The organism is Clostridium pascui (genome assembly GCF_016908015.1).
GTDB classification, from domain to species: domain Bacteria; phylum Bacillota; class Clostridia; order Clostridiales; family Clostridiaceae; genus Clostridium_AK; species Clostridium_AK pascui.
Window position 1 is genome coordinate 115,344 of sequence record NZ_JAFBDB010000001.1, and the last position, 813,721, is coordinate 929,064.

An 813,721-nucleotide genomic window follows, 5' to 3' on the forward strand; every position below is an offset into this window, starting at 1 on the left:
CTGCGTCAGGTAATTCAAAACTTTTAAACCTTGCATCAAATTATGCATCCCTAGTAACATTTGTGATTGCCGGCACAATTAACTATAAAATAGCAATCCCAGCTGCTTTATGCGGGATTTTAGGAAACTATCTTGGAGCTGGTTTCGCTATAAAAAAAGGAGCCAAGTTTATTCGCCCAACCATGGTAGTAGTATTGGTTTTATTGTTAGTTAAAATGTTGTCAGATGTGTTTGTTTAAATTGAAGAAGTAAAAGGACTAGTAATAGTCCTTTTTTTTATGCTCTTTTTTCAATTGCTCTACAGTGGCTGGAGGGCTTAATAGAAAAGTAATATAGACTTATGGATGAAATTTCCAAAATGCTATTGACCTTCCAGTAACTGTATAAAGTAAGATTTTGTATGAAGGACAGTTAAGAAATAAGTTTGAAACATGAAAAAGTATGCGTTAAATACGGTCTCAAGAAATGTTTCTACTTGTATATTAAAAGAAAGGATGGAAGAACATATGGATTTTTCATTAACCAGAGAACAGGAAATGATTAAAAAACTAGCGAAACAGTTTGCTGAAAATGAATTAGACCCAGTTGCAGCAGATGTTGACCTTGAGCATGCTTTTCCAGCGGAAAATTTAAAAAAGATGGCGGCATTAGGATTTACAGGGATTGGTGTTCCTAGTCAGTACGGAGGCTCTGGCGGAGGTGCATTGGAAAAGGTTATAGCTGTTTCGGAGTTTGCAAAGAAATGTATGTCTTCGGCAGCTATTTTATCAATCCATTTAATTGCACCTCAAGCTATATCTAAATATGGTAATGAACAGCAGAAACAAAGGTATCTTCCAATGCTTACAAAGGGCGGATCTTTAGGAGCCTTTGCACTTACTGAGCCGAATGCTGGTTCTGATGCAGGATGCGCAAAGACAACGGCTATTTTTGATCCTGAAACAAATGAGTATATATTAAATGGGACAAAGTGCTTTATTTCTGGGGGCAGCCGTGCGGATGTACTTATAATATTTGCACTTACACAGCCTAACAAGGGATTAAAGGGAATGTCCGCAATCATAGTTGAAAAAGGCACACCAGGTTTTAGTATTGGTAAAATTGAGACAAAGATGGGACTTGCCGGTTCTGAAACTGCTGAACTTGTATTTGAAGACTGCCGTGTTCCAGCTGCTAATCTTCTCGGAAAGGAAGGACAAGGTTTCAAAATTGCAATGCAGGCACTTGATGGAGCGCGTATAGGGGTAGGTGCTCAAGCTGTGGGAGTCGCAGAAGGCGCGTTAGACCTTTCGATTAAGTATTCAAACGAGCGTGTACAGTTTGGTAAGCCAATTGCAAATTTACAAGGTATTCAGTGGTATATCGCTGATATGGCAACAAAGACAATGGCTGCAAAAACTCTTGTACAGTATGCTGCATATCTTGAGGATGCTGGGAAACCTTTTACAACAGAGGCTGCTATGTGCAAGCTTAATGCTTCCGAAAATGCACGTTTTGTTACAAATTTGGCGCTTCAAATACATGGGGGCTATGGCTATATGAAGGATTATCCATTAGAGCGTATGTATCGTGATGCTAAGATTACAGAAATTTATGAAGGTACCTCGGAAATTCATAAAGTAGTTATCTCCAGAGCAGTGATGAGTAAATAAAAAAGGAGTGTAGGAATAATGAGAATTTACGTTTGTGTTAAACAAGTTCCAGATACTTCAGGAAAGGTTGCTGTAAATCCAGATGGAACTTTGAATCGTGCTTCTATGTTGAGTATCACTAACCCGGATGATATGAGCGCAATGGAGCAGGCACTTATACTTAAGGATAGAGATGGCTGCCAGGTAACAGCAGTAACAATGGGGCCTCCTCAAGCAGAAGGAATGCTTCGTGAGCTTCTTGCAATGGGTGCAGATGATGCTGTTTTAATTTCTTCACGTGAATTTGGAGGATCAGATACATTTGCAACATCTCAAATTATTGCAGCAGCAATTACACATCTTGGAATAGGTAAAGATGACATCATTTTCTGTGGTCGTCAGGCAATTGACGGAGATACAGCACAGGTTGGCCCACAGATTGCAGAAAAGCTTGATATTCCTCAGGTTACTTATGCAGCTGAGATTGATAAGAAAGACAATGTTTTAGTTGTAAAGCGTATGCTTGAAGATGGATATATGATGCTTGAGGTTCAGACCCCTTGTCTTATCACATGTATAAAAGACAATAGCGCTGTTACTCGCTATATGACCATAAGCGGTATTATAAATTGTTATAAGAAACCACTTAATATTCTTGATTTCGAAGCACTTAAGAACGAACCATTAATTGAGATTGACACAATTGGACTTAAAGGCTCACCTACTAACATATTTAAGTCATTCACACCACCACAGAAAGGTGTCAGTGTAATGTTTGACGGCACTAACAGAGAGGCAATATCAGATTTAGTAGGCAGATTACAAAGTGACCACGTTATATAATTTGAAAGGAGACATGAAAATATGATGTTTAATAGTTCCGATATAGGTGCATTTAATGATATTTGGGTATTTTGTGAACAGCGTAATGGAAAGTTAATGAATACTGATTTTGAATTAATCTCCGAAGGCCGTAAACTGGCTGACGAGCGTGGCTCAAAGCTTATCGGCATACTTCTTGGACACAACATAAAAAATGTTGCTAAGGAACTTGGAGGATACGGTGCAGACAAGGTAATTGTATGTGATGATCCTGCTTTAAATGTTTACACAACAGATGCATACACAAAAGTACTTTGTGAGGTTGCAATGGAAAGAAAGCCTGAGGTTATATTAATTGGTGCATCCAACATTGGTCGTGATTTAGGGCCCCGCTTAGCAGCTCGTTTGCATACAGGTCTTACAGCAGACTGCACACACCTTGATATTGACATGGAGAATTATGTTGATTTTCTCAAAACATCTTCTACACTTGATTTATCCAAAACAACCTTCCAAATGGAGGATATGAATTTAAAGATGACACGTCCAGCATTTGGCGGACATCTTATGGCAACAATCATTTGTCCGCGTTTTAGGCCATGTATGTCAACTGTACGTCCAGGAGTTATGAAGAAGGCAGAGTTTAGTAAAGTTAAGGCTGATGCATGTGAAATAGAGGTATATTCTGTTTCTATTTCTGAAAGTGATATAAAGACTAAGGTTCTTAAGGTCGTTAAAGAAGCGAAACAGGTGATTGACTTAATTGGTGCCGAGGTTATCGTTTCTGTAGGTCGTGGTATCGGTAAGAATGTTGAGGAGGGAATCGAGCTAGCACATAAGCTTTCAGAAGCTTTTGGCGGTGGAGTTGTAGGTGGAAGTCGTGCTGTTATTGACTCTGGCTGGCTTTCGGCAGATCATCAGGTTGGACAGACAGGAAAGACTGTACATCCCAAGGTTTATATTGCCCTTGGTATTTCTGGTGCAATTCAGCACAAGGCAGGTATGCAGGATTCAGAATTAATAATTGCAGTAAACAAGGATGGAGCAGCTCCAATCTTTGACTGTGCAGACTATGGTATCATCGGAGACTTATTTAAGATTGTTCCAATGATGATTGAGGAAATCACAAACGCAAAAAAACAATAGATAACGAACCTTACCCTAGGGGTACAGTTAAGGTGCTAAGTTGGGAATATACGTTAAAAAAATATCAAAAAAAAGTTGACTTTCCAATAAATGTAATTAATATAATAGTATTAGGGGGGATGTGTATGAACAATAATTTAAATGAGAACGGGGACTTGAAATTACCAGCATTATTTTTAATGGGTGGTGCACTTTTTTCAATGCACTTTGGTGCATCGAGTATGGTATGGCCAGTAAACTGGGGTAAAGAAAGTGGTTCATCTGTATGGGTTGCATTTGCTGGAGCATTTATAACAGCTTTATTACTTACATTACTTGCTTATGTTGCATTATCAAAAGGTAAAGGCACTTATAATGAAATTACCAGACGAGTACTTGGAAAGAAACTAGGAATATCATATACAATCGTAACCATTGTTGTGCTTGGACCTCTGTATGCTATTCCTCGTATGAGTGCAGCAGCTTGGGACTCCATAGTACAAGCTTTTGGTTTGAATCGAGAAGCAAGATTACCGCTGATTATATTTACTGTATTATTTTATTTGGTAACTTATTGGTTCTTAATGAGCCCTGGAAAGACAATGGATCGTATTTCACAAATTCTTTTCCCATTCCTTATTATCATTGTTATTATTGTTGTAGGCAAGGGGATGATTACTCCAATTGCAGAGCCAGTTGCAAAGTCATATCCAGGTTCAGCATTTGCCTACGGTTTCACAAATGGTTATGCAACAGCCGAAATTCTTTGTTCATTAATATTCGGTGTTGTTATCCTAAATGGACTTAAACAAAAAGGTGTTTCTGAGGCACGTATGAGTAGAAATATCATCAGAGTAGGCGTTGTTGGTATAGCAATGCTAAGCATAACACACCTTTGTCACATGTTAATAGGTGCTTCTACAGGGGGGACAATTGATTTAAGTTATACAGCTCTTTATACAGCAGTTGCTACTAAACTTATTGGGCATTTAGGAGGAATCTTATTCTCAATTGCACTATTCTTTGCAGCTCTTACAACAGCAATCGGTATGACTTCCGGATGTGCTGAGTTCTTTGTGGATGTAACAGGAGGAAAGATTGATTATAAGAAGGCATCTATCGCAGTTTTGATTTTTAGTACACTCTTTGGATGTATGGGTCTTGCTTCAATACTTACAATCTTAGGACCAATACTTGATGGTATATATCCAGCAGCTATTGTACTTGTTATATATTATTCATTAATGCCAGATAGCCAAAACAAAAGAAAATTAAATCTATGCCGTTATGCAATGGTAACAGCATTGGTATTTGGTATTTTAGATACCGTTTACACTTATGGAATTAAATTAAATATAAACTTAGGATTTTTAAATACATTCTATGAGAGTCTTCCGCTAGCATCTGAAAAGCTTGCATGGTTCCCTTGGACAGTAGCTGCTGGAATTATTGGATATATAGTATTCTCAAAAAACAAAGCAGCAGTAGAGGGAAATATAGAAGTTTAACGGCTTAAAACTTAGCTGAATAGATGCTTGTGGAATTTCGCAAGCATCTAAATAATATAAAATTTTAGGGGGATGTCATAATGAGAAAAGTATCTTTTTTAAGTTATAATATGACAACAGCAGATGCCAACAATCCAGATGGATTAGTGCCAATTGGACGTCAGTTTGATTTCATCGGAGATGTTGAGACAGAAGAGATGATTTTATGTGATGGTGATGAGTCACTTTGCCTTGGATATCATGATGTCAAATGTTATAACGATATTTATGTAGGGGATATGGTTGACTTTAAAGCAACTCTTACACACGTAGGAAACACATCTCGTGATTGTAAAATCGAAGTTTTCAAGCTTGCTACACCTGCTTTCCGTGAAGATAAGACAAATTGCAGACCAGGAGATATGGTTTGGTTTGATGAGCCTGTACTTTGTACAGAAGGAAATGTTCGTCTTGTAGTTAAGAAGCACTTACAGCGTGGAGAGCAGCCAGACGGAACAGTAATTGATCCATGGCGCCCACTTGAGGATTTTCCAGAATAAATTAAGGCTTTAAAAGAGCTAAACTGAAAATATAGAGTAAAGGGGAATTGTATTATGAATGAGCAGCAAACAGTAACATATCGTTATAGAATGTCAGACCGTGACGTATTTTATGGCGGCGGAGTCGTAAACGGAGCAAGAAACATCACACTTATGAATGATACAGCAAACCGCCTTATGGCAAAGGTATTTGGAAACACAGGTCATTGTGTTGAAGTAAAGAAGGTTCGTCTTTATGTTCCTTCATATGCAGGTGACTATATGGAGTATATTGCAAGAATTAAAAGCATAGATGGAAACCGTGCATTAATTGAGGTTCGTTCTTTCAAGATTATTGAAGTTCCTGAAAATCCAGAATTCCCAAGTTCTATCGATGTACTACCTGATCCACCATTATCAACAGTGGTTCAGTTTGTTTACGAGACATATTAATAAGTAACAAATAATAGGGGGGAGTTATAAATGAGAAAAGCACTTGAAGGTATAAAGGTAGTTGACCTTACTTCAGCATTAAATGGACCATTTTGTACAATGATATTAGCAGACTATGGTGCAGATGTTATAAAAATTGAACCAGTTGGCGGTGAACAGTGCCGTGAATGGGGACCAATTGATGAAAAAAGCGGTGAAAGTGGTTTTTACAGCTTTGTAAACCGTAACAAAAAAGGTGTTACTCTTAATCTTAAATCTGAAAAAGGGCGACAGATGTTCTATGAGCTTGTTCGCGATGCTGACGTATTGGTTGAGAACTATAAGGGCGGTGTTACAAAGAAGCTTGGTATTGATTATGAATCTGTAAAGAAGGTTAATCCAAATATTATTTATGCTTCAGGCTCAGGCTTTGGTCAATATGGACCAATCACACACCGTCCTTGCTATGATATCGTAGCACAGTCTATGGGTGGTATGGTTAATCTTACAGGTTTTAAGGATGGAAATCCCGTAAAGGTTGGTCCTTCTGTTGCAGACCACGTTGCAGGTATTTACCTATCAGTAGGGGTACTTTTAGCTCTTTACAACCGTGAGAAAACAGGTATGGGTCAGCATGTTGACGTAGCAATGTTTGATACAATCTTTAGTTTACTTGAAAATGCAATTGTAAACTACACAGTAGGCGGCTTTATACCAGAACGTAACGGAAATGTAGACCCATCTATAGCTCCATTTGATATATTTGAGTGTAAAGATGGATTCGTTGCTCTTGGAGTAGGTAATGATAGATTATTCCAGAAGTTCTCTTATACTATTGGTCATGAAGAACTTATAGATGACCCTCGTTATAAAACAAACGTATTACGATGTGAAAATTATATACCAGAATTACAAAGTTTAATCCGCGGCTGGTGTAAGGAGCACACAAAGAAAGAAATAGAAGACATAATGGATGAGGCAGGAATCCCATGTGGTCCAGTATTAAATATTAAGGAAGCAATCGAGCATCCACATATTCAGGCTCGTGACATGATGGTGCATTGTGAACATCCAACAGCAGGGGACCAGTATTTCCAAGGTTGTGTTATAAAGCTCTCAGAAACTCCAGGTAGTGTAGAAGCTCCATCTCCAATGCTCGGACAACACAATGCAGAAGTTTTCGGACTTACAGAAGAAGAACTTAAAGAACTAACTGCAGAAGGTGTACTATAAACAGAGTTCTTAGCTTCGGATGGAGTTTTTACTCCAGGTAGTCATCGGATAAGTTAAGTATATAGTAATATATAACGTGACTGCTTTAACAGGCAGTTGCGTCAAAAATAGGGGGATATGATAATGAGAAAAGTATCTTTTTTAAGCTATAATATGACAACAGCAGATGCCAACAATCCAGATGGATTAGTGCCAATTGGACGTCAGTTTGATTTCATCGGAGACGTTGAGACAGAAGAGATGATTTTATGTGATGGTGATGAGTCACTTTGCCTTGGGTATCATGATGTTAAATGTTATAAGGACATTTTTGTAGGGGATATGGTTGACTTTAAAGCAACTCTTACACACGTAGGAAATACATCCCGTGATTGTAAAATCGAAGTTTTCAAGCTTGCTACACCTGCTTTTCGTGAAGGTAAGACAGATTGCAGACCAGGAGATATGGTTTGGTTTGATGAGCCTGTACTTTGTACAGAAGGAAATGTTCGACTTGTAGTTAAGAAGCACTTACAGCGTGGAGAGCAGCCAGACGGAACAGTAATTGATCCATGGCGTCCACTTGAGGATTTTCCAGAATAAATTAAGGCTTTAAAAAAGAGGTAAACTGAAAATATAGAATAAAGGAGAATTGTGTTATGAATGAACAACAAACAGTAACATATCGTTATAGAATGTCAGATCGTGACGTGTTTTATGGCGGCGGAGTTGTAAACGGAGCAAGAAACATCACACTTATGAATGATACAGCAAACCGTCTTATGGCAAAGGTATTTGGAAACACAGGTCATTGTGTTGAAGTAAAGAAGGTTCGTCTCTATGTTCCTTCATATGCAGGTGACTACATGGAGTATATTGCAAGAATTAAGAACATAGATGGAAAGCGTGCTTTAATTGAGGTTCGTTCTTTCAAGATTATTGAAGTTCCTGAAAATCCAGAGTTCCCAAGTTCTATCGATGTACTACCTGATCCACCATTATCAACAGTAGTTCAGTTTGTTTATGAGGCATATTAATTATGAATGTAATAGAATGTATTAAAAAAAGACGAAGCATTCGTAAATATAAGGCACGCAAGGTAGAACATGAGGTGATAGAGCAGCTTATTGACTGTGCAAGATGGGCGCCATCCTGGAATAATTGTAAAGCTGTTCGATATACAGTTATTGAAAAAGACAATGAGATTCAGACAATTGCTCATACAATGGTAGCACCTGAAAATGTACACATTGTTGAAAATGCACCAATGATTCTGGCTCTTTCTATTGTAAGGAACCGTTCTGGTTACGAAAGAGATGGTTCTACTTCTACCGCTAAGGGATCAACATGGGAGATGTTTGACACTGGACTTGCATGCCAAAATATTTGCCTTGCAGCAGAGGAATTAGGACTTGGGACTGTAATCATGGCATCTTTTGACGAAGAAGGAGTTACAAAATTTATTGATTTGCCGGAAGACGAATTGATTATTGCACTGGTTGCATGTGGATATCCAGCAGAGGAGCCAAAGGCCCCAAGAAGAAAAGAAGTTTTAGAAATTTTGCGTTATCATTAAAAAGATGCTATTAAAAAGGGGTAGTAGCTTCAGTTAGTGAATATACTACAGAGCACAGATTCGTCAAAATCGTTATTAGCTTCGTGGTAATTTCAGCTAGTGAATATACTACCCAAGGGGTATCACTTCAGAATAAGAACAGAGCTTATTTTTTATTTTCACAATGGATTTTCGTTACGGGAATTATTACCTTAGTAATATGCTCGTCTACATTGTCTACATCAAGAGGTGATATAATAAATTCTTCAGATATATTACCAGTAATCTTGTAACCATTCTTGTTAATCCACTGTATCATTTTTATATGAGTATTTACAATATTGGAGTAATTTCCAACGTGAGTAGTAGTAGCAGCGGTAAATCCTCCAAATTTTCTGCAATTGTTGGATTTAATAGGAGATTCTATGCACATTCCAAATTCAACGGTTGAATCCTTAAAGAGAAACTGCTCAAGGGGATCTGAATAGTATGTAACCACAATTGATCCTTTGCTTTTTAGCTGTAGCTTATTGCATAAATCAATTATTTCCACCCATCTTTCTAAGGACACCTCTGAATTTGAGTAATTTTTCATTACTTTTTTGGTATACACTAAATCCGTTTCAGGAATTTGTTCGATTTGTATAGTTTTGGTAATGATATTTTCTTTATCTTCTTTGTTACAGTAGGAAATGATATCTACTCCTTTTTTTAGTCTTTCTAAAAAAGCATAGGCATCGGAATATCTTTTTTGTAGGCAGTTTATTTCATCGGATATTTCTAAAAGTTTACATTCTATACTTTGTTTAAGAGTTTCAGCTTTGTTATCCTTTACAATTTGCTGAATCTGCTCTAATGTAAATCCAAGCATTCTTAGTTTGCGAATTATACATATTGTTACCATTTGGTCCTTACTATAGTATCTATATTTATTTCCCTCTTCTCTAAATTTAGGGACAACTAATTTTATGGAATCATAGTAACGCAATGTTTTTCTAGGAATATTACAAATTTCTTCTACTTCACCTATAGAATATTTATCTTCCTTTTTCATTTATAATCCCCCCAGATAATTACCTTATTGTTATATATTACCATTAATGTGGAAGAAGTGCAAGAGTTTAATAGTTAGTATATAAACTGATTTAGAGAAAGGCAATATAGAGGAATAATTTTATCGACCTTTGGGGATAAAATTACTAAGGAAGGTGAGTACAATGCAATCTAAATCAGAAAATAAAAAAAGAAATGATAATGAAAAAAATAATTCAAAATCTCCAAATGTATTTACATGGGAAGCAGACAAAAATATGAATAAGCCTGTAAGGGGATTACCAAAGAAATAGAGCCTTTTGGCTCTTTTTTTACATATAAAAATAAAGAAAACAGTAATTGATTGTATCTCTTAGCTGACAGGGCATTCAGTGGTAATGTATAATGAAATTGTAGATAATTGATACTTGAAGGAGAATGAAAAATGAATTGGATGAAATGTGTTGATGAAAATCAAGAAATGTTATGGAAGATATTATCGGATTTAATTTCTTTTGAGACAGTTACTCCTCCAGGAAGAAATTCAGATGATATACAGTCTTACATATATAATTTTTTAAGTGAACTGGGTGCTGAACTTGACCGATGGGAGATGTATCCTGGCGACAGTTTATTAGTTGGAGTTATTCCAGGGACCAAGAGGAAAGAGGCGAAAAGTCTTATTCTAAATGGTCATGTAGACGTTGCAGTTGTAGGGGATACAGCCCATTGGATTTATCCTCCATTTGAGATTACTAAAGAAAATGGTTTCTTGTACGGACGTGGAACTGCTGATATGAAAGGAGCAATGGCATGTGCTCTGTATTCCGTGTGGCTTTTAAAAAAGTATGGGGTTAAGCTTGATGGAGACTTGCAGATTCAATCAGTAATTGGTGAGGAGGCAGGAGAGGCGGGAACTCGTGCTATTTTGGATCGTGGATACAAGGCTGACTTTGGAATATGTATGGACACAAGCAATCTTGAAATTCAGGGTCAGGGTGGAGTGATTACAGCTTGGGTAACGGTAAAGAGTAAAGATGTTTTTCATGATGCAGTTAGAAGAAATTTAATTCATCCAGAGGGTGGAATTTTTGGAGCAAGTGCCATCGAAAAAATGCAAAATGTTATTCAATCACTTCGTGAACTTGAAGAAATTTGGTATGAAACAAAGTCTTATCCAGGTTTTGAAAGAGGTGTGAATACAATAAATCCAGCAGTAATAGAGGGTGGAAGAAATGCAGCATTTGTGGCAGATGAGTGTAAACTTTGGATTACTGTACATTTTTATCCAAATGAAAGCTACGAGTCAGTTATAAAAGAAGTTGAGGAACATTTGCAGAAGCTAGCAGATAAAGATCCTTGGTTTAAAGAAAATCCCATACAATTTAAATGGGGTGGAAAATCAATGATTGAGGAGAGAGGAGAAATTTTTCCTTCTGCTGAAATTGATAAAGATAGTGAAGCGGTTAAACTTCTTTCCAGTGTACATGAAGTTTGTTTAAATGAAAAACCAAATGTAAATATGAATCCTAGTGTAACAGATGTGGGATGGCTTGCTCATGGTGGAATTCCAGCAGTATTGTATGGACCAGGTCTTCCAGAGGAGGCACATTCAGTAGATGAGTGCGTAGAAGCACAACAGCTTCTTGATTATAGTGCTATCCTTTTAGAGTTTATGGGAAAATGGTGTACATAAGTTACCCCGTTTGTAAAACAGAAATATATTTATTGCATACAATAGATACGCAATTACTTATGATGAGGAGTCTTATAATATGAAATACTATTTCGCACCGTTAGAAGGTATTACTGGATATGTATATAGAAATGCATATCAAACTTTTTTTGGTCAAATTGATAAATACTTTACACCCTTTATTTCACCAACTAGTAATAAGGGTTTTACTTCGAGAGAATTAAATGATATATTACCTGAACACAATCAAGGATTGACTGTGGTGCCTCAAATACTTACAAATAATGCTGAGTATTTTACTCGCACGGTGAACGACTTGACTAAGTTTGGTTATGATGAGATTAATTTAAATTTGGGCTGTCCATCTGGTACAGTTGTTGCGAAACATAAAGGTTCAGGATTTCTTGCACAAAGAGCACAGCTGGATGAATTTTTAGAGGACATATTTGCAAAGGCATCAACTAAGATTTCCATAAAGACAAGAATTGGAAAGGATTCTCCAGATGAATTTTATGAGCTGATTAAAATCTTTAACAAGTATCCTCTGGAGGAGCTTATTATTCATCCAAGAATACAAACGGACTTTTATAAGAACAAGCCAAATATGTCAGTATTTAAAGATGCATTAGAATTAAGTAAAAATCCTGTTTGTTATAATGGGGACATTTTTAATCTATCGGACTATAAAGAATTAGTGGAAATACATCCAAGTTTAGATGCAGTAATGCTGGGTCGAGGACTTATTGCAAATCCAGCATTAATTGGAGAAATTAAGAATAATCATGTGGTAGATAAGCTGGTAATGAAGGAATTTCACGATGCAGTTTATGAAGGCTATCAAGAAATCCTTTCTGGAGATAGAAATGTATTATTTAAAATGAAAGAATTTTGGTTTTATATGATACACCTGTTTGCAGACAGTGATAAATATGTTAAGAAAATAAGAAAGACAGATAGATTATGCGATTATGAAGCAGTTATATCACAGCTATTTCAAGAACTTGATATAGAACAATCACTTTTACGGGGATTTTAATGGATACCATGAATTGTTTTATTATTATGATTTAGTAGTTAGAATTACTAAATTTGTGAGAGAAGGGGAATAAATATGCTAGAAAAAAAGAATTACGCAAACGGTCAAGAGGTTTACAGATGTTCTGAAAATAAACTCACCTACTATTATAAGAATGGTCAAATAAAAGCGGAAGGCCCTTTTGAAAATAACCAAATGGAAGGTGAATGGAGATTTTACAGGGAATCTGGGCAACTATCACAAATAGGAAATTTTAAGAACGATAAGAAACACGGTAAATGGATAAGATTTGATAAAGATAATCAAGAGGATTATAATGAGGAATTCAATGATGGCAAAATAATTAAATCAAAATAATATATAAAAGCTCTCCTGCATGAAATAAAGTACTGCAGGAGGGCTTTTGTGTTATATACATTTAAAAAATTTAGTGCATTATAATTTTCGTTTGACACAAAAATTATGCGTTAGCTGTAAGCAATAAGATTACTGGAAGTAATTTTCAAAGAATTAAGGGATGACAAAGTTATAGACAAATATCAAAAATGTTTACTTATATATAGACATATGTCTAATAAAGGTGTATTATTAAAATAATGATAATTAATGAATATTGAAAGGGGTTAGCTCTAATGGATACGAAATCAAATGAATTATTTTGGAATGCCACAATAGATGAAGTGGAAAATGGGTTTGTAGAAAACCATAAAGAGTATGGATGTATAATTTGTGAGGAAGTATTTGAAAAGGGACGTATATATGAAATAGAGTCAAAACTTTATGATGCAAAAAAGGCAGCAGAAATTCACATAGAGGAAAGACATGGTTCTATGCTTGAGTACCTGTTAGGAATGAACTCAGCTTTTACAGGAGTGTCAGGTGTTCAAAGAGAGATATTAATATTAATTGCCCAGGGACTATCCGATAAAGAAGTTGCAGCAAAGCTTGGAGTTGCACAATCAACCATTAGAAATCATCGTTATAAATTAAGAGAAAAGGAAAAGCAAGCAAAGTTATTTTTAGCTATGATGAACTTACTCACAAATAGTACAAAGAACAAAATTAATAAGCTAGAAAAAGAAGTTATATGTGATCCTCATAAAACAGCAATCAGCATAGATGATAGATATAACATTACTGATAAGGAAAAAGAGGATACTATAAAAATACACATGGATGATACAGGTGCATTAAAAATTTATCCTTCTAAGGAAAAGAAGAAGATTATTATATTACAGGAAATCACTAAGAACTTTACTAAAGGAAAGACTTATTCAGAAAAAGAACTTAATAGAGTCCTAAAAAGAATATATGAAGATTATGTAACTATAAGAAGAGCTTTAATAGAATACGGATTTATTGAAAGAACAAATGACTGCAACAGCTATTGGGTGAAGGAGTAATGGGTATAGTTTTTATACCTTGTGATATATAACTAAAAGTAATATAATTTAAATGATACTGATATTAGTTAAAGTTTGAGGCATCTTTATGGAACACATTTAAAAAAGTGCTGGATGGTACCATATTAAGAAGTATAAAAACAAATGATAAATTTTTGAAAGGGTGGAATGATGGATTATAAAATTATTGCTGGGATTTTTGCGGCAGGAGTATTGCTATGGATGATAAGTGTTATTAGCGAAATTCGAAGTGATATAAAGCGCATAAATATAAGTTTGAATAAAATCGCTAAACAAGCTGAAGTGCCAGACACAATAACAGATGAATTAAAAGGCCTTATTTCAGAAGGTAAAATTGTTGAAGCAGTAAAAAAATATAGAATTGCTGCTGGAGTTGGATTAAAAGAAGCCAAAGAATATGTTGACTCCTTAAGAGAATAAAAAGCAAGAGAAGCGAAGAGTGATTTTCTATAGAAATTTATTTGAGAAGAGCTATAGTACACTCAATTAAAATAAACGTTTAAAAACTTAGAGTGGTACAAACCACTCTTTTTTAGCTATTGAAGTTTCTGTAAAAATAATATATAATATGATTTAAAAATTGCAAATTTTACATGAAAGGAATCTTATAATGAATTATAGATGTGAATCCGGTACTCAAGTTACTCCTTGCAAAGGCCATAAGAACTAAATCGGCTATGCTTTGCTTGGAGACTATTTTATTAAAATAGCTGATGTTGAAAATATAAAGGCACTTTTACGCTCTTTTTTATAATTTATATAAATTGGGCTTATTTAGTGTGCAGTTTTTCAGCATTATATAGTTTAATAAGGTGGGTTATGAGTTTGATTCCTTTTATTGAATCGGATTTTTTATAAGTATATTGATTTTAAATAGATTTTTATGGTCTTTGCTTCAACCAAAAATAATTTTTGGAGGAGTAAAGATATGAAATATAGTAATGCACAAAATGTATTGCCAGATGAAATAATAAAAATTATTCAGGAATATGTGAATGGTGAATATTTATATATACCTAGAAAAGATGGAGAACAAAAGACCTGGGGAGAAAAGAATGGTACAAGAGATAAATTAAATATCCGAAATGCTGAAATTTATGATAAATATAAAAATGGTACTACGGTTTTGGATTTAGCTGAGGAATACTATCTTTCAGATAAGAGTATAAGAAGAATTATTACTGAGCAAAGGAAATTATGCTCGAAATTAAAACAGAATTATAAGTGAGATTGAAAGCCTCCTTTTAACTACTATATAATGATGATATGTTGAGAAACGGCATATCTAGGGATAAGAACATTGATATTGGAAAAGTTAAGGGAGGATAGAATATAAATGAATACAAGAAACCTTTTAGAGCTAAAGGGAGATTTGATATATCTAAAAAAACTGGACAAGGAGTACCTTGAAGAATATTGGGAAAGCATGGATAATAGCAGTGTGGAAGCAATGATTTTTACAGGAACTCAACAAATATTTAATAAGTCAGATATTGAAAGATATTTAGAAAATATAGTTCAAGATGACAATAGAGTTGATTTTTTAATAATATCAAAAGAATCTAACAAAATAGTAGGGGAAGTTGTTATTAATAACATCTATAGAAATGATAGAAATTCTAATATAAGAATTTTGATAAATAAAAAAGAAGATTTTAGTAAAGGTTACGGAAGTGAAGCATTGATATTAGCATTGAATTATGGATTTGGAATGCTTAATTTACATAGAATTGAACTAGAAGTATTTCCATTTAATCAAAGAGCAATTCATGTGTATGAAAAAATGGGTTTTGTAAGAGAGGGAATCAAAAGACATGGCTGCTACTTTAATAGTAAATACTATGACATGATTACAATGAGTATTTTGGAAGGTGAGTTTAGAGAAAAATATAATATTACTGGAGAATTGTTAGATGTTCTTAACAATTAGGTATAAAAAGCTGGCTGAAAATGATTTTTTAATTATTTTCAACCAGCTTTTTTGTATTGATTATATAGCTTATTTAAATAGATCTACTAGATATATATGGTAAAGAATTAGTGTAAGGAAACGGTATAATAAGCTGATAGAAGCAGATACTAAAAATATCATAGAATAGCTATGATTTTGTTTATAGTAAAAAAATTAGGATACAAAAATATAAAAAGGAAAAAGGAGATATCATGAGTGATAAAAAAGTAATAACTGAAACAGGATGGAACTTTGACAACAGTTATGCTCGCCTGCCAGAAACATTTTTCACAAGGCAAAGGCCAACTCCTGTACGCTCTCCAGAACTTATAATTTTCAATCATACATTGGCAGGATCTTTAGGGTTGAATGCTGAGGAATTGGAAAGTAATGATGGTGTAGAGGTGTTTGCTGGAAACAAAATTCCCGAGGCTGCTTTGCCTATTGCGCAAGCTTATGCAGGGCATCAATTTGGATATTTTACTATGCTGGGAGACGGCCGAGCTGTCCTATTAGGAGAACAAATAACGCCTAAAGGTAGGCGATTTGATATTCAGCTCAAGGGTTCGGGCAAAACTCCATATTCTCGCGGAGGTGATGGGAGAGCATCGCTTGGACCTATGCTGCGTGAATATATAATCAGTGAAGCAATGCATGGACTTAATATTCCTACTACTCGAAGTTTAGCTGTGGTGACAACTGGTCAGCCAGTAATGCGTGAAACTGAGCAGCCTGGTGCAATTCTTACCCGTGTAGCTGCTAGCCATATACGTGTGGGCACTTTTCAATATGCTGCAAACTTTACAACTACGGAGAAGCTTCAAGCATTGGCAGATTATGTATTACAAAGGCATTTTCCGGAAATAGAGAATGATGAAAATCGTTATATTTCTCTGCTTAAGGAAGTCATAAGACGCCAAGCTGTACTCATTGCCAAATGGCAGCTAGTTGGTTTTATTCATGGTGTTATGAACACAGATAACATGACTATCAGTGGAGAAACTATTGACTATGGTCCTTGTGCCTTTATGGATACCTATGATCGAGCAACGGTATTTAGTTCCATTGACATGCAGGGGAGATATGCCTATGGTAATCAACCAGATATTGCAGCATGGAATTTAGCTAGATTTGCTGAAACTTTGTTGCCGCTGATGCATGACAATGAAGAGGATGCTATTATACTTGCTGAAGAAGCAATTGGGAATTTTGATGAATTGTATCACAGCAATTGGATAGCAGGAATGAGAGGAAAACTTGGAATCTTTGATGAAGAGCCTGAGGATGTATCTCTTATTGAAGGTCTTCTTAAGATGATGCATAAGTATGGTGCTGATTTCACTAACACCTTCCGTGCATTAACAATTGATAAGTTAGAGGAAACGGCACTGTTTGGTACCACGGAATTCATTCAGTGGAATCAGCTGTGGCAGGCAAGACTTAGCAGACAGCAGGAGTCAAAAGTTTCTGTTAAAAAATTAATGCAAATGAGCAACCCTGCAGTTATTCCTCGTAACCATAGGGTAGAAGAGGCACTGGAAGCTGCGGTAAACCATGGAGATTACAGTGTGATGGAGAGGCTTCTAGATGCACTTTCAAGTCCTTACAAATACACTGATAAACAGGCTGAGTACTGCACATTACCTAAAGAATCAGATAGTCCCTACAGAACCTTTTGTGGTACTTAAGCGGTTTTTAAATTATCTAAGTGATGCAAAATAAAAGTTTGAATAACTATCATATCAGTAAGGGCATTTAATTGTGCCCTTTTTCCTAGTATGAAATTGCAAAAATTGTTTAAGGAGGCAAGATTATGGATTTAAACTGGGTATGGCAATCGGCACTAATATTTATTGTAGGAACATTTATTTTAAGAGTAGGTGGAAGAAAATCAATTTCTCAAATGACAATATCTCAGACTATAGTGATGATAGGATTAGGATCTTTATTGATTCAGCCTGTAGCTGGTAAGGGACTATTTATTACCTTTCTTATAGCAGGTGTATTAACAATATTAATGATAATCACTGAATACTTAGAAGTTAAGGTGGATCTTTTGGAGACTATATTTGCCGGCAAAGCGGTAATTGTTATTGAAAATGGCAATCCAAACATCAAAAATTTAAAAAAAATTAGGATGTCGATTGACAGACTTGAAACGAGATTAAGGCAAGCTGGAATATCTTCCATAAAAGATGTAAAATATGCGACAATTGAAGTAAGCGGTCAGCTTGGGTATGAGCTTAAAGATAATAAAAAGCCTCTAACACAGGATGATTTTATAAAATTAATGAGGGAAATATCTGAGCTAAAGGGGATGATCAATGCAGAGAGCAAGCCTCAAACTAATAAAGGAAATAACATCTTTAAGGAGATAAAAAATGAAAAGTTTGAGGGAAATAAGAATGAACCATAACTGATTTAAATAAAAATGAAATCTATTTGATATTCTCATGATGTATATAAAGTTATTTTGTTTTGCCAGTTAAATCTACAAGTGGAAATGAGCAGACCTCCAAGTGCATTGTGCTCTACTACTCAGAATTTGCTGGCAGCGGCAAAGTAAATGAGGATAGGGGTCTGCAGGATTCATTTTGGCTTGTTTTTATTTTATTCACCACAAGGTGTATAATTGGAAAGATAAGTGGAAATACCTTAGGGCTCCTTTGAAAATTAGTTTGTTAAGATTACAAACTCATCTAGCTTTTCACCCTTATAATTAACAGCAAAGACTTTTATGATGTCGTATTCTACGTCCACAACTACAAAATGATAGACAGCTATGGGCTTTACTAACACTCCTTTTTTATCTTTGTATTTATCTTTAAGTTTCTCACCACCACCACCGGTAATGACTTGATATATACTTCTATTAATACTATTTATCCTTCTTCTGGAATAATTATGTTCGTGGCCAGAAAAAACAACTTGAATATTGCAGTTATCTACTATATTCCAAAAAGCGTCTCTGCATTCAGGATACAAATCTAAGCAGTTCCCAAGATGAGCCCCTGTAGGATAGGCGGGAGAATGAACAAAGAGAATCTTACTTTTCATTGTGGATGAGGCTATATTTTTAAGCCAATTCAGTTGGGTTTCATCAATTTTATGCAAAGAATTAAAATGAAAGGAATTAAGTATTATTGCCCGCATATTCCGAAAGTCCTTGTAGTATACAGTGTTGTTGTAGTTTTTTAAAAAATTATCTGGGTATAAATCTTTATAAACTTCTTTAAAAATTTTTTCATATTTATCATCTAATGGTTCAATATTAACTTCATGATTACCTACCACTGGGAGTAGAAGCTTATTTGGGTAAAATTTTTCAACTAGCTTTCTTAATCTCTTAAGCTGACTTTTTAAAACATTTTCATCATGACTTCCAGCTACCATATCTCCTAGCATTACAATAAATTCTGGTTCGGGTTTTAACTTAGAGCTTTCACTTAGTATTTTTGTAAGTACATTTTCATTTATTCCATGCTCTTTTCCTTTAGAATCCCCAATAATTATGAATCTAATAATTTTCACCTCTAATTAAAATAGAAATTATAATCATAGTATATGTGAAAAGCTTGGAAAAGTTTATTATATTTAATAATTTTCAAAATAAACTTGACCAATATGGTCATTTGATATAAAATAAAAATGACCGCATAGGTCAAAAGGTTTTTGCAAAAAAAGGAATGAGGCGATTATCATTTATTCGAAATTTTATAGTTTAGAACAGGAAAAAAGGGAAGATATTATTAATGCAGCTATTGGAGAGTTTGCACAAAATGGTTATTCAAAGGCTTCTACAAATAAGATCATAAAAGAAGCAGGAATATCTAAGGGGTCATTATTCAACTATTTTAATAGTAAAAAGGAATTATATTTATTTTTGCTTGAATATATATCTAAAATCATTGATAAAATTTATGATGAAATAGACTTAAATCAAAGAGACGTTTTTAATAGAAGTAGAGAAATAGGATTAATTAAGTTTAAGGTGATGAAAAAGTTTCCTCAGGCATTTAACTTTCTTAAGAATGCTAACAACGAAGAAGCTTCTGAAGTGAAATCTGAAATCGACAAAATACGTAACAATATTACTCAAAAAGGTTTTGAAAAAATCTACGAAAACATAGATTTTACAAAATTTCGTGATGACATTGATATTGAAAAAACTCTTAATATCATTAATTGGACTATGCTAAGCTTTTCAGAGCAGCAAGTAAATAAATTAAATTCATTTGAAGATATCGACATAGAGCTGCTTAAAGAATGGGATAGTTATTTTGATATAATGAAGCGCTGTTTTTATAAAAAGGAGGAAGACTAATATGTTTATTGAGATTTCAAACTTGAAGAAAAGCTACACATCCGGCTCTATTACAACTGAGGTTTTAAAGGGAATTGAAATGAAGCTTGAGGAGAGAGATATTGGCGTTATTCTTGGTCCATCAGGTTCAGGAAAATCCACATTAATGAATATCATTGGAGGTATTGACCGAGGTGACAGTGGCAGAGTAGTAGTTAATGGAATCGACATAAACAATTTAAATGATGATAAACTTACCGATTACAGACGTGAGGGGATAAGTTTTGTGTTTCAGTTCTATAACCTGGTTCCTAATCTTAACGTCGGAGAAAACATTGAAGTGGCATCAAACATCAGTAAATCATCATTAAATACTGATGAAGTTTTAGCTGCGGTTGGAATGCAGGATAAAAAACACCGTTTTCCTAGAGAACTAAGCGGGGGCGAACAGCAAAGGGTATCCATTGCAAGAGCGATTGTAAAGAATCCAAAGCTATTGCTTTGCGATGAGCCGACTGGTGCTCTTGACTATCAGACATCACGAAGTATTCTAAAGCTTTTACAGGAGATAAATGAAAAATATGGGACAACTATTTTGATGATAACTCACAACGCGGCCATTGCTTCTATGGCTAATAGAGTATTTAAGCTTAGAAGTGGAGAAATAGTAGAAGAAGCAATTAACCAGATAACTATTCCAGCAGAAAGGATTGAATGGTAATGGTGATTAATAATAGAATTAAGCGTGTTTTGATGGAAAATAAAGCGCAGTATTTGGGGGCAGTTATGATGATTATTTTCAGCTGCTTGGCATTTACATTGATGACTCAGTTTGCTGGTAATTTTACACGCCTTTCAAATGAATTTAAAAGTAAATATACACAGGAAGATGCTTCATTAATAACGGATAAAAAAATTAATAATTTGCAAGAAATTGAAGCTTCAGCCAATGTAGTAATTGAAGAAGGTAAAAGCTTTGACCATAAGTTTTCAAAGGAGAAAACGCTGCGTATATTCAGCAAAAATAACAAGGTTAATATTCCTGCGATTCTTGAGGGTAAAGAGTTAAGTGAAAGTGGAGATATACTCATAAGTCCTGCTTTTGCTTCTAAAAACAATTTTAAAATTGGTGATAAGATAAATATATCGGATAATTTATTTACAATTAAAGGATTTATGGCACTGCCGAATTACATTTATCCTCTGCAGTCGGAAACAGACATGATGCCTGGGGAAGGTTTTGGAATAGCAGTTGTAAGTCAAGAGGATTTCAATATATTTCAAAAGGGGAGCAGTTTTTACGCAGTTAAGTTTGTTAACACTGATAAGAAAGCTAATGTTCAGTCAGTAGAGTTTAGAAATCTTTTAAAGAACAAAGGAATTAATGTACTCCAATGGACAAGCGTTGAAGATAATAAGAGAGTTAATATCGTAGATGCTGAAATTAATATTTTAAATCTTGTAAGCAAAGGTGTGCCTACTGGTATTTTGGTATTAGCCTGCATTATGGTTGCGAATATTATTTGGAGACTAATCAACCGTGAAGCAAGCATCATTGGTGCATTGTATGCCATAGGGTATAGAAGAAAGGAAATATATCGGCATTATTTGATATTTCCAATACTAATAGCTATTATAGGAGGTATAATTGGAACTATTATTGGGACATTTCCAGTGCGGTCAATGGTAGCATTTATGTTTGCTTACTTCAATATACCACTCACCGGAATAAAATTTAATTCTATGGTAATGATACTAGGTATTTTGCTGCCAATTATATTCCTCGGGTGCAGCGGATACTTTGTCATTCAAAAGGAACTGAAACATTCCCCTGTGGAACTGATGAAAGGCAGGAAAGAAAAGAACAAAGTAAATCCTTTTGAGCGAATTCTAAAGCTTGATACATTTAAGTTCTCTACAAAGTTTAAAATCAGAGAACAGCTTAGAAGTTTATCTAGGCTTGCTTTCTTACTTGCTGGAATTGTAGTAGCAACAATGCTTTTACAGTGGGGATTTTCTCTGAAAAGTTCCATGGATTACCTTCTTTCAGAAGGCAGCGTAACAAGTGTGTATCCTTTTGAGTACGAGTATAAGTTTGACAATTTACGAAGTAAGCCGCTGCCATCAGGTGCTGAGCCTGTATCAGCATCATTATTTCTGAAGTCAGACGATGAAAAAAAGGATTTTTATGTTTGTGGAATTATGCCAGATTCCACTATGGTTACACTTGAAGATGAATCTGGTGCTAGACTAAAAACAAACCAAGTGATTATAACAAAGTCTCTTGCCAATCAGCTGAAGTTAAAACAGGGAGATACTGCAAATATTGTAAGAAAGATAGATGGACGTATATTTACTGTAAAGATTGACAGTATAGCAGATACCTATGCAGGAAAGTATATATTCATGCCCTTAGCAGATTATAATAAAAAGTTTGGGATGCCAGAGGGAAGTTATACAGGAGTATTTAGTAATGTGCCTATTAATATTACTGAGAATGAATCCCATAGTGTAGTAACATTAAAGGAAAAGATTTCTGGAGTTAAAGAGAGCATGGCGCCTATGCAGTCAATGATTGGCAGCTTAGCTGCAGTGGCATTTGCTATTGGAGTTATTGTCATCTATGCAGTAACTTCGCTAATGGTTGAGGAAAATAAGAATGTAATTTCTCTCATGAAGGTTTTTGGTTATAGGAAGAAGGAGATAAATTCACTGATTCTTAACAGCTCAACTATTGTAGTTGTAATTGGATATATTATTGGAGTACCGTTAACTATTGCTGCAATAGGGGTGTTGGCTAAATCTCTTGAGAATAGTGTTGGTATGTCAGTGCCGCCTATGAGGATTGATCTACCATATATCTTAATTGGATTTGTTATTGTGATGCTTTCATATGAATTATCGAAGCTTATGTGTAAGAAAAAAGTTAACGCGGTTTCCATGGGTGAAGCCTTAAAATCAGGAGTTGAATAGAAAAGTATAGGACCTGGATATTATCCAAGTCCTAATTTCTTAAATTTTTTCTCTCTTATAGAAATGAGTATGCAGTAAATCATGGGCTTTTTTTCCACCAATTTCACCCATATACTCCTTATACATTTGCTGAACTACAGGGTTTTCGTGAGATTTTCTAATATGTTTACTTCTATCTTCTCTATATATTGCCTCCATTCTCTTTTTAACAATTTCTATATCACCAAAATGATATGGCTGACCACCACCATCTATACATCCACCAGGACAAGCCATTATTTCGATGGCATGGTATTCCTCTTTACCTGATTGGATTGATTCAAGAAGAGCTCTTGCATTTCCAAGACCATGAGCCACACCAATTCTGATATCCTTACCATTTATATTAACCGTAGCTTGCTTTAAGCCGTCTAAACCTCTTACATCATGAAACTCAATCTCATCAAGGGGCTTATTTGTCATCCATTCATAGGTTGTTCTAAGTGCAGCCTCAATAACTCCGCCTGTTACCCCAAATATAACTGATGCACCGGTAGATTCTCCCAAAGGATCATCAAAATCCTCATCAGGTAACTCTTGGAATTTAAGTCCTGCTTCAATAATCATATCTGCTAGTTCTCTAGTAGTAATAACAAGATCAACATTTTTTTGTCCATTATGCTCAAGCTCTGGTCTTACTATTTCATATTTCTTTGCAATACATGGCATTACTGAAACAACTACAATTTTTTCAGGATCAATACCCATTTTTTCAGCTAAATAAGTTTTGGCAATGGTTCCAAACATTATATGCGGTGATTTACAAGTCGAAGGAATATCCAAGAGATCAGGGAACTGGTGCTCTATGAATTTTACCCAGCTAGGACAGCAACTTGTTAAAATAGGGAGTCTTCCTCCATTTTGAAGTCTATCCATAAACTCGTGTGCCTCTTCAACAATAGTAACATCTGCTGCAAAATTTGTATCGAATACTTTTCTAAAGCCCAATCTTCTAAGAGCAGCCACCATTTTTCCTGTTACTATAGTTCCTGGGTCCATATCAAATTTTTCACCTAAAGCCACTCTGATAGCTGGTGCAGTTTGAACTATAACATATCTATCAGGATCGGCAAGCACTTCCCACACTTTTGATACATTGGTAACTTGAGTTAGTGCAGCTGTTGGGCAAACTTGAACGCATTGGCCGCAGAAGGTACACATTGTATCTAGCATTGGTCTTCCGAAGGCTGGTGAAACAACAGTTTCAAAGCCTCTGTCAACGGCAGAGTAGATATTACAAGTTTGAACTTCATTGCACATGGTTTCACATCTTCTGCACATTATACATTTATCAAGATTTCTATAGAGAGCACCGCTTGAAGAGTCCTTTGGATAATTAGACATTTCACCTTTATACCTTATTTTTCTTATACCTAAATCAGCTGCCAATTGCTGAAGCTGGCAGGTTGTGTTCTTTTCACATACCAAGCAGTCAGTAGGGTGGTCTGAAAGTAGAAGCTCTACCATGGTTCGCCTAGCTTTTATTGCGCGAAGAGTATCGGTTTTTACAACCATTCCTTCTGTAGCCTCAGTTGAGCAGGCAGGTGCAAGATTTCTACGCCCTTCTACTTCTACAAGGCAAACTCTACAGGAAGCAGTTCTGTTTACCATCTTGATATCATGAAGATCAAGATAGCATAGTGTAGGGATATTTATTTGAGCCTGACGAGCAGCATATAAAATAGTCGTACCTTTTGGAACGGTTATTTTATAACCATTTATAGTTAAAGATACAGTTTCTGTACCAAGCTCCGTAGGTTTATCTAAATTACTTTCCATGATTTTTCCTCCTTAAGTTACTATTTTCGGGATATGGCCTTAAATTTACAGGTGGATTCGCAAGCACCACATTTAATACATATATCCTTATTTACCACATGTGCTTTTTTCAATGATCCTGTAATTGCATTAACAGGACATGCTTTTGAGCAAGCGGTACAGCCGATACATTTCTCAGGATCGATGTGGTATTTTGAAAGTGCTGTGCACACTCCTGCAGGACAGTTTTTATCTACTACATGAGCCACATATTCATCCCAGAAAAACTTCATTGTACTTAATATAGGATTTGGAGAAGATTGACCAAGTCCGCATAATGAAGAATCTTTTATTATATATCCAAGGTCTTTTAAACCCTCAAGGTGTTCCATTGTTCCTTTTCCTTCAGTAATATCCTTTAAAATTTCAAGCATTCTCTGATTTCCAACTCTGCAGGCAGTACACTTACCGCAGGATTCATCAACTGAAAATTCCAAATAGAATTTTGCTATATTAACCATACAATCGTCTTCATCCATGACTATCATACCACCAGAGCCCATCATTGAACCTATGTCGCCTAAGCTTTCATAATCTATTGGGGTGTCAAGGCTATCTGCAGGTATGCAGCCACCAGAAGGTCCGCCAGTTTGCACTGCTTTAAACTTACGGTTATTAACTATGCCTCCTCCAAGATCATAGATAATTTCCCTTAATGTAATTCCCATTGGCACTTCCACAAGTCCCACATTGTTAATTTTCCCTGCTAGGGCAAAAACTTTAGTTCCCTTACTTTTTTCAGTACCTATAGAACTAAACCATTCGGCACCTTTTAATAAAATTGGAGGAATGTTAGCTAAAGTCTCTACATTATTGATATTTGTAGGACGTTTCCACAAGCCAACCTGTGATGGGAATGGAGGCTTCACTGTTGGTTCTCCACGTCCTCCTTCTATGGAATTAATTAGTGCAGTTTCTTCACCGCAGATAAATGCACCAGCTCCATATTTAAGTTTTATGTCAAAGGAAAAATCACTACCAAGTATATTCTTTCCAAGCAGCCCTAAATCATAGGCCTGTTTAATAGCTATTCTAAGTCTTTGTATAGCAAGGGGGTATTCTGCTCTGATATATATGAAGCCTTGAGAAGAACCTATACAATAACCTGTTAACATCATTGATTCGATTACAGAATGGGGGTCGCCTTCAAGGATGCTTCTGTCCATAAAGGCTCCCGGGTCGCCTTCGTCAGCATTACAAATTACATACTTTACTTTATTTTCAGACTTTCTTGTCATTTCCCATTTTACTCCTGTTGGGAAACCGCCGCCGCCTCTACCTCTTAAGCCGCTGCGTTTAACCGCATCAATTACAGATTCGGGAGACATTTCAAATAGTGCCTTTCCAAGTGCCTGATAACCTTGAACTGCAATATATTCATGAATATCTTCAGGGTTAATGAGTCCACAATTTCTAAGAGCAATTCTAATCTGCTTCTTATAAAAGGGAAGATCACTTTGTTTATCAAGGTGCTGGTGGGTAGCAGGGTCTTTGTATAAGCAATCTTCAACAACTTTTCCGCCCAATATATGTTCTTGAAATATTTTTCTAGCCTTTTCTTCGTTAACTTCTATGTAAAAAATATTTTCCGGCATAACCTTTACTATTGGGCCTTTTTCGCAAAAGCCAAAACAACCTGTAGTAACAATTTTTACTTTATCTCTTAGTCCTGCTACATCACGTTCTTCTTCTAAAACCTTTACAACTTCAATACCGCCAGAGGCCTGACATCCTGTTCCGCCGCATACCATGATATCTATAGTCTTATCATCAGTATCTTTTTTTCCATCTTCTCTGCTTCGGTTTGCAAGCAAGGCTTTTGATTTTTCACTTAAGGTCTTTAGTTCCTGAAATGAATTTATTTTTACCATTTTAATCCTCCTCTTCGAGAAACTACTTTGAGCCAACTAATGCATCTTCTGTACTATATTGCTTAATAATATTTTGGACATCTTCAACCTTTACTCTTCCAAATACTTTTCCATCAACTATAACAACTGGTGCTAAGCCACAGGCTCCAACACATCTTAAGGTATCTATTGTAAACATTCCATCCTCTGTGGAACTGCCTTCTTTTATATTAAGGAGTTTTCGGAATTCATTAAGTATTTTATCTGCACCCTTAACAAAACAAGCAGTTCCCATACAAACACTTATTACGTGCTTTCCTTTTGGCTCCATAGTGAAGAAAGAATAAAATGTAACCACACCAAAAACCTTTGCTGCACTAATCCCAAGTTTTCTAGAAATAAATAATTGGAGTTCTTCTGGCAGGTATCCGAAAATATCTTGAGCTTCATGAAGTATGTTTATGAGTTCACCTTCTTTCACCTCAAGACCATCAATATACTCTTCCAACTTTTTTAGCTTCTCCTGATCCAAATTATACTTACTGATTTCAACTTCTTTAGACACAGGTGACACACCTTCCTTTTGCATATATTTGCGAACACAATATATGGTTTGCTAAAAAATAAAATTTTAAACATAGTAATAACAAAAAAGTTATATTTTAGAATAAGTTTTGTTGTTTTAAGATATGTTTCCTCTGACACCTCAAGACGAGAGTCGTTCAATAAGTTAGAACTCTACCTGGGGGATTAGAAGAAGATTTCAACAAGGAAAAGTGGTAGTAAACCATAATAAATTTTTAGGTTATGATAAAGATGAAGAAGGTAACCTTATAATAAATAAAAAACAAGCTAAGATTGTAAGAAGAATTTACACAGATTACCTTGATGGAAAAGGCCCCAATAGGATTACAAGAGAACTTGAAGTTGAAGGAGTTCCTAATTGGAACGGAAAATCAAAGTGGTATAAAACCAGCATAAGAAAAATGCTTAGTAATGAAAAGTATAAGGGAGATGCATTGCTTCAAAAGACCTACACGGTGGATTTCCTTACAAAGAAAAGGGTAGAGAATAATGGTGAGGTTCCTCAATACTATGTAGAAGAAAGCCATCCTGCCACAATAGATAAAGAAATGTGAGAGGCAGTACAGCTTGAAATGGAGAGAAGAAGAGCCTTTGCTGAAAAATATAACATTAGGAAATTAGATTATGCCACAGTTGATAATCCTTTTGCTGGAAGAGTTATTTGTGGACACTGTGGCAGTACCTTTGGCAGAAAGGTATAGAACTTCAACAATGAAAGACTTAGAAGAATTATTTGGAGATGTAATAAGAAGTACACAGTAAAAGGTGAGAAAAGTTGTGAGAATAAGCATATAGATGATAGAGTTTTATACCAAGTTTTTATAAATACATTTAATGCTATGATTGAAAATAAGAATTATTTTATGGAGAAGTGGAAGCAGTTGATGAAAAGCGAAAACCTACTTCAAAGATACAAAGCAAAAAGGTTCATAGAAATGGCATACAATGCTGAGTCGATTGAAGAGTTTGATATGGATTTGTTTTTTAGACAATTGAGAAGATGACTGTTTTTGAAGGAGAAAAAGTTGTAGTTACGCTTCTAGAGGGCACAGAAATTGAATGCGATATTAAATAGTAATATACAAAAGCCGGTTAGAGTTGCTTCATATGCAGCTTTAATCGGCTTTTATTTTGTGGACAATATTGAAATACAGATTTTGTAATGGGTAATTATGATAATCTTCTCCCAAAAGAGAGAGGTAGCGTACGCAGGGTTATTTTTCCTTTGAAATGAATCTATGTTGATCTCTTAGCGGCCAAAATAACTTAAATTCCAATTTTTCTATTTCTCTTTTCTGCTTGTAACTAACCCTAAGCTTAATATTGTCTGGAATATCTATTCCTCCCGGAACGTCTTTTAACAATGAGTTGATACTCCTATTTACTTTAATATTTGATACTTCATCAAAAATGTTGTCCAGCATAACATCATAATTACCACTCGTGTCTTTAACCACTTCATACAGTTCTTCTTTATTTGCATATTCATATGAGTCTCCAGATGCAATCCAATTCATAAGGGCAGACTTGCTAAATCTCCACTCCCTGCCTATCTTTCTAGCTGGTATATGCTCTTCCCTTAACAATTTTATTAATGTTCTTTCCCCAACTCCTAAAAAGTCACAGGCTTGTTCTAAATTTAAAATATCATTATCCACACTATTTCCCCCATTTCAATATTAAGAATTATTTTCTGTAATTGTCAGCAACTTTACTCAGTTGTCTATTTACCTTTAATTATATACGAATAGATATTACTGGTCAATTGAATAAAAGACGATAAGTGCGATGCAGTGTGGTTTTAGGTGTAATTAATGTATAGATAATTGCATTTTAATGTAAAAAGTAGTATTATTATTAAAGGGGGGATTGCTATGTCAAAATTAAAGATTGAACCTATGAAACAACCGGATAGAATTATAAACTATTGGAAGAAAGAAAAGTTTGTTGCAGCCTGTATTATAGTATTTGGAATATCAAGTAATGTTACAATCATTCTAGGTCCTATATATCAAGGGAAACTTATAGACTCTATTGCCCAAGGGAATAGCTTGTTTTCTGTAGTATTACTTGCAGTTACATATGCTGCACTTATTGGAACCACTCAGCTTCTTCGGTGTGTTAAGCGTTTTTACATAAGACGTTTTGCCAACAGTACAAGTTCAACAATAAGGCTTATGATATACAATAATATAATGCACAAAAGCACGTCTGAGTTGGATAATGAAAAAACGGGCAACCTCATGACAAGAGTTATTTGTGATGTTGATTTGTGTGTTGAAGGAATGCGAAAGTTCACCACAGAAATTTTTGATACTGGTGTACTTATGATATCCTATCTGATTTCGATGCTTGTTTATGATGTGAAAATATCAGTCCTTTCTATTATTTTTGTGCCAGTTGCTATGGTAATTGCTGAAAAATTAAAAAGCGTTATATATAAGTATTCGAAGGATTACCGAAAGAAGAGCAGTGAAGTTGCAGATATTACCTATGATACAATTGAAAATTCCATGCTTTATCGTGTAACCGGCATAGAAGCCAAAAATAGGGTAAGGTATAATGATGAGTTGAAGGATTTACAGGACAAGGCTATTAAAGCCAATATATTAGAAAATTCCATGCAGCCTGTTTACAACGTTATAGCAATGCTTGGAATTATTATGGTTATTTACCTTGGAGGTACAAAGGTTATTAATGGGGGCTGGACTGTGGGAGTTTTCTCTACTTATGTTGCTATGTTTACTGCTATGGCGGTTAAGGCAAGTAAAGCAGCAAAGCTCTTCAATTCTGTACAAAAGTCCCAGGTATCCTGGAAGCGTATTAAACCATATCTTGCAGAATGCAAAACTAAAGATAATTCTTCGAATATAAATAGAAGAGATACTACACTTTCGGTGAAAAATCTTAGCTTCGCTTATGAGGAAGGTAGGGAAAACATTATTGAGAACATCAGTTTTGAAGCTATGAAAGGTGAGATTATTGGTGTAACCGGTTCTATTGCTTCAGGTAAATCTACACTCGGATTATCCTTATTAGGCTTGTATCCCTATTTAGGCAACATCAAAATAGATGGCAAGGAGCTTAAAGACTACTCAGAATGCGAGAAAAGTCAGATGATTTCTTACCTTGGCCATAGGCCTCAACTGCTTTCTGATACTATATACAACAATATAACCCTGGGCAGTATTGAAGACATAACTTCTGTATTAGAAGATGTTTGCTTTGATACAGATTTGGATTCAATGGCAAATGGGCAAGACACCTTAGTTGGAAACAGCGGAATAAAATTAAGCGGTGGCCAGCAGGCAAGGATAGCTCTTGCCAGAGCACTTCTTAACAAAAATAAAATTATAATATTAGACGATCCTTTTTCAGCAGTTGATATGAAAACAGAAGAGAGAATTATTGAAAACCTAAAAAACAATTACAAAGATAGCTTGATTATCTTAATTTCCCACCGCCTGGCTATCTTTAACAGAATAAATAAAATAATATTATTAAAAACCAATAGGACAGTAGACTACGGTACACATGATGAGCTTATGAAAAACTCTGAGCTTTATGCCAAAATATATAATTTACAATGTACAGAGGGGGGAGACAGTGATGAAGAATAGCTTAATAAAAAGGGCAATAGTTAAAGTAGTTAAAAATAATACCGGGTTAAGCACGTTATTAGTGTTTGCGATTTGCGGAGTTGTAATCACAAGTTTAATTCCTCCTCAAATTTTAAAATATATAGTTGACAATAATCTTGCACCCCAAAAATCTGAAAAATTACTCGCACTGGCTGCTTCCTATATTGGGGTATTATTGTTTATAGGAATATTTGACTTTGTAAAAGAGGCTGTTCTTACAATCCTAGGACAAAAAATAACTAAAGAGATAAGAGTGGAAATGATGGAGAAGCTCGAAAGGATAAATGCGATGTTCTTTTCCTCGAATAGCTCTGGAACAGTGATTTCAAGATTTACTAATGATGTTGATGCAATCAATTCACTGTTTACCAGTGGTATCATTGGAATGATGGTTGACTGCTTTAAGCTTATAGGTATTGTAATTTCAATTTGGACATTTAGCAGCAAGATTGGAATTGTAACTTTATTGCTAATGCCAGCTATTTATGGTATTACACGACTTTTTCAAAAAAGAATGCTTAAAGCGCAGATTGAAAATCGAATACTTATTGGCAGGGTAAATAATCATATTTCAGAAAGCTTAAAAAATATACAGATGATTAAATCCTACAGCAAGGAAAGCTATATGGAAGAGAATTATAAGAGATATTTGCTTGATAATTATAAAACTGTAGATAAGGTAAATTTTTATGATTCTGTGTACTCACCCTTAATTCAATTTACTCGTGCTGTTATTATAGCCTTCATTGTTGTATTATCATCCACGCAGCTAAACATTTTGGATATATCCTTAGGCATGGTTGCAGCTACGATTGAATTAATATCTAACTTGTTTGGACCAATTGAAAACCTTGGTATGGAGCTTCAAAATATTCAACAGGCCATATCCGGCATCAAAAGGGTAAATGATTTTTATAGTGAACCTGAAGATGATTTTAAGAACCATGAATTAAAGGCAGAAGATATAATTACAAATCGTGAAGATGTGCAATTATCTTTTAACGGTATTACCTTTCAATATGAAGAAGGTGCTGACGTTCTTCAAAATATTGACCTTAGCTTAAAACCAAATGAGAAGGTTACTTTTGTGGGAAGGACTGGGGTTGGTAAAACTACCTTATTTAAGCTCATAATGGGGCTTTTGAAACCAACAAAGGGCAGTATAACAATTAACGGAATGGATGTTTACAGTATACCAAACTCTGAAAAACGGAAGATCTTCGGATATGTGGATCAAAGCTTTCATATAATTAAGGGTACTGTTGCGGAACAAATAAGTTTGCAAGACGGGAGTATTACAAGAGAGCAAGTAGAAAAGGCTTTGGACTTTGTGGGACTTAAGGATTATGTAGCGACTTTAGAAAGCGGTATGGATACTATAGTAAACAGAAATAACCTTTTTTCACAGGGACAAAAACAACTTCTTGCAATAGCCAGGGCTATTGTAACAAATCCTCCTATACTACTCCTAGATGAGATTACGGCAAACCTTGATTCTATAACAGAAGAAAAAATAGTGTATGTACTTCAAAAGGCAAGTAAAGCACATACGATATTGTCTATATCTCACCGTTTATCCTCAATGATTGCAAGTGATACTGTGGTTATATTAGAACACGGTAGAGTTAAAAATGTTGGCTCGCCTGAAGTGCTTCTAGAAAGCGATGATTGGTACCGCAGTCATATTGCACTTGAGAAACTGACATGGAGTTAAAGCATATATAAGAATAATCGCAATGGTTGTGAACTATAATATGTATGGTGGAAAAATTTTCCTAAAGTTTAGCCGATAGAACAACACGACCCCCTTGCTTTAAAGGGGCACATCTTTACGGAAAATCAATTTTAACGCGTATTAGTATCATCTTTCTATCACAGCACATGTGGAGACGCTTGGCCTTTTGAAGGAAAATAGTACGTGAAGTCAAGGATTTCATGGGATAATAAGATAGACATGATAGTGCTTTTAAGTGTAAGAAAATATAGAGGATTAACCTTGGTCGGTTTTTTACATTTAGAATACCACAGGTTATACCTGTAGTTCGAGGAAGCCCATAGCTATGAGTAAAAAAAACCTCCAATGTAAAATGGAAGTAGGTTTGATGACCATAACCATTAAACAAGGAAGGTATATTTAATTTTTATAGGTATTAACTAAGGTTTTAAAATAACTTTTATGCAGTTATCCAGCTTTTCATCAAATATTTTATAAGCATGATCCCCCTTATCAAGAGAAAGTTTGTGAGTAATTATATCTGTGGCATCAAATTTTCCCTGTTTTATAAGTTCAAGAATAGGATCTACATAGGCATGAGCAGGACATTGACCCATTTTTAAGGTTATATTTCTGCCAAAGAAATTTCCAAGAGGGAACAAATTGTACCTTCCTCCATAAACTCCAACCATCATAACAGTGCCGCACTTTCTTACTGCCTCTGAAGCTATTTCTATGGCAGATTTTGAGCCAGCCTGAAGCTTTAAAAAGCTTTCTGCAGCTTCTATTACAGACATTGCTCCATCCATTCCTACACAATCAATAACCTCATCAGCGCCTCCGTGGGTGATTTCCTTAAGATAAAATCCAGTATTATCATGATCTTCGATATTTACAGTTTCAACTCCGTAGCGTTTAGCGTGATGAAGTCTATATGGAACTCTATCTACTGCAATAATTCTTTTAGCGCCTTTAAAAATACACCATTTTATAGTTAATAATCCTACAGGACCACAGCCTAAAACTACAACAGTGTCCCCAGGCTTTACTCCTGCCATATCTACTCCCCAAAATGAGGTAGGCAAGATGTCTGTTAAAAATAAAACCTGCTCGTCAGTTAAATCCTCAGGAATTACTTTAGGACCAACATTAGCGTAAGGCACACGAAGATATTCCGCCTGGCCTCCATCGTATCCACCATAGGATTCACTATATCCAAACATTCCACCTGCCTCGCCATTTGGATTTGAATTGTCACACTGGCTCCAATGGCCGTGCTCGCAGTACCAGCAGTGACCGCAGGCAACAGGGAATGGCACGATTATTTTGTCTCCTTTTTTAACATTGACTACATCCTTGCCTGCCTCCTCCACAATGCCCATGGCTTCGTGACCTAATACGAAACCATGGGGAAGATTGCGAACCCTGCTGTGAATTAAGTGAAGATCAGAGCCGCAAATAGCTGTAGAGGTTATCTTGACAATAATGTCATCATTTTTTTGTATTACTGGGTCTTTTACATTATCAACCTGAACGTTTTTATATCCGTTATAAATGAGAGCCTTCATGAACTAAATCTCCTTTCAAAAACTATTTTGTATAACTTCAAAATTAGTTTTGTTTAAATGCAAAATTTTATTCTAAATATTTCTAATAAAAGCAAAAATATGAGACATCCTAGGGTCCACTATGAAGTTGGCTAATGTTTTAGGATATCTTAAGTTCGAAAATACACTCAAATGTTTAAGCAATGATATTTAAGTATAGAAAATTAGGTATGGACTTGTATTATAAGGTAATTGTCTTCATCTTTCGTATTATTTTAAATTTCATTGATAAAAATAGATGTAAAAAAACAAATATATATTATATTGACACTACCGCTACTATGTGTTACTATATAGCTGTAGTAAGTAATACTGAATATCAGTGTTACAGAATAGCAAGGAGGAGTTACATTGGAGAATCTTACGGAAATGCTAAAAGGGGTGTTAGAAGGCTGTGTTCTTGAAATTATCAGCCACCAGGAAACCTACGGTTATGAGATCACGCGACATCTGAACGCCCTGGGATTTTCGGACGTTGTGGATGGGACAGTTTATACCATTTTGGTGCGACTTGAGAAAAACAAGCTGGTGGAAATTACGAAAAAGCCATCTGATATGGGACCGCCGCGAAAGTTTTTCACGCTGAACGAAGCGGGGCGTGAGGAGCTGCAGAGATTTTGGGGAAAATGGGAGTTCGTATCATCAAAAATTAACGAGTTAAAGGAGAGAAAGTAATGAATTTTTGGGAGAAAGTCACAGGGAGCGACATGACTAAAAAATTGAAAACTTTTGAATCGCGAGCCCAAAAGCTGCCGGCTGATTATCAAGCGGCGTGGGAAAAAATTAAAGTCAATCTTTGGCCGTACTCAGATCTTACCGGTCGCAACCTCATGCCAATTTTTAACGGTGTGCTTGGCCTGCTCGAAGAAACGGCGGCGGACGGTCAGAGCGTTCAAGAGGTTTTGGGTGACGATATCAAAGGCTTCTGTTCAGCGCTGGTCGGCGAAGAAGGGGCAAAGTCTTTTCGCGACAAGTGGCGTGAGCAGCTCAACAATAATATCGCTAAAAAATTAGGTAAATAGGAGGATAAAATGGGAATACAAGATATCATCGAAGGTAAAAAAGAGTGGCGAGCGCACGTGGCACGTGTCAAATCGCTTCCAAAAGATTATCAGATTGTTTATAAAGAGATTCAGAAATATATCTTTAAGGTAGGCCCTGTTGAGCTAACCGACGGAATAGGCTTGCTCTCCGGGATTATGGATCTTTTTGAAGAGGGTGCGGCCTTGGGAAAAGGCGTGCTCGAAGTGACGGGCAATGATGTAGCGGCTTTTTGTGACGATTTAATCAAAGATTCAAAGACTTACGCTGACATCTATCAAGAATCTGTTGACCAAGAAGTTAAAAAGGCCATGAAAAAGGTTACGGGTAAAACAAAGTAAAAGAGAGATATGGGGATGGTAGAGTGTGTAAATACGAGTGGATATTATGCCCGGTCTGTGGCAGCAAAACACGGGTCAAGATAGGTGTTGATACGATACTTAAACACTTTCCGCTATTTTGTCCTAAGTGTAAACAGGAAACTATAATCAATGTAAAACAACTAAATATATCAATTATCAAAGAGCCAGACGCTAAGACGCAGAGCCGATAACCGTGAATGAAATCACAGTTGTCGGCTCTTTTTTATGAAACTGATCAAGCTGCATTGAAAGGATTAGACTTAAGTTTGAGTAAGGTTACTATATTGTAGAGGAGGAAAAGAAAGTGAAAAAAAATATCATACAGATTAAAGGGGTAAAAAAGTCTTACAAAGATGTAGAAGTACTCAAAGGAGTAGATTTTGAAGTAGAGCAGGGCGGTATTTTCGCATTACTAGGTTTCAATGGAGCAGGAAAAACAACGATGATTAGAATCATGGCTACTCTACTTAAAGCAGATGCTGGAAGTGCTCAGATCAATGGTTTTGATATTGAAAAAAACCCAGGGGACATTAGAGGTTCTATCAGTCTTACTGGTCAGTTTGCTGCTATTGATGAAATTTTGACTGGTCGTGAAAATCTTCAAATGATAGCAAAACTTAGACATCTTAAAAATCCAAATGGAGCAGCAGATGAGTTAATTAGTCGTTTTGGCATGTCAGAGGCTGCAGACCGCAGAGTGGGTACTTACTCTGGAGGTATGAAGAGAAGAATTGATATAGCAATGAGTCTTGTGGGAAATCCAAAGATTATTTTCCTAGATGAGCCAACAACAGGTCTTGATCCAGAAGCACGTTTAGAAGTTTGGAAAATTGTAAAAGAGTTATCAGCTGTAGGGACTACAGTATTCTTAACGACTCAATATTTGGAGGAAGCAGAGCAACTTGCAGATAAAATCGCTATTCTTCATGGAGGAAAAATTATTGCTCTAGATACACTAGAGGGATTGAAAAAATTATTTCCACCTGCAAAAGTTGAATATGTTGAGAAGCAACCTAAATTAGAAGAAATATTCCTAACAATCATTGGTAAAAAGGAGGAGAAATAAATGGGATCTACAAATAAATATTTTTTCAAAGATATGAGTGTTATGTTTGGACGTTCTATGCGTCATATTTTTAGAAGTATGGATACAATTATCACAGTTTGTATCACACCAATTGCGATGATGTTATTGTTCGTTTATGTATTTGGTGGTGCAATCCAAACAGGTACAAAAAATTATGTTAATTATCTATTACCAGGTATATTGTTAATGGCTATTGGTAGTGGAATTGCATATGTAGCTTACCGTTTGTTTATAGATAAAGAGCGTGGTATCTTTGAACGTTTTCACTCTATGCCTATCGCTCGCTCTACAGTATTATGGGGACATGTATTAACTTCATTAATTTCAAATGGAATTTCTGTAATAGTGATTATACTTGTTGCATTATTAATGGGCTTCCGTTCTTCAGCAGGAATCTTAGAATGGTTGACGGTATTTGGAATTTTAGGAATATTTACACTTGCTTTAACTTGGATTGCGGTAATTGCTGGACTTGCTGCTAAAACACCAGATGGTGCAGGCGCATTCTCTTATCCAATCATCTTTTTACCGTTTATCAGTTCTGCCTTTGTACCAACAGATACTATGCCTTCAGCAGTACGTGCCTTTGCAGAAAATCAGCCTGTAACCCCTATCGTGGAAGCTATTCGCAATTTATTAGCAAACCAACCAGTAGGAAGTGATATCTGGGCTGCCCTTGCTTGGTGCATAGCAATAATAGTTATTGCTTATATCTTTGCAATGAGGATATATAAGAAATTATAACCTGTTCTTATACTAAGTATAGTTACTCACCCACAGGGTTAGATGTGGCTGTCGCTTTAAGAAATTAAACCACAGTATATTGTTTTAGAATTTAAAAATCTAATACAATATATTGTAGTTTTTATTCTTTGGGCGACAGCCCCTTGTATAAATATTATGTTCTCATGCATGTGGACACAGTAATTCTTTTGTCCCACAAGCAAGCGAAAAGCTATAGCAACGTAAATGTTGAATTTGGCGAGGCACATGGGAAAATCCCTGTTATCTGTGCTAACTTAGGAATAGGGATTGCACAGGAGGGGAAAAAGTCATGTAAGAAAAGTTTACTTGTTGCAGTAATGTTATATAATAAAAATATAAATACTGAAATGGAGGTAAGATTATATGAGCGAGTTTACAATAACAGAATTAGAAGCAGCACAGAAAGCAATATTATCAACAATCCACAAAAATGAGAAAGCAAAAGTAACCTTGTCCGAAAAACAGACTCCATGTACTTCCCAGATGACTATGGTTGCTAAAAATCTCAGAGTACACTATATAGCATCCTCATTGATAGCAAAAGCATTAGAGAAGGATTTTTTATATAATTACTCAAAAGAAGAGTTAGAAGAAGCTATGCAGGCTATACCATTATTTATTCAAAGAATTGAGAACGTGAAGCCAAAATTTAGAGAAGGTACTCCTCAACACACACTGGCCATACGCCGGATTAAGGCGTTTCATATTTCATTAGCGTTGATAGAAAGAGAATTAGACTTGTAATTAAGAATAATATCTATAATAACCATTAGTCAGTTGCTAAGCCATACTAGTGGTTTCACAAACGAGTTTACAGTGGATACCTATTAACGGGTTAAAATATATTTTGGCTCTACTTTTAAAAAATATTATTGACAATTGGTCTAATTAGACTATAATATTTAAGTGTCATTAGTCTAATTAGACCAATGACACTTTAGTAGTTTTTAATATATAGGAAAATCTACTAAAGTAATGAATTAATACACGCTCAGAAGATGAATACGAATGTATTGAGTGCAATAGCTAAAGGATTAAATAAATAACTAGTTAACATTTATTGAGAATTGGAAAAATTCCTTAATAAATATTAAGTAGAAAGAAAGGATGAAGAAAATGGTTAAATCATTTTTAATGTTAGGACAGTCGAATATGGCTGGACGAGGGTTTATTCATGAAGTGCCCCCAATTTATAATGAAAGAATACAAATGCTGCGTAATGGTAGATGGCAAATGATGACTGAGCCCATCAATTATGACCGTCCTGTTTCAGGAATAAGTCTAGCTGGTTCATTTGCAGATGCATGGTGCCACCAAAATCAAGAAGACACCATTGGCTTAATTCCTTGTGCTGAAGGTGGAAGTACACTAGATGAATGGGCTGTAGACGAAGTGCTTTTTAAACATGCAATAACTGAAGCTAAATTTGCTATGCAAAGTAGTGAGCTCGCAGGAATTCTATGGCATCAAGGAGAAAGTGATGGTATGAATGGTAACTACAAAGTCTATTACAAGAAATTACTTTTAATTATTGATGCGCTTAGAAAAGAGTTGAACGCTCCAGGCATTCCAATTGTTATTGGTGGTTTAGGTGATTTTTTAGGCAAAGAAGGATTTGGGAAAAGCTGTACTGAATATAAGTTCATTAATCAAGAGTTACAAAAATTTGCCTTTGAACAAGATAATTGTTACTTTGTTACAGCCTCAGGGTTAACTTCTAATCCCGATGGTATTCATATTAATGCAAATTCTCAAAGAAAATTTGGGTTACGATATTTTGAAGCCTTTTCTAATAAGCAGCATGTGTTGAAGCCATTAGTTAATGAAGATGAGTTGCTAAATTTACGTTATGCTAGAACACATACTAAAGGAGAAAAGATATATATAAAAAGTATGGATTTTGCATTAGTGAAAATATCATATGATGAATTCGTATCTCAGGTCATGCAAATCAACAATGATTAAACCTTGTAATTAAAGGAGATGTTTTTTTGATACCATTACTAATTTTAGGTTTGTTAAAACAAAACCCAGGTTCTTACGGATATGAATTATTAGCATTAATGGAAGAGAAGCACTATAAATATATAGTAAATTTCACTAAAGGATCATTTTATTATAATCTTCAACAATTAGAAGAAAAACAATATATTAAAAAAATTGAAGAGTTAGACAATACTAGAGAGACGCGTAATTATATCCTCACTGAACTAGGGGAGAAAGAATTTCAAAAATTAATGTACAAATATGGCTCTAAAACAGATTATATAAACTTATCTTTTTATGCAGCAATGCTATTTGCTAATGAATATAAAAGCGAGGAGCTAGTAAAACTAATAGAAATACAAATCGAACAAACTAAAAAGAAAATTTCTTTATTAGAAGAATCTCTTGAACATGGTGAAAGTATCCCTAATTATTTTAAAAAAATGTTAGAAAATTCACGGTCTCATCATTTAGTAAATGTTCAATGGTTTGAAGGACTGTTAAAAGATATAAAAAATGAAGATTAATTGGATGTTACCTTAAAACTTTTTCTACAAAAGAGCTTTAAAATTTTTATATTGATTATATTAATATTATTTAGCTGATTTCTGTATTTTACAGGAGTCATCTTTTTTAATTCCATTGGGTTTCAAGTGAAAAAGGAATAAAATATAACCTATCCCCCTGATTTTAGAGGAGGATTTTTCTAGTTGGTATTGGCCTCTACAATATGATTTTCAACAGTATAGTAACTGTAATTAAAGAAAGTAGTGTAGTTACAGATACAATAACAGCTGCATAATCTTTTTCTTTATCAAAACTTTCTGCTAGTATTGAAGTCATGGCAGAAGCTGGCATAGCAGTCATAATAATAACTGTATTTACAGCTTTGGATGTTTCTAGTATAAGCAATGAAATTAAGTAAATGATGGAAGGAATAAGTATTAATTTAGTAGTTATTCCATAATATATTGTCCAATCTTTTATATATTCTTTTATTTTCACATCTGAAATTATAACTCCAATAATAATCATTGATAATGGACCAGTGATGTTCCCAATATTTCTTATGCTGAATAATATGGCACCTGGTAATTGAATATTAAATATCATGATTATTACGCCTGCACATATTGCTATAATAGATGGATTCAGAAGAATTTTTTTAAGCTCATTTTTTAAATCTTTCTTTTGAAAATTGCCCTTGTATAGAATAATTCCATATGTCCAAACAAATATTACGAAGAACATATTAAATATTGATCCATATACAATACCCTCAGCGCCATATATAGAATTTAGTATAGGAAATCCAACATAACCTGTATTAGTAAACACATTAGCGAAATGCAATACTATTTTTTTATCATTTCTTATTGGTAAAAGGAGCAGGTATGAAACAAGAATAACTATTATATAAGCAGCAATGCTATAATAAAATGTTTTTATGGCATTAGATTTAATAGCGTCATCATAAGTAAATATAAAAGAAGAAAGAATCATAAGAGGCAATGTTATTTGTATAAGAATATCTATTAACCCTTTATTTATTTGTGGGGTTATAATTTTTTTCTTGGCGCCATATACTCCGACTAATATTATAAGAAATAATGAAATAACACTTTCAATAACAACAGAAAATTCCACGACAATCCCCCTCTTAATTATATAGTAATCATTTTATGCGGAGATAGTTTTTATTGCTATGAAATATAGAATATTATACTAAAGAAATAGTCTTATCTACCGATAATAAAATTTAGTTTTACAATAGAGTGTATAAAGGGAGGCATAACAAAGTGAAAAAAAGATATATTATTATTTCAGCACTTATGGCTATGACCATGGTAAACACAGTACAGGCAAAAGAAGCATATAGCGTAAATAGAATAGATGGTAGAAATAGGTTTGAAACTTCAGCTAATATTTCAAATAAATTTAGCAGTGCTCAAGTACAAAATGTAATCATAGCAAGCGGTAGTAATTTTCCTGATGCACTTACAGGAAGTGTACTTTCTAAAAAATTCAATGCTCCAATTTTACTTGTAGATAAAACTGTAAGCAGCAGTTCTAATGCAGTAAATTATATAAAAGGCCATTTGGTAAAAGGCGGTACAATCTATGTTCTCGGGGGAAAAGCATCCGTAGACGATAAATTTCTAGACTATTTTAAATCTCAAGGGTACAATGTAAAAAGGCTTGGCGGTAGTGATAGATTTGCCACAAATAAAACAATTGTAAATTCCATGAATGTAGAAAAGGGGACTCCGGTGGTTATAGCTAATGGGTATGGATTTGCAGATGCTTTAAGTATTTCAAGTGTTGCTGCATTAAAGGGATATCCTATACTTATGAGTAATAAGATTAATTTACCTAGTGATATTAAAAGTACTATAAACGATATTCAACCTTCCAAGGTATTTTTAATAGGAGGAGAAGGGTCTTTAAGTAACTCTCTTATAGATGAATTAAAGAACATAGTATCTTCTCTAGATGATAGCAGCATAGTAAGAATTGGTGGAAATACTAGATATGAAACCTCATTAAACATATGTAAATATTTTAATTTAGATACAACTTCTGCAGTAATTGCAAGTGGAAAAGGTTTCCCAGATGCATTGTCAGGAAGTGCATTAGCAGCAAAATTAAATGCACCAATTATACTTACAGATGGAAGTAATATAATAGAACAAAAGAAATATTTAGATGCTACTAATTATTACAATTTATTTTTACTAGGTGGCAAAGCCTCAGTAAGTGAAGCAGCAACAAAGATATTAAATGGACAGGAAAAGTTCTTGTTTCATGTAAATAAAGGATATATAAAAGACGGCAAAAGATATGTAGAAGGATATTTTGATAAATTTATTTCTGATTTAAATGAAGCACGTGAATATGAAAGAGAAACTGGAGAAAGCGTAATTGAACACGATGATGAATATGGCGACTTTCTTCCCAGTGATGGCTTTGATGCTCCTATCAGCGGCAATGTTACGTTAGAGGTAAGTAAGGATTTAAAAATCAGCGGAATAATATATACTGATGAAGGGTTAGATATGGCAGATTTAAATGGAGATTTTAGTTTTATAACAAGCGATGAATATGACACATGGGAAATCTTTGAGGTAAATATTAAAGGTGGCATAGTAATAGAAATGAATCAGCAATATAGACCATAAACTTGCCACGTGGGTGGCACGAGGCAAGTTAAAAATAACTGCATTGGTATTATACCGATGCAGTTATTTTTATAGGGTAAATTACATTTTATGTTCTACTTTAATAGCGTGTGTTATTGTGGTAGTTAATAAATAGTTTTAATGCTATTTCAAAATGAATGCAGTGCTGCAAAAGGGTATTTTAACCTGATTTATGCGTAGCATCAATAAAAATATAATATAACCCGATAAAAATTTATTGATAAACAATAAATGATATGCTATTCTATATACATAAATTAAAAGAGAGGTGCTTTTTATGAAACAATATTCAACTATTTTCTTAAGGATAGCTGTGATTATTATTGGAATTCCGGTGCTTGCTTTGTGTATATTTGGCTTGTATTGGTTAACTAAAAATCCAGTAAATATCAATTATGCTCATATACTTTATCCTGTAATAATAGGTATATATGTATCAACTATACCGTTTTTCGGTGCTCTATATCAGGCTTTAAGACTTTTGAGTTATATTGACAAGAATAAAGCTTTTTCGGAACTATCTGTAAAAGCCTTAAGGAATATAAAATACTGTGCAAATATAATCAGTATCGTGTATGTTGTAATTCTGCCATTCGTTTATATTTTAGCAGAGAAAGACGATGCCCCAGGTCTCATAGTAATGGGAATGGTTCCAATTTTTGCTTCAATGGCTATAGCAGTGTTTGCTGCTGTTCTTCAAAGACTCTTGCAAGATGCTATTGATATAAAATCAGAAAATGATTTAACAGTGTGAGGTGATAAAATGGCAATTATAATCAATATCGATGTGATGCTGGCTAAAAGAAAAATGAGTGTAACGGAACTTACAGAGAAGGTTGGAATAACCATGGCAAACCTCTCTATACTAAAGAATGGAAAGGCAAAAGCTATTAGATTTTCAACTTTAGAGGCAATATGCAAAGCTTTGGACTGCCAACCGGGTGATATTTTAGAATACAGAGATGATTCATAGATGTGCTAAGGGACGTTTGGCTTGGCACAGAGAACATGTTTTACTAATAAGTTTATCTAAGGTTGGGGGAATTTAATTGAGTTTAACAATAATTTTATTTTCTTTTTTAGTGATAACAGTTTTAGGGGTAATATTTGGTGTTTTAAGAAAGAATAAAGTGGTTGCAATTATTTCATTAGTAAGCTGTATAGTGTTAATAATTTTTATGTTTTTTCTAATATTTGTGTTAATACCTTCTATGTAGATTTAATTATTCTTAATTTTTGTTTCAAGTTTGTTCGAAATTTAAATGTTTTGAGAGGTAATGTATGAAAATCAAATTGATTCAACCTGCAATGCTGCCCAGACCTATGGATACAAAATTAAAAACGAGAATGTCGCCTTCATTAGCATTACTTACAATAGCAAATCTTACACCCAAAGAGCATGAAGTTATTATTCAAAATGAAAATGTTGAAAGGATAGATTTTGACGAGCCTGTGGATTTGGTAGCAATATCTGTCACTGTAGATGTTATGAATAGAGCAGCGGAAATATCAAAGGAGTTTAATAACCGAGGCGTTACAGTAATTGCAGGAGGTATACATATTACGGCAGACCCAGAGGGAGTGATTGATAGTTTTGACGCAATATGTGTGGGGATGGCTGAGAGAGTTTGGATAAAAATTCTTAAGGATAAAGAAGAAAATTCACTTAAGAAGATATACTATGACATGAGAAATATTGACGGGAGTGAAATAGTATCACCTAGCTATAACGTTATTGATAATAAAAAGTATTTATATACAAATATAATTAGTACAAGCAGAGGATGTCCTTTTAAGTGCGATTTTTGCTATAATAGCTGCAAAGATACACTTAAAACTTATATTAACAGACCTATAGAGGATGTAATTAAAGATATAAATGCATTAAAAACAAGGCATATAATGTTTATTGATGATAATTTTATTGGGGATCCTAAGTGGACAAAAAAATTATTAAAGGAAATAAAACCTCTTAAACTAAAATGGAATGCAGCAGTTACCTCTAATATAGTGGATATGCCTGAATTGCTAGATGAAATGAAGGAAGCTGGTTGTCAAAGTTTATTTATAGGTTTTGAAAGTATAAATAGTAAATCGATAGATAGTGTTCATAAGGTGCAGAATAGTGTAAAGAGATATGAGAAACTTGTAGATGAAATTCATAAAAGGGGAATAATGATAAATGCAAGTTTTGTTTTTGGATTAGATGAAGATGAGACTTCAGTATTTAAGAATACATTGGAATGGATAGTTAAAAATAAGATAGAAACGGTAACCTCACATATCCTTACCCCATATCCTGGTACAAAGTTATACTCATCATTAATAGAGGAAAATAGAATTGTAGATTTTAATTTGTCAAATTATAATACTGCCCATGTAGTATATAAACCCAAGAATATGACATCAGAAGAATTATATAATGGCTATCTATGGATATATAAAGAGGTATACACCTTTAAAAATATAATGAAAAGATTACCAAAGTCTAAAAAGCAATGGGTTCCATTTCTAGCATTTAACTTCTTTTATAGGAAGTTTGGAAAGCTCACTGAATTATTGTGCAGCATAATTTCTTTTAAGAATACAGGGAGATTTTTTAGATGGCTAGCTTATTTTATAAAGTAGATTTAGAGAAAATAACATTGACATTTAGATTAAAATTATAATATATTATAAGAGATAGATTTCAAAGAAGAGAGGTATTTTTGTGAGTGTCTAGTATCTAAAATAGTTAATTTAATATTAATTCCAAAAAATGGGGCTTTATTATGCCTTTATTTCTGATGGAATTAATTTGTACTATTGAAGATACAAGTCCACGAATTTACTTTAAAGAGGTAATTAAAATTACCTTTATTAATTGTTGAATTTTAAGCTGTGGAGGTGTCCATGGCTTTTTTTATTATACAAAATCTAGAAATCTATCAAGATTTCGTTGGCTTGTAGTGTAATAAAAGAAAGCAAGGAAGGGTTATTGATATGAATAAAGAAACATTAGAAAAATTACATTACTATGAGTTAAAAGAAATAATAAAAGGATATTGCGTTAGCGGATTAGGAAAAATATTAATTGATAAATTAGAGCCAAGCAGCAACATGAAAATTGTAAATCAAAGATTAAATGAAACATCAGAGGGAAGAGCATTAATAGATGCTTCTTACCATATGCCATTAAAGGGGATTTTTAATGTACTGCCTCTTATTGATAAGATTGAAAAGGGAGCATCTTTAGAGGCAGCTGATTTAACTATGATGTCAAACTTTTTAAGTGGATGCAGAAAAGTAAAGCTGTTTATTAAGGATAAAGACGGGTATGCACCTACGTTAAGCGCCTATGGAGAAAATATTTCTGATTTAAGTTACATTGAAGATGAAATAAATATTTCAATTAAAGGAAGCATGGTTGACTCAAATGCCAGTAAAGAATTAAAGAAAATAAGAAGATATATTGATATATGTGAAGGCAAGATAAAGGAGAAACTAGACAAATTCCTTAGGAGCAGTGAAAATAAAGAATATATTCAAGAATTCTTTATCAGCCAGCGTAATGGGAAATATACCATTCCTATTAAGGCAGCATATAAAAATCAAGTTCAAGGAACAGTTGTTGAAGCATCTTCGAAGGGAAGTACTGTTTTTATAGAGCCAAATACTATATCAAAGTATACCAGTGAACTAAATATATTAAAGGCAGAAGAAGCTGTTGAGGAATATAGAATATTAGCTACTTTAACAGATATGCTTTTTCAGAGAATAAAAGATTTAAAGATAAATATTGAGGTTATATCCGAGTACGATATGATTCTGGCAAAGGCTAAATACAGCAAGGACATACATGGAATTAAGCCTAAGTTAAATGATCATGGATATATTAAAATAATTAAAGCAAAATATCCTTTAATTAAGAACAGCGTACCTTTGGATTTTGAAATTGGTAAAAGCTACAGGGGATTAATAATAACAGGACCCAATGCAGGGGGTAAAACTGTAGTGTTAAAAACAATTGGACTCCTCACATTAGCAGTGCAGTCTGGATTTCATATTGAATCAGCAGAAGGTACAGAGCTTTCAATATTTAACAATGTGTTTGTTGATATAGGAGATAATCAAAGTGTTGAAAATGCTTTAAGTACATTCTCATCACATGTAAAGAACTTAGCTGAAATAATAAAAAAAAGCACAAATTCAACATTATTATTGTTTGATGAAATTGGCAGCGGAACAGAACCTAATGAAGGATCAGCTTTAGCCATTGCAATACTAGAGGATCTATATCATAAGGGATGTATAACTATAGCAACCACCCATTATGGAGAAATAAAAAATTTTTCAAAGGAACACCCTGATTTTGAAAATGCAGCTATGGAATTTGAAAAAGATACTCTTGAGCCACTATATAAGCTTAGTATTGGAAAGGTAGGAGATAGTAATGCCTTATATATTTCGAAGAAGATGGGAATATATGACTCAATAATAAGTAGAGCAAGGGAATATATTAATACTAAAAATTATAATTATAGTCTCATAAAAGATAGTAAGAGCATTAAAGGTAAAGAGGAAGAGGAAGCTGAAAATTTATATGAATACTCTATAGGAGATAAGATTACTCTTTTAGAAAATAATGAGTCTGCCATTGTATATAAAGAAAGAGACAGATTAAATAATGTAACAGTACTCTATAACAATGAATTTATTGAAGTTAATTATAAGAGAATGAAACTAGAACTAAAGGCAAGTGATCTTTATCCAGGGGGTTATGATTTAAATCAGTTATTTGTAAGTTATAAGGAAAGAAAATTGGAAAGAGATATTGAAAGAGGTTCTAAAAAAGCATTGAAGAAAATAAGAAAACAAAGCTTAAAATGAAGATGCAAAATATAAATCAAAGTAAAGTATAGTTTAAAGAAATTTTTAATGAGTCTTAGTATAAAAACTTTAAAGGAAACTGAAGCACAGTTTTCTTTAAAGTTTTTTATTACTACTAATTTCTTAACATAGTAACTAATGCGGTAGTCACTCAGGTTCTTATTGATGTGTTATACTATTAGGTATAAAATGGTAAATATCAATATAATTACTATATAAGACTTATTGAGTAAGAGGGAGTGTTAATATGAAGATTAGAAAAGCAGAACTTGAGGATTTAAACATAATAGTAGACATCTTTAGAAATGCAATCAATGAAATGAATAATAATAACATAGATCAATGGGATGAGGTATACCCCACTAGTGAAATCCTTAAGGAAGATATATTAAAAAAAGAAATGTATGTTGGAATTAAGGAGGATGCAATTGTATCTGTTCTAGTGGTTAACAATGAATATGACGAGCAGTATAAAAATGGAGATTGGAAATATGATGATGAAAACTTTGTAGTAGTGCATAGATTATGTGTTAAACCAATTTATCAAAATAAAAAGATAGGACAGGCTACAATGCTTATGATTGAAGAGCTATTGAAGAAGGAAGAAATAGAGTCCATTAGATTAGATGCTTTTTCTCTAAATCCATATGCATTAAAAATGTATGAAGCACTTGGATACCAAAAGGTTGGAGAAACAAATTGGAGAAAAGGATTGTTTTATTTACTTGAAAAGAAACTATAAGTTGTGCTGATATAAATAACTTATATTAATTAGATAGGTAGGTGGAATAGTGAATTGTACTCCAAAAGGTAAAGTTTTTAAATATATGGCTTATATAGCAATAATAAATATAGTGCTAATAATTTTGTACTTAACAAGTAGAATTGTAATAAACAAGTGGCACTTGGCCTTAAGAGGGTGGGTTGGCATTTTATATATGACTAACATTATAGTTTTAGCAGTTATTAGTATAATGTTTATTAATAAATTATTATCCTTAAACCTATATTCAAAAATTAAGAATGCTGTCATGCAAAAAACTATAAAGGTTATATCATTAGTAATTACAGCAATTATTATAATTAGCACTTGTTTATATGGATTACTCCTGTTTAGCTTTACTTATGCACCAGAGCATGTTGTATATCATGATTCACAAAAGGTAATAGCAAAAGTTTCGTCTTATGGGTTCCATCATTCAAGGGTTGATTTTTATGAACCAATAAACTTATTTTTTATGAGAAAATCCAATATTGAAAGTGAGATATATGATGGAAGTTATGATAGATATAAAAAAGATAATTAGAGAAAGATATATTAACAAATGAAATAATAAACTTAAATTATAGTAAGTAACATTTATTATAAATAAATTTATCAGAAAACATGCATAAAAGAGCAAATAAAAGCAAAAAATCATTAACAAAGTGGCAAATAAGTGATATTATTATAATATGTAATAAAAACTATGGTAAAGGCACAAATGAAGGGGGCTTTAATAAAATGTTTGCAGAAGAACGCCGGGAGCTTATACTCTCCAAGGTAAAGACATTAGGAAGGGTATTTGCAAAAGACCTGGCGGAAGAGCTTAAAGTCTCAATAGATACCATAAGAAGAGACCTTACAGCAATGGAGAAAAGCGGACTTTTAAAAAGAACTCATGGCGGTGCAGTGCCCTTATCTAAGGTTAGAAGGCTCCCAATGGATGAAAAAATTAGATATGGAGAGGGAACAGAGCATCAAAATGCTGTTGCCAAATTAGCTGCAGCTTATATAGAGCAAGGTGATACTGTATTTATAGGTGGAGCCAGCATTCATTATGTTTTATTAAAATATCTGCCTTTGAACATAAGCTACACAATAATTACTAATTCACTTACAATTGCAGAAAAGCTTAAAAGTTTAAGTAACGTTGAAACCTACATAGTATGTGGGAAGATAAAAAGTGAAGAAGGAATGGTTGATGCTTTAGCAACTGACTTTGTAAAGAACTTGAGAATTGATATAGCTTTTTTAACTGGCGGAGGAATTTCTGCGAGACATGGATTAAGCAGCTCTACACCGGAAGGAGCCATTTTTCAAAGGACGGTAGCAGAGGTGTCGCGTAGAAGAATATGCCTTGCAAATTTTGATAAAGTAGGTACCGAATTTTTTTCAAAGACAGTTGATGTAAAAGATCTTGATATACTAATTACAGATTGGGAAGCACCAGAGGAAGAAATTGAGGAAATTCAGAAGCTTGGAGTAAAGGTTTTAATAGCAAAAGAAATATAAGTAATAAAAAGGAGATGTAAAAATGAAAGTAAATTTTTATACTTCTCAAAGGGAATACCTTGAGAAAAAAGGTGAGTTTGACAGAGCAATTCAATCAGTTATTGAAAAAGGAAATTTCATACTTGGAGAACCAGTGCAGCAGTTTGAAAAAGATATTCAGGAATACACAGGTGCAAAATATGCAATTGGAGTAGCTTCAGGTACCGATGCATTAATTATAGCATCAGACATACTTGGATTTAAGGATGGAAAGGAAGTTATAACTTCCCCTTTTACATTCCTAGCTTCCACATCATGTATAACAAAACACAAGGGGAAACCTGTTTTTGTGGATATTGATGAAGACACCTTTGGAATAGATGTAAATAAAATTGAAGAGAAAATAAACAAGAACACAGTAGGAATACTACCAATACATTTATTTGACCAGATGCCAGATATGGATAAAATAATGGATATAGCAACAAAACACGATTTAAGAGTACTAGAAGATGCTGCAGAAGCTTTTGGAATGAGATGGAAAGGAAACGGCAGCGAGTATAAGCATTCTGGAACCATTGGAGATTTTGGGGTGTATTCATTCTTTCCAACTAAGACCCTTGGAGGTTACGGTGATGGCGGTATGATCGTAACTAACAATGAGGAATTAGCAAAGCTTGCAAAATATTTTAGAGTGCATGGTGCTTCAAAGAAATATCACTATGACTTCATAGGCTATAACTCAAGATTAGATACGCTTCAAGCGGCTGTTTTATCAGTAAAATTAAAATATATAGACGAGGCCTTAAAGAAAAGAGATGAAATAGCTAAGTTATATATTGAAAGATTAAGTGATTGTGAAAATATTAAACTTCCTAAGGTTAAAGGTGATCAAAAGCAAGTTTATTATGTATTTAATATATTGGCTGAAAAAAGAGATGAATTAGCAGAGTACTTGAAGAAGAATGAAGTTGGCTACAGCATATATTATCCAATGCCTCTTCATATGCAGAAGTGTTTTGAGTACCTGGGATATAAAAAGGGAGATTTCCCAGTAGCTGAAAGGGTATCGGAGCAAATTATTGCACTTCCAATTTATCCTGAAATAACTACTGAAGAAGTTGAATTTGTATGCGAAACAATTAAGAAATTCTATAAAAAATAAGTATAGACATTATAGGTACCCATGCGTAGCAAAGGTTCTTGAACAATCTGGTAAAAAAATGAGCATGAAAAGAATTTATATATATAAAAATTCTTTTCATGCTCATTTTTTTACGTTTTGTGCCATTAAGGTTGTATTTATTTTTTTAGTATGTAAAATATATATTGTAAAGTTAACTTGATTTTCAATTTAATAAAATGATTTCTATAAGTGTTAGTATTAGTAAAAAGCCAACGATATCGAAGGGTATGGAGAGAATATAAAAAACGTTTAAATTTTATTTTTTTGAATGTTTCAATATTGGAGGGTATATGGAGAGGTGTAATAAAAGATTAGGAATAGTATTCTTTATATTAATTACAATCTTTACACTTGGTAGTTCATATCAGATAAACATTTCTAGTCTTAAAAGACAGGATTTAAGCAGTTGATGTAAAAAGACAAACGACAAAAAGGCATAAAATAATGATTTTACAGTAAGTGTTATAATAGGATATATATTCATTGCTATTGCCTTTGCAAATATCATTGGCTATTTGATAAAGTAAGATGATTAGTTATTAATAATCAATAAGATTGAAGTTTATTCTATAGATCAAGGTGCCTTAGGTGGCTCTACTCGTGTAGATTTAGCAAAAAAATATTGTTATGTATTTAAGAAAAACCAGTGCATTTACCTTGGGGATTATGGAGAAAATAGGGATGTTAGATGGGTAGACAGTAATCATCTTCAAATTGGAAGTAAGATTATAGATGTTACATTGCAGTAAAAATTCATATGTAAGGAGAAATTTTGTTATGATTAAAAATAAATTTATAAGGATATTATCTATGGTTATTGTGATAATTGCACTTACATCATATAATCAATTAAAAAAAGCAGAGAATACTTATGGTACAACGAAAGAAGTGATTAATAATTCATTAAATAAAGATTTAAAAGTCTCAAGTAAGGATAGTGATGAAAAGCTGGCTGATTTATTAAATAAATATAAAAACTTTAATATGTCAAACAGTAAATTTGAAAAGGGATATTACGATTACCATGGGACAATAAATAATAATCTCTTAATTCAAATGAGTATTTATCCATTACCAAATGAAATAGTTGGCTCATACTTTTATGAAAAACATGGAAAAGAAGTTAAGTTAAAGGGAAAAGCAGAAGGAAAGGATATTATACTATATGAATATGATCAATCAGGCAAGAATACAGGAATATTCAAAGGAACTATGGATACAGTAGATAAAATTCAGGGAACTTGGATAAGTGGAAACGGAAAAATAAGCTATCCATTTAGTTTATCACTTAAGAGTATTCTTCCTGGAAGTCAATATGGAAAAAGATATGCAGTAGCAGTAGGTGAAACAAGTGATGAAGATGTAGAGAAATTTGCTAACAAAATTCAAGGTTATATAATAAATAATAATAAAGAAAAGCTGGCTGAAGAGATGAGTTATCCAATCAGTGTTAAAATAAACGGGAAGAATACTAAAATACAAAATAAAGCTGAATTTATTAAGAATTATGATTTGATTTTTAATCCTAGCTATAAACAAGCAATGACTAATGCACCTGCAAAATATATGTTTGCAAATTACAAGGGAATCATGTTCGGAGAAGGGCAATACAATATGTGGATTAATGAAATTGCATCTAATAATGGTACTTCTAAGTTAATGGTAACGGCTGTAAATAATTAAAGACAAAGGAATTATACTAAGGACACTAACACTGTATTATTCAAATTGGATTTTACAGTGTTTTTGCATCTCAACATAGGTATAAAATTGTAATTATATAAATTAGAGAATTTTAATGTTTAGTAGGAATATATTATCAAACATGAAATAAAATATTAATAAGAGTGTATATAGAATTTCAGAAGAATAACACTTTTTAGATTGCTATTGAAAAAATTCATTTGTTATACACTATTAATTGTTGCTATGTAAAATAAATTTACGCGATTAATATCATTTACTTAAAATTTGGGGGCAAGCTATACTATGATTACTGAACTATTTATAAATTCATGTATTTTGATAGCATTTATTAGTATATCTCAAAACTTTGTCATGAAAAAGGATATAAACAAAAATTCTTCAATAGCTCTAAAAATTCTAACTGGAACTTATGCAGGCTTACTAGGAATTTTACTAATGCTATTTAGTATACGAGTTACCCCTTCAATAATAACTGATTTTCGGGCTTTACCAATTCTTTTGTCCGCAATTTATGGAGGGTTTTTACCTACAATTATAGCATCACTAATAATGGGAGCCTTTCGTATTTTATATTTCGGAATTTCTAACGCCTCTCTAATTGCACTAATAGTTATATTACTAATGGGATCTGGCTTTAGCACTATCAATTTAGTAAAATCAGAAATGAAAGGCAAATGGATTTATTCCATTACGTATTCACTATTAGTAAACACTATTGCAATGCCAATTCTTATTAAAGATTCAATGCTTCTATTTAAAGTTTTCACTGTATATTGTGTCAGCACGCTGCTTATGTCATATTTCATATTCAAATTTACAGAGTATTTAAGTGAATCTGTACAATCATATAGAAGATTAAAAAGTGAAGCCACCATAGACTTTTTGACTGGTTTAAATAATGTAAGGCAGTTTGATAATATGTTCAATATTGTGGCTCAACAGACAATAAGAAATGGAGAAGAACTATCGCTATTATTTTTAGATATTGACTATTTCAAAAAAATTAATGATACATTTGGACATAGCTCTGGAGATATGATATTAAAAGACTTGGCTGTTATTTTAAGTAATACATGCAGAGTTTACGATGTAATATCTCGTAATGGAGGTGAAGAGTTCTCTGTGCTTTTAGCAAACTGCCCAGCTGCTCATGCATTGGAAGTGGCAGAGAGAATAAGAAAAAATGTTGAAGGAAATAAATTTTATATTTCTAATAAAGTTAATATTAATATAACAGTTTCATTAGGGATTTCAACATATCCCAATATAACTAGTAATATAGATAACCTTCTTGAACATGCAGATACTGCATTATATGAGGCTAAAAAAACAGGTAGAAATAAAGTGGTCTTATATAACAGCAAAGATCAACTAACAAATGTAAATTAGATGTATAGGATAATAAATCCTATCTGCTGGAGCAGCCTTTGATTTAAGATATTTCTTTTTAACCATTGCAAGTGTTGCTTCTTTTATCAACGCTTATAACTTACATAAGAAAATATAAACCTATAAAATAGCATGAGAGAAAAATATGAATACAAATAGAGAAGAAAATAGATATTCTAATTTGTAAGTTGTGATTTATTAATAAATTACAACTTTTTTTGTTTAATGAATACCACCGGTTATACCGGTGGTTCTAAAAGGCTTTTAGCTATGCGTAGAAAAAATAGAACCTCCTTGTTAAAATGGAAGTAGGTTTGCCGACCACAACCAAACAAAGGAGGTATATCCAATATGGATAATAGTAGTTTAGCACATAGTAAATGGAATTGTAAATATCACATAGTATTCGCGCCAAAATATAGGAGGCAAATAATATATGGAAAAATCAAGGCTGATATAGGTCAAATATTAAGAAAGTTATGTGAGAACAAGGGAGTAGAAATAATAGAAGCAAATGCTTGCAAAGATCATATACATATGCTTGTAAGTATACCACCAAAATTAAGTGTATCTCAATCTATGGGATATTTAAAAGGAAAAAGTTCATTGATGATATTTGATAGGCATGCAAATTTAAAATATAGATATGGAAATAGGCAGTTTTGGTGTAAGGGATACTATGTTGATACAGTAGGCAGAAATAAAAAAGTTATAGAAGAATATATAAAAAATCAAATACAAGAAGATATAGCATACGAACAAATGAGCTTGGAAGAATATGTAGACCCGTTTACGGGTGAGCCTGTAACGCAAGGTAAAAAATAAAACCCCTTTTAGGGGTAGCCTGAGAAAACTTGCGGTCGGCAGACTGTTCAGTGTGCGAGTAGCACAGCCAGTAACAGAGCCTTATAGGCGCAGAGCAAACCACCCGTTTTACGGGTGGTCCTGATTATTTATAAAATTGTCCCTGGAACTAATTTTAAAATAGGAGAAATATTAATCATAAAATTTATACGTTTTTAATACATAAGTATGGTAGTGAGGTCTTAAAGTAAATAAAAAAGCCAAAATACTTATGTATTTACTTCAGAGGCCTTTTCATTAAACATAGAGAAGGGAATGGATGTTTATATGGAGAAAATAAATATTTCTTTTGAGATTGATAGATTATTACAATTTGCATTAAAACATAAAATGATTGAAAAAGTGGATATCATACCATCAAGGAATGCCTTAATTGATTTACTTAATGTGGATGAATATTTGTCCGTCGACATACCTAATGAAGATATAGAAACACCACAGGAAATCCTAGATAATATTTTAGCTTATGTAATAGATAAGGGATTATTATCAGATAACACAGTAACCTATAGAGATTTATTTGACACAAAAATCATGGGACTTCTTATGCCAAGGCAATCTGAAGTGATTAAGAATTTCTTTAACACTTATAAAAATAAGGGTGCGCAATATGCTACGGATGAATATTATGAGCTTTCAAAGGCATCCAATTATATAAGAATGGATAGAATATCACAAAATTTATATTGGAATACAAGAACAAACTATGGGGATTTAGATGTAACAATCAACTTATCTAAACCTGAAAAAGATCCTAAAGAAATAGCAGCTGCTAAAACAATGCCTGAAAGAAGCTATCCCAAATGTTTATTATGTATTGAAAATGTGGGTTATGCTGGGGGAATTAATCATCCGGCAAGGCAAAATCATAGGGTTATTCCTATTGATTTAAATGATGAACAATGGTATTTACAATATTCTCCCTATGTCTATTATAACGAGCACTGCATTCTTTTTTATGAAAAGCATGTTCCTATGGAAATTTCCAATAAAACATTTAGCAGGTTACTTAGCTTTGTAGATAAGTTTCCACATTATTTTATGGGGTCAAATGCTGACTTACCCATAGTTGGCGGATCAATACTTAACCATGAACATTTTCAAGGAGGGAAACACACTTTTCCAATGGAAAAGGCGCCTATTGAATATTATTTTCCAAGCAAAGATGGTGAAATTAAGATAGGAGTTTTAAAATGGCCTATGTCTGTCATAAGATTAAGCTCAAAAGATAAAGGTAAAATTATTGACTACTCCTCAAAGATTTTAACTTCGTGGCGAGAGTATAGTGATGAAGAACTGAGCATTGTTGCTTTTACAAAGGAAGATGGCAAGATTATTAATCACAATACTATAACTCCCATTGCAAGAAAAAATAAATATGGAGAATTTGAAATGGATTTAGTTCTTCGTAATAATAGGACAACGGATAAATACCCAGATGGAACATTTCATCCTCATAAAGAGCTTCACCATATTAAAAAAGAGAATATAGGATTGATTGAGGTCATGGGATTAGCAGTACTGCCTGCAAGACTTAATATAGAGCTTAAAGAGATAGAAAAAATTCTTCAAGGAAGTGTAAAGCTTACTGATGAAATGAAAAAGGATAAAAATCAATCATTATATAAGCATCTACCATGGATACAAGAGTTAATTTATAAATATGGCACAAGATGCAGTAATGAGAAAAGTAGCAAAATAATTAAAGATGAAGTGGGGTATAAATTCTTAAATGTTCTTATGGATGCTGGAGTTTACAAAAGGAATGAAGAAGGATTTAAAGGACTAATTAAATTTGTAAATACTGTAAACTTTGAAGGGATGTAAAGGGGGATGAGCTATGCAGATTAATGAATTAAAAGAGGAATTTAGAATGCTTTATGGTAGTGGAGAAATAAGAACCTTTACTTCTCCAGGAAGAGTAAATTTGATTGGAGAACATATAGATTACAATGGGGGATATGTGCTGCCATGTGCATTAGGCTTTGGAACCTATGCCTGTGCTCGTAAAAGGAACGATAGAAAAATAAATTTTGCTTCAACAAACTTCCATTTAAAAGTAGAAGTTGATATTGATGAAATAAAGTTCAGTGAAAGCGATGAGTGGGCTAATTATCCCAAAGGTGTAATAGTAGAAATTATGAAAAAAGGATATAAGATTTCTGGTATGGACATACTTGTCAGCGGTAATATTCCAAATGGTGCTGGTTTGTCCTCCTCTGCATCTCTTGAAATGCTTATGGCAGTAATTATTGATAACCTGTTTAATGAAGGAAAGCTAGATAGGATTGAACTTGTGAAGCTTTGCCAAAGGGCAGAGAACACCTTTGTAGGAGTAAACTGCGGTATAATGGATCAGTTTGCTATAGGCATGGGCAAGCAAAATAAAGCTATATTATTAGACTGTAATACATTAAAGTATAACTATTGCAATGTAGATCTTAAAGATAACTGTCTTGTAATTTTAGATACAAATAAGAGAAGAGCTTTAAATGAATCCAAATATAATGAAAGAAGAGCAGAATGCGAAGAAGCTTTAAGAATACTTCAAACACAAAAGCAAATAAATGCTCTTTGTGAATTAAGCATAGAAGAATTTAATGAAATGGAGAAGCTAATTAAAGAAGATAATGCGAGGAAAAGAGCAAAGCATGCAGTTTATGAGAATGAGAGAACAAAGGAAGCTTATAAATATCTTAATGAAGGCAAAATAGAGAAATTTGGAAAGCTTCTTGCAGCATCTCACAATTCCCTTAGGGACTTATATGAAGTTTCAGGTAAAGAACTAGACACCATTGTTGATGAAGCTTTAAAAGCTAAGGGATGCCTTGGAGCAAGAATGACCGGTGCAGGTTTTGGGGGATGTGCTATTGCTATTGTAAAAAAGGCTAAATTAGATAATTTTATTGATATAGTAAGAGAAAATTATAAAAGTAAAATAGGATATGAGCCAAGCTTTTACCTTAGCGGCATTGGTGATGGAACCGAAGAAATATATTCTTAAGAATAAGGGAGAAGATAATGATTTCAAATATAGAATTTAAAGAACGCCATGCTATTAAAATTGAGAATGACTTCTTAAGGGTTATAGTGATTCCAGAACTAGGAGGCAAGATAGCTTCAATTTTTAGAAAAGATAAGGAGTTTGAACTTTTATTTCAAAATAAAGAACAGGTTTACAAAACTCCACAATTATATTCATCCTTTGAAGATTTTGATGCTTCAGGATTTGATGATGCTTTTCCTACGATTGATGAAAGCAATGTACTTATAAATGGGAAAAATGTAGTTTATCCAGATCATGGTGAAATATGGACTGCAAAATTTGATGATAAACTAGAAAATGAAAAGATAATTTTAAAGTATAAAAGTGCTATTTTAGATTATGATTATAAGAAAACTATATATTTACAAGGTGATAGGGTAATAGCTGAATATATCATAATAAACTACGGAGAAACGGAGTTCCCGTGTATATGGGCAATGCATTGTCTTATAAACTGTGAAAAAGATATGCAGCTTTTTTTTCCAGAGGGAACTGATAAGGTTATAAATGTACATGAAAGTAAATATCTTGGTGAAGTTTCTAAAGTACATTCTTATCCTGTTACAAAAGATGAGAATGGAAACAATATTTATTTAGATAGAGTGCTTGATATAACTTCCGATAATGAAGAAAAATATTATGCTCATGGAGCAGTTAAGGATGGAAAATGCGGTGCTTATTATCCATCTAAAGATGTAATGTACAATGTATATTTTGATAAAGAAAAGCTTCCCTATGTTGGCTTTTGGGTGACTGAAGGGGGATTTAGAGGAGATTATAACTGTGCACTTGAACCTGCAAATGGCTATTATGACACCATTGATATAGCTTCTAGGGAAGGAAAGATTTTAGTATTGAAACCAAAAGAAAATTTGGAATTTAGAATTGAGATTGAATTGAAATAGAAATATTCAAAATTTAAATATGTTTACTTAATAATTATATATGAACTAAATGAAACTAACGAATATATAGAAGACTATATTGGATGAATCTAATATGGTCTTTTGATTTTGGATAACGAGAGGTGAACTGTACCATAGATGGGGGAGACTATCATTAAAACTACTGGTTAGAAATGTAAGAGAAAAAACAATATAAATTATATTGCTATTTTATAAAAGTTCATATATAATGACTGTATCGATGATGATAATGATTTTCGTTATCAGTAACAAATGAATTATTATTTCTTGAGTCGAGTGTTAGCATCCAATATTCTCAGAAAAGACTTTAAGGAATTAATAGAGAGGGTGATAAAAACAAGTTGGTAAAGTACATAATAAAAAGGTTAATCTATTTAATACCTGTTTTACTTGGAATTACATTTTTAACTTTTGCGCTTACATACCTTTCACCGGGGGACCCGGCAGAACTAATGCTTAGCGCCACTGGAGTTACTCCTTCACCGGAGCTTATACAACAAGTTAGAGAAGGACTAGGATTAAATAAACCCTTTCTAACACAGTATTTACATTGGTTGACAGATGTGTTTAAGGGGAATTTCGGTACTTCTTATAAATATAACAAACCTGTATTAGATTTGATATTAAGAGCTTTACCTGCTACTTTTAAGCTTGCAGGGATGACCGTGCTAATGACGACGATTATAGCAATGCCATTAGGAATAATATCAGCACTACATAGGAACAAGGCACTAGATAACATAATCAGAGCAGTGTCCTTTCTTGGGATATCATTGCCAGCACCTTGGATAGCACTAATACTGATGTACATATTCGCACTGAAACTTAAAGTTTTGCCTGTGATGGGCTCTTCAAACTGGACAAGCATTATACTGCCTTCAGCTTCTATGACTATTTTATTAGCATCAAGATATACAAGGCAGGTAAGGATATCTATATTGGAAGAAATATCTCAGGAATATGTAATTGGTGCAAAAGCTAGAGGGATTAGAGGCAGAGTTATATTATTAAAACACGTTCTAAGAAGTTCATTAGTTCCTATTATAACTCTACTAGGATTATCTTTTGGAGTGCTACTTGGAGGAGCAGTTATTATAGAAACTATCTTCTCTTGGCCAGGAGTGGGCAAGCTGGCTATTGAGGCTATATTTACAAGGGATTACCCATTAATACAAGGTTATGTAGTATGGATGACTGTTATTTATATGTTGATTAATATGTTGGTGGATATTTCTTATTATATTTTAGATCCACGTATCCGTTTAGAAAAGAGGGTTTAATTTGGAAGACATTATATTGGTTTTAAGAAAAAATAAATCCTTTATGGTTTATTGTGTACTAGCAATTGTTTTAGTTTCAATAAGCATACTTGCGCCATATATAGCACCTCATGATCCACTGAAAACAGATATGGCAAATTCACTGAAAGGATCAAGTGATATTTTCCTGATAGGTACAGATCAATTAGGAAGAGATCTGCTTTCTAGAATTCTATATGGTGCACTAAATTCCCTAAAGATGACCTTTATTTTAGTAATAATAGTATTTATAGTTGGAACATTAGTAGGTGCACTAGCTGGATACTTTGGTGGGATAACTGATGCTGTAATAATGCGGTTTTGCGATATTTTTCTTGCTTTTCCTGGAATTATTTTTGCAATCGCCATTGCAGGGGTCCTTGGATCTAGCTCAATAAATACAATAATAGCTTTAGCTGTAGTGAATTGGGCTAAGTATGCAAGAGTAAGTCGAGGGTTAGCAATGTCTATAAGAAAAAAAGACTACATTAAAGCCGCTAAAATGGGCGGTGCTAGACAATACCAAATAATTTTAAGATATGTATTACCTAATATAATTCCATCCATTATTGTAATGGCTGCAATGGATATAGGAAGTATGCTGCTTGAAATATCATCCCTTTCCTTTCTAGGTCTTGGCGCACAGCCGCCTACACCTGAGTGGGGGTATATGATAAATGAAGGTAGAGCGTACATACAAACTGCACCATGGCTTATGATATACCCAGGCATTGCAATGTTTATAACTGTAACAGTATTTAATCTGCTGGGGGAAGGTATTAGAGATATACTAGATCCAAATGAAGAATATTAAGGAGAGATTTAATAATGAAGAAAAAATTAGCGATTATAGGCTTAGTAGCTATGTTATGTACAAGCTTTGTTGGCTGCAAGAATAATAGTTCTGCAGATAAGACTATCAGTAACGAAACAAAAAATATTACAGTGGGATTGAATCTGTATCAAACAAATTTAGATCCTGCCCTTGAATGGAACGGCTGGTATGTTTCTATGTATGGTATAGGCGAAACTTTGGTTAAGTTTAACAAAAGTATGGAGATAGAAGTTTCACTAGCTGATTCATGGAAAAAGGTAGATGACTTAACTTGGCAGTTTCATATTAGAGAAGGAGTTAAATTCCATAACGAAAATCCACTTACTGCAAATGCTGTAAAGGCATCTATGGAAAGAGCACTGAAGGCAAACCCTAGAACGCAGGAAATGCTAGCAGTTAGTTCAATAACTGCAGATGGACAAAATCTTACTATAACTACAAAAACACCACATACAGCACTTTTAGGAAATCTTGCGGACCCTATTAACTCAATTATTGATGCTACTGCTGCTGCAGATACAGTTGCTAAAGCTCCAATAGGTACAGGTCCCTTTAAAATTAAATCCTATACTGATGGTTCACAGGTAGTAGTAGAAAGATACAGCGATTATTGGGGCGGAAAAGCACTTATAAATGAGGCTACTTTTAAGTATATTAAAGACGACAACACACGTTCAATGGCTCTACAATCAGGAGAAATCGATGTGGCAAATAATGTTTCAGTCAACAATTTATCATTATTTGAAGATAAGTCAAAGTATACCATAAGTACAGCTACTAGCCTTAGAATAGTAATGTCATATTTTAATTTTAATAATGAGTTTCTAAAGGATCCGGCAGTTCGTAAGGCTATAGCTCTAGGAGTTGATAGAGAATCTTACAGTAAATCTCTGCTTAAGGGAACTGCTGTAGCTGCAGTAGGGCCTTTCCCAGGATCACTTCCTTTTGGAAATAAAAATCTTACAGGATATACATATAATCAAGCAGAAGCAACTAAGACATTGAATGATGCAGGTTATAAAGATACAGACGGAGATGGAATATTAGAGAAGAACGGTAAAAAGTTAGAGTTAAATATTGCTGTATTCCCAACACGTGCGGAAATTCCGGTAATTGGTGAAGCAATGCAAGCTCAGCTTAAAGAGATTGGTATAGCTGCTAACTTAAAATCTTATGAAACAGTTAATCCAATATTAAAGAGTGGAGATTTTGATCTTTCTTTATATAATGTAAATACAGCAACTACAGGAGATTCTCAATCATTTTTGGAGTCGTATTTTAGAACTGGAGGAAGCACAAACTTTGGAAAGTACAGTAACCCAAATGTGGATGTTCTAATCGACAAATTAAAAACTGAATATGATACTCAGAAGAGAAATGAGATTGCTACAAAGGTACAACAAAATTTATTAGATGATAATGCAGGATTATTCCTTGTGAATCCAATGAGTAATAGAGTAAGCAAAAGTACAGTTACTGGAATGGAAGTTTATCCAATAGATTTCTATATGTTGGATAACAAAGTAGACAAAAATGATAGGAAATAACTTTTTAAACATAAATAATGTTTCTATAAGATATGGTAGGCAGGAGCCTGTAGTGAAAAATGTAAGTATGTCCATTGGTCATAAAGAGATAGTTGGCATAGTAGGTGAAAGTGGCAGTGGGAAATCAACAATTATACGATCCATATTAGGAATACTGCCTACGGGAAGCAGCATCTCTTCTGGAAATATTACTTTTAAAGATAGAAACCTTCTTGAATTCTCAAAGAAGGAATGGAGAGAAATTCGTGGAAATAGGATAGCCATTATATTTCAGGATGCAGGACGATCATTGACTCCTATCTTAAAAATTGGAGATCAATTTATTGAAACAATAAGGAGTCATTTTAATATTTCAAAAGCTGAAGCCCAGAATAAAGCTATTGATATGCTTGGGAAAATGCAGTTACCTGATGCAAGTCGTGTAATGAATTCATATCCTTTTGAATTAAGCGGTGGCATGAAGCAGAGAGTGGCTATAGCTATGGCAATGACTATGGAACCAGAACTTCTTTTAGCTGACGAGCCAACTAGTTCTCTTGATGTAACTGTTCAGGCACAGGTAGTAAGAGAAATGATGGAGCTGAGGAAAAATTTTAATACAACTATTATAATGGTTACACATAATATGGGTGTAGCGTCTTATATGTGTGATAAAATTGGAGTAATGCATCAGGGTGAATTAGTTGAATGGGGACTTAAAGATCAGGTTATAAATCATCCAAAGAATGAATATACAAGAAGCCTGCTGTCAGCAGTACCTGAACTGGGAGGATGCAAAATTGAGAAAAAAGAAAGAACCGCTACTTAAAATAAGAAGTCTTACAAAAAAGTTTAATTTACAAGATGGTAAGAAATTAACTGCAGTGGACAATATAAGTTTTGAATTATATTCAGGTGAATGCTTAGGCATCGTTGGTGAAAGCGGATGTGGTAAAAGCACCATAGCAAAAATTCTTACTCAATTGGAGAGTGTAACCTCAGGTAATATTACCTATAATAACAGAGATATTACCCATTTAAAGGGCGAAGAGCTTAGACAGAACCGAAGGAAAGTTCAGATGATATTTCAGGATGCCGCTGAATCCTTTAATCCCCGTATGAAAATTGGACATATTGTAAGGGAGCCATTATTAAACTTTAAGCTTATGAATAAACGTAAGGCTGAAAGTGAAGCAAAAAAACTGCTAGCAATGGTTGGGCTCACTGAGGACTTTATGGGGAGATATCCACATCAGTTAAGTGGAGGACAAAAGCAAAGGGTTGCAATAGCAAGAGCCATATCCCTGGAGCCTGAGATCATAATATGTGATGAAGCTACATCAGCCTTAGATGTTTCTATACAGGAGCAGGTAATTAAACTTCTTATGGATCTTCAGAAAGAAAAGGGCTTGTCATATATTTTTATAGGTCATGATCTAGCAGTAGTTAGAAATATAAGTCAAAGAATAATAGTAATGTATCTTGGCCGAATTGTTGAAGTAATAGATAGTAATAGACTTACCGCTAGTGCTGCCCATCCATACACGAAAGCATTATTAGCTTCAGTATTCTCAGTTAATAGGGAAAATAGCACTGAAATTGAAATAATAGAAGGAGAACCGCCAAGTCCATCTGATATGCCACAGGGATGTGGTTTTAGTACTAGATGTAAGAAATGTATGGATAAATGCTTAAAGGAAAAGCCAGAACTAAAAGAAATATCAACAAATCACTTTGCAGCTTGTCATCTATTTCAAGAGTAGAAAAGTGATTTTGTGTACTACATTATGGTTTAGTTAAATAGTTAGAGCACTACTTATGATATAGAGAAGCCATAAGTAGTGCTATTCATTTTAATAGTATACGAAGAATTAATACTTGGCTATAGACAGATGGGACAATCCAATTATTGGCGAAGACAGGAGATGACTAAATTAAAGATGTTAAAATTTAACGGAGAAAAAATATTTACTACTAAAAAATATATAGCTTTATTAGCTATTTTATGCACGTTTTTATGGGGAAGCGCATATCCAGTTATCAAACTAGGCTATGATATTTTTGATATACAACCAAACGATAGTTTCCTAAAATTGATATTCGCTGGATACAGATTTTTGATAGCTGGAATAATTCTAATGCTTATACAGAAATTAATGGGGAAAAGCATAATGCCTAAATCTATATCAGATTTTAAGAGCTTTGTGTTGTTAGGAATTGTGCATACTCTAATGCAATATGTTTTTCTTTATATAGGTATGACAAATACTACAGGGGTAAAGAGCTCTATACTTGGTTCATTAAGTTCTTTTATAAACATTGTGATTGTTCACTTTATTCATAAGGATGACAAGCTGTCTATAAAAAAAATTATAGGTTGTGCCGTAGGATTTTTGTCAATAATAGTACTTAATTTTGAAGGTGGAAGCCTAAGTGGATCATTCAAGTTAATTGGTGATGGATTTCTAATTTTCTCAGCATTAATGGGATCTATTGGAAGTATATATAATAAGAGTCTTGTAAAGACCAATGATGTATTTGTTACAACTGGGTGGCAGCTTATTTTTGGAAGCTTAATGCTTATAATAATAGGAAAATCCGCTGGCGGAACGTTATACATTGTCTCGACAGAATCTTGGGTACTATTATTATATATGGCTCTTTTATCCTCTGTGGCATTAGTAGTATGGGCAACACTATATAAATATAATAAAGTTGGAAATATAACTATGTACAACTTTTTAACACCTATATTTGGTGCAATACTATCTGCTTTTTTACTAGGAGAGTGGATATTTGATGTTAAAAGCTTAGCAGCCTTGGTTTTAGCTTGTATGGGTATATGGATTGTTAATAGAAATTAAAAATTAATAAGTACATATTATTTATTAATGTAGTATCAAGGAATACAGAACTAAAACCTCCTAAGGGTTAGATTTAACCATGGGAGGTTTTAATTTTTTCATATACATTATTGTTTGTCTATAGCCTTACCAAAGATACCATAGAAAAATAGTGTGACTAGTTCTTTGAATAAACCCCTGCTGTGCTTAAGGTCAAGGAGTGAATCTGAGCGTTTGCTTTCTCTAAACATATTAATATAGATCAATATAGCTTCATTGGAAATATGATGCTGGATATAACCTTCTTCCCGTCCCTTTTCTATTAGCTTTAATATCAAGGGAATATATTTATTCTTAGTAAAATCCTCGGCAATCTGTCTAATAGTGAGGTCCTCTGACTTCATTGTTTTAAGAAAATCAGGATTCATTGCCGATAATTCACTAGTTTTTTCAGAGATAAAAGTCTCAATTTTTTTAGGAAAGGGGAGATCACTTTCAATCACTTCCATATCTTCCTGCAGCCGCTTATTAAGAAGTGATAAAATTGCATCCTTTAGAAGTTCATCCTTACTTCCGAAGTAGTTATAAATAGTGACCTGGGATACCTTTGCCTTTTTGGCTATTTCAGCTATGCTAACTCTTTGTACACCATAAGTAGAAAACAATTCGAATGCTGTTTTGATAATATTTTCTTTTTTTCTTTCTGTACGTCGTTCAAAACCATCCATTATAACTCACCTCAGCAATAGAATACTATAAGTTTTGAAATATATCAATAAAATAATTTCAAAAATGATGTTGCGGAATTTTACTGTATCGTGTATTATGAAATAAATAAAACGTATTAGTTCAAAAATTACAAAGGGGTGAGTTCTATGAGTAAGTATGTTTTACCGCTTAATGAAATTGACAGTACTAATGTGCCAGAGGCAGGAGGTAAAGGAGCTAATTTAGGAGAATTATCAAAAATCCCTGGAATACAGGTACCAAAAGGTTTTTGTGTTACAGTAAAGGCTTATAAAAGAACAGTAGAACTTAACAATGAGTTAGAGGTACTCTTGAATCAGTTATCACAGCTAAAGGTAATTGAAAGAGGGAAGATAGGGCAACTAAGTGAAAAAATTCGCAATCTCATAGAGGGAACAGAGGTTATAAAGGAAATAGAGGAAGCGATAAATGAAAATATATCAAAATTGGGAGAAAAACACGCTTATGCAGTACGATCAAGTGCTACTGCTGAAGACCTGCCAACAGCTTCATTTGCAGGACAGCAGGATACCTATCTAAATATATTTGGTAAGGATGCAATTATTGAGCATGTAAGAAAATGCTGGGCATCCCTATTTACAGAACGCGCGATTATTTACCGTATTCAAAATAACTTCGATCATAGGAAGGTATTTTTGTCGGTTGTAGTTCAGCAGATGATTTTTCCTCAAGCCTCAGGGATTATGTTTACAGCAGATCCAGTCACATCTAACAGGAAAGTGTTATCCATAGATGCAAGCTTTGGACTTGGTGAAGCCTTGGTATCGGGTTTAGTAAATTCTGATATCTATAAATTGCGTGATGGAATTATAATTGATAAAAAAATTTCTACAAAAAAAATAGCAATATATGCATTAAAAGATGGTGGTACCCAGGAACAGGAAGTTGAAGAAGATATAAGAAATGTTCAAGCTCTGTCAGATGAACAAATTTTGCGGCTTGCAGATATAGGTAGAAGAATTGAGAAATATTTTACTAGACCTCAAGATATTGAATGGTGCTTAGCTGAAGGAAGGTTCTATATTGTCCAGAGTCGTCCTATTACTACCCTATACCCTATACCAGAAAACGACGGAAAAAATCGTATATATGTCTCTATGGGACATCTACAGATGATGACAGATACCATAAAACCTTTAGGGATGTCCTTCTGTCAAATGTTATCATTTTGGTTTGGGCAAAATTTAATACCAGCAGGAGGGAGGCTTTTTATAGATGGAACATATGATTTAGCCTCACCTATAGGAAGAAAGATTTTACTCACAAGCACTGGTAATGCTGATATCTTGATGAAGAATGCCCTAGTAAATTTAATGGATAGAAAGGAATTTGTGAAGACTCTGCCTAAAGGTAAGGGATCTATCAATATGAGTTCAGGGGTCTTAGGATGGCTAAAACCTGCTATTAAAGCATATCGAAAAAATAATGTAAAGGTGGTCCAAGATACCATTTCATACAATGAAGATCTCATAAAAGATATGGAGCAAAGAATACAGGTGGTGTCAGGAGCCGAACTATTAGAGTTTATTTTAAAGGATACTAGGGATTTGAAATCAGTTCTGACTGGACCACAAAATATGGGCTTGATGGCGGTAGGAGGTTTTGTTAGCAATTGGATTAATAAAAAAATTGAAAAATGGTTAGGTGAAAAGAGTGCTGTTGATGAACTTTCTAAATCAGTATTTAATAATGTTACCTCGGAAATGGGTCTTGAACTTCTAGATGTGGCTAATATAGTTCGTAAATATCCAGAAGTAATGGAATATCTCAAACATGCTAATGATAACACCATTATGAGGGATTTAAGTGAAATTAAAGGCGGGGATTTGGTATGGGGTTCTATGGAAAAATTTCTTAGAAAATATGGTATGCGCTGTCCTGGTGAAATTGATATTACAAAACCTCGTTGGATTGAAACGCCTACAGCACTCATACCTATGATTATAAGTAATATAAAAAGTAATGAGATGCATTCAAGTATAACAAAATTTGATCTGGGTCGAAAAGAAGCAGAGGAGAAGGAAAGAGAGCTTTTGAGAAGATTGGAAGAATTACCCAGTGGAAAACGAAAAACTAAAAAGACAAAGCGTATGATAAGTGTTTTACGAAATGTGATTGGCTTTAGGGAGTACCCTAAATATTCCTTCATAAAAAGATTTCAAATTTATAAAAATGCTCTTCTAAAGGAAGCGGATGTTCTTGTACAAAATGGTGTCATTAAGGAGCAGGAGGACATTTTTTATCTGTATTTTGAGGAGCTTTGTGAAGTGATTCGAACAAACAAGTTAGATTACAGTATAGTAGTTAAAAGGAAAGAGGATTACGAGGTTTATGAGAAGCTGACACCACCTAGAGTGATGACCTCAGAGGGGGAAATCATATTTGGAGAATATAACATTGGGAATATCCCACAGGCCGCTTTAGCAGGCGTACCGGTTTCATCAGGTGTCATAGAGGGCAGAGCTCGGGTAGTTTTAAAGGTAGAAGATGCAATAATAGAAGAGGGTGACATATTGGTAACAGCATTTACTGATCCTAGTTGGACACCACTGTTTGTATCTGTTAAAGGCTTGGTAACTGAAGTAGGTGGACTGATGACTCATGGTGCTGTTATTACACGGGAATATGGTATTCCAGGAGTAGTAGGGGTAGAAAATGCTACAAAACTAATAAAAGATGGTCAGAGGATTCGGGTGAACGGAACGGAAGGATATGTAGAAATACTGGAGTAACATCATGAAAAGAGAAAAGCTTTTTCAAATGGAGCTTTTACACTATAACTTATACATTACGATTATCTAAACAAAAGAGGATAAAGTTTAGAATTTATCCTCTTCATAAATAAAATATATATCCTTTCAGCTAATTTTCGGATATGCAATTCTTAGTACAAGCATATTGACAAGCTCCACAGTCAACGCATGCAGATTCATTGATTAATCTTTTTCTATCATCTTCTTGTGCTATACATCCAACAATACATACTCTTTGGCAAGTCCCACAACCAACGCAATCCGATTTATTAATTCTTCTAGGCATAGTTTTCTCCTTTAATTAAAGTGTTTGTTTACAGGAGCTCACCGTAACTTCTAATACTCTTGTTAGGAATGAGTATTTTTCTCTCATCATCTTAAAGTTCTCTCCATCTTTTAAAAACTTAGCGGTTCCTTCAAGTAAAAATCCAGTTCCCATATAGTTATAGCCCATTACTTCCTTACTACCAATTGTTAGTTTAACTTTAGGATTAATATTAACATTTTCTTCTGTTTTAATCATAGCAGCTGCAGGAATTAAAATTTTATTTTCATCCACAATAACTAAATAGCTATTCCATGTATTACACACATGGGCCTCATTGTTTGAGCAAGATACTATTGAAACTACACCTTCTTTTTTTAATACATCATAAAACTTTTCTGTAAGCATTTTATATTCCTCCTTAAATTATGGATATATATTATCGTCGACATACATTGTCTATAATAATAGTACAATGGTTTTTCCCTGTTGTCAATAAGAACATTTTGTAAAGAGTTATATTTAATCATGTATGATTAACTTGAATGAGAATAAATAATAGGATATTATTAATAAAAGACTATAATATATCAAAGGAGTATAAAAATGAAATTTTCAGTAGGAGTAGAATATGCAATACATTGCTTATTATATATGGTAAACCTAGAAGAAGGTAAATCTGTGGGAATAAGGGATTTAGCGACATTTCAAGGTATCTCGGAAACTTATTTATCAAAAGTATATGCAAAATTAAGTAAGTCAGGCATCATAAAATCTATACCAGGTGTAAAAGGTGGTTATGCGCTAGCTCGTAGTGCAGAAGAAATAACATTTTGGGATGTCGTTGAAGCAGTAGAAGGAAGTGATCCATTTTTTCAATGCGCAGAAATTAGACAAAACAATATATTATTAGATAAGGATAATTTACCAGATACACATACTAAATGTCCTTGTTTAATAAAAGTTGTAATGTTAGAAGCAGAAGATGAAATGAGAAAATATTTGAGTAATAAGTCATTGGCGTGGCTATATGATGAGGTATATAATAAAAAGCTTCCAAAAGAGGTGGAAAAAGCAACAATTGAATGGTTTAATAATACTAAATCAAGGTAAGCGTAAGATTTTAAAGTAATGTTTATTAACATTATAAAAAGCTTCCATAGCAATATACCAATGGAAGCTTTGTATTTCAAAAATTAGGCTATTATAATCAGCTTTACCATAAAACTATATTATCAACCCTCATACAGTGAATAAGAGGGCTGCCTTTAAGGTTTAATAGTTCTTTGCTGTCTGCAGAAATATACATACCAACATATTCGGCACCGTTATCTTCAACATGCTTAATCATATCATCAATACTAATATTCTTAAACATATCTTCATAGTACATTACTTGCAACAGCCTAAGGTTGTTCTTTATAAGATTGAGGTTGCCAATTAAAGACTCTTTGTGAGCCTGACCGTCCATATTCTCATACTGATTTTGCTTTAAACTATTACCCTCGAGCTGCTTAGCGTTATTGGCATCATATGGGAAAATGGATCTAACTTGGTAGTATGAAGGATTTGCTAATACAAACTTTGAATCGATTGATGCTATAGGTGTAATATCTAAAGGTGCGGTATCTATATTACTTATTTTATTTATAAAATGCTCCTTTATCTGCTGAGCTGTTAAAGATTTATTAAACTCAACCAATATTTTTGCCTTTGTACCTTTAGGTGCATTTTCCAGGACTTTAAAACCAGATATAGGATCAGATTCATGAGCAACAAGATAAGAAAAATCTTCAAATATTAATGGAGGCACTACTGTTGTTCTTGATTTTACAGGTTTTCCTAAACTATATCTGACATTTATCTCGGTTTCATCTATTTTAGTATTTCCAATGGTATTTTCAAGGGAAACTTTGATATTTTGTTGTGCAAAATTTGATGTATCTACGCCGCTTCTATAGGATTTATATTTGGGCTGAAACATTTGTGATAATTGGACCATTATTTCTCTCTTTACGTATGCTTCCTTATAATCCAATCCAAACCAGGAAGTAGTAATCTTTGATGCCGTAAAGTATATAAAAATAAAGATTACCAAAGCTGAAAAAAACGAAAATGCTGTTATCATAATAATTCTTAGATTTACTCTCCGTTTTAACAATTTAGCAATTCTATTATCATCTACGTTGCCTGCCGGCATATTCTGCTTCATCTCTTCTAAAAAATCCATCTCATCGTTATTAAGATAATCTGATATGGCAATGAATTTATCGATATCAGATTCTATGTCTGCTATCTCATCTTGATTTAATTTGCCTTCTTTATATAGCTGCAGTTTTTCCTGGAACTCACTATTCATTAATACTCCTCCTTAAGGCTCTAAGAGTTTTTCTAGCCCTATAAATCAAATTTGTCACTGCTGAGACACTTAGTCCTAAAACCTCTCCTGCCTGCTGGTATGAGAGTTCATTTACCAAGCATAGCAGTACAACCTGACGCTGATTTTCAGGAAGCTGCTGAATTAATTCAAAAGCCGATTTGGTACTTTCCTTGAGTATTAGGTTGTCAATAAAGTCTTGTGCCTTTGTTTGATTTAACATATCATCTTCCCGAAAATCCAATCGTCTGTTTTTCTTAACATAATCGACGTAGAGGTTATGGGCAACGGTCAGTAACCAGGATTTGATACTTTCATTAGGAAATTGAAGAACACATAGGGCCTTAACGAAGGCGTCCTGTGCTAAATCTTCTGCTGTCTGATGATTATACGTAAGTCCATAAAGGTATTTATAAACGTAAGGGAAATACTCTTTATAGATTTTAATAAATATATCACCCTCCAAACCGTCACCCCCATCCATCTCTTTAAACAGTGTTATTATATATACGATTAAATTGACCAAGTATCGCGCTTACTTTACAAAAATATTATATAGTATAATATGATGTTTATATAGTGACAAGCATCGGGGGGATCAGTTATCAGTGTGAAGCGAGATATGAAAACAACAGTTAAAGTGATACGGGAACTGAAACATAAGTGAGGGGGATTTTTCTATATTAATGTGAAAAATAATAAAAAGGCATTAAGGGGTATATACCACTTAAGCCTTTTTTATCGTCTAATACTGGTAAACTAAGCTAACATCTGCCTTTACCTTATAAACTCCAGCTTGAATAGATGTGGAATCTGCAGAACCAGCTGATTCTAATTTGCCATTAAATAGAACTGGGTAGTCATTAGGGATTCCATTTGAATTTTCTATTACCTTTACAGGTGCTGTAAGTTTTACACCTAAAAAACCAGAAACTGCTTGTGCTTTACTTTGTGCATTTGATAATGCCTTTAGTAAAGCTTTATTATAATATGTTTCATAATCACTGATGCCAAAACTTATACTATTAGAAGTATTTGCTCCATTTTTTACAGCTGTGTCAATTACTTGTCCAACCTTACTGATATCCTTAACTGTAACCTTTAATGTATTAGACACTGTATATCCAACAATTGAACTTGTTCCGGCGTTCTTGTCATAGTCATATTTTGGATTTATACTATAATAAGTTGTTTTAATGTCCTCATCTTTTATGCCTTCTTTTTTAATAGCAGCAATTACATTGTTTATTGCAGCTGAATTAGCACTTTGAGCTTCAATAGTTGTAGATTTGTCTGTTACAACTCCTAAATATAAGTAAGCTATGTCTGGAGTTACAGTTATTTCACCACTTCCTGTAACATTTATTGTTCTTGATGAATCAATAGTTACTGCACTGGAATCTGCAGCTAGAACTTTTGAAGCTCCAAAGTTAAAGAATAGGATAAATGCAGCTGCAAATGCGAAAATGAATGACCATCTTGACTTTAATAAGTTATTAGTTTTCATATATAATCTCTCCTTTATATTTGTTTTCATAATATTAGACGAGCCTTAATATAAATTTGCTCCATAAATTTATGTAGTAATGTAAAAATTTTAAAATGTATGAAACTAAACTCAAATGTTATACGTCTAATTAAGTATAGTAATTAATTAAATATATTTCTATTTTATTACATAGATGCCTAACGGGAGATAAGAAATGGATGAAAAAATAAAACAGCTAATGAGTAACTATGGAAATGATGTTCTGAAGATTGCTTATTTATACTTAAAGGACAAGCATCTGGCAGAAGATGCTTTCCAGGAAGTATTCGTAAAAATTTATAAAAATTACAATAAATTTAAAAATAACAGCAGTGAAAAGACATGGATTATGAGCATTACAGCAAATACTTGCAGAGATATGTTAAGGATTTCTTGGTTTAAAAAAGTTCGCTTTTTTAAAGATGTTGGTGATGATTCGATAAAAAACACCCATGAAAATGTGGATGAAGAAATTGCAAGGAAGATGGAATATGAGGAATTATTAAAAGAAGTTATGAATCTTCCTCTTAAATATAGAGAGATTATCATTCTTTATTACTATGAGGAACTATCTACAATGGATATAAGTGCGGCATTAAAAATACCAGAAGGAACAGTAAGAAGCCGGCTTTTCCGCGCAAGAACGATATTGAAATCTAATTTAGAGGGGAAGATTGAATATGGAAGATAATATGAAAAACTTTAGAGAAGCATCAGACTTAATACTCGAGAATGTTTATGTTACTGATGAATTAAAAAGAAAAACCTTAGAAAAATGTACTCATAGAAAAGAATGGATAATGAATGTAAAATTAACAGCAGCATTTTCTGGTGCTTTAATAATTTTTTTTGGAATATTTATTTCTTTGTTTCATAAATCAGATATTAATAATAGCAACATAGCAAAATCAATAAATCAGAAACAGAAAAATTCCTTAGATAATGAAAGCAAAATACAAGAAACGGCTAAAACAACAGGCAGCAGTGATTTAGCTCAATCCTCTTCTGCAGCCTCAAATAGTAAAAGCAATACAAAAAATAATATGGCTATAGCAGAGAAGAATGTAGATATTGCAATTAAAGGTTTAAACAATGTTTCTAGAAATAAAAGCATTGATGCAGTAAAAGAAAATATAGAAACTGATTCACAAAGCAGGAAGGATTCTAGTAAAGCCTCTGATAGTATTTTGCAAAACAGGGCTGATATTAGTAATGGTGAAGTGAGCCTAGAAGCTCAATCAGATACTAGCTTAGCATTAATGCCTGAACCATTAACTATTGAAAAAGCTGCAGAATACTTTGAAAGTGAGATTTTGATTCCCTCCTATATTCCAGAAGGGTTTACTCTAACTGATATATCTATCCCAGATGAAAATGAAAAATGTGTTAAACTAAAATACAGCTCAAGTTCAGCTGATTTTGAAATATTACAAAGTAAAAGTTTATCCAAATTAGCTGGAACTGAGAATATATCTATTGGCAATAGTATAGCTTATATTAACTTTGTAAAAGATGAAAAAACTAATGTTATAACTACAAAAATTACCTGGATAATTGATAATATTCAATATTCACTATCCAGCACCTTGCCGAAAGACTCATTAATAAAGATAGCTGAATCTATTAATAATTAATGTCGTTTTAGTTTTGAACAGGGATTCCATGTGCTTCGCCTCCCCCATTGAAACCCTCGACAAATGTTGGGGGATTTTAAGCTTTGTTTAGATAAAAGATAGAATTATTAAATTGGAGGTGAGGACATGTTAAATTCAGGACAAATACTAGATAGAAAATACCAAATAATAGAGGTTTTAAGACGAGGCGGTATGGGGACAGTGTACCTCTGCAAAAATAGCAGGTTAGGAAATCTTTAGGTAGTTAAGGAGATAAATACCCAGTGGAATAATCGAGTAGATTTTCTTGCTGAGCCTAATATACTAAAGAATTTAAGTCATATAGGAATTATGGGAGTGATTTTGCAATACCCGTATTTATTGGTTCAGTTCAATAGTTGTGTGTTTATCATTGATAGTTCTCCGAATTTATTATCTGGGATAAGGAACTCTGTAGCAAAGTAGTTTGCTTGTATTTCAGGTGTAGATGATTTCAATAATACACACATTTCATCTTGAAACATATTGATGCCAAGACCTCTATGAAAACGGTCATGACTAATCTCATGAACACAAACTATTTTAACACTTATTTCATCAATATTAATATTATCATAAGCTTCCGTAAATTAAGAAAAAGAAGGTTGCCATTATTGCTGCTATCCACAAAATAAATATCTACCTCCTACTCGATTTGTAAAAATTAGTAGCCGAAACCGCCTATAGGTGTAAAGATTCTTATGAAATGCAACCCATATTTATCATGATAATCCAGAATAGAAATTTGTTGATTAAATCCAGGTAAGTATTTATGTAAATTAAAAAAGTTAATTTGTACCCTCATAAAAAACAAAATATAAACGTACATATAATGGAAATGTATTACATTTATTAATATGTATTACATAAAAGCAATGTGTAGGGAGTGATATGTGAATTATCAAGAAATATAGTAGTCAGTGATTAAATAATATTATTGGAGGAATTTGTAATGAAGACAAGGTACAAGTCAAGGATACTCAGTTTTACCACGACAGTGTTTTTTACAATGGCTTGCTTAACTCAAGCATCGGTTAATAACGTATATGCAGCTTCTATGGGGCAGGAACTTTTAATTACTGAAGTAATGCCGATGTCTCAAACTACTAATGATTCATACGAATATATCGAGTTATACAATAACACAGATAGAAATATAGATTTAAAGGATTACAAGTTGCCCTTACAGAATATTGACATTACCACATCAAAAGTTATATCTCCCAAAGGTATATTAGTGGTTTGCTCAAAAGGAAGTACAACTCTTGATAATTTTAACACTTTCTACGGCACAGCTCTTACTGAAGATAAATATATTTCACTTCCATTTGTTAATGAAGTATTAAGCAACAGTTCAACTGTAAGTATAATTCTAGCTAAAGATGATGGTGATGTGGTAGCAAGAGCGCAGTATAGCTCTGGAGACTTCCAAGTTAACAAAAGTGTAACTTACAGGTATGCTGAAACCGGTTTTGATATGGTCAGACTAAGTCAAAGTCAGAATCCAACTCCAGGAAGCATAACCTCTGATCAGGTTCCACAAAACGGAATAAACGTAACAAGTGTAACTCTTAATAAATCATTTGTAACAATGGATGTTAACCAAACATCAGTGCTATATGCCACTGTGGCTCCTGCTACAGCATATGATAAATCTATAGTTTGGACATCGGACAATTCAAACGTTGTGGAAATTAGTCAAAATGGAGTATTAACATCTAAAGCAAAGGGCGTAGCTCATATAACTGCCACAACAGTTGATGGGGGATTCACTGAAGTTTGTACAGTAAATGTAGGTAACATAAGTGTTACAGGAATAACCCTGGATACAGCTAACTCGTCAGTGTACGTAGGCAAGGCAATAATCTTAACAGCTTCGGTAGTTCCAGAAAATGCAACTAATAAATCTATGAGATGGAGATCCAGTAACACTAATATTGCAGTAGTGGATTCAAATGGTATAGTAATTGGGAAAACTGTAGGAAAAGCAATAATTACTGCTACAACAGTTGACGGTAATTATTCTGCAGTATGCAATGTTACAGTATATAATGTAAATGCTGATATAAATGTTACAGGAATATCTTTGGATAAGACAAGTGTTACACTTACAAAAGGAAAGGTAATTATTCTGGGAGCTCAAGTTACTCCATTTAATGCAACAAATAAGCAGGTCACATGGAGCTCAAACAATAACAATGTGGCTACTGTGGATCAGAATGGCATAGTAACTGCAAAACGATCAGGTACGGCATTGATAACTGCTACGACAGTTTATGGTAATTATAAAGCCTATTGTAATGTAACAGTGACTAACGAAAATGGCAGTTATATACCCGTTAGAAATATAGAATTAAGTACCAATGTAATTGAAATGGATAAAGGTCAAAATGAAAATTTAACAGCAAATATTTCACCTGTAAATGCTACTAATAAGTCAATAAAGTGGTCAACAGACAATCCTTCGGTCATATCCGTAGATAATAATGGTACTATTTCAGCATTAAATCAAGGAATAGCAATAGTAACTGCAAAAACTGCCGATGGTAATCTTAAGGATAGATGTTTTATAATTGTAAAAGATAATGAAGATACAGATACAGGAATTTTCAGAGTAAGACTAAATAAAACATCCATACGCATTAAGGAAGGAAAATTTGAAAAACTTACATCTATAATTACTCCAGGAAATCTGAAAAATACAACTTTAATCTGGAAATCAAGTGATGATACAGTTGCCTGTGTAACTGAAGATGGAAGAGTCTTCGGTAAAAATGAGGGTAACGCTATAATATCAGTTAGTACAAAAGACGGACAGTATTCTGCTAAGTGTAAAGTAGAAGTAACTAATGACAAGGGTTTCGGAAATGGTAATGGAAAAGCTAAAGGTAAAGAACACTTGAAGTGAGATGATTAAACCTAACAATAGTTTTATTTTATAGAAGGAATACACTTAAATTTGTTTTTACACAAATCTAAGTGTATTCCTGTATTTATTATGACTATACGCCTCAGTAGATATTGCACACCATATATAGCTATTTGACTTATATGGATTTATTTTTAGCAATATGCCTAAATCAACAATTTTATTATTTGTTTCATTGATTGCAGTTAAAAATTTTTAATCTTATTTTATTTGTGCTACCAAGAATATAATAAGTAGCAAATCTATATAAATGTAAGGGGATAAATATAATAATTTTAGGACTTACGCATAGAGAATTTAAATAAGGATTAGCCAATAGTAATTGAAAATATGCCAAAATCGCCAATACTTCCTTAAGTGAAGTCGGACCATTGTGGGAAGAGACTACCGAGTTATGGAGATACCTTTGACTATTCGATTTTAAATACTTAACATAATAATGAAAAAAATGCTTGACGATATTACTAATTAGTAATATATTATAAACATGGATAAGAAAAAAATTACTTACGGGGAATTGAATGATTTGAACCTAAAAGCATTAATAGATGCATTGATCCAAAGGATAGACGAGTTAATTTGATAAGTATTACTGAATAAGGAAGAAACCTTATAAGTGAAATATTTCCTAAACACTTAGAAAATATAAATGAAATCTTTAGTGTTCTAACATCGGAGGAAAAGAAAAATTTAATAAGTTCATTAACGAAATTATTAGGTGTATAAATGTATACACCTTAGCTTTTAAACATTTAGTACTAATTAGTATTAAACTAATTAGTTGTATTTTAATTAATTCTATAAGAGATAAAGAGGGGTATTAAGATGGATTATTTAAAAAGTTTCGAAAGTAATGTTGAGGAAGTTTGTAATGAATGTAGCCACAGATCATCTGAAAGATGTAATTTTAGAAAGTGTAATATTGGATTCGCAGATTATGTTATTAAAAATATCAAAGATAATCAAACTTATTCTATAGATGATGGAGAAGATTTAATTCCAAAAGATGATTTTAAATATTATGATGAAAAAGTGATTGCTAAGGGAATTGCTAACATATGTAGGTTATGCAAGGAGTGTAATGAAAATCATAATGAAAATTGTGTTATAGCCTTAACAAGAAGAACTTTAGAATACACGCAATTAAAAGATAAAATAGCATATCCAGGAAATATAATACTTTATTTAATGAATGTATCTAAGCAAAGACCAGAGCTTGCAGAGTTAATAAAGCAAGAATATATGCGGATAGGATAGTTTATTATTAGGAGAATATTATGATTAATGAATTTGAAAAATTATGTATCAATAGGAAATCAATAAGAAAGTTTTCTGATAAATTAATTGAAGATAATAAAATTATACAAATACTGAATTCTGTAAACAGTGCACCGTCGGCTGGTAATTTACAGGCATATGAAGTGATAGTAGTAAAATCTAAAGATGTAATTGTAAAGTTATATGAGGCTGCATTACATCAAAATTTTATAGCACAAGCGCCAGTTGTATTGGTATTTGTTGCAAAAACACAAGAATCCTCAGAGCAATATGGGAAAAGAGGAGAACAATTGTATAGTATTCAAGATGCAACTATAGCATGTACTTATGCAATGCTTGCCTGTGAAGCTTTAGATATTTCTTCTACTTGGGTTGGCGCGTTTGAAGATAAAAAGATTAAGGAAATCCTTGATTGTAAGAAAGGGGAAATCCCTATTGCATTACTACCTATAGGATATACCTTATCTAATAAAATTTCATTTATACATAGAAAAGATTTGGATGAGATGTCAAGAGAACTATAGGTTATTAGTTAAATTGTTTGAAGGAGATAATAATGGAAAAAAAACAACTAGATAGGTTTAATGAAATTATAAAGCGCGTACCTTTTTCAGAAGATGATTATTGGACTTATTTTGGCTATGGAGAAGATTGGGGTAATAAATGCTCCCAATGTTATTATAAGCTTAAAATACAAAAAACACCAAACAAGGAATGTATAAATTGTTGGAAGTTTGAAATTTGGGAAGATAACTTAACAAACTTGGATGAAACCCTATTATTCTTATTAGAAGAGGCAGATGAAGATCATAATTTAAGCGGAAAGATGATGAAAAATAAATCTTTGATTTATGAGGAAAAAGGGGAGAGATTAGGTACTGGAATTAGTCATACAATACCGGAAGATGCGAAACCAGATCGATATCTAGAGGGTGAAATAGACAGTGACAGGGTTATACTGATATATAGTCAATCCATTGAAGAAAGAGATATGAGAATGAATAGAATATTAAAAGGGTTAAAGGAAAGAGGCCTTTATAAAAAGGATAGTTTTCCTTACAGGAGGGGATGTATTGAACCTCATGAAAAATTATTTGGACCTTGGGAGAATTGGTTTGATATGAGCAAGGATTATATTTAATAAAGGAGTGTATATTGTGAAAGTTAATGAAGAAACATTAATAAAGGATATAGTGAATATGGGGCCTAAAGCAATAGAAATATTAATAGATTTTGGAATGGGATGCATTGGATGTCCTGCATCTCAAAACGAGAGTATAGAAGAAGCTGCTGTAGTTCATGGAATTAATGTAGAGAATTTACTTCAAAGTCTAAATAATATTTAAAAAGATTGAAGTTTATTTAATATATAAATCTTTAAAAAGATTATTTGGTGATTAAAAAAATGAAAAGAGGAGATAAAAAATGTTTAAATCAATAATTTCAAAGTTTATAAAAAGCAAAGGTGGAAATAAAGAAGTGAATGGCAAAGTAGTATGTGGATGTTTTAAAGTTACTGAACAAGATTTGAAAAATGCAATCAAAAATGGTGCTAATTCATTTGAAGAAGTGCAAGCTATTACAAAAGTTGGTACAGGGTGTGGCAGATGTATAGAAGGAAATAAGGCATTGGTTGATTACTTATTGAAAAAGTAACATCTCGATAAAATATACTTAATAAAAGAGGCTTAAGGGTATATTCACTTAGGTTTTTTCTATCAGTTTTTTGCACTGTTTCATGTAATGTAATAACCTGTAAATGCTTGGATCATAGGTTATTGTCTTGAGAATTTCAGATGAAAACGAAAAATGTGTTAAATTAAAATACAGCTCAAGTTCAGCTGATTTTGAGATATTACAAAGTAAAAGTCTATCCAAATTATCAGGAACTGAGAGTATATATATTGGGAATAATACAGCTTATATTGACTCTATGAAAGATGAAAAGACAGGTGTTATAACTACAAAAATTACTTGGATAATAGATGATGTGCAATATTCTTTATTCAGCACCTTGCCGGAAGACTCATTAATAAAGATAGCGCAATCTATTAATAATTAAATAATAATAAATTTAAATATAAAAATAAATAGTAATAATACATTATTGCTGATATAATTAATTGGTCTTTATTAATGTATTTAATGAAGAATAATTAATATATGAAAAGAGAGAGTATGTTTATGATAAAAGAAAGCCTAGAAAAGAAGATAAATAAATTAGATGGAGATATTGAAGCTTTAAGAAGAGCAAAGTATTACTTGTCTAATAAAGAAGAAATTAATGAAATTATTGATGCTTTAAATAAGGAAAGACAAGTTTACTCAGATGAAATTTATCTTGGAGATGGAAGAGCATATACAGAATGTCTTGAAGTAATATTAGAACTTGTAGATAAAGAGTTAGGTAAAGATGAGCAAATTGAATTACTAGAGGTTATAAAAGAACATCATGGCAGAAAGTCTCCTAACGTAAGTAAGAAAAGTTATGGACTTAATGCATGGCTTAAATATTTAGATGTGGAATGTCAGTGGATTGATAATGAAGATAGTGAATGGTCAACATTAATTATAACTGGATATACACCTCGTATATAGAATTAAAATTTTTATTTTACTAGTACCAGCAAATGCTGGTACATTTTTTATATATAGAATCATTAACAAATTAATATTAAGTTTAATATAATATAATATTAATTTAAGGAGAAAGTTATAATGTATAATAGTATGAAAAAAGATTATAAGTCAATAGGGCCAACTAATTTATATGCTTACTTTATTGGAGAAAATCCGATTACTTCATTTAATCCTGTAAGTATGTATCCTCAAATAAGTGAAAGTGCATTTATAGGACCATTTTCAAGTGTAATAGGTGATGTAACAATAGAAAAGAATGTATTTGTAGGTGCTAATGTAGTTCTAAGAGCAGATGAGGGAACACCATTTTATATAGGTTATAATTCAAACATACAAGATGGAGTAATATTTCATGGGCTAAAAGATGCTAAATATTCTGTAAATGGTACAGGATATTCAATATATATTGGGAATAAAGTAAGTATAGCTCATGGAGCATTAATTCATGGACCAGCTATTGTAGGAAACAATACATTTGTTGGGTTTAATTCAATTGTATTTAACGCTATAGTAGAGGACAATTGCTATATTGATACTGGAGCAATTGTAACAGGAGGAATTAGGATAGCTGCAAATAGATATGTTCCAATTGGTGCAATTATAAATACACAAGCTAAGGCAGATAATCTTTTAGAAGTACCAAAAGCGCAATCAGATTTTGCGGAAAAGGTTATTAAAGTTAATGTAGAGCTTTCAGAAGCTTACGACTTGAAATTTGGTGATACACGTTGCAGTTGCGGTCTTTGTTGTAATCATAATACCTTAATTCACAATTAGATAAAAATCATACTTAAGCAGCTTGTTTTATTACAAATGCAAGGAATATTGTAAATGTTTGTAAGTCTAAAAAGGTAGGATATGTAAATGTTCTATCTTTTTTACTGAAAAAAAACTGCACTTACTACCCAAATGGCGAACCGTATCATAAGTAATGAAGGTTTCTGAACAGGGATTCGATGATGTTCGCCTCCACCAATGAAACCCACGAATACATATAGACCGTATTGGAGAAATTCAGTACGGTATTTTATATTTAATATTTAATTTAAGTAGACTGAATGAATGAAAAGGTATAAAATGTAAGTTGTATTGAACATATATAAAGGGGGCATTGGTAATGGAGAAACTTCTAAAGGAAAGAAAAGATGTAGACCAAGCACTCACTTGGGATTTATCTGCTATTTATGGTACAGACGAAGAATTTCAATCAGCTGTAAAAGAGATGAAAGAGCTTTCTTTGAAAATAGAAAAAGAGTATAAAGGCAAATTAAATACAGTAAGCAAGATTAATGAATGCTTAGACCAGCTAAGAAAATTATATCAACTTAAGGGGCTTACATGTTCTTATGTAGAGCTTTCAGTTTCAGTGGATTATACAAATAATGAAAATCAGGATAGATATTCTAAAATGGTTAATATATTATCTGATATTGAAAGCAGGTTGAGCTTTATAAAAAGTGAAATTATTCAAGCTGACGATGAAGTTTTAGATGCTGCAATAACTGTATCCAAAGAAAACAGTAATTATTTAAAGGATAAAAAAATGGAAAAGGCTTATGCACTTCATCCAGAAGTAGAAAGAGTATTAGCTGCTTTATCTGGAACTTTGGAGGCACCTTATCAAGTTTATGAACAAGCTAAACATGCAGATATGGATTTTAAGAGTTTTACTGTAGATGGAAAAGAATATCCTCTTGGTTATGCACTTTTTGAAAATGAATATGAATATGAAACTGATGCAAAGGTGCGCAGAGCTGCTTTTAAAGCATTTTCGGATAAATTAAGAGAATATAAATATACTACGGCTGCAGCTTATCAGATTCAAGTCCAGAAAGAAAAAAATATAGCTGCCTTAAGAGGTTTCGACTCTGTTATAGATAGTTTATTGTTTCCTCAAAAGGTTGATAGAGATTTATATAACAGACAGATAGATCTTATAACTGAGAAGCTAGCACCTCATATGAGAAAATATGCAAGACTCTTAAAGAAAATACACAAACTTGATGAAATGACTTTTGCAGACTTGAAGATTGCAGTGGATCCAGAATATGATCCTAATGTAACTATAGAAGAATCTAAAAAATATATTGAAGGTGCTTTGGCTGTATTAGGTGATGATTACTTAGAAATGGTGAAAAAGGCCTATTATGAGAGATGGATTGACTTTGCACAAAATAAGGGGAAATCCACAGGAGGATTTTGCTCAAGTCCTTATGGAAGCCATTCATTCATATTACTATCATGGAGTGAAAAGATGGCAGAGGTGTTTATCTTAGCTCATGAACTAGGGCATGCAGGTCATTTCAAATCATGCAATAAAAGTCAAAACATATTTGATGTAGATGTTTCTACATATTTCGTAGAAGCACCATCCACCATGAATGAGCTCCTTATGGCAAATTATCTTTTAAAGACTAATAAGGATAAAAGGTTTAGAAGATGGGTTTTATCTTCGATGATTGGCCATACTTATTATCATAATTTTGTAACTCATCTTTTAGAAGCAGCTTATCAAAGAGAAGTATACAGAATAATTGATGAAGGAGGAAGTGTACAGGCTTCAACTCTTAGCAAAATAAAGAAAGAAGTACTCCAAAAGTTCTGGGGAGATGAGGTAAAGATAATTGACGGGGCAGAACTAACATGGATGAGGCAGCCTCATTATTATATGGGACTTTATTCCTACACTTATAGTGCAGGGCTTACTATAGCAACAGAAGTCAGCAAGAGAATATTAAAAGAAGGACAGCAAGCTATAGATGATTGGAGAGCAGTACTTGCAGCGGGCTCAACCAAAACACCAGTTGAACTTGCAAAAATGGCGGGAGTAGATATAACTACAGATAAGCCGCTTCTTGATACTATTGAGTACATTGGCAGCATAATTGATGAGATAGTTAAGCTTACTGAAGAAATAGAAGAGTAACTTTTGGTTGGATGTATAGCTAAGAAAAGGAATAATAAAGCAGCCATTGAAGACGGATTATTTACGGCATCTTCAATGACTGTTTTTAAGTTGCTGAGATATAACGTATTGATAGTTTAAATTGCTATAAGAGTATAAAAAGTATGTTTATCAAGGAATCTCCAGAGCAATATTGATATCAAAAGAAATATCATTAGCTGACATTTCAACACATATTACCTTATCAATACTTGCATTAGCAGTAAAATTTCCATGTATAAGTGTTGGAGTAGAAATATCCACATTAATATTAATATTTGAAAACTCTGTAGCTGCATTAGCTGTAAGCATATTAGTTAACTCTGAAATTGCACTTTGAGCTAATTCGTCAAACTCATTTACTGGCATTCCCATCATCATTGCAGATGCAATTTTTTTAGCGTTTTCAATTGAAGTATTATAAATAATATTTCCTTTAATATCACCCATTAATCCTACTATTATCACTACTCCTGAACTATCTAAATATTTACCTTTTAAAGAAAGTCCGTTCTTTTTAATATCTGATAAACCAACTTGTGGAAGTATATTTACAAAGGAATTTACAAAAGGAGTTATATATTTGATATCCATTCTTCATCACCTCGATTGAATCCAATACTCATTGTTATTTCTCCAAATTCAGAATTTACAATTGCAGAAAAGCTTGTTTCTAATTCTCCTTTGGATATATTAATTGATTCACCGTGGAAAATTGTAGGTGGTGCAACTCTTAATCCAAATAATTTATTCTTTTTATTTATCATAGAAGAAGCATTGCCAGCGTACATGTTGGCAATTTCGCCCATAACATTTAGCATTTCTTCATTATCTTTTGGTTCCCTTTTCAGTAATACATTAGAAAGCTTTGATACCGTTTCATATGACATATCAAGAATCAGTCTGCCAGAGTATTTTCCGATTATACCTAAAACAATTGAAACTCCTCTTGAGCTTTGAGCTATATTGTTGGTACTTTCATTTATAAATTCTGGAACAGTCTTTGTTAATTTGTTAAATATATCTAATAACGATTCTTTAAATATCTTACTATAATAACTTTCTAACTCTTGAAACAATTCTTCATTTGCCATTATCCTGTTTATTAATAATGTAATTTCCTCGCTGTCTACAGGCTTTTGGATATAACCTGAAACATGATTTTTTCTAGCTTTTCTTACAATTTCATCATCCATCATAGAACTTACAATAATAACCTTGATATTAGAATCAATATCATGTATTGCCCTAGTACATTCAAGGCCATCAGTACCTGGCATAGTCATATCCATTGTTACTAAATCAGGTTTTAAGGATTTTATCACTTCTTTAACCTCATCAAGTGAGCCTGCACTACCCAAAACTTCAAATCCATTCTCGTTTAATAAATCACTTAAAAGAGAAATTTGAAAAGGTGAATCATCTACAATAACTATTCTTATTTTATTCATTTTAGTAATCCTCCTCAAAACAGCATAATGTTAAATCACATAAATACGTAATTTTTGTAAAATAAGACTCTTAAAGTATTTCGACGTTTTTTTTAATATTCCTTCACAAAAATTAGTAATATATGAATTTTTTTGTAGATATAAACAGAAAAACTAAAAATATAAATTTTTTATATTATTGCGTGTATCTTTCGAAATTCTTAATAATTTCTAAGAAAGTTCTTTAAAAATATGATTTAGAATAGGATTAAGGAAATTTTAGAGGAGGTTGGAATTAAATGAAAGTTATGGTTGCAATACCTGCATACAATGAAGAAAAAAACATCTATAGGGTTGTTAATTCAGTAAGATGCAACAATCCAGAGGTTGATGTAGTGGTAATCAATGATGGCTCAAGAGACTTAACTGAAGTTGAAGCTCAAAGGGCGGGGGCATTTGTTATAAATCTTCCACAAAATCTTGGCATTGGAGGCGCTGTTCAAACTGGATATATCTATGCAGAAAGGAAAGGGTATGACGTTGTAATTCAGGTGGATGGAGACGGACAGCACGATCCAAAGGATCTTTCTAGACTGATTGAATCAATTGAAAAGGGTGAAGCAGACATGGTAATAGGCTCCAGGTTTGCTGAGAAAACTGACTATGTATCAAGTAAAATGAGATGGGTTGGAATTAATTTCTTTTCAAAGCTTGTGTCTTTTGTATGCAGGAGAAATTATTTTGACACTACATCAGGCTACAGAGCTGTTAATAAAAAGGTTATTAATATTTTCGCGGGGTACTATCCAAGAGATTATCCTGAGGTGGAAACAATAGTATATGCTTCCAAAAGGGGAGTAAGGATTAAGGAAATATCAGTTGATATGAAGAAACGACAAGGAGGTAAATCCTCCATTACGCCATTAAAATCAATTTACTATATGATTAAAGTTACATGTTCAATTTTACTTCAACCATAATGAAATGAGGTGTTTTTATGAATCCATACACATATTGTCTTGTACTTTCCATTTGGTTTTTAATTGGTACATTATATTTTGTAAAAAAAAGGATACTTGATTTTAAATACAGTATATTTTGGGTTTCAATAAGTTTGATACTTATTATGTTTTCTCTTGACATAAATCTTACCGAGGATATGGCAAAGAAAGTTGGAATTTCATATGCACCAGCGTTCCTATTTGTAACAGGTATCATTTTTCTTTTAATATTGATATTTTATTTAAATTTGGTGATATCGAAAATGCAAAGCAAAATTACATCTCTTACTCAGGAGATAGGAATAATTAAAAGCTGCAGTAATGAAAGTGAGACTAATATATGATGTATCTATTGCTTTTATTAAATATAATATTTCTTGTTGCAGGGCAGACCTTATGGAAAATTGGACTGTCAGGCATGGATTTAGAATTTACTGTTCATGGAGTTATAAATATGATTATTAATCCTTATATTCTTGGAGGACTATCTATATATTCAGTAGCCACGGTAATATGGTTTTATATTTTATCAAAGGCAGAGTTATCGGTGGTATATCCGATTCAAAGTCTTTGCTATGTTGCTGCAGCAGTAATTGCTCTTTTAATTTTCAAGGAGAATATACCGCCAACCAGATGGTTTGGCATTGGATTAATTGTATTGGGAGCGTGCTTTGTTTCTATTAAATAGTTAAGCAGGAGGAAAAATAATGTTTAGTATAAAAAACGAAGGTAAATGGGTTAAAACAAGTTTAATTATTATAATTGCACTATTTTTTATAGTGAATTTATATGCAACTTTAAGATACGGAACTGAAAACTACCTTGGAAGCTTTGAAAAGTTTGATAATGATGATATTAAATACATAAGAAGCGCTTGGGAGCTCGCAGATAAAGGACACTTAATTTACCATAGGGTTGATGAGCCAACGGTTTTTATAATGCCTGGACTGCCCTATGTATTAGCATTTTTCATAAAGATATTTGGAAAGTTTGGAGGGATAACAGCATTCCGAGTTTTTCAAGCTCTCCTTCAAGCAGCATCAATGTACCTTATATTTTTATTAGGAAGGAAGGTTTTTAATAGCAGAGCAGCTATTTTAGGCTGTTTTTTAAATTCATTATATATTGCGGAATACTATACATCTACAGTAATTTTAACTGAAATACTTTTTAAGTTTTTACTTCTCCTTCTTATATATGTTTCCATATATGCTATTGAAGAAAAAAGTTTGTTATACTATACTATAGGGGGTATTATATGGGGATTTGGATGTCTTGTTAGGCCAACACTGGCGGCGTATCCAGGCATTGTCCTTATTATATGGATAATAAAAAAATATACGCTCAAAGATATGGTGAAGTTTACAATGGTTACAACCCTTGCATTTTCAACTATTATGAGCCCATGGTGGATTAGAAATTATGTGGTTTTTCGTAGATTTATACCATTAACACTTTCATCTGGGAATCCATTTTTACAGGGAACCTATGTTAATTATGATCAAAGCGATAACTATACTCCTTATGAGCCAGGTAAAACAGCAATTGAATCTAACCAAAGGGAGATTGATGCAGGGTTATATAGGCTAAAAAACTATGCAGTTAAAGAGCCATTAAAATATGCCTACTGGTATACTATCGGAAAGTCATGGAATCTTTGGAATGCTCCTTTTTATTGGAAGGAAATTCTTGGGGTTAGCTTTTACAATGCAATCATCTTTCATTATTTGATTTTAATACTTGGAGCAGCTCAGAGTATTAGACTTTTTATAAAAAGAAATGAAGACTTCTTATTTTTATTTATCACAGCTTTATTTTTTGACTTAATTTACATTCCATATTTTACAATGTCTAGGTACTCATATCCAATAATGCCCATGGTGTTCATTGTAGCAGGCTATGGAATATATGAATTCATTATAAGGAGGTTAGGGTTTGGAAAAGCAGCGAATTCTAATTGTTGATGACGAAGAAGATATTAGAGATTTACTTGAGATATACCTTGTCAATCAAGGATATTGTGTCATTAAAACTGAGGATGGAATTGAAGCACTTGATATACTTGAGAGGGAAGAAATTGATTTAATAATACTGGATGTCATGATGCCTAAAATGGATGGTATTCAGGCATGTATGAAAATTAGGAAAGATAAAAACGTTCCTATAATAATGCTATCAGCAAAGGGCGAAGATATTGATAAAATACTTGGACTAAATACAGGTGCAGATGACTATGTAACAAAGCCCTTTAATCCACTTGAAATTGTGGCAAGGGTTAAATCACAGCTCAGAAGATGTGCAATGATTACTGAACATAAGGAAACAAAGTCTGAGGAAATTGAAATAGGAGGACTTAGAATTAACACGGCAACCCACCAGGTTAAAGTAGATGAGGTGGAAATAAAGCTTACTCCAACGGAATTTTCTATTTTAGAGTTTTTAGCTAGAAACAGGGGACGAGTTTTAAGCACTAAGTTAATATATGAAAGTGTTTGGAATGAACCAGCCTATGAATCAGAAAGCACAGTTGCAGTTCATATTAGAAACATAAGAGAGAAGATAGAAATAAATCCTAAGGATCCCAAATATATAAAGGTAGTATGGGGGGTAGGCTATAAAGTTGGCTAGTAATGAGACAGAAAAGGTAATTATACTAAAAGGTAACACATTAAAGAAAATATCGCTAATAATAAGATTTTTGGTAAGTCTTACTTTGGCTGTGATATTCCCGTTAATATTATCTTATTTTGATATACTATATTATTTTCAATATTCATATAGATGGAGGCTTTTTAATAGTTATTCCATAACCGGATTTGTTGTATTTATAGTATGTTTTGTTTTTGGAAACAAGCTTAGGAAAATTAAGAACATACTAATTGGAATTCACAATGCTAATCAAAAATATATAATGAGAAGCATTGGTATGGAAGTGTTTGTAGCCAATATGATCAGTATTTTGGTAGCAGGTATTGTATATCTTACTGCATTCAATATTACTTATTGGAATATGTTCATATCCTTACTTTGGGCTGTGCCAGTATATATATTAGTTTTTCATCTTTTAGCAAGGAGAAAGATTAAGTACATAAAGGAAATTACAACTGGCATTCAGGAAATTTCCAAGGGTAATTTGGATTTTAAAGTAGCAGAAAGAGGAAATGATGAGTTTAAAATTCTTGCAAAAAATATTAACAAAATGTCCGTAGAATTGAAAAATAAAATTGAAGATGAAAGAAGAGCTGAGCAAACTAAAAATGAACTTATTACTAATGTATCTCATGATTTAAAAACACCGCTTACAACTATCATAGGTTACTTGACTCTTGTTAAGGATAAAAATTATGATAGTGAGATAGCTATGAATAATTATGTTGAAAGAGCGTATTTAAAATCGTTGAGATTAAAAAAACTTATTGAAGATTTATTTGAATATACTAAAATTACCAATGGGGTTATAAAAGTCAATAAAACTACTGTTAATATTGTGGAGCTTATGGACCAGCTGCTTGGAGAAATGTCTATCTTAGCAAAACAAAATAATCTTTCCTTTGAAACAGAGTATTCAAGCCATGAAATATATGTAGATGTTGATTCGGATTTAATGGCACGAACCTTTGAGAATATACTCTCAAATTCTATTAAGTACAGTTACAAAGAATTAAACAGCAAAATATTTATCTCAATAATTGAAAACAAGGGGAAGGTAAATTTATCATTTGAAAATCAAGGTGACACAATTCCAACGGAGGTATTGCCGCTGCTTTTTGAAAGATTTTATAGAGTTGATAAATCAAGAAATTCAAAGGTATCAGGCTCGGGTCTTGGACTTGCTATTGCAAAAAGCATTGTGGAGCTTCATGGCGGCATAATAAGTGCAGAGTCTGAAGCAAATAGGGTTAAAGTAAGTGTTCAATTAAATACTACTAGAGGTTTTTAGAAATAATTAATTTTCCATTTCTATATACGCCGGTAAGGTGATTCATGTAACCTTACCGGCTTTTTATTATTGACAGGGGTGTCAGCATATGTTATATTTTTACTAACATATCAGTCAGTAAAATTCAAGGAGGAAATTAATATGCCTGCAAAGCTTTATGATAAAGAACAAATTTTAGATGCCTGTTTAGTTGTATTTGCTCGATATGGATATGATAAAACTTCCACAGTAATGTTGGCAGAGGCAGCCGGTATATCTAGATCGCTAATATTTCACCATTTTAAGAGTAAAAAAGACTTATATCTATCATTACTAGATAGGTGTTTTGAAAAGGGAAGTATTGAAATTGGCTTTGATAACATACTGGGACAGGGAGATTTTTTTGAGGTTAAGGAAAAGATGAGTAATATAAAGTTTAACTACTACAGGAAAAATCCTGAACTATATAAAGTTATAATGGAAGCCTTTTATAATACACCAGAAGAATTGAAAATGGAGATTAAAGAAAAATATGGTAAACTAATTGACAAAAGGAATGAAGTAATGGAGCAGTTATTTGAAAAAATTCCACTAAGAGAAGGTGTATACAGGAAGCAGGCATTCGAAATAATCAAACTTACATTAGATTATTTTGAAAACAAATACCTATCAGACCTGGTAGAAGATGAGAATTTAAATGAAGCTTATTTTCAAAACTTTGTTAAAGAGAGGAATGGTTTTTTCGATATAATTCGATATGGGATTCAAAGGTAGAGGAGGGCTTGTTATGGATAATATGGTTAAAAGCTTTAAAGTCTTAACTCCTGAGTTACAGGTATATGCAGGAGGAAAAGGGAGCATGCTCGCAAAGATGTATCAAGGGGGATATCCAGTTCCAGATGGCTTTGTCATTTTACCATCTGCTTTTGAAAATAAAAAACTTAGTGATCAGGCTTGGAATGAGATACAAATTTTATTAGATGATATTAGAAACAAAAATGAAGGAGCTCTATTTGCAGTAAGATCCTCAGCTTTAAGTGAGGATTCAGCCAAGGCCTCCTTTGCCGGCGAGTTTGAAACCATTCTTAATGTTGAAACAGACAAAGATATACAGAAAGCCATTGATGCAGTTTTTTCGTCAAGTGAATCAGAACGAGTAAAGACTTATAGCTTTGTTCAAGGTATGGATCATGCACATCAGATAGCAGTAGTCATACAGCTCATGGTACAGTCTGAAATTTCAGGGGTATTATTTACTGCTGATCCTATAACAGGCAGCTATTCAAGTATGATAGGTAACTACGTACGTGGATTGGGAGAACAGCTTGTTTCTGGAGAAAAAAATGCATATGACTTTAAATTTACTAGACCCAAGGGAAGATATGATGGCCCTAATGAGTTTAAGAAATATGCTCATGACCTGTATCAATATGCAGCAAAGCTTGAGAAGGAACTAGGAAATCCTCAGGATATCGAATGGGCTGTAGCAAAGGGAAAACTATATCTCTTGCAGTCAAGGCCAATAACTACATTGACTTCAGGTAACTTGGATACCTATGAAATAAACGAAAGTTTAATTGGTGACGCACTTTGGGTAAATACAAACGTGGGAGAAGCAATTCCAGATGTTGTAACTCCATTAACCTGGAGCGCTGTAAGGGCACTAGATATTGAATCTAGTTTCATACCGGGATATTATCTATGGTCGGGTAATATTTGTGGAAGAATATACTCAAATATTAGTCAGAGGTTATCTGCTGTTATCGCTTTATATGGTAGTTCAAAATTAGCAGAGAAAATGATTAGTGAGGTTTTCGGTCAATTACCAAAAGAGTTAACAGTTCCGACTTACCCATTTGCAAGGCTCGATTTAATAAAGAAGATGTTTCCAAGAATAAAATATTATTTTAAGAATTACCGAGAAATTTCAAAAGGTATGACTCAGTATCTTGAAAAAACACCAGAGTGGTGCAGAGCTATGACTAAAGAAATAAAAAAGGTAAATACAAAGGAAGAACTACTTACACTATGGAAGCATGAGATTGAGCCCTATAACAAGAAAGCCTGGTGGGGACTAATAATTAGCGGAACCAAAGCTGTTCTTGCTTTGACATTGAGTAAAAAACTTAAGAATCTGGTTGGACTTGAAGATGCTAACACCCTTTTATCAAACCTAAGAGGAGATTCGGAGTTGGCAAGCCTCGGGCCAGTTGTAGGTATCTCTAAGGTTCTTAATGGAGAAATGAGCCGAGAGGAATATCTTAAACAAAATGGGCATCGGGGTCCACATGAATTTGAGTTATCTATTGCTGATCCTTTAGAGGATGGAAACTGGCTTGAAAGGCAGATTGAGAAATTTAAAGAGTCCAATACTGATGCAGATAGACTTCTACAGAAGCAGCATATTCAATATGAGGCTGCTTGGGAGAGATTTCAGAAGCGTTTCCCCAGCAAAGTGAAATGGCTTGAAAAGCAATTGACCAAAGCATCAGAAGGGGCTCGTATAAGGGAAGCATGCCGCTCAGAGTTCGTAAGGGTATTTAGAGTTCTTCGAGCATTTGCAATTAAGGCGGGTGAGCTTACAGGAATAGGAGAAGATAGCTTTTTCCTATATATTAATGAAATAGAAGATCTTCTGGCTAATAGAAATATAGAAGTGGGGCATATTCCAGCGAGAAAAGAAAACTATGAGAAATATAAATCTATGCCTCCATTTCCATCAATTATTCGAGGAGGCTTTAATCCTTCTGAATGGTTGAACGACCCAAAGAGAAGAATGGATTTTTATGATTCAACTATACCTATTGTTAAACCTGATTCTGAAGTGTTAAAGGGGTTTGCAGGAGCATCAGGCAGGGTAGAAGGAATAGTACGTATTCTGACAAACCCCGAAGAAGGAGAAAAGCTTCAATCGGAGGAAATCTTGGTTGCTACTACAACTAATGTAGGTTGGACTCCTCTTTTCCCTAGGGCTGCAGCAATAATAACTGATGTAGGAGCACCTTTGTCCCATGCTGCTATTGTAGCTAGAGAACTTGGTATTCCAGCTGTTGTAGGATGCGGAAATGCTACTAGAAGACTTAAGACGGGAGATCGAGTTCTAGTTGATGGCGGTCAAGGAATTGTACAGATATTAGAATAATGTGTTTGGAAAAGTTACGTGTCATCAATGAGAATGAAAGTAATCAATAAAGGTAAATTTACTTATATAAAAACAGCCTTAATCAATAGTACTACTAGATTAAGGCTGTTTTTACAAGCAATAGAATAATATAATTGCTAATTTTTTTATTTGTAGAGAGAATGCTAGTATGTATATTACTTTTATTTTATATTATTAACATCCTTTAAAATTTGTTCAAGCTTTTCCACAGCTACAATTCGTTCATTACACTTCTGGCTATCTAAACATATATTAAAGCCTATGGACCTATAGGCACCTTCTCCACTATTAGATGTTTTACAGATAGATGAAACAAAGGCTACTTCATCTTCGAGACCTACATGATTACAAAGCGCACACACATGAGTGTTGTTAGAACTATAACTTGGGACTTTACATACCATACCTATAAGCTTATCATCCATATGGTAAGCTATGAATAATTTTCTAATGGATTCATCAATCCAACCTAAATATACATTCTTTGAATCCTGTTCATTTAAATCCGGTAATTTAAAATTCTTTTCTTTTTTGAATAGTTTTTTAATTTGTAGCTTTGTAATACTTGGAATTCCGTATACATACTCATTCAACTCGACTAAATAATTATCAATATGTGAAGGAATATTTAGTTTACTAATATCAAGTACTGCCTTCTCCTCATCAGATAAATTTTCAAAAATACCTAATATTTTATTATGTATATATGCTTTATTTACTTCAACAACATTAATATCTACACAATCTCTTAAAGTATTTCTTAAATTAAGCAAACATTTTTTTATATAATTATACTTATATTTTTCTATAAAAGCTTTCATAAAATCCAGCACCTCTTTTCTAACATGTGTCATTTTTATTACTAATTTAAGTAAATAAGACCTTACTTTCAGTTTTTTTCTGAACATTATCTTAAAATATAACTTTTATTGGCATGCCATAGTGAAATTATAACATGTTTGAAAATAAATATTCAATCTAATAAATAATTCTGTAATGATTATGAGAAAATACGTTTTCATAAAATAGTTACGGAAACTGCATGCAGGAGGATTTGTAATGAAATATGTGCAAAATAAATGCAATAAAGTTTAATAAAGTTCAATAAAATACAACAAAGTGGAATAAAATAGTTGACTGGAGAGGAAAAGTTTATTATAATTTGGACGTAAAGTAATCATGGAGGGATGAAAACATGATGGAAGATAAATTTTATACAATAGATCAAGTAGCAGAAATGTTGGGTATGCATCATAAAACCATAAGAAAATTTATAACTGAAGGTAAACTCGGGGCAAGTAAAGTTGGAAAGCAGTGGAGAATATCAGGACATGATTTAAGTATATTTATGGAAAAAAACAATGTTAAAATAGGTAATGAAAAAATAAATAAAGAATTAAATGTTGATTACTCCACTACAGGCAATGAAGAGGATACTATATCAAATCGGGTAAATGTATCAACTGTAGTAGATATTAAAGAAACCGAAAAAGATGAATATATAAGAATATCAAATACACTTATAGCTATAGCAAATTGTAAAGACCCGGAAATCGGGAAATCTACAGTTAGTATAAAGTATGACGAAAAACATAAAAGATTAAGAATAATTCTTTGGGGAAGTGTAAAATTTATAGAAAATATGTTAAGCACTATTTCAATGCTTGTAGAACAATAAACTGCCACTAGGCCTTATATAAAGAATGTTTATATAATACAACAAAAAACATTAATTTATTGGGGGATAATTATGAAAATAACTAAGATAAAAGAAAATAATGTTGGGATTGCTATTGTATGTAGCAGCGAGATTTTAATAACTGATGTTCAGTCATCGCTGGATTTCATTGGAACAGTAAGATATGAAACAGATTGTGATTGTGTAATTTTGAATAAGTCTGCAATATGTGGAGAGTTTTTTGACTTGAAAACACGGCTTGCAGGAGAAATCTTACAAAAGTTTATTAACTATTATATGAAAGTTGCAATAGTCGGTGATTTTTCTATGTATTCAAGTAAGAGTTTAAGAGATTTTATCTATGAAAGCAACAAAGGAAAGCATATATTTTTTTTGCCAAGTGAAAAAGAAGCTATTAAAAAATTAAGTAATGCTTAACCTTAAAGAAAAAAAGTAGTGTAATTTATAAATTTATAATATATTTAGGGGGAAAATCATGATAAGACAATACAATTTATATCAAATTGATTCATTTACAAAGGAAAAATTCACAGGGAATCCAGCAGGGGTAATAACAAATGCAGATGGATTAACCGATTACGAAATGCAAAAAATAGCTAGGGAACTTAATAATTCTGAGACAGCCTTTATTTTTTCTTCAAATAGCAATGAGTATGATGCTCATATACGTTTTTTCACTCCAACAAATGAAGTGCCAATTTGCGGACATGCTACTATTGCCGCTCATTATGCACGTGCTGTTGAAAATGGATTGGACACATCTAGAGTTTATCATAAAACAGGTGCTGGAATTTTGCCTGTAGACGTAATAAGAGAAAATGAAGACTACAAAATTGTTATGACACAAGGACAAGTTGAATTTGGCACAATTATTGATGGAGAAAATAAAAAAGAACTTTTATTAGCTCTTAATATAAAAAATAATGATTTGCTGGAAAATTACGAAATCCAAATTGTCTCAACAGGTCATTCTAAGGTTATGATTGGTATAAAAAGCATTGATACTTTAAACACATTAAAGCCAAACTACGATGCACTTTCTAGATTGAGTAAAACTATTAAATGTAATGGGTATTATGTTTTTACGGTTAATTCACAAGATAGTGATATATTAATACACGGTAGAATGTTTGCACCTGCAATAGGTATTAACGAGGATCCTGTTACTGGTAATGCAAATGGTCCTTTGGGTGCATATCTTGTTCATCATAATCTTGTTAAGCACAATAATTCTTTGTTTAGATTTAGGGCTAAGCAGGGGGAAGCTATAAACCGAACTGGTATTATTGAAGTTGAGGTAAAAATAGAGGATAAAGAACCTGTTGAAGTTAAGGTTTCTGGAAATGCTGTAATAATATTTAAATCCGAATTATTATTACATGATTAATAAATCCTTCAAGAATAAGTGACTTTTAGTGGGAAAAATTTTATAATATATGATTGAGAGATAAAAACACAATCCGGTTGGTAGTCCGGATGCAGGATTTAAACCTGTCAGTAACCTGCCCTCCTGGGGTTGTCCGTTCTCTTGTAATTGAAAATACAGGAGGAATTAAAAATGAGTGTAAAATTAACTGTCTTTTTTGAGGAACCTTTTTGGGTTGGAGTATTTGAGAGAATTAATGGAGAAATGCTGGAAACCTCTAAAGTTATTTTTGGTTCTGAACCAAAGGATTATGAAATTTATAGTTTCATACTGGAAAACTATTATAAATTGATTTTCAGCAGACCCATTAAAGTTGATACAGTAGAGCAAAAGCAAATAAACCCGAAAAGACTTAAAAGGATTGTTAAGAAAGAAACTGCTCAAAAAGGTATTGGAACCAAAGCCCAACAAGCAATGAAACTAGAACATGAAAAAAGAAAAGAAGAACATAAAAAAACTTCAAAAGAAAAAAAAGAAGAGCTTGAAAGAATTAAATTTGAAAAACGACAAGCGAAGAAGAAGGAAAAGAAAAAAGGACATTGAGGTTCCAAGCCCCCAAATTTTAAGGGGGCTATTTTTTTATTGCTTGAAGCCCTATGATAATTACCTCAAGGTACTCTGCAAATTCTGATACAAAATCACGTTTATGGCAGGATGAATTAGGCACTTTTAATGCCTGCCGCTGTTTTTTATTTGAAACAATGGAAGAAAATTGGCCTAAAGCATAATGCATTTGATAGTGAATAAAGTACCTAAACTGTTCATTAGATAAATCAGGCAGTAATCTTTTAATAATAACTCTCAGATGACTGAAATTGCTATAAAAATCTTGCTTAAATGTCTCAAATGCAGTTAAAGTTGAAGATTTCTCAAGCACTATAGTTAAAAGAGAAAACAGCTTAACTAGACGTTTATTCTGATATATTTGTTCTGCCCAAATATGGCAAAAAGCTCTAAGTTCCAAATGATCATAGCTTTCCAAGCTCTGTTGTAGCCCGTCCACCCACTTTTCAGCATCTGAGGCAACAATCCATAGGAAAATTTCTTCCCTAGTAGTTACATATTTATATAAATTTGCTCTTGAAAAATTCAGCTCACTAGCAATTGAGGCAAGAGTGATTTTTTCCAATGGCTCTTTTTCCAATAGCTTGACGGTTGCCTCAATGATTTGGTCACGCCTAATGTTTTTTTGTTCCTCACTGCGTGCGCGTTTAAATACCATCTTGGCACCTCCTTTTAAAGTGACAATTATATAATAACAAATGAAGTGTGAACTGACAAGTTGGCAAAATATGATAAAAATATTGACAAGTTACACTGTGTAATTTATACTTAAAAACGTAAATTACATAGTGTAACTTATTTTTGTAATAGTATGATCATTGGAACATTAGCTAATGTCGTATTTACTGCAAAAAATCTATATAGTTAAATAATTTTAATATGGAGGAATAATATGAAAAAAGTTACTTGTTTACTATGTTTAACTTTAACAATGGTATTAAATGGTTGTAGTGCAACTAGCAGTATTAGTATAAATAAGAGCGAAGAAACTACTAAAGCAACTAAACAAAATACCAAAAATAAATACATAATGGCTGGGAAAATTGATACAAATGATCAGGTGAATATAGCTTCAAGAATTTCAGCAAGAGTTTCTGAAGTATTAATCAATGTTGGGTCAAAAGTTAATCAAGGGGATGTTGTTATTAAATTAGATACAACGGATTTACAAGCTCAAGTTGGTCAAGCCCAAGCAGCAGTAAATACTGCAAATGCAAATTTAGCTAATGCTATGAATAGTATACGCCCTGAACAAATTTCTCAAGCACAAGCATCACTAGATAGTGCAACTGAAAATTATAAAGTTGTAAACAAAAATTATGAACGAATGAAAGTTTTAGTTGAAGAAGGAATAAATACTCAGCAGCAGTTAGAAGCAGCTCATCAACAAGTTGTTGCAGCGGAAGCACAAAAGAAATCATCACAGGAACAACTAAATATACTTAAAAATGGTGTAACAGAAACTAGCATAAACGTTTACAAAGCACAAGTACAACAAGCAGAGGCAGCTTTAAAAACATCGCAAACAGCATTAAACAATGGAGTTATCACATCTCCAATTTCAGGAGTTGTAAATGCTAAAAATATTAATGTGGGTGAGATAGCTTCACCAGGTACAGCCCTTGCGTCAATATCTAATCACGATTCTTTAGTTGTAAATGCTTATGCACCACTAGATATTATAAATGGTCTCAAAGAAGGGCAAGATGTGGTTGTCAAAGTAGCTGAAGTAGAAAATACTGAATTTAAAGGAAAAATATTAGTGATAAATACTAAATTAAATTCTCAAAGCAGAAATGTTTTAGTTAAGGTATCCTTATCTGATCCGAAGTCTCAGCTAAAACCAGGAATGTTGGCAGAGGTTGGATTAAAGAAATAACGAAAGAGGTGATTGTAATATGAAGGAAAGACGTAAAACGTTGATGATTGGAATATTAATGGTAATGGTAGTAGCATTAGGCGGGATAGTATATTATTATTGGTATCAAAATACAAATTATGTTTCAACTGAAGATGCAAGAGTTAGTGCTGATTTTGTGAGCGTGACACCTCAAATTTCAGGGAAATTATTAGAATTAAATGTAGACGAAGGCGATAGAGTCACAAAAAATGAAATATTAGCTAGTCAAGATATGAATGGTCTTCCAGATACAAGTGTTGAACAATCCTTGGTGAGATCACCTATTAACGGTGTAGTTATAAAAAAACAAGGAACTGTTGGAGAACTTTTATCTCCAGGCCAAACTTTAATTACTTTAATGGATCCTGGCAAAATATATATAACCGCTAATATAGAAGAAACAAAACTTGGGAAAGTAAAAATTGGACAACCTGTTGAGATAGCTATAGATCAATATGGATCTAAAAAATTTACTGGAAAAGTTAAATCTATAGGAGAAGTTTCAAATTCAGCTTTATCACTTTTATCATCATCAACCAGCGGTACATTTACAAAGGTAGTTCAAAGAATATCAATAAAAATTGAACTTGATGATTTTGACAGCAAAATCCTTCCAGGAACAAATGCCGTTGTTAAGATCCATGTTAAGTAACGGAGGGATGACATGGGAGAGAATAATAATGAATCATTAAGTAGCTGGCTAGGGTTAGGAGTAGTTGTAATAGGAACCTTCATGGCTATACTAGACAGTAGTATAGTTAATATTGCTCTTCCTAAGATGATGTCTGTTTTCGGTTTATCATTAGATGGAGCTAAGTGGATAATAACAGCTTACTCACTTACACTTGGGGCTATTATACCCTTAACAGGATATCTTCAGGACGTTTTTGGACCTAAAAAAATATATATGTTTGCATTAGGAATGTTTTCGATAGGATCATTATTATGCGGCTTTGCATGGAGCGGTGGAACTATGATAGGCTTTCGTATAGTACAAGCTCTTGGTGGTGGAATGATAATGCCAGTAGGAATGTCAATAATATATCAGTTATTTCCTAAGGAAAAAATAGGATTTGCACTTGGATTTTGGGGAATAGCATCTATGGCTGCACCTGCTATAGGACCAACACTTGGCGGATTTATTATTGAGAAGATGGATTGGAGAATGATTTTTAATATTAATGTGCCTATAGGAGTAGTTGGAGTAATAATGGCAGCAATTATATTAAAGGACTCAGAAAAAAAGCCATTCAAGGCCTTTGATATAATAGGATTTTTATCCTCTACAATTGGAATAGTAAGTGTGTTATATGTGCTTGGCGAAGGTTCATCAATTGACTGGAGTAAAATCGAAAATCCAATATTAATGACTATTGGTATTTTAAGTCTTATATTGTTTGTAGTAAACGAGCTTACACATCCCAATCCGCTACTAGATTTGCGAGTTTTGAAGTTATTTGATTTCAGTATAAGCTTAATAATAAGTAGTGTTTTAACACTGGCACTAATGGGGGCATCTTACATATTACCAGTGTTTTTACAAAATATAAGAAGTTATACTCCTATGGAGACAGGACTTATAATGTTACCTTCTGCTCTTGTAATGGGGCTTCTGATGCCGATAAGTGGTAATTTGTTTGATAAATTTGGAGCAAAACCACTTGTAATACCTGGACTTATAATATTAGGCATTAGTTCTTATGAGCTTGCAAGTGTTATAAATATGAATTCAAGTAAAGAGTACATAGTATTAATTACTTGTATTAGATCTGTAGGATTAGGTCTTGCTATGATGCCAATCAGTACTGTGGGAATGAATGCTGTAAAAAAAGAATTAGTTCCAGGTGCGTCAGCTCTTAATAACACCATAAGGCAAATTTCAGGTGCGCTTAGTGTAACTATAATGTCTACAATCATGCAGGGAAGAACTGATTATAATTACGGCAAGTTGTCAGAACAAATAACTATTTACAACAAAGCTTCGAATGATATGTTAAGTACACTAACAAAGTCATATATGCATGCAGGAATGTCACAAAGTATGGCCAAGGTTTCTGCAGTATCTAAATTGGCGCAAATGTTACAAGGTCAAGCGACTATTGATGGAATGTCCTATGCTGTTACGGTAACGGTTAGTGCAGTAGCAGTGGCTTTGATTTTAACCTTATTTATGAGAGGCAAAACACCTATTGAAAATCAATAATGTAAAGGGATAGAAATCTTATTAATACCTATAATAATATAAAAGATAGTATTTAGCCGCTAGTGAACAAATTCATTAGCGGTTTTTCCTTCTATAAAATATGATAGCAAGCATACTTTTTATATTTGTAAAAGGTATTGAAATAAACTATGGTAAAAATCTTAATATTTAATATATTATACCCTTATAACGTATTATTAATTTATACTTAAGTTATTAAATATATGCCTTGCTCAGTTTGATATTGACGATAAAAAACCATCCACTATAACACCAAACTCAACACCTGCGATATGATAGAGTTAAATGGAGGTGAAAATATAATGGAAAATAAGTACAAGACAGCACAAGTAGCAAAAATAATTGGGGTACACCCTAATACAGTACGGTTATATGAAAAACTAGAATTGATACCTAAACCTCAGAGATTATCTAATGGATATAGGGTCTTTACAGATTTTCATATTGCACAATTTAAGTTAGCGAGGATAGCATTTAAAGTTGAGGTGCTGCAAAGCGGCCTTAGAAAAAAGATGATTAATATTATTAAATTATCTGCTAGGGGTGAGTTTCAAAAGGCAATTGCATGTACCGACAACTATATAAGTCAGGTTAAAGTAGAGCAGAAAAATGCAGAAGAAGCTATCGAAATTACAAGAAAATTACTTTCTGGTATACACAAGGAAGAAAAAGATGTATCTTTGACAAGAAAACAAACTGCAGATTATCTGGGAATTACCATGGATACTTTAAGAAATTGGGAAATGAATGGGTTACTTTCTGTAAAAAGAAAACAAAATGGATATAGGGTATATACTAAAGATGATATTCAATTGCTAAAAATAATACGTTCATTACGCTGTGCCAATTATTCCCTTGCGGCAATTTTACGAATGATAAGCGCCATATCAAACTACTCGGAAATTGATATACGAAAAGTTATTAATACACCTGAAACTGATGAAGATATTGTAACAGTTTGTGATAAACTTCTTACTTCATTAAGCAACGCAGAATTAAATGCAAATTGCATTTTAAGGCAGCTAAAAGCCATGGAAGAAAAATTTAATATGAACCCTACAGTTTAACACCAGACTTTGTCCTGATGTTATTATATTTTATGTATTAAAAGATAGGAGGTTTATAGACATGGAAATAATTAAAATTCAAGCCTTATGCAAAGCATACGGAAATATACAAGCCGTAAATAATGTTAGTATATCAGTTAAACGTGGTGAAGTGTTTGGATTGCTTGGTGCTAACGGAGCAGGGAAAAGTACGATTATTGAATGTATTTTAGGCACAAAGAAATTTGATAGTGGATTCGTTTCGATTTTAGGAATGAATACACAAACAGAGAGAAAGGAATTATTTGAGCAAGTTGGAGTACAATTTCAAGAATCAAATTATCAAGACAAACTAACAGTAGAAGAACTTTGTGAGGTTACACAAGCCCTTTACAAAAATACACTAGATTATACAGAATTGTTAAAACAATTTGGCCTTTCAAGTAAATACAAAAGTCAAGTCAGTGAACTTTCAGGAGGAGAAAAACAACGCTTATTTATTATACTTGCCTTAATTCCCAATCCTAAAGTTGTATTCTTAGATGAGCTGACAACAGGGCTTGATGCCAGAGTAAGGAGAGATGTATGGAAAGGACTTCTAGACCTAAAGAAGAAAGGTCTTACTATCTTTTTAACTTCGCATTTTATGGATGAAGTAGAAGCATTGTGTGATAGAATTTGTATTCTTAAAAAAGGAACCAGCATTTTCTATGGGACTGTACAAGAAGGAATTGCAGGAAGTCCGTTTGAAAAATTTGAGGAAGCTTATTTATGGTATACAGATGAGGTGGTAATGAATAATGAAAGCATTTAGAATAATGTTAAAAACAGAGCTGAAATTGTCATTGCGAGGGATGGATATGTTTATATTTGCAATTTGTATGCCGATAGTTATAACAATAATTCTTGGTATAATCTATGGAAATAAATCAGCCTTTGATGGGGCAGGATACACATTTTTAGAACAATCATTTGGAGCTATTGCTACAATTGCAATATGCGCGGGGGGTGTGATGGGATTACCGCTGGTTGTGTCTGACTATCGGCATAAAAAAATTCTAAAGAGGCTTAAGGTAACGCCTATAAGCCCTGCTATGATTTTAGCAGTGCAGGTAGTGATTTACGCACTCTATTCTATTGTTTCACTTATATTTGTTTATGCCACGGCAAAAATTTTCTTTGGTCTTCGATTTAGTGGATCGTGGCTTCAGTTTTTGGGAGCCTATTTCCTGGTAATGGCATCAATTTTTAGCATAGGCATGGTGGTAGGAGGCATTGCTCCAAATCTAAAGACAGCAAGTATTGCAGCAAGTATACTATATTTTCCTATGCTGATTTTTTCAGGAGCAACGCTGCCCTATGAGATTATGCCAGCAGGACTTCAAAGAGTTGCTAATGCATTACCTCTAACACAAGGAATAAAACTTTTAAAAGCTGCCTCGCTTGGTTTGAGAATAGATACAGTGATGATGCCTATTATTATAATGATTACCCTTGGAGTAATATGTACTGGTGCTGCTCTTAGATTTTTTAAATGGGAATAGCACAAGGATACAGCAGTAGGGTGGACAATGATATTAAGAAGATTTCTGGAGTACAGCTTTAGCGTACACTAATATACCGTGCATTGATAAACCATCCAGATATTATATTTAGTGATGAAATTGTTTTAGGGAAATATGAAGAAAAAAGCTTTTCTGAAAGAGATAGAAAAATGACTGAGTGGCTTCAGAAACAAGGATTTTAAGTGTGTTAGTGAAAAATTAGTTTTTGTTAAGATAGAGGATAATATAGGAGAATGTTCAGGTTAGTATTATTGCATAAATAGGAAATAGAGAGCTATGAAATCTATATTGATTTCTAGCTCTCTTTCAAATATGGTATAATTTTCATATTAGTATAAATACAATTGTATATTAAGCAATATTAAAGACTCATTTTATTTAAGGGGGATAACCATGGTACAATTACGAAAAATCACAGATGACAATTTTGATGAATGTATTAAATTAGAACCAAAAGAAGAACAAAAAAGCTTTGTTGCAAGTAATATACGCAGTATTGCAGAGGCATATGTTGCTTTAACGAATAATGAGTGCATTCCTATGCCTTATGCCATTTATGATGGTGATATTATGGTAGGGTTCATAATGTTATCATATAATGAGGCAGATGAGAACAATGATGAAAATATTTATTGGGTATGCAGGCTAATGATTGATAAAAAATATCAGGGTAAAGGCTATGGTAAGGAAGCTATGGCAAAGTCACTTGAACTAATTGGAACCTTCCCTTATGGAAAAGCCTCAGGAGTTTCTCTTTCTTATGAACCAGAAAATATTGCAGCAAAGACACTTTATGCATCTTTTGGCTTTGTGGAAACAGGTAACATTGAAGATGGGGAAATGGTAGCAAAATTGATTTTGTAGAATCTACAATTATATTTTCACATTAAAGATTATCTGAAATAATTAAAATTAAAAAGGACGAGTGGAAATGCAGAAGAAAGTTTTGGAACATAGTATTAAAATTAATATACCGATAATTGAGACCAAGAATTTACTTCTTCGAGAATTAAACCCTGAGATTTATGACTATTTATTTGAAAATTTTACTGATTATGAACTTATGAATTTTTTTGGAATGAATAATATAAGTTTAATTCTAGAAAAAGAAAATCATAAGAAGGGTTTTACTACTTGGAGTATGACATTTAAGATATGGCAGATTATTGATAAGACTACGGGGAAAATAATCGGCAGTTGCGGCTTTCATTATTGGTATATTCATCAATTAAATGCTGAAATAGGATATGAAATCACAGATGTAAATTATAGAGGTAAGGGATTAATGACTATTGAAACTTATACACAAACTTAAATTTGTAGAAGAGGGAAAGTTAAGGGAACGTTTTTTTAGAAATAATGAAATTGGAGATCATCTGGTATTTTCTTTATTAAAAAAGGAATTTAATAAGTAAATTCATAGAGCTTAATTAAAAGAAGAGAAATGTTATGAGAGGAATAGTTTTATGAATACAAGAAAAAAAGTTATGGTAGTTTCAATTTTTTCTATGGTAATTGCATTATTTAGCCCTTTAATATATCAAAATATACAGTTAGCAAGTAAATCTATAACTATACCAAAACCTAAGAAAGTAGTTGTTTATAATAACGGTAAAAATAAAGCAATATATGAAGGTAATAAAAATTTTGATAAGATTTTAAAGTTAATATGTGAACGAATAAATTCTACAGACTCGTTAAAGAAAGTATCTAACTCAGAAAATAAAAATTTGCTGCTGGATGAAGTAAATCAAGCTAAGAATTCTTGGCGATGTATTGAGCTTGTTTATGACAATCCTACATCCTTTAAGTTAAATTTAAATAATGATGCAGAAGAACAAGTCAAGATTAAGAAGGCCTTTTTTCTTATAAGTGCAGAAGCAACCCTTGATTTTGGTATAGATATGATTTATGGGGAGGATGAATATACTTCTAGATTAGTAAGTATCAAAACAGAGGATAAAATAATGCTAAGTTTGCTAAGAATTATAGAACAAGAACTACTTTAGTAAATTGGTAGGTTAAAGTATTCTTATGGTATGCATTATTTTTAACTTATAACTATAGAGGTATATTCATTGCATTTTTTGAAAGGAAGAATATTTATGAGGATATTGATAGTAGGAGCAAGTGGATATTTAGGAAATACAATATATAAAAAACTCAAAGAATATACTTGTGATGATATTTATGGGACTTGCTGTAAATTTAGTAATCATGAACTTTTGCAAATCAATGGTTTAAATAGATTAGACATAAAGAAAATGCTATCACTTAAACCTAATATTATTATTTGGAGTGTTATGGACAAAGAACAAGAAATGCTTTTATCTCAGATAGGTGTAAATGAGATAGTTAATAACATTTCCGAAGATGTACGTTTGATTTATGTTTCTACCACAGTTGGAAAAGAAAAAGACCAAACTGAAAGTGTAATTCCTTATAGGCGTGCACCTAATGAATACTTATTTAAATATATTAATGGGAAGATTGAAGGAGAAAGTATTGTTAAGAGACATGCTAATCATGTGATTGTAAGGCCCGGCAGTATCTATGGATATGACTATGATGGTAAAATGGATTCTAGAATGAAGGAACTTTATGACATTTCAAAAACAGGTAAATATTATTCGAGAATAGCTAATATATATTCCAGTTTCGTTAATGTACAAGACCTTGCGAATGCAATAATTGAACTTGCATATAGCAAACTTACAGGAGTAATAAATATATCAGGAGAAAGACCAGTAAGTTATTATGATTTCAGTATATATTTAGCAAATTTAATGAATATCGATAACAGCTTTATAATACCTGATTACAATAAAGAAGAAGTGTATCATAATTTAAATAACAATAAAAGAAAACTTTTAATCAATACTTTAGTACAAGAAGTTTTATACTAAAAGCAATATGATGATTTTTTTTTCAAGACTATACATATATGCTAGAATGTAGTTAAAACCGAACAAATATACAATGCTATTTTAGTAAAACGGTGAAGTTTAGATTTAGGAGGAATTATAGAAATGGGTTTTTTTGATTCTTTATTTAGGACACCAAGTAAAAAGCCTACAACACATACATTACAGTTTCCAGAAAGATTATTAATTCAAAACTGGAGGCAAATATCTGAAAAAGTTGCGAATAAGTTTGTTAGGAATGAGTGGAATAACGAAAAATATAATACTAAATATACGCCTGTAGGAACATTTAATGCTATGCTAAATGCACTTGAGAGTCAGAGCAGTTATGAAGACCGTATGAAAAATAGGTTTGAGAATCAATGGAGTGATCCTAGATACAGATATAATAAGCAAAAGGATTATTACAATAGAGGAAGGCAAGAAGTTAAAACTCAAGGCAAATCTAAGATATTTTGTGTATGGCCTATAGATATATCAGGTAATACAATACCAGTATATATAGATAGCTCAGAGTGGAATCAATACGAAAAGGCTGCAGAATTTTTTAAATCTAATATAAGTGATATCCAGATTGTCAATGATATTACACCTGAAAGATTATATATTGCTAATTTTATTTTATATTCGCAAGTCAGCAATCCATATAATGATAAAACAGTATTTGAATTATATGTGTATGAAGCTGACAGAAGAAGGGTTACAAGAATTAAACCAATTAAATTATATCCTTATGATGCTTTCTTTGCTTTGGTAGATTCTAATGGAAAAATAGAAAATGCAGAAGAGTTTAAGAAGGAAGTCAAAGAGCAGCCATTTGTCGAGACCAAAGTTAGCATAATACTAGCTAATGAAATTATATGGCCAACTAGCTCTCAATGGTTAGACTATATATGTACTGAACTTTCAAAGTCTGGCAAACTTGTAACGCTATCGAGAGATAAAAATAATATATGGGACAAGAATGCTATAAAGGTGCTTTGTGGGTATCAACTTATAGGCTATTTGCCTAGAAAGCTGGCGGAGATATTAGCTCCAAAAATGGATGAGGGCGAAAAGTTTATTGCCCAAGTAAATGACATGAAAAAAGAAATAGAAAAATACAGTACAAAAGTTAAGGATATTGTTATACAAATCAAGTTTGACAGTAAATCAAGCGAAAAAGATTGTTTGCTGTTTGAGGCAACCCAAAATGAAAATGAATTTAATAAGGAGTTTGATGTAAAGTTTGATAATATAAAAGTGGTTTTTTTAAAAAGCTACTTGGAGAGAAAAGGTTATTGGGTTCCTATAAAAAAAGGAACAATTTTTACTTTGGAAAAGAATTCTGAAGATAATTCCATACATTTGATACAAGATATTGGTGGAATGGATGATGGAATACTACATCAATCCATTTCAAAATCAATAGCAGCATTGGTAGATATGGGGGCGGAGTTTAAAGCTTATGTGCTAGATATAATTGCAGATGATGAAAATAATTTAGAGGTTTCACTATCGATAAGAAACAAAGAGTATTTCGGCAGCATTAATTACTACGAATATATAACAAAGTAGTTTGTGATCTCTTAAAATTGGACAACTGCTTGAAAACGTTGGCTGCAATGCGAATCTTTGATAGAAGTTATAGGAAGCGTTAGGCATGGCTAAATTTATCATTTCTGATATTTTGGTTTAAAAGATCCTGAATGCTAAGTAATAAAAGGTGTGCTTGTAAGAAGCAAGATGGAAAACACGACAAAATATTATTGAGAATAGGAGATTAATTGTCACAAATAAGTAGTTTAAAAGTTGTTTGCATTTTATGGAGGATGAATTATAATGATAAAACAAAATTTCAAAATACAAAATATCCCTTCAATTTTGTGGGGGAACAAATCAGACAAGTTATTTATAGCGGTGCATGGTAATAAGTCAAATAAGGCAGATGACTCCATTGTTGTATTTGCAGAAGAAGCAACAGCAATAGGTTATCAAGTGCTTAGTTTTGATTTGCCTGAACATGGCGACCGTGAAGATGAAAAAACTTATGCTTGCAAAGTTCAAAATTGTATTCAAGACCTTAATATCATTATGGATTATGCAAAATCATTATCAAATAATATAAGTGTATTTGCTTGCAGCATGGGAGCATATTTTAGTTTATTAGCATATTGCCATGAGCAATTGAAACAGTGTCTATTTCTCTCTCCAGTGTTAGATATGGAACGCATTATAAGTAACATGATGACATGGTTAGAAATAAGCGAGAATAGATTAAGAATGGAAAAAGAAATTCCCACGCCTATTGGACAAACACTTTATTGGGATTACTACTGCTATGTGAAAGAACATCCTATTGTTGCTTGGAATAATCTAACTTCAATTCTCTATGGCTTAGAAGATAACTTATGTGAGTTTGATGTGATATCTACGTTCGTAAAACGCTTCGGCTGTGATTTAGAAGTAATGGATCAAGGAGAACATTATTTCCACACTGAAGAACAAATACAATTTTTCAGACAGTGGCTGAAAAAACGTATTTTAATCAAATAAGGATTATGCGTACTAACTGAATATAAATTTAATTTTTACACCCGTAGGCATCAGTCTAATTTAAGAGGCTGATTGTCTACGGTGTTTTTTATAGAAATGAGTTATCGAATAAAAGATTCTAATGCTCTTTTTGCAGCAGTACATGACCTTCATTATTAAGTATAACTACAGCTACCCCCGAACAAATTTCTTTAACTTCAACCATGTAAATATACCTCCTTAAAAAAATAAAGGCTTGAAAGGAAAGATTCAGCGCATGAGAAATACGCCGAACCTTCCCCCTCGGACCTTTTATGCCAATAGATGCCTCCTGCCTAAGCAGGATCTGTAGCCCTCGGTCACAGCCCTTAATTACTTTAAGGCGGAACCCTAGCTACCCCATCCCGGTTCATGAGTTTATTTATTAAATTATAACAAACTTAAAATTATTTTGCTAGTTGTGCTCAATTAAAACCGGTGAGATTCCTATTTATAAACAGATTAGAGGGGAGGTAGGACAAAAAAATACAACTGTTCACAGCAAGAATTTACAAGTGCAAATTTAGCTAATTTAAACCAGACAAAAATGTACAAATACATGCCAATATAGTTTGATAAAGTTTAAACAAGTTTATTGTATCATTATTACATAGATAAAAAAGTAACAATCCATAGGAAAATAGAAAGTTAATAATAAATAGTAAGTGTAAGAAAAGGGAGGAATAATTAATGAGATCAAAACGATTTCAAGTTTTAGCACAGCGTCCTGTAAACCAAGACGGTCTTATAGGTGAATGGCCAGAAGAAGGAATAATAGCAATGGATAGCCCAAATGATCCCAAGCCTTCTATAAAAATGGAAAATGGAGTAGTAGTAGAACTTGATGGAAAGAAAAGAGAAGATTTCGATACAATAGATAGATTTATAGCAGACTACGCAATTAATTTAGAAAATGCTGAAAAATCAATGGGCTTAGACTCGTTAAAAATTTCTCAAATGCTTGTAGATATAAATGTTGGCAGAGATGAAATTGTAAATATAACAACATCAATTACACCAGCAAAGATAGTAGAAGTTGTATCACACATGAACGTAGTTGAAATGATGATGGCACTTCAAAAGATGAGAGCTAGAAAAACTCCATCAAATCAATGCCATGTTACAAACTTAAAGGACAACCCAGTGCAAATTGCAGCAGATGCAGCAGAAGCAGCTATTAGAGGTTTCTCAGAACAAGAAACTACAGTTGGTATAGTAAGATATGCACCATTTAATGCACTAGCAATACTTATAGGTTCTCAAGTAGGACGTGGAGGAGTTTTAACTCAATGTGCAATAGAAGAAGCTACAGAGCTTGACCTTGGTATGAGAGGACTTACAAGCTATGCTGAAACAGTTTCAGTATATGGAACTGAAGCGGTATTTACTGATGGAGATGATACTCCATGGTCAAAAGCATTCTTAGCATCATCCTACGCTTCAAGAGGACTTAAGATGAGATTTACATCAGGTACAGGTTCAGAAGCATTAATGGGATATTCAGAAGGAAAATCAATGCTTTACTTGGAAGCAAGATGTATATATATAACAAAAGGGGCTGGGGTTCAAGGACTTCAAAATGGAGCAGTTAGCTGTATAGGTATGACAGGAGCAGTTCCTTCAGGAATAAGAGCAGTACTTGCTGAAAACTTAATAACTACTATGCTTGATATAGAAGTTGCTTCAGCAAACGATCAAACTTTCTCACACTCTGATATAAGAAGAACAGCAAGAACACTTATGCAAATGCTTCCAGGAACAGACTTTATATTCTCAGGATATAGTGCAGTTCCTAACTATGACAATATGTTTGCAGGTTCAAACTTTGATGCAGAAGACTTTGATGATTACAACGTACTTCAAAGAGACTTAATGGTAGATGGTGGATTAAGACCAGTTTCAGAAGAAGAAACTATTGCAATAAGAAACAAAGCAGCAAAAGCAATCCAAGCAGTATTTGAGGAGTTAGGATTTCCAACTGTAACTGATGAAGAAGTTGAAGCAGCAACTTATGCTCACGGAAGTAAGGATATGCCAGAGAGAAATGTGGTTGAGGACTTAAAGGCAGCAGAAGAAATGCTTAAGAAGAGAATCACTGGTATAGATATAGTTAAAGCATTAAGCAAAAATGGATTTGATGATATTGCAAGTAACGTATTAAACATGCTTAAGCAGAGAGTAACTGGAGATTATCTACAGACATCAGCAATACTTGATGAGAACTTTGATGTTATAAGCGCAGTTAATGATATCAATGATTATAGAGGACCAGGGACAGGTTATAGAATAAGCAAAGAGAGATGGGAAGAAATCAAGGATATTAAGAATGTAATAAATCCAGAAGATATTCAATAATTGATAGAGGTGAAAGATTATGGAGAATGTATCAAATGAATATGCTATACCAGAACTTCAGCTTACAGAAGTAGGTGAAGCAAAGGTTGGAATAAAAGCAGATGAAGTTGTTATAGGTTTAGCACCAGCTTTTTTAAAGTTCCAAAACAAAACGATAGCAGGTGTTAGTCACAGCGATGTGTTAAGAGAAATTATAGCAGGAGTAGAAGAAGAAGGATTAACTGCTCGCGTGGTTAGAATAATAAGAACTTCTGATGTTTCCTTTGTATCTAATGATGCAGCAAAGCTCAGCGGATCTGGAATAGGAATAGGAGTTCAGTCAAAGGGAACAACAGTTATTCATCAAAAAGACTTACTTCCTTTAAATAATTTAGAACTATTTTCACAAGCACCACTTTTAACACTTGAAATTTTTAGATTAATAGGAAAAAATGCAGCAAAGTATGCTAAGGGGGAATCCCCAACGCCAGTTCCAATTAAAAATGATCAAATGGCAAGACCTAAGTTTATGGCAAAAGCAGCTTTACTTCATATTAAAGAAACTAAGCATGTAAAAGTTGGAGCAAAACCTTTAGAGATAGAAGTTAAGTTTTAATTTGGGAGGGAGAAAAATTATGGAACAAAGAAAGATGAATCCTAAGGATTATCCTTTAGCTACTAAAAATCCTGAAATCATAAAAACACCAACAGGAAAGAAGTTAGAAGATGTAACTTTAGAAAATGTACTAAGTGGAGAAATTAAACCAGAGGACGTTAGAATATCACCAGAAACATTAGAAATGCAGGCTCAAATAGCAGAAGGAATGAACAGACATGCTATGGCTAGAAACTTTAGAAGAGCAGCAGAGCTTATAGCAGTTCCAGATGATAGAATACTAGAAATTTATAACGCTTTAAGACCATATCGTTCTACAAAAGAAGAACTTTTAGATATAGCAGAAGAACTTGAAAATAAATATAAAGCAAATGTAAATGCAGACTTTGTAAGAGAAGCAGCAGAAGTTTATGAAAAGAGAGAAAAGTTAAGACAAGAGTAGACAAGCTTTAATTAAGGAGGAAAACATATGAAGATTATTGCAGGCGTTGATATAGGAAATGCAACAACAGAAGTAGCTTTAGCTAGAGTAGACAATGGTAAGGTAGATTTTCTTTCCAGTGGAATTGTTCCAACAACAGGAATAAAGGGTACAGAAGAAAATATACAAGGAGTATTTTCCTCCTTAAAGCAAGCTTTAAAAAAAGTATCTATGGAACTTACAGACTTAGATTTGGTAAGAATAAATGAGGCTGCACCAGTTATAGGGGATGTAGCCATGGAAACTATAACAGAAACTATAATAACAGAATCTACTATGATTGGGCACAATCCAACTACACCAGGGGGAATAGGCCTTGGAGTAGGAAAAACTATATATATTGAAGACCTAGATACATTAAAAGTAGAAGAATTAACTAAAGAGAATCAATTTATAGTTTTAATATTAAGTAAAGTAAATTTCATAGAGGCAGCTATGAGAATAAATGCAGCAGTAGAAAAGGGAATAAACATAACAGCTGCTGTGGTTCAAAGAGATGATGGGGTTTTAATAAACAATAGATTAGAAAAAAAGATACCTATTGTTGATGAAGTAATGCTTTTAGAAAAGGTTCCAGTGGGGATGAAAGCAGCCGTAGAGGTAGCAGAGCAGGGTGGAGTAGTTGAAACACTATCTAACCCTTATGGTATTGCTACAGTATTTAAATTAACTTCAGAAGAAACAAAGCTTATAGTACCTATATCCAGAGCACTTATAGGAAACAGATCTGCAGTAGTTATAAAAACACCTAAGGGAGATGTACAGGAAAAAAGAATTCCAGCAGGTAAAGTCCACATAGACGGGCTAAAGAGAAAAGAAATGGTAGATGTGGAAGAGGGCGCTGAAAAGATAATGGAAGCTGTTAAACTCTGTGTTCCTGTACAGGACATAAAAGGTGAATATGGAACTAATGCTGGTGGAATGCTTGAAAGAGTAAGACAGGTAATGGCAAAGCTTACTAAGCAGAAAATAGCTGATATAAAGATTCAAGATCTTTTAGCAGTAGATACCTTTATACCTCAAAAGGTTAAAGGGGGCCTCGCTGAAGAGTTTTCCATGGAAAATGCAGTAGGAATAGCTGCTATGGTTAAGGCTGATAAGCTTCAAATGCAAATGATTGCAGACAAGCTTCAGAAAAAGTTAAATTTCACTGTAGAGGTTGGAGGAGTGGAAGCCGACATGGCTATTAGAGGAGCTCTAACTACTCCTGGAAGCAGTAAACCTCTTGCAATACTTGATATGGGTGCTGGTTCCACTGATGCATCAATAATAAATAAGCAGGAACAAATATGCTCTATACATTTAGCTGGTGCTGGAAACATGGTAACAATGCTAATTAAATCAGAACTTGGGCTAGAAGATTTTAATTTAGCTGAAGATATTAAGAAATATCCTTTAGCAAAGGTTGAAAGTTTATTCCATATAAGACATGAGGATGGAACAGTAGAATTCTTTGAAAATCCACTAGATCCTTCTGTATTTGCAAAGGTAGTTATATTAAAAGAAGGCATGCTAATTCCTATAGATGGACAAAGCTCTTTAGAAAAGATAAAGATCATAAGAAGAAGTGCAAAAGAAAAGGTATTTGTTACTAATTGCCTTAGAGCATTAAGCATAGTTTCTCCAACTGGAAACATTAGAGATATAGAATTTGTAGTATTAGTAGGTGGTTCTTCATTAGACTTTGAAGTACCTCAACTGGTAACAGATGCACTATCTCAGTATGGGGTAGTAGCTGGAAGAGGAAATATAAGAGGTACTGAAGGACCAAGAAATGCTGTAGCTACAGGACTTATATTAGCCTTTAATGGAAATGAGGAAGGTAATTAATGAGAGAATATAAGTATGATAAGCCAAGTATATATATTTATTACTCCTCTGAAATAAAGGATATATCAACCTTTAATGAAGTGTTATTTGGAATAGAGGAGGAAGGTATACCTTATGAAGTTAAAGAGCAAAATGAAGCAGATCTTCTAGAGTTAAGTTATAAGGCTGCTCAAGACTCAAGATTAGCTGTAGGTATAGGAATTCATTCAAACGGAAAAATAGCACTTACATTTAATAAGCTAAAAAAAGAAAGTCCATTATTTATTAGCAGCTTAAATTCTGAAGAAAAGGTTCTAAGAAATTTAGGTGCTAATGCAGGAAGACTGGTTAAGGGAATAGCCTTTAAGTAAATTTTATGGAGTGGTTATATGAGTAAAATTTATACGAGAACTGGAGACAAAGGAGCTACCTCCTTATTTGGAGGCAGTAGAGCAGAAAAAGACAGTTTAAAAGTAGAAGCATACGGAACTATAGATGAACTAATTTCTAATATGGGAGCAGCTTATTCCTTTATGGAAGATGAAAAGCTTAAAGCTGAAATAATAGATATTCAAAAAAAGTTATTTGTGCTAGGTGCAGAACTTGCCAGTGATGAAAATGGAATGAAATATCTAAGGGAATTAATTCAGCAAAGTGATATAGACATTTTAGAGAAAATTATAGATAAGTATATGGAGAAGGCAGGGCCTTTTAAGGGATTTGTAACTCCAGGAAAGAACAGAGTTTCAGCAATGCTTCATGTAGCAAGAACTGTGGCAAGAAGAGCTGAGAGAGTAATAATTACTTTGGGCAGAGAAGATGAGGTTCGAGAAGAAGTTAAAAAATATGTAAATAGACTTTCAGATGCCCTATATGCTATGGCTAGATTTGAAGAAGAAAGATAACAAAGTTATTTATGAAGGAGGATAAGAATTATGAAAAAACTAAATGAAATAAAACAGTTAAGTTTAGAGATAGTAAAAGAAATGGCTGCAGCGGCTGAAGCAAAAGCTTGTAGCATGAATGTACCAGTAGTATTTGCAGCAGTAGATGCAGGTGCAAACTTAATGCTTATGCACAGAATGGAAAATGCATTTATAACAAGTGTAGATATAGCTATAAATAAAGCATTTACTTCAGCAGCATTAAAGATAGGAACTCATGAGGTAACACCAAACATTCAACCTGGAGAAAGCCTTTATGGATTACAGTTAACTAACAACTGCAGAATAGTAACTTTTGGCGGAGGTTTCCCGATAATGGTAGACGGACAAGTGGTTGGAGCAGTTGGAGTAAGCGGCGGAACTGTTGAAGAAGACATGGCTATAGCACAAGCTGCTGTAGAAGTGTTTAATAAGTAGAACATCAATTATATAAATATAAAAACTTTAGGAGGAAATATAAAATGAGAATGTATGATTATTTAGTTCCAAGTGTAAATTTTATGGGAGCTGGCTGCATAAGCTTAGTTGGTGAAAGATGCAAAATATTAGGCGGTAAAAAAGCTCTAATAGTTACAGATAAATTTTTAAGAAACATGGAAGGCGGAGCAGTTGAGTTAACTGCTAAGTACTTAATTGAAGCTGGAATAGAAGTTGCATATTATGATGGAGTAGAGCCAAATCCAAAGGATACAAATGTAAAAGAAGGTTTAGAAGTATTTAACAGTGAAGCTTGTGACATGATCGTTACAGTTGGAGGGGGAAGTGCTCACGACTGTGGTAAGGGTATAGGTATTGCTGCAACTCACGAAGGAGATCTTTATGACTATGCAGGAATTGAAACTTTGACAAATGCTCTTCCTCCAATAGTTGCAGTAAATACTACAGCTGGAACAGCAAGCGAAGTAACAAGACACTGCGTTATAACTAATACAAAAACAAAGGTTAAGTTTGTTATAGTAAGTTGGAGAAACCTACCTTTAGTATCCTTCAATGATCCAATGTTAATGGTTAAAAAACCAGCAGGCTTAACAGCAGCTACAGGAATGGATGCTTTAACTCACGCTGTTGAAGCATATGTTTCAAAGGATGCTAACCCTGTAACAGATGCAGCTGCAATACAAGCTATCAAATTAATAGCTCAAAACTTAAGACAAGCGGTTGCTTTAGGCGATAACTTAGTAGCTAGAGAAAACATGGCATATGCTTCATTACTAGCAGGTATGGCATTTAATAATGCTAACTTAGGATATGTACATGCTATAGCTCACCAATTAGGTGGATTATATGATATGCCACACGGAGTAGCTAATGCTATGCTTCTTCCACATGTTGAAAGATACAACTTAATTTCAAACCCACAGAAATTTGCAGATATTGCTGAATTCATGGGAGAAAACATCGCTGGATTATCAGTTATGGAAGCTGCTGAAAAAGCTATAGACGCTATGTTCAGACTTTCAAAGGATATCGGAATTCCAGCAAGCTTAAAGGAAATGGGAGTTAAGGAAGAAGACTTTGAATATATGGCTGAAATGGCATTAAAAGATGGTAATGCATTCAGTAACCCAAGAAAAGGAAATGAAAAAGACATAGTTTCAATACTTAAAGCTGCATTTTAGTTTTAGTTAAAGTACTATTGATACCCTTGATGTAAAAGTCAAGGGTATTATACAGAGTAGAGTTTGTAGAAACATTATTTTTATAAAGGGGAACAAGATATGGAAAATTTTTTAGCAGAAATGTTAGGAACAATGATTCTCATAATTTTAGGAGATGGAGTAGTTGCCAATGTAGTACTTAACAAAACAAAGGCTCAAAATTCTGGATGGATTGTTATTACAACAGGATGGGCTTTAGGAGTAGTTATACCAGTTTTTATATTTGGAACTATCAGTGGAGCTCATTTTAATCCAGCGGTAACACTTGGACTTGCTGCAATAGGAAAATTTCCTTGGGGAAGTGTACCTAGTTATTTGATTGCTCAATTTGTTGGTGGGTTTTTAGGGGCAGTAATAGTTTGGGTATTTTATAGACCTCACTTTGAAGCAACAGAAGATAAAGATGCAAAGCTTGGTGTGTTTTGTACAGGCCCAGCAATTAAAGATACAGCTTCAAATTTCATATGTGAAGTAATTGGTACTTTCATTTTAGTATTTGGGATATTAGGTATTGCCAATACACCTATGGTTGATGGATTAGCTCCTATAGTTGTAGGGGGCATAGTTTGGGCAGTTGGACTTACTTTAGGAGGAACAACTGGCTATGCAATTAATCCTGCTAGAGACTTAGGACCACGTATAGCGCATCAGATTTTACCTATATCAGACAAAAGGGATTCCGATTGGGGCTATGCATGGATTCCAGTAGCAGCTCCTATACTTGGAGGAATAATAGCAGCAGTAAGTTACAGCATAATATTCTAGAAAATACAAGACAATATCAGTGACTAGTCGAAATTCAGTTAGCTGAATTTCTTCCTTTAGCAGGTTTAAGTGATATTTTTAATGTTGAACATATAGTATGGAATCTGCATTGTAGAAAGCATTGAACAAGTTGTAAAAGCTCTTTATTTTTGACTTTAAAACACCGTATAGAGCCTTCTACTGCCTGAGCGACAGCGAGTTTAGAAGGCCTAGGCGTTTCAAAGTCAGAAATATTAGAGCTTTTTGACGAAGTGAACGGCTTTCCTAAATGCAAATTCCATACGGGATGTTCAACATTATTTTAAAATGTCCAATTTAATGTTATTGAATTTCTTGAATTGTTTTAATATAATTAAGCAGTGATTTATAATAAAATAAGTTACGCGGAGGATAAAATAGTGGATTACGGACTTAATTTGCAGAATATTATAGATATTAAAGTGTTTCAGAAGATACAGGACGATATAGCAGATGCAACTGGACTTGCAATTATTACAACGGATTATAAAGGGAAACCTGTAACTAGACACAGCAGGCGTACTGATTTTTGTAGTATTGTACGTAAAGACAGTAGGCTCGGAGAACTGTGTGAAAAGTGTGATTCAAGAGGAGGCCTTGAAGCAGTAAGGAAAGGTAAACCATATATATATAAGTGCCACATGGGATTGGTAGATTTTGCAGTACCTATTACTGTACAAGGTCAATATTTAGGAGCATTAATGGCAGGTCAGGTCTTGACCGACGAGAGTAAAGGGGCAGAGTTAGAAAGCATTATTCAATGCAATACTAATATTGAGCAAGATAAAGAACTTATGGAAGCTTATAAAGGATTACCAACTATACCATTTGATAGAATTGAGTCCATTGTTCAGATGATGTTTCATATTAGTAATTATATTGTAAATGAGAGTGCTTTAAAAATAGTGCAAACGGAGCTGAATGAAAAAAATATTAAGTACATGGAAGCAAAAAGAGAACAAATAGAGATAGAAAAGGAATTAAAATCTGCTCAGCTAAAGGCGTTACAATCTCAAGTAAATCCTCATTTTTTATTTAATGTTTTAAATAGCATTTCTGCACTAGCTTTAATTGAAGAAGCACCAAAAACTCACGACGTTATTTGTGATTTAGCAAAAATGCTTAGGTATAATTTGAAGAAAGTAAATCAAATGGTAGAATTAGAAGATGCAATTAATTATGTATCTGCTTATTTACAAATTCAGAAGGTAAGGTTTGGGCCAAGGCTAGAATTTCATATCGATATACAAGGAGAATGCAAAAAGGTCAAAGTACCTTTCATGATTATTCAACCATTTGTAGAAAACTCTATAATACATGGATTAGAGTCAAAAGAAGAAGGCGGTGTAATAAAAATAACCGTTTATGAATCTGGTAAATCTGTAGTAATATGTATTGAAGATAATGGTGTAGGAATTGAAGATGATATGATTGAATTAATAAATCAGGGAAAAGATGAAGAATATAAAAGAAATACTTCAAGTGGAATAGGAATTATTAATATAAGACAAAGGCTCACATACCACTATGGAGATAAATATTATCTCAACATAAACAGTACAATAAATAATGGCACAGAGGTTAAAATTATTTTGCCAAAATAGACATGTACAGGAGATCTATAATGTATAAAATATTATTAGTAGATGATGAGGTCTTGGAGAGAGAAGTACTAAAAATAATGCTTGGAAAATTAAAAAATCAGGTATCAATTGTAGGTGAAGCAGGAAATGGAAGAGAAGCAATAGAACTTGATATGAAATTAAATCCAGACATAATATTTATGGATGTAAAGATGCCTGGTATAGATGGAATAAAAGCCTCAGAAATTATAAAGAAGCAAAATGAAAATAAGGTAATCATTATGCTTACTGCATATGATGATTTTGACTTGATTCATAAAGCTTTAACTTTAGGGGTAAATGATTATATCTTAAAACCTGTTAAAGGTGAGAAATTATTAGAAGTTTTACGTGTTCAAATTGATAATTTAAAAATTGATAAAAATAGAATTAAAGAGAAAGAATTATTGCTAATAGATAAAATTATATGTGAAGAAGAAAATGAGGCCAAAATGCTAATAAATGACATTATTGAAAGTTATACCTTAGCAAGTAATGAAGATGCAGCGTATTTTAGACAAAAGATTGAATTGCTTGGGGAAAAGATGATTAAAGTGGCTTCTAAATTTAGATTCAGAGATAATGATTGGATAAATGAAGAGGAAACCTTATCTGAATTCAAATTCCTTAAAGACATGGAGTCTATTGGTAATTATATATATAACATTTTAACATTGATATTTTCAGAAACACCACAAAATAATATAGAAGTAAAGAAAAATGATGTTGCAAAGCCAAAATGTTTAAACAAAGCATTAGAACCAGCTTTAAAATATATTGAAGAAAATTATGGAGAACAAGTATTGCTAGAAGACGTAGCAAGTGTTTCAAATCTTAGTCCATATTATTTCAGCAAGTTATTTAAAAAAGAAATGGGAATGAACTTTACAACCTATGTAACAAAATATAAAATGAAAAAAGCCAAGTGGATGCTTAAGAATACAGATATACCTATTGTAAATATTGCATCAGAGCTTGGGTATTATGAATGTGGGTATTTCACCAAAGTTTTTAAGAAAATAGAAGGAATAACGCCTACAGAGTATAGAAGTAAGAAAGATTAGCGGCATATGGAAGAAAAATTAGTATTATTAAAGTAGTGCTACATCTTGTAATATATATCCAAGCATAGTACAATCTTGTTAATAATATCAACAAAATTGAGGTATAAGATATTAATAAAGAGGAAATTCATATTCTTGCATCAAAGAATAATCTTATAAAAAATGATGCTAGAATAATAATGGAAAAAGTTTCATCGAATCATATGAAAGATGCAATCAAGTTAGCTACAGACGTGTTTACGACCGAGCAGAATATTCCTGAAAGCTTAATACCTATAAATGAAGAGTTGAATCCAATTTGGTGGTGCGCAAGAACTGGCGAAGATATTGTTGGAGTGGCCGCAGGTTGGAGAGAAGAGAATAAATGGCATTGGGGAAGATTTGCTGTTGATAAAAAAATACGTGGTATAGGTCTTGGTAAGAAAATAGCTATGTTTTCATTAAATGAACTTTTTGATCTTGAGGTTGATAAAATCTTTATTGAAGCAAGATATATAACTTTAAAGATGTTAGAAAAATTTGGATGCGAAGTTACAGGAGAAGCAAAAGATTTTTATGGTGACTTAGTCACTCCTGTCACAATAAAAAAGTGTGATTTTATAAAGTTGTAATTTTATTTTAAGACTAATTGTAATTAAGATAACAATAGATAAAGTAAAAATATGGGAAAACCAAAAATGATAAAGAAGAAGAGTCTCTAAATAATGGGGATTCTTCTTTTATTTTGTTGACAACTAGGGGTAAATAATTTTATCATAAATATATAACATAAATTGGTATAAAAATGTTGAAGTTTGCATAGATGTAAATCTATGGGAACAAATATTTTGGCATTATTAAAATTATAAGAAGGAAGGGATGAAAGTTGGAATCAAATCTTAACAAGAAGTATGGCTTAATCACTGCTATTGCTATGGTAGTGGGTATCGTTATTGGAAGCGGGGTGTTTTTTAAGGCAGAAAAGGTCCTTACTGCAACTGGAGGAAGCTTGATGTTAGGCATTTTAGCATGGCTTATCGGTGGCGCAATCATGGTCGTATGTGCCTATACATTTTCCATTATGGCAACCCGTTATGAGTATGTTAATGGTATTGTAGACTATGCAGAGGTTTCAATGGGTAAAAAGTATGGTTATTACATCGGATGGTTTATGTCTACTATATACTACCCAACTCTTACCGCTGCACTGGCATGGGTCTCAGCTCGTTATACCTGTGTACTGCTGGATTTTTCTATCGTTGGTCCCGAGGCGCTAGCAATCACCGGTTTTTATCTTGTAACAAGTTATGCTGTCAATGCATTGTCTCCTGTGCTTGCTGGTAAGTTCCAAGTAACATCTACCACAATTAAGCTGATTCCACTATTCATCATGGCTGTTATCGGTACCATCGTAGGCCTATCCACTGGTATGACTGTTGCAAACTTTACTACCATAACTAAGCAGGTCAGCACAGGTAGCGCTTTGTTTACAGCTGTTGTAGCCACTGCTTTTGCATATGAAGGATGGATTATTGCAACCTCTATCAATGCTGAATTGAAAGATTCTAAGAAAAATCTTCCTAAAGCTCTTGTCATTGGAACACTTATTGTAGTTATTACCTATATACTTTACTATATAGGACTTTCAGGAGCAGTGAGCAACGTTGCCTTGATGGAAAGCGGTGAGAAAGGTGCAAGAATAGCTTTTGAGAAAGTTTTCTCAAAGGTCGGGGGTACTGCGATGTTCGTATTCGTTGTAATCTCTTGTTTGGGTACTTTGAATGGTCTTATGCTTGGCTGTACTCGTGGTATATATGCTCTGGCTGCTCGTGATATGGGACCTGCTCCAAACGTGTACAAGCAAGTGGATAAGGCAACAAATATGCCAACAAACTCTGCTATTCTTGGTTTGTTGTTTTGCGGGATATGGCTGCTTTACTTCTATGGATCACAGCTTACTGAGTCATGGTTTGGCTTCTTTAACTTTGACATGACAGAGCTGCCTATCGTTACAATTTATGCTGCGTATATTCCGATTTTCATTATGCTTATTAAAAATGAAAAAGATTTGGGAGTTTTTAAGCGTTTTGTTGCTCCTATTCTTGCAATTTGTGGATGTCTGTTTATGATTGTTGCGGCATGTTTTTCTCATAAAATGGCGGTTATATGGTACCTTATTACTTTTGCAGTCATTATGTTAGTAGGGGTATTTTTCGATAAGTCAAAATCTCAAAGTCCAAGTTTTGTTAGTAAGGATATCTAATTAAAAGAGTAGTTCATGGAGAGTTCCATGAACTACTTTTTTTCATTTAAAAATAAGTTATCTTCTAAAACCACTCATAAAAAGTCCTCTTTATAGCCTGATATATATTACCAACTTTATACACTTGTCGAAAAAATGCAAATAAAATATAATTGAATAGTCATAAAATGCTAATTAAGGAGGACAAAAATGAGAAAAATAATACTAAAAGTTATTTCAGCGCTAACATTATCTTTATCTATAATTTCAACATCTCAAGTTAGTGCAGCAACACTAGAGGACAGGTTAGCAGGGAACAATAGGTATGAAACAGGAGCTAAAATTGTAAGTGAAGGATGGACAATTTCTGATTATGCAGTAATAGCTAGTGGAGAAGGATTTGCAGATGCACTTTGTGCAGCACCCTTAGCCAAGAAGTATAATGCACCAATTCTACTTACTGGGAAAAATACTTTAGATTCAAATACAAAAAATCAATTAGAAAGACTTGAAGTAAAGAATGTACTCGTGGTAGGAGGCTCAGGGGTTGTATCAGATAATGTACTTTCTGAAATAGAAAAGATGGATATTGAAATTACTAGAATTGCGGGCCAAAATAGATTTGAAACATCACTACAGGTAGCTAAATATCTAGGAGAAAGCAGCGGTGTAGTTGTAACCAATGGATTTGGTTTTGCCGATGCTTTATCTATAGCTCCAGTTGCAGCGCAAAAGGGAATGCCAATAATTCTTACTGATAAGGTAGACTTACCTGAGCAGGTAAAAGGTTTTTTATCAAGCAAGTCTTATCAAAAAAGTTACGTAGTTGGAGGAAGTGGAGTTGTAAGCGATAAAATAGCTTCACAATTACATAGCGTTACAAGACTTGGAGGAAGCAGCAGATATGGAACTAATGCAGCAGTATTAAATCATTTTGCAAGTGAATTTAGTTATGATAAGGTTTACGCTGCATCAGGTCAAAATTATCCTGATGCCCTATGTGCAAGTGCACTAGCAGCTTTAAGTAATTCTCCCCTAATTTTAGTAGCAACCTCTGTTAATCCACTAGTAATGGCTTCAATAAGAGCCCAGCATTATGCATATAACAATGTAGTAATTTTAGGAGGTACCGGGGTAGTTTCTGATTCGGTAGCAAATAAGATTGTAACTGGAAAAGAGGATTTAAAAGTTAGCTTTATAGATGTAGGACAAGCTGATAGTATATTAATTCAAACGCCAAACGGGAAAAATATGCTTATTGATTCAGGAAACAATGAGGATGGAAACAAAGTAGTTTCATATTTAAAAAATATGGAAATTACTCAACTTGATATCATTGCAGGCACCCATCCTCACGAAGATCATATTGGGGGATTAGATACGATAATTAACATGTTTAAAGTAGGTAAGATCTACATGCCAAAGGTGACTTCAACTACTCAAACTTTTCAAGATGTAGTTACAGCTATAAATAGCAAAGGTATGACAATAACTACTCCCATCCCTGGGGAAATTGTAGACTTAGATTCAGATGTGAATCTAGAAATATTAGCACCTAACGAAGATAGTTATGAAGATTTAAATAACTATTCTATAGTATTTAAACTTACTTATGGGAGTAAATCTTTCTTGTTTACAGGAGATGCTGAAGATGTATCTGAGAAGGAAATGTTAAACAGAGGATATAATTTAAAAGCAGATGTACTAAAAGTTGGACATCATGGCAGCAATTCATCAACCACCACTGAGTTCTTATCAGCAGTATCACCAAAGTATGCTGTTATAAGTGTAGGGAAAGGTAATACTTATGGACATCCAACACAAACTACTTTGAATAAACTTAAAAATGTTGGTGCAGATGTCTATAGAACAGATGAATTAGGAACTATAGTAGCTACTTGTGATGGAAGTAATATAACTTTTAATACCAAGCCAGGAAGTTACAATGGTGGTAGTGAGACGGGTTCCAATAATAGTGGAGTTGTTCCTCCTGCAACAACTAATAAAAACATACAAATAGTAAGTGTAGATTTAGCTAAAGAAATAGTTACAATAAAGAATAATAGTACTCAAAATACAGATATGACAGGGTGGAAGCTTGTAAGTGTAGAAGGGAATCAAACTTATAATTTTCCAAGCGGCTATATTCTAAAGGCAGGAGCTACTATAAGAATAGCTAGTGGAAATGCTGCAGGGGATTTAAAGTGGACAGGGGCTTATATTTGGAATAACAGTGGCGACCAAGCGCGCTTATACGATAGTAAGAATACATTAATTTCTACCAAGTAAAAAAATAATCTTAGAGAATATATTCTCTAGGATTATTTTTTATATATGCTTAAAGGGCAGGTTGAGAAATATTTAATCTAAATAGAAAGAATACCTTAATTTTATATAATTTTATTAAAACTAAGCTATAATTATAGATAAAAGTAAACTAACATTATTTTTATAAATGCGGAGGAACAATTATGGCAATACAAAAGGTAAAAGAATATTTTAAGACATGGGGTATACAAGATAAAATACTTGAATTAGATGCCTCCAGTGCAACGGTTGAGTTAGCTGCGCAAGCAGTAGGATGTGAACCTGAAAGGATAGCAAAGACATTGTCCTTTATGGTAGATAAGAAAGCTATTTTAATTGTAGCAGCAGGAGACACTAAAATAGATAACCAAAAATATAAGACACAATTTTCAACAAAAGCAAAGATGCTTACACCAGATGAAGCAATTGATTTGATAGGCCACGCTGTTGGAGGGGTATGCCCATTTGGTATCAATGATGGTGTCACTGTTTATCTTGATGAGTCTCTAAAACGATTTACAACAGTATTCCCAGCTTGTGGAAGTAGTAATAGTGCAATTCAGTTAACAATTGAGGAACTCCAAAAGTATTCAAACTATTCTTCATGGATTGATGTTTGTAAAGGATGGCAATAGTACTTGAAAAAATAAGCAGCTTATTCAGTTTCAGTTTTGAGAAAAGCATTGAAAATGGGGGGGTAAATATGAGTAATATTACAATAAGTGAAAGGAAACCTTTAGTTGAAGAATATATTAAGCTAAGAAGATCTATTGGTTGGAAAGTACTGCAGCATGATAAAATAGAAGAAGGGTTAAATAACTCCACTTACTGTATTTGCATAGAAGACCAAGGCAGTATAATAGGGTTTGGCAGAATTGTTGGAGATGGTGCAACAGTTTTTTACATACAAGACATAATAGTTTTGCCTTCATATCAAAATCAGAAGATTGGTACGCTAATTATGAAAAAAATAATGGATTACATTGATGAGAATTGTGTAGAAGGTGCTATTATTGGGCTGATTGCGATAAGTGAGCTTGATAGGTTTTATAAAAGGTTTGGATTTACATATAACCAAAATAACCGTTTTTATAGATCTTGAAAAGTTATTACAATATTTGGTGTTCATATAAATTAAAAAAATGAAAAAGTATGTTTGTAAAATGATTAGCATACTTTTTCTCTTATAATTTTTATTGATTAAATTATCTACTTTGTTGGAAATTGGTCATAGACAAACAATGCTATAATTGTAATAGTAAAATTAATAAAAATTCTTAAACAATTCGTAAACTATAATAGCCACGCATTTTTTAATATACTTATACCTTCTTCAATCTGCATTTCCTTTAATCCACCAAAGCCTAACATTACACAAGGCAATCTGTTATTTTCATATTTGTCATAATATATTGACGATGGGTAAACTTTTACTTTCATATTTAAAGCAGTTTTAATTAAAGCTTCTTCTGACATGCCGTTTTTAACCTTTAATAAGATATGTAATCCGGAGTTTTCACCTATAACTTCCACTTTCTTGCCCATATATTTATTAATTGCAGATAGCAATATTTTGTGTTTCTTTCGATATACTGTTCTCATTTTGTTCAAATGCCTTCCCCAATGTCCTTCATTCATGAATTTATAAAGTGTATTTTGATGAAGCTTAGATACAGTTTGTTTATACACTTTTAAATGTTCTTCATATTTATTCATTAATTTTAATGGTAAAACTAAGTAACTTATTCTAGTTGAAGGTATTAAAGATTTTGAAAATGTACCCATATAAATCACATTGTCAATGGCATCTAATCCTTGTAGAGAAGGTATAGGTTTTCCCTTGTATCTAAATTCACTATCATAATCATCTTCAATTATAAATCCATCTCGTTCTGTACACCATTTTAATAGTTCCATCCTTCGTGAAATTGGCATAACCATCCCATATGGAAACTGGTGAGAAGGTGTAACATAGACAACTTTAGCAGAACTTTTCTTTAACTCTTCTATACAAATACCATTCTCATCTACTGAGATTGAGTGTATATCAATACCTTGGTCTTTAAAAACTTGCCTCGCTCTATGAAAACCAGGATTTTCAATGGCGTAACTATATTTTCTTCCTATCAGCGTACATAACAATATAAGAAGAAATTGAGTACCTGCTCCAATGACAACCTGATCTGATGAACATTTAACTCCTCTTGATTGAAAAAGGTACTTTGATATTTCTTCACGCAAATATTTCTCGCCTTGTGGTTCACCTAACAATAAAATATTGCTGTTTTCTAAAAATAATGATTGAGTTGTCAGCTTTCGCCAAGCAGAGTAGGGAAAATAGTCTAAATCAACTTTACCATAGTTAAAATCGATTATGTACTCTAATACTTTTTTTTCATCTTTGTGTTTGGGCAACTTAGTTTCAATTGTCGAGTGATGAAACAAATCATCTTCAATACTTGTTACAAATATACCTTTACGTGGACTACTTTCTGCGTATCCCTCTGAACATAATTGTTCATAGGCGGTTTGAACAGTATTTTGGCTTATCCCTAAATGATTTGCCAATTTTCTTTTTGATGGTAGCTTTATACCTGGTTTAATTGTCTCATTTTCTATCTCTTTTCTTATATATTCATAAAGTTGAACATATAGTGGAGTATCTTTTGTATTATCTAAAGTAGGCATAAGTTCAAGCATTTTTAGAGCCCTCCTATAACTGATACTATTAAAAATATAAAATCTGATACTTTCAATAATATCAGATTGAAATTATAATTTAAATAATACATCTTAAATAAACAAGGATATAAAATTAGTACAAACTTGTAAACTAAATTAATCAATATAGGGAGGGGTAAGTATGAATACTAAATATGTAGTTATCATTCAGTGCGATATTGCACATAGGCGGTGCAGTGGATTTGCATGTACAAATGCTTTTTACAATAAGGATAAAGTTTTTAAGGATTACCAGGATACTACAAGGTATATTTCATTTACTTGTGGTGGATGTTGTGGGAAGGGAGTTGCCGCCAAATTAGAACATTTATCGAATAAGTTATATAAGAAAAATAATATTAGTAAACATGAGGTTATAGTTCACTTATCATCTTGCATGGTAACTGACAATCATCATTACGACAGATGTCCACATGTAGACTATATCAAAAATATAGTTATAAAGAAAGGGTATAAAAATATAGTGGAGGGCTCTTATATAAGTGGTAATGCAAAAAGAAAAAGGGAAGAAGGCATATATAACTGCTATGAAGAAGAACAGTAATTTGAAGTAAGGTTTTTATATTTTTAAGGAGGGTAATACGAATAGAGGAAAATCTGGAGGTGCTGAATTTTGAAGAGGCCTAAAATAAAGATTACTTTGATTGAGCAAAAGGGAAAAATGAGATGTCATAGAGGACACAAAATTGGAGAACATTTTGATTTTGACAATGACAGAGGAAAGCTATGTCCAATGGCTATGCATGCAGGGTTCCCATATATTGATATTTTACGATATGGAGGACAGATTCCTGGGCAAGCTAAAGGAACGGCAGTATTCTGCTGTCCTGATGTAGGTACAATCAATGTCTTTAAAATTGAAATAGATAAGGAAGAAACGATGTGAAAGTATTATACCTATGCGATTGTAACACCTTATTTTAATAGTATTATTAGCTGAATTTATAGTGAAATTATGTTATAAATCTAGCTATTATGGAGGTATTATAAATGAATAAAGAACCTGTAATCAGCAAGATGAAGTCAGCGTTTGAAATAACTATTCCATCTGAAATAGACCATGCACTTAATGTTTTAAAAAATGCTGAAATTATAATGGATGGGGAAGGAATTAAAGGAAGAGAAAGATATCTTATATCAGTAACTGCTATACTTCATGATATAGGAATGATTAATGCAAAAGAAAAATATGGTTCAACTTCTGGACCTTATCAAGAAAAAGAAGGACCTGCAGCTGCAAAAGAATTGCTTGAAGGTGAAGGGTTAAGTGATGATGAGATGGAAAGAATCTGTTACATAATAGGTAATCATCATACGCCTAGCAAAGTTGATGGAATGGATTTTCAAATTCAATGGGAGGCAGATTTATTGGAAGCACTTAAAAAATTTGATAAAGGAACTAGTCAAGATATGCTGAAAGGAATTATTAACAAAAACTTTAAAACTAAATCTGGACTTGAATTGGCGGAAAAAATACTTATCATGAATTAGTATTAAGCTAATAATGTTAATCATATTATATTAGTGTGAATAAATCATGTAGAGGTTTAATATGTTATCCAATAGTGAATTTGTAAGACAATCCTTGGAGCTAAACTTGTTTTTCATGAGAATTGCAAAAGAACACTCTATTTTTTTAGAGGCTGGATTTGCCACAAGAGATCACCCATTCATTGAACAAGCGGAAATACTAAAGAATATATTCAGTAAATTGTTAGCGGAAACTATTTGTATGTCTGATGGTATAATTAGTCAGGAAACAGTAAATTCAGGAGAACTTATAACTGATTTGACTCTATTATCAGAAAGAGAGACTCAATTTTACACTAATATTTATATTGATCCTAACATAACTATAATGGAAGCAGCATTAGCCAGCAGTAGTCCAAAGCAAATTACTATGAATACTGTAAGAATGGTGGAAGATTTAAATAATAGAGCAATTAAAGCTGCAGAGCAAATTGCAATGTTTAAGAGCAGAGTCTTAAGGGATGTTTTATCCTGCAGGATGTTTACCACGAATTATCCGCTGCTTATAGATCATATTCTTAGAGAAGCAAAATTTTATTTAAGATTACTTAGAATATTGCAAAGTCGAAAAGAGATAGATTTAGCTAGAGAAGCTGCCTTCCAGGAAACCTTTTGGAATAGGATAATGGCTGAGCACTCAAAATTTATTCGAGGACTCTTAGACCCGACTGAAGAAAAATTATTTGACACTGCAAATGATTTTGGAAGAAAATTTGATGAACTTACAGCGGAGGCTAAAAACTTAGCTAATAATTTAGGCCTTTTGCCATCAGTAACTGAAAAGAGCCTTAAAAATACAATTGATATTCGAGATTTTAAAAAACAGGGTACGGAAGGGCTTACACAATGTAAAATTAAATCGATTGCTTTTCCTTTGCTCGGGGACCACGTGGTTAGGGAGGCAAATCATTATATTAGAATGCTAAAGAACTTTAAACAGGAGGCATAGAGTAGAAAGATAGAATTGAGCCTATAAGAAGTGATTTTAAATATAGAAAATCAGTAATGTTTATTAATAAAGCCTCAGAGTATATATGTGTATATTTTAATAAAAAGACTTGTGATAATTTAAATCACAGGTCTTTTTAGGTGGGAAATTATAAAAATTTTAATTACATATGTAACATCATTGATATACATTTTGCTAAATTTTGTCCTAAAGAATCACATGCTTGGATACATTGAGCTAAAGCTAAACCAACCATAGAGCACCTCCTTAAATTAATAGCTACAAAATAACAAAACAATATGTAGATATTATGAAGAATTTGCAGCTGATGATCGTCCATGAAAAATAAATTATAAGTGGGAATAAAATTGATTATATAACATTATTTAATATTATCCATTGTAAAAAACCACTAGATTTACTTCAAAGTGCTTATAATATTTTAAATAAGGGTGGGAAAATAGGAGTTATACATTGGATACATAAAGAAACTCTCAGAGGACCATCAATAGGATTAAAGTGAATTCTGAGAAATGTGTATTATGCATCAAATGCAAAACAGTCTGTCCTATGAATGTAGATATTACGGATAATAAACGTAACCGTGAGAATGGTACAGAATGTATACTCTGTGCTGAATGTATAAAAATTTGTCCTCGAAGCGCAATTAAACTATAAACTTGATATCAAGTTTATAGTTTATACTAAAAAGGATTGAAACCTGAAGTTCATAGGGTTCAATCCTTTTATTACTTGTACTATCTAATTTGCCCGCTGCCGGATATTATATATTTTATAGTAGTAAGTTGGGGAAGTCCCATAGGTCCTCTAGCATGAAGTTTTTGGGTGCTTATTCCGATTTCAGCACCAAAACCAAATTCAAAGCCGTCTGTAAATCTAGTAGAAGCATTTACATAAACTGCTGCAGAATCTATAGTCTCTAAGAAGATTTGGGAGTTTTTATAATCATTTGTAACTATGCATTCGGAATGTTTAGTTCCATGGTTATAAATATGTTCCATTGCTTCTTCTAAGCAGTCTACAACTTTAACTGCTAAAATCAAATCAAGATATTCTCTATCCCAATCTTCAGAAGTTGCAGGCTTTACATTTGCGTTTATATTGTTAGCATCTATTATTTCCTTAGCTTTTTCACAAACTCTTAATTCTACACCTAACTTATTTAAAGTACTTGTGATTTTAGGAACAAATTCTTCCGCAGCATCTTTATGAATCAAAATTGTTTCTATTGCATTACATACTGCAGGTCTTTGAGTTTTGCCATTAACTATGATATTTTCAGCCATAGTAAGGTCTGCAGAGCTATCTACAAACACATGGCAATTACCAACTCCTGTTTCTATAACAGGTACTGTAGCATTTTTAACTACAGTTTGTATAAGTCCAGCCCCGCCGCGAGGAATTAAAACATCTATATACTGATTTAATTTAAGCATTATATTTACAATTTCTCTATCCGTAACTTCTACAAGTTGTATAAAATCTGGAGAAAGATTACAGGATATAAGAGAATTTCTAAGTATTTTAGCTATAGCCATATTGGTATTTATAGCTTCAGATCCACCTCTAAGTATTACTGCATTTCCAGACTTTAAGCAAAGAGCTGCAGCATCTACAGTTACGTTTGGACGAGCCTCGTATATTATACCTATAACTCCTAAAGGTACTCTCTTTTGTCCTATAGTTATACCATTAGGTCTTTTCCAGGCAGTTATAATTTCTCCAATAGGATCTGGAAGCTCAGATACTTGTCTTAAACCTTCAGCCATGGCATCTATTCTTTGTTCATTTATAAGAAGTCGATCTAAAAGGGATTTATTTAATCCTTTTTCTTCTCCAAGTCTCAAATCAATTTTATTTGCTTCAATAATTTCTAAAGCATTGTTCTTCAAAGCTTCAGCCATAGATAATAAGGCGTTGTTTTTAGAATTTGTATCTAAGGATGAAAGCTTTCTAGAAGCTTCTTTAGCCTTTGCGCCAATGCCTAATATATATTCTTGTAAGTTTTCCATGTGTATTCCTCCTTATTTTACGTCAGATTTAAACCAAGTTCCTACTGCATCTCCTGAAATAACTTTACTTAGTACTTCTGCATTATCTCCATTTACAATTACCATGGATATTCCAGAAGCTGTAGCAATTTTTGCAGCATTAATTTTTGTAGCCATGCCGCCTGTACCAAGATTGCTTCCAGCACCACCTGCGCATGCTTCTATTTCTTCAGTGATTTTTTCAACTGTATTTATAAGCTTTGCGTCTTTATTTTTTCTAGGATCTGAATCATATAGACCATCTATATCAGACATAAGTATAAGTAAATCTCCTTCAATAAGTTCAGATACTAATGCAGATAGGGTATCATTATCTCCAACTTTTATTTCATCTACCACAACGGCATCATTTTCATTTATTATAGGAATTACATTTTGATTCAAAAGAGCAGAAAAAGTATTATGAGCATTTTCTCTACGTACTTCATTTGTCATGTCTTCTTTAGTAAGAAGAACTTGAGCAACAGTTTTGCCGTATTCAGAAAATATCTTTTCATACATATGCATAAGTAAGCCTTGCCCCACAGCAGCTGCAGCTTGTTTTTCAGGAATACTTTTAGGTCTTTCCTTAAGGCCTAATTTCCCCATACCTGCTCCAATTGCCCCAGAACTTACAAGAACAACACTGTATCCTTGATTGTGTATATCTGCAAGTTGTCTTACCAAATGTTCTATATGAGAAAGATTTAAAAGTCCATTATTATAAGTTAAAGTGGAAGAACCAACTTTAACAATTATCTTTTTTATAGTTTTTAAATAATCTTTACGTAAGTTAGTCATCAAAACACCCCCTATAAACATTTTTAATATAATCTTTATTAATGATTATCTCATAATTTTATAAAAAATTAAATGAAGTTTTTAAGAAATATAATAAATTTAAAAACAAACTGCATAAATATCCTGACGTTATTTGGTAAGTGAAAAAATTTGATGTATAATATATTAAAGAAATACCGAACATTTTTTAAATAATGCTTGTATATTAATAAAAGGAAACTCACTCATCAACTTGAGGAGTAAAGACTTTTTAAAATAAGGATGGGAGAAATGCAAAATCAAATTGTAGATCAGGTTATAATATTATGTTTTATAATGCTTATAGGTCTATATAGTAGAAGAAAAAATTTTATAAAGGAAGAAACGCTGAAAAATCTTACAGATTTACTTGTAAATGTAACCCTACCGTGTTTGATTTTAGCTTCATTTAATACTGAGTATTCAAAGGAAGTAACCGAAAAGATTAGGGCAATATTAATATACTCCTTATCAATACACGTTTTCTTAGCTGCTATAAGCGGAATGTTTTACTTTAAGTTTAAGGAAAATATAAAGCAAGTTTTAAAGTTTGTAACCATATTTTCTAATTTTGGATTTATGGGATATCCTATAATGGAAGGTATGTATGGTAAAATAGGAGTTTTCTATGCATCTATTTTTGGAGTCCCATTTAATGTTATATTACTTACCTATGGAGCACTTCTATTTTCTAAAGAAGAAAAGGACAACTTTAATTTTAAAAATATATTGCTTCAGCCAGGAATTTTATTTGTGATTATAGGACTAATAGTGTTTTTTGGAAAGATTAAACTTCCATATACTATAATGGGGACTTTAAACTACGTAGGTGGGATGACAACACCTTTATCAATGATTATAATAGGTGCTAACTTTGCAAATGTTAGTATAAAGGAAATAGTAAAGGATTTAAGAATATATTATGTGTCCTTTATAAAATTAGTTATAGTTCCTTTTATGGTTTATGGGGTATTAAAAATTTTAAAAGCAGATGATTATTTGATAAAAATGTGTGTAATACTAGAAGCAATGCCTGCTGCTGCAATGACTACTGTATTTGCAGAAAAGTATAATAACAACAAGGTATTTTCAGCAAAATGTGTGGTGGTAACTACAATTTTATCCATATTTACCATTCCTATAGTGATTAATGCATTATTTTAAAGACAATGGAGGCTGTTTCAAAATGCATGCATAGAATACTACGGCCTCTTATTATAAACAAATTATATTACAATTAGGATTATTTTGGAGGTGATTTTATGTTTGATAGTCATGTACATACGAATTTTTCTACAGATTGCATAATGCCCTTAGAGGATGCAATAATATCTGCAAATAAAAAAGATATGGGTATAGTAATTACAGATCATTTTGATTTAAAGTATATGGTCAAGGATAAGTTTATGTTTAATATAGATGAATACTTTCAGGAATACACAACATATAAAAATGAAAAAGTCTTACTTGGCATAGAAATGGGTATGAGGAAGGATGTTTTAGATGAAAATAGAGCTATAGCTTTAAAATATAATTTGGACTTTATACTGGGATCTGTACATGTGGTAAATTATGACGGAAAGTATTATGATATATATACAGAAGAGTTTTATGAAGGTAGGGATAAAAAGGAATGTTACATAAATTATCTAGAAGACATATTAAAATGTGTAAAAGAATATGATTTTATAGATTCTTTAGGACATATAGATTACATAGCTAGATATGCCCCCTTTGAAGATAGGGAAATATACTATGATGATTATAGAGAGCACATAGATGAAATATTAAGTATTATGGCTAAAAGTGAAAGGGCTATAGAAATAAATACTAGAAGATTTAGGGAAAAGGAAGCAATAAGAAATTTAGAAAAAATATATAAAAGGTTCAAGGAGTTAGGTGGCAAAATTGTAACTATGGGCTCTGATTCTCACACTACTGAAAGTATCGGAAAAAATTTTGATTTAGCCATTGAACTTGCAGACTTAAGTGGCTTAAAGCCAGTTTATTTTAAAAATAGAAAGCCTGAATATTTATAATGTAGGAGGAGTTTATTATGGAATACACAAAATATGTTAAGGACGCTATTGATATTTTAAAAACTAAGGGAGGTTTTTTAACAGTAAAAAGTGGTGAGAAGGTAAATACTATGACTATAGGTTGGGGAGATATAGGATATATGTGGAAAAAACCGGTATTTATGGTTATGGTCAGAAAATCTAGATATACTTATGATATTATAGAAGAAGCAGAAGATTTTACTGTAAGTATTCCTGTAAACTGTGAATTAAAAAAGGAACTTGCACTATGTGGGACAAAGTCAGGAAGAGATATAGATAAGTTTAAAGAGTGTAATTTATCTATGGGAAAATCAAATAAGGTAAATTCTCCTATTATAGGTGAATGTGATTTGCAGTTTGAGTGCAAAATAATATATAAGCAACATATGGATGAAAAGTTTTTATCTCCAGAAATAAATAAATCTTGTTATGAAAATGGTGATTATCATACTATGTATTATGGAGAAATAGTTGATTGTTACTTAAAGTAACCCATAATACTCATTTTTAAAACAAGATATCAATAAAAAGTAAAGGAGTTTTAAAAATGGGTTTAGGTAAAAAACTAGAAAGCTTAAATAAGATAGCATTAAGTAAGGCTAAGGAAACTGTGCAATGTTTGTATCTAGAAGGGAAAGTCAAAAGAATAGATAAAAATATAGATGGCGCTAAAAATAAAGATAAGCATAAATTGGAGTGTAATAAGAGGAAAACCCTTCAAAATATAAACTCAATTAAATTCAATGAGAGCATACAAAGAAGAGAAGAAGCAAAGAGATTAAAAGAAGAAGCAAAAATATCCATAAATGAGAGACGCAATGAGAATAAGGATTTAGGTGCAATTTCTAAGCTGCAAAAGCAGTTTAAAGATTTGCCAATAGTTACTGTTGTAGATGATTTAGTAGAAGGTGCATCGGGCATTGAAAAGATAACAAGAATGGTTAATGAAAATCCAAGAGATCCATATAGCTGGCTTATTTTAGCGGAAACATTAAGGTATTATAAAAAGGCATTTATATTTTTAAATGCAATAAAAATCCCTGTAGATCCTATTGGATCCCTAATTGATATAGGAGTTGAAATAGGTGGAGGCTATATAGAAGAAAACTTGGATAAGGATAAATGGAGCTACAGGCGGGCGCTGCTCAAATGTATTAATTTAGGAATGAAAAGTGATATAAAAGATGAGAAGACTCTTATATGCATAGGAAGAAGTGCTGAACTTTTAGCTAAGGAAGCTAAAGAGCCCTTGGAGAGAGATAATCTCATTATATTAAGCCAAAGACATTTTAAAGAGGCATTAAAAGTAGTATCTGATGATACAAAAGATGAGCTTATGTATTATTTAGGAATTTTAGATGAAAAGAAGGTAAAAAGGTTTAAATATGCCTATAGAAAAAACTTATTAAAAGCTGCAACCTTTGGAACAATGAATATGGTCACAAAACAAAGTGAGAAATTCATTAAGACAGGTGAAAAAATTTTAGATAGATCGTTAAATATTTTAATTAAAGAATAGGCTTTTAAAAGCCTATTCAAAATTTTGTTGAGGTGGTTTTCATTGATGATAAATAAGCCCCTGGCGGATAAAATGAGACCTGAGGATATTTCCCAGGTAGTAGGACAGAAACATATATTAGGCGATGGGAAAATATTAAATAGAATAATAAAGTCTGGGAAGCTTACCAATATGATATTTTACGGACCTCCTGGAGTAGGAAAGACGACCGTTGCGAATATAATAGCTAGGATTACAAATAAGACATTTTATAAGTTAAATGCTACCAATGCTTCTTTAAGTGATATAAAGGATATTATAAAGGATTTAAATAGTTTAATGAGCATAAATGGTGTAGTTTTATATTTAGATGAAATTCAAAATTTCAATAAAAAACAGCAGCAATCTCTTTTAGAGTTTATGGAAAATGGTTCTATAACCTTGATTGCAAGTACTACTGAAAATCCATACCACTATATTTATAAGGCTATTTTAAGCAGGTCTACTATTTTTGAATTTAAACCTCTCTTGAAGGCAGATATAAAAGAGGGTATTACTAATGCTCTGTTTAAGCTTCAGGGAGAGTTTGATAATAGTATAGTTTTAGAACAAGATGCATTAGATTATATAAGTGAGGTAAGCGGGGGAGACTTAAGAAAGGCATTAAATGCACTAGAACTCTGTGTATATTCCACTAATAAAAATTTACAAGAGAAAATACATATTGACTTAAATATAGCTGTAGAATGTGCTCAAAAGAAGATATTAAATTATGATAAGTTTGGGGACAGCCACTATGATATATTAAGTGCCTTTCAAAAATCCATAAGAGGTAGTGACCCTGAGGCTGCTATTCATTATTTGGGAAGGCTTGTGGAGGCGGGGGACTTAGCATCAATAACTAGGAGGCTTTTAGTAATTGCCGCAGAGGATATAGGGCTTGCGTATCCCAATGCCATAGCTATAGTAAAAGCTTGTACCGATGCTGCTTTTCAATTGGGGTTTCCAGAGGCTAGAATACCACTGGCCGAAGCTGTATTGCTTTTAGCCACCTCACCTAAATCCAATTCTGCTGTTATGGCTATAGATAAAGCATTAAGTGATATAAAAATCAGAGATGTAGGGGATATACCAGAGAATTTAAAAGATGCACACTACAGTGGGGCAGAAGCTTTGGGAAGAGGAAAAGAATATAAGTATCCTCATAACTATAAAAATCACTATGTAAAACAACAATACTTACCGAATAACATAAAAGAGGCTGTGTATTATACTCCAGGAACAAACAAAATGGAGGAAAGGATAGCTCAATATATGAGATATTTAAGGGAGGAATAAAAATGAAAATAGCTGTATTAGAACCACTAGGTATTTCAAAGGAGGAAGCTTTAAAAATTGGTGAAGTACTTATAAATGAAGGGCATGAAATTGTATATTACGAAGACAGAAACGAAGATATAGAAGTATTAAAGGAAAGGGCAAAGGATGCAGAAGTTTTGGTAATTGCTAACATGCCTTTAAAAGCTGAGGTTATAAATTCAAATGATAAGCTTAAAATGATTTCAGTAGCCTTCACAGGAGTAGATCATGTGGATTTAAATGCCTGTAGAGAGAAAAATATAACTGTATGCAATGCAGCAGGATATAGTACTACTTCAGTAGCAGAGCTAACATTTGGGCTTATAATATCACTTTTAAGAAACATAGTGCCTCTAGATAAAATTACTAGAGAAGGAGGCACAAAACAGGGATTTGCTCAAAATGATCTTGAAGGAAAAACTCTTGGAGTAATTGGTACTGGAGCAATTGGGAGAAGAGTAATAGAAATAGGAAAAGCCTTTGGATGTAACATATTAGCCTATAATAGAACTAAAAAAGAAGAAGTAGAAAAGCTGGGAGTAAAATATGTTTCAATAGAAGAATTAATGGCTAAAAGTGATATAGTATCTATTCATATACCTTTAAATAATGAAACTCATGGACTTATAAATAAAGATAAAATTGCACTAATGAAAGAAGATGCTATTCTTATAAATACTGCAAGAGGTCCTATTGTGGACAATGAAGCTTTAGCAGAAGCTTTAAAGACAGAAAAAATTAAAGGAGCAGGCATAGATGTATTTGATATAGAACCACCACTTGATACAAACTATGCTCTTTTAGGTACTACAAATTCTGTAGTAGTGCCACATATAGGTTTTGCAACAAAAGAAGCAATGGTAAGAAGAGCTCATATTACATTTGATAATATTACTAAGTGGCTTCAGGGAAATCCTCAAAACTTAATAAAATAATTAATGGAGGCTATCTTACATAAAAGATAGCCTATGTTGTAATTAATGGGGGAGATTAAATGTCAGGAGAAGATTTCTATACTTTTAGAGGATATATGGAAAAGGATTGGGGCTATATCACAGCTTCGATGGAAGATTATATAGAGATGATATATAGGTTATCTTTATGTCAAGGATTCACTCGAGTAAATGAATTATCAAAGGCGTTAAATGTACAGCCGCCTTCCGCTACAAAAATGCTTCATAAACTTTCTGAACTTAATCTTGTGATTTATGAAAAATATGGAGTTGTAATTCTAACTGAAGAAGGAAAACAAATGGGGGGGCTGCTTCTAACAAGGCATAACATAATAGAAAGCTTTTTAAAATTAATTTCTCCAAAGGGGGATGTGCTGGAGCAGACAGAAAAAATAGAACATTCACTTACCCCAGAAACTATAAAAAACTTAAATTATTTTTTAGATTTCTTAAATAAAAATCCCGATATTGCAAATAAATATAATAAGTATTTAATGGATAAGGATATGTAAAAATTTAAGTGATACATATCCTTAAATTTTTTAATAAAATTAATATAAAATATTGTTGACAAGATTACTCGGGTTTGATATTATGATTTTGAAAGTTTAGTAAATCACTCAACATTACATATAATATTAAAGAGGTGATTTAATGAAGTTATCGACTAAAGGGCAATATGGTGTCAAAGCTATGGTAGATTTAGCTATAAACTATAGTAAAGAGCCTATATCAATAAAAAGTATTTCAGAGAGACAAAATATATCAGAATATTATTTAGAGCAGCTTTTTTCTTCTTTAAGAAAGGCGGATTTAATTAAAAGTATAAGAGGTGCTCAAGGCGGATATATTTTAAGCAGAGAACCAAAAGACATAACCGTGTCTGAAATAATGAATGTATTAGAAGGACCTTTAAAATTATCTGAGTGTTTACAGGACGGGGAATGTTCTAATATAAAAGTATGTTCTACAAGACTTTTGTGGGCAAGAATAAAGGAAAGTATAGATCAAGTTACTAAAACTACGACATTACAAGATATGGTAGACGATTATAATAATTTAATGGCAAATAAGAAAGGGGAAAACATCAATGGATAAAAAATATGTATACATGGATTATGCAGCTACTACATTTACAAAACCAGAGGTTTTAGAAGAAATGATACCTTATTTTACTGAAAACTTTGCAAACCCTTCTTCTAAATTTTACTCTATATCTGCACAGCCAAGAATGGCTATAGATAAGGCAAGAGAAAGAGTAGCTAAAGCTATTAATGCAGAAAAAGATGAGATATATTTCACAGCTGGTGGTTCCGAAGCAGACAACTGGGCACTAAAAGGAGTTGCTTTTGCGAATAAGAATAAAGGAAACCATATAATAACTACAGCTATAGAGCATCATGCTATAACACACACTTGTGAGTTTTTAAAGAAGCACGGCTTTGAAGTAACATACCTTCCTGTAAATGAAGAAGGATTAATTAGCATAGAAGATTTAAAAAATGCTATTAAAGATACTACAATACTTGTATCAGTAATGTTTGCTAATAATGAAGTTGGATCTATTCAGCCTATTAAAGAAATAGGTGAAGTTTGCAGAGAAAGAAATGTGTATTTCCATACAGATGCAGTTCAGGCTGTGGCACACGTTGGGGTAGATGTAAAGGATATGAATATAGATATGCTTTCCATGGCAGGACATAAGTTCTATGGCCCAAAAGGAATAGGAGCATTATATATCAAAAAAGGAGTTAAGATAGAAAACTTAATCCACGGCGGAGGACAGGAAAAAGGAAGAAGAGCAAGTACAGAAAATGTACCTGGAATCGTTGGTATAGGAAAAGCTATAGAGCTTGCTGTTTCTGAGCTAGAAGAAGAAAGCAAGAGAGTATCTTATTTAAGAGATAAGCTTATAAATGGTCTTACAGAAAGAATACCTCATGTTAAATTAAATGGGCCAAGAGGAGATAAGAGATTACCTGGTAACGTAAATATGTGTTTTGTAGGAGTAGAAGGAGAAACACTACTTTTAGATTTAGATTTTGAAGGAATATGTGCTTCAACTGGAAGTGCATGTGCATCTGGTTCTCTAGATCCATCACATGTTCTACTTGCTATGGGACTTACTCATGGTATAGCACATGGTTCATTAAGACTTAGTTTAGGTGCTAATACCACAGAAGAAGAAGTAGAATACGTATTAGATATACTACCACAAATAATAAAGAGAAGACGTGAAATGTCACCTTATTGGGAAGAATACTTAAATAGCTTAAAGGAAGGGGAAAAATAATATGTATAGCGAAAAAGTTATGGATCATTTTAGAAACCCAAGAAACGTAGGAGAAATTGCTGATGCCAATGGTGTGGGAGAAGTTGGAAATCCAAAGTGTGGAGATATAATGAAAATATACCTAAAGGTTGAAGATAATATAATAAAGGATGTTACATTTAAGACTTTTGGATGTGGATCTGCTATAGCTTCCTCTAGTATGGCAACAGAGCTTATAAAAGGAAAAACCATAGAAGAAGCATGGGAATTAACTAATAAGGCAGTAGCAGAAGCTTTAGACGGACTTCCACCAGTAAAAATGCACTGCTCAGTACTTGCAGAAGAAGCTATCCACAAAGCTATAAATGATTATAGAAGAAATGCAGGCTTAGAGACTTGGTATATGGAAGAACATTCCGACCATATTCATGAAGAAGTTCATGGTGAATAATTAAACTGAGGAAATTTTCCCAGGAAATAAAAGGAGATTGGATAATATAATTATCCAATCTCCTTTTATTTATAAATGAATCATATTTTTTACATAATAGGAAAGAATATATTTATACTTAATCTTTGGAGTGATATGAAGTGTATAGAAAAAAAGATTTCTTGTTTATGAATGTAAGCAATGTAAAAGGCAAGTCCATGGGATTTGTTAAGGATTTAGCTGTAGATTTTAACATAGGAGGAGTAATTGGATTTTTAATATCTTCTTATTCGCTATTTCAGTCAGCTCTTTATGTATTTAAAGAAGATATAATTTCCTTTGATAAACACATGATTGCAAGCTCTTATCATAAAGGAAAATGCTTAAACTTTGAAGATATAAAAGGAATGAATGTAATAGATATTAAGGGAAATATGATAGGCATGGTAGAAGATATAATATTTAATGAAGATACATTTGTGATACAAGGAATAATAGTTTCTACAGGTTATGCTACCAATTTTCTTTATGGCAAGAAGATATTATTATTAAAAGATTTGCTACTTGGTGATAGTCACATACTGTATCATGGGAAAAGCTATAATATTAATTTTATAAATTTACCAAGCAAGCTGTTTAGAGAAGAGGATGGTTATGCTAGAAGTAGTAAAAAAATATAAAAAGGTATTCTTAGTAGCTTTTATATTTATTTTGGCCTTTACATTGCTTTTAAAAGTAAAATTTATAAGGGATATGTTTAATCTTATATTTGTGTCTTTTATATTATTTTATGTTTTTAAACCATTTAGAGATATGCTTATGAATAAGGGCCTTGGTAGAAAAGTTTCATCATTAATAATAATGTTTATAGTAGTTACCGTCTTTGCATCAATTTTTATTTTTATAATCCCATCCATCATTAAGGAAAGCTTAAATTTATACGATTCATTAAAAAACTTGGGAAATTACACAAATAGAATTTATGAAAATATTAAGATAAATAGAGGAATTGCATATAGTATTACTCAAAATATTTATATAAGAGGAAGTAAGGCCTTTGAAGTATTTCTAAATAGTTGGATAAATAAGGCACTTACGTTTGGGGAAAATTTACTATCTATTGCTATTATACCAATAATAGCCTATTATTTTTTATCAGATAGTTTAAAGCTTAAAAATAGATTTCTTGCTCTTTTTCCCATTCAAAGTAGAAATATTATAGATAAGATATTAGAGGATACTGATAGAATATTAAGCAGATATGTAATAACCCAATTTTTATTGTGTTTTATAATTGGAGTATGTACCTTTATAGTGTTAATAACTTTTAAAGTTCAATTTTCACTGACTCTATCGCTTTTAAATGCTTTTTTTAATATAATACCTTATTTCGGACCAATATTTGGTGCAATTCCTGCAATAGTTATGGCACTACTTAAATCACCTCAAGCAGCTCTTTGGGTAGCCTTTTGGCTTTATCTTATTCAACAAGTGGAAGGAGATTTTATATCTCCAAAGTTTATAGGTGATAATATTAGTATGCATCCTTTAGCTGTAATACTAATTCTCGTTATAGGAGGCAAGGTAGGAGGCTTTTTTGGAATGGTGCTAGCAGTTCCTGTAGGTGTAGTAGCTAAAGTTATATATGAGGATTTGAATTATTATATGTTCTAGTATAATGGTTATTAAAAGTAGAGTCTCCTAAATGGAACTCTATTTTTTTACATGAATATTAAAAAAAACATTGAATAATCATATATACTTAACTATAATTATAAAGGATTAATTCGATTTGCCAATTTACAATAAAAAAATGTAAATGTATAAATATTCGCAAGTGAATATTTAAATATAACTTAAGGGGGACTTTTTATGAAAAAAATTGTTAAAATTCTTATTCCTTTATTTTTCATTGTAACTGTATTTGCAGGCTGTGGTAAAAAAGAGGAAAATTTAAGTACCATGGAAAAAGTTAAACAGACAAAAAAACTAGTGGTGGGAATCGAAGAAGGCTATCCCCCTATGGAGTTTAGAGATGAAAATAAAAATCTAGTAGGATTTGATGTGGATTTTGCTAATGAAGTAGGAAAAAGATTGGGAGTAACTACTGAATTTTTTGTAGTTGATTTCAGCGGACTTATAATGGCTCTTAACGCTAAGAAATTTGATGTGGCAATAGCAAGTATAAGCATAACAGATAAGAGAAAAGAATCCATAGACTTTTCAAATCCTTACATAATGGGTGGACAAATATTAGCAGTTAAAAAGGGAAATACAAGTATTAAAGGTGTGGACGATTTAGAAGGAAAGGTAATTGGATGTCAGCTTGGAACAACAGGGGAAAACGTAGCAGCAACCATTAAAGGAGTAAAAGAGTTAAAGAAGTATGATAAGATAACTGAGGCCTTTTATGAGCTATCTAGTGGAAGAGTAGATGCTGTAGTTATGGATGCTCAAGTTGGTGGATATTATACTACTAAAAAACCAGGAGAATATGAAGTGTTAAAAGGAATAATAAGTGAAGAGCCTATGGGAATTGGCTATAGAAAAGAAGATAAAGAATTAAGAGAGGCAATAGACAAGATAGTAGAAGATATGAAGAAAGATGGTACATTATCAAAGCTTTCAATAAAATGGTTTGGCTTTGACAGCTATAAATAAAAAGTGCCACCCACATGGCAAGTGGCAAGTTTAAATATAAAGTAAAAACCCTGGAAACAAATGGATTTGTTTCCAGGGTTTTTGAATTAAAATAGGAAATGTGCAAATAAAGTTATAATTGGAAGAGTTACTAAGGTTCTTTCTATGAAAATTATAAATAACTCTTTAAAGTTAACAGGTATTTTGGAACCTATTAAAAGTCCACCAACTTCAGACATATATATAAGTTGAGTTACAGATACTGCAGCTATTACAAAACGAGTAAGTTCACTTTTTATACTTCCTGCAGCTATAACAGAAGGAAGAAACATATCTGCAAATCCAACTACTAGAGTAGAAGCAGCAGCAGAAGCCTCTGGAAGCCTTAGTAGCTTAAGTAGTGGAATAAAAGGCATTCCCAGTATCTGAAATACAGGGGTATATTCAGCAACTATTAAAGCTAGTGTACCTAGAGCCATAACTATTGGAGTAACTCCAAGCCACATATCAAAAACATTCTTTAATCCATCTATAAAAAATTTCTTTATATCATCATTTTGTTCGGCTCTTTCTACAGCCTGAGAAAGTCCCCAACTAAAAGAGGAATATCCCTCGGGAATAAGTTCACTTGAGGCTTTCTTCTTATTATTGTAGTAAGAGTCGGGTTTTCTAGAAAGAGGAGGAATTCTAGGAACAACGAATGCAGCTATCAAACCAGATAATGTTACTATAAGGTAAAATGGAACGAACATATGTCCTAAACCAACTTGAGCAATAACTACTAAAGAAAAGGTTATAGATACTGCTGAAAAAGAAGTACCTATTATAGCCGCTTCCCTAGAGGAATAATATCCGTCCTCATACTGTTTACTTGTTAAAAGAACACCTATAGTTCCGTCCCCTAGCCAAGATGCTATACAATCTACTGATGAACGTCCAGGTAAATTAAAAACAGGTCTCATAATTTTAGTTAATAGGGAACCGAAAAACTCAAGTAATCCAAAGTCTAATATTAAGGGTAATAGCAAACCTGCAAATAAAAATACTGCAAATAAAATAGGAAGAAGATCATATAACAAAAGTGATCCGGTGTTATCAGAATATATAGCTTCGCTTCCTATTTTAAAGAAAGTAGCTAATACAATAACCATCCCAATAACTCTTATTGCAAACCAAACGGGAGTTACATCAAAAAGATTCTTTAAATATACGTTGTTTATTATAAATTTTGGCTTAAATATTTTTGTTACCATAGTAATAAAAGATGAAACGGTTATCAAGATAGTCATTATTAACGGTAAAAATCCATCTAATAAGGTTTGTACATTTTTAGAAAAAAATGCAACGGGTACTGTAATTTCTCCACCTAGTGTGATGGGTGTCATAAATAATAACATACCTATTACTGATGGTATCAAAAATTTCAGGAAATTTTTAAGAGAATATTTATTTGTTCCTCTATCTTTAGTTATTTCTGTCATAGTTGCCTCCTTAATTTAAGTTTATTTAATAATTTATATTTTATTTTAAATTTACACAGCGATATTTATACTAATATAAAACATATGATTTTACAATACTTTTAACGTAAATTTTTATGATATAAACCTGTGAATTTATCCCACATAGCGACTAAAATGTTGACATTTAATATTTTTTAATTTATAATTTTTATCAAAATGAATATTTTGGCTATGAAAAAAATGAGTAAGTACTATTTTGCTATTAAGAGAGGAAGTGGCTGGTGAAAACTTCTTAGTATAAGTATTGAAGCTGTTTTGGAGCCTTTATTATATTGAGAGATATAAGTTATATGACTTATATAATTAGGGTGGTACCACGGAAGCTTTCGTCCCTTGTAAGAGACTAGAGCTTTTTTTTATTTACCTTGATTTTAGTATATTATTTAAAACATTCAAAGAAAGGAATGAAGTTTATATGAATAAAATGGGATTAAACGAAATAAGAGAAGCATATTTAAGTTTCTTTGAGGGAAAGGAGCATTTAAGATTACCAAGTTTTCCATTAGTACCTCAAAATGATAAGAGTTTACTTTTGATAAACGCAGGTATGGCACCATTAAAGCCTTACTTTACAGGAGTTCAAATTCCACCAAAGAATAGGGTTACAACTTGTCAGAAGTGTATAAGGACAGGAGATATTGAAAACGTAGGTAAGACAGCAAGGCATGGTACATTCTTCGAAATGCTTGGAAACTTTTCTTTTGGAGATTATTTTAAAGGAGAAGTTATTCCATGGGCATGGGAGTTTATAACAAAAGCTTTAAATATTCCAAAGGATAAATTATATGTAACTATATATTTAGAAGACGATGAAGCTTTTGATATATGGACTAAAACTACTGATGTGGATCCAAGCAGAATATTTAGATTAGGAAAAGACGATAACTTCTGGGAAATAGGTCAAGGACCTTGTGGACCTTGCTCCGAAATACATTTTGATAGAGGAGAAGGAAAACTAAATACTGTAGAAGAATTTTTACAGGCAGCGGAAGAAGATAGAGTAATAGAGTTTTGGAACTTAGTATTTACTCAATTTGATAAAGATGAAGAGGGAAATTATAATAGACTTGCTAGTCCGAATATAGATACAGGTATGGGACTTGAAAGAATGGCTACTATAATGCAGGGAGTTAACAGCATATTTGAAGTAGATACAATAAGAGCTATTTTAGATAAAGTTAGTGAAGCTGCAAGTATAGCTTATGGAAAAGATAGAGTACAGGATATATCTTTAAGGTTAATTACTGATCACATAAGAAGTGTTACGTTTATGATATCAGATGGAATTTTGCCATCTAATGAAGGAAGAGGATATGTTTTAAGAAGACTTTTAAGAAGAGCTGCAAGACATGGAAGACTTCTTGGAATTAAAGAAACATTCCTTTATAAAATATGTGATGTAGTAATAGAAAATTCTTATAAGGCTTATCCAGAATTAAATGATAAAGAAGAATACATAAAAAAAGTTATTAAGCTTGAAGAAGAAAGATTTTCCGAAACTATAGACTCAGGTATAGATATATTAAATGAATATATAGATGAGTTAGGTAAAAATGGAGAAAAGGTTCTTTCAGGCGATAAGGCTTTCAAGTTATATGATACTTATGGCTTCCCTCTAGAACTTACAGCAGAAATATTAGAAGAAAAAGAAATAGCTATAGACATAGATGGATTTAATAAGGAAATGAAGGAACAAAGAGAAAGAGCAAGAAAAGCTAGAGGAGAAAGTAACTACATGGGAGCAGAAGATACTATATTAAATAAGCTTCCAAAGGAATTGAATACTGAGTTTACTGGCTACAGCTCCTTAAAGGAAGAAGCAGAAGTTTTACTTCTTATAAAAGATGAAGAAATGGTAAGCTCCCTTAAAGAAGGAGATGAAGGAGTACTTGTTGTAAATAAAACTTCTTTTTATCCTGAAATGGGAGGTCAAATTGGAGATATAGGTGTCATTGAAGGTGAAGGATTTACAGGAGAAGTTTTAAATTGCAAAAAAAATGTTGGCGGAAAGATATTACACTTTATAAAAATTACAAAAGGGGAAATACTAAAAGAAGGTAGAGTTACCTTAATAGTAAATGAGCCAAGAAGAAATAGTATAAGAAAAAATCATACGGCTACACATATTTTGCATGCTTCTTTAAGAAAAATATTAGGAGAACACATACAGCAAGCTGGTTCCTATGTGGATAGTGAAAGATTGAGATTTGACTTTAATCATTTCCAAGGGTTAACTGAAGAAGAAATTAAAGAAGTAGAAACTTTAGTGAATGAAAATGTAATGAATGTTAGCGGCGTAAGCACTGAAGTTATGTCTATAGAAGAAGCTAAAAAAAGTGGTGCTACAGCATTATTTGACGATAAGTATGCAGAAGATGTAAGAGTTGTAAATGTAGGCGACTTCAGCAAGGAACTTTGTGGAGGAACCCATGTAACTAATTCTGGAGAAATAGGATTATTTAAAATTATATCTGAAAGTGGTGTGGCTGCAGGTATAAGAAGAATCGAAGCTTTCACTGGATTAAATGCTATAAAGTATGTTGAAGAAAAAGAGAGAACATTAAAAGAAGCAGCAGCATTACTTAAAACTTCTGAAAGAGAAATCTTAAGCAAGATAAGTTCTCAGTTAAATGAAATGAAAATTAAGGATAAAGAAATAGCAGAATTAAAGTCAAAGCTTGCTAGTGGATCAGAGGACGAAATACTAAATAGCATAAAAGAAGTAAATGGAATAAAGGTAGTTACAGGTGCGTTAAGTGGAGTTGATGCTAATGCATTAAGGGACTTAGCTGATAAGTTACGCAGCAAGATTGAATCAGGTGTAGTAGTTCTTGGAAGTAATGCAGATGAAAAAGTGCAGTTTGTAGCTATGGCAACTAAAGATGTGATAGCTAAAGGAATACATTGCGGAAAGATAATAAAAGAAGTAGCATCAGTTGCCGGCGGTGGCGGTGGTGGAAGACCAGACATGGCTCAAGCTGGTGGTAAATTACCTGAAAAACTAGAAGAAGCTATAGGTTTAGTAGAAACTATAGTGGCAAATTTATCAAAATAGTATACATTTTAATTATTATGTTTTATAATGAATATACGAGTATATAAAATATAAACTTTTTACTTAAGTGGGGTGAAGGAAAATGGGGAATGATAACACCATTCAATTTGATGTGATCAAGGACAAAGAAGATTTAACCAAGGAAATTTTGACACAGGTGTATGGTGCCCTTAAAGAAAAAGGTTATAACCCTGTAAATCAAATGGTAGGATATTTAATATCAGGTGACCCTACCTATATAACTAACTATAATGGTGCAAGGGCTCTAGTTAGAAAACTTGAAAGGGATGAAATCTTAGAAGAAGTTTTAAAAACCTATTTAGGTATAAAATAAAAATGCCCTTAGGGCATTTTTATTTTTAAAAAGAAGCAAATCAAAAGGAGAAATTTATGAGAATACTTGGACTAGATGTAGGAGATAGAACTATAGGGGTGGCCTTAAGTGATCCATTAGGATTTACCGCACAAGGAATTACAACTATACGTAGAAAAACTGAAGAAATAGATATTCAAGAATTGAAAAAGATTTGTGAAGAATATGGAGTAGAAAAGATAGTATCAGGACTTCCCAAAAACATGAATGGAACGCTAGGACCACAAAGTGAAAAGGTAGTAGCTTTTTGTGATAAATTAAAAGAAATTTTAAATTTAGAAATAATAATGTGGGATGAAAGATTAACTACTGTAGCAGCTCATAGAGTTATGTTAGAAGCAGATTTATCAAGAAGTAAAAGAAAAAAATTAGTAGATAAAATTGCTGCAACCTACATACTACAAGGATATTTAGATAGTATTTCAAAATAAAATAAAAATAAATCGAAAGAGGTGTATATTATGGAAAATGATATAACAAATATTGTTCTTACAGATGAAAATGGCGAAGAAATAGAATTCGAGGTTATTACAAAATTAGATATTGAAGATAAAGAATATGTAATTGTAGTGCCAAAAGATGAAGACACAGATGAAGCTGTAGCGCTTAGAATAGATAAAGATGAAGATGGAAACGATCTACTTGTTACAGTAGATGATGAAGACGAATTTGCTATTGTAGTAGAAGCTTATGAAACATTATTTGATGATGAAGATTTGAATTAATATTTAAGGAAGAGCTGAATTAATACTTAAGGAAAAGCTATGTTCCAATACATAGCTTTTAAAATTATAATAAAGTATAGAAAATTAAGGCAAACACTAAAATATATGGGTTAATAAAGTGAGGTAATTTCATGGCAAAGGTTCCTTATGAAGATGTGGAAAATTTAAAAAATGTTTTAAAAGAAAAAGGATATAAGCTTACTCCACAGAGAAGAGCTATTGTAGAAATTATAATAAAGAATGAGGGTAGTCATTTAACTACTGAAGAAATATATAATTTAGTTAAAGATGAATGTCCTGAAATAGGACTCGCAACTGTATATAGAACAGTCATGCTTTTAGAAGAAATGGGTTTACTTTCAAAATTGGATTTAAATGATGGATGCAGCAGATATGAATTGATACATGAAGATGAAAATCATCAACATCATCATTTGATATGTAGAAATTGTGGTAAGGTCATAGAAGTGCAAGGAGACCTTTTGGAAGAATTAGAAGAGAATATAGAAAAAAAATATAATTTTAAGATAGAGGATCATAGTGTGAAATTTTATGGATTATGTAATGAATGCTCAAGAAAATAAAAAAACAATAGAAGATAAAAAACTAGTAGACAATAACAAAACACAAAGGAGGGATAAAATGCGCAGAGAAAAAGAAAAGATAAAGATAATTCCGCTGGGTGGAATAAATGAAATTGGGAAAAACTTAACTGCTATAGAATATAAAAATGATATAATGGTTATAGATTGCGGTCTTAAGTTTCCAGATGAAGAAATGCTGGGAATAGATGTGGTTATACCTGATGTATCATATTTAATTAAAAACAAAGAGAGAGTTAGAGGAATATTTTTAACTCATGGCCATGAAGATCACATAGGCGCTCTTCCATATGTGTTAAGAGAGCTAAATGTACCTGTTTATGGAACAAAACTTACACTTGGAATAGTGGAAACGAAACTTAAAGAACACAACCTTTTAGGCTCTGTAGAGCTTAAGAGAATTAGTGCTAAAGATATAATAAGACTTACTAATATATCTGTAGAGTTTATAAGAACAAGTCATAGCATTGCAGACTCAGTAGCTATTGCAGTACATACTCCTATTGGTGTTGTTCTTCATACAGGAGATTTTAAAATAGATTTTACTCCGATTGATGGATGTGTAGCGGATTTAAATAGATTTGCAGAGCTTGGAAGAAAAGGCGTGCTACTTATGCTTGCTGATAGTACAAATGTTGAGAGACCAGGATATACAATGTCTGAAAGCACAGTAGGGGAAGCCTTTGAAAGTATATTTTCTACAGCAAAGGGTAGAATAATAGTTGCTACTTTTGCTTCAAATATCCATAGAGTTCAACAAATAATGAATGCGGCAGATAAATATGGTAGAAAAGTTGCTGTTTCTGGAAGAAGTATGGAAAATATAGTTGAAGTTGCTAAGGAGCTTGGATACATTAATCCTCCTAAGGATATACTTATAGATATAGATTCCATAAATAAATATCCAAGTAACAAGATGGTAATAATAACCACAGGTAGCCAAGGAGAGCCAATGGCTGCTTTATCAAGGATGGCTGCATCAGACCATAGAAAAGTAAATATAGTACCAGGAGACATGGTTATAATATCTGCTTCACCTATTCCAGGGAATGAAAAATTAATATCAAGAGTTATTAATCAGTTATTTAAAAAAGGGGCAGAGGTAATATATGAGGCTTTAGCGGACATTCATGTATCTGGTCATGCTTGCCAAGAAGAACTTAAATTAATGCATACTCTGGTAAAACCAAGATATTTCATGCCTGTTCATGGCGAATATAGACATTTGAAACAACATTCAGAGCTAGCTCAAAAATTAGGTTTGTCAGCCAGTAGTGTGGTTATCCCAGAAAATGGTGATGTAATAGAAGTGAGCAGGGATGGCATAAGAAAAAATGGCATGGTAACTTCGGGTCAAGTATTTGTAGATGGTCTGGGAGTAGGAGATGTAGGTAATATTGTACTTAGAGATAGAAAACACTTATCTCAAGATGGAATACTTACAGTTGTAGTAACTATAGAAAAGGAATCTGGAAGTGTAATTGCAGGCCCAGATATCATTTCAAGAGGATTTGTATATGTACGAGAGTCAGAAGATTTAATGGAGCAAGCAAGAAATGTGGTTAAAGAAGCATTAAGACAATGTGAAGAAAAACATATTAAAGAATGGGCTGCCATTAAGTCTAGCATAAAAGATTCTCTTAGAGGATTCTTATATGAAAGAACTAAGAGAAAGCCTATGATACTTCCTATAATTATGGAAATCTAAATTATTCAATTATTGAATGAAGAGTCAAATCAAAGTTTAAATGTCGAAATAGCAGAAATACTTTACATAAGTTGACTTTTTATTACTATACTATTAAAATAGATATGTTGGAGATATTGGATACTTAAGTGTATCCAATTTTTTTGAAAAAAAAATTTAAGAAGATATATTGGGGGAAAATATATGAAAATATTTACTAGAAATGATATAAGAAATATAGCAATAATTGCTCACGTTGACCATGGTAAAACTACTTTGGTAGATGCAATGCTTAAGCAGAGCCATGTTTTCAGAGAAAATGAAAAGGTTCAAGAAAGAGTAATGGATTCAAATGACCTTGAAAAAGAAAGAGGTATAACTATCTTATCAAAGAATACTTCAGTAAATTACAATGGTACTAAGATAAATATAGTTGATACTCCAGGACATGCGGATTTCGGTGGAGAAGTTGAGCGTGTACTTAAAATGGTAGATAGCGTTCTTTTAGTTGTTGACTCTTATGAAGGAGCTATGCCTCAAACAAAGTTTGTACTTAAAAAGGCCCTAGAACTAAATCTTCAGCCTCTAGTTGTTATTAACAAAATAGATAAACCTAATGGTAGACCTGAAGAAGTGTTAGATGAAATTTTTGATTTATTCGTAGAGCTAGGAGCAAATGATGATCAGTTAGATTTCCCTGTAGTTTATTGTTCTGCAAGACAAGGAATAGCTAAGAAGGAAATGGAAGATGAAAGTACAAATATGGAGCCTTTATTTGATGCTATAATTAAAAATGTAAAAGCACCAGAAGGTTATATAGATGAGCCTCTTCAAATGCTTGTAACTACAATAGATTCCAGTGAATATGTTGGAAGAATAGGTATAGGAAAAATAGAAAGAGGAGCTATAAAGAAAAATCAAACAGTAGCACTTATAAGAAAAGATGGAAAAGTTGAAAATGTTAGAGTAAGCAGTCTTTATGTTTATAGTGGACTTAAGAGAGAAGAAACAGATGAAGCTATGCTTGGAGATATAGTTGCTATTGCAGGTATTGCTGACATAAATATAGGGGAAACTGTTGCGGATGTAACTAGACCTGAAGCAATTCCATTCGTAGAAATAGATGAACCAACTCTTAGCATGTACTTTATGGTTAATGATTCTCCTTTTGCAGGTCAAGATGGAGAGTTTGTAACTTCTAGACATTTAAGAGATAGACTTATGAAAGAAATCGAAACTAATGTAAGTTTAAGAGTGGAAGAAACAGATACTGCAGAGTCATTTAAAGTAAGTGGAAGAGGAGAACTTCACTTATCTATACTTATAGAAACAATGAGAAGAGAAGGATATGAGTTCCAGGTTTCTAAGCCAACAGTAATATTTAAAGAAATGGATGGCAAAAAAGTGGAGCCTATAGAATACTTAACTATTGACGTACCTGAAGAATTTATGGGTGTTGTTATGGAAAAGCTAGGACCTAGAAAAGCAGAAATGGTAAATATGACTTCTGCCGTAAATGGATATACAAGACTTGAGTTTAAGATACCAGCTAGAGGACTTATAGGATTTAGAAATGAATTCATGACAGATACAAAAGGTAATGGAATAATGAATCACGTTTTCGATAGCTTCGAGCCTTATAAGGGAGATATAGCTGAAAGATCAAGAGGATCACTTACAGTATTTGAAACAGGTACAGCAATAACTTATGGACTTTTCAATGCTCAAGAAAGAGGAACTTTATTTATAGGACCAGGAACAGATGTTTATGCTGGAATGATTGCAGGACAATGTTCTAGAGCTGAAGATATTGATGTAAATGTATGTAAGAAAAAACATCTATCAAACACTAGATCTTCAGGATCCGATGATGCTTTAAAACTAACTCCTATAGTACCTATGTCATTAGAGCAGTGTTTAGAATTTATAGCTTCTGATGAACTTGTTGAAGTTACTCCTAAAACTGTAAGAATGAGAAAGAAAATACTAAATTCTGAACAAAGAAAGAGAGCAGCAAGAAAAGGTTAAGTTACTCTGGAGGAATTATGAAAAAGAAGTTAACTTTTTTAATTATAACTTTATTAATTTTAATTAGTGCTTCAGCATATTTTATAATTTACTATAACAATACTGTTAACCATCCTTTTACTCAAAAGGATGGTAATATAGAAGTAACTGTAGAGAAAGGGGATAGCTTATATAAAATATTATCTGAATTATATAATGATAAGGAAATAAAAAATCAGTATATAATAAAACATTATATAAAAAGAGCTGATCTTCCTGTATCTATAAAGCAAGGCAGTTATGAATTTAACTCGGATATTTCATTAACAGATTTTGTGGAGGCCTTAAATAAGGGAACTCATAATAAAAGCCTTGTAAAATTAACTATTCCAGAAGGATTTAATATTGATCTTATAGCAAATATTATTCAGGAAAAGGGACTTTTAACCAAAGAGGAATTTATAGCTGCAGTGAAAAAGTACCCCTTGCCTGAGTTTGTAAAGAGTAATTCTAAGAAAAAATATGCTTTAGAAGGATATCTTTATCCTGATACCTACGAATTTTTAAAGGGAAGTAAAGCAGAAGATATAATAGGAACTATGATTAAAAGATTTGAAGAAGTATTTAGGGATATAAGTAAAGATAGTAAACTCACAAAAGACGATATAGATAAAATAGTAACTGTAGCATCTATGGTAGAAAAAGAAGCTGGAGTAAACGAAAAAGGTAAAGTTGCTTCTGTTTTTTACAATAGAATAGAGAAGCAAATGAAAATGCAGTCTTGCGCTACAGTACTTTATGCTTTAGGTAAACATAAAGATAAACTTTATTATAAAGACTTAGAAGTTAAATCTCCTTATAACACTTATATCAATGATGGATTGCCACCAGGACCAATAGCAAGTCCTAGCAAGGAATCAATAAATGCTGCTTTAAATCCAGATAAAACAGATTACTTGTTTTTTGTATCATATAATGATGGTACACACTTTTTTACAAAAGATTATCAAGAGTTTTTAAAAGTCAAAGAAAAGACCCAAGGCTTTTAGGTAGGAGGTTATAATGAGCACAATTGCCTATGATTATATGGAGGAGTTTATAAGAAGTCTCATAAAGGGAAATAATGAAAAGCTTGATGCTTTAGAAAAATATGCTAGAGATAATTCAGTGCCTATTATACATAAGGAAGTAGGAAGATTTTTAGAGCTTATGATAGATATAAAAAAGCCTCTAAGAATACTAGAATTAGGAACGGCTATAGGATATTCATCTATACTTATGGCAAGTGTTTCTAAGGGTGACTTCCATATAGATACTATTGAAAGAGATGCTGAAATGATAAAACAGGCTAAAGAAAATATAGAAAACTTTGGTTTTAAAGAAAATATAGATATTTTAGAAGGAGACTGCTTAGAAATTCTAGAAAAATTAGAAGAAAAATATGATTTAATTTTTATGGATGCAGGTAAGGGCCATTATAACCATTTTTTACCTCATTGTTTAAGGCTTTTAAATAAAGAAGGTATAATAGTAGCAGATAATGTGTTATTTAGAGGAATGGTAGCCTCTGACGAACTGGTAAAGAGAAGAAAAATTACAATAGTAAAACGTATGAGGGAATTTTTAAATATGGTTTCTGAAGATGATTTTATAACATCAGTTATTCCTATGGGAGATGGGGTAGCAGTTATAAAAAGGAGGTTTGAAAATGAATAAACCAGAAATACTTGCGCCAGCAGGAAGTTTGGAAAAGTTAAAAACCGCTATAACATTTGGTGCAGATGCAGTATATTTAGGTGGAAGTAAGCTTAATCTAAGAGCCTTTGCAAATAATTTTAGTGATGATGAGTTAAAAGAAGGAATAGAGTTTGCACATACAAGAGGGAAAAGAGTATATGTTACAGTAAATGTAATTCCGCATAATGAAGACTTAGATGGATTAGAAGAATATTTAGTTAATTTATACAATATAGGTGTAGATGCTATAATTGTTTCAGACCCAGGTATTATAATGACAGCAAGGGAAGTAGCGCCTAATTTAGAAATACATTTAAGTACTCAGGCAAACAATGTAAACTATAAATCAGCTACTTTTTGGTATAAACAAGGAGTAAAGAGAATAGTGCTAGCAAGGGAATTATCTCTTGAAGAAATAAAAGGAGTTAGAGAAAACATACCAGAGGATTGTGACTTAGAAGCCTTTGTACATGGCTCTATGTGCATGTCTTATTCAGGAAGATGTTTAATATCTAACTACATGACTGGTAGAGATTCTAATAGAGGTGAGTGCGCTCAGCCTTGCAGATATAAGTATTTTTTAGTAGAAGAAAAAAGACCAAATCAATATTTTCCAATAGTAGAAGATGACAAAGGTACTTATTTATTAAACTCTAAGGATTTATGTATGATAAAATACATACCAGAGCTTGTAGAGTCTGGAATAAATTCCTTTAAAATTGAAGGAAGAATGAAGAGCTCTTATTATGTAGCTTCTGTAGTAAAATCCTATAGAGAAGCTTTAGATAGTTACATGGAAAATCCTGAAAAGTACAAGTTCAAGGAAGAATGGATGGATAATCTCTTAAAGACAAGTCATAGGGATTATTATACAGGCTTCTACTTTGGTGATAAGGATAGCCAAATATACGAAAATTCATCCTATATAAGGGATTATGATATAGTAGGGATAGTAAGAGATTACGATGAAAATAGTAATACAGCAACTATAGAACAAAGAAATAAGATATTTGAAGGGGATACTGTAGAGATTTTAAGACCTACAGGAGCAAATTTTAAAATAAAGCTTCAAGACTTGACTAATAAAGATGGAGAAAAGATAGATTCTACCCCAGTAGCACAGATGATTTATAAAGCAAAGGTTAATGAAGTTCTAGAAAAAGATTATATGCTCATTAAACAAAAGTAATATTTAAATTTATATCTAAGGGGAGAAAATAATATGAAGCGTCCAGTTTTAATAGGGATTACAGGTGGTACTGGATCAGGTAAAAGTACTATTGCAAGAGAAATATGCAAAAAATTTCCTGACAATTGCATGGTTATGATACAGCAGGATTCATATTATAAAGATCAAAGTAAGCTTTCTTTTGAAGAAAGAATAAAAACCAATTATGATCATCCAGATGCTTTTGATACGTCTTTATTGGTAAAACATTTAAAATCTATTATGCTAGGAGAGAATATAGAAAAACCTATATATGATTTTGAAGCGCATAATAGAAAAAAGGAAACTGTTAAAGTTGAACCAAGAGACATAGTAATAGTAGAAGGCATACTTGTATTACAAGAACCAACTGTAAGGGAACTTTTAGATATTAAGATATACGTTGATACTGATGCAGATGTAAGAATTATAAGAAGACTTTTGAGAGATATTAAAGAAAGAGGAAGGACACTTGATTCTGTAATAAATCAATACTTAAACGTAGTAAGACCGATGCATATGCAATTTATTGAACCAAGCAAAAGATATGCTGATATAATAATACCAGAAGGCGGACAGAATAAAGTGGCTATAGATGTGATTGTAGGAAATATAAGGCAGCTTCTTCTAAATAATGAAAACTGATTTGAAAAAGATATTAAATAAAAGGTATATAAAGCTCTAAATAATAGCAGCTTTGTATACCTTTTTTGTGCTTGGTATAAAAGGCGCTGCGTTGGATATAATAGGAGTTAAAATTAATTTTTATTATAACTTGCAGGAGGTGGTAGCATGAAAAAAAGATGTATTATAATAGGTCTTTTATTTTTTATGCTCTTTTTTTTATTGGATATAAGAATATTTCATATACAATATAGTAATGGAGAAAAATATAGTGTAATGGCAGATTCTCAATATCAATTTAAGGAAAAAAGAGAGGAATTAAATTATAGATTAGTAGATGACAGTGGAAAGGACTTATTGGATTACAATTCTAAGTATAGTGTAGTTGTATTGCCATCTGTTTTTTCTAAAAATAATTTAGATACTAACTATGAAGAGTTTCTTAAATTTATATATATATTAAAAAATTATGATGAAAGTTATGATTTAAGTAATGGAAATTATAATAATAGCAGTCAAAAGCTTTATTTTAAGGTGGATAAAAATGCTTATGATAAATTAAAAAATATAAAGGGGGTAAAAGGATTTTATTTATATAAATATGATGAAGTGGAAAGAAAAGATGTATGGAAAATAGAAAATGTATTAACTAACATAAGAAATACTCAAGATAGTTCCTTAAAAGAAAAAGATAGTCTGGAAATGATTATAAATGAAAAATTTAAAGATTCCATAAATAATTCTTACATATATAATTCAGACCTAGATGGAAATATAACAGAAGAAAAAAGTACAAATGTGGATTCGTTAAATAAAACAGTTTCAACATTAAATAGTGATTTTCAAGATGATATAAGAAAACTTCTTAAAGAAAAATATAGTGATTATGAGCAAGTAGGGGTAGTAATTTCTGAACCATCAACGGGAAAAATAAGATCTTTAGTACAAAAGGATGAAACTTCACCTAATGTGCTTATAGGTGCAGAAACTTTAAATGGATTTTTTCCAGGATCAATTTTTAAAACATTAGTATACGAAGGAGCGATAATAAAGTATCCAGGTATTCAAAGTAAAATCTTTACTTGTACAGGAGTTTATGAAAAAAAGACAGATAAGCATCATGGTAAGTTAAATATAAACGAAGCCTTTGAGGTTTCCTGCAATGATATCTTTTCACAGATAGGAGTAAATGTAGGTTTCGATCAACTAAACCAGTTATGCAATGACCAGCATTTGTTTGAAAAGGTATTAGGGCTTAGTAAGGAACAAAGAGGAAATATTGAAGTTAAAACTCCTAAGGCTGAAGATGGAACTTTGGGAATTATGTCAATAGGACAAAATTTAAGAATTACACCTCTAGAAGCATTAAATTTAATAAATACTGTAGTAAATAAAGGGAAATATGTACCGCCAACTATCTTGGATGAATTTGTAAAGGACAACGAAACTATTTCATATACACCTAGCTTGAAACCCAAGCAAGTACTTACTGAGAATCAAGCAAGTATTATAGAGAATTCTTTGAAAAATGTAGTTTTAAATGGAACTGCAAAGGCTGCAAATATACAAGAGGTAGAAGTAGGTGGAAAAACCGGTACTACAGAAAGATATGAAGTTATAAAAAATGACAAAGGAGAAAGCATAACCAAAAAGTTTTCAGATGGTTGGTTTATTGGATTTTTAAAAAAAGAAAATATATCCTATACAGTAGTTATATTTGTAAAGAACATAGATAAAGATACACAAGGTGGTGGAACTACAGCAGCGCCAATTTTCAGAGATATAGCAGAGTATTTAACAAATAAAAATCAATAAAGAATAATGCAAATTAATAAAAATCGGTTTTAATCCGATTTTTATTAATTTTTTGAGCTTATAAAAATGTTTCATTAATTTTAATACTATATATTTCTTGTTAACGAATAGGTGGCCAAGCACATTTTTGGATAAACTCACATATTATATTAATAAGCATTGTTTGGAGGAAGCACTATGTTTATACTTGATTGTCTCCTTAATTTATTGGGAAATGGATTATTTTTATCAGCTTATGTAACAGGTTCTAATTCTTTTCCTAAGCCACTAGATGAAAAAGAAGAGGAATATTATTTGAACAAATTAAAGGATGGAGATGTACTAGCAAAGGGAGTATTAGTAGAAAGAAACTTAAGGCTCGTAGCGCATATAGTAAAAAAATACGCATATCCAGGTAAAGATATGGATGATTTAATTTCTATTGGAACAGTAGGATTAATTAAGGCCATTGATTCATTTGATACAAGAAAAGGAACAAGACTTGCCACCTATGCTGCTAAATGTATAGAAAATGAGATATTAATGCTTATAAGAAATAACAAAAAATCTAAAGGAGAGGTATATTTACAGGATCCCATTGGAGTAGACAAGGAGGGGAATGAAATTTCGCTAATGGATGTACTTAGCAGTGAAGAAGATTCTATAATAGAAATAGTAGAAAATAAGATTCAGGTAAAGAAGTTATATGGTAAAATAAGTTCAGTGCTACAGGAAAGAGAGAGAGCGGTTATAGAAATGAGATATGGGCTAATAGATGGAAAACCTAAAACACAAAGGGAAATTGCAGTAATACTAGAAATTTCACGTTCCTATGTGTCACGTATTGAAAAAAGAGCTTTGAAAAAGTTATATAAGGAAATGAATGGTGGCAAATGATAAAGTGGATTTTTTATAAATTATTAATTTTATAGTAAATATGGTTTGAGTATTATTTAGAGATATAATAAAATATTATAGATATCATTAAAAATAAAATACTTTATATAAAAATAAAAGAATTGTTAAATTTTATAAGAAAATCTACGAATAATAATATGATAGGATTTTTATAGCTATGCCTTATGTAGGGAATGATAAGAAGATTTTTACTAAAGCTAAAAAAGTAATTGACATAAGTAAAAACAGTATTAATCACATTATGATCTAAAGTGAACTCTCGATCTTTTTCATTTTTTAGAATGTAATACTCTAGGAGTAAATAAATAAATGATAAACTTATGTTAAGGTTAAGTGTTATAAGGAAATTTCAACTTGTAAAAGGCACATAGGAAGAAGGGAGAAATAAATTGATATTATTAAATGATTTATTACAAATTACTATTAAAGAAGGGGCATCTGACTTACATTTAACAGTAGGTATAGCCCCAATAGTAAGAGTAAATGGTGAACTTGTACCTATAGGTAGGGAAAAGTTAACACCAGAAGATGTGCAAAATTATGCTAAAGAAATACTTAAGGACAGTTATGAAGAGTATGAAAAAGTAGGGGAAGCTGATACATCCTATTCTATAGCAGGAATTGGCAGATTTAGAGTTAATGTATTTAAACAAAGAGGCAGTGATGCCATAGCTTTAAGAGCAGTAGGTCTTAAGGTTCCTTTATTAAACGAATTAGGGTTTTCATCAGTTGTAAAAGAACTTACAGAGAAGCAAAGGGGGCTTGTAATTGTAACTGGACCTACAGGGTCTGGGAAAAGTACTACACTGGCAGCAATGATAAATGAGATAAATCTAAATAGGGCATCTCATATTATCACCCTAGAGGATCCTATAGAGTACCTTCATAAACATAATAAATCTATAATAAATCAGAGGGAAATTGGTAGAGATAGTAAGAGTTATGCAGCAGCATTAAAATCTGTATTAAGAGAGGACCCGGATGTTATATTGGTAGGAGAAATGAGAGATTTAGAAACCATATCTGTAGCACTTACTGCCGCAGAAACAGGGCATTTGGTGTTTTCTACATTACATACTATAGGAGCAAGTAAGACTATTGATAGAATAATAGATGTTTTCCCTCCTTATCAACAACAACAAATAAAGATTCAATTGGCAGCGGTGCTGAATGGAGTAATATCTCAACAGCTTGTGCCGCGATTGGATCAAAATGGAAGAACTGCAGCTTTAGAGCTTATGATATCTACTCCTGCAATACAAAATATGATAAGAGAAGGAAAAACATATCAAATTGAATCCTCAATTCAAACTGGCTCAAAATATGGAATGAAAACTATGGATATGAGTTTAGCAGAGCTTTATAAAAAACAAGCAATAAGTTATGAAGATGCTTTGTTGTATTCTATTGATAGAGAAATGTTTCAAAAGTTGACGATGTTGTAAAATTAAGGAGGGATTGTAGTAATCCCTCCTTTAGTTAAAATATCATATAATCATACATTTTTAAATTTACTTCACGTGAAGTAAGTAATTTTGAAGTCTTTATCTCTTTTTTTGTTTCATTTTTTTTATTATTTGATACCAATAAATTCTGTTCTTTTTTTACTAAAGTTTCCATACCTAAATCCTCCTCAAGAATATTAATTTTAAAAAAGGATTTTAGGTTTACCAGAAGGACTCATCTTTTTTATGAAGCCTTCTCAAGTCTACAAAATAAATCAGTTCGTAGCGCCTCATAAGGCTCTACCCCCTTTTTTAGATATATAATAATATTATATACTTTATTTATAATATTATAACATTTTTATTAATATATATCAAAGGTTATAAAAGATTTTAAAATGGATAATATTTAATTATAAAGGAATACTTAAGATTATATGGGATTAAAATAATAATTTTCTTGTTTATCTAACTATTCCATAGTTTTTCTCATAAATATAAAATAATTAAAAAATATTATAATATCTCTATAGTAATTGCGATGTATTTATGCTAAAATATCTGTGAATTAGGGGGGATTTTTAAGTGGAGTTAATAGGAAATATAATATATTTTACTTCCAGAGTATTTACACTAGTGGTCTTTACAATTTCTATGTATTATCTTTGCATATCTTTTTTTGGAATTTGGAGAAAGAAGGATAATACAAAAGTAAATCCACAAAAAAGTTTTGCCTTAATTGTAGCAGCCCATAATGAGGAGATAGTTATAGGTAATATTGTGGATAGTTTACACAAGCTGGACTATCCTAGAGAATTGTATGATATATTTGTTATAGCTGATAATTGTACAGATCAGACTGCTGCAAAGGCAAGCTCAAAAGGAGCTATAGTTTATGAAAGATTTAATAAAGAAAAAAGAGGAAAAGGTTACGCTCTAGAATGGATGTTCAATAATATATTTAAAATGGAGAAAAAATACGATGCTGTCGCAATATTTGATGCTGATAATCTCGTACATAAGGACTTTTTGAATGAAATTAACAAGAAAATGTGTCAAGGATTTAGAGTGGTACAGGGATATTTAGATAGTAAAAATCCTACTGATACATGGATAACTGGGAGTTACTCTATTTCATTTTGGACATCAAATAGAATGTTTCAGCTTTCAAGAAGCAATTTAGGACTTTCTAATCAATTGGGCGGAACAGGCTTTTGTATCGAAACTGACATATTAAGAGAACTTGGATGGGGAGCTACTTGTCTTACAGAGGACTTAGAGTTTACTTGCAAGTTAGTTCTTAATGGTCATAAAGTAGGATGGGCTCATGATGCTAAAATTTATGATGAAAAGCCATTAACTTTAGTTCAATCTTGGTTTCAAAGAAGAAGATGGATGCAGGGGTTTGCAGATGTGGCTGATAGATATTTCTTTAAGCTCTTGAAAAAAGCTATAAAAGAGTTTGATTTTATTGCATTAGATTGTGCACTATACAGTATACAACCAATTGTAATAATATTGCTTGGGATATCTATGGCAATAGCAGGATTTAATCAAGGAGTTAAGGTATTCAATGTGATTTCTAATTTACAAAATATGAACGGAATTGCTAATTTCAATTTTAATATGGTAACTATAATTGGACTTCTTATTGCCATATTACAGTTTATATACACTCCTTTTATACTAATATTGGATAAAAAATTAAATTTTAAAATATTTTTATATTATTTGATATATCCTATATACTCTATTACGTGGCTACCTATATCAATCCAAGGGATAATTCGCAAAAATGACAAGGAATGGAGTCATACATTACATACTAGAAGTGTAGATATTAAGGAACTAGAAAAAGCTAATTAAGTATATAATAAAATATGTAAAAGAAAGATTTAATAAATCTTTCTTTTTTTAGTAACTGTACTTATAAATGCAAATAATCTTTAATTATAATTATATTTTATAAAAAAATTTATTATATATAGAGGAAAAAACTCTTTTTTGTTGAATATATAAATTTGTAATGGTTCTCTTAAGGAGGGAAAAGCTTAATGAAGGAATATGTAGTAGGAGTGGATATCGGATCTTCCAAAGTATGCGCTATAGCAGGCAAGCTAGACAAGTATGGGAAAATGCAAGTAATGGGCGTTACTTCTACTAAGTGTAGTGGTATAAAAAGAGGCATTGTGGTTGATATAGATAGTACAGCTGAATGTATTAAAGACTGCATAGAACAAATGGAGAGAATGATAGACTTTGATATAAGTGATATATTTATATCAATACCAGGGGAGATATGTGAACTTATAGTAAATAGAGGAGTTGTAGCAGTATCTTCGGAAGATAGAGAAATTAAAAAAAATGATGTGGACAGAGTACTAAAAGCCGCTAAAATTATTACAATTTCATCCGATAAAGAAATTATAGGAGTAATACCACAACAATTTATGGTGGATGGATATGATAATATTACAGATCCAATTGGCATGAGTGGCTTAAGATTGGAAGTTGATGCTCAACTTATATTATCTCAATCTACAGTAATAAATAATTTGTTCAAAAGTATCAAAAAAGCAGGGTTGAATTTAAGTGGAATGGTATTTCAACCATTAGGAACGGCAAATGTAGTTTTAAAAGCTGAGGAAATGAAAATAGGTACACTTCTTTTAGATATAGGGGCAGAAAATACCAATATATCTGTTTTCAAAAACGGAAAGCTTTGTTATAGTGATAACCTGGCTTTAGGAGGAAATATAATAACTAACGATATTTCTCTCTGTTTAAGGATTCCTTTCTCTGAAGCAGAGAAATTGAAAGTTAACTATGGAAGTGGGAAATCCAATTTTATTGACGAAGATTTTAAAATAAAAATAAACACAAATTATGACAATATTGTAGAAATAGATTATAATGTACTTACAGAGATAATAACTGCACGAGTGGAGGAAATACTCCTACTAATAAAGAAAAAGCTTATGATAAGTGAGCAAATGGATAATGTCTCTGGAGTAGTAGTAGTAGGAGGAGGTATAGCTTTATTAAAAGGTTGCAGCGATTTATGTAAAGAAATATTGGACAAACCTGTTAGAATAGGTATTCCAGATTACACTGGAGTAGATAGTCCTATATGTGCAGCTGCAGTAGGTGTAGTTAAAGATGTTGTTGATTCAGGAAAAGTAAACCTTTGTAAAGAAGAAGCTTTAGATGAAATGAGGAGTCATAAATCTAAGAAATATGAAAAAAAATCAATTGTTTGGGATGATGAAAAAGATGAAGAAGATACAGAAGAAAGCAGTAATGGAGTTTTTTCAAAAATAAGAAACTTTTTTGCAGATTTTTTCTAATATAAAGGGAGGTATTATTGTGCTAGATTTCGATGTTGATGTAAAACAGTTTGCTCAGATAAAAGTTATAGGCTGCGGTGGCGGCGGTAATAACGCTGTTAATAGAATGATAAAAGAAGGATTAAAGAATGTTGAGTTCATTGCGATAAATACAGATAAACAAGCGTTGATATTATCTCATGCTTCTCAAAAGATACAAATAGGGGATAAGCTTACTAAAGGCTTGGGAGCAGGTGCAAATCCTGAGATTGGCCAAAAGGCTGCAGAAGAAAGTAAGGAAGAAATATCTCAAGCAATTAAAGGAGCAGATATGGTATTTATAACTGCTGGTATGGGAGGCGGTACAGGTACAGGTTCAGCCCCTGTAATTGCCCAAATAGCTAAATCAATGGGAATACTTACAGTAGGTGTTGTAACAAAACCTTTTCCATTTGAAGGCAGAAAAAGAATGCTTCATGCTGAAATGGGAGTTAAAAACTTAAAGGAAAGTGTAGATACATTAGTAACTATACCTAATGAAAAACTTCTTAGTATAGTAGATAAAAAAACAACGCTTGTAGACGCTTTTAAATTAGCAGATGATGTATTAAAACAAGGTGTACAGGGTGTATCTGACTTGATCACGATACCAGGACTTGTTAACTTGGACTTTGCGGATGTAAGAACTATTATGATAGATAAGGGACTCGCTCATATGGGTGTAGGTACAGGAACAGGAGATAATAGAGCACAACAAGCAGCAAAAGAAGCTATCTCCAGCCCACTACTTGAAACTTCCATTGTTGGCGCTACTGGAGTTTTATTAAATATAACTGGTGGAGCAGATTTAGGATTACTTGAAATAAATGAAGCTGCTGAAATTGTTCAGGAAGCTGCGGATCCAGATGCTAATATAATATTTGGTGCAGTAATAGATGAAAGTTTAAAAGAAGAAATAAGAATAACTGTAATTGCAACAGGATTTGAAACTGAAAGAATAAAGAAGAATAGTGATAGTTTTAGTATAAGTACACCAAGTGCTTCTGTGAATATAAAAAATGATACTAAAACAGAGGTAGCAGCAACGGTAGATAGAATGGATAGAATGGATAATTATAATGAAAATGATCTAGAAATTCCTACATTTTTAAGAAGACAAAGAAAGTAATTTTAATAATATTAAAAAATCCGACTTAGAAATAAAAAGTCGGATTTTTTATTTTTGTAGAAAATTATAATAAATAAAAAAAGGAATTGATATCATAAAATGACAAAATTTTGAAAAACATAAGTATATAATATTATCTAAGAGGTGAAAGCAATGACTTTATATCTAGATGTATTACTCTTGGAGAACTTCATAGTTAATAGATTTTTACTAGAAATTACAGCTCAAACTATAAGAGTATCCATAAATCGCCTGTATATAAATTTGGCAGCATTTATTGGAAGTCTATATATATTAATTATATTGCAAGACAGCTTAAATTATCTCAAAAGTTTTCCTGTAAAATTTTTCATAGCGTTATTAATGATATTAATAACTTTTAGAAAAAAAGATATAATGTTCAATTTAAAAACTTTTGCATTATTTATATTATATTCTATGGTACTTGCAGGCTTATGTGTATTTATAGAATTAAACTCAGTTGAGAATCTAGATAGTAATATGATAATATATGATTTTTCATATAAAAAGCTTATTTTATCCTTTATGATCATGTATGTAATTTTAAGGAGAATAATTTTGTTTATAAAAGATCGTCAAAGTTTACAAAGTTATATATTTGATTTAGAAATTGTGTTAAATAATAATTCGCAAAGAATCAGAGCTTTCTTAGATACAGGAAATGAGCTTACAGAACCAGTTACGGGCTATCCAGTGATAATAGTAGAAAGAAATATGTTTAAGGAAATTAATTTTAAAAGAGAAGAAATGTTTTACATACCTTATAGTGTTATAAATGGATATACTGGCAAACTCCAAGCTATAAAGCCAGGGAAAATAAAAGTCAATATAAATGGATGTTTTGAAGATAGGGAAGCATTAATAGCCTTTTGTGATAAGAAATTAAGTCAAAGTGGGGATTATAATGCATTGTTAAGCAGGGGAATAATTTAAGCATTGGGGGAAGAAAGATGTTAAAAATTAAATTGTTATTAAACAGAATACTAGCAAAGCTAAAGTTATTTACTAAAAAGTTATATTATATAGGAGGGAATGATGCACTTCCACCACCACTAACCAAAGAGGAAGAAGAAGATTTAGTAATAAAGCTTATGGGTGGAGATGAAAGTATAAGATCAATTTTGATAGAGAGAAATTTAAGGCTTGTGGTTTATATAGCAAGAAAATTTGAAAATACTGGAGTAGGTATAGAGGACTTAGTTTCTGTGGGAACCATAGGACTTATAAAAGCTGTAAATACCTTTGATCCTGATAAAAAGATCAAACTTGCCACATATGCTTCTAGATGTATAGAAAATGAAATACTTATGTACCTTAGAAGAAATAGTAAAGTTAAATCAGAAATATCATTTTATGAACCACTTAATGTGGATTGGGATGGAAATGAGCTATTATTATCAGATATACTGGGAACAGATACAGATGAAGTATATAATTTGATAGAAGACGAGGTTGATAAGCAGCTTTTACTCTTAGCTATGAATAAGCTTAGTAATAGAGAAAGAGAAATTGTGAATTTGCGATTTGGACTTCAAGGAGCAAGGGAAAAAACTCAAAAAGAAGTAGCGGATATGCTTGGTATATCTCAATCCTATATATCTAGATTGGAGAAAAGAATAATAAAAAGATTAAAAAAAGAAATAAATAAAATGTTATAAACTTGTCTCTAGTATAAAAATCAGCTTCTGGGGAAATAATTTAAATGCTAATAATACAAAGGGGCTGATTATTAATGATGATTAACAAAGTAGAAATTTGTGGAGTTAATACTTCTAAGCTGCCTGTATTGAAGGAAAAGGAAATGAAAGAGCTCTTATTAAGTATGAGAGACGGGAATACGGAAGCTAGAGAAACTTTTATAAGGGGAAATTTAAGGTTAGTCTTGAGTGTAATACAAAGATTCAATAATCGAGGGGAAAATGTAGATGATTTATTTCAAGTAGGATGTATAGGACTTATTAAAGCAATTGATAATTTTGATTTAGGTCAAAATGTAAGGTTTTCTACATATGCAGTACCGATGATTATTGGAGAAATAAGAAGATACCTTCGAGATAATAATTCAATAAGAGTAAGCCGTTCCTTAAGAGATATTGCATACAGGGCACTACAGGTAAGAGATAGGTTGGTATCAGAAAATAATAAAGAACCTACAGTAACTCAAATTGCTAAGGAGTTAGATGTTCCACGGGAGGAAGTAGTATTTGCTTTAGATGCTATACAGGATCCTGTATCCTTATTTGAACCAATATACCACGATGGAGGAGATGCAATTTATGTAATGGATCAAATAAGTGATAATAAAAATGTAGATGATAGTTGGCTTGAAAATATTTCTATAAAAGAAGCCATGAAAAAGTTGAATGATAGGGAAAAATTAATTCTTACACTTAGATTTTTTGATGGAAGAACTCAGATGGAGGTAGCAGATGAAATAGGAATTTCCCAGGCACAGGTATCCAGGCTTGAAAAAACAGCTTTAAAGCACATGAAAAAATATGTTTAAATATTTATTATTTAAATAAAAAATCTATATCCGTAATTGGATATAGATTTTTTTCATACAATATAATATATAAAATAAATATAATTTGGGGGGAAGAATTTATGAACAATACTTTTTACTCTATAAATAGCTTAAGAACTATGGAACTTATAGATATTAATTCCGGATGTAAGCTTGGATACATAAAGGATTTTAAAATAGATATAGGACAGTGCAAGGTATTATCGCTTATATTGCCTAGCCAAAAGATGAGTTGGTTTGGTAAAATTAATGATATAGAAGTACCTTGGAGCAGAGTGAAAAAAATAGGTGTAGATGTTATATTAGTAGATGGAGCAGATATTCTTGAAGCTAATATAGAGTAGAAAAATAATAAAATTTGTGTATAATATAAATAACAGAAAAATTACGAATAAAACTATAATAAAAGGCGGGATTGTATTTATGAAGTGTCCTTATTGTGGATATACGGAAAGTAAGGTAGTTGACTCCAGATCAGCAGAAGATAATGCATCTATAAGAAGAAGAAGAGAGTGCCTTAAGTGTTCCAAAAGATATACCACTTACGAAAAAATAGAAACAGTACCAATATTGGTGATTAAAAAAAATATGAGTCGTGAATTCTTTGATAAATCTAAAATAGTAAATGGACTTATAAAGGCTTGTCAAAAGAGACCTATATCACGAAGTCAGATAGAGTCTATAGCTGATGAAGTAGAAAAAAGGATAAATAATGAGATGCTAACTGAGGTAAGATCTGAATATATTGGAGAGCTAATAATGGAAAGCTTAAAAAATATAGATGAAGTATCTTATGTAAGATTTGCATCTGTATATAGACAATTTAAGGATGTTAATACCTTTATGGAAGAGATAAAAAGGCTTATAGAAAGTAAATAAAATTTCTCATAGAATAAATTTCTATGAGAAATTTTATTTCTATGTTAACTTATTCTTAATTAAAGTTAACATATAGTTAAAAAAGTTATATTTTACACAATAATATATTATAATTGTGAATTAGAAATGGTAAAATATATTTAAAGATTTCAATAATTAGGAGGCAGGGCATGGCAGAAGAAAAGATAATAATAGTTGATGATGAGGAACATATAAGGGAACTTTTAAAATTTAACTTAGAAAACTCTGGATACTCTACAATATATGCTGATAATGGAATCGATGCAGTAAAGCTTATAAAAAGTGAGCGGCCACAATTGATCCTTTTAGATTTAATGATTCCTGGAATAGATGGATACGATGTATGTAAGGAAGTAAGAAAAGATAATAATATATCCACTACTCCTATTATTATGATAACAGCTAAGGGAGAGGAATTTGATAAAGTTTTAGGATTAGAATTAGGAGCAGATGATTATATAACCAAACCCTTCTCAATAAGAGAAATTTTAGCTAGGGTAAAAGCTGTTCTTAGAAGGACATCAGTACAAAATATTGATAAGTCCTATAAGTTCGGAAATGTTATTATTGATTTGGAAAAACATGAAGTCATAAAAGATAATCTTAAAGTAGAGCTAACACTAAAAGAATTTGAATTGTTAGAAATACTTATAAAAAATAAAGGGAGAGTTTTAACAAGAGATTTTCTTTTAGATAAAATATGGGGATATGAATATGTGGGAGAAACTAGAACTGTTGATGTTCATATAAGACATTTAAGACAAAAAATCGAGGAAAATGATAAAAGTCCTCAGTTTATAGAAACTATAAGAGGTGTAGGTTATAGATTCAATATATCTGAGTAGGTGATATTATGAAAAAAAAATTGATGTTTTATATGCTTACAACTCTTGTAATAAGTCTAGTTATAGTTATAACTTTATTTGTTATTATGATAAATTATCAATATGTTGAAAGCACAAAAAAAATATTGAAATCAAATAACAATTCAATTATAAAATTAATCCAGAAGGAAAATGTAAATAATATAAGTGAATTTATACAAAGAGATTTTACAGGTGGAGATACTAGAATAACTCTAATAGATAGGGAAGGTAATGTGCTTGTAGATTCTCAAACTAATCCAAGTAGTATGGATAACCATAATACACGTGATGAAGTCAAAGAAGCCAGAAAGTATGGCATGGGGTATAGGGTACGACATAGTGAATCCACTAATAAGGACACTATGTACTTTGCAACTTATTTTGGAGATGGATATGTTATAAGAAGTGCAGCTGAAATGACTAGTGTTATAGGCTTCAGGTGGAAGTATGTGCAGTACTATATGGGTATAGCGTTATTTTCTATAGTCATTTGCTTTCTATTTGCGTCCAGGCTTTCACAGGGACTCGTAAGTCCCATTAAAGATCTAGAGTTCATGACTTCAAGAATAGCTGCAGGAGAATTAGATAGAAGGGTAAATATATATTCTTCTGATGAAATAGGAGAGCTTGGAAAGACCTTTAATAATATGGCAAGGCAGCTCCAAGTTACCTTAAATGATTCAATGGATAAGCAAAATAAGCTCGAGGCAATACTCAAGAGTATGGATAGCGGAGTAATAGCAGTAGATAAAAACTTTAGAGTGATAATGATTAATCCTTACGCTAAAAATATATTTGGGATAAGTAAGGATATAATAGGTGAAAATCTTTTAGACAATATAAGGGATTTTGAATTAGAAAACATCTTTAAAAGAAAGACAGATGAATATAAAGAAATAAAAATATTGTGGCCAAAGGAAAGAGATTTAAGAATAAAAACCGCAGATATAAATAGTGGTAAAAATCTTATAGGTACAGTGGCGGTGGTTCAGGATGTAACGGATATAAAAAGACTTGAGAATATGAGATCGCAGTTTGTAACTAATGTATCTCATGAGCTTAAAACGCCACTTACGTCTATAAAAGGATTTGCAGAAACATTAAAATATGTAGAAAATAAAGAAACAAAGGAAAGATTTTTAGACATAATAAATGAAGAAGCTGAAAGACTTACAAGGCTTATTAACGATATTTTAACTCTATCTCATATTGAAAATGCTAAACCGTCAGAAATAAACGAAGAAAGTATAGATATAAATAAAAACATAGAAGATATATGTTATTTGGTTAAAAATTCAGCAGATAATAAAAACATATCTTTAAGAATAGCAGGAGAAAAGGTTCCTAATATTTTTGGAAACAAGGATCAGTTTAAGCAAATGCTCATAAACCTAATAGATAATGCAATTAAGTATACTGAAAAAGGCGGGAATATAACTATAGGAACTAAAGCTATACATAATAAATGTAACATATGGGTACAGGATACAGGAGTAGGAATAGATCAGGAGTATATTCCAAGACTTTTTGAAAGATTTTATAGGGTAGATAAAGCTAGAAGCAGAGCGCAAGGTGGAACTGGATTAGGTCTTGCTATAGTAAAGCATATAGTATTAAATTTTAAAGGTGAGATAAAAGTAGAAAGTGAAGTAGGAAAGGGAAGTAAGTTTACAGTTAGTATACCAATTATAAAGGGACATTCCTAATTATAAAGGATGTCCCTTTATAATTTTTTGATAACATACCTAGATTAAATATCAGCTATAACACATAGAAAGTTAAATAAATGAAGATACTAACAGAGTAAAGAATTAGGGTTTAGATTCAAACTGAGACAAATTTCTTGGATGAAATAAAACTACTAGTTTAACTTGTCCTTAACATTCCGATAATAGTCACTTAACCTTAATAGATTAATATTATTCTTGTAGCAATCATTTAAAATAATTTTAAACTGAATGGAGGTTTTTCTTAAATGAAAAGAAAAAGTTTAAAAACAATCATAGCGGCTTTAGCTATTACTATGGTTGCAGGAGTATTTGTAGGATGTGGTGGAGACAATAAAGAAGCTGGAGATACAAAGAATAGTGATAAAATTTCAGGAACAATAACTGCAGTAGGTTCTACAGCATTACAACCATTAGTAGAGCAGTCAGCTAAAAACTTTAAAGCTAAAAATCCAGAAGCAACTATAAATGTGCAAGGTGGAGGAAGCGGAGCAGGATTAAATCAAGTAGCAGAAGGTTCAGTAGAAATAGGAAATTCTGATGTAACTGCAGAATCAAAGCTTAAGGATAAAGAAATAGCTAAGCAGTTAGTGGATCATAAAGTAGCAGCAATAGGATTTGCTATTATTGCTCATAAGGATATAAAAACAGATAACTTAACAAAAGAACAGATTCAAGGTATTTTCGAAGGAAAATATACAAATTGGAATCAAGTTGGTGGGCAGGACTTATCAATACAAGTTGTTAATAGACCAAAATCTTCAGGAACTAGAGCTACATTTGTAGAAACTATTATGGACGGAAAAAGTGAGAAAGAAGGACTTGGAACTACTCAGGATTCCAGCGGATCAGTTGAAAAGACTATAACATCTACACCAGGTTCAATAAGTTATATTGCATTATCTTATTTAACAGAAGAAAAGAGACAAAATTTAAAGATGCTAAAGATTGAAAATGTAGATGCAACAAAAGAAAATATACTATCTAAAAGATATCCTTTCTGGTCTTATGAGCATATGTACACTAAAGGCGAAGCAACAGGACTAACAAAGGCTTTCATTGATTATATGATGAGTGATGAAAATAAAGCTGTGGTTGAAAAGTTGGGATATATTGCAGCAACTGATATGAAATAATTTAATTAGTGAAGCAGGCTGGGTGCATCTATATATGCAACTAGCCTTATTGTGTAAATAATATGTGGCAGTTTTGACTCAAATAGTAAAATAGGGATGATGATAAGTGTGAGTAAAAATAGAAAATTTAACAGATTAAGAACTGAATATTTAGGGAAATCTTATGCAACATTTTGTGGACTTTTAATAGTGTTTTTAACATTGAGTATAATATTTTTTATAGCATCGAAAGGTATTAGTACCTTTACAAAACATGGATATTCAATTGGTGATTTTATATTTTCATCAAAGTGGTCCCCGGATGCAGATGATCCAACTTTTGGAGCAAGTATATTTATAATAGGCTCAACACTTGTATCTATTGGAGCAGTTTTAATAAGCGCACCTATAAGTATTGCACTTGCAATTTTTATGAATTATATATCCCCAAGGCTTGGGAACAGAGTATTGCAACCAGCATTAGAATTATTTGTAGGTATACCATCAGTAGTTTATGGATGGATAGGTATAACTGTACTGCTTCCTTTTATCAAAAGTATATTTGGAGGAGTTGGTTTTAGCTTACTTGCAGGTATTTTAGTGCTAAGTATAATGATACTTCCAACTATAGCAAGTCTTTCATCAGATGCGATAAAGGTAGTTCAAAAAGATTTTATAGAGGCATCTTATGGACTTGGGGCTACAAGGTGGCAAACCATAAGCAAGGTAATACTTCCAGCTGCTAAAAATGGAATACTTACTGCTATAGTACTTGGAATTGCAAGAGCTTTTGGAGAAGCATTAGCGGTGCAAATGGTAATTGGAAATACTATTAAATTGCCTAAAGGTTTGTTAACTCCAACTAGTACATTAACTTCAGTATTAACTATGGATATGGCAAATACTGTATCAGGAACTGCCTGGAATGATGCGTTATGGACCCTTGCATTAATTCTTCTAATAGTTTCATTTGTATTTATTTTAGTAATTAGAGCTATTGGCAAAAGGGGTGAAGTTAAATAATGAATCCTAAATTTAAAGATAAGATGTGGACTGGTATTTTATATGTAATTTCAAGTTTTGTAGTACTCCTTCTGGTAGCTTTAATAGGATATATATTACTTAAAGGAATTGGAACAATTACTCCATCTTTCTTGTTTGGAGATCCAAAGATAGGGGAAGCTGGAGGAGGAATAGGTCCTCAGTTATTTAACTCTTTTTATATGCTTGTAGTTTCTCTTTTAATTACTATACCTTTAGGTGTAGGAGCGGGTATATATCTAGCAGAATATGCAAAAGAGGGAAGAATTCTTAATTTTATTAGACTTTGTATAGAAACTATGGCATCATTGCCTTCTATAGTGGTAGGATTATTTGGATTGTTAGTATTTGTAAAAATGACTAAATGGGGATTTACATTATTTGCAGGAGCTTTAGTAATAACAATACTTAATTTACCCTCACTAACAAGAGTAAGTGAGAATGCTATAAAAGCTGCATCTCGTGGAGTTAAAGAGGCAAGTTTAGGGCTTGGAGCTACAAGATGGCAAACTATAAAAAGAGTAATACTTCCATCTGCTATGCCTCAAATACTTACAGGGGTAATTCTAGCTGCTGGAAGAATATTTGGAGAAGCTGCAGCATTACTTTACACCGCAGGAATGAGTGCCCCATCCCTTTCTTTTAAGGCCTCTACTTTAATGAGTAAATCATCTCCATTTAATTTATTTAGGCCGGCAGAAACTTTAGCTGTTTATATTTGGAAGGTTAATTCTGAGGGAATGATTCCGGATGCTACTAGAGTAGGAAATGGAGCTTCAGCAGTACTTATAATTATGGTGTTAATATTTAATATATTGGCTCGTATAATAGGTAAAAAGATTTATGAGTCCTATACGGGGAGTAAATAGGGAGGATTAATATGAGCATAATACAAACTAGAAATCTTGAACTTCATTATGGTGCTACAAAAGCACTTAAGGATATAAATTTAGAAATAGAAAAAAATGCAGTAACTGCTTTGATAGGCCCTTCAGGATGCGGAAAGTCTACATTTTTAAGAACTTTAAATAGAATGAACGACTTGATAGAAAATGTAAAAATTGAAGGGGAAGTATTATTTGAAGGAAAAAATATATATAAGGATTATGATGAAATAGAACTTAGAAAAAGGGTTGGAATGGTATTCCAAAAACCTAATCCATTTCCAATGTCTATATATGATAATATAGCTTATGGACCAAGAATTCATGGTATAACAAGTAAATCAAAGTTAGATGAAATAGTTGAAAAGAGCTTAAAAGGAGCAGCACTTTGGGATGAAGTTAAGGATAGGTTAAAGAAAAATGGAATGGGGCTATCTGGAGGTCAGCAACAAAGGCTCTGTATTGCAAGAACCTTAGCGGTTGAACCAGAGATACTTTTAATGGATGAACCAACTTCCGCTTTGGATCCTATTTCCACATTAAAGGTTGAGGAACTTATGGATACATTAAAAAAAGAATATACAGTAATAATAGTTACTCATAATATGCAGCAGGCAGGAAGAATATCTGATTATACAGCATTTTTTTTAAGTGGAGAAGTTGTGGAGTTTAATAAAACGGAAGATATATTTTACAAGCCAACAGATAAGAGAACAGAGGATTATATTACAGGTAGATTTGGTTAAAACTTAAAATGATATAAGAGGTGAGGGTTATGACAAGAGGAGGATTTGATTTAAGACTTACAGAGCTTCATAATGATTTATTGAGAATGGGCAGTATTGTAGAAAAACAAATACATCTTTGTATAGAGGCCCTAGTAAATCATGACGTTGATTTGGCAAAAAATATAATTGAAGATGATGATTTGGTTGATGATCTTCAAAAGGAAATTGAGGACAAATGTATAAAACTTATAGCTACAGAACAGCCACTAGCTAAGGATTTACGTATGATATTTACTACTACTAAGATAGTAACAGATTTAGAGAGAATGGCTGATCATGCTGTAGATATTGCTAAAATTGCTATTAGACTTAAAGATGAAAAGTTTATAAAGCCATTAGTTGATATTCCTAAGATGTCTAATTTGGTAAATGAAATGATAAAAGAATCTTTAGATTGTTATGTAGATGGAAATGTAGAAGGATCTTATATTGTGTGCAAAAAGGATGATCAAATTGATGACATATATAGAGGGGTATTTAAAGAGATGCTTCCTATAATGGCAGCGGATAACAGTACTATTAATCAAGCAACTCAATTTTTATTTATATGTAAATACCTAGAGAGAATAGCAGATCATGTTACAAATATATGCGAGTGGACTATCTATCTTGTTACTGGAGAACAAATAGATTTAAATGAATAGTATTAAAAAGACATGCGATATATTAATTGTTGTATGTCTTTTCCTTTTTATATGAAATCTGATAAAATAGATTTATCCGATTGCTACCATTGCTAACACTCCCACCTTATTCAAAGTGGGAGATAAGCACTGATGCGCTCCAGGATAAGTTCTTCTAAGGTTCAGATGGAGAAGAGGTGTTTCTTATACGCAAACTCCACCTGAACCTAAGAATCACTTCATATTTTATAAAAAAATAATGCAGAATAAAGAGGTGTAGAATAATGAATACTATTCTTTTTGATTTAGATGGAACATTACTATCAATGGATGCAGAAGAATTTGAAAAGGTTTATTTTAATGAAATTGGAAAGTCCTTTAGTGACCTAATGGATCCAATGGAATTAGGCAAACATATATGGGCATCTACAAAGACTATGGTGTCAAGCCTAGATGAAAGAACAAATGAAGAAGTGTTTATGCAAGATTTTAATATAAGGGTTAATAATAGATTGCATGAATTTTGGCATAGATTTGATAACTTTTATGATAATGAATTCTTAAGGGTACAAAGTTCAGTGAAGTCAGAAGAGAAGATGATAAGAAGTGTAAAGCTGTTAAAGGAAAAGGGATATAATGTTGTAGTTGTCACCAATCCGCTGTTCCCGATAAAGGCAATACATCATAGAATCAGGTGGGCTGGGTTTAAACCAGAGGATTTTACATATATAACTTCATTTGAAAAAAATCATTACTGTAAGCCGCAAATTAAGCTTTATGAGGAAGTTTTAAAAGATATAAATAAGAAACCAGGGGAATGTCTTATGGTGGGAAATGATACAGTAGAAGATTTAGTGGCTAAAAATATAGGCATAAAAACATATCTCATAAAAGATAATATATTAAATAAAAATGATAAAAATTATGTTACTGATTATGAGGGAAACTATGAGGAGTTTTATAAATTTGTAGAAGGCTTGCCATGTATATAAATTGATAGAAAATACTCAATAAATCCTTTTGGATTGACTAAATATGAAGATTAAGGTAATATTATAGAATTAAGGGGTAAACATAATAATTAGGAGTGATTTAATGAAAAATACCATATCAAAGGTAAAGCCTGGGAGTATTGCAGAAGAATTAGAAATAGAAGTAGGTGATAAACTAATTTCCATAAATGAAAAAGAAGTAAAAGATATAATAGATTATAAGTTTTTAATGGCAGATGAAGAAATAGTTGCTCTAATAGAAAAGGCTGATGGAGAGATATGGGAACTTGAAATAGAGAAGGATTATGATGAGGATCTTGGAGTAGAATTTGAAGATTCTATAATGGATAAAGCTAAAAGCTGTTCTAACAAGTGTATATTTTGTTTTATAGATCAGTTACCTAAGGGAATGAGAGAAACATTATATTTTAAGGATGATGATTCAAGGCTGTCTTTTTTACAAGGAAATTTCGTAACATTAACCAATATGACAGATGAGGATATAAATAGAATTATAGAATATAAGATAAGTCCTATAAATGTATCTGTTCATACTACAAATCCTGAGCTTAGACAAAAGATGTTAAGTAATCGATTTGCCGGAAATGTATATGAAAGACTCGTAAAGCTTTCTCGTGGAGGCATAAAGGTAAATTGCCAAGTGGTTTCTTGTCCAGGAGTAAATAATGGCGAAGAACTTATAAAAACTGTTGAAGATCTTTATAAGTTACATCCTTCAATTGAAAATGTGGCAGTAGTTCCAGTTGGAATTACAAAATTTAGAGAAGGGCTTTTTGATATGACATTATATAATAAAGAAACTTCTTTAATGGAAATTGAAGGTTTGAAAAAGATTCAGGAAAAATACATAAATGAAATAGGATATCCGTTTGTAAGACTTTCTGACGAATTTTATGTTACAGCGGAAGTAGATGTTCCAACTAAAGATTTTTATGATAAATTTGACCAACTAGAAGATGGAGTAGGAATGATAAGAATCTTTAGAGAAAATATTAAAGAAGGATTAGGTAATTTAATGCCTAATAAAAAAGGAAGCTTTACTTTGATTACAGGAACATCAGCATATAAAGAAATAGAATCAGCAGCTGAAGAAATTCAAAAGGTAAATACTAATATAAAAGTTCAGGTTAAGCCTATTGTAAATAACTTTTTCGGGAGTACTATAACTGTTGCAGGGCTTTTAACGGGTAGTGATATAAAAAAACAGTTAAAAGATGATGAATTAGGTGATTATATAATAATCCCAAGGAACATACTAAGAGCAGGTGAAGAAGTGTTTTTAGATGATGTAACAGTGGAAGAATTAGAAAAACATTTTAATAAAAGAATATTAATATGTGAGTATACTGGAGAAGATTTAATAGATAAAATAAATGAATATAGCAAGGAGGAGTAAAAATGCCTAAACCAATAGTTGCCATAGTAGGAAGACCAAATGTAGGGAAATCTACTTTATTTAACAAATTAGCAGGAAGAAGAATAGCTATAGTAGAAGATACACCGGGGGTTACAAGAGATAGAATTTATGCAGAAGCAGAATGGCTTAAGTATAACTTTACTATGATAGACACTGGTGGTATAGAACCAGAAAGTGATGATGTTATAATATCTCAAATGAGAAGACAGGCGCAGATAGCTATAGAAACAGCAGATGTGATAGTTTTCCTTGTAGATGGAAAATCAGGAATAACTCCTGCAGATTATGAAGTATCGCAAATGCTTAGAAAGTCTAAGAAGCCTATAGTATTAGTTGTAAACAAGGTAGATAGAATAGCTGAAGAAGACAATGCTTATGAATTTTATAATTTAGGAATAGGTGAGCCTATAGCAATTTCAGCTTCTCAAGGGTTAGGTCTTGGAGATATGCTTGATAGAGTTGTAGAACACTTTGATAGTATAATTGGAGAAAATGAAGAAGATGAATATGTAAGAATTGCATTTGTAGGTAAGCCAAATGTAGGAAAATCTTCACTAGTAAATAAAATACTTGGAGAAGAAAGAAATATAGTAAGTAACATCCCAGGAACAACAAGGGACGCAATAGATAGCATAATAGAAACAGAAGAAGGCAAGTTTGTTCTTGTAGATACTGCTGGAATAAGAAGAAGAAGTAAGATTAAAGATGAAATAGAGAGATATAGTGTAGTAAGAACTTATGCTGCTCTAGAAAGAGCGGATGTATGTATACTTATGATAGATGCAGAGGATGGAATAAGTGAACAGGATCAGAGAATAATAGGATATGCTCATGAAATGAGTAAAGCAATTATGGTAATTGTAAACAAGTGGGATTTGATTGAAAAAGAAACAAATACCATGAATGAATTTAAAAAGAACCTTCAACATGAACTTTCATTTATGTCCTATGCTCCATACTTATTTATTTCAGCTAAAACAGGACAGAGAGTACATAAGGTTTTAGAAATGGCGAAAATGTGCTATGACAACTACAATAAGAGAGTTAAAACAGGAGTTTTAAATGATGTAATATCAAGAGCAGTTACTATGCAGGAACCACCTATAGTAGGAATTACAAGAATGAAAATATACTATGCTACTCAAACAGGAGTAAAGCCTCCTACATTTATATTCTTTGTAAATAATCCTGATGCATTACATTTTTCTTATTCAAGATATTTAGAAAATCAATTAAGAGATAGTTTCGACTTTAGCGGAACAGGAATAAAGATGGAGTTTAGAGAAAGGAAGAGTTAATATGATGGGGAATTCTATCACTTTTCTTGGGGGAGGAAGTTTTGGAACAGCACTCGCTATTATGATGGCTAAAAAAGGTTTCGACGTATTCGTATGGGATAGAAGTCATGAAACTATAGATAACATAAACAATAAGAGGGAAAACATTAATTATCTCCCAGGCGTTGTAGTTCCACATAATGTTTATGCAACTTTAAACTTAGAAGAAGCATTGGAAAAGAGTAAATATATAGTACTATCAGTTCCATCTCAAGCTATAAGAGAAGTATCAGGTAAGATAAGACCTTATTTAAAAAAGGATAGTATTATAATAAGTATTGCAAAGGGAATAGAGGAGAATACTGGAGAGAGGTTATCTGAAGTTATAAGAGATGAAATTTCAGATAATGGGATAGTAATTCTTTCTGGACCTAGCCATGCTGAAGAAGTTGCGTTAGATATCCCAACAACAGTTGTAGCTTCTTCGGAAGACATGAGTTATGCAAAGGAAATACAAAATGTATTTATGACTAATAAATTTAGAGTGTACACCAATTCAGACTTAGTAGGAGTGGAAATAGGTGGAGCAGTTAAAAATATAATAGCTCTAGCTGCAGGTATATCTGATGGAATAGGCTTTGGGGATAATACAAAGGCTGCACTTATGACCAGAGGGATGAGCGAGATAATTAGGATAGGTGAGAAGCTGGGAGGAAAAGCTGAAACTTTTTCTGGACTTACTGGCTTTGGAGATTTAATAGTTACCTGTACTAGTATGCATAGCAGAAATAGAAGAGCAGGCATATTAATTGGTAAAGGTGTAGCACCAGAGGAAGCCGTTAAGGAAATAGGAATGGTAGTAGAGGGTATAAAGGCTTGCAAAGCATTTTATAATTTAAAGGAAAAGCTAGATATTTCCATGCCTATAACTGATGTGCTTTATAAGGTTGTTTTTGAAGGAAAAGATCCTAAATATGCTGTATACGAGTTAATGTCTAGGGACAAAAAAGAAGAGTTTTAAAATTTATATAATGCTTAAAAGCATATGGTGTATAAAAGTATATGATATTTTTATGTGTCATATGCTTTTTATTTTATTTAGTAATATTTTAAGTTTTTAACTAATATATATATACTGTTAAAATTATAGATTGGGAGGGTAAATTATCTTGGAAAATTTTGATATATACAAGGACATTGCAGAGCGAACCCAAGGTGATATTTATGTAGGGGTAGTAGGTCCAGTAAGAACTGGAAAGTCAACGTTTATAAAGAAGTTTATGGAAATGATGGTTTTACCTAATATGGATAATGAATTCAAAAAGAAGAGGGCTCAGGATGAACTACCTCAGAGCTCATCAGGCAAAACCATTCACACTACAGAACCCAAATTTGTTCCTAACGAAGCTATAGAAATAAAGCTAAAAGATAACACTAAATTTAAAGTAAGAATGGTAGATTGTGTAGGTTATATAGTAAAAGGTGCGTCAGGTTACATGGATGGAGAAAAAGCTAAAATGGTTACAACTCCTTGGTACAATTATGAGATACCTTTTGAAGAAGCAGCAGAAATTGGAACTAAAAAGGTTATCAATGAACATTCAACCATAGGATTACTTGTAACTACTGATGGATCAATTACTGATATTGCAAGAGAAGATTATGTAGAAACAGAAGAGAGAGTTGTAAATGAGTTAAAAGCAATAGATAAACCTTTTATCATTGTATTAAATACAAAGCATATGTATGATCCAAATACTATAGAACTTAAGAAAGAATTAGAAGCAAAATATGACGTTCCTGTACAAACGATGGATGTATTAAATATGAAAGAAGAGGATATTACAAACATATTTACTAGAGTACTTAAAGAATTCCCAGTAAAAGAAATAAATATTGATATGCCAGAATGGATAGAAAACTTAGATAAAGCTCACTGGCTAAAAGTAGATTTTATTAATTTAGTTAAAGATATGTGTACATCCATATACAAAGTAAGAGATATAGGAAAGACTTTAGATGGATTTAAAGAATTTGAATTCTTAGGGGAATCAAAATTAAATGAAGTAAATATGGGAGAAGGCACAGCAAAAGTTGATTTAAAACCTAGACAGGGATTATTCTATAATATATTAGGTGAAATATGTAATAGAGAAATAAAAGGCGAAAATCAATTGTTAGCTATAATGGAAGAAATGAGTAAGGCTAAATTAGAGTATGATAAGGTTGCACAAGCATTAAAAGATGTTAAGGAAACAGGATATGGTCTAGTTGCCCCAGAACTTTCAGAAATGAAGCTTGAAGAGCCCGAAATAGTTAAAAACGGTAATAGGTGTGGAGTTAAGCTAAAAGCAAGTGCACCATCACTTCATTTCATAAGAGCAGATATAGAAACAGAAATATCACCTATAATGGGCACAGAAAAAGAAAGTGAAGAGATGGTAAAAGCACTATTAGAGCAATTTGAAAATGATCGTTCAAAGATATGGCAAAGTAATATTTTTGGTAAATCATTAGAGGTATTGGTTAAAGATGGATTGCAAAACAAGCTTTATAAGATGCCAGAAGATGTACAGATAAAAATTCAAAAAACATTGCAAAAAATAATAAATGAAGGTAATGGAGGACTTATCTGTATAATACTTTAGTAATTCTATATAAATTAGGGATTTTCATTGTGAGATCCCTAATTTATAATGTTTATTAAGCAAGATTAAATATTTACAGTTTATTGAATATATGATATAATTTTGGTGATATCTGGGTATAGCGCAGATGGTAGCGCGCATGTATGGGGTGCATGAGGTCGCAAGTTCAAGTCTTGTTACCCAGACCATGACAAAACCTGTAGTTTCAATGGACTACAGTTTTTTTATATTTACTCTTAATTTGCTATTTTTATAGATTGCAAACATTTTGCAAACCAAAGATATTTTTAATTATTTTCAGCTATAAAAATTTCACTTAGCTTACTAACTGCTTCTTCCTGCATCTGAGGTAAAACATGAGAATAAGTATTTAAAGTTATACTTATATCTGAATGTCTTAATCTTTCAGAAACGACTTTAGGATTTACTTTTTTAAGCAAAAGCAAAGTAGCATGAGTATGTCTCAGATCATGAAATCTTATATCAGGTAGCTCACATTTCTTTAGTAGCTTTTTTATAGTCTTAGTTGCATAGTCAGGTCTTATTGGTATTCCGTCATCCCAGGTGCAAACAAAGTTATTTTTATTATACTTTTCTCCGAACAACAATTTATTTTCCTTTTGCTTTTTCTGAGCTTCTTTAAGAGCTTCTATAGTTAAGGGGAGCATGGCAATAATACCAACAGATGTATCCGTCTTTGGGGATACCAATTCTAAGCCGTTTTCCTTTGTGTATATCAGATTATTATTAATATTAATGGTATTGCTATTAAAGTCAATGTCATCCCACTGTAAGCCTAAAATTTCACCTCTACGCATACCACAGGTTAAAGCTAATATTAAAGGTAAGTACATAACTTTAAATTTAGACTTTTTTGTATAGTCAAGAAGTACATTTACCTCATCGGGGTCAAGAACTTTTACTTTAGTTTTAGCAGCTTTTGGAGTATCTGTTGCATCACAAGGATTAACAGATATAAGCTGCCATTTTACAGCTTCCTTTCTGAATTTATATCTTAATATATAAAAATACTTTTAATTTTATTTTTTATATAAAGGGTTGGCGCTCAAAGGCTTTGCGAATGGTTGTTTAATTTCAAAGCTCAAGGACTCTTTAAGTTTTATATTTATTAATTATTCTACATTTTATTTCATTATTCAACAAAATACATTTATGTTAAATTTTTCTCTAAGTGGTTTAAAAAATACTCAAATCTTTAAATTTGAGTTCTAATATTTTTAAACATTAACTAGTTGCTTTTCAAACCTATACTCTAACAAACCTTCAGGCACTCCAAAATAACAAGACAATTGATCTAAGCTCATATCTCTTAACAAAGGCTTGTCTATATCGCTTTCATTAATGATAAGCTCAGCAGCAAAACAATCTGCTTGATGCTCCAGCTTATCTTTGTTAATAAAAGTAGAATAATATACTTCATTTGTTAAATAGTCATGCAAGATTGCATGACCTAGTTCATGAGCTAAAACGAATCGTTCTTCTAGCTTGTTAAGAGATGAAGAAAGATAAATAAATTCATTTTGAAAAATATCTCTAAAAAAGCTAGCTTTCTGATTTCCTTGAAAATCTTTTTTTACAACCTCTATGTCTAGCATATCTATAAGTTCATAAATATCTCTTGTGCCATAAGTTTCAATTAAACCTGTTACAGTATCTTTTATCCACTGCATGAGAAGAAAGTCCTCCTTTATAGTTATTTATTTTTCCTCTTCATCTTCTCAATAGAGAGTTTCATTGCAAAAAGCATGTCATTAGCTATTTCTAATATTTCTTCTTCAGACATTTTATCTAGATCATATCCACCATAATGCATTAGTGATGGTTGAGCTAATATAAATCTTAAGGCTTCTTCTTCATTTTCAAAGTCGTTCATTTGTTCTATTTCTTTAACTTTTTCTTCTCTGGTTATTCCTGTTATGTGTCCAGCAGATTTCATGAAGTCTTCATAAGAAACTTTATTTTGTGCACTATTAGCAAATCTCCTAATAATATCTGGAGTTGGTGGATTTTCTATGTTTTTATTTATATAACCAGAAATATAAGCTCGACTAACTCCGCTATCTTCAGAGTATTGTTTATTATTCCTATCGCCACGCGCGTTAATTAATAATTTACTAAAATTATCTTTATCAAACATTCTCATCACTCCTACAATAATTGTAAATTCAAGCGTCAAAATTTTCAACACTAAACTATGTAAAATTTTTTGACTCTATCTGTAAAATATATTGACACAGGAAAAAAATAGTTGTATATTATGAGTGTAAAATAAATTGACACAAGGAGGTGAAATAATGAAGCCAAATGTTATAAAAATTGAGGAATTACTTGAAAAACATTTCAACGGAAATAAGGCTGCTTTTGCAAAGGCCATTGGCGTTGAAAGATCTCAGGTTTCAGCGCTAATAAACCATGGTGATAGGGTTGGGGCAAAGTTTTATGGGGGACTAATAGTGTATTGCGATACCCATGGTTTGGATTTTAGAAACTATATTTTTTTGCCGCTCCATGTCAAAATTTTAGACAATGTTCTCATAAAGTCATAGTTTATTATTTGCAATTTATTAAAAGTTAAAAGCAAAAAGCATACAATGAAGAATGAGTAGCCTATAAATTTTTATAAATAATAAACGTGTATATATAAAATCTAATATTAGCTTTGTGAAGCAGGGGAATGAGTGGATTACTGGACTGCAGGAGTTTTTTTATGATTAAGTACTTCGAAAATATGGAAGAGTTCAGATGCCAAACATGTAGTAAATTATTCTTTAAATATAAGCTAAGAAAAAGTTTAGTAGTAGAAGTAAAGTGCACTAGATGCAACAATATATCATATTTAGTTGTTGAGAAGTGATGTGATAATAGTGGAAGCATCCAAAGAACTGGTTTTATGAAGGTTATAACTTAAAAATAAGTTGATTCATATAAAAGGGGGGATATACGTGATAAAAAGATGGTTTAATTCTAGAGTTCAAACAGAAGTAGTTGAAATAGATTATGAGGGGGCAAGAGGAACATTACAGACTATAGAGGGCATAAGCAAACCTTGTAAGTTCCTGTTAATAAGGCTTCCAGATACTAAAAATGATTTTGCTGAGATAATGTTTCATAATTTAACTGATATAGAAAAAGAAATGACTTTTGATGTATTAGACTATGAACTTCATGATGAAACTTATGAAGAAATAAAAGAAAAATCCATAAGATTTGAGTGTGAAAATAAAAGACTCAAGGAAGAAGTTGAAAATTATAAGGAAAAAATGGAGGAGTATAATACATACTTGAGAGTATAAGGGAAAAAATCCTTAAGATAGCGTGCAAGTTATTTGGATAAGAGCTCGGCAAAGCTCTTGTCCTCAGTATATCATATTTAGATATAAATATTCAATATTTATTATTTATACAAAAAATGAAAATAAACGGGGATGGGAAACGTGAGAAAAGAAATAGTTAAAAAAGTAGCTAAGGAGGATATAAAGTTTGTTAAAATGCTGGTAGCTTGTGGAAAGTGCTTTTAGATACTAAGGAGATGATGCAGTAAATATGTCAGTATTTAGAGTTATTAAAGATAAAGATAATCCTTATGTAATGGTAAATAAATATTATATTTATGATAATAGATTAAGCTTAAAAGCAAAAGGATTAATGAGTTATTTTCTAAGCAGACCAGATGATTGGAATTTTTATATTGAAGAAATAAAGAATCATACGATAGATAAAGATACATCAATAAGTGGCGCTATAAAAGAATTAATAGAATCTGGATATATAAGGAGAGAGGCTAGAAGAGGAGATAAGGGTAAGTTTAAGGGTGGCTATGATTACTCGGTTTATGAAATTCCAATAGTATCTTCGAATGAAGAAAATATTGCTAGTACAGAAAATTTACCGAAACTTGAAAACCCCGAATCGGGAAAATCCCGAGTTGGGAAAATACCGAGTCGGGAAAATCAAGGATTACTAAATAATAAATCTAAATTAAATAATAAACTATTAACTAATAATAGTAATTGTAGTAGTGATAGCAACATAGAAGTATTTAAGAAACTTGAAAAATATGGATTTGGACTATTATCTTCGGTAGTGATAGAGAAGTTGACAGCAGATATAGAAAGGTTTGGTGCAGACTGGGTCATAAAAGCAGTAGAAAAGGCAGATGAAGCAGGCAAGCATAGATATGACTACGTAAAAGGTATATTAGAAAATTGGGAAACTAACGGAGGAGTAAAAGAAAAGCAAAGAGGTGGTAAAATAAATGGAAGTTCTAGAAAGAATAATGTATCAGGTTCGTCAGAGAAAGTATATAACTTCTCAAGATTTGGATGGAAGGGAAACACAATATAAATGCACTAAATGTAAGGATATTGGATGGATTAGAAATGAACATGATGCGTATAGGCGATGTGACTGTTATGAAAAAGAGAAAATAGAAAGATTATGGAAAGCTTTTGGCGCTAACCCTAAAGAAGTTAAAAAATTAAATAACTATATTCCATATGATGAATTGACTAAGAAAGTTAAACAAAGTGCAGCACAATATATCAAGAGTTTTGAGGATATAAGAAAAAATAGGGAAAATTCATTTGGACTATTCGGACAGTCGGGGGCAGGAAAAACGCATGTAATAGTATCCATAGGAGCAGCTCTTTTAAATAACAATGTTAAGGCAATATACATGCCTTATTTAGAGGCCATGAGAGAACTTAAAGCCAATGTCATAGATAATGAACATTATATAAAGCTCATAGGAAGATATCAACAGGCAGAGGTACTCATCATTGATGATTTATTTAAAGAAAAAGTAAGAAAAGGTAATTTAATTGGATATATTACAGAAGCTGACATGAAGCATATATACCCAATTATAAATTACAGATACTTTAATTACTTGCCAACTTTAATAAGTAGTGAATGTACACCATCAATGCTCTGCGATTTAGATGATGCTTTAGCAGGAAGAATGCTTGAATTCTGTGGTGAAGATATATTTATATTTGATGATTTAAATTATAACTATAGAATGAGAAGGTTTAAATAGATTCTGATTATGGGAGGAAATAAAAAGGATCATATAAGTAAAGAGCCTTTAGTAATAGCATTTAGAGGTATAAAAATAGATGATTTAAACAATAGGAGGGAATTGTAAAAATGTTAAATATGACTATAAATACTAAATCAATCTCAATTGATGAAATTAATCAGCTTAAAAATGAGAGTGAGATTTTAAAAGGTAAATTAGTGTATTTTATAGAAAAATACATGGAAATTAGAGAGGTATTAGGGGTATTAAAGAAAGGACTTGACATAATAGAAAGTTGTGAAGAAGAAGTGCAGCAATTAAAGGACAAGCTATTTTGGTCAAATGAGTTAAAAAGATTATACAGAGAGGGCTGGGGTTATCAAGATGCACTAGAGGTAGTAAGGCTAGAAAAAGACATACAAAAAATATTAAGAAAAAAGATAGGAATTATAATATAGAAATGAATATAGGATTAATGATAGCCAAAGAAAGAATTAAAAGAAATATGACAAAGCCTACACTAGCTGAACTGGTTGGGTGTACTACTAGAGCTGTTGAATATTGGGAAAGTGGGGAAAGAAATATAAGTCTTGAGCATTTAGATAAAATATTAAAGGTTTTTAATATGACAATGAAAATAGGGTGGGATGGTGATTTAAAGTAACATGGAATTTGAAAACTTAATAAGAAAAGTGAGTATTGAATTCAATATACTTAGAAAGAGTGATTAAAATATATCATAATGTTATATAAATATTGTGAGGTAATATAAAGGCTTTGAAAAGGAGATAATAGTAAAAATGATAGATAAAGAAATTTCTAGAGAAATAGAAGGTAGATTGTATAGGTACTACAAACAGTTAAAATTTATAGAGAAATTAAAAAGCAAACTAATACTACTTGGGAAACAAAAAGAACAAATAGAGAAAGAAAAGGTAGAATTAAGGCATCTTGATATTGATACAGAATTAAGTATGGGAATAGATTATAGTAGGGAGAAAATTCAAAGCAGCAGGTCCAGCGCAGGAGAAGCAGAAAGGGAAATTATAAAATATATAGATAACTTGGATAAACAATTAAAGTATGTAATAAAAAATATATTAAACATAAATGTAGAGATAAGAGAATTAGAATTGCAAATACAAGATACGGAGTTTAATTTATCAATGCTAAATGATGAATCCCAAAGATTCATCAGGTGGAAATATAGAGAAGAAAAATCTATTGAATGGATATCAGTAGAGATGTATCAAGGTGCTAGAAGTACTGCTTATAGAAAAAGAGAAGAATTAATAGAAGAAATGGCTCACTGGTATAATGTTATAAAATAATTGCTCAACTAAGAAATTATTAAACTATAGAACAAAAAATATGTGTAGAAAATATTGGGACAAATTTGGGACATACTTGGGATAGATATAATGCTTTTGCATAGTATAATAAGTACAAGTAATAAAATAATTTAAGGACAGATTGTCACAGCAAGAATGCATATGACACTGTATGGGGATAAAAGTCCCCACTATTATGAAAATTGATAGGCACTTAATAGTTAGATAAGAATAAATTCTTGTTTAGTTAATAAGTGTCTTTTGCTTTACTTATAATGTTCATTCAACTTGTATGTAAAGAAGGAAAAGGTACAGTAATCTCATCTGGCTATATAGGCGTAATAAAGGAGATAATTTAAAGTGAACTAGAGCAGTAGAAGAGTAACAACTTGAATTATAATAAACAAAGCATATAGCAATCGAGGGGGTGATATGATGCAAATAAGAGCTCCAAATATAAAATAATTAGCTAAAAAATTATATATAGAGTTAAAAAGATAGAATAGCACACAATAAGTAGGTGATAGTATGTCAAGTATTAATGAATTAAGAGCAGGTATCAATAAAGTTTTAAACGATAATTTGCCTAATATACCTATATATAATGAAAAAATTGAACAAGGTTTTGCAAAGCCTTGTTTTTTTATTGAAGTTTTAAACTCAGAACAGTATAAGGAATTAAATAGAAGATATAAAAAAAGTATATCATTTAATATTCAATATTTTAGTGATAAAGCTGAGATTAATTCAGATTTCAATGATATCGCTGATAAACTTTATCAGGTACTTGAGTATGTAAACATATATAATAAACTATTTAGAGCTAATAAAATGACGCATAAAGTTGTAGAGGGAGTCTTACACTTTATGCTTCAGTTTAATTATCATGTCATAAAGACATCTGAAGAAGAGCCTAAAATGAACAAATTAACGCAGGAGGTGGATTTGAAAAATGGCTAAAAAAGAGGCTGTTAAAGAGGTTAAATTTACTAAGGAACAAATACTGAAATCTAATAATTATGTGGGTATTGAAAAAGATATAATTGATGCCCTATTAGAGGATAAGTGTTATACACTAGAAGAAGTCAAAAAAATCTTAGAAGATTTTAATAATAAGGAGGTAAAGTAATATGGCTGGAGGAATGTGGACAGCTCAAAATAAGGTTAGACCAGGAGCGTATATAAATTTTAAGTCTAAGAAGAAAGAAGAGGTTGTTTTAGGGGAACGAGGAGTAGTGACAATGCCGGTAGTATTACCATGGGGACCTGAAAAGCAAATCGTCGAAGTAAATGCTTATGATAACTTATTTGATGTTATAGGCATAGATATAAATGATTCTAGTGCATTATTAATAAGAGAAGCACTAAAGAGAGCACAGAAGTTATTACTATACAGAGTGAATACTGGAACTAAGGCAAGTGCAACTCATGCAGCATTAACTATTGAAGCTAAATATAGCGGTTCTAAAGGTAATGATATAAAGATAATTATTGAAAACAATATAGATAATAATGAAAAGTTTAATATAATCACACTAATTGGTACAAAAGAAGTAGATAAGCAAACTTCAATAGGAAACATAGAAGAGTTGAAGGAAAACAATTTTGTTACATTTAGTGGTACAGGAGCATTAACAGCTACTGCAGGAATATCTCTATCTAATGGAGTAGATGGTGCTACTACTAATGATGACTATTCTAATTATTTATCTCAAACTGAATTATATGATTGGAATACTATGGGGATACCAACTAAAGATTCAAGCATTAAAGCTGTAGCTGCAAATTTTGCTAGAAGACTTAGAGATCAAGAAGGTAGAAAGATACAAGTAGTGCTAGAGAACTACTCTGAAGCTGATTATGAAGGAGTCATAAGTGTTAAAAATGGTGTTGTACTAGGTGATTTAACTATCATTACTTCTGATAAGGCAGTTGCTTTCGTTGCTGGAGCCACCGCTGGTGCAAATATAAACCAATCAAATACTTATACCCAATATGATGGAGCTGTAGATGTGGACACTAGATATACCAATAGTCAAATAGAGTCATCTCTTAAAAACGGGGAGATAGTATTTACTATAAACAATGGAAAGGTTGCTATAGAACAGGATATTAACACTCTTAAGAGTTTTACAGAAACCAAAGATAATTCTTTTAGAAAAAATAGGGTACTTAGGGCATTAGATGGTATAAATCAAGATATAAAACTTATATGGAATACACGCTATGCTGGAAAAGGTGACAACAATACAGATGGAAGAAATCTCTTTAAGAAAGATGTTATTAAACTACTTGAAGCTATGCAGGGAATTAATGCCCTTCAAAATGTTGTCGCAGAAGATGTAGAAATCTTACCAGGAATAGACAGTGATTCTGTAGTGGCGAAAATAAGCGCCCAACCAGTTGATTCTATGGAAAAATTATATATGGAAGTGGAGGTACAGTAATATATGGGATTTTTAAAAGCAGGAGATACAATAAGTGGACAAGAGGCTAGAGCTTACGTAACTATTGATGGCAGAAATGAAGAGCTTTTTTATGCGAAGAAAATAGAGTCTAAAGTTGAAAAGCAGAAAACAGAAGTAAAAGCCCTTGGAAAAAGAGGAACTCAAAATAAAGCTACAGGTTGGAAAGGGACAGGCACCCTTACAGTTTATTATGCCACATCTTTATTTAGAGAGATTATGCTTAAATATATGAAAGATGGGATTGACACTTATTTTGATATGGCTGTAACAAATGAAGATCCAACAAGCTCTATAGGTAGACAAACCATAGTATTAAAAGATTGTAACTTAGATGAAGTTAGTATGGCAATGTTTGATATTGATAGTGAAGTTTTAGAAGAGGATATGGCATTTACGTTTGAAGATGTAGACTTATTAGATAAATTTAATAAACCAGTATTAGGATAATAGGAGGAATATAACATGAGTCAATTTGAAGATTTCTTAATGGATAGTTTTGAGGATGCAGCAGAGATTGAAAAGGAAATAACTATAGGTGGTAAAACTAAAAAAATGAAGTTTAGACCTATAAGTGCTGACATGGGTGATGAAATTAGAAAAAAATGCAAGAAAGTATCTTTTTTAAAGGGACAAAAAATATTTGAAACAGATGAAGATAAATTCAAGGCTAGTCTTATAATTGAGACAACTACACATCCAGATTTGAAGAATGCAGAGCTTCAAAAGGCATGGGGCGTTATAGGAGCTGAGCAATTACTTATTGCTATGAAAGGTAAAATGAAGGATGGAGAATATTCAGAATGGATTAATATAGTAAGTTCAATAAACGGATATGATAAAGGAATCCAAGAGCTTATGGAAGAGGCAAAAAACTAATTAAGGAGGGCGATAGTGAGGCTACATATGCTCACTATGCCCTCCATAGATTAAAGATTTTACCTAGTACACTGATTTCGATGAGCAGACAAGAAAAGGCGTTTATATACGGTAGTATAGATTTGCACATTGAAAGTGAAAAGAAATCTATAAGTAATAAACCTAAGGGTAGACGTAGAAGATAATAAATTTAATAGAAAATCAAAAACAACGTAGTACTTACTTTATAGTAGGTGCTACTATTATGCTAGAAAATGGGGTGAAAAGATGGCAACAGTAGCGGTGAGCTTAACAATGTTTGACCAAATGATAAAACCTCTTCAACAAGTTAATCAAGCATTAAATCTAACTATCATTTCTATGAATAATATGAATAACGTGGCTAATAGATATATAGGTATAACTAATAGACTAAATGCAGATGGAAAGGCAATTCAAAGTGCTAATTTAGCATTAAGTGAATTATCTAACGTTCAAGACAGGACAGGAAATGGTCAAGGAAGGCTAAACAATTTATTTAGCAAAGGTGCTGATGTATCTAATAATTTAATAGGAAAAGTTAAGGGAATTGCAGCAGCTTATTTAAATTTGGACACAATAAAAAAGGGATTTAATTTGGCTATAGCAGGAGCTGCTAGATTTGAACAGCAAATTATAACTCTTAGCGGCATGTTAGGTAATAAAGAGGTTGGTAGAGCTTATTTTGGGGAACTTAATAAATATGCAAATGAAAGTGCTTACGGAATAAAAGAATTTGGTTCTATAACAAGGCAATTCATTCCGTTCACTAAAAATCCAGATAATTTAATGAAACTAAATAAAACTTCTGAACGATTAGCACTCTTAAATCCAGACCAAGGCTTAGAAGGTGCAGGTTTTGCACTTAAAGAAGCAATGGGTGGAGATTTTACGTCACTTAAAGGTAGATTTGGCTTTGGAGATATGGATATAGGAATTTTGCAAAGTGCTAAGAGTATGGGTGATCTTATAAATAAATTCAATATATTATTAAATAAAAAAGGAGCTACAGAGCAAGTTTTACAGGAATTTAACAAATCTTTTATAGCTCAACTTGATAATGTTAAATCCAATATTGGAACTTCATTTGCCCAAGCAGGTATTAATGCATTAGTGGTCTTAAAGCCAATTTTGGCAGAAATAAATCAAGGCTTTAAAGATGGGAAGTACCAACCATTTTTTGACGGATTGTCTACAGGAATAACAGTTGTAGCTAATATTTTTGCCTGGGGATTTGGTATAATAAGGGATTCTATAGATACTACAATAGATTGCATAAATTCTATAGCAGATATATTTTATAACTTAGGGATAATTTTATTAGGGGTGCTTCCTATAATATTAGGCGTAGCAGCAGCTTGGGGAATTTATAATCTGATAGTATTTATAACTGGTACTTTGATACCAGCAGTGATGGGATTAATGGCTGGATTCTCTTTTATAACACTTCAATTAGGGGCTGCTCTATCATTAGCAATTATAAAACAAAGATTATTCCATTTTGTTATGTCTTTGAATCCTATTGGCCTAGTAATCGGGTTAATAGTAGGTTTAATATCTGCTATGTTAGCATTTGGAGCAATTACAAATGGTATTAGAGAAACTTTCGCAGGTGCTTTCGGTTATATAGTTGATATAGCACAATGGGCTATAAATTCAATAGTAGGAATCTTAAATGGAGCGATAAAAGGAATAAATAAAGTATCAGGATTTTTTGGGGATCTATTAGGCATTGATGCAAAGAAAATTCAAGAAATAGAGTACAAAGCAGACTTTAGTAAATTTAAAGAATCAGGACAGGACTTTATCAAAAATGCTACATTAGATGATGTAAAAGCAAAATTTGGATTAGATAAAATAGGTCAGGAAGCTAATCAATTTAAAATCCCTAATACGCCTGATATGACATCATGGAATAAAGTTCAAGATCCTGGGCAATTGCCATTAGGTGGACTAGATAATGGCTCCCAAAAACATCTTGAAAATATAAGTGATAAAATTGATGTATCAAATGAACATTTAGAAATGCTAAGAGACCTTGCAGAAGCACAAAGTATTCAAAATTTTGTTAGTTTAACTCCTACAGTGCAAGTTACTACAGGGGATATTAAAGAAGAGGCCGACATAAATAAAATAATAGCTAAAATTGAGACTTATATGGAAACTGAATTAGCCAACAGTGCAGAGGGGGTATATGCTTAATGTATAAGATGTATTTAGGTATTGGGCTAGGAGAAGAAGGATTTATTTTGCCAATACTCCCTGAAAAGATAGAATTTAATGAAAGTGGAAATAATAAGACTTATGACATTATAAACTTAGGTGAAGTTAACTCAATAAATTTACCTAAGTTAACCGAAATAAGCTTTGAAAGTTTTTTTCCTAAATATAGAGCACCTTATGTAGGCTCAAAACAATTATTTGAACCAAGTTTTTATATTTCTAAAATTAGGGAGTGGAGAGAACAGAACCTCAAAATAAGATTAATATTTATTGGAAGTCCACTTAAAGTTAATGATTTATTTACCATAGAAGATTTTAAATTTTATGAGCAAGCAGGAGAAGTTGGAGATGTTTATTATTCTATAGATCTTAAGAGATACAGACCTCATTTTGCGAAAAAAGTGATTATAGTATCCAATGATAAAACTAATATAGTTAAGAAGACTATAGGATCAAGAACAGTTGAAAAAGCAAAGTCTAAAACACATACAGTTATTAATGGGGATACTCTTTTTCATATAGCTAAAAAGTATTTAGGAGATGGTTCTAGATGGAAAGAAATATACAACTTGAATAAGGATAAATTAAAGAATTCGGAACCAATTCATCCTATCTATCCTGGACAAATTTTAAAACTACCATAGGTTGGTGATCAAATGAAGATAGAGTTACTTTTAGACAATAAAAATGGGAATATATTCGATATTAGTGAGTTAATTACTGACATTACATGGAAAACTAAGAGAAAAGGTAAACCTTCAAGTTTGGACTTTGAATTATTAAAGGATAGTGAAGTAAGTATTAATAATGGTGATGTTATAAGTTTTAAGGTAGATAATAACCCTGTTTTTTATGGTTATATATTTGAAAACGAAGGCAGTGGAAGTCCAGATATTAAAGTTACAGCATATGATCAAATGAGATATTTATTATTTAATGATACCTATTCATTCACAAATAAAAAAGCTAGCCAAATAATAGAACAAATTGCTAAAGATATTGGGTTAAGTATAGGGACTATAGAGGATACTGGATATGGAATACCAAGTTTATTACAAGATGATAAAAAGCTTTTAGATATAATATATGCTTCTTTAGAAAAAACTTTATTAAGTACTGGAAAGACTTATACATTATATGATGATTATGGCTACTTAAATCTTAAAAATATAAATAATATGAGGCAATCTTTAGTAGTAAGTGAAGGTAGTAATCTTGGAGATTATGATTGGAAAAATTCTATTGACAGTGATACTTATAATAGAGTTAAGATTGTTAAAGATAATAAAGAAACAAAAGGAAGAGATGTATACATTTTGGAAGATAGTAATTCTATTTCAAAATGGGGAAGATTACAATACTTTAAAAAAGTTGATGACAACATGAATAAGGCACAAATTCAGGAACTCGTAAATGCAACCCTTAAACTGAAAAATAAAGAAACTAAGACATTAAAACTAAAAGATGTAGTTAGTATAGATATTGCTGAAGATATAAAGCTGAGGGCAGGAGCTGGAGTATATGTTAGTATAACGGAAAAAAAGATTAGTCAATATTATCTTATCGAAGAAGCTACACATAAATTTGAAAAAGGAAATCTTATAATGGATTTTGAATTAAAGGTGGTGTAAATATGGGAATTATAGATACTATAAAAAGGGCTAGTATTGGCGCAGTGGATGCTAGTAATCCTGTAAGCATCGACTTTGGCGAAGTAATAAGTGTTGATGATTTTAAAGTAAAAATAGACCAAAAGCAAATATTATCCAAGGAATTTTTTGTTATTCCTGAACATTTAACTAGATATGAAGTAGATTTAACTGATAATAATATGTATATTAATGAGAATACTGAATCCAGTTTGAGCACACTAGTAATTAGAGAAGGTCTACAAAAAGGAGACAAGGTATTACTTTTAAGAGTGCAGGGAGGACAACAATATATTATTCTAGATAAGGTGGTGTAAACTATGAGTGAGATTAGTATATTGCCACAAGGAGCAATCGTACAAAATGACTTAGAAATGGAAGAGATATTTATACAACCTAGTAAAACTTATAAGGTAGATTTTATAAAAGGCAGAGTAGTTGGACTTTGCGATGAACTTGAAGCACTTAAGCAGACCGTATTTCTAATTTTAAATACGGAGAGATATGAGTATCTAATATATTCTACAGATTATGGAAGCGAACTTAAGAGCTTGATAGGCCAAGAAAGAGATATAAGTGAATCAGAGTATAAGAGAAGAATACAAGAAGCTTTGATGCAGGATGATAGAATAGACAGTGTAGATAATTTTATATTTAATTATGATAAAGACAGTGTTCTAATTCAGTTCACGGTCTTTTCTATTTACAGTGAATTTCAGGTGGAAAGGGAGGTGTGACTTTGTTTGAGGAACTTAACTCAGAAGAGATAATATTTAAAAGAATGATGGATAGAGTACCTGATACTCTTGATAAAAGAGAAGGAAGCATAATATATAATGCTATAGCTCCAACAGCTCAGGAATTGGCCTTTGCTTATTCTAATTTAGATATATTTTTAAGTTATGCTTTTCCAGACAAGAATACTCCAATTGAGTATTTACAGAAGAGAACATCAGAAGAAGGAATATTTATAAAAGAAGCCACTCAAGCTGTTAAAAAAGGAATGTTTTATGATAATAACAATAATCCTATGGATATTCCAATAGGGAGTAGATTTTCTATTGACAGTGTAAATTATGAGGCCATTGAAAAGATAGATGTTGGAGTATATAAGATGAAGTGTGAGCAGTTTGGAGATATAGGAAACGATCCACTAGGAAGATTAATACCTATAGAGTATATAGAAAATTTAGCCACAGCAGAAATTGGTGAAATAATAATTGAAGGGTTAGATACCGAGTCTAGTGAAGAACTATATAATAGGTACTTAGAAAAAATACAAAAGCCTATTACATCAGGGAATATCTATCACTATAGAAAATGGGCCAAAGATATTGTTGAAGTTGGTGATGCAAAGGTATTTCCACTTTGGAATGGCAACGGTACTGTTAAAGTAGTAATAGTGGATAGAAATAAAAATCCTGCAAGTAGTGAGATAGTTAAAAAAGTTCAAGATTATATAGATATTAATTTAGACGGATCAGGAGAAGGAGAAGCACCTATTGGAGCTACATGTACTGTTACAAGTGCTACAGGCAAATCAATAAATGTGAGTGCTAAAGTTGCATTAACAAATGGAGTTAATATAGCACAAGCACAGCAATTATTTATGGAGAACTTAAATAAATATTTTAAAGATATAACTTTTAGCTCAAATTATATAAGTTATGCCAAGATAGGAGATGTTCTTTTTAATACTCCTGGAGTTTTAGATTATAACAATTTAGAGGTAAATGGAGTTATAGCCAATGTAGGATTAACAGATGAAGAAATACCAGTACTAGGTAGCATAGAGTTGGGGGTGTAGTAATTGTACCCAAGTGAAGTAGATAAATTTATAGAAAAGTTAAATAAAGTTGATGGTAACACTTATGTTCTTGAAGAAGAAGTAACGCTAACTAATGGAGTATATGAAGGTGAACTTAAGCATGATAACGTGAGCAATACAAGCGTAAGAGTTTATACAGGTCCTAAATTAAGTGGTGATAAAATAGGAAATTTTATTTTATCAACGCCTAGTTTAATGCCATGGAAAAGAATTATCAAGATATTTTCAAATGCAGAAAAAGTATATATATCTTATGAAACTCCAGGAGATACAGTAGAAGCTGAGGATATTAATAAACTTCAGGAATGTATTGTTGCTATTGAAACTGAATTAAATAGACATGAAGAAGATTTAAGCGTTCATCTTAGAAATTATTCTATAGATGGAGGCAGTTTTGTATAAAGGAGGCTGAAGCATGCCGCAAACAATACAGATTAGAAGAGGTACTAAGGCTCAATTAGATAGTAGAGGAGCTTTATTAAGTGGAGAATATGGTTTTTGTACTGATACCAAAGAGGTTTTTATAGGTACAGGGACAGAAAATATTTTAGTTGGAAGAGCATTAAAAGGTGATTATATTAGCAGGCCTAATGCCGCAGTTGAAGGTAGATTTTACTTTGTCAGCTCTGGAACTAATTTAGGCTATTTATATTATGATGATGGATCTATATGGCACAGAATTAATGCGCAAAAATTGACAGATTTAACTGGAACTATTGACGATATAGCAGATGGCAGTACCTTTGCAAAGGTCAAAAAGGCAGATATAACTAATGGACAAGTAAATAAGGTATCTGATGGTACTAATACTGTAACTGCTAGTGAGGCAAGAACGCATATAAATGATGCAAGTAAGCATAGAGTAATAAATGATAGCAGTGTTACAAATACAAATTTATGGTCTGCACAGAAGATACAAAATGAAATAGAGCTAGCTAGAAGAGGAATTGAGTATCAAGACAGTGTAAAAGATAAAGATTTGACAACTCCTCCTGCATCACCAGCTGCGAAAGACAGATATATAGTCAAGGCTACTGCAGCTGGGGCATGGGTAGGAAAGGAAAATAGTGTAGCTGAATGGAATAGCTCAGCATGGGAATTTTATGCGCCAGAAGTAGGAACAACTGTATATGTTGATGATGAAAAGAAACAGTATTCTTGGAATGGAACATCCTGGGCAATTAGTGGAGGAGCATTACAAACTGTCACTGCAGGAAATGGATTAATAGGTGGAGGACAAGCCGATACAGTAACAATAAATGTAGGTGCTGGCAATGGAATAGTAGCATCTACAGATACAGTAAGTGCTAAGGCCGGAAATGGAATTACCGTAGATGCTACAGGGATAAATACCAATGTTGATGCAAGTACTATAATAATAAATGCATCTAATAAATTACAAGTATCGCTAATTGATGGAGGTAGTTTTTAATTAAAGGAGGTGTAAAATGTGGCCAAAATAAGGATTAGAAGAGGGATAGAAAGCAAGCTGCCATTGCTAGATGAGGGTGAATTTGGATTTACTACCGATACTAAAAAATTATATATAGGTACATCTAGTGGAAACCAACTATTGATAAATACCTCAGATGTTAGTGGAGATATGTTTAAAGGAATATATGATACTAATAATGATGGAAAAGTCGATTGGGCGGAAAAAGTAGATTGGAGTGGGATTCAAAATAAACCTTCTACTTATCCCCCATCTACACATGACCATAATACTGTATATATCCAAAAGAGTTTATCATCCGTTTCTGATTTTAATAATGCTTTAACCGAGGGTGAAATGTCGATAGGTTCATCAACCTCCTTAGCTAATGCGCCGTACACTGGATCAATATATGGAAAGTTAAGGATATATGTAAATGACGGTGGAACACATAATAATTTGTCTAACTGGATATGGCAATATTTTGATGATACGAGCGGTAAACAATATTTTAGAAACAAGACTAACAGTAGTGCTTGGAGTGCATGGGTTAGGTTAGATGCTAGTGCTTTCGCTAGCGCATCACATAACCATGATACTTCCTATTTAACAAAAGGCGGAGTTACATGGAATAATCTAAAGGGGGTGTAGGTTTTGTATGGTGTTATGGAATATGGAGCTGTTAAATATGCTCAGGAACAAACAGTAACAGAAGATGAATCAAATATATATAAACCAGATTTATTATCATATATAACCCCTGTATTGAGAGATATTGAGGAATTTAAGGTTATAAACAATATTATAAGTAATGAGTTATCACTATTAAGCTGTAATATAAGAGATATATTCAAACAATGTTTTATAGATACTGCAACATGGGGACTTACATTTTGGGAAAATCAATATGGTATTTTAATAGACCTAAGTAAGAGCTATGAAGAAAGAAGAGAGATAATAAAAGCTAAAAAAAGAGGACAAGGAACAGTAAATGGAAAATTGTTAAAATCAACGGCAGAGGCTTTCAGTGGTGGAGAGGTACAAATAATTAATCACCCTGAAAGCTATTATTTTATAGTTAAATTTATAGGAATCAAAGGCATCCCTAGAAACATTGCTTCATTTAAAGATATGTTAGATACTATAAAACCAGCTCACTTAGCATATGAGTTTCAGTATACTTACACATGGTGGGATAAACTTAATGAACTCACTTGGAATAGCGCAAAATTTAGAACCTGGAATGACTTAAAAGTTTTTGAATAAGGAGGGCGATATAAATGCAAACCACAGTAAATTTAGGCCTAAAGAAGCCTGAGGGCACAGATATAGTAAATATTGACGATTTTAATTACAATGCAGACAAAATTGATGTAGAAATAAAAAGCTTAAAAGATAATAAAGTGGATAAGGTAACAGGCAAAGGACTATCTACTAATGATTATACAACTGAAGAAAAAAATAAGCTTTCAGGTATAGCCTCGGGAGCACAGACAAATCAAAATGCTTTTAGCAATGTAAAAGTAGGAACGACTATATTAGCGGCTGATAATGCAACGGATACATTAGAGCTTGCAGCAGGAACTAATATAAGTATTACACCAGATGCTACAAACGATAAAGTAATTATAAATAGTATTTATACCTATACTCATCCAAGCACTCATCCAGCCAGTATGATAACGCAGGATACATCTAACAGGTTTGTTAGTGATACAGAAAAGGCTAACTGGAATGGCAAGGCGAATGGAACACATACTCATACTAAGTCGCAAATTACTGATATGCCTACAAAATTAAGTGAATTTACTAAGGATATTAATTTTGATGAAAGGTATTATACAGAAACAGAAATCAATAATAAATTAACTTCTATGTATAAGGCAGCAAGCTCTACCTTTACAACAAGAGGTACAAGCCACATAGTAACAGATAGCTTCTGTACTACAGCTAGCTTAGTAACAGTAGTAATAACAGGAACAGTAGATCCACAAGGAGTATGGAAAGTAGAAAGCCAAGCTGGTAAATTTGTGATAACAAGCGACGCCTCAGAAGTTTCCAATATAACGTTCGATTATTATATACAGAAGGGAGCGGTATAATGAGAGGGATAGTAAAAGGTGGTAATAATGATGGTGGTGGAGCTACAATAGTTGGGCAAGGAGAATATGTAGCCTCTTGTTATGAAAATATGGCAAAAGGAGATTTAGTAACAACTAGAAGATACTTTGGATTTGACACATTACTAAAAGTTAATAATCCAGATGTACTACCCACAGGAGATTCCTATAGTGTTGCAGTTAGTCCAGATGATGTTCATGTAGCAATAGGTCATTCATCTTCACCTTTTTTAACTATATACAAACGAAGTGGAGATGTTTTCACTAAGTTAACTAATCCAGCTGTTATACCAGGAGGGGTAGTGTATGGATGTGCCTTTAGCTCTAATGGTAAATATCTAGCAGTAAAGGTTGGAGCTACTCCATATCTTATAGTATATAAACGAAGTGGAGATGTTTTTACACAGATTACAACTACTAATCCTATGTCAACTGCTATTGGAACATGTAAATTCAGTAAAGATAGTAACTATTTAATAGTTTCTGGAAATAATGGAACTACCTCGGGTTCACTAACTATTTATAAAATAAATGCAACTACTGATACTTTTACACAAATTTATAAGGCAACACAGAATAAGTCAAGAGGATTTGACATAAATTCCACTGGCAATTTAATTGCCTGTTCAGCAACAGGCAGTACTAGTGCTCAAGTATTTTCTTTTGTTAATGACTCAATCACAGAGCTTTCTTCAATATCAATAGGGTCAAATACTAATGATTGTGCATTTAGTCCTAATGATACCTATTTGGCATTTGCAGTTAATAGCTCACCTTATTTACTAATATACAAAAAGAATGGGAGCACATACACCAAACTTACTGTCCAACCTTCCATATTACCTACCGGTGCTGGCTATGCTTGTTCATTTAGTCCAGATGGTAAGTATTTATCGGTTGCTCATACAGGTTCACCTTATGTTACAGTTTATAAAGTAGATAGTAGTACTGACACATTTACTAAAATAGCAAACCCAGCATCATTACCAACAACTAATGCACTGTATGTTGCCTATGCTAATTTAAATGCTTATATGATAGTTACAAGTGTTGATGCGCCCTATGTAGCTATATATAAGGCAGATATACTAGGAGATTACATTCATAAGTATACTGGATTAAGTGACCTATACTATTCAAATTATATAAACTTTGGATATGCCAAGTCAGCTGGAGTTGCTGGAAATGCAAACAAACTAATAACTTTACCAATTAAATAGGAGGCTAAATAATGGTTAAAACATTTTATTTACAAGTTAATAAAGGCACAAATATAATTACAGATGCTGTAGAATATGAGCATGAAGGATATATTCCTTATGCAACAGATTCACTATTACCCATAGGAGTATATGGAGGATGGTTTAAATTAGAAAGTGGGGTAATTGTAGAATATCCTGAATTAAAACCTATATTACAAGAGAATGAGGTTACACAATTAAAGGCAGAACAAGTTTTAATGAAAAAAGCTATGGACGATTTAATATTTAATATGGGAGGTGCATTATAATATGTCAGATTATATGGCAAGCAGAATAATTGAAAGTGCGTATAACTATTCATATGTGGTAACAAAATTACCTAACTTAAAAACGGGTATAGATACTTATTTAACACTTAAGGGAAAAGAAGAATTAATAGTGGAATAAAATAATTTTTAAAGGCAAAATAAGAACTGTAACAGGCTTTTTTATTTTGCCTTATTTCCATGAAGGAAGGTGTAATATGAATGAATTAGAAATGCTTCAAGACCATGAAGGAAGGATTAGAAAGCTTGAAGAGAGTGACATAAGACAACAAATTCAGCTTGCAAACATAGAAAAATCACAAGCTGAAATAAAGGTTATGATAAATGATACTTCAAGGGAGCAGCAGAAGACTTTAAAGGATTTTACAGAACAGATATTAAGTACATTTACTAAAAGCTTATCAGATGATAATACAACTAAAAATGAAGTTAAATTTTATAATACAAAACAGTTCTGGGCTATTGTTTCAAGTGCTATAACTGCGGCAGTAGCTTTTTTTACTAAATAAGGGGGTAATACATATGAAGATAGCAGTGAGATTTGGACATCAAAAGACTGGTGCAGATGGAGCAGCTCCGGGTGAATATGAAATAATAAGACAATATGGCCCATATGTAATAAATGGACTAAAAAGTTTAGGACATGAAGTATTAGATGTTACCCCACCAGAAAACAATAGAAGTTTAGCTGATAGTTTAAATTATAGTATAAGTAAATCTAATTCCTGGGGCACTGATTTATTCATAAGTTTACATGGTAATAGCTTCAATGGTTCAGCGATGGGATGTGAGGTGATTTATTATCCTTCTAGTGCAAAGGGTAAAAATTTAGCTATTAACATATGTAGTGAAATATCTAAGTTAGGTTTTAAAAATAGAGGGGCAAAAGCAGATACAAGAGGACTAGCTGAATTAAACAATACTAAGATGACAGCAGTTATAGTAGAACCTTTATTTGTGGATAATGCACATGATAAAGCTTTATTCAATGCTAAGAATGTAGGTTATGCCATAGTAAAAGGTATTACAGGACAAAATATACAAACAAAAGATAATGATTCTATATCCAGTAAAGTTTACAGAGTGCAGTTAGGGGCTTTCACTAACAGATCTTATGCAGAAGCTTTATTAAAGGAATTAAAGAGCAAAGGCTATGAAGCCTACGTAAAGGAGGAATAACTATGAAACCTTTTAAGAATTTTTTACAGATAAAAAAGATAATAGCTTTATTAACTACGATAGTATTTTGTATCTTAAGTTTAAAAGGCAGTTTAAGTGCTACAGAGTTTCTTTCAGTTTTTACACTAATAATAGGATTTTACTTTGGAACTAGCTCAACTAGGCAAGCAATACATGAAGAAAGAGAAAGAAATATTTAAAATTACATATAGAGCCAAATCATAAAATTCTTTATTATTACATATTTCAACTTATCTTAATATTTTTTCATGCTTTATTTCACTTTTGAGCACTAACTTACCTGACGCAGCATTATTTGTATCGTGCTTAGCAACAATTCGATTAAATTCTACTTCATACGAATGACCCTTTTTACCGTGGTACTGATCTAAAATAAACAAGCCAATTTTAAAACTAAATAAATTTTGAATTCGTTATAAATAACTAATAGAAAAGGGGTGTTTCTCAACCAATTACTTAGTTTTAAAACATCCCTTTTTTAATATCTCATTACTTTAGTATATAGGCTATTTATCTATTAAACTTTTTTCAAACTCCTCTACCATCTTTTTAGTCATTAATCCACCGATAGGCCCGCCTATATATCCATTTAATTTTGAAGTATTGTTACCTTTATAGGCATCATCGAGTTTTACTCCAAATTCATTTGCGAACTCTGCTTTTATTTTGTTTAGTGCTTCTTTTGCTTCAGGTACTAAAGGTCTTTTACTCATTAGTAACACCTCCAATTCAATATTAGTTTAATACTTTTATTTAAAGATATACGTAGTAAATTATTCTTATAAGATGGTGTATGGAAAGTTTTCGCAACTTAAAATGTAATGGTATACTAAAGTTGTAACACCTCAGTCGAATAAATGATATAATTTATTTGAGAAAAGAGGTTGTGAAAATGGCAAAACCAAAGTATGAACAGGAATTCAAAAATAGAATCTTACGCCTTCACCTTGAGGAAGGCAGAACCCTTCTAAGTCTTGCACAAGAGTATAAAGTAAATAAAGCAACTATATCAAACTGGATCAAAGCTTACCGCGAAGAATGCCAAACAAATCCTGAGGTTAAAGAAGAACATGACTACTTTAAAGAAAATCTAAGACTCAGAAAGCAGCTCGAAGAGCTTGAAAAGGAGAATAGATTCTTAAAAAAAGCGGCAGCATTCTTTGCGAAGGAAATAGAATAAAGGTTTACCAGTTTATACAGAAACATCATGAAGAATTTGGAGTTAGATGGCTCCTCGAAAAATTCAATATCAACCCTAATGCTTACTATAATTTTTTAAAGGATAGAAAGTTTATTTATCGTACCCAAAAACAGAAGGTATTAGATAAGATAACTTCTATATACCATGAAAAAAACGGAACTTTAGGACATAGAAATATGAAGATATTTCTTGCTAGGGAAGAATTAATATACAGTAAAACTACTGTTCATAAATATATGAATACTGAACTTAAGCTAAAATCTGTAGTTATGAGAAAAAAGCCAGCATATCTAAAGGGTACTGTACATAAGGTGTTTCCAAATCTTATAAAACGTTCTTTTACTGTTGAGAAACCTAACAAAGTATGGTGTACTGATTTTACCTATATGAGCTTGAGCAATGGTAGCAAGCGCTACAATTGTACCATTTTAGATCTATATGACAGGTCCGTAATGGCAACGCTTAACGGCAAAGAAATCACCTCAGAACTAGCTATTAGAACGCTGGAATTAGCGCTTAAGAGTAATAAGCCCTCTATCGAGGGATTGATTTTGCATAGTGATCAAGGAAGCCAATATACCTCTAAGGAATTCAGAGAATTCTGCAGCACTAACAAAATAATTCAAAGTATGAGTAAAGCAGGTTGCCCTTATAATAATGCCCCCATGGAAAGATATTATAATACCTTTAAGAATGAGCTAATACACCTTTTCCATTTTAGAAATGATGAGCTGCTAGATAGAGCAGTATATGATTATTCTTATAGTTGGTACAATCATCTTAGACCTCATTCTTTTAACCAAGGATTAACTCCTTTTGAAGCTCGCTATCGCGTATAAAAAATATTAGGCTAAAGTGTTACAATTTTGCTTGACCAGAACAGTTTACACCCATTAAGGGTGTATTTTTTATTTATAATTTAGAGGCGTGACATGATGTATTATGTTGTAGAGCAAGCTTTAATTTTAATTCCAGTACTCTATGTACTAGGGATAATGTTAAAAAACACCAACAAAATTAAAGATTGGTGCATACCTTGGATTTTATTATTTGTTGGTGTGCTAGGAGCTATATCTTTAATGGGATTTAATGCATATGCTATTATACAAGGAGTTTTAGTAACTGGAGTAACTATATACGCAAACCAGTTGCTTAAGTAGAGCATTTATAAGAGGGAGGAATAATTTATGTCTTATATAGATGATTTTATAAATAGTGTTAAGGATGGAGCTATAGCTTCAATGAAAGCACATGGAGTACTAGCAAGTATAACAATTGCACAAGCCATATTAGAAAGTAATTGGGGAAACAGCACATTAGCGAAAGAAAGTAAAAATCTGTTTGGTATAAAAGCTATAGGAGAATGGAGAGGAGCAAAGAAAAGTTATGCAACTTATGAATACTACAATGGGAAAAAGACGTTAATTAATGATTTTTTTAGAGTATATAATAGTATTGCTGAGAGTATTGAGGACCATGCTTTATTTTTAGTAAATAACTCTAGATATAAGCAGTATGGGTTTTTTAGTGCTAAAGATTATATAGGACAAGCAAATGCTTTACAGGAAGCAGGCTATGCAACTGCTCCAACCTATGCACAAAGTCTTATTAATTTAATAAAACAACATGGATTAGATAAATATGACGTTGTAAAAGCCAACAGTTTCATAAAGCTTGATGGTGGTGGTTATGCTTCATATAATGGTGGAGCTCCTGGAGTAAATTTAATTATAAGAGAGTATTCTACTGATATCGTAAGAGTTTTTGCATGGGTAGATAGTGACAAGGGGGCAAGCTGGGCATTTGATTTAGTACCTCCAAACTCAAACTATACAGTATTAAAAAAGAATACTAGTAAAGTTATAACTGCAAGAAATGGTGGCTATAGCTTTAGCAAAGGAGCTAATTATAAAATAACGGTTAAAGGGTATAATAAAGATGGGCAGGTTATATCAGAAAATCAAATAATTATAAAAGTACCATTAGAATAAAATAGCAGGTAGCCTTTAGAGACTACCTGTTATTTTTTATATATAAAAAGAGGTTGGCATAAATTTTACCAACCTCTTCATTTCCCGTAGGAAATGATAGATTTAATCCTAATACTATTATACATTAATGTGGAAAAAAATAAAATATTTTCCATAAGGATATTGACTCTTCATACTACACGTAGTATAATATAATTGTAGAGAGGAGGTTAAAGAAAGGTGGTTGAGAAAATAAAAAAAGTCGGTAAAGTGATTGAGGCACTCACCGACTTGGCACTTAAGATAGGCACACTACTAGCCGTTATAAAAATGGTAGCAGATAGCCTAAAATAAACCTAAAGGGAGGGTAAAACCTCCCTCACTAATAAAATATCATACAACCATCTTTAAAGCAATATGAAAGAGTTAATAAAAGAGATATTTAGATTAATAATTAAATTCTCATGGCTTATTATAATAATACTTGGTTTATTAATACTATTTATAAAGTAGAGGTGTTTATTATTGTGGAAAAATCTAAGCAAACAATAGCAAATCAAAAATGGGAAAATAAGAATAAGGAATATGCCAGTTATTTGAAGTCACGTTCAAGTGCTAGAAGCTTTATTAGGAACAAAGCAACATTAGAAGATTTGAAGGAACTTAAAGCTCTTATCGAGGAAAGAGAAGGCTTACTGAATAAGTAATATAATGTTATCCTGAGCTTAGGCTCAGGAATTTTTTTGAATTTGGTAGAATTTTGTGTTATAATTTGTATGAAAAAATTACATCAATATGATATAATTGTATATATAGGTAAAGGGAGGAATTTTAGTGGGCGTATTTAATGGAGCTAAAGAACAATTGAAATGGGGGAATCTAAAGTATTTAGGAGGATACCCAAATAAAACAGTACCTTTTATATGTGGAGTATATAAAGAGGACGGAAAAATACAGATACATGGTGGACCTATATGGCAGTTGCAATTTTCAGTGCGTAAGGAAGATATTTTAGGCTTAGAAATCCGCGATAATAAAATATTAATGAAAATAAACTATGCTAATGCTGAAATAGAGCTTCAATTTGCTGCTCCAAATAATCAGTTTGCATATAACAAAATAACTACAGTAATATATCAAGAGAATGATACAACTATGCCAAATAAGCAATACAAACTTAATGAAGATAATATTTCTGATAATCAAGTTAAGTTTTATAACAAGAGTTGGTTCATGTGGGTGACACTTATATTTTTTGCACCAGTAGGTATATTTTTAATGTGGAAGAATAAGAGATTTAATAAGTTAGGAAGAGTAGTGCTCTCTGGTATTTTCGCGTTAATTTTTATGGCAGTATTAAACACTAGAACTACTGAGCCGAGTAATCAAAATGCAAAAAATTCAGTCGAAACTACTAAAGTAGTTGCTGAAAAAAAAGAAAAGACTGCAGAAGAGGCTAAGAAAGAAGCTGAAGCAAAGGCAAAGGCTGATGCTGAAGCTAAAGCAAAAGCAGCAGTAGATGCTAAAATTGCAAAGGAAAATGCATATCAGGCATGGGTTAATGCTCAATTCAGTGCATGGGATGGTTCACATAGAGCTCTAGTTGATGCGGTTAAACAAAATTTAAATGATAAAAAAAGTTTTGAACATGAAAAAACAACTTATGTTGATAAAGGCGATCATTTAATAATTAAAATGGTTTATAGAGCTAAAAATGCGTTTGGTGGAGTAGTTCTCCAAAATGTTACAGCTAAAGCAGACTATAAGACTAATACGATCTCAATTATTTCAGTTAATGATTAAAAATTAAAGGATAGATAGTTTTTAATGCATACCTCGGGCTTAGGCTCGGGGTAATTTTGTTTTTTTAAACACTAATTAGTACAACATTAGATGATATTATATTTATCAATCTATTCATAAGTGTAGCTTAGGTTAAAGGAAAATTAATTCTTCCATAGAATATTTACATATTATGGGGGTGTTTTGTGTGGCGATAAAAAACAGGTTATTATTAGATAAGATTACAATGTATATAAGTGACTATATAATAAAATTAAATCATGATTTCATATAATTACCCAACACTATTGATGGAGGGAAAACTATGAAAAAAACCGTAATTGCAGAAGTAAAATGGATACCAAAAGAGTTAGGTGGTCGTTCAGCGCCACCCACAGGTGGAAAGTATTGTCCGATAATACGATTTAATGATACATGTACTAGCAAAGGTGACTGGAGTGCAGAAATATTATGTACCGAGTTTGATAATAACTTAAATTCCATAGTAGAAATTTCATATCTATCTAGTGAAGCGCCGTTTGAAAATTTTAAATTAGGAAATGCGTTTAAACTTTATGAGGGAGCAATACTAGTTGCTGAAGGTAAAATAATAATGGATAATTAAGCCAAAATATTCTTATTTTGTGTCGTGAATATAGTATATTACGAAGTTATAATAAATTGATACCTAAATTATAAAGGGTGATTTTATGGAGAATATTAAAAAACTAATAAAAGATTTAGACTGGAATAAACCTGAAGATATAACACATAGGGCAATGAAAGAACTACTTAAAGTCAATGAAGAAGAAGCAATATTATTAGCAGATCAATCAAATTACATATGTAGTAAATGCTATTGGTATAATGCAGCGATAATATTAAAAGAAATAGGTTATCCAAGAAATAGACTAACGATACCTTATTTGATGATTTGGTTTCAAGATGTTAATTGGCCAGGTGTTCCCAAAATCATAGAACTGCTTAAAGACATAGATGTAGAAGTTTTAATACCACATATAAAATACGCTATGGAGAAAGCATTAAAGGAAAAAGATGATTTTTGGGCATTTGGTATCTTAAGCCTATTAGATGAACTGAATATACCTAGCTCTAATTTTAAAGAAAATGACCTTTTTAATCAGTTGGTTAGATTATCACAAGTGAAATAATATTGATTCGTAATGTTCTTATCTTCTGAGGCAAGAGATAAGCATGATGAACTAAGGGATTATGGTAAATAACGGTAAAAACAAAATGCTAAACTCATAGGTACCTAAAATACTGTTTGAGAGGTGTTACAAGTGTCTGAAAGTATAATAGTTCTACTATCTATTTTACCATCATTTTCGCCATCATATAGTATAGGACTAGTTAAATGTAGTATGAATAGCAAAAGAGATGAATATTATTTAATTCATACAAAACCAGCAATAAATTTTAGTGATATTGATGAAGAAGAATTTTTTAATGAAGCAAGAAAAATACATCTATCTAATAATGATGCAAGTGACATTATAAAAATTATTCGCGAAAGCAGGGTTCCTCTAATATCACAATCATCCATAGGTGTTGATGGATGTGAGTATTCTCTTTATTTTTTTGATGATGATGGAAGTGCTAAATCACGGTTCTCATGGTGGGGGAATATACCTAATGATTGGTATGATTTAGATAGAATTGCTACTGCTTTAAATAAGCATTTACATAAGGGATAATGTATATAGTGCAAATTAAAAATATATAATAATAAAAGTAAGGCAGTAAACTATTTTATTAGCCTTATTTCTTTTTGCTGTCAAAAACTTTATTCTACATACTAAGCAATTCAAAGTTTCAACATAAGACTTTAAAAATTGGTTAAATCACAAGAGAATATAGGAAACTATCAAAGTAAGTTAAATACTACATTTAACAAGGGTAAAATGATTTTTAAGATATATGCTAGAATTGACTTGGATTTATAAAATAAGGAGAAATATATGAGTGAAATAAATACAAAAGTAGACGAATAAGGTAAACACTTGGTATAATGTATTAAAAAGGATTTGGAGGAATAGTGAATGCTTAGTGTTTTAGATAAAAAGGAAGTACAAGTAATAGCAGGAAAAAAACCACTTTTAGGGTATCAATATTTAAATGGAAAACTAGAATACATATCAGGTATTAAAGAGGTTGATGAAATATTAGAAAGAAAACCTACTAAACCAGCATTTTGTATAGGTACTCGTAAAAATGGAATTGAAATCACGGTAATTATTGGACTTAAATATTATACTACTGCTATTGCAGAAGGAAAAATTATAGATATATATTTAGAAGATAAAGATAAAATTGTTGAGATGAAAGAGAAATCTATAGTAGGGAGAGCATTTCTTGGAGGACTGCTATTAGGCGATGTAGGGGCGATTGTAGGTGGCATGACAGGAATAAAACCTAAGGAAATAGATATAATGGCTCCAGATGTTTTAGTAACAATAAGATTCATTAATGATTATGGTCAGGAGGATTATTTTGTATGTTCCTGTACACAAAAAAATAAAAATGAAGCTATTAAATTTTTATCATCAGTTTTTAAGGAAAAGTTTAAAATAGGTACTAGTTCTAATGAATATACTAATGAACATACTAATGCTAAAGAAGATGCTCTAGACAAAATAGAAAAACTTGCTGAATTAAAAGAAAAAGGGATATTAACAGAAGAAGAATTTACAAAAAAGAAAACAGAATTATTAGCAAAAGTTTAATAAGGTATTAAGTATTTAGTTATATGTAGTGGATTTTATTATACTTAGAAATATGTAGTGGATTTTATTATACTTAGAAAAAGGAAAATTGTATTTTAGGAAGTGTAGTTTGTTAGGAGGAGAATTAAGTGGGTGCAAAAAACAGAGTTATTGATGGTGCTTATAAAGATAAGGGAATAACTATAACTAGTTTAGGCGTTATAATTATGATAGGGATTTTTAAAAAGATAATATTAGATGAGAATACAGTAAGTGCTTATGAGGTATATGATAGTGAAAAGACAATAAGTGCATCAAGTGCTATAGGCAAGGCAGTGCTAGGAGAATTCTTTTATGGTCCTGTAGGCTTAGTAGCAGCCGCATCAGCTGAAAAGAAAGGCATATATATAATTGCTGTTCAGTTTAAAGATGGGAAAAGGAGTTTATTAGAAGTAGATGAGAAGATATATAATAGAATGCTGTTAATACGGTTTCAAAATGAATGTAAATCTGCATATACTAAAATTGATAATACTCAAAATAATAATATTCAGGGTAATATCTATTGTCAAAACTGTGGACAAGAGGTAACAGGTAAATTTTGTTCTAATTGCGGAACTGAAAATAATAATATCCAGGATATTAGTTACTGTCAAAACTGTGGGCAAGAAGTAACAGGTAAATTTTGTTCTAATTGTGGAACTCAAATAAACAGTTTACATGAACAAGAAAAACTTATACCTAATAATGAAATTATAGATGTCAATGGAATAGAATTGGACATGACACAAATCGTAAATAAGTATGGTAAAAATAAAATTTTAGCAATTAAATATGTAGCGAGTTTAACTGGTATAAGTTTAAAAGAAAGTATAAAGATTGTAGATGATGCGTACCAAAAGCTGGATATATAATATAAATAAAATATAAGTACTAAATATAGAAAGAATAAAAGTCAACTAAACAAGCTGACTTTTATTCTTTTCACACAAAGACTCTATTAGAATTAGCATTGGTTTGCAGTGAAAACATTTTGCAAACCAATGCTAACATATCACATCTTTTTAAATCGTATACAACACTAGACTGAATATATAAGTTATAGTGAAATCAATGCTTTACAAGTTACAAGTGTATATAAGAATAATATAAAATAAATTAATTTCATGTATGGGGTGCATGAGGTCGCAAGTTCAAGTCTTGTTACCCAGACCATGAGAAAACCTGTAGTTTCAAGGAACTACAGGTTTTTTTGTATTTTTGGTGCGATTTTTATAAATACAATGTTCCATTAAAAACGAAGTTGAGAAGAGGGTAGTAAATTACTTTTAGTATCTTTAATAATACCTCCATAACTTATATTGAACAAATAAAATATAAACATAAGTTTTTGTAAGAGTTGATATTTAAAATTAATAACTATTTAAAGTATGGGATAAAATATATAATAAATATTTTAAAAAGGAGAAATGAATATGGATACAAAAAGAGCTGCTGAAATTATTGAATCATTAGGTGTAATAGGAGTAAGCTATAAAGGCAACCCTGTTTGGCTTGAAAATATTAATAAACAAAGTGATACAGTTAAAGTTAAAGATATTAACACAGATACAGAATTAAATGTAAATATAAAAGATTTGAAAGAGGATTAATTTTATCTCGAGCCTAGGCTCGAGTTTTTTTATTATATTTACATATATACTTTAAATTTTCTACCAACAAGCACATATTGTTAAAAAACTGTTAAATGAACTTTATTTTGTTGAATTGTTTTGAATTTAGTACTATAATTGCTAATGTTGTGTAAAATTGTAAGTGAGAGGTTATAACAAATGGAAGAGGAAATTGAAATTCTTAGAGAGAAATTAAACCGGCTAACTGAAGAAGACATATGCTTATGTTCTGATGAAGTAGTACAACTTAGTCAGAAATTGGACAAACTTATTTATATTTATCAGACAAGTTTAGCCTAGGCAGCTGGGCTTTTTTTTATTTTATAAAGGATTGTATATAGTGATGTAGAATGTTACAGCAAGAAGTTTATTTATTAAGTGAGGTATGAGAATGGAAGATTATAATGTTGTGAAAACTGATTTTAATGAAATTTCTGAGCTTGACGAATTAAAATGGAATCATAACAACTGTTATTTCAAGCACCTAATAAAATTTATACCAAATAATGTTGAGACTTGTCTTGACATAGGTTGTGGTAAGGGTGAACTTTCCTTTATGTTATCAAAAAAATCCAAGAACGTGATAGCAGTTGATCTTGCAGATAAGATGATTGAGAAGGCAAAAGTCTTACACCCTAATAAAAATATCCAATATATTTGCGGAAACATTTTGGATATGAAATTTGAAAACGATAGTATTGATGTGATTATAACAACAGCTACAGCACATCATTTGCCGTATGAGTGGCTTTTATGCTTTGCAAAGGATAAGCTTAAAAAAGGTGGTAAACTAATTATACTAGACCTTGCAAAAGCCAAAACCTTAAGTGATTACATTATATGGGGAAGTGCTTTTATCCCTAATATTGCAATGAATTTAATAAAAAACGGTAGATTGCAAAAAGATGATGTTCACTCAAAAGAAGTTTGGGAAAAACATGGTGAACACGATACGTATATGACAATAGATGAGATTAAGTTATTTGTTAAAAAACATATACCAACAGCAAAAGTTAAACGTAAACTTTTTTGGAGATATTCATTAGTATGGGAAAAATAGTTTTAAAATAATTGTTAACAGTTAAAACTTGAGCATTTACAATTACTTTTGCATATTATGTAGTGACAACTTAATTAAGGAAGTGATTGTAATGAAATTTGCTATAGATATAGGACATAACTGTACACCAGACATTGGAGCTAAAGGAATAAAATTTGAAGATATCTTAACAAAGGAAGTTGGATTGAATGTCATAGAAAAATTGAAAAATCTAGGACATGAAGTTATAAGCGTGCTTCCAGTAAGGTGCAATAGTGTTACAGACAGTTTAAATAGGAGAGTACAAGTTTCAAATTTAAATAATGTAAATTTATATGTATCTATTCATTTTAATGCTGGAGGTGGACAGGGGTCAGAAGTATATTTTTATCCAGGTAGTACTGCAGGTGAGAGGTATTCAAAAAGTGTATTAAGTGAACTTGTAAAATTAGGATATAAAAATAGAGGAATAAAGAATGGAAGTAGGCTTTATGTGGTGAAAAACACAAAGGCTCCTGCTATATTAATTGAAGTATCTTTTGTAGATAGCAAGGAGGATATGAATAAATATAATGCAGAAAAGATATCCGATGCTATAGTTAAAGGACTTACAGGAAAACTGCCGTCAGAAAGTGTTCCTGTAAAAAATAATGATAAGGAAAATAATATATATAAAGTTCAAGTGGGAGCTTTTACAGATATAAACAATGCTGAGGTGATGGTTAAAAAGCTAAAGGAAAAGGGAATTGACTCCATCATTGTTTAGAAATATTACGAAATTTTTAAAGCTTATTCAATGTCTTCTACGATGAAAATTCTATACTCCCAGAGCTTTAAAAAGTTCTTCGTGTGAACTGATGAAGGGAGAAATTCAGCTAACTGAATTTCTAAAATATTTATAGCTTAGCGCATAGACGTCTTTTAGGGCGGCAGTCCTATGGGTCACAAGAACTTGTACGAAATAAATAAAAATCAAATTTATAAGTTGAAAATATGAGAGTATGATAAAAGGTTCTTAATAAAAAATTGTGTAGTTAATATTTCCTGCCTTATCGGTCTGCGGGCTTATTAGCCATTTGATAAGTGTCAATTTAAAGGAATTTCGTCAAAACGAAATTCCTTCCTTCAGCAGTGTGGAGGAAGACCTTTTTAATGTTAAATTTAGTATTGGTTCTGCATTGTAGAAAGCATTGAACAAGCAATTAGAAGCTCTTTATTTATGAATTTAAGGCACCGTAAAGAACTTTTTACTGTCTGAGCGACAGCGAGTTTAAAAAGTTTAGGTGATTTAAATTTGTAAATATTAGAGCTTCTTTGCACAGTGAACACTTTCTTAAATGCAGAACCAATACGGAAGACTTAACATTAAAAAGGTTGTAATATCCTTTAAATTTATCATAAAATGAAATTTTTATGAATATATAAAAGTGGAGGTGTTTATATATGATGATAGAATTAAATGGTCAATGGGGAACTGAAATTCATAAAATGAGTAGTGAACAATTTAAAAAGTTTAAGGAATGGTATGAAGATAAACATAGTATAAAAGTATTTAGCTACTATAGAGATGGATACGCATGGAATATCAACAAAGCTCAATCTGATCTAGTAAGATTTTGGGAAGAATAATAGTTTTATCTATGGTTAAAATAAATTTAATATATAACAAAAGAGGAGGAAAAGTATTATGGTTAAAAAAAATCAAAAATTACCTTATACACAAGCTTGTAAGAGAGCAAGAAAAATGATAGATGATAATAAAGAAATATCAGATGTTCTACAAGATACTAATTTAACTCATAAAAATGTACTAAAGATTAAAAACGAAGATGTAGATGTATAAGAAATAAAGCTTGATTTTATATGAAGAGAATGCTTTTTAAAATCAAGCTTTATTTTTAACATTTTATTAAATATCTCATAATATGTGTTAAAAAATAAAATGTCTTTTAAATAAACTTTTAATTTTATTAGGATATTATAAAACCAAGAGGTGATAGACGTGAGTGTTCAAATATACCAAAACCTTAATTTTAAGGTGTATAAAGCAGGAAGCGGTTTTATAATACACAACACGAAAAAAAGTTTTAAAAGCGGACATACACATGTGCATAAATATGATATATGTATGATAATGATAAAACTTATAAGTCATAAAACACTACCTAAAAATAGAAATAAATATTTCATAGATAGTTTGATTAGAATAAGTGATGATGAGGAATATATTGATAAAATTAAAAATACATGTTAAGGGTCTGAATCTTCAGGCCCTTATTTTTTTGTTTAATGAATACCACCGGTTATACCGGTGGTTCTAAAAGGCTTTTAGCTATGCGTAGAAAAAATAGAACCTCCTTGTTAAAATGGAATTAGGTTTGCCGACCACAACCAAACAAAGGAGGTATATCCAATATGGATAATAGTAGTTTAGCACATAGTATTCGCGCCGAAATATAGGAGGCAAATAATATATGGAAAAATCAAGGCTGATATAGGTCAAATATTAAGAAAGTTATGTGAGAACAAGGGAGTAGAAATAATAGAAGCAAATGCTTGCAAAGATCATATACATATGCTTGTAAGTATACCACCAAAATTAAGTGTATCTCAATTTATGGGATATTTAAAAGGAAAAAGTTCATTGATGATATTTGATAGGCATGCAAATTTAAAATATAGATATGGAAATAGGCAGTTTTGGTGTAAGGGATACTATGTTGATACAGTAGGCAGAAATAAAAAAGTTATAGAAGAATATATAAAAAATCAAATACAAGAAGATATAGCATACGAACAAATGAGCTTGAAAGAATATGTAGACCCGTTTACGGGTGGTCCTGATTGAAGTCTTATTTACATAATAAATATTATGTAAATAAGAGGTGAATGTAAATTGTAACACATAGAAGAAAAAATGAATAAAATAATAGAATAGTAAGAAATATTTTAGGAGGATAAATGTTAGAAATAAATAACAGATTAAATAACCTTCCCGAATATCAATTAGGTAAATTGGATAAAATAAAGGAAAATTTATTAAGTCAAGGAAAAGAGGTATTAGACTTAGGTGTAGGGGACCCTGATTTACTAACTGATAATACAATAATTGAAGGTTTGAAAAAGTCTTTAACTTATAGGGGATACAATAATTATCCACCCTATGCTGGGATAAAGGAGTTAAAAGATGCGATAATTAAATACTATAAGGATATATATGGAGTAACACTAGATAGGGAAGAAGTACTTGTATTAATTGGCTCTAAAGAAGGAATAAGTAATTTAATACCCGCATTATGTGATACAGGTGATTATGCCATAATTCCTAAGCCATCTTATCCTGTATATGATTTATCAGCAAAGTTATGGGGAGCGGTTTCGTATAAAATACCTTTAAAAGAAAAGGATGAGTATCTTCCAGATCTTTCAGCTATCCCTAATGAAATAATCAATAAATCTAAGATGTTCTTGATTAATTATCCTAATAACCCTACAGGTGCTGTAGCAAATCCTTATTTTTTTAAAGAGATTATTGAGTTTTGTTATAAAAATAATATAGTATTATGTAATGACGGAGCCTATAATGAAATTATAAGAGGGACCGAAGCACCTTTAAGTTTAATGCAGTTTGACTATCAAAAAAGATTTATAGAATTTGGTAGTTTTTCTAAAATGTTTAGCATGGCAGGATTTAGATTAGGTTATGTAGTGGGAAATAGAGAGATATTAAATGCCATACTGAAAATAAAAATGAACATGGATTCTGGTCAGTTTGTACCTGTTCAATGGGCAGGTGTTGAAGCATTTAAACTTGGAAGAGACTATGTAAATGGAGTAAGAAAGATATATGATGAAAGAATAGAATTGGCAGAAAAAAAACTAAAAGAATGCAATATAAAGTTTTTTAAGAGTAAAGGCACATTTTATATCTGGGCTACTGTTCCTAAAGCGTATACAACAGATGAATTTTGTGAAGAGTTATTAAGTAAGTGCGGAATTATAGTGACTCCCGGGTATGTATTTGGGAACCTATGTCATGGATATTTTAGAATGTCACTTACTAAGGATAAAACAGAATTAGAAAAAGGATTAAGTAAATTAAATAATTTAAATAAATAAAGTTCAATAATGCAAGATTTATGATATAATTTAAATTAATAGCTGAAAAAACGAGCATATTTTGTGTTATTGCAAAATATGCTTGAATTTATTATAAATATGTATGTATAATGAATATGTGTGTTAAGCTTAGTTATATGGAAGGATGAATATTATGATTAGAAGCATGACGGGATTTGGAAGGGCAACCTTTGAGGATGACAGTAGAAGTTTTACTGTAGAAATTAAAAGCATAAATCATAGATATTGTGATATAAATCTAAAAATGCCTAAAAGTTTAATTTCTATAGAAGATAAGATAAGGTCTACTATACAAAAAAAAATAAATAGAGGTAAGGTAGATGTATTTATAAATCTTACAACATATGATAAGAAAGATATAAGAACTGTTTTTAATGAAACTTTAGCAGACAGTTATGTGGAGTGTCTTCGCAGCATAAAAAATAGATATGATATAAAAGATGATATATCACTTTCTTTAGTTGCAAAATTTCCTGAAGTAGTTACAATTCAACAGCAAGAAGAGGACATAGAGAAACTATGGAAAAGCTTATCAGGTCCGCTTAATGAAGCTATTGATATGCTGATTAAAATGCGACAAATAGAAGGAAATAAGTTACAGGAAAATATAATAGAAAAATGTAATAATATAAAAAATATATTAGATAATATAGAAGAAAGAGCTCCGTTAGTTCCTATAACATATAAGCAAAAACTTCAAGAAAGGTTAAAAGAACTTTTAGAAGACTACAATATAGATGAAAATAGAATTGCTATGGAAGTAGCTATTCTTGCTGATAGAGCATGTATAGATGAGGAAATAGTTAGGCTTAATAGTCATATAATTCAAATGCAAGAAACACTTAAGTTAGATGAATCTATTGGAAGAAAGTTAGATTTTATAGTACAAGAGATGAATAGAGAAACCAACACAATTGCTTCAAAAGCTAATGATTTAAATATATCTAATTTAGCTATTTCAATAAAAAATGAAATTGAAAAAATAAGGGAACAAATACAAAATATAGAGTAAGTACTGGAGGCAAGTAATGGGTATTAAACTAATAAACATAGGATTTGGAAATATTGTTTCAGCTAATAGGTTAGTGGCTATAGTAAGTCCTGAATCAGCTCCAATTAAGAGAATAATTCAAGAAGCAAGGGACAGAGGAATGCTTATAGATGCTACTTATGGAAGACGAACTAGAGCAGTTATTATTACAGATAGTGATCATGTAATTTTATCAGCGGTTCAGCCAGAAACAGTGGCGCATAGACTATCTTCCAAAGAAGAGGTTGAGGATACAGAAGAGGTTGATAGCTAATGAAGGAAAAAGGACTTTTAATAGTAATCTCAGGACCTTCAGGTACAGGAAAAGGAACAGTATGCAAAGCTTTGTTAGATAAAAATGATTTTTGGATATCTGTTTCTGCAACTACTCGTTCCCCTAGAGTGGGAGAGATAGATGGTAAAAGTTATTATTTTCTTGCAAAAGAGGAGTTTGTATCTAAAATTAACAACGATGATTTTCTTGAATATGCAGAGGTTTATGGAAACTTCTATGGAACACCTAAATCCAAGGTTCTAGAAATGATAGAACAAGGAAGAGATGTTATTTTAGAAATAGATATTCAGGGAGCATTAAAGGTTAAGGATAATTACCCAGAAGGAGTATTTATATTTATATTACCACCTTCTATGGAAGAATTAAAAAATAGAATTACTAAAAGAGGTACAGAAACACCTGAATCCCTTATGACTAGGTTTAAGTCTGCTTATAAGGAGATAAACTATGTTTCTAAATATAATTATGCAGTAGTTAATGATAATGTAGATGATGCAGTTAGAAAAATTGAATCTATAGTATCAGCAGAAAGATGTAGAGTAGACAGAATGAAAGAGACAATATTTGATTGTAAGGAGGGATTGATGCATGAGCAACTCTATGATTAATCCATCAATAGTGGATTTATTAGAAAAGGTTGATAACAGATATTCTTTAGTAGTAGTAGTTTCAAAAAGAGCAAGACAGCTTATAGATGGTGACGCACCTCTTATAAATACTGATTTAACAAAACCAGTAACTGTAGCGATAAATGAAATAGATGCAACAGCTATTACTTATGAAACTGTTAAGGAAGGTATAAAGTAAAAATGGAAAGAAAAACTGTAGTTATAGGTGTTACAGGAGGGGTAGCTGTATATAAGGCTTTAGATGTAATCAGCAGATTAAGAAAAAAGAATATAGATGTTCACGTAATTATGACTGAATCTGCAGGTGAATTTGTAAATCCTTTAAGTTTTCAGAGTTTAAGCCAAAACATGGTTGTAACTAATATGTTTGATGAGCCTAAACATTGGGAAATACAACATATATCTCTTGCTAAGAAAGCTGATTTGATGCTTATAGTACCAGCTACTGCTAATATAATAGGAAAGGTAGCAAATGGAATAGCAGATGATATGCTTTCTACGACTATTATGGCTACTCATGCTCCAGTAGTATTTGCACCTGCAATGAATACAAATATGTATTTAAATCCAATAGTTCAAAATAATATTCAAAAACTTAAAGATTATGGATATAAGTTTATAGAACCTGAAAGTGGAAGGCTTGCTTGTGGAGATGTGGGAGCAGGAAAGCTTGCTGATACGGAACTTATTGCAGATAAGGTAATAAGTATGCTTTATCCAATAAAAGATATGTCAGGAAAAAAGGTGTTAGTTACAGCAGGACCTACATGGTCTTTAATAGATCCAGTTAGATTTATAACAAATAGATCTTCAGGGAAAATGGGTTATGCTATAGCGGAGGAAGCCAGAGATAGAGGGGCTGAAGTTACATTGGTATCAGGTCCTACATCGTTAAAAGCTCCCTTTGGAATAAATACTATAAATATAACAACTAATGAAGAAATGTTAAATGAAGTTTTAGAACACTTTAATTCTCAAGACATAGTTATAAAAGCGGCTGCTGTGGCAGATTATAAGCCAGTAGAATACTCACAAAATAAGATTAAAAAGGCCTCTAATGAACTAGTTTTAAATTTTGCAAAAGATACTGATATATTGAAAAAATTAGGCGAAATAAAACAAAATCAAGTCTTAGTAGGATTTGCAGCAGAAAGCAATGATTTAATAAGTAATGCAGAATCTAAGCTAAAAAAGAAAAATTTAGATTACATAGTTGCTAATGATATAACTTCATCAGATACAGGATTCCAATCTAGTGAAAACAGAGTAATTATACTTACTAGAGATGGAGAAAAGCTTTCATTAGAAAAGATGAGTAAAAGAGAAGTAGCACAGAAATTATTTGATATTATCAATGATAAACACAAAGAAGTATAAGTTGTTAAGATAAAAGGGGCATTACTTTGCAAAATTGAATTGTAAAGATAGCCTCTTTTATTTACTAAAATATTTGCTAAAGGGTGATTAAGTGGATAAATATGCTGGTGTAATTATAAATAGTACATCCATTCAATTGGATAAAGTATTTACGTATAAAATACCTGATAATTTAATAGAAAAGGCTGTAGTAGGCTCTAGAGTATATGTACCCTTTGGATTAGGTAATAAAAAAATAGATGGATTTATAATGGAAATCTATAAGGAAATTGAGGATATAAAAAATATAAAAGAAATAGTAAAAGTTGATACTGCTTTTCCTTTACTTACACCAGAATATCTTACACTTATACAAAAAATGAGGGAAAAATATTTATCTACTCATATGGAAGTGATAAGGGCACTATTTCCATCAGCATTATTTAAAGGGATGAAAAATAAGAAGGAAAACTTAATTTATACTTCAGATAGACTAAATGAAAAATTTAGTAAGGAACCTTATACTTCAATATATAAAGTAATAAGTGAAAATAATGGATTATATACTAAAAGTGCTCTAAGTAATAAATTTAATATTTCATTGTCTTCCATTAATACAATGCTTAAACACAATTTTTTAACTCAAGAAGAGAATATAATAAATAGATATAATTCAAGACAATATGAATTTTATGAAAAGAAAGCCTTAAATAATGACCAAAAGTCTGCTTTAAATAAAATAATTTATTCTGTAAATAAGTTGTTTTTAATTCATGGTGTAACAGGCAGCGGCAAAACAGAAATATATATGAATTTAGTTGAAGAAATGATAAACAAAGAGAAAGAATCTATAATATTAGTTCCGGAAATTTCTCTTACGCCTCAAATGGTTGAAAGATTTAAGGGGAGGTTTGGAAAGGATATTACAGTATTTCATAGTAAGCTTTCCGAAGGCGAAAGGTATGATGAATGGCTTCGAGTTAAAGACGGAAAAGTAAAGGTTGCAATAGGTGCTAGATCAGCTATATTTTTGCCATTTAAAAACTTAGGTCTTATTGTAATAGATGAGGAACATGAAAATAGCTACAAATCTGATAGCAATCCTAAGTATCATGCTCGGGAAATTGGAGAAATGTTAAGTGATATATATGGCTGCAAACTAGTTTTAGGTTCCGCCACTCCATCCATAGAAACATATTATAGAGCTATTAATAATAAGTTAGAACTAATTACAATTAAAAAAAGAGCAGACGGGGCTTTATTACCTGATACTCATGTAGTGGATATGAGAGAAGAACTTGTTAAAAATAATAAGAGTATGTTTAGTAGTAGTCTTTTCGAAGGTATAAAGGACAGACTTGAAAAAAATGAACAAATAATATTATTTTTAAATAGAAGAGGATTTTCAACTTTTGTATCTTGCAGAAAATGTGGATATGTCTTTAGATGCAGTAACTGTGATATTTCACTCACATATCATAATAACAGCAATAATTTAAGCTGTCATTACTGTGGTAAAAGTGAAAGGGTTCCTCAAATATGTCCTGAATGCGGAAGCAAGTATGTAAAATATTTTGGAGTCGGAACAGAAAAAGTTGAGGAAGAGGTAAAAAAATATTTTCCCGCTGCTAGAGTGCTAAGGATGGATTTTGATACAACTCGTCGCAAAAATTCTTATGAAAATATATACAACTTTTTTAAAGAACAAAAGGCTGATGTATTGGTTGGAACTCAAATGATTGCTAAGGGATTAGATTTTAAAAATGTAACACTTGTAGGGGTTATTGCAGCGGATTTATCTTTAAATATTCCTGATTTTCATTCTTCAGAAAGAACATTTCAGCTTATAACGCAGGTAGCTGGTAGAGCGGGAAGAGGAAAGAAAAAGGGAGAAGTGATAGTTCAAACTTATAATCCAGAGAGCTATAGTATTCAGTGTGCTGCAGAAAACAGCTACGAAGAGTTTTTTGAACAGGAGCTTTCACTTAGAAGACTTATGAATTATCCGCCATTTTCAGAGTTAATGCTTATAAATATGAGTAGCCCCAATGAGGAGTTATTGATAAAAAACATACAAAACGTGGCTGTTAATTTAAAATCACTATTACAAAATACAAATAAAATAGAGATATTAGGACCATGTCCTTCGGAAATTTCTAAAATAAAAAATAATTACAGATGGCAAATTATAATAAAAGGCCAATTAAATCAAAATATAAAAAAAGAAATAAAAAATAGTATATATGATTCAGTAAAAGAAAGTTATAATAATATAAGAATAATCATAGATGTAAATCCACTAAGCTTAATATAAATATATGGAGGTAATTTTATTATGGCATTAAGAAATATAAGAAAAATTGGAGACGAAATATTAAGAAAGAAAAGTAAAAAAATAGAGCAGATAGATGATAGAATTCAAATGCTTTTAGACGATATGTTGGAAACTATGTATGAAAGTAATGGAGTAGGTCTTGCAGCTCCACAGGTGGGTATTCTTAAAAGAGTTGTAGTAATAGATATAGGAGAAGGGCCAGTATTTTTAATAAATCCTGAAATAATAAAATCTGAAGGATCCTACATAGATGAAGAAGGATGTTTAAGTGTACCTGGAGAACAGGGACCAGTGGAAAGACCATATAAAGTAACTGTTAAAGCTTTAGATAGAAACGGTAAAGAAATTGTTGTAGAAGGTGAAGAACTAATGGCAAGAGCACTATGTCATGAAATAGACCATCTAGATGGAATACTATATGTTGATAAGATTATAAAGGAAGATGGAAGGTAAGTATTATGAATATAGTATTTATGGGTACTCCAGAATTTGCGGTGCCAGCTTTAAAAAGGCTTATTGATCAATTTAATGTAAATGCAGTTTTTACTCAACCAGATAGGCCTAAAGGAAGAGGAAAAAAGCTTGCTATGTCCCCAGTTAAGGAAGTAGCTTTAGAAAATAATATAAGAGTATATCAACCAGAAAACTTAAAAAAAGATGAAGAATGTATCAAAGTTTTAAAAGAACTTTCTCCAGATTTTATAATAGTTGTAGCCTATGGGCAAATTTTATCAAAGGAAGTTTTAGAAATTCCTAAATATGGATGCATAAATTTACATGCTTCGCTTTTACCTAAATATAGGGGGGCAGCTCCTATTAATTGGGCAATTGTAAATGGAGAAAGCGAAAGTGGAAATACAACAATGTTTATGGATATAGGCCTTGATACAGGCGATATGCTTCTAAAAAGCAAAGTACAGATAACAAATAATATGACTGCTGGTGAGCTTCATGATTTGTTAATGATAGATGGAGCTGAGCTTTTGGTGAAAACTATAATGGGAATAGCTAATGGAGAAATATCAAGAGTTAAACAAATTGAAGGGGATTCTTGCTATGCTCCTATGCTAAATAAAGAATTAGCTGAAATAAACTGGGAGAAAGATAGCGAAGAAATCAATAATTTGATAAGAGGTTTAAATCCGTGGCCTATAGCGTATACTTATTATAAAGATGAAAGAATGAAAATACTTGAAGCAGAGTTAACAAACGAAGATAGTAATAAAGAGTACGGAACCATTATTGATGCAGATAAAAGTGGTATAAAAGTATCTACAGGTAATAAAGTTTTATTAATAAAGAAAGTGCAATTTCCTTCAGGAAAGCCTTTATATGTACAGGAATACATTAAAGGGCACACTATAGAAAAAGGTGTACGTTTAAAATAGAGGAGGGATACCATATGTTTTATTTTGATAGTAGTATGATAATTTTAATTCCTGCTATTATAATATCAGGGTGGGCCCAGCTGAAAATAAATTCAACGTTTCAAAGATATTCTGCCGTAAGAAGTGTAAATGGTTATACAGGATCCCAAGTAGCAAGAAAGCTGCTGGATAGCCAAGGGTTATTTGATGTTCCAGTGCAGGTTGTAGGAGGAAAGCTAACAGATCACTATGATCCAGTGCACAGAGTTATGAGGCTTTCAGAAGAAGTATATTATGGAACCTCTGTAGCATCTATTGGAGTAGCAGCTCATGAAACCGGGCATGCATTTCAACATCAAGAAAGATATTCTCCTTTGATTATCAGAAACTCCATAGTACCTATTGTAAATTTTAGCTCAAATGCTTCATGGGTTATATTTTTACTGGGTTTTGCTTTAGGACTTCCAGGACTTCTAAATATAGGAATACTATTGTTTTCAGCAGTAGTAGTATTTCAGCTTGTAACTCTTCCTGTAGAATTTAACGCATCTAGTAGAGCGTTAAAAATGATTGAAAATACAGGGATTCTTTATAAAGATGAGGCCGCAGGAGCAAAAAAGGTTTTAAGTGCAGCAGCAATGACATATGTGGCGGCTACTCTTATGTCCGTAGCACAACTTTTAAGACTTATAGTATTAAGTAATAGCAGAAGAGATGACTAGTGAAAGATAAGTTTTCCGGAAAGTATAAGTTCTGGAAAACTATTTCGCTTTATAAAGAGTAATTTTAGTGAATTGAGGTATAAATATGAATGATGTTAGAGAAATAGCTTTAGATACGTTAAATGAAGTTTTTTACAAAGATGCATATTCAAATATTATATTAAACCATAAATTAAATGCTTCTAAACTAGAAGAAAGAGATAAAGCATTAGTAACTGAAATAGTATATGGTACCATAAAATACAAATACACTATAGACAAAATATTAGATAACTTCTTAAAAAGTGGTACAAATAAGTTGGATAAGCAAATAATTAATATACTAAGAATAGGAGTTTATCAAATAAAATATTTAGATAGGATACCGGATTTTGCAGCTGTAAATGAATGTGTAGAGCTTGCAAAGAAAAAATCCATTAAATTATCTAAATTAGTAAATGGTGTTTTAAGAAATTTTATACGTAATAAAAATTTAGAAATTGATTTCAAAAGTGATGTAAAAAAGTTAAGTTTTGAATATTCATTTCCAGAATGGATGGTAGAATTATATATAAAGCAATATGGCAAAGAAATTACTGAACAAATACTAAGAGGATTAAATTTAGTTCCATCAAATACTGTTAGAGTTAATAATTTAAAAACTAACTATGATGAGGTTTGGGAAAATCTTGAGAGTAACCAATACAACATACAAGAGGGGAAGGTTTGCCCAGAAGCTATACAAATAATAAAGGGAAGAAGTATAGAAAAAAATCCGTTTTTTAAAGAAGGGTATATTACAGTACAGGATGAAAGTGCAATGCTTGTAGCTCCAAGTATGGAACTAGAAAATGATATGGTGGTACTTGATCTTTGTAGTGCACCAGGAGGAAAAACAACTCATATAGCTGAAATAATGAATAATACAGGTTCCATCTATGCTTTTGATATACATCCAAATAAATTGGCTTTAATAAAGCAAAATATTGAAAGGCTTGGCATGACGAATATAAATTTAGATGCAATGGATGCTTCTGTATTTAATAAAGAGCTTGCAAATAAAGCAGATAGAGTTCTTATAGATGTTCCTTGCTCAGGACTTGGAATAATAAGGAAAAAACCGGAAATAAAGTGGAATAAAACAAATAAAGATTTGAAAAGTTTAATTCCCATACAAAGAGATATAATGAAAAATGCTGCTCAATATGTTAAACCAGGAGGAATAATTCTTTATTCAACATGTACTCTAAATAAAGAAGAAAATGAAAAAAATATAAAGTGGTTTTTAGAAAATTTTAAGGAATTTAAAATAGAGCCTCTATTTTATGGTAATATTGATAATATAATCTATAATGAAATGGGAACTGTAACCATTTTACCTGATGATAATATGGACGGATTTTTCATAGCTAAATTAAGGAAACAAGGATAGGTGTTTTTATGATAAATATGCTAGATTTTTCTTTAGAAGACCTTAAAACATGGATGAGAGAAAACGGAGAAAAGGATTTTAGAGCAAAACAAGTTTTTGATTGGGTATATAAAAAGACATTTGATTTTGATAATATGAATAATATTCCTAAAAGCACTATAACTAAATTAAAAAATAATTTTTATTTTAGTTTACCTAAAGTAGTAAAAATGTTAAAATCAAAAAATGAAGATACTTATAAATTTCTATTTGAATATGCGGACAATAATGTCATTGAGACCGTAGTTATGAAATATAATCATGGTAATTCTATATGCGTATCCACCCAAGTAGGATGTAAAATGGGATGTAAATTTTGTGCATCAACATTAGATGGCGTAATTAGAAATTTAACATCAGGAGAAATATTAGGGCAGATACTAAGAGCTGAAGAGGCTACAGGGGAGAGAATATCCAATATTGTAATGATGGGAAGCGGAGAGCCTTTAGATAATTATGATAATGTTTTAAAGTTTATACATATAGTGAATTCTTCCTATAGTTTAAACATAGGGCAAAGACACATAACGCTATCAACCTGTGGGATTGTGCCTAAGGTGATTGATTTAGCGAATGAAGAATTACAAATAACTTTAGCTATATCACTTCATGCTCCAAGTGATGATATAAGAAAGAATATGATGCCTGTAGCATATAAGTACAGTATAGAAGAACTTTTTAGAGCTTGCAAATATTATATAGAAAAGACAAATAGAAGAATCACATTTGAATATGCTTTAGTTAGTGGTGTGAATGATAGTGATAATCATGCAGAAGAATTAAGCCGAAAACTTAAGGGTATGTTGTGTCATGTGAATTTAATACCTGTAAATGAAGTAAAGGAAAGTGGTTTTGAAAGATCTACAAATGAGAATATAAAAAGATTTAGTAATATATTAATTAAAAATGGTATAGAAGCTACAGTAAGAAGAGAAATGGGATCTGATATAAATGCAGCATGCGGACAACTAAGAAGAAGCTATACCAATAAAAACTAAAGTTTAAATTGATGAGGTGGAGTTGTATGGTGGGTATACTGTCAGATGTAGGAAACATAAGAGAAATCAATGAAGATTCCGTCGGTTATTATAAAGGTGAAGATAGAGCTATATATGTTATTGCCGATGGTATGGGGGGGCACAGTGCAGGAGAAGTAGCTAGCAAAGTTGCAGTGGATTTTACTATTGATTATATTAAAGGATTAAGTAATATAACAGATTTAAAGAAAGAAATTATTATAGCGGTTCAAAGATCTAATGAGGAAATATTTAATTTATCAAATTGCAGAAAAAACCTTTCTGGAATGGGTACTACCATAACCGCATGTTTAATCAGTGGAGGTAAAGCTATTGTTGCAAATGTAGGTGATAGTAGTTGCTATATTATAGATAATCATCACAAAATAAAAAAAATTACAAAAGATCATTCATTAGTACAGCAGCTAGTTGATAATGGAACTATAACTGAAGAACAGGCAAAAAAGCATCCAAATAAAAATATTATTACAAGGGCACTTGGAACTAATAAACAAATAGAAGTCGATACTTTTGATTTAAATCTTAAAGAAATTAAAAATATAATATTATGTACAGATGGATTAACAAACGATGTTGCTCCGGAAGAGATTTGTGAAATAGTGCTTAATAATACTCAAGAAGATTCATGTAGATTGCTTATAGAATGTAGTAAACAAAGATGCGGTAGAGATAACATTTCAGTTATAGTTTTTGAAGGAGAGTGTAAAGATGGTAGGAACTTTACTAGGGAATAGATATGAGCTGCTAGAAAAAATAGGCGAAGGTGGTATGGCTGAAGTTTATAAAGCCAAATGTCATTTGCTTAATAGATTTGTAGCAGTTAAAATATTAAAGGATGAGTTATTAAAGGATTCTCAATTTGTAGATAAATTCAAAAGAGAAGCTACTGCAGCAGCAAGTCTTTCAGATAATAATATAGTAAATATTTACGATGTAGGCTCTCAAAATAATATACATTATATAGTTATGGAATACGTAAAGGGCAAGACACTAAAAGAATTTATAAGAGAAAAAGGTAAATTAAATGAAGAAGAAGCAATAAATGTAGCCATACAAATAGCTAAAGCTCTTGAATGTGCTCATAGAAATAATATAATACATAGAGATATTAAGCCTCATAATATATTGGTAACTGAAGAAGGCTTAGTAAAAGTTACTGATTTTGGTATAGCAAAGGCTACTAATTCTGTGACTATTACAAATACTAGCAAAGTTATGGGATCTGCACATTACTTTTCGCCTGAACAAGCAAAGGGAAGTTATGTAGATGCAAGAACTGATATCTATTCACTTGGGATAGTGATTTATGAAATGATAACAGGGAAAGTACCTTATGATGCTGATAGCCCTGTTTCGGTAGCCTTGAAGCATATACAGGAACAAGCGATTCCGCCTAAAAATATAGTTCCTAATATATCTGAAAATATTAATAATATGATTCTAAAATCTATAGAAAAAGAACCTATTAAAAGATATCAAAGTATTAAGGAAATGTTACAGGATTTAAGAAAAGTAAAAAATAAAGAAAAAATTAATGTAGCCTTTTTTGATATGGATGAAGATAGAACTAGAGTTATGGAAGCTATAAAAGTAGATTCATTAAATCGTAATAAATCCAGAAATGATGTTGTTGTGGATGAAGATGATGACGATTATGAAGAGAAAAATAAAATAAATAAGAAAAAAAGAGGAATGATAATAGCTATTACAGCTGTAATACTTGCTTTAATTACTGCATTTGCTTCGGGATACATGATATTTAATAACTATATTTCTCAAGGAAAGAATAAAACCCAGGACGTGGTAGTACCTAAAATAGTAGGATTAAGCAAAGATGAAGCTAAAAGTAGCATAGAAAGTAAAAACTTAGTATTTACAATAACCGAAACAGAAAAAAGTGATAAACCAGAGGGAACCGTTTTAAGGAGTTATCCCACAGAAGGGACCACTGTTAAAGCAAATTCAGAGGTAAGGGTTACATTAAGCGCAGGCAAAGATAAGCCAAGGGTTCCTGATTTAAAAGAAATGGATATAGAATTGGCTAAGCAAACTTTAAGCAGATACAATTTAGAAATAGGTAATATTCAATATGCATATGATGATAATATTCCTAAAAATTCCATTATAAGTCAAAGTCCATCTCGTGATGAAAAAGTGGATGAAAAAACCAAAGTTGATGTAGTAGTAAGTAAGGGGGTTGAAATTAAATATTCAACTGTTCCAAGTTTAAATGGAAAAACAATAGAGCAAGCAAAGATACTACTTGCAAATTCTAATTTGAAATTAGGTAATACAAATACTCAAGCAACTGGGGATGAAACTTTACAAGGAAAGATCTTTGATCAAAGTATAGAACCTGGAGTTCAAGTAAAAGAGGGAACCACATTAAATGTAACATATTATGTATTTGATCCAAAACTTGTGCCAAATCCAGATGAAGATAAGGAAAATGGCAATGAAGATAATAAGACTGATGAAAATAACAATCAACCACAAGATAATCAGGCAGGAAATAATCAAACTACAACCCAAGTAAATAAAAATAATGAAGAAAATAAACAAAAGGGAAATATAATTCAATAAACAATTGAATGTAGATGCTTTTCAAGGAGGATTTATGCAGGGAATTATAATAAAAGGCATAGGCGGATTTTATTATGTAAAGAGTGAAGATAAAATTATTGAATGCAAGGCTAGGGGAAAGTTTAGGCACAACGAACTTTCTCCTATGGTAGGGGATGAAGTAGAGATAAAAGAGAAAAATGGTAAAGGTGTTATTGAAGACATATATGAAAGAAAAAATATGCTAATAAGACCTTCTGTTGCAAATGTTACTCAAGCACTAGTTGTATTTGCAATAAAAAATCCTGACATTAATGAGGACTTACTAAATAGATTTTTAATGCTATGTGAATTTAATAAGCTTGATATAATAGTATGCTTTAATAAAACAGACTTGATAGATTGTATACATGAAAATGAAGTTGTGAATATGATTAAAAGTGCGGGATATAAGGTTATGTTTTTAAAGGCTAAAGAAGGAGAAGGAATAGAAGAATTAAGAGACTATTTAGATGGCAACGTTACAGTGCTATGCGGACCTTCTGGTGTAGGTAAATCAACTATAATAAATACATTGGCAGGAAAAAACCTAATGGAGACAGGCAATATAAGTGAAAAATTAAAAAGAGGTAAACATACTACAAGACACAGTGAACTTTTACAAATAGGTAAAGGATTCATAGTAGATACTCCTGGGTTTTCTTCATTAGATACAAGTTTTATTGATAAAGAAGATGTACAGGATTGCTTTCCGGAATTTCATGATTATTTAGGAGAATGTAAATTTAATAGTTGCCTTCATTATAAGGAACCTAGTTGTGCTATAAAGAAGGAAGTTGAGAATGGGAATATAAATTCTAAAAGATATGATTTTTACGTAAAAATTATTGAAGAAGTTTCACAGAAGAAATCTTACAAAGGAGGAGATGGAAGATGATAAAGATAGCTCCATCAATATTATCAGCTGATTTTTCAAAGTTAGGGGAAGAGGTAAAGAACATAGAAGCTCATGGAGCAGATATAGTACATATAGATGTAATGGATGGTATGTTTGTGCCAAATATTACTTTTGGAATGCCAATAATTAAAAGCATAAGGAATATAACAAAAATGCCTTTTGATGTTCATTTGATGATTGAAAAACCTGATAGATATATAGAGGATTTTGTAAAGGCTGGAGCAGACATAATAACAGTTCATTATGAAGCTGATAAGCATATAGATAGAACTATAAATTACATAAAAAGCTTTGGAATTAAAGCTGCAGTAGCATTAAATCCAGGGACACCTGTATCTAACATAAAGGATCTGATATCAGAACTTGACATGGTTTTAATAATGAGTGTTAACCCTGGTTTTGGAGGACAAAAGTATATTAAATATGCATCAAACAAGATAAGGGAAGTAAAAGAGTTAAAAGATAAATTTAATCCTAACCTTTTAATTGAGGTTGATGGAGGCGTAGATGCATCCAATATACAAGAGGTAGTTGAAAGTGGGGCAAATGTAATAGTTGCTGGATCTGCGGTATTTAAAAATAATGACGTAGAAGGAAATATAAAGAACCTTAGAGAGGCTTTAAAGTGAAAGCGATAATAATTGCTGGCGGACAAATGCCTTCCAGTGATATAGTAACAGAAGAAGTAAAAGATGCTGAGTACATAATATGTGCAGATAGAGGAGCAGAGGCTGCGTATAAGTATGGAATAGAGCCTGATGACATAATTGGAGATTTTGATTCCATAGATAAATCCATATTGCAAAACTTTAAGGATAGAAATATCTCTATAATAAAGTTTCCTGAAGAAAAAGATGATACAGATACATCTATTGCAGTAGAAGAAGTACTAAAAAGAAAAGTAGATGAAGTAGTGTTACTTGGTGCTACTGGAACTAGAATTGATCATGTATTAGGGAATGTAGGTTTATTAGTAAAGTTTCTAAAATATAATGTGAAATGCTATATAAGAGATAATAACAATATAATTTTATTAACAGATAAAAATATAACATTAAAATATAGAGGATATAAATATTTTTCTCTTCTAAGCTACGGCGAAACAGTTAAGGAATTAACTATTGAAGGTGGGAAATATCCTTTAAATAATTATGAGTTGAAGCTTGGCGACCCATTAGCTGTATCTAATGAGTTTTTATTGGATAAAAATGTAAATATAAAATTTAAAAATGGACTACTTTTAATAGTTGAAAGTAGGGATTGATTTTAAAACTTTGCTTATTTTTAAGATGAGCAAAGTTTTTTGTACCATTAATGATACTTTATTCATACACTATATTATAAGCAATTATGATGAAGGAAATACTATGTCTAAAGGCTGGAATAAAGCAAAAAAGAAAGCAGGACTCATAATAGGATCTGTAGGAATTGGTATAGTACTTACCTTTTTGGTACCTATATGGGGATGGATACTGATAGCAGGAGCAGGATTCATATACGTAGGTTGGTATCTAATTGAAAATCATGATGATTAAGGGGGATTATATGAGGATAGTTGCAATCAAGCTCCCAAAGATTATATCTAATATAGTTAAATGTATACTTAGAAAAAAATAAAAAATGCAATTGGTTAACAATTGCATTTTTTATATTATATAGCACGCTGTACTTTACCAGAACGTAGGCATCTTGTGCAAACATGTATAGTCTTAGGTGTTCCTTTAACTATAGCTTTAACTTTTTTTATGTTTGGAGCCCAAGTTCTTTTAGATTGACGATGAGAGTGGCTGTACTGAACTCCAGCTACAACTCCTTTTCCGCATACTTCACATTTTCTTGACATTAAAAACACCTCCTTTATAAATTGAGAAAAGTAAAATCTTCTCAATTTAAGCCTATATCATTTTATCATAAGTCATGTAATTTTTGCAAGTATAATATAAATTATAATACCAAAATTATTATAATAATTTATATTTCCTTGAATAAATCCCTTATTTAATATAAAATATTTTATAAAGCGGTTATTTAGAAGGAGGATTATTATGATTGGAAATATTTCTAATGAATATGGATATATTAATTACTCTGAAGAGATTTTAGGAAATATCGTAGGAGTTTCTACAATGGAATGTTATGGAGTAGTTGGAATGGCTTCTAAAAATGCAAAGGACGGATTATGGGAGCTTTTGAAAAAGGGAGAAAACCTTAGCAAGGGTGTAAAAATTAGTATGAAAGAAAATAAGCTAGTTGTAGAATTATATATAATAGTGGGATATGGAACTAAAATTTCTGTAATTGCAAATAATATAATTCAAAAGGTAAAATATAATGTAGAAAATTATACAGGTTTAAAAGTATCTAGTATAACAGTGAATGTGCAGGGTGTCAGAGTTTAAGGAGGTAACATAATATGCAGCACTTAAGTATTGATGGACAGCATTTCTATAATATGATGGTAAATGCTAGCAATAAATTAGAGAAAAAAAAGGAATATGTTAATTCATTAAACGTTTTTCCAGTACCGGATGGAGACACTGGGACAAATATGTCAATGACGTTTAAGTCAGCAGTCAACGAAATACAAAATTTAAACGGAGCAGATATAGGCAAAATTGGTAGAATACTTGCTAAAGGAGCGTTAATGGGTGCCAGAGGAAATTCTGGGGTTATACTTTCTCAAATACTTAGGGGAATGTCAAAGGGTTTAGAAGGTAAAGTAGAGATAACAGCGAAGGAACTTGCAGAAAGTATAATGGAAGGTTCAAAATCTGCATACAAGGCTGTAATGAGGCCGACAGAAGGAACAATCCTTACCGTTATACGCGCAGCAGGAGAGGCCGCTATAAAGAGCACTGAAACAGATATTACCAAGCTTATGGAAGAAGTATGCTCTCATAGTGAAGATATTTTGGCAAAAACTCCTGAGATGCTTCCAGTTTTAAAACAGGCTAAGGTAGTAGATGCTGGTGGAGCAGGACTTTTAGTAATATTTAAAGGAATGCTTGAAGTCCTTAAAGATGATATAAAATCTGTAGAAATAATAAATGAGATAGAAAAAGAAAGTAAAGCTTCGATTCAAAAAACATTATCTACTGAAGATATAAAATATGGATATTGTACTGAGTTCTTTATTCTTTCTGAAAAGGTAAATATAGATAAATTTAAGGGAGAGTTAGAACCACTTGGAGATTCTATGATAGTGGTAGGTGGAGAAGGACTGGTTAAGGTCCATATACACACAAATGATCCAGGTCTTATATTATCTAAGGCCGTAAGTCTTGGAGAACTTTCAAAAATAAAAATAGATAATATGAGAGAACAGCATAGACATATTTTAGAAGATGATTACAAAGAAGAGAATAAGGAAATAGAAGAAGAAATTTTAGCAAATAAACAGTATGGTTTTGTGTCTGTTTCTTTAGGAGAAGGAATAAAAAATATATTTGAAGACTTAGGTATTGATGTGGTGATAGAAGGTGGCCAAACAATGAACCCAAGTACTGAAGACATATTAAATGCTATCAATAAAATAAAGGCAGACAATATATTTATCCTTCCAAATAATAAAAACATAATTATGGCAGCAACTCAAGCTGCAGAGCTTGCAGAAAAGAGTGTACATGTAATTGCTACGAAGACAATTCCTCAAGGAATCACTGCAATTACTTCTTTTAATGCAGACGCCACAGTAGAAGATAATATAGAAGCTATGAATGCTTCTATACAAAATGTAGCTTCTGGTTCTATTACTTATGCAGTAAGAGATACAGAAATTGATGACAAGATTATAAAAGAGGGCAATATAATAGGACTAAGAGAAGGAAAAATAGAAGAAATAGGTGACGATAAATTTGAGGTTTGCAAAAATCTCATAGAAAAAATGGTTAATGAAGATAGTGAACTTATAACAATTTTTTATGGAGAAGATTGTGATAGGGCACAGGTAGAAACTTTTGTAAATGAGTTAGAAGATAAGTATAGTGATATAGATATACAATATTATGAGGGCAATCAACCTTTATATTATTTTATATTTTCTGTTGAGTAAAAAAAGCCTTAAGGCTTTTTTTACTGTATAGGAAAGTATAGATTATTTTAACTTAATATATGGAGTGATAATATGAATGTGTACAGTGATATAAGCTGTATAAAGGGAGTAGGACCTAAAGCTAGGGAAAAATTAAACAAGTGTGGTATATTTACTGTTATAGACCTTTTATTATACTTTCCTAGGGATTATAAAGAGGTAACTCTATATGGAAATTTAAATGAGGCAAATAATAAAGAAGAGGTAATAATCAATGCAGCTTTATTGGAAATAAAAAGAGACATACGTACTAAAGGTGGGAAGGTACTTACTACCCTTTTATTTAGCGAGGGAGAAAACATATTTAAGTGCCAATGGTTTAACCAGCCATACATGAAAAATCATTTTGTTATTGGAAATATATATTTATTAAAGGGAAAAATTCAAATTTACAAGGGTGAAAATACTCTTATGAATCCTTCGGTTGTAAAAGAAAAGATTTTAAGTAAGGATACTAGTTTAACAAGAAGTATAATGCCTATTTACTCTTTAAGAGAAGGCATAAAAAATAAGCTATTAGTTAATTTAATAGATCAGGTATTAAAAGAAATTTCTATAGAAGAAAACTTGCCAGAAGAGATAATTAACAGGTATAGATTTTGTTCCTTAAATAAGGCTATATCAATAATTCATAAGCCTAAAGATATAGATGAACTTCATGAAGCAAAAAGAAGATTGAAATTTCAAGAATTGTTCACCTATTCATTAAAAACATTATTGCTAAGAAATTATCGAAACAAGAGTAATAATGGAACTACATTTGAAATTTATGACGAAGTAAATGAGTTGATGTCTTCACTACCCTATGGTCTTACAAATGCACAGAAAAGAGTTATAGCGGAAATATTAGCAGATCAAGAGCAAAGTAGATGCATGAACAGGCTAGTACAAGGTGATGTAGGAAGTGGAAAAACTATAGTTGCAATTATAGCATTATTTAACATAGTTAAAAATGGATATCAGGGTGCATTTATGGTACCTACAGAAATTTTAGCAAAACAGCATTATAAAGAAGTGTTAAAAATCTTAGATCCCTTTAGTGTGAAAGTAGAACTTTTGACAGGAAGTACTACTAAAAAACAAAAAGAAAAGATAAAAGAAGATTTAAAGGCTGGGAATATTGATATAATTATAGGTACCCATACATTAATAGAAGATGATGTGGAGTTTTATAATTTAGGACTGATCATTACAGATGAACAGCATAGATTTGGAGTTATGCAAAGAAGTAAGTTCTTTAATAAGGGAGCCAATATAGATGTACTAGTTATGACGGCAACTCCAATACCAAGAACAATGGCATTATATTTATATGGAGATTTAGATATATCATTGATTGATGAACTTCCTCCTGGGAGGCAAAAAATTCATACATACTGTATAGATATTAAGAAAAAAGACAGAGCATATAATTTCGCGCAAAGGGAAATAGATGAAGGAAGGCAAGTATATATAGTTTGCCCTTTGGTAGAGGAAAATGAAGACTTAAAATTGAGTTCTGTAGAAAAGCTTTATAATGAATTAAAGGAAAACTATTTTCAAAATATAGAAATTGCTATTTTGCATGGTAAAATGTCAGCTAAAGATAAAGATGCTATTATGGAAAGGTTTAAAGATAATGAAATAAAGATTTTAATTTCTACAACAGTTATAGAAGTTGGGATTAATGTTCCAAATGCATCATTGATGATAGTGGAGAATTCAGAAAGATTTGGTCTTGCACAACTTCATCAGCTGCGAGGAAGGGTAGGAAGAGGACAATATAAGTCTTATTGTATACTTTTATCAGAAATTAAGAATGAAGTTACTAAAAAGCGAATGGAGACCATGGTAAACAGCAGTGATGGATTTTATATAGCAGAACAGGATTTGAAAATCAGAGGAACTGGAGAAATATTTGGATTGAAACAGCATGGGGATGAAGGATTTATTCTTTCAAATTTAGCTGAGGATATGAATTTATTAAAAGAAGCTAATAAAGAGGCAAAATATATAATTAAAAGTGAAGATGAAAACTATAAGCAACTTATAAATTATATTTATAATAAGTTACAAAATAGCTCAAAATATATATGCTTTAATTAAATTGTTTATTATCATATTATTATAAACCTTATTAAATAAAATAGGTTATTCTTTAAATAAAGAACTAAATGTGATAAAATATTAGAGAAATTAACGAAAAAAGGAAAAGGAGGAATTTGTATGAGAATAATTGCGGGTATTGCAAAAGGAAAAAAGATTTTACCTCCTGAAGGTATGGGAACTAGACCTACTTTAGATAGAGTAAAAGAGAATATATTCAATATGATTCAATTTCGTGTATATGGAACAAAGGCAATAGATGTTTTTGCAGGTACAGGAAGCTTAGGATTGGAAGCAGTAAGTAGAGGTGCTAAGGAGTGCTATTTAGTAGATATGGGAGAAAAAAGCTTTAGCATTCTTAAACAAAATGTAAAAAACTTGAATTTTGAAGATAAATGTACATGTTTAAATATGGACTCTTATGAGGCATTAAAGATGCTAGCAAGTAAGGGAATGGTTTTTGATTTAATTTTTATAGATCCACCTTATGTAAGAGAAATGATTCCACCAGCTATGCAGATAATTGACGATAACAACTTGCTTAATAGAGATGGTATTATAGTGAGTAAAATTGATTCAATTGAAGAAATATATCAGGGAACAGATAATATTAAGTTAACTGATCATAGAAAATATGGCAATACAACTGTTTGCTTTTACGAATATAGGGAGGAATAAAATGAACATAGGTGTTTACCCAGGTAGTTTTGATCCTATAACTAATGGGCATTTAGACATAATTAAAAGAGCATCCAAGACATTTGATGAAGTCATAGTAGGAGTACTGGTAAATCCCGATAAAAAAGGATTGTTTGAAATTGATGAGAGAGTAGAGCTTATAAAAAGAGCTACTAAGAATATACCAAATGTAAAGGTAGAAAGCTTTAGTGGACTTTTAGTTAATTTTATGGAGGAAAGAAACATAAAAGTTATTATAAAAGGACTACGAGCAGTGTCAGATTTTGAGTATGAGTTTAAAATGGCATTAATGAATAAGAGATTAAATCCTGATATGGAAACAATATTTATGATGACAGCGGCAGAATATTCATTTTTAAGTTCATCTTCTGTAAAACAAGTAGCTATGTTTGGAGGATGTATACAGGGATTAGTGCCTGATGAAATTATACAAGATGTACTAGAAAGGATAGAGGAAAATAGGGGGATTTAATTATGGACGTACTTAAGTTACTTGAATATATTCAAGAGATAATAGAAACAGCATCAAAAGTGCCTATGACTGGCAAGATAATGGTAGATAAAAAGGAAATTACTGAAGCGGTATATAAAATAATAAATTATATGCCATCAGAATTTAAGAAAGCTCAATGGGTTTATGAAGAAAAGGATAGAATAATAAGTGAAGCACAAAAGGAAGCAGAAGAGATAAAAAAAGAGAACATTGAAGTTTTAAAAAGGCAAATTGAAAGCCATGATATCACCATTGAAGCAAAGGAAAGAGCCGAAGAAATAATTTCTTCAGCCCAAAATGATGCAAAAGATTTAAGGCTTGGAGCTAGAGAATATGCAGATGAAATTTTAACTGAGCTAGAAAAAGAAATCTCAGAAAAAAGCGATAAAATGTTAAACAGCATCAAAGATGAAATGGAGCGTTTTATAAGTAGCTTAGAAGATGAAGTAAAATTCACATCTGATACCATAAGAGAAAATATACAAGAACTAAGAAGCATGAAAAAGTAACTTTTTAAGTGTAATGATAATTTTATAAATTACCACTGGTAATATAATAATTAAAAAAATATACATATACAAATTGATGGTAGATATCTTATAATATGAATTATTAAATGTAGGGGAAGTAGTATAAAGGATATTATATGTTAAAAAACATATAATTGAACTTACTATCCCTTGTAATAATTTATATTTGCTATATCTAATAAGAGAAAAATCAAATTTACTCATAAAAGAATTACACTGCCAAAGTATACATAGTCCGCTAAATCCAATTAAAAAACTTGCAATACTTAGTTTTATTGCAGGATTAATATCTGTAGTAGAGAGTATATTGCAGCCATTTGTCATCTCAATAAGTCCTAGTAAAAATCCTTGTATAACTTTTATAGGAATATTAAATAAAATACTGATTTTTTTTAAAATAGCATCAAAAATGATGCTATTTTTTATTATGTTATTTATGACTGAAAACAATATTATAAATCCACCTACAGATGAAGATGTTTTTATAGAATCCTCAATAGAAATTCTAAGTGCTGAGCCTAAATTTAAATCATAAGTATTATTTGGAACAAATTTATATGAAATATTTTTTTTGTCGGGTTTTATTATTAAGCTCATAATGAAACAGGACAGATAATTAGCAATTAATAATATATAACCCATTCTTAAACTTTTGAACATTGATACACCTACGGAACCAATAACAAATAAAGGACTAGCATTGGAGGCTATATTTAGAAGTCTTTTACAAGTGCTGGAATCTATAATCTCCTTTTCATATAGTTGACAAGCATATTTTGCTCCAAGTGGATACCCGCACAAGGTGCTTATTATTACCACAAAGCTGCATTGCACTGGTAACCTAAGTGGAACGCAAAGAAACTTTCCAAAAAATTTAGAGTATATAAATACGCCATTACAGTACAGCATTATATTTGATATGGTTAAGAATGGGAAAAGTGAAGGGAACACTTTATAAAAAAACAAATGGGCCCCTTCTATAGTCCCAGCTATTGAAATACTAGGATTTAAAGCAAAGCTTATAATCAATATGGAACAAATTAAAGTTATTAACATAGACTTATTTTTTAGTAATAAACAAATTAGTATTATTGATATTATAATCATTAAATATAATATAATCCTTATCATAAAACTATCCTTATAAAAATACTTTAATATAAATATATTGTAAGGATTGAATTTTATTACTCTAGAATTATAGGCTTGGTTTTATAATCTGCAAAAGGGTCTACAAAATTATTAATCAAACTGTAAGATTTAGTTGCTTTAATATCTATTTCTAATATTTCAGGAAGATGTTTTGGAAGTTTAGTATATATAGGGATAGAAGAACTTTTTTTCATTTGTTTTAGCATTTCTCTTCCTATACTATTAAAGCCCAAGATTCTAGCATAAGGGCAGGGGTTTCGTCTAAGCGTATTATAGTTAAAGGTATCAAAATTTAAAAAGTATTGATATAAAATCCTGCTTATTCTTGAATAGGTATACCGCTTGGTTTTTATATTCATTATAAGTTCCTTCATATTATTAGAACTAATAATAAAGGAATTAATTCTATTAGAAAGTCCTTCAGAAGCTTCAGGTATTTTTTCTGTATCTCCAATTCCAGAAATATATTTATATTTTATATAATTTAATACTTTATCCTCAAAATCAAATGAATAAGAATTTTTTTTGAAACTTTCAAGTATATTCCATACGCTATCAGGGGTAAAATATTTAATGTGATTCACATCTGTATTGTTTTGTAGATAATTCCTTATAGCAGTGGCGCTGGAAAATTTTGAGCTTAAATCCAGTGAATTGTAAGAATTTCCTTGTCTTGAAGTGGTAAAGGCTTCAATATTGCTATTTAATTTCAATAAATTTTTACAATATTCTATGCCTAAAATATTGTTAGATGAGGCAAAAAAATTGTTAAAGGACAAACAATTTTTTTCGTTATTTCCTAAATATTCGTACAATGCTAAGTTTCTAGCCAATGGAAAGGTATTTCCTTCATCTAAATGTTTTTTTAAACTGATTTTAAATTCTAAAGGCTCATTAACAAGAATGTTAGATATCTTCATAATATCTAGTATATTACCGCTTTCACTGCCGAAACATAAGGAATCTACTATACCTAAGCTATTAAGCAAGCTCATGCTGCCCCAAGCAAAGAATTCAGCTGAAGAAATACTATATATTAAAGGAAGCTCGATTACTAAGTCTACTCCATTTAGAAGTGCCATTTTGGTGCGAGTCCATTTATCTAAAATGGAAGGAGTACCTCTTTGAACAAAATGGCCACTCATTACAGCGATAACACCATCACACTTAGTAATTTCCTTGGTTTTTTTTATATGAAGTACATGGCCATTATGCAAGGGATTATATTCAACAACTATACCTGCTATTTTCATAATTATCCTCCAAAAACTAGTAATTATTTTATATTGTTTACATAAATTATTATAGACAAATTTTCAAATTATACAAACATTGATAATTATTTAACACATTTTTTGAAAAATACTATACTTTTTCATAAAATTCAGGGAAAAAGTGGATGGGTAATTTTCAAATAATATATTTTTTTTTAAAATTAACCCTTGAAAAGCTTTGGTAAAAGGCCTATATTATATATTGTGCTTTAATTAATTAAAATGTATAAGATGGAGGTAATATTTGTTATGAAGTTAATGGAACAAATATGGCAGAAAGCTAAGTCTAATAAAATGAACATTGTCCTTCCTGAAGGAGAAGAAGAAAGAAATATAAAAGCTTGCGAAATGATAATAAAAAATGATCTTGCAAATATAATTTTAGTAGGAAATAAAGAAAAAGTACATGAGATAGCAAATAAATTCGGCGTTAGTGTTGAGGGAGCAGAAATAATAGATCCTGAAACAAGTGATAAGACAGAAGGTTATGCAAAAGAATTATATGAGTTAAGAAAAAACAAAGGTATGACTATTGAAAAAGCACTTAAAGTTGTAAAAGACCCGTTATATTTTGGTACTATGATGGTAAAGCAAAACGATGCTGATGGCATGGTTTCTGGTGCAATTCATACTACAGGAGATTTATTAAGACCAGGACTTCAAATAGTTAAAACAGCTCCTGGAGCTTCAGTTGTATCTAGTGCATTTATCATGGTGGTTCCAGATTCTGTATATGGCCAAGATGGGTTATTACTTTTCTCAGATTGTGCTGTTAATCCAAATCCTACTGCAGAAGAATTAGCATCTATTGCTATAAGTACTGCAGAAACTGCAAAAACACTTTGCAATATGGAACCTAAAGTAGCTATGCTTTCTTTTTCAACTATGGGAAGTGCTAGTCATGAATTAGTTGAAAAAGTTACTAAAGCAACTAGGCTTGCAAAAGAAATGAGACCAGACATTAAAATTGATGGGGAATTGCAGTTAGATGCAGCTATAGTTGATAAAGTTGCAAATCTTAAAGCTCCAAATAGCCCAGTAGCGGGAAAGGCGAATGTACTAATATTCCCTGATTTACAGGCAGGAAATATAGGATATAAGCTAGTTCAAAGATTTGCTAAGGCAGAAGCAATAGGACCTATAACTCAAGGATTTGCGAAACCTATAAATGACTTGTCAAGAGGATGCAGCCCAGAAGATATAGTAAACGTTGTTGCAGTTACAGCAGTTCAAGCACAAAATCAGTAAGATTTATTGTAATAATTATATTAAAAATATTAAATATAAATACAGACCTGGAAGGAGAATGTTAAAGTGAAAATATTAGTAATTAATTGTGGAAGTTCATCTTTAAAGTATCAGCTAATAGATATGAGTAATGAAGGTGCTCTAGCACAAGGACTTGTTGAAAGAATTGGAATAGAGGGTTCTATACTTACTCAAAAGGTTAATGGAGAAAAATATATAATTGAAGAGCCAATGAAAGATCATACAGATGCTATAAGATTAGTATTAGGTGCTTTGGTAGATAAAGAACATGGAGTTATTTCAGATATGTCAGAGATATCTTCAGTAGGACACAGAGTTGTGCATGGTGGAGAAAAGTATGCAAATTCTGTTTTAATAGATGATGAAGTAATGAAATCCTTAGAAGATTGTATAAAACTTGCACCATTACATAATCCTCCAAACATAATAGGAATAAATGCATGTAAAGCTCTTATGCCAAATACTCCTATGGTAGCGGTATTTGACACTGCATTCCATCAAACTATTCCAGAATATGCATACTTATATGCTTTACCATACGAATTATACAAGAATTATGGAATTAGAAAGTATGGATTCCACGGAACATCTCATAGATATGTTTCAAATGTAGCGTCAGAAATGATGGGTAAGAACATAGAAGATTTAAAAATAGTTACATGCCATTTAGGAAATGGAGCTAGTATATGTGCTGTTGATGGAGGAAAATCAGTAGAAACAAGCATGGGCTTTACTCCATTAGAAGGTGTAGCTATGGGAACTAGATCTGGTAATGTAGATCCAGCTATAATAACTTTCCTTATGAAAGAATTAAACCTAGGTATAGATGAAATAAATAATCTTTTAAATAAAAAATCAGGAGTATACGGAATTTCTGGAGTAAGCAGTGACTTTAGAGATATAGAAGAGGCAGCTGAGTCAGGAAATCATAGAGCTGAACTTGCACTTGATGTATTCCACTATAAAGTAAAGAGATTTATAGGTTCTTATGCAGCAGCTATGGGCGGAATGGATTGCTTAGTATTTACTGCAGGACTTGGAGAAAATTCAGCATTAAGCAGAAGTGAAATATGCAAGAATCTTGAATTCTTAGGAATTAAGATAGATGAAAAGAAAAATAGTGAAGGAAGAGGATTTGCTAAAGAAATAAGCACTCCTGATTCTTCAGTAAAAGTATATGTTATACCAACTAATGAAGAGCTTATGATAGCTAGAGATACTAAGGAAATAGTTGAAGATAAATAACGCATGAATTTTCATATTTTAACAAAAAAACAAATAAAACTTGACTTTTAGTTATCATCTTTATATAATAAATTGTGGCTAATTCATTGAGGTGAGAAAAATGAAGATAGATATATCTGATTTATTAAGAAAAAAGATTACCAAAAAAGATATAAATCTTTGCTTTGAAGAAGATGGTTTTTATGATGGGAAAGAACAAATTAAATTTCTAGCTCCTATCGAAGTTAAGGGAACATTAAGTGCCTTAGGAAATGAAATATCACTTAATGCTACGGCAAAGGTTAAAATTGAACTTAGTTGTTCAAGATGTTTAGAGAATTTTGATAGAAACATGGAATTTTCTATTGAGGAGAAATTCTCTAATGATGATGCCAATAAAGATGATGATTGCATCTTTATAGATAGTGATGTTATTGACATCACAGAAATTATAGAAAATAACATTATACTTTGCTTGCCAATTAGAAGGCTTTGCAGTGAAAATTGTAATGGTCTTTGCCAGAGTTGTGGAACTAATTTGAATCACTCAACTTGTAATTGTGGAGATGAAGATATAGATCCTAGACTGGCTAAGTTAAAGGAATTGTTTTGATAAAACTAAGGAGGTGTTTACTGTGGGAAATCCAGCAAGAAGGTTCTCTAAAGGTAGAAGAGATTCTAGAAGAGCACAAACTTTCAAATTAAGCTTGCCAGGAATAGTTGAATGTCCTCAGTGCCATGAAATGAAACTTGCGCACAGAGTTTGTAAAGGCTGTGGATATTATAAAGGAAAAGAAGTTGTAGCTTCTGAAAAATAAAAGAAAGTCTTTTGACTTTCTTTTATTTTATGTCAAAATTATATTTTTATTTCATTTTATCTTGTATTTATTAAAAAATTGGTATATACTTTTTACAGATAAAATACCAAGTTTTTTATTGAAAGGAAAGTCGTAACTATGATTATAGCAGTGGATGGCATGGGAGGAGACTTAGCTCCAAAAGAGGTAATTGCTGGATGTATAGAAGCATTGAGTGAGTTTAAAGATTTGAAGTTTCTTATTACAGGACCTGAGGACCTTTTAAATAAAGAATTATCTAATTATGAATACGATAAAAATTTATTGAGTATAATAGATGCTAAAGAAGTAATATCTTCTAATGAACCACCTGTTATGGCTATAAGAAAAAAAAAGGATTCTAGTTTAAATAAGGCACTTAATTTGGTGAAATCAAAAGAAGCTGATGCAATAATTTCAGCTGGCAGTACAGGAGCCTTCATGGCGGGTGCATTATTTATTGTAGGAAGAATTAAAGGGATAGATAGACCAGCTTTAGCTCCAATAATGCCAGGGAAAAATTCACCATTTATGATTATAGATGTAGGGGCTAATGCAGAATGCAAACCTGATAATTTACTTCAGTTTGCAGCAATGGGAAAAGTATATTTTGAGAAAATATTAAAAAAAGATAATCCTTCAGTAGGCCTTGTTAATATAGGTGCAGAAGAGGAAAAAGGTAATGAGCTTACAAAAGCTGCATACACTCTTCTTAAAGAATCTAATTTGAATTTTATCGGAAATGTAGAGCCTAGGGATATTCCTACCGGAGATGTAAATGTTTTAGTTTGCGATGGATTTGTAGGAAATACTGTTCTTAAGATGTATGAAGGAACTGCATTTACTATATTCGATATATTAAAGGGAGAAATAATGAGCTCTTTTTCAACTAAGATAGGAGGAGTCTTATTAAAACCTGTTTTTAAAAATATAAAGAAGAAATTCGATTACAAGGAATATGGAGGAGCTGCTTTTTTAGGTGTAAATGGAATATGTGTTAAAGCACATGGCAGCTCAGATAAAAGAGCGTTTAAAAATGCTGTAAGACAATGTATTAATTATCATAACAACAATATTATTGAACTTATAAAAGAAGAACTTATGATCTTAAATGAAATTTAATAGTATTGACGATATGATTAATATATAATATTATCTAATTAAAAGAATTCGGGGAGGTAAAATTATGATTTTTAAAAAGGTTAAAAATATAATTTCAGAACAATTAGGAATTGATGCAGAAGAAATATCAATGGAATCATCTTTTGTTGATGATTTAGGAGCTGACTCACTTGATGTAGTTGAGTTAATAATGGCTTTAGAAACAGAATTTGATTTAGAAATTCCAGATGAAGAAGCTGAAAACATTAATACAGTAGGAGATATTGTAGAATATATAAAAGCTCATACTGAAGAGTAATTTTGAAGTCCCGTGGATATTTACGGGACTTTAAAATTTAGCAAATAAACTAAAAGTTTATCCTTGAATTTGTTTAGATTTTAAAAGCAAGTTGAAGAATAAACTTCTAAGGGGAGTTATTGGTTATGAAAAGAGATGTAGAATTAAAAACTTTGCAGAGAAAATTAAAAGTTATATTTAAAGATGAAAGACTTCTAGATGTAGCTGTTACACATAGCTCATATGCTAATCAAAAAAAGAATATAGGGTATAATGAAAGATTAGAGTTTTTAGGTGATTCTGTATTACAACTTATTATAACAGAATATTTGTTTAAGAATTATAAGAACAAATCAGAAGGAGAATTATCTAGAAAAAGGTCCCTTATCGTATGTGAAAACTCATTATTTGAAGTTGCCCAAAAATGGGAATTAGGTCAATATATTAATATGAGTAAAGGCGAAGAATTGACTGGAGGAAGAGATAGAATCTCAATACTTGCGGATTGCGTAGAAGCTGTTATTGCAGCAATATATTTAGATAAGGGAATTGAAGTTATAAAAGAATTTGTTATACGCAACTTTTTTAATATAATAGAAAAAGCTATGAAGGATGAAATAATATTAGATTATAAGACAAAGCTCCAAGAAAAGCTTCAAGAGCGAGGAGATGTTGAAATTATTTATGATCTTTTAAAATATGAAGGACCACCTCATAGAAGAAAGTTTTATACACAAGTTAAATTAAATGATAAAATATTGGGTCATGGATCAGGATATAGTAAAAAACAAGCAGAGCAAAATGCAGCAAAAGAAGCCATTAAAATTATGGAGGAAGATAATGAGTAAAAGTTATTATATAATTCCTATTTTTGTACCTCATGAAGGATGTCCATATAATTGTGTCTTTTGCAATCAAAGCTCTATTACTGGAATTCATGAGGTGGTAGATGAGGATTATACTCATAATATAATAAAAAGTTATTTGGAGACTATAAGGAATGATAATGCAGTTGTAGAAGTATCGTTTTTTGGAGGAAGCTTTACAGCAATAGATATGAACAGGCAAAAGTCGCTTCTTAAGGTAGCTAAAAGTTATAAAGATGAAGGAAAAATAAAGTACATAAGACTTTCTACTCGTCCAGATTGCATAGATAGAGAGATATTAAATAACTTAAAAGAATATGGAGTAGATATAATAGAGTTAGGCGTGCAGTCCTTAGATAATGAAGTTCTTAAGCTATCGGGCAGGGGGCATGAAGAAGGGATAGTATACACTTCTTCTAAGTTAATCAAGGAATATGGATTCACGTTAGGTCATCAAATAATGCTAGGCTTACCTGGAGATAGTTTTGAAAAGGATATAGAGACTACAGAAAAAGTAATATCTATGAAACCTGATATATGTAGAATTTATCCAGCTCTAGTGGTGAAAAATACGCCTATGGAATTTATGCTTAAAAATAATTCGTATAAACCATATTCGTTAAATGATGCAATAAAGATAACCAAAGTAATTTACGGGATGCTTATATCCAACAATATTAAAGTTATAAGAATAGGTCTTCAGCCTACAGAAGAAATAAATGAAGGAAAAGAAATCGTTCAAGGACCATTTCATCCTGCATTTAGAGAACTTGTAGAGAGTAGCATAATGAATGATATGATTATTGAAAATGTTCCTTCAAAATATAATGGAGAAGTTATAATAGAAATTAATAACAAAGATATTTCTAAGCTTTATGCTAATAAAAAAGAATTTTTTTATGACATGATAGGCAATCTAAAGACAGTTAATTTTAAGGTTGTTCAAAATTCTAATATTGAATTGGGTAATTTGATTTTAAAATTAGATGAAAAAACCGTTAAAATGTCGATGTGTGAGTACATAATAAATAAGCATAAAGAAGGATATTTAAAGCTCATATAGAATAAGATAATTGAACTATAATAGGAATGATTATTTTATTGTATATGGGGAGGAAGTATTTATGGAAATATTAAAGGTTTCATCTGGATCAGAACCTAAATCAGTAGCAGGGGCGCTGGCAGCAGCAATTAAGGAAAGAAGTAGTGCAGAGGTACAGGCGGTAGGAGCAGGAGCAGTAAACCAAGCAATAAAGGCAATTGCCATTACAAGAGGATTTGTAGCTCCTAATGGAATTGATTTAGTAGTGGTTCCAGCTTTTGCAGAAGTTAATATAGAAGGGGAAGAAAGAACAGCAATTAAATTTATTGTGCAGCAAAGATAATATATGAAAAACCATGTAAATCATGGTTTTTATTTTTAGCGTTGATATTTTAGTTTTTTTAATATAAACTAGTATATTATTAAATACTTTAAGTTAGAGGTGTTTTTATGAAAAAAGCCAAAAGAGATAAAATACAAAAAATAATGGTGTATATAGTGCTTATAATGTTTGTAGCAAGCTTGTTACCTCTTGTGATTGGAAGATAGGAGAGCTATAATAAATGTTTTTGAAATCAATTGAAATAAGAGGATTTAAATCCTTTGCAAATAAAACAGAACTTACATTTAAAAGAGGAGTAACATCTATAGTAGGACCAAATGGCAGTGGTAAAAGTAACATATCAGATGCTGTAAGATGGGTTTTAGGAGAGCAAAGTGTTAAAAACTTAAGAGGTGGCAAAATGGAAGATGTAATTTTTGCCGGAACACAATTTAGAAAACCTGTAAGCCTTGCTCAAGTATCACTAACCTTAGATAATACTAAGTTAGAACTCCCAATAGAATATACAGATGTTACAGTTTCTAGAAGGATTTATAGGTCTGGGGACAGTGAATATTATATAAATAACACACAGTGCAGGTTGAAAGATATACAGGAACTATTTATGGATACAGGTATAGGAAAAGAAGGTTATTCCATAATAGGACAGGGGAAAATAGATGCTATATTAAGTGGTAAAACAGAAGAGAGAAGAAACCTTTTAGAGGAAGCAGCAGGAATAGTAAAGTTTAAAACAAGAAAACAAGAAGCTGAAAAAAAATTGCAAAATTCGGAGAGCAATTTAACTAGAATATCCGATATATTAAACACTTATGAAGAAAGATTAGAACCTTTAAGAGTAGAAAGTGAAAAAGCTAAAAAATTTCTAAGATTAAGTGAGGAACTAAAGTTAAAGGAAGTAAACATAATAGTTCATTCTATTGAAAAATTAAATACTGATATAGATAAAATAAGTAATAAAATAAAAGACATAAAAAGTGATTTAAATATTTTACATAAGGAAAATGATAACTGTAAAAAAGAGTTAGACATATGGAATGAAGAACTGAAAAAATTTGAAGATGAAAATTTGGAAGAAAGAAAAGCTTATTATAACAAGAAAGAAGAACTAGCAAATATAGTATCTGAAAATAATATACTATTAGAGAGAATAGCAAATTTAGAAAATATTACAATGAGTTCTACAAAAGATCTAGAAGAAATAGATAAAAAAATAGAAGAGCTATATGAATCCAGAAATCTTTCTGAAAAACAACTTAATGATATATCTATAAAAAGCAAAGAATTAAATAAATATGTTTTAGAAAAAGAGAATCTTGTTTTAAACTTAAATTCTGAATTAGAAAATGAAGAAAAGGTATTAAATAAAATTAAGGCGGATCATATGGAATACTTGAGTAAGGTATCTTCTATTAAAAATAACATAGTATTAATTAATAATAATATAGAAGGATTGAATAAAAAACTTACTCAGCTAAAAACTTCATGTGAGAGTTTTATTAATTCAATACAAATAAACAATAACACTAAAGAAATGCTTACTGTGGAAATCCATAAGCTAAATGGCAAAATAAATACATATGAAGAAAATATGAAAAGTAACAAAAAAGAAATAGCTTCATTTAAAGATAAATTATCAATAAAAGAAAAAGAAGCAAGAGAATTGCACTTCATTTATAATAAACTGGAAGCTAATCATAACTTTTTGTCAAATTTGGATAAACAATATGAAGGATATTCAAAGTCAATAAAAAATCTTATGCAAGCTATAGATAAGCAGAGGGTTCCAGAGGCTACAAATAATGCTTTTGTTCTAGGAGAAATAATTGAAGTTGATAAACTTTATGAGAAGGCTATAGAAATAGCTTTAGGAGGAGCTATTTCACATGTTATAACTTCTAATGAAGAGATTGCTAAAATACTTATAAAGTATTTAAAGCAAAATAATTTAGGCAGAGGTACTTTCTTACCATTAAACATTATAAAAGGTAAGAGAATTTTATTAAATAAAGATATAAAAAATATGAATGGTTATATTGGTATTGCAAGTGAACTTATAAAATACAATAATAAATTTACTCCAGCGGTAGATTACGTATTGGGAAGAACGATTATATGTGATAATATGGATAATGCACTTATATTAGCTAAAAGATGTGATTATAGCTATAAAATAGTAACATTATCTGGTGAAGTAATAAATCCTGGCGGTTCGCTAACGGGAGGTAGTATTTATAGTAATAAAAATACTAGTGTCATAGGAAGAAAAAGAGAAATAGAAGAAATAGATAATTCAATAAGAGAAACTTCACTAAAAATAGATGAGTATAGTAACGAAGTTAACAAGTTAAATGAAATTGTTAAAAAGCTAGATGAGGAAAATTTGAATTTAAAAGATCAAGTTTATTATGAAAATATAGAAATAACGAAACTTCAGGAAAAACTTTCTCATATAAATAATGAAACTGTTAGATTAAAGAACAATTTAAACATATCTAAAAATGAAATAACGTCTATAGAGTTAGATATACAAGAAAATATTAAAGAAAAAGATATAAAAGAAGCTAAAGTTAATGAATTGGAAAAGTTGCAAATAGATAATGTAACTAAAATTTCAAATATAGAAAAAACAATTTCATTTAAACAAGATGAACTAGAAAAAATAAAAGAAACTTTGATGACAAAGAAAATAGAAAAAGCCCAAATAGATGAAATGCATTTAAATAATGTAAAGGAATCGGAAAGAATAGATAAAGAAATCGGTGAATTTAAAGAAAGAAAAGACAACTTAAGAATATCTATGGAAAATTCAGCAAATAATATCCATGAGTTTAGATTAAAAATTAAAGATAATGATAGAAAAATAGAACTTACAAATGGAACTATAAGAAATTTAGACATTAAATTTAAGGATAGAGAAATTGAACTTATAAAGGTAAAAGAAAAAATAAATTTATATCAATCTCAGTTAGAAGAGTTTCATATTCTTAAGGAGAAGAAAGACAGCGAGTTCCATAAGTATGAAGTGATTTTAACTAAACTTCAAACTGAAGAACAAAGTCTTAAAAATAAACTATATGAAGAACATGAAATAGATTCTTATAAATTATTAGATTTTAAAATTGAAATAGAAGACATAAATAAATATAAGCAGGAAATTTCAAACATAAAAATGAGTATATCAAACTTAGGAGTAGTAAATGTAGGGGCCATAGAAGAGTATAAAGAAATTGGAGAAAAGTTTAATTTTATGAATGGTCAAAAGGAAGATTTGATAAAAGCTAAAAACGAGCTAATGAATGTTATTGAAGAAATGACTGAAAAGATGAAAGTTGTTTTTAATGAAAATTTCCATATGCTTAGAACCATATTTAATGAGACCTTTAATGAATTATTTAAAGGAGGAAGTGCAGATCTTATATTAACAGGAGATGAACTGACAGGTAATATAGATATAAATGTACAACCTCCAGGGAAAAAGTTACAAAATATAAATTTAATGTCAGGCGGGGAGAAAGTTCTATCAGCCATAGCATTATTATTTGCTATATTAAAAATGAAACCTACTCCTTTTTGTATATTAGATGAAATAGAAGCAGCATTAGACGATGCTAATGTGGCAAGGTATGCTGAGTTCTTAAAAAAGTTTTCTGAGAATATACAGTTTATAGTTATAACTCATAGAAAAGGAACTATGGAATCTAGTGATGTTTTATATGGCGTTACTATGGAAGAAAAGGGAGTTTCAAAAATAGTATCAGTAGATTTAACAACATAAGGAGTGATAACATGTTTGGAGGATTTTTTGAAAAATTAAAACAGGGACTTACTAAGACGAAGGGGAACTTTACAGATAAGATTAGTCAAATGCTAAAATTATATGTAAACATTGATGAGGATTTATTTGAAGAATTAGAAGAAATACTTATTACATCAGATATAGGTGTAGAAACCTCCCTGGAAATAATTGAGAGATTAAGAGGAAAAATAAAAGAAGAAAAGATAAAAGATCCTGTAGAAGTAAAGCCATGTCTTAAAAAAGTTATATTAGAGATATTAGGAGAAGAAAGTGCATCCATTAATCCAGAAAAAACTCCTGAAATACTCTTAATTGTTGGAGTAAATGGTGTAGGTAAAACTACATCTATTGGAAAAATATCAGCTAAGCTTAAAAAGAATGGATATAAGGTTCTGATGGCTGCGGCAGATACATTTAGAGCTGCAGCTATAGATCAGCTAGAAGTCTGGAGTAAAAGGTCGGGAGTTGACTTAGTAAAGCATCAAGAGGGATCAGACCCTGCAGCGGTAGTATATGATGCTATACAGGCAGCTAAGGCAAGAAATACTGATGTTCTTATATGTGATACTGCAGGTAGACTTCACAATAAAAAAAATCTTATGGACGAATTAAGTAAGATAAATAGAATTATAGAAAGAGAATATACTGATGCAGAAAAACATACTTATCTTGTTTTAGATGCTACAACTGGTCAAAATGCAGTACTTCAGGCTAAACAGTTTATGGAAGTATGTAAAGTAGATGGTATAGTACTTACTAAGTTAGATGGTACAGCTAAGGGTGGGATAGTTATTTCTATTAAACATCAGCTAGATATTCCAGTAAAACTTATAGGAGTAGGAGAAGGAATAGAGGATTTACAAGAATTTAATCCTGAAGAATTTGTAGAAGCATTATTCTAAGACTTAGTATTTTATTATATTAAGTGTTGATTTTACAAGGTTTGAATGAGAATTTAATTTTAAATAGCTGTTAAGTAAAAATACTTGACAGCTATTTAAAAGTTTGATATTATATAATTCGTCAATAAGTGATAAGGGAGTGAGTGTGCATTAGCACAAAACTCATGGATGAAAGAATAGAAATTTCATTGCTTTTAGATTATTACGGGGCTTTACTTACGGAAAAACAAACATATATTATGAATCTTTACTATAATGAAGATTTTTCATTAGCAGAGATATCAGAACATACAAATACTAGCAGGCAAGCTATTTATGATTTAATAAAGAGATGTAATAAGCTTTTGCTAGATTATGAATTAAAACTGAAGGTAATGCAAAAAAATATGCAATTAGCAAATGTTAAAAGAAATATTCTAATTGAATTAGAGAAATTAGAAGAAAACTGTGACGAAAATCAAATGAAGATAGTTGATTGTATAAAAACTCAGTTGATAGATAATATTTAGGGAGGATATGTATGGCTTTTGAAGGATTAGCTTCTAAGCTTCAAGAAACTTTAAAAAAGCTTAAAGGTAAGGGAAAACTTACAGAAAAAGATATAAAGGAAGCCATGAGAGAAGTAAAACTTGCTCTCTTAGAAGCAGATGTTAATTATAAAATAGTTAAGGACTTCGTGAAAAAAGTAAGTGAGAAATCTATGGGGAACGAGGTGTTAGAAAGTTTAACACCTGGTCAGCAAGTAATAAAAATAGTAAATGAAGAACTTGTAGAACTTATGGGAACCACAGAAAGTCAAATAAATTTTGCTCAAAATAATATCACTGTAATAATGCTTGTAGGGTTGCAAGGTGCTGGTAAAACCACGCTAGCTGGAAAACTTGCTCTTCAGTTAAAGAAGAAAAATAAAAAACCATTACTTGCAGCTTGTGATATATATAGACCTGCCGCAATAAAGCAGTTACAAGTAGTAGGAAAACAAATAGATATTCCTGTATTTTCTTTAGGAGACAAAGTAAGTCCTATAGATATTTCTAAAGCTGCTATAAAGCATGCTAAGGACAATAACTTAAATGTAGTTATAATAGATACTGCAGGAAGATTACATATAGATGAAGAGTTGATGAAGGAACTGCAAGATGTTAAAGAAGGCGTAAACCCTGATGAAATACTTCTTGTAGTAGATGCAATGACAGGACAGGATGCAGTAAATGTAGCGGAAAGTTTCAATAGTAAATTAGATGTTACAGGAGTTGTACTCACAAAGTTAGATGGTGACACTAGGGGTGGAGCAGCCCTTTCTATAAAGGCTATTACTGGAAAACCTATAAAATTTGTAGGTATAGGCGAAAAGATGAATGACTTTGAAGTTTTTCATCCAGATAGAATGGCATCTCGAATACTGGGTATGGGAGATGTATTGACTTTAATAGAAAAAGCTCAACAAGCAATAGACGAAAAGGAAGCTGAAAAACTTGGCAATCGTCTTATGAATCAAGAATTTAATTTAGAGGATTTCCAACAGGCAATGCAGCAAATGAAAAACTTGGGGCCTTTAAATAAAATAGTAGAAATGATTCCTGGTATAAACACTAAGGAACTTCAAGGTGTAGATCTTAGCCAAGGTGAAAAAGAACTTAAAAAAACTGAGGCTATTATAGGTTCTATGACTATTAAAGAAAGAAGAAATCCTTCCTTAGTAAGCGGCTCTTCTTCAAGAAAGAAGAGAATAGCTAGTGGATCAGGCACAACTATTCAAGATATTAATAAACTTTTAAAGCAATTTGAAGAAATGAAAAAAATGATGAAGCAAATGAAGGGAATGCAAAAAGGCTTTATGAAGAAAAAAGGCCTATTTGGAAAATTACCTTTCTAATATATTAAATGTTTTACTTTTTAAAGGAGGTGAAAAAACATGGCAGTTAAGATAAGACTAAGAAGAATGGGTGCTAAAAAAGCTCCTTTCTATAGAGTTATTGTAGCAGATTCCAGATCTCCAAGAGATGGAAGATTCATAGATGAAATAGGCTACTACAACCCAATCACTGAACCAGCAACTATAAAGATAGATGAAGAAAAAGCTATTCAGTGGGTAAACAATGGTGCTCAACCAACAGATATAGTTAAAAGACTTTTTGACAAGTCTGGCGTTTCAGAGAAGCTTGGCAAGTAATATGGGGGTGCATTAAATGAAAGAATTAGTTGAAATTATAGCTAAATCATTAGTTGATAGCCCTGATATGGTTCAAGTAAATGAAATAACTGGAGAACAATCAGTAATTTTAGAATTAAAGGTTGCTCCAGAAGACATGGGAAAAGTTATAGGAAAACAGGGAAGAATAGCTAAAGCTATTAGAACTGTAGTTAAAGCAGCAGCGATTAAGGAAAACAAGAGAGTTGTTGTAGAGATATTATAAAAGAGTTAGGGATGCCTAACTCTTTTTTTTAGAAAGGAGACTATTGTTATGAAAGAGTATTTAAGTGTAGGTCAAATAATAAACACTCATGGATTGAACGGTGAAGTAAAGGTATTTCCTCTTACTGATGATATAAAAGCATTTAAAGCTTTAAATAAAATATTTATTGATAATAAGGAAACAAATATATTAGGCGTTAAGTTTCAAAATGATAAGGTTATTTTAAAAATCCAAGGAATAGATTCCATTGAACAAGCAATGAAATACAAAAATAAATACATAGAAGTAAAAAGAGATGATGCTGAAAAGCTTTCAGAAGGTAGTTTTTTTATAGCTGATTTAATTGGATGTACAGTATATGATGAAAACGGTGAAGATCTAGGGAAAATAGCTGATGTTATACAAACTAAAAATAATGATGTATACTGGATTAAAGAAAAAAAAGAATTGCTTATTCCAGCGTTAAGAGATATTGTGGTTAATATAAATATTGAAGAAAAAAAAGTAATTATAAAGCCTGTGGCACAATGGATGTCAGAGTAGATATATTAACTTTATTCCCTGAAATGTTCCAAATCTTTAACCACAGTATAATGGGCCGGGCTATAAAAAATAATATAATAAATATAAATACTGTAAATATAAGAGATTTTACTGAAAGTAAACACAGGAAGGTGGATGACTATCCATATGGCGGTGGTGCAGGGATGGTCATGTCGGCTCAACCGTTAGTAGATGCTATAAGTCATGCAAAGAAGCTAAACTCAGGTAAAGTTATTTTTTTAGGTCCAAGGGGAAAAACATTTAATCAAGAAATGGCAAAGGAGCTTTCTAAGGAAAAAGGATTGATATTTGTTTGTGGTCATTATGAAGGTATTGATGAAAGAGTTTATAATCATATAGATATGGAAATTTCATTAGGCGACTTTGTTTTGACCGGAGGTGAAATGGCATGTATACCTATAGTTGATTCTATTTGCAGATTAATTCCAGAGGTTTTAGGAAGTAGTGAGAGTTTTATGGATGAATCCTTTTATGATGGACTTTTAGAATATCCTCAATACACTAGACCTGAAGTTTTTAGAGGTGAAAGAGTACCTGACGTGCTAACAACAGGACATCATGAAAATATACGTAAATGGAGAAAACTTCAATCTTTAATTATAACAGAAGAAAGAAGACCAGATTTATTTAATAGTTATAATTTAACAGAAGAAGATATTAAATTATTAAAAAAATGGAAGAAAAAATCATAGTTTATTGTTGAAAAATAAATTTATATATGTTAAAATAAGCTTTGTGCTAGTACGGACGGTCCTCTGTCTAAGATTAGGCACGAACGTTACATATATTCGAGGAGGGAATGCACAATGTTAGAAGTAATAAGAGCTATAGAAGCTGAACAAATGAGAAATGACTTACCTGAATTTAATGTTGGAGATACTGTAAAGGTACATGTAAGAATTAAAGAAGGTAACAGAGAAAGAGTACAGATTTTTGAAGGAACAGTAATTAAGAGACAAAACGGTGGATTAAGAGAAACTTTTACAGTAAGAAGAGTTGCTTACAATGTAGGAGTTGAAAGAACATTCCCAGTTAATGCTCCAACTGTTGAAAAAATCGAAGTTGTTAGAAGAGGTAAAGTAAGAAGAGCTAAGTTATTCTACTTAAGAGATAGAGTAGGTAAGGCTGCAAAAGTAAAAGAAAGATTATAATAAAAATGGGGCTTACTTAATAAGTCCCTTTTTTATATATTAGGTGGTGTTATCGTATGGTAAAAGAGTTAGTAGATTTAGGTAAGTCTATACTTATAGCAATAATAGCTGCATTTTTAATAATAACTTTTGTATTTGAAACTGTAAATGTGGATGGATTATCTATGTATCCTACTCTTCATAATAAGGATAGGCTTATTGTTGAAAAAGTTTCATATTATTTTAGAGAACCAAGAATGCAGGATATTGTTGTTATTAAATATCCAGCAAATCCTAAAGAAAAGTTTATAAAAAGGGTAGTGGCAGTTGAAGGCGATAAGGTCAAAGTAGAAAATAACACATTATTTATAAATGGAGTTTCTCAAAACGAGGATTATATATTTGAACAAAAAATGGAAGACTTTCCTGAAGTTACAGTACCATCAGGAACAGTGTTTGTTTTAGGTGATAATAGAAATAATAGTTTAGATAGTAGAGATTCTAGAGTTGGGTTTGTAAAATATAACATGGTAGTAGGAAGAGCTGCTTTAAGGATTTATCCTTTTAGAAACTTTGGAAGTATAAATTAGTAAGCTAAAGAAGGGATAGATATATATGGATATGGCAATAAATTGGTTTCCTGGTCATATGGCAAAAACAAGAAGACAAATAAAAGAAAATCTTAAATTAGTAGATGCAGTAATTGAAATAAGAGATGCTAGAATAGTAAAATCCAGTGCAAATCCTGAAATAGAAGAAATTTGTGGTGATAAGCCTAGAATAATTCTTTTAAATAAAGCTGATTTAAGTGAAAAAGAAATTACTAATCAGTGGATAAGGACTTTATCTAAACAAAATGTAAAGGCCATAGCGTTTAATGCTTTAACTGGTGAAGGAACTAATAAGATTAGAGGTTTATTAGATGAACTTTTAAAGGAAAAGCATGAAAGAATAAAAAATAAGGGCATAATGAAATTTGTAGATAGAGTAATGGTAGTTGGCATTCCTAATGGAGGTAAGTCATCTTTCATAAACAAAATGGCAAAAGCGAGTATTGCAAAGACTGGAGATAAGCCAGGAGTTACTAAAAGCAAACAATGGATAAAGACTAAAATGGATGTTGAACTTTTAGATACACCAGGAGTCTTATGGCCTAAGTTTGAAGATGAGCAGGTAGGTTTAAGCTTAGCTTTTACAGGAGCTATAAAGGATGAAATTATGGATATAGAAACTTTGGCCTTAAAGCTTATAGAAAAACTGCAACAGGAATATCCTGAAAATCTTAAAAATAGATATAAGTTAGAGATATTAAGTAACAGCGCATTGGAAAATATGGATAACATAGGCAGAAAAAGAGGCGCTGTAATTTCAAGGGGAGAGATAGATTATAATAGAGTAGCTATTATGCTCCTAGATGAATTTAGAGCTGGAAAGTTAGGGAAGATATCTCTTGAGAGACCTGATACTATATAATAAAGGATATAAACTATGATGGAAAATTTAAATGATATAAATTTTGATAATTTAAAGTTTGATGAAATCAAAAGCAAAATAAAATGTATTGAAAAAGATTATTTAGATATAAAATCTCAGCTAAATGTACAAGAAATAATACAGTTATTATATAAGGATCATAGAAAAAATGTACAGAAACTTTCAGTAAGCTTACAAAGGTTTATTGAAAAAACTAATAAAGAAATTGAAAGAGTAAATAACATGTACGATTTTGACAAAGAATTTATTAGTACTGGATATGTTTCTGGAACAGATGAAGTAGGAAGAGGTCCTTTAGCAGGACCTGTTGTTGGAGCTGCAGTGGTTTTAGATTTAAATAAATCAAATAGTAAGGATATTATTTTAGGTATAAAGGATTCCAAAAAGTTATCTGCGAAATTAAGAGAAGAATTAAGTTCTATAATTAAAGAGAAGTCCATTTCTTATAAAATTGTTGAAATAGAGAATACCATTATAGATGAAAAGGGCATAGGCTGGTGCAATAATGAGGTTTTAAAGCAGTCTACTTTAAATTTAAGTTTACAGCCTAACCTTGTTTTATCTGATGGATATGCCATAAAGAATATAAATGTAAAAAATGAATTTGTTATAAAAGGAGACTCTAAAAGCGCAAGTATAGCATGCGCATCTATAATAGCTAAGGTTCACAGAGATAATATTATGGACAATTATGCAAAGAGTTATCCACAGTATGGATTTGAAAAAAATTCTGGTTATGGAACAGCTGAACATATAGAAGCTTTGAAAAAATTTGGACCATGTAAAATACATAGGATAAGTTTTTTAAAAAATATTTTATAAACTATACTTGAAAAGCATCTTTTATAAGTTTTATAGAAAAATCATTATTAAGATGATTTAAGATTACTTCTATTACATCAAATCTAAAATTAAATTTGTTAAGTCGTTTTTTTAAAATATACATTTGTGCGGTCTTATATATGCGATATTGTTTTAAATAATTTACGGATTCTCCAGGAGTTCCGTAGAGAGTTCCATATCTTGTTTTTACCTCAATAAAGCTTATATAATCTCCGTCTTTTGCTATAATATCTATTTCCCCTGTTTTACTTCTAAAATTTCTGTCTAAAATAATATAGCCCCTGTCAATAAGATAGTTTTCTGCAATATTTTCTCCTAGATTTCCTATATCCTTTTTATAGGAATACATAAAAACTCTCCTCTCATTTAAAACGTTTTTAAATCGTCTAATTAATATTATTTCCTAATTCTAGTAAAAATATATCATAAACTAAAAATAACGTAACTATTTTATTACTTATATTATAATATAAGTATGCGTTAAAATACCAGATAAAAATTCTCAATATTCATGCAATGTAAAAATAAGTGTCAATAATATAACCTCGTTATATTATTGACACTTATTTTTATGTTTTAAATTCTTGTATGTATTATAAAAATATATATTTTGGTTAAAATTGCAAAAGAGGTGATAAAAATGGCTATTAAAGTTAATTCTGCTGCTTTTACTGGTGTTGAAGGAATTATGGTAGCTGTGGAAGTGGATATTGGAAGAGGGCTTCCAAGTTTTAATATTGTAGGATTAGGCGATATAGCGGTAAAAGAATCAAAAGAAAGAGTAAGAACTTCTTTAATAAACTCAGGATTTGAATTTCCTGTGGGAAGAATAACGGTAAATTTAGCACCGGCGGATGTAAAAAAGGAAGGTTCTTTATTTGATCTTGCTATAGCTATAGGAATTTTAAAAGAATCAGGACAAATCAATATGGATATAGATGAGTACATATTTTTAGGAGAATTATCCCTAAGAGGAGAGCTTAGAGCTATAAGAGGAACCCTTCCAATAATAATAGGAGGAATGGAAAATAAATTTAATAAATTTATAATTCCAGTTTCTAATAGTATAGAAGCGTCTTTGGTAAAGAACTCAGAAGTATATCCCTTAGAAACTTTAAAAGAAGTAGTTTCTTATCTGCAGTACAAAGATTTGATGCCTTTTTATGCAGAAAATCCTGTATCAAAAACTGTAAAATATAACATTGATTTTGAGGAGGTTATAGGTCAGGAAAGTGTTAAAAGAGCAATTGAGGTAGCGGCAGCTGGGAATCATAATATAATTCTTTACGGACCTCCAGGTACAGGGAAAACTATGATTGCAGAGAGAATACCTACTATTTTACCAGATTTAAGTTATGAAGAATCTCTTGAGTGTACTAAGATATATAGTGTAGCCGGAGAACTAAATAAGGAATACAACTTAATATCGAATAGGCCGTTTAGAAGCCCGCATCATACAGCGTCTAAAATAGCGCTTATAGGTGGTGGATCAAAGCTTTTACCGGGGGAGATAAGTTTGGCTCATAATGGAGTCCTTTATTTAGATGAGATGCTAGAATTTAATAGAAATTCATTGGAAGCCTTAAGACAACCATTAGAAAACAGGAAAGTAAAGATTTCAAAATCTACAGGAACTGTTGAGTATCCGTGTAATTTTATGCTAGTTAGTTCTTTAAATCCATGCCCGTGTGGAAATTATGGATCAGGAGATTGTATATGTACTGACTATGAGAGGAAGAGATATATTAAAAAGTTATCAGGACCACTAATGGATAGAATTGATATATTTGCATTTGTAAATAAATTAAACTTTAAAGACATAGGAAATGGGAAAAAAGAAGAAAGTTCTAAACTTATTAAAAAAAGAATAGAACGAGCAAGAGAGCTGCAAAAAGAAAGATTTCAAGGTTTGCAAATAAGAACAAATGGAGAAATGTCATCTTCTCAAATAAAGAAATATTGTGTACTGGGAGAAAAAGAAAAAGTTTTTATAGAAAAAGTATATAATAAATTTAATTTTAGTACTAGAGTATATCATAAGGTGCTTAAACTTGCCCGCACTTTAGCAGATTTAGATGGAAAAGACTTAATAGAAGAACAGGATTTAATAGAGGCTATTCAATATAGAAGGTTTTTAAGTGATGTAGTATAAAAGAGGTGTATAATATGAATTTATATGACATTTGGCTTGTGAAAATTAAATTAAATAACAAGCTGAAGATAAATTTATTGAATAAATTTAAAGCATCAAAAGCAATTTACGAGTATTGTAATAATAACTTATATATAGGCAAGGATGTTGAATCAGAAAGAAAAGTAAAACTGATTATGAAAAATCAGTGGAACAAAGATGAACTTGATAAATATTTAAAGATATTGGAAGATAAAGAAATAAATATAGTCCTATTTAATGAGGGGAACTATCCAATTAAATTAAAAGAATGTAACAATGCTCCTATAGCTCTATTTTATAAAGGAGATATAGGAGCATTAAATCATCACAGAAATGTAGCTATAGTAGGATCGAGGCGTTGTTCTTATTACGGTGAAAATTTATCTGAAATAATTTCTAGAGAGCTATGTCAAAAAGAAGTAAGCATAATTAGTGGGATGGCAAAAGGCATAGATTCTTTTGCTCACTTTGGTGCGTTAAAAAATAATGGATTTACATGTGCAGTGCTAGGATGTGGAGTAGATATAATATACCCGAAGCAAAATAAGGAACTATATAAAGAGATAATAAAAAAAGGATGTGTAGTATCAGAATTTTTGCCGGGAACTGAGCCTCTTTCATATAACTTTCCTTTAAGGAATAGGATAATAAGTGGACTAAGTGAAGCGGTGATAGTAGTAGAAGCCTCGGAGAGAAGTGGATCATTAATTACTGCTACCTACGCATTGGATCAAGGAAGGGATGTCTTTTCTGTTCCAGGCTCGATATTATCTAAAACTAGTAAGGGAACAAATAAACTAATAAAAGAGGGGGCATTTCCGCTTACTTCAGTAGAAGATATATGTGATTTCTTAAATATTGAATATAATTCTAACAAAAAAGATAAAATAAGATTAGATAAGAGAGATATAATAAAACTAGATAAGATTGAAAATAAAGTATATTCAATTATAAATGAAACACCTATGTATATTGATGATATATTAAAATATAGCAATATTGACATAAAGCAGTTATATGAGGTATTATTTGAATTGCAATTAAAAAATAGAATAACTTGCCTTTCTGGTAATTATTATGTTAAAATTGCAAATAGTATTTAATATAAGAAAATTTTAAATTAAGAAAGCAATTAGAATTTAAGGGGGGTGTCAACTCTGATAAAAAAGTTATCAGAGGGAAACATGGGACAAAAACTTATAATAGTAGAATCACCGGCAAAGGCTAAAACCATTAGAAAATATTTGGGAAAGAATTATATAGTAGAAGCATCTATGGGACATATAAGGGATCTGCCTAAAAGTCAGTTAGGCGTTGATATAGAAAATAACTATAATCCTAAGTATATTACTATAAGGGGCAAAGGAGAACTTTTAGAAAAGTTAAAGAAGGAAGCAAAGAAAAGTGATGAAGTATATTTAGCAACAGACCCTGATAGAGAAGGGGAGGCTATTTCCTGGCATTTACTTCAGGCACTAAAAATAGATGAAAGTAAAAAATGTAGAGTAGTTTTTCATGAAATAACTAAGGGAGCAGTAAAAAGTGCCATTAAGTCTCCTAGAGAAGTAAATATAAATCTAGTAAATGCACAACAAGCACGTAGAGTATTAGATAGGCTAGTAGGTTATCAAATTAGTCCTATTCTTTGGAAAAAAGTAAGATGGGGTTTAAGTGCGGGTAGAGTTCAGTCTGTAGCATTAAAATTAATATGCGATAGAGAACTTGAAATAGAAAAATTTATACCTAAGGAATATTGGACAATTGAAGGTATAGTACATAAAGAAAAGGATAAGCAAACTTTTCCGATAAGGTTGCATTCTAAAGACAACAAAAAAATAGAAATAAACAATAAAGAAGAAGCAGATGATATAAGTAATGATTTAAAAGCAGGGGAATTTATAGTAAAAAGTGTAAAGAAAAGCAAAAAGAACAAAAATCCACTTGCACCATTTACAACTAGTACGCTTCAACAGGATGCATATAAAAAGCTTAACTTTGCTACAAAAAGAACCATGTCCGTAGCGCAACAGCTATACGAAGGGATAGATATTAAAGGTTATGGTACTATAGGTTTAATAACCTATATGAGAACTGACTCAGTAAGAATTTCTGTAGAAGCTCAAGAAATGGCTAAACAATTTATAATAGATAAGTATGGAAAAGAATACGTTCCAGAATCATTTAGAGAATTTAAAGGTAAAAAAAATATTCAAGATGCCCATGAAGCTATAAGACCTACTAATGTTGAAATTACTCCAGATATAGCTAAAGAAAATCTAAGCCCAGAGCAATATAAGCTATATACATTAATATGGAATAGATTTATGGCTAGCCAAATGTCTTCTTGTATACTTAATGTTACAGCAATAGACATTGTAAATGGAGTATATTCTTTTAAAGCTAGCGGATCTATTATTAAATTTGATGGATTCATGAAGCTTTATGAGTACTCAACAGAAGATGAAAATGAAAGTACAAAGCTTCCTAACCTTGAGGATAATGATAAGTTAGTATGTAAAGATGTAGATAGTAAGCAGCATTTCACGCAACCGCCAGCTAGATTTTCCGAAGCGACTTTAGTAAAAACCTTAGAGGAAAACGGTATAGGGCGTCCAAGTACATATGCTCCTACTATATCTACTATTTTAGAGAGAAAGTACATAGAAAGAGAAAAGAAAACATTAAAACCAACGGAATTGGGATTCATAGTAGACAATATATTAGTAGAGTATTTCAAACCTATCGTAGATGCAGAATTTACTGCTGAAATGGAAGATAAACTAGATAATATAGAAGGTGGTAAAGAAAACTGGAAAAAGGTAGTGAATGATTTCTTTGAACCACTTAAAGAATTGATAGAAAAAGCCGAAAAAGAAGTAGAGAAGATTACAATAGAAGATAAAGTTACTGATATAAAATGTGATAAATGCGGCAAAAATATGGTTATAAAACATGGAAGATTTGGAGAGTTTTTAGCTTGCCCTGGTTACCCTGAATGTAAGAACACTAAACCAATTGTAGAAGAAATAGATGCAAAATGTCCTAAGTGTTCTGGTAATATTGTAGCTAAAAAGAGTAAAAAGGGTAGGAAGTTTTATGGATGTAGTAATTATCCAGAGTGTAACTTTGTAAGTTGGTTTGAACCTTCAAATGAAAAATGCTCTAGTTGTGGAGGGTATATGGTCAAAAAATATAATAAAACTAAGGGCAATTACTTAGAATGTATAAATGAAGAATGTAAAAATAAAGTGTATAAAGAAGAGAAGAAAAATGAATAATTTGCAATAAATGTCGAAAAACTAAAAAAACACATGCAAATTATAAAAATGATGTTGAATTTTGTTAAAGTGTATGCTATGATGAATATTGTAATGTACAAAACAATTCTAAAAATTTAAAAAAGTCTTAAAAATGCTATATAAATTCTAAATAATGATTTATAATATATATATATGATATATGTAGCCTTAGGAAAAGACGAAAAGAATAAAATCCTAGATGAAACAGAGGAGGAGTAATCAAATGTCATCTCTTTTAAATAAAACAAGAAGATTAAACAAAATTCTTCAGAAATCAGGAACTGAGCCGGTAGTATTTGATGATATATGTAAGCTTTTAAGTGAAGTCTTAACTTGTAACGTATATATATTAAGTAAAAAAGGTAAAATATTAGGATATGATTTTTCTACTGGATTTGAATGTGATGAAGTAAAGGAAAAGGTAATGACAGAAATGCGTTTTCCTGAATTTTATAATAATAAGTTATTAAATGTTCATGAATCATTATCTAATTTAACTAACAATGGGAAATGCGTATTTGGAGACAACATCGAATGTGGAATAGAAAATAAGCTAACCACTATAGTACCTATTAATGGGAATAGGGAAAGATTAGGAACACTTCTAATTGCTAGATTTGATGATACTTTTACAGATGACGATTTAGTACTTGCTGAATATGCAGCAACTATAATTGGACTTGAAATATTAAGATCTAAGCATGATGAAATAGAAGAAGAAGTTAGAAAGAAAGCTGTTGTTCAATTAGCTATAGGAACTTTATCCTATTCCGAATTAGAGGCAGTAGAGCATATATTTAATGAATTAGACGGAAGCGAAGGGCTTTTAGTTGCATCTAAAATAGCAGATAAAGTTGGAATTACTAGATCAGTTATAGTTAATGCATTAAGAAAGTTTGAAAGTGCTGGAGTAATAGAATCTAGATCATTAGGTATGAAGGGAACTCATATAAAGATATTAAATGATAAATTATTAGAAGAATTAAAGAAAATAAAATAATATAAAGAAACAGAGCAAATCATGCTCTGTTTTTTTATACTATAAAATTCATCAATCTATCACAATTATTTTTAAAATAATGTTGAATAGCAGAAATTCATATGATATACTATCAAAGGTGAGAAAAAATACACACATTACCTAATTTTATAAATGGTGCCGCAAAGGTAGTTTATATAATATGAAGGTAGTGGAGGAAAAAACCAGGAGGTATAAAATTATGTCAGTTATTTCAATGAAACAATTATTAGAAGCTGGTGTACACTTTGGACATCAGACAAGAAGATGGAACCCTAAGATGGCTCCATACATATTTACAGAAAGAAATGGTATCTATATCATTGACTTACAGAAAACTGTAAGAAAAGTAGAAGAAGCTTATAATTTCATCAGAGAAGTTGCAGCAGAAGGAAAAGATATTCTATTTGTAGGTACTAAGAAACAAGCTCAGGAAGCTATTCAAGAAGAAGCAATAAGATCTAACATGTATTTTGTAAACAATAGATGGTTAGGTGGAATGTTAACAAACTTCTCAACTATTAAGGGAAGAATTAAGACATTAGAAGAATTAGAACAAATGGAGCAAGATGGAACGTTTGAAGTTTTACCAAAGAAAGAAGTTATAAAGCTAAGATTAGAAGAAGAAAAGCTAGAAAAAAATCTAGGTGGAATAAAGAAATTAGACGTAAGAAACATTGGAGCTTTATTTGTAGTTGATCCAAGAAAAGAAAAAAATGCTATATCTGAAGCTAAAACTTTAGGTATACCAGTAGTAGCTATAGTAGATACTAATTGTGATCCAGATGAAGTTGATTATGTAATTCCAGGAAATGACGATGCTATAAGAGCGGTAAAATTAATAACTGCTAAAATGGCTGATGCTATCATGGAAGGAAGACAAGGCGAACAATTAGAAGGCTAGTAAATGTAAAGGTAGATGAAGCTTAGGCTTCATGTACCTTTTAAATAACTACAAATAACTACAAAACGGGAGGAAATATTTATGATAACTGCACAGATGGTAAAAGAGTTAAGAGAAATAACTGGAGCAGGAATGATGGACTGCAAAAAGGCTTTATCAGAAGCTAATGGAGATGTAGAAAAGGCTATAGAAGTTCTTAGAGAAAAGGGACTATCTGCTGCTGCTAAAAAAGCAGGCAGAGTTGCTGCAGAAGGATTAGTTTATACTTATATTTCTGAAGATAAGAAAAACGGTGCTATAGTTGAAGTAAACTGTGAAACTGACTTCGTTGCTGCTAATGAAGAGTTTAAGACTCTTGCAGAAAATATTGCTAAGCAAGTTGCTAATTCAAATGTAACTACAGTTGAAGAATTACTAGAAGAAAAATACATAGGTGATGAAAACACTACAGTTAAAGATACTGTAACTAACTTAATTGCAAAACTTGGAGAAAACATGTCTATAAGAAGATTCGACAAATTTGCAGTTGAAAGTGGAGCAATCCAGAGCTACATTCATGGCGGCGGAAGAATTGGAGTTTTAGTTAAACTTGAATGTGAAAAGGAAAGCCCAATACTTGCAGAAGTAGCAAAAGATGTAGCTATGCATGTAGCAGCAGCAAATCCTTTATTCTTAAACAAAGACTTTGTAGATCATGAAACTTTAGATAAAGAAAGAGAAATATACAGAGTTCAAGCTTTAAATGAAGGAAAACCAGAAAAAATTGTTGATAAAATGGTTGAAGGAAGAGTTCAAAAATATCTTAAAGAAGTTTGCTTAGTTGAACAGGTTTGGGTAAAGAATCCTGATTATACTATTACAAAATACCTTCAAGAAAAATCTAAGGAAGTTGGAGCTGAAATGAAAATTTCTGCTTTCGTTAGATATGAAAGAGGAGAAGGTATAGAAAAGAAAGAAGAAAACTTCGTTGAAGAAGTTATGAAACAGATTAAGTAATAATTTAAAAGAGAACACCCTGTGTTCTCTTTTTTTGAAACCAAAATGCTGTATTTTAAAAATTACTATGTAATTTTTAACAACTTGGAGGTATAATATATGTGTAATGTTAAGTATAAAAGAATCATGTTAAAGCTTTCAGGAGAAGCATTGGCAGGAGAAAAGGGCTATGGCATTGATTTTGAAGTGGCCCAAAGAATAGCACAAGAAATTAAAGACTTAGTAAATATGGGAATAGAAGTAGGAGCTGTAGTTGGAGGAGGAAACATCTGGAGAGGTAGGAATGGAAATGGAATGGACAGAACTACCGCTGATTATATGGGAATGATGGCTACATGTATAAATGCATTAGCTCTTCAAGACTCATTGGAGCAAATGGGTGTTAACACAAGAGTTCAAACTGCTATTGAAATGAAAGAAATAGCTGAGCCTTTTATAAGAAGAAGAGCTATGAGACATTTAGAAAAAGGAAGAGTAGTTATATTTGCTGCTGGAACAGGAAATCCTTATTTTTCTACAGACACTACTGCTGCACTTAGAGCAGCAGAAATAGAAGCAGATGTTATATTACTTGCTAAAAAGGTGGACGGAGTTTATGATAAAGATCCTCATAAGCATAGTGATGCTGTAAAATTTGATAAACTAACTTATATAGATGTACTAGAAAAAGGATTACAGGTTATGGATTCTACTGCTACTTCTTTATGTATGGATAATAATATTCCTATATTAGTATTTGGCCTTGAGTCTCCTGGCAATATTAAAAAAGCTATAATGGGAGAAAAGATAGGTACTATAATATATAAATAATAAGGAGAGGTATTTTTATGATTAAAGACATACTTAAAGCAGCTGATGAAAAAATGGAAAAAACAATTGCAGTGTTAAAAAAAGAGTTAGGTTCAATGAAAGCTGGTAGAGCAAATCCAGCTATGCTTGACAAAATTGAAATCGAATACTATGGAACTATGACACCAATAAGCCAAGTTGGAAGTATTACTATACCAGAAGCAAGAATATTACAAATACAGCCTTGGGATAAAACTGCTATAAAAGCTATAGAAAAAGCTATTTTAAAGTCTGATTTAGGATTAAATCCTTCTAATGATGGAACAATTATAAGATTGATGATACCTGAACTAACTGAAGAAACAAGAAAGAATCTTGTAAAAACAGTTAAGAAAACTGGTGAAGAAACTAAAATTGCTATAAGATCTATAAGAAGAGACTGTAATGAAAAAATTAAGAACTTAAAAAAGGGATCAGAAATATCTGAAGATGAAATTAAAAAAGCTGAAGAAGATATCCAGAAGAAAACTGATAACTTTATAAAGGAAATTGATAAGATATTAGAAGGAAAAGAAAAAGAAATTATGACTGTATAGTATTTTATTAAAAACCTGCGAAATCGCAGGTTTTATTAATAAGGAGAACATGGAGTGATGATTTGTGTGGAAGTTATTTAGTAATAGAAATCAAGACAATGAAGATATTTCTTTAGATGGAAATAATATACCTAGACATATTGCTATTATAATGGATGGGAACGGGAGATGGGCTAAGCAAAGAAACCTTCCACGTTCTATGGGACATAAAGCAGGTGTAGAAAATATTAGAGAAATAGTAAAAGAGTGCAGTAACTTAGGTGTAAAATATTTAACTTTATATGCGTTTTCAACAGAAAATTGGAAAAGACCAGCAGAAGAAGTAAATGCACTTATGAAACTTTTAGTAGAATACTTGAAAAAAGAGGTAGAGGAGCTGCACAAAAATAAAGTTGTTGTTAAATCTATAGGGCAAATAGAGAGTTTACCTAGCATTTGCAGAGATGAACTTAAAAATGCCTATGAAAAAACTAAAAATAATACAGGATTAATACTAAACTTAGCATTAAATTATGGCGGAAGAGATGAAATTTTAAGAGGAATAAAACTTTTATATGAAGACTTAAATATGGAAAAGATAATACTAGAAGATGTAAACTCGGAAGTGTTTTCTAAATATCTTTATACGAAAGATATGTGTGATCCGGATTTGATTATAAGACCAAGCGGAGAGCAAAGAATAAGCAATTTTTTATTATGGCAATGTGCTTATTCTGAATTTTGGTATTCTGATATAAAGTGGCCGGATTTTAAAAAGGAACATCTTCATAAGGCCATATATGATTTCCAAAATAGAGATAGAAGATTTGGAGGTATAAAATAATCATTTAAGGAGCTGGTTGTATGAATAGTAGATATATAGGAGCCCTAATAATATCTCCATTTATTATATTTTTATTTATAGGAGGTATGTTTTTAAAATATTTAGTTTTGATTTTATCATTATGTGGTATGTATGAATTTTACAAGGTATCTAAAGAAAAGAATATAAATCCTATTTCTTGGATAGGATATGTAATTTGTATCATATATTATTTATATCCAAATAATATGAATTTTGATAGCTTATTTTTTGTAATCATATTTGGCGTTTTGATTTCACTATGTATTCCAGTATTAAATAAAAACTATAATTTTATTGACATATCTATTACATTTTTGGGATTTTTATATATAGGAGTTTTCTTTAGCTTTATAGTAATGACAAATAACAAGGAATATGGGAATTTGTTCGTATGGTTTATTTTTATATCTTCTTGGGTATGCGATACCGCAGCATATTACTCTGGTAAATTTTTTGGAAAAAGAAAACTATGCCCAGAAGTAAGCCCTAAAAAGACAGTAGAAGGATCTATAGGAGGTTTCTTAGGAAGCACCATCGCTTGTGGAGGATTCGGAATGTTTGTAATTAGTAAAGGAGTTAATGTTCCTTTAGTACATTTCTTTTTACTAGGAGCACTATGTGGAATTGTTACTCAGTTTGGAGATTTAACAGCATCTTCTATAAAGAGATATGTAGGAGTAAAAGATTATAGTAATTTAATTCCAGGACATGGGGGAATATTAGATAGATTTGATAGCATACTTTTTGCCTCATTGGTAGTATATTATTATATAACATTTATAATGAGGTTGTAATATTGATATATAAAAACAAAAATCAAAATAGCTCAATGTATTTAAAATTAATATACTGTGCAATATCTATAGTAGCAGTTATATTGTTTACTTTGATTTTTAAGAAATACTTTTTGCCTTTTTTAATAACTGCTATGCTATTATTATTTTGTTATCCGATTTATAATTTATTAGTTAAGTCAAATTTTATAAGTAAGAAAACAAGTGCGGTAATCACTATTGTTGTTATAAATATATTATTTATCGTATCTCTATTTTTTATAGGAAGATGGATTTATAGTATAAGGAGTATAATTATTGATACTTATTATTCACTTTTAAAATCCATAGAAAACATAAGTATAACTTTTAATTTAAATGTACAAGAACTAAATGAAAAAATGGAAAGCTATTATTTAAGTGTATTAGATAGTAGTTTTCTTAAAAGAGGGGCAGCTTATACTACCGATAGTATTTTTAATTATTTTATAGGTAATATAACTGCCTACTTTATTTTAGTAGATAGATATGTTATATTAAATGCTATTAAGAAGTTTTTTCCATTAAATATGAATGAAATCTTAGAAGAAAAATGGAAAGACATGAAGATGTTTGTAAAAATAGAGATGATATTAATACTTGTTACTACTATAGAGACAATATTAGGATTATGGGCGCTTAATATAGAGAATTTTTTTATACTAGGAATTATCTGTGGTATACTGGATTTTCTGCCCTATGTAGGAACCATTATTGTATTTTTCCCAATTATAATTTATAAAATAGTTTGTAAAAATTATATAATTGCATTTGGACTAATTTGTTTGTATGTATTATTGATAATCATGAGGCAAGTAATGGAAGCGAGGTTTATGAGCAGTAAATTTAAAATACATCCGTTGATTGCAATATTATCTCTTTATGTAGGATTAAAAACTTTTGGATTGATTGGAATATTTATGGCACCGGTTTGTGTTATAATATGCAAGAGTATATTAGAGAGTAAGACATAAAAAGGGGAGATTAAAGGTGAAAAACATATGTATACTTGGAGCTACTGGTTCCATTGGGACTCAAGCTTTAGATGTTATAAGAAATGATAATGAACTAAATTTAATAGCTGTATCAGCGAATACAAATTGGGAAAAAATTCTATTAATATTGCAGGAATTTAATTTAGAATATGTGGCTATGATGGATCAAACAGCTTATGAAAAGGTAGCTGAATACTGCAGAGAAAAGGATTTGAAAACAAATGTATTATATGGGATTGATGGATTAAATGAAATAGCTTCTTTGCAAAAGGTGGATATAGTTTTAACTTCAGTGGTTGGAATGATAGGACTTGAGCCAACTTTAAAAGCTATAAGAGCTAAGAAGGATATAGCTTTAGCAAATAAGGAAACTTTAGTAGTAGCAGGAGAATTGATAATAAGAGAAGCAAAAAAATATAATGTAAATATACTTCCTGTGGATTCGGAACATGGTGCAATTTTTCAATGCTTAAGAGGAAATAAGGGAGAGGATGTAGAAAAAATAATACTTACTGCTTCAGGAGGACCCTTCAGAGGGAAAAGAAATGATGAATTAAGAAATGTAACAGTAAAGGAAGCTTTAAATCATCCGCGTTGGAGTATGGGAAAAAAGATATCTATAGATTCAGCTACTTTAATGAATAAGGGATTAGAGGTAATAGAGGCTCATTTTTTATTTAATTTAGATTATAATAATATTGAGGTAGTAGTTCATCCTGAAAGTATAGTACATTCCATGGTTCAGTATAACGATGGAAGTATTATAGCACAATTATCAGTGGCAGATATGAGACTTCCCATACAATATGCTTTAAACTATCCACTTAGAAAAAAATCTATTATTGATAAGTTGGATCTTTTCAAGACATCAATGCTAACTTTTGAAAAGCCGGATATAGATACTTTTAAGCCTTTAAAACTTGCATATGAAGCAGGAAAAATTGGAGGAACTATGCCAGCTGTTTTAAATGCAGCAAATGAGGCGGCGGTTGATTTATTTATGAAAGGGGATATAAAGTTTTTAAAAATAGGAGACATATTAGAAGAAAGTATGAATAAGTTTGATATTAGTTATTCTTATGAGTTAGAAGATATAATAAATTTAGACAGATGTGTTAAAGAATTCGTATATAGTACATATCGATAATTCATTACATAAATTTTAAGGAGGAATATATAGTGAACATAATTTATATACTAGGTGCATTGTTTGCTTTTAGTCTTTTAGTAATAGTTCATGAATTTGGACATTTTATGATGGCAAAATTAAATGGAGTAAAAGTAGAGGAATTTTCCATAGGAATGGGCCCTAAGCTTTTTGGGGTAATAAGAGGAGAAACAGAGTACTCTATTAAGCTTCTTCCTATAGGTGGATATGTAAAAATGTTAGGAGAAGATGGAGAAGTAACATCGGATGAAAGAGCTTTTCAAAATAAATCTCCTTTAAGAAAACTCAGTGTAGTATCAGCGGGACCTATCATGAACATTATACTTGCTGTAGTTTTATATTCAATAATAGCAGGTAGCAGAGGATTCTTAGTTCCCGTAGTAGATAATGTAGTTCCAGGTAATCCAGCAGACTTAGCCGGTATAAGAAAAGGTGATAAAATAATTCAAGTAAATGACAAGGCTATAACCACATGGGAAGACTTTGTAACTCAAGTTTATAATGCAAATGGAAGCACTATAAGTGTAATTTATAAAAGAGGAGAAGAAACTAAGTCCTCTACCATCACTCCTGTTAAAGATGAAAAGGAAAATAGATTTGTAGTAGGAGTTTATCCAACTCTCGTAGAAAATCCAGGGATAAGTGAATCTATAAAATATGGATTTGTCGAAACTACGTCATTAGTTAAGCAAACCTTTGGATTCTTTAAAACATTATTTACGGGGAGAGTTTCCGTAGATGATTTTGGAGGACCTGTAACCATTATGAGAGTATCTGGAGAAGCTGCTAAAGCGGGATTTTTAAGTTTACTATCCTTTGCTGCGTATTTAAGTGTTCAATTAGCCATATTTAATATAATTCCTTTCCCAGCGTTAGATGGAGGATGGATAATATTATTCTTAATTGAGTTTATTACAAGAAAGAAAATTGATAGTAATAAGGTAGGGGTATTAAATTATATTGGATTTGTTATACTCATAACACTTATGATTGTAGTTACAATAAAAGATATATTATATCCCGTAAAATTCTAGGAGTTGATTGATATGATAGATAGAATAAACACAAGAAGAGTAAAAGTAGGAAGTGTATTTGTTGGAGGAGATGCGCCTATATCAGTGCAATCTATGACAAATACTGATACAAGGAATGTAAAAGAAACAATAAATCAAATAAATAGTCTGCAAAAAGCAGGTTGTGAAATAGTAAGGTGTGCAGTGCCAGATATGGAAGCTGCAGAGGCATTGAAGCATATTATAAAGGAAGTAACTATACCTGTAGTAGCAGATATACACTTTGATTATAAGTTAGCATTAACTTCTATTGACTGCGGAGTTTCTGCATTAAGAATAAATCCGGGAAACATAGGAAGTATAGAAAGAGTTAAAATGGTAGCTGAAAGGGCCAAGGAAAAGGAAATTCCTATAAGGATTGGTGTGAATTCCGGATCGTTAGATAAAGAATTACTAAACAAGTATGGCAAAGTATGTCCCGAAGCTTTAGTTGAAAGTGCATTAAAACATGTAAGAATATTAGAGGATATAAATTTTGAAGATATAGTAGTTTCAATAAAATCTTCTAATGTTTTGGATATGATTGAAAGCTATAGATTAATTTCTGAAGAATCAAATTATCCTCTACATCTAGGGGTAACAGAAGCTGGTACTCCTTGGAGGGGAACTATAAAATCTAGTATAGGAATTGGAACTTTACTTTCTGAAGGTATAGGAGATACTATAAGAGTTTCACTCACAGGAGATCCTGTGGAAGAGGTAAAGGTGGGGATTGAAATATTAAGAGCTCTACAAATTAAAAAGCAAGGTATTGAAATAATATCCTGCCCAACCTGTGGAAGAACTGAAATAGGGCTGATAAATATAGCTAATGAAGTAGAAGAAAAGATAAAAGATTTAGATAAAAATATTAAAGTGGCTATAATGGGCTGTGTAGTAAATGGCCCTGGTGAGGCAAGGGAAGCAGATATAGGTATAGCAGGAGGAAAAGGTGTAGGACTTATATTTAAAAAAGGTGAAATGTTTAAAAAAGTAAAAGAAGAAGATTTGGTTGAAGAGCTATTAAAAGAAATAAATAAAATGTAAGGTAGAAGCATATGACTCCTATATTTAATTTATAAATTCAAGTTTTGCTTGAAATAACAAATGTTGTATGATACAATGGAAAAGGTATAAAGTTACTGATAATACATTAGCTGAGAAGAGTGGGTCTAAACCCGCTCTTTCTATTTATTTGAAACGCAACTATATTGTTGCGTTTTTAAATTAACTGGATACTTAGTATTTTATTGCAGGTTACTGCAAAATATATACATAAGGAGGGATTACAATGAAAAAAGAAGGTATTGTAAATAATATAGAAGTTTTAGTTTTTCCTATAACTGAAAGATTAGGGTATGAACTATATCATGTTGAATTTGTAAAGGAAGATGGAGAGAATTATTTAAGAATATACATAGATAGTGAAGATGGAATAAACTTAGATGATTGTGAAAAGGTAAGTAGAGAAGTAAGTGAAATGCTAGATGTAGAAGATCCTATTACTGATAGCTATTATTTAGAAGTTTCTTCTCCAGGAATAGAAAGAGAATTACATACAGATGCACACTTGGAGAAGCACATTGATAATTCTATTACAATAAGGCTGGCTTCAGCATTTAATGGTAAGAAAAAGTTAGAAGGAACTTTAAAATCCTTTACTGATGAAGATATTACTTTATTAGATAAAAACAAAGAAATAGTTATACCAAGGGATAAGGTTTCTAAAGTAAACTTAAGGGTTGAGTTTTAATAAGGAGGGTTCATAAGAAAATGAATGAAGAATTCATAGAAGCTTTGAAAGAAATAGTTAAAGAAAAGGGCATAAGCGAAGATCTTATATTTAGTACTATAGAAGACGCGTTGGTTGCAGCGTATAAAAAAAATTATGCTAAACAAGGGGCAAATATTCAAAATGTAATAGTAAATATGAATAGGGAAACTGGAGAAATAAATGTATTCTCCAGAAAAACAGTAGTAGAAGAAGTTGAAGATGAATTCAATGAAATATCATTAACAGACGCTAAAGAGCTGGATCCAAGATATGAAATAGATGAGGTAGTGAATATAGAAGTAACTCCTAAAAAGTTTGGTAGAGTAGCAGCTCAAGCTGCAAAGCAAGTTGTTATTCAAAGAATTAAGGAAGAAGAAAGACGAATTGTATATAATGAGTTTTTAGAAAAAGCTTCAGATATAATTACAGGAACTGTTATTAGAAAAGATAAAGGTAATGTTTTTGTAAATCTGGGGAAGGTTGAAGCTGTTCTAGGACCAAATGAACAAATGCATGGAGAACAGTATAACTTTAACGAAAGACTTAAACTTTATATAGTAGAAGTAAAAAATACTACTAAAGGAGCTCAAGTTGTAGTTTCCAGAACACATCCAGGTCTTGTAAAAAGATTATTTGAATTAGAGGTTCCAGAAATATACAGTGGTGTAGTAGAAATCAAGAGTATATCAAGAGAAGCAGGATCTAGAACAAAGATAGCTGTACATTCAAATGATGAGGATGTAGATCCTATGGGAGCTTGTGTAGGCCCTAAGGGAACTAGGGTTCAAAACATAGTTAATGAACTTAAAAATGAAAAGATTGACATAATAAAGTGGAGTAAACTTCCAGAAGAGTATATTGGAAATGCTTTAAGTCCAGCTAATGTTTTAGATGTAACTATAGATGAACAAAATAAATCTGCAAAAGTTGTAGTAGATGATAATCAACTATCTCTTGCTATTGGTAAAGAAGGCCAAAATGTAAGACTTGCTGCAAAACTAACAGGATGGAAAATAGATATAAAGAGCAAGTCACAAGTAACGGAATAAAACTGGAGAAGGAAGGTGGTTTAATATGAAGGTAAAAAAGGTTCCTCAAAGAATGTGCACAGGATGCATGGAGATGAAACCCAAAAAAGAACTTATAAGAGTAGTAAAAAATAAAGAGGGAGAAGTTTCTATAGACTTGACAGGAAAAAAGCCTGGAAGAGGTGCATATATCTGTAAAAGTGTAGAGTGTTTAGAGAAGGCTTTTAAAACGAGAAAACTAGAAAGAAATCTAGAAACCACCCTTAGCCAGGAAGTTCATGAGAAGTTAAAGGAAGAGATAAGGGATGAAAGATAAATTATTAGGTTTTTTAGGAATTGCTAAAAAAGCTGGGAAAGTTATAGAAGGCTATAACAAATGTGAAGAAGCTGCAATAAAAAACAAATGTTTTTTACTTATAGTTTCATCAACCTGCGCACCGAATACCATAGAAAAATTCTTGAAAATATCAGAAAAAAAAGATATTTTTATAATTAATCATTATTCCACAGAGCAACTATCTAGTGCTATTGGAAGAGAAGGTATTGGAATAATTGGTATAAGTGACAGTTCAATGGCAAGTAAGATTTTAGAATTATGGAAACAAGGTAATAATATTTAGTTTCGGGGGTGAACATTTTGTCAAAAATAAGAGTTTATGAATTGGCTAAAGAATTGAATATTTCAAGTAAGGAACTTATAACCTTACTACAAGAAGAATTTAATGTAGAAGTAAAAAACCATATGAGTGTAATAGAAGATGAAGATGCTCAGCTTATAAAAGAGCTATATATGGAGAATACTAAGGGTGAAAAAAGTTCTGTAAAGATTGAAGACGATATAGAAGAAAAATATGGAGTTCTTCAGGAAGAAAAGATAGAAGAAGAAATAAAAGTTACAAAGAACAAAGGTAAAAAGGGTAAGGAAGAAAAAGCGCAACAGGTTTTAGCAGCAGAAGAAAATGAAGAAATAGTAATAGAGATGGAAGATACTATTACTGTAAAGGAACTTGCAGATAAGTTAAAGAAGCCTTATACAGAAGTTATAAAACAGCTTATATTTATAGGAGTTATGGCTTCATTAAATCAAGAGATAGATTTTCAAACAGCTGAAAAGTTAGGAGAAAAGTTTAATGCTTTTGTTGTTCAAAAAGAAAAAGATTTAACTTTAGAAGTAGTAGAACCTGAAGAAGATGAAGAAGAGGAAACATTAAATGAAAAGAGACCTCCAGTAGTAACAGTTATGGGTCACGTTGACCATGGTAAGACTTCGCTTCTAGATGCAATAAAGAAATCCAAAGTTGCAGCTTCAGAAGCCGGTGGAATAACTCAGCATATAGGAGCTTACACTGTAAATATAGGTAATGAAAAGATAACATTTTTAGATACTCCAGGACATGAAGCATTTACTTCAATGAGAGCGCGTGGAGCTCAAATAACAGATATAGTAATACTTGTAGTAGCAGCAGATGACGGTATAATGCCTCAAACAGAAGAAGCTATAAACCATTGTAAAGCAGCTAATGTTCCAATAATAGTAGCTATAAATAAAATGGATAGACCTGGAGCAAATCCTGAAAGAGTAAAACAACAGTTAGCAGAAAGAAATTTACTTGCTGAAGATTGGGGCGGAGATACAGTAACTGTACCAGTTTCTGCACATACAAGAGAAGGCATAGATAGCCTACTTGAAATGGTAGTATTAACTGCAGAGATGCTAGAACTTAAAGCTAATGCAGAAAGAAAAGCAAAGGGAACTGTAATTGAAGCAAAACTAGATAAAGGTAGAGGAGCAGTTGCATCTCTATTAGTACAAAATGGTACTTTACAAGTAGGAGATTCAATAATTGTTGGAAGTACTTATGGTAGAATAAGAGCAATGTTTGATGATAAGGGTAAAAAGATAAAATCAGCTGGACCATCAATACCAGTTGAAATACTTGGCCTTTCTGAAGTTCCATCAGCAGGTGATAGATTCCATGTAGTTAAGGATGAAAAAACTGCAAGAGAAATGGCTGAAAAGAGAAAAGAAAGGGATAGAAATGAGTATTTACAATCTCACAAGGTATCCTTAGAAGATCTTTATAGTCAAATAAAAGAGGGAAAAATAAAAGAATTAAATATAATAGTAAAGGCTGATGTACAGGGGTCTGTAGAAGCAGTAAAACAATCATTTGAGAAGTTGTCTACAGATGAAGTTAAAGTAAGAGTAATACACGGTGGAGTAGGTGCTATAACAGAAACAGATGTATCACTTGCAAATGCTTCAAATGCAATTATTATTGGATTTAATGTAAGACCTGATAACAATGCTACTACACTCGCTGAAAAAGAAAGCGTAGATGTAAAGACATATAGAGTTATATATACTGCTATAGAAGATATAAAATCAGCTATGGTTGGAATGCTAGAGCCTGATTATAAAGAAGTAATACTTGGAAGAGCTGAAGTTAGACAGCTTTATAAGATATCTAATGTAGGAACAATAGCTGGTTGCTATGTTTTAAACGGAAAGATAACAAGAAATGCTAGTGTAAGAATAATAAGAGATGGAATAGTTGTATGTGAATCAGCACTCGACTCCTTAAAAAGATTTAAAGATGATGCAAAAGAAGTGGCATCTGGATACGAATGTGGTATTATGGTAGAAAAGTTTAATGATCTAAAAGAAGGAGACATAATTGAAGCATATACAATGGAGGAAATAAAGAAAGATAAGCTATAGAATTTGAGGTGATATGATATGGCAAAGCATAGAGCAGGGAGAATTAATGAGGAAGTTAGACGAGAAGTATCAGATATAATACAGCGTGAATTAAAAGATCCTAGAGTAAACACCATGGTAAGTGTAACTAAGGTAGATGTTACAAAGGATTTAAGTTATGCTAAAGTGTATGTAAGTATTTTTGGAGATGAAGAGTCTAAAAATACTACGCTTCAAGCTCTGAAAAATTCCTCAGGATTCATTAGAAGAGAAGTAGGACATAGAATAAAATTAAGAGTTACTCCGCAGATACTAATAGAACTAGATAATACTATAGAGCAGGGAATGCATATAGATGAAATTTTATCTAAAATAAAAAAGGAGCAGGATAGAAATGATAATGAATAATATTCTATCCCTTATTAAGAAAAGTAATACAATAGGTATTACTTTTCACACTTCTCCAGATGGTGATTCATTAGGAAGTTCTCTAGGCTTATTACAAGCATTAAGAAGACTTAATAAAAATGCTTATATTATATGTAAAGAGGAAATTGAAAATACTTTTAGTTTTTTGCCTTATAGCACTGAGATAAATGGGAATGTTAGTACTGTAAAAGAGGGAACGGATCTTGTTATAGTGTTGGATTGTGGAAACTTTGAAAGAGTAAATGCAATCTTAGATATGAAAAATAAAAATTATACATTAATTAATGTAGATCATCATATATCTAACGGCCTATATGGAGATTTAAATTTTGTAGATACTAATTCCTCTTGTATGGCTGAAATAGTATATCAAATGTTAAGATCACTTGGAGTAGAAATAGACCAAGATATAGCTAAGTGTCTTTATACATCTATATTAACAGATACAGGAGCATTTAGATATTCTAATACTACCTCTGTTACTCATGCTATAGCTGGGGATTTGGTGAATACAGGAATAGACTTTAGTGCTATACATAGAATTATATTTGATAATAAGGAATTTGTAAGATTTAAGCTTTATGGGGAAGTATTTAATAAAATGGAGCTTATTAATAGTAGTATTTGCTTTATGGAAGTAACTCAAGAAATGTTTGAAAAATATAATATAGATCCAGGTACAGATACTTCAGATGTAGTTTCCTTTGGAAATCAAATTGAGGGAGTAGAAGTAACTGTTCTATTTAAGGAAAAGCAGAATGAAGTTAAATTAAGTATTAGATCTAAATCAAAAGTGGATGTAAGAAAAATAGCTGAAAATTTTGGGGGCGGCGGTCATATAAGAGCAGCTGGGGCTGTTATTAAAGGCAAATCTCTAAAGGAAGCTAAGGAAGAAATACTAAAAATTATACAAAAAGAGTTGATATGATGAATGGAGTAATAAACGTATATAAACCTTCAGGTATTACTTCTTTTGATGTGGTAAGAACTATAAAAAGGCTTTCTAAAACCAAGAAAGTAGGTCATACTGGAACTTTAGATCCTATGGCTACGGGAGTACTTCCAGTATGTATAGGTAATGCTACAAAAATTGTAGATTACATAATGCAAAATCATAAAGTCTATAAAGCTACCTTAAAGTTAGGAGTTACAACAGATACTTATGATAGAGAAGGAAAAATACTTTCTGAAAATAAACTTAATGATATAAGTGATAAACACATAGAAGAAGTTATTAAAGGTTTTATTGGAGAGATAGAACAAATGCCTCCTATGTACTCAGCATTAAAGGTCAATGGGAAAAGACTTTATGAGCTAGCACGAGAAGGCATTGAGATAGAAAGACAAAAGAGAAAGATAACTATATATGATATAAATATAGAAAATATAGAGATCCCATATGTTGAATTTACTGTTAAATGTTCTAAAGGAACTTATATAAGAAGTTTATGTTATGACATAGGAGACGTTTTAAAGGTTGGAGGAGCTATGTGGGACTTGAAAAGAGTTGAGACGGGCACTTTTTCTATAGAAAATTCCATAGCTTTAGAAGATTTAAATGAAGAAAATATTGAGAATTTTATTATACCTATGAACGAGGCTTTAACGTATAAATCTAGGGTGTTTAGCAATAAATTTGAAAAGCTCCTTTTAAATGGAGTTACTATACAAAATCCTTTTGTAATTAAGGATATAGAAGAAAATATATTATATAAGGTATATATAGAAGATAGATTTATAGGAATAGGGAAAAAAACTGAAAAAGGTTTTAAAGTTGAAAAATTACTGATTTAGAGGTAATAATATGGATTTATTGGGAGAAGAAATAAATAAAAAAATACCTTATGATACTTATATAGCATTAGGAAGTTTTGATGGTTTACATTTAGGACATAGGGCGTTAGTACAAAAGGCCATAGAAGTGGCAAATAAAAATAAAGGCAAAAGTATGATATATACATTTAAAAATCATCCTTTGTCTATTATAAATAAAGAGATAATGCCTAAGTTACTAATGGATAATGATATGAAAATAAGGGTTTTAGATCATATAGGAGTAGATTATTTAAGCTTAATAAATTTCAGCAGAGAGTTTATGGAAATTTCTCCTGAGGATTTTATTTCTAATATAGTTGAAAATTATAATGCAAAGGGTATTATAGTGGGATTTAACTATAGATTTGGATATAAGAACTTAGGAGATATAACTCTTCTTAAGAAATTAAGTGTTAAATATAATTTTAAGCTTTATGTGATAAATCCCATAAAACAAAATAATGAATTAATATCTAGTTCACGAATACGAAATATAATATCGGAACAAGGAGATATTAAAAAAGCTAATTCCATGCTGTATGTACCATTTTCCATAGAGGGTAAAGTAGTAAGAGGAAGGCAAATTGGAAGAGAAATTGGCTTTCCAACTATAAATTTGGATTATAATAAAGATTATGTTATACCTAAGGGTGGAGTATATTCTACTATTGTAAAATACAAGGATAAGTTTTATAAAGGGGTAACCAATATAGGGTATAACCCAACTGTTGAGAACCACAAACTTAGCATAGAAACTCATATATTAGGTTTTAATAATAATATATATGATGAAACCATTAGAGTCTATTTTACAGGAAGAATAAGAGATGAAAAGAAATTTGATTCTCTAGAAGAATTAGCTTGTAGGATAGAAAAAGATAAAGGATACGTAGAAAAGCAAAATTTACAATTAATTTCAAAAAACAATTTACTTTTATAAGCTTATTTGATATACTTATTCAAGTGAACCTTACTCTATGATTACTGGATTGCCGTCGGTATTCTTGGAGAAAGGGGATTTAACAATTGGAGGTGTATTTTAATGGAAAAGGCAAGAAAAGAAGAATTATTAACTAAACACGCAAGACATGAGGGAGATACTGGTTCACCAGAAGTGCAGATAGCACTTTTAACTGAAAGAATCAATCACTTAAATGCTCACTTAAAGCTTCACAAGAAGGATCATCATTCAAGAAGAGGTCTTCTAATGATGGTTGGTAAGAGAAGAGGACTTTTAAATTACTTAGAAAAGAAAGATATTGAAAGATATCGTGCTATTATTAAAGAATTAGGATTAAGAAAATAATATCACTAAGAGCGGCTCAGCCGCTCTATTATTTTGAATTAAGTAATTAAATTTGTATAAAAAATACCAAAAAACACGATAATAATAGTGTAAATATCGAAGGGAGGTAAATTATGAATCATATGCTTGAAACTACTTTAGCCGGAAGAAAACTTAAAGTAGAGTTTGGGAAAGTAGGAATGCTTTCTGATTGTGCTATACTTGTAAGTTATGGTGAAACAGTAGTACTTGTAAACGCAAATGCATCTAAAGAACCTAGAGCGGGAATTGACTTCTTTCCGTTAAGTGTAGAATATGAAGAAAGACTTTATGCAGTAGGTAAAATACCAGGAGGTTTTATAAAAAGAGAGGGTAGACCTTCGGAGGATGCTATACTAACTGCTAGAGCTATAGACAGACCTTTAAGACCACTATTCCCTAAGGGATATAGAAATGATGTACAAATAGTATGTACGGTTGTATCAGTTGAACAAGATAACTCACCTAATATATTGGCAATGAATGGTGCTTCTTTAGCCTTATGCCTATCTTCAATTCCTTTTACTACACCAGTTGGAACAGTTTCTGTAGGGTTAGTTGACGGAAAATTTGTACTAAATCCAATTCAAAGTGAAAGAGAAAAGAGCATTTTAAATTTAACTGTTTGTGCTACTAAAGAAAGAGTTACCATGATAGAAGCAGGTGCAGATGAAGTTGATGAAGAAACTATGTACAATGCTATTATGTTTGGTTTCGAAGAATGTAAAAAAATAGTAGCTTTTCAGGAAGAAGCTATGCAGAAGTTTGGAAAGGAAAAAATTGAACCTGTCTTACATAAGGTAGATGAAAACTTAGAACAGGAAGTTAGAGACTATGCTTTCCAAATGGTAAAAGATGCAATGTATATAACAGATAAAGATCAAAGAAATGCTGCTATAGATGAAGTGCGCAGCAAGGTTTCAGAACAATTTGGAGAAAAGTATCCTGAAAATGGTGCTGATATAGCTGATGTAGTATATAAACTTCAAAAACAAATTGTTAGAACTATGATTTTAAAAGAAGGAAGAAGACCAGATGGAAGAGGATTCAGTCAAGTAAGACCTATAAGTTGTGAAGTAGGACTTTTTCCAAGAACTCATGGTACAGGTTTATTTACAAGAGGACTTACTCAAGTTATGACTGCAGCTACCATTGGACCATTAGGTGATGTTCAAATATTAGATGGAATTGGTGAAGCAGAATCTAAAAGATATATGCATCATTATAATTTCCCATCTTATAGTGTTGGAGAAGTTAAACCTCTTAGAGGACCAGGTAGAAGAGAAATTGGTCACGGTGCTTTAGCTGAAAAAGCATTAGAACCTCTTATTCCATCTGAAGAAGATTTCCCATATGCTGTTAGATTAGTTTCTGAAGTATTAAGTTCTAATGGATCTACTTCTCAGGCAAGTGTATGTGCTAGTACTTTAGCATTATTAGATGCAGGAGTACCAATTAAAAGACCAGCAGCAGGTATTGCTATGGGACTTGTAACTAGCGACGATTTATCAGAAGAAGAAGTATTAACTGATATACAAGGTATTGAAGACTTCTTTGGAGATATGGACTTTAAAGTAGCAGGAACAGAAAAGGGAATAACTGCTATACAAGTAGATACTAAAATCAAGGGACTATCTAATGAATGTATAAGAAAGTCTATAGAGGATGCAAAAACAGCGCGTTTATTTATCCTAGGAAAGATGAACGAATGTATAGCTGAGCCAAGAAAAGAAATGTCTCCTTATGCTCCAAGAGTATATACTATGACTATCGATCCAGAAAAGATAAGAGATGTTATAGGAGCAGGCGGTAAAACTATAAACAAAATAATAGCAGAAACAGGAGTAAAGATTGACATTAAGGAAGATGGAAAGATATACATCTTATCTGATGACAGCGTAGGAGCTAATAAAGCTCTTAAGATAATAAATGATTTAACAAAAGTTGTGGAAGTAGGCGAAATATATTTAGGTAAGGTAACAAGAACAACTAATTTTGGAGCCTTTGTTGAGATTCTTCCAGGAAAAGAAGGATTAGTGCATATATCTAAATTAGACTTCACAAGAGTTAATAAAGTAGAAGATATAGTTTCAGTAGGCGATGAGATACTGGTAAAAGTAACAGAGATAGATGATCAAGGAAGAGTAAATCTTTCAAGAAAAGATGCTATGAAACCTGAAGCAGATGAAGGACAACAACCAGAAAAAACAATTGATAAATAAAAAATAGAAGGGCTTTGTGCCTTTTTATTTTTTATAATTTATAGAATTGTGGGAGGCTAACAATGTATAATTTAGTTACGCTTAGTAATGGGTTAAAGATTGCATTAGAAAAGATAGATTATGTAAATTCTGTTAGTGTAGGACTATGGGTAAAAAATGGGTCAAGAAATGAAAACACTTATAATAATGGTATTTCACATTTTATAGAACATATGTTTTTTAAGGGTACATATAATAGAAATGCTAAACAAATAGCTGAATCTATAGAAGATGTAGGTGGTCAAATTAATGCTTTCACTGGAAAGGAAAGTACTTGCTATTATATTAAAATATTAGATAGCCATATTGAATTGGCTCTAGATGTTATATCAGATATGCTTTTTAATAGCAAGTTTGACAAAGAAGATATAGAAAAGGAAAAAGGCGTTATAATAGAAGAAATAAATATGAATGAAGACTCGCCAGAGGATGTACTTATGGATCTTCATAGTAAAGCTATTTGGGGAGAAGAAGCAATTGCTCTTCCTATTTTAGGATCTATAGAGACAGTTTCATCATTTAATAAAGAACAAATATTAGAATATATTAATGCTCGTTATGTTCCTGAAAATTGTGTTCTTTCTATTGCAGGTAAGTTTGACATAGATAAAATAGAAAGTTTAGTAGAAAAATATTTTGGTAATTGGAAGTACAACGAAAATGAAGCTATAAATCACAATAAACCTAACATTCTGCATAATCATTTATTCCAAGAAAAAAAAATCGAACAATTACACTTAAGTTTAGGGCTTAATGGAATAGAAATGGGACATGAGGATGCTTATGCTCTTATATTGTTAAATAATATTTTAGGTGGGGGAGCATCTTCTATTTTATTTCAAAAGATAAGGGAAGAAAAAGGAAGATGTTATTCTATATATTCTTACTTAAGTTCTTTTAGTAATACAGGAATAATATCAATTTATACCGGATTAAATCCTAAGTATTCTTTAGAAGTAGTAGAGCTTATTAAAGAAGAAGTACTCAAATTTTCTAAAAGCACTATTTCAAAGGAAAGACTTATAAAGGGCAAGGAACAAATGAAGGGTAATTACATTTTAGGATTGGAAAGTACTAGCAGCAGAATGTTTAATAATGGAAAATCCACATTGTTTTTAAATAAAATAAATAAACCTGAAGATATAATTAAGAAAATAGATTCTATAAACATGGAAAAGATACAAAGAGTAATGGAGTATACCTTTAAAAATGGTATATTAAATTCTGCTTATGTAGGAGATAAATTGGATTTAGATGGGATTAAATCATTATTAGAAGAGGATATAACCTTATTTAAAAGTGACAATAATGATATAATTGTGTAGTATTTACTATTGAAGTAATAATTCCTTAATATATTTCATATTATTTTATGAAATATATTAAGGAGGGCTTATAGTATGGATGATGATATGAAGCTATATAGTCAAATAGAAAGATATGAAATAATAAATATTAATGATGGAGATAAATATAGCTATTTATCTAATAATGATGTAGTAATTGATGAGAATGGAAATTTTAAATTGCTTATTTTAAACGATGTTAAAACCAAATTTAGCTTATTTGGCAAAAGTGAGTTTATAGAAGTACCTTGGGAAAATGTAAAAAAGATAGGATCAAGGACTATAATACTAGATGTGGATGAAAAAACCTTAAAAAAGACACGTGTATAATTGGAGGTATGTAGATGAAAATAGTTGTGCAAAAGTTTGGGGGAACATCTGTTTCAACTAAAGAAAGAAGAGAAATGGTAATAGAAAAAATATGTGAAGCAAAAAAGGAAGGCTTTTTTCCTGTAGTGGTAGTTTCAGCTATGGGAAGAAAGGGAGAGCCCTATGCTACAGATACACTTCTTTCGTTAGTAAGTGATAAACTAAAAGATGAAAATAAACTTTGTATAGATTTGCTTATGGGGTGCGGTGAAATTATAAGTACTGTTGTTATGACAGATGACTTATTAAATCATAAGGAAAAAGCTATTCCATTAACAGGAGGACAGGCTGGTATTTTAACAGATGATAATTATGGGAATGCCAATGTATTAAATGTAAATCCTGAAAATATATTAGAGGTTTTAAAGGAAGGTAACATTCCTGTAGTAGCAGGTTTCCAAGGTATAAGTAAAAAGGGGTATATTACGACTTTAGGTAGAGGTGGAAGTGATGTAACTGCAGCATTACTTGGAGTAGCTCTTAATGCTGAACAAGTAGAGATTTATACTGATGTTGATGGTATAATGACAGCAGATCCTAGGATAGTTTCAGATGCCTCTTTGATTAAAGAAATAAGTTATAATGAAGTATTCCAATTTGCAGATCAAGGAGCTAAGGTTATACATCCTAGGGCAGTAGAAGTTGCTATGAAGTCCAATATCCCTCTGGTAATTAAAAATACTTTAAGTACCTCAAAGGGAACTACTATAAATAACAATGGAGATTTAAAGGTAGATAATATTATAACTGGTATTACTCATATGAGTGATAGAACTCAAGTGAGAGTTAGCTTAAAAGAAAATAATGAAAACGAAAACTACTATGAACTTTTAAATGTACTAGCACAGAATGGAATAAGTATAGATTTAATTAATGTGTTCCCAGAGGAAAGTGTCTTTACCATAGATGGAAAAGATATAAGTAAATTTGACCATATAATGAAAAATCTAAATCTTTTATATACCTATACAGAAAATTGCAGCAAGATTGCTATTATAGGAAGTCGTATGAGAGGAATTCCAGGAGTAATGGCTAAAATTCTAAACTATCTGAATAAGGAAAATATAAAAATATTACAAACAGCAGATTCTCATACAACTATTTGGTGCTTAGTAGAAAGTGAATATACCAAAAAAGCTATAAATGCTCTGCATAAAGGATTTAAACTAGGAGAAATAAAATAAATTTTATAGTATAATCTTTCCCCGTATGCACAAAATAATTTGTGTTAGGAGGGGAACAAAATGATTAGTGAAAAAGACCAAAGAGAAGATATAAGAAATGAAGAGTTAGAAAATATAAGGGAATTAGGTGTAACAAATATTCCTGTAAAAGACGATAAAATATACGTATTGCCTATAATAGGACAGATAGAGGGGCATAATATGGTTCCTCCTCAAAGTAAAGCTACTAAATACGAACATGTTATTCCTCAATTGGTTAATATAGAAATGAACAGCAATGTTGAAGGAATACTTGTAGTACTAAATACTGTAGGTGGTGATGTAGAGGCTGGGCTTGCTATTTCAGAAATGATAAACAGTTTAAGTAAACCTACAGTATCACTTGTAATAGGAGGAGGGCACTCTATTGGAGTTCCACTTGCGACATCTTCGGATTATTCATTTATTTCTCCTACAGCAACTATGATAATTCATCCTATAAGAATGAATGGATTAGTAATAGGCGTTCCTCAAACCTTTGAATATTTCAAAAAAATGCAGGAAAGAATAAATGATTTCATAGTAAGAACTTCTAAGATAGAAAAGGATACGCTGCAAGAATTATTAACTAAAACAGATAATTTATTAAATGATATGGGTACTATACTTATTGGTAAAGAAGCGGTAAAATCGGGACTTATAGATGAAGTTGGGGGAATAAAGGAAGCTATAGATAAACTTAAAACATTAATAAATGAAAAGAAGTCAACACCATAGGATTTTCCTATGGTTAATTTTTGTATAGACAAGCTTCTTTATAATAATTAAAATAGGTTATAGGAATATAGGGAGGTGAATTATTTGGCAAGAAAAAAAACTAAAAGAAAAACTAAAGATAATAAAGACAATAAAGATATTAAGGGTATAATTTCTATTACTATTGGAATATTGATGATAATAAGTGTGTTTTCTCCAGGGGAATCTGGTGCGATAGGAAGATTCATAAAAAACGTCCTTATTTTCATATTTGGATTGGGTGCATTTGTTTTTCCCTTTTTAATAGTTTTTACAGGGATTTGTTTAATAATTAGAAGGGGAAAAATAAATTTTAATAGTAAGTTCTATGGCATAGTTCTTTTTATATCAAATACTCTTTTACTAATACATATGGCATCTATTGATAAACCTGCTTTAGAAAACGGAATAATTTCTAGTATGCAAAGATTATATTATTCTAATTCTATAATGCATGGTGGAGTACTTTGTCATATAATTGATATACCTTTATATAATTTATTTGGTAAGCTTGGAAGTATTGTAATATTTGTTGCTATATACATTATATCTTTTATAATGGTAAGCCAAGTATCTTTATATAATGTAATAGAGGAATTAAGAAGTAAAAAGAGAGAACAAAAGAGTGTAAAGAAGCTGATAGAAGAAAAACCTGAAGAATTAGTAGCTTACGATAGCGACGAGGAAGTTGAGAAAAAAGAAAATAAACTGAAAGTTATAAGCCTATTTAAAAGTTCCACTATAGAAGGTGATAAAGATGAAAGTTCACAAGAAAATCTGGTGGAAAAAGAAAGACAAATAAATATTAAATTTAGCAGTGAAAATAATACTAAGGCTGTGGATGAAGATATACATAAGCAATTAGAAAATGAAATGAATAGAGAAGATGATTTTAAAGAGGACTATGAATATTCTTATCCTCAATTAAATCTTTTAAATGCTAATATAGCTTCTAAGTTAAATAAGGAAGATAAAAAAGAACTTATAGATAATGCTAACAAACTTGAAGAAACCTTATCTAGTTTTGGAGTAGAAGCTAAAGTAATACAAGTAACCAAAGGACCATCTGTTACAAGATTTGAGCTTCAACCAAGTTCTGGAGTAAAGGTAAGTAAAATAGTAAATCTTTCTGATGATATAGCACTTAGTTTAGCGGCTTCAGGAGTGAGAATAGAAGCCCCTATACCAGGTAAGTCTGCTGTAGGTATAGAAGTGCCTAATAGAGAACTAACTTCTGTTTATCTTAGGGAAGTGTTAGAATCTGATGAATATAAAAATTTCAATAAAAATTTAGCATTTGCACTTGGAAAAGATATAGGTGGGAATTGTGTAGTTACAGACTTAGCTAAAATGCCACATTTACTTATAGCAGGAGCTACAGGTTCGGGTAAAAGTGTATGTATAAATACACTTATAATGAGCTTGCTTTTTAAATATTCACCTGAAAATGTAAAGTTGCTTATGATAGATCCTAAGGTGGTAGAACTTAGTATATATAATGGGATTCCCCATCTTTTAATACCTGTAGTTACAGAACCTAAAAAGGCCGCGGGAGCTCTTAATTGGGCAGTTAATGAGATGACAAGAAGATATAAAATATTTGCAGAAAATAATGTAAGAAATATAGAAAGCTATAATGACTTATATGAAAAAGGGAAAATAGATAAAAAGTTACCATTGATAGTTATGATAATAGATGAATTAGCTGACTTAATGATGGTATGCCCAAATGATATAGAAGACTATATAGGACGTCTTGCACAAATGGCAAGAGCAGCGGGTATGCATCTTGTTATAGCAACTCAAAGACCCTCTGTAGATGTAATTACTGGAGTCATTAAAGCCAATATACCATCTAGAATATCTTTTGCAGTTTCCAGTCAGATAGATTCGAGAACAATACTAGATATGGCGGGTGCAGAAAAACTTTTAGGAAAAGGTGATATGCTTTTTTATCCTACAGGTGAATCAAAGCCCCTTAGAATACAAGGTGCATTTATTTCAGAGGAGGAAGTAGAAAAGGTAGTAGAATTTATAAAAAATGCTCAAGAAGAAGTAGAATATGAAAATAGTATTATAGAAGAAATAAATACAGTTACAAAGGTAAATGAAGATGATAAGGATGAATTATTAGATGAAGCAATGAGAATAGTAATAGAAACTAGTCAAGCTTCAACATCTCTTTTGCAAAGAAGGCTTAGAATAGGTTATAATAGAGCAGCTAGAATAATAGAACAATTAGAAGAAAGAGGAATTATTTCCGGCAGAGATGGAAGTAAGCCAAGGCAAATACTAGTAGATAAAGATAATATGGAGTAGGAGGACAATTATGGAAAAGTTAAAGGTAGGAATAATAAGCTTAGGGTGCGATAAAAATAGGGTAGATAGTGAGATAGTTTTAGATAAATTAGGTAGAAGCTATACTATCACCAATAATCCTAAGGATTCAGATATAATTCTAGTAAATACTTGTGGATTTATAGAGTCATCTAAGCAAGAATCAATAAACACAATTATAGAAATGAGTGAATATAAAAAAGGAAAAGGCAAATGTAAGGTTATAGTTGTAACAGGATGTTTAACTCAAAGATATGGAAAAGAACTGCAAGAACTTTTGCCTGAAGCGGATGTAATACTTGGAGTAAATGACTATGATAAACTAGAAGAAGCTATAGATAGGGCCTTAGTAAATAATGAAAAGTCAGTTTACTGTAATTATAGTGATGTAAATATAAACGAAGGTCAAAGAGTACTTACAACTTCTAAGCATTATGCATATGTAAGAATAGGAGAAGGATGCAGCAATTTCTGTACTTACTGTGCAATTCCACGTATAAGAGGGAAATATAGGAGCAGAAAAATAGAAAGTGTATTAGAAGAAGTTAAATCTTTAGGAGCACAAGGTGTAAAAGAAATAATATTAGTTGCACAAGATACAACTAGATATGGGATAGACCTATATAATAAAAAGATGCTTCCAGAGCTTATAGGAGAAATATCCAAGATAGACGATATAAAATGGATAAGAGTACTTTATTGTTACCCAGAAGAAATAACGGATGAACTTATAAATGAAATAAAGGTTAATGATAAGGTATGTAAGTATCTAGATATACCAGTACAGCATATAAGTAACAATGTGCTGAAACTTATGGGAAGAAGAGGAAGAAAAGAAGAAATAGTAAATGTAATACAAAGACTTAGACAAGAAATACCAGGTATGGCTATAAGAACTTCATTGATTGTAGGTTTTCCTGGTGAAAGTGAAAGTGATTTTGAGGAATTAAAAGAATTTGTGAGAGATACTAAAATTGATAAACTAGGAGTATTTAGATACTCTCAAGAAGAAGGAACTCCAGCGGCAGAAATGGAAAATCAAATAGATGAAGAAATAAAAGAAAAAAGAGAAAAAGAAATCATGGTTATCCAGCAAGAAAATTCTTACGAAATAAATAAAAATAAAGTAGGCAAGATATACGAAGTTGTTGTAGAAAATTTTGATGGTGAATATTATATTGGAAGAAATTATGAAATGACTCCCGAAATAGATGGTGCAATTTATTTTAAATGTGATAAAATATTAAATATAGGCGATTTTGTTAAAGTTAAAATTAAGCAAAATTTACAATATGATTTAATGGGAGTTGTATATTATGAATCTAGCAAATAAACTAACTATTATCAGGATGATTTTGGTTCCGGTATTTCTAGTATTTTTGGCAATAAAAGGAATGCCTTATGGGAAAAGTATAGCAACTATTATTTTCATCCTGGCAGCTCTTACAGATAAGCTAGATGGCTACATAGCGAGAAGTAGAAATCAAATAACTCGTTTTGGGAAGTTTATGGATCCTTTAGCAGATAAACTTTTAGTTACAGCAGCTCTAGTATCACTAGTGGAGCTTCAGGTACTTCCTGCTTGGGCAGCTATGATAATAATAGCAAGAGAGTTTGCAGTAACAGGGCTTCGCAGTGTAGCGGCAGCAGAAGGTATAGTCATAGCAGCTAGCGGATGGGGGAAAGCTAAAACTGTTACTCAAATAGTTGCTATAATAGCAGCACTAATTAATTTAAATAAAGATAGTTTAAGTGTTTTATCAGTATTTACTATTATACCATTTAGTTTTTTAGAGTGGATTGCTAAAACAGCTATGTTACTTGCTATAATAATAACTATTGTGTCTGGAGTAGATTATTTTGTTAAAAATAAAGAAGCTATAAAACCTGACAGATAGAGATTAGGATTGATTAGAAAATATAAATTTGTATATAATAATTACTGCGGTAATTAAATGGCTATAGTTCCTAGATTTTCTAGGAACTATATTCTTATGTTGACCGTGTAATGAATTTATTATATAATTAATTGTGTAGAACAAATGTTCGAATGATGAAAAGTATGAAAGGATGGTGACTCCCTTTAAGGGGATAGCATGAATAATGATAAATTAAAAGCAATTGAAGCAGCGATGGGACAAATAGAAAAACAATTTGGAAAAGGATCTATAATGAAACTTGGAGAACACAGTGTATTAAATTTAGATTCTATTTCTACTGGATGTTTAGGATTAGATATAGCATTAGGTATAGGTGGAGTACCAAGAGGAAGAATAATAGAGATATACGGACCAGAATCTTCAGGTAAGACTACTGTAGCACTGCATATAGTAGCTGAAGCTCAAAAGCTTGGAGGAAGTGCTGCTTATGTGGATGCAGAACATGCACTAGACCCATCCTATGCTAAAAAATTAGGAGTAGACATCGACAATTTAATAGTTTCCCAACCAGATACAGGAGAACAAGGACTTGAAATTACAGAAGCATTAGTAAGATCAAATGCCATAGATGTAATAGTAGTGGATTCTGTAGCAGCACTAGTTCCAAGAGCAGAAATTGAAGGGGAGATGGGAGATTCTCATGTAGGATTACAGGCAAGACTTATGTCCCAGGCCTTAAGAAAATTGGCAGGTTCTATTAATAAATCTAAGTGCGTAGCAATTTTTATAAACCAGCTTAGAGAAAAAGTAGGAGTTATGTTCGGAAATCCAGAAACTACTACAGGTGGTAGAGCTTTAAAGTTTTATTCAAGCGTAAGAATGGATATTAGAAGAATAGATTCAATAAAACAAGGCGATGAGGTTGTTGGAAATAGAACAAGAGTAAAACTAACCAAAAATAAGGTAGCTCCTCCATTTAAAAACGCTGAATTTGATATAATGTATAATGAAGGAATATCAAGAACAGGTGATGTTTTAGATATAGGAGTAAAGGAAGAAATAGTTCAAAAAAGTGGAGCATGGTTTTCATATAATGATATAAGACTTGGACAGGGAAGAGAAAATGCTAAACAATTCTTTAAGGAAAACCCAGAATTACTTAAAGAAATTGAAAATAAGATAAGACAAAAATATGAGTTACCCTTAGCGCAAGAAGAAAAAACAACTGGTGAAGATAATAAACAGTCGAAAAATGATAAATAATAGCATAAAAGAAAAATAATGATTAATTAGCTAGCTGTTCAACATATATAACTTGACATAATGACAAAATTAATATAAAATAAATACAAAATCTGGTTTAGCGAAAACATCCATTTGAATACTATGAAACCTTTCTATGCTTTTATATTTACTAAAAATAGATAGAGAAGAGAAGCAAAGGAGGTGTTCATGTGAATCCAGTTTATGCTATAGTAATAACTGTTATAATAGCAGTCGTTGCTATATATGTGGATTTTTATATAAGAAAAAACGTTTCCATAGCAAAAATTTCAAATGCTGAGGAAGAAGCCAAGAGAATAATAGGTGAGGCTGAAAAAAATGCCGAATCTCAAAAGAAAGAAGCAATTCTTGAGGCAAAGGAAGAAGTCCACAAACTAAGAAATGATCTTGAAAGAGAATCTAGAGATAGACGTAATGAAATACAGCGTCTAGAAAGAAGAATACTTCAGAGAGAAGAATTGCTTGATAAGAAAAGTGATATGCTTGAAAAAAGAGAAGAAAATTTAAATAAAAAGCAGCAGGAATTAGCTGACTTAGAAGCAAGTATCGAAGAAGTTTACACTAAGCAAAGAGAAGAGTTAGAAAGACTATCGGGTCTAACTTCAGATCAAGCAAAGGAGATATTGCTTGAAGAAGTTAGCAAGGAAATAAAACACGAAACCGCTATGATGATTAAAGAAGTTGAAACGCGAGCTAAAGAAGAAGCCGATAAAAAGGCAAGAGAAATTATAACATATGCTATTCAAAGATGTGCTGCAGATCATGTTGCAGAAACAACAGTACATGTGGTGAATCTTCCTAATGATGAAATGAAAGGACGTATAATAGGTAGAGAAGGTAGAAATATACGTACCTTGGAAACTCTTACAGGAGTAGATTTAATTATAGATGATACTCCAGAAGCTGTAATTCTTTCAAGCTTTGATCCAATAAGACGAGAAGTGGCAAGAATAGCCCTTGAAAAGCTTATAATGGATGGCAGAATTCATCCTGCAAGAATAGAAGAAATGGTTGAAAAGGCCAAAAAAGAAGTGGAAAATAATATTAGAGAAGAAGGCGAACAGGCAACTTTTGAAACTGGGGTACATGGTCTTCATTCAGAATTAATAAGATTACTTGGAAGGTTGAAATACAGAACTAGTTATGGTCAAAATGTATTAAAACATTCTATAGAAGTATCTTATTTAGCCGGTTTAATGGCATCTGAGTTAGGAATGGATCCTACGCTTGCTAAAAGGGCTGGTTTACTCCATGATATTGGTAAAGCTGTAGATCATGAAGTAGAAGGTCCTCATGCGTTAATAGGTGCGGAAATAGCTAAGAAGTGTCACGAATCTTCTGTAATAGTAAATGCCATAGCAGCTCATCATGGTGATGTAGAGTTTCAATCCCTTGAAGGAATATTAGTTCAAGCAGCAGATGCTATTTCTGCAGCAAGACCAGCTGCTAGAAGGGAAACTTTAGAAGCGTACATCAAAAGGCTAGAAAAACTTGAAGAAATAGCAAATTCATATGAAGGCGTAGAAAAGTCATATGCCATTCAAGCGGGTAGAGAAGTGAGAATAATAGTTAAACCAGAAGAAATAGATGATGCCGGATCAGTTGAAATGGCAAGAAATATTGTCAAGAAAATTGAAGGCGAATTAGAATATCCAGGTCAAATTAAAGTTAATGTAATTAGAGAAACCCGAGCAATAGAATATGCAAAGTAAATAATGAATCCTTTTAATTTTGTAAATACTAGAAATTTTGCAAAATTAAAAGGATTTTTTCATTATATGTAGAATATTATAAATAAAGTAATAATAAATAAAGTTATATATATAGGAGGTTTATTATGGAAGTATTAAAAGTTTCAGCAAAATCAAGTCCAAACAAAGTTGCAGGAGCATTAGCAGGGGTTTTAAGAGAAAAGGGAGGGGCAGAAATACAGGCTATTGGAGCTGGAGCATTAAATCAAGCTATTAAATCTGTAGCTATTGCGAGAGGATTTGTAGCACCAAGTGGAATAGATTTAGTATGTATACCAGCTTTTACTGATATAGAAATTGATGGCGAAGAAAGAACAGCTATTAAGCTTATAGTTCAGCCAAGATAGTTAATATATTTATTTTATAAAGGGGTTAAGTTTAATCCCTTTATTATTTTTGTGAATTTTAATAAAATAATAAAATAAAATTGCAATTGGGTGAAATTTTATATATTATATATATTATATAAATAGTGGGGGTGCTCAAATGATTTTATCAAAAAAAGCAAGTAATATAGAACCATCAATCACTTTAGCTATAACAGCCAAGGCTAAGGAATTAAAATCTCAAGGTATAGATATAATAGGATTTGGTGCAGGGGAACCAGATTTCAATACACCAGCTAATATTCGAAATGCATCTATAGAAGCTATGGAAAAGGGATATACCAAATATACTCCAGCATCAGGAATTAATGAACTAAAAGAAGCTATAATAAATAAATTTAAAAATGATAATAACTTACAGTATAAATCTTCTCAAATAATAATATCAACAGGAGCTAAGCAATGTTTATCAAATGCATTTTTTGCTATATTAAATCCTGGTGATGAAGTGCTAATAGCTACGCCTTATTGGGTAAGTTACCCTGAGCTTATAAAGCTTTCTGATGGAGTACCTGTATTTGTAAAGACAGGTCAGGAAAACAGTTATAAGTATGACATTGAATCTTTAAAACAATATATAACTTCTAAGACAAAAGCTATAATAATTAACAGTCCAAACAATCCAACAGGAAGTATTTATACAAAAGGAGAGCTAATTAAATTAGCTGAATTTGCAAAAGAACATGATTTAATTATAATTTCTGATGAAATATATGAAAAACTTATATATGGTGACGATGAGCATGTAAGCATAGCTTCTTTAAGTGAAGATGCTTATAGAAGAACTATAGTTATTAATGGAGTTTCTAAAACGTATTCTATGACTGGATGGAGAATAGGATATGCAGCAGCAAGTGAAGAAATAGTAAAACTTATGTCAAATATACAAAGCCATACTACATCTAATCCGAATTCTATAGCTCAATATGCTTCATTAGAGGCACTTGCAGGAACTCAAGAGTTTATACACGTTATGAAACAAGAATTTAAAAGAAGAAGAGATTATATAGTTACAAGAATAAATGGTATAGAAAATATAAGTTGTATTGAACCAAAAGGTGCTTTTTATGTATTCATAGATATATCAAAGATTATAGGGAAATCAGTTGAAGGAGAAACAATAGAAAATTCCTTAGATTTTTGTAGTAAGCTTTTAGAAAAAGGAAAGGTTGCAGCTGTTCCAGGAGAAGCTTTTGGAATAGATGGTTTTATACGAATTTCTTATGCAACATCTATGGAAAATATAGAAGAAGGATTAAATAGAATAGAAAGCTTTATAAAAAAGTGTATATAAAACTTATAAATTATTAAATTAATGGAATACTAAGTAGAAATTGACGCAGGAATTGGTTATAATTTATATAGAGGTGATACTAATGATAACAAGAGATATAATTGTAAAAAGTTCTACAGGACTTCATGCTAGACCAGCTACGCTGCTCGTAAAAAAGGCATCATCCTTTAAATCTGATGTATATATTGAGTTTAATGGGAAAAAAGCTAATGTTAAAAGTTTGATAGGAGTACTTTCTTTGGCTGTTACCAGTGGTGCAAACATTACTGTTTCTGCATCTGGTGACGATGAAACTTTAGCTGTAGAAGAAGTGAGTAAATTAATAGAAACAATGGAATAATAAATAATAAAAGGCGTTCTTACGCCTTTTATTTATGTTCTTGAGTATTTTTTTATTTTTACTAGTAATAATATGATATATACGCCAGCAGCTCCAACAATTATATAGAGTATTCTAGATAAAAGGTTTGCAGGTTCTCCAAAGATTGCACTAACTAAGTTAAAGTTTAATAATCCTAATAGTCCCCAATTAAGAGCGCCGATAATAACTAATATAAATGCAATTTTGTCAAAAAGATTAAACTTGTACATAATTGCCTCCTTATAATAAATATAATTTTTGTTCCTAATAGATTATATTATTAGGAACTATTTAATAGAACATATTTTTATATTAATAAATACGAACTATATAGTGTTAAAAAGATAAATATTATGTTATAATATGAATAAATCATAAAAAAAAACTTTTTATATTCGGAGGTTAATAGATGAGAAATACATATAATACACCCTTAAACTCTAGATATTCATCTAAAGAAATGAGTTATTTGTTTTCAGATGAAATGAAATTTAAAACTTGGAGAAAATTATGGGTTGCTTTAGCGGAAAGCGAGAAAGAACTAGGATTAAATATCACCGATGAGCAAATAGAAGAATTAAAGAAAAATATTGATAACATAAATTATGAGGTTGCTGAAAAAAGAGAAAAAGAAGTAAGACACGATGTTATGAGCCATGTATATGCCTATGGAGTACAATGTCCTGCTGCAAAGGGGATTATACATTTAGGAGCTACTAGCTGCTATGTTGGTGATAACACTGATATAATCATAATGAAAGAAGCATTAAAAGTAGTAAAAAATAAAATAATAAATGTAATTAATGAGTTATCTAAGTTTGCTGTTAAATATAAGGATGTGCCTACATTAGGGTTTACTCATCTTCAACCTGCCCAGTTAACAACAGTAGGGAAAAGAGCAACTTTATGGATTCAAGATTTGGTTTTAGATTTAGAGAACATAGAGTTTGTGTTAGAAAAGATGAGGTTTAGAGGAGTTAAAGGTACTACAGGAACTCAAGCAAGTTTTATGGAGTTATTTAATGAAAATGAAGATAAGGTAAAAGCATTGGATAAAATGGTTTCAAGAAAAATGGGATTTGAAGATGCTTTTAAAGTTACAGGTCAAACTTATCCAAGAAAATTGGATTCAATAGTATTAAACACTTTATCAGAAGTTGCGCAAAGTGCTTATAAATTTAGTAATGATATAAGACTCCTTCAAAGTATGAAAGAAGTAGAAGAGCCATTTGAAAAAAATCAAATAGGATCTTCAGCAATGGCATATAAGAGAAATCCTATGAGATGTGAAAGAATAGGGGCTCTTGCAAGATATATAATAGTAGATGCTTTAAATCCTGCTATTACTGCATCTACCCAATGGTTTGAAAGAACTTTAGATGATTCTGCAAATAAAAGAATATCTGTTCCAGAAGCTTTTTTAGCTTTAGATGGAGTACTTAACTTATACTTAAATGTAAGTAGTAATATGGTGGTATATGAAAAAGTTATAGCTAAACATGTTAATGATGAACTACCATTTATGGCAACTGAAAATATAATAATGGAATGTGTGAAAAAAGGTGGAGACAGACAAGAATTACACGAAAAAATAAGAACACATTCTATGGAAGCTGCACATAGAGTAAAATCTGAAGGATTAAACAACGATCTTTTAGACAGAATAGCAAATGATTCGTTCTTTAATTTAACTAAGGAAGAAATATTAAGCTCAGTAGATCCTAATAAGTTTGTTGGAAGGGCGCCTTCTCAGGTAATAGATTTTGTTGAAGAAGTAGTTAAACCAATATTAAAAGATAATGAAAAGTTGTTAGGATTACAAGCTCATATTCAAGTTTAAATAGGAAAATAATAAAAATAAGTAGGTTCTCATTAAAGAGAACCTACTTATTTTTATAAAATAGATTATTGATAGAATTAAGTAGTCATAATAAATATTATGTAAATGGAATTTAAATGTAAACTAAAAAATATTATAAAATCATAAATTTTAGAGATATATTTCTTATAATTTCAAAATACAAACAATATGAAGCTATTGGAGTTAACATACTACAGCATTATAAAGAATATAATTAATGAAGATATTCAAATGAAGTGAAAATAAAATATCTTAAATAAGTTTATGAAGGAGTGATATCTTTGAATAGTATAAAGGTTGGAGTAATTGCAGGAACTCCTGTAGACACTGAAATGGGAGTGGAATTTTTAGTTTCAAAAGGGGTTAATGCACTAGGATATCCTGTATCTTTATGTTCTGAAGAACAGTCTAAACTTCAAATATTATCTCCAATTGAACTTACTAGTAGTATTAGAAGAATAATAAATAAAATAAAATATGAAGGTATTGACACAATAATTATATATTGTAATTCTTTAAGTGCAGCAGTTGATATGGATAAGTTATCCGTGGAGGAGAATATAAGGATAATTACCCCCCTTACTGTTTATAAAAACATTGCTTCTGAATATGAAAATATTGGAGTGATTACAGCTAATAATCAAAGTTCTGCAGGTATTGAAAAGGCTATACAAAGCGTAAGCCCTAATTGTAATGTTATTGGAATAGGAATGCTTCCTGTAGTTACGGAAATAGAAAAGGGTGTATCTGCTGAAAAAATAGTTAAAAAGTTTGCACTTAGAAATGTAATGGAGTTTTTTAACTTTATAAAAGTAGATGTAGTTATTCTTGGATGTACTCATTTTCCTTATTTATATAATGAGTTGAAAAAATATGCATCTGTTCCCATTCTTGATCCTGCAGAATTAATGTACAAAATAATATGTAATGTTTAATGTTATGGATTAAAATGAAGAGTTTTGTTATTAAATTAACCTTATTTATATTCAAAATATAATAATATAGAGTGTATTAGAAATCATAAATAGAATACCCTTAGAATTTTATAATAAAATGTTTAATGCATTGGTTTTGGGAAAAAATATTCCTGAATCAATGCATTTTTGTTAAAGAAACATAGTAAGAGTAGAAAACTTATAATGGAATAATTTAAATAAAATATATAATTTTCAAAAAACTATAAACTTTAAATATAATGTAACGAAAATTAATTAAATTATGCTAAGCAATTTCTAAATTTTATTTGAGGGGGAAATAAAATGCGAATATCTAAGTTTTTGAAATTATCTGCAGTAATATTTTTAATATTATCAGTTTTAGTAGGAAGCAGTGTATATTATTTAAACATCTGTTTTAAAAACGAACGAGAAGCTACAATAATACAGGCAGAATCTAAACAATTAGGAATTGATTTAGTAAATGCATCAGATTATTTAACAAATGAAGCAAGAATATATGTTCAATTCGGTGAAAAGAAACACTATGATAATTATTGGAAAGAGGTTAATGAAATAAGAACTCGTGATAAAGTTGTTCAAAGATTAAAAGAATTAAATGCTCCAAAGGACGAATTAAATTTAATAGAAAAAGCAAAACAAAATTCAGATGCATTAATTAAGACAGAAGATACAGCTATGAAAGCAGTATCCAATGGTGATTTTCAAAAGGCAAGGGTATTAATGTTTGATAGCAATTATGATTCAAATAAAGAAATCATTACAGATCCAATGAATGAATTTCAGAATAAAATGAATACCAGGGTGAAAAATGAAACTGAGTTAGCCAAACAAAAGCTAGATATAGCTATGATTATTACTATTATCTTAATAATAATTCTTACTACCTTTATACTAGGCGTTTTTACAATAATGTATAAAAAGATTTTAGGATTATCAAAGGTTTCTGATAAACTTGAAGAGCTTGCAAATAATGAGGGTGATTTAACAGTACGATTAAATATAGATAGTAAAGATGAGATAGGTCAAATAGCAAGTGGGTATAATAAAATGGTAGGGAATCTACAAGCTCTAATTAGAGAAGTGACAAATACAACAGATAAAGTTGTTAATTCATCCCAACATCTAATGTACACTACTGAAGAAATCTCTGTTAAGATGGAAAGCATATTTGAGTCTGCACATCAAGTTGCAAAAGCTTCAGAAGATTTAAGCGCTACTATAGAAGAAATTAGTGCATCTTCTCAAGAAATTGAACTTAATACAAATGATCTAACTAATAAGGCAAATGACGGTACCAAATCAGCTGTAGAGATTCAAGAGAGGGCAATTACTGTGAAAAATAAAGGGGAAAGTGCACTTTTAGTTGCAAGCAAAGTAAATGATGATAATTTATTGGATATTAGACAAGCTATCGAAGCAGGAAAAGTTGTTACAGAAATTAGAGATATGTCACAAGCTATTGCCAATATTGCATCCCAAACAAATTTATTATCATTAAATGCTGCAATAGAAGCAGCAAGGGCTGGAGAACATGGAAAAGGATTTGCTGTGGTTGCAGATGAGGTAAGAAAACTTGCCGATCAATCTTCTACTACAGCATCAAAGATACAAGAAGTGGTAAGACAAGTGGAAGATGCCTTTTCAAATCTTTCGGATAGTGCTGAAAAAGTATTAACATTTATAAATAGCCAAGTAAAATTAGATTATGAGCTTTTAGTAGAAACAGGAATACAGTATGAAAAAGATTCAGTTTTCATAAATAATATAACAAAACAAGTATTAGGTTCCTCTAAAGTTGTACTTGAAACTATAGAAGAAGTAAGTAATGCTATTCAAAATGTTTCTGCAACAGCTGAAGAATCAGCAGCAAATTCTGATGAAATATTAAATAATATAAATGAAACTGCATTAGGTATAGAGAAAGTAGTTGAAGCTTCTAAAGAGCAGGCAGATCTCGTGAAAAATTTAAGTAATATGGTTAGAAAGTTTAAAGTATAGAGTCTAGAATGGATACTAAAAACGCAAATATTGTTTAGAAATCTATAAATCAATATAGTAGCTGATGCTGCTTATTCAACAATATGGGTTATCTTGAAAAAGAGAATCTATTTATTTTATTCTTTGGTTGATAGGAATTTAAAAAGGCTATTAATCATCAAGAAGATGATTAATAGCCTTTTTTAAATTGTTCTTAATAATAGAGTACGTTTTATTATATACTTATAATCTTTGAGTTCATAAATTAAATACCCCTACCTACTTCATAACCATTCCAAATTGCGTTCATGATATTGTGTACCTCTCTGGAATCACCAATGTTATGGATGACTTTACCACTATCGCTTAAACTGTTGTATAGCGCATTGTTTTGACTATAGCCAACAGCGGTTATAATAGTATCTGCAGGGATTTCTTTTTGTTCTTCAGCATTGTTAACAATAACTACATTCTTGGTTACTTTTTTAACTTTAGTATTTTTATATACATCTACATTATGGAATGCTAGTAGTTCGACTAACATAGAGTAATTCATCATCGGCATTCCGTGAGGCCCACCAAGAATGTCACTCTGCACTTCAACAACACTTACTTTTTTACCCATTTGTGCTAGCCATAAAGCTGTTTCACAGCCTACTAGTCCACCTCCAACAACTACGATTTCTTTGCCTGCTTTTGATACATCCATTAGCACATCACTTGCGGTATATACGTTATTTTCACTTCCAAAATCAATGTTGATTGGATGTGCACCAGTTGCAACTACTATTACATCTGCATCAAATTCATCTACATATGTTTTGTCAACTGAAGTATTCATAACAATGTTGATATTAAGCTTTTCTAGCTGAGTTTCATACCATTTGATAAGTGATCTATCGTCTACTTTAAAATTGGGGACACTACCTGGAATAATATTGCCGCCCAAATGACAACATTTTTCAACTAAGGTTACTTTATGGCCACGAATGCTGCAGACACGTGCGCATTCCATACCAGCTAAGCCACCACCAATTATCAACACTTTTTTAGATGCATCTGTTTTGCTCAAGCCATAACTGTTCTCTCTGCCACAAGCAGGATTTACTGCGCAGGATAAAGGGGAGCCTGTGGCAATTCTTCCCATACATCCATCATGACAGGAAAGGCAAGGACGAATATCTTCAAAATTACCGGTACGAATTTTTTCTGGAAGGTAAGGGTCAGCAAGTAGTGGACGTCCATAAGAAACAATATCGCAACATCCATTCAATGCATCTAATGCAATATTAGGATCATCCATTCTACCTGCAAGAATCACAGGAATATCAACAGCTTTTTTCATAGCTCGTCCGAATTCACGGTACATTCCTTTTTCAAAGTACATTGGGGGATGATTCCAATACCAGGAATCATAGGTTCCTGCATCAACATTGAACATATCATAACCAGCTTCAGCTAAAATTTTAGCAGCAGCCAAGCCTTCTTCTAAATCCTTTCCTTGTTCTTCGCATTCTTCTCCTGGAAGAATACCTTGACGAAGAGCCTTGATAAAAGATTTGACGCTAAAACGTAAAGATACTGGGAAATCTTTACCACAGACCTGTTTGATGCCTTTTACAATATCAGTTGCAACTTTTAATCTTGCTCTTAAATCCCCGCCGTATTCATCAGTACGTTTATTATAAAAACTGATAGCAAATTGATCGAGCAAGTAACCTTCATGTACCGCATGAATTTCAACTCCATCAAAACCGCTCTTTTTTGCAATTGCTGCAGATTTTATAAAATTATCAATCAAAGTATGGATTTCATCAATTGTCATTTCACGATGAATGATCTCTGGCTCAAAGCGATTCTCATTAACTGAAGGAGCGATATGCGTCTTTACCAATCCTGGAATTGCAGAACGTCCCAAACCACCGGTAAGCTGCATAATTATTTTAGAATCATAGGCATGAACTCTTTCAATCATGGATCCAACAGATTGTCCAAATAAAGCTGGCCTGTAAGTTGGACATGGCATTATCAAATCCGTCATTTCATTATAATCTATGTTGCAGATACCAGTAATAATTAAACCTGTACCGCCTTTAGCACGTTCTATATAGTAGTTTTGGGCATTTTCATTAAATCCGCCATTTGTATCAGCATAGAAAACCAATCCCATGGGAGCCATGGAAATTCTATTTTTTAGTTTTAGCTTACCAACTGTAATAGGCTCAAAAAGTTTTTGATACTTATTCATGAAAATTCCTCCTTTGAATTTTAATTGAATCGATTCTATGAATTGATTATGTTAAAATCATAACAATATTGCATCCACTAATCAAATATAAACTTTGTAAAATACCTTTCTTCAAGCAGAATAGATACCTTAAGCTTACAATATCTCTTATTTCCAATATTATCATAATATTTAGTATAATCTTGGAATTCTGTTTATAATGTCAGAAAAACATTTAATATGATATAATTAAACGAATCTATAAAAAAGGACTGATATTGTGGAAAAAATGACAAATCGTCAAAAACAAGCTATTAAAACAAAAGAAAAAATATATAATATTTCAGTAAAATTAATTAAAGAACATGGATACGATAATGTTAAAATAATTCACATTTGCGAAAAATCAGGAGTTTCTGTTGGTACATTTTATCATCATTTTAAAAATAAATCAGGAATTATTATTGAGCTATATTCAATATGTGATGCTTATTTTTCCGAAAATATTCTTCCATCTTTATTAAAGCTTTCTAATTCTTATTGTGATAAAATCATTGATTATATTGTTCATCAAATGCAGTATGCAATTGATATTGGTTGCGACTGCATTACACAATTATATAAGGCACAGGTTACAGATGGTAATGAATTTTTTTTATCCATGGACAGGGGATTGCCAAGTGGTCTTTGTTATTTAATTCAATGTGCACAGGATAATGGAGAGCTTCAAAATAATATTTTTGCAGTGGAGTTAGCACAGGAAATCTTGATTATTTCAAGAGGAATCCTTTATCATTGGTGCGTCTGTGAAGGAAAGTCAGATATTATTTACGAAGCAAAACATATGATTTCTAATTATCTAAAATCTTATGAAATTTAATAGCAAGATGTAATATTATATGAAAGGACCTATAAAATCTTTATCTAATTTTATAGGTCCTTAATTATTAGAGAATATATAAAAGATATAAGCGACATACCTTGAATCATTTCTGTTTTATTTGTTTTATAAATATTTAATAAGTTTTATTGACATATATGGGCATAGGGAATATAATATATTATATGAATGATTATTCATATGTTCATTTGATGCAATAAAAATACTTTATTATTTACATAAGCTACTTATAGATTAGATGTTGTATAAGATTTAATTCATATAAATGAAAGCACAAATTAATATTGGAGGAGCAAGATTATGAAAAGAATAGTTAAAAAATCTGATAATAATAATTTAAAATTATCAGCTAAGAATATTAACAAAAGTGACAATAGGGTAAAGAAGGATGTAGTAAATAACAATAAAGTTAAGAAGGAATTTCTTCTAGAGGGGCTAGATTGTGCCCATTGTGCGTCCAAGATAGAAGAGAATGTTAGTAAAATAAAAGGAATTAATTTAGCTAATGTTAACTTCATAACTAAAACTCTAACTATAGAGATTGAAGAAATGAATAAAGCACAAGAACTAATCGCAGCAACTAATGAGATAGTTAATAAGATTGAATCCCATGTTAAAGTAAAAGAAAAGCACTCAAATACGGTTTTTAAAAAAGAAATATTTCTCGAAGGACTTTGTTGTGCAAACTGTGCTGGTAAAATTGAAAGAGAAGCTAATAATATAGATGGTGTCAAATCTGCAGTTGTGGACTTCGTTTCCACTAAGCTTATTATGGAGATTGGCCATCCCTCTAGAACAAATGAAATTATGGATAAGGTAACAAATATAGTTCATAGAATAGAGCCTGATGTTAAAGTTATTGAGATTGAAAATAAAAGTAAGATGTCACAAAATAAAACTCATGAGCAAGAACAAGAAGAAAGTAATAAAGGTGAAATAATTAGGTTTGCCTTTAGTGCAGTAATTTTTGCAATAGCAACTACTATGAATTTATCCAATGTTACTGAATTGATCCTCTTTTTTATAAGCTATGTACTTGTAGGTGGAGAGGTTATTTTAAGGGCGATAAAAAATATAAGAAATGGGCAAGTATTTGATGAAAACTTTCTTATGGGTATAGCAACTATTGGAGCGTTTGCTATTGGACAATATCCAGAAGGGGTAGCAGTTATGCTTTTTTATCAGCTAGGAGAGATGTTCCAAGATATGGCTGTTAATCGTTCAAGAAAATCTATTGCAGCTTTAATGGATATAAGACCGGATTTTGCTAATTTAAAGATAGGGAATGATATTAAAAAAGTAACACCGGAAGAAGTTAGCGTAGGAGATGTTATTGTTGTAAAACCAGGAGAGAAAGTTCCACTAGATGGAAAAGTAATGGAGGGTAGATCTATGATAGATACCTCCGCTTTAACTGGTGAATCAGTACCTAGAGAAGTAGGGATAGGAGATATTATTTTAGGTGGAGTTATTAATAAAAATGGACTTCTAACAATTAAAGTAGAAAAAGAATTTGGAGACTCCACTGTTGCCAAAATACTGGACTTAGTTCAAAATGCAAGCAGTAAGAAAGCCCCTACAGAAAACTTTATAACAAAATTTGCTAGATACTATACACCAGCTGTTGTTTTCTCAGCAATAGCATTAGCTGTAATACCACCGCTAGTTATAGAAGGAGCAACATTTTCACAGTGGATATATAGAGCTTTATCATTCCTAGTAGTATCTTGTCCATGTGCTCTAGTTGTATCTATACCACTTGGTTTCTTTGGAGGTATAGGTGGAGCTTCAAAGAATGGAATACTTGTTAAGGGCGGGAATTACCTGGAAGCTTTAAATAATGTCGAAATTGTTGTATTTGATAAAACTGGAACACTTACAAAAGGTGTGTTTAAGGTAACAGATGTAAAGCCACAAAATAACATTTCCAAAGATGAGCTTATAGGTTTTGCGGCCCATGCAGAAAGTTATTCCAATCACCCAATAGCTACTTCTATATTAAGAGCTTATGATAAGGAAATTGATAAAGATTCAGTTCATAACTACGAAGAGCTATCAGGCCATGGTGTTAAGGTTAAAGCTCTGGGAAAAGAGATTTTAGCTGGAAACTATAAATTAATGGATGAAGAAAATATACAATATAATAAGGTTGAAACTGTTGGTACCGTAGTTCATGTTGCTATAAACAAGGAATATGCAGGATATATAGTAATATCTGATGAAGTTAAAGAAGATTCAGCAAAAGCAATTAAGGCTCTAAAAGCTCTTGGAGTTAAGAAAACAGTAATGCTCACAGGTGATAACAATACAGTGGGAACTAAAGTTGCAAAGCAGTTAGGATTAGATGAAGTTTATACTGAGTTACTACCAGATCAAAAGGTTGCAAAGGTAGAATTACTAGACAAAGAAAAATCACCAAGGGGTAAGTTAATATTTGTAGGTGATGGAATAAATGATGCTCCAGTTTTAGCTAGGGCGGATATAGGGATAGCAATGGGGGGAGTAGGATCTGATGCTGCAATTGAAGCTGCTGATGTAGTTATAATGACCGACGAGCCATTAAAAATTGCTTCCGCTATAAAAATAGCAAAGAAAACCCGAACTATAGTAATGCAAAATATAGTCTTTGCTTTAGGTATTAAGCTTATTTTATTAGTGCTTATTGCATTAGGAATGGGAACTATGTGGGAAGCGGTATTTGGTGATGTTGGAGTAGCATTGCTTGCAGTTTTAAATGCTATGAGAGCTATGAAAAATGATTAAAAGCAAGGTAGTAAAAAGCAATTTTTTCGGTGGGGTTGATTATGAAATTAATTGATATTGGTTCATTTGCATTACTATGTATATTTGGGATTTCATATATAAGTAAGCTAATAATATTAGCTAAGAAAAACAATATTAAAGCTGATGTTTTTGGAAAAGGAATAAAACTCAAAAAAACTCTGGTTATTGAAAAATGTTTGAAAGCAGTAACTTTTGCAGGACTTGGAATCTGGGCAGTTGATGCTTTGATTCCAGTATTTGCAGAAAAGTGGTTTGTTAGACTATATGAAAGTTTTGGAACAAGTTTTTTTGGACTGATTATTACTCTGATTGGAGTTTCATTTTTTATACTGGCTATGGTATTTCTGAAAACTTCATGGAGAGCAGGTATAGATAAGTCCACAAAAACGGAACTTGTGACATCAGGTCTTTACAGATATAGTAGAAACCCAGCTTTTGTTGGAATGGATTTGATGTTTATTGGAACAGCAGTTACTCATGCAAATCTTATAACAATTGCGTTGGCTATATTAGTTATTATTGGTCTTCACTTGCAAATACTTCAAGAAGAAAAGCATATGAAACAAGTGTTTAAAAAGGAATATAATGAATATGCAAATAAGACATCAAGATACTTGGTACTTTGAGAGAGTTATAGGCCTAAGAGTATAGAGTTATACATCTTTTTGTATATAGAAAGTATAGTAATATAAAAATTACTATACTTTTTCTATTGATTTTTTGAATAAAGTTTAGATAAAGATATTTTACATACTTTTGACTAATTACGGTGCTAAACTTTATTTGGAGAATTATGTAATATTTTAGTTGACAAATGATAAGAAAAGAATTACACTGAGTATAAACTCAATGAGTTAGGAGTCGATCAAATGTCGGAATCACAAAGGCAGAAGCAAAAGATCCAAACAAAAAAAAATATTATTGATGCAGCATTAGATGAATTCGGGAAAAATGGTTTGACTACAACGCGTACATTGGATATTGCACATGTAGCAAAAGTATCCCATGGCACTGTATTTGCACATTTTCCAACACGTGAGATTCTTTTGGATGAAGTGATTGAGGAGTTTGGCACACGTATTACTAGTCGCTTGCATGAACTAGTTAATAGTCATTATGGTATGAAAGAGACCCTTGAAGCACATCTTAAAGGAATCGGTGAATATGAGGATTTTTATACTCGATTGATTTCAGAAAGTCGTTTACTGCACGAAAGTGCACGGAACTCTTTGATTATGATTCAATCGACTATTTCATTTCATATTATTGAAGTTGCAGAGCATGAGATTGAAACTTCTAAAATACGCAAAATGCCAGTTGATTTACTGTTTAATACTTGGATTGGTTTAATTCATTACTATTTAATTAATGGAGATTTGTTTGCACCTGGAAGTTCGGTTTTGAAGAGGTATAGTCAGCAACTAGTAGAGCATTATATGAATTTAATTATGTTAAAGAAAGGGGATAAATAAGATGAAGATATGTATAGCTTGCGGAATGCCAATGAAAACTAAGACTGATTTTGCTATGGGGGATGAGGAAAAAGATTATTGCGTCCATTGTGCAAGACCAGATGGCACAATGCAGTCATATGAGGAAAAGCTAGATTCAATGAGTAGATTCATTGTTAAGACTCAAGGATTGGATGATAACGTGGCACGAAAGTCAGCAAAGGGGCTGTTGGCCAAGCTCCCAGCGTGGAAAGAGTAATTAGATAAAAATGAGGAGTTGATTTTATGGATACAAATAATGTAAGCAATGCGTTTCAAGTTTTTTTACAGGAGGCTCCAGAGCATTCAAAAGCATGGATGGAAGTAGTTCAAAAGCTGGACGTGGCAAGCAGCCTAGACAAAAAGACAGAAGAGATTGCATATATAGCAGTTATGGCGGCAGTAGGACTTGAAAGCGGTATACCATTTCATGTGAAAGTGGCAAAAGAGCAAGGAGCAACCAGAGATGAAATCAAGAGTGCAGTTTTAATTGGCCTCCCTGCTGCCGGTAATACTGTTCTAAAGGCCCTTCCCATAGCATTACAAGCATTTGATGAATAGACTATTAAATATATAAATTAATTATTAGAGTCTTTACCTATATGGTAGAGACTTTTTTTATATTTATAATGATGGATGTTATAGTTTTTCAACCCACGCTGCAAATCCAAAGAAGCTAAGATAATAGGGGTTATTATGAAATTGACCCTATGTAAAATTTAACCATAAGAATATCTCAAATTAAGAGAAAATAAATATTGACAGAGGCACAAATGTAATATATAGTGATATTGATAATGAATATCAATATCACTATCACTATCAATATCACCTGTGGGATTGTTTCAACTATAAATTTTATTAATTTATCAAGTGTGAAATTATATAAAACATATCATGAAATCTATAAGTTGATAACGTCTTTATAATTACATAACAGCAAGGGGAGAAGAGTGAAATGAAAATATCCAGAAGGTCTTTCTTAAAATGGTGTACAGCATCTGCAGCAGCATTAGGAGTAACTAAATTAGAATTAGATAGATTAGAAAGTGTAGTCTTAGCGGCTGAAACAACCCCACCTGTGATATGGCTTCAAGGATCAGGATGTTCAGGTTGTTCAATTTCATTACTAAACTCAGTGGAAGGAACAACGGTAGAGGATTTATTAATTAATAAAATTAGTATGAAGTATCATCACAATTTAATGGCTGCTGCAGGAGATATGGCAATAACATCTATTAATAATACTGTAGCTCAATATGATGGTAGATTTGTATTAATAGTTGAAGGGGCAGTACCTACCGCTAACAATGGAATGTATTGCGTTTTAGGAGAGAAAGACGGAAGGCCATGGACAATGCTTGATGCAGTAAAGCAATTAGGGCCAAAAGCAAGCTATGTTATCGCAGCGGGTACCTGTGCAACATATGGTGGGGTTCCTAAATTAGGAGCAAATCCTGCAGTTATTAAAAAATTAGATACTGAAATTTTATATGGACAAACAAAAAATAAAATAATTAATCTTCCAGGATGTCCAGTGCATCCGTATACATTGACGAAAACCATAATAGACCTTTTGCTATATGGTATGCCTGCGTTAGATTCAGAGGGACGACCAACAGCTTATTATAAGTCCAGTGTACACAGTATGTGTCCTAGACGTGGAACTTCTGGAGCAAAACAACTAGGTGAGTTTGGATGCTATAAAAGTCAGGGATGTAAGGGCCCGCAAACATATAATAATTGTCCACTTAGACAATGGAACAATAAAGTAAATTGGTGTATTGGCGCCGGACATCATTGTATTGCATGTTCAAGTAAAGATTTTCTTGCTAATCCAATTTATAAATTTGTGTAATTTCATCGGGGGTGATTGAAGATGGCAACTATAATAAAAATAGATCCGGTAACAAGACTAGAAGGGCATTTGAAAATAGAAGTTGAGGTAGATAGCACTAACAAAGTTATAAATGCACATAGTACAGGAAATATGTTTAGAGGTTTTGAAAAAATATTAACAGGCAGAGATCCAAGAGATGCAATACATATAACACAAAGAATTTGCGGACTTTGCCCAGTAAGTCATGCAATAGCTTCAGTAAAAGCTATAGAAGATTCTTTTAAATTTAAACCTACATTTAATGCTATATTATTAAGAAATCTTATTCAAAGTGGAAATTATTTATCAGATCATATTTTACACTTTTATCATTTAGCACTACTAGACTATGCTAAGGGACCAACTCAAAGTCCTTGGACGCCTGGATATAATATAGACTTTAGATTAAGTGATGCAGAAAATAGCGCTATAATAAATAACTACATTAAAGCATTAGACATAAGAAGAAAAGCACATGAGATGACTGCGGTATTTGCAGGGAAAATACCACATGTAATGTCAATAGTTCCTGGTGGAGTGACTCAGAAACCAACAGCTGAGAATATTTCAAAATACAAAGCATATCTCAATGAGGTAAAAGCATTTATTGATAACGAATATATGAGCGATTTAAATTTAATTGCATCAAAATATAGTGACTATTATAGCATAGGAAAAGGTAGTGGGAATTTACTTACATACGGAGCGTTTGATTTAGATGCTACCGGAAACACTTTATTTAAATCTGGTATTTATAAAAATGGTACATACAGTGCTATAGATATTACTAAGATAAAAGAATATGCTGGTTGTTCATGGTATACAACAGATTCAGGAGATAAGCATCCTTCTATTGGCAAAACAGAGCCTTATTACGGTAAAGCTGGGGCATATTCTTGGTTAAAGGCTCCAAGATACAATGCAGAAGCCTATGAAGTTGGACCACTTGCTAGAATGTTCATGAATAAAGAATATACAAGAGGCATTTCTGTAATGGACAGACATATGGCTAGAGGGCTTGAAACTAAGAAATTAGCACAACAAATGATTAGTTGGATTAATTCAGTCTCAACCACACAAAGTGTATACACACAATTAGGTCTCCCTACTTCAGGAATAGGTGTTGGATTAACAGAAGCGCCAAGAGGGGCATTGGGACACTGGGTTGGATTCTCAAGTCAAAGGGTAACGAATTATCAAATAGTAACACCTACATGCTGGAATGTTTCTCCTAGAGATGATTTTGGTCAAATGGGGGCATTAGAACAAGCATTAGTGGGTGTTACGATTCAAGATATTAACCAGCCAATAGAGTTACTTAGAATTGTTCATTCTTTTGATCCATGTACTGGATGCTCAATTCACGTAATGGATCCAGAGAAGAATGTTAAAGCAAAATTTGTAGTTTCTACGCCAAGTCCAAAAGGAGTATTTTGATGAAAAAAATGGCAGTGATAGGAATTGGTAATATACTTTTAAGAGATGATGGGATAGGGATTCACACAATTAATGAATTAATTAAGGAAGATGCTATTTGTGATGCTAGCTTTATTGATGGAGGTACATCTACCTTTGATTTACTAAGTTACTTTATTGAAAACAATGAAATAATTATAATTGATAGTTTAAAAGGTGGACATGACCCAGGAACAATCTATAAAATCACACCTCAAGAACTTGGAAGCTTTATTAAGACTAATTCTTCTCTGCATGATGTTCAGGTTTTGGATATTATAAAACAAGCAAATTTAATGGGATATTTTCCGAAGGTAACAATAATAGGTATAGAGCCAGAAGAAATTTTTTACGATATGGAATTATCATTTACAATAAAAAATGAATTACCCAGCATAATTAAAATTGTTAAAGAAGAAATAAAAAATAAGATAGGTGAGGATTGTGCATGAAGTTTCCATAATGGAAGGAATATTTGAAATTATAACTGATAATGTAGATGAACATAAGCTTAAAAAAGTAAATAAAGTAGTACTGCAAATAGGCGAGTTTACTTGTGTTGAAGAGGGAGCTTTGAGGTTTGCTTTTGAAGCTTTTTCAAAGAATACTAAAGCTGAAGGGGCAGAACTTTTAATTGATAGGGTAAAAGCAACTGCTAAATGCGGCCGATGCGGACAAGTATTTAAAATTGCCTTTACTAATAAAATATGCCCTGATTGTGGGATATTTAGTAACAACGTAGTTTCTGGATATGAATTATTATTAAATGAAATAGAGGGAGATTAGAATGAAGCAGATTTTAGTTAAAAAGGATATTCTTAAGTCAAATGATGAAATTGCAAAAAAAAATAGAGAGGCATTTTCTCAAAAAGGGATATTTTCAATTAATATGTTAGGCTCTCCAGGAGCTGGTAAAACCTCTGTATTAGAACAAATTATAAAAAGCTTAAAAGCTGAAGTTAATATGACGGTTATTGAAGGGGATTTATACACTACTAAGGATGCTGAAAGAATAGAAAATCAAGGAGTACAGGTTATACAGGTTAATACAGGTGGAGGATGCCACTTAGATGCCTCAATGATAGAGGAAGCAATAAAATACATAGAAATTAAAGATGTGGATTTTCTTATAATTGAAAACGTAGGGAATTTGGTTTGTCCGGCATCTTATGATTTAAGTGAAGATATGAAAGTAACTGTCTTAAGCATAACAGAAGGAAATGATAAGCCTTTAAAATATCCTTCAATGTTCCAAAAATCAGAGATTTTGATTGTAAACAAGATTGATTTAATAGAACATACTAATTTTTCAATGGATGAATTATATAATGATATTAAATCCCTAAATGAAAATATAAAGATATTTGAGATATCATGTAGAACTGGAGAAGGAATTAATAAATTATCTACATTTTTCAAAGAAAAAATTAAAGACAAAAGGAGGAATATATAATGCCTAGTTTAGGATTACCAGAATTAATAATAATTTTAGTTATAGCACTTGTAGTATTCGGCCCTAAGAAATTGCCAGACATAGGTAGAGCATTAGGAAATTCCATTAAAGAATTCAAAAAAGCTACTAAAGAAATTACAAAAGATATAGACGGGGATGCACAATAAAAAATTAAAATAAAGAAAAAGAAGGTGAGATAAGTGCCTAATGAATTGGAAGAGATGTCAATAATAGAACATTTGGATGAACTTAGAAAAAGAATATTAATTTGTGTAGCATTCATAGTAATATTCTCAATTTTATCATATATGAAATCAGAAGAAATTACAGCATTGTTAAAGGAGCCTTTAGGCGATATTGATTTGGTTTTTATTACTCCAATTGAAGGTTTTGTAACTAAGTTAATGGTTGCAGTGTTTGGTGGAATAGTAGTATCTTCTCCAATTATATTTTTGCAAACTCTATTATTTATCTCACCTGCTATGTATAAAAAGGAAAAAGTAATTACATTTTTAAGTCTGCCATTTATAGTAGGCTTATTTCTGGGAGGTATATATTTTTGTTTTATATGTATACTTCCTACAACATTAAAATACCTTATGAGCTTTGGCAATGAACAGATGAAACCAATGCTATCTGTAGGGAAATATTTTTCCTTTGTAATTTTACTTACCGTGGCTATTGGAGCAATCTTTGAAATGCCAATGGTAATGCTGCTTCTTACAAAGTTTGGGGTAATAAATTATGAAATGCTTGCTAAAAAAAGAAAATATGCTTTGCTAATGATTGTAATTATAACTGCAATTCTTACACCTACCCCAGATGCATTTACACTTTTAGCGGTATCTTTACCTTTAATTTTGTTGTTTGAGGTAAGTTTAATAGTAATGTATTTACACAATAGGCTATTTGTAAGAAGGAGAAAAAATGAAGGATATATGTAGAAAATATGTTGTAGTTACAGGAATAGTTCAAGGGGTGGGGTTTAGGCCTTTTGTGTATAATACTGCGATGGACAATGAATTAAAAGGCTGGGTAAAGAATACATCAGAAGGTGTGTACATAGATCTTGAAGGGACTCCAAACAGCATTGAACTATTCTTACATACATTGAGAAATGAAGCGCCTCCACTTTCTAAGATAAATAATATTGCTATAGAGCATAGAGAAGTAAGAAATTACAAAGAATTCTCTATAGAAAAAAGCGATGATAATGATAGAGTCATTACACTAATATCTCCAGATGTGGCTACTTGTAAGGAATGTGAAATGGAGATAATGAATAGTAAAGATAAAAGATTTCATTATCCATTTACTAACTGTACTAATTGCGGTCCTAGATTCTCAATCATAAAAAAATTACCTTACGATAGACCTATGACTACAATGGAAAAATTTAATATGTGTCCTCACTGTAACGAGGAATATGAAAACCCTAGAGATAGGAGATTTCATGCGCAACCTAATGCATGTGAAAGCTGTGGACCAAGGGTATATCTTACAGATAGATATGGAAATGAAATTACTACTCAAGATCCAATAGAAGAGACTAAAAACTTAATTAAAGAAGGAAAAATTATAGCAATAAAAGGGCTAGGTGGACTGCACATTGCATGTGATGGTAAAAATGAAGGGACTATTAAGCTCTTAAGAGAGCGAAAATCAAGACCTTCAAAACCTTTTGCACTTATGATGAAGGATATTGATACTGTAAAACAGTATTGTTTAGTAAATGAAATAGAAGAAAATACGCTTAAAGGGATTAAAAGACCTATACTTCTTTTAGATGTAAAAGATAATATACTACCTTTTACTATAGCACCAAACAATAACAGACTTGGAGTTATGCTTCCATATACACCGCTTCATCATCTTTTATTTGATGATAATATAGACGTTTTGGTTATGACAAGTGCAAATGTAAGTGGACTTCCTATAGTATATAAGAATGAAGAAGCAGTTGAAAAACTAGGAGATATTGTAGATTGTTTTTTGCTGAATAACAGAGATATACATGTACCTATAGATGATTCAGTGGCAAGAGTTATACTAGGTGAAGAAAGAATAATAAGACGTTCACGTGGATATGCACCAATGCCAATAAAAATTACTGATATCAAAGAAACACTAGCATATGGGTCACATTTAAAAAATGCCTTCTGTATATCTAAGGAGCAATTTGCTTTTTTGAGTCAGCATATGGGTGATATGGATAACTTAGAGGCTTATAAAAATTATGAATATAATGTAAAGCACTTTAAGAATTTATACAATATAAAGCCAGAGATTATAGCTTATGATATGCATCCGGATTTACTTCTTTCAAACTTTGCAAAGAAGGATGAAGGGAAGAAAATACCGGTGCAGCATCATCACGCTCACCTAGTAAGCTGTATGATAGAAAATAAAATTAATGAGAAGGTTATTGGGATAGCTTTTGATGGAACGGGCTTCGGAACTGACGGCAAAATATGGGGTGGCGAATTCTTAGTTTGTAATTATGAAGGCTTTGAAAGAGCAGGTCATTTAAATTACGTAAAAATGCCTGGAGGGGATTCCGCAGTTAAAGAACCATGGAAAATGGCTCTTGGTTACTTATTTAAGACCTATAGAGATGAAGTTAATACAAGCATTTTTACAAGTATACCTGAAAAAAACATAAAAATTATACTTACTATGCTTAGAAGCAATATAAATTCTATTGAGACTTCGAGCATGGGAAGATTTTTTGATGCTATATCTGCATTGATAAATCTTAAAATGAAAGTGAGCTTTGAAGGAGAAGCAGCTATAAATTTGGAAGCAATATGTGATGAGCGTGAAAGTGGAATATATAATTACGAGATAAATTTTGTAAATGAAACTTATGTGGTAAATACAGATAATATTATAAAAAGTATTGTTGAAGATATTGCTAAGAACATTAATAAAAGTATTATAGCTAAAAGATTTCATAATACAGTAATAGCTTTTACTTTGGAGATGACTAAGCTTATAAGAAGTAAGCATAAAATAAACTCAGTAGCATTAAGTGGCGGAGTGTTTCAAAATGAAATTCTTTTAAAGAGACTATATGAAAAATTAATAGAAAATAACTTTAAAGTTTATATACACAAGGATATACCATGTAATGATGGTGGAATATCAATTGGGCAACTTGTAATTGCAAATTACAAAGAGAAAAATATGGAGGAATGATGTATGTGTGTAGCAGTTCCAACAGAAGTAGTAGAAATAATAGGACATAATGCTTTAGTTAATTTTGGCGGAGTAAAAAAGCTAGTTAATATAGACTTAGTTAGTGATGTAAATGTTGGAGACTATGTTCTTCTTCATGCAGGATGCGCTGTTCAAAAGATTGACAAGGAAGAAGCAGAAAGAACTCTAGAAATATTTAAAATACTAGCTGAAGATAACTAGTGTTGAGGTGACGCTAATGAAATATGTAAAAGAATTTAGAGATCCAGCTTTTGTTAAGAATATGATTAAAAAAATCGCTAAAAATTCAAATAAAGAAATTACCATTATGGAGGTATGCGGCACTCATACTATGTCTATTTTTAGAAGCGGTATAAGAGATTTATTACCTCAAAATATAAAGCTTATTTCAGGCCCAGGATGTCCAGTATGTGTTACCTCACAGGGGTATATTGATTCTGTTATTGAGCTTTCTAACAATGAAGATATCATTATTACTACCTTTGGGGACATGATGAAGGTACCTGGAAACAAGAGTTCTCTCCAAAAGGAAAAGGCATTGGGAAGAGATATAAGGATGGTGTTTTCCCCTTTAGATGTAGTCCAGATTGCAAAAGAAAATCCTCATAAAGAGGTTGTTTTCTTAGGGGTGGGTTTTGAAACCACTGCGCCTGCAATTGCTTTAAGTGTTGAGATAGCTCATAGAGAAAATATAAAAAATTATTCTGTTTTACAGTCAATAAAAACTATGCCTGCAGTTATGAAGCAATTGGTGCTTGACAAAGAATTAAAAATAGATGGATTTTTATGTCCAGGTCATGTAAGTACAATTATTGGAGCTAAACCTTATGAATTTTTAGCAGAGGAATTTGGAATACCAGCAGTGGTTGCAGGCTTTGAAGCAGGAGATATTGCAATGGGACTATACGAACTTTTAGTAATGATACAAAATAATGTTAGTGAAGTAAAAAATGTATATGGAAGACTTGTGAAGTATGAAGGAAATGAGAAGGCGCTAGAGACTATAGATAATATTATGAAAGTATGCGACAGTAATTGGCGAGGTCTGGGAAAGATAGAGGATACAGGTCTTAGATTAAAAGATAAATACAGTTTATTTGATGCAGAAAAAAAACTAGATATAAAGGTCAAAGAGACTAAGTCTCTTAAAGGGTGCTTGTGTGGAGAAATACTTAAAGGTAAAAATACTCCACACGATTGTAAGTTATTTTCAAAGGTATGTAATCCCTTAAATCCTATAGGAGCTTGTATGGTTTCAGAAGAAGGAACCTGTGCAGCTTATTATAAGTATAAAAATATAAAATAATGAGGTGTAGTTATGAGTATTATAACATTATCCCATGGAAGCGGGGGTAAAGCTACTAATAAGCTTATAGAAGAGCTTTTTTATAAATATTTTAATAATGATATTTTACTTCAAAAAAATGATTCATCTGTATTACCCAATATAGATGGTAGAATAGCTGTATCCACGGATTCTTTTGTAATAAATCCTATATTTTTCAACGGTGGAGATATTGGAAAGCTATCTGTATGCGGTACGGTAAATGATCTTGCAATGAGTGGAGCAACACCGCTATACATAACTGTAGGATTTATTATACAAGAAGGCTTGAAAATAAAAGAATTAGAGAAGGTTGTTAAGTCTATTGCTGCTACAGCAAGAAAAGCTAATGTGAAAATTGTAGCAGGAGATACGAAGGTTGTTGAGAAGGGAAATGCAGATAAGATTTATATAAATACAACTGGAATAGGTGTTATTAAAGATGAAAAATATTTAAGTTCAGAAAACATTAAGCCAGGAGATAAAGTTATAGTAAGCGGGACTCTAGGAGACCATGGTATATGTATCATGTCAAAAAGAAAAAATTTAGATTTTGATGTTTCAGTAAAAAGTGATTGTGGACTTTTAAATAAACTTATTAAAAAGATTTTGAGCAAAAGTAGCAATGTGAGAGTACTCCGTGATCCAACAAGGGGTGGGCTTGCAACTACACTAAATGAATTTGTAAATGAAAGTCCCAATAGCATCTTACTATATGAACAAGCATTACCAGTGAAAGAAGAAGTTGCTAGTATGTGTGAAATTTTGGGCTTTGAACCTTTATATATTGCCAATGAAGGAAAAGTAGTATTAATAGTTGCAGAAGAGGATTCGGAAAAAGTTCTTGAAATTATGAAGAAAGATCCAATGGGTAAAGAAGCACAAATCATTGGAGAAGTAATAGAAGATAATAATGCTGTAGTTTATTTAAAAACAGAAATAGGTGGAACAAGAATTTTAAATATGCCAGTAGGAGAACTGCTTCCTCGAATATGTTAATATTTCCAAAATTAAATTTAATTTAGGAGAAAAAGATATGGAAATAAATTTGTTATCTATTTTAGTTATAGGTTTTATTCTCGGAATAAAACATGCTATGGAACCTGATCATGTTATTGCTGTATCAACTATGGTTAGCGATACTAAAAAATTGTTGTCATCATCTATTATAGGAGTATTTTGGGGCATCGGGCATACTATAACTTTATTCATAGTAGGTATGGTTTTTATATTTATGAAAAATGAAATACCCGGCGAAATAGCTTTATTTTTAGAATTTGCTGTTGGTGTGATGCTTGTTTATCTAGGTATTAAAAGTTATGTGTTTGCAGAAAAAAATCATATTCATTCTCATAAGCATACGCATAATGATATCTTACATGAACATTTTCATGAGGAAAACATAAATCATCAACATGATAATAGTAAAATACCGTACTTTAAATCAATATTTATAGGTTTAGTGCATGGTTTATCTGGAAGTGCAGCTATGATTTTGTTGACTATGACATCAGTAAAACATTCATGGCAGGCAGGTATATATATAATTATTTTTGGATTAGGTACAATTAGCGGTATGTTATTATGTACTATATTAATTGGAATACCCTTTGCTCTAAGTAATGAAAATAAAAGGATGAATGTTAACTTGAGCAGAGCCGCTGGTATAATTAGCAGCATGTATGGAGTCTACTATATGTACGATTTAGGAATTAATCAAGGATTATTTAGTATTTTATTTAATTAAAAACGAATTTTTGGAGGTAATTAGCTCTATGCGTATTTTATTTTTATCAACAGCTCATAACAGTCTAAGTCAAAGAGCTTTTGTAGAGTTAAGAGATCTTGGTCATGATGTCTATGTTCAAATTGCCAGCAGTAACAATGTAATGGAGGAGGCTGTTAAAGTTTATAAACCTGACCTGATTATTGCACCATTTTTAAAAAAGTATATTCCAGAATCAATTTGGAGTAAACATACGTGTATTATCATCCATCCTGGAATCAAAGGTGATAGAGGTCCGTCGTCTCTTGATTGGGCAATTCTTAATGAGGAAGAAAAATGGGGAGTAATTCTATTACAAGCAAATGAAAATTTGGATGCAGGTGACATTTGGGCATCTCAAAACTTTACAATGAAAGCTGTAAGTAAGAGCAATTTATATCGTCATGAAGTATCAGATGCTGCTATAAAATGTCTATTAGAAGCAATTGAAAAATTTCAAAGTAAAAAATTTATACCGGAAAAGCTTGACTATAATCATAATGATGTTAAAGGTAGAGAACATAAACCCATGAAGCAAGGGTATCGTTCTATTGATTGGACAGAATCCACTGCCACAATTGCAAAAAAAATCCGATCTGCTGATAGTCAACCTGGTCTTTTAGATACAATTTATGGAGAAGAATACTATCTATATGGTGTTCATGAAGAAGATAATTTCAAAGGAAAACCTGGTGAAATTATAGCTAAAAGAAATGGTGCCATTTGTCGTGTAACTGGTGATGGTGCAGTTTGGATTACTCATATTAAAATGAAAAATCAAGGAAAGTATATATATTATAAGCTTCCTGCTACTCAAATCTTAAATAAACATCTAAAAGATGTTCCAGAACTGCCATATGAAAATAATACAAAGGAACGTACATTTAAAGAAATATGGTATGAAGAGCAAAATAATGTTGGATATCTATATTTTGAATTTTATAATGGTGCTATGAGCACAGACCAATGTACAAGATTAAAAGAGGCATACATAGAAGCAAAAAAACGTGATACTAAAGTGATAGTGTTGATGGGTGGTGCTGACTTTTGGTCAAATGGTATTCATCTTAACGTAATTGAATCAAGTGATAATCCAGCCGATGAATCCTGGAGTAATATTAATGCAATTGATGATCTTATAAAGGAAATAATATTAACTAATACTCATATAGTGATTTCAGCCATGAGAGGCAATGCTGCAGCAGGAGGAGTTATGCTTGCTCTGGCTGCAGATAAAGTAGTTGCACTAAATAGAATTGTATTAAATCCTCACTATAAGAAGATGGGATTATATGGCTCAGAATACTGGACATATCTTCTTCCAAAACGTATAGGAATTGAAAAAGCTATTGAAATTACGGAGAACTGCATTACCTTGAGTACTAAAAGTGCTAAGAATATAGGACTAATAGACAGTACCTTTGATGAAGTAAATTTTAAAAATGAACTAGTAAAAATGGCTGAAGAACTAGCTATAAGTTCGCTTTGTAAAAATATGTTAGAACAAAAACGATATAAAAGAAAAGAGGATGAGAATATAAAGCCTCTAGAAGCCTATCGTAAAGAGGAATTAGGAAAAATGTGGGATAATTTTTACAGCCATAATGAGATTTACCATACAGCTCGAAAAAGATTTGTTTATAAATTATCCTGTGTAGAAGAATTGCCTAAAAATATAATTTAAAGTGGCTATCTTATTACATTTTTATATTGTTTCATTTCTTTTATTACTTATCTTCTTTTTTAATTTCATTTAAAACTAAAACTGTATCAGTATAATTTATCCGATGGCAACCATCCGTAATACTCCCATCCCCTTAGGTGGGAGATAACGACTGATACGCCCCTGGATAAGTTCTTCTAAGGTTAAGATTGAGAAAAGATATTCTTATAAGCAAACTCCACCTGAACCTAAGAATCACTTGATATCAGTAATATCTATCTAGTAAATAAATCCAATAAAAATATTTATATTGTTAGGAAATTAAAGGTACCGTTGCAAGCATTTCTAAATATAGGGTATAATGAAAGCTGTTAAATTAAAGCATAAGAGGTGAACCAAATGAAAGATATAAATTATACGAATTTAATAGAAGCTTTAAAAACTTCTGATGATAAACAGAGAGCTGAAATAATAGATAAACTTTCAAAGGATTATAATAATGCAATGCCACTATTATGGAGAGAAGCTTTAAACCAGGAGAATCCAAGAGCAATACTTTCTGTTATAAGGGATATGATAAAAAAAGAAAAACCTAGAGGTATATTTAAAAGAGCTGTAGGTAGTTCTAGGCAAAAACTTGCTAATTTTTTAAAGCATTCAGACCCAAAGGTTAGAAAGAACGCATGTGGTATTATTGGGGAAATAGGTGATTCGGAATATTTAGAGTCTTTATATGATGCCTACGCTTCTGAGGAACAGCTATTTGTAAGATCCTCATATATACTTGCAATAGGAAACTGTGGCGAAGCTTTGGATGCGGAAAGACTTACGAAAATACTTGAAGATTTAATAATAAAAGAAAAGGCTTCTGATGACAAAAACAGTAAGCAAAAAGATGAGAAACATATTAATGAAGAAAAACGTGCACTTACAAGGGCTATATCTAAACTATCTCCTCCTGCACCACATAAGTTTATAGGATTTAAAAATCCTGTGCCTATGATACTAACAACTATGAATAATCATTTTCAAACTACTTTAACTGACCTTAATGAAAAATCAATTAAAGGCCATCTTGTAACTGAAGGGGTATATATTAAGGAAAAGGACTTCGAAAAGATCTATAAGTGTAGAACCTTTTATGAAATTCTTTTTCCTTTAGAGTCCTGCGCTAATTTAGAACTTAATTATAAAGCAATAGCGACTGCAATTATGAATGAAGATATTGTGGAATTTTTAAATCAATGTCATGGAGGAGATAGCAAGGCTCCATTTTGGTATAGAGTTGAGTTTAAAACAGTGGATGATAACAGTAAAAGAGCTGAGTTTATAAAAAACTTATCTAGGGAATTAGATGAAATGTCAGGAGGAAAGTTAAAAAACAGTCCCTCTTCTTATGAATTTGAAATTAGAGTAGTTCAAAAAAATAATTTGTGCAGCGTATTTATAAAGCTATATACTTTAAAGGATAATAGATTTGACTATAGGGAAAAAGCTTTGCCTACATCTATAAATCCTGCAACCGCCGCTATTGTAATGAAATCCATAGAAAAGTGGCTAAAGCCTAATGTTAAAGTTATAGATCCATTTTGTGGTGTAGGAACTATGCTAATTGAAAGATCTAAATTAAAAGATTATCAGAACCTAACAGGAGTAGATATATTTAAAACAGGTATTACATATGCAGAGGTAAATTCTAGCTTAGCTAATGTGAAAATAAAATTAATAGCTGAAGATATATTGGAATTCTCCTCAGGAGAGTTATTTGATGAGATGATATCGAATATGCCTTTTGAAAGTAAGTCAGGAGTTAGTGGCTTTAATAAAAAATTATATGGTGAATTTGTAAATAGAATTCCTAGTCTTGTAAGACCGGGGGGAATGGTATTCCTTTATACAGTAGAAAAGAATTTACTTAAGGAAAATTTGATAGCTAACAAGAAGCTTAAGATTATTGATACCATAAAGATTGAAAGCGGTGGATTGACTCCAAACGTATTTGTGATAAGAGTGAGGTAAGCAGATGAGCTTATAAAGTACAATGATAGGGCATTTTTATTAAGAGTGGGAGAAATTTCACTCTTTTTTCCATATGCTGTTTGACAAGTAATATATATTAATATAATATTATTACATACCCTGTAAGGGTATATTGATAGGAAAATATGATTTTGTTAAATAAGCATACATAGAGGAGATGAGTTAAATGAATGTCAGCAGAATTGATAAATTCGAAAATCCATTAAGGATCGCAGAACTTAATCCCAAAAATACATTAATAAAATCAGGATTTAAAGAGAATATGATATTATGTGATATTGGTGCTGGTACTGGCATATTTTCTTTTCCAGCTGTGAAAATTAGTAGTAATGATATTTATGCTCTTGAAATATCAGATAGTATGATTGAATTATTAAGAAATAGAATCGCTGAGCAAAATACTAAAAATCTTATAGTTAAGAAGGTTGACTCCAATGTACTGCCATTAGATAATAACAGCTGTGATATGGCTATAATGGTAACTGTATTACATGAAATAGAAGATAAAGAATGTATGTTAAATGAGATAAAGCGAGTTTTAAAAGAAAAAGGAAGACTTATGATAATTGAGTTTTATAAGAAAAAAACACCGATGGGACCACCAATCGATCATAGGTTGTCAGAAGAGTACGTTGAAGAAATTTGTAATGGTAACCAACTAAAAACTATAGAAAAATTTTCACTAGGAGATAATTTTTACTGCGCTGTATTTGAATCCTAATTGTGCATATCAGTAGCAGCTTTCTATAAGCAAATATTGGTTTAAGTATCTTAAATACCATATTAGTATTACTATTTATATTATACAATCAAAGCCCTTACCTATAATGGTATAGGCTTTTTTTTACTAGCGAAGTAAAAAGTTAAAAAAACGAGGTCTTTGAAGATATAGATCAGATTGCCTTAATTAATAAAACCTAAATATATCTTATTTAATAAAAATAGGAGCAACCATAAAAGTGGCTTCTATTTTAGGTTTCAATTATTTGTAAAATATGACCGCATTTAACTGTTTTTATATTTTGCTATGGTATAATTTATAATATAGGGCTTGAATTGTAACAATTAACAACCTGTATAAAAACCGTAATTAAAATTTGAATTAATAATGAGCTGCTAGAGGTGTAAATAATGAATCGTGAAAACTTTAATCAGTATTTGAGAAAAATTGAATTGTGTAGAGAAAAAGTAGATTCTTTCTCTAGATATCCATATTGCTTATCAGCGGTAAAAAATCTATCAACTTTGGAGTTTCATCCTAAAGTAACATATATTGTAGGCGAAAATGGTACTGGTAAATCAACCATACTTGAAGCAATTGCAATAGCATATGGTTTTAATCCAGAAGGTGGAAGTAAGAACTTTAACTTTTCAACAAATGACACTCATTCAGAGTTATGGGAAAACTTAAAATTAGTTAAAGGAATAAGAAAACCTGAGGATGGTTTCTTCTTAAGAGCGGAAAGTTTTTATAATGTAGCTACAAATATTGATGAAATAGATGCAATAGGTTCATATGGAGGAATTTCGCTGCATTCACAATCTCACGGTGAATCCTTTTTATCTGTTATTATGAATAGATTTAAAGGAAATGGGTTATATATCTTAGACGAACCAGAAGCGGCCTTATCACCATATAGACAAATGTCTTTGATTTCAAGGATTCATGATTTAGTCCAAGATAATTCCCAGTTTATAATTGCTACTCATTCTCCAATAGTAATGGCTTATCCAGATTCAATACTTTATGAATTAAATGATGACTTTAAAGTAGTGCACTATCAGGATACAGAGCATTATAAAATTATGAAATCTTTTATTGGAAATCCTAAAAAAATTTTGGATATACTTATAGGGGAATAGATAGATTAGAGATTATTGTACTTCATTGTTTACCTGCTTGTAGAGAAGAAGAAATTACAACTGAAATATTAGATGAACACCAAGAGGAAATTTTTCAAGAGGCTGAAAATAGATTACATGTTCAAAAGGCTGTAATGGTTAAGTTAATGAGTAGATAAATAAGAAAACATCATAACATATGAAGGATAAATGGTATATAGGAAGTTAAGTATATTAACAGAATAAATGCAGTAGAATTTTGAAAGAGGCTAAAAATTATATATTATGGAGGCTTTTTTATATGGATTTAAAAGAATTCAACTCCAAAAGTAGGTTTAGCAGTTGTGCTGAAAACTATGCTAAGTATAGAGCGAGTTACGCCCATGAGATAATTAATTTTTTAAATGAAGCAATTGGACTTGATAAAAGTTCAATAATTGCTGATATAGGTTCAGGAACAGGTATTTCAACTAAGATGTTTTTAGATAATGGAAATAGTGTCTATGCTGTGGAGCCAAACAAAGATATGAGACAGCTAGCAGAAAAATCATTTAAGTCTTATAACAATTTTCATTGTATTGATGGTTCTTCTGAGAGTACTAATTTAGAATCAGAGTCTATTGACATTATTATAGCCGCGCAATCTTTTCATTGGTTTGATCCTATACCAACAAAAAATGAGTTTCTAAGAATACTTAAATCTAATGGTTCAGTTGTATTATTGTATAATATAAGAAAATGTTCAAATAGCTTTATGGGCAAATATTTAGAACTTATAAGAAAATATGGAGAAAAGTATGTAAATGAATCTAGTGACGAATTAATAACTAATTTTTTTGGTTCTAAAACTGTTTATGAAAAAGTTTTATATAATCCTCAAATAGTTGATTTTGATAAATTAAAAGGGAATTTAGTTTCATATTCTTACATTCCCAATGAAAATGATCCAAGATTTATACCCATGATATCAGAATTGAAAAATTTATTTGATAAATATAATAAAAACGGGGAAGTAATTTTGGAATATGATACTTGCATTAGTTACTGTAAAATGAAATGATAAATATTAGAAAATAATGCTTTGTTAGACAGCCTGATACACGTGGAGACAGTAATAAGGATAGAGAAAAAATATCTTGAGATTGGAGGTTAAATAATGGCAAAGATATTTACAATCGGTGAAGCGCTGATTGATTTCATTTCAGAACAAAGCGGCGTTGAATTAAAAGGTGTTAATTCCTTTCAAAAGGCTCCAGGGGGTGCTCCAGCTAATGTAGCCGCTGCTGTATCAATATTAGGTGGTAGAAGCTATTTTATAAGCAAATTAGGGAAAGATGCCTTTGGAGATTTTCTTATTGAAACTTTAAAGAATGTAGGGGTAGGCACAGAATACATATTTAGAACTAATAAAGCTAATACCGCTCTTGCATTTGTATCCTTAAAGGAGGATGGTGAAAGAGATTTTTCTTTTTATAGGAATCCAAGTGCTGATATGCTTTTAGAAGAAAATGAAATATGCAGGAACTGGTTTAAAGAAGGAGACATTCTTCACTTTTGTTCTGTAAGTCTTATAGATGCACCAGTTAGAAAAGCTCATATAGCTGCTATTGAAGCGGTTAAAAAAGCTGGAGGGCTAATATCCTTTGACCCAAATATAAGACTTCCCTTATGGAAGAACCATGCGGAGTATAAAAGTATAATTCGGGAATTCATAAAATATGCAGATGTATTAAAAGTAAGTGAGGATGAGCTGGAATTCATTACAGGAATTAATGATGAAGAAAAAGCAATCCAATGGTTACTATCATTTGGTATTAAAGTTCTGCTTATTACAAGAGGAAGCAGCGGGGCCTCAGCTTACTTTAGTGGTTGTGAAGTGAGTGCAGAGGGATTTAAGGTTAAAGCTGTAGATACCACTGGAGCTGGAGATTCCTTTATCGGAGCTTTTTTATTTAAGATTTTAAGTAAAGACATAGACATAAATAATATATCATGCAAAGATATAAAAAATATTCTCGAATTTTCCAATGCAGTTGCAGCGTTAACTACTATGAATAAAGGCGCTATAAGTGCTCTTCCTTCCTTGAGAACTGTAGAAGATTTCATAAATAGTAGGAAGTCATGTCATAATTAAATATAAGCCCATTAAAAACAATATTTAATAAAAGCTGCAGACACTTCATAGATACTTTTTATAAAAACGCCCCCTAGAAATTAGGGGGTATTAATATGGCTTTTTAGTTATCATATAACAAAAAAAAGCTTGACGATATTACTAATTAGTAATATATTATAAATATGAATAAAGAAAAAAATACTTATGGTGAATTGGAAGATTTAAATTTAAAAGCATTAATAGCATTAAGTAGATGTGCTCAAAGTGTTCACAAAAGAGAATATAAAACTATTAAAGAAGGAGGTTTAACAGTTACTCAGTTTGCAGTCCTTGAGATATTATATCATAAGGGAGATTTAAGAGTCTGTGAAATAATAGATAAAATCCTTTCTACTGGTGGGAATATGACTGTTGTTATAGATAATTTAGTTAAAGAAAATCTAGTCAAAAGATGCAGTGACCCAAAAGATAGGCGAGTTAATTTGATAAGTATTACTGAGGAAGGAAGAAACCTCATAAGTGAAATTTTCCCTAAACATTTGGAAAATATAAACGAAATCTTTAATATATTAACGTCAGAGGAAAAGAAAAATTTAATAAGTTTATTAAAAAAATTATCAGGTGTATAAATATGTACACCTGATGTTTTAAATATGTATTACTAATTAGTAATATTTCAATTAGTAGTATAATATATAGAAAAGGGGTATTGAAATGGATTATTTGAATAATTTAGAAGACAACTTTAAAGAAATTTGTAATGAATGTCACCATAAAGGATTAGAAAAATGCAATTATAGAAAGTGTAACATTGGATTTGCTGATTATGTTGTAAAGAATATCAAAAACAATACTACATATTCCGTAGCTGATGGGGAAAGTTTAATTCCCAAAGATGATTTTAAATATTATGATGAAAAAGTAATTTCTATCAGCGATATATAGATATTCTTGAATTTTTATAGTAAAGGGATAAATGCCTATAGGAGCATTTGCCCTTTACTATTTTTACTATTCATCTTTTATGATTCCTTGGGATATGATTTGCTTTGGAGAAAGTTTAATCTGTGATATAAGTATTCCCACAAGTATAAAAATACAACCTATATATCCCCTTGCACTCATAATTTCTCCGAGTACCAGTGCGCCTCCTATAGCACCAAATACTGATTCAATACTTAGGATGATGGCTGCATGAGATGGCTTAGCATTCTTTTGAGCTATCACTTGGAGGGTGTATGCTACACCAACAGATAAAAAGCCACCATAAAGTATTGGAATTAAAGCATTTGATATGCCGCTCATGGTAATTTGCTCGAATATTAAGGCTGATGCAAGGCTTAAAAATGAGCATGTTGCACATTGAATACATGATAGTTTCAAAGAATCTACCTTATTAGAAAAATAATCTATTGTCAAAATATGAATGGCCCAAAATACGGACCCTATTACCTCAAGCAAATCTCCGTAACTTATAATGAAGTTCTCATTCACACTTAGTAGGTAGAGCCCCATAACTGCAAGTGCTACTCCCATCCATGAATTTTTTTCAATTTTATGCCCTAAAAATGCTCCAATTATAGGCACTACAACCATGTAAAGCCCTGTAATAAAGCTTGCTTTTCCAGCAGTTGTATAGGCAAGGCCGGCTTGTTGGAGAGTTGAACCTGCGTAAAGAATCACACCAATCAATACCCCAGGTACAATTATTTTCTTTGTACTTACTTCAATATTATTTTTATCGCTACTGTCATTTTTATTTTTCTTATCGAAATATACAATCAAGGGTAGGAGAGAAGTACTTCCCAGGGCAAATCTTATTCCATTAAAGGTAAAAGCTCCTAAGTATTGAGAACCTACTCGTTGTGCAACAAACGCAAACCCCCATATAGCGGCGGTAAGTAATAAGAGCATATTAGCACGTAATCTTTTATTATTCATCTGAATCATCTCCTTTTGTTGCTTCTAGTAGGATAATAGACATAGCATTAGAGCGCTAATAACTAATTTTTGCTAATTTACTTACTATTTTAATGAATTTTATAGTCTATGTCTAGTATGGCTATAATTTACTAGGGAAAAAGTGAGGTTATTCCCAATTAATACACTTCATTTGATTTTACTGTGTTAAATGATATAATCTATTTGATACAATTTATAAAAATGGCCATTTTAGGATAAAAGAACATACATTCGTTATTCATAAAATTAGCATCGGAGTCATTTGAATTTATATAAGAATTCTGTATTATAGTAGTAAAATAGATATTAAGAAATTGGAGGATAAGAATATGAAATTTATTTCATGGAATGTAAATGGGTTACGTGCTTGCGTACAAAAGGGATTTGAAGATTTTTTTAAGAAGGCAGATGCGGATTTCTTTTGTATTCAGGAAAGTAAATTACAAGAAGGTCAGATACAGCTTTCATTTGATGGATATGAACAGTATTGGAATTATGCTGAGAAAAAGGGATACTCGGGCACAGCAATTTTTACGAAACATACTCCATTATCTGCATCCTATGGAATAGGAATTGAAGAACATGACAAGGAAGGGCGCGTAATTACACTAGAGTATGATAAGTTCTATATTGTTACAGTGTATACACCTAATTCTCAAAGTGAATTAGCAAGGCTAGAATATCGTATGAAATGGGAAGATGATTTTAGAGAGTATTTATTAGCCTTAGATAAGAATAAGCCTGTTATAGTGTGTGGGGATTTGAATGTTGCACATAAAGAAATAGATTTGAAGAATCCAAAAACAAATCGCAATAATGCTGGTTTTACAGATGAAGAAAGATCAAAGTTTAGTAGATTTTTAGAAGCGGGTTTTACAGATACATTTAGATATTTTTATCCAGATAAGGAAGGAGCTTATTCTTGGTGGTCTTATAGATTTAAAGCTAGAGAAAAGAATGCTGGATGGCGTATTGATTATTTCTGTACTTCTAAAAGACTAGATGGAAAACTTGTTTCTGCATCAATACATAGCAATATAATGGGATCTGATCATTGCCCAGTGGAGTGTGAAATAGAATTTTAAAAGAATATATATTAAAAAATAAAAGATAATATAATTATGTGAACTAATGAGGTGTAATTTATGGATAAAATCGGACCAAATCCAGATAGCATTTATCCAAATGAAAATATAAAGCAAATTTGCTATATCAAGAATATTATAAAAAACCCCAATATTAAAGTTGGGGACTATACTTACTACGATGATATCAATGGTGCTGAGCATTTTGAAAAGCATGTTACACATCACTATGATTTTATTGGTGATAAGCTTATTATCGGCAAGTTTTGTGCAATTGCAAAGGGGATAGAATTTATTATGAATGGTGCAAACCATCGAATGAACTCTGTGACAACCTATTCCTTTAATATCATGGGAAGCGGTTGGAGAAAGGCAATGCCGTCCCTTAAGGATTTACCGTTTAAGGGAGATACTGTTGTTGGTAATGATGTTTGGATTGGTCAAAACGTCACTGTTATGCCAGGGATTCACATAGGTGATGGTGCAATTATTGCGGCAAACTCAGTAGTTACAAAAGATGTTCCGCCATATCATATTGCTGGTGGGAATCCTATTAAAATTATTAAAAAACGGTTTGATGATGATTTAATTCAATATTTATTAGATTTAAAATGGTGGGATTGGTCAGCTGAAAAAATATTTTTTAATCTTGAAATACTTTGCAGCTCTGATTTAGATAGGATCAAGTGTATTAAATAAGGATACTGGAAGCATGTTAATGTTGACAATATAAAAAGTATACAATATAATTAAATTAAAGTTTGATTGTATTAAATTAAATTGATATAAATAATGTTATGGGGTAAATAAAGTGGATAAGATGGATAAGTATGATAAAATTAAACTAGAAAATCAAATATGTTTTCCGCTATATGCTTTATCAAGAGAAATCATAAAGCTATATAAGCCAATACTTGATAAATACAATCTAACATATACACAGTATATAACTATGCTAGTTATATGGGAAGAAGAAAAGATTATCTTTAAAGAATTAGGTAAAAGGTTGCACTTAGATTCAGGAACCCTTACTCCTGTAATAAAGAAATTAGAGTCTATGGGATTGATTATTAAATATAGAAGTAAGGAAGATGATAGAGTTGTAATAATCGAATTAACAGAAGAAGGAAGAGTTCTGAAAGAAGATATACTTGAAGTGCCAGATAAAATATTTTGTAAATTTAAAAGCAATGAAGAAACGCTTATTATGTTAAAAAAGTACTTAGATGAGTTACTTGATACATCAAAAGAATAAGTTGAATTCCTCACGGAGTTCAACCATATTTTTAAAAGTATTGATTTGATAAAATTAAATTTTTGTAAACTATTTAAGTTTGAGAGGAGAACTAAGGCATGAGTTTTTATGATTTTTCAGCAAAAGGTATAGATGGTAAGGAAGTAAACATGAACAATTACAAGGGAAAGGTGGTTTTAATTGTTAACACAGCAAGTAAATGTGGATTAACTCCTCAGTTTAAAGGTTTAGAGGAACTGTACCAAGAATATAAAGATAGTGGTCTTGAGATACTAGGATTCCCTTGTAACCAATTTGCAAATCAAGATTCAGGTAGCAATGAAGAGATACATGAGTTTTGTCAATTGAATTATGGAGTTACATTTAAAATGTTTGAAAAGATAGATGTGAATGGAGAAAATGCTCACCCATTATATCAATATTTAAAGAACGAATCAAAAGGAGTATTCAGTAAGGAAATAAAATGGAATTTCACAAAGTTTTTAATAGACTCCAATGGAAAAATAATAAAAAGATATGCTCCTACAACATCCCCATTAAAACTTAAAAGTGGTATAGAAAAATTGTTAAAATAAAGTTGTGGACACAATATGACCAAAATCTTTACCATAGAAAAAGACACACAAGAAAGATTAATCATAAGATTATTAAAATAGCTAGTTTAAATATTAAATATAAAATAAAATATATTAATATTACTTTTATACAAATTATATATGTATAATATATAATCGACTTGAAGACCAGCAAATTAATTTGCTGGTCTTATTCTGTAATAAAAGAAGAAACTTTATCTGTCGCAAATTTATAATAAATACACCCAATATTGTTATACGTTACATTGCTTTAATTTCTTAATAATTCCTAAGAGTCATTTCTTCATTTGTGTAAGTTTTTATAATTTATAAATTGTTTACGTTTTCATAAATGGTCTAATAATTTATTTTAACCTATCGAGACTTACAACTCTTTAAAGGTCTCTTAAATATCGCTCTCTAAATAATTAGTATACTATTTTATATAGTTAATAAACTTTGAAATCTATAGTTCATAGTAGTATTCTATATGATTTTAGATTGCTAATAAGAAAAACCATATACTATCGTGAAATTCGCTGATATAATATAAATAATGATATAATAGGAGTGAAGTATATATGATAAAAGAACAATATAATGAACCAAAGAAGCAAAAAGCTGGGCTTGGAGCAATTAGACCTGATGATTATGTAGAAAGTGAATTTAAAAAGATGGCTGCTGATAAAAAATTAAGCCAAACAGAGATGTTTGAATATATGTTTTGGAATTTTATCAATGGCGAGGAGAAGAAAAAGAAAGAAGAAGCTATAAGTTATGAAAGTGAGTTAAGTTTAATATCTTCTGATTTAAATAATGTGCTAGCTCATATTAAAAGCATTACTGAAAAAGCGCAAAATACAGTTATGACATTTAAATCGAATTCAGAGCAAACAGAAAAAAACTTAAATCTTGAACTGGATACGCTTTCAAAGAAAATTGAAGAGGTTAGAAAAAGAAACTTAGAATTGGAGCGTACTAACCAAATTTTTAATGATGTTAAAAATGGATTGGATTCTAAAATAGCTGAATTAAATGGTCTAATCGAGAAGAAAAACATTGAAATTAAAGAGTATGAAGACTTGGTAAAGGAGCAATATAGAAAAACTAAAGAATTAGAAAGACAAAATAGTGCTTTCGAAAAAGAGAATACTAAACTGCAATTGGAGAATAAAAAGCTATTAGAACAATTATCTAGTAATGAAACCAAAACCAAATCTCTTGAAGTTGTAAATGTGAATTTTCAATCCACTATAAATAATATAGAGGTATTAAAAAAAGCTGAGATTTCTGCTATTGAGGAAAGGTATCAATCTATTATTTCTCAATTAAATGATAAAATTAAGTCCTATGATGATGCTAAAACAAAGGAAATAGAAGAAGTTAGAGATGGAATTATAACAAAAATGGAAGCGGAAAGAAAGCTTTCCCTGGCTGAAGCTAAAGTAGAATTAGCGGAAATGAAAAATAAATATAATGAGTTACTTATACGCTCGAAATAAATTTGTGAGCTGATGTATAGGTATTAATTAAGAAAGGGAGCAAGTGCAAAATGGGAGTAAATACCACGGCAGGTTTAAAGCAATTAAAGGCATCTAAAGCGGAATTTACTAGGTTTTTAATGTATTATAAATTTGGTTTAGATGAATTAAATACCAAAATTGATATTTTAAAGCAAGAATTTCAATACATTCATGATTATAACCCTATTGAACATGTGAAATCTAGAATAAAGAGTCCAGAAAGTATTTTGAAAAAAATCTATAGAAAAGGATATGAGTTATCATTACCTTCCATAAAAGAAAATATCAAAGATATTGCTGGAATTCGTATAGTATGTTCGTTTTCCTCTGATATTTATAAGATTAGTGATATGCTGCAAAACCAAAAGGATATAAAAACAATTGAATGTAAAGATTACATAAAAATTCCAAAGCCTAATGGATATCAAAGTTTACATTTAATTTTACAAGTACCTGTTTTTATGTCTGATAGAACTGAGGATGTTTGTGTGGAAGTTCAAATTCGAACCATTGGGATGGATTTTTGGGCTAGTTTAGAGCACAAAATTTATTATAAATACAATAAAGATGTTCCACAAAAATTAATAGAAGGACTTAAGGAAGCTGCAGATACTGTTTCTCAATTAGATAAAAAAATGGAGAGAATAAACGAAGAGATAAATGAGTTTAAGGAATCTGGCAGTTCAGATCATGAGATCCAAGAGATATTTGTTAATAACCAAAGTTTCTATCTTCCAAATGACTTTTTGCGTCTTTAATAAAGAATAAAGTAAGTAATAATGCTCGATATAGGTGATTAAATTCAGTTTAAAGTATAGTATTGATAACATATAGAGAACAGGTATTTTATATAAAATGAACATATGTTCGTGGCACGCAAAAATGGCATTATAATTCAAAAGAAGAGAATTATATGAAGAATTCAAAAAAATTACTCTATTTTTAATGTTTTCAAGCAATGCAGAGAAGTAATGAATTGGCATATAAGCCTTTAAAATGCATGATATACACGATATATAAGAAATTTTATAACATTGAAATCAAAATACGGTAGTAAACAGTAATAGTAATAAAGAAACTATTATATAAATGTGTTAGATTTACCAGGTCAGAGAACATATGTTCTTCAGCTGTAAAACGAATTAGTTTTATATGTAATCAATAATATATGAACGCCATCAATATATTATATATGGTTAGTAATTTAGACTCTATCTAATTCGCTAATTTCTTGGAAAATGGTTAGTAGAAACTAGCCACTTTATAATCTGTATACAGATTAATACCCTTCTAAATGATAATCTATATCAATTGATATGGAAATTGAAAAGAGAAGGGGGATTTAAATAAAAATTTATTCAGTTATTATTATATATTATGCCAATAATTCCACATATATATACATGAATTTTGATAAAAAAATAAATTTTAAAATTTTTTTAATGTAAATTTGTATTATTAGGTCTAAATATTTACTTAAAATTTTGTATAAATGAGGATTAGAAAATAAGTCAAAAAACAAGGATTTGCCCCCTCTTTTGCAGAATATACATATTCGCTAAATGTATATTTATTAAACTGCGTTATAATTTTAACGCGAATTAATATAATCTAGTGGTATCAATGTTTATATCGATTTTAGGAGGTCTTATAATTATGCGTGGTCGAACTATAACATACAAGTATAAGAACTTTAAATATACTGATGAAATTAAAAATACACTCTCCTCTGCTATACTTGATTCTAAAGATAATCATGAACTCGAAAAGATTTATAGTCATTACGAAGCTTTAAATATCGACAGAGGTTATAAATACATCATAAAGGACTTATACATACTTATGATTAAGAAAAATATGAGCACTACAGATGTATCTAAAATATACGATGTAAGTATAAGAACTATACAAGTGTGGTTAAAAGAACTTGGGATCAATCAATCTCCAAAAGGAAGAAGTAAAAAAACTGTTAATAAAGCACCTAAAAATAAACTTTTATCTAGAGAATCACCTCTTTTGTTGTCCAAGGAATGTGTTAGAAGTAAAATTGATGATTTATTAATTCAAGTGCTCAATGATTATAAAGTAATAGATAAAGATGATGATATTGAATTAAACTATTCCGAAGAATTGGAGAGAAAGATCGAAAATTTGATGAAAGTTATAACGGATTAACTATATGAGGGGTATTATATGTATTTTTGCCTTTAGTATACTGAAAATTATTAGTGCGCTCTAGTATGCTAAGAATAATTAATATAACATAATGTACTAAAAATAATATATAGTATAATACGTAGTGTAAAAGGAGTATAAAATAAATATGAGATTAGATTTTGGAGCAATAAGAGAAAATGGCAATACCTTGCCAGAATGTATGGTAGATTTTTTAAATTATCTAGAAACTATAAAAGGAAAATCCTCTAATACTATAAAAGGATATAAAGTCGACTTAACTATGTTTTTTAGATTTTTGAAATTGTATAAAGGAATACATAAAGATGATACTATGGAATTTGAAGAAATATCCATAAATGATATTGATAATGATTTTTTAAGAAAAATAAAGTTGACTGATTTATATGCATTCATGTCTTTTTTAGAAAAATACAGAGATAATAGCGCTTATGCCAGAGCTAGAAAAGTAGCTACATTAAGATCGTTTTTCAAATATTTACATGTTAAAGCTAAAATTTTAGATGAAAATTTAGCTTTAGAATTAGAAAAGCCTAAAATAGATAAGAGAAATCCAGCATATTTGACATTAGAAGAAAGCAAAAAACTATTAAGTGTTATAGATGGCCCTAATCAAGCAAGAGATTATTGTGTAATTACATTATTTTTAAATTGTGGATTAAGAATATCGGAACTTTGTAGTATAAATATTTCTAAAATAAAAGGTGATATATTAACTATCATAGGTAAAGGAAATAAGGAAAGAACGGTTTATTTAAATAAAGCCTGTATAAAAGCCATTGATAATTATTTAAAGGTTAGAAATGAGTACCTAGATAAGATTCCGCCCGAACATAGAGATGTATTGTTTTTAAACAAAGATAAAAAAGGAATAAGCAAACGATCTATAGAGGTAATGGTAAAAAAATATATAGGTAAAGCTGGTTTGGACATGGATAAATATACTCCTCACAAATTGAGGCATACAGCTGCTACGCTTATGTATAAACATGGTAATGTGGATATAAGGAGTCTCCAACAAATATTAGGCCATGAGAATATCTCTACTACTCAAATATATACACATGTAGATAATGAACGATTAAGAGAAGCTGTTAAATCAAATCCATTAAGTGATGAGTATGAGGAATAATCCTCATACCTCTCTCCCCTCTCTCCCCTAACCCATTAGTTTCTCTTTCTAAGCCTTATAAGACCTGGGTATTCTTCAGATATATATTGAGAAGCCTTTTCTTCGTCTTCTAGAAGTTCTCTTAGCCCTTCTATATCATCTATAAGCTCTATATTTTCGGAATCATTTATATAGTCTTCGTCATCGCCTACAAAAGAGTCCTTGGTTGAATCCGGCATATCAAAATCTGTAATATCTTCCTCTTCTTGTGCTATCCCATCTATAGTTATAGAACGCATATCAAATCCATCTTTTTCTAAACATTTACCACAATTATTACATATCTTATTTGGATTTAAATCGCATATATCACATTTGCCACAGTCATTACAAGATTTGGTTTCTTCAAAAATACAATATGTATATCTAGCCATATATACCCCTCTTTTTCTAATAAATTTATATTTAAGTTTTATTTACAATGTTCTATTATAACAAATTATAATTTTATATTCAATGAAAGTATTCATAAAAAACTAATTTTATTAAAAACTGCAGCATATGAGAACACAAGTTTCGAGAACATAAGTTTGATATTTTGTTTATAGTATGATATAATTTTATTAAAATTATATGTAAGAGGTGTTCTTATGTCTAGGCAGGATAAGCAAAAGGAAATATACGAATATATAAAGCAGCAAATACAAGATAAGGGTTACCCACCTTCCGTAAGAGAAATTTGTAATGCAGTAGGCCTTAAATCCACTTCGACTGTTCACGGCCATCTTCAAAGATTAGAAAAAAAAGGTCTTATAAAAAGGGATCCTACAAAACCTCGTGCTATTGAAGTTATGGATGAATCGTTTAAAAGAGAGCTAGTTAGTATTCCTGTAATAGGTACAGTTACTGCAGGCATGCCTATACTAGCAGTTGAAAATATAGAAGATACCTTTGCTTTGCCTGTTAACTTTATAAGAAGCAATAAAGAATTGTTTATGCTTAAAGTTCATGGAGAAAGCATGATTGATGTAGGAATAATGAATGAGGATTTAGTTATAATAGAAAAAACCAATTCAGCTGAAAATGGAGACATTGTAGTAGCGCTTATTGAAAATGAGGCTACTATAAAAAGATTTTTCAAAGAAAGTGATTTCATAAGACTACAACCTGAAAATAAGACTATGGAGCCTATAATAGTAAAAGAATGTACCATTATAGGGAAACTTATAGGACTTTATAGAAAATATTAAACCAAGCATAAGATCATGCTTGGTTTTTTATTTGTATATTAAGTTTCTAGTTTAATATTTTATTAAGAGCTATGAGTATTCCAGTTTTTGCATGATCAAAAGTAAGACCACCTTGTAGGTATGCTATATAAGGATCTCGAATTGGAGCATCAGCTGAAAGCTCTATAGATGATCCTTGTATAAAGGCTCCAGCAGCCATTATAACTTGATCTTCATATCCTGGCATATCCCATGGTTCGCATTGCACAAAGGAATCTATAGGAGAACCTAGCTGAATACCCTTGCAAAAATTTATAAGCTTTTCTTTATCGTTAAACTTGATTGCTTGAATAATATCACTTCTTTTTTCATTAAACTTTGGAAGTACCTCAAAGCCAGCAAGCTCCATTATTCTTGAACAAAATATAGCTCCTTTTACCGCTTCCATGGCAATATGAGGGGCTAAGAAAAGTCCTTGGAATAAAGTTCTCATCACACCGAAGGTAGAACCGCATTCTCCCCCTATTCCTGGAATTGTAAGTCTATATGATGCCTGAGTTACATACTCTTCTTTGCCAGCTATGTATCCGCCTGTAGGAGCAATTCCTCCACCTATGTTTTTAATAAGAGACCCTGCTACTAAATCTGCACCTACATCTGTAGGTTCTAGAGTATCTATGAATTCTCCGTAACAATTGTCGACAAAACAAATAACATCTTCTCTTATGTTTTTAATAAATTTTATAATATCGCTTATTTCAGATACAAGTAATGAATTTCTCCAGCCATAGCCAGTAGATCTTTGAATATGTACGATTTTTATAGAGTTATCTTCTTGCAATGCTATTTTTACTTCTTTTAAATTTACTTTCCTGTTATCTAAGTCTATTTGCTTATAATTTACTCCGTATTCCTTAAGCGAACCTATGTTCTTTTGCTCTCCAATTCCAATAATCCCATGCAATGTATCATACGGAGAACCTACTATTGATAACATAGTATCACCAGGTCTTAAATTCCCAAATAGTGCTGCACCAATAGCATGAGTTCCATTTACAAAATGAGGTCTTACTAGTGCGCTTTCTGTATTAAATATTCTTGCATATACTTTATCTAAAGAATCTCTTCCGATATCTCCATAACCATATCCTGTGGAATTAGTAAAGTGAGACTCGCTTATTCTTTCTTCTTGAAGCGCATTTAAGACCTTTAACTGGTTAAATTCTCTTATTTCATCGTACCTTTTAAACTCTTCTTCTACATCTTTTAGAGCTTTTTCGTATAAATCTAGTACATTATCTTTTATGTGATAGACATTCTTAAGATAATCTTTAGTTAATTTAATCATTATAATTACATCCTCCAACCTAACAATTCATAATATAGTTTTTAAAATACATACAACTTAATATATTACCACATAAAAAAATAATAGGCAAAAATTTTGCCTATTATTTCCTTAGCCATTAAATTGCGTATCTTGAGGATTAGGTGTAAATAAAATTGCTTTTGCTGGAGTTATAGTTGAAATGGCATGTTTATAAACAAGCATTTGCTTTCCTAAACAATCTAATATAACCGTAAAGCTATCAAATCCCTTTACATAACCAGTTAGTTTGAATCCATTTACAAGATGTATAGTTACATCAGTTTTATTTTTTCTTGCACCATTTAAAAATATATCTTGCAAATTGTTCACTGTTTTATTCATATAACTCACCCTCCATTATAGCTTATATATTATTATTCTATATGATATACTAAAATCCTTTAATTTTTTCAGAAAAATACTAAGCACTGCCATTTACTTGACCTAAAATTTCATTTACTATATCATTTTCGCTAGAAAAATTATCTTTATTTATCCAATGTGCATGTTTCTCGCGTCTAAACCAAGTTAGCTGTCTCTTAGCATAATTTCTACTACCCTTTTTAATTAAATAAATAGATTCATCTAAGGATATCTTACCTTCTAAGTAGTAAAGAATTTCCTTGTACCCTATTCCCTGCATAGATTGCATTTCTTCTGTATAGCCCATAGCTCTTAAGCGCTCTACTTCATCTATAAGACCCTTTTCAAGCATGATGTCTACTCTTTTATCTATCCTATTATAAAGCTTTTCTCTGTCCATGGTAAGTACAAAATAATGAAGGTTATACGGGATTTCATAACATTCTTTATCCATACTATATTCCCCTATGGTTTTTCCAGTTGATTTATAAACTTCCAATGCTCTTATCACTCTTTTTAGATTATTAGCATGTATTTTATTATAAGATTCATTATCTATATCCTTAAGCATCTCATGGACATAATCATTTCCTTTTTCTGCTGCAAGGTTTTCTAAATATACTCTATATTCTTCATCTTTATCTGCTTCTGTAAAATTATAGTCATATATAAGTGAGTTTATATATAATCCAGTTCCACCAACTACCATTGGCAGTTTATTTTCACTATGTATCTTGTTTATACACTCTTCAGCTACTTCTTTAAACTGGGCTACATTAAAACTTTCATGTGGCTCTACTATGTCAATTAAATAGTGATTAATATTATTGGTTTCCTCATTAGTTATCTTAGCAGAACCTATATCCATGTACTTATATATCTGCATAGAATCCGCTGATATTATTTCACCATTTAATTTTTTTGCAAGCTTAATAGATATATCGGTTTTTCCAACACCAGTAGGGCCTGCTAGTATAAATAAATCCTTTTTCAAAATTATCTCCCTTTCTACTGAACTCTTTTAAATCTTTTTTCTAATTCATATAAAGTTAGTTTAATTATAGTAGGTCTACCATGAGGACAGGTAAATGGATTGTCGATAAACCTAAGTTCATTTATTAAGGATTTCATTTCCTCAAGAGATAACTTATCATTTGCCTTTACTGCAGACTTACAAGCAAGCTTTGCTATGGTATTATATTTAACATCAGGTGTATTACCGCTTCCCATATTTTTAAGGTTATCTAATATTTCTAAAAACAATTTATTTATCTCAGGTTTTCCGAGTATTAAAGGAACTTCTCGTATACTTATAGTATTTTCTCCAAAAATTTCAATATTAAACCCTGCTTTATTAAATATATCGTTATTTTCTATATAATAGCAGTAGTCTTCAGGGAGAAGTTCTATTATAACTGGGCTTATGAGCAGCTGAGAAATCACTTGCTGCTGTGCTATGTTTTTAGAATATGTTTCAAATAATATCTTTTCATGAGCTGCATGTTGGTCTATTATATAAAGATCGTCACTCATCTCACCTAATATATAAGTTTTATTAAACTGACCTATTATATTTATTTCTGGTAATTTTGCAAGCTTTTGGGCTTCTAGAATTTGTTCTTTCTTAACTGGCTCTTCTCTTATATATAATGATGGCTTTTCTTCAAAGTTATCATTATGAGTTTCAGCAATTATAACTTTATGTCCTGAAGTATATTCATTGTTTAGATTTGAGTTTATATTAATATCGTTAGTTTTTTCACTGAAGTTTGCAGGCGATATAACTGAATTTGAGGAATTTAGAAAATCTATAGGAAGCTGCAATGTTTCTATAGATTTTAGTTCTTTTTCTGCTTCTTGTACTTCCTCCTCTATATTAAATGAATTTATGACACTATTTTTTATTGCTTCATGAACAGAATGAAATACAGTTCCAAATAGCTCTCGTTCATCCTTAAATTTAACTTCAGTTTTAGTAGGATGTACATTTACATCCACATACTCTGGAAATATATCTATAAATAATATAAAGAAGGGATATTTATTTACAGTTAAGAAGGATTTAAAGGCATTTTCTACAGCGGTAGTAATAAGCCTGCTCTTTATATATCTTTTATTTACAAATATACTTTGATGGTTTCTACTACCACGACTTATTTCGCTATTTCCTATAAAACCATGTACAGAAATTATATCCTTATGAGCCTCAAAATATATCACATTTTCTAAAACGGTTTTTCCATATACATTTCGAATAACATCTTTTATATCTCCTGTCCCAAAAGAATGAAGCACTACTTTTTCATTATTCATTAGTTTGAAAGATACATCTGGATGAGCAAGTGCTAGTCTTTGTACAATATCAGATATTAATGATGCTTCACGAGAAGAAGATTTTAAAAATTTAAGTCTTGCAGGTACATTATAAAACAAATCCTGTACTTCAATTGTTGTACCATTGTTACTTCCTGTATCTTTTAGATAATGTATATTACCACCTTCAATATGAATTTCCCTGCCAAAATCCAAATCTTTAATTTTGCTTTTAAGAGTAACTTTAGATACCGAGGAGATGCTTGCTAGAGCTTCTCCTCTAAAACCCATAGTACTCAATTTGAATATATCATCAATGCTTGAAATTTTGCTTGTTGCATGTGGCAAAAATGCCTTTTCTATGTCATCAGGATGTATACCTACGCCATCGTCTGTGATCTTTATAAGCTTTTGCCCGCCCTCTATTATTTCCATAACAATGTTTTTAGCATCAGCATCTAAGCTATTTTCTAAAAGCTCTTTTACAACGGAAAACGGTCTTTCTACCACTTCCCCTGCAGCTATTTTATTAGAAGTATTTTTATCTAATACATTTATTCTCACCAAACTCATCACACCTTTGATATAGTTTTAGCTTTTTTAATTATTTCATAAAGTTTATTAAATCCTTCTATAGGCGTTACATTCATAATATCTATGGATGCAATCTCAGCTAAAAGATTATTTTTTTCAATGTCAGTAAAGTTTAATTGAAGGCTTTCCTCTTTAATTTCATGATTTTTAGAAGGTATAGCAGTAGCTTTTGGATCACTTAAAGTTTTACTTATTGCAACTTCAGATGTATTGCATGATAGCTTATCTATATTGGTTAAAGCATTTTTATCTTTTTCGATCGTATTAAGTATTTCTTTAGCTCTTTCTATAACTTTGTCAGGTAAGCCTGCAAGCTTTGCAACTTCTATTCCGTAAGACTCATCAGCGCCGCCCTGTACTATTTTTCTTAAAAATACTAATTCATTATCTATTTTTTTTATAGAAACTGAAAAGTTTTTAACGCCCTTAAGATTATTTTCTAATACTATTAGTTCATGATAATGAGTAGCAAATAGCGTTTTGCATCTTAAATCTTCATCTCCGCACATATGCTCTATAACGGACCAAGCAATGCTTAATCCATCAAAGGTACTGGTACCCCTTCCAACCTCATCTAATAGCACTAAGCTCTTATTAGTGGCATTTTGAAGTATATTTGCAACTTCCCACATTTCAACCATAAATGTACTTTTACCTGCAGCTAAATCATCTGATGCACCTATTCTTGTAAATATTTTATCGCATATTGATATTTTAGCTGATTTTGCAGGAACAAAGCTTCCTATTTGAGCCATAATAGTTATAAGAGCAACCTGCCTCATATAAGTTGATTTTCCAGCCATATTAGGGCCTGTAATCAAAATCATTTGGTTTTCTTTTGTATCCATAAGTGTATCATTGGATATAAAGCATCCTGTAGGTATCATCTTTTCCACAACAGGATGACGGCCTTCTGTAATAGATAAATCATTATCATCAGATATAGAAGGTTTGCAGTAATTATTTTCTAATGCCACAGTAGCTAATGAACTTAAACAATCTAGTTCTGAAATTATATGAGCAGATTTTTTCATTCTATCTATTTCATTTTCGATAGCACTTCTTATTTGTAAAAATATATCATATTCCAAAGTAGTTAATTTTTCCTCTGCTCCTAAGATCTTTTCTTCCATTTCTTTCAGTTCAGGAGTAATATATCTTTCCGCATTTGATAAAGTTTGTTTTCGTATATAACGCCCTTCTGGGATTGAAGCAATATTACTTTTGGTTATTTCTATAAAGTAACCAAAAACTTTATTATATCCTACTTTTAAAGACTTTATACCTGTAAAATCCTTTTCCTGTGCCTCAAGCTTAGAAATCCACTCCTTACCATGTGCTTTAGCATCTCTTAACCTGTCTATATTATTGTTATATCCTGATTTTATTATATTTCCTTCTTTTATGGATAAAGATGGATTATCTACTATTGATTCTTCAAGTAAATTATAAATATCACTTAATTCATCAATATTCAAGTACATATCTTTTAACAGACCACTATTAAAGTTACTAAGTATTTGTTTTATAGCAGGGATATTTCCAATGGAATTTTTAAGAGCTATAAGTTCTTTTGCATTTACATTTTTCGAAGATATCTTCCCAACTATTCTCTCTATGTCGTATATGCTTTTTAGTGATTCTTTTATATCTTCATGAAGCGAAATATTAGATATAATGTCTTCAATTGCATCTAATCTATTATTTATTAAGTCCTTATTTACAAGGGGCTGCTCAACCCACTTTCTTAGTTGTCTTCCTCCCATAGATGTACTGGTTTTATCTAATACCCATAAAAGAGAGCCTTTTTTACTTTTTTCTCTTAGAGTTTCCGTAAGCTCAAGATTTTTTCGTGAATTAATATCCATAGATAAAAAATCCAATATATGATAATATTCAAATTTATCTATGTGAGAAAGAGAGGTGTTTTGGGTTTCGATTATATACGTAAGTAGTGCCGTGCTGCTTTTTATTACACATTTATTAAAAGAAGCAGGATTAAAACCTGAAAATTGCTCTTGAAGCGCATTTTCATTGTTATAATATGTATCATCTATAAAAGTAAGAGAAGTTTTAAATCTTTCTTTAATTTCTAAAGTAAAGCTCTCATTTATATTACTAGTTATCAATATTTCGCTAGGATTAAATTTAGAAATTTCATTCAATATTACTGAAATTTCCATTTTGGTATAAGTAGAGATGAATTCACCAGTAGAAACATCACAAAAACTTAATCCTGCATTGTCTTTATCAGTATGTATACTCATTATAAAGTTATTTTTATTTTCTTCTAGAAATGAGGAATCTGTATATGTACCTGGGGTTATTATTTTTGTTATATCTCTTTTTACAATCCCTTTGGCAACTGAAGGATCTTCCAATTGTTCACCTATTGCCACTTTATAACCTTTAGATATAAGTCTGCTTATATAGGAGCTCGCTGAGTGATAAGGAATTCCACACATAGGTGCTCTTTTATCAAGACCACAGTCTCTGCCTGTAAGAACTAACTCTAATTCTTTAGATGCAACTTCAGCATCTTCAAAGAACATTTCGTAAAAGTCTCCTAATCTAAAAAATAATATACAATCTTTACATTTTTCTTTTATTTCAAGATATTGCTGCATCATTGGAGTGAGTGCCAATTTTACAAAACCTCCTTAATAGTATGAAAGGCATATAATGCCATACTATTGCATTATATGCTCTTTCAAATTTATATTTCTTCGCCTAATAGTGAAAAAGTTTGTGCTTTAGTTATTTTTACATTAACTATTTTACCTATATTATTTTTATTTCCAGCAAAGTTTACAAGTTTACTTGTTTCAGTTCTTCCCATAAGTTTTTCATCATCACTTTTACTTGTACCTTCTACTAAAACTTTCACTGTACGACCTTCATATTCCTTGTTTTTCTTTGCACAGGCTCTATTTACTTCTTCTACTAATCTATTAAATCTTTCGCGCTTTACTTCTTCGCTTACCTGAGTTTCAAATTCACAAGCGGGAGTTCCTTTTCTTGTAGAATAAAGGAAAGTAAAAGCAGAATCATACTCTACTTCGCTAACTAAGCTTAGAGTATCGCTAAAATCTTCTTCTGTTTCTCCAGGGAAACCAACTATTATATCTGTAGTTAAAGCTACTCCAGGGATTTTTGCCTTTATTTTATTTACTAAGCTTAAATACTCTTCTCTTGTATATTTTCTATTCATTTCTTTTAGTATCTTACTTGAACCTGATTGCACAGGTAAATGAATGTGATCACATAATTTACTACATTCAGCTACAGCATCTATAACATCATCGGTTAAATCCTTTGGATGAGAAGTCATAAATCTTATTCTTTCTATACCATCTATATTATTAAGTCTTTTTAAAAGATCTGCAAAGCTAAAACTTGGAACTAAATCTTTTCCATAAGAATTTACGTTTTGTCCAAGTAGAGTTACTTCTTTATATCCTTTATCAACAAGTTCCATTATTTCTTTTTCAATTTCTTCAGGAGTTCTGCTTCTTTCTCTACCTCTAACATAAGGAACTATGCAGTAAGTGCAGAAGTTATTGCATCCATACATAATAGTTACAAAAGCTTTAGTATTGCTTTCTCTATCTATAGGAAGTCCTTCCACAATGCCCTTTTCTTTATCCCATACTTCTATTATTGATTTGTTTTCTTGCCTTGTTCTATTTAAATACTCAGGGAACATATGGGCATTATGAGTTCCGAATATTATATCTACAAATGGATATTTCTTTATTATAGCTTCAGCCATACCCTCCTGCTGCATCATACATCCGCATACAGCAATAATTAAATCAGAATTTTTTTCTTTTAATGCTTTTAACGCTCCAAGATTACCATATACTTTAAGTTCTGCATTTTCTCTTACACAACAGGTATTAAAAATTATAATGCTTGATTTTTTCTTTTCTTCGGTTTTAGCATAACCCATATTTTTTAGCATTCCTGAAAGCTTTTCGGAATCCTCTTCATTCATCTGGCAGCCCCAGGTTTCTATATAAAAGTATTTTTGATTATCCATAATTATTTCACCTCATATTAAAGTTTTCATAAGTAACATTAAACATTATACTATATTTTATAGTGTTTATCTATTTTTTATTGAAATTTGTAAAATTATAAGAAATAAATAAAAGACACAGTGTGAGACTATGTCTTTATTTCTAATTTCACATATTCTTTTAAAACATTAAATCCGCAATCCTTATATAAATTAAATGCAACGGTATTATTTGTGTCCACATTTATAGTTGCTGTATTATAACTATAATTATAAATTATCTTTAAAAGATAATTTATAAGCAGCTTACCGTAGCCCTTGCCCCTATAATCAGGCAAAATACCTACATTTACAATAATAGGTATATCCCCTTCTATTATAACTTGGCCATATCCAATATATTTATTATCCTTTTTTATGAATATAGCACCAGGACTAAAATAATAATATTGATTCTCATCAAAATAAATATCTTTTGTAGAAATAGGAATTCTATTTTTATCTTTAAATACCTCATTTTGAATGTCACATCTTATTTTTTCATCTAATCCTTTTCTAAATACTTCAAAACTTATATTTTCTACAGATACAGATTTTATTTGCTTTTTTAAATCCAAACTCATTTCAATTGTGCCTACTTTTTTACTAAAACCTGCTTCTTCTAGTAGTTGTATATTAAATTCATTTGTTTCACATAAAAAATTTGCTGTAAAACCTGGCTTTAAAGTTTTTAAAAGTAGTGTTAAATGGTGTGCACTTTTACTAGATAAATCTACACTTAAAGCCCTTATATTATAGAAATTCTTATTATCTATAGAAGTCCAAATATAGCCGCACAAATTTTTATTATCCTGAAGCATGCTTATGTTTCTACGCAAAAATAATTTTTGCGGTAAAGTTGTAGTGTTATAATATTGAAAAAAATCTTCGTTTAAAGAGTTAAATGATTTTCTAGCAGCATTTAATTCTTTAAATTGTGGCATTAAACTCTTACTTAATTTAACATATTTGCACATAATATTCCTCATAAGCCTAATATTATATAAATAAGTATAAAACTTTTAAAAAACTTAGTCAATATTTTCCTTAAAGTCATCAAAACTCTCCAAGTAAACTAAATAATCATTTAAGAACTTTTGTTGAGCCTCATTATATCGTAGAAGTTTGTTAAGTTTACGTATATACTTATTCTCACTCCAATCCTTATGCTTTATATATCTTTTTTTACCTAACCTACAAAATTTATGTGGAAAAATAATCATAGAAAGCATAGCTTCTAATTCAGATGTAGATAACTTATTTACACTATTATAAGCTTCTATCATTATTTTAGCTTTTTCAAAGTCCCATTGATACTCTTTTTTAAACATAAGTCTTCGTATAAATTTACTTAAATCATTTATATGAAGATCTATTAATATATTATCTAAATTTACTATATAATAAGTATCGTCCTTTTTTATTATATTTTGATAATAAAAACTATCATGACAAATAAATTTTTGTTCATTAGCTTTTTTAGATAGTGTATAATAATCAGCGGTATTCAAAACTTGTAAACACATACTTCCCATATTATAAAAACTATCTAAATAACTTTTATATACCTTATCAAATTCAGATCTTAATCTTTTCTTTTCAATGTGTTTTTTAATTTTGTCCAAATCACTTAAGTTCTTTTTAAATATTCTTGGCCAATTTTTTAAATTATTTTTAACTTTTAGTACTTTTGTATCAATATATTGACTAGATAAATGAAGCTTAGCTAAAAGACGAACACAGGCACATGCTTCCTCTATATCATTTAAGTCACATTCATCTCCATCAATCCATTCAACAACATAAAAATACATTTTTTTATATGCAGCAAATAAATAGTTATCTTTTGTTCTAAAAAATTTAGATGTGTAAGGAAAGTTATTTTTATCTAATTCTTCAGCTAAATAATTGCTATTAAGAGTTTTAGTTTTATTATGTCTCACTCTTTTTAAACACACAGCTCCTATATTAGTATCTATTTTATAACTGCTTCTTACTTTGCTAATATCTATTACGGAGAAATTATAGTTTTCTAGAACTTTTTTTACCATCGATTTTTCTTTATCAGTAAGTTCATCTACATACTGTATTAACTTCCTATCTCCCATAATTACCCTCCTATTAGTATCTATTAAATTATATTAATTATAGGAGAAATTATTACAAATAAAAAAAGGACATCTATAAGCGATGACCTTTTAAATATTAGAAACCTTAACGGATACAGGCTGTTCAAATATACCTCTTTTTACTTCTGTAGCTGTCATATTCTTAGCCTGAAATTTTTCAGTCATATAATTACATGCATCCCATGGATTTATCTTATCTCCACATGTAAATACATCTACAGCGGCATATCCAAGCTCAGGCCAAGTATGTATAGTAAGGTGAGATTCTGATATTATAACTACTCCACTAACTCCCATTGGACTAAATTTATGAAATGCTACTTCTCTAACTTCAGCTCCTGACTTTAGCGCAGAATCTACCATTATTCTTTCTATCATTTCTTTATTATCTAATATATCACCATCACAACCATATATTTCAGCCAAAATGTGGCGTCCTAAAGTGTTCATTCTATAAAAACTCCTCCTTGATACAGTATATTTTATAATTCATTAACAAGTAAATTTTATCAAATATACGAGAAATGTCAATATATTTCCTTGTTTTTATAAAATATTTTCATTTAAACTAGTAATTGTTCTATTTTTCTCTTAATTACTACTATGTTTAATGGTTTTTATATTGACTTATAAAATGCGTGTACTATAATAGCATACACGCATTTTATAAAATTATACTATATTACCTATTACTTAATTTATTTATGGTTTCATTTATAACCCAATCTGGAGTAGATGCACCAGCGGTTACTCCTATTTTTTTTATATTTTTATTATTTAACAATTCTAAAGGAATTTCTTTAAAATTTTCTATGTGTATTGTATTACGGCAATTTTTGGTGCATATTTCATATAGTTTAGTTGTATTTGAGCTATTTTTGCCTCCTATTACTATCATACAATCTACATCTTCTGATAAATCATAAGCAGACTTTTGTCTTACTCCAGTGGCGCTGCATATGGTATTAAAGGCAACTATTTCTTTACTAAACTTAACTACCTTTTCAAGTACATTTTCCCAACGAGATTGTTTTTCAGTAGTTTGAGAAACTACGCATATTTTTCTTGGAAGATGTTGCAGTTCATCACTATCATTTGTAATTATAGCTGAATTATTACACCATCCATTTATACCTATAACTTCAGGATGATTTTTATCTCCTACTATTAATATAGAGTATCCAGAATCATAGTACTTTTTTACCTTCTGTTGTATATTAGAAACATATGTACAGGTAGCGTCTATTGTAATAACTTCTTTTTGCTTAAGTTTATTAAATATTTCAAGTGGAATACCATGCGAACGTATTATTACTATATCATTCTTTTTTAAGCTTTCTATATCCTCTATTTCTATAGAAAATATGTTTAATGTTTTCAAGTAACTTACAACATCATTATTATGAATTAATGGCCCTAATGTATATATCTTTTTGTTGTATTTTTCCTGAACACTTACGGCCATATCAACAGCTCTTTTAACTCCATAGCAAAAGCCTGCGTTTTTTGAAAGTATAACTTCCATGTATATCACCTTTCTTTATTTTTTAAAATACTAGATATTATATTGGAAATTTTTTCAACAACTTCGTCTATAGTCAAGTACGAAGTATCTATTTCAATAGCATCTTCTGCTTTTCTTAAAGGATTTACATCCCTATTGGAATCTATGTAATCTCTTTTTATAATATCATTAAGAATTTCTTCATATTTTACAGTTATATTTTTGTGTAAAAGCTCTTCATATCTTCTTTTAGCACGTAATTCTGGTGAGGCTACAAGATAAAATTTAAAAGGTGCATCCTTTAATACTACTGTGCCAATATCTCGGCCATCCATGATAACATCATATTTTTCAGATATTTTTTGCTGCTGTTTAACCAAAAGATCTCTCACCTCTGAAATGGCTGCATATAAGGATACACTATTGCTTATTTCGGGAGTTCTAATAGCTTCACTTACATCTTTACCATTTAAGATAAGTTTATTGTTTTCAAAATGCATATTTGTATCCTCAAGTAAGGTGCATAATTCTGATATATTGTCTGGAGATATACCATTTGCTTTAGCAAGTAAAGTTACTGCACGATACATTGCACCTGTATCTATATACATTAAGTTAAATTTAGTTGCGAGTATTTTTGCAATGGTACTCTTCCCTGCCCCTGCAGGACCATCAATTGCTATAGCTACTTTCAATTGCAAACTTCCTTTCTTTTTTACTTTTAATTATATATTATTATATATTCTATAATAAGAACGATTTTCCTTTATTTAGGCAAGCGTTTTTATTATATAGAGATGCAGATGCTATACATTATTTATCACCTATCATTTTACCTGCTAAATATCCTGTGGAAAATGCTATTTGTATATTATATCCTCCTGTATAGGCATCTACATCTATCACTTCTCCTGCAAAGTATAAGTTATCTACTAATTTAGATTTCATGGTAGAGGGATCTATTTCTTTTACATTTACTCCGCCAGCAGTTACTATTGCTTCCGCTAAAGGTCTTAATCCTTTTATGTTAGATGTTAGATTTTTGATTAAATAGACTAATGATTTTCTTTCTTCTTTTGTTATTGAATTTACTTTTTTATCTTCAGGTATAGAAGATAATTTTATAATTATGCTTATTAATTTTTTAGGTAATAAATCATCTAAGGAATTTTTGAAATCTTTATTTATATATTTATTAAAATCTTTCTGTATTCTCTTATCAAGCTCTTCTTCAGACAAAGCTGGTTTTAAATCTATTACAGCTTGCATAGATGAATTTGACTCCACAAAGCGGCTGCTGCTTAATACTATTGGCCCTGAAATGCCAAAATGAGTAAATAGCATTTCTCCAAATTCTTTATAGACAACTTTATTACCTTTTTTAATTTTTACTTCTACATTTTTAAGAGATAATCCTTGAAGTTCTTTGACCCATTCATCCTCAAGTTCTATAGGGACTAATGAAGGCTTCAATGGTATTATCTTATGACCTGCTTTTTTAGCAAAGTTGAATCCTTCGCCGCTTGATCCAGTTTGAGGGTATGAAGCGCCACCTGTAGCTAATATAAAATAATCACCTTTAATATGAGAATCATCCTGTAAAACTAATTCCACAATTTTACCTTCATCTAATATTATATCCTTCACCTTAGCATTTAATTTCACATTAACATTTCTTTTGATAAGTTCTTGTTCTAAACCTCTTATTATGTCAGAAGACTTATCAGACTCAGGGAAAACTCTATCACCTCTTTCTACTTTCAGGTTTACCCCTAGGCTTTGAAAAAAATTCATTACATTTTCGTTTGTATATGTATAAAGTGAACTATACAAAAATTCAGGATTACCAGGAATATAATCAAAAAATTCACCTATATCTTTAGCATTAGTAACATTACATCTTCCTTTTCCGGTTATGAAAAGTTTTTTGCCTAATTTTTCATTCTTTTCTATTAAAATAACATCATGGTTTTCGGCTGCAGTAATAGCACTCATTATACCTGCAGGACCACCACCTATAACAATAACCTTTGACACTTGCAAAACCTCCTATAATCAAGAAAACGAACCATTAAAGGTTCGCTTTCATTTATTCTGATCTCTTTTCTTTATAAGCATAAACTTCATAGTCTTCCCAAATTTTTTCTAATTTTTCAAAAGTAGAAGATATTTTATCCTTTTCTCTAAGTCCTACTGCAATTATAAGTGCATTTATTACACTTAGAGGAGCAACTAGAGAATCTACAAATGAAGCCATATTGCTTTGAGCGATTAGGGTATAATCTGCTCTTGCTGCTAAAGGTGATAATAAACTATCAGTAATAGCTACCACATTAGCATATTTACCTTTTGCATAATCTAAAGCTTCTATAGTGCGAGCTGCATATCTTGGAAATCCAATTCCTATAACTAAATCTTCTTCGTTTATATTTAGCATATGTTCAAATATATCGCTAACTCCAAAGCCAATAACTTTTACATTATCTAATATAAGGTTTAAGTAAAATCCTAAAAATTCAGCCATAGCAGTAGAACTTCTAAGACCTACAATATATATCTTTCTAGCTCTGAATATGCTATTTACTACATCATCAAAGGTTTTATGATTTATTTTTTCTAAAGTAGATCTTATATTTTCCATATCTGATTTTAAAACACTTTTTAATGCAGATTCTTGACTTATAAAATCGTTAGAAAGTTCAATTCTTTGAACGGTAGTTAATTTATTCTTAATTAATTCCTGCAGCGCCTTTTGAAGTTTTGGATATCCACTAAAGCCTAATTCGTTGGCAAATCTTACTACGGTAGACTCACTAACTCCAACACTAACTCCAAGTTTTGCGGCAGTCATAAAAGCAGCCTTATCATAGTGTTTTAATATATATTCAGCTATAAGCTTTTGACCTTTGCTAAGTCTTGGGAATCTACTTTGAATAATTCTCATTAAATCCTGTTTTCCAACGTCCATATTAATTCAATCCTTTCTCCACATTCCCTAAAATATTGCAACATTTATTTCATTTTACCATCTAATGAACACATAATCAATATATCTTTCAATTTTTGCTAAGATTCTTTATATATGGAGAGCATATCTTTACCTTCTTTTTCTGTTAATCCAAAGACTAAATTCATGTTACTTAAATTTTTATTAAGAAAGTCTACTATTTTATACATATCATCATAATGATTTAATTCCTTCACGGCGATTAATTGTAACTCATTTTTCATAAGTATTCCTCCTATTATTTTTTAAGATATTTTACTTCATCATCAGTTAAGAATCTCCAATGCCCCTTTTCTAAATTATCAAGTTTAATATTTCCAATAGCTACTCTTTCTAATTTTAACACAGGGTGGCCTATTTTTTCACACATTTTTCTTATTTGTCTATTTTTACCCTCGTGTATTGTTATTAATACCTCAGTATTATTATTTTCCATCTTTAGTACTTTTATATCTGATGGAGCAGTAATATATCCACCAATATCAATCCCACTTCTAAATTTATTTAGTTTTGATTCATTAGGACACCCTTTGATTACTGCAATATATCTTTTATTTTTTTCTACTCTTGGATGCATTATATTATTATAGATATCGCCATCATTAGTAAGAAGTATAAGCCCTGATGTATCATAGTCAAGTCTGCCTATGGGATATATTCTTTCATCTACCTTAACTAAATCTAATAGTGTTTTTCGGCCTCTATCATCTTTAACAGTTGAAAGATATCCTTCAGGTTTATTTAAAGCTATATATAGCTTTTTTTCCTCTGGCTTGATAAGTTTATCATTGACTACAATAGTATCTTTTAAAGGGTCTATCTTTGTTCCTAATTCCTTTACTACCTCATCATTTACTTTAACTTTCCCACTTAGTATTATTTCTTCACATTTTCTTCTCGAAGCTATACCACATCGAGCCATAAACTTTTGTAATCTTTCCATGTATTCTATTTCGCTCCTTTATCCTAGAGTAACATCCATAATCATCATTATTATAAAACCTATTAGCAGCCCGTAAGTTGCTATTCTCTCATAGCCATGTTCGTGAGTCTCAGGTATTATTTCATCACTTATTACAAATAGCATTGCTCCTGCAGCTAAGGCTAATATAAAAGGAAGTATAGGTTTTGCTATGCTTACTAAAGATACACCTATAACTCCTCCAACAGGTTCAACTAGACCCGTAAGAAGTGCTATAAAAAAAGATTTTTTAGCGGAGTAGTTTTCTCTTATCAAGGCCAAACCTACTGCAAGACCTTCAGGCATATTTTGTAGTGCAATTCCCACAGCAAGAGATATTCCGTCATTTATATTATTACCACCAAATCCAACTCCTACTGCTAATCCTTCAGGAAAATTGTGTATCGTTATGGCAATGATAAACAACCACACTTTTGTTAGATTAGAGGCTCTTCCTTCAGATTTTTTATTAAATAAATAATGCTGATGGGGTGCATACTTATCTATTAAATCCAGCATTATTCCTCCGCTTAATATTCCACCAGATGTTACAAGCACTGCTTCTATATTGCCGCCACCATAGTTAATCGAAGGAATTATAAGGCTAAAACATGTAGCAGCAAGCATGACTCCTGCAGCGAATCCAAGCATCGCATCTAAATACTTATGAGATACCTTTTTTGTAAAGAATATTGGTATAGCTCCTATACCTGTGGATATTCCTGCAAGTAAACTTGCTAGGGAACCAAGTATTACATTTGACATTAAATGTATCCTCCTACTAATTACTTCATAAAATAGCCAATATTTATTATAATACATTTATATACAAGTAAACAATAAATGTTAAAGCTCAGCACAAATTAATTATGCTGAGCTTTAACATTTATATTATATATTATTGTGGAAGTAACAAGAATCTGAATACAAATAACACAGCTAATATATATATTATAGGATGTACATCTTTATGTTTTCCCGTAGCTACTTTCATGATTGGATAAAATATTATTCCAGCAGCTATTCCATTAGCAATACTATAACTAAATGGCATAATAGCTATTGTAAAGAAAGCAGGCACTGCCTCTGTAAAGTCATCAAAGTTAATTTCTTTAACTGAGCTCATCATAAGTACTCCTACTATCACTAGTGCTGGAGCAGTTGCTTCAGATGGAACTATACCTACTAAACTACCCAAAAACAAGGAGATTAAAAATAATAGTCCTGTAACAACAGAAGTAAGTCCTGTTCTTCCGCCTTCTGCAATTCCTGCAGTGGATTCTACATAAGTTGCAGTAGTGGTAGTCCCAAACATTGCGCTTATAGTTGTGGATATGGCATCAGTTAAAAGAGCCTTTTTCATATTTTTAATTTTACCGTCTTCTTCAATCATATTTGCCTTTTGAGCAGTTCCTACAAGTGTTCCGATTGTATCAAAAAGATCTACTAAACTAAATGTCAATACTACCATAAGTATACTTACTAATGCTCCTAAAAAGCCTGTACCCTCATGATTTATAAGTCCTTTAAAGTCAAATGCCATAAATACAGGACCAGGGTTTGCTGGCATACTTAAAAAGCTTATATCTTTTATATTAGTAATTCCCATAGGTATTCCTATTATAGTAGTAATAATTATAGATAATAACATTGCACCTTTTATATTTCTTGCCATTAACACTGCCATTAAGATAATTCCTATTAAAGTCAATACAGTTCTAGGATTTGTAAAGCTTCCAAAACCCACAAGTGTAGAAGGATTAGCAATTACTATACTACCACTTTTCAATCCAATTAAGGCTATGAATAGTCCTATTCCACCAGTAATGGCTATTTTTAAATTTTCAGGGAGTGCTTCTACAATCTTTTCTCGTATAGAAGTAACAGTTATTAGAATAAATAGTAGTCCTGAAAGAAATACTGCAGCTAACGCTTGCTGCCAAGTATAACCTAGTGTTAAACATACACTATACGTAAAGAATGCTGTAAGTCCTATACCAGGTGCAACAGCAAATGGCAGATTAGCATATAACCCCATAAGGATTGTCCCAATAGCGGAAGTAATGCACATGCCTACAAATGCAGCGGCTACAACAGGATCATTTACAGTAGAAAGAGTAGCAGCCTTGTCACCCATTAACCCTAATGAGTTCATTCCTGAAAATTTTAATATATTAGGAATAACTAAAAGAGCATAGGCCATAGTAACAAAAGTAGTAAATCCTGCAAGAACTTCAGTCTTTACATCAGTTTTATTTTGAGATAATTTAAAAATTGACTCAAATAATGATTTTTTATTGCTGTTTGAATAAATATTATTCATTATAAACCTCCTAAGTTCTAGTATATTAAAATAAAAAAGCTGGCAAGGGATTTTGAGTAAACCCGTTACCAGCATATGTTGGTTCAATTAATGAATTTAAAACCAGATGCAACAGATTCACCCATAGCAGGAAATTTATGGTATCCCGTAGAAACTTCTGAACCGTATTATCAGAATTATATGGATGATATTATTCAATTTTTATTAATAATAACAGAAAAGTTGCAAATGGTCAAGGTTTTTTTGGATTTATGTTCACATCTACTCTATTTTTAATACCTTCATTAAGTCTTGAATCTAAATTATAAAATAAGCCATGATTACTTCGAGTATTTTTATATTCTTCATTTGCGCTGCCCTTCTTTTGTTCAGTTAAAAGATGATTTAATCTTGTATGTTGCAGAGTTTCTATAGTAGGATCTTGTCTATTATGCAAATTATAATTCACTTTTTCAATATTCATACTTGGATCCACTCTATCGTTTAATTTAAAACCATTTTGTGATATGGCATCATCTACGTCTTTATTTATATCATCATAAGCAATGATTGGATCATCTGTATCATCAAATATTGGAGTTTTAACACCTTTATTTATAGTTCTACTGCTTTCATAAGGCATTTTATAGGTACCTGATATTGTATCTGGTCCTAAGTCGGCAATATTAGCATTCATTTTACTATTTAAACCACCAGTATACATATAAGGATCTCCAGTTATGGTATTTACAGCTTCACGAGCTACAGAAGGATTTATTCTATCATTTTCTACTGTCATATCTAAAGGTATTGTATGAGAATCCTTTCCTAAAGGTTGATTTATGTCTCCATAAGGGTCTATATTATGTTCTTTAGAAGCAAATAAGAATGGATCAGTAGTATCTTGATATGCTCCCCAATTAGTAGATACACTTTTATTATCTTTTAATACTTTTTTGTAGTGCTTATTCATTTGTAACCCTCCTTTGTATAAGGTTTATAGTAAATTTGATTTGTGGATAACATTTTTTGTATATACATAATAAATATTATGTATACTTATTTATCCAATAATACTATTTAATATTATTGTTATAAAAATTAATCATTTTATTCAAAAACTTTATAGCTTCTATAGGATACTTACCAATTGACACTTCACTTGCAAGTAAAAAGCCATTAACCCCTTTAGTAAGAAAATTATATATATCATTTACTTCACTTATATTGGGATTGGATGAATTTTTCATTGAATTTAATATATAGGTTGCTATTATTACATCCTTCTTTTCTAGTGCTGCCTCCCTAATAATTCTGTCTTGAAGTAATGGTATTTTTAATATATCTACTTCACTTATTAAATCTCCTCTGCCTATTAACACTCCATCGGTTACTTTTAATATATCTTTGCTATTTCTAATACCTTCTTCCTCTTCTAATTTAGCCCAAATTAATGTATTGAAGTTCGATTTGAGCTTGTGAACTTTTATAAAGTTTTTTAATTCTATAATTTGCTCTGTTACCGAGCAATATGATAGACATATTATATCTATCTTATTAGTTAATGCCCATTTTATATCTTCTTTATCTTTATAGTTTAATCTTAAATGTTTTCTTTTAACACCTGGAATGTTTATACCCTTTTCTCTTCTTAGTATTCCACCTTTTCTTACTATAGTATGCAATATGGAATTCTTATTTTGTATAATATCAAATTCCATAGTTCCATCTTTCATCAAAAGTTTTTTGCCACTAAAGTTTTCGATGGAGATACCATTAAAGTTTAATGGTATTAATGGAATCATATCTCTATGTCTATCATTTTTTACAAACAAATTAGTTCGTTCATTGTAGAAATCTACCTTTTGATCTGGATACACTTTTATTTCAAATTTGAACTTATCACTTATACGTATTTTACTTCCCTGTATATCACCCATAATAAGTATATGAGGATAATTTAATTTAACATATTTAATTAAATCCTCAGAATGCTTGTAATCTATATGAGAAAAATTGAATCTTAATACATTTGCTCCATGTTCTATAATATTTATTATACTATCAATATTATTTACCCTAGGTCCAATAGATGCAATTATATACATTTTGTCATACCTCCTTGAATTGCTTATAGAAAATTTTAAAATTACTATAAGTCATTATGTTTCTCTTTATATTATTATAAACCAAATGATATATTAAAAAAAGTTTACTTTTGTTCGTTAACATAATTCTTAAGATATATGCAATAAATTCATTATCACATTTACACAAATGGAATATAATAAATTAAGACTAGTAGTCCTATCTACGACAATAAACATATTATAAAAAGGAGGGATAGGATATGAGTCACAAGCATAAACACAAAGATTGTTGTTATGAATATGAATATGTTAAGAAGTCAAGCTGCTGTTGTAATCAAAATCGTCAATGCAGCCAAGGTTGTGGATGCAATCAATGTTGCGGAAACAACTCATTTTTAGGGAACAACAATAGTTATTTATTACCTTTAGTTTTAGTAGCTTTGTTTTGTAAAAAATGCTAAAGTTTATTAGGAGCAGTAGTTACATACTGCTCTTTTTTATTCCAATTTATTCAATATATAGGTAATATATGTTATAATATATATTATTTAATGTTATATTGGGCAAAGTATAAAAGGGGGCCAAAATCATGGGAGAAAAGTATTACTGTGATGCTTTAAGTGATGATTCAATTATTAATGTTTCTAACTTTATATACCCTAAAATTAAAGATAAAAAAAAGATATTAATACTTTGTATAGGTACTGACAATTGTTTAGGAGATTCTTTTGGTCCCCTAACCGGTACACTTCTAAAGGAAAACAATTGCTCTTATGATGTACTAGGAGATCTTGAAAACATTATAGACTTAGGTTTTATTAAATCTAATAATGATATAATTAAAAATAAGTACAAAGATCATTTCATAATTGCATTAGACGCCTGTCTAGGAGATAAAAAAAGTATTGGCAAATTTATAATAGAAGATAATCCGTTAATTCCTGCTTCTGCCTTATGTGATAGTACATTTTGTATGGGAAACGTATCTATTAAAGCTGTTGTAAATAAATATCACAATATAAAATATGCTAATTTATACATGCTTCAGCAAACAAGATTATTTTATGTATATTCTATGGCTAACAATTTAGCAAAATCTTTATTAAGGACATATAATCTAACCAATACATTTACAAAATTACATTGCGATAATAATCAAATGATGCTATAAAAAATAAAGAGGACAGAAATTTCTATCCTCTTTATAATATTCTTCTCTTCTTTAATAAATTTGTTAGCATAAGTGCTATAATCCCTCCTAAAAGTGCAGTAATAAGCTGAGGAGTTCCCATGCTAATTATTAACTTGTCTGCAACCTTTTTCGGAATACCTAAGCTAAATATAGTTATAAGTTTAGATGATGCTAAAGATAGGAAACCAAATTTTAATAACGAACTTATTATTACTCCCCAAATACCAGCTTTATCCCCCGTTTTATTTATCATAGAAAATGCTACTACAAATATAATGTTACCTATCATTATAAAAGGTACAAATGGACCAAAGGGTGCAGGTAATTGTCCAATAGACCACGCTAAAAGAGGTGTTAGTCCTCCTACTAGTATTCCCCATTGCATTCCTGAGCTTATGGTTGCAATTATAAGTACAGCATTTACTATAGAGCCAACGAATAATTGACTTATTTGAGGAAAGCTTCTTCCTATAGCTTGTGCTGCAATAGCTAAAGCTAATAATAAAGATGATCTTACTAATTTTTGTACTGTATTCATTTATATTCCCCTTATATAATTATTTTTTTGTCATAGCTGATTTTACATTTACCCCTCGTATTTTACCAATCTTACCTGTCATGGCACTTATTTCATCTGATGTACCATCTACTATAAGAGAAATTACACTAATCCCTCTTTCCCTATAGGGGATGCCTAGTCTTCCAACTATTATATTGGCAAATTCATGTAATGTACTATTAACATTCTCTGCACTTTCAAGTTCCTCCACAACTATGCCTACTACTCCTATTCTCTTATCCATAATTATCCTCCTTTGTATAAATAAAAACCTTCTAGCAAAGCTCTAGAAGGTTTAAACGCATTATTATTCATGTATTTCCCCCCTTTTGCTTAGTAGCTTCCTTGCAATTAGGCCTATTAAAATATATTATCTCTTTTGCTCGTTAAAATTACCAACAAAAGGGATATATCTTATTATACTTTTTTAGTACTTTTAAGTCAATTTATAAAGAATTTATTTTTAATATTATATTAAAAACAAGTTTATCTTATGATATAAAAGTTTTAATATATCTTAATTGAAAATTGTGGTTTAATAAAAATGCTATTTAGTGAAATACTAATTATAAATTATATAATGAAAGTAGTTGATTAGAATGATTAAATTTAAAAAAACTAGATTATATACACTATGTTTCATTATAGTTTTTCTAGCTATAATTAGTACTAAGCTTCAAGATTTAAATATATTATATGCAAGAGATAAATCAAATCCTCTAACCACATATGATGCTGGCGATCCAAATTATACCAAAACTGTATATCTTACTTTTGATGATGGCCCTACTTATATAATTACCGATAAGCTATTAGATGTTTTAAAAGAAAATAATGTAAGAGCTACATTCTTTGTAGTAGGCAAAGAAATCGAAGGACGAGAAGATATACTAAAAAGAATACACAACGAAGGCCATAGTATAGGACTTCATACTTACTCTCATAATTTTAAAAATATATATTCTAGTAAAGAAATATTTATAGAAGAAATGGAAAAAGTACGTAGTAAAGTTAAGGAAATTACTAATGTTTCATCTTCCGTAATAAGATTTCCAGGAGGAAGTTCCAATCATCTTACTCAAGATTTTTTGGTAAATTTACATGAGCATAATTTTAAAGTTTATGATTGGAATGTAGACCTTTCAGATGGGGTAAATCCAAACTTAACCACCAATAAACTTGTTCAAAATGCAAAAAAATACAAACAAAGCTATAGCAGACTTATAGTATTACTTCATTGTAATTCTAATAATAAAAACACTGTAAAAGCTCTTCCACAAATAATAAGATATTATAAAGGCTTAGGATATGAATTCAAAGTCATAGATAACAATACAGAAGAATATTATTATAAGATAAAAAAATAGAGTATGGTATCTACCATTCTCTATTTTTTTATCTTTATTATTTACTGATTAACTTTTCAACCTTTTCAACTACGTTTTCCACAGTAAATCCAAATTCTCTAAATAGTATTTCTGCTGGAGCAGAAGCACCAAATGTATCAATTGAAATTATTTCCCCATCTAATCCAACATATTTATGCCAACCAAATGAAGACGCCGCTTCAACTGCTACTCTTTTTCTTATATTCATTGGAAGAATTTTTTCCTTATATTCTTCTCCTTGTGCTTCAAATACTTCTAAAGAAGGCATGCTTACTACTCTAGCATCAATTCCTTTTTCTTTTAATACTTTTGATGCTTCATATATTAATTCTACTTCAGAACCAGTAGCCATAAGTATTACATCAGGAGTAGGTTTTTCAGAATCCTTAAGTATATAAGCACCCTTTAAAGCATCCTTACCTGTTTCATCATATAAAGGAAGGTTTTGTCTTGTTAATACTAATGCTGTTGGACCTTCTTCATGAGTTATTGCATAATACCATGCAGCAGCTGTTTCCTTAGAATCAGCTGGTCTGTATACTGTCATATTAGGTATACTTCTAAGTGCAGCTAATTGTTCTATAGGTTCATGAGTAGGACCATCTTCCCCTACGCCTATACTATCATGAGTAAGAACATAAGTTACAGGAAGTCCCATAAGGGCTGATAATCTCATTGATGCCTTCATATAATCAGAGAACACAAAGAATGTTGATACAAATGTTTTAAGTCCTCCATGAAGTGCAATACCATTACCTATAGCAGCCATAGCATGCTCCCTAACTCCATAATGTAAATTTGCTCCGCCTCTATCTTCTTTTGAAAAATCACCTTTATCTTTCATATAAGTTTTATTAGATGGAGCAAGGTCTGCAGAACCTCCAATTAAATTAGGAATAACTTTAGTTAATCTATTTATTAATTCTCCTGAAGATGCACGTGTTGCCATCTTTTTATCAAAACTCCAAAATGACTCATCATTTAATAAATCTACGTTTAATTTGTTACCAAACCATAAAGCCCATTCTTTAGCAAGTTCAGGATAGTTTTCATCATATTTTTTCTTTAATTCATTCCAATTTTCTTCTTCTTTTGAAAAATGATTTTGAAGATTTCCCATATGGTCTCTAACTTCATCTGGAACATAAAATTCATCTTTATAAGCCCATTTTAAGAATTCTTTTGAAGCCCCTATATTCTCTAATCCCAATGGCTCACCATGAGCAGAAGACTTACCTTGCTTTGCTGGACATCCGTATCCAATATGCGTTTTTACTATGATAAGTGAAGGTTTGTTTTCCTCATTCTTAGCTTCCTTAATTGCCTTATTTATAGCTTCTATATCGTTTCCATCTTCTACATTAATAACTTGCCAATTGTAAGCTTCGAATCTCTTACCAACATTTTCTCTGAAAGCTATATCAGTATGTCCTTCTATAGATATATTATTTGAATCATATAATGCGATAAGCTTTCCAAGGCCTAAAGTTCCTGCAAGAGATGCTGCTTCTGAAGTAATACCTTCCATTAGGCATCCATCTCCTACAAGGGTATATGTATAATGGTTTATCATTTTAAAATCTGGTTTATTAAATTTTTCGGCTAAATAACTTTCACTTATAGCCATACCTACTGCATTGCAAAATCCCTGTCCAAGTGGTCCTGTAGTAGTTTCTACTCCAACAGTATGCTTATATTCAGGATGACCTGGTGTTTTACTTCCCCATTGTCTAAAGTTTTTAAGATCTTCAATTGTTAATCCATATCCAAACAAATGAAGTAATGAGTATATTAGCATTGAACCATGTCCTGCTGATAATATAAATCTATCTCTATCTATCCATTTAGGATTTTTAGGATTATGTTTCATATTTTTTGACCATAATGTATATGCCATAGGTGCTGCACCTAACGGTAATCCTGGGTGACCAGAATTGGCTTTTTCTATCGCTTCTGCAGATAAAAATCTTATGGTATTTACAGCTAAATTGTCTACATTATTCATGTGATCATCACCTTTCTAACTTATTCTATTATATTATAAACTAAAACTATAGTTTTTCAAATTAAATATAGAATTTTTTTGTATTATATAGAATCTTTTCTAAACCCCTTGCCTTCCACTTCAGCTACATCCAATATAGATATAAATGAATTTTCATCTATTTCTTTTACCATTTGTTTTAAAAGCGGTACTTCAGAAAGTTGCACTACACAATATAATACTTTCTTTTCAAGATTAGTATATGCGCCTTCGCCATACAAAAAGGTAACGCCTCTAATTAAATTTTGCATTATAGCTTCGCTAACTTCTTTTTCTTTTTCAGTTATTATAAAAATCAGCTTATTTTTTCTGTCGAAACCTTTAATAACCATGTCTATCATATAAGATGTTATATATATAGACACAAGTGTATATAATGCACTTGTGATTCCAAATATAAATGCACCTATTATAACTATTACTGCATTTACAATAAAAGTAGTAGTTCCTATATTAAAGTTTTCATTTTTTCTTTTTAGCACTGAAGATATTATATCAAGACCTCCAGTGGAACCATAATAAGTAAAAGCGATGCCTACTCCTACCCCATTTAATATTCCCCCGTACAGGGATAACAATAAAGTATCATCTATAGAAATTATATTTTGTAGTGAATTTGTTACTATAAGCATTACAGAAAAGGAAATAGTTGCCATGATAGTATATAGCGTAAATCTTAAATCCATTTTTTTGTAGCTTAAATAAAGAAGAGGTATATTTATTGCAAGAGTAGAATATCCTGCTGGTATATTAAATACATATTGTAATATAAGAGCTATACCTGAAACTCCTCCACTTAAAAGATTAGCATTTACTATAAATAAATTAATTCCTAATGCTGATATTAACGTACCTATAATTATAAATGTTAAGTTTTTTAAGTGCCATGCTATAGGCTTATCTATTATTTTTAAATTCATATAGTATACATCCTTCCCTACAAATACGATATCATATATTATAATTTCCTTCTAAATTTATTTTATTATATAGTTTGTCAAATATACTGATTTGCAGCCGCTGCCCAATCCTTAGTTATTTCTTTCATTGCTTCTATTGCAATGTTCACATCATTTTTCATAGTAGGTTTACTAGATAATTTTTTCACTTCACCATGAGGATTTTTAAGAGATAAATTTTCTTCCTTTCCTGTAAGAACCCATAGTGTTTTATAGTTTATAGGCTTTACAGTAAGCTCATCTTCTCCTACTCCATCTGTAAAATATATTACAAGATAATTTATTAGCTTGTTATTATATATATATTCGAAAACGGGAGAAAAAGCAGTTCCACCTTTTGTTTCCAGCTTCGCTTTTACATCTTTTTTATTCTTAACTTTATAAACTCTTCTGATTATATTATCACATTCTATTATTGTAATTTCTGATTTATAATTTTTAACTATGTTTAAAACTTCAATCATTATTTTGTCTATTTCCTTATCTGTTATGCTTCCGCTTATATCTATTGCTATTATTATTTGTACTAAATGATTGGAAAGTCTCCCTCTTAGATCAAGTCTATTTGGCTGCCTTCTATCCTTTCTAGTTATTGTTTTCTTATACCCTGAAGGCATTGTACCTAAGGCCCTTTTTAGATAATCATTCCAAGATACTTCTGCTCTTTTATTTAATAAATTTATAGCTTTTTCTATTGATATAGGCAATTTACCCCTTTTTGCATTTTTAACTGTTTTTTTAGTAAGTTCACTTATATTCTCAATATTAAAATCATAATTTTCTTGTGTCCATATATCATGGGCTTTTTCTATATCTAATACATATTCAGTTTCAGGCTCACTTTTATCAAATACTTCTTTTGATATTTCTGTGCCTGAATCTTTAATCAATTTCTCGATAGCATTTTGAATTTTTTCAGCATAGTATTCTGCTGACTCTTCATATTCTAAATCAACATTATAGGACAAACTTACTTCCTTTACACTGCGACTCCATGATGGTAAATTTTCAATATATTGATTTATAGAAATATCTAGAGCCAAATTTACTACAGATTCGCTATATTTCTTTCTAAGTTCTTTATGTCTTTTAAAATGCCCAAACATTATATGATATATTTCATGTTTTATAAGAGCTCTCATTTCCTTTAAAGAGCACTGTAAAAATATTGTTGGATTAAAATGCAATATAAAATGAGACAAGGATACTGTGGTCCCTAATGCACCAGAAGTATTAAAGTTTATATTTTTTTTCATTTGGATAGTAAATAAACCAAAAAAGTTATCTTGTCCCTCCATCAGTGAAAAAGTACAAAATTCTATTAGTTTATTAAACTTCACTGAAAAGCTTTCATTTTTGCTGATCTCTTCTCCTAAAGCATAAACTTCTTTTAAAAGTTCCCTTCTTAATTCCTCAAAACTACTATTATTCATCAATATCTCCCTTAATCATCCAAATCTTCATATAGACTAAAATATCCTTCAATAAATATATCATTATCTAAAAATTCCTTGTATAATGAATCGCTATAATTAAATTTAATCTCCTGCATTATACCTACTTTTAAATCCTTAGGATATATCTGGATAAACTCAGAAAATAATTTTATATCATTTTCGCCATGTTCTGAGCGCTTTAAATATAAAAGGGCATTCTTAGCTGCAATATAAAGTCTTGAATGACTTTCAGTTTTTACCTTTACATATAATTCTTCACTCAAATATCCCTTTTCAAATATGTCCTGCGGTTTAATAATTGGATTTTTATTTTCTTCTAGAAAATTTAAAAAGTCCTGTGCTATACTTCCGCCTACATTCCCCTTTACAAGATTATAAAAAATCTTACTAGGATATTTATTTTTATTATTTAAATACACTCCATAGGCTTTTGAAACCCTTTCCCAACTTCGAGGCGTTGCTTTAATACTTTCATCTATATAAGGTGTATGTAGATATTCTGGAAAGGTTCCAATAAATTCAACTATATCTTTATGTATATTTCCTTCTTCACTCATTGCCCAAGTAAGCCAAGTTTTTGTATCTGAATCAATATCAATCCAGACAAATCTATTTTCCTGAGCTGGATCCATATCTACTACCTGATATTCACTTTGATTATATTTATCATATTTATTGGAAGGATTCATAGCAGCAATAACATATACATTTTTAGGTAACATGTACCCATTTATTTCTCTGTTCAATATTAAATTCATAAGCTCTTGTTGTACTGTATGTTCACATCTGTTTAGTTCATCTATAAATAATAATACCTTGCCATTATTATTTTCTCTCAAATATTCCTCAACTTGCAAAAGCTTTATATGTATAGCATATATTGTTCTCTTACTTTTAATTGCATTCCCATCTTTATTTATTATATAATCTTCTACTGTAGGAAGTCCCCCTATTTCGCCTTCTTTTAGAAGATTGGCATCTATATTTACTACATAGTAATTTTCATGAGTACCTAACTTTTTTATCAGTGAAGTCTTTCCTATACCACTTTCTCCTATTAAAAGTGGTACTGAATCGCTTTCTAATGTAAGTTTTACTGTTAAAAGTGCATCATTAAAATTCATTTTTATCTCTCCTTATGTTCCAAGTTTATAATCTACTAATATTTTCTTAGCTTTCTTACTCCCATGCTTATGAATAAACTTTATTCTATTAAACTTCAATGCTTCACATTCTATAAAGTCTATTACATACTTATTATCTATATTTTCTTCTCCGAGTTTAAGCTGTATAATATCTAATAACTGTTTTTTATTATATTCATCTATATACTTAACTATCTTTATATTCTCTACTACAAATACTCTTAGCTTTTCTTCATTTAAGTTAGTAATATACCTCATTGCTTCTTCGTTTTTATTTATTGCTACTTTTTCAACCTCTAAAAATGGATTTTCAATATATTTTAATACACTCCAATCTCTCTGCACTGACATAAGTTGTAGTTCTAGAGATGGTTCCTTTATATATTTTATAGAATCTGCATCTCTCTCTATTGCTAATTTTTGAATTTCATAAGGAGGTAGTTTTATAAATTGCAATGCCCATCCTCTGTTTTTTACGGCTTCTTTCATAACCTCTATTGAAGGTCTTTTTATAAATTTTACTGCATTCCATGCATTTCTTACAGCATATAAACACATTTCTTCTGTAGGATTATCTATATTTTTTATAAAATATGGATCCTTCTGTATAATACTTAGATTTTCTTCTATATTCATATATTACTCCTTACCATCCATGATTTAACTTTTCTATATTCTTTAAATATAATATCATATTTTATAATTTAAATAAATAATAATTATTACTTACTAAGAATAAGTAATAAGCCCTTAATGAACTCATTCATCAAGGGCTTATTACTAATATATAAGTATTATTAAACATAGGAGAAGAACTACACCAAAAATATATATAGAATAAGTTATACTATTCATTTTATAGCTAGCTTTTCCCATCTCCTTATTTAAGTTTGTGGTAGCGGTAACTTTTGATTTATTTATATAATTAATAGGATTTACTTTCTCTATAAACATTTCTGAAGAATTTACATTATACTCTAGTGGCATTTTCCCTAACTTGCTCATCATATTTCCAATTAAGCCGATAAGCTTTAATAATCCTTCATCGCATATTCTTAAGATAAAAGAGCTTACTTTGAATAGCATTTTAAATACTGGAATATATACGTTTTTTTCTAAACTAAACCAATTAAGAGCTATATTTTCATACCACCAGTTTTGTCCAGCTCCTTTTCTTAATACCTTTCTTATGAAAAATACGTATATTAAAACTCCTAATCCTATGGAAGTAAAGGATGATTTTATATTTTCAATAGTATAAAAGTGGACATCTACCTTATGGTAAATATTAAAGGTCTCTACAGCTTTATCAAGTATCTTCATTATAAATTGTGGATAAATTCCTATAAAAACTGTTATAAACGCTAGAACTGACATAGATGCTAAAGCTCTTCCTGTTATTTTCATTTTTATGTTATCTATTTCTTGATTGCTCTTTTCAATAAATACTGCTATGAATAACTTTAAAAGATATGCTGTGGTAAATGCACTGCTTATTGTAAATATTACTTCTCCAAAATGAAGCCAAAATCCTCCGTATAAATGAACTGCTTCTGATAAGGCATGATGAAGCATATTCTTACTAATAAATCCATTAAAGCCTGGCATACCTATTATTCCGCAAAGTCCAATAAGGAATGCTATTTTTAAAATCTTTTTATTTCGTCCAAATCCTCCTATGCCATTTATGCTTAATTCATGTAATGCCATATATATTATACCTGCGCCCATAAATAGTAATACCTTGAATATCATATGATTTATAATATGATAAAGTGTTGCATATAGCGCTATGCCTTTGTGCTCCTGAAGCATTCCTACAAGCGCTATACCAACTATAATATATCCCATTTGACTCATACTACTATAGGCAAGTATTCTTTTTATATTTCTTTGGAACATTGCTAAAAATCCACCTATAAACATAGTTAAAAATCCCAAGATAAGTAATACTAATGATACATATATATCTCCAGGAACTATTATTTCTGCGGTAATTAAAATACCAAATATTCCTGTTTTAAGTAATACTCCAGATAATATAGCGCTAGCTGGAGCTGGAGCAGCTGGATGGGCTTTAGGAAGCCATATGTGTAAAGGTATCATTCCTGCTTTTATACCAAATCCAAATATTATAAGCCCAGTAATAACATACTTTATGTTACCCATATCCTTTAAAAGATATCTGAGCTCGTATATATCTAAAGTTTGAGTGTAATTATAAAGCAGAAATAATCCCATTAAAAGAACAAGTCCTCCTGTTACTGCCATTATTATATATGTTTCTCCTGCTTCATGTGAATACTTATCTTCATCATGAATAATTAATGGATAAGATGTTAATGACATTATTTCAAAAAAAGTAAACAAATTTAAAAAGTTTTGTGATATAAATATCCCAAGGGTACTCCAGTAAGTAAGCATAAAAAATAAATAGTATCGATTTCTATTCTTATAACTTATAAGATATTGTGTAGAATATATAGTTACTAACAACCAAATTAAAGCAGTCAACCATACAAATATATACCTAAACATATCTAACTTAAATTGAAGCCCTGTACCCATTATATTAGGTATGAAAATTTCTATTTTTCCATTCATAACATTTTTATATAGAGAAGTTATTAGTAAAAAGTTGAAACCGGTCATTACAATGTTAAATACATCTCTCCACTTTTCTTCTTTTCTACCAATAATGAATCCAATAAACGACCCTATAAATGGTATAAGTATTATATAAAGCAGTACTATTCTTGGATTCAAATAATTCACCTCACTTAAATTTAATTTGTAACTTCAAGAGCCATACTTGTCAAGAAGTCTATTACTGGATTAGGAAAAAGTCCTAGAAACGTTGTAATTACAGTTATGGCCATTATTGGAATTAACATTTTTAAAGGAGCTTCTTTTTTTACTGTAACTACACTTTCCTCTTTTTTGAAAAAAGCAACAGTTACAACGGGTATAAGATACATAGCCGTAAGTAGTGCACTTAGTAAAAGTATTACAGGGAAAGCTGCCCTACCTTCAGAAAGTCCTCCTAGAGCTAAATACCATTTGCTTACAAATCCGTTAGTTGGAGGAATCCCTATAAGTGAAATGGATGATATTGTAAAACACCACATAGTTAGAGGCATCGCTTTTCCAATTCCCTTTATTTGACTTATTTCTGTTTTACCTGTGGTATACATTATTGCTCCTACACAAAAGAATAAAGTTATTTTTATTACTGCATGATTTAACAAATGCAGCATTGCTCCTATAAAAGAGTTTCTATTCAAAAGCAGTATTCCCAGTAAAATATATCCTAACTGACTTATTGTGGAATAGGCTAATCTCTTTTTAAGATTTTCTTGATGCAATGCAAGAAAGGATCCCATAAGTATTGAAATTATTACAAATACAATTAAATATCTATTAGCCTCTGTAGCTCTTACAACGTCTGCCCCAAATACATAATAAGTGACTCTAGTCAATGCAAATACTCCAGACTTAACTACTGCCACTGCATGAAGTAGTGAACTTACAGGAGTTGGGGCTACCATGGCCTTAGGGAGCCAGGAGTGAAAGGGTACTAGCGCAGCCTTTACTCCAAAACCCATAAACATAACCAAATAGCTTATAAAGTAATAATTTTTATTTATTAGCATATTTTTTTCTATAATTCCACCTGGAATAAATTCAAGACTATTTGTAAAACTAAATAAAATAATCATTCCAAGTAGAGCTAAAGTTGCTCCGCCAAAAGAATAAATCAAATATTTTTTTCCGCTTTCTAATGCGCCCTTAGTTCCAGAATGTATTACTAAAGGAAAGGTAGCTAGTGTCAAAAATTCATAAAAGAAATATAACGTAATTAAGTTTCCTGCAAAAGCTATCCCTAGTGTTATTCCTAGTGTAGCTATAAAATATGAAAAGAACTTTTTTTCTTTTCCCTCATGCTTCATATACTCCATAGCATATACAGTTGTAAACATCCATAATACTGATACTAGCAATGAAAAAAATACACTTAGCTTATCTATCTTAAAATATATATCTAAGAATTCATTTATTTTAAAAATATGCAGACTAACTTCTCCTAGTTTTTTGGCTATATATACTACAAAGATTAAATTTATTAATACAACAGAGCCTGCAAATATATTTCTTTTCTTTTCATTAAACCCAAATGCGGCTACTACAATAGCAGCTAAAAAGGGGAAAATGATTGGAAGTAAAATAATTATATTGTTCAAAGCCATTTCCTCCTATACTAATCCTGTCCTTATCAAATTGATTATTTCTTCAGAAGCTATTCCAACATATAGCATGGCTATAACAAGTATTAGAATTGGTATTAATTCTTTTATAGACTTATCTTTACTTCTATATATCTTGTCCTTTAAATTTTCTTCACCAAAAAAACCATTTATTGCTATTGGCAAGTAGTATATAGCGTTTAAAAGGCTACTTATCAGTATTACACCTATAAGTATTAGTTTATCCACTTCTATACTTCCAAGTGCTAGATACCACTTGCTTACAAATCCCGGAAGCAAAGGTATTCCAAGCATTGACAAAGATGCTATAAAGAATAGTCCTAATGTATATGGCATTTCTTTACCTATGCCCTTAAGATTAGGTAACTCCTTTTGCCCTGACTTTTCTATAATTGCTCCTGCGCACAAAAATAATGCAGATTTTGTCACAGCATGACCTATAATATGAAATATGCTCATTATAACTCCTAGTTCTGTACCTAAACCTATGGAAAAAAATATATAACCCATTTGAGCTACGCTTGAATAAGCAATAACTCTTTTTAAATTCTTTTGAAATATTGCAAATACAGATCCCATTATCATTCCTAAGCATCCAAGAACTAATATTATATTAAGTATAGAAAAGTTTGATATTATATCTTTGCCCATTACCCTATAAAGAACTTTAAGTAAAAATATTACATAAGCTTTTAGTACAAGTGAAGATAATATTGCACTTGAAGAGGTCGGTGCATTAGAATGTGCATCTGGTAGCCATGTATGCAGAGGAAACATGGCACTCTTAACTCCTAGTCCTATAGTAAATAATCCTAATGTTATAAGAATTGCTTGAGGATAATTAGCATAACTGCTTACTAAACTTTCATGCACATATGTCATATTGAGTTGTCCAGTCATCGAATACAGGTATGCAATTCCCATAAGTACTAGTCCTGAACCAAGACAACTCATAATAATATATTTGATTCCTGCTTTTATATTTTCTTTTTTATCTTTAACTATTACTATACCACAAGAAGCTAGGTTTCCTATTTCTATAAATACATATACATTAAACATATCATTAGAAAAAACAATGCCTAGAAGAGATGCTACAAGAATATTTACTAAAAGATAATACATTGAAATCTTGTTTTCATCTATATCATGTTCTATGCTATAGCAAGAATACCAAGTAACCATCAATGCTACAAATGCAAATAGCACTGATATAATACATTCTATAATTCCTACCCTAAACTCAATACTAAAAGGTGCATCAAAATGTCCTATTCTATAAAAATAACTTCCATTATCTATAGTGTATATTAATGAAATTCCAAATAACACTAGACACGTTATAAAAGAAATAATGCTTAAGAATTTAATTATGTTATTTTTTTTAATCAGTGGCATAGTAAATGCGATTAAGAATAAGATTAAAATACCCATCAAGGGAAAACTTTGGATTATCGACAAAACTATTCAGCCCCCTTTTCTAATATTTCATTTAATTCTATAGTTCCATACTTTTCGTACATTTTTATGGTAAGCGCTAGTGCAAACGCCGTAGTACTCACTGCCACAACTATACCAGTAAGCATAAGTGACGTAGGGATAGGATTGATATACCCATCAACTCCTCTAAACCCATTGACTAATATAGGTGCTTCCCTTCCTTCTATATAACCTTTAGCTATAAAAAACAAAAATATTGATGTATCCATTATATTTAATCCTATTATTTTTTTTATTAAATTATTATGCAATAAAAGCGTTGCAAAACCTATTCCAAATAATATAACAGATGCTGTTTCATAATAATTAGTTAAAAGCCTCTCCATTTTAGATTTCACCTTCTTCAAATAAGCTATAGAAAAAATACATAGTTATTGCTACTATAGTTCCAACTATTATATTAAGCGGTAGCAGAAATCCTCCACTTATTATATCTCCTGGATTTCCGAGTGGTGGTCCAGGCAAATCAAGATGACTTCCGCCGGATATGAAGCTGTACCCTTTCATAGCTCCATATATTAATATTCCAATAGTTACAAAATAAAGTAATGAAGAAAACTTTAGTTTATTTTGTGCAAATTCTTTTCCATATACCATTCTGTAAAGAATAAAACTAACACCAATTATGGTTCCCCCAGAAAAACCTCCACCCGGACTTAAATGTCCATGAAAAATAACATAAATTCCAAAAATTTGAATGAAAGGTGTGAGTATTCCGACAATTTCTTCTAATATTTTATCCTTCATAATTTATCTATCCCTTCAAATTACTGCTTAGCTTTTTCATTTTTAAGTACTATTATTACAGTTATTGCAGATGTAAATAACACACTTGCTTCTACAAAAGTATCAAAGGCTCTGTAATCCAATATGATTCCTGTAATTATATTAGTAGCCCCTGTTTCTTTTGTAGTATTTTCTATATAATACTTTGATAGATTATTGTTCATAGGAGTATTCTCTATCCCAAACTGTGGTAAATCCTTTACACCTGTTAACAATATTATTGCTAAACCCAAAGTAATCAAAATCGCTAGTAGTTTTTTCATTTCTTTGTCCCTCTTATTCTTTTTAAAGTCAATATGAATAATACAGTTGTAATACCAGCTCCTACTGCTGCTTCTGTAATAGCTACATCCGGAGCATTTAACTGTTGCCATAATATAGCCATAATCAAACTATAAACTGTAAAAACTATAATTGCTCCAAGCAGACTTTTCATAGCAGATACAGATATAGCGGAAAATATTAAAAATATAAGCATTATTATGCTAAATATCTTCATTTTAATCCTCCATCCTGTTTATTGTATAATTTGTTTTTAAAATACTCAGCCTTACCTATTAAATGAGTAGCTGTTGGATTTGTTATCCATATAAATATGAGCACTAATAATAGTTTTAATGATAGTATATTAAATCCATTAAAAATTATCAGTCCAATTAAGCAAAGTAGCGCTCCTAAAGTATCACATTTAGCTGCACTATGTACCCTTGTCAAAACATCTGGGAATCTTAAAATGCCTATAGTCCCAACTAAAAAGAAAAATAGTCCGCCAAATACAAATATGCTTCCTATTAAGATACTTAACATATTAGTTCCCTCCTGACTTTTCAATGTAATTTGCTATGACTACGGAAGCAACAAAGCTTATCAATGCGTATACTAAAGCTACATCTATAAAATAAGTTTCTTTAAGTATAAAGGATATCATAAGTATGAGCACTATAGTTTTAGTGCTAATTACATTGATGGCCACAAGTCTATCTGCAGCACTTGGCCCCTTAATTGCTCTATACATACATCCCATAATGGTTATAGATAAAAACAAAATTGCAAAGGTTAAAATTTTAGCCATTATTTAATTCCTCTTTCTTTAAAAGAATGTTTTCAAAACAAGAATTTTGCAAATCCTTTATAGATTTTTCTTCGAGACAATGTATAATTATCTTATCTTCAGTCATGTCCAGCGTTAGTGTTCCAGGAGTGAGTGTTATTGAATTTGCAAGAATTGTTTTATCAAAATCACTTTTCAAGTTCGTAGTGATAGTAACTATAGTTGGTGAAATATTTAACTTAGGACTTAAGACTATTTTGGCTACATGAAAATTAGATTTGAATATTTCTTTAATTAAAATCAAAATATATAAAACTGCATATTTTATGTTTGATATTAATAAATCCTTACTTTTTTTATAAATATTATGTTTACTTAATAAATCTTTGTTAAATATAAATACACCTATGCATATCAAGGCCCCTATTGCAATCCTATCTATGTTTAAGTTTTCAGCTAAAATTAGCCAAAAGATCACGTAAATAACAAATAATCCATATTTCATTGCAACTTCCTCCTTTCTAGTATTATTTCCTCCATTTATTATATCTTATCAAATTTTCAGTATATCCGTCTATATTTTTTAATATTTATTCAACTTTTTAAATTTACAAAATATAATGATTATACTATTAATTACTAACCATCTACTCGAATATCATAAATTTTTTCTTTGATTATTATATTTATGTTAATATTGTGTAAATAATAAAAACTGCAAGTTATTCTTTTTACATATATTTTACAGTTTGTTAATATAATGCTTATTTGTTTCTATTTTTTTAATAATTAAAATTTTTTATTAACATCTGTATTTTTTTCAAAATTAGGTTTAAAATATGCAGTATTTTTAGATATACTTTGGCTATCCACATTAAAATACTTTTTATTATGTAATTCTTTTTTTAATTTCTTATTAACGATATATAAAAGATTGTTCTTATGAGGCTGGTAATTAAAAAATCAAACTTTTCATTACACTGATTAAACTAAAAAAGTGTTACTTTACATAAGTAACACTTTTTTAGTTTAATCATATTTATTTATAAAATATTCTTTTCTTTTCAAAATGTTTTCAAGGGCATATATAAAATAATCAATTTCATCAAAGGTATTATAAAGTGCAAAACTTATTCTTACCATTCCCGGCTTTCTCCAAGACTTATTGTTTATATTTTCCATAACCTCTTCTTTTGGCACTTTCAGAAGTTGTTGTATATAAGGATGAGCACAAAAACATCCGCTTCTAACACCTATCCCATATTCATAGGACAAAGCCTTTGATACAGTTTCATGATACATTCCTTCTACATTGAAAGTAATTATTGATACAGAATTAGAACAGTACTCGGAATATATTTGGATACTAGGGATCTTTGATATTTTTTTACAAATATACATTTGAAGATTTTTTTCATAGTTCTCTATATTTTTCATTCCAAGAGCTCTAAGCATTTCTATAGAGGAAGATAATGCAACTACTCCTAAAACATTAGGACTCCCCGCTTCATCTTTTTCCGGAGTATCACTCCATTTTACAAAGTCATGGGTAACCATGTCCACAGTTCCCCCTCCCTTGTAATCCGGTTCAATATCTTTTAATTCATCCTTTCTAACTATAAGCACACCTGTACCAAAAGGAGCATACATCTTGTGTGCTGAAAAAGCTGCAAAATCTATATGCTCATCTTTTGTTATTCCATTAATATCAAAAGGACAATGTGGTATAAGCTGTGCTCCATCTACAAGTAACTTTGCTCCATAGCTATGAACAAGTTTTGCTATTTTGTGTACAGGGTTTTTGTATCCAGTTACATTAGAAGCTCCTGTAACAGCAACTATACCTACTTTTCCATTATAATCTTTAAGTTTTTTCTCTAAGTCTTCAAGTATTAACATTCCTTTACTATCAACTCTTATATAGTCTATTTTAAATTTTCTCCAAGGAAGATCATTGGAATGATGCTCCATAAATGTAGAAAGTACTATTTTATCACTATACTTTTGCAATAGCATATTTGATAGTTTATTTATAGCTTCTGTAGTATTTTTTACAAATATCACATCATATTCATTTAAAGTAAAATTCAAAAACTCTCCTACTAACTCCCTTCCTCTTTCATAAGCTTTTGTTGTGAGCTGTGACTTTATTCCCATTCCTCTGTGCACTGACGAATAGTAAGGCAAAAACTTATTTATATCATTAGCAACTTTAATAAAAGCTGGTGTTGTAGCAGCATTATCAAAATTTACATATTTAACAACTTTTCCTCTGGCTGTTTTTACTAGAGTATCTTTTCCAACTATCAAGTCTTTATAATGCATAAAAATCATCTCCCATATTTGTTCCTTATATATAATATGGGAAATGATTTTATATTGCCTATTAATTTAGGATAATTTATATTAAAGTGAGTTCAAAAATTATTCTTGCTCCGCCCAGTTTGCTGGATATGTTACATACATAAATCTAGCAAAGTTTGGAACTGTAAAATTAATAGACGAGTTCTTAGGAATTAATATAATATCTCCCTTATTTCCGATAATTTTTCTTCCATTGATATCTATCTCCAAAATTCCATCTATTACATAATCAATTTCATCATATTTTAAAGTCCATGCCCAACTTGTCTCTTCCATTTCCATTATTCCACATCCTAGTCTGGGGCTTTCACCAAGTGTTATAACATCTTTTATAAAAACCTTATCCTTTTCGCTTCCTGTATCAAATCTTTCTGGCTTTACAGTACTTGTTTTAATGGATATTATTCCACTTGAATCTACATGTTTCTCAAAATTAAGAGCAGTCTTTTCTATTTTCTCGTTTATTATTTTTCTTATAATTTCTTCTATTAACTGTTCATTTATACTTTCCATCATACAGTCTCCTTTATCTAAAATTATTTGCTTATTGATTTAGATTTAGATGTATTTACGAAAGCTTTTGGTGTAATTAAGCAAGCCACTACTACAGCAGTAGCACCAGCTACTAATTTTCCAACTATCATAGCTGCAATCATATTTTTATTAACTCCAGCTGCAAAGCCTAAATGATCTCCAAATACAAATGCCGCACTAACTGCAAAAGCAACATTAATAATTTTTCCTCTTTCATCCATATCCTTCATCATGCCAAACATAGGAATATTGTTGGCAAGAGTAGCTACCATACCAGCAGCAGCAACTTCTCCTATTCCTAGTAACGAACCCACTTTCATTAGTGGTCTTTTAAATACTTTTGTTATAAAGTACACTAGTGGGTATGCACCTGCAAGAACTATGGCTATACTTCCAACAACAGTTATTCCTTCACTAATTGGTGCCATTCCAGGTATTATAACTATTCCTGTAAGCGTTTCAACAATGATAGCTGCAAGTCCAACTATACAGATAATCATTATAAATTTTCCAAAATAGGTGAATCCTTTTATCATTTTATCTGGTATAAATTTTAATCCTAGGGCTATTAATACAGCAAATATAATGATTGGAGTTAAGTTCTTTAATATAATGATAGGGGCTAATCCTGCCACTAATCCTCCTACAAAGCATCCTAATGGAATTGTAATCATTCCTGCCAAAACTCCTTTGGCTAAAAACTTATGATCCTCTTTCTCGATTATGCCAAGGGCAACTGGAATTGTGAATACTATTGTAGGCCCCATCATTGATCCTAATATTAATCCTGCAAAAGGTGCGATATTAGGATCTTCTGCAAGTTGCTGTGCCAATGGATATCCCCCCATATCACATGCAAGTAGAGTAGTAGCAAACATTGATGGATCCGCACCAAGGGCTTTATATAATGGAACAACAATTGGCTTTAATACATTAGCTAAAACAGGTGCAAAGGACATAATTCCAACCATAGCAATTGTTAATGCCCCCATAGCCATAATACCTTCTTCAAATTTTTCTCCATATCCGAATTTATTACCTAAAATCTTATCTATGGCACCTATTAACATAAAAACTACCATTATATATATTATTATTTGATTTATACTCATATATTCCATCCTCTCTTCTTTATAATTTTAGGGAACTTCTTAAAATAATTATCTTAAGATTATAAATTATTTATTATATCTATATTAGGAGAGGGAATTATAGTTTTATGAACAAGTTTTTTATCCATATTACTCAATCTTGCAATTCTAGTGAATCCACAATACCAACAATAGTTGCATCAACCGGAATGTTTTTATCCCCTAAATTTACTCTTGCGGAACTTCCTGCTACAATTAATACCTGATCCCCAATGCCTGCACCAACACTATCTACTGCAACTATGACATTATCCGTTTTTTTTCCCTTATAATCTAATTTCCTAACTACTAAAAATTTTAGACCACTAAGCTTTTCATCTTTTTTTGTAGCCCATAGATTGCCTACAACTTCTCCAACTACCATGATTTCAACCCCTTTAACTCCTAAAATTTATTATAACTTACTTATCTCAATCTTATTAACTCTGGCAAAGTCCATGGCCAATGGAGTTAATATGGCTTTTTTAGAAACTACAACCTTCATAACTTCACTCTTCAAAATATTTCTTAACTCAACTTCTGAAATTAATTTTTTATTAGTTAGATCAATATAGTTACATTTTCTCTCTTCAGCATGTGTTTGACAATTTATTTCTTTAGTTTCTGATATACAAGCAGTTGTTTCTAAAATCCCACACTTATTTCCAAGACAGTCTAATAACTCATTTAGTTCTACAAAATGTATACCATAGGATTTTAATTTATTTTCATAATCCCTAAACATATTGAAGAAGAGTTTATTAGAAGTGGTTGAAAATTTTTTGTATTCTACTTCATTTTCCATAGAAAAAATCTTATTTCCACTTAATAAAGCTTCCACCACTATTTTCTCTTTAAGAGATCCTTCTATACCATGTGAGAGATTTGCGAGTTCTGCATTTGTAATGCTTTGAAGTATTATACCTTCATAAGAATTTAACTCTCCCATATTGCCTAAGCAATCTATTCCATAACCCTTTTCTCTTAATGCAGAAATTAGTATTGGGCATAGGTTTTCTTCCTTTTCCAATACTAAAACTCTCTTTTGGTTAGCTATATTAACTTCACTTAAAATAGTTTTTAATTTTGTCACTACTTCTTTTGTTATGAGCTTAACCAATTCTTCATTACTCATTCTATCTTCCCCTTTTATTTAGGAACTTAATATTGGCTTACTATTTAAGTATAGATGCTCTCATACCTTTAGTAAATCCACAGGCATTAGCTTCATCATAGTCTAGGTGTACTACTGTACTAAACTTATCACTTACTCTAACAGTCACATTGGTGAAGATTACTCCTCTTTCACCATTAATCTTTATGCTTACTTCTTCATTATTCATCACACCATATCTCATAGAATCCTCAGGTGTGATATGAATATGCCTTTTTGCTACTATTACTCCATTTTGAAGTTTTACAACTGACAGTGGCGTTGCAATTATTACTGTGCCGCTGTTTTCAATGTTCCCAGACATTTTAACAGGAGCATTTACTCCAATAGATACAGCATCAGTTTTAGATAGTTCCACTTGGCTTTCTTTTCTTACTGGGCCTAAGACTGAAACATTATGGATAGTACCCTTAGGTCCGATAACCGTAACTTTTTCTTCGCATAGATATTGTCCTGGTTGAGACAAATCTCTTTTTTTAGTAAGTTCATATCCTTTTCCAAATAAAAGATCTACATACTCTTTTGAAAGGTGTACATGTCTACCTGAAGCCTCAACTAATACTCCATCATCTTCTTTTTCTTTTTGTAGCCTTTTGATTATTTCATCAACTATATGATCAAGGTTTAATTCCATCATATTTAAAGTTCACCTCTTATTTGTACTTTCCAGCTACATATTTGCACATCATTATATAAAAACAACTACTTAATCTATTTAATGCTAATACTATATCACCTCTTGTAGGCTCTCCATCTTCGTTTTTAAAGGCCTGATATGCAGAAATCTCCACCTCTCTACTTTGAGCTCTTAAAGCATTTAAAGCAACAACTATGGAACCCATTTCGATGCTTGGATAAACTATGTGCTCGGTACTTAGATATTTTTTAGGGCTATGAGAATATGCTCTTAAATCATCATAATTCAAATCTATTAAATTAAGAATGCTAAACTCGCTTTCTAATACTTCTGCCGCTAATATCTTTCTAACATAGAAAAGTATTTCTTCAAGTTCTTTTACTATTTTTATTTCTTTTAAATCCTTACTTAAAATTTGCACTTCAAGTATCTTTGCTTGAAGACTATCTAATTTACCTCTAAAAATAATTCTTTTATGATCCTTAGCCACTAGCTTATTTCCATGTAGTTGTGTCATATATTCTGGCTTTTTCTGAAAAGCACCACCGTTAATATGCATATATTTAGGCGTAAATCCTTCAGACTCTTTTTCAACATTATGATTGCTTGCTTCTTTAAACTTTTCTTCTTTAAAAATTACTTTTATATTTTTGTCTGACAGATATTGTTTTGCCGATGGTGTAATGATTACTCCTTTTTCAACTTCATATTCAGTTATATTTGAATTTCTAAGCTCTTTTCTTAGGATACTTTCTGTTATTACACTCAATCTCTCACATCCTTTAAAGATGTATTTAAAATAATATAAATTTGCTTGTAGCACAAGGTATATTTCCAATCATGCTACAAGCATTAGAATATTAGCTTTTGATAATTTTTTATTAAAGTTCAGACTTAGGAAGTAACACTTCAACTTCACCATGTGGCCTTGGAATAACATGTACTGATATCAATTCTCCAACTCTTTCAGCAGCGGCAGCCCCTGCATCAGTAGCAGCTTTAACTGCTCCAACATCTCCTCTTACCATTACAGTAACCAATCCTCCACCAACATGTTCTTTCCCAATTAATGTTACATTTGCAGCTTTAACCATTGCATCAGCCGCTTCAATTGCGCCTACCAATCCTTTAGTTTCAATCATCCCTAATGCGTTCATATTTGCCATTTTAATATCCTCCTTAAAATTAAATCATATTTTTATTTTTAATATTTGCATTACTTATTTAATACTACTAGCTTCTCAAACACTTTATTTATAATCAGTTCTAGATATTCTTCAGATATTGAAGGTTGACTGCTTTCAGTTTCTTTTAATTCTTCAAGTTCTCGAACTCCATAGGCCACTCTTCTAATATTTAGTAAATTCATAGGTCCTATGTTATCAGAAGTTGAACTTCCGCCTACAGCACCACATCCTAGGGTAAATGCTGGTACTAAATTTGTTGCACCTCCAATTCCACCTAGTGATCCTGGTGTATTTACTAATAATCTTGAAACTGGAATTCTAAGTCCAAATTCTCTAACTATATTTTCATCATCACTATGAAGTACTAGAGTATGCCCCTTTCCTTCATTCATTAATATTTCTGTACAAAGTTTAATTCCTTCTTCCACATTGTCTACAGTGTAGAAGGCTAATATAGGAGTAAGTTTTTCTCTTGAGTAAGGATTATTCTTGCTAACGGTGCTTTGTTCAGAAATCAAAACTCTTATATTAGAGGGAATATCTAATTTTGCCATTGAAGCTAAAACTTCAACTGATTTACCTACTATTTGGGGATTCATGGTTCCGTTATCTCTTAAAATAAATCTTGCAAGTTTTTTGGATTCCTCCTCATTCAAGAAATATGCTCCCTGTTTTTTAAGTTCATTTATAACTTCATTCCTTGTTGCTTTTTCAACTACAATTGATTGTTCGGAAGCGCAGATAACGCCGTTATCAAAGGTTTTGCTATCCATTATTTTTTTGACAGCCAAACTAAGATTAGCTGATTTATCTATAAATGCGGGGCCATTCCCAGGACCTACTCCTATAGCTGGTGTTCCTGAACTATATGCCGCTTTAACCATTTCCTCTCCACCAGTTGCCAGTATTAATGAAGTATCCTTATGTTTCATTAATACATTAGTAGCCTCAAGAGTTGGCATAGTTATACATCCTATTAATCCCTCGGGAGCACCTGCACTGACAGCAGCTTCATTTAAAATTTTAGCTGTTTCAGCAATGGATTTTTTAGCATTTGGATGAGGGGAAATCACTATCCCATTTCCAGACTTTAGAGATATCAAAGTTTTATAAATAGTAGTTGAGGTTGGATTGGTAGAAGGAATCAATCCTGCAACAACTCCTACAGGAACTGCCACTTCAAAAAACTTTTTCACCTTATCCTCATTAATAATGCCAACAGTTTTTAAATCTTTTATATTTTCATACACTGCTTTGCTAGCAAATTTATTTTTAACTATTTTATCCTGCCATCTACCAAAACCAGTTTCCTGCCAAGCCATCTTAGCCAATTTAATTGATTCTTTTTCGGCTGCGATTGCAACTGCCTTAACAATCATATCAACTTTTTCTTGAGGGAAAAGTCTATATATTTCCTGGGCTTTTTTAGCATTGGCGATAAGATTTCGAGTTTCTTGTATTGACATTAAATCTTGATCAAAATCTTTCATTTATCTTACCTCCTCTTATTGGCTAATAATATTGCTTCAATAAGATCTTCTTTCTTGCTAAACTTAATTTGTTTTTTGGTCAATGATATGTTTTTAAGTTCTCTTGCTATGGTTCTAAGTTTAGTTACTTTAAATTTTTCAAGCTCTTCTCGAGATATATAAAACTTATACTTAGTCTCTGATTTCACTTCTTTGTTTTCTTTATCAGGATTTTTTTTACCCAGTAGTATATCCCATACTTCATCATAAGCTCTCGCAATAACATGGGTATTACGAAGAACTCCAAGCCTATCTACAGCAATAGCAGAAGCTCCAACTGCTGCCTTTACAGATGCTACATCTCCAGAAATTACTATGGTAACAATACCACCTTTAACAAACTCACAGCTTACTAATTGAACATTTGCAGTTTTTAACGCTACATCAAGGGCTTCAACAGCTCCAATGAAACCATAGGTTTCAATTAACCCTAATGTGGATTTCTTCATAAATATTTCCAAACTTAATACTCTGTAGGATTTTCAGCTACAAATTTAACTGCTGCTGCAAAAGCTTCACAAGCTGCTTTACATGCTGATTGACTTCCTGTTAGTAATCCACCACCAAAGTTTGTTTCTGATGGTGGCCCAAAGAAAGCTTTAAGTTCTACTGCAGCAGCTTTCATTGCAGCATCCAAAGCGTACATAGCTTCAAGTGGTGGTGCAATTAAGTAAGCTATAGCTTCTCCTTCTTTAATTCCTGCTGTTTTAGAAAGATATGAGCCTGTTCTTGATATACAATGTGCATAATAAACTACGCTGTCATCTTCATTGGCACTATAGAAGGAAGCTACTCCACTTTGTATAAGGTCTACTGCTGCATTTAATCCACTTCTGATTTCTGCTGGGCTTGGACCTGCAAGTATTCCTATAACCTCTCCAGCAAGCTTAGTATTAGCATTGGCTGCTCCACCATAAAGTGATCTTCCATACACCACTTCAACTTCAGCAGCTTTTGTAGCTTCATCAAGTGCAGTGTAGGTAACATCATCGCTGTCGGCAGTAATTATTCCTATACTCTTATGCTCTGGTTTTAAGTCTAATTGTTTAGCCATATCGGCGTTAATATTTGGAATTATCTTAACGCTTAATACCGATGCGCGAAGCTGATCATTTTTCATTTTTATTTCCCCCTATATTATAGTTTTAAATCTAATCCACTTGCTTTTTTCTCCAACATTAATTTGATAATATCCGCAATATATGCACCAGCTTCAACAGAAGGTGTACCACCTTTGTGGATATTGGATACAACGGTTCTTCTTGACTCAGGCATACCAACAGTACCTTTATATGCAATATAGGCACTCATACTCTCAGCTGTAACAAGGCCTGGTCTCTCTCCTATCAGTACACAAGTTACATCTGCACCTATTTCTTCAGAGATAACATCCATGGCTCCAACTCTTCCAAACTTAACAAAGAATGGTGTTCCCACGGAAATTCCATATACCTTTAATCCTTGAATTAAAGCTGGTAAAATATCTTTTGCATTAGCTTCAATAGCTTTTGAACTTAGTCCATCAGATACATATATTTGAACTTGTGGTTTTTTTGCAAATGAATTTAACTTAGTTAATTCTTCATTGGCTATCTGTCTTCCAAGATCTGGTCTTGTGATAAACTCGTCCTTAGAATTGCATTTAGTTTGAATGGTTATTAAATTTATTTCATTTAATAAATCTTCATTAACATCTGTGAAGACTGAATCCTGAGCAGATGCATGATCTGCTCTGAACCTTAACATAGTCTCAGTTTTATATCTTGCTCCAGCTCTTCCAATGCCTAATCTTGCTGGAGTATGACTTTTCATTTTTATATATCCTTCTCTATCAGTTGGATCTTCAATTAAAAGAGTATTTTTTATATCAACTTCAGTAATATCTGGGATCATTTCATCTAAATCAACTATGCTTTTCTCATTTAAAACATTTATAACATTTTCTGCAGTAGCAACTCCTTGCTTTGTTGTCATTTCAACTAAAACTTGTTCTACCAGTTTCTTTATATCATTTTCTGAAAACATTTTATTACCCCCTATTATTTCTTAAGAAATACAGATCCATCGCCAGCTTTTCCAGTTAACTTTCCATCTTCCATAAAGCCCCATTTCTCAAGCCAAGTCTCAAACTCAGCTATTGGTCTCTTTCCTAGAAGTTCTCTTAATGCTGCAGCCTCGTGGAACCCTGTACATTGGTAATTTAACATTATGTCATCTCCATGTGGAATTCCCATGATGTAAGTACACCCAGCAGCGGCAAGTAGTGTTGCGAGGTTTTCTATATCATTTTGGTCTGCTTTCATGTGATTTGTGTAGCAAGCGTCACATCCCATTGGAATTCCTGTTAGTTTTCCCATGAAGTGATCCTCAAGACCTGCTCTAATAACCTGTTTGTTATCATATAAATACTCAGGACCTATAAATCCAACAACTGTATTAACTATATATGGTTGATATTTTTTTGCAAAGCCATAGCATCTCGCTTCCATAGTTACTTGGTCAGCACCAAAATTTGCATCTGAGGACAATTCTGATCCTTGTCCAGTTTCAAAATACATAACATTAGGACCTGCTGCCGTACCTTGAGTTAAAGCAAGTTGCCTAGCTTCTTCAAGCAAACTGCCTGTAATTCCAAAAGCTTCATTTCCCTTTTGAGAACCTGCGATACTTTGGAATATTAAGTCTGTTGGCGCACCTTGTCTTATAGCTTCCATTTGTGTAGTTACATGAGCTAAAACACAGTTCTGAGTTGGTATTTCATATTTTTGCTTTATTTCCTCAAATTTCTTTAATACTTTGGATACATTACCTACTGTATCGTCCACTGGGTTTAATCCTATAACAGCATCCCCAACTCCATAGCTTAGGCCTTCTAATACTGAAGCTATAATTCCATCAATATCATCTGTTGGATGGTTTGGCTGCAACCTTGCTGATAGCCTTCCAGGTTCTCCAATTGTTGTATTGGCATGGGCTGTAACCTTAATTTTGCTAGCTCCGTAAACTAAGTCAAGATTAGACATCAGTTTTGCAACCCCTGCAATAACTTCACTTGTTAAACCTCTGCTTATTCTTCTAATATCTACTCCTGTAGTTTTTTCGTCCAAAATCCACTCTCTAAGTTCAGAAATTGTCCAATTTTTAATCTCTTCATAAATTTTTTCATTAACTGCATCTTGAATAATTCTTGTAACCTCATCAGTTTCATAAGGAACTACTGGGTTATTTCTTAAGTCTGCAACAGTTAAATGACTTAATACAACCTTTGCTGCTACCCTTTCCTGAGCACTTGCAGCTCCTATTCCAGCTAACTTGTCTCCTGATTTTTCTTCATTTGCTTTTGCTAAAACATCCTTAACATCTTTAAACTGATACGCTTTACCAAACAATTGCGTTTTTAGTATCATTTTGTTCACTCCTCTACTATAATTATGAGTTGAAGACCAATGTTTTTATAACTACTGGCACAACTTTTCCGTTAACCAGTGGCTTACCAATATCAATGTAGTCGCCATTTTGGACCTTAATATTATCAATACAAACTACATCATTACTCTTATTTAACAGATGATAAATAGTTTGTCCTAAGACCTTTGCTATATCGTTTTCAACTATGAGAATTATTGGATAATGCCTTTTTAAAAGTTCAGGCATCCCATTTATCACTGCTGTAGCAAGTCTTTGCACCTCATTAAAACTTGGACTTTTTAGTCCTTTTATCGCAACTGCTACCTGCTGCTTTTCATTTTCTAAATCAAACCACTTAATCTTTTCTTTTATTTTATCTTCTACATTTTTAAAGTTTAATTCATCTTCATTAGAAAGCTTCAAAATGGGAAGATTTTTCATAGGAAATATATCCTCAGTGTAAGTTATAGTACTTCCGCTAATATCAGTAGTATGTGAACCAGCTCCTACAACAGTAGCCCTAATAGTTTCTGTGGCTGCTTTTACTGTTAGCTTCCTTACTAAATTTGACCTAGATATTTCCTCTCCAAGAATTATGCCAATATCTCCATATTTAAATGGATCTGCGTAATCATCTTTATATACATAATCAGCTACTCCCCCAGAAAAAGTGATATATTTTATGTTATATCCATCTTTGATGCCCTTATTGGTTAGTATTTCCTCATACATCGTCGTTCTTGTTTTGACTGAAACTGCTTCTTCTAAAATTTGTGCCATTGCCTTTGCAATTTTTCTTATTTTAACCAAGTCTGCAATCTGCCCAATTTCTATTTGTATTCCTATACTTTCCGCTAACTTTTTAACTTTAGAATAGATATAGTGAATTTTTTTTGTTTCTGGATCTATTTTTATAAGTCTTCCACCTATATCTAAGCATCCTGTATCAATCGTTTCACCATTTTTAAATAGGACTATATTAGAGGTTCCACCACCTACGTCTATATTTACTACATAGGCATTTTCCTCGTATGATATCTTATCTGCACCAGCTCCTCTCCCAGCAATAATGGATTCAAGATCTGGACCTGCAGTGGCTACAACGAAGTCTCCTGCAAATCCACTTAAATTTTGTAGTACTTCGTTTGCATTTTCTTTTCGGGCTGTTTCTCCTGTTATAATTACTGCTCCAGTTTTAACATCTTTTGGAGTAACTTTAGCTCTTTTGTATTCAAGCTCAATGATTTCTCTAACCTTATTACCATCAATTTTTGTTTGAGTCACAAGTGGAGTAAAATGAATATTACTTCTATAGATAATTTCTTTATCTACAATCTTAATTCTAGGTACAGAAAAACTGCTTGCAGTATTTTCAATTGTTATATGACTAAATACCAACTGTGTAGTTGAAGTCCCAATATCAATACCCACGCTTAATATTTTTTCCTGCACTCTTATCACCTCTTTTCAATCATGTATAAAAGCCCAGAATATATATTTTTCAGTAGTCAATAATATAACTACTAAAAAATAATTACTCTGGGCTTCATTGCCAATTCTTAAGCACATCATCGTGCTTGTTATCTAGTTTTTAAAATCAAATACTACTTTCGTCCCCTCATTATTTGAATATATATTTAAATTGCCTTCTAATTTATCATGAACCAAGCTTCTTACAATCATTAATCCAAGGCTGTTTTTAGATACTTTGTCAACATTAAATCCAATTCCATTGTCAATTATTGAAACCGTAGGATAAGTATTACTCTGTTCAATAATAACTGAAATTTCCCCTTCACTTCTCCCTTGAAAGGCATGCTTAATGGAATTTTGAATTATTTCATTTATAACTAAAGCTGTAGATGTTGCCTTATCAGAACTAATTCTGATATCATCACCTAAAATATTAATATTGAAATTAGTATTATCTCTTTTCTCAAAACTTACCATGCTGCATCTTATCCTATTTATAACTTCTTTTATATTAACTTCATCAATACCTTGCTTTGCAAGAATCTCATGGGTTGCTGCAATGCTTAATATCCTATTTATGCTTTCATTTACAGCATTTTGAAACTCTTCACTAGCTATTCTTCTAGATTGAAGTCTTAAAAGGCTTGCAATGGTTTGAAGATTATTCTTAACTCTATGATGAATCTCCTTTATAGCTACTGATTTTAAAATCAATTCCTTTTCCTTTTGTTTCATGTCTGTCACATCTTTAATAATTACAACTAAATTTAAAGCCTTACTACTTTGTACTATATGCTTTATCTGAAGACACATACCTGCTATTTCAAGCTCATGTACATCAATACTATTACTTGAAATAATGTCTTTAAACAACAAATTTGCCACTGACAAATTTGAAAAACTCATCCCTAGGATATCTTCATTATAACCAAGCTTCTTATAAAGCAAGTCTGCTCCAGGGTTTTTAAATTTTAGTATTCCATCTTCATCAAAAATTAAAATAGCTTCATTAATATAGTAGGCTATATAACTATCCTTTTCAAATTTTTCAGTAATTTGGCTAGTTAATTCTTCATTTGCTTCTGCAAGTATTTCTATTTTTCTATCATTATCTAAGTTTTCTGTTACATCTTTTTCAATTATTAATATTGCGATAACTTTATCTTCATTATTTCTTATTGGTTCTACACTTTGTTTAACTTTAATATGCTCTTGAGTTATTCCTTTTATATTTCTACCAGGCATACCAATATCAATAGCCCTTAAAACTGCAGGTTCATTTCGTCTTATAGCAAGTTTTCCAACTACCTTTTCCTTATATAATGAGACTTGATTGCTAGGCTTTGCTTCTGCTACTACAATTGCTTCATCGTTATGTGATGTAGGACAATCTATAAAAACATCACTCCCAGTAGAATCAGCAATAAATTGAATGGTTTTAGCTATATTTTCAATAATATTTATATCTTCGTTATTTAAATTTGTATACTTAAAACATAATTCTCTTAATTCACTCATTTTCATACCTATTTAGCCTTATTTATTATAATATAATTAAACACCATCTATGCTCATAATTATTATTTCAGAGATATGTTCCATAGAAACTCTTTTTTTCATACTTAAATTTCTAATCATTGAATAAGCCTCCTCTTCTGTTATCCCTTGTTGATTCATTAAAATCCCCTTAGCTCTTTCAATTACTTTTCTACCCTCAAGTTTCTTTTGAACACTCGCTATATTAGCTTTCATTTGTTTTATTTCTAATGATTTACCTAATGCAACTTCCAGTGCAGGTATTAAAGATTTATTATCTAAGGGCTTGACCAAGTATCCTATAACCCCTGCCTTTTTAGCTTTTTCAATAAAATTTGCATCACTATAGGCACTTAAGAGAATAATACCATCTGCAAGTCCTTCTTGAATAATTATTTTAGAAGCGTTTATGCCATCTAATAGAGACATTTTGATATCCATAATTACGATATTGGGTAAATGCTTTTTGCACATTTCTATGGCGTCAAATCCGTCTGAAGCTTCTCCTACCACCTCGTAGCCTGCCTCTTCTAACATTTCCCTAACATCCATTCTTGTAATAGGTTCATCATCGACTATCACAATTTTCTTGCTCATGCGTACCCCTCTTCTAGAAATAATAAAGCTAATCTTAAAATTTATTATTTCCAAATATATATAAGCGTTTATTAGTTTTGAACATAAAAGCTCCTAAAAATAACATTATTGTATTTTTAGAAGCTTCATTGCTCTACCTTAATTTGTTCGCCATTGAACAATATTTACCAATTTATAATTTAATTATATATACTATTTGAGGCACTGTCAATATAATCCTATTGATTATTTTGAAAATTATATATATTTGTGAATTCAAAACCAATACGTTCATTTTTTGTAATTATATAAGTAGACAATTAATAGTGTTAGATCAGCATTTTTCTAAAGTTAGGATGTGGAGATGGGATTACTATATGATTTACTATATTGCCAGTTTCTTTTATTGCATTTACTCCAGCCTCAACTGAAGCGCTTACATCAGAAACATCACCAGTCATTATTACATAGGATTTACCACCAATACCTGAACCTAATCTTATCTCAACTAGTTCGACTCCTGCAGCTTTTACACTTGCATCAGCTGCTACTATTAAAGAAGCAATTGCGAAGCTTTCAATTACTCCTATTGCTTGAATCTGATTTGTATTTGATGTACCAGCGATGGCTGGAAAAATTTGCTCATCCACATTAGGAATAATCAAATCGTCAATAACAAATTCTCCACCTAAATACTTTCCTGATTTTATGGAGTTTTCAACAGCTGATACATCCCCATGTACAAGAGTTATATATTTTCCTGGACAGGTAGCTGTGGAAATTACTACCTCTACATTAGCTGTTTTCAACATATTATCTGCAACTTCTATACCCTTGGCTATGCTATTTAATTCTATTAATCCAATTGCCCTTAGCACTCTCTCACCCCCGTTATTCTACTTCAATTATTATCTCATGGGAATTAACTGAAGTAATTACGCCTGAAATACTTGCATGAATATTAGAACCCAATTTTTGTTCATCAACCTTAGCTATTAGCTCACCTTCTATTACACTTTGTCTCTCCGAAACAACAGCAGTAGCTGGTGCTCCTATATGCTGCTTTAATGATATAACTACCTTAGAAGGTTTATATTCATAATCATTTAAAGGTGCATCACGATCATATTTTTTTATATCCAGTCTTTGAATTAGTCTTTTTACTGGTATTTTTCTATATTCCATCATAGGTGCCGCTTCATAGTTTTTACCACTGTTATCAATCTTAACTCCTGCTTTACCAAGCTCTTGTTTAATCATTACATTTATTTTTCTTGGAGATAAGCCATTTGGACATGAATACAGCTCACAAATTCCGCACTCCGAGCACCCTAGGGCTGTTTTTAAGCCTAAAAAATCCGAAAGCCCATAGTTTACAACTCTCATTACTCTATGAGGTTTTATATCATGACCTAATAAATTTCTAGGACATAAATCAGTACATCTTGAGCACTGTATGCATGCAGTTTTTGATTGCTTTAGTCTCTGGTCAATACTCATGATTTTTTTCCTAATCAATGAATGATTTTTGTCTAATAAAATTATAGCCTTTGTTGTTTTAGTTATATGTTCGTTAAAGTCAAAAACTACCTTTCCCATCATAGGGCCGCCATCTATTAAAACTTTTCCTTGAGTATTGTCTATGCCACAAATCTTTAAAGCCTCCTTGTAACTAATTCCTATGGGTAACCTATAGGTTGCAGGGTTTGATACTTCACCTGTAATTGTCACAAATGTTTTAGTAACAGGATTTCCTTTAGTTGCATTAAATGCATTTAGCACAGTTTCTACATTGGTCACAATACATCCTACATTTAAAGGAATTCCCCCTTGCGGTACTACTCTATTTATAACCTCGTTCACCATTACCTGCTCATCACCAGCAGGATAAAAGTCCCTTAGTTTAAAAATCTCTATGTTGTCATATTGAGTTAATTCTTTGCTTAGCTTATCTATTATGTGAGCATGTTTCTCTTTTATTGCTATATATCCTTTTTTTGCCTCAGTTTGTTTAATAATAAGATTGAATCCCTCTAATAATTCCTTTGTATAATGTATTAGTATTTGCTGATCAACTCTTATTAGTGGTTCGCATTCTGCAGCATTAACAATAACATATTCACACTTTGCTGATAATTTTACATGGGATGGAAAGCCAGCACCCCCGGCGCCGACTAAACCGCATTCCTTAATTGAATCAATTAAATTATTCAACATTTCCCCTCCTGTTCTAAACAGTCTTAATATAATATCTTTAGTAGAAGCTGAACAGCTCACTTAGAAGGTGATTTTATTTTTCTAGTTATTAATGCAGTTCATAGCAATGCCGACAGGTGTTACAAAAAGTGGATTTTGAGGCTTAAAAGTTTTAATCCCAACTACTTTTTCTATAACCTTCTCAATATTAAGCATGCAACTTGTCCCTCCAACGAGATAAATGGCATCAATATCGTAATCTTTAATATGTCTATTAATAATTGTTGCGATTTTTTCTGCAACTGGCTTTAATACAGCTGATATTTCTAATTGTTTACCTGGATCCTTTTTTAAATTCTCTGCTTCTTCAAATGAAATGCCATAGGCGCCAGCAATAACTAAAGTACATTGTGTTCCACCTGTTGGCTCATCTGCTATATAAACAACTTGGCCATTTTTAAGAACTGCAAGACCTGTAGTCCCGCCTCCGATATCTACTACAACTCCATTTTTGATTTTAAGTACTGAATTTGCAGCAGTAGGCTCATCAACTATATTAGTAACCTCAAAGCCTGCTCCCTCAGCTACATTTTTGATATACCTTGTATCATTAATAGTAGTTCCAGGCGGTATTGCTACAGCAGCACAATTTAATTCACATCCTATTTTTTCTTCAACTTCTTTTTTGAGTTCTTTTACAATATTTAAAGCTCCAATATAGTCCACTACTATTCCATCTTTGACAACCTGAGCAAATCTATATGCTCCGGCAATAGGATTCTTATCTTCATCTAATACAGTCACCACAATGTAAGCTGTTCCTAAATCTACGCCTACGAACAATTTTTCTTTATTAGTAGGTATTATAGGATTTTTAGTAGCAAGTTCAAAATTTGTTATAATCTTATCAGCTTTTTCAAATAAACTCATTATGTGTCCTCCTGCTTAATTTATGATTATGACATCATATAAACTTCTCCATTAAGATACTCTATTTTTAGAACTAATAAATAACTTTAGCTCATCAATTCCTTCCCCTGACAGAGCTGATACTTGAAAAATTGGCCCTTTTAAACCTAATTCCATTAATAACTCATTAGCTCTTTGAGGATTAGATTGCGGATGATCTATCTTGGTAATAACACCAATACTCATACAGTTAAATGCACGAGCAAAGCCTGGTGGGAAAATTGATTTACTTATTGTTGAGTCTTGAGTAAACATTATACATTTTGCTTCTAATGAAGTACTCATTAACGCCCTGTACATTCTAGGATTTTCTATATATTCACCTGGAGTATCTATAGTAAAAGACTTGTATTCTATGGTTTGTGTTTTGGATACTTGTCCTGTTTCACCGTGTATTGCCATTAATAGGGATGTTTTACCTGAATCAACTGCACCTATTACCATAATCTTTTTCATCTTATGACCTAGTTATTTCACAAGAAGTAAATTTCAAGGTATTGCTTAGCACTTCTCTTATTTCTTTTAATCCAGTCTCTACACTAGCCACATCTCCATAAATAACAAGAGCTCCTGTAAATCTATCAAGAAAACCAATTCCAACAGCTGCAGCCTTTGTTGATATGTCAGCAGCAATGATTGCTGCTTCTCCAGGTGTAGATGTAACAATTCCTAAAGCTCCTCTATTATCAATACCCAATTTTTCATAGAGTTCATCAACAGGCTGCGCAATAATGTGTAGTAGTGTTATTTGCTTTCCTGGCACATACTCCTGTATCGTTCTTTGCTTCTCCTCATTCAAATGCCCACCCCCATATACAAATGTCTTTAATTATTTTTGGTTGCAATAATTAAAAAAACAAAAAAGAGCCCTCACGTCATCATAATGACGTAAAAGCTCCATCGCTCCCTTATTAATGCACCATTGCATTAGATAATTATATGAATTATCATAATTTTATCAAATTAATCAGTACATGTCAATAATATTATAATTATCCAAATTGTAACTGATAATAAATAATTTTATGTTTTATTATTGATTTATTATTGATTCATGTGATTACTATACTTTGTAAAATTATTTCACTTTATCTAATGGTATATGACAGTACCCATTTGGATTTTTTTCTAAATACTTTTGATGATATTCTTCAGCATCATGAAAAATTTTAAGTGGCTCTATTTCTGTGATTATTGGCTCATTATACTTTTCTTGCTGCTCATTTTTTGTTTTTATTATTAATTCTAAATCTTTAGGATCTGTATAATATATACCTGTTCTATATTGATTACCAATATCATTTCCTTGTCTATCTAATATAGTAGGATCTATTATGTTCCAAAATTTATTTAATAATTTTTCAAGAGTTATTTTGCTTTCATCATATTTGATGTAGCAAGCCTCTGCATGGCCTGTAGCTCCAGTACATACATCTTCATAGCATGGATCCGGTTTCATACCATTTGCATATCCAACTCTAGTTTCTATAACTCCATTGTGTTTAGACATATATGCCTCTATGCCCCAAAAACATCCTCCTGCAAAAATAATTTCCTTCATACCACGTCACTCCTTTATTTTATCTGGTAAAATTTATTCAAGGTTCTTTTTAAAAGATTGTAAATCTATCACAGGTTCTTTGCAAGTATAATTTTCGCATATATAAGCTGTAACATTGTTGTTTAATGCCTCTTTATCTTTTAAGGATGGAATGATATCTTCTATTCTATATTCTTCGTCTTTAACAACTACTTGAGTATAAGGAAGATATACGCTGTTTATTTCCTTTAACATTTGTAACATTAAAATATCATCCTTTTTACCAACCAAGATTAAATTTTTATAGGAGTTACTTACATATTGCCATGCATCTATGAGATGACTATAAAAAGAAGAATTTTTATTTATTGTTTCTCCAAAGGTACTAAATTGTCTTCTTGTATCTTCTGTCATATCATAATCTTCTAAGATGTTTGCAATCTTAGCCATATTAAATATAGCTATAGAGTTTCCAGAAGGCAGTGCGCCATCATATATTTCCTTAGGCCTTAATATAAGTTCTTCCGCATCTTCTCCATATAAATAAAATCCTCCATGCTCTTTATCTAAAAATAAGCTCATCATATCCTTATTTAATTTTACAGCTTCTTTTAAGTATTCTGCTTGGAAGGTACTCTCGTATAATTCAATAAGCCCCCAAACATAATAAGCATAATCATCTAAAAGACCTAAATTTGCTGCTTCACATTCTCTAAATCTTCCCAAAAGTCTTCCATTTTTATTAAATAAGTTATTCTTTATAAATTTAGCACATTTTTTAGCAGCATCTATATAATCATTATTTTCAAATATTCTACCGGCATAGGCTAAAGATGCTATCATAAGACCATTCCAGGAAGTTAATATCTTATCATCTTTATAAGGGTGTATTCTTTTTTCTCTTTCTTCAAATAATATTTCTCTATTTTTTTCTATTTCATCATCTATATCTTCTAAATTCTTAGATATCAAATTTAATATATTTTTTCCTTCAAAATTTCCCTTTGATGTAACATCAAATAATGTACAAAATTTTTCTCCTGCCTCCTTACCAAGTAAACTTATTATTTCTTCAGGAGACCAAACATAAAATTTACCCTCTACACCTTCAGAATCTGCATCTTCCGCAGAATAAAATCCTCCTAAACTGTCTGTCATATCCCTGAAAATATATGTATATATCTTTTCTGCTATGTTCTTATATAATTCATTTCTTGTAGCTCTATAAGCTTCTACATACACATAAGATAACATTGCATTGTCATATAACATCTTTTCAAAATGAGGAACTAGCCAATACTTATCTGTAGAGTATCTTGAAAAGCCAAAACCAATATGATCAAATATTCCACCCTTATACATAGATACTAATGTGTGCTCCACCATTTCAAGAGCTTCTTTCTTTTTAGTAGTATAATAATATCTTAATAAAAATAGTAAATTGTGAGGTGTTGGAAACTTAGGCTCTCTACCAAATCCTCCATAGTCCTCTTGATATCTCATCTTAAATTTTAAAAAGGTTTTTTCTGCTATATGAGAATTCATAGCTCCACTTTCGTGAGATAATATATATTTTTTTACATCTCGTTCCAACCTTTCTGTCATAGAAGATATATTTTCTCTTTCTGCCTGCCATGTTGATACAACAGAACTCAAAACTTCTAAAATCCCTGGCATATTTCCACTTCCTTGCTTGGGGAAATAAGTTCCTGCAAAAAATGGTTTTTTATCAGGAGTCATTATTATGGTCATCGGCCATCCGCCTCTTCCGGTATATGCTTGGCAAAAGCTCATATATATACTATCTATATCCGGTCTCTCTTCCCTATCTACTTTAATAGATATGAAGTTAGAATTTAAAAATTCTGCTACCTCTTCATCTTCAAAACTTTCTCGCTCCATAACATGACACCAATGGCAAGTTGAATAGCCTATACTTAAAAATATAGGTTTATCTTCTTTAGTAGACTTTTCAAAAGCTTCATCTCCCCAGGGAAACCAATCCACTGGATTATGAGCGTGTTGAAGCAAGTATGGGGATTTTTCATTTATTAATTTATTTGATTTAATTTTTACTATCATAGTAATACCCTCTTATTATTTTTAATTCTTTTATATGATTATCTTTTATTGAATAAAATATACGAATTGTGATTTGTTGGTTGTGTAGTTTTAGTTTACTTTAAATTTTATTTACATAATATTTATTATGTAGTTAATACTTATTAAATATTATAATTATAGCATCAAAGCTTGCTATCTTTAGATTCTGAACTTAACTTTCAGTGCATATTTACAGCATAATAACCTGCCGCTACTGTAATAAAAAAGCCTATACCTTTGCAGGTACAGACTCTAGTTGTGTACTACTTAGCTGGCTTATTATGAAAAACCTTATATACAAATACTATGTTCTTGGCACGAATACTCCAAGCAATTAATCCTATTAAAAAGCCACAAAGTGCTGGTAATATCCATCCAAATCCATAATCAAATCCTGGTAAATATAAATGCGCAAAATTAACAATCTGTGAAACTACAATATTTTCTTGTAGGGACTGTGGTAATGATTTGCACAAATCAAAAAATGCTGCGATAATTGTTAATCCAGTTGTCCATTTATAAACATCACTTTGTTTATTAATAAATGGAGTTAATAAAGATAATAAGATTAACGTAATTGTTAATGGATAAAGAAACATAAGTACTGGTACAGATAGCTGAATGATATTACTTAATCCAAAGTTAGCAATGATAAAAGAAAAAGCTGTAAATAAAATAGCATAATTTTTATAAGAAATTGATTTTGGAAACATTTCACTGAACATCTCAGAACAGGAAGTTATTAAACCAATAGCTGTTTTTATACATGCAACTCCTACAATAGCAGATAGCAATATCGTGCCAATGAATCCAAAATAATAATTACTTACCATGGACAAAATTGTGCCTCCATTATTAGCACGATTCACACTACCTAAACTTGTAGCCCCCATATACGCTAATGAACCATAAATAATAGTCATACCAATAACACTAACTAAACCTGATTTACATGTTTCAATAGCAATTGAATTAGAATTTTTAACACCTAACCTTTGCATATTAGAAATAATAATGATTGCAAAAGCTACAGAAGCTAAGGCATCCATAGTATTATACCCGTCCAATAGACCAGTAAACAAAGGCTTATCAGCGTAATTCCCCAGAGCAGCATATGTACTTACTTGTCCCATTGGATTTATAAATGTTGCAATTAATAAAATTGATAAAAGTGCTAAAAAAATAGGTGTAAGATATTTACCTACCCAATCCAAGATTTGTCCTGGTCGCAGTGAAAAATAAATGGTAATAGCAAAAAATATAAATGAGAAAATAATTAATCCTAACTTCAAATATTCATCAAAAATAAAAGGATGAATTCCTACCTCAAATGCAACTGTGGCTGTACGCGGAATTGCAAATAGCGGACCAATTGTTAAATATAACATACAGGTAAATATGCTTGCATAACGTGAACTAACGGGTTTAGCCATATCAAATAAACTTTCACTTTTTGAAATGGCTGATGCAACAATCCCAACCATAGGCAGCCCTACCCCTGTAATTAAAAATCCGATAGTAGCTGTAAAAGTATGATTTCCAGCTTCTTGTCCCATTTGAACTGGAAAAATTAAATTACCTGCGCCAAAAAATAATCCAAATAGCAATGAACCTATCAACAAATTTTGCTGAAAACTTAGTTTTTCTTTCATGATAGTCCTCCTCTAATGTTCTAATATTGTGGGAAGCTTAACCAATATTTCCACCACAATGCTTTAGTCTTCGTATTTTGATAATGCCTTGATTCATTTCACTTATTATAATATACTTATATACATTAGTAAAATTCATTTTTTTCATGTTATAAATGAATTTTATTCAACTAAAGGAGAAAATATATGCAACTTGTTTCGTATAAAATTATCATAACTGTTTATGAACAAAAAAGTTTTCAAAAGGCATCGGAACTTCTACATATGACACCATCTGCAGTTAGTCATGCAGTTTCTAAACTGGAAGAAGAATTAGGATTTTCTTTATTCATTAGAAGCAAAAATGGTATTACTCTAACTTCTTATGGAGAAAATTTACTACCTGCTTTTCGAAATGTAGTAAATAGCGATGAATCTTTAAAACAAGCTATTTTGGAAATCAATGGATTAGAAAAAGGCACTGTAAGGATTGGCTGCTTTAATAGCGTTTGCACCAACTGGATTCCAGCATTAACTCGTGATTTTAATGCTATATACCCAGGTATTTCTATAGAAATCTTTCAAGGCACCTATGTTGATATCATTGAATGGATTAAATCAGGAGTAGTTGATCTTGGTTTTTTGTCTGTTTCAAGTGCAGGAAAACTTCCAATTTATCCTTTATATAATGACCAACTTGTTTGCATTGTTCCAAAAGGTTATCCAGTTTCTCAACCAGATTACATTACCTTAGATGAAATAAAAGATGAATCCTTCGTAATTCAGCATATAACCTGTGATGCTGACATTCAGAACTACTTCGCGGCCCATAATTTAAAAATAAAATCCCCTTATCATGTTGTAGATGATTTATCAACCGTAGCTTTGGTAAGTCATGGATTTGGAATTTGCTTATTACCTAAGTTGATCATGCAAGATATTTCATATCCTGTAGACACCTATCCTATCAAACCTGATGCCAGCAGGATTATTGGTATATCTGCACTAAACACAGAATGTATGTCCCCTGCCGTAAAAAAAATGTATGATTTCATCATAAATTACAATTATCTAGAATGTAATTAAACTGGTTTCAATAACTGTAATATCACCAATTTTAACTACCTATTCTAATCTAATTCAGTTCTAAACAATAGATAATAAATATTATTTAGAGTTAAAAAATTAATAAGACCGTATGGTTAGCATTACGGTCTTATTGATTTTTTAAATTACTTAAACCTTTAATTTGAGTTTTAAACCATGATATAACAAATTCTTTTTCTTTATTTATTGGAGCAATTTCACTTCTTAATTCATCATTACACTGATGAATTATTCTTCATTTTTCGTTAGCTCTTCCTTTATCACTGTTTTTGTTACTGGCAGATTATGTTTTTCTCTTATTAGATTTTCTATTTCAAGAGCTAAATCAGGATTTTCTTTCAAATATAGCTTGGAATTTTCTCTTCCCTGGCCCATTCTTATATCTTTATATGAAAACCATGCTCCGCTTTTTTGAACTAATTCTTCATTAACTGCTATATCTATCAAGTTACCTTCTTTCGAAATACCCTCATTGTACATTATGTCAAACTCAGCTCGTTTAAATGGAGGAGCAATTTTATTTTTTGTTACTTTTACCCTGGTTCTACTTCCAAGAACATCTTCACCTGCTTTTATAATATCAATTTTTCTTATATCTAATCGTACTGATGAATAAAACTTAAGTGCACGGCCACCTGTTGTAGTTTCAGGATTACCAAACATAATACCTATTTTTTCCCTTAATTGATTTATAAATATTACGGTGCATTTAGATTTATTAATTGCTGCAGTAAGCTTCCTTAATGCCTGAGACATCAATCTTGCTTGTAATCCAATATGAGAGTCACCCATCTCCCCTTCTATTTCAGCTTTTGGAACAAGTGCTGCTACAGAATCAACAACAATTACATCTATGGCATTTGACCTTACAAGTGCCTCTACTATTTCTAACGCTTGTTCTCCAGTATCCGGTTGACTAACTATCAAGTCTTCAACATTAACTCCCAATCTCTTTGCATAAGATGGGTCCAGAGCATGTTCTGCATCAACAAAAGCTGCTGCACCGCCTTTTTTTTGTGCTTCTGAAACTATGTGTAGCGAAACAGTTGTCTTGCCTGAAGATTCAGGCCCATATATTTCTATTATTCTGCCCCTAGGGACTCCGCCAGCCCCAAGCGCTATGTCTAGCTCCAAGCATCCTGTTGATATAACTTCTATATCCATTGCTGTACTTTCACCAAGTTTCATAACAGAACCTTTTCCGAATTGTTTCTCTATCTGATTCATAACTGTTTCTATTGCTGCTATTTTATCATTGTTTATATTCATTTATTAACACCATCCCCTTTGCAAAGCTTTTGCCAATCATAGCTATACCTTGCTTAATAAATATTTAATACTCATTTTCAATTATAAACTTAGTAATCTTTTTAGATATTACTTCAGAAGTAGTATTTAATGCTAATGCTAACTCTTCAAACAATATACTTTGAATAAAAGTTAAAAGCTTATCATCTCTTTTTTGAAATTTTCTTCTGTATTTTTTAGTTTCATTCTTTTTTCTCATCAAAGTATTGGCTATATTAGCAATTTCCCTGCGATTTCCCTTCCTTATAACATCATAATACATTTGAGTTCTTTGATTATCTAGTTCTATCCAACTTACACCTGGTAGCTTAAATGATTGTAGAATTTCTTCTGCTTCATTTCTGTTTAAAAGTCCTTGCATTATTACTTTGTCATTATCTACCGGTATACTTATTTTTAACTTGTAATTTTCCATTGGATGTAAGACATAATAATCTTTTGTAACGCCAAAGTATGTATTTTTGCATATATCATCTATACGACAAACTCCATGTGCTGAATAGATAATCAAATCTCCAATATTAAACATTTCAATCTATATGCTCCTTTGCTCAAAATTGTAAATTTTTATTATAATTACATTACTTTATTGAATATGATTTCATTACCGACATGATTTAAATACCTTTTTAATCATGTCTTTTAGGTATTAATTATTTACTACTGTTTTATAATAGACTGAGGACTATTCAAAATAATCTTTTGCATTTCTACCTCTTTTAAGTAACTTCAAATATAGATCAATAATCGCTTTTGGTAAACGTTTACATAAATTCTTTCAAATTGATTTAATAAAGCTTTTTGTTATATGTTAATTTTTATTTTATACTTGGAAGATTTTAACCTCTTATATTCACTATATGATTGAAGAGACTTTTCTCCGTTCCACGGCATGGAACCGCCATAATATTTTTCGGCGATATGTTTTTGTGTTGAGCTGTCAAGGTTAGATAAACGCTGATTGCCCATTGGATTGAATCAAGATCTTCTTTGAGCGTTCGTTTAAATGAACACTTTTCGCCTTGACAATCAGAAACCGTTATTCGAGTACATTTCCCATTTTCAGATAACCCACTGCAATCTTGAAATTTACTCAAATCTAACAATCTATGTCTCGACATATTCCTTACCCTCTCTCTAATAGAGCTAAAACATCAAGAGTACTTTTAGTATTTTAACACATAAAAATTGGTTGATGTAAGCAAAACTTTTAGCACATAATATATTTTGTTCATTACTAAACATATTAACTCATCTCGGCTCTATTGTGGGTATATTTTCCAGGAAATATTTTATAGTGATCACTTATTCCTCACCTGTAAATTCTTTTTCATCATCTCACATTTTTCTAAGCTACGTTGTTTTTAGTCCATTTTTTATTTTAGTGTATTAATGTATTTTGGGTTTTAAAGTAGGGCTAGTAGTTCCTTATAAATTTCATACTTGTAAAAGATCTAGAAAATATGATATTATCAAAAAAAATATAATTATTATAATTTGCGTAGATTCGAGGTAATAAATGATTAGATTTGAAAGAAATACAGAACTGGATATAGCAATGAAGAATCTTATAATATCCATGATAGATGTGAATGACTATCTCACCAATATTCTAGATTATACAGAGAGAGTTCTTACTCCAAAAATGGAAAAAAAGCTAATAGAAATACTGAAAAAGTATAACGTTCCTCATGATGGTTTGAAATACGACTCGAAAATCCTAATCGAGAATCAGTATTATAAGGACATCAAACTTGACAACGTGTATTACCAAAGCATAAGGTATGAAAAAGCCACCATCAAGAAAAGAACTTTAATGAATATGAATTTTCATCAATCCTTGGGGAAATACTTGTTTCACTATCATCCCATAGGTTACTTTGAAACAGACATTGACTTGCCAGTATTAAAAGAGGGCAGTAGTAAAGTGTGGATGTCCCCAGCCATTAGCGAAATAGAGAGTATGAGAGATGGAATTGAAAAAGGCCATGGGAAATGTATGACTATGGGACTAGGAATCGGAGTTCTACCTTATCTTTGGCTGCTGAAAGATGATGTAGAAAGTGTAACGATAGTTGAATTCAATAAGGACGTCATCGATTTGTTTGAAAAGTACATCAGACCTCAGTTTAAAACCGATAAGAAACTTAAAATCATTCATGGGGACGCCTTCGATTTTTATAACGAAGAATTCCTGAATCAATTCGACTATGTGTATGTGGACTTCTGGGAATCTACAGAAGATGGTTTGATATTTTACACAAAGCTTATGGAGAAAAAGATTGACCTCCCTCATATAGACTACTGGATAGAAGACTCCATGCTCTACGATTTAAAATACATCGTAGCTCCATACCTTTATACAGTGTATGAAGGCAAAAGCGTAATGGATTTTATCTCATCTATTGACGAAGATTCTAAGGAGCTTGCCAAAAAAACAAATAAGTACTTCAAAACAAGGACGGACGTGATAAAAACAGAAGATGAACTGCTTAATATCATACACGGAAAAGATGTTTTGAGAAAGATCCTCGCACAATAGAAAAAAGAGGCTGCCCCGCAATACATATTATGTGTATTGCAGGGCAGCCTGCTTTGTTTATTAATAGAAATGCATTTTAGCTAAATATTTTCTTATCTCAATAGTTTTATCCTCTGATGTAATAATTCTTGGCATACTTATTAAATACTAGCAAGTCGAAGTTTTAGCTCCCTTAATAACTAAACCACGTTGGAACCAGTTTTTTGAATAATCAATAATAGAGTCTTGTACATATTCTTCTATATCTTGATTATATATAACTGTAATCCCATGTGATACAATAACAACATCATCTTGATTCTTTAACTCATCCAGAGTTAATTGAAGCCTTGGGCCTCCTCAGCCATATCCTCCAAATGAAATTCTAAGCATAACTTTTTCAGGATTTTTCTGTTTTGAAATATTTTGTTTAATTTTTTCTGCTGCCATTTCAGTTACTTTTATCATTTTATTTTACCTCCTTTTTATGATCTATTTTAAAATTATTTCTTTAATATATTTATTAAACTATAGTTGGTATTACATATTAATGTTTCATACCTCATTTTCTAGCCTTTATTTGTTGTTATTTTACAACTTCATATGGCCAATTATTTATTCCCCCCAAATTATATACATTAGTATATCCTAGATTCACTAATAGGTTAGCAGCAGTTACACTTCTATTCCCACTTCTACAGTATACAAATATGGGTGAGTCCTTATCTTTAAGTTTAATCTCTGCTTCTGTCTTCAAGTTGTCTACAGGAATAAGCATAGATCCTTTTATGTGTCCATTTTTATATTCTTCCTTTGTTCTTACGTCTAAAAGTATAATACCTTTGTCTCTCTCTAGCCTTTCATTAGCTTCTTCTGGAGTTATATTATTAAAGCTAGCTTTTTCTGAGGAGATTGAGCCTTCTTTGTTAATTTCAGCGTTCTTACTGCTGCATCCTGAAAATAATCCTATTAAAAGAATAGCAGCTATTAAACAGATGATCTTCACAGACTTAAAACTTTTAATCATTAATAATTCTCCTTTATTTAATTAAATTAATACTATGCTAACCATTTTATATAAACCATCAATTACCCCATAGGGGTATATTGATAATATACTATATTTTTTTCTCTTATGCAATACCTATTATTTAGCATTTACATCTATGTTTCTATCCGCATTGATATTTATGCAATAAAAAAGAGCGGTATTTGTCCGCTCCCCTAAGGTTATAGTTGCTAAGCATAATGATACACACTCAACATACTCTATACCTTAGCAATTTAATTAAATATCTTTTATTGACCACTTTTTATTTTTGATAAAATAAAGTTGCCTATATCCAGCATCTCTAAGTAAGTTCAACGATTCACTAAAAAATGTATCAAGATTTTCTGGTGAATGCCCATCAGAGTTAAGGGTTATTGGTATGTCTAATTCATAACATTCTTTAAGTATCCAAGGACTCGGATATGGAGTAGTCAGATATCTCCTTGCTATAGCACCAGTATTTACTTCTAAGATAGCACCAGCCTTCTTTATTTCTTGTAAAGTCTTAAAGACTTCTTCCTTATACCAATCCTCTGTTTCATTAAAGTATCTTTGATTCTTATTATTTTTTCTAATTAAATCTAGATGCCCAACTATATCTGGTTTATGTTCAGATAACATACTACGAATTAATCCGTAATATTCAGTTACAAACGCCTGTACATTTCCCTTAAAAAACACTTCAATAATTCTTGCATATTCCTCTTCGTCACCATCTACCGTTAGATATTCACCTGTATCTTCATTTTTCATAAAATGTACAGAACCTATAGTATAATCAAGATCTAGTCTCTTGAACTTTTGAGAATCTGGTCCTGAAATACCCGGAAAATAATCTATCTCTAATCCACAATAAATTTCAATTTGATTCTTATATTTTTCTTTGAAGCTTTTTATAGTTTGGACATAGTTATTTAAATTTTCTTCTTTCATAGTCCATGAGCTTGGTAAATGAACAGGAGCATGGCTAGAAAAACCCAAAGAATGAAAGTTGAGACTAATAGCCCTCTTTATATAATCTTCAGGTTCATCTTTTCCGTCGCAGAATAAACAATGTGTGTGATAATTTGAATAAGTCATAGTAGTTCCTCCAAATGCTTATACTTGATTAAGTGTTTTTAACATTTCTTTCAGGTTTTTTATTGCCTATTTTTTCTGTTCTTTTTATAAGTTCTTCTTCAACATCCTCTATCTTTACCCCCTGTACAGCCATTAGTACAAGCAGATGGTATACTAAATCAGATATCTCATTTACCATTTCAATTTTATCATTATTTTTACTTGCTATTATTACCTCAGAGCATTCTTCTCCAACCTTTTTAAGTACCTTATCTAATCCCTTTTCAAAAAGGTAGGTTGTATATGAATTTTCTATAGAATTTTCTTTTCTACTCTCTATTATTTTATATAATTCTTTTATAATATTTCCTTTATTCATGATTAAACCCCTTTATATCAATTTCTCTATAAAAGCAACTTCTACTTCCTGTATGACAAGCAGGACCTATCTGCTCTACTTTAATAAGTAAAGTGTCACCATCACAATCATAGCTAATATTTTTTACATATTGAAAGTGACCTGAAGTTTCACCTTTATTCCATAACTTTTTTCTCGATCTACTCCAGAACCAAGTTTTACTTGTTTCTAATGTTTTTTCAAAGGATTCTCTATTCATATATGCCAGCATCAGAACCTCTCCACTACTATAATCCTGTATTATGGCTGGAATCAGCCCCTGATCAAACTTTATGTCTTCTAGGTTACTCATTAGTTCTAACCTCCACACATTCTTTAATAAGATACTCTTTAACCTGGCCTATTGTAAGCTCTCTATAATGAAATAGTGATGCAGCTAGAGCAGCATCTACCTTACTTTCTTTAAAAACTTCTGAAAAATGTTCAAGTTTCCCGCATCCGCCTGAAGCAATTACGGGAATATTAACACTGTCAATAATTGCTTTTGTAAATTCTATATCATATCCGTTTTTTGTACCATCTGCATCCATACTGGTTAGAAGTATTTCACCTGCACCAAGCTTTTCTACTCTTTTGGCCCATTCCACTGCATCCAAGCCAGTATCTATTCTGCCACCATTTATATATACATTCCATCCAGTGCTGTCTTCTCTTTTCTTTCCATCTATAGCTACCACAACACATTGACTGCCAAATTTTCTGGCTGCCTCTGTTATTATATTAGGATTTCTAATAGCAGCGGAATTTACAGATATTTTATCTGCGCCCGCTCTAAGTATATCCTTAAAATCATCTACAGTTTTTATGCCGCCACCAACAGTCAAAGGTATAAAAACTTTTTCAGCTGTTTTTTCTACAACATCAATCATGGTCTTTCTTCCTTCATGAGTAGCGCTTATATCAAGAAAAACAATTTCATCTGCACCTTCTTTATTGTAAAACTCTGCTATTTCTACAGGATCCCCAACATCATTTAAATTAACGAAATTTATTCCCTTTACTACTCTGCCCATATTTACATCTAGGCAAGGTATTATTCTCTTAGTAAGCAAGTTATACCCTCCTTCCTAAATCTATAGCTTCTTTAAGATTTATACTTTTACTATATAGTGCTTTCCCTATAATTGCTCCATACATATTCATACCTGTTAGTTTTTTAATATCTTCTATACTTTTCATTCCACCGGATGCTATGATATCACAGGAAACTTGCTCATTTAGCATACCTGTAGCCTCAAAATTAGGGCCTGTGAGTGTTCCGTCCCTGCTTATATCTGTAAAAATTATAGTTTTTACTCCTATATCCTCCATGGTTTTTGCAAAGTCAATATATTGAACTTTACTTACCTTTATCCATCCTTCTATGGCTACATAGCCATCTCTTGCATCTATACCTACAGCTATTTTTTCACCGAAGTTTCTTACAGCTTCCTTTACCATAGGAGGATTATTTAATGCCGCTGTTCCTAAAATAACTCTGCTTACGCCCTCTTCTATAAGCTTTTCTATAGTATTAATGTTTCTGATTCCTCCACCAAGCTGTATTGGAAGACCAGTTTCTTTAATAACGCCTTTAATTACATCTAAATTTGCTATATCTCCCTTTAAAGCTCCATCCAAATCTACCATATGTATATATTCTGCACCTTGATTTTTAAAACCTATGGCTATATCAATTGGATTTTCCCCCACAACCTGAGAGGTTGAAAACTCTCCTTGATAAAGTCTTACGCAATTACCATTTCTTAAATCCATTGCTGGAAATATTATCATTTTATCAGCTCCCCGAAGTTTTTAAGTATTTTCATTCCAGCCTCCCCGCTCTTTTCAGGATGAAACTGAATACCAAAAATATTATCTTTGCTCACTATTGCAGGAATATTAACTCCATACTCAGTATAGGCATTTAATATACCTTCTTCACCTAGCTTAGCATAGTAAGAATGCACAAAGTATGCAAAACTCCCCTCTTTAACTCCCTTAAGAAGTAAACTTTCCTCTTGAAATTTCAAATTATTCCATCCCATATGAGGAACTTTTACATCTCCCTGGATTTCTACTACTTTTCCTTTTAAAAACCCAAGTCCTTTAGAATTACAGATTTCTTCACCTTCTTCAAATAAAAGCTGCATTCCTAAACATATACCAAGGATGGGTTTCTCTTTTTTAGCCTCTTCTTTTATTAATAAGTCCAAGCCATCTTTTTTAATATTCTCCATTGCATCAGGAAAAGCTCCAACACCTGGTATTATAATTCCTTTGCTTCTTGATATTTCATCTTTTTCACTAGATATAAAAGAATCTATATTTAAAAAAGTTAATGCCTTTTGTACACTTTTTAGATTTCCCATGCCGTAATCAACTATAGCTATCAAAATATACCCTCCATTTCCTAAAAAATTAATAATAAATAATTTTTCATGTCTAATTCAACGTTAAAATTATAAAACTCCTTTTGTAGACATAACACCTTTTATCCTTTGGTCTATAGTTATTGCTTCACCTAATGCTCTACCTAATGCTTTAAATAAAGCTTCTATCATATGATGATTGTTTCTTCCATATAGTACTCTAGCATGCAGGGTTATACCTCCATTAACAGCAAAAGCTCTAAAGAATTCTTCTACCATTTCTGTATCAAAATTTCCTAGTTTATCTACAGTAAACTTAGCATCAAATACTAAGAATGGTCTCCCACTAATATCTAAAGATATTGTAGCTAAGGATTCATCCATAGCTACAAAACTAGTGCCATACCTCTTAATCCCTGCTTTATCTTTTAGAGCTTCCTTTACAGCACTTCCAAGTACTATAGCTATATCCTCTACAGTATGGTGACTATCTACCACCAAGTCTCCATCTGCTTTTATTTCTAAGTCTATTAAACCATGCTTTGAAAAAAGTGTAAGCATATGGTCTAAAAATCCTATACCTGTACTTCCTTTAAAAGTTCCCTCTCCATCTAAATTAATGCTCAATTCTATATCCGTTTCACCAGTTTTTCTTTTAATTTCCGATAATCTATTCATATTATCACCTTCATTCTATATAACTAATATTATCTATTTATAGAATCAATAAATGCTTTATTTTCTTCTCTGCTTCCTACGGTAACTCTTAGACAATTTTTAAGCCTATCGCTGCTAAAGTTCCTTATACTTATACCGCACTCTAATGTCTTTTTTCTTAATTCATCTTTAAAACTACTCTCAATTAGTACATAGTTGGCTTTTGTTGGATATATAGTTATCCCCTTTATTTTTTTCAGTTCACTAAGCAGATATTCTCTTTCTTTTAGTATAGTTTCAATATTCTTTTTAATAAGTTCAGGCGTTTTTAACACTACTGCAGCTATAGTTTGAGTAATTGTATTAACATTATAAGTTAATTTTACCTTTTTAAACTCGTTCATTAGAACATTATTGGTAATAAGAAATCCTAGTCTAAGTGCTGCTAATCCTATTGCTTTAGAGCAAGTCCTAAGTATTACTAAATTTTCATAGGTATTTATTTTATCTACTAGGGTTTCTCCATAGAATTCATAATACGCTTCATCAATAACAATAATAGGCTTGGTTTCTGTGATTATTCTAATCAAATGCTCCTCAGGAATAACTCCTCCTGTTGGATTATTAGGATTAGATATAAAAATAAGCTTTACCCCTTCAAAATTAGCTTTTGCTATTAATGCTTCCACATCTAATTCAAAGTTGCTATTAAGCTGAAACTCCACAGGCATTCCACCTACAAGCTTTGTATATATGTTGTACACGGAAAAATCCGGGGTTAGCATCATTACTTTATCTCCAGCTTTTATGATGGCATTTACTATAATTTGTATAAGTTCATCTGAACCATTGCCTGCCATAACATTTTCAAAATTAACTCCGGCATAGTCAGCATAAAGCTTGCAAATTTCTGTTGAATCTGAGTCAGGATATCTATTGAAAAATATATTCCCTATTGAATTTATAAGCTCTTCTTTTAATTCCTTTGGAAAATTTAAAAAACTCTCATTAGCATCTAATCTAATAGTATAATTATTTTTATCAACTTCATAAGGCTTAAAGCTTTTTAAATCCTCTCTAAATAAATTATTTATCATTTTTCAAACCTCACTTTAATAGAATTAGCATGAGCTGTTAATCCTTCAGTTTCCGCAATTTTTATAATGTCGGTTTTTAAATCCTCTAATGCAGGACTAGTGTAGTAAATATAGCTAGACTTTTTAATAAAGTCATCTACTGAAAGTGGTGAAAAGAATCTTGCAGTACCGCTAGTTGGTAGTACGTGATTTGGTCCTGCCATATAATCTCCTAGGGGTTCTGGCGAATATTCACCTATGAAAATAGAACCTGCATTCTTTATTTCACCTAATATGTCAAAAGGCTTATCAATTACTATCTCAAGGTGTTCAGGAGCTATCTCATTAGCCATTTTTATAGCTTCCTCTAAAGTGCTTACAACAATAATAGCTCCATAGTTTTTAAGAGATTCTTTTATTATTGCCTTTCTATCTAGAGTCTCAACTTGTCTTTCCAGCTCAAGCTTTACCTTTTCTGCTAATTCAAATGAGGTGGTAACTAAAATTGAAGATGCTAATACATCATGCTCTGCTTGAGACATTAAATCTGCTGCTAAAAATTTAGGATTAGCATTTTCATCCGCAATTATAAGTATTTCACTAGGACCAGCAATCATATCAATGTCAACAAATCCATATACACTTCGTTTTGCCATTGCAACATATATATTTCCTGGACCTACTATTTTATCTACTTTTTCAATGCTTTCTGTACCAAAAGCAAGTGCTCCAACTGCCTGAGCCCCTCCTGCCTTAATTATTTTATCTACTCCTGCAATATCTGCAGCAACTAAAATATTAGGATCTATACTTCCATTCTTTGAAGGTGGAGTAACCATTGTTATATTATTCACTCCTGCTACCTTTGCTGGTACTGCATTCATAATAACTGATGATGGATATGCCGCAGTACCTCCTGGTACATATATACCTACGTTTTCTAATGCTCTAATACTTTGGCCAAGTATAACTCCCTTATCCTTTGTCATCATCCATGAGTTTCTCTTTTGTCTCTCATGAAATTCTTCAATATTTTCTTTTGCTCTTTGTATTGCATAAAGAAAATCTGAATCTACCTCTTCATAGGCTTTCTTAATTTCTTCTTTAGAAACAATAAAATTACTCAAGTCAATACTATTGCTATCAAATTTGTTCGTGTACTGGATTAAAGCCTCATCTCCGTTATTTCTTATGTCTTTTAAAATAGCCTCAACTCTATTTATAACATCTCCTTGTACCTCTTCAGCCCTTTCCTTAAGTGAATCTAAATAATTTTTTCCTTCTTCGCTATTTCTATATATAATACTTATCAAAATAATCTTCCTCCTATCTTTATTAAGTTATTGATTTTCATCTACGTAATTTTGAACTTTTTCAATAAGTTTTCCTATCTGATCTTTATATATCTTCATACTTGCTCGATTTACTATCATTCTGGCACTTATATCACATATCTTTTCTATTATAATAAGCCCATTTTGCCTAAGGGTTTCTCCTGTTTCTACAATGTCCACTATTGCATCTGAAAGCCCTAGTATAGGAGATAATTCTACGGACCCCTCTATTTTAATTATTTCTACATCTTCACCTTTGTTTCTAAAATAGTTTCCTGCAACATTAGGGTACTTAGTAGCAATTTTCTTACGATTAAACCCTTCATAGTTTCTATATTCAGGTAATGCTGCCACACTAAAGCTGCATTTTCCAACCTTTAAGTCCACAACCTCATAGAAGGTTTTCCCCTGTTCTAAAAGTGTATCTTTTCCTACTATACCTATATCTGCAGCCCCATGTTCAACATAGGTAAGAACATCAGTTGACTTTACTAAAACAAACTCTATATTGTTTCCTCTATCCTTAAAAATTAATTTTCTTCCTTTGTCCTTTAATTCTGTGCAATCAATTCCTATGCTTTCAAACATGGTAATTGCATAATTTTCTAGTCTACCTTTAGTAAGTGCAATTCTTAAACTCTTCATTTTATTCCCCCAAAGCTTTAAATAACTCTAAAACACTTATATTACTGCAAGTTTTATCCTTTATATTTATAATTTCAACCTCATCTTCACAATTAATAGATACAAGCATACCTATTTTCTTATCCTTACAATAATCTATAATATTTTCTTTTTCTTTAATTAAGCTTATCTCAGCGTAATAGCCACAATCTCTAAGTTTATTTGCTAAGTTATAGGCTACATTTATATATTTTTCATCATATGAAATTAGGTATTTATCGCAAAACTCGTTACATATACTATCATCCTTCAGTGCACACATAATACTATCAATATTTATTCCAAACCCAGTGGCAGGAATATTCTGACCAAATTCAGATATTAAATTATCATATCTTCCTCCACTTAAAATATCAGTGCCTACTTTTCTGCTATAAGCTCTAAAAGTCATTCCTGTATAGTAATTGATATGTTGTACCATGCCTAAGTCTATGGATACAAATCTACTAAGACCAATTACATCTAACTTTTCATATATTTTAGCAATATTCTCAATAGCAAGAAGGGCATGTTTATTATCTGTAAAGTTTTTAGCTCTCTCAAGTACTTCAATCCCTCCGAAAAGTTCTGGTAGATTTTTTAGAGCCTCAGCATTCTTTCCTAACTTATCTTCATTTTCTTCTACAAATTCTCTTAATCTAGCAAAATTTTTATTTTCTACTAATTTTCTAAGTCTCTCAATTTCCTCTTCATCAAAAATTACATCTTCCACTAAAGATTTGAAAAACTCAGCTTGTCCCAACTCTATTTCAAAATCCTTAATCCCAATGGAAAGTAGTGCTGTAATAGCAGTTATAATAACTTCTGAGTCTGCTTTCAAGCTGTCACTTCCTAGTATTTCAATCCCAGATTGAGTTATTTCACTAAATTTTCCTCCCCAGGATTCATTCATCATAAATATGTTGCCGCTATAACATATTCTTACTGGATGAGGTGCTTCCTTAAGCTTTGTAGCAGCAATCCTAGCTATGGGAGTCGTCATATCAGGTCTCAAAACCAATATCCTGCCAGTATTATCAAATAGCTTATACATCTTCTCCTGTTCTATAGACAGGTTGTCTAAATGAAACACATCGTAAAACTCCAATGTAGGGGTGGACACCTCTTCAAAACCACTTCTTAAATAAAGACTTCTCAGCCTATTAATTGTATTAATTTTTTTACTACATTCCTCAAACAACAAGTCCTTTGTGCCTTCAGGTATATATCTTTTCCAATTAGTCAAATTTACACCTTCTTTACTTTATTGATTTATCACTTTATCGCTTTATCTTATTAAATTATTAAGATAATAACATCCCTTAAAGCTTCTGTCAATATATTTAGTAAAATTAATAGTGAATTTTCAAATTTTATAAATAATATATAAAAAAGTGACTATCTCAAAATAAATTTTGAAATAGTCACTTTTTAAGTATTTCACATGATAAGTTTACTTATCATAAATCTTATTTATTGTTATTTTCAAATTCTTCAGTCGTTGTTTCTTCAAGTTTTAGCTTTAACTGATTATTTTCCTCTTCCAGCAATGTTATCGTTTTTAATGAACTTTTGATTTTAGATTTAAGTTTAATCCACCTAACAATACTAAGCATCATTACAGTAGCAGCACCAAAAATTGCTGATATAAATATAACAAGTGCCTGTGACATAGATAAGTCCATCAATAAAAAGTTTATGTTTACAGTTTCTGCATTTTGCAAAGCAAAAATTGCCACTATAAGCGCAAATATAAGGGATAAAATAAATCGCCAATCCATACAAATAACCACCTATCTCAAATAATTCGAGTATTTATCTTAATTATATATTGATATATATATTATAACATTAACCTCTATTGTTTCCAATATATTGATATAGATTTTGAAATTTCCTCAAATTTTTTAGGATGTATTCATATAGAATACATCCTTTTAGGTGAATTATTGAAACTATTAATAAGTTGTTTATTAAAAACTGCTTATATTTCTAAAATAAATAGCTTTTGTGGGACACTTTTCAATAGTATTATTTATACTTTCCGCATTATCCGTATTTTGTAATTGAATATTTTCATTTATTAATTTTGCTTTTTTATCACATATTATAAAAGTATCTGGAGATAATTTTGTACATAAACCACAACCTATACAATATTGAGATTTAATAGCTAAAACTGCATTTTCATTAGCTTGCTTCTCTTCTTCATGTAATAAGTCTTCTTTTTTAACTACTTTAGACATAATATAGGCCATTATAAATATTGAAGTTGTTGTTAATATCCATCTTATAGCCATGAACTTAGCTCCTAAGAACTTTACTTCATTTGCCAGCATTGGTACTTTGATTACAGCCCAAGCACTTAGTATAACTACTATATTCGAAGTACTAGCCCCCTTTTTCAGTAGCATCTTACAAACTGGAAAAGCTGCATAAATTGGTCCTGCTGAAAAGCTTCCTAAAAGAAAGGAAAAAATTGTACCTTTAATCCCTGAATTTTCTCCAAAACTATTCTCTATGGCCTTCCTTGGTACCCAAGCCTCTATAAGGGAAGTTAATATAAATATCACAGGCATAATTTCAAGCATTTCTATTATATAGTACATACTATTTTTACTTGACTGAATTGCTTTGTCAGGCATAGTTCCTAAAAGAAATAAGTAAATCGTAATAGCTAGAAATAGTAATTTATTTCTTCTTACTCTCTTAATAGCCTTCACATTAACACCCCCATAACAAGGGCTATAATTATTGCAAATCCAAAGCTTAAGAAGTTTCTAACTGCTGTAAATTTAAACCCAAACTCTTGCTTTTCAAGGGGAAATGTTACAACACCTACCATAGTTAAAGTACTAAGAAAAGCAACCGCTGGTACTATATTAAGTCCTGCATCAGTAAGAGAACCAACTAAAGGGAACGCAACAAAGGCGGGTATTAAAGTTATGCTGCCTACTGCTGCTGAAGCTATAGTGGATATTAAAACATTAGTTTTTCCCATAACACTATTAATAGTTTCAGGAGGGATAAAGGTTAACATTAATCCTATTAGAAGCAATATTCCTATTATTTCTCCTACCATAGTTTTCATCATACCTCTAGCCATTTTCATAGAATTTAAAGTTTTATTTTTATCTTTAATTACTGATACTATGAAAGCAGTACCAGTAACGGCCCAAAGGAATAATGTAAGAATATCCATTTTTATCTTCCTCCATAATATCTTGGATTAGGAGATTTAATTACAAATACCTCCAGAACATCATCATCAAAATTATTTACATTCATCTTTACGTTATAAGGTATATTTACAATTTGTCCTTCACTGTATTTGTGAGATTCTTGTTCACCAAGCTTTAATGTCAAATTACCTCTTATTACTACCATATACACATTGGAGTTTGAATAATGTTCTGGTAAACCTGTTCCTTTAGTAAAAACCATATGGTTTAGCGCTAAATTTTCATCATCAATAAGTTTTTCAACTACCTTTTCTTTTAATCTTTTAAATTCATAAATCTTTTCTAACATAAAAATTCCCCTTTCATAGTTCATGTATTTATATTATAATTTTTATAAATATAATAAAAGTAACTATGGTTACTAATTATAGGAGAATATTTATGAATATTAGAGACTTTATTCATATAATTAAGCATACAAATTTATTTAATACCATCTCTTCTGAAGAATTAGTTCAATTATTTACTAGCCCAAATTATGAAATTAAAGAATATAACAAAAACAAAGTTATTTACTTGCAAAATGAAAAGTGCACTACTTTAGATATTATTTTAAAAGGAAGTATTATCGTTCAAAAAATTGATACTAACGGGAATGTGCTTACTATATCTACATTCTCAACTGGAGATGTAATAGGAGGAAACTTAATCTTTGCAAATACTAATACTTATCCTATGACAGTAGCATCAAGATCTTCTTGTATAATTCTTCATATTAACAAGGACTTGATACTTGAGCTTTGCCAGAAGAATAGGAATTTTCTAATTGAATTTATTAAATCTATTTCTGATAAAACTATAATATTAACAAACAAAATTAAGTCTATAAGCATGAAGACTATAAGACAGTGTATATTAGACTTTTTAACCTATGAATATTATATTCAAAAGACATCAAAAATCATTTTACCAGTATCAAAAAAAGATTTAGCTGAAAGAATTGGAGTGCAACGTCCTTCACTTTTAAGAGAATTAAATAAAATGCGACGTGATGGTTTAATAGAATATGATGCGCACTCTATAACCATAAAAGATGTTGAATTTATTAAAAAAAATTAATGTAGTACTATATTCAAATTTAAAATAATTGTATTTGATAAAGCAAAAATGCCTAATGGAAATTGAGCTCCACTAGGCATTTTATTATTTTATTTTCCTATCTCATTATATCCAATAGATGTTTTAGGACAAGCTACTGCACATTTTGAGCACTGAATGCAATCTGGATGACTTAAAACATCACCTTTATAATCATAAGGAGATATTCCCATAGGGCACTTTTTTTCACATATCTTACAATTCACACAAGTGTTAGACACTTCTAACACCTTTTTTTTATCTTTTATGAAGTAAGATATTAATGCTGCTATGCTTCCCATAGGACAAAAATGGCACCAAGTTCTATGACTATAGAAAAATGATAACACTATTCCAATCAAGGTAGTAATTACTATAATTCTATAAAATACCATACCAATTCCAGCTGGGTTCCCCCAATTATTTTTAACACCTAGGCCAAACACAGTAAACATAAATATAAGTACAAGTACTCTAAAACAAACTGATTTTAGTAATTTTGGAACTTCCCTTTTCTTACTGAATTTTGACATGACATTATCATAGAAGTTTCCTCTAGGGCATAGATTCCCACACCAAAACCTTCCTCTAAAGACTGAAACAATAATAGGTGCAATCATACAAACAATAGCTGTCATACCTATTCTAAAATCAAATAAGCTTACAATGGTAAATATAATTAAAAGCATATATGAATGTTTCTTCCATAGTTTAAATAAATTTCTCATACCCATCCCTCCAATACTTTATACCCCCATGGGGTATATAAGAAATATTATATAGGTTTTTATTAATATGTCAAGCATATATTTAATTTTTATGTTATTATACAACTAAAATATATACTTATATCGTAATATTATAATATATAGATTTTGTTTAATTGTGACTCATTCTTTGAATATATTCCATAAAAAATAGGATAGCTAAATTTTAGCCATCCTATTTTTAAATGTTATTTAACAACTTCATTACTAGGTACTGCTATGCAGCCCCTGCCCTGTCCGTTTCCCATCATTCCACGGCCTTGACCTCTTCCTTTTCCCTGTCCTACTCCTTGTTTTTCACCAAAATTTCCAGTACAGCTTTGTATGTTTGCATTTAAATTTGCTTTTAACGTTTCTCCTTCTTCTTTTGTGATTGTTCCCTTCTCAACAGCACTATCTATTAACTTAGTTTTTTCTTCAAGTAATAAACTCTTTAACTCATCTTCAGTCATTCCTTTTTCAGCTGCTAAATCATAAAGTGTTTTTCCTGAATTTTTTGCATTTGTTATATCACTATCTGTTAGGCCTAACTTATTCTTAAGGATGTTAGATACATAATCATATCCTCTCATAGAAGTTATTCTTCCAAGGCCTAATCTTTGCGCTGATGTAACTGTAGTATCATTTGAAGCAGCATAGGCTGTTGCTCCCACTCCTATAGACATAGTAAGTACTAAAGCAGCTATAACATTTCTTTTTTTCATTTTCTATTCCTCCAATTTTAATTTTAGTTACCACATCTGTGGTATAGCTTTATAATAACGAATCTTTTTGTTTAAATAGTGTTGTAATTGTGATAGATTTGCAAAAGTTTTATAGTTAAATTTCACAAATCTATCACATTTACTACAATAATTAGCCAAATATATAAAATATAATTATAATTATATTTATATTATTATAAGGCGATTAAATTAAGTGATGCAAAATTATAGGAGGCTAACATGACAAATAAAATACTTATAGCGGAAGATGAAACTAAACTTTCTGAAGTAATGGCTCTATATTTAAAAAAAGAACATTATGATGTAACCTGTACATCAGAAGGAAAATCAGCAGAAGAGCTAATTAATGCTCATAACTTTGACTTAATAATTCTCGATATTATGCTTCCAGGTAAAGATGGATGGGCTTTACTTAGAAAAATCAAATCATTAGGTAACACTCCTGTTATACTGACAACAGCAAGAGGTGAAGAAGATGACAGGATTTTTGGTCTAGAATTAGGTGCCGACGACTATATGGTTAAGCCTATTAGTATGAGAGAATTAGTTCTTCGTGTAAAACTTAGAATTAACGGTAAGATAACTAAAAATAAATCTTTGAAATTTGATAATTTAACAATATTAGAAGAAAGTCATGAAGTATTACAAGATAGTGCACTAGTAAATCTAACCCCTAAGGAATTTGATCTTTTGTTATTTTTAAGTAAAAATACAGGTCAGGTGTTTAGTAGAGAGCAATTATTAAGTTCGGTATGGGGATATGATTTTATAGGTGATTCACGAACAATTGATACTCATATTAAAAAACTTAGAGAAAAGCTAAAATTTTGTGAAGCTCACCTTATAACAGTATGGGGTGTTGGATATAAGTTAGTAGCGTCAGGAGAATCGCTATGGATAAAATAACACGTAAACTTATAAAATACTTTATATCTATAATTGCTTTAATCATTGCAATATGCCTTATAGTAAGCAGCATTTTTTTATCTAGGTTTTATCTTAAACAGCAATATGATAGTTTGGAGGCTTCAGCTAAAGATATATATAGTTCCTTAAAAAATAATGAGGAAATAGATAATTCGAGTATTACTGCAATACTTATTCAAGATAATAATATAGTCGCTTTGACTCAAGGTAAAATGGGTATGATGCCATTTTTGCGTTCAGCAAGCGATAACAACTTTAAAATAAAAGGAATATTTAAAAATGCTATGAACGCTGAATTTCTATATTATAAACTACAAACTGATATAGGAGATATCATAGTCTTTCAAAGTAATAAGTACTCATCAGACTATTTAAATATAGTTTATATTGTTTTATTTTTTATATTTATTTTTTCAGTGCTGCTATCTATACCGCTAATATCCTATATAGGCAAAAAATTTACAAAACCTATATTAAAATTAGAAAAGGTTGCTTCTTCAATATCTAATGGCAATTTTGACGTAGACTGTAGTGTTGGAACTAATGACGAAATTCAGACTTTATCTATAAGCCTAAATCAAATGGCTATTGACTTAAAAAAGAAATATCAACTACAAAGGGATTTTGTAGCTAATGTATCCCATGACTTCAAAACACCTTTAAGTGTAATTAGAAGTTACAGTGAGGCTATTAGTGATGGATTAGTAGATGAAGAAAATTTAGAAAGATATTCAGAAGAAATAATAATTGAAGTAGATAGACTAAATACTTTAGTTATGGATTTACTTCAGCTTTCTAAGCTTCAAGATGGTGTGTATTCTCTTGATAAACATTTTTTTAATTTACCTAATTTCATTAATGAGTGCGTTAACTACTTTAAAGCAATAATAACTGAAAAGAATATATCTATTGTTAGCTCTACTCTACCTTTAGAAATATGTGCAGATAAAAAATATCTTCAAAGAGTTTTATATAATTTTATTGATAATGCAGTTAAATTTAGCACTGAAAATAGCAAAATTGAAATCTTTACTTCAGAATTAAATAACTATATAAAGCTATCAATAAAAGACTATGGGATAGGCATAGAAAATGATTTATTAGAAGATATTTGGGATAAATATTATAAAAATTCTCAAAGTGGCGGCATGGGATTAGGTCTTGCAATTTGTAAAGAAATATTAAAAATGCATGATTTTAAATATGGTGTTACTAGCTCTCATGAATCTGGAACAGAATTTTATTTTCTTATACCCAAAGATAATACACGCACTTTAACATATTCTTAACATGTTTTATATATAATTGATATTAAGCTTTAGGCATTTAAACTTCAAATGAAAGAAGGTGATTATTTGAACAACGTTTCGCTGATACTAGCTTTCTCTGCAGGGTTATTATCATTTCTTTCGCCATGTGTTCTGCCCCTTGTTCCAGCTTATATAAGTTACATAACGGGTACAAGTATTGGTGATCCTGAAAGTAAAAAATCTAATATATACGTTCTTTATAAATCTATAGGATTTATTATTGGCTTCTCTATTATATTCATCATAATGGGAGCTTCCATTACTTCAATTGGAAAAGTTTTTATAAAGAATCAGTCTATTTTTAGAAAAATATCAGGGGTTTTAATATTTATTTTTGGTTTGCACACTACAGGTATTTTTAAAATCAAGTTATTTTACCGTGAAAAAAGACTTTTATCTTTTAAAAATACCAGTGGCGCTTTTGGTTCTGTTTTAATGGGTATGGCTTTTGCTGCAGGATGGACTCCATGTGTTGGTCCAATTTTATCCTCTATTCTTGTTTATGCAAGCAGTATGGAAACTATAAGTAGAGGTATTGTACTGCTAGTTTTTTATTCATTAGGTCTTGCAGTTCCATTTATTTTAACAGCACTTGCAATTGAAAATTTATCATCAAAAATAAGCAGATTAGGAAAACATTTAAATTTAATTTCTATAATAAGCGGATTACTTATGATTCTAATGGGAATCTTAATCTTTACAAATAAAATGGGTATATTAAGTCAATATCTTAATTTCATTAACTTTTAATGGATAGGAGAAATTTCAATGAAAAAAATAACTATAATATTAGTATTATTACTTCTCATAGGTGGTTCAGTATATACGGTATATAACTATAATAAATCTCAAGTTAGTAATCCCAATAATATCATTAATACTGAAACTAATTCCTCTGATAAAAAACAAAATGACAATTTTAAAAATGAAACTGCTCTGAAAGTATCTAAAACTAAAGCAATGGATTTTAAATTAAAGGACTTAACTGGAAAAGAGGTTTCATTAAGTGATTATAAAGGTAAAAAGGTGTTTTTAAACTTTTGGGCAACTTGGTGTTCACCTTGCAAGGCTGAAATGCCTGAAATGGAAAAACTTTATCAGGAAACAAAGAATTCTGATTTAGTCATATTAGCTGTAAACTTAGATGAAGAAAAAGATACTGTCCAGAAGTTTATTAATAGCAACAAATATAACTTTCCAGTGCTATTAGATACAGGTAATATTGTTGCAGGTAAATATGAAGTTGTTTCAATTCCTACATCATTTTTTATTGATGAAGAAGGAAATATAGTCGATAAACATATTGGTGCTATGACTATAGAAGATATGAAAAATTATATAAATAATATAAAGTAAAATTAGCAAAATTAATAGCACACAAAGACTTGATTTGTATCAGTGTTTGTGTGCTATGATTATTTGTTCTAAAATAATCATATGTATTTATTTTATGTTTAATTTCTTAAAATAACCAATATTGGTATATTAAATCAAACTACGTTTTGTTGAATAAAATTTGCAAAATATCTAATAATAATATTGAACATTGAGTAAAGGAGGTAATAGTTATGCCAAAGAATGAAAGTATAGGATGTATAGTTACTGAATGTAAATTCCATAGCAATGACGGACAGTATTGTGCATTAAATCAAATTAAAGTTACAAAGCACAACGGTGAAGCTAATAAAGTTGAACATACTGATTGTGGAAGCTTTGAAGCTAAAAATAATATCTAAAAAGTAGAAGTAGTCTGTGTACTCTGAAATAGGGATATGATAAAATATATTTCTTAGGAGTTTACACAGACTATTATACTATTTTTACATACTTATAACTCCTTAATTTTTGTATAACGAGGTATATTATGAAAAGCAGTAAATTTTCAATACAAGAGTATTTAATCAATGTTCTTAATTTCATGGGACAAGGACTTTTTGCTTCTCTTATTATAGGTTTAATACTTAAACAAGTTGGAGAAAAATTAGGACTTCCTTTACTAATCCAATTTGGAAAAGTTGCTCAACTTATGATGGGCCCTGCCATTGGCGCGGCTGTAGCTTATGGAGTAAAAGCTCCTATTTTAGCTATATTTTCTTCTATTATTACTGGAGCACTTGGTGCACAAACTCTTAAATTAACAAACTTAGGTACATATTCTATAAATGTAGGTGAACCTGTAGGAGCTTTATTTGCAGCACTTATTGGGGCTGAATTTGGGAAACTTATTCATGATAAAACAAAGTTAAATATAATCTTAGTCCCTGCAACAACTATTATTACTGGAGGCCTTATTAGTACTTTTATAAGTCCTTTTATGTCATCCTTAATGAGCTCACTTGGATATATGATTAACTATGCAACGGAACTTCAACCAGTTCCAATGGGAATTTTGGTTTCTACAATAATGGGAATGGTATTGACTCTTCCAATTAGTAGTGCTGCACTTGCAATTTCTCTAAAACTTGATGGCTTGGCTGCTGGTGCAGCTACAGTTGGCTGCTGTGCTCAAATGATCGGATTTGCCATTTCAAGCTATAGAGAAAATAAATTGGGTGGATTAATTGCTCAAGGTCTTGGCACATCCATGCTTCAAGTTCCAAACATCATTAAAAATCCTCTTATATGGATACCTCCTACTTTAACAAGCGCAATACTTGGTCCCATTGCTTCTTCAATATTTAAAATGAGAAATAATTCAATGGGTGCTGGCATGGGAACTAGTGGATTGGTGGGTCAATTTGCAACTATAGAAGTTATGGGGATAAACTCTTTATGGTTAATACTTATTATGCATATAGTTGTTCCTGCAGTTATGAGTTTACTTATTTCAGAGTTTATGCGTAAAAAAGGATTGATTAAGTATGGTGATATGAAGTTAGATTTGTAACATTATAGTTAGCTTCATGTATTTGTATAAGGTCAGCTCTATTATATAAAACACAAAAGGAGTCTTAGCTTTTTACAACTAAGACTCTCTTATTTTATTCTATAAATTTATTCAATTTATCATTTTCGGTATTTTTATTATCACAACAACTTCCCTTTTTATTACCACGCATCATCATTACCATCATTCCAACCATCATCAATGGACATATAAATGGCGCAATTATTGCAAGCAATCCAGCTGCACCTGGGCTAAATTTTGTTATAAATGGCAGTAATCCTATAATAACTATTGGCAAACCACAGCAAAGAATCATGTGCAGTATGTGTTTTAACATACTATGTTTTTGATTTCCTCCATTATCTCCATGACATTTCATAATTACCCCTCCAATATACTTTTAATAATTTTAAAGTATTTATATTATGATTACATTTTATGTTATTTATATAAAGAACATATGAAGAAAACCATATTTTTATATATTATATTTCTTCACAATTCCACCATAATTGATTTATATAATTAACATATGAAATTAATATTAAAGGAGGACTTTATATATGTTTTGTGGTGGTTTTGGAGGATATGGTATTGGTTCTTCAGGTACTATAGGACTTGGATGGATGCTATTATCTATGGGATTTAGATTGATAATATTCGTTGGTATGATAGTACTGATTTTTAAACTTTTTAAAAGTTATAACAATAAGTCAAGTAATGCAATAAAAATACTCAATGAAAAGTTTGCTAATGGAGAAATTAGTGAAGAAGAATACTTGAAAAGAAGAACAATACTTTCACAAAAGAACTAGGGAGTTTAACTCTCTAGTTCTTTTATTGAAATTTTTTATTTATTCTTTTTATTGTATAACCCTTCTTGCAGTAATATAATCTGACCTATCATAAGGCGATATTTTAACTACATCCCCTGTTCTTGGAGCATGAATATACATACCATTCCCAACGTATATTCCCATATGCGTTGGACTTCCTCCCTTTCCATAGAAAACTAAATCTCCAGGCTGAAGTTCACTTCTTGAAACGGCATAACCATTTTTAATTTGATCATAAGTAGTTCTTCCAACAGTTATTCCAAAATGCCTGTACACATATTGGGTAAACCCAGAACAATCAAAACCTGCTGGTGTTGTACCTCCCCATAAGTAAGGTGTTCCTAAAAAATTAGAAGCATAGGCCACTACTGCATTACCAGATACTGATGTATTTCCTCTAGAAGGTGCATTTGTTGATGTTTCAGTAGGTTTTTCAGAAGCAGATATAACTTCTCTAGAAGCTGTATCTGCTGGTGTTGAATTTGTTACTGTTTCGGTTTGTTTTTTAGAAACAGATACTGACTCCCTAGAAGCTGTATATGTTTGTGTTGAATTTCTCATTGCATCAATTTGTATTAATGTTTGATTTATCCTTGCTTGTGTTTCATTCACTGCTGAAGCATATAATTTCTCTTGTTTCTTTGCTTCTTCAATTAACTTACTTTGCTTACTTTTATCCTTTTCAAGTTTATTCATCTTTTCATTATTATCGTTATTTAGAGATACTAACTTATTGTTTTGCTTATTTAATTCTTCTTTATTATTATTTAATTGTTCCTGTTTCAATTTAATGCTTTCAGTAATTTTTTTATCTAAGTTTATAATACCCTTTAAAGTTTCTATTCTTGAGAAAAAATCACTAAAATCTTTTGCTTCAAGCAGTACATCTAAGTAGCTGCTTGATCCTTTTACATAAATTACCCTTACTCTTTTATTAAATAATTCTTTTTCCTTTTTTATATCTTCTTCTGTTTGTTTCAGTTCCTGCTCTGTGATTTTAATATTTTCCTGTATTTTACTCATTTGTTTCTTATTTTCTTGCATTTTATCCATTACTTCTTCAATTTGATTGTCTAAGTTCTCTATATTTTGTTCTATTTCAAATCTTTTATCTTGTGCCTTTTTAAACGCATTTTTATCCGTCTGCAGCTGGTTTCTTTGCCTATTGATTTGTTCAGATGTTGGTGCTGCAAGAACCGGTTTATGTAAAGTAAATGCCATTCCAAGCATTAGCATTAAGCATATTAATCTCTTTTTCATCGTCTTCCTCCAAGCTGAAATATACAAGTACAATATTATTTTTTAATCGTTCCTTTTGATTCACTACAACCACCACAGCCGCATCCGCCTGAAACTTTACCTTTAAACTTACTATATATTGTGTAAATCGCAAAAACTACTACTATGGAAGCAACTAGTATTTCAATCATATGGTTATTCACCTCCTCCATTATTTGTTATAATTATGTGCTCTAAATTATATAAATTTTTTATGTAGTCCGTATGAAGATGAAGAAAAAAATCATAAGCAGTATTACTTTTGTATTTCTACACAATTCCTTCATAATCAATTTATATAATTTGCTGTGGAAGTCTATACTAAAAGAAAAGTCATACCATCAAATACTAGGAAACTATACATCCTAGTGTTTTAGATATATAAAATGTAATAAAATTATATTTATAATTTTTAGAGGTGATAAACATGAATAATGATGAATTTAAAATACTAGTTGTAGATGATGAAGAAAATATATTGAATGTAGTTAAAGCTTATCTAGAAAAGGATGGATTTAGGGTAGTTACTGCAATAGACGGTGAGGCAGCTCTTAATATATTTAATATGGAGATAATTCATCTTCTAGTTTTAGATTTAATGCTTCCTAAGTTATCTGGTGAGGAAGTATGTAGTAAAATAAGAGCTGCCTCTACTGTGCCTATCATAATGCTTACTGCTAAGGCGGATGAAGATGAAAGAATAGAAGGAATATCTATCGGTGCAGATGATTACTTAACCAAACCTTTTAGTGCTCGTGAGTTAGTAGTGAGGGTAAGAGCTTTACTTAGAAGATCTTACAAAGATTCACTCCCTCTTGCTGATATTTTAAACTTTAATAATGGAGATTTAGAAGTTGATATTAAAAAGATGATCATTAAAAAGCAAGGAGATGTTGTAAGTCTAACAACAAATGAATTTAAAATATTGAAAGTATTACTTGCAAATCCAGAAACAGTATTCTCAAGAGAACACTTAGTAGAAAAAGCTTTCGGAATTGACTATGAAGGCTATGATAGAACAATAGATACTCATATCAAAAACATTCGACATAAAATAGAGGATAATCCTAAAGAGCCAAAATATATAATAACTATTTACGGAATGGGCTATAAGTTTATCCCGAGTTTTACTGAGGTGAAAAGATGAAACTCTCTTTAATGAAGAAACTTTCCTTAGGATTTCTTTTAGCAGTACTAGGATCTATTATTTTAACGAGTCTTATATCAAATTATGCAGTAGGAAAAGAATTTCAAAAGTATTTAGTTGATGAACATAAAGTAAAAATAGATAATATAATAACCATTGTTGAGGACTTATATAATGAGCAAAATAGTTTTACAAATATAAATGAATCAGAACTACAAAGATATGCAGAGATGCAGGAATTGTATATTGAAATAAAAGACTCAGTTAACAATACTGTATATTCTTCAGGTAGTGCTCATTTGTATCATAAAAGCATGATGCAAAATATGATGGGTTCTAATATGCATAATTTTTCAGGAATGAATACTGGTGAATATACTGAAAATAAATACACCTTGCTTTCTAATAATAAGAAGGACATCGGTACGATAACCGTTGGTTACTTTGGAACTTCATATCTATCTTCTGGTTCTGTTACTTTTATAAACACGTTAAATAATTCTTTTATTATTGCTGCTTTTATAGCTCTAATTTTTGGATTTATAATTAGCATAATTATATCTAGGCAGCTTTCTAAACCTTTGCTTAAAATAACTAAAACAGCAAATGAGATGCGAGCTGGAAATCTTGAATCTCGAGCTTTCATCAAGACAAATACTAAGGAGTTGGATGAACTTTTGAATTCAATAAATTATTTAGCAGAATCGCTAAGTAAGCAAGATATGCTCAGAAAAAGATTAACATCAGACATGTCTCATGAATTAAGAACACCACTTACTACATTAAAAACCTATGTTGAAGCGTTTATTGATGGCATATGGGAACCTACTACTGAAAGGCTTGAAGTCTTCTATGAAGAAATTCAAAGATTAATAAAACTTGTAGATAATCTTCGTAATTTAGCTAAACTTGAGCAGGTAGATCTTAACTTAAATAAGAGTAATATTAATTTATCAAATGAATTAGAAAAAATTTTAGATACTTTTAAGCCTCTATATATAAAAAAAGATTATAAATTAGTTTCCAATATGTCTCCTGATGTAAAAGTAACTATGGATAAAGATAAGTTTAAGCAAATAGTAAATAACCTTCTTTTAAATGCTTATAATCATTTAAATCCTAATGGAGCAGTTGAGGTAACGTTAAAGAAAGAAAAACAAAATATTATCATAAAAGTTATTGATAATGGTATAGGTATTCCTGAAAAAGACTTGCCTTATATATTTGAGAGGTTTTATAGAAGTGATTTATCCCGCACTAAAAATACAGGAGGTTCAGGTATAGGACTTACAATTACAAAATCCTTTGTTGAAGCTCATGGTGGGAAAATATATGTTGAAAGTAAGTTGGATGAAGGAACTACTTTTACTATTGAGTTTCCCAATATTTTATCTTCTTAAAAAAATAAGCCTGATAATTAAATAGTCAGGCTTACTTTTTTTATATTCTCACTATTATTACATGTTTACCATTCTTCTACACTCATTGTCACATTGTCTGCACAAGTCTGGCAATGCTCATCTTTAAACATTTCACACTCCTTAAAATAAATTTTATTTCGATACTTATTATCTACTTTACTCTTAAATTATTATGCCAATTTTTCACACTATCTTCATATTCATTTTTTATAATGGTAAATGTACATAAGAAAATTTTATACATGGGGGTCATAAAATGTATTCACCAGTTTACACACATCAAATTGAAACAAGAAAAAAAAGAACCTATAAATTATTTCAAATATTATTTTCTTTAACATTTAGTTTGTTTATTATTGCTTCAGCAGTAAAATTCACATTGATGTTTAAACCTTTATACTATTTCGATATTCAACACTTAAATATAGTAGATCATTCAAACTTTAGTAAAGATGAAATAGTAAAAAATTATGATTATGTTATTGATTATTTGTTAAGTTCAAAGAAGCAGGACTTTAAACTGCCATCGATTCCATATTCAAAATATGGACAAATTCACTTTAAAGATGTCAAAAGAATTTTCACTTCTATTGATATTTTGCTAATTATAACTGGACTTATTAGTGCTATAGGATTATTAATTACTCTTAAACATAAAAAATTTGACTTTCTAAAACAAACATCTTCCATATTAATAATACTACCAATAGTACTTGTAACAGCTTTTCTGATAAATTTTGATGCTGCTTTTACTATATTTCATAAGATATTTTTTAGAAATGATTACTGGATATTTGATCCTGACTTGGATCCCATCATAAAGATACTCCCTGAAGAATTTTTCTTTCACTCTGCACTATTAATTGTAATTGTAATAATTTTAAGCATCATAGTCTTAAAATTGCTTTATAGTAAATTTAGTAAATTAACATATTAAAAGTGAATTTATTTTCCCAAATATAATTCATACAAATGATGAAGAGAAGTCTGTTCTTCCATCCAGACTTCTCTTTATTATTTTAAATAAATAAAAGTATTATAAGCTTCTATTCATCATTCCATTAGGGGCTACATTGTTATTCGTACTTCTATTTTCATTAGTATTTCCATTTGAGCCATGACAAGCTTCTGCTCCCCCCATTGAATTATGCATTTCAATCATTCCTTCTCTTCCTATGCTCTCCATCATATTAGCCATATTTTCATTTCCACTTTTTTTTATTATATCAATCATCTTTTGAAAATCTTCTTCTGTAATATTATTCATAAAATCATCCATAGCTTTATAGTTGCCCTTTTCTACTTCATTAGCGATGTTCTCATAGCCATTTTTTTTCATTATATCCACCATATCATTATTTATCTCATTTCTGTCTTGACTAACCACTTTGGAAATTTCAGTTTTAAAAGGCTTGTTAACTACTACTTGACTGTCCTTTTCTTTTGCATAAGCTAATGAAGTTACTCCTAAGGCAAGTACTGCTGCAGTTGTTAATAACATTATTTTTTTCATAATTATTTATCTCTCCTTTAACTCTTCGTTTAACTTCATTTTATATTGTGATTGTGAAGGAATTATGAAAGTATATAATATCTGTACAGATTAATTTCTTCATACCTTCTACATAATTTGATAATATAATATGTATATAGAAAGTTAATCCATAAGAAGTCATTATAATAAATAATACAGTAAATTCCCCAATTTACTGTATCCCTATCATAAAATAGGAGTCTGTTCCGCCAAACAGACTCCTATTTTAATTTGCTTTTATCTATTTTCTACTTTCTATGACATCTCTCATTTTCCTATATTGCTCTTCATCAATTTCGCATCTTATATACTCTGCACATCTTAGCAAATGTACTATATTCCTATAAGTGTTTCTCCATGCTTTCTACATATTTTATTAATATAATATAACTAGTGAAAGGAGGTTGAAAGTTATGATGTTTCTACCAATGGTTACTTTACTTATTTTCATGTTTCTTTATTTAAATCCTTTTGAGAATCAAAATAATCTAAGTTGCAGCAAAGTTAGACAATCAAATAAAGCCTTGGATATTTTAGATAGAAGATTTGCTGACGGGAAAATAAGTAGAGATGAATACCTAAGGATAAGATCCTTGCTAAAATGATTATAAATTTATAACTGTAATATATTTAAAACATGCATATAGATAACATTCAAAACTCATTCCGATTATTTTTCAACATGCTAATAAAGGGATGCACTAAAACAGTGCATCCCTTTATATTATTTAAAGACATATCAGCATGTATTATTTTCTTTATAATAATGTAACATAAAATATCACTTCAACATATAATTGGAATAGATAGTATCTTTAGGAGGATAAAATGTACAATAATATAAAAGAGGTTTGTCCCCTTACATCAAATACCACAAGAGTTTGTAGCTCTACTTCTGTGGATACATCAGTTGGTGTATCTAAAATTGTTTTTACACATATGAAGCCTAACGCTGTAATTTTAGTTAATAAAAATGAAGTTTTTGATGCAATAGCCGCTGCGCCATTAGTTCATATGCCTATCGATGCTTCCATTTTATTTACTGATGGCAATAGGTTAAGCAAGGAAACATTAATTGAAATAAGACGTTTATGCCATAAAGGATACAAAGGAATACATGTAATATTGGTTGGTAATATTTCCAATAACATAGCTATAGAACTAAATCATTATGGTTTAAAAACCTATCGTGTATCTGGCCGTAACGCCTATGAAACTGCATGTAAAATACCTAATTTAAGAAAGCATTTTGAAAATATACTCATAGTCTCCGGTGAAAATTTTTCTGAGGGCATAATGACTCCTTATTGGAGTGCTCATCATGGTGATCCAATACTTTATGTAAAGAAGGATAGTATTCCAGATTGCACAATAGAATCTATCAAAAAAATACATGATATTAATGTTTATATTGTAGGTTCAACAAAAACTATATCAAAGGCTGTTGAAAAAGATTTAGGTAAGCTAGATAATATAAAAAACTTAACTAGAATTGATGGTGAAAATCCTTACCAGATTGCAGTGAATTTTGCTAAATACAAGGATTCTAAAACTGAATTTGGTTGGGGTAGAAATTATGTAGATGGTCATGCCTTTACCTTTGGCACCCTAAATCATCCTATGGATACATTAGCTGGGATGCTTTTTGCTCATATGGGTAAGCATACACCTCTTCTTTTAATAGGTGATAATGCTGTACCTCCTGTAGTAGAAAAGTATATAAAGTCAATTAAACCTATTCCACCAAAAGATATGCCTCGTCCTCCATTTATGCATGGATTTATTTTAGGTGATACATCACATATTACTTATACTGCACAAGTTAAAATTGAAAATATCCTTTCTATTGACCATGAAATGATGGAAATGGGAAATATGAGTCATCATACTAATGAAGCTGAGAATTTGTCACATACAAAGATTACATGCAGATTTTGCGACATAACAGACATACTTGATTAAAAAAATAAACATCAGAACTAGAGGTGTAACCTCTTAGTTATGATGTTTATTTATATTGATAATTTTATTTACAATGCTTTAATTATTGACTTAAATAAGTATCTCGCACTTTTTCTAAATCTGCAGTATTTAAGTTATCCACTACTTCAATTATTCCTAAAATGAAATCCTCTTTAACTATTGCATATCCACCAACTTTTTTCGGACTAAATTCTATCTCATTTATACCCTTTTTAGCATTAAATGAAGTAATTTCATCTCCTGTAGTTGCATCTACAATGAGATATTTACCTTCAACATTATCAAAGTCATTTAAATCAAAGGTTAGCTTAGTTTTAGCAGTATTTCCTGTAACAACTATTAATGGCTGCAATTCATAACCAATACCTCTGAATTTTGCACTTTGGTAGTTTCCAAGAGCTGAAGCTTTATTAATTAATGTATCAGTTGGAACCTTTGAGATATCATTACCATAAATGCTTTGTGCTGAAGATGCCCCTTCAGAATCCTCATCTAAAGGAACTGCACAGCAGCTTGGACCTGTGCTTGGAGGTGGAATGGAAGCATCAGTTTTTGATGTATCAACTGTTTCAAGATTATCTACAACCTTTATTACTCCCCTTATCATTCCCATCCAGCAGCTAAAATTTATATCCTTATCTCCTGGAGTAAATTCTACAATATTTTCACCTTTTTTAATTTTTTGTTCAACTCCTACAGATGATGCTACAATAGCATTATTACAAGAATTTAATTGTTCACCATTAATTACCCACTTTACCGGCATTCCCTTTTGTACATAAAATGCATTAGGAGTGTATCCATTGTTGTTTGCAGTCATCCTTATAACCTGCACTCCATTTTCAACAGTAGCTTTAGCTATATTCCCACTAGCTGAAGCTGAAGAACCTCCTCCAAGTAAGCTTTGTACTTTACTAGCTACCATTGGCATTGGATTAATATTTACACCTGCTAGTGCAAAGCCTCTATTTCCCATAATAAATCCAAGAACTATAATAAGAACACCACTAAATTTAAGAATTTTCTTTGTGTAACCTTTACTTAAAAGCCCTGAAACAGCGCCAAATGTAAGCATTAGTGGTACCGTTCCAATTGCAAACATGAACATTGATAAAGCACCTTTTGTAGCACTTCCTGTTCCTAACGCAAAAAGTTGCATAGTTTGAAGGGGACCACAAGGCATAAGTCCATTTAAAATTCCTACTACAAGAGGAGAAGCAGACTTATTTTTACTTTTGCATGATATGTGAGGTAGTTTAATATTAAACTTTCTAAATGCGCTAAACCCAGCCATATTAAATCCCATCATAATCATAAATATACCAGCAAATATTTGAAGCCCTGCTTTTGCAGTAATCGAAATAGAAAATACAGATCCTAGTGCACCAATTATTCCACCTAAAATAGTATAAGATAGAACTCTTCCTAAATTATATAGAAGTGCTGGCTGTATAGCTTCAAATTTATTATTGCTTTCTTTTGATAAGCTCTGCGAAAGCATAATTCCACCACACATACCTACACAGTGAATTGAAGTAAGAACTCCAACTACAAAAAGAACTGCATAAGAAGCATTGGTAAGTTTTGACTCCATATCAAAACCACTTGTTTTCATACCAAGCATAATTACAGCTGCTACTATTATAAAAACTCCCATGAATTTATAGTCATTAGAGCTTTCTGTACTGTAACCAGCACTTTTGATAGCAGATTTAATTTTATTTGAATCACAAAGTTCATCATCATATTCAACTTTAGCAAATTGCCCCACATAACTTGCTTTTACATTTAATATTCCATCCAATTTTTTAATGGCTTTTTCTACTCTGTTTTCACAAGATGCACAGGTCATATCATACACCTTATACTTTTCTCTTACAATACTCATAAATTCCCTCCTAGTATGTATTCATAATATAAAGTAACTCTTACTTTATATTTCATAACGCTAAAATAAATTACTATTTTGTTTTTAACATATCAAATTCATTTTAAAACTTGAGATTATTTTATGAGTATAGTATATAGAAAATATATGTTGATTGTATGAAGACAAGAAACTATAAAGAAGCTTTGGTAAAATTAATTACTAAAGCTTCTTTATTATATTTTATAATACTTCTATTCCTACAACCTCATATCCTGCATCTTCTATAGCAAATTTTATATCTTCATCTTTTACCTCTATAGATGCCTCAATTATTGCTGTTTTATCATCTAAATTCACATCTACACTAGTCACTTCGTTAAGTTCTTTTAATGCCTCCTTAACATGATTAACACAATGTCCACAGCTCATTCCTTCAACTAATATTTTCTTTTTCATTTTTAATTCCTCCTAAAAATATATATTTAAATGTTTTAATCCAACTTAATAGGAAACTCCTTCTCGTTCCTCGAATGAGTACTCGAAGAGTAAGCGACCATCACCAAATTAAAAATTTGGGATGTCTGCTTAACTGACTCACATCAAATCATAGATTTGAGTTCCCTACTTAGCTGGCTTAAATCCCTTTAATCTTAAAGCATTAGCCAGTACTGATACGGAACTAAGACTCATAGCAGCTGCCGCAATGATAGGATTTAAAAGTGGTCCACCAAAGATATACAGTATTCCCATTGCTACAGGTATACCTAAAGTATTGTATCCAAATGCCCAAAACAAGTTTTCTTTAATATTTAATATAGTTTTCTTACTTAATTGTATTGCAGTTGGTACATCCATCAAGTCACTCCTCATAAGAACTATATCTGCTGATTCCATAGCTACATCTGTACCTGAACCTATAGCTATACCAATATCTGCTTGCGCTAGTGCTGGAGCATCGTTTATACCATCACCAACCATAGCAACCTTCTTACCTTCAGCTTGAAGCTTCTTAACTTCATTAGCCTTATCTTGAGGAAGAACTTCTGCTAGTATTCTATCTATTCCAACTTGCTTAGCTATGGCTTCTGCTGTTCGTTTATTATCTCCTGTTATCATTGCTACTTCAATTCCCATTTCATGAAGCTTTTCTATTGCTTTTTTACTGTTTTCTTTAACAGTATCTGCTACAGCAATGATACCTACCATCTTTCCATCAATACTCACATACATTGGAGTCTTACCCTCTCCAGCTAGCTTATGAGAAGTTTCCTCTAGATTTTCCAAGGATATATTACTTTCCACCATAAGTTTTCTGTTTCCAAGTAAAATATCTTTTCCATCTATTTTAACTTCAATTCCATGACCAGGAATGGCCTTAAAGAAATCAAGTTTCTTAAATTCTAGTCCCTTTTCCTCAGCACCTTTTACAATAGCCTCGCCAAGAGGATGCTCTGATCCCTTTTCTGCTGATGCAGCTAATTGCAATAAATAATCCTGTGTTATATCATTTGTAACAACTACATCTGTAACCTTTGGCTTACCTTCTGTAATGGTACCAGTTTTATCAAATACTATTGTTTTTACTTTATGAGCAGTTTCTAAAGCAGCACCACTCTTTATTAGTACACCATATTCCGCACCTTTTCCCGTTCCAACCATTATTGCTGTTGGAGTTGCAAGGCCTAGCGCACAAGGACAAGCAATTACCAGAACTGATATAAATATAGTAAGAGCAAACACCCCTGTTTCACCAGACATATACCAAGCAAAAGCTGAAATAACTGCAATCACCATAACTACTGGAACAAAATAACCTGAAATTATATCAGCTAATTTGGCAATTGGCGCCTTAGAGCCCTGTGCATCTTCTACTAGCTTTATAATTTGAGCTAAAGCTGTATCTTTACCAACCTTTGTGGCTCTATATTTTATAGTACCATTCTTATTAATACTTGCACCGATAATTTTATCTCCAATATTTTTTTCTACAGGTATACTTTCTCCTGTTAACATAGATTCATCTACTGAAGTAATTCCTTCTACAACTTCTCCATCTACAGGCATCTTTTCTCCTGGCTTAACTACAATTATATCTCCTACTTCAACTTCTTCTATAGGAGTTTCAATTTCTTTTCCATCTCTAATAATAGTAGCTGTTTTAGGAGCAAGTCCCATAAGCTTTTTTATAGCCTCAGAGGTTTTTCCTTTAGTAACTGACTCTAAATATTTTCCAAGTGTAATAAGTGTTATAATAACTGCTGCTGATTCAAAGTATAAATCATATGCATAATCTACATTACCACCAAAAATCTGTACTATAGCAAATATACCGTATAAGAATGCCGCGCTGGTACCTAATGCAATTAAAGAATCCATGTTAGGACTTCTCCTAAATAAAGATTTGAATCCTACTGTAAAGAATTTATAGCCCGCAGCCATAACAGGCATAACGAGTACTAACTGTACTATAGCAAAGGTTCTAGGATTTACCATAGGGTCTATAACTTCTGGCAGTTTAAATCCAATAGGCTCACCAAACATATGACCCATAGTTATAACAAGTAATGGTACTGAAAATATTGCTGCTATAACAAACTTTTGCCATAATAACTTTATTTCTTTTTCTTTTCTCTCTTTATCTGCATCTACATTAGTTTCTTCTTCTATAGCTTTGTAACCTTCCTTTTCTATTACTTTTCTTATATCTGAAACTCTAACCTTTGAAGAATCATAACTTATATTTAAATTTTCTGTTGCAAAATTTACATTAGATTCTATAACACCATCTAATTTTTTTGTTACTCTTTCTACTGTTTTTGCACAAGCTGCACAAGTCATTCCCTGAATCTTTAATGTCTTTGTACTAGATTCAGTTTTAGCTTTGAATCCTGCCTTTTCAACAGCTGCTTGAATATCTTCAATTGATACCTTGTTTTCATCAAAGTCAACATTTAATTTTTCTGTAGCAAAGTTTACATTTGCATCATTAACACCTTGCAGCTTTTTAGATGCTCTTTCTACAGCCTTAGCACAAGCAGCACAGGTCATTCCTTCTATTTTAAGAACTTTATTCAATATCTTCACCTCTTTTTAATTACTTATTGTTGGTATCAGTTCCTTTTGTATCATTGTTAGATTTATTTAAATCGCAACAATCTAATTTGCCATTACCAAAAGATTTGCTATTTTGATCTGCAATTTTTTTTATAAGATTTTTGAAAAAGTTTTTCATATCATACATCTCCTTTAATATTACTTTTGAATGAGTTTTTCTAAGATGCCTATTATTTCATCAACTTTTTCTTCTCCGCTGTCATGTATAAATGCATGTTTTACACAATGGTTTAAGTGTTGTTTTAATATCAGCATATTTGCCCTCTTTAATAAAGCTTGGGAAGCTATTATTTGATTAGATATATCTACACAGTATCTGTCTTGCTCCAGCATCTTTATAATCCCTTCAATTTGACCCTTTGCAGTTTTTAATGATGCTAAAGCTTTCATTTTCTCTTGATTCATTATTTTCCTCCTTTCGAGTGAAGGTAATCTATTATATTTATTTATCTCTCCACCCATTGGGGGTGCATAGTAACAAAATAAAAAATCATTATTTATTTATATCATATATTTTTACTATTTGATCTGGATTTTCTCCCATCCCCATATTATCTTTGCTTGCTTCTCTAAATATCCATCCACTTCCCTCAAGCTTATTAATATCTAATCCTGCTTTTATAAGTGGTTCAGCTTTAAGAACAAAAATCATATCAGCATCATTTAATCCTAATTTTTCTGTCCATTGTACTTCATTACCTTCTCCAATAATTAGTCTGTAATGCTTTTGATCTTCATGGTATTTCACAATATTAGTATCTGATTTTAATAATCTTCTCATAGAGTCTTCTGATCCATTAGAGGTTTCTTTTTTATCACTTACATTGTATGGTTTAATTAATCTATTAGGTAAACTTTCTCCCATATCATCTTTACCAGCTGGCTCGTATAACCACTCACTCTTGTCAAGTTTGTTAACATCTAATCCTGCTTTTATCAGAGGATCTGCTAACATTACCATAGCAAAATCTGCTTTATTTGCTGACATATCTTTAGTCCATTCAAATTTCTCTCCTGTTGGAAGTTTAAACCCCCAATGCTGTAATTCACTATGGAAACCTTTGTTGTCTGGGTAAGTTTTTACAATCTCATTAAAGGCTTTAAGCGCATTATCTGATTCTTTGTTTCCCGTTATAGTTCTGCTGCATCCTGCAAAGGATATAGTTAAAACTGAGGAAGCAAGCACAGCTATTATTTTTTTTGTTTTTTTCATATATTTACAACTCCTTATGTGTTTTCTTATCTTTAGCTATATATTACTCAAATCCTATGAAGACCATATGAAGATTTTTAATAACAGCTTAAAATTTATACTATAATTATTTTTTATTATCTCAAACACTTTTTCTTTTCTTCATCTCGTCTACATAATTCGATAATATAATATAAATATAATCTATTAATCAACAACCATCCTTGTTGATTAATAGATTTTATATTAGTAAATTCCCCAAATAATTTACTGTTAATACTTATTACAAAATAGAAGTCTGTTTCCCCAAACAGACTTCTATTTTTGCTTTAGCTGTTATTATAAAATTTAAAATTAAAAAACTTTGATAAGTTTAATTACCAAAGTTTTTTAATTACTTATATAATCATTATTTAAAATTTATTAAATGTAACCTTGAAATTAGTTCCTTTTTCTTCTTCACTCTCGACGTCTATGCTTGCTGAATGAAGCTGTATTATATTCTTAACAATAGTTAATCCTATCCCACTTCCTTCTATTTCATTTCTGCTCTTGTCTCCCCTATAAAGCCTTTCAAAGATAAATGGTAAATCTTCTTTCTTAATTCCTATGCCACTATCCCTGACTTCTACTACAATATTTTTATTATTTGAATATAGATTAATCCATATATCTCCATGTTCTTCAGTAAATTTGAGAGCATTAGATATTAAATTTATAAACACTTGTTTTAATTTATCTTTATCTCCAGTTATATCATAATTTTTATTAGATTCTATATGATAATGCAGCCTAATGCACTTACTTTCGCCTGCCATATAAAAATCTTCACATATGTCACTTATCAATTGATCTAAATATACCCTTTGAAAATTAAGCTTTATACTTTCAGTTTCAAATTCTTTTAACGTATTTAAATTGTTTAATAAACTTCCAAATCTTATGACTTCTTCATTAAGATAATTTAATCTTTCTTCTGTGACTGGAAAGACACCATCTATCATAGCTTCTAGATTATTTTGTAGTACATTCAAAGGTGTTCTTATTTCATGGGATATGTCAGATACTAATCTCTTTCTAAGCATGTCCTGATATCTTAATTTTTCAGCTAATATATTAACACTTCTTCTTAGGTTTTCTAATTCCTCAATGTTACTTTGAGTATTAGAAATTGCATTAAAATTACCCTCTGATAATTTTACAGACATATTGGCAACTTCTTTAATTGGATTAGAGAATTGCTTTGAAAAATAAAGACTTAATATAATTATAATAGATAGAGTTACAAGTCCGCTGATAATAATACTTTTATTTATAGAAGTTTTAAAGTTTATATCTTCTTCAGATAATAATACAGATGAATATTGACCAATATCCACATAGCCAACTAATTTATCATTAACTATAATCTCAAATCTTTTGGAATTGTACACTCCATTGCCTTTTACTATCATAGTATTTAAGTGAGAGGTGTTCTTAATTAAATCTGGCTCCATACCCCATATAGATTTTTTATTACTATCTAAAAGGGTTAAACAATAGTTGCTCATATAAGCTTCATGAATTAGCTCAGAACCAGAATTATTTGACCATTTTCCATCCCTTTTGTATATTTCCTGAAAATAAGCTACAATTCTCTCATCCCTTTTATTTTGTATATCTAACATGTATTGATCGAACTTATCGTTTATCGTTGCATTTACAAATACAGTAATTAAAAGTATTGCTCCAATGGAACATGTAAAAAACAATATACTTAATCTTTTTCTAATGGTTTGCAATTAGTTTTCACCACCAAACTTATATCCTACTTTCATAACCGTTATAATATACTTAGGATTTTTAGTATCCTCTTCTATCTTTTTTCTTATATTTTTTATATGAACATCAATGGTTCTATCGTATCCATCAAAATCTACTCCAAATACTTTATCTATAATTTGTTCTCTTGATAATACCCTCCCCTTATTTACTATGAGAGTATACAGTATATCGAATTCATTTGGAGTAAATGCAACTTCTTCTCCATTAATTCTTACAACTCTTTTATCATAATCAACTATTAATCTTCCATCATTAAAAGTAAATTTTGATACTTCACTTTCTGTATTTAACCTTCTAAAAAGTGCATTGACTCTTGCTGTTAATTCTCTAGGGCTAAATGGCTTAACTAGATACTCATCCGCACCAATATTTAATCCTTCAATTTTATTATCTAAACTTCCTTTTGCAGTAAGCATAAAAATATGCACATCGGATTTCTCCCTTATTATTTTACATATTTCTTCCCCACTAATGTCTGGAAGCATTAGGTCCAGTATAACTAGTTTAAAATCCATAGAACTAAATAGTTCTATACCCCTTAATCCTTTTGTAGTGCTTTGAACATTATATCCGTCCTTTTCCAAATAAGCCTTCAATATTTCTGATACACTTTCTTCATCTTCAATTATTAGAATGTTATTCATATTATTTCACCTCTTATTTTATTTAGTTTGTATATTGCTATATAAATTAATCTTGAACAATTATGTTTACTATTATAAAACTTTATCAATTTCTTTTAAAGATATTATGAAGACTTTAAAAATTATTTTCACTTTCTTTTTTAAATATTAAATTTGATTTAAAACTATATAATAAAATCATAAATGCATGCAGTTTTATTTCTGCATGCATTTATGATTTTATTATTTTCTATCTTTCAATTATAACAGCAGTACCTTGACCTCCACCTATACAAAGTGTTGCAAGACCTGTTTTTGCGTCTCTTTTCATCATCTCATAGATTAAAGTAACAAGTATTCTTGCTCCTGATGCTCCTACAGGGTGTCCTAAAGCTATAGCACCCCCATTAACATTAACTTTTTCCGGATTAAATCCTAAATCTTTAACTACAGATAGTGATTGTGCTGCAAAAGCTTCATTTGCTTCAACTAAATCTATATCATCTACAGCTAATCCTGCTCTTTCAAGTGCCTTTCTAGTTGCTGGTACAGGTCCATATCCCATTATCCTTGGATCTAGTGCCGCTGAGGCATAGGATTTAATAGTTGCAAGTGGTTTTATTCCTAACTCCTCTGCCTTTTCTTTTGCCATAAGTACCAGCATTGCAGCTCCATCATTTATGCCTGAAGCATTACCAGCTGTTACTGTTCCATCTTGTTTAAATGCAGGTTTAAGCCTTCCAAGTTTTTCTATAGTCGTATCAGCCTTTGGATATTCATCCGTATCAACTATAATAGGATCTCCCTTTTTCTGAAAAATTTCAACAGGCACTATTTCATCTTTAAATCTTCCTTCACTTATAGCCTTTGTAGCTTTAACTTGGCTTTCATGAGAAAATTTATCTTGCTCTTCTCTTGAAAGTTTCCATTGCTCTGCTATATTTTCAGCTGTAATTCCCATATGTATATTATGAAATGCATCAGATAATGCATCAGTAATTAAGCTGTCAACAACTTTAGCATCTCCCATTTTATACCCCCATCTTGCTCTAGTAAGAAGATATGGAGCATTACTCATACTTTCAGTACCCCCTGCTAGTATCACATCTGCATCTCCAAGCTTAATAAATTGGGTAGCCATACTAACAGTTCTGAGTCCTGAACCACATAATTTATTTATTGTCATAGCTGGAGTTGTATCTGGTATGCCTGCATGAATAGCAACTTGTCTTGCTGGATTTTGCCCTAATCCTGCTGATAAAATATTTCCAATAAGTACTTCATCAACCATATCTGGTTTAATTCCTGCTCTCTTCATTGCTTCTTTTGCAGCAATAACTCCTATATCAACTGCTGATAGTTTAGATAAACTTCCTCCAAAACTTCCTATAGGTGTTCTAGCCGCGCCTACAATAACTACTTCTCTCATGTAAACTATCCTCCTTTATTTTTATTAATCTCTAATTAGTATTCTTTACACTTATATACTATAAACAATGTAATAAAAAATTATACAAAATAAAAACTAGTGATTTTAAACCACTAGTTTTTATAGCATATATTTATTATTGGCAGACCTTACCTGGATTTAATATATTTTTAGGATCAAAGGCGGATTTAATTCCCCTCATTATTGACATATAATGTTCTCCATATTGGTGGAACATATATTCTCTCTTTGCATATCCAATTCCATGCTCTCCAGATACAAGTCCCCTTAATTCTTCTGATTTTTTATACATTAAGTCAAATACCTTATTTAATTTGAATTCCCATTCTTCTTCATTTAAATCATCCTTACAAATATAAACATGTAAGTTTCCATCTCCTGCATGACCAAAGCTTGGTATTCTAATGTTATATTCCTCTTCTAATTCATGAGTATATTTAATAAAGCTTGCAACTTGATTTCTTGGTACAACAACATCACATTCATCCATTTCTGTAGTGGATGCTTTAATTGCTTCAAGGAATGCTCCTCTAGCTGACCATACAGAATCTTTTCTTTCATCTGTATCAACTATAAATACATCTAATGCTCCTTCTTTTAAGCAAAGATTTGCAACTATTTCATAGTCACCTTCAACTTGTCCTAAACTATTTCCATCAAAAGTTAGCAAAAGATATGCATCTGATGAATTATCAGGAAATTTTTTACCTAAAAATTCTTCTGCTGAGACTATAACTTCTCGTTGCATAAATTCTATTGCAGTTGGCACTGCTTTTGATTTTATAATTTTAGGAACCATTTCAATTGCTGTATCTATATCTTTAAAAGGTATAAGTAAACTTACTGATTTTTTTGGTAGCGGAAGTAATCTTAAAATTGCCTTTGTAACTATTCCAAGTGTTCCTTCTGATCCAACTATTAAGTCTTTTAAGCTATATCCTGAACTATTTTTAACAACTTTTCCACCAAGCTCTACTACTTCTCCATTTGGAAGAACTACTTCAAGTCCACGAACATAATCTCTTGTAACCCCATATTTAACAGCTCTCATTCCACCAGCGTTGGTACTTATATTTCCACCAATTGTAGCACTTTTTTCACCTGGATCTGGTGGATAAAAAAGTTCATGTTCTTCAACGTACTTTCCTATCTCCATCAAAAGAACCCCTGGTTCTAAGGTTAATGTTAAGTTTTCTTCATCAAGCTCTAATATATTATTCATTTCTGTCGTCTCCATCATAATTCCACCGTGTAATGGTACTGAAGCTCCTACAAGCCCTGTTCCTGATCCCCTAGCAACAACTGGAATTGTATTTTCATAGGCATACTTCATTATTCTTGAAATCTCTTCAGTATTATGAACTTTTACTAGCACATCTGGATAATTACTCACTCCACCTAACTCATCATGACTATAATCTTCGTTTATATCGCTTCCATATAAAACCTTGTCCTCTCCAACTACATTTTTTAAAAATTCGATATCCTTATTATCTATCTTTTTATATTGATTCATATTTATCCCCTCCGATATATTAGCTAATCTTGTAATTTGAAAGTTATTATTTATTTAATGAAACGGCTACTTCTTCAAGTCCTTTACCGCACTTAATTCTTTCAATAAGCTGAGGAATTATTTCATAGATATCTCCAACGATTCCGTAATGAGCGGTATTAAATATTGAAGCATTAGGATCATTGTTTATAGCAATTATTGTTTCTGAATTATTCATACCTGCTACAAATTGTACTGAGCCTTGAATTCCAGCAGTTATTATTAATTTAGGTTTAACAGTTCTTCCACTAAGTCCAATTTGCCTCTTTGCATCTATCCATCCAGCTTCTACAAGAGGCCTAGTTCCTGCTATTTGTGCATCTAGTACATCTGCCAATTCTCTTATTAGATTCATATCTTTTTCTGATTTAACTCCTCTACCTGCTGCTACAATTACTTCAGCATCTGATATGCTAATTTCCTTTGCCTTTTTAGTAATTTTTAGAACTTTTATATTTGAATCAAACTTTTCCCTTGGCATTTTGCATAATATAATTTTGCCTTTAGTTTCTTCAGTTACCTCTGGAGCTGAGAAAATTTTATACCTAACAGTTGCAAATTGTGGTCTATTATTGCTTGTAATAATTTGAGCCATTATATTTCCACCAAATGCTGGTCTTATTTGAACTAAATCTGTGTTCTCCTTCATATCAAGTATTGTACAATCTGCAGTAAGCCCTGTTTTAAACCTTGCTGCAATCCTTGGCGCTAAAGACCTTCCTACAGTTGTAGCTCCAACAAGCACTGAAGATGGCTTAACTTTATTTATGAAGTCTTCAAAAGCAGCTGTATAGGGTTCTATTCTAAAGTCTTTTAACTCTTCATAATCATATACAAACACTTCATCAACACCATAGTGCAATAATTTTTCAGCTTTATTCTTTATATTGTGACCAATAAATAGTGCATAAACTGGATGATTGATTTTTAAAGCAAGCTCTCTACCTTTTCCTATTAGCTCATAAGTAACAGGATGAATATTTCCTTCTATATGATCAACATATACTGCTATTCCCTTCCATAAATCCTTGTCTACTTTTGCTACTTCCTCTTCTACAAATTCTATTACTCCTGCTGGTCCCTTTTTCACGCATAACTTACACATTTTACATGCAGCTGAAATTTCCACTTTACCATTTATTTCTGATATAGCATTGAAAGGACAAACTTCTATTAATTCATTTATATTTTCTTTATTTAACTTACTTTCATTAATAATTAATTTAGACATTAATATTCCTCCCTTTTTAATAAAATTTATACAAATTTAAGTTCTCTTAACTTATCAAACAATTTGTGTGTAAGTTCTTCTCCATTTCCCTGCCACATTTCTTTATCAGTATTAACCGCAGGTGGGAAAATTCTTTCAACCTGAGTTGCTGATCCATTTAACCCATAATTTTTTTCATTTTTATCATCAAAATCTTTTAAACTAAAAACTTTAGCTTTTTTATTTTTAGTTTCTAGTTTTCTTTTATAAGATGGCAATCTTGGTGTATATATATCCTTTTCAACAGTTATAAGGCATGGGAATTTAATTTCCTGAATTTCAACTGTTTCTGCCATATCCATTTCCACAGTTATAGTTCTATCATTTATTTCAACAATTTTTCTTACATTAGAGACATGAGGAATTCCTAGATATTCAGCCATTTCTGCTCCTACCTGTGCTGTATCTCCATCAGTTGTTTGTTTACCGCAAACTATAAGGTCAGGATTTCCTGTCATTTTTACTCCTTGAGATAGCGTATATGAAGTAGCAAGTACATCCGCTCCTGCAAATTTTCTATCTGATAGTAATGTTCCTTCATCTGCCCCCATCATAAATGCTTCTTTTATAATTTCCTCTGATTGAGGTGGTCCCATAGTTATTACGTTTACTTCTCCACCCATATCTCCTCTTATTCTAAGGGCAGATTCTAATGCATATAAATCATATGGATTCATCTTTGATTCTACACCGTCTCTTTTTAGCACTCCTGTAACTGGATCTACTTCAACTTTATTTGTCCCTGGTACTTGTTTAATACAAACTAAAATTTTCATAATTGTTCCCCCATTTCATATTAAATTAATATATGGTAAGTTGTCTGACCATTATGACAACATATAAACTATTTTTATTTTTTATAATGTAACTATTATCATCGTAATCCAATATGGATTCATATTAAGTAAATTTAATGCTTCTACTTGAAGTCAGCCAAATAAAACGTTTGCATAAGTGCCGCTGCCTATTAGAAAAGTTCCTAGCATACTTAAGATGAATAAAAGTTTAATGTTAATATACTTACATATTCATTTTTTATCCCCCCAAGTTAAAATCGATTTTACTGGTATGACCATCTTTCCTCTGACCTTATATTATCATAATTTTAAAACTATTTCCATAATAGTTATTTTATTAACATGGTTTTTTTTCTTCTAATTTCAGTATATTGCCAAATTTTCTTATTATATGGAATGAAAAAAGTATTTTTTTTTATAATTAATGTAATTTTACTAATAATTGTTATAGTTTTAACAAATTAAAATTATAAATTAAGAACCCAAATAAGATCAAATCCTATTTGGGTTCTTAACTCATATCTATATAATATTATTTATTAAACTTTATTAAATTCTTATTTATAAGATCCATATGCTTTCTCATTGATTCAGAAGCCTTATGAGGATTATGCTCTTTAAGCGCATTTAATACTTCTTCATGTTCATTATCAATACTATCTTTAAGTTGATTATTTATTATATTTTTTCTTGCATCTTTTATAAAAGAATCCATAAGCGATGAAACTGTGTTTAATATACTTAATATCAAAAAATTCCCTGAGGCTTTGGCTATAGTATAATGAAATTTAGCATCATCTTTAACTCTTTCATCCTCATCTTCAGAAGTCTTCATATTATCTACTAGCATTTGTAATTCATTTATTTCTTCAGTAGTTATTTTCTTTGCGGCAAGCGCTGCTGTTTCTATTTCAATAACTTTTCTAAGCTCAAATATTTCCTCTACTTTACAATCATTAAGCATGAACATAATTGATAGTGGCTCAAATAATGTGTTATCAAAGTTTTGCCTTATAAAATTTCCTTCTCCTTGCTTTGATTCAATAAGTCCAATGATTTCAAGAGATCTCAAAGCTTCTCTTATAGAGGCTCTGCTAATACCTAACTGCTCAACTAATTCTCTCTCTGAAGGTAATCTATCGCCTTTTTTTAAAACCCCATTAGATATCATGCCTTCTATTTGTTCAATTACTTGTTCGTAAACCTTTGTATTTTTAATAGGAGTAAACATTGCTCCGTATCCCCTCTCATCTTATGCTCTAAATTAATGTTCCATTTTTTTGTTATTATACTTAATTATAGAGTTTTTAAACCAGCTGGTCAATGTTTGCAAATTTATCCCATTATAAATAGTACCCTTAAATTCCTATAAGGGTACTTACTATAATACTTATTATATAATTTTTAATAATGAACTCGTACAAGCCAAAACTTTATTTTTTTATCACTCCATCCAAGATCCCATGGAACTTTATTCCTATCTGTATTATGACAAGTTACTAAACTATATCCTTTGGAATCTGCTCCTGTAACTACAGAAATATGTGTAATATCTCCTTTTTTTTCATATGCCACAAAATCTCCTGGTAAAAGCTTATATGAAGCTTTATATACTTTATCATAATTTCCATATGCAATTACTGAAGCTCTTCCACTGTTTAGCATATATGCTTTAAATCCATCTGCATTAAGCCAGGCTCTCGTAGCACCACTTCTATCATAATTCCAAGCAGAATTTTTTCTAAATCCTCCGCCCTCAAATAAAATTTGCGATGCAAAATTAGCACAATCTCCCCCTTGCGGATTATAATCTCTATATTTTTTATTGTATTTAAATTCATATTGTTCTTCACTAGCAGCTCCACAATACTGATTTGCATAATGTACTGCCTTTAATCTTCGTTCATTTAAAGTTGAAAAGTCTCTAGAGCTTTGACTTAATATATATTGCTTTATTGAATCACCTTTTAAATTCTCTAGATTAAGGGAATCAGCAAAAGGATCTGTATACCATTCCTTAGTAATTATCCAAATGCCATCTCTATTTGCAATCTTTATATAATGATAGGTTCCAATTCTTGATGTATTTATTATATCTGGCTGATCTTCATATATATATTTATATTCTGTCGAACATAATACATTAATAGAAAAATTAGTTCCATCTCCGTTGATTCTTCTAATCACAACTTTAGGATTTATATCCGTAAATTTTACCCCTTGTTTTATACTCCAATTTTCAATATACTTAATTTTCTTTTTTTCATGTTCATATGCCCAAGTACCATACTTAGTATTGATGTCATAAATAGATTCTATGAGTTCAAAGTCTTTACTTATTATAGCCTTATTTCTATCTTCAAAAATTTGCTCTATAACTTTTTTTACCTCTTCGTTTGAATAGGTATGGATATTAGAAGCATTAACTTTATTAAATTTACATAAATATATCAATAATAATAAAGATATTAACCAAAATAACTTTATAATAATATTTTTATTTGTATTACATCGAGAAAAATTCATAATGTATTCTCCTTTTCGCTTGTAATCTCACTATATAGTATTTCACATAAGCTTTTATTTTAAAGTAGAAATATAAACCATAATTATATAATTTATCAATTAAAAAATTATAAATTCAAGTAAAAAATCCATGCTAATTAAAATTTTTAATTAGCATGGATTTTTTACTTAAATAAATAAATAAATAAATATATATATATATTAAGTTGTTATATCTATATGAGTTTTTGTGCTAAGACTCCACTTAGACTTAGTTTTTCTATCCTCTTTTTTATTTCCTCATTATCTATGCTGTAAAGTCCTATTTCCTGCATTCTTTTGAAGTATTCTGCTCCAGCTAATGTATATCTATTTCTTCTTCCCTCCTTAGTAAATAGTTTACAATTTGCATAAGATATAATATCTCCTATAGCTGTAGACTTAGGAAGTATCAAAAGAGGCATTCCTAAAAGATATCTAACTGCGTTGTGACCTGCGAGGCTTCCTGTACACATAGCTTCAGTATGACCTACAAATAGTCCACTCTTTTCACCTGCACAAAATAGATTATCTATACCCTTAACTTTCATATCGTCGGTTCTTGGAGCTACAGAAAGGTATCTTATAGAGTTTCCTTTTCCACCTGCATAAGGATCCATAAATCTTGCATATTCTAACCCTTTTATTTTTCTAAGCTTTTCTAGTGGATAAAAAGGAGTCATAAGTTTAATATGACCTGTATCTAAAAGTATTATATTTTCTGCAAATTCCTTTAAAGCATATTGTTGACAAACCTTTAACTTTAATTTATCCATATTTATATCTTCTGGTGGTACCTGAAGAACTACTGCACCTTTTTCTTCTATTTCTTTTAAAAGTTCAGGTGATATACTTTCTTTACAAAGTTTACAAGAACCACTAAATGCTCCGTATACATCTTCTTCTCTTTCTCCTTGCAAATCTTCAACTCCTGCTCTAGAGCTTAAACTTACTCTAGGTCCAAAGGCAGGACATCTTAATATACACATAGAACATCCATTACCATATCTTAAGCAATTTCCCATAGGTCCTGTAGAACCTGTAGTTTCTATAAATACATCACCCTTTACATAACTTCCATCTGCAAGATATATTCCTAATATTTTATTCTTTTCCTTTTCTACATCTACTACTCTAGAGATTAAATGAATTTTTACTCCTATGCTTTTTAAAAATGCTCTAACTTCAGGCTCGATTTTATTTACATCATAAAGCCATGCATGACCATGACCTGGGAATGTTATATTTCTATGTGTTGCATTTCTATCTGTTATGTTTATTAGGTCTCCTGCTCCTAGATTTATCAACTCTTCAGCTGCTGTATATCTTCCATTATTCCTCATTATGCCACCAACATTACCAAGGCCTACAAGCATATCTGTCTTTTCATATAACTCTACTTCTGCTCCTGCTTTTCTAGCAGTAATAGCAGCTGCACATCCTGACCAACCACCGCCAATTATTATAACCTTCATAATAATTTTCTACCCTCCAAAATATTTCTAGGATCTATTTGAAGTTTACATGACCTTTCAATATTAAAATACTTATTCTTAGTACTGCAACTTCCACATACTCCTTCTCCGCAACACATCTTTGCATTATTACAGCAAGAAAAATCTATTGATTCTCCAATCAAATTTACTACATTATAATTTACAATATCCGCTGCTGATGAATGAATAAGTCCTACATTTTCATTTTTTATAATATCTAAAATTATATTTTTAAACTCCGATGTTAGTTGACCATTTTCATTTATAACATTGCACTGTATAAGCTTAGCATTGTAGAAATTTAAGTACTCTTCAATAAATACACCTTCATAAGGCTTGCTATCTAATATAACATATACCTTATTTGCTGAAGTATAAAGTTTTTTGAGAATTGGTATAATTGGAGCCTGCCCTATTCCCCTTGCTATTATTATCGCAGTTCCGTCTTTTAATTTGGATAAATTTTTAAGCCCTAATACACCATTAAAAAATGGGCCCTTTAAAAGTAACTTTTCCCCCTCCTTGGTGTCATTTAAAGCCTTACTTTTTACTCCCTTTACCTCTACCACAACTTTTATCTTATTTTCTTCAGTGTTGGATTCCATAATAGATATAGGTGTTGAAAAGAAATGCTCATTTTGAGGATTTCGTAGCATTATAAAAGTTCCTGGAGCACTTAAATCTTTAGCCATTTTATGACTTACATCTAAAGTAAACTCAACTAAATCCTTATATATCACTCTTTTATTTAATAATGTACATTCTATCTCTTTTCTTCCTTCCTTAGCTTTATTACCATTCCATGCAAATTCTTGATATATGCATACACCCTTCCAGTTAATGCAGTCACAAAATGTCTTACCTCTTAATTGAGAACATAATATACATTCTCCACTTTCTGCCAAATGACAAGGACAATATTCTGTACCTGCATCTATACAGTCTCTTACTTCATAGTTCACCCACATACCCTCCTAAAATTAATAGGCCTCACTATTAATCTATCTATTTTATAAGTTTTTGTTACTAAAATTTATAAAATAAAAGAAGGGATTTTTCCCTTCTTTTCTAAGACTTAAATTTGTCGAATATGATCCTTGTAATTATTAAGTATATTATAAGATTTCCAGGAGTGTTTAATAGTCCAAAAACTCCCCAAAGCCAATAATATTTTTCCCCTCTTTTTTTAGCATCCTTAAACATCCAAAATCCTTGAATAATAAGTATAGGTATTACTATAATTAGCGCTATTAAATGTGCTTTGTTATATATCATAGGTTGTTCCTCCTTGCTCTAGTTAAAGCTATAGGAATTATAATAAACGGCGGTATGAGAATCATAAACATTTGCAAGTATATTATGAAATTAATGTTCACATTCATTGTAATTATAGCTAATATAGTCATTATTACAGTAGATAAAATTAAGAAATATATACTTTCCTCCTTAGTTATTTTACCTTCTTTTTTTTCTATGGCTTGATTAATTATGGACTCTAAAGAAAAATTCAAATGATTTATATCCTCTATACTATCCATGTATTTCTTCATACTTTCTAAACTATTAATATATACATCATCTTTCTGAAATTCAACATAAGAGCTAGCTTCTTCATTATAAAAATCATCTATATTTTGATTAAAATCTTTATTCATTTATAATCCCACTTTCCTTCATCTTTACTATTATAGAATTAACTGCAGAGTGAAGTCTAGATCGTACAGTTCCTACAGGGCATTTCACTATTTGAGCTATTTCGTCATATTTATAATTATAATAATGCTTAAGTATAAACACAGTTCTTTTTTCATAAGAAAGTTCATTTAAAATTTTAAATACTTCTTTCATCTGTACACTATCTATAACTTTCATATCTACACTTTTCCCTTCAAACATTAATTCCTCATTTAACGGCAGCATTTCTTTATTTTTTCTTAAATAATCCTTATATAAATTAGTAGCTATAGTTATAAGCCATGTTGAAAACTTTGCTTGAGGTTTAAATTTTTCTAAGTTTATAATAGCTTTGAGCAAAGTTTCTTGCACAATATCCCTTGCAAGCTCCTCATTACCTATAAGCTTTATTACATATCCTGTAAGTATTTGATAGTTATCATTAATCAAAATAGTTAAAGCATTTTTATCTCCCTCTTTTGCATCCTTTAATAAGTCCTTTTCTTCCATGGTGTTTTCACCTACTCAATTTATATTAATAATTAAATTAGATTTTCTGGTATAAATCTTTTTGACATTATTTTAATCAAAAAATAATCTATAATTAATATTACAGTTGCTATAATTATAAGAAGAGTATTAGTAAGTAAAAATATTCCTGTTGTTTGTCCTACTACTAATAATATTATTGGAATAACTATTAATCCGCTTTGCTGCTGTGCTTCCTGAAAGGTTTTAGATTTTGCAGAAACTAACACTGTAAAACTTAGCCCTAGTATTGTTAAGGCTGGTACAACATATAAAATCAAAATCAACCATTTTGAATTGGGAAATATAATCTCATTCAAATAAACCATTCCACCTATATTTATTACAACTCCAAATAAAATAAAAGATATCAATGTAATTACATATGATAAAATAAAAACTCCCATAACCTTTGAAATAAATATGCTTTCTATAGAAATAGGAGTATATAGCAAGGTTTCCATAGTCCTATGTTCTCTTTCACCTACAAAACTACTTGTTCCAATTATATTTGACGCCATAATTGGTATCATTAAGAATAAACTTGGGAAAAAGTAATTTATGCTTATCTTTAACACTAATTGAGGTACAGATAAATTACTATATTCAATGGGTAGTTTTCTCATTATATTATCCAATCCATTTATTGGAATTGAGCCATTTGATGAAAAACGGATAGCTATAAGCATTATAATTGGTATTATTATAACAAATACTAAAGGTACTATCAGCATAGGAATATATATTTGTTTAGAACTAGTTACTTCACTTAAATCCTTTTTAATAATACTTTTATAGATATTATTCATGTTTTTCACTCCTAACATAATTAAAGTACAACTTTTCTAAGCTCATTTTTTCTCTATATACTTCATATATCTTTCCACCCTTATTCAAAATTTCATGAATAACTTTTGATATTTCCTCATCATTACTTACTCCTTTTTTATAAATTCCTCTTTTCATTTCAACTAATCCTGATTCATCATAAATATCTTCTCCTTTTATTATGATATTATCTTTGTAATTTAACCTTTTAGTTAACTCTTCAAATGTACCGTACCCTAGCATATTTCCTTTATTTATAAACCCATAAGAGCTGCATATTTCTTCAGCATATTTTAATTGATGAGTACATAATAATACTGTTACTTTATCTTCTTTTGATAATTCCTTAATAAGTTTCGTTACATTTGAAGCACTTTCCGGATCCAGCCCCGAAGTAGGTTCGTCTAAAAATAATATTCTAGGATCGTGTATAAGCGCTATTGCAAGTGAAACTCTTTTTTTCATTCCTGTGCTGTATTCCTTGATTTTTTTATCTCTATGGTCATAAAGTTCTAATCGTTTTAAAAGATTTATACTTCTTTCTTTTACTATGATTTCTCTTATTCCATGTACGCTGCCAAAAAACATTAAGTTTTCCAAAGCAGTTAAGTTTTCATAACAAGCAGCACTCTCAGTCATAACTCCAGATATTTTATGTATTTCTGGAGCTTCTTTAACTATATCTCGTCCAAGTATTTGTCCATTTCCCGAAGTTGGCTTAAGTATTCCATTTAGAATTCTTACTGTTGTTGTTTTTCCTGAGCCGTTGGGTCCTAAAAAACCCATTATCCCACCCTCAGGCAATTGAAAACTTATATTATTTAAAGCATTATATATTCCATCATAGGTTTTAGTTAGATTTTCAACATATATTCCTTTCATTTTATCACTCCTTCATTACTTAAACGCAGATGCCCGCAAAAAGTTCATTTTAAAATAATAACTCAGGGAAACTTTTATAAAATTTCCCTGAGTTATTTTAATTTTTTTAAAAAATTGCTATATGAAGTTTATTTATGGTATTAATAATTTCATCATTACTCAGCTTGTTTTCGGTATAATCTGTATAAATACTTCTTCCAGTTTTAAGATGTTCTAGCCAGGCCTCGAGTAAACTCACATATATTTGATCAATATAATAGATATTACTAGAAGATCCAACATCTCCTTTACCTGCATTAAAGGTTTCGTATCTTACTGCATAATTTTGAGTTAATCTTATATCATCGCTATTAATGCACTTAATTAATCTAGGATAGCCATTAAAATCGATAATTAAAGAATTATTAAACCTATCATCTCCATGTAATATCATGTTTATTAATTCTGGTTTTGTTAATTGGTGCTCAGGTTTTGTTAATCTATGAGTCATTACTTCACAAATATACACTTCTTTAGCATCAATAGAATTAGATAGAGTCGCATCTATATTGGTTTTATTGATAATCATTTCATGTTCTTTTATCCAGCTTCTTGCTTCTTCATGCTTTTCAAATATCATATCTAGTTCAGTATTACATTTACCAAAACACTTTTGCGGATACCAATTACCGTCCTTATTTAGCCTGTATCCCATACATTCTTGAGTTAAGTCTTTATAGGCTTCTATAGTAAAGAACATGTATATCCCCCCAAGCCTTTTATTATACTTTATATGATTAACATACTATATTTTGTGCTTATTTAATTTTATTATACTAAAAAAGTTAAAATTACAATATTGTACAATATTTTTAAACTTTAATGCATTATTGGTTGAATTTGTTATAAATAAAATCCTAAGCTCATAATAATAATTAAGCTTAGGATTTTAACTATTTTGCTTCTACGCTTCTTATTCTATTAAAGTTTTTGCCATAAATACCAGCTGCATAAGATATCTCTTCCTGTTCTTCTATTACATCTAAGACCTTTATACCTTTTTTCATGTATATATACCCTGTGATTGCTGAAATCATATCGGATATAGGATAGGAAACCCATACTCCAAGTACTCCAAACATTCTTACACATACTAAAACCACAGGTATAAATATTAAAAGTTGTCTAAAAATAGATAATACTAGAGAAATTTTTGACTCTTCAATAGCTTGATAATAATAAATTGCAGTAAAATAAACTCCTACAATTGGAAATATAGATATCATTATTCTAAATGCTCCTACAGCATTCCTTAAAATATCCTGTTCCTTTACAAAGCCACTTATTATTTCACTTGCAAATATCATCATAATTGCCCACATTGCTAAAGTTGTTATATGTGCTATTTTAGATGCCCTTTTTACTACTTCTTTTACTCTTTCATAATTTTTTGCACCATAGTTAAATGCTACTATAGGTTGCATTGCAGATGTTATCCCAAGCATAGTTATATACATAAACATAGACACCTTTGAAATAACTCCTGTGACAATTATAGCTGTATCACCATAATCTGAAAGTGTATTATTTAAAATTACTGAAACTACTGCATCAGATATTTCTATTATAAATGTTGAAAATCCTACTGCAACTATTGTTATTATAATATCTTTATTTAAATTGAAATTCATAGAAATATTATATTCTTGTTTAATCTTTGAGAAATTATAATATGCATAAATTGCTGATATTACTTGGGAGATGACTGTTGCTATAGCTGCTCCCTTCATTCCTAGAGGAAATACCATAACTAGCATAATATCTAATATAACATTGCATGAAGCTCCTATTGATGTGGCTATAAGATTTGCTCTTGCGTTTCCTAGCGATGTAAGCATATACCCTATAATAACTGTGAAACATTGAAATATTCCACCAAAAATTACTATACTTATATAATCCTTAGCATAAGGAAAAATATTATTCGTAGTACCAAGTTTAATTAGTATAGAATCCATAAATAAATATATAAAGATTGTAAGAAATGTAATAATGATCAACATTAATGTTAATGCATTGCCTAATATATATTTCAATTTATCCTTATTACCTTCTCCTAAACTTCTTGCCACTGCAGTAGATGCTCCTACCGCAATTAGAAGTCCTAGTGAAATCATAAAACGCTGTACTGGGAACGCTATACTTAAAGCTCCTATAGCTTCAGCTCCTATAGCTCTACCCACAAATAGAGTATCCACCATATTGTAAAGCTCTGCAACGAATAAGGATATTATGGCTGGTATGGCAAACTTTATAAGAACTTTATTTACATTTTCTAATGCAAAAGCATTGGTTTCTTTTGAAATAGCTTTTGTATTAATTGCCATAATTTCCACCTTCTTTTCCTTTTCGTTTATAAATTATTATTTAATTGTCTTTAAGATTTTAATAAATTCCCACGACCCTTCGTTATTGTTAATACAATGTAAAATTTCTATAAAAATAATTCCGTTTCTTATTGAAATGCATATTTTTATATTGTATAATCTTTTTGTAATTTAATTTAACACGCTTATTTTTATATTTTTTATTTAAGTACTTTTAAGTACTTTTTTCTTTTTTATTTATTGTAATCACGCTTATATATATATTATATTGTAATTTTTGTTTATTTACATTCACTTAAATGCTTAATACTAAGTACTATTTTGCTTACTTAGGCTTTTCTCGTTTTGTCTAAATAAACACAAAAAGCATCTTATTAAAGATGCTTTTGTACTTTTTTGAGCATTATGAGTATAGCTCCATATCCTTGTACCTTTGGTACTATATTATATATTGCACTTTTTTTCGCAAATCTTAAAGATATTTTAGGGAAAGATGCATTATCCATTACATCTCTTTCATCGTCATTTATACGACTAGGTTTACCTAATCTAACCCAATAGTCATATGCAGATCCTACTTTTTCATTTATTTCGTATTCAGTTAAAGTATAATCATGATAAAGGTTTATTATATTTAGCGAAAATTTTCTTTCTGCTGTCCTCTTAATTCCTCTTCTTTTTAATATACTTTCAACTCCTATAAGCTTATCAATATCTTCTCCATAACTATGAAGAAGAATTTGAATATCTTCTCCCTTTTTAGTTACTATACATCCTTCACCATTATGTATTATATAATCCCCCATACGTGAAAGAAAATAATAAGCATAATAGGAAGGTTTTTTTATTCCATCTTGAGTTATAAGGCCATTATCTCCAAAGAAAAGTTCATTGGAAATTTCCTCTGTAGGACTTATGCTATCAAAAGCCTTAAAATATACATTATTTCCTGTTATAGAATTATGTATTATATAAGGTATCATATAGCACGTATCATAAGTCATATTATTTATAGGTTCTTTTATGTCATAATCAACTAGTTCAAAATAGTTTTCTATAAGTTCTCTAATTTTGACTTCATATTCTTCATTTAGATTTCTTTTTATAAATACCTTCCATTTAGAAAGTTCATAATCTCCCAGTTCATCTCTAAAGTAAGATATAAAGCTATCTAAAAGACTTATCAGAAAATCCTCTTTTAAATTTCCATCTATTATAATGAAAGGTCTTAAACTAATGGATAGTAGAAATTCTATAATTTTTTTTACTTGATACCAATTAAAAAAGTTCTTATTATTTAAAAGTACTCCCGCCTCCTCGGTAAAAAGCTCAAATATCATTGCATATTTAAATTGTATATCCTTTTGTATATTTATTAAAAATTGTCGTTGTCTTTCTTTAAAAAGCTCCTTTGCCTTTCCAACACTTATTATTTCTCTAAAGGTATGATTAAATTCCTCACCATCTATGGATGCATCTATATTCAACTTTATTATTTTATTTTCATAGTTAAACCTATCATAGTCTTCAAGATAAGTGCTAAGATATTCTAATGCATTTTTTACATCTAAAACTTCATATTTCTTCATAGAATCTAAAACATCATCGTTTACTTTATGCTTTTTTCTGTACTGCATAGGTGTGCATTTATAATGTCTTTTGAAATGTTTATTAAAGTATCTTATATGAGAAAATCCTAGTTCCTCAGATATTTCAGAAATACTCTTGTCTGTGTCTAAAAGCAGTTTTACAGATTCCTCTACTCTTGTTAAATTTAAAAAGTCTTTAAAACCATATCCTACCGTATTCTTTATTTCATGTGATAAGTAATAGGAACTTAAGAACTCTTTTTTTGCTATATCTTGAAGACTTATCTTATTTTTATAGTTATTATATATATACCTTACTATTCTATCATACCTTTCAAATTGCTCTTCATTTTCTTTTAAGTCTTCCTTTTCATAAATCAACTGATGAAAATTATTAATAAGATGATATAGCAACTCAACTAGTGTATCTTCAATAAAGTCCTCATATTTATCCTGTTTTTGTATAACTTCACAAATAATTATAGATAAGTACTTTCTTAATTCATGATACTTTTCTTCTTCTTGCGCTCCTTCGTCTGAAGAATTTGTATAAAATGCAATATTTCTTATATCATTAATATACTTTTCAAAAAAATTAGGATCTATTTTAAACATTAAAACTTCATTATATGCTTCACTCTTTATACTATGAGATTCATCGCAATTTATAATCTCAATTTCTCCTTCTTCTACTTCATAGGTACCAGATTCTATAGAAACCTTTATCTTACCCTTAAGTACAAACAATATCTCTATAGAGTCATGCCAATGTATAGGGTATTCTTCAATATTTACTTTAGATACCTTTAATGGTAGTTCAGGTAAATATTCAATATATTCTCTTCTCATTAATATGTTTCTCTCCTTATTTTTCACTTTAATTTAATATGTATTAGGATTCATATTTATATTATATATTATATCTTATTTTTGCTTATATTTTCTTTTTGTTCTTAGTTATATTTTAAAATATTTAGTTTACAGTTTTTTATTTACATATTTTATATTATGTATACTACATTTTAAGAAAAGATACCATAACTATACAACACCACTTTCATTATATTTGTATAACCTTTTATGCTATTGCTAATAATAGACTTGAAAATATATTATATTGAATAGGAGTGATATTATGAACAAAACAGATAGTATAAAAGTTAATGCTAATTCTAAGAAAACACCTATTGAACAGCACGATACTGCTGCTTGGGCTAATATAGAATATCTTAAACCTGTATCCCAAGTATCAGTTCCAAGTGATACTGAAGTATTTAATGCTAAGGAATGGGTAGATTCAAATCAAAAATAAAATATCTTCTAAAAAAGGATGCCTTATTTTATTAAGGCATCCTCTTCTATTTAATTTAAAGTATTTCTGATAATTTTTTATATAATTTATATTTTTCTTTTGCTTGTTTTTCAGAGTCTGCAAAAAGTTTTTCTGCTTTATCTGGGAATATATTCATGAGTGATGTATATCTAATTTCTCCTCTTATAAATTCTTGATAGGATTCTTCTGGCTCTTTAGATTCTAACATAAATGGATTTTTGCCTTCTTCTTTAAGCATTGGGTTGTATCTATATAAGTGCCAATAGCCTGATGTAACTGCCTTCTTTTCTTCTGCTATACTACTTCCCATACCAGCCTTTATTCCATGGTTTATACATGGAGCATAGGCTATAATTAAGGATGGTCCATCATATTCCTCTGCCTCTTTTATTACTTTTAATGTTTGATTCATGTTAGCACCCATAGATATTTGAGCTACATATACATTTCCATAGGTCATTGCCATTAATCCTAAGTCTTTCTTTCTTGTTTCTTTACCTGCAGCTGCAAGCTTTGCTACAGCACCAGGGCGTGATGCTTTTGACATTTGTCCTCCAGTATTTGAATAAACTTCTGTATCTAAAACTAATATATTTACATCTTCTCCAGTAGATAATACATGGTCAACTCCATTGTACCCTATGTCATAAGCCCAGCCATCTCCTCCTATTATCCATTGAGACTTTTTAATCAAGTAATCTTGTTTTTCAGAGATTTCCTTTAAAATTTTATTTTCAGCTAAATTGCAAATCTTAAGTTCTTTTATTATGCTTTCAGAAATTTCTTTTGATTTTTCACCATTATTCATATATTGAAGCCATTCTTCAAAATATTTTTTTAGATTTCCACCGATATCTTGTGTTACGGCTTCCTTCATAAGCTCAGCTATTCTTTCTCTTATATGCTTAATTCCTAAATACATTCCAAATCCATATTCAGCATTATCTTCAAATAATGAATTTCCCCAAGCTGGTCCATAACCCTTATGATTGGTTGTGTATGGTACTGAAGGTGCACTTCCACCCCAAATTGATGAGCATCCTGTAGCATTGGCAATCATCATTCTATCACCATATAACTGGGTTATAAGTCTAACATAAGGTGTTTCTCCGCATCCTGGGCATGCTCCGTTAAATTCCAGTAAAGGCTTTTTAAACTGACTGCCTTTTACTGTATAAGCATCCATTACATCTTCTTTTTCTTGTATATTTGACTTTTCATATAATGAAGCAGCAAATTCCCAATTAGTTTCTTCCATTTCAATTTCCTGTTCCGCTGGTTTCATTATTAATGCTTTACCTGGTGCTGGACATATATCTGCACAGTTTCCACATCCAGTACAATCTAGTGGCGCAACTTGAATTCTATATTGATAATTTTCTAATCCTTTTCCTATTGCTTTTTTTGCCTTAAAGGTATCTGGTGCTTCCTTTAAATCATCCTCTGTAAGTAGGAATGGTCTTACTGTAGCATGAGGACATATATATGAGCATTGGTTACATTGTATACATTTGTCAATTTGCCATTCTGGAACCATTACTGCTATTCCTCTCTTTTCATAAGCAGTAGTTCCAAGTGGGAATGAACCATCCTCCATCCCAACAAAAGCACTTACTGGCAGCTCATCACCCTCTTGTCTCGCCATAGGAATTTGAATATTTTTTACAAATTCAGGTACATCCTTTTCATTTGCTGTTTGTTGTTTTATTTCTATATTTTTCCATGAATCTGGTACAGTTACTTTTGTAAGTCCTCTAATCCCTTCATCTACTGCTGCCTGATTCATTGTAACAATCTTTTCACCTTTTTTACCATATAGTTTTTGTATAGACTCTTTAAGATATTTTACAGCATCTTCTACTGGTATTACATTTGCTAGCTTAAAGAATGCCGCTTGCATTATCATATTAATTCTTCCGCCAAGTCCTATACTTCTAGCAATACCTATTGCATCAATTGTATAAAAATCGATATTATTTTCAGCCACATATCTCTTCAAGTAACTTGGTAGCTTTTCATCTAATTCTTCTGCCTTCCATGCGCAATTTAGTACAAAAACTCCACCCTTTTTTAAGCCCTTTAACAAATCATAATTGTATATAAATGACTTATTATGACACGCAATATAATCAGAATTATATACCAAGTATGGAGATTTAATAGGTTTCTTCCCAAATCTCAAGTGAGATACAGTAGTTCCTCCTGATTTTTTACTATCATATGAAAAATATGCTTGAGCATATAAATTAGTCTTATCTCCTATAATCTTAACTGCACTCTTGTTTGCTCCAACAGTTCCATCAGAACCAAGTCCCCAGAACTTACAGCTTATAGTTCCTTCTGGAGTAGTATCTATTGCACTTACTTCTGGAAGGGATGTGTTTGTTATATCATCATTTATTCCAATAGTAAAATGATCTTTAGGATTGTTTTCTTTTAAGTTATTAAATACTGTAATTATTTGTGATGGTCTAGTATCCTTTGATCCTAATCCATATCTTCCTCCAACCACTACAGGTTTTTTATCTTTTGAATAAAATACATTTGAAACATCTAAGTATAATGGTTCAGCTGTAGCTCCTGGCTCTTTTGTTCTATCTAGAACAGCTATTTTTTCTACTGTTTGTGGTAGAACTTTTAGGAAATAATTTTCACAAAATGGTCTATATAGGTGTACTTTTATTGCACCTACTTTTTCTCCCTTATCTATTAAATAATCTACAGTTTCTTCTATAGTGTCACATACTGATCCCATTGCCACTATAACATATTTTGCATCCTTTGCTCCATAATAATCAAATGGATGATATTCTCTGCCAGTTATCTTTTTTATTTCCTGCATATAGTTCTCTACTATATCTGGTACTGCTTGATAAAATTTATTTGAAACTTCTCTACCTTGGAAATATATATCAGGATTTTCAGCCGTTCCTCTTAAACTAGGTCGTTGAGGATTTAATGATCTATTTCTAAACTCGTTAATTGCATTGTAATCTACAATTTTAGCTATATCTTCATAATCTATCACTTCAATTTTTTGATATTCATGAGATGTTCTAAATCCATCAAAAAAGTGCATGAAAGGTAAGCTTGATTTTATGGCTGCTAAGTGAGAAACAAATCCTAAATCCATTGATTCTTGAACATTTGAAGACGCCAGCATTACAACTCCTGTTTGCCTACAAGCCATTACGTCTTGATGATCTCCAAATATAGATAGTGCATGAGTTGCTATAGCTCTTGCACTTACATGAAATACTCCAGGCAACAACTCTCCTGCTATTTTATAAAGATTAGGTATCATAAGTAAAAGCCCTTGGGATGCTGTATATGTAGTAGTTAAAGCTCCTGCTGCAAGTGACCCATGAACTGAACCTGATGCACCTGCCTCAGATTCCATTTCAACAACCCTAACTTGTTGGCCAAATATATTTTTTTTGCCTTCTGCAGACCATTCATCTACACCTTCTGCCATAGGAGTTGATGGAGTAATCGGATATACTGCAGCAACTTCTGTAAACGCATAGGATGCATAAGCCGCTGCTTGGTTTCCATCCATTGTTTTAGTCTTTGCCATTTCTTTTTCCTCCTTAATCGTAAATATAAGTTTTACATAAGTATTATTAGACTAATAATTGTATTTTATGTATTATAAAAAAAAGTGCCACCCACATGACAAGTGGCAAGTTTATTAAACTTATCACTTGTCATGTGGGTGGCACTCTTGGTGACACTTTTATTTTTTTAGTCCTGTTCCGGTAAGTGGTACAACTATTTTTAAATCCTTATTTATATTATCTTTAAAATATTTATTTATTCCTGCTAAAGCAGCTGCTGAAGTATATTCTACGTATATTCCCATATGAGATAATATTTCCTTTGCCTCTTTTACCTCATTATCTGATACGGTTATAATATCCCCCTTGCTTTCTTCTATTCCTTTTATGATTTCATCAATTCTCATAGGTGTGCCTATAGCAATTCCTTCTGCTAAAGTTTCCCTTGGACATACATTTTTTAAATTATTGTATTTATTATAAATAGGCGCACAATTTTCACTTTGTATTGCAATAAGTCTTGGAAGTTTTCCTATTTCCTTGAATCCATGATAAGCACCTAAAAACATAGTACCGTTTCCTGTTGGTACAAACAAATAATCCGGTATTCCTATTTCGTCATATATTTCATATGCCATGGATTTAGTTCCTTCAAAAAATAATGGGTTATATACATGAGAAGCATAATAATATTTTTCAGCTGCTATCATTATAGCTCTTGAAGTATCATCCCTCATCCCAGGGATCTTCACTATATTTGCACCATAAGCCTCTATCTGCTTTATTTTCCCTTGTGATGTGTTTTCAGGAAGATAAATATTACACTTTATTCCTGCAGCTGCTGCATAAGCTGCAATAGCTGCTCCTGCATTTCCTGATGAATCTTCCACTATTTCTTCTATTCCCATTTCCTTTATTTTATTTACTAAAGTTATAGCTCCTCTATCTTTGAATGACCCAGATGGCATTAAATAATCCATTTTTAGAAATATATCTATTCCATATACATTTATTTTTACAATTGGAGTTTTTACTTCTCCTAAGGATATATTTATTTTCACTTTCTCTTCTATATCTTTTTTAATATTAAACAATCCACCACAATCACATTTATATTTAAGTGTATTTAATGGATATTCATTATTACATTTAGCACATATGAATTTCATTTTACTTTTCTCCCCTCGTTTTAAATTTTTCTTTAATACTACCACACTAAATTTACCGCCAGTAACTTTCCATTAATATGGAAAATGTATAGTAATATTGTACTGCTTTCAAAATATTTTAACAATTAGTATTTGAAAAATAATAAGCACAGGGAATTATCATTCTCTGTGCCATAAAATAGTTTAAGTATAATTTTTAAAAAGTCTATTATATATTCGCCGTCTACATGAGTAAGCATATCTCCAACCTTTAGGAGCAATATATTATCAAAGCCTTTTACCACTTCTCCATATAACGTACTAACTCCACCTACAACTGCATTTTATTTAAAGGATTTAGAGCCATCTGACTCTAAATCCACTTAAATTTGATTTGTTATCCTAATGCTACTATTTGGCTTCCTGAGAAGTAAACTGTAGCTCCTGGTCCAAAACAATCATAAGGTTCTACTAGTCTTAATGCTAAAAGTGTTGGTGAGCTTTGAGCTGGTATTATTTCTCCTCTTGCTATTGGGAAAACATCACTTGTTGTTATTACAGTAATTACTGAAGTTCCAAAGAAACCTACTACTCCTAAAATATCTATCATAAATTACACCTCCTTTTACTCTTTAAGTAATTCATTTTTCCTCTTTTGCATTTCTAATATCACTATATGAGTTTTTTTAAAAAAGGTTCTTTATCTTTTGAATAAAAAAAAATATATATATATGCTTTATATCTGTGAAACATGCACAATTTGCTGTTTAAAATCATATTTTTAATTATTAGTAGTTTTATTATAATAGGAGGCTTTTATGATAGTTCAATTAGGTGCACTTCACTACGTCTATCTTATTTTAATTCTCTTAATATTTCTATTCATGATTCTAAAGAAAGATATCACCTTAATTTGTATTGCAGGTATATTTGCCCTTGGTTTTATAGCTACAGGTTCATTAGCATCTTCTATAACAGGAGTATTCAACAGCTTTGTATATGCTATAGGACAGCTACTTGATATAATTTTGGTAATAGCCGCAATTACAGCTATGGGAATAATACTTACAAAAACAGGCATAAACGAAGCTATGGCTTATCCTTTTACAAAATTAATGAAGACACCAACATTAGCATACTGGATAATAGGTATATTTATGATGATAATATCCCTATTCTTTTGGCCTTCTCCTGCTGTAGCTCTTATTGGAGCAATACTTGTTCCTGCTGCAGTTAAAGCAGGGCTACCTGCTATTGGAGCCGCAATAGCGATGAATATTTTTGGTCATGGAGTTGCACTTTCTGGAGATTTTGTAATACAAGGTGCCCCTAAGCTGACTGCAGGTGGCGCTGGTATTCCAGTTGGAGATGTAATATCTGCATCCATTCCACTTGTAATATTTATGGGGGTTTTAACAACTATACTCTCTTTTGTATTTTTAAGAAGGGATATGAAGAATGGAAGTCTAGTATTAACAGAAGAAGACTTCAAGCATACAGAAAAAGAAGATATGGAATTTGAAAAATTGTTAACATCAAATACTAAAAAGATTTTTGCTGTATTCGTTAGTATTATGTTTGCTCTTGATATTTATCTTATGTATAAGCTGAATTTACAAGGTGGCGATGCTAGTGCATTGATAGGTGGTACTGCACTGGTGGTTATGACTATAATTACCATATATGTAGTTAAAAAAGACGCTTCCTCCCATATGATATCTTATATAGTTGAGGGCTTATTATTTGGATTTAAAGTATTTGGTCCTGTTATTCCTATCGCAGCTTTCTTTTATTTAGGTGACGCAGGATTTGTTAAAATATTTGGTGAGGTTTTACCAAAATCTTCAACAGGTTTAGTAAACGATTTAGGACTAGCACTGGCAAATACTGTTCCTGTTAATGCGCCTGTTGGAGCTGTAACATTAACTTCAGTTGGCATAATTACTGGACTTGATGGTTCTGGATTCTCTGGAATATCTCTAGCTGGTTCTGTAGCTAAGATATTTGGTATTGCGTTAGGTAAAAGCACCGCTACTTTAACCGCCTTAGGTCAGTTAGGTGCAATATGGGTTGGTGGAGGAACAATAATTCCTTGGGCCATCTTACCTGTTGCTGCAATATGTAAAATAGATCCATTTGAGCTAGCAAGAAGAAATTTGAAACCTGTTGCCATAGGTCTTATAGCAACTACAATATTTGCAATGTTTCTACTATAAGCCATAATTAAAAACTTAAGTTTTTTAATGACTAATAAAAAATACTAAGAACTAGGCATAGTTAATTTTACTTAATTAAAATTAACTATGCCTAGTTCTTAGCTATTCATTTATTAGTAATTTAAATTATTTATTCCAATCCTTTAATTTATCTTTAAATACATCTGCTAACGTAAATCCTTCAGATTTATCATTGTATTTTTCTAGATCCTCTTCCATATTCGTTGACGCTGACTTTATGCTTAAAGATATTCTTTTATTCTCACTAGATATTTCAAGTACTTTAACTTTTACTGTATCTCCAATTTTCAATACGTCTGAAGGCTTTAGTACTCTGTCATCTGATATCTCACTAATATGCACAAGTCCTTCGATTCCATCTAGCACTTCTACAAATGCTCCAAAGTCCATAAATTTCACCACTGTTCCTTGTACTATATCTCCTGCTTTAAGCTTATTTAATACTTCATTCCATGGATCAGATTTTATATCCTTTAAGCCTAATGAAATTCTTTCTTTTTCCTTGTCAAAGTCCAATATATATACTTCTACAGTGTCTCCTACTGAAACAACCTCTGATGGGTCATTAACCCTTTTCCAGGATAAATCAGAAAGGTGTATCAACCCTTGCACTCCTCCTAGTTCTACAAAAGCACCAAATTTTGCAAGTCTAACTACTTTACCTGTTCTCTTTTCACCTTTTTGAAGTGAATTTAATAATTCTTGTTTTTGTTTTTCTCTTTTTTTCATTTGTACTTCCTTTGCAGAAGCAACTACTTTTCCCTTGTGTTTATCAAATTCTATTAACTTAACTTCTAATTCCTTGTTATTATATAAATTTAAATCTTCTACATAATTCATAGATAATTGAGATGCCGGTATAAAACATCTTATGCCGCTTATGTAACCTATAATTCCTCCTTTTACTACTTCTTTTGTTTTTATATTAAATATATCTCTATTTTTAAATTTCTGCTCCAAATTATCCCATGATCTTATAACATCAGCACTTTTCTTAGAAAGTAATACATTACCTTCTCCGTCATTTAACTTAATTATAGATACATATATTTCATCATCAGGTTTAATTATTTCTTTTAAGTTTATCTCTTCGTTAGATACTTCATTTCTTGGTATTATTCCATCTGACATATATCCTATATTTACCAGAACCTCATCATTAGTAACTGAAATAACCTTACCTTTTACTATATCCCCCTCTTTAAGCCTCTTCATTGATCTTTCTATTTCTCCCATCATGTCTTTCATAGAAATATCATCATTGTGTTTTTCCATAAAGTCTCCACTCTCCTTAATTATAAGTTCATTAATTATTTTCAAATAACTTTAAATATATTATACCAAATTTTTCTTTTACAATATAGAAAAACAGGGAACTAAACTAAACATTTTAATGTCCCTGTATTGTATAATTATTATTTTTTTGAAATTCTATTAAATATATTTATTTTTTTAAGCCACCCTATTTTATAATCATTTCCTGCAACCAAATTATCACTATATACTACTTTATCTCTATTTAGTATACATATTCTTCCTACACTATCTCCTTTATTTATAGCAGCTTTTATTTCTTTTGGCATTATAACTTTTGCTTCAAGATCATCTCCACTTTTGATTGGAAGAACTATATCATTTTTACACTTCAAACTTATTTTGGGATCTATCTTAGGTCCATGTGCTATTATATCACCTTTGCTAAATAATTTTTTATACTCAAAGTTTTTTTCAACATAATCAAATATTTTTATTGTTTCCTTCCATCTTTCCGGTGCATTAAAAACAACTATTACAATTTCATGTCCCTTGAAATCTGCAGAAGTGACAAGACATTTACCTGCTTGACCTGTATATCCAGTTTTTACTCCATCAGCAAAAGGCATAAGCCAAAGTATCTTATTTATGTTATTATAACTTCTAGTAAATCCATATGCTTTTCCGTCTACTTCTTTTGATCTTACAATTCTATTGAATATGTCACTTTTTTTGGCTTCAGAGGTTATTAATGCCATATCATAAGCTGTAGTGTAATGTTCTTCATTATCTAAGCCATGAGGAGAATAAAAATGTGTGTCTATTAATCCTAAATTTAAAGCATATTCATTCATAACTTTAACGAACTCCTCAACACTTCCACTTATACCTTCAGCTATAGCAATTGCTGCATCATTTCCAGATCTAAGCATTAATCCATATATAAGTTCTAATAGACTTATTTTTTCTCCCTTTGAATATCCTACAGTAGAACCTTGTATACCAGCTGATCTTTTAGATATTTCAATTTTTTTATCTAAATCTCCATATTTTAATGCTACTAATGCTGTCAATATCTTAGTGGTACTTGCCATAGGCATTATAATTTCTGAATTATTTTCCACAAGTACTGACTTTGAATTTACATCTAAAGCTATGTATGCTCGTGCATTTATTGAGAGATTCTCAGTTCTATCTAATCTTTGAGCTCTTACTGTACTTGTATTAGACAAAGTTAAAATTATACTTAGAAAAGCCCCTATAAATTTTGCGATAAATCTTGTATAATGTTTCATTTTTATCACCTCCCTCTTTTTTTATTTTGCCTCCAAAGTTTCATTTTAATTCTTATAAAATTAATTTTATAATGCATAATAATTATTTATATGGTTAAAATAAAAATTATTGAAGGAGGATTTGGTAATATTATGAAAATATTTATTATTTCCCTTATAATTTTTTTATTATTTATCCCAATACCTTTAAAGATATATATACTTTATAAAAATAATAAACTTATTATAAGATTTTATAAATTTTCCCTTTATCCTTCTAACGATTTGAAAAATATGTCTAAAACAATTGCTAAAGTTCAAGAAAAAAGTAAACTTACTGTTCATTTTAGAAAAATCTTTGATAAGTATACTATTAAACAAATATTTCATCGCTTTTGTAAAACCAAATTAAAACCTAGCTTAAAACTAGAATTTAACTTAGATTATGGTTTTGAAGATGCTGCCTTAACAGGATTAAGTTATGGACTCTTAAATTCATTCTTTGTTCCATTACAAAATATACTATCCTCACTTTTTAAAATTAAAAAACTTCAGTTGAATGCTATGCCAGATTTTAATGGAAGTAAATTAAACTTGGAAATTAAAAGTATAATTTATATAAATATAGTTCAAATTATTAATATATGTTTTACTATAGGGTTAATACTATTTAAATCTTATAGGAACCATAAATATATACATAAAACAAAAGGAGAATTTAAGGAGGCTTAATTATGGAAAACCATCCAATTGATAATCTTATGAAGACAACAATGGAAAATATAAAAAGCATGATAGATGTAAATACAATAGTAGGTGATGCAGTTGAAACTAAAGATGGATCATTGATAATTCCTATATCTAGAGTTTCATTTGGATTTGCTTGCGGTGGAAGTGAATTAGAAAAATGTGAACCTAAAGATAGAGAAAATTCTAAGTATCCCTTTGGAGGGGGGTCTGGTGCAGGAGTTAGTGTAAAACCAGTAGCATTTCTAGTAGCAAAGGAAAATTCATTAAGAATGCTATCAATTTCACCGGATAACCCTTATGATAAAGTATTAGACAACATTCCTCATATTATAGAGTTACTAAAAGGTTTTAGAAAAAATTCTGATACAGAAGACGATGTTATTATTTGCAAATCAGAGGATAATAAAAATCACACTATCTAAATAAAATTACAAAAAATCCAGCTCAATTTGCTATATTGAGCTGGCTGCTTCCTCATTTCCTTCTTCTTTAAACTCATCTAATATTTGCTCTAAGCTTGGAAGTGCCTTTAAACTTTCAAGACCAAAATGCTTTAAAAATTCTTCAGTAGTTCCATACAATATTGGTTTTCCGGGCACCTCTAATCTTCCACATTCTTTTATCAACTTTTTTTCTACTAAAGTTTGTATTGCTCTATCACTTTTCACTCCCCTTATTTCATCTATATCAATTCTTGTAATTGGTTGTTTATAAGATACTATAGCTAAAGTTTCTAAAGCAGCTTGTGATAAAGATTGTCTTACATTTGTTTTTAAAAGTTTTTGTACATAATTGCTATTTTCTTCCTTAGTTACTAATTGAAGATTACTTTCCAATTGAATTAATTTTATTCCTCTATTATCTTTTTCGAATTCATCTTTCATATTATTTAATATTGCTCTTGTATAATCAATGTCGCATTCAATTATATTGCTTATTTCTTTTATATTTAATGGTTCCCCACTCATAAATAATATAGATTCTATAATAGACTTATATCTGTCCTTAATAGATGCATCTATTAAATCTATTTGATTAATATCCTTTTTATTCATCTTCGTCAACCCTTTCTAAGTAAATTTCTTTAAAGTTATCTTCCTGAACTATCCTTAATCTTCGTAACTTTATTAGTTCTAATAGAGCTAAAAATGTAACTACTACCTCAATTTTTTCGTTACAACTTTCAGCTAAGCAAGAGAAAACTGTTTTTTTGTTCCTATGCATTAGTTCAGAAATATACATCATTTTATCCTCTATTTTATAGCTCTCCACATGAATTTCCCTTGGTATAAAATTCAAGTTTATTTTACTATTATAAATCCTCATAATTTCAATATATAAATTATACAGCTCTAACATGGTAATGTTGTTTAATATGTTTTCTTGTTTTTTTTCTTTTATTTCTATTATTTCTGGTTTTTTACTAAACATTACTCCCATATGTTCAACTCTGTTCTTAAAAAATTCAGATGCAGCTTTAAACTTCTTATATTCTATAAGCTTATTGATTAATATCTTTTCAGTGTCTTCTTCTAAATCCATAGCAGCTTCGTCCTTTTTCTCTTTAGGTAGAAGTTCCTTTGACTTTATTTCAAGCAATGTAGCAGCTATAACTATAAATTCCGAAGTAATTTCTAAATCCATTTCTTTCATTTTACTTATGTATTCTAGGTACTGAGTAGTTATATCAGATATTCTAACATTGTATATTCCCATTTCATTTTTTTTTATAAGATGCAGTAATAAATCAAAAGGTCCTTCAAAGTTAGAAATCTTTATATTTAATGCCATTTAATATCTCTCCTAAATATAATATCGTTCAACCACTTGTATCCCTTATATTATAATTAAATCCTGATACTTTGTCTATTTTTAAAAAATATAGATTAAATACGTCTATTCCAGTAAAGTTTTTGAATGATTTTATCCTTTTATGTTTTAAAGTATTGATTTTTTCTTTAAGATAGTATACTTTAAAGAAAAAAGTAAAGAATTAGTAGAAAACATTATATTATCAAATAAAAGAAAGCAGAGGAATATAAATGAATTTCAAAATACATATACCTAAAAATCCTGCTTTGGCAATAAAAATGTTAGTTGATGCAGGCTTTGAAGCAGGTGTTGTGGGCGGATGTACCCGTGATGCTATTATGGGGGAAGAGCCTCATGATTGGGATATATGCACATCTGCTACACCAGACGAAATCCAAGGAGTGTTCAGAGACTTTAAACAGCTTGGTATAGGATTAAAACATGGCACAGTTGTTATTATTATGGATGCTGAAGAGATTGAGATTACTACTTACAGAATAGATGGTGAATACTCTGATTGCCGTAGGCCGAACAATGTATATTTTACAAAAAATTTAATAGAAGATTTAAGCCGCAGAGATTATACTCAAAATGCTATCTTCTTCAATGAATTTCAGGGAATTATAGACCCATTTAATGGAGTATCTGATATTAAACATAAAATTATTAGATGTGTAGGAAATGCAAATAAAAGATTACAAGAAGATGCTTTGAGAATTTTAAGAGGCATTAGATTTGCATCTACGCTGGGATTTAAAGTTGAAGAATCTACGAAAACAGCTATGCTTAGAAATAAAGAACTATTAAAAAATATCTCTAAAGAACGTATTACCGTTGAATTTGTAAAAATGTTTCAAGGTAAAAATGCAGTTAATATACTTGATGAATTTCAAGATATCATAACATATATTATTCCAGAAACAAAATCTATGATTGGATTTAAGCAACATAACCCTTACCATATTTATGATGTTTGGAAACATACACTTGTTGCAACTAGTAATGTTGACGGATTAATATTAAAATTAACTATGTTTTTTCATGACATCGGAAAAACAAGCTGCTATACTATTGATGAACAAGGAATAGGTCATTTTTATGGTCATGCAGATATTTCTGCTAACATTACATCTGAAATCTTTAAAAGAATGAAAATGACTAATGCAGAAGGAATTAATGCAGCTGACTTAAAAGATATTATAGAACTAATTAAATATCATGACATTATGATTCACCCAACAAAACCAAGTGTTAAAAAAATGTTATGGAAATTAGATGGCAGTGCATTACAATTTAACCGACTACTTTCAGTAAAAAGAGCTGATGCTTTAGCTCAATCTCCAACTAATTTAGCTAATCGCTTAAAAGAAATTCATACAATTGAAGAACTCTTAAATGAGGTGCTTACAGAAAATAATTGTTTCACATTAAAAGATTTAGCTATCACCGGAAAAGATTTAATTGCTCTTGGTATTCCACATGGTAAAAGTCTTGGAAAACTATTAAATCAATTACTTGAATCTGTAATTGATGAAAAATTACTAAATGAAAAAGAGGAATTGTTATCTGAAGCACAAAAATATATAAATTTATCATAAGTATACTATAAAAAATTAAGCTATGTTATGAGCATAAACTTTTATCTCCTAACATAGCTTATAATGCTATACAGATTTATCAAATAAATTTTTAAAATTAAACTTTAAATTATCTAAGAAGTTAGATCTCTGGATATCTCTATCACAATATATCTTAACTTTACCTGATAACTTACCATCTACATATACTTCACAGTAGCCAATTACTTCACCCTTGTTATAACGTTTCTTCTCCATATTTACTATACATTTCTTTTCTACTTTAGAATTGGCTCCCCTTTCTAAAGTAATATTTAAATCTTCTAAAGCCCTGGCCATAAAGAATTTATCTTCACTTTTACCTATTTTTATTTTTTCTATATCTTTATCCTTTTCTACAACCTTTTTAGATTCAAACTTAGAAAATCCATAATTCATAAGCATACTTGCATCCCTATTTCTTACTTTAAAAGTTGGAGCACCCATTATAACTGCAAGGACTCTAACTCCATCTCTAACTGCTGTGGTAGATATGCAATACTTAGCTTCATTGGTAAATCCAGTTTTAAGTCCATCACAACCTTTAAAAAATCTTACTAACTTATTATGATTTACAAGACCTATAGGTGATTTTCTACCTTCAGATATAGTCTCCATATATGTACCTGTATATTTTAACACTTTAGAGTGTTTCAAAAGTTCTCTTGACATAAGTGAAATATCATATGCTGTAGTTATATGTCCTGGTGCTGAAAGTCCAGAACAATTTTTAAATGTTGTATCTTTCATACCTAATTCTTGTGCTCTGTCATTCATAAGTTTTACAAATGCTTCTTCGCTTCCAGATAGATATTCTGCCATGGCTGTTGCTGCATCATTACCTGAAGCTATAGCTATACCCTTTAGAATCTCCTCTACAGTTCTAACCTCACCTGTATCTAAAAGCATGCTACTATTCCCATTCTTACCCTTCATTTTTGCATTTTCACTAACAGTCATTTTATCTGTAAGCTTAATTTTACCTGAATCTACTGCTTCCATTGCTAAAAGCATAGTCATTATCTTAGTTACTGAGGCCGGAGCTAACTTTTCGTGAGAATTTTTTTCATACAATATCTTGCCTGAATTTGGCTCCATAAGCAGCGCAGATTTTGCTTCAACTTGAATTCCTCCCTCTTCTTGCGCCTTAGCCTTCACAGGAGAAAAGGATACGCCACTAAAAATAAGTGCCCCTATTAAAATTTTACTTATTATTTTTTTATTGATTTTTTTCATGTCTAATATTCCTCCTTCCTTTCAATAGTATTTTCTCCTGCATTTTAGAAATTTATCCACTAAAAAAATGTTTTAAAAAATTATGAACATTATTTGTCATACATTTTATGGTAATTACAATATACTTTATTGAAAGGAGGTATTATATAATTAACTCTTATAAATTAAATAATCATATAAGATAACTAGAGGGGGGAAAAATTGTGTTCTTAAAAAAACTCAAAAGTTTTTCATTAACTAAAGCATTAACAACTTTATTGCTAACCTTCTTATTAATTATTTCTTTTTCCACATTTACATTTGCTAAAGAGCTAGATAGCTATAATGAAGGTTTTAAATTTGGTAAGGAGTACAAATTACAAATTTTACAAAACCTAAAGGAGGTTAAGGACAAAGCCTCTAAAAACAATATTGACATTAGCGCTTTAAATGGCGATTTAGACAAAGTAGAAAAAATGTATACTGAAGTCCTACCCGAAAAGCTAAACTGGATAAAGGGACTATCTGAAAGCACAGGAATTCCTTACAGAGATCTACTTATATTTAATACATTTGATAAAAATTTATTAAGTTTCCAAGGGGAATGTACTACATTTATAGCACATGGTAAAGCTTTAAAAGATGGTACAGGATCTATGATAATGAAAAATCGCGATTTAGGTGCTACTTCTTTATGTGAAGTATCCTTAGAACAAGCAGCTACTCATGCCAATAATGAACTTTATCAGGCAGCCTATATAGATATACCTCAAGCAGAAAAAACATATAAATTTGTTGGTGATCGTACTGCGGGTAGATGGGGTTATGCAATGGGAATAAATGAGCATCAAGTAATAGTAGCAGATAATGATGCTCCATCTAGAGACACTCTCGCTTTTAATACTGGCCTTCATGATAATGACCTTATAAGACTTACACTTGAAAGAGCAAAAACTGCACGTGAAGGTGTAGATATAGTCGGAAAATTAGTAGAGAAATATGGTGTAGCCTGGGGCGGAATAATGTACGAAATCGGTGACCCAAATGAATTATGGGTAGTTGAAGTTACTGGATACAGATGGGCTGCAAAGAAATACACAAATTCAGTTTCAGCAAGATCCAATCAATATCAGATTGAAGATGATTATGATTTATCTTCTAAAGACTTGATAACTTTTGCAGAAAAACAAGGTTGGGTTGAAAAGGGATTAAGTAAGATCAACTTTAGACAAACTTATGGAAGTACCACATTATATCCAGAAGATAATGATCTTTCCAAACGCCAAGCAGCAGAAAAATTATATTCTACAGAACAACGTTATCAAAGAGCAATGGAGCTTATGAAAAAATCTTTTGGAAATATAACACTTGAGACTATGATGAAAGGTTCAAGAGACCATTATGACACCTATACTTTACCAAGTGGTAAAGTTGTTAATACAAATCAAATTCCTTTCTATAGTTTAAGTGACAAAAATTTTGCTAACTGGGAAAACAATGAATTTATTATAGATTCCCCAAAAGATGATAAGGTTTCCACAAACCTTTATATACGTGGACTATGCAGCCACGACTTAGGTTGGGGAAGAACTATGTCTTCAGCAGTTTTATGGGCTAGACCGAATGTTCCTAACGAACTAGGATTAATGCTTCATTCTTTTTCACCTCCATGTGGTTCAATCTTTGTTCCTTTTTATGTTGGAATAGATAAAGTGCATCCAGATTTTGAAGGGCCTTCAGCTGCAGCTCTCTTCCAGCAAATTGATACAAGGACATTTGCATTTTACCAAGATTACCATAATATAATAAGGGCAAAATTTGATCCTTATGAAAAAGATATGCTTTCTAAGATTCAAAACATTGAAGACAAGTATATGGAATCAAGATCAAAGGATATACTAAATTCTTTCTGTTATGACGAGTGCCAAGCTGCAGTTGATTTAGCTAAAGCTGTCCAGGAAGATATCACTAAAGCTGCAGTAGATAAAAATGATTGGACTCCAAGAAAAGTCGATTAATTGTACCATTAACCAATAAATAAGTACAAAATATTATAGAGAGTATTACACTATGATGTAATGCTCTCTATAATATTATTTTACTATATTATATATGAGTGGAATTATTTCTTCATATTTATCACTTATTACATAATTATTTAATATGTCTTTTTTAGCCTTCTCTGCCTTGTTTATATCATTAGCATGTATATATGCTAAAATGTCACCTTTCTTTACCCTATCTCCTCTTTTTTTATTTAAAACTATTCCAACAGAAAGATCTATTATATCTTCCTTAGTAGCTCTTCCAGCACCTAATTCCATAGCTATAATTCCTATGCTTTCTGCATGTATTTTATTTACATATCCATCTTCTTTACTTTCTACGGGAATCATAAACTCTGATTTAGGTAGCTTATCTGTATCATCTATACACGAAGTTTCTGAGCCTTGTGCAATCACAAACTCTTTAAGCTTATTTAATGCTTTGCCGCTTTCAATTGTATCCATAAGCATCTTTCTTGCTTCATCATCACTAACAGCTTTTCCAGCTAAAATCACCATTTGAGACCCCAAAGCTAAGCATAATTCTAATAAATCCTTAGGTCCATTTCCATTTAATGTATCAATAGCTTCTTTAACTTCCAAAGCATTTCCTATTGCTAAGCCTAGCGGTTGGTCCATATCCGAAATTATAGCTATTACCTGTCTTCCTACATAATGACCTATATCTACCATTTCTTGTGCAAGCTTATGGGCATCTTCTTTAGTTTTCATGAAGGCTCCTTCTCCAACCTTAACATCTAGGACAATTGCATCAGCACCTGAAGCAATTTTTTTACTCATTATGCTAGATGCTATTAGAGATATATTATCTACAGTAGCTGTAACGTCTCTTAATGCGTACAGCTTCTTATCTGCAGGAGCTAAGTTACCTGTTTGCCCTCCTACTACAAGTTTTATATTGTTTACGTTTTCTATAAACTTTTGCTCACTCATCTCTACTGAAAATCCTTTAAAAGCTTCTAACTTATCAATAGTCCCCCCTGTGTGTCCAAGTCCCCTTCCAGACATTTTAGCTACTGGTATTCCAAGTGCTGCTACCATAGGTCCTAGTACCAGTGTAGTAGTATCACCTACACCTCCTGTGCTATGCTTATCTACTTTTATTCCATTGATTTTAGATAAGTCTAAAATATCACCTGACTCCGCCATAGCCATAGTTAAATCTGCAGTCTCTCTTTTACTCATCTTTTGGAAAAATATCGCCATAAGTAATGCAGATGCTTGATAGTCTGGTATATTGCCATTAGTATAATTTTGTACAAAATATTCTATTTCTTCCTTAGTAAGCTCACTGCCATTTCTTTTTTTTAGTATAATATCATACATTCTCATTATTATCACCCCATGTTAATTGATAATTAATAGGTAACAGTTAATATTGAATACTCAATAACTTCAATAATTTTAATGAAAGGATTTTTTCTACAGTTGCAGAAAAAATCCTTTTAAAATGAACATTAACTATTCAATATAAAATATTAACTATAAATTCCTCACTATTTCTTTTACTAAGTTCACAAACTTAGCCATTGCCTTATTTGCTGTTTCCACTACCTTTGAATGATCTAATGGCTCCAAATTATCAGCTATAGCCATATCAGTTATACATGAAATTCCAAGCACCTTCATTCCCATATGATTAGCTGCTATTACTTCTGGTACTGTAGACATTCCAACTGCATCTCCACCTAATATTCTAAGCATTCTTAGTTCTGCTGGTGTTTCATAAGTTGGCCCTGATACTGCTGCATATACTCCCTTTTGAATCTTAATATTTAGTTTTGTGCCACACCCAAAAGCAAGTTTTATTAAGTCTTTATTATATGCACTAGACATGTCTGGAAATCTTGGTCCTAACTCTTCAAAGTTTCTCCCTATAAGTGGGTTAGTACCCATAAAGTTTATATGATCTGTAATTATCATTAAATCTCCTGGTTCAAACTCTGGATTCATTCCACCTGCAGCATTTGAAACTAATATATTTTCTATACTTAATGCTTTCATTACCCTTATCCCAAATACTACTTGGTCCATGGCATATCCTTCATAGTAATGAAACCTTCCATTAAAAGCTATTACCTTTTTACCTTCTAATTCCCCAATAATTAATTCTCCCTTATGCCCTGCAACTGTAGATACAGGAAATCCAGGGACATCTTGATATTTTATTACTTTTTTATTTTCTATGTTATTTACTATACTTCCAAGCCCAGTTCCAAGTATTATTGCAGCGTCAAATTTACCACTATCTATACTTTGTATATATTTCTTTGCATCTTCTATCTTATGTAATAAACTCTCCATGGTTTAGTCTCTCCTTATAATTACATTTTTTCTACAATATTTGTAATAAGTCTAGTAAAGGTATCTTTAACTCTATTAGACGTCTCTATTACCTCTTGATGATTTAATGGTTGATCTAGTATTCCTGATGCCATATTTGTAACACATGAGATGCCAAGAACTTTAAGCCCTGCATGTTTTGCAACTATTACCTCAGGTACAGTAGACATTCCTACTGCATCTCCGCCTATTATTCTTATCATTCTTACTTCAGCTGGCGTTTCATAGGTTGGTCCTGGCATCATAACATAAACTCCCTTTTGAATATTTATATTATGAGCTTTCGCAACCTCTTCTGATAAGTTAACTAAATTCTTATCATAAGACATGCTCATATCTGGAAATCTAGGTCCAATTTCTTCGTCATTTTTTCCTATTAAGGGATTATTAAATACAAAATTTATATGATCTGTAATTATCATTAAATCCCCTGGATTAAAGCTTGTATTTACTCCTCCTGCTGCATTTGTAACTACTAAAGTCTTTATACCTAAAAATTTCATTATATGTATAGGAAGAGCAATTATTTCCATTGGATGTCCTTCATAATAATGAATTCTTCCTTGCATCATTACTACATCTTTCCCACTTAATTTACCAAATACATACTGCCCAGCATGACCTACTACAGTAGACTTAGGCATATTAGGTATATCCTCATATTTTACTATAACTTTATTTTCTACTTTTTCTGCTAAATCTCCTAGTCCTGACCCAAGAATTATTCCTATTTCAGGAGAAATATCTATTTTTGTTTTTATAAAATCAACACTTTCTTTTACTTTTTCTAAGTTCATACAATGTCCTCCCTTTATGCTCTAGGATGTGCCTTTTTATACACTTCCGCAATTTTGCTTTTCCTAGATATGCTTGAATATATTTGAGTTGCAGCCATATCTTTATGACCTAAAAGTTCTTGAACAGATTTTATATCTGCTCCATTTTGTAAAAGATGAACTGCAAAAGAATGCCTTAATGTATAAGATGTTATTTCTTTATTTACTCCTGCTATTTTTGCATATTGTTTTATTATTTTCCAGAAGCCTTGCCTTGTCATTTTAGTACTTTGTAAATTTAAAAATAAATATTCTAAATTATATATATTAAGTAGGCCTCTTATTTTAAGATAATTATTAATACAATCTACAGCATAACTTCCTATTGGTATTATTCTCTCCTTATTTTTGCTTCCTCTACATTTTATATAGGATAACTTGAGATTAACATCAAAGGTTGTTATATTCAAAAGTTCAGTAACCTTTACTCCAGTAGCATACATTACCTCCAGCATAGCTTTGTCTCTTACACCTTTTTCTGTGGTTAAATCTGGTGAATTAAGAAGCTTATTAACTTCTTCTAGCGTAAGTATTTGCGGCATATTACGCTCTATTTTAGGTATTTCATAATTTATAACAGGATCTTCATTTATAATTCCCTGCTTCTTTAGGAACTTGTAAAAATTTCTTATAGCAACTATGTTTCTTACAATAGATGAATTAGCCTTTTTACTTTTATGTAGTTCCTGAACAAAAGCCATTATACTTATCTCATCTACATCCTTTAAATCCTCATTCCTAAATAAAAGAAATTTTAAAAATCTATCTATATCTCTTTTATATGCATCTAAAGTATTCTTACTCATATTTTTACTCTTTAAATAATTAATATACCTTAATAGAAATTCATCCATGTTTTTTTCTTCTCCTATGTATCTTATAATATATTACTTCCACAAAACGATGAAAAATCCTTTAATATTTTAAAAATTCCTGAAATATATATATATAATTATATAATATGTCAATATTTCTATTAATAATATTGTATACCAAAACACTGTTATCATAAACAGCTACTTTATCAACAAAGTAATAAAAAAATATGTCTAATATAAAAGGAAAAATTTCTCCAAAGAATAGCAGTATAAAAAAACACTTTACTACTTTTATAACTAGAGATTCTTCTAAAATTCTTATATTCATAATTTCTCCTCCCTGCATGTCCTATATGATTTATAAAGAAATTTTTATATAATTATTTTTAATATATTAGGAATTATATAGGCTTCCATAAAGAATCCAACAAACATTACAGCTATTATGGCCAAAAACGAACAAGAATAACTTAACATCTTAATCCATATATTTTCTTTTACTCTTCTGTCAATTCTTTCTTTAAGAAAGTTAAGAGAAAATTCCATAGCAAGCACTGATGCAATTATCATGCAGGGTATATATATTATATTTTGAATAATAACTCCAAATATTGCAATACCTATCCCTTTTAATCCAACTGAATTAATTATAAAACTTATTGTAAAACCTAATGTATATCCCTTTATGATTCCAATTATAAGTATTACAGGAATTCCTACCATGGTCATTCCTAATAACCAAATAAACAATATAAATGGAATATTACTTCTTATAGTATTTAAAAATACTTCCTTATAATTTAAGCTCTCTGTAGTTAAATACTCAGTGAAACCTTGAAAATAACTAATTAAATCTGTTTTATATATCTCTCCCATATATTTTACTGTATATACTCCAAGTACCATTCCCGTAAATATACATATTAAACTTATAACATAAAGCCAAAAATTTTCTTTTATATGATCATTTAAGCCTAAAACAAGATTATTTCTGCTCATATATTTTCCCCCTTGTTATTCACCTCTTAATATTTATGAATAAAGAGCTGAAAATATACTAATAAACATCTATAAATTCATTTAAAATAAAAACTCCGTAAAAATTACGGAGTTTTTATTTTAAATGATTATTTTAGGCATTATTTGATGCCCTATTTTTAAGTCTTAGTTTATCAGCAACCATAGCTATGAATTCACTGTTTGTAGGCTTGCCTTTATCAGTGTGTATTGTATAACCAAAGAGCCTGTTAATAGTATCTACTTGACCCCTACTCCATGCTACTTCAATGGCATGTCTTATGGCTCTTTCTACTCTGCTTGCAGTTGTATTAAATTTCTTAGCAATAGATGGGTATAGCTCCTTAGTAACTGCTGAGAGAAGTTCCATATCATTTACAACCATTGTAATTGCTTCTCTTAAATACATATACCCTTTTATATGAGCAGGAACCCCTATTTCATGAATTATGTTTGTAATTTCTGCTTCTAAGTCCATAGGCTCATTCTTATTAACTCTTACTTCAATATTTTCTGATACTGGAACACTTCTTTTTACTTCATCGCTTGATATTGTGTTATTAAACATTTGTCTTATTCTCTTAGTAAATACATCCATATCAAATGGTTTTACAACATAATAATCTGCTCCTAATGTAATTGCTCTTTGAGTAATCTTATCTTGTCCTACTGCAGATAGAACTATTATTCTAGGCATAGGATCTATATTCATCCCATTTAGTCTCTCTAGAACTCCTAATCCATCTAGATGCGGCATAATAATATCTAAAACAACTAAATCAGGCTTTTTTTCCTCAATTAATTTTAAAGCCTCTAAACCATCCTTAGCTATCCCAACTACCACAATATCTCTTTGATTTAATAAATAATCATTTAAAATGTTACAAAATTCTTTGTTATCGTCTGCAATAACTACATTAATTTTTGAATCTACCATAAACCTACTCCCCTTTTCAAATTAATTCCCATATCTTAACAAATAATAAATTCGACAAAAGATAGAGAATTCCTTCTAAATAAAAAAATATTTTATCATAACTATAATAGAATAGACAATATTTTTGTGCATTATCTATTCTATTATACTAACTATTTATTAAATTGTTAATTGTTATATTTCACCATATCAGCTTCTTTTAACATCCATTCTATATATATACCATATCCTGTATCTGGTTTGTTTATAAGAACATGTGTTACTGCACCAACTATCTTGTTATCTTGTATTATAGGACTTCCACTCATTCCCTGTACTATACCACCAGTTTTATTTAAAAGCTCTTTATCTGTGACCTTAATTATCATACTTTTAGGTCCCGGTGCACTTTGTGGAAGCAACTTTTCAATTACTATATCATAAGTTTTAGGTTGACTTCCGTCAATAGTAGTATATATTTTTGCTGGACCTTCTTTTATCTCATGTCTTAAAGCTATTGGCATTTTTTTTGCATACTTATTCTTAAGTTCTAGATTCGCTTTTCCAAAAATTCCACATTCGCTGTTTCTTGAAATTTTTCCAAGAACTATATCTTCATCAATAAATATTCCTTTTAATTCCCCTGGTGCCCTTTTTACACCTTTTCTTACAGAAACGATGGATGAATTTATTATTTGTCCTGATCCTAATGGAAGTATTGATCCGGTATCAACATCTGTTATTGGATGACCTAATGCTGCAAATATCTTATTGTCATCATCATAAAATGTTAAAGTACCAACTCCTGCAGTAGAATCTCTTACCCATAATCCAATTTTATATTTCCCATTTATATCTTTAATAGGTTTTATAACCTTCTCCATTGTTTTTCCTTGTCTATCTATAATTACATTTAAATCTTTCCCTTCTGCAACATTAACTAAAGATGAAGTTTTTTCAGTACCTGTAACTTTATCACCATTTATTTCAATAATATTATCTCCAATTTCTATACCTGATTGGGCTCCTGGACTTGTGACCTTCCCTTTAGAAGTTTCTACATCTGATAACGCAATTACTAAAACACCTTTTGTTTTAAGCTTTACTCCTACTGGTTGCCCTCCTGGGTATAGTTTTATTTCTTCTGGAACTGACTTTACCTCTATAGTTTTAACCTTTAATATTCCAAGTAAACTTACATTTACATTTTTACTTTGATTATTTAATCTACTAGATGCACTTACAGTATTTTCTTGAACCAATTTTATTATATTGCTTGATTCAAGTTTTTCTCCTTCTCTTATAAAAATTGTAGTTGGTATGTTGAAAGCTTGATAATAGGCAACCAAAGTAAATAACAGGATGGATAACACAAAACAAAATATATATTTAATTTTAAACTTTCTCATTATTATACCTCCTGTCTTTCTTTTTATATCTTTAAGTTGCCCAGTTCAAAAATTTATTATGTTATTATTCTTTTGTATATGGAGTTAAGTATTACTTGTTTAAACTAAAATTAATAATTAAAATCAAAAAAAAGGTTACAATAACATTATTTATTGTAACCCTTTTCTTCTTTTATATACTTTTGACTACATGTCTAGTTTCTTGTGATTAGCTAAGTCTATCATTTCTTCGGCATGTCTCAATGTAAGAGTAGTTACTTCTGTTCCGCCTATCATTCTAGCTATTTCTTGTGATTTCTCTTTATCGTTTAATCTATTTATAGATGTATAAGTCTTATTGTTTATAACTTCTTTTGCAACTTGATAATGAACATCAGATATACAAGCTATTTGTGGAAGATGCGTTACACAAAAAACTTGATGCGTCTTAGAAATGCTATACATTTTTTCTCCTACACTTTGTGCAATTCTTCCACTAATTCCAGTATCTATTTCATCAAAAATTACAGATGGAATTTTATCTTTATTTACAAATACTGTTTTTAAAGCTAGCATAATTCTTGATAACTCCCCACCTGATACAACTTTCTCTAATGGCTTTAGTGGTTCTCCAGGATTAGTAGAAATTAAGAATTGAACCTTATCCAGTCCATTTTCATTTAGTTCCTCTTTTAATTCTACCGAAACTTTAAAAGTGCTTTTTTCTAAGCCTATATAATTTAATTCTTCTTTTATTTTAACTTCCAAAATATTTGCAAACTTTTCTCTAAGTGAATGTATTTCAAGTGCCTGTTCTTTAAGGTCCTTTATTATAATACCTTTTTTATGATTTAATTCTTCTATTATAGCCTCACTATTTATAAGCTCTTCATATTTCACACTTATTTTATCTCTATAATTCAAAATTTCTTTTATACTATTTCCATATTTCTTTTTTAAACTACTAATTTGAAAAAGCCTGCTATTTATAATATTTAATTCTTCTTCATCATAATATATAGTATCCTTAATCTCCCTAATATCTCTTGTATTTTCTTCTAAATCATAGTAGATTTCTTCTAATGAAACAGATATTTTTTTTATTTTTTCCATATGATTTTCTATAGATTTCAAATCTCTTACTATAGATCCTATGCTGTCAATTATAGAAGATGTATTGTCATCTCCATCATATAACATTTTATAGCTTAACGATAGACACTTATTTATTTTTTCAGAATTAGATAATATATTATATCTTTCTTCTAATTCTTCTTCTTCTTCGGTTTTCAAATTAGCAGCATTTATTTCTTCTAATTGATATTTCAAAAAATCTATTGTCTTTTCTCTTTCTCCATTTTTCCCTGCTAAATTTAATATTTTATTTTCTATTTCATTTAATTCTTTATATAGATTTTTATATTTGTTTAAATATTTTTTTAATGCCTCTTCTCCAAAGTAATCTAAATAGGTTATATGATTAGAATAATTTAATAAATTTTGATTTTCATGTTGTCCATGTATATCAATTAGAGTTTCTGTAAGCATTTTGAGTTGAGAAAGAATAATTGATCTTCCATTTACTTTAGCAATGCTTTTTCCTGATTGAAATGTTTCTCTGCTTATTATTATCCAATCCTCATATTCTATACCCTGCTTTATAAGTTCTTCTTTAGACTTCTCATTTTCCAAAGTAAATATAGCTTCTACAAAGGTTTTATCTTCTCCTGTTCGTATAAAATCTCTATTAAATTTGCCCCCTAAAACATAATTTATAGCATCAATTAATATAGACTTTCCTGCTCCTGTTTCTCCAGAAAGCACATTAAATCCATTATCAAACGATATGCTTAATTCTTCAATTAAAGCAAAGTTCTTAATATTTAACTGAAGAAGCATCTTTAATCCTCCTGTTCTAACAACATTTTTTTCATTCTTTGCGTTATAATTGAAGCTTGTTCCTCGGTTCTTGCCATTACAAATATAGTATTATCCCCTGCGAGTGTTCCAGCAATTCCCTGAAAATGCAATGTATCTATAGCTTCTGCTGCTGCTGAAGCTGAACCGGATAATGTCTTTATAACTACAAAATTATTTACATTTTCTACACTTGTAACAGTTTGAGTAAATATATTTACAAGCTTATTTGATAGATAGTTTTCAGTATGCATTATAGTTGCATATTTATATTTTCCTGAATTCGATAGTACTTTTATAAGTTTTAATTCTTTTATATCGCGGGATACTGTGGCTTGAGTTACATTCATTCCACCTTTTCTAAGTTCCTCTGCTAATTCTTCCTGTGTTTCAATGTCTTTACCTGTAATTAGCTCTAATATTTTGGCATGACGAGTTACCTTCATATATTTCACCTTCACATTCTTTTGTTATAAATATAATTTTTTTCTTAAAATACTAAAGTAATCTTCTCCATTTAATCGTATAAGCTTACATTTATATGGTGCATTTTCTATTACTATATCATTTATAATGCCTAAATCTACTGGTTCAAGTCCGTCTGCTGCAACATGTATATTGCTTCTTCTACGTTCAGTTGTAATTTTTATTTTACTGTCTCCATGAAGGACTATACTTCTCATCCCCAATGAATGAGAACAAATAGGCGTAATACTTATCACATCTAACGTGGGATATATTATGGGCCCACCTGCTGAAAGAGAATAGGCTGTAGACCCTGTTGGAGTTGATATTATAACTCCATCAGATACAAATGTAGTATAATAATTATCATTTACATAAATTTTATATTTTGCTACTCTTCCAATAGCACCCTTAGCTATAACTACATCATTTAGTGCATAAAGTATTTTTTGACCATTAGGAAATTCAATACCACATTGTATCATTTTTCTATTTTCTAAAGTATAGTTATTATTTAAAATATTTTTTATAGCAAAACTAAAATCAGCACTTTCTACCTCTGCCAAAAAACCTAAATGTCCTATGTTTATTCCCAAAATAGGTACACCATATTTAGAAACATATTTAGATGTATTAAGTATGGTCCCATCTCCACCAAGTACAATTACCACGTCAAGATCCTTGCTCTCTTCATTTTCTAGCCCGTTGCAATCCTTATATACCTTTATATTGATATTATTATCTTGATTTTTTATCTTTTGTATAATAGAAGCTAATATGTTACCATTAATATCCTTATCTGTATTTACATTAATCCCTATATTCTTCATTATTTTACCTCGTCCAATTGACCGTGAGATAAATTTACTATATCTTTTATTCTTTCATCCTTGAAATCAAAAGATATTTCATTGTTTTTAGTAAAATATATTAAATATTCAATATTACCTTCAGGCCCTTTAATAGGGGAATAATCTATGCTTATAATGTTAAGACCCATATTTCTAATAAATGTTACTATTTTTATTATTACCTCTTCATGTGTTGACTTTTCTCTTACTACTCCTTTTTTACCAACCTTATCCCTTCCAGCTTCAAATTGAGGTTTTATTAATGCCATTACAGACCCTTTATCATTTAATAAATTTATTGCTGCAGGAATTATTTTTTCTAAAGAAATAAAAGACACATCTATACTTGCAAAATCTGCATATTCTCCTATCTCTTCATAGGTAACATATCTAAAGTTGGTTCTTTCCATGCATACTACTCTTGGATCTACTCTAAGCTTCCAAGCTAACTGTCCATATCCTACATCTATAGAGTATACCTTACTTGCTCCATTTTGAAGCATACAATCTGTAAAGCCACCTGTTGAAGCACCTATATCTATACATACTCTATCTTTAAGATCTATCTCAAAGGATTTTATGGCCTTTTCAAGCTTATACCCTCCTCTACTTACGTAGGGCATTTTTTCTCCCTTAAAATCTATGCTTGAAGTTGTCTTGACTTTTTCTCCGCACTTGTCAACTCTTAGTCCATCTACAAATATTTCTCCTGCCATTATACTTGCACGTGCTCTCTCTCTTGAAGAAAAGATACCCTTTTCTACTAAAAGTATATCCAGTCTTAATTTACTTTCTGCCATACTGTACTCCTTTTTATATAAATTTTATTACCTTTTCTACTATTCCATCACTATCAATACCGCTAGCCTTATAAAAAACATCTACATTACCATGAGGAATAAATTCATCTTTAAACCCTAAATTTATAACCTTAGCCTTTGAATTTACACTTTGGATATATTCTGACACCAAAGCTCCAAACCCTCCCGTAACTATGTTATCTTCTACGGTAATAATGATTTTTTTTGTTTTAGAGAACTTACTTAAAAGTTCAATATCTATAGGTTTTACAAATATTGCATTTACAACTCCTATTTTAATTCCCATCCTTAACAGCTTTTCCCTAGCAACTAATGCATTTTGAACCATCTTTCCTACTGCTATTATGCTAATATCTCCCTCATCATAGATTGTTTCCCATTTAGCATATTTAAATTCAGTTACAGGGTTTAAATCTAAATCTAAAGTATCTCCGCCTCTTGGATATCTTATAGCTATAGGACTATTTTGATTAAATGCCCATTTAAACATAGGTTCCATTTCTTCCACACATTTTGGAGCCATTATAGTCATATTAGGTATATGAGATAAATACGATAAATCAAATACTCCTTGGTGAGTTTCCCCATCTGCACCCACTATTCCTGCCCTATCAATAGCAAGTATTACTGGAAGCTTTTGAATACATATATCATGTACTACCTGATCATAAGCCCTTTGAAGAAATGTAGAATACACTGCAAACACTGGCTTTAAACCTTGAGAAGCCATTCCTGCTGCCATAGTTACTGCATGCTGTTCTGCTATGCCTACATCAAAAAACCTGCCTTTATATTTATCTGCAAACTGCTGAAGTCCTGTCCCATCCTTCATTGCTGCGGTGATTGCAACTATTCTATTGTCTTCTTCCGCTAATTTAACCATTGTATTACCAAAAGCTTTAGAATATGATATTCCTCCTGTCACAGCAACCTCACCACTTTGTAAGTTAAACGGTCCTATACCATGGAATTTTCCTGGATTCATTTCAGCAAATTTATATCCCTTGCCCTTTTTAGTAATAATATGTATGATTACAGGTCCATTAATTGACTTTGCTTTTTCTAGAATTTTGCTTACTTCCTTAATATTATGTCCATCAATAGGTCCTAAGTATTTTATCCCCATGTTTTCAAAAAGCATTCCTGGAACTACCATCTGTTTTATGCCGTTTTTAACTCTTTCTAAAGTACGAGCCATACTGTCACCTATACTAGGTATCTTTTTTAATATTCCATCTATATCCTGCTTTAATTTAGTATATCCAGGCTCCATTCTTATTTTGCTTAGATATGTAGACATTCCGCCTACATTTTTACCTATGGACATTTGATTATCATTTAATATTATTATCATCTTAGTTTTGCTATATCCCACATCGTTTAATGCTTCAAAAGCCATTCCACCGGTTAAAGCTCCATCGCCAATTACAGCAATAACTTCGTGTTTTTCCCCTTTTAAATCCCTAGCTCTTGCCATACCTAATGCGGCAGAAATTGAAGTGCTGCTGTGCCCTGTTTGAAAATGATCATATTCGCTTTCTGAAACTTTAGGAAAACCACTAAGTCCACCATATTTTCTTAAAGTTTTAAATTCACCCATTCTTCCGCTTAATATTTTATGAACATAACATTGATGTCCTACATCCCATATTATTTTATCTGTTTTGAAATTGAATATATTGTACAGACTCAAAGTAAGTTCTACTACTCCAAGATTTGATGCTAAATGCCCTCCAGTCCTGGAAACATTCTCTATTAGAAAGCCTCTTATATCGTGAGCAAGGGCGTTTAGTTCCTCTATAGTCATATTTTTGATGTCATTTGGTTCTTTATATTCATTTAAAATATTTATCATAATTATCTATCCTTTTTTATAAAATATATAATCTTAGATACTTTATCTATTACTTTATTACTTTGTTTCATTGCAAAACTTTTTCCGGCAGCCTTTCCGCCTATTGTAGCTGCTGCTATAATTGCTCCTATAACCGCTGATATAAGAGCAGCATTTATTTTAGGTAGTACTATAATAACCTTTGCCAAAATTAAAGCACCTATTCCTCCACTTACTATACCACATATATCCCCTATTACATCATTGCAAAAATTAGATACCTTATCTGCATTTTTTATAAGTTTTATTGCAATTTTTGCTCCAGGAAGTTTTTTAGCTGCCTTTGCATGAAAAGGTTTTTCCTGAGCTGCAGTAACCGCCACTCCTATTATATCAAATACAACACCTAAGATTATTATAAAAATCAATATAACAAAAGCTACTAATATATTTACATTTCTTAGTAGCACATCAGACAAAAGATTAACACTACCAGATATTAATATAGACCATAATATTATGGTCACTACCCAGCTTGTTTCTTTCTTTTTTTTATTATCTTTTTTTAAATTATTAGAATTAATTTTACCGTCAGCATCCAAAACTTATATCCTCCAAAATATGTATACAAAAAGGTGGTAATAAACTGAGTAAACCTTGCGGCTTAGGTCCAGTAGGATTTCCCATAGGTCAACCTAAATGTCGCCATTTTGGCGGTTCCCCTTTAATTCCCTATCTGCTTTGTTGCCAAAAGCAGGACTGGATTGCCACTTAGTCCGCACTGCAATCCTCAGCATATTTCTAAGTAGAACAGTCTAGGAGTTTTCCTCAACAGTTAGGTATCTCCCTAGCCTCTTTTGCAGCTTAGGTTTCAGCAAACAAATTCCCTTAATTTTGGCCAAAATTAAATGGTGTTACTGCTTTCCCCCTAAACCACTCAAGGCAGGCTACACTGCACATAGCTCTTCACCACATTGCAGGTTTAATCCATTTTCGTATAAAAGGTATCTAACCTTTTATACAATAAATGGTCTCCGCGAAGGTAGGGTCAGTTCCCGCATGCCGTTGCGGCTGCCCCATCCTCCTTACTCCCAGCACCAACCCATGACTGGGCGTCATAAGCCAGCACAAGGAACTTCATCGATATGCCCTTTGACGGATTTTTAGCCCCGCCTTCAAAAGATACTTACCCGACTAGAATACTGCACCACCTTTTTTAAAGGTTACACTATTATATAGTTTAGATATATATTAAAAACATTATAAACATCTATGTTAATGCTAACATATTGTATACCTAATATGTTAAAAAGTCAACTTTTTAATATTCCCGTTTTAAAAGAATTAATGTAAGTTTTTCAAGGCTTTCTGTATTTTTATCTATTTTATTTAAAAGCTCTAAACACTCTTCTGTTAATTTCAAGCACATCTGTTTAGATTCCTCTATTCCATATAGTTTTATAAAAGTGCTTTTATTACTTTCTATATCTTTTTTTGCTGTTTTGCCTATCTTCGTTGAATCACCTATTATATCTAATATATCATCCTTTATTTGAAAAGCCAATCCTAGCTTTTCTCCAAACTCATTTAATATACTGTATTCTTCCTCTGTACTTCTGCCTAATATAGCTCCAGTTAGTATAGAAGCTTTTATAAGCGCGCCAGTTTTTTTACTATGAATGTAATGTAGCTTGTCTTTAGATATATCTTCATTTTCACTTAATATGTCTACAGTTTGACCACCTATCATTCCCTCTACCCCTGAAGCTTCTCCAATAAGTAGTCCTGCCTTTGCCCATTTTCTATCTTCTTTTAACGAAAGTTTGAAAAGTATATTTAAAGCTTCATTTAATAGTGCATCTCCTGCAAGCACAGCTAATCCTTCTCCAAACACCTTGTGATTTGTTGGTTTTCCACGCCTTAAATCATCATTATCCATACATGGCAAGTCATCATGTATAAGTGAATATGTATGAATCATCTCTAGAGCTCCGCATACAGGAAGGATCTCTTCATAATTATCTTCAAATATATCATATGTTAGTATAGTTAAAATAGGCCTTATTCTTTTTCCTCCAATATTTAAACTATAGCTCATTGCTTCATATATTTTTTTATTATATGAGCCTTTGTTTTGAAAATAATCTTTGAGCCAAGATTCTACTTCTTCTTTCACCTTATTGATATTCAAAATTTTCTTCTCCCTCATTCATAAGTATTTTAATTTTATTTTCTGAATCATTTAAAATCTTATAAAGCTTATTACAAATTTTAATACCTTCTTCATATTTTTTCATAGAATCTTCTAAAGATACTTCACCGCTATCCATGCTACTTAATATTTCTTCTAATTTAGTCATTAATCCTTCATAGCTTTCAGCTTTTCTCCCCATAAAATCACTCCTTAAGATTTTTCTATCTTGAACTTTCCTTTGCCATCCTTTAATATTATGTTCACTTCTGGAAGTGATTGTACCTTGTTTAAAGATGATACTACGCTTCCATCCATTGATTCAATAATAGCAAATCCTTTACTTAATATATTTAAAGGATTATGAGCTGAAAGAAGCGCATTAGATTTAGATAACTTTTGTTTTTTTAAATCTAAATTAATTTTAATATTATAATTCAATGCTTCTTTGAGCTTATCTAATTTATGGTATTCATTTACTATTATTCTTTCAGGACTGTTTATTTCTAGATTCCTTTTTAAATTTTCTATATTATTATATCTATCTTTTAAAAGCTGCATCATACGGTAATTTAAGGTATCTTTATAATTTGCTACACAATTTAATATTTGTTCTTTATTAAATACTGCAATTTCTGCAGCAGCTGAAGGTGTAGGAGCTCTTCTATCGCTGACAAAATCAGCAATAGTATAATCCACTTCATGACCTACTCCTGTAATAATAGGTATTTTAGAATTATATATAGCTCTTGCTAAATTTTCATCATTAAATGCCCAGAGTTCTTCAATAGATCCTCCACCTCTTGCAATAATTATTATATCTAAATCACCCATTTTATTAAAGGTATTAATTCCTCTTATTACATCCTCACTAGCACCTATTCCCTGTACTAGTGAAGGATATATAATTATTTGGCAGTTATTGTTTCTTCTCTTAGATACATTTATTATATCTCTTATAGCGGCTCCTGTAGGAGATGTAATAATTCCTATTTTTTCCGCAAACTTTGGTATAGGCTTTTTATGTTCGACATTAAACAATCCTTCTAACTCTAGTTTCTTCTTCAACTTTTCAAAGGCTATATATAATTCACCTAATCCTTCAGGTTCAATACTATTACAATAAAGCTGATAAGACCCATCCTTTTCATATATTGAAATTCTTCCTTTAGCTATAACCTTAATTCCATTATCAGGGACAAATTTTAATGTTCTAGTACTTCCCTTAAACATAACACAATTAATCTTGCTGTACTCATCCTTTAATGAAAAATACATATGACCTGATGAATGAAGTTTGAAATTAGAAATCTCACCACTTATAGCTGCATTATTTAATATAAAATCATTATCTACTACTTTTTTTATGTAATTATTTATATCTGAAACCGTTAAAGTTTTTAGATACATTATTTTAATACCTCACATGTATTCTTAATCAGCATTATAGGAGTCATAGATCCAACCCCTCCAGGCACTGGAGTTAAAAATCCTGCCTTATGTATTACATTTTCATAATCTACATCTCCAGTCATTTTTCCATTAACCACTGAAAACCCTACATCTATAATAACTGCCCCTTCTTTTATAAAGTCTTCTGTAACAAACTTTGGAATACCAACCGCTGCAACTACTATATCAGCTTCTTTGCATATCTTTCTTATGTCTTGAGTTTTAGAATGACATATAGTAACTGTAGCATCTTCATTAACTAAAAGCTGTGCAACAGGTTTACCTACAATAGTACTTCTTCCTATAACTACTGCATTTTTACCTGAAATATTTATTCCAGTGCTTTTTATAAGTTCCAATATTCCTTGAGCAGTACAAGGAATAAAACATTTTTCTCCCTTGTAAAATTTTCCTGCATTTATATCTGTAAGTCCATCTACATCCTTTAAATGGCTAATAGAATTTATTATTTTTTCTTCATCCAAGTTCTCTGGAAGTGGTAGTTGAAGTATAATTCCATGTATACTATCTTCATCATTTAATTCTTTAATCTTTCTAATTACTGCCTCTTCTGTTGAGTCCTTATCCATTATAAAGCTTTTAAAGATTACTCCAAGTTCTTCACATACCCTGCTTTGATTCTTCAAGTAAAATAGGGAACCTTTATCTTCCCCAACTAATACACTTGCAATGCAAGGTGCATTTAATCCATTTATTACTCTTTCTTTAATAAGATTTAAAAGCTCTTCTTTAAAGCCTAATGCAACCTTTTTACCATCTATAGGTACTCCCATTTAAGATAACTCTCCTTTAACTTCTTTTGCTATATTATCAAGTACTGCATTTATATAATTTTTAGATTTATCATCACAATACTTTTTAGTAAGTTCTATAGCTTCATTTATTGAAACTCTTTCTGGAATATCCTCCTCAAAAAGTATTTCATATGTACACAATCTAAGTATTGCAAGTTCCACCTTGGAAATTCTATTTATTTTCCATCCCTTTAAATATTTCTTTATTTTCTCATCTAACATCGCTTCGTTTTCTTGTATGTTTTTCATCATATTTATAACATAGCCCATATCTACCTGATCTAAACTTGTATCCTCTGGGTCTTCTTCCATCTTTATTCCCATAAGTTCCATTGTACTATCTTCTCTTTCATTTGATTCTCTCAAGTCATCTAATATGGTTTTATAATCTTCACCTTTTATCATTGATTCAAATAACAGCTTCATAGTTACTTCTCTACTTTTTTTTCTGTTCATATTGTACCTCCTAAAATACTTATATAAATATATTTAATAATAATTATTAAACAAAAACTATGTATTATACATTATTTTATTATACTAAATTATATTTTACATGAAAACACCCTCTGTTTAACAGAGGGTGAAATTTATTCTTCTATTTCTTCAACATTTCCTTCATCCATCTTAGGAATAATAACATTTTGAACGTGGATGTTTACAGCATCAACATTAAGACCTGTCATAGCTTCTACTGTTCTCTTAACATTTTCTTGAACTTTTAATGCTACATCTGGGATTCTAATGCCGTACTCTACCACTACATGTAAATCTATAGTTGAGCTTTCTTCACCTACAGTAACTTTTACTCCCTTTGAAAGATTCTTCTTGCCTGTAAGTATTTGAGTTATACCTCCAACCACGGAAGCACTCATACCAACTATACCTTCAATTTCTGTAGTAGCAAGACCTGCTATAACTCCTACTACTTCATCGGATATCTTAACTATGCCCATATCTATTTCTCTGCTCATGCTTTCTTCCATATTATTACACCTCCTGGTTACTTATCTTTTACACTTTGGCAAAAGTTTAATCTTTAGTACATTATATCAAATACATCCTATTATATCAAATTAATTATTCTCTTACAGAAACTTCTACGTTTTTAATTTTAGCTTCATTTACTACTATAGTTTGGATTTCTCTTAACTGTTTATCAGTAAGCTTTTCACTAGGATTTCCTTTTACTATAACTGTAGCCTTATCTCCATTTAGAAGACAAACTGAATTTTCATAACCCTTAGCTTCAAGATTTAATTCTATCTTAGTTTCATAATTATAGGACATTGCTAAAGCAGCATATTGCTCAGCTGTACTATCTTTTTGCTTTTGAGATATGTTCTTATCTTCCATTATACCCTTTAAGTTCTGCAACGTTTGTGTAACTTTATTGTCACGTGCCATTTTAGCTTCTACAAAGTAACTGGAAGTATTTTTAGCATTTTTGTCATTGCTCTTTAGTGAAATTGCACTTTTTTCTCCTCCAGATTGAGTATAAAGTGGATTATTAAGTTTTGTTGCTAAAACTCCCATACATACTATTAGAGCAAGTAAAGTTACAATGATAATGCCTTGTTTTTTATTCATACAAAATTCCCCCCATTTATCTTTTTACAAAATTATATGATTTAAAATTGACATATATGCTATTTTTTCATTGGATAAACATTAACTTTATTGTCAGGTATGTCAAACAAATTAGTTACAGCTTTTCTTATTCTATATTCAGTAACTTTATTTTCAGCACCTTCCGCCACTACAAGAACTCCCGTTATCTTAGGTTTATTTGTCTTTATAATAAGCGGCTTTGTTTGATCTCCATCATTTGTTATAACTACAGTATTTCCATTATTTTTTTGTGTAGTTTTTCTAGTCCCCCCTTCATTATCAACTTCCTCTGTTAAATTTGTTGAATCATTAACATTAAATGCTGGCACTTGTTCCTCTCCACTTTCAAAATAAATCATAACCTCTACACGTCCAACCCCATCAGTTTGCTGAAGAATGTTTTTCAAATCAAATTTTAAATCTTCCTCCTCCTCACTATTTTTGTTATTTTGTATATTTTCCTCCTTGTTTTCAGGATTACTGCTCACAGATAATGCTTTTCCATTATTTCCTGTTGTTTTGAAGAAGCTTGATGCTACTAAGATTAAAACTCCTATCAAGAATATTATTATAAAGTTTGCAATTATCTTATTGCCAAATATTTTTTCCTTTGTTTCACTTTTCATTTTTTCAAAGATTTCTTTGATTTCTTTAAAATTCATGGTATACCTCCTTTTCATAATTGGTAAATTTTAATTAATTTTTCTTGTATATTAAGTTCTTTGCTTAAAAATTGTTTAACTTCATTAAGTCTTTCACTTTCATTTGCATTCTCTTTTTCAGATTTAAAACTTTCTACTGCTACCTTTTTTATTTTTTGTATTCCTTTTTCCTTACTGCCAACTTCTATACTCGTTATTTTTACTTGATTATGTTCAATATCTGATTTTACCCTTACTTCAAAGTCCATATCTTTGAATTTTTCTCTTAGCTTTTCCTCTGACAATTTTTTTAAATTAGAATTAAATGTTTCTAAAGTTGCATTTAAATTATTCTTTTTATACTCTTCCATATTGCTCTTAGATTCTCTTATTTCTATAGACTTTTCTACATTGCTACTCATGACATTTATATCAAAGTTTTTATCATATACTTTCATTATAGGATTTATAATAACTGTCATAAGTATAAGCCCCAATACAAACTTAGCATACTTTTTCAAACTATTATCTGGAAGTATTATTTCTACTGCGGTTATAAAAAGCACCACCGTACATATATTTGATATCCAAGCTTTAATTATCTCCAAAGTTAATCAACCTCCTACTGCAACCTTACCTGCTGATGCTAATATAGCTATCATTATAAAAAACATAACAGACACACATATTAAGCATGCAGATATAAGTATAAGTGAGTCTCCAGCTGAGCTTATACAGCTTACTAATCTCTTATCTCCTATAGGCTCGATAAGAGCAGCTGTAAGCTTATATACTAAGGCAGTTATTATAATTTTTAATATTGGCAGCAGCACCATACCAATAAGTATTATAAGCCCAACACTGCTTATAGAATTTTTTAATAATATTGAATAGCCTGCCACAGTAGATATAGCATCAGATAAGCACTTTCCGACTATAGGAATAAAGTTGTCCACTGCATACTTTGCCGTTTTTGCTACTACTTGATCTATGGTCTTGGATGATATTCCCCTTATTGTTATTATTCCGATAAATATTGTCATAAGTATTCCCTGCATCCATAAAGCACATTGATTTAATAGCTTAGCAAGCTTATCCACTTTAAATTCATCAGAGATATTATTTACAAATTGAAGCACAAAAGTTATTGTAATTAATGGAATAATTATATTCGCAAATAATTCAGCACTTATATTTATAGCACCGATTATTATAGGATCCATAAGCGTTGCTTCTGTTATACCTCCAACTCCCGTAAGAAGCATAATTAATATTGGTATCAAGGCAAGCATAAAATCCGACATCTTTTGTATTGTCTCTCTAGCTAGTTCGACACCCACATAAAAACTCTTTGCCATAATTATTATTATTAACGAATAACAAGCAAAATAGGCTATATGCGACAGCGTTTCATTACTAAATGCTCTTTCTAAGTTAGTTATGAGAGCACATATTATAGAAATTATAACCAAGACAGACATGAGTTTTATTGCAGCTGAAGTTTCTCTTACAGCATAAGATGCTATTCCTTTAAATACCTTGCTCACTGAAAACGTTCCTTCTCCACTTTTCATATAGGTCTTTATATATTCCTTTATATCCATATCCTTTAATATTTCTTCTTCACTCTTTATATTTGTCATGTAATCATAAAGCTGTTGAACTTCCATATTATTATCTATATCGGTTCCACTTGAAGAAGCTTGTACATTAAAAGGAATAATCCCTATGCATAGTAGTGTTATCAATAAAATAATTAGTTTTTTCATATTTTATCCCCTACATTATTTTTAGAATTGATTGTAAAACTGCCATAAGTATCGGTATTGCTAATACTAATATAAGTATCTTACCTGCAAACTCTACTTTTGATGCTATACTATTTTGTCCAGCATCCTTACATATTTCACTACAAAAGGAAGCTAAGTAAGCAATTGCGAGTATCTTAAATACCGTTCTTAAATATATAAAATCTATATTTGCTTTAAGTGCTAACGTTTGAAGCAAATTCATTACTGATGTTATTTTTCCGACCATATATAAAAATATAAGTATTCCAACACACATGCTTATTTGTACAGCCCAATCTTCCTTCTTAGCCTCCTTTACTACTAAAACAATAAAAAGAGAACAAAAGGCAAATCCAACTATTTTTATAATCTCCATGTTATCCTCCTAAAGTTGAAACATAGTCCTTACTGCATTAAAGAGCTTACTTATAAGATTTATTACCATCATAAGTATTATTACTATTCCAGCTAGATTGGTGAGTACAGCATAATCATCATAACCACTGCTTTTTAGTATCTTGTCTAATATTATTATCAATATGCTTACTGCCCCTATTTTAAATATTAAGCTTATATCTAACATTTAAACCTACCCCCTTTAAATAAACATAATTACTATAATCGCCCCTATAGAAAACCCCAAATACCTATACATTTTCAAATTTTTTCTTGTAAGAATTTCACTTTCTTCAATTTGTTTTCTTAATTCTTCTTCGGTAACACGAAAAATATTTTTTTGACTTTCTACATCCCATTCTCCCAATGATTTACTTAGATTTAGTAAAACATGAATATCTTCTTTGTTTAAGTTTAAATTTTTCTTATATAAATTTGTATTACTATAAAATGCTTCATATACTCCTTCTGATACATTTTCTTCAAGATCCTTTGATATACTTAAGAACAAGCTTTTTATCGGTTCCATAAGTCTTAGTCCAATCTTCTCTAATGCATACGGAAGTGGAGTATATGCGTATACTATTTCATTTTTTAAAATACCTATAGCTCTTTCTAATTCCTTCAGTTCCCTAGTTCTTTTTTTAAACAACTCTCCGGAAAAATACCCTAAAACGCTTGCAGAAACTATTACTAAAATACTTCCAATTATTTTAATCATAGTACCTCCTTAAAAATTTTCTTTTGCTCTAAAAAATCATATATATATTCTATAGTTCCTGGTCCCTTTTTATGACTCATAACTACAGCTCTTTTAAAAACCTTATTATCTATAATCTCTTTAAATACAGGTCTATTATATAAATCTGAAATATCATAACCATGTATACTTGTTATAACCTTTACTCCTGAATTCATAGCAGCTACTATGCTTTCTGTGTCTCTTACTGTTCCTATTTCATCGCATATTATTACCTCTGGAGCCATGCTTCTTATAGCTGTTATTATACCTTCACTTTTGGGGCAACTATCTAAAACATCAGTTCTTATCCCCAAATTTAGCTGTGGAGCACCATTATAGCAAGCTGAAAGTTCACTTCTTTCATCTATGACTGTAATCTTTTTGCCTAGTAATGAAAACTTAACCATACCATCAGATATATTTCTCGCTATATCTCGTAACAATGTAGTTTTCCCACATTTAGGTGGCGAAATTATTATTGTATTTACTATTTCATCCTTGTCCACTAAATATTTAACTATATTATCAGAACATCCTAAGATTTCTTTGCTTATTCTAATATTAAGAGAAGATATATCTTTTATAGTTTTTATTTTTTCCTTTTCAACTATACATTTCCCACATATTCCTATTCTATGACCACCCTTGACAGTTATATACCCCCTTTTTATTTCTTCATCATAAGCATAAATGGAATAATTGCTCATTCTTTTTAAAACTATATCTATTTCCTCAGATGAAACGATATAATTAAAGACTTTCTCCTTTTGCTCCATTTCTAACATTAGGGGTTTATTTACTCTTAGTCTAATTTCTTGAACTTTATTAAAATTTTCTTCCCCTATTAAAGATTTTATGCTATCTGGAAGTATTCGAAAAATTTCTTTAGTATTTATCATCTTTTTATCCTCCTCCCCTTATTAAAAAGTATTTATATTTATCTAAAAATATTCCTATGTTAATGATTTTTTATAAAGTTTATTTTGTCAAAAAATAACAAGGCTTGAGTTTATATAAACTCAAGCCTTGTTGTAATTTATCAAATATTTTGTATATTTAAAATAAAAATTTTTAGTCTTCTGTGCATCCTTCACAGTGACCATCACATTCAAATTCAAGCGGAATATCTTTGTGGCAATTAGGACAGATTATACTTTCTTTTTCATCTAGTATTCCTGAATCTATATATATAGTTTCACCACAATCTGGGCAAGCAACCTCTACGAAACCATCTATATCCTCTTCATCATAGTCATCATCTTCGTCATCAAACAATTCATCTTCTATGTATGCTAAGTTTTCATCTAAATTATCTACATACTCTTCCATATCTTTTTGAGAATCCCTTAATTCATCTAATTCGTCTGCTATTTCTTCTAATACATCTACTATTTCCCTTATGACTTTACCTTCGTTATCATTTGCATCAATTTTCAGCCCATCCATTAAACCTTTTAAATAGGAAACTCTTGACTTAATAGAATTCATTAACATTCACATCCTTTTTTTATTTATTTAATAGCGACATACATAATGTATGTCGCTTAAATAATAATTATACTCTTTCCATGTATTCTCCAGTTCTTGTATCTATTCTGATTACATCTCCTTCATTTACAAATAAAGGTACTGGAATTATAGCTCCTGTTTCTACAGTAGCTGGCTTTAATACGTTTGTAGCTGTATTTCCTTTTGCACCTGGAAATTATAATTATATATAATCTGATTATAAGAATTTAAAAATACCTAAATGCATGTATGTCATTACAAGCGAATTTTGTTTATGTACGTACGAACATAGTATACCATCATCTCCTAAATTTATGCAAGTATTATTTTATTCTAAAAAATTCCTACATATTATATAGTAGTTTATATATAAATAACTCATATAAGTTTTTAAAATTCATTTATGGTAGTATATTTAACTCCATCAATTTCATAAATTAATAATCCTACATTATAAATTGTTCTTAAGCATGATTTGTTTTTTGCATCATAATTTACTAATAATTTTTATAACAACTTCCATGTCACACTTTTTAATATTATACCTTTTCCAATTTATTTAATGAATTTTATAGTTTTAACACAATAACCCCAAATTGCCTTTTAAAGACCATGATGGTATAATTTATACCATATATAATATATTGGAATATATGCAATTAATACTAATTACTTAATAATTTTATATAGGGGAGGAATTAATTATGTCTGAAAGTCAGATTGACATTGAAAAGAATGTATTAAAAAAGAAAAAATATATGCTATGGGGATGTATAATATTAATAATTATAGCCGCACTAATGTCTTTTAACAAATATAATAATAACAAAAATTATGATATTAATTTTAAAGAAGGTGAAAAATTACTAAGCGAGAATAAATTTAAAGAAGCAAGAGAATATTACAATATCGCAAACAAATATAAAAATGATAGTGTAATTAAGGAAAGGATTGATTTATCCCATAGACTTGAGCTTTCACTCTACAAATTTAATGAAGGAACTAAATTATTAGGTGAAAAAGATTATGACAAAGCTTATGCTGCGTTTAAAGAAGTTACAAAAGAAGATACTAAAAGGTTTAATTTAGCACAAACAAAAGCCTCTGAAAGTCTTAAGCTGTATATAGATGACCAGGTTAAAAAAGCTAACCAATCTGCAAGTAAAGGTGATTTTGATAGTGCTATATTTAATATAGACCTATTATTGGATTTAGATTCTAATAATACCAATGCAAAAAAATTGAAAAAAAAGTATGAAGAAGATTTGAATAAGCAAGAAAAAGAGCAAGAAGAGCAAAGAAAGCAAAAACATATTAATGAAATAAAGAATACGATAAGAGTTTCTAGTATATATTCAAGCCCTCCAAATTCAGCGGGTGGAGTAGATTTCCATATTATTTGGACTAACAAATCAAATAAAGCTATTAAATATGCAACATTTGAGGTTGTGCCATATAATGCTGTAGGAGATGTTCAGTATTGTGAAATTAGGCATAGTTCTAATTTTAAAGGACAAGTTACAGGGCCTGTTAATCCTGGTGTTACGTATGGGCAAAATAACTTATGGGAAGCTGCATGGTATAATAATACAATTCAAAGAGTAAGTTTAGTGGGAATAGAAATAATATACATGGATGGCTCAACTACTACGATTAATGGAGATGATGTCCAATACGTATTATATTAATACAATGTGTGTACGTAACTTATTAAGAATTTAATAAATATCTATTCCAAACCAATAGGGGCATAGCCCCTATTTTTGTTTATTTATCTTCTTCTCTTGAGCTTTTAATAGAAAGTAAAGCATCTATTTTCCCCTGAAGTACATCTATTTTAGAATCTGTTTGAGCTGTATTCTTTGAAATCTGCTCTATATGTTGTATATTATTCTTCTGCTCTATGTTCCATTGAGTAGCAGTTGTATACAGAACTTTAACAGAATCTTCTGTACTGTCTATTAGCCTATCTATCTTTTGGCATAGGTTGTCTATGTTTTTACTGTTATTTTTCATATACATAAATACAAATATAAATTATACAATGGCTGCTCTTTACCATTTAATCTACCAGTAAAATGAGAAACAGTCACATAATCAAAGTTTATTCTATTATATAAAGCTTCTCTTTCAAATTTATTACCAAATACTTTCGTAGAAAAATCATCTAATAGAACATCCTCAACGTTTCTATAAAACATGCTTTTTCTTAAAATATAATGTCTTATTATATTTTCATTTACCTCTAATATTTCTGATAGTGATTTATAAGCTGAACCTACATCTTTAAGTATAAGTACCTTATTGATAAGAAACATCTCCTTTATTTAACTCAAGGACATAGTCATTAAATTCGTAATCGTTATAAATTCTCTTAAATCCAAATTTTCTACACAATTTTCCATTTGTTTCTATTTTATATAAAAATTATATAAACATCAATAAATACTCTAAAAATATTCGTTACTGATAAATTCTTATGGCGTGAGTATTAAAAAAATTTTTTATAGTATTTTCAACTACTTACATTACATAAAAAATTACTTAAATCGGTTTTTATTTTTTTGCATTTATAATAAATATAAGAACTAAATTTCACGGAAAATTTAGTTCAAAGAGTACTATTAAAATTCAGAAAAAGCGTAAGTAGACATTAAGCTTTTTATATTATAATTCATTAAAATAAAGTTTAGGGGAGAGAGAATGATATGGATAATTCTATTACTATTACTGCCATTGTCTGTGTTAGCCTTGTAAGTATAGTTGGTATATTTTCAATACTAGCATATTTGAAAGACAATGCTACTTTAAAAATAAAAAATGACTTTAAACGCTTAAATAACGAAATTTCCATTACTACTGATAGTGAACAAGAATGAAAAAATAGCATTTATTAAAAGCAAGACATATTTGTCCTAATTTAGGATTAAAAAGCACCTCATTTGTCTATAATTACAATCGAGGTGCTTGACTATGTATAATTTTAAAAGTTTAAAATCTACTAAAAATAAATCTTATGTAAAAATCCCTACATTAATATACATCTATAATACTATTTATTTTACTTATTATATTTTTAAATTAAGCTCCTAACCCATATATTTTTAGTTAATGTAATATCTCCATAAGTTGCACTAAGAATTGCAAATCCTTTCTTACTGGAATTTCCTAGGAGTGTAACTTCAGTTGCCGTACTTGATTGTATAGTTACAAGAGTTAAATCTGCAAAACTAAATGTAAATATTTTATCGATAACTGGACTTCCATCATCATAAGTAATTGTATATGTTTTAGTTTTGCTTAGATAAACTTGCCAATCTCCACTAATAGTCATTGGCTTAATTGGTATAGCTTCTAAAACTTCTAAATTTAATATTGCTTCTACATTTCCATGTTTCACAGTTATTGTAGTAGTCCCAATAGTATTCGCAGTAATAAGTCCTGTATTATCTACACTACAAATATTTGCATCAGCTACATTATATATTAATGTAGGGTTTTCAACTAAAAACTCGCCATCTTTTACTACTGTACTAATTTGATATATTTCTCCTTGTCTTATCGTTGTAGAAGTTGCATTTAACTCTATTGAGTAAAAATGCGTATTGGTTGCATCATATTCACATCTAAGGGTTAAAAGTCCCTCTTTTGTGTCATCTATTCCTATAACCTTATATGCTTTTTTACTAAATTCTAATATATCATTAAGTTTAATATAATTCTTATCACTTAAAGTTATTAATATTTGATTATCTACAAGTGTAATATATTTTTCTTGTATAACATCAAAAACTTTACTATCTACCAATCCATTTATAAGCTGGTTATTGTGCTTAATTTCTCTACATTTTCTCATAGTTGCTTTAAAAATCGTATCGTTTTTAGTTACTTCAGATATAATAATCCAATTTTTATCTTGATATTCAACTAAATCGCCAGCATTAAATGGTACAATAGTTTTTATTTTTTTATAATCAATAATTTTATCTTTATAATTAGAAAGTAAAGATTGTTCCTCTTTACCATTAATTTTTATTTTCTCACCCATTGTATTTAGGAGGTAGCTAAAGTTAGAATCATCATTAAATATATTCATTCTGCATCAGCTCCTTAATTAGTGAACATATAAATAAAATTAGAACCATTATTATTAGTAGAAATTAAATCATCATCTGGAATCTGGCGAATTTTCTTTTCTAATTGGTCAATTCTATTTTGTAAGTTTTCAGCAAAGTTACTAATTGTAATATCATCATTCTTGTAATTTTTCATTATTTGAGGATTGTTGGCTATATCTTCTAATATAGATAAGGCTGTTTTAAGAATAGATTTTTTATTAGAATTTGATTGAGGATTATAATTGCTCGTTGAGATTAGTGTATTTTCTTCTAAATATATCAAAAGTTTATTATCATCCATATCAATTCCTTCTATTGCCATCTTTAAACGCTCAATATTGGTCATAAATATCATCTCCTTTAACTAATAACTTCATCAACAATTTCTTGTATTTCTTCATATGTTAATATGTTTATTATTTTCATTGCTTCCTTCTTCCTTTCTATTTATAAGTTTAATTGCTTTACTTGAAATCATGATTTTTTGATGTGCGTAAAAAAATAGGTTTACTCAGTGAAATTTTTTATCAATAGGGGTAATCAGTTTTATTTGTCGACAAAATAGTATACAAAAAAGAAGATAACTAATTGTTACCTTCTAAAATTTCTTAATGCATCTTCATATTCATCATCAACTATATGTGTATATATCATTGTTGTACTCAAATCACTATGTCCTAAAGCCTTTTGTACTAATCGTATATTCTTTGTTGCTCTTAGTAAGTCTGTAGCATAAGTATGACGAAGTACGTGTGGACTTATCTTCTTTGTAATACCAGCTTTATCAGCATAATTTGCAACCATTTCTCTTACATCTCTATCCTTTAATTGTCCTTTATCTCTATTAGTAAAGACAAATTCGCATTTACCAAGCTTTTCAACTTGTTTTTCCTTCCATAACCTTAATTCTTCTATCATTTCATCGCTGATCCATAGTATTCTATCTTTTGAACCTTTACCTTCAACTACCTTTAATTGCCCTGTCATTAAGTTTATATGATTCCATTGTAGGTCTATCATCTCACTTAGTCTTAATCCAGTTGATAAAAATAGTTTAATCATAGTTCTATTTCTTAAACTATTAAAGTATCTCACATTAAATACATTGATTAGTTGTTGTTGTTCTTGTTCAGTTAAAAACTCAGGTATCTTTTTATTACTCATGATATAACCTACTCCTTTTATAATAATTGCAGTTTCCCACCTATAATACATATTATAGGTGGTTATTCACCGTAATTATTATTATAAACCCAACTTATACTAAAATCAAGTATAAAAGGTGGTTATTCACATATTTATTTTTGTTTCAGAAAGAAGTACAATGCATAGTATATAACAAGATATTATTAATAGTCATTCGTTCAATACATAATTATATAAACACTTACTCTATTGTCATTTAGTATTATATAGCAGTATATACAAAATAGTTGCGTAAATACATTCAATACCAAACTCACTAATATCAACACTTTCTATTGTACCGCCATCCTATATTTATTTATCACATTCTATATTAATACACCAACTACCATTCCCCTATTCTCTATACCATACCAACGAGTATACATTTACAATTTATATGTGTATCATCTATTGGTATAGGTGCATCATCAATATTAAATACTTCATTATCTAATGAAGCACACTCACTACATGTATTCTTATCCAATACGCTTAACCATCTAACCTTCTTAATTCCAATATCTCTATATCCTTGCATTAACGCTCCATTAAATACTCTACCTATTTCATTATTAATTAATCTATCACTAACGTTAACAGCACTATTAAAATCTTTATCAATAGTTTCATTAATAATCTCAATAGACTTCTTTCCTTTTAATTCCTTCTTAATATCATTCTTAATTTTATTAATAAACTTCTCTTTATTAACCTTATTCCTTTGAGTATTATTCTTACCATCTATCTTCTTATCAACTGTTTTTTTAATAGTTTTATCGCTAACCTTTACATTTGAAATGTTATCCTTATACTTACCTACTATATCTATACTTTTATAATAACTATCTTTACACGTCCTATACAATAGATAGCTTAATATTATATCCTCTTGTTTCCTTAAATCATTACCAATGTTTCCTAACTTACTTTCTAATTTCTTAATCTCTTTATTAATATCTTTGTAAGTCATATTCAATTCATTGTTTTTAATGTATTTCAAATATATCTTACCAATATAATCCTTTAATTCTTCCCTATGCTGCTTATTTAGTATTAATAATTTCTTGAACTCTTTATCATCTTTATAACTCAACATAAATAAAAATAAAGCAACCAAGTCATTGCTCAATTGCTTCTCGTTATTATTTGGTTTCTGTTTCATTACCTTCACCTTCAGTATCATTATTAGTAGTATCAGTTTCAACATCATCTAAATTAATATTATCTTCATTAATTTCTTTTAATATTTTTTCCATTTCACCATTTATATCAGCAGTATATGGGTTCTTAGCTAACATACTTTCAAAGCTTATTCCATTAATTTCTCTTAATGTTTTAAGATTTTCAATGACCTCTTTAGCATTTTGAGGAATTTCCATTTGGAACTCACAATCCATATCCCCCTCAACATAAATGTTCTTTTGTGCTAACATTTTTCTTATCCGTTCCCATCTAACATAAAACCCATCCTTCATATTTTGAGAATCAATTCCAGCTTTTAATATAGCTAATTGATACATCATCCTTATAGAAGTTTCACTTAAATTGCTAACATCTTGAGCATTTAAAGATACAGCAGGAACACATGAAGCAATCAATAAATAATTAAACAATGTATCATGTAATAGTTTCATACTTTGATAATCCGTTTTATTCTGCTTAAAATCAAAGGTGCTTCCGTCTTCTAATTGTAAAGCATAACCTACTATATCTGGATTAATAGCTCCTTTGCCATCTTTAGTAATGCTTAATTTAGTACCTGTCATTACTGGAATTCCTGTAATAAATTTATATAACGCATCCTGATATTTTGAACTTAATTTCTCCATATTATCTATTATCATTTTCCAACACTCTACATCAGACTTACCTTCAAGCATGTTGGTTTTTTTTGGTATTCTATAAGGTATTGGTAATCCACCGTAGTTTTTATATGTACTTATTAATTTAGCCTTACCGCCTCTAGTTGTATATTCTTCTACTCTATCTGGATAATAAACAGTATAATATTCAACATAATTTTGAGTTATAAAATGATAAATAAAAGCAACATAATTCCCTGTATCCGTATAAACTGGATAACTACATTCAGGTAATAATATTTTACTTTTTATATTATCCTCATCATCGAACCATAGATATTCAAACACTTGACCATATGCTTTCATATTTTCATATATCTGAGTATCAATCCTTTTTAATTTAGCTCTCTTATACACTTTTTGGTATTCTTTTAAAGTTTCTTCATCATCACCACATATTAATGTAATTGGATTCTTTAAAAGAAAACTAACGTTGTGGTCTAATAAAACTGAAGCAAAATTTAATTTTATTTTAGTAGGCTCTACCCATCTACCATCAATAAATAATTTCAGATTATCATTTTTTCTATGACCATCAAGGTATTCTTTTATTTCAACTACTTTATTAATTCTATTTACATGTTGTTGCTGACAACATTCGCTTACAAACCAGCATTCAATCTTACAATAATATTCTTTTATGTATTCTTGTAAGTCCAAATTATTCACCTCACTTTTACTTTACTCTTTCATCTGCATATCCTGTTACTTTTTCTTTTATCATTAACTTGCATAATTCCAAACAATCAATTATGTAATCTTCACATGTATCAGCTTCCATTCTTTCTTTAATAACATCAAGCCATATATAAGCTTCTTTTAAATTCACAATCCATTCCTCCTATCATAAATAACTCTTACTTTGAATCATATTCATAACAGCTAACCCTAAAGCAATAACTAAATCATCATGCATATCATTACCCCTTTGATTACCCATCTTTCCATTTTTCTCTATGTATGTATTCATTTGATTCAATGTTTCAATATCATTTACACATATCATTCCTGTTTCAAAATATTCCTTGAGGTCATTTATTAATTTTAATTTAGTGCCTTCCATAGAAGTCCAACCAGGTGAAAGTTTAACCTTTCCAGTTATCTTATCAAATCTCTTAGTTTTAAGTATCTGAATATATCCTTTTTGTTTCAATCTAGTCAATAAGTCTGCACCAGTTCCACCGTTAACATTAATCTCTATGTTCAACATCATATAATTAAAGTACATTCCAACTTCATATACTACATCTGCAAATTTGTAAATTGGTATATCATTACGATTAAAAGTTGCTACCTGTTCCCCATCAGAATCAAGTATTTGAATTGTCTGCCCATCTCTATTACCACCTATACCCATAGAAGTATCTGTGCCGCCCCAATAGATTATATTAGACTTAATAGTCTTATAAATATTAAAACCCTTACCATAATACTTACTTAATAAGTCTGGTAAAGGTTTATTTTCATTTGCTTCTTTATAACTTAAAGGTTTAATATTATTAGTATTTATATAATTAGTTCTTTCTAATATAGCTTCTTGGTCGAATACATTATCTGTGCTATTTCCTGCAAAAGCTTCTTGAGGAATACTTGGATGTTCGTTGTAGAATTTATTTAATTTCATATCTAACAGTTTCCATCTTCTCCACATCAATTGTTTAAGTGTTGCTCCTTTCTTATAAAGTTCTAGTTCATATGGGTCAAGGTCTTTTTCTTGAAGCCTTGTACCATGATTATCACTTTTATACCACTGTTCAGCCATATTATATTCAACTTTATAAAGTTCTTTATTCTCATACCATGGAAAGAAAGCAAGTATATATTTTGAATCACCTTTTAATGCTCCCATACAAATTTTATAAAAATAATCTACTGTACCTTGTTTTGCAGTAGATTCTATAATTAATCGTGATTTATCATTTTTACTTAATAGAGGTTCTAGTGAAGTCAAAGCATCTTCTTGTACATCAGGTTTCCAAATTCCGAATTCTGTAAGCATGATAATTTGTGCTGTATCCCCTCTAAGAAGGTCGTTATTTCCTGCTACTGAAAATACACATCTTGAACCATTACTTAATTTAAATTCATTATCGTTATTACGTTCAACATCTAATTTGTATTTTTTAGGAATAGATTTATATTGCCTTTTAAATTTATTAACAACACCTCTAACACTTCTATCATCATAACTAGCTATGAGACAAGTTATATCATCAATCATAAGCATATTTCTTATAATATAATTAATACAATATTCTGAAATCCCAAGTTGCCTTGCTTTAAGACAACAAACAAATTTATTATCTTTTAAAGTATCATTCATTATTTCTTGTTCTTTGTTTAAAACAAATGGAACTTTTTCATTATTTACATTTAAAATTTTAGTCAGATTTTTAGCGAATAATCTACCATCATTCATTACTATCTTTAATTGTTCAGCTTCTGTCAAAATTATTCACCTCCTATGTTAAATCAAATTTTGCACCTTCATTTTCGCTAGGTTTATTACTAGTTTTCTGAACCTTATTCAATGATTCAATTTCTTTCTTAATAGTTTTTAAAGCATCTAAAGCTTTTTCATCCCCACTCATTGCTTTTTCTAAATAGGTTTCATATAACTTATAAAAATCTCGATTCATTTTAAAGTTATAATATTCTTGCATTAACCCTTGATACTGATCTGTACTTTCCCACATTTGTAATGATTTATAACTCTTTTTACCCTCTGTTGTTTTCCCATTTCTCTTTTTTCTTAAATATTTATTTATAAATTCTTCTTCAGAAATTGCTGAAAAATCTGTTTCCGAATTACTTAGTTTATTTTTCCAGAGAAAATAGTAATAATATTTTTTTTGAAATGGTTTTGAAAATTTATGTGATAATTCTGTAAAGAAATTTTTCTTTGTATTAACTTCTTTAGTTTCCTTTTTTGCCATAATAATTTTCACTCCTTAATTGTATTTTTGAATTTAATCTATATTTAAAAATTCAATAGCATCTTAAATTCTTGAATATACATTAAAAAATAGGATAGAGAAATTAATCCCTATCCTAAATGTTTATTATTCTGATTTCTTAGGTTTTACAGTTTTTTCTTCTGCAATTATACTGATACTATCAACATATTTTTTTAAAAGTTTTATCTCATTTTCATTTGTAGTAGAATATACTCCATTTCTAAATTGTATTCCTTCTACAAACAACCATAAATTTTCTGTTTTAAATTTCATATGTATCACCTATAGTAAAACTATCTTTGCTGCTGCTTTACTATTAGCAAGTTTTAAGCACCCTTCCCATTTTACCATTTTAGCTATAGAATCTCCTGTAACTGCTAAATCAATGGCTTGAGCAGGCTGTAATTCCTTAAGTTCTAAGTAGTCTGGATTTACTACAATTATACTCTTAGCGTTTGCCAATGAAGGTTCTAAAACAAATGTAACATCACCGTAGTCTGTATGGTAACGATCACAAACAAATCCTAAAAACTCATCTTTAGCCATAAATGATACATTATAGAACTTGTTTATTACTTGTTTTTGAACATCTGAGCAAAAACAAATCATATTATCATTAGTAGAACTATCATACATAATCTTCAGCATCGCTTCAAATTCATCTACCGCAACATTAGCAGCCTTTGCAGTAATAACATTTGAATCATTAACCAAGTTCAATAAACCATTCGTCTTCTGACCTTCTGTTTCAGTTTTAGCTGCCTTAGTTCCTGTCATTAATATATCATTCATTTTATACTTCAATAGTGTTAATTTCTTACTAACTTCTCTAGCCATTAAATCATCTACACCAACAATTGTTGAGGCTTGTGCAGTGTTTGATACTTTTGCTGTACCTGCAAATAATTCTGTAAAGTTAGTTAAAAGTGCAGTTGAATCTTCTGTTTCTGCTGGTGCATTTGCTCCTTCTTGTATTGTCTTAATAGCATTAGTGTTTAATGTTTCTTCATACCAGTTTATTATGTTTGATTCAGCCTTAGTCACCTTTCCATTCTGTAAAAGATAACTTAATAGTGGTGTTCTCTTAGGATTTAGTATTGCTATCTCCTTAGATAAGTCTAGTGACTGATTTTGTGCATTATTGTTCATTGTATACATATACGTATACCTCCTTTTCTCAATTTATTTTTTATTTTTTAATATATAAAAAGACTACTAACATTAAGTTAATAGTCATACTATTGCTTATTCATCTTTTGCTTTATCATACTAAATATATCCCCTTTTTTCTCTGCCTGTTGGTATGCATCGGCTTTAACCTCATCAGTTGGTTTATATCCATCGCTGAATTTACTCTTATTAAGTGTCTTAGATAATTCAACTATTTTAATTACTTTTTCTATGTCCTCGACATCCTTAACAAGTCCAGTTTCTATAACTGCTTTTTGTAAATCTTTGTCTGATATTTTTTCTAATATAGTACTTTTAATTGTTTGTTCTTTTAATGCTTCATCTTTTTTTCTATTTTCTTCTTCTAGAACTTTATATCTTTGTTCTAATTCAGAATATTTATTATCCTCTTTAGACTCCTCATTTTTATCTTCAGCTCCTTCTTGCTTAGTTTCATCAACTTTAACCTCTTCCTTTGTTTGACTTTCATCATCTTGAACAGTTTCTTGTTTTTGTTCCTCCTGTTCTTGTTTTATTTCTTCCTTAGTTTCAGATTCTTGATTTTCTAAATTTTTATTATCTTCCATTCTATTTATCTCCTTTCTATCCTATTAATCCTAATCTACTTCCAACTTGTTGCTTTAACATTCTTTCGAAGTTATTCATATTATTTTCCACATCAAAAGGGGTATTGTTATAATTAGTAATTTCATTCTTTACTAAAGGTTGGTCTAAATTTATTTGGGTCTTTGGTACTAACTTTGAAAAATCAGGCAATGTAATATTTGGTAATTGTATATTTGCCATTATATTACTCAAATTAAAATTGCGTAAATAATCACTTATATAATTTGATGGGTCTTTACCAAAATCCATTAGAGTTTCAGTTATATTTGTCGGTATTATTCCATCTCCTTGATTTAACACTCTTAATTCTGCTCCTTCTTCACCAACCATACTTATACCTCCACGAGCATTAGTTGTCCCACTGGCATAACCAATGAAATTAGAACTGTTAGGGTCAAATACACTTCCTGCCTGTACACTTCTTTCTTGTCCATTATAAGTGTAAGTTACAAATTTAGTTCCATAATCATTTTCAGAAACAGTCCCTATTGTTCCATCTTCATTACGCTTAACTTTGCTAGAAGAATTCGACGATGTATTATTTGGACTATATGACTCATTATTTAACTCATATAATTTACTTCTTATATCTTCTGCAATAGAAGAGAAATTTTTAAACTCACTTAATTGCTTCTTTGTTTGTTCGGCAATTGTTGTCTTATAATCGTCCCCAAATAAATCAAACTTATTTTTATATTCAGGCAACCACTCTTCTAGTAAATTATTAATTTCAGTTGTGTCTCCACGTTTCATTATCCTGATTGCTTCTTTATTTAACTTACTATCTTCAGATTCATCTTGTTTTTGTTTTATTTGGCTTTGTAAATCAGCTATTTGGAGTTCTTTATTAACTTTTTTTATTTCGCTTCTTAATTCTGATTGTTTGTTTTTACTGAATTGACTATCGTCTTTTTCCCATTCCTTCAATTCTTTCTGTAAAGCACTCAATCTATTTTGTTTATCTGGTGTATCATTTTGCAATATATTGATTTTTTCTTGCAATGCTTGAATTTCATCGTTATATTGTGCTTTTAATGCCGATACTATATTACTTTGTAAAGACTCTATTGAAGATTGCATATTAGATAAGAATGATTCCATATTACTTGTTATTTGTTCTGTACTTTGTTCAATTTCTCTTAAAGACTCTTTTAATTGATCAAGTTGATTTATCCACACTTGTTTTGTAGAATCATATTTTTCTTTAGCCAACATTTCTTCAACTATTTTCATTTGTTCTAAAGTCTTTTTTTTCATCTGTTCTTGTTGTTCTAACAATGATCTATTGAGTTCATATTTCCGCTTTGGTGCATCAACAGATTTTTCATCCAAGTTGTCAAGCTGCCATTGAATTTCTTCTATACTTTTCTTATACTCATTTACTTTAGAAGAATATTGAGCATCATATGCTTCTGTAAAAGCATCATGTAAATCTTTGATAGTAGTTAATTCTTCGTTTTTAATTTCAGCTAACTGATTCTTTAAATCTGCTACTGTTTTCTCAGTATAATTTCCAGATTTTATAGCATTCCCTAAAGCTTGTTCTTTTTTTGCTATAAGTGCATAACGCTCATTTATTGCTTTCCATTGCTCAGTAAGATATTGTGTTTTCTGTTGAGTGCCTTCATTATATAAATCAGCATTGGTTTTTGAAGCACTTATTTTTAAATCTGTTTGGGAAATTTGTTTATCATAATCTTTCATTTGAGAGTTCAATTCTGCTATCTTTAATTCTTCTAACTTTTGAGTATTATCAATTTTCTCTTTTTCATATTCTTCAATTTTACTTTTAAGGCTATCAATTTGTGTCTCTACACTATTTTCTGACGAAATACTAGAACTACTGCTTGATGAACCTTTGTAAGTTCCTCCGGTCATTTTATTGTAATATTCTGTAACTGTAGGAATCCAATTTTTGTTTAAGTTATTTGGATCATTAGATGCACCTATTGGGGCATATTTGCTACCTATAGCTTCAATTGACGTTAACCCTTGACTTATATATGTATCTTTTAAATTCTTTATCTGATATTTTATACCTTCCTCTAAAGAACTGAATTGCTTAACTGTTTTCCAGTTATTATTCCAATCCATAATACCACCGGGGTTGTTTTGAACTCTTGCCGCATAAGAAGTTCCATGTCCTGTTTCGGAGATACTTATAGCAGCTGCTAGGGCTGGATCTACATTATATTGCTGAGAATACTTTAAATAATCAGCACCATGTCCTTTAAGTACTCCACCAAGCATACTATCTAACTGAGAAGCAGTAACATTCTTACCACCACCTACTTTAACTGATGTTGAGCTACTTGATGTAGATGTTGTACTTGTTTTAGGCATTTTACTTAAAACACTCATTTGGTTTTTGGCTATAGTCATACCATCATTTAAAGTTTTATTCTTTTGTTCTAGCAGTTTTATTTCTTTAGATAAAGCATCTCTATATGTTTGACTGGTATCATCCATATTAGACATATCAGTTTCTAATTTATATATAGTATTATCTAAGGATTTTAGGGCGTTTTCGTAATCACGTATCATATTTTTAGAATTATTAATTGCAATAGTATTTCTATCTGTCGCTTTAGTAGCTTTTTCATTTGCAGGAATATAATCATTGTTTAATAAATCAGTTGTTTTGCCTATTTCCTTTGTTTCAGAAGCATAAATTTTGTCTATTTCATCTATATATTTCTGAAGGTTATATAAATTTGTAGAATCCCTAACTCCCATTGCAACTCCGCCACGTTGCATATTATCAAATAGTATTTTTTCATCTTTGGTTAAACTACTAGGGTCTTTATTCCATTTAGTACTTAACTCATCATAAGTTGTACCATTAGAACTTTTTAAATCACCTAATGCCTTCATTTCTTCTTTGTAGAACTCTATCCTCTTCTTTACTTCAGCATAAGTAGTTCTTGTCTTACCTATTTCTATAACTGCGTTATTCTTTGCATGTTCTAGTTTTACAGCAGTTAAAGTTTCAACAGTTGCTCCCTCTGTATTTAACATCTTTATTTCTTTATCTAACAAATCTGTATTCTTAATTGTCACATTTCCTTCTTTGTCTTTACTTACTACAAGTCCACCTATTTTAGATGTTAGAATTTCAGATAACTGAGAAAGTCTTTCCTTTTGAATAGCATTTTTATTTTCTATAGCATCTAATCCTTGATACTCTTGGATAAGTTTTATAATTTCATTTCTATTATCTATTTCAGCTTGAGATTGTTCCCTAATAGTATTTGCTATTTTATTATTCTCAAGTAAAGTTTGTGCTTGATTTAACTGTTGAACCTCGCCTGTTGCTTTGTTAATCGTATATCCTGCTTCTTCCCAAGCGTTTGCCTGTTCCTCTATCTTCTTATTGGTATCAGATAATTGTTTTGATATGATATTTTGTGCTGTAGTTTTTTCCATGTCGTCCATATCTGATTTACTAATATCTTTAGATCTATCTTCTAACTCTTTTCTTTGTTTAAGCAACTCCTTGTATTGATCTTGTTTTTTCTTTAAATCGGAAGTAGAACCTTCCATTCCATTTACATTATTTTCTTTCATGGCTTCTGTAAGTGACTTATAAGATGTTTTTAATTGATCTATTTGATCTTTTAGCTGAGTTTGATGTTTAATATGTTCTATTATTTTATAGGTAGCTATTCCTACTACTGTTGCAAAGCCTAGTATGATTGGATCAATCATCAATGCTCCAAAAGCTGCAATACCTTCTGTTTTTAGTAAACTTAAAAAAGTAATAACTTCTCCGATTGCAAATTTAAATCCTGACATATGTTTAGTAGCAATTAACAGACTTCCGCCTAATGCCAAAATGGATACCCCTAATAACTTATTATCTACAATTAAATAATCTATGCCTTTTATAATGTTAGTTATCACATCTATTCCACTTTTAATTGTATTCGAATCTATTAAATGCATCCAAAAACCTGTTGCAGTATTTTTAAGATTTGCCATTTTTGCATCTATACTATCCAAATGCTTTTCATATGCTTCGTTTAAACTATTACTATCATGCTTAACTTTGTTCTCTAACTCTAATACCCTAGTAGATTCATTCATGGCGATTTGGAATTGTTCTGATTGATTTTTTCCAGCCATTAAATTGATGATATTACTTTTGGTTATATCATCAAATTCTGACCAAGACTTCTGTAAATCCTTTAAAACTAATTCTCCGTTTCTCCACTCTTTTTCATTTTTTCTTAAAGCTATACCTTGTGTATTTAGTGCATCTTCTAGTTTGGAAAGACCCTCGATGTCTTCACCTTCTTGCAACTTTTGCATATTTAAAAAAATTGATTTCCACGCCCTGCCAATCGCTTCTCCACCTTGTTTGGATCTTTCTAGATTTGTGGTTAGAGTACCCAATAGAAAATCCATAGATACTCCCATTTCTTTAGCAGTCTGTGCTGTGTAACTCATTGCACTGTTTATTTTGGCACTAGATGTAGCACTTTGATTATCTAATAAAGCTATTTTAGATGCAGTTTTTTGTAATTCATCAGAATTTAAATTATAGGCATTTTTTAATATAATTAATGAATCTGCAACTTCTTTATTGCTTTGACCAGAAATACGTGCTAATTTTATATTTGTTTCTACATCTTTATTGGCTTCTTCTATGCTATCACCAGCACGCAAAAATTCCTCTTGAGCATCAACTGTTTCTGACATAACAACTTTAAGGTTTTTACTCATTTCAAGCCAACTTTTATTCATTCTTTCAATATTTTCAACGCTCTCTCCAGTAATCATAGCGATATTAACATTGCTCTTATTAAGATTACTTATTTCCTGCAGTCCACTTTTTAGCTCTCTAACTGCCCCATAAACGATTGATACTCCTAGTGCGAACTGACTTACTCTTTTAATAGCATATCCCATATTGTCAGTAAAACTTTTAGTTTGTTGATTAATACCTTCAAAGCTTTTTCTAGTATCATTTAATTGACTATTCACATTATCCATCTTAATTTTAATTACATTTTTATTTGCTAAGTCTTGCATATTTTTTAAATGTTTTTCGAATTCTTGTCTGCAAAGTTTAATACTGTTTATATCTAGTTGAGTTTTAATTCCAAACATTTTCATCAACTCCTTTACTATATTTCCATTTTTATTTTTTACTAATAATAACTTTTAAATAAAATCAATAATTATTATCACTAAAAAATAAAAAGTAAAGTGATAGTTATATTTTTTAACTATCACTTTACTTTTTCGCATATATTTTCACCATATTTTTTATTTATTTCTTCTACAGTTTCTTCGATAAAATTTGATGAAGGTCTTTGATGATAATAGTCAACTCCACCAGTCCAATCCTTATGTTTATACCCATCATTAATCCATTCGGGTACATAGTTACTTACATCATCAAATTGATTATTTATGTACTCCTGACTTTCCCAACTTATAATAGTTTCTTTATTATTTTTAGAAGTTGTAATATTATCTCTGAGTTGATAAGCCCTATTATACTCGAGTGGGCTATAAGAATTATATACATTTTCCTGTACTTTTTTCTTTAAAGTAGTCTTTATATCTTCAGCAACATCTTTAAGCTCTTTTTGTGCTTCTAATATAAGAAACTTTTCAAATTCATCTGCTTCATTACGCATTTTCTTCAACTTCCAAGTCAGTAATTTGTTTTAATATTTCTTTTCTCTTAGCTTTATCATTTTTAGAATCTGATAATTGTGTGTATAGCTCTTCCAATAATTCTTCCTTAGTTTTAACTGATATAGCTTCTTCTAATTCTATATTCAATTCTTTTAAAGAACTTGAAACTTCTGCTTCTAAATTATTTAGTTTAGAAGCACTTGTATATAGTTCTTTAAAGTGTTGTAATAATAAAGCAATATAATCTGTAAATTGTGGACTTGGACATCTACACATCTTTTCAAATTCTTCAAAATTTATATCTACATTAACATTAGAAATTATAGGTATTATCCCATACAAAAATTCTATATCATTATTGCTTATCTTCCTCTCTGTTAAAGATTTTACAGCATCTTCATTGACTCCAAAAAACTCAAGTTCTTTATTTTCCAAGTTCTTTTTAACCTTGTTGAACATTCCATTAACAAAATTAAACTTTGATATTGCCTTAAAATCAGATAAATTAATTCTCTCCATTTAAATTTCCCTCACTTCATATTTACATTTTTGTTATAAAATAGATCTTTTATCTTAATTAATCATTATTGAAAGATAATTAGTTAACTCAATAATTTCTTTAACGATTAATTTTTTTAGTTCAGTATCCTCAGATTCTAAAAGTTCACTTAATTTATAAATTTTCTTTATTTTTTCTCTTAAGTGGTCTGAATTAACCTTACTAATTTTTTCATTATATTCTTCATTTTCTTGTTCAATTTTTTCAAAAGCTTCTTGATAACCAAAACCAAAAGCAGTATTTACATTGTCAACTTTCTTATCGTAGTCATCATAATTAGTAATCAATTTTACTAATATTTTCATTGTTTGTTGTAATTTTTCATTGTTTGTTACGTATTTTAAGCCTTCGCTATACTTGTTTTCCATTTTTGCATTACCACCTTTCACATTTTATAAATATCTTATATTTATTAATTTATTTTATATATGTAAATAGAACGCTTTTTAAAGCATTTATTTTACTCTTTTCTTATAACTACTCATTATTATTCTAGAAACTCATAGAAAGCACTTTTGCCTACCATCTATCAACGTTTGCAGCTATTTAAAAATCTATTAATCCCTAAAATTTAATTATTTTATAGCAACACAAAAAGGATATGTAAATTATACATACCCTTTTCATGCAGAAGAATTTCCTTCTTATACCTCGTATATTCGAACTGCTGAAACATATTATTTTTTAGTTTTAAATAATAAAAACATCTAGAAAGTTAGATGTTTTTATTGAATATCTCTATTAAATTTATTATAGTCAAAATAAATTATACTATTTGAAATATAATCGATTTTTGACCCTTGATTAGGCTTTTTATTACCATTAACTAAAATACATAATATACATGAACAAATAGCAAAGTTATATTATATCTGATATGTTTCTACTATATTTATAAAATCAATATATTTACTTAATTCCAATATACTTCTTAATGCTTTTTATATCTTTATCTATAATATTAATTTTTTCATTAATGTCATTATCCCTAGTAGTTGCTGCTTCATCAAATGCCATATTATCTTCTTTATCTTCTTCATCTAATTCTTCTAATATTTTTAATGCCATATTATAAATTTTTATAGCTTTACAATATATATTTATTTTTATTGATTGATAAATAATAATACATAAATAAGCTAAAACAGCCCCTCCACCTAGATAGTAATATATAACACCTTTAAGTGGGTTATCTTTATAAGTAATTTCCAAAATCCCCTTAAATAAATCGCTACATATAAATGTAATAACTACAGTTAAAAAAAATATATATAAAGCTAAATAGCAAGCTGTACCGCTAGATTCAATATCAACAATAAATATTGATATTCTGTTCTTTTCTGAATTAATGCTTAACTTCTCATCTTTTATTTTTTCCTTGTATTTATCCTTTATATCTTTGTAAAAATCATTAAACTTTGAACTTTCACAGAACAAATCATTATGTATATACTGCCTTAAAATAAACTCCTTAAATAAATTATCTTTAAATGTTTTTTTACAGATTACTATATGAAGTTTGTTCCACATTTCTATCAATAAATACCACTCCCATCAACTAATAATATCCAAACATTACATATTCGATAAAAGGTTTAATTTTCCTTTGGTAATTAATTGGTAGATTATTAGTAATATTAATAGCAACATCGAAGAAATAATATGTTACCTCTCCGATGCAGGACAATTCCTCATTATCCTTATACCTGTATATTGGACTGCTACAGTTAGTTTCTTCTTTAAAACAGGAGGGTAGGTTCTGCCCCTACATCGAAACCAACAAAAGATTACTGAATATTATGTTCAAACAAATTAGTAAGACTTTACAAGCAATATACTTGTAAGCTTGTTAAACTTTAATATTTGAAATGTATATAAAAAACAACTATTGCTAGTTGTTAATTATCAAATTTAATTATTTAGTTTTAATTCTTCTTATCTCTCATTTCTTATCACCTATATTCTACTTATTTAACTCATCTATTCTATCTATAGATCTCATATAGTCTTCAAAACTCCTTCTATTATTCTTTTTCTTCAATAATACTCTACCATTATCTTCTTCTGTAATATCTAGTGTATCTTTTATATAACTTAAATACGCATCTCTTTTTCTCATTGCTTCTCTATCTGGATGTTTCATTTTATGTGAAAAACTTCTAGCATGTTCTCCCGTTAATTCTATCTTTCCTCTTGAACGTTCTATCGCCATACTAATCTTCCTCCTTTCTTTTTCAGAGTGTAATTATCTTATATAGAGAAAGTATAATGGTGTAAAAAGGAAATCATTACATACATTTTATACTCTGTAATTTCAAGTACCCGCACTCCTATATCCCTTACTTACATTAAATTATTTTTTACACTTGACTTTACCTTTCAATATTGATATGATAAATTTGGATAGTTATTATTTAAATTGTTTTTAAAAAATTAACCATAAACTTGAAAAACTAAACCTTCTGCCAATTCCTCTAACTCACACTTCCTAAACTCTTCCATATCCCCAAACTTTAACTCGTATGGTTCATAATTATTTATTAAATCATTTTCTTTACTAAATTTATTTATTAAATAATATTCTATATATAGCCTTTCTTGCTTATTAACCGAATCTAAATAGCCAACCATAAAACAGCTTAACCCTAAATCATTCCACTTTTCTTTGGTTAATTCTAAATTGCTATATCCATTTTTATGAAGATTAATTCTATTATAAACATTATCCGTAGAACCAACATACTTTATTTTTTTATATTTATCTATTAATAAGTATATACAATGTCTTTTATTTTCCTCGTGGTACCTTTTATAGTATTTTTTAAAATATTCCTTATTTCCCGCATAATATCTTTCTTTCCATTCTAAATATTCCATAATTTGTTGTTATTGAATTGTCATGTTTCTTTTAATTAAACATATGTATCTCCTTCTATTTACTTACCTTTAAAGTATTTTCTTGAAGTTCCAACGACCTTTGCTTTGCTGCAATACAATTTCTAAATAACCAAACTTTCACTTCCTCTCAATAATATATTTTTGCATATAAAAAGACACCCTACTGAGTGCCTTAAATAATCAATTTAATTATTTATTTTTTAATTTAAGATATATATCTTCTAATAAATTATAATTATTTTTCTCCATTTCATTTAACTTATTTAGAATTTCTTGATGCCTTTCATTAATCAATCTGTCCAATCCACATTCATTATTAATAATTAAATCTAATTGCTTCTTAAAATTAATATCTTCTAATACTCCTACAACTGTATTACATTCACTGCAAACAACATAACAAAAAAGAGTACCCCCTCTTTTTTCTATTTTAAAATTTTCATTTTCACATTTAGGACACTTCGCCACGCCTTTCACCCCCTGCATAATATTAAATTCTATGTAATGTAGCACTTTTCCTCTTTTAATTGTTTTAAAAACGCAAAATTTATTGTGACTTCCTTAATCAAACTTGCCAGTTATTACATTTTCTCTTCCATTAACTCTTCTAGTGCGTCAAGATAACCAGACTGCAGCTCTCGTTGTCCCTTGATAAACAGCCCCACAGATGTAGGGCTTAGGCCTATCTCTTTAGCAATAAATACCTTTTTTACTCCAAATTTTTTAATATACTTATCTAGTTTATTTTTTACCTCTTCATTTCTTTCGGACAATAACATAATTAACACCGCCTTTCTTTAAATTATTTATTTATAAAATTCACGTTAAAATATTTTCAAAAATTTACTTTCCTATTGACCTTGTTTTTATTGTATATTATAATAAAATTGGATAGTTATTTTAGTAAATAAAATAACATATACTATCCATTTGGAAATCTTAAGAAGCAAGTAATATCAACGGTTTAGAATACTATTATGTGGCACTTTTTTACTATATAAAAAAGACAATAGGTATTACCCTACTGCCCTATAAAAGCCTTTATAAACGTTTCTTTCTGTTTGCTATATAACACATTCATCAATCTCAATGTAATATCACTCTTATTATTTTTAATCATATGATAAAGAATAGAATACATTGTATCCTCTTTTATTGTAGCCTTTTGAATATAATACTTATAATATTTAACTGTGTTATCTAAAGCATTATTCCTTTCTTTCTTCTCTTCATTATCTTCACTTTCACTCTTCATAGTAGCATTAATATAATTAATTTTATTACACATTTCCTCAACATAATTAATGATCTTTTTCTCTTGTTTTCTATCAGCTGCAACTAAATCTCTCTTCACCAATAAGTCTATCAATTCAATGTTTTTATGGTCATCAGCATATCCCAATTTACTCATTTCCTTATATAAATAATCCATTGGGGTATTGTACATTTCAACACCTTTACCTATATTTTTTGATTGACTTATATATTTAAAGAATAAAGGTTTTTTATTTCCTAGTCCCTTCGATAGATTTTGAATTTCTTTTTTAATTTCAATAGCGTACATTTTCTTAGCCAAATCTATACAAATGCAACTTAATACTGTTGCCACATCAACCTTTTTTAAAAGCTCTTCAGATGCTTTACCTGGACTTAATAAATCCCAATATGTACTCATTATCATTTGACCAGCATTTACGCATTCACCTATATTCCTTTGGCTCTCAGAGAGTTGATTATCAATTACAGCCATATTTTCTTTATTAACTAAATATGACTTTTTATCAGCTTCAACGGCATTTATGCAAGGATGATATTTGCCCCACACTTTATCTTTAACAACTTCTTTTAACCTCTGGTTATTAAAGATCACCATAGAATCGCTGTCATAATCCATAGATGAGGCTATATCTTGAATTGGAAACTGTATTGCATTACAACACATAATATTCTTAGTTAAGTTAAAATACATATCAATATCCTTAACTTTTTTATTTTTAGCCAATAATACATTAGAAGGAGAAGTATTCGGGTTCCTAAATGCGACTAATTCAATTTCATCAAATAATCTAGTATATATTTCATTATCTTTTAAAGCTATTGGTTTAGGATCATTGATATCTAATTGACCAATTGCGTGATATAAATATTCCATTGGATTTCCTAGCGCAACACAATAGTCTCCTATTAATCTTACTTTCCCACGTTTAACATGTTTTACATATTTAGAAATTTCAGCTGTTCTAAAACCTCTAAATATCTCTGTGTAAATAAAATCTTTATTATGCTTTGCTAAATCAGCCATCATTAAATTACAATTCATTTCATTGGCATTATAAATAAGATAATCTATAAAAAACTTATCATCATTTTTCAGTTTATCAATATATTCTTTTTCATAAGTTGTAATTTCTGAAACATCCTCTGGCGAAAACGGAATACTGTTTAACATTTGATAAGATGTCTGTTGAAGCACATTCCCATTATCATCGTAACCTCTTTTAGATTCTTTTTCATGCTTACAAATTCCAAAAATACAACCATCAGCTTTAACTACTTTTTTCCAATGATTCCACATTTCTTTTTCACTCATACCTTTATCCTTAGCAAACTTTAAAGCTTTCAAACTTGTAGGAGTTATAATCATTTTCACATTCTTGGCCAACATTGTTTCGCCAAATCTATTCATTAATTCCCATGTATCAAAATCTTGACCTTCAGGACAATTATCCCTCATGAAGTCAATAATATTTGTATTAAATGCTGCATCCTTAAACATGTGCTGTCTTAACAAAATCATGGATTGTCCATTTTTAAAATACTCACTTGAAAGCAACCCCTCACCATCAAACAAATTATTTTCTACATTATATTCCTCTTCAAAACTATCTAAAAATCCAGTTTTTTCATTTACCCTAACCACATTGCAAATTTTTGGAAACTTAGATATAACATCATCTACTATCAAAATATTATCTACATTAATATGTATTGTATCTTCCAGCGAAGAACTAACAAGCGATTCATAACTCAGCAATGCTGCATAATCATATTCCTTTCCATCTTGAAAATTTAATCCCATCCTACTCCAAGTTATCATGCTTTTGTACAACGATTCTTTAATAAATAAGCATTTACCCGTTCTACTTTTTGCTGAAGTTCTCTTGTAAACAACATATTTATTTTCCTTTAATATCTCGCCTGTTTCTTCATCAACCTCGGTAATAGCAAATCCTTCAGTATAAAACTTTTTCCTAAGTTCATCATTTTTAATTTCTCTCCATTTATCCTCGGTAATTTCCTTTTCAATAAGTTTTATATACTCTTCAAGACTCTTTACATATTTATGTGTTTTATCAATAGTTTCTTGAAGCTTTTTATATTCCTTAGAATCTTTAGTGAGTAATTTCAATTCCTCTTTATGTCTAATAACCTTTTTATCAATCTTTTTTATCTTTTTATAAAGTTTTTTTATTAGCGACTCTCCATCAAGTACCTTTTGTTTGAACTTAACGTTTATAACATCATCAGTGGTTTGTTTACCTGTCTTATTATTAGTCTTAACTTTTAAATGTTCAATATTTAACTTATTAAGCTCCAAACTATAGGGAGTCATACCAACATAATTTTTATTGATATTTTTATGCCTATCATTCCTATACATGTGATTATAAATATCTGTTCCTTCTAAACTCATTATATATGTACTTTTATTCTCCATTAATATAATTCCTCCATCCTCCATGTTACTAAAATCTATTTTTTTATTTCATTATCTCTATTGTACAAAGGGGCTTCCCTCTTTATTTTGTTACACTAACGTTCCACAAAATAAATTCACCCTATGCCCCTCTTGGCTATCGCCAATTCACCCTTGAGGGATATTAAAATTACTTATCCTCTTAAACTTAATCGTTTTATTTTTTACCCCCTATTGAGGAAAACTGTTCTATCCCTACTAATATAGACTGACAACTTTTCCGCAGTGAGGGTGTAAAAATAATTAGTACTACTTTCAAGTATTTTTTTGATAATAACCTCTTTTTACTGAAAACTTGCTCAAATGCTCCTTAAGTTCATTATCTTTTTCTTTTGCCTTGTCAAATTGTTTCTGAGTAATATTTATTTGGTTCAACATATCCTTAGTTTTAATCAAACTCCCATCCCATATATTCTGAATCCAATTAATAATTTTTTCCTTATTGCTTTTAATAGGCAGCTTACTTTCTTCTTCCGATTTTAACTTATCATACTGATCTTTTGTGTAAATATAAGTTCCATGCGAATTAGTATCAACAATATAATCATTATCTTCTAAATCTTTCTTAAAAGTTTTCCAATTTGCTTCATTTTTATCAAACCAAATTATTGCATACATATCTACTAAATAATCTTTATCCTCTTTAGTTATCTTTTTATTTAAAAACTTATCATCTAATTTTATTTTTAAAGCTGATTGCGATATTGAATAATCCTTTCTTTCTAATTGACGATATTGTCTATACTCATATACTTCACCATAACTGTCAATTATTGCTGTATATTTTAAAAATTCTATATTATGTCTAATTCTATTTCTGGCTTGTATTTGTGTAGAATCATCTGTACTATCAATTAATGCCACTTGAACCCTTTCATCCCTAAGATTCCATCCAGTTTCATATCCTGAATTAACGATAATTACATCTAAATCATCAGGTAACATTCCTGTTTTTATTAAGTTATCTCTTATCTCAAGTTGATACTCATTCATTTTAGGCACTACTTCGCCATCTTCATTTAATTTTGTATTATTTATACTACATAGCCATTCAGCTTTATATCCATACTTTTCTAATTGTTGTTTATACTTTTCACTTTGTCTTATTGTATTTGTATAAATAAAAGTTTTATATTTAAATTTATTAAGTATAACATCTTTTATTATTCCTAGCCATTTAACTTCATTTATCATATATTTACATTCAGATTCATATTTATTTCTGTATTGCTTTATTTGTTTATGCTCTTCCCATGTAAATATAGTATTAGTATTTAAATCCTTTTCTCTCAAGCCATTATATATTCTTCCTGTAGTAGCACTCAAAGCTATTATCAAAGAATTATTAACTAATGTTGGTAAATAGTTTATTACAGTTTCATAGGGCTTCTCATTTTTCTCTGTATCAAACCGATTAGCATATTTAAATAAATTCTGCATCTCATCCATTAAAATTACATTGAAATGATTTAAAAGTATGTACCTTGCTCCATCTTGTTGTAATAACCACCCTAAAGATGAATATGTAATAACTTTGATTTTACCTATGTCTCCTTTTATTAGTACATTGATAAGACTTGTTGCTTTCATAGCCTCTTGCAAGTCACCTTTTTCCAATATCTTAGTAATATCTTTATTTTCCTCTAGAATACTAGACTTCAACATATTAGTATCGCAAACATATAAGACTTTATTTAAATTCAATTTATAGCACATGTGTGATGTCATTTTATGTACGTATTTATAAGATTCATTTAAAAATTCATTAAACACAAATTTACTTTTCCCAGAACCTGCTGGAGCATTTAATATATTTAAAACACCTTTATAAAATTTTTTATTAAATTTCAACATTGCTTCATTGAGCCATAATTCATCATTCATATTAAAGTTTATTTGCTTTTCAGTTACCAAAATCGTTACCCCTCCTATCTAGTTGTTTCCATTAAACTCTTTAAAGTATTGATCAACAACTATTTCCAACTCAGGGGAATTGTTAAATATATATACATTGTAATTAGGGTTCTTTTCATCCTGTGGCATCCTCTTTAAATTGAACCCTTTCATCATCAAATATCCTGCTAAATGTGGTTTCTTTGCACAAAATACATCACCTTTAATTTTTTTCACTTAATCACTCCTTAATTTTGTTATTCTGGTTTACTTTAGATAGATATAGGGGAATTTCTCTCCTATATCCACTAAAAGGTATATCTCCTTCTTCAAACGGTATTAGTTCGTCATCCTCTTTCTAACATTTAAATTTAAGACTTTTTAATAAATATTATTTTCTTTTTTCATCATATAGTTTATCTGGTATCTTATTTATTTTTTTAGGATAGACCTCGTAACTTAAGCTGTCATATCCGAACTTTTCTAAAACATCACTTAAATAGACAGTTCCTTCTTCCGAGTCACTATTACTTTTCACAAGCTTACTACTTCGTTCTTTATTATCCAAAGTCCAAGTTTTATCTTTAAATTCTTTTAACATTTCGTTATTTGCTGGAGTTTCTGCATAATATGGTGAATTATTAAGATAAATCCTATAATATACTCCATCCTCCTCTTTTACTTCGATAATATCATTTAGTTTAAGCTCTCCATTTTTTGTTGCAGGAGAAGTCCTGCATTTATTTACAAATTCAAATTCTATATTTCCACTCTTTACATTTTCCATAATATAATCTCCTCCATTTTAATATTCTAAATTCAAGTTGAAACTTTTAAAAATAGCTATTGCAATACTTAATAAATTGTTGTAAAATAAATGTAATACAAATTAAGTTATTATAATATTAATTATATAAACTTAATTTAACAATTGTTGTAAATTATAAGCACCACCTTTCGTAAAATGATATAGGAAAATAACAGGAAGAAGTACCAGTTCTTCCCATTAAAAATAGGTATAAAACGCCCTAGTAGCTTGTACAAATTTAAATATATAACATTTTTTTCTTTATGTCAAGTGTTTTTGCTTGGCTTGTTTGTGTTTGCATGAAATATTCCATTAAATAATTTTATCGTATTAAATTTCAATAGCTTTACACTTTTCTAAAAAATATTTTTATGCTGCATCTCTCCACCAATATATTCCGTCTTTTAACTCTAGTAACTGATCTTCAAACATTTCCCCAGTTAAAGCTATCCAATATTTCACATCCTCTATTGTTGCTATACTGCAACTATATATAGCAGATTCTTTCTCCATTTCTATAATTTCTTCTAGTGTAGATACCCCATAACTTCCATCTAAAAATCCAACATTATACAAACGTTTTTTGTTTATCATATTTTTATCCTCCTATATTTCACTTATTTCAATTTTAAAATCTTGCTTTCTATTGGTAAATTCTAAAAAGGAATCATAATTCTTAAATAAGAAGTTGTCCATATCTAATTCAAATGTTTCTTCATCTGAATTTCGAAGATAAATTTTATTATTTTCTACTTTAAAGGTAAAGTTACTGTCAAAATATATGTTAGTTTTAACTGCTCCATCCATTGTAACGATTAATCCATCTTTTATGTTATCTAGCATAAAACAACATATATCAAGTTCCTTTACGTCTTTTGGTGTTACCTGCATTAAATTAAAGTTCCCCATTTTTACATCCCTCCATGTGTTTTATATTTATATCAAGAGGATTTTACTCCTCTTGTATTTTATCATTACTCATTAGTTTCTTAACTATTTCCTATTCCTCTTTCCACATATTTTCAAGCTCACTTTGTCTTTCTTTTATTAATTTTATAATATTATTAATAAAATCATCTGTATCAAATCCTTGCTTATAACTAATTCTTACTGCTTTCAAAACTTCCATTAATATCTTTCTATTCACTCTTTCATCTGTAATTAAATCTACAAAAAATTTATAGTCTTTTAATAATCTTTCTGCATCTATGTACCCTCCACTGGAATCATCTTCATCATAGTTTATCAGATAATATTCTATGGATTTTTTAATTTTTTGCAATAACTCTTTTTCTTGTATCTCAAAATCTAATACATCAATTGCGAATAAAGCTCCGTTATCTACGTATGTACTAGTTACTTTAATCTCTTCTCCTGTATTCTGATCAATTATTGTGTCCTCATATTCAATTTCCTCCATTTCATTTTTAATCTTGAGTTTCTGAATTTTAAGCTTATCAATTTCATTTAATTCTTTTTGAAAATATTCTTCAGCTATATTAAACATTTCTGAAAGTTTAGGTAAATATTTTTTAGGTATTTTCCCTTTTCCTTTGATCCATAAATTAATATTTTGCCTCGCTATACCTAATTCTTCTGCTAATTTAGTATGAGGCATGTTATATAAGGATAATATATATTCAAGACCTATCATTAACAATCACCTCCTTGTCACTGTCAAGTATAATATTATATTACACCTTCTACTTGTCACTGTCAAGTAAATTTATTGGATTATTTAACTTTAATATAACGCTTAAACTCATTCGAATTTTCAGTTGTAACTTGTATTTGTATATTGGAAGCATTAAATGGAAATATGATACTAATACAACTCCGCAAAATTTAAGTAATAAATCAAGTAGAGGCGCTATAAAATATGATGAGTGCAAACAGTTAGCTGAGATAATTGGATATAGAATTGAATGGATTAAAAAAGACTAAGGAGTAATTCCTTAGTCTTAATTTATTTTATCAATATCAGTTATAGTCACGAAAATATCTATTTCATTTTCTAGTACTTTTAAAATATTATAATTATATTCACATATTAGTATTTCATTTCCCTTGGTAATATGTATTTGGGTATACGGTACAAATACCGCATTTAATATTCCAGTATTTTCTGTTTCCATTAAAATGTTATCTTGTTTACTATATTCAATAAATCGTATTTTCATCTTAACAACTCCTCTATATTTTTATGATACTATTATACCATATTATGGAAAATATTTGCATTGTAAAATTTTTTCATCATACTTAATAAATTTATTTAATATAATTTTATATACTAAGTATTTTCACGAGGTGATATATTATTAAATTTGCTATATTTTTTATCATCATTATTATTCTGACTTTTATCATTTATTTATTGACTTATAATATGAACAATCATAACGTCATTACTCCTAGAAATCTTTTTATTAGTGAACTAGCTATTATAAGAAATGCAATAATTAATATGGAATGGCGTGAATTTGAAATTTTTTCTGCTAAATTATTTGCTTTTACTGGAGATTATACATATGAAGTTACCCCTAAAACTAATGATGAAGGAAAAGATGTTATCTTAAAGAAAAAAGGTGAAGTAGTATATTTAGAATGTAAGCATCATAGCAATAATAAAATCGGAAGAGAAGTTGCACAGAAACTTTGTGGCGCTATGATAGCAGATAATATTTCACTAGGTATAATAGTTACTCTAAATGGAGCTAATAATAAATGTCTAGAATATCTCTCCAAATTAGAAAAAAGCAAAATTGTCTCAATTTCTATAAGAGTAGTTAATCTAGATGATCTAATTTTGAAATGTTTAACTTTAAATGCTCATACTGTATTCGAAATGGCTGGTATACCTGATAAATATGTCAATGTAAGTTAATAATTACCGCTTCACAATAGCAAGCTGTAAAATTATTCAAATTCTATAGCGATATTACTATTTATAATATTATAAATTACAAAAAAGAAAAAAGGTAGAGGACTAAATATTATCCCTCTACCCTTATTTTAATATATATACAAAATACAAACTTTACATCCCCATAAATCCTTCTATTAGTTTTACACATTTAATACCACGTTCATTTATTAAATATCCATCGCCCCAAAATCCTTTAATTAAGAATCCATCTGCAACTAGAGTATTAATACAAATATCAGTAACCTCTTTTGATAAATTCTCTAAAGGTAAATCTTCATCTAAATAATCCAATTTATTATTATCATTTAGTTCTAAATGCTTTTCATAAACTTTTTCAAGTAATAAGATATGTTCAATTGTATAATTTGCTATTCGATCTATTATGTACTCTTTATAAAAATCCCCTGAGAATTCTATAGTTGAGTAATTTATTAATATATTGGCATAATACTTTAATTTTTCTTCTCTATAGTCTGACTTTGCCTTATCTAAAACATCAAATACTATTCTTGCGAATTCTTCTTTTTTAATAAAATCATAGTCAATTTTATTTATATCAACTTTTTTTATTTTGTCTTGAACATCTTCCAATAATCTATTTAGTCTATCTTCTTCTATTTTAATTAATCTATTATGTCTTAAAACACTAAAAGCTGCTATAGCCGGAAACTTTGCCTTCATATACTCAATAAAAACTATTTTTAAGTCTTTATAGATATTATTATACAACTCAACATCTGGTACAGAATCATATAAGCCTTGTACATTATTTTTTATTAACTTTTCATCCATTCGCTTCTCACATCCACTAAAAATTACTTAATATATTACTTCTAATTTACTCTTTTCTCATTTTTCTAATTAACTTACTAATAATGCCTTTTCTTACTATTGAAGTAGCTGCAATTTCAGCCATAACTGGTAATACAGTATTCTTTATAGTGTTTGCACTATCTATATGTTGCTTAATTTGTTCAATTGTTTTTTCTCTATTGACTTCTTTTTCCTGTATAGCCTTATTTTCATTCATTTCTTTTTCAAGCTCCTCAATAACTTTTAAAGAAATATTTAACATAACATCTCTAGGCTTATATTTATTTAAATCTTTTCCCAATGCAAATATTGCATATAAATATACACCTAATAATACAAATATACTAATTACTATTCCTGACGTTTTAAAGTTATTTTCCATCTCCACTATCTTTATTATTTGTTGGATAATGGAGGAAAATATTCCACCTGCTATGGCTATAATAAATGCTATACTATAACTAAATCCAGCTCCACTATGTTTACCTAAACTACGTTCTAGCCTAATTTTTTCTACACTTAAATTTATTTCTTTATTTTTAATCTTTTCCTTATAATACTCTCTAATATCGTTATATATTTTTTCAATATCATTATACTCTTTTAAACTTACTTCATTAGTATATGAAGTAAATTCATTTTTTAATTTTTCATAATAGTTTTCTATATTATTTTTAGATCTTTTATTAGTCATAAGATAATCCTCCTCCTTTTGTAACTAAATATTCTACAAATTAGAACAGATTCCTCTAATAAGTATTGTATTATTTCATTTTTATAAGGAGTTACTATATTTAAACTAAAAAAGACAGGAGGACTGTTTTAATCCTGCTGCCTTTAATTCATGTACTAATTATAAATATCTTCAACTTTTTATTTGTAATGTTTTGGCGATTGATTTATTTATAAATAGTATTATTCTCGTTTTATGAGACCATCTATATTGTATTTATTAATAGTATGTATACCTATAACATTGCTCATAGGTACAAATAAAAAACCATCCGCCATATATTGATCAACTAAATAAAATGCAATTCCATATTCGGTAACTTTTAATATCTCTATTGCATCAACTATCTCAAAATAACCACATAATTCTAGGGTATCGATAATAGAAGGTTTTTCTTTTAATTCTATTCTATAAAAGCAATTTCTATCTTCTTCATATTTATTGTTTATCATATCCATAGAAGCAATACCAATCTTCTTAAAATACTCAATTGTTTCCTCTTTATCACCATCTCTAGTAAAGAATAATCTACCTTTTAATGTTACACTCATATTAATCCCTCTTTCTAAAACTTTAAACTCTTTATTTTTATATTTAAAATTGTTGTACTTATTTTAACATTATCTATTTGTATTTGTAACCTATACTTAATTGTTCTGCTAAATTAGCTTGTGTTTTGGCACATTGGAATTATTCAAATCTGCCAAATTTTCATTTTTAGCATATTGATTACCTCTATCGCCTCCGTTTTTATTCTATAAATTCTTTCTAATTCTTTTTTAATATAAGCGTTTTAAGAAGTTTAAAATGGAAGTATATCTAGAACTACCTCTTTCGGTTTATAGATCGAAATTAAGGCTGTAAACTGCATAAAACTATGCAAAATTGATAACATATTACTATTTAGAATATTATAAATTACAAAAAAGAAAAAAAGTACAGGAATAAATATTATTCCTCTACCTTTTTATTTCCTGCCGACTTTTAGTTTGACTTTCTAATCTTTGTTTTAAAACATAGAAATTTATCAACTCAGTAATAAAATTTTATTCTTGAGAATACTTATTTTTAGCAAATGGATAATTATAAATTTCTATGTCAGCATCTATAAAACCTCTTCTCTGTGCCCCTAGTAGTGTTTCTATCATATTTGATCGTCCAACTGGATTATCTGTGTGAACATATATTCTATCTGCTCTTAATCCGTTTTCACATATATATTTAACCAAATCATATCCTGTAGGTAAAAGTTTTCCTTTTTCATCATTTCCTAAATCGTGGTCTAGTGAAAGAATATTTATCTCAAAGTTTTTAAGATAATATATAGCATCTTCTACGGTTCTAGCAATTACAAAACATTCTGGACAATCTCTTAAATCATCTAAATAAAGACTTGTTTTTTCTTTCATATATGTATTTTAATCCTTTATACTTGACATCTAATTCTTTTAACAATAACCCTAATTGCATTATTGATGTATAATCCCGTCCCCCATTATTAATATCTGTAATATAGGCATCTAATAAAATTTCTTCATCACTAAAATTATCCTCTATATCTTTTAAAACTCTTTTACACATGCCCTCACAACTATCTATATAAGTATTTGAGGATATCGATTTAAATTGATCCATCTCTATTCCTACTTCCTTTCAATCCTTAAAATTATATCATATTTAATACTGACTATTATTCACTTAAAGCTTTATCTATTTTAGATTTTAATCTTTTCAAACAATCTTCACATAATGTTATTTCCATTTCAGTCATTTTAAAATAAATTATATATGTGGTATCATAATTAGCTACAAAATCATCATCTTCATCACTAAATCGAGTTATGTTTTCGCAACTGTCACAACATCCAGTATCTTCAACCTTTCCTTTAGTTACTTTTATATTATAAACTTCTTTTACCTTCTCAGCTTTTTTAATCATTGGGTAACTCTCCTTCTTTGTAACTACCTGTTTAACTTTAAATTTATATTTATAATAAATTATACTATATTTTTTTATTTTAAACTTGACTTACGAGACTAAGTTTATAATAAAAAATAGTCTTTAAAAATATATAAACAAGACGAAAGCTATACTTCCTAATATAATATATTATATTATTCCTAGATTTTTTCTTTTGTAGATTAGCTTATTATCTGACTTGTACGGTATTTTCAGTGTACTGGGTACTAGATTATATTCTAGTAGTTACTTGAGGAAAATAAACAGTATATTTAAAAGTATAGTATTTTCTCTTTAAGCTGCTTCAAGCTATAATCCAATATCTTAATGGAAAAGTTATATCCTTTGGCTTCGTAGCTATTTGTTGAGGATATAATAATTACTTCAGGGAATGTATTATATTCTCTTTGAAATAGTTCCGTATCATATAATTTTTGATATTTACTTAAATCTGTCTTATGCTGCATATCAACTTCCACAAAAACCATTTTTCCCTTGTTGTTATATTTGAATATGAGAAAAGCATCAGGTCTACATATATTCTCTATTTTGTATTCCTTAGTAAATTCTAATATCTCTGATCCAGCTCTTATTAGTTCTGAATAAAAATTTAGTAATATAATACTATGACTAGAAGGTTTTCTCTTTATAAAATAAACTCTTTGATTAGTTGCCCAATCATTTTCGTATTTTAAAACATCTTTATCTGCTAGTTTCTTTAATCTCTTCCTAGCTAAATCCTTGCCATATTTAGCATTATTAAAAAACAACTTAGCACATTGATTAATTGTAAGTCCATCAAAAGTATTAATAAACTGAATAATATTATTATCTCTATCTGTCATCATATATTATCAATTCCTTTAAACTTGCTTAAATCAATGATGCCATTCTCTTTTGTGCTTTCAGTTGCTGCTTCTTCTATATGATGTTCATCTGCTTTCTCTTGTACTTTAGGATCATTAGGAACGCCATTAGTATTCTTATTATTAAAGCTAATTACAGAAGGTTTAGAATTAATATTAGGCAACTTTAGACAACTATTTTGTATTTGTGGAATGATATATTTGTGATTAGGTTCTACGCTTGCCTTGATATGGCTTAAAATTAAATTATGATCTATGAATGGCACTTTGATTTTATCTTCTTCTATAGTTCTTACTATTGCTTCTCGTTCTTTTAAACCTGTTGCATTAGCATTTCCCAGTACAATAACACTTGTTTCTTTATCTAGCATTTTAAAGCTTATTCTAGTGGTCAATTGGCTTTTAATATCTGTTGGAATACTGCTACTAGTTGGTTTTTGTAAGCTTGTAAAAACAAATACTCCTGTACTTCTTCCTGTTAACACAATATTTTTTATATATCCTAGTATCTCCTTTTTAATTTGCTTCTCCTCTTTTGTATCTGCTCCACTAGGATTAAAAAATGCAAATTCATCTAGTACTATATAAATATATTTCATTTTATCCTTTTTAAACTTCTTATTATAATCTTGTATATTATATACACCCTGCATCAAATACTTCTCTAAAGCAGCATCTCTTTTACTGCATATGCTATCTAAATGTTTTAAGATATCTCTTGTCTGTTCTAAAGTTCTAGCCATGTATTTAACTTGCTTACAATCTTTAAAAACTGCCAAATCAGACTTTCTTATTTGTATTAAATAGATTTCTATATCCTTAAATCTGTTAATTAAATTGGTAAGTATTAACAACATTAATCGACTCTTACCTGTTCCCGTATCTCCTCCGATAAGCATATGTGGAAATGAATTAAGATTAACTTTTACATAATCTTTATAACTATACCCTATTAATATTTCTCCATCTTCCGTATACATAGCTTTATACTTCAATTCCTTCAAAGGTTTTGTTATTACGTTCATTTCCATCATGCTTGAAGATTCAATTTTCTTCATCTCTATATCTATTGCTTTAAAATTAGTTTTAAATAAATTCTTTTTATCTTCTAGCTCTTGATAACTTATGCCGTAAGGAATACCAACTTTAACATTATATCCCCAGTCCATAACTTTAAAATAATCTAGCTTCAATGTTTCCATCTGCCTATTAAAAAATCCCGTTCCTTTTTCGCAGATTTCTCTTAATGTCTTTTGAAACTTAATCCTCTCTCTGCATACTGTTCTATAAAGTGCATAAGAAGTAACTGCATATGCTCCTATTTGCCAAAACATGAATATCCTCCTTAATCATCATTTCTTTTTAAGCCGAATAACTTAGTTTGTTTTTTAGCAACACGTCTTTTTACAAATGCAACTACAATTTCTCCACACCCATACATTAAAGCCCAATCTCTAATATACTTACCTGCTATATTATTCCCAATTCCCCCTAAATCTAGGTTTGGTATTGGAAATATTAAGTCAACTAACTCTTTAAATTGTTCGAAAATAATAAGGTCAATAGCATCTGGTTTCATACATATACCCTCCATTTAATACTTAACTATCTACTATGGTATATACTATGTCATAATTTATGAAATGTTTCCTATTTTATTGAACTTTGATTATTATTTTTGAACTTTCATTATAAAAAAAAGATATGGTTATTCTTCGTACCATATCTCATTAATATTTTTATTTAGTCTTTTAGCAATCTCATACGCTTTTTCTAAAGTAGGATTGTTTAATCCATTTTCCCATTGAGAATATGTTGATTTTTTTACATCTAACATTTTAGAAAATTCTGTGGCAGTCATCATATATTCCTTCATTCTAATTCGTTTTAAATTGTTCTTTAAACTCATACCTTATCACCTTTATATTTGTCCTTAGTATATCTTATTTTCTATATTCTCTATTTATTATTAATTTCCTTCTAATAAAATCCTTCTTATATGTAGAAACTTATTAAGTTTAGGATAACATGCGTTCCTCAGTTACAGGATAGATAACAAGAAAAACGCCCATTCCAAAAGGAACAGACGTTGACACTCACATAGGGAAGGGAACTCTCAACCTTCCTTCCCTTAACTATATTATACACTAAATATGGTAAAATTCAAATAAATTATTAAGTTATCTATATTACTAAATTATATATATTTCTATAGCAAACTTGTCATATCACTTTTTACCACTTTTGTCGCATCCATATAACATATCTGTCGTATCACTAAGCCAATTTGGATATAAACATCAATAAATTATATTCTTTTATAAATATTCTTTAGAGTTTTTCTAATAAATCTAGCTCCTAAAGCAAAAATACTTATAACAAAATATAAATATCGCTTAATAATAATTTTCCTATTAATTTTTCACATGCCAAAAGCACTTATATTTGATATTTTTTAAAAAATTGTATATAATATAAGTGTAAAATTTGATGGTTTATTTAGTAGTCTGCACTTGTAAGAATTGCCCGTTCTTATAGGTGCTTTTACTTTTTGGTTAACCAAATTTACTAAGCTTTTTAAGTCCACCCAAGCAGTTTCTTTTCTATCTCTGCTAGATTATTATGTTCTGCCCATGTGCTTTCAAAGTTCCAATTATCCATTTTCTTGTAACTATTTTTATAAGAATTGCATTTATTTTTTATTTTAGTTTCTACTTCCTTAGATTCTTTATTTTGTTGCTTAAATTCTTCTAGTTCATTATCTATAACTATAGAATATTTATTAGTAATCATCTTCCCTATTCTTTGTATAACTATTATTCCAGCCTCTACAAGCTCTTTTAAGTATCTTTGTATACTTCTGATGCTTTTACCACCCATTTCTTCTCCTAGAAGCTTCTGTGAGGGGTTACACAAGCCAGAATTAGATTTATGTCCCTTTAGTATAAGTAGAAGTTTTGTTGCATTACCAGATAGATTAGCTTTTAATATCTTTTGTAGAAAAATATCTTTTATATATGTTTTTGTATGTTCATACCATTGCTTTTTAGCCATTATCTTCTACCCCCTCTCATGTTCATCAAGGGACTTGTTTTTACACTAAGGTCTACTATGTCCTCATCCTTTATCGACTCCAAATATCTTCTAGTTATAGTTATACTTTCGTGCCCCAAAAGCCTACTTAAACTATAAACGTCCAATCCGTTTCTAAGCTGTTCTTGTGCGTGCCAATGCCTTATAGTGTGTGGAGAACATCTTATTTCCTCTCTTACTTCGGCTATTTTCCCTGCTTCTTTTACAATTCTTTCTATGCTTTCTGTAGTTAAAGCTCTTCCATTTCTAGATAAAAAATAGTTATCAAATTTAATTATCTTATCCTTAAAATAAAAATCTCTTATTCTTTCGTATCTAATCATATACTTTTTCAATAGAGTACTTATTGCCACTTGTCTTTGCTTATTTCCTTTTCCTCTTATAAGTATAATTCTTTCTTTTACATCTTCATTTAGGAGAGTACATGTCTCGTTGCTCCTTACCCCCGTATCTACTAAAAAAGCCATAATCATCTTGTTTCTAGCACTTAAGTATGTAGTAAATTTAAAAGCATCTAATAATCCTAATATTTCTTTATCATTGAATGTATTAATTATAACTTTACCTTCTTTTTGCCAGCCTACTTTTAAACATGGATTTTCCTCTATATATTCCTCTTCTAGACAGTACTTAAAAAAGGCTCTTATGTTTTTCAAAATAACATTTGCATAAGAAGGTGTTAAACTCTTTTTCATTAAAAATTTAAAATATTTTTTAATGTGCATAGGCTTAACTTCCTCTATATCGGCAATCTTAAATTCTTGTAGAAGGTAATTAAAAAATAACCTATTATTATTTTTATAATTTTTCAAACTTTTTTTACTAAAATTTTTAATCTCAATATCAAAGATAAATTCCTCTAAAATGTCATTTATTTGCATAAAAAAACACCTCCAAATGTGCGTAATTTCATACACACACTTAGAAGTGTTATATTCCACCATTAGAGGAGCTAAAAACGTATGTCATAACATTTTCAAAAGCCTTTAGCACCCTCAAATCCTTGGTATATCTACGTTTTTTAAATTCTTACACTGGAAATTTTTTTAAGCAATACATAATGTATGTCGCTTAAATAATAATTATACTCTTTCCATGTATTCTCCAGTTCTTGTATCTATTCTGATTACATCTCCTTCATTTACAAATAAAGGTACTGGAATTATAGCTCCTGTTTCTACAGTAGCTGGCTTTAATACGTTTGTAGCTGTATTTCCTTTTGCACCTGGATCAGTTTGAGTTATTTGTAATTCAACAAAGTTAGGTGGTTCTACAGAAAACGCTTCTCCCTTATAGAACTTTATAACTGCAAACATGTTTTCTTTTAAATATTTTATAGCTTCTTCAACTTGGCTGTGATTTAATGGAATTTGTTCAAATGTTTCTTGATCCATGAAATAATATAGTACTTCATCTGTATATAAATACTGCATTTCTTTTCTTTCAATAACAGCTTCTTGAAGTTTTGCAGTTGGGTTAAATGTTGTTTCAGTAACTCCCCCATTTATAACATTTCTTAATTTTGTTCTTACAAAAGCTGCACCTTTACCAGGTTTTACATGTAAGAATTCTGTTACAGTGTAAACTTGTCCATCTAATTCAAAAGTTGTTCCTTTTCTTATATCTCCTGCTGATATCATTGTAAGTATCCCTCCAAAACTATTAATTCATTTATATTATAACCTTTTAAGGTAAGTTAATACTATAATTTTAAATTGTAATTAAACTTTTAGGTGATTTAGAAAGTATTTCACATCCATTTTCAGTTATAAGAACTAAATCTTCAATTCTTACTCCACCAAAATTAGGAATATATATTCCTGGTTCATCTGTAACAACCATACCTGGCTCTAACACTGTGTCTCCCATTGGACTTACTCTAGGTTCTTCATGTATCTGTCTTCCCACTCCATGCCCTAGTCCATGGCCAAAATACTCTCCATATCCTCTTTCTTTTATTATATCTCTTGCTATCTTATCTACATCTGCACCAGTAACACCTGGCTTAAATGCCTTAAGACCTGCTTCTTGTGCTTCTAGAACTATATTATATATTTCTAACATTTTATCAGTAGCATTTCCCATAACTATTGTTCTGGTCATATCGGAACAATAATCATTGTAAATACATCCAAAATCTAATGTAAGGAAATCTCCCATCTTTATGACCTTTTCTGTAGGCTGCCCATGAGGAAGAGATGATCTTTCACCAGATGCAACTATAGATGGAAAAGAAAGTCCACTTCCGCCAAATCTTTTTAGCCAATATTCAAGTTCTACTCCAACTTCCCTTTCTGTCATACCTGGTTTTACAAATTGAAGTATCTTTGCAAAAGCATTATCTGCAATAGCAGCTGCTCTTTTAATAGCTGATATTTCATCACTATCTTTTATTAGTCTTAATTTTTGTACCATGCCTTCCATAGGTATAAGTTCACATTTAAACTTTGCTTTATATGTACTATACTCTTTAAATGTAAGTATGTCTTCTTCAAATCCTAAAGTTTTTATATTTAGTTCATCTATAACTTCATTTAGATAATCTGCTATAATTCCTTTATATTGCCTTACTTCATAACATTTTACTTGTGCTTGAGCTTGCTCTGTATATCTTGAATCTGTAATAAATATTCCTTTATCTAATGTAAGTATTGCAAAACTTTCATCACCAGTGAAACCAGTCATGTAATTTCTATTTGGATTACTTATAAGTAAAACTGCATCAATTCCCTTTTTCTTAATAAGTTCTCTTAACTTTTCTATCCTTTGTTGAAACATTACCTATGCACCTCCATAAGTCCTTTTCGCGCAACAATGATATTTTATCAAAAGTTGTGATTATTTGCAAATAATAATGATAAATATTTCATGTTTCAATACTTATTTATGTGAATTACTATCTTCTATGTTCTTAATTAAATGCTCTACTATAGCTTGTTTCCCAAGTGTTTCTGTATTAATTATTATATCTGTATTCTTGTAAGTATTTATTCTTCTATAAATATAAATTTTTAGTATTAATTGCTATTACAGTGTTATCTATTCTATTTTCAATGAACTCATTTATTAATATTAGTTTCTTATCTTCTAAAGTAATCTTCTCCAAAATTCTTAAACAAGGATTTTATACTTTGTTTTTCTCTAAATTTTATTATGGTATCTGCATCAGAGAAATCATAATTTAATCTTTTAGTCAATATTCCAGATGCGGTACTTCTTCCACTTCCCGGCATACCTGTTAATATTATGTTCATCTATTCCAGCCTTTATTCATCTTATAAATTTATATTTTAAATGTAATACATAATTCCGATTGAACTTGTGATATATTATTATAAATATGAATATAATTTATATCCTGAAAACTTTTTTCCTTAGATGTCTCTGTAATAAATTCTCTAAGTTCTCCAAGGGTTCCTATATAAGATACACTAATCTCTAATACATTTTTACTATCATCTTTTATTACATTTGATAATATGCAGTTTTTCTCTTTACTGATTTTTTCTAGAATTTCGCTACAGTTCTCTTCTTTATGTTTAGCATTATTCATCAGTGTCAAATATAAGTAGTTATTCTTATTAATTATATTTTTATAGTATATTATATAACTTATATTTATACATATATTATAACTCATATATATTATAATACACAAAGGCAAAGCAAATTTTATTACAATATCCTTGTAATTGCTATTTTTCATTTTTTTTCATCCCTACCCTATAATATGTTCCTTTTTTATTTTGTGTTGGTGCTCCTATAAAATTTATTTTAAACCCTTTTATTTTTTCAAGTAATTTTAAATTATCTGTGTAACTTTTTTTATCCACATATTTAAAATCAATAAATATATTATTATTTTCCAATGTTATTTCTGAATAATTAATACTTTTAGGTAATTTTATGTCAAGTGTTTGTATAATTTTTAAGTTATATTTATCGTATTCAGATGTAACTAAACTCCCTATTTTATTAGTTATTTCTTTATTTTTACTACTTAAAAAGTTCCTATTAATTAGTGTAACTATGAAGATTAAAGAACTTAATATTAAAGTTATTTCTAGAATAATGATTATATTCTTATATAATTTAATTAGTTTATTTCTTCTTATTTTCATATACCATGAAGGCGTAAAATTTAATTCAGTCACACTTTTAACCTTCTTTCCATATATGCATTAAATTCCTGTTTATTAATAGTTCCTAAATCAATACAGATATGCTTTTTATCTAGCAATTTTAAGTATTCTTTTTCAATATTTACCGCATATACATTTGTATCATTCATAGATATATCTTTTTCACAGCATTCTTTTAAAAAATCTTCTAAAATGTAGCTTAGATCTATTTTATTTGATAATAATCTTAAAGTTTTAGTAGCTACAATACGCTCTTCCTTACATGCAACCAAATATAAGTTGTTCTCATAATTACACATAAAAACAAATTGTCTCTGAAGGATATTTTTATTAAAATACTCTAAAAAAATATTTTGTATAATCCATATTGCCTTTAAATTGTTTTTCAAAGCAATATCTTTTATCTTACTTATCCCATTACAATTCAAACAAAAGATCATTATATCTAAAGTATTTCTACTCTCTCCATATATAGAATAAGAATAGCACATATTAGTAATATCCTTAAAATAGTAAATAATTTCCTTTTCTATCATTTGCTCTAATATATATTTATCTTTTATATTTGGAAGTGTAAATTTTTTTATAAGAACTTCTTCTCCCTTTACCAAAACATAGATATTTTTTCTTTTTATATCTACATATTTTATTTGTTCTAACGGTATAACATTTTCCCCTTCTCCTTTATCCTTTTTACAATAAAAACATTTACTATCTAATTCCACAAGTTTATTCTTTTTTAACAACTATATTTCACCTGCCTTTATTAATACACTTCTATATACTTTATATAATGATTAATATTTACAGCTCTCATACACTGCAGCTTAAACATATAAAATCCTATCAAAATGCAAACTGTACATATTAGCATTGTATAAATCAAGATAAAACCTCTGTTCCTTTTTTGCCAAAGCACCTTTCATATTCATCTCCATATTTGTCTATTATTTTTATATAAATCACATTACCTTTTTCCTCAACATCAAATCCCTTTATACTATACATAATATTATTATAATTTATAGGATACTCAGTATCATAAGATATGATAAGGGTACTTCCATAAAGTTCAATAAAACTTTGTCTATCAGAGATAAGATTTATCATACTCCTACCATACTTACTTGTTTTCTCTACACTTGTACTTTTAGTAATTTTATATTCTATAAATATAAAAGCTTCGTTTATATAAAACTCTTCTAAATCTTTATTTACCTCCAAATAATAAACTTTATTGTTTAACACCAAACTTTTTACTCCTATTAAACTTATAGTTCCTATTAAAGCCAATGATATTACTAACTCTATAAGGGTAAAACCTCTTTTTCTCCTTGCCATGCTGTCCTTATATTTATCTTTTCTTGTGGATAATATAGTTTAATAGAAATTATATAATTTTCTTCTTCCTTTAGCATTAATTCTATATAAGCATTGGTGTTCAAAGGTGCAGATTTTATTATTTCGTTTAGCCTATTTTCTTTTAGAATGTCTACCTTAAAATCGCTTTCATCAATATATAGTTTCTTATTTTCCAAAGACTTGAAGTCTTTAAACTCTAAATTATATACTAAATTATTTTTTAATGCTTCTGTAAAATAAGAATACCTTTGTAAATTATCATTGTAGTTTTTTATTCTCAAACTTTTTACTATCATTGATGTATTCACAGTTATAGCTATAGATAATATAGATATACTGCATAATACTTCTATGATCGAAAAACCTTTTTTATTTAATTTGAACATGGGCTGTCCCCACACATAATGAGAGTACATGCTCTTCCTCCATTCTATCTAAGTATTTAATTGTGCAAGCACTTGTGGTAAACCCTAAGTTATCTATCAAAATAATACTGTCATACGCATTTATATACGTAAATCTAAAATTACTAGGGATACTATACCTATATATGGGTATACCTCTGCAGCTTAGAACTATAGTACCACTGTCTTTATTAAATTTTAATGAACCAGTTATATTGTTTTCTCTGCAATACTGTTTTGAATTATTTATTATATTTACTATGGAGTTATTACAAAACTTATAATCCACTCCATTTTGTAATTTAACAAAATAATTATGTTTAAATACTCCATAGGATATTAAAATTCCTATTATGCTCATAACCATTAACGTTTCTATTAAAGTAAAACCCTTTTTAAATGCTTTCAATATTTAATTCGCCTCTTAACTGATATTATTCTATGATTCACTATTGTCTTCCACTGTAATTTCACGCGAAGGACTTAACTCATAATTATTCACTTTAGGGTCTATAACAAAGGAATATTGCTTATTATCCAATGTAAAACTTACTGTGAGTATACCATTACTTGGTACAGCAGATAAACTTGACACATCACCCACAAGCTCCTCAATGTCTTGTGTTATTTCTTTTTCGTCAAACTCTCCCCCTCTTTCTCCATAACTAGCCATAGCTGCAGTGTATATTTGTTGCGCTTCATTTTCAGCTTTTAAATTCTTAGCTTTTGTCATATATCCATTAAATTTCGGAAGCATAAAGCTCATAAGTATAAGTGCTATTGAAATAACTATTAAGAGTTCTATTAAAGTAAAGCCTTTCTTTGCACCTCTATTGCAAATTATATTTTTGATACTTTTCTTATTCATTTTTATTATCTCCTCCTTGATTTGACTTAATTTAACAAGCTATTAAATCCATAATATTCATCATTGGAATCAAAAGTCCTACAACTATACTTCCTACCATAAAAGAAACTATAATTATCATTACAGGTTCTAAATATATAGATAACTTATCTACTTTTTCATAAATCTCCTGTAAATACATATCTGCTACCTTCAGTAACATTTCTTCTATATCCCCCGCTTCTTCTCCCACTTCTAACATGATAATCTTTTCTTTATCAACTAAATTTAACTCTCCAAAAGCTTCTGAAATTGCTTCTCCACTTTTAAGTTTATTTAGTACTTCTAATATCTTTTCTTTAAAAAATGTACTGCTTAATGAACTTTGAAGCTTCTCTAAGGAACTCAATATATCTATGCCAGATAAGAATAAAAAGCCAAGATAGTAAAATATCTTTTGGAGCTCATATTTCCTAAATAAATTACCTATATACGGTACTTTGTACACTACTCCTTTACAATCTTTTGTTTTACTAATTAATTTTGACCTAATTCCTATAGATGCAAAAATTAAAATTGCTATAATGAAAAAGATATTGTTATATGTTTCTTGGAATACAAAAATTATAATCTTTGTATATGTAGGAATTTCTCCACCAAGATCTTTTAAGGTTTGTAAAAATTCAGGAAGTATGTTTGTTATAAGAAATGATGTAATGCATATTGACGTTATAAAAACTATGAAGGGATATATAAATGCTTTTTTGATTTTTTGTATAAGTTTCATCTCTTCTTTATAATGCATTGCTAGATTATTTAATATTTCTACAAGCTTTCCACTTTGTTCTCCAGCAAACATCATCTCTATAAAAAGTGATGGATATATATTTTGTTGAAATTTTAAAGAAGAATAAAGACTTTCGCCCTTTAAAATATCCTCATTTATTTTAATCAAGCTCTCCTTTAGTTTTTTATTTTTAGTCTTATCTGATATTAAATTTATAGCTTGAATTAAATTTATTCCTGACTTTAATAATATTGCAAGGCTTCTACATAACATATATAAGGTATTCTTTTTTATTTTTTTGTTAAAATTCCATAAATCACTTTTCTTTTTATAACCTAAAAGGTACCATCCATTTTTTCTTAAATCATATTCAAGTTTTTCAATACATTCACCTTTAAATATACCTTTTTTATATTTGCCATCTAATTTTTGGGCTTTATAACTATACATACTTTCACATCTCCTATACTTTTTTCACTTCATTAAGACTTGTAACTCCTAAACTTACAAGACTTAATGCATTTTCCTTAAGAGGCATATGATTTAGTGAAGTATTATACTTGTTAAATTCATCTATAGAAAAGTTCCTAGCAATTATCTTTTTATGTTTTTCATCTATTTTGATAGCTTCATAGGTTACAGTTCTTCCACTGTAACCAGTTCCATTACAGTATGGACATTCATTCCTACTACCTATATCCTTACAATGGACACAGAGTTTTCTCACAAGTCTTTGAGATATAATTCCAACAAGTGCATCTGATACTAAATAGGGTGGAACTTTCATATCTAAAAGCCTTAAAATAGAAGATGCTATGTCACTAGTATGTAACGTAGAAAAAACTAAATGCCCTGTTATTGCTGCCCTCACTGCTATTTGTGCCGTTTCTTCATCTCTTATTTCTCCTACTAATATTACATCTGGATCTTGTCTTAATATGCTATTTCATAATCTAATGATATCCAAAAAGTATATAAATATACTAAAATGAAGAGTTTAAGCGATTTTTTTAACTTTCACATTAGATGAAATTTATATATTTTAGAAACTTATTTTTGACGTATTTTTGACGTCAAATGAAAAAGGAGCCAACTAGGCTCCTTTTTTATATTTATATTTACATTTACTTTTAAATGTTAAATAATAATTTTATTATTATGTTAAACTTATAAACCTTTAAAATATGGCAAACTCCAAGACTTAGTAACTCCATCTCCATTCATAACTACTTGTATTTTGAATTTAGTCGGTTGCGATAGTTTACTTACATAGCTTTTATACGCTGGTTTTCTAAATTCAACTAATTGATCTTTAATAGTTATCTGAGGCAACCCATTGATATATTCATCTGGAAAAAATATCTCCTTTAGTGAATTTATTCTATTAAGAATATCAATAATACGATTGTCTCCATCGTTCGAAAGAGTTACTTCGTGGAAACGAATATTATAGTTCTTTAATAAAATTTTTTTAATCGTCTCTGCAGTATAGTGAGAAATAAAATATAAGTTAATCATCTGATCTCTAATATCTTTATTATATGAAATAGCTGTGAACATTCCATTATATGTTTGATGTATTTCCTTATTAGGTTCAATTACTCCATTTTTATTTACACCTTCAATATAATAACCTAATGTTTTTCCAAAGATTGATGTAGTCTCAACATGACAGTATCTAGCATGATTATGTTTAGTTTTGTTAACAATTAGAGCCAATTTCGATCTATATGGTTCAATATTTCTTTTATACTCTTCAACCAAAGGTTTGTCTATTTTTTTTAACCATTTATCAGCAAAAATAATCTCTTCATTCACTTTACATTTTGGATAAAAACATTTCATAATTAAATATCCATCGTCAATATATGCCATCAGTGAATCTAATAATTCTTTATGAGCAAGGTCAATTTTCTCAAAATTCCTAGATGAACGCTCTAACTCTTCTAGCATATTTTCAAAAGCACGAAAAACTCTGCTAATCGAAACTGAATAAATTCCTAAAGGTTCTCTTAGCTGATGTTCATTATGAAATAATATATTATTGGGTAAGTTAATAAGAATATTATATAACTCAGTATTATAATTTCCTGAACTTTTTATTCCTCTTGCTATGTACATATAAACCACCTCATCCACCAAATTTAAATCTAAATATTTACAATGTAGTAAATTAGAATTATGATTTAACTTTATTATATAACTAATGGTATACATTGTAAACTTTTGTCAAGAATTAGTACAGAGGTGATACTTATATGCTAAAGTCTTATATAGAAATAGATGAGTGCATTGGAATAGGTTCGTTTTTATTGTGTATTATATTAATTAGTATTTGAAAAATAAGCTCAAACTCAGTTACCTGAGCTTGAGCTTATAATACAATTTCTTTTAAGAAAGAGTATATAGCTAAAGTTTTGCTATATACTATGACTTCAGAACCTTTATATTTTCTTTGAGCAGAATAGTTTATTCCATAAGTTTCATTTTTAAATTCTTTATACATATTTTTAATTTCTTCAACATTGTCATATGTTACTATCCAAGAATGATACTTTATTGTCTTAATTTTATTAGACAATGATAAGTGATCTTCATGCTTGTAAAAATTTGTATATAAGCTTTCTCCTTTATTATAATATGGAGGGTCAAAAAATATAAAGCTTTTTCTCTTTAATTTTTTTATTACATCATCAATTAATTTTTCTGTATCTAAATTATACAATCTTATTTTATTTCTATATGATGAAATTAAATTTATTTTATCAATTATTTGTTGTTTGTTAAACCTACAATCAAGCTTATAATTTCCGTCTTGCTCTAGTCCACCTATTACCCCGGCTTTTAATATCCCTGACCTATTTGTTCGATTTAAAAACAAAGTTGAAAATCCAAGCGTTAACAGATCTTCATTATTTTTATTTAATTGAATTACTTTTTGCCTGTGCCATTCCTCTATTGTTATCTCTGTACTTCTTATTTTATTGCATAGTTCATCCGAATGGTTTATCACAGAATACCAAAATGCATATATAGACCTGTCATAATCGTTAATAATAATATCATAAACATGTCCATTTATAAGAAGATATAATGCTACTGCCGCTCCCCCACAAAATGGTTCTACATAAGTAGACTTATTTAATTTTTTTTGATAGATTAATTTTTCAACACAAGTAGCTAACTTATTTTTCCCACCTGGATATCTTAATGGTGAATAATTCACAGCATTATCCTCCTAAATGCAAACAAATTTCTCATCTAATTTTAACATACATTTCTTTGTATGGCCAGAAAAATATATTATTAGTTTCTAAAGTGCTTTCCACAAAGCAGATACAAAAACCTGAAAATTATTCCACGATATTATTAATTCTTTAGGGCTAGGATATATATCTTTATTATGTACATAGCTATTAAATGTATTAATTGATGTTATACTATTTGGGGATGAAATTGCTTTATTAACTGGCTTTGCTTCATTATCAGTTATTAAATTCTTTTTTCTTAATGATTCTAATACCCATTGAAGTTTTTTGTTTAACTTTGCATTTTCGTCTATTTCTTTTGTATTCTGTTTCTGTATATATTCGTCTACACTTAATTCTATAAATACCCTAAATAGAATAGCTGCTGCATTAGTAAATTTGCTAACTTCCAATGATTTTAGTTCTTTATAAATATCATTTATTCTTCTATTACTAATTTTAACAATAAAATTAGTAGGTATTAAATATTTTCTATCGTATGAAAATTTTTTATCTCTAATCTTATTACTTTGTTTAACTTCTCCACTGTTTTTACTGTCTTTATTACTGGTTTCATCTATGTTGTCTTCTATTTTGTCCAAAATATTTATTTGAACGCTATCTTCTTTAGATTCTTCTATCTTATTTTTATTCGAATAATTATTTGCATTATCCATTAATTCTTGATTGTTAACTAATTTAACTTCCTTATCTAATTTTTTATTTACATCAGGTAAGTTTTCTAAATTGAATTCACTTATATAATCAAGTCTTTTATCTTTTGTATAAATGTCTTTTACTGAAAAATCCTTCTTTGATAAGTCTGCTACCAACTTAGATAACCCCTTCGTCAATTCATTATCCGGATAAATTTTATTTAGCTCACCCTTCTTTAATGTAAATCCAAGTGTTTCTCTAACATGTGGATCTCCTATTAATCTCTCAATGTTTGTAATAGAGATTTCATCTATTGCTTCTTTTTGCTCTTTATTAAATTTATCGCTCTCTTTAATAAAGTCGATTAGTTGTAATGCTACTGGTTTTTTACCACTAGTTTTTAAATCAAATCTTCTTTTTGACTCTGTATCCCAAGGAACTGTCCCTTTTCCTTTATTTTCACCAGTATGTTTAAGGTCTATCCACTTATAAGAATCCTCTTCTTTTTCAAATACTGCACACATTATTTCTGTCTCTAAATGAGTAGATTTATTCTGCAAAAGATTATTAACCCTATTACACATTTTTTTATCTATATCTTTTATTATATCAGGATTATTAATAATTTTTAAAGATGTAACCCTTCTATTTCCTTCAAGAACAACATATGAGTTGTCTAATTGAGTAACTGCAATTAGTTCTGTTGGATTTAATCCATTATCTATAATATCTTTTATTAGATTTGTTACTTTTTCCCCCTGCTCTTTAATCATGGTCTCTAATGCTTCATATTGATTTTCTACAGGATTATACCTAAAATTTTCAGGGTTGATTAATAGTTGATCTAATTTTATTATTTCTATTTTATAACTATTCATTTATTCTTCAGTCACTCCTTATATAATAAAAATATAATTTTAACTATTCGTAGTAGTTTCTTTTTATATTTTACAACAAAATTTTCCAAGTTGTCCACAATTTCTACAAAAAACAAAAAATCCCCGAGCTTCAGCCCGGGACCATATCACTTATTTAGCAATTTTTCTCTTTTCCTGTTATTTTAAAATATTTTTAAAAAAATAAATACTCTATACATTCAAGGACATTATTGTTTCATATACCTGATTCAGCTCTTCATCTTTGCCAGTTATTGTGTTCGGCAAATTCCTTATGTCATTAACTTTACTAGTACCAAGCTCTTCAAATGTTGGCAAGCCTTGTCCTAATATAATTAACATATCATAATATAGAACGGCTCCAGTAATACTTTTGGCTTTTATATACATTTTAATTTTGTCCACTGTTCTATCTGGGTGTAATGCTGCCTGTGCACGTGTAGATCCTTTTCTGTCAATTTCAATCTTATCGTCCTTAAATATAATAGTTGTGCCTGAACTCAAATTAAACTCCATTGATATTCTCTCCTTCTAGTATTAATGCTATATATAAATATTCTCTAATCTATTTTAAAATCCTTCATTTTTTAATCAAATAAAAAACCATGTAGTCTAGAAAAGCTACCTGTTCTTTTACTTTAATGGTACTTTTATAATTATTTGATTTTCTGCTACAACCTGCCCATCTTTATTATATCCTCTAACTACTATTTTATAGGTAGAACCTTTGGAGAAGCTATATCCACCGTTTCTTGTGGTTATAACCTTACTAGTATTCTTTTTTAATAAAGTATAGTTAAAGTTTAAAGGTGTTAAGTCAAATGCCCATGAAGATCCTTTATCAGAGTCCACCCATGCAAAGACTCTTATAATGTCATTTGAATAATCTCTAATTATAAGATTTATCCCAGATGCTCCACCTCTGTAACATGCATAAGCTCCACCATCTATATTAATGAAGCTATTTTTTATATTATCATACTTATTTAGTCCATACTGCTCTATTAAACTGATAAGCGACTTTGCGTAAGTTGGAGCAGTTGCATATCCTGCTTTCTGTAAAGCATTTGCTTGTCCTGCATAATCCTTTGCTGAGAAAAATCCATGCTGATTATATCTAGAATTATTCACTAAGAATAGTGCATGATCCTCTATACTTTCAGCAAAACTGTTATACACCCTAAAATAATCATTTATTAAGGTTTTCTTACCATTATAATATTCATAAGTTGCATAACTTTTCTTTGATCCTATCCATCCCCCTATGGCTTTTACACCGAATAGATTTTTACTTTCTTTGGCTAATGTGCTGTTTCCCCAATTACTTTCTAATATGGCTTGTGCAATTGTTATACTTGCTAGTACTCCATGTGCTTTCATTGAAGCTATAGCTCCATCTTTGACACTATTTATAAAATCATTTATATAAGACATAGATCATTCCTCCCTTTTATCAATACTCTGTTTAAATAACTGATTAGCATATACAGTTACTCCCGTAACCAATACACCTTGGATGATTGCATTTATATTAACTCCCATTAAAGCTATGGCCCCAATCACACCCACAATTAGTAAGATCCAAGGTATGCACCAATCTTTAATTTTGTTAGTGTTTTTTAACATTCTACCAAGTATATATAATACTGGTATTAAAATAAGAGATTGGTCAACTACATACTCCATTAGGTTAATTTCCATAAAAATTCCCTCCAATTATTTTAATAATATCCCTACGGCTGCCACTATAAGACTACCGGCAACAGTTCTCCACATCCAAGTATTATTCTTTTCTAAATCGTCAATTCTGTGGTTGGCTACTTTTAATTTATCCTCCAAATTGCTTAATTGTAATTTCATTGCATCTGACATATTACCCAAAAGCACCTCAATTTTAACTAATCTTTCTCTTATATCTTGGATTGTTTCTTGCTGATCCATCCCATCACTACCCTTCATTTTTAATCTGTTGTAATATAAAAAGGGAATCTAAAAGATCCCCTTAATATCTAACGTTGCCGCCTAGATTTTTAAATCTGTTTAATACTCTTTCTTTAGGTATTCTCTCGAACCTTACAAAATTATAATTATTAAGATCAAGGCCTTGTTTAACCGTAGATCTTACGCCGCCAATAATTAAAGGTGAAGTCACTAAGGTTCCAACTTTGTTATTATTCCTTACTGTTACCAAGATCATTCCTTTACTCGCAATTAAGCCATCATAGTTGGCCATATTAGATCACCTCACTTAATTTGTTTTAACGGCAATAACTGACGGAACAACTCCATTGTAATACCCTATAGCCGCACCCAAAAGACCAATACTTGCACCGGCGTTGATTGCATATTGCGAAAGGGCAAACACTTGATATGTGTCAGATCCAATGGTAATAGTGTCACCGTTAACAATGTTAGTATTTGGCAAACCATATAAACCGCTTAATACCCCAAGTGGGCCGGAGTTAATTAAACCCGTTCCACCATCTCCAGTAACTGTTATAGGAGTTAATAAATATAATCCCATGGGATTTGGGTTAGACCCATTTAAGTTACAAATTGTTCCGGCGATTTTATTGTATAAACCATTAGATGCTTTATGCCAATATGCATTCCCCACCCCATTACCGGGATTGCTATTATAAATATTAGAACCAACTATAAACTGGTTTGTGTAATTTGATCCCTCGATGTTAGTTGTTGGATCGGGATAACCAAGGTATAAAAATTGAGGATAAGTCAGAGTTGTTGCTAAATGCCTTTGAATTACAATCAATATTCTGTGATCTTCAATATCAACAATATAATCAAATAATGATGTTGGGGTGCAATTTATATTATCACTTTGGCAAAAACACCAACCTTGAAACCCCCCCTTATTTGTAAAGGTTCCATTTATCCCATTTGTGGCGTTTGGTACATAATCATCTGCTAACCAAATAAGAAAATGGTTTCCACCGTTACCCGCCGCCGCGGATGTTGTTACAACACTTAAATCTATACTCTTTAAGTTTAAAATTACACTTTGACCCTTTGTTCCTATAGGTGGACTTTTAAAAACATAACCATCGTTCATGGTACCTGTCCATTTAAAATCATTTGTTTTATTACTTGAAATCTCTGTCCAGTTAGATCCGGCACTTAATATGGCATCATGTATCGCTTGTAATAAATCTTGTTTTTGACACGTTCCTTTTACTATCATGGTTTACCCCCTCTTATTGTCCTAAGTATGTTTCATAAAAATGTGCTGAGTTTTCACATATTATATTTAATAGATTTTGAACTTGGCTTAACGTATCATCCTTCATATAATCCCAACCCACTAACCTTTGCATTTTTAATATATCGATGATTTTATTGAAATCCTCATCGGATACAGTTTCACCGCTCATTAATCTAGTAAATAACATTATAAATTCTGTTTTTGTTAGCATTACACTTTAACCTCCAAGCCTAATATTTTTAAATTCAATACTACTGGTGCGTTTAGATTCCAGTTAGTTAGTTCAGTATGCAGCTTATTTGATGTTGTCGGCTCTTTATCTTTGTATGGAATGAATAAACTATCGGTGTAATGGGATACTCGACCGGTATCATACAATAAAAATCCATCCACAACCTTATCCGTGATTTTGAATTGAAAGTTGCTGCCATCTTCAATATCTAAATATACGGTTGTGACTATCATTGATTCATCACCCAAGTCATAATCCCTTTGGATTGTTTCTCCCGCCTTTAAGGATATAACATCGTTTAATTCCATATATTTAAAACCCCCTCCCGATCCACTCGCACCGGAATAATTTATAATGGCCTCATAGATCTGTTCGCTGCTCCATGTTGTTGATCTTGATGTGGTACTATCATCAAGTATGATCGTTGCACTCGTATTTACACTAAAAAACTCACTCATTGGCCTACCTCCTAGTTAATTACTAATTGAAAATCTCTAACGTAAAAACTGTTATTTGCTGCGTTTTTGGTTACTTTCACATAGATCTGTTTTTCTTCATCGATCGCAAAATCCAGTGTTATGGTACTAGAATAAGTTAAGCCATCCAAACTAAGTTCGATCAAGTCATTTCCGCTTGTTTGTGTACCAATTACGATCCCCGTATATGCAACACTACCAATATTCTTAATATTGATTACCTCATCAAGATCTTGGAGTAATGCTGGTGCCATATTACCAACTACATTACCAAGGTATGTAATTTCAAAATTGTAAGGACTAAACACCCAAACATCACCATATCCAAAAGTAATACTATTACTAGTAAATAAAATAGACCCTAACGGGTCTTTAAATACTAAATAACCATCTAAATTGTTATAATCTAAGAAGATATTACATTCCATTGTGGCATCAAATATCCTCGTTTTTAATAGATTGTTGCTTGAATCGTATAACTCGCATATTGTATCTTCCGGAAAGTTCTGCACAGTAACATATGGGCCGCGATATACCTTATAACTATCAAGTATAAACGGTTTATTATTTAACTTCCTAAAACCTTGTTTTAATAAAGGCTCGGCATAACTCATCCCACCTACATTAGTGTAATTTATTCCATCCATACTTGAATAAGCTTGTATGTAACCATCTTCCCTTAAGATCTTCCAATATTTATTTTGATTAAGTGGATCTTTGTCTTTGATCCCGAAAGAAATGTTATCATTGCCAAGATATATCATTGAGAAATCGCCAACATCCACGTTATCGAAATTCTCTTTTTCGAGTTCGATCACGAAATCAGTAAATTCAAATTTTCTTTCTATCTTGATATCGTTAGATATTAATTGCAGCTTACCTGTTGAAATATCTCTCGTTACGTTAGCACTCCCGGCGAAATCACCAAAAGGTGAGGCCAAGAAAAAATTCTCGGCCTCTAATAATCCATTTTTAACTTTTAATAGTTTCATAAGATCAACCCCTATACATTAGGTGTCATTAAGAAGTCATATGGTACAAACTCAACAACTTGTATATCTTTTGTAGCCGTACCGTTGGCCAATATGTCATGCGCCTGTTCTAGTGCATCATTATAACAATTTGTAGCATACCCGGAAATTAACTTTCCACTTGCATCGGTTACATATCCATATGGTAAACTAACTAACGTTTTTCCCTTGATTATTCCCCACATCTTTTGACGTGGTTTCTTAAAATCAATTGTACTTGTTAATACTGACATAATATAAGTACCTCCTAAATTAACTCTTGTATGAGTTTATTTTTCTTCTCAAAATTTTGGCTTTCAATGAAATAATGACGTTTACCCTTGTTTTTATCCAAAGGTGTCATTAAATCGGCATTTTGGGCCAATTTATTGTAATTTCTTTCCTCATCCATGGCCTTTGGGTTTCTCCAAATTGGTACACGGTTAAAGTGATGCCATTTTAAATATTCCCTTAAATTTTTTACTAGGATTCCAATAGCTTGAAGGCCGCTCGTAGTATCCAAGAAATACACCTTTTCTGCCTCCCAACGTATCCACCTATAGGCCCTATAATAACTATGGTTCGGATATGATGTACTCATGGAGTACCAATCGTAAAGTAATTCCATAAGTAATTGTACTGCCTCTTTACCGCTTACACTTAACCAACCTTGTACATTTTTATGCCATATCATAGTGATAATGTTTACTATATCCACCATAATTTCAATTGATATTGAAGCTGGTGGGACATTTGCATCTTTACCCCAATCTTGGCCCCACTCAATCGGATGGTTAGTATATCTTAAGTATTCATACTTATAATTATTTAATAGTGATGCCATTTGGCCATAATCTTTATTAGGTACGATTAAATGATCCTTTAATGATGTATCATTTAACCACCACCAACGTTTTGTTACCTCAATGAATTTATTTTCACGTGGTAACTCTATTTCCTTTATCAAAGTTCCATTTAAGGATATTGATCTTTCTTTATAAATATCATCAACACTTAGGTTAAGGATTGGTTTTTGATACTCTTTATATACTTGCGTAACTATCATATCATTTAGGCCAATGGAATCAGCCTTAACTGCATCTTTAATGTATATTCGATCCGCGTACTTCTCTTGGATCTTAAATATATCCGTTGTATGCATCCTATCCACATAATCATTACTGATCTTAGATATATTAGTATTTTGTAGCCTTGTGAAAAGTCTTCTGGTGCTCTTTGAAATATTGAACATCTTAAGTGGTTGCATTAACTTATATTCTTTTATACGGTCAATATCTTGGTTCGCCATTCTATAGAAAAGGTGCATACTTGTGTCCTTATCCATAAGCTTTTCGCCGATCCTTTCAAGATCTGCCGCACCCACATGTTGATCGATCAATACAATGGCCTCGTTAGTAATTAGTTTGGTTGAATCATGGATTGTAATATCCTCGATATTTTCATTCATAATCAACCTTTGTGATTCATCGCGGCCAATATCCTTATTATTAACTCTTTCAACCCTGTTGATTGTATGATCCTTGATGATCTCAGATTCAGCGATACGATCAATACAATGGCCCTCGTTATATTTGCGGATTTCTCCACTCTGTAATACATCCAATAATGGCCCGTGTTTTTCTTTTGATATATTAAAAGGGTCACCTTTGGATATATTCCAAACTTTAACCTTTGAAACTTCAATCGGTGATTCAGCACCTAAATAGGTTTCGTGGGCATTGTATATATCACACTTACCGTTTCGATCTATTTCAACGTTTATGTTGCTGCATTTATTCAAACCGGCCAACTGATGTATATTAATGAATTTAACGCCTTGTAAACACTCCATTAATAAAGGTGTTACGTTCTCAAATTCCTTTGATGCTACCATGTTTATTTCACGTAACGGCGGTTTCAATTCGATAGATGTGGCCTTATTTAATTTAATATCGGGTTTAGTCAATGTCTTCAAGCTTGTTCTCTGGATTTCTGGTGTTTCTCTGCGAAATGTTCGACTATGCTGGATATTAATTTCTTTGGTATTTGCCAATAATGATTTTTTAACCATACATTTTTCAATTTCGAATAGATCCCTAAACATATACTTTCTAACGACAACCTTTTCAATCTCTGTTACTCGATCGATACTCGTTGTCTTTTGGGTATCATCCTTATTGATCTTGGTGGTAGTATCATAATAAAAGGTTCCACTAGAGGAAATATCCCTCACATACTTAAAATCACATAAGGGAATAACATTATGTAAGGGCATATTAAATCACCTACTTTTATTGTGTTGCCTTATAACATCTTATCGCTACGCAATAATTTACATTGGCACTATTATTCAAGAAGTGGTATGGTGCTGTAATTTTGAATTTTTTATAATATTCTTCGTCTGTTGTATCTTTTTTATATGCTAACTTGTCCATATCATAGATACTTGATGCATCCCCGGCAAGGACATTAATCATTTTACCTCGTTCCATATCCACCGGATGAACCAATGTAATATCGGAAAATTGGTGTTTCTTGTGATTCCATCTTGATCCTTCAACGTTGCATTTGTCCATAAATGGATTAGTTGCGTAAAATGCGGGATAATGAGGTTGGTAAGGTAAGCCGATTTTATTCGCCACCATACAAATATCGGTGATCCCTGTTGCCGTTCTTTCGCCGTAAGATTGGCTATATGGTGGCTCAACGTCTGAACTTGTAGTAATGCCAAAATTATAAATGTCATCTGTTGTCGCTGAATCTTCAATTGGCTTAAGTGCTCCAATATACGCATAGCTTGTTAAATAGTTCGAATATGGCGCAACGTCTGCGGATGGATCGCCTCTTAAGATTAAATTTATACTGTCTTTTGTTACATTTATCCAATATTGAACAGGTAAAAAATCTTTTATATTGGGTTGTACTTTTCTGTACCAAGCTAAACGATGCACATAATCTTTGTCGATTACAAGATCATCACCCGCTGCGTTTAACTCTGTACCTATTTGCATTACGATGTTATTTATCGCGTTACTCTTAGTCTTAGCACTAACATACACATCATAATCACCGGATTTACTCCATTTTGGAGATACACCCGCCATAACTTCCAACACTTCTGCATCTGTTCTATGAGAGGTACCGACACCATTAAAATAACTGTGCAACTCTTTGAAATCAAGTAATGCTTGTTTTTCGGCTTGGGATAAGTCGGCCATTAACCTATCAATCTTAAGATAGAATGACTTTCCAGTGCTTGTATTGGCTTTTAATATGCATTTATCATTCGCACCACCTACGTTATACTTGGTTTGAACCAATGAGGTTGTACTTTCATCGGTTATTAAATTAACTGTTACCCCATCCGTTAGTGCTCCAATGTCTGTGATTGCTGCGGGATAAACTAACTCCCAATTATATATCCCCGCATTTTGAGTGATCTCCGTTACTAATGTTTTAACTAAATTTTTAACACTTGAATTACCTTCTACATAATAAAAATTTTCTGCCATTTATTTCACTCCTTTAAATTTTAATCGGTTTAAATAATCCCGTATTGTTGAATACATCATCCCAATAATATATAAAACTAGGTTCGGTAGGTATACTATATACATTTTGCTTCTCTGTAAAAAATGAAATCAATTTAGTTTTGAAGTCTGATCGAGGAGCGCTTTCAAGTAGTTGGTCTGTGCAGAATACGTAATTTGTAAACTTATTGAGATTGTAATCTAAAACGGCCTTTACTGTAACTATGTCATAAGTTCCACCCGTTTTTTTAGGTATATTGGATGATATTCCTAGAAATTCCATAGCCTTATCTTTGTTGGAGAAATCATGTTTTTCATAAAAATATGTCCCCTTAGTATGCTTATCATCTATACCCGATACAAAACAAACTGATACTGTGTCGCTTTCTGATAAGTTCTGCAAGAATGTAACCATTAAGTTTGACATTTGGTCGCATAGACCCCACATACTACCACTAACATCTAAGAACAGGATTGTTGAACCCGATGGAGGTAAATCGGTCGATGGTGGATTAATTGTAATCTCATCCCCCTCGATATACTCTAAGTCGAGCATGATTTCCCTACTATTGCCGCTATTGTTATCCAAAATAAAAGAAATGGGAGTATTAGCATTTACCTTGTAAAAGGTATTAAAAAATTTGTGCTCTCCCACTTCTTTAGTTGCTACATTTTTCATTAAATGTACTTTATTAATCACCAAACGCCATCGATCCTCTTTTTTCCATCCGTTTTGATCCACGTGTAACCCTGTTAAATACACATCTTTATCATATTTAAAATCGTGCTGAGTGCTTTTTACAAGTGGTGGTATATCTAAATACACACCTTCAATCTTTTGAATACCTACGATATTTTTATAAATAAAAGCATCAATTTTCCTTTTAAGATCCTCGTAATGATCCGATGGTAAAAGCTCTAAAATGGCCTCCAAATCAGCCTCAATGTTATCGGTATTTATTTCGGGGTACTTATCTTTTATTGCATCATCTATTAATTTTAATAACTCTTTCTTTAAAGGGGCGGTTAATTCATCCCAATTAAGCACATACTTAGGTAAACCCATAACCCTTAATCCTCCAATACACTAAAATCAACCCACACAATGCAGCTTGATCCACTTGTATTGTTATATACAAAGCGAATATCTTGACCGGCGGTTATAGGGTAATATACATTAAAATGTTTATGCTCACCATATTCTTTGGTTCTAACTTTTGTGAACAATTTAGTAGTGCCCACTAATAGATCCCAACTATCTTCATGATTCCAAGCACTTAGACTGTAGGTTATACCCGTAATCCTCCCCTTAGCCGGTGCCGTGAATTTAATTTCATATGCCCCACTTGTTGAAATAACTTCCAACATTTCACCATAGACCTTTTGAGTTCCGCTTATTCCTAGATTACCATTTAAAGCATCTAATTTCGCACCCAAAGCATTTAATGCAGCAATAAGATTTGTATAATCTACACCTTGGATCTTTGAACTTATTTCACTTAATAACTTTTCCACTTCTTCAGTTGAAAAGGTCAAACTAGCAATATCAACATCTATACCATTTTGCAAATAATCCTTAATAAGATCTGAAAGTTCATCAAAATTAATTATATAGCTAGGCAATCCCATATTAATTCATCTCCACTCTAAGTACTTTTCCTAAAGTATCCCTTATTAAATCAATATACTTAATTTCTCCATCTGGTAAAGTGACCTTTATTCTAGTAACTTTATTGTTCCAATCTCTTAGAAGTTCTTCCGACCATTCCAAAATCCCGTCTTTATCATAAATTATTTTCTCTACCTTTTTAGTATCGGGATTCCTTTCAATATCTACTGGATATTCTGGTAAACTTGTTATTTCTTCTGCAGAATTAAAAAATACATTATTTTTTAAATTTTTCTTTCTCCAATATTGATCTACTATATATTCTACGGGCACTCTAAAGTCATTAAATTTCATCTATTTTCACCTTCTTCCAAGGTATATTAACACTTATATTAGCATTATATTCATCTACAGTATCGCTTTGTAAATATATATACCATCTTCCGGGCATAGGTTTATTAAGTTTAAAATATTCCGGTTGTCCACTCCAACCGCTATAACTAATACTCATACAACTGTTTAATTCTGTCTTAGTTATAGGATTTTCTGAATCACCTAATATTTGTTGTTTATACCCATAATAACTCTTATTTGGATCTTGTATGACTAAATCATAGTGTTTAGTTTCAATCAAAGAGTTAAAGAAAGCCTTAATTTCTAAATAGGGTTGCTTTTCTATATCTACAAAGCCTAACTTTATCTTTCCAGTTTTGTTTATAGTAAATGTTTCTAATACATTTTCTTTTACATCTTCATAAGTTTCATTTTTACTTGTACCGACTTTTTCTTCTATAGTATAATTGCCAGTACTTAAGATTGCTAAATTTGTATTTTCTCTCATACCTTCTAAAGCAATTTGATCGCTTACATTATCTTGAGAAAAACTAGTGTTTATTCCCACAACCATGTAATGTCCTAAATAATCATCTTTAATCTTTGTTCTTATTACATCCCTTAATTTCAACTTAGGATTAGCCTTTGTGGCTATTATGTCTAAGTTTGTGTTTTTTCGCCACATATCTAAAAACTGCTTGTTTGCTATTCTTCTTCTTTTTATTTCTGTATCTGCTAGTACAGTTTCAACCTCTGTGAATCTATTTTCCCCACCTAAGTATAACCTCATTTTTACTTCTTCATATACGTTATAAATCTTTTCATTGTATCTAACTAAAAGTCTTGGATACATTGTGTCTATACTTCTTTTGCTATCAGCATCAGCTATTTTACGAAAATCTTCATAATACCAATCATACCTAATATTATTTGACACATCTGATGCTAGATAATATGGATATGGCTTACAAACCACTAAAGTTCCATCTTTAGTCATAACGCCTTTAGCCTCCATTGTGGTTATAGCCTCTTCTATAATATCCGAAAATTGAGTATCATATTTAATTTTCATTTCTTTTTCTATTTTATAATCTTGTATTTCATCCATCTTTATTTCAACCTTAAGACCGGCCCTTTTACATAAATCTTCCACCATTGAACTTGCCATTACATCTTTATAAATTAAGTAAGGTGTACACGGATCTATTGCTCTAAGCAATTTACTATAGTCATCCCTAGCAATTACTTCAATAACTTCTTCACTAGCCTTTATATTATAATTTTTAATTATACCTGTGAATTGCAACTCATCGTTCCAATAAAAATTCACTCTATTGGAGTTATCCAATATTCCATCTATACCACCGAAATCAGTTAATTTTATAGGTGCCGTGTTACTAATTCTAAAGGTGGCTTGAGTGGCTCCCATATCTATTCTTCTATCTACATTTGCACTTAAAAATAATCTTTTAAAAGTATATTTCTCACCATTAGTTTTCTTTATTACTTCTAGTTTATAACTCACTTGAATCACCCGCCCAACCTTCAATTCCACATGGACATAACAACTCACAACTAATATAGTATATATCACCCTCTATGGGTGTATCTAAATCAAAGTTACCTTGAAAATATCCTCTATACTCTGTTCCAAATTCATCTATAAAAATAAATCTTTCAGTATACTTATTTCTAAAGTTCTTGAACTGTACAATCTGATCGGGCGTATGAGTTTCAAATGCTACACTAAATTTGATTAAAGTATCACTTTTAACTGCATCTTGAAATACAGTATAACCTGTTAAACTCTTATTACCTTTTCTTAAAGTAACAGGAGTGGGAGGTTTATAATTGGTTATTGTTGCTCCTGTATCTATTCCATTATCATATTTTAAAACTAAATTAAATTCCAATTATAACACCCCCTAATTTCTTACTGCATCGTGCATAAACAAATCCACTAATCCATTTTTTAATGCTACTTGCCCCATGCTATTTACTTCTTGTATTAGTTGTTCAGTGCCATTTGCTCCAGTATCAGATATATTAACGTGCATATTTATTGTTGGATTAAAGTTAAGTTGTTTGTTACTATTGCTAATACTACTAACTCCATATCTACCGCCATATGCTCCACTAAGTGCCATATCATTTAATCCTGTGAAATTTGGCTTAACATTCCCTAAGTTTTTAATTTTATTTGCAAGGCCAGTAAATTTATTTGTTATGGAATCATCTTGTTTATCTAATCCTTGTATAAGTCCTTCTCCGATAAAGCCACCATAACCAATAAAAACTCGGCTTGGAGAATGTATGTCTAGTTCTTCCTCGAAACCTTCCTTTATACCTTTACCAAGTTCCTTACCTTTACCCTTGAATAGACCTTTTATTTTATTGATCCCACTCATAAATCCATCAGCTATATTCTTTAATTTTTCTTTTCCCCAATCTAGAAAGGCATCTATAAGTAACTTCCATCCACCCATAATCCACTTTAACGCATCGCCTATTCCAGAAAATATTCCCTTTATGAAATCCCCAAATACTTTGGCTGCTGCTTTTAATTTATCCCAATGTTTTATAACTTCATAAACTATAAATCCAATAGCTAATATTGCGCCAACTACTATTGCTGTATGAGGCGTAATTAACGCCGGTAACATTTTAAATATTCCCGCGGCCTTTGGTATTAATTTAAAAGTATTTGTAATAAGTCCAACTCCAGTTTTAACACCCTTTCCAACGCTTAAGAAGATTTTAGTGAGTTCTGAAAGCTTTGAAACTGTTTTTATTATTCCACTTACAGTACCTACAAGTTTTCCACCTAATAGCATTATCGGCCCTGTTACTGCTGCAAACCCCATAAACGACACTATAGATTTTTTAACTGGATCGGGTAACTGTTGTATTTTCTGAATTAATTTAGTAAAAATTTCTAAAACCTTAATAACTTGTGGTAGCAAATATCCACCTATTGTTATTCCTAACCCCTTTAATGTTTCTTTAGCTTTTTTAAATTTCTCTTCTGGTGTATCCATCATTTTATTGAAAGCATCATCCACTGCGTTGACATTCTCTTTCATCTGTTTCATACTTTCATTGTATAATTTAGATCCACTATTAGAAGTTAAAGACATTACGGTATTAAGTCCTTCTACACTACCAAACATCATACTAAAAGCACTAAGAGTATCTCCAGATGTTTGCTCCAACATTTTTAACTCTTTTTCTTTGGCATTTAGTTCTTTTTTCATTGCTTGTACGTTTGCCGTGCCTTCTTTTTCAGCTTTTGATTGCTTTTGTAATGTTTTGATATGTTCTTGTGTAGATTCTATTTCAGCATCTATAGCTTTCTTACGATTTTTGTCCTTGCTTGTTAGATTCTTTTTTTCTTCTCTAAGCTTAGAAATTTTATCTCTTTCTTTTTCTATCTCTTCACTATATTTTTTGCTACTTGCTCCTGCTCCAGATATTGCCGCTTTTAATTTATTAACTTCATCAAGTTTTTTAGTATATGCCGGTGCAGATTGCTCCAATTTCGCCTTAACCTCTTGTAAAAATCCTATCCAACCTTTAGATTTAACCGCACTAACGTTAAATTGTATTCCTAATGTTTCAGCCGCTTTTTTGGCCTCTTCACTTGGCTTTACTATATTAGACATTGCAGCTTTTAATCCTGTGATGGATTCGGCCGTCTTGATACCTTGGGCAGTTGATACGGCTATGCTAGAAAATAGTTCCTCTGTTTTAACTCCTAATGCACTAGATATTGGAATAACGTTACCTAAACTTCTTCCCATTTCATCAACTGTGGTTTTACCTAAATTTTGGGCAACTATAAGCTGATTACTTATATCCGTAGCGTCTTTGGCACTTTTACCATAAGCATTAATAGTGGAAGTTAAAGCATCAGTTGCCACCGTAACATCTGTAAATCCGGCTTTCGCCAGTTTGGCAGCATCTTTGGTAAATCCGACGGCATTTTCTTTACTAATCCCAGAAGAAATTGCATCATATGTTGCTTCTGCGAAGTCTTTAGCTGCCATACCCATATCAGAAGATGTTTTTAATATTTCTTCTCTCATACTTGATAGTTCTTGCTTACTAGCTCCCGCTATTGTAGATACTTTTGCCATAGAAGTTTCAAAGTCACTTGCCATTTTAACTGCTGCCGCACCAACTCCAACTATTGGCAAAGTAACGGCTTTGGTTAAAGTTGCACCCGTAGCTGATATTGAACTCCCTAAACTTTTAATTTTATTTCCGACTCCATCTGTACCACTAGTAAAATTTCTTAAATCTGCACCCGCACTTCTTAGTCCATTTGCAAACCCGCTGCGGTCTAAAGTTAAGTATGCAACAGCACTACCTACATTTACTGCCACGTATTTTCACCTCCTATTTTAGGGAATAAAACAAGAGTGATTACTTATTATTACCTTGTAACCACTCAATCACATCATTATTATTTGTTTTATTTCTTTGCTCATCATCCATGAATTTTGGCTCTTTACTACCCTCTTTACTAATTTGTTCTAATATATAAATACACGCCTCATCAAAGCAAAAAGCCTCATAATCATTGATTATGCCTATAATTTCACTCGGCCTTTTCTTGTACTGTTTGCTTATCGCTATCACTGACATTATCCTTCTGCTCTTCACGAAAGGATTCTAAGTCTTTTAAACCTTCTTGTGTATAATTAAACAAAGATACTATTTGCTCATCGGTTAATTCTAATCCTACACTCTCCAAATCTTTAATAGAGGGTTCCACTAACGCATTTTCTGCCATAATAAACATAACATCAGTTAATTGTTTTAAGTCAACACCCTTGCTAGATTGTTTACCATAAAACAACTCTTCTGCTGCACTTAAAAGTTTATTAGGTATTGTACCAGTTCTAACTAAATTTAAAAGAGATACCCTCTTAACTTTAACATTAAAAGGTATCTCAGCCTTAAATCTAGGTAATTTTATAACATCATATTCCGCCATCTTTTTTAGTTCTTCCATGTTTGTTACTTTTAATTCCATAATTTTAATTCCTCCACTATATCGTTGTAAATTCAACACTTATTGGTGTTGTTGTTCCGGAACCATCTAATAGATTTACCGCTTTAGCCTCCGCTATATAGGTTATACCAATTCCTATGCTAGTTGGTACAAATGTTACTATTTTTTTGCTTATGTCTATAGTTACATCGCCAGATACCATGCTACCATCTGATTTCTTAGTTACTGCAAAATTTATTGAATTAACATCATCTTGATTTATTGCATTTGTGAATGTCCACTTTATATTAGATGTTATGCTAACTGATACATCTGAATTGCTATCTGTAACCGTTCCACCTACAACTTTCATATCACCAGTTGAAGGTGTTACCGGATCTGTAGGCATAGTGCTCATAAACTCTATTTCCACTGGTTTTTCACCTCTAAACGGTATAGATTCAGCCTCATATTCTGGAACTAAGAATTCACCATCTTTAACTTTATATTTTGCCGGTTTCCCTTTGCAATGTTTATAAGTGAATTTTGCATATCCAGTTGTTCTTGAATAATCTTTTTCTTCTGTAAATATCTCCATTGTGAACTGATGTCTTTCTATTGTTACACCGGCCTCAGTTCCAGAATACTTATTACCTTCTACCACTCCACCATCAATAAGGGCCATAGTTTGCATATTAAATAAATTATCCTTTAATTTCAATTTGTAGCCTATAACTATATCTTCTGTTTCATTAATTCCATATATCTTATTTTTAACCCTTAATATATCCCTTTTACCTTGTGATAATATGGGTTCTATATCTATTTCGTCACTTGTTTCAATTGTATGCATTACACTTGTAACTTCATCAATAAAATTAACCTTTTTCACGTTGACTAATGTTTTTTCCATAGATTTTATCTCCTTAATCTCTTAAATTGTTGATATTGAGCACTAGTTGTATATGCTTGTACCTCACTATCTATTAAGCAAGGCGTTTCATTCCCAGTGGGCCTTAACTCATCAATACCTTTTAATACCTGTTTAATATTTTCAACATAAGCCTCCATAGTTGAATATTGATCCATTGGGTGATAAATGATTATGTCAAACAATTTGTATCCGGCAACATTCCCAACCATAGCATGAGTGCCATTTTCCTTTATAACTACATAACTTTTTAAACATTTATCTCTTTTTTGACCAATTGAATATACCTCGAAGTCTAACTTTGCCAACTCCAAATAGATCCTTTGCCATAATGTAGTCGGCGCGGTATTGTCTATTAAATAGTTTTGTAAGGTATTGCCGTTTACAATATAATTAAAATTACCCATACTATCACCTTCCTAGTAAATTATCCATACCCCTTAAGATCTCTGGAGAAAGCTTATTTACTGATGGTTGCAATGTGGCATATTTTTTATCATTGGCCAATTCCAAATAAGGGAAATGTTCTGTATTTCCCGCAACATAAACCACACACTTATCGCCATCCATTTGACTACCACCTTTAATCGTCTTTCTACTCAATCCAGTTTGATCTTCCCATGGTGCATTTTCTTTAGCCTCTTTTTCAAGTTTTTTTCCGGCAGAATCACCGTAAATTTTCATGGCGGCATTGGCCCTTGTTTCAAACTCTACAAAACCTTGTAATACTCCCTTAATATCAATGTTCATTTAATCACATCCGTTCTAAGGTCATATTGAAAATAATATTTTCAACATTCCCTAAGTCTAAGATCTTGTATTTTACACCGTCAAGAATAAAATAATCATCCTTTCGGATCTTTCTACTTTCATCACTATTACTAACCAATAGTTTATCCTCATAACCTCGGTTTAACGATGCACCTTCGAAGGATTGAATTGTTATTTTAATATCATTTCTATAATAATAAGCTTGAATCGTACACACATAAAGATTATCAACTTTTTCATTAAAGGCGTTCACATCACATCGTAATATCTTGATGCTTTTTAGTAGTCCTTTTCGTTCAAGTTGCTTGTAGATCTTAGAACTTATCTTCTCTCTATTAATTACACCCATTAGCAGCCATCAACCCTCCTTCGACTTGTTACATAACCACCAGTACTTGGAGTAGTTACAATTTCACCCTTAAAGGTTTCTGCAAGGGTTAACCAATAATCTCTATTTGATTCTAATTTTATTCCGGATACCGTCATGGCATCATCAGCCGCAGCTTTTAAAATACATCCTTTATAACTTGCCTTGGCAAGATCTCCATTGTGGGAATCAAGCAATAATTGTAATTCTGCATCTTCAAAATACGGATATTCTCGTTCTTGTAGATTAAATTTTAGGATTTCCAATAATGTTGGGGCCATGACTATTCACCGCCTTTTGAATCCTCATTTTCATTGTTATCTTCACCATTATTTTCACCCTCATTTTCTGATGGCATCTCATCAATCATTTCAATGTATTTATTTTTTAATAATTCTTTTGCATCATCTAAACTAACTTTAAAAGATTCCCCAATCTTAACAGATTTAAAATTATGAGTAATATTTACTAATGCTTTAGCAACAAATAATTTTTTAGCCAAATTAATCAATCCTTTCTTAATTAAAATATAAATGACAACCCGTAAAGGCTGCCATAAATTAGTTTACTGTAGCAAAGAAACAATCATCTGCAGCCTCAAAACTCGGCATACCTAATTGTGATACCTTTGTTTGTACTGTCACTGGATCTCTTTTCTTCATCGTCATTATAGCAATTCCTGTTCTTACGATCGCTACGTCTGCACCTTGATTAAACATCTTATCTGCCTCCTCTGGAGTTGTTCCGTAGTAAGTCGCTCCAAGTGTTCCAGTTGGGATTAATGTAAATTTACCACTTGGGAAATATGGTTGTTCCGAACTATCTTCAAGTTTATAAGTTCCACTTACTACCGCAAGGGCCACACCTGTTTTATTTTGAACAAATGCCTTGATCTCATCATCCGATGCAATATAATTTGGGTTTAATGGATAAGCAGCTTTTCTAATGTTTTCATTAGCCGTTACCCATCCAAAAGTAGTTGAATCTAAAATCGCTCTATTAACGATCTTACCTTCATCCCTCATTTTTCTAACCCATCTGATAATATCAGTTATAGGATTTGAATTTACTGTATCGCTCCATTTAGATGTGCCACTTAAAACCTCTTTATGTTTTGCCGGTACTCCAAAATCGAAAACTATATCACCATCATCTGAAACAATAGAGATCACTCCACCATCTGAAAGTAATTGCATCCTCATTCTTTCCATTTGCATATCTCCGCCATCTACTAGATCATTGTAATTGTCAAAGATCTTTAATACGATAGCATTTATAAGATCTTGGTTGTTTGCCTGTATAGCTAATAATAAATCTTGTCTATCTTTTTCATTTATCATTACTGATTCTTTGAAAAATGGCATATCCTTTGTAACCTCATCAACTTGTGCTTTAAGTGCTCTTACTTTAACGGCAACGTCAAAAGTTGAAGGTTTTAACACAACCGGTTTTTGCTTTGCTCCTTTGATATATTTAAGTTCCATGCCTAGTTGTTTCTTTCTTGGGAATAACGCCTCACCGATAGTTGTTTCTGGTGCTAATTCTGTGATGTAAGTTGCTATTTCCTTAACGTTTATAATATCTCTCCAATCCATTTCCTAATCCTCCTTAAAATTATACAAATAAAAGCATTTTCATAGCTGCTTTTGCCGTTGTTGATGGTTTAACCGGTAACGCTGATTCATTTATGAATCCAAATACCGTTACTGGTACACTTTCATTACCATTGGAATATTTGAAGTTTACATCCCTATAAACTAAGCCGTAAGCCTTATCATCTGCAATGGTAGTTCCATCAACAAACTTACCATCTTGTGTAAGTATAGTTCCCGCCGGTAATACCTCATCGGCATTTAAGGCAGCCGTAAGATCAGCCTTTGCAGCTTTGACACTCACGTTTTGAAATAATTCACCCGATAGTTTTAAGATGGACTTATTTTCGCCCATGTAGGTTGTTTGCTTTTCATAACTCATTTCTAATCCTCCTAATCTTTAACTGAAAAATTTATTTTGAAGCTCTGTAACTTGGTTCGCACTCTTTCTTTGTTCTGCTAACCTAGCACCCAAACTTAATTGGCCTTTCTTATCATCAATTAAACTAGATCCACCACCTAATGATCCTGTGCCACCTTGTGGTGATTCTTCACTAAATAAATATGAATCTGATTCTTTTAACCTTGTGATCTGTTCTTCCAAACCTAATATATTGTCACCATCAAGGCTGATTTTCTCCATTTCTAAGGCTTTTTTAAGGATTCCTAAATTTTTAGGTTTGTACTCACCTAACTTCTTTTCTAAGGCCGCATCAAATTTAAACTTTTTAATTTCAGCCTCGTGATCTTCGTTGGCCTTTTCATTCTCACCTTGAAGTCTTATGATCTCTTTGTTTAATTCCTCATTGTCCTTAACTTTTTCCTTAAGATCCTTAAGATCTTGATCTCTCTTTAAAATATCCTTCTTATACTGTTTCGCGTTCTTGTCTAATTCGTCATAGTCGGACTTTTTAACATACTCCGTACCATCCACAAGATCGATATTTTCATACTTCTTTTGTAAATCTTCGGGTATTTGATTAAATGCATCCCCTAAAATCTCTTTTAACTTTGCCATCTTACATCTTCCTTCCTTAATTTTTCACATAAAAAAGGCCCTGTTTTCACAAGGCCCCATTAATTTTGGGTATGAAAAAAGCACTTACAATTTTACCTAAGTAAGTGCTTAATTATGAGAATATTGATTTTGCTCTATCTTCTAATATTTTGTTTGTTATTTTAATATATTCCTTATGAGCATCTTTTGCATTTTGTGGTGCATCCTCTCTTATTGTAGCTTCTAAATAATCACGAGCATTTCCCATAACAATGTATGGTTCAAATACTCTTGCTAATTTACGTGTTATTTCATATCTTTCATCCACAATCATCATGTTTTTTCAACTCCTTTTATATAATCTTCTATAAATTGAACTAATTCTGTTTTATTATTATCTCTAATGCTGAAGTATTCTGCAATAATTTCATTAACTCTATCGATCCCAATATAACTATCAGCTGCATATCCACTTAACTGAACTTCAATAAACATATTAGGGGTTAAAGATTTACTTAAGATATAGTTCTCAATTTCACTATCAAATATTTCTTTAGCATTATTATAACTTAATCTTTTTTGGTTTGCAATTAATTCTACTAAATCATAATGATATTTATGTCCTAATTCATGTAGCAGTGGTGAGGTTGATTCTATGCTTGCAAAATATCCTTCTTTGCCTTTTAGATATTTTAATATTTTAGCATCTGTGTCATACTTACTATTCATAAATATTGTATTAATTTGCCTTTGGTAACCTCCTATTGCTTTTTTATTCAAGCCAACTTTTTCAAAATTTATAATTGAAATTTTAGGTAGTTCCAACCGTTGTGGTAAATTATCTTTAATACTTTTAATTTTCTTTTCATATAACCTTACGGCTTTGTTTTTATTTGTTGTATCAATATCAGTCCACATATTAAATTGGCTGTTAGCTACTTTCTTTTCTTTTATTACCAAATTACCTAGCTTAACTTCTTGTTCTTCACCAAACTTAGGTACAAACCTATTTGACATATAGTTAATATTGTAAGTATCTTTATTGTTTTTCCTAAATAAATTATTTTCTTCACTCAATGGTTCACCATACCGATTATACCAAGCATCCAACTTGCTATTTTTTCCACCATTAACCCAATTCCTTAACTCTAATCCTATGTCCTCCATGGATTTTTTAATCGCTGGGGTAAAATAACATATTCCATTGGGATGATCTAATGGTAATTCATCTGACTTATAGATTTTCCCGTTTCTACTTAGACAAATGCTACAAGTATTACGGTGTGAATTACTAGTATGCCATTGAATACCCTCCACAAAAGGATTAGCCTTACAAGATCTTTGCATACTTAATTGATATGCGTGAGATATTGAGGTTACGGCCAATCTAAATGAATTATATTCAATCTTCCTATTACCTATATTGGGATATATTCTTTTAAAATCCATATCCCTTTTAGCATTTGGGTTAACATATTTGGATAGATCCTCCGCAATATCCACTATGGATCTTTTCTCGGCAAGGCCCTTTTGTATTATATAATCAAAATCTGCATTAATCTTCTTTTCATTATTCCATATACGTTTTGAAAGGCCCTTACCATCCTTATAAAAACCTCCGTTAACTAATTCAGCTAACGCCTCTTTTGGTATTCTTGTAAACATATTTGAAAAGTCTGGATCTATGGCCAACATATCAAACATTTTACTTTGTATCTCTGCAGCATATGTTGCAGATTGTTCCATGGCTCCGGTGATTTTCAATTCTAATGCCTTACTTAATTCCCTTGCCGCGGATCTGAATTGCTTTCGGAAATCTTCTAACCATCGTTCATTAATTGATCCACTCTTTGCATTTCTTGATCTTTCCATAAGATCTCGCCATATTTCATTATACATATTTCTGATGACCTTAACTTGATCCGTCGTAAGCTTGATTCTTTTCTTTTGAGCCTCATCAATTAGTTTTAAGTATTCATTCAATCCTCATCACCCCGTTTTTGAGCATTAAAAAAACGCCATCAACCGGCGTTATACATATATATGAAAATATAATAGTGCATACCACATATATAATGCAAAAATTGCAATTAAACTATATATGGTACACGCTTCACGTTTGGTATACCCTTTAAACCATGGCCCATTAATCGCACATACAACCATAGAAAGAAAGCATATTAAACCCAAAGCATAAAACAACCATGCAAATATAAATTCGCCCAAATTTATCCACCTCCACGTTATAAATGATTATAACATAATGATGGTAACAAGTTAATTAAATAGTTCGTTTTCTGCTGCAGTGATTTTCGCAAGATCTTCGCACACTTCTGTAAATAATGCCTCATAAGTTTCATCATCGCTAAACTCTTTTATATAACTACGACGGCTCCTTACATTGGCACTCACTTCCTCCATGGCCAATCGTTTCTTATCCTCAACATCCTCTGGTATAGGATAATTTCTCTTAATTATTACATTATAAGAAAGAGAACCCCACTCCTTCTGCCAATCACCATAACAATTAAATTTACTACATGATTCAACGATCATTTGTACTAGTTGTACAAATACTGGCTCCCAATCTATCCATTTTTCATCGCATCGGGCCATTAATTCAGTAAACATATATTTAAAGGCCTTACCACTAACAATGGTTCTCATTTCTTCCGGTTTTGGTATTGCCAATTTCTCATACATACTATCATTAAGGGTGTCTAAAAACATCTTAACGGGTGTTGCATTTGAGAAAGTATTTTCAACCTTCTTATAATCGGCTTTTTTATCATCCAGTGATACAAGGGCCACAACACTATTAGGTGCAACCTTAACATTATTAACAGTTTCCGCGGTTGCGTCGATAAATACATCCTGTCCAAACATATTAAACCTTAACGCATCGCTGAAATCGGAAAGCTTTCTATTATATTGATCTTGTAATGGCCTAAGATCCTTAAGATCACTTACGCCGTGTGATTCACCAATGCTTTGTTCATTACACACTACCCAACATGGTATTCTCGTAAGCTTTGTGAGAATAGTCTTACTCTCGATGGGTGAATCTAGTTGGTTGCCATTGAAAACCTCGGTCATAAGATTACATTGGCCACCTTCAATAAAATATGTGTATCTAAACCATCTTTGATGTTCCAATATCTTACCCATAGTATTTGGATCTTGCTTAACTAATATTACCTTTGTTAAATTACTTGGATCGTTTGGATCGACTTCATATGTAAAATCGTTAATTCCATGCCAATATAATCGAACAGGCATATTAGGGTTGGCCTCTAACCTCAACATTACTCTCTTTGTTACTGTGGCCAATCTGAAAGCTTTCATAGTTTCACTCCAAAACTTATTAGCATCCAAGATCATATTTATATACTGATTTAATTCATGTACGGCATCAGCATTGGCATTATCATAAGCCTTAAGAAATATATCTGGCTTACGGCTAAACATAAAACGGGCCTGTTTATTTATCAAAGGCTTGATTTTGTTATCTATGATCTGTGATGGTACATAATCAAGATCATCAATTGTGATCCAGTTTTGGCCTAATAAATCCGCATTTGTTTGTGCTACCTCTTTATCGTCACATTCTCCATGATAGAAAAGGAAATCGCGTAAGGATGCTTTTCTTTCTTCCAGTTCTGCAGCATCTAACTTTAATAATTGTTCTTTAATGGTACTCATTAAAATACCTTCCCCCCTCGCTTTGTCTTGCCAATTCTTATCACGCCTTTACCTTTACCATAGATCTTACGATCATATGTGGTGTTACCTATCTTAAACCCTTGTGCTCCATATCTCGCAGCATCTAAACAATGGTTATACATATCGATAGGCACATTAATATACTCCTTGGTAATCTTGTCCTTTTTCCAAGCATAATTCTTTAATTCTTCAATAGTGTTCACACATGATGGGTGAACATATATTTTAAATTGCTTAAGGAACTGAATACCATTGATGATCGAATCCTTACCCTTCTTGGCGGGTTTAATCCTTGGTACTCCATATTTCTTGATCTCATCAATGGACTTTCGCTCGGCACTATCGGCAAATATGATTTCTTTTCCATATCCTTTCTTGATGATCTTTTGCGCCAAGGCATCATTCATCAAGCCTTTTTCATAAAACTCATCAAATATATAGATCTCTTTATGGACTAGATCGCCGATCATGGCCACAAATGCGCTAGGATCGTTTATGTATCCAAAATCAAGCGCAAATGATGCTATGACGTATGGTCTTTCTTTCATTAACTCGCGCCAATTGAAGTCAAGTTCTTCCCAATTTGTATAAATAAGCTTATCCAATGATGCAAACTCACCAAGCGCATAGATCCTATAATATACCGGATCGGTTTCTTTCATTTTAAGTAACGCATTAATATAATCATCCGGTAAAAATTTATTATCCTTATATGTGGTTTTTATCACAACGGTATCGCTTGAATCATATCCATTTTGGAACCACATTTCATAAACCCAATTCGATTTTGAAATTGGGTTAAACATTACATGAATTTGATTATATGGGTTCTTTGATCTAAGTCTTAACCCTAATTGTGAAAACTCTTGTTTATCTATTTCGGTACATTCTTCCACGATTATATCGTCGATGTTGGCTATTGATTTGATCTTTTCAGAATCATCAAGGCCCTTAAATATGAATATACTTCCATTTGGTAATATGATATGCAATAAAGAATCCTTTACCTCACACCTATTCAATAGCTGCCAATCACTTAGCACCGTTTTAAATAACTCAAAAATGGAATCCCTTAACGAATTACCAACCTTACGGATTACCAAACATTTTCGGTTCGGAAATTCCAAGTATTTAAGTATCATCTTTTGTACAACGAAATGAGATTTACCGGAACCGGCACCACCATAATAAACGTTGAATCTGCTTTGGTAATTCTGTAATTGTGGTAAATAAGCATCGTTAAATATTTCTTTCTTAATGGTGATCTTAAGCGGTTCCAATTGTTAAGCCTCCTTTCATTTGCACATAAAAAAAGAACGCCTATGCGTTCTCGTATTCTTTAACTCTTCTATAAAAGGTGTTCTTTTTTAATCCGGTTAATTCCATGGCCTTTGTTGCGGTGATCTCTCCGGCTTTCCACTTATCGTATGCAGCTTTAAAAGTACCATCAACCTCAATTTTTTTACGGCCTTTATATTTGCCGTTTTCCTTGGCGATTGCAATTCCTTCGGCCTGTCTTTGTAGAATATTATTTCTTTCTTGCTCAGCCATTGTTGCCAATACCTCAACCAATAAATTATTAATCATATTGATTAACCATTCTTGGCCCTCTTGAATCTCCATCATTGTAGTTGGAATGTCCAAAACCTTCACCCTTACACCTTCATTTTGAAAGTATTCTAGTTCCTCTTTGATCTGCTTTTTATTTCTTCCCAATCTATCCAATGACTTAATGTAAATCGTATCACCCTTTTGGGCCACTTTACGCATTAATTGATATTCTTTTCTTTCAAAGTCTTTCCCGCTTTGTTTATCTTGAAATATGTATCTTTCATCAACATATTTTTTTAACTCCACAAATTGTCGATCTAAGTTTTGATTTTTTGTACTTACACGCATATATCCATATATTCTCATTATTGAAACACCTCACTATTAATTTATACTCTAATTATAACAAGGTGTTTCAAAAGAATCAATGTTTATTGTGCAACGTTTCAAATATATTTTTAGAACTCTATTGCAACTTAAATCATTAATTTTAGTTTGTTTCATAGAACTGTACTCTATTGAAACTTATTAATCTTCTAAAGTTACCTTAATTTCATTTGTTCCGGATATTTCAATTTTGTCCTTAAACATACCCAAATGGCGGCCAAGATTCTCCAAGGCTCTTACCTTATCATGTAATTTAACCTCTATGCCGTTTGGCCCCTGTTTAATAGAAGAAATTGCCGAGATCTTATCATCTGGAATATCTTTGGTCGCTTTTATTTTTACATCTTTATAAGATCCGTGATCTTCAACCTCAACATAATCATCAATATTAGCAAAGCCGATCTTAGCCAATTCATTTAAAACTTTATCTTGGGTTATTTCGGTTCTCTTTTCACGATTTGCCATACGCTTTTCAAGGTACGCGGCTATTAAAGGTTTTTTCAAGTTCTCATTTCCTATTGATCCCGCAGTTTCAACGCTATAACCCGCACGAATGGCGGCTTGAGTGGCGTTTAAGTCAATTAGATACTCATTACAAAATCGTTTCTGTTTTGCGGTTAATTTGGCCATTTTCTCACCCCCTTTACACCCTTTTTTATACCTTTTTCACCCCTAATAGGGTACTTTTTACCCTAAAAAGGACATAAAAAAAAGAAAGTCATAAATCGACTTTCTCCTCTTAACGTCTTTCTCTATGATACTATTATATAACCTTTTTAACCTTAATATATTAGCATGATACAAGATGTTTCTAAGTATTTTCTAATATTGTTCTTGTAAAAACATTATATTTGAGATATCTTTAATTAATTTACTCTTATAACTAGATAAATAACTTTCTTCTAAATTAATATGCTTACTTATATTTTTTAGTTGATTACGTTCTATATAATATTCTTTAATAATATACTTATCTCTTTCATTTAAAGAGTTAAGTACATTATCTACTTTTTCTATTTCAATTTCTTTAAGTCTTATTTTATTTCTAAGTTTTAATATATTTTCATCTCTTTTTATTATCTCATTCTCTACACTGCTATTAAATGCATTCGTTGGTGAAGAGCGTTCCTCATATCCTATTGCTTGTACACCTTGATAATCATTTTCTAGCGCTTCAAGATCTAATACTAGATTTTTTATTTCAATCTTAGTTTTTTTATAATTATATAATATTGCCTCCGTTTTTTTATATAAATTCATGTGATTCACCTCTTTTTTATGTTTATTTGTAACATTTTTTAATGGTATTTGTAACAATAACAATGTAGGAATATCAATGCTTTACGCCTAATTTGTTACAAAAAAAGCGTTACATATTTATATATAATTTCTTTTATATATTATATATTTTTATTTTAAATATATTTTTATATAAAGAAGTTGAAAATATCTGTAACCCTGTAACACACCAGACATAAACCGTTGATATTGCTAGTTTATAAGGTGTTACAGATATTTACGCTTTATTGTAACAAAGTGTATTATAAGATACTGCTGTAACTGTTGCTATTACTATGTTGGAGAGGTATTACAGATAGGTCATTTATCTGTAACAATAGCAGTTTCTTGAATCATCCAATTATAATGACATAAAAAATACCGTAGAATTCATTCTTCTGAATAATACGGTATTTTTCATAAAATTATTTATTTAAAACATATTTATTCATATACTCTTTTACTTCACTATATGAATAAATATTTGTATCGTATATTACATCTTGATAATCAGATTTATCTTGTGCCCAAATTTGTGTTAAGTTAGACTCATCTGCTAAACCATTTTTCTTTAAATAATCATCTAATTCTTCATGAAGTTTTTTTGCCAATGAATAACCACCCATACTATCAACGTCTTTCTTAGTGACTATTCCATTTTCTAAATATGCTTTGATTGTTTTCTCAATCTCACCTTTATCCATACGAACCCTCCTGTTAATATATGTTTTTTGTTCTATATATTTTATATATTAACATTATTTACTTTACATTAATACCGCATTATTCAATTTTCAAAGAACTTATTTTTATATTTTATTTACTGATTATTTCATATTATATTTTCTTATAAACTCTTTTTTGCTTTCCATTAACTCTAATTACAGTATCTGAATTATAACCTTGCTTTTTAACTTCTCTACCAAAAACAGGTTTGGATACACTCTTAAGACCATTTTCACTACACCAGCTTGAATACCTTAAATAAACTTCATTTACTGGTTCATTTTCTATATCATTATCCTCTAAAAATGCTACTACTGGATTATTAATTGCTTCATACTCTTCCCAAACGTCATCACACACTTTTGCGTAAGTGAATGAATGATTGTTAAGTGTTCTATTCAATCCATTGAGTGCTAATTTGAGTAAATATTCTATAGCTTCTGGACTTGTTAGCTTGTCTAGTATAAAAGGATCATAGTCTTTATCACGTTTTGAAAATGTAGCATTAAAAGGAATAAATATTAGTCTTCTTTTAAGTCCTCCTGATAAATCATTTATTCGTGGTAACTCATTAGCACTAAAAATTAATTTAGAGTAATTTTTAAAGTCAAATGGATCTCTTCCCTTTCTCTCTACATTGACTTTTTCTCCTGTAACTAATTTCTTAAAAGTACTATTATCCTCAATATATTTATTAGAAATATCATCACCTATATTTGCAAGCTTCCCCTCAAGCTGAAAGGTCTTAAACCTATGATTAAGCTCTTCTAAGGATACTGAAGCTATATTGTCTTCCCCTAATAATTCATTTAGCACTTCAAGTAGTGTAGATTTTCCATTAGCACCTTGACCAGTAAGTATAAAGGCCTTACCCAATTCATTTCTCCTGAATAACGTGTACCCAATCATTTCTTCTGTTAGCAACCTTAAGTTCTTATCATTACAGCATATTTTATCTAAAGTCTTATCCATAGTTTCGTTATACGCGTTAGGGTTATATGACCATGGAATTTTATTTTTAATTATATAGGTGCTGCTAAATTCTAATAATTTTTTAGATTCTAAGTCAAATATCCCATTACTTAGTGCTATATATTTTGGATTAGACATTTTTGTATTTTGACATATTAACTCTAGATATCTTATAACTTCTGTTCTAATACTGTTGGTAGAGTTGTTTATATATTTAAGCATAACTTTTTCAATTTCTTTCATGTCGCTGCTATAGTAACCATCTTTATACATATGCAATTCATCATTTATTTTTATGATTTTCTCGTTATCTCTCAGATAGGTTGCTAACTTTTCATATTGTAATTTACTTTTTATATAGAAACTCTCTTTCATGAAAGCTTCATCACGTAAGATTGTTTCAATCTCACGCTCATCTAGTGGCTCCTGGAGAATGTATTTATTTATAATCCTTATAGTTTCTCTTATTTCTTCCTTAGTAAAACCATTACTCTGTAAGATTAGAATATAATTAAATAAAGCTTGATTTCTTCCATCACCTTCACTCATGCTCGAGAAGTTAATTTCCCTTTTAGTTAGTGGCCTCAACCATATTGGAAGTATATCTGGAGTATCAGTGGTTTGTAAGAGCTTACGCTTTCTCCCTTTGATTTTAAGAGGTACTACTGCATTTTGAACTCCTAAACCAACATCTATTTTTGATCCTAACGCGGTATAATACCCTTGCTTTCTTTTATCTATGTTTGTGTTAATAAAGTAAAAATGTTTCCCTCTAGATGTCTGAAGTACACTAGTGTTAACATTCATATCTTTAATTATTTCATATAGTGCATCAGCTTGTGATCCATCATCTACATCTATTTGTATTAAATCATCTTGTAATACGCCTCCATAACCTTGTAGGGTTTCAACATCTTTTAAAGAATAAAATTCAGTTCTATTTTTGTAGTCTTCTGTAGGTGTTTTTCCATCTTTACCCCCAGTAGGTATATATCCTTTCCACATTAGTTATCACTCCTTGTAACTATATCTACAATTTCCTAGATCCTCTCCAGTTGGCTCTGGAATGCAACGTTCTTCAAATTCCTTGTATATTTCACAATCATTATTGCATTTATCGCAATTCCTGCAATTATAATAAAATATTAATTCGACTAGTTTGTAATAATCTCTGTTCATTTCATAACAATCATCTAGTTTACTACTTAATTTTTGGTTATACATTTCAACGGCATATCTATCTTCTACATTTATATAAGCGTTCTTAACACTATTCCAAAACGTTTTTATAGCACTATTATTTAATCTTTTAGCCTTACTATTAAAACCTTTAAGCCCCCAAGTTCTAGCTGTTTTAAGTGCCTTATGTTCTTCTTTAGTAAGGTTATTATTATTTAACATTTCGTCAATATTATCTATATATTTTTTAAGGAAAAGGAGCTGTACTCGCTCCTCTTTATTTAAATAATCCTTTAACATATCAATATCCCTCTTTTACTCGATTAATATTAATTTGTCTTTTCTTAAAGTAAGCATCTTCTATTTCCTTAGCACTAAATCCTAATTGATTACCTACACTTAAAAAGAAATGTAATATATCTACATATTCTTCTAAGATAACATCTTTTGAAGATGGACCTTTATTACTCCAGTGTTTAAAGCAACGCGTTTCATTGGCAAGCTCGGACACTTCGACTTGTAATGCTAATAATGTATCAGTAAGGAGTTGCTTAGGCATTAATTGCTTATTTTTCTTTTCTAAAATATACTTATCTAGTTCATTTTGTAATTCATATAACTCGCTTAAATAAATCACTCTTTAACCTCCATTTCTATTACAGTCATTATTGAATAATTCGCAAGATCCTTAAGAGTATCTATAATACTTTCATCTCTAACTTTGGCATCTGATTTAATTAAACTTTTAAATCTTGATAATTTATCTTCTAATCTTATAGCTGACATAACTGGTCCATATTCTTTAAATCCCTTACCAAAGCTATCGCCATAGTCATGGTTTTTAGCTTCATATAATTTATTTAGTTCAACACATATATCAGCATGTTTTTCAATTTTATTCATGTTTTAACATTCCTCCACTTCAATTAAATCAGGCCTTTCTAACTCCATGCTTTCAAATGTCATACTCTTGACATAACTCGTAATCATTACTGTAATAACGCCTATGGCTATTATTCCAGACCACATTAGTACTTCTTTCATTATTTGGACCGCCTTTCCATGTATAAGATTCCACCCAAGTCCTCTATTTTATATGTTTCTAGATGTTTATTAGTAAGTCTTAACTTTTCCTTGAAGCTTTTATACGGCAATACCTTGGCAATTGGTTCACTTCTCTTACTCAATACCATCATCCTTTATATCATTTAATTTTCATATGATAATAGAAAATTATGTTTATGTCGTCTAATATTTGTATTACGTCACATCTTCGATTTGTTCTATTTTATACGATAATACATATCCACATTTATTTAAAATTGCTTCTGCTCCTTTAATAGCCATTTTTTCACTTGTATATTTTTTTGTTCTATCTGTTATTCCACTATCAGTTACAGGAAAGACTTCTCCATCTTTTGTGTAGCACTTCCCAGCATAATAGCCATAACAATTACCATAATCATCAGCATTTCTTTCACTTGATAAATAAATTATAGCCATGTAATTCTCCTTCCTACGCAATATTATCAGATTGTGTTGAAGATATGTCTAAACAATATTCGCGTTGTAACTGCTCCAACACCGTTTCGTACTGGGGTTACATAAGCTTTCAACATAACATCCTCTTCTACATCTCCAAGGCCTACATCTATAACTGTTGCATTTACCTTTACCATATCTTTAGTTATAATATTCTTAGCTCCAGTGCAGCTTATTATTACATCTGCATCTTTTGTATACTGTTCTAAGTTTTCTGTTTTGGAATGACATATAGTAGGGGTAAAATCTCTTTCTAAGAGAGATAAGGCTATCTCTAGGCCTAAATGTCTACCAACTATTACAACTTGTTTCTGTGGCTTTATATGAAGGAAATTTAGTATTTCTTTAACTGCCTCTACAGTACAGTTTTCAAACTTACTTTTCCCAGCAAAGTTGTCCACGTCCTTGTTATAATCCAAATATGCTTTTATTATCAGTTCTTCTGTTGAGGAGAAAGGTCTTATTGGTAATACAGCATCCGACTTAACCTGTACTTCACATAAAATTTTGCTTATATCAACTATGTTTTCTAAATCCATTGTTAAGATATTTACCCCTAACTTCTCTGCTTTCTTTTGGATACTTTTTATATAGGCTTCATTATCAACTCTCTTACCGGACTTAAGTATTGCTAGTATTGGTCTTTCTCCAGACAGAGTTGGTTCTAAGCTATATATTAATGGTTTTAAATCTATATACATCAGTTTTTATTACCTCTCTTTTTTTCACAATATCTTCTCCAGTTCTGTTTTTCTTTATAGTATTTAATTTTACTTCGCTTTGTAAAATCTTAAATTTGACCTATTTTTCTACGTCTGGTTTTCTCCATACCTTTAATTTGTATGTCCTTAATATTTGAGTTTAATAATCTATCTTTGTATTTTTTCTCTTTTATTCTTAAGTTTACGTAATCCATAAACTTATCCTTATTTGTTTTCATTATTACTCTCCTATAAAATCTTTAATTCTTTTCCAAGCCATATTTATATACCATTGTTTATCTAACTTCCTTGGTACTTTTTTATCTCCAATATTAGTATTATCTATAAAGCATTTATCCGGAGTATTAGCTATTTTTTCTTTGGTTCCGCCTTCTGTTTTTACTTTAAATACCCCAGCATCACTCCTGGATTTACTAGCAAATACTCTTAATACCTTCTCAGATAATCTAGTATTACCGTAACAGCCATATAAATATTTACTACTAATCTTAACTACTTTCTGAAACTCTCTTAGGTCATTACAATTATTTATAGTTACCTCTGGGGTAGTTCCATTTATGAAATAATCCATAACTGATTTATTTACTATTAGAAGGTCATAATCTAATTGATCTAACTTTTTAACATAAGCACCTTTGGATTTTACACTTCCATCTTCATGAACCACTATATAATTGTTAACATCCTTTTGTACTACCTTGGTTATAATCTCATGCTCTAAACTCATTCTTGTTCTAATTTCCCATTCCTTGCAGATAGCTTTATAAATTGGAATATCTTTTTTACTATTAAGCTTAAACATTACACCATCTGTATTGCTCTGTATTAACATATATCTATCTTCTAATTTTTCTATTAAATCCAGTAGCATTAGTTGACCATTTATACAAACGTTATTAGCTTGTAGTGGGTCATATAAATTGTTATATTTATCTTTTGAGGCTCCGTAGGTGCTGTTTAAAACAATTTTGTATGGCTGCTGCATTGGATCCTTAGCTTTTTTTAATTCCAACCTCTTATCTCTTATTGCTCTATAAGAATTCTTATCTCTTACATTTCTACTTAAAAAGTCATACTCTATCATAAGTGCTGGATAAAAACTCCCAACGTCTGAGTTGATAAATATACCTTCTTCAATGTATTTATCCCTGGCACCGTGTAACCCACCCCAACCAAATGTGTGTTTAATTCCAGCGACTTCAACTTCTAAAAATGTATTCTTGTAAAACTTCTTTTTTATCTTTTCATCTGAGAACATTTCATTTAATTTAACTTCATCATTTGACAAACTATCTCGAGTTTCCTTATACCAGTTAACTATATGTTGGTACTTAGTAATCTTAAGTGTATCAACTATCGTTATGTTAAACTCATCCTCACGCTCTTTTTTATCAGTTTCCAATATAATAGCTGATAACTGAGCCTTAGTCTTATTGAGGTAACTTAAAGGTAGTTTAAAAGCTTTTATAAGACTCATGTGAGATTCAAACTCTTCAATTCTATTTATAAATACTTCCATAGTCTGCTCTACGTCATGGTTACAATAAAATATAACTTCCTCTAGCTCCTGGGGAGTTAACTTTCTATCTATGTCAAAGCTTACTGTAGTTTCTCTTATGTCATTGCCCATAAATCCTTCTAACTGCTTTAAACCTTTAGTTTTATCTGTCATAATGTCATAGTTATATAGTTGGAGTTTTCTTAAAGCACTACTGAAAGACCACCCACCTTGACTTTTTACAATTATATGATCATTCATTTCTTTAGGATTAAATCCAGCAATTATAGCTTTAAGTATCCATTGGTCATAGCCCCTTGAGTTATAGCCACACCAAATATTATCTTTATTGGCTTCATAAAAATTATCTAATTCTTCTGTATTGTTTACTATGGTGTGTGTTTTTTTTGTGTCAGTATCTTTAATTACCACTAACCAATCGTGTTTAAATACTTCACTCAAAATCATAAAAAATCATGATTTTACGCAACTCCCCTTTCATGTACTTCAATTTCATAACTTTTGTAATTGAAAGTACACCCATGTTTTCTTATTTGGTTATGCAACCATCCTTTTTTAAATCCAAAATATGCCGCACAATCTTTCATGGTTTCAAATATAATTATTTTTTCATTATATTTGACAGTAACTTTTCTAGTTATTTTACATTGATTCTCAACTAATCCTATTTTTATTGCATGTCTTAAATTAAGTTTTTGAGTACACCATTCTAAATTATCAATTTTATTATTTTGTTTATTTCCATCGATATGATTAACGCAATAATAACTATTGGGATTACTTAAGAATGTTTCAGCTACTAATCGGTGAACCATTCTATTTTTACTAATATCATTTTTCCTTAACACTAAAAATTTATATCCTGGATTATTTAATCCTGTTTTTAATATTTTAGATTTTATTAATCTACCATCTACATATGATTTTCTTTCTAAACTTTTAACTCTTCCTAAATTACTGACTTGATATAATCCTTCATGACCTTTAATATGTTTCCATATTTCAATCATTAAATTAGTTATTTCACCCTCCTTTTTTCAAAGAAGGGGAGCTTGTACACTCCCCATCACCCTTAAACTTCAAATACGTCTTTTATTTCATACTCTGAGAAGTTACTATTCTTCTTATTAGCTGTATAACTAAGTTGGTACTCTAAATTTTCATCTATAGATTCAGATATATCCATAAGTAATTCATTGTATTGTTTAAAATTTTCAAACTTAACATCTCCACCACTATCTAGACTCCTCAACATTTCATTGGCCTTGTGTAGCCCAAAACCTGTACTTACAACTTGGTTATAGAATATTAAACTACCTTTACACTCTCCAGATAAAATTTTGAACCAAATGCTTAACATTGGATCACCTTTTTTACTTTCCTTAAGTTCTAACTTTTCAACTTTAACTTCATATTCCCCATGTGGAACTTCTTTAAAATCTCCTCCACCATTTGTAGCAGCTTCCGCAGCATCTTTCTTTAATCCCTCAACATCTATGTTTTTATCAAATTTCTCCCATATATTTGCCATAATTAATTTTCCTCGCTTTCATTTTTTTATAATCTTTACATATATCGCATAAAATATCAGTGTTACATATTACTCTTCATCGGCCTTTCTTCTTCTACGTCTGTGAGTTGGCTTTTCTTCTTCCTTAGGTTCTTCTACCGGTTTATCCTCTTCCTTATTTTCTTCTGATTTATTATCTTCCTTTGTTTCTTCTTTAGATTCATTTACTTCCTCTGAAGCATTATCTTTAGTTTCTTCAGCAGCTGGTTCTTCTGATTTTTTATCTTCAACTGGAGCATCTTCTTTTTTGGATCTTCTTCTAGTTGGTTTTTCTTCTTCCTTATCTACTGCTGAAACTTCTTCTGTCATCTTGCTATATGTCTTAACTCCTTGCTGTGCTTCCTCCAAAGCTTTTATGAACTCTTTCATATCTAGTGGAATTTTTTTAACCTTAAAATTAAATCTACCTCCACCAAATACATTCTCTTTTTTCTCTAGTTGTAAAAATCTATCTTCATCTTTCATGTATGCCCTAACAGTTAAATCAACTGTACCAGCTAGAACATTTGCAACTTTATCATTTATATTTGGGTTTATAGTGGTTAACTTAGCACCATTTTTAAGATTAATTTCTTTAACAACTTCCTTAGAAATATAAATTATTTGATATCCAAGGTTCTTTAATCTCTTAATAGCACTTAAATACTCAGTACGAACCATATCCCATCCTTTACCAAAGCCAGCATCTTGCTCATGTTCTATTCCTAACTTGTCATATGTGTAAAGTCTGCAATGTTCATACATATCTTCCACTAAGTCAATGCAAACTCTTTTAAAGTCATTTTCTTTTTTCTCTAATTCTTCTATAGCTTCAATGAAAAACTCCCATGCAAATTTTTTCTTTTGAATTCTTCCTTCATACCAAACTTTGTCCATAATTCTTATTACTGGACTTGTGGTATTGTCTGTGTTTCCATCAGTATTTAAGAATAGTAAATCGTCATATTGGTCTATAAAAGTTGACTTTCCAACATAGCTATCAGCATATATCCATAAGTCTGGATTAGTGTCTATTTTTCTTTCTCTTCTTTCATTTTTAGGTAATAACATATAATCAATCTCCTTTAAACAATATTCTTCATATTCGCACCAACCGCACAAATTAGTTGGATTCTTTGGGTATTCTGTCGCTTCAGTGATGTCTATTATATTATCTAAGAACTCTACAACCTTATTAGAGTTATAAGGCACTTCTGCTATTTGTATTTCACTAGCTTGTAATTCTGTCATAAGTCTTTTTCTAAATTGATATAAATCTTCTTCTTTCTTTTGTCTTATAGAAATCTTAGGGATAAAGATAAATCCTAACTTTCTAACTTTAAATCCTTGCTGCTCTAAGAAATATTTATAAATGTGTAACTGAGGACTTTCCATGTAATGCTCTATGGCATTTGAGTATTTAAAATCAAATACATCTACTGAACCATCTTGGTTACGTGTTATTAAATCCACAATACCTTTGAATCTTTTAGTGTTAATTAAATACTCTTGCGCATATATATTGATATCAGTTAATAAGTCTTTTATCTTTGGTATTAGGTACTCGAATTTTATAATTTCATTTATGTGTAAATCAGTTAACACATAGTAGTTACTTTTATAAAACTCTAATGCTTCTAATAGGTCTTTCTCTGCTCCGGTGTGTATTGTGTTTCCACATATAAGAGCATTATTTGCATCTTGATTTGGTATTGTTTTTAATCTATCCTGATATCTTAACTTGTACTTATAAGGGCAACCTTTGAAGGATTCTACCTTTGAATGTGAGTATTGCAAATTTTAATCACCATCTTCCTCATTGGTATCTGGACCTTCTTCAAATTCTTCAGCACATCTTTTACTATCTGGAAACATATACATACATTGACTTCCAGATACTTCACAGTAATATCTTCCTTCATCAGCTTCATACTTTGCGCATTTACAACTCATACTCACTTACCCCTCCACATTGAAGTTAACTTCTAACATCTTACGTGAAGCTAAGTAATCAAAACTGACGTTTAAAGTATCATTTATTTGTATAACTTTAATCACCCAAATACCCCCTCACATTTATAAAATGAACTTTAATCTCCTTAGTAAGGTCCTTCATATTTATATTTTTAATTTTTCCTTTATTTACTCCATCAACTGTTTCAACTACATTTTCTTTAACAAGACCTTCCCTTTCAAAGTCAACAAAGTTAGCTTTTCCATTCTTACCTACATACTCATTTACATTTTTACTTTCTAACAAATCAACTAATTCCATCTTTAATGAGTCCAAATCTTCTTTATTTCTTTTTCCTTTTTCTTTTAAGTCCAATATTGAATCTACTAGTTCATCAGCTTTCTCTTGCCATTTTTCTTTATTCATAAGTTTACCCTCCTTAAAATCTCTCTAATGTCCTTTTTAAACTGTTCAAAGTCTTTAGGATATAATATATATCCAAGCCCATTACCCTCTTGTATGAGCCTTATATTGCGTTTCTGTAGCTCACTAGGCTTACCATTAGATGCTTTAACTTCTATTGCAACAAACTTACCATTAACACAAGCGATTATGTCTGGAATACCACTCTTACTATATGGACCACTCCAATTTTTATAAAACCATGTCTTTGGTAGCTCCGATAAAAATTTCTTTATTTCATTTTCAAACTGCTTTTCTGCTGCCATTTATCTCACCTCTAATGCTATATACAAGTTTTTATTAAAAAATTTAAAGTTGATTTCATATTTTCCAATTAACTTTTTGTAAACAAAATCATTTCACATGTACTTTGAAATATTATTCTTTAATACTCCACTTATAACCATTAGCATTTAAAAACTCTTCAAGAGTATTTAAATGAGCTTCAGTACCTTCTATCTCATATACATCAACAAATATTTCTTCATCTTTGGATGGAGCTTGTACTACTGGTTTAATTGCTGTAGTTGCCGCTGTAGTTTTAAGTCCTTCAACATCTTTTTCTATTTGCTCTAATACAGTTTGAATATCTGCATATTCCAACATTTTCACATATGGTAAATCTATTAGAGATAAATTATTTTTAACATTAACATACTCAATCTTAGATTTTATTAAGTCTGTATTAGCTTTAAGAGTAGCCTGTTGAAGTAAGATGTTGTCTGCAGCTTTCATTAACTCTGCTTTAATACTCTTTAATGATGTGGATTTATTAAGGTAACTCTCTTCCAGTGGTAAACTATCAAGTCCTTTCAGCTTGCACATTTCATCTATGAGTTTTTGAATATCTTTAGTTTTCTCTTCTTTTCTCTTAAGCTCAAACTGTTCTGCCTGTTCGCTTATTGGATTTATAACTTCATCAAACTTTTTACTAAGCTCCTTACACTTGTTTTCAAATTCTGTCACTGGAGCAGTTAGCTCTTTCTTAGTTTTCTTTCTAAATTCATCTAAAGATTTTTGACCTTTTCTAAGCTCTGCAATAACTTTTTTCCCATCTGCTACAGTGTCTTCAGTAATAATTATTCCAGTGTATTGCTTAAGCACTTCATCTAAATGCTTTGATATTTCATCATAATTAAAATTCACTTCTGCTGGAGTTGTCTTTATAACTTTTAATTCCATTTATATTTCCTCCATTTCTAATATGCTTAGTATTTCATCTGACTTACCATTTAAAATACTAATTGCTTGTCTATCCGTAAGGTTAAATTTGTCTCTTAACTCCCTACCTAGTTCTTTGAAATCCTTAGCTTTAAATCCATTAGCTCGTACAACATTCATCCTGTCTTGGTATTCCCTAACGTCTTTAAGTGTTAATTTAAGCATTCATTAACCCTCCAACTCTTCAAATAATTTATCTGTATAATCTTTTCTCTGTTTCAATGTCTCCAGTATGTCCTCTTCCAAACTGTCTTTAGTTATTAAGTACCAATACATGCAAGTTCTAGTTTGTCCAATTCTATGAGTTCTTTTTTTGCTTTGCTCAAATAATTCACTAGCAAGTGGTAAACTGTAATAAATAATCTTATTACTAAGTTGCAAGTTAAGTCCCATGGCTCCAGCTTGGTACTGTACTAACACAACTGTGTTGTCTTTAGATTTATAGCTTTCTAAGTCTTTACTATCTCCATTAACTATTGATACTGGTTTTTCTAACCTCTCACATAAGCTCTTTATTTGCTCCATTTCGGATGTAAAGTTATAGAATATTATCACTCTATCCTCCGTACTCTCTAGGAGCTCTTTAAGCTTGTCTAGTTTATATAGATTATATTGACTAGCTAACTGTCTGAGATATAACATCTTAGTCAGTGAGGTATCCCCAACTAACTCCATATCGTTAATAGTGATGACTCTATCTTTCTTAAACTTCTTATACTCTTTAGTGTTATCAATCATAATTGGTATTTCTACTTGCTCTGGAAGGTCAAACACTTCCTCAGTTTTCATAAATATTGCTCCATGATCTTTTAGCTTTTGTTTAAGTCTATCTACATTTTTATATCCATTAACTTTAGGTACTTTAAAACCACCTATATCTATTGATATAGAATTAATGAACTGCTGCCAGTAAAGCTTTTTACTTATCTTCCAACCTAATAGTGTTATTTGTGAATGTAACTCTTCATACTTTCCACCAGTAGGAGTACCAGACAGAAGTATCACATTACTTGGATTAAGTTTAAGTATGAATTTAGTTCTATTACTGGTGCTGTTTTTTATAAGTGAACTTTCATCTAGCATCAAGGTAACATCTTTTAAATAAGTTAACTCTGGTCTTCTCCAGACTAAGTCATAGTTTATTATTACAACCGACTTATCTGGTATAGTTCTTGTTTTAGTGTATATAAATGTGCTATACTCTGGGTAATAAGTTTTAAAGTGCTCATACCAGTCTTGTAATTTTGATTTTTGGCAGATTATCAAATTTACATTGGTATTGAGCTCTTTTAATTTTTCACTTCCTACGAAGGTCTTACCAAGACCTATTCCGCATATCCAAGTAATAAGCTACCCTATTAAAATCTTTAGTTTGATTTAACGCTTGTTCCTGATGCGGGTAAAGTGTTACTTGTGACATATGGCATCACCTACCTTTCTAAGCACATCTTTTAAGTGCTGCACTGCATCTTTCTGCTATAGTTAGTAACTCTTCTAAGCTTGTACATTTTTTAAAACCAATTTTATTGAACTTAATGTCCTGGATTACTGTTTCTGATAATTCTTTCGTTAAAATTACACCTCTTTCTGCTAATAATTTTTTAATCATTTATATTCCCTCCCAAAATTTATTTATAAGACATTATTTATTAGTGTCTATCCTATAAATTAATAACTGGTGCTAAACTAGCTAATGCTTGACTTAATATACCTTTAAGCTTCTCATTTTCTTGTTCAAGCACTTCAATCTCTCTTTCAAACTTTTTTCTTTCCAAGGGACTAAATCTTTCTAACTTGGTTCCTTCCAGCTCTGCTATATGTTGAGGATTAAATCGTATGGAGGGTATACCTGGAACTGGAGTTATTATTCCCTCTTTTCTATAACTTTCTATAGCTTTAACACTAACTTGCCACCTTTTAGCTAAATCTTGTTGTGTAAGAAGATTATTCATTATTTGCCCTCCTTATCGGGATAAAATACTTCTGGAACAGTTTGTTCAAGTGCAGTTGCTATTTTTTCCATAGCGTCTTTTGTTGGATTGGTCTTATTACCATTCTCTAGGTTACTAATATAACTTGGAGTTAATCCAGTCATATCCGATAAGTCATACACGCTTAAATCTTTTATTTTTCTAAATTCTTTAATTTTATTCAATTATTTTTCCACCCCCTTCGTGTTCTGTGAGTATATAGTATCATATACTGTCGGCATACATCAAATATCTGTATTCCTTGAGAACACGGTTAGAGAAATTTATCATGTTCTGTCAGCATTTTTCTTGATTTTTCTTCAATTTACTATTGACTTTATGTGCTAAGAGAATATATTATATTCTTAGAGGATATAATATTAATAATATTTATTAATTAAGGAGTGATTATCATGTTCGGTGAGAACATAAAGAGAATTAGAGAACTAAAAGGATTAGGGGTTAATGAGTTAAGTAGATTAAGTGGTGTGAATGCTAGTTATATAAGTGCTATGGAGCGTGGAGAAAAAGAAAATCCAACTATAGTAACTTTAAAAAAGTTAGCAGACGCATTGGAAGTTACTGTAGATGAATTAATGAGATCTGAACCAATAACTGAAGAAAAATTAAGAAAATGGGATAAGAAGTATAGCAGTAGAGATTTATCTGAAAAAGCAAACTATATTGAATTAGGAAAAGCCATTGAGGAATGTAGAAAATATAAAGAGTATTCTATTACTAATTTAGTATCACGAATTGCTCAAGATGATAATAAAAGGAAAAAAATCGAAAAAATAATCTATGACCTAGAGCATTATAATTGGACAAAAGAAAAATTGTCTAAGCCAGATCTTATAGAGTTATTATCCAAAATAGCAACTGAAACAAACACCTCATACCCTGCAACATTTGAAAAATATGTTGATGAAATATATGCAGATGTTGAAAAATCAAACCAACTTAAAGAAGAATCAGAGCTTTATACTACTGGAGAATTTACTACTCCTGAAGCAGCTATGCAATTTATACTAAAGCAACCTGCTGTCATGGGATTCGGTGGATTTGATATAAAAAAGATGAGCGACGATGAAATAGTTGAGTTTGCAAATGAATTACTAAACCAACTTAAATTAATAAGTTACAAGTATAAAAAATAAACATAAAAGGGTGATTGGGATGTATTTATGGATAGACAATACAATTTCAGGTTTACAGGACATCTATAATACAAATGATATTTATGATTTATATGGTTATTTAGAAATTGATATAATGGAATTGGATTCAAGCAATATTCTACTTAGAAAAAATGAAGCCTGTTATAACAGAGATTATTTTGGAAATGAAATTGTCTTTATTAGAAATGATTTAAACCAGCAATATAAAAAATTTGTTTTAGCGCATGAGTTAGGGCATTCATTATTGCACACTCATATTTATGAAGCTGCTTTTAATAAGGATTTATTGAATATTGGTAAATTAGAGCGCCAAGCTAATTATTTTGCTTTTAAATTACTAAATATAGACTTAGATCCAATACAGTTTGAAGGTTTTACTATAGAACAAATTGCTAGCTCTTTATATATACCAAAATCTTATTTTAATGTTACAAATAAGGTATAAGTAATACCAACACTTTGGAACTATTTTGTTACAGAGTGTGACAAATGGACTAAAACATCTGTAACACCTTCTACACGTTGATACAACTAATTCAATTTACGTTTGTTACAGAGTTACAAATAAAATAGTTTTCTTTATATATAAATAAAATTAAAAATAAAAATATGTAATATATAAAAGAATTTTATTATATATTGTAACACTTTTATTTGTAACAGAATCACTATAAGTATTGGTATTACTGAATTTTATATTTCAAGAACTGTTACAAATAGTGTTACATATATGATAAAGAGAGGTAATAAAAATCCAAAGGAAGTATAGGAAAGTATCATAAATTGAACTGTCACGACAACACCTAGTGAAAGGAAGTGAAATTATGGATTATAACGTTACTTGGAGAAAAAAAGATAAAGGTTGGCAGTGCATTATTTCTTATAAGGATTCAACTGGTAAGTGGAAACAAAAGTCAAAACAAGGATTTAAAACCCAAAAAGATGGAAAACCTTATATTGATAAAACAGTAAAAGAATTAGAGTCTACTGTTAAAAATAATATAAATATAAATGATAACGAAAAAACTTTTGAAGAAGTTACTAAAATGTATTTGGAACATAGCATCTTATATAAAGAATATAACACTGTTGAATCTTATAAAAATACTTTTTCCAAGTTTTCTAATTTAAATGATGAAAAAATCAAAGATATAAAAAAATATGATGTACAAAAAGTGGTTGATTGTTTTATAAAAGAAGGACTTAAATTTTCAACAATAGAAACATATTTAAGACGACTAAATGTGTTTTTTAAATATGTGAGAGATGATTTAAATCTAATTGTTGAATTACCTACTACAAACATAAAGATTCCTAAAGATAAAGATAAAGTTGATAAAAAAGCTCTTAATAAAAAAGATTTAAAAATACTGTTAAGAAGCCTAAAAGGCAGTAAATTTTATATAGTTGCTTTTATAGCCGCTAATACTGGTATGAGACTAGGAGAGATTTTAGGGCTTACCTGGAGTGATTTAGATGAAATTAATTTGACTTTAGATGTTAATAAGCAATGGAAAATATCTAAGGAGAATAAAAAATCTAGTTTTGGAGATTTAAAAGGTAAAAATTCTTATCGAATAATCCCAATATCAAATAACACATTAAAAGAGCTTAAAAATTATAGAAAAAATTATCCAACTGATATTTATAATAGGATTGCACCTTTTAATGTAGCAAGTATTGATAAATATCTAAATCCTAAATTAAGAGAACTTGCTGGAATATCCATACACGAGTTAAGGCATACTTATGCAACAACTCTGATATCTAATGGAGTAGATTTTAAAACAGCTGCTAAATTGCTTGGTCATGATGTTAAACAAACAATGAAAACTTATAGTCACGTTAATGATGATATGATGAAAAAGGCAACTAGCATCATTGAAAATGTTTTTTAAATAATTTTTAAAAATTATTTTTGACGAAGTTTTTGACGAAATCTCATGAACTATTGATGTTATTAGCTTATATAAAATAATCTGCATATTGTCTTAATATGCTTTTTAGTCCTGTTGTAAAAGTAAGTCCTGTTTTATTATTTACATTTATTTGATTTATATCTTTTACATTATACTCTACAGGATCCTCTATAGTAATTATATTTTTGTGTTGCTTATCTATCTCGTTTATCATTGAATATAGAGTTGTAGTTTTTCCACTACCTGTAGGCCCTGTAACAAGTACCATTCCATAAGGAATATTTAGAAAACTCCTTATTAGTTGTATACCCTTATTATCAAATCCCAGCTTTGAAAGAGATATATTTTCACTATCTTTATAGAGAATCCTTAAAGCCAATTTTTCTCCATAGATTGTCGGCATACTTGATACTCTTATATCATAAGTTTTAGAATTTGCTTTATACTCAAATTTCCCATCTTGAGGTATTCTCTTTTCTGTAATATCTAAATTACTTAATATCTTTATTCTTATTGTAACTTGATTAAATATGTTCTTTGGTATCTCCTGTACCCTATATAAAACTCCATCTATCCTAAATCTTATAGCTACATTATGGTCATTAGGTTCTAAATGTATGTCACTTGATTTTTTAAGTATAGCTTCAGTTATAATATAGTTTAGAATTTTTATAATTGGTGAGTTTAAACTTTCCTTTTTAATAAGTTGATTTTTACTCTCTTCTGCTTCGTTTAATTTATATACTGCCTCTTGTGCTTCTTTTTCTTCATAATTTTTATATATTAAATTTAAAATCTTTTCTCTATCCCCTTTAAATGCTTCTATTTTCTTTTTAGAAATAAATTTTAGTTCTTCTATTGCATAAGCATTCAAATCCTCTGCCGAAATCAACTGTAGCTTATCTTGAGCAATTTTAAAGGGTAATATTGAATATCTACGGGAAATATCCATAGGTATAAGTTTAAGTGCCTCACTACTTATTTTAAGCGCATCTACATCTATATACCTTAATTCCAAATCATCCACCACCTTTCCTTTATTATCCATTTAAGATACTATCCATTATTTTAAGAAATAATCATATGAAACAAAAAAAGTGACTCATTTATACAATTCTTTGAAAAATTATATAAATGAGTCACTTAATTATTCACTTATTATTTTATAGTATGACGGTTCATCAGAAATTAATACGTTAGAATTTTCATCTTCATTATATATAAATACATCATTTTTTAACTTATTATCTTCGGAATATCCTAGATAATATATAAATCCTTTATTATCTATGGCTAATCCTCCATTAGGATCTACGAATTTAGGAAAATCATAATTTACCTTATTTAAGCTTAAATCATCTAGAGATAATTTAAATAAATTAGCTTCTTCCCCATTTTCAGCTGCAATTATAAATATTTCTTTTTGTTTTTCATTATATATTCCATCATATATGATTTCAAAACTTATATCTAATTTTTTTAATGATTTATCAACCTTACTATATATCATTAAATTATTTGAGTCTCCATTATCTAACAACATAAGTATGTTATCCTCATAAGGGATAAAAAATTTACAATATCCATTAAGAGGAGGTGTATATAATGTTTCTTTTTCATCTTTTATATTGTATTTGAAAATATTTGCCCCTTTGTCTTCCGATGCTCCATAGTATAATATTTCATCTTCATTTAGCCATGTATATAAATTTCCAGATACCAATGTTTGATTATTAATTAAAATAGGTCTATTCATCTTTGTATCATATATTTTAAGTCCTTCTGCACTATCAAATGAATCTTGTTTAAAGCTTCTATATGCTAAATAGTTAGCATTAGGAGATAACTTCATATCCTCAGCAGTATAAAAATCCTGTAAAACTTTTTCTCCACTTAAACTCAATATCTTAATAATACTTTTATTGAAATTTTCCCCTTTAGAAATTATCTCTTTAAATACATATATATTATTTTCATTATTATATTTTATATCACTTATACTTTTTAGTTTCTCTATGCTTTTTAAAGATAGTTCTTTTTCCTGAAAAACAGTTATATTATTTTCTTCACTTCTTAATATAGAAACTTTAGAATACTTAGGTAAAACCACTTCATAACCATTATCATTTACTTCATCTCTATTGCAAGAACAACTAACTATCATAAAAAATATTAGTGTTGCTAATAAAACATATCTTTTAATAAGCGTCATTACTCTAATTTATACTCTCCTACAAATACTGTTTCAGCAGGTCCCTTCATAAACACTCCTAAAGGGCCAACTTCTATGTCAAGTATTCCTCCTGGTAACTCTACTCGCACTTTTGAACTTACAATTCCTAATTTGTTGCATGCAACAACGGATGCACAGCTTCCTGTACCACAAGCTAAGGTAGGACCTGCGCCTCTTTCCCAGGTCTTAACTTTGATATTTTCTCTGTCTACAATCTCACAAAAGTTAACATTTGTTCCATTTGGAAATAATTCGCATTTTTCTATAACGCTTCCTTCTGTTACGTCAGAATCCTCTAATTTTCCTATTATAACCGTATGAGGCACACCCATAAGTAATGAAGTTATTGTATAAGTTCTATCATTTATTAGTAACTCTTTTTCTATTATTTCATCATCACTATTTGCCGGAATATGCTTAGGTTTGAAAGAAGGAGTCCCCATATCTATCTTTATATTAACTGCTTTATCATTCCTAACTTCTAAGAATGCTTCTTTAATGCCATCCCCTGTCTCTATTTTCATACTTTTTTCTTTTACTATATTATTATCATATACATACTTTGCAAAGCATCTTATTCCATTTCCGCACATAGATGCATAAGACCCATCTGCATTAATTATTATCATTTGTATAGGAGCTATGGTACTTTTAGTTACAATAATAAGTCCATCTGCACCTATTCCAAAATGCCTATCGCATAACTCCTTAGCTATATCTCCATAATTCTCTTTATATATACCATCAATATCTTCAATAACGACAAAATCATTTCCATTTCCATGCATTTTAACAAATTTCATAATTTATACCTCCTAAAAAATATCAAAAATAGTTTACTACTTTATGTAAATAATATCAATAATTAAATATATCTTTATTTTAAATTTTTATAATGTTATACTATATAATACGAGAAAAGGCCATAATTTACCTTTACTCATACATTGTTTTGAAAGGATGATTACTTTGGCATTAGACGGTATTTTTTTATATAGCCTCGTCCAAGAATTTAAGGATAAAATTATTGGAGGTAAGGTAGAAAAAATAAATCAACCCGAAAAAGATGAATTACTATTATCCATAAAAAAGGATAGGGTAATTTTTAAGCTTCTTATAAGTGCTAGTGCTGTGTATCCTAGAATTCATTTTACAGATATAACAAAAGAAAATCCCATGTCTCCGCCTATGTTTTGTATGCTTTTAAGAAAATATTTGACTAGTTCTAGAATTGTAGATGTCAGACAGCTTGAATCGGATAGAGTATTATTTTTGGATTTTCAAAGCAAAGATGAATTTGGTTTTGACAGCATTTATACTTTAGTAATTGAAATAATGGGAAGACATAGCAATGTAACTTTAGTACGTGCTAAGGACAATATGATAATGGATAGCATAAAACATGTTACTCCAGATATAAATAGCATTAGATGTCTTTATCCTGGAATAAAGTTTGTATATCCACCTTCTTCAGAAAAATTAAATCCTTTTAATTATACATACGAAGATTTATCTAAATTTGTTACTGAATCAGAACTAAAAGCAGATAAGAATTTCTTCTCTAAGGTATTTACAGGAGTAAGCACTGGATTTTCTAAAGAATTACACAATAGATTGGCTTTAAAAAATATCACTCTTTCTTTAGAAAACTTAAATGTTATTAATGATTATATATGTGATGTCTTTAATAATTTATATAATAAAAACTTTTATTTTGCAACATATTCTCTGGAAAATCGTTTAAAAGATTTTCACTGCATCAAGTCAACTTATATGAATGACTATGAGTATATAGAATATAATTCTCCTTCAAAGCTTTTAGATAAATACTATGCTGAAAAGGATAAAGAAGATAGATTATCTAGTAGGTCATCTAACTTACAAAAGCTTGTAAATACAAATTTAGACAGATGCTTAAAAAAATTAGATATACTTAAAAACAACTTAAAAGAGTGTGCAGAAAAGGATACGTATAGAATATTCGGAGAACTTTTAACTGCCAACATATATAATATAAAGCCAGGCAATGAAACTATAGAAGTTTTAAATTATTATAGTGAAGATGGGGAGTTTGTTAAGATAAAACTAGATCCAAATAAGTCCTCTTCTCAAAACATACAAATGTATTTTAAAAAATACAATAAATTAAAAAAATCTGAAGAAGCTGCATCAATACAAATAGAGAGTACTAAAGAAGAAATTAGGTATCTACAGTCAGTACTCACAAACATACTAAATATTGAAGATTACAATAGCATTGATGAGATTAAAAATGAGCTTATGGAAACTGGATATATAAAATTCAAGAAAGATTCCAAAAAGAAGGATAAGAAAAGCAAGCCAATGCATTTTATATCCTCTGACGGTATAGATATATATGTAGGTAAAAACAATATTCAAAATGACTTTTTAACTCTAAAATTTGCTGATAAAAATGACATATGGCTTCATACAAAGGAGATCCCAGGTTCACATGTAATTATAAAGCATAAGGGAAATTTACCTGAAACAACATTAGATGAAGCAGCAAATTTAGCAGCTTATTATAGCAAGGCTAAAGATTCTTCTAAAGTTGCTATAGATTATACAGAAGCTCGCCATGTTCACAAACCAAACGGTGCGAAACCTGGCATGGTCATATATTATACAAATAAAACTATATATATAACTCCTGAAAAACCAAACTTAAAAAAGCTTCAATAAAATTATTGAAGCTTTTTTATACTAATTATTATCAAAATATTTTTCTTAAATAATTATTTGTCATATCGTTTAGAATTTATATATACATTCATAGCCTGCATAGCTTTATAGGATAAAAATACAAATGCCATTTTTGCCATTATAGTGACTATTGGATCTAGATATGTAAAAAACCACAGTGCATTATTCATCTACTTCCCCCTATATAATTATACCTTTACTTGTTTTCATCATTCAATTCTTCGATTTCAAATTTATCAAACTCTATTTCTTCAATGAAATTATTTTCATCAAAAGAAGTTTTATTTCTGTTGTTGTATTCTTCTAAATTATGATTAAGCCAGTAGGGTTTAGCAATATCCATTTCCTTGCATATTTCCGTTACTGCTTCTTTTAAAGCTTCTTGATATGTATTTTTTATTACTAGTTCAATTACTTTATCTTTAATTATTTTATTATCTTTTATGAGTTTTCCCCAAATTCTTAACATTAGCTACCTCCCAAGTATATATTATTATTTATTCATTTTATAACAAATTTTTAATTATTACCATAATAAAATAACTTAAAAAGGGAGTTTGCATTTGCAAACTCCCTTAATTCTACTATCTAATGCATTATCTCTAACTTATACTGCTTTAGCTTCTTTGTCATCTGATGAATTTGGTACTTCTTCTTCTGATTTACTTATTTTAGGCAATATCACATTTAATATTACTCCCACTAAAGTTGCAAGAGCTACACCTGCTATTTCTACTGGAGCTCCATTTACTGTAAACTTTATTGCTGCTCCACCTATACCTAAAACTATTATAACAGATGATATAACTAAATTCCTTTTCATACCGAAATCAACTTTATCTTCTACAAATATTCTAAATCCTGAAGAAGCTATTATTCCAAAGAGTAGTATACTCACTCCACCCATTATTGGGATTGGAATAGTTTCTATTACAGTCGCCACTGGTCCTATAAAGGATAGTATTATTGCAAGTATCGCAGCTCCTCCTATTACCCACACACTATAAACTCTAGTTATTGCCATAACACCTATATTTTCTCCATAAGTTGTATTTGGAGGACCTCCTGCAAGTCCAGCAAATATGGTAGCAACTCCGTCGCCTAGTATTGATCTATGAAGGCCTGGATCCTTAGTGAAATCTTTTCCAACTACATTATTTACTACATATACATGTCCTATATGCTCTGCTAGTGTTACAAAAGCTACTGGTGCCATAAGTATTATAGCATTCAAATTAAATTTCGGTGCCATAAAAGGTGGTATTTGAAATAATGGTGCTTGTAAAATTTTATTTATACTTTCATCAGGAATTACTCCTAACAAAAGTGCTGACATGTATCCTGTTATCATTGCTATAAGTATTGGAATTACTCCAAGAAACCCTTTAAAGTACATTGTACCTATAACCCCTACACCTAAAGTTATCATGGAAACTGCAATCCATGCCCATCTTGATACTGATGCCATAGAAGGATCTGTAAAGCTGGCGTTAAGACCTGCCCAATTTATTGCCGTTCCTGCAAGTCCTAAACCTATAACTATAACTACTGATCCAACCACTACTGGAGGCAATAATTTATTTATCCACTCCGTACCAGTATAACTAATAATTAATGCCACTATTGTATACAATAGTCCCGCAGCTATTATTCCAGATAGCATTGCTTGTTTACCATATGCTGAGGAAGCAACTACCATTGGACCAATGAATGCAAAGGATGAACCAATGTATGAAGGTAATTTTGCCTTGGTACATAAAATGTATAAGAGCGTTCCAACACCGCTAGCAAAGAGTGCTATAGATGGACTCATCCCTGTAAGCATAGGTACAAGAACGGTAGCTCCTACCATAGCAAATAAGTGCTGAAAACTTAATGGTATTGTCTTTAAAATAGGTAATCTTTCATTTACATCTACATAATTCTTCATTTATACTCCCCCTTTTTTAGCCTCTCTGAGCTAATTTAAAAGTATATATTAGCTTTATAGAAAGCTTATACTTCATAAATTTTTACTGAGTCTTCTCCATCTATTTCACTTACTGCTACTGAAACTATTTCTTCGTGAGATGTAGGTATATTTTTTCCCACATAATCTGGTCTTATAGGAAGCTCTCTATGCCCTCTATCTACCATAACTGCAAGCTGTATCATATTAGGTCTTCCGTTATGGAGTACTGCATCTATAGAAGCTCTTACTGTTCTTCCTGTATATATTACATCATCAACTATTATTACCTTTTTATCCTTAATTTCAACTTCTATTTTATCATTATTTATATTTGGATCTTCATTTAAAGTACTTAAATCATCTCTATACAATGTAATATCTACACTGCCTACTGGAACCTTAACGCCTTCAAATTCTTCAATATTTTTAGCTATTTTTTGTGCAAGAGGCACTCCTCTTCTCTTTACTCCTATTAAAACAATATCTTCTACACCTTTATTCTTTTCTATGATTTCATGTGCTACCCTAGCTAATGCTCTCTTCATTGCCTTGTCATCTAAAATAACTGCTTTTAAATTCATTTTTTAACCACCTTTCACAAAATATAAAAAAGCGCCTTGATCTGTGAATCAAGACGCACTTATACTCTACTATCTATATCGCGCCTTATGATCTCACAGGACCACTTAAAGGAAACTTATTTCTATAATTAGAATATCATTAATTTAATATTATTTCAACTGTTTTTCTAAAATATCTAATACATTTTTGAAGTAACTTGGAATATCACACTGAAATTCAACATATTCATTGGTTTTTGGATGTACAAATCCAAGCTTTTGTGCATAAAGCATTTGACCTTCTAAGTTAAATTTTTGCTTTTTATATCCATATACGGGGTCACCCACTAACGGATGACCAATATGGCACATATGTACTCTTATTTGATGAGTTCTTCCCGTTTCTAATTTACACTCTACTAATGTATGATCTTTAAATCTTTTAATTACCTTATAATGAGTAACTGCTCTTCTCCCGCCAGGTACTATTGCAATCTTTATCCTTTCCTTTGGATGTCTTGCAAGCGGTGCATCTACGGTTCCTTCATCTTCCTTTATTATTCCTTCAACTAATGCTAAATACACTCTAGTAATTGAATGTTCTTTGAATTGTTCTGACAACTTATTATGAGCGTTATCATTTTTAGCAACAACAAGTATTCCCGAAGTATCTTTATCTATTCTATGAACTATTCCAGGTCTTGCAACTCCGTTAATTCCTGACAAGTCACTACAGTGATTTAAAAGAGCATTAACTAAAGTCCCTTCATAATTTCCCGGAGCAGGATGTACTACCATTCCTTGAGGTTTGTTTACTACTATAATATCACTATCTTCATAAATTATATCAATAGGTATATCTTCTGGTTCTATATTGACATGAGTAGGGTCAGGAATATTTACTTGTACTTCATCTCCTACTCTCAGTTTATAATTACTTTTTTTAATATTAGAGTTTACTAAAACCTCTTCTTTTTCAATAAGTCCTTGTATAAAAGATCTGGATTTTCCATCAAAGTTTTCTGTCAAAAATGCATCAAGTCTTTTACCTTTATTTTCTTCAGTTATTAAAAATTTTCTATTCTCCATTTTTCTCTTCCTTTATAACATAAAGTGCTAATAAAGCTGTTCCCATTGTCACAAATATATCTGCAACATTAAATGTAGGGAAATAATATACGTCTTTATAATGTAGTAATATAAAATCTACTACATATTTATAATAAACTCTATCAATGAGGTTTCCTATAGCTCCACTTATGATAAAAGCTAAGGATAATCTTAATATCAATGATTGCGGTTTGTATTTAAACAAATAAAACAATATACCAATTGCAATTATAAATGTAATTATAGCTAAGAATATAGTCTTATCTCTAAATATCCCAAAAGCCGCTCCTGTGTTTTCTAAGTACGAGAATTGAAAGAAATTCTTTATTATTATTAAATCATTTCCTATAGCAAGATTTTTAAGAGCCCACATTTTAGTTACTCTATCTAATATAACTCCTAGAATTATTATAATTATTTCCAATGATACCCTACCCCCTTTGACAATTGCAATAAAAAAATACTAACTATTGAAGTAAGAAATTTATAATATTACTTATAAATCTCTTACTTAATATAACCTATAAAAACTTACAGTCTTCATATAGCTTAATATATATCAATTATTTTAGATATTTACTCAATCATACACTATTATTTATTTACTAATTAACATTTACTCTATGGTCTTTCTATATTGTTCGTTACTTATAGTATCTACTATATCTACAATACCTTCATGATCTTCATAATAGTCATCTTCAAATATATTTTCTCTTTTATTAAAAAATCCTACATCATCATAAGAATCCATTCCATCAAAAGCAGCTTCCTCATAATCATTAATTGTATAATCAAAGTTTTGAATTACCTTTTCTTCTATAGGTCTATTCTTAGGTTGAAAAGCGCGACTATTTAATTTCACGTTAAATCCACTATGATTAAGGCTCTGACAATTTACACAGTACTCTGCATAAGGTATAAATTCTAATCTTTCCTCATTTATATCCTTTCCGCATTCTTGGCATTTCCCATAAGTTCCATCCTTTACACGATCTAATGCATCATTTATCTTATTTAATATACTTATCTCATTTCCCTTTAAAGCCAATCCTCTTTCTTTGTCATATACCTCACTTGCTAAATCCGAAGGATGATTATCATATAGTGAAAGTTCAGTTAAAAAGGATACATTGGAATCTATAGTATCATTTCTCTTCATTAAATGTAATGTTTCTATTACATCATCTTTTTCTTTCTCAAGTTTTTTTCTAAAATAATCTAATTTAGATTTATCCATAACTATAATTATCCCCTTTCTCCTTAAAGATGAATTTTTATAACTATAGTTATTTTATCTTTAATAAATTAAATTATTCTTGTAAAATCCTTAAAGTAAGTTAGCGTTCTTTAAACGGGCTTTCTTTATAAGCAAATTGATTTTAAACTCGTATTTTATTAATCTATAAAAGTTCTTTATTATTAATTTTACTTATAATATTCTTTAAGGTTTCCATAGAAACCGTTTCTCTAGAATCTGAAACAGAATTATCTGGATATATGTGACTTTCTATCATAAGCCCATCAGCTCCCACAGCTAAAGAGGCCATACTCATGGGTAAAACAAGTTCTCTAAGTCCAGTTCCATGACTTGGATCAACTATTATAGGTATTCTATATTTTTGTTTTATCACCGCTACACTATTTAAATCTAAAGTATTTCTTGTATAACTTTCAAATGTTCTTATTCCTCTTTCACAAAGAACTACATTCATATTACCTTCTGCCATAATATATTCTGCGGCATAAATCCACTCTGCTAAAGTTGCACTCATACCCCTTTTTAAAAGCACAGGCTTATTTGTTTTTCCCACTTCTTTTAAAAGGCTATAATTGTACATATTTCTAGAACCTATTTGAATCATATCTATGTACTTTATTCCTTCTTCTACATCACGAGTATCCATTATTTCAGATACCACTGGAAGCCCTGTAATTTCACTTACTTCGTTTAGTATCTGCATACCTTCAAATTTTAGACCTTGAAAGGAATATGGTGAAGTTCTTGGTTTAAAAGCTCCACCTCTTAACATATGAACACCTAAATCTTTTAATGTCTTTCCAATTTTAATCATGGTATTATAATCTTCTACAGCACATGGTCCAGACATTATTATTTTTTCGCTTCCACCTATCTCGACATCTTTTACTCTTACTTTTATCCTTTCACCATTTTTTATGTCTACCAATAAATTTTCCATTCCCTTATCACCTACATAGTTTCTATCATATTCTTAAGAATACCTATAGAATTTTTTACAGCTATTGGTTTAAACTTTTCATATTCTATATGTGCTCCATTATTAGCATTATCAGATGCAGATCTTATTATTACAAAAGGCACATTATTTAAATGGCAAACTTGAGCAATGCTTCCACCTTCCATTTCACATGCAAGAGCACTAAACTCTTCACTTAGCCATATAATTTTATCTCTATCGGCTATAAATTGATCTCCTGTAACTATTCTTCCCACAAAACATTTACATTCACTTACTTTTTCACAAGCTACTTTTGCTTTTAAAACTAATTCATCATGGCATTTAAAATCAAATGTATCCATTCTAGGAATTTGTCCTTTTCTTTCTCCAAATGCAGTTGAATCACAATCATGCTGCACTAAACTATCTGCAATAACTACATCCCCAGGAAGTACATCCTTTCCTACCCCTCCTGCTACTCCTACATTTATAACTGTATCAACATTAAATTCATCTATAAGTATTTGCGCACATACTGCTGCATTCACCTTACCTATACCACTCTTAACAACAACCACATCATGTGACCATATTTTCCCAAGGTTGAATTCCATTTGTGCTTTATTAAGCTTTCTTTCTATACTCATTTCATTTATGATTGGCTCTACTTCCTCAATCATTGCTCCTATTATTCCTATTATCATAATTATTTCCTCCTTCAAGATATGCTATTTTTTAATGCATTTATAATATCTTTTTTATTTATTTCAACTTTTACTTTAGGCTTGTTTAAGTCCTCTAATAATACAAATCTTATTTTATCATCATTTTTTTTATCATGATTAATAGCATACATAAATAAAGTATAATTGTCAACTTTATACTTTGTAGGAAGCCTTAGCTTTTCATATAAGTTAACGATATTCCCATATAAGTCCCTTCTTAACTTACATATATTTTCAGAAAGTTTTATTGATGTTAGCATACCAAGTGCAACAGCTTCTCCATGGGTTAATTTACCTCCTGAATTTATTTCAATAGCGTGCCCTACTGTATGCCCAAAATTTAATACATTTCTAATTCCTCTATCATTTAAATCATCTTTTATTATTTCTGATTTTGCCTTAAGAGAGCTTTTTATTATATGGATCATTTTATCTGTTTCTTTTTCCAATATACCCTTGTAATTTTCATTTAAAAAATTTAAAAAATTACTATCTCTAATAAGTGCATATTTTACTACTTCCCCTAATGCTCCTTGAAACTCCTTTTCTTCTAATGTCTTTAAGAAATTTGTAGATATATATACGAACTCTGGATAATGAAAATTTCCTATTATATTTTTCACTCCATTATAGTTATATCCTACTTTTCCTCCTACAGAACTGTCTACTTGAGATAAAAGAGTTGTAGGTATGTTAATATATCTTATTCCCCTCATATAAGTAGAGGCTACAAATCCAACTATATCTCCTACAACACCTCCACCTAATGCTATTAATATACTGTTTCTATTTGCGTTATTTTCTATTAAAAAAGAGTATATTCCTTGAACCGTATTTATGTTCTTATTTTCTTCCCCTTCCTTAAAACAATATTCCTTTACGTTATATTGTTTCTTGAATTTTTCAATACTATCTTTATAAATCGAATATACCTTATCATCTGTGATGATAAACATTGAATCCTTATCTTTTATCTTGTTTTCGATTAAAGCTTGCGAAAATCTATCCATAGATGAAGTTATATATACTTTGTATTCCCCATCCTTTAGCTTTACACTTAGTTCTTTCATATTTCTATCCCCTTTCTTTAATTAGCAGGATAAATAGAATTTCAATAAAAAATCTCACTCTGACGAGCGAGATTTTTTATTATCTTTCTGCAAAAAAACTCTTAATTTGATTTAATTCTTCAGGATCCAGAACTTTAGTTTCTTCTAAATCTTTTTTCATGAAACTTTCATCATTACTTAATTCTATGCTTATATTATTTCCTAATTCCTCTAGATTTAGACTATCATTTTTACTTCTATCTACATAGTTACCTATATTGTAATTCCTTATATAATCCTTTTCCATTGTCTCAAATACTTCTAACTGAGATTGCATAAAAGTTTTAAACTTTGTCTTAAAGATTATGAATTCTTGCTTTGTTCGCTCAAAATCATCATTTATTTTCATTACTTCATTATGAGCCTTATCTAAAATCCTTTGAGCCGTTTCATTGGCATTTAATACAACAAGCTCTGCTTCCTTTTGAGCTGTTCTCTTAGCTTGATCAGAAGCATTTTGAGCAAGCAAAAGTGTACTTTGAATTGTATCTTCCATTTTTGCATAATGCTCAATATTTTCTTGTAATGCATTTATTTTTTCTTTTAAACATGAATTTTCTTTATACAAAACCTCATAGTCTTCTGCTATCTTTTCTAAGAACTCTTCTACTTCGTCCATATCATATCCTCTAAAGGATTTCTTAAATTCCTTACTTGTTATATCCATAGATGTTGTTTTCATACGACCACCTCATTTTAGATAAATTTCTTTAGTAATATTTTAAATCTACCGCTGCCTGTAATACCTACCTGAGATACTATTTTATACTTACCATAACCCCTTATAGTAAGTATTGAATTTTCCTGAACTATTTCATCCTTTTCATTTTCTACTCTATAGTCTTTTATAACCTTGCCTTCTCTTATAATATCTAAAGCTTTACTTCGAGAAAGCCCTGTTATAGAACTCACAATAGAGTCTAATCTAAAGGAAGTTGATATTATATTTTCCTCTTGAAACTTATGCTGTGGTAAATCTTCAGTATATATATCAACTATCTTCACAATACATGGACTATTTCCTATAGATTTTAAGCTATATATTATATAATCAGCCAGCTCTTCATATACTGCCACATATGCTGAAGAATCTTCACATATTAAATCTCCAAATTTTTCCCTCTTTATACCTAATGACAAGATACTTCCTAAATAATCTCTATGAGTTAACTTAGTAAATTCAGATTTATTTTGTATCTTAATTAAACTTATTGGAAAATGCCATATTTCTTCTTGCGAAAAAGCTATTACCTTTCTTTCTGCCTCATCAAATATCCCGAATGAGCTTACATTTATCCCAAAAGCCCCTTTAGCCTTTTCCAAATACCTCCAAACATTTGGAGGATAGAATTCCTCTGTATACACTTCTCTTCCTGTTTTTAAGGAAAAACATATTTTCTCATATAACTTTGAAACTTTATTCTTGTCTTCAAAAGACAATGCATTTAGAAACGCTTTTTTATCTATCATATTATTAAAAAAGAATATTCCTTACAATTTGTCTTAATATGGATATAATAAAAAGGGCAAGGATAGGAGAGAAGTCAATCATAAACCCTGGCATAATTTTTTCTTGAATTTTTCTTCCTGGAGCAAGTAATGGTTCTGTAATAGAGTGTATAAAATAAGTAAATTTATTTTCTACTCCCCTCATAACAAAGGAAAGTATTATTTCTGCAAATATTGCATACTCCATTACAACAAATAAAAGACTAAAAATTTTGTATAAAATAACGTTCATATAAACCTCCAGCTTTATTTATTCCAGCTAAAAATCCCCTTATTTGACAATTCGTTTTTAAGTTCACTATCTACTTCTACATTAGAAGGTGAAACTATATATATTTTACATCCTACTTCTTCTAAATTCCCACCTAATGCATAAGTTGCTCCACTCATAAAGTCTAATAACCTTTGCCCTACTTTAGGTTCTAATCCTGTAGAATTAACTACTACTATCTTTCTATTTTTCAAATGATCACATATATCTACCACTTCATCATAAGTAGATGGCTTCACTATTAAAACCTTTGTATTTACGGAAGTATGTATACTTACTATCTTATTTTGTTTCTTTGAATTAGATGATATTATAGGTTCATATTCTTCCTTCCTATTATCATTTGGAGACATACCATCTTCCATTTCATCTGCTTCTTCTTCGAACTCCTCTATTTCATCTTCCAGCCCTATAAGGCTCATCATCTTATTTAGTACTTTTCCTGCCATGTAAATTTCCTCCTTTATTAAGCATTAATAATTGTATAGTCTCTTTTACCGAATATTCCTTGACCTACTCTCACCATATTAGAGCCTTCTTCTATGGCTATCTTATAATCTCCAGTCATTCCCATTGAAAGATATTTCATATTAACATTTTTAAAACTTCTCTTACTTAAGTTATCGAATATATTCTTAACCTCTTTAAAGTATATTCTACAAGAATTTTCATCGCCTATAGGTATTACAGTCATAAGTCCTTCTACATTTACACAATTGCAATTTTCTACAACATTTAATAGTTCTTCCAAGTCTTCTTTCATTATTCCAGACTTATTTTGTTCTTTTCCTATATTTATTTCTATAAGAACATGAGCTTTTAATCCTTTCTTAGCATATTGTTTTTCTATTTCTTCTAACAATTTTATGCTGTCTAAGGAATGTATAAGATCAACTTTGCCTACAATGTATTTAACTTTATTTCTCTGTAAATGTCCTATTAAATGCCATATTACATCTTCTTTATTAAAATGCTCTATCTTATACATTAATTCTTGAACCTTATTTTCTCCAAAATCTCTTATTCCGCATTGATATGCCTCATCCATATCTTCCAATGGCTTTGTTTTTGATACAGCTACAAGCTTAACTCCACTTGGAATAGTAGGATTAATATTTATTACATTTTCAGCAATAGACATATTATCATCCCCTTTTAATCTTAATTATTCTTCATAAAATCCAAAATTCCTTCATATTTATCTACTTACTTAAAAGATTTTATAAATTTATTTTTAAAATTTCCGCTAAAAGCTGGTATTATAATATCATGCGAATCTTCTATATCTACTTGTATGTCTCTAAACATCAATGCCTTTAAGTAATTTTCATCTCCAAGCATATATGCTTTTAATGTTTCCTTATTTCCTATAGCTTTTATATAAAAAGGAGCACTTATTTGTATACCATTGACTCTTAAGAAAGGACCATTGCAGTATACACTTGAATTCCCTATAAGTCTATTCCCATTTATGGAAATAGCTTCTGCACCAGAATTCAGCAAATCATTTATTACCTGAACCATATCAGTATTGTGTATCAATTTTAATTGATATTCAAAAGGATCCTCTACAAATTCTGTGCTTGCATCATTTAGTGTAATTAATATTCCCTGCCCATGCACTTCAGTTCCACCAAGTATATTATTATTATAGTCTATTTCCTTTATTATTTCATTTCTCATCTTATTTCTATCCTGTATGTTTTCCTCATATTTACGAAGCTTATTAGAGTATTCTTCATACTGTCTATTTAAGTTACTTATATCATTTATAAGTTGATTTTTATGAGCATAGTTATCTCGATATTCCCTACTGCTTAACATTATTTGACTTTGTCTTGAAAAACTAATATTTGTAGCTATCAGTACTCCTATAATAATAGAAGCTATAAATAAAAATATATTAGCCTCATTTTTTTTCATTTAGTTCACCTCATTGACGAGATTTTATCTTTTCAATAAGAATTCTTCTTATCATTGCAAAGCTATCAAATATTCTTCCTCCAAATACTACTACAGCAGCTATATATATTGGAACGCCCAACTTATCTCCAATATATGTAAGTCCCGCTGCAATAATAGCGTTTCCAAAAAAACCTGAAATAAATATATCCGCTTGAAAGTTTTTAGAAAGATTAGCTCTTATAGCTCCAAATACAGAGTCTAGAGCGGCTAGTATTGCAATAGATAAATATGGAGAAAACTTATCTGAAATATTTATATTAAGTACAAGTCCTAATATCATACCTATTATTAGTCCCAAAAACGCAATCATTCAAGTCACCTCTATTTTTTATTTTCTTTTTCTACAGGTTTTGCATAATTAAATTTGTATGTTTTATTATATTTTTGAACTTTTATATTATCAGATACTTCATATTTAACCTCAGAAATACCTTTAAAATCTGATAATGTTTCAGGAAAATTTAAAGCAGCCTCTAAATTCTTTTTATCTCCTATAGCCTTTATTGTTATCTTTTGTGAAGGTGATACCCTATCCTCACCATTTATTATAATAGTACTTCCAGAAATTCTTATACCAGACTTTAATGTAAGTCTTATATCATTTATAGAAATAGCTTCTGCTCCAGCAAATCTTAATTCATTTACTAAATAAACTAAATGCCTATCTGTTATAGTAATTCCTCCGTTATTTCCAAAAATGTCTTGATTGGGTATTAGTTGTATCACTATTCCTTCCCCTTGAACATCCGTCGTACCTGTTAAAAGTCTAGTTTCTTCTAAATCCACTAAGAGTTTTTTAGTAGTATCATCATTTCCTGCTGCTGCTGATTCATAATCATTTAATTTAGTTTGAAGTTCCTCTATTTTCTTATTTAATCCTTCTTTATCCTTTTTATATTGTTCAATTTCTGTATTAACATTATTAGCTGTATACTGATTTACATTTAATAACTTTTCTCTTTTTAAAATAGCTTTAAATTGATATGCCAAAGTAAATCCAAGCACTGCACATACTAAAGCTAAACTTATTTGTGAAGTCCATTTACGCATAAAAAATTCCTCCCACTTACTCTATAAAAACTACAGGATTGCCTTCAAAACTCACATCTATATATCCCTTTTTCCCTTTTAATTCTTCCTTTTGAAAAACTATATTAAAAGCCTTATTAAGCTTCTCGTCTAAGCTTTGATTATTCCCAAGCTTAATGCAAATATTATTATAATATACTTTTATATTTGTCATATCTCCTATATCTACAGTTGAAATTCCATAGTTATCCTTTTTACTTCCTAAAAGAGCAGACAATTCTCTAGCAGTTTCTATCTTTCTTTCATCATCCACTACGATTGGCTGACCCAATTTACTTTTGCTTTCATCAAACCCTTGTAGTTTCACTAGTTTCATATTATTTATATCTTGTCTTTCCTCTAGTACAGAACCATCTCTATCTAATACAAAGTATTTATTTCCCTTATTTCCGTAAAATACAGCTTCCCTTTCTTTTATGGTTATAACTAAAGTACTTGGCAGCTTTCTTTTTATCTGAGCTTCTAATATATATGGGTTCTTTAATAGGTTTTTTTTAGCACTATCTAAATCTATATAAAAAATATTATTCCCTTTGCTAAGCTTAGAAGTTTCTATGACACTGCTTATAGATATATTTTTATTATCTTTTACATTTATATCCTTTATATCAAAATACGGATGCTTAAGAAGTAAAGTCATTAAAATTCCAATTAAAAATAACAATGACAGCACTAATTTTTTCATAAACTTTTTTCTTCTTCTCTTTATTATTAATTCATTTTTTTCGTTATTATCATCATTTACTTCTTTATCTCTATTATTTATATTTGTAACTTCTATCATTTTAACTCTCCACTCTAACCATTTGTTCATATACTAATAATAACACTTGATATGATTAATTTCATTAAAATTTTTATTAAATTTTTCTTAATACAAAATTATAGCATTGCAAATGTTTGCAATGCTATAATTCAACCTTTTTAACCGTTACTTTTCTGTCTTGATACATTCAAAAGTACTCCCATAGCTGTTAGATTCAACACCAAAGAAGAGCCTCCATAACTGATAAATGGCAGTGGAACTCCAGTTACAGGAATAGAACCAGTAACAACTGCAATGTTTATAATTGCCTGTATTGCTATAACTGCAGTTATACCTGTAGCAAGCATTGTACCAAAGGTGTCTTTTGCTTTAACAGCAGTTACTATTCCTCTCCATATAAATACTGAAAATAACATTACTATAAACGCACATCCTATAAGTCCTAATTCTTCTCCTATAACTGCAAATATAAAATCATTATGTGGCTCAGGAATATAATAACACTTTTGCCTTGATTGTCCTAGCCCTACTCCCCAAATACCTCCAGAACCTAAAGCTAAGAAAGACTGTATTAATTGATAACCTGTTTTCTGCGGGTCTATCCAAGGATTTCTATATGAAAAAAATCTTGCTCTTCTAAAAGGTACTAAAAGTATGGCCGCTACTCCAGCACATAAAACTGGTGCTACTACTGCTAAAAGATGAGAAAATTTTGCACCAGCCACAAAAAGCATTATAAAAGTTACCCCCATTATAACAGTGGCTATACTTAGGTTTTTTTCTAAGTATACAAGTCCAGCGTAAAATCCTCCAACTAAAAGATAAGGTATTACTCCACGGAAAAAAGTCTTGATTTTTTCTCCCTTTATTTCCATACTTTTAGCTATAAATAAAACTACCATATACTTGGCTATTTCTGATGGCTGAAATGTAGCTGGTCCCAGCGGTATCCATCTTCTTGCACCATTTCTTTCCGGAAACGCAAATACAACTAAAAGCAAAAGCGTAGTAATAACCATAATTATTTTTGTATGTTTTTTTAACTCATGATAATCATAGCTCATGGCAATAAACATAAATATTACTCCAAGTGTTGCCCATAATCCTTGCCTCTTTAAAAAATACATGCTGTCTTTATACTTATAAAAAGCAAAGTAAGAACTAGCACTAAAAACCATAATTACTCCTACAGCCACGAGTAACATTATCACTGAAAAAAGAAAAAAATCTACTGTTCCCATTTTGTTGGAGAATTCTTTATTTTGGAATCTTTTCTTTTGGAGCCTTCTCATAATAACCTCCTAAAAAATTACTTATAAATCCCTAAAATGATAAAAATGCAATCATACAAAGTATTACAGTTGCAATAGAAAATGCTGATACTACTTTTGTTTCATGCCATCCACATAACTCAAAGTGATGATGAAGAGGGCTCATTTTAAATATTCTCTTACCTGTTAACTTAAATGAAGCAACCTGAAGTATTACAGATAATGTTTCCATAACATATACTCCACCTACTATTATTACTAACAAAGGAAGTTTTAAAATCATAGCAACTGCAGCTAATGCTCCTCCTAAGGCAAGTGATCCAGTGTCACCCATAAATACTTGAGCCGGGAAAGCATTGTATCTTAAAAAACCAAGCAAAGCTCCTGCTACTACTGCACAAAATATTGATAAAGTATAATTTCCCATATTAAAACTTACTATAACAAAAAATGTCATAACAAGTATAGTAACAGATGTGGCAAGCCCATCTAAACCGTCTGTTAAATTTACAGCATTAGTGGTTGCTGCAAAATATATTATTATAAACGGAATGTAAAGTATTCCTAAATCTACTGCTTTACCTACAAAAGGAATTATAATAGAGGTTCCAATTTCAGCATTATTTGCTGCGTAAAATCCGAATCCAAAGGAAACCAAAAGAAGCATTATCATTTTCTGATAGGCTCTAAGTCCTAAATTATTCTTATGTATAATTTTAAGAAAATCATCTACAAATCCTATACATCCAAATGCAATAAAGGCATATAATGCAAACATTGCTTCATCGCTTGGCTTTCTTACTAGTATTATCATAGATATAACGGAAGCTATAATAAATATTATCCCCCCCATAGTTGGTGTTCCTGCTTTTTTTTGATGACTTTTGGGTCCTTCTTCTCTTATATTTTGGCCAAATTTTAGCTTATGAAGAATTGGTATAAGTATTGGTCCTCCTATAACAGAAAATATAAAAGCTACTAATACAGAATAAATTATCTTGCTGTTCATCAATAGTCAGGCTCTCTTACTTAAGAGCCCTTCACCTCCTCGAATTAATTGCTTCTTAAAGCTTCTACGATTTTCTCAAAACGCATAGCTCTAGATGCTTTCACAAGTACTACATCATCTTTTTTTAAATACTCTTTTAAAACCTTTGCCGCTTGGTCTGTATCCTGCACTTTTATAACTTCCCCAATGTCTCTTTTGTCTAGATCTTCTTTAAATCCTTCTTCATAAGCATCTTGAAATTCTCCTGCAGCTATTAAAGTATTTACTCCCTTTAACTTTGCAAATACTCCTACTTCTTTATGAGCTTCATATGCTTTATGTCCTAGTTCTTTCATAGTTCCAAGTACTACTATTTTTCTATCCCCGTTTATGTTCATAAGTACTTCTATAGCTGCTTTCATAGAATCTGGACTAGCATTATAACAATCATTAACTATTGTAAACTTTTCTTCCTTTATTATATCTAATCTCATAGAAGTGAACTTCAAATTGCTAAAACCTTCCTTTATTAGTTTAAATTCTATGCCTAACTTTCTAGCACATGCTATAGCTAGCAGTGCATTAAGTACATTATGTTTACCTGGTGCTTTAATAGAGAAATCTTCTTCTTCTCCCGTAGACTCTTCCCGAACTGTAAAGCTTATGCTTTTTTCATTTAACATTATATTATAAGCATATAAATCTTTTTTATTTTCTATTCCTGTTTTCACAACATTAAAATTATTAAACTGAATTTCTGATAAAAAATCATTATCTGCATTCACTATTAGTGTATTTTCATTATTAAAAAAGTTCGTAATTTCTAATTTGGCCTTTAATATATTTTCTCTAGTTTTCAAATTTTCTATATGTGTTATTCCAACATTAGTTATAAGAGCTATGTCGGGTTTAGCAGCCTTTGCCATATTGTGTATCTCACCTAAATTATTCATTCCCATTTCAAGTACTGCTATATCATAAGTACTATCTAATTTAAACATCATAAGTGGAAGTCCTATTTCGTTGTTAAAATTTCCTTCTGTTTTAAAAACCTTAAATTTACTACTTAATGCTGCATGAGTTAAATCCTTTGTTGAAGTTTTCCCAGTGGAACCTGTAATTCCTACAATTTTTATATTAAGCATTGTTCTGTAGTATTCTGCTAAATCTAGTAAGGCCTTTTTCGTATCATCAACCTTTATTATAGAAGTATACTCCTTTAAATCTTTCGTTTTAAAATTCAGCTCATCAACTATACATACTAAAGCTCCACTATTACTTGCTTCAATTATATAATTGTTCCCATTAAAGTTTTCTCCCTTAAGAGCTATGAATATACTCTTTTCTTCTATCTTTCTTGTATCCGTTGATATATTGTCATAATCAAAGGAATTCCCCTTTATTATTACCTTACCTCCTACAGCAGTTACTATTTCATCAAAATTCATATATTCCACTTAAAAAACTCCTTCCTTTAGTACAGTTCCTGTATTATTTCCTTTACTATTTCTCTTTCATCAAAGTGTATTGTTTTATCCTTTAGTATTTGGTAATCTTCATGACCTTTCCCCGCAATAACTACTACGTCACCTTTTCTCGCAATTTTCATAGCTTCTTTTATAGCATCGCGTCTGCTTTCTACTACTATATAATTATCCTTTTCTATTCCTGAAGCCACATCATTTATTATAGCTATCGGTTCTTCACTTCTTGGATTATCTGAAGTAATTACAGCTATATCACTTAACTCAGTGCCTAACTTACCCATTATAGGTCTTTTAGTTTTGTCTCTATCTCCTCCACAGCCAAATACACTTATAAGTCTTCCTGAAGTAAATTCTTTAGCTGTTTTTAATATATTTTCAAGACCATCGGGAGTATGTGCATAATCTATTATAACATCATATCCCAAATTATAATCTTTAGTGACTAACTCACATCTACCAGGTACCCCTGACATATTTGTAAGTCCCTTCTTGATAACTTCAATATCTATTCCTTCACATATACACACAGAAGCACTACCCAAAGCATTCATTATGTTATATTTTCCTGGTATATTTATGTCAACATGAATTTTATTATTATCATAATTCATATCGAATTCTGCTCCACGAGAATGCATAACTATATCAGAAGCCGCCACATTGGCACTCTTATCTAAAGAATAAGTTATTTTATTTGACATAACTTCCTTGTAGATTCTCTTACCATAAATATCATCAATATTTATTATAGAATTTTTACTATTTTTAAATAGCAAGAACTTTGCATTGTAATAATTTTCAAAGGTCTCATGAAAATCTAAATGATCTTGAGTTAGATTTGTAAACAAACCTTCCTGAAACTCTATTCCATAAACCCTATTTAGATAAAGTGAGTGCGATGATACCTCCATTACACAATAGTCTACACCATCATTTACCATATCATTAAATAAACTATGCATTTCTAGCGATTCTGGAGTAGTTCTATCAGCATGTAGCTTTTTATTCCCAATGTAATTAGCAATAGTTCCTAAAAGACCTACTTTATAACCTGCTGTTTCCAATATTGATTTTATCATAAATGTAGAAGTGGTTTTTCCATTGGTACCTGTAACTCCTATTATTTTAAGCTTATCTTTAGGATTCTCATAAAAATTTGATGCTGCAATTGCTAGTGCTTTTCTGCTATCTGAAACCTTTATAATAGTGCACTTTGGCATATCATCAAGAATGTCTTCACATACAATTACCTTTGCTCCATTTTCATATGCCTTATTTATAAACTTATGTCCATCAGTGCTATATCCTTTTATAGCTACAAACATATCTCCATTCTTTACTTTTCTTGAGTCATAGTTTATATTGTTGACGTCTAAATTATCATCACCATTTAATAATTTATAATCTAATCCTTCTAATAATTTTCTTAAAAGCATTTTAAACACTCCTTTACAGTATAACAGTGAACGGCAAGCCGTTCACTGTAATTAATCTCCTACTTCTTCCAATCTCACAAAAACCGTAGTTCCCTTATATACTTCTTTACCTTGCTCTACACTTTGGTCATATATAAGTCCATATCCTTCATACTGAACTTTAAGTCCTAAGCTATTTAAAAGTTCTGATGCTCTTTCAATGCTATACCCAGTTATGCTTGGAACTACTACCACCTTATTATTATAATTTGAAGAATTTCCTGTGTAAAGAAGAATCTTACTTCCTTCTTTCACAGTATATCCAGGTTTTGGATTAATATCCGTGATATACTCTCCATTTTGTTCCATTTGATAGTCTAAATTATACTCTTTTAGTACCTTTAATGCATCAGTTTTTTTCATACCTCTTATTTCAGGAATTACTACATCCTTTTTAAGACTTTCTGCAACTTCATCTGAAGTTGCATCAGATTTAAATGCTAAATAATTAAATATATCATTAAATACTTGTTGAGCTACTGGAGCTGTAATTTGTCCTGCATAATAGTTAGATGGGTCTGGTTCATCAATAGATACAAATAAAGTTATTTGAGGTTTATCTGCTGGTGCCATACCTCCAAATGAAGATATATATTTGCCCTGACCATATACCCCATTTATAACCTTTTGTGCGGTACCAGTTTTCCCACCTATATGATATCCTTCAATAAAAGCTTTCTTTCCTCCACCTTCAGATACTACCTTTTCTAAGTACCCCCTCAAAATAGCCGCCTTATTGCTGTCAAAAACTTGTCTTTCATTAAAATTACTATATTCTTCATCCGCTACTTCTTTTCCAGTCTGTTCATCATAATGAACTACTTTCTTGAGTACATGCGGTGTAATAAGCTTTCCACCATTAGCTATTGCATTAAAAGCAGTTAAATATTGAATTGGAGACATTGTATTTGCCTGTCCAAAAGAAATTGTAGCTAAATCTATATCTGCCATATTTTCAGCTTTTTTAATTATGCCACTTGCTTCTCCTGATAAATCTATACCAGTTTTTGCACCCAAACCAAATTTCTTAATATATTCATATAACTTTTCTTTGCCTATTTTTTTACCTACTTCTGCAAACCCAACATTACAAGAGTTTTTAAGTATTCCTGTAAAATCTTGTGTTCCATGCCCAGATGTTTTCCAGCAATGAATTGTCCTACCCCCTATTGTTACAGAACCATTACAAACAAATTTATCACTATCGCTCACTGCATTTTCTTCTAGTGCTGCCGCTGCAGTAATAACTTTAAAAATGGAACCTGGTTCATAGGCATCATTTACTGCTCTGTTTCTCCAAGAGGTTTGAAGCTCTTCATAAGTTTCCCCCTCTATCCAAGGATTATTAGGATTGTAATCCGGCTTATTAACCATTGCTAATATTTCTCCATTATTAGGATCCATTGCAATTATTGTAACAGCTTTAGCTTTATTATCACTTAAAGCCTGATCCGCAGCTTTCTCAGCAAAATGCTGTATCATTTCATCTATAGTTAAAACTAAATCTTTTCCATCTTTAGGTTTGCTAAATTCAGAAATAACATATGGTAGTTCTCTAGATCTTGTACTATCCATTTCTGCTATTCTTTTTCCAGGCTCTCCTGAAAGTATCTTATTGTAACTAAGCTCTACTCCAGTCAGACCATTTCCATCAGAATTAGTGTGTCCTAATACATGAGCTAAGAAATTATTATTAGGATAATACCTTTTTGTATCTGCAGAAACTATTAAGCCGTTTATTTTTAAGTCTCTAACTTTATCTGCCATAGGTTTCTCTATTCTTCTTTTTAATGTAGCAGAACCATAAGGAAGGCCACTTGGAAATTTTTTATTTATAATTTTTACTATTTCATCTGTTTTCATTTCAAGTATTTGAGATAACTTAGCTGCTACATCATCTGGAGTTAAATTCAAATCCTCCATGGTATGTCTTAATGTATTTAAGTCTAAATCCACTCTATACACATTAGCACTTACTGCAAGCTCATTCCCGTTTCTATCCAATATTCTTCCCCTTTTAGCAGAAATCTGTACTTCACTGGTCCATTGGTCTACTGCCATCTTTTCATACTTTGGGGATTTATATATCATAATAAAACTTAACCTCCCTATAAGGCAGGTAAACAAAAATATAAGGACTAGCAGTATAATAAACATTCGTTTCTTAATTATAACTCTATCCCTATATACTTTTTTATCCAAAACATATACCTCCGTTAAAATAACTTGCTAAAGAAATTTTTTATGAATCCTTCATCTTTTTGTGTGTCTAATTGTTTTTGTGAAGCCTTAACCATCTCGTTTTTCAAGTTGCAGTACATTATATTTGATTTAGTAGGACTTACCATATTAAGCTTTTTAGTAGCCACATCCTCTATATACTGCAAATTATTAAACTTTACAAGTTCTACTCTTAAATTTTCATTTTCCTTATTTATAGTATTAATTTCTAAACCAATGGCGTTTAATTCTCTTTGCATTCCGTATATCATACTATAACGTCCTATAAGTGTAACTCCAATTATAAAAGTAACCCCTATATTTCTAAGTGCCTTTAATTTCCCACTTGAAATTTTTTTATCTTTTTTTGTCCCCTTTTTATTATTATTTTCTTTGTGCCCCTCATTTTGTGATATTTCAGGTTCTGGTGCTAGCACCGTATTACCATTTATATAGCTCTCGTATGCCTTCTTCTCCGTTATTATCACTTTATTCACTCCCCTTTTTAATTAGAACAAGTAACTTTATTTTTTTTCTGCCACCCTAAGCTTAGCGCTTCTACTTCTTGGATTCTCTTCAACTTCTTCCTTTGATGGTTCAATTGGTTTTCTAGATATAACCTTTACCATAGATTCTTTTCCACATACACATATAGGAAAGTCCTTTGGACAATCACAAGGACTTTCTAATTCCCTAAACTTATTTTTAACTATTCTATCTTCTAAAGAGTGAAAGGTTATTATGGACATTCTTCCTCCACTTTTTAGTTTGCTTACTCCGTCTTCTATCGCCTTGTTTAAAATTCTAAGTTCTCCATTCACTTCTATTCTTATGGCTTGAAAAGTTCTTTTTGATGGATGAGGCCCCTCTCTTCTAAACTTAGCCGGTATCGCCCTTTTTATTACTTCTGTAAGCTCTCCTGTAGTTTCTATAGGTTTTTCACTTCTTTGTTCTACAATAAATTGAGCTATTCTCTTCGCAAAATTTTCCTCTCCATATTCTCTTATAACTTTATATAATTCTTCAAAAGAATACTCATTAACCACATTATACGCAGAAAATTCTATTCTTCTATCCATTCTCATATCTAATGGGGCATCATTCATATAACTGAACCCTCTGTCTTTTTCATCTAATTGATAAGAAGAAACGCCTAAATCTGCAATTATGCCATCTACCTTGTCTATACCTAGGTTTTCTAAAATATTTTCTATATTATAAAAATTATCGTGTACAAAAGTTACATTTTTATAGTTCTTTAATTTTTCTTTTGCAGCACTTAGAGCATCTTCATCTTGATCTATTCCTATAAGTCTTCCTTTATCAGAAAGTCTTTTTATTATCTCACTTGAATGTCCTGCTCCGCCCAAGGTACAATCTACGTATATTCCATCTTCCTTTATATTCAAACTATCAATTGTTTCATTTAATAATACAGATACATGTTTAAATTCCATACTGTTACCACCTTTATATTTTAAATTCCTAGCTCACTCATTTTTTCCGCTATTGCTTCGTAATCTACATTGGATTCATTGTATTCTTCCCAATTTTCCTTACTCCATATTTCTATTCTATTAGATACTCCTATACTTACTATTTCCTTTTTTATATGGGCATATTCCAATAAGTTTTGAGGTATTAACGCTCTTCCCTGCTTGTCCATATCTATTTCATTAGCACCTGAAAAGAAAAACCTTACAAAGGCTCTCGCATCTTTGCTAGTTAAAGGGAGCTTTTTTAGTTTTATTTCTAGTTCCTTCCAATCTTCTAGTGTATAAATATATAAACATCCATCCAATCCCTTTGTTAATATGAACTTTTCCCCTAGATTTTCTCTAAACTTTGCAGGGACTATCATTCTATTTTTAGGATCTATAGCATGGATATACTCCCCTATAAACATTTTTACACCTCAATTAACTATTTCACTCCACATTAAACCACTTTATACCACTTCTCTTTATTATTCTATAATAAACCAAAAAATCCTTCTTTAAAAGAAGTTTTTAGTAAAAAATTTAAAAATATTAAAGTCAGTGATTTCAGTCCACTTTAAAACCCTTTTTATTGTAACTATAACACTCTAATGGAAAGCAGCACATTCATTAATAATTAAGATAACCTTTTCAAGAACTAGGATGATATATCAAATAACAATTTTATATTACCTAGCTCTTGAAATCTTCAAATTAAATTTAAAACTTTATCTCTTATCATTAAGCTTTTTATCCATATTCTCCATTGCTTTTTTTACTTCATCTTCACTTAAATCTGTAGTTGAAAGTATCTCAGTTATTCCAATATTAGATTCCACCATATTTTTAGCTCTCTCTATAGCCTCTTCGTGTTCCCCTTTTCTTCTGTTCATATAATCACTCCCTTTTTTATTTAAGAATATATTTATTTTGTCACTTTTTATAAGAATTTATTTAAAAGTAGACAAAAAATAAAACCCAGCTACCATTTATATAGCTAGGTTTAAAAAACACACTAAAAGAAATTTCGCAAAAACGAAATTCCCTCCTTCAGCAGTGTGGATGAAAACATTTTTAATGTTAAATTTAATATGGGTTCTGCATTGTAAAAAGCATTGAACAAGCAATTAGAAGCTCTTTATCTCTCAATTTAAAACACCGTAAAGAACTTTCTACTGTCTGAGCTACAGCGAGTTTAGAAAGTTTAGGCGATTTAAATCGAGAGATATTAGAGATTCTTTGCGCAGTGAACGCTTTCTTAAATGCAGAACCCATACGGAAGATTTAACATTAAAAATGCCGTAATATTTCTATAGTTGTTTTTCAACTGCTTTTATAAGTTCTTGTATCAAATACTCAGCGTCTTCTAATGAAAGAGTAGAATATACTGGAAGACTTATCTCATTTTTATATTGATTATATGCATTTGGATAATCTTCTATTTTATATCCTAAATTTTTAAATAATGTAAACATTGGTAAAGGTATAAAATGAACATTAGTTGCAATATCCTTTTCTGCGAGTTCTTGAATAACTGCATTTCTTTTCTCTTCTTCAAATGCTTTTATTCTAAGCGGATATAAATGATAAGAAGTTTCTTTTATATCATCTTTTGAAAATGGTATTATAGCCCACTGTTTATCCTTTAATGCATTTGTATATACTTCAAATATACTTCTTCTTATATTAAGCATTTCTTCATATCGTTTCATTTGTACTAGACCCAATGCAGCTTGAATATCTGTCATGTTACATTTAAGTCCATCAGTTATTATATCATACTTCCATGCTCCAGCCTTCATCTTGGATAATGCATCTTTTGATTGACCGTTTAGTGATGTATACTTAAGCACCTTTAACAAATCTTCTTTTCCATGAAAATTGTTATCGTTATATGTTATTGCTCCACCTTCTGCAGTAGTCAAATTCTTCACTGCATGAAAAGAAAATACATGAAAATCAAATTGTCCTCCTACCTTTTTCCCTTTGTAAGAAGCTCCATAGGAATGTGCAGAATCAGAAATTAAAATTATATCTTCTCTTCCTTTTCTCTTAAGCACTTCTCTTATCTTATCATAATCTACAGGAACTCCTGCAAAGTCTACTGTCATAATTGCCTTTGTTTTAGGGGTTATAGCCTTTTCAACCCCTTCTATATCTATAAGAAAGCTTTCCTTTTCTAGATCTACAAAAGTGGGCTTTATTCCTCTATGAAGTATTACATTAGCTGTGGAAGTATAGGTATATGGAGTGGTAATAACTTCATCGCCTTCTTTTATATCATAAACTTTTAAAATAAGTTCCATTCCTGCAGTTGCACTAGCTACTGCTACAGCATTATTTGTATTTGTATATTTCGCCATAACTTTTTCAAACTCCATAACTCTAGGGCCTGAAGTTATCCATCCAGATTCTAATGCTTTAACCACTTCTTCTATTTCTTCGCGAGTTACATCTGGTGGTGAAAAAGGTATCTTTTTATTTGTCATTTAAAACACTCTCCTTAAAATCATATTTATATTATAAAAAATTATTTTTCACACATAAAAAAACCTGTATCCTTTGTTATATATATATATCCTTTATCAGTAATTTTATCTTTTAATAAAACTTTTAAGTCATTCATTTTTTTATGGTCAAAGCTCTCTTGTATCGTTCCTGGCATAGAAAGTATATAGTTTATAAGAGCTTCTATATCTGTAAGTTTTAAGCTATCCTCATATCTTTTCAAGATAATATGATTAAAATAGCCTTTCAGTATATCTTCCCCATTTTCCAGCTGAAACTTTTTAGTTAAATTAAATGACTCTATATTTAAAAGTTTTTCATCTATATTCCCAACTAATTGCCTCATTTCTTTCATATGACCTTTTCCTACAGTAGATGCATAAAATACCCCATCAGGTTTTAAAATTCTTTTTATTTCACTTAATGCCTTATCTAAATTTTCAGCATGGTATAGCATATGATTTGCTATAATTATATCAAAAGAATTATCATCAAAAGGTATTTCTTCTATATTTACAACTCTAAAGCTAAATTTCATTTTAGCTTTTTCTAAGTTTTTCATAGCATCCATTAACATTCCTTCAGAAAAATCTGTTAATGTTATTTCTAAGCCTTCTGGAATCTTATCTAAATTCTTTGTCCAAAAAGTTGCATCCCCACAGCCTAACTCAAGAACCTTTTTCTTATTATTAAAATTTAAGAATTTAAAATACCACTCCATCCAACCTTCTTTATTAGTACTATATAATTGATGAATTTTTATTCTTTCTCTTAAATTAGAAGCATTATAGTACTGTTCCATCCATTTATTATCTATATTTATTATGCTTATTATATCTATAAACTTATCCCAATCTAATCCTTCATTTTTATTTACCATTTCAATCGTTTCATCTATGGATCTTATTACATGATTAAGATGATGTATTTTTTGTTCCATTATGCTTTTTTGAATTTCCAGTGATTTTTTAAAATTTTCGTCGCTTATATCCTTTTCTATGATATATTTTATATCTTCTAACGAAAGTCCTATAAACTTCAATGTAAGTATATTTTGGAGTTTACCAAAATCCCTTTTATTATAAAGTCTATATCCAGCCTTATTATACTCACAGGGTTTTAAAAGTCCTATTTTATCATAATATCTTAAAGTTCTTATAGTTATTCCGGCAGCTTTTGCAAATTCACCTACTGTAAATAACTTTTCTTTTTTCATATTATTCCCCCTATATGTATATAGTAAACCATTACGTTAGGTAAGGGTCAAGATTTTTTTATAAATAAACAAAAAAATTCTGCTGAATGCAGAATTTTTCTCTAAATTTATATTTTTTTGTAATAACAATTAGTAATCTATAATTTGGATTAAACATTAAATCTAAATTGAACTATATCTCCATCTTTCATAACATATTCTTTTCCTTCTAATCTATAATATCCCTTTTCTTTTGCAGCTGCTTCGGAACCACATTCCACAAGCTTATCATAGGCTATTACTTCTGCTCTAATAAATCCTTTTTCTATATCAGAGTGAATTTTACCAGCAGCTTCTGGTGCTTTAGTTCCTATTTTTATGGTCCATGCTCTTACTTCCTGCTGTCCTGCAGTTAAATAACTCATAAGTCCTAGAAGTTTATATCCTGCATGGATAAGCTTATCAAGACCTGGCTCTTCAATACCATATTCTTCAAGCATTTCCTTCTTTTCTTCTTCATCTAAAGAAGAAAGTTCTTCTTCTATTTTCCCGCTTATAACAACAACTTCTGAGTCCTCAGTAGCTGCGTACTCCTTAACCTTTTTTACATAATCATTATCTAAATTCCCTGACATTAAATCATCTTCGGATATATTTGCTGCATATAATACTGGCTTAGATGTTAAAAGGAATAATCCTCTTACAAATTCAGCATCTTCATCATTTAGTTCCATAGTTCTTACAGGCTTTCCTGATTCTAAGTGAACTTTTATTTGCTCCATAAGTTCTTGTTCATGCTTTGCCTTCTTATCTCCGCTTTTTGCTAGTTTATTATTCTTTTCCATTCTTCTATCTAAAACTTCCATATCCGAAAATACTAGTTCTAAGCTTATAGTTTCTATATCTCTTATAGGGTCCACACTGCCTTCAACATGAACTACGTTAGGGTCGTCAAAGCATCTTACCACATGAAGTATAGCTTCAACTTCTCTTATATGTGATAAGAACTTATTTCCTAATCCTTCACCTTTACTTGCACCCTTTACAAGACCTGCTATATCATAAAACTCTACACTTGCATATACCTTCTTTTTAGATTTATATATTTCTTCCAATACATTTAATCTCTTATCTGGAACAGTTACAACTCCTACATTTGGTTCAATAGTGCAAAATGGATAGTTTGCAGCTTCCGCTCCTGCATTAGTTATAGCATTAAATAAGGTACTTTTACCTACGTTTGGTAAACCTACAATTCCTAATTTCATATATGTACACATTCCCTTCCTAACTTTATGTATAATTCCTTATAAATTATAATATACCAAAGTTAGTAATGCAAATAATTTAAAATAAAAAAACTTAAGAGATATTTTACCCCTTAAGTTCTTTTATTTATTTATTTACTTATTTATTCTATCTCATTTTTTTCAATAACTTCCTCTTTCACCTTTGCCTTAGAAGATGATTTTTTCTTTTTAGGAGTAACAGTAGGGACTGAAGTGTATTTAAGCATTTCATTTTCCATGACTTTTAACACCCCTTTAAAATCAACCCCATCTTCTCCCATAAGCAAGTTTACTGCATCTTCAATAGTATCCATAGTATATATTGAAAAACTTCCCTTTGCTATGGCCTGCTCTACTTCTGGACTTAATACTATATTATCTATATTGGTTGCAGGTATCAAGACTCCTTTTCCTTTTACTGTATCTATCTTTTTGCAAACTTTAAAGAATCCCTCTATTTTTTCATTTACTCCTCCTATAGGCTGTACTTCTCCAAACTGATTTAAAGAACCTGTTACAGCTATATTGTTTTTTATACCTATTTTACTTAAAGAAGATAACATTACAACCACCTCTGCAACTGATGCACTATCTCCATCAACTTTTCCATATATTTGCTCAAAGGTCAAATGAAAATCTACTGGAAGTTTTCTATATCCTCCCATTAAAGTATTCATATACCCCCTTAATATATTTATTGCTTTACTGTGTATTTTTCCGCTCAAATCGCTATCCTTTTGAACATCTATTATATTGCCATCTCCCTTATAGCAGCAGCAGGTTATTTTTACAGGCTTTCCAAAGCTAACGTATCCTGTGTCTAAAACTGTAAGACCATTTATTTGTCCAACAGCTTTATCACACACATTTATAAATATTTTCTTTTCCTCAAAGTACTCCTGAAATTCCTTTTCTATACTTTCTTCCTTATAGGCTATACTTACTATATCCTTAGCCTTTATTTTATTTCTGCCTTCATTTACAACTTTATTATTTGCAAGCATTAGAATCTTATCTATTTGCCAATCGTTAAATACCATCTTTCTTTTACTCTCTGCCACCCTTGAAAGATATTTTTCTACTTCCAGCACAGCACCTTTCTCAAGGGGCATTAAATTATTCTCTTTTGTTATCTTATTTATAATTCTAAGTAATGCACTATGATTGTTGTCATTTATTTTTACTAAAGGATTAAATTCTGCCTTTATTTTAAATATTTTCTTAAAATCCTCATCATAGCTATAAAGCACATCGTAGCTTTGATAATCTCCAATCAATATAACTTTTTCTTTTATTTTGATGGGTTCCGGATGTAATCCACTTAAAGAAAGAAGTTCTAAATATCCCCTGTTATAATCCATATCAACTTTTTCATTCATAAGAGACTTTTTCAAATAATAGTAGGATGATGGATTTGCAAGTAGATTATTTATTCTAATTATAAGACATCCGCCATTTGCCTTTAACATAGACCCTGCTTTAATTAAACTTACATCTGTTACATAAGTTCCATTTTTATTCTCATATTCTATGCTTCCTAAAAGATTTGAGAGACTTGGATCTTCTTCATATATACATCTAGGTTTTTTGTAATTTGTATTATCAACAATTACATTTACTGTATATTTATATATTATTTCACTTATGCCTTCTTCATCTTCCTCATAGCTCATTGTATAGTTATCCATAAGCTGCTTTTCTATTTCAGTACACATATTATCTAAGAAACTAAGTACTTGTTCTTCACCTTTGAATTCCTTTTTATAAGACTTTTTTATATCCTTACTACACTCAGTATAGTATTCAACTAATAATTCTTTTATATTTTCAATTCCTTCTTCTTCTTTATCTTTCATCTCATCTAATATATCTTGAGCCTTTTTCTTTAATACAGAAACCTTATTTAAAATATCATCCTTTTCAATTGACTCAAGCACATCATATTCCTTTTCACTCATAGGTTTTCCATCATCTTTTATAGGAACAAAGGTAAATCCTCCTTGATTAAATTTTATATCAAATCCATTTTCTTCTGCAATTTTTACCATCTTACTTACAAGTTCACTTCTATTCTTCTCAACTATTTCAACTAGCTTTTCCTTTTCTTTATGTTCTGATGTGTTGTAAAAATCAAATGTATTTTCCAAATAAATTTTTTGAATATCTTCTACATACTTTTTAAATACATTTCCTTTGCCATTACCTAAAAAAAATGCCTTGGGATTTTTAGTGTCTTCATATACCACGTAGCATATATCCTTTGGAGGTTCTTCTTTAAAGTTACTTTCCACAAAACTTATTATATTTTCTAATTTATCCTTAGAAAAATCATCTATAAGATAAACATTATAACCTTCCTTATTTATCTCTAAGGCAGTCTTTATTTGAGTATATACTTCATCATACTCTGGAAGATAGTATTTATTATCCATACCCATAGCAATATTTTTAAAACTAGATTTATATTTTACTTCCTCCACTGTAAGTTTTCTTAACATTATTCTCCCCCCTTTTATCCCGTTATTATAATAATATTCGTCTAATTTAGTTTTAGAAATAAATTTTATGTAAATGAGTAAAAAAAAGAAAAAGCCAGCTTTTAACTGACTTTAATTTAAGATTAAGTATTTATTATTTTGCCTTATTTATTATATCAATTGAAGCTGATGCGCCAATTCTTGTCGCGCCTGCATTTATAATAGCTACAGAATCCTCATAGGTTCTCACTCCACCTGATGCTTTAACTCCTAATTTTCCCCCTACAGCTTCTCTCATAATTTTTATATCTGAAACCGTTGCTCCTCCTGTAGAAAAGCCTGTGGACGTCTTTACAAAGTCTGCTCCTGCTTCCTTTGATAATTTACATGCCATTATTTTTTCTTCATCAGTCAAAAGACATGTTTCTATAATAACTTTAGTTAAGGCCTTCCCTTTTGCCTCTTTAACTACTGCTTCTATATCTTTCTTCACATAATCATAATCCTTATCTTTAAGTTTTCCTATATTTATAACCATATCAACTTCTAAAGCACCCTTTTCTATGGCATCTTTGGTTTCAAACGCCTTTGTAGCTGTAGTATTTGATCCTAACGGAAATCCTATTACAGTACAAACTTTCACTTCACTTCCCTTTAAAAATTTAGCTGCAAACTCTATGTTACATGGATTAATACATACAGATGCAAAGTTATATTCAAGTGCCTCTTTACATATTTCCTCTATCTTTTCTTCTTTTGTATCAGCCTTTAAAACAGTATGATCTATCATTCTTGCTAATTCATTTTTTGTCATATATATACCCCTTTCCTTTATGAATTTTTACTAGTAACTATTTATTATTTAATTATAACTAGCCTTTATTTAATTTATATATCAATAAATATTATACATCATTGTATATTATTTACCATTATTTATTAAAATATTTTAAGAGCCCGTTCGATTTTCCAGATTATGATTTCTAATTTTTAATATCTGCAAATAATAACTATACTCTATGGATAAAATATAAAAGTAGAGTTGGTATTATTAAAGTTTCTTTTAAAACTTAAAATAGTATGCTATAATATACACATAATATTATATTTTGGAATTATATTGTCATTTATTACAAATATTTTAACGCAAAGGAGTAATAAAATATGGGCTTCAGAGAAAAAATAAATAAGTACTATGCAGAAAATTATATAAAAAAATATGGTGACAGATTATCTCAAGTACAAGGTAATGTAATATCTGTAAAAGTTGAAGAAAAAACCATACTTTGGATTTTCCATAAATTAACTGTGACACTTCTTGTAAAACCTGAAAGAAGTAAAAATGTTGTTAAATGCACTTATAAGAAGAATAGATGGTTTAAACCTCTTACATTTATTCCTGTATCTCAAGGCAACTATGTTCTAGTGCAAGGACTAAAAGGTAAAAAAGGCAAGGAAAATAGAGAACAAATAGAAATAATGAATATACGAAATATGACAAATAAAAAAGACTTAATTCCTCTTGAAGGAAAAGAGCCAAAGGTTCAAAGGATTAAACAAAAGTACAGATAAAAAATCAGGGAATTTCCCTGATTTTTTTATTTACTTCAGAAAGCACATCTAACTTTCTAAAATCTTACTAGAACTATTTTCATTTCTTTTGGTAATAAATAATGATATTACTAAAGATAGTAGTGTAGGAGTGACCCAAGCAAATCCTATACTTGATAATGGAATTATATTAAGAAATTCTTTAATAAATCCTCCATTAACACCTATAGATGGCAATGTTTCAATTATACCAAATATTAATGAAGTATATATTGAAACCCTTAATACAAAATTATTTTTAGATAAACCTTTAGATAAAGTTATTAATATAAGAGTTATGGCCACAGGATATAGGATGCTTAATACAGGTACAGATATTTTAACTATTTTATCTACTCCAAAATTCCCCATAGCTATGCTAACTAAAGATATTACTATAGCATTTATTTTATATGGTAACTTTCCATTACTTATGTTATCAAAAAAGCTTGCCCCTGCTGTTATCAATCCTATAGACGTAGTAAAACAAGCGAGCCCCATGGCAATTCCAATTATTATACTTCCATATCCACCTAAGCTTCTTTTTGATATTTCTAATAACAAAGCAGTTTTAGATATATCTTTTGGGAGTATAGAACTTGTTTGTGCTCCTAAATACATTAGTCCCCCATACACTATAGCTAATCCAAATATTGCAACAAGTCCAGATTTTATAGTTATATTTATAGCTTCCTTATCTTTATAACCCTTTTGAATTACTGAAGAAGTAATTACTGTAGCAAACATCAATCCAGCTAAAGCATCCATAGTTTGATATCCCTCTATTAAGGAATTAGATAATACAGATGATATATTTGTATTTATAACAATTCCTATTGGAGATACTACGCCCTTGATTATTAATATTAAAAGTGCAATTAGTAGCGCTGGTGTTAAAAACTTTCCTATTCTATCTATTACTTTAGAAGGTCTTAAAACGAAACATAAATTTAGTGCAAAATATAAAATCATAGAAACCATAGAAGACATCCATGGAAATACAGGCTGTATAGTTAATTCATAAGTTGTAGCTGCAGTTCTGGGTATTGCAAGCATTGGTCCTATAGCTAAAAAAATAGCAACAGAACATATTATAGCAAATCTTTTACTTACCTTTCCAGCCATATCGTTAAAATTCCCATTGGTTTTAGTACAGGCTAGTATACCTAGAAACGGGAGCCCCACTCCTGTCACTACAAATCCCAATGTAGCTAAGATAAACTTACTTCCCATTAGATTTCCAAGGTAAGGAGGAAAAATTAAATTACCTGCCCCAAAAAACATAGCAAACAATGCAAGACCTATTACTAAAAAATCCTTTGTAGTTTTTTTCATAAATAAAACACCCCTTAATTTATTTATTTTTTTAAAAATGTAGAATAAAAAAAGCCCTTCGTCCTTATAATTAAAGTATTATAAGGACGAAAGACTATACTTCCGCGGTACCACCCTATTTGTGGTTATATTATAACCACATCTTTTTCAGGTCGATCGCTAATAAATAACAAATAGAAGTATAATTAATACATACTATAATGTTATCTGTGATGAACCCTAACCATATATCGCTGGTATACGTCCCCATCTACTCAAACTTTTTCAACAAGGAAGCTCTAGAGCTACTATTATATATTCACCTTAATATCAACTCTCAGCAAACGTTGATTCTCTGTAATTAAAGTATTTGAATATTTTTCTCTCTGTCATAGCTTTAAATATTCTTAATATTAATTTATTTATTACTGATTATTATATTTGGAATTTTAAAAATTGTCAATATAAAAATTATATACTCGCTAATTTATTTTAACTCTCCTATTTCTTCTTCTACTATTTCCACCAGCTTATGACTTGATACTAGCTTAAAACATTTATTTATATCTAGGTACATAATTCTATCATTTTCTAAAGTGGCAACTTCTTCTCTTATTTTATCATAAGCTGCTCTTGTTGCTGGGGCAAGTTTTTCCACCGCGCCAAAATCTATTGCTTGCGCTGAGGTCATTATCTCTATAGCAAGGACATTCATAACGTTATTTAAAATCTCTCTAGATTTTCTAGCTGAAATAGAACCCATGCTAACATGATCCTCTTGATTAGCTGAAGTAGGTATAGAATCTACACATGCTGGATGTGCTAATACTTTATTTTCAGACACTAAAGCTGCAGCAACATATTGTGGTATCATAAATCCACAATTTAATCCACCATTTTTAACTAAAAACGCTGGTAATCCACTTGATGAAGGATTTACAAGTCTATCAATTCTTCTTTCACTAACATTGGCAAGTTCAGCCACAGCAATTCCTAAAAAATCAAACGCTAATGCCATTGGTTGTCCGTGAAAATTTCCTCCTGATATAACCTGTCTATCATCTGCAAATATTAACGGATTATCTGTAGCCGAATTGATTTCTGTGCTAACTCTATCTACGACATAATCTATAGCATCTCTGCTAGCACCATGAATTTGAGGTACACATCTTAAAGTGTAAGCATCCTGTACCCTTATCTCACCTTGTCTAGAAGTGGACTTACTACCATTTAATATTTTAAGCATATTTTGTGCACATATAATTTGACCATTATGAGGTCTCACTTGCTGAACTTTTTCATCATAAGCATCTACTATTCCATTTAATGCTTCTGCTGTCATAGCTGCAGCTATATCTGCAAGCTTTGTAAGCTTTTTTGCATCATAAGCTGCTAATGCTCCAACAGCTGTTAAAACTTGAGTACCATTTATTAGTGCCAAACCTTCTTTTGAAATCAGCTCAACTTTGTCTATTTTTGCTTTATCCATGGCATCTTTACCTGATAATCGTTTCCCTTGATAAATAGCTTCTCCTTCTCCTAGCATTACTAAAACCATATGAGCTAATGGACACAAGTCACCACTAGCACCTACAGAGCCTTTTTCTGGTATTATGGGATGCACACCCTTATTTAACATTTCTATTAATGTATTTAACACACTTAATCTTATTCCAGAATAGCCCTTTGATAAAGCATTAGCTCTTAAAAGCATAACTGCCCTTACAACTTCTTCAGGATAAGGATTACCTACTCCACAAGCATCACTTACAATTAAATTCTTTTGAAGTTCTTTAGTTTGATCCTTTGATATAACAACATCACTAAATAATCCAAATCCTGTAGTAATTCCGTATATAACTTCTCCACCATCCACAAATTCATCTACTAATGCTCTCGATTTGTTTACTCTTGCAATTGCTTCCTTAGTTAATTCAACTTTATAATTTTCTCTGGCAACCTTTACAAGATCCTCTAAAGTTAAACTATTTCCATCAATATATATAATACTCATTTAAGAAATCCCCCTTTAGCTTTTAGTTAAATAAGTTTTATACACCTTCTAAGATTATCTTCTATCCTAGAAGGTGTATTTGTTATTCTTTTATGTGAACATAAGAGCTCCTATCAAACCTAATATAAAAAGTGGTATATTATAGTGTAGAAAAGTAGGAACACAGGTGTCCCAAATATGATCATGCTGCCCATCTACACTCAACCCTGCTGTTGGTCCTAGTGCAGTATCTGATGCAGGAGAGCCGGCATCTCCTAGAGCACCTGCAATAGCTATCAATAGTATGGTAGACTTTGGACTAAACCCTATAGCTATACAAAGAGGTACATATATTGCTGCAAGAATCGGAACTGTTCCAAAAGATGTCCCAATTCCCATAGTTACTAGTAATCCCAATAATAACATAACAAAGGCCGCAACAGGTTTACTTCCACCCATAGCTCCAGCGGCTGCATTTACTAAACTTTCAACACCACCAGTTTCTCTAATTACAGCTGCATAACCAGCTGCTACTAGCATAACAAATGCTATAAGTCCCATCATTTTAATACCACCACTAAGCATTTCATCCATATCACTCCATTTGATTGCTCTTGCCCCTATCATGATGGCAAGCCCTACAATTGCTCCAAGTGGCAATGATCCAAATGCTAGTTGAATACCTAATGCTGCAACTCCAGCTAATAGTGTAGCTATATGAGCTGAGGTAACCTTAACTTCTTCTTTTACTGCTGCTACCTGTTCTTCTTCTATGGATACAATCTCATAATCTCTTGGTTTTCTATAGGTAAATAAAGAAATAATAAAACCAACTAGCATGGCAAGTCCCCCAACCCAAGTAGCCTTCCATACCATATCCAGAGTTACAGGCATTCCATTGGCTACCATTTGGTCCTTTATTATTCCATGAAATATTAGTCCATAACCGATAGGCCAAGCAATGTATGGAGCTTTTAATCCAAAAGCTAAGGCACATGCCGCTCCTCTTCTATCCATTTTAAGTTTATTCATTAATGATAATAGTGGTGGTATAAGAATTGGTATAAAAGCTATATGAACGGGTATAACTGTTCCTGACAAACAAGCAACTATTGCAAATATAAATAGCAAAATAATCTTTTTCCCCTTTATCCATCCAGCAATTTTTATAGAGAGAACCTCTGCTGCTCCCGTTTTGTGTATGGCTGCTGCTAATGCTCCAAGCAAAATATAACTTAATGCCGTTTGTGAGTTTCCTCCCATACCTCCAATTAATACTTCCATAGTTTTAGAAATAGGCATGCCCGCTGCAGTTCCACCTACTAGAGCGGCAAGTATTAAAGCAATGAGAACATTTAACTTTAAAAGACATAGTATTGACATCACTAAAACTGATAGTATTACAGGATTTGTTAACATATAATTTCCCCCTTGTTTTTTAACATTTATATGAACATATATCCTTTTATTTAATCTAATAAGCTAAAAAAATAAATACACAATTGGTGCGGATATAATCAAAGACAGCACTACCCTTTCAAACCATATAATCACAATATCCTTTAAACTAATATCTATATCTGTGGCTAAAATACAAGGCACTGATGCTGATAAAAATAATATTTCAGATATACAAATTACTGCAATTATAAATTTTGTACTAAACGCCGCTCCTGTAGCTATAATAGCAGGCACATACATATCAGCTAAAGTTATAGCGCTAGCTTTTGCTGCTAATAATGGATCTGGTATCTTAAGCAATACCGTAAAAGGATAAAATAAATATCCAAAGACATCAAAAACTTTTGTATATTCTGCAGCTAACAATGAAAGAACACCTATGGACATAATATTAGGCCCAATATTTATAGCAAGTTTAATACCATCCCTAAGATTAGAAATAACATTTTGTAACAAAGAAGGAGCTTTTTCCATGGTCTTCATTCCTTCTTCCCAAGCCCTTTTAAAAGTATCACCCTTTTTTACTGATTCTAAATCAGGTTCTACATTATTATAATAGGTTCCTGGTTTTTTACTCAAAGGATATATTCTCGCTGTTATAGCTGTTACAATAAATGTAACTACCAAACTAATACAAAAGAAAGCATTCCAGTGTTCCATAATTCCTAAAGTATTTGCAACAATAATCATAAAGGTTGCAGAAACAGTTGAAAACCCAGTGGCTATTATTGCTGCTTCTTTTGTATTATATTTTCCTTCTTTATAAACCCTATTGGTAACCAATAATGCCAACGAATAACTTCCTACAAAGGATGCTACTGCATCGATTGCAGAACGTCCAGGAGTTTTCCATATTGGTCTCATTATAGGCCTCATAAATACCCCAATTAACTCCATCAATCCATAATCTACAAGAAAAGCTAAAAACACAGAGCCTATAGGAACAATAGCAATTACTGGAACAACAACAACTTTAAATACATAAGGAACCATGTTAGGGTCTAATAAGATTGCAGGACCTACATTGAATATAGCCATGAATGCTGTTATTAAACCTATTATATTTAAGAAAGAAAATATTGTAGTTGTTTTGCTTTTGTTCCAGGTCTTATTAATGAAAGGTGATATAGTGCCTATGCTTATCATTATGCCGCCATAAATTGGTATGAAATATGGGATTTTTATAATCGATTTAACAATATGATCTACAGGAATAGTCTTTCTACCTGCAAAATTAATTGAAACAAAGAACATGAATATACCAATTAAACTGTAACCAACCAATTTTAATCCACTTATATTCCTATTCCTTTTTTCAGAAGTATTTACCATGTCACTCATACTTCTTCACTCCCATTTTAAATAATTAATATCTAGGGGATAAAAATTACCTATACCTTTTTGTCTCTCTTTCCCACCTCCAAATTATTGTTAATACATATAGTTTTCACTTGTTACACCTCTTTACGTAAATTTAGCCCTTAAGGCATTGGCCTAAACTACTCATTTCCTTTTGAAATTCTACTTTAATATTTTCATCTTTAATTAGCGGAAGGTTAGCTTCTATATTTAATATACAACCTGAAATTGCTGCATTTAAAAGTAATTTTCCTTCCTCTAAATCCGAAGAAGCATTGGGATTAGATTTGCCCTTCATTACGGCATAAAGATCAAAAATTTCTCTGCAAAGGTTTCCATTATTTAATGGAACAGTAGCTGCCCCTATTGCCGCCTCTTGAACAGCTTGACTGCGAGCTAATTTCTCATCTTCAGTTTCCTTAGGCATAGCATAAGCTTCTATTATTTTTTTAAACGAATCCGTATCCTTTACTGCCCCATCAAGTAAATTTTTACCGATTTCATCTAACTTATCAGCAATACAAATATACTTCTCCGCTGAAAGTCCATATTCCTTTTTAGTAGATAATCTAGCTACCATGCCAATAAGTCCTGCAGCCATTGCTCCTGCTAAAGCCGCTGCTGATCCTCCACCTACTGTAAAATCTCTGGAATCGATAATTTTATTTAGTGTATCAATATAATTCATATTAATCATCCTTTTTCACAGTATTGTTAATAAAAGAAAACCCTGATAAGTTATTTTCTATTACAACTTTTCCCCTCTTTATTACCTTTTCCACAACATTTCCACCCAAGCGATATACCACATCCTCATAGGTGTCAACATCCCATATTTGAATATCTGCAAGCTTTCCAACTTCAAGTGTTCCCCTATCATGTTCTAACCCCAAAGCAATTGCTCCACCTAAGGTAGCAGCCCTTAATGCCTCTGCTGCACTCATCCTATGTCTTCTACAGGCAAGAGCCATGACAAACTGCATTGATTCGTTCCAACAGCCTGGACAACAATTAGTAGCTAATGCTATAGTCATGCCTTCTTCTATCATTGACCTTGGATCAAAGGGTTTTGTATGACTTACAGCAAAATCAATTGCTGGAAGTAGTACTCCTGGTACATTGGCTTTTGCTAATTTATTTAGTACAGACCTTGGTGTGTAATTTAGATGATCTGCTGAAATCATTTTCATATCTGCTGCTAAGTCGGACCCTCCTATATAAGAATAAGCATCCGTGTGTATCTTAGGTTCAATACCGAGATCTCTTGCAGCTTGAAGTATTCTTTCACATTCTTTTGCAGTATAATGCCCATCATCACACCATATATCACAGAACTTTGCTAACTCAAGCTTTGCCACCCAGGGTATCATTTCTTCTATTAGTGTATCTATATATTTTTCACGTGGTATATCATCTGGCCAACCATGAGCTCCTAAAAAAGTAGAAACTATGTCTATGGGCAAGCTTTCATTTAATTGTTCGTTAATCTTCAACATTTTTATTTCATCTACAGTAGTAAGTCCATATCCACTTTTGCTTTCTACAGTTGTAGTTCCAGAACTTAGCATGTTGTATAGTCTACTTGCAGCTGTTTTATATAAGGATTCTGTTGAAGCATTTCTGGTCATTTCTACCGTTACCATTATCCCTGTCTTAATTCCCATGTCCTGTAATACTTTTGGGTCATCTGTAGTTAATCTAGCAGCATACTCCTTAACTCTGGATCCACCAAAAATTAAATGAGTATGAGCATCAATAAAGCCAGGCACTACTACTTTTCCTTTAGCACTTATTATTCTTGCTTTACTGCAATCCACTAGCCCTATTACTTCTTCTCTAGACCCTACTGCAACGATTTTTTCTCCTTTTATTGCAATCCATCCATTTTCAATTAGTCCGATTTGATCTATAGAATCTTTCTTACAAGTTACTAATTGTGAACAATCTTCAATAAGTAAATCAACTTTTGATTTACATTTCTCTTTTTCCATTTAAGCTCTCCTCTAATAATGTAATTTGTACCTCTCCATTTCTGAAGAGGTACAACTGCAATAAAATTATGAGTTATATTAATATTTTAATGGTTCGATAAATATTATCTTGGAGCTTTCCCATTTGGTCCAAATGTTGCTTCTGGTGTCCACCATAATGGAACCTTAATACTATCAGTTGTATATTTTCCTCTTCCTTCAGCAATTTCCCTTGAAGTTTCATATCCAGCTTGAGCATGTCTTATAATACCTATTCCGGAGTCTGTTGCCATACAAACTTCAAGTCTCATAGCTGCTTCATCAGTACCATCTGCAATCATTGTAACTCCTGTATGCACTGCTTCACCCATGGAGTAGTTAGATTGTATAGCTATTAAGTCACACATTCCTACAGCATTAAGCAATCCATTTAAATATGGCCAGTCAGAAATTAAATCACTGCCATCTTTCATATTTTCCGATTCAAAAGTTGGGTTAACTATAGAACCGCAGTCTAAATTATCTCTTGAGAAGGCTACAGGTCCCTTAATTTCTCCCTTTTTGATAAGTTCGTTTACAGCTAATGCAAATTTCTTACGTTCCCCAAATGCCATATAACAAACTCTTGCTGGAAGTCCTTCTATTGGAAGATGCTTATGAGCAAGCGTAATCCATCTTGTTACTAGTGGGTCATTTTTAAATAACTCTAATGCAAGAGCATCTGTTTTAGCAAGATCTTCTGGATCTCCTGATATACAAGTCCATCTAAATGGTCCACGACCTTCACAGAATAGAGGACGAATATACTTAGCAACAAATCCAGGAATTATAAAAGCTTCTTCTTTAGGCATTCCTGCGTCGCGACATTCTTTTCTTATACTTGTTCCATACTCAAACACTTCAACACCTTTTGCAAAATATGCATTCATCGCACGTAACTGCCTTATCATAGTTTCTCTAGCATTCTCTAAGTAAAGTTCACGATTTTCAGCTCTAAACGCATCTGCTTCTTCTCCAGTATATCCAGATGGTATATAAGAAATCGGATCATGACATGGACACATTTCACTTATTATATCTGGCATGAATCCTTTATTATATGCATATTCATATAAATCAGCCGCATTTCCAACAACTCCTATAGATAATGGTTCCTTCTTAGCTGCTGCAGCTGTAGCCATTTCTATAGCTTCGTCCATAGAATATACTATGGTATCCATGTAGTCCTTTTCTATACGTCTTCTAATTACTCTTTCATCAGCATCAACTACTATAGCAACTCCACCATGCATTTTCATTGCCCAGCTTTGATTTCCGCCCATTCCACCTGCACCAGCAGTTAAGTAAATCCTTCCTGATAAATCTCCATTAAATTTCTGCATAGCTATAGCTGATAATGTTTCAAATGTTCCTTCTATAACACCCTGAGTTCCAATATATTCCCAAGGAGCAGCTGTATATTGAGCAAACATAGTTAAATTCTTATCCTGAAGATCATAAAATGTTGGCCAATCAGCCTTCATAATATTTGTAGTTGCCATAACAACACTTGGAGCATATTTGTGGGTTTTAAATATTGCTACTGGCATACCGGATTGTACAACTAAAGTTTCATCATCTTCTAATTCCTTAAGAGATTTAACTATGGCATGATATGACTCCCAGTTTCTAGCGCACTTTCCATTACCGCCATAAATAACTAGTAATTCAGGTATTTCTGCATTTTCCATGTTGTTTTCTAACATTCTAAGTATAGTTTCTTGCTTCCAGCCTTTACATCTTAATGTTGAACCCCTTTGAGCTTTAACTGAATATAGAATTTCTGGCTTTTCCATAACAATTTCCCCCTTAATCTTATATGTTTTTATTTATTAATTAACTTCTTTACACATTTATATATAGCAAATGCCATGCCAATAGAATTTTTTAAATATATTACATCAAAACAATAGACTTTGGTATTTATTTGGCGTAAATGTTATGACTTATAAATATCTATTGCATAGTTTTTATGCAATTATCATTGTAACCCTTGTAAAATTATTGCATAAAAAATTTGCCTATTGCATAATTTTTATGCAATAGGCAAATTCTTTATAATATCTACTTTATATTCCTCTTTATATCTAATTTTTTCATTCTGTACTCTAAACTTTGACGTATAATACCTAAGTCCTTAGCCGTTCTAGTTAAGTTCCATAAATTTTTGTTTAAACTATTTATAATTATCTTCTTTTCTTCAAAACGTAGAAATTCAGGTAGAGTTTTTTCATTGTCCTCTATAATATTTACAGCTACTTCATTTAATATTTCATTTTTTATATATCTTGGAATGTCTTCATAATCAAGTTCTCTTTGATTTTCTGCGGCCTTAATCATCATATTTTCTACAAAGTGTTCTAGTTCTCTAATATTGCCAGGCCACTTATAGCTTAGCATTATATCTCTTAGTTTCGTAGAGAAAGTTTCTATATTTCTATTCAAAAGTTTATTATATTTTTTTACAAAATACTCACCAATACATATTACGTCTTCCTTTCTATCTCTTAATGGTGGTATATAAAGACAAAATCCTGATATTCTATAAAAAAGATCCTGTCGTAATCTTCCTTCATCAATAAGCTTTGAAGGCTCCTCATTAATAGCAGTTATTACACGACATTGTATTGGAGTTACCGCCGCCCCTCCAACTCTACGAACAACTCTTTCCTGTAATACTCTTAAAAGTTTAGATTGCATTGAAATAGGCATAGAATTAAGTTCATCTAAGAAAAGTGTTCCATTTCTAGCTTCTTCAAAAAGCCCACTTTGCGTAACTGCTCCTGTATAAGCTCCTTTTATAGTTCCAAACAACGTACTTTCAAGTAAGTTCTCAGGAATTGCAGCACAGTTTATAGCTACAAAAGGCTCATCTTTGTTCTTGCCAAAGTTATGTATACTTTGTGCAAAAACTTCTTTTCCAGTACCTGTTTCTCCAACGATAAGTACTGTATTGTTTAATAGAGACACAGTCTCAGCTTCCTTTATTATGCTTTTAGTAACATCACTACTTCCTACTATACTTGAAAATGTATATGTAGTGCCATTATTTTTAAACTTTTCTTCCTTTTCCTCTCCTTTGCTGAATAATTTTCTTTTTAATTCTATGGTCTCTGAAAGTAAGGCCTGAAGGCTTGTTTCGTTTTTGCTTATAGAATAAACACCAATTACTTCTTCGTCCTTTATTATAGGATATGTGCTATAAGACAAGTATTTAGGTATACCATTTTTATAGGTATGTGCTCTATATCTTTCTATTATAGGTTCCCTAGTTTTATATACTCTTCTATGCTCCGCCATTTCCGGATTACATTCTGGGTTATACTCATAAACTTCCCAAAGGTGCTTCCCAACCACCTTTTCTGCTAATAGTTCTTCTAAATTTTCCTGAGCTTTATTGTATAATACAACACGTCCTTCATGATTGCTAATTATAATACCATCATTTATGGATTCTATTATCTTCTCTAAACAATAAAGCTTTATATCCTTATTATAAATATCTGTAATTTCTTGCACATATACTATATATATTTTTTCATCTTCAATATAGCGTGCTTTTAAATTATATATATTACCGGGCAGTGTCTTAATAATTTTAAATTCTTTTATAATTTCGTCCAATTTAATAGAAAACACTTCAGAAAACTTCTTATTTAACGGACTTTTATCATTACATATTTTTTCAATTAAATTGTTACTCCACATGATCTTTTTTTCCTCATCAAGAACAATAATACCTGAAAAGCAATCTGTTAATAACTTCCCCAACATGCTTAAATTCATTTTATTCCCCCTATACATTCCCCTTAGTGAATATTCATAATATTCAACACCTTCCTCAAAAGTCCTTCTTCTTTATTTCCTTCCATGTATATTTTATTAAAATTTTTATTAAATCTTTAGGGTTTCCTAGTTAGATTAGTCTTAATAAAATTTAAAATTTAGTAAATATAAAAGGCTGTTGACAAAATATGTTTATCAACAGCCTAACCTATGCTATGAATAGCTTTTTTATTTATCTTCTTTTTGTAGTTAAATATAAGTAAGTGCTATTTATAAATGCTATTATTCCTGAGAAGAATACTACTATACACCACTTTCCAAAATCAAGTGGTACTGTATGAAATACCTTACTTAGGAATGGGACATATAGAACTAAATTTAGCATTATTAATGATATTAATACTGCACCTACTAAATACATATTAGTATAAAACTTTATCTCAAATATAGAGTGTCTTTCTGATCTACATTCAAATACATGTATAAGCTGAGATAGTACTAAAGTACAAAGCGCCAGTGTTCTAGAAGTTTCAAGATCCATATTATATATCTTACCTGCCATAAATGCCATTAAAGTACATATTCCAATTAAAGTTCCTCTAATTACTATCTTTTCTTTAAGCCCTCTTGCAAATATACTTTCTTTCTTAGGACGAGGCCTTTGTTCCATTATATCAGGATCTGCAGGGTCTACTCCAAGTGCCATAGCTGGAAGTCCATCTGTAGCTAGATTTACAAATAATATCTGTATAGGCAGTAATGGTGTAGGTAGTGCTAAAATTGAAGCTAAAAACATAGTTAACACTTCTCCTAAATTACAGGACAAAAGATATCTTATAAACTTTCTTATATTATCGTAAATTACCCTTCCCTCTTCTACTGCTGATACAATTGTTTTAAAATTATCATCTAAGAGTATCATAGAAGATGCTTCCTTTGTTACATCTGTTCCTGAAATACCCATAGAAATTCCTATATCAGCTTCCTTAACTGCTGGCGCATCATTTACTCCATCCCCTGTCATTGCTACGATATTTCCATTGTTTTTAAAAGCTTTAACTATTTTCAGCTTATGATTGGGACTTACTCTTGCAAATACCCTTATATTTTGTACTTTCTTTTCTAGCGCCTTATCACTTAGCTTATCTAATTCTTCTCCAGTTATTACTTCACTTTCATCATTTACTATATCAAGCTCTTTTGCTATAGCATAAGCTGTATTCTTATGATCTCCAGTTATCATTACAGGTCTTATTCCAGCTAGTTTACATTTAAATACTGCATCTTTTACCTCACGTCTTGGGGGATCTATAATCCCTGCAACTCCTACGAATATTAGATCTTTTTCTAGGTTACTATCATGAATATTTGAAATATCCTTATAAGCTGCGCCTATACATCTTAAAGCCTTAAAGGACATATTTTCTACTGCTTTTAGAACTTTTTCCTTATAAATAGATGTAAACGGTACTACTTCTCCATTTATTAAAATGTACTTACAATTTTCAGCTACTCTTTCTGGAGCCCCCTTTAAATACACTGTGTACTTAGAATTTTCCTTCATAACTACAGACATCATTTTTCTTTCCGATGTAAATGGGTTATCCTTTGCTCTAAACGCCTTACTTAAAAATGTCTTTACTTCCCCTGTTTCCTTGAAAAATGCTTTTATAAGAGCAGTCTCTGTTGGATCACCTAAAAGACTCTTTTCTAAATCCCTTTTATTGGGATCAATATTACAATCATTGCAATAGGCTACAGTCTTTTTGAAAAGTAAATTACTAGGCACATTTTCTTTGTCTAAATTATACATACTATTATTAAAATACATTGCCTTTACTGTCATTTTATTTTCTGTGAGTGTTCCTGTTTTATCACTGCATATTACAGATGTACACCCTAAAGTTTCTACTGCCGGAAGTTTTCTTACTAATGCATTTTTCTTAAGCATTCTAGAAACTCCTAAGGCTAAAGCTACTGTAACTATTGCTGCAAGTCCTTCTGGAATAGCGGCTACTGCAAGACTTACACCTAAGAGGAACATTTCAGTAACATCTTGTCCCCTAAATATGCCTGTGGCGGTAACTATAGCACATATTATCAGGCACATATAAACCATTATTTTACCCAATGAGTTTAACTTTTCTTTTAAAGGTGATTTTTCCTTTTCTATACTTTGAAGCATGCCTGCAATTTTCCCCATTTCGGTTTGCATGCCTGTGCTTACTATCTTTGCCTTACCCTTTCCCTTTAAAACTATTGTTCCCATATATAAATTGGAACTAGATTTATTAGCAGAAGATTTATTAACTCCTACAGATTCTCCTGTTAAAAGGGATTCATCTATCATTAGATTTGAGTCCTCAAAAATCATTGCATCCGCAGGTACCCTATCTCCACTTTCTACTAAAATTACATCTCCTATTACTAAAAACTCTGCATTTACTACCTTTAAAACTCCATCTCTTACGACCTTTGCAGTAGGTGATGCTAACTGATTTAAAGCTTCTAAAGATTTTTCTGTTTTAAATTCTTGAATAAATCCTAATATACCATTCATTATTACAATTATAAGTATTGTTATAGCATCTGCCTTTTCCCCCATAATGCCAGATATTATAGTTGCAGCAATTAATATCCAAACTATAAAATCATTAAACTGTTGTAAAAATATTTTTATAGGTGAAATCTTTTCTTTACTTTCAAGTTTATTAGGACCATATCTTGTTAGCCTCCTTTGCGCCTCTAAGGAATCTAATCCTTGAATTAATTCTTTTTCATTTACCATGCTAATCCCCCCTTATGTATAACATAAATATGTATTTAATTTTTTCTTACTAATTAAATATATGTGCTAAATGCTATAAATATTTTAAATTTTAAAAATATGCTTAATTGTACATTTTTCTTGCTTCTTCTTAAAGTTACTTTAAATTTCCTTATTTTTTTGCTATTATTAATAAGACAAATAAAAGGAGGTTTTTTTATGAAGGATTTAATATACATAAGTGGACATAAAAATCCTGATACGGATTCTATATGTTCCGCTATAGCTTATGCTGATTTTAAAAATAAAACTGCAAACATACCGGCTATCCCAGTAAGACTTGGTGAATTAAGTCGTGAAACTCAATTTGCACTAGACTATTTTGGAGTAAAAACTCCAGAGTTTATTGAAACTGTGAGGACTCAAATTCAAGATCTAGACATAGATACAGTTCCGCCAATAAACCCTGATATAACTTTAAAGATGGCTTGGTCTATAATGTCAAAAAACAATATAAAAACTCTTCCAGTAGTAGATAACTCTGAAAAACTTGTAGGTCTTGCTTCTGTATCTAATATAACTTCTAATTATATGGATATATGGGATAATAATATACTTTCAAAAAGTGGAGTTAAGCTTGAACATATAGTTGAAACTCTTTCTGCTGAATGTATATATGTAGCTCAAAACACTCAAAAATTTACTGGAAAAATAGTAGTTACTGCTATGAAACCTGATAGTGCTTGTGAGCTTATAGAAGAAGGCGATGTAGTTATTTGTGGTGATAGAGAAGATGCTCAAGAAATAATACTTGATAAAAAAGCTTCTCTTATGATAATTACAGGTAAACATATTGTACGTGAAGAAATATTAGAAAAGGCAAAAGAAGTTCAGTGTTCTATCATAATGACTCCTTACGATACATTTACTGCGGCAAGACTAATCCCACAGAGTGTACCTGTAAGTTATGTTATGACTAAAGATAATTTATTAGTATTTAATCCAACAGATTTAGTGGATGATGTAAAAGAAACAATGCTTCAAACAAGATATAGAAGTTATCCAGTAGTCAATGATGATAATAAGGTGATAGGAAGTATTTCAAGATATCACTTAATTTCTAAAAACAAGAAAAAAGTTATATTAGTTGACCACAATGAAAGAAGTCAATCTATCCCTGGTCTTGAAGATGCTGAATTGTTAGAAGTTATTGATCATCATAGAATTGGAGACATACAAACTGGTAATCCAATATACTTTAGAAATGAAGCTGTAGGATGTACTGCAACTATCGTAGCTTCAATATTCTTTGAAAACGGCATAAGACCTTCAAAGAATATAGCAGGTATTTTATGTGCAGCAATAATATCCGATACTTTATTATTTAAATCTCCTACATCTACTAGTATGGATAAAATAATGCTTAAAAGATTATCTGAAATTGCAAACATAGATGCTGAAAAATTTGCACAAGAAATGTTTAAAGCTGGTACTTCACTTCAAGGAAAAACTATTGAAGAAATCTTTAATCAGGACTTTAAAGTATTCAAAATAGGATCCTTAAAAGTAGGTGTTGGTCAGGTAAACACCATGGATACTGAAGGTTTTGCTAAGATGAAAGATGAAATGATAACTTACATGGAAAAGAAGGAGCAAGAAGAGAACTTTAATCTTTTAGTTCTTTTAGTAACTGACCTATTAAAAGAAGGTTCTGACTTCCTTGTAGTTGGTAATGAAAAATATCTTATAAACAAGGCGTTTAACGTTCAATTTGAAGGCAACAGTGTGTATGTTCCAGGAATAATGTCTAGAAAGAAACAAGTTATTCCACCACTAACTGCTGCAGCTACAGAATAACACTTTAGATATCAAATATAAATTAATAAATTATATTTAATAAAAAAGTCGCTTTTGTGCGACTTTTTTTCATTAATTTTATCTTTGGATAGTTTATTTTTGTGGTGGTTCCATGCCATCTGGAGCGCCTTGACCCCTTTGGCCGCCATGACCTCCAGGTCCACCTTGTCCTCTACCCATATTTTTAATAGTTACACCTTCCTGGGTTACCTCACTTACGGTACTTGAAATTGTAACTTTACCAATTTCTGTTCCTTTTGTATACGTTCCATTTGAATATACTCCATTGGTAGGTGTACCATTTGAGCTTCCACCTATATACACTTTATATGTGGAACCAGTTTTTAACTTTGGTGAGGATACAACAACTGATGCATATTGTTTTGATGGTGCAAAGGTAACAATGTTGTCTCCAGCTTCACTTTCAATACGAACTAAAGTATTAGCGCTTTGAGAAGATAAATTTACTTTCACAGAATTTTGAGTTGAACTTGAACTAGGTGCTTGAGCCATTCCTAAGCTACCAGCGGAAACTAAAAACCCACCTGTCATTTCAAAACTTCCATCATAATCTAAAGATCCATTTCCATCATTTGCAGGACCATTTACAACAACAGTACCATTTTTCATATATATTGAACCATTTGCATCAATACCATCTCCAGCGGCATTTACATTAATATATCCGCCGTTAATATTTATTACACCAGTACCAGATGAGCTGCCAGGTGCTCCACCGTCTGTTTTTGAAGGAGCACTATGAGCAACATTTCCATCTACTACTGAAGAATCATTGCCGCCAGCAGCATTTAACCCATCATCATTTGCTAAAACATTGATATTTCCATCATTAATTGTTATGGTTTCACTTTCGATACCTTCATAAGATTTCTTAATATTTATAGTTCCCTTATTTATTGTTAAAGTAGAATCAGCATGCATGCCATCATCACCTGAAGATATATTGAAATTACCATTATTAATTACTAAGTTATTATTTGAGTGTATAGCATCCTCAGAAGAGTCAATGGTGAAGGTTCCATTCTCTATTACAATATTAACGCCTGCTTTTATAGCTTTAGCACTAGTTGACTCGTTGCTTTCTGTGTCTCCAGCAGTTTCAGTGGTGGGTTCTGTATCAGCCTTAGAAGCAGCTGCAGTAGCTTCATCAGTAGCACCTTGCTTAGCCCCAAAGCCAGGTCTTTCTCCCATCATGCCGCCAAATTGCTCTCCTTTTTTTACAACTGCATTTTTACTGCCGCCACCTGAGTTGATTGCTATATTCCCATTTTTCACTAGAGTGTTTGTTTCACCTTGTATACCATCCTGTGCAGCAGTAATATTAAGTATCCCACCTTCAATTAATACATAGCCCTTTTCTAAATCTTCAGCATTGTCCGATTTTATCCCATCTTCACCTGAGTTAACTTTTATATTCCCATCGCTTATAACAACTGAATCCTTACCTATAATACCATCTGTCTTAGAAGTTATATTAATAGTACCACCTTCTATTTTTAAGTCATCTTTACTTCTAATACCATTTTTGTAGTTTGCATTAACAGTTAATGAGCCTTTTCCAGTAAAGGTAATATCGTCTTTACTAAATATTGCTGCATTAGGCTCATCAGCAGATACATCTTTAAGTACGTAAGATTTTCCATCATTTACATAGTTTTTTGTATTATCCCCTAATGAAATAATTGTTTTATCACAATTCATAACATAAATAGGTGAATTGTTAGAACAAGCAATATTTACCCCATTTAAAATAATATATACCTTATCCTTATCACCTGCATTCACTATTATTTGGCCATCAGTTAAAGAACCTTTTATGCTGTATGTTCCAGCAGAAGTAATAGTAACCTTATTCTTCTCTACAGATGCCCCTGATCCATTTATAGTTATGCTATCCCCTAATTCTATAAAAGTATTTGCTTCCCCTACAACTTCCTTTTCACCAGAAGACATTGTAATGTTTGAAATTATAGTCGAATCTAAAGTTGTTACATCACTTTTCTTTGTGCATCCCGTTATGCCCGTACATAAAGCTAATGTAATTATCATAGTCATAAGTTTTTTATTCATAAACTTTCCTCCTAGAAATTTCTATACCAGTTATATAAATCACTTTTTAACATAGTACTCTTAAAAATATAATAACATCCGAACCTTAATTTTAACTTAAATTCCACATATGATGCTTATAGATAATTTTCTTATCCACTTTCTATAATCTTATGTAAAGTTTTTATAATTTCATTCATATAATAGTACTGATAATCTTTTAGGGGGAAATCTATATGTATAAGATGAATAAATGCATGTGTAATTATATGCATAATAATCCTTATCAAAATATGAATAATCCTAAGAATAAAGGCATGCTTATGTGTCCTATGATGAATATGTGCTATATGAATCAATGTGCAATGCCTTGTCATGAATTTATGATGCCTAAAATTAAGAACATATCATACCAAGATGATGAAATTCCCAAGATTAAGATGAAAACCGTAAAGCTTCGGGATTTAATGGACTAAATTAATAATACTTAACTTTAATAGTTATTGCCTTTTAAGAAATTTCGAGGGGTATCCTTCGAAATTTCAACATTATATTAAGTATTTAAGCTTACTATTCACTATTAAGATATGCAAAGGGGGTAACATGTATGGGAGTGGGCTATGTATTAGGGTGCTTTTTCAGCATTTTATTATGGAAAATAGATAGGCAAATGATATATCGTAGAATAAATAATACATTGAAAAAAGTTGCAAAAAATCCAGTAATACCTGTATTTTTTTATTATTTATGTGCTGTATTATTATGTATTTGGCTATCTGATATAAATAATAAGGAGATATTCAATGGTATAACTGCATTTTTAGTTACAGATATAAGCAACAGCGAACGTAAAAGTTTAAAGAAAAGAGAAAAGGTTCATTTTTATGATTCAATATCAATCATTTCACGTTCTACAGCTTGTGGATTTATAGCTCCCTTCCTTTATATCATGTTGTTTGGGAACAGCTTTGCAATTATTTATACATTAACGTATAATCTTCGTATTATAAGTGACTTAAATCTTATAACTCTATGCTTTAATATATCTACCTTTATTCCTGCATTTATTGCTCAAGGATTTTTATATATTATTTATGTTACTCGAAATAAAAAGTTCTCATTAGATTTTAAGGGAGATTATTTTATAAATTCTTATATAAATCCTATGTTAAATATAGATATTCTAGCTGCTTATGTAGAATCAGTTAACTTTTATCATTATTTTTCCAAGAAAAACACATCCTATCTTAAAAGCTATGGGGAATACAAAAACAAAATTGATCAGATATGTATAAAAGATTATATAAGTATTTCTTATGGAATCTGTATGATTTGGTTTATTATATTTTTTCTAATTACTATTCTAACTTCCTAATCTGAAAAAAATTTAGTCGCCAATCTCTATATGCTTGAGACTAGCGACTATTTCTTAAGGATTCTATTTTATTTTCCTCTAATATTATTAACCATTCCCCACATTTCATCTGCAGTTGTTACTGCACGAGAACCAAAGCTAAATGCTCTTTGTGTAATTATCATATCAGACATTTCTTTTGCCATATCTACATTGGAGTTTTCTAAAAATCCCTGCATTATGCTGGAATTAACAACAGGTCGAGGCTCAACCCCTTCCTTAGGAATGTATAGATTTTCACCTACAGATAAAAGATCATTATCTCCTATCGTATTATAAATATCAATTTTCCCTATTTCAATGTAATTATTTCCTTGCTTTACGGTTATTACTCCATCTTCTTTTATGGAAAAGTTATCTTTTGTTAAAGGTATATTAATATTATTTGCATAAGGCTCTATAACTAATAAATTTCCATTCTTATCCACAATTTTACCATCGGCATTTATATTAAAACTTCCACCTCGTGTTAACATGTCACCTTCAGGTCCTCTAACTCTAAAATATCCTGGCCCATCTATGGCTAAATCTGTTGTGCTCTCTGTGTTTATAAGACTTCCTTGAGAATTATCTCTTATCCATTGTCCTGCCTTAACTCCGGTGCCAGTTATTAGATTTTTATTCTCTCCTTTATTTACAGGATATCCTCTTCTATCTAATGTTTCATACATCAAATCTTGAAATGAAACCTCTTCTCTTTTATATCCAGTAGTATTAGAATTAGCTATATTATTTGATATAGCATCTAGCTTTTCTTGCTGTGCTATCATAGAACTTCTACCATTCCATAAAACTCTAAGCATGTCTTACCACCTAAACCCTTCCTATTTCATTTGCTGCTTTTCCTAAGGTTTCGTCTAGTGATTGAATTATCTTTTGATTTGTTTCAAAAGTTCTCATAACAGTCATCATTTCAATCATTTCACGAGTAACATTTACATTAGATTTTTCTAAAGAATATTGCCTTATTTCCCCATTAGCTGCTATTTGTTGTCCTTCTCCACTGTAAATATTATCTCCAATTTTAGTTAAGGAATTATAATCCTGAAAATCTACAAGCATCATATTAAATTGGTCTAATCTATTGACATTTATATTGATAGGGCCCTCTTGTCCTGTGCCAGCATTTATTCCAATTACATTATCTCCATTATCATTTACCAAAAATCCTTGAGAATTTACATGAAAATGCCCATCCCTTGTATAATATCTTTCGGTATTTATTCCATTATTTCGTTCTACTACAAAGAAACCTCTTCCATTTATTGCAAAATCAGTTTCCTTATCCGTTTTGTCTAAAGTTCCTTGGGTAAAACTTGTAGCAACATCATCAATTTTACTTCCCAAATTAATAGTTCCAATGTTTACTTTTATATTTTTACCATTTATTATTTTGTCTCTATTGCTTAAAAGTACTTCGTTGAAGGATTTAGTAGCTAGATTCTCTACTTTAAAGCCTACAGTGTTTACATTTGCAAGATTATTTGTTACAACATCTTGCTTTGCTTCCTGTGTTATCATTCCAGATACTGCTGTATATAATCCCCTTATCATTTTTTCACTTCCTTATTTGATATAACTTTTGCTTCTTCTGGATATTCCATTCCCATATTTCGTGCTCTTTTTTCTACTTGATAATCACTTATTTGATAATGAATCTTAGTGCCAAGCATTGCTACAGTCCCTATAAATACTCCTATTCCTATTCCAAGTAATATTTTTTTATCGCTTAAAAATAGTATAAGTTTTTTTATTTTAAGTATAGTTCTTTTATTAATAGCATTTCACCCCTGCCTATATGTAGTACTTCTGCAATTTCCTCCTCATTCATACCTTTATCAATAAGCTTCTTTATTTCCTCTAACTTAACACTATTTCTGTTATCATCTTTATTATCGGTCACTGCCTCGTAATTTTTAGCTTTAATTCCCTCATTATGTATTTCTAAATTTTTATTTACTTCTTTTTCTATATTTATAAAACTTTCTTCATCAATTATATTATATTGATCCTTTACAATTTCTTCCTTCTTTATATCATATTCTAATTTACTTAACTTTTCTTTTAATTCTTCCATTTCCGTTTGTATATCTAATATGGTTTCTCCCATCTCTCGTCTAAGTTTTCCTATTTCTACTTCATAGTTTTGTAAACTTTCTTCCTTATTTATTAAGATACTCTTAAATGAATTTTTATCCTTTTTTAAAGATATAGTATTTAAGACTATAAGTGTTAAAGAAATTATTATTAAAAAATATGGCATTAATAATACTCCTTTTTGAATTAATTTATTAACTCTCTATATTATATTTTAATCTTTTAAGCTCATCTCTTAGATGCAATATTGCTCTACTGTGAAGCTGACACACTCTTGATTCAGATACCCCAAGGACACTGCCTATTTCCTTTAATGTGAATTTCTCATAGTAGTATAATGAAAGAACTGTTTTATCCTTTTCTTTTAAATTATCTAAAGCCTTTGCCAAATACTCTAAAAGTTCTTTTTCTTCCAAAGTTTTTTCAGGGCTTGGACTTTTTTCGTCTACTACTGTACCTATTAATGGCATATCATCATCTTCTGAAAATATTAAATTTTCTAAGGAGATCACTGATATATAATTAATATAATTTTCTACTTCAGAAACATCTTGTATTGAGATCCCAAGTTCACTTGCTATTTCAAAGATCTTTGGTTCTCTTCCCTCTCTCTTTTGTAAACTTTCTACTGCAGCATTATATCTATTTAATTTATCCATTGCTCCCTTTGATATAGGGCTTATTTTTCGCAATTCATCTATCATCGAACCTTTTATCCTTATAGAAGCATAAGTTGAAAATTTCATACCTTTAGAGGAATCGAATTTATTAATTGCATCCATAAGCCCAATTAATCCATAACTCACCAAATCTTCATACTCAATATATTTTGTTTTCCCTATAATAACCCTTGATGCAATATATTTTACTAGTGGAATGTATTTTTGTATTATTTGTTCTTTAAAATTTCCTTCTATCGCTATTGCCATAATTTTAATCCCCTTCTATTCCAAGTTTTCTCTGTTCCCTCATTATTTGAAATAATATTCTCATTATTTTATCCACAGTCTTATTATCTATGTCTATAAAACATATCCCATATATGCCTTTATTATTTTCATCTTTTTCTACCCTTACAACTTTCCCTTTTAAACTCAAGTTCTCCTCTTTAACAGGAATATTCATCATAATTATGTCCCCTAGATATAAATTTCTTGTGGCACTAAGCCTTATTCCTCCTGCACTTAAGTCCAGTGCGTATCCACTATCAAACGTTATTTCATCCCCATTTATATCTAGTAGTCCATTTTTATTACCTATGACAGCAAATAATATGTTACTTAAAAAATATACTCTTACGAAATTTCTTCTTTGTATTTTAGTAAACTTTTCTGGTTTCTTTAAGGTTATCATCATTATTCTGTCTATTTTTCTTCCCAAAACAGGAGTAAAAAACTTATATACAGCTTTACCTTCATAATATATTCCCTCTATAATCTCACCTTTTCTTAAAGGTAAATAACTTCCATTTTTAACAGGAACGCTTATTGCAATATATTCATCAGTTAAATCTTGTATATTACTCTTATAAATTCCGTCTTCCATCAAAATTTCAATCTTCTCATTTACTTTGAAATTTATCCTCTCATTCATGCTCATAACACTCCTACCCTAGTTTATATTTTATGAAAATATAGCAAAAATCTTTTTAAATAAACCTTTTACAGAAGCACTGTCCTTAGAAACACTAGTTCCTAGAAGCTTTTCTGCTATTTTTTCTATAGCTCTTGCTGATTCTGAATAAGGTGCACTTATTACCACTGGATCTTGTTTTCTTACCGCTTCTGTAAGCTTTCTATCTTCGGGAATATCCCCCAAATAACTTAATTCCATATTTAAAAACCTACTTACAGTACTCTTAAACCTCTCATAGGTACTTATAGACTCCTTTAAGTTAAAGGACTTGTTTATAACCACATATGCTGTATCCTTTAGCTTAAAATGTCTTACAGCTTTTAAAAGACTATATGCATCTGTAAGTGATGTGGGTTCTGGAGTAGTTATAAGTATAAGTTCCTCTGAACATGCCACAAAAGCTAATACATCTCTATTTACTCCTGCGCCTGTATCCATAAGCAAGAAATCCACATCTTCTATTTCCCTCAATTTGGTTATAAATTCTTCCCTCTGGAAATCTGAAATTTCATCTATCTTTGAAAATCCATTTCCTCCAGGCAAAAGCTTTATTCCAAATGGCCCTTCTACTAATACTTCACTTATCTTCATGTCTTTAAATATAACATCATATATATCATATTTAGGTATGTGTCCCATTAGCACATCATCATTTCCCATACCTACATCTGCATCAAATATCATTACCTTAAATCCTTGCTTTTGAAGGGATATTCCTAAATTAACTACCAAATTACTTTTACCAACTCCACCTTTACCAGATGTGATAGTAATTATACGTGGACCCTTTTTAACTTTTTCAGCTTTATTTTCCTGCCTTTGTTCTATAAGCTTCCTTAAATTTGCTGCTTGATCTAGCATACATTATCTTCTCCTAGAACTAAATTCACTATTTCATCTTTAGAAGGAATTTTAATATCATCTGGAACATTTTGTCCGGTAGTTATAAAACTTAGTGGTTTTTTAGCAGTATTTAGTATATTTAAAATTGGCCCATAAGTTGTAGTTTCATCTAACTTTGTTACTATAATATAATTGTATTCTAATACTTTATATCCTTCTAATATTGTATGTATATCCTTATTTTTTGTTATTCCGCTTATAACCAAATGAATATCTTTTGTATTTATTTTATCTATAAAGGCTCTTAATTCTGAAATCTGCATTACATTTTTAGAGCTTCTACCCGTAGTGTCAACTAAAATAGTATCGCAATCTTTCATACTTTCTATTGCACTTTCCATATCCTTTATGGAAAACACTACCTTAAAAGGTATATTCATTATATCTGCATAGGTTTTAAGCTGTTCTACCGCTCCAATTCTATATGTATCTATAGTTATTAATCCCACTTTTTTTTTCTCTAAAAGTGCAAGTCTTCCTGCAAGCTTTGCTATAGTAGTGGTTTTTCCAACTCCTGTAGGCCCTACTAAAACTACTATATCATTTAATGTTTTTTCTTTTAATTCAATACTTTTATGTAGTATCTCTTTAACAGCTTGTATATTTTCCTCATCTTCTTTAGGAAGATTTGTAAATATTTCCTCAATTATTTTTATTTCTATGTCATTTTCCTGAAGTTTTTGCTTTAACTTGTTGTTCGAAGATTCCTTATCACCTGTTACCTTCATCATATTTTTCATCATACTCTTCATTTCATGGAATTCTTCCAAAAGTTCTCTTTGAGTTCTATTAGCTTCTAATTCTGCAGTTTTATTATTCATACCTAATGAAGCTTTATCCTTAATTAATGTTTTTAAAACTTCAAAACTACCCTCTTCTTTTTTAGCCACTTCTTTAGCACTGTTGTCTACTGCTGCTGTAACCTCCAGTACCTTTCCTTGAAAAAAACCGAAAAATCCAGGCTTCTTTACTTTTCTTTGACTTATTATTACCGCATCTTGGCCCAGCTCATGTTTTATTCTAGCCATTGCTTCATTCATACTATTTACAATATATTTTCTTATCATCATTTTATACAGCCACAACTCCCTCAGTTTTAATTTCTACATCGTTTGGTATTTCATTTATGGAAAGTACACATAAGTTTGGAAATACCATTTCTGTAAGTCTTCTAAAGGCCGGTCTTATTTTAGGAGATACCAGTATTACAGGTTGACCTTCATAAAAGAATGTACCCTCTATGGTATTTCTTAAAGAGCTCAAAATTCTTCCTGTAGTTTCTGGATCGACTGCCGGAAAGGAACCTTGCATAGATTTTTGTATATTATTTGCTACTATTTCCTCTATTTGTGGCGCTAAAGTTATAACTGTTATGGAATTATTTTCATCTATTAAAGAATTACATATACTTCTTGCAAGTGAAAACCTTGCATATTCTGTTAATACTTCTATATCTTTTGTAGTTCTTGAGTTATCCGCTAAAGATTCAAGTATAGTTACCATATCCCTTATAGATACTCTCTCCTTTAATAGATTTTGTAAAATCTTTTGTATTTCCCCTATTGTCATAAGATCTGGTATAAGTTCTTCTACTACTGTACTATATTTCTCCTTCACTGAATCAATTATGACCTTAACTTCCTGTCTACCTAAAAGCTCATATGAATGAGATTTTATAACTTCAGTTAAATGTGTTACCATAACCGTTGTAGGGTCTACCACTGTAAGCCCTTTTATTTCTGCATCTTCTTTCTTATCATTATTAATCCATATAGCAGGAAGCCCAAATGCTGGCTCTATAGCCTTTATTCCCGGCATTTCTACCTCTCCCGAAGGATCCATACATAAAAGCATGCCCGGCATAAGTTCTCCTTTTGCAATTACAGTTCCTCTTATCTTTATCACATATTCATTAGTTTTAAGCTGAAGGTTGTCTCTTATTCTTATAGGCTGTATTACAACTCCCATTTCAATAGCACATTGTCTTCTAACTGAAGTAATTCTTTGAAGTAGATCTCCACCTGATGCCTCATCTGCTAGTGGTATAATTCCATATCCTATTTCTACTTCCATAGGTTCAACGCTAATAAGATTCATAACATTTTCAGGTTCCTTAGCTTGTATTTCAGTAATTTCTTGATTCTCCAATTCTATTTGCTCTATAACTTTAGCTTGTTCATCCTTATAAAGCATGTATGCCGATACTCCACAAGCTATAGAAAGTATTAAAAATGGCGGCTTTGGAAGTCCTGGTATTAAAAACATAAAAAATAGTACTGCAGATGCCATAGCAATTACCTTAGGAAATGCAGTAAGCTGATTACCTACAACAGAACCAAAATTTTCTTCATTTCCTGAACGAGTAACTAATATACCAGAAGCTGTGGATATCAAAAGCGCTGGTATCTGACTCACAAGTCCATCTCCTATAGTAAGTCTTGTAAAAGTTGCTGCTGCCTTTGCAGCATCCATATTCATCATTACAACTCCTATTATTATTCCACCTAAGATATTTATACCTGTAACTATAAGACCTGCTACTGCATCTCCCTTTACGAATTTAGATGCTCCATCCATAGATCCATAAAAATCTGCTTCCTGCTGAAGCTTTTTTCTTCTATCTCTTGCTCCAGTTTCATCTATAAGTCCCGAATTAAGATCTGCATCTATACTCATTTGCTTACCTGGCATAGCATCCAATGTAAATCTTGCTGATACCTCTGAAACTCTTGAAGCACCACTTGTTATTACAACAAACTGAACTATTACTATGATTAAAAATATTATTATTCCAACTACATAATTTCCTCTTACAACGAAACTTCCAAAGGCCTCTATTACGCTTCCTGCACTTCCTTCAGATAATATAAGTCTTGTAGAAGATATATTAAGTCCTAATCTAAATAATGTTGTAACCAAAAGCATGGTTGGAAATGATGAAAATTGTAGTACATCTGTGGTAAACATAGTCAACAGCATTATTACCACTGAAATTGTAATGTTTAATGCTAAAAGCACATCTAAAAACCATGATGGAAGAGGAATTATTATCATCATTACTATGGCTATAACTCCAAAAGCTATTACAATGTCTATATTATTTTTTATGTTAAACCTTTTGCCTGTGTTTTCCACATTAATTCTCCTCACTTTTTAGTTAACAATTAATCACTATCATTAACTATTTACTCTTCATTATTACTGCCAGTATTTCAGCTACTGCTTGATACATCTCTACAGGTATTTCCTCATCTATTTCAACCTTTTGATAAATCATTCTAGCTAATGGTTTATTCTCTATAATTGGCACCTCATATTCCCTTGCCTTTTCTTTTATTTTTAATGCTATATAATCTGCTCCTTTTCCTATTACCTTTGGAGCTTCATCTTTTCCTTGTTTATATCTTAATGCTATAGCTAAATGAGTTGGATTTGTAACAACCACAGATGCATCAGGAATACTTTGCATCATTCTACTCATTGCCATTTCTCTTTGCTTTTGTTTTATCTTGCCTTTTACCTGAGGGTCTCCTTCTTGCTGCTTAAACTCTTCCTTAATTTCTTGTTTCGTCATTCTCATATCTTTCTTAAATTGTCTTCTTTGAAATATGTAATCCGCTAGTGCTAATGCTACTAGTACTAAAGTAACTTTAAAAAATATACTTTGAATCAATTCCTTTATAGCTTCTATAAGAACTGAAAATCTCAAATTATACAAATTTAAAATTTTCGTGTAGTTTCCCACTATAAATTTATATCCTATATATCCAACTACTGTTATTAAAAGTACATCTTTTACTAGTTCTACTAAAGTTCTTACGGAAAACATTCTTTTAATTCCGCTTATGGGATTTAATTTTTTTAAATCAGGTTTTATAGGCTCTTTTGTAAACATAATTCCAGTTTGCATAAGATTTGCAGCTATTCCCATAATCATAATAGGTATCATTACAGGTAATACAATCATTGCAACTCTCGTTAATGTAACAAATGTTATATAAAATAAATTATTATAAGATAATTCCATTTCTAAGAAATTAGTAAAAAAATGAATTATAGTGTCTTTAAGTCCTTCTACTATGTAATTTCCTAGTGCTGTTATAATTAATGTACAAGCTAAAAGTGTAAGTGCTAAACTTGCTTCCTTACTTTTAGCTACCTGTCCCTTCTTTTTTGCTTCATTTAATTTATGAGGCGTAGCTTCCTCGGTTTTATCATCTGAAGCAAATATAAATAATATTGGAATCATTGGTAATGTATTAAATATTCCTTTAAAAACCTCTGTCATTACACCAAATGCATCTCCAATTAATCTTAAAAATATAGGCATTGCAAATAAAAAACTTGCCAGTCCTATAAGTATTTTAATTGGAAGTCCTAGTATCATAACGTTTAGTTGAGGAACAGTTCTAGACATAAGTCCTAAAACTAAATCTGTTATTATTACAATTAATATAATTGGTATTGCCATTTTAAATCCAATTATAAAGAAACTTATAAATGCCTCTATTATAATTCCCGCAGATCCCTGGAATAATATAAATTTCCCAATAGTTATCCATTTAAAGCTTTCAATAAGCTGAAATAACAAAATATGATGTCCATCTACTATGAAAAATATTACAAGACTTATCCAATATAAAAGTCTTTCCATTAAAGTAGCGTTGCTATTTGAATTAGGATCAAACATACTTGCCATAGATAATCCTGATTGAATATCCATCATACTTCCGGCAAATTTAGCTGCCATAAAACAAAGTTCCACTGCAAACCCAAGTACTATTCCTGTGATAATTTCACTTATACCATTTCCCATAAAAATCATCATATTGGAAACAGAATTTATTTTCGAAAAGTCTACACCTGGTAAAATAATGTACGATAATATAATAGCTACACCTATTTTGGCCATTGGCGGTGTTCCTTTTGGGAAAAGTCCTGTTGCTACAGTAAAAAAACTAATAAGTCTTAAAAAGACCAAGATAAGTGCTGTGAAATATGCTATGTCTATCAACTAAAACACCCCAACGATTTATTGTATTATATTTGAAATTAATGCAAATATTCTTTCTGTAAAGTTTACAAGCTGATGAAGCATAAAACTTCCTGTAAGAAGCCCAACTATTGCTACAGCTATAAGTTTCGGTACAAATGTCAGCGTTTGCTCCTGTATTTGTGTTGTTGCTTGAAATATACTTACAATAAGACCTACAATTATTGAAATTCCAAGTATAGGTGCTGCTACTATAAGTCCAGTTTGTATGGCATCTTTTACAATTCCTATTACCATATTTTCACTCATTTAATCACCTCATTTAAAACTCATTATTAAAGATTTTACTAGGAGGTGCCATCCGTCTACCATAACAAACAAAAGAAGTTTAAATGGCAATGAAATCATCACTGGTGGAAGCATCATCATACCCATGGACATAAGTATGCTTGCCACTACAAGATCTACAATTAAAAACGGAATAAAAAGTAAAAATCCTATTTGAAAAGCTGTTTTTAATTCACTTATTATAAATGCTGGAACTACAATATACAGAGGCATCTTTTCACTTGTCACATCTTTATTTATTTTTCCAACCTCTACAAAAAGCTGTAAATCCTTTTTTCTAGTTTGCTTTAGCATAAATTGTCTTAGCGGTGCTGCTCCAATTTCTATAGCTTGTTCTTGACTTATTTTATTTTCCATATATGGAGTAAAAGCTTTAGTATTAATTTCATTATATACTGGTGTCATGATAAATACTGTCAAAAACAATGCTAATCCTATAAATACTTGGTTTGGCGGTGATTGCTGAGTACCTATAGCATTTCTTAAAAATCCAAATACTACTGTAATCCTTATAAAACTTGTCATCATTACTATAAAAGAAGGAAGTAATGTAAGTATAGTAAGCATTATAAGTAGCTTTATATTATCTACATAATTCTTAGAGTCTCCCGCTCCATCTAAAGATATATTTACCCTTGGAATTGGCACATTGGCTGGAGCTGCATAAATTTTAGATGAAAATATAAGCACACAACATACTGCTATTAATATTGTTCCGACTAAGACTTTAGCATTTTTAGTATTTAGTTTCTTCATCTTTATCTTCCTTTTTAGATTTTAATTTATTAATTAAATCCTTTATGCTATGGTACTCTGGAATTTCTCTCGAAGACTCAATTTTAATTATATCTTCACTAGGTACTTCAAAAAGAATTTCTATTTTACCTTGCACGCTAGATACTACATAGGCCTTTTCTCCAATTTTCACTACTAAAATATTATTTTCTTTGGATAGTGAAAGCCTATCTAATATTTTCATATATCTCCCATTTTGAAGGTTTTGAAGTTTCCCTCCCCCATATTTTATTGATATATATATAAGCATGAGTACAAAGGGGAGGAATGCTGTTATTTTCAATAAAGTTGCGAAAAACTGTAAATCCATATATACCTTACCTTTATTCTGTAGTTTTACTGAACTAATATTTCATTAAAATAAATACTTTCGCATCTACCTTCTTTAAACATTGGATTTACTCTATTTAATATTTCAAGTTTTATATCTTCTGTTCCTTTAGGCGTAAAATCCTTTGCTTTTTTTGCTCTTAGTACACTATTAATTGCATCTCTAAGCATTGGTGTCTTACCTTCAAGTTCCTTTGCAAGCTTTTTATTGCTATATCCTATATAAATATTTGCTTTTACAAACCTTTTCTCTCCCTCATCGGAAAGATTTACTAAAAATTCTCCAAGTTCAAATGTGAACTCACTTATTACAGGCTGAATTGTCCCATTTGCAATTGTTTGTGTTGAAGGTGCTTGTGTAGATAGATTATTATTTACTACTTGAGCATTCCCCCCACTTGCCTGACTATTATTTTTATTGACTAGCATATATCCTCCAAAAGCTCCTCCAGATATAGCTAAAACTATGATAATTATAATTAGTATAGTTTTGAAAGTCTTTTTTCCTTTCCCTTCTTTAGCTGTCTTCTCACTCATTTACTACCATTCTCCTTTTCTGATGCTACAATTACTATATTTACCCTTCTATTTTTTGCTTTATGTTCTTCTGTATCATTAGGATACAACGGTTTATATTCTCCGTATCCTGCTGCAGTAAATCTAGAAGGAGCATGTTTTTTAGTTTCAACAAAATATCTTACCACATTTACTGCTCTAGCTGTTGAAAGCTCCCAATTAGAGCTATATTTATAATTGCTTATGGGTACATTATCTGTGTGTCCTTCTACCACTATCTCATTAGGCAAATTTAATATTACCTTATTTAGCTTATCAAGTATTGGTAAGCTAGAAGATTTTATTTCTCCTTGTCCAGTTTCAAAAAACACACTATCTTTTAGCTCCAATAATACTCCTCGTCTGTCCGATTTTACACTTACAGTATTTTGAAGCTTATTTTGTTCAACAAAATCTCTTACTTTATCATAAAGTTCATTTTCTCTTCCACCAGTATCAGATCCTAAATCTACCGTTTCTCCTACTAAAGGTACATCTCCATTCTTCATATTAAAATCAAATATTGTGTATCCACTTTCCCCTGATAAAACACTTTGAAATGCAGAAGCTACTTGTTTAAACTTTTGCGCATCTACACTTGAAAAGGAATATAGTAAAACGAAAAAGGTTAAAAGTAAGGTTACTGTATCTGAATAAGTTGCAATCCATTCATTGTTAGCTCCTCCTGAATCACTACCCCCTCTTTTCCTTCTAGCCATTTTCAGCCACCCCTTCTGCTTTTGCAGATACTGCATAGGTCTTTCTCTCTTCAGGTGATAGATAAGTCATAAGTTTTTCTTCAACTATTCTTGGATTTACACCTGATTGAATAGAAAGAATTCCCTCTAACATCATATCTCGTATAACTACTTCTTGTTCACTTTTCAGTGATAAATTTGCAGCCATAGGATTAAATATAAGGTATGCCATCAATGAACCATAAAACGTAGTTATAAGTGCCTTTGCCATACCTGATGCTATTTGACTTGAATCTGAAAGATTAGCAAGCATTTGTATAAGTCCTATAAGCGTACCTGCCATACCAAATGCTGGTGCATATCCCCCCCATGTTCTTAGCAGCTCTATTCCTTCTTTATGACGTCTTTCCATTTCAGAAATTTCTAAATCCATTATTTCTCTTATGGTTTCTGGCTCAATACCATCTACTACCATTTGAAGCCCTTTCTTTAAAAAATCCTCCTCTATAGAACTTATTTCATCTTCTAAAGAAAGAAGTCCTCCTCTTCTTGCTTTTCTTGAAAGAGATATAAACTCACCTATTATATCCGGTGCAGATTTTTCACTTTCTCTGAAAGCTTGTATTATTATTTTAGATAATTTTTTAAATGTATTAAATGGATAAGCTATTAGCAAGGCACAAAATGACCCACCTATAGTTATTATCACAGCCGATATGTCCCAGAAAAGTTTAAGTTGACCTATACTATATTCTGCAATATTTACCATGGACATACCCCATATCATCATTCCAAAGCCTAACGTTATACCTATTGCTGTTAATATATCCCTTCTTTTCATTTCTTAGCAGCCTCCTGTAAGTTCATGGAAAATATTCTTCTTTTGTATATTAGAACTCTTTCTAAAATCTCATCCAAAGATTCTCGTACTAAATACTTTTTTCCATTAACTAAAGTAATGAGGCTTTCAGGAACAGACTCCATTTTTTCTATATGCTCTGCATTAAGTATAAACTTTTTTCGATCTAATCCCGTAACTTCAATCATTACTTTGACCTCCTTGTCACTATAGTTTTAATTATAAGCTTTAATCAAGTGTAAGAAAATTGCACCAATAATGAAACTTCTATACACTTGATTAATATTAATAACAAAATTGTCAATTAAAACTATCTCTTAAGATTAACTAATTCCTGGAGTATTTCATCACTAGTTGTTATTATCTTTCCATTAGCCTGAAAAGCACGAGAAGCAACTATCATTTCTGAAAACTGTTCTGCTAAGTCTACATTGGACATTTCAAGCATTCCTTGAGCCAAGTCTCCATATCCTTCATCATTTGCACTATCTCCCTCTGTTCCAACTGGTGTTCTAATAACTGCAGGTCCAGAGTTTGCTGAGTTTTGCCATATATTTTTACCTGCCTTTGTCATACCCTCAGGATTTTTAAAGGATGCCATAGCAATTTGACCAACAGCAGTCACTGTATTATCACTTAAAACAGCCTTTATAAGTCCATTTTTATCAATGGAAAAACTCTTTACTCTTTTCATTTCTCCATCTTCACCCTCAATTTCATCTGGTATAGCTAAGGGTACTAATTCATCCTCAGTCGCAGGTTTTAACTCCTTATCTTCTGCATCCACATATGCCAATTTTACTTTACCATCTTCTATCTCATATCCTTCAAAAGCATATCCTAATACTCTCAAGCCGTCAGAATTTATCAAGTTACCATTGTAGTCTAACTTAAAAGCTCCATCACGGCTGAACATTGTTTCCATATCAGTCGCACTTTTAATTGTCATATATTTGTCCTCACTAGTGTCAATAGTGATCTTTCCTTCTATGTCTCCCTTACCTACTATAAAAAATCCATCTCCATCTATAGCTACATCAAGCATTCCTCCTGTAGGCTGCATATTACCTTGAGTCATAGTTGTATCGATTCCAGCAACCTGCACGCCTAACCCTACTTGGCTTGGATTGGTACCTCCTATAGTTCTACCTGGTCCTGTTGCTTCCCTAACATTTTGACTTAACATATCTTGAAACCTTATTCTTTGATTTTTAAAAGCTGTAGTACCTACATTAGCTATATTATTACCTATTACATCTAACTTAGTTTGATTTGCTCTAAGCCCACTTATACCTGAATACATTGCACGTATCATTTCATATAACCTCCAATTTAAATGTTTTTATATTCTAAACATTTTCCCTTTCATTTTCCTCTTCTGAACTATTTGGTGTTTCCACATTATCTTCAGAACCCTTTGGTGTTTCCACAACTTCTATAACAGAGCTATACATAAATTGTCTTATATCATCTATTTCTGTACCATTTTCAAGCTTTATTTTTCCTACATTAACATTTACTCTTACTACACTTCCATCTCTAGATACTCCAGTAACCGTACCAACATGATATTTTCCCTTATCATTGATGGAATCTATCATTACTGTCTTACCTATTAAACTTGATGCTCCAGAAAAATTCATAGAAGTATTCATATTTGTCATCTGCTCCAAATTGGCAAATTGAGCCATTTGAGCTACATATTCAGTTCCATCCTTTCCACCTGATAATGGGTCTTGATTAGTAAGCTCTGCTGCAAGTATTTGTAAAAAAGCATTTTTGTCTAATTCTCCTCCACCTTTTACTATCTTAGTGCCTCTATTTGTTTTTGTAGATGAATATGCTTGGTTTTGAGTATTAACGCCTGTAGTTTCTGCCATTCTTTCACCTCCTTAAGCAAACAAATTTACATTATTTAGTTCTTCATTTGGACTGATTTCTTCATCTATATCAAGCCCTTGAATTTCTGTAGTAGATGATTTATTTTTTTTCTCTTGTTGTTTTCCACTATTTTCATGTTCAGATTGTCCCCTAAAAAAAGTTGTGTCTTCGTATATATTTATGTTAAGACTTTCAATACGTATATTATTTTGTTGTAATTTATCATTTAACTCTGAAAGATGAGCGTTTAATAAGTTGAAGGCTTCCTTATTTTGTGCATTAATGTTTGCCTTCATTACGCCTCCTTCTACAGTTACTTTGATTATTATTTCCCCTAATTCCTTAGGGTTAATTTTTACAGTTAAATCTTTCAAATTGTTGATTTCCATGTATTTTACTGTTTTTAGTATGTCATTTACAAAGGTTGATTTATTTATAACTATATTTTCTTCTTCTGGAACTTGTACATTTTCTACAGTTGTCTTTAAATGATTGATAAAATTAACTGCATTTTCAATTTTGTTATCTTTGGAAGAGTCCTTAGATAAATTTTTAAGTATATTTTCTTCTTGTGAGAGCTTGTTATCTTTTAAACTTAAAAAACTATCTTTATCTTGTTTAGTATTAGTAGATATTACATTAACATCTTTATTTAAGCTTACTTCATACTTTTCAAATATAACTCCATTTTTATTTGAAGATTTATTTAAGCTTTCTTTAGCTTCTTTTACAAGTGATGTAAGTTCTTCCTGTAAATTTTGTTTAAAAGATTCTGGCAAACCAATATGTAACTTATTATCTAAAATACTTTTGTCAATATTTTCTAATAATGAATTAAGTTTATTCTTGAGGTAGCTATCATCTAAATTAACATTATCAATTAAAAGTTTTACATTGGACATTATTACTTCCTTTAATTGATTTACTTCGTCTTTAGAAGTAATGTTATTTAAGGAATTTAATACTAAAACCTCCATTATTGAAATAGCTTCACTTGGTAAAACGTTAATTTCCTGTCCACTTAATATATCATCTTTTATAAGTTGTTCTAAATCGTCAATTGAGTTTATATTATTTAGTTTTTCTTCACTTATTCCTGCTTCCTTTAATTTATCTTTTATGTTATTCATGTCCAAATTAGAATTGTTCTCTACTTCTTTGCCTTCACTTTTACTTTTCGTTTCTTGTAAATTATCTTTTTTAATTTCCTTAGAGGATAACTTACACTTATTTTCTAAAGTTTTAGAAAAATCATCCTTAAATTTAGTATCTTCTGACTTTTTAGGAGTTTCTATATTTTTCACATTGAAATTAGATATGATTTCTCCTAATGCTACATTCAATTATTTTACCTCCCTTGCATAGCTCTTATGTGAGCATAAAGTGCAAATTCATCATTAGTTTTTTGTTCGATTGAATTTTGTTCTTTTATAAATGTTTCATATCCTTTTTGTTTTAATATTTCTACAGTTTTTCTCTCTATCTGCTTCTGCTTCAATTCTTGGCGTGCATTATTTAAAAGCTTTTCCTTACTTTCAAGTTCCCTTGAAGTTTGATTTATCCCTATATTCAATGCTGATAAATATCGGTATTTTATTTTCTGCTCTACAATACTTTGATTATCACATAAGCTGGAGTATTTCTTGTAATTTTCCTGAAGATATATTAATTTATTCTCTACTTCTATCTTCTCCTTTTGAACTTCTTTAAATTTTCTCTTTGATTCATCTTCTTTGTCCATTCTTATGTTTAAAAGTTTCTGAAGCCTAAATTTATAGTTTTCCATATAACTCCCTCTTCTCAAATGTCAATCATTTAAACATTGATTTAAGCCAATTTATAGTATCATTAAACGCTGTGTGTTCCTCTACCCTTTGTGTAAGAAATTTATTTATACCATCAATGTAATGTATAGCCATATCTACCTTATTGTTACTTCCTTTAACATAAGCACCTATGTTTATTAAATCTTCAGATTCCTTATGAGTCGCCATAAGATCCCTTGAAATTGCTGCACCCTTTTTGTGCTCTTCTTCTGCAATTTCATTCATAAGTCTACTAATACTATTTAATACATCTATGGCGGGATAATGATTTTTAGCCGCTAATGCACGGGAAAGTACTATATGCCCATCCAATATACCTCTTACTGCATCTGCAATAGGTTCATTAAAATCATCCCCATCTACAAGTACTGTGTAGAATGCTGTAATAGAACCTTTGTCAGACATTCCTGACCTTTCCATAAGCCTTGGAAGCATTGCAAATACTGAAGGAGTATAGCCTTTAGTTGCTGGAGGTTCACCTATAGCAAGTCCAACTTCCCTTTGAGCCATTGCAAATCTAGTTACAGAATCCATCATTAAAATTACTTTTTTCCCCTTATCTCTAAAGTATTCTGCTATAGCTGTTGCTGTAAATGCACCCTTAATTCTCACAAGAGCTGGTTTATCAGAAGTCGCACATATTACTATGCTTTTTTTCATACCCTCTGGTCCTAAATCTCTTTCTATAAAATCTAAAACTTCCCTTCCTCTTTCACCAATAAGACATATGACATTTACATCTGCTTCAGCATATTTTGCTATCATCCCTAAGGTTGTACTTTTTCCAACACCACTCCCCGCAAATATTCCTATTCTCTGCCCTTCACCACAAGTTATAAAACCATCTATGGCTCTAACTCCTGTTGGAATTATATCCTTTATTCTTTTTCTCTTCATAGGATCTGGGGGTGCTGTATCTAAGGGATAGTAGACTCCATATCTTACTTCTTCACCCTCTAGCGGTCTTCCCAGTCCATCCAGAACTTTTCCAAATAACTCTTCAGAACATTTTACGCTTAAAGGCTTTCCAGTAGGGACTACTCTGCATCCTGGAGATATACCTATAAGTTCTCCAAGGGGCATTAGTATCACATCTTTTTCCTTAAAACCAACAACTTCACAATCTATAGGATTATTCATTTCATTGTATATAATACAAACTTCACCAACAAAGGATTTTACTCCTTCTGCTTCTATAGTAAGCCCTATTACTTTTTTAACAGTACCCTCTATATGATAAAAGTTAGTTTCCTTAATTCTTTTATTTATAAGCTGAAACTTTAATGCTTCCATACTGTACCCTCTTATTTACTCCATTATTCTGAAAGAAGTATTTCCTCTATTTTTTCTAAGGCCTTCTCTGTACTTATGTGTATTTTACCATTATCTTTTTCTATTAATAAATTCCCTTCAGATATTGTCTCGTCTATTATGATAAATATCTCTCCTTTAAATACCTCACGAGTTTTCCAAATATCTATGGTGTTTTTTAACTCCTGCTCATATATCGGATTACATCTTATTATTATCGTTTTGGCTCCCTTAGCTAATTCTAAAACATCCAATAGCATATCATTCAAACTATCTTCTTCTTTAATTTCCCTTTTAAATACAGCTTCTACTATATTTTTAAGAGTCTTCACTATTTCATCTTTTTTTTCATCAAGATATCTTAGATATTCAGCTTTAGCACTTTCTATAATTTTACTTGAAGTATTTTCTGCTTCCTTTAATATTAATTCTCTTTCTGCTTCTATCTTTTCGATATTTTTTTTATATCCTTCTTCATATGCATCACTATATCCCTTATTCTTTCCTTCTTCATATCCTTTTTTATATGCTTCGTTGTATGCTTCATTTCTTATTATATCAGCGTCTTTATAACTTTGAATTAATATATCTTCCCTTTTAGCCCTAGCCTGCTTTAATATAGAATTGCTTAAAGCCTCATAACTTTCAACTATTCCTTTAGCACAAACTCCTTCATTTCTATCTTTAACATAACTTTCTTCATCGATTTGCTTATGAACTTTAGGAATATATTCAGTTATTATTTCTCTTTTACCTTGGTTAACTAAGCTGGTTCCTTTTATTACATTATACGATGATTGCATCTTCTCCACCTCTTGCAATTACAATTTCGCCAGCCTCGTCAAGTCTTCTTATAATTCCAACAATTTTTTGCTGTGCCTTTTCAACATCCATAAGTCTTACAGGTCCTAAGAATTCCATGTCTTCTTTTAGTGAAGCAGCAGCTCTTTTGGATTGATTTTTAAATATAGCATTGGCTACTTCTTCTGAAGCTCCCTTGAGGGCTAGTGAAAGTTCTTTTGTCTCTACTTCTCTTAATACTCTTTGTATTGATACATCATCTAATGTAATAATGTCTTCAAATACAAACATGGATGACTTAACTTTTTCTGCAAGTTCAGGATTTTCTCTTTCCAGAGCCTCAGTTATATTCTTTTCTGTAGTTCTATCTACTTGATTTAATATATCAACTATAGTTGGCACACCACCCATAGCTTTCATTTCAGATTTTACTACAGAAGATAGTTTATTATCTAATACCTTTTCAATTTCCTTCAATACCATAGGAGAAGTATTATTCATAGTTGCAATTCTATAAGCTACGTCTCCCTGTATTTCTTCAGATAACTCAGATAAAATTTGTGCTGCCTTATCTGCCTGAAGATGACAAAGTATAAGCGCTATAGTTTGAGGATGTTCATTAGATATAATATTTAAAAGCTGATTTGCATCTGCTTTTCTCGCAATAGCAAATGGTCTAAACTGCTGAGTAGCCTCTGTTACCTTATCTAATATTTCAATTGCCCTTTGGCTTCCTAATGCCTTAGATAGAAGGGTTTTAGCGTAATCCAAACCCCCTTCTATAAGATAATCCTTTGCTTTATTCATTTGAATAAACTCTTCAAATATACTTTGCTTTTGTTCTGATTTAACTGCACTAATATTAGCAATCTCATAGGTAATCTTTTGTATTTCCGCTTCAGGAAGCTTTTTAATAATTCCAGCAGAAGCTTCTGGTCCTAAGGTTATAAAAAGTATTGCTGCTTTTTGTACTCCAGTTAATTTTTCGCCATCTCCCCCATTATACATTTAAATCACCTCTCATCTTCTGCCAACCAAGATTTTATTATTTCTGAAACTTGATCTGGTTTGTCTATAGCATATTTTCTTATTTCATTTTCTGTATGACTAATTTCAGTTTCTGTTTCCAATTCTATAGGTTTAAATTTAGGTTTTTGTTCCAGTTCAACTTCATCATCTATAACAGTATCTATATGATCTAGCTGTAAAATTTCCTCTTCTTCTTTTTTCTGGCTTCTTCTCCTTAAAATTATTCCTATTACTAATGCTAATAATAAAATTACTCCAATTCCTATTAATACATATCTCTTCATAAGAGCTGCTCTTTCTTTTTCCTTTTCCATTGCTTCCAAATCATCTTTAATCTTATTTTCTGACTCTTTATCAAAGGCTAGTCCTTCTACGCTGATACTGTCTCCTCTAGCTTGACTATACCCTACAGCTGACATAACACTATTGCTAACAGATGCTCTTGTAGCATTATCCATAACACCATCTAGTATTACTGAGACTGTAAGTCTATTAACATCCCCTGGTGCTTTTATTACCTTTTCCTTACTTTCAGATATTTGATAATTTTTAGTATTTTCCTCATGAGTTGTTACGCTGCCATCTGCATTAGTCTCAATTTCATTGTTCATATTGTCATCTACAGGACTTCCTGTGACTCCACCTGCTGCACCTTTTTCAGTGGTTTTTGAATTCTTTTCACTTACCACTACATTCTTAGGATCATAAGTTATTTTATCTGTTTCTTGAGCATCGAAATTTAGATCAGCATTTACAATAACTCTTACCTTGTCTTTTCCATAAACAGCTGAAAGCATATCAGTAACTTTGTTTTCAAGCTTTTTTTCATACTCCTTTTCTAATACTTGCTGTTTTTCTGCTGAAGAAGATGCTTCAAATTCACTATCTTCAAAAAGGTTTTGTGTTAGGCTGACTTTTGTGTCATTTACTTCAACGTTTTCTTTTGGTAAGTTTTTTACACTACCAGATGCCAAAGAAACTATAGCTTTCACTTGATCTTTTGTAAGTTTTTTCCCAGACTTTATTTTCAATGTAATCGATGCTTTGGCTGGTGCAGAATCTTTAACAAAAACACTATCTTCAGGAAGTACTAGATGTACTCTGGCATTTTCTATTTCTGGAAAGGCTTTTATAGTCCTTTCAATTTCTCCTTGAAGTGCCCTTTGATAGTTTATTTTCATTTCTGCATCTGTGCTTCCAAATTTGCTTTTATCTAAAAGCTCAAATCCTTCACTTCCATTAGTCATAGGTACTTCAGATAATACTTCCATTCTTAAGGAATCAACTTTATCTTTAGGAACCAATATAGTATTGCCTTCTACTTTAAAATCCTCTTTTTTTTCCTTAAGCTTAGTATAAATCGCCCCTGCATCGTCAGAGTCTACATTTTGAAAAAGAACAGCATATTTAGTTGAACTTACTGAAATAACACCATATATTATAACTCCAATAATACTTACTAAAATAATTCCATAAGCTATCTTCTTTTTTGTACTCAATTCAGATGTTTTTGTCATTAGGTTGCTAATCCATTGGGATAGCTTGTTCATTCACTAGCACTCCTTACTATAATTGCATTCTATTAATTTCTTGGTATGCTTCAACTATCTTATTTCTCATCTGTACTGCCAACTCCAAAGATAGCTTAGCTTCTTCTGCATCTAACATAACCTTATGTACATCTACTTCTTCTCCACTTATAAAAGCACTTGTTGTATTTTCTGATGTTACTTGTTTTTCATTTACAGCATCTAACTTATCTTTAAGAACTGCGAAAAAATCATTCTCTTTTTCATTAGATTTGTTTTCCACTCCTCCATATATTTTCATATCTTCAAACATAGAACTTAATGGAGTAAATTCATTTATTCTCAATATTTTTCACCTACCTTCCTATTTCTAATGCCTTAGAAAACATTGATTTTTGTGAATTTATTGCATCCACATTAGCTTCATAGGCTCTAGTTGCAGCTATCATATCAGCCATTTCATTTAATATATTTACATTTGGCATCAATACATATCCACTTTCATCCGCATCAGGGTGAGTTGGATCATATACTCTTCTAAGTTCTGCTGAATCTTCAGTCACCTTTACTGCCTTTACACCTAAAAGTCTTTCCTTCTCTCTTCCAGTAGTTTTATCCATCTCTCTTGTTAAATTTTCCTGAAATAATGCAATTTTTCTTCTATAAGGCCCTCCATTTTCCCCTCTTGTAGTTGAAACATTAGCTATATTAGCTGCAATGGTATCCATTCTCAACCTTTCAGCCGATAATCCGCTGGCACTTATTCTTAAGTTATTAAATGCTTTCACTATATTTCACCTCGTTGTCATTATTTTTGATATTTATCATTTCTTAATTTCATTAATATCACACATTCCATTAATCATCATTTTCCACTAATAACAATTCTCTTCTGTGAAATTCTATTATTGAGCTGAGCAATCATAGCATTATACATAAGAGTATTTGCAGCTTGATTAACCTTTTCCAAATCTAAATTAACATTATTGCCATCATCCCTCATACTGCTTGTCTTATCTTCTTTTACAGTAATTTGTCCTAAAGAAGTCCCATCATTTAGATGTCTTTCATTAGAAGTCTTTAAATTTAATTCTTCTCCATTTTGTTTTAAAGTCTCCTCAAAACTTACATACCTTCTCTTATAATTTCCTGTATTTATATTTGAAATATTATTAGCTATAACCTTACTTCTTTCAGAAGAGGCATCTAGTCCCTTTTTTATAATTTCATATGTAAATCGGTCTTGCGAAAGATTAGAAATTTCCAAATCATCAACTCCCATTTTTTTCTATATTTTTCTAAAATTATTACATTAAATTCAAAATATGATTTAATTTTACAATAAAATCAAGGTTTTGTATAGTATTAATATTTACTTTTTTTAAAATTTTTAAATAAATTATAAACTTTTTTAACTTTTTAAATAGTTGGAAAGTTTTTTTAGTAAAATTAATGCAAATAATGTTATTATGATACAATTTTAGTGCACTATGCCTTGTTAAATACTGTTATTAAATTAACAATTTAAAACATTTTTTTCCTATACTATGCAATTATACTACATTTTTTACTATTTTTCATCTAATTTTAAACACATTTTATTTTTTATTAAATTAAATTTTATTTAATTTAATAAAAAAATAGGCAATCAGCTTTTACATCTATACTGATTGCCTATATCCTTTACCTACTTTTCACACTTTCAAGTATTCTTAGTATTTCCTGTGGCAATTTATTAGATTGAACCATCATCGCATTACCTGACTCTATGAGTATATTATTTTTAGTAAATTCCATCATCTCTTCTGCTATATCTGTATCCCTAATGGAGCTTTCTGCAGCCTGAGTTGCCATTTCAAATTCTCCTAATCCTTCAAAACATTGTTCAAACTTGTTAGCTAATGCTCCATATTTGCTTCTCACATTGCTTAAGTTTTTTATTACAGAATCTATTTGATCAATAGCACTCCCAAAATCATTATCTTTTACTGACCCAATTATAAGATTTAAATTTAAACTTTCTCCAGTTTCTAAATCCTTTAACTCCTCTGCTCTTAAATTATAAAACTTTATTTCTACATTTTCGTAGGCATTTGCTCCTAACTGCATTTTCACACTATTTACACCATCTTCCGGATCAAATAGAGATGTACCATTAAATTCACTATTTTTTGCCATGTCATCATATCCATCTATCATTTGTTTTACTTCATTTAGTATAGTTTCTTTATCTTCAGGACTATTTGTTCCATTCCCCGCTTGTACCAAAAGTTCTCTTACTCTTTGCATAGTATTTGTCATAGAATCTAACGCTCCATCTGCGGTTTGCATCATACTTATTCCATCTTGTGCATTCTTTTGGGCCATTTGAAGTCCTCTTATTTGAAGTCTCATTCTTTCGCTTTTAGCTATTTCATTTGGCGCTTCTCCAGCCTTTGTAAACTTTTCCCCAGAAGATATATGCTTTAATGCTTTGCTTTGATTTATCAAAGACTTTTGATATTGCCTGTATATTCTTTGTGAAGACATATTTTGCATTAATCTCATAAATTATCACTCCAAAATCAAATTATAAATAAAAACCAATATTTTATTTATCGGCATTAAACCATATTACTTTATTTAAAAGATTTCTTTTTCGCCAAAAACCAACCTAAAACTCCTAAAATAATTATTGATAATATAGATATTATGAATTCAGGAGAATGAGGTTTGAATATATTTTCTCCTAAATATGCATAAGCTGTAGTTTCTATAGCAACTCCTAATATAGACCCTATAATATAATCTTTATATTTTATTTTGGTAAGTCCTAAGGTATAACTTGCTATATCGTAATGAAATACAGGTATAAATCTTATAAGTGCTATGATAAAAACTCCATTTTTATTTATTACTTTATTCATTTTCATACCTTTTCCTTTAACTATCTTATCTACAAAAGGCTCACCTAAAAGTCTTGCAAGAAAAAAAGCTAACGTTCCTGATAAAAAAAATCCAATTAGGCTTAATAATAGTCCCTGAAGAGGTCCAAACAGACTTCCCCCTATTATAGTCATCAGCATAGCAGGTATAACTATTATAAGTGGTTTTAACGCAAATATAATTACAAATATAAATCTTGATAAAGCACCTTGACTTCTTATAAAGTTTTCTAACCATTCCTTATTTATCCTTAGAAAAGTTGTCCTATATTTTATTAAAAAATACAATTGCATTATCACAATACAAAATACTACAATTTTAATCACAAATTTACAATTAACGCACTTCTTATCTGTCATAATTTATATCTCCCTATAATATATTTATCATTTACATTCTTATATTATAAGGAGATATAGTTATCGTCAATATATTTACTCTGCTTTTTCTTTATGTTTAAATAAATCTACAAATTGTATTTGTTCTGCCACTACTTGAGCAGAGTACTTTTTTTCACCATTTTCTTTAGTATAAGCTCTAATGTTTATTCTTCCCATGACACTTATAACCTTACCTTTTTTAAGATAAGGCTCTAATGCTTCACTTGCTTTTTTCCAATACACTATTGGAATGAAGTCAGTATCTCTTTCTCCATCTTTGTTTAAAAAAGGCTTTTGTACAGCTAATGTAAAATTTAAAACCGCTGTTTTATCTTCTCCTACATATCTTAATTCACAGTCCTTAGCCAGCCTTCCTATTAACAAAACCTTATTCATTTCTTCACCTTCTATAATTTATTTTTTATTAATTATGCCCAGATTAGAATGTATTAATCACCTTTGTTTGAAATTATAAACATTTTAAATATATAATAAAAACCATAAATCAATATCATAGTAATTTATTGAATTTTTCAAAATTTCTAAATAACACTAAACTTATATAGACGATTTATAGATGTTTTTACAGTATAATAAAACTATAGCAATTAATTAAACAGGGGGATAGGTTATGGACAAACAGATGTTAAAATGGTCAGAATTATGCCCTGAAGCAATAACTACAGCTACAGGAAAAGCAAACTCTACATTTATTAAAACCCTTATACTCGGAATACTTGCAGGTGCATTTATAGCTATGGGCGGCTTCGCTGCTGCAGTAGCTTCTCACAGCATATCAAATGTTTCAATTTCTAAATTTATGGCAGGAGCAGTTTTCCCAGTTGGACTTATACTAGTTATAATATGTGGCGGAGAACTTTTTACAGGAAACTCTCTTATGATTACTGGTATACTCGAAAACAAAATTAGTTTAAAATCTATGCTTAAAAATTGGATTATAGTATATTTAGGGAACTTTTTAGGGGCTCTTTTAATAGTAGTTTTGCTTCATCTTAGCGGTTCCTTTGATATGAACGGAGGGAAGCTAGGAGGATATGCACTAAAAGTTGCTTATGCTAAAAGCTCACTAACTGCCTTAAAGGCATTATCTAGCGGAATACTTTGTAACCTTATGGTAAGTTTAGCGGTATGGGGAGCTTATGCTGCCAAAGATATAATAGGGAAAATTTTCATTATATGGTTTCCTATAATGGCTTTTATAGTTGGTGGTTTTGAACACTGCGTGGCTAATATGTATTATTTATTTGTTGGGTTATTATCTAAAGGGAACATTGTTTATATAGGAGCTTCCGGCCTTAAATCTTCAGCTATTTCAGCCATAAATATATCAAATATATTTCACAATTTACTTTGGGTAACAGCTGGAAATATAATCGGCGGCTCAGTTCTTGTTGGATTCTTGTACTGGGTAGTATATACTCAATCTAAGAGTAATACCTATGTGGCAAGTTCATCTTCTAGAAATATAGGATAAAAGCAATAAAGGAACTTGAATACATCGTTCAAGTTCCTTTATTGCTTTAATTTTGAGGAATAACAAGCTTTTGCCCAACAAAAATTAAATTGAAGTTTTTTATATTATTAATTTCTCCTATTTCCTTATAATCAACATTATACTTTGCTCCTATAGAGTATAATGTATCTCCTAACTTTACAGTATATATAACTGATTTTTGTGGTATTACCGGTATAGTAGGACCTTCTATCTTTTTCTCTTGCTGCAGATAATTCTTTTTGACTACTGAAAGTTCCTTACAAGCCTTTAATTCATTTACTAATGCATCTCTTACTGGGATATTTGTATCTAATTTATTTTTGCCCTTTGAAAAATCATATTCATCTCCATTAGAAGCCATAAAGTCGTTAGTTACTACCTTATAATATTTATTCATATCTAACTTTGTTCCATTCATAAGCTTCATTTCAGTTACTCTATTTCCAAATGCCCTGTCCAAATCATATTTTATCTTCAATCCCGAAACCTGAACCCAACCAATCTTGTCATTTCCTATACCATTTTCTATAACTTTCTTTATATCTGTTCCTGTAAGATCCATAGTAAATAATGTATTATCGAATGGCATAACTTCATATAAATTGCCCATGGTTATCTTTCCTTTGTTTAATGAAGTTCGTATTCCTCCTCCATTAGTTATAGCTATTTGAGAATCAGTGACCTTTGCCATAACATCGCATATCCATTCTCCAAGTATTGAAGGACCACTTAATTTATCATGAGTTAAATCCTTGTCTGTAACAGCTAACACTTCATTAAGCTTTGGCCCTGATAACTTTTCATATTTTTGAGCTATAGCTTTGACTTCTGCATCTTCATTTAATTCACTTAGCGAAGTTATCAAATCAACAGCATAGGGTGTTATTTCTGCTTTTTTTGTATTTAAATCATATTTTATTTCTAACCTCCCATAAGCTCTTCCATTATAATAAGCTGAAATAACAGGAATTTGTTCTACATTCCCCGAAACAGTTTGATGTGTATGTGCTGCTATTACAGCATCTACATAAGGACATGCTTTAGCAAAATCTGCTGCCTCTCCTGTTATAACTTTACTATCCTTATTTTGAAAAGCACCTAGGTGGGTAAGAGCTATAACTATATCGACTTTCCCTTCTTCCAATTCTCCACTCTTAAGTTTTTGAGCCCATTCCTTCGCTGAGCTAATAGGGTCTTTAAACTCTAAATCCTTTATATAAGCTGACTTTGTTTTATAGGTGGTTTCTGGAGTTGAAAGCCCTATAAATCCTATTTTCACACCATCTACTTCTACAATTTTATATGGTTTTGCAAAAGCTACAGGCTTAAGTGTATTTTTATCATATATATTTGAAGCTAACCATTGAAAATTTCCTTCTTTAGACCATTTTTCAATTTTATCTATTCCCCAGTCAAATTCATGATTACCTAAGGCTGAAGCTATCACTTCTAAATTATTCATCATTTCATTTATTGGAGCACCTTCATTCAAATTAGATATGGCAGATCCTTGATAAAGATCTCCAGCCGCAACTACTATAGTATTTTTATTACTGTACTTAAAATCCTTTATAGCCTTTGCGAATTTTGATATTCCAGGTTCTTTTTTTCCCTCCAAAACCTGCCCATGATAATCGTTAAAGGACAATATATTTATAGTCTTAATGTCTTCTGAAGCTGCAAATACATTCCCAGAAAAAATGATACCTAAAACCATAAATATTGATAGAAGTAATGCAATGGTTTTTTTACGCTGAAAATTATAAGTCATTTCCCATCCCCCTTTTTAATACAACTTATATAGCCTTATAACAGATACTACACTTGAAATATATTACTTTCATCCAATTATTATTCTATATAATTGCAATAATAATTAGTTATAAATATTAAAAATTTTTTATATAACAACTATTAAATAATTTCATAAAAAATAGGAAGTCTGCAAGCAAACTTCCTACATTATATTTTTAACTTTTACTTTTTAATTATTGTATTATATTAATATATCTTTTCTCCATCAAAGGTTTCATAAGTTGGAGGATTCTTTTCATTCCTTTTTCTTGCTCTATCTGCAGGCTTTACACCATCATTTTTGCCACCCTTTTGATGTTTATCTCCTCTAAAAGGTCTCATAGATATCCTTCCTTTCTACATGTATTTGATTATATTTTGCCATGCAGAACATAAATTTATACTTAATTTAAACTGTCACATTACGGAAGGATTTGTCCATATAATCTCCAATTGCTTTCCAGCACATGTATATAACTGGCACTTTTACCGGAATTTCTATAAGATTTTTTATTATTCTAGGAACTATTATAGCATATACTGCCTTACCAGTAATCATTGAAAGCCATATAGTATTAAGTCCCAAATTTATAAAAATCGTTATAATTAACACAGCTAAAACTATATTAATCATAGATTTAGGTCTTTTATATAGAAATATTCCATATATTACTCCCGATAAAGCCGTGCTTAATGTAAAACCCGGAAAATACGCTCCTTTAGGAAATATTAACATACCTAAAATATCAGCTAATGCTCCGCATATTCCTCCATACAAAGGACCAAATAACATACCACATAAAGCTAATGGCAAAAATCCAAAGCTTACTCTAATAATTGGTGTTTCAATTCCTAAAAATCTTGTAAGTATAACCTGTAATGAAATAAATAAACCTAAAAATACCATTTTTCTTGCATTTTTCATAATGGCGCCTCCCTTCATAGTATTTGCCAATAGAGAAAGTGACGCTAAAAAATGTTAGCGGAATGCGGCAACTGCATCGCGAAATTTTAAATAACATTAAAATCTCTTCGTCTAGTGGCAACTTCCTGTCCATCTAGCACTTTACGCGCAATCACCTACTCTAACAAGCAAATCTAATTATATTATATATAATCATTTATTACATAACAAGATAAATTTCGGAATTTTTTTACAATTATTTTAATTTTCAAATAAAATACTTATTAAATATTCATTGCTTACTATGTTAAAATATTATATATTTGTTGATTGTACTAATATATTGATGATAAAATGGCATTATATGAAAATACTAAATGATTTTCATACATTGTTTAAATTTTTATTGACTGTCAATAATAAATTACTAGGAAGGTGAATTTGTTTATGGATAAAATTATTTTAACTGAAACAGCTAAAAAAAAGATAGAGTCAGAATTGGAATACTTGAAAACCGTTAAAAGAGTTGAAATTAAGGAAGCATTAAAATATGCTCGCTCTCAAGGAGATCTAAGTGAAAATGCCGATTATTCTGCTGCAAAGGATGACCAATCATTAAATGAAACTAGAATACTTGAGCTGGAAAATCAATTAAGAAATGCAGTAATAGTGGAAAGCTCTGCAGATGCAAATATGTTCGATATTAACAAAACTGCAATAGTTAAATTTTACGATATGGATGAAGAAGAAGAAGTAACATTAGTAAGTTCTGTAGAAGCTGACCCAAAAAATATGAAAATAAGCATAGACTCTCCTTTAGGAAAGACTTTGTATAAACTTACTATAGGTAAAAAGGCTAAAGTAAGTTCCCCTGATGGAGACTACGAAGTTGAAGTTATAAAAGTACTTTAATACATATATTAAAAATCATGATATACTGGGTACTAACGATTAGAGAGTATATAAAACTTTAATTTTTAGTACCCCTCCTTATTTACTTAATAAATTTTTTTATCGAAAACTTCAGATTCCAAGTACATTGTATATAACGCTAAAGCATCTTCCTCAGTTATCTTATTTTTTGTAAGATTTCTATAAAGTATATATAGATTTGCATTTAAATCCGGATTTAAGTTCCTAGTTTCTTTCATTTTTTGTTCAATTTTTTCTAACACGGTTTCCTCGTCTTTATTTAGTTCTTTACTTACTAAATCTAATATTTCATCCGCTTCTTTAACTAACACCTTATCCTTACATAATGATTTAATAGTTTGAGCTCTTGACTTTATCTTTATAAGTATATCTTTCGAGACAGCTATTTTATCCTCTCCCATTATTTCACCCCTTTATGTACTATCTAATTTTTTATAATGTCTAACTTAAAGTTATTCTCATTTTGAAAACCCAATATACTATAATCATACTATATTATATGACGCATTTCTTAATTTTTTCCTTAATGCACCACAAACTGAAAAAGTGCAGAACATTTTAAAAAAACAACCTATCATTTAAAATGCCCTGCACTATCTCGTCCTTATTTTCAGTGATCTATTAGGAATTATTTATTCCACCTTAAAACTGTTTACCTCTTCTAAAAGATTTTCAGCTAGCTCTGACAACTTATTTGTACTCACTGAAAGATCTTCTATAATGGCAAGTATTTCCTCTGCACTTGCAGAAACTTCCTCTGTGGAGGCTGAAGTTTCTTCAGAAGCCCCTGATATCTCTGTTATCGCTTCCACTATATCTTCTTTATTGATAATCATAGTTTTATTTAGTGCTTCTATGTGTTTCATATAATTAGAAACCTCAACTATGGACTTGTACATTTCTCCAAATACTTCACGCGTTCCATTTACTGCGCCAACTTGCTTTCCAAGCGTATCCTTTGTAGCGCTTATGGAAGTTACGGCATTGGAAGATCTTTTTTGTATGTCAATAATAAGCTTATTTATTTCTTCTGTTGAATATGCTGTACTTTCTGAAAGCTTTCTAATCTCCTCTGCTACTACAGAAAAACCACGTCCCGCTTCTCCTGCACGAGCTGCCTCAATTGATGCATTTAACGCTAGAAGATTTGTTTGATCTGCTATAGATTTAATAGTCTCTATTATTTCTCCTATCTTTTGAGAACTTGTATCCATAGCTACTATAACCTCATTAAGCTTTTCTGTCTCAGAATTTACAAGCGCAGTTTTGCTTGTTAAATCCTCTATTTCTTTCATACCATTTGAATTTAATTTTGTAACATTATCATAAACTTCCTTCACAGTGTGTATTGCTTTTGAAATTTCATCAATACTTTCTGAAAGCTGTTCTGATTTTTCCATACCTCTTTGAGTTTGTACAGCTTGTGATGTAGCAGTTTTTGCTATTTCCCCTATAGTAGACGCAACTTCTGTTGTGGCACTAGAAGTTTGAACAGACATATCTCTTAGAGACATAGAATTTTCTGATACTATTTTAGCTGATGAAACTATCTCACCTATAAGTGACTTTAAATTAGCCGTCATTTGATTGAAGGCATTTCCTATATTCCCAAATTCATCCTTAGAGCTTATATTTATATCCTCTGTTAGATCTCCTGACGCTGCTTTATTTATTCCATCTTCTAATACTTTTAAAGGCTTAGTTATCATTCTAGATATATATAATGCAAATATTACTCCCATTATTGAACTCAATAAGGCAATTAGTATATTAGTTTTGTTTATAGTGTCTAGCTCATTTGCAGTTTCATTTGTATTAAAACTTAATGCAATCTTCCATGAAGTTTTATCATTAGTTGTAAATGAGGTATATTTATGTTTTCCTTCAAACGTGTATTCTTTAAAGCCTTCTTTTTCAGAATTAATCACTTTAAAGACTTCTTGATCTTTCACACTTTGACCAATTAATTTTTCATCAGGATGGGAAAGCACTATACCATCAGGACTCATAACAAATAGCACTCCAGTATCACCCATACTAACATTTTTATACTTTGTCGCAAAATTATCCAGAGTAATATCTGTTCCTACTACTCCAAGTATTTCTCCGTTATTACCCTTAAAAGTCTTTGCCACAGTAAACATAAGCTTTCCTGTGCTTGGACTTACATACGGATCTATATATACCACCTTATCTGGATTTTCCATTGCTTTTTTGTACCAAGGCCTCTGTGTAGGATCATACCCTGCCATATCCCCTGCCTTGTTAGCAGAATTGGCAAAAAATGTTTTATTTCTAGCTCCTATATATAGAGAAAATATACCATTACCCGTCTTCACCTTGTTATCTAATAATTTTCTTGAAGAATACTTTGTTTTTTCAAGTTCTTCTTTTATTTCTTCTTTTATTTCTTCTTTTGCTGCATCTTTGCTGCTCATTTTATCTTCTAAAATTACTATGTTTTTTAAATTCTCATCCATGGATAAAAAATTAATAGTTGCCTCAATTTCCATAAACATATCATCTAAATTAGTATTCATTTGATTAGTCATTTCTTTTGAATTATCTTCAAAACTATCTAAAAGAACTTTATTTGAAATTCCATAATTCAATATACTAAGTATTAAAAGAGGCAATACCATAGCAATAACTATAAGCGGCAGCAGCTTACTTTTTATACTTCTGCGCTTTCTCTTTTTATTTGATAATTTTTCCATCTCATCTTCCCCTTATATAAATTACTTGTTTTATTATATTGTCATAGCAATATTATACCAACATCCTCAATTATCGACAAGTTATAATGAAACTTTAAATTTTTTTCATGAATTTGTAATCCACTTTAACGTTTTATTAAAGTTCCATATAAAAATACATAAAATTAGGAAGTCTATATTTACAGACTTCCTAATGCAATTATTAAGATTAACATGACTTTTATTGTATTATCACAAACCTTAATTTTGTCTCTCCTATTATTATTGTGTCGTTATTATTTAATTCCTTTGATTCTTCTATTTTATCTCCATTTACAAAAACTCCGTTTTTTGAACCTAAATCATATATATACATCTTGTCTTCTTGCTGCTTTATAATCGCATGATTCCCACTTACATACATATCTTCAAGTATTATATCATTTTCATCGCTTCTGCCTATATGACTTTCTCCAGGTTTAATCTCATAATTGGTTCCTCTTTTTACTCCATTTAACTGCACTAAAAATGCAATTATATTGTTATAAAAATTGCTTAAAATTATTGTATCATCACTTATAGTAGAATTTTTTTCTTTCTTCACATCAAATTCTGTAGCTTGTTTTTCAACTAACAAATGATTTTTTTCATTACTTTTACTATCAATATGAGTATGTCTTTCAATATTATCATTTTCTTCATTTATTATTTCTTTAGCATTTTCTTCCTCAGCTTTTTTATTAATCATACCATTTTCATTTTTATTTTCTTCCATATCATCATCTTCATCAAAATCGTCGTCTTCTATAAAATCATCCTCATCATATTTTCTAAGTACTAAAAAACCTACAACAGTGCCTATACCTACTATGCCTATAAGCACAAGTATAATTCCAATTGTCATAAATGTATTCCTCCCTTATTACTCTGCAAATCCATTAACTTACGGAAAAATCTAGCCTTGACTTTCCATTTTTTTATTTCGATTCTTAGCTAAATTTTAAAGCTTTAATGAAAAATAGTCAATACATAAAAGATTATACATACTATATTGAATAATAATTCCAATTTTGCAAACTATATGTATAGATAAAATGAATGGAGGATTATTATGCAAAAGGAAATATATGATTTACTTCAAGAAATCAGGAAAGAAATAGAACTGATCGAAAAAAGATTGGATGAAATAGAACAAAATTCACCTAATGTAAATTCATCAGAAAACGAACAAAGTGATAATAAATTACAATAAGTTTTATAAATATTAAAATAGCGGAAATAAACTAAGATGATTCTTTAAGTCAGCCTACGGCTGACTTTTTTGTTTTTGATTTATCTCTGCAATTTCTGGATTCTTATCTAAGAATCTTATAACTTCCTTAGCATTTGGAAAATCAGCATCAAAATGCCTATAAATGCTACTTATAAGCTTTAAATCTTCCTTTGTATCAACAGAAAGTTTATATTTTCTATTGTATATTTCTTCACCTTTTACTGTTCCTATCTTAAATTCTGTAGGATGTTTTGACATATAATTGGTTACTCCTTCATAGTATTTACAAGGAGAACACTCATTTGAATACATAGATTCCCTTATGGATATAGTATTTATTCCTGAGCTCCTTATAACCTTTTGAAGGCATTTATCTAATGCTTCTTTTGAAAAAACCTCTACTTCCAAGCCCTCTGGAAAGGAGTTTGGTACATCTAAGTGCACATAGTCATAATTATACATTTTAAAATAAGATATAACATTGTCCACAATATCTGGAGCTATTAAAGGGCAATTTCCCTTTATTCTCACTATTATGTCACCAAAATGTCTACCAGAAGCCTCCTTGAATCTTTTTAACATATTTTCTTTGCTTCCTGTAAATACATGAAACTCAGTTTCCTGAAGTGCACTGACCAAAGAGGAATCCTTAATATTATTGGAGGCTGCTACAATAACTTCATCTATAAGTCTTGCCTTCATTAGCCTTTGTAATGTATGTACTATAACTGGCTTTCCAGAAATATTCCTTGTTAAAAGCTCTATATTTCCATTACAAACTGTTTCTGGCTGAACAATACATAATACCTTCATTAAAATCACCTCTATAAATTTAGAATAACCTTAAAGGAGAAAATCTATGAAAAAACTTTAAACATATAATATACATGATATCAACATGTCTAATGTTCTCAATCTACTCTAAGGTAACTTCTATGACTGTTTATGATGTTAATGATAATATTACCATAGAACAGGATTTAAGTAAAAGCTATTATTGTGAAAACCAATGGTTACTAATTATTTTGACAAAGTTCTTCAAGTGTCTGACACATGATTTCTACACCCTTCTGGAGTTTATCGTAGTCAGTCCATTCCTCTGGGCAATGGCTTCTTCCATTTTTGCTTGGCACAAATAAAAGTCCTACCTCTGTAACTCCAGCCATAATCATAGCGTCGTGTCCTGCTCCACTCAACATATCTTCTGTTGTGAAGCCTACATTACCTGCTTTGCTTTTCATTATGTTTATTATATTTTCCGAAAGCTTTACTGGATTTACATTAAGCTTGTCTGTAATTTTATATTTAACACCCTTAGTTCCAACCATATTTTCAAGTTCTTTATTGATTTTATTTGTAACCTCATCTATAAGCTTCCCATTTTTCGATCTTATATCTACAGTAAATTTAACCTCTTCCGGAACTATATTAGCAGCCCCTGGAAGTAATTCAAATTTCCCTATAGTAGCTACAGTTCCTTCTCCCGCTCCTTTTGCAAATTCACTTATTTTTGATATAACTAGCGCTGCAGCATCTAGCGCATCTAATCTCATATTCATAGGAGTTGTTCCCGCATGATCAGCTCTTCCTTTAATTACAACTTCAAATTCTCTCATACCAACCACATATTGAACTATTCCTAAATCCTTACTATTGCACTCAAGAATAGGTCCTTGTTCAATGTGAAGTTCTAAAAAGGCCTTTATATCCTTAGGCTTTCTTACAGCTTTATTTATTTCGTCTGGATTAAATCCAAACTCTCTCATAGCCTGCGCTATGCTTATTCCTTGTGTATCTTTATATTTATCAAGATCTTCTCTTGTTACTTGTCCAGTCATTGCTCTGCTTGCAAAAAGGCCTCCCCCAAATCTACAACCTTCCTCCTCTATCATTGCAATAAACTCTACAGGATATTTAGGTTTTATATTATTTTCCTTAAAAACTCTTGCTGATTCAAGCGCAGTAACTACTCCAGCTGGTCCATCGAATATGCCTCCATTTTTAACTGAGTCATAATGTGAACCTATCATAACTACTGGTGCATCTTTAAGTTCTCCCTCAAGTCTGCCAACTATGGTTCCTGCTGCATCTTCATAAACCTGAAGTCCTGCTTCTTTCATTTGCCCCTTTATATATTCCCTAGCTTTTCTGTCTTCCTCACTAAATGAAAGACGAGTATTTCCTGCCCCTGGTGTAGATGTGAATTCACCTAATGCTTCAATGTCTCTTTTAATTCTTTCAAGATTTGTATTCAAAAACTTCGCCCCCTTGTTTTTTCATTAACTTTATATATTCTGCCCATATATCTATTTTCCTGCAAATATTATAAAGATCGCACTGCAATTCCCATAATTTTACTTGAACTCACAAAGCGCTCTTACTAATCTGCCGCATCTAGTTCTTAGCTCATCTAGATTATCTGCTGTTATGTCTTGAACTAAAGTTTCATCAATCCCTAATGTATAGGCCCCTGCTTCAAACCACTTCTCAATATTATCCTCTCTTACCCCTCCTGTAGGCATTAAATCCATATATGGAAATGGTCCCTTCAAAGCTTTTATAAATTCTGGGCCTAGTGATTCTCCTGGAAACACCTTTATGATGTCTGAGCCTAAGCTATATGCTTTAAATGCTTCCGTTGGAGTGGCAACCCCTAGTGAAAAAAATATTCCATGAGATTTACAGTACTTTCCCACATCCTCTACTATGCATGGAGATACAATAAAATCTGCTCCACTATTTAAGACTTGCTTTAATTGTATTTTGTCTACTATAGTTCCTGCCCCAATAAGAGTATTGGGATATTTGCGTTTAAGTCTGTCTATAAGTATTGGTGCTTCTTTGACTATACAAGTAACCTCAACTATATCTATACCTGAAGATATTATATTTTTACAAAGTACTTCAGCAAAATCTAAATCCTTTTCCCTTATTACTGTTACTATATTGTTTTTGAATCTATTTTTAATATCCCTTTTATCCATAATATCAGTCATCTCCTCCTTCATCTGTATAGATTCTGCGCCTTTATACAGATATATGAAGAACCAGCTTTAAATATGAAATGAAAAGCTTATAGATATGCTCCTCTTATATGTTAAATATCTAACCACTGTTAGTTATAATCATAAAAAGTATTTGCTTCTTTTCTTCCAATTAGACCTATTGTATTTAGCTTAAAATATACATATAATTAATTTTATATAGTCCTATCTTCTGATAAAAACAGGGCTAATTTAATTATAGTTTATTACATAGGAGGAAAACATGAAAAAATTCAAAGGACTTATTGGTACATTATTAATTGGTATTAGCTTACTTTCTTTAACTGGATGTGCTTCAAAAGAGGACAAGCTAATAAAGGCATTAGAGAAAACCAGCACTATCAAATCATTAAGCTATAAGGCTAATGCGGATTTTAAGTTTAGCGGCCAATCAGCTCAAGAAATGGGTGGATTTAGCGGATTTAACTTGGAGTTAACTGGCAAATCCGTTACAGAAGGAAAAACCTTAGCTAAGTCTCAAGCAAATATAAAAGTTGGAGTTATGGGTGTTAGTACTGATTTAGATTTAATTCAGCAGATATCACTAGATAAGAATAATACAGACATTAAAATGCTTTTAGAAGTACCTGAAATGTTAAAAGCTCAGGCTGGCTCTATGTTTCAAAATACTGACTATATTTATATTGACTCAAAGGGTCTTGATAAACTACAACAGATGGAAAAGGCACAAAATCCAGATGCAAAAACTTCAGAAAATATCGATATTAATAAAATTGGTGCAAATGCTGGAAATATACAAAAATCTTCATTTTTATTCTTAAAGGATTATACCAAAAAAGATGGTAAGGAATTGATAAAATACACAGGTAAGAATCCTGTAACAATTAATGGAGCTGAAGAAAAACTTGAGACTTATGAAATTAAGCTAAATAATGAAGGGCTTAAAAAGCTTTTAAAAGCTTATGTAAAAGATGAAAAAAGAGTTAAAGAACTTCAAGACTATTTTACAGCTTTAGCGCCTGAAGGTTCTAAAGAAAATGAAAAAATTAATGTTGAAGAATTAAATAAAGAAATTGATAAAATGGAAGACATATTTGGGAAAAATGGATTACTAATAAGCTTTGCCGTTAAAGATGGTTATATAGTTCAGCAAAAGATAAGTGCAAATCTTATATCCAATAAGGATGATATAAACTTTAACCTAAGTTATGATATATTTGATATCAATAAAAATATCGAAATAGTTTTTCCAAATAAAGAAGATGTAAAATCCATTGACTTGGTAGATTTAATGTCTATGTTTAATGGAGCAATAAAAGCTCCATTAACTGAAGGTCTTTAATTTATAAAAAATCTTAATGTTTAAAAGGAAGGCTGTAAGTGCAGCCTTCCTTTTAAACATTACTTCATTAATAACTATTAGTTTAAAATTTTAAATCACATATCTAAAGACCATAAAATAATGAAAGAAACTGCCTGCCATAACAAACAAATGAAATATTTCATGAAATCCAAATATATTAGATTTTATCCTTGGCCATTTTGTTGCATATATAACTGCACCTAAGGTATACGAAACACCACCAAGAAACAATAAAACAATTCCTCCTGCCAGCATGGTCTTTGAAAGAGCCGGAATTAGAAATACGGAAATCCATCCTATAAGTACATAAGACAAAGTAGATATCCATCTTGGTGCATTAAACCATACCATCTTAAATACAATACCCATGATAGCACAAGCCCAAATACCTATAAACATTGCCCATCTTAAAGTCCCGTGTAAGGCTATCAAGCATATAGGAGTATATGTTCCTGCTATTAAAACAAAGATCATAGAATGATCCAGTTTTCTTAAAAATTTTATCACTTTTTCTGAAGCCCTTACTAAATGGTATACAGTACTTGCTGTGTAAAGAAGTATTAAGCTTAATCCAAACATAGCTATAGCAACATAAGCCAATGGTTCAGGTTTTGGGACCGTACTTTCACGCCAAATAAGCAGTATCATTCCTACAAGAGAAATTACAGCTCCAATCAAATGAGTTAATCCACTTATGGGTTCTCTAAATTTTGTAAGCATATATCATCACTCCATTTTAATAATTTATTTAATAATTTATTTATCTATATATCTTATAGAGACAGTTTTGATTTTCTATAACCGTGTTATGTAGTTTTTAAAACCACTTCATATCATGCTATTATGATACCATAATTTTGAATAAATTATAACTACTATATGGAATGATTTTTCCCCATATTCTTAAGTATTCCCTAAGTTTTATAAATCATATCTGTTTTTTTCTTTAATTTGCTAGATTTATCTAACTTAGCATTTTACTCATCTTATAATATGGCTTTGTATACTTTATGTTGAAATACCAATATACATATGGTAACATTTTGTTAAATAACTACAATTAGAGGTGCTGTAAATGGAATTTGATATACATAAATTAGGTTCATTAATTGAAGAGATTTCTTCCTATGAAGATATTGAGCTTTCAGATATTCCAAACTTAGATTTGTACATGGATCAAGTTATCACTTTATTTGATAGCAAGTTGGCTCATTTAAGACGAAATGAAGAAGATAAGCTATTAACTAAAACTATGATAAATAATTACACTAAGGCTAAAATACTTATGCCTTCTACTAAAAAAAAGTACTCAAAAGATCATATTGTTTTGCTGATACTTATATATTATCTAAAGCAAAACCTATCTATAAGTGATATAAGTTTATTATTTAAAGACATGATTAAAACCGTGGAATCTACAAAGAATGAAAGCTTAGAAATCGAAAAGATATATCAGTGTTTTTTACATGTAAAAAAAGCTGATTCAAGTACTTTACAGGAGGATTTAAATAAAAAGATTGACTTAGTACTCCAGAATACAAAAGACTTACCACCTGAAAACCTAGAATTTTCACAAATGCTTATAACTGTTCTTACTCTTATAAACCAGGCAAACACATACAAAAGATTATCCGAAAAAATTATTGATGACTTCTTTACTAATTATGAATTTAAATAAAAATGGAAAAACCTACACAGTTAGAGTAAAATATTTATATTGTATATTGAATATACTAAAAATAAAATTATGGAATGGAGGATAATTTATGAGTTCACATAAAATTGATTATCAGATTTATGGAGACGATACCCAATTTGTTGAAATAGAACTTGATCCTAGGGAAACTGTGGTAGCTGAAGCTGGAAGCATGATGATGATGGATATGAGCATTCAAATGGAAACAATATTTGGAGATGGTTCATCACAGTCTTCAGGAGGATTTATGGATAAGCTCTTTGGAGCTGGAAAGAGAATCTTAACAGGTGAAAGCTTATTTATGACAGCCTTTACCAACGTAGGTTATGGTAAACAAAAGGTGAGCTTTGCAGCACCATACATTGGTAAAATACTTCCTATGGATTTAAGCATGCTTGGCGGAAAACTTATATGCCAAAAGGATTCTTTCCTATGTGCAGCAAAGGGAGTTTCTGTAGGCATAGATTTTAGAAAAAAATTAAGTGTTGGTTTCTTTGGCGGAGAAGGATTTATACTTCAAAAATTAGAAGGCGACGGCTTAGCATTTATCCACTCCTGTGGTGCACTAGTAAAAAAAGATTTACTTCCTGGTGAAACCTTAAGGGTAGATACTGGTTGTCTAGTTGCTATGACAAGAGATGTACGCTACGACATAGAATTTGTGGGCGGAATTAAAAACACTCTCTTTGGTGGTGAAGGAGTATTTTTTGCTACTGTATCAGGCCCTGGAAGTGTATGGATTCAATCACTTCCATTTAGCAGACTTGCAGAGCGTGTATTTGCAGCTTCCCCTCATACTGGTGGAAGAAAAGAAGAAGGAAGTATTTTAGGTGGTCTTGGCAACTTCTTTGATGGCGATAACTAAATAAACCTTTCTTTATTTTATAAAATTTAAAATATAAAAATAGCATAATAAAAACAAAATGAGAAAAGATATTTTTGAGGTGATAAAATTGAAAAAAAATTTCAAATTGTCTATAGCTTTAACTAACTTTATTATGCTATTTTCATTAACTTTATATGGCTGTGGTGGTGCCACAAGTAAAAATGAACAAAGTAAAAAAAATACTACTACAGAACAAAAGATTTCTAAAACGGAAGAAGCTCAAAATCAAACACCAGGAAATAGTGCAGTAGAAAGCAAAATATCCCCACAGACCCAAGGGCAAAACCAAGGAACAGCAAATGACTTACATGAAAGAGCTCAAAAGGTTGCTAATGCTGTTAAAGCTGTAGATGGCATAAAAGATGCAACAGTAGTGATAACTGAAAAGAGAGCTTTAGTAGGAGTTAACATAGGTAACAATGTAGAAGGTAATTTAACAGATAAAATAAAGAGCAGTGTTGAAACTAAAGTTAAAGCAACCGATAAGGAAATTGAAACAGTAGCAGTGTCTGCTGATCCAGACCTTTTCACTAGAATATCTAAGGTCGGTCAGGGCATACAAGCCGGCAAACCTCTATCAGAGTTTGGAAATGAAATTAAAGAAATTTTCAATAGAGTGGTTCCAAAATAAAAATTTCTTTAAAAATATTTTCTGATAAAGAATATAATAACCAGCAGCTGGTATACCTAGTTTCTGGTTATTTTCCCCCTAATCTACATATACATAGGCTTCAGCATTTGCACCTTCAAATTTAATTTCACTGCACTCATCTTTACTTTTATACTTCCATTCCATTTGATAAGCTTGAACTTTTAATCCCGTTGTAAGACCAAGACTATACCAATTATTTAAAACCGAATCTATGTATTTCATACTTCAAGCATTATGATATGCTGCTTCTTTGATTACCAAAATTATAGAATCACAGCTCATATCCTGACTCCAATCCTTAAGGCTTTTAAACTCTATAGGAGTTACTGGGTGAATATTGCTATTAAATCTTTTGTTTCCTTACAATATTCTATTTTCCTATAGTCAATAAACCTCTTTAGCAGCTTGCTCACAGTTTCACTATTATAACCTGTCTCATATTCAATAGTTCTTTTAGGAAGTTCAAAAATTCCACACTGTTTAGTATTAGTACATTGAAGCAAGTACACATAGAAAAACTTCTCCTCAGGTGTCAAATCCATAACAAAAGCATCTCCCCCAAAAAGATAATTGTAATTGTCTATATAGTGCCATAAGTAATCCACCTCCAAAAAACTTCTACCTATAAGTTTAATATGCAGAAATATTAGATTTGTTGTAAAAAGTTGAAATTTTTTTCACAAAAAATAAAACAGAGCAAATTTCTTTGCTCTGCTTATAAACATTATTTATGCTCTTACATCAAGGTGCTGTCCTCTATTTAGATCTACAGCTGCACTTTGTAACATTTCAGTCATTTGTGCTGCATTTTCTTTTCCTGTATTCATGGCAAGTTTCATTACAGCGAGACTTGCTGCATCTTGAACCTTTGATTGACTCATTGCAACAGATAATCCTGCTATATCCATTTAATCTCCTCCATTTCTAATTAGCTCAGCCATCTATTAAGTACCGAATTTACATTTTCATTACTTTGACGTGCTGATACCAACATAGATTGATTGCTGTTTATAAGTACGTTATCCTTAACTGACTTCATAACAGCTGTTGCCATGTTTATATCTTCAATTTGAGAAATAGCTGAAGTTATATTTAACTTTGCATTATTTGCATCGTTAAATGCAGATTGAAGATTGTTAGAGTGCATGCCTAAGGTAGCCCTGTTCAATATAAGTTTACTTAAAGCTTCCTCAACTTTTGTAATTGACTCACTAGAGCTTGACATACTACTTAATGAAGCAGTGTCTAGCCCTAATGCACTTGCAGATGTATTAACTAAGGTTAAGTCATAAAAAACATCTGGATTATCTTTAATTTTAATGGATAAACTTTTATCCTCATTTAAAAGTTTAATTCCATTGAACTCAGTTTCATTTGCTATGGAATCTATGCTTTTACTAAGCTGACTAAATTCCTTATCTAATGCACTTCTATCTTCATTTGTCAAAGTTCCATTAGAAGCTTGGATAGAAACTTCTTTCATTCTATGAAGTGTCTTTGTTATTTCTTCCATAGCACCATCAGCTACTTGAATTAAGGAAATCCCGTCCTGTATATTTCTTTCAGCCACATCTAATCCTCTTACCTTGGATTTAAAGCTTTCGCTTATTGAAAGTCCAGCTGCATCATCTGCTGCTTTATTAATTCTTTTTCCTGAAGATAGCTTTTCAGTAGTATCATTTTTAGCTGTTTTATTAATAGTAACCTTACCATAGGAATTTAAAAGCAATCGATTATTTTGAATAAACACAATCTCACCTCCTTATTGTAACATAATTCCTATTTATCCAACTATCCCTTTAATTATCGTGATTTTGGGGAAAAGCTTTAAATTTAATGTTAAATAAGGAGATTTTATAACTATTCTTTTCTTAAAAGTTCAAGCACTCCATTAGGTAAATTATTTGCTTGCTTTAGCATTGCCGATGATGCCTCTTGCATTATAGAAGTCTTACTTAAATTTATAGTTTCCTTTGCCATATCTGTATCTAGAATTCTTGAATTTGCAGCTTCTAAATTTAAGCTATAGTTTGTTACATTATTATTAATGTGTTCTAAAGCATTTACATAAGAACCATATTTAGCTCTTCTACCAGAAATTAAAGCTATTGTATTATCTATATTAGATAATGCCTTTTGTATCTCTTCAATAGGATCAACTTGTACATCACTTAATCCTATCTTAAAAGTTCTTGTATCATATAGCTCTACTTTAAATACTTCCTTAGAATTAGCACCTACTTGCAGGGTAATAATTGGCATATCTTCACTATCATATTCAGCTCCAGCTTCTATCATTATCTTTCCTGCAAGAGCATCCAATTGTGTTCCAAAGTTGCCGCTTATATCTAAATAATCTCCACCAGTTGGATCAGATAGTCTTTTTAGCTGAGTATTTGTTTCTCCATACGTATTACTCACAACTGTAAGTTTAATACCCTTGCTTTTTAAATCATTTGCTACTCCATCAATATCGAATGTTGATAAATTATCTCCGCCATCTAAGTCTGCATTATTATCATGTACTGGCGCATCAGTAACTAGTATAAAATGTTTAGGTGCTTCATCTCTAAAACTGAAAGTAATTGCTCCATTAGTTGGGTCTGCAATACCCTCAAGGCCTGATTCATAGTAATCCCCACCACCGTATACACTAATACTGTTTAAATTGGCTTTAAATGTATTTAAATCATCAGTGAATTCCTTTTTTATAACAGGCTCTCCTGAATTTACTTCTCCATAAGTGACAAGGCCTAATTTTACATCTACACCATTTGAGTTCAATCTATTTACAAATCCATCTATGTTGGACTTTACCTTCTCTATAGCACCGCCCATGCTTCCTGTTCTATCTATAATAAATACAATATCTGCATTCCCTGGTGTCCACTTAGCAGGCTCTTTTATTGATGGCGGACTTAAAGGTTTGACTCCATTGAATTCAGTATAATTTGCTATGTCATCAATATTCTTCTTTATTTCATCTATTTCCTGCTGAATTATATCTCTATCATCTTTAGTTAAGGTTTCATTACCTGCTTGTACTACAAGTTCCCTCATCCTTTGTAAATTTGGATTTTCTATCTCTCCTAATGCACCTTCTGCAGTTCTCAGGAAAGAAATCCCATCCTGAATATTTCTTTCAGCCTGCTGCAGCCCTCTAATTTGTGCCTTCATCTTTTCAGATATTGTTAGTCCTGCAGCATTGTCCCCAGCTCTATTTATGGACAGTCCTGTTGAAAGTTTTTCCATAGACTTTGCTGTGGTTAAATTATTATTTTTTGATCTATTATAAGCATTCATAGCAGATAAATTATGATTTACAATCATTTATATCTCTCCTCTTTAGTTCATATTACAAGTACAATTAAAGCATTGAATTTTTACATTACTTTATCGAGAGAATTTTTAGAGAATGTATAGAATGAAAAATTTTATTTCTTTAAAATTCATATTAAAAAAACTACATATTTTACTATGCAGCTCTTTTTTGATGTTTACTCCATCACAAACCAATCTTATAATAGATCTTGTAAATTTATTTCTATAGTTCCTCTTATTTTAGCTCCTTTACTTGAGTTAATAAATTTTACATTCTTATTTTTTTCTATAAGTCTTTCTATTCCTTTTTTGAACTCTAGCATACCAGAAGTTGTATGTAAATAGGTTCCATCTACCCCTAACACCTTTTGATAAGAATTGCTTTTTTTGATATTTTCATTATCTCCAGCATGAAATTTATCATCAACAAAAGCCATATCTTGCCCACATAAAATTACTTTATCTGCCCCAGCCTTTATCGCTAAATCTATAGTAGGAATAGCTACAGTCTTTCCTGTTTCTACCACAATATTTTCTTTGTTGTAATTACACTCTTTATTAAAAAACATATATTTAGGCCCTTTATAAGCTTCCACTGCCCATCTTGAACCTGTAGATAAAAAACAAAGCGGAATATCTAAATTTTCATAACCTTTTATCTGATCATAAACTACCTCTCCTGCATCTAATATAGTAATTGCATCTGGCTTTATTCCATTTTTCATTAAAATATCTAATGTTCTTCCTACTGCAAATACTTTAATATATTCCCTTTTTTCTTTAATTATATTTAAATCCTTTGCCAATGAAGGTCCTGCTGATGCAATTACTATAGGCCTATTTTCTAATTTAAAATTTTTTAGAAATTCTCCTATAGTTTCATAGTTATTTTTTATATTTATTTCTTCATTTTCCTTTCAAATCTTTTACTCTTGTCGGTTAGTTTATTAACAATTAATCAGATATTGTACATTTGAAATATCATAATATGTTATACGTTTAACTTACTATTAGCTTTGATAATTTCACATACCTTTTTTATTTCATTATCAGTTAATCCTACAGAACTTGGAAGACTGATTCCTTTTATCGCAATTTCACTTGTGATTTTCATATCACCATGTCTGCATTCTATGTATGGGGGCATATTATGCACAGACATAAAAAACGGTCTGCATTCTATTCCATTATCTAATAACTTTTGAATTAATTCATCTCTACTTATTCCATAATCATCTTCTATTAAAATTGAATATATCCAATATACGTTTTTGCACCATTCCTTTTCTATTGGTAAAGTTACTCCACGCACATCTTTTAATAACTTATCATAAAGTTTTGCATGTTCTCTTTTAGCTTTAATATATTCATCAATTTTTTCAAGTTGAGCACAACCCATAGCAGCTAGAATATTGGGCATTCTAAAATTATATCCCACCTCTGGATGATAAAAAGCCTTATTATCAGTTATAACTTTTGTTTGAGTTGACAAAAATTTAGCTTTATCTCCTAACTTTTCATCATTAGTAGCGAGCATTCCTCCCGCTCCCGTAGTTATAAGTTTATTCCCATTAAAACTAAAGCATCCTATATGTCCAATGGTACCAACAGACTTCCCTTTATATAATGATCCTAAACCTTCAGTAGCATCCTCTATAACATATAAATTGTATTTATTAGCTATTTCCATGACTTGATTCATATCAACTGAGTGTCCATAAATATGTACAGGCATTATAGCCTTTGTTTTTGAAGTTAAAAGTTGTTCTAATTTTTCAGTGTCCATAACATAAGTATCTCTGCATACATCTACAAACACTGGCTCTGCACCCACGTATTTTATAGTATTAACCGGCGATATAAAAGTCATAGATGGTACTATAACCTCATCGCCCTGTCCGATTCCTACAGCCCGTAAGGCTAGTTCTAAAGCAGCTGTTCCATTCATTGTTACTACAGCACTCTTTACATTTACATATTTAGAAAATTCGTCCTCAAATTTATCTACATAAGAACCAGCTGATGAAACCCAGTTTGTATCTAAGCATTCTTTAATATACTTCCACTCATTACCTTTTATTTCCGGAACGCACAATGGTATCATATTTATCAACTCCAAATTCTAAAATATTATTATATAATAAAGTTTACTATGAATATTATCACACAAAAATATAGAATTAATATTAACTTCTATATATATAAATTCCATTACTATTAATTAAATAAGCTAAATATAGATAAGTTGAATTATTTACATTTTAAATGTCATTTTTTTAACACTTAAATATTATAGATATCTGCTTTAAAATATTTTATATTACTTTTTATCCAATCAATAGTTTCCTTTAATCCTTCATCTAAACTATATTGTGGAACCCATTCTGTTAGTTCTCTAATTTTAGAATTATTAGCCCATAATCTATTTACTTCACTCTTTTTGGGTCTTATTCTATCCTCATCGCAAAGTATTTTTACATCTTTTCCTATAATATCTATGATCTTTTTTACCGTATCTCCTATAGATATTTCATAATTTGATCCTGCATTTATAACTTGTCCAATGGTTTTATCGCTTTCTGCAATTTTAATAAAAGCTTCTGCAGTATCTTTCACATAGTTGAAATCTCTTGTTGGCGTTAGACTTCCAAGCTTAATTTCAGTTTTACCTGATAATATTTGAGATATTATAGTTGGTATAACTGCTCTTGCAGATTGTCTAGGTCCATATGTGTTAAAAGGTCTTATTGTTGCTACAGGTAAATTAAAGCTTTTGTAATAACTTTCTGCTATTTTATCTGCTCCTATTTTAGATGCAGAGTAAGGAGATTGTCCCTGCATAGGATGCTTCTCATCAATAGGTACATATAAAGCTGTACCATAGGTTTCAGAAGTTGATGTATGTATAACCTTTTGTACATCGTAATCTCTGCAAGCTTCTAATACATTGGAAGTTCCTTCCACATTAGTTCTTATATAAGCCATAGGAGATAAATAAGAATACGGAATAGCAATTAGAGCTGCCAAATGAAATACTACATCTTGGCCTTTTATAATTCTTTTCATTCCATCATATTCTCTTATGTCACCTGTTACAACATTGATACCGTCCTTTATATTCTTATTAAGAGTGTCTATCCAACCCCAATTATTAAATGAATTGTATTGAACAAGTGATGTTACACCCGCTCCAAGCTCTACAAGTCTTTCTGTAAGATGACTTCCTATAAAGCCTTCTGAACCAGTAACAAGTACTTTTTTTCCTCTTAAATTCATAATTTTTACTCCTTTTGAATCTATTTTATACACTGTGATTAATTCTTATTATTTTAGCAGGAACTCCAACTGCTAAAGAATTACTATTTATATCGTTAATTACTACTGCACCTGCTCCAATGGTAACATTATTCCCTAAATTTACTCCTTGTATAATAGAGCTTCCTATTCCTATATGAGTATTAAATCCAATATTAACTCCTCCTGCTATGGATACATTAGGAGATATATGTGTGTTGTCTCCTACTTTGCAGTCATGCTCTATTAGACTTCCAGTATTTATTATGCAATTTTTACCTATACATGTACCTGAATTTATTATGGCGCCAGGCATTATACAGGTTCCTTCTTCTATATATACAAATTCAGAAATTATCGAATTTTTATGTACTAAAACAGGAAGCTTAAACCCTATATTTTTTAAACTTTTATATATTATACTTCTTAGGTTATTATTATTTAATGAACCTACACATATAAATGCATTATCAACTCCATCATCATATATTTGTTTTAGTTTACTATCATCACCTATTATAGGAATATCTAATATATTATTTAATTCTGGATTTTTATCAGTAATTCCTACTATTTCAAATTCATTTTGAGACTTTATAATATCTATTATTACTTTACAATGCCCTCCAGCACCTACTAAAATTATTTTTTTCATAAATGTATCATCCTTATTTCTTTCTCTATATAACATTAACAAAATATATTTATACTATAGCTACATTAGCATCTTCTTGAGTCTTTAAATAATCTTCCATTCTGCCAACATCAACCCAGCTTTCATTAAATTTATAAACAAATATATCTTTAAACTCTTTCCTAACATTGTTCCATAAATCAGGCATGTCTAAACTTTCATTGTCATTTATTAAATTCATAATACTAGCTTCACAAATATAAACACCTGCATTTATTAGATAGTTAAGTTGTGGCTTTTCTGTAAAACTATCTAACAAATTGTTGTTTTTTATATTCATTACACCATATGGTACTTGAATTGAGTAATCTTTTACACCGATAGTAAATACACTGTGCTTAGCTATGTGGAAATTTAACATTTTTTCTATATTTATATCTGTATACAAATCCCCATTCATAATAATAAAAGTATCATCTATATATTTTTTTAATTTTCCTATCGGGCCTGCAGTTCCAAGTTTATTTTCTTCTTCAATATAAATTATATTTACTCCCAATTTTTTGCCATCTTGAAAATAAGCCTTTATCAGTTCTTTTTTATAATTTACAGATAAATATATGTTACTTATCCCAAACTTTTTTAAATGAGTTATTATTAATTCTAATATTGGTTTTTCACCTATAGGTAATAGAGGTTTAGGTATAGCATAGGTAAGGGGTCTTAACCTTGTGCCCAATCCCCCGGCTAAAATTAAAGCACTATTCATTTTACTTCTTCTCCTTATATATGGAATAAAGCTCAACTAACTCCTCAAGCCCCTTGTAAATGTCAAATTCATTATGAAAATTAAACTCATTTTTAACTTTAGTGTTATCTACTGTAACATTATCATAGTCAGCTGATATTCTGATTTTTTCGGGGCTGAATATAAGTCTTTTTTTTATACCTGTTATATTTTCTAAAATACTTATTACTTCTTTTATACTATAGCTTTGTCCACTACCAAAATTATATATAGTTTCTACATTGCCAAACTCTTTATCCATAATTAGATCTAGAAATCTAATGAAATCCTTTATATAAATATAATCTCTTTTTTTTCTTGTATCTCCAATAAAGATTTTATCATCTTCATTTAAAAATTGTTCAATTAACGATGTAATAATATAATTTTTCTTTTGATAAATACCATAAACATTAAATAATCTCATTACAACTAAATTCTTTTCTGTCTCTTTACATGCAACAGAAATCATATTTTCATATGTAAGGAATAAAGAAGATACATAGTCTTGAGGCTTAATTTCATCATTTTCGTTATATAATCCATCTTCTTTTTCTGCATAAACCCCATATGAAGATATAAAAATTACCTTAGTTAATTTCTTTGATTTTCTTATCAAATAAATTATGTTATTGAGAATTTCATAATAGATTTTAAAATCAGGAAAATCATAGTTCATATAAGTTTTATCTATGCTAATAATTAAAGTATCATAATACAGAAATTCATTAAAATTATTTATGAATCTTAAATCCATTAAAATATTATATGTTAAATGTTTTATACAATATTTTAATGATAATTTATCCATATTATTTTTTATGTAGGTTTCTAATCCTACGGATAGAGTTTTCAACTTGTTATCCCCTTTCAGTTAATTCATTATATATATCAAACCATTTCTCAGTATTTTTATCCCAAGAAGATAATTTCCATATCTTTAAATGATTTAGTTCATTTTGATTCATTAATTCATCTAGATTATTTACAGCATAAGTAATCTTTTCGTTTATTTCCTGTATTTTATTCACTTCGATGTATCTTATATTCTTTTCTCTTAATACCCTGTAGGGAAGCCAGCTGCCTGTTATAACAATTCCTCCACAATACAAAGTTTCCTGCATTGAACCACTTAACTGATCCGATATAGGCACATGTATCATTATCTCTGATATAATTCTTAATTTTGCTACTTCTTCATTAGACATATATGTATCAAACACTTTATAATTAAGATTAGTATCCTCAAGCATTGCTTTTAATTTATTACTATAACTTTTATCACCATAAGTCATAGGGAAAACAAAAAACAGTTTGCTTAATAAATCACTATCAAGTTTTATTAAATTTTCTATAATCTCCACATGATTATGAGCAGGAGTTGAACTATATCCACAAACAACTACAATTTTGTTTTTAGGTATGTGTAATTCGTGTTTTATTATATCTACATCTATTTTACTATCTTTGATATTTTTTATTTCATTCAAAGGTGCTAATCCAAACCGTACAAATTTAATCTTTTTTAAATATTTATTTTTATTTAAGCTATTAAATTTTTCTCCCATTTCTTCATTACAAAACGTAATACAGTTTGCCTCATTTAATATAATTTTCTGTTCTTTTCTTTCAACTTCATTAATCCTATAAAAATCACTTCCCCAAAAAGAACAAATTAGATTATTAGATATTTTTTTTAATTTTTTCGCAACTGTATTATAGAAAGATGACACAAAATGTATATTAACAATGTCAAACTTTTTCATACTTTCTAAACACTTTTCTAGCTGTTGTAGCTTATCATAGACATATACATTCTTTATAATTCCTTTGCTGTGCAATCCTAAATAATTGCTATCCATAGTTAACATTTCAAATTCAATATTATAATTTTTATATAAGTTTTCAATCAATTCTACGGAAAATATAGAATAAAAATGACAAACAATTAAAACTCTAATTGGAGAAATCTTTTTGGAGACCTGTCTATTATCTATGTTATAGGCTTCAATAATCTCATTTTTTATTGCCAATTTGTTCTCCTCACTTTTGATTCTATTATATGATATACATAAATATCTTAAATAGTCTTTATTGTTATTTAATTTATTAATATAAGCCAAGTTATAGTATAAGTCTCCAAAATTAGGATCAGTATTTATCCCATTTTTTATTATTTGTTCAGCTTTATCAAATCGATCTTCCATAATTGCTATAACGGCTTCCATTGAAAAGACATCTATGTCATTTAGAACTATTTTTTTGTAATCTTGGATTATAACCTTGGCATCCTCTAATCTATTATTTTCTATCAATGCTTTTATTGTATTCTTAACCTCAATCTTATATTGTTCAAATTCATTATTCTTCTTATTAATTTCATTTTCTACATCTTTGCTTAACATTTCAATATAATCTTTTAAATACGGACACACAAGCAAGGTTTTTCTTAAATATTTTACATATTCTTTAAAGTTTGATTGTTTGAATTTTTCTGCTTTATGCATTAATATAAAAAAACCACTTTCTTCGTCCACATTATAAATCATTTCATCTTCAATAATTTCAGTTCTATAAATCTTATCTATATATTCAATACCTATTTTTAAATAGAGGTAAAATATTTCTTTTAAAGGCTTTGTATCTTCATTAAAAATCAATATACTTTTTAATAAATTTTTTGTAATTCTCAGTGTATCTAAATTATAATCATCTAAATTTTTGCTATCGCTTAAACATTCTTTAATAATTTCAGGTAGATTTTTAGACTTTACATAACAGTATTTTAAAAATCTCTCTATATTTTTTTCAGAGATATGAGACAATATATTGTAAATATTTTCCTTTTTATTAAGAATAAAATAAATCAAATTTCCAAAATAATCTGGCGCTTGATTTATATCAATTTTATTAATTAAACTTAACATTACATCATATAACTTTTCACTATTATAATTGTTACTTTCCAGCATTATTTTATTATATATGCCATATTGATCATTAATTTCACTAAAAACACTTCTTATTCTTATCTGCTTTTGTTGATCAAAATTTTTCATCTCATTTTCTATAATTTCACTAAGTGCTATCCTATTATTTAAGTCCATGCTGTTGTAAAAATTCATTAATTCCAAATCTATCTCCATATATTGAATTAATAAACCATAGCAGTATATTTTTTTGCTTTCATTTTTTATATAATGAATGCAATCTTTTGCTTTTATATAATCACCAATATCAAAATAATTTAAAAACAAATTAAGATATGCACTTTCTAATGATGCTTCGTCAATATTATAAAAACTTATTGTTAAATCCTTTGATATCTCAAGATTTTCAAAGTTCTCAATTAAATTTATGTAAGTAGTTAAATTTGATATAGAGTCTTCATAACGTCCTGTTACTCTTTGCGTCGCTGCTAAAATATAATATAAATCGACAAAGTCGTTTCTTAAGTTTATACCTTCATTGCATACAGCAATAACATCATCATACATTTTATTTAGTGATGCACTTCTTGCAAAGGAGCTATAAATATAAATTCTTTTCTGCTTATACTCATATGGTTTATCTTTTATCATATTGTATGCCCTTTTAAATTCTATATAGGCTTCCTTCTTATCTCCATGCATATCATAAGTTACTCCAAGCTGAAATTGATAATAATCATTATTGGGATTTTGAGATAGTTCCTTTTCTAAAATTGATTTTGTTCTAATAAACTTTTTTTCCATAAGTTCTTTATCATCTAGTATGTATCCATAATGATTTAAAACAATATTGGTAGTTTTTACTGGAGTTTTAAAGAGAGGCTGATTATGAACTGAACCTAAGTATTTAAATTCGCCATCATTTTTGAATAATCTTGGTGAAGGATTCATTGCTGCTACATCTTCTCTACTTAAATTATTAAAATTTCTAATTTGAAATATTATAGTATTGTATGAATTTATATCCTTTGTTTTAACTAATCTAATTAGTTCATCTGCATTAATCAATTCTTCATCAGCATCAATTATAAATATCCATTCCCCTTTTGCATAGGATATTGTTTTGTTTCTCATCTTAGAAAAATCATTATTCCATTTATGAAAATATATTTTATCCGTATAACTTTCTGCTATAAATACAGTATTATCTTTAGACCCAGTATCAACTATAATAAGTTCAGCAATTCCGAGTTCTGTTAAAGGTTTTAATTTATCTAGGCATCTTATCAAATTCTTTTCTTCGTCTTTTACCATCATACATATACTCATTTTATATTCATATTTCAACATAGTCACCCCTATAATTTTGTACTTATGATATAAAAAGAGCCCTGTTCCATACAGGGCTCTAAAAGTTTTATCTTAATAATTGAAGTACTCCTTGTGGAGCTTGGTTTGCCTGAGCAAGCATTGCTTGAGCTGCTTGATTTAATATATTGTTTTTTGAGAAATTCATCATTTCTTTTGCCATATCTACATCTCTAACTCTTGATTCAGCTGATTGTAAATTTTCTGATGATGTATTTAAGTTATTTATTGTGTGCTCTAATCTGTTTTGGTTTGCTCCAAGTTTTGCTCTTTCTGCTGATACTTTCTTTATTGCAGCGTCAACTGTGGATATTGCTGTTGTTGCATTAGTTGCTGTATCAACTGTAATTCCATCAACACCTAAATTTGCTGCTGACATACCACTAATTGATAATGTTATTGTTTGAGATTTATTAGCACCAATTTGGAAAGACTTATCCGCAAAGGTATTATCTAATAATTTTTGAGTATTAAATTCAGTTTGGCTAGATATTCTTGTTATTTCCTTATTTAGTTCATCAATTTCACTTTTTATAGCAGTTCTATCATCTGTAACATTTGTATCATTAGATGCCTGTACTGATAATTCTCTCATTCTCTGTAAAATTGAGTGAGTTTCAGTTAAAGCTCCTTCTGCTGTTTGAATAAGTGATATTGCATCTTGAGAGTTTCTTGATGCTTGATCAAGTCCTCTGATCTGTCCTCTCATTTTTTCTGAAATAGCAAGACCAGCTGCGTCATCTCCAGCTCTGTTGATTCTTAAACCTGAAGAAAGCTTTTCCATTGACTTTCCTGCTGCATTTGTGTTCATAGCCATGTTTCTGTGTGCATTCATAGCATTCATGTTGTGATTGATAATCATAATAAAATTCCTCCTTGAATTTCAATTTGCGGAAATCCTTTTCCACTTTTTTTATTTGTTATACTTAATATATCGTTAAGCTTTTCTATTGCTTAATAGCTTTTTTAAAATTTTTTTAAATTTTTTTATTAAAAAACACTGAGTCTACTGCAAACTTTTTATTATAGCTTTTATTTGCATTTTTCGAGACTCTTAGTTCATCTATATGCTTACGAATAGCTGATTTTTTTTCATTTGATAATTTTATTAACTTTTGATTTAACACTAATATATCTAAATTCCTGCATAAGCATAAAAACTCCTCTTTAGAGTATGTTAGTTTGTTTATTTCCTCTATTACATTTTGCCTATCAGATAATAGAATATCTAATCTATCATAATCTTCTTTTTCAACATTAGTTATAAGCTCTAAAGTTAGATTTTTATAATTAATTAGTTCTTCTTTTAAATTCATGATAAACTCTCCATATTAAGTTTATTCACCATACTTAGCTCAATCCAAGCTGACTAGCTAACCAGCTGCTTTGAGAATTCATATTATTCATTGCAGTTTCTAATTGTGCAAATTTCTTATAATATGCTTCTTCTTTATCATATATTCTTTCAAGCATTCCATCTATTCGAGTCTTCCTATCTTCAATTTGATTAGTAAGAGTATTCTTAAATTCAGTAAAATCTCCTTTAATCCCTGCTATTTCTAAAAGAGTCCCCTTTTTACCATTGTTATCTCTATAAGTTGATATATTGTCTTCAAAAATATCACTTAATCTATTGAAAATTCCTTCTTCGTTATATCTTACTTTTCTCTTATCACTTGTCATAGATCGTGAATAATAACTTTCACTTGTAGATTTTTGTATAAACAAACTCATTACTTTATTCGGATCATTTTTTAAAGCTTCTGTTAACTTTTCTTCATCTATAATTATCTTTCCTCTTTGAGATACATCTGATGAGGTGTTTAATCCTATTTCGAAGAAAGTAGTTCCCGCACCCTCGACATTGTCTGTAAATGCTCTTCTCATTTGACGAAGCATATTTTCTAAAGTACTATCTCCTGAAAGTATTCCTTGTTTAGCTTTTACTTCCCACTTTTCTATTTGTTCGTCACCCATGTCTTCTTTTTGATCATCGGTAAGCGGCAAATATGTGTACTGTTTCTTTTCTTCGACTACACTTGAAATTTTCCCAATGAGTTCATTATAGCTATTTATAAATTCTTTAATCTTATTCAATGTACCATCATTATCACCTTTAACTCCAAATGTTACTTCTCCAGTAGGCTTACTATTCAATGTGTAGCTAATACCATCAACTGCAAAGTTATTAGAACTTTGAATAATTGTATTACTTGAACCATTGGGTTGTGTTATCTTTACAACTACATCTTTACCATCTACAGCTGTTGCATTTCCAAATAAATTTTCTATAAACTTATTATCATCTGTTATTGTGATTTTCTGACTTGAACCTGTATCTTTTGAAGTCATATAAAATTTTCTATCTAATTGGCTATAAGATATATCAACATTTGAACCTTTGGAAATATCACTTAAAATATCAGAAATACTTTTATTCTTGGCACCTATATAAGTTTTTCCATCCTTGGTAACATCAGTTGCACTAGTAAAATCATACAAATATTCTTTATCATTTATAGTAAAAGTTACTTTAGATATGTCTATGCCATTATTGTTTATATAATCATTACTACCAAAATCTACTCCTGAATCCATGATTAGATTAATCATTTTATCACTATTGCTTTGATCTAGTTTAAAGCCACTTGATATTCCAAGTGTTTTAGCCGCATTACCTGTTACGGTTATTTGACTACTAGTGGTAGAATTAAATAAAAGTTTTCCATCAGCCGATTTGGATACACTGATAGTGCTTAATAATGGCTCAGTGCCAGACTTAGCTTGCAACTTATTATTGATTTCAGATATAAGTGTGTCAGTATCGTAAACACCTGCTGTTAATCCATCTAAACTAATAGTCGTTGATGATGTTCCACCACTGAATATTGTAAAAGATAATGTATCATTTACTCCTGTAATTATTCTCTTATCAAAAGATAAAGTATCACTATCAGATATAGTTGGATTTGAAAACTGTTCAGCACTTGCTCCTGTACTTCCTAAGGTCACTTTAGTATCAAATTTTATTACACTATTGTCACTAAATTTTGCTGTTCCAACTACACTAACATTATCTTTATCAGTAAAAGTTATATTTTGTCCATCAGCTGATTGCGCTTTATAACCTCCTGTTAATTTACTCGTTATCTTAGATGACAACTCTTCTAAAGTATAACTCCCATTATCTATAGTTATATTTTGAGTTGTTCCATTAACATCAATTGTTAAATTTTTATTTGTATCATCTATAGTAATCTTTTTAAGAAGTTTAATTGAACCGTCTTTTACTACTGCTTTAACATCATCACTAAGTTTCTTCTCACCACTTATATCTATCGAAGACATGTCCTTATTGATTTGTGTAGCTAAATCATTTAGATTAGCATAAGTTCCTGATGTTATAGTTACATTGTGGCTTACACCACTCTTATCAGTAACACTTAAAATATCGTTATAGTTTGTAGCGTCTACGTTTTTTATAACTATTGGAAACGAAAGTCCTGTGGTAGCTTCTTTTACATTTATATTTTTGGCTGCTGTAAGAGATGCTTTGGTTGCTATACTTTCAGAAGTTACTTCTATCTTATAATTCCCTTCTATAGCTCCAGTTGCAGCTTTAGCCGAAACTGAAGTATTTGATACATCTGAAGGAGTTACTTGAAAAGCTGAAAAGTTATTACTTGACAATATATAGTCCTTTGACAGCACATCAAAATATTTACTTTTAAGTGAATTTATCTGTCCTATATAATCTCTATATGCCTCTTGCTTCCATTGAAGTATTTGTTGCTGCTGCTTTACCTTATCTACTCTGGCATAATATGCAGTCATCATTTGTTTTATTGCCGCATCTGTATCTATGCCAGTAGCCATTCCAGTAACTCTTAATTTGTTGCTTGCTGATGTGATACTACTCATTTTAAACAGTCCTTTCTATATATATTTTAAATTTACTTCACCACTTTAGAAAGTTTATATGTTTCATTCCAAGTATCTCTAATATCTTCTATTAGTGGAATAACTTCATCAACAATTTTTACATCTTTTTTAATATTAGCTTCAGTTAACTTTCTAACAATAAAGTCATAAATACTCATTAAATTTTGTCCCCATTCTCCAGCTTGGCTAACATCTAATGTAGCCATTAACTCATAAAATATATCTTGAGTTTTAACTAAATTACTGTGGGCCTTAGTAATGTTTCTTTCTTCAATGCCTTGTCTTCCTATTTTAGCAAACTTTACTGCTCCATCGACAAGCATTAAAAGTAGCTGCTCCCTTGAAGCAAAATTTACGCTATTTGTTTTATACGCATTATATGCATTATTTCCATACATATATAGACCTCCCATTTATAAAGCTACATATTATCTTTTAGTATCTAGAAACCTTCCTGAAGTTAAACTTTCTTTATCTTTACTCTCTATAGAAGCTTCTATATTCACAACTTTCATCTTTACTGCTTCAATTAGAATCTTATTTCCTTTTTTATTTTCCTTATCTTCTTTATCCTGTTGTTTTGCCTTTTTCAAACTCTTTGAAAATTCATTCTTACTCTTTCCTTCTGGATTCCCTCCATCTTTTTTTATTGATATTTCATCTTTTCTATGGACAACTCCATCCCTAACAGAATCCTCAATTCTTTGACGAACATCCAAATCCACTTTATTGAGTTTGTATTCCATTTAGGCCTTTTCATCCATAACTAATCCTGCTAGTTCACAAAGCTTGTCCACCATATCAATAAGTTTTTTGGGAGGGAGTTCCTTTATTACTTCTTTTGTGATACTATCAACTATCTTTATAGTCATACTTTTAGACTTTCCGTAAAGTTCATATTCTATATGAATATTTTTATCTTCAAAAAGCTTGTTTAACTTTTCTGCTGCCTTTTCTACATCTGATAACTTAATCTCTTTTTCTAAATTATTATTTATCTCCTCACGGTTAACATTATTATTTATGATTGCCTCATTTGAGCTTTTTAAGCTTATGTCAAAATCTCTTTGTCCTCCTTGACTTAACACTTTAACATCCATGCTTTAGACACCCCTTATATTACTTTTATTTTCCTTTAAGGTTTTTAAGTATTGACATGTCAATTTTTGCAGCTTCCTTGTTTTCATTTTGAACTTCATTATATAGTTCTTTTCTTAGTATGGTTACTTCTTTAGGTGCAGATATAGCAATTTTTACAGATCCATCATCTATTTTTGCAATAGTTATTTCTATATTGTCTCCTATTAATATGGATTCTCCTTTTTTTCTTGTTACTACTAACATGAACTTTCCTCCTTAAAAAGGGGCTCTTTTATTCTGTATTTTTCGTTATCTAGTATTATTTGTTCCCCAACTTTTCCTTTTATATTTATTATTATTGGAGCTTTCATGTTAATTGTGATATTTTTTACATTGCTATTTAAGGTAACCGTATTTAAAACTAGTATTTCTTCATGGGAATTTACACTTAATTCATTTATTTTCTCATCTGATAGTTTGAATTCATAAGTTTCGTCTACATGAAAAGGAGATATGGCAGGTATTCCAACTTCTATATCTTCTACTGAAATTAAGATGCTAAATACCTCATTATCTTCAAATGGGACTACTATAAATTTCTTTAGATTTTCAAATCCAGGAAGCCCTTTTTTAAATGTAATTATATCTTCTTCATTATATTCAATTGTACCATGGTACTTTGTAATAAGTTGCATAAAAATCCCTCTTCCTATCTTAAGTAGTCCATTAAAGTTGGCTGTATTACTTTTGCACTAGTTTGAAGAGCTGCTATATATACTGTTTGCGCTGTAGCAAACTGCATAGTTTTTTCAGTTATATCTATGTCTTCAGTTTGAGAAAGTATATCAGTAAGATTCAAGTTTTCATCTAGGTTCTTTTCCTTTGCACTTTCCATAGCATTCATCTTTGCTCCTACTTGTGAACGCAGCTTTAATATATTATTTATTACCGCATCCATATCCTCCAAATCCTGACCCGTTAACGCATCGCTGGCAGATGATAAGTTTTCTTCCCACCCACTGCCATCAGTATTTTCAAAATTTCCATCCAAATGCTTTACTATGTTTTCTAATATATCTTTAACATTCATATTTACTTCACCTGCAGCATTTGACTTTTTATATTTGAATTCCAAAATATCTGTAGCTGTAACATTATATTCTACTGTAACTCCTTGAGAGATTTCTGTAACCAGCCTTTCACTCATAATGCTTTCAGCATCATCTAGATTTGATCCATCTGAAGTTTTATAAGTTATAATATTATTGCTTTCCTCTTCCTTTATTCCCACAGGCTTTGACGTCCCTCTAGTTCCTCCAAATATGTATTTGCCGTCAAAACTTGCATTTAATGTTTGAGATATATTGCTTATAATCCCATTAACCTCATCCTTTATCTTTTGTTTTTCATCGCTTCCATAAGCTACATTACCGGCTGAAACCATAAGTTCTCTCATTCTTTGAAATTGGTTACCTAATTGATTTAATGCTGTGTCTGTTTGATCAAGCCAGTTTATAGTGTCCTTTATATTTTCGTTGTACTGCTTATTCGAAGTTATATCAGTATGCATTTGCATAGCTCTTGCCACCTTAAAAGGATCATCAGAAGGTCTGCTAATTTCTTTGCCTGAGCTAAGCTGAGATTGAAGCTTCTTTAGATTTTGCAAATTGTTTTGCATATCGTATAAAAAGTTATTTGAAAGCATTTTATTTGTTACACGCACTTTTATAGTCCTCCTATCTTAACTATAGTTTTTGTTCTTAGGTATATATACTTTTAGTAATTAGTGCTTATCACTAACGTTTTAATCCATTAATGACAACATCAAGTAATTCATCCACTGTTGCTATTATTTTTGAGTTTGCTTGATAAGAATGTTGGAATTGTACCAAATTCGCCATTTCTTCATCTAACGATACTCCTGATACAGATGCTCTTGCTTCTTCGAAGCTTTGTAGAAGCACAAATTGATTTTTAACCATTCTTTTCGCCTGCTGAGTTTGTACACCTAATGCATCTACTACATCTTTAAAGTAGTTATTTACCTTCATTCCACTGGTTTTACCATTTATAGTTCCTATCACCTTAGTTGCATCACCAAAATTAGCATTACCACATAAATCATTTATAAAGCTTTTTCTATCTGTATCTTCTTTTATCTTCTGCACTTCCATAAGTTTATCCATAAGCTGAGCAATAGCTAGTGCTCTTGTTCCATCACTTTCTCCGCCGCCATCTTTTCCTGTTTTTATAAGCATAACATCTTTTATTATATCCTTATTTATAGATATGTTTCCTGCAGTGATTTCTGCTTCTCCAGCTGCAGTAGCCTTATCTTTATTTACAAAGAAAAGACAATCATCTTTAGTTGCATCAGCCGTTTGTCCATGTACTGCATTTACAGAATAAGCTATAGACTTAGCTAACTTATTTAACTGGTCTATATACTTATCCACATCCTCTTGTACAGACATATATCCTTTAAATTCTCCAGAAGATGGAGTAAATTTCACTATACTTGTTGCACTTGGATACGTTGGAGGAGTTCCTGCCGTAGGGTCTTGAGACTTTCCATCAGATTTTAATAGCTTGCCTTCCTTATCTGTCCAAACCACCCTGCATTGATCCAATTCCATAAATTCTTCCTTAGATAAAGCTACATCTTTAACTACAACTCTGTTTGCATCATTTGTTATATCTCCATTTTTATAATATTCAATATTGTAGTTTCCTGTTGGTTTTCCAGATGCATCTAAAACAGGTTCTATGTTGCTTACATAACCAAGACGAGCCACATCATCTGGATTTATATCCTGTATTAAATTTATTCCTTCTGGAGTGTTGGCATCTGCATCTTTCTTTGTGCTTACATTTATTCCATTAAATATTTTTTTATCTATTGTTATTCCAAACTTCGAACTAAGTTGATCCAGTAATAAATCTCTTCTATCCATTAAATCATTAGGATTATTTTTTGCTACACTTACTTGAATTATTTCCTGATTTAGCTGGGTTATTTGATCTAATATCTTATTTGCTTCAAATACTGTTTGTTTTATAAGGTCTTGAGCATTTTCTTTTATACTTTCAAGCTTATTATAAGTATGATTTAATTCATTTGTTAGTGCTTGAGATTGCTCTGCAACTACAGTTCTTGCATTGGAAGTCTCACTTTGCTTTGAAAGCTCCTGCCATGAACTAAAAAATTTGCTTATGAGGCTTGATAAACCTGTTTCACTTGGTTCGTTAAATACTCCCTCTATTTCAGTTAAGAATTTATCTCTTCCTGAATACCATCCATCAATTCCAAGTTCTTCACGTACCTGATAATCTAAAAATGTATCCCTTATTCTTGTAATTTGAGATACTTGTACTCCCGTACCTACTTGTCCTGCTTCAGCTGAACTGTTAAGAGAAGGATTGGAATAAGGTCTTGTAGTTTGAAGCTCCGCCCTTTGTCTTGAATATCCTTCTGTGTTTGCATTTGCTATATTATGAGAAATTGTGTTTATGACCTTTTGGTTTGAAAACAAACCAGATTTACCTATATTTAAAGTACCAAATAATCCTGACAACTTTACTCCCCCTAAAAATAATAATTATGATATTATCTTTTCATTTTTCCATAGGCTCCATAAGTCTTTACACTTCTATCTGGGTTTATATATTGGAGCATTTTGTTTGTAAAACTTAAACTTTGCTTTATCAATAACTCATTTGTACTTTTTTGAAGTTCTAGTGAATGCAGTAACTTTTTTATTTCTCTATATTCTCGTTCAAGCTCTTCATCACCAAATTCCTCAACTATTTTGCTCATATCTTTACCAGTAGTTAAATTTCTTCTCTCCATTTCGATACTTGCAATTTCCCTTAAAGAATCATTTATATCTCCAACTATACTATCCATATTGAACACATCATTTTTAACTACAAATTTATGCTGCTTTTCTAGTCTTTCTAAAAGTGTTTCCAAAGCTCTTTTTTCATTTATAACAATTGACTTTAAATCCATAGCTCCTCCTATAACCTAATTTTACTTTTGTTCTTTTATAGCTCTTAATATGCTATCAGCTACAAGCTTAGAGTCCCTATTATAAATACCTTTTGATATTTCCTCTTTTATTTTTTCTAACTTTTCCGAAGAGTTTACGAGTTCTCCATTTGTAGAATATGCACTAAGACTTTTTCCTAAAGAAGAAATTTGTATAGAGTCTTTTTCATTACCCTTATCTTTTAGTTCTTTATTATCAAAACTCTTCTTATTATAAAGACTTATAATTTTATCTGCATTATTCACTCCTCCAACACGCATCTTTTACCCTCCTTCTATTATTTATTGCTGGTCATCAATTGATATTTATTAGTATTTAACTATATTTCAAACAATTATTCATCGTTATTATATCACATTTATTTATCTCAGCCTTTTCCAATTGATTCCAAAGATTCTCAACGTACTCTTATGTATATTATCGAACGCAGAATATAGTTATTTAGTTAAAAAATAAAAAAACCTTGCTTAATGCAAGGCTTTCTTAACTATTTTCCAAGGCTCCTAATCTTTTCTTCATTACTTACAATACTAGTAATTCTTACTCCAAAGTTCTCATCTATTACAACTACTTCTCCATATGCTACACGTTTACCATTTACTAAAACTTCCACTGGCTCTTCTGCAAGTTTATCAAGTTCCACTAAAGAACCTGTAGCTAAATTTAAAATATCTCTTATATTCATTTTAGTCCTTCCAAGTACTACAGATACTTCTAAAGGCACATCCATAATAAGATCGATATTTTTAGGTAATGCAGTTCCATGTTTTCCCTGTTGTTGTAAAGGTTGAAATGTAGCTTGATGAACTTCTACAGGCTTTTCATAACTCATCATAGCTGCTTCTGAATTAGAAGGCCCAGTATATAAATTTTCCTGATATGTATTGTAATTACTATCATTAGTTTTGCCCTGAGAACTAGAAGTTTCTACTTCTTTATAATAATGTTGTTCTTCTTTTTTATTTTCTTGTATAGATTCTTCTTGACCAAGCATTATAGATACTATTTTCCTTGCAGTATTAATAGGTAAAAGCTGCATTATACTGCTGTCTACGAGATTTCCTATAGTCAATTTAAAAGATATTTTTACTATTGCTTCAGATTCTGCTATATTGTCTGAAAGCGGCTGTGTTAAGTCTATCCATACTTTTGATTGCGGTGGAGATATATTTACTTCTCTTCCAAACATAGTTGCCATAGAAGTAGCTGCAGAACCTATCATTTGATTCATAGCCTCTGATACAGCACTAAGCTCTAATTCTGAAAGTTCTCCATCACTTTGTTCTACTTCACCATTGCCACCCATCATAAGATTGGCAATTACATAGGCATCTGTAACCTGCATAAGAAGCAGATTTTCACCTATAATACCACTTGTATATTGAACCTCTAAAGCTAAATTAGGCACTTTAAAATCAGCTTTTAGCTTCTCTAAAGTTGTCACGCTAACAACAGGAGTTGTTATATTTACCTTTTGGTTTAATATTTGAGATAATGCAGTAGATGCAGATCCCATGGATATGTTTCCTATCTCACCTAAAATATCCTTTTCTATATCTGTAAATACGTTATCCACATCATCATTACTGCTTTGTTCAGTGGAATTGCTTTCATCTACAAAATCACTTAATTCTCCACTCAGTAGTGCATTTATTTCTTCTTGTGAAAGAAAGTCGTTACTCATCTTTTTCCACATCCTTATCTATAATATCTAATATCTGTATTCCCATCTTCCTTCCAATAGTGCCTGGTTTTGCGTAGGCATATTCTTCATCTCCTACCATTACAGTTACTGTTGAATTTATTTCCTCTTTTAAAGTTAATACATCTCCTACACTAATTCTTAGGAAATCTTCTACGGTTATAGAAGTCTTTCCAATTAAAGCAGAAACATCAGTTTCAACTACATCCATTCTCTTTCTTATCTTTTCTCTTGATTGAGATAAAATCTCCTCATCATTATCCTGAAACCAATATTGTACTATTAATTTATCTAGTATCTTCTCAATACTTAAATATGGAATACACATATTTATAAAGGTATTGTTTTTTCCCATTTCAACAGAGAATGTTATAAGTGCTACGGGTTCTGAAGGAGCCAGAGTTTGACTTAAGGCAGGATTGGTCTCTAAACCCTCTATTTCAGGGTGTACTTCAAGTACATCTTCCCATGCAAGTTTTAAACTTGATATCATTCCTTCATTTACCTTTTTTATTATATTTTTATCTATATCAGTAAATTCTCTTACCTTATATTTCCCATGTCCTGTTCCCCCTAAGAGCACATCCGTTACTTCAAATACAAATTGTGGATTTTCTTCAAATAAAATAGTGGCACTTAAAGGAGGCATTTTAAATACTGTTAGCATAGTTGGATTGGGAATGGAATGTATAAACTCTTCATATGTTATTTGCTCTATTGTTTCAATCTTAACTTTGACATTGGCTCTTAATTGGGCTGTTAAATAATTAGATATTATTCTGGCATAATTATCGTGTATTAGCTCTAATGTCCTCATGTGATCCTTAGAAAATTTTTGAGGACTTCTAAAATCATATAGTTTTATCTTTTGTTTTTCCTCTTCTTTATTTACTTCTTCAGGATTTAGTTCCCCCGTAGATAAGGCATTTAAAAGGGCGTCTATTTCACTTTGTGATAAAACTTCTGCCATTTGTTCCCCTCATTTCCTGCTAGTTTGCAAGGAGTTTGTCTATATCAATTAAAGTTACTATTCTATCTTTAAAATTTATAACTCCTTTTACGTATAACTCCATTTGTTCATCTTCAACTCTTTCAATAATATCTTCATCTATTTCAAGCACTTCATCTACTTTATCTACAACAATACCTACCAGCTCTTCTTCCATATGAAGTATTATTATATTATTTTGAGTTGTATCTAATTTTTCTAAATTTAATATAAGGTTTATATCTAAAAGTGATATTACATTTCCTCTTAAATTTATAAGTCCTTTTATATATGCCGGTGCGTTAGGCACCTTTGTTATTTCCATCATATCATTTATTCCCTGAACTCTTGCAGTTTCCACCGCAAACTGTTCATTACTTAAAGTAAATACTACAACCTGCACTGTAAAAACACCCCCAATGTTACAATCAATAGTTCCTACTTACTTAACTATTAATAGTTTTAGTTGAAATTCAGCTTTTGCTGAATTTCATCCACAACTATTAAATATTTGCTTTTACTAGTAACTATTATTTATCCAATAACCTTTTTTATTGCTTCAAGAACTCTATCTGCTTGAAATGGTTTTACTATGAAGTCTTTTGCTCCTGCTTTTATAGCATCCATAACCATTCCCTGTTGTCCCATAGCAGAACACATTATTATTTTAGCATCTGGATCCATTGATTTTATTTCTTTTACAGCTTGTATTCCATCCATATCTGGCATTGTTATATCCATAGTTACAACATCTGGTCTTTCCTTCTTATATAATTCAACTGCCTTTAAACCATTATTTGCTTCACCTATTACTTCAAATCCATTTTTTTCTAAAATATCCTTTATCATCATTCTCATAAAAGCAGCGTCATCAACAATTAATACTTTAGCCATTTTAATATTCCCTCCAAATTATATTACTCCTAGTGTATTTAATATTTTTTCTAATGAACCCGGCATTGGTATATAATAAAAGTGTGCATTTATTTCTGATTCTCCCTCTATAAATGCAGTTTCTATATCTAATACGTATTCATCAAATTGTCCGGATTCTATAAACGTAGTAGATAATATAGCACCTAACATATCATAAGTAAGTGCTGGTACTGATGGTATTATACTTAAATTGGTAAACCTGCCTATTGCATTCATATAAGTTGCAGAAAGTATATTACCGATTTCGGCCAGAACAGATTCACCCATCTCGTTTATATCTTCTCCCTTTTGACCTGTTAATGCTTCTATTACATGCATAGCTGTATTCTTTTTAAGCACAAGCAATATATTTCCTGGAGCATCTCCCAGTACTCTTACCAGTACTCCATATACTATTTCTTCTCCACTTAGGTTTGAAAATATATCCTCAAAAGATATGATATTGATAGCTGGTACAGACATATCGACTTTTTTAATTAAAAGCTGAGATAGTGCTGTAGCTGCATTTCCTGCTCCAATGTTCCCAACCTCTCGCAGTGCATCTAGTTGTAAAGGTGTAAGGTCCTTATATGACATAAAAATTCCTCCTTAAACTAAGGCTGCTACATCCAAGATAAGAGTTACAAGTCCATCTCCTAGTATTGTTGCACCTATATATTCTTTCATACCATGAAGTGTTTTACCTAGAGGTTTTATTACAATTTCTTGCTGTCCAAATAAACTATCAACCATAAGCCCAACATTTTTTTCTCCTACTTTAACAATTACTATATATTTCTTTAAACTATCAGATTCATTTAAATGCAGCTTCTTATTAAGTCTTATAAGTGGTATAACATCTTCATTATATATTATAACCTCTTTACTATTTGTCCTCTTCACTAAATTTTCACTGAAGTCTATAACTCTATCTATATATCCTAGAGATATTGCCATGGTTTCTGACCCTATCTTCACTAAAAGAGCCTGTATTATTTGAAGCGTTAATGGAAGTTTTATTATAAATGCTGATCCTTTATCCTTTTCACTTACAACCTCTACAGTACCACCAAGTGATGAGATTTTTGTCTTAACCACATCCATGCCTACGCCTCTACCTGATATGTCTGTTACCTTTTCATTAGTACTAAATCCTTGAAGAAATATTAGATTTATTATATCATATTCTGACATTCCCTCAGTATTTACGCCTATTCTTTCGGCCTTTTCCCTTACCTTGTCTACATTTATTCCGCCACCATTGTCTTCTACTTTTATAACTGCTTTGGTACCTTCTTGATAAGCTACAAGTTTTATTTTCCCTACTGGATCTTTACCCCTTTTGATTCTTTCTTCTCTTGACTCTATTCCATGATCAGCTGCATTTCTTATAAGATGAATTAAAGGTTCTCCTATTTCATCTATTACAGTTCTATCAAGTTCTGTATCTTGCCCTTCTATTATAAGTTCCATATCTTTATTTAGTTCTACGGATAAATCTCTGATCATTCTAGGGAATCTATTAAACACAACATCTAATGGCAGCATCCTAATCTTCATTACTAAGTCTTGAAGATCAGATGTAGTTCTTGCAACCTGTTCTAAGGTTTCATTTAGTTCTCCAAGTTTATAATTTAAGCTTATTTGTTCAAGTCTAGTTCTGTGGATTACAAGCTCCGATACCATATTCATAAATTTATCTAATCTTTCTAAATCTACTCTTACGGATTGGTGCTGTTTTTTATGTGTAGTTTCCTTATTGTTACTTGAAGTGTTTTTAACACTTACATTTTGCTTGATGTCTTTTTTAATATCCTCTTTTACCTTAGTCTCTTCAACCTCTATTACCTTTTCGTTTATTACTTCTGAAGCCTTAATATCTTCTTTAACTTTTCTGGCCTTTTCTTTTTGTAAATTTACTTCTTCAATTATTACGTTATTTACTTCAGATATACTCATAATAACATTATATATATCTTCTTGGCTACTACTTGAAATATATACCACATCGAATTCAAATTCAAAATTTTCATTTTCAATATCTTCAGCACTAGGCAGAGATTTTATTATTTCTCCAGAATCTTCTAGGCTCTTAAATATTAAAAATGCTCTTGCAGATTTAAGCAAGGTATTTTCAGATAAACCCACTTTTATATGATATGGTATATAACCTCTTTCCATGGCTGCTTTAATTATATCTATATCATATTCATTTAGTTCTATATTTAACTTATCATTTATGGTAAATTCATTATTTTCTACACTATTATAGACTTCTTGATTTAGTCTATTTTCATTTTCTATTTCTTTTTCTTTAATGTGTTGTAGTTCATTCATTATATCGTCTATAAATACTGCCTCTTCTATGTCTTCAGAAATATTATTTACCATTCTCTCTAGAGTGTCTAGACATTTAAATAATACTGTTACTACCTTTTCTGTTACCTTAAGCTCTCCATTTCTAAATTCAGCTAAAACGTCTTCCATTTTATGCGTAAGTTCTGCCATTTGATTAAATCCCATGGTAGCAGCCATACCTTTTATAGTATGAGCTACTCTGAATATTTCATTCACTCTATCTAAATCATTTGGCTCCTGTTCTAGCTGAAGCAGTGATTCATTTAAAGTTTGAAGGTTATCCATAGACTCTTCAAGGAACATGGACATGTATTGTGATGTATCCATTTTGTACCCTCCTTATACCTTTCTATAAATAAAGGTTGAAGTTTTTTCAAACCCAAATTCTTTATAATTATATATACTCTCAGTAGCCCCTACAAAAAGAAGTCCTCCTTTTTTTAAAGAGGCATGAAACTTTTTATATATCTCATCCTTTATATTGGAATTAAAATATATAACTACATTTCTGCATACAATAAGATCAAAGTTTGATTCGTAGTTATCTAAAATCAAATCATGTTTTTTGAATTTAACCATATTTTTTATTTTATTATTTACTACATACTTGTCTCCTATTTGAGTAAAGTATTTTTTAATATCATTCTTACTTACATTTTTAATTTCAGATTCTGCATATTCCCCCTTTTGAGCTCTTTGCAGAATAGTATTATCTATGTCTGTAGCCAAAATGCTATGATTTCCATTTGGTGCCACTTCATCAAGTATCATAGCTATGGAATATGGTTCTGCCCCTATGGAACATGCTGCGCTCCAGATTTTTAAGTTTTTATTATTAGGCAAAAGTTCTGATCCTATTTTGTTTTTTAAATCATAAAATATTTCAGGGTTTCTAAAGAATTCCGATACATTTATCGTTATAAAATCTAAAAACTTTTGCCTTTGCCCTGAATCTTTTTTTAAAATAGCAATATATTCTTCTACAGAATTTACTCCTACTCTTGACATTAGACTTAAAAGTCTCCTATGTAGCTGAGTTTCTTTGTAAGCTGAGAGGTTTATTCTAAACTCTTTATATACCCACTGCTTAAAATATTCCAAATCCATAGTTTACCTCCCATTCCCTTTAACTATCTTAACTATTTCGGACGCCACCTTATCTAATCTTAAAACCATATCCACCATACCTGTTTCATATGCTGCCTTTGGCATACCATATATTACACTAGTAGACTGATCTTCTGATATAGTTATGCCTCCGCTTTTTTTAACTTCTACAGTACCTTCTGCTCCATCCCTTCCCATACCAGTAAGAACTACACTCATTAATCTTTCTTTGTATACTGCTGCTGCAGATTTGAAAAGTTTATCCACTGCCGGCCTAACTCCCCAAACTGTAGGTTCTTTATTTAAGTGTATTTTCTTATCTTTTCCTACTTCCATATGGAAACCACCTGGAGCTATATATACAACGTTATTTGAAACTGATTGGCCATCATAGGCTTCAACTACTGTAATTTTACTTTTACTATTTAATCTTTCTGCAAATGCCTTTGTGAAGGTAGCGGGCATATGCTGTACAACAAATACAGGAATTCCTAAACCCTCAGGCAGATTTGCTATAACTTCATGAAGTGCCTTTGGCCCACCTGTGGATGCTCCAATAACTAACGCTGATATTTTATTGGCAAACTTTTTTTTAGGTATAGACTTATTTTCGTCGTTTAATTCCTTTGATATATCTTTTGATATAGCTCTTATTTCTTCAAGAGTACATCCATTTTGACATCTCTCATAAGCTAAATTTAATTTGCTTATTAGTTCATTTCTCACTTTGTCTATATCTAATGAAATAGCCCCTGAAGGTTTCGCTATAAAATCAAAAGCCCCATTTTCCAAACATTCCATAGTAAGCTCTGAGGATTTTTTAGAAACACTGCTTAAAACTATTACAGGAATACTTATATTTCGCGTTCTTAATTCTTTTAACGCCTCAATACCATTCATTACTGGCATTTCCACATCTAATGTTACTACATTTGGTTTTACATCTTCAAGCTTTTTTAAAAAATCTTGCCCATTTCTTGCAATTGCCACAACTTCCATATTATTTTCTGAGTTTATCATATCGGATATTATTTTTCTCATCAGTGCAGAATCGTCTACTACCAATACTTTAAACTTTTTCAAGGCATATCAGCTCCATTAAATTTCTTTTATTCCCATACCAACTGTTTTAATTTGTACTATACCATTTTTCAAATCAAGTATCATAGTTCTTCCCTTATTTCCTCCAATGTCTTCTGCCATTACAGGGATAGATAATTCCTTTAAAATCTTTTTTACAGCAGTTCCATTACGAGAACCTATATCCATGTTCATACTTTTATCAGAAAAGCTAAACATCGAAGCTCCTCCAGCTATTTTAGCTTTTAAATTTCTCTTAACCGCTCCCATCTTTTGCATTTTTTCTATTAAAAGAGGTATTCCCAAGTCTGCAAATTTAAGGGGATTTGATATATTATTAAATTGAGTACTATCTGGAAGCATTATGTGCAGAAGCCCCCCTACATTATTTACTTTATCATACATGGCTATACCTATGCATGAACCAAGTCCTACTGTTATTATCCTATGAGGGGACAAGGCCGCATCCATATCTGCAATTCCAACCTTATATTCTATCACTTCCATAGCATGCACCTTTCATAAAAACTTGTTAAATATTTATAATAAAATTAATAATTTATATAAATTATATATTGAAACATCTGAAATGAGTCTAACTGTGTGATTTATAATGAAATTAAAATTTTCTATAAATCATGCAAATCATGCATCTGACGTCTTTCGTCTTCTGTAAGTATTGTTGCTAAATTTAAAAATATTATTATTTTTTTATCTATCTTTATAAGACCTTTAATATATCTTTTTGAGATTCCTCCCACTATTTGGGGAGCATCTTCTATATTTTCCTTCTTTACATCTTTCACTTCTAAAACCAGGTCAACTATTATACCTGTTTTATAATCATTTTGTTTTGCAACTATTATTTTAGTATCTGCTGATTTTTCTTTACTCTCTATTGAAAACTTTTTATTTAAGGATATTACAGGTAAGATATTTCCTTCATAATTCATTACTCCTTCTAAAAACTCAGGTGAGTCTGGAAGCTTTGTGGGCTCCTCATATCCTAAAATCCTTTCAATTTCCATTATATCTGTGGCATAATAGTTACTGCCTACACTAAATATAAGAACTTTTAATTCCTCATTATTCACTATATCCCTCCTATAACATCAGTTTATCAAGAATTAATTCTCCCCTGTCGTCTAAATAAGCATGAACATCTTTACTTGGTGTATTTAATACGACTTCCCTATTTCCTATTACATATACTGTGTTAGTATATGCTATATCGCACCATATACTTCCTCCACGTTCCACCATAAGTGTAGTTTTAACCCCACCTTCACTTCCTACGACCTTACATTTTATTTCATTTTGAGCTTTTAATGTTCCTCCTCTTGAAACGGCCTTTTGTCCTATAAAATGTATGCTTCCATTGGCAATTATCTCTGAAACATACTGACCTTTTCCGGTAATGATTACATCTCCTGTACTCTTTATACGGGAATCTTGTGAATAAGCTAGTTTAATATTTACTGGAAGTATAAGCGCTCCATCCAATTCCCTTGTTATGCTGTCTATACATTTTGTGATTAAATCTAACTCTGAATAATGTTTCACATTTACAGGGGCTAATCCCATTAATTTATGTTTTATAAGTGGAATAAGCTCTTCTTGTCCTTTTGCATCTCCTACTAGTTTAATATGACCAATAATATTAAGACAAACTCTATTTAAATTTTTAAACTTGGTTTCGATAAGTGCTTTTAATATTTCACCATCTTTTCTATCACTACCCAAAATATTAAATTTCTTTATTTCCCCTATGTTATTTATAATATCACTCAGCATAGATTTAAGTGCATTTAAAGCTTTTACATATTGAAGCTTGTCTACATTTATTCCACCTGCAAGAATTGTACTAGATACTGCATTTCCACGAATATCTATATTTCCTTTAGCGATAATAGATGCCCTATAGACGTCCTTATGAACAGTTACACAATTCCCTGCTTCAACCTTCATACCTTCTTTCACACTACCAAGTATATCTATATCCCCTATAAATTTAACATCTCCAGTTTGTAAATCTACGTCTGACTTGATTTGGTGTATAGAATATACATATATAGTATTGCCTTTTACACAAGGTTTCCCTTCTATAGCAGCTATAATTATATTATCATCTTTAATAGTGCAACCATCACCTAATTTAATCTTTATCTTTTTTCCTGCCTTATGCTTTCTAACCTTGCCCATCACATCTTTTCCATCATGCCCTGGCTTTCCAAGATGTTTTATGGCTATTACAGCTCCCTTTTCTATTGACTTTATATTACCTATACTTTTAAAATCAACATTTCCATTCTTATCTTCTTGAAAGTTCACATGATCATCACTTACAGAAAACTTATATTCCATATAATCGTCTTCTTCATCTACAGGGTAAATACCCTTTGCTATTAAAACTTTCTCGCAACCTTCTTCTACATATTTTGCTATATTTTCCTCTATTATATCACAAATAATACCTTTTTTGACCAACTCTTCTTTAATTTCTTTTACTGTATATTTTATAGGCATAATTTGATCTTTTACAACTTTTTGTAAGATAACACTGTTTCCCTCTTCTGCATCTTTTAACTTATAAATAAGCTTTGGCTCATAAGCTATGCTTATATAAGCATTCATCCTGTCATCTGATATAGCTATATTTAAATATCTCTCAGGAAATTTCTCATCTTCTAATTCTATTTCTATTACACTATTTTCGTAAACTTCAACTCTACCATGTACCAGTTCACTATTTATTTTTACTTTAATAGAATCATCTATTATGAGACATGCTGCTTTATTATTTTCATTGGGGTTTTTAATCGTTATTTTCCCATCCTTAATCATTACACTACCGCTTATATTCATAGCTGTAGATGTATTTGTTTTTGTGGCTATATTTGTTATTGTTTCCATACAAAATTCCCCCTATTTAAATAATTATCCACATGTATTCAAAATAACTTATAGCACAATACACTATGCTTAAGGCTTTTCTATAGTTATCGTTGCCATTCCCTCAATCTTTATTTATTTTTATCAATATATCTTAAAATCTTGTTATTATAACATTCCATAACGTATTTTATAATTTCATTTTCCGATGAATTAAGTTTAACATTCCCTACTTCACTTATGGGAAGAACATCAAATGGAGTACTAGACAAAAATGCACCCTTTACTGCATTTAAATCTTCTGCATTTATACTTTTCTCTATAACACTTATAGAATTTTCACTACATATATCCAATATTGTACTTCTTGTTATTCCTGGGAGCACCCCTGATATTGGTGTTGTATATAAGTTTTTATCCCTTACAAAGAATACATTTGATTTGCTTCCTTCAGTTATATAGCCCTCTTTATCCACTAATATAGCTTCATATATATTTTTTTCTTTTATGAATTTATCTACTTCTTCTCTAAAAGACAAGTTCAATACCTTTGCATTTGGATTCACTCTTTCCTTATAGAATAAATCAGTTTTTACGCCTTCTTTATATTGATATTCCTTTGGAAAATTAGTCTGCTCTAAGTAAGCTACAAATAATTTTTTATCAAAATTCAATATAAATTTTATACTTCCCTCTTTTATGTTATTGACTTCTATAAGAGTCCTAAGTCTTTTACTTATAATTTCATCACTTAAAAATATTTCAAATCCTGTAAGCCTTCCTGAATTATGAAGTCTTTGCAAATGCTTTTCTAAAAAAAGAGGAGTACTTTCTTGAACTTTTATTACTTCATAAAGACTTTTGCCATATTTAACATATTCATCTTTAAACTCTATTGCGGTAACCTTTTCATCATCTTTTAAAAAAAACTTACCCAATACATACATAAATCTTTCACCTCCAAGTGAGTCTTTCAATACTTTCATGATTTTTTCTATAGTTAATTAAATATGGATTTCCAACCAATTTAAACAACGGAAGGTCTGACAATGAATCTGAATACATATAGGAATTTTTAAAGTCCACATTCAAATTTTCTTCCTTTAATACTTGCATTAATCTAATTACTTTTTCTTCACCTTTGCAGTTTTTACCTTCAATTTTTCTTCCATAAATACCATTTTTACAAGTAAATCGAGTTCCTATTATCTTATCTACTATGTCTATATTATATAACTCATTTAAGTAAAATTCTGCTGATGCAGAAATTAAGTATATTTTATATCCCTTTTCTTTTAATTTTCTCATTGTATTTATAGCATCTATATAAAGTATCTTACTTAATTTTTCTTCATAAAAATTTTTTACTAAAACTTTCATTTCTTCTTGTTTTACGCCATCAATAAATTTTATGAAATTTTCCTTTGCAGCATGTGCATCATATATCTTAAAGGCATAGAATATACCTGTTATTAATACTTTAGGGAGAAATTTTATAAGTTTTGGATCTTTACTCAACATAAATTTATAAAACTCTATCAAGGTTTCTTTTTTAGTTAAAGTATAATCCACATCAAATATTGCAAGACGAACCTTTTCGTCATTATTAATGTCTATTGCTTCTTTATTACTATTGTTATCCAAAGCAAAGCATCCTCCTTTTAGTTATAAATATTAAAGGTTAACAAAAAGAACCGTATCAACGGTTCTTTTTAAGCAAATTATTTTTCTTGTTCATCACAAAGTGATTGATAATAAGCTGATACTTCATCAAATTCTTCATCTTCTGGTATAACTAGTTCTCCCTCTTCTCCTTCTCCTACGATCTTGAAAAGATATACTGAACCATCTTCTGGATTTTGCACTAATGCATATTCATTATCTTTATACTCAAATCCATCTACAACTTCACACGCAACAGTGTTGCCGTTTTCATCTTCTAGATCTACCATTAACGCTTCATGTCCGTGATCATCACCACATCCACATCCGCATCCTTCATGTTCATTTTCATGGTCGCTTCCGCATCCACATCCGCATCCAACTTCTTTTTCTTTATCCATATTTACTCTCTGGCCATATAAATATAACCAGATTGTCACCTCCTTTTTAGTTATGGTATAATTTTAACCTTTATTTAGTAATTTTAAAAGAGTTTTTTTAAATTTTCTTTAAAAAATTAGCTAAAAATAATGATTTTCTTAAAAATAATAATATTTTTTATCATATTATCATAATAATTAATACAAATTAATAGACAGAGGAGTTTATCCCCTGTCTTTTGTAACTTCCTAGAATATTTTTTTGATGTTATTCACTAGTTTTTTTACTCCCTTTTCCATGCCATTCATCATGCCATCCATAGGGTTACCTTTTTTCATCTTCGTGTTTTTCATCTTCATCATATTCTTAAAGCCCAAGCTAACCATCTCCTTTTTGCTTTCTATGAGTTATCACAGAAAGTTATTGAGATTAATCTTTGAAAGAAGTTACAATTATAGTATTTACTTTTTTTCTTAATGATATTCTATATCTTAATAATATTTTTTTGTTAATTTATGTACTTTTTTAGCTCCTAAAATACAACCCATTTACTAAAATCCAAAACTATAATATAACCAAAAAAGGAAGACCGATTACTCGATCTTCCCTTTTTATAAACTTTAAGATTAGAATTCGTAGCTAGCTAATCTCTTGTAGCTATCGTATCTATCCTTAGCATCTTCTTCAGTCTTAGCATATAATTTATCTGCTACTTCTGGGAATGCTTTCTTTAATGAAGCGTATCTTACTTCGCCCATTAAGAAATCTTGGAACTTAGCCCAATCTGGTTCTTTGGAGTCAAGTACAAATGGATTCTTACCCTGTTCTTTAAGTTCTGGGTTGAATCTGTACATCTGCCAGTAACCACATTCAACAGCTCTCTTCTGTTCAGTTTGGCTAGCACCCATACCAATTTTTAATCCTTGGTTGATACATGGAGCGTAAGCTATTATTAAGGATGGTCCGTTGTAAGCTTCTGCTTCTTTTATAGCTTTTAATGTCTGATTCTTATCAGAACCCATAGCTATTTGTGCAACGTATACGTATCCGTAGCTCATTGCCATCATTCCAAGATCTTTCTTTCTTGTCTTCTTACCTGAAGCTGCAAACTTAGCTATAGCTGCAGTTGGAGTAGATTTTGAAGACTGTCCACCAGTGTTTGAGTAAACTTCTGTATCAAATACAAATACATTTACATCTTCTCCGCTAGCAAGTACGTGATCTAATCCACCGTATCCGATGTCATAAGCCCATCCGTCTCCACCAAATATCCACTGAGACTGTTTTACTAAGAAGTCTTTATTTTCATACATATCTTTTACATCTTCATTTGAATCTTTAGCTGCTTCAAGTAATGGTAATAACTTGTTAGTAGCTTCTCTTGAAGCTTCTCCGTTATCTCTTGTATCTACCCATGCCTGTAAAGCTGCTGTTAATTCTTCATTTACGTTTGCATTTATAGCTGCCTTAGCTTTTTCAGTAAGTCTTTCTCTTAACTGAGTAACTCCAAGAGCCATACCTAATCCAAACTCAGCGTTATCTTCGAATAGTGAGTTAGCCCATGCTGGACCTTGTCCTTTTTCGTTAACTGTGTATGGAGTTGCAGGTGCAGATCCTGCCCAAATTGATGAACATCCTGTTGCGTTAGCAATCATCATTCTGTCACCAAATAATTGAGTTATAAGTTTAGCGTAAGAAGCTTCTCCACAACCAGCACATGCTCCGTTGAACTCAAGTAATGGCTGCTCAAACTGACTTCCCTTAACGCTCATTTTTTCCATTGGATTTTCTTTCTTGGATACTGTTAATGCATATTCCCAGTTTCCTTGTTCTGCTAACTGAGTTCCAGCTGGCTTCATAACAAGAGCTTTTGCTGGTGCTGGACATACGTCAGCACAGTTTCCACATCCTGTACAATCAAGTGGAGTTATACCCATTGCGTAGTTTAATCCCTTGAATGTAGCGCCACCTTTAGCTGCAACCATCTTGAATGATTCAGGAGCGTTTTTAGCTTCTTCTTCATTTAATAAGAATGGTCTGATTACAGAGTGAGGACAAACGTATGAACACTGGTTACATTGTATACATTTATCTGTTTGCCATTCTGGTACGTTAACTGCTATACCTCTTTTTTCGTATGCAGCTGTTCCGTTAGGGAAAGTACCATCTTCATATCCATTGAATGCTGATACAGGAAGTTTGTCTCCTTCTTGTCTATTCATAACATCAACGATATTCTTTATGAAATCTGGTTTTGCTTTTTCTTCTTCTACAAATCCTTCAGTTGTAGTCTTCCATGATTCTGGAACTGCAACTTCGTGAATAGCTTCAACACCTTGGTCAATAGCAGCATTGTTCATGTTAACAATTTTTTCACCCTTCTTACCGTAAGAGCTTATAACTGCATCTTTAAGATATTTAACTGCATCTTCAACTGGAATTATATCAGCTAGTTTGAAGAAAGCGGATTGCATGATCATGTTAATTCTTGAACCCAATCCAATTTCCTGACCTATCTTAACAGCATTGATTGTGTAGAATTTAATGTTGTTGTTAGCTAAGAAATTCTTCATTTCAGCTGGTAACTGAGCATTTAATTCTTCATCTGACCATATGCAGTTTAATAAGAATGTTCCGTTCTTCTTTAATCCGTCAAGAACGTTATATTTATGAACGTATGCTTGGTTGTGACAAGCAACGAAATCTGCTTTATTGATTAAGTAAGGGCTCTTTATTGCCTTCTTACCAAATCTTAAGTGAGATACAGTGATACCACCGGATTTCTTAGAGTCATATGCAAAGTATCCTTGTGCATACATATCTGTGTGGTCTCCTATGATCTTTATAGCACTCTTGTTTGCTCCAACAGTACCGTCTGATCCAAGACCCCAGAACTTACAAGCTGTAGTTCCTACTGGTGTAGTATCAACGTCTGGTCCCATATCTAATGATGTGTTAGTAACGTCATCAACTATACCTACTGTGAATAAATCCTTAGGTGCATCTAATTTTAAGTTTTCGAATACAGAAATCATATGTCCTGGTAAAGTATCTTTTGATCCAAGACCATATCTTCCACCAACGATAACTGGTTTTAATGTTTCATTTGCATAGAATGCAGCTTTAATATCTAAGTATAAAGGTTCTCCAATTGATCCTGGTTCCTTAGTTCTATCAAGAACAGCTATCTTCTTAACTGTCTTTGGCATAACAGCCATTAAGTGTTCTACTGAGAATGGTCTGTAAAGATGAACTTTGATAAGACCTACTTTTTCTCCTTGAGCCATTAAGTAGTCGATAGTTTCTTCTATACAGTCACATACAGAACCCATAGCAACTATTACTCTTTCAGCATCTTCTGCTCCGTAGTAGTTGAATAGTTTGTAATCTCTTCCTGTCAATTTGTTGATTTCGTTCATGTATCCTTCAACAACTTCAGGAATTCTGTTGTAGAATTTGTTTGAAGCTTCTTTTCCTTGGAAGTATACATCTGGATTCTGAGCTGTTCCTCTAGTTACAGGATGATTTGGGTTTAGAGCTTTTGCTCTGAAAGCTTTAACAGCATCCATGTCAACTAAATTAGCTAACTCATCATATTCTAATACTTCTATCTTTTGAACTTCATGGGAAGTTCTGAATCCATCAAAGAAACTCATGAAAGGAACGCTTGTCTTTATAGTTGCAAGATGAGCAACAGCTGCTAAGTCCATAACTTCCTGAACACTACTTTCAGCAAGTAAAGCAAATCCTGTCTGTCTTGCTGCCATAACGTCAGCGTGATCTCCAAATATGTTTAAAGCATGTGTTGCAAGAGCTCTTGCACTAACATGGAATACGCTTGGTAATAATTCACCAGCAATTTTATACATATTAGGTATCATAAGTAAAAGACCTTGTGATGCAGTATATGTAGTAGTTAATGCACCAGACTGTAATGAACCGTGAACCGCACCAGCAGCACCAGCTTCTGATTGCATTTCCATAAGTTTTACAGTTTGTCCAAAAATATTTTTCTTTCCTTGAGCAGCCCATTCATCAACATGTTCTGCCATTGGGGATGAAGGAGTGATTGGGTAAATAGCTGCAACGTCAGTGAACGCATAGGATATATATCCAGCAGCGGTATTACCATCCATAGTCTTCATTCTTCTCATTAAAATTTCCCTTCTTTCTATACAATTTTAAAGTATATATAATTAAATTAAAATTTCGTAGAAATTCTACAAAATTTTTAAAGCTAATTTAATGCTTTACATTTCCAATAATACTTCCTAAAAAATATCTCAGTCAATTAAGATGCGATAATTTATAGCTAAATTATAAATTCTTATAAAGCATGTACTATACCCACGTTATTTAATATACAACAAAAATATAGATATGTAAACCTTCTTAGTCGCATAATAATACAAAAATTTGGTCATAAATATGATTTTTTTCCGTTTTAACTCATTTTTCTATTTCTTTTAATCTATGTTTATTTTTTAACAAAATGCTTACAAGTGATATTATAACATAAATAAATTTTTTATGTAGTAGTTTTATCAAAAAAATAAAAGCATTAGGACTAGTGTTAGGATATGGAAAATAGAAACATCTCATTAAATTGAGATGTTTCTATAAATCAATAAATCGGATTAAATATTATCTTAGAACGCAGCAAATTCTTTTAACTCTGCCATTCTCTTTCCAATTTCTAGTGCCTTTTGAATTTGTTCTTCTGATGGTGCTTCTTTTACTGCAAATTTCTCTATTACATTAAAATCATAATCCTTCATCTGTGCCTCCCAACTATTTAAAAATTCTCCATTATCCCATCCATAGGATCCAAATAATACTACAGGCTTTTTATTTACTGGAAGTAATTTGAATTCATGTATGAATGGAGCCATTTCCTCTTGTTCCACTCTGTTATTATCCATAGATGGACTTCCAAATGCCACTACATCTGCTTCTAGTACATCTTCCACTTTTGCATAATCTACATGCTTTATTAAAACTTCTGCTCCAGCTTCCTTAGCTCCTTTTGCTATATTATCTGCAAGCACCTCTACATTACCACTGTAACTCCAATATATAACAGCTATCTTTTTCATTAATGAAACCTCCTTATACTTTTATAATTTTATTAACTAAAATCTAGCTATTTTATTTTGCCGCTAATTCTAAGTTTTATTACCTTAATGTTTTTAATACAACATATATTTATATTTTTATTGTATACCTATTGTTAATTTTTACAAGGTACTTTTAAATAAGTTTACAATGTTCATACAATGTATAAATAGGCTAGTTAAATGCAAAACTAACTCTGTTATATACTATTTTTTTTAAACTTGGAGGCGTTTTATTATGTTTAAACACGAAAAAGCATTACTTAGGGATGTTAGAGTAGAAAGACCAAATCCTCAATATGCTGTTCTTATGCAAGAGCAGCTAGGCGGAGCAAATGGAGAACTTAAAGCAGCCATGCAGTATCTTTCTCAAAGTTTTAGAATATCTGACCCTGCTATAAAGGATTTGTTTATAGATATTGCAGCTGAAGAGTTAAGTCATATGGAGATGGTTGCACAAACAATAAATTTATTAAATGGTCATACTGTAGATTATAAAACCACACCTGCTGGAGAAATAGAAACTCATGTATTAACAGGATTAGCACCATTTCTAGCGAATTCTTCTGGAGAACCTTGGACAGCTAATTATGTAAATGTTACAGGAGATATCTGCGCTGACTTATTATCTGATATAGCTGCAGAACAACGAGCTAAAGTTGTATATGAATATTTATATCGCCAAATTAATGATAAGTATGTTAGAGAAACTATAGATTTCTTATTAAATAGAGAAGAAGCACATAATGCATTATTTAGAGAGGCATTAAATAAAGTACAAAATCAAGGTTCCAATAAAGATTTTGGAGTAACACATGATTCAAAGCTTTATTTTGATTTATCAACACCAGGTAAGTTCTTTGATGCTCCAAATCCTACTCCACCATCCTTTGAAAATCCAAGAAGAGAAGAACCTGCTATTCACTAAAAGAGTTAATAGTAAATGCTTAATACTTTATGCTAGATAATAAAAAGGAAGCCTGCAAAATTTCAGCTTCCTTATTTATTATTATATTTCACTAACTTATTATTAACCACTAATTATTTTAGATCATCTTACTAATTATTATGATTGCCTATTAACTTCTCTTTGTGCAATATTTATCTATCAATCCAACTATATTTTCCACCCCGTCTTGTACAGGACTCTTTTTCATATTTTCTATATATTTATCTTTATTTTCATATAAGTAATTAATTTTATTTAAAAGATTTTCCTTATTAATATTTTCTTCTTCTAATACAATACTGTATTCACTTTTTTCAAAGGATTTAGCATTTAATATTTGATCCCCTCTACTAGATTTCTTGGAAAGTGGAATCAATATATTAGGTTTTTTAAGTGCTAAGAGTTCAAATATAACATTAGCTCCAGCTCTAGAAATAACTATATCAGCAGAATTCAAAAAATGAGGAAGCTCCTCTTTTACGTACTCATATTGTTTATATCCTTCTTTATTTCCAAGAGATTTATCTAAGTTTCCTTTACCACATATATGAATAACATTAAATTTATTTAAAAGTACATTTAATATACTCCTTACAGTATCATTTATAAATTTGGAACCTAAGCTTCCTCCTATTATAAACAATATAGGTTTATCCTCTTTAAACCCACATATTTCAACAGCTTTTTTACGACTTCCTTTAAAAAGCTCATCTCTTATAGGTGTCCCCGTAAGCACACCTTTTTCTCCTTTAATATATTTAAGTGATTCAGGAAATGTAACACATATTTTTGTTAAGTAAGGAGTTGATATTTTATTTGCAAGCCCGGGAGTAATATCTGATTCATGAGCAATAACAGGTATTCTGTTAAAATATGCCCCGATAACCACTGGTACTGCCACAAATCCGCCTTTCGAAAAAACTATATCAGGCTTTTCTTTTCTTATTATATTAAACGCCTCTGCTACCCCTTTTAAGACTTTAAAGGGATCAGAAAAATTTTTAAAATCAAAATATCTTCTAAGCTTTCCACTAGATATACTGTGATACTTTATTCCTTCCTTTTCAATTATACTTTTTTCTATACCATCTTTACTTCCTATATATTGAATTTCATATCCAATCATCTTTAATTTAGGTATTAAAGCTACATTAGGAGTTACATGTCCTGCTGTTCCTCCACCAGTCAAAATTATCTTCTTTTTTGCCACGTCTACACCTTCTTTTAGAATAATTTCTCTATAATTTTATATTATTCCCATGCTCTTGTCTATGTTTCTATTTATAAAAAAGAATTTTTTAACAATATATGTACAAAGTGTTTATGTTACCTTTAACTCACTAATATAATTATTTGTAAGCTGGAGAAGATAATATTACAAAAGTAAAAGGAGGTAATAAAAATGGCAAACAGAAGTAACAGATTAGTAGTTCCAGAAGCTAAAGAAAGAATAAACCAATTCAAGTTGGAAACTGCTAGAGAATTAGGTGTTAACTTAACAGAAGGTTACAATGGAAACCTTACTTCCAGAGAAAATGGTTCAGTTGGTGGTTATATGGTTAAAAAGATGGTAGAGCAGTACGAAAGAAATTTATAAAGACATAACTTAAATATAATATATATAATATTTGGTGTCTTGTAAGAAATTATTCTTAGGAGATGCCGCCATTCGAAAATTTATTCTAAGGAGGTGAAAGGTTATGGCAAGTAGAGGAAATAGAGTAGTTGTTCCAGAAGCTAAAGAAGGTTTAAATAGATTTAAAATGGAAACTGCTAGAGAATTAGGTGTTAACTTAACAGAAGGCTACAACGGAAACCTTACTTCTAGAGAAAATGGTTCTGTTGGTGGTTACATGGTTAAGAAAATGGTGGAAGCTTATGAAAGAAATTTATAATAAAAATCATTAAAATATAGATATAATATAGTTTATGGTTTATCTATAGGAGTAATATCTTATAGATAAAGCCATACCCTATATTTAAGGAGGTAGAAGGTTATGGCAAGTAGAGGAAATAGAGTAGTTGTTCCAGAAGCTAAAGAAGGTTTAAATAGATTTAAGATGGAAACTGCTAGAGAATTAGGCGTTAACTTAACAGAAGGCTATAATGGAAACCTTACTTCAAGAGAAAATGGATCCGTTGGTGGATACATGGTTAAAAAAATGGTGGAAGCTTACGAAAGAAATCTATAATACCATAAGACATTAAATGAAAATTGACACCTTAGGATAAAATACACTATTAGCAATCTATAAGGCTTAGATTAAGCTTACTAGAAATACTATATATGTATTCTATATTTAAGGAGGTAGAGACTTATGGCAAGTAGAGGAAATAGAGTAGTTGTCCCAGAAGCTAAAGAAGGTTTAAATAGATTTAAAATGGAAACTGCTAGAGAACTAGGAGTACAGTTCTCTGATTACAACGGAAATCTTACTTCACGAGAATGCGGTTCCGTTGGTGGAGCAATGGTTAAGAAAATGGTAGAAGAATACGAAAGAAACTTATAGAAATAAAGAAGGAGTTTGCATCTTTAGCAAACTCCTTCTTCATTGCTTTTAATACACATCTGACATTTCAATATTTAATATATCATCAAAATTATCAGATAAGGTTACATATTGAGCACAGCCGCTCTTCCCACTTGAATACCTTTTAAACTTCACTATAAATTCAGAACCTTTTCTTTCCTCACTAGTTACTTTAATAGATGCATTCATTGCTTCTACAAATTTTTTAACTACTGCAAGTCCAAGTCCTGTTCCCTCTGCCCTTCTAGACAATGAACTATTTAGTTGGGAATATCTATCAAATATTGTATCAATCTTATCCGCTGGAATTCCAACACCTTCATCCTTAACTCTTAAAATAAAAGATTCTTCTTCCACTTCAAGGTTTACATAAATATGTTTATTTTCAGCGGTATACTTTATGGCATTAGATAAAAGATTTAATAAAATTCTTTCAAACTTTTCCTTATCTATTAATACACTGCATTCTTCTTCATTTGTATCAAATATTATATTTATTCCTTTTCTTTGAGCATAATATAAAGATGAATTCACTACATTTTCACTATGCATGACTACATCAAAATTCACATTATTTAAGGTTAAAAGTCCTGCATCAGCCTTTGAAATATCCATCATATTATTAGTTAACTTTAAAAGCCTGCTAGAATTTTCTCTTATTCTTGTTAATGTTTTATCTATATTAGGAGTAACTTCCCCATTGTATACATCATAAGCAAGCTGTAAAGATCCATATATCATAGTCAAAGGAGTTCTAAGCTCATGGGAAATTATGTTAAAAAACTCATCCTTTAACTTATTTACCTTTTCTAATTGAATATTATGATTTATTTCCTCAGTTACATCTACTACATGTATATATATAGTTGTTCTCCCGTTTTTATCCTTATAAGGAGCAACTTTCGGTTTATAATATTTATCTCTTCCTTGATAATCCTTAATGTATAATGGTGAAAATATCTGAGCCTCTCCACTCTCTGCTATTTTAGTTAAGCTTCCTGCAATTGTACTTTCTTTAAATACATCGTATATACTTTTATTAATCATCATCGATGCATTAATTTCTCTTTTTGCAATACAGCTTACCAGCTCCTCATATTTCTTATTTAAGAGCTTATAATTACATTCAGGATAATCCAGGACTGCAATAGGAACATCTAATGTATTTACTACATTTTCTACAAATAAAGCCTGTTCTTCTGCTATTATTTGATTGATTCTTTTTTCTGTAACATCAGTTAAAGTTACAACAGTATGTAACAGCTCCCCATTTGTTCTGAGTATTGGACTTGTATTTAATTCTATATATTTTATATTTTTAGTAGACTTTTCAGTAATTTTTAATATTAAATCTTTTATAGGGAGTCTATTTTTATAAAATCCATTATAAAACCATTCTATGTTTCTGCCTTTGTTTTCTTCTATAGCTATATCATATTTTCTTATTATATTCTTATAATCCATAAGTTCTATATGTCTAAGTCCTGTTATTTCATATACAGAACTACTACATAAAGTAATTCTATCCTCTTTGTCTATAACCACTATACCTTCCGATATGTTATTTATTACATCTCTTAAATGACGAAGATGATCTTTTTCCCTATTTCTTAAGGTTTCTATAATATCACATTTAGTTTTAAGTTCAGTTGAAACCTCTAAGTATTTATTTTTTTCTTCTTCCTGTCTCAATTTCTGTAAGTATCTTTCGGTTATGATTTCACATATTACTGTTGAACCTACAATCTGATCATTTTCAAATATAGGATATGAAGATATTGAGGAATATTCAGGTTTTCCTTGGTTGAAATATTTTATCACCTTATTTTCAACTTTTCTTCCTTCTGTAAGAGTTATATATGGTGGGAATTCTACTATTTTCAAGTCATTTCCATGTTCATTTTTTATATTATAATACTTTATAAATTCAAATGCATTTTTTATACAAGTTGGATTTTCGCTTTCAAAAAATTGATAAGCAGTTTTATTTAAATAATTTATTCCTCCAGATTTATCTGTTATATATACTACATAAGGAATAGATTCTAAAATATTTGTTGTTAACTCGCACTTATTTAGGATTTGTTCTTTTTTATTAAATATAGGCTTTTTTATTCCATATAAAAATAATTGCACTATATTCTTATAAGCACTTACAGTTATATTAAAAAAGTTTCCTGGAAACACTTCAAATTCCGATATATATCTTTCCTCTCCATCATCTGCACATGCATTTACTACTTTTAATATTGCTAGTGGCATATCTATTATGTTAAGTTCATCTTCTGAAATATCCTCATGCTGTTTTATTATATTATCCATAACACTATTCTTATATTTTACGTCTAAGGTTTCCCTATCTAGTATTACAACTCCAAAAGGTAGTCCTTCAAACCTGCTTTCCATACACTATCCCCCAATTTAGTTAGATAAATTACTATAACTATTATTCTATTAAAATCCTCAATTTCCTTCTAGCTTTTTATATTTTTTAGTAAACCGGTTAATTTCTCTAAAAGTTCTTATCTACCCCTACCTTTTAATCTAACTTATTTGCCACTAATTCTATAGTCAACTATTCTTAGTTGTGGAGTTATATATCCATTATAATCATTTAAACTTGGATAAAATATAAAATCCATCTTTAAGTTTTTAGGGTTATCTATAATATCTAAATAATCATCATTAAAGTATTGTTTTATATACTCTTTAAATTCATCTCCCTTTCCAAAACACAACGCATCAATTTTATTATAACTTCCATCAATTTTCAAGGAGAACTTTAAAGTATTTTTATCTTTTCCTATAAAATTTATCTTATATATGTCTACGTTTTTTTCTGCAAATATTGGGGAAGCATTTCCTTTTCCAAAGGGCTCTAAAACGCTAAGTTCCTTTATTAAGGAAACGCATACCTCACTAAGCTTCATTTTTCTATCTATAGATATTTTAGGAATTAGATCCTCTTTCGTAAGAATACAGTTTTCATTTAGTTTTCTTCGTAAAAGTTCTATATTTTCTTCTTTTAAAGACAATCCCGCTGCCATTGGATGTCCTCCAAATTTATCTAAAAGCTCCTTACATTTTAAAAGTTCCTCAAACATATTATAATTTTCTATAGATCTTCCTGAACCCTTTGGCATGTCTTTGCCTTTAGTTAGTATTATAGTAGGTAAATTATACTTCTCTCTTATTCTTCCTGCTGCAATCCCTGCTATACTTTCGTGTACATTTTCCTTGTATACCACTAGCACCTTATCATTTTTTAGTGATGAGTTTTCTACAATACTTTCTATCTCCTCAACACTCTTAATAGTCATTTCCTGTCTCTCCATATTAAGTTTATGAAGTTTTGCCGCTAAATCCTTTGCAGCTTCCTCATCCTCTGTTAAAAGAAGTTCCACTGAAAGCTTAGCTGTTTCAAGCCTTCCAGTAGCGTTTATACATGGTCCTATTATAAAACCTATATGATAAGAATTAATAGTATCCTTATTTATTGACGTTTCTTCTATTATTGCATTTAATCCCATATTTTTTGTATCCCTAATAAGTCTTAATCCATTCTTAGCGATAATTCTATTTTCATCCACTAAATCCACTACGTCACATATGGTTCCTATTGCTGCATACTCTAAAAATTCTAAAACCTCAGTTTCTGGAATGTTAAATACTGAATAAAGTGCCTGAACAAACTTAAATGCTATTCCTGCTCCACATAGTAATTTAAAAGGATAAGTGCAATCTAACCTCTTAGGGTTTATCACCGCATCAGCACTGGGAAGTATATAGTTCCTTTCACCATCCTCTTCCTTAAAAGTTAATTCGTGATGATCTGTTACAACAACCTTAATTCCAAGTTCCTTTGCATACGCTATTTGATCTATGGCAGATATTCCATTATCACAGCTTAAAATTATCTCTACTCCCTCTTCTTTTAAATGCCTTATCCTGTCTAAATTCATTCCATATCCTTCGGCTTCCCTGTCTGGTATGTGATAAATAAAATTCCCACCTAGCCTTTTCAATGCTTTATATAGTATTACTGTGCTTGTGACTCCATCGGCATCGTAATCTCCATATATGGCTATTTTTCTTTTCATGTCTATTGCTTCTTTTATTATATCTACACCCTTATCCATATCTATCATAAAAAAAGGATTATATAAATCTTCTAAAGACGCATCTACAAACTTTTTTATATCTCGTGAGGTCTTTATACCTCTATTTATTAGCACATTGATTATAGTCTCATTTACCCCTATTCCCTGTGCTAAAGCCTTTACATTAGAACTAGTGCACTTTAGCATCCATTTACTTTTCAAAAAATCACCTCACTAAGATTATATAATAAAATTCTCTTAAAACAAAAGAATAATCTCCAATCATTAATCTCTATTAGGTAATTCTATCACCACTAGAGACTAGAAATTGGAGATTAGAGATTAATGATTATTTGTTAAAGCTTCCATATACTTATCCCTTTTATATACATTCATACATTCTTTTAAAGTATCCATTCGGCCTGCTATTAAATTTTTTTTAAAATATTTAAGTACTTCTATATCAATAAATTCCGTATCCTTTAACAAATTATATATACTATTATTATCGAGTTCGTTTTCAATATCCTTGATATCTCTTTTTAAGCTTTTTAGTCTGTCTAAATTTATTCTCTTAAATAATTGTTTATATAAAATCCCTGAAATAAGTATAACAGTTCCCATATACATAAGCATAGTACAAAAATTATATATATATACTTCTGACAATTCCTTATTAAATATAAAACTTGCTGTTTTTATATAAGCATTGGAATTTATGTGCCCAAAGAAAGCTACTATAATCATAATCATAGATATTGCTATAGTTGCCTCCATGACATCTTTACCTTGAGATCTAAGATGCTTAATTTTAGCGTCTTTTGATTTCTTATCTTGTAATAAGCTTATTAAGTTTTCCAGATGAATTATCATACTTTCCTTATCCATTTATTCTCTACCCTTCCCCCTATATTAATTATTATTTCATATATAAGTATATTAAGGACTTTTCTTTAATATACGAGAAAAGGGATTGTTTATAATATCATAAATTCACATTTTAACTTGATATTTTTTTGTAAAATACAGCTGTTAAAACTGCTATATATATTACACCTATAAGTACTTCTATCATACATAAAATCATACTTATAGGTGTAGCTGGAGATATATCTCCAGAACCTAACGTAGTAAAAGTTAATACACTTAAGTAAAAGCATTGAATTAGTTTCGGTCCATTCTTAATTGCCTCAGAATTTACGTTTACTTGTATTCCTGTGATATTATATAATAATCCAAAAACAAATATAGTTAAAAGAGCTCCTGATAAAATTTTTCTTAGTTCTTCCCCATCTCCAAATAATTTATGAAGTGAATAAAGCCAAACTTTATTCATACCTTTAGAAGCCTTTCTTTGATAGCTTCTGTATTTTAAGTAGTACTCCACTGCCTCCGAGGTATATCCCTGAACCTTTAAAAATCTATATATTTGATAAAGTATATGGATATTAGATGTTAAATTTTCCTCATTATCTATAAAGTTGAACGTAGTTTTGTTGTTTAACACACATTCCACGAATTCTGCATTTATAATACTATTATAAGTAAATTCTGTAGAATAAAGTTCACAATTGAATATTTTTAATGCATCAAATTTGTTATTTAATATTTGACAACTAGTCAAGTTACACCCCTCAAAATCAATGCCCTCAGAAGTACACTCAACTATTCTTATGTCTTTATTATTACACTTGATAAAATTCACATAATTCATAATGCATTTCTTAAAGGAGCTAGTACAAGAACTTACAGAATAACTCATTAAATCAAAGCTTTTTGTCCCCTGCTCAAAATAACATTTTATAAAGTCTGTAAAAATGAATCTACTTTCATTAAAATAAGTTCCTATTATTCTACATTTATCAAATCTTACATTTTCAAAAGTACAATTTATCCATATTATTTGCGCTAAATCCACTCCCAAGAAGTTACATCCCCTAAAGATAGTATTTTCAACTATCTTATTAAATCCTGTATTAAAAAGTTCATATATATCTTCCATGGTATAATAGTTTTTTTCAGTTATTACTCTAACTTCTTTCATGAATGTTTCCTCTTTCGTTATAAATTAATACATTTCATTTTTTATTATCATTACTACTAACATTATAATAATCTAAGACTTTTTTCAATTGTAAATTATTATTGTTTTCTTCGTCTATTCTTTTTTCTAAATACTCCAAGTGCTTTCTTTTCCTTGCTAGCTCTTTTAATATAATATCTAATATATCTCTTATATCGTTTGAAAGTCTATCTAGGGACTCATATACTTTCTCACTATCACGAGCCATTTACCTCTTCTCCCCTTTTATATTTTTCTAATAGTTCTATATCACATTTCCATGCCGCCACAGCTTTAACATATCTTTTATTATTTTTTCTCAGCTCCACAAGATAATTTAAAAGACTTAATATATTATCAATACCAAGCTCTGGAATACCCTTGTACAGGAGTATCTGTTTTCTTTCTTCCTTATTTAGTTTAGATACATTGTATCCTAGTTTATATAATTCACTTTTCTTATTTAAGCTATCAAAATAAGCATTATCTTTTGTTAAATTATCTTTGTCTTTATCTTCTTTATATAACTTTCTTTCTATATTCACATTGGGCTTAGGCTTAATCTCATTTTCCTTTGGAGTACCTATTTTTATAACATTTTTTCCTATTCTTTTTTGAATTTCTTTTTTGAATACATTATTTATATAATACAGTTTGCATTTTGTACAATACAAAACAGGACATTCTATAAATGCTGAAGTACTTTGTTCATATTTATTTTTAAACAATCCAAGCCATACTATATCTAAACACAGCTCCTCCTGACACTTTTTGCACTTTTTGCCGCCTTTGCCTATATAATCAATACTCCATAGTTTTGTGTAATTATTTATGTTTTCAGTCTTTGTATCTATTATTAAACCTTTTTTTAAAGGATGTATTTTTACTTTAGATAAATTCTTTTTTAGTGACTTTTGCTCCTTTAATATTTTTATAAGTTCTGTCTTTTTTGTCTCTATTTCATAATCCATTCGAATTAATTTGCTTTTTAATGCTTTTATATACTTTTCTAAATACTGCTTAAGTTCATTGATGCCATAATCACTCTTATTTTTAGACCTATCTTCTTTATCATTCATCCCCTTCCCCTCTTTTAACTTTCTATAATACTAAAGTATTTGAAATTATCAATTTTAAGTACTATTTTCAAGAAAATTGTACTCTCTTTTCTAAATTGTGGTATTATAATAAGAAATATATTTGTTATTATAAAAGGTGGGATACTAAATTGGTTAGAAAAGCACATTCAAAAGACATTGAAGAAATTTTAAAAATTGTAGATATAGCTATATCTGACATGCATTCCTACAATAATTTTCAATGGGATGAAAATTATCCTAGAGGCGAAGATTTTAAAAATGATATATATAATGGAGAGCTTTTTGTTTGTGATATCAATAACGAAATTGCTGGTGTTGCATGTATAAATATTGATGAACCTGAAGAATATAATACTTTAGCTTGGTCTTTAAAAAAGCCTTCCATGATAGTTCATAGAATGGCAGTTAACTCCAAATTTAGAGGATGCGGTATTGGGCTGGAACTAATGAAATTTGCAGAAATCTTATCAACAGAAAAAGGTATAAACTACATGAAAATAGATACAAATTCGTTAAATACCAAAGCTCAAAGCTTATTTAAAAGATGTGGCTATAACTTTGTTGGAGAAGTTACCTTTAGTGGAAAAGAAGGAACTTTCTATTGCTATGAAAAAACTTTAATATAAATAATAATTAAGAGAGCATCTCAATGAATTGAGATGTGCTGATTTATAATGAAATTATAAATTTCTATAAATCACACAGGAAAGGAGTATGTAAATGGTAAATAAAGAAATGCTTAAAAAATATGCTGCCTTAGCAGTAAAGGTTGGTGTAAACATTCAAAAAGGTCAAACTTTAATTTTAAATTCTCCTATTGAATGTGCATCTTTTGCAAGAATGATTAGTGAAGTAGCTTTTGAAGAAGGTGCAAAGGATGTAGTTATAAATTGGAATGATGAGCTTTTCTCTAAAATAAGATACATGAAGGCTCCTGAAGAAATATTTGATATAGTACCTAAATGGCAAAAAGAATTTTATATCTCCTACGCAAGAGAAGGTGCTGCTTTTTTAAGTATATCTGCATCTGATCCTGAAGTTATGAAGGACGTAACACCTGAAAAAATAGCTAGATTTCAAAAATCTAGAAAAATAGCATTAAAAGAATATAGTGATAGACTTATGAGCAATAAAAATAGCTGGTCTATAGTATCTGTCCCTACCGAAGCTTGGTCCAAAAAAGTTTTCCCAGGAATTTCTACCGAAGAAGCTATTGAAAAAATGTGGGATGCTATATTTGCAATTGTGAGAGTTGATAAAGAGGATCCTGTAGCTGCTTGGGAAGAGCATAAGAAGAACTTAGAAAAAAATACAAAAATATTAAATGATTATAATTTTAAATACTTATATTACAAAAATTCTATAGGAACAGATTTAAAGATAGAGCTTCCAAAAGATCATATTTGGCTTGGTGGGGCTGACCAAACTCAAGATGGCGTTGAATTCATTGCAAATATGCCTACAGAAGAAGTATTTACTCTTCCATTGAAAACAGGAGTAAATGGCACTGTTGTAAGTTCAAAGCCATTAAATTGTAATGGAAATTTAGTTGAAAACTTTTCTATTACTTTTAAGGATGGAAAAATCGTAGATTTCAAAGCTGAAAAAGGTTATGATTCTTTAAAAAGTCTTATAGAAACTGATGAAGGCGCTCATTATTTAGGTGAAGTTGCATTAGTTCCATATGATTCTCCTATTTCAAATTCAAATATAGTATTTTATAATACTTTATATGATGAAAATGCCTCTTGTCACTTAGCTATAGGAAAGGCTTACCCTGTATGCTTAAAAAGCAGTGACAATATGAACGAAGAAGAGTTAGAAAAAGCTGGAGTTAATAATTCTTTAGTACATGACGACTTTATGATAGGAACAGCTGACTTAGAAATTACAGGTTTAACTTATGACAACACAGAAGTGTCTATATTTAAAAATGGAAATTGGGCATTTTAAAGGTGGTGTATAAATGAGAAAATTTTTAAGTATGTGTCTTATTTCAACAGTATGCATGCTTATGCTTTTAGGTTGCAGTGCAAAATCAGGAAGCACTAATACCATAGAGAAAAAAACTAAAGACTCTATAGTTGTTGTTAAAAATACTACTCCTGAAGAAGCAATCAAAATTTACTATATGTATCAATTAGATACAGACTCAGAAGAATTTAAATCATCTATATATCCTTCTAACACTACAAATATTAAATTGTTAAATGTAAAATCTAAGGCTTATGATGTAAAAAAAGTATCTTTAAATCTGATACATTCAATTGATAAAAGAGATAATCTTTCTGTAGCTCTTTGTTCCTTTAAAACTTCAATGAGTAATATTCACGAAGAAAAGCTAGACTTTGAATTTTTAAATTTGCTTAATAAAAATGGATCTTGGTACGTTATTACTGATTTAAATTCCTTGAATTCTACAGATCAAAATACCCTACAAGATATGACAACTAAGCTGAGTGATAAATCTCTTCAAAGTGAAGATGTGCAAAAAATTGCTGAGTCCCAATTAAAATTTGATGATAAATATAGTGATTTTCTTGAAAGCTCTGGAAAGAAGCTAGAAGATTACATGAAAAAAGAAGGAATAATATACTAAAAGGAAATTGCATTGCAATTTCCTTTTAGTATTTCTTTTATCTGATTTTTTTATTTTTTATAATTACTAAAATCACAATCGAGGCAAGTATTCCTATAAGGCTTACAAGTTGGGCAATTCTTATAGGTCCAAACATTAAACTATCTGTTCTAAGTCCCTCAATAAAGAATCTTGCTAAAGAATACATGCCAATATATGTAGCTAAAACCACTCCATCCTTACTTTCTCTTTTAAGTAAATATATTAAAATGAAAAACACCATCAAATTCCACAGTGACTCATACAAAAATGTAGGATGATAATAACTTCCTTCTATAAACATTCCCTTTTGAATAAATTGAGGAAATCTACTTATAAACTCATAAGTTACCTCACCCCCATGCGCCTCACCATTAAAGAAGTTTCCCCATCTGCCTAATGCTTGAGCAAAAATCAGCCATGGTACTGCTGCATCTGCATATTTTATAAAGCTTAAATTTTTATTTTTAGTATAAATCCATGCAGATAGGAATGCACCTATTACTCCTCCATGTATTGCAAGCCCTCCCTCTCGTATGTTAATAGCCTCAAATAATGTATCATAATCATTTAAATTAAATAATACATAATATAATCTGGCTCCAATAATAGCAAAAGGAAGTGCAATAAATACTATATCTTGCATCTTTTCATAATCTATACTTTTTAACTTACATGTATACTTTGAAAATATAACCCCGATAAGTATACCTGTAGCAATAAATATTCCATACCATCTTACATCCAAGCCAAAAATATTAAACGCTATTGGATTCACTTTACTTCCCCCTTTAGATGTCCTTTTATTATACAGCTTATTATTATACCATATATTAATGTATAAATAATGAATTTTTTCTTTGAAGTTCCATAAACTTCTTAAATTTTTTAACATCCATTTCATCATAAGTTTTTATAAAATCTATAACCTTTTCCTTTGCCTTATCATAAGCTATAAATGTATCTCTTGCTTCCTTTTCATTATAATATACCTTCCAATATCCACATAACAAGCAATCTTTATTTTCTCCACAAATAAATACTTGAACATCTTTTAATGGAATTCCTAAAAATATGCCCATTTCATGAGGGCAACACACCTTAAATCTATCCCTCAAGTGATTTAAACACTTAGTTAAATTATAAAAATTATTGTACCCAAAGTTTTTTAAGAACTGCATATTTTCATTATTAAAAATAATCTTTTCTAGTTTTTGTTTTTCATAAAACAAAACTGTACATTTCTTATCATCTTCTGCTAATTCAAATGCTTCTATATCCATAAGCTTAATATATTCATTTCCATACTTCTTCCAAAGCTTGTATAAATCTCTATCATCTTCACTAAATGTCAACATTGTGGAGGGCTTATTTTCTAATATACTTGGAGCAATATGATAGCTTATTGTAACATATAACAAATCTTCTTTATTAAAAGTTTTAATATATTCTACTTCATCTCTTTTGCACATAGTTTCTACTCCTTTATAATTGATAATGATTTTTGTCATTAATCATTCCAATATATACCCAAACTTTCCTTGTCAATATTATTTTTCCACAGTGTAACACTTTTTACCCTTAAATCATAAAATAAAATGGAGATTTCATAAGATAAGTTAATAAGTAATTAAAAATAGATTACTATATGATATTCATTTAAGTCTGATGTTGTTAAATAAATTGAGCTACACTTATTTATAAATTTACCTTACTTTTATAAAAAACTTCGTAAATCTTACGAAGTTTTTATCTAAAATTATTTATTCAATTTTTTGTACATTTATTGCCGCTGGTCCCTTTTCCTTTTCTACCACATCAAACATTACCTCTTCACCTTCGTGTAAGTCCTTATCATGGGTTTTTTCTTTTATTTGCATATGATGCACAAACACGTCTCTTCCATCATTTGCAGATATAAATCCATATCCCTTATCATTGTTAAACCATTTAACTACACCAGTAAACATAGTAAATTACCTACCTTTCTACATTAACAATTTTAAGTTTTTAGCTTTAATTTTTGTATACTTTATATCATCCTTATATTTTATTAATTGTCTTTGCTTTATTATTATTTCTTAAAGTACATTCTAGTATGTATGTTGAAAATATGCATTCCTAAAGTTTCGTTAATTATAGCTGGGATTTGTAATTAAAAGCAAATTTTATTTAATTATATATATGAAATTTCCTTGTCTATTTTTATGTGTTTTTGGTATCCTAATAATATATTAACTATAAAGGAGGTTAAATTAATATGGGTTTATTTTCTTTATTTAAAGGGCATAAAGAACCGCCTACATTTAACGTTGTAGTTAAACCAGAAGTATTAATAGACTTGAAAGAAGCCTTAAGTACTTCAAAAAAAAGTGCAGTGAGAGTTAATATGGCTGGTTTTGGCTGAGGAGGCCCTAATCTAAATGTTGTTCTGGATGAGCAGCAGGAAAATGATATAATTATAGAAAAAGATGGTGTGAAATTTGTAATAGAAGAAAAACTTGCTCGCATTGTTGGCCCTACTGAAATAGTAAAATTAGGAAGTGATTTTGTTATTAAAAAATCTAGCAGCTACTGCTAAATATTAAATTCATTTAAAATTTTGTTGTTGGTAATTGAATAAGACTTAATTCTATTTAAACTTGTATATTTGTAATAATAAAATCTCTAACCACTAATCTCTAACCGCCATATTTAAAAGTGCTTAAAGACAATTAGCGGCTAGAGATTAGAGACTAGAGATTTTTAATTAAGATTTTCGCGTAAAAAGTTTTTCAAAATTTCCTCAGTTTGAGGATTTATATATTCATTCACTTTTTCCCCGTCCCTAAAAATTATAACCGTTGGAATGGTATTAACCTTGTACTCTTTAGGAGTTTCCGGACTCAAATCCACATCCATTGCAATAAATTTAACCTTACCTTCATATTCTGCTGATACCTTATCAAATACTGGAGCAAATTTTCTGCAGTATGGACACCAATCTGCAGAGAGTTTAACTATTACTGGTATGTCAGAATTTAAAACATCTTCTTTAAAATTCTCATCATTCACACTAATTACCACAACATTTCCCTCCATATATATTAAATTCTTAAAATTGCTGCGTCTAATCTCTTATATATTCCTTATTATATTTTATCCCATATCCATAGTATAAATCTATAAAGTTTATAAATGTTTATTATTTGTTAATAATCTCTATTAGATTAACGAGATAAAAAAAGAAAGCCTGCATTGCAAACTTCCTTTTCTATAAGTGATTGTTATATATCAATTCATTAAAGCACTTATGGCTTATTAATAATATTTATATAAATATTATAGGTGCTTTTCTACAGCTGCTTTAATAGCGTCCTTAGGTCTAAATCCAACTAAAGTATCTACTGCCTTACCACCTTTAAATATCATAACAGTAGGAATACTTGCTATTCTAAACTGACTAGCTGTTGCAGGATTCTCATCTACATTTACTTTAACAAATTTAGCTTTTCCAGCTAATTCTTCTGAAACTTCATCTATTACAGGTGCAAGCATCTTGCATGGGCCACACCATACTGCCCAAAAATCAACTACAGTTGGAATATCAGATTTTAAAACTTCTTGTTCGAAACTATTATCTCTTACTTCTGTTACCATTTTCAATACCTCCATCATACCCCTAAGGGGTATTATTTATATTACTATTCTATGCTAAATTTATATTTTAGTCAACTACTTTTATTAATTTTTTCCTTATTATTTTTAACTTTTCAACTAACAACAAATTATCAATTATTTAATTATTTATCTACCATTTTAAATAGTTTTAAGTACTGTCCATAACCTTCTTCTTCAAGCTTATCTACTGGTATAAACCTTAATGCTGCACTATTTATACAGTATCTAAGTCCACCTTTATCTTCAGGTCCATCTGTAAACACGTGTCCTAAATGAGAATCTCCATATTTGCTCCTGACCTCTATTCTATGCATACCAAAGCTAAAATCAGCTTTTTCCCTTATATTTTTCTTTTCTGCTGGTTTAGTAAAACTAGGCCAACCACATCCTGAATCAAATTTATCCTTAGATGTAAAAAGTAGCTCTCCTGAAACTATATCTACATATATGCCATCTTCATTATGGCTCCAAAATTCATTTTCAAAGGGTGCTTCTGTAGCATTTTTCTGGGTAACATCATATTGAAGTTTACTTAATTTTTCTACTTCCTTTTCCTTATTAAAATTCAAACAATTCTTATCCATAATCATCCTCTTGTCTTTAAATATATAATACTCAAGTGATAATATTAGCTTTAAATCATCGCCTAAATATATGATACCACAAAAAAATATTTTTATTATTTTATTAAAACAAAGTTAATATTTTTTGTTGATAACTACATATATTGTAAAGATATCTGTATTACCTCTTCCCTTGACTGTACTGTAGACTATTGATATAATTTACACTATACTTGTCGAATTTTGTACAAAATCATTTACTGAGGTGAGATTATGTGTCGAAATATTTTTTCTCATACTCTATTCGACTTGAAATACACTTCTTTTAAGAAAGATAGGTATGTTGAAGTTAATACTAAGTTTTTTATAAGTAACTTTATTGCATTTTTATGGATGACATTTTCTATATTTTTATCCCTCCCATGGCTTAAGGATCTTTCAAGCTTATTAACTTTTCCTGTTGCACTATTTGCAATAGGAGGACTTGGATATATCCCTGGTTATATAAACATGTTTGTTCTAACAAGTTTATTATTAGATAGACAACCTAGGTTCAATAAAAGAAAGTCTATAAATGAAATCACAATAATTATAGCTTGTCATAATGAAGAAAAAAGAATTACAGATACCCTCTCATATATCCCAAAGCAAGACTTTGATGGAGCTATTAAAGTAATTGTAGTTGATAACGCTTCTACTGATAATACATTTAAAGTTGCTAAACATGAAGGTAAAAGGCTTGGACTAGATATTTTAGTCATACAGGAAAATAAACCTGGAAAACACAATGCTTTGAATACAGCTTTAAAATATGTTGAAACTAATTACTTAATAACTTTAGACGCTGATACTATTTTGCATAAATCTGCTTTAAAGCATCTGATATCTAGAATGGAATCTTCTCCTTCTGATGTTTGTGCGGTAGCGGGAACTGTGCTAACAAGAAATAGCCGCTATAACTTTGTAACCAAGCTTCAAGAATGGGATTATTTTCTAGGTATTGCAAGTATTAAAAGATTTCAGGGTCTTTATCAAGGTACACTAGTTGCTCAAGGAGCTTTTTCATTGTATGAAACAAGTATAATAAAAAATATTAACGGGTGGCCCGATGCCATAGGAGAAGATATAGTTCTTACTTGGAACATTTTAAATAATAATAAAAAGGTTTTTTTTGAGCCACTATCTGTTGCATTTACAGATGTACCTACTAGCTTAAAACACTTAACTCGTCAAAGAAGTAGATGGGCAAGGGGTATGATTGAGGCTCTAAAACTTATAAAGCCTTGGAACCAGCCTATAATGTATATCAAGTATTTAACTACAATTAATTTTATTATGCCTTATTTAGATATTGCATATACATTTTTTTTCATCCCTGGCCTAATACTTGCATTTTGGGGCAATCATGCTATAGTTGGCGTAATGACTTTATTTGTACTTCCTTTAGCACTTCTTCAAAACTATGTACTATATAGATATCAACGAAATGTATTTAAAAGTCTTAAACTACAAATTAGAAAAAATTTTCTAGGATTTGTAGTTTATGTCCTAGCATATCAAATGCTTATGAGCCCTATGTCATTAATTGGATACTTCCAGGAGATTTTAAAGCTGAGGAGAGTTTGGAAATAATAAACTCTTCTCTTTTCTATTTTAAATACTATACTCATAATTTCTGTCTATTTAGAGTATCATTTACTATATATATTTATAAATATATTGATTTTATTAGCTAAAGATGGGAGAATAGAAAAAATGCCTAATAATTTTCGGCATAAAAAACTAATTAAACAACTTATAGGAGGGCTTAAAATGGATTTTAACAACTTATATATACAAATTATTGTAAGACTTTTTCTTTCTATAATAATTGGTGGGCTTATAGGGTACGAGAGAGAATATAAACAACGTCCAGCTGGCTTTAGAACCCATATTTTAGTTTGTATTGGCGCAACTGCAATTTCAATAATCCAAGAAGTAGCTGTTCATGACATGACAAAGCAGATAGCTGCAAATCCCGCTCTTGTGTCATCACTTAAGGTGGATATAGGCAGAATGGGTGCACAAGTTATAACTGGTGTTGGCTTTTTAGGTGCTGGTACTATAATCCATGAAAAGGGTTCTGTAAGAGGCCTTACTACTGCTGCAAGTATATGGACTGTAGCATGTATTGGACTCGCCATAGGTCTTGGATATTATTTTTTAAGTATTGCTGCAGCAGTAGGAGTATTTTTAGTATTGGTTAGCCTTAAAAGATTTGAAGTGAAATTTTTAGACAAAAATAAAATTATAAAAATTGAACTGCAATATTTAAATAATAGATTTGTGCAAAAGGCTGAAAGACTTTTTAATGCTAGAAGTATAGAAGTTACAAGCGTATCATTCACCACTGACGAGGAACTAAACTATCACAAAGCATTTTATACCCTCTCTACGCCTTTATCAATTTATCCATCTTCACTAATACAGGATTTATGTACTATTGAAGAAATCATATCTGTAAAGGAATATGATGAAGAATAACTGTATAAAGCATAACATTTAAAATAAATATTACTGCTTTACTTTTATTTGTTTAACATAGTTACTACAACAATGCAAAACGGAGTCCATATAACCGGGCTCCGTTTTATACTATTGCACCTTTTTTTCTAATTCTTCTAGTAAATCTATATACTTTTGTTGCGTTTTACTTTCTTCAGCAGTTTTTTCTACATTTATGCATTCCTCTTCAACTGCTTTTTGTTCTTCAGATGATAATGCTCTTTCTGCATATTTATATATAACTGTATCTTCCTTTTCAATATGTCTTTTTAATAGTTCTGCATAAGCTATAGCATTAGCTATTACATCAAGTCTAGATTCATCATTGCCTTTTTTTAATTCTTCAAGAGCTTCTTCTAATAGTTTTATATGCATTCTTCCTAAGTCATGTTCCATAAGCATTCCCATTATAGGTCCACTTTGAGTCGCTCCCCCCATTTTTTCACTTAGTCTATTAAACAGAGAATTTTCTTCTTTCATATGGTGATGTTTATCTGCATAATTTCTAATAAAGTCTATTATCTTGTAAAAATCGTTGATATCGACCTCTTCATTTTTTAACACTTTATAAGAATATTTTCTCACAACTTGAAGCATTCTTATTATATTTTTATGTTCATTCATCATAAGCTCAATAGCATTCATAATGATACCTCCTTTTAAATTACTTTCTATATATTGTATTTAGTCTGTGTCCATTTTCATCTTTTACTTCATATGCATATTCCTCTGAAAGAGCTTCTACAAAGGCACGAGTCCATTCTTCTCTTAATGCATAAAAGTTTGAAACGTTACCCTGTACTTGGTTCCAGTATTGTGTATGAAGACAAGTTGTTGCAAACCAGCTGAATACATCTTTAGTATTTTCAGAAACCTCATTTACACGATCACAAGGCATTCCTTCTAATATATAGTTATTTATAACATTAAATATTTCATCTGGTGTCTCAAGTGCATATTCTCCTTTATGTTTTGCACCTGCTTCTGTACCTTGAGACTTATATATATTTTTTAAATCTTCCTTGTAATTTTCTCCATTTGGTGAATCTATAACCTTAGTTATTATAAATGCCTGTCTTAGTTCTGCTCTATTTATCTTATCTTGAAGCCATCCATGAATATTTGATGTATCTATTACATCTTCAAGAGCTACTCTTCCTACAGGAGCGCCAAACTTTTCTATAGCTTCTTTTTCCCATTGTAGCATAGACAAGTCTGATTTGCCCTTGCCCCAATCTATTATTTCTTGCTCCAAAGATTCAAACCACGCTATTTTATCAAATAGCCAATAATGTATTTTACCTAAAAACTTACTCATATTTATATTCCTCCTAAAATTTACTTGTTAAATTTATTTTCTCTACTAGTATTTTCTTAATTCTTATTTTATATGTTATTAATTTAAAACTCGGTATCCTATGTTACCACTTTGTAAAAAAGTATACCTTTTTAGTGGAATTATGTTTTGTTTTTATCTTTTAGTCAAAAAATGAATAACTTCTGAGCTTATATTCATATACGCTCAGAAGTATTTTGTTATAATTTAAAATTCTTTACTATGTTATTAAGGGTTTCTGCAAGTTCAGATTGTTCCTGTGAAGATTTTGCCACTTCTTCTAATGCAATGGCTGTATCGTTAGTATTTGCAGAAATCTCTTCAGAACCTGCTGCAGTTTCCTCCGCAGTTGTAGATACAATTTCAATAGCACTACTTACCTGAGTCATAATCTCACTCATTGATTTACTTGCAATGGCTATCTCCTCTGATAGTACACTTATAAATTCTGCATCCTTTTCATATTGCTCTCCTGTATTTAATAGTAGTTCATAGTTAGGCTTAACCTTATCATCTATAAATCCTAACACATCTTGAGCATTTTTAGAAAGGTTATTAAATGCTTCTTGCACTTGTGATACTGTATTTTGAATATCTGATACCGCTTGAGACGACTGTTCTGCAAGCTTTCTAACTTCATCTGCAACTACTGCAAATCCTCTTCCCTGTTCCCCAGCTCTCGCAGCTTCAATTGCTGCATTTAACGCTAAAAGATTCGTTTGGCTTGCTATATCTGAAATTGACTCCGCCATTATCCTAACTTCTTCTACAATCTTTCCCTTTTCAATAGCTTCAATAATATTACCTTGTTTTTCTTCATAAATTTTTGTTGCTGTTTCTATAGATTCCTTGCCAGTTCTTTTTATTTGGCCAGCACGAGCTTTAATTTCTTTTGAGGCTTCACTTCCGTCTCCAGCTTTCTTAGAAAGCTCATGAGCAGTAGAGACGATTTCTTCTGTAGAAGCATTTACTTCTTCCGCAGTGGAACTCAAGTCCTGAGTGCCCCTTGATATTTGTGTAATAGCCATGTTTACTGTATCTACTTTTGAAGAAATATTATCAATAGTTGAAGAAAGTTCTACACTAGACGTACTCAATTTTTCTGAGCCCTCATCTATTTCAGCTAATATATTCTTAATATTTTCTTGTGCTAAACTCAGTGATTTTCCAAGACTTCTAAGTTCATCATGAGACTGTATGTCTAAACCATGAGTTAGATCTCCTGCTCCTAACGCTTGACTAAATTCTAAAATCCTTTTAATATTTCTAGTAATATAAGACTCGAATAATAAAATAATGACTAATATTAATGCTATAAACATTAAGCTTATAAATGTTAGCTTATACATCAAATTCTTTAAAGGACTGTACAGTTCATTTTTAGACATTGAAATTCCAAGCATCCATCCTGTTTCTGCTATAGGCGCATAATATACAATATTATCTCCATTTTCATCTGAATACTCACCAACAGACTTTTGTTTTGAAGTCATCTTTTGTCCAAGTTCTGCTATACTCTTATTTTTGTCTTCCTTTATATTGGTTTTCATTATTTTTGAAGCATCTACTCCTGCCATATACACTCCATTCTTGTCAAGTAAGAAGGCCTTTCCTGTACTTCCCATTTTTGCTTCGTCAATGAACTTTTGAATATTTGTTAAATCTACATCTCCTGTGGTTACACCTAAAAGTTTTTTGTTGTTATCATAAAATGGAACTGTAGCTGTAACCATTGTAACTTTTCCAACTTCATCATAATATGGGTCAGACCATACGACTTGTTTATCGGTATTAGTTCCAATCTTATACCATTCTAAATTGTGATAATCATATTTTTCATTACTATATTCATCTGTATAAACTATGGCGCCTTTATCTTTATAAACATATGGTCCAAAATATTTCTTATCTTTTTCATACATAAAAGGTTCAAACCAAACTCCAGCTCCAAAAGTAGCACCATTAACTGCAGTATATCTTTTTAAAATTGATTCATATTGCTCCTCTGTCATGGTGCTTCCTAAAGTTTCAACAGTTCTAGCAAGGATATTGGGAATTCTACTGTGATTTGTAAGATTTTTTTCTATAGATTCAACTATATGATTAATTTTAAAATCCATTTTATGATTAATTTCGTTATTTATTATACTCTTGGAATTTTCGTAGCTTAAAACAGATAACACTAACATTGAAATTATTGCACATGGTAATACAGTCGTTAATATTCTTTTGCGTATTGATGTAAATTTAAATATTTTCATATAAGTCTCTCCTTTTTAACGTCTATTTTCTATAAGTGTCCAGTAAAACATCCAATGCTTTTCAATTTCATCCAAAGTAATTACTTTATTTATTGCTGTTATTTCAAATAAAAAACAATCCACAAATTTATAAAATATGTCCTCATGTTCCTGAAGTGGTAAATCTTTTATAATACCTTTTTCTATACATTCATTAAATATTTCCTTCATATGAATATTAAATTCACTTGCATTTTTATAAAAAATATCAAATACTTTTTCCCTTAGTTCATCTGGAGGAAACATTACATTTCTAAGTACAAAAACCGTTCTTTGCTTGTCCTTTATATAAGCAGTTACATAATGCGTATATACATCATGCAATATATCCTTATATGGTTTTCCCTCACTACTTATTATGATGTCTTTAACTTCTTTTATTATTTCCTCCCAGCCTTCTGCAAATACCTTTAAAAAAAGTTCTTCTTTTGACCCAAAATGTGCATATAATGCGGCAGGAGTTATTCCTAATGATTTTGTTATATCTCTTACAGAGGTTCCTGAATACCCTTTCTTTGAAAATAAGTTCACTGCTGTTTTTTTAATTTCAACCGACAACTATACCCTCCCCTAACTTAACGAACGTTTATTTATTTATAATAATATAATTTTTTCCAAATTTCAATATATTTCTCATTATTTTTTCCAAAACTTATATAATTGATAAATAATTGTAACTTATAAAAAAGAAGCTTGCATTTGCAAACTTCTTTTAGTCTTTTAATTAAATTAATAAAAATCATAGTTTATTCTATTCTTAGACCATTTTTTGTAAAGCTATTTAACACTTCACAGCTTTCCTCTGTTACCAATACTAAATCTTCAATTCTTACTCCCACTTCTCCTGGAAGGTATATTCCTGGTTCAATAGAAAATATCATGCCAGGCTCCACTATGTCTGTATTTATTGATGATACATCTCCCAAATCATGTACATCTATACCTATTGAATGGCCTGTTCTATGAGTAAAATACTTACCATACCCTTTGGATTCTATATAGTCTCTTGCAGCCTTATCTATATCGCAAAATCTAACTCCTGGCTTTACCATATTTATAGCTCTGTTATTAGCTTCTAGTACTATATTATATATTTCTTCTGATTTTTCAGGTATGTTTTTATAAAATACAGTTCTAGTCATATCAGAACAGTATGATTTATATTTACATCCTATATCTAAAATTACGCAGTCCCCTTCTTTTACCCTTGAGTTATCACCTTCATGGTGGGGATCTGCTGCATTTGCTCCATAAGCTATAATTGGTTCAAAGGAAAATCCCTCTGCTCCTATTTCCTCATATATCTTTAATAGTCTTTGACCCATTTCTTTTTCTGTTAATCCTTCAGGTATTATATTTATAAGTCTTTCTATAGCTTCATCATTTATCTTTGAAGCCTTTCTCATAAGTTCTTTTTCTTCTTCATCCTTTTTCATCCTTATTTCATCTATAATGTCCGATCCATTTATATAACCCTTAGCTGCATTATGCTCCATTAATTTTAATAAAAATTTAGCTGGCCAGTTTTTATCTATACCAATTACCTGATCCTTATTTATATAATTAGTCAAAAGTTCTATACTATCATCTGTATCTTTAAACCAAACCTTTTCCACCCCTAAGTCCTCATATACTGGAAAAAGCTCATTTATAAACAGCTTATGTTTTCCAGCTAAGTTTATGTAAAGCGCAAGCATTCTCTCTCCTGGATGAATCCATTTTCCTGTTAAGTAAAATATAGAAGATGGATCTGTTATTATGAGTTGTGATATATTTTTTTTCTCCATATCATTTAATACTTTTTCTAGTCTATTTCGTTTCATTTCTTAATACCCCCTTAGTTAATTTATACTTTTAGTTTACCACAAAATATTATTATCAATTACATTAATATACCATTAAGTTTATTATGTATAATAATTCCAATTAATTGCTTTTACAAGCTTATACTGAATAAACTTAAGAAATTTTTAATATTTGTATTTTCTTTTATTTAAGAATTAAGTCTTATAGTATTCCTTAGAAAGAAAATTTTAAGGAGTTGTTAAAATGCAAAATAATAAATCTTTAGCAATGCTATTTTCATTAATGCCTGGGGCAGGTCACATGTATATAGGGCTGCAGCGAAAAGGAATTCAAATTATGGCATCGTTTTTCTTAATAATTGGGCTAAGTGACTGGCTCCGTATTTCCTTTACTATGTTTTTGGTTCCAATAATTTGGTTTTTTAGTATATTTGATGTTCGAAAGCAATTGATGTCTGATAAACCTATTGCAGAAGATGAAGGCATCAACTTTGTATGTAAAGGTGATGAAGTAAAGTTAATAGCTTATGGACTTATAATAATTGGGATTTTATCTATGATAAACAGAGTAATATTTCCATCATTAAACATATATCTAGATATGAGAATTGAAAATTATATAAGAACATCTATAGCTTCTATTTTATGTATAGGTATTGGAATAAAGCTTCTAGCAGGTAAGAAAACTAAAAAAACTGGAGGAGATAAGCCATGCGCCAATGGACAACAGGATCTTTTACCTTAGGAATATCTTTTATATTTCTTGGAATAGTTCTTTTTTTATCTCCTTCTCAAGATATACTAACCCTTGTAAGCTTTCTTAAATGGTGGCCAGTACTTTTAATACTCTTAGGCACAGAACTTTTAATTTCAAACTCTATGTGCCTCTTTTCCTCAGAAAAATTTAAGATAAAAGGTATTAGTATCTTTTTAATACTATTAATACTTTTCATTTCTGCAGTAAGCTGCATACTTGTAAGCTTACCACAGGACGCTTGGATAAGTATTCAGCACTCAAAAAATACCTTTTAATAAAAACAAGCAGTAAGTAGTTATATATTATATATACTACTTACTGCTCATTAATTATATATACTATTTAGAAAGTAAGTCTACATAAAAGTCCTCTGCTTTTACCTTTTCTTTAAGCATTCCCTTTTCATATAACCAATTCATATTGTCTTCCCAAACTTTCTTGTCTTGAGCTGAAAATGGGCTATCTTTTAATTCCATCTTTGGAAGTAAAGTATTCATACTTTCCTTTTCTACCGCTTCTATAAGAGGGAAATTATCTTTTTGTTGATTCTTTAATAATATACTTAATGCCTCATCTGGATTTTCCTTCGTAAAATTAAATCCTTTTTTGCATGCCTTCATAAATTTCTTTAAAGTCTCAGGCTTTTCTTTTAATGTATTATCACTTGTAACAAAAAGTAATTCATAATAGTTAGGCACTCCATACTTAGATGGATCAAAATAATTTATTTCATGTCCTTCATGTTTCATAACAGGAACTTCATGATTTATAAGTCCCCCAGTTGTTGCATCAACTTTTTTTGTAATCATTGCAGATAAAAGCTCAAATCCTACGTCTATTACCTTTACTGAACTTGGGTCTCCCCCATCTTCTTTTACCATTGTTTTAACATATTCTGTATTTAATGGATTCCCTGAAAATCCTATAGTTTTACCTGATAGGTCCTTAGGAGAATTTATCCCCTTTTCTTTTAAAGCTATTATTACATTTAGAGGTGATTGCACTATAGATCCAATAGATTTTACAGGCACTTTTTCATTAGCTCTTGCAATTATAACATCAGGTTGATAGTATATTCCAACCGTTGCTTTTCCTGCTGCTGGTAGTGATAGTGGATCTGTAGGATTAGATGGGAATTTAATATTTACATTTAATCCTTCTTCTTTAAAATATCCTTTTTCTATAGCTGTATATATGAAACTATGTACTGCATTTGGATACCAATCAAGTACTAAATCCACCTCTTCTAGCTTATCTGCCTTATTTTGATTGGATTGTTTACTGCTACATCCTGTCATTACTAAAAGTAAAAATGCTAATAATAATGATAAATACTTTAACTTTTTCATAATTTACTCCTCCTTTTAGACTGTTAAAAATATGTTATTATCTAATTGATTATTTTTTTCAAGATACCTTAATATAAAAATAAAGGTTATTCTCTGTAAAAATCTCCTATTATTTTATTTTCTAAAATATTAATTATCCAAACTAGAACTATTGCTACAAGAGATAAAATCATTATTGGAGCGAAAACTGCCGCACCATCTAATTGAGTCATCATTCTTTTGCTAAAATATCCAAGTCCCGATTGGGCTCCAAGCCATTCTCCAATTGCAGCACCTATTACGCTTAAAGGTACAGCTATTTTTAGTGCAGAAAAGAAATATGGCAGTGAATGAGGAAATTTCAACTTAATAAAAATCTCCTTTTTACTTGCTCCAAAGGTTACCAAAAGCTCTTCCATTTCCCTTTTAGTAGAACGAAAACCATCATAGGTATTTACAACTATGGGAAAAAAGGTAATAAGTATAGTTACTACAACTTTACTCCAAATACTGTATCCAAACCAAAGTACAAATATTGGCGCTAATGCCGTTATTGGTATAGTTTGAGTTACTACTAAAATAGGATATATTGCTTCTTCAATCCTTTTATTTAAACTCATAGCTATGGCTAGGGTAATTCCTAAAACTATTGATATTAAAAGTCCTATAAAAGTAACTAGCATTGTAGCAGGAAGATGGACTAAAAAAAGTGGTTCCCTAAGTTCCCAAGTTTTCATTAAAACTTTAGTAGGAGATGGAAGTATAAACATTGCATTTATATATCTTGCAATAATTTCCCAGGTAATAAAAAAGAAAATTCCTACAATTGCTGATGATTTATATTTCTTCATAACTCTACCCTCTGCTTTAATTCATTTATAAGTTCTTCTTTTATATCAAGTATTTCCCTATTGCTTAAAGAATGTCTATCTCTTGGATAATTAAGAGGAACTATAACTTCCTTTAACCTTACAATAGGTTTTTCTGATATCACAAATATCCTATTAGATAAAAACAAAGCTTCTTCTACGTCATGAGTTATAAACAATATAGTCTTTTTAAAATTAATCCATTGACTTAGAAGCCATTCTTGCATGGAAACCTTTGTTATGGCATCTAAGGCACTAAAAGGTTCGTCTAGAAGCATTACCTCTGATCCTGTAAGTAATGTTCTGATAAAAGAAACCCTTTGCCTCATTCCTCCTGATAAATCTTTTGGATGCTTATCTTTATACTCATTCAGGCCAAAAATCTTTAAATATTCCTCTGCCTTTTGTCTAGCTTCTTTAACATTTCTAGAGCCTACTTCTAGCGGCAATGAAGCATTTTCTAAAATCGTTCTCCAAGGTATTAATAAATCTCGTTGAGGCATGTATCCTATATGACCATGTAAGTCTTTAATATTATTGTCACCTAATAAAATATCTCCACTAGAAGCTTTTTCAAGTTTTGAAATCAATCTAAAGATTGTACTTTTACCACAACCACTAGGTCCTATTATACTTACGAAGTCTCCTTTATTTATCTTAAAGCTTAGATTTTCTATAAGAGTCTTTGAATCATTTTCATATTTAAAGTTCACATTAGAAAACTCTAACATACTGATTACATCTCCTTGTTATAAGCCATGTCCCAAAACATATACTCATATTTACTTGTATTCACGAATATTTCCTCTAACTTTTCAAGTTCTCTTTTTGGTAAATCTTTTGCCAGGTCATCTACTAGGTCTATTACCCAGTTAGTTAGCTTTATATAATCAGCTGAGATATATCCTCTTATCCACTCTCCATAGAACTCGTGATTTACAGACCCTGGAATTTTACTCAAATGTCTTCCAATCTCTAAATAACTCCACATACAAGATAATAATGACACAGTAAGATCTGCCAAAGTTCCTCTTTGAGATACAGAAAGCATATAATTAGTATAGGAAATATTAGCAAGGGATGCCTTTGTCTCTCTAATTTCCTCCTGAGTAATTCCAAGTCTTCTCATATAAGATCTATGGATACTCATTTCACCATTTAATATTCCATTTACCATAGTGGCAAATCCTTTCATTACTTGTTCAGTATCAGCCTTAACTATACCCAGAGCATAAATCTTAGCATAATCAATAAGATAAATATAATCTTGAATCATGTAAAATTTAAATTTATCCACATCTAAAGTTCCTTGTCCTATACCATCTACAAAAGGATGTTTGTAATAAGATTCCCAAATATCTTCAACACTCTTGTATAAACTTTGTGAAAATTTCATTATTAATCCCTCCATTGCTTCTTTTGGTCGTAACACTTAATAATTGTAAGACTAATATTTTAAGGACCTGTTTAAAAATAAAAAAGGTACAAATCTACAAAAGAGATTTGTACTTATATCCTCAAAATATATGTATATGTAAAACCTCTTCCTACGCTGGAATTATCCAGTTCAGGTTAAAAGGGTCTAAGAATTTCGTTCTTACTCTCAGCCAGCAACACCAGCCCCCCTGGGATTTTTTATGAACTTTTTATGTTTGACAATATGTAATACTATTAAAATCCAAACTTACATAAACTGTTTTTCGCTTCAATCTTACAAAGTCATATTACCACAATAGCTTAAAAATGCCAAGACTTTTTTAAGTTATTAATATTAGAAACATAATTGAAAATCTTTATTCACACAAAAATAAGAGATGATTAGTGTCATCTCTTACCATAATAAGGCATTAAGCTTATGAAGCTATTATATCAAATATCATCTAGATTACAATAGGAAATTTAAGGTTGATAAAATTCTATTAAATTTATGTAAAGTATACATAAATTAATCATTATCAAAATATTATAGAACACTTAAAGTTTCATTGGAGGTGTTCATTTGGAGGTTATCGCAATTACAAAGGATTCTATAGATATTGGAAAAGAAAAAGTTTTAACTATACTTAGTTTATTTCCATTATGCCTAATCATTTTAGCTTTTATATTTGATAACCCTAAAAACATATATAAAGGACTTTATAGAATAGTTGTAAGTCCTGATATACTATTAACCGATTATATATCAGTTGGGGGAATTGGAGCAACCTTTATAAATGCAGGTGTTTTGACATTAGTAAACATTTTTATAATATGGAAATTAAAGTTAAAAGTTAATGGCGCATTAATTGCATCTGTATTTACTATTATGGGCTTCTCATTTATAGGAAAAAACTTATTCAATGTCTGGCCTATATATTTAGGAGGATATCTCTATGTTAAGTACCAAAAAATAAATTTCAAAAATATAGTAGTAATAATGATGTTTAGTACAGCTCTTGCACCAGTAGTAAGTGAGATAAGCTTTGGATTGCATGTATCTATAAAATTAGGTCTTCCTATTGGCATACTATTTGGAATACTAATAGGATTTGTAATAACACCACTATCATCACATCTTATAAAAGTCCATGATGGATATAATCTTTATAATATAGGCTTTACAGCAGGCCTCATCGGTTCTATAATAACCTCTGTACTTAGAGGTTTTGGTCTAATAATTAAATCAACAGAAATATTATCAACTGAATATGACTCATTTTTAAAACTGCTTCTCATTTCCTGCTTTATAATCCTTATTTTCTTAGGATGTTATATAAACGGTAAGAGCTTTAAAGGATATAGGAATGTTCTACATTATTCTGGTAAAACAGTTACAGACTTTACACAACTTTGTGGATATGGTATAACATTTATAAATATGGGAATTATGGGTTTAACAGGTATAGCTTATGTAGTTATATCTAAAGGAATTGTAAATGGACCTATTACCGCTGGGATATTAACAATAGTTGGATTTTCAGCTTTTGGCAAACATCCTAAAAATACTATACCTATTTTAATTGGAGTATTTATAGCAGCTAACATAAAAATTTGGGACCCTTGCTCAACTGTTGTTATAATAGGTGCATTATTTGGAACAACCTTAGCCCCTGTTGCTGGTGCCTACGGTCCACTTGCTGGCATTTTAGCAGGTTTTCTTCATCTTTCAGTAGTTATGAATATTGGAGTTGTTCACGGTGGGCTAAATTTATATAATAATGGCTTCTCTGGAGGAGTGGTTGCTGCCATAGTAGTTCCTCTTATTGAAGCATTTAAGAAAGGAGATTATCCTAATGAAAAACGAGCTAAAAAAAATCTCTAAGATAGTTCAGGAACTAATGGACTTTTGTCTTCTAAATGGAGCTTTAAATTTAAATATATCCTTATCTAACACAGAAAATTTCTTTGAAATTATTGCTCACTCATATAACGTTACGTCCTCTAACCAAGAAATTAATAATTTAAAACAAATTCTAAATTTAAAAAGACAAAGAGAAATTGAAGAATACTATTGGCAATTAGCTGGCAGTGATGAAGGCACTGATCAACTAAGCTTAATTGGAATGATGATTGATGAGGCGGAAGTTGAATTTTCTCCTCCAAATTTAACTATAAAATTAATACGATATAAATAAAATAAGAGGAGACTATAGTTCTCCTCTTATCATTAAAACTTACCTAAAACTTTTCCTTATGAATCTTTTCATATTTTAAACTTTCTTCTGTATAAGGTATTTTCTCCTCATCTTTATATCCTATAGATATTATGGATTCCACTGTATAATTTTCTGGTATTCCTAAAACTTCTTTTACGTATTTTTCAGCACTACTATCCTCATCATGCATCCTATTTCTTATTTGCACCCAACAAGATCCTAAGCCTAAATGCTCTGCTTCTAATTGAATTATTGTGGAAGCAATTGATGTATCCTCTACCCATACGTCAGTTTTAGTACTATCAGCAGCAACCACGATAGCAAGAGGTGCTTCTGATATAAAGCTGCTTGCATGCTGCTTAGCCTTACCTAGCTTTTCAAGCGTTTCTTTATCTTCTACCACAATAAATTCCCAAGGTCTTGTTCCCTTTGCAGATGGGGCTAATAATGCAGCTTTTATTAAGCAGTCTACCTTGTCCTTTGAAATTTCCATGTTCTTGTACTTTCTTATACTTCTTCTTTCCATTAATAAATTAAGCATATCACGTTTTCCTCCACTCCGTTTGAAATTTTTATTTACCGGGTGCCATGCCCATATCTACCATTTATTATATACCTTCATTTTTTAGTTTACCAGTAAAATCACTATATATTCTGTTTATTTACTAATTATTAGTTATAACAACATTATATGTTAACATTTATAATCAAGAGAATTACATCTGACTTTGATATACACCTCTATGCCTCTTTTGCATATTATGTATTGTAATACTAAAAAGGTGGAATACATGTGTTTAGAGAAACTTTAAATTCTAAATCCCTGCTAAATAATATAAATCTTAAGGATACACCTGAGAATTTAAACAAAATTTTTTATGAATTATCCAAGTATGTTGGACTTGATAAAGATTATGATAAAACTTTTGATAAAATTGCAGCTATTTTGATATGCAATTATAAGGACAAAAGCATTTTACCTACTGTAGCAAATGCTATTTTTTTACGTCATAGAAAAGGGCTCTTTACTCATAATTTAATTTGGTCCTTTTTTGAAGCTAAAGAACCATCCAGCTTAAATCTCATTGGCAGTAAACTTCAATCTTCAAATTCAAAAGATATTAAGTTGGCAGAAGAACTTTTGTCATTTATACCTGAAATAAATAGCTACAGAAATACAGATAATCTTAATAAATATTTATATTTCACTAACTGGTTAGAGGATAATAGATCATTCCTGAAATTTACTGGAGAAAGCTTTCAGCTTACAACTGCTCCATGTCCATACACAATAGTTTATCCTGCTAAATATATTTGTAAGAAAATATCAGTTGATACTGGAAAACCTATAACTCCTTTAACTAGATACGAATTTAGTCTTTTAGATGAATTTAATAAACTAGATGATGATTTCCAAAAGCTTCTTTCAAGCTTTTCCCATGCCGTATATCGTCAAAACTTATACTCTTGGAATACTTGGATTCATTCTCCCATTAAATCTCAAATAAGAAGTGCTAGAATGGGAGGAATTTATTATGATTAAAGTTTCCGGAAAAAAACTTGATACAAGGGATATTATGCAAAAGTACTCATCAAATAGTGTAGCAACTAAAATCATTAGGATACTTGATTCAAGCAGCAATGAATATGAATATGAATCATTAAAGGAGCTAGAATTCGAAATAAATTTTAGACTTAACATTATAAAAGCTGCTATAGAACTTTACAGAAGTGATTTCTCTTTTGAGACCTTTGAAAATGCCAAGGTTAATGAAAAACATTGGAAACTCACCCCAGAAGGAGGCTTTTTACTAAAAGATGGAGTAAAAGCTTCTGATGCTATTAGGGATATCTTCCGAAATGGAAATCAGTATGCCACTGAATGTGCTACAGCTATGGTAATTATATATTATAAAGCACTTTTAAGCATATATCCTGAAGAGCTATTTAATAAAGTTTTTCCTAAAATTCACTTAATGAATTGGCACTATATTAATAAAGAACTTCGTCATATTGGTTATGTTGAAAAATATCCTGATTATTTACCTGGTGATCGCAGATACTTCAAAAATCCAGATGTTAATCCTGAAACCCCTGAATGGCAAGGTGAAAATGTAATTGATCTAGGTAATGATACCTATTATGGTCATGGCATAGGCATAGGAGATGCAGATGAAATTATAAATGCGCTGAATGAAAATAGAAAAGAAGGCTCAAAAACCTCTGCTTATTTTATGGATGTAGCCGCCCGCCCTAACTTTAAGCTATTATCTAGAATATATGACACCTTTATCTCCCAAACCCAAGCTAGAAAATTTAGGCACTTATACCCAGCATAAATTATTTTTAAAATATTTATCCCCTCCTTAGAATATATATCTATAAAGATAAATATCAATATTAAACTTTAGTCATAAGGAGGGCTTTATATTATGAGTATTTTAACTATCTTATTGCTTGGCTTTTTAATATTAATAACTGATTTTCTAGAAGGACTTACAGGCTTTGGCTCTACGGTACTTGCTATGCCTTTTGCAATAATGCTTGTTGGAATAAACATAGCAAAACCCGTCCTTACAATTGTAGGATTACTTCTTTCACTTTATGTTGTCATAATCTCCTACAAAGATATCTTATGGGAACACTACTTTAGAATTGTGACTTTCGTAGTTTTAGGTCTTCCAGTTGGTATGTGGTTATTTGATAAATTACCTGAGAACACACTAAAGGTGATACTTGGATTGTTTATGATTATAGTTTCCATAAGAGGCTTAATCATAGCTTATAAAGGAAGTAACCATAATAAAGCTATAAATAGTTTACTGCTAAGTCTATTCTTATTTTTAGGAGGATGCATGCATGGTGCCTTTTCATCAGGAGGTCCCCTTGTTATACTTTACGCCTCAGAAAAGCTGCCAAATAAAAGTAACTTCAGAGCAACTCTTTCTATGCTTTGGGTTTCATTAAATACTATTATAGTATTACAAAGCGCTCTAAGCCATAGGATAACTCCTGATGTCTTAAAACTCTCCTTCTACACCTTACCATTTTTAGCCGCAGGTGCAGTTCTCGGAAATTTAGCACATCATAAAATTAAAGAAGGATCTTTTACTAAGATAGTCTATGTAGTTCTATTTATTTCTGCACTGTTTATGTTCAAATAAAAAAGATATTGCGACGTTTTTAATGCTCTGGGTCGTATAGAATTTTCATCTAAGAAAAGGAAGAAATTCAGTCAACTTAATTTCTAAAGCATTTTAGGACCTAGCACATAAAAATCTTTTGGGCCGATAGCCCTGTGGGTTACAAGAAATTGTACGCAATAAATGAAAAAATCTATTGAAAGGCTCGCTAGGGTTCTACCTTCCTCTAAATGTAATTTAGATATCTGTTGTTTAAATGCTTTATCATATTTCTTATTTGCCATTTGTAACACCACTTTCTTTATCTTATTATAATAGATAATTCGATATTAGTGTTACAACTTTAATATATCACGTCAAGCCCTTTGATAAGTGTAAATTTAAAGGAATTTCGTCAAAACGAAATTCCATCCTTCAGCAGTGTGAATGAAGACATTTTAATGTTAAATTTAGTATTGGTTCTGCATTGTAGAAAGTATTGAATAAGCAATTAGAAGCTCTTTATCTCTCAATTTAAAACACCGTAAAGAACTTTCTACTGTCTGAGCTACAGCGAGTTTAGAAAGTTTAGGTGATTTAAATCGAGAGATATTAGAGATTCTTTGCGCAATGAACACTTTCTTAAATGCAGAACCAATACGGAAGATTTAACATTAAAAATGTCGTAATATTTCTAAATGGTTCAGGTATGAAATAAGTATAACTTCTTACAATATAGATAATTATAATTATGTGTGATTTTATACTTTATCGAAATTTAATATCTCTAAGTATTGAAGATTAAATGTAATTAAATTTTATAAAACTATGAAAATAGATATTGTGAAAGGGGAGGCTTCAAAGTCTATGGATACACTGAATATAGAACGTAAACAAATAGAAAATATTTATGGAAAACTCAGTCCTTTTGAACTTAAAAATAAATTAGTTACCCTTGCAAAGGATACTGCTGAAAAGAGCACTCGTACTTTACTTGATGCTGGAAGAGGCAATCCAAATTGGACTGCTGCTACTCCTCGTGAAGCTTTCTTTACCTTTGGACTGTTTGCTGTAGAAGAAACCCGCAGAGTATGGGATCAAGGTGATTTGGCAGGAATGCCTCACCGAGAAGGTATTTATAATCGTTTTAAATCTTACATATCAAGTCATAAAAACGCACCAGGGATAGAGCTTTTAGATAGTATCATAGATTATGGAGTGGAGCATCTTAAATTTACTCCTGATGATTTTGTCTATGAACTTGCAGATGGAATCATTGGAGATAATTATCCTGTACCAGATAGAATGCTCATACATACAGAAAAGATTGTTTATAAATATCTTGTTCAAGAAATGTGCTACAATAAGCCTCCTGAAGGAAACTTTAAATTATTTGCTGTAGAGGGCGCTACTGCTGCCATGTGCTATATATTTGATTCATTAATTGCAAACAAGTTATTATCTAAAGGAGATAAAATTGCTTTAATGGTGCCAATATTCACACCTTATCTTGAAATTCCTCATTTATCTCGCTATGATTTTAATGTGGTTGAAATTAATGCATCAGATACTTCAGAAGGTGGAACACCTACTTGGCAGTATCCAAAATCTGAGCTTGAAAAACTTAAAGATACAAGTATTAAAGCATTATTTGTTGTTAATCCAAGTAATCCGCCTTCTGTGGCAATCATGCCTGAATCCGTTAAACAATTAGTTCAAATCGTAAAGGAACACAATCAGAACTTAATGATTATTTCTGATGATGTATATGGCACTTTTGTAGATGATTTTCGTTCTTTAATAGCAGATTTGCCCTATAACTCTATTGGTGTTTATTCCTTTTCAAAATATTTTGGTGTCACTGGGTGGCGACTTGGAATTGTTGCATTACATGAAGAAAATATTTTTGATAAGCTATTAAAAGACTTACCAGAAGATAGTAAGAAAGAACTGCATCACCGTTATGAAGCACTTGCAGGTAATCCAGAGCATATTTCTTTTATTGATAGAATGGTAGCAGATAGTCGACAGGTAGCATTAAATCATACAGCTGGGTTATCAACACCTCAACAAGTACAAATGGCATTTTTCTGTTTATTTTCTTTAATTGACAAGGAAAATAAATATAAGCAGCTTACAATAGATATTTGTAGACGTCGTCAAAGGCTATTATTTGACAGCTTAGGCTTAGACTTGAAAAAAGATCCTTATGACGCTTCCTATTACACAGAGTTCAATTTATTGGATTGGGCTTATAAGCATTATGGCAACAATTTTGCAACATATTTAAGTGAAAATAAAAAAACAGTAGATATTTTATTTCATTTAGCTGAGAAATCTTCTATAGTGCTGCTAGATAGCTCTGGATTTCGCGGTCCAGAATGGTCCGTTAGAATATCTCTTGCAAATCTTGAAGATGAGGACTATATAAGGATTGGGAAAGTACTCCATAATGTTCTTGACGACTTTGTAGCAGACTGGAAAAGCGATTTTTAATTTTTAGTTGCTTATCTTACGCATTTACGCTAGTGAAAAACAAAGTCTATCTTTTGGGGTTTATGGTAAAACACTTAATATCTTTTAAGTACTAGAAAGCTCTTGGATTTCTCCAAGAGCTTTCTTTAATTACTTTGAAATTACTTCCTTTAACAATGAATATCCCTTATATACTTTTACTTTTGCTAAAAGTTCTCCCTTTAATGCTTTATTTTCTAAATCCTTACCTGTATTTTCAGGTACAAAGTATTTATCTAATGAATAATCCACATTAATTCCAATAGCTTTTGGTACTATATATTTTTCTTTTTCCTTATCAAAGTTTTCATCTTCTTTGTCGGGCATTTCTTGAAGGGTATATCTATATTTTGCTTTAAGATATATTCCTTCATTAGGTTTATTTAAGGACACTTTATCCACTTCATAAAACCCCTTGTTTTCCTTTAAAATTACATATAAATTTTTCTTTCTAAGCCTTCTAAAAGGCTCATATTCTTCTGTATTATCTTTAATATTTAAAATACTGTCATCAAGTTTATCTAAAGTAATTTCACTAATTTCATAGTTTAAATATACATAGTCCCCTCTAAACACATCTCTAGGATCAAAGGGTTTTGTTTTTATCAGAATTTCACTTCCCCAAGCATTTGTTATAGATGGTTTTATAGTCATAGAAAGTAGTACAATAAATGGTATTAAAAATGCCATTAGATATTTAAACCATCTTTTTTTAATTATTTTTTTCATCTAAGGCACCTCCTAAATTCTTTCTAAGTCTTTCAAAGTAATAACCAAAACCTAATAATATAATTCCTCCAACGATGAAGAATATTGATTTTGGCATAAAGTCATATAAGGTATCAAAATAATATCTTAAAATTAAAGCACACACAAATACAAGTGGTGTTAACATTCCCTTTTTAACTAAGGTTAATAAATACACCAATAAAAGAATCCCACAGGTAATTGCTACCACATTGCCGTTACTTATAAAGTTTAATTCTTCCCACGCATGTTTTGAAGTTAAAAACAGTCCACTTATTCCTAGGGTTACAAGACCTTCAAATTTAAATACCTCTAAGTTTAAGCTATGCTTTGTATAATACATCGCGAGACCTATTCCAAAGAAAATTAATATTACATATATAGCTTTCATATCTATATAATTTAAAAAGTATAGTATGAAGTTTAATCCTACTAAGTTGTTAAAAAACGTTACTATTTTTGAAAAATTAAAATACTTATTTCCTGCATATAAAAAAGCTAGAATTATTACTGAATAAGCTATTATATTATTATCAAAACTTCCATTAATATAAACCATAAATAAAATGTGAGTAAATATAAAAATAATCTTTTCTTTTAAAAGCAATCCTATGGGTATTGCCCCTATTGTCCATAGTAGAAACGATTGAGTAAATTCTCCACCGAAATGAAATATTTGTTCTATTAAAAATATCCCCGCCCCATAAATCAGCACACTTAAATATAATAATGCTTTTGAGGTTTTAGGATACGCCTTTTCTAATTTAAATGAAGCAAATATTGAAAGTCCAAGTGCTAAAATGATGATACCCACCTTAAACGGTTTATTAATATACATCCAATTACTTGAAACAAAACTTAAAACTCCAAGCCCTACTAAAATTGAACCAATAGTTACTAGGATTTTTATAAAATTCATTGATGATTCTTCTTCGTAAAATGTCATCATGTCATCTACTTGTTCTTTAGTAATTATTCCTCTGTCCTTATGCTCATTAAATTCTCTTAAAATAAATCTGTAACGATCTTTACTCAATTTCTTCTTCATTATCTTTTCCTCCTTCCAAAAGGTCTCTAAATTGATTTAAAATATAATTCTTATCAAAAGAACTGTACCATCTTCTGTTGTTTCCATCAATTATTCTATAGTGCGAACTTATTATATTCTTTTGCAGCTTAAACTTTCCCTCTATATTGATATCCTTCCAAAATGCTTTGCCACCTCCCGTTATATTTTTGGGTGTAGCCATATTTTTAAATATTATGGTTTCTATAAGCTCTATAGGTTCATCTCCTAAAACCATCTTTAAAATTTCACTTTCTCTGAAAAGTCCACATACTGCAATCACAAGTGTCCAAGAAGCTTCCATTCTTTCCTTCTCTATTTGTATCAAAGTTTTCTTGGAAATTCCAAGCACCTCAGCCATCTTATCTTGAGAAAAGTTGTATTCACTCCTTATGAGTCTAAGCTTTTTAGAAACTATGCTGATAAGTTCTTCTTGGGTTAATCCCTCCATTTTACCACCTCTATAACACTATTTGGCTAAATAAGTCTTTAGGACACCAAACGTGAATATTTATATCTTTAGTGTAATTTTACACTATTATTATATGTTTTACAATATGCTTTTACGCATATTTTTTCGACAAATATTTCAAAAATGTTATTACTGATTTTTATAATTTGTAGATGAATTAATTATAAATAAAAAGGAAATTACGATGCAATTCCCTTTCTTAGATACAAACACTATATTAGAGGCTTAACATTATCTCAAAATGTAGTCTTTTCCTTAAAGGCTGCCATAATTATTTCATCATAATATTTTCCTTCTTTAAATACCTCATCCTTTAATATTCCTTCTACTTCAAATCCACATTTCTCATAAGATTTTCGAGCTCTCTCGTTAAATGAAAATGTACTTAATTTTATTTTGTTAATATTCATATTTTCAAATATGAATTGTATTAATACTTTCATAGCATCAGTTCCATACCCTTTGCCCCAATAATCTTTATTTCCAATCATTATTCCAACTGTTGCAACGCGTGATATCCAGTTCACTTTTTGAATACCGCAGCCTCCAATATATTTATTAGTTTTAATATCTTCTATTGCAAAATTATATTCACCACTTTGATTACCAGTTTGAGATCTTATCCAAGCCTCTTCTTCCCACAAACTCATTGGAAATGGTATAGTTGTAACTAAAAACTTTTTAAGTTCCTTATCATTAACAAATGATGTTGCTATATCAATATCTTCTTCTCTATAAGCTCTTAAGCAAACCTTTTCCCCATAATACATTAACTTATCCTCCTAAAATTAAAAATCTATTCTAGTATATTTTACCATAAACCCCTAACTCTATATAAAAAATTTATCAAATAAGGTTATAACTAATTCTACTTTAGCTTCATATTATAAATTAGAAGTTTACTCAGTTCTAGCACTAGTCTTTATTAAATATATCACTTCCCAATTTTAAGAGCTAAGAACTAGGAGCGGTAATCAAACAATAATTGCACAACTTTCGTAAAGGATGATTTAGATGAGTGAAGTAAAAAAATGGACTATTTTGATTTATGCCGATGGCAATAATGAAATGATTGATGTTATATATAAAAACATGCTAGATTGTGAAAAGTCTGGTTCTAACGAAAATGTCAATGTAATTATGCAAATTGGACTTATAGATTCTAATAAAGCCATTGATGTGAATGACTGGATTGGTGTAAGACGATATTATATAAAAAGTCCTATGTCTTACTTAATCGAGGATTTAGGAAGAATTAATATGGCTGACCCAAATAATTTATATAAGTTTATAAAATGGGGATTTGACAATTATAAAGCTGAAAAATATATGGTTGTATTGTCTGATCATGGTTCAAATTTTATAGGATGTATGACGGATTTAAGCTTAAATGTGCCTTATATTATGGGCATACCTGAAATGATTGAGGCTGTTAACTCTGCAAGTCAAAGTTCAAACTGTGATATCGATACATTGTTTCTTGATATGTGCTATATGAATTCTGTTGAAATTGTTTATGAATTAGCACAATACAATAAAAGTGCAGTTAAGAGCATGGTAACATACATTAGTCATGCCCCTTATGAAGGATTGCCCTATGATAAGTTTGTATCTTTAGTTACTAAACACAGTAATATACATGGTTTAAACTTATTTCTCAAACACTTAATAGAAGACTTAAATTTATCGCTTACAGCGTATGAAATTAATCATGAAAAATTAGAAAGAATTAAAAATTTATTTAATGATTTTGCATATGTCTATATTTATAGTAAAAATCCACAGGATTACACACTCTCTGATTTAATAAAAAAACCTGATACTGAAAGCAAATTTTATGACTTTATAAAGAACATTAATGAATCCCTATTGTCCATAGTATTATATAGCAATGAAGATTTTAGAGGCGTAAATAACTCCATTGAAATAATTTCAGAGGACATTACAAGGTTGATATCTTTTTATTTTAAACTTTCCTTTGCTAAAAATAACTATTGGCTAAATTTATTAACTACTGATTCACTAGGCTCTAATTTACTTCCTAAAAATAAAGTTAACGTACGACCTAAAACTACATCAGATCCAGTTTTGCATTATATATTACCTTTTAAAAAATAGTGACCTTAAAAGGATATTACGACGGTTTTAATGTTGAACGGCTCGCATGGAATTTGCATTTAAGAAAGCGTTCGCTACACAAAAAGCTCTAATATTTCTGCTTTTAATTGCTTGCTCAATGCTTTCTACAATGCAAATCCCATACTTGTGTTCAAGATTAAAAATATCGTTCAGGCTTACTAACTTTAGGTCGTAAGATATTAAGTATTCTATTTTTTATAAGGACTTTATTTATAAATTTAAAATACCGTTACATTCTTTAAAAATTCCAAATCTCTTTTTCTTATAAATTTTCCCATGTACTTTTCTGGATTATCCTTCTCTAAAATAGAGATTGCTTCATTTAAACTTACCCATTCCAATATAAATCCATTATCTTTTTCTTCTTCTGTAAAGGACGTTTCTTGATATTCTCCTACTACTTTACATAAATAACAGTAAGAAATTTGTAGCTGTTTGAAGTTATCCCTGTATTCAATTATCATTCCTAATTCATTTAGAACATCTACTTCTACTCCAACTTCTTCTATTAACTCTCGTCTTAATGCAGTGATTATATCTTCATCTCTTTCAATTCCACCACCAGGAAGCTTATGATAATTGTCGTTAGAAACATTAAGTATTGCTATTTTATTTTGTTTATTAAATACAACGGCTCTTGAAGCCTTTCTTATTTTATAACTTATCTCTTCATAGGTTTCTTTATTTGTAATGTCCTTTTCAGTTATTTCCCTTATTAATTTCATATTGTTCTCTCCTTCAATAAATATCTTATTTATAAGTTTCTTTGATAAATCCTTCCCACTATTTGATAATAATATTAAAAGATTTAATATTTACTTTTCTAATTCTTTAAAAAGTTAAAAAATTCATCAGTGAGACTTTCAGTTGCCCATTTATTTACTTGATACACTCCGTTATTTGTTGTCACTAATCTTGCAGATCTTAAAGTAGATAAATGATGATGAAGTGAAGATTTTGGAATATTAAGTTGTAACGCTAAATCCTGTAACGTTTGCTCCCCTTCAAATAATATTTTCATGATTTTTAAGCGAGTTTCATCGCCTAATGCTTTGAATTTTAAAACAAGAAAGTTGTCTGGAGTTAATTTATCATCCGGGTAAATACTTTCATTTGAAATAGGATAATAAAAAACTTTAGTATTTTCAAAGTCTGCTTCAATATTCCAAGGACGATATATATAGTGAGGTACTAATAAAACTCTTGTAACTGAGGGTTCTGAAACATAATCTATACCTCCAGTTGCCCATTTAACAAACTCTTCTGGTTGAAGCTTATTAAGCATTGCACTTTTTATCAAAATATCTCTTTCAAGAATTTTTTCATAGGATTCTTTTTCTTCCAAAATCATTTCATAAAACCATCTTGTTATAACTGATATAAGGTGCTTTTTAAGAAGACTCGAATCTATGCTAACAATAAAATCTATATATTTAGGAAAGAATATGTTGCACTCCGTAAGTTTAGTTATTTTTTCTAGTGCTATTAAATCCCCTTTGGCTGCACTTAACCTGGTTTCCTGCATACTCATTCCTAAATATGGAATACAGTAAAATTTTAATTTTTCTTCACTAAGATTATCTATAAATATTTTGAAAGATTCTAAGTCCTGTTCTTCACAATAATATAATAATTGTAACAGTGCCTTCCAGGTATTATGTTCTGAAACATATTCAAGTTCTTTTTTTAATTCTTGAGATTGTCTTTTAAACACTCTTCCTTTTAATGGCATATCCTTTTCAAGAGTATTTGCTAATTTTTCATTTGTAACTGCCGCAATTCCTAAAGCACTTTCCAATAGAAGTGAGTATTTCATTTCAATTTTATATGTTTCTCTTTTTCCTTTTGATAAATCAATAATATTCATTTTATTCACAACCTTATTTATTTGATAGGTATATTTTAACATTATGGAATTTCTAATTCAATATTTTTCGAATATTTTTTGGAAATTTTTAGACCGCTGTGTTTTATATTTTTAGAACGATAAATATAAACCTTACCTTACTTAACTCAAAAAATAAAATGGTGCTCTCTTTATAGAAAACACCATTTTATTTAAATATATATTTTATTTAATATCCTCAAATTCTCTTTATGTATTTTTCTTTCATACTCTGTTTGAAATTCTATTTGTTCATTAGCTTGTAAAGACTTTAAGTATTTAATTGTGTTTAACAAATCTTCTTTTGTTATTTCTAGTGTATGACTTGCTACGATTTTCTTTGGATTATAACTTAAATAACTTTCTAATGTGCTAATGTATGTATCAATATCATCACTTTCAACATATACTATAGGCTTTTCTAAGTTATCCCCTACATATAATATTCTTTCGTCATAGTCAAATACAGATATGCAATCAGCTGTATGTCCTGGACTATGAAACAATTCTATACCATCATCTTCAAAAACAATCTTTTCCTTGAAAGTTATATTTGGCAACTGCTTTTCTGCCTTACCAAAAATATACTTACTATTTTTATTTATTTGATCTTCCCAAAATTCATCTAGTAATTTTCTACACAACTCATAACTTATTATATTATTTCCTTTAAAACTACAATTTCCCCATACATGGTCCCAATGAAAATGAGTATTGATAACTATAACTTCTTTATCATGTGAAATTTTATTTATTTCATTTATAATTGGTTTCATGCTTTCTGATCCACAAAAGGTATCAATAAGATAAATTTTAGATTTCTTTTCTATTAAAAACACACTAGTTAAATAACTTTCAATTTCATCATAAACATAGGCAGTGGATTTTTTACCAATTTGCTTAACGTCCATAGTCTTACCCCTTTTTATTTTATAGTTATATTAAAACTTCTTAAAAGCATCATAGCTTCCGGCATAGTAAATACTGCTTTCTTAACTATATTATTTAATGGGTTAATATCATAATCCTTGGCATCAGAAAAATTCGCCTTTGATAAATTCGAATTATCAAACATAGTTCCGCCTAAACTTGAAGAAGTAAAATCACATTCTGATAAATCTGTTCCTACAAAATCACTTTCGAGTATATTAGAATTTTTAAACAAGGACTTTTTTAATACTAGACTAGAAAAATTGCAATTTTCAATTAAAGAGTCCTGAAATCCAATTTCTAGTATGAATGTATCGCATTTATTGAAGTTTACTCCTACCAATTTGCAACCTTTAAACTTTACATTTCTTAGCTTCACATCATCATATTTCACTAACGTCAAATTACATTCATTAAAAGTACAGTCTTCAAACTTTGAGTTTGAAAAATCTGTTTGAGTAAAATCACAATTATTAAACTCACAATTTACAAATTTTTTATCTATCACACTTTCATTGATTCTCTTTAATTGCCTGAATGTTAAATCTTCATATTCCTTTTCTTGTGATATTTCCATTAACTTTGTTCTCCTTTTAATATCTCCTATATCATAAATACTTGCACCAACTGACATTATTTATTTCTCAATTATAGTCTAATTAGCATTAAAAGTAAAATCAAAAGGTATTACCGGTATTAATCTAGTACCTTTTAATTCTATTTATAAATTACAAAATGATGCTCCCCCTTTTAGAGAACACCATTTTAAAATTAGCTCATATATACATCTGTAACCTTTGCCACATAATCATCCAATCCTGATTCAGCCACTACTATAATAGACTTATTAGCATCACCAGAAATCTTAGCTCTATATGCTTCTCCCTTGACATTATCAGTATATTTATCTCTTTCTACAATTATTTCATTACTATTTGCTACTCCATAATCCTCAAGTATTTGAGCAATTCTAGATTCTACGTTTCCTGTTGGACATTCTAATATTTTTATCCTTTCAATTGCATCATCTATTTTTGACATTATTATTCCTCCTTGAAAACTCTTACTTTCATCATTAGTATTTCCTCTTATATATCTTTAATTCTTTTAAAGACATTTCATTATTTTTCAAAAAAACATGTGATTATTTAATACTTTATCAATATGTTATAATAATGTAAGTTGTTTTTTATAAATAGGAGGTTGAACTATCAAATGATAATAGACATACATACTCACTGCTTTCCAGATAATGTAGCTCAAAGAGCAATATCTGTACGTTCACAAAAATTTGAACTTACACCTGCTACTGATGGAACTGTAGGAGGACTAAAACGCTCTATGTTAAACTCTGATATAAATATAAGCGTACTTCAGAATATAGCTTCAAAACCAGAAAAAAATATAGAAATAAACCGATGGGCTGCAAGTGTACAAGATGATAATATACTTAGTTTTGGCAGCATACATCCTGATTTCCCAAATTGGAAAGAAGAAATAAATTGGCTAGCAAGTCATGGTTTTAAAGGTGTAAAGGTTCATGGTGATTGTCAAAATTATTTTGCAGATGATCCATATTTATTTAAAATTTATGAAGCAATATTTAATGCAGGTCTCATTATATTATTCCATTCTGGTGTTGATACTGCGTTTTCAGAGCCATTCCATACTACACCCGCAAGACTGAAAAAAGTATTAGATGCATTCTCAGGCAGCCCTATAATTGCGGCGCATATGGGAGGATATAGATATTGGGATGATGTAGAAAAGTATCTGCTTGGAAAGGATATATATTTTGATACAGCTTACTCAACACATGAGTTGGGAATAGAGATAGTAACAGATTTTATAAAAGCTCATGGTCCTGAGAAAGTTCTTTTTGGAACTGATTCTCCATGGCGAGATCAGGCTGTGGATATTTCTCTTATTAAGTCATTAAACTTAAGTCCTGATGAAATTAATAGCATACTTGGAAACAATGCTAAAAAACTTCTACAATTAGATAAGTAATTATAAAAAATGCTTCGTAGTTTTACGAAGCAAATTTATTTTCTACAAGCTGATAATAGATATATGTTATAGTAAGTCCTATAACATAGAATATAGGTGAATACGGAAATATCCACCAACCTGTATAAATAACTATATGGAAAGGATATACTACTATAGCTTCAAGAAAAGTTAAAAGCATCGTCCAACTTAAGATATAATAAACTGCAGATTTATAACTTCTATTTTTCGGCATGAGAAAAGAAAACATAGCTCCATAACATGGATAAATTAACAAATCATATATTGCTGAGTAAATTAACTTATTATCATAATCTACATAATAATATAGTTGAAACTGAGATGAAAGCAATTTATCTATAATAGCTGAAATGCCTACTAAACTGATAGTCATAATAAAATCCATAAGTTTATATTTTTTCATTTTCATAGTAATTGTAGTTATAATTATTGTTATAATTAGTAATATCCAAAATGCTATATTCTTCATTTACCATCACCTATGTTTAGAATGCCCCGTATTACTAATAATTATTTAACTACATTATATATTCTTTAGGAAGTATATCGTTTGCAGCTCCTATTCTTAAAGCAATATCGTAGCACATCAACTCGTTCACTCCATAAATTTCACTAATACTATTATATATAATATTGAAAAGAGTTTCAAAATCAGATATATCTTTACTAAATATATCTTCTTTTATCTCACATAAGCTTGTCTCTATTTCGTCCTTTATCATATCAGGTATATTGCACCAACTTTTATGCTCTTTAAATTCAACGCCACCATTTTCATTCAAAATTATGTAAATTCCCTGTGATGCACAATATAGTAAATCCAATCTAGATAGCATTTTATTATTATTTAAGTATTGTCGTAATAAGCCTTGATAATTATTTTTATACTCCTCAATTAATAAACTTAATTTTCTTTGTTCAATAATCCTTAAACTCATCTTATTACCCCCATACATAATACATAAAAATGTAGTGCATTTTTGAAATTGTAATCAAAATGCTGACTCATCACTAAGTATAGTTTTAATAATTCAAACTATTCTGACATATTAATTATTATAACACTAATTCCGAAAAAATCAAATAATTATTCATGTGTAATAAAAGGAAATTACGACGTTTTTAATGTTAAATCTTTCGTATGGGTTCTGCATTTAAGAAGGCGTTCACTACGCAAAGAAGCTCTAATATCTGTCAATTTAAATCTACTAAACTTTCTAAACTCGCTGCCGCTCAGACAGTAGAAAGTTCTTTACGATGATTTAAATTGACGGATAAAGAGCTTCTAATTACTTGTTCAATGCTTTCTACAATGCAAATTCCGTACTTGTGCTCAACATTAAAAACCGTCGTAATATTTCTATAGTTTACATAGTGCTGCTTTAATTGCCATGTAGTCAACTTCATCAGGCAAGGCCTCTTTGATTGGCCTCAATTTTTCTGCGCCTATGTTTGTAATAGTTTCATAAATAAGTTTACTATATCTTTCTGGAATAAATTCATCTAAATTAACTTCTAGACCTTCAAGAAAACATTTTATAATGTGATCTTGTACGGTTGTGATTTTTAAATTTCTTTCTTCCGCTATTGTATTTAATGATTTATCTTCTTTATACATGTTAAAAGTTATTATGTGACTTGGAACCTTTTCTTCTATACAATCATTTTGAGTATTTTCATTTGACTCTCCTTTTACATCTTCTAAACAAGCTTCTTGTATAGCTGGAACTATTTCAATATGGTTTTCATCTACATATTTACTTATAACTTCTAAAAACTCATCTCCATATCTTTGAAGCTTTGTTTCTCCTACTCCTTTAATTTTAAGTAATGACACTTTATCTAAAGGTAAATACTCACTTATCTCACGAAGAGTATTATCTGGAAAGATAATATATGGTGGAACTTTTTCTCTTTCAGATATAGCTTTTCTAAGGGTTTTTAAGAGCTGGAATAGGGAGTTATCTGCCTTTTTCTTTTCTGCTTTCTTCTGAATTTTATTAAATACATTTTCATTACCTTTAAGAACATTTAAAGCCCTTTGGGTAAGTCTTACTACTGGAAATTCACTTTCTGTAAGAATCAAATATCCTTCAGCAATGAGTACATTTATCATATTTTTAATTTCTTTTTCACTGTACTGTTTCATTATTCCATATGTAGATAACTCATCAAACCTTTGTTCCATAACCTTTTTATTTTTAGAACCTTTAAGTACTAATGCTACGAGACTTGTTCCAAATCTTTGATTCATTCTAGCAACACATGAAAATATTTTTTGTGCTTCTATAGTAATATCCACGCTTTCCCTATCATCCTTGCAGGAACTACAGTTGTTACAATTATCCTTAAAATCATGTTCTCCAAAATAATCTAATATATATCCCCTAAGACATCTCTGCGTATGACAATAATCTGCCATCATTTGAATTTTCTTATATTCCCCAATTTTTCTTTCATGAGAATTTAAGTTTTGCTGAGCTAAATATTTTTGAAGTACCACATCCTGCTCAGAAAATAACAATATACATTCACTAGGCTCTCCATCTCTTCCTGCACGTCCAGCTTCCTGATAATATGCTTCCATAGTTTTAGGCATATTGTAATGTATTACATATCGAACATTAGATTTATCTATTCCCATTCCGAAGGCATTAGTTGCAACAATAATACTCACATTATCATACAAAAAATCCTCCTGATTTTTGCTTCTTTCATCTTCGCTTAAGCCCGCATGGTATTTTCCTACTTTAAATCCCTTTTTACTTAACAATTCATAAATACTGTCAACTTCTCTTCTAGTTGCAGCATATATAATTCCCACCTTGTCTCCATTATCTTTTACATAGTCTAAAATATAATCCTTTTTATCTACTCCTTGTACCACGGATAAATAAAGATTTTCTCTATCAAAACCCGTAATATATTCATTAGGATTTCTTAAATCAAGAAGCCTTATTATATCTTCCTTTACCTCTTTTGTGGCAGTAGCAGTAAACGCTGCAATTATAGGTTTATTTGGCATGTTCTTTATAAACCTTGAAATTTCTCTATAACTCGGCCTAAAATCATGCCCCCATTGAGATACACAATGAGCTTCATCTACTGCAAGTAAGGAAATATTTATATTTCTTAAAGCTTGGCAAAACCCTTGAGACTCAAGCCTTTCTGGAGCAACATACAGCATTTTATATTCGCCATTCTTAGCTCCAAAAATTCTATCTTCCACCTCTAAATTACTTAAGGAGCTATTTATATAGGTGGCTTTTATACCCATATCATTTAGAGAATCCACTTGATCCTTCATAAGAGAAATAAGCGGAGATATGACTAATGTTAAGCCATCTAGTATAAGAGAAGGAATTTGGTAACATATGGATTTACCAGCTCCTGTAGGCATAATAGCCAATGTGTCCTCTCTATTTAAAATACTTGTTATGCTCTTTTCCTGACCTATTCTAAATTCAGAATATCCATAATACTTTTTAAGTAGCTCTTTTGCTTTCTGTAACAAATTAATTACTTCCTTTCTTCATGCATACCAAAATATTTATATGAATTTTACTAATTTATAATATTTGATAATAGTATTTTCATTTATCCTATAACACTGCTTATGAATCATAGAATCTTATTTTGATTATCTGTGTTATATTTAATGTAGATAGTACTAAAAACTTTAGCAACTGAACCTATAAATAATATTATCATACTTATCTTTATAAATTTAAGATTATCAAAAAATATTTTACTATTATAGATCCTAAAAAAGAATATACACTAAGTACACTCTAAATAATATCCACCGAAATATAATTTCAAACAAAATTATAAACCAGGAAAATAGGATAATTGTTCCTATACATTCCTGGTTAAAAATATCATTTTATAATTTAATATTGTCTTTCTTCTTATAAAAATAATATATTATTGAAGTAATAGATGCTATTATTGTTTTTATAAGAAGATCCCCCGCTGTGTCTTTAAGTCCATTTTCTGTCATGTGAGTTTTAAATATATAATCTCCTGCAGCTTCAAATATCTCCCATAAAACTCCTATGGCAATTGAAAATCCAAATGAAAATACTATACTTAACAAAATAATCACTTTTTTATTAATTTTTTTTAGTGGTATATTAATGCTATTGTATAAACTCATGCCAATTATAAATAAATAACAGCCCGCTGCTCCATGCAAAAATAAATCCCACCACCAAAAATTATAGAAGTTTAAAATTTCTCCGAAGTATTGTGCTAGAATGATAAACAATACAGTTACTAATTCAAAGCCTCTTGGTAAGTTTATATTTTTTTTGTCTGTAATATATTTAATGATAAAGGGAGCTGTAAGCACAATCATAGCTAATATACATAAAAATACATTGTCCCATTGTTTTTTTACAATGCTAACTATAGCTGTGCTCATTAAGATAATTTCAAAAACTATAGCTATTATTACAGCTTTTCCTATGTTAAACTTATTTTTAAAATGTTGTTTTTTTCTCAACTAAATTTTTCTCAAAGCTTTCCACAGCATTTTGGGTAAAATTTCCGCCAGTTGCTCCCCCGACCATACCACATTCTTTAGAAGTTTTATTACCCCAGTAGCCATCCTTTGGTATTTCTATACCCATAACTATTGCTTGGTCTGTTTTATTATGAAGCTGATTTAGTGTTTCATCCATACTTTCACCACCTTTGGCTATTAGTATGTGTATTTTTCATGATTTTAATTCTTAGATGATTCAGATATTGTAATTTGCAAACTCATCACTTGTATTGTAAATTATAGTTAGATGCTTTTTAATTTTATAAATACTTAGACATGATTTCTAGATATCTATCCGTAACTTGAGGACATACTTCTAATATATTGTCAATTATATAATCAATATTGCTGTCATCTACTTTTTTAGCTTTAATATTTTCATTAATAACTACTTCTTCTGTTTTTAAAGCATTATAAATAGGATCTACAACTGGATTTTCCATAACATCAGGTCCTTCCATACACTTTTCTGAAAAGTATAATTCCCCCTCATTTGCTATAAGTTGTCCATATGCATATTCCTTAGAATCATATTTTGTATGTTCTACATGTTTTAAATCAAGCTTATTTTCCTCTTCTTTCCTTGTTAAAACACATCTTACTTCTAATTCTAATAATCTTTCCTTCATATGACCAGAAAAACTTTCTCCAAATTCACTAATAAACTGTTTCATAGATATGGTTCTCTTCAATTTATAATTTTTTCTCAATGCTATTCTCCTTCTTTTAAATTATTTAAAAAATATTTTAATTATATGCAAATATAAAAACCACCTTTATAAAGGTGGTAACCATTTAGTACTTACAAATCATTGTATATAAGAGAGTCCCTAGCTTAACGGCATAGGGAATCTTAATACACTATAAAACTATATTTAAAGTTTTACAACATTAGCTGCTTGAGGTCCTCTGGATCCCTGCTCTACTTCAAATTCAACTCTTTGACCTTCTTCAAGATTTTTTCTTGCTTCATTACCTTGAATAGCTGTGAAGTGAACAAAAACGTCATCTTCTCCTTCAACGGAAATGAATCCAAATCCTTTTTCTGAATTAAACCATTTTACTGTTCCTGTTTTCATTGCGTAATATTCCTCCTAAAATTAAAACACTTTTATAATTGATATAACTAGTTTTTATCAATAGTGCTTTTTCATTGATATTACTAGTATACCACAATAATTAAAAATTAATCATGGATTTATATAAAATGTTCACTTTTTATTTTTTTGTTTTGAATAAGCATAAATATAACTCCTATTACAAACCATAAAATTACAATAATCCACTCTACAAAATTTAAGTTTGCAGGGCTTCCTGGGATAACCATTAACCCTATAATAACAAGAGATGTAATGCAAGCTAAAGCTATTCCAAGTTTTCCTCCAGGAACCTTATAAGGCCTTTCCATTTCAGGTTCTGTCCTTCTCATACGAAGACAAGCAATACTTACCATAAAACAAGCAATTATAAATGCTAAAGAACTAACCTTGGTAAGCGGTATCAGCATATTTTTCCCTAAAAATGGTCCTATTACTGTAAGAATTGCCATTAAAATATTAGCAATCCTTGGAGTTCCATTTTTTTTATCAAGCTCTTCAAATCTTTTAGGAAGCAGCTCCTTACGACCCATAGCAAGTAAAATTCTTGTAGTAGCTCCAAAAAAAGAATTCATAGGTCCAAGCGGCCCCATAATAGCAATAAATATCATTATTTTTGAAAAAACCTTAAGGCCAATTACTGATAAAATAGTTAGTGCCGGAATACTATAAGCAACAAATTCTTTCCAAGGAACTATTGTCCCAAAGGAGTATATACATATTACATAGAATATTCCTGAAGCTAATAATGCCATACTAATAACTTTACCAAACTTATTCCAGTCTAATCCCTCCGCTGCTTCTTCAGCTTGTTGTGGAATTGTATCAAAACCCGCATAAAAAAATGGTGTAATAACAAGAACCTGTAAAACTCCCATCCATATACTTTGTGATTTACTTCCTTTTGAAATACCATCATATACAGGCGTTAAATTATGTGGTCCTCCTCTGAAAAAAGATATCCCCATTGCAATTACCATACCTAAAAGCAATAATTTAGTTAAAAAGCCTTGAAGTTTTGCCGCCTCTGAAGCACCTTTAAAATTTAACATAATAACATAAGTTGCAAAGAAAAGAGATATAATTAATGTAGGAAGATACACAGTAGCTCCCATAATTTCATACAAGGGAATTATTTTAAGTGCAGGTATAAATTCACCAAGCAAAGAGGAGATAGCAATTGCTTCCCAGGGACAAAGTATTCCATTACCTAAAGCAAGAAACCATCCCGTAAAATATGACGCCTTATCTCCAAAAGTACGTGAAACATATTCGATTATCCCCCCTGAAACAGGAATAGCAGAGGTTAGTTCTCCAAAAACTGCACCTACAGGAAGTAAAAATAAAGAGCCTATAATAAATGCAATTATTGCAGCTGTAGGTCCTCCACCTATAATCATCCAATCTCCAACAAGTAAAACCCAACCAGTACCAATAATAGCACCAAAGCCTATGGTAAAGTAATTCCATAAAGAAAGAGTTTTAGTCATTTTACTTTCTTTTGATAGATTATAGTTAGACATTTTCATTTCCCCCTTCTTATATATAATTTTATGTGGCATACTAAGTAATAGAATTAAATTTAGGAGATAAATATATGAGTTATATAATATTTGATTTAGAATTTAATCAAGCCTACCAATCCAAAAAAGAAAAAATCACTATAACAAATGAAAAATGTCCTTTTGAAATAATTCAAATTGGAGCACTAAAACTTAATGAAAACTTTGAAACAATACAAACCTTTGATAGGCTAATAAAACCTCATATATATACTACACTTAATCCATTTATTGAAAATCTTACTGGCATAACAATAAATGATTTAAATATTTCAAAACCCTTTAAAGATATATATGAAGAATTTATTGACTTTATTCAAGGAGATAAAAGCATCCTATGTGTATGGGGCCTTACAGATATTAAAGAGTTATTAAGAAATATAAAATACCATAATCTAGATATATCTATTATACCTATGAAATATATAAATCTTCAACAGTATGCATCTAAATTTCTTAAATGTCCAAAAGGAACTCATATAGGATTAAATAAAGCAGTTGATTTGCTAAACATTCCCCTTGATAGTAAATTTCATAATGCATTTGCTGATGCTTGTTATACTACCGAAATATTCAAAAGAATCTACAGTGATAAAATTCAAGTTAAAACATATAATCCTATAAGTCAAAGAGCTCAAAACACTCTTAATAAAGAAAAGAAAAATATTGATTACTATGGTTTAATAAAGCAATTTGAAAAGATGTTTAATAGAAAAATGAGCGAAGAAGAGAAGAAGATAATTAAGCTCTCTTATGTCATGGGAAGAACCAATCAATTTCAAGTTGAATCCCCTGAAGAAGTTTCAACTAAAAAATAAAGAGAGCAGAGTTTTTCATTCCTCTGCTCATCTTATTCAATATTTATAGGATGGTACCTAGTCCCCTTTCCCTTTATACTATGATCTAAAATTACTAAATCTCCTTCTTTAAGGCCACTTTCGATTATTATATCTTTATTATCTTCTAGTCCTGTTTTTACAGGTTGAATATGTGCTTTTGAACCATTAATTACCCATACTGCTTTCCCATCATTATATGGGAATACTGCAGATTTAGTTATGAAAATGCTATTTTCCCTTTGTAATGTAGTAAACTTTACATCTAAATCATAGCCTGCCCTAACGGGAATATTCTTAAGTTCAGGTTTTATTGTGACTTTAACTCTTTGTTCCTCTAATCCTAGAGTTGAAACTTTGCTTACTGCTGCAGGGGCTATCTTTTTTACAACTCCCTTAAATACTAAGTCCTTTTTATTAGTTTCTAATATACATTCTACATTCATATTAAGTTTTATGCCGTTTATATCCTTGGTTGATACATAGGTTTCAATCATATAATCTCCATCACTAAATAGTTCTACTACTGGAGTTCCTGAGGCTGCAAAAGCTCCCTCTTTTATATTTACAGCTTTCACTGTACCGTTTACAGGAGAGTATAAATCACCCTTGCTTTTTTCATATTCTAATGCTTGTATTTGAGTGCTAATAGATTCCTGCATTGCACTATAATATTCATTAGTTCCATTAACTGGACTATTTTCTTTTTGTACAATTTTAATATTATTTTCTTGCTGTAAAATCATGCTTTCAATATTTTTTACATTTTGCTCCGCCTTTTCATAATCTACCTTACTTACAATCCCATCTTTATATAGTATAGTTACTCTACCTAAATCACTCTTGGCTGCTTCTAATTGACTTTTCAGATTTTCTATTTGCAGTTTATACCCCTCTACTTGTGCTCCATTTGACTTGGAATTGGATTGAAGTTTTTGTGCATAAATACCTTTAAGCTGAAACTCTAAATCTTTTATTTTATAATCTATTTCTTTATTTTCAAGACGTAATATCAGATCTCCACTTTTTATATTTTGTCCCTCTTGTACTTTTAATGAAATAATCTTTCCATCTCTTGTCGAACTTATGCTTGTTTCTTTGCTCGGAACAACTTGACCTACTTCCTTAAAGGATTGAGAGTACAACCTTTTTTTCACCTTATATACTTCTACTTCTGTTCCCTTATAGTAATTATATATGACTCCACTTAAAGCTGCTACAACAACTAAAATCCCAAGAAATATTTTCACCCTTTTTTTCAAAATAGTCCCCCTTTTTACTCTCTTTCTTTTAAAACTTCAACCAAATTAAGCTTTGAAATTTTTCTTTTTAATGCTAGTTTAGCAATAAATAGAGATAGTATTGTTCCCATAGCTGCTATAATAATAGCATTATAACTTACATCTGTAGGCATATTATATAAATCACTGCTAAAAGCTTTAGAAACCAAGTCCATCATCGACTTTGTTATTGGGATACCGATTAATATTGATACAATACTTATAAATAATTGCTCTATAGACAGTACTTCTAACACTTCTTCTTCTGAAAATCCCATAACTCTTAGAGAAGCAAGTTCTCTCTCCCTTTCAGAAAATGAAATAACACTTGATGTATAAATTATAATAAATCCTAATATTACAGAAAAAATTAATAAACTCCATATAGTACTTCTTGATGTTTTCATCATCTCATTTATCTTTTTTATCAAATCATTTTTTACTTCTATACTTGTTATCACAGGAGATTTATTATAATACTCTTTAAAAATTTTGATATTTTCATCATCTATCTTTAACATAATAGATGTAGCAATTTCCTCTTTTGATACAAGCTTTGATAATTCTTCAATATTCATATAAGCGCTTAACCCAAGATACTGAGGGATTATTTCCGATACATAAACCTTCCTTTTTTCATCTCCAATAAAAGGACTTTCCAATTGAAGCTCTGTACCCACTTTAGCATTTAAAATTTGTGATGCCCTTTCTGAAAGTACTATCCCAGAATAAGGCAAAGCAATTTTATTTCCCTCTTTATCCAAAATATTGTACAGTACGCTGTCGCTTTTTATACCTATGACTGCAATGTCTTTTTCATGCCACAAATTTTTAAGATTTACAGGTAATTCAAGCATAGGCTCTACATCCATTACTTCTTTTCTATGTTTAATTTCTTCTATTATATTTTTACTTTTTAAAGGTGATTGAAAACTTACCTTACAATCATAAACCTGAACTTTCTCATATTGTTGATTAAATATTATGTCAAATAAATCAAATGAATTAAAAAAAGTACACATTAAGCTAAATGCAAATAATATACCAAATAGAGTAAATGTACTTCTTCCCTTATTTCTAAATATATTTCTTACAGCCATCTTACCTTGACTATTTAAGCTATTCCAAAAAAAATTTATCTTTTCTGCTAAGGTTTTCTTTGAAGCTCTTGGATTTTCTGGTCTCATAGCCTCTGCAGGTTCTAATTTTAAAACCTTTTTGCTTCCTTGAACTCCAGCTAAAATACTAACAACTAAGGATATAACTATTCCAAAAATCATATACTCAATGGAAAAAGAGCTGCTTAGGTTTGGTATACTGAAGTAATCCTTATACATTTCCGTCATAGGTACTGCTAAAGCTATTCCTGAAAGCCCTCCTACTAGTCCTCCTATAAGCCCAACAAATATAGCATAGGATGCATAATGATAAAGTACTTCTTTACTGCTATATCCAAATGATTTTAATATTCCAATTTGTCCCCTTTGCTGCTCTATAGTTCTTTTAAGCATTATATAAAGTATAAATCCAGCAATACATAAAAATATCATAGGCAATGTCTTTGATATCTTTTCAAGACTTAAAAGTTCTTGAGAAAGCATCAAATTACTTGCTTGATCCTTTCTTGCATATATGCCCTTTAAAGAATAACTTTTAAGAGAAAATTTAAGTTCATCTTCAATGTCTTTATACTTATAATTATTATCAACTTGAAAGGATATGTCATTAACTAAAGTTTTTTCTTTAAAATAAGATTTCATAACCTCATACGGAATATAAGCTACTCCAAACATCTCTGGATTTGGAAATAATTCTTGACTACTTTTCATTGCATACACAAAATCCGGACTCATTTCCGTTCCGCCTATATTAAAATTGACTTTTTTACCTTCAATTATTAAAGGGATTTCATCCCCAATCTTTAGTTTATTGGCATTAAAAAAGCCAGTATCAATTAAGATACTCTTTGAATTATTTTTTAAATACTCACCGTCAATCAGTATCGGCATATTTAATCTATAATTCTTATTTAAATCTACAGATATTAATCTAATATACACATTCCTATTGATATCTTCTGTATATACTCTAACATCCTTTACTAGTCTTCCCTCAATATACTTAATTCCTTTTATTTTCCTTAGATTATCTATTTCATTATAGGGAATTCCATTAACTGCTGCAAAGCCATCAGCGAAGTTTGCATTTTTATAAAATCTTTCTTTAGCAGAGTTTAAATTATTACTCACCATTGACATGGAAGTAAACACCAATATCCCCGCTGCTACTACAATGATACACGCTATATAAGAAGCCTTATTTTCTCTTATATCTCTTAACATTTTTAAAAACAACATTACCAACTAACCTCCTCAGGGGAAAGAGGTTTTTTATTTACTATTATGTTTACAAGCTTGCCATCCTTTATGTAAAATACCCTATCTGCAGTTTTAGCTATATCTGAGTTATGAGTAATTATAATAACGGTCTTACCGTATTTCTGATTGAAGTTTCTTAAAAGCTTTAATACCATTAATCCTGTATTACCATCTAGGGCTCCTGTAGGCTCATCACATAAAAGTATGTCTGGATTCTTTGCTAAAGCTCTTGCAATAGCTACTCTCTGCTGCTCTCCTCCAGACATTTGAGATGGAAAATGATCCGCTCTCTCTAAAAGTCCTACATCTTTTAGCATTTCTTTTGAATTTAATGGATTTTTACTTAGTTCTGCCGACAGCTTAACATTTTCTTCTGCTGTTAAATTTGGCATAAGATTATAAAATTGAAATACAAACCCAACTGCTTCTCGTCTATATATCGTAAGCCCCTTTTCATTTTCTTTGTGAAGTTCTTTATCCTTATAATAAAGCTCACCTGAAGATACTTTATCCATTCCACCAATCATGTTTAGAAGAGTACTCTTCCCAGATCCACTTGGACCTAAAACAACTAAAAATTCTCCGTTATAAATTTCAAAATCTATTCCATCTAAAGCTCTTACTTCTACCTCACCCATATGATAAACCTTCTTAATGTCTTTACCCATTAATATAACATTCAAAACATCACCGCCAGACATCTTTTTAATTTATGACATCACATTATTTTTATTCACTATGTTTGCTTTTTAGTATAAGTTCTATGAAAATAATACTCTGTCACTCATAACGTCTTTAGACTGTAGATTTTCAAAATAATTTAGTAATTTTTCTATAGTTAGCGCCTTCTTTTCCTCACCTTTAATATCTAATAATATATTGCCTCTATGCATCATAATAAGTCTATTGCCAAGCTTTATCGCATGATTTAAATTATGAGTTATCATAAGGGTAGTTATCTTTTTACTTTTGACTACTTCTTCAGTTAAATTTATTATTTTTTCAGAAGTTTTAGGATCTAGGGCAGCAGTATGTTCATCAAGCAAAAGAAGTCTTGGATTTGACATTGTAGCCATAATTAAGGACATCGCCTGTCTCTGCCCTCCTGATAAAAGTCCTACTTTATTATAAAGATTATTTTCAAGACCTAAATCAAGTTTTGATAATAATTCTTTAAAATATGGGATATCTTTTTTTGAAATCCCCTTAGAAAGACCAAATTTCCTTCCTTTGTTATGAGCCATGGATAGATTCTCCAATATATTCATTGAAGGTGATGTTCCCGAAGAAGGGTCTTGAAACACTCTCCCAATAAATCTTGTTCTTTTAAACTCAGATAAATTGGATATTTCTTTATCGTCTAAAACTATTTTCCCTTTATAATCTTCTATAGAACCTGAAATTATATTTAATAGAGTTGACTTTCCTGCTCCATTGCTCCCTATTATGGTAATAAAATCTCCCTCTTCAATATCTAGTGATAATTTATCTAAAACTAAATTTTCATTTATAGTATTCTCATTAAAAACCTTAGACAATTTCTGTATCTTGAGCATTAGTCATCCCTCCCCAAAGTGATAATTTTTTAATTTTTAACTTTAATTTATTTTGACTTAATCCAAGTGCACATACTACAATTACAGAAGTTATAAGCTTTAAATCTGTAGGCTCTAATCCCAATTTTAAAGCAGCCCCAATACTTAATTTATATAGAATCGCTCCAAATACTGCAACAGTTGTCAACTTAACCCATGATAACTTTTTGAATAAGGCTTCTCCAAGTATAATGGATGCAAGCCCCATTACAACTATTCCACTTCCCATACCTACATCTGAAAAGCTTTGATATTGTGCCATTATAGATCCAGATAAAGCTACTAAGGCATTTGAGATAGCAAGTCCAAGAATTTTAATCATCCCTTTATCAATTCCTAGTAAAGTTATAAGCTTTGGATTATCACCAGTTGCTTTCAAAAGAAAACCTATCTTTGTGTCTAGAAAAAAATCCAATATATACTTCGTCACCAAAACAAATATTAAAATAACTATTAAAGTATTATTACTACCTGTAAATATAGTTTTATTGTTGAAAAGGGGAATATTTGCTTTTCCCATGATTCTTAAATTAACGGAATATAATCCTGTCATTACTATAATTCCTGAAAGTAAATTAGTTATTTTAAGTTTTACATGTAAAACTCCTGTAATACCTCCAGCTATAGCACCTGCCAGCAAAGACAACACACAAGCAATGGCTGGGGACATACCTGAGGTTAAAGATGCAGCAGTAACCGCAGCTCCCAATGGGAAGCTGCCATCTACTGATAAATCCGGAAAGTCCAATATTTTGTATGAAATATATACTCCTAGAGCCATTATGCCAAATATAAGCCCTTGTTCTAATACACCTAACCAAAAATTAAACATTATTTTTCACCACCATTTATAATTGTCGCAGATTTTTTTAAGTCTTCAGATACATTTATATTTATCTTATTTGCAGTATCCATATTTATAACTAATTCAGTATCTATTAAAGTTGTAATTGGCATTTCCTTTGGACTTTTTCCTTTTATAACTTCTACTGCCATAACTCCTGTTTGATATCCAAGTTTATAATAATCTATACCCTCAGTAGCTAAAGCTCCTCCTTCGACTTCCGCCTTTACAGCTCCTATAATTGGAATCTTATTTTCAATGCACTTAGATGATATCAAAGGCATTGATGATGCGACAACATTATCTGCCGGAGCATATAAAACATCTATATTTTTCACAAGGGCACTTAAAGACTGAGATATCTCATTTGTATTAGTAACCCCTGAAGTTATAATTTTCAAACCATACTTAGGTGCTATTTTTTTAATCTTTTCAATTTCTGATTCAGTGTTTACTTCACTGGTGTTATAAAGTATGCCCATATTCTTAGCATTAGGTACTAGTTTTTTTAAGAGTTCTAATTGCTTTTCAATTGGCGCTGCATCTGTAGTTCCTGTAACGTTTGTTCCTGATTTTTCAAGAGAATTTGCAATACCTGCTTTAACAGGATCTGTTACTGCTGTTACAAGTATAGGCCTATCTTTTATTGCATTATACATCGCCTGAGCTGTAGGTGTTGCAATTGCAAATACTAAATCTTTGTCCTGAGATGCAAAGTTTTGAGCAATAGTTTGTACTGTAGGCATATCCCCTTGTGCATTTTGAAAATCTACTTTTAAATTTGTACCTTCCTTATAGCCATTTGCTGAAAGAGCATCCATAAATCCTTTCCTAGCTGAATCTAAAGATGGATGTTCAACTATTTGAGCCACCCCAATATTAATAATTTTTTCATTACCCTTACTAATAACTTGTTCATCCCCCTTGTTACTAGAACAGCCCGAAAATAAAGCTAAAGCCACCAACGGAATTGTTACTAAAGTTTTTAAAGTTTTTTTACACATCATAATTTTTGCCCCCTAAAATTTATTTATTATTAAAATAAAAAACAGACTTCTCTCCTTACTGGAGCGAAAAGCCTGTTCGCGGTACCACCCAAATTTATATCTCATTTAAATAACGGCATTTTGCCGGCACAGCCTACTTTCATATGAAACCCCTTCTCATGCTTCGAAGGAGTAAGCGCCCATCAACAAATCATAGATTTGTGATGTATACTTATGATTTCAACCTGCAACTCAAGGGTGAATTTCAACATAGGCTTAGTTTATGGGCTTTCACCTTTTCCCACTCTCTTTTAAACATCCTATTATTTACTTATCCCTATCACTGTTTTTATAATAAATATTTAATTTTAGATATAAAAAAACAGACTTATCTCCTCACTGGAGCGAAAAGTCTGTTCGCGGTACCATCCAAATTTATATCTCATTTAAATAACGGCATCATGCCGGCTCAGCCTACTCTCATATGCAACTCCTCTTTATTTTTCCAAGGAGTAAGTAATAATCAGCAAATCATAGATTTGCGATGTATACTCATGATTTCAACCTGCAACTCAAGGGTGAATTTCAACATAGGCTTAGTTTATGGGCTTTCACCTTTCCCCACTCTCTTTTAAACTTTCTACTGTTTACTTATCCCTATCACTGTTTTTATAATGAATATTTAATTTTTCATATAAAATAAAAAACAGACTTATCTCCTTACTGGAGCGAAAAGTCTGTTCGCGGTACCATCCAAATTTATATCTCATTTAAATAACGGCATCACGCCGGCTCAGCCTACTCTCATATGCAACTCCTTTTCATTTTCCAAGGGAGTAAGCACTAATCAGCAAATCATAGATTTGAGATGTATACTTATGATTTCAACCTGCAACTCAAGGGTGAATTTCAACATAGGCTTAGTTTATGGGCTTTCACCTCTCCCCACTCTCTTTTAAACATCCTATTATTTACTTATCCCTATCACTGTTTTATAAATATTCACTTATAATAATTTTCTTAAAATTTATTATTAACAATTTATCATACTTATTAATTAATGTCAATCATATTTTTAATTTTTTAGATAAAATTCCCTGTATCTAGGCTTCAAATAAAAAGGAGCTGAAATTCAGCTCCTTTCATTTGTCAACTATCTTAAATTGCTTTCGTAAGCTTCTACCATTTTCTTAACCATCTGTCCGCCTACTGATCCAGCTTCTCTTGAAGTTAAATCTCCGTTATATCCCTGTTTAAGATTAACTCCTACTTCATTAGCTGCTTCCATTTTAAATCTGTTTAAACCTTCTTTAGCTTCTGGTACTAATGCTCTGTTACTACTTCTATTTGCCATGATAAATTCCTCCTTTAATTTAAGTTGTATTAAGTAATAATCATTGTTGTAATATTAATATTACCTATTTGAAAATTAATACACTATTAAATTGGTGGAAGTTTATCCATTAGGTTCCATAAAATCCATATTTAGAAGCATTGTTTATTAAGGAAACATCTCAATGAATTGAGATGTGCTGATTTATAACGAAATTATAAATTTCTATAAATCATGCAAGGAAACATCTCAATGAATCCAACTGTTCTGACTTCTTTCGAAATAATAAATTTCTTCAAATCATTCATTGATTTTCTTTTAATAATTAAAATTATATTTTTCTAAAATAGTCAGTGGCATTTCCATTCTTGTAGTTTTTAAAGGGTCTACAATTTGACAAATTCTAAGGTTACCTACAAGAGATAAAAGCATAGCAGCTTCATTGATATTTATATTTAAATTTTCAGTCATAAACTTATGCATATTATGAGTTGCCATTTTTGATGCTTCATCTAAAGTTTTTGCTGAAGCTATAGTCATTATATGTTCTCCTTGAACAAGCATAGGGAGAGGCATCTTTTTCCCTTTTAATACATTTATCTTTACTTGTACTTCTCCCGGTATTTCAAGTCCACATATAGCAACTTCACCATCTCCCATTACCGCATGAAGATCTCCAATAGATAATAATGCTCCCTTCACATTTACTGGAAGATAAAGTACCGATCCTTTTACTATTCTATTACAATCCATATTTCCGCCATGATAATCTGGAACCATATTGTGTATCTCGCCTTCCGTTGGTGCAGTTCCAATAACCCCTATCATTGGATTTATAGGAATTTCTACTTTTTCATTGAACATGGCTTTTCCATCTTTTATAATTATTTTTTTAATTTGATCATCAGTAATTATATCTCCTAAAGCACCTACATTAGGTCTAACTCTCATTGTACCTTCCTCAGCTACTCTTATATCTAATATTTCTATTTTTAAAATATCAGATATTTCTGCTCCCTCAATATACAAAGGTCCTGTAGCAGGATTTCCAAAGTTAGGATTAATGCTGCTTCTTTCTTGATTCTCACTGCAAATTTGATTTTTATAACAATCGAAGGTTTCAAATGCTATGATATCTCCATCTTTAGCAGTTTCTACCCATTTATTTTCCTTTGTCATACTAAATATTGATTTTTCTTTTAAAATTCTTTTCATAGAATATCATCCCTCCTAAAAGTAAATTTTACCATAATGAAATTATTATATCATATTTATTTTATAAATTTAAAAAAAGCTAGCTTAAAAAAACTAGCTCCTCTATATTAAATTTATTCTTATATTTTGCTTATAAACTATGCTCTATAGTATCCATTAATCTTTACATAGTCATAAGTTAAGTCACATCCCCAAGCAACTGAATTGTAAATTCCATCATTTAAGTCAATAATTATATTTATATAATCCTCTTTTAAAATTTTTTCCACTAATTCCTTATTAAATATAGTGCCAGAACCTTTTTCCACAATTTTAACCGTATCTATGTTATTTTTAAAAGTTATATCTACATTTTGGGGATCAAACTCTGCACCAGAATACCCTAAGGAGCACATAATTCTTCCCCAATTTGCATCACTTCCAAAAAAGGCTGATTTTACTAAGCTAGAAGATATAACTGATTTTGCACAAATCCTTGCATCTTGCTTAGTTCTAGCATTATTTAAATTTACTTCTATAAGTTTTGTAGCACCTTCGCCATCCTTAGCTATCATCTTTGATAATTCTTTATTAACAAAATCAAATGCCTCCTTAAACTTAAAGTATTCAGCATTTTCCTCCTCTATTATTTTATTGCCAGCGGTACAATTTGATAATACAACAGCCATATCATTTGTACTTGTATCCCCATCCACTGATATCATATTATATGAGTCAATAACGCTTTCTTTTAGAGCCTTCGTTAGCATTAGTTTTGATATATTTACATTTGTAGCGATAAAACTTAAGATTGTTCCCATATCAGGATGAACCATACCTGAACCCTTTGCAATTCCTCCAATACATATTAATTCACCGTCTATTTCTAGTTCAACAAATATACTCTTTGTAAAGGTGTCTGTAGTCATAATAGCTTCCTCTGCATCTTTGCCACCATCATAAGAAAGCTTTGTGCATCCTACTTTTATACCTGGAATAATCTTATCCATAGGTAATGATATTCCAATTCTACCTGTGGATGCGATTAATACTTCCTCTGGAGATAATCCTAGACAATTAGCTGTAACTCTCCCCATTTCATAGGCATCCTCAACTCCACTTGCACCTGTACAAGAATTTGCATAACCACTATTTATTACTATAGCTTGAGTATTATTTGAATTAATGTGGTTCATATTTACTAAAAGCGGAGCAGCTTTAACTTTATTTTTTGTAAATACAGCAGCAGCCACTGACTTTTTTTCACTATATATTATACATAAATCCTTTTTTTCATTTTTTCTAAGTCCAATATGAAGTCCTGTTGCCTTGATATGAGGTACATCAGTAATGGTCTTATTGTATATAACTTTCATGATTATCTCCTCCATATATTACTTTTTACATTATAATCCCATAGATAAAAATTCTAATCCTGTTGTTTCTTTTAAATCAAACATAATGTTCATATTTTGAACTGCTTGACCAGCCGCTCCTTTTACTAAATTATCTATAGCTGATACTACAATAACCCTATTAGTTCTCTCATCTACCTTTATACCAATGTGACACAGATTCGATCCTCTTACCCATCTAGTTTCTGGTGATTCATTAACTATTTTTACAAAATACTCATCTTTATAAAATTCTCTATATATGTTCATTAATTCTTCTGTTGATAAGTTATCTATCAAATTACTATAGCAGGTAGCTAAAATCCCACGATTCATTGGAACTAAATGAGGGGTAAAAGATATCATTATATCTTCCCCAAAAACTTTACTTAACTCTTGTTCTATTTCTGGAGTATGTCTGTGACTTCCAATGCCATATGCCTTTATGGATTCATTGCACTCTGCAAAAAGTGAATCAATTTTTGCTGCTCTTCCAGCTCCAGATACTCCCGACTTTGCATCTATAATTATATTCTTGGAATCAATTAGCTTGTGTTTTAATAAAGGTGCTAATGCTAATATGCTAGCTGTAGGATAGCACCCTGGGTTTGCTAATATATTAGTTTTTTTAATGCATTCTCTATTAAGTTCGCATAAGCCATATACTGAATCCTTTAATGCTGATGAATACTCATGCTTAATTCCATACCAATTCTTATATACATCTTCTGAATCTAATCTAAAGTCAGCACCTAAATCTATTACCTTAACGCCTAACTCTAGAGCCTTCTTTGTTATCTCAAAAGATTTGCCATGCGGTAATGCTATAAAAAGCACATGGATTAAATTCAATCTATTAAATGCCTCTTCCGTGCTAACACAAACTTCATCTAAAAATCCATAATAATTTTTATAGATTTCATCATAATTCATATCTGCATAATTATGAGAATTCAAAAATTTTATATTTACTTTTGAATGATTATTTAGTATCCATGCCAATTGTTCTCCAGCATATCCAGTTGCTCCCATTATACCAACATTAATCATACTATCACCTCAGTTATATTAATTTTTTTATTTAAGAATAATTATGCAATAAATTTATAAAAAATGCAATATGATATTGAATTTTTATAGATATGATTGTATAATTATACTCATATTACACTATGAATGGAGTGATATCATGAATTCTCAAGATAATCTTTTAGATGAAAATAATTTATTACATCTTAATAAATATACTGGAAAAACCTTTGTAATTAAATATGGCGGCAGCATAATGGACAACCAAACAGCTCAACATGATTTTTTTCAAGATGTGTTAACTTTAAGCAACCTAGGCATCAATATTGTAATAGTTCATGGTGGTGGACCTGAAATTTCAATGTGGCTTAATAAAATTGGTATTACTAGCAAATTTATTAAAGGCTTAAGGGTTACAGATGCGCCAACTATGGAAATTGTTGAAATGGTGCTATCTGGACATGTTAATAAAAATTTATCATTAAGCTTAAGTAAAATAGGTGCTAATGCTATTGGTATAAGCGGTAAAGATAGTAATCTAATTAAAGCTAAAAAGAAATACATCTATGAAAAAGATGAAAAAATAGACTTAGGTTTTGTCGGTGAAGTCGTAAATATAAATGATACTGTATTACTTAGTTTAATTGAAAAGAATTATATTCCTGTAGTCTCTCCAATTGGTTGTGACTTAGATGGCAATAGCTATAACATTAATGCTGATTATGCAGCAGCTTCCATAAGCGGTGCTTTGAAAGCAGATAAATTGATAATTATGACAGATATTGAAGGAGTATATACAGATATAAATGATTCTTCTACACTGTTAAGCTCTATTACCGCTGCTGAAATTAATGAGTTAATAAGCACTGGTATTATTAATGGAGGAATGATTCCAAAATTGGAATGCTGTACTAATGCATTAGAAAAAGGAGCAAAAAATGTTCATTTATTGGACGGAAGAAAAAATCATAGTTTATTACATGGCATAACTACAAATTGTGGAACTAAAATTATATAAAGAAGAGGTGTATATAGATGTCAAAAAATAATATAATGAATACTTATGGAAGATTTGATGTTACTTTTGAAAAAGGCATTGGCAGTAAAATTTACGATATTAACGGAAATGAATACATTGATTTTGTTTCAGGTGTAGCAGTGAATTGCTTAGGGCATAGTCATCCTTCTATTATTAAGGCTATAACAGAACAAAGTAAACAATTGATTCATATTTCAAATTACTATTGGAACACCAAGCATACACAGCTTTCTGAGAAATTAATAAATAACTGTGACCATGAAAAAGTATTCTTTTGCAATAGCGGAACTGAAGCAATCGAAGGTGCTTTTAAACTAGTAAGAAAATATGGTAAATTAACTGGTAATACCGATAAATCAACCCTCTTATATATGGATAATTCTTTCCACGGTAGATCCATGGGCGCACTTTCTATTACTGGTCAGGAAAAATATCAAAAGGACTTTTTACCTTTAATTCCTAATGTAAAGAAAATAAATTTTAATGATATAGATGATTTAAATGAAAACTTTAACGAAAATGTATGTGGTATTATTTTAGAGCCTATTCAAGGTGAAGGAGGCATAAATGTTGTAAATTCTGATTATTTGAAAGAAGTTAGAAATTTATGCGATAAATATGATGCTTTATTAATATTTGACGAAATACAATGCGGTATGGGAAGATTAGGAGAACTTTTTGCATATAAAAAATTCGATGTAATTCCAGATGTTATATGCATTGCTAAAGGCTTAGGCGGCGGTTTCCCAATTGGTGCTTTTATCGCTAATAAAAAAGCTTCAAACGCTTTATCGCTAGGCGACCATGGCAGCACCTTTGGCGGAAATCCTCTTGGATGTGCTGTTTCTTTAGCTGTTTTAAACGAATTAGTTGAAGGCGGTGTTATTTCGTCAGTTGCTTCAAAAGAAATATATTTAAAAGAAAAGCTAAGTGAGCTTAAAAATAAATATAATGTTATAGATGAAATAAAGGGCATGGGTTTATTAATTGGAATAAGCATTAAAATAAATCCAAAAGAATTTTCAGATTTATGTTTTAAAAATGGTCTACTTGTAGTAACAGCAGGAACTAATGTTATAAGATTACTTCCTCCTCTTAATGTTACATTACAAGAGATCGACGATGTCATTAATATCCTTGAATTAGTTATGAAAAAGCTATAATTATAATACAAATACCCCAATACTCTTGCAAAGCATTGGGGTATTACTATTCTTTAAATTAATGTAATTTCTTCTTATTAATTTCCATTAAATTCTTCAGCTAATTTTTCAAAAGCAGAAATAGAATTTTCAATCATATCAAACTGTACACAATAGGATATTCTAAAATATCCTGGACATCCAAAGCCACTTCCTGGTACCAATAATAGATTATATTTCAGCGCTCTTTTTACAAATTCAACATCATCATCTATAAGTGCTTTAGGAAAAAGATAGAACGCTCCTTGAGGCTTTACGCATTCAAATCCTATTCTTGTAAGATTTTCGTATAAAAAATCTCTTCTCTTTTTATATTCTTCAATATCTATCTTAGCTCCTAAAGAATCACAAACAACCTTTTGAAATAACCCTGGGGCATTTACAAAACCAAGTGTACGGTTGCAAAAACTTAAAGCACTCATAAGTAAGTTTATATCTTTTATTTTGCTGCTTGCAGCAATATACCCTATTCTCTCACCTGCAAGCCCCAATGACTTACTGAATGAATTTACTATAATTGCATTGTTAAAAATTGAAAACATACTGGGCACCTTGGTTCCATCGTAAACTATTTCACCATAAGGCTGATCTGAAATAACAAATATAGTTGTCCCATATTCCTTTTCTTTTTTCTCTATAATTTCTGCAATATATTTTAGCTTCTCCTCACTATATACAACTCCAGTTGGATTATTGGGATTGTTAATGATTAAAGCTTTTGTATTCTTAGTAATACTATTTTGAAAATCACTTAAATTCGGCTCAAAATTAGATTTGTCTGGAGAAACAACTACTGTTCTTCCACCATGATTATCAACATAAAAATTATATTCTACGAAATATGGTGCAAAAACAATCACCTCTTCTTCATTGTTAAGAATAGCTTTTAAAACTACATTTAATCCTCCTGCAGCACCAACTGTCATTACAACATTATTAGCTGAGAGTTCAATATTACTTTGCTTTTGCAGGAATTTTGCTATCTTTTCTCTGACCTTTGGATATCCGGCATTGTTCATATATCTGTGAATCCCTTTTTCACTATTTAATATATATTTCTTAAGTGATTCCATAACCTCTACTGGAGGTTCTGCATAAGGATTTCCAAGACTAAAATCATAAACCTTATCTGCCCCATATTTTTTAGAAAGTTTTTCTCCCTCTTCAAACATAGCCCTTATCCAAGAAGCTTTGTCCAAATTGTTTATTATTTTTTTTGAAAACATAATAGCCCTCCTTTTATTTATAGCAAGAATAAATAAATTTATAAGTTTGTACTATTTTAATATAAAACTCTGTATAATGCCATACGTAATGCTAAATTAATATTTATAAAAAGGAGAGTTATAAACTCTCCTTTTTAGATCTTAGCTTGACAAGTAATACCTATTTGTTATAGTAATAATGCCATTACTGCTTTTTGGACATGCAATCTGTTTTCTGCTTCATCAAATACAAGAGATTGTGGACCATCAATAACCTCTGAAGTTACCTCATAACCCCTGTATGCAGGAAGACAGTGAAGAAATATTGCATCTTCTTTCGCCATTGAAAAGAGCTCACCATTTACCTGATAATGTTTAAATATCTCTATTCTTTTCTGTTTCTCTTCTTCCTGACCCATACTTACCCATGTGTCAGTATACACTACATCTGCATCCTTTACTGCCTCTATAGGATCTTCTGTAATTGTTATATTTACTCCTGTAAGCTTAGCATACTCCTTTGCGGTTTTAACTACTTCAGCATTGCATTCATATCCTTTAGGCGTAGCAACTGCTATATCCATTCCAACCTTACTGCAGCCATAAAGAAGAGAGTGTGCAATATTATTTCCATCACCTACATACGCAAGTTTAAGTCCATCAAGCTTTGACTTACTTTCATATATAGTTAAAAGGTCTGCTAAAACCTGACACGGATGAAATAAATCAGTTAATCCATTTATTACAGGTACCGTTCCATACTTTGCAAGATCCTCTACATCACTTTGTTTATAAGTTCGTATCATAATTCCATCCACATATCTTGAAAGCACTTTAGCTGTATCTTCAATAGTTTCCCCTCTACCGAGTTGTATATCTTGAGAACTTAAAAATAATGGGTATCCACCTAACTGAACCATTCCAACCTCAAAAGAAACTCTTGTTCTAGTAGATGACTTAGTAAAAATCATACCCAAGGTCTTTCCTTTTAAAATCTTATGCTCTATATCGTTTTGGAGTTCATATTTTAGTTTCTTAGCCATCTCAAGTATATTGAAAATTTCTTCTGTAGTTAAATCTTTTAAGCTCAATAAATGCTTCATTTTCCCATCCCCTTTAATTATCTTAATATTGATCTAACGAATATATTTCAACTTCATCCTTCTCATTAAAACTGCTTAAAGCCTTTATAATTGCGCTCATAGTATCTAAAGATGTTATACACGGCAAGTTATATTCCATAGCAGTACGTCTAAGTAAAAAACCTTCTCTAGATCTTACCTTTCCCTTAGTAGGAGTATTTATAATCATTTGAAGTTTATTTTTTTTAATCTGTTCACTAACTTCTTTCATTGGTATTAAAGTAACATCTATATCTTGTTCCTTTAAGTAAGTATAAGTATTTTCTGTTGCAAACAACTTGTATCCTAAGTTCAATAGCTTCATTGAAAGCTGTAAACTCTCTTCCTTATCTCTTTCAGCTATAGACAAAAGTACATTTCCTTCTTTTAAAATTTTGACACCTGAAGCTAAGAGTCCCTTATATAATGCTTTTCCCAAACTTTTATCAACACCCATTACTTCTCCAGTAGATTTCATTTCAGGACCTAAGAAAGTATCTACCATAGTAAGCTTCGAGAATGAAAATACAGGAACCTTTACAGCTACTAAAGAGCTTTCCTCAACCAGGCCTGGTGTATAGCCCATATTCTCTAAGTTATTTCCTAAAATAATGTCAGTAGCCAGTTTAACCATAGGTATACCAGTAACCTTTGTAAGTATTGGTACTGTTCTGCTGGCTCTTGGATTTACTTCTATGATTTGAACCTTATCTTCTTCATCTATAACAAACTGAATATTAAATAGTCCCTTTATTTTTAATGCCTTTGCTAATCTTATAGTATAATCTATAATTACTTCCTTAGTATCCTTACTTAAGGTTATTGGAGGGTATACCGACATGCTGTCCCCTGAATGTACTCCTGCTCTTTCTATATGTTCCATTATTCCAGGTATTAAAACATTCACTCCGTCTGAAATTCCATCTACCTCTACTTCTTTTCCCATTATATATTTATCTATAAGCACTGGGTGCTCCTTAGAGGCATCCACTGCAAGTTTCATATATTCTTGCATTTCTTTATCGCTATATACTATTTCCATAGCTCTTCCTCCTATTACATAAGAGGGTCTTACTAAGACTGGATATCCGATTTTATTTGCTATAACTAATGCATCTTCTACACAATGGGCAGTACTTCCATTTGGTATTGGTATATCAAGACTTTCAAGCAACTCAAGAAACTTTTCTCTATCCTCAGCCATATCTATACTTTCTAGGTCAGTTCCTAAAATCTTGACACCAGATTTTTGAAGTGAAGCTGCAAGATTTATGGCTGTCTGTCCTCCAAACTGTACTATTACTCCCATAGGCTTTTCTCTTTCGATAATATCTAATACACTTTCACTTGTAAGAGGCTCAAAATATAATCCATCAGAAATATCAAAATCAGTACTTACCGTTTCTGGATTGTTATTTATAATTATTGATTCAATACCTTTTTCTTTAAGCGTTTGTACTGAATGAACACTACAATAATCAAATTCAATTCCTTGTCCTATCCTTATAGGTCCTGACCCTATTACTATAACTTTTTCCCTACTGCTTACCTCTGCATCGTTCTTTTCTTCATATGTGGAATAATAATATGGTGTAGTAGCTTCAAATTCTCCTGCACAAGTATCTACCATCTTGTATACTGGATGAAGATTAAGCTCTTTTCTTTTTTTAGTAACTTCTTCTGTAGATACGTTAAGTAAATTTCCAATATACGAATCTCCAAAACCAATTTTTTTGGCTCTATTCATGAGTTCATAATCTATTTCATTGATGCTATTACTTTTTATTTCTTCAGCTAAAGTTACTATCTTCTGAAGCTTTTTAATAAAGAAATAATCTATCTTAGTTATATTAATGATTTCTTCTACAGATACTCCCTTTTGAAGGGCCTTTGATATGGCAAATATTCTTTCATCACTTTGCTCTTTAATAAACTTTATAAGCTCATCTATGGACTTATCTGCAAAAAGCTCTAATCCTAACTGATAATCTAGTTTTACATCTAATGAATCTATGGCTTTTAGAAGGGATTCCTCAAAATTTCTTCCAATTGCCATAACTTCACCTGTGGCTTTCATTTGAGTTCCAAGTGTACGATTGGCATCTCCAAACTTATCAAAAGGCCATCTTGGCACTTTAGTTACTACATAATCCAGTGCAGGTTCAAAACAAGCATAAGTATTTTCAGTAATAGAGTTTTTTATTTCATCAAGATTTAAACCAAGGGCAATTTTAGCCGTAACTCTGGCAATTGGGTAACCTGTTGCCTTAGATGCTAATGCACTAGATCTACTTACTCTAGGATTTACCTCTATAACTACATACTCCATACTATTTGGATTTAATGCAAACTGTATATTACATCCTCCATTAATCTTAAGAGCACGAATTATTTTAATAGATGCAGATCTAAGCATCTGATACTCAACATCACTTAAGGTTTGGCTAGGCGCCACCACTATACTATCTCCTGTATGAACACCTACTGGGTCAAAGTTTTCCATATTACATATTACAATACAATTATCTGCATTATCTCTCATGATCTCATATTCAATTTCTTTCCAACCAGCTACACTTTGTTCTACTAATATCTGATGTATCATACTTAGTTTTAAACCACGACTAGCAATATCTTTAAACTCATCTAAATTATTGGCTATTCCTCCACCAGTTCCTCCTAAGGTATATGCAGGTCTAATAATTATAGGAAATCCTACTTTATTTGCAAAATCCAATCCGTCCTCTAAAGTGGTTACTATACTGCTAACTGCTACCTTTTCACCTACTTGTTCCATTGTTGCCTTAAATAACTCTCTATCCTCTGCTCTTTGTATAGATTCAAGCGTTGTACCTAAAAGTTTTACATTAAGCTCTTCTAGTATTCCATCCTCAGAAAGTTCTACTGCCATATTAAGTGCTGTTTGCCCTCCAATGGATGCTAGTATACCATCAGGCTTTTCCTTATAAATAATCTTTTTTATGAAATCTAATGTGATAGGTTCTATATATACTTTATCTGCTACATCTACATCGGTCATAATAGTTGCTGGATTACTATTTATTAGGACAACCTCCACACCTTCCTCTTTTAATGATCTACAGGCTTGTGTGCCAGAATAATCAAATTCCGCAGCCTGTCCTATAATAATAGGACCTGATCCAATAACCATAACCTTTTTTATATCTTTTCTCTTAGGCATTGTCCTGCACCTCCATCATTTTAATAAACTCATCAAAAACATAAGCTGAATCCTGAGGACCTGGAGCTGCTTCAGGATGATATTGTATACTTAAAATTTGATACTTTTTATGCCTAAAACCTTCAATAGTACCATCATTAACATTTATATGAGTAATTTCAACTTCATTGCTTATACTTTCTTCAAGAGCATAACTATGATTTTGTGAAGTGATATATATTCTACCTGTTTTCAAATCTTTTACAGGGTGATTTCCTCCATGATGACCAAACTTTAATTTATATGTGTTTCCTCCAAGAGAAGTTCCCAAAAGCTGATGTCCAAGACAAATACCCATAATTGGCTTTTTACCAATTAGCTCTTTAATATTCTCTACAACACTAATCAAATCCTTAGGGTCTCCTGGTCCATTAGACAGGAGAATGCCATCAGGGTTTATGGATAAAATGTCTTCTGACAAGGACTCAGATGGAAAAACATAAATATCACATTCTCTGTTTTTTAAATGTCTTAAGATGTTTTTCTTAATTCCAAAATCTATTACAGCAACCTTTTTCCCTTTGCCTTCAATTCTATACATATTTTCAGTACTTACTTCCTTGACAAATTCCCTTTTAATTAATGCTTTTTCTTTAATATTATTAATTTGTTTATCAATATCAAAGCACTCTGTAGAGATTATTCCATACATACTACCAGCACTTCTAATATGTTTTGTGAGTGCCCTTGTATCTATATCTTTTATACCCACAATTCCGTGTTTTATAAGATACTCTTCTGTTCCTATGCTGCATCTCCAATTGCTTGGCTCCTCACAGCCTTCTCTAACAATAAAACCCTCTACATAAGGTTTAATAGACTCCTTATCGATATTATTACATCCATAATTGCCGATTAATGGATAGGTCATTGTAACTATTTGACCATTATAGGATGGATCCGTAAGAATTTCTTGATATCCCGTCATACAGGTATTAAAAACCACTTCTCCAAATCCATCTCCTTTTGCACCATATGAGTTTCCAATAAAATAGCTACCATCTTGTAATACGAGTATCGCCTTCATACATATACCTCATTTCTATGCTAACTCTTGCATAATCATTAATATTATATTTTTACTAATACTATCACATAAACTTCTATACATTGGTATATAAGTAAATTCAAATTTAAAGATAATATATATTTATTCTGCATTTTTAATAATTATACATAAATTCGGATAATAATGCAATAGCTTTGGAATAAATATTAATATTCTTGTATATATATTCGCAGATTATTGCACTAAATCTTATATTATAAGATGCTATAGAGAGTTATACAAAATTGAATATGGATTCACTTCGTATTTTCTGATTGTATAGAAACTTATGTAACTAAATTGAATGAACATCACGATAAAACCAAAGAAAATATATGAATTGCAGATCAGACGGAAGACCAGTAGATGTAATACCTATGGTAAGGTAGTATTAAAGTTGCTTAAAATCTAAAAGAGCACATCAAGTATACTTGATGTGCTCTTAATTATTTACCGTTTACTAAAAGTCTTTCAAAATTAAACAGAGAATGAAACCTTCAAGAAAGCTCATCGCTTCTTGTCGACTCCTTAGAAAGGAGGTGATCCAGCCGCAGGTTCTCCTACGG

At 30.8% G+C, this 813,721-nt stretch carries 877 protein-coding genes, 1 tRNA gene, 5 pseudogenes, 3 riboswitches and 2 other annotated features (1 of these 888 running past the window's edge); of the genes and pseudogenes, 402 read left to right on the top strand and 481 right to left on the bottom strand.

All coding sequences use genetic code 11. From position 1 onward, the window contains the following. The 11 genes from JOC70_RS00665 to JOC70_RS00715 form a co-directional block, all read left to right on the top strand. Positions 1–239, top strand: partial view of a sulfite exporter TauE/SafE family protein gene (locus JOC70_RS00665; protein WP_204597003.1) — the 3' end only. It extends 532 nt beyond the left edge of the window; 239 of the gene's 771 nt are visible here — the last part of the coding sequence; its start codon lies off the left edge, out of view; it ends in the stop codon at positions 237–239. Between the two features lie 267 nt (positions 240–506). Next, positions 507–1,652: an acryloyl-CoA reductase gene (gene acrC / locus JOC70_RS00670; RefSeq protein WP_204597004.1), complete on the top strand. Its 1,146-nt coding sequence runs from the start codon at positions 507–509 to the stop codon at positions 1,650–1,652. A gap of 18 nt (positions 1,653–1,670) precedes the next feature. Then, on the top strand, positions 1,671–2,474 hold the full coding sequence (gene acrB, locus JOC70_RS00675) for an acryloyl-CoA reductase electron transfer subunit gamma (RefSeq protein WP_204597005.1): 804 nt from the start codon (positions 1,671–1,673) through the stop codon (positions 2,472–2,474). Between the two features lie 21 nt (positions 2,475–2,495). Continuing rightward, positions 2,496–3,599 (top strand): acryloyl-CoA reductase electron transfer subunit beta, encoded by a 1,104-nt coding sequence (gene acrA / locus JOC70_RS00680; RefSeq protein ID WP_204597006.1) that lies wholly within the window; start codon positions 2,496–2,498, stop codon positions 3,597–3,599. 125 nt (positions 3,600–3,724) lie between these two features. Beyond that, on the top strand, positions 3,725–5,086 hold the full coding sequence (gene brnQ, locus JOC70_RS00685; RefSeq protein WP_204597007.1) for a branched-chain amino acid transport system II carrier protein: 1,362 nt from the start codon (positions 3,725–3,727) through the stop codon (positions 5,084–5,086). Between the two features lie 80 nt (positions 5,087–5,166). After that, positions 5,167–5,625 carry a beta-alanyl-CoA:ammonia lyase gene (locus JOC70_RS00690; RefSeq protein ID WP_204597008.1) on the top strand — a complete coding sequence of 153 codons (459 nt, stop codon included), beginning with the start codon at positions 5,167–5,169 and terminating at the stop codon, positions 5,623–5,625. 90 nt (positions 5,626–5,715) lie between these two features. Beyond that, positions 5,716–6,057 carry an acyl-CoA hydrolase gene (locus JOC70_RS00695; protein WP_341534833.1) on the top strand — a complete coding sequence of 114 codons (342 nt, stop codon included), beginning with the start codon at positions 5,716–5,718 and terminating at the stop codon, positions 6,055–6,057. 30 nt (positions 6,058–6,087) lie between these two features. Then, positions 6,088–7,269 (top strand): CaiB/BaiF CoA transferase family protein, encoded by a 1,182-nt coding sequence (locus JOC70_RS00700; protein ID WP_204597010.1) that lies wholly within the window; start codon positions 6,088–6,090, stop codon positions 7,267–7,269. A 123-nt stretch (positions 7,270–7,392) separates the two neighbouring features. Continuing rightward, entirely contained in the window at positions 7,393–7,851 is a 459-nt protein-coding gene (locus tag JOC70_RS00705) for a beta-alanyl-CoA:ammonia lyase (protein WP_204597011.1), read from the top strand. Positions 7,852–7,907: 56 nt separating this feature from the next. After that, a complete protein-coding gene (locus JOC70_RS00710; protein WP_204597012.1) occupies positions 7,908–8,285 on the top strand; it encodes a hotdog fold domain-containing protein in 378 nt (125 codons plus the stop codon). 2 nt (positions 8,286–8,287) lie between these two features. Further along, a complete protein-coding gene (locus tag JOC70_RS00715) occupies positions 8,288–8,824 on the top strand; it encodes a nitroreductase family protein (protein ID WP_204597013.1) in 537 nt (178 codons plus the stop codon). A gap of 145 nt (positions 8,825–8,969) precedes the next feature. Here the strand turns inward: JOC70_RS00715 and JOC70_RS00720 are convergent, their stop codons facing one another. After that, positions 8,970–9,857 carry a MerR family transcriptional regulator gene (locus JOC70_RS00720; protein ID WP_204597014.1) on the bottom strand — a complete coding sequence of 296 codons (888 nt, stop codon included), beginning with the start codon at positions 9,855–9,857 and terminating at the stop codon, positions 8,970–8,972. 163 nt (positions 9,858–10,020) lie between these two features. Between JOC70_RS00720 and JOC70_RS19335 the strand changes: the two genes are divergently transcribed. The 10 genes from JOC70_RS19335 (at position 10,021) to JOC70_RS00765 (ending at position 18,358) form a co-directional block, all read left to right on the top strand. Then, positions 10,021–10,149: a hypothetical protein gene (locus JOC70_RS19335; RefSeq protein ID WP_278281183.1), complete on the top strand. Its 129-nt coding sequence runs from the start codon at positions 10,021–10,023 to the stop codon at positions 10,147–10,149. A 131-nt stretch (positions 10,150–10,280) separates the two neighbouring features. Beyond that, the gene (locus JOC70_RS00725) at positions 10,281–11,531 is read left to right on the top strand and encodes an acetylornithine deacetylase (protein WP_204597015.1); all 1,251 of its coding nucleotides are present in this window, start codon (positions 10,281–10,283) and stop codon (positions 11,529–11,531) included. 79 nt (positions 11,532–11,610) lie between these two features. Then, positions 11,611–12,567, top strand: coding sequence for a tRNA dihydrouridine synthase (locus tag JOC70_RS00730; protein WP_204597016.1), 957 nt, complete (start codon positions 11,611–11,613; stop codon positions 12,565–12,567). Positions 12,568–12,642: 75 nt separating this feature from the next. After that, positions 12,643–12,924 (top strand): toxin-antitoxin system YwqK family antitoxin, encoded by a 282-nt coding sequence (locus JOC70_RS00735; RefSeq protein WP_204597017.1) that lies wholly within the window; start codon positions 12,643–12,645, stop codon positions 12,922–12,924. Positions 12,925–13,199: 275 nt separating this feature from the next. After that, entirely contained in the window at positions 13,200–13,970 is a 771-nt protein-coding gene (locus JOC70_RS00740) for a DUF2087 domain-containing protein (RefSeq protein WP_204597018.1), read from the top strand. A 171-nt stretch (positions 13,971–14,141) separates the two neighbouring features. Continuing rightward, complete coding sequence (locus JOC70_RS00745) at positions 14,142–14,411, top strand: 50S ribosomal protein L7/L12 (protein ID WP_204597019.1); 270 nt, start codon at positions 14,142–14,144, stop codon at positions 14,409–14,411. Between the two features lie 508 nt (positions 14,412–14,919). Then, a complete protein-coding gene (locus JOC70_RS00750) occupies positions 14,920–15,219 on the top strand; it encodes a CD3324 family protein (protein WP_243429010.1) in 300 nt (99 codons plus the stop codon). Between the two features lie 108 nt (positions 15,220–15,327). Further along, positions 15,328–15,921, top strand: coding sequence for a GNAT family N-acetyltransferase (locus JOC70_RS00755; RefSeq protein ID WP_207755202.1), 594 nt, complete (start codon positions 15,328–15,330; stop codon positions 15,919–15,921). Positions 15,922–16,154: 233 nt separating this feature from the next. Next, positions 16,155–17,630 carry a protein adenylyltransferase SelO gene (locus JOC70_RS00760; protein WP_204597021.1) on the top strand — a complete coding sequence of 492 codons (1,476 nt, stop codon included), beginning with the start codon at positions 16,155–16,157 and terminating at the stop codon, positions 17,628–17,630. A 125-nt stretch (positions 17,631–17,755) separates the two neighbouring features. Further along, positions 17,756–18,358: a DUF421 domain-containing protein gene (locus JOC70_RS00765; RefSeq protein ID WP_204597022.1), complete on the top strand. Its 603-nt coding sequence runs from the start codon at positions 17,756–17,758 to the stop codon at positions 18,356–18,358. Between the two features lie 257 nt (positions 18,359–18,615). Here the strand turns inward: JOC70_RS00765 and JOC70_RS00770 are convergent, their stop codons facing one another. Next, positions 18,616–19,473, bottom strand: a complete 858-nt coding sequence (locus JOC70_RS00770) for a metallophosphoesterase family protein (RefSeq protein ID WP_341534834.1) — start codon at positions 19,471–19,473, stop codon at positions 18,616–18,618. Positions 19,474–19,702: 229 nt separating this feature from the next. Between JOC70_RS00770 and JOC70_RS19595 the strand changes: the two are divergent. The 4 genes and pseudogenes from JOC70_RS19595 to JOC70_RS00785 all read left to right on the top strand — a co-directional run. Then, a pseudogene (locus tag JOC70_RS19595) lies at positions 19,703–19,759 on the top strand (hypothetical protein); the annotation flags it as partial. A 66-nt stretch (positions 19,760–19,825) separates the two neighbouring features. Beyond that, on the top strand, positions 19,826–20,266 hold the full coding sequence (locus tag JOC70_RS00775; RefSeq protein WP_243429011.1) for a hypothetical protein: 441 nt from the start codon (positions 19,826–19,828) through the stop codon (positions 20,264–20,266). A 1-nt stretch (position 20,267) separates the two neighbouring features. Further along, positions 20,268–20,966: an ABC transporter ATP-binding protein gene (locus tag JOC70_RS00780; RefSeq protein ID WP_204597023.1), complete on the top strand. Its 699-nt coding sequence runs from the start codon at positions 20,268–20,270 to the stop codon at positions 20,964–20,966. Positions 20,967–21,031: 65 nt separating this feature from the next. Further along, the gene (locus tag JOC70_RS00785; protein WP_204597024.1) at positions 21,032–23,218 is read left to right on the top strand and encodes an ABC transporter permease; all 2,187 of its coding nucleotides are present in this window, start codon (positions 21,032–21,034) and stop codon (positions 23,216–23,218) included. Positions 23,219–23,257: 39 nt separating this feature from the next. On the opposite strand, the gene JOC70_RS00790 is transcribed toward JOC70_RS00785, so the two are convergent. From JOC70_RS00790 to JOC70_RS00800, 3 genes are read right to left on the bottom strand one after another with little or no spacing between them, the layout of a single operon-like run. Continuing rightward, positions 23,258–25,036 carry an NADH-dependent [FeFe] hydrogenase, group A6 gene (locus JOC70_RS00790; protein ID WP_204597025.1) on the bottom strand — a complete coding sequence of 593 codons (1,779 nt, stop codon included), beginning with the start codon at positions 25,034–25,036 and terminating at the stop codon, positions 23,258–23,260. Between the two features lie 20 nt (positions 25,037–25,056). Further along, complete coding sequence (locus JOC70_RS00795; protein ID WP_204597026.1) at positions 25,057–26,946, bottom strand: NADH-quinone oxidoreductase subunit NuoF; 1,890 nt, start codon at positions 26,944–26,946, stop codon at positions 25,057–25,059. A 22-nt stretch (positions 26,947–26,968) separates the two neighbouring features. Beyond that, complete coding sequence (locus JOC70_RS00800) at positions 26,969–27,514, bottom strand: NADH-quinone oxidoreductase subunit NuoE family protein (protein WP_204597027.1); 546 nt, start codon at positions 27,512–27,514, stop codon at positions 26,969–26,971. A 187-nt stretch (positions 27,515–27,701) separates the two neighbouring features. Between JOC70_RS00800 and JOC70_RS19470 the strand changes: the two genes are divergently transcribed. Together JOC70_RS19470 and JOC70_RS19110 are read left to right on the top strand one after the other, a co-directional pair. Next, positions 27,702–28,064: a recombinase family protein gene (locus JOC70_RS19470; protein ID WP_341534837.1), complete on the top strand. Its 363-nt coding sequence runs from the start codon at positions 27,702–27,704 to the stop codon at positions 28,062–28,064. Between the two features lie 70 nt (positions 28,065–28,134). Beyond that, positions 28,135–28,272 (top strand): hypothetical protein, encoded by a 138-nt coding sequence (locus JOC70_RS19110; RefSeq protein ID WP_243429012.1) that lies wholly within the window; start codon positions 28,135–28,137, stop codon positions 28,270–28,272. A gap of 452 nt (positions 28,273–28,724) precedes the next feature. On the opposite strand, the gene JOC70_RS00810 is transcribed toward JOC70_RS19110, so the two are convergent. Further along, positions 28,725–29,168, bottom strand: a complete 444-nt coding sequence (locus JOC70_RS00810; protein WP_204597028.1) for a helix-turn-helix domain-containing protein — start codon at positions 29,166–29,168, stop codon at positions 28,725–28,727. A 216-nt stretch (positions 29,169–29,384) separates the two neighbouring features. Here JOC70_RS00810 and JOC70_RS00815 point away from each other — a divergent pair, with 216 nt between their 5' ends. Both JOC70_RS00815 and JOC70_RS00820 read left to right on the top strand, forming a co-directional pair. Next, a complete protein-coding gene (locus JOC70_RS00815; protein ID WP_204597029.1) occupies positions 29,385–31,130 on the top strand; it encodes an ABC transporter ATP-binding protein in 1,746 nt (581 codons plus the stop codon). Further along, positions 31,120–32,865: an ABC transporter ATP-binding protein gene (locus JOC70_RS00820; RefSeq protein WP_207755203.1), complete on the top strand. Its 1,746-nt coding sequence runs from the start codon at positions 31,120–31,122 to the stop codon at positions 32,863–32,865. Before JOC70_RS00815 ends, JOC70_RS00820 begins: the two co-directional genes overlap by 11 nt. Positions 32,866–33,305: 440 nt before the next feature. Here JOC70_RS00820 and JOC70_RS00825 read toward each other — a convergent pair whose 3' ends face one another. Beyond that, entirely contained in the window at positions 33,306–34,433 is a 1,128-nt protein-coding gene (locus JOC70_RS00825; protein ID WP_204597031.1) for a zinc-dependent alcohol dehydrogenase, read from the bottom strand. 390 nt (positions 34,434–34,823) lie between these two features. On the opposite strand from JOC70_RS00825, the gene JOC70_RS00830 reads away from it, so the two are divergent. The 9 genes from JOC70_RS00830 to JOC70_RS00870 all read left to right on the top strand — a co-directional run bounded on the left by JOC70_RS00830 (position 34,824) and on the right by JOC70_RS00870 (position 40,240). Beyond that, positions 34,824–35,147 (top strand): PadR family transcriptional regulator, encoded by a 324-nt coding sequence (locus tag JOC70_RS00830; protein WP_204597032.1) that lies wholly within the window; start codon positions 34,824–34,826, stop codon positions 35,145–35,147. Then, positions 35,147–35,494 (top strand): DUF1048 domain-containing protein, encoded by a 348-nt coding sequence (locus tag JOC70_RS00835; protein WP_204597033.1) that lies wholly within the window; start codon positions 35,147–35,149, stop codon positions 35,492–35,494. The genes JOC70_RS00830 and JOC70_RS00835 overlap by 1 nt, the downstream gene beginning before the upstream one ends. Before the next feature lie 9 nt (positions 35,495–35,503). Next, positions 35,504–35,854 (top strand): DUF1048 domain-containing protein, encoded by a 351-nt coding sequence (locus JOC70_RS00840; protein ID WP_204597034.1) that lies wholly within the window; start codon positions 35,504–35,506, stop codon positions 35,852–35,854. Between the two features lie 23 nt (positions 35,855–35,877). After that, a complete protein-coding gene (locus JOC70_RS00845) occupies positions 35,878–36,066 on the top strand; it encodes a cysteine-rich KTR domain-containing protein (RefSeq protein WP_204597035.1) in 189 nt (62 codons plus the stop codon). A gap of 113 nt (positions 36,067–36,179) precedes the next feature. Then, positions 36,180–36,941: an ATP-binding cassette domain-containing protein gene (locus JOC70_RS00850; RefSeq protein WP_204597036.1), complete on the top strand. Its 762-nt coding sequence runs from the start codon at positions 36,180–36,182 to the stop codon at positions 36,939–36,941. Next, positions 36,942–37,706, top strand: coding sequence for an ABC transporter permease (locus tag JOC70_RS00855; protein ID WP_204597037.1), 765 nt, complete (start codon positions 36,942–36,944; stop codon positions 37,704–37,706). It begins immediately after the preceding gene. 384 nt (positions 37,707–38,090) lie between these two features. Next, a complete protein-coding gene (locus JOC70_RS00860; protein WP_204597838.1) occupies positions 38,091–38,471 on the top strand; it encodes a hypothetical protein in 381 nt (126 codons plus the stop codon). A 372-nt stretch (positions 38,472–38,843) separates the two neighbouring features. Further along, on the top strand, positions 38,844–39,692 hold the full coding sequence (locus JOC70_RS00865; protein WP_204597786.1) for a sialate O-acetylesterase: 849 nt from the start codon (positions 38,844–38,846) through the stop codon (positions 39,690–39,692). A 26-nt stretch (positions 39,693–39,718) separates the two neighbouring features. Continuing rightward, positions 39,719–40,240, top strand: a complete 522-nt coding sequence (locus tag JOC70_RS00870) for a PadR family transcriptional regulator (RefSeq protein ID WP_204597038.1) — start codon at positions 39,719–39,721, stop codon at positions 40,238–40,240. A 196-nt stretch (positions 40,241–40,436) separates the two neighbouring features. Here JOC70_RS00870 and JOC70_RS19345 read toward each other — a convergent pair whose 3' ends face one another. Then, positions 40,437–41,360 (bottom strand): AEC family transporter, encoded by a 924-nt coding sequence (locus JOC70_RS19345; RefSeq protein ID WP_204597039.1) that lies wholly within the window; start codon positions 41,358–41,360, stop codon positions 40,437–40,439. A gap of 152 nt (positions 41,361–41,512) precedes the next feature. On the opposite strand from JOC70_RS19345, the gene JOC70_RS00880 reads away from it, so the two are divergent. From JOC70_RS00880 to JOC70_RS00985, 22 genes are all read left to right on the top strand, one after another. Further along, entirely contained in the window at positions 41,513–42,892 is a 1,380-nt protein-coding gene (locus JOC70_RS00880; RefSeq protein WP_341534838.1) for a cell wall-binding repeat-containing protein, read from the top strand. A 298-nt stretch (positions 42,893–43,190) separates the two neighbouring features. Further along, the gene (locus JOC70_RS00885) at positions 43,191–43,667 is read left to right on the top strand and encodes a DUF2975 domain-containing protein (RefSeq protein WP_204597040.1); all 477 of its coding nucleotides are present in this window, start codon (positions 43,191–43,193) and stop codon (positions 43,665–43,667) included. A gap of 9 nt (positions 43,668–43,676) precedes the next feature. Continuing rightward, the gene (locus tag JOC70_RS00890; RefSeq protein ID WP_204597041.1) at positions 43,677–43,886 is read left to right on the top strand and encodes a helix-turn-helix domain-containing protein; all 210 of its coding nucleotides are present in this window, start codon (positions 43,677–43,679) and stop codon (positions 43,884–43,886) included. Between the two features lie 76 nt (positions 43,887–43,962). Further along, entirely contained in the window at positions 43,963–44,130 is a 168-nt protein-coding gene (locus JOC70_RS00895) for a hypothetical protein (RefSeq protein WP_204597042.1), read from the top strand. A 64-nt stretch (positions 44,131–44,194) separates the two neighbouring features. Continuing rightward, positions 44,195–45,541: a B12-binding domain-containing radical SAM protein gene (locus JOC70_RS00900; protein ID WP_204597043.1), complete on the top strand. Its 1,347-nt coding sequence runs from the start codon at positions 44,195–44,197 to the stop codon at positions 45,539–45,541. 354 nt (positions 45,542–45,895) lie between these two features. Then, on the top strand, positions 45,896–47,782 hold the full coding sequence (locus JOC70_RS00905) for an endonuclease MutS2 (protein WP_204597044.1): 1,887 nt from the start codon (positions 45,896–45,898) through the stop codon (positions 47,780–47,782). A gap of 247 nt (positions 47,783–48,029) precedes the next feature. After that, positions 48,030–48,524 (top strand): GNAT family N-acetyltransferase, encoded by a 495-nt coding sequence (locus JOC70_RS00910; RefSeq protein ID WP_204597045.1) that lies wholly within the window; start codon positions 48,030–48,032, stop codon positions 48,522–48,524. Between the two features lie 49 nt (positions 48,525–48,573). Next, a complete protein-coding gene (locus JOC70_RS00915) occupies positions 48,574–49,089 on the top strand; it encodes a hypothetical protein (RefSeq protein WP_204597046.1) in 516 nt (171 codons plus the stop codon). 197 nt (positions 49,090–49,286) lie between these two features. After that, a complete protein-coding gene (locus JOC70_RS00920; RefSeq protein WP_204597047.1) occupies positions 49,287–50,057 on the top strand; it encodes a DeoR/GlpR family DNA-binding transcription regulator in 771 nt (256 codons plus the stop codon). Between the two features lie 22 nt (positions 50,058–50,079). Further along, the gene (locus JOC70_RS00925; RefSeq protein ID WP_204597048.1) at positions 50,080–51,201 is read left to right on the top strand and encodes a DegT/DnrJ/EryC1/StrS family aminotransferase; all 1,122 of its coding nucleotides are present in this window, start codon (positions 50,080–50,082) and stop codon (positions 51,199–51,201) included. Positions 51,202–51,999: 798 nt separating this feature from the next. Further along, positions 52,000–52,905, top strand: a complete 906-nt coding sequence (locus JOC70_RS00930; RefSeq protein WP_204597049.1) for a hypothetical protein — start codon at positions 52,000–52,002, stop codon at positions 52,903–52,905. Between the two features lie 306 nt (positions 52,906–53,211). Then, on the top strand, positions 53,212–54,318 hold the full coding sequence (locus tag JOC70_RS00935; RefSeq protein ID WP_204597050.1) for a GGDEF domain-containing protein: 1,107 nt from the start codon (positions 53,212–53,214) through the stop codon (positions 54,316–54,318). A gap of 351 nt (positions 54,319–54,669) precedes the next feature. Further along, positions 54,670–55,143, top strand: a complete 474-nt coding sequence (tnpA, locus tag JOC70_RS00940) for an IS200/IS605 family transposase (protein WP_204597051.1) — start codon at positions 54,670–54,672, stop codon at positions 55,141–55,143. 306 nt (positions 55,144–55,449) lie between these two features. After that, on the top strand, positions 55,450–57,009 hold the full coding sequence (locus tag JOC70_RS00945) for a UDP-glucose--hexose-1-phosphate uridylyltransferase (RefSeq protein WP_204597052.1): 1,560 nt from the start codon (positions 55,450–55,452) through the stop codon (positions 57,007–57,009). A gap of 13 nt (positions 57,010–57,022) precedes the next feature. Next, complete coding sequence (locus tag JOC70_RS00950; protein WP_204597053.1) at positions 57,023–58,186, top strand: galactokinase; 1,164 nt, start codon at positions 57,023–57,025, stop codon at positions 58,184–58,186. 17 nt (positions 58,187–58,203) lie between these two features. Next, entirely contained in the window at positions 58,204–59,133 is a 930-nt protein-coding gene (locus JOC70_RS00955; RefSeq protein ID WP_204597054.1) for a DUF5107 domain-containing protein, read from the top strand. Positions 59,134–59,495: 362 nt separating this feature from the next. Further along, the gene (nikB, locus tag JOC70_RS00960; protein WP_204597055.1) at positions 59,496–60,434 is read left to right on the top strand and encodes a nickel ABC transporter permease; all 939 of its coding nucleotides are present in this window, start codon (positions 59,496–59,498) and stop codon (positions 60,432–60,434) included. 1 nt (position 60,435) lies between these two features. After that, a complete protein-coding gene (nikC, locus tag JOC70_RS00965; RefSeq protein WP_204597056.1) occupies positions 60,436–61,266 on the top strand; it encodes a nickel transporter permease in 831 nt (276 codons plus the stop codon). A 14-nt stretch (positions 61,267–61,280) separates the two neighbouring features. Beyond that, on the top strand, positions 61,281–62,834 hold the full coding sequence (locus JOC70_RS00970; protein ID WP_204597057.1) for an ABC transporter substrate-binding protein: 1,554 nt from the start codon (positions 61,281–61,283) through the stop codon (positions 62,832–62,834). Beyond that, complete coding sequence (locus JOC70_RS00975) at positions 62,821–63,642, top strand: ABC transporter ATP-binding protein (RefSeq protein ID WP_204597058.1); 822 nt, start codon at positions 62,821–62,823, stop codon at positions 63,640–63,642. The genes JOC70_RS00970 and JOC70_RS00975 overlap by 14 nt, the downstream gene beginning before the upstream one ends. Then, positions 63,614–64,576 carry an ABC transporter ATP-binding protein gene (locus tag JOC70_RS00980; RefSeq protein ID WP_204597059.1) on the top strand — a complete coding sequence of 321 codons (963 nt, stop codon included), beginning with the start codon at positions 63,614–63,616 and terminating at the stop codon, positions 64,574–64,576. Before JOC70_RS00975 ends, JOC70_RS00980 begins: the two co-directional genes overlap by 29 nt. Positions 64,577–64,654: 78 nt before the next feature. Beyond that, a complete protein-coding gene (locus JOC70_RS00985; protein ID WP_341534839.1) occupies positions 64,655–65,677 on the top strand; it encodes a DMT family transporter in 1,023 nt (340 codons plus the stop codon). A 107-nt stretch (positions 65,678–65,784) separates the two neighbouring features. On the opposite strand, the gene JOC70_RS00990 is transcribed toward JOC70_RS00985, so the two are convergent. Continuing rightward, positions 65,785–66,384, bottom strand: a complete 600-nt coding sequence (locus JOC70_RS00990; protein ID WP_204597060.1) for a TetR/AcrR family transcriptional regulator — start codon at positions 66,382–66,384, stop codon at positions 65,785–65,787. 147 nt (positions 66,385–66,531) lie between these two features. On the opposite strand from JOC70_RS00990, the gene ppsA reads away from it, so the two are divergent. After that, positions 66,532–69,156, top strand: coding sequence for a phosphoenolpyruvate synthase (ppsA, locus tag JOC70_RS00995; protein WP_204597061.1), 2,625 nt, complete (start codon positions 66,532–66,534; stop codon positions 69,154–69,156). 130 nt (positions 69,157–69,286) lie between these two features. On the opposite strand, the gene JOC70_RS01000 is transcribed toward ppsA, so the two are convergent. Together JOC70_RS01000 and JOC70_RS01005 are read right to left on the bottom strand one after the other, a co-directional pair. Next, the gene (locus JOC70_RS01000; RefSeq protein WP_204597062.1) at positions 69,287–69,463 is read right to left on the bottom strand and encodes an ATP-binding protein; all 177 of its coding nucleotides are present in this window, start codon (positions 69,461–69,463) and stop codon (positions 69,287–69,289) included. A gap of 15 nt (positions 69,464–69,478) precedes the next feature. After that, a complete protein-coding gene (locus JOC70_RS01005; protein WP_204597063.1) occupies positions 69,479–69,850 on the bottom strand; it encodes a pyridoxamine 5'-phosphate oxidase family protein in 372 nt (123 codons plus the stop codon). A gap of 198 nt (positions 69,851–70,048) precedes the next feature. Here JOC70_RS01005 and JOC70_RS01010 point away from each other — a divergent pair, with 198 nt between their 5' ends. Beyond that, a complete protein-coding gene (locus JOC70_RS01010; protein WP_204597064.1) occupies positions 70,049–70,555 on the top strand; it encodes an RrF2 family transcriptional regulator in 507 nt (168 codons plus the stop codon). 103 nt (positions 70,556–70,658) lie between these two features. Here the strand turns inward: JOC70_RS01010 and JOC70_RS01015 are convergent, their stop codons facing one another. The 3 genes from JOC70_RS01015 to JOC70_RS01025 all read right to left on the bottom strand — a co-directional run bounded on the left by JOC70_RS01015 (position 70,659) and on the right by JOC70_RS01025 (position 73,326). Further along, entirely contained in the window at positions 70,659–71,801 is a 1,143-nt protein-coding gene (locus JOC70_RS01015; RefSeq protein WP_204597065.1) for an anti sigma factor C-terminal domain-containing protein, read from the bottom strand. Then, a complete protein-coding gene (locus tag JOC70_RS01020) occupies positions 71,794–72,285 on the bottom strand; it encodes an RNA polymerase sigma factor (protein ID WP_204597066.1) in 492 nt (163 codons plus the stop codon). Before JOC70_RS01020 ends, JOC70_RS01015 begins: the two co-directional genes overlap by 8 nt. 279 nt (positions 72,286–72,564) lie before the next feature. Continuing rightward, positions 72,565–73,326 carry an SIMPL domain-containing protein gene (locus tag JOC70_RS01025; protein WP_204597067.1) on the bottom strand — a complete coding sequence of 254 codons (762 nt, stop codon included), beginning with the start codon at positions 73,324–73,326 and terminating at the stop codon, positions 72,565–72,567. A 196-nt stretch (positions 73,327–73,522) separates the two neighbouring features. On the opposite strand from JOC70_RS01025, the gene JOC70_RS01030 reads away from it, so the two are divergent. Then, the gene (locus JOC70_RS01030) at positions 73,523–74,038 is read left to right on the top strand and encodes a sigma-70 family RNA polymerase sigma factor (protein WP_204597068.1); all 516 of its coding nucleotides are present in this window, start codon (positions 73,523–73,525) and stop codon (positions 74,036–74,038) included. Beyond that, a complete protein-coding gene (locus JOC70_RS01035; protein ID WP_204597069.1) occupies positions 74,028–74,981 on the top strand; it encodes a DUF4367 domain-containing protein in 954 nt (317 codons plus the stop codon). The genes JOC70_RS01030 and JOC70_RS01035 overlap by 11 nt, the downstream gene beginning before the upstream one ends. Before the next feature lie 365 nt (positions 74,982–75,346). On the opposite strand, the gene JOC70_RS19600 is transcribed toward JOC70_RS01035, so the two are convergent. Beyond that, positions 75,347–75,568 carry an ImmA/IrrE family metallo-endopeptidase gene (locus tag JOC70_RS19600; protein WP_204597789.1) on the bottom strand — a complete coding sequence of 74 codons (222 nt, stop codon included), beginning with the start codon at positions 75,566–75,568 and terminating at the stop codon, positions 75,347–75,349. A gap of 383 nt (positions 75,569–75,951) precedes the next feature. On the opposite strand from JOC70_RS19600, the gene JOC70_RS01045 reads away from it, so the two are divergent. The 10 genes from JOC70_RS01045 to pepF all read left to right on the top strand — a co-directional run bounded on the left by JOC70_RS01045 (position 75,952) and on the right by pepF (position 84,772). Continuing rightward, entirely contained in the window at positions 75,952–77,907 is a 1,956-nt protein-coding gene (locus JOC70_RS01045) for an Ig-like domain-containing protein (protein WP_204597070.1), read from the top strand. An 846-nt stretch (positions 77,908–78,753) separates the two neighbouring features. Continuing rightward, the gene (locus tag JOC70_RS01050; RefSeq protein ID WP_204597071.1) at positions 78,754–79,185 is read left to right on the top strand and encodes a hypothetical protein; all 432 of its coding nucleotides are present in this window, start codon (positions 78,754–78,756) and stop codon (positions 79,183–79,185) included. 20 nt (positions 79,186–79,205) lie between these two features. After that, on the top strand, positions 79,206–79,730 hold the full coding sequence (locus tag JOC70_RS01055) for a nitroreductase family protein (RefSeq protein WP_204597072.1): 525 nt from the start codon (positions 79,206–79,208) through the stop codon (positions 79,728–79,730). A gap of 32 nt (positions 79,731–79,762) precedes the next feature. Next, entirely contained in the window at positions 79,763–80,347 is a 585-nt protein-coding gene (locus tag JOC70_RS01060) for a hypothetical protein (RefSeq protein ID WP_204597073.1), read from the top strand. A 16-nt stretch (positions 80,348–80,363) separates the two neighbouring features. Then, the gene (locus JOC70_RS01065) at positions 80,364–80,552 is read left to right on the top strand and encodes a DUF1858 domain-containing protein (protein WP_204597074.1); all 189 of its coding nucleotides are present in this window, start codon (positions 80,364–80,366) and stop codon (positions 80,550–80,552) included. Between the two features lie 79 nt (positions 80,553–80,631). After that, a complete protein-coding gene (locus tag JOC70_RS01070) occupies positions 80,632–80,862 on the top strand; it encodes a (2Fe-2S)-binding protein (RefSeq protein WP_204597075.1) in 231 nt (76 codons plus the stop codon). A gap of 127 nt (positions 80,863–80,989) precedes the next feature. Next, positions 80,990–81,268, top strand: a complete 279-nt coding sequence (locus tag JOC70_RS01075; RefSeq protein WP_207755204.1) for a DUF4367 domain-containing protein — start codon at positions 80,990–80,992, stop codon at positions 81,266–81,268. A 122-nt stretch (positions 81,269–81,390) separates the two neighbouring features. After that, positions 81,391–81,804 (top strand): hypothetical protein, encoded by a 414-nt coding sequence (locus JOC70_RS01080; RefSeq protein WP_204597076.1) that lies wholly within the window; start codon positions 81,391–81,393, stop codon positions 81,802–81,804. Positions 81,805–81,924: 120 nt separating this feature from the next. Next, positions 81,925–82,623, top strand: a complete 699-nt coding sequence (locus tag JOC70_RS01085) for a DapH/DapD/GlmU-related protein (RefSeq protein WP_204597077.1) — start codon at positions 81,925–81,927, stop codon at positions 82,621–82,623. Positions 82,624–82,963: 340 nt separating this feature from the next. Beyond that, on the top strand, positions 82,964–84,772 hold the full coding sequence (pepF, locus tag JOC70_RS01090) for an oligoendopeptidase F (RefSeq protein ID WP_204597078.1): 1,809 nt from the start codon (positions 82,964–82,966) through the stop codon (positions 84,770–84,772). 150 nt (positions 84,773–84,922) lie between these two features. Here the strand turns inward: pepF and JOC70_RS01095 are convergent, their stop codons facing one another. Together JOC70_RS01095 and JOC70_RS01100 are read right to left on the bottom strand one after the other, a co-directional pair. Beyond that, positions 84,923–85,384 carry a chemotaxis protein CheX gene (locus tag JOC70_RS01095; RefSeq protein WP_204597079.1) on the bottom strand — a complete coding sequence of 154 codons (462 nt, stop codon included), beginning with the start codon at positions 85,382–85,384 and terminating at the stop codon, positions 84,923–84,925. Continuing rightward, a complete protein-coding gene (locus JOC70_RS01100) occupies positions 85,366–86,241 on the bottom strand; it encodes a response regulator (RefSeq protein ID WP_204597080.1) in 876 nt (291 codons plus the stop codon). The genes JOC70_RS01095 and JOC70_RS01100 overlap by 19 nt, the downstream gene beginning before the upstream one ends. A gap of 278 nt (positions 86,242–86,519) precedes the next feature. Here JOC70_RS01100 and JOC70_RS01105 point away from each other — a divergent pair, with 278 nt between their 5' ends. From JOC70_RS01105 to JOC70_RS01140, 8 genes are all read left to right on the top strand, one after another. After that, entirely contained in the window at positions 86,520–87,200 is a 681-nt protein-coding gene (locus JOC70_RS01105) for a glycosyltransferase family 2 protein (RefSeq protein ID WP_204597081.1), read from the top strand. Positions 87,201–87,217: 17 nt separating this feature from the next. Next, positions 87,218–87,565, top strand: coding sequence for a DUF2304 domain-containing protein (locus tag JOC70_RS01110; RefSeq protein WP_204597082.1), 348 nt, complete (start codon positions 87,218–87,220; stop codon positions 87,563–87,565). Continuing rightward, on the top strand, positions 87,562–87,909 hold the full coding sequence (locus JOC70_RS01115) for an EamA family transporter (protein ID WP_204597083.1): 348 nt from the start codon (positions 87,562–87,564) through the stop codon (positions 87,907–87,909). The genes JOC70_RS01110 and JOC70_RS01115 overlap by 4 nt, the downstream gene beginning before the upstream one ends. Before the next feature lie 19 nt (positions 87,910–87,928). Beyond that, the gene (locus JOC70_RS01120) at positions 87,929–89,185 is read left to right on the top strand and encodes an ArnT family glycosyltransferase (RefSeq protein ID WP_204597084.1); all 1,257 of its coding nucleotides are present in this window, start codon (positions 87,929–87,931) and stop codon (positions 89,183–89,185) included. Continuing rightward, positions 89,157–89,849, top strand: coding sequence for a response regulator transcription factor (locus tag JOC70_RS01125; protein WP_204597085.1), 693 nt, complete (start codon positions 89,157–89,159; stop codon positions 89,847–89,849). Before JOC70_RS01120 ends, JOC70_RS01125 begins: the two co-directional genes overlap by 29 nt. After that, positions 89,842–91,161, top strand: coding sequence for a sensor histidine kinase (locus JOC70_RS01130; RefSeq protein ID WP_243429013.1), 1,320 nt, complete (start codon positions 89,842–89,844; stop codon positions 91,159–91,161). The genes JOC70_RS01125 and JOC70_RS01130 overlap by 8 nt, the downstream gene beginning before the upstream one ends. Positions 91,162–91,302: 141 nt before the next feature. After that, entirely contained in the window at positions 91,303–91,914 is a 612-nt protein-coding gene (locus tag JOC70_RS01135; RefSeq protein ID WP_204597086.1) for a TetR/AcrR family transcriptional regulator, read from the top strand. 13 nt (positions 91,915–91,927) lie between these two features. Further along, positions 91,928–94,282: a PEP/pyruvate-binding domain-containing protein gene (locus tag JOC70_RS01140; RefSeq protein ID WP_204597087.1), complete on the top strand. Its 2,355-nt coding sequence runs from the start codon at positions 91,928–91,930 to the stop codon at positions 94,280–94,282. A gap of 182 nt (positions 94,283–94,464) precedes the next feature. Here JOC70_RS01140 and JOC70_RS01145 read toward each other — a convergent pair whose 3' ends face one another. Further along, positions 94,465–95,124 carry a FusB/FusC family EF-G-binding protein gene (locus JOC70_RS01145; RefSeq protein WP_204597088.1) on the bottom strand — a complete coding sequence of 220 codons (660 nt, stop codon included), beginning with the start codon at positions 95,122–95,124 and terminating at the stop codon, positions 94,465–94,467. 377 nt (positions 95,125–95,501) lie between these two features. Between JOC70_RS01145 and JOC70_RS01150 the strand changes: the two genes are divergently transcribed. The 4 genes from JOC70_RS01150 (at position 95,502) to JOC70_RS01165 (ending at position 97,971) form a co-directional block, all read left to right on the top strand. Beyond that, positions 95,502–95,981: a helix-turn-helix domain-containing protein gene (locus tag JOC70_RS01150; protein WP_204597792.1), complete on the top strand. Its 480-nt coding sequence runs from the start codon at positions 95,502–95,504 to the stop codon at positions 95,979–95,981. 72 nt (positions 95,982–96,053) lie between these two features. Beyond that, a complete protein-coding gene (locus JOC70_RS01155; protein ID WP_204597089.1) occupies positions 96,054–96,419 on the top strand; it encodes a DUF4180 domain-containing protein in 366 nt (121 codons plus the stop codon). Positions 96,420–96,477: 58 nt separating this feature from the next. After that, on the top strand, positions 96,478–97,389 hold the full coding sequence (locus JOC70_RS01160; RefSeq protein WP_204597090.1) for a PhzF family isomerase: 912 nt from the start codon (positions 96,478–96,480) through the stop codon (positions 97,387–97,389). Between the two features lie 171 nt (positions 97,390–97,560). Beyond that, positions 97,561–97,971 (top strand): YjdF family protein, encoded by a 411-nt coding sequence (locus JOC70_RS01165; RefSeq protein ID WP_204597091.1) that lies wholly within the window; start codon positions 97,561–97,563, stop codon positions 97,969–97,971. Positions 97,972–97,999: 28 nt separating this feature from the next. Here JOC70_RS01165 and JOC70_RS01170 read toward each other — a convergent pair whose 3' ends face one another. Continuing rightward, on the bottom strand, positions 98,000–98,650 hold the full coding sequence (locus tag JOC70_RS01170) for a TetR/AcrR family transcriptional regulator (protein ID WP_204597092.1): 651 nt from the start codon (positions 98,648–98,650) through the stop codon (positions 98,000–98,002). 234 nt (positions 98,651–98,884) lie between these two features. On the opposite strand from JOC70_RS01170, the gene JOC70_RS01175 reads away from it, so the two are divergent. The 28 genes and pseudogenes from JOC70_RS01175 to JOC70_RS01315 all read left to right on the top strand — a co-directional run bounded on the left by JOC70_RS01175 (position 98,885) and on the right by JOC70_RS01315 (position 127,145). Next, on the top strand, positions 98,885–99,871 hold the full coding sequence (locus JOC70_RS01175) for an HlyD family secretion protein (RefSeq protein WP_204597093.1): 987 nt from the start codon (positions 98,885–98,887) through the stop codon (positions 99,869–99,871). A gap of 19 nt (positions 99,872–99,890) precedes the next feature. Continuing rightward, positions 99,891–100,544, top strand: coding sequence for an HlyD family secretion protein (locus JOC70_RS01180; RefSeq protein ID WP_204597094.1), 654 nt, complete (start codon positions 99,891–99,893; stop codon positions 100,542–100,544). Between the two features lie 12 nt (positions 100,545–100,556). Continuing rightward, positions 100,557–102,095 (top strand): DHA2 family efflux MFS transporter permease subunit, encoded by a 1,539-nt coding sequence (locus JOC70_RS01185; protein ID WP_204597095.1) that lies wholly within the window; start codon positions 100,557–100,559, stop codon positions 102,093–102,095. Positions 102,096–102,418: 323 nt separating this feature from the next. Then, entirely contained in the window at positions 102,419–103,183 is a 765-nt protein-coding gene (locus tag JOC70_RS01190; RefSeq protein WP_204597096.1) for a MerR family transcriptional regulator, read from the top strand. A 61-nt stretch (positions 103,184–103,244) separates the two neighbouring features. Continuing rightward, a complete protein-coding gene (locus JOC70_RS01195; RefSeq protein ID WP_204597097.1) occupies positions 103,245–103,976 on the top strand; it encodes an ABC transporter ATP-binding protein in 732 nt (243 codons plus the stop codon). Next, positions 103,963–104,706, top strand: a complete 744-nt coding sequence (locus tag JOC70_RS01200; RefSeq protein WP_204597098.1) for an ABC transporter permease — start codon at positions 103,963–103,965, stop codon at positions 104,704–104,706. The genes JOC70_RS01195 and JOC70_RS01200 overlap by 14 nt, the downstream gene beginning before the upstream one ends. A 414-nt stretch (positions 104,707–105,120) precedes the next feature. Continuing rightward, positions 105,121–105,591 carry a GNAT family N-acetyltransferase gene (locus tag JOC70_RS01205; protein ID WP_204597099.1) on the top strand — a complete coding sequence of 157 codons (471 nt, stop codon included), beginning with the start codon at positions 105,121–105,123 and terminating at the stop codon, positions 105,589–105,591. Between the two features lie 67 nt (positions 105,592–105,658). Beyond that, entirely contained in the window at positions 105,659–106,042 is a 384-nt protein-coding gene (locus JOC70_RS01210) for a GNAT family N-acetyltransferase (RefSeq protein WP_204597100.1), read from the top strand. Positions 106,043–106,193: 151 nt separating this feature from the next. Continuing rightward, positions 106,194–106,736, top strand: a complete 543-nt coding sequence (locus JOC70_RS01215; RefSeq protein WP_204597101.1) for a hypothetical protein — start codon at positions 106,194–106,196, stop codon at positions 106,734–106,736. Positions 106,737–106,832: 96 nt separating this feature from the next. Continuing rightward, on the top strand, positions 106,833–107,633 hold the full coding sequence (locus tag JOC70_RS01220; RefSeq protein ID WP_204597102.1) for a sugar nucleotide-binding protein: 801 nt from the start codon (positions 106,833–106,835) through the stop codon (positions 107,631–107,633). Between the two features lie 123 nt (positions 107,634–107,756). Further along, on the top strand, positions 107,757–109,208 hold the full coding sequence (locus tag JOC70_RS01225) for an HIRAN domain-containing protein (protein WP_204597103.1): 1,452 nt from the start codon (positions 107,757–107,759) through the stop codon (positions 109,206–109,208). A gap of 264 nt (positions 109,209–109,472) precedes the next feature. Next, a complete protein-coding gene (locus tag JOC70_RS01230; protein WP_204597104.1) occupies positions 109,473–110,186 on the top strand; it encodes an alpha/beta hydrolase in 714 nt (237 codons plus the stop codon). Between the two features lie 708 nt (positions 110,187–110,894). Next, positions 110,895–112,559, top strand: a complete 1,665-nt coding sequence (locus JOC70_RS01235; RefSeq protein ID WP_204597105.1) for a propanediol/glycerol family dehydratase large subunit — start codon at positions 110,895–110,897, stop codon at positions 112,557–112,559. Positions 112,560–112,578: 19 nt separating this feature from the next. After that, on the top strand, positions 112,579–113,154 hold the full coding sequence (locus tag JOC70_RS01240; protein ID WP_204597106.1) for a propanediol/glycerol family dehydratase medium subunit: 576 nt from the start codon (positions 112,579–112,581) through the stop codon (positions 113,152–113,154). A 19-nt stretch (positions 113,155–113,173) separates the two neighbouring features. Continuing rightward, positions 113,174–113,596 (top strand): diol dehydratase small subunit, encoded by a 423-nt coding sequence (locus JOC70_RS01245; protein WP_204597107.1) that lies wholly within the window; start codon positions 113,174–113,176, stop codon positions 113,594–113,596. Between the two features lie 27 nt (positions 113,597–113,623). Continuing rightward, positions 113,624–115,465: a diol dehydratase reactivase subunit alpha gene (locus JOC70_RS01250; protein ID WP_204597108.1), complete on the top strand. Its 1,842-nt coding sequence runs from the start codon at positions 113,624–113,626 to the stop codon at positions 115,463–115,465. Beyond that, positions 115,465–115,815 carry a glycerol dehydratase reactivase beta/small subunit family protein gene (locus tag JOC70_RS01255; protein ID WP_204597109.1) on the top strand — a complete coding sequence of 117 codons (351 nt, stop codon included), beginning with the start codon at positions 115,465–115,467 and terminating at the stop codon, positions 115,813–115,815. Before JOC70_RS01250 ends, JOC70_RS01255 begins: the two co-directional genes overlap by 1 nt. An 18-nt stretch (positions 115,816–115,833) precedes the next feature. Further along, positions 115,834–116,349, top strand: a complete 516-nt coding sequence (locus JOC70_RS01260) for a cob(I)yrinic acid a,c-diamide adenosyltransferase (RefSeq protein ID WP_204597110.1) — start codon at positions 115,834–115,836, stop codon at positions 116,347–116,349. Positions 116,350–116,379: 30 nt separating this feature from the next. Continuing rightward, positions 116,380–116,805 carry a GlcG/HbpS family heme-binding protein gene (locus JOC70_RS01265; RefSeq protein ID WP_204597111.1) on the top strand — a complete coding sequence of 142 codons (426 nt, stop codon included), beginning with the start codon at positions 116,380–116,382 and terminating at the stop codon, positions 116,803–116,805. Between the two features lie 44 nt (positions 116,806–116,849). Further along, positions 116,850–118,007 (top strand): iron-containing alcohol dehydrogenase, encoded by a 1,158-nt coding sequence (gene dhaT / locus JOC70_RS01270; RefSeq protein ID WP_204597112.1) that lies wholly within the window; start codon positions 116,850–116,852, stop codon positions 118,005–118,007. Between the two features lie 99 nt (positions 118,008–118,106). Then, positions 118,107–118,811, top strand: a complete 705-nt coding sequence (locus JOC70_RS01275) for an MIP/aquaporin family protein (protein ID WP_204597113.1) — start codon at positions 118,107–118,109, stop codon at positions 118,809–118,811. A 398-nt stretch (positions 118,812–119,209) separates the two neighbouring features. After that, a complete protein-coding gene (locus JOC70_RS01280; RefSeq protein ID WP_204597114.1) occupies positions 119,210–120,433 on the top strand; it encodes a PocR ligand-binding domain-containing protein in 1,224 nt (407 codons plus the stop codon). A gap of 20 nt (positions 120,434–120,453) precedes the next feature. Next, positions 120,454–121,515 (top strand): response regulator transcription factor, encoded by a 1,062-nt coding sequence (locus JOC70_RS19125; RefSeq protein WP_243429014.1) that lies wholly within the window; start codon positions 120,454–120,456, stop codon positions 121,513–121,515. 119 nt (positions 121,516–121,634) lie between these two features. Further along, positions 121,635–122,126 (top strand): annotated as a pseudogene (locus JOC70_RS01295) (GNAT family N-acetyltransferase); the annotation flags it as partial. Between the two features lie 254 nt (positions 122,127–122,380). Continuing rightward, positions 122,381–123,757: an APC family permease gene (locus JOC70_RS01300; protein ID WP_204597116.1), complete on the top strand. Its 1,377-nt coding sequence runs from the start codon at positions 122,381–122,383 to the stop codon at positions 123,755–123,757. A 189-nt stretch (positions 123,758–123,946) separates the two neighbouring features. Continuing rightward, entirely contained in the window at positions 123,947–126,025 is a 2,079-nt protein-coding gene (locus JOC70_RS01305; protein ID WP_204597117.1) for a cell wall-binding repeat-containing protein, read from the top strand. Between the two features lie 182 nt (positions 126,026–126,207). Continuing rightward, a complete protein-coding gene (locus tag JOC70_RS01310; protein WP_204597118.1) occupies positions 126,208–126,678 on the top strand; it encodes a YbaK/EbsC family protein in 471 nt (156 codons plus the stop codon). 68 nt (positions 126,679–126,746) lie between these two features. Next, positions 126,747–127,145 carry a GNAT family N-acetyltransferase gene (locus JOC70_RS01315; protein WP_204597119.1) on the top strand — a complete coding sequence of 133 codons (399 nt, stop codon included), beginning with the start codon at positions 126,747–126,749 and terminating at the stop codon, positions 127,143–127,145. A 191-nt stretch (positions 127,146–127,336) separates the two neighbouring features. On the opposite strand, the gene pdxR is transcribed toward JOC70_RS01315, so the two are convergent. Then, positions 127,337–128,743: a MocR-like pyridoxine biosynthesis transcription factor PdxR gene (gene pdxR / locus JOC70_RS01320; RefSeq protein WP_204597120.1), complete on the bottom strand. Its 1,407-nt coding sequence runs from the start codon at positions 128,741–128,743 to the stop codon at positions 127,337–127,339. A gap of 163 nt (positions 128,744–128,906) precedes the next feature. On the opposite strand from pdxR, the gene JOC70_RS01325 reads away from it, so the two are divergent. The 5 genes from JOC70_RS01325 to JOC70_RS19130 all read left to right on the top strand — a co-directional run bounded on the left by JOC70_RS01325 (position 128,907) and on the right by JOC70_RS19130 (position 131,942). Then, entirely contained in the window at positions 128,907–129,329 is a 423-nt protein-coding gene (locus tag JOC70_RS01325; protein ID WP_204597121.1) for a CGGC domain-containing protein, read from the top strand. Between the two features lie 69 nt (positions 129,330–129,398). After that, positions 129,399–129,671, top strand: a complete 273-nt coding sequence (locus JOC70_RS01330) for a TIGR04076 family protein (RefSeq protein ID WP_204597122.1) — start codon at positions 129,399–129,401, stop codon at positions 129,669–129,671. Positions 129,672–129,775: 104 nt separating this feature from the next. Next, complete coding sequence (locus JOC70_RS01335) at positions 129,776–130,276, top strand: HD domain-containing protein (RefSeq protein WP_204597123.1); 501 nt, start codon at positions 129,776–129,778, stop codon at positions 130,274–130,276. Between the two features lie 61 nt (positions 130,277–130,337). Further along, positions 130,338–131,264 (top strand): DUF2935 domain-containing protein, encoded by a 927-nt coding sequence (locus JOC70_RS01340; RefSeq protein WP_204597124.1) that lies wholly within the window; start codon positions 130,338–130,340, stop codon positions 131,262–131,264. A gap of 519 nt (positions 131,265–131,783) precedes the next feature. Next, positions 131,784–131,942 (top strand): 4Fe-4S dicluster domain-containing protein, encoded by a 159-nt coding sequence (locus JOC70_RS19130; protein ID WP_341534841.1) that lies wholly within the window; start codon positions 131,784–131,786, stop codon positions 131,940–131,942. Positions 131,943–132,022: 80 nt separating this feature from the next. On the opposite strand, the gene JOC70_RS01350 is transcribed toward JOC70_RS19130, so the two are convergent. Both JOC70_RS01350 and proB read right to left on the bottom strand, forming a co-directional pair. Then, positions 132,023–133,297: a glutamate-5-semialdehyde dehydrogenase gene (locus tag JOC70_RS01350; protein WP_204597125.1), complete on the bottom strand. Its 1,275-nt coding sequence runs from the start codon at positions 133,295–133,297 to the stop codon at positions 132,023–132,025. A 12-nt stretch (positions 133,298–133,309) separates the two neighbouring features. Next, positions 133,310–134,116 carry a glutamate 5-kinase gene (gene proB / locus JOC70_RS01355; RefSeq protein ID WP_204597126.1) on the bottom strand — a complete coding sequence of 269 codons (807 nt, stop codon included), beginning with the start codon at positions 134,114–134,116 and terminating at the stop codon, positions 133,310–133,312. 270 nt (positions 134,117–134,386) lie between these two features. Here proB and JOC70_RS01360 point away from each other — a divergent pair, with 270 nt between their 5' ends. The 13 genes from JOC70_RS01360 (at position 134,387) to JOC70_RS01420 (ending at position 145,367) form a co-directional block, all read left to right on the top strand. After that, the gene (locus tag JOC70_RS01360) at positions 134,387–135,298 is read left to right on the top strand and encodes an AEC family transporter (RefSeq protein WP_204597127.1); all 912 of its coding nucleotides are present in this window, start codon (positions 134,387–134,389) and stop codon (positions 135,296–135,298) included. A 98-nt stretch (positions 135,299–135,396) separates the two neighbouring features. Beyond that, positions 135,397–136,173 carry a histidinol phosphate phosphatase gene (locus JOC70_RS01365; RefSeq protein ID WP_204597128.1) on the top strand — a complete coding sequence of 259 codons (777 nt, stop codon included), beginning with the start codon at positions 135,397–135,399 and terminating at the stop codon, positions 136,171–136,173. A 17-nt stretch (positions 136,174–136,190) separates the two neighbouring features. Further along, complete coding sequence (locus JOC70_RS01370) at positions 136,191–136,685, top strand: flavin reductase family protein (RefSeq protein WP_204597129.1); 495 nt, start codon at positions 136,191–136,193, stop codon at positions 136,683–136,685. A 56-nt stretch (positions 136,686–136,741) separates the two neighbouring features. Further along, the gene (locus JOC70_RS01375) at positions 136,742–137,713 is read left to right on the top strand and encodes a hypothetical protein (protein ID WP_204597130.1); all 972 of its coding nucleotides are present in this window, start codon (positions 136,742–136,744) and stop codon (positions 137,711–137,713) included. 45 nt (positions 137,714–137,758) lie between these two features. Then, a complete protein-coding gene (locus tag JOC70_RS01380; RefSeq protein WP_204597795.1) occupies positions 137,759–139,030 on the top strand; it encodes a replication-associated recombination protein A in 1,272 nt (423 codons plus the stop codon). Between the two features lie 2 nt (positions 139,031–139,032). Further along, the gene (locus JOC70_RS01385) at positions 139,033–139,986 is read left to right on the top strand and encodes a 2-hydroxyacid dehydrogenase (RefSeq protein ID WP_204597131.1); all 954 of its coding nucleotides are present in this window, start codon (positions 139,033–139,035) and stop codon (positions 139,984–139,986) included. A 59-nt stretch (positions 139,987–140,045) separates the two neighbouring features. Next, positions 140,046–140,516 carry a metal-dependent transcriptional regulator gene (locus JOC70_RS01390; RefSeq protein WP_204597132.1) on the top strand — a complete coding sequence of 157 codons (471 nt, stop codon included), beginning with the start codon at positions 140,046–140,048 and terminating at the stop codon, positions 140,514–140,516. A gap of 142 nt (positions 140,517–140,658) precedes the next feature. After that, positions 140,659–141,102, top strand: coding sequence for an RrF2 family transcriptional regulator (locus JOC70_RS01395; protein WP_204597133.1), 444 nt, complete (start codon positions 140,659–140,661; stop codon positions 141,100–141,102). Continuing rightward, positions 141,095–142,297 (top strand): cysteine desulfurase NifS, encoded by a 1,203-nt coding sequence (gene nifS, locus JOC70_RS01400; protein ID WP_204597134.1) that lies wholly within the window; start codon positions 141,095–141,097, stop codon positions 142,295–142,297. The genes JOC70_RS01395 and nifS overlap by 8 nt, the downstream gene beginning before the upstream one ends. Position 142,298: 1 nt before the next feature. Then, on the top strand, positions 142,299–142,727 hold the full coding sequence (gene nifU / locus JOC70_RS01405; RefSeq protein ID WP_204597135.1) for a Fe-S cluster assembly scaffold protein NifU: 429 nt from the start codon (positions 142,299–142,301) through the stop codon (positions 142,725–142,727). 140 nt (positions 142,728–142,867) lie between these two features. Next, positions 142,868–143,386 (top strand): PRC-barrel domain-containing protein, encoded by a 519-nt coding sequence (locus JOC70_RS19475; protein ID WP_204597136.1) that lies wholly within the window; start codon positions 142,868–142,870, stop codon positions 143,384–143,386. Next, positions 143,361–144,380, top strand: coding sequence for an AI-2E family transporter (locus JOC70_RS01415; RefSeq protein ID WP_204597137.1), 1,020 nt, complete (start codon positions 143,361–143,363; stop codon positions 144,378–144,380). Before JOC70_RS19475 ends, JOC70_RS01415 begins: the two co-directional genes overlap by 26 nt. A gap of 198 nt (positions 144,381–144,578) precedes the next feature. Next, the gene (locus tag JOC70_RS01420; RefSeq protein WP_204597138.1) at positions 144,579–145,367 is read left to right on the top strand and encodes an ABC transporter substrate-binding protein; all 789 of its coding nucleotides are present in this window, start codon (positions 144,579–144,581) and stop codon (positions 145,365–145,367) included. Between the two features lie 86 nt (positions 145,368–145,453). Here JOC70_RS01420 and JOC70_RS01425 read toward each other — a convergent pair whose 3' ends face one another. Beyond that, positions 145,454–146,827 (bottom strand): YjiH family protein, encoded by a 1,374-nt coding sequence (locus JOC70_RS01425; protein ID WP_204597139.1) that lies wholly within the window; start codon positions 146,825–146,827, stop codon positions 145,454–145,456. Positions 146,828–147,031: 204 nt separating this feature from the next. After that, positions 147,032–147,206: a binding site (T-box leader), on the top strand. Positions 147,207–147,284: 78 nt separating this feature from the next. On the opposite strand from JOC70_RS01425, the gene alaS reads away from it, so the two are divergent. From alaS to JOC70_RS01495, 14 genes are all read left to right on the top strand, one after another. Beyond that, positions 147,285–149,924, top strand: a complete 2,640-nt coding sequence (gene alaS, locus JOC70_RS01430) for an alanine--tRNA ligase (RefSeq protein ID WP_204597140.1) — start codon at positions 147,285–147,287, stop codon at positions 149,922–149,924. A gap of 82 nt (positions 149,925–150,006) precedes the next feature. Continuing rightward, the gene (locus JOC70_RS01435) at positions 150,007–150,258 is read left to right on the top strand and encodes an IreB family regulatory phosphoprotein (RefSeq protein ID WP_035307458.1); all 252 of its coding nucleotides are present in this window, start codon (positions 150,007–150,009) and stop codon (positions 150,256–150,258) included. 56 nt (positions 150,259–150,314) lie between these two features. After that, positions 150,315–150,728: a Holliday junction resolvase RuvX gene (gene ruvX / locus JOC70_RS01440; RefSeq protein ID WP_204597141.1), complete on the top strand. Its 414-nt coding sequence runs from the start codon at positions 150,315–150,317 to the stop codon at positions 150,726–150,728. A 30-nt stretch (positions 150,729–150,758) separates the two neighbouring features. Then, entirely contained in the window at positions 150,759–151,022 is a 264-nt protein-coding gene (locus JOC70_RS01445) for a DUF1292 domain-containing protein (RefSeq protein ID WP_035307462.1), read from the top strand. A 131-nt stretch (positions 151,023–151,153) separates the two neighbouring features. Then, the gene (locus JOC70_RS01450) at positions 151,154–151,606 is read left to right on the top strand and encodes a Fur family transcriptional regulator (RefSeq protein ID WP_035307464.1); all 453 of its coding nucleotides are present in this window, start codon (positions 151,154–151,156) and stop codon (positions 151,604–151,606) included. Between the two features lie 58 nt (positions 151,607–151,664). Continuing rightward, positions 151,665–153,332 carry a ribonuclease J gene (locus tag JOC70_RS01455; RefSeq protein ID WP_204597796.1) on the top strand — a complete coding sequence of 556 codons (1,668 nt, stop codon included), beginning with the start codon at positions 151,665–151,667 and terminating at the stop codon, positions 153,330–153,332. A gap of 183 nt (positions 153,333–153,515) precedes the next feature. Continuing rightward, positions 153,516–155,339, top strand: coding sequence for a translational GTPase TypA (gene typA, locus JOC70_RS01460; RefSeq protein WP_204597142.1), 1,824 nt, complete (start codon positions 153,516–153,518; stop codon positions 155,337–155,339). 17 nt (positions 155,340–155,356) lie between these two features. Further along, a complete protein-coding gene (mltG, locus tag JOC70_RS01465; RefSeq protein ID WP_204597143.1) occupies positions 155,357–156,367 on the top strand; it encodes an endolytic transglycosylase MltG in 1,011 nt (336 codons plus the stop codon). 13 nt (positions 156,368–156,380) lie between these two features. Continuing rightward, positions 156,381–157,034 (top strand): O-methyltransferase, encoded by a 654-nt coding sequence (locus tag JOC70_RS01470; protein WP_204597144.1) that lies wholly within the window; start codon positions 156,381–156,383, stop codon positions 157,032–157,034. Beyond that, complete coding sequence (locus tag JOC70_RS01475) at positions 157,027–158,244, top strand: peptidase U32 family protein (protein ID WP_204597145.1); 1,218 nt, start codon at positions 157,027–157,029, stop codon at positions 158,242–158,244. Before JOC70_RS01470 ends, JOC70_RS01475 begins: the two co-directional genes overlap by 8 nt. A gap of 33 nt (positions 158,245–158,277) precedes the next feature. After that, on the top strand, positions 158,278–158,907 hold the full coding sequence (gene udk / locus JOC70_RS01480) for a uridine kinase (protein ID WP_204597146.1): 630 nt from the start codon (positions 158,278–158,280) through the stop codon (positions 158,905–158,907). Positions 158,908–159,054: 147 nt separating this feature from the next. Beyond that, positions 159,055–160,701 (top strand): penicillin-binding transpeptidase domain-containing protein, encoded by a 1,647-nt coding sequence (locus tag JOC70_RS01485; protein WP_204597147.1) that lies wholly within the window; start codon positions 159,055–159,057, stop codon positions 160,699–160,701. A 177-nt stretch (positions 160,702–160,878) separates the two neighbouring features. Continuing rightward, a complete protein-coding gene (gene sigK / locus JOC70_RS01490; protein WP_204597148.1) occupies positions 160,879–161,577 on the top strand; it encodes an RNA polymerase sporulation sigma factor SigK in 699 nt (232 codons plus the stop codon). Positions 161,578–161,987: 410 nt separating this feature from the next. After that, the gene (locus JOC70_RS01495) at positions 161,988–163,043 is read left to right on the top strand and encodes a type IV pilus twitching motility protein PilT (RefSeq protein ID WP_207755205.1); all 1,056 of its coding nucleotides are present in this window, start codon (positions 161,988–161,990) and stop codon (positions 163,041–163,043) included. 34 nt (positions 163,044–163,077) lie between these two features. Here the strand turns inward: JOC70_RS01495 and JOC70_RS01500 are convergent, their stop codons facing one another. Continuing rightward, positions 163,078–163,218 carry a hypothetical protein gene (locus JOC70_RS01500; RefSeq protein ID WP_204597149.1) on the bottom strand — a complete coding sequence of 47 codons (141 nt, stop codon included), beginning with the start codon at positions 163,216–163,218 and terminating at the stop codon, positions 163,078–163,080. Positions 163,219–163,628: 410 nt separating this feature from the next. On the opposite strand from JOC70_RS01500, the gene JOC70_RS01505 reads away from it, so the two are divergent. The 21 genes from JOC70_RS01505 (at position 163,629) to JOC70_RS01605 (ending at position 184,572) form a co-directional block, all read left to right on the top strand. Beyond that, on the top strand, positions 163,629–164,909 hold the full coding sequence (locus tag JOC70_RS01505; protein WP_204597150.1) for a glycosyltransferase: 1,281 nt from the start codon (positions 163,629–163,631) through the stop codon (positions 164,907–164,909). A gap of 188 nt (positions 164,910–165,097) precedes the next feature. Next, complete coding sequence (gene ftsA / locus JOC70_RS01510; protein WP_204597151.1) at positions 165,098–166,390, top strand: cell division protein FtsA; 1,293 nt, start codon at positions 165,098–165,100, stop codon at positions 166,388–166,390. Between the two features lie 19 nt (positions 166,391–166,409). After that, on the top strand, positions 166,410–167,537 hold the full coding sequence (gene ftsZ, locus JOC70_RS01515) for a cell division protein FtsZ (protein WP_204597152.1): 1,128 nt from the start codon (positions 166,410–166,412) through the stop codon (positions 167,535–167,537). Positions 167,538–167,690: 153 nt separating this feature from the next. Then, the gene (spoIIGA, locus tag JOC70_RS01520) at positions 167,691–168,491 is read left to right on the top strand and encodes a sigma-E processing peptidase SpoIIGA (protein WP_204597153.1); all 801 of its coding nucleotides are present in this window, start codon (positions 167,691–167,693) and stop codon (positions 168,489–168,491) included. 17 nt (positions 168,492–168,508) lie between these two features. Beyond that, on the top strand, positions 168,509–169,216 hold the full coding sequence (gene sigE / locus JOC70_RS01525; protein WP_204597154.1) for an RNA polymerase sporulation sigma factor SigE: 708 nt from the start codon (positions 168,509–168,511) through the stop codon (positions 169,214–169,216). 74 nt (positions 169,217–169,290) lie between these two features. Further along, positions 169,291–170,064 carry an RNA polymerase sporulation sigma factor SigG gene (gene sigG, locus JOC70_RS01530; RefSeq protein ID WP_035307489.1) on the top strand — a complete coding sequence of 258 codons (774 nt, stop codon included), beginning with the start codon at positions 169,291–169,293 and terminating at the stop codon, positions 170,062–170,064. 101 nt (positions 170,065–170,165) lie between these two features. Further along, a complete protein-coding gene (locus JOC70_RS01535; RefSeq protein ID WP_204597155.1) occupies positions 170,166–170,429 on the top strand; it encodes a YlmC/YmxH family sporulation protein in 264 nt (87 codons plus the stop codon). 79 nt (positions 170,430–170,508) lie between these two features. Beyond that, complete coding sequence (nrdR, locus tag JOC70_RS01540) at positions 170,509–170,964, top strand: transcriptional regulator NrdR (protein WP_204597156.1); 456 nt, start codon at positions 170,509–170,511, stop codon at positions 170,962–170,964. Between the two features lie 170 nt (positions 170,965–171,134). Beyond that, positions 171,135–171,830, top strand: a complete 696-nt coding sequence (locus JOC70_RS01545; RefSeq protein WP_204597157.1) for a response regulator transcription factor — start codon at positions 171,135–171,137, stop codon at positions 171,828–171,830. An 8-nt stretch (positions 171,831–171,838) separates the two neighbouring features. Then, positions 171,839–173,557, top strand: coding sequence for a two-component system histidine kinase PnpS (pnpS, locus tag JOC70_RS01550; protein ID WP_204597158.1), 1,719 nt, complete (start codon positions 171,839–171,841; stop codon positions 173,555–173,557). Positions 173,558–173,826: 269 nt separating this feature from the next. After that, entirely contained in the window at positions 173,827–174,714 is an 888-nt protein-coding gene (locus tag JOC70_RS01555; RefSeq protein WP_204597159.1) for a phosphate ABC transporter substrate-binding protein, read from the top strand. A 99-nt stretch (positions 174,715–174,813) separates the two neighbouring features. Then, positions 174,814–175,716 carry a phosphate ABC transporter permease subunit PstC gene (pstC, locus tag JOC70_RS01560; protein WP_204597798.1) on the top strand — a complete coding sequence of 301 codons (903 nt, stop codon included), beginning with the start codon at positions 174,814–174,816 and terminating at the stop codon, positions 175,714–175,716. Continuing rightward, the gene (pstA, locus tag JOC70_RS01565) at positions 175,716–176,603 is read left to right on the top strand and encodes a phosphate ABC transporter permease PstA (protein ID WP_204597160.1); all 888 of its coding nucleotides are present in this window, start codon (positions 175,716–175,718) and stop codon (positions 176,601–176,603) included. The genes pstC and pstA overlap by 1 nt, the downstream gene beginning before the upstream one ends. Positions 176,604–176,614: 11 nt before the next feature. Then, complete coding sequence (gene pstB, locus JOC70_RS01570) at positions 176,615–177,364, top strand: phosphate ABC transporter ATP-binding protein PstB (protein WP_204597161.1); 750 nt, start codon at positions 176,615–176,617, stop codon at positions 177,362–177,364. Positions 177,365–177,393: 29 nt separating this feature from the next. Further along, complete coding sequence (phoU, locus tag JOC70_RS01575) at positions 177,394–178,050, top strand: phosphate signaling complex protein PhoU (RefSeq protein ID WP_204597162.1); 657 nt, start codon at positions 177,394–177,396, stop codon at positions 178,048–178,050. Positions 178,051–178,313: 263 nt separating this feature from the next. Then, positions 178,314–179,021, top strand: a complete 708-nt coding sequence (locus JOC70_RS01580; protein WP_204597163.1) for an HAD family hydrolase — start codon at positions 178,314–178,316, stop codon at positions 179,019–179,021. A gap of 103 nt (positions 179,022–179,124) precedes the next feature. After that, positions 179,125–180,438, top strand: a complete 1,314-nt coding sequence (locus tag JOC70_RS01585) for a DUF512 domain-containing protein (RefSeq protein WP_204597164.1) — start codon at positions 179,125–179,127, stop codon at positions 180,436–180,438. Positions 180,439–180,440: 2 nt separating this feature from the next. After that, positions 180,441–181,757, top strand: coding sequence for a ribosome biogenesis GTPase Der (gene der, locus JOC70_RS01590; RefSeq protein WP_204597165.1), 1,317 nt, complete (start codon positions 180,441–180,443; stop codon positions 181,755–181,757). Positions 181,758–181,761: 4 nt separating this feature from the next. Next, entirely contained in the window at positions 181,762–182,757 is a 996-nt protein-coding gene (locus JOC70_RS01595) for an NAD(P)H-dependent glycerol-3-phosphate dehydrogenase (protein WP_204597799.1), read from the top strand. 148 nt (positions 182,758–182,905) lie between these two features. Then, on the top strand, positions 182,906–184,384 hold the full coding sequence (spoIVA, locus tag JOC70_RS01600) for a stage IV sporulation protein A (protein WP_204597166.1): 1,479 nt from the start codon (positions 182,906–182,908) through the stop codon (positions 184,382–184,384). A gap of 112 nt (positions 184,385–184,496) precedes the next feature. Then, positions 184,497–184,572 (top strand) — tRNA-Pro (locus JOC70_RS01605). A gap of 99 nt (positions 184,573–184,671) precedes the next feature. On the opposite strand, the gene JOC70_RS01610 is transcribed toward JOC70_RS01605, so the two are convergent. The 3 genes from JOC70_RS01610 to JOC70_RS01620 all read right to left on the bottom strand — a co-directional run bounded on the left by JOC70_RS01610 (position 184,672) and on the right by JOC70_RS01620 (position 186,548). Then, a complete protein-coding gene (locus JOC70_RS01610) occupies positions 184,672–185,406 on the bottom strand; it encodes a tyrosine-type recombinase/integrase (RefSeq protein ID WP_204597800.1) in 735 nt (244 codons plus the stop codon). A gap of 216 nt (positions 185,407–185,622) precedes the next feature. Continuing rightward, a complete protein-coding gene (locus tag JOC70_RS01615) occupies positions 185,623–186,075 on the bottom strand; it encodes an ImmA/IrrE family metallo-endopeptidase (protein WP_204597167.1) in 453 nt (150 codons plus the stop codon). 23 nt (positions 186,076–186,098) lie between these two features. After that, entirely contained in the window at positions 186,099–186,548 is a 450-nt protein-coding gene (locus tag JOC70_RS01620) for a hypothetical protein (protein ID WP_204597168.1), read from the bottom strand. Positions 186,549–186,699: 151 nt separating this feature from the next. Between JOC70_RS01620 and JOC70_RS01625 the strand changes: the two genes are divergently transcribed. From JOC70_RS01625 to JOC70_RS01770, 30 genes are all read left to right on the top strand, one after another. Further along, on the top strand, positions 186,700–186,951 hold the full coding sequence (locus JOC70_RS01625) for a hypothetical protein (RefSeq protein WP_204597169.1): 252 nt from the start codon (positions 186,700–186,702) through the stop codon (positions 186,949–186,951). 161 nt (positions 186,952–187,112) lie between these two features. Next, positions 187,113–187,259, top strand: coding sequence for a hypothetical protein (locus JOC70_RS01630; RefSeq protein ID WP_204597170.1), 147 nt, complete (start codon positions 187,113–187,115; stop codon positions 187,257–187,259). A gap of 88 nt (positions 187,260–187,347) precedes the next feature. Continuing rightward, a complete protein-coding gene (locus JOC70_RS01635) occupies positions 187,348–187,698 on the top strand; it encodes a hypothetical protein (RefSeq protein WP_204597171.1) in 351 nt (116 codons plus the stop codon). A gap of 250 nt (positions 187,699–187,948) precedes the next feature. Beyond that, complete coding sequence (locus JOC70_RS01640; RefSeq protein WP_204597172.1) at positions 187,949–188,749, top strand: DnaD domain protein; 801 nt, start codon at positions 187,949–187,951, stop codon at positions 188,747–188,749. After that, on the top strand, positions 188,661–189,443 hold the full coding sequence (locus tag JOC70_RS01645; RefSeq protein WP_204597173.1) for a DnaA ATPase domain-containing protein: 783 nt from the start codon (positions 188,661–188,663) through the stop codon (positions 189,441–189,443). The genes JOC70_RS01640 and JOC70_RS01645 overlap by 89 nt, the downstream gene beginning before the upstream one ends. 110 nt (positions 189,444–189,553) lie before the next feature. Beyond that, complete coding sequence (locus tag JOC70_RS01650; RefSeq protein ID WP_204597174.1) at positions 189,554–189,883, top strand: hypothetical protein; 330 nt, start codon at positions 189,554–189,556, stop codon at positions 189,881–189,883. A gap of 2 nt (positions 189,884–189,885) precedes the next feature. Beyond that, the gene (locus tag JOC70_RS01655) at positions 189,886–190,089 is read left to right on the top strand and encodes a helix-turn-helix domain-containing protein (protein ID WP_204597175.1); all 204 of its coding nucleotides are present in this window, start codon (positions 189,886–189,888) and stop codon (positions 190,087–190,089) included. A 136-nt stretch (positions 190,090–190,225) separates the two neighbouring features. Continuing rightward, positions 190,226–190,756: a hypothetical protein gene (locus JOC70_RS01660; RefSeq protein ID WP_204597176.1), complete on the top strand. Its 531-nt coding sequence runs from the start codon at positions 190,226–190,228 to the stop codon at positions 190,754–190,756. A gap of 528 nt (positions 190,757–191,284) precedes the next feature. Next, positions 191,285–191,716: a phage tail terminator family protein gene (locus tag JOC70_RS01665; protein ID WP_204597177.1), complete on the top strand. Its 432-nt coding sequence runs from the start codon at positions 191,285–191,287 to the stop codon at positions 191,714–191,716. Next, positions 191,709–191,885: a hypothetical protein gene (locus tag JOC70_RS01670; protein WP_204597178.1), complete on the top strand. Its 177-nt coding sequence runs from the start codon at positions 191,709–191,711 to the stop codon at positions 191,883–191,885. The genes JOC70_RS01665 and JOC70_RS01670 overlap by 8 nt, the downstream gene beginning before the upstream one ends. A gap of 1 nt (position 191,886) precedes the next feature. Continuing rightward, positions 191,887–193,203, top strand: a complete 1,317-nt coding sequence (locus JOC70_RS01675) for a phage tail sheath family protein (protein ID WP_204597179.1) — start codon at positions 191,887–191,889, stop codon at positions 193,201–193,203. A 3-nt stretch (positions 193,204–193,206) separates the two neighbouring features. After that, complete coding sequence (locus JOC70_RS01680; protein ID WP_204597180.1) at positions 193,207–193,671, top strand: phage tail tube protein; 465 nt, start codon at positions 193,207–193,209, stop codon at positions 193,669–193,671. A gap of 15 nt (positions 193,672–193,686) precedes the next feature. Then, positions 193,687–194,100: a phage tail assembly chaperone gene (locus JOC70_RS01685; RefSeq protein WP_204597181.1), complete on the top strand. Its 414-nt coding sequence runs from the start codon at positions 193,687–193,689 to the stop codon at positions 194,098–194,100. 267 nt (positions 194,101–194,367) lie between these two features. After that, positions 194,368–196,320 carry a phage tail family protein gene (locus tag JOC70_RS01690; protein WP_204597182.1) on the top strand — a complete coding sequence of 651 codons (1,953 nt, stop codon included), beginning with the start codon at positions 194,368–194,370 and terminating at the stop codon, positions 196,318–196,320. Then, the gene (locus tag JOC70_RS01695; RefSeq protein ID WP_204597183.1) at positions 196,320–196,985 is read left to right on the top strand and encodes a LysM peptidoglycan-binding domain-containing protein; all 666 of its coding nucleotides are present in this window, start codon (positions 196,320–196,322) and stop codon (positions 196,983–196,985) included. Before JOC70_RS01690 ends, JOC70_RS01695 begins: the two co-directional genes overlap by 1 nt. Before the next feature lie 12 nt (positions 196,986–196,997). Further along, positions 196,998–197,972 (top strand): XkdQ/YqbQ family protein, encoded by a 975-nt coding sequence (locus tag JOC70_RS01700; protein ID WP_204597184.1) that lies wholly within the window; start codon positions 196,998–197,000, stop codon positions 197,970–197,972. A gap of 2 nt (positions 197,973–197,974) precedes the next feature. Further along, a complete protein-coding gene (locus tag JOC70_RS01705; protein WP_204597185.1) occupies positions 197,975–198,307 on the top strand; it encodes a DUF2577 domain-containing protein in 333 nt (110 codons plus the stop codon). A 3-nt stretch (positions 198,308–198,310) separates the two neighbouring features. After that, positions 198,311–198,727: a DUF2634 domain-containing protein gene (locus JOC70_RS01710; protein WP_204597186.1), complete on the top strand. Its 417-nt coding sequence runs from the start codon at positions 198,311–198,313 to the stop codon at positions 198,725–198,727. A gap of 2 nt (positions 198,728–198,729) precedes the next feature. Further along, on the top strand, positions 198,730–199,797 hold the full coding sequence (locus tag JOC70_RS01715) for a baseplate J/gp47 family protein (protein WP_243429016.1): 1,068 nt from the start codon (positions 198,730–198,732) through the stop codon (positions 199,795–199,797). A 3-nt stretch (positions 199,798–199,800) separates the two neighbouring features. Then, positions 199,801–200,220, top strand: a complete 420-nt coding sequence (locus tag JOC70_RS01720) for a phosphoglucomutase (RefSeq protein ID WP_204597187.1) — start codon at positions 199,801–199,803, stop codon at positions 200,218–200,220. A 13-nt stretch (positions 200,221–200,233) separates the two neighbouring features. Beyond that, complete coding sequence (locus JOC70_RS01725; RefSeq protein ID WP_204597188.1) at positions 200,234–201,250, top strand: DUF2793 domain-containing protein; 1,017 nt, start codon at positions 200,234–200,236, stop codon at positions 201,248–201,250. An 18-nt stretch (positions 201,251–201,268) separates the two neighbouring features. Beyond that, on the top strand, positions 201,269–201,901 hold the full coding sequence (locus JOC70_RS01730; protein WP_204597189.1) for a hyaluronate lyase N-terminal domain-containing protein: 633 nt from the start codon (positions 201,269–201,271) through the stop codon (positions 201,899–201,901). Between the two features lie 3 nt (positions 201,902–201,904). Beyond that, a complete protein-coding gene (locus tag JOC70_RS01735) occupies positions 201,905–202,516 on the top strand; it encodes a YmfQ family protein (protein WP_204597190.1) in 612 nt (203 codons plus the stop codon). Between the two features lie 14 nt (positions 202,517–202,530). Beyond that, positions 202,531–203,352 (top strand): hypothetical protein, encoded by an 822-nt coding sequence (locus tag JOC70_RS01740; RefSeq protein ID WP_204597839.1) that lies wholly within the window; start codon positions 202,531–202,533, stop codon positions 203,350–203,352. Continuing rightward, positions 203,352–204,590, top strand: a complete 1,239-nt coding sequence (locus tag JOC70_RS01745) for a WD40 repeat domain-containing protein (protein ID WP_204597191.1) — start codon at positions 203,352–203,354, stop codon at positions 204,588–204,590. The genes JOC70_RS01740 and JOC70_RS01745 overlap by 1 nt, the downstream gene beginning before the upstream one ends. Positions 204,591–204,601: 11 nt before the next feature. Further along, positions 204,602–204,880, top strand: a complete 279-nt coding sequence (locus tag JOC70_RS01750; RefSeq protein WP_204597192.1) for a hypothetical protein — start codon at positions 204,602–204,604, stop codon at positions 204,878–204,880. Between the two features lies 1 nt (position 204,881). Then, the gene (locus tag JOC70_RS01755; RefSeq protein ID WP_204597193.1) at positions 204,882–205,019 is read left to right on the top strand and encodes a hypothetical protein; all 138 of its coding nucleotides are present in this window, start codon (positions 204,882–204,884) and stop codon (positions 205,017–205,019) included. Between the two features lie 76 nt (positions 205,020–205,095). Continuing rightward, a complete protein-coding gene (locus JOC70_RS01760; RefSeq protein WP_204597194.1) occupies positions 205,096–205,407 on the top strand; it encodes a hypothetical protein in 312 nt (103 codons plus the stop codon). Positions 205,408–205,420: 13 nt separating this feature from the next. After that, a complete protein-coding gene (locus tag JOC70_RS01765) occupies positions 205,421–206,077 on the top strand; it encodes an N-acetylmuramoyl-L-alanine amidase (RefSeq protein ID WP_204597802.1) in 657 nt (218 codons plus the stop codon). A gap of 2 nt (positions 206,078–206,079) precedes the next feature. Continuing rightward, positions 206,080–206,277 carry a hypothetical protein gene (locus JOC70_RS01770; protein ID WP_204597195.1) on the top strand — a complete coding sequence of 66 codons (198 nt, stop codon included), beginning with the start codon at positions 206,080–206,082 and terminating at the stop codon, positions 206,275–206,277. Between the two features lie 327 nt (positions 206,278–206,604). Here JOC70_RS01770 and JOC70_RS01775 read toward each other — a convergent pair whose 3' ends face one another. Then, positions 206,605–206,811, bottom strand: a complete 207-nt coding sequence (locus tag JOC70_RS01775) for an alpha/beta-type small acid-soluble spore protein (protein ID WP_204597196.1) — start codon at positions 206,809–206,811, stop codon at positions 206,605–206,607. 179 nt (positions 206,812–206,990) lie between these two features. On the opposite strand from JOC70_RS01775, the gene JOC70_RS01780 reads away from it, so the two are divergent. The 36 genes from JOC70_RS01780 to JOC70_RS01955 all read left to right on the top strand — a co-directional run bounded on the left by JOC70_RS01780 (position 206,991) and on the right by JOC70_RS01955 (position 235,905). Continuing rightward, a protein-coding gene (locus JOC70_RS01780; RefSeq protein WP_243429017.1) for an IS3 family transposase occupies positions 206,991–208,138 on the top strand; the annotation gives its coding sequence in 2 pieces (ribosomal slippage) (positions 206,991–207,252 and positions 207,252–208,138; 1,149 coding nt in all). A 93-nt stretch (positions 208,139–208,231) separates the two neighbouring features. Then, the gene (locus JOC70_RS01785; RefSeq protein WP_204597198.1) at positions 208,232–208,459 is read left to right on the top strand and encodes a phage holin family protein; all 228 of its coding nucleotides are present in this window, start codon (positions 208,232–208,234) and stop codon (positions 208,457–208,459) included. Between the two features lie 27 nt (positions 208,460–208,486). Next, positions 208,487–209,290 (top strand): glycoside hydrolase family 73 protein, encoded by an 804-nt coding sequence (locus JOC70_RS01790; protein ID WP_204597199.1) that lies wholly within the window; start codon positions 208,487–208,489, stop codon positions 209,288–209,290. 506 nt (positions 209,291–209,796) lie between these two features. Continuing rightward, positions 209,797–209,976: a hypothetical protein gene (locus tag JOC70_RS01795; protein WP_204597200.1), complete on the top strand. Its 180-nt coding sequence runs from the start codon at positions 209,797–209,799 to the stop codon at positions 209,974–209,976. Positions 209,977–210,103: 127 nt separating this feature from the next. Continuing rightward, the gene (locus JOC70_RS01800) at positions 210,104–211,072 is read left to right on the top strand and encodes a hypothetical protein (protein ID WP_204597201.1); all 969 of its coding nucleotides are present in this window, start codon (positions 210,104–210,106) and stop codon (positions 211,070–211,072) included. Between the two features lie 304 nt (positions 211,073–211,376). Beyond that, positions 211,377–211,676, top strand: a complete 300-nt coding sequence (locus tag JOC70_RS01805) for a hypothetical protein (RefSeq protein ID WP_204597202.1) — start codon at positions 211,377–211,379, stop codon at positions 211,674–211,676. Positions 211,677–211,761: 85 nt separating this feature from the next. Continuing rightward, positions 211,762–212,223 carry a DUF5071 domain-containing protein gene (locus JOC70_RS01810; protein ID WP_204597203.1) on the top strand — a complete coding sequence of 154 codons (462 nt, stop codon included), beginning with the start codon at positions 211,762–211,764 and terminating at the stop codon, positions 212,221–212,223. Between the two features lie 132 nt (positions 212,224–212,355). After that, positions 212,356–212,769, top strand: coding sequence for a hypothetical protein (locus JOC70_RS01815; protein ID WP_204597204.1), 414 nt, complete (start codon positions 212,356–212,358; stop codon positions 212,767–212,769). A 345-nt stretch (positions 212,770–213,114) separates the two neighbouring features. After that, on the top strand, positions 213,115–213,798 hold the full coding sequence (locus JOC70_RS19140; RefSeq protein WP_243429018.1) for an SHOCT domain-containing protein: 684 nt from the start codon (positions 213,115–213,117) through the stop codon (positions 213,796–213,798). Between the two features lie 128 nt (positions 213,799–213,926). After that, positions 213,927–214,691 (top strand): hypothetical protein, encoded by a 765-nt coding sequence (locus JOC70_RS01825; protein WP_204597205.1) that lies wholly within the window; start codon positions 213,927–213,929, stop codon positions 214,689–214,691. A 561-nt stretch (positions 214,692–215,252) separates the two neighbouring features. Beyond that, a complete protein-coding gene (locus JOC70_RS01830; protein ID WP_204597206.1) occupies positions 215,253–215,429 on the top strand; it encodes an H-type small acid-soluble spore protein in 177 nt (58 codons plus the stop codon). 180 nt (positions 215,430–215,609) lie between these two features. Then, positions 215,610–215,750 carry an aspartyl-phosphate phosphatase Spo0E family protein gene (locus JOC70_RS01835; RefSeq protein WP_204597207.1) on the top strand — a complete coding sequence of 47 codons (141 nt, stop codon included), beginning with the start codon at positions 215,610–215,612 and terminating at the stop codon, positions 215,748–215,750. A 91-nt stretch (positions 215,751–215,841) separates the two neighbouring features. Next, positions 215,842–216,510 (top strand): class I SAM-dependent methyltransferase, encoded by a 669-nt coding sequence (locus tag JOC70_RS01840; RefSeq protein ID WP_204597208.1) that lies wholly within the window; start codon positions 215,842–215,844, stop codon positions 216,508–216,510. 91 nt (positions 216,511–216,601) lie between these two features. Then, on the top strand, positions 216,602–217,255 hold the full coding sequence (locus JOC70_RS01845; RefSeq protein ID WP_204597209.1) for an N-acetylmuramoyl-L-alanine amidase: 654 nt from the start codon (positions 216,602–216,604) through the stop codon (positions 217,253–217,255). Positions 217,256–217,932: 677 nt separating this feature from the next. Continuing rightward, positions 217,933–218,118, top strand: a complete 186-nt coding sequence (locus tag JOC70_RS01850) for a hypothetical protein (protein ID WP_204597210.1) — start codon at positions 217,933–217,935, stop codon at positions 218,116–218,118. A gap of 58 nt (positions 218,119–218,176) precedes the next feature. After that, positions 218,177–218,332, top strand: a complete 156-nt coding sequence (locus tag JOC70_RS01855; RefSeq protein WP_204597211.1) for a hypothetical protein — start codon at positions 218,177–218,179, stop codon at positions 218,330–218,332. A gap of 159 nt (positions 218,333–218,491) precedes the next feature. After that, the gene (locus JOC70_RS01860) at positions 218,492–218,743 is read left to right on the top strand and encodes a hypothetical protein (protein ID WP_207755208.1); all 252 of its coding nucleotides are present in this window, start codon (positions 218,492–218,494) and stop codon (positions 218,741–218,743) included. 183 nt (positions 218,744–218,926) lie between these two features. Continuing rightward, positions 218,927–219,337 (top strand): IS200/IS605 family transposase, encoded by a 411-nt coding sequence (tnpA, locus tag JOC70_RS01865; protein WP_204597805.1) that lies wholly within the window; start codon positions 218,927–218,929, stop codon positions 219,335–219,337. 113 nt (positions 219,338–219,450) lie between these two features. Beyond that, positions 219,451–220,608 (top strand): aminotransferase class I/II-fold pyridoxal phosphate-dependent enzyme, encoded by a 1,158-nt coding sequence (locus JOC70_RS01870; protein WP_204597212.1) that lies wholly within the window; start codon positions 219,451–219,453, stop codon positions 220,606–220,608. Between the two features lie 154 nt (positions 220,609–220,762). Beyond that, a complete protein-coding gene (locus JOC70_RS01875) occupies positions 220,763–221,641 on the top strand; it encodes a YicC/YloC family endoribonuclease (RefSeq protein WP_204597213.1) in 879 nt (292 codons plus the stop codon). A 16-nt stretch (positions 221,642–221,657) separates the two neighbouring features. Beyond that, positions 221,658–221,933, top strand: coding sequence for an extracellular matrix/biofilm regulator RemA (gene remA, locus JOC70_RS01880; RefSeq protein ID WP_035307528.1), 276 nt, complete (start codon positions 221,658–221,660; stop codon positions 221,931–221,933). Next, positions 221,933–222,562: a guanylate kinase gene (gene gmk / locus JOC70_RS01885; RefSeq protein WP_204597214.1), complete on the top strand. Its 630-nt coding sequence runs from the start codon at positions 221,933–221,935 to the stop codon at positions 222,560–222,562. The genes remA and gmk overlap by 1 nt, the downstream gene beginning before the upstream one ends. Then, on the top strand, positions 222,543–222,761 hold the full coding sequence (gene rpoZ, locus JOC70_RS01890) for a DNA-directed RNA polymerase subunit omega (RefSeq protein ID WP_204597215.1): 219 nt from the start codon (positions 222,543–222,545) through the stop codon (positions 222,759–222,761). The genes gmk and rpoZ overlap by 20 nt, the downstream gene beginning before the upstream one ends. 2 nt (positions 222,762–222,763) lie before the next feature. Beyond that, entirely contained in the window at positions 222,764–223,960 is a 1,197-nt protein-coding gene (gene coaBC / locus JOC70_RS01895) for a bifunctional phosphopantothenoylcysteine decarboxylase/phosphopantothenate--cysteine ligase CoaBC (RefSeq protein WP_204597216.1), read from the top strand. A 91-nt stretch (positions 223,961–224,051) separates the two neighbouring features. Beyond that, positions 224,052–226,253: a primosomal protein N' gene (priA, locus tag JOC70_RS01900; protein ID WP_204597217.1), complete on the top strand. Its 2,202-nt coding sequence runs from the start codon at positions 224,052–224,054 to the stop codon at positions 226,251–226,253. A 21-nt stretch (positions 226,254–226,274) separates the two neighbouring features. Next, positions 226,275–226,727, top strand: a complete 453-nt coding sequence (gene def / locus JOC70_RS01905; protein WP_204597218.1) for a peptide deformylase — start codon at positions 226,275–226,277, stop codon at positions 226,725–226,727. Between the two features lie 5 nt (positions 226,728–226,732). Next, entirely contained in the window at positions 226,733–227,662 is a 930-nt protein-coding gene (fmt, locus tag JOC70_RS01910) for a methionyl-tRNA formyltransferase (RefSeq protein ID WP_204597219.1), read from the top strand. A gap of 14 nt (positions 227,663–227,676) precedes the next feature. Continuing rightward, positions 227,677–228,363 (top strand): zinc metallopeptidase, encoded by a 687-nt coding sequence (locus tag JOC70_RS01915; RefSeq protein WP_204597220.1) that lies wholly within the window; start codon positions 227,677–227,679, stop codon positions 228,361–228,363. An 85-nt stretch (positions 228,364–228,448) separates the two neighbouring features. Beyond that, entirely contained in the window at positions 228,449–229,774 is a 1,326-nt protein-coding gene (gene rsmB, locus JOC70_RS01920) for a 16S rRNA (cytosine(967)-C(5))-methyltransferase RsmB (RefSeq protein WP_204597221.1), read from the top strand. 8 nt (positions 229,775–229,782) lie between these two features. Beyond that, entirely contained in the window at positions 229,783–230,811 is a 1,029-nt protein-coding gene (gene rlmN, locus JOC70_RS01925) for a dual-specificity RNA methyltransferase RlmN (protein WP_204597222.1), read from the top strand. A 26-nt stretch (positions 230,812–230,837) separates the two neighbouring features. Then, on the top strand, positions 230,838–231,584 hold the full coding sequence (locus tag JOC70_RS01930) for a Stp1/IreP family PP2C-type Ser/Thr phosphatase (protein WP_204597223.1): 747 nt from the start codon (positions 230,838–230,840) through the stop codon (positions 231,582–231,584). Further along, positions 231,559–233,433: a Stk1 family PASTA domain-containing Ser/Thr kinase gene (pknB, locus tag JOC70_RS01935; RefSeq protein WP_204597224.1), complete on the top strand. Its 1,875-nt coding sequence runs from the start codon at positions 231,559–231,561 to the stop codon at positions 233,431–233,433. The genes JOC70_RS01930 and pknB overlap by 26 nt, the downstream gene beginning before the upstream one ends. A gap of 34 nt (positions 233,434–233,467) precedes the next feature. After that, entirely contained in the window at positions 233,468–234,349 is an 882-nt protein-coding gene (gene rsgA / locus JOC70_RS01940) for a ribosome small subunit-dependent GTPase A (protein ID WP_204597225.1), read from the top strand. After that, a complete protein-coding gene (gene rpe, locus JOC70_RS01945) occupies positions 234,346–234,999 on the top strand; it encodes a ribulose-phosphate 3-epimerase (protein ID WP_204597226.1) in 654 nt (217 codons plus the stop codon). The genes rsgA and rpe overlap by 4 nt, the downstream gene beginning before the upstream one ends. Further along, positions 234,996–235,634, top strand: coding sequence for a thiamine diphosphokinase (locus JOC70_RS01950; protein WP_204597227.1), 639 nt, complete (start codon positions 234,996–234,998; stop codon positions 235,632–235,634). Before rpe ends, JOC70_RS01950 begins: the two co-directional genes overlap by 4 nt. 103 nt (positions 235,635–235,737) lie before the next feature. Then, complete coding sequence (locus tag JOC70_RS01955; protein WP_186430212.1) at positions 235,738–235,905, top strand: hypothetical protein; 168 nt, start codon at positions 235,738–235,740, stop codon at positions 235,903–235,905. A gap of 116 nt (positions 235,906–236,021) precedes the next feature. Here the strand turns inward: JOC70_RS01955 and rpmB are convergent, their stop codons facing one another. Beyond that, positions 236,022–236,213 carry a 50S ribosomal protein L28 gene (gene rpmB, locus JOC70_RS01960; protein ID WP_035307559.1) on the bottom strand — a complete coding sequence of 64 codons (192 nt, stop codon included), beginning with the start codon at positions 236,211–236,213 and terminating at the stop codon, positions 236,022–236,024. Between the two features lie 202 nt (positions 236,214–236,415). Here rpmB and JOC70_RS01965 point away from each other — a divergent pair, with 202 nt between their 5' ends. The 6 genes from JOC70_RS01965 (at position 236,416) to JOC70_RS01990 (ending at position 242,246) form a co-directional block, all read left to right on the top strand. Beyond that, positions 236,416–236,769 (top strand): Asp23/Gls24 family envelope stress response protein, encoded by a 354-nt coding sequence (locus tag JOC70_RS01965; RefSeq protein WP_035307561.1) that lies wholly within the window; start codon positions 236,416–236,418, stop codon positions 236,767–236,769. 14 nt (positions 236,770–236,783) lie between these two features. After that, on the top strand, positions 236,784–238,421 hold the full coding sequence (locus JOC70_RS01970; RefSeq protein ID WP_204597228.1) for a DAK2 domain-containing protein: 1,638 nt from the start codon (positions 236,784–236,786) through the stop codon (positions 238,419–238,421). A 72-nt stretch (positions 238,422–238,493) separates the two neighbouring features. Continuing rightward, the gene (gene recG, locus JOC70_RS01975; RefSeq protein WP_204597229.1) at positions 238,494–240,545 is read left to right on the top strand and encodes an ATP-dependent DNA helicase RecG; all 2,052 of its coding nucleotides are present in this window, start codon (positions 238,494–238,496) and stop codon (positions 240,543–240,545) included. Positions 240,546–240,665: 120 nt separating this feature from the next. After that, on the top strand, positions 240,666–241,223 hold the full coding sequence (rsmD, locus tag JOC70_RS01980) for a 16S rRNA (guanine(966)-N(2))-methyltransferase RsmD (protein WP_204597230.1): 558 nt from the start codon (positions 240,666–240,668) through the stop codon (positions 241,221–241,223). Between the two features lies 1 nt (position 241,224). Continuing rightward, positions 241,225–241,716 carry a pantetheine-phosphate adenylyltransferase gene (gene coaD, locus JOC70_RS01985; RefSeq protein ID WP_204597231.1) on the top strand — a complete coding sequence of 164 codons (492 nt, stop codon included), beginning with the start codon at positions 241,225–241,227 and terminating at the stop codon, positions 241,714–241,716. Positions 241,717–241,718: 2 nt separating this feature from the next. Continuing rightward, complete coding sequence (locus JOC70_RS01990; protein ID WP_204597232.1) at positions 241,719–242,246, top strand: ATPase; 528 nt, start codon at positions 241,719–241,721, stop codon at positions 242,244–242,246. Here JOC70_RS01990 and ylbJ read toward each other — a convergent pair. After that, positions 242,226–243,398, bottom strand: a complete 1,173-nt coding sequence (ylbJ, locus tag JOC70_RS01995; RefSeq protein ID WP_207755209.1) for a sporulation integral membrane protein YlbJ — start codon at positions 243,396–243,398, stop codon at positions 242,226–242,228. The genes JOC70_RS01990 and ylbJ overlap by 21 nt on opposite strands. A 56-nt stretch (positions 243,399–243,454) precedes the next feature. Further along, positions 243,455–244,672 (bottom strand): nucleotidyltransferase, encoded by a 1,218-nt coding sequence (locus JOC70_RS02000; protein WP_204597233.1) that lies wholly within the window; start codon positions 244,670–244,672, stop codon positions 243,455–243,457. Positions 244,673–244,942: 270 nt separating this feature from the next. Between JOC70_RS02000 and pta the strand changes: the two genes are divergently transcribed. The 21 genes from pta to JOC70_RS02110 all read left to right on the top strand — a co-directional run bounded on the left by pta (position 244,943) and on the right by JOC70_RS02110 (position 262,800). Then, positions 244,943–245,941 carry a phosphate acetyltransferase gene (pta, locus tag JOC70_RS02005; RefSeq protein WP_204597234.1) on the top strand — a complete coding sequence of 333 codons (999 nt, stop codon included), beginning with the start codon at positions 244,943–244,945 and terminating at the stop codon, positions 245,939–245,941. Between the two features lie 66 nt (positions 245,942–246,007). Then, a complete protein-coding gene (locus JOC70_RS02010) occupies positions 246,008–247,207 on the top strand; it encodes an acetate/propionate family kinase (protein ID WP_204597235.1) in 1,200 nt (399 codons plus the stop codon). Between the two features lie 100 nt (positions 247,208–247,307). Further along, entirely contained in the window at positions 247,308–247,799 is a 492-nt protein-coding gene (locus JOC70_RS02015) for a YceD family protein (RefSeq protein ID WP_204597236.1), read from the top strand. Positions 247,800–247,821: 22 nt separating this feature from the next. Continuing rightward, positions 247,822–248,004 carry a 50S ribosomal protein L32 gene (gene rpmF / locus JOC70_RS02020; RefSeq protein ID WP_035307581.1) on the top strand — a complete coding sequence of 61 codons (183 nt, stop codon included), beginning with the start codon at positions 247,822–247,824 and terminating at the stop codon, positions 248,002–248,004. Positions 248,005–248,142: 138 nt separating this feature from the next. Continuing rightward, entirely contained in the window at positions 248,143–249,144 is a 1,002-nt protein-coding gene (plsX, locus tag JOC70_RS02025) for a phosphate acyltransferase PlsX (protein ID WP_204597237.1), read from the top strand. Positions 249,145–249,208: 64 nt separating this feature from the next. After that, the gene (acpP, locus tag JOC70_RS02030) at positions 249,209–249,442 is read left to right on the top strand and encodes an acyl carrier protein (protein WP_035307585.1); all 234 of its coding nucleotides are present in this window, start codon (positions 249,209–249,211) and stop codon (positions 249,440–249,442) included. Positions 249,443–249,567: 125 nt separating this feature from the next. After that, complete coding sequence (gene rnc, locus JOC70_RS02035; RefSeq protein ID WP_204597238.1) at positions 249,568–250,269, top strand: ribonuclease III; 702 nt, start codon at positions 249,568–249,570, stop codon at positions 250,267–250,269. Next, positions 250,262–251,350: an elongator complex protein 3 gene (locus tag JOC70_RS02040; RefSeq protein WP_204597239.1), complete on the top strand. Its 1,089-nt coding sequence runs from the start codon at positions 250,262–250,264 to the stop codon at positions 251,348–251,350. Before rnc ends, JOC70_RS02040 begins: the two co-directional genes overlap by 8 nt. A 61-nt stretch (positions 251,351–251,411) precedes the next feature. After that, the gene (locus tag JOC70_RS02045) at positions 251,412–251,672 is read left to right on the top strand and encodes a stage V sporulation protein S (protein ID WP_204597240.1); all 261 of its coding nucleotides are present in this window, start codon (positions 251,412–251,414) and stop codon (positions 251,670–251,672) included. A gap of 220 nt (positions 251,673–251,892) precedes the next feature. Then, positions 251,893–255,450 (top strand): chromosome segregation protein SMC, encoded by a 3,558-nt coding sequence (gene smc / locus JOC70_RS02055; RefSeq protein ID WP_204597241.1) that lies wholly within the window; start codon positions 251,893–251,895, stop codon positions 255,448–255,450. Positions 255,451–255,461: 11 nt separating this feature from the next. Next, the gene (gene ftsY, locus JOC70_RS02060) at positions 255,462–256,373 is read left to right on the top strand and encodes a signal recognition particle-docking protein FtsY (RefSeq protein WP_204597242.1); all 912 of its coding nucleotides are present in this window, start codon (positions 255,462–255,464) and stop codon (positions 256,371–256,373) included. A gap of 164 nt (positions 256,374–256,537) precedes the next feature. Then, on the top strand, positions 256,538–256,882 hold the full coding sequence (locus JOC70_RS02065; RefSeq protein ID WP_204597807.1) for a putative DNA-binding protein: 345 nt from the start codon (positions 256,538–256,540) through the stop codon (positions 256,880–256,882). An 11-nt stretch (positions 256,883–256,893) separates the two neighbouring features. Next, positions 256,894–258,249 (top strand): signal recognition particle protein, encoded by a 1,356-nt coding sequence (gene ffh, locus JOC70_RS02070; RefSeq protein ID WP_204597243.1) that lies wholly within the window; start codon positions 256,894–256,896, stop codon positions 258,247–258,249. Positions 258,250–258,288: 39 nt separating this feature from the next. Beyond that, positions 258,289–258,546, top strand: a complete 258-nt coding sequence (gene rpsP / locus JOC70_RS02075) for a 30S ribosomal protein S16 (RefSeq protein WP_204597244.1) — start codon at positions 258,289–258,291, stop codon at positions 258,544–258,546. A gap of 16 nt (positions 258,547–258,562) precedes the next feature. Beyond that, complete coding sequence (locus JOC70_RS02080; protein WP_035307601.1) at positions 258,563–258,790, top strand: KH domain-containing protein; 228 nt, start codon at positions 258,563–258,565, stop codon at positions 258,788–258,790. Between the two features lie 48 nt (positions 258,791–258,838). Then, positions 258,839–259,333, top strand: a complete 495-nt coding sequence (gene rimM / locus JOC70_RS02085; RefSeq protein ID WP_204597245.1) for a ribosome maturation factor RimM — start codon at positions 258,839–258,841, stop codon at positions 259,331–259,333. Beyond that, positions 259,318–260,046 (top strand): tRNA (guanosine(37)-N1)-methyltransferase TrmD, encoded by a 729-nt coding sequence (gene trmD / locus JOC70_RS02090; protein ID WP_204597246.1) that lies wholly within the window; start codon positions 259,318–259,320, stop codon positions 260,044–260,046. Before rimM ends, trmD begins: the two co-directional genes overlap by 16 nt. Positions 260,047–260,160: 114 nt before the next feature. Beyond that, entirely contained in the window at positions 260,161–260,505 is a 345-nt protein-coding gene (rplS, locus tag JOC70_RS02095; protein WP_204597247.1) for a 50S ribosomal protein L19, read from the top strand. A 56-nt stretch (positions 260,506–260,561) separates the two neighbouring features. Continuing rightward, positions 260,562–261,074 carry a signal peptidase I gene (lepB, locus tag JOC70_RS02100; RefSeq protein ID WP_204597248.1) on the top strand — a complete coding sequence of 171 codons (513 nt, stop codon included), beginning with the start codon at positions 260,562–260,564 and terminating at the stop codon, positions 261,072–261,074. 31 nt (positions 261,075–261,105) lie between these two features. Next, positions 261,106–261,957 carry a ribosome biogenesis GTPase YlqF gene (gene ylqF / locus JOC70_RS02105; protein ID WP_204597808.1) on the top strand — a complete coding sequence of 284 codons (852 nt, stop codon included), beginning with the start codon at positions 261,106–261,108 and terminating at the stop codon, positions 261,955–261,957. Positions 261,958–261,972: 15 nt separating this feature from the next. Then, entirely contained in the window at positions 261,973–262,800 is an 828-nt protein-coding gene (locus JOC70_RS02110) for a ribonuclease HII (protein ID WP_204597249.1), read from the top strand. 1 nt (position 262,801) lies between these two features. Here JOC70_RS02110 and JOC70_RS02115 read toward each other — a convergent pair whose 3' ends face one another. Continuing rightward, on the bottom strand, positions 262,802–263,170 hold the full coding sequence (locus JOC70_RS02115; protein ID WP_204597250.1) for a YraN family protein: 369 nt from the start codon (positions 263,168–263,170) through the stop codon (positions 262,802–262,804). Positions 263,171–263,461: 291 nt separating this feature from the next. Here JOC70_RS02115 and JOC70_RS02120 point away from each other — a divergent pair, with 291 nt between their 5' ends. From JOC70_RS02120 to JOC70_RS02300, 37 genes are all read left to right on the top strand, one after another. Next, complete coding sequence (locus tag JOC70_RS02120) at positions 263,462–264,973, top strand: YifB family Mg chelatase-like AAA ATPase (protein WP_204597251.1); 1,512 nt, start codon at positions 263,462–263,464, stop codon at positions 264,971–264,973. A 14-nt stretch (positions 264,974–264,987) separates the two neighbouring features. Further along, positions 264,988–266,097 (top strand): DNA-processing protein DprA, encoded by a 1,110-nt coding sequence (gene dprA / locus JOC70_RS02125; RefSeq protein ID WP_204597252.1) that lies wholly within the window; start codon positions 264,988–264,990, stop codon positions 266,095–266,097. Positions 266,098–266,178: 81 nt separating this feature from the next. Further along, positions 266,179–268,272: a type I DNA topoisomerase gene (gene topA, locus JOC70_RS02130; protein WP_204597253.1), complete on the top strand. Its 2,094-nt coding sequence runs from the start codon at positions 266,179–266,181 to the stop codon at positions 268,270–268,272. Positions 268,273–268,516: 244 nt separating this feature from the next. Further along, entirely contained in the window at positions 268,517–269,293 is a 777-nt protein-coding gene (codY, locus tag JOC70_RS02135; protein WP_035307623.1) for a GTP-sensing pleiotropic transcriptional regulator CodY, read from the top strand. A gap of 220 nt (positions 269,294–269,513) precedes the next feature. Next, positions 269,514–270,215, top strand: a complete 702-nt coding sequence (rpsB, locus tag JOC70_RS02140) for a 30S ribosomal protein S2 (RefSeq protein WP_035307625.1) — start codon at positions 269,514–269,516, stop codon at positions 270,213–270,215. An 81-nt stretch (positions 270,216–270,296) separates the two neighbouring features. After that, positions 270,297–271,211 carry a translation elongation factor Ts gene (tsf, locus tag JOC70_RS02145; RefSeq protein ID WP_204597254.1) on the top strand — a complete coding sequence of 305 codons (915 nt, stop codon included), beginning with the start codon at positions 270,297–270,299 and terminating at the stop codon, positions 271,209–271,211. A 99-nt stretch (positions 271,212–271,310) separates the two neighbouring features. Continuing rightward, entirely contained in the window at positions 271,311–272,021 is a 711-nt protein-coding gene (pyrH, locus tag JOC70_RS02150) for a UMP kinase (protein ID WP_204597255.1), read from the top strand. 17 nt (positions 272,022–272,038) lie between these two features. After that, the gene (gene frr / locus JOC70_RS02155; protein WP_204597256.1) at positions 272,039–272,596 is read left to right on the top strand and encodes a ribosome recycling factor; all 558 of its coding nucleotides are present in this window, start codon (positions 272,039–272,041) and stop codon (positions 272,594–272,596) included. Positions 272,597–272,660: 64 nt separating this feature from the next. Continuing rightward, complete coding sequence (locus JOC70_RS02160; protein ID WP_204597257.1) at positions 272,661–273,419, top strand: isoprenyl transferase; 759 nt, start codon at positions 272,661–272,663, stop codon at positions 273,417–273,419. A gap of 20 nt (positions 273,420–273,439) precedes the next feature. Further along, entirely contained in the window at positions 273,440–274,234 is a 795-nt protein-coding gene (locus tag JOC70_RS02165; RefSeq protein ID WP_204597258.1) for a phosphatidate cytidylyltransferase, read from the top strand. Between the two features lie 2 nt (positions 274,235–274,236). Next, positions 274,237–275,226 carry an AI-2E family transporter gene (locus tag JOC70_RS02170; RefSeq protein WP_204597259.1) on the top strand — a complete coding sequence of 330 codons (990 nt, stop codon included), beginning with the start codon at positions 274,237–274,239 and terminating at the stop codon, positions 275,224–275,226. 16 nt (positions 275,227–275,242) lie between these two features. Continuing rightward, positions 275,243–276,394: a 1-deoxy-D-xylulose-5-phosphate reductoisomerase gene (gene dxr, locus JOC70_RS02175; protein ID WP_204597260.1), complete on the top strand. Its 1,152-nt coding sequence runs from the start codon at positions 275,243–275,245 to the stop codon at positions 276,392–276,394. Positions 276,395–276,435: 41 nt separating this feature from the next. After that, positions 276,436–277,449, top strand: a complete 1,014-nt coding sequence (gene rseP / locus JOC70_RS02180; protein WP_204597809.1) for an RIP metalloprotease RseP — start codon at positions 276,436–276,438, stop codon at positions 277,447–277,449. 15 nt (positions 277,450–277,464) lie between these two features. Further along, the gene (ispG, locus tag JOC70_RS02185) at positions 277,465–278,514 is read left to right on the top strand and encodes a flavodoxin-dependent (E)-4-hydroxy-3-methylbut-2-enyl-diphosphate synthase (RefSeq protein ID WP_204597810.1); all 1,050 of its coding nucleotides are present in this window, start codon (positions 277,465–277,467) and stop codon (positions 278,512–278,514) included. 244 nt (positions 278,515–278,758) lie between these two features. Then, on the top strand, positions 278,759–279,220 hold the full coding sequence (rimP, locus tag JOC70_RS02190; protein ID WP_204597261.1) for a ribosome maturation factor RimP: 462 nt from the start codon (positions 278,759–278,761) through the stop codon (positions 279,218–279,220). A 20-nt stretch (positions 279,221–279,240) separates the two neighbouring features. Continuing rightward, positions 279,241–280,290: a transcription termination factor NusA gene (gene nusA / locus JOC70_RS02195; RefSeq protein ID WP_204597262.1), complete on the top strand. Its 1,050-nt coding sequence runs from the start codon at positions 279,241–279,243 to the stop codon at positions 280,288–280,290. A 25-nt stretch (positions 280,291–280,315) separates the two neighbouring features. Then, a complete protein-coding gene (gene rnpM / locus JOC70_RS02200) occupies positions 280,316–280,585 on the top strand; it encodes an RNase P modulator RnpM (RefSeq protein ID WP_204597263.1) in 270 nt (89 codons plus the stop codon). After that, the gene (locus JOC70_RS02205) at positions 280,575–280,889 is read left to right on the top strand and encodes a ribosomal L7Ae/L30e/S12e/Gadd45 family protein (protein WP_204597264.1); all 315 of its coding nucleotides are present in this window, start codon (positions 280,575–280,577) and stop codon (positions 280,887–280,889) included. Before rnpM ends, JOC70_RS02205 begins: the two co-directional genes overlap by 11 nt. Positions 280,890–280,906: 17 nt before the next feature. Beyond that, complete coding sequence (infB, locus tag JOC70_RS02210) at positions 280,907–282,991, top strand: translation initiation factor IF-2 (RefSeq protein ID WP_204597265.1); 2,085 nt, start codon at positions 280,907–280,909, stop codon at positions 282,989–282,991. 18 nt (positions 282,992–283,009) lie between these two features. Then, entirely contained in the window at positions 283,010–283,378 is a 369-nt protein-coding gene (gene rbfA / locus JOC70_RS02215; RefSeq protein WP_204597266.1) for a 30S ribosome-binding factor RbfA, read from the top strand. After that, entirely contained in the window at positions 283,365–284,327 is a 963-nt protein-coding gene (locus tag JOC70_RS02220; RefSeq protein ID WP_204597267.1) for a DHH family phosphoesterase, read from the top strand. The genes rbfA and JOC70_RS02220 overlap by 14 nt, the downstream gene beginning before the upstream one ends. Beyond that, positions 284,327–285,193 (top strand): tRNA pseudouridine(55) synthase TruB, encoded by an 867-nt coding sequence (truB, locus tag JOC70_RS02225; protein WP_204597268.1) that lies wholly within the window; start codon positions 284,327–284,329, stop codon positions 285,191–285,193. The genes JOC70_RS02220 and truB overlap by 1 nt, the downstream gene beginning before the upstream one ends. A 10-nt stretch (positions 285,194–285,203) precedes the next feature. Beyond that, positions 285,204–286,154 carry a bifunctional riboflavin kinase/FAD synthetase gene (locus JOC70_RS02230; RefSeq protein ID WP_204597269.1) on the top strand — a complete coding sequence of 317 codons (951 nt, stop codon included), beginning with the start codon at positions 285,204–285,206 and terminating at the stop codon, positions 286,152–286,154. Positions 286,155–286,256: 102 nt separating this feature from the next. Further along, the gene (rpsO, locus tag JOC70_RS02235) at positions 286,257–286,520 is read left to right on the top strand and encodes a 30S ribosomal protein S15 (protein WP_035307656.1); all 264 of its coding nucleotides are present in this window, start codon (positions 286,257–286,259) and stop codon (positions 286,518–286,520) included. A gap of 113 nt (positions 286,521–286,633) precedes the next feature. Next, positions 286,634–288,760 (top strand): polyribonucleotide nucleotidyltransferase, encoded by a 2,127-nt coding sequence (locus JOC70_RS02240; protein ID WP_204597270.1) that lies wholly within the window; start codon positions 286,634–286,636, stop codon positions 288,758–288,760. Between the two features lie 62 nt (positions 288,761–288,822). Continuing rightward, positions 288,823–290,124 carry a M16 family metallopeptidase gene (locus tag JOC70_RS02245; RefSeq protein WP_204597271.1) on the top strand — a complete coding sequence of 434 codons (1,302 nt, stop codon included), beginning with the start codon at positions 288,823–288,825 and terminating at the stop codon, positions 290,122–290,124. Positions 290,125–290,199: 75 nt separating this feature from the next. After that, a complete protein-coding gene (locus tag JOC70_RS02250; RefSeq protein WP_035307662.1) occupies positions 290,200–290,475 on the top strand; it encodes a YlmC/YmxH family sporulation protein in 276 nt (91 codons plus the stop codon). 14 nt (positions 290,476–290,489) lie between these two features. Then, positions 290,490–291,698 (top strand): aspartate kinase, encoded by a 1,209-nt coding sequence (dapG, locus tag JOC70_RS02255; RefSeq protein ID WP_204597272.1) that lies wholly within the window; start codon positions 290,490–290,492, stop codon positions 291,696–291,698. Between the two features lie 60 nt (positions 291,699–291,758). Further along, positions 291,759–292,454, top strand: coding sequence for a ClpP family protease (locus JOC70_RS02260; RefSeq protein WP_204597273.1), 696 nt, complete (start codon positions 291,759–291,761; stop codon positions 292,452–292,454). A gap of 84 nt (positions 292,455–292,538) precedes the next feature. Then, entirely contained in the window at positions 292,539–294,791 is a 2,253-nt protein-coding gene (locus JOC70_RS02265; RefSeq protein WP_243429019.1) for an FtsK/SpoIIIE family DNA translocase, read from the top strand. 10 nt (positions 294,792–294,801) lie between these two features. Continuing rightward, on the top strand, positions 294,802–296,142 hold the full coding sequence (gene rimO / locus JOC70_RS02270) for a 30S ribosomal protein S12 methylthiotransferase RimO (RefSeq protein ID WP_204597274.1): 1,341 nt from the start codon (positions 294,802–294,804) through the stop codon (positions 296,140–296,142). Further along, positions 296,126–296,707, top strand: a complete 582-nt coding sequence (gene pgsA / locus JOC70_RS02275) for a CDP-diacylglycerol--glycerol-3-phosphate 3-phosphatidyltransferase (protein WP_204597275.1) — start codon at positions 296,126–296,128, stop codon at positions 296,705–296,707. Before rimO ends, pgsA begins: the two co-directional genes overlap by 17 nt. Before the next feature lie 198 nt (positions 296,708–296,905). After that, the gene (gene recA, locus JOC70_RS02280; RefSeq protein WP_204597276.1) at positions 296,906–297,952 is read left to right on the top strand and encodes a recombinase RecA; all 1,047 of its coding nucleotides are present in this window, start codon (positions 296,906–296,908) and stop codon (positions 297,950–297,952) included. 191 nt (positions 297,953–298,143) lie between these two features. Further along, on the top strand, positions 298,144–299,685 hold the full coding sequence (rny, locus tag JOC70_RS02285; RefSeq protein WP_204597277.1) for a ribonuclease Y: 1,542 nt from the start codon (positions 298,144–298,146) through the stop codon (positions 299,683–299,685). Between the two features lie 125 nt (positions 299,686–299,810). Next, a complete protein-coding gene (locus JOC70_RS02290) occupies positions 299,811–300,071 on the top strand; it encodes a stage V sporulation protein S (RefSeq protein ID WP_027623485.1) in 261 nt (86 codons plus the stop codon). A 139-nt stretch (positions 300,072–300,210) separates the two neighbouring features. Further along, a complete protein-coding gene (locus JOC70_RS02295) occupies positions 300,211–301,404 on the top strand; it encodes a pyridoxal phosphate-dependent aminotransferase (RefSeq protein WP_204597278.1) in 1,194 nt (397 codons plus the stop codon). Positions 301,405–301,486: 82 nt separating this feature from the next. After that, a complete protein-coding gene (locus JOC70_RS02300) occupies positions 301,487–301,744 on the top strand; it encodes an HPr family phosphocarrier protein (protein WP_035307678.1) in 258 nt (85 codons plus the stop codon). A 32-nt stretch (positions 301,745–301,776) separates the two neighbouring features. On the opposite strand, the gene JOC70_RS02305 is transcribed toward JOC70_RS02300, so the two are convergent. After that, positions 301,777–301,995: a DUF378 domain-containing protein gene (locus tag JOC70_RS02305; RefSeq protein ID WP_204597279.1), complete on the bottom strand. Its 219-nt coding sequence runs from the start codon at positions 301,993–301,995 to the stop codon at positions 301,777–301,779. A gap of 179 nt (positions 301,996–302,174) precedes the next feature. Between JOC70_RS02305 and purB the strand changes: the two genes are divergently transcribed. From purB to JOC70_RS02320, 3 genes are all read left to right on the top strand, one after another. After that, positions 302,175–303,605, top strand: a complete 1,431-nt coding sequence (gene purB / locus JOC70_RS02310) for an adenylosuccinate lyase (RefSeq protein ID WP_204597280.1) — start codon at positions 302,175–302,177, stop codon at positions 303,603–303,605. A 302-nt stretch (positions 303,606–303,907) separates the two neighbouring features. Continuing rightward, entirely contained in the window at positions 303,908–304,561 is a 654-nt protein-coding gene (locus tag JOC70_RS02315; RefSeq protein WP_243429020.1) for an aspartate/glutamate racemase family protein, read from the top strand. Between the two features lie 324 nt (positions 304,562–304,885). After that, entirely contained in the window at positions 304,886–306,583 is a 1,698-nt protein-coding gene (locus JOC70_RS02320) for a methyl-accepting chemotaxis protein (RefSeq protein WP_204597281.1), read from the top strand. 244 nt (positions 306,584–306,827) lie between these two features. Here the strand turns inward: JOC70_RS02320 and JOC70_RS02325 are convergent, their stop codons facing one another. Then, positions 306,828–308,810: an oxidoreductase gene (locus JOC70_RS02325; protein WP_204597282.1), complete on the bottom strand. Its 1,983-nt coding sequence runs from the start codon at positions 308,808–308,810 to the stop codon at positions 306,828–306,830. 268 nt (positions 308,811–309,078) lie between these two features. On the opposite strand from JOC70_RS02325, the gene JOC70_RS02330 reads away from it, so the two are divergent. The 27 genes and pseudogenes from JOC70_RS02330 (at position 309,079) to JOC70_RS02460 (ending at position 333,665) form a co-directional block, all read left to right on the top strand. Further along, positions 309,079–309,669: a TetR/AcrR family transcriptional regulator gene (locus tag JOC70_RS02330; protein ID WP_243429043.1), complete on the top strand. Its 591-nt coding sequence runs from the start codon at positions 309,079–309,081 to the stop codon at positions 309,667–309,669. A 321-nt stretch (positions 309,670–309,990) separates the two neighbouring features. Then, on the top strand, positions 309,991–312,453 hold the full coding sequence (locus JOC70_RS02335; protein WP_204597284.1) for a heavy metal translocating P-type ATPase: 2,463 nt from the start codon (positions 309,991–309,993) through the stop codon (positions 312,451–312,453). A 41-nt stretch (positions 312,454–312,494) separates the two neighbouring features. After that, positions 312,495–313,100, top strand: a complete 606-nt coding sequence (locus tag JOC70_RS02340; RefSeq protein WP_204597285.1) for a methyltransferase family protein — start codon at positions 312,495–312,497, stop codon at positions 313,098–313,100. A 243-nt stretch (positions 313,101–313,343) separates the two neighbouring features. After that, positions 313,344–313,946 carry a TetR/AcrR family transcriptional regulator gene (locus JOC70_RS02345; protein WP_204597286.1) on the top strand — a complete coding sequence of 201 codons (603 nt, stop codon included), beginning with the start codon at positions 313,344–313,346 and terminating at the stop codon, positions 313,944–313,946. A gap of 1 nt (position 313,947) precedes the next feature. Beyond that, the gene (locus JOC70_RS02350; RefSeq protein WP_204597287.1) at positions 313,948–314,184 is read left to right on the top strand and encodes a zinc ribbon domain-containing protein; all 237 of its coding nucleotides are present in this window, start codon (positions 313,948–313,950) and stop codon (positions 314,182–314,184) included. A 26-nt stretch (positions 314,185–314,210) separates the two neighbouring features. After that, positions 314,211–314,525, top strand: coding sequence for a carboxymuconolactone decarboxylase family protein (locus tag JOC70_RS02355; RefSeq protein ID WP_204597288.1), 315 nt, complete (start codon positions 314,211–314,213; stop codon positions 314,523–314,525). 397 nt (positions 314,526–314,922) lie between these two features. Next, positions 314,923–315,822 carry a hydrogenase small subunit gene (locus JOC70_RS02360; protein WP_204597289.1) on the top strand — a complete coding sequence of 300 codons (900 nt, stop codon included), beginning with the start codon at positions 314,923–314,925 and terminating at the stop codon, positions 315,820–315,822. Between the two features lie 21 nt (positions 315,823–315,843). Beyond that, entirely contained in the window at positions 315,844–317,280 is a 1,437-nt protein-coding gene (locus tag JOC70_RS02365) for a nickel-dependent hydrogenase large subunit (RefSeq protein WP_204597290.1), read from the top strand. Beyond that, complete coding sequence (locus JOC70_RS02370) at positions 317,280–317,750, top strand: hydrogenase maturation protease (RefSeq protein WP_204597291.1); 471 nt, start codon at positions 317,280–317,282, stop codon at positions 317,748–317,750. The genes JOC70_RS02365 and JOC70_RS02370 overlap by 1 nt, the downstream gene beginning before the upstream one ends. A gap of 10 nt (positions 317,751–317,760) precedes the next feature. Next, the gene (locus tag JOC70_RS02375) at positions 317,761–318,084 is read left to right on the top strand and encodes a hydrogenase maturation nickel metallochaperone HypA/HybF (RefSeq protein ID WP_207755211.1); all 324 of its coding nucleotides are present in this window, start codon (positions 317,761–317,763) and stop codon (positions 318,082–318,084) included. Between the two features lies 1 nt (position 318,085). Then, positions 318,086–318,751, top strand: a complete 666-nt coding sequence (gene hypB, locus JOC70_RS02380) for a hydrogenase nickel incorporation protein HypB (RefSeq protein WP_204597293.1) — start codon at positions 318,086–318,088, stop codon at positions 318,749–318,751. After that, positions 318,751–318,918, top strand: a complete 168-nt coding sequence (locus tag JOC70_RS02385; RefSeq protein ID WP_204597294.1) for a twin-arginine translocase TatA/TatE family subunit — start codon at positions 318,751–318,753, stop codon at positions 318,916–318,918. The genes hypB and JOC70_RS02385 overlap by 1 nt, the downstream gene beginning before the upstream one ends. A gap of 33 nt (positions 318,919–318,951) precedes the next feature. After that, a complete protein-coding gene (gene tatC, locus JOC70_RS02390; protein ID WP_204597295.1) occupies positions 318,952–319,695 on the top strand; it encodes a twin-arginine translocase subunit TatC in 744 nt (247 codons plus the stop codon). Beyond that, complete coding sequence (hypF, locus tag JOC70_RS02395) at positions 319,679–321,949, top strand: carbamoyltransferase HypF (RefSeq protein WP_204597296.1); 2,271 nt, start codon at positions 319,679–319,681, stop codon at positions 321,947–321,949. The genes tatC and hypF overlap by 17 nt, the downstream gene beginning before the upstream one ends. 3 nt (positions 321,950–321,952) lie before the next feature. Continuing rightward, positions 321,953–322,171, top strand: coding sequence for a HypC/HybG/HupF family hydrogenase formation chaperone (locus tag JOC70_RS02400; protein ID WP_204597297.1), 219 nt, complete (start codon positions 321,953–321,955; stop codon positions 322,169–322,171). Positions 322,172–322,187: 16 nt separating this feature from the next. Further along, positions 322,188–323,276 carry a hydrogenase formation protein HypD gene (gene hypD / locus JOC70_RS02405; protein WP_204597298.1) on the top strand — a complete coding sequence of 363 codons (1,089 nt, stop codon included), beginning with the start codon at positions 322,188–322,190 and terminating at the stop codon, positions 323,274–323,276. 12 nt (positions 323,277–323,288) lie between these two features. After that, the gene (gene hypE / locus JOC70_RS02410; RefSeq protein WP_204597299.1) at positions 323,289–324,293 is read left to right on the top strand and encodes a hydrogenase expression/formation protein HypE; all 1,005 of its coding nucleotides are present in this window, start codon (positions 323,289–323,291) and stop codon (positions 324,291–324,293) included. 37 nt (positions 324,294–324,330) lie between these two features. Further along, positions 324,331–325,041 carry an urease accessory protein UreH domain-containing protein gene (locus JOC70_RS02415; protein ID WP_204597300.1) on the top strand — a complete coding sequence of 237 codons (711 nt, stop codon included), beginning with the start codon at positions 324,331–324,333 and terminating at the stop codon, positions 325,039–325,041. Positions 325,042–325,069: 28 nt separating this feature from the next. After that, on the top strand, positions 325,070–326,743 hold the full coding sequence (locus JOC70_RS02420; RefSeq protein WP_204597301.1) for a hydrogenase maturation protein: 1,674 nt from the start codon (positions 325,070–325,072) through the stop codon (positions 326,741–326,743). A gap of 378 nt (positions 326,744–327,121) precedes the next feature. Continuing rightward, on the top strand, positions 327,122–328,741 hold the full coding sequence (locus tag JOC70_RS02425; RefSeq protein WP_204597302.1) for a HEAT repeat domain-containing protein: 1,620 nt from the start codon (positions 327,122–327,124) through the stop codon (positions 328,739–328,741). A gap of 187 nt (positions 328,742–328,928) precedes the next feature. Beyond that, positions 328,929–329,483, top strand: coding sequence for a class I SAM-dependent methyltransferase (locus JOC70_RS02430; protein WP_204597303.1), 555 nt, complete (start codon positions 328,929–328,931; stop codon positions 329,481–329,483). Positions 329,484–329,893: 410 nt separating this feature from the next. Beyond that, a complete protein-coding gene (locus tag JOC70_RS02435; protein WP_204597304.1) occupies positions 329,894–330,625 on the top strand; it encodes an AAA family ATPase in 732 nt (243 codons plus the stop codon). A gap of 8 nt (positions 330,626–330,633) precedes the next feature. Then, positions 330,634–330,783 (top strand): annotated as a pseudogene (locus JOC70_RS02440) (ornithine carbamoyltransferase); the annotation flags it as partial. Between the two features lie 122 nt (positions 330,784–330,905). Further along, positions 330,906–331,664: a class I SAM-dependent methyltransferase gene (locus JOC70_RS02445; protein ID WP_204597305.1), complete on the top strand. Its 759-nt coding sequence runs from the start codon at positions 330,906–330,908 to the stop codon at positions 331,662–331,664. 96 nt (positions 331,665–331,760) lie between these two features. Next, the gene (locus JOC70_RS02450) at positions 331,761–332,738 is read left to right on the top strand and encodes a carbohydrate kinase family protein (RefSeq protein WP_204597306.1); all 978 of its coding nucleotides are present in this window, start codon (positions 331,761–331,763) and stop codon (positions 332,736–332,738) included. Between the two features lie 164 nt (positions 332,739–332,902). After that, entirely contained in the window at positions 332,903–333,349 is a 447-nt protein-coding gene (locus tag JOC70_RS02455; protein ID WP_204597307.1) for a MarR family winged helix-turn-helix transcriptional regulator, read from the top strand. Positions 333,350–333,434: 85 nt separating this feature from the next. Further along, the gene (locus JOC70_RS02460) at positions 333,435–333,665 is read left to right on the top strand and encodes a hypothetical protein (RefSeq protein WP_204597308.1); all 231 of its coding nucleotides are present in this window, start codon (positions 333,435–333,437) and stop codon (positions 333,663–333,665) included. A gap of 66 nt (positions 333,666–333,731) precedes the next feature. Here JOC70_RS02460 and JOC70_RS02465 read toward each other — a convergent pair whose 3' ends face one another. After that, positions 333,732–334,661 (bottom strand): DMT family transporter, encoded by a 930-nt coding sequence (locus JOC70_RS02465; RefSeq protein WP_204597309.1) that lies wholly within the window; start codon positions 334,659–334,661, stop codon positions 333,732–333,734. A gap of 350 nt (positions 334,662–335,011) precedes the next feature. Here JOC70_RS02465 and JOC70_RS02470 point away from each other — a divergent pair, with 350 nt between their 5' ends. The 8 genes from JOC70_RS02470 to JOC70_RS02505 all read left to right on the top strand — a co-directional run bounded on the left by JOC70_RS02470 (position 335,012) and on the right by JOC70_RS02505 (position 342,448). Next, positions 335,012–335,767: an exodeoxyribonuclease III gene (locus JOC70_RS02470; protein WP_204597310.1), complete on the top strand. Its 756-nt coding sequence runs from the start codon at positions 335,012–335,014 to the stop codon at positions 335,765–335,767. A 60-nt stretch (positions 335,768–335,827) separates the two neighbouring features. After that, the gene (locus tag JOC70_RS02475) at positions 335,828–336,466 is read left to right on the top strand and encodes a Vat family streptogramin A O-acetyltransferase (protein WP_204597311.1); all 639 of its coding nucleotides are present in this window, start codon (positions 335,828–335,830) and stop codon (positions 336,464–336,466) included. A 121-nt stretch (positions 336,467–336,587) separates the two neighbouring features. Further along, positions 336,588–337,022, top strand: coding sequence for a MarR family winged helix-turn-helix transcriptional regulator (locus JOC70_RS02480; protein WP_204597814.1), 435 nt, complete (start codon positions 336,588–336,590; stop codon positions 337,020–337,022). Positions 337,023–337,120: 98 nt separating this feature from the next. Beyond that, positions 337,121–337,597, top strand: a complete 477-nt coding sequence (locus JOC70_RS02485; RefSeq protein ID WP_204597312.1) for a glutathione peroxidase — start codon at positions 337,121–337,123, stop codon at positions 337,595–337,597. A 581-nt stretch (positions 337,598–338,178) separates the two neighbouring features. Continuing rightward, positions 338,179–339,099 (top strand): hypothetical protein, encoded by a 921-nt coding sequence (locus JOC70_RS02490; RefSeq protein WP_204597313.1) that lies wholly within the window; start codon positions 338,179–338,181, stop codon positions 339,097–339,099. A 50-nt stretch (positions 339,100–339,149) separates the two neighbouring features. After that, positions 339,150–339,878: a GTP pyrophosphokinase gene (locus JOC70_RS02495; RefSeq protein ID WP_204597314.1), complete on the top strand. Its 729-nt coding sequence runs from the start codon at positions 339,150–339,152 to the stop codon at positions 339,876–339,878. Positions 339,879–340,776: 898 nt separating this feature from the next. After that, positions 340,777–341,295 (top strand): hypothetical protein, encoded by a 519-nt coding sequence (locus tag JOC70_RS02500; RefSeq protein WP_204597315.1) that lies wholly within the window; start codon positions 340,777–340,779, stop codon positions 341,293–341,295. A gap of 148 nt (positions 341,296–341,443) precedes the next feature. Continuing rightward, complete coding sequence (locus tag JOC70_RS02505) at positions 341,444–342,448, top strand: tyrosine recombinase XerC (RefSeq protein ID WP_204597316.1); 1,005 nt, start codon at positions 341,444–341,446, stop codon at positions 342,446–342,448. A 35-nt stretch (positions 342,449–342,483) separates the two neighbouring features. On the opposite strand, the gene JOC70_RS02510 is transcribed toward JOC70_RS02505, so the two are convergent. Continuing rightward, positions 342,484–342,861, bottom strand: a complete 378-nt coding sequence (locus JOC70_RS02510; RefSeq protein WP_204597317.1) for a hypothetical protein — start codon at positions 342,859–342,861, stop codon at positions 342,484–342,486. A 216-nt stretch (positions 342,862–343,077) separates the two neighbouring features. On the opposite strand from JOC70_RS02510, the gene lexA reads away from it, so the two are divergent. Then, a complete protein-coding gene (lexA, locus tag JOC70_RS02515) occupies positions 343,078–343,677 on the top strand; it encodes a transcriptional repressor LexA (RefSeq protein ID WP_204597318.1) in 600 nt (199 codons plus the stop codon). 46 nt (positions 343,678–343,723) lie between these two features. On the opposite strand, the gene JOC70_RS02520 is transcribed toward lexA, so the two are convergent. The 19 genes from JOC70_RS02520 to JOC70_RS02610 form a co-directional block, all read right to left on the bottom strand. Continuing rightward, a complete protein-coding gene (locus tag JOC70_RS02520; RefSeq protein ID WP_204597319.1) occupies positions 343,724–345,004 on the bottom strand; it encodes a methionine gamma-lyase family protein in 1,281 nt (426 codons plus the stop codon). A gap of 111 nt (positions 345,005–345,115) precedes the next feature. Next, entirely contained in the window at positions 345,116–345,367 is a 252-nt protein-coding gene (gene hfq / locus JOC70_RS02525; RefSeq protein ID WP_035307762.1) for an RNA chaperone Hfq, read from the bottom strand. Positions 345,368–345,446: 79 nt separating this feature from the next. After that, positions 345,447–346,382: a tRNA (adenosine(37)-N6)-dimethylallyltransferase MiaA gene (miaA, locus tag JOC70_RS02530; protein WP_204597320.1), complete on the bottom strand. Its 936-nt coding sequence runs from the start codon at positions 346,380–346,382 to the stop codon at positions 345,447–345,449. A 14-nt stretch (positions 346,383–346,396) separates the two neighbouring features. Then, positions 346,397–348,265 (bottom strand): DNA mismatch repair endonuclease MutL, encoded by a 1,869-nt coding sequence (mutL, locus tag JOC70_RS02535; protein WP_204597815.1) that lies wholly within the window; start codon positions 348,263–348,265, stop codon positions 346,397–346,399. Positions 348,266–348,273: 8 nt separating this feature from the next. After that, the gene (gene mutS, locus JOC70_RS02540) at positions 348,274–350,940 is read right to left on the bottom strand and encodes a DNA mismatch repair protein MutS (protein ID WP_204597321.1); all 2,667 of its coding nucleotides are present in this window, start codon (positions 350,938–350,940) and stop codon (positions 348,274–348,276) included. A 71-nt stretch (positions 350,941–351,011) separates the two neighbouring features. Continuing rightward, complete coding sequence (gene miaB, locus JOC70_RS02545; RefSeq protein ID WP_204597322.1) at positions 351,012–352,337, bottom strand: tRNA (N6-isopentenyl adenosine(37)-C2)-methylthiotransferase MiaB; 1,326 nt, start codon at positions 352,335–352,337, stop codon at positions 351,012–351,014. Between the two features lie 128 nt (positions 352,338–352,465). Next, a complete protein-coding gene (locus JOC70_RS02550; RefSeq protein ID WP_204597323.1) occupies positions 352,466–353,332 on the bottom strand; it encodes a GNAT family N-acetyltransferase in 867 nt (288 codons plus the stop codon). Between the two features lie 54 nt (positions 353,333–353,386). Next, positions 353,387–354,463 (bottom strand): CotS family spore coat protein, encoded by a 1,077-nt coding sequence (locus JOC70_RS02555; RefSeq protein ID WP_204597324.1) that lies wholly within the window; start codon positions 354,461–354,463, stop codon positions 353,387–353,389. 90 nt (positions 354,464–354,553) lie between these two features. Next, the gene (speD, locus tag JOC70_RS02560; RefSeq protein WP_035307771.1) at positions 354,554–354,934 is read right to left on the bottom strand and encodes an adenosylmethionine decarboxylase; all 381 of its coding nucleotides are present in this window, start codon (positions 354,932–354,934) and stop codon (positions 354,554–354,556) included. Positions 354,935–355,166: 232 nt separating this feature from the next. Next, positions 355,167–356,009 (bottom strand): 4-hydroxy-3-methylbut-2-enyl diphosphate reductase, encoded by an 843-nt coding sequence (locus JOC70_RS02565; RefSeq protein WP_207755213.1) that lies wholly within the window; start codon positions 356,007–356,009, stop codon positions 355,167–355,169. Between the two features lie 5 nt (positions 356,010–356,014). After that, positions 356,015–356,683, bottom strand: coding sequence for a (d)CMP kinase (cmk, locus tag JOC70_RS02570; RefSeq protein WP_204597325.1), 669 nt, complete (start codon positions 356,681–356,683; stop codon positions 356,015–356,017). 118 nt (positions 356,684–356,801) lie between these two features. Continuing rightward, positions 356,802–358,025, bottom strand: a complete 1,224-nt coding sequence (locus tag JOC70_RS02575) for an aminoacetone oxidase family FAD-binding enzyme (RefSeq protein ID WP_204597326.1) — start codon at positions 358,023–358,025, stop codon at positions 356,802–356,804. Between the two features lie 52 nt (positions 358,026–358,077). Next, positions 358,078–358,956: a MurR/RpiR family transcriptional regulator gene (locus tag JOC70_RS02580; protein WP_035307778.1), complete on the bottom strand. Its 879-nt coding sequence runs from the start codon at positions 358,954–358,956 to the stop codon at positions 358,078–358,080. A 98-nt stretch (positions 358,957–359,054) separates the two neighbouring features. Continuing rightward, on the bottom strand, positions 359,055–359,219 hold the full coding sequence (locus JOC70_RS02585; protein ID WP_204597327.1) for a DUF4264 family protein: 165 nt from the start codon (positions 359,217–359,219) through the stop codon (positions 359,055–359,057). A gap of 14 nt (positions 359,220–359,233) precedes the next feature. Continuing rightward, on the bottom strand, positions 359,234–359,938 hold the full coding sequence (locus JOC70_RS02590; RefSeq protein ID WP_204597328.1) for a pseudouridine synthase: 705 nt from the start codon (positions 359,936–359,938) through the stop codon (positions 359,234–359,236). Between the two features lie 18 nt (positions 359,939–359,956). Next, positions 359,957–360,721, bottom strand: coding sequence for a ZIP family metal transporter (locus JOC70_RS02595; RefSeq protein ID WP_204597329.1), 765 nt, complete (start codon positions 360,719–360,721; stop codon positions 359,957–359,959). Between the two features lie 133 nt (positions 360,722–360,854). Then, positions 360,855–362,279 (bottom strand): NCS2 family permease, encoded by a 1,425-nt coding sequence (locus JOC70_RS02600; protein ID WP_204597330.1) that lies wholly within the window; start codon positions 362,277–362,279, stop codon positions 360,855–360,857. 104 nt (positions 362,280–362,383) lie between these two features. Next, positions 362,384–362,483, bottom strand: a riboswitch (purine riboswitch). A 28-nt stretch (positions 362,484–362,511) separates the two neighbouring features. Further along, the gene (locus JOC70_RS02605) at positions 362,512–363,231 is read right to left on the bottom strand and encodes a hypothetical protein (RefSeq protein ID WP_204597331.1); all 720 of its coding nucleotides are present in this window, start codon (positions 363,229–363,231) and stop codon (positions 362,512–362,514) included. Positions 363,232–363,334: 103 nt separating this feature from the next. Then, a complete protein-coding gene (locus JOC70_RS02610) occupies positions 363,335–364,366 on the bottom strand; it encodes a pyruvate kinase (protein ID WP_204597332.1) in 1,032 nt (343 codons plus the stop codon). Between the two features lie 242 nt (positions 364,367–364,608). Between JOC70_RS02610 and JOC70_RS02615 the strand changes: the two genes are divergently transcribed. Beyond that, the gene (locus tag JOC70_RS02615) at positions 364,609–364,809 is read left to right on the top strand and encodes a hypothetical protein (RefSeq protein ID WP_204597333.1); all 201 of its coding nucleotides are present in this window, start codon (positions 364,609–364,611) and stop codon (positions 364,807–364,809) included. Positions 364,810–364,937: 128 nt separating this feature from the next. Next, complete coding sequence (gene yyaC / locus JOC70_RS02620; protein WP_204597334.1) at positions 364,938–365,519, top strand: spore protease YyaC; 582 nt, start codon at positions 364,938–364,940, stop codon at positions 365,517–365,519. Positions 365,520–365,550: 31 nt separating this feature from the next. On the opposite strand, the gene JOC70_RS02625 is transcribed toward yyaC, so the two are convergent. Then, positions 365,551–366,078, bottom strand: a complete 528-nt coding sequence (locus tag JOC70_RS02625; protein WP_204597335.1) for an ECF transporter S component — start codon at positions 366,076–366,078, stop codon at positions 365,551–365,553. Positions 366,079–366,097: 19 nt separating this feature from the next. Next, positions 366,098–366,343 (bottom strand): TM1266 family iron-only hydrogenase system putative regulator, encoded by a 246-nt coding sequence (locus JOC70_RS02630; RefSeq protein ID WP_204597336.1) that lies wholly within the window; start codon positions 366,341–366,343, stop codon positions 366,098–366,100. A 355-nt stretch (positions 366,344–366,698) separates the two neighbouring features. Here JOC70_RS02630 and JOC70_RS02635 point away from each other — a divergent pair, with 355 nt between their 5' ends. After that, on the top strand, positions 366,699–367,466 hold the full coding sequence (locus tag JOC70_RS02635; protein ID WP_204597337.1) for a polysaccharide deacetylase family protein: 768 nt from the start codon (positions 366,699–366,701) through the stop codon (positions 367,464–367,466). A 37-nt stretch (positions 367,467–367,503) separates the two neighbouring features. Here JOC70_RS02635 and tkt read toward each other — a convergent pair whose 3' ends face one another. The 39 genes from tkt to brnQ (JOC70_RS02830) all read right to left on the bottom strand — a co-directional run bounded on the left by tkt (position 367,504) and on the right by brnQ (JOC70_RS02830) (position 404,702). Further along, positions 367,504–369,492: a transketolase gene (gene tkt, locus JOC70_RS02640; RefSeq protein WP_204597338.1), complete on the bottom strand. Its 1,989-nt coding sequence runs from the start codon at positions 369,490–369,492 to the stop codon at positions 367,504–367,506. Between the two features lie 83 nt (positions 369,493–369,575). Further along, positions 369,576–370,451 carry a YitT family protein gene (locus tag JOC70_RS02645; RefSeq protein ID WP_204597339.1) on the bottom strand — a complete coding sequence of 292 codons (876 nt, stop codon included), beginning with the start codon at positions 370,449–370,451 and terminating at the stop codon, positions 369,576–369,578. A gap of 77 nt (positions 370,452–370,528) precedes the next feature. After that, positions 370,529–371,923, bottom strand: coding sequence for a vWA domain-containing protein (locus JOC70_RS02650; protein ID WP_204597340.1), 1,395 nt, complete (start codon positions 371,921–371,923; stop codon positions 370,529–370,531). 11 nt (positions 371,924–371,934) lie between these two features. Then, positions 371,935–373,071, bottom strand: a complete 1,137-nt coding sequence (locus JOC70_RS02655) for an AAA family ATPase (protein WP_204597341.1) — start codon at positions 373,069–373,071, stop codon at positions 371,935–371,937. Between the two features lie 12 nt (positions 373,072–373,083). Further along, a complete protein-coding gene (locus JOC70_RS02660; protein ID WP_204597342.1) occupies positions 373,084–373,728 on the bottom strand; it encodes a hypothetical protein in 645 nt (214 codons plus the stop codon). Positions 373,729–373,872: 144 nt separating this feature from the next. Beyond that, positions 373,873–375,858 carry a complex I subunit 5 family protein gene (locus JOC70_RS02665; RefSeq protein WP_204597343.1) on the bottom strand — a complete coding sequence of 662 codons (1,986 nt, stop codon included), beginning with the start codon at positions 375,856–375,858 and terminating at the stop codon, positions 373,873–373,875. A gap of 20 nt (positions 375,859–375,878) precedes the next feature. Then, positions 375,879–377,333, bottom strand: a complete 1,455-nt coding sequence (locus JOC70_RS02670) for a proton-conducting transporter transmembrane domain-containing protein (RefSeq protein ID WP_204597344.1) — start codon at positions 377,331–377,333, stop codon at positions 375,879–375,881. 12 nt (positions 377,334–377,345) lie between these two features. Next, positions 377,346–378,818 carry a complex I subunit 5 family protein gene (locus tag JOC70_RS02675; RefSeq protein ID WP_204597345.1) on the bottom strand — a complete coding sequence of 491 codons (1,473 nt, stop codon included), beginning with the start codon at positions 378,816–378,818 and terminating at the stop codon, positions 377,346–377,348. A gap of 2 nt (positions 378,819–378,820) precedes the next feature. Next, positions 378,821–379,183, bottom strand: a complete 363-nt coding sequence (locus JOC70_RS02680; protein ID WP_204597346.1) for a sodium:proton antiporter — start codon at positions 379,181–379,183, stop codon at positions 378,821–378,823. A 1-nt stretch (position 379,184) separates the two neighbouring features. Beyond that, positions 379,185–379,604, bottom strand: coding sequence for an MnhB domain-containing protein (locus tag JOC70_RS02685; RefSeq protein ID WP_204597347.1), 420 nt, complete (start codon positions 379,602–379,604; stop codon positions 379,185–379,187). A 20-nt stretch (positions 379,605–379,624) separates the two neighbouring features. Next, positions 379,625–379,906: a hydrogen gas-evolving membrane-bound hydrogenase subunit E gene (gene mbhE / locus JOC70_RS02690; protein ID WP_204597348.1), complete on the bottom strand. Its 282-nt coding sequence runs from the start codon at positions 379,904–379,906 to the stop codon at positions 379,625–379,627. Further along, a complete protein-coding gene (locus JOC70_RS02695; protein WP_035307800.1) occupies positions 379,903–380,142 on the bottom strand; it encodes a hydrogenase subunit MbhD domain-containing protein in 240 nt (79 codons plus the stop codon). The genes mbhE and JOC70_RS02695 overlap by 4 nt, the downstream gene beginning before the upstream one ends. Further along, positions 380,139–380,450, bottom strand: a complete 312-nt coding sequence (gene mnhG / locus JOC70_RS02700) for a monovalent cation/H(+) antiporter subunit G (protein WP_204597349.1) — start codon at positions 380,448–380,450, stop codon at positions 380,139–380,141. Before mnhG ends, JOC70_RS02695 begins: the two co-directional genes overlap by 4 nt. A gap of 1 nt (position 380,451) precedes the next feature. Further along, a complete protein-coding gene (locus JOC70_RS02705; protein ID WP_204597350.1) occupies positions 380,452–380,715 on the bottom strand; it encodes an MrpF/PhaF family protein in 264 nt (87 codons plus the stop codon). Next, positions 380,708–381,199 (bottom strand): Na+/H+ antiporter subunit E, encoded by a 492-nt coding sequence (locus JOC70_RS02710; RefSeq protein WP_204597351.1) that lies wholly within the window; start codon positions 381,197–381,199, stop codon positions 380,708–380,710. The genes JOC70_RS02705 and JOC70_RS02710 overlap by 8 nt, the downstream gene beginning before the upstream one ends. Positions 381,200–381,723: 524 nt before the next feature. Next, positions 381,724–383,019, bottom strand: coding sequence for an aminotransferase class V-fold PLP-dependent enzyme (locus JOC70_RS02715; RefSeq protein WP_204597352.1), 1,296 nt, complete (start codon positions 383,017–383,019; stop codon positions 381,724–381,726). Positions 383,020–383,118: 99 nt separating this feature from the next. Beyond that, the gene (locus JOC70_RS02720; protein ID WP_204597353.1) at positions 383,119–383,571 is read right to left on the bottom strand and encodes a cupin domain-containing protein; all 453 of its coding nucleotides are present in this window, start codon (positions 383,569–383,571) and stop codon (positions 383,119–383,121) included. Positions 383,572–383,594: 23 nt separating this feature from the next. Next, positions 383,595–384,704, bottom strand: a complete 1,110-nt coding sequence (gene eutH / locus JOC70_RS02725; RefSeq protein ID WP_204597354.1) for an ethanolamine utilization protein EutH — start codon at positions 384,702–384,704, stop codon at positions 383,595–383,597. Between the two features lie 133 nt (positions 384,705–384,837). Beyond that, on the bottom strand, positions 384,838–385,107 hold the full coding sequence (locus JOC70_RS02730; RefSeq protein WP_204597355.1) for a EutN/CcmL family microcompartment protein: 270 nt from the start codon (positions 385,105–385,107) through the stop codon (positions 384,838–384,840). 30 nt (positions 385,108–385,137) lie between these two features. After that, on the bottom strand, positions 385,138–385,857 hold the full coding sequence (locus JOC70_RS02735; RefSeq protein WP_204597356.1) for a hypothetical protein: 720 nt from the start codon (positions 385,855–385,857) through the stop codon (positions 385,138–385,140). 40 nt (positions 385,858–385,897) lie between these two features. Then, positions 385,898–386,533, bottom strand: a complete 636-nt coding sequence (eutD, locus tag JOC70_RS02740) for an ethanolamine utilization phosphate acetyltransferase EutD (protein ID WP_341534845.1) — start codon at positions 386,531–386,533, stop codon at positions 385,898–385,900. A 16-nt stretch (positions 386,534–386,549) separates the two neighbouring features. Next, positions 386,550–387,302, bottom strand: coding sequence for a cobalamin adenosyltransferase (locus JOC70_RS02745; protein WP_204597357.1), 753 nt, complete (start codon positions 387,300–387,302; stop codon positions 386,550–386,552). Between the two features lie 112 nt (positions 387,303–387,414). Continuing rightward, entirely contained in the window at positions 387,415–387,699 is a 285-nt protein-coding gene (gene eutM / locus JOC70_RS02750; RefSeq protein WP_204597358.1) for an ethanolamine utilization microcompartment protein EutM, read from the bottom strand. Between the two features lie 50 nt (positions 387,700–387,749). Further along, complete coding sequence (locus JOC70_RS02755) at positions 387,750–389,210, bottom strand: acetaldehyde dehydrogenase (acetylating) (protein WP_204597359.1); 1,461 nt, start codon at positions 389,208–389,210, stop codon at positions 387,750–387,752. 5 nt (positions 389,211–389,215) lie between these two features. Next, complete coding sequence (locus JOC70_RS02760) at positions 389,216–389,710, bottom strand: BMC domain-containing protein (RefSeq protein ID WP_243429022.1); 495 nt, start codon at positions 389,708–389,710, stop codon at positions 389,216–389,218. Positions 389,711–389,712: 2 nt separating this feature from the next. After that, positions 389,713–390,369 (bottom strand): ethanolamine utilization microcompartment protein EutL, encoded by a 657-nt coding sequence (gene eutL / locus JOC70_RS02765; RefSeq protein ID WP_204597360.1) that lies wholly within the window; start codon positions 390,367–390,369, stop codon positions 389,713–389,715. A gap of 17 nt (positions 390,370–390,386) precedes the next feature. Continuing rightward, positions 390,387–391,274 carry an ethanolamine ammonia-lyase subunit EutC gene (eutC, locus tag JOC70_RS02770; protein ID WP_204597361.1) on the bottom strand — a complete coding sequence of 296 codons (888 nt, stop codon included), beginning with the start codon at positions 391,272–391,274 and terminating at the stop codon, positions 390,387–390,389. A gap of 14 nt (positions 391,275–391,288) precedes the next feature. Next, positions 391,289–392,656, bottom strand: a complete 1,368-nt coding sequence (locus JOC70_RS02775; protein ID WP_204597362.1) for an ethanolamine ammonia-lyase subunit EutB — start codon at positions 392,654–392,656, stop codon at positions 391,289–391,291. A 22-nt stretch (positions 392,657–392,678) separates the two neighbouring features. Continuing rightward, positions 392,679–394,109, bottom strand: coding sequence for an ethanolamine ammonia-lyase reactivating factor EutA (gene eutA / locus JOC70_RS02780; protein ID WP_204597363.1), 1,431 nt, complete (start codon positions 394,107–394,109; stop codon positions 392,679–392,681). Positions 394,110–394,241: 132 nt separating this feature from the next. After that, positions 394,242–395,648 (bottom strand): sensor histidine kinase, encoded by a 1,407-nt coding sequence (locus JOC70_RS02785; protein WP_204597364.1) that lies wholly within the window; start codon positions 395,646–395,648, stop codon positions 394,242–394,244. A 36-nt stretch (positions 395,649–395,684) separates the two neighbouring features. Then, positions 395,685–396,263: an ANTAR domain-containing response regulator gene (locus tag JOC70_RS02790; RefSeq protein ID WP_204597365.1), complete on the bottom strand. Its 579-nt coding sequence runs from the start codon at positions 396,261–396,263 to the stop codon at positions 395,685–395,687. A 308-nt stretch (positions 396,264–396,571) separates the two neighbouring features. Beyond that, a complete protein-coding gene (locus JOC70_RS02795) occupies positions 396,572–397,120 on the bottom strand; it encodes a BMC domain-containing protein (protein WP_204597366.1) in 549 nt (182 codons plus the stop codon). A 13-nt stretch (positions 397,121–397,133) separates the two neighbouring features. Further along, positions 397,134–398,459, bottom strand: a complete 1,326-nt coding sequence (locus tag JOC70_RS02800; RefSeq protein WP_204597367.1) for a 4Fe-4S dicluster domain-containing protein — start codon at positions 398,457–398,459, stop codon at positions 397,134–397,136. A gap of 81 nt (positions 398,460–398,540) precedes the next feature. After that, positions 398,541–399,368, bottom strand: coding sequence for an ethanolamine utilization protein EutJ (eutJ, locus tag JOC70_RS02805; RefSeq protein ID WP_204597368.1), 828 nt, complete (start codon positions 399,366–399,368; stop codon positions 398,541–398,543). A gap of 51 nt (positions 399,369–399,419) precedes the next feature. Beyond that, the gene (locus JOC70_RS02810; protein WP_204597369.1) at positions 399,420–399,863 is read right to left on the bottom strand and encodes a EutP/PduV family microcompartment system protein; all 444 of its coding nucleotides are present in this window, start codon (positions 399,861–399,863) and stop codon (positions 399,420–399,422) included. 1 nt (position 399,864) lies between these two features. After that, positions 399,865–400,206, bottom strand: coding sequence for an ethanolamine utilization microcompartment protein EutS (gene eutS, locus JOC70_RS02815; RefSeq protein ID WP_204597370.1), 342 nt, complete (start codon positions 400,204–400,206; stop codon positions 399,865–399,867). Positions 400,207–400,485: 279 nt separating this feature from the next. Further along, on the bottom strand, positions 400,486–400,968 hold the full coding sequence (gene msrA / locus JOC70_RS02820; RefSeq protein WP_204597371.1) for a peptide-methionine (S)-S-oxide reductase MsrA: 483 nt from the start codon (positions 400,966–400,968) through the stop codon (positions 400,486–400,488). 33 nt (positions 400,969–401,001) lie between these two features. Further along, positions 401,002–403,029 carry a thioredoxin domain-containing protein gene (locus JOC70_RS02825; protein ID WP_204597372.1) on the bottom strand — a complete coding sequence of 676 codons (2,028 nt, stop codon included), beginning with the start codon at positions 403,027–403,029 and terminating at the stop codon, positions 401,002–401,004. 284 nt (positions 403,030–403,313) lie between these two features. Beyond that, entirely contained in the window at positions 403,314–404,702 is a 1,389-nt protein-coding gene (gene brnQ, locus JOC70_RS02830; protein ID WP_204597373.1) for a branched-chain amino acid transport system II carrier protein, read from the bottom strand. Between the two features lie 186 nt (positions 404,703–404,888). Here brnQ (JOC70_RS02830) and JOC70_RS02835 point away from each other — a divergent pair, with 186 nt between their 5' ends. Beyond that, positions 404,889–405,767: a LysR family transcriptional regulator gene (locus JOC70_RS02835; RefSeq protein ID WP_204597374.1), complete on the top strand. Its 879-nt coding sequence runs from the start codon at positions 404,889–404,891 to the stop codon at positions 405,765–405,767. A 249-nt stretch (positions 405,768–406,016) separates the two neighbouring features. On the opposite strand, the gene recA (JOC70_RS02840) is transcribed toward JOC70_RS02835, so the two are convergent. Next, entirely contained in the window at positions 406,017–407,057 is a 1,041-nt protein-coding gene (gene recA, locus JOC70_RS02840) for a recombinase RecA (RefSeq protein ID WP_204597375.1), read from the bottom strand. A gap of 64 nt (positions 407,058–407,121) precedes the next feature. Next, positions 407,122–407,625 carry a CarD family transcriptional regulator gene (locus JOC70_RS02845; RefSeq protein WP_204597376.1) on the bottom strand — a complete coding sequence of 168 codons (504 nt, stop codon included), beginning with the start codon at positions 407,623–407,625 and terminating at the stop codon, positions 407,122–407,124. Positions 407,626–408,615: 990 nt separating this feature from the next. Here JOC70_RS02845 and JOC70_RS02850 point away from each other — a divergent pair. Then, positions 408,616–409,638 carry a spermine/spermidine synthase domain-containing protein gene (locus JOC70_RS02850; protein ID WP_204597377.1) on the top strand — a complete coding sequence of 341 codons (1,023 nt, stop codon included), beginning with the start codon at positions 408,616–408,618 and terminating at the stop codon, positions 409,636–409,638. A gap of 147 nt (positions 409,639–409,785) precedes the next feature. Here the strand turns inward: JOC70_RS02850 and JOC70_RS19480 are convergent, their stop codons facing one another. The 17 genes from JOC70_RS19480 to JOC70_RS02930 form a co-directional block, all read right to left on the bottom strand. Then, complete coding sequence (locus JOC70_RS19480) at positions 409,786–410,085, bottom strand: HesB/IscA family protein (protein WP_341534846.1); 300 nt, start codon at positions 410,083–410,085, stop codon at positions 409,786–409,788. A gap of 118 nt (positions 410,086–410,203) precedes the next feature. Continuing rightward, positions 410,204–410,644, bottom strand: coding sequence for a rhodanese-like domain-containing protein (locus tag JOC70_RS02855; RefSeq protein ID WP_204597378.1), 441 nt, complete (start codon positions 410,642–410,644; stop codon positions 410,204–410,206). A 261-nt stretch (positions 410,645–410,905) separates the two neighbouring features. Next, a complete protein-coding gene (hisJ, locus tag JOC70_RS02860) occupies positions 410,906–411,748 on the bottom strand; it encodes a histidinol-phosphatase HisJ (protein ID WP_204597379.1) in 843 nt (280 codons plus the stop codon). Positions 411,749–411,776: 28 nt separating this feature from the next. Beyond that, positions 411,777–412,106 carry a phosphoribosyl-ATP diphosphatase gene (gene hisE / locus JOC70_RS02865; RefSeq protein ID WP_204597380.1) on the bottom strand — a complete coding sequence of 110 codons (330 nt, stop codon included), beginning with the start codon at positions 412,104–412,106 and terminating at the stop codon, positions 411,777–411,779. Beyond that, positions 412,099–412,437 carry a phosphoribosyl-AMP cyclohydrolase gene (hisI, locus tag JOC70_RS02870; protein WP_204597381.1) on the bottom strand — a complete coding sequence of 113 codons (339 nt, stop codon included), beginning with the start codon at positions 412,435–412,437 and terminating at the stop codon, positions 412,099–412,101. Before hisI ends, hisE begins: the two co-directional genes overlap by 8 nt. Next, on the bottom strand, positions 412,430–413,197 hold the full coding sequence (gene hisF, locus JOC70_RS02875; RefSeq protein ID WP_204597382.1) for an imidazole glycerol phosphate synthase subunit HisF: 768 nt from the start codon (positions 413,195–413,197) through the stop codon (positions 412,430–412,432). Before hisF ends, hisI begins: the two co-directional genes overlap by 8 nt. A 1-nt stretch (position 413,198) precedes the next feature. Beyond that, positions 413,199–413,918, bottom strand: a complete 720-nt coding sequence (hisA, locus tag JOC70_RS02880) for a 1-(5-phosphoribosyl)-5-[(5-phosphoribosylamino)methylideneamino]imidazole-4-carboxamide isomerase (RefSeq protein ID WP_204597383.1) — start codon at positions 413,916–413,918, stop codon at positions 413,199–413,201. Further along, the gene (gene hisH, locus JOC70_RS02885; protein ID WP_204597384.1) at positions 413,915–414,520 is read right to left on the bottom strand and encodes an imidazole glycerol phosphate synthase subunit HisH; all 606 of its coding nucleotides are present in this window, start codon (positions 414,518–414,520) and stop codon (positions 413,915–413,917) included. Before hisH ends, hisA begins: the two co-directional genes overlap by 4 nt. Positions 414,521–414,586: 66 nt before the next feature. Continuing rightward, positions 414,587–415,174 (bottom strand): imidazoleglycerol-phosphate dehydratase HisB, encoded by a 588-nt coding sequence (hisB, locus tag JOC70_RS02890; RefSeq protein WP_204597385.1) that lies wholly within the window; start codon positions 415,172–415,174, stop codon positions 414,587–414,589. 29 nt (positions 415,175–415,203) lie between these two features. Next, complete coding sequence (gene hisC / locus JOC70_RS02895) at positions 415,204–416,250, bottom strand: histidinol-phosphate transaminase (protein WP_204597386.1); 1,047 nt, start codon at positions 416,248–416,250, stop codon at positions 415,204–415,206. Beyond that, positions 416,247–417,542 (bottom strand): histidinol dehydrogenase, encoded by a 1,296-nt coding sequence (hisD, locus tag JOC70_RS02900; RefSeq protein ID WP_204597387.1) that lies wholly within the window; start codon positions 417,540–417,542, stop codon positions 416,247–416,249. Before hisD ends, hisC begins: the two co-directional genes overlap by 4 nt. A 27-nt stretch (positions 417,543–417,569) precedes the next feature. Beyond that, on the bottom strand, positions 417,570–418,208 hold the full coding sequence (gene hisG, locus JOC70_RS02905) for an ATP phosphoribosyltransferase (RefSeq protein ID WP_204597388.1): 639 nt from the start codon (positions 418,206–418,208) through the stop codon (positions 417,570–417,572). 1 nt (position 418,209) lies between these two features. Further along, the gene (locus JOC70_RS02910) at positions 418,210–419,472 is read right to left on the bottom strand and encodes an ATP phosphoribosyltransferase regulatory subunit (protein ID WP_204597389.1); all 1,263 of its coding nucleotides are present in this window, start codon (positions 419,470–419,472) and stop codon (positions 418,210–418,212) included. A gap of 223 nt (positions 419,473–419,695) precedes the next feature. Further along, entirely contained in the window at positions 419,696–420,007 is a 312-nt protein-coding gene (locus tag JOC70_RS02915; RefSeq protein WP_204597390.1) for a LapA family protein, read from the bottom strand. Positions 420,008–420,199: 192 nt separating this feature from the next. After that, positions 420,200–420,949, bottom strand: a complete 750-nt coding sequence (locus tag JOC70_RS02920) for a permease (protein ID WP_341534847.1) — start codon at positions 420,947–420,949, stop codon at positions 420,200–420,202. Beyond that, positions 420,946–421,428, bottom strand: a complete 483-nt coding sequence (locus JOC70_RS02925; RefSeq protein ID WP_204597391.1) for a permease — start codon at positions 421,426–421,428, stop codon at positions 420,946–420,948. The genes JOC70_RS02920 and JOC70_RS02925 overlap by 4 nt, the downstream gene beginning before the upstream one ends. 2 nt (positions 421,429–421,430) lie before the next feature. Next, positions 421,431–421,757 carry a cupin domain-containing protein gene (locus JOC70_RS02930; RefSeq protein ID WP_204597392.1) on the bottom strand — a complete coding sequence of 109 codons (327 nt, stop codon included), beginning with the start codon at positions 421,755–421,757 and terminating at the stop codon, positions 421,431–421,433. Positions 421,758–421,849: 92 nt separating this feature from the next. On the opposite strand from JOC70_RS02930, the gene JOC70_RS02935 reads away from it, so the two are divergent. Further along, on the top strand, positions 421,850–422,527 hold the full coding sequence (locus JOC70_RS02935; RefSeq protein WP_204597393.1) for a Crp/Fnr family transcriptional regulator: 678 nt from the start codon (positions 421,850–421,852) through the stop codon (positions 422,525–422,527). A gap of 89 nt (positions 422,528–422,616) precedes the next feature. On the opposite strand, the gene JOC70_RS02940 is transcribed toward JOC70_RS02935, so the two are convergent. Both JOC70_RS02940 and JOC70_RS02945 read right to left on the bottom strand, forming a co-directional pair. Beyond that, complete coding sequence (locus JOC70_RS02940) at positions 422,617–423,273, bottom strand: 4Fe-4S binding protein (protein ID WP_204597394.1); 657 nt, start codon at positions 423,271–423,273, stop codon at positions 422,617–422,619. Between the two features lie 227 nt (positions 423,274–423,500). Beyond that, positions 423,501–424,016: a hypothetical protein gene (locus tag JOC70_RS02945; protein ID WP_204597395.1), complete on the bottom strand. Its 516-nt coding sequence runs from the start codon at positions 424,014–424,016 to the stop codon at positions 423,501–423,503. Between the two features lie 240 nt (positions 424,017–424,256). Between JOC70_RS02945 and JOC70_RS02950 the strand changes: the two genes are divergently transcribed. The 6 genes from JOC70_RS02950 to JOC70_RS02975 all read left to right on the top strand — a co-directional run bounded on the left by JOC70_RS02950 (position 424,257) and on the right by JOC70_RS02975 (position 429,161). Continuing rightward, positions 424,257–424,943, top strand: a complete 687-nt coding sequence (locus JOC70_RS02950) for a response regulator transcription factor (protein WP_204597396.1) — start codon at positions 424,257–424,259, stop codon at positions 424,941–424,943. Beyond that, on the top strand, positions 424,931–426,253 hold the full coding sequence (locus JOC70_RS02955; RefSeq protein ID WP_204597397.1) for a HAMP domain-containing sensor histidine kinase: 1,323 nt from the start codon (positions 424,931–424,933) through the stop codon (positions 426,251–426,253). The genes JOC70_RS02950 and JOC70_RS02955 overlap by 13 nt, the downstream gene beginning before the upstream one ends. A 66-nt stretch (positions 426,254–426,319) precedes the next feature. Next, the gene (locus JOC70_RS02960; protein ID WP_204597398.1) at positions 426,320–427,024 is read left to right on the top strand and encodes a cytochrome c biogenesis CcdA family protein; all 705 of its coding nucleotides are present in this window, start codon (positions 426,320–426,322) and stop codon (positions 427,022–427,024) included. 18 nt (positions 427,025–427,042) lie between these two features. Then, complete coding sequence (locus tag JOC70_RS02965; protein ID WP_204597399.1) at positions 427,043–427,630, top strand: redoxin domain-containing protein; 588 nt, start codon at positions 427,043–427,045, stop codon at positions 427,628–427,630. Between the two features lie 212 nt (positions 427,631–427,842). Next, positions 427,843–428,010, top strand: a complete 168-nt coding sequence (locus JOC70_RS02970; protein ID WP_081957114.1) for a DUF1540 domain-containing protein — start codon at positions 427,843–427,845, stop codon at positions 428,008–428,010. Between the two features lie 128 nt (positions 428,011–428,138). Continuing rightward, positions 428,139–429,161, top strand: coding sequence for a PTS sugar transporter subunit IIC (locus JOC70_RS02975; RefSeq protein WP_204597400.1), 1,023 nt, complete (start codon positions 428,139–428,141; stop codon positions 429,159–429,161). A 94-nt stretch (positions 429,162–429,255) separates the two neighbouring features. Here the strand turns inward: JOC70_RS02975 and JOC70_RS02980 are convergent, their stop codons facing one another. Next, the gene (locus JOC70_RS02980; protein WP_204597401.1) at positions 429,256–429,540 is read right to left on the bottom strand and encodes a hypothetical protein; all 285 of its coding nucleotides are present in this window, start codon (positions 429,538–429,540) and stop codon (positions 429,256–429,258) included. A gap of 184 nt (positions 429,541–429,724) precedes the next feature. On the opposite strand from JOC70_RS02980, the gene JOC70_RS02985 reads away from it, so the two are divergent. Next, complete coding sequence (locus JOC70_RS02985) at positions 429,725–429,976, top strand: SHOCT domain-containing protein (protein WP_204597402.1); 252 nt, start codon at positions 429,725–429,727, stop codon at positions 429,974–429,976. A gap of 48 nt (positions 429,977–430,024) precedes the next feature. On the opposite strand, the gene JOC70_RS02990 is transcribed toward JOC70_RS02985, so the two are convergent. Together JOC70_RS02990 and JOC70_RS02995 are read right to left on the bottom strand one after the other, a co-directional pair. Continuing rightward, the gene (locus JOC70_RS02990) at positions 430,025–431,257 is read right to left on the bottom strand and encodes a C40 family peptidase (protein ID WP_204597403.1); all 1,233 of its coding nucleotides are present in this window, start codon (positions 431,255–431,257) and stop codon (positions 430,025–430,027) included. A gap of 35 nt (positions 431,258–431,292) precedes the next feature. Continuing rightward, complete coding sequence (locus tag JOC70_RS02995; RefSeq protein ID WP_204597404.1) at positions 431,293–431,427, bottom strand: FeoB-associated Cys-rich membrane protein; 135 nt, start codon at positions 431,425–431,427, stop codon at positions 431,293–431,295. A 275-nt stretch (positions 431,428–431,702) separates the two neighbouring features. Here JOC70_RS02995 and JOC70_RS03000 point away from each other — a divergent pair, with 275 nt between their 5' ends. The 3 genes from JOC70_RS03000 (at position 431,703) to JOC70_RS03010 (ending at position 434,780) form a co-directional block, all read left to right on the top strand. Further along, entirely contained in the window at positions 431,703–432,422 is a 720-nt protein-coding gene (locus tag JOC70_RS03000; protein ID WP_204597405.1) for a response regulator transcription factor, read from the top strand. Next, complete coding sequence (locus JOC70_RS03005) at positions 432,419–433,822, top strand: sensor histidine kinase (RefSeq protein ID WP_204597406.1); 1,404 nt, start codon at positions 432,419–432,421, stop codon at positions 433,820–433,822. The genes JOC70_RS03000 and JOC70_RS03005 overlap by 4 nt, the downstream gene beginning before the upstream one ends. Before the next feature lie 277 nt (positions 433,823–434,099). After that, entirely contained in the window at positions 434,100–434,780 is a 681-nt protein-coding gene (locus JOC70_RS03010) for a TIGR01906 family membrane protein (protein ID WP_204597407.1), read from the top strand. A gap of 99 nt (positions 434,781–434,879) precedes the next feature. Here JOC70_RS03010 and JOC70_RS03015 read toward each other — a convergent pair whose 3' ends face one another. Then, entirely contained in the window at positions 434,880–435,356 is a 477-nt protein-coding gene (locus JOC70_RS03015; protein ID WP_204597408.1) for a hypothetical protein, read from the bottom strand. A 434-nt stretch (positions 435,357–435,790) separates the two neighbouring features. Between JOC70_RS03015 and JOC70_RS03020 the strand changes: the two genes are divergently transcribed. Beyond that, positions 435,791–435,982, top strand: a complete 192-nt coding sequence (locus JOC70_RS03020; protein ID WP_204597409.1) for an SHOCT domain-containing protein — start codon at positions 435,791–435,793, stop codon at positions 435,980–435,982. 223 nt (positions 435,983–436,205) lie between these two features. Next, a complete protein-coding gene (locus JOC70_RS03025) occupies positions 436,206–437,339 on the top strand; it encodes a cell wall-binding repeat-containing protein (RefSeq protein ID WP_204597410.1) in 1,134 nt (377 codons plus the stop codon). An 82-nt stretch (positions 437,340–437,421) separates the two neighbouring features. On the opposite strand, the gene JOC70_RS03030 is transcribed toward JOC70_RS03025, so the two are convergent. From JOC70_RS03030 to JOC70_RS03145, 24 genes are all read right to left on the bottom strand, one after another. Then, positions 437,422–439,248 (bottom strand): urease accessory protein UreH domain-containing protein, encoded by a 1,827-nt coding sequence (locus JOC70_RS03030; RefSeq protein WP_204597411.1) that lies wholly within the window; start codon positions 439,246–439,248, stop codon positions 437,422–437,424. Between the two features lie 222 nt (positions 439,249–439,470). Next, positions 439,471–439,686: a heavy-metal-associated domain-containing protein gene (locus tag JOC70_RS03035; RefSeq protein ID WP_204597412.1), complete on the bottom strand. Its 216-nt coding sequence runs from the start codon at positions 439,684–439,686 to the stop codon at positions 439,471–439,473. Positions 439,687–439,851: 165 nt separating this feature from the next. Continuing rightward, positions 439,852–442,308, bottom strand: coding sequence for a heavy metal translocating P-type ATPase (locus tag JOC70_RS03040; RefSeq protein ID WP_204597820.1), 2,457 nt, complete (start codon positions 442,306–442,308; stop codon positions 439,852–439,854). A 16-nt stretch (positions 442,309–442,324) separates the two neighbouring features. Further along, on the bottom strand, positions 442,325–442,462 hold the full coding sequence (locus JOC70_RS03045) for an LDCC motif putative metal-binding protein (protein ID WP_204597413.1): 138 nt from the start codon (positions 442,460–442,462) through the stop codon (positions 442,325–442,327). A 20-nt stretch (positions 442,463–442,482) separates the two neighbouring features. Next, entirely contained in the window at positions 442,483–442,749 is a 267-nt protein-coding gene (locus JOC70_RS03050; RefSeq protein WP_204597414.1) for a metal-sensing transcriptional repressor, read from the bottom strand. Positions 442,750–442,837: 88 nt separating this feature from the next. Beyond that, positions 442,838–443,557, bottom strand: coding sequence for a hypothetical protein (locus JOC70_RS03055; protein ID WP_204597415.1), 720 nt, complete (start codon positions 443,555–443,557; stop codon positions 442,838–442,840). A gap of 392 nt (positions 443,558–443,949) precedes the next feature. After that, the gene (locus JOC70_RS03060; protein WP_204597416.1) at positions 443,950–445,317 is read right to left on the bottom strand and encodes a sensor histidine kinase; all 1,368 of its coding nucleotides are present in this window, start codon (positions 445,315–445,317) and stop codon (positions 443,950–443,952) included. Then, entirely contained in the window at positions 445,318–446,004 is a 687-nt protein-coding gene (locus JOC70_RS03065; protein WP_204597417.1) for a response regulator transcription factor, read from the bottom strand. A 229-nt stretch (positions 446,005–446,233) separates the two neighbouring features. Then, positions 446,234–447,412 (bottom strand): acetyl-CoA C-acetyltransferase, encoded by a 1,179-nt coding sequence (locus tag JOC70_RS03070; protein ID WP_204597418.1) that lies wholly within the window; start codon positions 447,410–447,412, stop codon positions 446,234–446,236. A 136-nt stretch (positions 447,413–447,548) separates the two neighbouring features. Beyond that, positions 447,549–448,949, bottom strand: a complete 1,401-nt coding sequence (locus JOC70_RS03075) for an FAD-binding oxidoreductase (protein WP_204597419.1) — start codon at positions 448,947–448,949, stop codon at positions 447,549–447,551. 46 nt (positions 448,950–448,995) lie between these two features. Then, positions 448,996–450,219 (bottom strand): electron transfer flavoprotein subunit alpha, encoded by a 1,224-nt coding sequence (locus tag JOC70_RS03080; protein ID WP_204597420.1) that lies wholly within the window; start codon positions 450,217–450,219, stop codon positions 448,996–448,998. 26 nt (positions 450,220–450,245) lie between these two features. Then, positions 450,246–451,034 carry an electron transfer flavoprotein subunit beta/FixA family protein gene (locus JOC70_RS03085; RefSeq protein WP_204597421.1) on the bottom strand — a complete coding sequence of 263 codons (789 nt, stop codon included), beginning with the start codon at positions 451,032–451,034 and terminating at the stop codon, positions 450,246–450,248. Between the two features lie 553 nt (positions 451,035–451,587). Then, positions 451,588–452,286, bottom strand: a complete 699-nt coding sequence (locus JOC70_RS03090; RefSeq protein ID WP_204597422.1) for a FadR/GntR family transcriptional regulator — start codon at positions 452,284–452,286, stop codon at positions 451,588–451,590. A gap of 173 nt (positions 452,287–452,459) precedes the next feature. Continuing rightward, on the bottom strand, positions 452,460–453,581 hold the full coding sequence (locus tag JOC70_RS03095; RefSeq protein ID WP_204597423.1) for an amidase domain-containing protein: 1,122 nt from the start codon (positions 453,579–453,581) through the stop codon (positions 452,460–452,462). Between the two features lie 215 nt (positions 453,582–453,796). Then, positions 453,797–455,074 (bottom strand): FAD-dependent oxidoreductase, encoded by a 1,278-nt coding sequence (locus JOC70_RS03100; protein WP_204597424.1) that lies wholly within the window; start codon positions 455,072–455,074, stop codon positions 453,797–453,799. After that, a complete protein-coding gene (locus tag JOC70_RS03105) occupies positions 455,071–456,057 on the bottom strand; it encodes a sulfide/dihydroorotate dehydrogenase-like FAD/NAD-binding protein (protein ID WP_204597425.1) in 987 nt (328 codons plus the stop codon). Before JOC70_RS03105 ends, JOC70_RS03100 begins: the two co-directional genes overlap by 4 nt. A 106-nt stretch (positions 456,058–456,163) precedes the next feature. Further along, complete coding sequence (locus JOC70_RS03110) at positions 456,164–456,370, bottom strand: sigmaY antisigma factor component (RefSeq protein WP_204597426.1); 207 nt, start codon at positions 456,368–456,370, stop codon at positions 456,164–456,166. Beyond that, on the bottom strand, positions 456,367–456,750 hold the full coding sequence (locus JOC70_RS03115) for a hypothetical protein (protein ID WP_204597427.1): 384 nt from the start codon (positions 456,748–456,750) through the stop codon (positions 456,367–456,369). The genes JOC70_RS03110 and JOC70_RS03115 overlap by 4 nt, the downstream gene beginning before the upstream one ends. After that, a complete protein-coding gene (sigY, locus tag JOC70_RS03120; RefSeq protein WP_204597428.1) occupies positions 456,743–457,279 on the bottom strand; it encodes an RNA polymerase sigma factor SigY in 537 nt (178 codons plus the stop codon). The genes JOC70_RS03115 and sigY overlap by 8 nt, the downstream gene beginning before the upstream one ends. 32 nt (positions 457,280–457,311) lie before the next feature. Then, positions 457,312–458,106, bottom strand: a complete 795-nt coding sequence (locus JOC70_RS03125) for an ABC transporter permease subunit (protein WP_204597429.1) — start codon at positions 458,104–458,106, stop codon at positions 457,312–457,314. Beyond that, positions 458,099–459,007, bottom strand: a complete 909-nt coding sequence (locus tag JOC70_RS03130) for an ABC transporter ATP-binding protein (RefSeq protein WP_204597430.1) — start codon at positions 459,005–459,007, stop codon at positions 458,099–458,101. Before JOC70_RS03130 ends, JOC70_RS03125 begins: the two co-directional genes overlap by 8 nt. A 106-nt stretch (positions 459,008–459,113) precedes the next feature. Beyond that, a complete protein-coding gene (locus JOC70_RS03135) occupies positions 459,114–459,746 on the bottom strand; it encodes a hypothetical protein (protein ID WP_204597431.1) in 633 nt (210 codons plus the stop codon). Positions 459,747–459,939: 193 nt separating this feature from the next. Continuing rightward, a complete protein-coding gene (locus tag JOC70_RS03140; RefSeq protein WP_204597432.1) occupies positions 459,940–461,373 on the bottom strand; it encodes an MATE family efflux transporter in 1,434 nt (477 codons plus the stop codon). A gap of 374 nt (positions 461,374–461,747) precedes the next feature. Next, positions 461,748–463,811 carry a helix-turn-helix domain-containing protein gene (locus tag JOC70_RS03145; protein WP_204597433.1) on the bottom strand — a complete coding sequence of 688 codons (2,064 nt, stop codon included), beginning with the start codon at positions 463,809–463,811 and terminating at the stop codon, positions 461,748–461,750. A 286-nt stretch (positions 463,812–464,097) separates the two neighbouring features. Between JOC70_RS03145 and JOC70_RS03150 the strand changes: the two genes are divergently transcribed. Next, positions 464,098–464,274 carry a CDIF630_02480 family spore surface protein gene (locus JOC70_RS03150; RefSeq protein ID WP_081957330.1) on the top strand — a complete coding sequence of 59 codons (177 nt, stop codon included), beginning with the start codon at positions 464,098–464,100 and terminating at the stop codon, positions 464,272–464,274. 55 nt (positions 464,275–464,329) lie between these two features. Here JOC70_RS03150 and nifJ (JOC70_RS03155) read toward each other — a convergent pair whose 3' ends face one another. From nifJ (JOC70_RS03155) to JOC70_RS03165, 3 genes are all read right to left on the bottom strand, one after another. After that, complete coding sequence (gene nifJ / locus JOC70_RS03155) at positions 464,330–467,872, bottom strand: pyruvate:ferredoxin (flavodoxin) oxidoreductase (protein ID WP_204597434.1); 3,543 nt, start codon at positions 467,870–467,872, stop codon at positions 464,330–464,332. Positions 467,873–468,031: 159 nt separating this feature from the next. Further along, the gene (locus JOC70_RS03160; RefSeq protein ID WP_204597435.1) at positions 468,032–469,021 is read right to left on the bottom strand and encodes a pyridoxal-phosphate dependent enzyme; all 990 of its coding nucleotides are present in this window, start codon (positions 469,019–469,021) and stop codon (positions 468,032–468,034) included. Between the two features lie 376 nt (positions 469,022–469,397). Beyond that, positions 469,398–469,610 (bottom strand): hypothetical protein, encoded by a 213-nt coding sequence (locus tag JOC70_RS03165; RefSeq protein ID WP_204597436.1) that lies wholly within the window; start codon positions 469,608–469,610, stop codon positions 469,398–469,400. Between the two features lie 208 nt (positions 469,611–469,818). Between JOC70_RS03165 and JOC70_RS03170 the strand changes: the two genes are divergently transcribed. Next, positions 469,819–471,216, top strand: coding sequence for a hypothetical protein (locus JOC70_RS03170; RefSeq protein ID WP_204597437.1), 1,398 nt, complete (start codon positions 469,819–469,821; stop codon positions 471,214–471,216). A gap of 126 nt (positions 471,217–471,342) precedes the next feature. Here JOC70_RS03170 and rpsA read toward each other — a convergent pair whose 3' ends face one another. Continuing rightward, positions 471,343–472,512: a 30S ribosomal protein S1 gene (gene rpsA, locus JOC70_RS03175; RefSeq protein WP_204597438.1), complete on the bottom strand. Its 1,170-nt coding sequence runs from the start codon at positions 472,510–472,512 to the stop codon at positions 471,343–471,345. Between the two features lie 140 nt (positions 472,513–472,652). Continuing rightward, positions 472,653–473,786 (bottom strand): D-alanyl-D-alanine carboxypeptidase family protein, encoded by a 1,134-nt coding sequence (locus JOC70_RS03180; protein WP_204597439.1) that lies wholly within the window; start codon positions 473,784–473,786, stop codon positions 472,653–472,655. A gap of 132 nt (positions 473,787–473,918) precedes the next feature. Between JOC70_RS03180 and JOC70_RS03185 the strand changes: the two genes are divergently transcribed. Together JOC70_RS03185 and ytfJ are read left to right on the top strand one after the other, a co-directional pair. Next, positions 473,919–474,497 carry a DUF2953 domain-containing protein gene (locus tag JOC70_RS03185; protein ID WP_204597440.1) on the top strand — a complete coding sequence of 193 codons (579 nt, stop codon included), beginning with the start codon at positions 473,919–473,921 and terminating at the stop codon, positions 474,495–474,497. A gap of 2 nt (positions 474,498–474,499) precedes the next feature. Then, positions 474,500–474,937 (top strand): GerW family sporulation protein, encoded by a 438-nt coding sequence (ytfJ, locus tag JOC70_RS03190; protein ID WP_204597441.1) that lies wholly within the window; start codon positions 474,500–474,502, stop codon positions 474,935–474,937. Between the two features lie 30 nt (positions 474,938–474,967). Here the strand turns inward: ytfJ and scpB are convergent, their stop codons facing one another. After that, positions 474,968–475,570 carry an SMC-Scp complex subunit ScpB gene (scpB, locus tag JOC70_RS03195; RefSeq protein WP_204597442.1) on the bottom strand — a complete coding sequence of 201 codons (603 nt, stop codon included), beginning with the start codon at positions 475,568–475,570 and terminating at the stop codon, positions 474,968–474,970. Beyond that, on the bottom strand, positions 475,563–476,306 hold the full coding sequence (locus tag JOC70_RS03200; RefSeq protein WP_204597443.1) for a segregation/condensation protein A: 744 nt from the start codon (positions 476,304–476,306) through the stop codon (positions 475,563–475,565). Before JOC70_RS03200 ends, scpB begins: the two co-directional genes overlap by 8 nt. Positions 476,307–476,557: 251 nt before the next feature. Here JOC70_RS03200 and JOC70_RS03205 point away from each other — a divergent pair, with 251 nt between their 5' ends. Continuing rightward, the gene (locus tag JOC70_RS03205; RefSeq protein ID WP_204597444.1) at positions 476,558–477,925 is read left to right on the top strand and encodes a CCA tRNA nucleotidyltransferase; all 1,368 of its coding nucleotides are present in this window, start codon (positions 476,558–476,560) and stop codon (positions 477,923–477,925) included. A 66-nt stretch (positions 477,926–477,991) separates the two neighbouring features. Here JOC70_RS03205 and JOC70_RS03210 read toward each other — a convergent pair whose 3' ends face one another. After that, the gene (locus JOC70_RS03210; RefSeq protein ID WP_204597445.1) at positions 477,992–479,179 is read right to left on the bottom strand and encodes a D-alanyl-D-alanine carboxypeptidase family protein; all 1,188 of its coding nucleotides are present in this window, start codon (positions 479,177–479,179) and stop codon (positions 477,992–477,994) included. Between the two features lie 203 nt (positions 479,180–479,382). Here JOC70_RS03210 and JOC70_RS03215 point away from each other — a divergent pair, with 203 nt between their 5' ends. Beyond that, positions 479,383–481,176: a C69 family dipeptidase gene (locus JOC70_RS03215; RefSeq protein WP_204597446.1), complete on the top strand. Its 1,794-nt coding sequence runs from the start codon at positions 479,383–479,385 to the stop codon at positions 481,174–481,176. A 75-nt stretch (positions 481,177–481,251) separates the two neighbouring features. On the opposite strand, the gene JOC70_RS03220 is transcribed toward JOC70_RS03215, so the two are convergent. The 30 genes and pseudogenes from JOC70_RS03220 to JOC70_RS03365 form a co-directional block, all read right to left on the bottom strand. Beyond that, positions 481,252–482,556: a pyrimidine-nucleoside phosphorylase gene (locus JOC70_RS03220; RefSeq protein WP_204597447.1), complete on the bottom strand. Its 1,305-nt coding sequence runs from the start codon at positions 482,554–482,556 to the stop codon at positions 481,252–481,254. A 150-nt stretch (positions 482,557–482,706) separates the two neighbouring features. Further along, positions 482,707–483,528, bottom strand: a complete 822-nt coding sequence (locus JOC70_RS03225) for a purine-nucleoside phosphorylase (protein WP_204597448.1) — start codon at positions 483,526–483,528, stop codon at positions 482,707–482,709. Positions 483,529–483,548: 20 nt separating this feature from the next. After that, the gene (locus tag JOC70_RS03230; protein ID WP_204597449.1) at positions 483,549–484,364 is read right to left on the bottom strand and encodes a purine-nucleoside phosphorylase; all 816 of its coding nucleotides are present in this window, start codon (positions 484,362–484,364) and stop codon (positions 483,549–483,551) included. Between the two features lie 14 nt (positions 484,365–484,378). After that, on the bottom strand, positions 484,379–485,257 hold the full coding sequence (gene xerD, locus JOC70_RS03235) for a site-specific tyrosine recombinase XerD (protein ID WP_204597450.1): 879 nt from the start codon (positions 485,255–485,257) through the stop codon (positions 484,379–484,381). Positions 485,258–485,318: 61 nt separating this feature from the next. Then, positions 485,319–485,549 (bottom strand): endonuclease III, encoded by a 231-nt coding sequence (locus JOC70_RS03240; RefSeq protein ID WP_204597451.1) that lies wholly within the window; start codon positions 485,547–485,549, stop codon positions 485,319–485,321. A 44-nt stretch (positions 485,550–485,593) separates the two neighbouring features. Continuing rightward, complete coding sequence (gene spoIIM / locus JOC70_RS03245) at positions 485,594–486,220, bottom strand: stage II sporulation protein M (RefSeq protein WP_204597452.1); 627 nt, start codon at positions 486,218–486,220, stop codon at positions 485,594–485,596. Positions 486,221–486,353: 133 nt separating this feature from the next. After that, positions 486,354–487,175, bottom strand: coding sequence for a sporulation transcription factor Spo0A (gene spo0A / locus JOC70_RS03250; RefSeq protein WP_204597453.1), 822 nt, complete (start codon positions 487,173–487,175; stop codon positions 486,354–486,356). Positions 487,176–487,342: 167 nt separating this feature from the next. Beyond that, positions 487,343–488,563 carry a SpoIVB peptidase gene (gene spoIVB / locus JOC70_RS03255; RefSeq protein WP_204597454.1) on the bottom strand — a complete coding sequence of 407 codons (1,221 nt, stop codon included), beginning with the start codon at positions 488,561–488,563 and terminating at the stop codon, positions 487,343–487,345. A 186-nt stretch (positions 488,564–488,749) separates the two neighbouring features. Next, on the bottom strand, positions 488,750–490,441 hold the full coding sequence (gene recN / locus JOC70_RS03260; RefSeq protein ID WP_204597455.1) for a DNA repair protein RecN: 1,692 nt from the start codon (positions 490,439–490,441) through the stop codon (positions 488,750–488,752). A gap of 2 nt (positions 490,442–490,443) precedes the next feature. Next, positions 490,444–490,905: an arginine repressor gene (locus tag JOC70_RS03265; RefSeq protein ID WP_035306976.1), complete on the bottom strand. Its 462-nt coding sequence runs from the start codon at positions 490,903–490,905 to the stop codon at positions 490,444–490,446. A 24-nt stretch (positions 490,906–490,929) separates the two neighbouring features. Further along, the gene (locus tag JOC70_RS03270) at positions 490,930–491,754 is read right to left on the bottom strand and encodes an NAD(+)/NADH kinase (protein WP_204597456.1); all 825 of its coding nucleotides are present in this window, start codon (positions 491,752–491,754) and stop codon (positions 490,930–490,932) included. Beyond that, a complete protein-coding gene (locus JOC70_RS03275) occupies positions 491,754–492,575 on the bottom strand; it encodes a TlyA family RNA methyltransferase (RefSeq protein WP_204597457.1) in 822 nt (273 codons plus the stop codon). Before JOC70_RS03275 ends, JOC70_RS03270 begins: the two co-directional genes overlap by 1 nt. A gap of 13 nt (positions 492,576–492,588) precedes the next feature. Beyond that, the gene (gene dxs / locus JOC70_RS03280) at positions 492,589–494,451 is read right to left on the bottom strand and encodes a 1-deoxy-D-xylulose-5-phosphate synthase (protein ID WP_204597458.1); all 1,863 of its coding nucleotides are present in this window, start codon (positions 494,449–494,451) and stop codon (positions 492,589–492,591) included. 2 nt (positions 494,452–494,453) lie between these two features. Then, positions 494,454–495,032, bottom strand: a complete 579-nt coding sequence (locus JOC70_RS03285) for a hypothetical protein (RefSeq protein ID WP_207755216.1) — start codon at positions 495,030–495,032, stop codon at positions 494,454–494,456. A 719-nt stretch (positions 495,033–495,751) separates the two neighbouring features. Next, positions 495,752–496,624, bottom strand: a complete 873-nt coding sequence (locus JOC70_RS03290; protein WP_204597822.1) for a farnesyl diphosphate synthase — start codon at positions 496,622–496,624, stop codon at positions 495,752–495,754. Beyond that, entirely contained in the window at positions 496,608–496,823 is a 216-nt protein-coding gene (locus JOC70_RS03295) for an exodeoxyribonuclease VII small subunit (protein WP_204597459.1), read from the bottom strand. Before JOC70_RS03295 ends, JOC70_RS03290 begins: the two co-directional genes overlap by 17 nt. 11 nt (positions 496,824–496,834) lie before the next feature. Then, positions 496,835–498,031 carry an exodeoxyribonuclease VII large subunit gene (xseA, locus tag JOC70_RS03300; RefSeq protein ID WP_204597460.1) on the bottom strand — a complete coding sequence of 399 codons (1,197 nt, stop codon included), beginning with the start codon at positions 498,029–498,031 and terminating at the stop codon, positions 496,835–496,837. Next, positions 498,031–498,867 carry a tetrahydrofolate dehydrogenase/cyclohydrolase catalytic domain-containing protein gene (locus JOC70_RS03305; RefSeq protein ID WP_204597461.1) on the bottom strand — a complete coding sequence of 279 codons (837 nt, stop codon included), beginning with the start codon at positions 498,865–498,867 and terminating at the stop codon, positions 498,031–498,033. The genes xseA and JOC70_RS03305 overlap by 1 nt, the downstream gene beginning before the upstream one ends. Next, complete coding sequence (gene nusB / locus JOC70_RS03310; protein WP_204597462.1) at positions 498,868–499,344, bottom strand: transcription antitermination factor NusB; 477 nt, start codon at positions 499,342–499,344, stop codon at positions 498,868–498,870. Between the two features lie 134 nt (positions 499,345–499,478). Then, positions 499,479–499,874, bottom strand: coding sequence for an Asp23/Gls24 family envelope stress response protein (locus JOC70_RS03315; RefSeq protein WP_204597463.1), 396 nt, complete (start codon positions 499,872–499,874; stop codon positions 499,479–499,481). A gap of 94 nt (positions 499,875–499,968) precedes the next feature. Then, positions 499,969–500,478 carry a SpoIIIAH-like family protein gene (locus JOC70_RS03320; RefSeq protein ID WP_035306996.1) on the bottom strand — a complete coding sequence of 170 codons (510 nt, stop codon included), beginning with the start codon at positions 500,476–500,478 and terminating at the stop codon, positions 499,969–499,971. A 59-nt stretch (positions 500,479–500,537) separates the two neighbouring features. Beyond that, on the bottom strand, positions 500,538–501,161 hold the full coding sequence (spoIIIAG, locus tag JOC70_RS03325; RefSeq protein ID WP_204597464.1) for a stage III sporulation protein AG: 624 nt from the start codon (positions 501,159–501,161) through the stop codon (positions 500,538–500,540). A 14-nt stretch (positions 501,162–501,175) separates the two neighbouring features. Continuing rightward, the gene (gene spoIIIAF, locus JOC70_RS03330) at positions 501,176–501,748 is read right to left on the bottom strand and encodes a stage III sporulation protein AF (protein WP_204597465.1); all 573 of its coding nucleotides are present in this window, start codon (positions 501,746–501,748) and stop codon (positions 501,176–501,178) included. Positions 501,749–501,754: 6 nt separating this feature from the next. Then, on the bottom strand, positions 501,755–502,909 hold the full coding sequence (gene spoIIIAE / locus JOC70_RS03335) for a stage III sporulation protein AE (RefSeq protein WP_204597466.1): 1,155 nt from the start codon (positions 502,907–502,909) through the stop codon (positions 501,755–501,757). A gap of 10 nt (positions 502,910–502,919) precedes the next feature. Further along, positions 502,920–503,306, bottom strand: coding sequence for a stage III sporulation protein AD (gene spoIIIAD / locus JOC70_RS03340; RefSeq protein ID WP_035307005.1), 387 nt, complete (start codon positions 503,304–503,306; stop codon positions 502,920–502,922). Between the two features lie 9 nt (positions 503,307–503,315). Beyond that, entirely contained in the window at positions 503,316–503,513 is a 198-nt protein-coding gene (gene spoIIIAC / locus JOC70_RS03345; RefSeq protein ID WP_035307006.1) for a stage III sporulation protein AC, read from the bottom strand. A 15-nt stretch (positions 503,514–503,528) separates the two neighbouring features. Continuing rightward, positions 503,529–504,047 (bottom strand): stage III sporulation protein SpoIIIAB, encoded by a 519-nt coding sequence (spoIIIAB, locus tag JOC70_RS03350; protein ID WP_204597467.1) that lies wholly within the window; start codon positions 504,045–504,047, stop codon positions 503,529–503,531. Then, entirely contained in the window at positions 504,044–504,964 is a 921-nt protein-coding gene (gene spoIIIAA, locus JOC70_RS03355) for a stage III sporulation protein AA (protein ID WP_204597823.1), read from the bottom strand. Before spoIIIAA ends, spoIIIAB begins: the two co-directional genes overlap by 4 nt. A 175-nt stretch (positions 504,965–505,139) precedes the next feature. Continuing rightward, positions 505,140–505,556 (bottom strand): CD1247 N-terminal domain-containing protein, encoded by a 417-nt coding sequence (locus JOC70_RS03360; protein ID WP_204597468.1) that lies wholly within the window; start codon positions 505,554–505,556, stop codon positions 505,140–505,142. Between the two features lie 67 nt (positions 505,557–505,623). Then, positions 505,624–505,770, bottom strand: a pseudogene (locus JOC70_RS03365) (elongation factor P); the annotation flags it as partial. A 511-nt stretch (positions 505,771–506,281) separates the two neighbouring features. On the opposite strand from JOC70_RS03365, the gene JOC70_RS03370 reads away from it, so the two are divergent. Continuing rightward, positions 506,282–507,265, top strand: coding sequence for a tetratricopeptide repeat protein (locus JOC70_RS03370; protein WP_204597469.1), 984 nt, complete (start codon positions 506,282–506,284; stop codon positions 507,263–507,265). Between the two features lie 79 nt (positions 507,266–507,344). On the opposite strand, the gene JOC70_RS03375 is transcribed toward JOC70_RS03370, so the two are convergent. Together JOC70_RS03375 and JOC70_RS03380 are read right to left on the bottom strand one after the other, a co-directional pair. Continuing rightward, a complete protein-coding gene (locus JOC70_RS03375; protein ID WP_204597470.1) occupies positions 507,345–507,593 on the bottom strand; it encodes a hypothetical protein in 249 nt (82 codons plus the stop codon). Then, positions 507,590–507,895 (bottom strand): hypothetical protein, encoded by a 306-nt coding sequence (locus JOC70_RS03380; protein ID WP_204597471.1) that lies wholly within the window; start codon positions 507,893–507,895, stop codon positions 507,590–507,592. Before JOC70_RS03380 ends, JOC70_RS03375 begins: the two co-directional genes overlap by 4 nt. A 390-nt stretch (positions 507,896–508,285) precedes the next feature. Between JOC70_RS03380 and JOC70_RS03385 the strand changes: the two genes are divergently transcribed. Then, entirely contained in the window at positions 508,286–508,456 is a 171-nt protein-coding gene (locus JOC70_RS03385; protein ID WP_204597472.1) for a hypothetical protein, read from the top strand. Between the two features lie 197 nt (positions 508,457–508,653). Here the strand turns inward: JOC70_RS03385 and JOC70_RS03390 are convergent, their stop codons facing one another. From JOC70_RS03390 to JOC70_RS03525, 28 genes are all read right to left on the bottom strand, one after another. Further along, positions 508,654–509,673 carry an Ig-like domain-containing protein gene (locus JOC70_RS03390; RefSeq protein WP_204597473.1) on the bottom strand — a complete coding sequence of 340 codons (1,020 nt, stop codon included), beginning with the start codon at positions 509,671–509,673 and terminating at the stop codon, positions 508,654–508,656. Between the two features lie 14 nt (positions 509,674–509,687). Continuing rightward, the gene (locus JOC70_RS03395; RefSeq protein WP_204597474.1) at positions 509,688–510,041 is read right to left on the bottom strand and encodes a hypothetical protein; all 354 of its coding nucleotides are present in this window, start codon (positions 510,039–510,041) and stop codon (positions 509,688–509,690) included. A gap of 245 nt (positions 510,042–510,286) precedes the next feature. Further along, positions 510,287–510,859 (bottom strand): tyrosine-type recombinase/integrase, encoded by a 573-nt coding sequence (locus tag JOC70_RS03400; RefSeq protein WP_204597475.1) that lies wholly within the window; start codon positions 510,857–510,859, stop codon positions 510,287–510,289. Between the two features lie 385 nt (positions 510,860–511,244). Next, positions 511,245–512,045, bottom strand: coding sequence for a minor capsid protein (locus JOC70_RS03405; protein ID WP_204597476.1), 801 nt, complete (start codon positions 512,043–512,045; stop codon positions 511,245–511,247). Then, positions 512,026–513,405: a phage portal protein gene (locus JOC70_RS03410; protein ID WP_204597477.1), complete on the bottom strand. Its 1,380-nt coding sequence runs from the start codon at positions 513,403–513,405 to the stop codon at positions 512,026–512,028. The genes JOC70_RS03405 and JOC70_RS03410 overlap by 20 nt, the downstream gene beginning before the upstream one ends. Positions 513,406–513,421: 16 nt before the next feature. After that, positions 513,422–513,574: a hypothetical protein gene (locus JOC70_RS03415; protein ID WP_204597478.1), complete on the bottom strand. Its 153-nt coding sequence runs from the start codon at positions 513,572–513,574 to the stop codon at positions 513,422–513,424. A gap of 15 nt (positions 513,575–513,589) precedes the next feature. Then, complete coding sequence (locus JOC70_RS03420; RefSeq protein WP_204597479.1) at positions 513,590–515,194, bottom strand: terminase large subunit; 1,605 nt, start codon at positions 515,192–515,194, stop codon at positions 513,590–513,592. Between the two features lie 13 nt (positions 515,195–515,207). Further along, entirely contained in the window at positions 515,208–515,681 is a 474-nt protein-coding gene (locus JOC70_RS03425) for a hypothetical protein (RefSeq protein ID WP_204597480.1), read from the bottom strand. Positions 515,682–515,807: 126 nt separating this feature from the next. Next, on the bottom strand, positions 515,808–515,975 hold the full coding sequence (locus tag JOC70_RS03430) for a hypothetical protein (protein ID WP_204597481.1): 168 nt from the start codon (positions 515,973–515,975) through the stop codon (positions 515,808–515,810). Between the two features lie 9 nt (positions 515,976–515,984). Continuing rightward, on the bottom strand, positions 515,985–516,860 hold the full coding sequence (locus JOC70_RS03435; protein ID WP_204597482.1) for an SU10 major capsid protein: 876 nt from the start codon (positions 516,858–516,860) through the stop codon (positions 515,985–515,987). Positions 516,861–516,940: 80 nt separating this feature from the next. Further along, complete coding sequence (locus JOC70_RS03440; RefSeq protein ID WP_204597483.1) at positions 516,941–517,459, bottom strand: hypothetical protein; 519 nt, start codon at positions 517,457–517,459, stop codon at positions 516,941–516,943. Between the two features lie 16 nt (positions 517,460–517,475). Continuing rightward, entirely contained in the window at positions 517,476–522,617 is a 5,142-nt protein-coding gene (locus JOC70_RS03445; protein WP_204597484.1) for a phage tail tape measure protein, read from the bottom strand. A gap of 116 nt (positions 522,618–522,733) precedes the next feature. Beyond that, positions 522,734–523,147, bottom strand: coding sequence for a hypothetical protein (locus JOC70_RS03450; protein WP_204597485.1), 414 nt, complete (start codon positions 523,145–523,147; stop codon positions 522,734–522,736). Then, on the bottom strand, positions 523,140–523,667 hold the full coding sequence (locus JOC70_RS03455) for a hypothetical protein (protein ID WP_204597486.1): 528 nt from the start codon (positions 523,665–523,667) through the stop codon (positions 523,140–523,142). Before JOC70_RS03455 ends, JOC70_RS03450 begins: the two co-directional genes overlap by 8 nt. Before the next feature lie 54 nt (positions 523,668–523,721). Then, positions 523,722–524,075, bottom strand: a complete 354-nt coding sequence (locus tag JOC70_RS03460) for a hypothetical protein (RefSeq protein WP_204597487.1) — start codon at positions 524,073–524,075, stop codon at positions 523,722–523,724. 541 nt (positions 524,076–524,616) lie between these two features. Then, positions 524,617–525,246 carry a hypothetical protein gene (locus tag JOC70_RS03465; protein WP_204597488.1) on the bottom strand — a complete coding sequence of 210 codons (630 nt, stop codon included), beginning with the start codon at positions 525,244–525,246 and terminating at the stop codon, positions 524,617–524,619. A 424-nt stretch (positions 525,247–525,670) separates the two neighbouring features. After that, entirely contained in the window at positions 525,671–525,919 is a 249-nt protein-coding gene (locus JOC70_RS03470) for a hypothetical protein (protein ID WP_204597489.1), read from the bottom strand. Between the two features lie 221 nt (positions 525,920–526,140). Continuing rightward, positions 526,141–526,584: a GIY-YIG nuclease family protein gene (locus JOC70_RS03475; RefSeq protein ID WP_204597490.1), complete on the bottom strand. Its 444-nt coding sequence runs from the start codon at positions 526,582–526,584 to the stop codon at positions 526,141–526,143. A gap of 210 nt (positions 526,585–526,794) precedes the next feature. Further along, positions 526,795–527,073 (bottom strand): hypothetical protein, encoded by a 279-nt coding sequence (locus JOC70_RS03480; protein WP_204597491.1) that lies wholly within the window; start codon positions 527,071–527,073, stop codon positions 526,795–526,797. Between the two features lie 113 nt (positions 527,074–527,186). Next, positions 527,187–527,384 (bottom strand): hypothetical protein, encoded by a 198-nt coding sequence (locus JOC70_RS03485; RefSeq protein WP_204597492.1) that lies wholly within the window; start codon positions 527,382–527,384, stop codon positions 527,187–527,189. A 242-nt stretch (positions 527,385–527,626) separates the two neighbouring features. Beyond that, complete coding sequence (locus tag JOC70_RS03490; RefSeq protein WP_204597493.1) at positions 527,627–530,323, bottom strand: hypothetical protein; 2,697 nt, start codon at positions 530,321–530,323, stop codon at positions 527,627–527,629. A gap of 294 nt (positions 530,324–530,617) precedes the next feature. Beyond that, entirely contained in the window at positions 530,618–532,276 is a 1,659-nt protein-coding gene (locus tag JOC70_RS03495) for a P-loop NTPase family protein (RefSeq protein ID WP_204597494.1), read from the bottom strand. Positions 532,277–532,294: 18 nt separating this feature from the next. Further along, positions 532,295–532,492 carry a DUF5659 domain-containing protein gene (locus JOC70_RS19145; protein ID WP_204597495.1) on the bottom strand — a complete coding sequence of 66 codons (198 nt, stop codon included), beginning with the start codon at positions 532,490–532,492 and terminating at the stop codon, positions 532,295–532,297. Positions 532,493–532,646: 154 nt separating this feature from the next. Next, on the bottom strand, positions 532,647–533,042 hold the full coding sequence (locus JOC70_RS03505) for a hypothetical protein (RefSeq protein ID WP_204597496.1): 396 nt from the start codon (positions 533,040–533,042) through the stop codon (positions 532,647–532,649). A 390-nt stretch (positions 533,043–533,432) separates the two neighbouring features. After that, positions 533,433–533,657: a hypothetical protein gene (locus JOC70_RS03510; RefSeq protein WP_204597497.1), complete on the bottom strand. Its 225-nt coding sequence runs from the start codon at positions 533,655–533,657 to the stop codon at positions 533,433–533,435. A gap of 12 nt (positions 533,658–533,669) precedes the next feature. Continuing rightward, entirely contained in the window at positions 533,670–533,972 is a 303-nt protein-coding gene (locus JOC70_RS03515) for a hypothetical protein (RefSeq protein ID WP_204597498.1), read from the bottom strand. Positions 533,973–534,063: 91 nt separating this feature from the next. Next, the gene (locus JOC70_RS03520; protein WP_204597499.1) at positions 534,064–534,717 is read right to left on the bottom strand and encodes a helix-turn-helix domain-containing protein; all 654 of its coding nucleotides are present in this window, start codon (positions 534,715–534,717) and stop codon (positions 534,064–534,066) included. A gap of 307 nt (positions 534,718–535,024) precedes the next feature. After that, positions 535,025–535,243 (bottom strand): hypothetical protein, encoded by a 219-nt coding sequence (locus JOC70_RS03525; RefSeq protein ID WP_204597500.1) that lies wholly within the window; start codon positions 535,241–535,243, stop codon positions 535,025–535,027. A gap of 209 nt (positions 535,244–535,452) precedes the next feature. Between JOC70_RS03525 and JOC70_RS03530 the strand changes: the two genes are divergently transcribed. After that, positions 535,453–535,950, top strand: a complete 498-nt coding sequence (locus JOC70_RS03530) for a restriction endonuclease (protein WP_204597501.1) — start codon at positions 535,453–535,455, stop codon at positions 535,948–535,950. Between the two features lie 153 nt (positions 535,951–536,103). Here the strand turns inward: JOC70_RS03530 and JOC70_RS03535 are convergent, their stop codons facing one another. The 86 genes from JOC70_RS03535 to JOC70_RS03960 all read right to left on the bottom strand — a co-directional run bounded on the left by JOC70_RS03535 (position 536,104) and on the right by JOC70_RS03960 (position 596,807). After that, positions 536,104–536,784, bottom strand: a complete 681-nt coding sequence (locus JOC70_RS03535; protein WP_204597502.1) for a hypothetical protein — start codon at positions 536,782–536,784, stop codon at positions 536,104–536,106. Positions 536,785–536,830: 46 nt separating this feature from the next. Further along, a complete protein-coding gene (locus JOC70_RS03540; protein ID WP_204597503.1) occupies positions 536,831–537,499 on the bottom strand; it encodes a hypothetical protein in 669 nt (222 codons plus the stop codon). Positions 537,500–537,720: 221 nt separating this feature from the next. Continuing rightward, positions 537,721–538,089, bottom strand: a complete 369-nt coding sequence (locus JOC70_RS03545) for a hypothetical protein (RefSeq protein WP_204597504.1) — start codon at positions 538,087–538,089, stop codon at positions 537,721–537,723. Between the two features lie 495 nt (positions 538,090–538,584). Continuing rightward, the gene (locus JOC70_RS03550; protein WP_204597505.1) at positions 538,585–538,947 is read right to left on the bottom strand and encodes a cyclic-phosphate processing receiver domain-containing protein; all 363 of its coding nucleotides are present in this window, start codon (positions 538,945–538,947) and stop codon (positions 538,585–538,587) included. Then, positions 538,916–539,173, bottom strand: coding sequence for a hypothetical protein (locus JOC70_RS03555; protein ID WP_204597506.1), 258 nt, complete (start codon positions 539,171–539,173; stop codon positions 538,916–538,918). Before JOC70_RS03555 ends, JOC70_RS03550 begins: the two co-directional genes overlap by 32 nt. 55 nt (positions 539,174–539,228) lie before the next feature. Continuing rightward, positions 539,229–539,477, bottom strand: coding sequence for a hypothetical protein (locus tag JOC70_RS03560; RefSeq protein WP_204597507.1), 249 nt, complete (start codon positions 539,475–539,477; stop codon positions 539,229–539,231). A gap of 293 nt (positions 539,478–539,770) precedes the next feature. Next, entirely contained in the window at positions 539,771–540,346 is a 576-nt protein-coding gene (locus JOC70_RS03565; protein ID WP_204597508.1) for a hypothetical protein, read from the bottom strand. Next, the gene (locus tag JOC70_RS03570) at positions 540,343–541,698 is read right to left on the bottom strand and encodes an FtsK/SpoIIIE domain-containing protein (RefSeq protein WP_204597509.1); all 1,356 of its coding nucleotides are present in this window, start codon (positions 541,696–541,698) and stop codon (positions 540,343–540,345) included. Before JOC70_RS03570 ends, JOC70_RS03565 begins: the two co-directional genes overlap by 4 nt. Positions 541,699–541,709: 11 nt before the next feature. Beyond that, positions 541,710–541,943, bottom strand: a complete 234-nt coding sequence (locus JOC70_RS03575) for a hypothetical protein (protein ID WP_204597510.1) — start codon at positions 541,941–541,943, stop codon at positions 541,710–541,712. 129 nt (positions 541,944–542,072) lie between these two features. Then, positions 542,073–542,273, bottom strand: coding sequence for a helix-turn-helix transcriptional regulator (locus tag JOC70_RS03580; RefSeq protein ID WP_204597511.1), 201 nt, complete (start codon positions 542,271–542,273; stop codon positions 542,073–542,075). Positions 542,274–542,941: 668 nt separating this feature from the next. Then, on the bottom strand, positions 542,942–543,418 hold the full coding sequence (locus tag JOC70_RS03585) for a helix-turn-helix domain-containing protein (RefSeq protein ID WP_204597512.1): 477 nt from the start codon (positions 543,416–543,418) through the stop codon (positions 542,942–542,944). Beyond that, positions 543,418–544,338 (bottom strand): tyrosine-type recombinase/integrase, encoded by a 921-nt coding sequence (locus JOC70_RS03590; RefSeq protein WP_204597513.1) that lies wholly within the window; start codon positions 544,336–544,338, stop codon positions 543,418–543,420. The genes JOC70_RS03585 and JOC70_RS03590 overlap by 1 nt, the downstream gene beginning before the upstream one ends. A gap of 201 nt (positions 544,339–544,539) precedes the next feature. Continuing rightward, positions 544,540–545,097 carry an elongation factor P gene (gene efp, locus JOC70_RS03595; protein WP_035310990.1) on the bottom strand — a complete coding sequence of 186 codons (558 nt, stop codon included), beginning with the start codon at positions 545,095–545,097 and terminating at the stop codon, positions 544,540–544,542. Positions 545,098–545,167: 70 nt separating this feature from the next. Next, on the bottom strand, positions 545,168–546,235 hold the full coding sequence (locus JOC70_RS03600; protein ID WP_204597514.1) for a M24 family metallopeptidase: 1,068 nt from the start codon (positions 546,233–546,235) through the stop codon (positions 545,168–545,170). Positions 546,236–546,537: 302 nt separating this feature from the next. After that, positions 546,538–546,711, bottom strand: coding sequence for a shikimate kinase (locus JOC70_RS03605; RefSeq protein WP_204597515.1), 174 nt, complete (start codon positions 546,709–546,711; stop codon positions 546,538–546,540). Positions 546,712–546,740: 29 nt separating this feature from the next. Beyond that, on the bottom strand, positions 546,741–547,163 hold the full coding sequence (locus JOC70_RS03610) for a hypothetical protein (RefSeq protein ID WP_204597516.1): 423 nt from the start codon (positions 547,161–547,163) through the stop codon (positions 546,741–546,743). After that, positions 547,153–547,611 carry a hypothetical protein gene (locus JOC70_RS03615; protein WP_204597517.1) on the bottom strand — a complete coding sequence of 153 codons (459 nt, stop codon included), beginning with the start codon at positions 547,609–547,611 and terminating at the stop codon, positions 547,153–547,155. The genes JOC70_RS03610 and JOC70_RS03615 overlap by 11 nt, the downstream gene beginning before the upstream one ends. After that, complete coding sequence (locus tag JOC70_RS03620; protein ID WP_204597518.1) at positions 547,608–548,345, bottom strand: hypothetical protein; 738 nt, start codon at positions 548,343–548,345, stop codon at positions 547,608–547,610. The genes JOC70_RS03615 and JOC70_RS03620 overlap by 4 nt, the downstream gene beginning before the upstream one ends. A gap of 136 nt (positions 548,346–548,481) precedes the next feature. Then, a complete protein-coding gene (locus tag JOC70_RS03625; protein ID WP_204597519.1) occupies positions 548,482–548,940 on the bottom strand; it encodes a type II secretion system protein in 459 nt (152 codons plus the stop codon). Beyond that, entirely contained in the window at positions 548,907–549,347 is a 441-nt protein-coding gene (locus tag JOC70_RS03630) for a type IV pilus modification PilV family protein (protein ID WP_204597520.1), read from the bottom strand. Before JOC70_RS03630 ends, JOC70_RS03625 begins: the two co-directional genes overlap by 34 nt. Next, positions 549,331–549,774 carry a type II secretion system protein gene (locus tag JOC70_RS03635; RefSeq protein WP_204597521.1) on the bottom strand — a complete coding sequence of 148 codons (444 nt, stop codon included), beginning with the start codon at positions 549,772–549,774 and terminating at the stop codon, positions 549,331–549,333. Before JOC70_RS03635 ends, JOC70_RS03630 begins: the two co-directional genes overlap by 17 nt. 30 nt (positions 549,775–549,804) lie before the next feature. Next, the gene (locus tag JOC70_RS03640; protein ID WP_204597522.1) at positions 549,805–550,233 is read right to left on the bottom strand and encodes a type II secretion system protein; all 429 of its coding nucleotides are present in this window, start codon (positions 550,231–550,233) and stop codon (positions 549,805–549,807) included. 31 nt (positions 550,234–550,264) lie between these two features. Beyond that, a complete protein-coding gene (locus JOC70_RS03645) occupies positions 550,265–551,449 on the bottom strand; it encodes a type II secretion system F family protein (protein WP_204597523.1) in 1,185 nt (394 codons plus the stop codon). Positions 551,450–551,462: 13 nt separating this feature from the next. Next, entirely contained in the window at positions 551,463–551,939 is a 477-nt protein-coding gene (locus JOC70_RS03650; protein ID WP_204597824.1) for an ATPase, T2SS/T4P/T4SS family, read from the bottom strand. Positions 551,940–552,166: 227 nt separating this feature from the next. Then, positions 552,167–553,120, bottom strand: coding sequence for a hypothetical protein (locus JOC70_RS03655; RefSeq protein WP_204597524.1), 954 nt, complete (start codon positions 553,118–553,120; stop codon positions 552,167–552,169). A gap of 253 nt (positions 553,121–553,373) precedes the next feature. Further along, the gene (locus JOC70_RS03660) at positions 553,374–554,225 is read right to left on the bottom strand and encodes a DNA adenine methylase (protein WP_204597525.1); all 852 of its coding nucleotides are present in this window, start codon (positions 554,223–554,225) and stop codon (positions 553,374–553,376) included. Positions 554,226–554,312: 87 nt separating this feature from the next. Beyond that, complete coding sequence (locus JOC70_RS03665; protein ID WP_204597526.1) at positions 554,313–555,782, bottom strand: hypothetical protein; 1,470 nt, start codon at positions 555,780–555,782, stop codon at positions 554,313–554,315. A gap of 210 nt (positions 555,783–555,992) precedes the next feature. Continuing rightward, positions 555,993–556,316 carry a hypothetical protein gene (locus tag JOC70_RS03670; RefSeq protein ID WP_204597527.1) on the bottom strand — a complete coding sequence of 108 codons (324 nt, stop codon included), beginning with the start codon at positions 556,314–556,316 and terminating at the stop codon, positions 555,993–555,995. Between the two features lie 117 nt (positions 556,317–556,433). Then, positions 556,434–557,234: a glycoside hydrolase family 73 protein gene (locus JOC70_RS03675; RefSeq protein ID WP_204597528.1), complete on the bottom strand. Its 801-nt coding sequence runs from the start codon at positions 557,232–557,234 to the stop codon at positions 556,434–556,436. A gap of 3 nt (positions 557,235–557,237) precedes the next feature. Then, positions 557,238–557,501 (bottom strand): phage holin family protein, encoded by a 264-nt coding sequence (locus JOC70_RS03680; RefSeq protein WP_207755219.1) that lies wholly within the window; start codon positions 557,499–557,501, stop codon positions 557,238–557,240. Between the two features lie 15 nt (positions 557,502–557,516). Then, positions 557,517–557,741: a hemolysin XhlA family protein gene (locus tag JOC70_RS03685; RefSeq protein WP_204597529.1), complete on the bottom strand. Its 225-nt coding sequence runs from the start codon at positions 557,739–557,741 to the stop codon at positions 557,517–557,519. A gap of 61 nt (positions 557,742–557,802) precedes the next feature. After that, positions 557,803–558,033 carry a hypothetical protein gene (locus tag JOC70_RS03690; RefSeq protein WP_204597530.1) on the bottom strand — a complete coding sequence of 77 codons (231 nt, stop codon included), beginning with the start codon at positions 558,031–558,033 and terminating at the stop codon, positions 557,803–557,805. Between the two features lie 15 nt (positions 558,034–558,048). After that, positions 558,049–559,002: a hypothetical protein gene (locus JOC70_RS03695; protein ID WP_204597531.1), complete on the bottom strand. Its 954-nt coding sequence runs from the start codon at positions 559,000–559,002 to the stop codon at positions 558,049–558,051. A gap of 13 nt (positions 559,003–559,015) precedes the next feature. Next, positions 559,016–559,234 carry a hypothetical protein gene (locus JOC70_RS03700; protein ID WP_204597532.1) on the bottom strand — a complete coding sequence of 73 codons (219 nt, stop codon included), beginning with the start codon at positions 559,232–559,234 and terminating at the stop codon, positions 559,016–559,018. Next, positions 559,234–559,713 (bottom strand): hypothetical protein, encoded by a 480-nt coding sequence (locus tag JOC70_RS03705; protein ID WP_204597533.1) that lies wholly within the window; start codon positions 559,711–559,713, stop codon positions 559,234–559,236. The genes JOC70_RS03700 and JOC70_RS03705 overlap by 1 nt, the downstream gene beginning before the upstream one ends. Positions 559,714–559,724: 11 nt before the next feature. Then, on the bottom strand, positions 559,725–560,723 hold the full coding sequence (locus JOC70_RS03710) for a hypothetical protein (RefSeq protein WP_204597534.1): 999 nt from the start codon (positions 560,721–560,723) through the stop codon (positions 559,725–559,727). A gap of 11 nt (positions 560,724–560,734) precedes the next feature. Continuing rightward, on the bottom strand, positions 560,735–560,995 hold the full coding sequence (locus tag JOC70_RS03715; protein ID WP_204597535.1) for a hypothetical protein: 261 nt from the start codon (positions 560,993–560,995) through the stop codon (positions 560,735–560,737). A 14-nt stretch (positions 560,996–561,009) separates the two neighbouring features. Continuing rightward, positions 561,010–563,016 carry a hypothetical protein gene (locus JOC70_RS03720; RefSeq protein WP_204597536.1) on the bottom strand — a complete coding sequence of 669 codons (2,007 nt, stop codon included), beginning with the start codon at positions 563,014–563,016 and terminating at the stop codon, positions 561,010–561,012. Between the two features lie 16 nt (positions 563,017–563,032). Next, positions 563,033–564,253, bottom strand: coding sequence for a hypothetical protein (locus JOC70_RS03725; protein WP_204597537.1), 1,221 nt, complete (start codon positions 564,251–564,253; stop codon positions 563,033–563,035). 13 nt (positions 564,254–564,266) lie between these two features. Then, positions 564,267–565,337: a hypothetical protein gene (locus tag JOC70_RS03730; RefSeq protein WP_204597538.1), complete on the bottom strand. Its 1,071-nt coding sequence runs from the start codon at positions 565,335–565,337 to the stop codon at positions 564,267–564,269. 5 nt (positions 565,338–565,342) lie between these two features. Next, positions 565,343–565,900 (bottom strand): hypothetical protein, encoded by a 558-nt coding sequence (locus JOC70_RS03735; RefSeq protein ID WP_204597539.1) that lies wholly within the window; start codon positions 565,898–565,900, stop codon positions 565,343–565,345. Position 565,901: 1 nt separating this feature from the next. Then, on the bottom strand, positions 565,902–566,234 hold the full coding sequence (locus JOC70_RS03740) for a hypothetical protein (protein WP_204597540.1): 333 nt from the start codon (positions 566,232–566,234) through the stop codon (positions 565,902–565,904). Beyond that, positions 566,224–567,738: an XkdQ/YqbQ family protein gene (locus JOC70_RS03745; RefSeq protein WP_204597541.1), complete on the bottom strand. Its 1,515-nt coding sequence runs from the start codon at positions 567,736–567,738 to the stop codon at positions 566,224–566,226. The genes JOC70_RS03740 and JOC70_RS03745 overlap by 11 nt, the downstream gene beginning before the upstream one ends. Next, the gene (locus JOC70_RS03750) at positions 567,728–568,126 is read right to left on the bottom strand and encodes a hypothetical protein (RefSeq protein WP_204597542.1); all 399 of its coding nucleotides are present in this window, start codon (positions 568,124–568,126) and stop codon (positions 567,728–567,730) included. The genes JOC70_RS03745 and JOC70_RS03750 overlap by 11 nt, the downstream gene beginning before the upstream one ends. Before the next feature lie 12 nt (positions 568,127–568,138). Next, on the bottom strand, positions 568,139–570,598 hold the full coding sequence (locus JOC70_RS03755) for a phage tail tape measure protein (protein WP_204597543.1): 2,460 nt from the start codon (positions 570,596–570,598) through the stop codon (positions 568,139–568,141). Positions 570,599–570,638: 40 nt separating this feature from the next. Continuing rightward, positions 570,639–570,860, bottom strand: a complete 222-nt coding sequence (locus tag JOC70_RS03760; RefSeq protein ID WP_207755220.1) for a hypothetical protein — start codon at positions 570,858–570,860, stop codon at positions 570,639–570,641. Further along, a complete protein-coding gene (locus JOC70_RS03765) occupies positions 570,814–571,251 on the bottom strand; it encodes an esterase (RefSeq protein ID WP_204597544.1) in 438 nt (145 codons plus the stop codon). The genes JOC70_RS03760 and JOC70_RS03765 overlap by 47 nt, the downstream gene beginning before the upstream one ends. Before the next feature lie 16 nt (positions 571,252–571,267). Next, positions 571,268–572,122 (bottom strand): Ig-like domain-containing domain, encoded by an 855-nt coding sequence (locus tag JOC70_RS03770; RefSeq protein ID WP_204597545.1) that lies wholly within the window; start codon positions 572,120–572,122, stop codon positions 571,268–571,270. A gap of 5 nt (positions 572,123–572,127) precedes the next feature. Next, positions 572,128–572,547 carry a hypothetical protein gene (locus JOC70_RS03775; RefSeq protein ID WP_204597546.1) on the bottom strand — a complete coding sequence of 140 codons (420 nt, stop codon included), beginning with the start codon at positions 572,545–572,547 and terminating at the stop codon, positions 572,128–572,130. 4 nt (positions 572,548–572,551) lie between these two features. Beyond that, positions 572,552–572,890, bottom strand: a complete 339-nt coding sequence (locus tag JOC70_RS03780; protein WP_204597547.1) for a hypothetical protein — start codon at positions 572,888–572,890, stop codon at positions 572,552–572,554. 4 nt (positions 572,891–572,894) lie between these two features. After that, complete coding sequence (locus tag JOC70_RS03785) at positions 572,895–573,260, bottom strand: hypothetical protein (RefSeq protein WP_204597548.1); 366 nt, start codon at positions 573,258–573,260, stop codon at positions 572,895–572,897. After that, entirely contained in the window at positions 573,260–573,559 is a 300-nt protein-coding gene (locus JOC70_RS03790) for a hypothetical protein (protein ID WP_204597549.1), read from the bottom strand. The genes JOC70_RS03785 and JOC70_RS03790 overlap by 1 nt, the downstream gene beginning before the upstream one ends. A 2-nt stretch (positions 573,560–573,561) precedes the next feature. Then, the gene (locus tag JOC70_RS03795; protein WP_204597550.1) at positions 573,562–573,780 is read right to left on the bottom strand and encodes a DUF7210 family protein; all 219 of its coding nucleotides are present in this window, start codon (positions 573,778–573,780) and stop codon (positions 573,562–573,564) included. Between the two features lie 58 nt (positions 573,781–573,838). After that, entirely contained in the window at positions 573,839–574,873 is a 1,035-nt protein-coding gene (locus JOC70_RS03800; RefSeq protein WP_204597551.1) for a major capsid protein, read from the bottom strand. A gap of 19 nt (positions 574,874–574,892) precedes the next feature. After that, a complete protein-coding gene (locus tag JOC70_RS03805) occupies positions 574,893–575,252 on the bottom strand; it encodes a hypothetical protein (RefSeq protein WP_204597552.1) in 360 nt (119 codons plus the stop codon). A gap of 18 nt (positions 575,253–575,270) precedes the next feature. Then, complete coding sequence (locus tag JOC70_RS03810) at positions 575,271–575,888, bottom strand: phage scaffolding protein (RefSeq protein ID WP_204597553.1); 618 nt, start codon at positions 575,886–575,888, stop codon at positions 575,271–575,273. A gap of 112 nt (positions 575,889–576,000) precedes the next feature. Further along, a complete protein-coding gene (locus tag JOC70_RS03815; RefSeq protein ID WP_204597554.1) occupies positions 576,001–576,204 on the bottom strand; it encodes a hypothetical protein in 204 nt (67 codons plus the stop codon). Next, positions 576,201–577,850, bottom strand: coding sequence for a structural protein (locus JOC70_RS03820; protein WP_204597555.1), 1,650 nt, complete (start codon positions 577,848–577,850; stop codon positions 576,201–576,203). Before JOC70_RS03820 ends, JOC70_RS03815 begins: the two co-directional genes overlap by 4 nt. Positions 577,851–578,144: 294 nt before the next feature. Beyond that, positions 578,145–579,569 carry a phage portal protein gene (locus JOC70_RS03825; RefSeq protein ID WP_204597556.1) on the bottom strand — a complete coding sequence of 475 codons (1,425 nt, stop codon included), beginning with the start codon at positions 579,567–579,569 and terminating at the stop codon, positions 578,145–578,147. Continuing rightward, positions 579,569–580,870 carry a PBSX family phage terminase large subunit gene (locus tag JOC70_RS03830; protein WP_204597557.1) on the bottom strand — a complete coding sequence of 434 codons (1,302 nt, stop codon included), beginning with the start codon at positions 580,868–580,870 and terminating at the stop codon, positions 579,569–579,571. The genes JOC70_RS03825 and JOC70_RS03830 overlap by 1 nt, the downstream gene beginning before the upstream one ends. 40 nt (positions 580,871–580,910) lie before the next feature. Continuing rightward, a complete protein-coding gene (locus JOC70_RS03835) occupies positions 580,911–581,507 on the bottom strand; it encodes a recombinase family protein (RefSeq protein ID WP_204597558.1) in 597 nt (198 codons plus the stop codon). Between the two features lie 162 nt (positions 581,508–581,669). Continuing rightward, positions 581,670–582,158, bottom strand: coding sequence for a terminase small subunit (locus JOC70_RS03840; protein WP_204597559.1), 489 nt, complete (start codon positions 582,156–582,158; stop codon positions 581,670–581,672). A gap of 192 nt (positions 582,159–582,350) precedes the next feature. Continuing rightward, complete coding sequence (locus tag JOC70_RS03845; RefSeq protein WP_204597560.1) at positions 582,351–582,788, bottom strand: hypothetical protein; 438 nt, start codon at positions 582,786–582,788, stop codon at positions 582,351–582,353. Positions 582,789–583,231: 443 nt separating this feature from the next. Further along, positions 583,232–583,510: a hypothetical protein gene (locus JOC70_RS03850; RefSeq protein WP_204597561.1), complete on the bottom strand. Its 279-nt coding sequence runs from the start codon at positions 583,508–583,510 to the stop codon at positions 583,232–583,234. 133 nt (positions 583,511–583,643) lie between these two features. After that, positions 583,644–585,509, bottom strand: coding sequence for a phage/plasmid primase, P4 family (locus JOC70_RS03855; protein ID WP_204597562.1), 1,866 nt, complete (start codon positions 585,507–585,509; stop codon positions 583,644–583,646). Between the two features lie 6 nt (positions 585,510–585,515). Beyond that, positions 585,516–585,983 carry a DUF5651 domain-containing protein gene (locus JOC70_RS03860; protein WP_204597563.1) on the bottom strand — a complete coding sequence of 156 codons (468 nt, stop codon included), beginning with the start codon at positions 585,981–585,983 and terminating at the stop codon, positions 585,516–585,518. Position 585,984: 1 nt separating this feature from the next. Beyond that, positions 585,985–586,317, bottom strand: a complete 333-nt coding sequence (locus tag JOC70_RS03865) for a dUTP diphosphatase (RefSeq protein ID WP_204597826.1) — start codon at positions 586,315–586,317, stop codon at positions 585,985–585,987. Continuing rightward, positions 586,317–586,586 (bottom strand): nucleotide modification associated domain-containing protein, encoded by a 270-nt coding sequence (locus JOC70_RS03870; protein ID WP_204597564.1) that lies wholly within the window; start codon positions 586,584–586,586, stop codon positions 586,317–586,319. The genes JOC70_RS03865 and JOC70_RS03870 overlap by 1 nt, the downstream gene beginning before the upstream one ends. A 3-nt stretch (positions 586,587–586,589) precedes the next feature. Continuing rightward, complete coding sequence (locus JOC70_RS03875; RefSeq protein WP_204597565.1) at positions 586,590–586,727, bottom strand: hypothetical protein; 138 nt, start codon at positions 586,725–586,727, stop codon at positions 586,590–586,592. Further along, complete coding sequence (locus JOC70_RS03880) at positions 586,727–586,870, bottom strand: flavoprotein (RefSeq protein WP_243429023.1); 144 nt, start codon at positions 586,868–586,870, stop codon at positions 586,727–586,729. The genes JOC70_RS03875 and JOC70_RS03880 overlap by 1 nt, the downstream gene beginning before the upstream one ends. A 73-nt stretch (positions 586,871–586,943) precedes the next feature. Then, entirely contained in the window at positions 586,944–587,186 is a 243-nt protein-coding gene (locus JOC70_RS03885; protein ID WP_204597566.1) for a hypothetical protein, read from the bottom strand. Between the two features lie 26 nt (positions 587,187–587,212). Beyond that, complete coding sequence (locus JOC70_RS03890) at positions 587,213–587,926, bottom strand: bifunctional 5,10-methylenetetrahydrofolate dehydrogenase/5,10-methenyltetrahydrofolate cyclohydrolase (protein WP_204597567.1); 714 nt, start codon at positions 587,924–587,926, stop codon at positions 587,213–587,215. A gap of 89 nt (positions 587,927–588,015) precedes the next feature. Then, positions 588,016–588,165, bottom strand: coding sequence for a hypothetical protein (locus tag JOC70_RS03895; protein WP_204597568.1), 150 nt, complete (start codon positions 588,163–588,165; stop codon positions 588,016–588,018). Between the two features lie 2 nt (positions 588,166–588,167). Then, positions 588,168–589,907 (bottom strand): hypothetical protein, encoded by a 1,740-nt coding sequence (locus JOC70_RS03900; protein WP_423880662.1) that lies wholly within the window; start codon positions 589,905–589,907, stop codon positions 588,168–588,170. Between the two features lie 20 nt (positions 589,908–589,927). Then, positions 589,928–590,476, bottom strand: coding sequence for an NUMOD4 domain-containing protein (locus tag JOC70_RS03905; protein ID WP_204597570.1), 549 nt, complete (start codon positions 590,474–590,476; stop codon positions 589,928–589,930). Positions 590,477–590,538: 62 nt separating this feature from the next. Then, positions 590,539–590,997 carry a DUF669 domain-containing protein gene (locus JOC70_RS03910; protein ID WP_204597571.1) on the bottom strand — a complete coding sequence of 153 codons (459 nt, stop codon included), beginning with the start codon at positions 590,995–590,997 and terminating at the stop codon, positions 590,539–590,541. Positions 590,998–591,066: 69 nt separating this feature from the next. Further along, on the bottom strand, positions 591,067–592,812 hold the full coding sequence (locus tag JOC70_RS03915) for an AAA family ATPase (protein WP_204597572.1): 1,746 nt from the start codon (positions 592,810–592,812) through the stop codon (positions 591,067–591,069). A 3-nt stretch (positions 592,813–592,815) separates the two neighbouring features. Then, on the bottom strand, positions 592,816–592,968 hold the full coding sequence (locus JOC70_RS03920) for a hypothetical protein (RefSeq protein WP_204597573.1): 153 nt from the start codon (positions 592,966–592,968) through the stop codon (positions 592,816–592,818). 97 nt (positions 592,969–593,065) lie between these two features. Then, on the bottom strand, positions 593,066–593,395 hold the full coding sequence (locus JOC70_RS03925; protein WP_204597574.1) for a hypothetical protein: 330 nt from the start codon (positions 593,393–593,395) through the stop codon (positions 593,066–593,068). After that, on the bottom strand, positions 593,392–593,697 hold the full coding sequence (locus JOC70_RS03930; protein ID WP_204597575.1) for a VRR-NUC domain-containing protein: 306 nt from the start codon (positions 593,695–593,697) through the stop codon (positions 593,392–593,394). The genes JOC70_RS03925 and JOC70_RS03930 overlap by 4 nt, the downstream gene beginning before the upstream one ends. Before the next feature lie 112 nt (positions 593,698–593,809). Then, a complete protein-coding gene (locus tag JOC70_RS03935; RefSeq protein WP_204597576.1) occupies positions 593,810–594,613 on the bottom strand; it encodes a DUF1351 domain-containing protein in 804 nt (267 codons plus the stop codon). Next, positions 594,614–594,817 (bottom strand): hypothetical protein, encoded by a 204-nt coding sequence (locus JOC70_RS03940; RefSeq protein WP_204597577.1) that lies wholly within the window; start codon positions 594,815–594,817, stop codon positions 594,614–594,616. Positions 594,818–594,820: 3 nt separating this feature from the next. Next, positions 594,821–595,918, bottom strand: coding sequence for an SNF2-related protein (locus JOC70_RS03945; RefSeq protein WP_204597578.1), 1,098 nt, complete (start codon positions 595,916–595,918; stop codon positions 594,821–594,823). Positions 595,919–596,090: 172 nt separating this feature from the next. Then, the gene (locus tag JOC70_RS03950) at positions 596,091–596,261 is read right to left on the bottom strand and encodes a hypothetical protein (protein ID WP_204597579.1); all 171 of its coding nucleotides are present in this window, start codon (positions 596,259–596,261) and stop codon (positions 596,091–596,093) included. 52 nt (positions 596,262–596,313) lie between these two features. Next, positions 596,314–596,607 carry a histidine kinase gene (locus JOC70_RS03955; RefSeq protein ID WP_423880667.1) on the bottom strand — a complete coding sequence of 98 codons (294 nt, stop codon included), beginning with the start codon at positions 596,605–596,607 and terminating at the stop codon, positions 596,314–596,316. After that, entirely contained in the window at positions 596,604–596,807 is a 204-nt protein-coding gene (locus tag JOC70_RS03960) for a helix-turn-helix transcriptional regulator (RefSeq protein ID WP_204597581.1), read from the bottom strand. The genes JOC70_RS03955 and JOC70_RS03960 overlap by 4 nt, the downstream gene beginning before the upstream one ends. A gap of 228 nt (positions 596,808–597,035) precedes the next feature. Between JOC70_RS03960 and JOC70_RS19150 the strand changes: the two genes are divergently transcribed. The 3 genes from JOC70_RS19150 (at position 597,036) to JOC70_RS03980 (ending at position 599,698) form a co-directional block, all read left to right on the top strand. After that, positions 597,036–597,779 (top strand): helix-turn-helix domain-containing protein, encoded by a 744-nt coding sequence (locus JOC70_RS19150; protein ID WP_243429024.1) that lies wholly within the window; start codon positions 597,036–597,038, stop codon positions 597,777–597,779. Positions 597,780–597,798: 19 nt separating this feature from the next. Beyond that, complete coding sequence (locus JOC70_RS03975; protein ID WP_204597582.1) at positions 597,799–598,245, top strand: ImmA/IrrE family metallo-endopeptidase; 447 nt, start codon at positions 597,799–597,801, stop codon at positions 598,243–598,245. A gap of 379 nt (positions 598,246–598,624) precedes the next feature. Continuing rightward, positions 598,625–599,698 carry a site-specific integrase gene (locus JOC70_RS03980; protein ID WP_204597583.1) on the top strand — a complete coding sequence of 358 codons (1,074 nt, stop codon included), beginning with the start codon at positions 598,625–598,627 and terminating at the stop codon, positions 599,696–599,698. Positions 599,699–599,765: 67 nt separating this feature from the next. Here JOC70_RS03980 and JOC70_RS03985 read toward each other — a convergent pair whose 3' ends face one another. From JOC70_RS03985 to dapF, 3 genes are all read right to left on the bottom strand, one after another. Next, positions 599,766–600,767, bottom strand: coding sequence for a GspE/PulE family protein (locus JOC70_RS03985; RefSeq protein ID WP_204597584.1), 1,002 nt, complete (start codon positions 600,765–600,767; stop codon positions 599,766–599,768). Between the two features lie 99 nt (positions 600,768–600,866). Further along, positions 600,867–601,931, bottom strand: a complete 1,065-nt coding sequence (locus JOC70_RS03990; protein ID WP_204597585.1) for a hypothetical protein — start codon at positions 601,929–601,931, stop codon at positions 600,867–600,869. Next, the gene (gene dapF, locus JOC70_RS03995; protein WP_204597586.1) at positions 601,931–602,755 is read right to left on the bottom strand and encodes a diaminopimelate epimerase; all 825 of its coding nucleotides are present in this window, start codon (positions 602,753–602,755) and stop codon (positions 601,931–601,933) included. Before dapF ends, JOC70_RS03990 begins: the two co-directional genes overlap by 1 nt. 166 nt (positions 602,756–602,921) lie before the next feature. Here dapF and JOC70_RS04000 point away from each other — a divergent pair, with 166 nt between their 5' ends. Next, positions 602,922–604,655, top strand: coding sequence for an Rqc2 family fibronectin-binding protein (locus JOC70_RS04000; protein WP_204597587.1), 1,734 nt, complete (start codon positions 602,922–602,924; stop codon positions 604,653–604,655). 53 nt (positions 604,656–604,708) lie between these two features. Here the strand turns inward: JOC70_RS04000 and JOC70_RS04005 are convergent, their stop codons facing one another. From JOC70_RS04005 to deoC, 33 genes are all read right to left on the bottom strand, one after another. Then, the gene (locus JOC70_RS04005) at positions 604,709–604,846 is read right to left on the bottom strand and encodes a hypothetical protein (RefSeq protein ID WP_204597588.1); all 138 of its coding nucleotides are present in this window, start codon (positions 604,844–604,846) and stop codon (positions 604,709–604,711) included. A gap of 26 nt (positions 604,847–604,872) precedes the next feature. Further along, positions 604,873–605,145: a hypothetical protein gene (locus tag JOC70_RS04010; protein ID WP_204597589.1), complete on the bottom strand. Its 273-nt coding sequence runs from the start codon at positions 605,143–605,145 to the stop codon at positions 604,873–604,875. A 138-nt stretch (positions 605,146–605,283) separates the two neighbouring features. Next, a complete protein-coding gene (uraA, locus tag JOC70_RS04015; RefSeq protein WP_204597590.1) occupies positions 605,284–606,606 on the bottom strand; it encodes a uracil permease in 1,323 nt (440 codons plus the stop codon). A 65-nt stretch (positions 606,607–606,671) separates the two neighbouring features. Further along, on the bottom strand, positions 606,672–607,208 hold the full coding sequence (pyrR, locus tag JOC70_RS04020) for a bifunctional pyr operon transcriptional regulator/uracil phosphoribosyltransferase PyrR (protein ID WP_204597591.1): 537 nt from the start codon (positions 607,206–607,208) through the stop codon (positions 606,672–606,674). Between the two features lie 150 nt (positions 607,209–607,358). Next, positions 607,359–608,276: an RluA family pseudouridine synthase gene (locus JOC70_RS04025; RefSeq protein WP_204597592.1), complete on the bottom strand. Its 918-nt coding sequence runs from the start codon at positions 608,274–608,276 to the stop codon at positions 607,359–607,361. Next, positions 608,266–608,721 (bottom strand): signal peptidase II, encoded by a 456-nt coding sequence (lspA, locus tag JOC70_RS04030; RefSeq protein ID WP_204597593.1) that lies wholly within the window; start codon positions 608,719–608,721, stop codon positions 608,266–608,268. The genes JOC70_RS04025 and lspA overlap by 11 nt, the downstream gene beginning before the upstream one ends. A 192-nt stretch (positions 608,722–608,913) precedes the next feature. Next, the gene (locus tag JOC70_RS04035) at positions 608,914–609,537 is read right to left on the bottom strand and encodes a TraR/DksA C4-type zinc finger protein (protein WP_204597594.1); all 624 of its coding nucleotides are present in this window, start codon (positions 609,535–609,537) and stop codon (positions 608,914–608,916) included. Between the two features lie 163 nt (positions 609,538–609,700). After that, positions 609,701–610,498, bottom strand: coding sequence for a 3-deoxy-7-phosphoheptulonate synthase (gene aroF, locus JOC70_RS04040; RefSeq protein ID WP_204597595.1), 798 nt, complete (start codon positions 610,496–610,498; stop codon positions 609,701–609,703). Between the two features lie 11 nt (positions 610,499–610,509). After that, the gene (locus JOC70_RS04045; RefSeq protein WP_204597596.1) at positions 610,510–611,202 is read right to left on the bottom strand and encodes a 5'-methylthioadenosine/adenosylhomocysteine nucleosidase; all 693 of its coding nucleotides are present in this window, start codon (positions 611,200–611,202) and stop codon (positions 610,510–610,512) included. Between the two features lie 14 nt (positions 611,203–611,216). Beyond that, complete coding sequence (aroB, locus tag JOC70_RS04050) at positions 611,217–612,293, bottom strand: 3-dehydroquinate synthase (protein WP_204597597.1); 1,077 nt, start codon at positions 612,291–612,293, stop codon at positions 611,217–611,219. 79 nt (positions 612,294–612,372) lie between these two features. After that, positions 612,373–613,014: a DivIVA domain-containing protein gene (locus JOC70_RS04055; protein ID WP_204597598.1), complete on the bottom strand. Its 642-nt coding sequence runs from the start codon at positions 613,012–613,014 to the stop codon at positions 612,373–612,375. Between the two features lie 14 nt (positions 613,015–613,028). Beyond that, positions 613,029–613,655, bottom strand: coding sequence for a YlmH/Sll1252 family protein (locus JOC70_RS04060; protein ID WP_204597599.1), 627 nt, complete (start codon positions 613,653–613,655; stop codon positions 613,029–613,031). Positions 613,656–613,806: 151 nt separating this feature from the next. Continuing rightward, complete coding sequence (locus JOC70_RS04065) at positions 613,807–614,073, bottom strand: YggT family protein (protein ID WP_204597600.1); 267 nt, start codon at positions 614,071–614,073, stop codon at positions 613,807–613,809. A 14-nt stretch (positions 614,074–614,087) separates the two neighbouring features. Beyond that, positions 614,088–614,561: a cell division protein SepF gene (locus JOC70_RS04070; RefSeq protein WP_204597601.1), complete on the bottom strand. Its 474-nt coding sequence runs from the start codon at positions 614,559–614,561 to the stop codon at positions 614,088–614,090. A 17-nt stretch (positions 614,562–614,578) separates the two neighbouring features. Beyond that, on the bottom strand, positions 614,579–615,253 hold the full coding sequence (locus JOC70_RS04075; protein WP_204597602.1) for a YggS family pyridoxal phosphate-dependent enzyme: 675 nt from the start codon (positions 615,251–615,253) through the stop codon (positions 614,579–614,581). 65 nt (positions 615,254–615,318) lie between these two features. Then, complete coding sequence (locus tag JOC70_RS04080) at positions 615,319–616,035, bottom strand: DUF881 domain-containing protein (RefSeq protein WP_204597603.1); 717 nt, start codon at positions 616,033–616,035, stop codon at positions 615,319–615,321. Positions 616,036–616,045: 10 nt separating this feature from the next. Continuing rightward, a complete protein-coding gene (locus tag JOC70_RS04085; RefSeq protein ID WP_035310934.1) occupies positions 616,046–616,387 on the bottom strand; it encodes a small basic family protein in 342 nt (113 codons plus the stop codon). Between the two features lie 11 nt (positions 616,388–616,398). After that, positions 616,399–617,127, bottom strand: a complete 729-nt coding sequence (locus JOC70_RS04090) for a DUF881 domain-containing protein (protein ID WP_204597604.1) — start codon at positions 617,125–617,127, stop codon at positions 616,399–616,401. 16 nt (positions 617,128–617,143) lie between these two features. Then, complete coding sequence (locus JOC70_RS04095) at positions 617,144–617,950, bottom strand: cell division protein FtsQ/DivIB (protein ID WP_204597605.1); 807 nt, start codon at positions 617,948–617,950, stop codon at positions 617,144–617,146. Between the two features lie 140 nt (positions 617,951–618,090). Beyond that, positions 618,091–619,224: a stage V sporulation protein E gene (gene spoVE / locus JOC70_RS04100; protein ID WP_204597606.1), complete on the bottom strand. Its 1,134-nt coding sequence runs from the start codon at positions 619,222–619,224 to the stop codon at positions 618,091–618,093. Positions 619,225–619,255: 31 nt separating this feature from the next. Then, the gene (mraY, locus tag JOC70_RS04105; protein ID WP_204597828.1) at positions 619,256–620,212 is read right to left on the bottom strand and encodes a phospho-N-acetylmuramoyl-pentapeptide-transferase; all 957 of its coding nucleotides are present in this window, start codon (positions 620,210–620,212) and stop codon (positions 619,256–619,258) included. A 44-nt stretch (positions 620,213–620,256) separates the two neighbouring features. Then, on the bottom strand, positions 620,257–621,648 hold the full coding sequence (locus JOC70_RS04110) for a UDP-N-acetylmuramoyl-tripeptide--D-alanyl-D-alanine ligase (protein ID WP_204597607.1): 1,392 nt from the start codon (positions 621,646–621,648) through the stop codon (positions 620,257–620,259). A gap of 17 nt (positions 621,649–621,665) precedes the next feature. Then, a complete protein-coding gene (locus JOC70_RS04115) occupies positions 621,666–623,114 on the bottom strand; it encodes a UDP-N-acetylmuramoyl-L-alanyl-D-glutamate--2,6-diaminopimelate ligase (RefSeq protein ID WP_204597608.1) in 1,449 nt (482 codons plus the stop codon). Positions 623,115–623,165: 51 nt separating this feature from the next. After that, the gene (locus tag JOC70_RS04120) at positions 623,166–625,355 is read right to left on the bottom strand and encodes a stage V sporulation protein D (RefSeq protein ID WP_423880663.1); all 2,190 of its coding nucleotides are present in this window, start codon (positions 625,353–625,355) and stop codon (positions 623,166–623,168) included. 14 nt (positions 625,356–625,369) lie between these two features. After that, complete coding sequence (locus JOC70_RS19485) at positions 625,370–625,861, bottom strand: septum formation initiator family protein (protein WP_204597609.1); 492 nt, start codon at positions 625,859–625,861, stop codon at positions 625,370–625,372. A gap of 36 nt (positions 625,862–625,897) precedes the next feature. Next, positions 625,898–626,830 carry a 16S rRNA (cytosine(1402)-N(4))-methyltransferase RsmH gene (gene rsmH / locus JOC70_RS04130; protein WP_204597610.1) on the bottom strand — a complete coding sequence of 311 codons (933 nt, stop codon included), beginning with the start codon at positions 626,828–626,830 and terminating at the stop codon, positions 625,898–625,900. A gap of 20 nt (positions 626,831–626,850) precedes the next feature. Next, positions 626,851–627,279 (bottom strand): division/cell wall cluster transcriptional repressor MraZ, encoded by a 429-nt coding sequence (gene mraZ / locus JOC70_RS04135; RefSeq protein ID WP_204597611.1) that lies wholly within the window; start codon positions 627,277–627,279, stop codon positions 626,851–626,853. 300 nt (positions 627,280–627,579) lie between these two features. Then, a complete protein-coding gene (locus tag JOC70_RS04140) occupies positions 627,580–627,744 on the bottom strand; it encodes a hypothetical protein (protein ID WP_204597612.1) in 165 nt (54 codons plus the stop codon). A 417-nt stretch (positions 627,745–628,161) separates the two neighbouring features. Next, positions 628,162–629,340, bottom strand: a complete 1,179-nt coding sequence (locus tag JOC70_RS04145) for a DegT/DnrJ/EryC1/StrS family aminotransferase (protein WP_204597613.1) — start codon at positions 629,338–629,340, stop codon at positions 628,162–628,164. A 41-nt stretch (positions 629,341–629,381) separates the two neighbouring features. Continuing rightward, entirely contained in the window at positions 629,382–630,575 is a 1,194-nt protein-coding gene (locus tag JOC70_RS04150; protein WP_204597614.1) for a MerR family transcriptional regulator, read from the bottom strand. A gap of 149 nt (positions 630,576–630,724) precedes the next feature. Then, positions 630,725–631,822 (bottom strand): redox-regulated ATPase YchF, encoded by a 1,098-nt coding sequence (ychF, locus tag JOC70_RS04155; protein WP_204597615.1) that lies wholly within the window; start codon positions 631,820–631,822, stop codon positions 630,725–630,727. 143 nt (positions 631,823–631,965) lie between these two features. After that, positions 631,966–634,341 carry an AAA family ATPase gene (locus JOC70_RS04160; RefSeq protein WP_204597616.1) on the bottom strand — a complete coding sequence of 792 codons (2,376 nt, stop codon included), beginning with the start codon at positions 634,339–634,341 and terminating at the stop codon, positions 631,966–631,968. Positions 634,342–634,474: 133 nt separating this feature from the next. Beyond that, entirely contained in the window at positions 634,475–635,134 is a 660-nt protein-coding gene (gene deoC, locus JOC70_RS04165) for a deoxyribose-phosphate aldolase (RefSeq protein ID WP_204597617.1), read from the bottom strand. A gap of 350 nt (positions 635,135–635,484) precedes the next feature. Here deoC and JOC70_RS04170 point away from each other — a divergent pair, with 350 nt between their 5' ends. Beyond that, positions 635,485–635,892: a hypothetical protein gene (locus tag JOC70_RS04170; RefSeq protein WP_204597618.1), complete on the top strand. Its 408-nt coding sequence runs from the start codon at positions 635,485–635,487 to the stop codon at positions 635,890–635,892. 48 nt (positions 635,893–635,940) lie between these two features. Here the strand turns inward: JOC70_RS04170 and brnQ (JOC70_RS04175) are convergent, their stop codons facing one another. The 9 genes from brnQ (JOC70_RS04175) to JOC70_RS04215 form a co-directional block, all read right to left on the bottom strand. After that, entirely contained in the window at positions 635,941–637,245 is a 1,305-nt protein-coding gene (gene brnQ / locus JOC70_RS04175; protein ID WP_204597619.1) for a branched-chain amino acid transport system II carrier protein, read from the bottom strand. A 79-nt stretch (positions 637,246–637,324) separates the two neighbouring features. Continuing rightward, positions 637,325–637,626: a binding site (T-box leader), on the bottom strand. Positions 637,627–637,711: 85 nt separating this feature from the next. Continuing rightward, the gene (hutH, locus tag JOC70_RS04180) at positions 637,712–639,238 is read right to left on the bottom strand and encodes a histidine ammonia-lyase (protein ID WP_204597620.1); all 1,527 of its coding nucleotides are present in this window, start codon (positions 639,236–639,238) and stop codon (positions 637,712–637,714) included. Between the two features lie 90 nt (positions 639,239–639,328). Continuing rightward, positions 639,329–640,636, bottom strand: a complete 1,308-nt coding sequence (locus tag JOC70_RS04185; RefSeq protein WP_204597621.1) for a Na+/H+ antiporter family protein — start codon at positions 640,634–640,636, stop codon at positions 639,329–639,331. Between the two features lie 63 nt (positions 640,637–640,699). Beyond that, a complete protein-coding gene (locus tag JOC70_RS04190) occupies positions 640,700–642,019 on the bottom strand; it encodes a YjiH family protein (RefSeq protein ID WP_204597622.1) in 1,320 nt (439 codons plus the stop codon). A 133-nt stretch (positions 642,020–642,152) separates the two neighbouring features. After that, positions 642,153–642,725 (bottom strand): cyclodeaminase/cyclohydrolase family protein, encoded by a 573-nt coding sequence (locus JOC70_RS04195; protein WP_204597623.1) that lies wholly within the window; start codon positions 642,723–642,725, stop codon positions 642,153–642,155. 1 nt (position 642,726) lies between these two features. After that, positions 642,727–644,028, bottom strand: coding sequence for an imidazolonepropionase (hutI, locus tag JOC70_RS04200; protein ID WP_204597624.1), 1,302 nt, complete (start codon positions 644,026–644,028; stop codon positions 642,727–642,729). A gap of 104 nt (positions 644,029–644,132) precedes the next feature. Beyond that, entirely contained in the window at positions 644,133–645,842 is a 1,710-nt protein-coding gene (locus JOC70_RS04205; RefSeq protein WP_204597625.1) for a urocanate hydratase, read from the bottom strand. 268 nt (positions 645,843–646,110) lie between these two features. Continuing rightward, positions 646,111–647,832, bottom strand: a complete 1,722-nt coding sequence (locus tag JOC70_RS04210; protein ID WP_204597626.1) for a sigma-54 interaction domain-containing protein — start codon at positions 647,830–647,832, stop codon at positions 646,111–646,113. A 232-nt stretch (positions 647,833–648,064) separates the two neighbouring features. After that, positions 648,065–650,620, bottom strand: coding sequence for a calcium-translocating P-type ATPase, PMCA-type (locus JOC70_RS04215; protein ID WP_204597627.1), 2,556 nt, complete (start codon positions 650,618–650,620; stop codon positions 648,065–648,067). A 198-nt stretch (positions 650,621–650,818) separates the two neighbouring features. On the opposite strand from JOC70_RS04215, the gene JOC70_RS04220 reads away from it, so the two are divergent. Further along, complete coding sequence (locus JOC70_RS04220; protein ID WP_204597628.1) at positions 650,819–652,456, top strand: putative manganese-dependent inorganic diphosphatase; 1,638 nt, start codon at positions 650,819–650,821, stop codon at positions 652,454–652,456. Positions 652,457–652,549: 93 nt separating this feature from the next. Here JOC70_RS04220 and JOC70_RS04225 read toward each other — a convergent pair whose 3' ends face one another. Then, positions 652,550–654,547, bottom strand: a complete 1,998-nt coding sequence (locus JOC70_RS04225) for a carbohydrate-binding domain-containing protein (RefSeq protein WP_204597629.1) — start codon at positions 654,545–654,547, stop codon at positions 652,550–652,552. A gap of 215 nt (positions 654,548–654,762) precedes the next feature. Here JOC70_RS04225 and JOC70_RS04230 point away from each other — a divergent pair, with 215 nt between their 5' ends. Together JOC70_RS04230 and JOC70_RS04235 are read left to right on the top strand one after the other, a co-directional pair. After that, the gene (locus tag JOC70_RS04230; RefSeq protein WP_204597630.1) at positions 654,763–655,002 is read left to right on the top strand and encodes a hypothetical protein; all 240 of its coding nucleotides are present in this window, start codon (positions 654,763–654,765) and stop codon (positions 655,000–655,002) included. Between the two features lie 131 nt (positions 655,003–655,133). Then, positions 655,134–655,901, top strand: coding sequence for a hypothetical protein (locus JOC70_RS04235; protein WP_204597631.1), 768 nt, complete (start codon positions 655,134–655,136; stop codon positions 655,899–655,901). Between the two features lie 68 nt (positions 655,902–655,969). Here JOC70_RS04235 and JOC70_RS04240 read toward each other — a convergent pair whose 3' ends face one another. The 31 genes from JOC70_RS04240 to JOC70_RS04385 all read right to left on the bottom strand — a co-directional run bounded on the left by JOC70_RS04240 (position 655,970) and on the right by JOC70_RS04385 (position 681,231). Next, a complete protein-coding gene (locus JOC70_RS04240; protein WP_204597632.1) occupies positions 655,970–656,743 on the bottom strand; it encodes a flagellar hook-basal body complex protein in 774 nt (257 codons plus the stop codon). Positions 656,744–656,753: 10 nt separating this feature from the next. After that, positions 656,754–657,494, bottom strand: coding sequence for a flagellar hook-basal body complex protein (locus JOC70_RS04245; protein ID WP_204597633.1), 741 nt, complete (start codon positions 657,492–657,494; stop codon positions 656,754–656,756). Further along, positions 657,491–657,613: a hypothetical protein gene (locus tag JOC70_RS19350; protein WP_279381217.1), complete on the bottom strand. Its 123-nt coding sequence runs from the start codon at positions 657,611–657,613 to the stop codon at positions 657,491–657,493. The genes JOC70_RS04245 and JOC70_RS19350 overlap by 4 nt, the downstream gene beginning before the upstream one ends. A 77-nt stretch (positions 657,614–657,690) precedes the next feature. Beyond that, entirely contained in the window at positions 657,691–658,203 is a 513-nt protein-coding gene (locus JOC70_RS04250) for a hypothetical protein (RefSeq protein ID WP_204597634.1), read from the bottom strand. A 28-nt stretch (positions 658,204–658,231) separates the two neighbouring features. After that, entirely contained in the window at positions 658,232–658,966 is a 735-nt protein-coding gene (locus JOC70_RS04255; RefSeq protein WP_204597635.1) for a FliA/WhiG family RNA polymerase sigma factor, read from the bottom strand. Positions 658,967–658,970: 4 nt separating this feature from the next. Beyond that, positions 658,971–659,630 carry a flagellar brake protein gene (locus JOC70_RS04260; RefSeq protein WP_204597636.1) on the bottom strand — a complete coding sequence of 220 codons (660 nt, stop codon included), beginning with the start codon at positions 659,628–659,630 and terminating at the stop codon, positions 658,971–658,973. 30 nt (positions 659,631–659,660) lie between these two features. Next, positions 659,661–660,533, bottom strand: coding sequence for a MinD/ParA family protein (locus JOC70_RS04265; RefSeq protein WP_204597637.1), 873 nt, complete (start codon positions 660,531–660,533; stop codon positions 659,661–659,663). Continuing rightward, positions 660,527–661,645 (bottom strand): flagellar biosynthesis GTPase FlhF, encoded by a 1,119-nt coding sequence (gene flhF / locus JOC70_RS04270; RefSeq protein ID WP_204597638.1) that lies wholly within the window; start codon positions 661,643–661,645, stop codon positions 660,527–660,529. Before flhF ends, JOC70_RS04265 begins: the two co-directional genes overlap by 7 nt. Position 661,646: 1 nt before the next feature. Continuing rightward, the gene (flhA, locus tag JOC70_RS04275; RefSeq protein ID WP_204597639.1) at positions 661,647–663,710 is read right to left on the bottom strand and encodes a flagellar biosynthesis protein FlhA; all 2,064 of its coding nucleotides are present in this window, start codon (positions 663,708–663,710) and stop codon (positions 661,647–661,649) included. Positions 663,711–663,756: 46 nt separating this feature from the next. Beyond that, the gene (locus tag JOC70_RS04280) at positions 663,757–665,589 is read right to left on the bottom strand and encodes a fused FliR family export protein/FlhB family type III secretion system protein (protein WP_204597640.1); all 1,833 of its coding nucleotides are present in this window, start codon (positions 665,587–665,589) and stop codon (positions 663,757–663,759) included. A gap of 18 nt (positions 665,590–665,607) precedes the next feature. Further along, positions 665,608–665,877 carry a flagellar biosynthesis protein FliQ gene (gene fliQ, locus JOC70_RS04285; RefSeq protein ID WP_204597641.1) on the bottom strand — a complete coding sequence of 90 codons (270 nt, stop codon included), beginning with the start codon at positions 665,875–665,877 and terminating at the stop codon, positions 665,608–665,610. A 9-nt stretch (positions 665,878–665,886) separates the two neighbouring features. After that, a complete protein-coding gene (fliP, locus tag JOC70_RS04290) occupies positions 665,887–666,672 on the bottom strand; it encodes a flagellar type III secretion system pore protein FliP (RefSeq protein ID WP_204597642.1) in 786 nt (261 codons plus the stop codon). Then, positions 666,653–667,021 (bottom strand): flagellar biosynthetic protein FliO, encoded by a 369-nt coding sequence (locus tag JOC70_RS04295; RefSeq protein ID WP_204597643.1) that lies wholly within the window; start codon positions 667,019–667,021, stop codon positions 666,653–666,655. Before JOC70_RS04295 ends, fliP begins: the two co-directional genes overlap by 20 nt. Positions 667,022–667,047: 26 nt before the next feature. After that, positions 667,048–667,578 carry a flagellar basal body-associated FliL family protein gene (locus tag JOC70_RS04300; protein ID WP_204597644.1) on the bottom strand — a complete coding sequence of 177 codons (531 nt, stop codon included), beginning with the start codon at positions 667,576–667,578 and terminating at the stop codon, positions 667,048–667,050. Beyond that, the gene (locus JOC70_RS04305; RefSeq protein ID WP_204597645.1) at positions 667,575–668,315 is read right to left on the bottom strand and encodes a flagellar motor protein MotB; all 741 of its coding nucleotides are present in this window, start codon (positions 668,313–668,315) and stop codon (positions 667,575–667,577) included. Before JOC70_RS04305 ends, JOC70_RS04300 begins: the two co-directional genes overlap by 4 nt. Next, on the bottom strand, positions 668,308–669,135 hold the full coding sequence (locus JOC70_RS04310; protein ID WP_204597646.1) for a motility protein A: 828 nt from the start codon (positions 669,133–669,135) through the stop codon (positions 668,308–668,310). Before JOC70_RS04310 ends, JOC70_RS04305 begins: the two co-directional genes overlap by 8 nt. Next, positions 669,132–669,341: a flagellar FlbD family protein gene (locus tag JOC70_RS04315; RefSeq protein WP_204597647.1), complete on the bottom strand. Its 210-nt coding sequence runs from the start codon at positions 669,339–669,341 to the stop codon at positions 669,132–669,134. The genes JOC70_RS04310 and JOC70_RS04315 overlap by 4 nt, the downstream gene beginning before the upstream one ends. A 122-nt stretch (positions 669,342–669,463) precedes the next feature. After that, complete coding sequence (locus tag JOC70_RS04320) at positions 669,464–670,468, bottom strand: flagellar hook-basal body complex protein (protein WP_204597648.1); 1,005 nt, start codon at positions 670,466–670,468, stop codon at positions 669,464–669,466. Between the two features lie 34 nt (positions 670,469–670,502). Next, positions 670,503–671,033, bottom strand: a complete 531-nt coding sequence (locus JOC70_RS04325) for a flagellar hook capping FlgD N-terminal domain-containing protein (RefSeq protein ID WP_204597649.1) — start codon at positions 671,031–671,033, stop codon at positions 670,503–670,505. Between the two features lie 12 nt (positions 671,034–671,045). Next, on the bottom strand, positions 671,046–672,377 hold the full coding sequence (locus tag JOC70_RS04330; protein WP_204597650.1) for a flagellar hook-length control protein FliK: 1,332 nt from the start codon (positions 672,375–672,377) through the stop codon (positions 671,046–671,048). Between the two features lie 5 nt (positions 672,378–672,382). Next, positions 672,383–672,820 (bottom strand): flagellar export protein FliJ, encoded by a 438-nt coding sequence (gene fliJ / locus JOC70_RS04335; protein WP_204597651.1) that lies wholly within the window; start codon positions 672,818–672,820, stop codon positions 672,383–672,385. A 25-nt stretch (positions 672,821–672,845) separates the two neighbouring features. Continuing rightward, on the bottom strand, positions 672,846–674,153 hold the full coding sequence (gene fliI / locus JOC70_RS04340) for a flagellar protein export ATPase FliI (protein WP_204597652.1): 1,308 nt from the start codon (positions 674,151–674,153) through the stop codon (positions 672,846–672,848). Between the two features lie 23 nt (positions 674,154–674,176). Further along, entirely contained in the window at positions 674,177–674,974 is a 798-nt protein-coding gene (locus tag JOC70_RS04345) for a FliH/SctL family protein (protein ID WP_204597653.1), read from the bottom strand. Further along, complete coding sequence (gene fliG, locus JOC70_RS04350; protein WP_204597654.1) at positions 674,958–675,980, bottom strand: flagellar motor switch protein FliG; 1,023 nt, start codon at positions 675,978–675,980, stop codon at positions 674,958–674,960. The genes JOC70_RS04345 and fliG overlap by 17 nt, the downstream gene beginning before the upstream one ends. 5 nt (positions 675,981–675,985) lie before the next feature. Next, positions 675,986–677,551, bottom strand: a complete 1,566-nt coding sequence (gene fliF, locus JOC70_RS04355) for a flagellar basal-body MS-ring/collar protein FliF (protein WP_204597655.1) — start codon at positions 677,549–677,551, stop codon at positions 675,986–675,988. 16 nt (positions 677,552–677,567) lie between these two features. Beyond that, complete coding sequence (fliE, locus tag JOC70_RS04360; protein ID WP_204597656.1) at positions 677,568–677,876, bottom strand: flagellar hook-basal body complex protein FliE; 309 nt, start codon at positions 677,874–677,876, stop codon at positions 677,568–677,570. A gap of 10 nt (positions 677,877–677,886) precedes the next feature. Continuing rightward, positions 677,887–678,321 (bottom strand): flagellar basal body rod protein FlgC, encoded by a 435-nt coding sequence (flgC, locus tag JOC70_RS04365; RefSeq protein WP_204597830.1) that lies wholly within the window; start codon positions 678,319–678,321, stop codon positions 677,887–677,889. A gap of 74 nt (positions 678,322–678,395) precedes the next feature. Then, complete coding sequence (flgB, locus tag JOC70_RS04370) at positions 678,396–678,797, bottom strand: flagellar basal body rod protein FlgB (protein WP_243429025.1); 402 nt, start codon at positions 678,795–678,797, stop codon at positions 678,396–678,398. A 416-nt stretch (positions 678,798–679,213) separates the two neighbouring features. After that, complete coding sequence (locus tag JOC70_RS04375; protein WP_204597658.1) at positions 679,214–680,077, bottom strand: flagellin N-terminal helical domain-containing protein; 864 nt, start codon at positions 680,075–680,077, stop codon at positions 679,214–679,216. A gap of 71 nt (positions 680,078–680,148) precedes the next feature. After that, positions 680,149–680,814: a TVP38/TMEM64 family protein gene (locus tag JOC70_RS04380; protein ID WP_204597659.1), complete on the bottom strand. Its 666-nt coding sequence runs from the start codon at positions 680,812–680,814 to the stop codon at positions 680,149–680,151. Positions 680,815–680,889: 75 nt separating this feature from the next. Next, the gene (locus JOC70_RS04385) at positions 680,890–681,231 is read right to left on the bottom strand and encodes a single-stranded DNA-binding protein (RefSeq protein WP_204597660.1); all 342 of its coding nucleotides are present in this window, start codon (positions 681,229–681,231) and stop codon (positions 680,890–680,892) included. Positions 681,232–681,466: 235 nt separating this feature from the next. On the opposite strand from JOC70_RS04385, the gene JOC70_RS04390 reads away from it, so the two are divergent. Then, positions 681,467–682,330: a formate/nitrite transporter family protein gene (locus tag JOC70_RS04390; protein WP_204597661.1), complete on the top strand. Its 864-nt coding sequence runs from the start codon at positions 681,467–681,469 to the stop codon at positions 682,328–682,330. Between the two features lie 46 nt (positions 682,331–682,376). Here JOC70_RS04390 and JOC70_RS04395 read toward each other — a convergent pair whose 3' ends face one another. From JOC70_RS04395 to JOC70_RS04400, 3 genes are all read right to left on the bottom strand, one after another. After that, positions 682,377–684,122: a 5'-nucleotidase C-terminal domain-containing protein gene (locus JOC70_RS04395; protein ID WP_204597662.1), complete on the bottom strand. Its 1,746-nt coding sequence runs from the start codon at positions 684,120–684,122 to the stop codon at positions 682,377–682,379. 230 nt (positions 684,123–684,352) lie between these two features. Next, the gene (locus tag JOC70_RS19355) at positions 684,353–684,487 is read right to left on the bottom strand and encodes a hypothetical protein (RefSeq protein WP_279381221.1); all 135 of its coding nucleotides are present in this window, start codon (positions 684,485–684,487) and stop codon (positions 684,353–684,355) included. A gap of 67 nt (positions 684,488–684,554) precedes the next feature. Then, positions 684,555–685,070, bottom strand: a complete 516-nt coding sequence (locus JOC70_RS04400) for a folate family ECF transporter S component (RefSeq protein WP_204597663.1) — start codon at positions 685,068–685,070, stop codon at positions 684,555–684,557. 53 nt (positions 685,071–685,123) lie between these two features. Further along, positions 685,124–685,235, bottom strand: a riboswitch (THF riboswitch). A 261-nt stretch (positions 685,236–685,496) separates the two neighbouring features. On the opposite strand from JOC70_RS04400, the gene greA reads away from it, so the two are divergent. Next, positions 685,497–685,961: a transcription elongation factor GreA gene (gene greA, locus JOC70_RS04405; protein ID WP_204597664.1), complete on the top strand. Its 465-nt coding sequence runs from the start codon at positions 685,497–685,499 to the stop codon at positions 685,959–685,961. A gap of 86 nt (positions 685,962–686,047) precedes the next feature. Here the strand turns inward: greA and JOC70_RS04410 are convergent, their stop codons facing one another. The 3 genes from JOC70_RS04410 to JOC70_RS04420 form a co-directional block, all read right to left on the bottom strand. After that, positions 686,048–686,383 carry a hypothetical protein gene (locus JOC70_RS04410; protein WP_204597665.1) on the bottom strand — a complete coding sequence of 112 codons (336 nt, stop codon included), beginning with the start codon at positions 686,381–686,383 and terminating at the stop codon, positions 686,048–686,050. A 231-nt stretch (positions 686,384–686,614) separates the two neighbouring features. Then, positions 686,615–688,699 (bottom strand): methyl-accepting chemotaxis protein, encoded by a 2,085-nt coding sequence (locus JOC70_RS04415; RefSeq protein ID WP_204597666.1) that lies wholly within the window; start codon positions 688,697–688,699, stop codon positions 686,615–686,617. Positions 688,700–688,919: 220 nt separating this feature from the next. Continuing rightward, on the bottom strand, positions 688,920–689,582 hold the full coding sequence (locus JOC70_RS04420; RefSeq protein WP_204597667.1) for an FHA domain-containing protein: 663 nt from the start codon (positions 689,580–689,582) through the stop codon (positions 688,920–688,922). A gap of 207 nt (positions 689,583–689,789) precedes the next feature. Here JOC70_RS04420 and JOC70_RS04425 point away from each other — a divergent pair, with 207 nt between their 5' ends. Further along, positions 689,790–689,930 carry a hypothetical protein gene (locus tag JOC70_RS04425; RefSeq protein WP_204597668.1) on the top strand — a complete coding sequence of 47 codons (141 nt, stop codon included), beginning with the start codon at positions 689,790–689,792 and terminating at the stop codon, positions 689,928–689,930. Between the two features lie 54 nt (positions 689,931–689,984). Here JOC70_RS04425 and JOC70_RS04430 read toward each other — a convergent pair whose 3' ends face one another. From JOC70_RS04430 to JOC70_RS04440, 3 genes are all read right to left on the bottom strand, one after another. Continuing rightward, positions 689,985–690,764, bottom strand: a complete 780-nt coding sequence (locus JOC70_RS04430) for a cytidylyltransferase domain-containing protein (RefSeq protein WP_204597669.1) — start codon at positions 690,762–690,764, stop codon at positions 689,985–689,987. A 203-nt stretch (positions 690,765–690,967) separates the two neighbouring features. Continuing rightward, positions 690,968–692,206 (bottom strand): Zn-dependent hydrolase, encoded by a 1,239-nt coding sequence (locus JOC70_RS04435; RefSeq protein ID WP_204597670.1) that lies wholly within the window; start codon positions 692,204–692,206, stop codon positions 690,968–690,970. Positions 692,207–692,305: 99 nt separating this feature from the next. Then, the gene (locus tag JOC70_RS04440; protein ID WP_204597671.1) at positions 692,306–692,935 is read right to left on the bottom strand and encodes a bifunctional 4-hydroxy-2-oxoglutarate aldolase/2-dehydro-3-deoxy-phosphogluconate aldolase; all 630 of its coding nucleotides are present in this window, start codon (positions 692,933–692,935) and stop codon (positions 692,306–692,308) included. Positions 692,936–693,218: 283 nt separating this feature from the next. On the opposite strand from JOC70_RS04440, the gene JOC70_RS04445 reads away from it, so the two are divergent. Further along, complete coding sequence (locus JOC70_RS04445; RefSeq protein WP_204597672.1) at positions 693,219–694,298, top strand: hypothetical protein; 1,080 nt, start codon at positions 693,219–693,221, stop codon at positions 694,296–694,298. Between the two features lie 90 nt (positions 694,299–694,388). Here JOC70_RS04445 and trhA read toward each other — a convergent pair whose 3' ends face one another. Beyond that, the gene (gene trhA / locus JOC70_RS04450; protein ID WP_204597673.1) at positions 694,389–695,039 is read right to left on the bottom strand and encodes a PAQR family membrane homeostasis protein TrhA; all 651 of its coding nucleotides are present in this window, start codon (positions 695,037–695,039) and stop codon (positions 694,389–694,391) included. Between the two features lie 355 nt (positions 695,040–695,394). Here trhA and JOC70_RS04455 point away from each other — a divergent pair, with 355 nt between their 5' ends. The 3 genes from JOC70_RS04455 (at position 695,395) to JOC70_RS04465 (ending at position 697,532) form a co-directional block, all read left to right on the top strand. Then, entirely contained in the window at positions 695,395–695,997 is a 603-nt protein-coding gene (locus JOC70_RS04455; protein ID WP_204597674.1) for a DUF1836 domain-containing protein, read from the top strand. Between the two features lie 88 nt (positions 695,998–696,085). After that, positions 696,086–696,880, top strand: a complete 795-nt coding sequence (locus JOC70_RS04460) for a TIGR00266 family protein (RefSeq protein WP_204597675.1) — start codon at positions 696,086–696,088, stop codon at positions 696,878–696,880. A gap of 79 nt (positions 696,881–696,959) precedes the next feature. Next, positions 696,960–697,532: a YhcN/YlaJ family sporulation lipoprotein gene (locus tag JOC70_RS04465; RefSeq protein WP_423880664.1), complete on the top strand. Its 573-nt coding sequence runs from the start codon at positions 696,960–696,962 to the stop codon at positions 697,530–697,532. Positions 697,533–697,610: 78 nt separating this feature from the next. Here the strand turns inward: JOC70_RS04465 and JOC70_RS19665 are convergent. From JOC70_RS19665 to JOC70_RS04665, 41 genes and pseudogenes are all read right to left on the bottom strand, one after another. Continuing rightward, a pseudogene (locus JOC70_RS19665) lies at positions 697,611–697,889 on the bottom strand (DnaD domain-containing protein). Continuing rightward, complete coding sequence (locus JOC70_RS04475) at positions 697,877–698,095, bottom strand: hypothetical protein (RefSeq protein ID WP_204597677.1); 219 nt, start codon at positions 698,093–698,095, stop codon at positions 697,877–697,879. The pseudogene JOC70_RS19665 and the gene JOC70_RS04475 overlap by 13 nt, the downstream one beginning before the upstream one ends. 186 nt (positions 698,096–698,281) lie before the next feature. After that, complete coding sequence (locus tag JOC70_RS04480) at positions 698,282–698,461, bottom strand: YjfB family protein (RefSeq protein ID WP_204597678.1); 180 nt, start codon at positions 698,459–698,461, stop codon at positions 698,282–698,284. 20 nt (positions 698,462–698,481) lie between these two features. Continuing rightward, complete coding sequence (locus JOC70_RS19490) at positions 698,482–699,303, bottom strand: flagellin N-terminal helical domain-containing protein (RefSeq protein ID WP_204597679.1); 822 nt, start codon at positions 699,301–699,303, stop codon at positions 698,482–698,484. A 110-nt stretch (positions 699,304–699,413) separates the two neighbouring features. Beyond that, positions 699,414–700,883, bottom strand: a complete 1,470-nt coding sequence (locus JOC70_RS04490) for a flagellin N-terminal helical domain-containing protein (RefSeq protein ID WP_204597680.1) — start codon at positions 700,881–700,883, stop codon at positions 699,414–699,416. A gap of 188 nt (positions 700,884–701,071) precedes the next feature. Then, positions 701,072–701,776, bottom strand: coding sequence for a motility associated factor glycosyltransferase family protein (locus JOC70_RS04495; protein WP_341534859.1), 705 nt, complete (start codon positions 701,774–701,776; stop codon positions 701,072–701,074). Positions 701,777–701,865: 89 nt separating this feature from the next. Further along, entirely contained in the window at positions 701,866–702,978 is a 1,113-nt protein-coding gene (locus JOC70_RS04500; RefSeq protein WP_204597681.1) for a LegC family aminotransferase, read from the bottom strand. 179 nt (positions 702,979–703,157) lie between these two features. After that, the gene (locus JOC70_RS04505) at positions 703,158–704,150 is read right to left on the bottom strand and encodes an NAD-dependent 4,6-dehydratase LegB (protein WP_204597682.1); all 993 of its coding nucleotides are present in this window, start codon (positions 704,148–704,150) and stop codon (positions 703,158–703,160) included. A gap of 25 nt (positions 704,151–704,175) precedes the next feature. Beyond that, a complete protein-coding gene (locus tag JOC70_RS04510; protein WP_204597683.1) occupies positions 704,176–704,823 on the bottom strand; it encodes an acetyltransferase in 648 nt (215 codons plus the stop codon). 49 nt (positions 704,824–704,872) lie between these two features. Continuing rightward, positions 704,873–705,571 carry a nucleotidyltransferase family protein gene (locus JOC70_RS04515; RefSeq protein WP_204597684.1) on the bottom strand — a complete coding sequence of 233 codons (699 nt, stop codon included), beginning with the start codon at positions 705,569–705,571 and terminating at the stop codon, positions 704,873–704,875. A gap of 1 nt (position 705,572) precedes the next feature. Beyond that, positions 705,573–706,445 (bottom strand): NAD-dependent epimerase/dehydratase family protein, encoded by an 873-nt coding sequence (locus JOC70_RS04520; RefSeq protein ID WP_204597685.1) that lies wholly within the window; start codon positions 706,443–706,445, stop codon positions 705,573–705,575. A gap of 4 nt (positions 706,446–706,449) precedes the next feature. Further along, on the bottom strand, positions 706,450–709,869 hold the full coding sequence (locus JOC70_RS04525; RefSeq protein ID WP_204597686.1) for a glycosyltransferase: 3,420 nt from the start codon (positions 709,867–709,869) through the stop codon (positions 706,450–706,452). A 67-nt stretch (positions 709,870–709,936) separates the two neighbouring features. Further along, positions 709,937–710,749 (bottom strand): flagellin N-terminal helical domain-containing protein, encoded by an 813-nt coding sequence (locus tag JOC70_RS04530; RefSeq protein WP_204597687.1) that lies wholly within the window; start codon positions 710,747–710,749, stop codon positions 709,937–709,939. A 115-nt stretch (positions 710,750–710,864) separates the two neighbouring features. Next, positions 710,865–711,203: a flagellar protein FliT gene (gene fliT / locus JOC70_RS04535; protein WP_204597688.1), complete on the bottom strand. Its 339-nt coding sequence runs from the start codon at positions 711,201–711,203 to the stop codon at positions 710,865–710,867. A gap of 34 nt (positions 711,204–711,237) precedes the next feature. After that, the gene (fliD, locus tag JOC70_RS04540) at positions 711,238–713,808 is read right to left on the bottom strand and encodes a flagellar filament capping protein FliD (RefSeq protein ID WP_204597689.1); all 2,571 of its coding nucleotides are present in this window, start codon (positions 713,806–713,808) and stop codon (positions 711,238–711,240) included. 32 nt (positions 713,809–713,840) lie between these two features. Then, complete coding sequence (gene fliS / locus JOC70_RS04545) at positions 713,841–714,227, bottom strand: flagellar export chaperone FliS (protein ID WP_204597690.1); 387 nt, start codon at positions 714,225–714,227, stop codon at positions 713,841–713,843. Positions 714,228–714,257: 30 nt separating this feature from the next. Then, entirely contained in the window at positions 714,258–714,575 is a 318-nt protein-coding gene (locus tag JOC70_RS04550) for a hypothetical protein (RefSeq protein WP_204597691.1), read from the bottom strand. Then, a complete protein-coding gene (locus JOC70_RS04555) occupies positions 714,576–714,929 on the bottom strand; it encodes a flagellar protein FlaG (RefSeq protein WP_204597692.1) in 354 nt (117 codons plus the stop codon). 25 nt (positions 714,930–714,954) lie between these two features. After that, positions 714,955–715,173: a carbon storage regulator CsrA gene (gene csrA / locus JOC70_RS04560; RefSeq protein WP_186429874.1), complete on the bottom strand. Its 219-nt coding sequence runs from the start codon at positions 715,171–715,173 to the stop codon at positions 714,955–714,957. Further along, positions 715,167–715,604, bottom strand: coding sequence for a flagellar assembly protein FliW (fliW, locus tag JOC70_RS04565; protein WP_204597693.1), 438 nt, complete (start codon positions 715,602–715,604; stop codon positions 715,167–715,169). Before fliW ends, csrA begins: the two co-directional genes overlap by 7 nt. 14 nt (positions 715,605–715,618) lie before the next feature. Continuing rightward, positions 715,619–716,632 (bottom strand): flagellar hook-associated protein FlgL, encoded by a 1,014-nt coding sequence (gene flgL, locus JOC70_RS04570; RefSeq protein WP_204597694.1) that lies wholly within the window; start codon positions 716,630–716,632, stop codon positions 715,619–715,621. Positions 716,633–716,705: 73 nt separating this feature from the next. Further along, on the bottom strand, positions 716,706–718,484 hold the full coding sequence (gene flgK, locus JOC70_RS04575; protein WP_204597695.1) for a flagellar hook-associated protein FlgK: 1,779 nt from the start codon (positions 718,482–718,484) through the stop codon (positions 716,706–716,708). Positions 718,485–718,516: 32 nt separating this feature from the next. Beyond that, positions 718,517–718,921: a flagellar protein FlgN gene (locus JOC70_RS04580; protein WP_204597696.1), complete on the bottom strand. Its 405-nt coding sequence runs from the start codon at positions 718,919–718,921 to the stop codon at positions 718,517–718,519. A 21-nt stretch (positions 718,922–718,942) separates the two neighbouring features. Then, on the bottom strand, positions 718,943–719,221 hold the full coding sequence (locus JOC70_RS04585) for a flagellar biosynthesis anti-sigma factor FlgM (RefSeq protein WP_204597697.1): 279 nt from the start codon (positions 719,219–719,221) through the stop codon (positions 718,943–718,945). Positions 719,222–719,448: 227 nt separating this feature from the next. Continuing rightward, a complete protein-coding gene (fliY, locus tag JOC70_RS04590) occupies positions 719,449–720,645 on the bottom strand; it encodes a flagellar motor switch phosphatase FliY (protein WP_204597698.1) in 1,197 nt (398 codons plus the stop codon). Beyond that, complete coding sequence (gene fliM / locus JOC70_RS04595; protein WP_204597699.1) at positions 720,638–721,633, bottom strand: flagellar motor switch protein FliM; 996 nt, start codon at positions 721,631–721,633, stop codon at positions 720,638–720,640. Before fliM ends, fliY begins: the two co-directional genes overlap by 8 nt. A 19-nt stretch (positions 721,634–721,652) precedes the next feature. Continuing rightward, positions 721,653–722,054: a chemotaxis protein CheW gene (locus tag JOC70_RS04600; RefSeq protein ID WP_035310749.1), complete on the bottom strand. Its 402-nt coding sequence runs from the start codon at positions 722,052–722,054 to the stop codon at positions 721,653–721,655. Positions 722,055–722,185: 131 nt separating this feature from the next. Next, on the bottom strand, positions 722,186–722,545 hold the full coding sequence (locus JOC70_RS04605; RefSeq protein ID WP_035310747.1) for a response regulator: 360 nt from the start codon (positions 722,543–722,545) through the stop codon (positions 722,186–722,188). Between the two features lie 18 nt (positions 722,546–722,563). Further along, on the bottom strand, positions 722,564–723,163 hold the full coding sequence (locus tag JOC70_RS04610) for a chemotaxis protein CheC (protein ID WP_204597700.1): 600 nt from the start codon (positions 723,161–723,163) through the stop codon (positions 722,564–722,566). A gap of 12 nt (positions 723,164–723,175) precedes the next feature. Then, positions 723,176–725,251: a chemotaxis protein CheA gene (locus tag JOC70_RS04615; protein ID WP_204597701.1), complete on the bottom strand. Its 2,076-nt coding sequence runs from the start codon at positions 725,249–725,251 to the stop codon at positions 723,176–723,178. A gap of 12 nt (positions 725,252–725,263) precedes the next feature. Then, positions 725,264–726,031 (bottom strand): CheR family methyltransferase, encoded by a 768-nt coding sequence (locus JOC70_RS04620; protein WP_204597702.1) that lies wholly within the window; start codon positions 726,029–726,031, stop codon positions 725,264–725,266. Positions 726,032–726,034: 3 nt separating this feature from the next. Then, positions 726,035–727,114 carry a protein-glutamate methylesterase/protein-glutamine glutaminase gene (locus JOC70_RS04625; RefSeq protein WP_204597703.1) on the bottom strand — a complete coding sequence of 360 codons (1,080 nt, stop codon included), beginning with the start codon at positions 727,112–727,114 and terminating at the stop codon, positions 726,035–726,037. 15 nt (positions 727,115–727,129) lie between these two features. After that, a complete protein-coding gene (locus JOC70_RS04630; protein ID WP_204597704.1) occupies positions 727,130–727,618 on the bottom strand; it encodes a chemotaxis protein CheD in 489 nt (162 codons plus the stop codon). 122 nt (positions 727,619–727,740) lie between these two features. After that, on the bottom strand, positions 727,741–728,205 hold the full coding sequence (locus JOC70_RS04635) for a chemotaxis protein CheW (RefSeq protein ID WP_204597705.1): 465 nt from the start codon (positions 728,203–728,205) through the stop codon (positions 727,741–727,743). 10 nt (positions 728,206–728,215) lie between these two features. After that, on the bottom strand, positions 728,216–730,024 hold the full coding sequence (locus JOC70_RS04640; protein ID WP_243429027.1) for a DUF342 domain-containing protein: 1,809 nt from the start codon (positions 730,022–730,024) through the stop codon (positions 728,216–728,218). 110 nt (positions 730,025–730,134) lie between these two features. Further along, positions 730,135–730,950 (bottom strand): aminotransferase class IV, encoded by an 816-nt coding sequence (locus JOC70_RS04645; RefSeq protein WP_204597706.1) that lies wholly within the window; start codon positions 730,948–730,950, stop codon positions 730,135–730,137. A gap of 7 nt (positions 730,951–730,957) precedes the next feature. Further along, positions 730,958–731,647 (bottom strand): HAD-IB family hydrolase, encoded by a 690-nt coding sequence (locus JOC70_RS04650; protein WP_207755221.1) that lies wholly within the window; start codon positions 731,645–731,647, stop codon positions 730,958–730,960. Positions 731,648–731,724: 77 nt separating this feature from the next. Beyond that, positions 731,725–732,066 carry a DUF1292 domain-containing protein gene (locus JOC70_RS04655; RefSeq protein WP_204597707.1) on the bottom strand — a complete coding sequence of 114 codons (342 nt, stop codon included), beginning with the start codon at positions 732,064–732,066 and terminating at the stop codon, positions 731,725–731,727. 228 nt (positions 732,067–732,294) lie between these two features. Beyond that, positions 732,295–732,423: a hypothetical protein gene (locus JOC70_RS19370; RefSeq protein WP_279381225.1), complete on the bottom strand. Its 129-nt coding sequence runs from the start codon at positions 732,421–732,423 to the stop codon at positions 732,295–732,297. Between the two features lie 249 nt (positions 732,424–732,672). After that, on the bottom strand, positions 732,673–736,200 hold the full coding sequence (nifJ, locus tag JOC70_RS04660; RefSeq protein WP_204597708.1) for a pyruvate:ferredoxin (flavodoxin) oxidoreductase: 3,528 nt from the start codon (positions 736,198–736,200) through the stop codon (positions 732,673–732,675). A 495-nt stretch (positions 736,201–736,695) separates the two neighbouring features. Beyond that, positions 736,696–737,142, bottom strand: coding sequence for a flavodoxin (locus tag JOC70_RS04665; protein WP_204597709.1), 447 nt, complete (start codon positions 737,140–737,142; stop codon positions 736,696–736,698). 256 nt (positions 737,143–737,398) lie between these two features. Here JOC70_RS04665 and JOC70_RS04670 point away from each other — a divergent pair, with 256 nt between their 5' ends. Next, entirely contained in the window at positions 737,399–738,088 is a 690-nt protein-coding gene (locus tag JOC70_RS04670) for a manganese catalase family protein (RefSeq protein ID WP_204597710.1), read from the top strand. Between the two features lie 151 nt (positions 738,089–738,239). Here JOC70_RS04670 and JOC70_RS04675 read toward each other — a convergent pair whose 3' ends face one another. Continuing rightward, positions 738,240–739,319 carry an undecaprenyldiphospho-muramoylpentapeptide beta-N-acetylglucosaminyltransferase gene (locus JOC70_RS04675; protein ID WP_204597711.1) on the bottom strand — a complete coding sequence of 360 codons (1,080 nt, stop codon included), beginning with the start codon at positions 739,317–739,319 and terminating at the stop codon, positions 738,240–738,242. 192 nt (positions 739,320–739,511) lie between these two features. On the opposite strand from JOC70_RS04675, the gene JOC70_RS04680 reads away from it, so the two are divergent. The 4 genes from JOC70_RS04680 (at position 739,512) to JOC70_RS04695 (ending at position 740,619) form a co-directional block, all read left to right on the top strand. Continuing rightward, positions 739,512–739,706, top strand: coding sequence for an alpha/beta-type small acid-soluble spore protein (locus JOC70_RS04680; RefSeq protein WP_035310726.1), 195 nt, complete (start codon positions 739,512–739,514; stop codon positions 739,704–739,706). A gap of 103 nt (positions 739,707–739,809) precedes the next feature. Further along, positions 739,810–740,004 carry an alpha/beta-type small acid-soluble spore protein gene (locus JOC70_RS04685; protein WP_035310723.1) on the top strand — a complete coding sequence of 65 codons (195 nt, stop codon included), beginning with the start codon at positions 739,810–739,812 and terminating at the stop codon, positions 740,002–740,004. Between the two features lie 102 nt (positions 740,005–740,106). After that, positions 740,107–740,301 (top strand): alpha/beta-type small acid-soluble spore protein, encoded by a 195-nt coding sequence (locus JOC70_RS04690; protein ID WP_035310723.1) that lies wholly within the window; start codon positions 740,107–740,109, stop codon positions 740,299–740,301. A gap of 126 nt (positions 740,302–740,427) precedes the next feature. Next, positions 740,428–740,619: an alpha/beta-type small acid-soluble spore protein gene (locus JOC70_RS04695; RefSeq protein WP_204597712.1), complete on the top strand. Its 192-nt coding sequence runs from the start codon at positions 740,428–740,430 to the stop codon at positions 740,617–740,619. 48 nt (positions 740,620–740,667) lie between these two features. On the opposite strand, the gene JOC70_RS04700 is transcribed toward JOC70_RS04695, so the two are convergent. The 6 genes from JOC70_RS04700 to JOC70_RS04725 all read right to left on the bottom strand — a co-directional run bounded on the left by JOC70_RS04700 (position 740,668) and on the right by JOC70_RS04725 (position 747,881). Continuing rightward, a complete protein-coding gene (locus JOC70_RS04700; protein WP_243429028.1) occupies positions 740,668–743,046 on the bottom strand; it encodes a PAS domain-containing sensor histidine kinase in 2,379 nt (792 codons plus the stop codon). Between the two features lie 143 nt (positions 743,047–743,189). Continuing rightward, positions 743,190–744,962 (bottom strand): single-stranded-DNA-specific exonuclease RecJ, encoded by a 1,773-nt coding sequence (gene recJ / locus JOC70_RS04705; protein ID WP_204597713.1) that lies wholly within the window; start codon positions 744,960–744,962, stop codon positions 743,190–743,192. A 120-nt stretch (positions 744,963–745,082) separates the two neighbouring features. Beyond that, positions 745,083–745,628 carry a hypothetical protein gene (locus JOC70_RS04710; RefSeq protein WP_204597714.1) on the bottom strand — a complete coding sequence of 182 codons (546 nt, stop codon included), beginning with the start codon at positions 745,626–745,628 and terminating at the stop codon, positions 745,083–745,085. Between the two features lie 112 nt (positions 745,629–745,740). After that, positions 745,741–746,784: an ion channel gene (locus JOC70_RS04715; protein ID WP_204597715.1), complete on the bottom strand. Its 1,044-nt coding sequence runs from the start codon at positions 746,782–746,784 to the stop codon at positions 745,741–745,743. Positions 746,785–746,818: 34 nt separating this feature from the next. Further along, a complete protein-coding gene (locus tag JOC70_RS04720) occupies positions 746,819–747,031 on the bottom strand; it encodes a hypothetical protein (protein ID WP_204597716.1) in 213 nt (70 codons plus the stop codon). Continuing rightward, positions 747,021–747,881 carry a hypothetical protein gene (locus tag JOC70_RS04725; protein ID WP_204597717.1) on the bottom strand — a complete coding sequence of 287 codons (861 nt, stop codon included), beginning with the start codon at positions 747,879–747,881 and terminating at the stop codon, positions 747,021–747,023. Before JOC70_RS04725 ends, JOC70_RS04720 begins: the two co-directional genes overlap by 11 nt. Positions 747,882–748,030: 149 nt before the next feature. Between JOC70_RS04725 and JOC70_RS04730 the strand changes: the two genes are divergently transcribed. The 3 genes from JOC70_RS04730 to JOC70_RS04740 all read left to right on the top strand — a co-directional run bounded on the left by JOC70_RS04730 (position 748,031) and on the right by JOC70_RS04740 (position 750,501). Continuing rightward, on the top strand, positions 748,031–748,528 hold the full coding sequence (locus JOC70_RS04730; RefSeq protein WP_204597718.1) for a GNAT family N-acetyltransferase: 498 nt from the start codon (positions 748,031–748,033) through the stop codon (positions 748,526–748,528). Positions 748,529–748,622: 94 nt separating this feature from the next. Then, positions 748,623–749,855, top strand: coding sequence for an aminopeptidase (locus JOC70_RS04735; protein ID WP_204597719.1), 1,233 nt, complete (start codon positions 748,623–748,625; stop codon positions 749,853–749,855). A gap of 13 nt (positions 749,856–749,868) precedes the next feature. Further along, complete coding sequence (locus JOC70_RS04740) at positions 749,869–750,501, top strand: hypothetical protein (protein WP_204597720.1); 633 nt, start codon at positions 749,869–749,871, stop codon at positions 750,499–750,501. A 37-nt stretch (positions 750,502–750,538) separates the two neighbouring features. Here JOC70_RS04740 and lgt read toward each other — a convergent pair whose 3' ends face one another. The 3 genes from lgt to JOC70_RS04755 all read right to left on the bottom strand — a co-directional run bounded on the left by lgt (position 750,539) and on the right by JOC70_RS04755 (position 752,489). Next, positions 750,539–751,297 carry a prolipoprotein diacylglyceryl transferase gene (gene lgt / locus JOC70_RS04745; protein ID WP_341534851.1) on the bottom strand — a complete coding sequence of 253 codons (759 nt, stop codon included), beginning with the start codon at positions 751,295–751,297 and terminating at the stop codon, positions 750,539–750,541. 55 nt (positions 751,298–751,352) lie between these two features. Continuing rightward, positions 751,353–751,991 carry a DUF3793 family protein gene (locus tag JOC70_RS04750; RefSeq protein WP_204597722.1) on the bottom strand — a complete coding sequence of 213 codons (639 nt, stop codon included), beginning with the start codon at positions 751,989–751,991 and terminating at the stop codon, positions 751,353–751,355. Positions 751,992–752,282: 291 nt separating this feature from the next. Further along, entirely contained in the window at positions 752,283–752,489 is a 207-nt protein-coding gene (locus JOC70_RS04755) for a cold shock domain-containing protein (RefSeq protein WP_035310694.1), read from the bottom strand. Between the two features lie 290 nt (positions 752,490–752,779). Here JOC70_RS04755 and JOC70_RS04760 point away from each other — a divergent pair, with 290 nt between their 5' ends. After that, entirely contained in the window at positions 752,780–752,926 is a 147-nt protein-coding gene (locus tag JOC70_RS04760) for a hypothetical protein (RefSeq protein ID WP_204597723.1), read from the top strand. 338 nt (positions 752,927–753,264) lie between these two features. On the opposite strand, the gene JOC70_RS04765 is transcribed toward JOC70_RS04760, so the two are convergent. The 3 genes from JOC70_RS04765 to msrB form a co-directional block, all read right to left on the bottom strand. Further along, positions 753,265–753,585: a thioredoxin domain-containing protein gene (locus JOC70_RS04765; protein WP_204597724.1), complete on the bottom strand. Its 321-nt coding sequence runs from the start codon at positions 753,583–753,585 to the stop codon at positions 753,265–753,267. A 255-nt stretch (positions 753,586–753,840) separates the two neighbouring features. After that, the gene (trxA, locus tag JOC70_RS04770) at positions 753,841–754,158 is read right to left on the bottom strand and encodes a thioredoxin (RefSeq protein ID WP_204597725.1); all 318 of its coding nucleotides are present in this window, start codon (positions 754,156–754,158) and stop codon (positions 753,841–753,843) included. 143 nt (positions 754,159–754,301) lie between these two features. Beyond that, on the bottom strand, positions 754,302–754,763 hold the full coding sequence (msrB, locus tag JOC70_RS04775) for a peptide-methionine (R)-S-oxide reductase MsrB (RefSeq protein ID WP_204597726.1): 462 nt from the start codon (positions 754,761–754,763) through the stop codon (positions 754,302–754,304). A gap of 252 nt (positions 754,764–755,015) precedes the next feature. Here msrB and JOC70_RS04780 point away from each other — a divergent pair, with 252 nt between their 5' ends. Beyond that, positions 755,016–756,374, top strand: coding sequence for a glycosyltransferase family 2 protein (locus JOC70_RS04780; RefSeq protein ID WP_204597727.1), 1,359 nt, complete (start codon positions 755,016–755,018; stop codon positions 756,372–756,374). 180 nt (positions 756,375–756,554) lie between these two features. Next, positions 756,555–757,265 carry an MgtC/SapB family protein gene (locus JOC70_RS04785; RefSeq protein WP_204597728.1) on the top strand — a complete coding sequence of 237 codons (711 nt, stop codon included), beginning with the start codon at positions 756,555–756,557 and terminating at the stop codon, positions 757,263–757,265. A gap of 111 nt (positions 757,266–757,376) precedes the next feature. On the opposite strand, the gene JOC70_RS04790 is transcribed toward JOC70_RS04785, so the two are convergent. From JOC70_RS04790 to JOC70_RS04810, 5 genes are all read right to left on the bottom strand, one after another. After that, positions 757,377–757,931 carry a hemerythrin domain-containing protein gene (locus tag JOC70_RS04790; RefSeq protein WP_204597729.1) on the bottom strand — a complete coding sequence of 185 codons (555 nt, stop codon included), beginning with the start codon at positions 757,929–757,931 and terminating at the stop codon, positions 757,377–757,379. Between the two features lie 19 nt (positions 757,932–757,950). Further along, positions 757,951–758,604, bottom strand: a complete 654-nt coding sequence (locus JOC70_RS04795) for a hypothetical protein (RefSeq protein WP_204597730.1) — start codon at positions 758,602–758,604, stop codon at positions 757,951–757,953. Positions 758,605–758,822: 218 nt separating this feature from the next. Beyond that, positions 758,823–760,883 carry a methyl-accepting chemotaxis protein gene (locus JOC70_RS04800; protein WP_204597731.1) on the bottom strand — a complete coding sequence of 687 codons (2,061 nt, stop codon included), beginning with the start codon at positions 760,881–760,883 and terminating at the stop codon, positions 758,823–758,825. Between the two features lie 15 nt (positions 760,884–760,898). Next, entirely contained in the window at positions 760,899–761,480 is a 582-nt protein-coding gene (locus tag JOC70_RS04805) for a TetR/AcrR family transcriptional regulator (protein WP_204597732.1), read from the bottom strand. Between the two features lie 188 nt (positions 761,481–761,668). Then, on the bottom strand, positions 761,669–762,745 hold the full coding sequence (locus tag JOC70_RS04810) for a M24 family metallopeptidase (protein WP_204597733.1): 1,077 nt from the start codon (positions 762,743–762,745) through the stop codon (positions 761,669–761,671). Between the two features lie 226 nt (positions 762,746–762,971). On the opposite strand from JOC70_RS04810, the gene JOC70_RS04815 reads away from it, so the two are divergent. Both JOC70_RS04815 and JOC70_RS04820 read left to right on the top strand, forming a co-directional pair. Continuing rightward, positions 762,972–763,472, top strand: a complete 501-nt coding sequence (locus tag JOC70_RS04815; RefSeq protein ID WP_204597734.1) for a hypothetical protein — start codon at positions 762,972–762,974, stop codon at positions 763,470–763,472. After that, on the top strand, positions 763,439–763,759 hold the full coding sequence (locus JOC70_RS04820) for a LiaF transmembrane domain-containing protein (protein ID WP_204597735.1): 321 nt from the start codon (positions 763,439–763,441) through the stop codon (positions 763,757–763,759). Before JOC70_RS04815 ends, JOC70_RS04820 begins: the two co-directional genes overlap by 34 nt. Positions 763,760–763,822: 63 nt before the next feature. On the opposite strand, the gene JOC70_RS04825 is transcribed toward JOC70_RS04820, so the two are convergent. The 4 genes from JOC70_RS04825 to tenA form a co-directional block, all read right to left on the bottom strand. Next, positions 763,823–764,833, bottom strand: coding sequence for an ABC transporter substrate-binding protein (locus JOC70_RS04825; protein ID WP_204597736.1), 1,011 nt, complete (start codon positions 764,831–764,833; stop codon positions 763,823–763,825). Between the two features lie 86 nt (positions 764,834–764,919). Continuing rightward, on the bottom strand, positions 764,920–765,663 hold the full coding sequence (locus JOC70_RS04830) for an ABC transporter permease (protein ID WP_204597737.1): 744 nt from the start codon (positions 765,661–765,663) through the stop codon (positions 764,920–764,922). Further along, positions 765,660–766,412: an ABC transporter ATP-binding protein gene (locus JOC70_RS04835; protein WP_204597738.1), complete on the bottom strand. Its 753-nt coding sequence runs from the start codon at positions 766,410–766,412 to the stop codon at positions 765,660–765,662. The genes JOC70_RS04830 and JOC70_RS04835 overlap by 4 nt, the downstream gene beginning before the upstream one ends. 5 nt (positions 766,413–766,417) lie before the next feature. Then, on the bottom strand, positions 766,418–767,077 hold the full coding sequence (tenA, locus tag JOC70_RS04840) for a thiaminase II (RefSeq protein WP_204597739.1): 660 nt from the start codon (positions 767,075–767,077) through the stop codon (positions 766,418–766,420). 131 nt (positions 767,078–767,208) lie between these two features. Beyond that, a riboswitch (TPP riboswitch) is annotated at positions 767,209–767,318 on the bottom strand. A 362-nt stretch (positions 767,319–767,680) separates the two neighbouring features. On the opposite strand from tenA, the gene JOC70_RS04845 reads away from it, so the two are divergent. Together JOC70_RS04845 and JOC70_RS04850 are read left to right on the top strand one after the other, a co-directional pair. Then, the gene (locus JOC70_RS04845) at positions 767,681–768,982 is read left to right on the top strand and encodes a DUF1576 domain-containing protein (protein ID WP_207755222.1); all 1,302 of its coding nucleotides are present in this window, start codon (positions 767,681–767,683) and stop codon (positions 768,980–768,982) included. Further along, positions 768,954–769,295 (top strand): hypothetical protein, encoded by a 342-nt coding sequence (locus JOC70_RS04850; protein WP_035310669.1) that lies wholly within the window; start codon positions 768,954–768,956, stop codon positions 769,293–769,295. Before JOC70_RS04845 ends, JOC70_RS04850 begins: the two co-directional genes overlap by 29 nt. Before the next feature lie 43 nt (positions 769,296–769,338). On the opposite strand, the gene JOC70_RS04855 is transcribed toward JOC70_RS04850, so the two are convergent. Next, complete coding sequence (locus JOC70_RS04855; RefSeq protein WP_204597740.1) at positions 769,339–769,857, bottom strand: nitroreductase family protein; 519 nt, start codon at positions 769,855–769,857, stop codon at positions 769,339–769,341. Between the two features lie 252 nt (positions 769,858–770,109). Between JOC70_RS04855 and JOC70_RS04860 the strand changes: the two genes are divergently transcribed. The 4 genes from JOC70_RS04860 (at position 770,110) to aspD (ending at position 774,934) form a co-directional block, all read left to right on the top strand. Continuing rightward, entirely contained in the window at positions 770,110–770,859 is a 750-nt protein-coding gene (locus JOC70_RS04860; RefSeq protein ID WP_204597741.1) for a hypothetical protein, read from the top strand. Beyond that, positions 770,852–771,655: a protein-glutamine gamma-glutamyltransferase gene (locus JOC70_RS04865; protein ID WP_204597742.1), complete on the top strand. Its 804-nt coding sequence runs from the start codon at positions 770,852–770,854 to the stop codon at positions 771,653–771,655. Before JOC70_RS04860 ends, JOC70_RS04865 begins: the two co-directional genes overlap by 8 nt. Before the next feature lie 93 nt (positions 771,656–771,748). Further along, the gene (locus JOC70_RS04870; RefSeq protein ID WP_204597743.1) at positions 771,749–772,480 is read left to right on the top strand and encodes a sulfite exporter TauE/SafE family protein; all 732 of its coding nucleotides are present in this window, start codon (positions 771,749–771,751) and stop codon (positions 772,478–772,480) included. A gap of 825 nt (positions 772,481–773,305) precedes the next feature. Then, positions 773,306–774,934: an aspartate 4-decarboxylase gene (aspD, locus tag JOC70_RS04875; RefSeq protein WP_204597744.1), complete on the top strand. Its 1,629-nt coding sequence runs from the start codon at positions 773,306–773,308 to the stop codon at positions 774,932–774,934. A gap of 129 nt (positions 774,935–775,063) precedes the next feature. Here aspD and JOC70_RS04880 read toward each other — a convergent pair whose 3' ends face one another. From JOC70_RS04880 to JOC70_RS04895, 4 genes are all read right to left on the bottom strand, one after another. Continuing rightward, complete coding sequence (locus tag JOC70_RS04880; protein ID WP_204597745.1) at positions 775,064–775,681, bottom strand: GDYXXLXY domain-containing protein; 618 nt, start codon at positions 775,679–775,681, stop codon at positions 775,064–775,066. After that, the gene (locus JOC70_RS04885) at positions 775,665–776,747 is read right to left on the bottom strand and encodes a DUF2157 domain-containing protein (RefSeq protein ID WP_204597746.1); all 1,083 of its coding nucleotides are present in this window, start codon (positions 776,745–776,747) and stop codon (positions 775,665–775,667) included. The genes JOC70_RS04880 and JOC70_RS04885 overlap by 17 nt, the downstream gene beginning before the upstream one ends. Then, positions 776,728–777,216: a helix-turn-helix transcriptional regulator gene (locus tag JOC70_RS04890; RefSeq protein WP_204597747.1), complete on the bottom strand. Its 489-nt coding sequence runs from the start codon at positions 777,214–777,216 to the stop codon at positions 776,728–776,730. Before JOC70_RS04890 ends, JOC70_RS04885 begins: the two co-directional genes overlap by 20 nt. Positions 777,217–777,473: 257 nt before the next feature. Next, positions 777,474–778,007, bottom strand: a complete 534-nt coding sequence (locus JOC70_RS04895; protein ID WP_204597748.1) for a GNAT family N-acetyltransferase — start codon at positions 778,005–778,007, stop codon at positions 777,474–777,476. Between the two features lie 244 nt (positions 778,008–778,251). Between JOC70_RS04895 and JOC70_RS04900 the strand changes: the two genes are divergently transcribed. Next, positions 778,252–779,355 (top strand): clostripain-related cysteine peptidase, encoded by a 1,104-nt coding sequence (locus JOC70_RS04900; RefSeq protein WP_204597749.1) that lies wholly within the window; start codon positions 778,252–778,254, stop codon positions 779,353–779,355. 239 nt (positions 779,356–779,594) lie between these two features. On the opposite strand, the gene JOC70_RS04905 is transcribed toward JOC70_RS04900, so the two are convergent. From JOC70_RS04905 to JOC70_RS04925, 5 genes are all read right to left on the bottom strand, one after another. Continuing rightward, complete coding sequence (locus JOC70_RS04905) at positions 779,595–780,101, bottom strand: NUDIX hydrolase (RefSeq protein ID WP_204597750.1); 507 nt, start codon at positions 780,099–780,101, stop codon at positions 779,595–779,597. A gap of 98 nt (positions 780,102–780,199) precedes the next feature. Beyond that, positions 780,200–781,243, bottom strand: a complete 1,044-nt coding sequence (locus JOC70_RS04910; RefSeq protein ID WP_204597751.1) for an ArsR/SmtB family transcription factor — start codon at positions 781,241–781,243, stop codon at positions 780,200–780,202. Between the two features lie 191 nt (positions 781,244–781,434). Continuing rightward, positions 781,435–782,172, bottom strand: coding sequence for an MBL fold metallo-hydrolase (locus tag JOC70_RS04915; protein WP_204597752.1), 738 nt, complete (start codon positions 782,170–782,172; stop codon positions 781,435–781,437). Positions 782,173–782,186: 14 nt separating this feature from the next. Then, positions 782,187–782,768: a pentapeptide repeat-containing protein gene (locus JOC70_RS04920; RefSeq protein WP_204597753.1), complete on the bottom strand. Its 582-nt coding sequence runs from the start codon at positions 782,766–782,768 to the stop codon at positions 782,187–782,189. 194 nt (positions 782,769–782,962) lie between these two features. Beyond that, positions 782,963–783,232, bottom strand: coding sequence for a hypothetical protein (locus JOC70_RS04925; protein WP_204597754.1), 270 nt, complete (start codon positions 783,230–783,232; stop codon positions 782,963–782,965). 174 nt (positions 783,233–783,406) lie between these two features. Here JOC70_RS04925 and JOC70_RS04930 point away from each other — a divergent pair, with 174 nt between their 5' ends. Beyond that, a complete protein-coding gene (locus JOC70_RS04930) occupies positions 783,407–784,201 on the top strand; it encodes an amidohydrolase family protein (protein ID WP_204597755.1) in 795 nt (264 codons plus the stop codon). A 22-nt stretch (positions 784,202–784,223) separates the two neighbouring features. Here JOC70_RS04930 and JOC70_RS04935 read toward each other — a convergent pair whose 3' ends face one another. The 8 genes from JOC70_RS04935 to JOC70_RS04970 form a co-directional block, all read right to left on the bottom strand. After that, positions 784,224–784,691, bottom strand: a complete 468-nt coding sequence (locus JOC70_RS04935; RefSeq protein ID WP_204597756.1) for a hypothetical protein — start codon at positions 784,689–784,691, stop codon at positions 784,224–784,226. A gap of 49 nt (positions 784,692–784,740) precedes the next feature. Further along, entirely contained in the window at positions 784,741–785,160 is a 420-nt protein-coding gene (locus tag JOC70_RS04940; RefSeq protein ID WP_204597757.1) for a hypothetical protein, read from the bottom strand. A gap of 422 nt (positions 785,161–785,582) precedes the next feature. After that, entirely contained in the window at positions 785,583–787,736 is a 2,154-nt protein-coding gene (recQ, locus tag JOC70_RS04945) for a DNA helicase RecQ (protein ID WP_204597758.1), read from the bottom strand. A 372-nt stretch (positions 787,737–788,108) separates the two neighbouring features. Further along, positions 788,109–788,729 (bottom strand): DUF2238 domain-containing protein, encoded by a 621-nt coding sequence (locus JOC70_RS04950; protein ID WP_243429030.1) that lies wholly within the window; start codon positions 788,727–788,729, stop codon positions 788,109–788,111. Continuing rightward, positions 788,707–788,907, bottom strand: coding sequence for a small, acid-soluble spore protein, alpha/beta type (locus JOC70_RS04955; RefSeq protein WP_204597759.1), 201 nt, complete (start codon positions 788,905–788,907; stop codon positions 788,707–788,709). Before JOC70_RS04955 ends, JOC70_RS04950 begins: the two co-directional genes overlap by 23 nt. Before the next feature lie 124 nt (positions 788,908–789,031). Continuing rightward, complete coding sequence (locus tag JOC70_RS04960) at positions 789,032–789,481, bottom strand: hypothetical protein (protein ID WP_204597760.1); 450 nt, start codon at positions 789,479–789,481, stop codon at positions 789,032–789,034. 165 nt (positions 789,482–789,646) lie between these two features. Next, the gene (locus JOC70_RS04965; RefSeq protein WP_204597761.1) at positions 789,647–789,850 is read right to left on the bottom strand and encodes a cold-shock protein; all 204 of its coding nucleotides are present in this window, start codon (positions 789,848–789,850) and stop codon (positions 789,647–789,649) included. A 119-nt stretch (positions 789,851–789,969) separates the two neighbouring features. After that, the gene (locus JOC70_RS04970; RefSeq protein WP_243429031.1) at positions 789,970–791,391 is read right to left on the bottom strand and encodes an APC family permease; all 1,422 of its coding nucleotides are present in this window, start codon (positions 791,389–791,391) and stop codon (positions 789,970–789,972) included. 74 nt (positions 791,392–791,465) lie between these two features. On the opposite strand from JOC70_RS04970, the gene JOC70_RS04975 reads away from it, so the two are divergent. Beyond that, the gene (locus tag JOC70_RS04975; protein ID WP_204597763.1) at positions 791,466–792,248 is read left to right on the top strand and encodes a 3'-5' exonuclease; all 783 of its coding nucleotides are present in this window, start codon (positions 791,466–791,468) and stop codon (positions 792,246–792,248) included. Positions 792,249–792,280: 32 nt separating this feature from the next. Here JOC70_RS04975 and JOC70_RS04980 read toward each other — a convergent pair whose 3' ends face one another. From JOC70_RS04980 to argC, 10 genes are all read right to left on the bottom strand, one after another. After that, on the bottom strand, positions 792,281–793,528 hold the full coding sequence (locus JOC70_RS04980; protein WP_204597764.1) for an efflux RND transporter periplasmic adaptor subunit: 1,248 nt from the start codon (positions 793,526–793,528) through the stop codon (positions 792,281–792,283). Between the two features lie 14 nt (positions 793,529–793,542). Next, positions 793,543–795,903, bottom strand: coding sequence for an ABC transporter permease (locus JOC70_RS04985; protein ID WP_204597765.1), 2,361 nt, complete (start codon positions 795,901–795,903; stop codon positions 793,543–793,545). Beyond that, complete coding sequence (locus JOC70_RS04990; protein WP_204597766.1) at positions 795,903–796,607, bottom strand: ABC transporter ATP-binding protein; 705 nt, start codon at positions 796,605–796,607, stop codon at positions 795,903–795,905. Before JOC70_RS04990 ends, JOC70_RS04985 begins: the two co-directional genes overlap by 1 nt. 78 nt (positions 796,608–796,685) lie before the next feature. Continuing rightward, the gene (locus JOC70_RS04995) at positions 796,686–797,480 is read right to left on the bottom strand and encodes an ABC transporter ATP-binding protein (RefSeq protein ID WP_204597767.1); all 795 of its coding nucleotides are present in this window, start codon (positions 797,478–797,480) and stop codon (positions 796,686–796,688) included. Continuing rightward, positions 797,455–798,351 (bottom strand): ABC transporter permease, encoded by an 897-nt coding sequence (locus JOC70_RS05000; RefSeq protein ID WP_204597768.1) that lies wholly within the window; start codon positions 798,349–798,351, stop codon positions 797,455–797,457. Before JOC70_RS05000 ends, JOC70_RS04995 begins: the two co-directional genes overlap by 26 nt. Beyond that, on the bottom strand, positions 798,351–799,370 hold the full coding sequence (locus tag JOC70_RS05005; RefSeq protein WP_204597769.1) for an ABC transporter substrate-binding protein: 1,020 nt from the start codon (positions 799,368–799,370) through the stop codon (positions 798,351–798,353). Before JOC70_RS05005 ends, JOC70_RS05000 begins: the two co-directional genes overlap by 1 nt. A 1,132-nt stretch (positions 799,371–800,502) precedes the next feature. Beyond that, complete coding sequence (locus JOC70_RS05010; RefSeq protein WP_097025980.1) at positions 800,503–800,703, bottom strand: alpha/beta-type small acid-soluble spore protein; 201 nt, start codon at positions 800,701–800,703, stop codon at positions 800,503–800,505. 297 nt (positions 800,704–801,000) lie between these two features. Next, entirely contained in the window at positions 801,001–801,897 is an 897-nt protein-coding gene (locus tag JOC70_RS05015; protein ID WP_204597770.1) for an acetamidase/formamidase family protein, read from the bottom strand. A gap of 137 nt (positions 801,898–802,034) precedes the next feature. After that, entirely contained in the window at positions 802,035–803,252 is a 1,218-nt protein-coding gene (gene argJ, locus JOC70_RS05020) for a bifunctional ornithine acetyltransferase/N-acetylglutamate synthase (protein WP_423880665.1), read from the bottom strand. A 30-nt stretch (positions 803,253–803,282) separates the two neighbouring features. Beyond that, positions 803,283–804,320 carry an N-acetyl-gamma-glutamyl-phosphate reductase gene (gene argC, locus JOC70_RS05025; RefSeq protein ID WP_204597772.1) on the bottom strand — a complete coding sequence of 346 codons (1,038 nt, stop codon included), beginning with the start codon at positions 804,318–804,320 and terminating at the stop codon, positions 803,283–803,285. A 139-nt stretch (positions 804,321–804,459) separates the two neighbouring features. Here argC and argB point away from each other — a divergent pair, with 139 nt between their 5' ends. Next, a complete protein-coding gene (gene argB, locus JOC70_RS05030; RefSeq protein WP_243429032.1) occupies positions 804,460–805,317 on the top strand; it encodes an acetylglutamate kinase in 858 nt (285 codons plus the stop codon). 17 nt (positions 805,318–805,334) lie between these two features. Next, entirely contained in the window at positions 805,335–806,501 is a 1,167-nt protein-coding gene (locus JOC70_RS05035; RefSeq protein WP_204597773.1) for an aspartate aminotransferase family protein, read from the top strand. 77 nt (positions 806,502–806,578) lie between these two features. Here the strand turns inward: JOC70_RS05035 and JOC70_RS05040 are convergent, their stop codons facing one another. The 4 genes from JOC70_RS05040 to carA all read right to left on the bottom strand — a co-directional run bounded on the left by JOC70_RS05040 (position 806,579) and on the right by carA (position 813,134). Further along, positions 806,579–807,766, bottom strand: coding sequence for a pyridoxal phosphate-dependent aminotransferase (locus tag JOC70_RS05040; RefSeq protein WP_204597774.1), 1,188 nt, complete (start codon positions 807,764–807,766; stop codon positions 806,579–806,581). A 167-nt stretch (positions 807,767–807,933) separates the two neighbouring features. Then, complete coding sequence (gene argF / locus JOC70_RS05045; RefSeq protein WP_204597775.1) at positions 807,934–808,848, bottom strand: ornithine carbamoyltransferase; 915 nt, start codon at positions 808,846–808,848, stop codon at positions 807,934–807,936. Positions 808,849–808,870: 22 nt separating this feature from the next. Next, on the bottom strand, positions 808,871–812,068 hold the full coding sequence (gene carB / locus JOC70_RS05050; protein ID WP_204597776.1) for a carbamoyl-phosphate synthase (glutamine-hydrolyzing) large subunit: 3,198 nt from the start codon (positions 812,066–812,068) through the stop codon (positions 808,871–808,873). Beyond that, positions 812,061–813,134 (bottom strand): glutamine-hydrolyzing carbamoyl-phosphate synthase small subunit, encoded by a 1,074-nt coding sequence (carA, locus tag JOC70_RS05055; protein ID WP_204597777.1) that lies wholly within the window; start codon positions 813,132–813,134, stop codon positions 812,061–812,063. The genes carB and carA overlap by 8 nt, the downstream gene beginning before the upstream one ends. Between the last annotated feature and the right edge of the window lie 587 nt (positions 813,135–813,721).

Coding starts and splice junctions, on each gene's coding strand:
- acrC (WP_204597004.1), top strand. CDS start 507: ATGGATTTTTCATTAACCAGAGAACAGGAAATGATTAAAAAACTAGCG.
- acrB (WP_204597005.1), top strand. CDS start 1,671: ATGAGAATTTACGTTTGTGTTAAACAAGTTCCAGATACTTCAGGAAAG.
- acrA (WP_204597006.1), top strand. CDS start 2,496: ATGATGTTTAATAGTTCCGATATAGGTGCATTTAATGATATTTGGGTA.
- brnQ (WP_204597007.1), top strand. CDS start 3,725: ATGAACAATAATTTAAATGAGAACGGGGACTTGAAATTACCAGCATTA.
- JOC70_RS00690 (WP_204597008.1), top strand. CDS start 5,167: ATGAGAAAAGTATCTTTTTTAAGTTATAATATGACAACAGCAGATGCC.
- JOC70_RS00695 (WP_341534833.1), top strand. CDS start 5,716: ATGTCAGACCGTGACGTATTTTATGGCGGCGGAGTCGTAAACGGAGCA.
- JOC70_RS00700 (WP_204597010.1), top strand. CDS start 6,088: ATGAGAAAAGCACTTGAAGGTATAAAGGTAGTTGACCTTACTTCAGCA.
- JOC70_RS00705 (WP_204597011.1), top strand. CDS start 7,393: ATGAGAAAAGTATCTTTTTTAAGCTATAATATGACAACAGCAGATGCC.
- JOC70_RS00710 (WP_204597012.1), top strand. CDS start 7,908: ATGAATGAACAACAAACAGTAACATATCGTTATAGAATGTCAGATCGT.
- JOC70_RS00715 (WP_204597013.1), top strand. CDS start 8,288: ATGAATGTAATAGAATGTATTAAAAAAAGACGAAGCATTCGTAAATAT.
- JOC70_RS00720 (WP_204597014.1), bottom strand. CDS start 9,857: ATGAAAAAGGAAGATAAATATTCTATAGGTGAAGTAGAAGAAATTTGT.
- JOC70_RS19335 (WP_278281183.1), top strand. CDS start 10,021: ATGCAATCTAAATCAGAAAATAAAAAAAGAAATGATAATGAAAAAAAT.
- JOC70_RS00725 (WP_204597015.1), top strand. CDS start 10,281: ATGAATTGGATGAAATGTGTTGATGAAAATCAAGAAATGTTATGGAAG.
- JOC70_RS00730 (WP_204597016.1), top strand. CDS start 11,611: ATGAAATACTATTTCGCACCGTTAGAAGGTATTACTGGATATGTATAT.
- JOC70_RS00735 (WP_204597017.1), top strand. CDS start 12,643: ATGCTAGAAAAAAAGAATTACGCAAACGGTCAAGAGGTTTACAGATGT.
- JOC70_RS00740 (WP_204597018.1), top strand. CDS start 13,200: ATGGATACGAAATCAAATGAATTATTTTGGAATGCCACAATAGATGAA.
- JOC70_RS00745 (WP_204597019.1), top strand. CDS start 14,142: ATGGATTATAAAATTATTGCTGGGATTTTTGCGGCAGGAGTATTGCTA.
- JOC70_RS00750 (WP_243429010.1), top strand. CDS start 14,920: ATGAAATATAGTAATGCACAAAATGTATTGCCAGATGAAATAATAAAA.
- JOC70_RS00755 (WP_207755202.1), top strand. CDS start 15,328: ATGAATACAAGAAACCTTTTAGAGCTAAAGGGAGATTTGATATATCTA.
- JOC70_RS00760 (WP_204597021.1), top strand. CDS start 16,155: ATGAGTGATAAAAAAGTAATAACTGAAACAGGATGGAACTTTGACAAC.
- JOC70_RS00765 (WP_204597022.1), top strand. CDS start 17,756: ATGGATTTAAACTGGGTATGGCAATCGGCACTAATATTTATTGTAGGA.
- JOC70_RS00780 (WP_204597023.1), top strand. CDS start 20,268: ATGTTTATTGAGATTTCAAACTTGAAGAAAAGCTACACATCCGGCTCT.
- JOC70_RS00785 (WP_204597024.1), top strand. CDS start 21,032: ATGATGATTATTTTCAGCTGCTTGGCATTTACATTGATGACTCAGTTT.
- JOC70_RS00790 (WP_204597025.1), bottom strand. CDS start 25,036: ATGGAAAGTAATTTAGATAAACCTACGGAGCTTGGTACAGAAACTGTA.
- JOC70_RS00795 (WP_204597026.1), bottom strand. CDS start 26,946: ATGGTAAAAATAAATTCATTTCAGGAACTAAAGACCTTAAGTGAAAAA.
- JOC70_RS00800 (WP_204597027.1), bottom strand. CDS start 27,514: ATGCAAAAGGAAGGTGTGTCACCTGTGTCTAAAGAAGTTGAAATCAGT.
- JOC70_RS19110 (WP_243429012.1), top strand. CDS start 28,135: ATGCCACAGTTGATAATCCTTTTGCTGGAAGAGTTATTTGTGGACACT.
- JOC70_RS00815 (WP_204597029.1), top strand. CDS start 29,385: ATGTCAAAATTAAAGATTGAACCTATGAAACAACCGGATAGAATTATA.
- JOC70_RS00820 (WP_207755203.1), top strand. CDS start 31,120: ATGAAGAATAGCTTAATAAAAAGGGCAATAGTTAAAGTAGTTAAAAAT.
- JOC70_RS00825 (WP_204597031.1), bottom strand. CDS start 34,433: ATGAAGGCTCTCATTTATAACGGATATAAAAACGTTCAGGTTGATAAT.
- JOC70_RS00835 (WP_204597033.1), top strand. CDS start 35,147: ATGAATTTTTGGGAGAAAGTCACAGGGAGCGACATGACTAAAAAATTG.
- JOC70_RS00840 (WP_204597034.1), top strand. CDS start 35,504: ATGGGAATACAAGATATCATCGAAGGTAAAAAAGAGTGGCGAGCGCAC.
- JOC70_RS00855 (WP_204597037.1), top strand. CDS start 36,942: ATGGGATCTACAAATAAATATTTTTTCAAAGATATGAGTGTTATGTTT.
- JOC70_RS00860 (WP_204597838.1), top strand. CDS start 38,091: ATGAGCGAGTTTACAATAACAGAATTAGAAGCAGCACAGAAAGCAATA.
- JOC70_RS00865 (WP_204597786.1), top strand. CDS start 38,844: ATGGTTAAATCATTTTTAATGTTAGGACAGTCGAATATGGCTGGACGA.
- JOC70_RS00885 (WP_204597040.1), top strand. CDS start 43,191: ATGAAACAATATTCAACTATTTTCTTAAGGATAGCTGTGATTATTATT.
- JOC70_RS00890 (WP_204597041.1), top strand. CDS start 43,677: ATGGCAATTATAATCAATATCGATGTGATGCTGGCTAAAAGAAAAATG.
- JOC70_RS00900 (WP_204597043.1), top strand. CDS start 44,195: ATGAAAATCAAATTGATTCAACCTGCAATGCTGCCCAGACCTATGGAT.
- JOC70_RS00905 (WP_204597044.1), top strand. CDS start 45,896: ATGAATAAAGAAACATTAGAAAAATTACATTACTATGAGTTAAAAGAA.
- JOC70_RS00910 (WP_204597045.1), top strand. CDS start 48,030: ATGAAGATTAGAAAAGCAGAACTTGAGGATTTAAACATAATAGTAGAC.
- JOC70_RS00920 (WP_204597047.1), top strand. CDS start 49,287: ATGTTTGCAGAAGAACGCCGGGAGCTTATACTCTCCAAGGTAAAGACA.
- JOC70_RS00925 (WP_204597048.1), top strand. CDS start 50,080: ATGAAAGTAAATTTTTATACTTCTCAAAGGGAATACCTTGAGAAAAAA.
- JOC70_RS00930 (WP_204597049.1), top strand. CDS start 52,000: ATGATTAAAAATAAATTTATAAGGATATTATCTATGGTTATTGTGATA.
- JOC70_RS00935 (WP_204597050.1), top strand. CDS start 53,212: ATGATTACTGAACTATTTATAAATTCATGTATTTTGATAGCATTTATT.
- tnpA (WP_204597051.1), top strand. CDS start 54,670: ATGGATAATAGTAGTTTAGCACATAGTAAATGGAATTGTAAATATCAC.
- JOC70_RS00945 (WP_204597052.1), top strand. CDS start 55,450: ATGGAGAAAATAAATATTTCTTTTGAGATTGATAGATTATTACAATTT.
- JOC70_RS00950 (WP_204597053.1), top strand. CDS start 57,023: ATGCAGATTAATGAATTAAAAGAGGAATTTAGAATGCTTTATGGTAGT.
- JOC70_RS00955 (WP_204597054.1), top strand. CDS start 58,204: ATGATTTCAAATATAGAATTTAAAGAACGCCATGCTATTAAAATTGAG.
- JOC70_RS00970 (WP_204597057.1), top strand. CDS start 61,281: ATGAAGAAAAAATTAGCGATTATAGGCTTAGTAGCTATGTTATGTACA.
- JOC70_RS00975 (WP_204597058.1), top strand. CDS start 62,821: ATGATAGGAAATAACTTTTTAAACATAAATAATGTTTCTATAAGATAT.
- JOC70_RS00990 (WP_204597060.1), bottom strand. CDS start 66,384: ATGGATGGTTTTGAACGACGTACAGAAAGAAAAAAAGAAAATATTATC.
- ppsA (WP_204597061.1), top strand. CDS start 66,532: ATGAGTAAGTATGTTTTACCGCTTAATGAAATTGACAGTACTAATGTG.
- JOC70_RS01000 (WP_204597062.1), bottom strand. CDS start 69,463: ATGCCTAGAAGAATTAATAAATCGGATTGCGTTGGTTGTGGGACTTGC.
- JOC70_RS01005 (WP_204597063.1), bottom strand. CDS start 69,850: ATGCTTACAGAAAAGTTTTATGATGTATTAAAAAAAGAAGGTGTAGTT.
- JOC70_RS01010 (WP_204597064.1), top strand. CDS start 70,049: ATGAAATTTTCAGTAGGAGTAGAATATGCAATACATTGCTTATTATAT.
- JOC70_RS01015 (WP_204597065.1), bottom strand. CDS start 71,801: ATGAATAGTGAGTTCCAGGAAAAACTGCAGCTATATAAAGAAGGCAAA.
- JOC70_RS01025 (WP_204597067.1), bottom strand. CDS start 73,326: ATGAAAACTAATAACTTATTAAAGTCAAGATGGTCATTCATTTTCGCA.
- JOC70_RS01030 (WP_204597068.1), top strand. CDS start 73,523: ATGGATGAAAAAATAAAACAGCTAATGAGTAACTATGGAAATGATGTT.
- JOC70_RS01035 (WP_204597069.1), top strand. CDS start 74,028: ATGGAAGATAATATGAAAAACTTTAGAGAAGCATCAGACTTAATACTC.
- JOC70_RS01045 (WP_204597070.1), top strand. CDS start 75,952: ATGAAGACAAGGTACAAGTCAAGGATACTCAGTTTTACCACGACAGTG.
- JOC70_RS01050 (WP_204597071.1), top strand. CDS start 78,754: ATGGATTATTTAAAAAGTTTCGAAAGTAATGTTGAGGAAGTTTGTAAT.
- JOC70_RS01055 (WP_204597072.1), top strand. CDS start 79,206: ATGATTAATGAATTTGAAAAATTATGTATCAATAGGAAATCAATAAGA.
- JOC70_RS01060 (WP_204597073.1), top strand. CDS start 79,763: ATGGAAAAAAAACAACTAGATAGGTTTAATGAAATTATAAAGCGCGTA.
- JOC70_RS01070 (WP_204597075.1), top strand. CDS start 80,632: ATGTTTAAATCAATAATTTCAAAGTTTATAAAAAGCAAAGGTGGAAAT.
- JOC70_RS01080 (WP_204597076.1), top strand. CDS start 81,391: ATGATAAAAGAAAGCCTAGAAAAGAAGATAAATAAATTAGATGGAGAT.
- JOC70_RS01085 (WP_204597077.1), top strand. CDS start 81,925: ATGTATAATAGTATGAAAAAAGATTATAAGTCAATAGGGCCAACTAAT.
- pepF (WP_204597078.1), top strand. CDS start 82,964: ATGGAGAAACTTCTAAAGGAAAGAAAAGATGTAGACCAAGCACTCACT.
- JOC70_RS01095 (WP_204597079.1), bottom strand. CDS start 85,384: ATGGATATCAAATATATAACTCCTTTTGTAAATTCCTTTGTAAATATA.
- JOC70_RS01100 (WP_204597080.1), bottom strand. CDS start 86,241: ATGAATAAAATAAGAATAGTTATTGTAGATGATTCACCTTTTCAAATT.
- JOC70_RS01105 (WP_204597081.1), top strand. CDS start 86,520: ATGAAAGTTATGGTTGCAATACCTGCATACAATGAAGAAAAAAACATC.
- JOC70_RS01110 (WP_204597082.1), top strand. CDS start 87,218: ATGAATCCATACACATATTGTCTTGTACTTTCCATTTGGTTTTTAATT.
- JOC70_RS01115 (WP_204597083.1), top strand. CDS start 87,562: ATGATGTATCTATTGCTTTTATTAAATATAATATTTCTTGTTGCAGGG.
- JOC70_RS01120 (WP_204597084.1), top strand. CDS start 87,929: ATGTTTAGTATAAAAAACGAAGGTAAATGGGTTAAAACAAGTTTAATT.
- JOC70_RS01135 (WP_204597086.1), top strand. CDS start 91,303: ATGCCTGCAAAGCTTTATGATAAAGAACAAATTTTAGATGCCTGTTTA.
- JOC70_RS01140 (WP_204597087.1), top strand. CDS start 91,928: ATGGATAATATGGTTAAAAGCTTTAAAGTCTTAACTCCTGAGTTACAG.
- JOC70_RS01145 (WP_204597088.1), bottom strand. CDS start 95,124: ATGAAAGCTTTTATAGAAAAATATAAGTATAATTATATAAAAAAATGT.
- JOC70_RS01150 (WP_204597792.1), top strand. CDS start 95,502: ATGGAAGATAAATTTTATACAATAGATCAAGTAGCAGAAATGTTGGGT.
- JOC70_RS01155 (WP_204597089.1), top strand. CDS start 96,054: ATGAAAATAACTAAGATAAAAGAAAATAATGTTGGGATTGCTATTGTA.
- JOC70_RS01160 (WP_204597090.1), top strand. CDS start 96,478: ATGATAAGACAATACAATTTATATCAAATTGATTCATTTACAAAGGAA.
- JOC70_RS01165 (WP_204597091.1), top strand. CDS start 97,561: ATGAGTGTAAAATTAACTGTCTTTTTTGAGGAACCTTTTTGGGTTGGA.
- JOC70_RS01170 (WP_204597092.1), bottom strand. CDS start 98,650: ATGGTATTTAAACGCGCACGCAGTGAGGAACAAAAAAACATTAGGCGT.
- JOC70_RS01175 (WP_204597093.1), top strand. CDS start 98,885: ATGAAAAAAGTTACTTGTTTACTATGTTTAACTTTAACAATGGTATTA.
- JOC70_RS01180 (WP_204597094.1), top strand. CDS start 99,891: ATGAAGGAAAGACGTAAAACGTTGATGATTGGAATATTAATGGTAATG.
- JOC70_RS01185 (WP_204597095.1), top strand. CDS start 100,557: ATGGGAGAGAATAATAATGAATCATTAAGTAGCTGGCTAGGGTTAGGA.
- JOC70_RS01190 (WP_204597096.1), top strand. CDS start 102,419: ATGGAAAATAAGTACAAGACAGCACAAGTAGCAAAAATAATTGGGGTA.
- JOC70_RS01195 (WP_204597097.1), top strand. CDS start 103,245: ATGGAAATAATTAAAATTCAAGCCTTATGCAAAGCATACGGAAATATA.
- JOC70_RS01200 (WP_204597098.1), top strand. CDS start 103,963: ATGAAAGCATTTAGAATAATGTTAAAAACAGAGCTGAAATTGTCATTG.
- JOC70_RS01205 (WP_204597099.1), top strand. CDS start 105,121: ATGGTACAATTACGAAAAATCACAGATGACAATTTTGATGAATGTATT.
- JOC70_RS01210 (WP_204597100.1), top strand. CDS start 105,659: ATGCAGAAGAAAGTTTTGGAACATAGTATTAAAATTAATATACCGATA.
- JOC70_RS01215 (WP_204597101.1), top strand. CDS start 106,194: ATGAATACAAGAAAAAAAGTTATGGTAGTTTCAATTTTTTCTATGGTA.
- JOC70_RS01220 (WP_204597102.1), top strand. CDS start 106,833: ATGAGGATATTGATAGTAGGAGCAAGTGGATATTTAGGAAATACAATA.
- JOC70_RS01225 (WP_204597103.1), top strand. CDS start 107,757: ATGGGTTTTTTTGATTCTTTATTTAGGACACCAAGTAAAAAGCCTACA.
- JOC70_RS01230 (WP_204597104.1), top strand. CDS start 109,473: ATGATAAAACAAAATTTCAAAATACAAAATATCCCTTCAATTTTGTGG.
- JOC70_RS01235 (WP_204597105.1), top strand. CDS start 110,895: ATGAGATCAAAACGATTTCAAGTTTTAGCACAGCGTCCTGTAAACCAA.
- JOC70_RS01240 (WP_204597106.1), top strand. CDS start 112,579: ATGGAGAATGTATCAAATGAATATGCTATACCAGAACTTCAGCTTACA.
- JOC70_RS01245 (WP_204597107.1), top strand. CDS start 113,174: ATGGAACAAAGAAAGATGAATCCTAAGGATTATCCTTTAGCTACTAAA.
- JOC70_RS01250 (WP_204597108.1), top strand. CDS start 113,624: ATGAAGATTATTGCAGGCGTTGATATAGGAAATGCAACAACAGAAGTA.
- JOC70_RS01255 (WP_204597109.1), top strand. CDS start 115,465: ATGAGAGAATATAAGTATGATAAGCCAAGTATATATATTTATTACTCC.
- JOC70_RS01260 (WP_204597110.1), top strand. CDS start 115,834: ATGAGTAAAATTTATACGAGAACTGGAGACAAAGGAGCTACCTCCTTA.
- JOC70_RS01265 (WP_204597111.1), top strand. CDS start 116,380: ATGAAAAAACTAAATGAAATAAAACAGTTAAGTTTAGAGATAGTAAAA.
- dhaT (WP_204597112.1), top strand. CDS start 116,850: ATGAGAATGTATGATTATTTAGTTCCAAGTGTAAATTTTATGGGAGCT.
- JOC70_RS01275 (WP_204597113.1), top strand. CDS start 118,107: ATGGAAAATTTTTTAGCAGAAATGTTAGGAACAATGATTCTCATAATT.
- JOC70_RS19125 (WP_243429014.1), top strand. CDS start 120,454: ATGTATAAAATATTATTAGTAGATGATGAGGTCTTGGAGAGAGAAGTA.
- JOC70_RS01305 (WP_204597117.1), top strand. CDS start 123,947: ATGAGAAAAATAATACTAAAAGTTATTTCAGCGCTAACATTATCTTTA.
- JOC70_RS01310 (WP_204597118.1), top strand. CDS start 126,208: ATGGCAATACAAAAGGTAAAAGAATATTTTAAGACATGGGGTATACAA.
- JOC70_RS01315 (WP_204597119.1), top strand. CDS start 126,747: ATGAGTAATATTACAATAAGTGAAAGGAAACCTTTAGTTGAAGAATAT.
- pdxR (WP_204597120.1), bottom strand. CDS start 128,743: ATGCTTGAACTTATGCCTACTTTAGATAATACAAAAGATACTCCACTA.
- JOC70_RS01325 (WP_204597121.1), top strand. CDS start 128,907: ATGAATACTAAATATGTAGTTATCATTCAGTGCGATATTGCACATAGG.
- JOC70_RS01335 (WP_204597123.1), top strand. CDS start 129,776: ATGAATAAAGAACCTGTAATCAGCAAGATGAAGTCAGCGTTTGAAATA.
- JOC70_RS01340 (WP_204597124.1), top strand. CDS start 130,338: ATGTTATCCAATAGTGAATTTGTAAGACAATCCTTGGAGCTAAACTTG.
- JOC70_RS01350 (WP_204597125.1), bottom strand. CDS start 133,297: ATGGAAAACTTACAAGAATATATATTAGGCATTGGCGCAAAGGCTAAA.
- proB (WP_204597126.1), bottom strand. CDS start 134,116: ATGACTAACTTACGTAAAGATTATTTAAAAACTATAAAAAAGATAATT.
- JOC70_RS01360 (WP_204597127.1), top strand. CDS start 134,387: ATGCAAAATCAAATTGTAGATCAGGTTATAATATTATGTTTTATAATG.
- JOC70_RS01365 (WP_204597128.1), top strand. CDS start 135,397: ATGTTTGATAGTCATGTACATACGAATTTTTCTACAGATTGCATAATG.
- JOC70_RS01370 (WP_204597129.1), top strand. CDS start 136,191: ATGGAATACACAAAATATGTTAAGGACGCTATTGATATTTTAAAAACT.
- JOC70_RS01375 (WP_204597130.1), top strand. CDS start 136,742: ATGGGTTTAGGTAAAAAACTAGAAAGCTTAAATAAGATAGCATTAAGT.
- JOC70_RS01380 (WP_204597795.1), top strand. CDS start 137,759: ATGATAAATAAGCCCCTGGCGGATAAAATGAGACCTGAGGATATTTCC.
- JOC70_RS01385 (WP_204597131.1), top strand. CDS start 139,033: ATGAAAATAGCTGTATTAGAACCACTAGGTATTTCAAAGGAGGAAGCT.
- JOC70_RS01390 (WP_204597132.1), top strand. CDS start 140,046: ATGTCAGGAGAAGATTTCTATACTTTTAGAGGATATATGGAAAAGGAT.
- JOC70_RS01395 (WP_204597133.1), top strand. CDS start 140,659: ATGAAGTTATCGACTAAAGGGCAATATGGTGTCAAAGCTATGGTAGAT.
- nifS (WP_204597134.1), top strand. CDS start 141,095: ATGGATAAAAAATATGTATACATGGATTATGCAGCTACTACATTTACA.
- nifU (WP_204597135.1), top strand. CDS start 142,299: ATGTATAGCGAAAAAGTTATGGATCATTTTAGAAACCCAAGAAACGTA.
- JOC70_RS01415 (WP_204597137.1), top strand. CDS start 143,361: ATGCTAGAAGTAGTAAAAAAATATAAAAAGGTATTCTTAGTAGCTTTT.
- JOC70_RS01420 (WP_204597138.1), top strand. CDS start 144,579: ATGAAAAAAATTGTTAAAATTCTTATTCCTTTATTTTTCATTGTAACT.
- JOC70_RS01425 (WP_204597139.1), bottom strand. CDS start 146,827: ATGACAGAAATAACTAAAGATAGAGGAACAAATAAATATTCTCTTAAA.
- alaS (WP_204597140.1), top strand. CDS start 147,285: ATGAATAAAATGGGATTAAACGAAATAAGAGAAGCATATTTAAGTTTC.
- JOC70_RS01435 (WP_035307458.1), top strand. CDS start 150,007: ATGGGGAATGATAACACCATTCAATTTGATGTGATCAAGGACAAAGAA.
- ruvX (WP_204597141.1), top strand. CDS start 150,315: ATGAGAATACTTGGACTAGATGTAGGAGATAGAACTATAGGGGTGGCC.
- JOC70_RS01445 (WP_035307462.1), top strand. CDS start 150,759: ATGGAAAATGATATAACAAATATTGTTCTTACAGATGAAAATGGCGAA.
- JOC70_RS01450 (WP_035307464.1), top strand. CDS start 151,154: ATGGCAAAGGTTCCTTATGAAGATGTGGAAAATTTAAAAAATGTTTTA.
- JOC70_RS01455 (WP_204597796.1), top strand. CDS start 151,665: ATGCGCAGAGAAAAAGAAAAGATAAAGATAATTCCGCTGGGTGGAATA.
- typA (WP_204597142.1), top strand. CDS start 153,516: ATGAAAATATTTACTAGAAATGATATAAGAAATATAGCAATAATTGCT.
- mltG (WP_204597143.1), top strand. CDS start 155,357: ATGAAAAAGAAGTTAACTTTTTTAATTATAACTTTATTAATTTTAATT.
- JOC70_RS01470 (WP_204597144.1), top strand. CDS start 156,381: ATGAGCACAATTGCCTATGATTATATGGAGGAGTTTATAAGAAGTCTC.
- JOC70_RS01475 (WP_204597145.1), top strand. CDS start 157,027: ATGAATAAACCAGAAATACTTGCGCCAGCAGGAAGTTTGGAAAAGTTA.
- udk (WP_204597146.1), top strand. CDS start 158,278: ATGAAGCGTCCAGTTTTAATAGGGATTACAGGTGGTACTGGATCAGGT.
- JOC70_RS01485 (WP_204597147.1), top strand. CDS start 159,055: ATGAAAAAAAGATGTATTATAATAGGTCTTTTATTTTTTATGCTCTTT.
- sigK (WP_204597148.1), top strand. CDS start 160,879: ATGTTTATACTTGATTGTCTCCTTAATTTATTGGGAAATGGATTATTT.
- JOC70_RS01500 (WP_204597149.1), bottom strand. CDS start 163,218: ATGGAAACTTTAGTAAAAAAAGAACAGAATTTATTGGTATCAAATAAT.
- ftsA (WP_204597151.1), top strand. CDS start 165,098: ATGAAGGAATATGTAGTAGGAGTGGATATCGGATCTTCCAAAGTATGC.
- spoIIGA (WP_204597153.1), top strand. CDS start 167,691: ATGACTTTATATCTAGATGTATTACTCTTGGAGAACTTCATAGTTAAT.
- sigE (WP_204597154.1), top strand. CDS start 168,509: ATGTTAAAAATTAAATTGTTATTAAACAGAATACTAGCAAAGCTAAAG.
- sigG (WP_035307489.1), top strand. CDS start 169,291: ATGATGATTAACAAAGTAGAAATTTGTGGAGTTAATACTTCTAAGCTG.
- JOC70_RS01535 (WP_204597155.1), top strand. CDS start 170,166: ATGAACAATACTTTTTACTCTATAAATAGCTTAAGAACTATGGAACTT.
- nrdR (WP_204597156.1), top strand. CDS start 170,509: ATGAAGTGTCCTTATTGTGGATATACGGAAAGTAAGGTAGTTGACTCC.
- JOC70_RS01545 (WP_204597157.1), top strand. CDS start 171,135: ATGGCAGAAGAAAAGATAATAATAGTTGATGATGAGGAACATATAAGG.
- pnpS (WP_204597158.1), top strand. CDS start 171,839: ATGAAAAAAAAATTGATGTTTTATATGCTTACAACTCTTGTAATAAGT.
- JOC70_RS01555 (WP_204597159.1), top strand. CDS start 173,827: ATGAAAAGAAAAAGTTTAAAAACAATCATAGCGGCTTTAGCTATTACT.
- pstC (WP_204597798.1), top strand. CDS start 174,814: ATGATAAGTGTGAGTAAAAATAGAAAATTTAACAGATTAAGAACTGAA.
- pstA (WP_204597160.1), top strand. CDS start 175,716: ATGAATCCTAAATTTAAAGATAAGATGTGGACTGGTATTTTATATGTA.
- pstB (WP_204597161.1), top strand. CDS start 176,615: ATGAGCATAATACAAACTAGAAATCTTGAACTTCATTATGGTGCTACA.
- phoU (WP_204597162.1), top strand. CDS start 177,394: ATGACAAGAGGAGGATTTGATTTAAGACTTACAGAGCTTCATAATGAT.
- JOC70_RS01580 (WP_204597163.1), top strand. CDS start 178,314: ATGAATACTATTCTTTTTGATTTAGATGGAACATTACTATCAATGGAT.
- JOC70_RS01585 (WP_204597164.1), top strand. CDS start 179,125: ATGAAAAATACCATATCAAAGGTAAAGCCTGGGAGTATTGCAGAAGAA.
- der (WP_204597165.1), top strand. CDS start 180,441: ATGCCTAAACCAATAGTTGCCATAGTAGGAAGACCAAATGTAGGGAAA.
- JOC70_RS01595 (WP_204597799.1), top strand. CDS start 181,762: ATGGGGAATTCTATCACTTTTCTTGGGGGAGGAAGTTTTGGAACAGCA.
- JOC70_RS01615 (WP_204597167.1), bottom strand. CDS start 186,075: ATGCAGTGGATAAAAGATACTGTAACAGGTTTAATTGAAACTTATGGC.
- JOC70_RS01620 (WP_204597168.1), bottom strand. CDS start 186,548: ATGAGAATGTTTGATAAAGATAATTTTAGTAAATTATTAATTAACGCG.
- JOC70_RS01625 (WP_204597169.1), top strand. CDS start 186,700: ATGAAGCCAAATGTTATAAAAATTGAGGAATTACTTGAAAAACATTTC.
- JOC70_RS01630 (WP_204597170.1), top strand. CDS start 187,113: ATGATTAAGTACTTCGAAAATATGGAAGAGTTCAGATGCCAAACATGT.
- JOC70_RS01640 (WP_204597172.1), top strand. CDS start 187,949: ATGTCAGTATTTAGAGTTATTAAAGATAAAGATAATCCTTATGTAATG.
- JOC70_RS01645 (WP_204597173.1), top strand. CDS start 188,661: ATGGAAGTTCTAGAAAGAATAATGTATCAGGTTCGTCAGAGAAAGTAT.
- JOC70_RS01650 (WP_204597174.1), top strand. CDS start 189,554: ATGTTAAATATGACTATAAATACTAAATCAATCTCAATTGATGAAATT.
- JOC70_RS01655 (WP_204597175.1), top strand. CDS start 189,886: ATGAATATAGGATTAATGATAGCCAAAGAAAGAATTAAAAGAAATATG.
- JOC70_RS01660 (WP_204597176.1), top strand. CDS start 190,226: ATGATAGATAAAGAAATTTCTAGAGAAATAGAAGGTAGATTGTATAGG.
- JOC70_RS01665 (WP_204597177.1), top strand. CDS start 191,285: ATGTCAAGTATTAATGAATTAAGAGCAGGTATCAATAAAGTTTTAAAC.
- JOC70_RS01670 (WP_204597178.1), top strand. CDS start 191,709: ATGGCTAAAAAAGAGGCTGTTAAAGAGGTTAAATTTACTAAGGAACAA.
- JOC70_RS01675 (WP_204597179.1), top strand. CDS start 191,887: ATGGCTGGAGGAATGTGGACAGCTCAAAATAAGGTTAGACCAGGAGCG.
- JOC70_RS01680 (WP_204597180.1), top strand. CDS start 193,207: ATGGGATTTTTAAAAGCAGGAGATACAATAAGTGGACAAGAGGCTAGA.
- JOC70_RS01685 (WP_204597181.1), top strand. CDS start 193,687: ATGAGTCAATTTGAAGATTTCTTAATGGATAGTTTTGAGGATGCAGCA.
- JOC70_RS01690 (WP_204597182.1), top strand. CDS start 194,368: ATGGCAACAGTAGCGGTGAGCTTAACAATGTTTGACCAAATGATAAAA.
- JOC70_RS01695 (WP_204597183.1), top strand. CDS start 196,320: ATGTATAAGATGTATTTAGGTATTGGGCTAGGAGAAGAAGGATTTATT.
- JOC70_RS01700 (WP_204597184.1), top strand. CDS start 196,998: ATGAAGATAGAGTTACTTTTAGACAATAAAAATGGGAATATATTCGAT.
- JOC70_RS01705 (WP_204597185.1), top strand. CDS start 197,975: ATGGGAATTATAGATACTATAAAAAGGGCTAGTATTGGCGCAGTGGAT.
- JOC70_RS01710 (WP_204597186.1), top strand. CDS start 198,311: ATGAGTGAGATTAGTATATTGCCACAAGGAGCAATCGTACAAAATGAC.
- JOC70_RS01725 (WP_204597188.1), top strand. CDS start 200,234: ATGCCGCAAACAATACAGATTAGAAGAGGTACTAAGGCTCAATTAGAT.
- JOC70_RS01740 (WP_204597839.1), top strand. CDS start 202,531: ATGCAAACCACAGTAAATTTAGGCCTAAAGAAGCCTGAGGGCACAGAT.
- JOC70_RS01745 (WP_204597191.1), top strand. CDS start 203,352: ATGAGAGGGATAGTAAAAGGTGGTAATAATGATGGTGGTGGAGCTACA.
- JOC70_RS01750 (WP_204597192.1), top strand. CDS start 204,602: ATGGTTAAAACATTTTATTTACAAGTTAATAAAGGCACAAATATAATT.
- JOC70_RS01755 (WP_204597193.1), top strand. CDS start 204,882: ATGTCAGATTATATGGCAAGCAGAATAATTGAAAGTGCGTATAACTAT.
- JOC70_RS01760 (WP_204597194.1), top strand. CDS start 205,096: ATGAATGAATTAGAAATGCTTCAAGACCATGAAGGAAGGATTAGAAAG.
- JOC70_RS01765 (WP_204597802.1), top strand. CDS start 205,421: ATGAAGATAGCAGTGAGATTTGGACATCAAAAGACTGGTGCAGATGGA.
- JOC70_RS01770 (WP_204597195.1), top strand. CDS start 206,080: ATGAAACCTTTTAAGAATTTTTTACAGATAAAAAAGATAATAGCTTTA.
- JOC70_RS01775 (WP_204597196.1), bottom strand. CDS start 206,811: ATGAGTAAAAGACCTTTAGTACCTGAAGCAAAAGAAGCACTAAACAAA.
- JOC70_RS01785 (WP_204597198.1), top strand. CDS start 208,232: ATGATGTATTATGTTGTAGAGCAAGCTTTAATTTTAATTCCAGTACTC.
- JOC70_RS01790 (WP_204597199.1), top strand. CDS start 208,487: ATGTCTTATATAGATGATTTTATAAATAGTGTTAAGGATGGAGCTATA.
- JOC70_RS01805 (WP_204597202.1), top strand. CDS start 211,377: ATGAAAAAAACCGTAATTGCAGAAGTAAAATGGATACCAAAAGAGTTA.
- JOC70_RS01810 (WP_204597203.1), top strand. CDS start 211,762: ATGGAGAATATTAAAAAACTAATAAAAGATTTAGACTGGAATAAACCT.
- JOC70_RS19140 (WP_243429018.1), top strand. CDS start 213,115: ATGCTTAGTGTTTTAGATAAAAAGGAAGTACAAGTAATAGCAGGAAAA.
- JOC70_RS01830 (WP_204597206.1), top strand. CDS start 215,253: ATGGATACAAAAAGAGCTGCTGAAATTATTGAATCATTAGGTGTAATA.
- JOC70_RS01835 (WP_204597207.1), top strand. CDS start 215,610: ATGGAAGAGGAAATTGAAATTCTTAGAGAGAAATTAAACCGGCTAACT.
- JOC70_RS01840 (WP_204597208.1), top strand. CDS start 215,842: ATGGAAGATTATAATGTTGTGAAAACTGATTTTAATGAAATTTCTGAG.
- JOC70_RS01845 (WP_204597209.1), top strand. CDS start 216,602: ATGAAATTTGCTATAGATATAGGACATAACTGTACACCAGACATTGGA.
- JOC70_RS01850 (WP_204597210.1), top strand. CDS start 217,933: ATGATGATAGAATTAAATGGTCAATGGGGAACTGAAATTCATAAAATG.
- JOC70_RS01855 (WP_204597211.1), top strand. CDS start 218,177: ATGGTTAAAAAAAATCAAAAATTACCTTATACACAAGCTTGTAAGAGA.
- JOC70_RS01870 (WP_204597212.1), top strand. CDS start 219,451: ATGTTAGAAATAAATAACAGATTAAATAACCTTCCCGAATATCAATTA.
- JOC70_RS01875 (WP_204597213.1), top strand. CDS start 220,763: ATGATTAGAAGCATGACGGGATTTGGAAGGGCAACCTTTGAGGATGAC.
- remA (WP_035307528.1), top strand. CDS start 221,658: ATGGGTATTAAACTAATAAACATAGGATTTGGAAATATTGTTTCAGCT.
- gmk (WP_204597214.1), top strand. CDS start 221,933: ATGAAGGAAAAAGGACTTTTAATAGTAATCTCAGGACCTTCAGGTACA.
- rpoZ (WP_204597215.1), top strand. CDS start 222,543: ATGAGCAACTCTATGATTAATCCATCAATAGTGGATTTATTAGAAAAG.
- coaBC (WP_204597216.1), top strand. CDS start 222,764: ATGGAAAGAAAAACTGTAGTTATAGGTGTTACAGGAGGGGTAGCTGTA.
- def (WP_204597218.1), top strand. CDS start 226,275: ATGGCATTAAGAAATATAAGAAAAATTGGAGACGAAATATTAAGAAAG.
- fmt (WP_204597219.1), top strand. CDS start 226,733: ATGAATATAGTATTTATGGGTACTCCAGAATTTGCGGTGCCAGCTTTA.
- JOC70_RS01915 (WP_204597220.1), top strand. CDS start 227,677: ATGTTTTATTTTGATAGTAGTATGATAATTTTAATTCCTGCTATTATA.
- rsmB (WP_204597221.1), top strand. CDS start 228,449: ATGAATGATGTTAGAGAAATAGCTTTAGATACGTTAAATGAAGTTTTT.
- rlmN (WP_204597222.1), top strand. CDS start 229,783: ATGATAAATATGCTAGATTTTTCTTTAGAAGACCTTAAAACATGGATG.
- JOC70_RS01930 (WP_204597223.1), top strand. CDS start 230,838: ATGGTGGGTATACTGTCAGATGTAGGAAACATAAGAGAAATCAATGAA.
- pknB (WP_204597224.1), top strand. CDS start 231,559: ATGGTAGGAACTTTACTAGGGAATAGATATGAGCTGCTAGAAAAAATA.
- rsgA (WP_204597225.1), top strand. CDS start 233,468: ATGCAGGGAATTATAATAAAAGGCATAGGCGGATTTTATTATGTAAAG.
- rpe (WP_204597226.1), top strand. CDS start 234,346: ATGATAAAGATAGCTCCATCAATATTATCAGCTGATTTTTCAAAGTTA.
- JOC70_RS01955 (WP_186430212.1), top strand. CDS start 235,738: ATGTCTAAAGGCTGGAATAAAGCAAAAAAGAAAGCAGGACTCATAATA.
- rpmB (WP_035307559.1), bottom strand. CDS start 236,213: ATGTCAAGAAAATGTGAAGTATGCGGAAAAGGAGTTGTAGCTGGAGTT.
- JOC70_RS01965 (WP_035307561.1), top strand. CDS start 236,416: ATGATTGGAAATATTTCTAATGAATATGGATATATTAATTACTCTGAA.
- JOC70_RS01970 (WP_204597228.1), top strand. CDS start 236,784: ATGCAGCACTTAAGTATTGATGGACAGCATTTCTATAATATGATGGTA.
- recG (WP_204597229.1), top strand. CDS start 238,494: ATGAATGTGTACAGTGATATAAGCTGTATAAAGGGAGTAGGACCTAAA.
- rsmD (WP_204597230.1), top strand. CDS start 240,666: ATGAGAATAATTGCGGGTATTGCAAAAGGAAAAAAGATTTTACCTCCT.
- coaD (WP_204597231.1), top strand. CDS start 241,225: ATGAACATAGGTGTTTACCCAGGTAGTTTTGATCCTATAACTAATGGG.
- JOC70_RS01990 (WP_204597232.1), top strand. CDS start 241,719: ATGGACGTACTTAAGTTACTTGAATATATTCAAGAGATAATAGAAACA.
- ylbJ (WP_207755209.1), bottom strand. CDS start 243,398: ATGATAAGGATTATATTATATTTAATGATTATAATATCAATAATACTA.
- JOC70_RS02000 (WP_204597233.1), bottom strand. CDS start 244,672: ATGAAAATAGCAGGTATAGTTGTTGAATATAATCCCTTGCATAATGGC.
- pta (WP_204597234.1), top strand. CDS start 244,943: ATGAAGTTAATGGAACAAATATGGCAGAAAGCTAAGTCTAATAAAATG.
- JOC70_RS02015 (WP_204597236.1), top strand. CDS start 247,308: ATGAAGATAGATATATCTGATTTATTAAGAAAAAAGATTACCAAAAAA.
- plsX (WP_204597237.1), top strand. CDS start 248,143: ATGATTATAGCAGTGGATGGCATGGGAGGAGACTTAGCTCCAAAAGAG.
- acpP (WP_035307585.1), top strand. CDS start 249,209: ATGATTTTTAAAAAGGTTAAAAATATAATTTCAGAACAATTAGGAATT.
- rnc (WP_204597238.1), top strand. CDS start 249,568: ATGAAAAGAGATGTAGAATTAAAAACTTTGCAGAGAAAATTAAAAGTT.
- JOC70_RS02040 (WP_204597239.1), top strand. CDS start 250,262: ATGAGTAAAAGTTATTATATAATTCCTATTTTTGTACCTCATGAAGGA.
- JOC70_RS02045 (WP_204597240.1), top strand. CDS start 251,412: ATGGAAATATTAAAGGTTTCATCTGGATCAGAACCTAAATCAGTAGCA.
- smc (WP_204597241.1), top strand. CDS start 251,893: ATGTTTTTGAAATCAATTGAAATAAGAGGATTTAAATCCTTTGCAAAT.
- ftsY (WP_204597242.1), top strand. CDS start 255,462: ATGTTTGGAGGATTTTTTGAAAAATTAAAACAGGGACTTACTAAGACG.
- JOC70_RS02065 (WP_204597807.1), top strand. CDS start 256,538: ATGGATGAAAGAATAGAAATTTCATTGCTTTTAGATTATTACGGGGCT.
- ffh (WP_204597243.1), top strand. CDS start 256,894: ATGGCTTTTGAAGGATTAGCTTCTAAGCTTCAAGAAACTTTAAAAAAG.
- rpsP (WP_204597244.1), top strand. CDS start 258,289: ATGGCAGTTAAGATAAGACTAAGAAGAATGGGTGCTAAAAAAGCTCCT.
- JOC70_RS02080 (WP_035307601.1), top strand. CDS start 258,563: ATGAAAGAATTAGTTGAAATTATAGCTAAATCATTAGTTGATAGCCCT.
- rimM (WP_204597245.1), top strand. CDS start 258,839: ATGAAAGAGTATTTAAGTGTAGGTCAAATAATAAACACTCATGGATTG.
- trmD (WP_204597246.1), top strand. CDS start 259,318: ATGGATGTCAGAGTAGATATATTAACTTTATTCCCTGAAATGTTCCAA.
- rplS (WP_204597247.1), top strand. CDS start 260,161: ATGTTAGAAGTAATAAGAGCTATAGAAGCTGAACAAATGAGAAATGAC.
- lepB (WP_204597248.1), top strand. CDS start 260,562: ATGGTAAAAGAGTTAGTAGATTTAGGTAAGTCTATACTTATAGCAATA.
- ylqF (WP_204597808.1), top strand. CDS start 261,106: ATGGCAATAAATTGGTTTCCTGGTCATATGGCAAAAACAAGAAGACAA.
- JOC70_RS02110 (WP_204597249.1), top strand. CDS start 261,973: ATGATGGAAAATTTAAATGATATAAATTTTGATAATTTAAAGTTTGAT.
- JOC70_RS02115 (WP_204597250.1), bottom strand. CDS start 263,170: ATGTATTCCTATAAAAAGGATATAGGAAATCTAGGAGAAAATATTGCA.
- JOC70_RS02120 (WP_204597251.1), top strand. CDS start 263,462: ATGGCTATTAAAGTTAATTCTGCTGCTTTTACTGGTGTTGAAGGAATT.
- dprA (WP_204597252.1), top strand. CDS start 264,988: ATGAATTTATATGACATTTGGCTTGTGAAAATTAAATTAAATAACAAG.
- topA (WP_204597253.1), top strand. CDS start 266,179: ATGGGACAAAAACTTATAATAGTAGAATCACCGGCAAAGGCTAAAACC.
- codY (WP_035307623.1), top strand. CDS start 268,517: ATGTCATCTCTTTTAAATAAAACAAGAAGATTAAACAAAATTCTTCAG.
- rpsB (WP_035307625.1), top strand. CDS start 269,514: ATGTCAGTTATTTCAATGAAACAATTATTAGAAGCTGGTGTACACTTT.
- tsf (WP_204597254.1), top strand. CDS start 270,297: ATGATAACTGCACAGATGGTAAAAGAGTTAAGAGAAATAACTGGAGCA.
- pyrH (WP_204597255.1), top strand. CDS start 271,311: ATGTGTAATGTTAAGTATAAAAGAATCATGTTAAAGCTTTCAGGAGAA.
- frr (WP_204597256.1), top strand. CDS start 272,039: ATGATTAAAGACATACTTAAAGCAGCTGATGAAAAAATGGAAAAAACA.
- JOC70_RS02165 (WP_204597258.1), top strand. CDS start 273,440: ATGAATAGTAGATATATAGGAGCCCTAATAATATCTCCATTTATTATA.
- rimP (WP_204597261.1), top strand. CDS start 278,759: ATGAAAAAAGAAGGTATTGTAAATAATATAGAAGTTTTAGTTTTTCCT.
- nusA (WP_204597262.1), top strand. CDS start 279,241: ATGAATGAAGAATTCATAGAAGCTTTGAAAGAAATAGTTAAAGAAAAG.
- rnpM (WP_204597263.1), top strand. CDS start 280,316: ATGAAGGTAAAAAAGGTTCCTCAAAGAATGTGCACAGGATGCATGGAG.
- JOC70_RS02205 (WP_204597264.1), top strand. CDS start 280,575: ATGAAAGATAAATTATTAGGTTTTTTAGGAATTGCTAAAAAAGCTGGG.
- rbfA (WP_204597266.1), top strand. CDS start 283,010: ATGGCAAAGCATAGAGCAGGGAGAATTAATGAGGAAGTTAGACGAGAA.
- JOC70_RS02220 (WP_204597267.1), top strand. CDS start 283,365: ATGATAATGAATAATATTCTATCCCTTATTAAGAAAAGTAATACAATA.
- truB (WP_204597268.1), top strand. CDS start 284,327: ATGAATGGAGTAATAAACGTATATAAACCTTCAGGTATTACTTCTTTT.
- JOC70_RS02230 (WP_204597269.1), top strand. CDS start 285,204: ATGGATTTATTGGGAGAAGAAATAAATAAAAAAATACCTTATGATACT.
- rpsO (WP_035307656.1), top strand. CDS start 286,257: ATGGAAAAGGCAAGAAAAGAAGAATTATTAACTAAACACGCAAGACAT.
- JOC70_RS02240 (WP_204597270.1), top strand. CDS start 286,634: ATGAATCATATGCTTGAAACTACTTTAGCCGGAAGAAAACTTAAAGTA.
- JOC70_RS02245 (WP_204597271.1), top strand. CDS start 288,823: ATGTATAATTTAGTTACGCTTAGTAATGGGTTAAAGATTGCATTAGAA.
- JOC70_RS02250 (WP_035307662.1), top strand. CDS start 290,200: ATGGATGATGATATGAAGCTATATAGTCAAATAGAAAGATATGAAATA.
- dapG (WP_204597272.1), top strand. CDS start 290,490: ATGAAAATAGTTGTGCAAAAGTTTGGGGGAACATCTGTTTCAACTAAA.
- JOC70_RS02260 (WP_204597273.1), top strand. CDS start 291,759: ATGATTAGTGAAAAAGACCAAAGAGAAGATATAAGAAATGAAGAGTTA.
- rimO (WP_204597274.1), top strand. CDS start 294,802: ATGGAAAAGTTAAAGGTAGGAATAATAAGCTTAGGGTGCGATAAAAAT.
- pgsA (WP_204597275.1), top strand. CDS start 296,126: ATGAATCTAGCAAATAAACTAACTATTATCAGGATGATTTTGGTTCCG.
- recA (WP_204597276.1), top strand. CDS start 296,906: ATGAATAATGATAAATTAAAAGCAATTGAAGCAGCGATGGGACAAATA.
- JOC70_RS02290 (WP_027623485.1), top strand. CDS start 299,811: ATGGAAGTATTAAAAGTTTCAGCAAAATCAAGTCCAAACAAAGTTGCA.
- JOC70_RS02295 (WP_204597278.1), top strand. CDS start 300,211: ATGATTTTATCAAAAAAAGCAAGTAATATAGAACCATCAATCACTTTA.
- JOC70_RS02300 (WP_035307678.1), top strand. CDS start 301,487: ATGATAACAAGAGATATAATTGTAAAAAGTTCTACAGGACTTCATGCT.
- JOC70_RS02305 (WP_204597279.1), bottom strand. CDS start 301,995: ATGTACAAGTTTAATCTTTTTGACAAAATTGCATTTATATTAGTTATT.
- purB (WP_204597280.1), top strand. CDS start 302,175: ATGAGAAATACATATAATACACCCTTAAACTCTAGATATTCATCTAAA.
- JOC70_RS02320 (WP_204597281.1), top strand. CDS start 304,886: ATGCGAATATCTAAGTTTTTGAAATTATCTGCAGTAATATTTTTAATA.
- JOC70_RS02325 (WP_204597282.1), bottom strand. CDS start 308,810: ATGAATAAGTATCAAAAACTTTTTGAGCCTATTACAGTTGGTAAGCTA.
- JOC70_RS02330 (WP_243429043.1), top strand. CDS start 309,079: ATGACAAATCGTCAAAAACAAGCTATTAAAACAAAAGAAAAAATATAT.
- JOC70_RS02335 (WP_204597284.1), top strand. CDS start 309,991: ATGAAAAGAATAGTTAAAAAATCTGATAATAATAATTTAAAATTATCA.
- JOC70_RS02340 (WP_204597285.1), top strand. CDS start 312,495: ATGAAATTAATTGATATTGGTTCATTTGCATTACTATGTATATTTGGG.
- JOC70_RS02345 (WP_204597286.1), top strand. CDS start 313,344: ATGTCGGAATCACAAAGGCAGAAGCAAAAGATCCAAACAAAAAAAAAT.
- JOC70_RS02350 (WP_204597287.1), top strand. CDS start 313,948: ATGAAGATATGTATAGCTTGCGGAATGCCAATGAAAACTAAGACTGAT.
- JOC70_RS02355 (WP_204597288.1), top strand. CDS start 314,211: ATGGATACAAATAATGTAAGCAATGCGTTTCAAGTTTTTTTACAGGAG.
- JOC70_RS02360 (WP_204597289.1), top strand. CDS start 314,923: ATGAAAATATCCAGAAGGTCTTTCTTAAAATGGTGTACAGCATCTGCA.
- JOC70_RS02365 (WP_204597290.1), top strand. CDS start 315,844: ATGGCAACTATAATAAAAATAGATCCGGTAACAAGACTAGAAGGGCAT.
- JOC70_RS02370 (WP_204597291.1), top strand. CDS start 317,280: ATGAAAAAAATGGCAGTGATAGGAATTGGTAATATACTTTTAAGAGAT.
- JOC70_RS02375 (WP_207755211.1), top strand. CDS start 317,761: ATGGAAGGAATATTTGAAATTATAACTGATAATGTAGATGAACATAAG.
- hypB (WP_204597293.1), top strand. CDS start 318,086: ATGAAGCAGATTTTAGTTAAAAAGGATATTCTTAAGTCAAATGATGAA.
- JOC70_RS02385 (WP_204597294.1), top strand. CDS start 318,751: ATGCCTAGTTTAGGATTACCAGAATTAATAATAATTTTAGTTATAGCA.
- hypF (WP_204597296.1), top strand. CDS start 319,679: ATGAAGGATATATGTAGAAAATATGTTGTAGTTACAGGAATAGTTCAA.
- JOC70_RS02400 (WP_204597297.1), top strand. CDS start 321,953: ATGTGTGTAGCAGTTCCAACAGAAGTAGTAGAAATAATAGGACATAAT.
- hypD (WP_204597298.1), top strand. CDS start 322,188: ATGAAATATGTAAAAGAATTTAGAGATCCAGCTTTTGTTAAGAATATG.
- hypE (WP_204597299.1), top strand. CDS start 323,289: ATGAGTATTATAACATTATCCCATGGAAGCGGGGGTAAAGCTACTAAT.
- JOC70_RS02415 (WP_204597300.1), top strand. CDS start 324,331: ATGGAAATAAATTTGTTATCTATTTTAGTTATAGGTTTTATTCTCGGA.
- JOC70_RS02420 (WP_204597301.1), top strand. CDS start 325,070: ATGCGTATTTTATTTTTATCAACAGCTCATAACAGTCTAAGTCAAAGA.
- JOC70_RS02425 (WP_204597302.1), top strand. CDS start 327,122: ATGAAAGATATAAATTATACGAATTTAATAGAAGCTTTAAAAACTTCT.
- JOC70_RS02430 (WP_204597303.1), top strand. CDS start 328,929: ATGAATGTCAGCAGAATTGATAAATTCGAAAATCCATTAAGGATCGCA.
- JOC70_RS02435 (WP_204597304.1), top strand. CDS start 329,894: ATGAATCGTGAAAACTTTAATCAGTATTTGAGAAAAATTGAATTGTGT.
- JOC70_RS02445 (WP_204597305.1), top strand. CDS start 330,906: ATGGATTTAAAAGAATTCAACTCCAAAAGTAGGTTTAGCAGTTGTGCT.
- JOC70_RS02450 (WP_204597306.1), top strand. CDS start 331,761: ATGGCAAAGATATTTACAATCGGTGAAGCGCTGATTGATTTCATTTCA.
- JOC70_RS02455 (WP_204597307.1), top strand. CDS start 332,903: ATGAATAAAGAAAAAAATACTTATGGTGAATTGGAAGATTTAAATTTA.
- JOC70_RS02460 (WP_204597308.1), top strand. CDS start 333,435: ATGGATTATTTGAATAATTTAGAAGACAACTTTAAAGAAATTTGTAAT.
- JOC70_RS02465 (WP_204597309.1), bottom strand. CDS start 334,661: ATGAATAATAAAAGATTACGTGCTAATATGCTCTTATTACTTACCGCC.
- JOC70_RS02470 (WP_204597310.1), top strand. CDS start 335,012: ATGAAATTTATTTCATGGAATGTAAATGGGTTACGTGCTTGCGTACAA.
- JOC70_RS02475 (WP_204597311.1), top strand. CDS start 335,828: ATGGATAAAATCGGACCAAATCCAGATAGCATTTATCCAAATGAAAAT.
- JOC70_RS02480 (WP_204597814.1), top strand. CDS start 336,588: ATGGATAAGTATGATAAAATTAAACTAGAAAATCAAATATGTTTTCCG.
- JOC70_RS02485 (WP_204597312.1), top strand. CDS start 337,121: ATGAGTTTTTATGATTTTTCAGCAAAAGGTATAGATGGTAAGGAAGTA.
- JOC70_RS02490 (WP_204597313.1), top strand. CDS start 338,179: ATGATAAAAGAACAATATAATGAACCAAAGAAGCAAAAAGCTGGGCTT.
- JOC70_RS02495 (WP_204597314.1), top strand. CDS start 339,150: ATGGGAGTAAATACCACGGCAGGTTTAAAGCAATTAAAGGCATCTAAA.
- JOC70_RS02500 (WP_204597315.1), top strand. CDS start 340,777: ATGCGTGGTCGAACTATAACATACAAGTATAAGAACTTTAAATATACT.
- JOC70_RS02505 (WP_204597316.1), top strand. CDS start 341,444: ATGAGATTAGATTTTGGAGCAATAAGAGAAAATGGCAATACCTTGCCA.
- JOC70_RS02510 (WP_204597317.1), bottom strand. CDS start 342,861: ATGGCTAGATATACATATTGTATTTTTGAAGAAACCAAATCTTGTAAT.
- lexA (WP_204597318.1), top strand. CDS start 343,078: ATGTCTAGGCAGGATAAGCAAAAGGAAATATACGAATATATAAAGCAG.
- JOC70_RS02520 (WP_204597319.1), bottom strand. CDS start 345,004: ATGATTAAATTAACTAAAGATTATCTTAAGAATGTCTATCACATAAAA.
- hfq (WP_035307762.1), bottom strand. CDS start 345,367: ATGAATAAAACAGTGAACAATTTGCAAGATATATTTTTAAATGGTGCA.
- miaB (WP_204597322.1), bottom strand. CDS start 352,337: ATGGATAATCAAAAATACTTTTATATAGAAACCTGGGGCTGCCAGATG.
- JOC70_RS02550 (WP_204597323.1), bottom strand. CDS start 353,332: ATGTGCAAATATGTTAAATTAAGTAAGAGTTTAATGCCACAATTTAAA.
- JOC70_RS02555 (WP_204597324.1), bottom strand. CDS start 354,463: ATGGGAGATAGGAAGTTAATACAGTATGTAGATGAACTTACTGATAAA.
- speD (WP_035307771.1), bottom strand. CDS start 354,934: ATGAACACTTTAGGACGCCACATTTTGGCTGAAATATATGGTTGTGAT.
- JOC70_RS02565 (WP_207755213.1), bottom strand. CDS start 356,009: ATGGAAGTTATACTTTCAAAAAACGCAGGCTTTTGCTATGGAGTTAAA.
- JOC70_RS02580 (WP_035307778.1), bottom strand. CDS start 358,956: ATGGACGTTGGAAAACAGGATTTAATGAGAATTATTCAAAGTAGATTC.
- JOC70_RS02585 (WP_204597327.1), bottom strand. CDS start 359,219: ATGAAAAATGAGTTACAATTAATCGCCGTGAAGGAATTAAATCATTAT.
- JOC70_RS02590 (WP_204597328.1), bottom strand. CDS start 359,938: ATGGAAAGATTACAAAAGTTTATGGCTCGATGTGGTATAGCTTCGAGA.
- JOC70_RS02595 (WP_204597329.1), bottom strand. CDS start 360,721: ATGTCAAATGTAATACTTGGTTCCCTAGCAAGTTTACTTGCAGGAATA.
- JOC70_RS02600 (WP_204597330.1), bottom strand. CDS start 362,279: ATGAATAATATTTATTCAAACAGCAATAAAAAATCATTATTTGAGTCA.
- JOC70_RS02605 (WP_204597331.1), bottom strand. CDS start 363,231: ATGAATAAGCACTACAAAAAAGTATTAAAAGATAATAAAAGTGTATCT.
- JOC70_RS02610 (WP_204597332.1), bottom strand. CDS start 364,366: ATGTATATAATTGCATCTATTGGACCTAGGGTAAATAATATTGATAGT.
- JOC70_RS02615 (WP_204597333.1), top strand. CDS start 364,609: ATGAGTCACAAGCATAAACACAAAGATTGTTGTTATGAATATGAATAT.
- yyaC (WP_204597334.1), top strand. CDS start 364,938: ATGGGAGAAAAGTATTACTGTGATGCTTTAAGTGATGATTCAATTATT.
- JOC70_RS02625 (WP_204597335.1), bottom strand. CDS start 366,078: ATGAATACAGTACAAAAATTAGTAAGATCATCTTTATTATTAGCTTTA.
- JOC70_RS02630 (WP_204597336.1), bottom strand. CDS start 366,343: ATGGATAAGAGAATAGGAGTAGTAGGCATAGTTGTGGAGGAACTTGAA.
- JOC70_RS02635 (WP_204597337.1), top strand. CDS start 366,699: ATGATTAAATTTAAAAAAACTAGATTATATACACTATGTTTCATTATA.
- tkt (WP_204597338.1), bottom strand. CDS start 369,492: ATGAATAATGTAGACAATTTAGCTGTAAATACCATAAGATTTTTATCT.
- JOC70_RS02645 (WP_204597339.1), bottom strand. CDS start 370,451: ATGAATTTAAAAATAATAGATAAGCCTATAGCATGGCACTTAAAAAAC.
- JOC70_RS02650 (WP_204597340.1), bottom strand. CDS start 371,923: ATGAATAATAGTAGTTTTGAGGAATTAAGAAGGGAACTTTTAAAAGAA.
- JOC70_RS02655 (WP_204597341.1), bottom strand. CDS start 373,071: ATGAATTTTAATGATGCACTTTTAACAGTAAAACTTACATTAGAAAGC.
- JOC70_RS02660 (WP_204597342.1), bottom strand. CDS start 373,728: ATGAATATAGAAGAAAATCTAAGTATTATACAGAAGGATCCATATTTT.
- JOC70_RS02680 (WP_204597346.1), bottom strand. CDS start 379,183: ATGGAGAGGCTTTTAACTAATTATTATGAAACAGCATCTGTTATATTA.
- JOC70_RS02685 (WP_204597347.1), bottom strand. CDS start 379,604: ATGAAGGATAAAATATTAGAAGAAATTGTCGGAATACTCACACCTTTC.
- mbhE (WP_204597348.1), bottom strand. CDS start 379,906: ATGAAAAAACTACTAGCGATTTTGATTACTTTGGGTTTAGCAATAATA.
- JOC70_RS02695 (WP_035307800.1), bottom strand. CDS start 380,142: ATGAAGATATTTAGCATAATAATGCTTATATTTTTAATATTTTCCGCT.
- mnhG (WP_204597349.1), bottom strand. CDS start 380,450: ATGTTAAGTATCTTAATAGGAAGCATATTTGTATTTGGCGGACTATTT.
- JOC70_RS02705 (WP_204597350.1), bottom strand. CDS start 380,715: ATGGCTAAAATTTTAACCTTTGCAATTTTGTTTTTATCTATAACCATT.
- JOC70_RS02710 (WP_204597351.1), bottom strand. CDS start 381,199: ATGAAATATGGATTATTTGTTATTTACGTGATCTTTTGGCTAATTTTA.
- JOC70_RS02715 (WP_204597352.1), bottom strand. CDS start 383,019: ATGCATTATAAAGACTTGATAGTTGGAAAAGATACTCTAGTAAAAACA.
- JOC70_RS02720 (WP_204597353.1), bottom strand. CDS start 383,571: ATGGAAAGTATAAATGAACAGTTAATAGAAGAAATTATAAGAAAAATA.
- eutH (WP_204597354.1), bottom strand. CDS start 384,704: ATGAGTATAAATCAAATAATAATATATATAATGGTAGTTTTTATGTTA.
- JOC70_RS02730 (WP_204597355.1), bottom strand. CDS start 385,107: ATGGTAGTTGGAGAAGTTGTAGGCAATCTATGGGCTACAAAAAAAGAT.
- JOC70_RS02735 (WP_204597356.1), bottom strand. CDS start 385,857: ATGAGTAATGAAGAATTGGTTAAGCTCATAACAAAAGAAGTAGTGACA.
- eutD (WP_341534845.1), bottom strand. CDS start 386,533: ATGATGGAATTAAACCTTGATCATATAGTTGATGAAATAATCAAAAGG.
- eutM (WP_204597358.1), bottom strand. CDS start 387,699: ATGGCAAATATGAACGCATTAGGGATGATTGAAACTAAAGGATTGGTA.
- JOC70_RS02755 (WP_204597359.1), bottom strand. CDS start 389,210: ATGAAAGATTTTGATCAAGATTTAATGTCAATACAAGAAACTCGAAAT.
- eutL (WP_204597360.1), bottom strand. CDS start 390,369: ATGAAAAATGATCAGCTTCGCGCATCGGTATTAAGCGTTAAGATAATT.
- eutC (WP_204597361.1), bottom strand. CDS start 391,274: ATGTTTTCAGAAAATGATATAAAGAAACTGGTAGAACAAGTTTTAGTT.
- JOC70_RS02775 (WP_204597362.1), bottom strand. CDS start 392,656: ATGATACTAAAAACGCAATTGTTTGGTAAAGCGTATCAGTTTAAAGAT.
- JOC70_RS02785 (WP_204597364.1), bottom strand. CDS start 395,648: ATGAGTGAATTAAGAGAATTATGTTTTAAGTATACAAATTTAAATAAC.
- JOC70_RS02790 (WP_204597365.1), bottom strand. CDS start 396,263: ATGAGCAAGAAAATTGTGATAGTCGATGATGAACCTATTACAAGAATG.
- JOC70_RS02800 (WP_204597367.1), bottom strand. CDS start 398,459: ATGTTGAATAATTTAATTGATTCAATTAAGGAATGCGGTTTAGTCGGC.
- eutJ (WP_204597368.1), bottom strand. CDS start 399,368: ATGAGTTTATTTGAAAAAGCTGATAAGATTATAACAAATTTTGAACTT.
- JOC70_RS02810 (WP_204597369.1), bottom strand. CDS start 399,863: ATGAAAAAGATTATGGTAATAGGTGCAGTTGATTCAGGTAAAACATCC.
- msrA (WP_204597371.1), bottom strand. CDS start 400,968: ATGAAGGAAATTATTTTTGCAGGAGGATGTTTTTGGGGCATAGAGGCA.
- JOC70_RS02825 (WP_204597372.1), bottom strand. CDS start 403,029: ATGATAGTAAAAATTAAATCAAATAAATTAATAAATGAAAAATCCCCA.
- brnQ (WP_204597373.1), bottom strand. CDS start 404,702: ATGAAAGAAAAACTAAGTTTTCAGCAAAATTTGTTGATAGGTTCATTG.
- JOC70_RS02835 (WP_204597374.1), top strand. CDS start 404,889: ATGCAACTTGTTTCGTATAAAATTATCATAACTGTTTATGAACAAAAA.
- recA (WP_204597375.1), bottom strand. CDS start 407,057: ATGAATATAAACAATGATAAAATAGCAGCAATAGAAACAGTTATGAAT.
- JOC70_RS02845 (WP_204597376.1), bottom strand. CDS start 407,625: ATGTTTAATATTGGAGATTTGATTATCTATTCAGCACATGGAGTTTGT.
- JOC70_RS02850 (WP_204597377.1), top strand. CDS start 408,616: ATGATTAGATTTGAAAGAAATACAGAACTGGATATAGCAATGAAGAAT.
- JOC70_RS02855 (WP_204597378.1), bottom strand. CDS start 410,644: ATGATTAAAAGTTTTAAGTCTGTGAAGATCATCTGTTTAATAGCTGCT.
- hisJ (WP_204597379.1), bottom strand. CDS start 411,748: ATGACTTATTCAAATTATCACACACATTGTTTATTCTGCGACGGAAAA.
- hisE (WP_204597380.1), bottom strand. CDS start 412,106: ATGAATAAAGGAAATATTATAAAAGAATTATATAAAATAATAGAGAGT.
- hisI (WP_204597381.1), bottom strand. CDS start 412,437: ATGAGTAACCTAGAAGACATAAAGTTTGATCAGGGGCTGATTCCAGCC.
- hisA (WP_204597383.1), bottom strand. CDS start 413,918: ATGATAATATTTCCAGCAATGGATTTAAGAAATGGTAATTGCGTAAGA.
- hisB (WP_204597385.1), bottom strand. CDS start 415,174: ATGAATAGATTATCGGAAATTAAAAGAAAAACTGGTGAAACGGATATA.
- hisC (WP_204597386.1), bottom strand. CDS start 416,250: ATGATAAATAATTTATTTAGAGAGGATTTAAAAAGCTTTAAGCCTTAT.
- hisG (WP_204597388.1), bottom strand. CDS start 418,208: ATGAAGAGTTTAAGAATTGCACTTACTAAAGGTAGACTAGAAAATTAT.
- JOC70_RS02915 (WP_204597390.1), bottom strand. CDS start 420,007: ATGGATTGGCGATTTATTTTATCCCTTATATTTGCGCTTATAGTGGCA.
- JOC70_RS02925 (WP_204597391.1), bottom strand. CDS start 421,428: ATGGATATTCTTACATTATTCCTTTGGGCCGTTACTGGTACTGCTTTC.
- JOC70_RS02930 (WP_204597392.1), bottom strand. CDS start 421,757: ATGTTAGAAAAGATTTATGAATTTAAAAGATTAAAAGAAAAGGTAGTT.
- JOC70_RS02935 (WP_204597393.1), top strand. CDS start 421,850: ATGAATATTAGAGACTTTATTCATATAATTAAGCATACAAATTTATTT.
- JOC70_RS02940 (WP_204597394.1), bottom strand. CDS start 423,273: ATGAGAAATTTATTTAAACTATGGAAGAAACATTCATATATGCTTTTA.
- JOC70_RS02945 (WP_204597395.1), bottom strand. CDS start 424,016: ATGAAAAAAAGAAATGTTATAGCTGCTTTAGTACTTACTATGTCTATA.
- JOC70_RS02950 (WP_204597396.1), top strand. CDS start 424,257: ATGACAAATAAAATACTTATAGCGGAAGATGAAACTAAACTTTCTGAA.
- JOC70_RS02955 (WP_204597397.1), top strand. CDS start 424,931: ATGGATAAAATAACACGTAAACTTATAAAATACTTTATATCTATAATT.
- JOC70_RS02965 (WP_204597399.1), top strand. CDS start 427,043: ATGAAAAAAATAACTATAATATTAGTATTATTACTTCTCATAGGTGGT.
- JOC70_RS02970 (WP_081957114.1), top strand. CDS start 427,843: ATGCCAAAGAATGAAAGTATAGGATGTATAGTTACTGAATGTAAATTC.
- JOC70_RS02975 (WP_204597400.1), top strand. CDS start 428,139: ATGAAAAGCAGTAAATTTTCAATACAAGAGTATTTAATCAATGTTCTT.
- JOC70_RS02980 (WP_204597401.1), bottom strand. CDS start 429,540: ATGAAATGTCATGGAGATAATGGAGGAAATCAAAAACATAGTATGTTA.
- JOC70_RS02985 (WP_204597402.1), top strand. CDS start 429,725: ATGTTTTGTGGTGGTTTTGGAGGATATGGTATTGGTTCTTCAGGTACT.
- JOC70_RS02990 (WP_204597403.1), bottom strand. CDS start 431,257: ATGAAAAAGAGATTAATATGCTTAATGCTAATGCTTGGAATGGCATTT.
- JOC70_RS02995 (WP_204597404.1), bottom strand. CDS start 431,427: ATGATTGAAATACTAGTTGCTTCCATAGTAGTAGTTTTTGCGATTTAC.
- JOC70_RS03000 (WP_204597405.1), top strand. CDS start 431,703: ATGAATAATGATGAATTTAAAATACTAGTTGTAGATGATGAAGAAAAT.
- JOC70_RS03005 (WP_204597406.1), top strand. CDS start 432,419: ATGAAACTCTCTTTAATGAAGAAACTTTCCTTAGGATTTCTTTTAGCA.
- JOC70_RS03010 (WP_204597407.1), top strand. CDS start 434,100: ATGTATTCACCAGTTTACACACATCAAATTGAAACAAGAAAAAAAAGA.
- JOC70_RS03015 (WP_204597408.1), bottom strand. CDS start 435,356: ATGAAAAAAATAATGTTATTAACAACTGCAGCAGTACTTGCCTTAGGA.
- JOC70_RS03020 (WP_204597409.1), top strand. CDS start 435,791: ATGATGTTTCTACCAATGGTTACTTTACTTATTTTCATGTTTCTTTAT.
- JOC70_RS03025 (WP_204597410.1), top strand. CDS start 436,206: ATGTACAATAATATAAAAGAGGTTTGTCCCCTTACATCAAATACCACA.
- JOC70_RS03030 (WP_204597411.1), bottom strand. CDS start 439,248: ATGAGTATTGTAAGAGAAAAGTATAAGGTGTATGATATGACCTGTGCA.
- JOC70_RS03035 (WP_204597412.1), bottom strand. CDS start 439,686: ATGAAAAAGAAAATATTAGTTGAAGGAATGAGCTGTGGACATTGTGTT.
- JOC70_RS03045 (WP_204597413.1), bottom strand. CDS start 442,462: ATGAAAAACTTTTTCAAAAATCTTATAAAAAAAATTGCAGATCAAAAT.
- JOC70_RS03050 (WP_204597414.1), bottom strand. CDS start 442,749: ATGAATCAAGAGAAAATGAAAGCTTTAGCATCATTAAAAACTGCAAAG.
- JOC70_RS03055 (WP_204597415.1), bottom strand. CDS start 443,557: ATGAAAAAAACAAAAAAAATAATAGCTGTGCTTGCTTCCTCAGTTTTA.
- JOC70_RS03065 (WP_204597417.1), bottom strand. CDS start 446,004: ATGAATAACATTCTAATAATTGAAGATGAAGAAAGTGTATCAGAAATA.
- JOC70_RS03070 (WP_204597418.1), bottom strand. CDS start 447,412: ATGAGAGAAGTAGTTATTGTAGGCGCGGCTAGAACACCTATAGGAAGT.
- JOC70_RS03075 (WP_204597419.1), bottom strand. CDS start 448,949: ATGAATCAATATAAAAAGATAGATAATAAGGATATCGAATTTTTAAAA.
- JOC70_RS03080 (WP_204597420.1), bottom strand. CDS start 450,219: ATGTCTAAATTAATTATTAATGAAAGTAAGTTAAATAAAGAAAATATA.
- JOC70_RS03085 (WP_204597421.1), bottom strand. CDS start 451,034: ATGAAAATTTTAGTTTGTATTAAACAAGTACCAGGGACAAATAAAGTT.
- JOC70_RS03090 (WP_204597422.1), bottom strand. CDS start 452,286: ATGTTTACTCCTATTAAAAATACAAAGGTTTACGAACAAGTAATTGAA.
- JOC70_RS03095 (WP_204597423.1), bottom strand. CDS start 453,581: ATGAATTTTTCTCGATGTAATACAAATAAAAATATTATTATAAAGTTA.
- JOC70_RS03100 (WP_204597424.1), bottom strand. CDS start 455,074: ATGAAGGTTATAATAATTGGCGGTGGTTGGTCAGGATGTGCAGCTGCT.
- JOC70_RS03110 (WP_204597426.1), bottom strand. CDS start 456,370: ATGATATATAACAAAGCACATTTAATAGCGCTAATTATAGTAATACCT.
- JOC70_RS03115 (WP_204597427.1), bottom strand. CDS start 456,750: ATGAATAAAGATTTTAATCAAAATATAGATGATTTTTATAATGAAGAA.
- sigY (WP_204597428.1), bottom strand. CDS start 457,279: ATGGAAGAAAAGGACTTATTAAAGGATGCAAAAGAGGGAGATAAAAAT.
- JOC70_RS03125 (WP_204597429.1), bottom strand. CDS start 458,106: ATGAATAATATCTATAAAAGTATTATTAAAAAGGATTTAAGTGAAGTA.
- JOC70_RS03130 (WP_204597430.1), bottom strand. CDS start 459,007: ATGAAAGGAATATATGTTGAAAATCTAACTAAAACCTATGATGGAATA.
- JOC70_RS03135 (WP_204597431.1), bottom strand. CDS start 459,746: ATGTTCTTTACTATAGAAGCCTATAAAGACTTAACTCAAGAATGTATG.
- JOC70_RS03140 (WP_204597432.1), bottom strand. CDS start 461,373: ATGGCAATTAATACAAAAGCTATTTCAAAAGAAACCAATGCTTTTGCA.
- JOC70_RS03145 (WP_204597433.1), bottom strand. CDS start 463,811: ATGAGAAGAGAATATATTGAATATTTACCTGAACTACCATTAAAGGTA.
- JOC70_RS03150 (WP_081957330.1), top strand. CDS start 464,098: ATGAACAAAACAGATAGTATAAAAGTTAATGCTAATTCTAAGAAAACA.
- nifJ (WP_204597434.1), bottom strand. CDS start 467,872: ATGGCAAAGACTAAAACAATGGATGGAAACCAAGCAGCGGCTTATGCA.
- JOC70_RS03160 (WP_204597435.1), bottom strand. CDS start 469,021: ATGAAATTCATATGTGCTAAATGTAATAATGAATATCCATTAAATACA.
- JOC70_RS03165 (WP_204597436.1), bottom strand. CDS start 469,610: ATGATAGATATTTTAGGAGTAGTAGGTTTCTTTGGAACTTCAGTAATT.
- JOC70_RS03170 (WP_204597437.1), top strand. CDS start 469,819: ATGATAGTTCAATTAGGTGCACTTCACTACGTCTATCTTATTTTAATT.
- rpsA (WP_204597438.1), bottom strand. CDS start 472,512: ATGGAAAAACACAATGATGATATTTCTATGAAAGACATGATGGGAGAA.
- JOC70_RS03180 (WP_204597439.1), bottom strand. CDS start 473,786: ATGAAACATTATACAAGATTTATCGCAAAATTTATAGGGGCTTTTCTA.
- JOC70_RS03185 (WP_204597440.1), top strand. CDS start 473,919: ATGAAAATATTTATTATTTCCCTTATAATTTTTTTATTATTTATCCCA.
- ytfJ (WP_204597441.1), top strand. CDS start 474,500: ATGGAAAACCATCCAATTGATAATCTTATGAAGACAACAATGGAAAAT.
- scpB (WP_204597442.1), bottom strand. CDS start 475,570: ATGAATAAAAAGGATATTAATCAAATAGATTTAATAGATGCATCTATT.
- JOC70_RS03200 (WP_204597443.1), bottom strand. CDS start 476,306: ATGGCATTAAATATAAAGATTTCTAACTTTGAAGGACCTTTTGATTTA.
- JOC70_RS03205 (WP_204597444.1), top strand. CDS start 476,558: ATGAATTTCAAAATACATATACCTAAAAATCCTGCTTTGGCAATAAAA.
- JOC70_RS03210 (WP_204597445.1), bottom strand. CDS start 479,179: ATGAAAAAAATCAATAAAAAAATAATAAGTAAAATTTTAATAGGGGCA.
- JOC70_RS03220 (WP_204597447.1), bottom strand. CDS start 482,556: ATGAGAATGTATGATATTATACTAAAAAAAAGAAATGGCAGTGAGCTT.
- JOC70_RS03225 (WP_204597448.1), bottom strand. CDS start 483,528: ATGGAGAGTTTATTACATAAGATAGAAGATGCAAAGAAATATATACAA.
- JOC70_RS03230 (WP_204597449.1), bottom strand. CDS start 484,364: ATGAACTTAGAAAAAGTAAAAGAAAGTGTTGATTTTATAAAAACAAAA.
- xerD (WP_204597450.1), bottom strand. CDS start 485,257: ATGGATGAATTTCTATTAAGGTATATTAATTATTTAAAGAGTAAAAAT.
- JOC70_RS03240 (WP_204597451.1), bottom strand. CDS start 485,549: ATGAATATAAGAATTTTAGAAGAATCTCTAGTTATAAAAGTAGTAAAG.
- spoIIM (WP_204597452.1), bottom strand. CDS start 486,220: ATGAGCAGAAATAATCTTGTTTTAGGCTTAAATGATCATATAAAAGAA.
- spo0A (WP_204597453.1), bottom strand. CDS start 487,175: ATGGTAGATTCAAAAATTAATGTAGTTATTGCAGACGATAACAAAGAA.
- spoIVB (WP_204597454.1), bottom strand. CDS start 488,563: ATGAGAAAGTTTAAAATTAAATATATATTTTGTTTTGTGTTATCCATC.
- recN (WP_204597455.1), bottom strand. CDS start 490,441: ATGCTTCTTCAGTTAAATATTAAGAACTTTGCTTTAATTGAAGAATTA.
- JOC70_RS03265 (WP_035306976.1), bottom strand. CDS start 490,905: ATGAAGGTAACTCGTCATGCCAAAATATTAGAGCTAATTACAGGTAAA.
- JOC70_RS03270 (WP_204597456.1), bottom strand. CDS start 491,754: ATGAAGAATATAGGGATTAATGTAAATACAGATAAGGATATTAATGGT.
- JOC70_RS03275 (WP_204597457.1), bottom strand. CDS start 492,575: ATGGCAGAAAGTAAATTAAGACTGGATATACTTTTAGTAGAAAAGGGT.
- dxs (WP_204597458.1), bottom strand. CDS start 494,451: ATGATAAATATTTTAAATGAATATAAAGAACCAAATGACATCAAAAAT.
- JOC70_RS03295 (WP_204597459.1), bottom strand. CDS start 496,823: ATGGGGAGAAAAGCTGAAAGCTATGAAGGATTAATGACTAAATTAGAA.
- xseA (WP_204597460.1), bottom strand. CDS start 498,031: ATGTATCTAAAAACTTTAACGGTTTCAGATATAAATAATTACATAAAA.
- JOC70_RS03305 (WP_204597461.1), bottom strand. CDS start 498,867: ATGGGAGTACCTATAGATGGTAAAAAGGTTGCATTAGGCTTTAAAGAA.
- nusB (WP_204597462.1), bottom strand. CDS start 499,344: ATGAACAGAAAAAAAAGTAGAGAAGTAACTATGAAGCTGTTATTTGAA.
- JOC70_RS03315 (WP_204597463.1), bottom strand. CDS start 499,874: ATGGAAGAAAGCATGAGCAGAGAAATAGATATGGGCATAGTTAAGATA.
- JOC70_RS03320 (WP_035306996.1), bottom strand. CDS start 500,478: ATGAATAAAAAACAAGGCATTATCATTGTAACTTTACTTGCTCTAATA.
- spoIIIAG (WP_204597464.1), bottom strand. CDS start 501,161: ATGAATTTTAAAGAAATCAAAGAAATCTTTGAAAAAATGAAAAGTGAA.
- spoIIIAE (WP_204597466.1), bottom strand. CDS start 502,909: ATGAAAAAACTAATTATTTTATTGATAACACTACTATGCATAGGGATT.
- spoIIIAD (WP_035307005.1), bottom strand. CDS start 503,306: ATGGAGATTATAAAAATAGTTGGATTTGCCTTTTGTTCTCTTTTTATT.
- spoIIIAC (WP_035307006.1), bottom strand. CDS start 503,513: ATGTTAGATATAAGCTTAATATTTAAAATAGGGGCAGTAAGCATATTG.
- spoIIIAB (WP_204597467.1), bottom strand. CDS start 504,047: ATGATTAAAATAATTGGAAGTATTTTAGTAATAGTTTCTGCAAGCGTT.
- JOC70_RS03360 (WP_204597468.1), bottom strand. CDS start 505,556: ATGAATTCTATTAAGTCAAGAGTTTCCTATTTAAAAGGTTTAATGGAT.
- JOC70_RS03370 (WP_204597469.1), top strand. CDS start 506,282: ATGTCTGAAAGTCAGATTGACATTGAAAAGAATGTATTAAAAAAGAAA.
- JOC70_RS03375 (WP_204597470.1), bottom strand. CDS start 507,593: ATGAAAAATAACAGTAAAAACATAGACAACCTATGCCAAAAGATAGAT.
- JOC70_RS03380 (WP_204597471.1), bottom strand. CDS start 507,895: ATGTTTCTTATCAATAAGGTACTTATACTTAAAGATGTAGGTTCAGCT.
- JOC70_RS03385 (WP_204597472.1), top strand. CDS start 508,286: ATGGATAATTCTATTACTATTACTGCCATTGTCTGTGTTAGCCTTGTA.
- JOC70_RS03390 (WP_204597473.1), bottom strand. CDS start 509,673: ATGAATATATTTAATGATGATTCTAACTTTAGCTACCTCCTAAATACA.
- JOC70_RS03395 (WP_204597474.1), bottom strand. CDS start 510,041: ATGACCAATATTGAGCGTTTAAAGATGGCAATAGAAGGAATTGATATG.
- JOC70_RS03400 (WP_204597475.1), bottom strand. CDS start 510,859: ATGAGTAATAAAAAGATACCTGAGTTTTTAACTGAACAAGAACAACAA.
- JOC70_RS03405 (WP_204597476.1), bottom strand. CDS start 512,045: ATGAAACAGAAACCAAATAATAACGAGAAGCAATTGAGCAATGACTTG.
- JOC70_RS03425 (WP_204597480.1), bottom strand. CDS start 515,681: ATGGCAAAAAAGGAAACTAAAGAAGTTAATACAAAGAAAAATTTCTTT.
- JOC70_RS03430 (WP_204597481.1), bottom strand. CDS start 515,975: ATGAAATTTAAAACAGAAAATTTATGGTTGTTTGTAGAAGGAATACAA.
- JOC70_RS03435 (WP_204597482.1), bottom strand. CDS start 516,860: ATGTATACAATGAACAATAATGCACAAAATCAGTCACTAGACTTATCT.
- JOC70_RS03440 (WP_204597483.1), bottom strand. CDS start 517,459: ATGGAAGATAATAAAAATTTAGAAAATCAAGAATCTGAAACTAAGGAA.
- JOC70_RS03445 (WP_204597484.1), bottom strand. CDS start 522,617: ATGAAAATGTTTGGAATTAAAACTCAACTAGATATAAACAGTATTAAA.
- JOC70_RS03450 (WP_204597485.1), bottom strand. CDS start 523,147: ATGCGTAATGAAGCAGATGAATTTGAAAAGTTTCTTATATTAGAAGCA.
- JOC70_RS03455 (WP_204597486.1), bottom strand. CDS start 523,667: ATGGAGAGAATTAATTTATCTGATTTTAAGGCAATATCAAAGTTTAAT.
- JOC70_RS03460 (WP_204597487.1), bottom strand. CDS start 524,075: ATGGAAAACAAGTATAGCGAAGGCTTAAAATACGTAACAAACAATGAA.
- JOC70_RS03470 (WP_204597489.1), bottom strand. CDS start 525,919: ATGGCGATAGAACGTTCAAGAGGAAAGATAGAATTAACGGGAGAACAT.
- JOC70_RS03475 (WP_204597490.1), bottom strand. CDS start 526,584: ATGGAATATTTAGAATGGAAAGAAAGATATTATGCGGGAAATAAGGAA.
- JOC70_RS03485 (WP_204597492.1), bottom strand. CDS start 527,384: ATGTTATTGTCCGAAAGAAATGAAGAGGTAAAAAATAAACTAGATAAG.
- JOC70_RS03490 (WP_204597493.1), bottom strand. CDS start 530,323: ATGGAGAATAAAAGTACATATATAATGAGTTTAGAAGGAACAGATATT.
- JOC70_RS03505 (WP_204597496.1), bottom strand. CDS start 533,042: ATGGAAAATGTAAAGAGTGGAAATATAGAATTTGAATTTGTAAATAAA.
- JOC70_RS03510 (WP_204597497.1), bottom strand. CDS start 533,657: ATGATAAACAAAAAACGTTTGTATAATGTTGGATTTTTAGATGGAAGT.
- JOC70_RS03515 (WP_204597498.1), bottom strand. CDS start 533,972: ATGGGGAACTTTAATTTAATGCAGGTAACACCAAAAGACGTAAAGGAA.
- JOC70_RS03520 (WP_204597499.1), bottom strand. CDS start 534,717: ATGATAGGTCTTGAATATATATTATCCTTATATAACATGCCTCATACT.
- JOC70_RS03525 (WP_204597500.1), bottom strand. CDS start 535,243: ATGAAAATACGATTTATTGAATATAGTAAACAAGATAACATTTTAATG.
- JOC70_RS03530 (WP_204597501.1), top strand. CDS start 535,453: ATGAACAATCATAACGTCATTACTCCTAGAAATCTTTTTATTAGTGAA.
- JOC70_RS03535 (WP_204597502.1), bottom strand. CDS start 536,784: ATGGATGAAAAGTTAATAAAAAATAATGTACAAGGCTTATATGATTCT.
- JOC70_RS03540 (WP_204597503.1), bottom strand. CDS start 537,499: ATGACTAATAAAAGATCTAAAAATAATATAGAAAACTATTATGAAAAA.
- JOC70_RS03545 (WP_204597504.1), bottom strand. CDS start 538,089: ATGAGTGTAACATTAAAAGGTAGATTATTCTTTACTAGAGATGGTGAT.
- JOC70_RS03550 (WP_204597505.1), bottom strand. CDS start 538,947: ATGAAAGAAAAAACAAGTCTTTATTTAGATGATTTAAGAGATTGTCCA.
- JOC70_RS03555 (WP_204597506.1), bottom strand. CDS start 539,173: ATGGATCAATTTAAATCGATATCCTCAAATACTTATATAGATAGTTGT.
- JOC70_RS03560 (WP_204597507.1), bottom strand. CDS start 539,477: ATGATTAAAAAAGCTGAGAAGGTAAAAGAAGTTTATAATATAAAAGTA.
- JOC70_RS03565 (WP_204597508.1), bottom strand. CDS start 540,346: ATGATGACAGATAGAGATAATAATATTATTCAGTTTATTAATACTTTT.
- JOC70_RS03570 (WP_204597509.1), bottom strand. CDS start 541,698: ATGTTTTGGCAAATAGGAGCATATGCAGTTACTTCTTATGCACTTTAT.
- JOC70_RS03575 (WP_204597510.1), bottom strand. CDS start 541,943: ATGAAACCAGATGCTATTGACCTTATTATTTTCGAACAATTTAAAGAG.
- JOC70_RS03580 (WP_204597511.1), bottom strand. CDS start 542,273: ATGAGTTTAAAGAACAATTTAAAACGAATTAGAATGAAGGAATATATG.
- JOC70_RS03585 (WP_204597512.1), bottom strand. CDS start 543,418: ATGGCTAAAAAGCAATGGTATGAACATACAAAAACATATATAAAAGAT.
- JOC70_RS03590 (WP_204597513.1), bottom strand. CDS start 544,338: ATGCAAATAAATGACATTTTAGAGGAATTTATCTTTGATATTGAGATT.
- efp (WP_035310990.1), bottom strand. CDS start 545,097: ATGATATCAGCAGGAGATATAAGAAAAGGAACAACTTTTGAATTAGAT.
- JOC70_RS03600 (WP_204597514.1), bottom strand. CDS start 546,235: ATGTTTCAACAAAGGATAGAAAAGTTAAGAGAACTTATTAAGAAAAAG.
- JOC70_RS03605 (WP_204597515.1), bottom strand. CDS start 546,711: ATGAACATAATATTAACAGGTATGCCGGGAAGTGGAAGAAGTACCGCA.
- JOC70_RS03610 (WP_204597516.1), bottom strand. CDS start 547,163: ATGAAAAATAGCAATTACAAGGATATTGTAATAAAATTTGCTTTGCCT.
- JOC70_RS03625 (WP_204597519.1), bottom strand. CDS start 548,940: ATGGCAAGGAGAAAAAGAGGTTTTACCCTTATAGAGTTAGTAATATCA.
- JOC70_RS03630 (WP_204597520.1), bottom strand. CDS start 549,347: ATGTTCAAATTAAATAAAAAAGGTTTTTCGATCATAGAAGTATTATGC.
- JOC70_RS03640 (WP_204597522.1), bottom strand. CDS start 550,233: ATGAATAAGAAAAGTATCAAAAATATAATTTGCAATAGAGGTGCAAAG.
- JOC70_RS03645 (WP_204597523.1), bottom strand. CDS start 551,449: ATGTATAGTTATAAAGCCCAAAAATTAGATGGCAAATATAAAAAAGGT.
- JOC70_RS03655 (WP_204597524.1), bottom strand. CDS start 553,120: ATGTACATAGCAAGAGGAATAAAAAGTTCAGGAAATTATAATACTGAG.
- JOC70_RS03665 (WP_204597526.1), bottom strand. CDS start 555,782: ATGAATAGTTATAAAATAGAAATAATAAAATTAGATCAACTATTAATC.
- JOC70_RS03670 (WP_204597527.1), bottom strand. CDS start 556,316: ATGGAGTTTAATTTGAGTTCAGGCACAACTATTATATTTAAGGACGAT.
- JOC70_RS03675 (WP_204597528.1), bottom strand. CDS start 557,234: ATGTCTTATATAAATGATTTTATAAATAGTGTCAAAGATGGAGCTATA.
- JOC70_RS03680 (WP_207755219.1), bottom strand. CDS start 557,501: ATGGAAATTAACCTAATGGAGTATGTAGTTGACCAATCTCTTATTTTA.
- JOC70_RS03685 (WP_204597529.1), bottom strand. CDS start 557,741: ATGGATCAGCAAGAAACAATCCAAGATATAAGAGAAAGATTAGTTAAA.
- JOC70_RS03690 (WP_204597530.1), bottom strand. CDS start 558,033: ATGGCCAACTATGATGGCTTAATTGCGAGTAAAGGAATGATCTTGGTA.
- JOC70_RS03695 (WP_204597531.1), bottom strand. CDS start 559,002: ATGATAGTAAAAGGAACGTGTCAAAAACAAGATTTATTACAAGCGATA.
- JOC70_RS03700 (WP_204597532.1), bottom strand. CDS start 559,234: ATGCTAACAAAAACAGAATTTATAATGTTATTTACTAGATTAATGAGC.
- JOC70_RS03705 (WP_204597533.1), bottom strand. CDS start 559,713: ATGAGTGAGTTTTTTAGTGTAAATACGAGTGCAACGATCATACTTGAT.
- JOC70_RS03710 (WP_204597534.1), bottom strand. CDS start 560,723: ATGAAACTATTAAAAGTTAAAAATGGATTATTAGAGGCCGAGAATTTT.
- JOC70_RS03715 (WP_204597535.1), bottom strand. CDS start 560,995: ATGTCAGTATTAACAAGTACAATTGATTTTAAGAAACCACGTCAAAAG.
- JOC70_RS03720 (WP_204597536.1), bottom strand. CDS start 563,016: ATGCCCTTACATAATGTTATTCCCTTATGTGATTTTAAGTATGTGAGG.
- JOC70_RS03725 (WP_204597537.1), bottom strand. CDS start 564,253: ATGGCAGAAAATTTTTATTATGTAGAAGGTAATTCAAGTGTTAAAAAT.
- JOC70_RS03730 (WP_204597538.1), bottom strand. CDS start 565,337: ATGGGTTTACCTAAGTATGTGCTTAATTGGGATGAATTAACCGCCCCT.
- JOC70_RS03735 (WP_204597539.1), bottom strand. CDS start 565,900: ATGGGATTGCCTAGCTATATAATTAATTTTGATGAACTTTCAGATCTT.
- JOC70_RS03740 (WP_204597540.1), bottom strand. CDS start 566,234: ATGAAATTTAATGACTTTAGAGTGCCCGTAGAATATATAGTAGATCAA.
- JOC70_RS03760 (WP_207755220.1), bottom strand. CDS start 570,860: ATGTCAGTGATAGCGATAAGCAAACAGTACAAGAAAAGGCCGAGTGAA.
- JOC70_RS03765 (WP_204597544.1), bottom strand. CDS start 571,251: ATGGAATTAAAAGTAACAAACATGGAAGAACTAAAAAAGATGGCGGAA.
- JOC70_RS03770 (WP_204597545.1), bottom strand. CDS start 572,122: ATGGAAAAAACATTAGTCAACGTGAAAAAGGTTAATTTTATTGATGAA.
- JOC70_RS03775 (WP_204597546.1), bottom strand. CDS start 572,547: ATGGGTAATTTTAATTATATTGTAAACGGCAATACCTTACAAAACTAT.
- JOC70_RS03780 (WP_204597547.1), bottom strand. CDS start 572,890: ATGAACATTGATATTAAGGGAGTATTACAAGGTTTTGTAGAGTTTGAA.
- JOC70_RS03785 (WP_204597548.1), bottom strand. CDS start 573,260: ATGGGTGTAATTAATAGAGAGAAGATAAGTTCTAAGATCTACAAGCAA.
- JOC70_RS03790 (WP_204597549.1), bottom strand. CDS start 573,559: ATGGCCCCAACATTATTGGAAATCCTAAAATTTAATCTACAAGAACGA.
- JOC70_RS03800 (WP_204597551.1), bottom strand. CDS start 574,873: ATGGATTGGAGAGATATTATAAACGTTAAGGAAATAGCAACTTACATC.
- JOC70_RS03805 (WP_204597552.1), bottom strand. CDS start 575,252: ATGAGTTATGAAAAGCAAACAACCTACATGGGCGAAAATAAGTCCATC.
- JOC70_RS03810 (WP_204597553.1), bottom strand. CDS start 575,888: ATGGCAAAGTTAAAAGAGATTTTAGGGGATGCATTTAATCAAATACCC.
- JOC70_RS03815 (WP_204597554.1), bottom strand. CDS start 576,204: ATGATGATTGTGGATGAAAGATATGAAATAACACGTAAATTAGCAAGA.
- JOC70_RS03825 (WP_204597556.1), bottom strand. CDS start 579,569: ATGAGTACCATTAAAGAACAATTATTAAAGTTAGATGCTGCAGAACTG.
- JOC70_RS03835 (WP_204597558.1), bottom strand. CDS start 581,507: ATGAGAATATATGGATATATGCGTGTAAGTACAAAAAATCAAAACTTA.
- JOC70_RS03840 (WP_204597559.1), bottom strand. CDS start 582,158: ATGGCCAAATTAACCGCAAAACAGAAACGATTTTGTAATGAGTATCTA.
- JOC70_RS03845 (WP_204597560.1), bottom strand. CDS start 582,788: ATGAATTTATATAAAAAAACGGAGGCAATATTATATAATTATAAAAAA.
- JOC70_RS03850 (WP_204597561.1), bottom strand. CDS start 583,510: ATGGATAAAGGTGAGATTGAGAAAACAATCAAAGCATATTTAGAAAAT.
- JOC70_RS03855 (WP_204597562.1), bottom strand. CDS start 585,509: ATGTGGAAAGGATATATACCTACTGGGGGTAAAGATGGAAAAACACCT.
- JOC70_RS03860 (WP_204597563.1), bottom strand. CDS start 585,983: ATGTTAAAGGATTATTTAAATAAAGAGGAGCGAGTACAGCTCCTTTTC.
- JOC70_RS03870 (WP_204597564.1), bottom strand. CDS start 586,586: ATGAATAAAATTGAAAAACATGCTGATATATGTGTTGAACTAAATAAA.
- JOC70_RS03875 (WP_204597565.1), bottom strand. CDS start 586,727: ATGAAAGAAGTACTAATGTGGTCTGGAATAATAGCCATAGGCGTTATT.
- JOC70_RS03885 (WP_204597566.1), bottom strand. CDS start 587,186: ATGGCTATAATTTATTTATCAAGTGAAAGAAATGCTGATGATTATGGT.
- JOC70_RS03890 (WP_204597567.1), bottom strand. CDS start 587,926: ATGTATATAGATTTAAAACCATTAATATATAGCTTAGAACCAACTCTG.
- JOC70_RS03895 (WP_204597568.1), bottom strand. CDS start 588,165: ATGAAAACAAATAAGGATAAGTTTATGGATTACGTAAACTTAAGAATA.
- JOC70_RS03905 (WP_204597570.1), bottom strand. CDS start 590,476: ATGATTGAAATATGGAAACATATTAAAGGTCATGAAGGATTATATCAA.
- JOC70_RS03910 (WP_204597571.1), bottom strand. CDS start 590,997: ATGGCAAATATATGGGAGAAATTTGATAAAAACATAGATGTTGAGGGA.
- JOC70_RS03920 (WP_204597573.1), bottom strand. CDS start 592,968: ATGAGTTGTAAATGCGCAAAGTATGAAGCTGATGAAGGAAGATATTAC.
- JOC70_RS03925 (WP_204597574.1), bottom strand. CDS start 593,395: ATGAATAAAGAAAAATGGCAAGAGAAAGCTGATGAACTAGTAGATTCA.
- JOC70_RS03930 (WP_204597575.1), bottom strand. CDS start 593,697: ATGGCAGCAGAAAAGCAGTTTGAAAATGAAATAAAGAAATTTTTATCG.
- JOC70_RS03935 (WP_204597576.1), bottom strand. CDS start 594,613: ATGGAATTAAAAGTTATAAAGACAACTCCAGCAGAAGTGAATTTTAAT.
- JOC70_RS03940 (WP_204597577.1), bottom strand. CDS start 594,817: ATGCTTAAATTAACACTTAAAGACGTTAGGGAATACCAAGACAGGATG.
- JOC70_RS03950 (WP_204597579.1), bottom strand. CDS start 596,261: ATGATTAAAAAATTATTAGCAGAAAGAGGTGTAATTTTAACGAAAGAA.
- JOC70_RS19150 (WP_243429024.1), top strand. CDS start 597,036: ATGTTCGGTGAGAACATAAAGAGAATTAGAGAACTAAAAGGATTAGGG.
- JOC70_RS03975 (WP_204597582.1), top strand. CDS start 597,799: ATGTATTTATGGATAGACAATACAATTTCAGGTTTACAGGACATCTAT.
- JOC70_RS03980 (WP_204597583.1), top strand. CDS start 598,625: ATGGATTATAACGTTACTTGGAGAAAAAAAGATAAAGGTTGGCAGTGC.
- JOC70_RS03985 (WP_204597584.1), bottom strand. CDS start 600,767: ATGGATAATAAAGGAAAGGTGGTGGATGATTTGGAATTAAGGTATATA.
- JOC70_RS03990 (WP_204597585.1), bottom strand. CDS start 601,931: ATGACGCTTATTAAAAGATATGTTTTATTAGCAACACTAATATTTTTT.
- dapF (WP_204597586.1), bottom strand. CDS start 602,755: ATGAAATTTGTTAAAATGCATGGAAATGGAAATGATTTTGTCGTTATT.
- JOC70_RS04005 (WP_204597588.1), bottom strand. CDS start 604,846: ATGAATAATGCACTGTGGTTTTTTACATATCTAGATCCAATAGTCACT.
- JOC70_RS04010 (WP_204597589.1), bottom strand. CDS start 605,145: ATGTTAAGAATTTGGGGAAAACTCATAAAAGATAATAAAATAATTAAA.
- uraA (WP_204597590.1), bottom strand. CDS start 606,606: ATGAAGAATTATGTAGATGTAAATGAAAGATTACCTATTTTAAAGACA.
- pyrR (WP_204597591.1), bottom strand. CDS start 607,208: ATGAATTTAAAAGCAGTTATTTTAGATGACAAGGCAATGAAGAGAGCA.
- JOC70_RS04025 (WP_204597592.1), bottom strand. CDS start 608,276: ATGGAGAATAGAAAATTTTTAATAACTGAAGAAAATAAAGGTAAAAGA.
- JOC70_RS04035 (WP_204597594.1), bottom strand. CDS start 609,537: ATGGATAAATCTAAATTAGATTATTTTAGAAAAAAACTTGAGAAAGAA.
- aroF (WP_204597595.1), bottom strand. CDS start 610,498: ATGGAAAATTTATTGGTAGACATAAAAAATGGTGAAAGGATAAAAGTA.
- JOC70_RS04045 (WP_204597596.1), bottom strand. CDS start 611,202: ATGATAATAGGAATAATAGGAGCAATGATTGAGGAAGTAGAGCCAATC.
- aroB (WP_204597597.1), bottom strand. CDS start 612,293: ATGAAAGAACTAAGTGTAAAGCTAAAGGATGGGGAATACAAAGTATAT.
- JOC70_RS04055 (WP_204597598.1), bottom strand. CDS start 613,014: ATGAAAACAACATCTATGGATATAACAAGTAAGGAATTTAAGAAATCC.
- JOC70_RS04065 (WP_204597600.1), bottom strand. CDS start 614,073: ATGAACGTTATTTTATACAAAATTTTTAGTCTTTTATTTGTTGTAATG.
- JOC70_RS04070 (WP_204597601.1), bottom strand. CDS start 614,561: ATGGCAGGAAAAGTACTAAATAAGATGATGAGCCTTATAGGGCTGGAA.
- JOC70_RS04075 (WP_204597602.1), bottom strand. CDS start 615,253: ATGTCTATTGCTGAAAATGTAATAAATATTAATCCTACTATTCCAAGT.
- JOC70_RS04080 (WP_204597603.1), bottom strand. CDS start 616,035: ATGAAAAAAAATGAGGCTAATATATTTTTATTTATAGCTTCTATTATT.
- JOC70_RS04085 (WP_035310934.1), bottom strand. CDS start 616,387: ATGATTGCGTTTTTGGGACTAATAATAGGTATGATATTAGGACTTGTA.
- JOC70_RS04090 (WP_204597604.1), bottom strand. CDS start 617,127: ATGCGTAAATGGACTTCACAAATAAGTTTAGCTTTAGTATGTGCAGTG.
- JOC70_RS04095 (WP_204597605.1), bottom strand. CDS start 617,950: ATGATAGAAGTTACAAATATAAATAATAGAGATAAAGAAGTAAATGAT.
- spoVE (WP_204597606.1), bottom strand. CDS start 619,224: ATGAGAAGGCTCCAAAAGAAAAGATTCCAAAATAAAGAATTCTCCAAC.
- mraY (WP_204597828.1), bottom strand. CDS start 620,212: ATGAACAGCAAGATAATTTATTCTGTATTAGTAGCTTTTATATTTTCT.
- JOC70_RS04115 (WP_204597608.1), bottom strand. CDS start 623,114: ATGCTTTTAAGAAAATTATTAGAAGGATTAGATTATAAATTATTAAAT.
- rsmH (WP_204597610.1), bottom strand. CDS start 626,830: ATGGAATTTAAACATGTATCTGTATTATTAAATGAAACAATTGATAGT.
- mraZ (WP_204597611.1), bottom strand. CDS start 627,279: ATGTTTATAGGGGAGTATATCCATGCTATAGATCCTAAAAATAGAATG.
- JOC70_RS04140 (WP_204597612.1), bottom strand. CDS start 627,744: ATGAACAGAAGAAAAGGGGAACACGAAGAGGCTATAGAGAGAGCTAAA.
- JOC70_RS04145 (WP_204597613.1), bottom strand. CDS start 629,340: ATGACAAATAAAAAGATACCTTTTTCACCACCAGATGTAACTCGCGAA.
- JOC70_RS04150 (WP_204597614.1), bottom strand. CDS start 630,575: ATGAAAAAAGAAAAGTTATTTACAGTAGGTGAATTTGCAAAAGCTGCC.
- ychF (WP_204597615.1), bottom strand. CDS start 631,822: ATGAAATTAGGAATTGTAGGTTTACCAAACGTAGGTAAAAGTACCTTA.
- JOC70_RS04160 (WP_204597616.1), bottom strand. CDS start 634,341: ATGTTAAGAAAACTTACAGTGGAGGAAGTAAAATATAAATCTAGTTTT.
- deoC (WP_204597617.1), bottom strand. CDS start 635,134: ATGACAAAAAATGAATTAGCAAGAATGATAGATCATACTGTTTTAAAG.
- JOC70_RS04170 (WP_204597618.1), top strand. CDS start 635,485: ATGGGCTTCAGAGAAAAAATAAATAAGTACTATGCAGAAAATTATATA.
- brnQ (WP_204597619.1), bottom strand. CDS start 637,245: ATGAAAAAAACTACAAAGGATTTTTTAGTAATAGGTCTTGCATTGTTT.
- hutH (WP_204597620.1), bottom strand. CDS start 639,238: ATGAGTATTATATATATTGATGGAAATAGTTTAACTTTAGAGGATCTT.
- JOC70_RS04185 (WP_204597621.1), bottom strand. CDS start 640,636: ATGTTAACAAATCCTGTAATACTATCAGTTTTAGTGATGTCAATACTA.
- JOC70_RS04190 (WP_204597622.1), bottom strand. CDS start 642,019: ATGAGTGACATGGTAAATACTTCTGAAAAAAGGAATAGGAATATAAGT.
- JOC70_RS04195 (WP_204597623.1), bottom strand. CDS start 642,725: ATGAATTATATTGATACACTAAATAAAATTATCGATTCCAGAGATTTT.
- hutI (WP_204597624.1), bottom strand. CDS start 644,028: ATGGAAAAAGAGAAATGTAAATCAAAAGTTGATTTACTTATTGAAGAT.
- JOC70_RS04205 (WP_204597625.1), bottom strand. CDS start 645,842: ATGGAAAAGCCAGAAATTCTATATTCAGTTAAAGCTCAAAGGGGTTCA.
- JOC70_RS04210 (WP_204597626.1), bottom strand. CDS start 647,832: ATGAATTTAAGCATGTTGGGGAAGTTATTAACAGATTGCTTTTCAGGT.
- JOC70_RS04215 (WP_204597627.1), bottom strand. CDS start 650,620: ATGGTAAATGAAAAAGAATTAATTCAAGGATTAGATTCCTTAGAGGCG.
- JOC70_RS04220 (WP_204597628.1), top strand. CDS start 650,819: ATGAAGGATTTAATATACATAAGTGGACATAAAAATCCTGATACGGAT.
- JOC70_RS04225 (WP_204597629.1), bottom strand. CDS start 654,547: ATGAATAAAAAACTTATGACTATGATAATTACATTAGCTTTATGTACG.
- JOC70_RS04230 (WP_204597630.1), top strand. CDS start 654,763: ATGTATAAGATGAATAAATGCATGTGTAATTATATGCATAATAATCCT.
- JOC70_RS04235 (WP_204597631.1), top strand. CDS start 655,134: ATGGGAGTGGGCTATGTATTAGGGTGCTTTTTCAGCATTTTATTATGG.
- JOC70_RS04240 (WP_204597632.1), bottom strand. CDS start 656,743: ATGCTTAGAGTTTTATGGAATGGTAGAAGTTCTATGATAGCACAGCAA.
- JOC70_RS04245 (WP_204597633.1), bottom strand. CDS start 657,494: ATGATAAGGGGATTATATACAGCAGTATCTGGAATGATAACACAGGAA.
- JOC70_RS19350 (WP_279381217.1), bottom strand. CDS start 657,613: ATGCTTGGCACTAAGATTCATTATCAAATAAGTGATTATCAAGTAGAA.
- JOC70_RS04250 (WP_204597634.1), bottom strand. CDS start 658,203: ATGCCATATTTTTTAATAATAATTTCTTTAACACTTATAGTCTTAAAT.
- JOC70_RS04255 (WP_204597635.1), bottom strand. CDS start 658,966: ATGGCAATAGCGATAGAAGGAAATTTTAAAGAACAAATAATACAAAAA.
- JOC70_RS04260 (WP_204597636.1), bottom strand. CDS start 659,630: ATGAATGAGAGGATAAATTTCAAAGTAAATGAGAAGATTGAAATTTTG.
- JOC70_RS04265 (WP_204597637.1), bottom strand. CDS start 660,533: ATGCTAGATCAAGCAGCAAATTTAAGGAAGCTTATAGAACAAAGGCAG.
- flhF (WP_204597638.1), bottom strand. CDS start 661,645: ATGATGATAAGAAAATATATTGTAAATAGTATGAATGAAGCAATGGCT.
- fliQ (WP_204597641.1), bottom strand. CDS start 665,877: ATGAGTGAAAATATGGTAATAGGAATTGTAAAAGATGCCATACAAACT.
- fliP (WP_204597642.1), bottom strand. CDS start 666,672: ATGAAGAAACTAAATACTAAAAATGCTAAAGTCTTAGTCGGAACAATA.
- JOC70_RS04295 (WP_204597643.1), bottom strand. CDS start 667,021: ATGGATTTACAGTTTTTCGCAACTTTATTGAAAATAACAGCATTCCTC.
- JOC70_RS04300 (WP_204597644.1), bottom strand. CDS start 667,578: ATGAGTGAGAAGACAGCTAAAGAAGGGAAAGGAAAAAAGACTTTCAAA.
- JOC70_RS04305 (WP_204597645.1), bottom strand. CDS start 668,315: ATGGCTAGAAGGAAAAGAGGGGGTAGTGATTCAGGAGGAGCTAACAAT.
- JOC70_RS04310 (WP_204597646.1), bottom strand. CDS start 669,135: ATGAAAAGAAGGGATATATTAACAGCAATAGGTATAACGTTAGGCTTT.
- JOC70_RS04315 (WP_204597647.1), bottom strand. CDS start 669,341: ATGATTGAAGTTACGGGATTAGATCGAAAAAAGTTTATACTTAATGCA.
- JOC70_RS04320 (WP_204597648.1), bottom strand. CDS start 670,468: ATGATACGTGCAATGTATTCAGGTATAAGTGGGCTTAGAGCAAATCAA.
- JOC70_RS04325 (WP_204597649.1), bottom strand. CDS start 671,033: ATGGCAGAAACTACAGGCGTTAATACTCAAAACCAAGCATATTCATCT.
- fliJ (WP_204597651.1), bottom strand. CDS start 672,820: ATGGAAAACTATAAATTTAGGCTTCAGAAACTTTTAAACATAAGAATG.
- fliI (WP_204597652.1), bottom strand. CDS start 674,153: ATGGAAGCATTAAAGTTTCAGCTTATAAATAAAAGAATTAAGGAAACT.
- JOC70_RS04345 (WP_204597653.1), bottom strand. CDS start 674,974: ATGCAATCATCGTATAATGTAATAAAAGGAACCAGCTTAGTTAACCAA.
- fliG (WP_204597654.1), bottom strand. CDS start 675,980: ATGTATAATGGGGGAGATGGCGAAAAATTAACTGGAGTACAAAAAGCA.
- fliF (WP_204597655.1), bottom strand. CDS start 677,551: ATGAACAAGCTATCCCAATGGATTAGCAACCTAATGACAAAAACATCT.
- JOC70_RS04375 (WP_204597658.1), bottom strand. CDS start 680,077: ATGAGATTAATGCAAAATATGTCTTCACAAAGAATATACAGGCAATAT.
- JOC70_RS04380 (WP_204597659.1), bottom strand. CDS start 680,814: ATGACAGATAAGAAGTGCGTTAATTGTAAATTTGTGATTAAAATTGTA.
- JOC70_RS04385 (WP_204597660.1), bottom strand. CDS start 681,231: ATGAATAAGGTTTTGTTAATAGGAAGGCTGGCTAAGGACTGTGAATTA.
- JOC70_RS04390 (WP_204597661.1), top strand. CDS start 681,467: ATGGACAAACAGATGTTAAAATGGTCAGAATTATGCCCTGAAGCAATA.
- JOC70_RS04395 (WP_204597662.1), bottom strand. CDS start 684,122: ATGACTTATAATTTTCAGCGTAAAAAAACCATTGCATTACTTCTATCA.
- JOC70_RS19355 (WP_279381221.1), bottom strand. CDS start 684,487: ATGAGACCTTTTAGAGGAGATAAACATCAAAAGGGTGGCAAAAATGAT.
- JOC70_RS04400 (WP_204597663.1), bottom strand. CDS start 685,070: ATGAAAAATGCAAGAAAAATGGTATTTTTAGGTTTATTTATTTCATTA.
- greA (WP_204597664.1), top strand. CDS start 685,497: ATGGATAAAATTATTTTAACTGAAACAGCTAAAAAAAAGATAGAGTCA.
- JOC70_RS04410 (WP_204597665.1), bottom strand. CDS start 686,383: ATGGGAGAGGATAAAATAGCTGTCTCGAAAGATATACTTATAAAGATA.
- JOC70_RS04415 (WP_204597666.1), bottom strand. CDS start 688,699: ATGGAAAAATTATCAAATAAAAAGAGAAAGCGCAGAAGTATAAAAAGT.
- JOC70_RS04420 (WP_204597667.1), bottom strand. CDS start 689,582: ATGACAATTGGAATTATACTTGTGCTTATAGGCATAGTAGGTATAGGC.
- JOC70_RS04425 (WP_204597668.1), top strand. CDS start 689,790: ATGCAAAAGGAAATATATGATTTACTTCAAGAAATCAGGAAAGAAATA.
- JOC70_RS04430 (WP_204597669.1), bottom strand. CDS start 690,764: ATGAAGGTATTATGTATTGTTCAGCCAGAAACAGTTTGTAATGGAAAT.
- JOC70_RS04440 (WP_204597671.1), bottom strand. CDS start 692,935: ATGGATAAAAGGGATATTAAAAATAGATTCAAAAACAATATAGTAACA.
- JOC70_RS04445 (WP_204597672.1), top strand. CDS start 693,219: ATGAAAAAATTCAAAGGACTTATTGGTACATTATTAATTGGTATTAGC.
- trhA (WP_204597673.1), bottom strand. CDS start 695,039: ATGCTTACAAAATTTAGAGAACCCATAAGTGGATTAACTCATTTGATT.
- JOC70_RS04455 (WP_204597674.1), top strand. CDS start 695,395: ATGGAATTTGATATACATAAATTAGGTTCATTAATTGAAGAGATTTCT.
- JOC70_RS04460 (WP_204597675.1), top strand. CDS start 696,086: ATGAGTTCACATAAAATTGATTATCAGATTTATGGAGACGATACCCAA.
- JOC70_RS04475 (WP_204597677.1), bottom strand. CDS start 698,095: ATGGATTTGACACCTGAGGAGAAGTTTTTCTATGTGTACTTGCTTCAA.
- JOC70_RS04480 (WP_204597678.1), bottom strand. CDS start 698,461: ATGGATATAGCAGGATTATCTGTTGCAATGAGTCAATCAAAGGTTCAA.
- JOC70_RS04490 (WP_204597680.1), bottom strand. CDS start 700,883: ATGATTGTAAATCATAATTTATCTGCTATGAATGCTTATAATAGATCA.
- JOC70_RS04500 (WP_204597681.1), bottom strand. CDS start 702,978: ATGATACCATTGTGCGTTCCGGAAATAAAAGGTAATGAGTGGAAGTAT.
- JOC70_RS04505 (WP_204597682.1), bottom strand. CDS start 704,150: ATGAATTTAAGAGGAAAAAAAGTACTTGTTACTGGTTCAGAAGGCTTT.
- JOC70_RS04510 (WP_204597683.1), bottom strand. CDS start 704,823: ATGAAAAAAATAATTTTAGTAGGTGCTGGAGGGCATTGTAAAGTAATA.
- JOC70_RS04515 (WP_204597684.1), bottom strand. CDS start 705,571: ATGAATAGTGCTTTAATTTTAGCCGGGGGATTGGGCACAAGGTTAAGA.
- JOC70_RS04525 (WP_204597686.1), bottom strand. CDS start 709,869: ATGTTGAAATATGAATATAAAATGAGTATATGTATGATGGTAAAAGAC.
- JOC70_RS04530 (WP_204597687.1), bottom strand. CDS start 710,749: ATGATTATCAATCACAACATGAATGCTATGAATGCACACAGAAACATG.
- fliT (WP_204597688.1), bottom strand. CDS start 711,203: ATGAATTTAAAAGAAGAACTAATTAATTATAAAAATCTAACTTTAGAG.
- fliD (WP_204597689.1), bottom strand. CDS start 713,808: ATGAGTAGTATCACATCAGCAAGCAACAAATTAAGAGTTACTGGAATG.
- fliS (WP_204597690.1), bottom strand. CDS start 714,227: ATGTATGGAAATAATGCATATAATGCGTATAAAACAAATAGCGTAAAT.
- JOC70_RS04550 (WP_204597691.1), bottom strand. CDS start 714,575: ATGGAATACAAACTCAATAAAGTGGATTTGGATGTTCGTCAAAGAATT.
- JOC70_RS04555 (WP_204597692.1), bottom strand. CDS start 714,929: ATGGATGTTAAAGTGTTAAGTCAAGGAGGACAAAGAGATTTTGACATA.
- csrA (WP_186429874.1), bottom strand. CDS start 715,173: ATGTTAGTAGTAACAAGAAAAAAAGGAGAATCCATATTAATAGGAGAC.
- fliW (WP_204597693.1), bottom strand. CDS start 715,604: ATGCAACTTATTACAAAGTACCATGGTACAATTGAATATAATGAAGAA.
- JOC70_RS04580 (WP_204597696.1), bottom strand. CDS start 718,921: ATGGATTTAAAGTCAATTGTTATAAATGAAAAAAGAGCTTTGGAAACA.
- JOC70_RS04585 (WP_204597697.1), bottom strand. CDS start 719,221: ATGCGTGTTGGAGGAGTGAATAATGCAGATAAAATTATAAGTCTTTAT.
- fliY (WP_204597698.1), bottom strand. CDS start 720,645: ATGAGTAACGACTTTCTTTCACAAGAAGAAATAAATGCACTACTGAGT.
- fliM (WP_204597699.1), bottom strand. CDS start 721,633: ATGGCAGAAGTTTTATCACAAAGTGAAATAGACGCCCTTTTAAATGCC.
- JOC70_RS04605 (WP_035310747.1), bottom strand. CDS start 722,545: ATGGCTAAAGTATTAATTGTTGATGACGCTGCTTTTATGAGAATGATG.
- JOC70_RS04610 (WP_204597700.1), bottom strand. CDS start 723,163: ATGTCATATAAGGACCTTACACCTTTACAACTAGATGCACTGCGAGAG.
- JOC70_RS04615 (WP_204597701.1), bottom strand. CDS start 725,251: ATGGATACATCACAATACATGTCCATGTTCCTTGAAGAGTCTATGGAT.
- JOC70_RS04620 (WP_204597702.1), bottom strand. CDS start 726,031: ATGGATTTGGAATATTTTAAGCAGTGGGTATATAAAGAGTTTAGAATA.
- JOC70_RS04630 (WP_204597704.1), bottom strand. CDS start 727,618: ATGGAAGTGATAGAATATAAGGTTGGAATTGCAGATATGGATGCGGCC.
- JOC70_RS04640 (WP_243429027.1), bottom strand. CDS start 730,024: ATGGAAACAATAACAAATATAGCCACAAAAACAAATACATCTACAGCT.
- JOC70_RS04645 (WP_204597706.1), bottom strand. CDS start 730,950: ATGTATGTATTGGGTAAGTTTTTTTTAAAAGATGATGAAAAGGTTACC.
- JOC70_RS04655 (WP_204597707.1), bottom strand. CDS start 732,066: ATGGATAAAGAAAAAGAAGTTGGATGCGGATGTGGATGCGGAAGCGAC.
- nifJ (WP_204597708.1), bottom strand. CDS start 736,200: ATGAGAAGAATGAAGACTATGGATGGTAATACCGCTGCTGGATATATA.
- JOC70_RS04665 (WP_204597709.1), bottom strand. CDS start 737,142: ATGAAAAAGATAGCTGTTATATATTGGAGTTACAGTGGTAATGTAGAG.
- JOC70_RS04670 (WP_204597710.1), top strand. CDS start 737,399: ATGTTTAAACACGAAAAAGCATTACTTAGGGATGTTAGAGTAGAAAGA.
- JOC70_RS04680 (WP_035310726.1), top strand. CDS start 739,512: ATGGCAAACAGAAGTAACAGATTAGTAGTTCCAGAAGCTAAAGAAAGA.
- JOC70_RS04685 (WP_035310723.1), top strand. CDS start 739,810: ATGGCAAGTAGAGGAAATAGAGTAGTTGTTCCAGAAGCTAAAGAAGGT.
- JOC70_RS04690 (WP_035310723.1), top strand. CDS start 740,107: ATGGCAAGTAGAGGAAATAGAGTAGTTGTTCCAGAAGCTAAAGAAGGT.
- JOC70_RS04695 (WP_204597712.1), top strand. CDS start 740,428: ATGGCAAGTAGAGGAAATAGAGTAGTTGTCCCAGAAGCTAAAGAAGGT.
- JOC70_RS04700 (WP_243429028.1), bottom strand. CDS start 743,046: ATGGAAAGCAGGTTTGAAGGACTACCTTTTGGAGTTGTAATACTAGAT.
- JOC70_RS04710 (WP_204597714.1), bottom strand. CDS start 745,628: ATGGATAAGGAAAGTATGATAATTCATCTGGAAAACTTAATAAGCTTA.
- JOC70_RS04715 (WP_204597715.1), bottom strand. CDS start 746,784: ATGAAAGAAGTTAGAGTAATAACTGAAAAAAACTATTATACCATGGAA.
- JOC70_RS04720 (WP_204597716.1), bottom strand. CDS start 747,031: ATGGCTCGTGATAGTGAGAAAGTATATGAGTCCCTAGATAGACTTTCA.
- JOC70_RS04725 (WP_204597717.1), bottom strand. CDS start 747,881: ATGAATGATAAAGAAGATAGGTCTAAAAATAAGAGTGATTATGGCATC.
- JOC70_RS04735 (WP_204597719.1), top strand. CDS start 748,623: ATGGTAAATAAAGAAATGCTTAAAAAATATGCTGCCTTAGCAGTAAAG.
- JOC70_RS04740 (WP_204597720.1), top strand. CDS start 749,869: ATGAGAAAATTTTTAAGTATGTGTCTTATTTCAACAGTATGCATGCTT.
- JOC70_RS04750 (WP_204597722.1), bottom strand. CDS start 751,991: ATGTGCAAAAGAGATGAAGTAGAATATATTAAAACTTTTAATAAAGAA.
- JOC70_RS04755 (WP_035310694.1), bottom strand. CDS start 752,489: ATGTTTACTGGTGTAGTTAAATGGTTTAACAATGATAAGGGATATGGA.
- JOC70_RS04760 (WP_204597723.1), top strand. CDS start 752,780: ATGGGTTTATTTTCTTTATTTAAAGGGCATAAAGAACCGCCTACATTT.
- trxA (WP_204597725.1), bottom strand. CDS start 754,158: ATGGTAACAGAAGTAAGAGATAATAGTTTCGAACAAGAAGTTTTAAAA.
- msrB (WP_204597726.1), bottom strand. CDS start 754,763: ATGGATAAGAATTGTTTGAATTTTAATAAGGAAAAGGAAGTAGAAAAA.
- JOC70_RS04780 (WP_204597727.1), top strand. CDS start 755,016: ATGTGTCGAAATATTTTTTCTCATACTCTATTCGACTTGAAATACACT.
- JOC70_RS04785 (WP_204597728.1), top strand. CDS start 756,555: ATGGATTTTAACAACTTATATATACAAATTATTGTAAGACTTTTTCTT.
- JOC70_RS04790 (WP_204597729.1), bottom strand. CDS start 757,931: ATGAATGCTATTGAGCTTATGATGAATGAACATAAAAATATAATAAGA.
- JOC70_RS04795 (WP_204597730.1), bottom strand. CDS start 758,604: ATGAGTAAGTTTTTAGGTAAAATACATTATTGGCTATTTGATAAAATA.
- JOC70_RS04800 (WP_204597731.1), bottom strand. CDS start 760,883: ATGAAAATATTTAAATTTACATCAATACGCAAAAGAATATTAACGACT.
- JOC70_RS04810 (WP_204597733.1), bottom strand. CDS start 762,745: ATGAAACGAAATAGACTAGAAAAAGTATTAAATGATATGGAGAAAAAA.
- JOC70_RS04815 (WP_204597734.1), top strand. CDS start 762,972: ATGCAAAATAATAAATCTTTAGCAATGCTATTTTCATTAATGCCTGGG.
- JOC70_RS04820 (WP_204597735.1), top strand. CDS start 763,439: ATGCGCCAATGGACAACAGGATCTTTTACCTTAGGAATATCTTTTATA.
- JOC70_RS04825 (WP_204597736.1), bottom strand. CDS start 764,833: ATGAAAAAGTTAAAGTATTTATCATTATTATTAGCATTTTTACTTTTA.
- JOC70_RS04830 (WP_204597737.1), bottom strand. CDS start 765,663: ATGAAGAAATATAAATCATCAGCAATTGTAGGAATTTTCTTTTTTATT.
- JOC70_RS04835 (WP_204597738.1), bottom strand. CDS start 766,412: ATGTTAGAGTTTTCTAATGTGAACTTTAAATATGAAAATGATTCAAAG.
- tenA (WP_204597739.1), bottom strand. CDS start 767,077: ATGAAATTTTCACAAAGTTTATACAAGAGTGTTGAAGATATTTGGGAA.
- JOC70_RS04850 (WP_035310669.1), top strand. CDS start 768,954: ATGAAAAACGAGCTAAAAAAAATCTCTAAGATAGTTCAGGAACTAATG.
- JOC70_RS04855 (WP_204597740.1), bottom strand. CDS start 769,857: ATGCTTAATTTATTAATGGAAAGAAGAAGTATAAGAAAGTACAAGAAC.
- JOC70_RS04865 (WP_204597742.1), top strand. CDS start 770,852: ATGATTAAAGTTTCCGGAAAAAAACTTGATACAAGGGATATTATGCAA.
- JOC70_RS04870 (WP_204597743.1), top strand. CDS start 771,749: ATGAGTATTTTAACTATCTTATTGCTTGGCTTTTTAATATTAATAACT.
- aspD (WP_204597744.1), top strand. CDS start 773,306: ATGGATACACTGAATATAGAACGTAAACAAATAGAAAATATTTATGGA.
- JOC70_RS04880 (WP_204597745.1), bottom strand. CDS start 775,681: ATGAAAAAAATAATTAAAAAAAGATGGTTTAAATATCTAATGGCATTT.
- JOC70_RS04885 (WP_204597746.1), bottom strand. CDS start 776,747: ATGAAGAAGAAATTGAGTAAAGATCGTTACAGATTTATTTTAAGAGAA.
- JOC70_RS04890 (WP_204597747.1), bottom strand. CDS start 777,216: ATGGAGGGATTAACCCAAGAAGAACTTATCAGCATAGTTTCTAAAAAG.
- JOC70_RS04895 (WP_204597748.1), bottom strand. CDS start 778,007: ATGTATTATGGGGAAAAGGTTTGCTTAAGAGCTTATAGAGAAGAAGAT.
- JOC70_RS04900 (WP_204597749.1), top strand. CDS start 778,252: ATGAGTGAAGTAAAAAAATGGACTATTTTGATTTATGCCGATGGCAAT.
- JOC70_RS04905 (WP_204597750.1), bottom strand. CDS start 780,101: ATGAAATTAATAAGGGAAATAACTGAAAAGGACATTACAAATAAAGAA.
- JOC70_RS04910 (WP_204597751.1), bottom strand. CDS start 781,243: ATGAATATTATTGATTTATCAAAAGGAAAAAGAGAAACATATAAAATT.
- JOC70_RS04915 (WP_204597752.1), bottom strand. CDS start 782,172: ATGGACGTTAAGCAAATTGGTAAAAAATCCACTGCCTATGTTTATGAT.
- JOC70_RS04920 (WP_204597753.1), bottom strand. CDS start 782,768: ATGGAAATATCACAAGAAAAGGAATATGAAGATTTAACATTCAGGCAA.
- JOC70_RS04925 (WP_204597754.1), bottom strand. CDS start 783,232: ATGTCAAAAATAGATGATGCAATTGAAAGGATAAAAATATTAGAATGT.
- JOC70_RS04930 (WP_204597755.1), top strand. CDS start 783,407: ATGATAATAGACATACATACTCACTGCTTTCCAGATAATGTAGCTCAA.
- JOC70_RS04935 (WP_204597756.1), bottom strand. CDS start 784,691: ATGAAGAATATAGCATTTTGGATATTACTAATTATAACAATAATTATA.
- JOC70_RS04940 (WP_204597757.1), bottom strand. CDS start 785,160: ATGAGTTTAAGGATTATTGAACAAAGAAAATTAAGTTTATTAATTGAG.
- JOC70_RS04955 (WP_204597759.1), bottom strand. CDS start 788,907: ATGGATGAAACACTAAATCAGCTTCATAATAAAACAGACCAAGCAATA.
- JOC70_RS04965 (WP_204597761.1), bottom strand. CDS start 789,850: ATGAAAACAGGAACAGTAAAATGGTTTAATTCAGAAAAAGGATTTGGA.
- JOC70_RS04970 (WP_243429031.1), bottom strand. CDS start 791,391: ATGTCTAACTATAATCTATCAAAAGAAAGTAAAATGACTAAAACTCTT.
- JOC70_RS04975 (WP_204597763.1), top strand. CDS start 791,466: ATGAGTTATATAATATTTGATTTAGAATTTAATCAAGCCTACCAATCC.
- JOC70_RS04985 (WP_204597765.1), bottom strand. CDS start 795,903: ATGTTGTTTTTAAAAATGTTAAGAGATATAAGAGAAAATAAGGCTTCT.
- JOC70_RS04995 (WP_204597767.1), bottom strand. CDS start 797,480: ATGCTCAAGATACAGAAATTGTCTAAGGTTTTTAATGAGAATACTATA.
- JOC70_RS05000 (WP_204597768.1), bottom strand. CDS start 798,351: ATGTTTAATTTTTGGTTAGGTGTATTAGAACAAGGGCTTATATTTGGC.
- JOC70_RS05005 (WP_204597769.1), bottom strand. CDS start 799,370: ATGATGTGTAAAAAAACTTTAAAAACTTTAGTAACAATTCCGTTGGTG.
- JOC70_RS05010 (WP_097025980.1), bottom strand. CDS start 800,703: ATGGCAAATAGAAGTAGTAACAGAGCATTAGTACCAGAAGCTAAAGAA.
- JOC70_RS05015 (WP_204597770.1), bottom strand. CDS start 801,897: ATGAAAAGAATTTTAAAAGAAAAATCAATATTTAGTATGACAAAGGAA.
- argJ (WP_423880665.1), bottom strand. CDS start 803,252: ATGAAAGTTATATACAATAAGACCATTACTGATGTACCTCATATCAAG.
- argC (WP_204597772.1), bottom strand. CDS start 804,320: ATGATTAATGTTGGTATAATGGGAGCAACTGGATATGCTGGAGAACAA.
- argB (WP_243429032.1), top strand. CDS start 804,460: ATGAATTCTCAAGATAATCTTTTAGATGAAAATAATTTATTACATCTT.
- JOC70_RS05035 (WP_204597773.1), top strand. CDS start 805,335: ATGTCAAAAAATAATATAATGAATACTTATGGAAGATTTGATGTTACT.
- JOC70_RS05040 (WP_204597774.1), bottom strand. CDS start 807,766: ATGTTTTCAAAAAAAATAATAAACAATTTGGACAAAGCTTCTTGGATA.
- argF (WP_204597775.1), bottom strand. CDS start 808,848: ATGAAGCATTTATTGAGCTTAAAAGATTTAACTACAGAAGAAATTTTC.
- carB (WP_204597776.1), bottom strand. CDS start 812,068: ATGCCTAAGAGAAAAGATATAAAAAAGGTTATGGTTATTGGATCAGGT.
- carA (WP_204597777.1), bottom strand. CDS start 813,134: ATGAAGGCGATACTCGTATTACAAGATGGTAGCTATTTTATTGGAAAC.